At 56.4% G+C, this 922,746-nt stretch carries 875 protein-coding genes, 13 tRNA genes, 3 pseudogenes and 1 riboswitch (2 of these 892 running past the window's edge); of the genes and pseudogenes, 377 read left to right on the top strand and 514 right to left on the bottom strand.

Annotation, left to right across the window (positions count from 1 at the left end; all coding sequences use genetic code 11):
• A protein-coding gene (locus QMG15_RS06750; RefSeq protein ID WP_281787956.1) for a glutathione S-transferase crosses the window boundary here: on the top strand, positions 1–654 show its 3' portion. The gene continues 12 nt to the left of window position 1, outside the view; the window shows 654 of its 666 coding nt (coding positions 13–666); its start codon lies off the left edge, out of view; it ends in the stop codon at positions 652–654.
• A gap of 4 nt (positions 655–658) precedes the next feature.
• Here the strand turns inward: QMG15_RS06750 and QMG15_RS06745 are convergent, their stop codons facing one another.
• The 3 genes from QMG15_RS06745 to lexA form a co-directional block, all read right to left on the bottom strand.
• Positions 659–1,666: a D-2-hydroxyacid dehydrogenase family protein gene (locus QMG15_RS06745; protein ID WP_281787955.1), complete on the bottom strand. Its 1,008-nt coding sequence runs from the start codon at positions 1,664–1,666 to the stop codon at positions 659–661.
• 61 nt (positions 1,667–1,727) lie between these two features.
• Positions 1,728–1,964, bottom strand: coding sequence for a hypothetical protein (locus QMG15_RS06740; protein ID WP_281787954.1), 237 nt, complete (start codon positions 1,962–1,964; stop codon positions 1,728–1,730).
• Between the two features lie 13 nt (positions 1,965–1,977).
• Positions 1,978–2,634 carry a transcriptional repressor LexA gene (gene lexA, locus QMG15_RS06735; RefSeq protein WP_108358696.1) on the bottom strand — a complete coding sequence of 219 codons (657 nt, stop codon included), beginning with the start codon at positions 2,632–2,634 and terminating at the stop codon, positions 1,978–1,980.
• Between the two features lie 95 nt (positions 2,635–2,729).
• Here lexA and QMG15_RS06730 point away from each other — a divergent pair, with 95 nt between their 5' ends.
• Complete coding sequence (locus QMG15_RS06730) at positions 2,730–3,635, top strand: asparaginase (protein WP_281787953.1); 906 nt, start codon at positions 2,730–2,732, stop codon at positions 3,633–3,635.
• A gap of 73 nt (positions 3,636–3,708) precedes the next feature.
• Here QMG15_RS06730 and adk read toward each other — a convergent pair whose 3' ends face one another.
• From adk to QMG15_RS06700, 6 genes are all read right to left on the bottom strand, one after another.
• Positions 3,709–4,365, bottom strand: coding sequence for an adenylate kinase (gene adk / locus QMG15_RS06725; RefSeq protein WP_281787952.1), 657 nt, complete (start codon positions 4,363–4,365; stop codon positions 3,709–3,711).
• 72 nt (positions 4,366–4,437) lie between these two features.
• Positions 4,438–5,199, bottom strand: a complete 762-nt coding sequence (gene kdsB / locus QMG15_RS06720) for a 3-deoxy-manno-octulosonate cytidylyltransferase (RefSeq protein ID WP_281787951.1) — start codon at positions 5,197–5,199, stop codon at positions 4,438–4,440.
• On the bottom strand, positions 5,200–5,382 hold the full coding sequence (locus QMG15_RS06715; protein WP_108358692.1) for a Trm112 family protein: 183 nt from the start codon (positions 5,380–5,382) through the stop codon (positions 5,200–5,202). It abuts the gene before it with no gap.
• Entirely contained in the window at positions 5,363–6,424 is a 1,062-nt protein-coding gene (lpxK, locus tag QMG15_RS06710) for a tetraacyldisaccharide 4'-kinase (RefSeq protein WP_281787950.1), read from the bottom strand. The genes QMG15_RS06715 and lpxK overlap by 20 nt, the downstream gene beginning before the upstream one ends.
• A gap of 5 nt (positions 6,425–6,429) precedes the next feature.
• Complete coding sequence (locus QMG15_RS06705) at positions 6,430–6,855, bottom strand: biopolymer transporter ExbD (RefSeq protein WP_281790095.1); 426 nt, start codon at positions 6,853–6,855, stop codon at positions 6,430–6,432.
• A 22-nt stretch (positions 6,856–6,877) separates the two neighbouring features.
• Positions 6,878–7,504 (bottom strand): MotA/TolQ/ExbB proton channel family protein, encoded by a 627-nt coding sequence (locus QMG15_RS06700; RefSeq protein WP_281787949.1) that lies wholly within the window; start codon positions 7,502–7,504, stop codon positions 6,878–6,880.
• Between the two features lie 251 nt (positions 7,505–7,755).
• On the opposite strand from QMG15_RS06700, the gene xseA reads away from it, so the two are divergent.
• Together xseA and QMG15_RS06690 are read left to right on the top strand one after the other, a co-directional pair.
• The gene (gene xseA, locus QMG15_RS06695) at positions 7,756–9,039 is read left to right on the top strand and encodes an exodeoxyribonuclease VII large subunit (protein ID WP_281787947.1); all 1,284 of its coding nucleotides are present in this window, start codon (positions 7,756–7,758) and stop codon (positions 9,037–9,039) included.
• A 35-nt stretch (positions 9,040–9,074) separates the two neighbouring features.
• A complete protein-coding gene (locus tag QMG15_RS06690) occupies positions 9,075–9,656 on the top strand; it encodes a Fe-Mn family superoxide dismutase (protein WP_108358689.1) in 582 nt (193 codons plus the stop codon).
• Between the two features lie 122 nt (positions 9,657–9,778).
• Here the strand turns inward: QMG15_RS06690 and QMG15_RS06685 are convergent, their stop codons facing one another.
• Entirely contained in the window at positions 9,779–10,222 is a 444-nt protein-coding gene (locus tag QMG15_RS06685) for a DUF192 domain-containing protein (protein WP_281787946.1), read from the bottom strand.
• 72 nt (positions 10,223–10,294) lie between these two features.
• Between QMG15_RS06685 and icd the strand changes: the two genes are divergently transcribed.
• The 3 genes from icd (at position 10,295) to clpA (ending at position 14,335) form a co-directional block, all read left to right on the top strand.
• The gene (icd, locus tag QMG15_RS06680; RefSeq protein ID WP_281787945.1) at positions 10,295–11,569 is read left to right on the top strand and encodes an NADP-dependent isocitrate dehydrogenase; all 1,275 of its coding nucleotides are present in this window, start codon (positions 10,295–10,297) and stop codon (positions 11,567–11,569) included.
• Positions 11,559–11,906 carry an ATP-dependent Clp protease adapter ClpS gene (gene clpS / locus QMG15_RS06675; protein WP_281787944.1) on the top strand — a complete coding sequence of 116 codons (348 nt, stop codon included), beginning with the start codon at positions 11,559–11,561 and terminating at the stop codon, positions 11,904–11,906. The genes icd and clpS overlap by 11 nt, the downstream gene beginning before the upstream one ends.
• 95 nt (positions 11,907–12,001) lie before the next feature.
• The gene (gene clpA, locus QMG15_RS06670; protein ID WP_281787943.1) at positions 12,002–14,335 is read left to right on the top strand and encodes an ATP-dependent Clp protease ATP-binding subunit ClpA; all 2,334 of its coding nucleotides are present in this window, start codon (positions 12,002–12,004) and stop codon (positions 14,333–14,335) included.
• A 128-nt stretch (positions 14,336–14,463) separates the two neighbouring features.
• Here the strand turns inward: clpA and QMG15_RS06665 are convergent, their stop codons facing one another.
• Positions 14,464–16,008, bottom strand: a complete 1,545-nt coding sequence (locus QMG15_RS06665; protein ID WP_281787942.1) for a helicase HerA-like domain-containing protein — start codon at positions 16,006–16,008, stop codon at positions 14,464–14,466.
• Positions 16,009–16,077: 69 nt separating this feature from the next.
• On the opposite strand from QMG15_RS06665, the gene QMG15_RS06660 reads away from it, so the two are divergent.
• The 9 genes from QMG15_RS06660 to rng are packed head-to-tail and all read left to right on the top strand — an operon-like array spanning position 16,078 to position 23,779.
• Positions 16,078–16,797, top strand: a complete 720-nt coding sequence (locus tag QMG15_RS06660) for a YebC/PmpR family DNA-binding transcriptional regulator (protein WP_281787940.1) — start codon at positions 16,078–16,080, stop codon at positions 16,795–16,797.
• Positions 16,794–18,086 carry a phosphoribosylamine--glycine ligase gene (gene purD, locus QMG15_RS06655; RefSeq protein WP_281787939.1) on the top strand — a complete coding sequence of 431 codons (1,293 nt, stop codon included), beginning with the start codon at positions 16,794–16,796 and terminating at the stop codon, positions 18,084–18,086. The genes QMG15_RS06660 and purD overlap by 4 nt, the downstream gene beginning before the upstream one ends.
• Before the next feature lie 11 nt (positions 18,087–18,097).
• Complete coding sequence (locus QMG15_RS06650) at positions 18,098–18,757, top strand: 1-acyl-sn-glycerol-3-phosphate acyltransferase (protein ID WP_281787938.1); 660 nt, start codon at positions 18,098–18,100, stop codon at positions 18,755–18,757.
• Positions 18,758–18,764: 7 nt separating this feature from the next.
• Positions 18,765–19,700, top strand: a complete 936-nt coding sequence (hemF, locus tag QMG15_RS06645) for an oxygen-dependent coproporphyrinogen oxidase (RefSeq protein WP_281787937.1) — start codon at positions 18,765–18,767, stop codon at positions 19,698–19,700.
• Positions 19,697–20,311 carry a nicotinate-nucleotide adenylyltransferase gene (nadD, locus tag QMG15_RS06640; protein ID WP_281787936.1) on the top strand — a complete coding sequence of 205 codons (615 nt, stop codon included), beginning with the start codon at positions 19,697–19,699 and terminating at the stop codon, positions 20,309–20,311. The genes hemF and nadD overlap by 4 nt, the downstream gene beginning before the upstream one ends.
• Positions 20,312–20,316: 5 nt before the next feature.
• Entirely contained in the window at positions 20,317–21,126 is an 810-nt protein-coding gene (rsfS, locus tag QMG15_RS06635; RefSeq protein ID WP_281787935.1) for a ribosome silencing factor, read from the top strand.
• Entirely contained in the window at positions 21,123–21,590 is a 468-nt protein-coding gene (gene rlmH, locus QMG15_RS06630) for a 23S rRNA (pseudouridine(1915)-N(3))-methyltransferase RlmH (protein ID WP_108401366.1), read from the top strand. Before rsfS ends, rlmH begins: the two co-directional genes overlap by 4 nt.
• Positions 21,591–21,648: 58 nt before the next feature.
• Positions 21,649–22,275, top strand: a complete 627-nt coding sequence (locus QMG15_RS06625; RefSeq protein WP_281787934.1) for a Maf family protein — start codon at positions 21,649–21,651, stop codon at positions 22,273–22,275.
• Between the two features lie 13 nt (positions 22,276–22,288).
• Positions 22,289–23,779 (top strand): ribonuclease G, encoded by a 1,491-nt coding sequence (gene rng / locus QMG15_RS06620; protein ID WP_281787933.1) that lies wholly within the window; start codon positions 22,289–22,291, stop codon positions 23,777–23,779.
• Here the strand turns inward: rng and QMG15_RS06615 are convergent.
• Positions 23,776–24,648 carry a glycosyltransferase gene (locus QMG15_RS06615; protein ID WP_108401363.1) on the bottom strand — a complete coding sequence of 291 codons (873 nt, stop codon included), beginning with the start codon at positions 24,646–24,648 and terminating at the stop codon, positions 23,776–23,778. The two genes, rng and QMG15_RS06615, sit on opposite strands and share 4 nt — an antisense overlap.
• Before the next feature lie 7 nt (positions 24,649–24,655).
• Entirely contained in the window at positions 24,656–26,452 is a 1,797-nt protein-coding gene (gene msbA / locus QMG15_RS06610; RefSeq protein WP_281787932.1) for a lipid A export permease/ATP-binding protein MsbA, read from the bottom strand.
• A gap of 93 nt (positions 26,453–26,545) precedes the next feature.
• On the opposite strand from msbA, the gene tolB reads away from it, so the two are divergent.
• From tolB to QMG15_RS06580, 6 genes are all read left to right on the top strand, one after another.
• Positions 26,546–27,829 carry a Tol-Pal system beta propeller repeat protein TolB gene (gene tolB / locus QMG15_RS06605; protein ID WP_281787931.1) on the top strand — a complete coding sequence of 428 codons (1,284 nt, stop codon included), beginning with the start codon at positions 26,546–26,548 and terminating at the stop codon, positions 27,827–27,829.
• Positions 27,830–27,857: 28 nt separating this feature from the next.
• Positions 27,858–28,367 (top strand): peptidoglycan-associated lipoprotein Pal, encoded by a 510-nt coding sequence (gene pal, locus QMG15_RS06600; RefSeq protein ID WP_108358673.1) that lies wholly within the window; start codon positions 27,858–27,860, stop codon positions 28,365–28,367.
• On the top strand, positions 28,364–29,095 hold the full coding sequence (ybgF, locus tag QMG15_RS06595) for a tol-pal system protein YbgF (RefSeq protein ID WP_281787930.1): 732 nt from the start codon (positions 28,364–28,366) through the stop codon (positions 29,093–29,095). The genes pal (QMG15_RS06600) and ybgF overlap by 4 nt, the downstream gene beginning before the upstream one ends.
• Positions 29,092–30,174 (top strand): YeeE/YedE family protein, encoded by a 1,083-nt coding sequence (locus tag QMG15_RS06590; RefSeq protein ID WP_281787929.1) that lies wholly within the window; start codon positions 29,092–29,094, stop codon positions 30,172–30,174. Before ybgF ends, QMG15_RS06590 begins: the two co-directional genes overlap by 4 nt.
• Positions 30,167–30,943 (top strand): tRNA threonylcarbamoyladenosine dehydratase, encoded by a 777-nt coding sequence (locus tag QMG15_RS06585; RefSeq protein WP_281787928.1) that lies wholly within the window; start codon positions 30,167–30,169, stop codon positions 30,941–30,943. The genes QMG15_RS06590 and QMG15_RS06585 overlap by 8 nt, the downstream gene beginning before the upstream one ends.
• Before the next feature lie 62 nt (positions 30,944–31,005).
• Positions 31,006–31,081: transfer RNA gene (locus QMG15_RS06580), tRNA-Lys, on the top strand.
• 154 nt (positions 31,082–31,235) lie between these two features.
• Here the strand turns inward: QMG15_RS06580 and QMG15_RS06575 are convergent.
• Positions 31,236–31,520, bottom strand: coding sequence for a tetratricopeptide repeat protein (locus QMG15_RS06575; protein WP_108358669.1), 285 nt, complete (start codon positions 31,518–31,520; stop codon positions 31,236–31,238).
• A 79-nt stretch (positions 31,521–31,599) separates the two neighbouring features.
• On the opposite strand from QMG15_RS06575, the gene QMG15_RS06570 reads away from it, so the two are divergent.
• Complete coding sequence (locus tag QMG15_RS06570) at positions 31,600–32,073, top strand: hypothetical protein (RefSeq protein ID WP_281787927.1); 474 nt, start codon at positions 31,600–31,602, stop codon at positions 32,071–32,073.
• On the opposite strand, the gene QMG15_RS06565 is transcribed toward QMG15_RS06570, so the two are convergent.
• Positions 32,048–32,350, bottom strand: coding sequence for a HigA family addiction module antitoxin (locus QMG15_RS06565; RefSeq protein WP_281787926.1), 303 nt, complete (start codon positions 32,348–32,350; stop codon positions 32,048–32,050). The genes QMG15_RS06570 and QMG15_RS06565 overlap by 26 nt on opposite strands.
• Positions 32,351–32,371: 21 nt before the next feature.
• Positions 32,372–32,650 (bottom strand): type II toxin-antitoxin system RelE/ParE family toxin, encoded by a 279-nt coding sequence (locus QMG15_RS06560; RefSeq protein WP_281787925.1) that lies wholly within the window; start codon positions 32,648–32,650, stop codon positions 32,372–32,374.
• Between the two features lie 138 nt (positions 32,651–32,788).
• On the opposite strand from QMG15_RS06560, the gene QMG15_RS06555 reads away from it, so the two are divergent.
• The 5 genes from QMG15_RS06555 to QMG15_RS06535 all read left to right on the top strand — a co-directional run bounded on the left by QMG15_RS06555 (position 32,789) and on the right by QMG15_RS06535 (position 71,557).
• On the top strand, positions 32,789–33,226 hold the full coding sequence (locus tag QMG15_RS06555; protein ID WP_281787924.1) for a POTRA domain-containing protein: 438 nt from the start codon (positions 32,789–32,791) through the stop codon (positions 33,224–33,226).
• Positions 33,227–33,412: 186 nt separating this feature from the next.
• Entirely contained in the window at positions 33,413–35,134 is a 1,722-nt protein-coding gene (locus QMG15_RS06550) for a ShlB/FhaC/HecB family hemolysin secretion/activation protein (RefSeq protein WP_281787923.1), read from the top strand.
• Between the two features lie 90 nt (positions 35,135–35,224).
• Positions 35,225–70,162, top strand: coding sequence for a YDG domain-containing protein (locus QMG15_RS06545; RefSeq protein WP_281787922.1), 34,938 nt, complete (start codon positions 35,225–35,227; stop codon positions 70,160–70,162).
• A gap of 34 nt (positions 70,163–70,196) precedes the next feature.
• The gene (locus tag QMG15_RS06540) at positions 70,197–70,715 is read left to right on the top strand and encodes a hypothetical protein (protein ID WP_281787921.1); all 519 of its coding nucleotides are present in this window, start codon (positions 70,197–70,199) and stop codon (positions 70,713–70,715) included.
• A gap of 11 nt (positions 70,716–70,726) precedes the next feature.
• Positions 70,727–71,557, top strand: coding sequence for a hypothetical protein (locus QMG15_RS06535; RefSeq protein WP_281787920.1), 831 nt, complete (start codon positions 70,727–70,729; stop codon positions 71,555–71,557).
• Between the two features lie 5 nt (positions 71,558–71,562).
• On the opposite strand, the gene QMG15_RS06530 is transcribed toward QMG15_RS06535, so the two are convergent.
• From QMG15_RS06530 to dapC, 5 genes are read right to left on the bottom strand one after another with little or no spacing between them, the layout of a single operon-like run.
• Entirely contained in the window at positions 71,563–73,611 is a 2,049-nt protein-coding gene (locus QMG15_RS06530; protein ID WP_281787919.1) for an ATP-binding cassette domain-containing protein, read from the bottom strand.
• Positions 73,608–74,504, bottom strand: coding sequence for a 50S ribosomal protein L3 N(5)-glutamine methyltransferase (gene prmB / locus QMG15_RS06525; protein WP_281787918.1), 897 nt, complete (start codon positions 74,502–74,504; stop codon positions 73,608–73,610). The genes QMG15_RS06530 and prmB overlap by 4 nt, the downstream gene beginning before the upstream one ends.
• A gap of 8 nt (positions 74,505–74,512) precedes the next feature.
• Entirely contained in the window at positions 74,513–75,691 is a 1,179-nt protein-coding gene (dapE, locus tag QMG15_RS06520; RefSeq protein WP_281787917.1) for a succinyl-diaminopimelate desuccinylase, read from the bottom strand.
• Between the two features lie 23 nt (positions 75,692–75,714).
• Positions 75,715–76,551 carry a 2,3,4,5-tetrahydropyridine-2,6-dicarboxylate N-succinyltransferase gene (gene dapD, locus QMG15_RS06515; RefSeq protein WP_281787916.1) on the bottom strand — a complete coding sequence of 279 codons (837 nt, stop codon included), beginning with the start codon at positions 76,549–76,551 and terminating at the stop codon, positions 75,715–75,717.
• A gap of 34 nt (positions 76,552–76,585) precedes the next feature.
• Complete coding sequence (gene dapC, locus QMG15_RS06510) at positions 76,586–77,779, bottom strand: succinyldiaminopimelate transaminase (RefSeq protein ID WP_281790041.1); 1,194 nt, start codon at positions 77,777–77,779, stop codon at positions 76,586–76,588.
• 41 nt (positions 77,780–77,820) lie between these two features.
• On the opposite strand from dapC, the gene QMG15_RS06505 reads away from it, so the two are divergent.
• Genes QMG15_RS06505 through def form a run of 5 tightly spaced genes read left to right on the top strand, consistent with a single transcriptional unit; the run spans position 77,821 to position 85,758 of the window.
• Positions 77,821–78,168: an Hpt domain-containing protein gene (locus QMG15_RS06505; RefSeq protein WP_281790040.1), complete on the top strand. Its 348-nt coding sequence runs from the start codon at positions 77,821–77,823 to the stop codon at positions 78,166–78,168.
• A gap of 28 nt (positions 78,169–78,196) precedes the next feature.
• On the top strand, positions 78,197–81,712 hold the full coding sequence (gene smc / locus QMG15_RS06500) for a chromosome segregation protein SMC (RefSeq protein WP_281790039.1): 3,516 nt from the start codon (positions 78,197–78,199) through the stop codon (positions 81,710–81,712).
• Positions 81,713–81,727: 15 nt separating this feature from the next.
• Complete coding sequence (locus QMG15_RS06495) at positions 81,728–83,041, top strand: cell division protein ZipA C-terminal FtsZ-binding domain-containing protein (RefSeq protein WP_199220186.1); 1,314 nt, start codon at positions 81,728–81,730, stop codon at positions 83,039–83,041.
• A gap of 17 nt (positions 83,042–83,058) precedes the next feature.
• On the top strand, positions 83,059–85,212 hold the full coding sequence (gene ligA / locus QMG15_RS06490; RefSeq protein WP_281790038.1) for an NAD-dependent DNA ligase LigA: 2,154 nt from the start codon (positions 83,059–83,061) through the stop codon (positions 85,210–85,212).
• A 9-nt stretch (positions 85,213–85,221) separates the two neighbouring features.
• Entirely contained in the window at positions 85,222–85,758 is a 537-nt protein-coding gene (gene def, locus QMG15_RS06485) for a peptide deformylase (protein WP_281790037.1), read from the top strand.
• Here def and QMG15_RS06480 read toward each other — a convergent pair.
• The 4 genes from QMG15_RS06480 to map all read right to left on the bottom strand — a co-directional run bounded on the left by QMG15_RS06480 (position 85,755) and on the right by map (position 89,833).
• Positions 85,755–86,087 carry a type II toxin-antitoxin system RelE/ParE family toxin gene (locus QMG15_RS06480; RefSeq protein WP_281790036.1) on the bottom strand — a complete coding sequence of 111 codons (333 nt, stop codon included), beginning with the start codon at positions 86,085–86,087 and terminating at the stop codon, positions 85,755–85,757. The genes def and QMG15_RS06480 overlap by 4 nt on opposite strands.
• Before the next feature lie 2 nt (positions 86,088–86,089).
• Positions 86,090–86,350 (bottom strand): type II toxin-antitoxin system Phd/YefM family antitoxin, encoded by a 261-nt coding sequence (locus QMG15_RS06475; RefSeq protein WP_281790035.1) that lies wholly within the window; start codon positions 86,348–86,350, stop codon positions 86,090–86,092.
• A gap of 62 nt (positions 86,351–86,412) precedes the next feature.
• On the bottom strand, positions 86,413–89,010 hold the full coding sequence (locus tag QMG15_RS06470; protein WP_281790034.1) for a [protein-PII] uridylyltransferase: 2,598 nt from the start codon (positions 89,008–89,010) through the stop codon (positions 86,413–86,415).
• Between the two features lie 10 nt (positions 89,011–89,020).
• The gene (gene map / locus QMG15_RS06465; protein ID WP_281790032.1) at positions 89,021–89,833 is read right to left on the bottom strand and encodes a type I methionyl aminopeptidase; all 813 of its coding nucleotides are present in this window, start codon (positions 89,831–89,833) and stop codon (positions 89,021–89,023) included.
• 157 nt (positions 89,834–89,990) lie between these two features.
• Between map and purL the strand changes: the two genes are divergently transcribed.
• Positions 89,991–94,019, top strand: a complete 4,029-nt coding sequence (gene purL / locus QMG15_RS06460) for a phosphoribosylformylglycinamidine synthase (protein WP_281790031.1) — start codon at positions 89,991–89,993, stop codon at positions 94,017–94,019.
• Between the two features lie 62 nt (positions 94,020–94,081).
• On the opposite strand, the gene QMG15_RS06455 is transcribed toward purL, so the two are convergent.
• The 6 genes from QMG15_RS06455 to QMG15_RS06430 all read right to left on the bottom strand — a co-directional run bounded on the left by QMG15_RS06455 (position 94,082) and on the right by QMG15_RS06430 (position 99,684).
• The gene (locus tag QMG15_RS06455; RefSeq protein WP_281790029.1) at positions 94,082–96,091 is read right to left on the bottom strand and encodes a U32 family peptidase; all 2,010 of its coding nucleotides are present in this window, start codon (positions 96,089–96,091) and stop codon (positions 94,082–94,084) included.
• Between the two features lie 64 nt (positions 96,092–96,155).
• Positions 96,156–96,938, bottom strand: coding sequence for a peptidylprolyl isomerase (locus QMG15_RS06450; RefSeq protein ID WP_108358646.1), 783 nt, complete (start codon positions 96,936–96,938; stop codon positions 96,156–96,158).
• A gap of 8 nt (positions 96,939–96,946) precedes the next feature.
• A complete protein-coding gene (locus QMG15_RS06445; RefSeq protein ID WP_281790028.1) occupies positions 96,947–97,216 on the bottom strand; it encodes a BolA family protein in 270 nt (89 codons plus the stop codon).
• Positions 97,213–97,758, bottom strand: a complete 546-nt coding sequence (locus QMG15_RS06440) for a septation protein A (RefSeq protein WP_281790027.1) — start codon at positions 97,756–97,758, stop codon at positions 97,213–97,215. Before QMG15_RS06440 ends, QMG15_RS06445 begins: the two co-directional genes overlap by 4 nt.
• 7 nt (positions 97,759–97,765) lie before the next feature.
• The gene (msrB, locus tag QMG15_RS06435) at positions 97,766–98,173 is read right to left on the bottom strand and encodes a peptide-methionine (R)-S-oxide reductase MsrB (protein ID WP_281790026.1); all 408 of its coding nucleotides are present in this window, start codon (positions 98,171–98,173) and stop codon (positions 97,766–97,768) included.
• Entirely contained in the window at positions 98,170–99,684 is a 1,515-nt protein-coding gene (locus QMG15_RS06430; RefSeq protein ID WP_281790025.1) for a protein adenylyltransferase SelO, read from the bottom strand. The genes msrB and QMG15_RS06430 overlap by 4 nt, the downstream gene beginning before the upstream one ends.
• Positions 99,685–99,809: 125 nt before the next feature.
• Here QMG15_RS06430 and QMG15_RS06425 point away from each other — a divergent pair, with 125 nt between their 5' ends.
• From QMG15_RS06425 to QMG15_RS06410, 4 genes are read left to right on the top strand one after another with little or no spacing between them, the layout of a single operon-like run.
• Positions 99,810–101,450, top strand: a complete 1,641-nt coding sequence (locus QMG15_RS06425; RefSeq protein ID WP_281790024.1) for a 3-(methylthio)propionyl-CoA ligase — start codon at positions 99,810–99,812, stop codon at positions 101,448–101,450.
• 31 nt (positions 101,451–101,481) lie between these two features.
• Complete coding sequence (locus QMG15_RS06420; RefSeq protein ID WP_281790023.1) at positions 101,482–103,581, top strand: 3-hydroxyacyl-CoA dehydrogenase NAD-binding domain-containing protein; 2,100 nt, start codon at positions 101,482–101,484, stop codon at positions 103,579–103,581.
• Between the two features lie 20 nt (positions 103,582–103,601).
• Positions 103,602–104,777, top strand: coding sequence for an acetyl-CoA C-acyltransferase (locus tag QMG15_RS06415; protein WP_281790022.1), 1,176 nt, complete (start codon positions 103,602–103,604; stop codon positions 104,775–104,777).
• An 18-nt stretch (positions 104,778–104,795) separates the two neighbouring features.
• On the top strand, positions 104,796–105,218 hold the full coding sequence (locus QMG15_RS06410; protein ID WP_281790021.1) for a PaaI family thioesterase: 423 nt from the start codon (positions 104,796–104,798) through the stop codon (positions 105,216–105,218).
• Between the two features lie 46 nt (positions 105,219–105,264).
• Here the strand turns inward: QMG15_RS06410 and aqpZ are convergent, their stop codons facing one another.
• A complete protein-coding gene (gene aqpZ, locus QMG15_RS06405; RefSeq protein ID WP_281790020.1) occupies positions 105,265–105,954 on the bottom strand; it encodes an aquaporin Z in 690 nt (229 codons plus the stop codon).
• 149 nt (positions 105,955–106,103) lie between these two features.
• Between aqpZ and QMG15_RS06400 the strand changes: the two genes are divergently transcribed.
• From QMG15_RS06400 to QMG15_RS06375, 6 genes are read left to right on the top strand one after another with little or no spacing between them, the layout of a single operon-like run.
• The gene (locus QMG15_RS06400; RefSeq protein ID WP_281790019.1) at positions 106,104–108,476 is read left to right on the top strand and encodes a Tex family protein; all 2,373 of its coding nucleotides are present in this window, start codon (positions 106,104–106,106) and stop codon (positions 108,474–108,476) included.
• A gap of 15 nt (positions 108,477–108,491) precedes the next feature.
• On the top strand, positions 108,492–109,565 hold the full coding sequence (locus tag QMG15_RS06395; protein ID WP_281790018.1) for a phospholipase: 1,074 nt from the start codon (positions 108,492–108,494) through the stop codon (positions 109,563–109,565).
• 9 nt (positions 109,566–109,574) lie between these two features.
• Positions 109,575–109,862, top strand: coding sequence for a DUF1330 domain-containing protein (locus tag QMG15_RS06390; RefSeq protein WP_108358635.1), 288 nt, complete (start codon positions 109,575–109,577; stop codon positions 109,860–109,862).
• Between the two features lie 54 nt (positions 109,863–109,916).
• Entirely contained in the window at positions 109,917–110,870 is a 954-nt protein-coding gene (locus QMG15_RS06385) for an alpha/beta hydrolase (RefSeq protein WP_281790017.1), read from the top strand.
• On the top strand, positions 110,833–111,315 hold the full coding sequence (locus QMG15_RS06380) for a GNAT family N-acetyltransferase (RefSeq protein WP_281790016.1): 483 nt from the start codon (positions 110,833–110,835) through the stop codon (positions 111,313–111,315). The genes QMG15_RS06385 and QMG15_RS06380 overlap by 38 nt, the downstream gene beginning before the upstream one ends.
• Before the next feature lie 57 nt (positions 111,316–111,372).
• The gene (locus QMG15_RS06375) at positions 111,373–112,095 is read left to right on the top strand and encodes a hypothetical protein (RefSeq protein WP_281790015.1); all 723 of its coding nucleotides are present in this window, start codon (positions 111,373–111,375) and stop codon (positions 112,093–112,095) included.
• 27 nt (positions 112,096–112,122) lie between these two features.
• Here QMG15_RS06375 and QMG15_RS06370 read toward each other — a convergent pair whose 3' ends face one another.
• Complete coding sequence (locus QMG15_RS06370) at positions 112,123–113,085, bottom strand: folate-binding protein (protein WP_281790014.1); 963 nt, start codon at positions 113,083–113,085, stop codon at positions 112,123–112,125.
• A 50-nt stretch (positions 113,086–113,135) separates the two neighbouring features.
• On the opposite strand from QMG15_RS06370, the gene mltG reads away from it, so the two are divergent.
• From mltG to QMG15_RS06340, 6 genes are read left to right on the top strand one after another with little or no spacing between them, the layout of a single operon-like run.
• On the top strand, positions 113,136–114,149 hold the full coding sequence (gene mltG / locus QMG15_RS06365; protein WP_281790013.1) for an endolytic transglycosylase MltG: 1,014 nt from the start codon (positions 113,136–113,138) through the stop codon (positions 114,147–114,149).
• Positions 114,150–114,174: 25 nt separating this feature from the next.
• A complete protein-coding gene (gene tmk / locus QMG15_RS06360) occupies positions 114,175–114,837 on the top strand; it encodes a dTMP kinase (protein ID WP_281790012.1) in 663 nt (220 codons plus the stop codon).
• Positions 114,834–115,853: a DNA polymerase III subunit delta' gene (locus tag QMG15_RS06355; protein WP_281790011.1), complete on the top strand. Its 1,020-nt coding sequence runs from the start codon at positions 114,834–114,836 to the stop codon at positions 115,851–115,853. The genes tmk and QMG15_RS06355 overlap by 4 nt, the downstream gene beginning before the upstream one ends.
• Positions 115,854–115,862: 9 nt before the next feature.
• Entirely contained in the window at positions 115,863–116,657 is a 795-nt protein-coding gene (locus tag QMG15_RS06350) for a TatD family hydrolase (protein ID WP_281790010.1), read from the top strand.
• Positions 116,654–117,319 carry an ankyrin repeat domain-containing protein gene (locus QMG15_RS06345; RefSeq protein ID WP_281790009.1) on the top strand — a complete coding sequence of 222 codons (666 nt, stop codon included), beginning with the start codon at positions 116,654–116,656 and terminating at the stop codon, positions 117,317–117,319. The genes QMG15_RS06350 and QMG15_RS06345 overlap by 4 nt, the downstream gene beginning before the upstream one ends.
• Before the next feature lie 36 nt (positions 117,320–117,355).
• On the top strand, positions 117,356–117,853 hold the full coding sequence (locus tag QMG15_RS06340; RefSeq protein WP_281790094.1) for a tripartite tricarboxylate transporter substrate-binding protein: 498 nt from the start codon (positions 117,356–117,358) through the stop codon (positions 117,851–117,853).
• 91 nt (positions 117,854–117,944) lie between these two features.
• Here the strand turns inward: QMG15_RS06340 and QMG15_RS06335 are convergent, their stop codons facing one another.
• The 8 genes from QMG15_RS06335 to guaB all read right to left on the bottom strand — a co-directional run bounded on the left by QMG15_RS06335 (position 117,945) and on the right by guaB (position 125,191).
• Entirely contained in the window at positions 117,945–118,874 is a 930-nt protein-coding gene (locus QMG15_RS06335; protein ID WP_281790008.1) for an LD-carboxypeptidase, read from the bottom strand.
• Between the two features lie 35 nt (positions 118,875–118,909).
• Complete coding sequence (locus tag QMG15_RS06330) at positions 118,910–119,584, bottom strand: SAM-dependent methyltransferase (protein WP_281790007.1); 675 nt, start codon at positions 119,582–119,584, stop codon at positions 118,910–118,912.
• Between the two features lie 2 nt (positions 119,585–119,586).
• The gene (tadA, locus tag QMG15_RS06325; protein ID WP_281790006.1) at positions 119,587–120,603 is read right to left on the bottom strand and encodes a tRNA adenosine(34) deaminase TadA; all 1,017 of its coding nucleotides are present in this window, start codon (positions 120,601–120,603) and stop codon (positions 119,587–119,589) included.
• Positions 120,600–121,220: an FMN-binding negative transcriptional regulator gene (locus QMG15_RS06320; RefSeq protein WP_281790005.1), complete on the bottom strand. Its 621-nt coding sequence runs from the start codon at positions 121,218–121,220 to the stop codon at positions 120,600–120,602. The genes tadA and QMG15_RS06320 overlap by 4 nt, the downstream gene beginning before the upstream one ends.
• Before the next feature lie 9 nt (positions 121,221–121,229).
• Positions 121,230–121,601 (bottom strand): VOC family protein, encoded by a 372-nt coding sequence (locus tag QMG15_RS06315; protein WP_108358622.1) that lies wholly within the window; start codon positions 121,599–121,601, stop codon positions 121,230–121,232.
• Between the two features lie 54 nt (positions 121,602–121,655).
• Positions 121,656–121,913: a translation initiation factor IF-1 gene (gene infA, locus QMG15_RS06310; protein ID WP_104797445.1), complete on the bottom strand. Its 258-nt coding sequence runs from the start codon at positions 121,911–121,913 to the stop codon at positions 121,656–121,658.
• A 99-nt stretch (positions 121,914–122,012) separates the two neighbouring features.
• On the bottom strand, positions 122,013–123,629 hold the full coding sequence (gene guaA / locus QMG15_RS06305) for a glutamine-hydrolyzing GMP synthase (RefSeq protein WP_281790004.1): 1,617 nt from the start codon (positions 123,627–123,629) through the stop codon (positions 122,013–122,015).
• A 92-nt stretch (positions 123,630–123,721) separates the two neighbouring features.
• On the bottom strand, positions 123,722–125,191 hold the full coding sequence (guaB, locus tag QMG15_RS06300) for an IMP dehydrogenase (RefSeq protein ID WP_108402714.1): 1,470 nt from the start codon (positions 125,189–125,191) through the stop codon (positions 123,722–123,724).
• 121 nt (positions 125,192–125,312) lie between these two features.
• Here guaB and QMG15_RS06295 point away from each other — a divergent pair, with 121 nt between their 5' ends.
• The 4 genes from QMG15_RS06295 to QMG15_RS06280 are packed head-to-tail and all read left to right on the top strand — an operon-like array spanning position 125,313 to position 131,257.
• Positions 125,313–126,608 (top strand): TolC family protein, encoded by a 1,296-nt coding sequence (locus tag QMG15_RS06295; protein WP_281790003.1) that lies wholly within the window; start codon positions 125,313–125,315, stop codon positions 126,606–126,608.
• Positions 126,609–126,618: 10 nt separating this feature from the next.
• The gene (locus QMG15_RS06290; RefSeq protein WP_281790002.1) at positions 126,619–127,785 is read left to right on the top strand and encodes an efflux RND transporter periplasmic adaptor subunit; all 1,167 of its coding nucleotides are present in this window, start codon (positions 126,619–126,621) and stop codon (positions 127,783–127,785) included.
• A 5-nt stretch (positions 127,786–127,790) separates the two neighbouring features.
• Entirely contained in the window at positions 127,791–130,901 is a 3,111-nt protein-coding gene (locus tag QMG15_RS06285; RefSeq protein ID WP_281790001.1) for an efflux RND transporter permease subunit, read from the top strand.
• Positions 130,902–130,915: 14 nt separating this feature from the next.
• Positions 130,916–131,257: a P-II family nitrogen regulator gene (locus QMG15_RS06280; RefSeq protein ID WP_108358616.1), complete on the top strand. Its 342-nt coding sequence runs from the start codon at positions 130,916–130,918 to the stop codon at positions 131,255–131,257.
• 41 nt (positions 131,258–131,298) lie between these two features.
• Here the strand turns inward: QMG15_RS06280 and QMG15_RS06275 are convergent, their stop codons facing one another.
• Genes QMG15_RS06275 through QMG15_RS06265 form a run of 3 tightly spaced genes read right to left on the bottom strand, consistent with a single transcriptional unit; the run spans position 131,299 to position 133,151 of the window.
• Positions 131,299–132,318 (bottom strand): DUF6352 family protein, encoded by a 1,020-nt coding sequence (locus QMG15_RS06275; protein ID WP_281790000.1) that lies wholly within the window; start codon positions 132,316–132,318, stop codon positions 131,299–131,301.
• A gap of 24 nt (positions 132,319–132,342) precedes the next feature.
• Positions 132,343–132,702, bottom strand: a complete 360-nt coding sequence (locus QMG15_RS06270) for an RnfH family protein (RefSeq protein ID WP_281789999.1) — start codon at positions 132,700–132,702, stop codon at positions 132,343–132,345.
• A complete protein-coding gene (locus tag QMG15_RS06265) occupies positions 132,699–133,151 on the bottom strand; it encodes a type II toxin-antitoxin system RatA family toxin (protein WP_281789998.1) in 453 nt (150 codons plus the stop codon). Before QMG15_RS06265 ends, QMG15_RS06270 begins: the two co-directional genes overlap by 4 nt.
• Positions 133,152–133,198: 47 nt before the next feature.
• Here QMG15_RS06265 and smpB point away from each other — a divergent pair, with 47 nt between their 5' ends.
• A complete protein-coding gene (gene smpB / locus QMG15_RS06260) occupies positions 133,199–133,675 on the top strand; it encodes an SsrA-binding protein SmpB (RefSeq protein WP_281789997.1) in 477 nt (158 codons plus the stop codon).
• A gap of 44 nt (positions 133,676–133,719) precedes the next feature.
• Here the strand turns inward: smpB and QMG15_RS06255 are convergent, their stop codons facing one another.
• The 6 genes from QMG15_RS06255 to QMG15_RS06230 all read right to left on the bottom strand — a co-directional run bounded on the left by QMG15_RS06255 (position 133,720) and on the right by QMG15_RS06230 (position 140,801).
• The gene (locus tag QMG15_RS06255) at positions 133,720–136,059 is read right to left on the bottom strand and encodes a YgiQ family radical SAM protein (RefSeq protein WP_281789996.1); all 2,340 of its coding nucleotides are present in this window, start codon (positions 136,057–136,059) and stop codon (positions 133,720–133,722) included.
• 63 nt (positions 136,060–136,122) lie between these two features.
• A complete protein-coding gene (gene murI / locus QMG15_RS06250) occupies positions 136,123–136,947 on the bottom strand; it encodes a glutamate racemase (protein ID WP_281789995.1) in 825 nt (274 codons plus the stop codon).
• A gap of 72 nt (positions 136,948–137,019) precedes the next feature.
• Positions 137,020–137,982 carry a carbohydrate kinase gene (locus QMG15_RS06245; RefSeq protein ID WP_281789994.1) on the bottom strand — a complete coding sequence of 321 codons (963 nt, stop codon included), beginning with the start codon at positions 137,980–137,982 and terminating at the stop codon, positions 137,020–137,022.
• Positions 137,979–138,773, bottom strand: coding sequence for an ATP-binding cassette domain-containing protein (locus QMG15_RS06240; protein WP_281789993.1), 795 nt, complete (start codon positions 138,771–138,773; stop codon positions 137,979–137,981). The genes QMG15_RS06245 and QMG15_RS06240 overlap by 4 nt, the downstream gene beginning before the upstream one ends.
• A 2-nt stretch (positions 138,774–138,775) precedes the next feature.
• Positions 138,776–139,735: an ABC transporter permease gene (locus QMG15_RS06235; RefSeq protein ID WP_281789992.1), complete on the bottom strand. Its 960-nt coding sequence runs from the start codon at positions 139,733–139,735 to the stop codon at positions 138,776–138,778.
• A 67-nt stretch (positions 139,736–139,802) separates the two neighbouring features.
• Positions 139,803–140,801 carry a sugar ABC transporter substrate-binding protein gene (locus tag QMG15_RS06230; protein WP_281789991.1) on the bottom strand — a complete coding sequence of 333 codons (999 nt, stop codon included), beginning with the start codon at positions 140,799–140,801 and terminating at the stop codon, positions 139,803–139,805.
• A 178-nt stretch (positions 140,802–140,979) separates the two neighbouring features.
• Here QMG15_RS06230 and QMG15_RS06225 point away from each other — a divergent pair, with 178 nt between their 5' ends.
• The 11 genes from QMG15_RS06225 (at position 140,980) to QMG15_RS06175 (ending at position 155,233) form a co-directional block, all read left to right on the top strand.
• Positions 140,980–141,420 (top strand): RbsD/FucU domain-containing protein, encoded by a 441-nt coding sequence (locus tag QMG15_RS06225; RefSeq protein ID WP_281789990.1) that lies wholly within the window; start codon positions 140,980–140,982, stop codon positions 141,418–141,420.
• Positions 141,417–142,631, top strand: coding sequence for an ROK family transcriptional regulator (locus QMG15_RS06220; protein WP_281789989.1), 1,215 nt, complete (start codon positions 141,417–141,419; stop codon positions 142,629–142,631). Before QMG15_RS06225 ends, QMG15_RS06220 begins: the two co-directional genes overlap by 4 nt.
• A gap of 65 nt (positions 142,632–142,696) precedes the next feature.
• Entirely contained in the window at positions 142,697–143,545 is an 849-nt protein-coding gene (locus QMG15_RS06215) for an SIS domain-containing protein (RefSeq protein WP_281789988.1), read from the top strand.
• Positions 143,542–145,008 carry a glucose-6-phosphate dehydrogenase gene (zwf, locus tag QMG15_RS06210; protein ID WP_281789987.1) on the top strand — a complete coding sequence of 489 codons (1,467 nt, stop codon included), beginning with the start codon at positions 143,542–143,544 and terminating at the stop codon, positions 145,006–145,008. Before QMG15_RS06215 ends, zwf begins: the two co-directional genes overlap by 4 nt.
• Positions 145,008–145,751, top strand: coding sequence for a 6-phosphogluconolactonase (gene pgl, locus QMG15_RS06205; protein ID WP_281789986.1), 744 nt, complete (start codon positions 145,008–145,010; stop codon positions 145,749–145,751). Before zwf ends, pgl begins: the two co-directional genes overlap by 1 nt.
• Before the next feature lie 8 nt (positions 145,752–145,759).
• Entirely contained in the window at positions 145,760–147,583 is a 1,824-nt protein-coding gene (gene edd, locus QMG15_RS06200; protein ID WP_281789985.1) for a phosphogluconate dehydratase, read from the top strand.
• A 12-nt stretch (positions 147,584–147,595) separates the two neighbouring features.
• Positions 147,596–148,237, top strand: coding sequence for a bifunctional 4-hydroxy-2-oxoglutarate aldolase/2-dehydro-3-deoxy-phosphogluconate aldolase (eda, locus tag QMG15_RS06195; protein WP_281789984.1), 642 nt, complete (start codon positions 147,596–147,598; stop codon positions 148,235–148,237).
• Positions 148,238–148,312: 75 nt separating this feature from the next.
• Complete coding sequence (gene pgi / locus QMG15_RS06190; protein WP_281789983.1) at positions 148,313–149,920, top strand: glucose-6-phosphate isomerase; 1,608 nt, start codon at positions 148,313–148,315, stop codon at positions 149,918–149,920.
• 3 nt (positions 149,921–149,923) lie between these two features.
• The gene (locus QMG15_RS06185) at positions 149,924–150,934 is read left to right on the top strand and encodes a glucokinase (RefSeq protein WP_281789981.1); all 1,011 of its coding nucleotides are present in this window, start codon (positions 149,924–149,926) and stop codon (positions 150,932–150,934) included.
• Between the two features lie 390 nt (positions 150,935–151,324).
• A complete protein-coding gene (gene ppc / locus QMG15_RS06180) occupies positions 151,325–154,204 on the top strand; it encodes a phosphoenolpyruvate carboxylase (RefSeq protein WP_281789980.1) in 2,880 nt (959 codons plus the stop codon).
• A 216-nt stretch (positions 154,205–154,420) separates the two neighbouring features.
• A complete protein-coding gene (locus tag QMG15_RS06175; RefSeq protein ID WP_281789979.1) occupies positions 154,421–155,233 on the top strand; it encodes a hypothetical protein in 813 nt (270 codons plus the stop codon).
• Between the two features lie 78 nt (positions 155,234–155,311).
• On the opposite strand, the gene QMG15_RS06170 is transcribed toward QMG15_RS06175, so the two are convergent.
• Genes QMG15_RS06170 through QMG15_RS06155 form a run of 4 tightly spaced genes read right to left on the bottom strand, consistent with a single transcriptional unit; the run spans position 155,312 to position 158,668 of the window.
• Positions 155,312–156,331, bottom strand: a complete 1,020-nt coding sequence (locus QMG15_RS06170; RefSeq protein ID WP_281789978.1) for a TRAP transporter substrate-binding protein — start codon at positions 156,329–156,331, stop codon at positions 155,312–155,314.
• A 23-nt stretch (positions 156,332–156,354) separates the two neighbouring features.
• Complete coding sequence (locus tag QMG15_RS06165; protein ID WP_281789977.1) at positions 156,355–157,647, bottom strand: TRAP transporter large permease subunit; 1,293 nt, start codon at positions 157,645–157,647, stop codon at positions 156,355–156,357.
• 5 nt (positions 157,648–157,652) lie between these two features.
• Positions 157,653–158,153 carry a TRAP transporter small permease subunit gene (locus tag QMG15_RS06160; protein WP_281789976.1) on the bottom strand — a complete coding sequence of 167 codons (501 nt, stop codon included), beginning with the start codon at positions 158,151–158,153 and terminating at the stop codon, positions 157,653–157,655.
• Positions 158,150–158,668, bottom strand: coding sequence for a gluconokinase (locus QMG15_RS06155; protein WP_281789975.1), 519 nt, complete (start codon positions 158,666–158,668; stop codon positions 158,150–158,152). The genes QMG15_RS06160 and QMG15_RS06155 overlap by 4 nt, the downstream gene beginning before the upstream one ends.
• A 133-nt stretch (positions 158,669–158,801) precedes the next feature.
• On the opposite strand from QMG15_RS06155, the gene QMG15_RS06150 reads away from it, so the two are divergent.
• Entirely contained in the window at positions 158,802–159,827 is a 1,026-nt protein-coding gene (locus QMG15_RS06150) for a LacI family DNA-binding transcriptional regulator (protein ID WP_281789974.1), read from the top strand.
• A 3-nt stretch (positions 159,828–159,830) separates the two neighbouring features.
• Here the strand turns inward: QMG15_RS06150 and ugpC are convergent, their stop codons facing one another.
• The 5 genes from ugpC to QMG15_RS06125 form a co-directional block, all read right to left on the bottom strand.
• Positions 159,831–160,895, bottom strand: coding sequence for a sn-glycerol-3-phosphate ABC transporter ATP-binding protein UgpC (gene ugpC, locus QMG15_RS06145; protein ID WP_281789973.1), 1,065 nt, complete (start codon positions 160,893–160,895; stop codon positions 159,831–159,833).
• An 11-nt stretch (positions 160,896–160,906) separates the two neighbouring features.
• Complete coding sequence (locus QMG15_RS06140) at positions 160,907–161,776, bottom strand: carbohydrate ABC transporter permease (RefSeq protein ID WP_281789972.1); 870 nt, start codon at positions 161,774–161,776, stop codon at positions 160,907–160,909.
• Entirely contained in the window at positions 161,766–162,647 is an 882-nt protein-coding gene (locus tag QMG15_RS06135; protein WP_281789971.1) for a sugar ABC transporter permease, read from the bottom strand. The genes QMG15_RS06140 and QMG15_RS06135 overlap by 11 nt, the downstream gene beginning before the upstream one ends.
• A gap of 71 nt (positions 162,648–162,718) precedes the next feature.
• Positions 162,719–163,945, bottom strand: coding sequence for a carbohydrate porin (locus QMG15_RS06130; protein WP_348773327.1), 1,227 nt, complete (start codon positions 163,943–163,945; stop codon positions 162,719–162,721).
• 44 nt (positions 163,946–163,989) lie between these two features.
• On the bottom strand, positions 163,990–165,237 hold the full coding sequence (locus QMG15_RS06125; protein WP_281789970.1) for an ABC transporter substrate-binding protein: 1,248 nt from the start codon (positions 165,235–165,237) through the stop codon (positions 163,990–163,992).
• 127 nt (positions 165,238–165,364) lie between these two features.
• On the opposite strand from QMG15_RS06125, the gene fabG reads away from it, so the two are divergent.
• Genes fabG through QMG15_RS06110 form a run of 3 tightly spaced genes read left to right on the top strand, consistent with a single transcriptional unit; the run spans position 165,365 to position 167,321 of the window.
• The gene (gene fabG, locus QMG15_RS06120) at positions 165,365–166,132 is read left to right on the top strand and encodes a 3-oxoacyl-ACP reductase FabG (RefSeq protein ID WP_281789969.1); all 768 of its coding nucleotides are present in this window, start codon (positions 165,365–165,367) and stop codon (positions 166,130–166,132) included.
• Positions 166,129–166,728: a chromate transporter gene (locus QMG15_RS06115; RefSeq protein ID WP_281789968.1), complete on the top strand. Its 600-nt coding sequence runs from the start codon at positions 166,129–166,131 to the stop codon at positions 166,726–166,728. Before fabG ends, QMG15_RS06115 begins: the two co-directional genes overlap by 4 nt.
• Positions 166,725–167,321: a chromate transporter gene (locus QMG15_RS06110; protein ID WP_281789967.1), complete on the top strand. Its 597-nt coding sequence runs from the start codon at positions 166,725–166,727 to the stop codon at positions 167,319–167,321. The genes QMG15_RS06115 and QMG15_RS06110 overlap by 4 nt, the downstream gene beginning before the upstream one ends.
• Before the next feature lie 114 nt (positions 167,322–167,435).
• On the opposite strand, the gene rlmB is transcribed toward QMG15_RS06110, so the two are convergent.
• Both rlmB and QMG15_RS06100 read right to left on the bottom strand, forming a co-directional pair.
• Positions 167,436–168,185: a 23S rRNA (guanosine(2251)-2'-O)-methyltransferase RlmB gene (gene rlmB / locus QMG15_RS06105; protein ID WP_281789966.1), complete on the bottom strand. Its 750-nt coding sequence runs from the start codon at positions 168,183–168,185 to the stop codon at positions 167,436–167,438.
• A 9-nt stretch (positions 168,186–168,194) separates the two neighbouring features.
• Positions 168,195–168,893, bottom strand: coding sequence for an ABC transporter ATP-binding protein (locus QMG15_RS06100; RefSeq protein ID WP_281789965.1), 699 nt, complete (start codon positions 168,891–168,893; stop codon positions 168,195–168,197).
• A gap of 223 nt (positions 168,894–169,116) precedes the next feature.
• On the opposite strand from QMG15_RS06100, the gene QMG15_RS06095 reads away from it, so the two are divergent.
• Both QMG15_RS06095 and mnmH read left to right on the top strand, forming a co-directional pair.
• Positions 169,117–169,677: an arylesterase gene (locus tag QMG15_RS06095; protein WP_281790092.1), complete on the top strand. Its 561-nt coding sequence runs from the start codon at positions 169,117–169,119 to the stop codon at positions 169,675–169,677.
• Positions 169,678–169,680: 3 nt separating this feature from the next.
• A complete protein-coding gene (gene mnmH / locus QMG15_RS06090; protein ID WP_281789964.1) occupies positions 169,681–170,766 on the top strand; it encodes a tRNA 2-selenouridine(34) synthase MnmH in 1,086 nt (361 codons plus the stop codon).
• A 4-nt stretch (positions 170,767–170,770) separates the two neighbouring features.
• On the opposite strand, the gene QMG15_RS06085 is transcribed toward mnmH, so the two are convergent.
• The 22 genes from QMG15_RS06085 to QMG15_RS05980 all read right to left on the bottom strand — a co-directional run bounded on the left by QMG15_RS06085 (position 170,771) and on the right by QMG15_RS05980 (position 192,119).
• Positions 170,771–171,559: a DUF2189 domain-containing protein gene (locus tag QMG15_RS06085; protein WP_281789963.1), complete on the bottom strand. Its 789-nt coding sequence runs from the start codon at positions 171,557–171,559 to the stop codon at positions 170,771–170,773.
• A 27-nt stretch (positions 171,560–171,586) separates the two neighbouring features.
• Positions 171,587–172,798 carry a PLP-dependent transferase gene (locus QMG15_RS06080; RefSeq protein ID WP_281789962.1) on the bottom strand — a complete coding sequence of 404 codons (1,212 nt, stop codon included), beginning with the start codon at positions 172,796–172,798 and terminating at the stop codon, positions 171,587–171,589.
• 100 nt (positions 172,799–172,898) lie between these two features.
• Complete coding sequence (locus tag QMG15_RS06075; RefSeq protein WP_281789961.1) at positions 172,899–173,423, bottom strand: phosphoribosyltransferase; 525 nt, start codon at positions 173,421–173,423, stop codon at positions 172,899–172,901.
• A 42-nt stretch (positions 173,424–173,465) separates the two neighbouring features.
• Positions 173,466–174,794, bottom strand: a complete 1,329-nt coding sequence (locus QMG15_RS06070; RefSeq protein ID WP_281790091.1) for an adenylosuccinate synthase — start codon at positions 174,792–174,794, stop codon at positions 173,466–173,468.
• 47 nt (positions 174,795–174,841) lie between these two features.
• Entirely contained in the window at positions 174,842–176,008 is a 1,167-nt protein-coding gene (locus QMG15_RS06065) for an ATP phosphoribosyltransferase regulatory subunit (RefSeq protein WP_281789960.1), read from the bottom strand.
• A gap of 49 nt (positions 176,009–176,057) precedes the next feature.
• Positions 176,058–176,252: a DUF2065 domain-containing protein gene (locus tag QMG15_RS06060; RefSeq protein WP_281789959.1), complete on the bottom strand. Its 195-nt coding sequence runs from the start codon at positions 176,250–176,252 to the stop codon at positions 176,058–176,060.
• Between the two features lie 12 nt (positions 176,253–176,264).
• Positions 176,265–177,173, bottom strand: a complete 909-nt coding sequence (gene hflC / locus QMG15_RS06055) for a protease modulator HflC (protein WP_108358569.1) — start codon at positions 177,171–177,173, stop codon at positions 176,265–176,267.
• A gap of 14 nt (positions 177,174–177,187) precedes the next feature.
• Positions 177,188–178,558, bottom strand: a complete 1,371-nt coding sequence (gene hflK / locus QMG15_RS06050; RefSeq protein ID WP_281789958.1) for an FtsH protease activity modulator HflK — start codon at positions 178,556–178,558, stop codon at positions 177,188–177,190.
• Between the two features lie 53 nt (positions 178,559–178,611).
• Positions 178,612–179,775 (bottom strand): GTPase HflX, encoded by a 1,164-nt coding sequence (gene hflX, locus QMG15_RS06045; protein WP_281789957.1) that lies wholly within the window; start codon positions 179,773–179,775, stop codon positions 178,612–178,614.
• 82 nt (positions 179,776–179,857) lie between these two features.
• Positions 179,858–180,124 carry an RNA chaperone Hfq gene (gene hfq, locus QMG15_RS06040; protein ID WP_104798699.1) on the bottom strand — a complete coding sequence of 89 codons (267 nt, stop codon included), beginning with the start codon at positions 180,122–180,124 and terminating at the stop codon, positions 179,858–179,860.
• A 67-nt stretch (positions 180,125–180,191) separates the two neighbouring features.
• Positions 180,192–181,532 carry a ribosome biogenesis GTPase Der gene (gene der / locus QMG15_RS06035; RefSeq protein ID WP_281789956.1) on the bottom strand — a complete coding sequence of 447 codons (1,341 nt, stop codon included), beginning with the start codon at positions 181,530–181,532 and terminating at the stop codon, positions 180,192–180,194.
• 23 nt (positions 181,533–181,555) lie between these two features.
• Positions 181,556–182,692 carry an outer membrane protein assembly factor BamB gene (gene bamB, locus QMG15_RS06030; protein WP_281789955.1) on the bottom strand — a complete coding sequence of 379 codons (1,137 nt, stop codon included), beginning with the start codon at positions 182,690–182,692 and terminating at the stop codon, positions 181,556–181,558.
• The gene (locus QMG15_RS06025) at positions 182,689–183,360 is read right to left on the bottom strand and encodes a tetratricopeptide repeat protein (protein ID WP_281789954.1); all 672 of its coding nucleotides are present in this window, start codon (positions 183,358–183,360) and stop codon (positions 182,689–182,691) included. The genes bamB and QMG15_RS06025 overlap by 4 nt, the downstream gene beginning before the upstream one ends.
• 50 nt (positions 183,361–183,410) lie before the next feature.
• A complete protein-coding gene (gene hisS / locus QMG15_RS06020) occupies positions 183,411–184,694 on the bottom strand; it encodes a histidine--tRNA ligase (protein WP_281790090.1) in 1,284 nt (427 codons plus the stop codon).
• A gap of 124 nt (positions 184,695–184,818) precedes the next feature.
• Positions 184,819–186,078, bottom strand: coding sequence for a flavodoxin-dependent (E)-4-hydroxy-3-methylbut-2-enyl-diphosphate synthase (ispG, locus tag QMG15_RS06015; RefSeq protein WP_281789953.1), 1,260 nt, complete (start codon positions 186,076–186,078; stop codon positions 184,819–184,821).
• Positions 186,068–186,721 (bottom strand): helix-turn-helix transcriptional regulator, encoded by a 654-nt coding sequence (locus QMG15_RS06010; RefSeq protein ID WP_281789952.1) that lies wholly within the window; start codon positions 186,719–186,721, stop codon positions 186,068–186,070. Before QMG15_RS06010 ends, ispG begins: the two co-directional genes overlap by 11 nt.
• A gap of 30 nt (positions 186,722–186,751) precedes the next feature.
• Positions 186,752–187,291, bottom strand: a complete 540-nt coding sequence (locus tag QMG15_RS06005) for a tetratricopeptide repeat protein (protein WP_281789951.1) — start codon at positions 187,289–187,291, stop codon at positions 186,752–186,754.
• Positions 187,288–188,418, bottom strand: coding sequence for a 23S rRNA (adenine(2503)-C(2))-methyltransferase RlmN (gene rlmN / locus QMG15_RS06000; protein WP_108358562.1), 1,131 nt, complete (start codon positions 188,416–188,418; stop codon positions 187,288–187,290). The genes QMG15_RS06005 and rlmN overlap by 4 nt, the downstream gene beginning before the upstream one ends.
• Positions 188,419–188,462: 44 nt before the next feature.
• Positions 188,463–188,885, bottom strand: coding sequence for a nucleoside-diphosphate kinase (ndk, locus tag QMG15_RS05995; protein WP_104797502.1), 423 nt, complete (start codon positions 188,883–188,885; stop codon positions 188,463–188,465).
• A gap of 125 nt (positions 188,886–189,010) precedes the next feature.
• On the bottom strand, positions 189,011–190,435 hold the full coding sequence (locus QMG15_RS05990) for a pseudouridine synthase (protein ID WP_281789950.1): 1,425 nt from the start codon (positions 190,433–190,435) through the stop codon (positions 189,011–189,013).
• The gene (scpB, locus tag QMG15_RS05985) at positions 190,320–191,012 is read right to left on the bottom strand and encodes an SMC-Scp complex subunit ScpB (protein ID WP_281789949.1); all 693 of its coding nucleotides are present in this window, start codon (positions 191,010–191,012) and stop codon (positions 190,320–190,322) included. The genes QMG15_RS05990 and scpB overlap by 116 nt, the downstream gene beginning before the upstream one ends.
• Before the next feature lie 153 nt (positions 191,013–191,165).
• A complete protein-coding gene (locus QMG15_RS05980) occupies positions 191,166–192,119 on the bottom strand; it encodes an RluA family pseudouridine synthase (RefSeq protein WP_348773331.1) in 954 nt (317 codons plus the stop codon).
• Positions 192,120–192,223: 104 nt separating this feature from the next.
• On the opposite strand from QMG15_RS05980, the gene QMG15_RS05975 reads away from it, so the two are divergent.
• A complete protein-coding gene (locus QMG15_RS05975) occupies positions 192,224–193,033 on the top strand; it encodes an outer membrane protein assembly factor BamD (protein ID WP_281789947.1) in 810 nt (269 codons plus the stop codon).
• Here the strand turns inward: QMG15_RS05975 and QMG15_RS05970 are convergent.
• The 8 genes from QMG15_RS05970 to QMG15_RS05935 form a co-directional block, all read right to left on the bottom strand.
• Positions 193,002–195,185, bottom strand: a complete 2,184-nt coding sequence (locus QMG15_RS05970) for an ATP-dependent DNA helicase (protein ID WP_281789946.1) — start codon at positions 195,183–195,185, stop codon at positions 193,002–193,004. The genes QMG15_RS05975 and QMG15_RS05970 overlap by 32 nt on opposite strands.
• A complete protein-coding gene (locus QMG15_RS05965) occupies positions 195,182–195,784 on the bottom strand; it encodes a hypothetical protein (protein WP_281789945.1) in 603 nt (200 codons plus the stop codon). The genes QMG15_RS05970 and QMG15_RS05965 overlap by 4 nt, the downstream gene beginning before the upstream one ends.
• Positions 195,781–196,890 (bottom strand): cell division protein ZapE, encoded by a 1,110-nt coding sequence (gene zapE / locus QMG15_RS05960; protein WP_281789944.1) that lies wholly within the window; start codon positions 196,888–196,890, stop codon positions 195,781–195,783. The genes QMG15_RS05965 and zapE overlap by 4 nt, the downstream gene beginning before the upstream one ends.
• A 79-nt stretch (positions 196,891–196,969) precedes the next feature.
• Entirely contained in the window at positions 196,970–198,397 is a 1,428-nt protein-coding gene (gene lpdA, locus QMG15_RS05955; protein ID WP_281789943.1) for a dihydrolipoyl dehydrogenase, read from the bottom strand.
• A 58-nt stretch (positions 198,398–198,455) separates the two neighbouring features.
• The gene (gene odhB, locus QMG15_RS05950; protein WP_108358555.1) at positions 198,456–199,709 is read right to left on the bottom strand and encodes a 2-oxoglutarate dehydrogenase complex dihydrolipoyllysine-residue succinyltransferase; all 1,254 of its coding nucleotides are present in this window, start codon (positions 199,707–199,709) and stop codon (positions 198,456–198,458) included.
• A gap of 37 nt (positions 199,710–199,746) precedes the next feature.
• Positions 199,747–202,611, bottom strand: coding sequence for a 2-oxoglutarate dehydrogenase E1 component (locus QMG15_RS05945; protein WP_281789942.1), 2,865 nt, complete (start codon positions 202,609–202,611; stop codon positions 199,747–199,749).
• A 153-nt stretch (positions 202,612–202,764) separates the two neighbouring features.
• Positions 202,765–204,660: a propionate--CoA ligase gene (locus tag QMG15_RS05940; protein ID WP_281789941.1), complete on the bottom strand. Its 1,896-nt coding sequence runs from the start codon at positions 204,658–204,660 to the stop codon at positions 202,765–202,767.
• 92 nt (positions 204,661–204,752) lie between these two features.
• Positions 204,753–205,355: an isochorismatase family protein gene (locus QMG15_RS05935; protein WP_108358552.1), complete on the bottom strand. Its 603-nt coding sequence runs from the start codon at positions 205,353–205,355 to the stop codon at positions 204,753–204,755.
• 160 nt (positions 205,356–205,515) lie between these two features.
• On the opposite strand from QMG15_RS05935, the gene QMG15_RS05930 reads away from it, so the two are divergent.
• Positions 205,516–206,064 carry a C40 family peptidase gene (locus tag QMG15_RS05930; protein ID WP_281789940.1) on the top strand — a complete coding sequence of 183 codons (549 nt, stop codon included), beginning with the start codon at positions 205,516–205,518 and terminating at the stop codon, positions 206,062–206,064.
• A gap of 13 nt (positions 206,065–206,077) precedes the next feature.
• Here the strand turns inward: QMG15_RS05930 and QMG15_RS05925 are convergent, their stop codons facing one another.
• On the bottom strand, positions 206,078–206,908 hold the full coding sequence (locus QMG15_RS05925; RefSeq protein WP_281789939.1) for an RNA pseudouridine synthase: 831 nt from the start codon (positions 206,906–206,908) through the stop codon (positions 206,078–206,080).
• 69 nt (positions 206,909–206,977) lie between these two features.
• Here QMG15_RS05925 and QMG15_RS05920 point away from each other — a divergent pair, with 69 nt between their 5' ends.
• Both QMG15_RS05920 and QMG15_RS05915 read left to right on the top strand, forming a co-directional pair.
• Positions 206,978–208,540 (top strand): AMP-binding protein, encoded by a 1,563-nt coding sequence (locus QMG15_RS05920; RefSeq protein ID WP_281789938.1) that lies wholly within the window; start codon positions 206,978–206,980, stop codon positions 208,538–208,540.
• A gap of 17 nt (positions 208,541–208,557) precedes the next feature.
• Positions 208,558–209,265 carry a VOC family protein gene (locus tag QMG15_RS05915; RefSeq protein ID WP_281789937.1) on the top strand — a complete coding sequence of 236 codons (708 nt, stop codon included), beginning with the start codon at positions 208,558–208,560 and terminating at the stop codon, positions 209,263–209,265.
• Between the two features lie 81 nt (positions 209,266–209,346).
• Here the strand turns inward: QMG15_RS05915 and ycaO are convergent, their stop codons facing one another.
• From ycaO to QMG15_RS05895, 4 genes are all read right to left on the bottom strand, one after another.
• Positions 209,347–211,077, bottom strand: coding sequence for a 30S ribosomal protein S12 methylthiotransferase accessory factor YcaO (gene ycaO, locus QMG15_RS05910; RefSeq protein ID WP_281789936.1), 1,731 nt, complete (start codon positions 211,075–211,077; stop codon positions 209,347–209,349).
• 90 nt (positions 211,078–211,167) lie between these two features.
• Positions 211,168–212,349, bottom strand: a complete 1,182-nt coding sequence (locus tag QMG15_RS05905; RefSeq protein WP_281789935.1) for a YbfB/YjiJ family MFS transporter — start codon at positions 212,347–212,349, stop codon at positions 211,168–211,170.
• Positions 212,350–212,436: 87 nt separating this feature from the next.
• Positions 212,437–212,931, bottom strand: coding sequence for a hypothetical protein (locus tag QMG15_RS05900; RefSeq protein WP_281789934.1), 495 nt, complete (start codon positions 212,929–212,931; stop codon positions 212,437–212,439).
• Entirely contained in the window at positions 212,928–213,896 is a 969-nt protein-coding gene (locus QMG15_RS05895) for a tRNA-dihydrouridine synthase (RefSeq protein WP_281789933.1), read from the bottom strand. Before QMG15_RS05895 ends, QMG15_RS05900 begins: the two co-directional genes overlap by 4 nt.
• A gap of 123 nt (positions 213,897–214,019) precedes the next feature.
• Here QMG15_RS05895 and QMG15_RS05890 point away from each other — a divergent pair, with 123 nt between their 5' ends.
• The 9 genes from QMG15_RS05890 to QMG15_RS05850 are packed head-to-tail and all read left to right on the top strand — an operon-like array spanning position 214,020 to position 220,708.
• Positions 214,020–214,544, top strand: coding sequence for a GNAT family N-acetyltransferase (locus tag QMG15_RS05890; RefSeq protein ID WP_342748888.1), 525 nt, complete (start codon positions 214,020–214,022; stop codon positions 214,542–214,544).
• A gap of 35 nt (positions 214,545–214,579) precedes the next feature.
• Complete coding sequence (locus QMG15_RS05885) at positions 214,580–214,864, top strand: DnaJ domain-containing protein (protein ID WP_281789932.1); 285 nt, start codon at positions 214,580–214,582, stop codon at positions 214,862–214,864.
• 40 nt (positions 214,865–214,904) lie between these two features.
• On the top strand, positions 214,905–215,453 hold the full coding sequence (locus QMG15_RS05880) for a hypothetical protein (protein WP_281789931.1): 549 nt from the start codon (positions 214,905–214,907) through the stop codon (positions 215,451–215,453).
• Positions 215,454–215,466: 13 nt separating this feature from the next.
• The gene (locus QMG15_RS05875) at positions 215,467–216,222 is read left to right on the top strand and encodes a hypothetical protein (protein WP_281789930.1); all 756 of its coding nucleotides are present in this window, start codon (positions 215,467–215,469) and stop codon (positions 216,220–216,222) included.
• A gap of 11 nt (positions 216,223–216,233) precedes the next feature.
• Positions 216,234–217,439: a hypothetical protein gene (locus QMG15_RS05870; RefSeq protein ID WP_281789929.1), complete on the top strand. Its 1,206-nt coding sequence runs from the start codon at positions 216,234–216,236 to the stop codon at positions 217,437–217,439.
• 59 nt (positions 217,440–217,498) lie between these two features.
• The gene (locus QMG15_RS05865; RefSeq protein ID WP_281789928.1) at positions 217,499–218,233 is read left to right on the top strand and encodes a tRNA-uridine aminocarboxypropyltransferase; all 735 of its coding nucleotides are present in this window, start codon (positions 217,499–217,501) and stop codon (positions 218,231–218,233) included.
• A gap of 15 nt (positions 218,234–218,248) precedes the next feature.
• Complete coding sequence (ylqF, locus tag QMG15_RS05860) at positions 218,249–219,187, top strand: ribosome biogenesis GTPase YlqF (protein ID WP_281789926.1); 939 nt, start codon at positions 218,249–218,251, stop codon at positions 219,185–219,187.
• Between the two features lie 5 nt (positions 219,188–219,192).
• Positions 219,193–219,786 (top strand): 3'-5' exonuclease domain-containing protein 2, encoded by a 594-nt coding sequence (locus tag QMG15_RS05855; RefSeq protein ID WP_281789925.1) that lies wholly within the window; start codon positions 219,193–219,195, stop codon positions 219,784–219,786.
• 22 nt (positions 219,787–219,808) lie between these two features.
• Positions 219,809–220,708: a hypothetical protein gene (locus QMG15_RS05850; RefSeq protein ID WP_281789924.1), complete on the top strand. Its 900-nt coding sequence runs from the start codon at positions 219,809–219,811 to the stop codon at positions 220,706–220,708.
• A gap of 19 nt (positions 220,709–220,727) precedes the next feature.
• Here the strand turns inward: QMG15_RS05850 and QMG15_RS05845 are convergent, their stop codons facing one another.
• The 5 genes and pseudogenes from QMG15_RS05845 to aceE all read right to left on the bottom strand — a co-directional run bounded on the left by QMG15_RS05845 (position 220,728) and on the right by aceE (position 229,302).
• Positions 220,728–221,663 (bottom strand): hypothetical protein, encoded by a 936-nt coding sequence (locus QMG15_RS05845; protein WP_281790089.1) that lies wholly within the window; start codon positions 221,661–221,663, stop codon positions 220,728–220,730.
• A gap of 18 nt (positions 221,664–221,681) precedes the next feature.
• Positions 221,682–222,869 (bottom strand): annotated as a pseudogene (locus QMG15_RS05840) (HsdR family type I site-specific deoxyribonuclease); the annotation flags it as partial.
• Positions 222,870–223,056: 187 nt separating this feature from the next.
• Positions 223,057–224,895, bottom strand: a complete 1,839-nt coding sequence (lpdA, locus tag QMG15_RS05835) for a dihydrolipoyl dehydrogenase (RefSeq protein ID WP_281789923.1) — start codon at positions 224,893–224,895, stop codon at positions 223,057–223,059.
• 9 nt (positions 224,896–224,904) lie between these two features.
• Positions 224,905–226,584: a dihydrolipoyllysine-residue acetyltransferase gene (gene aceF / locus QMG15_RS05830; RefSeq protein WP_281789922.1), complete on the bottom strand. Its 1,680-nt coding sequence runs from the start codon at positions 226,582–226,584 to the stop codon at positions 224,905–224,907.
• An 18-nt stretch (positions 226,585–226,602) separates the two neighbouring features.
• Positions 226,603–229,302 carry a pyruvate dehydrogenase (acetyl-transferring), homodimeric type gene (gene aceE / locus QMG15_RS05825; protein ID WP_108358534.1) on the bottom strand — a complete coding sequence of 900 codons (2,700 nt, stop codon included), beginning with the start codon at positions 229,300–229,302 and terminating at the stop codon, positions 226,603–226,605.
• 153 nt (positions 229,303–229,455) lie between these two features.
• Between aceE and QMG15_RS05820 the strand changes: the two genes are divergently transcribed.
• From QMG15_RS05820 to QMG15_RS05805, 4 genes are all read left to right on the top strand, one after another.
• Positions 229,456–231,963, top strand: coding sequence for a PAS domain-containing sensor histidine kinase (locus tag QMG15_RS05820; RefSeq protein ID WP_281789921.1), 2,508 nt, complete (start codon positions 229,456–229,458; stop codon positions 231,961–231,963).
• A 16-nt stretch (positions 231,964–231,979) separates the two neighbouring features.
• On the top strand, positions 231,980–232,606 hold the full coding sequence (locus QMG15_RS05815) for a response regulator transcription factor (RefSeq protein WP_108358532.1): 627 nt from the start codon (positions 231,980–231,982) through the stop codon (positions 232,604–232,606).
• Between the two features lie 84 nt (positions 232,607–232,690).
• Entirely contained in the window at positions 232,691–233,551 is an 861-nt protein-coding gene (gene folD / locus QMG15_RS05810; RefSeq protein ID WP_281789920.1) for a bifunctional methylenetetrahydrofolate dehydrogenase/methenyltetrahydrofolate cyclohydrolase FolD, read from the top strand.
• Positions 233,552–233,723: 172 nt separating this feature from the next.
• On the top strand, positions 233,724–235,793 hold the full coding sequence (locus QMG15_RS05805; protein WP_281790088.1) for a M3 family metallopeptidase: 2,070 nt from the start codon (positions 233,724–233,726) through the stop codon (positions 235,791–235,793).
• A 15-nt stretch (positions 235,794–235,808) separates the two neighbouring features.
• Here the strand turns inward: QMG15_RS05805 and QMG15_RS05800 are convergent, their stop codons facing one another.
• Positions 235,809–236,513 carry an SDR family NAD(P)-dependent oxidoreductase gene (locus QMG15_RS05800; protein WP_281789919.1) on the bottom strand — a complete coding sequence of 235 codons (705 nt, stop codon included), beginning with the start codon at positions 236,511–236,513 and terminating at the stop codon, positions 235,809–235,811.
• Entirely contained in the window at positions 236,510–237,220 is a 711-nt protein-coding gene (gene rpiA / locus QMG15_RS05795) for a ribose-5-phosphate isomerase RpiA (protein ID WP_281789918.1), read from the bottom strand. The genes QMG15_RS05800 and rpiA overlap by 4 nt, the downstream gene beginning before the upstream one ends.
• A 41-nt stretch (positions 237,221–237,261) precedes the next feature.
• Here rpiA and QMG15_RS05790 point away from each other — a divergent pair, with 41 nt between their 5' ends.
• A complete protein-coding gene (locus QMG15_RS05790) occupies positions 237,262–238,344 on the top strand; it encodes a quinone-dependent dihydroorotate dehydrogenase (protein WP_281789917.1) in 1,083 nt (360 codons plus the stop codon).
• 58 nt (positions 238,345–238,402) lie between these two features.
• Here QMG15_RS05790 and QMG15_RS05785 read toward each other — a convergent pair whose 3' ends face one another.
• The 4 genes from QMG15_RS05785 to QMG15_RS05770 all read right to left on the bottom strand — a co-directional run bounded on the left by QMG15_RS05785 (position 238,403) and on the right by QMG15_RS05770 (position 241,394).
• The gene (locus tag QMG15_RS05785) at positions 238,403–238,897 is read right to left on the bottom strand and encodes a C40 family peptidase (protein ID WP_108358528.1); all 495 of its coding nucleotides are present in this window, start codon (positions 238,895–238,897) and stop codon (positions 238,403–238,405) included.
• Between the two features lie 10 nt (positions 238,898–238,907).
• A complete protein-coding gene (locus tag QMG15_RS05780; RefSeq protein WP_281789916.1) occupies positions 238,908–240,017 on the bottom strand; it encodes an NAD(P)/FAD-dependent oxidoreductase in 1,110 nt (369 codons plus the stop codon).
• Between the two features lie 114 nt (positions 240,018–240,131).
• Positions 240,132–240,677 (bottom strand): TIGR01841 family phasin, encoded by a 546-nt coding sequence (gene phaP / locus QMG15_RS05775; RefSeq protein ID WP_108358526.1) that lies wholly within the window; start codon positions 240,675–240,677, stop codon positions 240,132–240,134.
• 180 nt (positions 240,678–240,857) lie between these two features.
• Positions 240,858–241,394, bottom strand: a complete 537-nt coding sequence (locus QMG15_RS05770; RefSeq protein WP_281789915.1) for a phospholipase D family protein — start codon at positions 241,392–241,394, stop codon at positions 240,858–240,860.
• Positions 241,395–241,487: 93 nt separating this feature from the next.
• Between QMG15_RS05770 and QMG15_RS05765 the strand changes: the two genes are divergently transcribed.
• Together QMG15_RS05765 and QMG15_RS05760 are read left to right on the top strand one after the other, a co-directional pair.
• On the top strand, positions 241,488–242,708 hold the full coding sequence (locus tag QMG15_RS05765) for an MFS transporter (RefSeq protein WP_281789914.1): 1,221 nt from the start codon (positions 241,488–241,490) through the stop codon (positions 242,706–242,708).
• Positions 242,709–242,718: 10 nt separating this feature from the next.
• A complete protein-coding gene (locus QMG15_RS05760) occupies positions 242,719–243,630 on the top strand; it encodes a 3'-5' exonuclease (protein WP_281789913.1) in 912 nt (303 codons plus the stop codon).
• A gap of 73 nt (positions 243,631–243,703) precedes the next feature.
• On the opposite strand, the gene QMG15_RS05755 is transcribed toward QMG15_RS05760, so the two are convergent.
• The 4 genes from QMG15_RS05755 to QMG15_RS05740 form a co-directional block, all read right to left on the bottom strand.
• Positions 243,704–244,069 (bottom strand): hypothetical protein, encoded by a 366-nt coding sequence (locus QMG15_RS05755; RefSeq protein ID WP_281789912.1) that lies wholly within the window; start codon positions 244,067–244,069, stop codon positions 243,704–243,706.
• Between the two features lie 63 nt (positions 244,070–244,132).
• Positions 244,133–244,513 carry an MAPEG family protein gene (locus QMG15_RS05750; protein ID WP_281789911.1) on the bottom strand — a complete coding sequence of 127 codons (381 nt, stop codon included), beginning with the start codon at positions 244,511–244,513 and terminating at the stop codon, positions 244,133–244,135.
• A complete protein-coding gene (locus QMG15_RS05745; protein WP_281789910.1) occupies positions 244,510–244,881 on the bottom strand; it encodes a hypothetical protein in 372 nt (123 codons plus the stop codon). Before QMG15_RS05745 ends, QMG15_RS05750 begins: the two co-directional genes overlap by 4 nt.
• A 38-nt stretch (positions 244,882–244,919) precedes the next feature.
• Positions 244,920–246,245, bottom strand: a complete 1,326-nt coding sequence (locus QMG15_RS05740) for an amidase (protein WP_281789909.1) — start codon at positions 246,243–246,245, stop codon at positions 244,920–244,922.
• A gap of 67 nt (positions 246,246–246,312) precedes the next feature.
• On the opposite strand from QMG15_RS05740, the gene QMG15_RS05735 reads away from it, so the two are divergent.
• A complete protein-coding gene (locus QMG15_RS05735; protein WP_281789908.1) occupies positions 246,313–246,726 on the top strand; it encodes a DUF393 domain-containing protein in 414 nt (137 codons plus the stop codon).
• Positions 246,727–246,808: 82 nt separating this feature from the next.
• Positions 246,809–247,084, top strand: a complete 276-nt coding sequence (locus QMG15_RS05730; RefSeq protein WP_108360067.1) for a hypothetical protein — start codon at positions 246,809–246,811, stop codon at positions 247,082–247,084.
• Positions 247,085–247,164: 80 nt separating this feature from the next.
• Here QMG15_RS05730 and parC read toward each other — a convergent pair whose 3' ends face one another.
• Together parC and QMG15_RS05720 are read right to left on the bottom strand one after the other, a co-directional pair.
• Positions 247,165–249,528 carry a DNA topoisomerase IV subunit A gene (gene parC / locus QMG15_RS05725; protein ID WP_281789907.1) on the bottom strand — a complete coding sequence of 788 codons (2,364 nt, stop codon included), beginning with the start codon at positions 249,526–249,528 and terminating at the stop codon, positions 247,165–247,167.
• Positions 249,525–251,504: a DNA topoisomerase IV subunit B gene (locus tag QMG15_RS05720; RefSeq protein ID WP_281789906.1), complete on the bottom strand. Its 1,980-nt coding sequence runs from the start codon at positions 251,502–251,504 to the stop codon at positions 249,525–249,527. Before QMG15_RS05720 ends, parC begins: the two co-directional genes overlap by 4 nt.
• Positions 251,505–251,630: 126 nt before the next feature.
• Here QMG15_RS05720 and QMG15_RS05715 point away from each other — a divergent pair, with 126 nt between their 5' ends.
• From QMG15_RS05715 to QMG15_RS05690, 6 genes are read left to right on the top strand one after another with little or no spacing between them, the layout of a single operon-like run.
• Positions 251,631–252,851, top strand: coding sequence for an MFS transporter (locus QMG15_RS05715; RefSeq protein WP_281789905.1), 1,221 nt, complete (start codon positions 251,631–251,633; stop codon positions 252,849–252,851).
• An 8-nt stretch (positions 252,852–252,859) separates the two neighbouring features.
• Positions 252,860–253,000 (top strand): hypothetical protein, encoded by a 141-nt coding sequence (locus QMG15_RS05710; RefSeq protein ID WP_281789904.1) that lies wholly within the window; start codon positions 252,860–252,862, stop codon positions 252,998–253,000.
• Position 253,001: 1 nt separating this feature from the next.
• Positions 253,002–253,559 carry a class I SAM-dependent methyltransferase gene (locus QMG15_RS05705; RefSeq protein WP_281789903.1) on the top strand — a complete coding sequence of 186 codons (558 nt, stop codon included), beginning with the start codon at positions 253,002–253,004 and terminating at the stop codon, positions 253,557–253,559.
• 37 nt (positions 253,560–253,596) lie between these two features.
• Positions 253,597–254,508, top strand: coding sequence for a 4-hydroxy-tetrahydrodipicolinate synthase (gene dapA / locus QMG15_RS05700; protein WP_281789902.1), 912 nt, complete (start codon positions 253,597–253,599; stop codon positions 254,506–254,508).
• A 20-nt stretch (positions 254,509–254,528) separates the two neighbouring features.
• Positions 254,529–255,629, top strand: coding sequence for an outer membrane protein assembly factor BamC (bamC, locus tag QMG15_RS05695; RefSeq protein WP_348773326.1), 1,101 nt, complete (start codon positions 254,529–254,531; stop codon positions 255,627–255,629).
• Between the two features lie 24 nt (positions 255,630–255,653).
• Positions 255,654–256,442 (top strand): MBL fold metallo-hydrolase, encoded by a 789-nt coding sequence (locus QMG15_RS05690; protein ID WP_281789901.1) that lies wholly within the window; start codon positions 255,654–255,656, stop codon positions 256,440–256,442.
• 67 nt (positions 256,443–256,509) lie between these two features.
• Here the strand turns inward: QMG15_RS05690 and QMG15_RS05685 are convergent, their stop codons facing one another.
• Positions 256,510–256,683, bottom strand: a complete 174-nt coding sequence (locus QMG15_RS05685) for a hypothetical protein (RefSeq protein WP_170108504.1) — start codon at positions 256,681–256,683, stop codon at positions 256,510–256,512.
• A 162-nt stretch (positions 256,684–256,845) separates the two neighbouring features.
• A complete protein-coding gene (locus QMG15_RS05680) occupies positions 256,846–257,976 on the bottom strand; it encodes a cupin domain-containing protein (protein WP_281789900.1) in 1,131 nt (376 codons plus the stop codon).
• Between the two features lie 19 nt (positions 257,977–257,995).
• Here QMG15_RS05680 and QMG15_RS05675 point away from each other — a divergent pair, with 19 nt between their 5' ends.
• Positions 257,996–258,520, top strand: coding sequence for an FKBP-type peptidyl-prolyl cis-trans isomerase (locus QMG15_RS05675; protein WP_108402656.1), 525 nt, complete (start codon positions 257,996–257,998; stop codon positions 258,518–258,520).
• A gap of 76 nt (positions 258,521–258,596) precedes the next feature.
• Here the strand turns inward: QMG15_RS05675 and dut are convergent, their stop codons facing one another.
• Together dut and coaBC are read right to left on the bottom strand one after the other, a co-directional pair.
• Positions 258,597–259,046, bottom strand: a complete 450-nt coding sequence (gene dut / locus QMG15_RS05670; RefSeq protein WP_281789899.1) for a dUTP diphosphatase — start codon at positions 259,044–259,046, stop codon at positions 258,597–258,599.
• Between the two features lie 79 nt (positions 259,047–259,125).
• Complete coding sequence (gene coaBC, locus QMG15_RS05665; RefSeq protein ID WP_281789898.1) at positions 259,126–260,343, bottom strand: bifunctional phosphopantothenoylcysteine decarboxylase/phosphopantothenate--cysteine ligase CoaBC; 1,218 nt, start codon at positions 260,341–260,343, stop codon at positions 259,126–259,128.
• Between the two features lie 69 nt (positions 260,344–260,412).
• On the opposite strand from coaBC, the gene QMG15_RS05660 reads away from it, so the two are divergent.
• From QMG15_RS05660 to QMG15_RS05635, 6 genes are read left to right on the top strand one after another with little or no spacing between them, the layout of a single operon-like run.
• A complete protein-coding gene (locus QMG15_RS05660; RefSeq protein WP_281789897.1) occupies positions 260,413–262,059 on the top strand; it encodes a CTP synthase in 1,647 nt (548 codons plus the stop codon).
• Positions 262,060–262,083: 24 nt separating this feature from the next.
• Positions 262,084–262,941 carry a 3-deoxy-8-phosphooctulonate synthase gene (gene kdsA / locus QMG15_RS05655; RefSeq protein ID WP_281789896.1) on the top strand — a complete coding sequence of 286 codons (858 nt, stop codon included), beginning with the start codon at positions 262,084–262,086 and terminating at the stop codon, positions 262,939–262,941.
• 54 nt (positions 262,942–262,995) lie between these two features.
• Positions 262,996–264,279, top strand: coding sequence for a phosphopyruvate hydratase (gene eno / locus QMG15_RS05650; protein ID WP_281789895.1), 1,284 nt, complete (start codon positions 262,996–262,998; stop codon positions 264,277–264,279).
• Between the two features lie 9 nt (positions 264,280–264,288).
• On the top strand, positions 264,289–264,561 hold the full coding sequence (gene ftsB, locus QMG15_RS05645; protein WP_108360078.1) for a cell division protein FtsB: 273 nt from the start codon (positions 264,289–264,291) through the stop codon (positions 264,559–264,561).
• Positions 264,558–265,169, top strand: coding sequence for a nicotinamide riboside transporter PnuC (gene pnuC / locus QMG15_RS05640; protein ID WP_281789894.1), 612 nt, complete (start codon positions 264,558–264,560; stop codon positions 265,167–265,169). Before ftsB ends, pnuC begins: the two co-directional genes overlap by 4 nt.
• The gene (locus QMG15_RS05635; protein ID WP_281789893.1) at positions 265,166–265,801 is read left to right on the top strand and encodes an ATP-binding protein; all 636 of its coding nucleotides are present in this window, start codon (positions 265,166–265,168) and stop codon (positions 265,799–265,801) included. The genes pnuC and QMG15_RS05635 overlap by 4 nt, the downstream gene beginning before the upstream one ends.
• A gap of 8 nt (positions 265,802–265,809) precedes the next feature.
• Here QMG15_RS05635 and QMG15_RS05630 read toward each other — a convergent pair whose 3' ends face one another.
• Both QMG15_RS05630 and QMG15_RS05625 read right to left on the bottom strand, forming a co-directional pair.
• Positions 265,810–266,784 carry an Hsp33 family molecular chaperone HslO gene (locus tag QMG15_RS05630; RefSeq protein ID WP_281789892.1) on the bottom strand — a complete coding sequence of 325 codons (975 nt, stop codon included), beginning with the start codon at positions 266,782–266,784 and terminating at the stop codon, positions 265,810–265,812.
• Entirely contained in the window at positions 266,784–267,308 is a 525-nt protein-coding gene (locus QMG15_RS05625; protein ID WP_281789891.1) for a gamma carbonic anhydrase family protein, read from the bottom strand. The genes QMG15_RS05630 and QMG15_RS05625 overlap by 1 nt, the downstream gene beginning before the upstream one ends.
• A gap of 41 nt (positions 267,309–267,349) precedes the next feature.
• Here QMG15_RS05625 and QMG15_RS05620 point away from each other — a divergent pair, with 41 nt between their 5' ends.
• Positions 267,350–268,153 (top strand): ferritin-like domain-containing protein, encoded by an 804-nt coding sequence (locus tag QMG15_RS05620; protein WP_281789890.1) that lies wholly within the window; start codon positions 267,350–267,352, stop codon positions 268,151–268,153.
• Positions 268,154–268,161: 8 nt separating this feature from the next.
• Here QMG15_RS05620 and xerD read toward each other — a convergent pair whose 3' ends face one another.
• Both xerD and QMG15_RS05610 read right to left on the bottom strand, forming a co-directional pair.
• Complete coding sequence (gene xerD / locus QMG15_RS05615; RefSeq protein WP_281789889.1) at positions 268,162–269,088, bottom strand: site-specific tyrosine recombinase XerD; 927 nt, start codon at positions 269,086–269,088, stop codon at positions 268,162–268,164.
• A complete protein-coding gene (locus QMG15_RS05610; RefSeq protein ID WP_281789888.1) occupies positions 269,085–270,047 on the bottom strand; it encodes a tripartite tricarboxylate transporter substrate binding protein BugE in 963 nt (320 codons plus the stop codon). The genes xerD and QMG15_RS05610 overlap by 4 nt, the downstream gene beginning before the upstream one ends.
• A 99-nt stretch (positions 270,048–270,146) precedes the next feature.
• Here QMG15_RS05610 and QMG15_RS05605 point away from each other — a divergent pair, with 99 nt between their 5' ends.
• The 5 genes from QMG15_RS05605 to arsC all read left to right on the top strand — a co-directional run bounded on the left by QMG15_RS05605 (position 270,147) and on the right by arsC (position 274,962).
• On the top strand, positions 270,147–271,052 hold the full coding sequence (locus QMG15_RS05605) for an AEC family transporter (protein ID WP_281789887.1): 906 nt from the start codon (positions 270,147–270,149) through the stop codon (positions 271,050–271,052).
• Positions 271,053–271,143: 91 nt separating this feature from the next.
• On the top strand, positions 271,144–271,401 hold the full coding sequence (locus QMG15_RS05600) for a type B 50S ribosomal protein L31 (RefSeq protein WP_108360175.1): 258 nt from the start codon (positions 271,144–271,146) through the stop codon (positions 271,399–271,401).
• Between the two features lie 63 nt (positions 271,402–271,464).
• Entirely contained in the window at positions 271,465–273,204 is a 1,740-nt protein-coding gene (locus QMG15_RS05595; RefSeq protein WP_281789886.1) for a hypothetical protein, read from the top strand.
• A gap of 7 nt (positions 273,205–273,211) precedes the next feature.
• The gene (locus QMG15_RS05590; protein WP_281789885.1) at positions 273,212–274,594 is read left to right on the top strand and encodes an MATE family efflux transporter; all 1,383 of its coding nucleotides are present in this window, start codon (positions 273,212–273,214) and stop codon (positions 274,592–274,594) included.
• Positions 274,591–274,962: an arsenate reductase (glutaredoxin) gene (gene arsC / locus QMG15_RS05585; RefSeq protein WP_348773325.1), complete on the top strand. Its 372-nt coding sequence runs from the start codon at positions 274,591–274,593 to the stop codon at positions 274,960–274,962. The genes QMG15_RS05590 and arsC overlap by 4 nt, the downstream gene beginning before the upstream one ends.
• On the opposite strand, the gene glmM is transcribed toward arsC, so the two are convergent.
• The 4 genes from glmM to QMG15_RS05565 all read right to left on the bottom strand — a co-directional run bounded on the left by glmM (position 274,959) and on the right by QMG15_RS05565 (position 279,916).
• On the bottom strand, positions 274,959–276,290 hold the full coding sequence (gene glmM / locus QMG15_RS05580; RefSeq protein WP_281789884.1) for a phosphoglucosamine mutase: 1,332 nt from the start codon (positions 276,288–276,290) through the stop codon (positions 274,959–274,961). The genes arsC and glmM overlap by 4 nt on opposite strands.
• Before the next feature lie 51 nt (positions 276,291–276,341).
• Positions 276,342–277,166, bottom strand: a complete 825-nt coding sequence (gene folP, locus QMG15_RS05575; protein WP_281789883.1) for a dihydropteroate synthase — start codon at positions 277,164–277,166, stop codon at positions 276,342–276,344.
• Between the two features lie 54 nt (positions 277,167–277,220).
• Positions 277,221–279,134, bottom strand: a complete 1,914-nt coding sequence (gene ftsH / locus QMG15_RS05570) for an ATP-dependent zinc metalloprotease FtsH (protein ID WP_108360089.1) — start codon at positions 279,132–279,134, stop codon at positions 277,221–277,223.
• Positions 279,135–279,241: 107 nt separating this feature from the next.
• The gene (locus QMG15_RS05565) at positions 279,242–279,916 is read right to left on the bottom strand and encodes an RlmE family RNA methyltransferase (RefSeq protein WP_281789882.1); all 675 of its coding nucleotides are present in this window, start codon (positions 279,914–279,916) and stop codon (positions 279,242–279,244) included.
• A gap of 34 nt (positions 279,917–279,950) precedes the next feature.
• Between QMG15_RS05565 and QMG15_RS05560 the strand changes: the two genes are divergently transcribed.
• Entirely contained in the window at positions 279,951–280,424 is a 474-nt protein-coding gene (locus tag QMG15_RS05560) for a YhbY family RNA-binding protein (protein WP_108360091.1), read from the top strand.
• Here the strand turns inward: QMG15_RS05560 and QMG15_RS05555 are convergent.
• From QMG15_RS05555 to rpsB, 19 genes are all read right to left on the bottom strand, one after another.
• The gene (locus tag QMG15_RS05555; protein WP_281789881.1) at positions 280,421–280,855 is read right to left on the bottom strand and encodes a DUF4149 domain-containing protein; all 435 of its coding nucleotides are present in this window, start codon (positions 280,853–280,855) and stop codon (positions 280,421–280,423) included. The two genes, QMG15_RS05560 and QMG15_RS05555, sit on opposite strands and share 4 nt — an antisense overlap.
• A gap of 9 nt (positions 280,856–280,864) precedes the next feature.
• Positions 280,865–281,341, bottom strand: coding sequence for a transcription elongation factor GreA (gene greA / locus QMG15_RS05550; protein WP_108360093.1), 477 nt, complete (start codon positions 281,339–281,341; stop codon positions 280,865–280,867).
• Between the two features lie 9 nt (positions 281,342–281,350).
• Positions 281,351–284,629 (bottom strand): carbamoyl-phosphate synthase large subunit, encoded by a 3,279-nt coding sequence (gene carB, locus QMG15_RS05545; protein ID WP_281789880.1) that lies wholly within the window; start codon positions 284,627–284,629, stop codon positions 281,351–281,353.
• A 2-nt stretch (positions 284,630–284,631) separates the two neighbouring features.
• A complete protein-coding gene (gene carA, locus QMG15_RS05540; RefSeq protein ID WP_281789879.1) occupies positions 284,632–285,795 on the bottom strand; it encodes a glutamine-hydrolyzing carbamoyl-phosphate synthase small subunit in 1,164 nt (387 codons plus the stop codon).
• Positions 285,796–285,965: 170 nt separating this feature from the next.
• Complete coding sequence (locus QMG15_RS05535) at positions 285,966–286,742, bottom strand: RNA methyltransferase (RefSeq protein ID WP_281789878.1); 777 nt, start codon at positions 286,740–286,742, stop codon at positions 285,966–285,968.
• On the bottom strand, positions 286,739–287,356 hold the full coding sequence (gene rnhB / locus QMG15_RS05530) for a ribonuclease HII (RefSeq protein WP_108360097.1): 618 nt from the start codon (positions 287,354–287,356) through the stop codon (positions 286,739–286,741). The genes QMG15_RS05535 and rnhB overlap by 4 nt, the downstream gene beginning before the upstream one ends.
• A complete protein-coding gene (lpxB, locus tag QMG15_RS05525; protein WP_281789877.1) occupies positions 287,328–288,470 on the bottom strand; it encodes a lipid-A-disaccharide synthase in 1,143 nt (380 codons plus the stop codon). Before lpxB ends, rnhB begins: the two co-directional genes overlap by 29 nt.
• A 5-nt stretch (positions 288,471–288,475) precedes the next feature.
• Positions 288,476–289,270 carry an acyl-ACP--UDP-N-acetylglucosamine O-acyltransferase gene (lpxA, locus tag QMG15_RS05520; RefSeq protein WP_281789876.1) on the bottom strand — a complete coding sequence of 265 codons (795 nt, stop codon included), beginning with the start codon at positions 289,268–289,270 and terminating at the stop codon, positions 288,476–288,478.
• Positions 289,271–289,296: 26 nt separating this feature from the next.
• Positions 289,297–289,734: a 3-hydroxyacyl-ACP dehydratase FabZ gene (gene fabZ, locus QMG15_RS05515; protein WP_281789875.1), complete on the bottom strand. Its 438-nt coding sequence runs from the start codon at positions 289,732–289,734 to the stop codon at positions 289,297–289,299.
• Positions 289,735–289,736: 2 nt separating this feature from the next.
• Positions 289,737–290,720, bottom strand: a complete 984-nt coding sequence (gene lpxD / locus QMG15_RS05510) for a UDP-3-O-(3-hydroxymyristoyl)glucosamine N-acyltransferase (protein WP_281789874.1) — start codon at positions 290,718–290,720, stop codon at positions 289,737–289,739.
• Between the two features lie 6 nt (positions 290,721–290,726).
• Positions 290,727–291,233, bottom strand: coding sequence for an OmpH family outer membrane protein (locus tag QMG15_RS05505; protein WP_281789873.1), 507 nt, complete (start codon positions 291,231–291,233; stop codon positions 290,727–290,729).
• Positions 291,233–293,467, bottom strand: coding sequence for an outer membrane protein assembly factor BamA (bamA, locus tag QMG15_RS05500; protein ID WP_281790086.1), 2,235 nt, complete (start codon positions 293,465–293,467; stop codon positions 291,233–291,235). Before bamA ends, QMG15_RS05505 begins: the two co-directional genes overlap by 1 nt.
• A gap of 89 nt (positions 293,468–293,556) precedes the next feature.
• A complete protein-coding gene (gene rseP, locus QMG15_RS05495) occupies positions 293,557–294,927 on the bottom strand; it encodes an RIP metalloprotease RseP (RefSeq protein WP_281789872.1) in 1,371 nt (456 codons plus the stop codon).
• Positions 294,928–294,930: 3 nt separating this feature from the next.
• Complete coding sequence (ispC, locus tag QMG15_RS05490) at positions 294,931–296,136, bottom strand: 1-deoxy-D-xylulose-5-phosphate reductoisomerase (protein ID WP_281789871.1); 1,206 nt, start codon at positions 296,134–296,136, stop codon at positions 294,931–294,933.
• 5 nt (positions 296,137–296,141) lie between these two features.
• A complete protein-coding gene (locus QMG15_RS05485; RefSeq protein WP_281789870.1) occupies positions 296,142–296,978 on the bottom strand; it encodes a phosphatidate cytidylyltransferase in 837 nt (278 codons plus the stop codon).
• A gap of 5 nt (positions 296,979–296,983) precedes the next feature.
• The gene (frr, locus tag QMG15_RS05480; RefSeq protein ID WP_108360104.1) at positions 296,984–297,544 is read right to left on the bottom strand and encodes a ribosome recycling factor; all 561 of its coding nucleotides are present in this window, start codon (positions 297,542–297,544) and stop codon (positions 296,984–296,986) included.
• 48 nt (positions 297,545–297,592) lie between these two features.
• Positions 297,593–298,315 carry a UMP kinase gene (gene pyrH / locus QMG15_RS05475; protein WP_108360105.1) on the bottom strand — a complete coding sequence of 241 codons (723 nt, stop codon included), beginning with the start codon at positions 298,313–298,315 and terminating at the stop codon, positions 297,593–297,595.
• A 75-nt stretch (positions 298,316–298,390) separates the two neighbouring features.
• Positions 298,391–299,284: a translation elongation factor Ts gene (gene tsf, locus QMG15_RS05470; protein WP_108360106.1), complete on the bottom strand. Its 894-nt coding sequence runs from the start codon at positions 299,282–299,284 to the stop codon at positions 298,391–298,393.
• Between the two features lie 83 nt (positions 299,285–299,367).
• On the bottom strand, positions 299,368–300,108 hold the full coding sequence (gene rpsB / locus QMG15_RS05465; protein ID WP_108360107.1) for a 30S ribosomal protein S2: 741 nt from the start codon (positions 300,106–300,108) through the stop codon (positions 299,368–299,370).
• A 215-nt stretch (positions 300,109–300,323) separates the two neighbouring features.
• Here rpsB and QMG15_RS05460 point away from each other — a divergent pair, with 215 nt between their 5' ends.
• The gene (locus QMG15_RS05460; protein WP_281789869.1) at positions 300,324–301,580 is read left to right on the top strand and encodes a D-amino acid dehydrogenase; all 1,257 of its coding nucleotides are present in this window, start codon (positions 300,324–300,326) and stop codon (positions 301,578–301,580) included.
• Complete coding sequence (locus QMG15_RS05455; protein ID WP_281789868.1) at positions 301,577–303,055, top strand: NAD(P)H-hydrate dehydratase; 1,479 nt, start codon at positions 301,577–301,579, stop codon at positions 303,053–303,055. Before QMG15_RS05460 ends, QMG15_RS05455 begins: the two co-directional genes overlap by 4 nt.
• A 27-nt stretch (positions 303,056–303,082) precedes the next feature.
• Here QMG15_RS05455 and rnr read toward each other — a convergent pair whose 3' ends face one another.
• The gene (rnr, locus tag QMG15_RS05450; protein ID WP_281790085.1) at positions 303,083–305,332 is read right to left on the bottom strand and encodes a ribonuclease R; all 2,250 of its coding nucleotides are present in this window, start codon (positions 305,330–305,332) and stop codon (positions 303,083–303,085) included.
• A gap of 23 nt (positions 305,333–305,355) precedes the next feature.
• Here rnr and QMG15_RS05445 point away from each other — a divergent pair.
• A tRNA-Leu gene (locus tag QMG15_RS05445) sits at positions 305,356–305,440 on the top strand.
• A gap of 51 nt (positions 305,441–305,491) precedes the next feature.
• On the opposite strand, the gene rimO is transcribed toward QMG15_RS05445, so the two are convergent.
• The 4 genes from rimO to QMG15_RS05425 form a co-directional block, all read right to left on the bottom strand.
• A complete protein-coding gene (rimO, locus tag QMG15_RS05440) occupies positions 305,492–306,871 on the bottom strand; it encodes a 30S ribosomal protein S12 methylthiotransferase RimO (protein WP_281789867.1) in 1,380 nt (459 codons plus the stop codon).
• Positions 306,868–307,314 carry a polyhydroxyalkanoate synthesis repressor PhaR gene (gene phaR / locus QMG15_RS05435; protein WP_281789866.1) on the bottom strand — a complete coding sequence of 149 codons (447 nt, stop codon included), beginning with the start codon at positions 307,312–307,314 and terminating at the stop codon, positions 306,868–306,870. Before phaR ends, rimO begins: the two co-directional genes overlap by 4 nt.
• Before the next feature lie 71 nt (positions 307,315–307,385).
• Positions 307,386–307,462, bottom strand: a tRNA-Val gene (locus QMG15_RS05430).
• Between the two features lie 31 nt (positions 307,463–307,493).
• Positions 307,494–309,689 (bottom strand): bifunctional (p)ppGpp synthetase/guanosine-3',5'-bis(diphosphate) 3'-pyrophosphohydrolase, encoded by a 2,196-nt coding sequence (locus QMG15_RS05425; RefSeq protein WP_281789865.1) that lies wholly within the window; start codon positions 309,687–309,689, stop codon positions 307,494–307,496.
• Positions 309,690–309,750: 61 nt separating this feature from the next.
• Between QMG15_RS05425 and QMG15_RS05420 the strand changes: the two genes are divergently transcribed.
• Entirely contained in the window at positions 309,751–310,533 is a 783-nt protein-coding gene (locus tag QMG15_RS05420; protein WP_281789864.1) for a 3-hydroxybutyrate dehydrogenase, read from the top strand.
• Positions 310,534–310,638: 105 nt separating this feature from the next.
• Positions 310,639–311,055, top strand: coding sequence for a hypothetical protein (locus QMG15_RS05415; RefSeq protein ID WP_281789863.1), 417 nt, complete (start codon positions 310,639–310,641; stop codon positions 311,053–311,055).
• Here QMG15_RS05415 and ispF read toward each other — a convergent pair.
• Both ispF and ispD read right to left on the bottom strand, forming a co-directional pair.
• Complete coding sequence (gene ispF / locus QMG15_RS05410; protein ID WP_281789862.1) at positions 311,049–311,531, bottom strand: 2-C-methyl-D-erythritol 2,4-cyclodiphosphate synthase; 483 nt, start codon at positions 311,529–311,531, stop codon at positions 311,049–311,051. The genes QMG15_RS05415 and ispF overlap by 7 nt on opposite strands.
• A 22-nt stretch (positions 311,532–311,553) precedes the next feature.
• Positions 311,554–312,264 (bottom strand): 2-C-methyl-D-erythritol 4-phosphate cytidylyltransferase, encoded by a 711-nt coding sequence (gene ispD, locus QMG15_RS05405; RefSeq protein WP_281789861.1) that lies wholly within the window; start codon positions 312,262–312,264, stop codon positions 311,554–311,556.
• A gap of 58 nt (positions 312,265–312,322) precedes the next feature.
• Here ispD and mfd point away from each other — a divergent pair, with 58 nt between their 5' ends.
• Genes mfd through serB form a run of 3 tightly spaced genes read left to right on the top strand, consistent with a single transcriptional unit; the run spans position 312,323 to position 317,143 of the window.
• Complete coding sequence (mfd, locus tag QMG15_RS05400) at positions 312,323–315,808, top strand: transcription-repair coupling factor (RefSeq protein WP_281789860.1); 3,486 nt, start codon at positions 312,323–312,325, stop codon at positions 315,806–315,808.
• A gap of 2 nt (positions 315,809–315,810) precedes the next feature.
• Positions 315,811–316,425 (top strand): hypothetical protein, encoded by a 615-nt coding sequence (locus tag QMG15_RS05395; RefSeq protein ID WP_281789859.1) that lies wholly within the window; start codon positions 315,811–315,813, stop codon positions 316,423–316,425.
• 7 nt (positions 316,426–316,432) lie between these two features.
• Positions 316,433–317,143 (top strand): phosphoserine phosphatase SerB, encoded by a 711-nt coding sequence (gene serB / locus QMG15_RS05390; protein ID WP_281789858.1) that lies wholly within the window; start codon positions 316,433–316,435, stop codon positions 317,141–317,143.
• 53 nt (positions 317,144–317,196) lie between these two features.
• On the opposite strand, the gene uvrC is transcribed toward serB, so the two are convergent.
• Positions 317,197–319,179 carry an excinuclease ABC subunit UvrC gene (gene uvrC / locus QMG15_RS05385; RefSeq protein ID WP_281789857.1) on the bottom strand — a complete coding sequence of 661 codons (1,983 nt, stop codon included), beginning with the start codon at positions 319,177–319,179 and terminating at the stop codon, positions 317,197–317,199.
• A gap of 25 nt (positions 319,180–319,204) precedes the next feature.
• On the opposite strand from uvrC, the gene earP reads away from it, so the two are divergent.
• The 3 genes from earP (at position 319,205) to QMG15_RS05370 (ending at position 321,902) form a co-directional block, all read left to right on the top strand.
• On the top strand, positions 319,205–320,329 hold the full coding sequence (gene earP / locus QMG15_RS05380; protein WP_281789856.1) for an elongation factor P maturation arginine rhamnosyltransferase EarP: 1,125 nt from the start codon (positions 319,205–319,207) through the stop codon (positions 320,327–320,329).
• A gap of 73 nt (positions 320,330–320,402) precedes the next feature.
• A complete protein-coding gene (gene efp, locus QMG15_RS05375) occupies positions 320,403–320,957 on the top strand; it encodes an elongation factor P (protein ID WP_104800292.1) in 555 nt (184 codons plus the stop codon).
• Between the two features lie 81 nt (positions 320,958–321,038).
• A complete protein-coding gene (locus QMG15_RS05370) occupies positions 321,039–321,902 on the top strand; it encodes a TIGR00730 family Rossman fold protein (RefSeq protein ID WP_281789855.1) in 864 nt (287 codons plus the stop codon).
• Here QMG15_RS05370 and QMG15_RS05365 read toward each other — a convergent pair.
• Genes QMG15_RS05365 through QMG15_RS05335 form a run of 7 tightly spaced genes read right to left on the bottom strand, consistent with a single transcriptional unit; the run spans position 321,877 to position 329,474 of the window.
• Positions 321,877–323,028, bottom strand: a complete 1,152-nt coding sequence (locus tag QMG15_RS05365; RefSeq protein ID WP_281789854.1) for an MFS transporter — start codon at positions 323,026–323,028, stop codon at positions 321,877–321,879. The two genes, QMG15_RS05370 and QMG15_RS05365, sit on opposite strands and share 26 nt — an antisense overlap.
• Positions 323,025–324,287: a DNA recombination protein RmuC gene (gene rmuC, locus QMG15_RS05360; RefSeq protein ID WP_281789853.1), complete on the bottom strand. Its 1,263-nt coding sequence runs from the start codon at positions 324,285–324,287 to the stop codon at positions 323,025–323,027. Before rmuC ends, QMG15_RS05365 begins: the two co-directional genes overlap by 4 nt.
• A complete protein-coding gene (locus tag QMG15_RS05355; protein WP_281789852.1) occupies positions 324,287–325,261 on the bottom strand; it encodes a D-glycerate dehydrogenase in 975 nt (324 codons plus the stop codon). Before QMG15_RS05355 ends, rmuC begins: the two co-directional genes overlap by 1 nt.
• 3 nt (positions 325,262–325,264) lie before the next feature.
• Complete coding sequence (locus QMG15_RS05350; protein WP_281789851.1) at positions 325,265–326,593, bottom strand: cation:proton antiporter; 1,329 nt, start codon at positions 326,591–326,593, stop codon at positions 325,265–325,267.
• A 10-nt stretch (positions 326,594–326,603) separates the two neighbouring features.
• Positions 326,604–327,788 carry a nicotinate phosphoribosyltransferase gene (gene pncB, locus QMG15_RS05345; protein WP_108360125.1) on the bottom strand — a complete coding sequence of 395 codons (1,185 nt, stop codon included), beginning with the start codon at positions 327,786–327,788 and terminating at the stop codon, positions 326,604–326,606.
• A 19-nt stretch (positions 327,789–327,807) separates the two neighbouring features.
• Positions 327,808–328,512 carry a nitroreductase gene (locus tag QMG15_RS05340; RefSeq protein WP_281789850.1) on the bottom strand — a complete coding sequence of 235 codons (705 nt, stop codon included), beginning with the start codon at positions 328,510–328,512 and terminating at the stop codon, positions 327,808–327,810.
• Positions 328,509–329,474, bottom strand: a complete 966-nt coding sequence (locus QMG15_RS05335; RefSeq protein ID WP_281789849.1) for a histone deacetylase — start codon at positions 329,472–329,474, stop codon at positions 328,509–328,511. Before QMG15_RS05335 ends, QMG15_RS05340 begins: the two co-directional genes overlap by 4 nt.
• A 194-nt stretch (positions 329,475–329,668) precedes the next feature.
• Between QMG15_RS05335 and QMG15_RS05330 the strand changes: the two genes are divergently transcribed.
• Positions 329,669–330,211, top strand: coding sequence for a phasin family protein (locus tag QMG15_RS05330; protein WP_281789848.1), 543 nt, complete (start codon positions 329,669–329,671; stop codon positions 330,209–330,211).
• A 109-nt stretch (positions 330,212–330,320) separates the two neighbouring features.
• On the opposite strand, the gene QMG15_RS05325 is transcribed toward QMG15_RS05330, so the two are convergent.
• Positions 330,321–331,238, bottom strand: coding sequence for a patatin-like phospholipase family protein (locus QMG15_RS05325; protein WP_281789846.1), 918 nt, complete (start codon positions 331,236–331,238; stop codon positions 330,321–330,323).
• A gap of 126 nt (positions 331,239–331,364) precedes the next feature.
• On the opposite strand from QMG15_RS05325, the gene QMG15_RS05320 reads away from it, so the two are divergent.
• The 3 genes from QMG15_RS05320 (at position 331,365) to rpoD (ending at position 336,709) form a co-directional block, all read left to right on the top strand.
• Positions 331,365–332,123, top strand: a complete 759-nt coding sequence (locus tag QMG15_RS05320) for a 3-hydroxyacyl-CoA dehydrogenase (protein WP_281789844.1) — start codon at positions 331,365–331,367, stop codon at positions 332,121–332,123.
• A 67-nt stretch (positions 332,124–332,190) separates the two neighbouring features.
• Complete coding sequence (gene dnaG / locus QMG15_RS05315) at positions 332,191–334,095, top strand: DNA primase (RefSeq protein WP_281789843.1); 1,905 nt, start codon at positions 332,191–332,193, stop codon at positions 334,093–334,095.
• Positions 334,096–334,345: 250 nt separating this feature from the next.
• Entirely contained in the window at positions 334,346–336,709 is a 2,364-nt protein-coding gene (gene rpoD, locus QMG15_RS05310) for an RNA polymerase sigma factor RpoD (RefSeq protein ID WP_281789842.1), read from the top strand.
• Between the two features lie 85 nt (positions 336,710–336,794).
• On the opposite strand, the gene QMG15_RS05305 is transcribed toward rpoD, so the two are convergent.
• Positions 336,795–337,631, bottom strand: a complete 837-nt coding sequence (locus tag QMG15_RS05305) for a class III extradiol dioxygenase family protein (RefSeq protein WP_281789841.1) — start codon at positions 337,629–337,631, stop codon at positions 336,795–336,797.
• An 18-nt stretch (positions 337,632–337,649) separates the two neighbouring features.
• Positions 337,650–338,000 carry a protocatechuate 4,5-dioxygenase subunit alpha gene (locus QMG15_RS05300; RefSeq protein ID WP_281789840.1) on the bottom strand — a complete coding sequence of 117 codons (351 nt, stop codon included), beginning with the start codon at positions 337,998–338,000 and terminating at the stop codon, positions 337,650–337,652.
• Positions 338,001–338,087: 87 nt separating this feature from the next.
• Between QMG15_RS05300 and QMG15_RS05295 the strand changes: the two genes are divergently transcribed.
• Positions 338,088–338,972 (top strand): LysR family transcriptional regulator, encoded by an 885-nt coding sequence (locus QMG15_RS05295; protein ID WP_281789839.1) that lies wholly within the window; start codon positions 338,088–338,090, stop codon positions 338,970–338,972.
• A 5-nt stretch (positions 338,973–338,977) separates the two neighbouring features.
• Here QMG15_RS05295 and QMG15_RS05290 read toward each other — a convergent pair whose 3' ends face one another.
• From QMG15_RS05290 to QMG15_RS05220, 15 genes are all read right to left on the bottom strand, one after another.
• The gene (locus QMG15_RS05290) at positions 338,978–339,979 is read right to left on the bottom strand and encodes an aldo/keto reductase (RefSeq protein WP_281789838.1); all 1,002 of its coding nucleotides are present in this window, start codon (positions 339,977–339,979) and stop codon (positions 338,978–338,980) included.
• Positions 339,976–340,863, bottom strand: coding sequence for a TIM barrel protein (locus QMG15_RS05285; RefSeq protein WP_281789837.1), 888 nt, complete (start codon positions 340,861–340,863; stop codon positions 339,976–339,978). Before QMG15_RS05285 ends, QMG15_RS05290 begins: the two co-directional genes overlap by 4 nt.
• Positions 340,864–340,878: 15 nt before the next feature.
• On the bottom strand, positions 340,879–341,757 hold the full coding sequence (locus QMG15_RS05280) for a 4-hydroxyphenylpyruvate dioxygenase (RefSeq protein ID WP_281789836.1): 879 nt from the start codon (positions 341,755–341,757) through the stop codon (positions 340,879–340,881).
• Positions 341,758–341,775: 18 nt separating this feature from the next.
• Entirely contained in the window at positions 341,776–342,627 is an 852-nt protein-coding gene (locus QMG15_RS05275; RefSeq protein ID WP_281789835.1) for a ThiF family adenylyltransferase, read from the bottom strand.
• A gap of 6 nt (positions 342,628–342,633) precedes the next feature.
• A complete protein-coding gene (aroQ, locus tag QMG15_RS05270; RefSeq protein ID WP_281789834.1) occupies positions 342,634–343,077 on the bottom strand; it encodes a type II 3-dehydroquinate dehydratase in 444 nt (147 codons plus the stop codon).
• Between the two features lie 70 nt (positions 343,078–343,147).
• Positions 343,148–344,143, bottom strand: a complete 996-nt coding sequence (locus QMG15_RS05265; protein ID WP_281789833.1) for a TRAP transporter substrate-binding protein — start codon at positions 344,141–344,143, stop codon at positions 343,148–343,150.
• 90 nt (positions 344,144–344,233) lie between these two features.
• On the bottom strand, positions 344,234–345,511 hold the full coding sequence (locus tag QMG15_RS05260) for a TRAP transporter large permease subunit (RefSeq protein ID WP_281789832.1): 1,278 nt from the start codon (positions 345,509–345,511) through the stop codon (positions 344,234–344,236).
• Between the two features lie 21 nt (positions 345,512–345,532).
• On the bottom strand, positions 345,533–346,063 hold the full coding sequence (locus QMG15_RS05255) for a TRAP transporter small permease (RefSeq protein WP_281789831.1): 531 nt from the start codon (positions 346,061–346,063) through the stop codon (positions 345,533–345,535).
• A 106-nt stretch (positions 346,064–346,169) separates the two neighbouring features.
• Complete coding sequence (locus tag QMG15_RS05250; protein WP_281789830.1) at positions 346,170–346,835, bottom strand: TetR/AcrR family transcriptional regulator; 666 nt, start codon at positions 346,833–346,835, stop codon at positions 346,170–346,172.
• A gap of 56 nt (positions 346,836–346,891) precedes the next feature.
• On the bottom strand, positions 346,892–347,680 hold the full coding sequence (locus QMG15_RS05245; protein WP_281789829.1) for a sugar phosphate isomerase/epimerase family protein: 789 nt from the start codon (positions 347,678–347,680) through the stop codon (positions 346,892–346,894).
• 12 nt (positions 347,681–347,692) lie between these two features.
• Positions 347,693–348,529 carry a shikimate dehydrogenase gene (gene aroE / locus QMG15_RS05240; protein ID WP_281789828.1) on the bottom strand — a complete coding sequence of 279 codons (837 nt, stop codon included), beginning with the start codon at positions 348,527–348,529 and terminating at the stop codon, positions 347,693–347,695.
• An 11-nt stretch (positions 348,530–348,540) separates the two neighbouring features.
• A complete protein-coding gene (locus QMG15_RS05235) occupies positions 348,541–349,761 on the bottom strand; it encodes a CaiB/BaiF CoA-transferase family protein (RefSeq protein WP_281789827.1) in 1,221 nt (406 codons plus the stop codon).
• Positions 349,762–349,771: 10 nt separating this feature from the next.
• Positions 349,772–350,257: a MaoC family dehydratase gene (locus QMG15_RS05230; RefSeq protein ID WP_281789826.1), complete on the bottom strand. Its 486-nt coding sequence runs from the start codon at positions 350,255–350,257 to the stop codon at positions 349,772–349,774.
• Between the two features lie 10 nt (positions 350,258–350,267).
• Positions 350,268–350,669 carry a VOC family protein gene (locus tag QMG15_RS05225; protein ID WP_281789825.1) on the bottom strand — a complete coding sequence of 134 codons (402 nt, stop codon included), beginning with the start codon at positions 350,667–350,669 and terminating at the stop codon, positions 350,268–350,270.
• Positions 350,666–351,628 (bottom strand): ketopantoate reductase family protein, encoded by a 963-nt coding sequence (locus QMG15_RS05220; protein ID WP_281789824.1) that lies wholly within the window; start codon positions 351,626–351,628, stop codon positions 350,666–350,668. The genes QMG15_RS05225 and QMG15_RS05220 overlap by 4 nt, the downstream gene beginning before the upstream one ends.
• 96 nt (positions 351,629–351,724) lie before the next feature.
• Here QMG15_RS05220 and QMG15_RS05215 point away from each other — a divergent pair, with 96 nt between their 5' ends.
• Together QMG15_RS05215 and QMG15_RS05210 are read left to right on the top strand one after the other, a co-directional pair.
• Positions 351,725–352,675 (top strand): LysR family transcriptional regulator, encoded by a 951-nt coding sequence (locus tag QMG15_RS05215; RefSeq protein ID WP_281789823.1) that lies wholly within the window; start codon positions 351,725–351,727, stop codon positions 352,673–352,675.
• Entirely contained in the window at positions 352,672–353,718 is a 1,047-nt protein-coding gene (locus QMG15_RS05210; RefSeq protein ID WP_281789822.1) for a Gfo/Idh/MocA family oxidoreductase, read from the top strand. Before QMG15_RS05215 ends, QMG15_RS05210 begins: the two co-directional genes overlap by 4 nt.
• A 44-nt stretch (positions 353,719–353,762) precedes the next feature.
• Here the strand turns inward: QMG15_RS05210 and QMG15_RS05205 are convergent, their stop codons facing one another.
• From QMG15_RS05205 to QMG15_RS05180, 6 genes are read right to left on the bottom strand one after another with little or no spacing between them, the layout of a single operon-like run.
• Entirely contained in the window at positions 353,763–354,815 is a 1,053-nt protein-coding gene (locus tag QMG15_RS05205; protein ID WP_281789821.1) for a Gfo/Idh/MocA family oxidoreductase, read from the bottom strand.
• 2 nt (positions 354,816–354,817) lie between these two features.
• Positions 354,818–355,579, bottom strand: a complete 762-nt coding sequence (locus QMG15_RS05200) for an ABC transporter ATP-binding protein (protein WP_281789820.1) — start codon at positions 355,577–355,579, stop codon at positions 354,818–354,820.
• Between the two features lie 2 nt (positions 355,580–355,581).
• A complete protein-coding gene (locus QMG15_RS05195) occupies positions 355,582–356,355 on the bottom strand; it encodes an ABC transporter ATP-binding protein (protein ID WP_281789819.1) in 774 nt (257 codons plus the stop codon).
• Complete coding sequence (locus QMG15_RS05190) at positions 356,352–357,335, bottom strand: branched-chain amino acid ABC transporter permease (RefSeq protein ID WP_104797661.1); 984 nt, start codon at positions 357,333–357,335, stop codon at positions 356,352–356,354. The genes QMG15_RS05195 and QMG15_RS05190 overlap by 4 nt, the downstream gene beginning before the upstream one ends.
• Positions 357,332–358,207 (bottom strand): branched-chain amino acid ABC transporter permease, encoded by an 876-nt coding sequence (locus QMG15_RS05185; protein ID WP_281789818.1) that lies wholly within the window; start codon positions 358,205–358,207, stop codon positions 357,332–357,334. Before QMG15_RS05185 ends, QMG15_RS05190 begins: the two co-directional genes overlap by 4 nt.
• Positions 358,208–358,265: 58 nt before the next feature.
• Complete coding sequence (locus QMG15_RS05180) at positions 358,266–359,411, bottom strand: ABC transporter substrate-binding protein (protein ID WP_108360184.1); 1,146 nt, start codon at positions 359,409–359,411, stop codon at positions 358,266–358,268.
• Between the two features lie 235 nt (positions 359,412–359,646).
• Between QMG15_RS05180 and QMG15_RS05175 the strand changes: the two genes are divergently transcribed.
• Positions 359,647–360,399 (top strand): IclR family transcriptional regulator C-terminal domain-containing protein, encoded by a 753-nt coding sequence (locus QMG15_RS05175; RefSeq protein WP_281790084.1) that lies wholly within the window; start codon positions 359,647–359,649, stop codon positions 360,397–360,399.
• 19 nt (positions 360,400–360,418) lie between these two features.
• On the opposite strand, the gene QMG15_RS05170 is transcribed toward QMG15_RS05175, so the two are convergent.
• The 3 genes from QMG15_RS05170 to QMG15_RS05160 are packed head-to-tail and all read right to left on the bottom strand — an operon-like array spanning position 360,419 to position 364,462.
• Positions 360,419–361,228: a TIM barrel protein gene (locus tag QMG15_RS05170; RefSeq protein WP_281789817.1), complete on the bottom strand. Its 810-nt coding sequence runs from the start codon at positions 361,226–361,228 to the stop codon at positions 360,419–360,421.
• Between the two features lie 20 nt (positions 361,229–361,248).
• Entirely contained in the window at positions 361,249–363,642 is a 2,394-nt protein-coding gene (locus tag QMG15_RS05165; protein ID WP_281789816.1) for an FAD-dependent oxidoreductase, read from the bottom strand.
• Positions 363,643–363,646: 4 nt separating this feature from the next.
• On the bottom strand, positions 363,647–364,462 hold the full coding sequence (locus tag QMG15_RS05160) for an IclR family transcriptional regulator (protein WP_281789815.1): 816 nt from the start codon (positions 364,460–364,462) through the stop codon (positions 363,647–363,649).
• A 126-nt stretch (positions 364,463–364,588) separates the two neighbouring features.
• Between QMG15_RS05160 and QMG15_RS05155 the strand changes: the two genes are divergently transcribed.
• Positions 364,589–365,383 (top strand): ThiF family adenylyltransferase, encoded by a 795-nt coding sequence (locus tag QMG15_RS05155; protein WP_281789814.1) that lies wholly within the window; start codon positions 364,589–364,591, stop codon positions 365,381–365,383.
• A gap of 3 nt (positions 365,384–365,386) precedes the next feature.
• A complete protein-coding gene (locus QMG15_RS05150; protein WP_281789813.1) occupies positions 365,387–367,156 on the top strand; it encodes an FAD-dependent oxidoreductase in 1,770 nt (589 codons plus the stop codon).
• A 4-nt stretch (positions 367,157–367,160) separates the two neighbouring features.
• On the opposite strand, the gene QMG15_RS05145 is transcribed toward QMG15_RS05150, so the two are convergent.
• Entirely contained in the window at positions 367,161–367,970 is an 810-nt protein-coding gene (locus QMG15_RS05145; protein ID WP_281789812.1) for an IclR family transcriptional regulator C-terminal domain-containing protein, read from the bottom strand.
• Positions 367,971–368,094: 124 nt separating this feature from the next.
• On the opposite strand from QMG15_RS05145, the gene QMG15_RS05140 reads away from it, so the two are divergent.
• The gene (locus tag QMG15_RS05140; RefSeq protein WP_281789811.1) at positions 368,095–369,111 is read left to right on the top strand and encodes a TRAP transporter substrate-binding protein; all 1,017 of its coding nucleotides are present in this window, start codon (positions 368,095–368,097) and stop codon (positions 369,109–369,111) included.
• Positions 369,112–369,172: 61 nt separating this feature from the next.
• Here the strand turns inward: QMG15_RS05140 and QMG15_RS05135 are convergent, their stop codons facing one another.
• Genes QMG15_RS05135 through QMG15_RS05095 form a run of 9 tightly spaced genes read right to left on the bottom strand, consistent with a single transcriptional unit; the run spans position 369,173 to position 376,930 of the window.
• Positions 369,173–370,129: a Gfo/Idh/MocA family oxidoreductase gene (locus tag QMG15_RS05135; protein WP_281789810.1), complete on the bottom strand. Its 957-nt coding sequence runs from the start codon at positions 370,127–370,129 to the stop codon at positions 369,173–369,175.
• A gap of 51 nt (positions 370,130–370,180) precedes the next feature.
• Positions 370,181–371,062 (bottom strand): class III extradiol dioxygenase subunit beta, encoded by an 882-nt coding sequence (locus QMG15_RS05130; RefSeq protein WP_281789809.1) that lies wholly within the window; start codon positions 371,060–371,062, stop codon positions 370,181–370,183.
• Positions 371,063–371,064: 2 nt separating this feature from the next.
• Positions 371,065–371,523 carry a protocatechuate 4,5-dioxygenase subunit alpha gene (gene ligA / locus QMG15_RS05125; RefSeq protein WP_281789808.1) on the bottom strand — a complete coding sequence of 153 codons (459 nt, stop codon included), beginning with the start codon at positions 371,521–371,523 and terminating at the stop codon, positions 371,065–371,067.
• On the bottom strand, positions 371,523–372,440 hold the full coding sequence (locus QMG15_RS05120) for an amidohydrolase family protein (RefSeq protein WP_281789807.1): 918 nt from the start codon (positions 372,438–372,440) through the stop codon (positions 371,523–371,525). The genes ligA (QMG15_RS05125) and QMG15_RS05120 overlap by 1 nt, the downstream gene beginning before the upstream one ends.
• Before the next feature lie 16 nt (positions 372,441–372,456).
• The gene (locus tag QMG15_RS05115; protein ID WP_281789806.1) at positions 372,457–373,425 is read right to left on the bottom strand and encodes a tripartite tricarboxylate transporter substrate binding protein; all 969 of its coding nucleotides are present in this window, start codon (positions 373,423–373,425) and stop codon (positions 372,457–372,459) included.
• 5 nt (positions 373,426–373,430) lie between these two features.
• A complete protein-coding gene (locus tag QMG15_RS05110) occupies positions 373,431–374,417 on the bottom strand; it encodes a tripartite tricarboxylate transporter substrate binding protein (protein WP_281789805.1) in 987 nt (328 codons plus the stop codon).
• Between the two features lie 26 nt (positions 374,418–374,443).
• Positions 374,444–375,127, bottom strand: coding sequence for a 4-carboxy-4-hydroxy-2-oxoadipate aldolase/oxaloacetate decarboxylase (gene ligK / locus QMG15_RS05105; protein ID WP_108360162.1), 684 nt, complete (start codon positions 375,125–375,127; stop codon positions 374,444–374,446).
• A 21-nt stretch (positions 375,128–375,148) separates the two neighbouring features.
• Positions 375,149–376,183, bottom strand: a complete 1,035-nt coding sequence (locus QMG15_RS05100) for an amidohydrolase family protein (protein WP_281789804.1) — start codon at positions 376,181–376,183, stop codon at positions 375,149–375,151.
• 30 nt (positions 376,184–376,213) lie between these two features.
• Complete coding sequence (locus QMG15_RS05095; protein WP_281789803.1) at positions 376,214–376,930, bottom strand: substrate-binding domain-containing protein; 717 nt, start codon at positions 376,928–376,930, stop codon at positions 376,214–376,216.
• Between the two features lie 106 nt (positions 376,931–377,036).
• Here QMG15_RS05095 and QMG15_RS05090 point away from each other — a divergent pair, with 106 nt between their 5' ends.
• Positions 377,037–377,957, top strand: coding sequence for a LysR family transcriptional regulator (locus QMG15_RS05090; protein ID WP_108360164.1), 921 nt, complete (start codon positions 377,037–377,039; stop codon positions 377,955–377,957).
• 7 nt (positions 377,958–377,964) lie between these two features.
• Here QMG15_RS05090 and QMG15_RS05085 read toward each other — a convergent pair whose 3' ends face one another.
• The 3 genes from QMG15_RS05085 to QMG15_RS05075 form a co-directional block, all read right to left on the bottom strand.
• Complete coding sequence (locus QMG15_RS05085) at positions 377,965–378,858, bottom strand: tetratricopeptide repeat protein (protein WP_281789802.1); 894 nt, start codon at positions 378,856–378,858, stop codon at positions 377,965–377,967.
• A 169-nt stretch (positions 378,859–379,027) separates the two neighbouring features.
• The gene (locus tag QMG15_RS05080) at positions 379,028–380,011 is read right to left on the bottom strand and encodes a tripartite tricarboxylate transporter substrate binding protein (RefSeq protein ID WP_281789801.1); all 984 of its coding nucleotides are present in this window, start codon (positions 380,009–380,011) and stop codon (positions 379,028–379,030) included.
• Between the two features lies 1 nt (position 380,012).
• A complete protein-coding gene (locus QMG15_RS05075; RefSeq protein WP_281789800.1) occupies positions 380,013–380,675 on the bottom strand; it encodes an RraA family protein in 663 nt (220 codons plus the stop codon).
• A gap of 93 nt (positions 380,676–380,768) precedes the next feature.
• Between QMG15_RS05075 and QMG15_RS05070 the strand changes: the two genes are divergently transcribed.
• The gene (locus QMG15_RS05070; RefSeq protein ID WP_281789799.1) at positions 380,769–381,662 is read left to right on the top strand and encodes a LysR family transcriptional regulator; all 894 of its coding nucleotides are present in this window, start codon (positions 380,769–380,771) and stop codon (positions 381,660–381,662) included.
• 122 nt (positions 381,663–381,784) lie between these two features.
• On the opposite strand, the gene QMG15_RS05065 is transcribed toward QMG15_RS05070, so the two are convergent.
• The 10 genes from QMG15_RS05065 to uvrB all read right to left on the bottom strand — a co-directional run bounded on the left by QMG15_RS05065 (position 381,785) and on the right by uvrB (position 390,093).
• Positions 381,785–381,859 (bottom strand) — tRNA-Val (locus QMG15_RS05065).
• Between the two features lie 36 nt (positions 381,860–381,895).
• On the bottom strand, positions 381,896–382,609 hold the full coding sequence (gene dnaQ / locus QMG15_RS05060; protein ID WP_281789798.1) for a DNA polymerase III subunit epsilon: 714 nt from the start codon (positions 382,607–382,609) through the stop codon (positions 381,896–381,898).
• Between the two features lie 2 nt (positions 382,610–382,611).
• Positions 382,612–382,950, bottom strand: a complete 339-nt coding sequence (gene fdx / locus QMG15_RS05055; protein WP_108358922.1) for an ISC system 2Fe-2S type ferredoxin — start codon at positions 382,948–382,950, stop codon at positions 382,612–382,614.
• On the bottom strand, positions 382,951–384,807 hold the full coding sequence (gene hscA, locus QMG15_RS05050) for a Fe-S protein assembly chaperone HscA (RefSeq protein WP_281789797.1): 1,857 nt from the start codon (positions 384,805–384,807) through the stop codon (positions 382,951–382,953). It abuts the gene before it with no gap.
• 18 nt (positions 384,808–384,825) lie between these two features.
• Positions 384,826–385,374, bottom strand: a complete 549-nt coding sequence (gene hscB, locus QMG15_RS05045; protein ID WP_281789796.1) for a Fe-S protein assembly co-chaperone HscB — start codon at positions 385,372–385,374, stop codon at positions 384,826–384,828.
• Between the two features lie 28 nt (positions 385,375–385,402).
• Positions 385,403–385,726: an iron-sulfur cluster assembly protein IscA gene (gene iscA, locus QMG15_RS05040; protein WP_281789795.1), complete on the bottom strand. Its 324-nt coding sequence runs from the start codon at positions 385,724–385,726 to the stop codon at positions 385,403–385,405.
• 8 nt (positions 385,727–385,734) lie between these two features.
• Positions 385,735–386,121: a Fe-S cluster assembly scaffold IscU gene (gene iscU, locus QMG15_RS05035; protein ID WP_281789794.1), complete on the bottom strand. Its 387-nt coding sequence runs from the start codon at positions 386,119–386,121 to the stop codon at positions 385,735–385,737.
• Positions 386,122–386,136: 15 nt separating this feature from the next.
• On the bottom strand, positions 386,137–387,357 hold the full coding sequence (locus QMG15_RS05030; protein WP_281789793.1) for an IscS subfamily cysteine desulfurase: 1,221 nt from the start codon (positions 387,355–387,357) through the stop codon (positions 386,137–386,139).
• 16 nt (positions 387,358–387,373) lie between these two features.
• Positions 387,374–387,913, bottom strand: coding sequence for a Fe-S cluster assembly transcriptional regulator IscR (gene iscR / locus QMG15_RS05025; protein ID WP_281789792.1), 540 nt, complete (start codon positions 387,911–387,913; stop codon positions 387,374–387,376).
• Positions 387,914–388,041: 128 nt separating this feature from the next.
• On the bottom strand, positions 388,042–390,093 hold the full coding sequence (gene uvrB / locus QMG15_RS05020; protein ID WP_281790083.1) for an excinuclease ABC subunit UvrB: 2,052 nt from the start codon (positions 390,091–390,093) through the stop codon (positions 388,042–388,044).
• 216 nt (positions 390,094–390,309) lie between these two features.
• On the opposite strand from uvrB, the gene QMG15_RS05015 reads away from it, so the two are divergent.
• The gene (locus QMG15_RS05015) at positions 390,310–391,506 is read left to right on the top strand and encodes an amino acid aminotransferase (RefSeq protein WP_281789791.1); all 1,197 of its coding nucleotides are present in this window, start codon (positions 390,310–390,312) and stop codon (positions 391,504–391,506) included.
• A 129-nt stretch (positions 391,507–391,635) separates the two neighbouring features.
• Here the strand turns inward: QMG15_RS05015 and ygiD are convergent, their stop codons facing one another.
• Positions 391,636–392,457: a 4,5-DOPA dioxygenase extradiol gene (gene ygiD / locus QMG15_RS05010; RefSeq protein ID WP_281789790.1), complete on the bottom strand. Its 822-nt coding sequence runs from the start codon at positions 392,455–392,457 to the stop codon at positions 391,636–391,638.
• A gap of 105 nt (positions 392,458–392,562) precedes the next feature.
• Between ygiD and phaZ (QMG15_RS05005) the strand changes: the two genes are divergently transcribed.
• Genes phaZ (QMG15_RS05005) through QMG15_RS04995 form a run of 3 tightly spaced genes read left to right on the top strand, consistent with a single transcriptional unit; the run spans position 392,563 to position 395,858 of the window.
• Entirely contained in the window at positions 392,563–393,942 is a 1,380-nt protein-coding gene (phaZ, locus tag QMG15_RS05005; RefSeq protein WP_281789789.1) for a polyhydroxyalkanoate depolymerase, read from the top strand.
• Positions 393,939–394,598 (top strand): electron transport complex subunit RsxB, encoded by a 660-nt coding sequence (rsxB, locus tag QMG15_RS05000; protein ID WP_281789788.1) that lies wholly within the window; start codon positions 393,939–393,941, stop codon positions 394,596–394,598. Before phaZ (QMG15_RS05005) ends, rsxB begins: the two co-directional genes overlap by 4 nt.
• A 57-nt stretch (positions 394,599–394,655) precedes the next feature.
• On the top strand, positions 394,656–395,858 hold the full coding sequence (locus QMG15_RS04995; RefSeq protein WP_281789787.1) for an MFS transporter: 1,203 nt from the start codon (positions 394,656–394,658) through the stop codon (positions 395,856–395,858).
• Positions 395,859–395,952: 94 nt separating this feature from the next.
• Here QMG15_RS04995 and QMG15_RS04990 read toward each other — a convergent pair whose 3' ends face one another.
• The 5 genes from QMG15_RS04990 to scpA are packed head-to-tail and all read right to left on the bottom strand — an operon-like array spanning position 395,953 to position 403,266.
• On the bottom strand, positions 395,953–396,444 hold the full coding sequence (locus QMG15_RS04990) for a VOC family protein (protein ID WP_281789786.1): 492 nt from the start codon (positions 396,442–396,444) through the stop codon (positions 395,953–395,955).
• Positions 396,445–398,493: an acetyl/propionyl/methylcrotonyl-CoA carboxylase subunit alpha gene (locus QMG15_RS04985; RefSeq protein ID WP_281789785.1), complete on the bottom strand. Its 2,049-nt coding sequence runs from the start codon at positions 398,491–398,493 to the stop codon at positions 396,445–396,447.
• Positions 398,494–398,513: 20 nt separating this feature from the next.
• A complete protein-coding gene (locus QMG15_RS04980; protein ID WP_281789784.1) occupies positions 398,514–400,046 on the bottom strand; it encodes an acyl-CoA carboxylase subunit beta in 1,533 nt (510 codons plus the stop codon).
• A gap of 32 nt (positions 400,047–400,078) precedes the next feature.
• A complete protein-coding gene (meaB, locus tag QMG15_RS04975) occupies positions 400,079–401,092 on the bottom strand; it encodes a methylmalonyl Co-A mutase-associated GTPase MeaB (protein WP_281789783.1) in 1,014 nt (337 codons plus the stop codon).
• Positions 401,089–403,266, bottom strand: a complete 2,178-nt coding sequence (gene scpA, locus QMG15_RS04970; protein ID WP_281789782.1) for a methylmalonyl-CoA mutase — start codon at positions 403,264–403,266, stop codon at positions 401,089–401,091. The genes meaB and scpA overlap by 4 nt, the downstream gene beginning before the upstream one ends.
• A 133-nt stretch (positions 403,267–403,399) precedes the next feature.
• Between scpA and QMG15_RS04965 the strand changes: the two genes are divergently transcribed.
• A complete protein-coding gene (locus tag QMG15_RS04965; RefSeq protein ID WP_281789781.1) occupies positions 403,400–404,035 on the top strand; it encodes a GntR family transcriptional regulator in 636 nt (211 codons plus the stop codon).
• A gap of 1 nt (position 404,036) precedes the next feature.
• Here the strand turns inward: QMG15_RS04965 and QMG15_RS04960 are convergent, their stop codons facing one another.
• Together QMG15_RS04960 and dusA are read right to left on the bottom strand one after the other, a co-directional pair.
• On the bottom strand, positions 404,037–404,975 hold the full coding sequence (locus QMG15_RS04960; protein WP_281789780.1) for a DMT family transporter: 939 nt from the start codon (positions 404,973–404,975) through the stop codon (positions 404,037–404,039).
• Positions 404,965–405,987, bottom strand: a complete 1,023-nt coding sequence (gene dusA / locus QMG15_RS04955; RefSeq protein ID WP_281789779.1) for a tRNA dihydrouridine(20/20a) synthase DusA — start codon at positions 405,985–405,987, stop codon at positions 404,965–404,967. Before dusA ends, QMG15_RS04960 begins: the two co-directional genes overlap by 11 nt.
• An 82-nt stretch (positions 405,988–406,069) precedes the next feature.
• Between dusA and QMG15_RS04950 the strand changes: the two genes are divergently transcribed.
• Both QMG15_RS04950 and QMG15_RS04945 read left to right on the top strand, forming a co-directional pair.
• On the top strand, positions 406,070–406,483 hold the full coding sequence (locus QMG15_RS04950) for an NfeD family protein (RefSeq protein ID WP_281789778.1): 414 nt from the start codon (positions 406,070–406,072) through the stop codon (positions 406,481–406,483).
• 18 nt (positions 406,484–406,501) lie between these two features.
• Positions 406,502–407,410: a stomatin-like protein gene (locus QMG15_RS04945; protein WP_281789777.1), complete on the top strand. Its 909-nt coding sequence runs from the start codon at positions 406,502–406,504 to the stop codon at positions 407,408–407,410.
• 63 nt (positions 407,411–407,473) lie between these two features.
• Here QMG15_RS04945 and phbB read toward each other — a convergent pair whose 3' ends face one another.
• From phbB to phaC, 3 genes are all read right to left on the bottom strand, one after another.
• On the bottom strand, positions 407,474–408,211 hold the full coding sequence (gene phbB, locus QMG15_RS04940) for an acetoacetyl-CoA reductase (RefSeq protein WP_281789776.1): 738 nt from the start codon (positions 408,209–408,211) through the stop codon (positions 407,474–407,476).
• A 62-nt stretch (positions 408,212–408,273) separates the two neighbouring features.
• Positions 408,274–409,452 (bottom strand): acetyl-CoA C-acetyltransferase, encoded by a 1,179-nt coding sequence (locus tag QMG15_RS04935; RefSeq protein WP_281789775.1) that lies wholly within the window; start codon positions 409,450–409,452, stop codon positions 408,274–408,276.
• Positions 409,453–409,488: 36 nt separating this feature from the next.
• Positions 409,489–411,162 carry a class I poly(R)-hydroxyalkanoic acid synthase gene (gene phaC / locus QMG15_RS04930; RefSeq protein WP_281789774.1) on the bottom strand — a complete coding sequence of 558 codons (1,674 nt, stop codon included), beginning with the start codon at positions 411,160–411,162 and terminating at the stop codon, positions 409,489–409,491.
• A gap of 106 nt (positions 411,163–411,268) precedes the next feature.
• Between phaC and QMG15_RS04925 the strand changes: the two genes are divergently transcribed.
• Positions 411,269–411,571: a hypothetical protein gene (locus QMG15_RS04925; RefSeq protein ID WP_281789773.1), complete on the top strand. Its 303-nt coding sequence runs from the start codon at positions 411,269–411,271 to the stop codon at positions 411,569–411,571.
• Here QMG15_RS04925 and pgeF read toward each other — a convergent pair.
• On the bottom strand, positions 411,503–412,258 hold the full coding sequence (gene pgeF / locus QMG15_RS04920; RefSeq protein WP_281789772.1) for a peptidoglycan editing factor PgeF: 756 nt from the start codon (positions 412,256–412,258) through the stop codon (positions 411,503–411,505). The genes QMG15_RS04925 and pgeF overlap by 69 nt on opposite strands.
• A 132-nt stretch (positions 412,259–412,390) precedes the next feature.
• Between pgeF and QMG15_RS04915 the strand changes: the two genes are divergently transcribed.
• From QMG15_RS04915 to QMG15_RS04905, 3 genes are read left to right on the top strand one after another with little or no spacing between them, the layout of a single operon-like run.
• Positions 412,391–412,696 carry an antibiotic biosynthesis monooxygenase gene (locus QMG15_RS04915; RefSeq protein ID WP_281789771.1) on the top strand — a complete coding sequence of 102 codons (306 nt, stop codon included), beginning with the start codon at positions 412,391–412,393 and terminating at the stop codon, positions 412,694–412,696.
• A gap of 26 nt (positions 412,697–412,722) precedes the next feature.
• On the top strand, positions 412,723–413,418 hold the full coding sequence (locus QMG15_RS04910; RefSeq protein ID WP_281789770.1) for a fumarylacetoacetate hydrolase family protein: 696 nt from the start codon (positions 412,723–412,725) through the stop codon (positions 413,416–413,418).
• A gap of 4 nt (positions 413,419–413,422) precedes the next feature.
• Positions 413,423–413,971 carry an NUDIX hydrolase gene (locus tag QMG15_RS04905; protein WP_281789769.1) on the top strand — a complete coding sequence of 183 codons (549 nt, stop codon included), beginning with the start codon at positions 413,423–413,425 and terminating at the stop codon, positions 413,969–413,971.
• 67 nt (positions 413,972–414,038) lie between these two features.
• Here QMG15_RS04905 and QMG15_RS04900 read toward each other — a convergent pair.
• The 10 genes from QMG15_RS04900 to QMG15_RS04855 form a co-directional block, all read right to left on the bottom strand.
• Positions 414,039–414,115, bottom strand: a tRNA-Pro gene (locus QMG15_RS04900).
• A 25-nt stretch (positions 414,116–414,140) separates the two neighbouring features.
• Positions 414,141–414,602, bottom strand: a complete 462-nt coding sequence (locus tag QMG15_RS04895; RefSeq protein WP_281789768.1) for a MerR family transcriptional regulator — start codon at positions 414,600–414,602, stop codon at positions 414,141–414,143.
• Positions 414,603–414,714: 112 nt separating this feature from the next.
• On the bottom strand, positions 414,715–415,050 hold the full coding sequence (locus tag QMG15_RS04890; protein ID WP_281789767.1) for an integration host factor subunit alpha: 336 nt from the start codon (positions 415,048–415,050) through the stop codon (positions 414,715–414,717).
• Between the two features lie 24 nt (positions 415,051–415,074).
• Complete coding sequence (pheT, locus tag QMG15_RS04885; protein WP_281789766.1) at positions 415,075–417,501, bottom strand: phenylalanine--tRNA ligase subunit beta; 2,427 nt, start codon at positions 417,499–417,501, stop codon at positions 415,075–415,077.
• Positions 417,502–417,525: 24 nt separating this feature from the next.
• Positions 417,526–418,578: a phenylalanine--tRNA ligase subunit alpha gene (gene pheS / locus QMG15_RS04880; RefSeq protein ID WP_100134216.1), complete on the bottom strand. Its 1,053-nt coding sequence runs from the start codon at positions 418,576–418,578 to the stop codon at positions 417,526–417,528.
• 86 nt (positions 418,579–418,664) lie between these two features.
• Positions 418,665–419,024, bottom strand: a complete 360-nt coding sequence (rplT, locus tag QMG15_RS04875) for a 50S ribosomal protein L20 (protein ID WP_108282356.1) — start codon at positions 419,022–419,024, stop codon at positions 418,665–418,667.
• Between the two features lie 26 nt (positions 419,025–419,050).
• Complete coding sequence (gene rpmI / locus QMG15_RS04870) at positions 419,051–419,254, bottom strand: 50S ribosomal protein L35 (RefSeq protein ID WP_108282355.1); 204 nt, start codon at positions 419,252–419,254, stop codon at positions 419,051–419,053.
• A 116-nt stretch (positions 419,255–419,370) separates the two neighbouring features.
• Positions 419,371–419,979, bottom strand: coding sequence for a translation initiation factor IF-3 (infC, locus tag QMG15_RS04865; protein ID WP_281790082.1), 609 nt, complete (start codon positions 419,977–419,979; stop codon positions 419,371–419,373).
• 67 nt (positions 419,980–420,046) lie between these two features.
• A complete protein-coding gene (gene thrS / locus QMG15_RS04860) occupies positions 420,047–421,954 on the bottom strand; it encodes a threonine--tRNA ligase (RefSeq protein ID WP_281789765.1) in 1,908 nt (635 codons plus the stop codon).
• Between the two features lie 109 nt (positions 421,955–422,063).
• Positions 422,064–422,405 carry a hypothetical protein gene (locus QMG15_RS04855; RefSeq protein WP_281789764.1) on the bottom strand — a complete coding sequence of 114 codons (342 nt, stop codon included), beginning with the start codon at positions 422,403–422,405 and terminating at the stop codon, positions 422,064–422,066.
• A gap of 105 nt (positions 422,406–422,510) precedes the next feature.
• On the opposite strand from QMG15_RS04855, the gene QMG15_RS04850 reads away from it, so the two are divergent.
• Positions 422,511–422,783, top strand: coding sequence for a helix-turn-helix transcriptional regulator (locus QMG15_RS04850; protein WP_281789763.1), 273 nt, complete (start codon positions 422,511–422,513; stop codon positions 422,781–422,783).
• Between the two features lie 15 nt (positions 422,784–422,798).
• Complete coding sequence (locus QMG15_RS04845) at positions 422,799–423,152, top strand: DUF4156 domain-containing protein (protein WP_281789762.1); 354 nt, start codon at positions 422,799–422,801, stop codon at positions 423,150–423,152.
• 101 nt (positions 423,153–423,253) lie between these two features.
• Here the strand turns inward: QMG15_RS04845 and aceA are convergent, their stop codons facing one another.
• Positions 423,254–424,585: an isocitrate lyase gene (gene aceA / locus QMG15_RS04840; RefSeq protein WP_281789761.1), complete on the bottom strand. Its 1,332-nt coding sequence runs from the start codon at positions 424,583–424,585 to the stop codon at positions 423,254–423,256.
• A gap of 427 nt (positions 424,586–425,012) precedes the next feature.
• On the opposite strand from aceA, the gene QMG15_RS04835 reads away from it, so the two are divergent.
• Positions 425,013–425,468, top strand: a complete 456-nt coding sequence (locus QMG15_RS04835; RefSeq protein WP_281790080.1) for an SWIB/MDM2 domain-containing protein — start codon at positions 425,013–425,015, stop codon at positions 425,466–425,468.
• Between the two features lie 62 nt (positions 425,469–425,530).
• Here QMG15_RS04835 and QMG15_RS04830 read toward each other — a convergent pair whose 3' ends face one another.
• The 9 genes from QMG15_RS04830 to QMG15_RS04790 all read right to left on the bottom strand — a co-directional run bounded on the left by QMG15_RS04830 (position 425,531) and on the right by QMG15_RS04790 (position 436,065).
• Positions 425,531–426,739, bottom strand: coding sequence for an MFS transporter (locus tag QMG15_RS04830; RefSeq protein WP_281789760.1), 1,209 nt, complete (start codon positions 426,737–426,739; stop codon positions 425,531–425,533).
• Between the two features lie 102 nt (positions 426,740–426,841).
• Positions 426,842–429,445: an ATP-dependent chaperone ClpB gene (gene clpB / locus QMG15_RS04825; RefSeq protein ID WP_281789759.1), complete on the bottom strand. Its 2,604-nt coding sequence runs from the start codon at positions 429,443–429,445 to the stop codon at positions 426,842–426,844.
• A gap of 151 nt (positions 429,446–429,596) precedes the next feature.
• Entirely contained in the window at positions 429,597–430,079 is a 483-nt protein-coding gene (moaE, locus tag QMG15_RS04820) for a molybdopterin synthase catalytic subunit MoaE (protein ID WP_281789758.1), read from the bottom strand.
• 15 nt (positions 430,080–430,094) lie between these two features.
• Entirely contained in the window at positions 430,095–430,346 is a 252-nt protein-coding gene (gene moaD, locus QMG15_RS04815; protein ID WP_281789757.1) for a molybdopterin converting factor subunit 1, read from the bottom strand.
• On the bottom strand, positions 430,343–431,578 hold the full coding sequence (gene glp / locus QMG15_RS04810; protein ID WP_281789756.1) for a gephyrin-like molybdotransferase Glp: 1,236 nt from the start codon (positions 431,576–431,578) through the stop codon (positions 430,343–430,345). Before glp ends, moaD begins: the two co-directional genes overlap by 4 nt.
• Positions 431,575–432,105 (bottom strand): molybdopterin-guanine dinucleotide biosynthesis protein B, encoded by a 531-nt coding sequence (mobB, locus tag QMG15_RS04805; RefSeq protein WP_281789755.1) that lies wholly within the window; start codon positions 432,103–432,105, stop codon positions 431,575–431,577. Before mobB ends, glp begins: the two co-directional genes overlap by 4 nt.
• Entirely contained in the window at positions 432,102–433,535 is a 1,434-nt protein-coding gene (gene thrC, locus QMG15_RS04800) for a threonine synthase (RefSeq protein WP_281789754.1), read from the bottom strand. The genes mobB and thrC overlap by 4 nt, the downstream gene beginning before the upstream one ends.
• The gene (locus QMG15_RS04795; protein ID WP_281789753.1) at positions 433,535–434,845 is read right to left on the bottom strand and encodes a homoserine dehydrogenase; all 1,311 of its coding nucleotides are present in this window, start codon (positions 434,843–434,845) and stop codon (positions 433,535–433,537) included. The genes thrC and QMG15_RS04795 overlap by 1 nt, the downstream gene beginning before the upstream one ends.
• Complete coding sequence (locus tag QMG15_RS04790) at positions 434,842–436,065, bottom strand: pyridoxal phosphate-dependent aminotransferase (RefSeq protein ID WP_281789752.1); 1,224 nt, start codon at positions 436,063–436,065, stop codon at positions 434,842–434,844. The genes QMG15_RS04795 and QMG15_RS04790 overlap by 4 nt, the downstream gene beginning before the upstream one ends.
• 64 nt (positions 436,066–436,129) lie before the next feature.
• Here QMG15_RS04790 and QMG15_RS04785 point away from each other — a divergent pair, with 64 nt between their 5' ends.
• From QMG15_RS04785 to QMG15_RS04775, 3 genes are all read left to right on the top strand, one after another.
• Positions 436,130–436,516, top strand: a complete 387-nt coding sequence (locus QMG15_RS04785) for an Mth938-like domain-containing protein (RefSeq protein WP_108402549.1) — start codon at positions 436,130–436,132, stop codon at positions 436,514–436,516.
• A gap of 149 nt (positions 436,517–436,665) precedes the next feature.
• Positions 436,666–437,145: a peroxiredoxin gene (locus QMG15_RS04780; RefSeq protein ID WP_108358967.1), complete on the top strand. Its 480-nt coding sequence runs from the start codon at positions 436,666–436,668 to the stop codon at positions 437,143–437,145.
• A 155-nt stretch (positions 437,146–437,300) separates the two neighbouring features.
• A complete protein-coding gene (locus tag QMG15_RS04775; protein WP_281789751.1) occupies positions 437,301–438,947 on the top strand; it encodes a PhoH family protein in 1,647 nt (548 codons plus the stop codon).
• Positions 438,948–438,960: 13 nt separating this feature from the next.
• Here QMG15_RS04775 and dnaB read toward each other — a convergent pair whose 3' ends face one another.
• The 8 genes from dnaB to ppsA form a co-directional block, all read right to left on the bottom strand.
• A complete protein-coding gene (gene dnaB / locus QMG15_RS04770) occupies positions 438,961–440,373 on the bottom strand; it encodes a replicative DNA helicase (protein WP_281789750.1) in 1,413 nt (470 codons plus the stop codon).
• Positions 440,374–440,518: 145 nt separating this feature from the next.
• Positions 440,519–440,971: a 50S ribosomal protein L9 gene (gene rplI, locus QMG15_RS04765; protein ID WP_281789749.1), complete on the bottom strand. Its 453-nt coding sequence runs from the start codon at positions 440,969–440,971 to the stop codon at positions 440,519–440,521.
• Between the two features lie 11 nt (positions 440,972–440,982).
• Complete coding sequence (rpsR, locus tag QMG15_RS04760; protein WP_044397946.1) at positions 440,983–441,264, bottom strand: 30S ribosomal protein S18; 282 nt, start codon at positions 441,262–441,264, stop codon at positions 440,983–440,985.
• 12 nt (positions 441,265–441,276) lie between these two features.
• Entirely contained in the window at positions 441,277–441,567 is a 291-nt protein-coding gene (priB, locus tag QMG15_RS04755) for a primosomal replication protein N (RefSeq protein WP_281789748.1), read from the bottom strand.
• Between the two features lie 20 nt (positions 441,568–441,587).
• Positions 441,588–441,953, bottom strand: a complete 366-nt coding sequence (gene rpsF / locus QMG15_RS04750; RefSeq protein ID WP_104799310.1) for a 30S ribosomal protein S6 — start codon at positions 441,951–441,953, stop codon at positions 441,588–441,590.
• A gap of 73 nt (positions 441,954–442,026) precedes the next feature.
• Complete coding sequence (locus tag QMG15_RS04745) at positions 442,027–444,021, bottom strand: VC_2705 family sodium/solute symporter (RefSeq protein WP_281789747.1); 1,995 nt, start codon at positions 444,019–444,021, stop codon at positions 442,027–442,029.
• The gene (locus QMG15_RS04740) at positions 444,011–444,238 is read right to left on the bottom strand and encodes a hypothetical protein (protein ID WP_281789746.1); all 228 of its coding nucleotides are present in this window, start codon (positions 444,236–444,238) and stop codon (positions 444,011–444,013) included. The genes QMG15_RS04745 and QMG15_RS04740 overlap by 11 nt, the downstream gene beginning before the upstream one ends.
• A gap of 9 nt (positions 444,239–444,247) precedes the next feature.
• Complete coding sequence (ppsA, locus tag QMG15_RS04735; protein ID WP_281789745.1) at positions 444,248–446,638, bottom strand: phosphoenolpyruvate synthase; 2,391 nt, start codon at positions 446,636–446,638, stop codon at positions 444,248–444,250.
• A gap of 179 nt (positions 446,639–446,817) precedes the next feature.
• Here ppsA and QMG15_RS04730 point away from each other — a divergent pair, with 179 nt between their 5' ends.
• Positions 446,818–447,645 carry a pyruvate, water dikinase regulatory protein gene (locus QMG15_RS04730; protein ID WP_281789744.1) on the top strand — a complete coding sequence of 276 codons (828 nt, stop codon included), beginning with the start codon at positions 446,818–446,820 and terminating at the stop codon, positions 447,643–447,645.
• A 70-nt stretch (positions 447,646–447,715) separates the two neighbouring features.
• Here QMG15_RS04730 and QMG15_RS04725 read toward each other — a convergent pair whose 3' ends face one another.
• The gene (locus QMG15_RS04725) at positions 447,716–448,123 is read right to left on the bottom strand and encodes a heme-binding protein (protein WP_108358976.1); all 408 of its coding nucleotides are present in this window, start codon (positions 448,121–448,123) and stop codon (positions 447,716–447,718) included.
• A gap of 172 nt (positions 448,124–448,295) precedes the next feature.
• Between QMG15_RS04725 and QMG15_RS04720 the strand changes: the two genes are divergently transcribed.
• Positions 448,296–448,982, top strand: a complete 687-nt coding sequence (locus tag QMG15_RS04720; RefSeq protein WP_281789743.1) for a Bax inhibitor-1/YccA family protein — start codon at positions 448,296–448,298, stop codon at positions 448,980–448,982.
• A gap of 73 nt (positions 448,983–449,055) precedes the next feature.
• Here the strand turns inward: QMG15_RS04720 and rlmD are convergent, their stop codons facing one another.
• From rlmD to QMG15_RS04675, 9 genes are read right to left on the bottom strand one after another with little or no spacing between them, the layout of a single operon-like run.
• Positions 449,056–450,450, bottom strand: coding sequence for a 23S rRNA (uracil(1939)-C(5))-methyltransferase RlmD (rlmD, locus tag QMG15_RS04715; RefSeq protein WP_281789742.1), 1,395 nt, complete (start codon positions 450,448–450,450; stop codon positions 449,056–449,058).
• A complete protein-coding gene (locus tag QMG15_RS04710; protein ID WP_281789741.1) occupies positions 450,450–451,232 on the bottom strand; it encodes a peptidoglycan DD-metalloendopeptidase family protein in 783 nt (260 codons plus the stop codon). The genes rlmD and QMG15_RS04710 overlap by 1 nt, the downstream gene beginning before the upstream one ends.
• A gap of 16 nt (positions 451,233–451,248) precedes the next feature.
• Positions 451,249–452,052, bottom strand: coding sequence for a protein-L-isoaspartate(D-aspartate) O-methyltransferase (locus QMG15_RS04705; RefSeq protein WP_281789739.1), 804 nt, complete (start codon positions 452,050–452,052; stop codon positions 451,249–451,251).
• Positions 452,049–452,807: a 5'/3'-nucleotidase SurE gene (gene surE / locus QMG15_RS04700; protein ID WP_281789737.1), complete on the bottom strand. Its 759-nt coding sequence runs from the start codon at positions 452,805–452,807 to the stop codon at positions 452,049–452,051. Before surE ends, QMG15_RS04705 begins: the two co-directional genes overlap by 4 nt.
• Positions 452,808–452,833: 26 nt before the next feature.
• Positions 452,834–453,184 (bottom strand): AzlD domain-containing protein, encoded by a 351-nt coding sequence (locus QMG15_RS04695; RefSeq protein WP_108358982.1) that lies wholly within the window; start codon positions 453,182–453,184, stop codon positions 452,834–452,836.
• Positions 453,181–453,909, bottom strand: a complete 729-nt coding sequence (locus QMG15_RS04690) for an AzlC family ABC transporter permease (RefSeq protein WP_281789736.1) — start codon at positions 453,907–453,909, stop codon at positions 453,181–453,183. Before QMG15_RS04690 ends, QMG15_RS04695 begins: the two co-directional genes overlap by 4 nt.
• Entirely contained in the window at positions 453,906–454,235 is a 330-nt protein-coding gene (locus QMG15_RS04685) for a polymer-forming cytoskeletal protein (protein ID WP_158268547.1), read from the bottom strand. Before QMG15_RS04685 ends, QMG15_RS04690 begins: the two co-directional genes overlap by 4 nt.
• On the bottom strand, positions 454,228–456,762 hold the full coding sequence (locus QMG15_RS04680) for a cation-translocating P-type ATPase (RefSeq protein ID WP_281789735.1): 2,535 nt from the start codon (positions 456,760–456,762) through the stop codon (positions 454,228–454,230). Before QMG15_RS04680 ends, QMG15_RS04685 begins: the two co-directional genes overlap by 8 nt.
• Positions 456,759–457,061 carry a hypothetical protein gene (locus QMG15_RS04675; RefSeq protein WP_281789734.1) on the bottom strand — a complete coding sequence of 101 codons (303 nt, stop codon included), beginning with the start codon at positions 457,059–457,061 and terminating at the stop codon, positions 456,759–456,761. The genes QMG15_RS04680 and QMG15_RS04675 overlap by 4 nt, the downstream gene beginning before the upstream one ends.
• Before the next feature lie 198 nt (positions 457,062–457,259).
• On the opposite strand from QMG15_RS04675, the gene QMG15_RS04670 reads away from it, so the two are divergent.
• The 9 genes from QMG15_RS04670 (at position 457,260) to otnI (ending at position 465,764) form a co-directional block, all read left to right on the top strand.
• On the top strand, positions 457,260–458,030 hold the full coding sequence (locus QMG15_RS04670) for a FadR/GntR family transcriptional regulator (RefSeq protein WP_281789733.1): 771 nt from the start codon (positions 457,260–457,262) through the stop codon (positions 458,028–458,030).
• Positions 458,031–458,148: 118 nt separating this feature from the next.
• On the top strand, positions 458,149–459,135 hold the full coding sequence (locus tag QMG15_RS04665) for a TRAP transporter substrate-binding protein (RefSeq protein WP_108358987.1): 987 nt from the start codon (positions 458,149–458,151) through the stop codon (positions 459,133–459,135).
• Positions 459,136–459,195: 60 nt separating this feature from the next.
• The gene (locus QMG15_RS04660; RefSeq protein WP_108359328.1) at positions 459,196–459,708 is read left to right on the top strand and encodes a TRAP transporter small permease; all 513 of its coding nucleotides are present in this window, start codon (positions 459,196–459,198) and stop codon (positions 459,706–459,708) included.
• A complete protein-coding gene (locus tag QMG15_RS04655; protein WP_281789732.1) occupies positions 459,705–460,997 on the top strand; it encodes a TRAP transporter large permease in 1,293 nt (430 codons plus the stop codon). The genes QMG15_RS04660 and QMG15_RS04655 overlap by 4 nt, the downstream gene beginning before the upstream one ends.
• A 16-nt stretch (positions 460,998–461,013) precedes the next feature.
• Positions 461,014–461,922 carry an L-threonate dehydrogenase gene (gene ltnD, locus QMG15_RS04650; RefSeq protein WP_281789731.1) on the top strand — a complete coding sequence of 303 codons (909 nt, stop codon included), beginning with the start codon at positions 461,014–461,016 and terminating at the stop codon, positions 461,920–461,922.
• Between the two features lie 15 nt (positions 461,923–461,937).
• Positions 461,938–462,951 (top strand): D-erythronate dehydrogenase, encoded by a 1,014-nt coding sequence (gene denD, locus QMG15_RS04645; RefSeq protein WP_281789730.1) that lies wholly within the window; start codon positions 461,938–461,940, stop codon positions 462,949–462,951.
• Between the two features lie 8 nt (positions 462,952–462,959).
• On the top strand, positions 462,960–464,264 hold the full coding sequence (gene otnK, locus QMG15_RS04640) for a 3-oxo-tetronate kinase (protein WP_281789729.1): 1,305 nt from the start codon (positions 462,960–462,962) through the stop codon (positions 464,262–464,264).
• A gap of 7 nt (positions 464,265–464,271) precedes the next feature.
• Positions 464,272–464,931 carry an aldolase gene (locus QMG15_RS04635; RefSeq protein ID WP_281789727.1) on the top strand — a complete coding sequence of 220 codons (660 nt, stop codon included), beginning with the start codon at positions 464,272–464,274 and terminating at the stop codon, positions 464,929–464,931.
• A 23-nt stretch (positions 464,932–464,954) separates the two neighbouring features.
• Positions 464,955–465,764 (top strand): 2-oxo-tetronate isomerase, encoded by an 810-nt coding sequence (gene otnI / locus QMG15_RS04630; protein ID WP_281789726.1) that lies wholly within the window; start codon positions 464,955–464,957, stop codon positions 465,762–465,764.
• Between the two features lie 17 nt (positions 465,765–465,781).
• Here the strand turns inward: otnI and QMG15_RS04625 are convergent, their stop codons facing one another.
• On the bottom strand, positions 465,782–466,324 hold the full coding sequence (locus QMG15_RS04625; protein ID WP_281789725.1) for an SRPBCC family protein: 543 nt from the start codon (positions 466,322–466,324) through the stop codon (positions 465,782–465,784).
• Between the two features lie 150 nt (positions 466,325–466,474).
• Here QMG15_RS04625 and QMG15_RS04620 point away from each other — a divergent pair, with 150 nt between their 5' ends.
• From QMG15_RS04620 to QMG15_RS04565, 12 genes are all read left to right on the top strand, one after another.
• On the top strand, positions 466,475–467,551 hold the full coding sequence (locus QMG15_RS04620; RefSeq protein WP_281789724.1) for an alkene reductase: 1,077 nt from the start codon (positions 466,475–466,477) through the stop codon (positions 467,549–467,551).
• A gap of 13 nt (positions 467,552–467,564) precedes the next feature.
• On the top strand, positions 467,565–467,984 hold the full coding sequence (locus tag QMG15_RS04615) for a VOC family protein (protein ID WP_281789723.1): 420 nt from the start codon (positions 467,565–467,567) through the stop codon (positions 467,982–467,984).
• A gap of 58 nt (positions 467,985–468,042) precedes the next feature.
• Entirely contained in the window at positions 468,043–468,696 is a 654-nt protein-coding gene (locus QMG15_RS04610; protein ID WP_281789722.1) for an ANTAR domain-containing protein, read from the top strand.
• 221 nt (positions 468,697–468,917) lie between these two features.
• A complete protein-coding gene (locus QMG15_RS04605; RefSeq protein WP_281789721.1) occupies positions 468,918–470,162 on the top strand; it encodes a CmpA/NrtA family ABC transporter substrate-binding protein in 1,245 nt (414 codons plus the stop codon).
• 39 nt (positions 470,163–470,201) lie between these two features.
• Positions 470,202–470,987, top strand: coding sequence for a nitrate ABC transporter permease (gene ntrB, locus QMG15_RS04600; RefSeq protein ID WP_281789720.1), 786 nt, complete (start codon positions 470,202–470,204; stop codon positions 470,985–470,987).
• Positions 470,984–471,817 (top strand): ABC transporter ATP-binding protein, encoded by an 834-nt coding sequence (locus tag QMG15_RS04595; protein WP_281789719.1) that lies wholly within the window; start codon positions 470,984–470,986, stop codon positions 471,815–471,817. The genes ntrB and QMG15_RS04595 overlap by 4 nt, the downstream gene beginning before the upstream one ends.
• A 10-nt stretch (positions 471,818–471,827) precedes the next feature.
• The gene (gene nirB / locus QMG15_RS04590) at positions 471,828–474,299 is read left to right on the top strand and encodes a nitrite reductase large subunit NirB (RefSeq protein ID WP_281789718.1); all 2,472 of its coding nucleotides are present in this window, start codon (positions 471,828–471,830) and stop codon (positions 474,297–474,299) included.
• An 11-nt stretch (positions 474,300–474,310) separates the two neighbouring features.
• Entirely contained in the window at positions 474,311–474,661 is a 351-nt protein-coding gene (gene nirD / locus QMG15_RS04585) for a nitrite reductase small subunit NirD (RefSeq protein WP_281789717.1), read from the top strand.
• 50 nt (positions 474,662–474,711) lie between these two features.
• Positions 474,712–477,594, top strand: coding sequence for a nitrate reductase (locus QMG15_RS04580; RefSeq protein WP_281789716.1), 2,883 nt, complete (start codon positions 474,712–474,714; stop codon positions 477,592–477,594).
• Positions 477,591–478,382 (top strand): uroporphyrinogen-III C-methyltransferase, encoded by a 792-nt coding sequence (cobA, locus tag QMG15_RS04575; protein WP_281789715.1) that lies wholly within the window; start codon positions 477,591–477,593, stop codon positions 478,380–478,382. The genes QMG15_RS04580 and cobA (QMG15_RS04575) overlap by 4 nt, the downstream gene beginning before the upstream one ends.
• 27 nt (positions 478,383–478,409) lie before the next feature.
• On the top strand, positions 478,410–478,853 hold the full coding sequence (cynS, locus tag QMG15_RS04570; RefSeq protein ID WP_281789714.1) for a cyanase: 444 nt from the start codon (positions 478,410–478,412) through the stop codon (positions 478,851–478,853).
• Between the two features lie 2 nt (positions 478,854–478,855).
• Entirely contained in the window at positions 478,856–479,440 is a 585-nt protein-coding gene (locus tag QMG15_RS04565) for a nitroreductase family protein (protein WP_281789713.1), read from the top strand.
• A 26-nt stretch (positions 479,441–479,466) separates the two neighbouring features.
• Here the strand turns inward: QMG15_RS04565 and QMG15_RS04560 are convergent, their stop codons facing one another.
• Genes QMG15_RS04560 through QMG15_RS04550 form a run of 3 tightly spaced genes read right to left on the bottom strand, consistent with a single transcriptional unit; the run spans position 479,467 to position 481,266 of the window.
• Positions 479,467–479,751 carry a YciI family protein gene (locus QMG15_RS04560; protein WP_281789712.1) on the bottom strand — a complete coding sequence of 95 codons (285 nt, stop codon included), beginning with the start codon at positions 479,749–479,751 and terminating at the stop codon, positions 479,467–479,469.
• Between the two features lie 15 nt (positions 479,752–479,766).
• Positions 479,767–480,216: a type II 3-dehydroquinate dehydratase gene (locus QMG15_RS04555; protein ID WP_281789711.1), complete on the bottom strand. Its 450-nt coding sequence runs from the start codon at positions 480,214–480,216 to the stop codon at positions 479,767–479,769.
• Between the two features lie 36 nt (positions 480,217–480,252).
• Positions 480,253–481,266, bottom strand: a complete 1,014-nt coding sequence (locus tag QMG15_RS04550) for a TRAP transporter substrate-binding protein (RefSeq protein WP_281789710.1) — start codon at positions 481,264–481,266, stop codon at positions 480,253–480,255.
• A gap of 153 nt (positions 481,267–481,419) precedes the next feature.
• Between QMG15_RS04550 and QMG15_RS04545 the strand changes: the two genes are divergently transcribed.
• A complete protein-coding gene (locus tag QMG15_RS04545; protein WP_281789709.1) occupies positions 481,420–482,322 on the top strand; it encodes a LysR family transcriptional regulator in 903 nt (300 codons plus the stop codon).
• Positions 482,323–482,357: 35 nt separating this feature from the next.
• Here QMG15_RS04545 and QMG15_RS04540 read toward each other — a convergent pair whose 3' ends face one another.
• From QMG15_RS04540 to umuD, 4 genes and pseudogenes are all read right to left on the bottom strand, one after another.
• Positions 482,358–482,702, bottom strand: a complete 345-nt coding sequence (locus tag QMG15_RS04540) for a hypothetical protein (protein WP_281789708.1) — start codon at positions 482,700–482,702, stop codon at positions 482,358–482,360.
• A 338-nt stretch (positions 482,703–483,040) separates the two neighbouring features.
• Positions 483,041–483,178, bottom strand: a pseudogene (locus tag QMG15_RS04535) (DNA polymerase V subunit UmuC); the annotation flags it as partial.
• Positions 483,175–484,023: an endonuclease gene (locus QMG15_RS04530; RefSeq protein ID WP_281789707.1), complete on the bottom strand. Its 849-nt coding sequence runs from the start codon at positions 484,021–484,023 to the stop codon at positions 483,175–483,177. The gene QMG15_RS04530 and the pseudogene QMG15_RS04535, both read right to left, overlap by 4 nt.
• Positions 484,020–484,406: a translesion error-prone DNA polymerase V autoproteolytic subunit gene (gene umuD, locus QMG15_RS04525; protein ID WP_281789706.1), complete on the bottom strand. Its 387-nt coding sequence runs from the start codon at positions 484,404–484,406 to the stop codon at positions 484,020–484,022. The genes QMG15_RS04530 and umuD overlap by 4 nt, the downstream gene beginning before the upstream one ends.
• A 106-nt stretch (positions 484,407–484,512) precedes the next feature.
• Here umuD and QMG15_RS04520 point away from each other — a divergent pair, with 106 nt between their 5' ends.
• The 3 genes from QMG15_RS04520 (at position 484,513) to QMG15_RS04510 (ending at position 486,799) form a co-directional block, all read left to right on the top strand.
• Entirely contained in the window at positions 484,513–484,857 is a 345-nt protein-coding gene (locus tag QMG15_RS04520; protein ID WP_281789705.1) for a DUF1330 domain-containing protein, read from the top strand.
• A gap of 288 nt (positions 484,858–485,145) precedes the next feature.
• Positions 485,146–486,408 (top strand): putative Na+/H+ antiporter, encoded by a 1,263-nt coding sequence (locus QMG15_RS04515; RefSeq protein WP_281789704.1) that lies wholly within the window; start codon positions 485,146–485,148, stop codon positions 486,406–486,408.
• A 67-nt stretch (positions 486,409–486,475) separates the two neighbouring features.
• Entirely contained in the window at positions 486,476–486,799 is a 324-nt protein-coding gene (locus QMG15_RS04510; RefSeq protein WP_281789703.1) for a hypothetical protein, read from the top strand.
• 28 nt (positions 486,800–486,827) lie between these two features.
• Here QMG15_RS04510 and nhaD read toward each other — a convergent pair whose 3' ends face one another.
• Positions 486,828–488,105: a sodium:proton antiporter NhaD gene (nhaD, locus tag QMG15_RS04505; RefSeq protein WP_281789701.1), complete on the bottom strand. Its 1,278-nt coding sequence runs from the start codon at positions 488,103–488,105 to the stop codon at positions 486,828–486,830.
• A gap of 413 nt (positions 488,106–488,518) precedes the next feature.
• Here nhaD and QMG15_RS04500 point away from each other — a divergent pair, with 413 nt between their 5' ends.
• Positions 488,519–490,282 carry a hypothetical protein gene (locus QMG15_RS04500; protein ID WP_281789700.1) on the top strand — a complete coding sequence of 588 codons (1,764 nt, stop codon included), beginning with the start codon at positions 488,519–488,521 and terminating at the stop codon, positions 490,280–490,282.
• 293 nt (positions 490,283–490,575) lie between these two features.
• On the opposite strand, the gene QMG15_RS04495 is transcribed toward QMG15_RS04500, so the two are convergent.
• From QMG15_RS04495 to dnaE, 8 genes are all read right to left on the bottom strand, one after another.
• Positions 490,576–490,651: transfer RNA gene (locus QMG15_RS04495), tRNA-His, on the bottom strand.
• 13 nt (positions 490,652–490,664) lie between these two features.
• Positions 490,665–492,560 carry a SurA N-terminal domain-containing protein gene (locus QMG15_RS04490; RefSeq protein WP_281789699.1) on the bottom strand — a complete coding sequence of 632 codons (1,896 nt, stop codon included), beginning with the start codon at positions 492,558–492,560 and terminating at the stop codon, positions 490,665–490,667.
• A gap of 71 nt (positions 492,561–492,631) precedes the next feature.
• Positions 492,632–492,707 (bottom strand) — tRNA-Val (locus tag QMG15_RS04485).
• A 15-nt stretch (positions 492,708–492,722) separates the two neighbouring features.
• Entirely contained in the window at positions 492,723–492,995 is a 273-nt protein-coding gene (locus QMG15_RS04480) for an HU family DNA-binding protein (protein ID WP_104799252.1), read from the bottom strand.
• A 178-nt stretch (positions 492,996–493,173) separates the two neighbouring features.
• The gene (locus QMG15_RS04475) at positions 493,174–494,259 is read right to left on the bottom strand and encodes a tartrate dehydrogenase (protein ID WP_281789698.1); all 1,086 of its coding nucleotides are present in this window, start codon (positions 494,257–494,259) and stop codon (positions 493,174–493,176) included.
• A 34-nt stretch (positions 494,260–494,293) separates the two neighbouring features.
• Positions 494,294–495,181, bottom strand: a complete 888-nt coding sequence (locus tag QMG15_RS04470) for an EamA family transporter (RefSeq protein WP_281789697.1) — start codon at positions 495,179–495,181, stop codon at positions 494,294–494,296.
• Positions 495,181–495,744: a CDP-diacylglycerol--glycerol-3-phosphate 3-phosphatidyltransferase gene (gene pgsA, locus QMG15_RS04465; protein WP_281789696.1), complete on the bottom strand. Its 564-nt coding sequence runs from the start codon at positions 495,742–495,744 to the stop codon at positions 495,181–495,183. Before pgsA ends, QMG15_RS04470 begins: the two co-directional genes overlap by 1 nt.
• Positions 495,745–495,750: 6 nt before the next feature.
• Positions 495,751–499,221 (bottom strand): DNA polymerase III subunit alpha, encoded by a 3,471-nt coding sequence (gene dnaE / locus QMG15_RS04460; protein WP_281789694.1) that lies wholly within the window; start codon positions 499,219–499,221, stop codon positions 495,751–495,753.
• Positions 499,222–499,262: 41 nt separating this feature from the next.
• Between dnaE and QMG15_RS04455 the strand changes: the two genes are divergently transcribed.
• The gene (locus tag QMG15_RS04455; protein WP_281789693.1) at positions 499,263–500,054 is read left to right on the top strand and encodes a sulfurtransferase; all 792 of its coding nucleotides are present in this window, start codon (positions 499,263–499,265) and stop codon (positions 500,052–500,054) included.
• Here QMG15_RS04455 and QMG15_RS04450 read toward each other — a convergent pair.
• The 4 genes from QMG15_RS04450 to QMG15_RS04435 form a co-directional block, all read right to left on the bottom strand.
• Entirely contained in the window at positions 500,020–500,718 is a 699-nt protein-coding gene (locus tag QMG15_RS04450; protein WP_281789692.1) for a DUF599 domain-containing protein, read from the bottom strand. The two genes, QMG15_RS04455 and QMG15_RS04450, sit on opposite strands and share 35 nt — an antisense overlap.
• Positions 500,719–500,809: 91 nt before the next feature.
• Positions 500,810–501,343: a flavodoxin family protein gene (locus tag QMG15_RS04445; protein WP_281789691.1), complete on the bottom strand. Its 534-nt coding sequence runs from the start codon at positions 501,341–501,343 to the stop codon at positions 500,810–500,812.
• A 47-nt stretch (positions 501,344–501,390) separates the two neighbouring features.
• Positions 501,391–501,792: a DoxX family protein gene (locus QMG15_RS04440; RefSeq protein ID WP_108402523.1), complete on the bottom strand. Its 402-nt coding sequence runs from the start codon at positions 501,790–501,792 to the stop codon at positions 501,391–501,393.
• A 48-nt stretch (positions 501,793–501,840) separates the two neighbouring features.
• A complete protein-coding gene (locus QMG15_RS04435; protein WP_281789689.1) occupies positions 501,841–502,536 on the bottom strand; it encodes a pirin family protein in 696 nt (231 codons plus the stop codon).
• 113 nt (positions 502,537–502,649) lie between these two features.
• Between QMG15_RS04435 and QMG15_RS04430 the strand changes: the two genes are divergently transcribed.
• The 5 genes from QMG15_RS04430 to QMG15_RS04410 are packed head-to-tail and all read left to right on the top strand — an operon-like array spanning position 502,650 to position 507,272.
• Positions 502,650–503,627: a LysR substrate-binding domain-containing protein gene (locus tag QMG15_RS04430; RefSeq protein ID WP_281789688.1), complete on the top strand. Its 978-nt coding sequence runs from the start codon at positions 502,650–502,652 to the stop codon at positions 503,625–503,627.
• Positions 503,628–503,636: 9 nt separating this feature from the next.
• Positions 503,637–504,704 carry an FAD-dependent oxidoreductase gene (locus tag QMG15_RS04425; RefSeq protein ID WP_281789687.1) on the top strand — a complete coding sequence of 356 codons (1,068 nt, stop codon included), beginning with the start codon at positions 503,637–503,639 and terminating at the stop codon, positions 504,702–504,704.
• On the top strand, positions 504,705–505,613 hold the full coding sequence (gluQRS, locus tag QMG15_RS04420) for a tRNA glutamyl-Q(34) synthetase GluQRS (RefSeq protein WP_281789684.1): 909 nt from the start codon (positions 504,705–504,707) through the stop codon (positions 505,611–505,613).
• Positions 505,614–505,641: 28 nt separating this feature from the next.
• Positions 505,642–506,367 carry a tRNA (guanosine(46)-N7)-methyltransferase TrmB gene (gene trmB, locus QMG15_RS04415; RefSeq protein WP_281789682.1) on the top strand — a complete coding sequence of 242 codons (726 nt, stop codon included), beginning with the start codon at positions 505,642–505,644 and terminating at the stop codon, positions 506,365–506,367.
• An 8-nt stretch (positions 506,368–506,375) separates the two neighbouring features.
• Complete coding sequence (locus QMG15_RS04410; protein ID WP_281789681.1) at positions 506,376–507,272, top strand: pseudouridine synthase; 897 nt, start codon at positions 506,376–506,378, stop codon at positions 507,270–507,272.
• A gap of 91 nt (positions 507,273–507,363) precedes the next feature.
• Here the strand turns inward: QMG15_RS04410 and QMG15_RS04405 are convergent, their stop codons facing one another.
• The 3 genes from QMG15_RS04405 to alaS form a co-directional block, all read right to left on the bottom strand.
• Positions 507,364–508,497: a transglutaminase domain-containing protein gene (locus QMG15_RS04405; protein WP_281789680.1), complete on the bottom strand. Its 1,134-nt coding sequence runs from the start codon at positions 508,495–508,497 to the stop codon at positions 507,364–507,366.
• Positions 508,498–508,592: 95 nt separating this feature from the next.
• Entirely contained in the window at positions 508,593–509,195 is a 603-nt protein-coding gene (locus tag QMG15_RS04400) for a TlpA disulfide reductase family protein (RefSeq protein ID WP_281789679.1), read from the bottom strand.
• A gap of 5 nt (positions 509,196–509,200) precedes the next feature.
• Positions 509,201–511,825, bottom strand: coding sequence for an alanine--tRNA ligase (gene alaS / locus QMG15_RS04395; RefSeq protein WP_281789678.1), 2,625 nt, complete (start codon positions 511,823–511,825; stop codon positions 509,201–509,203).
• Between the two features lie 89 nt (positions 511,826–511,914).
• Between alaS and QMG15_RS04390 the strand changes: the two genes are divergently transcribed.
• Both QMG15_RS04390 and QMG15_RS04385 read left to right on the top strand, forming a co-directional pair.
• Complete coding sequence (locus QMG15_RS04390) at positions 511,915–513,393, top strand: NAD-dependent succinate-semialdehyde dehydrogenase (RefSeq protein ID WP_281789677.1); 1,479 nt, start codon at positions 511,915–511,917, stop codon at positions 513,391–513,393.
• Positions 513,394–513,503: 110 nt separating this feature from the next.
• Entirely contained in the window at positions 513,504–513,851 is a 348-nt protein-coding gene (locus tag QMG15_RS04385; RefSeq protein WP_281789676.1) for a hypothetical protein, read from the top strand.
• A 55-nt stretch (positions 513,852–513,906) separates the two neighbouring features.
• On the opposite strand, the gene QMG15_RS04380 is transcribed toward QMG15_RS04385, so the two are convergent.
• Positions 513,907–514,170, bottom strand: a complete 264-nt coding sequence (locus tag QMG15_RS04380; RefSeq protein ID WP_281789675.1) for a hypothetical protein — start codon at positions 514,168–514,170, stop codon at positions 513,907–513,909.
• Between the two features lie 74 nt (positions 514,171–514,244).
• On the opposite strand from QMG15_RS04380, the gene QMG15_RS04375 reads away from it, so the two are divergent.
• Positions 514,245–514,318, top strand: a tRNA-Gly gene (locus tag QMG15_RS04375).
• Positions 514,319–514,322: 4 nt separating this feature from the next.
• Here QMG15_RS04375 and QMG15_RS04370 read toward each other — a convergent pair.
• From QMG15_RS04370 to QMG15_RS04335, 8 genes are all read right to left on the bottom strand, one after another.
• Positions 514,323–515,216, bottom strand: coding sequence for a PA2778 family cysteine peptidase (locus QMG15_RS04370; protein ID WP_281789673.1), 894 nt, complete (start codon positions 515,214–515,216; stop codon positions 514,323–514,325).
• 34 nt (positions 515,217–515,250) lie between these two features.
• Entirely contained in the window at positions 515,251–515,760 is a 510-nt protein-coding gene (locus QMG15_RS04365) for a hypothetical protein (protein ID WP_281789672.1), read from the bottom strand.
• Positions 515,761–515,773: 13 nt separating this feature from the next.
• Positions 515,774–516,133, bottom strand: a complete 360-nt coding sequence (locus QMG15_RS04360; protein WP_281789671.1) for a PA2779 family protein — start codon at positions 516,131–516,133, stop codon at positions 515,774–515,776.
• Between the two features lie 29 nt (positions 516,134–516,162).
• Positions 516,163–517,371, bottom strand: coding sequence for a DUF5666 domain-containing protein (locus QMG15_RS04355; RefSeq protein WP_281789670.1), 1,209 nt, complete (start codon positions 517,369–517,371; stop codon positions 516,163–516,165).
• 14 nt (positions 517,372–517,385) lie between these two features.
• The gene (locus QMG15_RS04350) at positions 517,386–518,240 is read right to left on the bottom strand and encodes a DUF6502 family protein (protein WP_281789669.1); all 855 of its coding nucleotides are present in this window, start codon (positions 518,238–518,240) and stop codon (positions 517,386–517,388) included.
• 182 nt (positions 518,241–518,422) lie between these two features.
• On the bottom strand, positions 518,423–518,845 hold the full coding sequence (locus tag QMG15_RS04345) for a universal stress protein (protein WP_281789668.1): 423 nt from the start codon (positions 518,843–518,845) through the stop codon (positions 518,423–518,425).
• Between the two features lie 43 nt (positions 518,846–518,888).
• Complete coding sequence (locus QMG15_RS04340; RefSeq protein WP_108359046.1) at positions 518,889–519,527, bottom strand: 3-oxoacid CoA-transferase subunit B; 639 nt, start codon at positions 519,525–519,527, stop codon at positions 518,889–518,891.
• Between the two features lie 13 nt (positions 519,528–519,540).
• The gene (locus tag QMG15_RS04335; protein ID WP_108359047.1) at positions 519,541–520,245 is read right to left on the bottom strand and encodes a CoA transferase subunit A; all 705 of its coding nucleotides are present in this window, start codon (positions 520,243–520,245) and stop codon (positions 519,541–519,543) included.
• Positions 520,246–520,329: 84 nt separating this feature from the next.
• On the opposite strand from QMG15_RS04335, the gene QMG15_RS04330 reads away from it, so the two are divergent.
• On the top strand, positions 520,330–520,881 hold the full coding sequence (locus QMG15_RS04330; RefSeq protein WP_108359048.1) for a PAS and helix-turn-helix domain-containing protein: 552 nt from the start codon (positions 520,330–520,332) through the stop codon (positions 520,879–520,881).
• Between the two features lie 16 nt (positions 520,882–520,897).
• Here the strand turns inward: QMG15_RS04330 and QMG15_RS04325 are convergent, their stop codons facing one another.
• Positions 520,898–521,296, bottom strand: a complete 399-nt coding sequence (locus tag QMG15_RS04325) for a carboxymuconolactone decarboxylase family protein (protein ID WP_108359049.1) — start codon at positions 521,294–521,296, stop codon at positions 520,898–520,900.
• Positions 521,297–521,367: 71 nt separating this feature from the next.
• Between QMG15_RS04325 and QMG15_RS04320 the strand changes: the two genes are divergently transcribed.
• The gene (locus QMG15_RS04320) at positions 521,368–521,952 is read left to right on the top strand and encodes a peroxidase-related enzyme (protein WP_281789666.1); all 585 of its coding nucleotides are present in this window, start codon (positions 521,368–521,370) and stop codon (positions 521,950–521,952) included.
• On the top strand, positions 521,953–522,216 hold the full coding sequence (locus QMG15_RS04315) for a YkgJ family cysteine cluster protein (protein WP_281789665.1): 264 nt from the start codon (positions 521,953–521,955) through the stop codon (positions 522,214–522,216).
• 6 nt (positions 522,217–522,222) lie between these two features.
• Here the strand turns inward: QMG15_RS04315 and QMG15_RS04310 are convergent, their stop codons facing one another.
• Entirely contained in the window at positions 522,223–522,645 is a 423-nt protein-coding gene (locus QMG15_RS04310) for a thioesterase family protein (protein WP_281789664.1), read from the bottom strand.
• Positions 522,642–523,424, bottom strand: a complete 783-nt coding sequence (locus QMG15_RS04305) for an SDR family oxidoreductase (protein WP_281789663.1) — start codon at positions 523,422–523,424, stop codon at positions 522,642–522,644. Before QMG15_RS04305 ends, QMG15_RS04310 begins: the two co-directional genes overlap by 4 nt.
• A 99-nt stretch (positions 523,425–523,523) precedes the next feature.
• On the opposite strand from QMG15_RS04305, the gene QMG15_RS04300 reads away from it, so the two are divergent.
• The gene (locus tag QMG15_RS04300; RefSeq protein ID WP_281789662.1) at positions 523,524–525,209 is read left to right on the top strand and encodes an electron transfer flavoprotein-ubiquinone oxidoreductase; all 1,686 of its coding nucleotides are present in this window, start codon (positions 523,524–523,526) and stop codon (positions 525,207–525,209) included.
• 5 nt (positions 525,210–525,214) lie between these two features.
• Positions 525,215–525,577 carry a glycine cleavage system protein GcvH gene (gene gcvH, locus QMG15_RS04295; protein WP_281789661.1) on the top strand — a complete coding sequence of 121 codons (363 nt, stop codon included), beginning with the start codon at positions 525,215–525,217 and terminating at the stop codon, positions 525,575–525,577.
• A 69-nt stretch (positions 525,578–525,646) separates the two neighbouring features.
• On the opposite strand, the gene QMG15_RS04290 is transcribed toward gcvH, so the two are convergent.
• Both QMG15_RS04290 and QMG15_RS04285 read right to left on the bottom strand, forming a co-directional pair.
• The gene (locus tag QMG15_RS04290; protein WP_281789660.1) at positions 525,647–526,093 is read right to left on the bottom strand and encodes an SRPBCC domain-containing protein; all 447 of its coding nucleotides are present in this window, start codon (positions 526,091–526,093) and stop codon (positions 525,647–525,649) included.
• A 22-nt stretch (positions 526,094–526,115) separates the two neighbouring features.
• Positions 526,116–527,306: a PLP-dependent aminotransferase family protein gene (locus QMG15_RS04285; RefSeq protein ID WP_281790079.1), complete on the bottom strand. Its 1,191-nt coding sequence runs from the start codon at positions 527,304–527,306 to the stop codon at positions 526,116–526,118.
• Between the two features lie 31 nt (positions 527,307–527,337).
• On the opposite strand from QMG15_RS04285, the gene nth reads away from it, so the two are divergent.
• Positions 527,338–527,979: an endonuclease III gene (nth, locus tag QMG15_RS04280; protein ID WP_281789659.1), complete on the top strand. Its 642-nt coding sequence runs from the start codon at positions 527,338–527,340 to the stop codon at positions 527,977–527,979.
• Between the two features lie 29 nt (positions 527,980–528,008).
• Here nth and QMG15_RS04275 read toward each other — a convergent pair whose 3' ends face one another.
• The 22 genes from QMG15_RS04275 to QMG15_RS04170 form a co-directional block, all read right to left on the bottom strand.
• A complete protein-coding gene (locus QMG15_RS04275) occupies positions 528,009–528,977 on the bottom strand; it encodes a tripartite tricarboxylate transporter substrate binding protein BugD (protein ID WP_281789658.1) in 969 nt (322 codons plus the stop codon).
• A gap of 127 nt (positions 528,978–529,104) precedes the next feature.
• A complete protein-coding gene (locus tag QMG15_RS04270; RefSeq protein ID WP_281789657.1) occupies positions 529,105–530,004 on the bottom strand; it encodes a LysR family transcriptional regulator in 900 nt (299 codons plus the stop codon).
• 82 nt (positions 530,005–530,086) lie between these two features.
• A complete protein-coding gene (locus QMG15_RS04265; protein WP_108359061.1) occupies positions 530,087–531,214 on the bottom strand; it encodes a zinc-dependent alcohol dehydrogenase family protein in 1,128 nt (375 codons plus the stop codon).
• A 24-nt stretch (positions 531,215–531,238) separates the two neighbouring features.
• On the bottom strand, positions 531,239–532,534 hold the full coding sequence (locus QMG15_RS04260) for an ABC transporter substrate-binding protein (RefSeq protein WP_281790078.1): 1,296 nt from the start codon (positions 532,532–532,534) through the stop codon (positions 531,239–531,241).
• A 43-nt stretch (positions 532,535–532,577) separates the two neighbouring features.
• Complete coding sequence (locus QMG15_RS04255) at positions 532,578–533,330, bottom strand: SDR family oxidoreductase (RefSeq protein WP_281789656.1); 753 nt, start codon at positions 533,328–533,330, stop codon at positions 532,578–532,580.
• A 14-nt stretch (positions 533,331–533,344) separates the two neighbouring features.
• Positions 533,345–534,778: an aldehyde dehydrogenase family protein gene (locus QMG15_RS04250; RefSeq protein ID WP_281789655.1), complete on the bottom strand. Its 1,434-nt coding sequence runs from the start codon at positions 534,776–534,778 to the stop codon at positions 533,345–533,347.
• A gap of 21 nt (positions 534,779–534,799) precedes the next feature.
• Positions 534,800–535,462, bottom strand: a complete 663-nt coding sequence (locus tag QMG15_RS04245; protein WP_281789654.1) for an ATP-binding cassette domain-containing protein — start codon at positions 535,460–535,462, stop codon at positions 534,800–534,802.
• On the bottom strand, positions 535,456–536,208 hold the full coding sequence (locus QMG15_RS04240; RefSeq protein WP_281789653.1) for an ATP-binding cassette domain-containing protein: 753 nt from the start codon (positions 536,206–536,208) through the stop codon (positions 535,456–535,458). Before QMG15_RS04240 ends, QMG15_RS04245 begins: the two co-directional genes overlap by 7 nt.
• Positions 536,205–537,089 (bottom strand): branched-chain amino acid ABC transporter permease, encoded by an 885-nt coding sequence (locus QMG15_RS04235; protein ID WP_281790077.1) that lies wholly within the window; start codon positions 537,087–537,089, stop codon positions 536,205–536,207. Before QMG15_RS04235 ends, QMG15_RS04240 begins: the two co-directional genes overlap by 4 nt.
• 56 nt (positions 537,090–537,145) lie before the next feature.
• Positions 537,146–538,054, bottom strand: coding sequence for a branched-chain amino acid ABC transporter permease (locus tag QMG15_RS04230; protein WP_108359067.1), 909 nt, complete (start codon positions 538,052–538,054; stop codon positions 537,146–537,148).
• On the bottom strand, positions 538,051–538,908 hold the full coding sequence (locus QMG15_RS04225) for a CoA ester lyase (RefSeq protein WP_281789652.1): 858 nt from the start codon (positions 538,906–538,908) through the stop codon (positions 538,051–538,053). The genes QMG15_RS04230 and QMG15_RS04225 overlap by 4 nt, the downstream gene beginning before the upstream one ends.
• Positions 538,905–540,263: an MmgE/PrpD family protein gene (locus QMG15_RS04220; protein WP_281789651.1), complete on the bottom strand. Its 1,359-nt coding sequence runs from the start codon at positions 540,261–540,263 to the stop codon at positions 538,905–538,907. Before QMG15_RS04220 ends, QMG15_RS04225 begins: the two co-directional genes overlap by 4 nt.
• A gap of 3 nt (positions 540,264–540,266) precedes the next feature.
• Positions 540,267–541,448, bottom strand: coding sequence for a CaiB/BaiF CoA-transferase family protein (locus QMG15_RS04215; protein WP_281789650.1), 1,182 nt, complete (start codon positions 541,446–541,448; stop codon positions 540,267–540,269).
• Positions 541,449–541,456: 8 nt separating this feature from the next.
• Positions 541,457–542,626, bottom strand: coding sequence for an acyl-CoA dehydrogenase family protein (locus tag QMG15_RS04210; RefSeq protein ID WP_108359071.1), 1,170 nt, complete (start codon positions 542,624–542,626; stop codon positions 541,457–541,459).
• Between the two features lie 18 nt (positions 542,627–542,644).
• Positions 542,645–543,544 (bottom strand): MaoC family dehydratase N-terminal domain-containing protein, encoded by a 900-nt coding sequence (locus QMG15_RS04205; RefSeq protein WP_281790076.1) that lies wholly within the window; start codon positions 543,542–543,544, stop codon positions 542,645–542,647.
• A gap of 79 nt (positions 543,545–543,623) precedes the next feature.
• Positions 543,624–545,132: a cobyric acid synthase gene (locus QMG15_RS04200; RefSeq protein WP_281789649.1), complete on the bottom strand. Its 1,509-nt coding sequence runs from the start codon at positions 545,130–545,132 to the stop codon at positions 543,624–543,626.
• Positions 545,133–545,156: 24 nt separating this feature from the next.
• Entirely contained in the window at positions 545,157–545,726 is a 570-nt protein-coding gene (cobO, locus tag QMG15_RS04195; RefSeq protein ID WP_281789648.1) for a cob(I)yrinic acid a,c-diamide adenosyltransferase, read from the bottom strand.
• 14 nt (positions 545,727–545,740) lie between these two features.
• Positions 545,741–546,514, bottom strand: coding sequence for an ABC transporter ATP-binding protein (locus QMG15_RS04190; RefSeq protein ID WP_281789647.1), 774 nt, complete (start codon positions 546,512–546,514; stop codon positions 545,741–545,743).
• The gene (locus QMG15_RS04185; RefSeq protein WP_281789646.1) at positions 546,511–547,524 is read right to left on the bottom strand and encodes an iron ABC transporter permease; all 1,014 of its coding nucleotides are present in this window, start codon (positions 547,522–547,524) and stop codon (positions 546,511–546,513) included. The genes QMG15_RS04190 and QMG15_RS04185 overlap by 4 nt, the downstream gene beginning before the upstream one ends.
• Positions 547,521–548,381, bottom strand: a complete 861-nt coding sequence (locus tag QMG15_RS04180; RefSeq protein ID WP_281789645.1) for a helical backbone metal receptor — start codon at positions 548,379–548,381, stop codon at positions 547,521–547,523. Before QMG15_RS04180 ends, QMG15_RS04185 begins: the two co-directional genes overlap by 4 nt.
• Positions 548,382–548,430: 49 nt before the next feature.
• A complete protein-coding gene (locus QMG15_RS04175) occupies positions 548,431–549,234 on the bottom strand; it encodes an ABC transporter substrate-binding protein (RefSeq protein WP_281789644.1) in 804 nt (267 codons plus the stop codon).
• A 13-nt stretch (positions 549,235–549,247) separates the two neighbouring features.
• Positions 549,248–551,287 (bottom strand): TonB-dependent receptor, encoded by a 2,040-nt coding sequence (locus QMG15_RS04170; RefSeq protein ID WP_281789643.1) that lies wholly within the window; start codon positions 551,285–551,287, stop codon positions 549,248–549,250.
• Positions 551,288–551,362: 75 nt separating this feature from the next.
• Positions 551,363–551,607, bottom strand: a riboswitch (cobalamin riboswitch).
• 35 nt (positions 551,608–551,642) lie between these two features.
• Here QMG15_RS04170 and QMG15_RS04165 point away from each other — a divergent pair.
• From QMG15_RS04165 to QMG15_RS04155, 3 genes are all read left to right on the top strand, one after another.
• A complete protein-coding gene (locus tag QMG15_RS04165) occupies positions 551,643–551,870 on the top strand; it encodes a DUF904 domain-containing protein (protein WP_281789641.1) in 228 nt (75 codons plus the stop codon).
• Positions 551,867–552,172: a cell division protein ZapA gene (locus tag QMG15_RS04160; RefSeq protein WP_281789640.1), complete on the top strand. Its 306-nt coding sequence runs from the start codon at positions 551,867–551,869 to the stop codon at positions 552,170–552,172. The genes QMG15_RS04165 and QMG15_RS04160 overlap by 4 nt, the downstream gene beginning before the upstream one ends.
• A 220-nt stretch (positions 552,173–552,392) precedes the next feature.
• Positions 552,393–553,208 (top strand): sulfite exporter TauE/SafE family protein, encoded by an 816-nt coding sequence (locus QMG15_RS04155; protein WP_281789639.1) that lies wholly within the window; start codon positions 552,393–552,395, stop codon positions 553,206–553,208.
• Here the strand turns inward: QMG15_RS04155 and QMG15_RS04150 are convergent, their stop codons facing one another.
• Both QMG15_RS04150 and hemN read right to left on the bottom strand, forming a co-directional pair.
• Complete coding sequence (locus tag QMG15_RS04150; RefSeq protein ID WP_281789638.1) at positions 553,209–553,922, bottom strand: sulfite exporter TauE/SafE family protein; 714 nt, start codon at positions 553,920–553,922, stop codon at positions 553,209–553,211. It lies immediately after the preceding gene.
• On the bottom strand, positions 553,922–555,310 hold the full coding sequence (gene hemN / locus QMG15_RS04145) for an oxygen-independent coproporphyrinogen III oxidase (protein ID WP_281789637.1): 1,389 nt from the start codon (positions 555,308–555,310) through the stop codon (positions 553,922–553,924). Before hemN ends, QMG15_RS04150 begins: the two co-directional genes overlap by 1 nt.
• Before the next feature lie 76 nt (positions 555,311–555,386).
• Here hemN and fnr point away from each other — a divergent pair, with 76 nt between their 5' ends.
• Positions 555,387–556,124 carry a fumarate/nitrate reduction transcriptional regulator Fnr gene (gene fnr, locus QMG15_RS04140; protein WP_281790074.1) on the top strand — a complete coding sequence of 246 codons (738 nt, stop codon included), beginning with the start codon at positions 555,387–555,389 and terminating at the stop codon, positions 556,122–556,124.
• Here the strand turns inward: fnr and QMG15_RS04135 are convergent.
• The 9 genes from QMG15_RS04135 to QMG15_RS04095 all read right to left on the bottom strand — a co-directional run bounded on the left by QMG15_RS04135 (position 556,121) and on the right by QMG15_RS04095 (position 563,846).
• Positions 556,121–556,429 carry a hypothetical protein gene (locus tag QMG15_RS04135; RefSeq protein WP_281789636.1) on the bottom strand — a complete coding sequence of 103 codons (309 nt, stop codon included), beginning with the start codon at positions 556,427–556,429 and terminating at the stop codon, positions 556,121–556,123. The genes fnr and QMG15_RS04135 overlap by 4 nt on opposite strands.
• A 54-nt stretch (positions 556,430–556,483) precedes the next feature.
• On the bottom strand, positions 556,484–556,774 hold the full coding sequence (locus QMG15_RS04130) for a FixH family protein (RefSeq protein WP_281789635.1): 291 nt from the start codon (positions 556,772–556,774) through the stop codon (positions 556,484–556,486).
• 6 nt (positions 556,775–556,780) lie between these two features.
• Entirely contained in the window at positions 556,781–558,151 is a 1,371-nt protein-coding gene (gene ccoG / locus QMG15_RS04125; RefSeq protein WP_281790073.1) for a cytochrome c oxidase accessory protein CcoG, read from the bottom strand.
• 84 nt (positions 558,152–558,235) lie between these two features.
• The gene (ccoP, locus tag QMG15_RS04120) at positions 558,236–559,153 is read right to left on the bottom strand and encodes a cytochrome-c oxidase, cbb3-type subunit III (RefSeq protein WP_108359086.1); all 918 of its coding nucleotides are present in this window, start codon (positions 559,151–559,153) and stop codon (positions 558,236–558,238) included.
• Positions 559,154–559,184: 31 nt separating this feature from the next.
• The gene (locus QMG15_RS04115) at positions 559,185–559,322 is read right to left on the bottom strand and encodes a cbb3-type cytochrome c oxidase subunit 3 (protein ID WP_108359087.1); all 138 of its coding nucleotides are present in this window, start codon (positions 559,320–559,322) and stop codon (positions 559,185–559,187) included.
• 11 nt (positions 559,323–559,333) lie between these two features.
• Positions 559,334–559,957 (bottom strand): cytochrome-c oxidase, cbb3-type subunit II, encoded by a 624-nt coding sequence (gene ccoO / locus QMG15_RS04110; protein WP_281789634.1) that lies wholly within the window; start codon positions 559,955–559,957, stop codon positions 559,334–559,336.
• Between the two features lie 10 nt (positions 559,958–559,967).
• The gene (gene ccoN / locus QMG15_RS04105; RefSeq protein ID WP_281789633.1) at positions 559,968–561,395 is read right to left on the bottom strand and encodes a cytochrome-c oxidase, cbb3-type subunit I; all 1,428 of its coding nucleotides are present in this window, start codon (positions 561,393–561,395) and stop codon (positions 559,968–559,970) included.
• 61 nt (positions 561,396–561,456) lie between these two features.
• Positions 561,457–561,594: a cbb3-type cytochrome oxidase assembly protein CcoS gene (ccoS, locus tag QMG15_RS04100; protein WP_108359090.1), complete on the bottom strand. Its 138-nt coding sequence runs from the start codon at positions 561,592–561,594 to the stop codon at positions 561,457–561,459.
• The gene (locus QMG15_RS04095; protein WP_281789632.1) at positions 561,594–563,846 is read right to left on the bottom strand and encodes a cation-translocating P-type ATPase; all 2,253 of its coding nucleotides are present in this window, start codon (positions 563,844–563,846) and stop codon (positions 561,594–561,596) included. The genes ccoS and QMG15_RS04095 overlap by 1 nt, the downstream gene beginning before the upstream one ends.
• A gap of 106 nt (positions 563,847–563,952) precedes the next feature.
• Between QMG15_RS04095 and QMG15_RS04090 the strand changes: the two genes are divergently transcribed.
• Positions 563,953–564,396, top strand: coding sequence for a universal stress protein (locus QMG15_RS04090; RefSeq protein ID WP_281789631.1), 444 nt, complete (start codon positions 563,953–563,955; stop codon positions 564,394–564,396).
• Positions 564,397–564,472: 76 nt separating this feature from the next.
• On the opposite strand, the gene QMG15_RS04085 is transcribed toward QMG15_RS04090, so the two are convergent.
• The 6 genes from QMG15_RS04085 to QMG15_RS04060 all read right to left on the bottom strand — a co-directional run bounded on the left by QMG15_RS04085 (position 564,473) and on the right by QMG15_RS04060 (position 571,396).
• Positions 564,473–565,426, bottom strand: a complete 954-nt coding sequence (locus tag QMG15_RS04085; RefSeq protein WP_281789630.1) for a nitronate monooxygenase family protein — start codon at positions 565,424–565,426, stop codon at positions 564,473–564,475.
• 73 nt (positions 565,427–565,499) lie between these two features.
• Positions 565,500–567,290, bottom strand: a complete 1,791-nt coding sequence (locus tag QMG15_RS04080; protein ID WP_281789629.1) for an acyl-CoA dehydrogenase — start codon at positions 567,288–567,290, stop codon at positions 565,500–565,502.
• Between the two features lie 62 nt (positions 567,291–567,352).
• A complete protein-coding gene (locus QMG15_RS04075) occupies positions 567,353–568,285 on the bottom strand; it encodes an FAD-binding protein (RefSeq protein WP_281789628.1) in 933 nt (310 codons plus the stop codon).
• Between the two features lie 39 nt (positions 568,286–568,324).
• The gene (locus tag QMG15_RS04070) at positions 568,325–569,074 is read right to left on the bottom strand and encodes an electron transfer flavoprotein subunit beta/FixA family protein (protein ID WP_281789627.1); all 750 of its coding nucleotides are present in this window, start codon (positions 569,072–569,074) and stop codon (positions 568,325–568,327) included.
• 120 nt (positions 569,075–569,194) lie between these two features.
• Positions 569,195–570,439, bottom strand: coding sequence for a mechanosensitive ion channel domain-containing protein (locus QMG15_RS04065; RefSeq protein WP_281789626.1), 1,245 nt, complete (start codon positions 570,437–570,439; stop codon positions 569,195–569,197).
• A 3-nt stretch (positions 570,440–570,442) separates the two neighbouring features.
• Positions 570,443–571,396, bottom strand: coding sequence for a histone deacetylase family protein (locus QMG15_RS04060; protein ID WP_281789625.1), 954 nt, complete (start codon positions 571,394–571,396; stop codon positions 570,443–570,445).
• A 139-nt stretch (positions 571,397–571,535) separates the two neighbouring features.
• Here QMG15_RS04060 and mltB point away from each other — a divergent pair, with 139 nt between their 5' ends.
• From mltB to QMG15_RS04040, 4 genes are all read left to right on the top strand, one after another.
• Entirely contained in the window at positions 571,536–572,606 is a 1,071-nt protein-coding gene (gene mltB / locus QMG15_RS04055) for a lytic murein transglycosylase B (RefSeq protein WP_281789624.1), read from the top strand.
• A 237-nt stretch (positions 572,607–572,843) separates the two neighbouring features.
• A complete protein-coding gene (locus tag QMG15_RS04050; RefSeq protein WP_281789623.1) occupies positions 572,844–573,533 on the top strand; it encodes a response regulator transcription factor in 690 nt (229 codons plus the stop codon).
• A complete protein-coding gene (locus tag QMG15_RS04045; protein WP_281789622.1) occupies positions 573,530–574,915 on the top strand; it encodes a HAMP domain-containing sensor histidine kinase in 1,386 nt (461 codons plus the stop codon). Before QMG15_RS04050 ends, QMG15_RS04045 begins: the two co-directional genes overlap by 4 nt.
• Positions 574,916–575,320: 405 nt before the next feature.
• A complete protein-coding gene (locus tag QMG15_RS04040; RefSeq protein WP_281789621.1) occupies positions 575,321–576,166 on the top strand; it encodes a hypothetical protein in 846 nt (281 codons plus the stop codon).
• Positions 576,167–576,198: 32 nt separating this feature from the next.
• Here QMG15_RS04040 and QMG15_RS04035 read toward each other — a convergent pair whose 3' ends face one another.
• A complete protein-coding gene (locus QMG15_RS04035) occupies positions 576,199–576,540 on the bottom strand; it encodes a hypothetical protein (protein ID WP_281789620.1) in 342 nt (113 codons plus the stop codon).
• A gap of 9 nt (positions 576,541–576,549) precedes the next feature.
• Positions 576,550–577,647 carry a tRNA epoxyqueuosine(34) reductase QueG gene (gene queG, locus QMG15_RS04030; protein WP_281789619.1) on the bottom strand — a complete coding sequence of 366 codons (1,098 nt, stop codon included), beginning with the start codon at positions 577,645–577,647 and terminating at the stop codon, positions 576,550–576,552.
• 9 nt (positions 577,648–577,656) lie between these two features.
• Here queG and tsaE point away from each other — a divergent pair, with 9 nt between their 5' ends.
• Genes tsaE through QMG15_RS04010 form a run of 4 tightly spaced genes read left to right on the top strand, consistent with a single transcriptional unit; the run spans position 577,657 to position 580,937 of the window.
• Complete coding sequence (tsaE, locus tag QMG15_RS04025; RefSeq protein WP_281789618.1) at positions 577,657–578,130, top strand: tRNA (adenosine(37)-N6)-threonylcarbamoyltransferase complex ATPase subunit type 1 TsaE; 474 nt, start codon at positions 577,657–577,659, stop codon at positions 578,128–578,130.
• On the top strand, positions 578,127–579,539 hold the full coding sequence (locus tag QMG15_RS04020) for an N-acetylmuramoyl-L-alanine amidase (RefSeq protein ID WP_281789617.1): 1,413 nt from the start codon (positions 578,127–578,129) through the stop codon (positions 579,537–579,539). The genes tsaE and QMG15_RS04020 overlap by 4 nt, the downstream gene beginning before the upstream one ends.
• A gap of 1 nt (position 579,540) precedes the next feature.
• Positions 579,541–580,689, top strand: a complete 1,149-nt coding sequence (locus QMG15_RS04015) for an aminotransferase class V-fold PLP-dependent enzyme (protein ID WP_281789616.1) — start codon at positions 579,541–579,543, stop codon at positions 580,687–580,689.
• Positions 580,686–580,937 (top strand): VF530 family protein, encoded by a 252-nt coding sequence (locus QMG15_RS04010; RefSeq protein WP_281789615.1) that lies wholly within the window; start codon positions 580,686–580,688, stop codon positions 580,935–580,937. The genes QMG15_RS04015 and QMG15_RS04010 overlap by 4 nt, the downstream gene beginning before the upstream one ends.
• A gap of 8 nt (positions 580,938–580,945) precedes the next feature.
• Here the strand turns inward: QMG15_RS04010 and QMG15_RS04005 are convergent, their stop codons facing one another.
• On the bottom strand, positions 580,946–581,599 hold the full coding sequence (locus QMG15_RS04005) for a VTT domain-containing protein (protein ID WP_281789613.1): 654 nt from the start codon (positions 581,597–581,599) through the stop codon (positions 580,946–580,948).
• A gap of 33 nt (positions 581,600–581,632) precedes the next feature.
• Here QMG15_RS04005 and mutL point away from each other — a divergent pair, with 33 nt between their 5' ends.
• The 3 genes from mutL to miaA are packed head-to-tail and all read left to right on the top strand — an operon-like array spanning position 581,633 to position 585,745.
• Complete coding sequence (gene mutL / locus QMG15_RS04000; protein WP_281789612.1) at positions 581,633–583,564, top strand: DNA mismatch repair endonuclease MutL; 1,932 nt, start codon at positions 581,633–581,635, stop codon at positions 583,562–583,564.
• Positions 583,564–584,751 carry a multidrug effflux MFS transporter gene (locus QMG15_RS03995; RefSeq protein WP_281789611.1) on the top strand — a complete coding sequence of 396 codons (1,188 nt, stop codon included), beginning with the start codon at positions 583,564–583,566 and terminating at the stop codon, positions 584,749–584,751. The genes mutL and QMG15_RS03995 overlap by 1 nt, the downstream gene beginning before the upstream one ends.
• Positions 584,744–585,745, top strand: a complete 1,002-nt coding sequence (miaA, locus tag QMG15_RS03990; protein WP_281789610.1) for a tRNA (adenosine(37)-N6)-dimethylallyltransferase MiaA — start codon at positions 584,744–584,746, stop codon at positions 585,743–585,745. The genes QMG15_RS03995 and miaA overlap by 8 nt, the downstream gene beginning before the upstream one ends.
• On the opposite strand, the gene QMG15_RS03985 is transcribed toward miaA, so the two are convergent.
• The 26 genes from QMG15_RS03985 to QMG15_RS03860 all read right to left on the bottom strand — a co-directional run bounded on the left by QMG15_RS03985 (position 585,726) and on the right by QMG15_RS03860 (position 611,733).
• Positions 585,726–586,187, bottom strand: coding sequence for a DUF1178 family protein (locus tag QMG15_RS03985; protein WP_281789609.1), 462 nt, complete (start codon positions 586,185–586,187; stop codon positions 585,726–585,728). The genes miaA and QMG15_RS03985 overlap by 20 nt on opposite strands.
• 42 nt (positions 586,188–586,229) lie before the next feature.
• The gene (locus QMG15_RS03980; protein ID WP_281789608.1) at positions 586,230–586,811 is read right to left on the bottom strand and encodes an NUDIX hydrolase; all 582 of its coding nucleotides are present in this window, start codon (positions 586,809–586,811) and stop codon (positions 586,230–586,232) included.
• Positions 586,812–586,865: 54 nt separating this feature from the next.
• Positions 586,866–588,353: an NADH-quinone oxidoreductase subunit NuoN gene (gene nuoN, locus QMG15_RS03975; protein WP_281789607.1), complete on the bottom strand. Its 1,488-nt coding sequence runs from the start codon at positions 588,351–588,353 to the stop codon at positions 586,866–586,868.
• A 14-nt stretch (positions 588,354–588,367) separates the two neighbouring features.
• On the bottom strand, positions 588,368–589,846 hold the full coding sequence (locus QMG15_RS03970; protein WP_281789606.1) for an NADH-quinone oxidoreductase subunit M: 1,479 nt from the start codon (positions 589,844–589,846) through the stop codon (positions 588,368–588,370).
• A 12-nt stretch (positions 589,847–589,858) separates the two neighbouring features.
• Complete coding sequence (gene nuoL, locus QMG15_RS03965; RefSeq protein ID WP_281789605.1) at positions 589,859–591,886, bottom strand: NADH-quinone oxidoreductase subunit L; 2,028 nt, start codon at positions 591,884–591,886, stop codon at positions 589,859–589,861.
• Positions 591,887–591,892: 6 nt separating this feature from the next.
• A complete protein-coding gene (gene nuoK, locus QMG15_RS03960) occupies positions 591,893–592,201 on the bottom strand; it encodes an NADH-quinone oxidoreductase subunit NuoK (protein WP_104799163.1) in 309 nt (102 codons plus the stop codon).
• The gene (locus tag QMG15_RS03955; RefSeq protein WP_281790072.1) at positions 592,198–592,944 is read right to left on the bottom strand and encodes an NADH-quinone oxidoreductase subunit J; all 747 of its coding nucleotides are present in this window, start codon (positions 592,942–592,944) and stop codon (positions 592,198–592,200) included. Before QMG15_RS03955 ends, nuoK begins: the two co-directional genes overlap by 4 nt.
• Positions 592,945–592,955: 11 nt before the next feature.
• Entirely contained in the window at positions 592,956–593,468 is a 513-nt protein-coding gene (gene nuoI / locus QMG15_RS03950; protein ID WP_281789604.1) for an NADH-quinone oxidoreductase subunit NuoI, read from the bottom strand.
• Between the two features lie 15 nt (positions 593,469–593,483).
• Positions 593,484–594,566 (bottom strand): NADH-quinone oxidoreductase subunit NuoH, encoded by a 1,083-nt coding sequence (gene nuoH / locus QMG15_RS03945; protein ID WP_281789603.1) that lies wholly within the window; start codon positions 594,564–594,566, stop codon positions 593,484–593,486.
• Entirely contained in the window at positions 594,566–596,689 is a 2,124-nt protein-coding gene (gene nuoG / locus QMG15_RS03940; protein ID WP_281789602.1) for an NADH-quinone oxidoreductase subunit NuoG, read from the bottom strand. The genes nuoH and nuoG overlap by 1 nt, the downstream gene beginning before the upstream one ends.
• Before the next feature lie 14 nt (positions 596,690–596,703).
• Positions 596,704–598,056, bottom strand: a complete 1,353-nt coding sequence (gene nuoF / locus QMG15_RS03935; RefSeq protein ID WP_281789601.1) for an NADH-quinone oxidoreductase subunit NuoF — start codon at positions 598,054–598,056, stop codon at positions 596,704–596,706.
• Between the two features lie 2 nt (positions 598,057–598,058).
• Positions 598,059–598,574 carry an NADH-quinone oxidoreductase subunit NuoE gene (nuoE, locus tag QMG15_RS03930; protein ID WP_108359116.1) on the bottom strand — a complete coding sequence of 172 codons (516 nt, stop codon included), beginning with the start codon at positions 598,572–598,574 and terminating at the stop codon, positions 598,059–598,061.
• On the bottom strand, positions 598,571–599,824 hold the full coding sequence (locus tag QMG15_RS03925) for an NADH-quinone oxidoreductase subunit D (RefSeq protein WP_281789600.1): 1,254 nt from the start codon (positions 599,822–599,824) through the stop codon (positions 598,571–598,573). The genes nuoE and QMG15_RS03925 overlap by 4 nt, the downstream gene beginning before the upstream one ends.
• 2 nt (positions 599,825–599,826) lie before the next feature.
• Positions 599,827–600,438: an NADH-quinone oxidoreductase subunit C gene (locus tag QMG15_RS03920; protein WP_281789599.1), complete on the bottom strand. Its 612-nt coding sequence runs from the start codon at positions 600,436–600,438 to the stop codon at positions 599,827–599,829.
• 24 nt (positions 600,439–600,462) lie between these two features.
• The gene (locus QMG15_RS03915; RefSeq protein ID WP_100132916.1) at positions 600,463–600,939 is read right to left on the bottom strand and encodes an NADH-quinone oxidoreductase subunit B; all 477 of its coding nucleotides are present in this window, start codon (positions 600,937–600,939) and stop codon (positions 600,463–600,465) included.
• A gap of 40 nt (positions 600,940–600,979) precedes the next feature.
• Entirely contained in the window at positions 600,980–601,339 is a 360-nt protein-coding gene (locus tag QMG15_RS03910) for an NADH-quinone oxidoreductase subunit A (RefSeq protein ID WP_108359119.1), read from the bottom strand.
• A gap of 89 nt (positions 601,340–601,428) precedes the next feature.
• Positions 601,429–601,513: transfer RNA gene (locus tag QMG15_RS03905), tRNA-Leu, on the bottom strand.
• 109 nt (positions 601,514–601,622) lie between these two features.
• Entirely contained in the window at positions 601,623–601,961 is a 339-nt protein-coding gene (secG, locus tag QMG15_RS03900) for a preprotein translocase subunit SecG (protein WP_108359120.1), read from the bottom strand.
• A 25-nt stretch (positions 601,962–601,986) separates the two neighbouring features.
• Complete coding sequence (gene tpiA, locus QMG15_RS03895; protein ID WP_281789598.1) at positions 601,987–602,745, bottom strand: triose-phosphate isomerase; 759 nt, start codon at positions 602,743–602,745, stop codon at positions 601,987–601,989.
• The gene (locus QMG15_RS03890; protein ID WP_281790071.1) at positions 602,745–603,746 is read right to left on the bottom strand and encodes an NAD(P)H-quinone oxidoreductase; all 1,002 of its coding nucleotides are present in this window, start codon (positions 603,744–603,746) and stop codon (positions 602,745–602,747) included. The genes tpiA and QMG15_RS03890 overlap by 1 nt, the downstream gene beginning before the upstream one ends.
• A gap of 29 nt (positions 603,747–603,775) precedes the next feature.
• The gene (gene pnp, locus QMG15_RS03885; RefSeq protein WP_108402477.1) at positions 603,776–605,908 is read right to left on the bottom strand and encodes a polyribonucleotide nucleotidyltransferase; all 2,133 of its coding nucleotides are present in this window, start codon (positions 605,906–605,908) and stop codon (positions 603,776–603,778) included.
• 196 nt (positions 605,909–606,104) lie between these two features.
• Positions 606,105–606,368 (bottom strand): 30S ribosomal protein S15, encoded by a 264-nt coding sequence (rpsO, locus tag QMG15_RS03880; protein WP_104799150.1) that lies wholly within the window; start codon positions 606,366–606,368, stop codon positions 606,105–606,107.
• A 126-nt stretch (positions 606,369–606,494) separates the two neighbouring features.
• Positions 606,495–607,535: a tRNA (adenosine(37)-N6)-threonylcarbamoyltransferase complex transferase subunit TsaD gene (gene tsaD / locus QMG15_RS03875; RefSeq protein WP_281789596.1), complete on the bottom strand. Its 1,041-nt coding sequence runs from the start codon at positions 607,533–607,535 to the stop codon at positions 606,495–606,497.
• Between the two features lie 47 nt (positions 607,536–607,582).
• On the bottom strand, positions 607,583–609,565 hold the full coding sequence (locus tag QMG15_RS03870) for a hypothetical protein (RefSeq protein WP_281789595.1): 1,983 nt from the start codon (positions 609,563–609,565) through the stop codon (positions 607,583–607,585).
• 98 nt (positions 609,566–609,663) lie between these two features.
• The gene (locus QMG15_RS03865) at positions 609,664–611,049 is read right to left on the bottom strand and encodes a HAMP domain-containing sensor histidine kinase (RefSeq protein ID WP_281789594.1); all 1,386 of its coding nucleotides are present in this window, start codon (positions 611,047–611,049) and stop codon (positions 609,664–609,666) included.
• 3 nt (positions 611,050–611,052) lie between these two features.
• Positions 611,053–611,733, bottom strand: coding sequence for a response regulator transcription factor (locus QMG15_RS03860; protein WP_281789593.1), 681 nt, complete (start codon positions 611,731–611,733; stop codon positions 611,053–611,055).
• A 170-nt stretch (positions 611,734–611,903) separates the two neighbouring features.
• Between QMG15_RS03860 and QMG15_RS03855 the strand changes: the two genes are divergently transcribed.
• The 6 genes from QMG15_RS03855 to QMG15_RS03830 all read left to right on the top strand — a co-directional run bounded on the left by QMG15_RS03855 (position 611,904) and on the right by QMG15_RS03830 (position 616,108).
• Positions 611,904–612,200, top strand: coding sequence for a hypothetical protein (locus QMG15_RS03855; protein ID WP_281789592.1), 297 nt, complete (start codon positions 611,904–611,906; stop codon positions 612,198–612,200).
• A gap of 71 nt (positions 612,201–612,271) precedes the next feature.
• Positions 612,272–613,174, top strand: a complete 903-nt coding sequence (gene ybiB / locus QMG15_RS03850) for a DNA-binding protein YbiB (RefSeq protein WP_281789591.1) — start codon at positions 612,272–612,274, stop codon at positions 613,172–613,174.
• A gap of 2 nt (positions 613,175–613,176) precedes the next feature.
• On the top strand, positions 613,177–613,959 hold the full coding sequence (cobA, locus tag QMG15_RS03845) for a uroporphyrinogen-III C-methyltransferase (RefSeq protein ID WP_281789590.1): 783 nt from the start codon (positions 613,177–613,179) through the stop codon (positions 613,957–613,959).
• 21 nt (positions 613,960–613,980) lie between these two features.
• Complete coding sequence (locus QMG15_RS03840) at positions 613,981–615,231, top strand: NAD(P)/FAD-dependent oxidoreductase (RefSeq protein ID WP_281789589.1); 1,251 nt, start codon at positions 613,981–613,983, stop codon at positions 615,229–615,231.
• 135 nt (positions 615,232–615,366) lie between these two features.
• Entirely contained in the window at positions 615,367–615,579 is a 213-nt protein-coding gene (gene rpsU, locus QMG15_RS03835; RefSeq protein ID WP_006296472.1) for a 30S ribosomal protein S21, read from the top strand.
• Between the two features lie 82 nt (positions 615,580–615,661).
• On the top strand, positions 615,662–616,108 hold the full coding sequence (locus QMG15_RS03830) for a GatB/YqeY domain-containing protein (RefSeq protein ID WP_281789588.1): 447 nt from the start codon (positions 615,662–615,664) through the stop codon (positions 616,106–616,108).
• Between the two features lie 356 nt (positions 616,109–616,464).
• Here the strand turns inward: QMG15_RS03830 and pmbA are convergent, their stop codons facing one another.
• Complete coding sequence (gene pmbA, locus QMG15_RS03825; RefSeq protein ID WP_281790069.1) at positions 616,465–617,853, bottom strand: metalloprotease PmbA; 1,389 nt, start codon at positions 617,851–617,853, stop codon at positions 616,465–616,467.
• Between the two features lie 78 nt (positions 617,854–617,931).
• Here pmbA and yjgA point away from each other — a divergent pair, with 78 nt between their 5' ends.
• Positions 617,932–618,606: a ribosome biogenesis factor YjgA gene (gene yjgA / locus QMG15_RS03820; protein WP_281789587.1), complete on the top strand. Its 675-nt coding sequence runs from the start codon at positions 617,932–617,934 to the stop codon at positions 618,604–618,606.
• 8 nt (positions 618,607–618,614) lie between these two features.
• Entirely contained in the window at positions 618,615–619,235 is a 621-nt protein-coding gene (gene mog / locus QMG15_RS03815) for a molybdopterin adenylyltransferase (protein ID WP_281789586.1), read from the top strand.
• 12 nt (positions 619,236–619,247) lie between these two features.
• Here mog and QMG15_RS03810 read toward each other — a convergent pair whose 3' ends face one another.
• Genes QMG15_RS03810 through QMG15_RS03800 form a run of 3 tightly spaced genes read right to left on the bottom strand, consistent with a single transcriptional unit; the run spans position 619,248 to position 621,203 of the window.
• On the bottom strand, positions 619,248–619,628 hold the full coding sequence (locus tag QMG15_RS03810; protein WP_281789585.1) for a hypothetical protein: 381 nt from the start codon (positions 619,626–619,628) through the stop codon (positions 619,248–619,250).
• 2 nt (positions 619,629–619,630) lie between these two features.
• Positions 619,631–620,401: a serine O-acetyltransferase gene (cysE, locus tag QMG15_RS03805; protein WP_281789584.1), complete on the bottom strand. Its 771-nt coding sequence runs from the start codon at positions 620,399–620,401 to the stop codon at positions 619,631–619,633.
• Positions 620,402–620,411: 10 nt separating this feature from the next.
• A complete protein-coding gene (locus QMG15_RS03800) occupies positions 620,412–621,203 on the bottom strand; it encodes an RNA methyltransferase (RefSeq protein WP_281789583.1) in 792 nt (263 codons plus the stop codon).
• A 103-nt stretch (positions 621,204–621,306) separates the two neighbouring features.
• Here QMG15_RS03800 and QMG15_RS03795 point away from each other — a divergent pair, with 103 nt between their 5' ends.
• Genes QMG15_RS03795 through QMG15_RS03780 form a run of 4 tightly spaced genes read left to right on the top strand, consistent with a single transcriptional unit; the run spans position 621,307 to position 626,573 of the window.
• Positions 621,307–622,200: an inositol monophosphatase family protein gene (locus QMG15_RS03795; protein WP_281789582.1), complete on the top strand. Its 894-nt coding sequence runs from the start codon at positions 621,307–621,309 to the stop codon at positions 622,198–622,200.
• A 25-nt stretch (positions 622,201–622,225) separates the two neighbouring features.
• Positions 622,226–624,925, top strand: a complete 2,700-nt coding sequence (gene mutS / locus QMG15_RS03790) for a DNA mismatch repair protein MutS (protein WP_281789581.1) — start codon at positions 622,226–622,228, stop codon at positions 624,923–624,925.
• Complete coding sequence (locus tag QMG15_RS03785; RefSeq protein ID WP_281789580.1) at positions 624,922–625,749, top strand: proteasome-type protease; 828 nt, start codon at positions 624,922–624,924, stop codon at positions 625,747–625,749. Before mutS ends, QMG15_RS03785 begins: the two co-directional genes overlap by 4 nt.
• Before the next feature lie 5 nt (positions 625,750–625,754).
• The gene (locus QMG15_RS03780; RefSeq protein ID WP_281789579.1) at positions 625,755–626,573 is read left to right on the top strand and encodes an alpha/beta hydrolase; all 819 of its coding nucleotides are present in this window, start codon (positions 625,755–625,757) and stop codon (positions 626,571–626,573) included.
• 312 nt (positions 626,574–626,885) lie between these two features.
• Here the strand turns inward: QMG15_RS03780 and QMG15_RS03775 are convergent, their stop codons facing one another.
• Together QMG15_RS03775 and QMG15_RS03770 are read right to left on the bottom strand one after the other, a co-directional pair.
• Complete coding sequence (locus QMG15_RS03775) at positions 626,886–627,743, bottom strand: undecaprenyl-diphosphate phosphatase (protein WP_281789578.1); 858 nt, start codon at positions 627,741–627,743, stop codon at positions 626,886–626,888.
• A 38-nt stretch (positions 627,744–627,781) separates the two neighbouring features.
• Complete coding sequence (locus QMG15_RS03770) at positions 627,782–629,254, bottom strand: RNB domain-containing ribonuclease (RefSeq protein ID WP_281789577.1); 1,473 nt, start codon at positions 629,252–629,254, stop codon at positions 627,782–627,784.
• A 45-nt stretch (positions 629,255–629,299) separates the two neighbouring features.
• Between QMG15_RS03770 and QMG15_RS03765 the strand changes: the two genes are divergently transcribed.
• From QMG15_RS03765 to QMG15_RS03735, 7 genes are all read left to right on the top strand, one after another.
• On the top strand, positions 629,300–630,532 hold the full coding sequence (locus QMG15_RS03765; protein ID WP_281789576.1) for an efflux RND transporter periplasmic adaptor subunit: 1,233 nt from the start codon (positions 629,300–629,302) through the stop codon (positions 630,530–630,532).
• Positions 630,529–631,797, top strand: a complete 1,269-nt coding sequence (locus QMG15_RS03760; RefSeq protein WP_281789575.1) for an FtsX-like permease family protein — start codon at positions 630,529–630,531, stop codon at positions 631,795–631,797. Before QMG15_RS03765 ends, QMG15_RS03760 begins: the two co-directional genes overlap by 4 nt.
• Positions 631,790–632,491, top strand: a complete 702-nt coding sequence (locus tag QMG15_RS03755) for an ABC transporter ATP-binding protein (protein WP_281789574.1) — start codon at positions 631,790–631,792, stop codon at positions 632,489–632,491. Before QMG15_RS03760 ends, QMG15_RS03755 begins: the two co-directional genes overlap by 8 nt.
• Positions 632,492–632,519: 28 nt before the next feature.
• Positions 632,520–634,352: a glutamine--tRNA ligase/YqeY domain fusion protein gene (locus QMG15_RS03750; protein ID WP_281789573.1), complete on the top strand. Its 1,833-nt coding sequence runs from the start codon at positions 632,520–632,522 to the stop codon at positions 634,350–634,352.
• 3 nt (positions 634,353–634,355) lie between these two features.
• Complete coding sequence (locus tag QMG15_RS03745; protein ID WP_281789572.1) at positions 634,356–634,847, top strand: hypothetical protein; 492 nt, start codon at positions 634,356–634,358, stop codon at positions 634,845–634,847.
• A gap of 190 nt (positions 634,848–635,037) precedes the next feature.
• The gene (locus tag QMG15_RS03740; RefSeq protein WP_281789571.1) at positions 635,038–635,310 is read left to right on the top strand and encodes a type II toxin-antitoxin system RelE/ParE family toxin; all 273 of its coding nucleotides are present in this window, start codon (positions 635,038–635,040) and stop codon (positions 635,308–635,310) included.
• A complete protein-coding gene (locus tag QMG15_RS03735; RefSeq protein ID WP_281789570.1) occupies positions 635,303–635,611 on the top strand; it encodes a helix-turn-helix transcriptional regulator in 309 nt (102 codons plus the stop codon). The genes QMG15_RS03740 and QMG15_RS03735 overlap by 8 nt, the downstream gene beginning before the upstream one ends.
• Positions 635,612–635,615: 4 nt before the next feature.
• Here QMG15_RS03735 and QMG15_RS03730 read toward each other — a convergent pair whose 3' ends face one another.
• On the bottom strand, positions 635,616–636,308 hold the full coding sequence (locus QMG15_RS03730; RefSeq protein ID WP_281789569.1) for an SOS response-associated peptidase family protein: 693 nt from the start codon (positions 636,306–636,308) through the stop codon (positions 635,616–635,618).
• Positions 636,309–636,386: 78 nt separating this feature from the next.
• On the opposite strand from QMG15_RS03730, the gene QMG15_RS03725 reads away from it, so the two are divergent.
• The 7 genes and pseudogenes from QMG15_RS03725 (at position 636,387) to QMG15_RS03695 (ending at position 641,589) form a co-directional block, all read left to right on the top strand.
• Positions 636,387–636,926: a pseudouridine synthase gene (locus QMG15_RS03725; protein ID WP_281789568.1), complete on the top strand. Its 540-nt coding sequence runs from the start codon at positions 636,387–636,389 to the stop codon at positions 636,924–636,926.
• Between the two features lie 177 nt (positions 636,927–637,103).
• The gene (locus QMG15_RS03720; RefSeq protein ID WP_281789567.1) at positions 637,104–637,382 is read left to right on the top strand and encodes a hypothetical protein; all 279 of its coding nucleotides are present in this window, start codon (positions 637,104–637,106) and stop codon (positions 637,380–637,382) included.
• A gap of 9 nt (positions 637,383–637,391) precedes the next feature.
• On the top strand, positions 637,392–637,697 hold the full coding sequence (locus QMG15_RS03715; RefSeq protein WP_281789566.1) for a 2Fe-2S iron-sulfur cluster-binding protein: 306 nt from the start codon (positions 637,392–637,394) through the stop codon (positions 637,695–637,697).
• Between the two features lie 12 nt (positions 637,698–637,709).
• Positions 637,710–638,390 carry an RluA family pseudouridine synthase gene (locus QMG15_RS03710; protein WP_281789565.1) on the top strand — a complete coding sequence of 227 codons (681 nt, stop codon included), beginning with the start codon at positions 637,710–637,712 and terminating at the stop codon, positions 638,388–638,390.
• Between the two features lie 62 nt (positions 638,391–638,452).
• On the top strand, positions 638,453–639,634 hold the full coding sequence (gene bktB / locus QMG15_RS03705) for a beta-ketothiolase BktB (protein ID WP_281789564.1): 1,182 nt from the start codon (positions 638,453–638,455) through the stop codon (positions 639,632–639,634).
• Positions 639,635–639,640: 6 nt separating this feature from the next.
• A pseudogene (locus QMG15_RS03700) lies at positions 639,641–640,972 on the top strand (MFS transporter); the annotation flags it as partial.
• A 98-nt stretch (positions 640,973–641,070) separates the two neighbouring features.
• Positions 641,071–641,589, top strand: a complete 519-nt coding sequence (locus QMG15_RS03695; protein ID WP_281789563.1) for a hemerythrin domain-containing protein — start codon at positions 641,071–641,073, stop codon at positions 641,587–641,589.
• A 376-nt stretch (positions 641,590–641,965) separates the two neighbouring features.
• Here the strand turns inward: QMG15_RS03695 and QMG15_RS03690 are convergent, their stop codons facing one another.
• The 4 genes from QMG15_RS03690 to ettA all read right to left on the bottom strand — a co-directional run bounded on the left by QMG15_RS03690 (position 641,966) and on the right by ettA (position 646,584).
• Positions 641,966–643,006: a methionine synthase gene (locus QMG15_RS03690; RefSeq protein WP_281789562.1), complete on the bottom strand. Its 1,041-nt coding sequence runs from the start codon at positions 643,004–643,006 to the stop codon at positions 641,966–641,968.
• 24 nt (positions 643,007–643,030) lie between these two features.
• On the bottom strand, positions 643,031–644,035 hold the full coding sequence (locus QMG15_RS03685; protein WP_281789561.1) for an LLM class flavin-dependent oxidoreductase: 1,005 nt from the start codon (positions 644,033–644,035) through the stop codon (positions 643,031–643,033).
• Positions 644,036–644,095: 60 nt separating this feature from the next.
• Positions 644,096–644,728: a response regulator gene (locus QMG15_RS03680; RefSeq protein ID WP_281789560.1), complete on the bottom strand. Its 633-nt coding sequence runs from the start codon at positions 644,726–644,728 to the stop codon at positions 644,096–644,098.
• A 194-nt stretch (positions 644,729–644,922) separates the two neighbouring features.
• A complete protein-coding gene (gene ettA / locus QMG15_RS03675) occupies positions 644,923–646,584 on the bottom strand; it encodes an energy-dependent translational throttle protein EttA (RefSeq protein WP_108359156.1) in 1,662 nt (553 codons plus the stop codon).
• Between the two features lie 172 nt (positions 646,585–646,756).
• Between ettA and QMG15_RS03670 the strand changes: the two genes are divergently transcribed.
• A complete protein-coding gene (locus QMG15_RS03670) occupies positions 646,757–647,197 on the top strand; it encodes a hypothetical protein (protein ID WP_281789559.1) in 441 nt (146 codons plus the stop codon).
• A 200-nt stretch (positions 647,198–647,397) separates the two neighbouring features.
• On the top strand, positions 647,398–649,260 hold the full coding sequence (locus tag QMG15_RS03665) for a DEAD/DEAH box helicase (protein WP_281789558.1): 1,863 nt from the start codon (positions 647,398–647,400) through the stop codon (positions 649,258–649,260).
• 86 nt (positions 649,261–649,346) lie between these two features.
• On the opposite strand, the gene QMG15_RS03660 is transcribed toward QMG15_RS03665, so the two are convergent.
• Positions 649,347–650,285, bottom strand: a complete 939-nt coding sequence (locus tag QMG15_RS03660) for a 2-hydroxyacid dehydrogenase (protein ID WP_281789557.1) — start codon at positions 650,283–650,285, stop codon at positions 649,347–649,349.
• 70 nt (positions 650,286–650,355) lie between these two features.
• Here QMG15_RS03660 and QMG15_RS03655 point away from each other — a divergent pair, with 70 nt between their 5' ends.
• On the top strand, positions 650,356–651,129 hold the full coding sequence (locus QMG15_RS03655; RefSeq protein WP_281789556.1) for an enoyl-CoA hydratase-related protein: 774 nt from the start codon (positions 650,356–650,358) through the stop codon (positions 651,127–651,129).
• A gap of 82 nt (positions 651,130–651,211) precedes the next feature.
• On the opposite strand, the gene QMG15_RS03650 is transcribed toward QMG15_RS03655, so the two are convergent.
• The 5 genes from QMG15_RS03650 to QMG15_RS03630 all read right to left on the bottom strand — a co-directional run bounded on the left by QMG15_RS03650 (position 651,212) and on the right by QMG15_RS03630 (position 655,816).
• On the bottom strand, positions 651,212–651,526 hold the full coding sequence (locus QMG15_RS03650; protein ID WP_281789555.1) for a high-potential iron-sulfur protein: 315 nt from the start codon (positions 651,524–651,526) through the stop codon (positions 651,212–651,214).
• Positions 651,527–651,627: 101 nt separating this feature from the next.
• Positions 651,628–652,188 carry a nucleotidyltransferase family protein gene (locus tag QMG15_RS03645; RefSeq protein WP_281789554.1) on the bottom strand — a complete coding sequence of 187 codons (561 nt, stop codon included), beginning with the start codon at positions 652,186–652,188 and terminating at the stop codon, positions 651,628–651,630.
• Positions 652,185–653,174, bottom strand: coding sequence for an XdhC family protein (locus tag QMG15_RS03640; protein ID WP_281789553.1), 990 nt, complete (start codon positions 653,172–653,174; stop codon positions 652,185–652,187). The genes QMG15_RS03645 and QMG15_RS03640 overlap by 4 nt, the downstream gene beginning before the upstream one ends.
• 9 nt (positions 653,175–653,183) lie before the next feature.
• Positions 653,184–655,334 carry a xanthine dehydrogenase family protein molybdopterin-binding subunit gene (locus QMG15_RS03635; RefSeq protein ID WP_281789552.1) on the bottom strand — a complete coding sequence of 717 codons (2,151 nt, stop codon included), beginning with the start codon at positions 655,332–655,334 and terminating at the stop codon, positions 653,184–653,186.
• Between the two features lie 17 nt (positions 655,335–655,351).
• Complete coding sequence (locus QMG15_RS03630; protein WP_281789551.1) at positions 655,352–655,816, bottom strand: (2Fe-2S)-binding protein; 465 nt, start codon at positions 655,814–655,816, stop codon at positions 655,352–655,354.
• Between the two features lie 112 nt (positions 655,817–655,928).
• Between QMG15_RS03630 and pdxH the strand changes: the two genes are divergently transcribed.
• A complete protein-coding gene (pdxH, locus tag QMG15_RS03625; RefSeq protein ID WP_281789550.1) occupies positions 655,929–656,567 on the top strand; it encodes a pyridoxamine 5'-phosphate oxidase in 639 nt (212 codons plus the stop codon).
• A gap of 63 nt (positions 656,568–656,630) precedes the next feature.
• On the opposite strand, the gene QMG15_RS03620 is transcribed toward pdxH, so the two are convergent.
• The 3 genes from QMG15_RS03620 to msrA form a co-directional block, all read right to left on the bottom strand.
• Complete coding sequence (locus QMG15_RS03620) at positions 656,631–658,730, bottom strand: TonB-dependent receptor (RefSeq protein ID WP_281789548.1); 2,100 nt, start codon at positions 658,728–658,730, stop codon at positions 656,631–656,633.
• Between the two features lie 67 nt (positions 658,731–658,797).
• On the bottom strand, positions 658,798–659,208 hold the full coding sequence (locus QMG15_RS03615; RefSeq protein WP_281789547.1) for a hypothetical protein: 411 nt from the start codon (positions 659,206–659,208) through the stop codon (positions 658,798–658,800).
• Positions 659,201–659,758 carry a peptide-methionine (S)-S-oxide reductase MsrA gene (msrA, locus tag QMG15_RS03610; protein WP_281789545.1) on the bottom strand — a complete coding sequence of 186 codons (558 nt, stop codon included), beginning with the start codon at positions 659,756–659,758 and terminating at the stop codon, positions 659,201–659,203. Before msrA ends, QMG15_RS03615 begins: the two co-directional genes overlap by 8 nt.
• A 137-nt stretch (positions 659,759–659,895) precedes the next feature.
• On the opposite strand from msrA, the gene QMG15_RS03605 reads away from it, so the two are divergent.
• From QMG15_RS03605 to QMG15_RS03580, 6 genes are read left to right on the top strand one after another with little or no spacing between them, the layout of a single operon-like run.
• Positions 659,896–660,558: a TetR/AcrR family transcriptional regulator gene (locus QMG15_RS03605; RefSeq protein WP_281789544.1), complete on the top strand. Its 663-nt coding sequence runs from the start codon at positions 659,896–659,898 to the stop codon at positions 660,556–660,558.
• A complete protein-coding gene (locus QMG15_RS03600; RefSeq protein WP_281789543.1) occupies positions 660,555–661,739 on the top strand; it encodes an efflux RND transporter periplasmic adaptor subunit in 1,185 nt (394 codons plus the stop codon). Before QMG15_RS03605 ends, QMG15_RS03600 begins: the two co-directional genes overlap by 4 nt.
• A 15-nt stretch (positions 661,740–661,754) precedes the next feature.
• Entirely contained in the window at positions 661,755–664,937 is a 3,183-nt protein-coding gene (locus tag QMG15_RS03595; protein ID WP_281789542.1) for an efflux RND transporter permease subunit, read from the top strand.
• 51 nt (positions 664,938–664,988) lie between these two features.
• Positions 664,989–665,642: a protein-L-isoaspartate O-methyltransferase gene (locus tag QMG15_RS03590; protein WP_281789541.1), complete on the top strand. Its 654-nt coding sequence runs from the start codon at positions 664,989–664,991 to the stop codon at positions 665,640–665,642.
• A gap of 9 nt (positions 665,643–665,651) precedes the next feature.
• Positions 665,652–665,993 (top strand): rhodanese-like domain-containing protein, encoded by a 342-nt coding sequence (locus QMG15_RS03585; RefSeq protein ID WP_281789540.1) that lies wholly within the window; start codon positions 665,652–665,654, stop codon positions 665,991–665,993.
• Between the two features lie 16 nt (positions 665,994–666,009).
• Entirely contained in the window at positions 666,010–667,368 is a 1,359-nt protein-coding gene (locus QMG15_RS03580; protein WP_281789539.1) for a TolC family outer membrane protein, read from the top strand.
• Here QMG15_RS03580 and QMG15_RS03575 read toward each other — a convergent pair.
• Genes QMG15_RS03575 through QMG15_RS03565 form a run of 3 tightly spaced genes read right to left on the bottom strand, consistent with a single transcriptional unit; the run spans position 667,365 to position 671,082 of the window.
• Complete coding sequence (locus QMG15_RS03575) at positions 667,365–668,663, bottom strand: 3-deoxy-D-manno-octulosonic acid transferase (RefSeq protein ID WP_281790068.1); 1,299 nt, start codon at positions 668,661–668,663, stop codon at positions 667,365–667,367. The genes QMG15_RS03580 and QMG15_RS03575 overlap by 4 nt on opposite strands.
• A complete protein-coding gene (waaC, locus tag QMG15_RS03570) occupies positions 668,663–669,679 on the bottom strand; it encodes a lipopolysaccharide heptosyltransferase I (RefSeq protein WP_281790067.1) in 1,017 nt (338 codons plus the stop codon). The genes QMG15_RS03575 and waaC overlap by 1 nt, the downstream gene beginning before the upstream one ends.
• Before the next feature lie 2 nt (positions 669,680–669,681).
• Complete coding sequence (locus QMG15_RS03565; RefSeq protein WP_281789538.1) at positions 669,682–671,082, bottom strand: phosphomannomutase/phosphoglucomutase; 1,401 nt, start codon at positions 671,080–671,082, stop codon at positions 669,682–669,684.
• 84 nt (positions 671,083–671,166) lie between these two features.
• Between QMG15_RS03565 and QMG15_RS03560 the strand changes: the two genes are divergently transcribed.
• From QMG15_RS03560 to QMG15_RS03535, 6 genes are all read left to right on the top strand, one after another.
• The gene (locus tag QMG15_RS03560; protein ID WP_281789537.1) at positions 671,167–671,673 is read left to right on the top strand and encodes a methylated-DNA--[protein]-cysteine S-methyltransferase; all 507 of its coding nucleotides are present in this window, start codon (positions 671,167–671,169) and stop codon (positions 671,671–671,673) included.
• On the top strand, positions 671,670–672,572 hold the full coding sequence (locus QMG15_RS03555; RefSeq protein WP_281789536.1) for a DMT family transporter: 903 nt from the start codon (positions 671,670–671,672) through the stop codon (positions 672,570–672,572). Before QMG15_RS03560 ends, QMG15_RS03555 begins: the two co-directional genes overlap by 4 nt.
• Before the next feature lie 93 nt (positions 672,573–672,665).
• Positions 672,666–673,538, top strand: a complete 873-nt coding sequence (locus QMG15_RS03550; RefSeq protein WP_281789535.1) for a fumarylacetoacetate hydrolase family protein — start codon at positions 672,666–672,668, stop codon at positions 673,536–673,538.
• A gap of 20 nt (positions 673,539–673,558) precedes the next feature.
• Positions 673,559–674,536 carry a tripartite tricarboxylate transporter substrate binding protein gene (locus QMG15_RS03545; RefSeq protein ID WP_281789534.1) on the top strand — a complete coding sequence of 326 codons (978 nt, stop codon included), beginning with the start codon at positions 673,559–673,561 and terminating at the stop codon, positions 674,534–674,536.
• Positions 674,537–674,728: 192 nt separating this feature from the next.
• Positions 674,729–674,974: a hypothetical protein gene (locus QMG15_RS03540; RefSeq protein WP_281789533.1), complete on the top strand. Its 246-nt coding sequence runs from the start codon at positions 674,729–674,731 to the stop codon at positions 674,972–674,974.
• A 127-nt stretch (positions 674,975–675,101) separates the two neighbouring features.
• Positions 675,102–675,608 carry a hypothetical protein gene (locus tag QMG15_RS03535; RefSeq protein ID WP_281789532.1) on the top strand — a complete coding sequence of 169 codons (507 nt, stop codon included), beginning with the start codon at positions 675,102–675,104 and terminating at the stop codon, positions 675,606–675,608.
• Positions 675,609–675,675: 67 nt separating this feature from the next.
• On the opposite strand, the gene QMG15_RS03530 is transcribed toward QMG15_RS03535, so the two are convergent.
• Positions 675,676–675,870 (bottom strand): hypothetical protein, encoded by a 195-nt coding sequence (locus QMG15_RS03530; RefSeq protein WP_281789531.1) that lies wholly within the window; start codon positions 675,868–675,870, stop codon positions 675,676–675,678.
• A 72-nt stretch (positions 675,871–675,942) separates the two neighbouring features.
• Between QMG15_RS03530 and QMG15_RS03525 the strand changes: the two genes are divergently transcribed.
• Complete coding sequence (locus QMG15_RS03525) at positions 675,943–676,176, top strand: hypothetical protein (protein ID WP_281790066.1); 234 nt, start codon at positions 675,943–675,945, stop codon at positions 676,174–676,176.
• 240 nt (positions 676,177–676,416) lie between these two features.
• Here the strand turns inward: QMG15_RS03525 and QMG15_RS03520 are convergent, their stop codons facing one another.
• On the bottom strand, positions 676,417–676,653 hold the full coding sequence (locus QMG15_RS03520; RefSeq protein ID WP_281789530.1) for a hypothetical protein: 237 nt from the start codon (positions 676,651–676,653) through the stop codon (positions 676,417–676,419).
• Between the two features lie 51 nt (positions 676,654–676,704).
• Positions 676,705–676,914, bottom strand: coding sequence for a helix-turn-helix transcriptional regulator (locus QMG15_RS03515; RefSeq protein ID WP_348773330.1), 210 nt, complete (start codon positions 676,912–676,914; stop codon positions 676,705–676,707).
• 153 nt (positions 676,915–677,067) lie between these two features.
• On the opposite strand from QMG15_RS03515, the gene QMG15_RS03510 reads away from it, so the two are divergent.
• A complete protein-coding gene (locus QMG15_RS03510; RefSeq protein ID WP_281789529.1) occupies positions 677,068–677,934 on the top strand; it encodes a hypothetical protein in 867 nt (288 codons plus the stop codon).
• 25 nt (positions 677,935–677,959) lie between these two features.
• On the opposite strand, the gene QMG15_RS03505 is transcribed toward QMG15_RS03510, so the two are convergent.
• The 14 genes from QMG15_RS03505 to folC form a co-directional block, all read right to left on the bottom strand.
• Positions 677,960–678,721, bottom strand: a complete 762-nt coding sequence (locus QMG15_RS03505; protein ID WP_281789528.1) for a hypothetical protein — start codon at positions 678,719–678,721, stop codon at positions 677,960–677,962.
• Positions 678,722–678,854: 133 nt separating this feature from the next.
• Positions 678,855–679,439, bottom strand: a complete 585-nt coding sequence (locus QMG15_RS03500; protein WP_281789527.1) for a recombinase family protein — start codon at positions 679,437–679,439, stop codon at positions 678,855–678,857.
• A 133-nt stretch (positions 679,440–679,572) separates the two neighbouring features.
• On the bottom strand, positions 679,573–680,031 hold the full coding sequence (locus QMG15_RS03495) for a hypothetical protein (protein ID WP_281789526.1): 459 nt from the start codon (positions 680,029–680,031) through the stop codon (positions 679,573–679,575).
• Positions 680,032–680,167: 136 nt separating this feature from the next.
• Positions 680,168–680,833, bottom strand: coding sequence for an SIMPL domain-containing protein (locus QMG15_RS03490; RefSeq protein WP_281789525.1), 666 nt, complete (start codon positions 680,831–680,833; stop codon positions 680,168–680,170).
• Between the two features lie 842 nt (positions 680,834–681,675).
• Positions 681,676–683,292, bottom strand: coding sequence for a site-specific integrase (locus tag QMG15_RS03485; protein ID WP_281789524.1), 1,617 nt, complete (start codon positions 683,290–683,292; stop codon positions 681,676–681,678).
• Between the two features lie 113 nt (positions 683,293–683,405).
• A tRNA-Asp gene (locus QMG15_RS03480) sits at positions 683,406–683,482 on the bottom strand.
• Positions 683,483–683,540: 58 nt separating this feature from the next.
• A tRNA-Glu gene (locus QMG15_RS03475) sits at positions 683,541–683,616 on the bottom strand.
• A 39-nt stretch (positions 683,617–683,655) separates the two neighbouring features.
• Positions 683,656–683,731 (bottom strand) — tRNA-Ala (locus QMG15_RS03470).
• Positions 683,732–683,765: 34 nt separating this feature from the next.
• A complete protein-coding gene (gltX, locus tag QMG15_RS03465) occupies positions 683,766–685,157 on the bottom strand; it encodes a glutamate--tRNA ligase (RefSeq protein WP_281789523.1) in 1,392 nt (463 codons plus the stop codon).
• A gap of 8 nt (positions 685,158–685,165) precedes the next feature.
• On the bottom strand, positions 685,166–686,377 hold the full coding sequence (locus QMG15_RS03460; RefSeq protein WP_281789522.1) for an O-succinylhomoserine sulfhydrylase: 1,212 nt from the start codon (positions 686,375–686,377) through the stop codon (positions 685,166–685,168).
• Between the two features lie 7 nt (positions 686,378–686,384).
• Positions 686,385–687,899: an amidophosphoribosyltransferase gene (gene purF, locus QMG15_RS03455; RefSeq protein ID WP_281789521.1), complete on the bottom strand. Its 1,515-nt coding sequence runs from the start codon at positions 687,897–687,899 to the stop codon at positions 686,385–686,387.
• Positions 687,899–688,393, bottom strand: a complete 495-nt coding sequence (locus QMG15_RS03450; protein ID WP_348773324.1) for a CvpA family protein — start codon at positions 688,391–688,393, stop codon at positions 687,899–687,901. Before QMG15_RS03450 ends, purF begins: the two co-directional genes overlap by 1 nt.
• Positions 688,394–688,400: 7 nt before the next feature.
• Complete coding sequence (locus tag QMG15_RS03445; RefSeq protein ID WP_281789520.1) at positions 688,401–689,111, bottom strand: SPOR domain-containing protein; 711 nt, start codon at positions 689,109–689,111, stop codon at positions 688,401–688,403.
• Between the two features lie 12 nt (positions 689,112–689,123).
• The gene (gene folC / locus QMG15_RS03440) at positions 689,124–690,422 is read right to left on the bottom strand and encodes a bifunctional tetrahydrofolate synthase/dihydrofolate synthase (RefSeq protein ID WP_281789519.1); all 1,299 of its coding nucleotides are present in this window, start codon (positions 690,420–690,422) and stop codon (positions 689,124–689,126) included.
• 54 nt (positions 690,423–690,476) lie between these two features.
• Between folC and QMG15_RS03435 the strand changes: the two genes are divergently transcribed.
• From QMG15_RS03435 to argG, 4 genes are all read left to right on the top strand, one after another.
• On the top strand, positions 690,477–690,836 hold the full coding sequence (locus QMG15_RS03435; RefSeq protein WP_281789518.1) for an arsenate reductase: 360 nt from the start codon (positions 690,477–690,479) through the stop codon (positions 690,834–690,836).
• Positions 690,837–690,923: 87 nt separating this feature from the next.
• Positions 690,924–691,466, top strand: a complete 543-nt coding sequence (locus QMG15_RS03430) for a glycine zipper 2TM domain-containing protein (RefSeq protein WP_281789517.1) — start codon at positions 690,924–690,926, stop codon at positions 691,464–691,466.
• A 115-nt stretch (positions 691,467–691,581) separates the two neighbouring features.
• Positions 691,582–691,899 carry a pyrimidine/purine nucleoside phosphorylase gene (locus tag QMG15_RS03425; protein WP_108359188.1) on the top strand — a complete coding sequence of 106 codons (318 nt, stop codon included), beginning with the start codon at positions 691,582–691,584 and terminating at the stop codon, positions 691,897–691,899.
• Between the two features lie 15 nt (positions 691,900–691,914).
• Positions 691,915–693,255 carry an argininosuccinate synthase gene (gene argG, locus QMG15_RS03420; protein ID WP_281789516.1) on the top strand — a complete coding sequence of 447 codons (1,341 nt, stop codon included), beginning with the start codon at positions 691,915–691,917 and terminating at the stop codon, positions 693,253–693,255.
• Between the two features lie 108 nt (positions 693,256–693,363).
• On the opposite strand, the gene murB is transcribed toward argG, so the two are convergent.
• Entirely contained in the window at positions 693,364–694,416 is a 1,053-nt protein-coding gene (gene murB, locus QMG15_RS03415; protein WP_281789515.1) for a UDP-N-acetylmuramate dehydrogenase, read from the bottom strand.
• A gap of 39 nt (positions 694,417–694,455) precedes the next feature.
• Here murB and QMG15_RS03410 point away from each other — a divergent pair, with 39 nt between their 5' ends.
• Entirely contained in the window at positions 694,456–694,941 is a 486-nt protein-coding gene (locus tag QMG15_RS03410) for a YajQ family cyclic di-GMP-binding protein (protein ID WP_108282095.1), read from the top strand.
• Here QMG15_RS03410 and plsY read toward each other — a convergent pair.
• Both plsY and QMG15_RS03400 read right to left on the bottom strand, forming a co-directional pair.
• Positions 694,938–695,579, bottom strand: coding sequence for a glycerol-3-phosphate 1-O-acyltransferase PlsY (plsY, locus tag QMG15_RS03405; protein ID WP_281789513.1), 642 nt, complete (start codon positions 695,577–695,579; stop codon positions 694,938–694,940). The two genes, QMG15_RS03410 and plsY, sit on opposite strands and share 4 nt — an antisense overlap.
• Positions 695,580–695,591: 12 nt before the next feature.
• On the bottom strand, positions 695,592–696,659 hold the full coding sequence (locus QMG15_RS03400) for an aldo/keto reductase (protein WP_281789512.1): 1,068 nt from the start codon (positions 696,657–696,659) through the stop codon (positions 695,592–695,594).
• A gap of 77 nt (positions 696,660–696,736) precedes the next feature.
• On the opposite strand from QMG15_RS03400, the gene QMG15_RS03395 reads away from it, so the two are divergent.
• The 7 genes from QMG15_RS03395 to QMG15_RS03365 all read left to right on the top strand — a co-directional run bounded on the left by QMG15_RS03395 (position 696,737) and on the right by QMG15_RS03365 (position 703,970).
• Positions 696,737–697,669 carry an alpha/beta hydrolase gene (locus QMG15_RS03395; RefSeq protein WP_281789511.1) on the top strand — a complete coding sequence of 311 codons (933 nt, stop codon included), beginning with the start codon at positions 696,737–696,739 and terminating at the stop codon, positions 697,667–697,669.
• Between the two features lie 50 nt (positions 697,670–697,719).
• Positions 697,720–698,271, top strand: coding sequence for a hypothetical protein (locus QMG15_RS03390; RefSeq protein WP_281789510.1), 552 nt, complete (start codon positions 697,720–697,722; stop codon positions 698,269–698,271).
• Between the two features lie 61 nt (positions 698,272–698,332).
• Positions 698,333–699,437 (top strand): peptide chain release factor 2 gene (gene prfB / locus QMG15_RS03385; protein WP_108359195.1). Its coding sequence is split into 2 segments (ribosomal slippage): positions 698,333–698,413 and positions 698,415–699,437, totalling 1,104 coding nucleotides; the frame shifts between segments, so codons are not numbered across the junction.
• An 8-nt stretch (positions 699,438–699,445) separates the two neighbouring features.
• Positions 699,446–702,139 carry an aminopeptidase N gene (gene pepN / locus QMG15_RS03380; RefSeq protein WP_281789509.1) on the top strand — a complete coding sequence of 898 codons (2,694 nt, stop codon included), beginning with the start codon at positions 699,446–699,448 and terminating at the stop codon, positions 702,137–702,139.
• A gap of 9 nt (positions 702,140–702,148) precedes the next feature.
• Positions 702,149–703,162 (top strand): class 1 fructose-bisphosphatase, encoded by a 1,014-nt coding sequence (locus QMG15_RS03375; RefSeq protein ID WP_281789508.1) that lies wholly within the window; start codon positions 702,149–702,151, stop codon positions 703,160–703,162.
• 240 nt (positions 703,163–703,402) lie between these two features.
• A complete protein-coding gene (locus QMG15_RS03370; RefSeq protein ID WP_281789506.1) occupies positions 703,403–703,681 on the top strand; it encodes a type II toxin-antitoxin system RelE/ParE family toxin in 279 nt (92 codons plus the stop codon).
• Between the two features lie 7 nt (positions 703,682–703,688).
• A complete protein-coding gene (locus tag QMG15_RS03365) occupies positions 703,689–703,970 on the top strand; it encodes a HigA family addiction module antitoxin (RefSeq protein ID WP_281789505.1) in 282 nt (93 codons plus the stop codon).
• Between the two features lie 17 nt (positions 703,971–703,987).
• Here QMG15_RS03365 and QMG15_RS03360 read toward each other — a convergent pair whose 3' ends face one another.
• The 7 genes from QMG15_RS03360 to QMG15_RS03330 are packed head-to-tail and all read right to left on the bottom strand — an operon-like array spanning position 703,988 to position 713,213.
• Entirely contained in the window at positions 703,988–704,698 is a 711-nt protein-coding gene (locus QMG15_RS03360) for an ABC transporter ATP-binding protein (protein WP_281789504.1), read from the bottom strand.
• Between the two features lie 3 nt (positions 704,699–704,701).
• Positions 704,702–705,448 (bottom strand): ABC transporter ATP-binding protein, encoded by a 747-nt coding sequence (locus QMG15_RS03355; RefSeq protein WP_281789503.1) that lies wholly within the window; start codon positions 705,446–705,448, stop codon positions 704,702–704,704.
• Positions 705,445–706,419, bottom strand: coding sequence for a branched-chain amino acid ABC transporter permease (locus QMG15_RS03350; protein ID WP_281789502.1), 975 nt, complete (start codon positions 706,417–706,419; stop codon positions 705,445–705,447). The genes QMG15_RS03355 and QMG15_RS03350 overlap by 4 nt, the downstream gene beginning before the upstream one ends.
• 21 nt (positions 706,420–706,440) lie before the next feature.
• Entirely contained in the window at positions 706,441–707,361 is a 921-nt protein-coding gene (locus QMG15_RS03345) for a branched-chain amino acid ABC transporter permease (RefSeq protein ID WP_281789501.1), read from the bottom strand.
• Between the two features lie 9 nt (positions 707,362–707,370).
• Positions 707,371–708,552, bottom strand: coding sequence for an ABC transporter substrate-binding protein (locus QMG15_RS03340; RefSeq protein WP_281789500.1), 1,182 nt, complete (start codon positions 708,550–708,552; stop codon positions 707,371–707,373).
• 23 nt (positions 708,553–708,575) lie between these two features.
• Positions 708,576–711,515, bottom strand: a complete 2,940-nt coding sequence (fdhF, locus tag QMG15_RS03335) for a formate dehydrogenase subunit alpha (protein WP_281789499.1) — start codon at positions 711,513–711,515, stop codon at positions 708,576–708,578.
• Positions 711,516–713,213 carry an NADH-ubiquinone oxidoreductase-F iron-sulfur binding region domain-containing protein gene (locus tag QMG15_RS03330; protein ID WP_281789498.1) on the bottom strand — a complete coding sequence of 566 codons (1,698 nt, stop codon included), beginning with the start codon at positions 713,211–713,213 and terminating at the stop codon, positions 711,516–711,518. It lies immediately after the preceding gene.
• Positions 713,214–713,300: 87 nt separating this feature from the next.
• Between QMG15_RS03330 and QMG15_RS03325 the strand changes: the two genes are divergently transcribed.
• Positions 713,301–714,041 (top strand): class I SAM-dependent methyltransferase, encoded by a 741-nt coding sequence (locus QMG15_RS03325; protein ID WP_281789497.1) that lies wholly within the window; start codon positions 713,301–713,303, stop codon positions 714,039–714,041.
• Here the strand turns inward: QMG15_RS03325 and QMG15_RS03320 are convergent.
• The gene (locus QMG15_RS03320; protein WP_108402434.1) at positions 714,025–715,326 is read right to left on the bottom strand and encodes a hemolysin family protein; all 1,302 of its coding nucleotides are present in this window, start codon (positions 715,324–715,326) and stop codon (positions 714,025–714,027) included. The two genes, QMG15_RS03325 and QMG15_RS03320, sit on opposite strands and share 17 nt — an antisense overlap.
• A 13-nt stretch (positions 715,327–715,339) precedes the next feature.
• On the opposite strand from QMG15_RS03320, the gene QMG15_RS03315 reads away from it, so the two are divergent.
• The gene (locus QMG15_RS03315; protein WP_281789496.1) at positions 715,340–716,197 is read left to right on the top strand and encodes a symmetrical bis(5'-nucleosyl)-tetraphosphatase; all 858 of its coding nucleotides are present in this window, start codon (positions 715,340–715,342) and stop codon (positions 716,195–716,197) included.
• On the opposite strand, the gene QMG15_RS03310 is transcribed toward QMG15_RS03315, so the two are convergent.
• Positions 716,194–717,126, bottom strand: coding sequence for a LysR family transcriptional regulator (locus tag QMG15_RS03310; protein WP_281789495.1), 933 nt, complete (start codon positions 717,124–717,126; stop codon positions 716,194–716,196). The genes QMG15_RS03315 and QMG15_RS03310 overlap by 4 nt on opposite strands.
• A gap of 138 nt (positions 717,127–717,264) precedes the next feature.
• Between QMG15_RS03310 and QMG15_RS03305 the strand changes: the two genes are divergently transcribed.
• The 5 genes from QMG15_RS03305 to QMG15_RS03285 are packed head-to-tail and all read left to right on the top strand — an operon-like array spanning position 717,265 to position 723,391.
• Positions 717,265–718,119, top strand: a complete 855-nt coding sequence (locus tag QMG15_RS03305) for a fumarylacetoacetate hydrolase family protein (RefSeq protein ID WP_281789494.1) — start codon at positions 717,265–717,267, stop codon at positions 718,117–718,119.
• Between the two features lie 11 nt (positions 718,120–718,130).
• A complete protein-coding gene (locus QMG15_RS03300; protein WP_281789493.1) occupies positions 718,131–720,215 on the top strand; it encodes a hydantoinase/oxoprolinase family protein in 2,085 nt (694 codons plus the stop codon).
• A complete protein-coding gene (locus QMG15_RS03295; protein WP_281789492.1) occupies positions 720,212–721,972 on the top strand; it encodes a hydantoinase B/oxoprolinase family protein in 1,761 nt (586 codons plus the stop codon). The genes QMG15_RS03300 and QMG15_RS03295 overlap by 4 nt, the downstream gene beginning before the upstream one ends.
• Positions 721,965–722,387: a hypothetical protein gene (locus tag QMG15_RS03290; RefSeq protein ID WP_281789491.1), complete on the top strand. Its 423-nt coding sequence runs from the start codon at positions 721,965–721,967 to the stop codon at positions 722,385–722,387. The genes QMG15_RS03295 and QMG15_RS03290 overlap by 8 nt, the downstream gene beginning before the upstream one ends.
• 35 nt (positions 722,388–722,422) lie before the next feature.
• On the top strand, positions 722,423–723,391 hold the full coding sequence (locus tag QMG15_RS03285) for a tripartite tricarboxylate transporter substrate binding protein (protein ID WP_281789490.1): 969 nt from the start codon (positions 722,423–722,425) through the stop codon (positions 723,389–723,391).
• Between the two features lie 33 nt (positions 723,392–723,424).
• Here QMG15_RS03285 and QMG15_RS03280 read toward each other — a convergent pair whose 3' ends face one another.
• The 4 genes from QMG15_RS03280 to QMG15_RS03265 all read right to left on the bottom strand — a co-directional run bounded on the left by QMG15_RS03280 (position 723,425) and on the right by QMG15_RS03265 (position 727,463).
• Positions 723,425–724,900 carry a DEAD/DEAH box helicase gene (locus tag QMG15_RS03280; protein ID WP_281789489.1) on the bottom strand — a complete coding sequence of 492 codons (1,476 nt, stop codon included), beginning with the start codon at positions 724,898–724,900 and terminating at the stop codon, positions 723,425–723,427.
• A gap of 82 nt (positions 724,901–724,982) precedes the next feature.
• Positions 724,983–725,816, bottom strand: coding sequence for a Rossmann-like and DUF2520 domain-containing protein (locus tag QMG15_RS03275; protein ID WP_281789488.1), 834 nt, complete (start codon positions 725,814–725,816; stop codon positions 724,983–724,985).
• On the bottom strand, positions 725,817–726,392 hold the full coding sequence (gene dcd / locus QMG15_RS03270; protein ID WP_100132599.1) for a dCTP deaminase: 576 nt from the start codon (positions 726,390–726,392) through the stop codon (positions 725,817–725,819). It lies immediately after the preceding gene.
• An 18-nt stretch (positions 726,393–726,410) separates the two neighbouring features.
• Entirely contained in the window at positions 726,411–727,463 is a 1,053-nt protein-coding gene (locus tag QMG15_RS03265) for an adenosine deaminase (protein ID WP_281789487.1), read from the bottom strand.
• 260 nt (positions 727,464–727,723) lie between these two features.
• Between QMG15_RS03265 and QMG15_RS03260 the strand changes: the two genes are divergently transcribed.
• From QMG15_RS03260 to QMG15_RS03245, 4 genes are read left to right on the top strand one after another with little or no spacing between them, the layout of a single operon-like run.
• Positions 727,724–728,518 (top strand): transporter substrate-binding domain-containing protein, encoded by a 795-nt coding sequence (locus QMG15_RS03260; protein WP_281789486.1) that lies wholly within the window; start codon positions 727,724–727,726, stop codon positions 728,516–728,518.
• 14 nt (positions 728,519–728,532) lie between these two features.
• Positions 728,533–729,204, top strand: a complete 672-nt coding sequence (locus tag QMG15_RS03255; RefSeq protein ID WP_281789485.1) for an amino acid ABC transporter permease — start codon at positions 728,533–728,535, stop codon at positions 729,202–729,204.
• Positions 729,197–729,847 carry an amino acid ABC transporter permease gene (locus QMG15_RS03250; RefSeq protein WP_281789484.1) on the top strand — a complete coding sequence of 217 codons (651 nt, stop codon included), beginning with the start codon at positions 729,197–729,199 and terminating at the stop codon, positions 729,845–729,847. Before QMG15_RS03255 ends, QMG15_RS03250 begins: the two co-directional genes overlap by 8 nt.
• On the top strand, positions 729,834–730,586 hold the full coding sequence (locus QMG15_RS03245) for an amino acid ABC transporter ATP-binding protein (RefSeq protein WP_281789483.1): 753 nt from the start codon (positions 729,834–729,836) through the stop codon (positions 730,584–730,586). Before QMG15_RS03250 ends, QMG15_RS03245 begins: the two co-directional genes overlap by 14 nt.
• A 9-nt stretch (positions 730,587–730,595) precedes the next feature.
• Here QMG15_RS03245 and QMG15_RS03240 read toward each other — a convergent pair whose 3' ends face one another.
• The 17 genes from QMG15_RS03240 to phaZ (QMG15_RS03160) form a co-directional block, all read right to left on the bottom strand.
• Positions 730,596–731,552 carry a bile acid:sodium symporter family protein gene (locus QMG15_RS03240; RefSeq protein WP_281789482.1) on the bottom strand — a complete coding sequence of 319 codons (957 nt, stop codon included), beginning with the start codon at positions 731,550–731,552 and terminating at the stop codon, positions 730,596–730,598.
• A 5-nt stretch (positions 731,553–731,557) separates the two neighbouring features.
• Entirely contained in the window at positions 731,558–733,150 is a 1,593-nt protein-coding gene (gene ggt, locus QMG15_RS03235) for a gamma-glutamyltransferase (protein ID WP_281789481.1), read from the bottom strand.
• On the bottom strand, positions 733,150–733,830 hold the full coding sequence (locus tag QMG15_RS03230) for a GntR family transcriptional regulator (protein WP_281789480.1): 681 nt from the start codon (positions 733,828–733,830) through the stop codon (positions 733,150–733,152). The genes ggt and QMG15_RS03230 overlap by 1 nt, the downstream gene beginning before the upstream one ends.
• Positions 733,827–734,807, bottom strand: a complete 981-nt coding sequence (locus tag QMG15_RS03225; protein WP_281789479.1) for an ABC transporter ATP-binding protein — start codon at positions 734,805–734,807, stop codon at positions 733,827–733,829. Before QMG15_RS03225 ends, QMG15_RS03230 begins: the two co-directional genes overlap by 4 nt.
• Positions 734,804–735,856: an oligopeptide/dipeptide ABC transporter ATP-binding protein gene (locus tag QMG15_RS03220; RefSeq protein WP_281789478.1), complete on the bottom strand. Its 1,053-nt coding sequence runs from the start codon at positions 735,854–735,856 to the stop codon at positions 734,804–734,806. Before QMG15_RS03220 ends, QMG15_RS03225 begins: the two co-directional genes overlap by 4 nt.
• The gene (locus tag QMG15_RS03215; protein ID WP_281789477.1) at positions 735,853–736,719 is read right to left on the bottom strand and encodes an ABC transporter permease; all 867 of its coding nucleotides are present in this window, start codon (positions 736,717–736,719) and stop codon (positions 735,853–735,855) included. The genes QMG15_RS03220 and QMG15_RS03215 overlap by 4 nt, the downstream gene beginning before the upstream one ends.
• A 9-nt stretch (positions 736,720–736,728) precedes the next feature.
• Positions 736,729–737,682, bottom strand: a complete 954-nt coding sequence (locus QMG15_RS03210; protein WP_281789476.1) for an ABC transporter permease — start codon at positions 737,680–737,682, stop codon at positions 736,729–736,731.
• Positions 737,683–739,296 (bottom strand): ABC transporter substrate-binding protein, encoded by a 1,614-nt coding sequence (locus QMG15_RS03205; RefSeq protein ID WP_281789475.1) that lies wholly within the window; start codon positions 739,294–739,296, stop codon positions 737,683–737,685.
• Positions 739,297–739,535: 239 nt separating this feature from the next.
• Positions 739,536–740,237 (bottom strand): GntR family transcriptional regulator, encoded by a 702-nt coding sequence (locus tag QMG15_RS03200; protein WP_281789474.1) that lies wholly within the window; start codon positions 740,235–740,237, stop codon positions 739,536–739,538.
• Positions 740,234–740,608, bottom strand: a complete 375-nt coding sequence (gene hpxZ, locus QMG15_RS03195; RefSeq protein WP_281789473.1) for an oxalurate catabolism protein HpxZ — start codon at positions 740,606–740,608, stop codon at positions 740,234–740,236. The genes QMG15_RS03200 and hpxZ overlap by 4 nt, the downstream gene beginning before the upstream one ends.
• A complete protein-coding gene (locus QMG15_RS03190; RefSeq protein ID WP_281789472.1) occupies positions 740,609–742,006 on the bottom strand; it encodes an AtzE family amidohydrolase in 1,398 nt (465 codons plus the stop codon).
• Positions 742,007–742,008: 2 nt separating this feature from the next.
• Positions 742,009–742,200, bottom strand: a complete 192-nt coding sequence (locus QMG15_RS03185; protein ID WP_281789471.1) for an AtzG-like protein — start codon at positions 742,198–742,200, stop codon at positions 742,009–742,011.
• Positions 742,197–743,018: an ABC transporter ATP-binding protein gene (locus QMG15_RS03180; protein WP_281789470.1), complete on the bottom strand. Its 822-nt coding sequence runs from the start codon at positions 743,016–743,018 to the stop codon at positions 742,197–742,199. The genes QMG15_RS03185 and QMG15_RS03180 overlap by 4 nt, the downstream gene beginning before the upstream one ends.
• A 2-nt stretch (positions 743,019–743,020) precedes the next feature.
• Positions 743,021–743,863 carry an ABC transporter permease gene (locus QMG15_RS03175; protein WP_281789468.1) on the bottom strand — a complete coding sequence of 281 codons (843 nt, stop codon included), beginning with the start codon at positions 743,861–743,863 and terminating at the stop codon, positions 743,021–743,023.
• Between the two features lie 3 nt (positions 743,864–743,866).
• Entirely contained in the window at positions 743,867–744,886 is a 1,020-nt protein-coding gene (locus QMG15_RS03170) for an ABC transporter substrate-binding protein (RefSeq protein WP_281789467.1), read from the bottom strand.
• 38 nt (positions 744,887–744,924) lie between these two features.
• A complete protein-coding gene (gene atzF / locus QMG15_RS03165; protein ID WP_281789466.1) occupies positions 744,925–746,685 on the bottom strand; it encodes an allophanate hydrolase in 1,761 nt (586 codons plus the stop codon).
• Positions 746,686–746,829: 144 nt separating this feature from the next.
• Positions 746,830–748,047 (bottom strand): polyhydroxyalkanoate depolymerase, encoded by a 1,218-nt coding sequence (phaZ, locus tag QMG15_RS03160; protein ID WP_108359356.1) that lies wholly within the window; start codon positions 748,045–748,047, stop codon positions 746,830–746,832.
• A 123-nt stretch (positions 748,048–748,170) separates the two neighbouring features.
• On the opposite strand from phaZ (QMG15_RS03160), the gene QMG15_RS03155 reads away from it, so the two are divergent.
• Together QMG15_RS03155 and QMG15_RS03150 are read left to right on the top strand one after the other, a co-directional pair.
• A complete protein-coding gene (locus QMG15_RS03155; protein WP_281789465.1) occupies positions 748,171–748,827 on the top strand; it encodes a glutathione S-transferase family protein in 657 nt (218 codons plus the stop codon).
• A gap of 26 nt (positions 748,828–748,853) precedes the next feature.
• On the top strand, positions 748,854–749,279 hold the full coding sequence (locus tag QMG15_RS03150; protein WP_108402891.1) for a cupin domain-containing protein: 426 nt from the start codon (positions 748,854–748,856) through the stop codon (positions 749,277–749,279).
• Between the two features lie 46 nt (positions 749,280–749,325).
• On the opposite strand, the gene QMG15_RS03145 is transcribed toward QMG15_RS03150, so the two are convergent.
• The 5 genes from QMG15_RS03145 to QMG15_RS03125 form a co-directional block, all read right to left on the bottom strand.
• Positions 749,326–750,192, bottom strand: a complete 867-nt coding sequence (locus QMG15_RS03145) for an outer envelope protein (protein WP_281789464.1) — start codon at positions 750,190–750,192, stop codon at positions 749,326–749,328.
• Between the two features lie 73 nt (positions 750,193–750,265).
• Positions 750,266–751,408, bottom strand: coding sequence for a BMP family ABC transporter substrate-binding protein (locus QMG15_RS03140; RefSeq protein WP_281789463.1), 1,143 nt, complete (start codon positions 751,406–751,408; stop codon positions 750,266–750,268).
• A 43-nt stretch (positions 751,409–751,451) separates the two neighbouring features.
• Positions 751,452–752,369: an ABC transporter permease gene (locus QMG15_RS03135; RefSeq protein ID WP_281789462.1), complete on the bottom strand. Its 918-nt coding sequence runs from the start codon at positions 752,367–752,369 to the stop codon at positions 751,452–751,454.
• Positions 752,369–753,439, bottom strand: a complete 1,071-nt coding sequence (locus QMG15_RS03130; protein ID WP_281789461.1) for an ABC transporter permease — start codon at positions 753,437–753,439, stop codon at positions 752,369–752,371. Before QMG15_RS03130 ends, QMG15_RS03135 begins: the two co-directional genes overlap by 1 nt.
• Positions 753,426–754,985, bottom strand: a complete 1,560-nt coding sequence (locus tag QMG15_RS03125) for an ABC transporter ATP-binding protein (RefSeq protein WP_281789460.1) — start codon at positions 754,983–754,985, stop codon at positions 753,426–753,428. Before QMG15_RS03125 ends, QMG15_RS03130 begins: the two co-directional genes overlap by 14 nt.
• 90 nt (positions 754,986–755,075) lie before the next feature.
• Here QMG15_RS03125 and QMG15_RS03120 point away from each other — a divergent pair, with 90 nt between their 5' ends.
• Positions 755,076–755,504, top strand: coding sequence for an acyl-CoA thioesterase (locus tag QMG15_RS03120; RefSeq protein WP_281789459.1), 429 nt, complete (start codon positions 755,076–755,078; stop codon positions 755,502–755,504).
• Positions 755,505–755,508: 4 nt separating this feature from the next.
• On the opposite strand, the gene QMG15_RS03115 is transcribed toward QMG15_RS03120, so the two are convergent.
• Positions 755,509–756,837, bottom strand: a complete 1,329-nt coding sequence (locus QMG15_RS03115; protein WP_281789458.1) for a glycerate kinase — start codon at positions 756,835–756,837, stop codon at positions 755,509–755,511.
• Positions 756,838–756,930: 93 nt separating this feature from the next.
• Between QMG15_RS03115 and QMG15_RS03110 the strand changes: the two genes are divergently transcribed.
• Positions 756,931–758,334, top strand: a complete 1,404-nt coding sequence (locus QMG15_RS03110) for an 8-oxoguanine deaminase (RefSeq protein ID WP_281789457.1) — start codon at positions 756,931–756,933, stop codon at positions 758,332–758,334.
• A 31-nt stretch (positions 758,335–758,365) separates the two neighbouring features.
• Here QMG15_RS03110 and QMG15_RS03105 read toward each other — a convergent pair whose 3' ends face one another.
• Entirely contained in the window at positions 758,366–759,568 is a 1,203-nt protein-coding gene (locus QMG15_RS03105; RefSeq protein ID WP_281789456.1) for an MFS transporter, read from the bottom strand.
• A 103-nt stretch (positions 759,569–759,671) separates the two neighbouring features.
• Here QMG15_RS03105 and QMG15_RS03100 point away from each other — a divergent pair, with 103 nt between their 5' ends.
• The 4 genes from QMG15_RS03100 to QMG15_RS03085 all read left to right on the top strand — a co-directional run bounded on the left by QMG15_RS03100 (position 759,672) and on the right by QMG15_RS03085 (position 761,707).
• A complete protein-coding gene (locus tag QMG15_RS03100; RefSeq protein ID WP_281789455.1) occupies positions 759,672–759,998 on the top strand; it encodes a hypothetical protein in 327 nt (108 codons plus the stop codon).
• A gap of 54 nt (positions 759,999–760,052) precedes the next feature.
• Positions 760,053–760,562: a DUF6803 family protein gene (locus QMG15_RS03095; RefSeq protein ID WP_281789454.1), complete on the top strand. Its 510-nt coding sequence runs from the start codon at positions 760,053–760,055 to the stop codon at positions 760,560–760,562.
• A 61-nt stretch (positions 760,563–760,623) separates the two neighbouring features.
• Positions 760,624–760,974: a CidA/LrgA family protein gene (locus QMG15_RS03090; protein ID WP_281789453.1), complete on the top strand. Its 351-nt coding sequence runs from the start codon at positions 760,624–760,626 to the stop codon at positions 760,972–760,974.
• Complete coding sequence (locus QMG15_RS03085; protein WP_281789452.1) at positions 760,967–761,707, top strand: LrgB family protein; 741 nt, start codon at positions 760,967–760,969, stop codon at positions 761,705–761,707. Before QMG15_RS03090 ends, QMG15_RS03085 begins: the two co-directional genes overlap by 8 nt.
• Here the strand turns inward: QMG15_RS03085 and QMG15_RS03080 are convergent.
• The 11 genes from QMG15_RS03080 to uraH all read right to left on the bottom strand — a co-directional run bounded on the left by QMG15_RS03080 (position 761,704) and on the right by uraH (position 772,930).
• Positions 761,704–762,024 (bottom strand): transcriptional regulator, encoded by a 321-nt coding sequence (locus QMG15_RS03080; protein ID WP_281789451.1) that lies wholly within the window; start codon positions 762,022–762,024, stop codon positions 761,704–761,706. The genes QMG15_RS03085 and QMG15_RS03080 overlap by 4 nt on opposite strands.
• Before the next feature lie 2 nt (positions 762,025–762,026).
• Positions 762,027–762,356, bottom strand: coding sequence for a type II toxin-antitoxin system RelE/ParE family toxin (locus tag QMG15_RS03075; protein ID WP_281789449.1), 330 nt, complete (start codon positions 762,354–762,356; stop codon positions 762,027–762,029).
• 84 nt (positions 762,357–762,440) lie between these two features.
• Entirely contained in the window at positions 762,441–763,529 is a 1,089-nt protein-coding gene (modC, locus tag QMG15_RS03070; protein ID WP_281789448.1) for a molybdenum ABC transporter ATP-binding protein, read from the bottom strand.
• Positions 763,526–764,230, bottom strand: a complete 705-nt coding sequence (gene modB, locus QMG15_RS03065) for a molybdate ABC transporter permease subunit (RefSeq protein WP_281789447.1) — start codon at positions 764,228–764,230, stop codon at positions 763,526–763,528. The genes modC and modB overlap by 4 nt, the downstream gene beginning before the upstream one ends.
• Positions 764,231–764,239: 9 nt before the next feature.
• Positions 764,240–764,986 carry a molybdate ABC transporter substrate-binding protein gene (modA, locus tag QMG15_RS03060; RefSeq protein ID WP_281789446.1) on the bottom strand — a complete coding sequence of 249 codons (747 nt, stop codon included), beginning with the start codon at positions 764,984–764,986 and terminating at the stop codon, positions 764,240–764,242.
• 9 nt (positions 764,987–764,995) lie between these two features.
• Positions 764,996–766,213, bottom strand: coding sequence for a urate hydroxylase PuuD (locus QMG15_RS03055; protein WP_281789445.1), 1,218 nt, complete (start codon positions 766,211–766,213; stop codon positions 764,996–764,998).
• 180 nt (positions 766,214–766,393) lie between these two features.
• Positions 766,394–767,614, bottom strand: coding sequence for a D-amino acid dehydrogenase (locus tag QMG15_RS03050; protein ID WP_281789444.1), 1,221 nt, complete (start codon positions 767,612–767,614; stop codon positions 766,394–766,396).
• Positions 767,615–767,718: 104 nt separating this feature from the next.
• Positions 767,719–768,591: a xanthine dehydrogenase accessory protein XdhC gene (xdhC, locus tag QMG15_RS03045; RefSeq protein ID WP_281789443.1), complete on the bottom strand. Its 873-nt coding sequence runs from the start codon at positions 768,589–768,591 to the stop codon at positions 767,719–767,721.
• A 48-nt stretch (positions 768,592–768,639) separates the two neighbouring features.
• On the bottom strand, positions 768,640–771,003 hold the full coding sequence (gene xdhB / locus QMG15_RS03040; protein ID WP_281789442.1) for a xanthine dehydrogenase molybdopterin binding subunit: 2,364 nt from the start codon (positions 771,001–771,003) through the stop codon (positions 768,640–768,642).
• Positions 771,004–772,479: a xanthine dehydrogenase small subunit gene (gene xdhA / locus QMG15_RS03035; protein ID WP_281789441.1), complete on the bottom strand. Its 1,476-nt coding sequence runs from the start codon at positions 772,477–772,479 to the stop codon at positions 771,004–771,006.
• A 94-nt stretch (positions 772,480–772,573) separates the two neighbouring features.
• The gene (gene uraH / locus QMG15_RS03030; RefSeq protein ID WP_281789440.1) at positions 772,574–772,930 is read right to left on the bottom strand and encodes a hydroxyisourate hydrolase; all 357 of its coding nucleotides are present in this window, start codon (positions 772,928–772,930) and stop codon (positions 772,574–772,576) included.
• A gap of 106 nt (positions 772,931–773,036) precedes the next feature.
• Between uraH and QMG15_RS03025 the strand changes: the two genes are divergently transcribed.
• The 17 genes from QMG15_RS03025 to QMG15_RS02945 all read left to right on the top strand — a co-directional run bounded on the left by QMG15_RS03025 (position 773,037) and on the right by QMG15_RS02945 (position 791,101).
• Positions 773,037–773,705, top strand: coding sequence for a GntR family transcriptional regulator (locus QMG15_RS03025; RefSeq protein ID WP_281789439.1), 669 nt, complete (start codon positions 773,037–773,039; stop codon positions 773,703–773,705).
• Between the two features lie 11 nt (positions 773,706–773,716).
• Entirely contained in the window at positions 773,717–774,688 is a 972-nt protein-coding gene (puuE, locus tag QMG15_RS03020; protein WP_281789438.1) for an allantoinase PuuE, read from the top strand.
• 16 nt (positions 774,689–774,704) lie between these two features.
• Positions 774,705–776,531, top strand: coding sequence for a 2-oxo-4-hydroxy-4-carboxy-5-ureidoimidazoline decarboxylase (gene uraD, locus QMG15_RS03015; protein ID WP_281789437.1), 1,827 nt, complete (start codon positions 774,705–774,707; stop codon positions 776,529–776,531).
• A gap of 39 nt (positions 776,532–776,570) precedes the next feature.
• Positions 776,571–777,851, top strand: coding sequence for a M20/M25/M40 family metallo-hydrolase (locus QMG15_RS03010; protein WP_281789436.1), 1,281 nt, complete (start codon positions 776,571–776,573; stop codon positions 777,849–777,851).
• 425 nt (positions 777,852–778,276) lie between these two features.
• Positions 778,277–779,764, top strand: coding sequence for a nucleobase:cation symporter-2 family protein (locus QMG15_RS03005; RefSeq protein ID WP_281789435.1), 1,488 nt, complete (start codon positions 778,277–778,279; stop codon positions 779,762–779,764).
• Between the two features lie 192 nt (positions 779,765–779,956).
• Positions 779,957–780,646, top strand: coding sequence for a TerC family protein (locus tag QMG15_RS03000; RefSeq protein WP_281789434.1), 690 nt, complete (start codon positions 779,957–779,959; stop codon positions 780,644–780,646).
• A 244-nt stretch (positions 780,647–780,890) separates the two neighbouring features.
• Positions 780,891–781,925, top strand: a complete 1,035-nt coding sequence (locus tag QMG15_RS02995) for an ABC transporter substrate-binding protein (protein ID WP_108359240.1) — start codon at positions 780,891–780,893, stop codon at positions 781,923–781,925.
• Between the two features lie 14 nt (positions 781,926–781,939).
• Positions 781,940–782,764 (top strand): ABC transporter ATP-binding protein, encoded by an 825-nt coding sequence (locus tag QMG15_RS02990; protein ID WP_281789433.1) that lies wholly within the window; start codon positions 781,940–781,942, stop codon positions 782,762–782,764.
• A gap of 6 nt (positions 782,765–782,770) precedes the next feature.
• A complete protein-coding gene (locus QMG15_RS02985; protein WP_281789432.1) occupies positions 782,771–783,538 on the top strand; it encodes an ABC transporter permease in 768 nt (255 codons plus the stop codon).
• A gap of 199 nt (positions 783,539–783,737) precedes the next feature.
• The gene (locus QMG15_RS02980) at positions 783,738–784,313 is read left to right on the top strand and encodes a hypothetical protein (RefSeq protein ID WP_281789431.1); all 576 of its coding nucleotides are present in this window, start codon (positions 783,738–783,740) and stop codon (positions 784,311–784,313) included.
• An 8-nt stretch (positions 784,314–784,321) separates the two neighbouring features.
• Positions 784,322–785,962, top strand: a complete 1,641-nt coding sequence (locus QMG15_RS02975) for an ion transporter (protein WP_281789430.1) — start codon at positions 784,322–784,324, stop codon at positions 785,960–785,962.
• Positions 785,963–786,065: 103 nt separating this feature from the next.
• On the top strand, positions 786,066–786,977 hold the full coding sequence (locus QMG15_RS02970) for an ion transporter (protein ID WP_281789429.1): 912 nt from the start codon (positions 786,066–786,068) through the stop codon (positions 786,975–786,977).
• A gap of 7 nt (positions 786,978–786,984) precedes the next feature.
• On the top strand, positions 786,985–787,938 hold the full coding sequence (locus QMG15_RS02965) for an ion transporter (RefSeq protein ID WP_281789428.1): 954 nt from the start codon (positions 786,985–786,987) through the stop codon (positions 787,936–787,938).
• A 19-nt stretch (positions 787,939–787,957) separates the two neighbouring features.
• The gene (locus QMG15_RS02960; protein ID WP_108359252.1) at positions 787,958–788,161 is read left to right on the top strand and encodes a hypothetical protein; all 204 of its coding nucleotides are present in this window, start codon (positions 787,958–787,960) and stop codon (positions 788,159–788,161) included.
• 10 nt (positions 788,162–788,171) lie between these two features.
• Entirely contained in the window at positions 788,172–788,744 is a 573-nt protein-coding gene (locus QMG15_RS02955) for a DUF4337 domain-containing protein (protein ID WP_281789425.1), read from the top strand.
• 80 nt (positions 788,745–788,824) lie between these two features.
• A complete protein-coding gene (locus QMG15_RS02950) occupies positions 788,825–790,429 on the top strand; it encodes an ion transporter (protein WP_281789424.1) in 1,605 nt (534 codons plus the stop codon).
• A 57-nt stretch (positions 790,430–790,486) separates the two neighbouring features.
• A complete protein-coding gene (locus tag QMG15_RS02945; protein WP_281789423.1) occupies positions 790,487–791,101 on the top strand; it encodes a flavin reductase family protein in 615 nt (204 codons plus the stop codon).
• A gap of 1 nt (position 791,102) precedes the next feature.
• Here the strand turns inward: QMG15_RS02945 and QMG15_RS02940 are convergent, their stop codons facing one another.
• The 4 genes from QMG15_RS02940 to QMG15_RS02925 form a co-directional block, all read right to left on the bottom strand.
• Positions 791,103–791,753, bottom strand: a complete 651-nt coding sequence (locus QMG15_RS02940; RefSeq protein WP_281789422.1) for a BON domain-containing protein — start codon at positions 791,751–791,753, stop codon at positions 791,103–791,105.
• A gap of 91 nt (positions 791,754–791,844) precedes the next feature.
• Positions 791,845–793,611, bottom strand: a complete 1,767-nt coding sequence (locus QMG15_RS02935) for an adenosylcobalamin-dependent ribonucleoside-diphosphate reductase (RefSeq protein WP_281790063.1) — start codon at positions 793,609–793,611, stop codon at positions 791,845–791,847.
• The gene (locus tag QMG15_RS02930; RefSeq protein WP_281789421.1) at positions 793,583–794,164 is read right to left on the bottom strand and encodes a LemA family protein; all 582 of its coding nucleotides are present in this window, start codon (positions 794,162–794,164) and stop codon (positions 793,583–793,585) included. The genes QMG15_RS02935 and QMG15_RS02930 overlap by 29 nt, the downstream gene beginning before the upstream one ends.
• Positions 794,165–794,337: 173 nt before the next feature.
• Positions 794,338–795,999, bottom strand: a complete 1,662-nt coding sequence (locus QMG15_RS02925; RefSeq protein ID WP_281789420.1) for an L-lactate permease — start codon at positions 795,997–795,999, stop codon at positions 794,338–794,340.
• Between the two features lie 166 nt (positions 796,000–796,165).
• Here QMG15_RS02925 and QMG15_RS02920 point away from each other — a divergent pair, with 166 nt between their 5' ends.
• Positions 796,166–796,924, top strand: coding sequence for an FCD domain-containing protein (locus QMG15_RS02920; protein ID WP_281789418.1), 759 nt, complete (start codon positions 796,166–796,168; stop codon positions 796,922–796,924).
• Here the strand turns inward: QMG15_RS02920 and QMG15_RS02915 are convergent.
• Positions 796,921–797,730 (bottom strand): amidohydrolase family protein, encoded by an 810-nt coding sequence (locus QMG15_RS02915; protein ID WP_281789417.1) that lies wholly within the window; start codon positions 797,728–797,730, stop codon positions 796,921–796,923. The two genes, QMG15_RS02920 and QMG15_RS02915, sit on opposite strands and share 4 nt — an antisense overlap.
• Positions 797,731–797,769: 39 nt before the next feature.
• Between QMG15_RS02915 and QMG15_RS02910 the strand changes: the two genes are divergently transcribed.
• Genes QMG15_RS02910 through QMG15_RS02900 form a run of 3 tightly spaced genes read left to right on the top strand, consistent with a single transcriptional unit; the run spans position 797,770 to position 800,557 of the window.
• Positions 797,770–798,510: a GntR family transcriptional regulator gene (locus QMG15_RS02910; RefSeq protein ID WP_281789416.1), complete on the top strand. Its 741-nt coding sequence runs from the start codon at positions 797,770–797,772 to the stop codon at positions 798,508–798,510.
• A gap of 26 nt (positions 798,511–798,536) precedes the next feature.
• Complete coding sequence (locus QMG15_RS02905) at positions 798,537–799,535, top strand: tripartite tricarboxylate transporter substrate binding protein (RefSeq protein ID WP_281789415.1); 999 nt, start codon at positions 798,537–798,539, stop codon at positions 799,533–799,535.
• 17 nt (positions 799,536–799,552) lie between these two features.
• The gene (locus QMG15_RS02900; RefSeq protein WP_281789414.1) at positions 799,553–800,557 is read left to right on the top strand and encodes a tripartite tricarboxylate transporter substrate binding protein; all 1,005 of its coding nucleotides are present in this window, start codon (positions 799,553–799,555) and stop codon (positions 800,555–800,557) included.
• Here the strand turns inward: QMG15_RS02900 and QMG15_RS02895 are convergent.
• The 4 genes from QMG15_RS02895 to QMG15_RS02880 form a co-directional block, all read right to left on the bottom strand.
• Positions 800,554–801,888, bottom strand: coding sequence for an FAD-dependent oxidoreductase (locus QMG15_RS02895; RefSeq protein WP_281789413.1), 1,335 nt, complete (start codon positions 801,886–801,888; stop codon positions 800,554–800,556). The genes QMG15_RS02900 and QMG15_RS02895 overlap by 4 nt on opposite strands.
• A gap of 188 nt (positions 801,889–802,076) precedes the next feature.
• Entirely contained in the window at positions 802,077–802,685 is a 609-nt protein-coding gene (gene ttdB / locus QMG15_RS02890; protein WP_104796406.1) for a L(+)-tartrate dehydratase subunit beta, read from the bottom strand.
• Positions 802,682–803,581 carry a L(+)-tartrate dehydratase subunit alpha gene (gene ttdA, locus QMG15_RS02885; protein WP_281789410.1) on the bottom strand — a complete coding sequence of 300 codons (900 nt, stop codon included), beginning with the start codon at positions 803,579–803,581 and terminating at the stop codon, positions 802,682–802,684. Before ttdA ends, ttdB begins: the two co-directional genes overlap by 4 nt.
• Positions 803,582–803,611: 30 nt before the next feature.
• Positions 803,612–804,580, bottom strand: coding sequence for a tripartite tricarboxylate transporter substrate binding protein (locus QMG15_RS02880; protein ID WP_281789408.1), 969 nt, complete (start codon positions 804,578–804,580; stop codon positions 803,612–803,614).
• A 95-nt stretch (positions 804,581–804,675) separates the two neighbouring features.
• On the opposite strand from QMG15_RS02880, the gene QMG15_RS02875 reads away from it, so the two are divergent.
• Positions 804,676–805,590, top strand: a complete 915-nt coding sequence (locus QMG15_RS02875; protein ID WP_281789407.1) for a LysR family transcriptional regulator — start codon at positions 804,676–804,678, stop codon at positions 805,588–805,590.
• Here the strand turns inward: QMG15_RS02875 and QMG15_RS02870 are convergent.
• Genes QMG15_RS02870 through acnA form a run of 4 tightly spaced genes read right to left on the bottom strand, consistent with a single transcriptional unit; the run spans position 805,580 to position 810,925 of the window.
• Positions 805,580–806,686: a lactonase family protein gene (locus QMG15_RS02870; RefSeq protein ID WP_281789406.1), complete on the bottom strand. Its 1,107-nt coding sequence runs from the start codon at positions 806,684–806,686 to the stop codon at positions 805,580–805,582. The genes QMG15_RS02875 and QMG15_RS02870 overlap by 11 nt on opposite strands.
• The gene (locus tag QMG15_RS02865; RefSeq protein WP_281789404.1) at positions 806,649–807,383 is read right to left on the bottom strand and encodes an ABC transporter substrate-binding protein; all 735 of its coding nucleotides are present in this window, start codon (positions 807,381–807,383) and stop codon (positions 806,649–806,651) included. Before QMG15_RS02865 ends, QMG15_RS02870 begins: the two co-directional genes overlap by 38 nt.
• Positions 807,384–807,394: 11 nt before the next feature.
• The gene (locus QMG15_RS02860; protein ID WP_281789403.1) at positions 807,395–808,282 is read right to left on the bottom strand and encodes a GntR family transcriptional regulator; all 888 of its coding nucleotides are present in this window, start codon (positions 808,280–808,282) and stop codon (positions 807,395–807,397) included.
• A gap of 21 nt (positions 808,283–808,303) precedes the next feature.
• Positions 808,304–810,925, bottom strand: a complete 2,622-nt coding sequence (acnA, locus tag QMG15_RS02855) for an aconitate hydratase AcnA (RefSeq protein ID WP_281789402.1) — start codon at positions 810,923–810,925, stop codon at positions 808,304–808,306.
• Positions 810,926–811,012: 87 nt separating this feature from the next.
• Here acnA and QMG15_RS02850 point away from each other — a divergent pair, with 87 nt between their 5' ends.
• The 8 genes from QMG15_RS02850 (at position 811,013) to nanR (ending at position 819,365) form a co-directional block, all read left to right on the top strand.
• Positions 811,013–812,002 (top strand): tripartite tricarboxylate transporter substrate binding protein, encoded by a 990-nt coding sequence (locus tag QMG15_RS02850; protein ID WP_281789401.1) that lies wholly within the window; start codon positions 811,013–811,015, stop codon positions 812,000–812,002.
• A 201-nt stretch (positions 812,003–812,203) separates the two neighbouring features.
• Entirely contained in the window at positions 812,204–813,034 is an 831-nt protein-coding gene (locus tag QMG15_RS02845) for a phosphogluconate dehydrogenase C-terminal domain-containing protein (protein WP_281789400.1), read from the top strand.
• A gap of 47 nt (positions 813,035–813,081) precedes the next feature.
• On the top strand, positions 813,082–814,050 hold the full coding sequence (locus QMG15_RS02840) for a TRAP transporter substrate-binding protein (RefSeq protein ID WP_281789399.1): 969 nt from the start codon (positions 813,082–813,084) through the stop codon (positions 814,048–814,050).
• 60 nt (positions 814,051–814,110) lie between these two features.
• Positions 814,111–814,623, top strand: a complete 513-nt coding sequence (locus QMG15_RS02835; protein ID WP_281789398.1) for a TRAP transporter small permease — start codon at positions 814,111–814,113, stop codon at positions 814,621–814,623.
• Positions 814,620–815,912, top strand: a complete 1,293-nt coding sequence (locus QMG15_RS02830) for a TRAP transporter large permease (RefSeq protein WP_281789397.1) — start codon at positions 814,620–814,622, stop codon at positions 815,910–815,912. The genes QMG15_RS02835 and QMG15_RS02830 overlap by 4 nt, the downstream gene beginning before the upstream one ends.
• Before the next feature lie 40 nt (positions 815,913–815,952).
• The gene (locus QMG15_RS02825) at positions 815,953–817,203 is read left to right on the top strand and encodes a ribulose-bisphosphate carboxylase large subunit family protein (RefSeq protein WP_281789396.1); all 1,251 of its coding nucleotides are present in this window, start codon (positions 815,953–815,955) and stop codon (positions 817,201–817,203) included.
• On the top strand, positions 817,200–818,576 hold the full coding sequence (gene oiaK, locus QMG15_RS02820; RefSeq protein WP_281789395.1) for a 3-oxo-isoapionate kinase OiaK: 1,377 nt from the start codon (positions 817,200–817,202) through the stop codon (positions 818,574–818,576). The genes QMG15_RS02825 and oiaK overlap by 4 nt, the downstream gene beginning before the upstream one ends.
• Positions 818,577–818,618: 42 nt before the next feature.
• Positions 818,619–819,365 (top strand): transcriptional regulator NanR, encoded by a 747-nt coding sequence (nanR, locus tag QMG15_RS02815; protein ID WP_281789393.1) that lies wholly within the window; start codon positions 818,619–818,621, stop codon positions 819,363–819,365.
• A gap of 3 nt (positions 819,366–819,368) precedes the next feature.
• Here the strand turns inward: nanR and QMG15_RS02810 are convergent, their stop codons facing one another.
• Complete coding sequence (locus tag QMG15_RS02810; protein WP_281789392.1) at positions 819,369–819,530, bottom strand: DUF333 domain-containing protein; 162 nt, start codon at positions 819,528–819,530, stop codon at positions 819,369–819,371.
• A gap of 233 nt (positions 819,531–819,763) precedes the next feature.
• Here QMG15_RS02810 and recC point away from each other — a divergent pair, with 233 nt between their 5' ends.
• The 5 genes from recC to recD all read left to right on the top strand — a co-directional run bounded on the left by recC (position 819,764) and on the right by recD (position 829,544).
• Entirely contained in the window at positions 819,764–823,444 is a 3,681-nt protein-coding gene (gene recC, locus QMG15_RS02805; RefSeq protein ID WP_281789391.1) for an exodeoxyribonuclease V subunit gamma, read from the top strand.
• Positions 823,441–827,052 carry an exodeoxyribonuclease V subunit beta gene (gene recB, locus QMG15_RS02800; protein WP_281789390.1) on the top strand — a complete coding sequence of 1,204 codons (3,612 nt, stop codon included), beginning with the start codon at positions 823,441–823,443 and terminating at the stop codon, positions 827,050–827,052. The genes recC and recB overlap by 4 nt, the downstream gene beginning before the upstream one ends.
• A gap of 97 nt (positions 827,053–827,149) precedes the next feature.
• A complete protein-coding gene (locus tag QMG15_RS02795) occupies positions 827,150–827,404 on the top strand; it encodes a type II toxin-antitoxin system HicA family toxin (RefSeq protein WP_281789389.1) in 255 nt (84 codons plus the stop codon).
• The gene (locus tag QMG15_RS02790) at positions 827,401–827,733 is read left to right on the top strand and encodes a type II toxin-antitoxin system HicB family antitoxin (protein ID WP_281789388.1); all 333 of its coding nucleotides are present in this window, start codon (positions 827,401–827,403) and stop codon (positions 827,731–827,733) included. The genes QMG15_RS02795 and QMG15_RS02790 overlap by 4 nt, the downstream gene beginning before the upstream one ends.
• On the top strand, positions 827,730–829,544 hold the full coding sequence (gene recD, locus QMG15_RS02785; RefSeq protein ID WP_281789387.1) for an exodeoxyribonuclease V subunit alpha: 1,815 nt from the start codon (positions 827,730–827,732) through the stop codon (positions 829,542–829,544). Before QMG15_RS02790 ends, recD begins: the two co-directional genes overlap by 4 nt.
• 8 nt (positions 829,545–829,552) lie before the next feature.
• On the opposite strand, the gene QMG15_RS02780 is transcribed toward recD, so the two are convergent.
• The 3 genes from QMG15_RS02780 to QMG15_RS02770 are packed head-to-tail and all read right to left on the bottom strand — an operon-like array spanning position 829,553 to position 831,255.
• Positions 829,553–830,068 (bottom strand): hypothetical protein, encoded by a 516-nt coding sequence (locus QMG15_RS02780; protein ID WP_281789386.1) that lies wholly within the window; start codon positions 830,066–830,068, stop codon positions 829,553–829,555.
• 4 nt (positions 830,069–830,072) lie between these two features.
• Positions 830,073–830,744 (bottom strand): hypothetical protein, encoded by a 672-nt coding sequence (locus QMG15_RS02775; RefSeq protein WP_281789385.1) that lies wholly within the window; start codon positions 830,742–830,744, stop codon positions 830,073–830,075.
• Positions 830,683–831,255, bottom strand: a complete 573-nt coding sequence (locus QMG15_RS02770; protein ID WP_281789384.1) for a PAAR domain-containing protein — start codon at positions 831,253–831,255, stop codon at positions 830,683–830,685. The genes QMG15_RS02775 and QMG15_RS02770 overlap by 62 nt, the downstream gene beginning before the upstream one ends.
• 231 nt (positions 831,256–831,486) lie before the next feature.
• Here QMG15_RS02770 and QMG15_RS02765 point away from each other — a divergent pair, with 231 nt between their 5' ends.
• The 5 genes from QMG15_RS02765 (at position 831,487) to QMG15_RS02745 (ending at position 837,803) form a co-directional block, all read left to right on the top strand.
• Positions 831,487–833,031: a hypothetical protein gene (locus tag QMG15_RS02765; protein WP_281789383.1), complete on the top strand. Its 1,545-nt coding sequence runs from the start codon at positions 831,487–831,489 to the stop codon at positions 833,029–833,031.
• A 17-nt stretch (positions 833,032–833,048) separates the two neighbouring features.
• A complete protein-coding gene (locus tag QMG15_RS02760; RefSeq protein WP_281789382.1) occupies positions 833,049–833,801 on the top strand; it encodes an OmpA family protein in 753 nt (250 codons plus the stop codon).
• A gap of 4 nt (positions 833,802–833,805) precedes the next feature.
• Positions 833,806–835,236: an EH signature domain-containing protein gene (locus QMG15_RS02755; protein ID WP_281789381.1), complete on the top strand. Its 1,431-nt coding sequence runs from the start codon at positions 833,806–833,808 to the stop codon at positions 835,234–835,236.
• 136 nt (positions 835,237–835,372) lie between these two features.
• A complete protein-coding gene (acs, locus tag QMG15_RS02750) occupies positions 835,373–837,337 on the top strand; it encodes an acetate--CoA ligase (protein WP_281789380.1) in 1,965 nt (654 codons plus the stop codon).
• 136 nt (positions 837,338–837,473) lie between these two features.
• Positions 837,474–837,803: a flagellar protein FlaG gene (locus tag QMG15_RS02745; protein WP_281789379.1), complete on the top strand. Its 330-nt coding sequence runs from the start codon at positions 837,474–837,476 to the stop codon at positions 837,801–837,803.
• A gap of 18 nt (positions 837,804–837,821) precedes the next feature.
• Here the strand turns inward: QMG15_RS02745 and QMG15_RS02740 are convergent, their stop codons facing one another.
• On the bottom strand, positions 837,822–838,448 hold the full coding sequence (locus QMG15_RS02740; RefSeq protein WP_108402379.1) for a ParA family protein: 627 nt from the start codon (positions 838,446–838,448) through the stop codon (positions 837,822–837,824).
• Between the two features lie 144 nt (positions 838,449–838,592).
• Between QMG15_RS02740 and QMG15_RS02735 the strand changes: the two genes are divergently transcribed.
• The 15 genes from QMG15_RS02735 to QMG15_RS02665 all read left to right on the top strand — a co-directional run bounded on the left by QMG15_RS02735 (position 838,593) and on the right by QMG15_RS02665 (position 851,189).
• Complete coding sequence (locus QMG15_RS02735; RefSeq protein WP_108359284.1) at positions 838,593–838,919, top strand: polymer-forming cytoskeletal protein; 327 nt, start codon at positions 838,593–838,595, stop codon at positions 838,917–838,919.
• 81 nt (positions 838,920–839,000) lie between these two features.
• A complete protein-coding gene (locus tag QMG15_RS02730; RefSeq protein WP_281789377.1) occupies positions 839,001–839,633 on the top strand; it encodes an energy transducer TonB in 633 nt (210 codons plus the stop codon).
• A gap of 27 nt (positions 839,634–839,660) precedes the next feature.
• Positions 839,661–840,398, top strand: coding sequence for a MotA/TolQ/ExbB proton channel family protein (locus QMG15_RS02725; protein ID WP_281789376.1), 738 nt, complete (start codon positions 839,661–839,663; stop codon positions 840,396–840,398).
• A gap of 3 nt (positions 840,399–840,401) precedes the next feature.
• On the top strand, positions 840,402–840,848 hold the full coding sequence (locus QMG15_RS02720; RefSeq protein WP_281789375.1) for a biopolymer transporter ExbD: 447 nt from the start codon (positions 840,402–840,404) through the stop codon (positions 840,846–840,848).
• Between the two features lie 2 nt (positions 840,849–840,850).
• Complete coding sequence (locus QMG15_RS02715; protein ID WP_281789374.1) at positions 840,851–841,273, top strand: biopolymer transporter ExbD; 423 nt, start codon at positions 840,851–840,853, stop codon at positions 841,271–841,273.
• Between the two features lie 102 nt (positions 841,274–841,375).
• On the top strand, positions 841,376–841,831 hold the full coding sequence (locus QMG15_RS02710) for a (2Fe-2S)-binding protein (protein ID WP_108359288.1): 456 nt from the start codon (positions 841,376–841,378) through the stop codon (positions 841,829–841,831).
• Positions 841,832–841,833: 2 nt separating this feature from the next.
• Positions 841,834–844,077 (top strand): molybdopterin cofactor-binding domain-containing protein, encoded by a 2,244-nt coding sequence (locus QMG15_RS02705; RefSeq protein ID WP_281789373.1) that lies wholly within the window; start codon positions 841,834–841,836, stop codon positions 844,075–844,077.
• Positions 844,074–845,051 (top strand): tripartite tricarboxylate transporter substrate binding protein, encoded by a 978-nt coding sequence (locus tag QMG15_RS02700; protein WP_281789372.1) that lies wholly within the window; start codon positions 844,074–844,076, stop codon positions 845,049–845,051. Before QMG15_RS02705 ends, QMG15_RS02700 begins: the two co-directional genes overlap by 4 nt.
• Before the next feature lie 22 nt (positions 845,052–845,073).
• The gene (locus QMG15_RS02695) at positions 845,074–846,147 is read left to right on the top strand and encodes an amidohydrolase family protein (protein ID WP_281789371.1); all 1,074 of its coding nucleotides are present in this window, start codon (positions 845,074–845,076) and stop codon (positions 846,145–846,147) included.
• 13 nt (positions 846,148–846,160) lie between these two features.
• Positions 846,161–847,078 carry a dioxygenase gene (locus tag QMG15_RS02690; protein WP_281789370.1) on the top strand — a complete coding sequence of 306 codons (918 nt, stop codon included), beginning with the start codon at positions 846,161–846,163 and terminating at the stop codon, positions 847,076–847,078.
• Positions 847,079–847,105: 27 nt separating this feature from the next.
• A complete protein-coding gene (locus tag QMG15_RS02685; RefSeq protein ID WP_281789368.1) occupies positions 847,106–847,873 on the top strand; it encodes an SDR family oxidoreductase in 768 nt (255 codons plus the stop codon).
• Positions 847,874–847,891: 18 nt separating this feature from the next.
• Positions 847,892–848,776: a 3-keto-5-aminohexanoate cleavage protein gene (locus tag QMG15_RS02680; protein WP_281789367.1), complete on the top strand. Its 885-nt coding sequence runs from the start codon at positions 847,892–847,894 to the stop codon at positions 848,774–848,776.
• Between the two features lie 21 nt (positions 848,777–848,797).
• Positions 848,798–849,793, top strand: coding sequence for a zinc-binding alcohol dehydrogenase family protein (locus QMG15_RS02675; RefSeq protein ID WP_281789366.1), 996 nt, complete (start codon positions 848,798–848,800; stop codon positions 849,791–849,793).
• A 17-nt stretch (positions 849,794–849,810) separates the two neighbouring features.
• Positions 849,811–850,170 (top strand): cupin domain-containing protein, encoded by a 360-nt coding sequence (locus QMG15_RS02670; RefSeq protein ID WP_281789365.1) that lies wholly within the window; start codon positions 849,811–849,813, stop codon positions 850,168–850,170.
• A 29-nt stretch (positions 850,171–850,199) separates the two neighbouring features.
• Positions 850,200–851,189, top strand: a complete 990-nt coding sequence (locus QMG15_RS02665; protein WP_281789364.1) for a tripartite tricarboxylate transporter substrate binding protein — start codon at positions 850,200–850,202, stop codon at positions 851,187–851,189.
• A gap of 5 nt (positions 851,190–851,194) precedes the next feature.
• Here QMG15_RS02665 and QMG15_RS02660 read toward each other — a convergent pair whose 3' ends face one another.
• From QMG15_RS02660 to QMG15_RS02645, 4 genes are read right to left on the bottom strand one after another with little or no spacing between them, the layout of a single operon-like run.
• Positions 851,195–851,620: a tripartite tricarboxylate transporter substrate-binding protein gene (locus tag QMG15_RS02660; RefSeq protein ID WP_281790062.1), complete on the bottom strand. Its 426-nt coding sequence runs from the start codon at positions 851,618–851,620 to the stop codon at positions 851,195–851,197.
• Positions 851,621–851,657: 37 nt separating this feature from the next.
• Positions 851,658–852,050 carry a VOC family protein gene (locus QMG15_RS02655; protein WP_281789363.1) on the bottom strand — a complete coding sequence of 131 codons (393 nt, stop codon included), beginning with the start codon at positions 852,048–852,050 and terminating at the stop codon, positions 851,658–851,660.
• Positions 852,047–852,985 (bottom strand): hydroxymethylglutaryl-CoA lyase, encoded by a 939-nt coding sequence (locus tag QMG15_RS02650; RefSeq protein WP_281789362.1) that lies wholly within the window; start codon positions 852,983–852,985, stop codon positions 852,047–852,049. Before QMG15_RS02650 ends, QMG15_RS02655 begins: the two co-directional genes overlap by 4 nt.
• Complete coding sequence (locus tag QMG15_RS02645; RefSeq protein ID WP_281789361.1) at positions 852,982–854,169, bottom strand: CoA transferase; 1,188 nt, start codon at positions 854,167–854,169, stop codon at positions 852,982–852,984. Before QMG15_RS02645 ends, QMG15_RS02650 begins: the two co-directional genes overlap by 4 nt.
• Positions 854,170–854,282: 113 nt before the next feature.
• Between QMG15_RS02645 and QMG15_RS02640 the strand changes: the two genes are divergently transcribed.
• Positions 854,283–855,188, top strand: a complete 906-nt coding sequence (locus tag QMG15_RS02640) for a LysR family transcriptional regulator (protein WP_281789360.1) — start codon at positions 854,283–854,285, stop codon at positions 855,186–855,188.
• On the opposite strand, the gene QMG15_RS02635 is transcribed toward QMG15_RS02640, so the two are convergent.
• Positions 855,185–856,549, bottom strand: a complete 1,365-nt coding sequence (locus tag QMG15_RS02635; RefSeq protein ID WP_281789359.1) for a carbohydrate porin — start codon at positions 856,547–856,549, stop codon at positions 855,185–855,187. The genes QMG15_RS02640 and QMG15_RS02635 overlap by 4 nt on opposite strands.
• A gap of 135 nt (positions 856,550–856,684) precedes the next feature.
• Here QMG15_RS02635 and leuC point away from each other — a divergent pair, with 135 nt between their 5' ends.
• The 4 genes from leuC to leuB are packed head-to-tail and all read left to right on the top strand — an operon-like array spanning position 856,685 to position 860,019.
• Positions 856,685–858,106, top strand: coding sequence for a 3-isopropylmalate dehydratase large subunit (gene leuC / locus QMG15_RS02630; protein ID WP_281789358.1), 1,422 nt, complete (start codon positions 856,685–856,687; stop codon positions 858,104–858,106).
• Between the two features lie 15 nt (positions 858,107–858,121).
• On the top strand, positions 858,122–858,256 hold the full coding sequence (locus tag QMG15_RS02625) for an entericidin A/B family lipoprotein (RefSeq protein ID WP_281789357.1): 135 nt from the start codon (positions 858,122–858,124) through the stop codon (positions 858,254–858,256).
• Positions 858,256–858,900 carry a 3-isopropylmalate dehydratase small subunit gene (gene leuD / locus QMG15_RS02620; RefSeq protein ID WP_104801555.1) on the top strand — a complete coding sequence of 215 codons (645 nt, stop codon included), beginning with the start codon at positions 858,256–858,258 and terminating at the stop codon, positions 858,898–858,900. Before QMG15_RS02625 ends, leuD begins: the two co-directional genes overlap by 1 nt.
• Before the next feature lie 33 nt (positions 858,901–858,933).
• The gene (gene leuB / locus QMG15_RS02615) at positions 858,934–860,019 is read left to right on the top strand and encodes a 3-isopropylmalate dehydrogenase (RefSeq protein WP_281789356.1); all 1,086 of its coding nucleotides are present in this window, start codon (positions 858,934–858,936) and stop codon (positions 860,017–860,019) included.
• Between the two features lie 46 nt (positions 860,020–860,065).
• Here leuB and QMG15_RS02610 read toward each other — a convergent pair whose 3' ends face one another.
• Positions 860,066–860,353, bottom strand: a complete 288-nt coding sequence (locus QMG15_RS02610) for an addiction module antidote protein (protein ID WP_281789355.1) — start codon at positions 860,351–860,353, stop codon at positions 860,066–860,068.
• A gap of 9 nt (positions 860,354–860,362) precedes the next feature.
• On the bottom strand, positions 860,363–860,671 hold the full coding sequence (locus QMG15_RS02605; protein ID WP_281789354.1) for a type II toxin-antitoxin system RelE/ParE family toxin: 309 nt from the start codon (positions 860,669–860,671) through the stop codon (positions 860,363–860,365).
• A 290-nt stretch (positions 860,672–860,961) separates the two neighbouring features.
• Here QMG15_RS02605 and asd point away from each other — a divergent pair, with 290 nt between their 5' ends.
• From asd to accD, 7 genes are all read left to right on the top strand, one after another.
• Positions 860,962–862,092 carry an aspartate-semialdehyde dehydrogenase gene (gene asd, locus QMG15_RS02600; RefSeq protein ID WP_281789353.1) on the top strand — a complete coding sequence of 377 codons (1,131 nt, stop codon included), beginning with the start codon at positions 860,962–860,964 and terminating at the stop codon, positions 862,090–862,092.
• Between the two features lie 21 nt (positions 862,093–862,113).
• On the top strand, positions 862,114–863,742 hold the full coding sequence (locus QMG15_RS02595; RefSeq protein WP_281789352.1) for a FimV/HubP family polar landmark protein: 1,629 nt from the start codon (positions 862,114–862,116) through the stop codon (positions 863,740–863,742).
• Positions 863,743–863,747: 5 nt separating this feature from the next.
• Complete coding sequence (gene truA, locus QMG15_RS02590) at positions 863,748–864,545, top strand: tRNA pseudouridine(38-40) synthase TruA (RefSeq protein WP_281789351.1); 798 nt, start codon at positions 863,748–863,750, stop codon at positions 864,543–864,545.
• A complete protein-coding gene (locus QMG15_RS02585; protein WP_281789349.1) occupies positions 864,542–865,222 on the top strand; it encodes a phosphoribosylanthranilate isomerase in 681 nt (226 codons plus the stop codon). The genes truA and QMG15_RS02585 overlap by 4 nt, the downstream gene beginning before the upstream one ends.
• Before the next feature lie 67 nt (positions 865,223–865,289).
• Positions 865,290–866,579 (top strand): tryptophan synthase subunit beta, encoded by a 1,290-nt coding sequence (gene trpB, locus QMG15_RS02580; protein WP_281789348.1) that lies wholly within the window; start codon positions 865,290–865,292, stop codon positions 866,577–866,579.
• 8 nt (positions 866,580–866,587) lie between these two features.
• Complete coding sequence (gene trpA / locus QMG15_RS02575; protein ID WP_281789346.1) at positions 866,588–867,397, top strand: tryptophan synthase subunit alpha; 810 nt, start codon at positions 866,588–866,590, stop codon at positions 867,395–867,397.
• A 73-nt stretch (positions 867,398–867,470) separates the two neighbouring features.
• A complete protein-coding gene (accD, locus tag QMG15_RS02570; RefSeq protein ID WP_281789345.1) occupies positions 867,471–868,343 on the top strand; it encodes an acetyl-CoA carboxylase, carboxyltransferase subunit beta in 873 nt (290 codons plus the stop codon).
• 63 nt (positions 868,344–868,406) lie between these two features.
• On the opposite strand, the gene ychF is transcribed toward accD, so the two are convergent.
• Positions 868,407–869,498, bottom strand: a complete 1,092-nt coding sequence (ychF, locus tag QMG15_RS02565) for a redox-regulated ATPase YchF (RefSeq protein ID WP_281789344.1) — start codon at positions 869,496–869,498, stop codon at positions 868,407–868,409.
• A gap of 139 nt (positions 869,499–869,637) precedes the next feature.
• Here ychF and QMG15_RS02560 point away from each other — a divergent pair, with 139 nt between their 5' ends.
• On the top strand, positions 869,638–870,018 hold the full coding sequence (locus QMG15_RS02560) for a hypothetical protein (RefSeq protein WP_281789342.1): 381 nt from the start codon (positions 869,638–869,640) through the stop codon (positions 870,016–870,018).
• 12 nt (positions 870,019–870,030) lie between these two features.
• Here the strand turns inward: QMG15_RS02560 and QMG15_RS02555 are convergent, their stop codons facing one another.
• A complete protein-coding gene (locus QMG15_RS02555) occupies positions 870,031–870,930 on the bottom strand; it encodes an MOSC N-terminal beta barrel domain-containing protein (protein WP_281789341.1) in 900 nt (299 codons plus the stop codon).
• 33 nt (positions 870,931–870,963) lie between these two features.
• Between QMG15_RS02555 and QMG15_RS02550 the strand changes: the two genes are divergently transcribed.
• From QMG15_RS02550 to QMG15_RS02515, 8 genes are all read left to right on the top strand, one after another.
• Positions 870,964–872,085 (top strand): FAD-dependent monooxygenase, encoded by a 1,122-nt coding sequence (locus QMG15_RS02550; protein ID WP_281789340.1) that lies wholly within the window; start codon positions 870,964–870,966, stop codon positions 872,083–872,085.
• A gap of 38 nt (positions 872,086–872,123) precedes the next feature.
• Positions 872,124–872,849 (top strand): DsbC family protein, encoded by a 726-nt coding sequence (locus QMG15_RS02545; protein ID WP_281789339.1) that lies wholly within the window; start codon positions 872,124–872,126, stop codon positions 872,847–872,849.
• 14 nt (positions 872,850–872,863) lie between these two features.
• Positions 872,864–873,316 (top strand): DUF3429 domain-containing protein, encoded by a 453-nt coding sequence (locus tag QMG15_RS02540; RefSeq protein WP_281789337.1) that lies wholly within the window; start codon positions 872,864–872,866, stop codon positions 873,314–873,316.
• A gap of 2 nt (positions 873,317–873,318) precedes the next feature.
• On the top strand, positions 873,319–875,109 hold the full coding sequence (locus QMG15_RS02535) for a peptidase M61 (RefSeq protein ID WP_281789336.1): 1,791 nt from the start codon (positions 873,319–873,321) through the stop codon (positions 875,107–875,109).
• 50 nt (positions 875,110–875,159) lie between these two features.
• Complete coding sequence (locus QMG15_RS02530; protein ID WP_281789335.1) at positions 875,160–875,939, top strand: enoyl-CoA hydratase; 780 nt, start codon at positions 875,160–875,162, stop codon at positions 875,937–875,939.
• A gap of 78 nt (positions 875,940–876,017) precedes the next feature.
• On the top strand, positions 876,018–876,755 hold the full coding sequence (locus QMG15_RS02525; protein ID WP_281789334.1) for a TerC family protein: 738 nt from the start codon (positions 876,018–876,020) through the stop codon (positions 876,753–876,755).
• Positions 876,756–876,809: 54 nt separating this feature from the next.
• A complete protein-coding gene (locus QMG15_RS02520) occupies positions 876,810–877,379 on the top strand; it encodes a hypothetical protein (protein WP_281789333.1) in 570 nt (189 codons plus the stop codon).
• A 72-nt stretch (positions 877,380–877,451) separates the two neighbouring features.
• Positions 877,452–878,030, top strand: coding sequence for an HPF/RaiA family ribosome-associated protein (locus tag QMG15_RS02515; protein ID WP_281789332.1), 579 nt, complete (start codon positions 877,452–877,454; stop codon positions 878,028–878,030).
• Between the two features lie 10 nt (positions 878,031–878,040).
• On the opposite strand, the gene QMG15_RS02510 is transcribed toward QMG15_RS02515, so the two are convergent.
• The 10 genes from QMG15_RS02510 to pal (QMG15_RS02465) all read right to left on the bottom strand — a co-directional run bounded on the left by QMG15_RS02510 (position 878,041) and on the right by pal (QMG15_RS02465) (position 885,626).
• Positions 878,041–878,682 carry a dienelactone hydrolase family protein gene (locus QMG15_RS02510; protein ID WP_281789331.1) on the bottom strand — a complete coding sequence of 214 codons (642 nt, stop codon included), beginning with the start codon at positions 878,680–878,682 and terminating at the stop codon, positions 878,041–878,043.
• A gap of 8 nt (positions 878,683–878,690) precedes the next feature.
• The gene (locus tag QMG15_RS02505) at positions 878,691–879,137 is read right to left on the bottom strand and encodes a host attachment protein (RefSeq protein ID WP_281789330.1); all 447 of its coding nucleotides are present in this window, start codon (positions 879,135–879,137) and stop codon (positions 878,691–878,693) included.
• A 150-nt stretch (positions 879,138–879,287) separates the two neighbouring features.
• Positions 879,288–879,364 (bottom strand) — tRNA-Met (locus tag QMG15_RS02500).
• A 38-nt stretch (positions 879,365–879,402) separates the two neighbouring features.
• Entirely contained in the window at positions 879,403–880,317 is a 915-nt protein-coding gene (locus QMG15_RS02495; protein ID WP_281789329.1) for a hypothetical protein, read from the bottom strand.
• A gap of 8 nt (positions 880,318–880,325) precedes the next feature.
• The gene (locus QMG15_RS02490) at positions 880,326–880,796 is read right to left on the bottom strand and encodes a flavin reductase family protein (RefSeq protein ID WP_281789328.1); all 471 of its coding nucleotides are present in this window, start codon (positions 880,794–880,796) and stop codon (positions 880,326–880,328) included.
• Positions 880,797–880,817: 21 nt separating this feature from the next.
• Complete coding sequence (locus tag QMG15_RS02485) at positions 880,818–882,011, bottom strand: acetate/propionate family kinase (protein ID WP_281789327.1); 1,194 nt, start codon at positions 882,009–882,011, stop codon at positions 880,818–880,820.
• Entirely contained in the window at positions 882,008–883,435 is a 1,428-nt protein-coding gene (locus tag QMG15_RS02480) for a bifunctional enoyl-CoA hydratase/phosphate acetyltransferase (protein WP_281789325.1), read from the bottom strand. The genes QMG15_RS02485 and QMG15_RS02480 overlap by 4 nt, the downstream gene beginning before the upstream one ends.
• A gap of 8 nt (positions 883,436–883,443) precedes the next feature.
• Positions 883,444–884,211: an enoyl-ACP reductase FabI gene (fabI, locus tag QMG15_RS02475; protein WP_281790061.1), complete on the bottom strand. Its 768-nt coding sequence runs from the start codon at positions 884,209–884,211 to the stop codon at positions 883,444–883,446.
• A gap of 5 nt (positions 884,212–884,216) precedes the next feature.
• Positions 884,217–885,113 carry an NUDIX hydrolase gene (locus QMG15_RS02470; protein WP_281789324.1) on the bottom strand — a complete coding sequence of 299 codons (897 nt, stop codon included), beginning with the start codon at positions 885,111–885,113 and terminating at the stop codon, positions 884,217–884,219.
• A gap of 24 nt (positions 885,114–885,137) precedes the next feature.
• Complete coding sequence (gene pal, locus QMG15_RS02465) at positions 885,138–885,626, bottom strand: peptidoglycan-associated lipoprotein Pal (protein WP_108359672.1); 489 nt, start codon at positions 885,624–885,626, stop codon at positions 885,138–885,140.
• A 325-nt stretch (positions 885,627–885,951) separates the two neighbouring features.
• On the opposite strand from pal (QMG15_RS02465), the gene QMG15_RS02460 reads away from it, so the two are divergent.
• The 3 genes from QMG15_RS02460 to QMG15_RS02450 are packed head-to-tail and all read left to right on the top strand — an operon-like array spanning position 885,952 to position 889,038.
• Entirely contained in the window at positions 885,952–886,905 is a 954-nt protein-coding gene (locus QMG15_RS02460; protein ID WP_281789323.1) for a ParA family protein, read from the top strand.
• On the top strand, positions 886,902–887,384 hold the full coding sequence (locus QMG15_RS02455) for a hypothetical protein (protein WP_281789322.1): 483 nt from the start codon (positions 886,902–886,904) through the stop codon (positions 887,382–887,384). The genes QMG15_RS02460 and QMG15_RS02455 overlap by 4 nt, the downstream gene beginning before the upstream one ends.
• A 28-nt stretch (positions 887,385–887,412) precedes the next feature.
• Positions 887,413–889,038 (top strand): FMN-binding glutamate synthase family protein, encoded by a 1,626-nt coding sequence (locus QMG15_RS02450; RefSeq protein WP_281789321.1) that lies wholly within the window; start codon positions 887,413–887,415, stop codon positions 889,036–889,038.
• 8 nt (positions 889,039–889,046) lie between these two features.
• On the opposite strand, the gene QMG15_RS02445 is transcribed toward QMG15_RS02450, so the two are convergent.
• From QMG15_RS02445 to QMG15_RS02410, 8 genes are all read right to left on the bottom strand, one after another.
• Positions 889,047–890,303, bottom strand: a complete 1,257-nt coding sequence (locus QMG15_RS02445; RefSeq protein ID WP_281789320.1) for a hypothetical protein — start codon at positions 890,301–890,303, stop codon at positions 889,047–889,049.
• A gap of 2 nt (positions 890,304–890,305) precedes the next feature.
• Positions 890,306–890,737, bottom strand: a complete 432-nt coding sequence (locus QMG15_RS02440) for a hypothetical protein (RefSeq protein WP_281789319.1) — start codon at positions 890,735–890,737, stop codon at positions 890,306–890,308.
• A 23-nt stretch (positions 890,738–890,760) separates the two neighbouring features.
• Positions 890,761–892,293 carry an SPOR domain-containing protein gene (locus QMG15_RS02435; RefSeq protein ID WP_281789318.1) on the bottom strand — a complete coding sequence of 511 codons (1,533 nt, stop codon included), beginning with the start codon at positions 892,291–892,293 and terminating at the stop codon, positions 890,761–890,763.
• A 19-nt stretch (positions 892,294–892,312) separates the two neighbouring features.
• Positions 892,313–893,461, bottom strand: coding sequence for a flagellar biosynthesis protein FlhB (flhB, locus tag QMG15_RS02430; RefSeq protein ID WP_281789317.1), 1,149 nt, complete (start codon positions 893,459–893,461; stop codon positions 892,313–892,315).
• Between the two features lies 1 nt (position 893,462).
• Entirely contained in the window at positions 893,463–894,230 is a 768-nt protein-coding gene (gene fliR, locus QMG15_RS02425; protein WP_281789316.1) for a flagellar biosynthetic protein FliR, read from the bottom strand.
• Between the two features lie 12 nt (positions 894,231–894,242).
• Complete coding sequence (gene fliQ, locus QMG15_RS02420) at positions 894,243–894,512, bottom strand: flagellar biosynthesis protein FliQ (protein ID WP_108359681.1); 270 nt, start codon at positions 894,510–894,512, stop codon at positions 894,243–894,245.
• An 11-nt stretch (positions 894,513–894,523) separates the two neighbouring features.
• Positions 894,524–895,216: a flagellar type III secretion system pore protein FliP gene (gene fliP / locus QMG15_RS02415; RefSeq protein WP_348773329.1), complete on the bottom strand. Its 693-nt coding sequence runs from the start codon at positions 895,214–895,216 to the stop codon at positions 894,524–894,526.
• A 67-nt stretch (positions 895,217–895,283) separates the two neighbouring features.
• The gene (locus tag QMG15_RS02410) at positions 895,284–895,556 is read right to left on the bottom strand and encodes a flagellar biosynthetic protein FliO (RefSeq protein ID WP_108359683.1); all 273 of its coding nucleotides are present in this window, start codon (positions 895,554–895,556) and stop codon (positions 895,284–895,286) included.
• 104 nt (positions 895,557–895,660) lie between these two features.
• On the opposite strand from QMG15_RS02410, the gene QMG15_RS02405 reads away from it, so the two are divergent.
• The gene (locus QMG15_RS02405) at positions 895,661–896,053 is read left to right on the top strand and encodes a surface-adhesin E family protein (protein WP_281789314.1); all 393 of its coding nucleotides are present in this window, start codon (positions 895,661–895,663) and stop codon (positions 896,051–896,053) included.
• A gap of 4 nt (positions 896,054–896,057) precedes the next feature.
• Positions 896,058–896,798 (top strand): hypothetical protein, encoded by a 741-nt coding sequence (locus QMG15_RS02400; protein ID WP_281789313.1) that lies wholly within the window; start codon positions 896,058–896,060, stop codon positions 896,796–896,798.
• 10 nt (positions 896,799–896,808) lie between these two features.
• Here QMG15_RS02400 and QMG15_RS02395 read toward each other — a convergent pair whose 3' ends face one another.
• The 10 genes from QMG15_RS02395 to QMG15_RS02350 form a co-directional block, all read right to left on the bottom strand.
• Entirely contained in the window at positions 896,809–897,249 is a 441-nt protein-coding gene (locus tag QMG15_RS02395) for a flagellar export protein FliJ (RefSeq protein WP_281789312.1), read from the bottom strand.
• Positions 897,246–898,565, bottom strand: coding sequence for a FliI/YscN family ATPase (locus tag QMG15_RS02390; protein WP_281789311.1), 1,320 nt, complete (start codon positions 898,563–898,565; stop codon positions 897,246–897,248). The genes QMG15_RS02395 and QMG15_RS02390 overlap by 4 nt, the downstream gene beginning before the upstream one ends.
• 8 nt (positions 898,566–898,573) lie before the next feature.
• On the bottom strand, positions 898,574–899,242 hold the full coding sequence (locus QMG15_RS02385) for a hypothetical protein (protein ID WP_281789310.1): 669 nt from the start codon (positions 899,240–899,242) through the stop codon (positions 898,574–898,576).
• Positions 899,229–900,647, bottom strand: coding sequence for a FliH/SctL family protein (locus tag QMG15_RS02380; RefSeq protein ID WP_281789309.1), 1,419 nt, complete (start codon positions 900,645–900,647; stop codon positions 899,229–899,231). The genes QMG15_RS02385 and QMG15_RS02380 overlap by 14 nt, the downstream gene beginning before the upstream one ends.
• Positions 900,640–901,674: a flagellar motor switch protein FliG gene (gene fliG, locus QMG15_RS02375; protein WP_199220216.1), complete on the bottom strand. Its 1,035-nt coding sequence runs from the start codon at positions 901,672–901,674 to the stop codon at positions 900,640–900,642. Before fliG ends, QMG15_RS02380 begins: the two co-directional genes overlap by 8 nt.
• A 23-nt stretch (positions 901,675–901,697) precedes the next feature.
• Complete coding sequence (fliF, locus tag QMG15_RS02370) at positions 901,698–903,854, bottom strand: flagellar basal-body MS-ring/collar protein FliF (protein WP_281789308.1); 2,157 nt, start codon at positions 903,852–903,854, stop codon at positions 901,698–901,700.
• Positions 903,855–903,874: 20 nt separating this feature from the next.
• Positions 903,875–904,219, bottom strand: coding sequence for a flagellar hook-basal body complex protein FliE (fliE, locus tag QMG15_RS02365; protein ID WP_281789307.1), 345 nt, complete (start codon positions 904,217–904,219; stop codon positions 903,875–903,877).
• Complete coding sequence (locus tag QMG15_RS02360; protein ID WP_281789306.1) at positions 904,216–905,715, bottom strand: sigma-54 dependent transcriptional regulator; 1,500 nt, start codon at positions 905,713–905,715, stop codon at positions 904,216–904,218. Before QMG15_RS02360 ends, fliE begins: the two co-directional genes overlap by 4 nt.
• 398 nt (positions 905,716–906,113) lie before the next feature.
• Entirely contained in the window at positions 906,114–910,109 is a 3,996-nt protein-coding gene (locus tag QMG15_RS02355; protein ID WP_281789305.1) for a flagellin, read from the bottom strand.
• A gap of 200 nt (positions 910,110–910,309) precedes the next feature.
• Entirely contained in the window at positions 910,310–910,777 is a 468-nt protein-coding gene (locus QMG15_RS02350; protein WP_281789304.1) for a hypothetical protein, read from the bottom strand.
• Positions 910,778–911,000: 223 nt separating this feature from the next.
• Between QMG15_RS02350 and pseC the strand changes: the two genes are divergently transcribed.
• The 7 genes from pseC (at position 911,001) to QMG15_RS02315 (ending at position 918,269) form a co-directional block, all read left to right on the top strand.
• A complete protein-coding gene (gene pseC / locus QMG15_RS02345) occupies positions 911,001–912,170 on the top strand; it encodes a UDP-4-amino-4,6-dideoxy-N-acetyl-beta-L-altrosamine transaminase (RefSeq protein ID WP_281789303.1) in 1,170 nt (389 codons plus the stop codon).
• Positions 912,167–912,868 (top strand): pseudaminic acid cytidylyltransferase, encoded by a 702-nt coding sequence (gene pseF / locus QMG15_RS02340; RefSeq protein WP_281789302.1) that lies wholly within the window; start codon positions 912,167–912,169, stop codon positions 912,866–912,868. The genes pseC and pseF overlap by 4 nt, the downstream gene beginning before the upstream one ends.
• Positions 912,826–913,971, top strand: a complete 1,146-nt coding sequence (gene pseG, locus QMG15_RS02335) for a UDP-2,4-diacetamido-2,4,6-trideoxy-beta-L-altropyranose hydrolase (RefSeq protein WP_281789301.1) — start codon at positions 912,826–912,828, stop codon at positions 913,969–913,971. The genes pseF and pseG overlap by 43 nt, the downstream gene beginning before the upstream one ends.
• 13 nt (positions 913,972–913,984) lie before the next feature.
• A complete protein-coding gene (pseH, locus tag QMG15_RS02330; RefSeq protein WP_281789300.1) occupies positions 913,985–914,536 on the top strand; it encodes a UDP-4-amino-4,6-dideoxy-N-acetyl-beta-L-altrosamine N-acetyltransferase in 552 nt (183 codons plus the stop codon).
• A gap of 1 nt (position 914,537) precedes the next feature.
• Positions 914,538–915,587 carry a pseudaminic acid synthase gene (pseI, locus tag QMG15_RS02325; protein WP_281789299.1) on the top strand — a complete coding sequence of 350 codons (1,050 nt, stop codon included), beginning with the start codon at positions 914,538–914,540 and terminating at the stop codon, positions 915,585–915,587.
• A 69-nt stretch (positions 915,588–915,656) separates the two neighbouring features.
• The gene (gene pseB, locus QMG15_RS02320; protein WP_281789298.1) at positions 915,657–916,661 is read left to right on the top strand and encodes a UDP-N-acetylglucosamine 4,6-dehydratase (inverting); all 1,005 of its coding nucleotides are present in this window, start codon (positions 915,657–915,659) and stop codon (positions 916,659–916,661) included.
• 6 nt (positions 916,662–916,667) lie between these two features.
• Complete coding sequence (locus tag QMG15_RS02315; protein ID WP_281789297.1) at positions 916,668–918,269, top strand: tetratricopeptide repeat protein; 1,602 nt, start codon at positions 916,668–916,670, stop codon at positions 918,267–918,269.
• A gap of 58 nt (positions 918,270–918,327) precedes the next feature.
• Here QMG15_RS02315 and QMG15_RS02310 read toward each other — a convergent pair whose 3' ends face one another.
• The 3 genes from QMG15_RS02310 to fliD form a co-directional block, all read right to left on the bottom strand.
• Positions 918,328–920,427 carry a flagellin gene (locus QMG15_RS02310; protein WP_281789296.1) on the bottom strand — a complete coding sequence of 700 codons (2,100 nt, stop codon included), beginning with the start codon at positions 920,425–920,427 and terminating at the stop codon, positions 918,328–918,330.
• 134 nt (positions 920,428–920,561) lie between these two features.
• Positions 920,562–920,963, bottom strand: a complete 402-nt coding sequence (locus QMG15_RS02305; RefSeq protein ID WP_281789295.1) for a flagellar protein FlaG — start codon at positions 920,961–920,963, stop codon at positions 920,562–920,564.
• A 141-nt stretch (positions 920,964–921,104) separates the two neighbouring features.
• A protein-coding gene (gene fliD, locus QMG15_RS02300; RefSeq protein ID WP_281789293.1) for a flagellar filament capping protein FliD crosses the window boundary here: on the bottom strand, positions 921,105–922,746 show its 3' portion. 491 nt of this gene lie beyond the right edge of the window; the window shows 1,642 of its 2,133 coding nt (coding positions 492–2,133); its start codon lies beyond the right edge, outside the window; it ends in the stop codon at positions 921,105–921,107.

Genomic DNA, 922,746 nt, shown 5'->3' with positions numbered 1-922,746 from the left:
CTTTGCGGCTTTGCTGTCAGCAACTACTACAACAAACTCAAAATTCAGCTGCTTGAAAAAGCCGTGCCATTTGAGGAAGAGTTGGTGTGGCTCAAACCTTTAGAGCCGTCAACTCTGTTGCGTTCCCCGATGGGGAAAGTGCCATTTTTAGAGACCCCGCACGGTTGCATCAGCGAGTCGGCGGTGTGCGCGGAGTACATCGAGCAAGCGTATCCGCATCACCCCCTGATGCCCGCGGACCCTTTTGAAGCCGCCAAGGTGCGTGAAATCATCACCTACCTCGAACTGCATGTGGAGCTGGTGGCGCGCGAGCTGTACCCACAAGCGTTTTTTGGCGGAACGGTGAGCGAAGCCACGCAAACGCGTGTGCGAAAGCAACTCGCCATAGGCGTGGAAGGCTTGAGCAAACTGGTGAAGTTCTCGCCCTATGTCGCAGGCGACACGTTCACACTCGCCGATTGCTCCGCGATTGTGAATTTGCCTTTGGTGTCTATGGCGTCCAAAGCGGTGTACGGAGAAGATGTTTTGGCGCATCTGCCCGTCAAAGCCTACAACCAGCAAATGGCTGAACGTGCCTCAGTGCAACACGTCAATGCAGACCGCAAGGCGTGCATGGCCTTGATGGCTGAGCGCGCCGCCAGCAACCCCAGCTAAAACATCAGCGGCGTACTTGCAGTGCGCCCGGATTGACGATGTTGGTGGGCGTGCCTTTGATGAAGTTCACCACGTTGTCAAAGGCCGTGCCGAAATACAGCTCGTAGCTGTCTTGCTCCACATAGCCAATGTGTGGCGTGCAGATGCAGTTTTCCAAGCGCAGCAGGGCGTGGCCTTGCATGATGGGTTCGCTTTCAAACACGTCGATGGCGGCCATGCCAGGGCGACCGCGATTGAGGCCTGTGATGAGTGCGTCTGGCTCGATCAGCTCGGCACGCGAGGTGTTGACCAGCAAAGCGGTGGGCTTCATGCGGTTGAGATCGGCCAACTTCACGATGCTGCGGGTTTCGTCAACCAAGCGCAGGTTCAAGGTGAGCACATCGCACTCCTCGAAGAAGGCTTCTCGTGAGTCGGCCACGTTCAGGCCGTCTTTGGCTGCCCGTTCGCGTGAGGCCTCGCTGCCCCACATCAAGACGCGCATGCCGAATGCTTTGCCGTAACCAGCCAAAATTTGGCCAATCTTGCCGTAGCCCCAAATACCCAAAGTCTTGCCACGCAAGACTTGGCCAAGGCCAAAGTTGGTGGGCATCGAACCCGCTTTGAGGCCCGATTGCTGCCAAGCGCCGTGTTTGAGGTTGCTGATGTATTGGGGCAAGCGGCGCATGGCGGCCATGATCAAAGCCCAGGTCAACTCAGCCGGGGCAATGGGTGAGCCCGAACCTTCAGCCACAGCAATGCCACGCTCGGTGCAGGCAGCGATGTCAATGTGGCTGCCAATTTTTCCGGTTTGGGAGATGAGCTTGAGCTTGGGCAACTTCTCCAGCAGCTGACGCGTGAGTTGGGTGCGTTCGCGAATCAGCACCAACACTTCGGCGTCTTTGAGTCGGACGGATAACTGGCCAACACCCTTGATGGTGTTGGTGTAAACCTTGGCGGGGTAGGCTTCTAATTTGGACGCGCAAGCCAGCTTGCGCACGACATCTTGGTAGTCGTCGAGGATGACAATGTTCATCCCCCAATTGTGCCTTGTGCCACGGGGCTTCACGCTTGGCGCGTGAGCCCAATTTCAAATATCAGTGGCGGTTTTCGAGTTCGGCCAAGCGGTCGAGTTCGGCACACACATCGGCCATGCGACCCGAGATGACCATGCGGCCCGCTTGGCTGCGGCTGTGTTGGGCTTCCATCACGCGAGCGACGCGCAGTGGCAAGGGACGAGGTGTGCTTTGCAAGGCTTGTGCGGGCATGAAGCCGCGAACCACGTTTTGCAGAGGATTGAGGAGGCGGTAAGCGCCAAAAAGTGCGAGGCTCATGGTCGTTCTTTCTTTACATCATCATGGTGTTACGGATCAGGCCGACGGCCAAACCCTCAATTTCAAAGGGCTCACCGGGTTCAACCAGAATGGTTTTGAAGTCTGGGTTTTCAGGGAGCAGTTCAATGTGGCTGGCGGTTTTGCGAAAGCGTTTGACAGTTACTTCTTCGCCCAAACGGGCCACCACGATTTGGCCGTTTTTGGCATCGCGGGTAGATTGCACGGCCAGCAAGTCGCCGTCCATGATGCCGGCGTCGCGCATGGACATGCCGCGCACACGCAGCAGGTAATCGGGCTTGCGCTGGAACAGGCTGCTTTCTACAAAATAGGTTTGGTCCACATGCTCTTGCGCCAAGATGGGCGAGCCTGCCGCCACGCGGCCCACCAACGGCAACGAGAAGCCAGAGGGCGAAGCGCTGAACGTGCTTTCTTGGTAGCTGCGTTGGTTGCCACCTTTGAGACGAATGCCGCGAGAGGTGCCGCTCACCAGCTCAATCGCGCCTTTGCGTGCCAAGGCTTGCAAATGTTCCTCAGCTGCGTTGGCTGACTTGAAGCCGAGCTCTGCTGCAATTTCGGCGCGTGTGGGGGGCGAACCGGTGTTGGCAATGGCAGACTGGATAAGTTCCAGAATCTGTTGCTGACGGGCGGTCAATTTTGGCATTTCAATCATCGGTTCGACTCCTGCACAATGTGTGTCTTGAGGGATGTAACTGTTTGCACATCCAGTAACTGTATTTTTAACCAGCTTTTTGAGTTTGGCAAGACATGAATGCAAAAAAAACTAAAAAAATCGTTGTTTTAGCCACAGGCGGCACGATGGCGGGGCTGGCTGCTGATGCCACCCAGCCTCAAAACTACACAGCTGGCCAAGTGGGCGTGGACGATTTGCTGCAAGGCGTGGCCCATGAAGGCGTTGAGCTGTTGACCGAACAAGTGGCCCAAATTGACAGCAAAGACATGTCGTTTGCGGTGTGGCAAAGCTTGTTGGCTCGCGTGTCGCACTGGTTAGAACAAGACGATGTGCAAGGCGTGGTCATCACCCACGGCACGGACACACTGGAAGAAACCGCCTACTTTTTGCAAACCGTATTGCAGCCCACCAAGCCCGTGGCTATCACCTGCGCCATGCTCCCCGCCAATGCGCCTGACAGCGATGGCCCTGGCAATCTCAAGGACGCTTTGGCTTGGGTGCAACAGCCCGATGCATCAGGTGTGTCAGTGGTGTGCGGAGGCCAAATTCATGCAGGTAACGCTGTGCAAAAAAGCCATAGCCATCAGCGCAATCCCTTCACCTCGCAAGCAGGCGTGACGCACCCCGCCGCGTTACGTGTGCCTAGCGTGGCGCAGGTGTTGGCTTGCACGCATTGGCCACGCGTGGAGCTGGTGTTCAACCATGCAGGCGCCGATGGCCGCCTGGTGCGCACCCTGATGGCGCACGATGCGCCGCAGGGCTGGGTGGTGGCTGGCACGGGCAATGGGACCTTGCACCACGACTTAGAGGCTGCTTTGCTGAACGCGCAAAAGCACGGCGCACAGGTGTTGCGTGCGTCGCGCTGCGCACAAGGCGGTGTGCAGCAGCGTGAGTCAGATGTGTTGCCGCATGCGGGCGGTTTGACCGCTGTGCAGGCCCGTGTGGCTTTGTTGATGCACCTTGTGGCGCAGCAAACGTAGTCAAAGCAAGTCGCCAATAAAAAAGCCGCTCAATAGAGCGGCTTTTGTTTGCAAGCGCAGCGCTTGATGCGGTTTAGGCCGAGAGGGCTTGGAACGCGCGTTCTTTGATTTCTTCCACAGTGCCTGTGCCGCTGATGGCGCGATACTTGGGGGCTGCAGCGGCGTCGGCCTTGGCCCAGCCAGAGTAGTAGTCCACCAAGGGGCGGGTTTGGGCGCTGTACACGTCCAAACGCTTCTTGACGGTTTCTTCTTTGTCGTCTTCGCGTTGCACCAAGGGTTCGCCCGTTTCGTCGTCTTTGCCAGCCATTTTGGGTGGGTTGAATGTGACGTGGTACGTGCGGCCAGAAGCAGGGTGTGAACGGCGGCCGCTCATGCGCTCGATGATGGCGTCAAAGGGCACGTCGATTTCCAACACGAAGTCCAGCTTCACGCCCGCTGCCTTCATGGCATCGGCTTGAGGAATGGTGCGTGGGAAACCGTCAAACAAGAAACCGTTGGCGCAATCGGCTTGGGCGATGCGTTCTTTGACCAAGTTGATGATCAGGTCATCGCTGACCAAGCCGCCAGAATCCATCACTTTTTTGGCTTCGATGCCCAGGGGCGTGCCGGCTTTGACAGCCGCGCGCAACATGTCGCCGGTGGAGATTTGGGGAATGCCGTATTTTTGGCAAATGAAGGTGGCCTGTGTGCCTTTACCGGCACCGGGGGCGCCCAACAAAATCAGTCTCATGCTTGGTCCTATTTTTTTATCTATACGTTTTATTACTTAGGCGAGGATATCACGTGCTTCCCTTCGAAAGCCTTACGCGGCGGCGCTTAGCAAGGCTCTGACACGCGCCAGGTCCTCAGGCGTATCCACGCCGGGGCCCGGCGAATGGTCGGTGACGTGTACGGCGATGCGGTGGCCGTGCCACATGGCGCGCAGCTGTTCGAGTGATTCGGTCACTTCAATCGGGGCTTGGGCCAGCTTTGGGAACTCGCGCAAAAAGCCGACGCGGTAGCCGTACAGACCCACATGGCGCAGCGGCGCGGGGGTGGGCAGGGCCGTTATACCTTGGGCAAATCCATCGCGCCACCAGGCAATCGGGGCGCGGCTGAAATACAGCGCGGTGTTGCGAGCATCGAGCACCACTTTCACCACGTTAGGGTTGGCAAAGTCTTCCACGTTGTCGATGGCGTGGGCCAGTGTGCTCATGCTGCAGTCACTGCGTGTTTGCAGCAGCTGGGCGGCCGCGTCAATGGAGGCGGGATCAATCAGGGGTTCGTCGCCCTGAACGTTCACCACCACATCGCTGTCTTGCAGCTTCAATAAATCGCAGGCTTCGGCCAAGCGGTCGCTGCCAGAAGGGTGGTCGGTGCGGGTGAGCACGGCGTCAATGCCGTGGGCTTGGCAAGCGGCCACGATGCGGGCGTCATCGGCTGCCACCACCACGCGTGAGGCACCTGAGCGCTTGGCGCGTTGCGCCACGCGTACCACCATGGGGACACCGGCAATATCGGCCAAAGGCTTGTCGGGCAAGCGCGACGAGGCCATGCGCGCTGGAATGAGAACGCAAAACGACATTTAGGCTTTCAGTTCAGCGTCGGTCAGTGGGCGTGCTTCGTTTTCTAGCAGCACAGGAATGCCGTCGCGAACGGGGTAAGCCAAACGCGCGCTGCGAGAGATGAGCTCTTGCGTGTCGCGGTTGTATTCAAGGGGGCCTTTGGTCACAGGGCAGACCAGGAGTTCAAGCAGTTTGGTGTCCATGGGGTGATGATAACTTTGCGTGCGGTGAGGCTGCGAGGTGCTGGGCAATGGCGCTCAGCAGCGCAGCAGGTAAGGTGGTTTGCAAGGGCACGGCCCAAGCGTGTGGGTGATGCGCCCAGAGTTTGACCGCATCTTTTTCGGTACACAGCACATCGCCTTGTGAGGCGTCGATGTGCAGTTGCTGCAAGTCGGCATGGTCGGGCAGGGCTTGCGAGCGGGTCAGCATCAGGCCTTTGTCGCGCAGCATGGCAAAAAACACCTCGGGTTTGGCAATGCCTGCCAAGGCTTGCACAGGTGTGTGGCCCCAGCTGCTGAGTGGGCGCTGTGTGCCATCGGCTTGCACGGCGACATCGGCCAAGCGGCGTTGCACAGCAAACTCATGTGGGCCAACGTCGCCAGAGGTTTTCAGCACCCAGCAAGGCGCCGCGTTGCCCGATGTGCCGTGAGGCATCGCCTTGCGCGGCCAGGCTTCACGTAGCGGGCCTGCGGGCAGCAAGTGGCCGTTGCCCACGCCGCGTTCGTCAAACACGCACAGCTCAAGGTCGCGTGCCAGTTGCCAGTGCTGCAAACCGTCGTCACACACCAGCACTTGCACATCGGGGTGCTGTGCCAGCAGCGCATGTCCTGCGTACACACGGCTAGCGCCCACAAACACCGGCACCTGGCAGCTGCGGGCAATCAGCAAAGGCTCGTCGCCCACGTCGGGGGCAAGGCTTGTCGGCGTCACCGCTTGGATGCCCGTCGTGCGGCGACCATAGCCGCGTGACAACACACCCACACGCCAACCTTGTTCGGTCAAATGCTTCACCAAAGCCATGGTGATGGGGGTTTTGCCCACGCCACCCACCATCACATTGCCCACCACGATGACGGGCACAGGCAAGGTCTGTGTTTTGTAAAAACCGTGCTGGTACAGCGCGCGGCGCATGGCCACAAGGCCCGCAAACAGCCAACTCACGGGCAACAAAGCAAATGCGAGTGCTTGGCCCCAACCGCCTTGGCCATGCCAAGCCTGCGTCAATGCTTGGCGCATGCGGCTCATGGGCGTCAGTCGGCTTTGCCGCCAGAGGACTGGGCTGCGAAGGTGAGTTGGTTCAGGCCATTGCGGCGAGCCGCTTCCATCACCAGCATCACCGATTGGTGGCTGGCTTGCGCGTCTGCGCTGATGATGATCATGGGGCTGTCTATGTTTTGTGTGGCTTGGGCCAAGGCTTGGCTCAGGCCCTGCACGTCGCGGGTGTTGACCAAATTGCGGTTCACGCTGAACTGGCCTTCGCTGCTGATCGATACAACCACCTCATGCGGGCGTTCTGGCAACGCCGCGGCATCGGCCACGGGTAAGTTCAGCTGCAGCTCGGTGAACTTGCTGTAGGTTGTGGAGAGCATCAAAAAGATCACCACCACCAACAAAATGTCGATGAACGGGATCAGGTTGATCTCGGGCTCCGGGCTCTTTTCGCGATGAAACTTCATGGCCATGGTGTTGCAGCGCCTGTTATTTCAAGCGTGCGCGCATGAGCAGCAGGTGGCGTACAAAGCGCTCGGCATCCAGCTCAAAGCCCAACACGTAGGCATCCACACGGGCCCGCAGGTAGCGCCAGAACATCAAGGCGGGAATGGCCACGATCAAGCCAAACGCGGTGTTGTACAGCGCCATCGAAATGCCTTGAGCCAACTGCACCGGGTTGCTGGTGCCTGGGGCTTGTGAGCCAAAGATGTCGATCATGCCGATGACGGTGCCCAACAAACCCAGCAGCGGCGCGGCTGAGGCGATGGTGGCCAAGGCCACCAGGTGCTTTTCCAACGTGTGGGCCGCTTGGCGGCCCGCCGATTCCATGCTCGAGCGCAGGTCTTCCGCGCTGATGAGTGGTTCGTTCTTCATGGCATACAAGCCCGAAGCCAAGATACGGCCCAGCACCGAGTGGTCGTGCAGCTGCGTCATGGCATCTTCGGAAGGCAAGTTGTCGTGTGAGGCTTGAAGGGCTTGAGTCAGCAAACCTTCAGGGGCCACCAAGTGGGGGCGCAAGCTCATCATGCGTTCAATGATCAGCGCCAAGGCAACGATGGAGCACGCCAACAAAGGCCAAATTGGCCAACCCGCCGCTTGTATGATGGACAACAAAGCAAATACCCCCGTGAATCAATTGGCAACAATTATGGCCCAGCCGTCCATCCACACGAACTGTGGATAACTTTGGGGATAAGGTTTGTTGAACCCTGTCTGAAGCCGCATGAATGGGTTGTTCTGACAGAATGGTCGAAAAATGAGCGGTGAAAATCTCTTTTGAATCAAAGACTTGCTACGTGGCTTGGTGATTTTCTCGGTTTACTACTTAAAACGATTTGGAAATATTTTTTGTGGATGAGTCCTCTATGTCGACCACGGAATCGCTAGGTTTGACGCCACGTATTTGGGCAGTCGGCGCGCTATGCCGCGCCGTGGCTGATGCGCTTGAGGCGCGTTTCAACCCCATCGCCGTGCGCGGTGAGATTTCCGGCTTCACGCGCGCGGCCAGCGGTCATTGCTACTTCACGTTGAAGGATGCGGGCGGGCAGCTCCGTTGCGCCATGTTCAAGCGCGCCGCCCAAATGCTCGACTTTCGCCCAGCGGACGGTGAACTGGTCGAAATCCGTGGTCGTTTGGGTGTATATGAGCCGCGTGGCGAACTGCAACTGATTGTGGAAAACATGCGCCGCGCTGGGCAGGGCGCGTGGTTTGAGCAGTTCTTGCAGCTCAAAGCCAAGCTCGAAGCCGAAGGCCTGTTTGATGCCGAGCGCAAGCGGCCCCTCAAAACCATGCCGCGTGGCATTGGCGTGGTCACATCCTTGGGCGCTGCGGCGCTGCACGACGTGGCCACGGCTTTGCAGCGCCGTGTACCGCATATTCCTGTGGTGCTGGCCCCATCCTTGGTGCAAGGTCCGGATGCACCGCCCACCTTGGTGCAAGCCTTGCAGCAACTCAGCCAGCAGCCCAACATCGACGTCATTTTGCTGGTGCGCGGCGGTGGTTCCATGGAAGACCTGTGGGCCTTTAATGACGAAAACCTCGCCCGCGCCATCGTCAACAGCCCCGTGCCCATCGTCAGCGGCGTGGGCCACGAAACTGATTTCACGATTGCCGACTTTTGCGCCGACCTGCGCGCGCCCACGCCCACCGCCGCCGCCGAAATGTGCGCGGTGCCGCAAGCGGAGTTGTTGTCCAACCTGCAGCTGTGGGGCGGGGCGCTGCAAACCATCGTGCATCGCCACCTCGATACCCAAGAGCAGCGGCTAGACCGCGCCCAAGCCCGCTTGGGTCGCCCGTCTGAAGGCCTTAGTACCGAAAAAATGCAGCTCTTGCGCCTGCAACAACGCCTGACCCAAGCGGTGCAAACCCGCACCCAGCGCTGCCACAACGAGCTGGCCACACTCGCCAGCGGCCTAGCCCGTGGTGTGCAGCAAACCCCAGCCACTGCCCGCGAGCGCTTGCACCGTGCGGCTTTGCGCCTTGAGTTGCTTGACCCCAAGCTCGTTTTGCAACGCGGCTTTGCCTGGCTCAGCGACATTGATGGCCAAGCCATCACCTCTGTGGCGCAGACCACAGAAGGCCAAGCCCTGCAAGCAACCCTTGCCGATGGCGTGGTTGAATTACGGGTTGCTGCACCCACGCGCATTTAGTTTTTACAATTCACGTTTTTACACAAGAGGACTTCATGGAACATACGCTCCCCGCACTGCCTTACGCCATCGACGCATTGGCCCCTCATTACTCCAAAGAAACTTTGGAGTTTCACCACGGCAAGCACCACAACGCTTACGTTGTGAACTTGAACAACCTGCAAAAAGGCACTGAGTTCGAAGGCATGGCCCTGGAAGAAATCGTCAAGAAGTCCAGCGGTGGCATTTACAACAACTCTGCCCAAATTTGGAACCACACCTTCTTCTGGAATTGCATGAAGCCACAAGGCGGCGGCGAACCCACAGGTGCATTGGCTACAGCCATCAACGCCAAATTCGGCAGCTACGCCGCCTTCAAAGAAGCTTTCGTCAAAAGCGCCGTGGGCAACTTTGGCTCTGGCTGGACATGGTTGGTCAAAAAGGCCGACGGTTCTGTGGACATCGTCAACATGGGCGCCGCTGGCACACCCTTGACGACTGGCGACAAAGCCTTGTTGACTGTGGACGTGTGGGAACACGCTTACTACATCGACTACCGCAACATGCGTCCTAAGTTCGTTGAGACGTTCCTCGACCAACTGGTGAACTGGTCTTTCGCTGAAAGCAACTTCGCTTAATTCAGTGTGTTTTCGGGGGCGTGAAGCCCGTTGAGACGTGAAAAAGCCGCCTAACAAGGCGGCTTTTTTTGTGGGCGTCGGTCGTTTAAGTGGGCGTACTGACGCTGCTACTTTGACAAGGTTTAAGGCTTAAACGCCACACCGCTCAAGCGGCTACCGGCTTTGAGGCCCTTTTTGGCAAACCAGCCTTGGTGCATTTCCAGCACAAAGCGCACGGGCTTGGCAGAGCAGTGTGACTCGGTGGTTTGTGGCTTCATGTCCGCCAAGTTCACGATGGTGCCGTCGTCGGCCACAAAGGCGGCGGTCAGCGGCAACAAGGTGTTTTTCATCCAAAAGCACTGCGTGGCGGGCTGTTCAAACACAAACAACATGCCCTCATGTTGCGGCATTTCGCTGCGAAACATCAGGCCGATGCTGCGTTGGTCCGGCGTTTGTGCCACTTGCGTGTCGATTTGAAACATGCCCGCTTGCAGCTTGATGCGAGGCAGGTTGGTTTGTGGCGTGTCTTGGCCAAAGGCCGCAAAAGCCAAAGCTGAAAAGAGGAGGGTAAACAGTGCGCGCTTCATGCCTGCGACTGTATCGCAGGCCTGCTGGCTAGAATCGAAAGTGAAATTTTCACCCTCTAGGAAACGCCGCTCATGTCTTACCAGCACATCCAAGTGCCTGCCGCCGGTCAAAAAATCACGGTCAATGCCGACACCTCACTGAATGTGCCAGACCAGCCCATCATCCCCTTCATCATGGGCGATGGCGTGGGCCAAGACGTGACGCCGGTGATGCGCAAAGTGGTCGACGCAGCTGTGGCCACGTCGTATGGCGGCAAGCGCCAAATCCATTGGATGGAGCTGTTTGCAGGCGAGAAAGCCACCCAGGTCTATGGCCCTGATGTGTGGCTGCCCGAAGAAACTGCGCAGGCCATGCGCGAGTACAAGGTGTCCATCAAAGGCCCACTCAACACGCCTGTGGGCGGTGGCATCCGTTCGCTCAATGTGGCTTTGCGTCAAGCGCTCGATTTGTTTGTGTGCCTGCGCCCTGTGCAGTACTTCAAAGGCGTGCCTTCGCCCCTGAAAGAGCCTGAAAAAACCAACATGGTCATCTTCCGTGAAAACTCGGAAGACATTTACGCCGGTATCGAATACGCCGCCGAAAGCGCCGAAGCCAAAAAGCTCATCGCGTTTTTGAAAACCGAAATGGGCGCCACCACCATTCGCTTCCCCGACACCTCGGCCATTGGCATCAAGCCTGTGTCCATTGAGGGCACCGAGCGCTTCATTCGCAAAGCCATTCAATACGCCATCGACCACGACAAGCCCAGCGTCACCATCGTGCACAAGGGCAACATCATGAAGTTCACCGAAGGGGGCTTTCGTGACTGGGCCTTGGCCTTGGCTCAAAAAGAGTTTGGAGCGACCCTCATTGATGGCGGCCCATGGTGTCGCGTCAAGAACCCCAAAACAGGCAAGAGCATCATCATCAAAGACGTCATTGCCGATGCCTTTTTGCAGCAAATCCTCATGCGCCCGGCCGAATACTCGGTGGTGGCCACCCTTAACCTCAATGGCGACTACATCTCTGACGCCGTGGCCGCGCAAGTGGGCGGCATTGGCATTGCGCCAGGCGCCAACATGTCGGACACCGTGGCTTGTTTTGAAGCCACCCACGGCACAGCGCCCAAATACGCCGGCAAAAACTACGTCAACCCAGGCTCCATGATCTTGTCCGCCGAGATGATGCTGCGCCACATGGGCTGGACCGAAGCCGCCGACACCATCATCAAAGCCATGGAGGCCGCGATTGCCACCAAACGTGTGACCTACGACTTTGCACGCCTGATGGACGCTGCAACGCAGGTCAGTTGCTCGGCCTTTGGCGATGTGATGATTGAACAAATGTCAGAAACCCATGCCAACTAAAAAAACAACGCCCAAAATTCAACAGCCTGACCGCGACGACGGCGGATCGGTCGTTTTAGAGCGCTTGACGCAGCGCACCAAGCCGCCGCAAATGTTTCAGGTGTTGATGCTCAACGACGATTTCACGCCCATGGAGTTTGTGGTGGTGGTGTTGCAAGAGTTCTTCAGCAAAGACCGCGAACAAGCCACGCAAATCATGTTGCAAATCCACTTGGACGGCAAAGGCGTGTGCGGCGTGTACAGCAAAGACATTGCGGCCACCAAAGTTGACCAAGTGTTAGATGCCGCACGCAAAGCCGGACACCCCCTGCAATGTGTGGCCGAACCCATCGAATAACTTATCGTTTGCACTTACGAAACAGGCCTATTGAATAAACGGCTTTTGTTTCCATATACATTTGAATCTCAGTTGCAAGCACCGAAGGAAACCACATGATTGCCCAAGAACTTGAAGTCAGCTTGCACATGGCCTTTGTCGAGGCCCGTCAGCAGCGTCACGAATTCATCACCGTTGAGCATTTGCTTTTGGCTCTGCTCGACAACCCCAGCGCGGCCGAAGTGCTGCGCGCTTGTTCCGCCAACATTGACGACTTGCGTAAGTCCTTGTCCAACTTCATCGCCGACAACACCCCACAGGTGTCGGGCACCGAAGAGGTGGACACACAGCCCACGTTGGGTTTCCAGCGCGTGATTCAGCGCGCCATCATGCATGTGCAGTCCACAGGCAATGGCAAAAAAGAAGTGACCGGTGCAAATGTGCTGGTGGCCATCTTTGGTGAGAAAGATTCGCACGCGGTCTATTACCTCCACCAACAAGGTGTGACCCGCTTGGACGTGGTGAACTTCATCGCCCACGGCATCAAAAAGAGCGACCCACCTGAAGCCGTCAAAGGTGGTGAGCCAGCCCAAGCCGAGCAGGAAGAGGGCGGTGCCACGTCTGAAAAGAACGAGAAGGCTTCGCCACTCGAGCAATTCACCCAAAACCTGAACCAAGCCGCCAAAGACGGCAAGATTGACCCGCTGATTGGCCGCGAGTACGAGGTGGAGCGAACGATTCAAATCTTGTGCCGCCGCCGCAAGAACAACCCACTGTTGGTGGGCGAGGCTGGCGTGGGTAAAACCGCGATTGCCGAAGGTTTGGCATGGCGTATCACCCAAGGCGATGTGCCCGAAATTTTGTCCGAAGCCATCGTGTACTCGTTGGACATGGGCGCTTTGCTGGCTGGCACCAAATACCGCGGTGACTTTGAGCAGCGCTTGAAGGGCGTGATCAAGAACTTGCAGAGCAAGCCCAACGCCATTTTGTTCATCGACGAAATCCACACGCTCATAGGCGCGGGTGCGGCTTCAGGCGGCACGCTGGATGCCTCTAACTTGCTCAAGCCTGCTTTGTCGAGCGGCCAGCTCAAGTGCATTGGCGCGACGACCTTCACCGAATACCGTGGCATCTTCGAGAAAGATGCCGCCCTGAGCCGTCGTTTCCAAAAGGTGGATGTGGTTGAGCCAACGGTGCAAGAGACCGTGGACATCCTCAAAGGCCTGAAGTCGCGCTTTGAAGAGCACCACAACGTCAAATACGCCGTGGCTGCATTGCAAGCCGCTGCCGAGTTGAGCGCCAAGTACATCAACGACCGCCACTTGCCCGACAAGGCGATTGACGTGATTGACGAAGCCGGTGCCGCACAACGCATCTTGGTGGCGTCTAAGCGCAAGAAAACCATTGGCAAGGCCGAGATTGAAGACATCGTGGCCAAGATCGCACGCATCCCGCCCGCCAACGTGTCCAACGACGACCGCAGCAAGCTGCAAACCATCGAACGCGATTTGAAGAGCGTGGTGTTCGGCCAAGACAAAGCCCTTGAGGTGCTGGCGTCTGCCGTGAAGATGGCGCGTTCAGGTCTGGGCAAAGCCGACAAGCCGATTGGCGCTTTCTTGTTCAGCGGCCCCACGGGCGTGGGCAAGACCGAGGCGGCCAAGCAGTTGGCCTACATCATGGGCATCGACTTGGTGCGTTTTGACATGTCTGAGTACATGGAGCGTCACGCTGTGAGCCGCCTGATTGGTGCGCCTCCTGGCTATGTGGGCTTTGACCAAGGCGGTTTGCTGACCGAGGCCGTGACCAAGAAACCGCACTGCGTGTTGTTGCTGGACGAAATCGAAAAAGCCCACCCAGACATCTTCAACGTGCTGTTGCAGGTGATGGACCATGGCACGCTGACCGACAACAACGGTCGTAAGGCAGACTTCCGCAACGTCATCCTCATCATGACGACGAATGCTGGCGCTGAGACCATGAACAAGGCCACCATTGGCTTTACCAACCCACGCGCGGCGGGCGACGAAATGGGCGACATCAAGCGCTTGTTCACGCCAGAGTTCCGCAACCGCTTGGACGCCATCGTGGGCTTCAAGGCTTTGGACGAAAACGTCATCATGCGTGTGGTCGACAAGTTCTTGCTGCAACTCGAAGGTCAATTGGCCGAGAAGAAAGTCGACGTCACCTTCAGCGACGCGCTGCGCAAGCACTTGGCCAAGAAGGGCTTCGATCCGCTCATGGGCGCACGTCCGATGCAGCGCCTCATCCAAGACACGATTCGCAAGGCTTTGGCCGACGAGTTGCTGTTTGGTCGCCTCACCGAAGGTGGTCGCTTGAGCGTGGACATCGATGACAAAGAAGAAGTGCTGCTCGACATCACGCCTTTGCCTAAGAAGGAAAAGGCCGTGAAGGGTGAGCACACGGCGTCTGAGGAGCCAGCGGCGAGCTAACGCTGCGGCAAGGTCTTTTCAGGCCGCTCTAATAAAGCCGCAATCAACAAAAACGCCGCCTGTGGCAACACAGGCGGCGTTTTTTATGGGCGCTTATTGGCGGAATGTATGCCGTTGGTTGCGGCGCTTCAGCGCTTGCGGCCACCCAAGATGCTGCCCATCACGCCACGCACAATCTCGCGGCCCACAGCTGAGCCAATGTTGCGCACGGCGGACTTGACCATGACTTGCGCCAACCCTTGGTGCTGACCGCCGCGTGGGCCAGTGGAGCCAAACAGGGCTTCGCCCAAGCCAGACAGCACTTGATCGGTCATCGAGGGCGCGGCGGCTTGGCCAAACGCACCTGAACCTGCGCTTGCACCTGCCGCATTGCCCGTCGCGCTGTTGGTGCTGGCTGGCGTCGCACCTTTCAGGCGCTCATACGCCGATTCACGGTCCAAGGTCTGCTCATACACCCCAGCCACCAACGAGTTCGCCAGCAAGGCTTGGCGTTGCTCGGGCGTGATGGGGCCGAGTTGGCTGCCGGGCAAAAGCACATACACCTGTTCAGTTTCAGACGGACGGCCTTTGGCGTCCAGCAGGCTGACCAAGGCTTCGCCCACGCCTAGCTCGGTGATGGCTTTTTCAATGTCGAGGCCCGCTTTGCCGCGCATCGTTTGCGCGGTGGCTTTGACGGCTTTTTGGTCGCGTGGGGTGAAGGCGCGCAAAGCGTGTTGTACGCGGTTGCCCAGCTGGCCCAGCACGGTTTCGGGCACGTCCAGCGGGTTTTGGGTGACAAAGTACACGCCCACGCCCTTGGAGCGAATCAGGCGCACCAGCAGCTCAATGCGTTCCAGCAGCACCTTGGGCGCTTCGTTGAACAGCAAATGCGCTTCGTCAAAGAAGAACACCATCTTGGGCTTTTCCACATCACCCACCTCAGGCAATTGCTCAAACAGCTCGGAGAGCATCCACAGCAAAAACGTGCCGTAGAGGCGCGGGGCATTCATCAGTTTGTCTGCCGCCAAGAGGTTGATCACGCCCATGCCTTTGGCATCGGTTTGGATGAAGTCTTGGATGTTGAGCATGGGCTCGCCAAAAAAGGCATCGCCACCTTGGGCTTCAATCTCTAGCAAGGCGCGTTGAATGGCGCCAATGCTGGCGGCGCTGACGTTGCCGTACTCGGTGGTGAAGTCGCGGGCGTGTTCGCCCACGTGTTGCAGCATGGCGCGCAGGTCTTTGAGGTCGAGCAGCAGCAAGCCTTGGTCGTCCGCAATTTTGAACACCATGTTCAGCACGCCGGATTGCGTGTCGTTCAGGTTGAGCATGCGGCCCAGCAACAGCGGCCCCATGTCGGTGATGGTGGCGCGCACGGGGTGGCCCGATTTGCCAAACACATCCCAAAGGGTAGTGGGGCAGGCGATGGGCTCTGGCATGGGCACACCGCGCTCTTGCAGCGAGGCGGCTAATTTGGAAGGAATGGTGCCGGGCTGGCTGATGCCCGCCAAATCGCCTTTGACGTCGGCCATGAACACAGGCACGCCGATTTTGGAGAAGCCTTCAGCCAGCGTTTGCAGCGTGACAGTTTTGCCTGTGCCGGTGGCGCCTGTGACGAGGCCGTGGCGGTTGGCGAGTGCCGGCAGCATGTGGCATTCGGTAGTCTTATGCAGCGCAATCAGCATTGGTTCAGCCATCGAAAGTTCTCCATCCACTTGAAAAGTAAAATAACCAGATAAGGTTAATTCAATTCAAGAGGATTTCTGATGGCTGGCCACAGTAAATGGGCAAATATTCAACACCGCAAAGGGCGTCAAGACGAAAAGCGCGGCAAGATTTGGACACGCATTACGCGTGAAATCATTGTGTCGGCGCGGCTTGGTGGCGGCGATCTGAGCCTGAACCCCCGTTTGCGTTTGGCCATCGAAAAAGCCAAGGCCGCTAACATGCCGGCCGACAACATCAAACGCAACGTCGACAAAGCCACGGGCAACCTCGACGGTGTGGTGTACGAAGAGATTCGCTACGAAGGCTACGGTGTGGGCGGCGCCGCCATCATCGTGGACACCATGACCGACAACCGCGTGCGTACCGTGGCTGAAGTGCGCTTTGCCTTCAGCAAAAACGGCGGCAACATGGGCACCGAAGGCTCGGTGGCGTTTCAGTTCAAACATTGCGGCCAGCTGGTGTTTGCGCCAGGCAGCAATGAAGACCAAATCATGGAAATTGCGCTCGAAGCGGGCGCGGACGATGTGATCACCGATGACGACGGCGCGATTGAAGTGCTGACGCCACCTGCCAGCTTTGAAGCTGTGAAAAACGCTTTGGATGCTGCGGGCCTCAAGCCCGAAGTGGCCGAGGTGACCTACCGTGCAGACAACACCATCGAACTCGAGGGTGATGACGCTGTGAAGATGCAAAAAATCCTGGACGCGCTGGAAGACCTTGACGATGTGCAAGAGGTCTATCACAACGCAGCACTATGAACGTATTAGTTATTGGCGGCGGTGGCCGCGAGCACGCTTTGGCGTGGAAGATTGCCCAATCGAACAAGGTGCAAAAAGTGTTTGTGGCCCCCGGCAACGGCGGCACCGCACGCGACAAGCGCTTGGACAACATCGACATCACCGATGTGGTGGCCCTGCGTGAATTTGCACAGGCCAGTGGTGTTGAGCTGACCGTGGTCGGGCCTGAGACGCCATTGGCGGCGGGTGTGGTGGACGAGTTCCGCGCCCACGGTTTGCGCATTTTTGGCCCCACCCAAGCGGCGGCGCAATTGGAAAGCTCCAAAGCGTTCAGCAAGGCGTTCATGAAGCGCCACAACATTCCTACCGCTGAATACGACACCTTCACCGACGCTCAAGCCGCGCACGATTACGTGAACGCCAAAGGCGCCCCCATTGTGGTGAAGGCCGATGGTTTGGCGGCAGGCAAGGGCGTGGTGGTGGCGATGACTGCCGCCGAGGCGCACGAAGCGATTGATTTCATGTTGCTCGACAACAAGCTGGGTGTGAGCCACAACGAAGGCGGCGCGCGTGTGGTGATTGAAGAGTTTTTGCAAGGCGAAGAGGCCAGCTTCATCGTCATGTGCGATGGCAAAACCGTGTTGCCTTTGGCCACCAGCCAAGACCACAAGCGCTTGCTCGATGCCGACGAAGGCCCCAACACCGGCGGCATGGGCGCGTACTCGCCAGCCCCCGTGGTCACGCCTGAGGTACATGCCCGCGCCATGCGGGAAATCATTTTGCCCACCATCAAGGGCATGGAAAAAGACGGCATTCCGTTCACCGGCTTCTTGTACGCCGGTTTGATGATTGACCCTCAAGGCCAAGTCAAAACGCTTGAATTCAACTGCCGCATGGGCGACCCCGAAACCCAGCCCATCATGGCGCGCCTGAAAACCGATTTGGTCGATGTGCTGTTGGCTGCCACAGCCACCAACGCCCAAACCCGTTTCGACGACTTCGAGCTGGAGTGGGACCGCCGCACCGCCATCGGCGTGGTGTTGGCCGCGCACGGCTACCCCATGAGCCCCCGCAAGGGCGACACCATCACTGGCTTGCCCCAAGACACCGACGATGTGGTGGTGTTCCATGCTGGCACGCAAATGAAAGACGGCCAAGTGGTGACCAGCGGTGGCCGCGTGTTGTGCGTGACCGCTTTGGGCGGCACCTTGAAGCTGGCGCAACAGCAGGCGTACGACACCATCAAGGGCATTCACTTTGATGGCGTGCAGTACCGCACTGACATTGGCTATCGCGCGATCGCGCGATAAGTCTTGCTGAAATGAGCGCTGAGTTTTCTCAACCCATGCCCGTGCCCTGCAAACCCCAAGCTTGGGCGGCATGGTTGGTCAAGCTGATGGGCTGGAAGATCGAGTTTGACGGACTGCCCGCCAAACAAGGCGTGCTGATCGGCTACCCCCACACCAGCAACTGGGACTTCATCACCATGATGCCGGTCAAGTGGGCGGTGGGCTTGCCCGTGCAGTTTTTTGCCAAAGAGAGTTTGTTTCGCATTCCCTTATTTGGTCGCTGGATTCGTTTCATTGGTGCTGTGCCGATTGACCGCTCGTCTCCCAAAGGCGTGGTGGGCGAAATGGTGGATTCTCTGAAACGACACAAGCAAAACGACGAAATACTCTGGATTGGTTTGTCGCCCGAAGGCACGCGCAAGCTCACCGATGGCTGGCGCAGTGGCTTTTATCAGCTGGCTTTGGGGGCAGATGTGCCTTTGTGCATGCTGCACATTGATTACGGCAAGAAACTGGCCAAAGTGACCGACTTCATGCGCTTGACGGGCGACGTACAAGCCGACTACGCCCAAATGGCCAAGGTGTATGAAGGCGTCCAGGGCTTTCATGTCAACCAAGCTGCGCCCATTCGTCCGTTGCCGCCGCGCACCTTGCCAGCGGCCCAAGCACCAAACGCAACCTCTTTGAATTAAGCACACGATGACGACCCAAACCCACGAACACGTTGTAGCCGCCGCCCGCGACTACCTCATTGGCCTTCAAAGCCGCATCACCAGCGCGATTGAAGCCAAAGACGGTCAAGCCAAATTCTTGGTGGACAAGTGGGAAAAGGGCCCGGGCGAGCAGTTGCAGGGCAATGGCATCACACAAATCTTAGAAAACGGCCCCGTGTTTGAACGTGCAGGCTGTGGCTTTTCGCATGTGCGTGGCCCCAAGCTGCCGCCTTCGGCCACACAGCACCGCCCAGAGTTGGCAGGTGCGCCGTTTGAAGCCATGGGTGTGTCCTTGGTGTTTCACCCCCGCAATCCCTATGTGCCCACCGTGCACATGAACGTGCGCATGATTGCAGCCACCCCCGCCAACGGCAAAACCGTGGCTTGGTTTGGCGGCGGCATGGACCTCACGCCTTATTACGGCTATGCCGAAGACGCCAAGCATTTCCATCAGGTGTGCCACGATGCGCTGCAACCGTTTGGTGACGACTTGTACCCACGCTTTAAAACTTGGTGCGACGCGTACTTCTGCAACAAACACCGCAACGAGCAGCGCGGCATTGGCGGCATCTTCTTTGACGACTTCGCTGAGCTGGGCTTTGAGCGTAGTTTTGAGATGCTCAAGAGCGTGGGCGATGCTTTTTTGGAATCGTATTTGCCCATCGTCGACCGCCGCGTGAACACGCCGTATGGCGAGCGCGAGCGCAACCACCAGCTGTACCGCCGTGGCCGCTATGTCGAGTTCAACCTCGTGTGGGACCGTGGCACGCACTTTGGCTTGCAGTCGGGTGGGCGGACCGAATCTATTTTGTTGTCCATGCCGCCGTTGGTGAGCTGGTCGTACCAGCACCAGCCCGAAGCGGGCACGCCAGAGCATGCCTTGCTGCATGACTTTTTGGTGCCGCGTGATTGGCTGAAGTGACGCAACACCCTAAGCGCCTAGGCATTTTTGGCGGCTCGTTTGACCCGCCGCACATCGCGCACCTTGCGCTGGCCAAGCACGCGATTGCGCAGTTTCATTTGAACGAGTTGCGCATCATCCCGACGGGCGATGCGTGGCACAAAACCCGCACGCTCACGGCGTCGCCGCATCGTCTGGCCATGACACGTTTGGCCTTTGCCGAAGTTCCACAAGCCGTGGTGGACCCGCGTGAGATCGACCGCGAAGGCGCCACCTACACCTTTGACACCCTGCAAGAGCTCAAGGCCGAGCAACCCGAAGCCGATTTGTACCTGTTCATTGGCGCAGACCAAGCGAATGCCTTCAAAACCTGGCACCGTTGGCAAGAAATTTTGGGTCTGGCCTCCGTCGTGGTGGCTCAGCGGCCGTTAGACGGGCAGGGCGGCATGGCCAGTCAGTGGCACAATGCGGTATCCCCCGACGTACAACGCTTGGATATGCCAAGCCTGAATGTGAGTGCCACCGAAATTCGTGCGCACGTTGCCAAAGGTACACATCCAGACCCGAAGATGCACGCGTGGTTGCCTGCCGCTGTGCAGCACTACATTGAAAAACACAGCCTTTACCGATAAAACAGATGACCGAAACCTCCGCCAAAAAAGATGTCCAAAAACTGCAACGCACCGTCGTGGATGCGCTGGAGGACGTCAAAGCCCAAGACCTCGTGGTGTTTGACACCGAGCACTTGTCCTCGCTGTTTGAGCGCGTCATCGTGGCGTCGGGTACATCCAACCGTCAAACCAAAGCCTTGGCCGCCAGCGTGCGCGACAAAGTGCGCGAAGGTGGTTTTGGCAAGCCTCGCATCGAAGGCGAAGACAACGGCGAGTGGATCATCGTGGATTGCGGCCCTGTGGTCGTGCACGTCATGCAGCCCACCATCCGCAGCTACTACAACCTCGAAGAAATTTGGGGCGAGAAGCCTGTGCGTCTGAAGTTTGGTGCGCCCAAACCTGTCAAAGCGGCTGAACCTGAAGAAGCCCCTGCTAAGAAGTCGGCTGGCAAAAAGCCCGCGGCTAAGAAAACTGCGGCCGGTGACAAAAAGCCTGCCGCACGCGGTGCAGCTCGTAGTTCATCCACACGCGGTGGTGCCGATGAGCGCACGGGCTCAGCCAAGCCTGCAACACGCAGCACCTCCACACGCGGCCCAGTCAAAGCAGCGCCCGCTAAAACGACGGCTGCTAAAACAGCGTCTGCTAAGAGCGCACCGGCCAAAACGACAGCCGCCAAAAAGTCAGCAGCGCCAGCCAAGTTGCCTGTGAAGACGGTGGGCCTCAAGGGTGCCAAGTCAACCGCCAAAGCCGCAGCGCGCAGCGCTTCGACCACGGCTGGTAAGCCAGTGGGCAAGCGTCCTCCAGCTGCTAAAAAGACCACTGCCCGCAACGCATGAGGCTGTGGGTCGTCGCAGTCGGCCAACGTGTGCCCGACTGGGCACAAACCGCTTGGGACGATTACGCCAAGCGGTTTCCGTCTGAGCTGAAGGTCGAGCTCAAGGCCGTCAAAACCGAGCCGCGCAGCTCTAAAACCCTAGACACAATCTACGCTGCCGAGCGTGAGCGCATCGAGGCCGCCATTCCGCGCGGCTGTCGCATCGTGGCTTTGGACGAACGCGGCACCAACCTCACCACCGTGGCTTTGGCCGCCAAGCTCAAGCATTGGCAGCTCGAAGCGGACGATGTGGCCTTGGTCATTGGCGGGCCCGATGGCCTGTGCCCCGAGTTCAAAAAGCAAGCGCACGAGCGCATCCGTATTTCAGACCTGACCCTGCCGCACGCCATGGTGCGTGTGTTGTTGGTGGAGCAGCTCTACCGCGCGTGGTCTATCAACGCCAATCACCCTTATCACCGCGAGTGAAGCAAGCGGCGCCATTGCGTAAACACCCCGCTGAAGCTAATCGCAGAAATACCCCTTTATGTCCGACTCCAAATTCGTTTACCTCGCCTCACAAAGCCCACGCCGCCGCCAACTGCTAGAGCAGCTGGGCGTGCGCTATGAGTTGCTGCTGGCTGACGAGAGTGAAGACGCCGAAGCGCTAGAGGCAGTGCTGCCCAATGAAGCCCCACGCGCCTATGTGCAGCGCGTGACCTTGCTCAAGCTAGAAGCCGCCTTGGCTCGCATGAAGCACCGTGGCTTGCCTGCTGCGCCCGTGCTGTGCAGCGACACCACCGTGGCTTTGGGAAAAACCATTTTGGGCAAACCCGATGACGCCAAACATGCCGCACAAATCCTCGGCGCTTTGAGCGGCCAAACCCACCGTGTGTTGACTTCGGTTGCCATGGGTACGTTGTCTAAATCAGGCAAACCGCTCAAAACCGAACAAGCGCTCAGTGTGTCCAACGTGCGTTTCGCGCCTTTGACGCGCACACAAATTCAAAGCTACGTCGCCAGCGGCGAGCCCATGGGCAAAGCCGGTGCGTATGCGGTGCAGGGCAGGGCAGCGGCTTACATCGAGCACATCAGCGGCAGCTACTCTGGCATCATGGGCCTGCCGATGTTTGAAACCGCGCAGCTGTTGCGCGCGTTTGGATTCAAGGTTTAAGCCGGATTTGCACATGCAACAAGACATCCTCATCAACTGGTCGCCCCAAGAAACCCGTGTGGCCATTGTGGAAACCGGCGCGGTGCAAGAGCTGCACGTCGAGCGCACGCTAGAGCGTGGCTTGGTCGGCAATGTGTATTTGGGCAAAGTGGCGCGTGTGCTGCCGGGCATGCAGTCGGCCTTCATCGACATTGGCCTAGAGCGTGCCGCGTTTTTGCATGTGGCCGACTTGATGAGCAGCGTGGCTGCGCGTCACGCCGACAACGACAAGGGCGAGCCCGCCCCTGTGGTACCCATTGAAAAGCAAGTGTTTGAAGGCCAATCCCTGTTGGTGCAAGTCATCAAAGACCCGATTGGCACCAAAGGCGCACGCTTGTCGTCGCAAATCAGCATTGCGGGCCGTTTGCTGGTGTTTTTGCCGCAAGACCAACACATTGGCGTGTCGCAAAAAATCCCGTTTGAGCAGCGCGAAGCCTTGCGCAAACGCTTGCAAGGCTTGGCCGAAGCCGCTGCAGCCGACGGCAAAACCGGCGGCTTCATCTTGCGCACCAACGGCGAAGATGCCAGCGATGCTGAGCTGAGCGAAGACATTGCCTACTTGCGCAAAACCTGGGCGCGCATCAAAGAAGCCTCTACGCGCTTGCCGCCCAAATCGCTGTTGCACCAAGACCTGAGCTTGTTGCAACGCGTGCTGCGCGATTTGGTGAGCGAGATGACGCAAACCATCCGCATTGATTCTTCCGAGCAGTTTCAGAAACTCAAAACCTTCGGCCAAGAGTTCATGCCCAGCGCGGTGGACAAGCTGCAGCTCTACAAAGGCGAGCGCCCGATTTTCGATTTGTTCAACATCGACGAAGAAGTGGGCAAGGCCCTAGGCCGTCGTGTAGAACTGAAGTCTGGCGGCTATCTCATCGTGGACCAAACCGAGGCCTTGACCACGGTGGACGTGAACACCGGCGGCTTTGTGGGCGCGCGCAACTTCGACGAAACCATTTTCAAGACCAACCTAGAAGCCGCTGGCGCGATTGCCCGCCAACTGCGCTTGCGCAACCTGGGTGGCATTGTGATTGCTGACTTCATCGACATGACGCGCGAAGACCACCGCGAGGCGGTGTTGGCCGAGTTCCGCAAACAACTGGCCCGCGACCGCGTGAAGACCATGGTGAGCGGCTATTCGGCCTTGGGTTTGGTGGAGATGACCCGCAAGCGCACCCGCGAATCGCTGGCCCACATGCTGTGCGAGCCATGCCCCGTGTGTGACGGCAAAGGCAGCGTGAAAACCGCGCGCACCGTGACGTATGACATTTTGCGCGAGATTTTGCGCGAGGCCCGTCAGTTCAACCCGCGTGAGTTTCGCGTGATTGCCTCGCCCGATGTGATTGATGTGTTGCTCGATGAAGAAAGCCAGCACTTGGCTGGCTTGAGCGACTTCATTGGCAAGCCGATTTCTTTGCAGGCGGAAGGCTCTATGTCGCAGGAGCAGTACGACATTGTGTTGCTTTAAGCCACGAGCTTGAAGTGCTTGCGGCTGAAGTCCAGTCCAAACGCCTTCTCAAGCTTCATCAACCAACGGTGACGCTTCTCACGCTTGGTCAGCTTGTAATCGGGGTCAATCGTGAAGCTCTTTTCGGCCGAGCTTTCCAACCAAGGCTTCACCAGCTCAGGGTGCGTGCCCGTGAACGGCTGCAACACCTGGGCGTCAAACTGGCTGTAGCGAATGGTGGGCGCGCCGTGTGACCAAAACTTGCTCACTTGGTCCAGCTTCTTTTGCATCGCCTCATTGCTGCGCACCCAGCCGTAGTGGTAGATATGCGCATTGGCCAAAGCGGCTTGCGGGTTGCGGCCTTTTTTGTGGTCGGCCGTGATGAGCCAGTACTGGCCATCTGGCGCATACGAGCGGATGGTGTTGCGAATCAGGCGGCATTCGCGGCGGTACCAAGCTGGGCTGTTGGCCACGAAGTCGGGTGTGCCGTAGAAGTGGAAGTAGTCAAACACCAGGGCTTCCACCGCGGGGTTGTGGTGGTGCTGGTCCACGCTGGCGCGGATGTTGGCCAGTTCGGCCTCGTGCACCACCTCGTCGCCCTCCAGGTAAAACGCCCAGTCGCCCGTGCAGGCGAATTGCGCAATCATTTTTTGCTGGGCGTACACAAAGCCGCGGTCGGCCATGCGTTCGTTCCAGATGGTTTCGATCACACGAATCTTGGGTGAGCCGATGGCGTGAATACGCGCCAAGGTGTCGTCGTTGCTTTTGCCGACCACCACCACAAACTCGTCGACCAAGGGCAGGAGCGAGCGAATGGAGGCTTCAAACGGGAAGCCCAGCTCCACGCCGTTGCGAATGAAGGTGAAACCGCTGATGGATGCTTGGCTCATAGGGTGCTCAGATGCTTTGTGAGTCAGAGAAATGGTTGTCGGTGCTTTGCGCAGCCACGTGGTACAGCGCTGCATACGCGCCGCCTTGGGCCATGAGTTGGCTGTGCGTGCCGGTCTCCACAATGCTGCCGGCTTGCATGACCACGATCAGGTCGGCATGCTCAATGGTGGACAGGCGGTGGGCGATGACCAGAGACGTGCGGCCTTGCATGAGCACATTCAGCGCATCTTTGACGGCTTGCTCAGAGGTGGTGTCCAAGGCCGACGTGGCTTCGTCCAAGATCAGGATGGGCGCGTCTTTGTAGATGGCGCGGGCAATGGCCAAGCGCTGGCGTTGGCCGCCTGAGAGCTGGGTGGCGTTGTGGCCGACCAGCGTGTTTTCTTGGCTCGGCAGGCTGCGCACAAAGTCACCGAGGTTGGCGGCTTCTAGGGCGCTCCACACACGGGCTGTGTCCACGGTTTCGCCCAAGGCGATGTTTTGGGCCACGGTGTCGTTGAACATGACCACGTCTTGGCTCACATAGGCCACTTGGCGGCGCAAGCTGGCCAGCGACCAGTCTTTGAGCGGTACGCCGTCTAAGCGCACTTGGCCCGTGGTGGGGTCAAGGAAGCGCGGCAACAGGTTGGCCAAGGTGGTTTTGCCAGAGCCGGATGGACCGACCAAGGCCACAGTTTGGCCGGGGTGGATGGTCAGGCTCACGCTGTTGAGGGCAGGTGCGGTGGCAGACGGGTATTGCAGCGTGACGTGGTCAAAGCAAATTTCGCCTTGGGCGTGGTCGCTGGTGTGTGTGCCTTGGGTTTCGTCCGGGGCGAGCTCGAGCAGGTTCAAGCCGCGCTCCAGAGAGGTGACGCCACGTGTGAGCGTGCCCGCCACTTCAGACAGGTGTTTGATGGGCGAAATCAGCATCAACATGCCGGTGATGAAGGCAGCAAAGCTGCCCACGGTCACGCCTTGGGTTGCGCCATCGCCCGTGCTTTGGTACAGCGCCACCATGATGACGGCGGACAGCGCCAAGGCCGCAAACATTTGGATGAGCGGGGTCATCACCGAGTTGGCGACAACGGCTTTCAGAGCCAGCTGGCGCAGTTTTTGGTTGGAGCTGCCGAACTTGTGGGTTTGGCTGCCTTGTGCGTTGTGCAAGCGCACCATGCGGTAGGCCAGCACGTTTTCTTCCACCACATAGGCCAGCTCGTCGGTGGCGTCTTGGCTGGCGCGGGTCACGTTGTCGAGGCGGCGCGACAGGTTTTTCACCACCCAAGCGATGGGCGGGAAGATGGCAAACACAATCAGGGTGAGTTTCCAATTGAGGACCAACAAGTAGCCGAGCAAGGCGAGCAGGGTGACCAAATCTTTGGCAAATGCCAGCATGGTGGTCACCAGCAGCGAAGCGCCGTTGTTCACTTCATAGACCATGGTGTTGGTCAAGCCGCTGGTGTGCTGGGTGGCAAACAGCTGGGAATCAGCGCGCAACAGCTTCTCAAACAGGCGTTGGCGCAACTTTTCCATCGAATAGTTGGTCACACGGGCCAGGCAATAGGCCGCAATAAAACCCGCAAAGCCGCGCACACCAAACAACAACAGCAAAACGAGGGGAATCTTCCACAGCTCTAAGGTGCCACGGTCAAAACCGCTGTCCAGCAGGGGTTTCATCATGGCGGGAATGGCGGGCTCGGTGGCGGCGCCTACAAAAATGCCCACAATGCCCAACACCAGCGCGCCAGGATGACCTGCAAACCACGGGGCCACGCGTTTGAGCCTTTGGTACAAGGAGTCAGACGGGGTCGATGGGGCGGTGGTGGTCATAAATTCTTAGAGTGGCAAGAAACACATTACAGGCCATTATCGCCACTCGTTCGCCACTAAAATCAGCGGATTCGTTTGGCTACCTCTCTCACTATGACACGTCACCTTTTTCGCTTCGCACTTGGGCTTTTGACCGCCGGCTTGTTGGCCTTGCCAACGTGGGCGCAGTTCCGTGTGGAAGTGTCGGGCGTGGGCTTGACCCAAGTGCCGATTGCCTTTGCCCCTTTGCGTGGTGAAGAAGCATCGCCCCAAAAGATTTCGGCCATCGTGCAGGCCGACCTTGAGCGCAGCGGCCAGTTCCGCGGCGTCAGCGCTGGCGTGGTGACCGACGAAACCCAACGCCCCGACATCAGCGCCATGCGCCAAAAGGGCGCAGACGCGCTGTTGACAGGCAGCATCAGCCGCATGGCCGATGGTCGCTTTGACGTGCGTGTGCGTTTGTGGGACACCGTGCGCGGCCAAGACCTAGGCGCCATGAGCTACACCGTGGTGACCGGCGATTTGCGCTTGGCCTCCCACCGTATTGCTGACTTTGTGTACGAAAAACTCACCGGCGACAAGGGCGTGTTTTCCACCCGCATCGCTTACGTGACCAAATCAGGCACGCGTTTCAACCTCTGGGTGGCTGACTCGGACGGCGAAAACGCCCAATCGGCCTTGGCCAGCCCCGAACCCATCATTTCGCCCAGCTGGTCACCTTCGGGTGGTCAATTGGCCTATGTGTCGTTTGAATCCCGCAAGCCCGTGGTGTATGTGCACGACGTCTCGACCGGCAAGCGCCGCGTGGTGGCCAACTTCCGTGGCTCCAACAGCGCGCCCAGCTGGTCGCCTGATGGCCGCAATTTGGCTGTGACCTTGAGCCGCGATGGCGGCTCGCAGTTGTTTGTGATTGATGCCCAGGGCGGCGAACCCCGCCGTCTGACGCAATCGGCTGGCATTGACACCGAGCCCGTGTTCTCGCCCGATGGCACGGCCATCTATTTTGTGAGCGACCGTGGCGGTGCGCCCCAGATTTACCGCATGCCCGCGTCTGGTGGCCCAGCCAACCGCGTGACGTTCAACGGCACCTACAACATTTCACCTGCCATCAGCCCTGATGGCCGTTGGCTCACCTACATCTCGCGCATCGGCGGCGCCTTCAAGCTGCATGTGATGGACATTGCCAGCGGCAACGTGGCCGCCATCACCGACACCAACCGTGACGAACGTCCCAGTTTCGCGCCCAACAGCCGCTTGATTGTGTATGCGACCCACCAAGATGGCCGCGAAGCTTTGATGACCACCACCTTAGATGGCCGCATCAAAGCCCGTTTGTCTGGCCAAGGTGGCGATTTGCGTGAGCCCAATTGGGGCCCGTTCAGCAAGGTCTTGCCTTAATTCTTTTTCTTTTTTTTGAATCATTCTTATGAAAAAACTTCTGTTACTCGTCTCCATCGCGGCTGTGTTGTCGGGCTGCGCCTCTGGCGTTAAGTTGGACGACGTGCAAGTGGACGACCGCTCGGGCGGTACGTCTGGTCAAAGCGGTGTCAATGGCTTGAGTTCGCGTGGCTTGGGTGCCATGCAAGGCATCAAGCAAGGCCCTGTGGGCGTTGAGCACATCATTTACTTTGACCTCGACAGCTACAGCGTCAAGGCCGAATACCAAAACGTGCTGGATGCACATGCGCGCTACCTGCGTGCCGATCGCAACCGCCGCGTGAACATCGAAGGCCACACCGACGAGCGTGGTGGCAGCGAGTACAACTTGGCTTTGGGCCAAAAGCGTTCAGACGCCGTGCGTCGCTCTTTGTCGGTTTTGGGTGTGCCTGAAAGCCAAATGGAGTCGGTGAGCTTTGGCAAAGAAAAGCCAGTGGCCCAAGGCTCTGACGAGTCTGCCTATTCACAAAACCGCCGTGCAGCGCTGAACTACCAATGACATTGAACCCTTCTTTTTCTCTCCGCGCTGTGGTCTTGGCCACAGGTGTGTTGTTGAGCACTGGCGTGCATGCCGCGTTGTTTGAAGATACCGATGCACGTCGTGCGATTCTCGATTTGCGCGAACGCGTGGAACGCCAAGGCGAAGAGATTCAAAACTTCCAGCGCAGCTTGCTTGAACAGCAAAACCAGTTTGAAGCCTTACGCGAAGAAACAGCACGTTTGCGCGGCGAAAAAGAAGAGTTGACGCAAGAGCTGCGCCGCCAGCAAGAGTTGTCTCAAGGCGTGGACGACCGCTTGAAAAAGTTTGAACCCACCAAAGTCAAGGTCGATGGCGTGGAGTTTGTGGCTGATCCCGCAGAAACCAAAGCCTACGAAGACGCCTTGGCCATCTTCCGCAAAGGCGAGTTTGGCGCCGCCAGCACTGCGTTCAACGACTTCATCAAACGCAATCCCAAGAGTGGCTACGTGGTGCCTTCGTTGTTTTGGGTGGGCAATGCCCAGTACGCCAACCGCGACTACAACAACGCCATCAAAAACTTCAACACCTTGTTGAGCAAAGCCCCGAACCACATGCGTTCTGCAGACGCCATGTTGTCAGTGGCCAATTGTCAGTTGGAGTTGAAAGACATCAAGGCCGCCCGCAAAACCTTGGGCGATGTGGTGAAGACCTATCCACACACCGAGGCTGCCTCTGCGGCCTCTGAGCGTCTGGCGAAGCTCAAGTGACCGAGATCGCCACGCTCACCAAAGAGGTCCTATGGGCCTTTTTTTTAGGGGGCTTGCTTTTGGGCGCCATCAGCCAACGCACGCACTTTTGCACCATGGGCGCCATTTCGGATGTGGTCCACATGGGTGACTGGACGCGCGCACGCCAATGGCTGTGCGCGATTGGCGTGGCGATGATCGGCTTTGCCGCTCTGGCCGACTTTGGCCTGATCGACCCTAGCAAAACCTTGTACGCCAGCTCACGCCTGATGTGGTTGTCCACGCTGGTGGGCGGTTTGATGTTTGGCTACGGCATGGTCATCGCCTCAGGCTGCGGCAACAAAACCTTGGTGCGCATGGGCGGTGGCAACCTCAAGTCGTTGGTTGTGTTTGTGGTGATGGGCGTCAGTGCCTTTGCCACCCTCAAAGGCATCACGGCGGTCTTGCGCGTAAGCACGGTAGACGCCGTGTTTGTCGATATGCCTGCGGGTGCCAATCTGAATATGCTGGGCGTGCCCGGCTTGGCTTACCTCCTTGGCCTAGCCTTGTTGGTTGGGGTGTTGCGTCACAAAGATTTTTGGTGCGGCGACAGTCTTGTTGCAGGCTTTGGCGTGGGCGGCACCGTGATGGCCATGTGGTGGGTGAGCGGTCATTTGGGCTTTGTGCCTGAACATCCAGAAACGTTGGATGCCGTGTATGTCGCCACCAGCTCGGGCCGCATAGAAGCCTTGAGCTTTGTCGCCCCCGTGGCGGCCACCTTGGATTGGCTCATGTTTTACAGCGACGCCTCTAAAGTGCTGACCACCGGCGTGGCCGCCGTGGCGGGTGTGGTTGTCGGCTCTGCGGCCTCGGCTTTGCAAAGCAAAACGTTTCGCTGGGAAGGCTTTGCCAACCCGCGCGATTTGGGCCAACACCTGCTGGGTAGCGTGTTGATGGGCGTCGGTGGCGTGACCGCCCTGGGCTGCACCATTGGGCAAGGCTTGAGTGGTCTTTCGACCTTGAGCTTGAACTCGGTGGTGGCCTTGGCCGCCATCGTGTTGGGTGCCGTGGTGTCTTTGCGCCAGCAAGCCGCGCGTTTGGAGCGCACCGCCTGTGTTTGAGCCTTCTGTCACCGACCGCCGCTTTGGCGGCTTAGAGCGTTTGTATGGCGTGAACGGTGCCGCGCGCATTCGTGCCGCGCATGTGGTGGTGGTGGGCGTGGGCGGCGTGGGCTCTTGGTCAGTCGAAGCCTTGGCACGCAGCGGGGTGGGGCGCTTGACCCTGATTGACCTTGACCACGTGGCCGAGTCCAACATCAACCGACAAATTCATGCGCTCGACGACACCGTGGGCATGGCCAAGGTCGAAGCCATGCGCCAACGCATTGCCCACATCAACCCCGACTGCGTGGTGACCTGCATCGAAGACTTTGTAGAGCCCGACAACTGGCCAAGCCTTTTGGGGGGTGTGCCGGTTGATGCCGTGATTGATGCCTGTGACCAGGTGAAAGCCAAAACCGCCATGGCGGCTTGGGCACTGAAACAGCGCTGCTTGTTCATCACCGTGGGTGCTGCGGGCGGTAAACGCTTGGCGCACAAAGTGGATGTGGATGATCTGTCTAACACCAGCCATGACCCTTTGTTGGCCAAACTGCGTTACAACCTGCGTCGCGAACACGGCGCTGCGCGCGATGGCAAAAAAATGGGCGTCACTTGTGTGTTCAGCCGTGAAGCCGTGGCACCACCCGACGCGAGCTGTGCCGTCGAAGGTGACGGCTCATTGAACTGCCATGGCTACGGCTCTGTGGTCAGCGTGACGGCCACTTTTGGGCAATGCGCAGCGGGATGGGTTTTTGATCAAATTTCTTCGCGCCCATTGCCAAAAGCGTGAAAAATGCGTTATACTTTTAGGCTTCGCAGGGTACGAAACAAACGTTAAATACCTCGCGTGATGGGACCATAGCTCAGTTGGTAGAGCAGCGGACTTTTAATCCGTTTGTCGTGGGTTCGACCCCCGCTGGTCCCACCAAAAATCTTAAAAGGACTTAGAGAAATCTAAGTCCTTTTTTCATTTCCGAAACGATTTTGTATTTTTAATCATATTCAATAGAAATACGATTAATCTTATGTAAACAATGCAAGGGCCACAAAACCACCAAGGGCGGTGGTGGTTTGACGGCGTATCAGGCCGCAGTGGCGGTGCCAGACAGGTAGCTGGCGTAATTGTTCGTCAGCTGGTCATAGGCATTGGCGGCATCGCTGAACAAGTTTTGTTTTTGCAGTAGCCAGCCATAATTGAACCAAGCCACGTGCTTGCGCTCGTCTTGGCTGTGCTTGAGCCATTGACGGTAGAGGTCAATCGCTTCTTCGTAGCGGCCTGATGCTTCAAGCATTTCCGCAGCTTGCGTGAGTTCGTTCAGCGTAAAGCTGGTCAGTTTTCCGCCAGAGAGGTGTTGGTTGTATGACATGTGGTGCTCCTGAAAATCAATTTGTTCTAGCTATGCATAATCTGTGCCAAATTAAAAATTGACAGTTTCACTATCAAATATGAGAAGTTACAAACTCTATTTCCTCATCGCCATGGCAGTGGCTTTGCCGATTCAAGCGGCTGAATTGGCCACATTTGATGAAGTGCGCAAACAGTACCAAACCTACGGTGACGGCACGCGTTTGTCTTATCTGTACAACCGATGTGCGGCTTTGCAACTGAATGTGTCGGCGCTTTTGCTGCGCAAAGGCCAGAAAAAAGGTGCGCAAGATTTCGAATCTTTGGCGCAACACTACATGGTGCTGTCTGAGGCCAATGAGCGAGAAATCGACAAAAAACGCGGCATGAAAAGCAAAGACACCATGAAAACCGTCAACCGAGCGGTGGCCAATGTGTCGGAGGTCTACAGCAAACGCATGAAAGACAACTTCGCCAAACGCGGTGAGTACTTGATTGGCGATGTCCAGCTAGAAGCCGAACTGGCGGAATGCAATTTGCCAGAGGTGTTTAAGAAGAAAGCGTTATCGGATTAGCCATCGACACAGGCTGAATTGGCGCACGAGCTTTGGCCGTTTCCATCGCTTGCCAAAGGTCGCGTTGGTTTTGCAGTGCCAACCAAAACCCTGCCGATGTTCCAAGCGCTTCGGATAGGCGCAAGTCCATATCTGCACTGACAGCTGCATGCCCATGGATAAGTCGTGAGAGCATCACACGGCTGATGCCAATGTGTTGGGCAAAAGCTGTCACGCTTACATTGAGGTCTTTGAGCCATCCTGCAAGTAGGGAACCAGGAGGTGTGGGGTTGTGCATTTTTGATTTCATTGTTGTCTTTCAGTGGTAATCCAAATAGTTCAATAGCTCCACGTTTTCACCTACAAATCGAAATGTCAGTCGCCAATTGGCTTGGACGGTCATGGCATAAAAGCCAGCCTTGTCACCTGACAAGGCGTGTAACCGCCAAGAGGGGCGTTTCAAATCATGCGGGCCAACTGCGACATTTAATGTGGTCAATAAATCTCGCAGGCGAGTGGCATGAATGGCTTGTATCCCTTTGGTTTGCCCCGTTTTAAAGAAAAGGGCTAAAGCTTTGTGTGAAATTGAGAGAATCATAGTTTGTAAATCATTGCTTTACAAATGGGGATGGGATTTTCAAGGTTTTACATCGCATGTGATTGAGTGCGGGGCAGAAAACTCTGCGCCCGCGCTATGCTTAAGCCTGTTTAGGTTTGACTGGTTTCAGGGGGATTTATGCGTCACACATCGTTAGCGGCTGCTGTTTTGGCAGTGCTGTGCAGCGGCACATGGGCTCAAAACATCCCTGATGCGGGCGCTTTGATGCGTCAAATCGAGCAAAGCAACAGGCAAAACCAGATGCAGCAAGCCGCTCAAAAACGCGAAGCCTTGCCGCCCGCCTTGGTTTTGAGCGACGCCACCGTGGTCACGGCTCAGCGCTTTAAGTTCAATGGCAACAAGATCTTGGCGACCGATCGGCTCCAAGTGGTGGCAGCACCTTTTGCCAATCGGCCTTTGACCGCACACGATTTGCAGCAACTGACCCATGCCGTGTCCGAGGCCTACCGCCAAACTGGTTGGGTGGTGCAGGCCTACATTCCTCGTCAAGCGTTGACGGGGGACGAGCTGGTTATTCAGGTGATTGAGACCATTCCTCCTAGCTCTTCACGCTAAAAAGCGTTTCATATAAAGGGCGCACGCGCAAAGCGGCAATTTCGCCCAGTAAAACCGTCAAAAAACGGCAAGGCACGGAATTTGCATTAATACAACCCTTATGGTTGTTTTAGTACTCATTTTGTGAAGTTAACTCGGTCGCGAATCATTGCAGCGATTGCGTTCCTGTGTCTTTTGGCTGGGTCGTTGGAAATCTACGACCCTGTTTTGCCAAAGCAGGCAGGCCGCGTGCTGCGCGCGATTGAGGAAAAAACCGACCTGCCTGTCACCGAATGGGCCGAGGCCATCACCGGCACAAAGATTGCCGAACCCAAGCCCCATGCGGCTTACGCGCCAGGCACCGTGGGTGCCGCCATGGACAAAATGCTGGCCGACAAAGAAGCGGCTGAAGCCGCTCAGGCACTCATCACTCTCAAATCGATCAAATTCCAAGGCGTCACCATTCTGGGCGACATGGAGCTCAAAGGCATTGTCGAACCCTACATCGGCACCCCCATGAGCTACGAGCAAATGCTGGAAATCGGCATGGTGGTGGAGTCGTATTACCGACAGAACAACTACTTGGCCCGTGCCATCTTGCCGCCACAAGACCTGACCGACGGCGTGTTGGTGGTGGATGTCATTGAATCGGTGTTCTCCAAAGTCGAGATCGAGCAAGAGCTTGCCGATTTGCCCAACACCCAAGCGCATGTGACTGCCATCATCGAAGCCCAGCAACACACGGGCGAGCCTTTGAACACCAAGTCGCTGGACCGCGCCTTAGCGCTGGCCAATGACCTGCCGGGCATGAGCGTCCAAGGCTCATTGCGTCAAGGCCGCGAAGCCGGTGAAACAGAGTTATTGCTTAAGTTGTACCAAGGCCGCACGCGTCAGGCGGAGTTGACCATGGACAACGGCGGCTCTCGGTCCACAGGCGCGATGCGTTTGATGGCCACGCTGAATTGGTTCAACCCCAACGACCTGGCCGATTTACTCAACGTCGTGGCCGTTCACACCCAAGGCAGCGACTACGCCCGCTTGGCTTACAGCATGCCCGTTGGCACTGACGGTTGGCGCATGGGGCTGAACGTGTCAGCCATGAGCTATGAAGTGGTCGTGGGCGAGCAGGGCATGGTGGGCGCCGTGGGCCGAGCCATCACCAAGGGCATGGAATGGGTCTACCCGCTGTTGCGTGCTGACGACCGCAGCGCCACGGTCACGCTGAGTGCTGATGGCAAAAAGTTTCAAAACACCTCGGCTCAAGGCTTGTTGATGTCTGATTACGAGGCCAAAGTCATGGCTGCGCAGGTCGCAGGCTTTTACCGTGACCTCAACCCGGGCGGTGGAACGGGTACCTATTTATTACAGATTGCGCATGGCAGCATCAATTTGGACGGCTCTCTCAGTCAGCAAACCGATGCCACCACCGTGCACACCGAAGGTGTCTTTAACAAGCTACGCGTCATGGGTAGTTGGCAACAGTCACTTACCAACCAGACCACAGCCTTTGTGTCGTACACCGGTCAGCTGGCCGACAAGAACCTGGATTCGTCTGAAAAAATGCAGCTAGGCGGCATGAACGGCGTGCGTGCTTATCCGACGGGCGAGGGCTCGGGCACCGATGCGCAACTGATTCAGTTTGAGCTGCGCCACAGCCTTGAGTCTGGCATCAACCTTACCGGCTTTTATGACTGGGGCCAGCTGTGGCTGCAACATGACCCGTCCTACCCCGGCGGGCCGCAACACAACCGCAACACCTACAAAGGCTTTGGTGCCAGCATTGGCTACACCAACGACGATGGGGTGAACTTCAAAGCCACATGGGCGCGCCGCCAAGGCCACAACCCCAACCCCACGCAAACCGGCAACGACCAAGACGGCACGCGCGACCGCAACCGTTATTGGCTGCAAGTCACCGTTCCTTTCTGACGCGTGAATTCTTTGCGCGATCCCTCCTCAAGAAGTCCGCCCCCATTCCGAATCGGAATGGCTATGCCGCGCTTTGTAGAAACACGCCCCTTGAATTCAGACGTCACTCGACGTCTGGGTGTCAAGCCGCGCCTGCAACCGCGTGTATCTATATGTGTGTTGTCGCACTTACTAGGCATCGCAGGGTTGCTTTCTCTGCCTGCGCTGGCCCAAACCACCGCCGTGCCCAGCACCCAGCTGCCCACTGGCGGCCAGGTGAATGCGGGCCAAGCCACCATCAGCCAATCGGGCAACACCCTCAACGTCAACCAAACCAGCCAACGCGCGGTGGTCGACTGGAACACGTTTAACGTTGGCAAAGACGCCACCGTCAACTTTCAGCAGCCCAATGCCCAATCGGCCACGCTCAACCGCGTGACGGATACCCAGCCCAGCCAAATCTTGGGCCGCATCACCGCGCCGGGCAACGTTGTGCTGGTCAACCCGCAAGGTGTGTACTTTGGTAAGTCATCCAGCGTCGATGTGGGTGGATTAGTAGCCAGCACACACAACGCGGCGAATCAAGAATTCATGGATGGGCAAATCAAGCTCACCCGCAATGGCGCCAGTGGCAAGGTCGAAAACGAAGGCGAACTGCGCGCTGCGCTGGGTGGCTACATCGCCATGCTCGCGCCCGAAGTGCGCAACAGTGGTGTGATTGTGGCCAACCTCGGCACCGTGGCCTTGGCGGCGGGTGAAACCTTTGAGCTTAAATTTGACGGCGGCGGCGCGCTCAGCAGCGTGCGCGTGTCGGCGGCGGCCATCAACACCTTGGTGGAAAACAAAAGCGCCATCAAAGCCCCGGGCGGCCTGATTATTTTGTCGGCCCAAGCCGCCAGCCGCTTGCAAAGCGGCGTCATCAACAACAGCGGCACCATCGAAGCCACGGGCTTGGTGCGCCGCGCAGGCCGCCTGTTGCTAGAAGCCAGCAGCGCCATTTTGAACAGCGGCACCCTCAGCGCCAACGCCGCGGGCGGGGTGAACGGTGGGCCTGCCGGTACCGTTAGCCTGAACGCCCCTGATGTTCAGAACAGCGGCACGCTATCAGCCACTAACTTAGCGGCAAATTCTTTCCCCGACAGCGGCAGCCTGGCGGCAGAAACTGGCCGCATTCAAATCAACGCCGACACCTTCAGCCAAACCGCCACCGGTTTGTTAGACGTGTCCGCCGTGGCCATGCAAGCAGGCCGCATTGACATTGCCGCCGCACAGACCATCGCCGTCAGTGGCCGCATCTTTGCCAACGGCGTGGTGACCGACCCCGCCCACATCGTGGCCAACGCCTTGGGCGGCAGCATCCAACTGCAAGCCACCCGCCGCGTGGACCTGACCACCGCCGTGCTAGACGCATCGGGCGAGGGTGGCGGTGGGCGCATCCACATCCAAGCCGACGGCGTGCCCACACCTGCGGACAATCCAACCCAAGCCCCAGTCAAAGGTGTCGTGCTGCTCAGCACCAACACCGTCTTGCGCGCCAACAGCGCCCGTGCCCATGCGGGCCGCGTGGAAGTGGAGGGCGACGACATCAGCCTAGACACCGGCACCCTCATCGAAGCCAAAGGTGCCACACAAGGCGGCACCGTGCTGGTGGGCGGCGACTGGCAAGGCAGCGGCACCCTGCGCCAAGCCACCACCGTGACCCTAAGTGCCGACAGCACCATTGACGCCAGCGCCACCGACAAGGGCGATGGCGGCAAGGTGGTGTTGTGGAGTGCGGTGGACAACACCAGTTCAGTCACTACGGCCTACGGCACCATCAATGCCAAGGCTGGTGCCAATGGGGGAGATGGTGGCGTCGTCGAAACCTCGGGTCATCACCTCATCCTCGATGGTTACAGAGTAAGCACAGAGAGTGCTTATGGCTTATCTGGTTTGTGGCTACTCGACCCCTATGACATCGCCATTGGAACCACAGTGTCAGGAACCGCATTTAGCTCTTCCGGCACTGACTACATCTACACATCAGCGGCTGGCAGCTACATCACTGCCAGCTCGATTGCCACTGCTCTGGCTTCAACGAATGTGACGATTCAAACGGGTTCTGGCGGCACTGGCTATGGTGATATTTTGTTGAACTCGCCCATCAGCTATGCGGGTAGTGCCACCACAACGCTGACATTGAAAGCCTCGCGGAATATCTTTTTGAATGAGGCCATCAGCTCAAGCAATGGCAAGTTGAACTTGGTGGTGACTTCTGATCACGACAACAACTCGTCTGGTGACCAAATTCGTGTAGGCGGTAACGTTACAACATTGGGCGGCAATGTAACGCTTACAGGTGAAAACATTGTTTTTCAAGGTGTGACTGGGCAAACCATCAGCACAGTTCGCACTGGTGAAACGGGTGGCTCGTTCACAGTCAATGGTTCGACTTTCTTGGCTGTTTACAACGGCGCGACAGCGGCTAACTTGGTTCTGAATACGGGTGGCGGTGCTGTCAACTTCAATGGCACGGTTGACAACGCAACCGACAGCCTGTTCCAGCGAATTTTTGATGTCACATCTGACAGTAACTTTGATTCACTAGCCACCACTTATGGTTTTAACCAAATCAGTGGCGCTTCAACCAACCCATTTTTTGAAAACCAGCGGGCGTTTGGACAGTTTGTTAATCAGTCGATTGATTTGACGTTCAACAACCTCAACAACAGCTCGGTCGGGCTGAACTTCAACTTCTACGCCATCGACTCGTGGGATGGTGCTGCTGCCGAATACTTTAAGGTTCAGGTTAGCAGCAACGGTGGTGCTTCATTCACTGATTTGTTCACGTTGAAACCCAATTGGAGCACGGCGTTTACCAATACCAGTGGTTCGGTGAGTGGCTATTCATATGCGGTCACGCTCAAACAAGAAGGCAACCTATTTGGTTCTAACCGCGGTAACTTTGACCAAATGGACCGCCGCATTGGCATTGCTATTACAACGCCGAACGTTTCGTCAGTCACCTTAAGGATGACAGGCGCCCTCGATGGCGATGTGGTGGATGAGTCATGGGCTGTTAACGGATTTACGTTGAGCAATGCCAAAACCAGCGTGACCGGGAACAGTGGTTTGACGATTGATGCAGGGGCTGGCGGCGTCACCATGGGAGGCGCAGTTGGTTCAACTCGCGCCTTGTCTGGCATGACCATGACTTCGGGGGCATTGACAGCAGGGGCCATCAACGCTGGCGCAGGTGGTCTGTCGGTCACTAACTCTGGTGCTGGTTCAATCACGGGTGCAATCAGCGGCACGGGTGGCTTGACTAAAGCAGGTGCGGGCACGCTCACACTCAGTGGCTCCAGCAGCTATTCAGGCGCCACCACAGTCAACGCCGGTACCCTGAAAATTGCAAGCACGGGGGCCATTTACGACTCGGGGAGTATTGCAAGCAGTGCAACAGCAATCACCACCGTCAACACCGGCGGTATCTTGGAGTTGACCAACTGGGGCTGGGCTGGCACAGGCGGTTTGGGGCAGCGTTTCTTCGATGCAAACGCATTGGTCATCAACGGCGGAACGCTTCGTTACTCAGGCGCCAGTGACTCAGCAAGCACCCGTGGTTTCACGGTAGGGACGAGTGGTGCAACCTTTGATTCAGCCACATCAGGCATCACGTGGGGGTTAACCGATGCTGGCTCGGGGTACCCAACCTATCGCTCCATCTTTAATGGCAACGTGACATTCTCGGGCGCAGGCAACATCACCTTCTCGCACCTCCTCACAGGCACGGGTGCCACCCTCACCAAAAACGGCACGGGCATGCTCACCTTGTCTGGCGCCAACACCTTCACAGGCGGCACCAACATCAACGCAGGTACTTTGAACGTCAACAGTAGCGGCGCTTTGGGCTCGTCGGGCACCCTCGGTTTTGGTGGCGGCACTTTGCAATACAGCGCCAACAACAATACCGACTACTCGTCACGCGCCAGCAATGCGGCCAGCCAGGCTTACAAGATCGACACCAACGGCCGCGACGTGACATGGACAAGCGCACTCACCAGCTCGGGCGGTACCCTCACCAAGCTGGGCACGGGCACATTGACGCTCACAGGCACCAACACCTTCGCGGGCGATACCACCATCACCGCGGGTACTTTGCAGCTGGGCAATGGCGGCAGCACGGGCAGCTTGGCGTCGACCAACATTGTTGACAACGGCACCTTGGCATTTAACACAAACGTTGACACGACGGGGGCTTACAACATCAGCGGTACGGGTGGGTTGCAAGTGACAGGTATCACGCGAGGATCGGCTTTGTACAGTGGCTATTTAACAACCACGCCAGTCAACATTGCTAACGATAGTACTGTTGCTGAGGTGTTGTATCGGCTCTCCGGAGCGCGGGAAAGCGGGACAGCAATCACCGGCACACCCCAAGCTGGCATTTATTTCAAAACATTTAATCCACTGACCAACACAGCCAATGCACAGGTGCAAATGTATGACGGCACCTATACCAAGTTTGTGTACGTCAAGCTGATTCAAAGTGGCAGCAATGTCCAAGCTGTGGCCGATACCTCCAATAACACTGGCACTGGGGCGGGCTACAAAACTGGCAACTATCTGGGAACCGACATGACAGTCGGGGCTAGCAGCATGGGCCTAGCGACTGGCTCAAACGGTGCATCTGGCTACGGCGTTGATACGCTTTACACCACGACCAAAGTCACTCTCACGGGCACCAACACCTTCACGGGAGGGGTAACTCTCTCAAACACCACGACCACGGTCTCATCAGGCGCTCCCCAATACAGCCAAACGGCCTTGGGTACCCTAGAGTTAGGTAGTCTGGCCAGCAGCACCGTTACTAACAATGGCTTGCTCATCTTTAATACCAGCGCTGCCCAAACTTGGGCCGGTGCCATGTCGGGTAGCGGCTACTTCATCAAAGAAGGCAGCAGTGCGCTCGCGCTCACCGGCGACTCGGCTTATAGCGTCGCCCCCATGGTGTATGACGGTTCGCTCCAGCTGGGTAATGGTGGTACCACCGGTGCGTTTGCGGCAGGGGCTAACTATTTACTGCTATCTGCCACATCCAATTTGACGGTTAACCGCAGCAACGCCTTGACGCTCTCAGGCGTGGTGCAGGGCCTTGGTAGCTTCACCAAAGCAGGCACTGGCACCCTCACGCTAAGTGGCGACAACAACTACACAGGTCTTACCAACGTCAACGCGGGTGCACTGACCGTGGCCCATTCCAACGCCTTAGGCTCTGCGGCTGCTGGCACCACGGTGGCCAATGGCGCGGCTTTGCAGTTCAGCGGCGGCGTGTCCACAGCCGACAACCTCACGGTGCAAGGCACGGGCATAGGTGGCACGGGGGCTTTGCGAAACCTCTCGGGAACCAACTCGGTCCTAGGGGCGGTCACGCTCACAGGCGATACAAAAATTCAATCTGACGCAGGCTCGCTCTCATTGGTGCCAAGCACGGGTAATGCCATCACGGGTAACTACAGCCTCACGTTTGATGGGGCTGGCGCTACATCGGTGGGTGGGTTGGGCCTTTCTAGCGGCTCACTGACCAAATTGGGCTCAGGCCGCGTGAACCTGATGGCAGCCAACACCTACAGCGGCGACACAACCGTGAGCGCAGGTACTTTAGGCGTCTACAACAACACAGGCCTGGGTACCAGCTTGGTCAAACTTGGCTCAGGCACCACGTTGCAGCTAGGTAATGTGAGCTTGGCCAACAACATTCAGCTCGATGGTGATGCCACCATTGCCACGGGTATAGCCATGCAATACCTGGTCGTGGGTGGCGGTGGCGGTGGTAGCAACGCCTCATGGGAAAGATACCCACAGGCTGGCGGTGGTGGCGCAGGTGGTCAAGTGGTCAGTGGCTATGGCGTTGATTGGGGCCAATACGCCATCACGGTCGGAGCGGGTGGCGGTCAAACTGTGGCAGGTGGCAGCTCTTCTATCGGTAGCGTTGTAACTGCTGCAGGTGGTGCTGGCAGTGTTTACTCTGCCAACGTGGGTGGTGCTGGCGCAGGTGGCGCTGCATCTGGCTACACAGGTGGTCCAGGCGTGACCAGCGCCATTACCAACACTACCGTCACATATGCCGCGGGCGGTAACGCCAACAGCCCTGTGGCTGGCACAGCAAACACGGGCAACGGCGGGGGTGGCGCTTATTCCACCAATACAACCTATAACAACGGTGCCAGCGGTGGCTCAGGTGTGGTGGTGGTTGCCTATGCAGGTAGCAGCGTGCTCACCACGGGTGGCACAGCCAACGTCATCACCGCTGGCCCTATGGCCGGTATGGTGGTGGTGACGTTCAATGCCTCTGGCACGCTGGGTATGTCAACCATCAACAGCACCCTGCTTGGCAACATCAGCGGTTCGGGTGCTTTGACCACCAACGCCACGGGCGGCAAGATTAACTTGATGGGCACCAACACCTACGGTGGCTCCACCACGGTCAGTGGTGGCACTTTAGGCCTGTACAACACGTCAGCCATCAGCGCGGGCATGCTCATCATGGCCAACAACAGCACCATGTTGCTGGGCCGTGGCCTTACCAGCTTTGCCAACAACATCCGTTTGGATGGTGCTGCCACCATTGGCTATGACGCCAATGTGGACTACCTCGTCTTGGGCGGCGGTGGCGGCGGCGGCGGCGCTTATGACTCAGGCCAAGGCGGTGGTGGTGGTGCGGGCGGTTTGCTTTATGGTTCTACCTCTTTGTCTGGCACCTCCTATGCGGTGACCGTGGGTGCAGGTGGTACTGGTGGCGCTGGTAGTGCATCAGGAACCAATGGCAGTAATTCAGCGCTGGGTAGTGGCCTCATCGCCATTGGCGGTGGCGGCGGTGCACAGCGCAGCAATGGCGCAGCAGGCGGCAGTGGCGGTGGCGGCAGCCGTTCGTTTGGGGGCTCCGGCGGCGGTGCTGGCGCTGGTACTGCCGGACAGGGTTATGCCGGTGGCTCTACCTCAAGCACCTCGTTGGCTGGCGGCGGCGGCGGTGCGGGCGGCACGAGCACTGGGGGCGTTGGTGGTTTAGGTTTGTCGCTCTCTATCAGTGGCTCTGCTGTGACTTATGCAGAGGGCGGTGATGGTGGCAGTTACTCGTATGCCAATGGCGCATCTGCAGGTGCTTATACAGGCTCTGGTGGTGGAGGTGCATCGTCCAACGGCGCCAATTCAAGAACGGGTGGCGCGGGCGGTTCGGGCTTGGTGGTGGTGCGCTATTTGGGCGCGGCTGCTGGTACAGGCGGCACAGTGGCCAACGGCACGGGCAGTGCATTGGGCTACACGCTACAAACATTCACATCCAGCGGTGCCCTAACTTTGGGGGCGTTAGAAGCAACCATCAGCAGCAACATCACCGGCACGGGTTCGCTCACGGTTAATCCAGCTAGCAGCGGCAAGTTCACGTTCACGGGCACCAACAGCTACGGTGGCAGCACCACCATCAGTGCGGGCACGTTGCAGGTGGGTATGGGCGGCTTGGCTGGATCATTAGGCGCGTTGAGTGCCGCAGTGATTAACAATGGCGCACTCATCTTCAACCGCTCAGACGCACTGACGTACACAGGCGCTTTCAGCGGCACGGGTAATTTGACGGTGGCAACGGGCGGACTCACGCTCAATGGTGGCGCCAGCTACAGTGGCGCCACGGTTTTGTCGGCCACAGCCACGCCGACCAGCATCAGCTACAACTTCAATGTGCCGCCCAGCACCTCGGGCTTTAGCGGCAAGGGCGCCGTGAGCATTGCACCTGCGGCCAATAGCAGCTTTAGCAGCGCGTTCACGACTAACTACAGTTTTGCCAACACGCTCACGGGCGTGACCATGGGCAGCAGCACCAATACGGCGGCTATGACGATTGGCGCCAACATCGACATTGCTGGCCCCATCAGCATTCGAGGCGGCAGCATTGTGCAAGGGGCGGGTATTTCGGTGTTGTCTAACGGAAATGACATCACCTACGCCGCAGCGGGTGGTAGCTACACCGCCGCAGCTGACAAGGCAATTTCTATTGGTGCCACCACCGGTTCACGCGCGGTCATTAACGCAGGTGGCGGCAACATCAGTTTGACGGGTAGTTGGGGCACCACGGGTGTAGCAGGCCTTGGCGACGCTGCTATTTCGATTTTTGGCTCTGACATCAAAACCTCAGGTGTTGGCACTCTCAGCATCACGGGTGACGCCACCAACACCACCACCACAGACTGGGCCTGGGGCGTGAACTTAGGTAGTGGCGCAGTGCTTCAAACCGAAGCAGGCGCAATCAACATCACAGGAACGGGTGGTAAGGCGTCGGGTACCTCGCGTGGTCTGGGTGTTTCTGGCAGTGTTTTGAAGTTGTTGTCTAGCTCGGGCAGCATCACTCTTAAAGACCTCAGTCCTACTGGCCTGACTGGAACCTACACAGGTTTGTATTTACAACCCAGCAGTGCAGCAGGCATCAATTTGGGCTCAGACGGCACCACAGTGCTTTCCAGTTCCTCAACGACAAGTTCTTCTGATATCACCATTCAAGCTGACAAAGCCAGCTTTGCAGCCAACGGCTCTTATAAGACCAACCTCGTGACCTCGGGGGATGTGGTGATTGAGTCCGTAGGTAACAACTTCAGCTCGACGTTAGACAACACATCCTTAGGTATCTCGGGAGGTCCATCCAGCGTGCGTATTGGAAAGACCACGAACACAGGCAATGTCACGCTGGGCAGCGCCATCACGGCGGCGGGGCCGATCAGTGTTTACGGCGGAGACCTCACACTCAAGACCAACCTCACCAGCACTTTGGCTGGTTCAGCCATCAAACTGATGGCGACGGGCACGATCACCAGCAACACTGCGGCCAACACACTGACCACCAACGGTGGTGCGGTGCTGTTGGCCAGCGATACCGATGGCAATGATTCTGGAAGTATTTATGTCAGCACATCAGGCTTGACCGTCGACACCCGCACTGGTCTGGCGGGTAGCAAAAGCACCACAGGCACAGGCGGTGGTGCCATCACCCTAGCAGGTGGCGACCAAGCAGGTACGGGCTATGCCTCGGGTGTCAGCTCTACAGTGGCAGGCGGCATTACCTCAGATGGTTATTTGGGCTTGCTCTCAGGTGGTGGTGACATTGCCATGCGAGGCCGAAGCTGGGCTGGCGCTGTGGGCGGCGGCTATCAAGCCTGGGGCATTGCCCATTGGGGTAGTGCAGGCTTTGTGGCCGACAGTGGTGTGGGCAAGATTTACTTAGAAGGCATCAGCCGCTCATCAGGCACCAGCTCTTACAAAATTGGTATCAGCACCTATTACGGTGTGGATCTGAAGTCTGCTTATGCCGGTTCAGATGCGATCAAGTTACTGGGTTCAGCCACCTCATCAGGTGCAGGTTGGAACCATGGCGTGGATTTGGGTACAGGTAACGAAGGCTATTCAACAGCCACTTACCAGCGCATCGTGGCCAGTGGGGTTGGTGGCGGCATTTCCATCATCGGCACTGCCAATGAATGGGCGGTCCTGATTCGCAATGGCAGCCAAATTCTGGCCAATGGTGGGCCTATCAACATCAAAGCGGGTGGTTTAGGCGCCAGTGGCGCAGCATCGGCTTTGTATTTGCGCAACGGTTCCACACAGTGGTGGGGCTCTGCGGCGAGCAGTGCGGTTACCTCAACCAACAGCAATGTGCTGATTGAATTTGACAACTACAACTTCTCTGGTTACCCCAACATCGACACCACAGGGACGGTGACATGGCAGTCCACATCCAATTCATTCACGCGTGATGTTGACACCAGCTGGTTTATTTGGAACCCCATCGGCCAACCCATGACGGGTTTAACGATTGGTAAAACAACCAATGCCCTGAATGTTGGGTTCTCCACCGCCGATGTCACCGTAGCTGGCCCTATCACGGCGTATGGCGCTGACATCACGGTCAATCGCTCATTGAGCAGCACCGCTTTAGGGGCAGATATTCTGCTCAAAGGGACGGGCACCATCACACAAGCCGCCAGTACGACAGTCAAAACAAACGGCGGCGACATCACCTATTGGGCCAACAGGGCGTCGGGTACGGATGGCTATATCTCTGTCGGCACTACAGCTGTGATTGACTCTCGCACCAATACGGGTCGAGCGGGTGCCAGTGCAAACAGCACCACTCTCAAAGGTGGTGGCAACATCACTTTGGCGGGTGGCGCTGATGATGGCGCCAACAGTGGTACGGCGAATGACGGTATTCCCGATGGCTACGCCATTTCGTCTAGTACGCGTGGCATTGACTTGAACACGGCTTCCATTTATTCGGGTGGCGGCAACATCTTGATGCGCGCCAAGTCAACTGGAAGCTCGGCGTTTTGGGGCAGTGGTATGCAGCTCAATGCAGGTGCTGGCACCATCAACTTGGTCGCTGTTTCAACCAATGGTTACGGTTTTGACCTCGGTACAGTTTCAGCCATGAATATGGTGGCTGGCGGGGGCAGTGCCAGCACGCCAGCCATTAGTTTGAATGGGCAAGGCACAGGCTTGGGCATTCTTCTTGGGTTTTATAACAACGCAAGCACCCAAGGCCGAAGCCTGTTCCAAGCCACAGGTGCTGGTGGTATCAGCCTGACTGGCGTAGGAGGGGGCGGCTACGAAGGTATCAGTACCAACGGCACAGGCTTCTTGTCAGCCAGTGGTCCGATTGTTTTGGACGGTGGCACCGCAGGCATTGCGTTTGCCAAATATGCGGGGGGTGGTTACACGCTCGCAGTCACGCCCATGGGCCGATGCGCGGTGGCGACGTGTGCCAACAGTTTGGTGACCACATCCACAGCCAACATCACGCTGACAGGCAACACGCTCTCGGCCGGCACAGGCGTCAACACCTACACCAGCGGCACGTTGACCTTGCAACCTAGCGCCACGTCTTTCACCAGCGCGCTGTCTTGGCCTGTCACCAACTTAAATCTCAGTGCAGATGTCAGCGGTTTGACCATTGGTAAGGACACGGGTACCACAGCGCACACAGATACGGTAACGATTGCCAGCAACACCACCATCAATGGGCCTATCAGTGTGTATGCGAACACCATCAATGTGAGTGCCAATCTCGACACCACTGGTGGCGCAGCCAATGGCGACATCTTGCTCAAGGCTTCAGGCAATATTTCACTGGCAAGCGGCAAGACCATCACCACCACGGGTGGTGACGTCACCTTCTGGGCCGATAGCGATGGCAACGGCACAGGCTATGCGCAGATGTCGACCAATTCATCTATTACTACCAGCGGTGGTTTGGGTGGTGCGATTACCTTGGGTGGTGGCACTGATATCACCACGGGTTACGCACGCGGCGAGGCCACACGTGACTCGGTGACTGAGCCCCTTTACGATCTTTACATCTCCGGCGTGAACTTGCAGTCTGGCACTTCTCTCACTTCCGGTGGTGGCGACATCATCTTGCGTGGGCAGAACGTGAACACGTCTGCCAATGTCATGTCATTTGGTGTGATGGGTGGGGGCGTGACAGTAGACTCCGGCGTCGGAAAAATTTCTATCTCTGGCAAGGCTACTGGTTCGGCTACTGTCAATGCTCAAGCCATTTCTTCTTATGGCAACGGTTACACGTTGCGCTCGATTAACACCACGTCTCAGGCCATCATGGTTGAGGGGGATGCTTCTGCGGTCAACGGTACCAATGCAAGTTTGGGTATCAATTTCGGCGGAAGTATCGAGGCCACAGGTACTGGTGGCGGCATCTCCATCACAGGAAAGTCAGGTACAGCCGCAGTTGACGTTGCAACTGGATTGGGTGGTTCTAGCGTCTTGGCCAAGTCAGGCCCCATCACCATCAGGGGTGTCAACGACAGCGCTAACCTAGCCATCAGTGGGCAAGGCGCGACCATTGGTTTTAAATCGGGAAGTAGCGTCCCTTCGTCATCCAGCGACATCACCTTCATTGGTGATTTGATTGACTATGGCAGTGCCACGGTTCAAAGCAGTGGCACGCTCACCCTCAAGCCCTACACAGCCAACACCACCATCGGTGTGGGCACCGGTACGGGGAGCACTTGGACAGTGGGCAGCAGTTTGTTCAGCGGCACCTCGGTATTCAAAGATGGTTTCAGCTCCATCGTGTTGGGCGCATCTGACGCAGGCCACATCACCGTGGGCGGTGCCAACAGCTTCGTGGACAACGTCACTTTGCTGACCGGCGGCAACATCACCCTCAACTCAGGCGCCACCATCACCGACAGCCAAAACAGCGGCTACATCGCGTTGGCGGCCACAGGCAACTTCATCAACAACGCTGGCGCTTCGGCACTCAGCACCACGGGCACAGGCAGCCGCTGGTTGGTGTACAGCGCATCGCCCGCCAACGATGTGTTTGGCAACCTCAACAGCGCCAACGGCGCGGTGTGGAACGCTAGCTACGCCACCATGACGCCATCTGCTGTGACCGCTACGGGCAACCGCTATTTGTTCACTGGCACACCGTCGGTCACGGTCACGGCCAGCGCCACCAAAACCTATGGCACCACGCTGACGGCCAGCGATGTGTTGGGCCTGACCAGCAGCTCGGGCAGTTCGCCGGTGTACACCTTGCCCACGTTGGCTGATGTGTTCAGCGTGAACCCCACGGTGTCGTCGTTGGGCTTGGTGGCCACGGCCTCGGTCAGTGGCGGGCCTTATGCCATCACCGTGGCGCCGGGCACATCGACCGGTAGCTACACCATCACCTATGCCACGCCCGGCACCATCACGGTCAACCCCAAAGCATTGACAGTGACGGGCACCACCGTGGCCAACAAAGCCTACGACGGCACCACCAGCGCTGTGCTGACCGGTGGCAGCTTGGTGGGTGTGGTCAACAACGACAGCTTGACCTTGGTGCAAGCCGGCACCTTTGCCAGTGCCAATGTGGGCACAGGCTTGGCTGTGACAGCGGCTGACAGCATCACCGGTGCGATGGTGGGCAACTACACGTTGACCCAGCCCACTGGCTTAAGCGCCAACATCACCAAAAAGGCTTTGACCATCACGGCCAACAACGACGCCCGTTTTGCAGGCCAAACCGACACAGCCGGTTACTACGGCGTGAGCTATGTCGGCTTTGCCAGCGGCGAGAGCAGCAGCAACCTCAGCACCTTGCCCACCATCGCACGCAGCAACAGCAGCGTGGGCACAGCGGGCAGCTACACCGGTGTGTTGGTGCCCTCGGGGGCAGCAGCCACCAACTACAGCTTTAGCTATGTGAATGGCAACTACACCATCGTCGGTGCCAACGAGTTGTTGGTGCGCTTGGGCACAGTCAGCAATGTGTACGCCACCACCCCCACCTACAGCGTGACCGAAGCCAAGTACATGTTGCCCAACAACGGCGTGGTCGACTTGCTTAACACCGGCGCAGGCAGTGCCAGTGTGAGCGGGGCAGGGCAGGTCACGGTCACCGACACCAGCGGCGCATCGGCCACGTTCAACGCGGTGGCTTTGAACGGCACCAACAGCACCTCGGGCTGGCTCAACGTGGGCACGTATCAATGGAAGGCTGACCCTAGCAGCGTGGTGTTGTCAAGCGGTGTGAACTTCAACAATTCAGTGAACGTGGTGGGCTCACAAACGGTGACTACCAAGTTCTTTGCGCCTACGCCCACCATCAGCAAGGTGTATGACGGCACCACCACCATTGCAGGTTTGTCGGGCACACCGATTGGTGTGGTGACCGGTGACGTGGTGACCATCAGCGGCGCAGGCGCGTATGCCAACAAAAACGTCGGCACCAACAAAACCTACACCCTCAGCAACATGGCCTTGAGCGGCACAGATGCTGGCAACTATGGCCTGACCACGGGCAGCAGCCTCACGGCCAACAACGGCACTGTCACGGCTAAGGCCATCACCGTCACAGGCATTGCCGCCAACGACAAGGTGTACGACGGCACCAACTCGGCGACCTTGAACACAAGCAATGCCGTGTTCAACGGCATGGTGGCGGGCGACGCGCTGACCGTGGCTGCCACCGGCACCTATGGCAGCGCCAACGTGGCGTACAGCGGCTCGGCCTTGGCCGCGCAAGTGGTGGCTTTCACCAGCACCTACGGCGGGGCGGACGTGAGTAACTACAGCTTTGCAGGCAGCCCGACCACCACGACTGCAAAGATCACGCCGAAGTCACTCACGCTCACAGGCGTTGCCGCCAACGACAAAACGTATGACGGCGGAGTGGTCGCCACCATCGGTAACTTTGGCACGCTCACCGGTGTGTTGGCAGGAGATACAGCCAACGTCATCTTGGTCACCTCAGGCGCTTCGGCCACCTTTGCCGACAAAAACGTGGCCTACAGCGGCAGCACCGTCATCACCAAAACAGTCACCTTGACCGCGTCGAGCTTGGGACTGTCAGGCACCAAAGCTGGCAACTACGCCATCGTGGGCAACCTCACAGCCAGCGCCAAAATCAACCCCTTGAGCGTGACCGTGTCAGGCATCGCTGCCAACGACAAGGTGTACGACGCCACCACCAACGCCACCGTCAGCACCACCAACGCCGTGTTCAATGGCCAAGTGGTCGGTGACGATTTGCATGTGTCTGCCACAGGTGTGTTTGCCGCCAAGGCAGCAGGCACTGCCCGCACCGTCAACCTGACCAGCAGCTACAACGGCACAGACCTAGCGAACTACGCCATCACAGGCCAGGCCACTACCACGGCCACCATCACGCCCAAGGCCTTGACGGTGTCAGGCTTTGTGGCCAACAACCGTGTGTATGACGGCGGCTTGGTTGCCACCATCAATGCCAACAATGTGTTCTTGGCCGGCCTCATCAGTGGCGATGTGGTCACGGCTTCGGCCACGGGTACCTTTGCCGATAAAAACGTGGGCACAGCCAAAACCGTCACGCTCACCAGCAGCTACGCCGGTGCCGACAAAGACAACTACACCATCACCAACCAAGCCACCAGCACGGCCAACATCACGCCCAAGGCTTTGACCATCAGCGGCATCACGGCCACTGATAAAACCTATGACAACACCACAGCTGCCACTGTGTCGGTGAGCGGTGCGGTGAAAACGGGCTTGGTGTTGAATGATGTGGTTGACGTTAGCGCCACAGGCGTGTTCAGCGATGCCAATGCCGCCACAGGCAAAACCGTCACGCTCACCAGCAGCTACAGCGGCACTGATGTGGGCAACTACACGATCACCTCGCAGGCCAGCACCACCGCGCGCATCGTGCCGCTGGATGTGCAGCTGCCCGCTGATGCCAGCCTGACCAAGGTGTACGACGCCACCACATCCGTGGCACCTGCTTTGTCGGGCATTGCCACAGGCTACGGCAGCTTGAGCGTGACCAGCGCCAACAACAGCCAGCTCTACACCGATGCACTGGCGGCAGATAAGTTGCTTTCGGGTGGCATGACCTTGACGGGGCGTCCCGTGTTCAGCAGTGCTGATGCAGGCACCGTATCGATGGACCAAGGCAGCGTGCAGCTCACAGGCACGCGTGCCGCCAACTACCGTTTGGTATGGGTGGCCTCCAACGCCACCATCACACCAGCACCGTTGACCATCACGGCCAACAACGATGCACGTTTTTATTCGCTGACCGATGACACCAACTACGCAGGCGTTCGCTACAGCGGTTTTGTGGGCGGACAAACGTCGGGGGTGTTGGGCGGTACTTTGGCCATTGCGCGTGACCGCAGTGCTCAACTTGCGAATGATGCCAACAGCGTAGACACCCAAGATACGCATGGCACTTACACCCGCGTGTTGGTGCCCTCGGGCTTGACGTCAAGCAACTACAACATCACTTACGTCAACGGCGACTACACCATCGTGCCTGTTGGCCAGCTCTTGGTGAAAGTGGCCGACACCAGAGCCACCTATGGCAGCACCCCCACTTACACACTGACAGCTGCGGGGTATTTGTCGTCGGCGACTGCGAACAGCGTGACCACATACACCGTGAACGACCTGCTGGCGAGCAACCCCAGCCAAGCCAGCGTGAGCGGCAACCAAGTGACAGTGACCGACGGCAGCACCACCGTGGGTAGCTTCAGCTTGGGTGCAAGCAACCCTTCGCTCAGCAGCTCGGGCACGCTCAAGGTGGGCACCTACAGCGTGGGGGCCACATCCATCACCACCAACAGTGGCAACTTCAGCAACACCATCAACGTGGTGGGTGGGTATGAAGTGACGCCCAAGTCGCTGACAGCCAACGCCACCAACGTGACCAAAGAATACGACGGCAACACCGCTGTGCTGGGTAACTACATCTTGGCGCCTGTTGGCTTGGTGAGCGGCGCGTCTGTGACCGACACCGTGACACTCAGCGGCGTGGGTACCTATGCCAACAAAAACGTCACGGGCGCCGCCGACAAAACCTACACCTTCACCAGCTTGGCACTCGGCGGAGCCGATGCGGCCAACTATGTGTTGATTGACAGCAACAACGCTGCCACCACCACCTATACCGCCAGCAATGGCGAAATCACACCACGTGCGCTGACAGTCAACTACACAGGTGTGAACAAGGTCTATGACGGCGTTCTCGCCGCCACCGTGACCACCACCGACAACCGTGTGGCAGGTGACACCTTGACCATCAGCCGCAGCGCTGACTTCGATAGCAAAGATGTGGGCACCGCCAAAGCCGTCAGCGTGAGCGGTGTGGGTTTGGGTGGCACAGACGCTATCAACTACACGGTGGCCGCTACAGGCAGCGCCAGTGCCGACATCACGCGACGCGCCTTGACCATCAACTACACCGGCATCAACAAGGTGTACGACGCGGGCACCGCCGCGACCGTGACCACCACTGACAACCGTGTGGCGGGTGATAACTTCATCGTCAACTGGACAGCCAACTACGGTGACAAAAACGTGGCCGGTGGCAAAACCATCAGTGTCACAGGTGTGAGCTTGAGCGACCCGTCGGGCGTCACGTCGGTGGATGCGGGCAACTACACGGTGGCGGCCACGGGCAGCACATCTGCCAACATCACCCCACGTGTACTGACCGTGTATTACACCGGTGACAACCGTGTGTACGACGGCGGAACGGTTGCTACGGTTACGATCAGCGATGACCGTTTGAGCGTGGGTCAAACGCTGGACGACCTCACCATCAATCGCACAGCCAGCTTTGCCGACAAAAACGTCGGCACTGCCAAAGCCGTGAGCGTGAGCGGTGTGAGCCTGACGGGTGCCGACGCCAACAACTACAGCGTGGTGGCCACGGGCAGCACGACAGCCGACATCACACCGCGCACCTTGACGGTGGCCTACACCGGCGTGACCAAAGAGTACGACGGGCTGCTGAATGCGAGCGTGACCACCAGCCTCACCTCAACCAATGGGTATGTGAACGGCGACGTGTTGACGGTCTCTCGCACTGCCAATTTCGTTAACAAAAACGTGGCGTACGACAGCAACAACAACGTGGCGCCGGTGAACATCAGCGTCACAGGTGTGAGCCTAGGCGGCACCGATGCGGCCAACTACAGCGTGGACAGCACGGGCAGTGCATCGGCCAACATCACGCCCAAGGCTTTGTCGGTTGTGCTGACCGGCAGCATTCAAAAAACCTACAACGGCAACACCGATGCCGCATTGACCTCGGCTAACTACAACCTCACCGGTTTTGTCACGGTGGGTGGCACAACTGAACACGCCACCATCACCCAAACGCAAGGCGCTTACAACAGCCGCAACGTGCTGACAGCCAACAGCGTGACGGCCAATTTGGTCGCCAGTGATTTCACCGCCGACACCGGCACCACGCTGAGCAACTACACCTTGCCCACCAGTGCCACAGGGGCCGGCAGCATTGGTCTGCGCAACTTGACCGTGACCTACACCGGTGTGAACCGCACGTATGACGGCACTGCTGTGGCCACAGTGACCACCACCGACACGCGTGTGAGCGGTGATGTGTTTGACATCACCCGCACGGCCAGTTTTGCCGACAAAAACGTGGCCACAGGCAAAACCATCAGCGTGTATGGCGTGGCCTTGACAGGCACCGATGCCACCAACTATTTGGTGTCGGGCACAGGCAGCACCTCGGCTGATGTGACGCGTTTGGATTCGGTCACTTGGGTGGGCGGTGCGACGGGTGAGTGGTTCAACCCCGCTAACTGGGCGGTGACGGGCAACTTGTCGCTCACCGGCGTCGTACCCGATTTGAACAACGTCAAAACAGTGCTGGTGCCAAGCGGCGCAGGCGGCGCAGCCATCAGCTTTGATGACAGCGTGGCTGGCCTCAGCGCAGGGGCGTTGTCAGGCATTGTGTTGGTGGACAGCCTGACTTACCAAGACTCGGTGGCGTTGAGCAAGCTGAATTTCAAAAACGGTTCTTTGGTGGTCAACAACAACGCCACGCTCGGCGGCTTTGAAAGCGCAGCAGGCACCACCTTGACCGTGGGTGGCACCTTGGACGTGAACGTGGCCAGCGGTAGCAAAACCATGGCGGGCTTGTTCAACGGTGCGGGCAGTTTGAGCAAAACAGGCGCAGGCACGTTGGTGATGACCGGTGGCAGCGCCTATACCGGCAGCACCACCATCAGTGCAGGCACGTTGCAAGTGGGCGATGCCACCACCACGGGCAACTTAGGCAGCGGCAACATCGTCAACAACGCCACCTTGGTGTTCAAGCGCAGCAACGCCATGGGCATTGCCAATGTGATTTCAGGCACGGGTGAAGTCAAGCAAGAGGGCGCAGGCGCCTTGACCCTCAGTGCGACCAACACCTACACCGGTGCCACCTATGTGAATGCTGGCACTTTGGCCATCAGCACCGATGACAACTTGGGCGCAGCCCCAACCAGCACGCAAGCCGCTCAGCTGGTGGTGAACAACGCGACTTTGTATTTCTACCCAGTGTTCACCACAGCAACCCAAGCCAAGCGTGGTTTGACCTTGATAGGCAGCACCACACTCAACACAGCCGAAGGCAGCAGCGTGACATGGGCAGGGCCCGTGACAGGGACTGGCTTAACAAAAGCAGGCGCGGGCACGCTCATCTTGACTGGCGCCAACAGCTATGCCGCCACCACGGTGAGCGCAGGCACGCTGCAAGTCGGCAATGGCGGCAGCACGGGCACGTTGGGTACTGGCGCAGCCACAGTGACGGGAACACTGGCATTCAATCATTCCGCGGCGACCACGGTGGGTAACGCCATTTCTGGCGCAGGCAGCTTGAACAAACTCGGCAGCAACACGCTCACGCTCACAGGCGCGCAAACCTACACCGGCGCGACAGATGTGGCCGGTGGCTTGGTGTTCCAAAACGATGTGGCGCCCACCACCATCGGTTTCACAGGTGCAGGTGCGGTGACGATTGAGCCAAGCAGTGCGTCCTTTACCGCGGCATCGTTCACGCCCAGCTATACATTTGCCAACAGCCTTTCTGGATTGACTTTAGGAAAACCAGACTCAAGCACCAATATCACGATTGGTTCAAACTTAACCCTGTCAGGCCCCGTCAAGATTTACGGTGGCACGATTGACATCAGCGCCAACATCAACACCACGGCGGGTGGTAATGCTGGCGATGTGTTGCTCAAAGCTTCGGGCAACATCGTGTTGGGCAGCAGCAAGTCCATCACCACCACCGGCGGCGATGTGGTGTTGTGGGCCAACAGCGACAGCGTGGGTGCTGGCAACATTTCTTTAGGCAGTGGCGCATCCATCCAAACCAGTGGCGGCAACTTGGTGCTGGCGGGTGGCGCTGACGATGGCGCCAATGGCAGCACTGCCAACGATGGCACACCCGATGGCTATGCCCGTGGTGTGGGCACCGCTGGTATTTCGACCACGGGTAGCTTCACGTTGAACTCGGGTGCGGGTGCGTTGGTGTTGCGCGGTTCGTCTGATTTGAAGGTTGGCGTTTTGTTGTCAGCCACGACCACAGGCAGCCTCACCACCACCAGTGGCCGCATGGATGTGGTGGGTGTTGTCGACGCTGCTGCAACACCGAGCGACACACAAATGGGCGTTCTCACCACAGGCGGTGGCACCCTCAACATCACTTCTGCCACGGGCCTGATCAACCTCAGCGGTGAAGCCACGCGCTACGGCATTGCTTTCGGGGTGAACAGCACGTCACCTTATGCGACAGATGGTGTGACACAAACGGTCATTCAGTCTGGTAACACCACGTCAAATGCCATTTCGATTGTGGGTACTGGCACGAGCGGTGGCAGTCATGGCCTGTCGCTGCGCGGCGCGTCTACCAAGGTGTATGCCACTGCAGCGTTGGGTGGTATTACGCTGAGTGGTGTGTCAAACAATTGGAGCTCGGCTATCTACAGCCCAGTGGACGTGTTGGCCGTCTCTGGTCCCATTCGTTGGCTCAACTCGGATGCCACCTCAGGCATTTACGCGGCCACGACAAACATTACTTTCGGTTCTAAGTCGGGGGTGGCGGGCTTAGACACCAGCTCGTCTGATGTGACGGTTTATTTGAAGCTGCTCACGGGTACGCCCACCATTGCCATAGGGACCACGGGTGCAGTCAAAGTGCAGGGCGTGGATGGCACGGCATCGTTTGGGCAAACCTTTAACAGCAGCAAGTTCGCCTTCAACGCCAATGGCCAAACCATGGGCAGCTTGGTATTCGGCAGCCCCTTGAACACGCAAGCGTTGACAATCGACCAAACGTTGACAGCCAATGGCCCCATCACCGTTTACGGCGGAGCCCTGGCGATCAACGCGCCGCTGACTGCGACCAACAGCACCGTCAAGCTCACGGGCACCACCATCACCGATGGCGCATCAGGCTACATCACGGCTGACAAACTGGCTTTGCTCAGTGGCGCGGTGACCTTGGACCACACCAGCAACAACGTGGGCACCTTGGCCGCCAGCGGTGTGAGCAGCCTGACGTATGTCAACAGCGGTGCATTGACGATTGGCACGGTCAACCCCACAGGTATCACGGCCACGGGTGATGTGCGCATTGAAACACTCAGCGGTGATTTGACGGTGGCTGCTGATGTGGTGACCACCAGCACCACCGCCAATGCCGTGTTGTTGAATGCTGGCAAAAACACGGCGGCTGGCACATCAACGGGCGGCAACATTCTTGTTTCTGGCACGCCCACTCTCACAGCTGGCACGAACGGCGTGATCCGCCTGATGGGCGGCAGCGTGACGGGTAGCACTGGGTTGACCGACCTGGTGGGCAGCGGCTCAGGCCACTTCCGTTACAACTCGGACGAAGCCGCGACCCGTTACTCTGTGGCGCTGAGCCCCAATGTGATCAATGCGATTTACCGCGAACAACCGACGGCAACGACAAACATTGACAGCTTCACCGTGACGTATGGCTACGACCACACCACCACGCTGAACAACTTCAAACCCGATGGCACCACGGCACTGTCTACTGTGCGCACCGCGGTGAACGGTGATGACGCTGTCGCAGGCCTCGGCGTCATTATTGAAGGCGCCACGTATTCCACAGGCAACAAACTGGTGTATCGCGCCACGCCTTACACACTGACCGATGGTTTCACAAAGTTGGGCTATGCCACGAGCCAAACCGGCGGCAGCTTGTTGACGGTGGCGAAGAAAGATCTGAGCTTCTCTGGTTTGGTCATCAGCAGCAAAACCTATGACGGCAACGCCAACGCCAACCTGAGCATCAGCAGCACAACCTTGCCCGACAAGATCACGGGTGATGATGTATCCGTGTCATCTGTCACTGGTGCTTTTGATACACGTCATGTGGGCACAGCAAAAACAGTGACCATCACCGCTGCAACCATCGCAGGCACTGACGTGGGCAACTACACCGTCAACCTGAACGGGCAGGGCGGCACAGCCAATATCAATCAGCTGGCCTCTGCCACCTACGTGGGTGCATCGGGTGGTGACTGGTCAAACGCCGCCAACTGGGCCGTGACCGGCACCACCACACCGACGGGTGTGTTGCCTGACGGCAGCAACGTGGCATTGGCCATCATTCCAACGGGCCTCACTGTGGTGGCCAAGCCCCCGTTGAGCCCAGAGTTGGGCTACACGGGTAAGACACAAATTGCAGGCACGTTGCAAGTGGCGGCTGACAGCTACCTCGGTGCCGCACCTGTCAGTGCCACGCCAGACCTAATCACCCTCAACGGCGGCACATTGCAGGCCACCGACAGCTTCACACTCCACACCAACCGTGGCATCACTTTGGATGCCAGTGGTGGCACGTTCAGTGTGGATGCTTCGAAGAGCGTGGCTTATGCGGGCGTGATGGCGGGTACGGGTGGTTTGACCAAGTCGGGCTCGGGTACCTTGACCTTGACTGGGGGCAATACCAACTACTCGGGCGTCACGACGGTTTCTGTTGGTAATTTGATTGTGGGCGGTGCTGGCAATGCATTAGGCACTGGCAGTGTGTCGGTGGCTAGCCGTTTGAGTTTTGACACAGCCGCTGCAGCCTCATTTGCCAATGGCATCAGCATCACGGGCACGGGTGTTGTCGAGAACACAGGCAGCCATGCGGTCACTTTGACAGGTGTGGTGAACACCAACTTGACCGCCACCACGGTGGTGGATGGTGGCACCGCTGGCATCATTATTTCGGGCAGTGCTACACCGACAGGATCGGGTGCGGGCTACAACATCAAGGGCAACCTGACATTCCAAGGGCACAGTCTCAATAGCTTGGTCATTCGCTCCTTAGGGGATAGCAAAGTGACTTTTGCCGCGTCGGGAGGTGTGTCTAACTTCACACTCTGGTGGCTCGGTGGCGAAACCAGTTCTACTGCATTGAGCGTTGAGGTGGGTGCAGGTTTAACGGTGAGCGAAGGTGCATCGCAAGGCGCAGGCAACTTGTATTACAAAAACCTGAGCGGTGCTGGTACTTTGAATTTGGGTGGCACCACCTCAACAGGCTTTGTGCTGGGTGATGCAGACATTGCAACCCTCATCGCCAGTGGCAGCAAAAAAATCAGCATTGGTGAATTGGGTAGCGTTGCCGGTCGCCTGTTGTCTGGCAATGTGCAAGCCAATAGTGGCTTGTTGTTAGATTCAACCACCGACTACACCTTCGCGGGCGTACAAAGCGCTGGCACCTTGACCAAGCAACGGGCCAACACGGTCAAGCTCACAGGTGCCAACACATCGACCGGTGCCATCACCGTGAGCGCTGGCATTTTGCAAGTTGGTGATGCAGGCACCACTGGCGCGATCACAGGCAACGCGGCGGTGACCTCTGGTGCGAGCTTGGTGTTCAGCCGTTCAAACGCAGCCTCATACGTGGGCAACATCAGCGGCGCAGGCACGGTGACCAAGCTGGGTCCGAATGTGCTGACCCTCACGGGCACACAAACCTACACAGGTGCCACAGCCACGGGTGACGTAGGCGGTGGCTTGGTGTTCACCAACAACACCTTGCCCGTGACACCGGGTGCTTTCACAGGCAATGGTTTTGTCACGATTCAGCCGGTGCTGGCAGGCAGCTTTGGCGGCACTTTGTCGACCAGTGCGTACAGCTTTGGCAGCTCGCTCACGGGCTTGACTTTGGGGCGTGATGGCAACACATCGACCATCACCGTCAATTCGCTTTTGAGCATTGCTGGCCCGATCAGCATTTATGGCGGCACGATCAATTTGAGTGCAGACATCACCAGCACGGTTGCGAATGCGGCCATGTTGTTCAAGTCGACAGGGGATATCAACCAAGCGGCCAATGTGGATGTGCTGACCACTGGCGGCAGCACGGTGTATTGGGCCAACAGCGATGGTGGCAACAGAACAGGCATGGTGCTGCTTGAGACAGGCGCGACCATCACCACCCAAGGTGGTCATGTGTGGATGGGCGGCAGTGCTGCTGCCAATGGCCAAAGCACATGGCACGGTTTGACAGTGGGTGATGGCTATGCCGCCAGCGGCACATCGGTGGCGTTTGCAGGCGGTTCGAACTGGCTCAGCGGCATTGTGTTGAAGCGCAGCCAAATTTCTTCAGGCGGTGGTGATGTGTCGTTGTACGGGTACGGCGCAACGAGCGGCTCGGGTTTTGTGAACTTTGACAACACGACGATCAACTCAGGCACGGGTCAGATTTTGATCAACGCCAAGTCGTCGGGTATTTATGCGTTCTTGCCAGGACTTCACCCTGGTGTGACGCCTGGCGCGGCGTTTGAATTGCGTTCTGCTAACACAGGCGTCGATGCGATTCGTGTGGTGGTGGACGGTGTGGCCAGCAGCACCCCGGGTGCTGTGATTGAAGGCAACTTCCGCATGTTGGCTACCAATGGTGGTGGTGTGACTTTGTCGGGTCGCGCAGCAGCTGGCACTGCTGGATTGCAAGTGGGTAGCTCTTGGGGCAGCGGTGTGATGGATGTCTTGTCGACCACCGGCAACATCACGTTGGATGCAGGCACCAACAGCATCAGTTTCCAAAACGCATCCAGCGCGATTTACTTAGGCTCTAAATCGGGCAGCGCTGTGCAATCAGCCACAGGCAATATCTCGATGACTGCTGACAGCCTGTCACTCGCCAGTGCGTTGACCTATGCCAACACCACCGGCACCTTGACGATTGCGCCCACCTCGGCCAGCTTCTCCAGCGCAGTTAATAGCACCGGTTGGGTGTTGGGTACGGGTTTGAGTGCCTTGACAGTGGGTAGCCTGACCAACACGGCCAACATCACTTGGGCTTCCAGCAACACGGTGAATGGCCCCATCAAAATTTACGGTGGCAACATCACGCTCAACAGCGCGATTGGCACGACCAACGTGTTGACCGGCGATGTGTTGCTGCGTGGCGCAGACGTCAACAGCGCATACAACATCAGCTTGGCCGATGGCCGCACGCTCACCGTGGACAACACCGGCACCAACAGCATTGTGTCGGGCATCATTTCTGGCACGGGCGCCAATCTGGTGAAGCAGGGCACAGGTGCCTTGTATTTGCGCGGCGTCGACACCTACAGCGGCAACACCACTGTCGATGCGGGTTATTTGGAGTTGAGCACCACAGGTTCGTTGGTGACCGATGTGTTGAACAACGCAGGCTTGGGCTTTAACCAAACAGCCAACTACACTTTTGCCAAAACCATCAGTGGCACAGGCTATGTGGTGAAGTACGGCAGCAACACACTCACGTTGACCGCTGCCAACACCTACACCGGTGTGACCAACTTGCAAGGTGGTACTTTGTCTGTGTCGAGCTTGGCCAATGGCGGCGTGGCCAGCAACATCGGCCAGTCCACCAACGCAGCGGCTAACTTGGTCATCAACAATGCCACGCTCAAGTACACAGGCGCCGCCACCAGCACAGACCGATTGTTCACCTTGGGTGACAGCGGTGCCACAGTAGATGCCTCTGGCACAGGTGCATTGGTGTTCACCAACACAGGTGCTTTGGTTTACAGCGGCACAGCGGGTCGTTTGCTGACCTTGACAGGTACCAACACCGCCGACAACACCATGACCCCCGTGCTGGCCAATAACGTCGGTATCAGCAGCTTCACCAAAGCGGGCACTGGCAAGTGGGTGATGAAGGGTGTCAACACCTACAGCGGCCTCACCACCGTCTCTGGCGGCACCTTGAATGTGGGTGATGGCACAGACGCCTTGGCTTCGTTGGGGACCAACACCGTCAGCCTTGCCGCAGGCACCACACTCAACTTCAACCACAACAATGTTGTGTCAGTGGGCAACGCCATTTCTGGTTCGGGTCAACTCAACAAATTGGGTGGCAACACACTCAGCCTCACCGGTGTGAACAGCTACACCGGTGCTACAGGCGTGGGCAGTGCGGGGGGCGTGGTGTTTACCAACAACACAGCACCGACCACGGTTGGCTTCACAGGCTCAGGCACCGTGACGATTGAGCCGAGCACCACTTTTGCAAGTGCAGGCATCAGCAACTACACCTTTGCCAACACCATCTCGGGCTTCACATGGGGCAAGTCGTCCAACGTGGCTGACTTGACCATTGCCAGCCCCATCAGTATTGCCGGCCCCATCAGCTTGTACGGTGGCAATATCAATTTGAATGCCAACGTGAGCAGCAGCTTGGCCAATGCAGCCTTGCTGTTCAAAGCCTCGGGCGACATCACACAAGCCAGCAATGTGGCGGTGGGCAGCAATGGTGGCGACATCACCCTTTGGGCCAACAGCGATGGCGACACCACCAATTACGGTGGCATTTTGCTCAACTCGGGTTCGAGCATCAACAGCTCGAACGGCAACATCACCTTAGGTGGTGGCACGTCGTTGGCCACAGGCTATGCCACACACAAATCCACGAGTGTGGGCAACACAGGTAGCAGCGCAGCCGATTATTCAGGTGGCGTGGCGTTGTTCAATGCATCCATCAGTGCAGGCACAGGCGCTGTGACGGTGCGTGGTGAATCGGTGGGTTCTGTAGACGACTACGCCATGGGCATTTTGCTGCGCGGTGATGCAGGCACATCGTCCATCACCGGTGGTGCTGTGAGTTTGGTGGGGATTTCAAACAACGCATCTAACGCTTCTGGCGTCTCGATGGTGAATTCAACCGTCACAGCGGCAACTAACTTGACTGTGTCAGGCACGACCACACAAGCCACTTCATCGGCCTTGATGATGGATGCCACCAGCACCTTGACTGCAGGCGGCACTACGAACATCAGCGGCAATGCCAAAGTGGTATTGGGCAATGTGGACAGCACTGGTGCCTTGAGCATCAGCACCACCAGTGGTTCGGTGAGTCAAGTGGCGGGCACCACCGTGTTGGCTGACAGCACCACCAGCGTGACCGTGCAAAACGCAGACGTGACCTTGAACAACACGGGCAATGACATGGGCGGCCTCATCAGCGTGAGCAACGCCGCCAACCTGACTTTGCGCAGCACGTTATTGAAACTGGGCTCGATCGCCACGTCAGGCGTACAGACTTACAACAGTCCTGTGCAGTTGATGAGCAACCCAACGTTTGATGGCCACACCATCACATTTGCAAGCACTGTGAACGGTGATCAAAGTTTCACCGTGATTGACAGCGGTCATACCTTGCTGGCGGGTGCCGTTGGCGCGTCTGCTGCACCAACACGCATTGACATGACAGCGATCGATGGCATTGAAATCACGGGTGGCAAGGTGCGCAGCAGTGGCCCGCAGTGGTTTAAGTCACCCGTTCTTGTTAGCAATGCCGGCAACACTATTTTCGATAGCACAGCGGTTGCTAGCGCAGGGGCCAACATCACCTTTGAACAAACGCTGAACGCTGCAGGTGTTCAAACGGAGTCTGTCGGTATCGATGCAGGTACAGGGGGCATCGTGCGATGGAAGGGCGTCGTGGGTGGCGATAAAGCGTTGAATACGCTCACGTTGAGCAATGCAGCGAGCTTCACATTTGAAGCAGGTCTGAATGCCAAGACGCTAGTGACTGAAGCCATGCCCTACAGCGTGTCAATTTTGGAACGCAGCACCTTGACTGACCTTGTGGAGTTCAAGAACACGCAGGCATTGAAGTTGATCAATACCTCAACGACGGATGATTTTGTGGTTGCTGGCGGCATGAAGGCCACGGCACCTAGCGAGCTTGCATTGAGTGGCAAATTCAAGTCCACGAACCAAGCGATGGTGTTGGGGCGATATGACTCGGCCAATCCATTGCTTGGCAATGTCACCTTGCTGGACGACACCACTTTAGATACGGGAAGTACGGTTTCGACCGCTGTGCTGATCAAGATCGGCGGCAAGCTTGACGGTGGCTTTGATTTTGTGGCGAACAGCGCTGGTGTGACTCAGTTTGAAAGGCCTGTGGGCAGTCTGCAGCCGTTGCACAGTTTGCAAACCGATGCGCTGGGTTACACCGATGTCTCAGGTAGTTCGATCACAGCAAAAGCTGTCGGTGGCACGGTGTCCATCAAGGACCCGTTGACGTTGTCTGCTGCTTCCATACGAATATCGGCAGGTGCAAAGATTGAGTTTGCAGATACGGTTGCAAATGCTTCGGGGCAAACCGCTGCTTTGATTTTGAAAACGGCAAGTGATGGAACGATCTTGGCTTCCAAGGATATGGGCAGTGACACCGCGCGTTTAGGCAGTTTGTCTATTCTTGATACAGGTTCTGCCACGTTCATTGGTTCGGTGTATGTCGACACCCTGAGCACAGAGGCATTGGCGTACAACCTGAGCTTCAAAGGCGACAAAACTTACGTGACCCATTTCACGGAGTTTAAAAATAGTGGCACTGTGCAGCTGGGCGCTCTCAGTGGCACATCTGCTTTGCATTTTGAGAGCGGTTTAGAGGCCGTGCTGCCAAGTACTTTAGAAATGGCTGGCACAGTGAAGTCGCTGGGTCACAACATGGTGTTGGGTACGCCAAGCACGCATTTCAACTTGTTGAATGACCTGACGTTGGATGCAGGCAACGCTGATATTGATTTACGCAGCAAAGTCAGTGGCGATGTTTATGCCTTGAATTTAATAACAACGGGCACGGGTAAAGCAAAGTTTAGTGGCGGAGAAATATCAACAAGTGGTAATTTGACGTTGCGTGGCGAGGTCGTATTTGCAAATGAAACCAAGCTCACGGCAAGTCAAGTAACTTTAGGTGGAGCAACCACCGTCAACGGCAAGTTCACCATTGATGGTGCGGCCATTTTGGCGGGCGGCGCGGTTGATACAACTGGTTTTGATCAAGTCTACAAGGGCGCTGTCACGCTGAGCACGCAAGAAGCGACGCTGACCGGCTCGAATGTCACCTTCGAATCAACCGTTGACGGTGCACAGCGTTTGGTTGTTCATGCTTTAGGCGATGTTACTTTTGGTGGGGATGTGGGTAAATCATTAACCATTGCTGCACCTCTGCACATTGAAACTCAAGCGACCACCACACGCATCAAGGGCGAATTTATTCGAACCAGCGGCCAGTCATCCATCCTCTTTAACAATGATGTCGTGCTCACTTCAGCTTTGACAGAGTTCGACACCACGGCTTATGTCAATGGTTCAGGCAACGGGGCGAATATCACTTTCAATGGCTTACTTAATGGTGTCGACGGCACTCAGTCTGTCACGTTCAAAGCCGGTACTTTGGGTGTCGTTACCGCTGAAAAAGCCATTGCCGATGTCGCAACATTGACGTTGAGCAGCAGCAACGGTGCCAACTTTAATGATGCGGTTTCAGCCGGCAGCATCGTCATCGCGCATACGAAGCTCGGCCAAACGGTGAGCTTCTTGGGTGACGTGACAGCATCCACATTCACAACATTATTCGCAGATGGTTACAACTTGGTTTTCAAAGGTGCGTCAAACAAATTCACCCATGCAGTTGATTTCTTAAATACGGGTGGTTTGCAATTAGGCGATGCAAACCGTGCATTGAGCGCTACGCCCACAGATGTGAATTTTGAATTCGTGAATGGTGTGAAAGCCACATCACCCAATTCCGTGATGTTGGCAGGACGTTTTAAATCCAGCCATGCAGACATGGCGTTTGGATCGTCAACTGCCGACATCACACTTGGAAACGCAGTTGCGATTGACAGTGGCTCGGGTGATGTGATTTTTAATGGCGCTTTGGATTCAGAAGCCAACCAGCACTATTCGCTGAATGTCGTGAACGGTGGATATTTGACATTCCAAAAAGCAGTGGGACAAGCGGATCCCTTGAGCACTTTGACGATCAGTGGTGGCGGTAACGTTTACATCAACGGTGGTGAAATAAGCACAACAGGCGCACAAAGTTACGGTAACGCTGTGGTGCTGGGTGACACAACGACCCTCAACGCCTTGGGTGTGAACTTTGACCGCACGATCTCAGCCGCTGCACAAAGCTTGGGCTTGACGGTCAACAACCCAGGCACGACCACCTTCAACGGTGATGTGGACATTGGTTGGTTGGAGACAGACGGTGGTGGCACTTCAGACAACAAGGTGGAAATTCAAACAGCCAGCATCAAGACCACTGGCACGCAGCACTATGGCGAGCGTGTGTCCTTGACCAGCGCGGTACCTGTGACTTTGACCGGTGCAGGTGTGACGTTTGCTGACACCCTCGATGGACCACAAGCCTTGACGATTGAAGACTCAGGCGTGACGACGTTCACCAAAGAAGTGGGACATGGCACGGCCTTGGCTAGCTTGACGATCAAGGACAACAGAGGCACGTATGGCACGGTGCATATCAATGGTGGTGAAGTGACCACAACAGGCGCACAAGACTATCAAAATGCAGTGGAGGTGTGGAAGCCCACAACAACGCTGAATGCGTTGGACGTGACGTTCGCTAAATCAGTGAATGGTAAAGACGCAACTGCAGTGAACTTGACGGTCAATGCCTCCGTAGGCAATACGAGTGCAAACCTTGGCCATGCCACATTTGATGACACGGTTGGTTCAAGCGCCAAGCGAATTGGCACGTTGATCGTCAACAGCATGGGCACCACCACCTTCAAGGGCGATGTGGATGTTGGCTCATTAGAGACAGACGGTGGTGGCACTACAGATAACAAGGTGGAAATTCAAACAGCCAGCATCAAGACCTCAGGCACTCAGCACTATGGCGAGCGTGTGTCCTTGACCAGCGCGGTACCTGTGACTTTGACCGGTGCAGGTGTGACGTTTGCTGACACCCTCGATGGACCACAAGCCTTGACGATTGAAGACTCAGGCGTGACGACGTTCACCAAAGAAGTGGGACAGGGCACGGCCTTGGCTAGCTTGACGATCAAGGACAACAGAGGCACGTATGGCACGGTGCATATCGATGGTGGTGAAGTGACCACAACAGGTGCACAAGACTATCAAAATGCAGTGGAGGTGTGGAAGCCCACAACAACGCTGAATGCGTTGGACGTGACGTTCGCTAAATCAGTGAATGGTAAAGACGCAACTGCAGTGAACTTGACGGTTAGTGCCTCCGTGGGCAATACGAGTGCAAACCTTGGCCATGCCACATTTGATGACACGGTTGGTTCAAGCGCCAAGCGAATTGGCACGTTGATCGTCAACAGCATGGGCACCACCACCTTCAAGGGCGATGTGGATGTTGGCTCATTAGAGACAGACGGTGGTGGCACTACAGATAACAAGGTGGAAATTCAAACAGCCAGCATCAAGACCACTGGCACGCAGCACTATGGCGAGCGTGTGTCCTTGACCAGCGCGGTACCTGTGACTTTGACCGGTGCAGGTGTGACGTTTGCTGACCCCCTCGATGGCCCACAAGCCTTGACGATTGAAGACTCAGGCGTGACGACGTTCACCAAAGAAGTGGGACATGGCACGGCCTTGGCTAGCTTGACGATCAAGGACAACGGTGGCACGTATGGCACGGTGCATATCAATGGTGGTGAAGTGACCACAACAGGCGCACAAGACTATCAAAATGCAGTGGAGGTGTGGAAGCCCACAACAACGCTGAATGCGTTGGACGTGACGTTCGCTAAATCAGTGAATGGTAAAGACGCAACTGCAGTGAACTTGACGGTCAATGCCTCCGTGGGCAACACGAGTGCAAACTTTGGCCATGCCACATTTGATGACACGGTTAGTTCAAGCGCCAAGCGAATTGGCACGTTAATCGTCAACAGCATGGGCACCACCACCTTCAAGGGCGATGTGGATGTTGGCTCATTAGAGACAGACGGTGGCGGAACTTCCGCTAACCAAGTGAACATCAACACAGCCAACATCAAGACCACTGGCACGCAGCACTATGGCGAGCGTGTGTCCTTGACCAGCGCGGCACCTGTGACTTTGACCGGTGCAGGTGTGACGTTTGCTGGCACCCTCGATGGCCCACAAGCCTTGACGATTGAAGACTCAGGCGTGACGACGTTCACCAAAGAAGTGGGACAAGGCACGGCCTTGGCTAGCTTGACGATCAAGGACAACGGTGGCACGTATGGCACGGTGCATATCAATGGTGGTGAAGTGACCACAACAGGCGCACAAAGTTACGGTAACGCTGTGGTGCTGGGTAACACAACGACCCTCAACGCCTTGGGTGTGAACTTTGACCGCACGATCTCAGCCGCTGCACAAAGCTTGGGCTTGACGGTCAACAACCTAGGCACGACCACCTTCAACGGTGATGTGGACATTGGTTGGTTGGAGACAGACGGTGGTGGCACTTCAGACAACAAGGTGGAAATTCAAACAGCCAGCATCAAGACCACTGGCACGCAGCACTATGGCGAGCGTGTGTCCTTGACCAGCGCGGTACCTGTGACTTTGACCGGTGCAGGTGTGACGTTTGCTGACACCCTCGATGGTCCACAAGCCTTGACGATTGAAGATTCAGGCGTGACGACGTTCACCAAAGAAGTGGGACAGGGCACTGCCTTGGCTAGCTTGACGATCAAGGACAACGGTGGCGTGCATGGCACGGTGCATATCGATGGTGGTGAAGTGACCACAACAGGCGCACAAAGTTACGGTAACGCTGTGGTGCTGGGTGACACAACGACCCTCAACGCCTTGGGTGTGAACTTTGACCGCACGATCACAGCCGCTGCACAAAGCTTGGGCTTGACGGTCAACAACCTAGGCACGACCACCTTCAAGGGCGATGTGGACATTGGTTGGTTAGAGACAGACGGTGGCGGGACTTCAGATAACAAGGTGGAAATTCAAACAGCCAGCATCAAGACCACTGGCACTCAGCACTATGGCGAGCGTGTGTCCTTGACTAGCCCAGTGGTTACTTTGAGTGCTACATCAGTTACGTTTGATCGCCCTGTGGATGGTCAAAGCTTGATCGTTGACGCAATTGCCAAGATCAACGGCGGTGGCGTGACGACAACTGGTTCACAAACCTACAGCGATCAGATGATTTTGGGGGATGACACTACGTTGACGTCAACCACGGACACCTTGATTTTCCGAAGCATCACCGATGGTGCGTCGACTTCCACATCGACTCAGATACCCGTGTTCAATCTGAATTTGAAATCAGCCATGGCATTGACCTTGGGTGATGTGAACATCGGCGGTCAGTTGGCATTGACCACGAAAACGGGTGGTGTGTCACAACGTGCCAACACCAGTCTGAACATCGGTGGTGCTGCGACCTTGACTGCCGATGCAGGTACACACCAAGTGGCCGCGCTGACCAGCGCCAACAACACCTTCACAGGTCGGCTGACCTTCAATCAAGTCAACAGCGGTTCGTGGGCCGATGTGTCGGTGACAACAGATGCACCTTTGACCTTGGGGCCGCTACAAAGTGGTGGGTCAGTCAATTTGCAAACGCAAGGCGCATTGACCTCCAGCACGATCAGCACGTCTGGTAGTTTGACGCTGAACAGCCATGGCGGTGCGGTGTCTGTGGGAGCCAGTACGGTGTCCGGCAGCATGAGCGTGCAAACGGGTGGAGGCGCGATGGCCCAGACAGGTCAATTTGTGGTGACGGGTAACACCTCGATTACAGCGGGCACGGGAACCATCACGCTTCTCAATGCACTCAATAATTTTGGTGGCGCATTAGCTTTGCAAGGGGCATCCACCTCGGTGGCGACCAGCGGTAATTTGCAATTGGCCAACGTGACTAACACCGGTCCAATGACTTTGCTTGCACCCCAAGGTTCGATTGACCTAGGCACCGCCTTCATCACTGGCGGCGACTTGACCTTGCAAAGCCGTGACAACATGAACCTAGGTGGTGCCAACATCACAGGTAGCTTGAACATGAGCAGCACAACCGGTACCGTGTCGTTTGGACAAGCCACTGTGATGGGCAATTTGACGGCAGCTACACAAGGCCAGCAAGTTGACCTAGGTTCTGCCAGCGTGGGCGGTAATTTGTCAGTGCAAACCAACGGCGGCAACATTCTGCAAAGTACAACGCCAAACGCTGCGTTGCATGTCACGGGCATCAGCACGCTGAATGCCGGCACGGGCAATGTGACCTTGCCCAATATGCCTAACCAGTTTGGTGGGGCCGTCAGTTTGCAAGCCAACAACGTGCAGTTGGTGGGAAGCGATGGTTTGATCTTGGGCAACAGCACCGTCACAGGAAATCTGAGTGTGACCGCGGCCACAGGCAATGTCACACAAAATGCGCCACTGACCGTGACAGGCACCAGCACCTTCAACGCCATACAGGGCGATGTGGTGCTTGCCCAAGCCAACACCTTTGTGCAGCCCATGGCTGTGAATGCTGTCAACGTCACTGTGCACGCGATCTCCGCTTTGACCTTGGGTGCCAGTACCGTGACGGGCGATTTGATGGCCACGGTGGACCAAGGTGATTTGACGCAAACAGCCCCACTGACCGTGGGTGGCAAGACAGACCTGATCACCGCCACAGGCAACGTGGCGTTGACCAACGCCGCCAACAGCTTTGCCGATCTTGTGTCGGTGGATACCGCGGGCACGCTCAAACTCACCAGCGGCGGCCCCTTGACGCTGGGTCAAGTGAAAACAGTGGGAGACACCGATCTCAAGAGCAACGGCAAACTCGATTTGGGCATATCGGTTTTTGGTGCCAAGGTGAATGCCAACAGTGGCGGTTTTGACATTGTGCAAACCGGCCCCATCAAAGTAGGCGGCAACTCAAACTTTGAAGCGGGCAATGCCAAGATTGATTTGTTCAACCCCAAGAATGCATGGTCGGGTTCCATCCTCTACAAGGGCGGCATCGTGATGATCAACCACCCACAACTGATGAACGCAGTGAATGCCGGTACGTTGGTGGTTCGCGCTGAAACATCAGCGGCGCAAACCGCCAAAGTGAGTGCGCCGGCAAGCACAGGCACCGCTGCAGCCAATGGTGCATCCTCTGGCACGGCCAACGGTGACAGCGCTGTGTCAGTGGCTGTGACTCGCCCAGCATCCAGCAACCAAACGGGCTTGATCACAGTGGCGGTGTCGTCAGAAGCCGCAGCTCCCGGACGCAGCTTCTCGTTCTCCATTGAGTCGCAGGTGCCGGCCGCAACAGCCACCAACACCGAAGTGCGTGTGACACAAGCAGATGGCAAGCCACTGCCCGAGTGGTTGCGTTACGAGGCCACCACCAAAACTTTTGTGGCAACCACCGTGCCGCCTGGCGCGTTCCCGCTGCAACTGAAAGTGGGCATTGGCGGCGTGGAGACGTTGATGGTCATCAGCGAGAAGCCACCGGGTCAATAAAGACGCGCTTCTTCGTGTCTAGAATTTCACGCTTATGACCGAAGTTTTGTTCGTTTTGTATTTCTTGGTGCTCATCGCCACGCTTGTCGTCAAGACTCCCATCATCAAGGGGCCTTGGCTGTTTTTGCTGCGCGCGTTTTTTCCGAATTGGAAGTTCTTTCATGCGGTGGGGCATGTGCCGCATCTCTACGCACGCTCGGCGGTGCAACTGGCTTCGGGTGAGCTGCAGTGGTCCGAGTGGGTGCTGATTTATCCGCGCCGCGTGCGCCGACTGAGCCATCTCGTGCACAACCCAGACACCAACATGGGTCTAGCCCAGCAAAACATGGTGGACCATTTTTGGGCCGATTTGTATGACTTGCCCGAGGGCGCGGACCCACGCGGTTTGGTGAGCTACAAGATGATGCAGCGCCTATGTGACCAAGTGCTGCGCGCACGTGATGTGAACTTCACACACCGCCAGTTTGAACTGCGCATGGTGCTGGATGGCCGCTCTGAAACTGTGGACACGCAAGTGATGATGACCTCGCCAGTGGAGGCCGCCACATGTTAAGTGCTGGGTTCATGCAGACGTTCATTCACGCTTTGGTCGACGCGCCTACCTTGATGGCTATTCGCGCCACCGAGTTGGTGTTTGCTTGGAGCCTCACGATTCAAACGCTGGAATACTTGCGCATGGGCAAGTACACCGCAGACGATGCGTTTTGGTCTTGGCCCTTACAACGGGCTGATATTCCTAACGCGCCTGTGCGTGCTTTATTCGATGTGCTTTTCAAGCCGCAGATGCATCAGCTGCATTTGGTGTTGCGCCTGTGTGCGGCGGTTGCGTTGGCAGTGCAGGGCGCATCGTTGCCGCTGATTGGGTTTTTGTTTGTGGGCAACTTGCTCATCCTCATCCGCTGGCGAGGTGCGTTCAACGGGGGCAGCGACTTCATGACCTTGGTGGTGCTCACGGGCTTGCTCATCTCGCAAGTGGTGGGGGCTTTGGTCCATGTTGAGCTGGGCTGGCAAGCGGGTTTTTGGTACATCGCCATTCAAGCCATCACGTCGTATTTCATGTCGGGTGCGGTGAAGCTGCTGCGCCGTGAATGGCGCAATGGCTCAGCCATGACCATCTTTTTGAACGGTGCCATTTACGGGCCGTTGTCGGCCACACACCCGCTGCTCAACAAGTGGCTGGCCATGCTGGGCTCGTGGGGCTTCATCGTGTGGGAAATTTTGTTTCCCATCAGCTTGGTCGACCCACGACTCGCCGCTGTGTTTTGCGCCGTGGCGGCGCTGTTTCACTTTTTGGTGTTTTGGTTCTTTGGCTTGAACCGATTTTTCTGGGCGTGGCTGTGTGCGTTCCCCGCCATCATTTGGTGCAGCGCGCAGTTAAGTGCGCGCTTCATTTAAATGATTTAAGCCATCGCAGCTTCTATCGCATCCATCGCCTCAGTCAGCTCTAGCCAACGCACTTCTAGCTCGGCCAATTCGTCTTCCACCGCTTTGAGGCGCTTGCCGGCTTCGGCAATTTCAGCAGGGGGCAGGGGTGTGGCGAGTTTGTCGTGCAACGCCGTCTTTTCAGACTCGAGCGTGGCCATGGTTTTCTCCACGCCATCCATCTCTTTTTTCAACGGACGTTTTTTCTCGTTGATGTCTTTGCGCAGCTGTGCATCTTCTTTGCGTTGGTCACGAGAAGCCATAGGCGCAGCCGTCTTCGCTGCAGGCGCAGCCGCTTGCACAACAGGCGCTGCAACTTGAGCCACTGGCGCCACAACGGCAGGCTTGAGCGCCGCCGCATTGGCAGCGGCCACTGCCTCTGCACGTAGGCGTTTGCCTTCGTCGAGCAGGTAGCGTTGGTAGTCGTCCAAGTCGCCATCAAACGGCTCCACGCCGCCGCGTGACACCATCCAGAACTCGTCACACACCGCACGCAACAACGCACGGTCATGGCTGACCAGCATCACGGTGCCTTCAAATTCGTTCAGCGCCATGCTCAGCGCTTCGCGGGTGGCGAGGTCCAAGTGGTTGGTGGGCTCGTCCATCAGCAAGAGGTTGGGGCGTTGCCACACCAACATGCACAGCACGAGACGGGCTTTTTCGCCGCCGCTCATGCTGCCCACGGCTTGCTTGACCATGTCGCCGCCAAAGTTGAATTGGCCCAAGAAGCTGCGCAAGTCTTGCTCGCGCGTGGCTTGGCCAGCCAGTTTGCCGTCGATGGTGAGTTTTTTCGCCAACGCAATCATGTGGTCAAGCGGGTTGTCTGCGGGGTGCAACACGTCGAGTTCTTGCTGCGCAAAGTAGCCGATGTTCAGGCCCTTGCCTTCGGTCACTTCACCGCCAATGGCTTGCAAATCACGTGCGATGGTTTTGACCAACGTGGATTTACCTTGGCCGTTGGCACCCAAGATGCCAATGCGCTGACCGGCCAGCACCGAGCGGCTGACGTTGTGAACGATGACCGTGGGTGGGGTGCCCGCAGGTGCGTCGACAGGCGCGGGGTAGCCCACGCTCACGCCTTGCATGCTCAGCATGGGGTTGGGCAAGTTGGCGGGTTCTTTGAATTCAAAGCTGAAGTCGGCGTCGGCCAACAACGGCGCAATTTTTTCCATGCGGTCCAAAGCCTTGACGCGGCTCTGCGCTTGCTTGGCTTTGCTGGCCTTGGCCTTGAAGCGTGCAATGAACTTTTGCAAATGCGCAATCTTGTCTTGCTGTTTGGCAAAGGCGTTTTGTTGCAGCTCCATTTGCTCAGCACGCATGTCTTCAAACTTGCTGTAGTTGCCGCCGTAGCGCACCAGCTTGCCTGCGTCGATGTGCAGGGTGACGTTGGTCACCGCATCCAAAAATTCGCGGTCATGGCTGATGACCACCATCGTGCCTTCGTAGCGCTTGAGCCACGCTTCCAGCCACACCAACGCGTCCAAGTCCAAGTGGTTGGTGGGTTCGTCAAGCAGCAGCAAATCAGACGGGCACATCAGCGCGCGCGCCAATTGCAAGCGCATGCGCCAGCCGCCGGAGAAGCTGTTCACAGGGTTGTCGAGCTCGGTGGTTTTAAAGCCCAGACCCAAGATGAGCGCTTGTGCGCGTGACTGCGCATCGTGCTCGCCTGCGTCGTACAGCGCCATGTAGGCGTTGCCCAAACGCTCGCCGTCGTCGGTGGTTTCTGCTGCGGCCACTTCGGCGCGTGCATCGTTCAGCACGGTGTCGCCTTCAATCACGAACTCGGTGGCGCTTTGCTCGGTCTCTGGCATGTCTTGGGACACTTGGCCCATGCGCCATTGCGTGGGGATGTAAAACTCACCGGTGTCTTCTTGCAAGTTGCCATTGAGCAAAGCAAACAGCGACGATTTACCCGCGCCGTTACGGCCCACCAAGCCTACTTTTTCACCGGGGTTAAGGGTGACGGTGGCGCCTTCTAGCAACACCTTGGCACTGCGGCGCAAGGTGACATTTTTAATCGTGATCATTGTGTATTTGCGCCTTCGACAATCGCCTGGCGTGTGAGGAGTAAGACCTGGTCGTCACCAGCACTGGTCGATAGCCACACGACATCTAAATTAGGAAAGGCTGCTTCAAAGTAATCGCGTTCGTGGCCAATTTCTAAGACCAAAACCGCGTGTTCGCTCATGTGTGCTGGGGCGTCGCGCAGCATTTGGCGAATAAAGTCCATGCCGTCGTCACCACCGGCCAAAGCAAGCGCAGGCTCGGCTTTGAATTCGGCAGGCAACTCAGACATGCTTTGTGCGTTCACATAAGGTGGGTTGCACAAGATGAGGTCAAACACACCATCGGCTTGGGCCATGCCATCCGATTCGGCCAACGTCATGCGGCCTTCTAGGCCGTGACGTGAAAGGTTGATTTGGGCCACAGCCAAAGCATCTTTGGACAAGTCAAGTCCAAGCACCGTGATATCTGGAAAAGCCAGTGCCGCCAAGATGCCAAGGCTGCCGTTGCCCGTGCACAGGTCAAGCACGCGTGTGGTGTTGGGGTCCAGCCAAGGGTCGATGCTGCCTTCGGCCAAGACTTCGGCGATGAGCGAGCGCGGCACGATGGCGCGTTCATCGATGTAGAACGACACGCCTTGCAACCACGCTTCTTGCGTGAGGTAAGCCGCAGGCTTGCGGCTGGCAATGCGGTGCTCAATGAAGGCTTGCACGCTGGCCACTTGCGCGGCGGGCAGTTCGAGGTTGTGCACTTCGTCCGACACATCGGTGTCGAGCGGCAAACCCAGCTTCCACAGCACCAGCCAGGCGGCTTCGTCGGCGGCGTTGGTGGTGCCGTGGCCAAAGCTTAAGTTGCCTGCGGTGTGGGCAGCATCAAGCTGCTGCGCGCTCTGTGCAATGAGCGCGCTGAGTGTCATAGATGGGTTCATTGTGCGGACGTGTTGGCCGGTGAGGCCAAGCCGTGCAGCTGTTCCAGCACACGGCGGTAAATGTTTTTCAGGGGGTCCAAATCAGCCACGGCCACAAACTCGTTGATTTTGTGGATGGTGGCGTTGGGTGGGCCAAGCTCAATGACTTGCGGGCAGACTTGCGCGATGAAGCGTCCGTCGCTGGTGCCACCGGTGGTGGACAGCTCGGTGTCAATGCCGGTTTCGTCGTGGATGGCGCGTTGTACGGCGCCCACCAAATCACCAGGCGTGGTAAGGAAGGGCAGACCGCCGATGGTCCATTTGAGGTCGAAGTCCAAGCTGTGTTTTTGCAGCACCGCGGTCAGGCGCTGTTGCAATTGCTCAGGCGTAGATTCGGTGCAGAAGCGGAAGTTGAAATCCACCACGCATTCGCCAGGAATCACGTTGCTCGCACCTGTGCCCGCGTGGATGTTGCTCACTTGCCAACTGGTGGGTGGGAAGAAGTCGTTGCCCTTGTCCCACTCAATCGCTACCAAATCAGCCAATGCGGGGCTGAGCAAATGGATAGGGTTCTTAGCGAGTTGCGGGTAGGCAATGTGGCCTTGCACGCCTTTGACGGTGAGCTTGCCGCTCATCGTGCCGCGTCGGCCGTTTTTGATCATGTCGCCTGTGCGCTCCACCGAGGTGGGTTCGCCCACGATGCACCAGTCGAGCTTTTCGCCGCGGGCCTTCAAGGCTTCGCACACTTTGACGGTGCCGTCGAGTGCAGGCCCTTCTTCGTCGCTGGTGAGCAAGAAGGCGATATTGATAGCTGGATCTTTACAGTGGTGAGCAAATTCTTCACACGCCACCACCATCGCTGCCAACGACGCTTTCATGTCGCTGGCACCACGGCCAAACAATTTGCCGTCGCGGTGGGTGGGGGTGAAGGGGTCGCTGGTCCATTGGTCGATGGGGCCGGTGGGCACCACATCGGTATGGCCTGCAAACACCAGTGTTTTGGCGTTTGCCTGTGCGCTGCGCAGAACAGCCCACAGGTTGCTCACGCGAAACGTGTCTGGCCCGCTGTCGATGCGCTCACACTCAAAACCGATGGGTGCAAGCCGAGCGGTGATGATGTCCAAACAGCCCACGTCCTCGGGGGTGACCGAAGGGCGCGAGATGAGTTGCTCGGTGAGCTGGAGTGTGCGAGACATTGAAGAGAGAGCTTTGAAACGAATTAATCGCGCAACAAGTCGTTGATGCTGGTCTTAGAGCGGGTTTGTGCGTCCACGCGTTTGACCACGATGGCGGCGTACATGCTGTAAGGCGCGCCGTTGGCCGCCACTTTAGGAATGTTGCCGCTGACGACCACAGAGCCAGAGGCCACGCGACCGTATGTGATTTCGCCTGTGGCGCGGTCGAAGATGGGGGTCGATTGACCGATGAACACGCCCATGCCGAGCACGGAGTTTTCTTCGATGATGACGCCTTCCACCACTTCAGAGCGCGCGCCGATGAAGCAGTTGTCTTCAATGATGGTGGGGTTGGCTTGCAATGGCTCCAACACGCCGCCAATGCCCACGCCGCCAGACAAGTGCACGTTCTTGCCGATTTGTGCGCATGAGCCCACGGTGGCCCATGTGTCGACCATGGTGCCGCTGTCCACATAGGCACCGATGTTCACGTAAGAGGGCATCAAAATCGCGCCTGCAGCCACAAAGCTACCGCGACGTGCCACAGCTGGCGGCACCACGCGCACGCCAGCGGCTTTGAGTTCGTCTTCAGTCATGTGGCCGAACTTGGTGTCCACTTTGTCGTAGAAAGCCAAGTCGCCCGACTTCATGAGGCGGTTGTCTTTCAAACGGAAGGACAACAACACCGCTTTCTTCAACCATTGGTGAACCGTCCATTGGCCCACGCCTTCACGGGTGGCCACGCGCAAGCGGCCAGCGTTCAATTCGGCAATCACGTGGTCCACAGCATCGCGCACTTCGTGTGTTGCGTTGTCAATGCTGATGTTGGCGCGGTTGTCCCAAGCGTTGTCGATGACGTGTTGGAGTTGGTGTTGAGTCATGGTTGTCTTCTCTACGTTGAAATTAAGAAAGGAATCAGGAATGGTTTTGTTTGATGAACGCCACGATGCGTTGCGCGGCTTCTAAGCACTCGGCAGTTTCGGCCACCAAGGCCATGCGAATTCGACCTGCACCGGGGTTGAAACCTTGGGCCTCGCGAGCAAGGTAGCTGCCCGGCAGCACTGTCACATTGTATTGAGCCAGCAAGTCGCGTGCGAAGGCCACATCGTCTCCTCCTGGAACTGCCGCCCACAGGTAAAAACCAGCATCGGGCAAACGCACATCCATCACCGCTTCGAGCAGTGGGGTGACAGCCGCGAACTTTTGGCGGTATTGCTCACGGTTGGCCACCACATGGGCTTCGTCGTCCCACGCGGCAATGCTGGCCGCTTGCACCATGCCGCTCATGGCAGAGCCGTGATACGTGCGGTACAGCAAGAACTGTTTAAGGATGTTGGCGTCACCCGCCACAAAACCACTGCGCATGCCCGGCACATTGCTGCGCTTGGACAAGCTGGTGAAGGCCACCAAGTTTTTAAAGTCGGTGCGACCGAGCTTGGTGGCAGCTTCTAGGCCACCCAAAGGCGCTTCTTCGCGGAAATAGATTTCGCTGTAGCACTCGTCGCTGGCAATCACAAAACCGTATTTGTCGCTCAAAGCAAACAGCTTTTCCCAGTCGCTCATGGGCATCACCGCGCCCGTGGGGTTGCCGGGTGAGCACACAAACAGCAGCTGGGTTTTGGCCCACACGTCGGCAGGCACGCTGTCCCAGTTGACGTTGAAATTCAACGCAGGATCGCTGGGCGCGTAATAGGTTTGGGCACCGGCCAACAGCGCGGCACCTTCGTAGATTTGGTAGAACGGGTTAGGGCACACCACCACCGCATCGCGTGTGGGGTCAATCACCGTCTGGGCAAAGGCAAACAAAGCTTCGCGTGAGCCGTTGACCGGCAGCACTTGCGTGGCAGCGTCCAGCTTCAAACCATAGCGGCGCTGCATCCAGTTCACACACGATTCGCGCAAAGCAGGCAAACCCGCGGTGGCAGGGTAGGCGGCCAACTGTGCGGTGGCTTTGGCCAACGCGTCCAGCACCAACTGTGGCGTGGCGTGGCGTGGCTCGCCAATGCCTAGGCTGATAGGCGCATACGCAGGGTTGGGTGTGACAGTAGAGAAAAGTTGCTTCAGCCGCTCAAAAGGATAGGGCTGAAGGCTCGAAAGAAGGGGGTTCATGGCTGCTATTATCCCCGCGCTCTGTGATCAATCTGAACCTTATGTCTATATCTCCCTTGCTTGACCTGACCCGTGCCAAAGAGTTCGCTTTTGAAGCGGGCCAATTGCGCGAGCTGGTGATGACGTTTGAGCAAAGTTTGACCCAAGAAATGGCCATCATTCAAGCGGGTTTGGCAGCGGGCGACGCCTTGAAGGTCGAACATTCGCTCCATGCCTTGAAGGGCTTCATGCCTTTGTTTGCGACCGAGTCCTTGGCCCAAGCCATGACTGACCTGTACCAAACCAGCCGCGAGAAGCCGCTGGACGTGACAGGCCCCATCTTTACTGCATTAGTTCCTAGTTTGAAGACCTTGCTGGTCGAAGTTCGCGCGTGCCTCAGCGCTTTATGATTCAGGCTGTGTCTAGAGAGGCTTTTCAGTGCGTCTGAATTCAATCAAGTTATCGGGTTTCAAGTCATTTGCGGAACCCACCAATTTCCTGTTGCCCGGCCAATTGGTCGGCGTGGTAGGCCCCAACGGCTGCGGCAAATCCAACATCATGGATGCTGTGCGCTGGGTGCTGGGCGAGTCCAAAGCGTCCGAGCTGCGTGGCGAGTCCATGCAAGACGTCATTTTCAACGGCACCACCACCCGCAAAGCGGCCAGCCGCTCGAGCGTGGAATTGGTGTTTGACAACGCCGACCACCGTGCAGGCGGCCAATGGAGCCAGTTCCCAGAAATCGCGGTCAAGCGTGTGCTGACGCGTGATGGTGGCTCTAGCTACTACATCAATAACCAACCTGTGCGTCGCCGTGACGTGCAAGACGTGTTCTTGGGCACAGGTTTGGGCCCACGCGCCTACGCCATCATTGGCCAAGGCACCATCAGCCGCATCATTGAATCCAAGCCCGAAGAACTGCGTTTGTTCTTGGAAGAAGCTGCGGGTGTTTCCAAATACAAAGAGCGCCGCCGCGAAACCGAAAACCGCCTGAGCGACACCCGCGAGAACTTGACCCGCGTGGAAGACATCTTGCGCGAGTTGAATGCCAACCTTGAGAAGCTCGAAAAACAAGCCGAAGTGGCCCAGCGCTACCACGCGCTCAACGCCGATGTGACCTTGAAGCAGCACCAGCTGTGGTTCTTGCGTCGTGCTGAGGCCGAAGCTGACCAAGTGGGCATCAAAACCCAAGCCGACAAAGCGGTGAACGACCTGGAGTCGCGCATTGCTGATTTGCGCCACATCGAAGCAGACTTAGAAACCGTGCGCCAAGCCCACTATGCGGCGGGCGACCAAGTGAACCAAGCGCAAGGCTCGTTGTACGAAGCCAGCGCCGAAGTGGGGCGCTTAGAAGCTGAAATCCGTTTTGTGGTGGAAGGCCGCCAACGCGCGGAAGCCCGCCTGATTCAGATCAAAGAGCAAACCGCGCATTGGGCAGCGCAAAGCGAACAAGCGCAGCAAGAGATTGAAAACCTGGCCTCGATGGCCATGGATGGCGAAGAAAAAGCCGTCATGCTCGCCGCGCAAGTGGAAGAGCAGGCCATGCAGCTGCCCGAGCTGGAAGATGCCTTGCGCGTCGCCCAACAGCGCAGCAGCGAGCAACGCGGCAGCGTGGCCCAAGTGCAGCAGCAAATCCAAGTGTTGGCCGCGGACCAGCGCAACATCGAAGAACAAAGCCGCAGCCTCAACGCCCGCCAAGAGCGCCTGAGCGCCGACAAAAATGCCTTGGCCGCACCCGATGAAGTGCGCCTGAACAACCTCAAAGACCAGTTGCAAGAGGCGCAAGCCCACGCCGAGGTGACGGCGGCCCAACTGGAAGAGTTGCAAGCCAATGTGCCCGTGCTCGACGACGCACGCCGCACAGCGCAGCAGGCCGTGAACGCTGAACAAACCAAGCAAGCCGACATTTCGGCCCGTTTGGAAGCCCTCAAAGCGCTGCAAGAAAAAGTGCAGACCGATGACAAGCTCAAGCCTTGGTTGGCCAAGCACGGCTTGGATGGTTTGCAAGCCTTGTGGAGCCGCATCCACATCGAAGCAGGTTGGGAAAACGCGTTGGAAGCCGCTTTGCGCGAGCGCATGGCTTCGCTGGAAGTGTCTCGTTTGGACATCGTGCGTGCGTTCCAAACCGATGCACCGCCTGCCAAGTTGGCGTTTTACACAGCGCCTAGCGCTGCCGCCCCCGACGCGCAAAGCGCGTTACCACGCCTTTCGGATTTGTTGCGTCTGAACGATGCAGGCCAAAAAGCCCTGTTGACCGACTGGCTCAACGGCTGCTTCACAGCCCTCAACCTCGACGAAGCTTTGGCCAAGCGCAGCAGCTTGCAACCGGGTCAAGTGATTTATGTGCCCAGCGGCCACGCCATCAGCGCACACAGCGTGAGTTTTTACGCGCAAGACAACGCGCAGTCGGGCTTGTTAGCACGCGCCCAAGAAATTGAAAACCTCGACAAGAGCAGCAAGGCCCAAGCCTTCATCGCAGATGAAGCGCGTAACACTTTGGTGCGTGCCGAGGCCGCGTACAGCGAATCATCTCAGCGCTTGATCAGCATTCGTGCTGAAGCTACGGCTGCACAAGCCACTGCCCACGAGCTCCAAGTGGAAACCTTGCGTCTGAGCCAATTGGCCGAGCAAACCCGCGCGCGCAGCGAGCAAATCAGTGGTGATTTGTCTGAGGTCGAAGCCCAGTTGGCCGACTTGCAAGAACGCCGTGCCACAGCCGAAGCCCGCTTTGAAGAGCTGGACATGCAGCTGGCCGACAGCCAAGAGCGTCACGCTCAGTTGGACGAAGCCGTCATCAACGCCGAGCGCCGTTTGAACGACAGCCGCGAGCAACAACGCAGCTTGGAGCGTCAAGCCCAAGAAGCCCAGTTTTCGCAACGCAGCTTGGCTACACGCGAAGCCGAACTCAAACGCATCATCGACACGGCCACGCAACAAGCCGCCTCGGTCGCGACGGAAGAGCAACGTGTGCAAGAAGACCTCACACGCTTGACCGATGCCGCCGCGCAAGCGGGCTTGCAAAACGCCCTCAACATCAAGATGGAGCGCGAAGCCGCCTTGGGTGCCAAGCGCAGCGAGTACGACGACCTCACCACCAAACTGCGTGCCAGCGACGAACGCCGCTTGCAACTGGAGCGTGAGCTAGAGCCTTTGCGCCAACGCATCACCGACTTCCAACTCAAAGAGCAAGCCGCTCGTTTGGGGTTGGAGCAATACACACAACTGCTCACAGACGCCGAAGCCGACCTCGAAGCCGTGTCCGCCTCCATCCTCGCCAACAACGTGCGCTTGGGTGGTTTGCAAGGCGAGATTGACCGCTTGCACCGCGACATCACCGCCTTGGGCGCTGTGAACTTGGCCGCGTTGGAAGAGCTGGCCAGTGCCAGCGAACGCAAGCTGTTCTTGGACGCACAAACCAAAGACTTGACCGACGCGATGAACACGCTGGAAGACGCCATTCGCAAGATTGATGGCGAAACCCGCGAGCTCTTGGGCGGCACCTTCAAGATCGTCAACGAACACTTTGGCCGCATGTTCCCCGAGCTGTTCGGTGGCGGCAATGCGCGCTTGGTCATGACCGGCGACGAGATTTTGGACGCCGGCGTGCAAGTGCTGGCCCAGCCGCCTGGCAAGAAAAACCAAACCATCCACTTGCTCTCGGGCGGCGAAAAAGCGCTGACCGCGATTGCCTTGGTGTTTGCGATTTTCCAACTCAACCCAGCACCGTTTTGTTTGCTGGACGAGGTGGACGCGCCGCTGGACGACGCCAACACCGAGCGTTATGCCAAGCTGGTGTCGAGCATGTCCAAAGAAACACAATTTCTTTTCATCTCGCACAACAAGATTGCGATGGAAATGGCCGAGCAACTCATTGGCGTGACCATGCAAGAACAAGGCGTTTCTCGCATCGTTGCGGTGGACATGGAGTCCGCTGTGTCCATGGCAGATGCCGTTTGATAGCAATATAAAAACATGAGCACTCTTCAAATTGGTTTAGCGATTGCCGGTGGCGTGGTCCTCGCCGGTGTGGTGGCGCACAGCACGTGGACGTCACGCAAAAACAAGCCACGCCAAGCCGAGCCTTTGCCTCAAGAAACCGCCGTCGAACCCACGGCCTACGCACCAAGTTTTGGCCAAGCGCAAGAGCCGTCGTTTGATGCCGCGCCGTCTTACGAGGAGCATCACGCGCCAGAAGTCACCAGCAGCATTGCGCCCACGTACGAAACCAGTGGCGGCCTCGACCCCGTCACCGACATCGCGCGCAGCATGATGGAAGAAGCCACCGCACACGCCCAGCGCGTGCCGGATGAAGCCGAGCTGGCCCGCATTGCCGAGAGCAAAGCGGCTGCCGCCAAAGTTGCCGCGGAGCGTGCGGCACAACACGTGGCACAAGCACCGGCCATGACACCGACCTTGGCCAAGGTCATGGATTCGGCCACGGCTGATTTGCCCCAACCCGAAAAACGCCCGGCCTTAGACGCCTTGATTGACGTCATCGCTGCGGTTGAAATTGACATGCCCGTTTCTGGCGATGCAGCCTTGGCCTCTATGCCCGCCACGCGCCGTGTGGGTAGCAAGTTGTTCAGCGTAGAAGGCCTCAACACCGAGAGCGGCTTGTGGGAACACCCACGCAACGGCCAACGCTACAGCGCATTCCAGTCAGGCGTGCAGTTGGCCAACCGCACCGGCCCCTTGAACGAAATTGAGTTCTCTGAGTTCGTCACCAAGACACAAGCTTTTGCCGACGCCATCAATGGCGCGCCCGAATTTCCAGACATGCTCGAAGAAGTGGCCCGCGCCCGCGAACTCGACAGCTTTGCCAGCGCCCACGACGCACAGCTGAGCTTCACCCTGAAGGCCACCAAAGCTGCATGGAGCCCTGGCTATGTGCAGCAAAACGCGGCACGTTTGGGCTTCATCGCTGGCGTATTGCCAGGCCGCATGGTCGTGCCTGCGCCCGTGCATGGCTTGCCACCCATCTTGGGTTTGACCTTTGACTCGCAAGCCGCGATGTCGGAAGACCCCACGCAATCTGCCATATACGAACTCGCCTTGTCACTCGACGTGCCACAGGTGGACCGCAAAGAAGAGCCGTACGCCCGCATGATTCAAACCGCCTACGAACTGGCGCGTGTGATGGACGGCGCGATTTCAGACGACAACGGCCAACCCTTGTCAGAAACCGCCATCGGCGCCATTGCCCGCGACTTGCTGGCTTTGTACGACACGCTCGATGCGCGTGATTTGTCGGCAGGCTCGCCGCAAGCGCGCCGCTTGTTCAGCTAATTTCAAGGTCACGCAGCATGAGCACCGCTGACTTATTTGGCAGCGATGCCAACGCCCATGTAGGCGGCTCTGCCGCTAACCCCACAGACGGCAGCAATGCCAACGGCCACAACGATGTAGCGGCACGTGCCGCCAAACTGCGCACACAGCTGCACCACCACGGCCACCAGTACTACGTGCTGGACGCGCCCGTCATTCCCGATGCCGAATACGACCGCTTGTTCAAAGAGCTGCAAGCGTTAGAAGCAGCGCACCCCGAGCTCCTCACCCCTGATTCACCCACGCAACGTGTGGGTGGTAAACCACTCGATAGCTTTGCCAGCGTCAAACACGTGGTGCCCATGCTCAGCATTCGCACCGAGACCGACACCGAAGCCAGCGGCGCCGAAGCCTTTGACACGCGCATTCGTAAAGAGCTGGGCCTGACTGAGGCCGACCCGTTGGTGGATTACGTGGCCGAGTTGAAATTTGACGGCTTGGCCATGAGCCTGCGCTACGAGAACGGTGTGTTGGTCCAAGCCGCCACACGCGGCGATGGCGAAACCGGTGAAGACGTCACACAAAACATCCGCACCATTGGCCAAATCCCTCTGCGCTTGTCTCACGACGCGCCCAAAGTGCTGGAAGTGCGCGGCGAGGTCTATATGGCCCGTGGCGACTTTGAAGCCTTGAACGAGCGCCAACGCGAGCGCATTGCCGCAGGCGAGAAGGGCGAAAAAACCTTTGTGAACCCACGCAACGCCGCCGCTGGTGCCGTGCGTCAGCTTGACCCCACCATTGCCGCTCAGCGCCCCTTGAGCTTCTTTGCTTATGGCTTGGGCGATATCACACCTGCCGAAGAAGGCGGCCCATCCTTCAGCACGCATTTCGATTTGTTGATGACGCTCAAGAAATGGGGCTTCCCCGTGGCCGAGCAAACCGCATGTGTGCAAGGCGCGGCGGGCTTGGTGGCGTTTCATCAACGCATCGGCCAAGCGCGTGATGCGTTGCCGTACGACATTGACGGCGTGGTCTACAAGGTCAACAGCCTGGCCGCGCAGCGTCAGCTTGGGTTTGTGACGCGCGAACCCCGCTGGGCCGTGGCGCACAAATACCCCGCGCAAGAACAACTCACCACCGTGCAAGCCATCGAGGTGCAAGTGGGCCGCACGGGCAAGCTCACACCCGTGGCCAAACTCGCGCCTGTGTTTGTGGGCGGCGTGACCGTGACCAACGCCACGCTGCACAACGAAGACGAAGCCCGTCGCAAAGACGTGCGGGTAGGCGACACCGTGGTGGTGCGCCGCGCAGGCGATGTGATTCCCGAAGTGGTGTCGGTCATCGTTGAAAAACGTTTGCATGAATCCCAAATCTTCACCATGCCGCACATTTGCCCTGTGTGCGGCAGCGCCGCCGTGCGCGAAGAGGGCGAGGCTGACTACCGCTGCACGGGCGGCCTGTTTTGCAGCGCTCAGCGCAAGCAAGCCATCCTGCACTTTGCACACCGCCGCGCCGTTGAGATTGAAGATTTGGGCGACAAGTTGGTGGATCAACTGGTGGATGCTGGCGTGGTCAAAACCTTGCCCGACCTGTATCGCTTGGGGCTAACCGCCTTGGTCACGCTGGAACGCATGGCTGAAAAATCAGCCAACAACGTGCTGGCCAGCATTGAAAAATCCAAACACACCACGCTGCCACGCTTCTTGTTTGGCCTAGGCATTCGCCATGTGGGCGAGGCCACGGCCAAAGAGCTGGCACGTCACTTCGGCAAGATGGACGCCATCATGGACGCCACGCTGGACCAGCTGCTGCAAGTGGCTGACGTGGGACCCATCGTGGCGCAAAGCCTGCGCACTTTCTTTGACCAGCCGCACAACCGCGAAGTGGTGGAGCAGCTGCGCGCGTGCGGTGTCACATGGACCGAGGGCGAACCCACAGAAGGCGCGAGCTTGCCGCTGGCGGGCCAAACCTTTGTGCTCACCGGCACACTGCCCACCCTCAGTCGCGACCAAGCCAAAGACATGCTCGAAGCCTTAGGAGCCAAAGTGGCAGGTAGTGTGAGCAAAAAAACGCACTGCGTGGTGGCTGGTGCAGAGGCCGGCAGCAAGCTCGACAAAGCGCAAGAGCTGGGCATCAAGGTGCTGGACGAAGCGGGCTTGTTGGCTTTGGTCGCTGAACACGCATCTGAATAAGGACACGACATGACCGTCCGTGAAATTTTGAAAATGGGCGATGAGCGCCTGCTGCGCGTGGCACAGCCCGTGACAGCCTTCAACACACCCGAGCTACACGCACTGCTCAAAGACCTAGACGACACCATGCTGGCCGCCAATGGCGCTGGCCTAGCCGCACCGCAAATTGGTGTGGATTTGCAAGTGGTGGTGTTTGGTTCAGGCGAGGTCAACCCGCGTTACCCCGATGCGCCTGTGGTGCCGTACACCGTGCTCATTAACCCTGTGCTCACACCCCTAGGTGACGAGGAAGAAGAGGGTTGGGAAGGTTGCTTGTCTGTGCCGGGCTTGCGTGGCGTGGTGCCGCGTTTCAAGCGTTTGCGCTACCAAGGTTTTGATGAAAAAGGCCAGCCGATTGACCGCACGGTCGAGGGCTTTCATGCGCGGGTGGTGCAACACGAATGCGATCACCTGATAGGCAAGCTTTACCCCATGCGTGTGCGCGACTTTTCGCGCTTTGGCTACACAGACGTGTTGTTTCCGGGGCTGAGCGATACGGACGATTAAGCGTCCAGCAGCCGTTCCATCAAATGCTGGCGGAAATCGCGCATGCTTGGAATAAACATGTAAATGGTTAGAAGCTCTGCGGAGTGGTGATAAACCACGTAAGCGTTTTTGTACTGATATTTTTTGAATCCTGTAAAACCAGTACCGTTAAGTTCAGGAATGTTGCTGCCAAGATTGGGGTCTAGGGCTAGTTTTTTGATTTTGCTTTGCCACTCGCTATTAATGGCTTCCCATGTTTGAGCCCCAAATTTATGGCTCACATAATTTTTGATTCTTCTGTAGTCAATTTGTGCGGATTGAAGGACAACCGCTTTTCGCGCCTGTCCCATGTTCAATCATTCATCGCATTGAAAAATGCATCGGCCTCTTGATACTGACCTTGGGCGAGTTCTTTGTTGCCCATCGCAATGAGTTTGAGCAAGGCCATGGTTTCTTGTTGCTGCTCATAAGCCTGAATATCAAGCACAACCATCTTGGCTTCACCGTTTTGCGTGATGATGAGCGGTTCAGGATTTATTGCGAAATCTTTGATGATTTCGGCGGCGTGTGACTTGAGATATGAAATGGGCTTGATTTGTTGAGCGAGTGACATAGCAGGTCTAGCAGTAAATTTGGACTGAATATAAACCAAATTCAGTCCATGTCAAGTCCTAGTCAAGCCTGCAACGCCGCGAGCAACTCCGTCTCAATCTCCAGCTGCGCTCTGTTTTGCTGCAAAGCTGCACCGTCAATCAAGAAGGTGTCTTCCACGCGTTCGCCCAAGGTGCTGATTTTGGCCAACAGCAAGTTCACCTTATGGTTGGCCAACACACGCGCCACGCTGTAGAGCAAGCCCACGCGGTCGCTGGCCGAGATGCTCAGCAGCCACTTTTGCGCGCGCTCGTCGGGCTGCAAGGTCACACGCGGTGCGATGGGGAAGCTCTTGACGCGGCGTGACACGCGGCCTTTGCCAACGGTGGGCAGCGGCTTGGCTTGCACAATGGTTTCGGTCAAACCGGTTTCCACCATGTTGATGAGGTTGCGGTAGTGCTCTTCAAAATGGCTGCTCACCACTTGGAAGGTGTCCAGCGCGTAGCCGTTGGTGGCGGTGTGCACCTTGGCGTCCCAAATGTTGAAGCCTGCTTGGTCAAAGTAGCCGCAGATGCGTGCAAACAAATCGGGCTGGTCGGGCGAATACACCATCACCTGCAAGCCTTCACCCACGGGGGACAAACGCGCACGCACGGTCACGTCCATAGGTTTGTTTTGGGCTTTGGCAATCGACAAGCTGCGCGAGAGCTGGCGTGTGTGCCATGCAATGTCTGCGGCGTCGTGACGCATGAAATAGCCCACATCCAAAGTGGCCCACAAGTCTTTGTGTGCCTCAAAAGGCAGTGCGTACAACGCGAGCATGGTGAGGGCTTCGGTTTTGCGTTGCTCCACTTCGGCATCCGCATCGGGCGCACGGCCACCCAAAGCGCGGGCGGTGTAGCGGTACAAGTCTTCCAGCAGCTTGCCTTTCCACGCATTCCACACTTTGGGGCTGGTGCCGCGAATGTCGGCCACGGTGAGCAAATACAACGCAGTGAGGTTGCGCTCGTTGCCCACGCGTTTGGCGAAGGCTTGAATCACATCGGGGTCGCTCAAATCTTGTTTTTGCGCGACGTTGCTCATGGTCAAGTGTTCGCCCACCAAGAACTCAATCAGCTTAGCGTCGTCTTTGCTCAAGCTGTGGTCGCGTGCAAATTTGCGCACTTCGCCACGGCCCAGCTGCGAGTGGTCGCCGCCACGGCCTTTGGCGATGTCGTGGAACAACGCAGCGGCGTACAAAATCCAAGGCTTGTCCCAACCCGCGGCGAGTTGCGAGCAAAACGGGTATTCATGCGCATGCTCGGCCATGAAGAAGCGGCGCACATTGCGCAGCACCATCAAGATGTGTTGGTCCACGGTGTAGACGTGGAACAGGTCATGCTGCATTTGGCCCACGATGCGGCGGAAGGGCCACAGGTAACGGCCCAGCACCGAGGTTTGGTTCATCAAGCGCACGGCATGCGTCATACCGCTGGGCGCTTGCAAGATGCGCATGAACATCTCGCGGTTCACAGGGTCAGCGCGGAATTTGCCATCCATCAGGCTGCGGGCGTTGTAGAGCGCACGCAGGGTGCGGGCCGACAGACCGCTGATGCCCACGGTGGATTCGTACAACCAGAAGGTTTCCAAAATCGCGTGGGGGTTGTTCACATACACGTCGTCGCTGGTCACTTCCAACATGCCTGCTTTGTCGGCGAAGCGTTCGTTGATGGGGTGCAGCACTTGGGTGTTGCCGTTCAAACGCTCTTCGATGTTGAGCAACAAAATTTGGTTGAGCTGCGTGACCGCTTTGGCCGCCCAGTAATAGCGCTTCATCAACGCTTCGCTGGCCGCGCGTGCGTTGAGCGTGCCGTCTTCTTCCACGCCTAGGCCTAAGCTTTGGGCTACGGCATGTTGCAAGTCAAACACCAAGCGGTCTTCACGGCGTTTCGCGGCAAGGTGCAAGCGGGTGCGAATGAGCGCCAGGGCGTCTTCGTTGCGCTTGAGCTGCTTGACTTCAAACTCGGTGGCCAAACCTTTGCGGCCCAAGTTTTCCCAGCTCGTGCCTAGGCCCGCAGCTTTGGCCACCCACAGCACCACTTGCAAGTCGCGCAGACCGCCGGGTGACTCTTTGCAGTTGGGTTCGAGCGAGTAGGGCGTGTTTTCAAACTTGGCGTGGCGTTGGCGCATCTCGGCGGTTTTAGCCACGAAGAAAGCCTTGGGGTCGAGCGCAATCGCGTAGTGTTTTTGAAAGGTCTTGAACAGCTTGACGCTGCCCACCAAAAAGCGCGCTTCCAACAACGAGGTTTGTACCGTGATGTCCGTCGAAGCTTCTTGCACGCACTCGGTCACGGTGCGCACACTGGAGCCAATTTCTAAGCCTGTGTCCCAGCAGCTGCCGATGAACTTTTCAATTTGTGCCTTGAGGGCGTCGTCCTTCTCGGGCGAGGTGCCATCGGGCATGAGCAACAGCACATCCACGTCTGAGTAGGGGTACAACTCGCCACGGCCATAGCCGCCCACAGCGGCAAGGCACAAGCCGTTGTCAAAGCCTGCGGCATCCCACAGCGTGCGCAGGGTGTCGTCGGTCATGCTGCTCAGCTTGTGCAACAAAGTTTTCACACCACGTGGGGTGGTCGAGCCAGACGCAGCCAGCAGCAATGCCGCCTTGTCCTTTCGGTAAAGGTTGGCCAAGGCGTTCATCGCGGGGTGCTTAACAGCAGGTGGTGGTCACAAAGTCGGGCAGGGCGGGGCTGCCTTCAGAGAGGGTCAACACCTCGTAGCCGGTGGGCGTCACGAGGATGGTGTGCTCCCATTGGGCTGACAACGAGTGGTCGCGCGTGACGATGGTCCAGCCGTCGCCCAACTCTTTGATGTCTTTCTTGCCGGCGTTGATCATGGGTTCGATGGTGAAGGTCATGCCCGCTTGCAGCGTCTCGCCCGTGCCGGGCTTGCCGTAGTGCAGCACTTGAGGCTCTTCATGGAACACCTGACCAATGCCGTGGCCGCAAAACTCGCGCACCACGGAGAAGCCGTGGCTCTCGGCAAAGCGTTGAATCGCAAAACCAATGTCGCCTAAACGTGCGCCAGGCTTGACCTTGACGATGCCGTGCCACATGGCTTCGTACGTCAGCTTGGACAAACGCTTGGCCGCAATAGACGTTTCGCCCACCAAGAACATACGGCTGGTGTCGCCATGCCAACCGTCTTTGATGACGGTGATGTCGATGTTGACGGTGTCGCCTTTTTTCAGCGGCTTGTCGTTAGGGATGCCGTGGCACACCTGATGGTTGATCGAGGTGCAGATGGATTTGGGGTAGGGGTTGTTGCCCGAGGGGTCGTAGTTCAGCGGCGCAGGAATGGCCTTTTGAACTTCCGTGATGTAGTCGTAGCAAAGCTTGTCGAGCTGGTTGGTCGTCACGCCAGGCACCACGTGCGGGGTGAGGAAATCGAGAACTTCGGAGGCCAGTTTGCCCGCGATACGCATGCCTTGTGCGCCTTGGGCGTCTTTGATGGAAATGGTCATGGGCTGGATTATCCCATCCGTCGCAAAACACCTGTCATTGACAGAGATATTGTGTACAAAACACCCTCGTTCGGCACGTAAAATATAGCCTTTGCCGACCAGCCCCAGTCAGCGGCCCGGCTCGATTCGATTTCCGTCTTTTTCTCAAGGCTCCCTCGTGTCCCTGCACCTCAGCATTTTCGAAGGCGGCAACGCCCTCAGCGATTTCCGTGTTCAACAGCTCTTGCCCCGTTTGGCGGCAATTTCCCCGCAAATCAAAGGTCTGAGTGCCCGTTTTGTGCACTTGGCGGCGACCGAGGCCATGTTGGATGCCGCGCAACAGCAAACGCTGGCCGCCTTGCTGACCTACGGCGAGCCCGCACATACAGCACCCGTAGGCACTTTGCTGGTGGTCACGCCACGTTTTGGCACGGTGTCGCCCTGGGCATCGAAGGCCACCGACATTGCGCACAACTGCGGTTTGCAGCTCAAGCGCATTGAGCGCATCACCGAGTTCCACATCCAGCTCAAAGACGGCTTGCTGAGCAAAGCCTCGCTCACGCCCGAACAACTGCTGGCCGTGGCCGATGTGTTGCACGACCGCATGACTGAGTCGGTCATGCGCACACGCGACGAGGCACTGGGCTTGTTCACCGAACTGCACGCCGCGCCGATGGAGCAAGTGGACGTGCTCCAAGGTGGCGAGGCCGCTTTGCAAGACGCCAACAAGCGCTGGGGCTTGGCCTTGGCCGAGGATGAGATTGCATATTTGGTGAACGCCTTCACGCAGCTCAAGCGCAACCCCACCGATGTGGAGCTGATGATGTTCGCGCAGGCCAATAGCGAACACTGCCGCCACAAGATTTTCAATGCCGAGTTCACGATTGACGGCGAAGCGCAATCGCACAGCCTCTTTGGCATGATTCGCCACACCGAAAAAACCAGCCCGCACTACACGGTGGTGGCGTATTCGGACAACGCCTCCATCATGGAAGGCCACAAGGTCGAGCGTTTCCTCGCCACCAACAATGGCAAAGACCTGCCTCAGTACGAAAAAGTTGCGGCCACCAACCATGTGTTGATGAAGGTCGAAACCCACAACCATCCCACCGCCATTTCGCCATACCCCGGCGCCTCCACCGGCAACGGCGGCGAGATTCGCGACGAGGGTGCGACAGGCCGTGGCTCCAAGCCCAAAGCGGGCATGTCTGGCTTCACCGTGTCTAAGTTGTGGGACAGCAAGTTGGGCCGCCCCTCGCACATGGCCAGCCCTTTGCAAATCATGACCGAAGGCCCTTTGGGTGGCGCGGCATTCAACAACGAGTTTGGTCGTCCTAACCTGACGGGCTACTTCCGCGAGTACGAACAAGACGTGGCCGGCGTGACACGCGGCTACCACAAGCCCATCATGATTGCGGGTGGTTTGGGCGTGATTGACAGCGAACAAACCAAGAAGATTGAGTTCCCCGCAGGCAGCTTGCTGATTCAACTCGGCGGCCCCGGCATGCGCATTGGCATGGGCGGCAGCGCAGCCAGCTCGATGGCCAGCGGCACGAACGCGGCTGAGCTGGACTTTGACTCGGTGCAACGCGGCAACCCCGAAATTGAGCGCCGAGCGCAAGAGGTCATCAACCATTGCTGGGCGCAAGGTGCGGCCAACCCCATCCTCGCCATTCACGACGTGGGCGCGGGCGGTTTGTCCAACGCCTTCCCCGAGCTGACCAACGACGCAGGCCGTGGCGCGCGTTTTGATTTACGCGCTGTCCCGCTCGAAGAATCAGGCTTGGCACCCAAAGAAATTTGGTCCAACGAAAGCCAAGAGCGCTACGTGATGGCGATTGCGCCAGAGTCGCTCGAACAATTCAAAGCCTTCTGCGAGCGCGAGCGTTGCCCGTTTGCCGTGGTGGGTGTGGCGACCGAAGAGCGCCACCTGACCGTTGCCAATGAAGATGCGGCGCTGGCACACCATGTGAGCGATCCCTCGGGGAGCGTTGGAGCGGCAGTTGATATGCCCATGAACGTGCTGCTCGGCAAACCACCCAAGATGCACCGCGAGGTGACGCGTGTCGAGCGCACCAGCGCACCCATGGACCTCACGGGCGTGAGCTTGCAAGAAGCCGTGATCAACGTGCTGAGCCACCCCACCGTGGCCAGCAAACGTTTTCTCATCACCATCGGCGACCGCGCTGTGGGTGGCTTGACGCACCGCGACCAAATGGTGGGCCCATGGCAAGTGCCAGTGGCCGATGTGGCCGTGACTTTGGCCGACTACCAAAGCTTCGCCGGTGAAGCCATGAGCATGGGCGAGCGCACACCGCTCGCATCGCTCGACGCGCCCGCCTCAGGCCGCATGGCTGTGGCTGAGGCTATCACCAACTTGTTGGCCGCACCGTTTGAGCTGCCACGCGTCAAGCTCAGCGCCAACTGGATGGCCGCTTGCGGTGAGCCGGGTGAAGATGCTGCCTTGTACGACACCGTCAAAGCCGTGGGCTTGGAGCTATGCCCAGCCTTGGGCATTTCCATCCCCGTGGGCAAAGACAGTTTGTCCATGCGCACGCAGTGGACTGAAAACGGCGCGACCCAAAAAGTCACCTCACCAGTGAGCTTGATCATCAGCGCGTTTGCATCCATCCCCGATGTGCGCGGCACGCTCACACCTCAGCTCAACAACACCGAAGACACCACCTTGGTGTTGGTGCAATTGGGCGAGGGCAAGCGCCGCATGGCGGGCAGCATCTTGGGCCAAGTGCTGAATCAAGCAGGCGACCAAGTGCCAGACCTCGACGATGCCCAAGACTTGGTCAAGCTCGTCAACGCCGTCAACACCCTGCGCGCACAAGGCAAGATCTTGGCGTACCACGACCGCAGCGATGGTGGCTTGATGGCCGCTGTGTGCGAGATGGCCTTTGCAGGCCAAGTGGGTGTGGCGCTGAATGTGGACATGCTCATCACCGAAGGCGACGGCATCAACGACAGCCGTGCCGAATACGGCGACACCAAAAACTGGGCCTCACAGGTCAGCGCCCGTCGTGAAGAGCTGACGCTGCAAGCCTTGTTCAACGAAGAGCTGGGCGTGGTGCTGCAAGTGCGCACGTCGGAGCGCAACGAGGTGATGCAAACCTTGCGCGAGCACGGCCTCTCCAAGCACAGCCACTTTGTGGGCAAAACACGCCCCGTATCGGCTGCGTTGGACCACGGCAAAGGCGCCATCAGTGTGTGGCGCGACACCAAAGAAGTGTTCACCGCCAAGCTCGCCGACCTGCACCAAGTGTGGGACAGCGTGAGCTGGAAGATTTGCCAACAGCGCGACAACCCCGCATGTGCCGATGCCGAACACGCCGCAGCGGGCAACCCCACCGACCCCGGCATGCATGTGCATTTGCCAGTAGGCATCACCGACAACGTGGCTGCGCCGTTCATCAACGTGGCCGCCAAACCCAAAGTGGCGGTGCTGCGCGAGCAGGGCGTCAACTCACACGTTGAAATGGCCTATGCGTTTGCCGAAGCCGGCTTTGATGCTTACGACGTGCACATGACCGACCTGCAAACCGGTCGCGCCAAACTGCAAGACTTCAAAGGCTTGGTGGCATGCGGTGGCTTTAGCTACGGCGACACCTTGGGCGCTGGCATTGGCTGGGCACGCAGCATCACGTTCAACCCCGTGTTGTCTGAGCAAATGCTGCAGTTCTTTGCCCGCACCGACACCTTCGGCTTGGGCGTGTGCAACGGCTGCCAAATGTTTGCCGAGTTGGCCGACATCATCCCTGGCGCAGAACACTGGCCACGCTTCACCACCAACCAAAGCGAGCGCTTTGAAGCGCGTTTGAGCATGGTGGAAGTGTTGGAATCACCTTCGCTGTTCTTTGCAGGCATGGCAGGCGCACGTTTGCCGATTGCTGTGGCGCACGGTGAAGGCTTTGCCAATTTCAGTCAGCGCGGTAATGCGGCTAAAGCCTTGCCCGCCATGCGCTTTGTGGACAACCACGGTGCAGCGACCGAAGCCTATCCCTTCAACCCCAACGGCAGTGCTGGTGGCTTGACTTCTGTCACCACAGCAGACGGCCGCTTCACCGCCATGATGCCGCACCCCGAGCGCGTGTTCCGTAACGTGCAAATGAGCTGGACCGACTTGGCGGCTTCGGGCGGCGTGGATGCGTTCAGCCCTTGGATGCGCATGTGGCGCAATGCGCGCAAGTGGGTGGGTTAATTCATCTGCTTCACGCATAAAAAAACCGCAGCTTAGACTGCGGTTTTTTTATGGCGTTGTCATCACTTTGTTTTTTCAGGTCTTGTTTTGTAAAACGTCATGGGCGTTTCCGTCAGTTCTTTCACGCGCTGATTGAGCACCGACTTCTTCATCTTGCCCACCACATGCATTTCGCAGGGTTTGCAGTCAAAGCGCAAGGTCAGTTTCTCGCTGCCGTTGATGAGCATCAGCGGCTCTGCCTTGACCGTGCCTTGCACGCCTGTGACGCCCTTGGCCTGTTTGGGGCAAAGGCTCATGCTGAAGCGCACGCAGTGTTTGGTGATCATCAAACTGGCTTCGCCTAGCTCTTCGTGGCTCTCATACGCAGCTTCAATCACCTTCACGCCGTGCTTGGCATAAAAGTCATGCGCCTTTTGGTTGAACACGTTGGCGAGGTAGGTGAGCGAGTCTTCGGGGTAGCTCACAGGGGGCTCAACGGCGGCAGTGCGTTGCGGGCGGTCATACGCTTTGATACGCGCAAGCTCCAAGGCCGCGACAGCATCACGACGCAAAGCATTGAGTGACGAGGCGGGCACAAACCAAGGCTGGCTGATATTGATTTGCAGATTGAGCACTTCAAACACGGTTGCACCAAATTTGCTCAGGTGTTCGCGCAGGCTGGCGTCGTTGCGCACCGCGTCTTTGGCGAGTTCTTTGGTGCAGGCGAGGGTGGCGCTGGCTGTGTGGCCATCTTCATCGGTGAGCTTGAGCTCAAAGCCTTCCGGGGTTTCAGCAAACTCCACCCATGCGCCTATGCGGCGTTCGCTGGAGTTTTTCTCTAGGCCGCGCACCCAATCCATGTCGCGGTTGCGGTTGATGACCATGCCCGCGCGTAAATCGCGAAAACCTTCGATCGGGTCTTTGGGGTACAAACGCCACACGCCTTTTTTGGGGCTGGGCTCTGCGCGGTTGATGGCCACGCCCACCAGTTCTTTTTGCAGGTCGTAGTAGCACAGGCCATCGCCGTTGTGCAGCACGGCCGCTTTGTCGTAGGGCTGCACTTCAAGCCAGTTAGTGCCAGTGCCCATCACTTCGCCCAACACAATGCCTGGGTTTTTGGGGGAGTCAAACGCGCCGATGTCTTCTTTGCGGCCTTGCACAAAGTAGTCGGTGAATTCTCGGTTGAAGTTTTGTTCGGGGTTGGGTGTGAAGTACAGCGTGGTGTTGCCACTTGATGCACGGCTGAGCGGTGGACGCTCGGGATCGGCCGAGTATTGGCGCGCTTCCATCAGCTCGTCGATCAGCACGCGGTAGTGTCCGGTGATGTTTTTCACATAGGCCATGTCTTTGTAGCGGCCTTCGATTTTGAAGCTGCGCACGCCGGCATCGACCAAGGCGGCGAGGTTCTCGCTTTGGTTGTTGTCTTTCATCGACAGCACATGTTTGTCATGCGCGATGAAACGGCCTTGGGCATCGGTGACGTGATAGGGCAGGCGGCAGGCTTGGCTGCAGTCGCCACGGTTGGCGCTGCGGCCTGTGTGCGCATGGCTGATGAAGCACTGGCCGCTGTAGGCCACGCACAGCGCACCGTGCACAAAGAACTCGAGCTTGCAGCGCTCGGCATCCAACACATCGTGGATGGCTTTGATTTGCGGCAGTGTCAGCTCACGGGCCAACACGATTTGCGAGAAGCCCACGTCTTGCATGAACTTCGCTTTTTCGGGCGTGCGAATGTCGGTCTGCGTGCTGGCGTGCAGTTGGATGGGCGGCAAGTCCAGCTCTAGCAAGCCCATGTCTTGCACGATGAGCACATCGGCGCCTGCGTGGTACACGTCCCACGCCATTTGGCGTGCGCCTTCTAGCTCGTCGTCGCGCAGAATCGTGTTGAGGGTGATGAAAATTTTGCTGTTGAAGCGGTGCGCCTCTTTGCACAAGCGCTCGATGTCTTGCAGCGTGTTGGTGGCGCTGGCTCGCGCACCAAAGGCGGGGGCGCCGATGTACACCGCGTCTGCGCCGTGGTGAATGGCGGCAATGCCAATGTCGGCGTCACGCGCGGGGGCAAGCAGTTCGAGTTGGTGGTTGAGCAAGGACATACGTGGATTATCTAAAAAAACAAAAGCGGCCCGAAGGCCGCTGTGTGCATGAGGCAAAGGTGAATTACTCGACCTTGGCTTTGGCGCGCAGTTCTTGTTGGAAAGCGGCCATGCGTTGTTGTGTCATTTGTTGCACGATTTGTGGCTTCACGTCTTCGAGTTTAGGCAACTGGGCTTCGCGCACGTCGTCCAAACGGATGATGTGGAAACCAAATTGGCTTTGCACAGGCGCGGAGACTTCGCCTTTTTTCAGAGCCACCATGGCTTCTGAGAATTCTTTGACGTAGTTGCCAGGCGCCGCCCAATCAAGGTCACCACCGTTGGCACCTGAACCTGGGTCTTTGGATTGCTTTTTGGCGATGTCTTCAAACTTGCCGCCTTTTTTCAGGCTAGCAAGGATGGCTTCGGCTTGTGCGGGGGTTTCAACCAAGATGTGGCGAGCGCGGTACTCTTTGCCACCGTTGGCAGCCACGAATTTGTCGTATTCGGCTTGCACATCAGCGTCAGTCACAGCCGAGGTCTTTTGGAATTCAGCGAACAACTCGCGAATCAAAATGGTTTGGCGTGCCAGCTCAATTTGAGCTTTGTACTCGGGCGTGGCATCCAAGCCGCGCTTTTGCGCTTCTTGCATGAAGATTTCGCGCGCAATGACTTCTTCTTTGATTTGGGCTTCCACATCTGGCGTGATGGGACGACCTGAGCGGGCCACTTGCTGTGCCAATGCTTCAGCGCGGGCCGTTGGCACAGCCTTGCCATTGACGATGGCGATGTTTTGCGCGTTAGCGCCCATGCTCAAGCAAGCGAATGCAGCGGCTGCAACAGCGGTCCAAATCATTTGTTTTTTCATGTCAGGTCTCAGGGGTTTTCTATGACTTCAATGGCCAAGGCATGCAAGCCTTGATCTATATATTCTTGCAACGCATCATACACAAGGCGATGCCTTGCCACGCGTGATTTGGCTGTAAAAAGTGGGCTCTGGATGCGTACCCGAAAATGGGTACCGAAGCCTGTCTCGTTGGCGCCTACATGGCCCGCATGGGCCGCGCTTTCGTCTAAAACTTCGACAAAAACGGGGTTTAAGCGCTCTTGTAAACGCTGTGTCAGCGCCTGTGCGGTGATATTCACGCTTGGTCCTCTGGCTGCTCTTTGACGAAGAGGCTCATGTAGATGCCTTGCAGCACCACAAACACCAACATCAAGCCCAAACCACCAAAGAGTTTGAAGCTCACCCAAGTGTCGGTGTCAAAGTGGTTGGCCACCCAAATATTGAGACAACCCATGACCGCAAAGAAGCACGCCCAGCTGTGCAGCAACACGCCCCACGCATGTTCGGGCAGCTCCACCTGAGCGCCCATGAGTTGCTTGAGGAAATTGCGTTTGAACACGTAATACCCGCCCCACAAGGCGCTGCCCATCAACCAGTACAGCACGGTGGGCTTCCACTTGATGAAGGTTTCGTCTTGGGTGAGCAGCGTGGCACCGCCAAACACCACGATGACGCCCAGACTGACCCATTGCATAGGCTCAACAAAGCCTTTTTTGTAACGCAAATAGCCAATTTGAGCCAAGGTGGCGGCGATGGCCACGGCGGTGGCGGCCATGATGCCCCACGCTTTGAAGGTGACAAAAAACAAGATGATGGGAAAAAAGTCGAGCAGTAATTTCATAAAGGCTTTATTTGTTTGGCACGAAGTCTAACGAAGCCGAGTTCATGCAGTAGCGCAGGCCTGTGGGGGCGGGGCCGTCGTTGAACACATGCCCCAAGTGCGCGCCGCATTGGCTGCACACGGTTTCCACGCGCACCATGCCGTGGCTGATGTCGCGGTGCTCGGCAATGGCTTCTTCGCTGGCCGCGGTGTGAAAGCTGGGCCAGCCACAGCCCGCGTCAAACTTGGTGGACGCATCGAACAGTTTGGCGTCGCAACACATGCAGTGGTAGCTGCCTGGTGCCCAATGGTCTTCGTATTTGCCGGTGAACGGGCGCTCGGTGGCGGCTTTGCGCGTGACGTCATAGGCCACAGGTTCGGCATTTTTGGCGGCCAGCAGGTCGCGCCATTCTTGTTCAGTTTTTTGAATCGTCATGAGGAGCAGCTGATTTCAATGGATGAAGCCCATTCTGGCGCAAGGCCAGCCCAAGCTTCGTAAGTGGGATGTTCGTCAAAGGGCGCATGCAGCACTTGCAGCAGGTCTTGCACCATCGCAAAGTTGCCTGCTTTGGCTTGGCGAATGGCCAGCTCGCCCAAGTGGTTGCGCAAGATGTATTTGGGGTTGGTGCGCAGCATGGCGTCACCCGCGGCTTGGCGGTTGGTTTGGCCCAAGCGCTCTAGGTAGCGCGTACACCACGCGTCAAACACCTCGCGGTGCAGGAACAAGTCGCGCACAGGCTCAAAGGCGTGCGTACTGTGGGCCGACTCGCGCACGGCCATGCTCAAGCGTCGCCAAAACACGGTGTAGTCCACACGGTCTTGCTGCATGGCTTGCAGCAGGTCTTCCACCAAAGCACGGTCGCCCTCATGCGTGCCGCTCAAGCCTAATTTGTCGCGCATGGCTTGGTCCATGGCGCTTGGGAAAGTGTCTTTGTAGCTCTCTAGCGCAGCCAAAGCTGGGGCTTGCTCGTCAATGAGGGGCATCAGGGCTTGGCCTAAGCAGAACAAGTTCCAGTACGCAATTTGCGGTTGACGTGCATAGGCATAACGGCCTTGGTGGTCTGAATGGTTGCAAATGTGGTTGGCGTCAAAGCCGTCTAAGTACTGGAACGGGCCATAGTCGAGCGTGAGACCCAGCACACTCATGTTGTCGGTGTTCATCACACCATGGCAAAAGCCCACGGCTTGCCATTGCGCCATCAAAGCGGCGGTGCGTTGGGTGACTTCGTGCAACAAGGCGGTGTAGCGCTCGGCCCCTTGCTTGTCTTGCAACGCAGGGAAATGCGCGGTGACGACATGGTCAGCCAAGGCGCGCAGTTCATCGATTTGGCCGTTGGATGCGAAATGCTCAAAGTGGCCAAAGCGCACAAAACTAGGCGCCACGCGGGTGACCACGGCGGCGGTTTCGACCTCTTCACGCCGCACATGGGCGGGCGAGCCCGTGACGCACAAGGCCCGCGTGGTGGGAATGCCCAAGCCATGCATAGCCTCGCTGGCCAAAAACTCGCGAATGCTGGAGCGCAACACGGCGCGGCCATCGCCACGGCGAGAGTAGGGCGTGGGGCCCGCGCCTTTGAGTTGTAGCTCTTGCAAACCTGCAGGCGTTTGAATCGCACCCAGGTTCAACGCGCGGCCATCGCCCAGCTGACCTGCCCATTGGCCAAACTGGTGGCCGCTGTAAACGCTGGCGTAGGTGGTGTGAGCGGCTGGCAGCGCGTTGCCCGTGAACAAATCCAGCACCTCTTGCTGCTGCCAAAGGTCTGGTGGCAAACCCAGCTCGGCCCGCAACGCCTCGTTGCAACCCACCCAATGCGCGGCTGGCAAAGGCGTGGGTTCGGTGGGTGTGGCGAACTCAGCCCCAAGAGAAACAAAGCCACCCTCAGCGGCATTCAGCCACGCAAGGCTGGCTTTTGAAATGGCATCAGGATTGGCAGGGCGATCAAACATGGTGGCATTGTCTCGGGTTATCCATAGGCAGGTTTTTTGTGGGCTTTCCGCAAATGACTCAAAGTCTTGGCACAATACATAAAAAAGCACGACCGTGCGAAAATCAAAAATCTCCAGGAGACAACATGCTTGGACTGATGCAAGACCAACCGCTGCTGATTTCAAATTTGATTGAGTTTGCAGACAAACACCACGGTGATGGCGAAGTGGTGTCACGCCGCGTGGAGGGTGACATCCACCGCTACACCTGGTCCGATGTGGCGCGCCGCTCGCGCCAAGTGGCCAATGCACTCGACGGTATGAAACTGGGCTTTAGTGACCGCGTGGCCACCATCGCTTGGAACGGCTATCGCCACCTAGAGCTGTACTTTGGTGTCAGCGGCTCGGGCCGCGTGCTGCACACCATCAACCCACGTTTGCACCCCGATCAAATTGCGTGGATTGCCAACCATGCCGAAGATCAAGTGCTCTGCTTTGACATGACGTTTTTGCCTATCATCCAAGCCGTGCACAGCAAGTGCCCGACGGTCAAACATTGGGTGGCCATGTGCGATGCAGACAAACTGCCAGCCGGCACCGGCATTCCCAACCTCATCAGCTACGAAGCGTGGATGGGTAACCAAAGCACCACTTACCCATGGCCGGTGTTTGACGAAAACACCGCGTCGAGCATGTGCTACACCAGCGGCACCACAGGCAATCCCAAAGCTGCGCTGTACAGCCACCGTTCCACCACCTTGCATGCCTACGCGGCTGCGCTGCCCGATGTGATGTGTATCTCTGCGCGTGACGCGATCCTTCCTGTCGTGCCTATGTTCCACGTCAATGCGTGGGGCATTCCATACAGCGCCGCGCTCACCGGTGCCAAGCTGGTGTTTCCAGGCCCAGGTATGGACGGCAAATCGGTCTACGAGATGATTGAGAACGAAGGCGTCACCTACGCCGCAGGTGTGCCCACGGTGTGGCAAATGTTGCTGGGGCACATGAAGCCCCATGGTTTGAAGTTCTCTACCTTGAAGCGCACTGTCATTGGCGGCTCGGCTTGCCCGCCCGCCATGATTGATGCTTTCCGTGACGACTACGGTGTGGAGGTCTTGCACGCTTGGGGCATGACCGAGCTCAGCCCTTTGGGTACTTTGTGTACTTTGAAAAACAAACACCTGAAGCTGCCCAAAGAGCAACAAATGAAGTTGCTGCTCAAGCAAGGTCGCGCCATCTACGGCGTGGACATGAAGATCGTCAACGACGCAGGCGATGAGCAGCCGCATGACGGCAAAGCCTATGGCGACTTGTTGGTCAAAGGCCCCTGGGTGGTGGCCAATTACTACAAAGGCGAAAGCGATCCGCTGGTGACCGACAAAGACGGCCAACGCTGGTTCCCTACAGGCGACGTGGCCACCATCGACGCCGATGGCTTCATGCAAATCACCGACCGCAGCAAAGACGTGATCAAGTCTGGCGGCGAGTGGATCAGCTCGATTGACATTGAAAACATCGCCGTGGCGCACCCGGCTGTGGCGATGGCCGCGTGTATTGGTGTGGCGCACCCCAAGTGGGACGAGCGCCCCATCGTGGCGGTGGTGAAAAAGCCCGACGCACAGGTGAGCCGCGAAGAACTCTTGGCCTTCTACGAAGGCAAAACCGCCAAATGGCAAATCCCAGACGACGTGGTGTTTGTCGATGCCATTCCGTTGGGTGCCACCGGCAAGATGCTCAAAACCAAATTGCGCGAACAGCTCAAAGACTACAAGCTGCCAAGCGCCTAACTAACCCCATCAGTTTTCATAAGGAAATGCAATGAGTGCAGACTACCAAGTACACGGCGATGTGGCCGTGATTACTTTGAACAACCCGCCCGTCAACGGCATGGGTTTGGAAACACGCCGCGCCTTGGTGGCTGGCATTGCGCAAGCGCAAGCCGATGCCGCTGTCAAAGCCGTGGTCATCACGGGCCACGGCAAAGCGTTTTCGGGTGGCGCAGATGTGCGTGAATTTGGTTCGCCCAAAGCTTTCCAAGAGCCCAATTTGCTCAGCGTGATTTCTTGCGTGGAAAACTGCAGCAAGCCCGTGGTGGCCGCCATGCACACCGTGGTGATGGGCGGTGGTCTTGAGTTGGCGCTGGGTTGCCACTACCGCGTGTGCGCGCCGGGCACCAGCATCAGCATGCCAGAGGTGAAGCTGGGCCTGATCCCCGGCGCAGGCGGCACGCAACGTTTGCCACGCGCCTTGGGCGTCGAGCCCGCGTTGAACATGATTGTGAGCGGTGAAGCGATCAAGAGCGACATGCTCAGCATGTTGCCCGGCCAAAAGCTGTTTGACCAAATGGCCATGTCCGCGCAGAGCCTGATGGACGAGGCGATTGCCTACGCCCGTGAAGTTGCCGATGTGCGCCCATTGCCCAAAGTGCGCGACCTGCCTTGCAAACACGCACAAGGCGATGCGTACTTCCAGTTCGCCCGCAACATGGTCAAAGGCATGGCCAAAAACTACCCAGCACCACCCAAAGCGGTGGATGCGGTGGAGATGGCCACCAAGAAAAAGTTTGACGACGGCATGATGTACGAGCGCGAGCAGTTCATCAACCTCATGTGGACCCCAGAGAGCCGTGCCTTGCGCCACTTGTTTGGCGCACAACGCGCAGCCAGCAAAATTGCCGATGTGCCCAGCGACACGCCGGTGCGTGACATCAAACTGGTGGCCGTCATTGGTGCTGGCACCATGGGCGGCGGCATTGCCATGAACTTCTTGAATGCAGGCATTGCAGTCAAGATGATTGAAACCAAGCAAGAAGCCTTGAACCGTGGCGTGGCCACCATCCAAAAGAACTACGAAGATCGCGTCAAAAAAGGCAAGCTCAAAGAAGACAAAGCTGCCCAACGCATGGCGCTGCTCAGCACCACACTCAGCTATGACGACATCAAAGATGCCGACCTCGTGATTGAGGCGGTGTTTGAAGACATGGGCGTCAAAGAAGCGGTGTTCAAACAACTCGACGCAGTGATGAAGCCGGGCGCGATTTTGGCGTCCAACACCTCGACCTTGGACCTGAACAAAATCGCCAGCTTCACCAAGCGTCCGCAAGACGTGGTGGGCTTGCACTTCTTCAGCCCCGCCAACGTGATGAAGCTTCTCGAAGTGGTGCGCGGCAAAGACACCGCCAAAGACGTGCTGGCCACAGCCATGGACGTGGCTAAGAAAATCAAAAAGATTGCCGTGCTCTCAGGCGTGTGCGATGGCTTCATTGGCAACCGCATGATTGACCAATACGGCCGCCAAGCCGGCTTCTTGCTGGACGAAGGTTGCACGCCCGCGCAGGTGGACCGCGCCATTGAGAAATTTGGCTGGGCCATGGGCCCATTCCGCATGAGCGACTTGGCTGGCAACGACATTGGCTGGTCCATCCGCAAACGCCAATACGCAGAAAACCCCACACGTCGCTACAGCAAAACCGCCGACCTCTTGTGCGAACAAGGCCGCTTCGGCCAAAAAACAGGCGCAGGCTGGTACGACTACAAACCAGGCAAACGTGACGCAATCCCAAACAAAGACGTGGAGGCCATGATTGCCAAACACCGCGAATCGCTCGGTATCAAGCCACGCAAAATCAGCGACGAAGAAATCGTGCAACGCCTGAACTTTGCGCTGGTGAATGAGGCTGCGCACATTTTGGAAGAGGGCATTGCCAGCAAAGCCAGTGACATCGACATGGTCTACATCAGCGGCTATGGCTTCCCCATCTACCGTGGCGGCCCTATGAATTACGCCGACGAGCTGGGCCTGTTCAACGTGGTGCAAGCCATGCAACGCTTTGCCACCAACCCACACGATGACGCCGAGTTTTGGAAGCCCGCCCCTTTGCTCGCCAAACTCGCCGCCGAAGGCAAGACCTTCAACTGAACCGAATTTAAGGAATCCCTATGACCCACGCTGTCATCGTCTCTACCGCCCGCACACCGCTTGCCAAAAGCTGGAAGGGCTCTTTCAACATGACCCACGGCGCGACCTTGGGTGGTCACGTCGTCAAACACGCCATTGCGCGCGCCGGCATTGAAGCCGCCGAAGTGGATGACGTCATCATGGGCTGCGCCTTGCCCGAAGGCGCAACCGGCACCAACATTGCCCGCCAAATCGCGCTCATGGCCGATTGCCCTGTGTCGGTGTCGGGCATGACCATCAACCGTTTTTGCTCGTCTGGTTTGCAAACCATTGCCACTGCCGCCCAACGCATCATTGCGGGCGAGGGCGATGTGTATGTGGCCGGTGGCGTGGAAAGCATCTCGTGTGTGCAACAAGAGATGAACCAACACATGCTGATGGACTTGGCGCTCAACAAAAAGAAGCCTGAGATCTACTGGAACATGCTGCAAACCGCTGAACATGTGGCCAAGAAATACAACATTGGTCGTGAAGCCATGGACGAATATGGCGCACGCAGCCAACAACGCGCCTTTGCCGCGCAGTCTGCAGGCTTGTTTGACGCAGAAATCGCCGCCATCACCGTCAAGGCCGGTATTGCCGACAAGGTGATGGGTTTGATGACCAAGCAAGTCACGGTCAGCAAAGACGAGGGCATTCGCGAAGGATCCACCGTCGAAGCCTTGGCCAACCTCAAGTCCGCCATGCCCGGTGGTTTGATTTCAGCGGGTAACGCCAGTCAGTTCTCAGACGGCGCAGGCGCTTGCGTGGTGATGAGTGAGGATCTCGCCAGCAAACGCGGCCTCAAACCTTTGGGGCGCTTCCTCGGCTTTGCCGTGGCCGGTTGCGAGCCTGACGAAATGGGCATTGGCCCTGTGTACGCCATCCCCAAAGTGCTCAAGCGTTTGAGCCTGAGCGAGGGCGACATTGACCTGTGGGAACTCAACGAAGCCTTTGCCGTGCAAGTGCTGTACTGCCGCGACAAACTGGGCATCCCTGATGACCGCCTCAACGTCAACGGCGGCGCCATCGCAGTGGGCCACCCCTATGGTGTCAGCGGCCAACGCTTGGTGGGCCATGCCTTGATTGAAGGCAAACGCCGCGGCGCGAAACGCGTGTGCGTGACCATGTGCATTGGCGGTGGCATGGGTGCAGCTGGTATCTTCGAGGTCTTGTAACCCCACGAGGAGCACATCATGCAAGAAAGTTTTGGCGCCTACATTCCATTTGTCGACCATCTGGGTTTCGAGATGGTGTTCTTTGACGACGGCTTGTCCGAGCTGCGTTACACGCCCGAGCCCGAGCATTTGAACTCGTTCAACGTGACCCACGGCGGTGCGGTCATGACGCTGTTGGATGTCACCCTTGCCAGCGCCGCGCGCAGCGTGGACAGAGGCATGGGTGTGGTCACGATTGAGATGAAAACCTCGTTTTTGCAACCAGCGCGCGGCACACTCACCGCCAAAGGCCGGTTGATTCACCGCACACGCGGCATGGCGTTTACAGAAGGCACCTTGTACGACGCCGAAGGCAACGCCTGCGCGCATGCCACGGGCACCTTCAAATACGTGAACCGAGATGCAGCACCTGCTGAGCTACATGAGGTTTCCACGGACTAACAAAAAAACGCCCCTTGGGGCGTTTTTTGTTGGAAGCCGCAACGGCTTAGTTGTTGTCGTCTGAAATCAAACGATACGCCTGCGCACCTAACAACGCACCCACGATAGGGGCCAACCAAAACAGCCAAAGCTGAGACACAGCCCAATCGCCCACAAACAACGCCACACCTGTGCTGCGCGCAGGGTTCACCGAGGTGTTGGTGACGGGAATGCTGATCAAGTGAATCAAGGTCAAAGCCAAGCCAATGGCGATGGGAGCAAAGCCTGCGGGTGCTTTTTTGTCTGTAGAACCCAAGATCACCAGCAAGAAAAATGCGGTCATCACCACTTCACAGACCAAGGCTGCCAACAGGGTGTAGCCACCGGGTGAGTGTTCGCCGTAGCCGTTGGATGCAAAACCTGCCGCCACATTGAAACTGGCATTGCCTGATGCAATGACGTACAACACAGCTGCACCAGCAATCGCGCCCAACACTTGCGACACGATGTAGGGCACCAGTTGATTTGCGGGGAAACGGCCTGCCGCCCACAAGCCCACAGACACTGCGGGGTTCAAATGGCAACCAGAAATGTGGCCAATGGCAAACGCCATGGTCAGAACTGTCAAACCAAAAGCCAGCGAAACACCGTGCAAACCAATGCCGACGCCTGGGAAAGCCGCTGCCAAAACAGCACTGCCGCAACCGCCCAACACCAACCAAAACGTGCCCAAAAACTCTGCGCTGTAACGTTTCATTTCAAATCCCTTTTTGATGAACAATGAGAGTCCTACTTTAAGATGCTTGTAACCATTTTTAATTAACAAGTGTTAACTTATTTGTGTGTTTTGCCACCTATCCATTCAGGCAAAATTGCCGACTTTGACGAATTCCTGCGACTGAAAATATGCAAAAAATTACCCGCCAACTGGCGGACGAAATCAAGATTTCCGAAGCCCAAGTGCGCTCTGCTGTTGAGCTGCTCGATGGTGGTGCGACCGTGCCCTTTATTGCGCGTTACCGGAAAGAAGTCACGGGCGGCTTGGACGACATTCAATTGCGCGAACTCGAAGCCCGCCTGAGCTACCTGCGCGAGCTAGAAGACCGACGCGCCGCCGTCATCAAGAGCATTCAAGAACAAGGCAAGCTCACGCCCGAGTTGCTGGCCGCCATCGAAGCCGCGCCCACCAAGCAAGAGCTGGAAGACATTTACTTGCCCTTCAAGCCCAAGCGTCGCACCAAGGGCATGATTGCCAAAGAAGCGGGCTTGGAGCCACTGGCAGACAAGCTGTTTGCCGACCCTGCGCTGAACCCCAATGTGGAAGCCGAAGCGTTCATCTTGCCCGCAGGCAAGATTGAAGGGGCCGACTTCTCATCAGTGGCTGCTGTACTCGACGGCGTGCGCGACTTGTTGAGCGAGCGCTGGGCCGAAGACGCCGTTTTGGTGCAAAGCTTGCGCGAATGGCTCTGGACCGAAGGCTTGTTCCGCAGCAAGCTCGCCGCTGGTAAAGACGAAAACAACCCAGATGTGGCGAAGTTTCGCGACTACTTTGATTACGACGAGCCTGTGGGCCGCGTGCCCTCGCACCGCGCCTTGGCCGTGTTCCGTGGCCGTGCGCTGGAAATGCTCGATGCCAAGCTCGTTCTCCCCGTCGAGCCAGAACCCGGTAAGCCCAGCTTGGCCGAAGGCAAGATTGCCTTGCACCTCGGCTGGAGCCATTCCAGCAGGGCAGGGGACGACCTGATTCGCAAATGCGTGGCGTGGACATGGCGTGTGAAGCTGAGCCTATCCACCGAGCGCGACTTGTTCACGCGTCTGCGCGAAGAGGCCGAAAAAGTCGCCATCAAAGTGTTTGCCGACAACTTGCGCGACTTGCTGCTGGCTGCACCCGCTGGCCCGCGCGTGGTGATGGGCCTCGACCCAGGCATTCGCACCGGCGTGAAAGTGGCCGTGGTCGATGCCACTGGCAAGCTGGTGGAAACGTCCACCGTTTACCCGCACGAGCCCCGCAAAGACTGGGACGGTTCGCTCTACACCTTGGCCAAGCTGGCCGAGAAACACGGCGTGAACTTGATTGCCATTGGCAACGGCACTGCCAGTCGCGAGACCGACAAACTGGCAGGCGAAGTCATCAAACTCATGTCCAAACATGACGCGTCAAAAGTCATCGACAAAGTGGTGGTCAGCGAAGCGGGCGCGTCGGTGTACAGCGCCAGTGAATACGCCAGCCAAGAAATGCCTGATGTGGATGTGAGCCTGCGCGGCGCGGCCAGCATTGCGCGCCGCTTGCAAGACCCCTTGGCCGAGCTGGTGAAGATCGACCCCAAATCCATCGGCGTGGGCCAGTACCAACACGATGTGAACCAAAGCGAACTCGCCCGCACCCTCGAAGCCGTGGTGGAAGACTGCGTGAACAAAGTGGGGGTTGACCTGAACACCGCCAGCGTGCCCTTACTCACGCGCGTGTCTGGCTTGAGCACCACCACCGCCAAAGCCGTGGTGCGTTGGCGCGAAGCCAATGGTGCGTTTGCCAACCGTCAGCAGTTGCTCAAAGTCACCGGCCTCGGCGCGAAAACGTTTGAGCAAAGCGCGGGCTTCTTGCGCATTCGTGATGGCGACAACCCGTTGGACATGACTGCGGTGCACCCCGAAACCTACCCAGTGGTCGAGCGCATCATGGCGCAAACTGGCAAGCCCGTGGCCGAGCTGATGGGCCGCGCTGACATGCTCAAAACCTTGAAGCCCGAGCTGTTTGCCAACGACACCGTGGGCGTCATCACCGTCAAAGACATCTTGAGCGAACTCGAAAAGCCAGGCCGCGACCCGCGCCCCGACTTCAAAGTGGCCAAGCTGCAAGACGGCGTAGAAGACATCAAAGACCTGAAGGTCGACATGGTGCTCGAAGGTACCGTCAGCAACGTGGCCGCCTTTGGCGCGTTTGTCGACTTGGGCGTGCACCAAGACGGCTTGATTCACGTCAGCCAACTCAGCAACAAGTTCATCACCGACGCCCGCGAAGTGGTGAAGACCGGCGACATCATCAAGGTCAAAGTGCTGGAAGTGGACGTGGCCCGCAAACGCATCAGCCTCACCATGAAAATGGATGGCGCGCCTGCCAAGCGCGATGGACCACGCGACAACCGCTTTGAGCATGCTGGGCGCGACAACCGCCAGCGCGGTGGCGGCGGCTACAGCAGTGGCTACACCGCGCCACCACAAGCGGCAGCGGGCTCGGCCATGGCGAGTGCATTTGCCAAGCTGCAAGGTTTGAAGAAGTAATCACAAGGCCACGCTTTGAAAGCACTGCACATCTACGCTGGCCCCAAAGCCTTGGCCCACATCGAGGCCAATGGCTTGAGACCCGAACACATTCGCGTCATTCCCGCTGCGGCGGGTGGGCCCAAGGGTTTGATACTCGGACCACTGGACCGTTTTTTGTTTGGCGAGTGGTTGCCCCAAAGCACGCAGCCTATCGATTTGGTAGGTGCATCCATCGGCGCGTGGCGCATGGCCACTGCGTGTTTGGATAACCCCGTGCAAGGCTTTGATCGCCTGTCGCACGACTACATCCACCAAGAGTACAAAGTGCCCGAGGGCCAAAAGCGCCCTAGTGCCAAACAGGTGAGTGACGAGTTCAGCCAAACCCTGCAAGCGTTTTATGGTGGCCATGTCAACGAAGTGCTGAACAACCCGCGCTACCGCCTGCATGTGGTGACCTCGCGTGGCAAACACATCCTGCACCACGAGCACCCGCTGCTCACGCCTTTGGGCTACGCAGGCGCCTACCTGTGCAACGCCGTCAAGCGCAAAGCGATGGACGCGTGGTTAGAGCGTGTGGTGTTCTCTAGCCGTGGCGAACTGCCATTTGATGCCTCTGACTTTGCCACCCAACACATGACGCTGAACGAGCGCAACTTCATGGCCGCGCTGCAAGCCAGTTGCTCCATTCCGTTTGTGCTGCAGGCCGTGCACGACATTCCTGATGCACCCACGGGCGCGTATTGGGACGGCGGCATCACCGACTACCACTTGCACCTCAACTACAACGGCTTGGCTAAAAGCCCGTTGGTGCTGTACCCCCATTTTCAAAAAGCCGTGGTGCCCGGCTGGCTAGACAAAGCATTGAAATGGCGGCACAAGTCCACGCCGTTTTTAGACAACACCATCGTCTTGGCCCCCAACCCCGAGTGGGTCAAAACCTTGCCCAATGGCAAACTGCCTGACCGCAGTGACTTTGTGAGCTATGCCTCTGACTTTGAGGGGCGGGTGAAGGTTTGGAAAGATGCGGTGAGCGCGAGTGAGCAAATGGCTCACGAATTTGCAGACTGGTTGGTCAATCCAAACTGGGCTACTGTTCATCCTCTTTAAGGAATTGACATGCGTCACGCTTACGTCGTCGGTCAAATGACCGTGAAGAACGAAACCAAATGGGCCGAATACCGCGGTCAAGTCTTGGCTACCTTGACGCCTTGGGGCGGCGAACTGGTGTTCCGTGGCCAACAGGCCAGAGCGCTGTCTGGCGAGTGCCCGCATGCCGATATCGTGGTCATTCGGTTTCCCTCGCTCTCTGATGCCGATGGCTGGCATCACTCGGCGGCATATCAGGCGCTGATCCCGCTGCGCCAAGAAGCGGCACATGTGGTGCTGACCACTTACGAGGCGTAACGAACGTCTGTGCCGGCCATCAGCCAATAACCAGTCTTTTCAAAGCGAATCTCCATGAGCCACTCACGCAACCCGCAAAGCCTGTTGACCCCCGCCATGCGCGATGTGTTGCACGCCATTGCCAAAGCAGGCCGCCCACCCATGGCGCTGCTCACGCCCGAGCAAGCCAAACAAGCCTACGCCTTGGGTGCCGGTGTGCTGGAAGTGAACGCACAAAAAATGGCGCGAGACGACACGCTGCACATTCCCACGCGCGATGGGGCCACGCTGCGCGCCAAGCTGTGGGCCGAGCACGCCAAGCCCAACTTGCCGGTGCTGTTGTACTTTCATGGCGGCGGCTTCACCGTGGGCAGCCCCGAAACGCACGAGGCGCTGTGCAAACACCTGGCCCATTTGGCGCACTGTGCCGTGGTGTCGTTGGACTATCGCCTTGCGCCCGAACACACATTTCCCACGGCGCACCACGATGCCTTGGATGCCTTGCAATGGCTGGCCGCCAACGCCACCAGCCTTGGGCTAGACGCCACACGCATCGCCATAGGCGGCGACAGTGCGGGCGGCACGCTCACCGCGGCCACCGCCATTGGCGCGCGCGATGCGGGCATTGACTTGAAGCTACAGCTCATGTTCTACCCCGGCTGCTCGCCCGAACACATGCGGTCGGCCCATACGTTTGACAAAGGCTTTTTGCTGGAAAAAGCCAGCATCGACTACTTCTACAGCCATTACATGCCCAATGCTGCCGACCGCCAGGACCCGCGCTTTTCGCCCTTGCTGGCCGACGTGTCGGATGTGGCGCCTGCTTGGTTGGGCTTGGCCGAATGCGACCCGCTGGTGGACGAAGGCGTGGCCTATGCCGACCATCTGCGTTTGGCGGGTGTGCCCGTAGACCTTGAAATTTACAAAGGTGTGGTGCACAGCTTCATCCAAATGGGACGCGTGATTCCCGAAGCACTGACCGCACACATGGATGCTGGACGCGCGTTGCGACACGCGTTTGGGGTGTGACGTGATGACGATGACTTACATCGAGATTGGCGAATGGTCCTTGATGCAAACCGCTGCCCAAGCAGTACGCACCGCCGTGTTTGTGCAAGAGCAGGGCATCGCCCCCGAAGACGAATGGGATGCGGATGACGCCACAGCTTTGCACGCCGTGTTGTTGGATGGGAATGGCCAGCCGCTAGGCAATGCCCGTTTGTTGCAACCTTGCGCCAACACAGCCAAAGTAGGGCGCATGGCGGTGCTGCGCGAGATGCGCGGCAAAGGCTACGGCGCGCGATTGCTGCAAGCGCTACTGCTAGAGGCGCGCCGGCGCGGCAACCAAGAAGTGCGTCTCAATGCACAGCGAACGGCGGAAAGGTTTTATGCGGCTCACGGCTTTGCAGTGGTGGGGACGCCGTTTGATGAGGTCGGCATACCGCATGTGGAAATGCGTTTGAGCTTGGTGTGACTGACGTTACGACCGTGTGAAAATATGCGCGATTCAAACTTTGAGAAAAATACCTTGATGAACATCGTTCAGCGCTTTCTTCCCATCACTTTCGCAGTCGCCACCGCTATGGCGATCAGCCCCCAAGCGACAGCGGCTGACTTGAGTAACTTCAACACCCTCAGCCAAGCCGAGTTTTTAGCCGTGAGCAAAGACCTCGCAGCAGTGACCAGCACCAAAGCCATTGAGCCAGCCGCACCTTTGGGCTTGACAGGCTTTGATGTCAGCGCATCCAGCACCCTGACAAAAATTCAAGACGGTGCCGCTTGGGCCAAAGTGTCTGGTGACAACGCGAGCAACTTGATCCAAACCAAGTTATCGGTTAGCAAAGGCTTGTCTGGCGGCTGGGATGTGGGCGGCTTTGTGGCCAAAGTGCCGTCAACCAATGTGTCGGTCGCTGGCGTCCATGTGAAATACGCCTTGCTGGAAGGCAACGCCATCACGCCCGCTATTGCGCTGCGCGGCAGCCACAGCCGCATGGGCGGTGTGTCGGGCATGGAACTCAACAACACTGGATTTGATGTGTTGGTTTCCAAAGGCTTTGTGGGCTTCACACCCTATTTAGGCGTCGGCACGGTTTACTCAAGCGCCAAAGCCACAGGCCAGAGCAATGAAAGCTTCACGCAAAGCAAGTCGTTTGTGGGCATGAGCTGGAACGTGTTGCTGGTCAATCTCTCTGCCGAGTACGACCGCACGGGTAAAAACGCCTCTGTGGGTTTGAAGGCCGGCCTTCGTTTCTAAAACGCGCAGCGCGTTGCGCGCGACATGTCAAATGTCGTCGCGCAGCGTATAAGGCAATGGCAACAGGCTCAGCACTGGGCCATCTGCCGCACCCAAATGCAAGCTGCTGTTTTCAGTGGCACTGAGTTGCAGCTCAAGCACCGCCACATGGCTCGCACCATCGCTGGCCGCTTGCGCCACCAGACCACAAGGCTGCGTGGCATCCAAGCTGGAAAACACTTCTTGGCCAGCGGCCATGGGCGCGGCGCTTTGTGCGATGAACGCACGGCGTTTCAAGGTGCCACGGAACTGGCTGCGCGCCACGATTTCTTGGCCGGGATAGCAGCCTTTTTTGAAGTTCACGCCATCGACTGATTCGTAGTTGAGCATCTGCGGCACAAAGGCTTCGAAGGTCGCCAGCTCGACCCATGCAATGCCGCTCATCACTTCACCCACTTGCCACAGGTCTGCGCTGAGGGCTGGGCCTGTTGGCGCTGCCACGTCTTTGGGGGCAAGCCACAAGGCGCGGGGTTGGCCAAGGGCAGGGTAGAGGGTCAGCACATCTGCACTGGGCGATTCACCTGCGTTGAGGACAAATCGTTGCCATGGGGCCATTGACGTGGCTGCTGCGTTGCCGAGGACCGATGCAACAGTGTCACCAACCAAACCCAGCAACTGAAACTCATCGCTGGCATCGCTCAGCTTGGCTTTGGCACGCAGCACAAACATCGACAAGCGTTTGACAGTTTGGGCCATCAGGTCTTTGCGGCAAATCAGCAGCACTTCTTCGGCGGAACGTTTGTAAATCACAAAGCTCGCTTGCATGCGGCCTTTGGCGTTGCAAAAGGCAGCCAAGCGGCATTGGCCGTCTTTCATCAACAGCACATCGTTGGTGAGCTGGTTGTGCAAAAAGCTGGCTGCGTCTGCACCTGCAGCGCGGATGATGCCGAGGTGAGGCAGGGGAGCGATGCCGTTCAAAGGCGCGGAGGTGGAAAAATCGTTCAAAGACATGGGTGAATTATCATGCCCGCTTGATTAACGTGATTGGACATAGGGTTGTGATGCGGCTCATCAAGCGAATCTTTTGGACGGTGTTGAGTCTGGCCCTGTTGCTGTCGGCGGCCTCTGGCTGGTGGGTGTTGACCCCCATGTCGCTGTCCACACCTACCGTGGACTTGTCCATCGAGCCACAAACGCCGGTGCGTGGCATTGCCCAAGCCGTCGCCGATGCGGGGGTGGATGTGCAGCCCGTGGTGCTGTATGCATTTTTCCGTGCCAGCGGCCAGTCGCGCAAACTGCGCGCGGGCAGCTATGAGCTGAGCCAAGGCAACACACCGCTTGATTTGCTGCGCAAACTCAGCCGTGGCGAAGAAAGCCTCAAAGCCATCAGCCTGATTGACGGCTGGACGTTTCGCCAATTCCGAGCCGCACTGGCCAAAGCCGAAGGCCTCAAGCACGACGCCAAAGACCTGAGCGATGACGCGTTGATGGCCAAGCTGGGCATGCCAGGCGTGGCGCCCGAAGGCCGCTTTTTCCCCGACACCTACACCTACGGCAAAGGCACGTCCGAGCTGCATGTGATGGAACGCGCCGCCAAGGCCATGAACAAGCAACTCGCCGCTGCGTGGAAGTTGCGTGGCCCCAATATTCAATTGAAAACGCCTGAAGAAGCCTTGGTTTTGGCCAGCATCGTTGAAAAAGAAACAGGCCGCGAGAGCGACCGCACCACCATCAGTCGCGTGTTTCACAACCGTTTGGCCGTGGGCATGCCGCTGCAAACCGACCCCACCGTGATTTATGGCATGTTCGACAACTTCGATGGCAACCTGCGCCGCGCCGACCTGCGCACCGACCACCCATGGAACACCTACACCCGCAAAGGCCTGCCACCCACGCCCATTGCCATGCCTGGACGCAACGCGCTCAAAGCCGCCGTACAACCTGCTGCCAGCAACGCGCTGTACTTTGTGGCCAAGGGTGATGGCACCAGCTATTTCAGCGCGACGCTGGAAGAACACAACTCTGCCGTCAATCGTTACCAACGCAAAACCTCCGGCGCAGGAACAGGGCAATGAAGCCGAACAGGCAAAATAGCGGGCTATGACAAAAACAGGTCTGTTCATCAGTTTTGAGGGCATCGACGGTGCGGGCAAGTCCACGCACATCGATGGCTTGGCCGCGGCGTTCAAAGCGCAGGGCCGTCAAGTCACGCTCACCCGCGAGCCCGGCGGCACGCCTTTGGCCGAAAAGCTGCGCGAGATGGTGCTGCACGACGCGATGGATGCGCTGACCGAGGCCTTGCTGATCTTTGCGGCCCGCCGCGACCATTTGCAAAACGTGATTGAGCCTGCGTTGGCGCGCGGTGATGTGGTGCTGTGTGACCGCTTCACGGACGCCACGTTTGCCTATCAAGGCAGTGGCCGTGGCTTTGATTTGAGCGTGCTCAAACAGCTTGAGCAATGGGTACAAGCGATTCCCACTGACGCAGTCAGCCCTTCAAGCAACGGTTTGCGTCAACCCGATGTGACCGTGTGGTTTGAACTCGACCCGGCCATCGCCGCCGTCCGCCTAGCCGGTGCACGTGTCCCCGACCGGTTCGAGGCGCAACCCGTTGAGTTCTTCCAAAAAGTATCTGATGGCTATGCTGCCCGCGCCCAAGCGGACGCGCAACGCTTTGTGCGCCTAGACGCCGCCCAAACCCGTGAAGCCGTTTGGCAGCAACTGCATCAGAACTTTGTGCAGCGCGGCTGGTTGGCCGCATGACCGAAACCACCACACACGCCAGGCCTGTGCTCAGCCCTTGGCTGCAAGGCCAGCTCACCACCTTGCTCGAGCGACGCGGCCACGCGTGGCTGCTGCAAGGCCCATCGGGCTTGGGTCAATACACGCTGGGCCTAGAGCTGGCCCGTGCTTGGCTGTGCGAAGCCCCAACCAAGCAGGGCGCTTGCTACCAATGCCGCAGCTGTCACGCTGTGGATGTGCGCACCCATGCCGACCTGCGCACGCTCATGCCCGAAGCCTTGGCCTTAGAGCTGAACTGGCCTCTTGACGAGAAAACCCAGAAAGACCTCGACGACAAAAAGCGCAAACCCAGCAAAGAAATTCGCGTCGAAGCTGCACGCGACATGGTGGCTTTCAGCCAGCAAACGCGCTCGGGTGGTTCGACCAAAGTGGTGTTTGTGTACCCCGCCGAGCGCATGAACCATGTGACGGCCAACACCATCCTCAAAACGCTGGAAGAACCACCGGGCGAATGCCGCTTTGTGCTGGCCAGCGAAGCGGCCCATCAGCTGTTACCCACGATCCGCAGCCGTTGCCAAACCCACACCATGATTTGGCCCTCCGAGGCCGAGTCATTGAGCTGGCTGCAAACCCAAGGCGTACCCGCCGCCGATGCCGCCGTGTTGCTGCGCGCTGCGGGTGGTCGCCCCGAAGATGCGCTCGATCTGGCCAATGCAGGCCTCAAAGCCGCCATTTGGGCCGGCTTACCCAAAGCCGTGCTGCGTGGGGATGTGGGCGCGGTGTCTGACGCCACGCCATCGCAGGCCATCGCCATGCTGCAAAAGCTGTGTCACGACTTGTTGGCTTTGCGCACCGGCGGCGAGCCACGCTTCTTCATGGCGGCAGATTTACCGGCTGCTGGCACTGTGAATTCGCTCACCCAATGGTCCAAAGACTTGATGGATGCTGCCCGCACCTCCGAGCACCCGTACAACGCAGGCTTGATGTTTGAAGCCTTGGTGGCGCGTGCGCAAACGGCCCTGCGCGCCAAAGACTAAATAAGAAATATGTTCACCGATTCCCATTGCCACCTGAATTTTCCAGAGCTGGCCGAAAACATCCACACCATCCGCGACGACATGGCCAAAGCCCAAGTCACGCGTGCCTTGGTCATCAGCACCACACTCGAGCGCTTTCCCGAAGTGCACGGCTTAGCCACGCAGTTCGACAACTTCTGGGCCACCGTGGGCGTGCACCCCGACAACGAAGGCGTGCAAGAACCCACGCTCGACGACCTGCTGACCCGCGCCAAATTGCCCAAAGTGGTAGGCATTGGTGAAACCGGCCTCGACTATTTCCGCTTGGGCGAGCGCACCGTGGCCGACATGGAATGGCAACGCAACCGCTTTCGCATCCACATCCAGGCTGCTCAGCAAACCCAGCTGCCTTTGGTCATCCACACCCGCAGCTCGTCGGCAGATACCGTGGCGATTTTGAAAGAGCAGGGTGAAGATGGCTCAGCCGGCAGTGCAGGGGGCGTGTTTCACTGCTTCACCGAAACCGCCGACGTGGCCCGTGCTGGCTTGGACCTCGGCCTGTACATCTCGTTTTCAGGCATCTTGACCTTCAAAAACGCCCAAGACTTGCGCGATGTGGCGAAGTTTGTGCCGATGGACCGCATCTTGATCGAGACCGATAGCCCGTATTTGGCGCCTGTGCCGCACCGTGGCAAGACCAACAACCCGTCTTATGTGCCGTTTGTGGCGAAGCAGATTGCCGAGATCAAAGGCATGTCCGTGGAAGCCGTGGCCGAAGCCACCAGCCGCAATTTTGACCAACTTTTCAGTGCTGTTTTAAAATGAGAAATTGCTTTAAGTATTTTCTTTATCTATATGTTTTTGTTGGATATTCTTTATCCAATGCAGGTTCGTATGATGACTTCATCTCGGCACTTCACTTTGACAAGCCAGAAGTCATCGAAAAGCTACTGGCCCGTGGTTTTGATCCCAATACACCCAACGAGAAAGGCATTCCTGGCTTGCTGGTTGCGCTTCAATCTGAGTCACCCAAGTCTGCGCTGGTTTTAGCGAAGCACCCGCAAACGCAAGTCAATGTGCAAAACCACTTGGGTGAAACCCCATTGATGCTGGCGGCCATCCATAACCAGCTGGCGCTGGCCAAGCTGCTGATTGATCGCGGTGCCGATGTGAACCGAGCAGGCTGGACGCCGCTGCATTACGCCTCTACCCGTGGTCACCGCGACATGATGCGTTTGCTGCTAGACAACGACGCCTACATTGATAGCGAATCCGCCAACGGCACCACACCGTTGATGATGGCGGCTTATTCAGCACCGCCATTGGCTGTGAAGCTGCTGCTGGAGGAGGGGGCCGACCCGACCTTGGTGAATCACGGCAATGCCGCTGCCTTGGATTTGGCATTGCGTGCTGATCACCAACAAAGCGCGTTCTACATTCGCGCATTCATTGAATCTTGGTATATTCAAAATCCAATCAAAGAATAGCCTCACTCAATAGGCAATCTATTTACATACTGACACATAACTAATGGCACGCCGCCGCATTTGGCAGGCGAGTTGTTCAACCAAAGCACCGGCACATCCATCACGCACATCCCGTACCGTGGGTCGGCGCCTGCGCTGCAAGACGTGATGGCCAGCCAAGCCGACTTTGTCTTTGATCCGGGCATTGCTTTCCCACACATCAAAGCCGGCAAGGTCAAGCTGCTGGCAGTGGCCAGTGACAGAAAATCACCGTTCTTCCCAGATGCGCCAACTTATGCTGATTTGGGCATTCAAAATGCCAGCTTAGACATCTGGTTTGGCATTTGGTCGCCCAACAAAGTGCCTGCTGAGATCACCAACCGTTTGTCACGTGAGGTGAGCAAAGCCTTGGCAGCACCCGCGCTCAAACAACGATTCGCGGACCTTGGCGCCGAATCCACACCTTTGGAAACAGCCGCTTTTCGCAAGCTGTTGGCCGACGAGGGCAAGACGCTGTCAAGCCTGATCAAGGAACGCAATATCGTGGCTGATTGAACATAACCTGAGAGAGCCGCACCAGATGCGGTTTTCTCTGCTTCTTTAACTTTACATAATATACATCGTATCAAACAATACGTGTCGAAAGTTAATGGTCTGTATGCGCCCAAAGCAGCAACGCATCACGGTCTTCCACGACCAGATCAATCTTTTGGCCCAGAGGCAAGCACAGCTTGGTTGGCACGTGCCCGAACGGCAAATCGGTCAACACCGGCGCTTTGATCTGCGTGCGCAACCAATCGATCACGCTTTGCAGCTTGAAGCCTTTGTCGTGCGGCGTGAGTTTGTAATTGTTGAATTGGCCCAACACAATTGCTTTTTGCTGGGCCAACACACCGGCGTGCAACAACTGCGTGAGCATGCGCTCAATGCGGTATGGGTGTTCGCCCACATCCTCAAGAAACAACACGCCGTTTTTGATGTGCGGGAAATAGGGCGTGCCGAGCAAAGAAACCAACACAGCCAAGTTACCACCCCACAGCACCGCATCGTGCGCCCACACGCCGGGGCGGCGCTTGGCGTTGGCCGTGGCGCACGCGGTAGAGAAATGCCAACCCGCGCCCTCACCCTGCCCGCTGACCATGTCGTCAAAACAGGCTTCCATGATGTCGTCGGGTTGTTCTGCACCAAAGTCTTCACCCAATGCAGGGCCAGCCCAAGTGACGGCACCAGTTTTCGCCAATAGTGCGTTTTGGAAAGCCGTGAAGTCGCTCAAGCCCACAAACTGCGTGCCTTTGGCAATGGCTTTGGCCACTTGCTTGTATTTAATGCCGGGCAAGATGCGTGTGAGGCCGTAGCCGCCACGAGAAATCAAGGCCACATTGGCGCCGCTGTCTGCTGCGCGGTGAATGGCCGCCAAGCGGGTGGCATCGTCACCGGCAAAACGGGTGTGGCTGCTGAGTGCGTCTGCATCGAGTTCGACCTCGTGACCGAGTTTTTTCAGGCGTGCGACGCCTCGTTTGAAAGCTGCTTTGTCGCGCACCGCGCCGCTGGGGGAATAGATGTAAATGTGGGCCATCCACACATTGTCGCGGCAAATTTACGGGTGTTGACTCAACCGCGTGTGTAATGCAGCAAGCGACCGCGATACGCACTCAAGTCTTGCAGCGGTTCGTTCATGATGATTTCTGTCACAGAAAATCCCATATGGGCCATGTCACGGTGAAACGCACTGCGGTTGCCGCGATTGGGGTCAATGATGAGCACTTCAGCGCCCTCTGCTGCATGCTCTTGAATGAAACCAGACAGCTGTACAGGGTGACTACGCTCGTACAGCACATCGCTGGCAATGAGCAAGTCAAACGCGCCCAGGCCTTTGTTCACCCTGCCCCAGTTGCCCGTTTCGTAATGTAGAGGCGGCAATTCGTTCAGCAACACATTGGCATTGAGAAAAGTCTCGGTCAATGGGTGGCAATCACTGGCGGTGATGTTGCCCTCACGGCGGTGCACCACCAAGCTGGCCAAGCCTAAACCGCACCCGACTTCCAACACGCGCTTATCTTTGAGTTCCCAGGTTTGCATGAGGTCTGCCAACTTTTGCGCCGAGGGCCAGACCAAACCAAACAAGGGCCAAGTGGCTGATGAAATACCGGCATCAAATGCCAAGCCCAGTGGGTCAAAAAACTGTTGCTTGTCGAGCAAGGAACGGATTTGCAAATCAGCCCCCCCTCCTACACCGACCCTCTGAAACTTCACTTCGTAACCGATGGGGGGTGTGGCGTTGGGCATGATTAACTTCGTTCAGGTGGCGGCGTCGGTGCAGCCAACAAAGTGCTCAAAGCACGAGGACCGGCCATGTGGCCATGGTCGGGATATGGGGCATCACGCAGGGCGGCAGGCAGTGCAGACGTTTCCATCCAATGAATAGGCAAAGCCAACTTGGCGAGCAGCGGTGCCATCACACGCGGCACATGCAAGGCCACGGGTGCGGGCTGCACACTGGCCAAAAACTGTTGCAGCACTTGGGCGTGCCAAGCGATGCGATGGGCTGCCACTTTTTTGGGCTTATCGGACAAGCCAAAGCCAGGCAAATCCAAAGCAATCACAGGTGCTGACGATTGCAACTGAGCGGCGTATTGCAAGCTCCAGCCATCGAGCCCGTGTAGATAAACGTGCGGCGCAGATTGGCCGTCTTGTCGGTTGTCAAACCAATGCAGGCGCAAGCCTTCTAAGGCAGGCAAATCTGCCGTGAAGCGCGACATCGCCAAGGGCACATCTAGCCCTGCAAATGCACCATCAGGCGTGCGCAAAGCGTCATCACGCAACGGAACCTTGCTGAGTTGCTGATGCGCACGGCGTTGCTCAAAAAAGCTTTTCAGCACTTGAGCGCAGTCGTCGGCCAAAACGCCCCCCGTGACTTGGGTTTGATGGTTGATTTGCTCATGCGCAAACAAATTCAGCACTGAACCCGCTGCGCCCGTTTTAGGCTCAGTCGCACCAAACACCACGCGCTTGAAACGTGCATGCAACGCCGCTCCGCTGCACATGGCGCAAGGCTCTAGCGTCACATACAAAGTGCAGTCGTCCAGCCGATAGTTGCCCAGTGCTTGGGCTGCGGCACGCATGGCATTGACTTCTGCATGCGCTGTTGGGTCGTGGCGGGTCAGTGGCGCATTGTGGCCGGAGGCGATCACCTGCCCTGCCCTCACCACCACGGCGCCGACGGGCACTTCGCCCGCGTCTGCAGCCGCTTGCGCTTGGCGCAGGGCGAGCTGCATGAAGCCAATGTCTTCGGGCGAATGCGTCATGGGTGGACCATCCCCAGCTTCACCATCCACTCGGCCAAAGCTTGCTCATCCGCAGTGCCCTGTGCATACGCAACATGCATGGCCGCGTGTGATTCAGGCCGATGTTGGTTGAGTTTGAGCTTGCATTGCAAGTCGGTGATGCGCAGCTCAAACGCCACGATGGCGCTGAGCATTTTGTTTTGGTAATCCTCGGCCAAGCCTCGCCATTGCGCGGCATAAGGAGGTTCGTGGTCAGCAATGAGTTGCTTCAGCAAACGGTCTTTGGCTTGCGGCCCTTCCACCAACGTGGCTTCGACTTTGGCATGCACCGCCAAGTAGCTCCACGTCGGCACACGCGTGAGGTCTGGGTATACCTTGGGCGACATATAGGCCTGCGGGCCCATAAACGTCACCAATGCTTGGGGGCGCGCTTGCAAGTAGCGCCAATGCGGATTGGCTTTAGCGCAGTGGCCCAGCAACACATGCTGGCCACCGACCTGCGTCAAATGAAGGGGGATGTGCGTGACGCACGGGAAACCCGCGTCGTCCACACTGATGAGGCTTGCAAACGGATGCGCCCGCATAAGAGCGAGCGCATGTGCCTCATCGTTGGCATTGAACTGCTGTGGCAGGTACACGCAATGCCTTTAGTGTTGCGCGCAAAACGCGGCAATCTTGTTGCCATCTAAATCACGGAAATAACAGCCGTAGTAACCACCGCCGCGCAGGCCGGGGGCGCCTTCGTCAGTGCCACCCAGTTCTAGGGCTTTGGCGTGCAAGGCGTGGACGAGGTCTTGGCTTGCGACCGTCAAGGCCACCATGTTGCCATTGCCCACGGTTGCGGGCTGACCATCAAAAGGGGTAAGGACGCTGAACATCGGTTGGCCAGGCTGGATGCCCCAACCGATGCCTCGGTCCATTTCAAAGAAACGTTTGCCGCTGATCAGCGCAAACAAAGCGTCGTAAAACGCAGCTGCGCGGGACAAATCATTGGTACCGATGCAGGTGTGACTGATCATGTGAGCCTCTTGGTAAATTGCCCAACGGCAACGCACCGCAAGGCGGTTGCACAGTTAGAAGCGGCGTTTGACCGCTGGGCCTGGGCCCTTGCCTTCGATGTGACGGAAAGTCACACGGGCTTTATTCATGTCGTAGGGAGACAGTTCGACCGTGACTTTGTCGCCTTCGATGATGCGGATGCGGTGCAGGCGCATTTTGCCGGCGGTGTATGCGATCAGTGAGTGACCGTTTTCCAGGGTGACGCGGTAGCGAGAGTCGGGCAAGACCTCGGTCACGACACCCTTCATTTCGATCATTTCTTCTTTTGCCATGTACTCAGTGTTCTCTAATTTAAAAATTCAAGCCCAAAACGGGCGATTAACCAACAGCCTCCGATTGTAGGCTGTTCCCTCTGTGGGCTTATTGACCTGTCATTCCCACTCGATCGTGGCCGGTGGCTTTGAAGACACGTCGTAAGTCACGCGGTTGATGCCACGCACTTCGTTGATGATGCGGCCCGACACTTTCTTGAGCAGCGCATAGGGCAGCTCGGCCCAGTCTGCCGTCATGAAGTCGCTGGTTTGCACGGCGCGCAAAGCCACCACGTAGTCGTAAGTGCGGCCATCGCCCATCACGCCCACGCTCTTGACTGGCAAGAACACGGTGAAAGCTTGGCTGGTCAAGGCGTACCAAGATTTACCTGTGGCCTCGTCTTTGAAGTTGTGCAGTTCTTCGATGAAGATGGCGTCGGCACGGCGCAGCAAGTCGGCGTATTCCTTCTTCACTTCACCCAAGATGCGCACGCCCAAGCCTGGGCCTGGGAATGGGTGGCGATACACCATGTCGTGGGGTAGCCCTAAGGCCACGCCAAGTTCGCGCACTTCGTCTTTGAACAATTCGCGCAAAGGTTCCAACAATTTGAGGCCCAGTTGTTCAGGCAAACCGCCCACGTTGTGGTGGCTCTTGATGGTGACGGCTTTTTTGCTCTTGGCGCCGCCGCTTTCAATCACGTCGGGGTAAATCGTGCCTTGGGCGAGGAAGGTGGCGCCTTTGTGCCCACCGTCGCCGGCTTTGAGTTTGGCCGCTTGTTCCTTGAACACGTCCACAAACAAACCGCCAATGATTTTGCGTTTGGCCTCTGGCTCGCTCACGCCAGCCAATTTGCCCAAGAACAAGTCGCTGGCATCCACGCGAATGACGTGTGCGTGCAACTTACCCACAAACATGTCCATCACCATGTCGCCTTCGTTCAGGCGCAACAAGCCGTGGTCCACAAACACACAGGTGAGTTTGTCGCCAATGGCGCGGTGAATCAGGGCTGCGGCCACGGATGAATCCACGCCGCCGGACAGGCCCAAGATGACTTCTTCGTCACCCACTTGTTGACGAATCGCGGCCACCGCTTCTTCGATGTAGTCGCCCATGATCCAGTCTGGGCGTGTGCCGCAAATATCCAACACAAAGCGGTTCAACAAGGCTTGGCCTTGCACCGTGTGCGTGACTTCGGGGTGGAACTGCACTGCGTAAAACTTGCGCACTTCGTCAGCCATACCGGCGATGGGGCAAGCTGGCGTTGACGCCATCACCTTGAAGCCTTCGGGAAGCTGCGTGACCTTGTCGCCATGGCTCATCCAAACCTTGAGCATGCCGTGACCTTCGGGCGTGTTGAAGTCTTCAATGCCTTTGAGCAGTTCGGTGTTGCCGTGGGCGCGCACTTCGGCGTAGCCAAACTCGCGGGTGGTGCCCGCTTCGACCTTGCCGCCCAACTGGGTGGCCATGGTCTGCATGCCGTAGCAAATGCCCAGCACGGGCAAGCCCAGTTCAAACACGGCGTCAGGGGCGCGGTCGTCCACCTCGTACACGCTGGCGTGGCTGCCTGAGAGGATGATGCCCTTCAGGTTGCCGTCTTTGGCGTACTCGCGCACCCAGTCGCTGGTCACGTCGCAAGGATGAACTTCACAGAACACATGGGCCTCGCGCACGCGGCGGGCGATGAGTTGGGTGACTTGAGAGCCGAAATCGAGGATGAGGATTTTTTGGTGCGACATAAATAAAAAAGGGCCGTCAAGTGGCCTAGGTCGTTATTGTCTCAAAAAACAAAGCCACCCCGAAGGGTGGCTTGCCGTGGAACACTTAAAGCTTATTCAGCACGATAGTTCGGCGCTTCTTTGGTGATTTGCACGTCGTGCACATGGCTTTCACGGATGCCAGCAGCCGTGATTTCCACAAATTGAGACTCTTCGTGCATGGCCTCGATCGTGGCGCAGCCGCAGTAGCCCATGCTGGCGCGCAATCCGCCGGCCATTTGGTAAATGATCGAGACGACCGAGCCTTTGTAGGGCACGCGGCCTTCGATGCCTTCAGGCACCAGTTTGTCAGCGTTGGGGTTGCCGGTGCTGGACTCCTGGAAGTAGCGGTCTGCACTGCCCTGCTGCATCGCGCCAATCGAGCCCATGCCACGGTAGCTCTTGTAGCTACGGCCTTGGAACAACACGATTTCGCCGGGCGCCTCTTCGGTGCCTGCAAACATGCCGCCCATCATCACCGTGCCCGCGCCGGCGGCGATGGCTTTGGCAATGTCGCCGCTGTAGCGAATGCCGCCGTCAGCAATCAATGGCACGCCCGTGCCTTTGAGGGCTGTGGCCACGCTGTCCACCGCCATGATTTGGGGCACGCCCACGCCCGCCACGATGCGGGTGGTGCAAATGGAACCGGGGCCAATACCCACCTTCACGCCGTCAGCACCGGCTTCGACTAAAGCCAAAGCGGCTGCACCCGTAGCAATGTTGCCACCGATGACTTCGATGTGGGGGTAGTTTTGTTTGACCCAACGCACGCGTTCGATCACGCCTTTGCTGTGGCCGTGCGCGGTGTCCACCACGATGGCGTCCACACCAGCGCGAGACAGTGCCTCGACACGTTCTTCAGTGCCCTCACCCACACCCACGGCAGCGCCTACGCGCAACTTGCCTGCGGCGTCGCGTGCGGCATTGGGAAAGTTGAGTTGTTTGGTGATGTCTTTGACGGTGATGAGGCCCTTCAGCTCAAACGCGTCGTTGACGACCAGCAAGCGCTCCAGCTTGTGCTTGTTCAACAAATGCTTGGCTTGCTCAGGCGTCGTGCCTTCGGGCACGGTGATCAGGCGCTCACGCGGCGTCATGATTTCGCTCACACGTTGGTCGTAGCGGGTCTCAAAGCGCAAATCGCGGCCGGTGACGATACCCACCACTTTGCCGCCGTCGCACACGGGGAAACCAGACACGCCCAGCTCTTCAGACAGCGCCATGACTTGGCGCACGGTCGTTTCGGGGGTGATGACCACAGGGTCGCGCAACACGCCGGATTCATAGCGCTTGACCTTGGCCACTTGGGCCGCTTGCTCTTGCGCGGTGAGGTTTTTGTGCACGATGCCAATGCCGCCTTCTTGCGCGATGGCAATGGCCAAGCGCGCTTCCGTCACGGTGTCCATGGCCGCAGAGACCAAGGGCAAGTTCAGGCGAATGTTGCGGGTGAATTGGGTCGCAAGCGACGTGTCCTTGGGCAGGACTTGGGAGAAGGCTGGCACCAACAACACGTCGTCGAAGGTGAGGGCTTTGCCGAGAAGGCGCATGGTGATGGCTCCAAAAACAGCATTGTACGTAAGGGGTAAACACAGCTTGTATACAGCGCTGCCGGTACTTTACACAGGCTTTATTCCTTAAAGACCAGATGGCATTTGGCCTTGAACGACAATGACTTTCAACATTTGCAAACTTCGTATGAAGGTGATTCGTTTGACATCGCATCCTAAAAAACAACTAACCGCCCTGCTGCTTTGCATCACTGCCACATTTGGCAATTTGGCTTTCGCTGAATCTGCAAAACTCAGTTTGCCTGACTTAGAAAGCATGATGTTCAACCAAAGCCCTGCACTGCGTGGGGCAAGCAATGCGGTCGATGCGGCACGCGCCGCAGTGGACACAGCGCGCACGATACCGAACCCACAAATTGAAGTGATGAATGGCACGCGCAAGCCACGCCCTGACAACACGACCGGCGCTGTCAATGGCAATGTCAAATCCATCAGCATCACCCAAGATTTGGACATGCCTTGGCATCGTTTCCCCCGTGTGGACGGCGCGTTAGCTGGCTACTCCGCGGCACAAGCCAACGAACAATCGTTCAGGGCTGACATGCGTGCCCAGTTGCGCTTGCGTTACTACGATTTGGTGCGCCGCACAGCTGAAAACCGCGTAGCGGCAGAAGACGTGAAGTTGATGGAGGGCATCCACAAACGCATCGCCCTGCAAGTGGAAACGGGCGAGAAAGCACGGTTTGAACTGGTCAAAGCCAACGCCGAATTGCTGAACGCGCAAAAAATGCAAGAGTCTGCAGGCTTGCGTGTGCGCCAAGCACGTGGTGCCTTACGCGCCTTGGTGGGTGTGCAATTGCCCGAGAGCTTTGAAGTGCAAGAGCAAACCCACACCTTTGCGCCCCCCTCCCCCCTCAACGAAGTACGTGACGAAGTGCTGAAAAGCAACCCAGAACTGCAACGCACACGTGCAGAACGACAACAACTCGATCGCAAGCTGAGCGAAGAAAAAGCTTTGCGCTTTCCTAAATTTGCGCTGCGTGCCGATCAGGACCAAGATCCTGAGTGGCGCAGCAAACGCATCGGCGTGGCGATGAATCTCCCACTGTGGGACTGGCGTGGGGGCCCTGTGGGGGAAGCCGCCGCCAAGCTTTCGCAATCCGACAACCAAATGGCCTACCAAGAGTTTTCATTGCTGCAATCACTGGAAGCGGCCTATCAGCAATACGACATTGCCAATGCCCAAGTGGTGGCCTTAGAAGGTGGCATCGTGCGTCACGCAGCCAACGCGCTGCGCATCGCCGAGCTGGCCTACAAAGCGGGTGAGAAGAGCTTTCTTGACGTGATGGACGCACAGCGCGTGTACCGCGCTGCACGTAACGAACTCATCACTGCACAGTTTGAACTGGCAGGTGCATGGGCTGAAATCGAACGTCTGCGCGCAACCACTCATTGATGAACGCTTCATGAATTTCAACAATCAAAAATTACGCCTACTGTCGGCTGTTGTGTTGTCGGCTGTCTTGGCCCTGTCTGCTTGCAAAAAAGCCACTGTTCAAGAGGCCGCCAACAGCAGCAGTGATGCCATGCGCGTGTTTGCGCCTGAGACATTGAAAGCTCAAATCCAGGTGGCTGAAGTGCTGAGTCACGACTTGTCGGACACTTTGCGTGTCGCTGGCCAGATTGACTTTGATGAACAAGCCCTCACCCGCATTGGTGCGAGCGTGACAGGGCGTGTCACTCAAATTCAGGCACAGCTGGGCCACGTGGTGAACAAGGGTGACACGCTGGCCTTGATCAACAGCAGTGAACTCTCTGGTTCTCAACTGGCTTACCTCAAAGCACGCTCAGAAAAAGAGCTGCATCGCCGCAATGTGGAACGTGCCAAAACACTGTTTGACGCGGACGTCATCAGCGCAGCCGAACTACAACGTCGTGAAAACGAATACGAAATTGCCTCGGCAGAAACGCGCGCAGCCCAAGATCAATTGCGCGTGTTGGGCGTGAGCGCCAAAGCCATTGAACGTCTGGCTTCAACCGGAACCATCGACTCTGTGGCGGGTGTCGTGGCCACCATCAAAGGCGTGGTGGTTGAGCGAAAAATCGCGGCTGGCCAAGTGGTGCAGCCGTCAGATGTGTTGTTTGCAGTGGCCGACTTGAGCCGTGTGTGGGCCGTGGCCCAAGTGCCCGAGCAGCAAGTGAGCCAAGTCAAAGTGGGTCAATCGGTGAGCATTGAAGTGCCAGCCCTTGCCAATGAAAAACTGGTGGGCAAACTCATTTATGTGGGCCAAACCGTCAACCCGGATACCCGCACCGTGCTGGTTCGCACCGAGCTGGACAACAGCAGCGGTCGCCTCAAGCCATCCATGTTGGCCTCCATGTTGATCGAATCCGCACCTGTGTCGCGCGTGGTCGTCCCCATCACGGCGGTGGTTCGACAAGACGAGGTGGACCACGTGTTTGTGGAGGAGTCCAACAATTACTTTCGCCTCATTCCGGTCAAGTTAGCGGCTGAGCAAAACGGCCAGCGCGTGGTGTTGGAAGGCCTCAAACCAGGCATGCGCATCGTCTCAGAAGGTGCATTTCATTTGAACAACCATCGCAATCTCGCTGAGATGGAAAACGGGGGCTAAGCACCATGTTGGAATCTCTCGTTCGCGCTGCACTCAAGCAGCGCTTGGTGGTCTGCGTCATTGCCGTTGTCTTTTTGTTCTTTGGCTTGCATGCGGCCACCAAACTCTCGGTCGACGCTTTTCCTGACGTGACCAACGTGCAAGTGCAAATTGCCACCGAAGCACCCGGTCGTTCGCCTGAAGAGGTTGAGCGGTTCGCCACCGTCCCCATTGAAGTCGCCATGACGGGCTTGCCCGGCTTGACCGAGTTGCGCTCGCTCAACAAACCCGGTTTGTCGCTCATCACCTTGGTGTTCACGGACAGCACCAGTGTTTACTTTGCGCGTCAGTTGGTGATGGAGCGCTTGATGGAGGTGGGCCAACGCTTGCCCGCAGGCATTACCCCCGTGCTGGGACCTGTGTCCTCAGGACTGGGCGAGGTTTACCAATACACGCTAGAACATGCCAACGATGGCAGCCGTGAACTGAGCGAAGAAGAACTCACCCAACGCCGGGTGGTGCAAGACTGGGTGCTGCGCCCATTGCTGCGATCCATCCCCGGTGTGGCTGAAATCAACTCACAAGGTGGCTACGTCAAGCAGTACCACGTGCTGGTGAACCCCGAGCGTTTGCGCCATTACAAAATCAGCTTGTCTGAGGTGTATGACGCCGTGTCGCGCAACAACGCCAACTCCGGTGGCGGCGTGCTGCCCCAAGCAGCAGAGCAATATTTGATACGTGGTGTGGGCTTGATTCAAGGCGTGAACGACCTCGGCCAAATCGTGTTGAAAGAAATCAACGGCACGCCGGTGTACATGCGTGATGTGGCCGAAATCAAACTCGGTCACGATGTACGACAAGGCGCACTCATCAAAAATGGCACCACCGAAGCGGTGGGCGGCATTGTGATGATGATGACCGGTGGCAATGCCAAAGAAGTGGTGAGTCGCATCAAAACCCGTGTGAAAGAGATCAACGACCGCGGCATGTTGCCCAATGACTTGAAGGTGGTGCCCTACTACGACCGCTCAGAGCTGGTGGATGCCGCGCTGTGGACCGTCACCAAAGTGCTGATTGAAGGCGTGGTGTTGGTGGTGATTGTGTTGTTCTTGTTTTTGGGTGATGTGCGCTCCTCACTCATCGTGGTGGCCACCTTGGTGCTGACGCCCCTGCTCACCTTCATGGCCATGAACAAGCTGGGCATCTCAGCCAACCTCATGTCGCTGGGCGGCTTGGCCATTGCGATTGGCTTGATGGTGGACGGCTCGGTGGTGGTGGTGGAGAACGCCTACGCCCGTTTGGGCCGTGCGGCCGAGTTGGGTGAAAGCAAAGTGCGCGGTATTTTGAATGCCGTGCTCGAAGTGGCCACCCCTGTGATTTTTGGCGTGGGCATCATCATCTTGGTGTTCTTGCCTCTGATGACTTTGCAAGGCATGGAAGGCAAGATGTTTGCCCCCCTCGCCTACACCATCGCCATTGCACTGGCTGTGTCACTGGTGCTGTCCATGACTTTGTCGCCTGTGCTGTCCTCGTATTTGCTCAAGCCGCCAGTGGGCGATGGCGACCACGACACACCGCTCATCAAAGCGCTCAAGTCACGTTATTTGAAGTTGTTGGACTTGGCCATGTCCAACCAAAAACGCACGGTGCAGGTGTCGCTGGCCACGTTTGTACTGGCGGTGTTGATACTGCCCTTTTTGGGAACGGCGTTCATTCCGGAAATGAAAGAAGGCTCGGTGGTGCCCGGCATCAACCGCGTGCCCAATATTTCATTGAATGAATCCATCAAGATGGAAATGCAGGCCATGAAGTTGGTCATGACGGTGCCCGGCGTCAAATCTGCCATCTCAGGTTTGGGCCGTGGTGAATCGCCTGCGGATCCACAAAGCGTGAATGAATCCACGCCCATCGTCAGCTTGAAGCCTCGCAGCGAATGGCCTTCAGGCTGGGACCAAACCGACATCACCAACGCCATGAACGACAAGCTCAAGGTTTTGCCCGGTGTGCAAATTGTGATGGCGCAGCCTATCTCCGACCGCGTGGACGAGATGGTCACCGGTGTGCGTTCAGACATCGCGGTGAAAGTGTTTGGCGACGATTTGGATGACCTCAAACGCGTGGCCAACCAAATTGCCAAAGTGGCGCAAACCATTCAAGGTGCACAAGACTTGCGCGTGGAGCGCATCTCGGGTCAGCAGTATTTGCAGATTGACATTGACCGCCAAGCCATTGCACGCATGGGCCTGAACGTGTCTGATGTGAATGACATGATCGAAACCGCGATTGGCGGCAAAGTGGCGTCAGAGGTGTTTGAAGGCGAGCGCCGCTTCTCTGCCGTGGTGCGTTTGCCTGAGCGGTTTCGCGACAACATTGAAGCCATCTCCAACATCATCCTCAACTCGGCCAATGGCGCCCAAGCCCGTTTGGCTGACATGGCGAAGATTCAGGTACTTGATGGCCCAGCCCAAATTTCGCGTGAAATGGCCAAGCGCCGCATTGTGGTGGGTATCAACGTGAAAGACCGTGACTTGGGTAGCTTTGTGACAGAGCTGCAGGCCAAGGTGGGTGACAAGGTCAAATTGCCGGAAGGCTATTACTTGGAATGGGGCGGCCAGTTCCAAAACATGGAGCGCGCGCTGGGCCACTTGAAAGTGATCGTGCCCATCACGGTGGCGGCTATTTTCTTTTTGTTGTTCTTGCTGTTCAACTCGGTCAAGTTCGCCACGCTCATCATCACGGTACTGCCGTTTGCGTCGATTGGTGGGGTGATTGGGTTGTTCATCTCCGGCGAATATTTGTCAGTGCCGGCGTCTGTGGGCTTCATTGCGCTGTGGGGCATTGCGGTGCTCAACGGTGTGGTGCTGGTGTCGTACATCCGCAGCTTGCGTGAAGGCGGTATGTCGGTCAAAGACGCGGTGCTCGAAGGCGCACGCCAACGCTTCCGCCCCGTGATGATGACCGCCACAGTCGCCATGCTGGGCTTGATTCCCTTTTTGATTTCGGATGGTCCCGGCTCAGAGGTGCAGCGCCCCTTGGCGATTGTGGTGATTGGTGGACTGATCACCTGTACCTTGCTGACCTTGGTGGTGGTGCCCACGATTTATCACTGGTTCGATGAAGCAGAACCCGAAGCTTGAGTGAAGGAAAACACATGAAAGAAATCAAAGCCATCATTCGCCCCTCTAAGCTACCCACCTTGCGTGAAAAGTTGCGTAGCCTGCCCGGCTTTCCTGGCATGACGGTGAGCAAGGCCGAAGGCTGCTCGGCCCCTAGCTTGCACACGCCGACCAACTTGAAAGAAGAGCTGACCGACTACACGCCGAAAGTGCGTATTGAAATTGTGTCACCCGACGAGATGTGCGACAGCATCGTGGACTTGATTGTTCACACCGCACAGATTGGGCAAATTGGCGATGGTCTGGTGTGGGTCACCGACATCACGCGTGCGGTGTTTTTGTACAAGTCGGTAGCTGGGCCTATCGAGAGGCCTTGAACGTTCTTCAGCAGCGTTAAACGCTGCGTAAAAGAGCCTTTTTACGAACGTTTAGCCAAAGGCAAATTCAGCAGTAAATTTTGCGGCTTGAGCTTGAGCTGCTGGTTGGCATCCACCGCCATCGCCAAATACACGGGCTTGCCACGCACCTCGGCCAGCATGGCGTTGGGCTCGACAAACTCGAGTTTGAACAAACACAGCAAGCGCTCCATGCGCTCAGCGTCCACCTCTTTGCCTTGGTAGAGGTCGTTCAGCACACCGCTGGCTTGGGCATCGAGCCCCACATGCCACACCCAGTGGTCGTCATTGATTTCACGCTCGGTTTGGATGCGCACTTGCACACCTAAGAAGTGTTGCACCCACTTGGCCATCACCTCACACAGCGCGTTCAAAGCGGGCTGGCCACGGTTGAGGCTCACCACCCAGTCAAAGCTTTCGCTGCGGGGCCAATACGCGTCTTGGTTGTCATCGTTGAGCACATCCAAGTCCACGCTGCGCAGTTTGATGCCGCCTTGCTGGAGCAGCTCGCCAATCAAACCAAAACCACTTTGTGTGGCGTGGCGCTCCACCGTCTCGTCGTCTGCCGCCATCACGGCGCCGTCTTCAAGCACGGTGATTTTTTGGGTATGCATCAGCATCTCGGCGGCACGTGCTTGCATCGCTGTAGGCGCTTCGCCCAACACATGGCGCAGCAAGATGTGGGTGATGTGTTGCACCAACAGCGGCGGCACATCCACGCCCTCGCCTTTGAACAAGGCGATGTAGCTGGCTTCTAGGGTCGGGAGCGTGGTGATGCGCTGGCGAAAGCGTAGCCAGACGGCGTAGTTGTCGGCGGCGTCTTTGTCTTGCAGCTCAGCCAGTTCTTTCGCTGTGACTTCTCGGCGAGGTTGCTCCACCAAGCTGTGGTGCAAAGCCACCTCGGCGGCGCATGAGCTGGCAATGGGGGTCAGCTCAGGGCGTTCTAAAAGAAAGCGCAAAAAGTCGTCCGTGACCACCAAGTGGCCGGCCTCATTGGGCGTGAGCAACGAATAGCCGCAGGTGGGCCAGAGAGAATGTGTCATGGTTGTTTGCCTGAGTTTGGCTACTTAGTAGCCGGGCTTTGCGCCCGCGCGGCGCTTAGAGAACAAGCCTGCGCGGCTGGTGCCTTGTTTTTGGAAACGCTCACGTCGCGCAACTTTGGGGTCAACGGTCAGTGGACGGAAAATTTCGATGCGGTCTAAATCGCGCAGCACATGGGTAGGCGTGGTCTTCTTGCCCCAAATGCACACGGTGAAAACATCGGGTTGGCTTAAATCAATCTCTGGGCATTCAGCCAGCAAGCCGCTTTGTTGCAAGGCTTGCATCACCGTCACGCCAGCGCTGAGTGACAGCAGGCGCTCATGCACCACACGGGGTGCGGGCGAATACATCACGGTGATGTGAATGGGCGTGTCGAGCGTACTCACGCGACGTACACCTGCTCTGCGCGTTTCACAAAGGCATCCACCAAGGTGGCCGCGATTTTGTCGAACACAGGGCCGACCAAAGCGCCAAACATGCTCTCAAACGCGTAGTTCAAAGTCAGCTCAATGCGGCAAGCGCGTTGCGGCGCTTGGGTGTTGGGGTCGAGCAGCGGATGGAAATCCCACGTGCCGTCCAAATGCTTGAACGGGCCATCGACGAGTTCCAGCTTGACTTGTCGGCCTTCGATGTGCACGTTGCGCGTGGTGAAGCTTTTGTGAAAGCCACCAAAGCTCATGCCCACTTGGGCCGTTGCGCCATCGGCGTGATTTTCAAGCACTGCAGCGCGGTCGCACCAAGGCAAAAACTCGGGATAACGGGCCACATCGGTGACCAGCGCAAACATTTCTTCAGCGCTGAACCAAATAAGAACGGACTTGTGTACGGTTTTCATAGAATGGTCCACATTGTAAGAAGCTCTACCGTCCCCACATTACCTCAATGGCTACCAAAAAACCTGCAATTCAAACGCGCATCGCTGACAACAAAAAGGCGGCGTACAACTATTTCTTCGAAGAAAAGTTCGAGGCAGGCATGGTGCTGGAAGGTTGGGAAGTCAAGGCCGCCCGCGAAGGCAAGGTGCAACTCACCGACGGCTATGTGGTCATTCGCGATGGCGAGCTGTATTTGATTGGTTGCCAAATCAACCCGCTGCACACGGCGTCAAGCCACGTCACACCCGACAAAGTGCGCACCAAGAAGCTGCTGATGAAGAAAGACGAAATCAAACGTCTCATCGGCAAGGTCGAGCAAAAGGGACACACGCTGGTACCCGTCAATCTGCATTGGAAGAACGGCAAGATCAAATGCGAAATCGCGCTGGCCAAAGGCAAGGCCGAGCACGACAAGCGCGACACCATCAAAGACCGCGAAGGCAAGCGTGAGGTGGAGCGTGCCATGAAGTCACGCACGCGTTAAACAACGCACATCCGTCTGAGCGGTTCTCGCTCAGACGTCTCCCATCAACGGTTGGGTTTACGTTTGGCCGCGTTGGCGCTGGGTTTGCCTGCGCCATTGACGCGGGGTGGCAAACCTGTGTGCTGTGTGAGCACACGCCCCTTGGTGGGTGTTGACGTGCTGTTCTTGCGACGCGCACTGGTATAGCCGCCATCGGTCAAGGGCTGAAACGTAGGAATCAAATGCTGCTTGCCATTGCCAATCAGGTCAGCGCGGCCCATGGCTTTCAAGGCTTCGCGCAGCAAAGGCCAGTTGTTGGCATCGTGGTAGCGCAGAAACGCTTTGTGCAAGCGACGGCGACGCTCACCGCGCACCACATCCACCGTTTCGCTGCTGCGTGTGATGCGGCCCAAGGGGTTGCGGCCAGAGTGGTACATGGCCGTGGCGGTGGCCATGGGGCTGGGGTAGAAGGTTTGCACTTGGTCGGCTCTGAAACCATTACGCTTGAGCCACAAGGCCAAGTTCATCATGTCTTCGTCGCTGGTGCCGGGGTGAGCTGCGATGAAGTACGGCACGAGGAATTGCTTCTTGCCCACTTCTTCACTGAACTTGTCGAACATGGTTTTGAAGCGGTCATACGAGCCGATGCCGGGCTTCATCATCTTCGACAGTGGGCCACCTTCGGTGTGCTCAGGCGCAATCTTGAGGTAGCCGCCCACATGGTGCTGCACCAGCTCTTTCACGTACTCGGGCGACTTGACGGCCAAGTCGTAACGCAGGCCTGAGCCTATCAAGATTTTCTTGATGCCCTTGAGCGCACGTCCACGGCGGTAAATGTTGATGAGTGGCGTGTGGTTAGTGCCCAAGTTTTGGCAAATGCCGGGGTACACGCAACTGGGTTTGCGACACGCGGCTTCAATCTCAGGGCTTTTGCAACCCAAGCGGTACATATTGGCAGTGGGGCCGCCGAGGTCGGAGATGACGCCGGTGAAGCCAGACACTTTGTCGCGGATGTCTTCAATCTCGCGAATGACCGACTCTTCACTGCGGCTTTGGATGATGCGGCCTTCGTGCTCGGTGATCGAGCAAAACGTGCAACCCCCAAAGCAGCCGCGCATGATGTTGACGCTGAAGCGAATCATCTCCCACGCGGGGATTTTGGTGGTTGCATCATGGCTACCGTTTTCGTCGGCATACGCGGGGTGCGGGCTGCGTGCGTAGGGCAAGTCAAACACATGGTCCATCTCAGCTGTGGTCAGCGGGATGGGCGGTGGGTTGACCCACACGTCACGTGCGGTATGGCCTTCGCCGTGGGCTTGCACCAACGCACGGGCATTGCCGGGGTTGGTTTCTAAATGCAGCACGCGGTTGGCGTGGGCATAGAGGATGGGGTCTGACTTGACTTGCTCGTACGCGGGCAGGCGAATTACGCTGCGCTCGCGTGGTGGCACTTTGAGTTTGCCTTTGCCTTGGAACGCTGGGTTCGGTACAAAGTTCAGTGGCGAAACGGTAAACCCTGCTTCAGCCTTTGCACCGACCTGCGCATTGGCGGCATCCGCCACCGCATTGGCCTCGTCTTCACGGGCACAGGTTTCACCCTGCGCTTTGGCTTGCTCGCTCACCATCAAATACGGATTGACGTGGGCCTCGACCCTGCCCGGCACGTCAATGCTGGACGAGTCAATTTCAAACCAACCCTCAGGCGTTTCGCGACGCACAAAGGCCGTGCCGCGCACGTCGGTGATGTCTTGCACCGGCTCTTTGGCGGCCAAGCGGTGGGCGATTTCCACAATCGCGCGTTCGGCGTTGCCGTACAGCAGCAAATCGCATTTGCTGTCCACCACGATGGAGCGGCGCACTTTGTCGGACCAATAGTCGTAATGCGCAATGCGGCGCAACGAGCCTTCAATACCACCCAACACGATGGGCACATCGTTGTAGGCTTCTTTGCAGCGTTGGCTGTACACCAGCGCGGCGCGGTCGGGGCGCTTGCCACCCACATCACCTGGTGTGTAGGCATCGTCACTGCGAATTTTGCGATCCGCCGTGTAGCGGTTGATCATCGAATCCATGTTGCCGGCGGTCACGCCAAAAAACAGGTTCGGCTTGCCTAATGCTTTGAACGGGTCAGCACTTTGCCAATCGGGCTGGGCAATGATGCCCACACGAAACCCTTGGTTCTCCAACATGCGGCCAATGACTGACATGCCAAAGCTCGGGTGGTCTACATAAGCGTCGCCCGTGACGATGATGATGTCGCAGCTGTCCCAACCGAGTTGTGTCATTTCCTCGCGCGACATCGGCAAAAACGGGGCCGTGCCAAAACGGGCCGCCCAGTATTTGCGGTAACTGGTCAGCGGCTTGGCGTTGCGGGGGAAAAGGGAGACGTCGGCGTAGGCATTCATGAAGGGCCTAAGTGTACGGGTTAGCCCCTTCCCTTCGGGTTTTAGGGGCTATCGCCCCTCGCTTCAAGGCAGCGCCTGCACCGTCAGAGGAGCGTCCCACAGGTGGGACATCACGGCTTGTGCCTGCGCCACATCGCCCGAGGTGAAAAACTGCACAGAACCCAGCGCTGTTTGCGTGGTCAAACCGCCGTTGTCAGCCAAACGGCGGGCCAGCTCACGGGCCACGGCCTCGGCGGGGTCTAGCAGGGTCACGCCCTCACCCGCCACGCGCTGGATGGTGTCGCGTAAAAACGGGTAATGCGTGCAGCCCAGCACCAAAGTGTCTGCGCCCTGCTCTAGCAGCGGCGTGATGAACTGACGCAACAAGCTTTCTGTCTCTGCACTGTGCAAATCGGCGCGTTCCACTTGCTCCACCAAACCAGGACAGCCTTGCAGCAAAATGCGTTTGTCTGCGCCATACAGCTCGACCAGCCTTGCCACCGCGGCACTTTGCACGGTTTGGCGTGTGGCCAGCACACCCACCACGCCACTGTGCGTGAGCGCCACAGCGGGTTTGATGGCAGGCTCAATCGCCACCACGGGCAAATGCGTTTGCTCGCGCAAGGTTTTGGCAGCCACCACCGTGGCCGTGTTGCAAGCGATGGTGATGCCCTTCACGCCTTGCTCGGCCAGCCAGTTGCCCACGGTGAGCGTGCGTTGGGTGATGTGCGCTTCAGATTGGTCGCCATACGGGGCGTGACCGGAATCGGCCACGTACACCAAATGCTCATGCGGCAAAGCGGCTCGGATGGCACGCAAGACGGACAGGCCACCGACACCCGAATCAAACACGCCAATGGCGCCTTGAAATGGGCTCGCTGTCGTGGATGAGGCAATGGGCTGGGACATGGTCCGAAGGTGCAGAAACTGGGTTGGGGTGAATCAACAATCTGCACATTCTCGCCGAGACGAGAACGCGGTTTACAGCCCAGCGTCCAAGGTTGCTATGTCTGGAGGTTGACACCCCACACGGCTGCAGTTGATGGCAGCAGCCACCAAGGCGCGTTGCAAGGTTTCAGGCACACGTTGCATGGCAAAGCTGTTGTTGTTCAAGGTGTCGTGCAGCACCCAATCCGCCAAGCAGCTGCCCCAAAACGTGTCGCCTGCGCCCACGGTGTCTTTCACATCCACCGCAGGAGCCGCGCCTTGTGCATGTGCATCACCCACTTGCAAATAAGCGCCTTGCGCACCAAAGGTCAGCGCCACACGTGCGCATCCTTGGGCCATCCAATGCGCAGCCAGGCTGGAAGCATTGGCCAAAGACACATTTGAAAAACCCAGCAGCTCTAAATCTTCATCGCTGGCCTTGAGCCAGTCGGCATGTGCCGCCACTTCGCGGACCGCTTGCAAATACGCGGGTACGTCGCTGGCCACGCGCGGGCGCAAGTTCACGTCCACGCTGATGGTCCACCCCAAACGTTTGGCCGCAGCAACGATTTGCAAGACCTTGTGATGCTCAGGTGGCATGGCCATGAGCGAGCCAGTGTGCAGCACGCCAGGCGGCGAAGCCTCTAACAAAGCCACCACATCAGCCACTTGGTAGTCACGGTCGGCCACACCTTCACGGTAAAAACCGTAACTGGGTTGCCCCTCATGCACCTGCACCACGGCCAGCGACGTGGGCAAGGCCGAGCGCGGCAGCAAGCTGCGTGCATGGTTGGCCTGCAAATGGTCGAGCAAGGCTTGACCAAATGCATCCGTCGACAACGGCGCAATGAAACCCACCGCCGCGCCTTGCAACGCCGTGGCGCACGCCAAGTTGTAGGGGCTACCACCCAAGTGCGGCACCAGCGAGCCATCGGGCTGCGCGATGCAGTCCATCAAGGCTTCACCCAGCACCCAGACCGGTATGTGAGCAGGTGGCGTGTGTGATGCAGCGCTCAAGCCAAGCACTCCGCTGGAATGTCTTCGGGCTTCATCGCGCCCGTCATCACGGCCACGGTGTCACTCATGCTGATATTTTTCGGATTCAACACCGCCGCGCGTTTTCCTAAGCGGGCCACATGGATGCGGTCTGCAATTTCAAACACATGGGGCATGTTGTGCGAAATCAGCACCACAGGCAGGCCTTTGTCGCGCACGCGGCGAATCAGCTCAAGCACCATATTGCCTTCTTTCACGCCCAGCGCAGCCGTGGGTTCATCCATGATGACCACATGCTGCGCAAACGCTGCTGCGCGTGACACGGCCACGCATTGACGTTGGCCACCAGACAAAGTTTCTACCGCTTGCGTCATGGAACGAATGCCCACTTTCAAGTCATTCATGCGCTCGATACTTTCTTGCAGCATTCGCTTTTTGTCGAGCATGCGAAGCACGCTGCCCGCAAAGCCTGGGCGACGAATTTCGCGGCCTAAAAACAAATTCTCAGCAATGCTCATGGCAGGTGCGACTGCCAAATCTTGATACACGGTTTCAATGCCTGCGCGGCGTGCATCGATGGGCGATTTGAAATGGATGGGGTTGCCATCCAAAGAAATCATGCCTTCATCAGGCACCGTGGCGCCCGACAAACATTTGATGAGTGACGACTTGCCCGCGCCGTTGTCACCAATGACCGCCAAGATTTCGCCTGCGCGCAGCTCAAAGTCTGCGCCGTCCAAAGCAGTGACTTGGCCATAACGTTTGACCAAGCCCTTCGCCTGCATGACGATGTTGTGTTGTGTGCCGCTCATGATCAGCGTGCTCCCTTGCGTGAGAGTTGATCTGTGGCAACAGCCAAGATCACCAAAATACCTGTGACCAAAATTTGATAAACCGAGGACACGCCCATGAGCGTGAGACCGTTGCGGAACACACCCACAATCAGCGCGCCCACCAAAGTGCCCAGCACCACACCACGGCCACCAAACAAACTGGTGCCTCCCAACACCACGGCGGTGATGGCATCTAAGTTTTCGGTTTGTCCTGCATTGGGGTCACCCGCGCCAGTGCGCGCCACACCTAGCATGGCGGCCAGCCCATAGCAAAGCCCTGCCAACACATACACCCACAACAACACTTTCTCGGTGGAAATGCCTGTCAAACGTGTCGCTTCTGGGCTGTTGCCCACGGCGTACACATGTCGGCCTGCGGCGGTTTCACGCAACGCAAACCAAGTGAAGAGATACAAGCCCAACATCATCACCACGCCGTAGCTCACCGTGGCACCACCGAATGTGAAGGTGCTGCCCAACCAGTTCATACCCGCAGGAATGTCGGTCACGGTCTGTGAGCCCGAGTAAAGCTGCGTGATGGCAAATGCAATGTTCAAGGTGCCCAAGGTCACGATGAAGGGAGGCAATTTGATGCGCGTCACCAACACGCCGTTGAGGTAACCAAAGGCGGTCGTCACAGCCAAGCCGCACGCCATCGCGACGGGTGTTGAAAGCCCGTAATCTGCTGCAAATTTGGTCATCACAATGCCGCCCAGCGCCATGACCATGCCACATGACAAGTCAATGCCTGCGGTCAAGATGATGAGGGTTTGACCAATGGCAATCACGCCCACCACCATGACTTGCGCCAAGATGAGCGAGAAGTTTTGGGTGCTCAAAAACCGGTCGCTTTGGCTGGCGAAAAACACGCAGGCCAACACCAGCGCAATCAGCGGGCCCAAGGTGCCCATGGGCGGAAGCTTGTCTTTGAAGGAATTCATACAGTGACTTTTTTCTTTAAAACCGCAGGGGGCCACACGGCCCCCTCTTTCAAGCTATGTTGACGCTTTACTTGTTACCCCAGCACAGGTCTGTGCCAGTTTTCACGTCTTTGCTGTCCACACCTTTCATGGACTTGGCCGCAATCAGTGTCACACCGGTGTCGGTGTAGCCGCTGACTTTTTTACCTGTCTTGGCGTATTCCACACCCGCAGCCACGCCCATGGCGGCCATGCGCAAGGGGTACTGTTGCGAGGTGGCAGCAATCACGCCAGCACCCACGTCTTTGATGCCAGCGCAGCCGCCGTCCACAGACACGATCAACACGTCTTTCTCTTTGCCTGCGGCCTTGAGTGCGTTGTAAGCACCGGCAGCTGCGGGTTCGTTGATGGTGTAGACCACGTTGATGTTGGGGTTCTTTTGCAAGCAGTTTTCCATGCCGGTTTGGCCCTTGGCACGGTCGCCAAAGCTGTCGGCCATACACACCACTTCAGCAGGCTTAGCCAACTCGTTGCTTTTGGCGTCGAGTGAGGTCAAGCCGTAGCCTTGCAAGAAACCGTTGTGGCGCTGTGCGCCCACAGGGTGACCTGGGAACAAATCGAGGGTGGCGATGACGGGCTTCTTGCCATTCAAAGCGGCTTTGGCGTATTGACCAATGAACACACCGGCTTTGTAGTTGTCCGTGGCAAACAACGCGTCAGTCGCGTTGGCAGGTTCTGTGGGGCTGTCCAAGGCGATGACCATCACGCCTTGTGCTTGTGCTTTCTTGATGGCAGGCACGATGGCTTTGGAATCGCTGGGCGTGATCAAAATGGTTTTGGCGCCTGCGGCGATCATGTTTTCCATGGCGGTGATTTGACCTGCGTTGTCGCCGTCGGTTTTGCCTGCGGCAGACATCACTTTGGCGCCAAGCTTTTTCGCTTCGGCTTGTGCGCCCTCTTTCATTTTCACAAAGAAGGGGTTGATTTCTGTTTTGGTGATCAAGCCGATCACGGGCTCAGCCGCATAAACGCTGCTGGCTGCCAAGGCCATTGCTGTCAACATCAATTTAGGTGTGTTCAATTTCATCAAGGTCTCCACATTGTTGGTAATCATCGCCGACGCACTTTTGCGCCGCGACTTAAATGTAAGACAACTCGACTTACTAAATCAAGTTAGTTTAGTTAGTACATACCCTGAAACACGAGTTGCTAAAAATTTGGCATCCTCCAAGGCCTGACAATATTGACAAATTAAGGACAGATACGTGCTCAAAGGAATTGACCCCATCCTCACCCCCGAGTTGCTCATGCACCTGTGTGCCATGGGCCATGGCGAATGGGTTGCCGTTGTGGATGCCAACTTCACTGCTGATTATTTGGCACACGGAAAACCTGTGGTTCGACTCCCAGGCCTCAGCCTAGAACGCGTGAGCGACGCAGTGCTGTCTGTACTTCCACTTGCCACCGATGTGGCGCAACCAGTCGCCCTCATGCATGTGTGCCACAGCGATGCCGCGCATCGCACGCCAGCCCAACAAGCCGTGATTGGCTTGGTCAATAAAACGGGCTTTGGGTCGAATCAAGTCGAAGCCGTGGAGCGCTATGCGTTCTACGAGAAAATCAAAGGCGCCAGTTTGATTGTGCAAACTGGCGAAGGCACGGCTTACGGCAATGCCATGTTCTGCAAAGGCGTGATTCTTTTATGAAAACAATGCGTGGGTCCAACCACACCGGCATGCGCCAATTCAACGAGCGCACGGTGCTGCGCGCCATTCGTCACGAAGGCGCCATTCCCAAAGCCGATTTGGCACGTCTCACGCAGCTGTCGTCACAAACAGTTTCCATCATCGTCAACCGTTTGTTGGAAGATGGATTGCTCATCAAGCAAGACCGCATTCGCGGCAAGATTGGTCAGCCCTCGGTGCCCCTCGCCATCAACCCCGATGGCGCCTACAGCATTGGCTTGCAAGTGGGCCGCCGCAGCCTTGAGGTGGTGGTGACAGATTTCCTTGGCCAAATGCGCCACCAGTGGCAACACAACTACCCCTACCCCTCGCCCACCGAGGTGCTGCCCAAAATCAAAGAAGGCTTGAAGCTCATGCAAAAGCGCATGGGCCCCGAAGCTTGGAAACGCGCCATAGGCATTGGCCTGAGTGCGCCGCTGGCCATGCACCAATGGGGCGACTTGATGGGCAAGAAAGCCCAAAAAGCCATGGTGGATTGGGAGCACATCGACTTGGTGCAAGAAGTGCAAGCCATGTCTGCTCTGCCCGTTGAATTTGCCAAAGACACCACCGCCGCTTGCGTGGCTGAGTTGGTGCAAGGCTTGGGGCGTGATGTGCCTAACTTTTTGTATGTCTATGTAGGCACATTTGTGGGGGGCGGATTGGTGATGGATGGCCACATCGTCAACGGCCCACGCGGCAACGCAGGTGCGATTGGCTCTATGCCGATTGGCCTGCCACCGTTGGGCACACGCGCCAATGCCAACACACCTGCACAGTTGCTACAACTCGCCTCGGGGTGGCAGTTGGAACAAGCCTTGATGGCCGCCGGCCACGACCCACTGCTGGTGCAGCAAGACGCCATCATGAACCCCGAGTTCAGCGCGTTCACTCAGCCTTGGTTGTCGCAAGCTGCCAAAGCCTTGGCCATGAGCGCCACCAGTGCCTCAGCCTTGCTGGATTTGGACGCCATCATCATGGATGGTTCGCTGAACCCCAAGCTTTTGCAAGCCCTCATCCAACAAACCGAAGCCAGCTTGGCGCAATTCAGTTTTGATGGCATTCATCAGCCCCAAATTTTGGCTGGCCGTGTGGGCAACCATGCCCGCGCTTTGGGCGGTGCACTGCTACCCTTGCACGCTCAGTTTTTCCCTGACAAAGACATCTTTTTGAAGCAAGACGAACTCGGGTAACCATCCAGAAAAATGATCCGTAACCATGTTGACTAAAAACATGAAACTAAGTTACATTTGCGTTCATGTTGGAACGTATCAAATCGACCCTTTCGTCCTTAGCCCCCGCCGAACAGCGCGTGGGCAAGCTTCTTCTCTCTGACCCACGCACTTTTTCGACCCTGCCCGTCACCGAACTGGCCGAACGTGCAGGCGTGAGCAAACCGACCGTGGTGCGCTTTTGCCGCAGCATGGGCTACGAAGGTTTGAGTGATTTCAAGCTCAAGCTCGCTGGCAGCTTGAGCGAAGGTGTGCCCTTCATCCACCGCAACGTGGGCGCACAAGACAACAGCAACGATGTGTTGGTCAAAGTCATTGACAACACCGTCACCGCGTTTTTGAAATACCGCAACGATGCGTCATCCGCCGCCATCGACAAAGCCGCCGAAGCCATCGCCCTCACCCACAAAAAAGGCAAACGCCTTGAGTTTTTTGGTGTGGGCAATTCAGGCATCGTGGCGCAAGACGCACAGCACAAATTTTTCCGTCTGGGTTTCCACACCATCTCGCACAGCGACGGCCACATGCAAATCATGAGCGCTTCTTTGCTCGGCCCTGGCGACTGCTTGGTGGTGTTCTCTAACTCTGGCCGCACACGCGATTTGCTCGACTCATGCGAGATTGCCAAAAAGAACGGGGCCACCACCGTGGTGGTCACCGCCTCTGGCTCACCTCTGGCCAACGCCGGAAAAATTCACCTCGCAGCGGACCACCCCGAAAGCTACGAAAAATTCAGCCCCATGGTGTCGCGCTTGCTGCACCTGATGATCGTCGACGTGTTGGCCACCACCGTGGCACTGCGCATAGGCAGCACACAGCTGCAACCTTTGCTGCGCAACATGAAACAAAACCTTCTTAACAAACGTTACTCATGACACACCCCAACCCACCAGCGGGTACGCTGGACATCGTGATTTTTGGCGGCGCTGGCGACTTGTCGTTTCGCAAACTCTTGCCTGCGCTGTACATGGCGCACTTGCATGACAAGCTTGATGCGTCGGCACGCATCATTGCTGTGGGCCGCCAAGATTGGACGCGCCAAGAGTATTTGGATTTCATCGACAAAAACTCACCCGCCTTCATCGAAAAAGACGCCTTCACCAAAGACGATTGGCAAAGCTTTTTGAACCGCTTGGCCTACGTGAGCATGGACGTCACCAACGCCAACGACTTCCAAAAGCTCAAAGACTTGTGCGACACACCCGCGCTGCGCGTGTATTACTTGGCCACGGCGCCGAGCTTGTTCACGCAAATTTGCGCACACTTGTCGGGCGCAGGTTTGGTGGATGCGCAGTCGCGCGTGGTGCTTGAAAAGCCACTGGGCACCGACCTCGCCTCTGCTCGCGACATCAACAGTCAAGTGGCCCGTTACTTTGACGAGCAGCAGATTTACCGCATCGACCACTACCTCGGCAAAGAAACCGTGCAAAACCTGATGGTGCTGCGTTTTGGCAATGCCATTTTTGAGCCGCTGTGGCGTGCGCCTTACATCAAGAGCGTGCAAATCACTGTGGCCGAAAGTGTGGGCGTGGGCAGTCGTGCAGGTTTTTATGACGGCGCAGGTGCGATGCGCGACATGGTGCAAAACCACTTGTTGCAGCTTCTGTGCATCGTGGCCATGGAGCCGCCCATTTCTTTGGGTGCCGACGATGTGCGTGATGAAAAGCTCAAAGTGTTGCGCTCGCTGCGCAAGATGGATTTGGCTGATATCAAGCGCGACACCGTGCGCGGCCAATACACCGCAGGTGCTTCTGAAGGTGCTGCCGTCAAAGGCTATTTGGAAGAAGACAACGTGCCCGCCAGCAGCCGCACCGAAACCTTCGTGGCCTTGCGCGCGCACATCAACAACGCCCGCTGGGCCAATGTGCCATTCTTCTTGCGCACGGGCAAACGCATGCAGCGCCGCGAATCGCAAATCATCATTGAGTTTGCGGACCAGCCGTTTTCCATCTTTGGTTCTACTGCACAGCAAGAGCCCAACCGACTCATCATCACTTTGCAGCCTGAAGAATCGATTCAGCTGGAGATGATGGTCAAAGAGCCAGGCACGGGCATGAACTTGCATCCGGTGAAGCTTGGCCTTGACTTGCAACAGTCGTCTGACAAGCGCCGCGCCGAAGCGTACGAGCGCTTGTTGATGGACGTCATCAAAGGCCGCCTCACCCATTTCATGCGTCGCGACGAATTGGAAGCGGCGTGGATTTGGGTCGAACCCATCATCAACGGCTGGGCCGCGTTGGACGACAAACCGCGCGCCTACTCTGCTGGCAGCTGGGGCCCTGCGGCGTCATCTGCCCTGATGGCGCGCGAAGAACTGTCGTGGTTTGAGGAAGCTTGATGACCTCCGCATGGCATCCTGAATCACGCGGCACCTTGACGGTTCACACCGTCAGTGCAGCCGAGTTGAATGTGCGCTTGGCACAAGACATCGCGCAGCGTTTAGCCGCAGCCATTCAAGCGCGTGGCTTTGCCGTGCTCAGTGTGTCAGGTGGTAAATCGCCTGTTGCTTTGTTTGAAGCCCTGCGTGTGATCGACATCGATTGGTCACGCGTGCGCATCACCTTGGTGGACGAGCGCTGCGTGCCCCGCAGTCACCCCGACAGCAATGCGCTGTTGGTGCAAACCCATTTGCTGCAAGACCTCGCCGCCAAAGCGCAACTGGTGTTCATGGTGGCCAGCACGGCAGCGCCTTTGGATACACCTGCCACGCTTGCCAAAGCAGCCAGCTTGGCATTGACCGCTGCAGGCGTTGCTGATGTGCTGGTGTTGGGCATGGGCGCAGATGGTCACACGGCGTCCTTGTTTCCGGATGCCCCCAATTTGACGGATGCGCTGGACCTGCGCAACACCCAAACCTGCGTGGCCATTGAATTGGCACATCCCCCCGCCAATGCGCCCTATGCGCGTATCACGCAAACCTTGGCGCAAATTCTGTCGGCACGACACATCGTGTTGCCGCTTTTTGGCACCGACAAACTCAGTACCTTGCAGCAAGCGTGGAAGCAAACCACACCTGCCCTACCGATTTCATGTGTGTTGCAACAAACCCAAACGCCTGTGGCGCTTTGGCTTGCCAACTGAAAGTTTTTATGACCGTACCTTTACACGCCACCCTCGCCGCCGTGACCGCTCGCATTGAGCAACGCAGCGCCAAAACACGCCAAGCCTATTTAGACGTGTTGGCCAAAGCCAAAAAGCCCGGTCCTTACCGCGGTGGCATGGGCTGCGCCAATGCCGCACACGCTTATGCAGCCATGCCTGCCAACGACAAACTGGTGTTGCGCCAAGAGCGTCAGCCCAATGTGGGCGTCATCACGGCGTACAACGACATGCTCTCGGCCCATCAGCCGTATGAACACTACCCAGAAAAAATTCGTGCGGCCGCACGTGCTGCAGGTGCCACAGCCCAAGTGGCAGGTGGCGTGCCCGCCATGTGCGATGGCGTGACGCAAGGCGAAGACGGTATGGAGCTGTCGCTGTTCTCGCGTGATGTGATTGCTTTGGCCACGGCCGTGGGTTTGTCGCACAACGTGTTTGATGCCGCGTTGTTCTTGGGCGTGTGCGACAAGATCGTGCCTGGCCTGTTCATCGGTGCGTTGCAGTTTGGCCATTTGCCTGCGGTGTTTGTTCCGGCTGGTCCCATGACGTCGGGTTTGTCGAACGACGACAAAGCCAAAGTGCGTCAGCAATACGCACAAGGCTTGGTCAGCCGCGAGGTGTTGCTGGAAGCCGAACAAGCGGCGTACCACAGCGCAGGCACCTGCACGTTTTACGGCACGGCCAACTCCAACCAAATGCTCATGGAAATCATGGGCTTGCACTTGCCTGGTTCATCGTTCGTGAACCCAGGCACACCTTTGCGTGAAGCCCTGACGGTGGACGCCGTCAAACGTGCCGTGGCTTTGTCGCAAGACAAAGAAACAGGCGTGGGCTACCAAATCAACGCCAAGGTCATCGTCAACGGCATCGTGGGTTTGTTGGCCACTGGCGGTTCGACCAACCACACGCTGCACATCGTGGCCATGGCACGCGCGGCAGGTATTCTGGTGAACTGGGATGACTTTGCGGAGCTCTCGGCCTGCGTACCCTTGCTCGCGCGCGTCTACCCCAACGGCAACGCCGATGTGAACCACTTCCAAGCCGCAGGCGGCATGGGCTACCTCATGGCACAGTTGCTCAGCGCAGGTTTGTTGCACGACGATGTGCACACCATCATGGGTCAAGGCCTGCATCGCTACACCGTTGAGCCTTGGTTGAACAATGGCCAACTCGATTGGCGCGATGTGCCAACCAAATCAGCCGACGAAGCCGTGTTGCGCCCAGTGAGCCAACCCTTCAGCGCCGATGGTGGCTTGCGTTTGTTGCAAGGCAACTTAGGCCGTGCTGTGGTGAAAGTGTCGGCTGTGAAGCCAGAGCACCGCCAAGTGCGTGCGCCTGCCATCGTGCTGACCGACCAAAAACAACTCGGTGTGTTGTTCAAAGAAGGCAAGCTCGAACGTGACTTTGTGGCCGTGGTGCGCAACCAAGGCCCACAAGCCAACGGCATGCCTGAGTTGCATCGCCTCACGCCTGTGTTGGGTGTGTTGCAAGACAAGGGCTTCAAAGTGGCCTTGGTCACCGATGGCCGCATGTCGGGTGCATCGGGCAAAGTGCCCGCGGCGATTCACCTCAGCCCCGAATCTGTGAACGGCGGCTTGATCGGCAAAGTGCAAGACGGCGACATGATTGCGCTCGACTGCGACACCCAAACGTTGCAGCTTGAGGTGAGCGATGCTGAACTTGCCACACGCACCGCCCCCACCCCTGATTTGTCTGGCAACCAACACGGCACAGGCCGTGACATCTTTGCGCTGTTTCGCGCCAATGCTGCACTGGCCGAAGAAGGCGCTTCGCCTTTGTTCACAAACATCTGAAGCTCACTTGATATGACCCAACTCAACCCCGCTTTCACCCGTCCCGCGTTCACTTCACGCGTGGTGCCTGTCATCGTCATCACTCACCCAGACCAAGCCGTGCCCATGGCCCACGCCCTGCTCGAAGGCGGTGTGGACGTGATGGAAATCACCTTGCGCCATGCCGCAGGTTTGCCCGCGATTGAACAAGTCGCCAAACACGTGCCGCAAATGCACGTGGGTGCAGGCACTGTCACACGCGCCGAAGAAATGGCCCGCGTGCAAGCCGCAGGAGCCAGCTTTGCGCTCTCACCTGGCATGACCGATGCGCTCGTGCAAGCGGCGATTCAATGCAAGCTGCCCTTCATGCCCGGCGTGATGACGCCTGGTGAAGTGATGGCCGCCCGTGACTATGGTTTTGGTTTGGTCAAACTGTTTCCCGCAGCACAAGCCGGTGGCTTGGCCATGCTCAAAGCCTTGGGCGGCCCCTTGGGCGATATGCGTTTTTGCCCCACGGGCGGTGTGTCGCTGACCAACATGGGTGAGTTCTTGAAGCAACCCAATGTGGCCATGGTCGGTGGCTCATGGCTCACGCCGGTAGATGTGGTGGAACGCGGCGATTGGGCCGAAATCACCCGCTTGGCCCGCGAAGCCACAGACGCAGCCGCTGTTTAAGTTAATTCAAGCACGCCATCAAAAGTTTCATCTGGTTGCGCCAAGAAACCCACTAAATTTGACGAAAATCCACACATGACTCCATTCGTCCCTCCCCACAAGCGCCAAGCTTGGCAAGCCCTGCAAGCCTTGGCCCAAGGCCCACAACCGCATTTGCGCGAGTTGCTCAAAAGTGCAGAACGCAACACGGCCTTGCACGCCAGTGGCGCTGGCATCAGCATCGACTACGAACGCCAACGCGTCACACGTGAAGTCATGCAACAGCTTTTGGCGTTGGCAAACGAATCGCAAGTCATGCCACAAGCACAAGCCATGTTCAAAGGCGAACCCATCAACGCCACCGAACAACGCGCGGTGTTGCACGTCGCCCTGCGTGGCAGCCATGTGCCCAACCCGCCTTGGGGTCATGAAATTTCCAAGCAAGTCGCGAATGAGTTGCACCGCGTGTGTACCTTTGCCGAGAAAGTACGTGAAGGCCACATGAAAGGCTTTGGCGGCGAGTCCATCACCGATGTGGTGAACCTCGGCATTGGCGGCTCTGACTTGGGGCCTCGCATGACCACCGAAGCGCTCAGCCACTTGACGCGTGACAGTTTCAAAAACAAAGTGCGCGTGCACTATGTATCCAACGTGGATGCTTGGAGCCTGTACACCGCACTGGCTTACCTCAACCCTGCGCGCACCGCGTTTGTGGTGCAAAGCAAAACCTTCACCACGCAAGAAACCATGACCTTGGCTGCGTCTGCCAAGCGCTGGTTGACCGACGGCGGCTGCCCCGCTGACCAACTGGGTAAGCACCTGATTGCGGTGACAGCCAACCCACACATTTCTGCCGCGCAAGGCTTCACCCCTGAACACACCTTTGGTTTTTGGGATTGGGTCGGTGGCCGTTACTCGGTGTGGTCTGCCATTGGTTTGCCTTTGGCCATTTCCATCGGCGCGTTTGCCTTCCAAGACATGCTCTTAGGCGCACGTGCGATGGACGAGCACTTCATGACAGCACCGTCTGACCAAAACCTGCCCTTGCTCATGGCCTTGTTTGGCATTTGGAACCGCAATTTCCTGGGCGCCACCACCCACAACATTGCACCCTATGCCTCGCCCTTGGGCAAGTTCGCGTCGTTTTTGCAGCAAATGGACATGGAGTCCAACGGCAAAGGCACACACGTCGATGGCAGCCCCGTTGAAGTGGCCACTGCGCCCGTGTTGTGGGGCGGCTTAGGCATTGACGGCCAACACGCGTACTTCCAGCTCATCCACCAAGGCAAACACTTGGTGCCGATGGACTTCATTGGTTTGCGCACCGAACGCAGCCCCTTGCCGTTTGCTGCTGAACACCACCGCGTGGTGTTGCTCAACATGCAAGCGCAAGCGCAAGCTTTGGCAATTGGTCGTACGCCCGAAGAAACCATGCGCGAGTTGCGCGACAGCGGCATGGACGAAGCAGAAGTCCAACGCTTGGCCCCACACCGCAGCTACCCCGGCAACGTGCCCAGCACCACCATTTGGGTGGATGCGCTCACGCCACGCAGCATGGGCGCGCTCATGGCCTTGTACGAACACAAAGTGTTCTGCCAAGCCGCCATCTGGGGCATCCACGCTTACGACCAATGGGGCGTGGAGTTGGGCAAAAAAATGGCCAAGGACATCGAAGCCGCCGAAGCAGCTCGTCTGAAAGCCTGATGCATGTTTGAGTCACGCGACCCCGCCGTGGCCCATGCGCAGGCGTATCCACGCTTGCTAGGAGACATCGGTGGCACCAATGCCCGCTTTGGTTGGCAAGCGCTTGAAGACGCACCCATCACCCACGTGCAAGTGCTGCCCTGTGCCGAACACGAATCGTTGTTGGCAGCGGCACAAACGTATCTCAATGCGCAAGGCTTAAGCGCCCCACCCTGCGCTGCTTTCGGCATTGCCAACCCCGTCACAGGCGACCAAGTGGCCATGACCAACCACCACTGGAAGTTTTCAGTGAATGCCTTGCGCGAAGGCTTGAGCGTGTCACGCTTTCTGCTGCTCAACGACTTCACTGCACTCGCTTTGTCGCTCACGCTGTTGCCCGATGCACAAAAGCGCCAAGTCGGCAGCGGCACCGCTGCAGCTGATGCAGCCATTGGTTTGATTGGCCCAGGCACCGGTTTGGGCGTGTCGGGTTTGTTTCCGGTGGGCTATCAAAACAAGTGGATGCCCATCGCCGGCGAAGGCGGCCACGTGAGTTTGACCGCGACCACCGCACACGAGTTTGCAGCCATTCAACAACTGCAAAAACGCTACGGCCATGTGTCTGCCGAGCGCGTGATTTCTGGCGCGGGCTTGGTAGACCTGTATCACGCGCTGTGTGATTTGAAAGACGGTCAAGGCCGAGAAATTACGACGCCCGCCGAAGTGATTGAGCGCGCACAAGAAGTAGCGACCTCCACAGCCAACGAAGCGTTGGATATGTTCTGCGGTTTCTTAGGTTCGGTCGCGGGTGACTTGGCTTTAACGCTGGGTGCACGCGGAGGTATCTACATCGGCGGCGGCATCGTGCCGCGCTTGGGTGAGCGCTTTGATGCGTCACCATTTCGCGAACGTTTTGAGGCCAAAGGTCGGTTCAAGAAGTATTTGCAAGAGGTACCGACGTGGGTGATTCACAGCCCTGTGTCGCCGGCACTGCAGGGTGCGTCGCAGGCTTTGTCGTTGACGCAATGGCAGTAACTTTTTCTTCTGTCGCTGTTGTAGGGTTTTCTCCGGCTACGGCTGGAGAACCGTCTCCGGCTGCGGTGACGCAGCTGACGGAGCGGCAGTTTCCTCATGCTGGAGTACCAGAAATCGTCAACTGCCGCTCCGCCAGCTACGTCACTTCTGGTTATCGAAGAGAAAGTCACTGCATTTGCATTCGACATTTCGTGCTTCACCCATTTCTGTGCACTTGCACACCCTTGCTCTTTCAAGTTCGCGACTTCGCAGCTTGGCTGCAGGGGAATGCGCAGGTGACGATTTCTGGTACTCCAGCATGAGGAACCTGCGCATTCCCCTGTAGCCAAGCGAGCACAGCACACAAAAACAAGACAGCAAAGAATTCACATTTCACAAAACGAGCAACACATGACTGACAAAACTTCAGCCAAAGCCAAACCCACTGCAGCAGCCAGAGCCACACAGCAAGCCAAAGAGAACGAACGTCCCTTGGTTGAAGACATTCGACTGTTAGGCCGCATCTTGGGCGATGTGATTCGCGAACAAGAAGGCAAAGAAGCCTATGAGTTGGTCGAGCAAGTGCGCAAACTCTCGGTGGCGTTTCGCCGCGACTCGGATGCCAACGCTGACAAAGCATTGAAAAAACTCTTGGCCTCGCTCAGCGCCGAAGCCACGGTTAGCGTGATTCGCGCGTTCACCTACTTCAGCCACTTGGCCAACTTGGCTGAGGACCGCCACCACATTCGCCGCCGCGCCATTCACGAACGCGCAGGCGATACGCAAGAAGGCAGCTTGCACATGGCGCTCAGTCGCCTCAAAGCAGCAGGCATTGCACCTAAGAGCATCGTGCAGACATTGGCGCACAGCCATGTGTCGCCTGTGCTCACAGCCCACCCCACCGAAGTGCAACGCAAAAGCATCTTGGATGCCGAGCGTGGCATTGCGCAACTCTTGGGTTTGCGTGACGACATCAAATCTCGCTCAGCCCTGCACGCTTCTGCAAAAGCCCCTGATGCTTTGGCGCTGCGCGAACTCGCCGCCAACGAAATGCAATTGCGCGCACGTGTGTTGCAGCTGTGGCAAACCCGCTTGCTGCGTTTCACCAAGCTCACCGTGTCAGACGAAATTGAAAATGCATTGAGCTATTACGAATCCACGTTCTTGAGCGAAATTCCAAAGCTCTACGCCGACCTCGAAGCCGAGCTGGGCCAAGCCCATGTGCACAGCTTTTTACGCATGGGCCAATGGATTGGTGGTGACCGCGATGGCAACCCCAATGTCAACGCCGACACACTGCGCTTCGCCTTGCGTCGCCAGTGTGATGTGGCCTTGCGCCACTACCTGACCGAGCTGCATTACTTGGGCACTGAGTTGTCGATGTCGGCCATGTTGGTTGATGTCACGCCTGAGATGCATGCCTTGGCTGACCGCTCACCCGACACCAACGCGCACCGCCAAGACGAACCGTATCGCCGCGCCCTCACCGGCATGTATGCACGCTTGGCCGCCACGCTCAAAGACCTGACCGGTGGTGATGCTGCGCGTCATGCGGTAGCGCCACAAAACCCCTATCTGTCAGCGCAAGAGTTGCTGGCTGATTTGTGTGTGATTGCGGACTCACTCCATCACCAACACGGCAGCGCCTTGATGGCCCAGCGCCTCACACCGCTCATGCGTGCGGTGGAGGTGTTTGGCTTTCACCTGGCGACCGTGGACTTGCGTCAAAGCTCTGACCAACACGAGTTGGTGGTGGCCGAGTTGCTGGCTACGGCAGGTGTGGAGAAACACTACGCCAAGCTCAATGAAACACAACGCGTCGAAGCGTTGAACAAACTGCTGCACGATGCACGCCCTCTGCGTGTGATGGGTGCCAACTACTCAGAACTCGCGCTCAAAGAGCTGGCAATTTTTGAAACAGCACGCGAGATGCTGGAGACCTTTGGCAAAGATGCCATTCGCCACTACATCATCAGCCACACCGAGACCGTGAGCGATTTGCTCGAAGTGTTGTTGCTGCAAAAAGAAACCGGTTTGATGCGTGGCACGTTGGGCAGCAAAACATCGACCTGCGATTTGATCGTGGTGCCTTTGTTTGAAACCATCGAAGACTTGCGCTGTGCCGCTGACATCATGGGTGGCTTCTACGCGATTGACGGCGTGGCCAACTTGGTCAAGCGCAGCGGCGGCGAGCAAGACATCATGTTGGGCTACTCGGACAGCAACAAAGACGGCGGCATCTTCACCAGCAACTGGGAGCTGTACCGCGCCGAGATTGCTTTGGTCACGTTGTTTGATGGCTTGTTCAAACAACACGACATCACGCTGCGCATGTTCCACGGCCGTGGCGGCACCGTGGGTCGTGGCGGCGGCCCCAGCTACCAAGCGATTTTGGCGCAGCCCCCAGGCACGGTGCGCGGGCAAATTCGCCTCACCGAACAAGGCGAAGTGATTGGCTCCAAATACGCCAACCCCGAAATTGGCCGTCGCAATTTAGAAACCCTCGTGGCGGCTACTTTGGAAGCCACGATGCTGCAAACCACCAAGCCAGCACCGCAAGCTTTCTTGGATGCGGCGCAGTGGCTCTCACACGCCAGCATGGCCGCTTACCGTGGCCTCGTGTACGAGACACCGGGCTTTACTGAATACTTCTTTGCCTCCACGCCCTTGCGTGAAATTGCCGAGCTCAACATTGGCTCACGCCCTGCGGCGCGTCCCAAGAGCGGCAATGCATCGCCGCGCATCGAAGACTTGCGCGCGATTCCTTGGGGCTTTAGTTGGGGCCAATGCCGTTTGACCTTGCCCGGCTGGTTGGGATTTGGTTCGGCTGTGGACCAGTTCATCCACCAACACCCCACACTCAAACCCAAAGACGCGCTGGCCTTGTTGCAAAAAATGCAGCGCCAATGGCCGTTCTTCCGTTCGCTCTTGTCCAACCTCGACATGGTGTTGTCCAAGAGCGATTTGGGCTTGGCGTCGCGCTACGCCGAGTTGGTGAGCGACACCCGTTTGCGCAAGAAGATTTTTGGTTTGATTGAAGCCGAATGGCACCGCACATCAGATGCTTTGAAGCTCATCACCGGTGACAAGCAACGTTTGGTGAACAACGCCGCGCTGGAACGCTCCATGCGCCATCGCTTCCCCTACATCGACCCGCTGCACCATTTGCAAGTCGAATTGATTCGCCGCTACCGCGAAGGCAAGCGCCCGCAAGACCGTGATGAGAAAGCCCAACGCGGCATTCACATCTCGATCAACGGCATTGCGGCAGGGTTGCGCAACACAGGCTAAGTGACAAGCGGTGATTGGTAGAAGTCGCACATGATATGTGCGACTTATCGGTGGGTTGGTACTTAAATCGGCTAGCAGAAGAAACGCGGCCAGTAGAGGTCTTTCGGGAAATATCCACCATTAGAATTATTTAGGATTACCCTAAAAACTGGATAGAGGCAATACGCGCGCTTCTAACGAAAATTACTCGGACCCAACTTAACTCTCATGAAAACTATGAATAAACGCGAGCTGTTGAAGCAATTCGACGACGGGGACATTACTTTCAAAGAATTCTTTGAACAGTACGAGCTTGTTCTAGCGGCTGAAGTGCTCGATCAGATAAACCACAATCTGGAAGCTGTGAAGCGTGCTGAGGCACAGAAGCGTAAAAGCCTATGGGTGCTCTTAGCGACAGCGATCAGTCTCGCGTTCATACTCAGCCCTCCAATTTACAGTCGCATATTTGGGTACGCAAATGCTGAAGAGTGCGCGATTCATACCAACAGCCAGGTTGCGTCCTTGGCTTGCTACGACCTTTATCCCTCCATCAAAGACAAGGCGGTAGCCGCCCCCGCAAAGATCGCACCGGCTGCAGCACATCCCCAGACAACACCCAATGCTCTGGCAGATTCGGATTTCACAGACGCACCACCAGTTTTGGCTAAACCTGCCCATGGTGCGATGAAGTGGTATGGCCCGCCCCAGGCGAGTGTTGTTCCTTTTGAGATTAAGACTTCCACTGGCTCAAGCTACTTTGTCAAATTCGTTGATGCCACAACCGGCACAAACGTGTTGGGCATATTTGTAGAAGGCGGCAGAGATTTGTCCACTATGGTTCCGCAAGGTCGTTATCACTTGAAATATGCATCTGGCCATAGGTGGTACGGATATGAAGACTACTTTGGCAACGACACAGCATATTCCAAGGCAAGTTCGACATTCAATTTCAGGGTAGACGAGGAAAGAGCATCGGGCTATTCAATTACTCTCTACAAGGTGAAAAACGGCAACATGCGCGCATCGCAGATCAACAAAGCTGAGTTCTGATCAATCGCAATAGATGCGAAACAACTCAAACAAAAGAAAAGCCACCCGAGGGTGGCTTTTCTCATGGGGTGTTAGAAATTACTTCTTGGCACGCAAACGTGTCAGTTCTTTCTGTGTGTCATTCCACAAGTCCATGCCCACGTTGGTGGCAATGCCTGCGTTGACGTGCGTGAGCTTGTCACGCATGCGGTTGACTTCAGCCACCGACAACTCGTTGATTTGCATGCCCTTGGCTTTCAAATCACCCAAAGCTTTGGCAGCTTCGTCACGGGTGTCTTTACGTTCGAAGTCGCGGCTCACGCGTGCGGCATCGAGCAAGATTTTTTGTTCGGTCTTGCTCAAGCCATCCCACCACTTTTTGCTCACCGTGACGATCCAGGGGCTGTACACGTGGTTGGTCACGCTCAAGTACTTTTGCACTTCGTAGAACTTGCTCGACAAAATGGTGTTGTACGGGTTCTCTTGGCCATCAACCGTTTTGGTTTCCAAGGCGCTGAACAACTCTGAGAAAGGCATGGGCACGGCGTTGGCGCCCAAGAGCTTGAAGCTGTCGAGGTACACATTGTTTTGCATCACACGCAGCTTGACGTCGTTCAAGTCTTCCAGCTTAGTCACGGGGCGCTTGCTGTTGGTCAGGTTACGAAAACCATTTTCCCAATAAGCCAAACCGACCAAGCCTTTGTCTTGCAACTTGTCCATCACTTTTTGGCCAATGGGGCCGTCCAACACGGCATCGGCTTCTTTGACGTTGTTGAACAAGAACGGGGTGTCCCACAAAGCCATCTCTTTGGTGATGCCCACCAAGGTGGCGGTAGAGCCCACCATCATCTCTTGTGCGCCGCCAATCAAAGCTTGTTGCATTTGTGTGTCTGGGCCCAATGCGGCAGCACCAATGGCGCGCACTTTCATTTTGCCGCCAGAGGCTTTTTCCACTTGCTCAGCAAACACTTTGGCTGCACGGCCTTGGTTGCTTTGCTCGTTCAAGCCGTAGCCAAAGCGAATCAAGCGTGGCTTGATGTCTTGCGCAAAGGCAGAAAACGAGGCGCTGGCCACGGCCACGGTGGCTGCAGCAATCAGGGTTCGACGAAGAAAAGTCATGGGAAGTCTCCTTGGGTTAAAACTTATCGCATCCACGCCACAGGGGCGGTCACGATTTCTGGGAACAAAACAAACGCAGTCAAGATGATGAGGTAAGTCACCAAAAACGGGTTCACCCCTTTGATGACTTGGTGCATGGACAAACGTCCCACACCGGCCACCACATTGAGCACAGTGCCGACCGGCGGTGTGATCAAACCAATCGCGCCATTGAGCACAAACATCAACCCGAAATACACGGGGTCAATGCCAGCCTTCACCGCGATGGGCAACATCACGGGCGCAAAAATCAAAATCGTAGGCGTGAGGTCAAGAGCGGTACCAATCAGCACCAACGTCACCATCATCACTGCCATCAATACGCGAGGGCTTTCCACCAAGGGGCCTAGCCATCCGGTGAGCACCGTTGGCAAATCAGCCAAAGTGATCATGTAGCTGGCCACTTGTGCGCCTGCGCACAAGAACATCACCACAGCCGTGGTCTTGGCAGCACGCACCAACACCTCGTGGATTTCAATCAGCTTCATTTCCCGGTGAATCACCAAAGCCACCACCAAGGCGTAAAACGCCGCGACCACGGCTGCTTCGGTAGGCGTGAAGATACCCGTCTTCATGCCACCAATGATGATGAGCGGCATGAGCATGGCCCAGAAGGCTTTGCGTGTGGCGTGCAAACGCTCGATCAAGGGGAGCTTTTTACCCTGAGGCAAATCCATGTCGCGCAGTTGAAGCTTCCACGCCACGATCAAACCAATGCCCATGATCAGTCCGGGCACGATGCCAGACAAAAACAAAGAAGAGATGGAGGTGTTGGTGGTCACGCCATAAATCACAAACGGCATGGATGGCGGAATGATGGGGGCAATGATGCCGCCCGAAGCAATCAAGCCTGCCGAGGTGTGCATGGGGTAGCCCTGACGCTTCATCATGGGCAACAAAATGGTGGCCAACGCGGCAGTGTCGGCCAAGGCAGAACCGCTCATGCTGGCCATGAGCACCGCAGCGCCAATCGCCACAAAACCCAAACCACCACGGATGTGACCCACCCAAGCTTGTGCCATGTCGATGATGCGGCGGCTGATGCCACCTGAGTTCATCAACTCACCCGCCAAAATGAAAAACGGCACGGCCAACAATGGAAAGCTGTCCACGCCCGCGACCAAGTTTTGGGCCAGCAACTGGGTGTCCCAAAAATCAAGGGTCCACGCCATGCCTGCACCTGTGAGAACCAAGGCAAATGCCATGTTCAGGCCAATGCCCATGAGCAACAACATGCCCGCCGAGAAAACTATGAATGCTTGTGCTTCTGGTGTCATGCTGTTTACTCCACGTCCACGCCGTGGTCAAAATCCATAGCTTTGTTCTGAATCAATTCTTTGAGTGCCATCAAGCCAATCGCCAATGAGGACAACAACACAGGCAACGGTAGCAACCAATTGGGGTAACCCAACACCACCGAGTTGCTAGACAAACCCACTTCCACCTGCTGCCAAGCGCCACGGCCCAACATCAGGCAGCTCAGAATCACCAAGGCACGAATCAATATCGTCAAGGCTTGGAGCGTTTTGGGGTGATGGCGTAAACCGGCGACGAAGCTGGTGAAGGCCATGTGCTCACCAGCTGGATAAGCTGCGGTGGCACCAATGAACACCATCCACACAAACAACAAACGCGAGAGCTCTTCACTCGCCGCAATGCCGCTGCCAAAACCGTAGCGCAACACCACGTTGAAAAACACGGCCACCGCCATGACACCCAAACACGCGGCCATCATCACGTGCGCGATGGACTGACTGCGTGAGGTGGTTTGATTGGTACTCATACACACTCCTTGGCTTGCAACCAAGCACACACCTGTGCCTGGATCGTTTCAATACTTTGCGTGGCGTCTGCGGTGAACACACCGGCTTCGTCCACTGGTTTTTCTAGGGCCGCAAATTGGCTGTCCACCAACGCGGGCTGAAAGTAGTGGCCGGGTCGTTGCGTCACACGCGCGATGGATTGCTCACGCGTGAGGTCCAGGTGTACAAAACGCAAGGCTGGCACGCTTTGGCGCAAACGGTCACGGTAGGCTTTCTTCAGGGCCGAACACGTGAGCACCGCATGCGGGCCACGTTGCACCAGCGCGTTGGCCAACACATCCAGCCAACCTGCACGGTCATCGTCGGTCAATGGAATGCCAGCGCGCATTTTGTTGACGTTTTCAGGCGGATGAAACTCGTCCCCTTCAATCAACTGCCAGCCCAAAGCTTGCGACAAGGCTGCCGCAAAGCTGGACTTGCCGCAACCGGCCACACCCATGATGACCACAGGACTCATCAACTCAGATTCATTCATAGATTGGATAGCGCTATCCCATTTTGATAAAAAGTAGAGCAAACTCCGTGATAACCATCACATCGTTCACTCTTGGATAGCGCTATCATAAACAAACCATACAGTTCCCAACCTAGCAAAAACCCTGAGCCACATGAAGCCCACCAAAACCCGTTCTCGCGCCACAGGCCGCGTCACGCTGGCGGATGTGGCCGCTTTGGCCAAGGTCAGCCCCATCACCGTGTCGCGTGCGTTACGCGGTGAACGTGCGGTGGCCTCTGATTTGACCGACCGCGTCAAAGCCGCCGCTTTGAAACTGGGCTACACCCCCGATCCCGCCGCACGCGCCCTCGCCTCGCGCCACAGCGACCACGTGGCGGTGTTGATTCCGATGCTGTCCAACAACTTGTTTGTGGACGTGTTGGAGTCCATCCAAAAAACACTGCGCCATGCGGGCTACCAAACCTTGATTGGCATCACCCACTACGACACGCGCGAAGAAGAACAACTCATACGCGAACAATTGCAGCACCGCCCTGCAGGTATCTTGGTCACAGGCCTAGACCGCAGCGATGCGGCACGTGAGCTGATTGAAAAAAGTGGCATTCCGTGTGTGCACATGATGGAGCTCGCCCAATCGCCTGATGTCAACAGTGTGGGGTTCTCACAAACACAAGCGGCCATGACGTTGACCGAGCATTTGCTGCAACGTGGACGCCAACGCATTGCCTTTGCAGCGGCCCAACTCGACCCACGCACCATGCAGCGCTTGGACGGTTGGCGCAAAACGCTCAAGGCGGCCAAGCTGTATGACAAGGCCTTGAGCTACACCAACAAATCGCCGTCATCCATGGCTTTGGGTGGTGAGATGCTGCAACACATCATGGCCCAAGACCCCAGCATTGACGCCATCTTCTTCTGTAACGATGACTTGGCCCAAGGCGCGTTGTTGGCAGCTCAACGCTTGAAAATCAAAGTCCCTCAGCAGCTCGCGATTGCAGGTTTCAACGACCTCACAGGCAGCGATCTCGTTGGCCCAGGCCTGACCACCATCCGCACGCCACGGGCCGCAATTGGTGAAGCCGCAGCCAAGATGCTGCTGAACCTGATGCGTGAAGAGGATGTGCCTACGCCCAGCGTGGACGTAGGCTACGAACTGATGGTGCGCGGCAGCACCTGAACTTTACAAACGCAAGCCCGAGGCTTGGTCAAACCAAGTCACATATTCGACTTGAATCTCTAAGCCCACAGCGTCACCAGGGCGCACCTGCGTTTGCGGCGCAGCGCGCACCGTGACTTTGCCAGCCGCCGTGTCCACCACCACATAGGTGTCGGCACCTGTGGGCTCGACCAAATTCACCACACCACGCCAAGGCGCGGCATCATTCAAACGGATGTGTTCTGGCCGCAAACCCAGCAAGCTAGGTTTGCTGGCGTTGTCAGGCACGGCCAAAGCCAGTTGTGCACCTGCCACTGTGAACTGCCCTTCGCCCGATGCCCTGCCCTCGACCAAGTTCATCGTGGGTGAACCAATGAAGGTCGCCACATAGGTGTTGGCAGGACGGTTGTAAATCTCATCAGGGGTTCCGAGCTGTTGCAACACACCGCCCTTCATCACCGCGATGCGGCTGCCCAAGGTCATGGCTTCAACTTGGTCATGCGTCACATAGACGCTGGTGATGCCGCTGAGCTGGTGCAAGCGTTTGATTTCGGCACGCATCTCCACGCGCAACTTGGCATCGAGGTTAGACAGCGGCTCATCAAACAAAAACAGCTGTGGGTTGCGCGCCAAAGCACGGCCCATGGCCACGCGTTGACGTTGGCCGCCTGAGAGTTGCGAAGGACGACGGTCTAGCAAATGCTCAATTTGCAACATGGCCGCCACTTCGGCAATGCGCGCTTGACGCTCGGCCTTGGGCACTTTGCGGATTTCGAGGGCGAAGCCAATGTTCTCGGCCACGCTCATCGTGGGGTATAGCGCGTAGCTTTGAAACACCATCGCAATGTCGCGCTGCGCGGGCGGCACGCCCACCACGTTTTTGTTGCCAATGGCAATGCTGCCTTCGGTGGGCTCTTCCAAACCCGCAATGATGTTGAGCAAGGTGGACTTGCCGCAGCCCGAGGGGCCGACCAAGATCAAGAACTCACCGGGGGCCACGTCGATGTCGATGCGTTTGAGCACCTCCACCGTGTTGTCACCCTTGCCAAAACACTTGCGAATGCCGCGAATTTCTAATGCTGAAGACATCGTCGTTCCTTTTAACCTTTGACAGCGCCGGCGGTGAGGCCGCGCACAAAATATCGTCCTGCCAGTACATACACCAGCATGGTGGGCAAGCCCGCAATCAACGCAGCCGCCATGTCCACGTTGTAGGCTTTGACGCTGCTGGTGGTGTTGGCCAAATTGTTCAAACCCACGGTGATGGGCTTGGAGTCGGCGCCGCTGAAGGCCACGCCAAACAAAAAGTCATTCCAGATTTGGGTGAATTGCCAAATCAAAGTGACCATCACAATCGGCGTGGACATGGGCACGATGATGCGGAAAAAGATCATCCAAAAACCCGCGCCATCCATGCGCGCGGCGTTCATCAAATCTTTAGGAATGCCCGCGTAGTAGTTGCGAAAAAACAAGGTGGTGCTGGGCAAGCCCGCCAACAAGTGCACTAAGATCAAACCGCCGATGGAGCTGGACATGCCTAACCAACCGAGCACTTGGCTCATGGGCAACAGCACGACTTGAAACGGCATGAACACGCCAAACAGCAGCAAAGCAAACAAGGTTTCGCTGCCGCGAAATTTCCACAAACTCAGCACGTAGCCATTGAGCGAGCCCCAGGTGGTGGAGATCAACACCGCAGGCACTGCCATCCACACCGAGTTCCAAAAGAAGGGCTCTAGGCCTGAACACTGCGCACCGGTACAGGCCGAGTCCCATGCCAAACGCCAGGCCTCAAAGTTCAAGGCGCCGGGCAAGCTGACCAAGCTGTTTTGACGAATTTCTTCAGCGTCTTTGAGCGAGGTCACCAGCATCACGTAGAGCGGTGCCAAGAAGAACACAGCGCCCACCAACAAGGTGACATAGAGCAACGCACGCCACAGCGTTTGCGCAGAAAAGAACTTAGTGCTCATGGTTTTTGCTCCGCAATTCGCTGTAGAGATAAGGCACGACCAAGGCAGCCACGGTGGCCAACATCATGGTGGCGCTGGCGGCGCCCAAGCCTATTTGCCCACGCGTGAAACTCATGGCGTACATGAAGGTGGCGGGCACATCGGTGGCGTAACCCGGACCGCCCGATGTGAGCGCCATGATGAGGTCAAAACTCTTGATGGCCAGATGCGACAGCACCATCAAGGTCGAGAAAAACACAGGGCGCAACGCAGGCAACACGATGCGCCAATAAATACGGGGCAGCGACGCGCCATCAATCTGCGCCGCTTTGATGATGCTGTCGTCAATGCCGCGCAAGCCTGCCAAAAACAAGGCCATGGCAAAACCCGCCGACTGCCACACACCGGCAATCACCACGCAGTAAATGGCCATGTCGCTCTCGACCAACCAACTGAAACTGAAGCTGCTCCAGCCCCAGTCATGCATGAGTTTTTCTAGGCCCATGCTGGGGTTGAGCAACCACTTCCACGCCGTACCCGTGACCACAAATGACAAAGCCATGGGGTACAAATACACGGTGCGAATGAAGCCTTCAGCGCGCACTTTTTGGTCTAACAAAACAGCCAAAAAGACGCCCAAAGCCATGGCACCAGCGACATAGCCGATGCCGAAAATAGCCAGGTTTTTCAGGGCGACCCACCAGCGGTCCATCTCCCACAACTTGGCGTACTGCGCCAAACCTGCGAACTCGTAGTTGGGCAACATGCGCGAGACGGTGACCGACAACACGCCGTTCCAAATCATGAACCCGTAGATGAATGCAAAACCCAGCACCAAGCCGGGAGCAACCACCATTTTGGGAATCAACGCTTCTAAGCGATGCTTTTGCATCTGAGTGCCTTTTTAAAAAAACAAAAAAGGGAAAGGGTCCCCCCTTTCCCAATCCCTCGTTCAAGCCTTGCTTACCACCACACTTCGTACTGAACGCCAGCGAGTGTTTGTGAGGTGCGGCCGTTGGCACCGAAGCCTGTGGTCGCGTTGTTGTTCGCGTCAGCTGCTGCTTGGTTCCAGTTGGCTTTCGTCACGTAAAAACGTAACTCAGGACGTGACCAGAAGTCTGGAGACAAAGCCAATGTGGGAGCGATCGTCAGCTTGTTCAAGCGCTGTGAGGCTTGGTTGTCGCTGAACTTGCGTGATGTGGTGCCTGCTTCCACCAACCATTTGAAGTTCTTTGAAACAGCGTAAGACACGCGACCACCCAGAGAGGTATCTTTGATGGTGTAAGTGACAGCTGGGTCATCTGACTTGGTCGTTTGGTAACCCACGATCGCTTGGCCTCCGAACGCACCAGATTGCCAGTTGATCGAGTCAGCAATGCGGTTTGTTTTCTTGCCATAAATCGCAACTGGGTTTGCACCACTTGTATCGTAGAAAGCGCCAAATCGACCATTGATATTGGCGTAGCCACTAGAGGTTTGCAAGAACAAGCTATTGGTCAAGCCCTTCACAACAAAGTCAGATTGGTTGTGGCTCACAGTGAAACCAGAACCACCGCTGCTCTTCAAGCCTGAGGTGCTAACTGAGGTCAGCAATACGCGGGCTTTACCGCCGGGGTTGGTGTTGATTTCAGACAAATCCAAGTTCAGCTTGTTTGCTGAAGTACCCGCAATCATTTTTGAATCAAAGGTATCGCCTGTTTGCAAGGCTGCGCCCAATTTCATTCCACCGACGGACAAATCAGTAAAACCAGAACCTTGGTTCACGCCGTAGTCCATCAAGAAGTGGTCCACGATGTGCACATCCTGAATACGAAGACGGCGTTGACCTGCCCAAATTTTGGCTTCAGGTGCAAAGCTCAAACCGCTCATCTCCACAAAGGCTTGTTCTGTGCCGACGTTGCCACTGTTCCACTTGGTGGGCATGTAGTCGAGTTTGTATTTCACGCCTTCGACGTCAAAGGTTTTGGCGATGTTGACTTCAACACCGTAGTCACCCTCGTTACCCAAACGGTACTTTTGCAGGTCACCGCCGAGCGTCAAGCCACCTTTGACCTGTTGGTCTTTGTTGTAGCTGTACACACCACCGCCACGGCTGTAGCCAGTGACTTCCACACCGCCCACATCAGCGGCCAAAGCGGCTGTGCTCAAGCAGCACAAAGCAGCAGCCACGCAAGTTAATTTCATCTTCATTGTTTGTATCTCCAAGGTTTATGTTTCAACAGTCGAGCTGCTGCTTATTTGGTGGCTGCGGCGGCAACGAGACGCTTTTGACCTTCGTCAATGCTGATCTTGTCGTCGTTCCAGAACTGGCTCACCAAATCTTTGATCGCGCCTTCGGTCGCTGGCGAAATCGCCATGCCGTGGGCCACGGAGGGGACCAAGCCGCCGGTCTTGGCGGTGTCCACGAAATCTTTGCTAGAGAGCTTGGCACAGTCGTCAAACTTGGCCATCGACATGTTCAAGCGCACAGGGATAGAGCCCTTGTTGAGGTTGAACACTTCTTGGAAATCGGTGCTCATGATCGCGGCTGCCAAATCGCCTTGGGCTTTTTGTGCGCTTGCATCTTTGAGCTTGAACATCGCAAATGAATCGACGTTGAAGGTGTATGACTTGGCTGTACCGGGGGCCGCCGCACACCAGAAGTCTTTGCCTGGCTTTTTACCTGCGGCCACAAACTCGCCCTTGGCCCAGTCACCCATGAACTGAAAACCGGCTTTGCCTTGCATGACCATGGCCGTAGCCAAGTTCCAATCGCGGCCAGGCGATGCGGCATCGGTGTAACCCTTGATCTTGCGGAATGTCTCGAGCGACTTTTTCATGGTCGGGCTGTTCAAGGCTTTGGGATCAAGCTTGACCAAGGCATCTTGGTAAAACTTGGCACCACCGACGCCCAACACCACCGACTCAAAGGTGGTGAAGTCTTGCCAGTTTTGGCCGCCGTGGGCCACAGCAATGAGGCCTGCTTTTTTGATTTTGTCGGCTGCAACAAAGAACTCGTCGTAGCTGGTCGGCATGGCAGACACGCCGGCTTTCTTCAAAACCTCAGGATTGGCCCACACCCAGTTCACGCGGTGCACGTTGACGGGCGCTGCCACGTAGTTGCCTTTGTATTTCATGACATTGGCGACCACTTGTGGCAACAAGCTGTCCCACTTCTCGGCTTGCGCCACGCTATCCAAGTTGGCCAACACGCCCTCTTGCGCCCACTCTTGAATGGCGGGGCCTTTGATTTGTGCGGCTGAAGGTGGGTTGCCTGCCACCACACGGCTCTTCAACACGGTCATCGCGTTGTCACCGCCGCCACCTGCCACTGCGAAATCTTTCCAAGCATGGCCTTTGGCTGCCATGATCTTTTTCAGCTCAGCGGCTGATTTAGCTTCGCCACCTGATGTCCAGTAATGCAGGACTTCGACTTCGCCAGCCACCGCTGCAGACACTGACAAAGCTGCAGCGCAGGCCAAAAACAGTTGATTCAATTTCATATTTGTCTCGCTTGAAAATGTGTTGAAACTTGAATTAATCACTCAAGTTGATTTATTCTTACTTAATCAATCAAGTTGATTTACTAGGTATATCCCTAAGTTTCAACACGATGTTTAAACTCGAGGCATGAATACAAACCACAACTCGCAAACGCAGCGACTGTTAGGCAAGGTCAGCCTCATCACAGGCGCTGCACAAGGCATTGGCTTAGCCACCGCCCTCAAATTTGCACAAGAAGGCGCCATCGTCATCGTGTGCGATGTCAAACAAGCAGCGGTAGATGAGGCCGTGAAGCAATGCCAAGCCTTGGGTGCGCAGGCCCTTGGCTTTGTGGTGGATGTGACGCAGCGCGACATGGTGGATGCCACGGTCAAAGCGGTTCTCGACAAGTTCGGCCGCATCGATGTGTTGGTCAACAACGCGGGCATCACGCAGGATGCGCGTTTGCAAAAAATGACACTGGAACAGTTTGACCGTGTGATCGACGTCAACCTGCGCGGTGTGTTCCATTGCGCACAAGCGGTAACCGACGCCATGGTGGCTCAAGGCAACGGCGTGATTTTGAATGCGTCATCGGTGGTGGGCATCTACGGCAACTTCGGCCAAACCAACTACGCCGCAACGAAATTTGGCGTGATTGGTTTTACTAAAACATGGAGCCGTGAACTCGGCCCCAAAGGCATTCGCGTGAACGCCGTGGCACCCGGCTTTATTCAAACCCCCATCTTGTCCACCATCCCTGAGAAAGTCATCCACGAGATGACGGAGCGTGTACCGCTCAAGCGCTTGGGCCAACCCGAAGACATTGCCAACGTCTATGCATTTTTAGCAAGCGACGAAGCCTCGTACATCAACGGCACGGTCATTGAGGTAGCTGGTGGCCTGACGATATGAGCGACACCCACACGCGGCACCACAGTGCAGCCCCCAACGCGCCGCACAGCAAAACTGATCTATTCATCTCTTTCACGCTATTGGCCTTGCAAGGTTTTGGCGGTGTACTGGCCGTTGTGCAACGTGAGTTGGTCGATAAAAAGCAATGGCTCACGCTTGATGAATTTGTCGAAGACTGGGCCGTTGCGCAAATCTTGCCTGGCCCAAACGTGGTGAACCTCGCACTCATGATTGGTGGGCGTCACTTTGGCATCAGCGGTGCACTGGCTGCACTCAGTGGCTTGCTGCTAGCCCCCACCGCGTTGGTGCTTTTGCTGGCTGCTGCAGTTGCCGGCGTTGCAGACACCCCCATGGCACAAGGCATGCTGCGGGGCATGGGTGCCGTATCGGCAGGCCTGATTGCGGCAGTGGGCATCAAGCTCATGGGTGCTTTGAAAAACAACCCCATGGGGATGCTGACCTGCATTGGCATAGGCACCCTCACCTTCATCGCCATCGGCTTGCTGCGCTTGCCATTAGCTTGGGTACTGCTCAGCCTAGGGCCATTGGCCAGCGTGTGGGCGGCGCATTGCATCAAACAACGAGGTGTGGCATGAGCATCACCTTGACCCTTGCCGATTGGGGCTCGCTCTTTTTGCACTTCATTTCGCTGTCGCTTTTGGCAGTCGGGGGAGCTATCACCACCGCACCCGACATTCACCGCTACTTGGTGGATGAAACGCATTGGCTGACCGACACGCAATTCACCTCGTCCATCGCCTTGGCCCAAGGCGCACCCGGCCCCAACGTGATGTTTGTCGCCTTGATGGGTTGGAACGTGGGCCTTAACGCAGGTGGTGGCTTATCAGCAGGCTGGCCAGCAGTGGTCTTGGCCTTGTGGGGTGTGCTCATCACCATGGTCGGCATCATGATTCCATCCTGCACCCTCACCTTTGTCGCCACGCAATGGGCACATCGAAACCGCGACATGCTGGCCGTCAAAGCCTTCAAAAGCGGCATGGCCCCCCTCGTGATTGCACTGCTCATCGCCACGGGTTGGCTGCTCACAGGCAACCACGAAAACCCCGCACGTGATTGGCCCTTGTGGGTCTTAGCAGGTGCCACCACACTCATCGTGTGGAAAACCAAAACGCACCTGTTGCTACTGCTAGGTTTCGGCGCCTTACTAGGCGCCCTAGATTGGATCTAAAAAAAAACGCAGGCCGCAGTCTTCGGCTGCTCGGTATGGATCGAGACCGATTTCTGGTACCCCAGCATGAGGGCTAGGCCCATACCGAGCAGCCGAAGCGAGCTCAGCTAAAAATCAAACAGCAGTCCGCTGACGACGTGCTTCGTACAAGCAAACCCCGCTGGCCACCGACACGTTCAAGCTCTCAACGCCGCCACACATCGGAATGCTGATGAGCTCGTCACACGTCTTGCGTGTGAGCTGACGCATGCCGTCACCCTCGGCCCCCAACACCAAAGCCGTTGGACCTTTGAGATCCACTTGGTACAAAGTTTTGGGCGCATCGTCACTGGTGCCGATGATCCAAATGTTGCGTTCTTTGAGTTCGTTCAAGGTGCGCGCCAAATTCGTCACCATGAAATACGGCACCGTCTCCGCCGCACCACTGGCCACTTTGGCCACGGTGGCGTTGATGCCCACGGCGTGGTCTTTGGGGGCAATCACCGCATGGGCACCTGCACCATCGGCCACGCGCAAACAAGCGCCTAGGTTGTGTGGATCGGTCACGCCATCGAGCACCAAAATCAAAGGTGATTCAACCTTCTCAATGCCTTCGAGCAACTCGTCTAATGAGTGCACCATCTTGATTTCGCTCACACGTGCAGCCACGCCTTGGTGGCCGTGACCGCCTGAGAGTTTGGCCAAACGGGGGCCATCGGCTTCGATCAAACGGATACCCGCTTCAGTGGCACGATCGACAAATTGACGCATGCGCGCATCGCGGCGCGTGGGGTCAAAGTAGATTTCGATGACGGATTGCGGCGCTGTTTTGACGCGCACGCCAACGGCGTGAAAGCCGAAGAGAACTTTAGGGGCTGAAGACATATGGGTTGATTATCCCTTGACCTGTCCCGCTTCTATCGTGATGGCTTGGTCGCACTTGGCAGCCAGCTTCAAATCATGCGTCACCAACACCAAGGTGGTGCCCAGCTCTTTGTTCAATTCAAACATCAAATCCATGATGCGCTCACCGCTGGCATGGTCCAAGCTGCCTGTGGGTTCGTCGGCCAGTAGCAGCGTGGGTTTGACCACAAAGGCGCGGGCCAAGGCCACGCGTTGCTGTTCACCACCCGACAGCACTTTGGGGTAATGGCCCAAACGCTCGCCCAAGCCCACACGCACCAGCATGTCTTTGGCGGCTGCACGGGGGTTAGGCAAGCCTGCCAACTCCAGCGGCAGCATGACGTTTTCAAGCGCCGTCATATTGCCCAAGAGCTGAAAGCTTTGAAACACAAAGCCCACTTGACGGGCACGCAGTGCCGCACGTGCGTCTTCGTCCATCGCAAACATGTCCACACCGCCCAGCCACACCGTGCCCTGCGTGGGAGTGTCCAAACCGGCCATGATGGACAGCAAGGTGCTTTTGCCCGAGCCCGAAGCGCCCACAATGGCCAGCGATTGCTGGGGCGCTAGGTGGAAGTCGATATCGCGGAGAATGTGCAGTGTGCCGCTGGCGTCTTGCACCGATTTCGACAAGTGCGAAACGACCATCAAAGGCGATGTGGAAGATTTTTCAAATGAAGGCTGGGTCATGAAGCGCAATGGGTGGTTAAGACGTGACTTTAACTTGGGCGCACTGGGCGCTGCACTGCTGGGGGCATTGGGCACAAGCGTCGCCTCGGCCCAGCAAAGCGTCATCACGTCCACCGGCCAAGGCATGGAGGGCGAAATCACCTCCACCGGCCCGCACCGCCGCCGTGGCCAACCACCGCAAAACAACGTGCCACCGCCCGGCTCTGCCCCTGCGCCGGGCACCATGCCTGCAGCCACCATTTTGGTGTTGGGCGATTCGCTCAGTGCCGAATACGGTATTCCACGCGGCAAAGGCTGGGTGGCGTTGTTGGCTGACAAACTGCAAGCCGAGCGCCCCGATGTGCGCGTGGTCAACGCCAGCATCAGCGGCGACACGACCGCAGGTGGCCGCTCTCGCCTGCCCGCCATGCTGGACCAAGTACGCCCTGTGCAAGTGGTGATTGAACTCGGTGGCAACGACGCCCTGCGCGGCCTTGACCTCAACAGCACACAAAACAACCTCGAAGCCATGATTCAAGCCTGCCGCGCTGTCAACGCACGCGTGGTGTTGGTGGGCATGCAAATCCCCCCCAACTACGGGCCCGATTACAGCGCCAAGTTCACGGTGATGTTTGCCAACATCGCTAAGAAATACCGCACAGGCCTAGTGCCGTTTTTCCTCAAAGGCATTGCCGATGCGCCCGACGCCACCGCGCAATTCCAACCCGACCGCATCCATCCCAAAGCCGAAGCGCACCCGCGCATGTTGGCCAATGTGTGGCCCGAAATTAAAAAGAATTTATAAACCGTGAGCGTTACCTTCATCTCGGCGCAAGACGCCATCGCCCGCATGGCCATTCCCCTCGGGGCACCCGGCGGGTTCAGCACCATCATCGACGCACGCAGCGAGGACGAGTACGCACTCGACCATTTACCCGGTGCCGTCAACTGGCCCTCGCTCAACAACGAAGAGCGCATCTTCGTTGGCACCATGTACAAACAGGTCAATGCGTTTGAGGCGCAAAAGCACGGCGCGGCGATGGTGGCTGCCAATATTGCACGCCACATCCAACGCGAAGTGTTGGCGTTGCCTAAACACTGGCAACCCCTGATTTACTGCTGGCGTGGCGGCAAACGCAGCGGCTCGCTGTCGTTGGTGCTGGGGCAAATTGGCTTCAAGATCAACTTGATTGAAGGCGGTTACAAAGCGTTTCGCGCGGCCATCGTGGAAGACATTCCTAAGCGCGTGGCGCCGCTGCAGTTCAAAGTCATCTCTGGCCCCACAGGCTCAGGCAAAACGCGCTTGCTCTACGCACTCGCCGCCGAAGGTGCGCAGGTGCTCGATCTAGAAGACCTCGCCAGTCACCGCAGTTCGGTGCTGGGCCACATCCCAGGCCAGCCTCAACCCAGCCAAAAACGGTTTGACACTTTGGTGTGGCAGGCCCTGCGCAGCTTTGACCCTGCGCGTCCAGTGTTTGTGGAGTCTGAAAGCCGCAAGGTGGGCAACCTGTCCATCCCCGAATCCTTGATGCTGGCCATGCGCGACAGCCCTTGCTTTGAGCTGCAACTCAGCCTCGATGAACGCGTGGCCTTGCTGATGGAAGACTACAACTTCTTCGTCGATGACAAAGACTTGTTTTGCCGTCGCTTAGATGCGCTGGTGGCCATTCGCGGCAAAGCCGTGGTCGATGCGTGGAAAGAACAAATTCACACAGGCCACATCGACAACGTGGTGCGCGAGCTGTTGGTCTTGCACTACGACCCCACCTACGCCTCGTCGATGGTGCGCAACTTCACACAGACGAATCAAGCCACAGCTTGTGTCGCAGACAACCGCCATGCAGAGAGCCTGCGCAAAGTGGCACAAGCCTTGTGCCAATCGCAAGGGGTTTAGGGTATCAATCGGCCTGCGGCGCCGTCACACGCACGGCAGCGCGGTAGGCATGCCAGCTGGCAAAACCCAACCAAGGCCCCACCACCAGCAAACCCGCCGCTGACGGCAACATGGCCAACACCACCAAAACGGTGATGAGAAAGCCCCAAAACACTGACACGGCGGTGTGATCCACAAACACACGTAAGCTGGTGATGCAGGCGGTGATGGCATCGGTGTCACGGTCCAAAATCATGGGGATGGACACCATCATGCTGGCAAACACCAGCCCGGCAAAGAAGCCACCCACACAAATGTAGGCGGCAATGAATTCCCAGTTTTGTGGGTTGAACACCGCCTCTAACACCGTGGCGGTGGTGGGCATGCCGCCCGTATTGAAAAACACCGCAAACACCACCAACGACGCGCGCCCCCACAGCAGCTCCATCACCACCATCACCATGATGAGCATGCTCATGCTGCGGATGTGTGACTCCCAACAGGTGAGCGAACTGCCCATGCTCGGTGGTTCACCGCGCTCCATGTGCATGCTCACGTCATACAGCCCCATGGCCAAGAAGGGGCCAATCAGCAAACAACCCGACACAGCCGACAAGGTGTACTCGGGATTGCTTTTGAACACGGCCAACAGAATCAAGGCCATGAGCCAAAAGCAGACGCCGTAAAACAGCGAAATCAAAGGCTGCGAGGCCATGTCTCGCAAGCCCCGCCAAAGCCAACGCAACGGATCGCTGAAGCCAATCGGGTTGATGTCAATGCGGTCATGTGCCTCGTCTGGAACCAATTGCTGCATGTGTCTCCCCTTCTGGCGGGCTTGGTTTTATAGGTGGGCGACTTTCAGAGCTCGCGCCATGTCATTTTGTAAATCGATCACATTCTCTAGCCCAATGCAAAAACGCACCACGCGCCCGCGTTGCGTATGCGACACCGAGCGTATGCGGCTAGACGCCATGTTGTAAGGCATCACCAAACTCATGGGGCCGCCCCAGCTGTAACCAATTTTGAACAGCTGCAAGGCATCGCAAAACGCATCCACTTGTTTGGACGTGAAACGCTCATCCATCACCACGCTGAAAATACCCGCAGCCAAACCCTCAGGCTCTTGCGGTGTCACACACAGTTGCTGCCAATGTGCATGACCGGGCGAACTGGGCAGCGCAGGATGCAGCACTTGGCTGAATGCAGGCTGCGAAGCACACCACGCGGCCAGTGTGCGTGCGGCCGTGTCTTGCGCTTTGTAGCGCAGCGGCATGCTGGGCAATGAGCGCAACACCATCTCGGCATCGTTCGCGCCCACGCCAGTACCCAAACGCATGTGGCTGAGTTTGAGCACACGCGCCAGTTCATCGCTGCGCGTGACGATGCTGCCCATCAACACATCGCCACCACCGCTGGGGTATTTGGTGAGCGCATGGATGGTCAAGTCCACCCCAAGCTCGCCCTGCCCTGGCGTCAAATCAAACGCATTGAAGGCCAAGCCTGCGCCCCAGGTGTTGTCGAGCGCGCACAGCACACCACGGGCTTTGCACAACTGCACCAAAGCCACGAGGTCGGGAAACTCCATCGTCACCGAGCCCGCCGCTTCCAGCCACACCAAGCGTGTGCGCGGTGTGATGCGTGCGGCCAAGTCGTTCACAGCCAACGGGTCGTACACCTGATGCGTGATGCCAAACTGCGCCAACTCGCCCTCGGCCAATGACTTATTGGGCGCGTAGGCGTTGTCGGGAATCAACACCTCGTCGCCAGTTTTGAGCAGCGCAAAATCCACATGCGCAATCGCCGCCAAACCGCTGGGCGTGAGGATGCAATGCGTGCCGCCTTCGAGCGTGGCCAAACGCTCTTCCAACGTGAACGTGGTGGGCGTGCCGTGCAAGCCGTAGGTGTAAGCCGACTTGTCCATCCACTCGCGCGTGCGCATGGCGGCCACGTTGGGGAAGATCACCGTCGAGGCTTTGAACACGCCAACTTGCGGCGCTTCAAATTCTGCGGGAGGAAGGTAGGCGTGGTGAATGAGGTGGGTGCTGCGAGACATGCGCACATATTACCTACGCGGAGTCACCCGAAAATCAAAAGCGTGACGGGAATAAAAAAACTCCGCACGAAGGCGGAGTTTTTTCTTGAAGCGCGAAAGATTAAACCTTCCACTTCTCCAACAAAGCCGCTGGGCGCATGTTGTCATACGGCTCGAACGGTTGGTGAATCCATGGGTTGGTGGGCAAATAGTCCACCGAGTAGTCTGGCTTGAAAGACGACACGCCTTTGGTCCAGATCACAGACGTACGCAGCTCGGTGATGGGCGCGTAGTTGTTTTTGAGTTGGTCGACCACAGCCTTCAAGGTGTGACCGGTGTCAGCCAAGTCGTCCACCAACAACACCTTGCCAGCGATTTCGCCTTTGGGTGTGGTGATGAAACGAGCGATGTCCAAGTGGCCTTGCACCGTGCCAGCGTCAGCGCGGTACGAGCTGGTGGACATGATGGCCAAAGGCTTGTCGAAGATGCGCGACAAGATGTCACCTGGGCGCATGCCGCCACGGGCCAGACACAAGATGGTGTCGAATTCCCAGCCAGATTGGTGAATCTTGATGGCGAGTTTTTCAATCAGGTTGTGGTACTCGTCGTACGAAACGTACAGGTGTTTGCCGTCTTCGGTCAACATATCAATGGTCCTTCAAAATAAAACTGAAATCAAAACGCCGAGTTAAGCCACGTAGGGGTGGGTCAACAAAATGGTGTGGTCGCGGTCAGGGCTGGTGGACACCATGTGAATGGGCACGCCTGTGGTCTCTGCAATGCGGTTGAGGTAATGCTGAGCGGCTTTGGGCAACTTGTTGTAATCGGTCACGCCCACGGTGCTGTCGGTCCAGCCGGGGATGGTTTCGTAGATGGGTTTGCAACGCGAAATTTCGTCAGCGCCCATGGGCAAGATGTCGATGGTTTGGCCATCCAACTCGTAACCCACACACAGCAACAACTCGGTCAAACCGTCGAGCACGTCGAGCTTGGTGATGCACAAACCAGTCAAACCGTTGACTTGCGCGCTGCGCTTGAGCAAGGCGGCATCGAACCAGCCGCAACGGCGTGAACGGCCAGTGGTCACGCCTTTTTCAGCGCCCACGGTAGACATGTGATAGCCGGGGTTGCCGGGGGTTTCCCAATCCAACTCGGTGGGGAATGGACCGCCGCCCACGCGTGTGCAGTACGCCTTGGTGATGCCCAAGATGTAGTGCAACAAACCGGGGCCCACGCCCGCGCCTGCCGCGGCGTTACCGGCCACGCAGTTGCTGGAGGTGACGAAGGGGTAAGTGCCGTGGTCCACGTCGAGCAAGGTGCCTTGTGCGCCTTCAAACAACAGGTTGGCACCGGCTTTGTGAGCTTCGTTCAACTCGCGTGACACGTCGGCCACCATGGGCAAGATTTCTTTGGCGTAGGCCATGGCTTCGTTGTAGACGGTATCAAAGTCCACAGCGGGTGCGTGCAAGATGTCGGTCAACACATGGTTGTGCAGCTCCAGGTTCTCACGCAGTTTGGTGGCGAAGCGCTCGGGGTGCTTCAGGTCTTGCACGCGCAAGGCACGGCGTGCAATTTTGTCTTCGTAAGCGGGGCCAATGCCGCGGCCTGTGGTTCCGATCTTGGCGGTGCCGGCCTTCTCTTTGGCGGCTTCACGGGCCACGTCAATGGCAGCGTGGTAAGGCAAGATCAAGGGACAAGCTTCGCTGATGCGCAAGCGTGAGCGCACTTCGACGCCCGCCTTTTCCAAGCCCGCAATTTCTTCGAGCAACTTGGTGGCAGACAACACCACACCGTTGCCGATGTAGCACTTCACGCCGGGGCGCATGATGCCGCTAGGAATCAAATGCAGCGCAGTTTTCACGCCGTTGATGACCAAGGTGTGGCCTGCGTTGTGACCGCCTTGAAAGCGCACCACGCCGGTGGCGGTTTCGGTCAACCAATCGACCAATTTGCCTTTGCCTTCGTCACCCCACTGGGTGCCGACCACGACGACGTTACGGCCTTTGGTGGCGGCCACGGTTTGTCCTTGGGTAGTGCTCATATCAACTTCGATTACTTAAAAAATTAAAGGGCTTGAACGGCAGGAACAGCTTGCACTGCCCATTGGCCGGCGACTTCGATCAGTTCACGATCGCAGTCAAATTCATCGACTTCACTCTCGTGGCCTGGCAACACGCAGACCACGGTTTCGCCATTGGCACGCAAGGCGGCAATGGCTTCGCGCAAACCTTGGGCGGTTCCCCAAGGCGCACGAATGGCGGCTTTGAGGGCGCGCTCGGGCACCACGCTGACCAACTCTTTCAGGTCCAAACTGAATCCTACGGCGGGACGCTTACGGCCAAACACCGCACCCACTTCGTCGTAGCGGCCACCGCGCACCAAGGCGTCGCTGGCGCCAGGCACAAAGATGGCAAAGCGCACGCCGCTGTAATAGGCGTAACCGCGCAAATCGGCCAAGTCAAATGTGACGGCCACACCGCTCAAGTCAGCCGCAATTTGGCGCAACTCAGCCAAGGCTTGTAGAACCACGGGCCATGCGGCAAAGGCTTTTTCAGCATGGGCCAACACAGACGCGTCGCCATACATGCCAGCCAGGGCGACCAAAGCGGTGCGCACATTGGCGGGCAAATCTTTGGAAAGGGCTTGAACGCCCGAGGTGTCTTTGGCAGCTAAGGCGCTGTGCAAGGCATCGCGTGCGTCAGCTGTCAAGGTCACGCCGTTCAACAAGGCTGGCACGATGCGCGCGTCGCTCAAGTCGACGGTGAATTGAGGAATGGCAACAGCTTTGAGCGTGTCCAAGGCCAAGTGCAGCACTTCGAGGTCGGCCTCGATGCCTGCATGGCCATAGATCTCAGCGCCAAACTGCAAAGGCTCGCGGGTGGCAAAGGGACGGTCTGGGCGTGTGTGCAGCACAGGGCCGCAGTAGCACAGGCGTGTCACGCCAGCACGGTTGAGCAAATGAGCATCAATGCGGGCGACTTGCGGCGTGGTGTCAGCGCGCAAACCCAAGGTGCGACCTGAGAGTTGGTCGACCAGTTTGAAGGTTTGCAAATCGAGTGCGCGGCCGGTACCGGACAACAACGATTCGAGGTATTCGAGCAGCGGCGGCATGACCAACTCGTAGCCGTAGCCTCTAGCTGTGTCGAGATACAAACGACGCAGCTCTTCGATGTGCCGGGCCTCAGAAGGCAGAACATCGGCGATGTGATCCGGCAGAACCCAAGCAGACATGTAATTAAGGGAGGCTGTTAAAACCGAGATTTTACAGGGCTAAACGCCCTCAACCCAGCCACCAGAGCATCAAAAGACCGACCACAACGCAGACCAGGCCGAAAAAGCGGATTTGACCGTCTTCCAACACCATGAGTTGGGCCATTTTGTCGCGCCAACCGTGAGGCGACACGAACGGGAAGATGCCTTCAAAAATGAGCATCAACCCGAACGCGACCCACAGCGTATCGCCGTCTAAGCTCATACGAGGGGCCTGTTACTTCTTAGGCGCTGGGGCGCTGCCGCCACCGCTGCCACGCAGGGCTTTGAAGAAGTCGCTGGATGGATCGACCACCATCACATCGCTCTTTTTGCTGAACGTGGTTTTGTAGGCTTCTAAGCTGCGGTAGAACTGGGCGAAGTTGGCGTCGCGGCCAAACGAATCGGCATACAAACGCGCGGCTTCGGCATCGCCCTCGCCTTTGATTTTTTGCGCTTCACGGTAGGCATTGGCCACGGTCACTTCGCGTTGGCGGTCAGCGTCTGCGCGGATTTTTTCGCCTTCAGCAGCGCCGGTGGAACGCAGCTCATTGGCCACGCGCTTGCGCTCGGCTTCCATGCGGCGGTACACCGATTCGGTGATCGCATCCACGTAGTCGGCGCGAGTGATGCGCACGTCAATCACGTCCACCCCCCAAGGCTTGGCACCTTTGACAGCCGCCAGCACCTCGCGCTTGACGTCGCTCAAGAGCTCTTCGCGTTTGAGTGAGAGCAGCTCTTTCACGGTGCGCTTGTTGATTTCTTCTTGGAACGCGTTGCGCACCACACGGGCGAGTTGCACCGCGCCTGCGTTTTCGTCCAGACCCACGTTACGGATGTATTGCGATGGGTCCGTGATGCGCCAACGGGCATACCAGTCAATCACCACGCGTTGCTTTTCAGCGGTGAGCATGGGCTCGGTGTCAGCGTTATCCAGCGTGAGCAAACGCTTGTCGATGTAGCTCACGTTTTGGAACGGTGGCGGCAGCTTGATGTTCAAGCCAGGCTCAGTGATGACGCTCTTGATTTGGCCGAAGGAATACACCACGCCAAACTGGCGTTGGTCCACCACAAACAGGGTGGAGCTGAGCAGCGCCAAAGCCACGAAGGCGGAGGAAATATAAAAACCGATTTTGTTCGTTTGCATGTTCGTGTCCCCTATCAACGGCCGTCACGGTCGCGTGAGCGGCCATCGCGTGCGCGGGCATCGGCCGCAGGCGCTGGGTTGGTGGTCGTGTTTGCCGTGTTGTGCGTCGCGTCAGCGGGAGCCGCAGGCGATGCACCATTCGCTTGACTGCTTTGTTGAATGATTTTGTCCAGCGGCAGGTAGAGCAAGTTCGAACCTTGCTTGGTGTCCACCAACACCTTGGTGGTGTTGCTGTAAATCTGCTGCATGGCGTCGATGTACAAACGGTCGCGCATGACTTGCGGTGCCTTTTGGTACTCGCCCACCAAGGACTTGAAGCGTTGTGCATCGCCTTCAGCTTGCGCCACGATGCGGGCTTTGTAACCATCAGCTTCTTGCTTCAAACGCGAAGCTGCACCCACAGCACGTGGGACCACGTCGTTGGCATAGGCTTCGGCTTCGTTCTTGGCGCGTTCGCGTTCTTGACCCGCTTTAAGCACGTCGTCAAATGCAGCTTGCACTTGCTCGGGGGGGCGCACGCCACCTTGTTGCAAGTTGATGCCGACCACTTCGACACCCACTTTGTATTGGTCCAAGATGGCTTGCATGATGGTGCGAATGCGTGGACCAATTTGGTCACGCTCTTCGGACATGGCTGCGTCCATCTTCATCTTGCCGACCACTTCGCGCACCGCTGTTTCGGCAGCTTGCACCACGGTGTCGGTGGGGTTCTTGGTTTCAAACAAATAAGCGCGTGCGTCAGTCAAACGGTATTGCACGGCAAATTTGATTTCGAGGATGTTTTCGTCTTCGGTCAACATGGCCGACTCGCGCAAGCCCGTGGATTTGACAATGTTGTCACGGCCCACATCGACTGAGCGAATTTGCGTCACAAACACCAATTCTTGGCGCTGGAATGGGTAAGGCAAACGCCAGTTGAAACCGGCACCCACGGTGGCGTGGTAACGACCAAACTGGGTAATCACCGCTTGTTGACCTTCTTGCACGATGAAGAAGCCTGTCGACAACCAAATGGCCAGCACGACCGCGCCGATCACGCCAATGCCAAAACGCGCAACTTTGAAATCGGGGCCAGTTGGTCCACCGTTGTTGCTAGGCGGTTCTGAGCCACCCTTTTTATTGCCAAACAAACCCGCGAGCTTGGCATTGAAGTCGCGCCACAGTTCATCCAAATCGGGCGGGCCACCTGCACCTGCAGGTGGACGTTTGGATTCTTCTTGTGGCTTTTTCTCTTCGCTGGAAGGTGGGATGGCTTGACTGCCGTTGGGGTCAAACGTGGGGTTGCCGTCTTTGTCGCGGCCCCAGCGGCCATCGTTGAGGTTGAACATGCCGAGCAGTCGCGTGCGCCAAGATTTGGGGCTGACCGTGTGGGTGTTGAAGTTCATGCGCATCGTTGTTTTTTCTCTGAAGTATTCGATTGTGCCTAAGGATTCAGGCCTCATTCCAATTCCTGCGTATTTGCATGGTCTTCGGGCATCGTCGCCAGTGCTTCCTGTGCCAAAAACTCACGCAAAGCGGCCAAGCCCTCGCCTGTTTGGGCGCTCACAAAGAAACGCGGCACGCTCTGACCATCGACCGTGTAATGGTCTTGCAGCTGCATCGGGCGCGTCTCGGGGCTCATGGCGTCGAGCTTGTTGAACACCAAGACCTGCGGCACACCGGCGGCGCCAATCTCGGCCAAGACCTTTCGCACCTCGTCCATTTGTTCGGGGTAATTCGGGTTGGACGCATCCACCACATGCATCAACAGCGTGGCATCGGACGCCTCTTGCAAGGTAGCTTGGAAGGCATCGATCAAACCGTGCGGCAAGTCACGGATGAAGCCCACCGTGTCTGACAACGACACCGAGCGGCCCGTGCCATCGGCATTGCCCAAATACAGCTGACGTGTGGTCGTGTCGAGCGTGGCAAACAGCTGATCGGCGGCGTAGGCACGCGCTTTGACCAAGGCATTGAACAGCGTCGATTTGCCCGCGTTGGTGTAGCCCACCAGCGAAATGGTGAAGGCGTCACGGCGGTTGCGCTGGCGGCGCTGGGTGCTGCGCTGCTTTTTGACCTTGTCCAAACGCTCTTTGGTGCGTTTGATCGAGTCATTGATCATGCGGCGGTCCAGCTCAATCTGGGTTTCACCGGGGCCACCGCGCATGCCGATACCGCCGCTTTGACGCTCCAAGTGCGACCAACGTCGCACCAAGCGCGTGCTGAGGTATTGCAGCTTGGCCAGCTCGACTTGCAACTTGCCTTCGTGGCTGCGCGCGCGTTGGGCGAAGATTTCCAAAATCAGCAAGGTGCGGTCGTTCACCGCCACGCCCATGTGGCGTTCTAGGTTGCGCTGCTGCGCGGGGCTGAGCGATTGGTCAAACAAAATCTCGGTGGCGCCGTGCATGAGGGCCAGCTCTTTGATTTCATCGGCTTTGCCACTGCCCACAAACAGCGCGGCATCAGGCGCTTTGCGTTTACAGGTGACGCGCGCCACAGGCTTTAAGCCCGCGGTTTCGGCCAACAGGCCGAGTTCTTCTAGCTCGCCATCGAAATGTGGCAAGCCGAAATCGACCCCCACCAAAATGGTGGCGCCGGCGGTTTTTTGAGGTGTGTCGTTCAAGCGATCTATCTAAAAAGGTGAAACGTAAAAAGTGAGACGTAAAAAAAGGGCTGAAACAGCCCTTTTTGCAGAGCATTCAAGCTCAGACTTCAGGCGAACTGCCTGTGCCGTCGGTGGGGTTGAAGTTGACAGCACGGCCCGGCACGATGGTCGAGATGGCGTGCTTGTAGACCATTTGCGTCACGGTGTTGCGCAGCAACACGACGTATTGGTCAAACGATTCAATTTGGCCTTGCAGCTTGATGCCGTTGACCAAATAAATGGATACGGGCACATGCTCGCGGCGCAGGATGTTCAAAAATGGGTCTTGCAACAGTTGGCCTTTGTTCTTTGAGTTGTCGGTGTTCACGATATTTTCCGTGTCTGTGTAGTTGAAAGAAATCCCACGTTACCACAGAGCCCGAAGGCTTTGTGGCTCAGTCGTCTTTGCCTGCGTAAGGGTTACTTGAGGTCTTCATCTCAATTCGCAAGGGGGTACCTTCCAAATTAAAGGCCTTGCGGAAGCGCCCTTCCAAGAACCGTTTGTAGGTTTCGGTCACATGCTCCAGCGAGTTGCCGTGAATCACGATGATGGGCGGGTTCATGCCACCTTGGTGGGCATAACGCAGCTTGGGACGGTACATACCGCCGCGCTGAGGCGACTGAAACTGCACGGCTTCCAGCAACAAACGGGTCAGCAAAGGCGTTGGCATCTTGCACATGGCGGCCTTATGGGCCTGCGCGATGGCGCCCCACAGTGGGCCCAAGCCTTGGCGTTTCTTGGCCGAGATGAAGTGCATGGCCGCAAACTTCAAGAACGGCAAACGCGTCTCAATCGAGCGCATCAACAGTTCGCGCTGGTAGGAATCCACGGCATCCCATTTGTTCACAGCCACCACCACAGCACGGCCGCTTTCCAAGATGTAGCCGGCGATGTGTGCGTCTTGGTCGGTCACGCCTTGGGTGGCGTCGAGCAAGAGCAGTACCACATTGGCCGATTCAATGGCTTGCAGGGTTTTGACCACCGAGAACTTCTCGATGGCTTCAAACACCTTGCCTTTGCGACGCAAACCAGCCGTGTCGATGAGTTCAAACATCTGGCCGTTGCGCTCGAACGGCACGCTGATGGCGTCACGCGTGGTGCCAGGCATGTCAAACGCCACCAAGCGCTCTTCGCCCAACCAAGTGTTGATGAGGGTGGATTTGCCCACGTTGGGGCGACCGGCCACGGCCAACTTGATGATGCCGTCGTCGGCATTGGCGTCTTCTTCGTCTGGGTCGGCCAAATTCAGCGGCGCCAAGGCTTGCGCCATCATGTCGCGAATGCCTTGGCCATGCGAGGCAGACACGGGCAACACTTCGCCCAAGCCCAGCTCGTAGAACTCCACCAACTGAGCGCCCTCTTTCATGCCCTCGGCTTTGTTGGCCACCAAAATCGTGGGCTTGCCCAAGCGACGCAGGTAGTTGGCGATGTCGTGGTCTTGGGCCGAAATACCGCCACGGGCATCCACCACAAACACCACCACGTCGGCTTCGGCCACGGCTTGCTGGGTTTGACGGGCCATCTCTTTGTAGATGCCATTGTCAGCAGTGGGTTCAAAACCACCGGTGTCGATGACGATGAATTCGTGCTTGTCAAAACGGGCATTACCGTAGTGACGGTCGCGCGTCAGACCCGCGAAGTCGGCCACGATGGCGTCACGCGATTTGGTCAAGCGGTTAAACAACGTGGACTTGCCGACGTTGGGGCGGCCCACCAGGGCCAATACGGGTTTCAAAACTTAGTCCTTTAACTTCCCAATTACGGGATTTGGAGGCCAGTCACGCGACCTTCGCGTGTGACCACCACATAGCGCCCACCTGCAAACACAGGGGCGGTTGCCAATTCTTCGGTGTCGAGCTTGATGCGGTTGAGCAACGCGCCATCGGCCAACGACAGAAGGTACAACCATCCACCGTTATCCGCCAGCAACACGCCACGCGGCGTGACCAGAGGTGCGCTCAAGATGCGGTATTTCAGACGCTCTGTTTCCCACAGGCGTTCACCGGTGCTTCGGCTCCATGCCTGCACCACGCCGTTGGACAAAGGTGCAATCAGCACTGTGTCGTTGCCGCTCACCCCCATTTCACCCGCCGAGGGGCGTGTCCACACGCCCTGTCCGCGTTCGGCGTTCACACACCCAACTGCAGCCTGGAAGGCACGCACACACACCACATCACCGACGCGGTCAAAGGGGCTGACCAAGTCAACCAAGCGTTCCACATCATTGGTGCCACGTGGTGTGGCAATGGCAGATTCCCAGCGAATCACGCCAGTGTTCGGGTCAAGACCTGACAAACGGCCAGACAAACCGACCAACAACGTGTTTTTAAATGCCAGCATCACGCCGGCTTGCTTGAGCACCAAGGGCTCACCCGGGCGTTGCTGTGTCCAAATTTGATGGCCTGTTGCACCGTCAAAGGCAATGACAGAACGGTCGGCGGTCAACACAAATACGCGCGCACCAGCGACCAAAGGTGCGGTGAACGACTGCGCGGGCAAGCGCTTGCGCCACTGCACTTGGCCATCTCGCAAAACGACCAATTCATTGCTACGCGTCACCACGGCTACTTGTTGGCCATCGCTGCCCACGCCTGCGGCGATGGCTTGGTCCAGCTTCAGGCGCCAAATGTCTTTGCCTGTCGCTGCGTCCAGCACCGCCACCACACCTTGGCTATTGGCCAAAGCAATGCGGTCTTCACGGGCTGACACGACCAAGGGGAAATCCACCTTGCCCACATTCGCTGTCCAGCTGGTGCGCACGTCTTGCAACACAGGCACGCCCGGAATTTCGGTAGGTTTGGGGCGCGAGGGTCCAGAGCAAGCGGCCAAGGCCACGCACACGCCCGCTAGGCTCAAGCGCAACAGGTGGGTCCAGCTAGGCGTTGTTGTGTTCACTTTTTGCTCTCCACAGCAGGTGTTTCTTCAGGGTCAGCACCCAAGGCCGCCAACTTCACCGCCACCAAACGGCGGTACTCGGCATTGGGCTCAAAGCCTTTCCACGCATTTTTGTAGTGTTGAACGGCTTCAGCGGGTTGCGCTTGCAACATGGCCAAGTCGCCCAAGCGGTCGGCCATCAAGGGGGCGAAGGCTTCAGGTGCTTTGGCAGTGAGTTGCTTGCGCGCCTCGTCGTAGGCTTTGTCATCGATCAACAAGGCAGCCAAGCGCAGGCGGGCCAAGGCTTGGTAGCCTTCGTCGCTGGCTTTGTCGATCACCCATGTGAGTTGCGCTTTGGCATCGGCTTTGCGGTCTTTGTCTTGGTACAAGCGCGCGGCCAACATGGCCGCTTGTTGTGCGTACGTGGTACTGGCAAATTTATCTTTGATGTCCGTCACAGAACGGTCGAGCAAGGCCATGTCATTGCTCAGGGCCGCACGCTCCACCGTGTCATACAAAGCGGCAGATTGCACGGCTTGCTTGGCCGAATAAGACTGCCAACCCATCCAGGCGGCATAGCCACCTAAAACGGCAATCAGCACCCACGTGATGAGGTCGCCCCAGCGCTTCCAAAAGTGCTTGAGCTCATCGAGTTGTTCTTGTTCTTCGAGGTCGAGATGAGATGCCATGGTGTAGTGTGTCTGACTAAAAAGTAAACGAATTGTAGGGCTCGGTCTGTTTAAACCGTGGTTTGGTTCTGGGCCAGGCTCTGCGCCAGTTTATCGGCCACGCGAGTCGTCACGTCCACCAAGGGCACGGCCTCTTGGGCACCTGCGCCATCGCGCAGCGACTTGAGGGTGACTTCGCCCCGGGCCAACTCGTCGCCACCAAAGATGAGGGCAAATTGCGCGCCGCTGGCATCGGCCTTTTTGAACTGCGATTTCATGCTGCCCATGCCTTCACCTGCCCCCGCATGCATTTGCACGGACATGCCTTGCGCACGCAGGGTTTGGATGGTTTTGAACACGATAGGCAAAGCCGCCGCATCGGGAACGATGGCGTACACATCAGGTCCCACGGCCTCTGGCAACGTGCCCTGCTCTTTGAGCAACTCCAACACACGTTCGACGCCCAAGGCCCAGCCCACGGCGGGTGCAGGCTTGCCACCCACTTGCTCGATCAGGTAGTCGTAACGGCCGCCGCCACAGATGGTGCCTTGCGAGCCCAAGCGGTCGGTCACAAACTCAAACACGGTGAGGTTGTAGTAGTCCATGCCACGCACCAAGCGCGGGTTGATGCGGTAGGCCACACCGCTGGCATCCAAAATGGCTTTGACCGCGTTGAAGTGAGCCAGCGAGGCTTCGCCCAAAAAGTCGATCAACTTTGGCGCGGCTTCCACCACAGCTTGCATGGCTGGGTTCTTGGTGTCCAAGATGCGCAGCGGGTTGCTGTGCAAGCGGCGCTTGGCTTCTTCATCCAGCACATCGGCGTGGGCTTCTAAGTGCGCAATCAAGGCCGTGCGGTGCGCGGCGCGTTCATTGGGCTGACCCAAGCTGTTGAGCTCCAAACGCACGTCTTGCAAACCCAGCTCTTGCCAGAGCGTGGCGGCCAACAAAATGAGTTCGGCATCCACCTCTGCGCCAGGAAAGCCCAAAGCCTCCGCGCCGATTTGGTGGAACTGGCGGTAGCGGCCACGTTGGGGACGCTCGTGGCGGAACATCGGGCCCATGTAGTACAGGCGCTTGCCACCGTCGTAGAGCATGTTGTGCTCGACCACCGCACGCACCACGCCTGCTGTGGCTTCGGGGCGCAGCGTGAGTTGCTCGCCGTTCAAACGGTCTTCAAAGGAGTACATCTCCTTTTCCACAATGTCGGTCACCTCGCCCAAGCCACGCACAAACAAAGCGGTGGGTTCGACGATGGGCGTGCGCAGATTGCGGTAGGCATGGCGTGCCATCAAGCCGCGCACTTTGTCTTCCAGCCATTCCCATTGGGCGGAGGCTGGAGGCAACAAGTCGTTCATGCCTTTGACGGCAGTGAGGGCTTGGGCCTTGACGGGCTTGCTTGATTTCACGGGCTCGGCCGTGTGGTTTGGAGTGAGTTCAGAAGTCACGTTTCGATCCAGAAGTCTTCAGCACGCTTGAGGCTTAGCCGAAGCGTTTTTCAATGTAAGTTTCAACAATTTGGTGGAACTCTTGCGCGATGTTGTCGCCGCGCAAGGTCATGGCTTTTTCGCCGTCGATGAACACGGGCGCTGCAGGTGCTTCACCGCTGCCGGGCAAGCTGATGCCAATGTCGGCGTGCTTGCTCTCGCCAGGGCCATTGACGATGCAACCCATCACGGCCACTTTGAGGTTTTCCACGCCAGGGTATTGGGTGCGCCACACAGGCATTTGGGCGCGCAAAAAGTCGTCAATCGACTTGGCCATTTCTTGGAACGTGGTGCTGGTGGTACGCCCGCAACCGGGGCAAGCGGTGACGCTAGGCACAAAGGTTCGCAGGCCCAAAGCTTGCAGAATTTCAGAGGCAATCACCACCTCTTGCGTACGCGCCTCGCCGGGCTGCGGCGTGAGCGAGACACGGATGGTGTCGCCAATGCCTTCTTGCAAAAGAATAGACAAAGCCGTGGCCGACGCCACCGTGCCCTTGGTGCCCATGCCGGCTTCGGTCAGGCCCAAATGCAAGGGGTAGTTGCAGCGCTGGGCCAGCTCGCGATACACCGCGATCAAGTCTTGCACGCCGCTCACTTTGCAGCTGAGCAAAATTTGGTTCGCCGACATGCCCATGCTCTGGGCCAACTTGGCAGAGTCGATGGCGGAGGTAATCAAGGCCTCGTACATCACTTGCTTGGCCTCGAAAGGCTTGGCACGCAAAGCGTTTTCGTCCATCAACTTAGCCAGCAGTTCTTGGTCGAGGCTGCCCCAGTTCACACCAATGCGCACGGCTTTGTTGTAACGCATCGCCGCTTCAATCATTTGGCCAAACTGCTTGTCGTGCTTGTCGCCCTTGCCCACGTTTCCGGGGTTGATGCGGTACTTCGACAAAGCTTGCGCGCAGTCGGGAAACTCGGTCAACAAACGGTGGCCGTTGTAGTGAAAGTCGCCAATCAAGGGCACGTTGATGCCCATTTTGTCGAGCTGCTCACGCACATAAGGCACAGCGGCTGCGGCTTCGGGTGTATTCACCGTGATGCGCACCAGCTCCGAGCCAGCTAAGGCCAATTCTTTGATTTGGATGGCGGTGCCAATCGCGTCCACCGTGTCGGTGTTGGTCATGGACTGCACGCGCACGGGGGCGTCGCCACCCACCGTCACCACATGGTCACCCCATGCCACACGAGCTTGCAAGCTATGACGCGCCTTGGGTTGCGACAAGGCAATGCCTTGCAAATGGGTGTCAGCGGGCATCGGGCGCTCCTGGTGCACTGGTGGGCGCTGCAGCACTGGCGTTTTGTGCGGCCACCGCCGTTGAATGAACCGTGGTGACCACCATGTTGCTGGATTTGACCTCGGTCACAGGCACCACTTCTTCTGCGGAAGGCAGCGCCACGACCGGCGAGGCCACAGGCACCACCACCGTTCCCGCCGCAGAGTCGTCTTTGAAAACCAACAACGATTGAATTTCAGGCCACAAGCCCAAAACCAAAGCCAAGACCAAAACGGCCAAGGCAGCCCAACGCATTGGCGTGAACAAGCGGGTCACCGCCAAAAAACTGGATTGCGGCAAAAACGAGGGGCGATCCAAAGGAAAGTCCAAACCACGTTCGTTCTTAGGTGCCAAGCGCGACACATCTTGGCTAGGCAGCAAGGCCAACACGGGGGCGGCATCTGTTTTCAACTGACGGCACACCGCCAAGGTCAAGGCCCGGGCAAACATGGCGTCTGGCAGTTCATCCAGGCGATCGGACTCCAAGGCTTCTAGCTTGGCAGGCGACACGCGCAAGGCTTGCGCCAACACATCGAGCTTGAACCCTGCGTCTTCACGGAGTTGACGCAACAAGGCCCCAGCAGTCGTGCTCGGGTTGGTCGATGTGGTTGTTTCTTCAGTCATCAGGCTTCAAAAAAGAATGAGGGGGGTTATTTAATTATTGCGTGAGCGCGTGTCAGTTTGTGCTGCACGCGTTTTGCAAAATTCAATGGCTTTGTTTGTTTTGTCTGCGCTGGCATAACCAGGCTGCAGCAGCGCACGGTCAAACTGCGTTTGCGCTTCTGCGAAACGGTTTTGTTCGCACAAGAACCAACCGTAGTTGTGTTGAATGGCGGCTAGCTGGGGTGAACGCACAGGCGGTTGAGACGCCAATTGCAAGGCCTGCTCAAAACTTTGTTGCGCCAAAGCAGGCGCTTTTGCGCGCTGGTGAATCAAGCCCAGCAAGCTGTAGGCATCGGCATAGTTGGGGTCAATTTGCAAAGCAGCGCGCACCTCTTGCTGTGCCACGTCGTTTTGGTTTTGTTCGTAATACGCACTGGCCAAACTCAGGCGGCGCATCGCGCGTTGGCGCGTGCCATCGGGCTCGGCGTGTGTGAGCGTGTCTAGTTGCGGCGCAGCAGCGCTGCAAGCAGCCAAGCCACATGTTGTCGCGATCAACACGACCACAAAAGTCACGACACGCCACAAGTTCATGACGACACCTGCGTGAGCGGAATCACGCGTTGCTTGGCCATGCGTGCATCCACCTTGGTGCGGTCTTTCACGTCACCCGCGAGCTGGCCGCAAGCGGCATCGATGTCGTCACCACGTGTCTTGCGCACGGTGGTGATGATGCCGGCTTCGCTGAGTTGCGCAGCAAATGCTTTGACCGTGGCCGCGCTCGAACGCGTGAGGCCAGAAGCAGGAAATGGGTTGAACGGAATCAGGTTGAACTTGCAAGGCACCGGTTCACCCTGCCCGCGCTTGGGTTTGACCAAATCGATCAAAGCTTGCGCGTGTTCGGGCTGGTCGTTCACGCCATCCAACATGCAATATTCAAAGGTGATGAAGTCGCGGGGCGCGTGCGCCAAATAGCGGCGGCAGGCGTCCATCAGTTCATGCAAGGGGTATTTGCGGTTGAGCGGCACCAAGTTGTCGCGCAAAGCGTCGGTGGGCGCATGCAGCGACACGGCCAAGGCCACGGGGCAGTCTTCACCTAATCGGTCCATCATGGGCACCACGCCCGAGGTGGACACCGTCACACGGCGGCGTGACAAGCCATAGCCATGATCGTCCAACATCGAACGCAGCGCGGGCACCAAGGCGCTGTAGTTTTGCAACGGCTCGCCCATGCCCATCATCACCACGTTGGAGATGACGCGCTCTGTCGTGTTGAACTGCTTGCGCAGCGTGTGCTCGGCAAACCACAGCTGCGACAAAATTTCGCCGGTGGTGAGGTTGCGGCTGAAGCCTTGGTGGCCCGTGGAGCAAAAACGGCAACCCACAGCACAACCGGCTTGCGACGAGATGCACAAGGTGCCTCGGTCGTCTTCAGGAATGAACACGGTTTCGACGGCGTTGCCGTCGCCCACGTCGAACAGCCACTTGATGGTGCCGTCGGCGGAATCGTGTCTAGAAATGGGGGTTAAGGGCTGAACCTGAGCGCAGGTTTTCAGCTTCTCGCGCAGCGACTTGGCGAGATCAGACATCTGATCAAAGTCTTGTGCGCCTTTTTGGTGGATCCACCGGAACAGCTGTGTGGCGCGGAAGCGTTTCTCGCCCAAGCGCTCACAAAAAACGGCCAAACCGTCGAGATCAAAATCAAGCAGGTTGGCCGTCATTTTTTTGCGTCGGCGTTGCTGTGACCAGCCACGCCAATTGCCTCTTAGTGACCGTAAACGTTCATGCCGGCGAAGAAGAAGCCGATTTCAACAGCGGCTGTCTCAGCGGCGTCAGAACCGTGCACAGCGTTGGCATCGATGCTGTCAGCGAAGTCAGCACGGATGGTGCCAGGCGCTGCGTCTTTAGGGTTGGTTGCACCCATCAAGTCACGGTTTTTCAAGATAGCGCCTTCGCCTTCGAGCACTTGGATCATGACAGGGCCAGAGACCATGAAGTCAACCAAATCTTTGAAGAAAGGACGTGCTTTGTGCACAGCGTAGAACTGTTCAGCTTCGCCGCGTGACAGGTGGGCCATGCGAGCAGCCACAACTTTCAAGCCAGCAGCTTCGAAGCGTGCGTAGATTTGGCCGATGACGTTCTTAGCAACTGCGTCTGGCTTGATGATGGAGAGAGTACGTTCGGTCATTTGGAATTTCCCTGTATTGACTGTTATTGAAACTTTTATGCGCGATCTGCGTAGCCCGCTATTTTAACCGTTTCAAGGGATTTCCCTTGAGCGGGTAAGCGTTTTTGGTGCATCTTTGGTGCGATTTATCGACCGCTTCGACCACGGTTGCCACCCGCACCGCCACCATTACCGCCACCTGAGCGGCCACCGCCGAAGCTACCGCCTGCAGAACCGCCGCGTCGTGGCGCAGCACTGCTTGACGGACGTGGACCACCGACCAAGCCTGCTTTGAAGGCTTTTTGGCCGTCTTTTTTGCGTTGGCGCTCCTCGGCATAACTGTCTGCACCGATGTAGCCCACCGAGGTTTGCATCGGATCTGGCTGTGGTGCGCGCTCTGGGGCTTTGCCACCGCGGCGGCGCTCGGTGCGAACCAAACGCTCGGGGCCACTGCGCTCTTCAGCCGCGCGGGGTGTGGATGGACGTGGGCCAATGCTGTTGCCGCGACGGCGGCTGTTGGCACGCTCGCTGCGGTCATGGCGTGATGGGCCGCTTTGCATCGGCGCTTCGGCGCCGGCAGCTTCCATCAAGGCGCGAATGTCGCGCTCGCCCAACTCCACAAAGGCGCCACGCTTCAAGCCGCGTGGCAACACCATGGCGCCGTAGCGGATGCGAATCAAACGGCTCACGGCGTGGCCGACTGCCTCGAACATGCGGCGCACTTCGCGGTTGCGACCTTCGGAAATGGTGACGCGGTACCAGCAGTTGGAGCCCTCGCCGCCGCCCTCTTCGATCGAGCCAAATTGGGCGGGACCGTCGTCGAGTTGAATGCCAGTGATGAGTTGTTCTTTTTGGTCTTTGCTGAGCTTGCCCAGCGAGCGCACTGCGTATTCGCGTTGCAAGCCAAATCGCGGGTGCATCAGCTGGTTGGCCAATTCGCCCGAGCTGGTGAACAGCAACAAGCCTTCGGTGTTCAAGTCCAAACGGCCCACAGATTGCCATTTGCCTTGGTACAGGCGGGGCAAGCGGCGGAACACGGTGGGACGGTTTTGTGGGTCATCGGTGGTCACCACTTCGCCCGCAGGCTTGTGGTACGCGATGACGCGCGGTGGCGGCGGTGCAATGCGCACCTTGAGCTGACGGCCATTGACCTTGATTTGGTCACCAAACTGCACGCGTTGGCCCACGTGGGCCACTTCGTTGTTCACTGCCACATGGCCTTCGGCAATCAGGCGCTCCATCTCGATGCGTGAGCCCAAGCCCGATTGGGCCAAGACTTTGTGCAGCTTGGGCGATTCGGGTTGTGGCAAAAGCACACGTTTTTCAGGCGCTGCTTCGGCGCGGATGAGTTCGGCATCGAACTCGCCTGAGACCACATCGTCGAAATCAAACGCGGTGTCGTCGTCCAAGAATTCGTCGTGTGCTTCGGTTGGCTTGCCACCCAGGTCGTGGTGTTTAGTGTTCATGCGTGTCGTCGCCGGTTGGGGCGGGGTCTCTGGGTGAGGAAAGTTCAAAAATAGGGGCCTCGCCTTCGGCTGGCGTTGCGACTTCGGCGGTTTCGTCAGACTCAAGGGCCATGTCCATTTGCAACGATGGATCGTCTTCACCCAAGCGGGCAAAGGCGTTGGCTTGCGCTTGGGCGCTGTCATACACGGGCAGTTGGTCGAGCGAGGCCAAGCCCAGGTCGTCCAAAAACTGACGCGTGGTGGCGTACAAAGAAGGACGGCCCACGGTTTCGCGGTGGCCAATGACTTCAACCCAGCCGCGGTCTTCGAGTTGTTTGAGGACCAACGAGTTGATGGTCACACCACGCACGTCTTCCATGTCACCACGGGTCACAGGCTGGCGGTAGGCAATGATGGCCAAGGTTTCCATCACAGCGCGTGAGTATTTAGGAGGCTTCTCGGGGTTCAGACGGTCCAAATACTCGCGCATTTCTGGGCGGCTTTGGAAGCGCCAACCGGTGGCCACTTGCACCAGCTCAACGCCGCGCTGCGCCCAATCGAGCTGCATTTCTTCCAGCAAGGTGCGAATGGTGTCTGCACCCAAGGCGTCAGAGAACAGCACGCGCAAATCGCGAATCTGAATCGGTTGGTGCGAACAAATCAGGGCGGTCTCAAGTACGCGCTTGGCATCCACGGTGTTCATCGTGAGAGTTCCGGGTCAAGGGTCGAGGAAAAGGCCTACGAAAATTTATCTCGAGGCGGTAAGGGCAATGCGGGGCATCGCACGAGTCAGAGCCAAAGGGCTCACCGCTTTCACAAGCGTGAACCCATATTGTAACGGAGATGGCTAAAAAGCTTATTCGGGGCGCTTCAGGCCCAAACCCGCCAGCAAATTGACCATATCGTCAGGCAGCGGTGCTTCGAACTTGAGCGGTGCGCCCGTGATGGGGTGGTCAAAGCTCAACCGGAATGCGTGCAAAGCTTGGCGGTCAATGCCCAAGGTCATGGGGCCAGCGTAGAGCGAGTCGCCCACCAGTGGGTGACCAAAGTGCGCCATGTGCACACGAATTTGATGTGTGCGCCCCGTGTGCAAGGTGCACTGCACCAAACAGGCTTCCTCTTGGCTGCTCAGGCACTCAAACGTGGTGTGGGCTTCTTTGCCGGGCAAGCGCTCGAGGTCAACCACGGCCATGCGTAAGCGGTTGCGGTAGTCGCGACCAATCGCAGCCACGATGTCGCGCACCGGTGTGCCACTCCATTTGCGATACGCCACGGCCAAATATTCGCGGTGAACTTCGCGCTCAGCAATCATGGCCACCAAGGCATCCATGGCGCGGCGTGTGCGCGCCACGATCATCAAACCACTGGTGTCTTTGTCTAAGCGGTGCACGATGCCTGCACGGGGCAGCATGACCGCTTGCGGGTCCAAGGCCAACAAACCATTGAGCAGCGTGCCACTCCAGTTGCCGGGCGCGGGGTGCACCACCAAACCGGCGGGTTTGAACAACACGCGCAGGTCTTCGTCTTCGTAAATCACATCCAACGGAATGTCTTCGGGCTTGAAGGCTTGGCTTTGCGGTGTGGGTTTCAAGATGAGCTGGTAACGCTCGCCCATGCGCACCTTGGCCGAGGCCTTGGTCATCACACGAGGCGTGGGCAAGACACAGCTCACACACCCCTCACTGAGCAACTGCTGAGAGAAGCTGCGAGAGAACTCGGGCAGCAACACAGCCAAAGCACGGTCAAGGCGTTCGCCGTGCAAATCACTGGGAATGACGAGTTCGCGGGTTTCCACCTCGGGGCCGTCGATGAGGTCGACATGCTCATCGAGCAAAACATCCTCCTGCAAGGGCGCTGTAGATGGCGGCTGAGCCGATAGAATGGATTTACTTTGCTTCAAGAGGTTGACCTGTGGTGTTACGACTCAAATTATCGACTGTGTGGATGGCCATCGGCCTGTCTACGGCTATTCTTTTCACAGGATGCGCCGACAGCAACTACGACCCCACCAAAGATTGGAGCAATGACAAGCTCTACAACGAAGCCAAAGACGAAATGGCTGCGGGTGGCTATGACAAAGCCATTGGCATGTACGAAAAGCTCGAAGGCCGCGCAGCAGGCACGCCGCTGGCACAACAAGCACAGCTCGACAAAGCCTGGGCGCAATACAAAACCAACGAGCCTGTGCAGGCCGTGGCCACACTCGATCGCTTCATCAAACTCCACCCTGCCAGCCCCGCGTTGGACTATGCGCTGTACCTCAAAGGTTTGGTGAACTTCAACGACAACTTGGGCTTGCTGTCTTCGTGGGCTGAACAAGATTTGGCTGAGCGTGACCCCAAGCAAGCGAAAGAATCGTTTGAAGCTTTCCGTGAACTGGCGGTTCGCTTTCCTGACTCAAAGTACGCTGCTGACGCACGCTTGCGCATGGCATTCATCAAAAACTCGCTGGCACGTTCAGATGTTCACGTGGCACGTTTTTACTACCAACGCGGCGCTTATGTTGCCGCCATCAACCGGGCACAAACCACGGTACAGGAATACCGCGATGTGCCGGCGGTTGAAGAAGCATTGTTCATCATGGTGCAGTCCTACGACAAGCTGGGCTTGAACCAGTTGCGTGACGACACCAAACGCGTGTTGGAAACCACCTACCCTAACTCCGCGTTGCTGTACCCAGAACGCGCCGTGACTAAAAAGTCGTGGTGGAAGTTTTGGAAATAAGGTCTTGGCTCAACGCATCTAAAGCTTGAGCCAAGTCTTGCGCCGTTTGCAGTGGACGCATTGGCGGCAAAGCCGCAATCAACCTACGGCCATAGCCGGTGGTCACCAAGCGGTTGTCACACAACACCAAGACGCCTTGGTCTGATTCGGTACGAATCAAGCGCCCAGCCCCTTGCTTCAAAGCCACCACGGCCTCTGGCACAAAGTAATCGTTGAACGGGCTGCGGCCTTGCGCTTCTAGGCGCTTGCTGCGCGCTTCGACCAAGGGGTCATTGGGGGGCGGAAACGGCAGCTTGTCGATGACCACAAGCTGCAACGCGTCACCGGGCACATCAAAACCTTCCCAGAAGGTCGCCGAGGCCACCAACACGCAACCGCCCTCACCGACTTTCGCACCTTCGCGAAAACGCTCCATCAAATGGCGCTTGGGCCATTCGCCCTGCACCAACACCTCGATGCCTGAGCCTTCAAGCTGCTGCTTCATCACATCGCCAATCGCACGCAAGGCACGCAGCGTGGTGGTGAGCACCAAAGTGCGACCACCCAAGCGGCGCACGGCATCGCTGGCAAGGGCTGCCACTTGCGCGCTGTGCGCGGGGTCATTCGGGCGCACGATGTCACGCGGCACATAAAGAGAGGCTTGCGCAGGGTAATCAAACGGGCTGCTCACACGCAAGACCGTGGCCGACTCTAAGCCACAAGGCTCGGTGAACCAACGCAAGCGCGGGTCATCCCCCAACGTGGCGGACGTGAAGACCCAACTGCGTGGACGTGCGTCCTCGACGGGTCGCATCGGAAAAGCGCTGTCAAAAGGCGATGCGTCTGCATCGTCCTCGTGCGTAGAGGCATCGGCATCGCGCTGCGCCGCAAAAGTTTCTTCCAGAGATGGCTCATCATGCCAAGGCGGCGGCTCATCCGAGTTTTCATCGTTCGCGATCGCTGAGGCTTGTTTCATCAAACGCTCGCGCACGGTTTGCGCGATGTCGAGAGGCGCTTCCATCAAACGCATTTGTGAGGCGCTCACATCCATCCAACGCACGGCATCGGGCGCACACGGGTTCAAGAATGCGTCCACACGCTTGGCAATCTCGGCCACGCGGTCATGCAAACGCATGAAGTCTGGCGCAATTTCACTCACGGTGTCTAAGGCTTGCAGCGCCTGCACGCAGGCTGCGCCCACATCTTGCAAGGACTGCTCCCACACACCGGGGTGAATGCCCTCTGGCGCATCTTCGGTCCAGCGCAATTTCACAGCGCCAGGTCGCTTGCCACCGATGAGGCGCAACTCTCGTGCGGCGCGTTCCAAACCAGAACACACGCCTTGCCAGTCGGCCAAACCGCGTGCCAATTGCAAACCGGTGGCCAGCATGTCGCGGGTCACATCCAGCAGCTGGGCGGTGCCAAGTTGATGGCCTAAGAAGTTCACCCCCACTTCGTTGAGCTGATGCGCTTCGTCAAAGATGACCACACGCACACTGGGTAGCAATTCAGCCATGCCTGTTTCGCGCACCGCCATGTCGGCAAAAAACAAATGGTGGTTGATGACCACCACATCGGCACCCAACGCTTCGCGACGCGCCGCATTGACGTGACAGGTTTTGAACTTGGGGCATTGCGAGCCCAAACAGTTCTCGCGGTTAGAGGTGATAAGTGGGATCAAGGGCGAGCGTTCGTCCAAGCCGGGCAGCTCGGCCAAGTCACCCGTGCGGGTGCTGAGCGACCACGTTTCCACACGCGACAACAAGTGCACGGTATGGCGATCCGGTATCTGAGTGTCACGCCGCGCCATTTCCATGCGATGCGTGCACAAGTAGCTGGAGCGACCTTTGAGCAAGGCCAAGCGAATGGGCAAATTAAGCGCTTGTACCAAGCGCGGCAAATCGCGTGCGTACAGCTGGTCTTGCAAGGCCTTTGTCGCGGTCGAGAGCAACACGCGCTCACCACTCAATAACGCAGGTACCAGGTACGCAAAGGTTTTACCCACCCCTGTGCCAGCCTCCACCACCAAGCTGCCGCCTTGCGCCACCACATCGGCCACGGCCAGGGCCATGTCGGTCTGGCCTTGGCGTGGACTGAAGTGATCGGTGGCGCGAGCCAGCACGCCTAAAGGTGCAAACGCTTCTTGCACCATATCACGCAAGGGGTGGCTCATTGGCCTGGCACAGGCAGCGGTGCTGCTGGTTCTTTGTTGCGTTCGCGGAGTTTCTTTTCAGCGTCAGCACGACGTTGCGCAGCTTCGCGCTGCTTTTGCTCATAGTCACCACGCTTGGTACCTTGCAAGGCATGGTCGATTTGCTTTTGCGCGTTGGCGTCTGCGCGTTCTTTCGACGCGGCAATGGATGCCGCACGTTCCGCTTGCGCATTCTTTTGCGAAGCTTCACTGTTGCGGTCAGCCAAACTGCGGCGGGCCTCTTCGGCATGAATTTGACGCTCTTGCGCGTTGAAACGCAGCTCTTGTTTGCGCAAAGCAGTGTCGGCTTCAATGCGTCGATCGCGCGCTTGCAGGCGGCAGCTGGTGACATCAAAGTTTTGATAGCACAGCTTCATCTCTTGCCTGTATTTGTCTTCGAGTGCTTGGCGTTCACGTGTCAAGCGGACGCGTTCTTCGTTGCGTTCGGCATCCGATGGAAAACCAGACAAGGGCTGACTCGCGACCACGCCAGATGCTGGCGCAGCGGCATTCACCGAAGGTTCCACACACCATGCAGTCACGCAAACGCATGCCAGCAAAGAAAAAAACATTTTCTTCATGTCAACCCCGTATCCACCGTGCGACGCTCCAGTGCCAAAAACTCGGCCGATTGCATTTCGTTCAACCGCGACACCGTGCGCGGGAACTCATGCGCCATCGGGCCTTCGGTGTACAACTCTTCAGGAGCCACAGCGGCTGACAACATCAGCTTGACGCGACGGTCGTACAGCACATCCACCAGCCATGTGAAGCGACGGGCCTCGGCAGCCTTGTTGACCGGCATCTGCGGCACATCGCTGAGCAACACGGTATGAAATTGGCTGGCAATTTCCAAATAATCGTTTTGCGAACGCGGACCACCGCACAAGTCTTTGAAGTCAAACCACACCACACTACCGGCTCGGCGACGGGCTTTGATTTGACGCGCTTCGATATGCAGCACTGGGTCTTCGTCTTGGCACTCGGCCAAGCGGTTGAATGCATCGGTCATCGCCGCATCAGCCTTTTCACCCAAGGGGCGCAAATACAGCTCGACTTGTTCTAGCGTGCGACGGCGGTAGTCCGTGCCGTTGTCCACGTTGATGATTTCCAACTCTTTGTTCAACAACGCAATCGCAGGCATGATGCGGTCGCGGTGCATGCCACCTGGGTACAAGTCATCAGGTTTGAAGTTAGACGTGGTGACAAAGCCAACACCGTTGTCAAAGAAGGCGTCGAGCAAGCGATGCAGAATCATCGCGTCGGTGATGTCAGCCACGTGAAATTCATCAAAGCAAATCAGCTTGTAGCGTTTGGACATTTGTTTGCCCAACACATCGAGTGGGTTCACTGTGCCTTGCAACTCACGCAGCTCACGGTGCACCTCACGCATGAACTCATGAAAGTGCAAACGTGTTTTCCGCTTGATGGGCACCGCTTCAAAAAAGCAATCCATCAAAAAACTTTTGCCACGCCCCACCCCGCCATACATGTACACGCCGCGCGGAATGGCGGGACGGTTCACCAGCTTTTTCAACGAGTTCGAACGCTTCTCTTTGTACGCAGCCCACTCGCTGGCGCAACGCTCCAGGGCATCAATCGCGCGCAGCTGCGCAGGGTCACTTTGGAAGCCTCGAATTTCGAGTTCTTTGAGGTAATTCTGATGGACAGGTTGTTTGACTGACATAGGGCCCTATTGTGCCTTGCCCATGAAAAAAGCCCGCTGTTAACAGCGGGCTTTTTAGACGCAAAGCGGTTGAAACTGATTAGAAGTTCAACGTGCGTTTGTCGACGGCCAAGGCCGCTTCTTTGGTCGCTTCGCTCAAGCTCGGGTGCGCATGGCAAATGCGTGCGATGTCTTCGGCAGACGCCTTGAATTCCATCGCCACCACGGCTTCAGAAATCAACTCGGAAACTTGTGGGCCCACCATGTGGACGCCCAAGATTTCGTCGGTCGTGGCATCGGCCAAGAACTTCACCATACCGGTGGTGTCGCCCAACGCACGGGCACGGCCGTTCGCGAGGAACGGGAAGGTGCCGGCCTTGTACGCCACGCCGTCGGCCTTGAGCTGCTGCTCAGTGCGGCCCACCCAAGCGATTTCGGGGCTGGTGTAGATGACCCAAGGGATGGTGTTGAAATTGACGTGACCGTGTTGGCCGGCAATGCGCTCGGCCACCGCAACGCCCTCTTCTTCGGCTTTGTGCGCAAGCATGGGGCCACGCACCACGTCGCCCACCGCCCACACGCCAGGCAGGTTGGTTTTGCAGTCGCCGTCGACCACAATCGCGCCGCGCTCGTCGAGCTGCAAGCCCACGGCTTCGGCGTTCAAACCGACGGTGTTAGGCACGCGACCGATGGACACGATCAGCTTGTCAGCGTCCAACACAATGGCTTCGCCTTTGGCGTTGGTGTAGTTGACGGTGACGCCCTTCTTGCCGTTGACGATGTCGCCAACTTTCACGCCGAGTTCAATCTTCAAGCCTTGCTTGTCAAACGCCTTCTTGGCTTCTTTGGCGATTTGCTCGTCCACAGCGCCGAGGAAGGTAGGCAAGCCTTCGAGGATGGTCACGTCAGCGCCGAGACGACGCCACACAGAACCCATCTCCAAGCCAATCACGCCTGAGCCGATCAAGGCCAGTTTCTTAGGCACAGCACCGACGCGCAAAGCACCGTCGTTGGACAACACGTTGACTTCGTCAAACGGTGTGCCAGGCAACGCACGGGCGTTAGAGCCTGTGGCGATGATGACTTGCTTGGCCGTGATGGCTTCTTCGGTTTTACCGGCCACGTTGATGGTGTAACCGCCTTCAGCTTTGCCAGCAAAGCTGCCGCGGCCGTGGAAGAACGTGACCTTGTTTTTCTTGAACAGATACAAGATGCCGTCGTTGTTTTGCTTCACGACGTTGTCCTTGCGGGCAATCATCTTGGCCACATCCATCTTCACGTCTTTGGCAGAAATGCCGTGTTCTGCGAAGTGATGGTTGGCATGGTCAAAGTGTTCGCTGGACTGCAGCAAAGCTTTGGAGGGAATGCAACCCACGTTGGTACACGTGCCGCCGGGCGCTGGGCCACCAGCTGCGTTTTTCCACTCGTCGATACAAGCGACTTGGAAACCGAGTTGTGCAGCGCGGATGGCTGCGATGTAGCCACCGGGGCCACCGCCGATGACGACGACGTCGAATTGTTTACTCATAGGAATATCTCTTGAATGAACAACGCCCCCAAACTGGGGGCATTGCAATTAGCTGAAATTAGATGTCGAACAAGAGGCGCGCTGGATCTTCCAGCGCTTCTTTCATCGCCACCAGACCCAAGACAGCTTCACGGCCGTCAATGATGCGGTGGTCATACGACATCGCGAAGTAGTTCATCGGACGAACCACGACTTGGCCGTTTTCCACCATGGCGCGGTCTTTGGTCGCGTGCACGCCCAAGATCGCAGATTGGGGTGGGTTGATGATCGGTGTCGACATCATGGAGCCGAAGGTACCGCCGTTGGAGATCGAGAACGTACCGCCGGTCATTTCTTCGAGGCCCAACTTGCCGTCACGGGCTTTGACGCCGAATTCGGCAATCTTCTTCTCGATGTCGGCAAAGCTCATTTGGTCAGCGTTGCGCAAAATTGGCACCACCAAACCGCGTGGTGAGCCCACCGCGATACCGATGTCGAAGTAGCCGTGGTACACGATGTCGTTGCCGTCCACAGAAGCGTTCAACACGGGGAATTTCTTCAAAGCATGCACTGCCGCTTTGACGAAGAAGCTCATGAAGCCCAACTTGACGCCGTGCTCTTTTTCGAACTTGTCTTGCATGCGCTTGCGCATGTCCATGACCGGGGCCATGTTGATTTCGTTGAACGTGGTCAGGATGGCGTTGGTCGATTGCGATTGCAACAAACGCTCAGCCACGCGCGCACGCAAGCGTGTCATCGGCACACGTTGCTCTGGACGCTCGCCCAAGTTGACAGCAGGTGCTGCCACCTGTGGCAATGCTTTGGTCGGTGCGCCTGTAGGAATGACAGCCGCTGTGGACTGCACGCCACCGGCAACGGCACTGAGCACATCACCTTTGGTGACGCGACCGTCTTTGCCTGTACCAGCCACAGAGCCAGCGGCCAAGTTGTTGTCAGCCATCAGCTTGGCTGCAGCGGGCATGGCCACGCCAGCTTTGCTGGTCGATGCAGCGGCGGCGGCTGCAGGTGCAGCAGCTGCGGCTGGTGCGGCGGCAGGCGCTGCTGCAGCGGGGGCAGCTGCGCCCACTTTGCCGTCGGTGTCGATGCGCGCAATGAGCTGCTCAGCAGCCACGGTGCCGCCATCAGCGACCAAGATTTCGCACAAGACGCCAGCGGCAGGTGCGGGCACTTCAAGCACCACTTTGTCGGTCTCAATGTCGATCAAGATTTCGTCAGCAGCGACAGACTCGCCCACTTTCTTTTTCCATTGCAGCATGGTGGCTTCGGCCACGGATTCGGACAGCTGTGGAACTTTGACTTCGATGATTGCCATATGTATCTCTCTTTATTGGTGTGTTCGATTCAACGATTTATTTGGTCAGCACGAAGCCTTTGAGCTTGCCGAATGCGCCTTCGACCAGCGACTTTTGCTGCTCTTGGTGCAAGTGTGAGTAACCTACGGCTGGTGACGCAGAAGCGGCACGGCCCGAGTAGCCGAGCTTTTGGCCTGGCAACATGTTTTCGTGGATGTAGTGCTGCACGAAGAACCATGCGCCTTGGTTTTGTGGCTCGTCTTGCGTCCACACCAACTCAGTGGCGTTGGGGTACTTCTTGAGTTCAGCAGCGAAGGCTTTGTGTGGGAATGGGTAGAGTTGTTCGGCGCGCAAGATAGCCACGTCGTCAGCACCCAACTCTTCACGCTTCTTGACCAAGTCGTAGTAAACCTTACCCGAGCACACCAACACGCGCTTGACCTTGTCGGCCTTGAGCGCTTTGTTCTCAGGAATCACGGTTTGGAACGAACCTTTGGTGAACTCAGACACAGGCGATGTCGCGTCTTTGTTACGCAGCAAGGACTTGGGTGTGAAGATGATCAAAGGCTTGCGCAAGTCGCGCACCATTTGACGACGCAACACGTGGAAGATCTGGCTGGCCGTGGTGGGCTGCACGATCTGCATGTTGGTGTCAGCGGCGAGTTGCATGAAGCGCTCGAGGCGTGCCGAGCTGTGCTCTGGACCTTGGCCTTCGTAGCCGTGAGGCAACATCAAGGTCAAGCCGTTCACACGGCCCCACTTCACTTCGCCGGAGGCAATGAACTGGTCGATCACCACTTGGGCGCCGTTGGCGAAGTCGCCGAACTGGGCTTCCCAGACCACCAAGGTGTTGGGGTCGTTCGAGGCGTAGCCGTATTCGAAACCGAGCACTGCTTCTTCAGACAAGATCGAGTCGATCACGACAAACGGAGCTTGGTTCTCAGTCACGTTTTGCAACGCCACATAAGTGCCTGTGTCCCACTTTTCACGCTTTTGATCGTGAATCACAGCGTGGCGGTGTGTGAACGTGCCACGGCCGCAATCTTCGCCCGACAAACGCACGGGGTAGCCGCTGGCCACCAACGATGCGAAAGCCATGTGCTCGCCCATGCCCCAATCCACGGGGATGTCGCCACGGCCCATCGCGGCGCGGTCGTCGTACACCTTTTTCACCAACTGGTGAGGCGTGACGGATGCGGGGATGGTGGTGATTTTTTCAGCCAAGCGCTTCCACTCGGTCATGGGGATGGCGGTTTCGCCAGCGTCTGTCCACTTCTTGCCCATGAAGGGTGACCAGTCCACAGTGAACTTGGTCTTGAAGTTGGTCAACACAGGATCATCGGTGTGCTTGCCCGCATCCAAAGCGGCGCGGTAGGCCTTGACCATGTCGTCGCCCAATGTGTCGCCCAAGCCTTGTGTGGCCAACTTGTCGGCGAACAGCTTGCGGGTGCCAGGGTGAGCGGCGATTTTTTTGTACATCAGCGGCTGAGTCAGCGCTGGTGTGTCTTGCTCGTTGTGGCCGAGTTTACGGAAACACACGATGTCAAGCACCACGTCTTTGCGGAAGGTCGAACGGTACTCGAGCGCCAACTGGGTAGCCAACACGACGGCTTCTGGATCGTCACCGTTGACGTGCAACACAGGCGCTTCGACCATCTTGACGATGTCGGTACAGAACACGCTGGAGCGCATGTCGCGTGGGTCAGAGGTGGTGAAACCAATTTGGTTGTTCACGATGATGTGCACCGTGCCGCCTGTGGTGTAACCACGGGTTTGGGCCAAGGCCAGGGTTTCTTGGTTCACACCTTGACCGCCGAAAGCGGAGTCACCGTGGACCAACACGGGCAACACTTGGCTGCCCGTTGGGTCAGCGCGGCGGTCCATGCGGGCGCGCACAGAGCCTTCGACCACGGGGTTGACGATTTCCAAGTGGGAGGGGTTGAACGCCAAAGACAAGTGGACGGGGCCACCAGCAGTCGACACGTCAGAGCTGAAGCCTTGGTGGTATTTCACGTCACCAGCAGGCAAGTCTTCAGGGGCGGTGTGGTCGAACTCGGCAAACAAGTCGGCAGGCAACTTGCGCATGGTGTTGACCAACACGTTCAGACGGCCACGGTGGGCCATACCGATCACCACTTCTTGCACGCCTTTGAGGCCCGCTTGTTGGATCAGCTCGTCCATCGCGGCGATGAAGCTTTCGCCGCCTTCGAGCGAGAAGCGCTTTTGACCCACGTATTTGGTGTGGAGGTAACGCTCCAAGCCTTCCGCAGCGGTCAAGCGCTCGAGGATGGCTTTCTTTTTGTCGGAATTGAAGTTGGGTTTGCTGCGGATGCTTTCCAACTTTTCTTGCCACCAACGCTTTTCACCCATTTCTGAGGTGTACATGAACTCGGCGCCCAAGGTGCCGCAGTAGGTTTCACGCAAAGCGTTGAGCAATTCGCGCAAGGACATGTTGTTCTTGCCGAAGAAGGTGTTGCTGGTGTCGAACACGGTTTCTTGGTCGGCATCAGAGAAGCCGTAGAAAGCGGGATCGAGGTCAGGAATATTGGGACGCTCAGTGCGCTTGAGTGGATCGAGGTCTGCCCAGCGTTGGCCCACATTGCGGTAAGCGGCGATGAGTTGCTGCACAGCGGTGCGCTTGCGACCCATTTCGACGTTTTCGCTGGCCATGACGACTTTGGTACCGCCAGCTTTGGCGCGTTCTGCAAAGGCGTTGATGACGGGCAAGTGAGGCACGTCTTTGGCGTTCGAGCCATCGACTGCGGGCACATGCTGAAGCGCGTCGAAGTACTCGCGCCACGAATCGGGCACGCTACCAGGATTGGCTAGATAGTTTTCGTACATCTCTTCGACGTAAGGGGTGTTGCCCCCGAAGAGATGGGTATTGCCCGAATAGGCTTGATAGACGGTTGTCTCACTCATTTGCGCTGACCTCCGTTCCCCTGCAGGGAACATTAGCTGGTTGGAAAAAAACCTCCGCGACACGGCTGGACCGGTTAGCGGATGCGACTGTGGTCAGGATTGACCTAGTGCATCCAAGATTGTGCCACCGAAAACCCAGCCGTGGGCGCCAAATCAAACGATTTGGTCTTTGATCTGTTGCAAAGCGGTTGGATCGTCGATGGTTGTCAAATCACCGGGATCGCGCTTTTCACACACCGCCTGAATGGCACGGCGCAGCAATTTGCCACTGCGTGTCTTGGGCAATGATGTCACGAAAATCACACGGGATGGGCGTGCCACCGCACCGAGTTGGCTGTCCACCACTTTCATGACTTCGGCCTCCAAGACTTTGCGGGCTGCGTCGTCGGTCAAGCCAGAGGTATCTTTGGCAATCGCAAACGCCATGGCCACTTGGCCTTTGAGCTGATCGGCCACACCGACCACCGCCACTTCGGCGATGTTGGGGTGGCTGGAGATGCTTTCCTCGATTTCGCGGGTGCCTAAGCGGTGACCGGCCACGTTGATCACGTCATCGGTACGGCCCAAAATGAAGTAGTAGCCGTCTTCGTCGCGCACCGCCCAGTCGAAGGTGCTGTACACGAGTTTGTTAGGCACGGTCTTCCAGTAAGTGTTGACGAAACGGGTGTCGTCACCCCAAATGGTTTGCAAGTTGCCGGGAGGCAGCGGGCCTTCGATGGTCAACACGCCTTTTTGGTTAGCGCCCGTGAGCTCTTCGCCGGTTTGGTCATCGACCAACTTGACGTTGTAGCCATACACCGCTTTGCCAGGTGAGCCAAACTTGCTCGGGGCTTTTTCCACGCCGTTGCAAATGGTCAAAATTGGCCAGCCAGTTTCGGTTTGCCAGTAGTTGTCGATGATGGCTTTGCCGTTCAAACCTTCAGAAATCCACTTGGCCGTCGGTTCGTCCAAAGGCTCGCCCGCCAAGAACAAGGCTTGCAAACTGGACAGGTCGTATTTGGTCAACAAAGCGGGATCTTGCTTTTTGAGCACACGGATGGCCGTGGGCGCGCTGAACATGACGTTGACCTTGTACTTCTCAACCAAGCTCCACCAGATGCCGCCGTCTGGGCGAATGGGCAGACCTTCATACATGATGGTGGCCATGCCACCAATCAATGGACCGTAAATGATGTAGCTGTGCCCCACCACCCAACCAATGTCGCTGGTACAGAAGAAAGTGCCACCAGGCTTCCCTTGGTAAATGTGGGGAATGCTGGACGCCAAAGCCACGGTGTAACCACCGGTGTCGCGTTGCACGCCTTTTGGCTTGCCAGTGGTGCCCGAGGTGTACAGGGTGTAGCTGGGGTGGGTGGACTCCACCCACTCGCAAGGCACCACGGTGTCCATGTGTTTGGCGCGCTCAGTGGCGTAATCCACATCACGACCAGCCACGGGCGTGAAAGCCGCCAATTGGCGATCCACCATGATGACATTGGCAGGTTTGTGTGCCGACAGCTTGATCGCCTCGTCGAGCAAGGGCTTGTAAGGCACGCCTTTACCGCCGCGTGAACCCGCGTCCGCGCTGATGATGACTTTGGGCGACGCATCTTCAATGCGGGTCGCCAAGGAATGAGACGCAAAGCCGCCGAACACCACCGAGTGGATGGCACCCAAACGCGCGCAAGCCAACATGGCAAACGCCGCTTCGGCAATCATGGGCATGTAGATCAAGACGCGGTCGCCTTTGGTAACGCCCAGATCTTTCAAAATGGCCGCCATGCGCTGCACTTCAGCGTGCAAATCGCGGAAGCTGTAGGTGTGCTCTTGGTTGGTTTCGGTCGAGACGAAGATCAAGGCCGCTTGGTCAGCGCGGTCCTTGAGGTGACGGTCTACCGCGTTGTGGCACAGGTTGGTTTTGCCACCCACAAACCACTTGGCAAACGGTGGGTTGCTGTAATCACAGATTTGTTGTGGCTGGGTCTCCCACTCCACCAATTTGGCCTGCTCAGACCAAAAAGCGTCGCGATCCTCAATGGAACGGCGGTGAAAATCTGCATAAGCAACCATCTACTTCTCCTAAAAACGAATTTGCACTGAATTCATAATTATGAGAAGAACGGACTTGCAACAAGCTGACTTTTGCTGTGGGTAATTACCCTTTACTTGATCAGGGCGTGAATTTCTTTGAAGGGGTCGGCTTCGGCTGAGCGCAGCCATTCAAATAAGACCATCTCGGTCGTCACCAGTTCGGCACCCGCACCGGCCAAGCGGTCAAAGGCCGCATCGCGGTTGCGCTCGGTGCGTGAACCGCAGGCGTCCGTCACCACCCACACCGAATACTCTTCCTCTAGCAAATCCAAAGCGGTTTGCAGCAAACACACATGGGCTTCGCAGCCGGCGATCACGATGCTTTGGCGCGTAGGCTCTTGCGGCACGGCCTTTTGCAAATGCTTGGGCAAGCTGCGGGCATTGCCAGCGGGCGCACGCGCCGCGGGTCGCAACACCTCGCTCAGGCCATCGGCACAGGCGCTGAAACTCATCTTGGGCAAGGTACGGCGGCACAAGGCACGCAACTCCACAGGATTGGGACCCAATTTTTCTGGGTTTTGTTCCGTGCCATAGGTGGGCACTTCCATCCAATGGGCGGCTTGGGCCAAGCGCATGGCATTGGCCAACACCAAATCAGCTTCAAAAATAGCGGGCATCAGGCGCGCCTGGTAGTCCACCAGCACGAGTTGGGATTCTTGGTCGTCGAGCAACATGCGAAGTACGAATAGGTTTGTAGAAAGCACCAAGTATCGACGATGCGGCTAGAGGACGTTTGTCAATATCGTTTACTTTAGGATTAACCCTAGGTAAATCAACAACTTACGCGATATATTTGATAAGCTTTAGCAGATAAAACAGCTAGAATAAGCGGTTATGTTGAAACGAATTCTCCTCATCCTCTGCTGCGTCGCCAGTGCACATGCTGCACCGTCGAACAATGCCGCAGACGACATTGAGCGCTATTTGGCCGAGCGCGGCATCGTCGCGCAGATGGACCAGATGCGCCAATCCGTCGGAGACACGGCGTCAGACTTGGTGGTCAACGCCATGACGTTCTTGGGCGTCCCCTACCGCCGAGGTGGCACCAATGCCAGCACTGGTTTTGATTGCAGCGGTTTTGTACGCTCCATGTTTGAGCAAACCGTGGGCAAAGTGCTGCCACGCCGAGCCAGCGAACAAGCCGCGGCCACTGAAAAAATCGACAAACAAGATTTGAAGCCCGGCGACTTGGTGTTCTTCAACACCATGCGCCAAACCTTCAGCCATGTGGGCATCTACGTGGGTGACAACAAGTTCATCCACTCGCCCAAGCCAGGCCAACAAGTGCGCGTGGACGACATGCGCCAAGCCTATTGGGACCGCCGCTTCACCGGCGCGCGTCGCGTGGCACCTGCGGCCAACGGCGACAGCCTCAGCAACTAAGCGCAGCAGAGCGTTAGAAACGCTCGCCTTCGCTCAGATAGCGCCAAGCGCCCTCTTCCAAATCGCCCAAGCTCACGCGTCCTAAACGGATGCGGCGCAGCGCCAAGATTTCCAGCCCAGCCAATTCACACAGGTAAACCGCCAAACCCAGGTGCGCGCCTTTCACGGCCAAACGCAACTTGCTGCGCTCGGGGTTGGCACTGCCCACGCTGATTTTGAAATCGGGCAAACGCAAACGTTCGTCGCGCATGGCGCGTTCGATGGGACGCAGCGCATCGGGCGTCACCTCGCCGCGCACATCCACAATGAGCTCTTGTTCAATGAAGGCCATGTCCTCCATCAGCTTGCGCTGCACGCGAAAGTCTTGCGTGAAAGCCACCAAGCCGCTGGCTTCATATTCCAAAGGCACACTGGCGTCGAGTTTGGCCAAATGACTTTTCAAAAAACGCACGCCACTGTGGTCATGCTTGCTGTGTTGCTCGGGGGTGAGCAAAGTGCGCACGTTTTGCGGACCTTTAGGCACGCGTGTTGGCACGCCAGCGCGCCCGACTGGCGCAGGCTTTTTCATCGGCAATGGCTCTAGGCCATCGGTCCAACCCGCAGGTTTGTTCAAAATCAGCGTGACCGACATGAGGTTAAGCAAACTGGCGTGTGCATCTACCGTCACGGCTTGCGTGGTCACACGACGTGACGGCTCTTGCACCACCGCACCATCAACGCGCACAAAACCCGCCTCAATGTATTGCTCAGCCTCGCGACGCGAACAGTCGCGCAGTTGCATGATGCGTTTGGAAAGGCGTTCGCCTTCGGCTGGGCGGTCACCCAAGGATTGACTGGAATTCATAAGGGCTGAATCCTCCCACAGTTAATCGTTGTATCGTTCACCCATTCACTTGTTTGTGGAGAGATTTAGTTGAATTTGGCTCATTTACTCCAGCGCATGGCGCGTCAGTTTCCTGACCGCGCTGCTATTTTTCATGGCACACATGCCGTGGCGACCTACGCGCAATGGGCGCAACGCAGCGCGCACCTGGCCCAACAGTTTCAAGACGCAGGCCTGCAACCAGGCGACCGCGTGGCTCTGTTCATGCACAACCATCCGCGTTACCTAGAGGTGATGTTTGGCGCGTGGTGGGCAGGCTTGGCCGTGGTGCCCATCAATGCCAAACTGCATGTGCGTGAAGCGCAATGGATTGTTGACAACGCCCAAGCCAGCTGGGCCTTCATCACGTCTGAGGTGACGGCAGACGTCACCACCGTCTCAAGCGAGTCACTGCAAGGCTTGCAACGTGTCATCGATGTGGATAGCCCAAACGCCGATGACTTATGGGCGATGCCTAACGCTAGCCATGAGCCCCCCACCAAGCACATCGTTGAGCGCCAGTCAAACGACTTGGCTTGGCTGTTCTACACCAGCGGCACCACGGGTCGCCCCAAAGGCGTGATGATCACCCACCGCAACTTGATGACCATGGGCCTCGCCTACTTCACCGATGTGGATGCCATCACAGCGCAAGACACCATCGCTTACGCCGCCCCCATGTCGCACGGCGCGGGCTTGTATGCCATCCCGCATTTGATGGCTGGGGCACGTCATGTGGTTCCGGCTTCAGGCGGCTTTGACGCAGCGGAGTTGTTTGAACTGGGTCAGGCGGTTGGTCCGCTATCGATGTTTGCTGCACCGACCATCGTCAAACGCTTGGTCGACCATGCTGAGCAAACACAACAGACGGTCGAAGACTGTGGACACGCCTTCAAAACCATCGTCTATGGCGGCGCGCCCATGTATGCCGCAGACATTCAGCGCGCGCTGCGCCTCATGGGGCCGCGCTTTGTGCAAATTTACGGCCAAGGCGAAAGCCCCATGGTGGGCACTGCCCTGTCCCGCTTTCATTTGAGCGACACCACCCACCCCGAACATGCGCAACGCTTGGCGTCCATCGGCGTGGCCCAAACACCGGTGCAAATTCGCATCACCGATGAACAGGGACACGATCTGCCTTTGGGTGAGGTGGGTGAAGTGCTCATCAAAGGAGACAGCGTGATGGCGGGCTATTGGCGCAACCCAGAAGCCACGAAAGCCGCCATTCGCGAGGGCTGGCTGTTCACGGGCGACATGGGTTGCTTAGACGCGCATGGTTTTCTCACGCTGAAAGACCGCAGCAAGGACCTCATCATCTGCGGCGGATCCAATGTGTACCCGCGCGAGGTGGAAGAAGTGTTGTTGCAAGCCCCGGGCGTGAGCGAAGTGGCCGTGGTGGGCGCACCCGACCCCGATTGGGGTGAAATCATCGTGGCTTTTGTGGTGGCACAACAAGGCTGCACCGTCAGCGCACAAGACCTCGACACGTATTGCCTGAACGAAATCGCCCGCTTCAAACGCCCCAAGCGCTACGAACTGGTCGACAGCTTGCCCAAGAACAACTACGGCAAAGTGCTCAAAACCGAACTGCGTCAAAGACTCGCTCAGCCCTAGTGGTATGGTGCTGCCCCATGCACACACAAATAGACCACCTCGTCATCGTTGCCAAAAGCCTAGAACAAGGCGTGCAATGGTGCGAAGACACACTGGGCATCACGCCTGGCCCCGGCGGCGAGCACACGCTGTACGGCACACACAACCGCTTGTTCAAAGTGGCCTCGCCATCCAACCCCATGGCCTATGTCGAAATCATCGCCATCGACCCCAAAGCCGTCCGCCCCAAACGCGCCTGCCCCACCCGCTGGTATGACATGGATGACCCGGCACTTCAAAAAGCCGTGGCCAAAGAACCGCGCTTGGTTCACTTTGTCGTGAACACCCCCGACATCCGAGCAGCGCGCATGGCCGTGCGCATGCAAGGCATTGACCGCGGTCCCGCCATCTCAGCCAGCCGACGCACCAACCGTGGCACGCTCAACTGGCAAATTTCAGTGCGTGCCGATGGTCAGCGCTTGTTTGATGGTTGCATGCCAACCTTGATCCAATGGGGCAAGCCCGAAGCGACCGACCCGCTCAAGCTGCATCCACGCAACACCCTCACCCGCTCAGGCGTGACCTTGCAAAGCCTTGAGGTGATTCACCCCAGCGCTGCCAAACTGCAAGCCGCTTATGACGCGATTGAACTCAACCGTGTGACGGTGACCGAAGGGCCAGCCAACCTCAAAGCCACCTTGCAAACACCCAAAGGTGTGGTGGTGCTGGAGAGTCTTGGCCTTTAAGTGGCTTTCAAGCCATACCGTTCGAACACAAAAAAGCCGCTTTCAAAGCGGCTTTTTGTTTGGCGTTTGACTCGCAGGCGGTTAGCTTTTATACGCCTGCACTTTCTCATACGCGGCCCACAATTGATGCTGCATCTCGCAGCCATTCATCATCAAACCCGGCGCTGAAATGCCCATGAAGCGGTCGGTTTGCATGATGAGCGCATGGGCTTGCTCAAACACACCTGCGCCATACAACTGGCGAATCGCGCCCACATAGGGCGCGGTGTCGCCACGGTCGGTGAGCAACACCAAGGTTTCGATGCAGGCATAGACCGAGCGGCGTTGCTGGGGAATTTGGTCAAAGTGGCGAATCCATTCGCAACCTTCCACCGTGGCCGCCTCGTCGCCGCAGGCCAAGGCCAAGAGGGTTTTGAGTTCGCCCACGCGCAGGTCCGCCCAAAAGCTGCCAGCGTCCGGTGTCATGCCAATCAAGGCTGCCACAGGGCGCTCGTCGGCCAAGTTGGATTCGTTCAACGAGGCCAACAAATCGCTGCATTCTTCGTTGTCGAGGTCGGTCAAGTTGAGGATGGCTTCGCGCATCTCGTTGGCGATGCTGTTGTTCTCAAAGTCGAGGTCATCCACAGGGTAAATCTCAGACATGCCCGGCACCAAAATGCGGCAGGCGTACACGCCCAAGTGCTCGAAGTCGGCGATGTAAATATCAAAGCCATCGTCGTGCATGCGCTTGACGCAATACGCGTAGTCGTCGGCAGTGGTACTGGAGAAGTTCCAATCCACAAACACATAGTCTGGAATTTGGCCCAAGAATTCCCAGTGAATCACGCCACTGGAATCGACGAAATGAATTTCAATGTTGGGAGCGCTGGCCGCTTCATCCAAATCAAACGTGGGTGGTGGGAAGCCCACCAAAGTGTCCAACGCGCGGCCTTGCAGCAACTCGGTCAAGGCACGCTCTAGCGCCACCTCAAAACGTGGGTGTGCACCAAAGCTGGCAAAGCAACCTTGGTCTTCGGGGTGCAGCAAGGTCACGTTCATGACCGGGTACTTGCCGCCGAGTGACGCATCTTTCACCAAGATGCCAAAGCCTGCAGCTCGCAAGGCCGCAATGCCTGCGACGATGCGTGGGTAACGGTTGATCACCGCCTCGGGCACATCGGGCAAGCAAATGCCCTCGCTGATGATTTTGGCTTTCACATGGCGTTCAAAGATCTCTGACAACCCTTGTGTGCGGGCCTCCAGCGCGGTGTTGCCCGCTGACATGCCGTTGCTCACATACAAGTTGCCAATGATGTTGACAGGGATGTAGGCCGTCTCACCATCGCGCTGGCGCACATAGGGAATGGCGCAAATGCCGCGCTCCAAATTGCCCGAATTGAAGTCCACCAAGTTGGCGCAATCGATGTTGCCCTCAGGGTTGTAAAACGTGTGCAGCTCGGCGTTGAGCAAGCCCTTGGGCCACGAACCGTCATCGCTCAAATCAAACCAACGCTCTTGCGGGTAATGCACAAACGACGCATCCGCTGTGAGGGGGCCTAGGTAGAAATGTGTCCAAAAATAGTTGGTCGCCAAGCGCTCAAAAAACTCACCCAAGGCACTGGCCAAACACGCCATGCGCGTGGCGCCTTTGCCATTGGCAAACAACACAGGGCAATCGCGGTCGCGGATGTGGACCGACCAAATGCCGTCCACGGGATTAAGCCAACTCTTCTCTTGGATGTGAAACCCCATCGCCTGCAACTTGGCCTGTAGGGTGTTGATGGTGGATTCGAGTGGCGCGTCTTTGCCAAGAATAAAACTTTGAGTAGGCACGGTAAATCGCTTTTAAAAACAGCAGGGGCGCCCTGAAACTTACGCCTATTGTGGGGCCTGTGCTGCGTGGTTCACGCTCGGGGTTTTCGCTCAAACAGTGGGCGCTGCTTCGTCTTTGGGCAAAGTCGCCAGCAAGGCCATGCCTGCGGCCATCACGCCAGCGGTCAACCACAACGCACCTTTGAACGTACCTGTGGTTTGCGCCATGTAGCCTGCCACCACGGGGGCCAGCATTTGCGCAGCCCCGTAGCTGAGCGTGAGTTTGGCCATGGCCTTGCCTGGGTTATTAGGCGCGCGGCGCCCCACCAAAGCCAGCGTCATGCTCACGATGCCAATGAACGTGGCGCCATAACCCACCGCCCCTGCTAACGCGGCCCACAGCTCACCCGACATCGCCGGCAGCATGACCGAAAGCGTTTGCAAACCAAACGCCAGCAACAAAGCCCGCTTGTCACCCACACGCCGCGCCACCAAATCCCAAATGAACACCGCAGGCATGGCCGCCATGCCGACCATCGCCCAAGCCAACGGACCTTGGCCCGCCAGCGCAGGCTCGCGCTCCACGATGGCCACGGTGAACGTGGCACTGATGACAAAGCCCCAGCCCGCAGCAAAGTAACTGGTCAGCATGGTCCATGCCCAGCGGCGTGAGCCCAAGCCAGATGCAGGCGCGGCGTCATGCGCCACCACCACCTGCGGTGGCACGGGCGGACGCCACTTCCAAGCGGGCACAAAAAACAGCAAACCCAAAGCCGCAAAGGCCAACCATTGGTCCGACCATGTGGGCCACAGCTGCGCCAAGCCCCAAGCCCCCAGCGCCGACACCACAATGCCAAGCCCCAAGCCGATGAAATACAAACCCAACTCAGGCCGACGCCCTTGGCGCATCAGCCAACCCAAGATCAAACCTGAGCCAAGCAACATGCCCGTGGCACCACACAAGCCGCCGATGTAGCGAATCAAAGCCCATGCAGGCATCCACGTGGTCAGCGCCATCGCTGCCACCGTGAGCAAGGCCATCCACAAGCCAGCGCTGTAGAGCCAATGCCGCCAGCGCACATCGTCAATCCAAGTGGCAGCCAAAGCACCGCTCATGTAGCCGGCGTAATTGATCGCGGCCAAACCGCCAGCGGCTGCGTCGGTCAATCCGGTTTGGGTTTGCAGGCTAGGCAGCAAGGGCGTGTAGGCAAAACGCGCCAAGCCGATGGTCAGCACCAAGCCGCAAATGCCGCCCGTGAGAACTTGCCATGGATGAAGGTGTTTGTGCGACATGAATCAGCGAAGTATGCCGCGCGTCGGGCCCCTCAATGCCCAATTGCTGTCACGCGGGTGCGAGAGGCATCAAGCCAAGGCTAAGTCTCAGCCCCGTGCGCCTTTTGGCTTATCAAACCCCGCATCCACCCAAGCCTGAGCGGTATTGCGGTTGAGCTTGAAGCCCGCCTCCACGCGCACCTCAGCCAGCGTGTCGCCGCCCTCGTCTTGCGCGCTCAGCGTGGCGTAGGGGTTGTCGTCATCGGGCACGATGTCTAGCAGCACGGTCACGCGACCTGTTTCCCCGTTGACCGTGACGGCTTGGTGCAGCGTCGCGTGCAACTGCTGCTCGCTGCGGCGCACAAACTCGGAGGCGGTTTTGACCAAGGTGATGAACGCCGTGCCGTCCAAGGGCTTGGGGTTCTTTTTGTCGCGGCCCATGGTCCACGGGCCAATCAGCGCGGCTTCGGATTCACCGTCTTTGAACATGGCCACCGCCCAGCCGTCGTCATCGTCGTTTTTGATGACCTTGGCGGTCCAAGTTTCGTTTTGCCACAGGCGTGGCTCTTGGATGAAGGGGGTGTCTAGGGTGTCGTCGGTCATGGTTGTGTGGGCATGGCGTCAAACCATGCGTTGATGTCTTTGGGGCTGGTCAAGGTGCGCACATGCATGTAGGCAGCCTCAGCCTCGGGGTAATGCTTGCGCAAGAAGTTGAGCCATTGTTTCAAGCGCCCCGCTTGGTGACGCTCGCTCACATGGCCCGACACAATTTGCCAAAACGTGTGCAGGTGTGGCGGCAGGTCTTGCCAACACACTTCGCGAGCGGGTGCTGGCAAGCCATTCGCAGCTGCGTCGTGCGCTTGAATGGCCCAGCCCAAACCTGGGTTGGTCACGATGCCACGGCCCAGCATCAAGTCGAAGCAGCCTGATTCAGCCCGGGCATTGATGGCATCTTGCACATTCCAAATTTCGCCGTTCGCCACCAGCGGGGTTTTGACCTTGGCTTTGATGTCGGCAATGCGGTGCCAATATGCGGGTGGGCGATACGCATCGGCCTTGGTACGGGCGTGCACCACAATTTCGCTGGCCCCGCCAGCCTCTAGCGCCAAGGCGCATTCTTCCGCCGTGCTGTCGTCGTTGAAGCCCAAACGCATCTTGGCCGACACCACTTGGTGGGCCGGCACAGCGGCGCGCACCGCTCGCACAATTTGGTACAGCACTTCGGGGTCTTGCAGCAGCACCGAGCCGCCGCCATGGCGGTTGACTTGTTTGGCAGGGCAACCAAAGTTCAGGTCCACCCCATCGCAGCCCATGCCCGCCACGCGCGCGGCGTTGTCGGCCAAACATTGGGGGTCTGACCCCAATAGTTGAGGCCGCACCGGCACGCCCGCAAACGTACGCCCGCCATTCGTCAGCTCGGGCACGATGCGCAAAAACGTGCGCTCGGGCAGCAAGGTGTTGGTGACGCGGATGAACTCGGACACGCAGCGGTCCACCCCGCCGATGCGGGTCAGCACGTCGCGCAGCACAAAGTCGAGCAAGCCCTCCATCGGGGCAAGAATGAGCATGGGGTTGGGAGTTTGAAAAAGAAGGCTGCAAGCAGCGAAGGCGCTACTCTACCTAACTCCGTGCAAGGGATGGTTTTACTGGGACAATAGCGGTCTTATCTGTTCACTGAATTTTCCCTTTCCATGTCCGACCTGACAACTGTTGAAGTCCGTCCCGCCACGATGCGCGACGCCGCCAAAATCGCCGAGCTGTACGCCGCCACCGCCAAAGAAGCGTTCAAAACCATGCAAACCGGTAGCAAAGTGCTGCCGGTGCCCGAAGAAAAAAGCACCACCTACTGGCGCGAAGCCATTGAGTTTGCCGAGCCCCAAGTGCAAGTGGCCGTCGACGGCAGCAAGATCGTGGGCTTTGTGGGCTACGACCGCTCTCGCGACAAAGGCACGCCCAACACTCTGGGCGAGATTTGGGACATTTATGTGGATGCCGCCTACTGGGGCCAAGGCGTGGGCCTGGCTTTGTGGGACGCTGCCCGCGAAGGCCTTCAAGAAGAAGGCTGTACCCATGTGTCCATTTGGGTGCCCATCGCCAATGACCGCGCCATGCGCTTTCATGAATTGGCCGGCTTCAAACGCGAAATGTCCAGCGCCAAGACCGTGCCCATGGGCCCCGTCAAGGTGGAAGAGATTCGCCTGAAGCAAGCTCTTTGATTTTTCAAGCGCTGTGATTTTTTAAAGAGCTGAACGTGTCTGAACACTACGCCGCCCTCGGGCTGAAAAGCGATGCCACGCTGGCGGACATCAAACGCGCGTTCCGCCAAAAAGCCTCGCAGTTTCACCCTGACCGCAACACCGCCGAAGACGCGCCTGCGCGTTTTCGCGAGGTGCAAGAGGCCTACGACGTGCTGTCAGACGAGACCAAACGCCAAGCCTACGACGACAACCGCCGCCGTAATTTGTTGGACGACCCCGCGCAAACCGCGCGCGAAATTTGGACCGCCTACTTTCAGCAAGTGCTGAACCGTTCATAAAAACGTTCTGATTCAAAAGCAACGTTTCCATAAGCAAAACATGAGCATTTCTCCATTCTTCCAAGAGCTGCGTTCGGCCTACCAAGCCGAGCTGGACGACCTCAACTCAGACTCCGAAGGTCACTACATCCTCGACAAACGCTTGGCTGAAAAGCGCAAAGAGCTGGGCTTTTTGCTACAGATGCTGGATCTCAACCCCGAAATGGTGGCCGTGGTGTTACACCAAGCCTTTGAGTTCCACGAGCCCGAGTTGATGGACCACTTCATCACCTTAGACGCCGATGATTTGCTGAGCTGGGATGCTGTGTCTGAAGGCATCCGCATTGCAGCTTGGGCGCAACCCATGGTGGACCAAATCTTGGCCGAGCCGGTGGGTGCGTGGTTCATGAGCGTGGCTGCGGCCCTCGAATACATGCATGGCACGCCTATGCGTTCCTCCGCACAGTCAAGTGACGCCGATGCCGACGAAGATTTAGAGAACGTCGAACGTGGCGATCAGCCCGAACAAGACGAGGAGCGCGAAGCCCGTGAACGCGAAGAAGCGGGCAACGCGTGGATGGTCGAACAAGGCTTCGACAGCAAAGAATAAACAGGGTGACCTCATGACCGACAAAACCAACGCCATCGCACTGATTGCCAAAACGCAAAGCCTCATCGCCGCAGGCGACATCACGGGCGCAGAAGCCGCGCTGGTCGAGTTGGCCGATGCCGAGGGCGACCAAGCCCTGATGGTGGTGCTGGCGCAGCTGCCCCCCAAAGACATCTTGGCCGTGATTCGTGAGTACGACACGTCCAAAGAATCGGTCATCAACCTGCTGGTCACGCCCGAGCAATTTGCGCGCGCCGTGGTGATTGAAAAACAATACAAAGACCTCACCCGCACCCACTTGCGCGGCATGATGAACTCCATCATCTTCCGCGACGATGCCGACCCGATTGAGTTCCTCACCGCGATTGGCGATTTGGAAGGCGGCGCTGAAGCGCTGGCCGACTACTTCAGCGAGAAGTGGAGCCGCATCGAAGCCTTTGCACGCACCGGCACGTTTGACACCATGGAAGACGACGGCGACATGCTGTCTGAAAGCGCCCTGCTCGGCTCCGCCTATGTGAAGCCCCGCGTTGAAGAAGACGAAGTGGCCGACCAAGACTGGATGCAACTCGCGTGGATCTTGCGCCACAAAATTCCAGACCTCTTCATCGAAATGCTCTTGGTGCTGCGCGCCAAAGCACGCGCCCACGATGCCGGCCTGTCGGAAGACGACGAGGAAGACGACGACGGCAAGGTCGAAACCAGCGCCACCGACCGCGGCCAAGCCACACCCGCTGCGCGTGACTCTGACGAAGAATCTGCCATCTAAGCGTAGAGACCATGACGCAAGCTGTTGTTGCCCTTTTTGATGACCGCCCTTTCTTTGAAAAGGTGGTTGCCTACGGCGTGCAACACGGTGTGTTGGACCAAGCCAAACTAGACGCCATCCAAACCGATGCGCCCAAAGGCATGGTGCAAATCGCGCGTTACTTTGGCAGCGAGTTCTTGCGCCCTGAGCTTGAAAAAGCAAAGGACCGCATCGTTAACATGGTGAGCCTCACGCTGCAAATTCAAAGCGGTGGCGATTTGCGCAAAGCCGCAGAGCAGCTGCGCGAGCACTCGTTCATGTCGCGCTCTAAAGCGGCATCTGACATGCTCAAAGCCCTCATCGTCATGCCGCAAAACACGCACTTTGGCATGAACGAGCATGGTGGTTTTAGCGACAAACACATTCCGCAACTGGCCAAGTGGTCGCTGTGCAGTTTGGCCGACTACCAAGCCGAGTTGGCCAAGCGCCAACAAGTGGCACACGTCATCGATGCCGCCATTTGGATGGCCGACCAACTCGGCCTGTACGCCGACGATTTAGAAGAGGCCGGCTGCGATGCCGAAGCCGTGATTCGCACCGCGCTGCTGGCCACCGCCACCAAGCACAAAGACATGCCTGACTGGGTGGCCTTCCAAAAAATCATCACTACCCTGCGCAAACCCAGCGCAACCAAAACCATCCACTTGGTTGCGCCCAAAAACTTGCCCGCCGAATTCAAAGCAGCGGTCGAGCACGTGCGACTCAGCGTGGAAGCCGACTTGCCCAAAATTTTGAACAGTGCCATCACATGCCAAAAACTGTTCAACCAAACACCCGCTTTCGTTGGCCGGTACTTCTGGGTTGAAGACGGCTTGTCTGAGGTGGACCACTTTGACCGCCAAACCTCTGCCGCATGGACCAAAGCCACCGGCGGCCACAGCGACGACAGCTCGCTGCTCACCCTCTTCTTGTGCATTGCCACGGCTAGCACAGGCAAAACACTGCTGACTGAAAAAACGGCAACCACGCTGATTCGCAAAATCCGCAAATCAGGCGTGAAGCCCGCGCTGGCGACGGCATTCATCCAAGCCAATGCACCGGCTGAGCATCAAGACGATTACATAGCCATGTGGGAAGCCTTCATTGACGAATCGCTCGTCACGTTGGAGAGCGACCACGACTACAAACTGCACGATGCACTGTCGCTGTTGCGCCGCGAATGCAATGTGGCCGACTAAGCCATAGCCATCAAACAAAGCCATAGCTGCCAGCACCTTCAATTGCCTCGACCTTCGCCTTGACCGCAGATTTACCCCACGCCGTTGCGCGCTTACGCGCAACCCGCCTCGCCCGCAGCGTCAAACCTTTTCTAGCCCGAGGCGGCCCCAAAGGTGAACGCTGTGCAGGCTGCCGCTTGGTGCCCACGCACTGCATCTGCTCACTGCGCCCCGACGTGTCCACACGCGCAGGCATGTGTTTGCTGATGGCCGACATCGAACCACTCAAACCCAGCAACACGGGTTGGCTGATTGCCGATGTGGTGGCTGATACCTTCGCCTTTGGCTGGGCCCGCACCGAAGTTGACCCGGCTTTGCTCGCGTTGTTAAGCGACCCGCAATGGCAACCCTATGTGGTGTTCCCTAGCGCGTTTGCTGAATCGCAACGCGTGGTGCATGAGGTAACGCCTGAAGCCCACAAGCGCCCTCTGTTCATCCTGCTCGACGGCACGTGGGACGAAGCGCGCAAGATGTTTCGCAAAAGCCCCTACCTGCAAAACTTCCCCGTGCTGAGCCTGCACCCCGAACAACTGTCGCGCTACAAACTGCGACGCGCACAAAGCGAGGCCCACTTTTGCACCGCCGAAGTGGGTGCCATGTGCCTAGACCTTGCCAACGACACGCAAGCCGCTGCCGCCCTCAACGCCTACTTTGATGTGTTCACCGAGCACTACCTCAAAGCCAAGCAACAACTGTCCGTCGATTTGGCCGATGAGGTGCATTTGCAACTGAAAGAAGCCACGCGCTCGGCGTGAACGACAATCAAGACTATGGCTATTCAATGGTTCCCCGGACACATGCACCTCACGCGCAAAGCGATTGGGGAGCGCATCAAAGAGATTGACGTTGTCATCGAAATGCTCGACGCCCGCTTGCCCGGCTCTAGCGCCAACCCAATGTTGGCCGAGCTCATTCAAGGCAAGCCCGCACTCAAGGTACTGAGCAAGCAAGACTTGGCCGACCCCGAGCGCACCGCGATGTGGCTGGCTCATTACAACGCCATGCCCGGCGTGCGCGCCATTGGCCTAGACACCAGCATGTCCTCACCCGCCAAAGCGCTGATTGACAACTGCCAACAACTCGCCCCCAACCGTGGCGGCATGGCCAAGCCCATGCGCGTGCTGATTTGCGGCATTCCCAACGTGGGCAAGTCCACCCTCATCAACACGCTCAAAGGCAAGCGCGCGGCCAAGACGGGTGACGAAGCGGGTGTGACCAAGATAGAGCAACGCATCGCCTTGGCCGATGACTTTTATTTGTACGACACCCCCGGTGTGCTGTGGCCGCGCATCATCGTCGAGCAAAGCGGTTTCAACCTCGCCGCCAGCGGCGCCATTGGCGTGAACGCGTTTGACGAAGAAACCGTGGCGCTTGAGTTGCTCAACTACCTCATTCCCCACTACCCCGACGTGCTGCACAAGCGCTACAACATCGACGACGTGGCCAGCCACACCGACGAAGAAATGTTGGACGCCATTGGTCGCAAACGCGGTGCCGTGCAAAGCGGTGGGCGCATCAACACCACCAAAGCCGCGCACATCGTCATTCACGATTTCCGCACAGCGGCGCTGGGTCGCGTGACGCTAGAAACGCCCGAGCAATTTGCCGCGTGGTTGGCTGAAGGAAAAATTGCCGATGCCGAGCGTGCTGTGCGCAAAGAGGCGATCGAGAAAAACAAGAAAACTGTGCGTAAGCCTAAGAAGCGTTGATACACATGACACAGCGCCTCGACACCCCCGAAAAAGAAGCCATCGCCCTGCTCCCCCCGTTTGAACGCCTGGGGCTAGACCGCATCACCTTGGTCAACACGGCCAAGCAAGCCCAGCTCGCACACGACGCCTTGATGGCCTCACGCGCCTGGGGCTTTGACACCGAATCCAAACCCACCTTCCGCGTGGGCGAAGCCTCTGATGGCCCGCATGTGTTGCAGCTCTCCACCCGCGAACGCGCTTGGGTGTTTCAGCTGCATGACGCTGAATGCCGAGCTGTGTCAGCTGATTTGTTGGCGCGCGAAGGCATTGCCAAAGCCGGCTTTGGTTTGGGCGATGACCGCAAACGCATCATCCAAAAATTTGGCGTGGAGCCAGCAGATGTGCTGGAACTGAACAGCATTTTCAAAGCGCAAGGCTATCGCAAAGAAGTGGGCGTCAAGGGCGCGGTGGCGGTGCTGTTCAAACAGCGTTTTCAAAAATCAAAGAAGGCAGCCACCAGCAACTGGGCCAATGAACGCTTGAGCGAATCGCAACTGGTGTATGCCGCCAACGATGCGTACGCGGCGTATCGAGTTTGGGAAGCTTTGTCGCTTTAAGCTTTCAGAGCAAGGAACCATCATGTCAGACCCCACGAGCCACAGCGCTGCCACACATTCTGAACAAGCCAGCTCGGTGTTGGAATTTGCCAATGCCTTGTGGCGCGTGCGTCGGCCCAAGCCCTTTGTGTTGGTCATCGAAGGTGAAGTCGGTCATGACGCTGAAGAGCCCACCGACTACCTGCACGACAAACTTCTGTTGCCCGAATGGCGCGAAGCCTTTTACAAGCTAGTCGATGCCACGGGCTTGGTGGTGTGCCTGAACGTACACACCCAACACCCCGCCTACCGCGACGTGCGCGGACGCTCTAGCAAAGGGCGACTGAGCCAAGGCGAGTACTACCACCACGACGGTTGCACAGGCCCTGTCAAACCGCGCTTTGTGGAAATTCGCTGCCCTATTCAGCCGCAAACACGCGGCGTGGCCACCGCTGTAGCGCCCCATCACGATGTGGTCAAAGCCATGGTGCAAGTGCTACCCGCCGAGCTGGCCGCCACAGCCGCACTGGCCACACAAGACATGAGCCCCGAAGCCTTGAGCCAAATGGACTACGCCGCGCTAGACCACCTGCAAGGCCTCATCACGCGCACCGTGCGCAAAAAGCTCAACGCCGAAGGCGCACGCAGCTACTTCCGCCAAGTGGATGCCGCCGCCAACGCCTACTTTGAACCTTGGGCCTTGGGCGAAAGCCGCTTCATCGCCAACGCCAACAGCGGCGTGACCATGCAACACCGCCGCGCCTACCAAGCCCCACACACCGGCGGCGTGGCCAATGGCCACTTGGTCAAGCGCTGGACCAATGAAGAGCTGCTGCTACCCGGACAGGTGGTCGACCAAGCTTTGATTGCTGCGCTGTGTAGCGAAGAAGGTGATGAAGCGGATGGGGAGCGGGCTGAGGGGTGTTACCTCGGGGCGCATTGAAATGCGGCGATTAGCAAACTCAGACCTGCCCACCCACGCCTTTGAACTTCTCAACAAAGGCAGCGATTTTCTGAAATACGCTTTGCTTCTTAGTCAGGTATTGCGGGTTGAGTGGGCTCATCTTTGGCAAGATGGCATTGAGCTCCGTGCCATTGTCACTGGCGTATTCACGCTTTAAAGAGTTGGTGATGTAACGCTTGGCCGCTTCAGCATTCAGACTCTCAGAGCTAATCAGCTCTTGAGCCTCTCGTTGCTGCTCGGCTTGCGCAAAGGCAAAGAAAGCTTCAATCACGCCAGCCTTATCGCCCATTTTGTCTAAATCCGACTGGTTGATGAAGTCAACCAGCAAGCTTTCTTTGGCTCGATTACTAAGGCTAGATCGAATCAAACGGCGAACGTCTTCAACCAGCGCCACTTTGTCTTTGACCTTTTTGTTGTTATCAAAGATCAACTCCAAAATGAAATCAAGATTGATCTCTTGCGACTTCAGTAGGTCCACCTCAAAGACCACATCGTCCCAATCAATGTTGGACTCTTCTTGCTCTTTACCTGACTTTTCTCGACGCAACCAATCACGAATGTCGTTGTAAGCCGATCGGTAATCTTGAATCTTCCTGTCAGCGGGTATCTTGACCGACTGCAACGCAGCCAAATCCTCATCGCCCAGGTAGTGCTTGGCTTTAAATGCTTCTACAGCCACTGAGTCGCTCATGTCGATGTTCTGCAAAGCTTTCAAACCTGCAAACTCATCATAGTTTTGCAACACATGTTCAATGCGCAAATACTCACCAAACAGTTTGGCAAACGCTTTCTTGTCCGACTCTTTTTCAATAGCTGATGGATCGGGGAAGCGTTGCTCTAATTCCTTCACCACCTCGACAAAACCACGTCGCGCTTCACCAGTCACCACATCGGTGAAGCCTTCCATGTATTCCTTGTAGCTCTTCTCCAGCACCACGTTCTTGGTGTTCTTGTCACCAAACAAAGTGATTGCATCAATGGTCGCCTGCTCCAGATCTCGGAAAGTCACGATGTTGCCGAAAGTCTTGGTGGCATCGTAAATGCGGTTGGTGCGTGAATACGCTTGCATCAAGCCGTGATAGCGCAGGTTTTTATCCACAAACAAGGTATTCAACGTGGGGGCATCAAAGCCGGTCAGGAACATACCCACGACAATCAATAGGTCGATTTCTTTAGCTTTGACTTGCTTGGCCAGATCGCGGTAATAGTTCTGGAAACCGTCACTATCCACACTGAAATTAGTTTTGAATAGCCCGTTGTAGTCAGCAATGGCTGAATTTAGAAATTCCTTGGCGCTGGTATTCATTGCTGAAACTTCAAAACTTTCATCTTGAATTTCACCAATCGCGTCTTGCTCTTCGTTGGCTGAAAACGAAAAGATGGTTGCAACCTTTAACGGCTTGTCGCTGGTCTTCTGCAGCTCTTTGAACGACTCGTAATACAGCTTGGCGGCATCCACGCTGCTGACAGCAAACATGGCATTGAACCCCTTGCCGCCTGCTTGCAGGCGATGGGTTTTTTGCCGGAAGTTATTCAAGATGTACTGGGTAATTTCATCAATGCGGTCCGGATGCAACAAGGCTTGCTTGTTCTCCGCTGCGCTGAGCTTTTTCTCGTCTTGCTCGGTTTCAATGGCTTTGAACTGTGGGCGCACATCGTTGTAGTCCACTTTAAACTTGAGCACCTTCTCATCGCGAATCGCATCGGTGATCACATACGCATGCAGCTCACGACCAAACACGCTGGCGGTAGTTTCTGCGCCTAAGGCATTCTGCGGGAAGATAGGCGTGCCGGTAAATCCGAACTGATAAAACTTCTTGAACTTCTTTTTCAAGTTCTTCTGGGCTTCACCAAACTGGCTGCGGTGACACTCGTCAAAAATAAAAACTACCTGCTTGCCGAAGATGGGTAGATCGCTCTCGCTCTTCATCAGGTTGTTGAGCTTTTGAATCGTTGTAACGATGATCTTGTTATCGTCTTTGTCCAGATTACGCTTAAGCCCTGCCGTGCTGTCAGAACCATTCACACTCTCTGGCGAAAAACGCTGATATTCCTTCATCGTCTGGTAGTCCAAGTCCTTACGGTCTACGACGAAGAAAACCTTGTCTACAAAATCCAACTCCGTTGCTAAGCGTGCTGCCTTAAAGCTGGTGGCTTTGCAGAGCGGCGCGTTGTTGTTGACTGGTCATGCTTTTATTCCTCTTATTTGCACCCAATATTGTCGCTGTTTAGTAGGCATTTAAGACTCAAACAGGGTTGCACATTGCAAAAGAGAAAAAGCCCGGACGGTTCCCCGTCCGGGCTTCTTCATTTAAAGCGCGAAGCGTTTACTTCTTGCTAGGCGGCAAGTCCGTGCAGCTACCGTGCGCCACTTCCGCCGCCATGCCGATGCTTTCGCCCAGCGTGGGGTGTGGGTGGATGGTTTTGCCGATGTCCACGGCGTCTGCGCCCATCTCAATCGCCAAAGCGATCTCGCCAATCATGTCGCCCGCGTGCGTGCCGACCATGCCGCCGCCGAGGATCTTGCCGTGGCCGTGGGCCTCGGGGGAATCGTCAAACAGCAGTTTGGTCACGCCTTCGTCGCGGCCGTTGGCAATGGCGCGGCCCGAGGCGGTCCAAGGGAACAAGCCCTTTTTCACCTTGATGCCTTGCGCTTTGGCTTGGTCTTCGGTCAAGCCCACCCATGCCACTTCGGGGTCGGTGTAAGCCACGCTTGGGATGACGCGTGCGTTGAACGCAGCGGCTGCCAGCTCCTTGTTGCCTTGCAGTTCACCCGCAATCACTTCGGCCGCCACGTGTGCTTCGTGCACCGCCTTGTGCGCCAACATGGGCTGGCCCACGATGTCGCCAATGGCGAAGATGTGCGGCACGTTGGTGCGCATCTGGATGTCGACATTGATGAAGCCGCGGTCAGTCACCGCCACGCCAGCCTTCTCGGCGGCGAGTTTTTTGCCGTTGGGCGTGCGGCCCACGGCTTGCAGCACCAGGTCGTACACCTGCGGCGCGGGGGCGGTGCCGCCCTCTTCTGCCGGTGCAAACGTGACTTCAATGCCTTCGGGCAAGGCGCGTGCGGACACGGTCTTGGTCTTGAGCATGATGTTGTCAAAGCGCTTGGCGTTCATCTTTTGCCAGATCTTCACCAAGTCGCGGTCAGCGCCTTGCATGAGGCCGTCCATCATTTCCACCACGTCCAGGCGTGCGCCCAGCGTGCTGTAAACCGTGCCCATCTCTAGGCCGATGATGCCGCCGCCCAAAATCAGCATGCGCTTAGGCACTTCTTTGAGTTCCAAAGCGCCTGTGCTGTCGACCACGCGTGGGTCGTTGGGCATGAAAGGCAAACGCACAGCTTGCGAACCCGCAGCGATGATGGCGCGTTTGAACGCGATCACTTTTTTGCTGCCGGTTTGCTCTTGAGCCGTACCGCTGGTTTCAAGTACTTCGAGGTGGTTTGCACCTACGAACTGGCCCAAGCCGCGCACGGTGGTGACCTTGCGCATCTTGGCCATGGCAGCCAAGCCACCTGTGAGTTTGCCAATGACTTTTTCTTTGTGGCCGCGCAGCTTGTCAATGTTGACAGCGGGTGCACCAAAGTCCACACCGAGGTCAGCCATGTGGGCCACTTCGTCCATCACCGCTGCCACGTGCAGCAAGGCTTTGGATGGAATGCAACCCACGTTCAAACACACGCCGCCCAAGGTGGCATAGCGCTCAACGATGACCACGTTCAAGCCGAGGTCAGCCGCACGGAATGCAGCCGAGTAACCGCCAGGACCACCGCCCAACACGAGCACATCGCACTCGATGTCGGCCGAGCCGCCGAAGGATGAGGCTGTAGGTGCAGGGGCTGCGGCCACTGGCGCAGCGGGTGCTGCTGCAGCTGGAGCCGCTGCGGGTGCAGGTGCAGAAGCAGCAGGCGCGGAAGCCGCACCCTCTGCATCCAACACCAACACCACAGAGCCTTCTTTGACCTTGTCGCCCAGCTTGACTTTCAACTCTTTCACCACGCCCGCGTGTGAGGATGGAATTTCCATCGACGCTTTGTCGGACTCAACGGTGATGAGCGATTGCTCAGCTTTGACGGTGTCGCCGGGTTTGACCAGCAACTCGATCACGGCTACTTCGTCGAAGTCGCCGATGTCTGGAACTTTGATATCAATCATTGCCATATCAAGTCCTTAGAGCAACACGCGACGGAAGTCGCCGAGGATTTGACCGAGGTACGCATTGAAGCGTGCCGCTGCAGCGCCGTCGATGACGCGGTGGTCCCACGTCAAGCTCAGAGGCAACATCAAACGTGGCACAAATTCTTTGCCGTTCCACACGGGTTCCATGGTGCTCTTACACACACCAAGGATGGCCACTTCGGGCGCGTTGATGATGGGCGTGAAGTACTTGCCACCAATGCCGCCGAGGCTGGAGATGGTGAAGGTCGCGCCGGTCATTTCTGCGGGGCCGAGTTTGCCGTCGCGGGCTTTCTTGGCCAGCTCTGACATTTCTTGGCTGATTTGCAGCACGCCTTTTTTGTCGCAATCACGAATGACTGGAACCATCAAACCGTTGGGCGTGTCAGCGGCAAAACCGATGTGCCAGTAGTTTTTGTAGACCAGTGCATCACCATCGAGCGAGCTGTTGAACTCTGGGTATTTCTTGAGCGCGGCCACGCAAGCCTTGATCAAGAACGCCAGCATCGTGACTTTGACGCCCGATTTTTCGTTCTCTTTGTTGGTGGACACGCGGAAGGCTTCGAGGTCAGTGATGTCGCAGTCGTCATGGTTGGTGACGGCTGGAATCATGATGGCGTTGCGCAACAAGTTGGCACCGCTGATCTTCTTGATGCGGCCCATTTCTTTGCGCTCGACAGGACCGAACTTGGCAAAGTCGACCTTCGGCCATGGGATGAGACCCAAGGCTGCGCCATCACCACCCGCAGAGCCACCCTTGGCTGCCTGAGCCTTGGTTTGTGTCGCGCCCGACATGACGGACTTGGTGAAGGCTTGCACGTCGTTTTGCGTGATACGGCCCTTGTGGCCAGAGCCTTTGAGCTCTTCCAATGGCACACCGAGTTCGCGTGCGAACTTGCGCACCGAGGGTGATGCGTGTGGCAAGCCCAAGGTAGGTGCGCCTGGTGCGTGTGCAGGTGCTGCAACAACAGCCACCGCAGCAGCAACTGCTGTCGGTGCAGCCACAGCGACAGGTGCCACGGCAGCAACGGCAGATGCGGCAGCCGCCACAGGTGCAGCGGCGGCAGACACGGTGCCTTCCAAAATGGCCAACAAGTCACCAATGTTGACGGTGTCGCCCACTTTGACTTTGAGCTCTTTGAGCACGCCCGCGTGTGAGGATGGAATTTCCATCGACGCTTTGTCAGACTCCACGGTGATGAGCGATTGCTCCACCTTGATGCTGTCGCCAGGCTTCACAAATACTTCAATGACGGCCACGTCTTTGAAGTCGCCAATGTCTGGCACGTGAATTTCGATGGGGCCCGATGCTGATGGCGCTGTGGCCACGGGGGCAGCTGCTGCAACTGGGGCTGGTGCAGCAGCTACAGAAGCAGCTGCTGCAGGTGCGGCGGCCGGAGCTGAAGCATTTGAAGCCGCAGTGCCTGCGGCAGCACCAGCGGCTTCCACCACCAACACCACTGAGCCTTCTTTGACCTTGTCGCCCAAAGCCACTTTGAGCTCTTTGACCACACCAGCGGTGCTCGATGGAATTTCCATCGAAGCTTTGTCTGATTCGACGGTGATGAGGGACTGTTCCGCTTTCACGGTGTCGCCCACTTTGACCAGCAGTTCAATGACTGCGACTTCGTCGAAATCCCCGATATCCGGGACTTTTACTTCTACCAATGCCATGTTGTGTCTCCCGAATATTTATGCGTACAGCGGGTTGATCTTGTCGACTTTGATGCCGTACTTTTTGATGGCTTCAGCCACTTGTGCCACTGGCACGGTGCCTTCTTCGCTGAGGGCTTTGAGGGCTGCGACCACGATGTAGTGGCGGTTGACTTCAAAGTGCTCACGCAGCTTGCTGCGGAAGTCAGAGCGACCGAAACCGTCTGTGCCCAACACTTTGTAGGTGCGGCCTTTAGGAATGAACGGACGAATCTGTTCGGCATAGGCTTTCATGTAGTCGGTCGAAGCAACCACGGGGCCGACGTAAGGGTCCAACTGCGCCGCCACGAAAGGCACTTTGGGTGTCTCTGTGGGGTGCAACAAGTTGTAACGCTCAGCGTCTTGGCCGTCGCGTGTGAGTTCGTTGAAGCTTGGGCAGCTCCACACGTTGGCAGCAATGCCCCAATCGGCAGCGAGCAAGTCGCGCGCAGCCATGGATTCACGCAGGATGGTGCCCGAGCCCAACAAGTTCACGCGTGGTGCAGTTTTCTTGCCCTCGCCTTGTTGCAGCAAGTACATGCCTTTGATGATTTGCTCTTCGGTGCCAGCCTTGAGGCCAGGCATCGCATAGTTTTCGTTCAACAGGGTGATGTAGTAGAAGACGTTGTCTTGCTTCTCCACCATGCGCTTCAAACCGTGGTGCAGGATGACGCCCACTTCGTGTGCGAAGGTGGGGTCATAAGACACGCAGTTCGGGATGGTGTTGGCCATGATGTGGCTGTGACCGTCTTCGTGCTGCAAGCCTTCGCCGTTCAACGTGGTACGGCCTGAGGTGCCGCCCAACAAGAAGCCGCGTGCTTGCATGTCGCCAGCTGCCCATGCCAAGTCGCCAATGCGTTGGAAACCAAACATCGAGTAGTACACGTAGAACGGCACCATGATGCGGTTGCTGGTCGAGTAGCTGGTGGCAGCAGCAATCCAGCTCGACATACCGCCGGCTTCGTTGATGCCTTCTTGCAAGATCTGACCAGCTTTGTCTTCCTTGTAATACATCACTTGGTCTTTGTCGACCGGTGTGTAGTTTTGACCTGCTGGGTTGTAAATACCGATTTGACGGAACAAACCTTCCATACCAAAGGTACGGGCTTCGTCCACCAAAATTGGCACCACGCGTGGGCCCAAGGCTTGGTCACGCAAGAGCTGCGTGAGGAAGCGTACGTAGGCTTGGGTGGTCGAGATTTCACGGCCTTCGGCCGTAGGCTCCATCACCGATTTGAAGATATCCAACGACGGCACGGTGAAGGTTTCTTCGGCTTTCGTGCGACGGTGTGGCAAGTAGCCGCCCAAGGCCTTGCGGCGCTCGTGCAGGTATTGCATCTCAGGGGTGTCATCTGCAGGCTTGTAGAACGGCACGTTGGCCAATTCGCTGTCTGGCACTGGGATGTTGAAGCGGTCACGCATGTACTTGATGTCTTCATCCGTGAGCTTCTTGGTTTGGTGAACGTTGTTCTTGCCTTCACCGGCTTTGCCCATGCCAAAACCTTTGACGGTCTTGATCAACAAAACGGTCGGCTGGTCTTTGGTATTCACGGCTTGGTGGTAAGCCGCGTAGACCTTTTGTGGGTCATGGCCACCGCGCTTCAAAGCCCAGATTTCGTCGTCGCTCATGTGCGAGACCATTTCGAGCGTGCGTGGATCGCGACCGAAGAAGTGCTTGCGCACGTAGGCGCCGTCGTTGGCTTTGAAGGCTTGGTAGTCGCCGTCCAAGGTGTCCATCATGATCTTGCGGAGTGCGCCGTCTTTGTCGCGAGCCAAGAGCTTGTCCCACTCGCTGCCCCACAAGAGCTTGATGACGTTCCAGCCTGAGCCACGGAATTCGCCTTCGAGTTCTTGCACGATCTTGCCGTTGCCGCGCACGGGACCGTCCAAACGTTGCAAGTTGCAGTTGACGACAAAGATCAAGTTGTCGAGTTTTTCACGAGCAGCCAAACCGATGGCGCCCAAAGATTCAACTTCGTCCATCTCACCGTCACCGCAGAACACCCAAACCTTGCGGTTTTCGGTGTTGGCAATGCCGCGTGCGTGCAAGTACTTCAAGAAGCGCGCTTGGTAGATAGCCATCAATGGGCCAAGGCCCATGGACACCGTGGGGAACTGCCAGAACTCAGGCATGAGTTTGGGGTGTGGGTAGCTGGACAAACCTTTGCCGTCCACTTCTTGACGGAAGTTGAGCAACTGCTCTTCGGTCAAACGGCCTTCCAGGTAGGCGCGAGCGTACACGCCGGGTGACACGTGGCCTTGGATGTACAAGCAGTCGCCACCGTGGTTTTCGTTTTCAGCGTGCCAGAAGTGGTTGAAGCCCGCACCAAACATGTGGGCCAATGAAGCGAAAGAGCCGATGTGACCACCGAGGTCGCCACCGTCTTCTGGGTTGTGGCGGTTGGCCTTGACCACCATCGCCATCGCGTTCCAGCGCATGTAAGCGCGCAGACGTTCTTCAATTTCAATGTTGCCAGGGCAATGTGCTTCTTTGTCCGGTTCGATCGTGTTGACGTAACCGGTGTTGGCAGAGAACGGCATGTCGATGCTGCTCTCGCGGGCGTGTTCGAGCAGTTGCTCTAACAAAAAGTGAGCGCGCTCTGGGCCCTCTGCGTTGATGACGGCGGACAAAGCGTCCATCCACTCACGCGTTTCTTGGCTGTCCACATCGTTACGTGGATCGTTCGGTTGTGCTGACATGCTTGTCTCCTCTGTGTTGCACTTGTTTTGACTCGAATGTAAATAGTTTCTCACAAATTCCGTAAATTTCAAATAGCGACTATTGATTTCTTATTATGAAATCCAATAATTACCTGAAAGGTGCATTTCAAGGCAGACATAAACTCACCACACATGTCAAAAACATTGCCCACATCCCCTTTCAAGCAACTGATCGTCCGCTGGCGCCAGTGGTGGCGTCAGCAAACACCCAACCGACAAGACCGCTTCGCGTTCATCGCACCCCTGGCTGCCGTGGTGCTGTTCATGGCAGCGATCACGACGGCGTTTTGGTACTTGCGATACGAAGAAATCGTGCGCGAACAAGAGGTCGTGCGGCGTGACGTGGAGTACGCCCAACAACGCCTGCGCTTACGCTTGCTCGACAAACAAGAACAAATCATGCGCATGGCGCGTGACATTGCCAACAGGGAAACCGATAGCAAAGCTTTTTCTGGCGAAGCCCAAACTCTGTTAAACCAAAGTCCAGAGCTGGCTAGTTTGACGTGGCTCAACGCACGTCAACACGTGCATGCGTCTTATGCCAGTGCCAGCAACAACTCGACCATGAGTTTTCTGACGGGCAATCTCGTCACGCATACCGAAACGCTCAACACCTTCCATTTAGCGCGTGACTTGCAGCAACCTGTTTACTCGCAACCCATCATCGAAAAACGCGCCAATGCAGCGCCCTACACGCACCTGCAGCTGCAAGTGCCCATCGTCTCGCACAACAAATTTGAAGGCGTGTTGGTGGCCGAATACACGATGGACGGTATGTTGCGTTTTGCCGTGCCCAACGAAATAGCCAACCGTTACGCCGTGTCTTTTCGAGACGTCAACAACAACGTGCTGGCAGGCCAAGCCAACAAAGCGCGGCCCAAAGTGACCGAGGTGTTGCCTTGGCTCTTTCAAACCAACGAATACGAAGTGCCCATCACCCCCGTGGGTTACGCACTGTCACTGCATGCGCAGGCTTATCGGACGTCACAAGGTTTGATTGGCAACGGCGTGTTTTGGTTGGTCGCCGTGCTCAGCGCCATGACCGCTTGGATGCTGATTGGCACCTGGCGCCACACACGCCGCCGCGTGCAAGCGCAGCAGGCCTTGGTGGCCGAGACCAACTTTCGCCGTGCGATGGAAAACTCCATCCTCACCGGCATGCGTGCCATGGACCTCAAAGGCCGCATCACTTATGTGAATGCCGCGTTTTGCCAAATGACCGGTTGGACCGAAGACGAACTGGTGGGGCGTGTGCCCCCCTTCCCTTACTGGCCTGAAGAAGACCGTGAGACGCTGGAACAAAAACTCACACAAGAGCTGCAAGGCGACACCACAGCAAGCGGTTTTCAAGTGCGCGTGAAGCGCAAAAGTGGCGAAATATTTGATGCGCGTTTGTATGTGTCACCACTGGTAGATGCGCGCGGTCAACAAACGGGCTGGATGACGTCGATGACCGACATCACCGAGCCCAACCGCGTGCGCGAACAGCTCTCGGCCGCACATGACCGCTTCACCACGGTGCTTGAGGGCTTGGACGCCTCTGTATCCGTCGCGCCTCTGGGCAGCAAAGAGTTGCTGTTTGCCAACAAGCTATACCGCCAATGGTTTGCCACCACCACACAGGGGCACTTGAGCCTGGTCACACAAGCGGGGCAACCACGCACACTTGGCACAACCACCGCATCAGACGACGACAGCCAAGACCAAGACGATGGTTTGATGGGCTTACCCACCGAAGGCATCACCGAGACCAAAGCAGAGAACGCTGAAATTTTTCTGCCCGAGTTAGGCAAATGGCTGGAGGTGCGATCGCGCTACCTCAACTGGGTGGATGGCCGCTTGGCGCAAATGGTGATTGCATCAGATATCACGCCACGTCGCCAAGCTGAAGAGCAAGCGCAAATGCAAGCTGAGCGGGCACAGTCAGCCAGCCGTCTCATCACCATGGGCGAGATGGCGTCTAGCGTGGCACACGAGCTCAACCAGCCGCTGACCGCCATCAACAACTACTGCAGCGGCATGGTGTCTCGCATCAAAGCGAACAATTTGAACGAAGAAGAATTGCTCAAGGCTTTGGAGAAAACGGCGCACCAAGCACAGCGCGCAGGGCAAATCATCCAACGCATCCGTACGTTTGTGAAGCGCAGCGAACCCAACCGCACCCCCTCCGATGTGGGGGCCATGGTGAGTGAAGCCGTGGAATTGGCCGGCATCGAGATGCGCCGCCGCCAAGTACGCCTGACCCAAGTGCTTGCAGCACGACTGCCCGCCGTCAACGTGGACCCCATCTTGATTGAGCAAGTCCTCGTGAATTTGATGCGCAATGCGGCCGAGTCAATTGACCTGGCCCAACGCCCGCTGACGCAACGTGATGTGGAACTCAAAGTCTTGCCGCGCAACGAAGAAGGCCAGGCCGTGGTGGAGTTTTCGGTCACCGACACGGGGCGCGGTTTGCCGCCCGAGGTGATGGAGCGTTTGTTCGAAGCCTTCTTCTCCACCAAGTCTGAAGGCATGGGGATTGGCCTGAATTTGTGCCGCTCCATCGTCGAATCCCACCAAGGGAGGATGAAAGCGGAGAACCTCTACAATGGTGCAGATATCACGGGCTGCCGCTTTTCCTTCTGGATACCGGTCCGATAAGGTTGGAGTTTTTTTGATGAGCTTGATTCCCAAAAAAGGTACGGTCTACGTTGTGGACGACGACGAGGCCGTTCGCGACTCGTTGCAATGGTTGTTAGAGGGCAAGGACTACCGCGTTCGTTGCTTTGATTCAGCCGAAACATTTCTCAGCCGCTATGACCCACGCGAAGTGGCTTGTTTGATTGTTGACATCCGCATGGGTGGCATGACAGGCTTGGAGCTGCAAGACCGCTTGGTCGAACGCAAATCACCGTTGCCTATCGTGTTCATCACCGGCCACGGCGATGTGCCCATGGCCGTGGACACCATGAAAAAAGGTGCGATGGATTTCATCCAAAAGCCTTTTGACGAAACCGCTTTGGTGACCTTGGTGGAACGCATGTTGGCCCAAGCCACTGAGTCGTTTGCCGACTACCAACAAGCCGCCAGCCGCGACGCCTTGATGGCCAAGCTGACCACCCGCGAAGCCCAAGTGTTGGAGCGCATCGTGGCCGGTCGCTTGAACAAACAAATTGCAGACGACTTGGGCATCAGCATCAAAACCGTGGAAGCGCACCGCGCCAACATCATGGAAAAGCTCAATGCCAACACCGTGGCTGACTTGCTGAAAACCGCACTCGGACAAAACGCAGCCAAAGCCTAATCAGGCCGCACGTTTGCCAACCCCTTTAACGCCCGTGTCACACGGGCGTTTTCAATTCAACTTCTCCTCTGTATACACAAGACCATGACTGCACAACTCATCGACGGCAACGCCCTCTCCAAACAACTGCGCGCGCAAGTAGCCGCCGATACAGCAGCACTCAAAGCCCAAGGCCTCACACCCGGCTTGGCCGTGGTGTTGGTGGGTGACAACCCAGCCAGCCAGGTCTACGTGCGCAACAAGGTGAAGGCTTGCGAAGACGCGGGTCTGCACTCCGTGCTCGAAAAATACGAAGCCACCATGACCGAGACTGACTTGCTGGCCCGCGTGGAAGCGCTCAACAACGACCCTGCCATTCACGGCATCTTGGTGCAACTGCCCTTGCCTGCGAACATTGACGCGCAAAAGGTGATCGAAGCCATCAGCCCAGCCAAAGACGTGGATGGTTTTCACATCGCCAGCGCAGGCGCATTGATGACCGGCATGCCCGGTTTCTGGCCTTGCACGCCTTATGGCTGCATGAAGATGTTGGAGAGCATTGGTTACGACCTCAAGGGCAAACACGCCGTGGTGATTGGCCGCAGCAACATCGTGGGCAAACCCATGGCGCTGATGCTGCTGCAAAAAGACGCCACCGTGACGGTGGCCCACTCGCGCACCCAAAACCTCAAAGCGCTGACATTGCAAGCCGACGTCATCGTGGCAGCCGTGGGCAAGCGCAATGTGCTGACCGCCGACATGGTCAAGCCCGGCGCGGTGGTGCTCGACGTGGGCATGAACCGCAACGATGAAGGGAAGCTCTGCGGTGATGTGGACTTTGACGGTGTGAAAGAAGTGGCTGGCTACATCACCCCTGTGCCAGGTGGGGTTGGACCGATGACCATTACGATGCTTTTGGTCAACACCTTGGAATCGGCGCAACGCGCCTTATCTGAGAAGCATTGAACTTTTGTGTTCGTTGCGCGTTGATGCTCGCTCTGCCAAGCAGAGTGGCCAGCGCTTGCTGCGCTCCTCGCAAGCGAATGTCGCTGCATCAAGCGCTGGCCACTCTGCTTGGCGACGGGTTTCGGCAGGCTAAAAATTTCGGCCATCTATTTTTTGAAAGTTTTGCATGTCATTGAACAATCCGCTTCTCGACTTTTCGAATCACCCGCTGTTCGATGCCATCAAACCCGCGCACATTGCGCCTGCGCTCGATCAACTCCTGCCTGCAGCCGATGCAGCCTTAGAGCAAGTCACGGCAGCCGACTTCCCCGCCGAGTGGAAAGCGATTGCTGCCGCGCTCGATGTCGCCACCGAAAAACTCAGCCGCGCTTGGGGTGCTGTGAGCCATTTGCATTCGGTGGCTGACACGCCAGAGTTGCGTGCGGCCTACACAGAAGCGCTGCCGCGTGTGACTGAGTTCTACACACGCCTAGGCGCAGACGAGCGCTTGTATGCCAAGTACAAAGCCATCAACGTAGCCAGTTTGAATGCCGAGCAAAAACACGCCCACACCTTGGCCATGCGCAACTTTGTGCTGTCGGGTGCCGAGCTGGTGGGTGCCGCCAAAGAACGTTTTGCGGCCATCCAAGAACGCCAAGCCGAGGTGAGCCAAAAGTTCAGCGAAAACGTGCTCGACGCGACCGACCAATGGTCAGCCATCGTCACCACCGAAGAGTTGGCCGGTGTGCCAGACGACGTGTTGCAAACCACACGCGCTGCGGCTGAGAAGGATGGTGTGGCTGGCCATAAGTTGAATTTAAAAATGCCGTGCTACCTGCCCATCATGCAGTTTGCGCACAGCTCCGCCCTGCGTGAAAAGCTGTACCGCGCTTACGCCACACGCGCGTCTGACCAATCGGAAGCGGTGCAGAGCGGCAAAACCGAGCAAGACAACACGCCGTGGGTGAAAGAAATCTTGGCCTTGCGCCAAGAAGAAGCGCAGCTCTTGGGCTACGCCAACTACGCCGAGGTGTCGCTGGCCGCCAAGATGGCCCAGTCGCCCGCCGAGGTGATGGGCTTCTTGCGCGACCTCGCCAAACGCGCCCGCCCCTACGCTGAAAAAGACGTGGCCGAGATGCGCGCCTTTGCTGCCGAACACCTCAACCTGCAAGACCCACAGCCGTGGGACTGGACGTACATCGGCGAGAAGCTCAAAGAAGCGCGCTACGCCTTCAGCGAGCAAGAAGTCAAACCCTACTTCACGGCGCCCAAGGTGTTGGCGGGCTTGTTCAAAATTGTGGAGACGTTGTTTGAGGTGAGCATTCGCCGCGACCAGGCTCCTGTGTGGCACCCAGCTGTGGAGTTTTACCGCATTGAGCGCCACACCGAAGAAACACGCGCACGCGGCTTGCCGCCTGTGCTGGTGGGCCAGTTCTACCTCGACCCCGGCGCACGCGCAGGCAAACGCGGTGGCGCATGGATGGACGATGTGCGCGCCCGCTGGTTACGCCCCGACACAGGCGCGCTGCAAACGCCCGTCGCGCACCTCGTGTGCAACTTCGCCGAAGCCGTGGGCAACAAGCCCCCGCTGCTGACGCATGACGACGTGATCACCCTCTTCCACGAATGCGGCCACGGCTTGCACCACATGCTCACGCAAGTGAACGAGCGTGATGTGTCGGGCATCAGCGGCGTGGAGTGGGATGCGGTGGAGTTGCCCAGCCAGTTCATGGAAAACTTCTGTTGGGAGTGGCCCGTGTTGCGCCACATGACCGCGCACGTCGACACAGGCGAGCCTTTGCCACGCGCGTTGTTCGACAAAATGCTGGCCGCCAAAAACTTCCAAAGCGGTTTGCAAACGCTGCGCCAAATTGAGTTCTCGCTCGTGGACATGCTGCTGCACACCGACGGCGAGAAAGCGCAAGACTTCATGCAAGTGCTGCGCGATGTGCGCGCCGAAGTAGCCGTGTTGCAAAGCCCCGCGTGGGGCCGCACGCTGCACACCTTCAGCCACATCTTTGCAGGCGGTTACGCAGCCGGTTACTACAGCTACAAATGGGCCGAGGTGCTGAGCGCCGATGCCTATGCGGCGTTTGAAGAAACCGCCGACGCGAACGGCGAACCCAGCCTTGACACAGGCCGCCGCTACCGCGAAATGATTTTGGAAGTCGGCGGCAGCCGCCCTGCGATGGAATCGTTCAAAGCCTTCCGAGGCCGTGAGCCTCAGCTCGACGCGTTGCTGCGTCACCAAGGCATGGCCTAAGCGCCAACCGCGCTTTCACCAAGGAATCGCCTCACCTTTGTAGTCCACAAAGTGCGCGGCGGCTTGTGCAGGCAAGGCATCCAAAGCCTTCAGCAAACCTGCCACCGATTGCGCGGGTGTGAGGCAGTCTTTCGCAGGCACAAACGGCGCAGACAAATCAGACGCTACCGTCCCCGGCTGCATGGCGGCCACCACCAGTTGCGGGCGTTTGCGGGCCGCTTCAATCGCAGCAGTTTGCAGCACCATGTTCAAGGCAGCTTTGGCAGCGCGGTAGCCGTACCAACCCCCTTTGCGGTTGTCGCTGATGCTGCCCACACGGGCCGACAGCTTGGCGTAAATGCTGCGCTGCTCGTTGGCCATCAAGGGCATGAAGTGTTTGAGCAACAACGCGGGGCCAATGGTGTTGACTTCAAACGCACGGGCCAGTTGTGCGGCGTTGAGTGCACCCATGTGTTTTTCTGGGCCCTTCCCGTCGATCGTGAGCGCGCCCGTGGCATCGATGATGAGGTGAAACGGCCCTTGCGATTGGGCCACAAGCGCAGCCACCGCAGCGGCCATGCTGGCCTCGTCTTCCAAGCGAAATGCGGGTTGTGAGTGACGCGACAGGCTCACCACGTCGGCGCATGCAGGGTCGGCCTGTAAGGCCTCCACAAACGCCGCCCCGAGTGCCCCCGCGGCACCCAGCACCAACGCGCGGTAGGACGGCCCTAGACTTTTCAAAACGTCAGCGTCTTCACGCCCGTCGACGTGCCCAACAAACACACCTGCGCTTTTTGGTGAGCAAACACACCCACCGTCACCACGCCCGGCCATTGGCTGACGTCGGTTTCAAACTGCAGGGGATCGGTGATTTTCAAGCCCGTCACATCGACGATGTGTTGGCCGTTGTCGGTCACCAAAGGTTGGCCATCTTTCAAACGCACCTTGGCGCTGCCGCCCATCGCGGCGAACTGGCGCATCACACGCGCGGTGGCCATGGGAATAACTTCCACGGGCAAGGGGAACGCGCCCAGCGCATCGACCAGCTTGCTCTCATCCGCAATGCACACAAACATCTTGGATTGCGCCGCCACAATTTTTTCGCGCGTCAACGCAGCGCCGCCGCCCTTCACCATATTCCCTTGGTGGTCGATTTCGTCGGCACCGTCGATGTAGACAGACAGGCTTTCCACCTCTGCCGCTTCAAACACCTTAATACCAAGGGCTTGCAGGCGTTCGGTGGAGGCGACCGAGCTCGACACGGCGCCTTTGATTTGGTCCTTCATGGTGCCCAAGGCGTCGATGAATTTGTTGACGGTAGAGCCCGTGCCCACGCCCACCACCTCGCCAGGCACCACGTATTGCAAGGCAGCTTGGCCCACCAAGGTTTTCAATTCATCTTGAGACAAAGGTGCGGCTTGGGTCGACGTGTTCGTGGGCGTATTCATGGGCGAAAATCCGAGGGTTCTATAAAAGCTTGAGATTATCCATGTCGTTGTTGCCTTACTCCCTCGCCCGCCCTTTTCTGTTCGCCATGGATGCGGAAACCGCCCATGAGCACACGCTGGCCATGTTGGCCCGCACGCAAAACACACCGCTGGCTTGGGCGTACTGCCAAACCCGCGTGCAAGACCCCGTTCAACTGGCTGGCCTGAGCTTTCCCAACCGTGTGGGCTTGGCCGCAGGTTTGGACAAAAACGCCCACTGCATCGACGGCTTGGCCGCAATGGGTTTTGGTTTTGTCGAAGTGGGCACCGTCACCCCAAAAGGCCAGCCGGGCAACCCCAAGCCGCGCATGTTCCGCTTACCCGAGGCCAATGCGTTGATCAACCGCTTGGGCTTCAACAACGAAGGCTTGGATGCCTTCTTGGCCAATGTGAAGTTGGCGAAGTTCCGCAGTGAGTCAGGAAAGAAAGGTGCGGGCACGCCCATGCTCTTGGGCCTGAACATCGGCAAAAACGCCGCCACCCCCATCGAGAACGCAGCCGACGACTACCTGATTTGCCTAGACGGCGTGTACCCACACGCCGACTACGTGACGGTGAACATCTCCAGCCCCAACACCAAAAACCTGCGCGAACTGCAAAGCGACGAAGCGCTGGATGCGCTGATTGGCACACTCGCCAAACGCCGCGCTGAGTTGGCCAAACAGCACAACAAGCAAGTGCCCGTGTTCATCAAGATCGCGCCTGATTTGGACAGCGACCAAATCGCGGTGATTGCGGCCACCTTGAAGCGCCACTGTGTGCACGAAGGCACGCCATCTTGGGGCGTCATTGCCACAAATACAACGATTGCCCGCGATGCGGTGCAAGGCATGGCGCACGCCGATGAAACTGGCGGTCTCTCAGGCGCGCCCGTGTTTGAGAAAAGCAATGCAGTCATTCGCCAGTTGCGCGCCGCGATGGGCCCCAACTTCCCCATCATCGGCGTGGGCGGCATTTTGAGCGGCGCCGATGCGGTAGCCAAAATCAAAGCAGGTGCGGACGTGGTGCAGATTTACACCGGCCTCATTTACAAAGGCCCCGCGCTGGTGAAAGAAGCGGCGCTGGCTATTCGCGATCAGGCCTAAACAGGCTGAAAAATCGAACCGAGGCTTGCAGCTTGGGTGCGACAGCCCAAACCCAGCTTCAAGCAAAAACAGTGCGGTAGCCTTCAAAGCGTTTGGACCAATACACATGGTTCAAACGCTCGGTTTTCACGCCCGTTTTTTCATTGGCGGCATGCACAAACTTGCCCGAGCCAATGTAGATGCCCACATGCGAAAACGCGCTGCCCAGCGTGTTGAAAAACACCAAATCACCGGGGTGGGCTTGCGCAGGCTCCACGGGTTTGGCCACTTCTGCCATTTGCGCTGCGCTGCCCTTGAGCGGGATGCCGGCAGACTCTTTGTAGACAAAACTCACCAAGCCCGAACAGTCAAACCCCGTGTGCAGTTTTTTGCCACCGTAGGTGTAGCCACGGTCCAGCATGGCCACCGCCTGCATGACGATGTCCTGTCGCTTGGCGGGGTTGTTGGGGTAGTTTTGCGATGTCGCTGCTGTCGAAGCCGGTTGACGCGACGAGGTCGAGCAAGCAAACAAAAGCGGCGTGATGCAAACGCCAAGAAACAAGCGTTTATTCATACCCACGACTTTACTGCAAGGCCTGGAGCACCGCATCCCCGATGGCAAGCGCGCTGGTCAATCCGGGCGACTCAATGCCGAACAAGTTCACCAACCCCTTCACGCCATGCACGGCGGGGCCTTGGATACAAAAGTCAGCGGCGGCCTCGTGAGGGCCAGAAATTTTGGGGCGAATGCCCGCATAGCCTGCTTGCAACGCACCATCACCCAGGGCTGGCCAATACTTGCGCACCTCGTTGTAAAACACTTGCTCGTGTTCAGCGGACACCAGCAGATCATCCGGGCGATCGACCCACTGCACATCAGGGCCAAATTTGGCTTGACCACCCAGATCGAGGGTCAAATGCACACCCAAACCGGCAGCTTCAGGCACGGGGTAAATCAAATGTGAAAACGGCGATTTGCCCGAGAGCGTGAAGTAGTTGCCCTTGGCAAAGTAAGCCTGCGGCACATGCTGCGCAGCCAAGCCTTCAAAGTGTTTCGCCAGCCAAGGGGCGGTCAACCCCGCTGCATTCACCACTGTTTGCGCCAACAACTCAGAACCGTCGGCCATGCGCACCACGATGCCGTCGTCGCGGCACACGGCTGAAGCCACGGGCGAATTCAACGCCACGATGCCACCTGCATTTTCAAAATCACCTTGCAGGCTCAGCATCAAACCGTGGCTGTCCACAATGCCCGTGCTGGGCGAATGTAAGGCCGCCACGCACGACAGCGCGGGCTCCATCGCTTGTGCCTGTTCGGCGCTGAGCATCACCACATCGGTCACGCCATTGGCATGAGCCTTTTGCAAAAGGGCATCAAGTGCAGGCAGCTGATCGACGTGGGTAGCCACAATCAATTTGCCGCAGCGCTGGTGCGACACGCCGCGCTCTGTGGCGTAGGCGTACAAACGGTCACGGCCTTGCACGCACAACTGCGCTTTGAGCGAGCCCTGCGGGTAATAAATGCCAGCGTGAATGACTTCGCTGTTGCGCGAGCTGGTGCCTGTGCCAATCGCATCAGCTGCTTCGAGCACCAACCACTCTCGGGCTGTTTCAGGTGCGGCTTGAATCAAGGCACGCGCCGTAGCCAAGCCCACCACACCTGCGCCAATCACCACACCGTCCACTTTATCCACCGCTGCTCTCCTGTGTTTTGACCCAATATTAGAACCTGTTCGTCAACACCCAAGCACATACGAAAAACGGCTCCCGAAGGAGCCGTTTCAGAGGTCTTGGAGACCCTTAAAAAATTAACGCTTCTTAGCAGCAGGCTTTGCTGTTTTCAAAGCTGTCTCAGCCAAGTTTTTGTAGTTGGCTTCAGCCACGTCTGTGGCTTGCTTGACTGCTTTTTGCACAGATTCCAAGGCGTTGTTGCCAGCGGACACGGCAGTTTTGAAAGCGGCGACAGCAGCTTCAGAACCAGCAGGTGCGTTTTTGGCAGCGTTGTCCACCATGGCGTGGAAAGCTTTTTGAGCTTCAGCCACTTTGGATTCCAAGTGACCTTGGAAGTGTGAACCTGTACCTGTTGCGATTTCAACCAAATGACGGTTGTAAGCGACTGCTTTTTCAGCCAAAGGCTGGAACAGGCTCGCTTGCAAAGCCAACAACTCTTGCGCGTCTTTCACGCTCAAAGCGGCGTTGGTTTGTTTTTGTGAATCAGCCAAAGTGCTTTTAGCAGCGGCCAAGTTCAACTCGATGAGTTGTTCCACGCCAGAGAACGCTTTGTTGGTCAAACCAACCAAAGTTTCCAAGTTTGCTTTGTTGGCGGCGATCACTTGTTCAGGGGTCAAAGTCATGTCAAATCTCCAAAATATTAAAAGGGATGGTCAAACTGCTCTGAACCCTGCCCGTTGGCTAAAGTTATGTTGCAGTGCAGCATGAGACGTATTCTAAAGACAAGTGCAGCTTTGACAAGCGTTTTGCGCCGAAATGGTGCGCTTTTAGAGCTGGCAGACTAAATCCGCGTTTGCAAGCCCTTATTCCACGCTGTGTTCCCAATGGTTTTGCCACTGAAGCTTGTACTTCTGAGCCAGTTCGTCAGACTTCAAAACCAGAAAGTTCTCCGCGTTTCGCGATGCCGCCGAATTGGTGAAATTAAAGCTGCCGGTGATGACGATGGCCTCATCAATCACCATCACTTTGTTGTGCGCGATGGCGTGTTTGCCATCTTGGCGTAACTCAATTTGCGAGTGGGCCAGCACACGCATCACATAGCCGTTGGAGGTTTGGCTCTTTTTATCCAACAACACACGCACCGCCACACCACGCTGGTGTGCCCGCACCAATGCTTGGGCAATGGCGTTGTGCGTGAACCCATAAGCCTGCACCAGCACCTCGTGCTCGCTGCCATCAATGGCTTGGACAATGGCAGCGGCGGCATCGGTGGGCGGTGTGAAGTAAACCCCCAACACCTCCACCTGCATGCCCGTGGAGGCCTGGCTTGCCACAGCGGGCGTGGCAAGCGCTACCGACACGCCCAGCCACAGGGCACTCAAAATGACGAACTTCTTCATGGTCGAAATGCTAAACCGCAAAAGTCACATTTATTACTTTTAGCGTTTATTTGATTAATTCAATAAACACCCGCATAGTAAAGTCGAGACGCTTTGAAGTCCCACTCACATCCCCCATCCCACGCGTTAACGCCCAGCACCCGCCGAGCGATTTTTTTGTTGTCCTTGGCGACGTTCTCGAGCATGTCCGTGCAACGCATTTGCGACCCCATGCTGCCCGAGCTGTCGCGCGTCTTTGCTGCACCTATCAGCGAGGTCTCACAAGTCATCTCGTTTTTCGCCATCGCCTACGGCTTGATGCAATTGTTTTACGGCCCTGTGGGTGACCGCTTTGGCAAGTACCGTGTGGTCATGCTGGCAACCATCGGTTGCAGTGTGGGTTGCACGTTGTCGGCGCTGAGTTCTGATTTGTCATTTCTCGTGGCTGCACGCGTGGGCACAGCACTCACCGCGGCGGCCATCATTCCGCTCTCGCTGGCTTGGGTGGGCGATGTGGTGCATTACGAACAGCGGCAAGAAACTTTGGCCCGAGTCGGTTTGGGCACCATGCTGGGCATCACAGCGGGTCAGTTGTTTGGCGGTTTGCTGACGGATACGCTGGGCTGGCGTTGGGCTTTTGTACTGATGGCCGCCACGTTTGCCACCGTCAGCTTTTTGCTGTGGCAACAGCTCAAACATTTAGAACCCGTTGCACGCCATGCACACGCACCGGCAGGTTTTTTCAGGCAACTCAAACAAGTGGCCGGCGACGCATGGGCCCGCACGCTGCTAGGCATTGCGCTGGTTGAAGGGGCCATGATTTTTGGTTTATTGGCCGTCACCGCATCTCATTTGCACCAGATGCACCACATTTCGCTCACGCTGGCGGGTGGCACCACGGCGCTGTTTGGTTTGGGCGGCATGGCTTATATGGGAGCGGCCAAATATGTCATTCGCCGCTTTGGGGAAGTGGGTTTGGCGCGCTATGGGGCTTTGTATTTTGGCTTGGCATTTTTGATCATTGCGTTTGGCCCTTGGTGGCAACTGGCCCTGCCTTCTTGCTTTGTGGCGGGCTTTGGCTTTGCCATGTTTCACAACACCATGCAGGCCAAGGCCACACAAATGGTGCCGACCGCACGCGGTACAGGCGTGACGCTGTTTGCCGGTTTTTTGTTTTTAGGTCAATCGCTGGGCGTGTTGGTGCTGGCCGCTCTGCTCGGTCACTTCAACTCCAGTCATGTACTGGGTGCGGTGGGTCTGGGCGTGGTGCTGTTGGGTGTTTTTTTTGCACATGCCATTGCCAAGCGCAACGCCACGCAGGCGGACCACGCTTAACATTAGCCCCATGACACAAGATATCGAACAACTCGCCCAACAACTCGAACAACACCCTGACTACCGCGTGCTGCGCCGCCTCGTGCCGGGCCGTGTGTTCAACACCCCTGCACCAGGCCAAAAACTCAGCAAAGGCATCGTGCTCGACACCGAGACCACAGGCTTTGACGTGGCCACAGACCGCGTGATTGAACTGGGCATGTTGGCCTTTGAATTCGACGCTGTCACAGGCGTGGTCTACCGTGTCAGCGAGGTGTTCGACGAGCTGGAGGACCCCGGTTTTGCCATTCCCCCCGCCTCGATTGCGGTGCACCACATCACCGACGAGATGGTGCAAGGCCAACGCATTGACGACGCCCGCGTGGCTGAGTTTTTGAAAAATGCCGACGTGGTCATTGCCCACAATGCCGCGTTTGACCGCCCATTCGTCGAAGCCCGCTGGCCGATGTTTGAGCAACTCAACTGGGCTTGCAGCATCAAAGACATCGACTGGCGTGAAGAAGGTTTTGGCTCGGCCAAGCTGGAGTATTTGCTCAGCACCCAAGGCTACTTCTACGAAGCCCACCGCGCTGAAGCCGATTGTTGGGCGCTGCTAGAGCTGCTCAACCAAGTGCTGCCGCAAAGCCAACAAACCGCCCTGCTCGCCGTGCTGTTGACCTTGAACAAGCCACAGCAAAAGGTGTACGCCATCAACTCGCCGTTTGAGACCAAAGACAAACTCAAAGCGCGCAACTACCGCTGGTCTGCCGAGCTGCGCTGCTGGAGCCGTGTGGTGGCAGGCGATGCTGAGATGAAACAAGAGTTGGAATGGCTCAAACACCATGTGTACGCAGGCCGCAGCGCGCGCGTGGAACTAGAAACCACAGGCGGCAAAGTGCGCTACTCAAACCGCTTAGGCAACAAAGAAGTCGTCACGCTCTAAACACGTGATGTAAGCGCTTCGATGAAGCGAATGACGCGCAATAAAAAAGCCGGGCTAGCCCGGCTTTTTTGTTTTAGTAGTTCACAGGTTGCCAAGGCACTTGGCAGCTGGGGACGTTGGGGTAGTACTGCTGCGCGGTAGGGCAGAAATACGCCACACGGCTGGGCGGTGCATATTGCTGTTGCACCACCACCGTTTGCGGTACCGCATAGCTGGGAGTGCTAGCGGCGTAAATCACGCTGCCCACCAAAGCGGCACCCAAGACGGGGGCTAACCAATAGTTGCTCGAACCACGGTAGTGCCCACCGTAGCCACCGTAGCTTCCATGAGCACCGTGATAACCGCCATGCCCGCCGCCGTGCCCACGGCCATCCGCTTGCGCGGGCAAGACCACGGCAAAGGCCAATAAACAGGCAAACAAGGTAGAAATGCGTTTCATAGAAGACTCACTTTGTGAAAAGGTAGCTCTACAACGCGCGGCACTTGCAAACGGATGACAGCTTTACAAACCCAAGGCTGCAGCAAACAAACCCACCACACTCAGCAGGCCCACCAACCAGCACAAAGAACGCAAGCTGGCTTTGTCGGTCACGTAGCAAACAATGAAGCCCACGCGCGCTGCCACAAACACAAACGCGTACAAATCAATGCGAGCGGCATCCACCTGCGCCAAGGTGGCAATGATCACGCCCGCCGCAAACAGTGGAAATGACTCAAAACTGTTGGCCTGTGCTGCATTCGCGCGCGCACGAAAACCCGTTTGCTGTGCCAACCATTGGCGTGGGTTGTGGTTGTCAAATTTTTGAAACCCCCACTTCGCGACCATGGCACACACATAGGGGAGCAAACCCGCAATCAAAACGCACAAAAAAGCTTTGTTCATCGCAGCACCACCATCCAAGGTGTCGGACAGGTTTGCACCACAGGGAAGTACTGACCAGAGTCACGGCAGTAATACGCCTCCACAGGCGCTTGGACGGGTTGGCCGTTCACCCACTGAGTAGGCTGCGGGTTGTTGAGCACCACGGCCGGTGGACTGGTGATGATGACGGTAGACGGCTGCACAGGGCGCGACAAATAAATAGACGTGCCCACTATCGCACCGCCGACCAAAGCAGGCCCCCACCAAAAATCGCCACCGCCACGGTAGTACCCACCCCGATACCCACCGTGCGGGCCGTGGGCCAACGCAGTGGAGGCACTTGCTGCCAACAACACGCCTAAAGCCAATGCGCGAAATTTAGAAGTCATACATCGCTCTCTTTCTCTCTCGGTGCGGCCATTGTGGTCTAGCTGTGTAAAGAATTCATTAAGTTTTCCAAAGCCAGTGCCACGCGCGCCAGATGCGCGTCTTGTCCCGCAAGGGATGACACCATCAAGCCCACAGGCAGTTCACCCGCCTCGTGACAGGGCAAACTCCAAGCGCAACCGTCCATGTAATTGATGGCCGATGGGTTGCGCAGCAACAAGCGATTGACTTTGAAAAACGCCTCATCGTCTTCGAGCAAAGGCTCAATCAACGGGGCCACCATCGGCACCGTGGGGCACAGCATGGCATCAAAACCGTGCAGGGTTTTCTGGGCCTCCGCTATCCACGCATGGCGGCGGTTGTGCAGCGCTAGGTAGTCTTGTGCGGTAATGCCACTGCCCAGCGTCATGCGAGCCACCACGCGTGGGTCAATTTGGTTGGCGCCACGCGCTAAGCGTGCGTGGTGTGCGGCATAGCCCTCGATCGGTGAAAAGCCACCGGGCATGCTGAGTGCGGCGATGTCACCCAATGCGTTGAAAGGTATCTCCACCACGTGTGCGCCCGCCTCGGCAATGCGGCGCAAGGTGCGTGTAAAGGCCTGGGCCACGGTGGCATCCACATCGTCCATCATCAAAGTTTGCGGCACGGCAAAGCGCAGTCCGCGCAAGTTGACGGCATCCGTAGGTAATGGCTGCTGCGACATCACCGCGTCCACCGCCAAACACGCGCGCACCGAGCGGGCGATGCTGCCCACCGTGTCTAGCGTGCGCGAGAGCTCCATCACACCCGTGCAGGGAATGCGCGCTTGTGTGCTTTTGTAGCCCACCAAACCACACAAAGCTGCGGGGATGCGGATAGAGCCGCCCGTGTCTGTGCCAATGCCCACCTCAGCCAAACCCAACGCGACCGACACGGCCGCACCTGACGACGACCCACCGGGCACGCGCGCATGCGCTGGGTCAGCGGGGTTCACCGGCGTGCCGTGGTGCGGGTTGATGCCCACACCCGAAAAAGCAAACTCACTCATGTTGGTTTTACCCAGCACCACGGCGCCTGCATCGCGCAAGCGTTGCACCACGGGTGCATCGTGCTGTGCAGGCGCTTCACCAGCACACACCACACCACCCGCCATCGTGGTTTCGCCCGCCACGTCGAAATTGTCTTTGAGAGTGATGCACACGCCGTGCAATGCGCCTAGGCTGCGACCTGCTTGTGTTTGCGCATCACAGTGCTCGGCAGTGGCACGCGCCACGTCGGCGTAGCGCTGCGTGAACACGTGTTGTGCGGCGGGGCTGGCTGCAGCTTCTAACGCCTGCGCCACGCGTTGCGCGGCGGGTGTGTGTGTGTCAAAACTCGTTTGGATCATGCGGTGAATTCTGCCCGATTACCCTTTGATCAGCCCTCCTCGACGCAGCCGTGCTAGCCTTACATCCATGCAACAGACACACGCCAGCGCCGCCCCTGAACTCACGCTGTATTACGACGGCCAATGCCCGCTGTGCGTGGCCGAAGTGGAATTTTTGCAAAGCCGTAACGCGCAAGGTCAGTTGGCGTTTGTAGACGTAACCCAAACCGGTTTTGAAGCCGCAGGCCACAACATCTCATGCGAAGCCGCCATGGCGCAGATTCATGGCCGCACCGCCGATGGACAAGTGCTGGTGGGCGTGCCCGTGTTTGCCACCGCCTACAAACTCGCCAAGCTACCCGTTTTGGCCTGGGTTTTATCGCGCCACTGGCTCATGCCCGTGCTGCAGCCGGCCTATGTGTTGTTCGCCAAACACCGCCAAGCCATCTCTCGGCGCATTGGACCAGGCGTTTTGCGGCTCTCGAAGCGTTTTTTGAAGTGAATTTTGAGGTTTTTAAGGGCGGCTGCGCGGATCGGTTGATAAATTTGCGAAAATACCGTCTTTGCCCCGAGAACTAAAACGAATGTCACGCCCAGAAAAAACAGAAATCTCCAACGATGGTTTGCGCTACAAGTCAAAAAAGGGCGGTTCACCATTCGAAGGCCTTGGCCGCACTGGCGACACCATGAGCTGCATCAAGTGCGGCGTTCACAAGCCCCGCAACAACGGTTCTTTCAAACGCATCTTGGGTTCATCCATGTTTGTGTGCTTCGACTGCAGCCCTCCCAAGAAAGAGGCTGACCCAGCAGCCGCAGCGGCGACCCCAGTGGCAGCAACCAAAGAAAAAGCCAAAGCTTAAATCTTGGCACCCACAAAAAAGCGGCTCATTGAGCCGCTTTTTTATTTCGAAGACGCCACTCGCGTAGCGTCCACTGGTGGTCACTCCACCCGCACCACCGCATTCGGCTTAAAGCCCAAGTCCGCCACTTTGCCCTTCTTGGCGCGTGCGGCTTTGGCGTTGTTCAAGCTGCGAATTTCCAGCGTTTCTTCGCGCACTTTGCCGCCACGGCCAATGCCTTCGATGCGCACACTGCGTGTGTACGCAGCCGCACCGGCCAAGGTGTCTTTGGCTTCTAGGTCGATCAGCATCAAGCCGCGACCGCCCTTTTCCATCGCTTTGAGTTCAGACAACTCAAAGGTCAAGAAGCGGCCACCGGTAGAGGCACAAGCCACATGCGTGGCAGGTGCCACAGGCTGCGCGCCCGAGCCACCACTGGCAGGTGATGGGCGGCACACGGTTTCGCCCTCGCCCACGGTGATGAAGGCTTTGCCGCCTTTGTTGCGCGAGATCATGTGTTCAATGTTGGCCATGAAGCCATAGCCACCCGAGCTGCTGAGCAAGTATGTGGCGCCCGCAGGGCCAGCTACGTAGTGCAGCAGTTGGGTGCCTGATTCCAAATCAATCAAGGTGGTCACAGGTTGGCCGTCGCCACGCGCGCCAGGCAAGGCCGACACGGGCACCGAGTAGATGCGGCCGTTCGAGCCAAACGCGATGAAGGTGTCCACCGTTCGGCACTCAAACGTGCCGTACAAGCCGTCGCCCGACTTGAAAGCAAAGGCGCTGGCTTCGTGGCCGTGGCCAGTGCGTGCGCGCACCCAGCCTTTTTCAGAAACCACCACGGTCACGGGCTCGTCAATCACCTTGACTTCGGCCACTGCTTTTTTCTCTTCTTGGATGAGCGTGCGGCGTGGGTCGGCAAAGGTTTTGGCGTCGGCTTCAATTTCTTTCACCATCAAGCGGCGCAGCGCCGATGGGTTGCCCACGATGTCTTCGAGTTTGGCTTGTTCGTCGCGCAGCTCTTTGAGCTCTTGCTCAATCTTGATGGCTTCCAAACGCGCCAGCTGACGCAGGCGAATTTCTAAGATGTCTTCGGCTTGGCGTTCGCTGAGTTTGAAACGCTCCATCAACGCCTGCTTGGGCTCGTCGCTCTGACGGATGATGGCAATCACCTCGTCGATGTTGAGCAACACCAACTGACGGCCCTCCAAGATGTGGATGCGGTCCAGCACTTTGTTCAAGCGGTGCTGCGAGCGGCGCAGGATGGTGGCAGAGCGGAACTCAATCCACTCAGTCAGCATGTCGCGCAGCGACTTAGGCACAGGGCGGCCATCAATGCCCACCATGGTGAGGTTGATGGACGACGAGGTTTCTAAGCTGGTGTGCGCCAGCAAAGTGGTGATGAGTTCTTGTTGCTCAATCGTGCGGGTCTTGGGCTCGAACACCAAACGCACGGGCGCGTCTTTGCTCGACTCATCGCGCACCACGTCCAACACGGCCAGCACGGTGGCTTTGAGTTGGGTTTGATCAGCGCTCAGCGCCTTCTTGCCCGTCTTGACCTTGGGGTTGGTGAGTTCTTCAATCTCTTCCAACACGCGTTGGCTGCTCACGCCGGGCGGCAGTTCGTTCACCACCAATTGCCATTGGCCACGGGCCAAGTCTTCAATCACCCAACGTGCGCGCACTTTGAGCGAACCACGGCCTGTGCGATAGGCATCGGCAATGTCAGACGCACTGCTGATGATTTGGCCGCCACCGGGGTAATCGGGCGCGGGCAAGATTTGCAACAGTTCTTCGTCACTCAGCTTGGGCGACTTGATGAGTGCCACGCACGCATCGGCCACTTCGCGCAGGTTGTGGCTTGGAATTTCGGTGGCCATACCCACCGCGATGCCGCTTGCGCCGTTGAGCAAGGCAAATGGCAAACGGGCGGGCAACTGCTTGGGCTCTTCGGTGGAGCCGTCGTAGTTGGGCTGGAAGTCCACCGTGCCTTCGTCAATCTCATCCAGCAACAACGTGGTGATTTTGGCCAAGCGTGCTTCGGTGTATCGCATGGCCGCAGCGCCGTCGCCGTCGCGTGAGCCAAAGTTGCCTTGGCCATCAATCAGCGGGTAGCGTTGCGCAAAGTCTTGCGCCATGCGCACGAGGGCTTCGTAGGCGGCGCTGTCACCATGAGGGTGGTAACGACCCAGCACGTCACCAACCACGCGGGCGCACTTGACAGGCTTAGCACCCGTGTTGTTGTTGGGACCGCTGAAGCCAAGGCCCATGCGGGACATCGAATACAAAATGCGGCGCTGCACAGGCTTTTGGCCATCGCACACATCGGGCAAGGCGCGGCCTTTGACCACGCTGAGCGCGTACTCAAGGTAGGCGCGTTGGGCGTAGTGGCCCAGCGCGATGTCGCCGTCGCCATCATTGTTATTGTTGGCGGTGGGCAGTCCAGGGGTGAACAAATCGGTCATACGTCAATCTCAATCGAATCGCCATGCAGTTCCATCAGCTCACGGCGTGCGGCGGCTTCGCCTTTGCCCATGAGTTGTGTGATCAAACCTTCGGTGGTTGCAAAGTCCAGCAAGCCCAATTGCACGGGCATGAGGCGACGGGTGTCGGGGTTGAGGGTGGTGTCCCACAGTTGTTCGGCACTCATCTCGCCCAAACCCTTGAATCGGCTGATGCTCCATTTGCCTTCGGCCACGCCGTCTTTGCGCAGTTTGTCGAGGATGGCGGTCAGCTCGCCTTCGTCCAAGGCATACACCTTGGCCGCTGGCTTTTTGCCACGCGCGGGCGTGTCCACGCGGAACAATGGGGGGCGCGCCACAAACACATGGCCCGCTTCGATGAGCTTGGGGAAGTGGCGGAAGAACAGCGTGAGCAACAGCACTTGAATGTGCGAGCCGTCCACGTCCGCATCACTCAGGATGCACACCTTGCCGTAGCGCAGGCCACTCATGTCGGGGCTGTCGTTGGGGCCGTGTGGGTCCACGCCCACGGCCACCGAAATGTCGTGAATTTCGTTGTTGGCAAACAAGCGGTCGCGCTCGACTTCCCACGTGTTCAGCACTTTGCCGCGCAACGGCAGAATGGCTTGGTTTTCTTTGTTGCGGCCCATCTTGGCGCTGCCGCCGGCAGAGTCGCCCTCGACCAAAAACACTTCGTTGTGCGCAATGTCTTTGCTTTCGCAATCGGTCAACTTGCCGGGCAACACAGCCACGCCCGAGCCCTTGCGTTTCTCGACTTTTTGGCCCGCCTTTTGGCGCGTTTGCGCAGCCTTGATGGCGAGTTCAGCCAGCTTTTTGCCGTACTCCACATGCTGGTTGAGCCACAACTCCATGGTGGGGCGCACATAGCTCGACACCAAACGCACGGCGTCGCGTGAGTTCAAGCGCTCTTTGATTTGGCCTTGGAACTGCGGGTCCAGCACCTTGGTGCTCAACACGTAGCTGGCGCGCGCAAACACGTCTTCCGGCATGAGCTTGACGCCCTTGGGCAGCAAGGCATGCAGCTCAATGAAGCTCTTGACGGCCGTGAACAAGCCATCGCGCAAACCGCTGTCGTGCGTGCCGCCAGCGCTGGTGGGGATCAGGTTGACGTAGCTCTCGCGCACAGGTGCGCCGTCTTCGGTGAAGGCCACAGCCCATGCTGCGCCCTCGCCTTCGGCAAAGCTGTCGTGGTTGCTGTCGGCATAGCCATCGCCTTCAAACAAAGGAATGACGGGGTCGCCGTGCAGGGTCTGCATCAGGTAGTCACGCAGGCCGCCTTTGTAGAGCCAGTTTTGCGTGTCTTTGGTTTTTTCATTTGTGAGCGTCACGCTCACGCCGGGCATGAGCACGGCTTTGCTGCGCAGCAAGTGCACCAGCTCGTTCATTGGCAAGGCTGACGATTCAAAGTATTTGGCGTCAGGCCACACGCGCACCGAGGTGCCCTGCTTGCGGTCTCCTGATTCTTGTTTGCGGGTGGTGAGCTTTTCCACCACGTCGCCAGCTGAAAACACCAAACGGGCCACTTGGCCTTCGCGGTGCGAGGTGGCTTCCATGCGCTTGGCCAGCGCGTTGGTCACGCTCACGCCGACGCCGTGCAAACCACCTGAGAAGCTGTAAGCGCCACCCGAGCCTTTGTCAAACTTGCCGCCCGCATGCAAGCGGGTGAACACCAGCTCGATCACGGGGGCTTTTTCTTCGGGGTGCATGCCAAACGGAATACCACGGCCATCGTCTTCGATGCTGACCGAGCCATCGCTGTGCAGCGTGACACCAATCTTTTTGCCGTGTCCGGCGAGGGCCTCGTCAGCCGCGTTGTCCAAGACCTCTTGGATGATGTGCAGCGGGTTGTCGGTGCGGGTGTACATGCCCGGACGCTGCTTGACGGGTTCGAGTCCTTTGAGAACGCGAATCGAGCCTTCCGAGTACTGGGGCGGTGTAGTGGGTTGCTTTGTAGCCATGGGCCGGCATTGTAGACAGATTCAAATGCAACACTGTATAAAACAACAGATCAAAAAATTTTGCATGGACATCCCCCTGGCAACCTTGTGACTGCGCCCCTCGCCCGCATTGGTTAAAGTCACGCCATGACTCACACCAACAAAACATTGCCCATGTGGCAAGTGCTCGCCTGCGGGGCAGCCATTGTCACTTTGTCTATGGGCGTGCGCCACGGCTTTGGCCTGTGGCTGCAACCCATCACCCAAGCCCAAGACTGGACCCGCGAAAACTTTGCCATGGCCATCGCCATTCAAAACTTGACTTGGGGATTCGCAGGCATTTTCTCGGGCATGTTGGCCGACCGATTTGGCGCCTTCCGCGTCATCGTGACTTGTGCCGTGTTGTACGCGTTGGGATTGACAGGCATGGCCTATTCGTCCACGCCAGCGTTGTTTACCGCCACGGCTGGCGTACTGATTGGCGTGGCCCAAGCAGGCACCACCTATGCCGTGATTTATGGCGTGATTGGCCGAAATGTGAGTGCATCCAAACGCTCATGGGCTATGGGCGTGGCGGCGGCAGCGGGCTCATTTGGGCAGTTTTTGATGGTTCCCACGGAGGGCTATCTCATCAGCACCTTTGGCTGGCAAGAAGCATTGGTGTGGTTGGCTTTATCGACCATGCTCATCATCCCCCTCGCCTACGGTCTGCGCGAACCTGGTTTTGGCGGTGGTGCCACGCCCAACCGCGACCAATCCATCATGCATGCACTGCGCGAAGCCATGAATTACCGTAGCTTCCAGCTGCTGATGGCGGGCTACTTTGTATGTGGTTTTCAAGTCGTGTTCATCGGCGTGCACATGCCCAGCTATTTGAAAGACCACGGTTTGTCGCCCGAGGTGGCCAGCATTGCTTTGGCGTTGATTGGTTTGTTCAACGTGTTTGGCACCTACATCGCTGGCAGCTTGGGCCAGCGCATGGCCAAGCGCAAGATTTTGTCGTTCATCTACTTCTCACGCTCGGTGGCCATTGTGTTGTTCTTGTTGGCGCCGCTCACGCCCATGAGCGTGTACATCTTCTCGTCTGTGATGGGCTTTTTGTGGCTCTCCACCGTGCCGCCCACCAATGCGGTGGTGGCGCAGATTTTTGGCGTGGCGCATTTGTCGATGCTGGGCGGCTTTGTTTTCTTCAGCCACCAAATTGGCAGCTTCATGGGCGTGTGGCTGGGCGGCTACTTGTATGACAAGACCGGCAGCTACGACATCGTTTGGTACATCTCGATTGCGTTGGGCGTGTTTGCCGCCTTGGTGAACTTGCCCGTGAAAGAAAACGCCATCGAACGCGCACCTAAGACGGTTGCCGCTTGAAGTTTGAAATGAACATCCTTTCGCATCCGATGTTGCGCCAAACCCTGATCGGTTTGGTGTGCGTGGCCATTCTTTTGGGTGTGCTGTCCATGTATTTAAGGCCTGATTTTTTGCTGACTTTGGCGAATCAGGTTTGGGGATGCTTCTGAGATGAGTGCACTGCTTCACGGGCAAGAGCCCACGTCTAGTTGGGTGGCCGGTTGGTCGCACCTCTTGCCTTCTGGCAGCACTGTGCTGGACTTGGCCTGCGGACACGGCCGCCACATGCGCCACTTTGCAGCGTTGGGTCACACGGTGACTGGCGTGGACCGCAACCCAGACGCGATTGCCGCCGTCAGCCCCTTGGGCGAAGCCATGTGTGCGGACATCGAAAATGGCCCTTGGCCGCTGCAAGGCCGCACCTTTGGCGGCGTGGTCGTCACCAACTACCTCTGGCGCCCGCTCTGGCCACACATCTTGGACAGCCTGGCCCCCAAGGGCGTGCTGATTTACGAAACCTTCTCTGCGGGCAACGAAAGCGTGGGCAAACCCTCGCGCCCAGATTTTTTACTGCAGCCCGCTGAGCTTCTGACCGCGTGCAAAGACCTACGGGTTGTGGCGTTTGAGGAAGGTTTTCTAGATCAGCCCGAGCGCTTTGTGCAACGCATCGTTGCCGTGCGCGAGAGCCTCGAAACACAAACGCCTGCGCGTTACCCACTTCACCATTAAAAACGTCATTGGCAATCGCTAGAATGAACGTTTTTCCTTGACCGAACCAACGGACATGACACCCATTACCGGCAGCATCGTGGCTCTGACCACCCCCATGCACACAGACGGCAGCGTCGACTACCCCACCCTGCGCAAACTGATTGATTGGCACATTGCCGAGGGCACCGATTGCATCGGCGTTGTGGGCACCACCGGCGAGTCGCCGACAGTCAATGTGGAAGAACACTGCGAAATCATCCGCGTGTCTGTGGAGCAAGCGGCCAAACACACCGAACGTCATGTGCCCATCATGGCGGGCTGCGGCGCTAACTCGACCGCTGAAGCGATTGAGCTGGCCAAGTTCGCCAAGAAAGTTGGCGCACATTGCCAACTGCAAGTGGTGCCCTACTACAACAAGCCCACGCAAGAGGGCCAATACCTGCACTTCAAGGCCATCGCCGAAGCCGTGGACTTGCCCGTGATTTTGTACAACGTGCCCGGCCGCTCAGTGGCCGATATGGCGCACGACACCGTGCTGCGTTTGGCCCAAGTGCCAGGCATCGTGGGCATCAAAGAAGCCACAGGCAACATCGAGCGCGCCGAGTGGCTGATTCGCGATGTGCCCAAAGGCTTTGCGGTGTACTCGGGTGACGACCCCACCGCCGTGGCTTTGATGCTGTGCGGCGGCCAAGGCAACATCAGCGTGACGGCCAACGTGGCCCCCCGCTTGATGCACGAGCTGTGCATGGCTGCCATCGCTGGCGACGTGAAACGCGCCATGGACATTCAATTCAAATTGATGCCTGTTCACAAGCAGTTGTTTGTGGAAGCCAACCCCATTCCCGTGAAATGGGCAATGAAGCGCATGGGCCTCGCTGGCCCCACCTTGCGCTTGCCCATGACCGAACTCACCCCCGCCAACGAACCCGTGGTGGAAGGCGCTTTGCGCGCCGCTGGTTTGATCTGATTGTTACAAAGGCCTTGGCTGTGAAAATTTCTTTTGCTTCGAATCGTGCAGCAGTTGCGTTGACCACCTTGGTGGTGCTCAGCGGTTGCTCCTCCATCATGGATGGTGACAAGGTCAACTACAAAACAGAAGGTGGCACCAAGGTTGTGGCCCTGGATATTCCACCCGATCTGACCCAACTCACACGCGACACGCGTTATGCTGTTCCTGGCGGTCCTGTCACAGCCAGCAGCATGGGCGTGCGTCCTGTAGCGCCTGTGGCGGCAACAGCAGCCAAGCAAGTGAACGACGTGCGTATTGAACGCGACGGCAAGCAACGCTGGCTGGTGGTCAACCGTTCAGCCGACGTGGTGTGGCCCATCGTGCAAGGGTTTTGGAAAGAAAATGGTTTTGAGTACGTGATTGAGCAGCAACAAATTGGCTTGCTCGAAACCGAATGGGCAGAAAACCGCGCCAAAATTCCACAAGACTTTCTGCGCCGTTCCTTGGGCAAAGTGATTGATGGTTTGTATTCGTCTGGCGAGCGTGACAAGTTCCGCACCCGCATCGAGCGCAACAACGCTGGCGGCGTTGACATCTTCGTGACCCACCGTGGCATGAGCGAAGAATACAAAGACCAATCTAAATCTGGCACGATTTGGGTCCCGCGCCCAAATGACCCTGAGTTGGAAGCCGAATTCTTGAGCCGCTTGATGATCAAGCTTGGCGTCTCCGCTGAACAAGCGAAAGCTGGCATCACGCCACCAGAAACCGTGGCGAATAAAACCACTTTGGTAACCAAGGGCGGTGCCACACTGCTGAACATCCCCGACTCGTTTGACGTCGCATGGCGTCGCGTTGGCTTGGCTTTGGACCGCACAGGCTTCACTGTGGAAGACCGCGACCGCGCACAAGGCATTTACTTCGTTCGCTATGTGGACACCTCATCCAAAGAAGAAAAAGGTTTCTTCAGCAAGATGTTCAGTGGCTCAACACCTGACGCAGGCCCTGTGAAGTACCGCATTGCTGTGCGTAAAACAGACAACACAGCCGAAGTCACGGTACAAAACGCAGCAGGTACCACAGAGAACAGCCCTGTTTCACAGCGCATCTTGAAGCTGCTGGCTGACGATTTGCGCTAATTGGCGCCGGCCTGACCTTGCGCCATGTTGCGCTTTAAAAGCCTGGGCAGCGGCAGCTCAGGCAACGCCACTTTGGTTGAAGCCCAGAGTGGCGCCCACACCACTCGCTTGCTCATCGACTGCGGCCTTCGCCTGCGTGATCTAGAGGCTCGCCTCATCGAAGCGGGCACCTGCGCCGAGGATCTTGACGCCATCTTCATCACCCACGAACACGGCGACCACATTGGCTGTGCACGCAGCTTTATCAAACGTTATTCAACACCTCTTTGGATGAGCCAAGGCACATGGCTGGCCGTGAGTGACGGTGGTGCATGGACACCTTATCAACATTTGCTGAATGTGGCGCGCGATGGCAGCGCCATCGAATTGGGCGACTTGCAAGCGATGCCGTTTACGGTACCGCACGATGCGCGCGAGCCCTTGCAGCTGCGCTGCACCGATGGCCATCGGCATTTGGGTGTGATCACCGATTTAGGTCACGTGTCTTCTCATGTGGTGGCGTCATTGCAAGGCTGCCATGCCCTGCTACTAGAAGCCAACCACGATCCTGATTTGCTGCAAGCCTCGGGTTACCCTGTTTTTTTAAAGCAACGCGTCTCAGGCCCTTGGGGGCATTTGGCCAACCACGCCGCGGCCGACCTATTGGCCCGTGTCAAGCACGACGACTTAAGTTGCATCTTGGCGGCACATTTGAGCGAACGCAACAACACCCCCGAACTGGCGCGCACCAGCTTGTGTGAGCCCATGGGATGCGCACCTTTGGACATCGCCGTAGCAGACCCAATTCAAGGCTCTGACTGGATGACGGTCTAAGCACTTATCAAACACCCATGAAAAAAGCCACCCAATGGGTGGCTTTTGCAGTCAGTTCGAAAACTGATTACTTGCTGGCAGCGTCAGAAGCTGGCGCAGCGGCTTCAGAAGCCACAGCAGAAGCGGCTTCAACAGCAGCAGAAGCAGCAGGAGCGGCTTCAACAGCAGGAGCTTCTTTTTTGCCGCAAGCGACGAGAGCGGCAGCAGCCAACAAAGATGCCAACAGGATTGACTTGTTCATTTCGATATTCCTTAAAGGGGATGAAAACAATTTCCGGAAATTGCTGTGGTTTGCACCACAACCGAGCTGATGGACTCGAGCCCGCCAACTCAGCCTCTCATTATAGGGTAAATCCTATGCATGACAAAAAACCACGTCAGCTTCGCGTCAACTTGGCTCATTTCAAGCCCCTGAATGAAGCCAGCCATCGTCACACCACTCCATCAACAAGTTGAGCGCTTCAGGGCTGGCCTTCAATAGATCCACTTGGGTCAACTCACGTGCATCGGCCAATTGACGCATCAAGGCGGCATCCTTGCCAGCCGCACGCCAGCTTTCGCCATTCAAAAAGATGTGATGTGCGTCGTACATCATCTTGCTTCGTCGGTCTAAACGCAGTGATTTGAGCTTATTTAGCACATCGCCGATCTCAAACCAAACATTGGCTTTGGGCTCGGTCAGATACTCACCTAAAGCGCGTTGTAGGGCTTTAGGATCTTTTAGCGCTTTTTGTAAAGCAGATTTCGCAAATTCAGCCAAACCTTCGGGCATGGCGGCGGGTTTAGACACCGCAGGTTGAGCGGCGTCTTTGTACAAATCGCAGCCAGCGGCCTCTTCCGCACCTTCGCTCAAGCGCACCAACAACTCACGGGCCAAATCCCCTACTTGGGGCACGCGAAAACCTATGGAGTAAGTCATGCACTCACCTTGTGCAATGCCATCGTGGGCATAACGCGGGGGTAAATACAGCATGTCACCGGGGTTGAGCACCCAGTCGTGCTCGGGTTTGAAATTGGCCAAGATTTTCAGCGGCATGTCGGGCACCAGCGACAAATCTTTTTGTCGGCCAATGCGCCAGCGGCGTTGCCCTTGGGCTTGCAACAAAAACACGTCGTAACTGTCAAAGTGCGGGCCCACGCCGCCGCCTTCGGTGGCGTAGCTGATCATCACATCGTCCAAACGGGCGTCTGGGATGAAACGAAATTGCTGCATCAAAGCGGCCACACGGTCGTCGTGCAAATCCACGCCTTGCACCAGCAAGGTCCAGTCGCGCTCGGTCAGCTTGGGGATGGCGCGGCGCTTGAACGGGCCGCGTTGCATCTGCCAATCGCGTTGGCCGCCATTCGCCCCCATGACCAAACGGGACTCAACCTCCGCTTGTTCGGCCAAGTCAAACAGCTCAGGGCGACTCAGCAAAGCTTTGAATTCAGGGATGGCTTGGCGCACCAACAAGGGCTTGCGCTGCCAATAAGTGTTCATAAATTCGGCGGGGCTGATGCCGCCGAGCAGGGTCAGGGGTTTGTTCACATGCATCGTGCGACAATTTTGCCTTATGGAAATTACTCAACACTGCGTGGTCGGCTTAACTTGGACCTTGAAAGACACTTTGGGCGAGGTGCTGGACGAATTGGACAGCCCCGTTGAATTTTTGGTGGGCGGCGATGACTTGCTGGCCAAGATTGAAGAGGCTCTGCAAGGCCACAGCGTGGGCGACCACCTCGACTTGCAACTCGAACCCGAAGAAGCCTTTGGCGACTACGACGAAAACTTGGTATTTTTAGAGGCGCGCTCAAGCTTTCCCAAAGAGTTGGAAGAAGGCCACACCGTCGAAGGCCACGCGCTACCTGCTGGCTGCAACCCAGACGCACCGCAAGACTTGCTCTACACCGTGACCGAGCTCTACCCCGAACATGTGGTGTTAGACGGCAACCACCCACTGGCAGGTATTGCGATTCGCATTCACCTTGATGTGCAATCGGTGCGCGAAGCCACGCAAGAAGAGCAAGAGCGCGGCACTTTGGGTACAGGCTTTTTCAAGATTGAAGCTCAAGCGCCTGGTAACGATTTGCTGCACTGAGATCTATCTCCGCACATCAAAAAAGCAGCCCGCGGGCTGCTTTTTTGATGGGTCTTAGCTTCGCGCGTGAAGCGTTTTACTTCTTACCGGTCGAGCCGTAACCGCCCTCACCGCGCTCGGTCGGCCCAGCAAATTCGTTCACCACATTGAACTGGGCTTGCACCACAGGCACGATGACCAACTGGGCCAAACGCTCCATAGGCTCCAAGGTGAACGCCACATCGCTGCGGTTCCAAGCGCTGACCATCAGCTGCCCTTGGTAATCGCTGTCAATCAAACCCACGAGGTTGCCCAACACGATGCCGTGCTTATGACCCAGGCCTGAGCGCGGCAAGATGAGCGCGGCGTAGGCTGGGTCGGCCAAGTGGATGGCGATGCCCGTGGGCACCAATTGCCAAGCGTTGGGCTCTAGCGTGATGGGCGCATCCAAACATGCACGCAAGTCCAAGCCAGCGCTACCAGGCGTGGCGTATTGCGGCAGTTGGTCGGCCATGCGGGGATCGAGAATTTTGACGTCGAGTTTCATTTTTAATCAGATGAAATGGATAGATGTTGAAAATTTAAAGAGAAGTCTTTGCGGCGTTTGTTTGGGTCGTTTGGCGAAATCAAGCGGTTTTCAAACGACGCGCAATCTCGCCCACCAATTGACGCGCCAGCATGAGTTTGCTGGCATGTGGCAGTTCTTGGTGGCCTTGTGCATCGACCAACAGCAAGGCGTTGTCGTCCAAGCCAAACGTCGCGGGACCAATGTTGCCCACCAACAGCGGCACACCTTTGCGCTCGCGTTTGGCGGTGGCGTGTTTGAGCAAATCATGGCTTTCCGCTGCAAAGCCCACGCAATACAAAGCACCACTTTTGGCACGGGCAGACTGCGCCACGCCGGCCAAGATGTCTGGGTTTTCGACAAAGCTCAACTGGGGCAACTGGCCTGAGCCGTCTTTTTTGATTTTTTGTCCAGCCACATCGGCCACACGCCAATCGGCGACGGCTGCCGTCGCAACAAAGACAGAGGCGGCATCTATGTGTTTGGCCACTGCGGCTTGCATGTCCAACGCCGAACGCACATCCACACGCTGCACACCGCGCGGTGTGGGCAGGTGCACAGGGCCAGCCACCAAGGTCACCTCGGCACCCGCTTCGCGGGCCGCACGGGCAATCGAAAAGCCCATCTTGCCGCTGGATAAATTGGTGATGCCGCGCACGGGGTCCATCGCCTCATACGTCGGGCCCGCCGTGACCAGCACATGCTGCCCAGCTAAGACTTTGGGTTGGAAGAACGCAATGAGGTCTTCCAAGATTTCTTCAGGCTCCAACATGCGGCCATCACCGGTTTCGCCGCAGGCTTGTTCGCCCTGCCCCACGTCCAGCACATGCGCACCGTCCGCGGTGAGCTGCGCCATGTTGCGCTGGGTGGCGGGGTGTTGCCACATTTCACGATTCATCGCGGGGGCCAAAATCAAAGGCACGCTTTCAATCGGGCGCGCCAAGCACATGAGACTCAGCAAATCGTCCGCACGACCGTGCAAAAGCTTGGCCATGAAATCGGCGCTGGCGGGGGCCACCACAATGGCGTCGGCCTCGCGGCTCAGGTTGATGTGCGCCATGTTGTTGGGCTCACGCGCATCCCATTGCGAAACGTACACCGCGCGATTCGACAAGGCTTGCAGCGTGACAGGGGTGATGAACTGGGCAGCCGCCTCCGTCATGACCACTTGCACCGTGGCGCCGGCTTTGACCAAGGCACGGCACAACTCCGCCGCTTTGTAGCAAGCGATGCCACCACTCAAACCCAAAACAATGTGCTTATTTGACAGATCAGACATGGCTCGCAATGTAGCAGAGCGCCTATAATTTCGATTTCCACCTACCGGGAGACCATCTCCCGATCTGGCATGACCCAATTTGTATTCGTCACCGGCGGTGTTGTTTCTTCCCTAGGCAAGGGAATTGCAGCCGCCTCACTCGCCGCCCTCCTTGAGTCGCGCGGCCTCAAAGTCACCCTCATCAAGCTGGACCCCTACATCAACGTAGACCCAGGCACCATGTCGCCTCTGCAGCATGGCGAGGTGTTCGTCACCGAAGACGGTGCTGAAACCGACCTCGATTTGGGCCACTACGAGCGCTTCATCACGACGCGCATGAAAAAGGCCAACAACTTCACCACAGGCCAGATTTACCAAAGCGTGCTCGACAAAGAGCGCCGCGGCGACTATCTGGGCAAAACGGTGCAAGTCATCCCGCACATCACCAACGAAATTCAAGAGTTCGTCAAACGCGGCGCAGCCTATGACACACCAGAAGCCGTGGATGTGGCCATCGTTGAAATCGGTGGCACTGTGGGTGACATCGAGTCCCTGCCGTTTTTGGAAGCCGCTCGTCAAATGAGCCTGAAGATGGGCGCCCACAACACCGCGTTTGTGCATCTGAGCTACGTGCCTTGGATTGCTGCAGCGGGTGAACTCAAAACCAAACCCACCCAACACACAGCCCAAAAGCTGCGCGAAATCGGCATCCAAGCCGACGCCTTGCTGTGCCGTGCGGACCGCCCCATTCCGGAAGAAGAACGCCAAAAAATCAGCCTCTTCTCCAACGTGCATGAGTCGGGTGTGATCTCGATGTGGGACGTCGACACCATCTACAAAGTGCCACGCATGTTGCACGAACAAGGACTGGACAACTTGGTGTGCGACAAACTGCGCATCAACGCACAACCTGCCAACTTGCAACGTTGGGACGACTTGGTCCACGAAGTGGCCAACCCCAAAGAAGAAGTCACCATCGCGATGGTGGGCAAGTACGTCGATCTGTCCGACAGCTACAAGTCCCTCAACGAAGCGCTGCGCCATGCGGGCATGAAGAACCATGCACGCGTGAAGATCGAGTACGTGGACTCTGAATTCATCACACCCGAAAACGTCAAAGACCTCGGTAAGTTCGACGCTATTCTTGTGCCAGGCGGCTTTGGCATTCGCGGCGTGGAAGGCAAAATTTCTTCGGCCCAATTCGCCCGTGAAAACAAAGTGCCTTACCTCGGCATCTGCCTCGGCATGCAAGTGGCGACCATCGAATACGCCCGCCACATGGCAGGCCTGAAAGACGCCAACAGCACCGAGTTTGTGCCAGACGGTCCCAACCCCGTCATCGCCCTCATCAACGAGTGGAAAGACGCGGACGGCAGCATCCAAACCCGCACAGCCAACTCCAACCTGGGCGGCACCATGCGCTTGGGCGCACAAAGCTCAGACGTGGCGCCTGGCACCTTGGCCCACAAGATTTACGGCGACGTGGTGACCGAGCGTCACCGCCACCGCTACGAAGCCAACGTGAACTACCTCGACGCGCTGCGCAAAGCAGGCTTGGTGATTTCAGCGCTGACACAGCGCGAGCAACTCACCGAAATCGTCGAGTTGCCACAAACCGTGCACCCTTGGTACATGGGCGTGCAATTCCACCCCGAGTTCAAATCGACCCCATGGGATGGCCACCCGTTGTTCAACGCCTTCGTCAAGGCGGCGCTGGATCACAAGGCGAAGGCCTAAACCTCTTTAGAAACGGGACAAGCCATGAAACTTTGCGGATTCGACGTTGGCCTCAACCAACCTTTCTTTTTGATCGCAGGCACCTGCTCGATCGAAGGCTTGGAAATGTCCATTGAGGTCGCAGGTCAACTCAAAGAAATCTGCTCTGGCTTGGGCATTCCTTTGATCTACAAAGGTTCGTTCGACAAAGCCAACCGCTCGTCCGGCAGCACCAAGCGCGGCGTGGGCATGGACGCAGGTTTGAAGATTCTTGACGAAGTGCGTCGCCAACTGCACCTGCCCATCCTCACCGATGTGCATGACGAATCGCAAGTCAAAACCGTGGCCAGCATGGTCGACGTGTTGCAAACCCCAGCCTTCCTGTGCCGCCAAACCGACTTCATCCGTGCTGTGGCGCAATCGGGCAAGCCTGTGAACATCAAGAAGGGCCAGTTCTTGGCCCCTTGGGACATGAAAAACGTCATCGACAAAGCCCGTGACGCCGCACGCGAAGCGGGCCTGCCCGAAGACAACTTCTTGGCCTGCGAACGCGGCGTGAGCTTTGGCTACAACAACCTCGTGGCCGACATGACCAGCTTGGCTGAGATGCGCAAGTCTGGCGCCCCTGTGGTGTTTGACGTGACCCACTCTGTGCAAAAGCCCGGCGGTCAAGGCACGGTCAGTGGCGGCGCTCGTGAGATGGTGCCTGTGTTGGCCCGTGCAGGCGTGGCCGCTGGCGTGGCTGGCCTGTTCATGGAAACCCACCCTTGCCCCTCAGAGGCTTGGTCTGATGGCCCGAATGCCGTGCCCTTGAGCAAGATGAAAGCCTTGCTAGAAACCTTGGTCGAGCTCGATGCCGTGACCAAAAAACACCCCTTCTTAGAAAACAACTTTGAGGCTTGAGTGCACCGCACACAACCTGAAACGATTTTTAAAACTTGAAATAGGAAAACACAAATGAGCGCTATCGTCGACATCGTCGCCCGTGAAATCTTGGACAGCCGCGGCAACCCCACCGTGGAATGTGATGTGTTGTTGGAGTCCGGCACCATGGGCCGTGCCGCTGTGCCATCAGGCGCATCCACCGGCAGCCGCGAAGCCATCGAGTTGCGCGACGGCGACAAGAGCCGCTACCTCGGCAAAGGCGTGTTGAAAGCGGTTGAGCACATCAACACCGAAATCTCTGAAGCCATTTTGGGCTTGGACGCTTCTGAGCAAGCCTTCCTCGACAAGACTTTGATCGACCTCGACGGCACTGAAAACAAGAGCCGCTTGGGTGCGAACGCGATGTTGGCCGTGTCTATGGCTGTGGCCCGCGCTGCCGCGGAAGAGTCTGGCTTGCCTTTGTACCGTTACTTCGGTGGCATGAACGGCAACCAATTGCCCGTGCCCATGATGAACGTCATCAACGGTGGCGCACACGCCAACAACAACTTGGACTTGCAAGAGTTCATGATCATCCCCGTGGGCGCCCCCACCTTCCGCGAAGCCGTGCGTTACGGCGCTGAAGTGTTCCACGCCTTGAAGAAAATCATCCACGACAAAGGCATGAGCATTGCCGTGGGCGACGAAGGTGGCTTTGCCCCCAACGTCACCAGCCACGAAGCTGCCATCCAAATGATCTTGGACGCGATTGCCGCTGCGGGCTACACCGCCGGCGAACAAATCGCCATCGGTTTGGACTGCGCTGCGAGCGAGTTCTACAAAGACGGTAAGTACCACTTGTCTGGCGAAGGCTTGCAATTGACGGCCCAACAATGGACCGACATGCTCGCCACTTGGTGCGACAAGTACCCCATCATCAGCATCGAAGACGGCATGGCTGAAAACGACTGGGACGGCTGGAAAGTGTTGACCGACCGCTTGGCCAAGAAAGTGCAAATCGTGGGCGACGACTTGTTCGTGACCAACACCAAAATCTTCAAAGAAGGCATCGACAAAGGCATCGCCAATTCGATCCTCATCAAGATCAACCAAATCGGTACCTTGACCGAAACCTTCGAAGCGATTGAGATGGCCAAGCGCGCGGGCTACACCGCCGTGATCAGCCACCGGTCTGGCGAAACCGAAGACAGCACCATTGCGGACATCGCCGTGGGCTTGAACGCCGGTCAAATCAAAACCGGTTCCATGAGCCGCTCTGACCGCATGGCCAAGTACAACCAACTCTTGCGCATCGAAGAAGACTTGGGTGACGTGGCGGTGTACCCAGGCCGTTCTGCCTTCTACAACCTGCGTTAATCGCTGGTGATGCTGCGTCCACTCCACCTTGTGCTGATTGCCCTGCTGCTTGTGCTGCAGGGCCAGCTGTGGTTTGGTCGCGGCAGCATCCCTGACGTGATGCGTCTACGTCAGACCTTGAAAGACCAAAAGCAACAAAACGTTGCAGCGCAGTTGGCCAATGACCGGCTCGGCGCCGAACTCCACGACCTCAAAGACGGTCTGGAAATGGTCGAAGAGCGCGCACGCTCGGAAATTGGCATGGTCAAACCCAACGAAGTCTTCGTGCAAATTGCGAAGTGACCGAATTCCTTTTCTCCACCGCATTCAGCCTTTGGGGCCTCGACACTTCTTGGCTTGAACTCATCGCTGTGCTGCTGGCTTTCGCGATGATTCTGTGCAACATCGTCGAGCTGCATTGGGGCTGGCCCTTGGCAGCCATCAGCTCGGTCCTGTATTTCTTTTTGTTTTGGACCCAGCGCTTGTATGGCGACGCGTTGCTGCAAGTGTTTTTTGCGGTGCTGGCCATGTGGGGCTGGTCGGTCTGGTTGCGTGGCGTGGACGGCGAGCCCTTGCCCATCACGCGCATGCCCTCACGTCAACGCGTCACATTGGTCTGGATGGGCACCCTGCTTTGGCTCGCCACAGGTGGCGTGCTGCTGAACTTCACCGACACCGATGTACCTTGGTGGGATGCGTTCCCCACCGCCTTCAGTTTGGTCGGCCAGTATTTGCTGGCGCACAAGCGCTTGGAAAACTGGGCCGTTTGGATCATCGTCAATATCGTGGCCGCAGGGCTGTTTGCATGGAAAGCCTTGTGGCTCACCACCCTGCTCTATGTGGTGTTCATCGCCTTGAGCGCGGTGGGATGGCGCACCTGGGCCTCGCGGACCAAGGCAGACCCCGCATGAAGATTGCGTTGCTCGGCGCAGAAAGCACAGGCAAGTCGCAACTGGCCTTGGCATTGACCACACACTTGCGTGCCGCTGGTTTAACTGTGCATCGCGTAGACGAATACCTGCGTGAATGGTGCGACACCCACAACCGCACACCTGAGTTTGAAGAACAACAGCACATCGCTGAAACGCAAATGGCCCACGTACTGGCAGCGCCTGCGCATGCGGTGGTGATTGCAGATACCACGCCACTCATGACCGCGGTGTACAGCCAAATGATTTTCAACGACCACAGCCTTGATGCACTCGCGTTGCAACACCAAGCTGTGTTTGATATCACCTTGCTCACAGGGCTAGATCTGGCGTGGGTCAGCGATGGACTGCAACGCGTGGGTGCGCATGTGCGCGAACCCGTGGACCAAAAAATCAGACACTTGCTGGCACAAGGCAATTTGCCCTATCAGGTGGTGTACGGCACAGGCGAGCAACGTTTAGAAAATGCCTTGTTTTGCATTGGTCGCCAAGCACCGCAATGGGCCAAACAGTTGGAACGCCCCGAGCCGCCTACACGTTGGCGCGGCCCCTGCGAAACCTGTGGCGACGGTGACTGCGAACACCGCTTGTTCAGGGGCTTGCTCACGCCCTGAACAGGGCTTTATTGCAGCGATGAGGGGCTGGGCGGCTGAATGTCAAGGCCCGTAAAAATATGCGCTGCATCTACCGCGTCGTAGCGGTATTGCTGACCGCAAAAATCGCAGCCCACTTCCACCTCGCCGCGTTCAGCCAAGATGCTTTCGACTTCTTCGGTGCCCAAGCTGCGAATCATGTTGCTCACACGTTCGCGACTGCACGAGCAGGCAAAGCTGGGCGTGAGGGGCTCGAATCGCACGAGCTTTTCTTCCCAGAACAGGCGACGCAAAATGGTTTCAGCATCCAAGTTCAGCAACTCATCAGCGGTCAAGCTGGAGGCCAAGATGGAGATGCGGTTGTAGTCTTCGTTGCGACCAATTTCGTCTTCGTCTTCCATGCTCGCCTTCGCGGCCAAGTTACCTTCGCCTTTGATGGGCAAGCGCTGGATCAACAAACCCGCGGCGGTGGTGTCATTCGCAGCCAACACCAAGGTGGTGTCGAGCTGCTCGCTTTGCAGCATGTAGTGCTGCAGCACGTCGCTGAATTTATCCAACTTCTTGCGATGGTCGTCAAACAACGGCACCACGCCTTGGTAAGGCTGTTGACCTGGCATTTTGTTGAGCGGGTCTAAGGTGATGGCACAGCGGCCTTCGTTGTTGACGTTCACCATCTCAGGCAAGGTGCTGGCATCGCCCAACTCACCCACCACTTTGGCCGTGGCGCGCAGGCTCAAGTTCGGGTTGACTTCGACCACCGCCAACTTCAGCGGACCATCGCCAAAAATTTGCATGACCAAGGCTCCGTTGAATTTGATGTTCGATTGCATCAACACGGCCGCAGCTGTCATCTCACCCAACAAGTGACGCACGGGCTCGGCATACGGCCCTGTTTCGACGTTGTCTGCACGGCGCTTGATCACCTCTTGCCACACATCGGTGAGCTGCACCAACATGCCACGCACGGGCAAACCATCGAACAAAAATTTATGCAACTGAGACATCAAGCAATTTTCTTTAAACCCGTTTTGAAGCGGTTTTTGTTATTCACATAGTGCTGCGCACTGCGGCGCAACCCTTCAATTTGCTCAGGCGTGAGCTGACGCACCACCTTCGCTGGACTGCCCAAAATCATGGAGCCATCTGGAAACTCTTTGCCTTCGGTCACGAGCGAGCCCGCACCCACCAAGCAGTTCTTTCCAATTTTCGCGCCGTTGAGCACGATGGCGCCAATCCCAATCAGCGACTCATCACCCACCGTGCAACCGTGCAGCTGAACCATGTGGCCCACAGTCACATGCTTGCCAAGGGTCAGTGGCATGCCCACATCCGCATGCAACACGCTGCCGTCCTGGATGTTGGTGCCTTCCCCAATTCGGATCGTGGCCGTGTCACCACGCACCACACTGCTGAACCAGACACTGCTGTCGGGGGCCATCTGTACATCGCCGATGACTTGGGCGTTGTCAGCAACCCAAACCGAATCAGCAATTTGAGGGGTGAGCACATCGAGTTGGTAAACAGCCATGAAAGTCTCCTGCGTGATTTTGGTTTTCTACAATTGTAAGGATGAGCCTGCGCCGTTTAGCCTTGACTGCCCTGTGTATATGCGACCCTCTTGAGAAAGTTCAAGCGGTTCAGCTGCTGTGGGCGACACAAAAAGATGCCATGCTGTCTCCCAATGAACAGCTCCACCAAGAAGCACACCAGACGCTGCCCGGTCGCCCGGCACTGCCGCGCCTGATTCCAGCCAAACATGTGCCCACGCGCACACCATTCACCCCCGAAGGCTTGGCGGCTTTGCTGCATGCGGTGTGCCACATCGAATTCAACGCCATCAACTTGGCCTTGGATGCGGTTTGGCGCTTTCCTCACATGCCCGAGCCCTACTACACCGACTGGCTGCGCGTGGCTTATGAAGAGTCGCAGCACTTTGAAATGCTGCACACCCACTTGCAAAGCCTGGGCCATCGCTACGGTGACTTTGATGCCCACGATGGCATGTGGCACATGTGTCAAAAAACAGCGGACGACGTGCTGGCCCGCATGGCGCTGGTGCCCCGTACTCTTGAGGCTCGCGGGCTAGACGCAACGCCCTTGATTCAAGCCAAACTGCGCAAAGCCAACACGGTCAATGCGCTACGCACAGCAGATTTACTAGACATCATCTTGCGAGAGGAAGTGGGTCATGTCGCGATTGGCAACCATTGGTACCGGTGGTTATGCGAACAGCGCGGTTTAGACCCCGTGGCGCATTACCGCGAGTTAACCAGACGCTATGAAGCACCCAAGTTGCGCCCGCCTTTCAACACAGAAGCCCGTCAACGTGCGGGCTTCACAGAGGCTGAGCTGGACTATTTGTTAGGCGGATAAATACGCCGTCAACCACGCGGATGGTGCGCACCATGCAAGCTCTTCAAACGTTCACGTGCGATGTGCGTGTAAATGGTGGTGGTGGAAATATCGGCATGGCCGAGCAACATTTGCACCGCACGTAAATCAGCACCGTGGTTGAGCAAATGCGTGGCAAACGCATGGCGCAAGGTGTGCGGTGAAATCGGCATGCGGATTTGCGCTTGTAAAGCGTAGCGCTTGATGAGCTGCCAAAACATGGCGCGGGTCATGGCCTCGCCTGCGTTTTTGCCGCGTACCGTCACAAACAAAGCTTCGGTTTGGTGGCCTGCTAACAACGCGGGACGCGCTTCGCTCAAATAACGTTGCAGCCAATCGCGGGCCACTTCACCAAACGGTACCAAGCGTTCTTTGCTGCCCTTGCCCATGATGCGCAGCACGCCATCGTTCAGACTCACATGCAAAGTTTTGAGATCCACCAACTCGCTCACGCGCAAGCCACTGGCGTAAATCAACTCCAACATGGCGCGGTCACGCATGCCCAAACCGGTAGACACATCAGGTGCGTTGAGCAAGCTTTCCACTTGCGCCTCAGTCAAGCTTTTGGGCGCACGCACGGGCTGTTTGGCTGTGAGCAATTTGAGCGTTGGATCGGCCACCAACATACGCTCTCGCAAAGCCCAGCGGTAAAAGCGCTTAAACACCGTCAAACGACGGTTGGCGCTGGTGGCCTTGGTCTCGGCGTGGCGGTGCGCAAAGTACTGCTGCAAGTCTGACTCTTGCGCATTCAACAAATGCGTACCTTGGGCTTGAAGCCAGACAGACAACAAATTCAAGTCGCGACGGTAGGCGGCCAAGCTGTTGGCCGCCAAACCATGCTCTAACCAGAGCGCATCAATGAAGATGTCAATGTTGGCGTCTGGTGCAGACGCCTCGATGGCAATCAATGCGCTCAATCCAAGGTGAGTTTTTGTTCGACCACCACACGTTTGTAAACCTCATACTCAGCTTTGATTTGTGCGGCAAATTGCTCTGGCGTATTGGCCACGATGAGTGAGCCTGTATCTTCAATGCGCTTGCGTACGGCAGGATCTTCCAACGCTTTACGCACCCCTGCGTTGATTTTGTCCACAACGTCTTTGGGCATTCCTTTGGGGCCATAGATGCCATAAAAAGCCATGCGGTTCACCGGCTCTAGACCGACCTCTTTGAACGTAGGCACATTGGGCAACACGGCCAAACGTTGCGGTGCGGCCACCACGATGGGTACCAAGCGGTTGTCTTTGATGAAGGGCAAAGCCGATGGCAAGTTATCAAAAATCATCGGCACTTGACCGGCCACTGTGTCGTTCAAAGCAGGGCCTGCACCCCGATAAGGGATGTGCGTCACAAATATGCTGCTCAAGTTTTTGTACAGCTCCATCTGCAAGTGGCCAATACCGCCTGTGCCTGAAGATGAATACGAATACTTGCCAGGCGAACGTTTCACCTCGGCCACAAAACCTTTGTAATCTGTGGCCGGGAAGCTTGGATGCACCGCAATGATGTTGGGCGTTGCCGCCACGTTGATGATGGGCGAAAAATCTGTGAGCGGGTTGTAGGGGATCTTGGCGTTGATGGCGGGATTGGCCGCGGTTGTGGACACGGTGGCCATGCCCAGCGAATAACCGTCTGGTGCCGCTTTGGCGGTTTCATTCGCACCGACCACGCCACCCCCACCGGCTTTGTTGACCACCACCACGGTTTGGCCAAGCGCTTTACCCAAAGGGTCGGCAATGGTGCGGGCAATGATGTCCGTGGTACCGCCCGGGGCGAAGGGCACTTGCAATTGAATTGCCTTGTTTGGAAAACCTTGCGCAAAGGCTGAACCAGCGATGGCAAAAAGAGACAGCGCAAAACAATGACGACGGTGCATGGATATTTCTCCTAATCACGATTCAATCAAAAGACCTGTCGTTCAATCCTAAACGCTTTAAGAAGACTCAAGAATTCAAGTGCGGTTATTCTCTGTCGCGTGAATTACGCTCAACTCCTCTTTCCTGACTTCTCGCTCATCCTCTGTGGCTATTTAGTATGCAAATACACGGCACTCAATCGCACCGTGTGGGAGCAAGTCGAGAGCTTGGTTTATTTCTTTTTGTTCCCCGTCTTGCTGTTTCACTCCATCGTGCGCACGCCCTTGGATTTGCAAGCGGCCTCCCATCTCATCATGGCGGGCTTGTTGTTGGGGCTCAGCAGCATTGGCCTGTCTTATGCCATCCCGAAACTGCCGTTTTTGCACAAGCACATTGACACACGCTTGCACGCGGCCAGTGCGCAAGTCGCTTTTCGTTTCAACTCTTTCATCGCATTGGCTTTGGCAGAACGCATTGCAGGCCCGCAAGCCTTGTTGTTGATTGCGGTGCTGATTGGCGTGTGCGTGCCGTTGTTCAACGTGGCAGCCGTGTGGCCCATGGCGCGCCACGCCCAACGCAGCTTTGGGCGCGAACTGATTCGCAACCCCTTGATTTTGGCGACCGGGTTGGGACTGCTGGCCAATATTGTGGGCCTGCACATCCCAAGCTGGACCGAGCCCACTCTGCAACGCATTGGCGCTGCGTCCCTGGCTTTGGGTTTGATGGCTGCGGGGGCAGGCATGCAATTTGGCCACTTGATGAAAGCCAAAAGTTTGGCCGTCTCCCTTTTGACTGTGCGCCATTTGCTCACCCCTCTGCTGGCTTGGTGGCTGGCAGGCATGTTTGAGCTAGACAAGACCCAAACCAGCGTTCTACTGGCCTTCTCGGCATTGCCCACCGCGTCGAGCTGCTATGTGCTGGCAGCCCGCATGGGCTACAACGGGGCTTTTGTGGCGGGTTTGGTGACCTTGTCCACCGTGTTGGGCATGCTGAGCCTGCCATTTGCCTTGGGTGTTTTGCGGTAAAAGACTTTTCTTTCGTGGCATAATGACGCGTTTTGCGGAAAGTGTGTCGAAATAGGTCGGCGTGGCTACCGCAGCTGCTCAAGGAAAAGCGATGAAAGAAGGCATTCACCCTAACTACCGTGAAATCTGTTTCATGGATATGTCTAACGGTTTCAAATTTGTGACGCGCTCATGCGCTAGCACAAAGGAAATGATCAAGATGGAAGACGGCCGCGAACTGCCGTTGTACAAGCTGGATACCACCAGCGAGTCACACCCCTTCTACACAGGCACACAAAAATCTGTGGACAACATGGGCGGCCGCGTCGAGCGCTTCCGCAACAAGTACGGCAAAACTGCCGCCAAGTAAGCAACTCGCTCACTTCTCAAAAGGCAGCCCGGCTCTCCGCGCTGCCTTTTTTATTTCAAAGCTGTGACTCAACCTACCCCCGCCATCGTTCCTCAGAGTGCCGTGCGACGCCTGCCGCGCATTGCCCTATGGCTGTTCTGCGCCGCCTATGTGCTGCCCGGCTTGTTTGGCCGCGAACCTTGGAAAGGTAATGAATTCACAGCCTTTGGTCACATGCTCGCACTGGCTGAAGGTGCCAGCGACTGGTTCAACCCCAGCGTCTGGGGCCAAACACCCGAGCTAGATGCCTTGCTTCCCTATTGGTTGGGCGCTTGGGCCATCCAAATGGCACCCAGCTGGTTGTCGGCAGGATTTGCAGCGCGCATTCCTTTTGCACTGCTTCTGGGACTGACGTTGACCAGTACCTGGCATGGCGTGTATTACTTGGCCTTGAGCCCACAAGCCCAGCCCGTGCCTTTTGCCTTTGGCGGCGAAGCCAAACCCAAAGACTATGCGCGCACCATTGCAGACGGTGCTGTACTCGCACTGATCGCCTGCCTAGGCTTGACACTCCTTTCTCACGAAGCCAGTCCCATCTTGACGCAGCTGGCATTCGTCAGCTGCGCGTTTTACGGTGTGGCGGCGTTGCCTTACCACCCACGTTACAGCTTAAGCGCCCTCAGTATCGGGTTGCTGGGTTTGTGTTTAAGCGGTGCCCCAAGCCTGGCAGTGCTGATGGCCATCGGCAGTGGTTTCCTATGTGTATTGGATCGCGAAAGCACATCACCGCAAACCGGTCGCCAGCACGCACTTTGGCTATTGGCCATGGGCTTGTGCGTGGCAGGCGTAGCCACCGCACTGGAGGTCTGGCATTGGCGCCTGCTGCCCCTGCACAACGATTGGCAAGCTTGGCGCAATCTGCTGCGGCTGCTTGCTTGGTTCACGTGGCCAGCGTGGCCTTTGGCCATTTGGACCCTCTGGCGCTGGCGTCGTCAATGGACAAGCTTGCATTGGAGCCGCCACTTGGTGCTTCCCATGTGGTTCATAGCGCTGACGGTGAGCACGGCCATGCTGACCCAATCATCAGACCAAACTTTGCTGCTGGCTCTGCCTGCATTTGCAACCCTGGCCGCGTTTGCTTTGCCCACGCTGCGTCGCAGCGTCGCGGCATTGATTGACTGGTTCACCCTGCTGTTTTTCTCTGGCTGTGCCTTCATCATTTGGGTCATCTGGATTGCCATGCAAACGGGATGGCCCGCACAACCCGCAGCCAACGTCGCACGGTTGTTTCCAGGCTTTGAGCCCAGCTTTGGGTGGGTCGCTTTCATCGTGGCCCTCGGTGCGACGGCCGTGTGGGTTTGGCTGGTCATGTGGCGCACAGCCAAACACCGCCATGCCTTGTGGAAGAGCTTGGTGCTGCCCGCAGGTGGCGCTGCACTTTGCTGGCTGCTGCTACTGACGTTGTGGCTGCCGCTGCTCGACTATGCGCGCAGCTACAAACCCTGGGTTCAACAGATTCAAGGGGTGATGGCCAAACAAGAAGCACGTGAAGCACGTGAAGCACGAGACGTTTGCTTGCTGAGCTACGGATTGGATGTGGGTCAGATGACCGCTTTTCATTACCACGGTGGCTTTGACGTGAAGCCCGCTGAAATCACGCCCATCGCACAACAAAGCACTTGCCCATGGCTGTTGGTCGACAACGACTTGCGCCCTGATTTAGGCAATGTGGTTCGCCTGAATGAGTGGACCCGCGTGCGGACCATTCGCCGCCCCTCTGACAACAACGAAGATGTGACGCTGTATCACCGCCGTCAACCGTGATGGCGCGATGAGCACCGAACGCGCCACCATCATGCGGCACGCTGGCACCGTGATGGTCGGTCAGCTGGCTGTCATGGCCTTCAGCATCACAGACACCTTGGTGGCCGGTCATTTCGCAGACACCGCGTTGGCAGCGCTTGCGGTGGCCGCTGCGACTTACGTGACCGTTCATATTTCCCTCATGGGCATGCTGCAAGCCTTGTTGCCTGTGTGGGCTGAATTACATGGTGCACAACGGCATGCAGAAGTCGGTCGATCCGTACGGCAGGCGCTGTACCTGTGTGCCTTCACTGCGGCGATTGGCATGTGGGCTTTGTTTTGCCCGGGGCCTTTGCTCAACTGGACGCAAGTGCCATCTGATTTGCAAGAAGAGGTCCGCGGCTACCTCAACATCGTGGCCTTTGGACTACCCGCCTCCTTGCTGTTTCGCATGTACAGCACCTTGAATCAAAGCTTGGGCAAACCCAAATTGGTGACTTGGGTGCAGGTGGGGGCCTTGGCCGTGAAAGTGCCCTTGTCGATTGCCCTGGTTTTGGGCATTCCCGGCGTTTTGCCTCCGCTGGGTTTAGCCGGATGCGCATGGGCCACCTTGGCTGTGATGCTGATGATGCTGGGCCTGGCCTTGTGGTTGCTGCGCACCCAAGACTTTTACAAGCCCTACCGCATCTGGGCACCCATGGAGAAACCCCACGCAACCAACCTGCTTCGCTTTGTGCGACTGGGCTTGCCCAGTGGGCTGGCAATTGGCGTAGAAGTCACATCGTTCACCCTGATGTCTTTGTTCATTGCACGCTTGGGCGTGGTGGCCACAGCGAGCCATCAAATTGTGTCAAACATGACCGCTGTGCTTTACATGGTTCCCCTCTCGCTCTCCATTGCCAGCAGCTCACGTGTGAGCTATTGGATTGGTGCAGGACACATACATCGCGCGCGACACGCTTTGCGCACAGGCCTCGGTTTGATTGTGTTGCTCAGCATGGGCTTGGCCGCCTTGATCGGTTGGCAGCGTGAGGCCATTGCCAGCCTCTACACACAATCGCCCGAGGTCGCAACACTGGCCGCCACCTTGTTGTTGTGGCTCATGATTTACCACGTGGCCGATGCGGTTCAAGTCTTTACCGTGTTCACGCTGCGTTGCTATGGCATCACTGTGTTGCCGCTCATCACCTATACCGTCTTGCTGTGGGGCTTAGGCTTGGCTGGCGGCTATGTGGTGGCCTATGGTGTAGACATTGATTTGTCGGGTTTCTCATGGCTGGCACCGCAGTCACCCATTGCGTTTTGGCAAACAGGCAGCTTGGCGTTGTATGTCACCGTCGCTGTTTTATTACCCGTGTTGTGGCGTGCCGCCTATCGTCAGCCAAAGACACACACGCCAGACATTGCATGAAGAAACCTATGCACAGCATCAAGATTTACCACAACCCAAAATGCAGCAACTCACGCAACGCGCTGGCACTGATTCGTGCGCATGGACATGAGCCAGAAGTCGTTTTGTATTTAGAAACACCGCCCACGTGCCCAGAGTTGCAAGCCATCATCCAAGCCACGGGCGGCTCTGCACGTGCGTTGATGCGCAGCAAAGAAGTTGTTTATGCCGAGCTGGGCTTAGACAACCCCAGTCTCACAGAAGGCGCGTTGATGGACGCCATGCTGGCACACCCTGTGTTAATCAACCGCCCCATCGTCATCACGCCCAAAGGCACACGTTTGTGTCGACCGCCAGAGCTGGTGCTCGATATCTTGCCTACGCCTTAAGCTGACAAGGTGTCAGCGATGCGCTTGGCGCAAGCGTGGGCTTGCGCTTCATCACGCGCTTCGACCATGACACGCACCAAGGGCTCGGTGCCACTGGCACGAATCAGCACGCGGCCTGTATCGCCCAACTCAGCCTCGGCCTTTTGAACTTCTTCTTTCATGCGGGCATTCGATTGCCAGTCTTGGCCGGGACGCAAACGCACGTTGATCAGGGTTTGCGGGAACAGCGTCACATCCTTGAGCAAATCCGCCATCGCACGGCCACTGCGCACGCAGGTTTGCAGAATCTGCAATGCACTCACCAAGCCATCGCCGGTGGTGTGCTTGTCCAAGGCCAACAAATGGCCTGAGCCTTCGCCCCCCAAAATCCATTGGTGTTTGGCCAGTTCTTCCAGAACATAGCGGTCACCCACCTTGGCGCGCACAAACTGCACACCACGTTTTTTCAAGGCAACTTCAACGGCCATGTTGGTCATCAGGGTGCCCACCACACCAGGCAGCACTTCGTCATTCGCCAACCGGTCGTCGGCCATTAAGTAAAGGAGTTCGTCGCCGTTGTACAAACGGCCTTGGGCATCGACCATTTGCAAGCGGTCCGCATCGCCATCCAGCGCAACGCCGAAATCAGCATGGTTGGCCTTGACCGCCCGCACCAACGCCTCAGGGTGCGTGGCACCGACCTCGTGGTTGATGTTCAACCCATCAGGGCTGCAACCAATGGCAATCACCTCTGCACCTAACTCGTGGAAGACTTTGGGGGCAATGTGATACGCCGCACCATGCGCCGCATCGACCACAATTTTCAAACCTTTGAGCGTGAGGTCGTTCGAAAAAGTGCTCTTACAAAATTCGATGTAGCGACCCGCTGCATCGTCCAAACGTTTGGTCTTGCCGAGGTTGGCCGAGTCAGCCCACACGGGTGCTTCGTCCAATGCAGCTTCAACGGCCAGCTCCCATGCGTCACTGAGCTTGTTGCCTTGCGCACTGAAGAACTTGATGCCGTTGTCTGCAAACGGGTTGTGGCTGGCACTGATGACCACGCCAAGGCTCGCGCGTTGTGCGCGTGTGAGATAGGCAACACCAGGCGTAGGCAAAGGTCCGAGCAACACCACATTGACACCCGCCGAGTTAAAGCCAGACTCTAAGGCCGACTCCAACATGTAACCAGAAATACGGGTGTCTTTGCCAATCAACACCGTGGGATGTGCTTCGGTTTGTTTGAGCACACGGCCGACGGCGTGGGCCAAACGCAGCACAAAGTCAGGGGTAATGGGGGCTTGGCCCACGGTGCCGCGAATGCCGTCTGTGCCGAAATATTTGCGTGTCATGTTGTTGTGCCTTGGTCGTTATTTTTTTGCTATCAATTTGAGTCCATTGTCTCAAACTTGAGCGGCTTGCCAAACTTGAAGCGCCTGCACAGTTTGCGCCACATCATGCACACGCACAATATGTGCACCACGCTCCACCGCCAAGAGTGCAGCAGCCACGCTAGGCACCATGCGTTCGCCCACCGCACAACCCGTGACGGCACCTATGGATGATTTGCGCGACCAGCCCACGAGCAAGGGGTAACCCAAAGCCAACAACTGGTCTTGATGCGCGAGCAGTTCAAAGTTTTGCGCCACGGTTTTGCCAAAGCCCACACCGGGGTCTAAGGCAATGCGTTCGTCCGCCACGCCTAGGGCTTGCAACGCTTGCGCCTGATTTTTCAAGAACGCAGCCACAGCCTGAATTGAGCGGCCTTGCATTGGCAAGGTCTGCATGGTTTGTGGCTCGCCATGCATGTGCATCAAGCACACGCCGCAGTTCGCATGCGCAGCCACCACCTGCTGCGCACCAGCCTGACGCAGTGCCCACACATCGTTGATGATGTCTGCACCTGCATCCAACACAGCTTGCATCACGCCCGCTTTGTAGGTGTCAATCGAGATCGGCACATTCAAACGCACCGCTTCGCGCACCACGGGCAGCACCCGCGCCAACTCATCTTCGAGTGACACCGCAGGCGCGCCAGGACGGGTGGACTCGCCACCAATGTCCAAAATATGCGCGCCGTCTTTGAGCAACTGTTCGCAATGCGCCAAAGCAGCACGCGTGTTGGCATGCTGGCCACCGTCCGAGAAAGAATCTGGCGTGACATTGACAATGCCCATCACCTGCGGTTGGCTGAGGTCAATGCGAAAACGTGTGGTTTGCCAAAACATAAATGCTCCATGAAAAACGGGGCTTTCGCCCCGTTCTTGATTCAACCCAATCGCTTAAGCCGCGCTGGGTGATGGGTCTGCTTGCACCGCTGGGGTGCCGCCACTGCTGTCACCGCCCGAAGGGGTGCGTGGTGTCCAATCTTTCGGTGGACGTGGCTGACGGCCTTCCATGATGTCGTCGATTTGCTCTTTGTCGATGGTTTCCCATTCGAGCAAAGCCTTGGCCATGGTGTGCATCTTGTCTGAGTTCTCTTCAATCAAGCGACGGGCCAAGTTGTACTGCATGTCAATGATGCGACGCACTTCAACGTCCACCTTTTGCATGGTGGCTTCAGACATGCTGGTGGTCTTGGTGACAGAGCGGCCCAAGAACACTTCGCCTTCGTTTTCGGCATACACCATCGGGCCCAAAGCATCGGTCATGCCGTAGCGCGTCACCATGTCACGGGCGATGGATGTGGCACGCTCAAAGTCGTTGCTCGCGCCCGTGGTCATTTGGTTCATGAACACTTCTTCAGCAATACGACCACCGAACAACATGCTGATTTGATTGAGCATGAATTCTTTGTCGTAGCTGTAACGGTCTTTTTCAGGCAGGCTCATGGTGACGCCCAAAGCGCGACCACGCGGAATGATGGTGACTTTGTGCACAGGGTCACACTTGGGCAACAACTTGCCAATCAAAGCGTGGCCAGATTCGTGGTACGCCGTGTTGCGACGCTCTTCTTCTGGCATGACCATGCTCTTGCGCTCAGGTCCCATCAAGATTTTGTCTTTGGCCTTTTCGAAGTCTTGCATCTCCACCACACGGGCATTACGACGTGCAGCCATCAAAGCAGCTTCGTTACACAGGTTGGCCAAATCGGCACCGCTCATGCCAGGTGTGCCACGTGCGATCACGCTGGCATTGACGTCTTGGCCAATTGGCACTTTGCGCATGTGCACGTTCAAGATTTGTTCGCGGCCACGGATGTCCGGCAAGGTCACGTAGACCTGACGGTCAAAGCGACCAGGGCGCAACAAAGCGGCATCCAAAATGTCGGGACGGTTGGTGGCAGCCACCACGATGACGCCGAGGTTGGTTTCAAAACCATCCATCTCGACCAACATTTGGTTCAAGGTTTGTTCGCGTTCGTCGTTACCGCCGCCCACACCGGCGCCACGTTGACGGCCCACAGCATCAATCTCGTCAATGAAGATGATGCAAGGTGCATTCTTTTTGGCGTTTTCGAACATGTCGCGCACGCGGGCCGCGCCCACACCCACAAACATCTCCACGAAGTCAGAACCCGAGATGCTGAAGAATGGCACTTTGGCTTCGCCGGCAATGCCTTTGGCCAACAATGTTTTACCGGTACCGGGAGGGCCAACCAAGAGCAAACCGCGTGGGATACGACCACCCAGTTTTTGGAAGCGTTGGGGGTCTTTCAAAAAGTCCACCACTTCTTTCACTTCTTCTTTGGCTTCATCGCAACCGGCCACGTCCGCAAACGTGACTTGGTTGTTGTTCTCATCCAGCATGCGGGCTTTGCTCTTGCCGAAGCTGAACGCGCCGCCCTTGCCGCCGCCTTGCATTTGGCGCATGAAGTACACCCACACGCCAATCAACAGCAGCATCGGGCCCCAGCTGACCAACAGGGTCATGAGGAGCGAGCCTTCTTCGCGGGGCTTGACGTCAAACTTCACGCCATTGGCGATGAGGTCGCCCACCAATCCACGGTCGAGGTAAGTCGCTGTTGTGCGAATCTTGCGCTCATCATTGGTGACGGCGGTAATTTCTGTACCGCCCTGACCTTCTTGGATGGTGGCGGTTTTGATGCGCTTGGCGCGGACTTCTTCAAGGAAGTCCGAGTAGCCAAGGTAACCAGAGCCTGCGCCGGGACGAGTTTCAAACTGTTTGAACACGGTGAACATCACCAAAGCGATGACCAACCAAACAGCGACTTTTGAGAACCATTGATTATTCAATGTGGGCTCCGAAATAAAAAGAGTACGAGATGTACTGAGATGGGCCTGATTTTAGGCGTTTCAAGCGCTTGGGCCCGCTTTATTCACCGCAAGCAGCCTTAGAAAAATCAAGGATTTACTGAAACGCGACTTTTCACGCCCATACCAACCAAAAAGGTTTCACTTGATTTGTCGCGACTGGCCTTGGGTTTGATGGGCTTGACCACGCGAAACGTACTTTTAAACAAGTTGACCAAATCGCTGTAACCGCTCCCATGAAACAGCTTGACCACCAAAGCGCCATCGTCTTTGAGGTGTTTTTGTGCGAAGTCCACGGCCAACTCAATCAAATGGGCAATGCGGGTGGCATCGGTCGATTCAATGCCTGTGAGGTTGGGCGCCATGTCTGACACCACAACGTCCACGATACGGCCTTGCAAGGCCGCTTCTAGCTGCGCCAAGACCTCTTCTTCACGGAAGTCGCCCTGAATGAAGGTGACGTCCTCGACGGGCTCCATGGACAAGATATCCAAACCAATGATGGTGCCGTTCAAAGTGCCCGTGGCAGCGCCTGCGGGCGACATGCGGCGGCGCAGGTATTGGCACCACGCACCCGGCGCACAACCCAAGTCCACCACCACGTTGCCCGGCTTGATGAGGCTGAGCTGCTCGTCAATTTCCTTGAGCTTGTAAGCCGCACGTGCGCGATAGCCCTCTTTTTGGGCCAGCTTGACGTAGGTGTCGTTCACATGGTCGTTCAACCATGTTTTATTGACCTTTTTGCTTTTAGTTTTAGCTTTCAATTCATACCTTTGAGCGAGCGGGGATAATACCCGCATGTCCGCAATACAACTCACACCTGCTCAACGCAAAATTCACCGCGCCGAAGCGCACCATTTAGACCCCGTCGTCATGATTGGCAACGATGGTTTAACACCTGCCGTTCTCAAAGAAGCCGAGATGGCACTGAACGCACACGGCCTCATCAAAATCCGTGTGTTGGGCGATGACCGCCAAGCACGCGAAGCCATGTTTGTGGCTTTGGCCGACCAACTCAACGCAGCCCCCATTCAACACATCGGCAAGCTGTTTGTGTTGTGGCGTCCTCGCGCTGAAAAAGAACGCACCGTCGACGAAGAGCGCATGGCTGGCCCGCGCGATGTGAAAGTGCTCAAGTACAGCAGCCGTGGCGGTCAACGCCCCGAAGTGAAAACTTTGCGCGTGCTGGGCAACCAACGCCTGACCTCTGGCGGCCAAGTCAAACGCGCCAAACCGAAAAAGATTTCGGTCAAAAAACGCACCTTGGGTTAAACGTTTTGCTCTGAACTTGCTGCAACAGCAAGTTCAGTCTGCGCAGGGCTCAACGCCCACAGCGTCTTGCCAGCGCACAACCACTGCAACACATACAGCGCAGTGCCCAAGTTGTGCCACAAAGCCATGTTGTCACGGGCCACAATGTGGGGCTTCACAGCCACTTCAATCAACAAGGCGCACAACATGCCTGCAATCACCCACGGTGATGGTGTGTGAGATTCATCTTGGCTAAGGCGTTTGGCCGCCAACAAAAGCAGCAAACCACACATCAGTGACAGCCACGACTGAGCAGTGAACAGCTTGGCAGCCATTTGCCCTGCGATGGCCGGTGTTTCCAAATGCATGAACAGCATCGGCACCACCATAAATCCGACCGCACACAAACTACCCCACCACAGCGCTGCTAAAAAGAGGTGTAGCCGCGCCATGTGAGGGGTTTAGAGGTAAGAGACCTTGACCACTTCGTAGTGCTTCACACCGCCCGGTGCTTGCACTTCAGCCACATCGCCCTCTTCCTTGCCAATCAAGGCACGGGCAATTGGGCTGCTGATGTTGACGAGGCCGAGCTTCAAATCGGCTTCGTCTTCGCCCACGATTTGATAGGTCACTTTGTCCCCCGTGCCTTCGTCTTCCAACGCCACAGTAGCGCCAAACACCACACGACCACCTGCATCAAGCGATGCAGGGTCAATGATTTGTGCCACCGACAGCTTGCCTTCAATTTCTTGAATGCGGCCTTCGATGAAACCTTGACGGTCTTTGGCTGCGTCGTATTCGGCGTTCTCGCTCAAATCGCCTTGCGCACGCGCTTCGGCAATTGCCGCGATGACCGAGGGACGCTCAACGGTTTTGAGTTTGTGCAACTCGTCCTTGAGCTTTTCTGCACCGCGTTTGGTGATGGGAACTGTACTCATCGTGTGTCCTTAGGCCGTCAGTTGAGCGTGCATTTCCTGCACAGAAATGACATCCAACTTGTCCATGTACTTCATACCTTCCACAGCCGCTTCTGCACCTGCGATGGTTGTGAAAGTGGTCACACGGTTGAGCAATGCCGAGGTACGGATGTGGCGCGAATCGGCAATTGCATTGCGACGCTCTTCCACGGTGTTGATGACCAACACCACTTCGTTGTTTTTGATACTGTCCACAATGTGTGGGCGACCTTCGGTCACTTTGTTCACCACATCGCAAGGCACGCCAGCCTCCACAATGGCAGATGCTGTGCCTTTGGTTGCAATCAACTCAAAGCCCAAAACAGACAACTGGCGCGCCACTTCGATGGCACGTGCTTTGTCGTTGTTCTTCACCGAGATGAACACCTTACCCGTCGAGCGGCCATCCGCATCGCGAGGACGAGGCAACTTGGTGCCTGCGCCCAGTTGGCTCTTCACAAAGGCTTCGCCAAATGTTTTGCCCACACCCATGACTTCGCCGGTGGACTTCATCTCTGGGCCGAGAATCGTGTCGACACCTGGGAACTTCACGAAGGGGAACACCGCTTCTTTGACACTGAAATAAGGGGGTGTCACTTCTTTGGTGATGCCTTGCGATGCCAAAGTTTGACCGGCCATGCAACGTGCAGCGACCTTGGCCAACTGGATGCCCGTGGCTTTGGACACATAAGGCACGGTGCGTGACGCGCGTGGGTTGACTTCCAGCACATAGATGACGTCTTTGCCATCCACGTGTTGAATCGCGAACTGCACGTTCATCAGGCCGACCACATTCAAGGCACCGGCCATGGCGGCAGATTGGCGCTTAAGTTCGTTCACGGTTTCGGCCGACAACGAGTAAGGCGGCAACGAGCAAGCCGAGTCACCGCTGTGCACACCTGCTTGTTCGATGTGTTCCATCACGCCGCCGATGAAGGTCTTGCCTTCTGGGTCGCGCAAGCAGTCCACATCGCACTCAATCGCATCGTTCAAGAAACGGTCGAGCAACACAGGTGAGTCATGCGACACCTTGACCGCTTCGCGCATGTAGCGCTCGAGGTCGCGTTGCTCGTGCACGATTTCCATGGCGCGGCCACCCAATACATAGCTGGGGCGTACGACCAAGGGGTAACCCAAAGCTGCGGCTTTTTCCAAAGCTTCTGGCTCGGTACGCGCTGTGGCGTTAGGAGGTTGACGCAGACCGAGGTCTTGCAACAACTTTTGGAAACGCTCACGGTCTTCGGCCGCATCAATCATGTCTGGGCTGGTGCCGATGATCGGCACGCCAGCCGCTTCCAGGCCCAAAGCCAATTTCAAAGGCGTTTGACCACCGTACTGAACGATGACGCCGGTTGGCTTTTCTTTGTCCACGATTTCGAGTACGTCTTCAAGTGTCAATGGCTCAAAGTACAAACGGTCAGACGTGTCGTAGTCGGTCGACACGGTCTCTGGGTTGCAGTTGACCATGATGGTTTCATAGCCGTCTTCGCGCATGGCGAGCGCGGCGTGAACGCAGCAGTAGTCAAACTCAATACCTTGGCCGATGCGGTTAGGACCGCCGCCGAGCACCATGATTTTTTTGTTGTTGGTAGGCTCTGCTTCGCATTCAGCAGCACCCACGCCGAAGGCGTCGCCATTACCTTCGTAACACGAATACATGTAAGCCGTGTCCGTCGAGAACTCAGCTGCACAGGTGTCCACACGCTTGTAGACGGGGCGAATTCCCTGTTCATGACGGCGTGCACGCACCACGTGTTCAGTGGTTTTGAGCAACTTGGCCAAACGGCGGTCTGAGAAGCCCTTCTTTTTCAAAGCGCGTAACTCGTGTGCAGTGATGGCGTCGAGGGATGTGGTTTCGAGCTCAAGCTCAATCTTCACAATCTCTTCGATTTGCACCAAGAACCAAGGGTCGATTTTGGTCAAGGCAAACACCTCGTCCACACTCATGCCCATGGCGAACGCGTCGCCCACGTACCAAATGCGCTCGGGGCCGGGCTCGCCCAATTCCTTCTCGAGCACTTCGCGGTCTTGGGTTTTTTCGTTCATACCGTCCACGCCCACTTCCAAACCGCGCAAGGCTTTTTGGAAGGACTCTTGGAAGGTACGGCCCATGGCCATCACCTCGCCGACCGATTTCATTTGGGTGGTCAAGCGGCTGTCAGCAGTCGGGAATTTCTCGAACGCGAAACGTGGAATTTTGGTGACCACGTAGTCAATCGAGGGCTCGAACGACGCAGGCGTTGCACCGCCTGTGATTTCATTGCGCAACTCGTCGAGCGTGTAACCCACCGCCAACTTGGCAGCGACTTTTGCAATCGGGAAACCCGTGGCTTTGGAAGCCAACGCCGATGAACGCGACACACGTGGGTTCATCTCAATGACAACCATGCGGCCATCTTTGGGGTTGATCGAGAACTGCACGTTGGAACCGCCCGTGTCCACACCGATTTCGCGCAACACAGCCAAAGAGGCGTTACGCAAAATTTGGTATTCCTTGTCGGTCAAGGTTTGTGCAGGCGCCACCGTGATGGAATCACCGGTGTGCACGCCCATGGGGTCCAAGTTTTCAATCGAGCAAATGATGATGCAGTTGTCCGCCTTGTCGCGCACCACTTCCATCTCGTACTCTTTCCAACCGAGCAAAGATTCTTCAATCAACAGCTCGTTGGTGGGCGAGGCTTCCAAGCCGCGCTTACAGATAATTTCGAATTCTTCGGGGTTGTAGGCAATGCCGCCGCCTGTGCCACCCAGCGTGAAGCTGGGGCGAATGACGGTGGGGAAACCCAAACTCTTTTGCACATCCCACGCTTCTTCCATGCTGTGGGCAATGCCTGAACGCGCAGAGCCCAGACCAATCTTGGTCATGGCGTCTTTGAACTTCAAGCGGTCTTCGGCTTTGTCGATGGCCTCAGGCGTTGCGCCAATCAGCTCAACCTTGTACTTGGCCAACACGCCGTGGTGCCACAAATCCAACGCGCAGTTCAGCGCTGTTTGGCCGCCCATGGTGGGCAGGATGGCATCGGGACGCTCTTTGGCAATGATCTTCTCAACCGTTTGCCAAGTGATGGGCTCGATGTAGGTGACGTCTGCCGTGGCAGGGTCGGTCATGATCGTGGCAGGGTTGCTGTTGATCAAGATGACTTTGTAGCCCTCTTCACGCAAAGCTTTACAAGCTTGCACGCCGGAGTAATCGAACTCACACGCCTGACCAATGATGATCGGGCCTGCGCCAATGATGAGAATGCTTTTTAGGTCGGTGCGCTTTGGCATGATTATTTCGCCTCCATCAGTTTGATGAAGCGGTCAAAGAGGTAAGCAATGTCGTGCGGGCCGGGCGATGCTTCGGGGTGGCCTTGGAAGCAAAACGCGGGTTTGTCGGTGCGGGCCAAGCCCTGCAAAGTGCCGTCAAACAAAGACACGTGCGTGGCACGCAAGTTGGCGGGCAATGATTTTTCGTCCACGGCAAAACCGTGGTTTTGGCTGGTGATGGACACGCGACCCGAGTCGAGGTCTTTCACGGGGTGGTTGGCACCGTGGTGGCCAAACTTCATCTTGAAGGTTTTCGCGCCACTGGCCAAAGCCATGATTTGGTGACCCAAGCAAATGCCGAATGTGGGAATGCCGGTTTCAATCAGCTCAGCAGCTGCCGCAATCGCGTAGTCGCAAGGCTGAGGGTCGCCAGGGCCGTTGGACAAGAAGATGCCGTCTGGCTTGTGCTTAAGCACCTCTGCCGCAGGCGTCTTCGCAGGCACCACCGTGATTTTGCAGCCACGCTCAGCCAACATGCGCAAGATGTTTTTCTTGACGCCGAAGTCATACGCGACCACATGAAACTTAGGCGCGGTCAAGTTGCCGTAGCCTTCGCCCAGTGTCCATTCAGTTTGCGTCCACTCGTACGATTTGGCCACTGTGACTTTTTGCGCCAAATCGAGGCCGGCCATATTGGGCGCGCCTTTGGCGGCTGCCACGGCTTGGTCGATCAAGGCCTGTGTGACTTCTTGGCCTTTGGCCAAGCCCACGATGGCACCGTTTTGGGCACCCTTGGTGCGCAAGATGCGTGTGAGTTGACGTGTGTCGATGTTGGCAATGGCCACGGTGCCTGCATCGGCCAAATAGGCCGACAAGGTTTGGCTAGAGCGGAAGTTGCTTGCGACCAAAGGCAAGTCTTTGATGATCAAGCCAGCAGCATGGACTTTGTCAGCTTCGATGTCTTCCACGTTGACGCCGTAGTTACCGATGTGCGGGTACGTCAAAGTGACGATCTGCTGGCAGTAGCTGGGGTCAGTGAGGATTTCCTGGTAGCCGGTGAGTGAGGTGTTGAACACCACTTCGCCGACGGTAGAGCCAGAGGCTCCGATCGAGTTGCCGATAAAGACCGTGCCGTCTGCGAGCGCCAAGATGGCGGGCGGGAAGGTTCCCTGAAGAGACAAAAGCACTGGGTTCTCCGGAATAGTTCGGGTACGCCTCAGCGCTCACAAGAGAACGTGTCTCTTTGGCTGCTTTGTTCGAGGAATTTGCCTAGGTTTGAGCTGGGGCGTACAGGTTGATGCGGGAAAGCCTCTCATTATATCCGAGGCACTGGTTTTCCCGAATCAAAACAGGTGAATTAACCCAAATGGCAGGTAGCGCTGGCGTGTAAGCAAATAGCAGCAGCCGAGGCCACATTGAGCGACTCTTCCCCGCCAGGCTGCGCAATGCGCACATGCACGGTGGCACGCTCGGCCAACGCGGCAGACACGCCCTGCCCTTCATGACCCATGAGCCAAGCACAAGGCATGGGCAGCTTGGTCTCGGCCAGCAAGGTGTGCAAAAACGGGCCTTGGTGAGAACTGGTGGCAACACAAGGCATGTCCAAGGCATTCAAATCATCGGCACTCAAACCTTCGACCAAGTGGAGCCCAAAATGCGCGCCCATGCCTGCCCGCAAAACCTTGGGCGACCACAAAGCGGCAGAACCTTTGATGGCCAGCACCTGCTTGAAGCCAAAGGCCGAAGCACTGCGCAGAATCGAGCCCACGTTGCCCGCATCTTGCACGCGATCCAGCACCACGGTAGGTGTCGTTGGCTGCACCTCTTGCGAGGTGGGTGCCGCCAACACAAAGCCCATCTTGGCGGGTGACTCTAGGCTGCTGATTTCGGCAAACAGCGCATCGGGCAACACCGTGTTGCGCTCTGCCGCTTGCGTCCATTCACGCGGGGCGGTGGCCCACAGAGATTCGGCAAACACCGCATGTTCAGGCTTAACGCCACGCGCAAGCGCAGCGCGGCACAGATGGTCGCCCTCTAACCAAACACGGCCGAGTTTGCGATACGCCGTGCTGTCTTGCGACAAGCGGCGCAGGTCTTTCACCAAGGGGTTGTCGCGTGAGGTGATCAAGTTCATTTCAAAACCTCAGCCACAGGCGAAAACGATGTGCGGTGCCAAGGTGTGGCGCCGTGTTCTTTCAGTGCTTGCAAGTGCGCAGCCGTGCCGTAACCCTTATGCGCATCAAAGCCGTATTGCGGGTACTGCGCATGCAGCTCTTGGCACCAACGGTCACGGTGCACCTTGGCCAAAATAGACGCCGCTGAAATGGCCTGCACTTTGCTGTCGCCTTTGACGATGGCTTCGGCCAATACATCCAACACAGGCAAACGGTTGCCATCCACCAAGACTTTGCTGGGCTTCAGGCGCAAGCCCTCCACAGCGCGGCGCATGGCGAGCATGGTGGCTTGCAAGATGTTCAACTCGTCAATTTCTTCGACCGTTGCCTCGGCGATAGAGCAGCACAAAGCCTTGGCACGAATCTCGTCGTACAAACGTTCGCGCTTCAAGGCGGTGAGCTTTTTGGAATCGGCCAAGCCCGCAATCGGATTCAAGTCATCCAAGATGACGGCGGCGGCCACCACAGGCCCAGCCAACGGGCCACGACCAGCTTCATCCACCCCAGCTATCAAGCCTGGGGCATCCCAAATGAGCGCAGCTTGTTCAGCGCGCAAGAACTTTTTCGATCGCATGGGCCGCCAGTGCGGGGGTGTCGCGGCGCAGCGTGTCGTGCAGCGTCGCAAAGCGTTGTTGAACCGAGGCAGCCGCAGCAGGGTTGGCCAGCCATTGCAACACCTCGTGTGCCAACGCGTCTGGGGTGGCGGCGTCTTGCAACAGCTCGGGCACCACAAAGTCTTGGCACAGGATGTTGGGCAAGCCCACCCAAGGCTGCAATTTTTTGCGGCGCATGATTTGCCAGCTCAGCCAATTCATGTTGTACGCAATCACCATGGGGCGTTTGAACAGCGCCGCCTCTAAGGTGGCTGTGCCACTGGCAATGAGCGTGACATCGCAAGCTGCCAATGCGGCGTGCGATTGACCATTGAGCACCAAGAGATTGGGCACCTCGCCCACCTCCTTCACGATGGCTTCGATGCGCGCACGCAAGGCTGGCATGGCCGGCAACACAAAGTGCAAGCCCGGTTGCTGCTTGGCCATGCGTTGTGCTGCCTGCAAAAAGCGGTGCGCCAAATACTCAATTTCAGAACTGCGGCTACCCGGTAGCAACGCCACCACCGTGGCGTCTTGCGGCAAGCCAAGCGCCGTGCGTGCTGCGGCACGGTCTGGCACATCGGGAATATTTTTGGCGAGCGGATGACCCACATAGGTAGCGTCAATACCGTGCTGCGCGAGCAAATCGGTTTCAAACGGGAAGATGCACAACACGTGGTCCACGCTTTGGCGAATCTTCTCCACACGGTCTGCGCGCCACGCCCAAATGGAGGGGCACACAAAATGAATTGTGGGAATGCCGTGGGCTTTGAGGTCGCGCTCTAAATCAAGGTTGAAGTCTGGTGCATCCACACCGATGAACGCACTTGGCGGATTGGCCAGCAAGCGTTCGCGCAGTTGGTGGCGAATGCCCACAATTTCTCGGTAATGACGCAGCACTTCCACGTAGCCACGCACCGCGAGTTTTTCATAAGGCCACCAAGGCTCAAAACCAAGGGCGGCCATACGCGGACCACCAATGCCTGCGCTGTGCATGTCGGGCCATTTGTCGCGCATGCCGCCGAGCAAAAGGCCAGCAAGCAAATCGCCCGAGGCCTCGCCTGCGACGAGCGAGAAATACAGGGCCTCGGCCATGGTGTTTAGCGGATGATGCCGCGTTGCGGCGAGGTCTGGTTCAAGAAGCCCAGCATCATGGCCACATCAGGTGCGGCCTCTGGTTTTTCTTGGGTCAAGGCGGCGATGCGTTCTTTGGCTTGCTCTAGCGTCAAGTCATCGCGATACAAAGCTTTGTGCATGGCCTTCACCGCGCTGATGCGCTCAGCAGAGAAACCGCGACGACGCAAGCCTTCGAAGTTCATAGAACGAGGCTCAGCGGGTTGGCCTTGGCACATCACAAACGGTGGCACATCCGCAAACAAGAGCGAATGCATGGCTGTGAAACTGTGCGCACCGATGCGCACAAACTGGTGCACCACGGTAAAGCCACCCAAGATGACCCAATCACCCACATGCACGTGCCCAGCTAGCTGGGCGCTGTTGGCGAAGATGGTGTGATTGCCCACGACGCAGTCATGCGCCAGATGCACATAAGCCATGATCCAGTTGTCGTTGCCGACCTTCGTCACACCTGTGTCGCCAGGAGAGCCAATGTTGAAGGTGCAAAACTCACGAATGGTGTTGCGGTCGCCGATGATCAGCTCGCAAGGCTCGCCTGCGTACTTCTTGTCTTGCGGAATCGCGCCCAACGAGTTGAACTGGAAAATGCGGTTGTCATTGCCAATCGTGGTGTGACCTTCGATCACGCAATGCGGGCCCACAGTCGTGCCTGCACCCATGCGAACGTTGGGTCCAATGATGGTGTAAGGCCCCACTTGCACCGAGCTGTCGAGCTCGGCCTTGGGGTCCACAATGGCGGTGGCGTGAATGAGGCTCATCGTTTGCTGTTTGGACTTGTGGGTGTTTAGGCGATAGCTCGCATCGTGCACATCAAATCAGCTTCTGTGGCCACCACATCGCCCACTTTGGCACGTGCTTTGAATTTAAAGATACCGGCCTTCATGCGGTCCAGCTCAACCTCTAAGATGAGTTGATCGCCTGGCTCAACAGGACGCTTGAATCGCGCACCGTCGATACCGGCAAAGTAATACACCGTCTTGTCATCGGGTGCAGCGCCCAAGGTGTCAAACGCCAACAAGGCTGCAGCTTGTGCCAGGGCTTCCAAAATCAACACGCCAGGCATCACAGGATGGTGTGGGAAATGACCGCCGAAAAACGGCTCGTTCATGGTCACATTTTTGAGCGCCTTGATGCTCTTGCCTTTTTCGAGCTCCAACACACGGTCCACCAGCAAAAAGGGGTAACGGTGTGGCAATTGCTTCAAGATTTGGTGAATATCCATGCTCATTTTTTTTGACTTTCTAAAGCTGATTCAAGAGATTTGATGCGGTCGCGCAAGCGATGCAATTGGCGCAAAGTGGCGGCATTTTTCTCCCACGACGCATTGTCGTCGATTGGGAACACACCGCTGTATTGCCCCGGCTGGCGAATCGAACGCATGACCACCGAAGCAGCCGAAATATGCACGCCATCCGCAAGCTGCAAATGCCCCAGCACCACGGCGCCGCCGCCGACCGTGCAGTTCGCGCCAATGCGCGCACTGCCCGCCACGCCAGCACAACCGGCCATGGCTGTATTCGCACCCACGTGCACGTTGTGACCAATTTGCACCAAGTTATCAAGCTTGACGCCGTCTTCGATCACGGTGTCATCCAAAGCGCCACGGTCAATGCAGGTGTTGGCACCGATTTCGACATCATTGCCGATGCGCACAGCACCCAGTTGCTCAATTTTTTCCCAGCGCCCTTCGAACAAGGCAAAACCAAAACCGTCCGCACCAATCACCACGCCTGCATGCACGATGCAGCGCTCACCGATGCGGCAATCTTCACCGACGGTGACGCCCGATTTGAGCCACGTGTTTGCACCGATGTGTGCGCCTCGCTCGACCACACACAGCGGGCCAATGCGTGCCGTGGCATCGACATGGGCTTGCGGATGAATCACGGCACTGGGGTGAATCAAAGGCTCATCACTCACGCGTGTGTGTTGACGCCACAACTGCGTGAGGCGCGCAAAGTAGTGATACGGGTTGTCCGCCACGATCAATGCTGTTCGTGCGTCCGTTGCATCCGCCACAGCGGGCGAGACAATGACACACCCAGCCTGCGTGGTGGCGAGCTGCGATTGGTATTTGGGGTTGCTTAAAAAGCTCAGCGCATCGGCTTGAGCGGTGTCAAGCGGCGCGAGTTTTTGAATGAGGTGCCGAGGATCACCGATGAGGCGACCACCCAGACTTTCGACAATTTGGCCGAGACTCAGTGCCACGGCAGATTATTTGGCGGCGTTGATGACCTTGAGCACTTTGTCAGTGATGTCGTGCTTGGGGTTGATGTAGACAGCTTCCTGCAACACCAGGTCATATTTTTCAGCTTCAGCCACTTGTTTGATCACGCGGTTGGCGCGTTCAAGCACTTGTTGAAATTCTTCGTTTTTGCGTGCATTGAGTTCTTCTTGGAACTCACGGCGTTTGCGTTGAAAGTCGCGGTCTTGTTCGCCCAATTGTTTTTGACGAGACGCACGTTGTGACTCAGACAACGTGGGCGCTTCGCGTTCGAACTTTTCAACAGACGACTTCAACGCATTGCCTGCATCATTCAATTCTTTTTCGCGCTTGGAAAATTCTTGTTCCAATTTGGCTTGCGCTTGTTTGGCTGTATTGGCTTCTTTGAAAATGCGATCGGTGTTGATAAAGCCGATGCGAATTTCTTCAGCTTGCGCGCAGAACGCGGCCAAGCCCAACACAACTGCTAAGGAAATTTGACGAGTAAACATGTTCATCAGAAGGATGTCCCGATTTGGAATTGCAATTGTTGGATTCTATCGCCTGGGAATGTACGGACTGGACGTGCCCATGCAAAACGCAAAGGCCCCATCGGCGACACCCAGCTCAAGCCCACGCCGTAGGCGCTGCGCAACTGACTCACGTCAAACCTTTCGAGCTCGCCGTAGACGTTACCCATGTCGTAGAAGCCATACAAACGCAAGGTTCGGTCATTGCCAGCGCCTGGAAATGGCATCAAGAATTCTGTGTTGATCGTGATCTTTTTGGCACCACCAATTTTGGGGCCTGTCACGTCGCGAGGACCCAAAGTACCTTGCTCAAAACCACGCACGGAACCCAAGCCGCCTGAGTAGTAGTTTTTATAAAACGGCAGTGTTTGACCATTCAAGCCTTTGCCCAAGCCCAGGTCGGCATTGAACGCAAACGTGTATTGCTTGGTGATAGGCAGATACTGCTGATATTGCCCACCCAATTTTGTATAACGTGCATCACCAATCGCGCCCAGCTCACTGTTCAAGCGAATGAACTTGCCGCTGTTTGGATTCAAATAACTGTCACGGCTGTCACGAGCCCAACCAGCCGTGATCGGCACGTTTTGGGCAACGCAGCCAAAGTGAGCACATAAATCTTCATGCACACCAAGCATGTTGGTGCCTTTGACAAGTTCTGTGCGCTCCGCAGAGGTACCGATAAACACACGATCTAGCTCACTGAATGGCAGACCAAATCGCACGCCCAAACCCGAGGTGACCATGCTGTAGTTACCACCCTGCTCCACGTATGGTTTGCTGGCTCGGTGGTAGAACTCAAACGTGCGGGACACGCCATCCTCTGTGAAATAAGGATCTGTGGTGTTGATGACGTAATACTGGTTGTACTTGCTCGTGCTGACCTGCAAGCCCAGGTTATGCCCGGAACCAAAAACGTTGTCTTGCTGGATACCGAAAGAAAAGGTAACTTTTTCGGCACTTGAGAAACCTGCGCCCAAGGTCAACATACCCGTTGGTTTTTCAACCACGTTGACGTTCAAATCCACTTGATCTTGAGACGATGGCACTTCTTGGGTATCGATTTCGACATCCTTGAAGTAGCCCAAGCGGTTCACACGGTCGCGGGACAAACGAATTTTCTCGCCGTCATACCAAGAAGATTCGGTTTGACGGAATTCACGACGCACGATTTGATCGCGCGTGCGGTTGTTACCCACGATGTTGATGCGACGCACATACGCACGACGCGCGGGGTCTGCAACAAGAACCAGCTTCACACGATTGGTTGTGCGGTCAATTTCAGGACGCACATCGGTGCGGGCAAACGCAAAACCAAAGTTGCCAAAGTACTCGTTGAATGCTTTGGTGGTTTTAGCAACGTCATCCGCGTTGTAGGCTTGGCCAGCCTTGATCTCGACCAACGACTTGAACTCTTCATCCTTACCGAGGTAGTAACCTTCCATGGCCACTTCAGAGACCACGAAACGGTCACCTTCGGTGACGTTGATGGTGATGCTGATGTCTTGCTTGTTGGGTGAAATCGCCACTTGCGTGGAGTCAATGCGAAATTCCAAATAACCACGTGCCAAATACCAAGCACGCAAGGTCTCCAAGTCTGCATTCAGTTTGCTGCGCGAATAGCGATCCGACTTGGTGTACCAGCTCAACCAGTTGCCTGTGCCTTGATCGAATTGGTCCAACAGTTTTGACTCATCAAACGCTTTGGCTCCGACCACACGCATTTCTTTGATTTTGGCCAAATCACCCTCCACCACCGTGAACGACAAGTTCACACGGTTGCGGTCACTGGGCGTGATGGTCGTGATGATTTCTGCGCCGTACAAACTACGGTTCACATATTGGCGCTTGAGTTCTTGTTCAGCGCGGTCAGCCAAGGCTTTGTCAAACGGACGGCCTTCGGCCAAACCGATGTCACGCAAAGCCTTGCGCAACACGTCCTTGTCAAACTCCTTGGTGCCAATGAATTCGACCTGAGCGATGTTGGGGCGCTCTTCAACAATCAAAACCAACACGTCACCATTGACTTCGATGCGCACGTCTTTGAACAAGCCTAAGGCAAACAAACTGCGAATGGCCGCTGCGCCTTTTTCGTCGGTGTAGTCGTCACCCACACGAAATGGAATCGAGGCAAACACAGTGCCGGGCTCCACACGTTGCAAACCCTCCACACGAATATCGCGCACATTGAATGGGGCCGCAGCCAGCGCATTGAACGCCATCAACGTACCGGCAATGAAAGCAGCCGTGTGAGCCAGTGTGGTGCGACGAAATTGAGAAAGTTGCATGTTCATGGGGTGAATAGTGAGACTCATGGCAGCCAGCCCAGGCGAACCAGATCGTTAAAAATAGAAAAAACCATCAGTGCCACAAGCAGCGCCAAACCCGCGCGCTGCAAGGTGTCAAGCCATTGCGGCGAAGGAGGATGCCCTGTGCAGGCCTCGTAAAGATAATACAACAGGTGCCCCCCATCAAGGACAGGCAGAGGCAGCAGGTTAAACACCCCCAGGCTCACACTCACCAGGGCCAAGTAACTCAAATACGCACCTATGCCAAGGCTTGCAGAACGCCCCGCGTAGTCGGCCATGGTCAGCGGACCGCTCAGGTTATCCAACGACGCATGGCCGGTGAGCAAGCGGCCCAACATGTCGAGCGTCATCACGACAACCTCCCATGTTTTGACCATGGCTTTGTCAACCCCATCCCACATGCCGTACTGAACCCAAACCTTGGCAGGTGGCTCGCCCACTTGCGCGCCAATGCGGCCAAAGTGCTGGGCCGCTTCGGTGATTTGTTCTGGTTGAACTTCAATGTGGAGCGGATGCCCGGCACGCAACACGTCCCACATTTGTGGCTGAGGCACTTCATGCTGCCCACTGACACGCACCATGGTTCGCAGTGTGCTGGCATCTGACACCACACGGCCATCGATGCGCAACACCTCGTCGCCGCGTTGCAACCCTGCCGCGTGCGCCGCACCACCTGCGTGAACGTCAGCCAACACCGCACGGCTCCAAGCCCCCGCGAAGCCACGGGCCTGCCAAGCATCGCTGGTGTTGGTGAGCGCATCCTCGGCAAGCGCAGGCAAACTCAAAACACGGGTACTTGACTTGCCCTGCGGCTGCACTTCTAAATACACAGCTGACGCATCTTGCTGAAGCAACCACCAACGCAGCGCATCCAAAGAAGCGATGCCTTGCAAATCTTCGGTTGAAGTTCCAGCACGCAACACGGTGTCACCACTGCGTAAGCCAGCAGCTTCTGCCACAGAGCCCGCAATAGGCGCGGCCAAGGTGGCTTGGGTTTCGTATTGCCCCACCCAAAAAGTGGCCGCATACAAACACACGGCGAGCGCCAAATTGGCCAAAGGTCCAGCAGACACAATCGCCGCTCTGACCCGCAACGGTTGACGATTAAAGGCCATGGGTGCATCTTGCGGCGCCACATCGCCTTCGTTCTCGTCGAGCATCTTGACGTAGCCACCGAGAGGAATGAGGCTGATTAAAAACTCGGTGTCTTGCCCTGCGTGTGGTTGGCGAGATTTCCAACGCAGCAAAGGCTTGCCAAAGCCGATTGAAAACGTGAGCACTTTGACACCGCATGCCACCGCCACGCGGTAGTGGCCCCACTCATGCACGGTGATGAGCACACCCAGTGCGAGCAAAAAGGCCAAGAGGGTCATGGCTTATTTAGCCAAGAAGCGGACAGCATCTTCAGCCACAGCGCGGGCTTGCGCGTCCAGGGCCAACAAATCGTCCAAGTTGTGCGGTGCGGATGGCGACAGCTGCGCCATGCAGTTTTGATTCACGTCGTGAATTTGATCGAAGCGAATGCGACGCTCCAAGAAAGCGGCCACGGCAATTTCGTTGGCGGCATTGAGCACCGCCGTGGTGCCACGTGGGCCACGCAAAGCATCCCAGGCCAAATGGATGCCCGCAAAACGCTCCGGATGACCGTTGTCGTCCAAGGCTTCAAACGTCATCGCAGACAACGCATGAAAGTCCAAGGCTTGCGCGCCAGAGGCCATACGCTCAGGCCAGCTCAAGCCATAGGCGATGGGCACGCGCATGTCAGGCGTGCCGAGCTGCGCTACCACCGACATATCTCGGTACTGCACCATCGAGTGGATGATACTTTGGGGATGAATCACCACCTCCAAGCGCTCGGGCGGCAGACCAAACAAGTAACGCGCCTCAATCACTTCGAGCGCTTTGTTCATCATGGTGGCCGAATCCACTGAAATCTTGCGTCCCATCACCCAGTTGGGATGGGCGCACGCTTGTTCAGGCGTCACGTCTTTCAGTGTGGCTAAGTCGCGCGTGCGGAAAGGCCCACCTGACGCGGTGAGGATGATTTTTTCAACGCGCGCATCCCATGTCGAAGCATCTTCTGGCAACGACTGAAAAATGGCTGAGTGTTCGCTGTCAATCGGCAACAGCGTTGCGCCGCCTTGTTTGACCGCATCTAAAAACACTTCTGCGCCAACCACCAAAGCCTCTTTGTTGGCCAAAAGCAAACGCTTACCACTGCGTGCGGCAGCCAAACATGGCGACAAACCAGCAGCGCCCACAATGGCAGCCATCACTGCTTCGACATCCGGATGCGCAGACACCTCGTCTAAAGCGGCAGTACCACTCAGCACTTCGGTGTTCAAGCCTTCGGCTTGAATTTTGTCTTTGAGTTGTTGCGCGGCTTGCGCATGCACCATCACCGCAAAGCGCGGCTTGAACTGCGCACACTGGCGCAGCATCAAATCGACTTGGGTGGCACCTGTGAGAGCGAAAACTTGAAATCGTTCAGGGTGACGCGCAATCACGTCCAAAGTGTTGGTGCCAATTGAGCCCGTCGAGCCCAGCACGGTGATGCGTTGTGGCTTTGCGCCGGCGAGCATGCTTGTCACACCGATTGCGCCAACATCATGGCCAAAGGCAAAGCTGGCAGCAAAGCGTCTACACGGTCTAACACCCCACCATGGCCTGGCAACAACTGGCTGCTGTCTTTCATACCCGCGCTGCGCTTAACCAATGACTCCACCAAATCACCGGCCACACTCATCAAGGTCAAAAACAACGTAGCCAGCACCAAGAACGGTGCGCCACGACTGTATAAACGTGTGTACAAACTTTGGCTGTCTACCGCGTATTGCGTGTCGACCCAAATCCAAACGCAGGCCATGAGCAAGACGCCCACCATGCCACCCCACACACCTTCCCAGCTTTTGCCAGGACTGATGGCCGGGGCCAGCTTGTGTCGACCAAAGGCACGGCCAGCAAAATAAGCAGCGATGTCGGCCATCCAGACGAGGAACAACACAGACAACAAGAAGTTCACGCCAATGACCTTGGCTTGGTACATAGCCACCCATGTGAGCCACAAAGCCAACACGCCCACGACCAACCGCACCACACGCGAAATCGTAGCCCAGCGCTCTACGCCGTGGCGAATCAACCAGCCAGCAACCAAGACCCACGCGGAACCAGCGATCGACCAAACATACGCAGGCGCTGCATAAGCCCAGCCCGCAGACCAAGCATACAAACACAACATCACACACAGCGCCGCTACGCGCAAAGAACCGCGCATGGCAAAGCCATTCAATCGACCCCATTCCCATGCACCTGCAGCAATGAGAACCAGTGAAAGTCCAGCCAGAGGCTCAGCCGTGTCCGCCAACAACGCTGGCAGAAGGAGCGCCAACAAAACCAGCGCAGTGATGACGCGTTGCTTCAACATCTGGTTTAGACCGACATGATTTCGTGTTCTTTGCTGGCGATGAGCTTGTCAATCTCAGCAATGTGGCTGTCAGTCACTTTTTGGATGTCTGCTTCTGCGCGTTTTTGGTCGTCTTCAGACGCGAGTTTGTCTTTCACCAATTTCTTCACGGATTCGTTGGCATCACGGCGCAAGTTGCGCACTGCCACTTTGGCGTTTTCGCCTTCGGTACGAACCACTTTGGTCAACTCTTTACGGCGCTCTTCCGACATCGGCGGCATAGGCACGCGAATCAACTCGCCCATGGACGAGGGGTTCAAACCCAAATCGCTGTCGCGAATGGCTTTTTCAATCTTGGCGCCCATGGGCTTTTCCCAAGGTTGCACACTCAAGGTGCGGGCGTCCAGCAAAGACACGTTGGCCACTTGGCTGATAGGCACCATCGAGCCGTAGTAATCGACTTGCACCGAATCAAGCAATGCAGGGCTAGGACGGCCCGTGCGAATTTTGGACAAGCTGTGGCTGAAGGCCGCAATGGATTGACCCATTTTGGTTTCGGTGGTTTTTTTGATGTCAGCGATGGTCATGTTGAGCTCCTGAGGCAGCGCAGTGTGAGGTTCGGAAAAACGGGGAAATTAGGCGTGCACCAACGTGCCTTCGTCTTCGCCCATGACGACGCGCTTGAGCGCGCCATTCTTGAAAATTGAGAACACCTTGATCGGCAACTTTTGGTCACGGCACAACGCAAAAGCGGTGGCGTCCATGATGCCGAGGTTTTGGCCAATGGCATCGTCAAAGCTGATTTCGGTGTAACGCGTGGCGTTGGGGTCTTTCTTGGGATCGGCCGAGTAAACACCGTCCACCTTGGTGGCCTTGAGCACCATCTCTGCACCAATCTCGGCACCGCGCAATGCAGCAGCGGTGTCTGTGGTGAAGAAAGGATTGCCGGTACCGGCAGCGAACACCACCACTTTGCCCTCTTCGAGGTATTGCAAAGCTTTGGGGCGCACGTAAGGCTCGACCACTTGGTCAATCGCAATGGCAGACATGACGCGTGCGGTCAAACCGGTCTTGTTCATGGCATCGGCCAAAGCCAGTGAGTTCATCACCGTCGCCAACATACCCATGTAGTCAGCCGTGGCACGGTCCATCCCGACTGAACCACCCGCGACACCGCGAAAGATGTTGCCGCCACCAATGACGATGGCCACCTCGACGCCGAGGTTGATGACCTCAGTCACTTCGTCCACGATGCGAACGATGGTGGCGCGATTGATACCGAACGCATCGTCGCCCATCAAGGCCTCCCCCGACAGCTTGAGCAAAATACGCTTGTAGGCTGGCTTTGGTGAGGTCATGAAAAGGCTCCTTGATGTGTGCAGTTGAATTGATGTACGGGGATATCAAAAGGGGAGCCTAAGCCCCCCTTTGTTTTAAGCAGACTGCTTAGCGGCAGCGACTTGGGCGGCCACTTCGGCGGCAAAGTCGTCGACCTTCTTCTCAATGCCTTCGCCCACCACGTACAGGGTGAAAGAAGCCACATTGGTGTTAGCAGCCTTGAGCATTTGCTCAACGGTTTGCTTGTCGTTCTTAACGAAAGTTTGGTTGAACAAAGACACCTCTTTGAGGTACTTTTGCACAGAACCTTCAATCATCTTGGTGGTGATGTCAGCAGGCTTGCCAGACTCAGCCGCTTTGGCTGCAGCAACTGAACGCTCTTTTTCGATCAAGTCAGCAGGCACGTCAGCGCTGGTCAAAGCCACAGGCTTCATCGCAGCCACGTGCATGGCCACATCTTTGGCGGCTGTTTCGTCGCCGTCGAACTCGACCAACACACCAATGCGTGTGCCGTGCAAGTAAGAAGCCAACTTGTGTGCGCCGTCGAAACGCTTGAAGCGGCGGAAGCTCATGTTCTCGCCGATCTTGCCAATCAAACCCTTACGCACGTCTTCGAGCGTAGGGCCGAAGCTGTCTTGCTCGTAAGGCAAAGCGCCCAAGGCTTCGATCGAAGCTGGGTTGTGCTCAGCCACCAACTTAGCAGCAGCTTGTGCCAACGCCAAGAAGCTGTCGTTCTTGGTCACGAAGTCGGTTTCGCAGTTCACTTCCAACAAAGCACCTGTGTTGCCGCTGATGAAGCTGGTCACGACGCCTTCGGCAGTCACGCGGCTAGAAGCTTTACCAGCTTTGCTGCCGAGCTTGACGCGCAACAACTCTTCTGCTTTGGCCATGTCGCCATCGGCCTCAGTCAAAGCTTTTTTGCACTCCATCATGGGAGCGTCAGTTTTTGCGCGCAGTTCAGCGACCATGCTTGCGGTAATTGCAGCCATTTAAATTCTCCGTATTCAGTTCAAAACAATTTGGGTGTGAAAAAGGGGCTTCACAAGCCCCTTTTCAAGCGTGGGTCGCGTGATTAAGCAGCGACTTCAACAAACTCTTCGCCGCCTTCGGTCACGGCTTTGACCAAGTCGTTGGTGGCGTTGGCACGGCCTTCGATGATCGCGTCAGCGATACCGCGAGCGTACAAAGTCACGGCCTTCGACGAGTCGTCGTTACCTGGGATGATGTAGTCGATGCCTTCAGGTGAGTGGTTAGAGTCCACCACACCGATCAATGGGATGCCCAATTTCTTGGCTTCAGCGATGGCGATTTTGTGGTAGCCAACGTCGATCACGAAGATCGCATCAGGCAACACAGCCATGTCTTGAATGCCGCCGATGTCTTTCTCAAGCTTTTCCATTTCGCGCTTGAACATCAGTTGTTCTTTTTTAGACAAAGCGTCCAAGCCAGCTTCTTGCTGGATTTTCATGTCTTTCAAACGCTTGATCGATGTCTTGACGGTTTTGAAGTTGGTCAACATGCCGCCCAACCAACGTTGGTCAACATAAGGCACGCCAGCACGTTGTGCTTCAGCGGCGACGATTTCGCGTGATTGACGCTTGGTACCGATCATCAACACGGTGCCACGGTTCGCAGACAACTGCTTGACGAACTTGATGGCGTCTTGGAACATCGGCAACGATTTTTCCAAGTTGATGATGTGAATTTTGTTGCGGTGACCGAAGATGAACGGGGACATCTTGGGGTTCCAGAAGCGAGTTTGGTGACCAAAGTGGACGCCGGCTTCCAGCATATCGCGCATAGTGACTGACATAGAGATACTCCAAAGGTTGGGTCTAAAATCCAGCCCATCATCACCGCAAGTTTTCATTCTTGAAAAACTCTTGGCAACACCTTGATTGGACTGGTTTGCGAGTGATGTTTGTCCGAACTTGAGACAAAGCCTCAACCTCGGAAAAACCCAATGATTCTAGCACACCCGTACATGCCCCCTACCCCCACCCAGCCGCCTTCAGCAAGGATTTACGCATGAAGGTCGCCGTGATTGGCGCGGGCGTGATTGGTATCACCACCGCCTACGAATTGGCAACACAAGGCCACCAGGTCAGCGTTTTTGAGCGCAACGGGGCAGCGGCCGAAGAATGCAGCTTTTCGAACACCGGCGTGGCCTCTGCCGGTTATGCCGCGCCATGGGCTCGGCCCGGTATGTTCAAACACGTGCTGACACATTTGTGGCAGCGCGATACACCGCTTCGCCTTTCCAAACTCAGCATGGCCGATTGGCGCTGGCTATGGCAAATGCGCAAAGCTTGCGACAGCACCACCTTTGCACGCAACCGCGAAAGCATGTTGCGCCTGGCCGAGTACAGCAGCCACCGCATGCGCACGCTCACTGACACCTTGAACTTGGAGCACGAACGCAGCCAAGGCTTCATGGTGTTGCTGCGCAGTGAGCGTGAAAGCCGCCTGATGCAAGACTCCTTAAAAGTCATGCGCGACGCAGGGCTGAGTTTCAAAACATTGAGTGCTGAAGAAGCCAGAAATATCGAACCTGCGCTCAAACCTGAAACTGCTTTGGCACAAGCCATTCATTTTCCTGAAGATGAAGTGGGCAACTGCCGTCAATTCGCCCTGCTGCTGAAAAATGAAGCTGAATCGTTGGGCGTGAAATTTCACTTCAACACCGCCATTGAGCCACTGTCAAGCGCACAGCCCAAAACCATTCGCATCGCCAAACAAGACCTTGGCGAAAAGTTTGATGCGGTGGTGGTTTGCGCAGGCCTGGCAAGCGCGCAACTCGTGCGTCCTTTGGGGCTTCGGATTCCATTGGCGGCGGTACACGGCTACGCCATCAGCGCATCGGTGCGTGAGCCCCTCGATGCCCCACGCAGCGGCGTGATGGACGAACAATACAAAGTTGCCATCAGCCGCCTTGGGCAGCGCGTGCGCGTCTCGGGTGGCTCTGAAATCGGTGGCAACGCCAGTCGCCATGATGCGGCCAGCATCAAAACGCTGTACCGCGTCTTGGACGACTGGTTTCCGGGGGCTGCACGCACGCAAGACAGCGTGCAGGTCTGGAAAGGCTCGCGTCCCATGCTGCCAGACGGACCACCGATCTTGGGTGCCAGCGGCATCTCTGGCGTATGGCTGAACCTAGGTCACGGGGCCAGCGGCTGGACGTTGGCTTGTGGCAGCGCTCGCGCGGTGGCAGACAGCATCAACGGCAAAACCCCCGACATTGATTTGCAAGGCCTAGGCCTTGAACGCCTGCACCTCCAACGATGAAAACACAAGGTCTGACACAAACACTGAGCAGCCAAGCCACTTGGCCGCTGCACAGCGTTGCACAGACCCAAGCCCTTGAACATGAAGCGCAAGCCGCTCTCCCCGTTCACACGCTGATGCAACGCGCAGGCTTGGCCACAGCGCAACTGGCCTTGGCGATTGCACCTCACGCGCAAAAAATTTGGATTGCCTGCGGCCCCGGCAACAACGGTGGCGACGGCTTAGAAGCCGCCATGCATTTGCAAGCGTGGGGCAAACACCCCATCGTCACATGGTTAGGCAAAGACCGCCACATGCCAGCAGATGCCAAGCAATCATGGCTGCGCGCGAAAGACGCAGGCGTCACATTTGCTGAACAAGCTCCTGTGCAGTTTGACCTTGCCATCGACGCCCTCCTCGGCGTAGGCGCACAACGCGCGCCCGAAGGCTTGATGGCGCAATGGTTAGGCGCCATACAACGCAGCGATGTGCCTGTGCTCTGCGTGGATGTGCCCACAGGCTTGTTGGCAGACACAGGCGAGTGGTTAGACACATCGCCACAGCATCACGTCAAAGCCCAGCGTCACACCCTGAGCTTGCTCACACTCAAACCCGGGCTATTCACAGCCAATGGCCGCGATGCAGCTGGTCGTATTTGGTTCAACGACCTAGGTGTGACCGCCCAAAAAACGCCAACCGCCTGGCTGCAACACAGCCAGCCAGCTCACGCGCCACGCGCACACAGCAGCCACAAAGGCAGCTTTGGCGATGTGGCCGTCATCGGCGGTGCGCCGGGCATGTCTGGTGCAGCCATGTTGGCTGCATTGGCCGCTTTACACGGGGGAGCTGGCCGCGTATTTGTTGGACTCTTGGATGAAGACGCCAAACATGCGATGACCGCCGCACACCCACCCTTGATGGTGCGCGACATCACACACCTGGCCCTGAATGAATCCACGGTGGTGTGCGGCTGCGGTGGCGGCGATGCCGTGCATGCCTTGATGCCACAGGTGCTGTCGTCGTCTCAGCAATTGGTGTTGGACGCAGACGCCTTGAACGCCATCGCACGTGACACAGCGCTGCAAATTTTGTTGAAAAAACGCAGCCCCCGCCACAAGCCCACCGTCCTCACCCCCCACCCGCTCGAAGCAGCTCGGCTCTTGAACTGCTCAGCAAAAGAGATTCAGAAAAACCGTTTGCACGCCGCGCAACAACTGGCAAACACGTTTCAATGCGTGGTGGTACTGAAGGGTTCTGGCAGCATCATTGCCAGCCCCGGCCACACCCCCGTCATCAACGCGTCTGGCAATGCCTTGCTCGCCACAGCGGGCACAGGTGATGTACTGGCGGGGTTAATCGGGGCCTATCTGGCGTGCAGCGAAGATCTATTCGCCGCAACCTGCCAAGCGGTGTTTAGACACGGTCACGTGGCAAATGCTTGGCCGAGCGATGCGCCAGCACTCGATGCCGCGTCGTTGGCGGCATCGGTGCGCTAAAGGCACAAGTCGCTTAGCTTGTGCGCATCACTTGCGCGAGCGGCGACTCTTGGCGCTGGTTTTTTTATCGCCCGATTTACGAGCAGCACCCGAGGTTGATTTAGGTTCACCTCGCCCAGCTTTACCGCTCATGTTGGTGAATGCTTTTTTCACTGCCGTTTTGAAGTTTTGCATGGGTGAGCCATTGGCATCCTTCGCGCCGCGTGGCAACAACTCATCAGCCTCACGCACCAAGCGGAAGTCAATCTTGCGACCATCCAAGTCGACACGGCTCACCTGAATGCGCACACGCGACCCAATGCCATACCGAATGCCCGTGCGCTCACCGCGCAGCTCTTGGCGCATTTCGTCGAAGCGGAAATATTCACCACCCAACTCGGTGATGTGCACCAAACCTTCGACGTACATGGCGTCCAAAGTGACGAACAAGCCAAAACCGGTTGCCGCAGTCACGACACCGCTGTACTCCTCGCCCAAATGCTCGCGCATGTACTTGCACTTGAGCCAAGCCTCCACATCACGGCTGGCCTCATCGGCACGGCGCTCATTGGCGCTGCAATGCAAACCTGCGGCTTCCCACGCTTGTTGGTCTAGCGTTGGTTTGGTTTTTTGCTCCAACTTGTTTTCAGGCTCACGCACCCGCGAGGCCAAACGACGTGCCAATTTGGCATGCGCTTCACCGGGGGTGGGTAGCGTCGGCAATTGGTATTTGCGCTTAAACAAAATCGCTTTGATGACGCGATGCACCAACAAGTCCGGGTAGCGACGGATGGGGCTGGTGAAATGGGTGTAAGCCTCAAACGCCAAACCAAAGTGACCGTTGTTGTCAGGCGTGTACACCGCTTGCGACATGGAGCGCAACAGCATCGAATGAATCTGCTGTGCGTCTGGGCGCTCTTTGGTGGCTTCGGCAATCGCTTGAAATTCAGCGGGCTTTGGGTTATCGCCCACAGTCAAGCCCACACCCGTGGCCTTGAGGTAGCCACGCAGCAAGTCGATCTTTTCGGGCGTTGGGCCTTCATGCACACGGAACAAACCTGGGTGCTTGCTTTGCAAAATAAAGTCGGCGCTACACACGTTGGCGGCGAGCATGGCCTCTTCAATCAACTTGTGCGCATCGTTGCGCACACGTGGCACGATTTTGTCGATGCGTCCACTGTCGTCGCACACAATTTGTGTTTCGGTGGTTTCAAAGTCCACAGCACCCCGTGCACGGCGAGCCTTGAGCAACGCACCATACACATCGTGCAGATTGAGCAAATCGTCGATGCGCTCTTTGCGCTTGGCTGCTTCTGGTCCGCGTGTGTTTGACAAAATTGCTGCCACTTCGGTGTACGTGAAGCGCGCATGGCTGAACATCACCGCAGGATAAAACTGGTACGCCTCGACATCGCCTGAAGCGTTGATCATCATGTCACAGACCATGCACAGGCGCTCGACATCGGGGTTCAAGGAACACAAACCGTTCGAGAGTTTTTCGGGCAGCATGGGAATCACGCGGCGTGGGAAATACACACTGGTGGCGCGGTCGTAGGCATCCACGTCAATCGCGCTGCCCGTTTCCACATAGCTGCTCACATCGGCAATGGCCACCAACAGGCGCCAGCCTTTGCCTTTGCCCACTTTGGCGGGTTCGCAATAGACGGCATCGTCAAAGTCGCGCGCGTCTTCACCATCAATGGTGACCAAGGGCACGTCCGTCAAATCGACGCGGCCTTTTTTATCTTGCGCACGCACCTTGTCAGGCAAACCGCGCGCCATGCCCAAACAAGCGTCTGAAAATTCATGGGGGACGCCATATTTGCGCACCGCAATTTCGATTTCCATGCCGGGGTCATCGACCTCGCCCAATACTTCTTTGACGCGGCCCACGGGCTGACCGTACAGGCTTGGTGGCTCTGTCAACTCGACCACCACAACTTGGCCGACCGTCGCGTTGGCGGTCGCACCTTTGTTGATCAAGACATCTTGACCATAACGTTTGTCTTCAGGCGCCACGAGCCAAACGCCACTTTCTTGCAACAAACGACCAATGATGGGTTGTGGCGAACGCTCCAAAATTTCAACCACGCGCCCCTCTGGGCGGCCTTTGCGGTCAAACCGCACAACGCGTGCCTTGACGCGGTCACGGTGCAGTACCGCGCGCATTTCATTGGGGGGCAAAAAGATGTCTGGCGAGCCATCATCTCGTTGCACAAAACCGTGTCCATCGCGGTGTCCCGAGACGGTTCCTTCAAACTCTTCCAGTAAACCACTGGTGTGTGCGGAATTCTTGATACAATGCCTCTCTTTCCTGAAATGCCCAGGTGGCGGAATTGGTAGACGCACTAGTTTCAGGTACTAGCGAGTAACATCGTGGGGGTTCGAGTCCCTTCCTGGGCACCAATATAAGTTAAATGAAAGCCACCTTTTAGGTGGCTTTTGTTTTTTGTGAATTTAAATCGGTAATGCGACAAGGTCATGACCATCTGTCGCCACCACTTTGGCGCGGGTGAATTCGCCCACTTTCAATACTTTGCTGAGCTTCTCAGGTGGCAACAACTTCACCACGCCATCAATCTCAGGTGCATCGGCGTAGCTACGGCCCACACCACCTTTGCGGCCACCAGCAGGTGCTGAATCGACCAACACCTGAATGGTCGAGCCAATGCGGCGCTTGAGCTTGGCAATCGACACTTCTTCTGCCACTTCCATGAAACGCGCTTGGCGAGCTTCACGCACCTCTTGCGACAGCATGCCTGGAATGTCATTGGCCGCAGCGCCGTCCACAGGGCTGTAGGCAAAGCAACCCGCACGGTCGATCTCAGCTTCACGCACGAAGTTGAGCAAATGCTCAAACTCTTCTTCGGTCTCGCCAGGAAAGCCAGCAATGAAAGTGCTGCGAATCACGATTTGTGGGCAAAGCTCGCGCCAGCGTGCAATGCGCTCAAGGTTTTTCTCGCCACTGGCTGGGCGCTTCATGCGCTTCAACACATCGGGGTGGCTGTGCTGGAAAGGCACATCCAAATACGGCAATACATGGCCTGTGGCCATCAAAGGAATGATGTCATCCACACTCGGGTATGGGTACACATAGTGCAGTCGCACCCAAGCGCCATAGGTTTGAGCCAACTTGGCCAAGGCTTGCGCCAGCTCTAAGGTACGCGTCTTGATGGGTTGGCCATCAAAGAAACCGGTGACGTACTTCACATCCACACCATAGGCCGATGTGTCTTGGCTGATGACCAACAACTCTTTCACGCCGCCTTCAAACAAAGCGCGCGCTTCTTTGAGCACATCGCCAATCGGGCGGCTCACCAAATCGCCACGCATGGACGGGATGATGCAAAACGTGCAACGGTGGTTACAGCCTTCGCTGATTTTCAAATACGCATAGTGCTTGGGTGTGAGCTTGACGCCTGCTTCACCAAAGCTGTTGGGCACCAAGTCGATGAATGGGTCATGCGGTTTGGGCAAATGTGCGTGCACCGCGTCCATCACCTCTTGCGTGGCGTGTGGGCCTGTGACCGCCAACACGCTGGGGTGCATTTGCATCACCAAGTTAGAGCCACCTTCGCCTTGTCGCGCGCCTAAGCAGCCTGTCACGATGACCTTGCCGTTTTCAGCCAAGGCTTCGCCAATCGTGTCTAAGCTTTCTTTCACAGCGTCATCAATGAAGCCGCAGGTGTTGACGATGACCAAGTCGGCGCCAGCAAAAGTTTTAGAGGTTTGATAACCCTCGGCGCTGAGTTGCGTCAGGATCAATTCGGAGTCGGTCAAAGCCTTGGGACAGCCCAAGCTCACGAAGCCAACTTTAGGTGTGGTTACTTCAGTCATTTACGTTTCAGCCCCATCACATCCATCATGTGTTCGGTTTGTTTTTGCAATTGTTCGGCATAGCTGCTCACCAGTGTGGGCACGATGGGCAGCTGTGGCACGTTGTCCATGAACGTTTGCACGTTCTTCTCAAGGTAAGAGCCCATGAAGCCTTGCATCGAATGCCCATAAAAGCGAATGATGTTGGCCAAGACCTGCTCGGTCAAGATGGGTGAGCCTTCCGACTCATGCTCCAAGATGATTTGCAACAGAATGCTGCGCGTCAAGTCTTCCCCTGACTTGACGTCCACCACCCGAAATGGGGTGTTGTGCATCACCAGTTGTTTGATATCTGCCAAGGCCACATAGCTGGATGACGCGGTGTCATACAAGCGGCGATTGGGGTATTTCTTGATCACGCGGTCTTGCGTGTCATCTGAAGCGGTCGATTTTTTGCTGCTCATGAAGTCAGCTCCCGTTGAAAGAGAAAAGCCCAGTACTGTTCAAACAGTGCCGGGCTTGACGGGGAACAATATGGTAGGCGCGATTGGAATCGAACCAACGACCCCCACCATGTCAAGGTGGTGCTCTAACCAACTGAGCTACGCGCCTACATTGTTCGAAGCTGAAAGTATAGCAGACTTCAGCGACGTTTTGCCATGCGGACGCCGCGCACCTCTTTCACCAAGCCCAACACCTTTTGCAAGCGACGTGAATCGCCCACTTCCACGGTGAAGGTCATCCAAGCCAGGTCTTTCACAGACTGGGTTTGCACGCCAATCACGTTCATTTTTTCTTTGGCAAAGACTTCTGAGATGTCACGCAACAAGCCTTGGCGGTCTAAAGCTTCGATGTTCACATCCACCGGATACACCAAGGCCTGCGCCGAAGCGGATTGCCCCCAGTCCACCTCAATCACACGGTCGCCATTGCGCAGTGCCATTTGACGGAAGTTGCCGCAATCAGCCCGGTGAATGCTCACGCCTTTCCCGCGTGTGACAAAACCACGAATCTCATCAGGCGGCGCAGGCTTGCAGCATTTGCTGAGTTGCGTGAGCAAAGAATCAATGCCCACCACCAAGACACCACTCTTAGAGGCTTTGTCGCTCGTTTTGGCTTTCTTCAAACGCACATAGTCGTCTGCCACCATCACCGTGGCGGGTGGGTTCAGCAGCGTTTCGATGTTGCGCAGCGAAAACTCGTCCTTGCCCACCAGCTCAAACAAAGCCTCAGCCGATTTAAAGCCCAGTTGAGATGCCAAGTCATCCAGCTTCACCGCTGTTTTACCTTCGCGTTGCAAGAGCTTTTCTACGGCCTCACGCCCCTTGGCCGCTGTTTCCTGCATGGCTTGGGCATTGAACCAAGCGCGCACCTTCGAACGCGCCCGCGAGCTGGCCAAAAAGCCCAACTCTGGGTTGAGCCAATCACGCGAGGGGCCACCTTCTTTGATGGCGGTCACCTCCACCGTTTGGCCGTTTTTCAGCTGCGTATTCAGCGGCACCATCGCGCCATCCACGCGCGCGCCCCGGCAACGGTGGCCGAGGTTGGTGTGCAAGGTGTAGGCAAAGTCAATGGGCGTTGCACCTTGGGGCAGCTCGACCACGGCCGCGTCTGGCGTCAACACATAAATGCGGTCGCTCAAGGCATCGGTGGTGGCTTGGCTTTGGGCGCCAGCTGAGAGCTCGCGCTCCCAAGCCAAGAGCTGACGCAGCACCGCAATCTTGGCGTCGTAGTCGCCGGAGGCGCTCACACCCGCGTAGCCTTTGGTGCCAGCCTCTTTGTACGCCCAATGCGCCGCCACGCCATGCTCGGCGTGGTCGTGCATCTCTTGGGTTCGGATTTGAATCTCAATCGGGCGCCCCTGCGCGTCACGCACCACCGTGTGCAACGATTGGTAGCCGTTCGATTTAGGTTTGGCAATGTAGTCGTCAAACTCCGAATCAATCGGCGAGAACTTGCTGTGCACCATGCTCAAGGCAGCATAGCAATCGGGCACCGAAGGCACCACCACGCGCAAGGCACGGACGTCAAACACGCGTGAAAAATCGAGCGACTTGCCACGCATCTTTTTGACAATGCTGTAAATGTGCTTGGGCCGCCCTGCCACTTGCGCCGTGATGCCTTGAGTTTTGAGTTCGGCCTCTAGGTCTTCGCGCAACTGCACCATGTAGTTCTCGCGCTCCACACGCTTTTCATCGAGGAGCTTGGCAATTTCACGGTAGGTTTCGGGCTCAAGGAAACGGAAAGACAAATCTTCCATTTCCCACTTGATCTGCCAAATGCCCAAACGGTTCGCCAATGGCGCAAACACATGCAAGGACTCATACGCCAAGCTGTTTGGCACAGGCTGCTTGCTGGCGGCGTAGTAGCGCAAAGTTTGCAAGCGCGACGCCAAGCGCAACAGCACCACGCGCAAATCGCGCGAGAACGCCAGCAGCATCTTGCGCACGTTTTCGGTTTGCAAAGCTGCCACTTGCGATTCGGCCGCCACAGCGCGTGCTTGGCGTTGCACGCGAATCAAACGCGTGGTTTCCAAAGCCAGCTCGGCATAGCTTGGGCCAAAGGCTTTGGCAATGACTTCTTCTGGCTTTTGCAAGTGCTCTGCGGCATAGACCAAGTAGCAGGCAGCTTGCATGGCTTCAGAGCCACCAATCACACTCAAAATTTGAGCCACAGCATCCGCATGCGCCAGCACATCTTCACCGGTGTCCAGCGTGGCGCCCATCAGCAAAGGCTGCGCAAAGGCACGCGCCCGCGTCAACGCCTCAGGCTGATCAGGTAAGTCTTGCAACGACGCGCTCAAGAGCGAAGCGCGCTGCGTTTCTCCGTTATGTTTCATGTAAGCCGCTGAACCGCATAATGTCTATAGGTTTCTCATCGTAATGCATGGAGTTTTGAAAATGTCTGAACGCACACTCATCGGTAAAACAGCTTTGGTCACCGGTTCCACCAGTGGCATTGGTCTTGGCATCGCCAAATCATTGGCTCGCCAAGGCGCCAACATCATCCTCAATGGCTTTGGCGACGCCGAAGGCCCCAAGGCCGAAGTGGCCGCACTGGGCGTCAAAGTGGCTTACCACGGCGCAGACATGAGCAAAGCCTCGGACATCGAAGCCATGATGAAGTTTTCAACCGACACCTTTGGTGGCGTGGACATTTTGGTCAACAACGCGGGCATCCAACACGTGGCCTCGGTGGAAGACTTCCCTGTGGAACGTTGGGACGCAATCATCGCCATCAACCTCAGCAGCGCTTTTCACACTTCTCGCTTGGCTTTGCCCTACATGCAAAAACAAAACTGGGGCCGCATCATCAACGTGGCATCGATTCACGGCCTGGTTGGTTCAGCGCAAAAGTCTGCTTATGTGGCGGCCAAGCATGGCATCGTTGGCTTGACCAAGGTCACAGCGCTTGAAAACGCCACCACAGGCGTGACCTGCAACGCCATTTGTCCGGGCTGGGTGCTTACGCCGCTGGTTCAAAAACAAGTCGATGCCAAAGCCACAGCTTTGAACATTTCAAATGACGAAGCCATTAAGTTGTTGTTGGGTGAAAAAGAGCCCTCAATGCAGTTCACCACCCCCGAAGAACTGGGTGAGTTGGCTGTTTTCTTCTGCTCCAAAGCTGGCAACAACGTCCGCGGCGTTGCTTGGAACATGGATGGTGGCTGGGTCGCGCAATAAAAACCGAAAGAGATTCAGCGATATTTGTAGTTCTTATTAATTAAATAAGAGTATTTTTCTACTTACAATTACAACATTAACCTGAATCTCTTTTACCTTAGAGGTATGACACAAACCTACCCTAAAGAAACCAGCAAATTTGCAGACCGTTTTCGTGCCGCGCTCAAAGATGCAGGCATTCGAGTCTCTGCAACCGTCGTGGCAAACGAGTTCAACTTGCGCTACTGGGGCGAGGGCATCTCTTCCCACGCTGCACGTAATTGGCTCATGGGTGTGTCCATACCCAAACAAGACAAACTCCTGGTTTTGTCTAAGTGGCTCAAAATTTCACCAGAAGGTCTGTTGTTCGGCACACCGCCACCACGCCCTACCGACGAAGGCCTGAAAGACGAGCGCATCAACCTGGTTGATCAGCAGTTGATTTCTCGCTACTTCTCACTTCAGCCAGAACATCGCCGCGTGGTGCGCGAAGTCGTCGAAGGGTTGGCTGCTTTAGGCCCCAAACCTACCAGCAATCAATAAATCAGCGCAACTGCGCGAGCTTCCATGCTTAGGCCCTGTCCCACAGGGCCTATTTTTTCGGCCGTTTTCGCCTTGACGTTCACACGAGAAACCTCAACATTCAAGGCCTGCGCAATGCGCTGGCACATCGCGGGCATGTGTGTCGCCAACTTAGGCGCTTGTGCAATCACCGTGCTGTCGATGTTGCCAATCTGAAACCCAGCAGCGCGCACCATCTCAGCCGTCTTTTGCAACAGCACCCACGAATCTGCGCCTTTGTAAGCCGCATCGGTGTCCGAAAAGTGTCGGCCAATGTCCCCCAAAGCTGCTGCTCCCAGCAAGGCGTCGGTGATGGCGTGCAGCAACACATCGGCATCTGAGTGACCTAGCAAGCCATGCGTGTGTTCAATACGCACACCACCCAACATGAGCGGGCGGCCTTCCACCAAGGCATGCACATCCCAGCCTTCACCAATTCGAAATGAGGGTACGGTCATCGTGTGTTCTTTCCATCAAGCGTCAACGACGCGAATTCAAAATAGCAGCAGCCAAGGCAAAGTCTTCGGGATAGGTCACCTTGAAGTTTTGCGCATTGCCAGGCACGAGCAGCGGGCTCAAACCCATCGCCTCAATGGCGCTCGCTTCATCCGTCACTGCAGCACCTGTGTGTTCTAAGGCCTGCAGCAACACGCCTAAGCGAAACATTTGCGGCGTCTGCGCCAACCATTTGTCAGAGCGGTCTACCGTTTGGGCCACACGGCCATGAATCTCGGCTTTCAACGTGTCGGCCAATTTATGAGCCAGCAAACCACCCACGGCATCGTCTTGGCAAGCATCCATCAATGCATTGATTTGTTCGGGTGTGACCAAGCAACGCGCTGCATCGTGCACCAGAACCCAATCGGTATCTTGTCCGCCCTGCTTCACCAGCTCACGCAAGCCCGCCAGCACGCTGTCAGCCCGCGTCGCACCACCTGTGCGGGAGGTTTCAAACAAAGGCTGTGGATGCGCAGCCAACACACCCGCCATGTGCACATCATCAGGTGCCAGCACCAACACGCCTTTTGCCATGCGTGCCACGCCTGCAAAGGCCCTGAGCGTATGCACCACCATGGGCAAGCCTGCAATGGTTTGATACTGCTTAGGCGTGGCCGTGCCCGCGCGGCTGCCAAAGCCTGCGCAAGGAATGACGGCAAAAAAACGAAGAGGACGGTGGGTGTGTAAGGGCATTGAGTAGGTTTGAGCCTCAGCAAATAGAAAGCTCAGCCCCCATTCTAGAATTACGCCAATGCATCTGCCCTCATTGAGTCCCGGCAAACGATTTGCCATGCCCCGCCCTGTCGGCTCTGCGGACGCATTGCTGCTCGCACAGTTGGGCATTCGCGAAAAAGCCAAACAACAACGCGTGGCCATCATCACCGCCGATGCGGTCGATGCCCAGCGCCTGCAAGACGAAATGGCGTTCTTCGCCCCCGACTTGCGCTGCGTGCTCTTCCCCGACTGGGAAACACTGCCCTACGACAGCTTCTCGCCCCACCAAGACCTCATCAGCGAGCGCTTGGCCACCTTGTGGCGCATCTCGCAGGGTGACGCCGATGTGGTGCTGATTCCAGCCACCACCGCGCTGTACCGCTTGGCACCGCCTGCGTTTTTGGCGGGCTACACCTTCCACTTCAAAGTCAAGCAGGCGCTGGACGAGGCCAAGCTCAAGTCACAGCTCACATTGGCGGGCTACACCCACGTCACCCAAGTGGTCAGCCCTGGCGAATACGCAGTGCGTGGCGGCTTAATTGACCTCTTCCCGATGGGCTCGCTGGTGCCCTATCGCGTCGATTTGTTTGACAACGAAATCGACTCTATCCGCACCTTCGACCCAGACAGCCAACGCAGCCTCTACCCCGTGCCCGAAGTGCGCTTGCTACCAGGCCGCGAGTTCCCGATGGACGATGCCGCGCGTGCGCTGTTTCGCAACCGTTGGCGCGAAATGCTCGATGGTGACCCGACCAAGAGCCGCATCTACAAAGACATTGGCAACGGCGTGGCCACCGCTGGTATTGAGTACTACCTGCCTTTGTTCTTTGAAGAAACGGCCACGGTGTTTGACTACCTTGGCACCTCAGCCACGGTGGTGTTGCACGGCGATTTAGAGCCCGTGTTCCAGCGCTTTTGGCAAGACACGCAAGACCGCTTCCGGCTCGTGCAAGGCGACCCCGAACGTCCTGCGCTGCCACCCACCCATTTGTTTTTAAGCGCCGAGCAGTTTTACGCCTCGGCCAACAGCTATGCGCAGTTTGCGCTGCGCCCGCACGTCACCGACGTGATCGACAACGCGTTTGCCCAAACCCTGCCCGACCTCACTGTGGTGCGTGGTGCGGCAGACCCGCTGCAAAAGCTGCAAGCCCACGCTGGCAAAACCGCCAACCGCTTGCTCATCTTGGCCGAGAGCGATGGCCGCCGTGAAAGCTTGCTCGACTTCTTGCGCTCGTCCAACGTCAGCCCGCCTGCGTTTGATTCGTTGGCCGAGTTCGAAGGCAGCGCAGAAAAAATCGGCATCGCCACCGCCGCACTGCAAGTGGGCTTTAGCTGGACCGAAGCGGGCCTCGACCTGATTACCGAAACCGAGCTGTTCGCTGTCGGTGCCACCACCCGCCGCCGCAAAAAACAAGAACAAGTCAGCGATGTCGAAGCGCTCATCAAAGACTTGTCCGAGCTCAACCTCGGTGACCCTGTGGTGCACAACGCACACGGCATTGGCCGCTACCGTGGCCTCATCAACATGGACCTAGGCGAGAAGAACGCCGATGGCTCACCCGCGCTGCAAGAGTTTTTGCACCTCGAATACGCCGACAACGCCGTGCTCTATGTGCCCGTCAGTCAGCTACACCTGATTGGCCGCTACACCGGCGTGAGTGCCGACGAAGCACCGTTGCACAAACTCGGCTCCGCCCAATGGGACAAAGCCAAACGCCGCGCTGCCGAGCAAGTGCGCGATGCCGCCGCCGAGTTGCTCAATATTTACGCCCGCCGCGCAGCGCGTCAAGGCCACCCTTTCCGCTACTCGCCGCAAGACTACGAAACCTTCGCCAACGACTTCGGCTTTGAAGAAACCGCCGACCAACGCGCCGCCATCCACGCTGTCATGCAAGACATGATCAGCCCACGCCCCATGGACCGCTTGGTGTGTGGCGATGTGGGCTTTGGTAAAACCGAGGTGGCCTTGCGTGCTGCCTTCGTGGCCGTGACCGGTGGCAAACAAGTGGCCTTCTTGGCACCCACCACTTTGCTGGCCGAGCAGCATTACCAAACACTGGTGGACCGCTTCAGCAAATGGCCCATCAAGATTGCCGAGATGAGCCGCTTTCGTTCGGCCAAAGAAATCACCGCCGCCGCCAAAGGTTTGGCCGAGGGGCAAGTTGACATCGTGGTGGGCACACACAAGCTGCTCAGCGAATCGGTCAAGTTCAAAGACCTGGGTTTGCTCATCATCGACGAAGAGCACCGCTTTGGCGTGCGCCACAAAGAGGCCATGAAAGCCATGCGCGCCGAGGTAGATGTGCTCACGCTCACCGCCACGCCCATTCCACGCACCTTGGGCATGGCCCTCGAAGGCCTGCGCGATTTGAGCGTGATCGCTACCGCACCCCAACGCCGCCTCGCCATCAAAACCTTTGTGCGCAACGAAGGCAATGGCGTGATTCGCGAAGCCGTGTTACGTGAACTCAAACGTGGTGGCCAGTGTTATTTCTTGCACAACGATGTGGCCACCATCGAGAACCGCCGCGCGCAATTGGAAGAGCTGCTGCCCGAAGCACGCATTGCAGTCGCCCACGGCCAAATGCCTGAGCGTGAACTCGAGCGCGTGATGCGCGACTTTGTGGCCCAGCGCTACAACATGCTGCTGTGCTCCACCATCATCGAGACCGGCATTGACGTGCCCAGCGCCAACACCATCATCATGAGCCGTGCCGACAAGTTTGGTTTGGCACAGCTGCACCAGTTGCGCGGTCGCGTGGGCCGCAGCCACCACCAAGCCTATGCCTACCTCATGGTGCCCGACACCCAAGGCCTGACCAAGCAAGCCTCTCAACGCTTGGATGCAATTCAACAAATGGAAGAGCTGGGCTCAGGCTTTTACCTCGCCATGCACGACCTTGAAATTCGTGGCGCAGGCGAGGTGCTGGGCGAAAACCAAAGCGGCAACATGCTGGAAGTCGGCTTTCAGCTCTACAACGAAATGCTGTCGGAGGCCGTGCGTGCCTTGAAGAACGGCGAAGAGCCTGACTTGCTCAGCCCGTTGAGTGCCACGACAGAAATTAACCTACACGCCCCCGCCCTGCTGCCCGACGACTACTGCGGCGATGTGCACCTGCGCTTGTCGTTCTACAAAAAATTGGCCACTGCCAAAACAGGCGATCAAATCGACGCACTGCTAGAAGAAATCGTGGACCGCTTTGGCAAACTGCCCGCGCAAGCGCAAACCCTCATCGACGTGCACCGTCTGCGCGTGCAAGCCCGCAGCTATGGCGTGACCAAGGTAGACGCGGCACCGGGCGTGACCCACATCAGCTTCAAGCCCAACCCACCGTTTGACGCCATGCGCATCATCGAGTTGGTGCAAAAAAACAAGCACATCAAACTGGCAGGCAACGACCGCCTGCGCATCGAGCGCGAGCTGCCCGAGCCACAAGCCCGTGCACAAATGGTGCGCGATGTGTTGCGCTCACTCGGTACACCCACCGCCCCCGTGGCCAAAGCGGCAGAGGCCCAGTCGTAAGCATGGACTTTGAAATCGCCGTCATCTTGGCTTGCTTGACTGCATCGCTGTGGCTCAAGCCGTGGCGCATGCTGGTGGGCACTGAACTGCTCACACCCTTGCTCGCCACCTTGGTGCTGCTGCCGTGGCTGTGGGCGCTGCCCAGCTTGCACCACATGCCGCTGCAACTGCATTGGTCGGGTGCGCCCTTTGTCACGCTCATGCTGGGTTGGCCCTTGGCCGTGCTGGCCCTTGTGGCGGTGGGCATCACCACCACCTTGATATCGGCCACCTCGATCGACACCGCTGCAGCCCTCATCGTGTGGCAAGGTTTGCTGCCCGCCACCTTTGCGCTGCTGTTGGGCGCTGCGTTGCGCCGTTGGGTAGCGCACCACCCGTTTGTGTATGTGCTGGGCCGAGGCTTTTTAGGCTCGGTGCTGTGCATCTTTTCAGCCAGCCTGCTGGCCCAGTGGACCGGCCACGAACTGCCCAATGTGACCAGTGGTTTGTCGCTGATCGCGTTTTGGCTCATGGCCTGGGGTGACGCGTTCATCACGGGCATGATGTGCGCCATCTTTGTGGCGTTCAAGCCTTATTGGTTGGCCACTTGGTCAGACCATCTGTATCTCAAGTCTTAATTCATTTATGCAACAAGAATTCGCTCCTGGCTTAGTCATCCAAGGCTTCACCGCCCCCCTGAAACTCCAAGACTTCAAACTCATCGCGTTTGACATGGACTCGACGCTCATCAACATCGAGTGCATTGACGAAATTGCCGACGCCACCGGTCGCAAAGCCGAAGTGGCGGCCATCACTGAGGCGGCGATGCGCGGCGAAATCACCGACTTCAAAGACAGTTTGCGCCGTCGCTTGGCGCTGCTCAAAGGTGCGCCAGAGTCGGCTTTGCAAGAGGTGTTTGAACAGCGTTTGCGTTTGAACCCTGGTGCAAAAAACTTGGTAGATACCTGTAAAGCCCACGGCATGAAAGTGCTGCTGGTCAGCGGTGGGTTCACCTTCTTTGCCGACCGCGTGTGCGAGATGTTGAACATCGATTTTTCACGCAGCAACTTGCTCGACATTGCCGACGGTCACCTGACGGGTCAAGTGGTGATGCAAGACTGGGGAGACATTTGTGACGGCGCAGAAAAGCGCAAGATGCTGCTGCACATCTGCACGCAAATGGGCATCAGCCCCAAACAGGCGATTGCGATGGGCGATGGCGCTAACGATTTACCCATGATGGGCGAAGCTGGCTTGTCGGTGGCGTATCACGCCAAACCCAAGGTACGCGAGCAAGCGATGGTGGCGATCAATGAAGGCGGCTTAGACCGACTGTTGGAAGTCGTAAAGCCATAAGCTACAAGCGCGTGCCTGTACGGCACACGCATAAACGGCACACGTATTCACGCTTAGCGCAACGCGTTGTAAATCGTTTGTGCCAAGTCTTCTGAAATACCTTCTACGGTACACAGGTCTGCCACACTGGCATCGCCCACACCGCGTGCTCCGCCAAAGCGCTGCAACAACTTGGCACGCTTCTTCGGACCCACGCCCGGAATTTCTTCGAGCTTGCTGCCGCCCACGCGCACCTTGGCGCGTGCAGCACGCATGCCCGTGATGGCAAAGCGGTGGGCCTCGTCGCGAATTTGCGCAACCAACATCAAGGCAGCCGAGTCACGGCCAAGGTACACCTTCTCGCGGCCATCAGCAAACACCAGTTCTTCCAAGCCCACTTTGCGGCCCTCGCCTTTTTCAACGCCCACGATGCGCGAGAGGTCGAGCCCGAGCGACTCAAACACCTCACGCGCCATCGAGACTTGGCCTTTGCCGCCATCGATCAGCACGAGGTCGGGCAACTTGCCCTCGCCCGCACGCACAGCCTCGGCCAGTTTGCTGTAGCGACGCACCAGTACTTGGCGCATGGCGGCGTAGTCGTCACCACCGGTGATGCCGTCGATGTTGTAGCGGCGGTATTCCGCGCTTTGCATTTTGTGGTGATGGAACACCACGCACGAGGCTTGGGTGGACTCGCCCGAGGTGTGCGAAATGTCAAAGCACTCCACGCGGAACTGCTCTAAATCTTCGGGCGCTAAATCCAGCGCGTCCACCAACGCACGCGTGCGCGCTTGTTGCGAACCTTCTTCAGCCAACAAGCGGGCCAGTTGAATGTCCGCGTTTTGTTGCGCCATTTCTAGCCACACGCGGCGTTGCTCACGCGGGTTGTGCACGGCGGTGATCTTGACGCCCGTTTGTTCGGTCAACGCTTGCAGCAGCTCTTTGTCCACCGCATGGCTGGTGATGAGTGCGGGCGGCACAGGCACATCCAAGTAATGCTGGCTCAAAAACGCTTCCAACACTTCTGCAGGCTCAGCATCGTCCACATGCACAGGAAAGTAAGGTCGGTCGCCCAAATGGCGGCCACCGCGTACCATGGCCAAGTTGACACAGGCTTTGCCACCCTGCACTTTGACGGCGAGGATGTCCACGTCTTGGTCGCCCACGGTGTCCACCGCTTGTTGGTGCAGCACTTTGGAGAGCGCGCTCATTTGGTTGCGCAGTTCGGCAGCTTGTTCAAACTCCAGCTTCTCAGCGTGCGCCATCATGCGCGCTTCGATGCTGCCCATCACCTCTTGGGTTTCACCGCGCAGCAAGCGCATGGCGCTGTCCACATCGCGCTGGTAATCAGGCACAGAAATGAGGCCCACACATGGCCCCGAGCAACGCTTGATTTGAAATAGCAAACAGGGGCGCGTGCGGTTGTTGAACACCGTGTCTTCGCAGGTGCGCAAGCGAAACACTTTTTGCAACAGCTGAATGGCTTCGCGCACCGCCCACACGCTGGGGTATGGGCCAAAGTAGTCGTGGCGTTTGTCCACGGCGCCGCGGTAATACACGACGCGAGGCACTTGTTGGGGGTTCACGCTCAGGTGATTGCCCGTGTTGGAGTTGGCCATGTCGGGGCTGGACAAACCGACTGGCGATGCAGCCGGTTTTGCAGCGTCATTGATTTTCACTGGCACGCCGCGCGTCATTTTCAAATACGGGTAGCTCTTGTCATCGCGAAACAAGATGTTGTACTTGGGCTTGAGCGTTTTGATGAGGTTGTTTTCCAGCAGCAAGGCCTCGGCCTCAGAGCGGACCACCGTGGTTTCCATGCGCACAATCTTGCTGACCATGTGGCCAATGCGTGTGCCGCCGTGGTCCTTTTGGAAATAGCTAGACACCCGCTTCTTCAGGTTGATGGCCTTGCCCACGTACAGCACCTGCTCTTGCGCATCAAAGTAGCGGTACACGCCGGGCAACGCAGGCAAGCTGGCCACCAGCTCTAACAGCTCGGGCGGGTGGCGCGGAGCCGTGTTTTCTGGCGTAGCGTCTGAAGAAGTTTTGGACATGTCTGTATTGTGGACAATCTGAGGCGTGAAACCAGACACCTCTTCATTACCCGTTCTGCACTGGGATATTTTTTGTCGCGTCATCGACAACCACGGTGACCTCGGCGTGTGCTGGCGGCTGTGCGCTGACTTGGCGCAGCGCGGTCACGCCGTGCGCTTGTGGGTCGACGACGCCTCTGCCTTGGTATGGATGGCGCCGCAAGGTTGTGCGGGCGTTGAGGTGCGCGCTTGGCCGACGGAGGCAGCGCTTCAAGCCTTGGCTCAAGATGCCGCATTCCAAGTGGGCAATGTGGTGATCGAAGCCTTTGGCTGCGAACTGCCGGAAGCGTTTCAAACCCTCATGGTCCAAGGCCCGCCGTCCGTGTGGATCAACCTCGAATACCTCAGCGCCGAGCGCTATGTGGCGCGCTCGCACGGCTTAGCCTCGCCCGTGATGAGCGGCCCTGCACGCGGCATGACCAAATGGTTTTTCTTTCCGGGCTTCACGCCAGACACGGGCGGCTTGCTGCGCGAGCCAAACTTAGCCGCACGCCAAGCCGCGTTTGACCGCACGGAATGGCTCAACGCCCTGCCGCTGGACACGCCGATAGCAAGCAACGAACGCCTCATCAGCCTCTTCTGCTACGAACCAGCCGCCTTGCCATCGCTGCTCAATCAACTAAGCCAAACCGATGAACCCACGCGCCTACTGGTGGCCCAAGGCCGCCCCAGTGCAGCGGTGACGGCAGCCACACAAGCGCTGAACATGCCCACTACAGGCACAGATCAGTTGCAGATCAGCCAACTGCCCTATTTCAGCCAAACCGACTTTGACCACCTGCTGTGGGCCTGTGACCTGAATTTCGTCCGTGGCGAAGACTCACTGGTACGCGCCCTTTGGGCGGGCCAGCCGTTGGTGTGGCACATCTACCCTCAAGACGATTTAGCCCACCATGACAAGCTACATGCCTTCGAAGCCGCGCTCGACATGCCACTACTTTTGAGGAAATTTCATGCGGTTTGGAATGGTGTGGAAACCGGCCCACTTCCGACGCTATCCCGCGCCATCCTTGAGGATTGGCATGATTGGAGCAACCGAACGCAGCACCGTTTACAAAGTCAAAGCGACCTCACCACCACTTTGCTAGGTTTTGTGGCCCAAAAACGCTAAAATAGACGGCTTTGCGAATCCCAGCGCAGCTTGAGCTGCATGGGCCACATACCTCTTAGAAAACATCCAAACTATGAAAACCGCTCAAGAAATCCGCGTTGGCAACGTCATCATGCACGGCAAGGACCCGATGGTTGTCCTGCGCACCGAATACCAACGTGGCGGTCGTGGCTCGTCCACCGTTCGCATGAAACTCAAAAGCTTGATCGCTAACTTCGGCACCGAAGTCGTGTTCAAGGCCGACGACAAGATGGACCAAGTCATCTTGGACAAGAAAGACTGCACCTACTCTTACTTCGCTGACCCCATGTACGTGTGCATGGACGCTGACTTCAACCAATACGAAGTCGAAGCCAGCAACATGGGCGACGCCTTGAACTACCTCGAAGACGGCATGGAACTCGAAGTGGTGTTCTACGACGAGAAAGCCATCTCTGTCGAATTGCCTACCAACGTCGTGCGCGAAATCACTTGGACTGAGCCAGCCGTCAAAGGCGACACCTCAGGCAAAGTGTTGAAGCCCGCCAAACTCGCAACAGGCTTCGAAGTGGCTGTGCCCTTGTTCGTGGCCCAAGGCGATAAAGTTGAAGTCGACACACGCACCGGCGAATACCGCAAGCGCGTCTAAGCCTTCAACGGTTTAGCAAATCAAGGCTCCTTCGGGAGCCTTTTTTCATGGTCACATCAAGCGAGCCGCTAACATAGCGCTATGGATGGAATGCTTGACCCTCACGACCGAAGAATTGCAGAAGCTTGGGAAACGCTCAAAGCGCAAACCCCTGCAGGTGACACGCTCGCCCCGGAATCAAACCGACTCGCTTTTGGAGACCCTGAATTTTTGCTGCGCCGTGAAACGCGTGGCATTCGTTTTCAACTCGAGATGCTCAAACCAGACTTGGCTCAACAGGCCTTGGGCATCGAACACACCGTGGTGGTGTTTGGCAGTGCGCGCTTCAAAAGCGAAGAGGAAGCCCATCGCATCTTGCTCAAAGCGCGTACAAGCGACGACGCGCAAGCCATCACCGAAGCTGAAACCTTGGTTCGTAACGCCCGCTTTTATGAGCAGTCTCGGGCACTGGCGCACCTCATTACCAAATTCAGTGCAGACCGGCTCAATGGCCGCAAGTTTTACATCTGCACAGGCGGTGGCCCCGGCATCATGGAGGCCGCGAACCGTGGCGCATCCGAAGCTGGCGGTATGAGCATTGGTTTGAACATTGCCTTACCGCACGAACAAGTACCCAACCCGTACATCACCCCAGGACTAAGTTTTAAATTCCATTACTTTGCGCTGCGCAAGATGCACTTCATGATGCGCGCCAAAGCCTTGGTGGCATTTCCTGGCGGCTTCGGCACCATGGATGAACTCTTTGAAACGCTGACCTTGGTGCAATGCAAAAAAGCAAAGCCCGTCCCGATTGTTTTGTTTGGCAGCAGTTATTGGAAGCGTTTGCTGAACATCTCGGTGATGATTGAAGAAGGCGTGATTTCTGCGGCAGATGCAGAGTTGTTCAAATACAGCGACAGCGTCGAAGAAGCATGGGAATTTATCCGTGCTTTTTATGAACTCTGAGCTGATACGCGCTGCGTGAGCCCAAGCCCACCACCGCCGACACACACCAAAACACCCCGCTGATGCCAATGACGGTGCCTGCTGCACCAAACACCATGGGCATCAGCACGCTGGAGGCGTTGATGCCCATCAAACGCAAACCCAAAGCCTCGCCATGCCGATGCTCTGGCGTGATTTGGTGCAAGGTGCTCATGATCATGGGCTGAACGCCCCCTAGCGACAAGCCCACCAACACCGAACATACGCCCATCAACCAAGCTGTTTCAGTGAAGGGGTACACCGCCAGCATGAACGAAGTGATCAGCATCGCACCGGTGACCACTTGCCACTCATGCAAGCGCGCCGCAATGAAGGGCATCATCATGCGAATGAAGGCGGCGGCCAAGGCAAACACGCCCAAGATAGAGCCAATCGCCGAAGCACTCAGACCGCGTTCGTGACCCAAGATGGGCACCACAAAGGTGTGCACATCCCAGCACGCCGACAAAAACCAATTGACCATCAACAAGCGCCGAAACATGGGCTCGTTCAACAAATCCCAAGCGCTGTTGTTCTCATGGCCTTCGGGCTTGACCACCTTGGGCAACTCATGTGCTTGGCGTATCCACAGCCAGGCCATCACAGGCAACGCAGCCATGGCGGCAAACGCCCATTGAAAGCCAGCATGGTCAATCAGCAAACCGGCCATGAACGGGCCAATGAAGTTAGAGAACGCAGGCGCAATCGACAGCCAACTGAACGCTTGTTTCATTTGCGTCAAACCTTGCGCCGCACGCCCCACATGGCGTTGTAAAGCGATGATGGCAATGCCCGTGGCACCGCCCGTCATCAACCCACTGAAACACAGCACCGCAAAAGTGGGCCACAACGCCGCAGCACCTGCACCCGTAGCCCCCATGAGCACACTCCACATCACGGGGCGCTTCAAGCCGTGCAAGTCGGCATAACGGCCTGCAGGCAAAGCCAAGAACACTTGGGTCAAAGCAAACATAGCCAGCAAAAAACCAACGGCAGCTTCGCTTTGGCCATTGCGCAAGGCCATCAAGGGTGCGGCCATGCGCATGCCCGCCATGCAAGCATGCAAGCACACCTGGCCTGCAATCAACTTGGCGAGTTCACGTTTCAAACTTTGGCGTCCGCTTTCACGTCCGATTCTTCCAAGGCATCGTCAAACTTGGGCAACAAGGCTTGCGCTTCGCCTTCGGGCAAGGCTTCGACGTTTTTCAAAGCACGGCGCATTTGGCGGCTGCGCGTGTCGGCACGGTCCAAGGTGTCAGCGGCTTTTTGCACTTGCTCGCGCACCTTCTCCACCCAATCACCGTAGCGTTCGAACTCGGTTTTGACGGCGCCCAACACTTTCCACACCTCAGAGGCTTGCTGCTCCAACGCCAATGTGCGAAAGCCCATGTGCAAGCTGTTGAGCATGGCCAGCAAGGTGGTGGGGCCAGCCAGGGTGACGCGGTAGTCGCGCTGCAAGCTGTCCATCAAACCGGGGCGGCGCAACACCTCGGCATACAAACCTTCGGTGGGCAAAAACAAAATGGCAAAGTCGGTGGTGTGCGGCGGCGCGAGGTAGCTCTCGGCAATGCTCTTGGCTTCGGTGCGGATGCGCACTTCCAGAGCTTTGGCTGCCACTTCAGCAGCCACACCATCCGCGCGGTCCTGCGCGTCGAGCAAGCGCTCGTAGTCTTCACGGGGAAACTTGGCATCAATCGGCAGCCACACGGGTTCGCCGTCTGCACCGCCTCGGCCTGGAAAGCGAATCGCAAAGTCCACACGTTGGTTGCTGCGGGGTTTGGTTTCGACTTGCTTGGCGTATTGCTCAATCGTGAGCACTTGTTCCAGCAAGGCTTCGAGTTGCACCTCGCCAAACATGCCGCGTGTTTTGACGTTGGTCAACACGCGCTGCAAGCTGCCCACACCGTCAGCCAGTTTTTGCATTTGCCCGAGGCCGTTGTGCACTTGCTCCAAGCGCTCCGCCACTTGTTTGAAGCTTTCAGACAAACGCTTCTCAAGCGTGGTTTGCAGCTTCTCATCCACCGTGCGACGCATTTCATCCAACTTGTCGGCATTGCTTTTTTGCAGCTGCTGGAGCTGTTGGTTCAGCGTGTCGCCAATGCTTTTTTGCATGAGCGTGAGTTGCTGCACTTGGCTTTGCTGAAACAGCGCGAGGTTTTGCGTCAGCTCTTGGCGGCCACCGCGTGAGGATTCGGTAATTTCTGTGCGCAGCTCGCGCTCGATGCGCTCTAGCTTTTCATGCATGCTTTGCAGGCTCTGCTGCAAAGCCAAAGCGGCGGCTTCGTTGTTGCCACTGGGGCGGCGCAACAGCAAAACCAACAGCAAGGCGTTGAACGCGCCAACACCAACTGCAATCCAAATTTCCATCACGCAGCCACCGTGTTCAAAGGCGTCAACGATTTGCCTTGGGTGAAGTAGCTGATGAGGTTGTCTGCTGCCAAGTTCGCCATGGCCATGCGTGTGGGAATCGACGCACTGGCAATGTGCGGCGTGAGGACCACATTGGGCACGGTCAACAAATCGGGATGCACTTTGGGCTCGCCTTCAAACACATCCAAGCCAGCGGCTGCAATTTGCTTGTTGCGCAAGGCCACCGCCAAAGCAGCATCGTCCACGATGCCACCGCGTGCGATGTTGATGAGCGTGGCCGTGGGCTTCATTTGCGCCAACTCTGCCGCGCCAATGGTGTGATGCGACGCGGCGCTGTAAGGCACCACCAACATCACGTGGTCTGCAGTTTTGAGCAGTTCTTCTTTGCTCACATACGTGGCTTTGCATTCGGCTTCAGACTCAGCACTCAGGCGTGAACGGTTGTGATAAATCACCTTCATGCCAAAGCCGTGTGCGGCGCGGCGCGCAATGCCTTGACCAATACGCCCCATGCCCAAAATACCAATGGTGCTGCCGTGCACTTCAGCACCGGCAAACATGTCGTAGCGCCACTGCGTCCACTCGCCACGGCGCAGGTAGTGTTCGCTCTCGGTGATGCGGCGTGCAGTAGCCATCAACAACGCAAAGCCAAAATCGGCCGTGGTTTCGGTCAACACATCGGGTGTGTTGCTGGCTTGCACGCCTTGGGCGGTCATGGCTGGTACGTCGAAGTTGTTGTAACCCACAGCCATGTTGGCCACGGCTTTGAGTTGAGGGCACGCCTTGAGCACCTCTGCGTCCACTGGGTCAGAACCGGTGGTGAGTGCACCCACGTGCTGCGACAACGCTTGGGTCCAAGAAGCTTTGGTCCATGGCGTGTCAGCTTGGTTATCGGTCACCTCAAAATGCTCGCGCAAGCGCGCCAAGGTTGCTTCAAAAATGGGACGGGCGATGATGATTTTGGATTTCATAAGTTACTCAATCATGTTTAAGTTTTTGGCCCACCAAGGGGTCAGCGCAGGAAGCAAGGTCAAGGTCCAAATCACCACCCAAGCGGTCAAGGGCATGAGTTGGGTCATCTCTGGAAATTGGGCCACCGTGACTACAGCCAAGACGACGGGAATCACCCCGGTCTCGCGCACGGCACACAGGAATAATTTTTCTTGGCGGCTGATGGATGTGGGTAGCAAGGACACGAACACCGCCACAGGCCGAGCCAAAACAATGAAGGCCAAAGACACCAGCAAGCCCAACAAAGCCGTATCAGCCAACTGTTGCAGGGCCACGAACGGCCCCACCATCATGAAGATGGTGGGCTTGGCCACGCTTTCAAGCTTCACTTCGAGGCTGTGCAGCAAGCCATGAAAGTAATGCGTGCCGTGGTTGAAGTTGGCCAGCAAGCCTGCGATGAACGCAGCCAAGAAACCATTGCCATGAATCATTTGTGCCAATACAAACGTCACCAAAGGCACAGCCAACACCAGCGCAAAGTCATACGGTTCATCCAACTTGCCTGCCGCGTTGCTTTTGGATTTGTAGCGCTCAAACGCATACATGCCCAACCAACCGACGACACCCGCGATCACGCCAAAACCAAACTGTGCGGCCAGCAAACGTAAGTTGTCTCCACTGAACAGCCCCGTCGCCAATGCGCCCACATTGTCAATGTTGACGCCACCCAAAATCATGGCGGCAATGGCACCGGTAAAGATGGCCCCCACCGCATCGTTCAACGCGCTTTCAGCCACCGACAAGTTGGACACTTGTTTGTACTGGGGTTTGAACGCCAAGGTCTTGAGCGTGGGGATCAACGCAGCAGGATCGGTAGAGCCAATGATGGCGGCCAAGAGTGCCGCTGTCTTGCTGTCCAAGCCCAGCCACATCAGCACGGGGAACATGATGAAAAACGTCACCAAGTAGCCCACGGTGGCAATCAACAAAGTTGGAAACGCAATTTTCAAAAAATCTTGGCGCGCAATTTCATCCCCACCCGATTTCAAAATGATGGCGGCCAAGGCCGTGCAGACGACCACCGACAACACCAGCTGCGCCGACAACGGCGCCAGCGCATCGTGCAAGACGATGCCGATGAGCAACTGCAACGTAAAGCTCGGAAACAGTGTGCCATCCGCCACTTTGCTGCACGCCCAACCAAACAAAAGAAACAAACCCAAACACCACAAGGTGGCGGCAATGGCGGCTTCTGCCTCGCCCAAATGCGAGATATGCGCCAGCAAGCCAGGCGCTACCAGATTCACCCCAAATGCGAGTGCAAACACCAAAGCGACCTTGAGGTAATTCATCAACACGCCTTTAAGCAGGCTGTGCAATGTCAAACACCTGGCGCAAATAGGCCAAGTATTTTTCGTCTTGGCACATATTTTTAGAGGGTGTGTCCGACAGTTTGGCTACGGGTTGTCCGTTGCATTGCGTCATCTTGATGACGATTTGCAAGGGTTCGTAGCCGAGGTCATTGGTCAAGTTGGTGCCAATGCCAAACGCGAGTTGGCAGCGGCCACGGAACTGTTGGTACAGCGCGATGATTTTTTCGATGGTGAGGCCATCCGAAAAAATCAAGGTCTTGGTCATCGGGTCTACGCGGTTGTTGCGGTAATGCTCAATCATGCGCTCGCCCCAAGTGAAGGGGTCGCCACTGTCGTGACGCGCGCCATCGAACAGTTTGCAAAAGTACATGTCGAAATCGCGCAAGAACGGCTCAATGCCGTACACATCGCTCAACGCAATGCCCAAGTCACCACGGTATTCGCGCGCCCACGTTTCAAAACCGAACACCTGGCTGTCACGCAAGCGTGGGCCCAAGGCTTGGCACGCTTGTAAATACTCATGCGCCATGGTGCCCAAGGGCGTGAGGCCAAGCTTCATGGCAAACAAGGCGTTGCTGGTACCGGCAAATTGCCCTTCAGACCCCGTGCCCAAGCGAGAAATCAAGACGCGCAAAATTTCTTCATGCCACGCTTTCGAGAAGCGGCGGCGTGTGCCGTAGTCGGCAATTTTCAAATCGCTCAAACGCTCGGCATGCAAGGCTTGAATTTTTTGATCCAGGCGCTTGCGCCCTTCCAAGAAATCGGGCACTTTTTGCGTGTTGCGAAAGTACACCTCGTTGACGATGGCCAACACGGGAATCTCAAACAAAATCGTATGCAGCCAAGGGCCTTGGATGCTGATGTCGATCTCGCCATTCGAGAGCGCATTCACTTGGATGTATTTTTCGTTGAGGCGAAACAGCCCCAAAAAATCCACAAAGTCACTCTTGATGAAACGCAGGCTGCGCAGCCAAGCCAACTCGGCATCTTGAAACTGCAAGCTGCACAGCGAGCGAATTTCGTCACGAATTTCCTGCACGTACGGCGCCAGCTGCACACCCGGATTGCGGCACTTGAACTTGTACGACACCTGCGCACTGGGAAACTGATGCAGCACAGCCTGCATCATGGTGAATTTATAAAGGTCGGTGTCGAGCAGGCTGGTGATGATCATGTGAAAGCAACTTTAAAAATTAGGCTACCCAATGGGTGAACTCATCCACGGGCACACGCGGTGTGACTAAAGTGTTGACCTTATCGGTTTCGTCGGCATAGCCCAACGACATACCGCACACAAGCATCTCGCCCTCGCCCGCGCTGATGTGCGGCAAGATGATGCTGTGAAATGCATTCCAAGCCGCTTGCGGGCAGGTGTGCAAACCACGCGCACGCGCAGCCACCATGATGTTTTGAATGAACATGCCGTAGTCCAGCATCGAACCGCGGCCCATGATGGGGTCGATGGTGAACATCAAACCCACAGGCGCATCAAAGAACTTGAAGTTACGTTGCTGTTGTTCGTGCATGCGGTCTTTGTCGGCTTTGCCGATGCCCAACAAGCCATACAGGCTCCAACCGTTTTCACGGCGACGGTCGATGTAGGGGCTGACCCATTGCGCGGGGTAATAGTCGTATTGCTCTTGGTATTGCTTGGCCACTTCGGGGTTGGCGCGAATGGCCTCGTGAGCGGCGCACACTTTGTCGACCAACGCATCACGTGTGGCACCTTGCAACACATAGACCTTCCAAGGCTGGGTGTTGGTGCCCGATGGCGCGCGACTGGCCACTTGCAAAATGTCTGTGATGAGTTCGCGCGACACGGCTTGTTGCGTGAAGGCACGCGCTGACATGCGTGAGGTGATGGCTTGGTCTACGGCGGCCACGTTTGAATTGGTCATGGGTGAGTCTCCTTTTCTTGATTTAGATCTTTGGTCAGATTTTGCCAGCGTCGCCAGTACGCATAGGCGACACGGTAGGTGTTGATTTGCACCTGGACGGTGTCGGTCATGTCACGGCCATACCCACCCGCCATCGAAAAGGCCAAGGGAATGCGTTTGGACCACGCCCAGTCAAAGACTCGGCGGTCACGGGCCTCTAGGCCATCAAAGCTCAGGCTCAAGCGCCCCAGGCGGTCGCCCTCGTGCGGGTCAGCGCCCGCCAGGTAAATCACCAAGCCTGGGTCAAAGCGAGCCTCTAGCTCAGTCAAGGCGTGTTCTAGCGCCTCTAAATAAGCCGCATCGTCACAGCCATCGGGCAGTTCAATGTCCAAATCACTGGCTTCTTTGTCAAACGGAAAGTTACGCGCCCCGTGCATCGACAGGGTAAACACCTGCGCATCTCGCTCAAAGATGCGCGCTGTGCCGTTGCCTTGGTGCACATCCAAATCAATGATGGCGACTTTCAAAGGCTGCTTGTGCACACGCCCCCACTCAGCCTGCATGAGGCGGGTGGCCACGGCGGCATCATTGAACACACAAAAACCACTGCCTTTGTCGGCATACGCGTGGTGCGTGCCGCCAGCGAGGTTGGCCGACACGCCCTGCCCGCCAAACAAGGCGGTGCGAGCGGCCATCACCGTGGCGCCTGCCGAGCGGCGTGAGCGCTCGACCATCGCCGGTGTCCATGGAAAGCCTATTTCTTTTTGCTGGGCATCACTCAACGTGCCCTGTACAACAGACTGGATGTAGCTGGGCGTGTGGACCAACGCCAGCTCGCCATCGCTGGCGGGTTCGGCGGCAGCCAGCTCAACGTCAGGCACATCGACACCCAAACGCTCGCGCAGCAGGCGGTACTTGGCCATGGGAAAGCGGTGGCCGGGCGGCAAGGGCAATACGAATTGGTCCGAATAAAAAGCGCGCATATCCCTTGGAAACCGCATGAAACAAGGCTGCATTGTCACCAATCTGCAAAAACCTTAGGTTTTAGAACCTCACCTCTAAACAGAGCGTCAAAGCCCCAAACCCTCTTGCAAAGCTCCGGGATAACCCTAAACTTCATCCCAATGCTGCACCGCAACATTTTTTGCAAGCTCACTTAACTTTCTGGAGTATTCACATGATCAACGTCGAACAAATCGCCGCCACCAACAAAGCCAACTTGGACAACCTGTTCGGTTTGTCAAACAAGGCCTTCGCTGGCGTTGAAAAAATGGTTGAACTCAACCTCACCGCTGGCCGCGCCGCTTTGGCCGAGTCTGCTGCTCACGCACAAGCCGTGATGGGCGTGAAAGACGCACAAGAACTGATCGCTTTGCAAACCAGCTTCTTGCAGCCTTTGGCTGAGAAGTCTGCTGCTTACAGCCGCCACATCTATGACATCGCTCAAGGCACTGGCGCTGACCTGACCAAAGGCTTCGAAGGCAAAGCCGCCGAAGGCCAACAAGCTGTTCAGGCTTACATCGAATCTGCTTTGAAAAACGCACCCGCTGGCTCTGAGCAAGCTGTGGCTTTCTTCAAGCAAGCCGTGACTGCCAGCAACACCGCTGTGGAATCTGTGCAAAAAGCCGTCAAGCAAGCTGCTGACTTGGCCGAATCACACATCCAAACAGCCACTGAAACAGCTGTGAAAGCTTCAAAAAGCGCTGCTAAGAAGCGTTAATTTGTAACGATTGTCTCCTCGGATTCTTCGTCACCTCAGGGTGCAGGAATCCCTTCAAGGGCTCGCCGCAAGGCGGGCCCCTTTTTTTTGCGCCTTTGTATCTGTACGCTTATTGCCCAGCCAAAGCGATTTTGAGCTTGGGCAAAGCTTGCAACATGGCAGCACGGCCTGCTTCAATGGAACGGCGACGGGATTTGAAGTCGGCGCTGCCCACATCGTTCAAAGCGGGGCGCACCACCAGGTCGGCCTCGCGGAGTTCGAAGCTGTTGATGCTTTTGCCCATGATGGTGAAGGTCTGCATCAAGATGTCAAACATGTCGCCGGTTTTGCCCGACTCGGGCGGGCTAGAAATGTCGATGGCCAACACGTACTCGGCCCCCATCTGACGCGCGTAACGCACAGGCACAGGCGACACCAAGCCACCATCCACAAACTCTCGGCTGCCAATGCGCACCGGCTCAAACACCGAAGGCACCGAACTAGACGCGCGCACCGCCGTGCCCACATCGCCGCGCTGGAACAAAATGCCATCGCCGGTTTTTAAATCGGTGGCCACGATGCCCAGAGGCATCTTCAGTTCTTCAATGCGACGGCCACCCGTTTGCTTGTTGACGTAACGGGCCAAACCATCGCCGCGCATCATGCCGCGTCCGAGCAAAGGCACAGTCCAGTCGGTGATGGTGGCTTCTTCCATGGTTTCGGCTGCTTTTTGCAACTGCGCACCATCTTTGCCACTGGCATAAAACGCGGCCACCACGCTACCGGCCGAGGTGCCCACCACCAAGTCGGGCTTGATGCCCGCTTCTTCCAACACCTGAATCACGCCCACGTGCGCAAAGCCACGCGCCGCACCGCCGCCCAAGGCCAAGCCAAACTTGGGCACACGTTTGGCCACGGGCGTTTCTGGTTGGCCGCTTTCTGTGGGCGCCAAAGGCCCGCGCGAAGAACAGCCGGCTAACACAGCCAAACTCAAAACCAACACCCAAGCACGCGCGCTGGACGGTGCAAACAACAAACGCAAATTCATGCAAAAGCCTTAACAAATAAATCTCTAACTAGGGATTGTCCTAGATGGCCGTCACAAGCGCTCAGCATCCCGCATAATTGACGTTTACGTAAACGTAAACCAACTTTCAAAATACGGGAGACCCTCATGGACATCAAAGGCAAAGTTTTCATCGTCACCGGCGCCGCATCGGGCTTGGGCGAAGGCACGGCACGTGCGCTCGCCGCTAAAGGCGGCATCGTGGTCATCGCCGACATGCAAGCCGACAAAGGCGAAGCCGTGGCCAAAGAGATTGGCGGCGCCTTTGTGAAATGTGATGTGAGCAACGAGGCCGACGGCCAAGCCGTGGTCGCCAAAGCCGTGTCCTTGGGCAAACTCATGGGCTTGGTCAACTGCGCGGGCGTGGCGCCTGCCGAAAAAACCGTGGGCAAAAACGGCGCACATGCGCTGAGCAACTTCACCCGCACCATCACCATCAACTTGGTGGGCAGCTTCAACATGATTCGCTTGGCCTCTGAAGCCATGTGCCACAACGAACCCGAAGCCACCGGCGAGCGCGGGGTGTTGATTTCTACCGCATCCGTGGCGGCTTACGACGGCCAAATTGGCCAAGCCGCTTACAGCGCCTCCAAAGGCGGCATCGTGGGCATGACCCTGCCCATCGCCCGCGACCTGGCACGCAATGGCATTCGCAACATGACCATCGCCCCCGGCATCATGGGCACGCCCATGTTGTTTGGCATGCCCCAAGAAGTGCAAGACGCACTGGCTGCAGGCGTGCCCTTCCCTTCACGCTTGGGCACCCCACAGGACTACGCCAAGCTGGCCCTGCACATTTTTGAGAACGATTTGCTCAATGGCGAAGTGATTCGTTTGGACGGCGCGATTCGTTTGGCACCGAAATAAAGAACTGGCCAAGTGGGAAAGGCGGGAGTGCCTGCCTAGAATCTGTGCTCTCTCGCTTTTCTCTCACATGGCCATCCCCCAGCACTTCATCCAAGAACTTCTCGCCCGCGTCGACGTGGTCGAGGTGGTGGGTCGCTATGTGCAGCTCAAAAAGGGCGGGGCCAACTTCATGGGGCTGTGCCCGTTCCACGGGGAGAAGTCGCCTTCGTTTTCGGTCAGTCCCGCGAAACAGTTTTTTCATTGCTTTGGGTGCGGCAAAAACGGCAATGCGATTGGCTTCTTGATGGAGCACGCGGGCATGACCTTCGTCGAAGCGGTGAAGGACCTGGCACAAAACGTCGGCATGCAAGTGCCCGAAGACGACGCCTCGCCGCAAGACCGCGAGCGTGCGGCACAGCAACGCCAAAAACAAGCCACGCTCACCGACGTGTTGGAAAAAGCAGGCGAGTCATTTCGCAAACATTTGCGCAACTCACCCAAAGCGATTGAGTATTTCAAAGGCCGTGGCCTGAGTGGCGAAATCGCCAAACAATTTGGCCTGGGCTACGCGCCAGAAGGTTGGCGCAGCTTGGCCAGTGTGTTCCCCGACTACCAAGACCCGCTGCTCGCAGAGAGTGGCTTGGTCATCGTGAACCAAGAAGACGGCGAAGAAGAAAAACGCTACGACCGCTTCCGAGACCGTATGATGTTCCCCATCCGCAACGTCAAGGGCGAGTGCATTGGCTTTGGTGGCCGCGTGTTGTTTGAGGGCACACCCAAGTACCTCAACTCACCAGAAACGCCTGTGTTCAGCAAAGGCCGCGAGTTGTATGGCTTGTTCGAAGCCCGCAATGCGCTGCGCGACGCCGGCTACGTGCTGGTGACCGAAGGCTACATGGACGTGGTGGCCTTGGCACAGCTGGGCTTTCCCAACGCGGTGGCCACGCTGGGCACGGCCTGCACGACCGACCACGTACAAAAACTGTTTCGCTTCACCGACAACGTGGTGTTCAGCTTTGACGGCGACAGTGCGGGTCGCCGCGCTGCACGCAAAGCGCTGGATGGCGCACTCCCCTACGCCACCGATGTGCGCAGCGTGAAGTTTTTGTTCTTGCCGCAAGAGCACGACCCCGACAGCTACATCCGCGAATTTGGCAAAGAAGCCTTTGCCCACTGCGTGACCGAAGCCATGCCGCTGAGCCGCTTTCTGATCGAAGTGGCCCGCGAAGGTTGTGACTTGCACACGGCGGAAGGCCGCGCCCACATGGCCAGCAACGCCAAGCCCATGTGGATGGCCTTGCCCGATGGCGCGCTCAAGCGCCAGTTGCTCAGCGAAATCGCCGAGCTGGCCGATCTAGGCAACCACGAGCTACAAGACCTGTGGATGCCCGCGGCCCCTGCTGCTGCGCCTACACGCACGGGCGAATTTAAAAAATCATCCAAGTTCAAACCCCGCGAGTCCTACGCGCCCAAAACCTACAAGCGCGGCACACGGCTGATTCCCCAAGGCCGCGCCGACCACGCCGCGCGGGTGCTGCTCTCGCACATGGACTTGTGGGAAGACCTCTCCACCGAAGACCACAACCTCTTGTGCGAGCTGGCCCCACCCCACGGCCCACTGTTTGTGTGGCTGGACCACCAACACCACGAACACGGCAACCAAGCCTGGGGCGCGCTGCGCGAAGGCCTGCGTGAACATGAATCGGAAGATCTCGCCCTGCGCGTGATGGCCTCGGCCTTCACGCCCTTGCTGGACGACGAAGGCAAACCCATGCCCGAAAGCCTGACGCCAGAGCAACAACGCAAAGAAGCGGGCTTAGAGCTGCGCGGCATCTTGAACAAAATTTTGTTTGAAAGCCTAGACGCGCAAATGAAAGAGGCCATTGCTGAGGCCGCGGCTGATCCCACGGCCATGCAGCGCTACAAAGCACTGTTTGAGCGGCGCAAACAGCTGGGCCTGATCCCGCAAAAATTGGTCGAAAGCCAAGACTGACGCGCCTGCGGCTAATTCAATGTCGCATTTTTGGGTATAATCCACACTTAGCAAGTGCGACAGCAGCACCTCCGGGCCCGGCTAACCGTGACACAAGCGCACGACTCGCCACCTTACCGCAAGGACTGCATTCCAAATGTTCGCCCAATCCGCTTGCTTCTAGAGGTTCACACTTCACCCCCCTTTTTCTTTTCCCGCGCCGGGTTTTTGTGGCGCTGTGTATTTGTTTCTTTGATGTCTAGGAGTTTTCATGCCCGTTGACCGCAAGTCCAAGAAGCCTGCCAAACCTGTGGCCAAGACGGTTGCTAAACCTGTGAGCAAAAAGCCAGCACCTGCTGCGCCCAAAGCAGCAGCCAAGCCCCCCGTCAAAGCCGCTGTCAAAGCAGTTACTAAGCCAACCGCAAAACCCGTTGCAAAAACAGCTGCCAAACCGGCAGCCAAGCCAGCAACGAAAGCCAAGTCAGTGCCCGCATCGAAATCAAAAACAACTGCTAAGACAACCAAAGCAGAAGACACCAAGAAAAAAACTTCGGCCGTAGAAGCCCATGCGCCAAAAGCAGCGGCCAAAAAAGCCCCTGCTAAAAAAGCCACCAAAGCCAAAGGCAAAAAAGCCGGGGCTGATGACGAAGACCTCGGCGACATCGAAGCCGACCTCGAAGGCGAACCTGTCGTCGAAGCCGGTGCAGAAAAAGTCAAACCCCTGCGCATGAAAATCAGCAAGGCCAAAGAACGTGCCTTGATGAAAGAATTCGGTTTGGACGAAACCGTGCTGTCTGAAGAAGACATGCAAAAGCGTCGCTCACGTCTGAAGACCCTGATCAAACTCGGTAAGACACGTGGCTACCTGACGCACGGCGAAATTTCTGACCACTTGCCCGACAAGCTGGTCGATGCTGAAACCCTCGAAGTGGTGATCAGCATGTTGAACGACATGGGCGTGGCTGTTTACGAACACACCCCTGACGCAGAAACCCTGCTGCTCAACAACAACACCCCAACGGCAGCGACCGAAGAAGAAGCCGAAGAAGAAGCCGAAGCCGCGCTGTCCACCGTGGACAGCGAATTCGGCCGCACCACCGACCCCGTGCGCATGTACATGCGCGAAATGGGCACGGTCGAGTTGCTGACCCGCGAAGGTGAAATTGAAATTGCCAAGCGCATCGAAGGAGGCTTGATGGACATGATGGCTGCGATCAGCGGCTCACCAGCGACCATCGCTGCTGTGCTGGTCATGGCCGAAGACATTCGTGAAAACAAAGTCGTCATCTCGACCATCGTTGACGGTTTCAACAACCTCAACGAAGCCGACGACTATGTGGCCGAAGAAGACTTCGACGAGTTCGACGAAGAAGATGACGACGACGGCAAAGGTGGCTCTAAGGCTCTGACCAAGAAACTGGAAGAGTTGAAGAACGCCGCCTTGGAGCGTTTCGACCGCATGATTGTGTTGTTCGAAAAACTCCGCAAAACCTACGACAAAGAAGGCTACGGCACACCTGCTTATGTGAAAGCACAAACGGCTTTGACCACCGAGTTGATGGGCATTCGCTTCACCGCGAAGACCATTGAAAAGTTGTGCGAATCTGTGCGCGGCCAAGTGGATGATGTGCGTAAAAACGAACGCGAATTGCGTCGCATCATTGTGGACAAGTGCGGCATGCCACAAGCCACCTTCATCAAAGACTTCCCACCGAACTTGCTCAACCTCAAGTGGGTGGAAAAGCAAGCGGCGGCTGGCAAACCATGGTCCACCACCATGGGCCGCTACATCCCTCCGGTGCAAGACTTGCAGCAAAAGCTGATTGACTTGCAGTCCCGCGTGGTCGTGCCTTTGGAACAACTCAAAGACATCAACAAACGCATGAACGCCGGCGAACGCAGCTCACGCGGCGCGAAGAAAGAAATGATCGAAGCCAACTTGCGTTTGGTCATCTCAATCGCCAAGAAGTACACCAACCGTGGCTTGCAATTCCTGGACTTGATCCAAGAAGGCAACATCGGCTTGATGAAGGCCGTGGACAAGTTTGAATACCGTCGCGGCTACAAGTTCTCGACTTACGCCACTTGGTGGATTCGCCAAGCGATCACGCGCTCCATCGCCGATCAAGCGCGCACCATCCGTATCCCTGTGCACATGATCGAAACGATCAACAAGATGAACCGCATCAGCCGCCAACACTTGCAAGAGTTTGGTTTCGAGCCAGATGCCAGCGTCTTGGCCGAGAAGATGGAAATTCCAGAAGACAAGATCCGCAAGATCATGAAGATCGCCAAAGAGCCAATCTCGATGGAAACACCGATCGGTGACGATGACGACAGCCACTTGGGCGACTTCATCGAAGACAGCGTCAACACCGCGCCTATCGAAGCTGCCATGCAAGCAGGCTTGCGCGATGTGGTGAAAGACATCTTGGATGGTCTGACACCACGCGAAGCCAAAGTGCTGCGCATGCGCTTTGGTATCGAAATGGCCAGCGACCACACCTTGGAAGAAGTGGGCAAACAGTTTGACGTCACGCGCGAGCGCATCCGTCAAATCGAAGCCAAGGCTTTGCGCAAGTTGAAGCACCCCAGCCGCAGCGACAAACTGCGCAGCTTCATCGACACGATGTAAGCAACCTCACCTGCCTCGCTTTTTGCGAAGCAACAAAAAACCCCGCCAGTTTTCACCGGCGGGGTTTTTCTTTTGGGGTTTTGTTTTATTCAGTCGCCAACGCCATCACGCCTGTGGCCGTGTTGGAAATTGGGATGTGATAGTTCTGGTGCACAGGCTTCACGTGGTCGCCCAAAGCGCCGCGCATGGCCAACCACATCACCAGCTCCACACCTTGCGTGCCGGTCTTTTCAACCAACTCGTGGATGCTGAACTGCGTGGCCCACTCGGGGTTCTTTTGCAGGCTGTCCATGAACTCCAAATCAAACGCTTTGTTGATGTGGCCAGCACGTTCACCGTCGAGTTGATGGCTCAAACCACCCGTGCCCAACACCACCACATTCAAATCGCTGTCCCAGCTGCGAATGGCGTCACCCACGGCTTTGCCTAAGTTGTAGCAGCGCTTGGCCGATGGCAATGGGAACTGCACGGTGTTGATGCAAATCGGCACGGTCAACACGGGACATGTGTCGCCTGGCCAAAACAACTTGAGCGGCAAAGTGAACGCATGGTCAACCAACATTTCTTGGCACGTCACCACATCAAATTCTTTCTCCACCAGCTCGTTGATGATGTGCCATGACAAATCAGGCGCACCTTTGAACGGTGGCAAGGTGGGAATGCCCCAGCCTTCATCGGCGTTGTTGTATTGCGCTGCAGCGCCCACGGCAAAGGTGGGCATTTTGTCGAGGAAGAAGTTCAAACCGTGGTCGTTGTAAAACACCACCGCCACATCGGGCTTGACCTTGCCCAACCACTCGTGAATGGGTGGGAAGCCATCAAAGAAGGGCTTCCAATACGGGTCTTGCTGAATGCCTTTGGCAATCGCGCCGCCGATGGATGGGATGTGTGATGAGGCGAGGCCGCCAACGATATTTGCCATGGTGTGTCTCCTTGATGTTTATTGGTGAGCTGCAGCGCGCAGCTTGGCTTTGAATTCTTCTTTGGTCATGCCGGTTTGGGCCGCGCCCAGGTCTTGCACGTCCAAGCCCAAAATGCCAGCGAACTTGGCGAGGTAATACACATTGCCACCGGCTGCAATCAGACCCAGCACATCGCGTGTGCGAATGGCGTCGGCTTGCTGTGCGTTCAAGCCGTACTGCACCATGTACGCCTCTTCGTCGGCTTTGAAGGCATTGCGGTTGTCAGCGCTGTTGAACGAGTAGCACATCTTGTTGAGGGCATAGCCTTTTTGGGCTTGGTCACCGTCAAACAAAGTGGTTCCAAAAATGGGTTCAGGTTTGTGGCTCATGGTTGTCTCCGTGATTGAAGTTTTTCAATGGATCGGAGTGTGGGCGTTTCAACCCATAAAATAAACAGCGCATTACTCATTTATTCCATGAAAAAATTTAATCACTTAGATTTGGACGGTCACCTGCTGCATTTGCTCAGCACGGTCATTGAGCAAGGCTCGGTCACCGCAGCAGCCAATGCGCTGGGCATCACACAGTCGGCCGTGAGCCACCAGCTCGACCGCTTGCGCGCCATCGTGGGCGACGCCTTGTTTGTCAAATCAGGGCGCGGCATTGTGCCCACGGCGCGGGCGGAAGCCTTGGCTTTGCAAGCCCAAGGACTGCTGACTCAGTTGCAAGGCTTTGTGCACAGTGGCGCATTTGAGCCTGCGCGCCTGACCCAATGTTTCACCATCGCCGCCAATGATTTGCAGCGTGACTTGCTGCTGCCGGGCTTGTTGAACCGCTTGCAAGCCCAAGCTCCGGGCGTCACGCTGCGCGTGGTGCCGTCGGATGTGCCCAGTGCTGACATGCTGCGCGCACAAGACTGCCAGTTGGTCATCAGCCCTCGCCCGCCAGATGCCACCGACATCAAACACAAGCGCTTGTTTGCCGACAGCTACCGTGTGTTCTACGACCCGCAGGTGCGCAAAGCTCCGCGGTCGCTCAAAGCCTATGAGGCAGCCGAGCACATCACCGTGGTGCACCAACCGCGTCGCAGCTTAGACATTGATGAACTGCTGCTGAAAAAAGGCGTGCAACGCCGTTTTTCGGCTACCTTGAGCAGTTTTGCAGGTGTGGCAGCTTTCGTGGCTGGCACCGAGCGCTTGGCCACCCTGCCCGGCTTGCTGCGCCAAGGTTTGCTGCGCGGCTTGGCAGATGCGCCAGCCCCCTTTGAAACACCCGAAATGCCCATGTATGCCATCTGGCATGTGCGGCACCAACAAGACCCTGTGCACGCTTGGTTGCGGGAGTTGTTGTTTGCTGCTTGATACGTTTACGCGAACTCTTCGGTATCCACCTCAGACGCATTGACCGCGTTGTAACGCGCCCCCTTCACCGTCTGCGGGTTGATGAGCGTGTCCAACTGCTGCATCTGCTCAGCCGACAACACCACATCGGCGGCGGCGATGTTGTCTTCGAGGTGGCGAATGTTTTGTGTGCCGGGAATCGGGATGAGTTTGCTGTCTTTGTGTAGCAACCAAGCCAACGCCAGCTGCGCGGGCGTGCAACCCACTTGGCGTGCGATGGCTTGGTAGGCATCAAGCAAAGGCAAGTTGGCGGCATAGGTGTCCGCAGCAAAGCGTGGCATGGCTCGGCGAATGTCGTTGGCGGCCAAGCTGCTGACATCGCGTAAATCACCACACAAGAAGCCACGCGCCACGGGGCTGAAAGCCACAAAGGTGGTGCCCAGTTCTTCACAGGCTTTGAGCACAGCGATTTCGGGGTTGCGTGTCCACAGCGAATATTCGGTTTGCACCGCCGCAATGGGGTGCACGGCGTGCGCTTTGCGCAGCGTGGTGGCCGAGACTTCGCTCAAACCAATCTCGCGAATCTTGCCTGCGCGCACCAGGTCGCTCAAAGCGCCCACGCTGTCCTCGATAGGCACTTGTTTGTCCCAGCGATGCAGGTAGTACAGGTCAATCACATCGGTACCCAAACGCGACAAGCTGTCTTCGCAGTTTTGGCGAATCGCTTCAGGACGGCCATTGATGACGCGCTTCACGCCATCGGGGAACGACACACCCGCCATGCCGCCTTTGCTGCACAAGGTGATTTCACTGCGATGTGCTTTGAGGGCGCGACCGACCAACAGTTCGTTGGTGCCAAAGCCATACAAAGCGGCGGTATCAAACATCGTCACGCCGAGGTCTAGGGCGCGATGAATGAGTGCCTCCCCCACTTCAGGCGCGGGTGGCGCGCCATAAGCGTGGCTGAGGTTCATGCAGCCAAGGCCAATGGCTGAAACTTGGTAGGGGCCGAGTTGACGTTGTTTCATACAGAAGCTTGTGTGCGAGTCCAAGCAGGCAACGGGGCTGAACGGTGCAGCACGTTGTCGTGCAGCCATGTGGCGCTTATGCGCGCGCGCTCGGCCACAGTGGCCAAGGGCAGTTGTTGGTAGTCGTCGTTGAAGACTTCAAAGCTGTAGTCGCCACGGTAACCAATGCGATCTAGGCGCAGCACCAAGTCAGCCAAGGCTTCGCTGTGCACACCTTCGCCTGGGAACACACGGAAGGTGCGTGCGGTGGTCATGCGGTCTTCAAAGGTGGGCGTTTCGTTCCACATGAAGTCAGACAGTTGCACCAAGAAAATTTTCTCGGGGTCGAGGTCTTCAATCGCATCCAGCGGTGTGTTGGCCGCGAAGATGTGGAACGAGTCCAAACCAATGCCGAGGTTGGGGCAATCGGCGCGGCACACCACATCCCAAGACGTGTTGAACTCGTTGACCGTGCGGCCCCATGACAAACCTTCGTAAGCCACTTTGATCCCCAAGGGCAAGGCCAACATGGCGAGCTTTTTCAAATCGCGGGCGATGTGATCGAGGTCATCGGTGGCATGGCGTGAGGTGGACGAACACGCCAACAACACTTTGCTGCCCGTGGCCGCGCACATCTCCAACATCGATTTGGCGATGTCCACTTTGTAGCCGTGCAAATGACCAGACAAACCTTCAAAGTCGCGCAACACCTGAAAACCTGTGGGACGCAAACCGCTGGCCTGCACGGCGGCCACGGCGGCAAGCACGCCGCCGGGGTGTGTGACCAAGTCACGCGCCATGAGCATGACTTGTGAGAAGCCTGCGTCTTTCATCGCCGACAGCTTGGCTTCTAAAGAGCCCGCCATCGTGATGGTGTCCATGCCGAAGCCGTCGAGTAAGTTCATGGCGTGGCCTTTTTATTAGTCTTTGTGAACCAGCTCAAACGACACCGAGCCCAAGGCGCTGCGTGTGAGCGCGCCACGGTCTTCGGGGTGCAACTGGGTGGACTCGACAAACTCCACGCCACGCGCTTTGAGTGCCGCAACCGCAGCGCCCACATCGACCGCGCCCAAACCAATGCGTTGCAAGCACTCGGGCGATTCATCGGTGTCCATCCAAGGATCGGGTTCGATCAGTTGCCACAAGAAGTTGCCACACGGGCTCTTCATCAATTTGCCTTTGGGCAAGATGCCAAAACGTTGGTCATCGGGCACAAAGCTGAAATCAAACATGTGTTCAAAGTAGGCCAACCAGTCGGCACTGCGACCTGCACCGATGTACTGCACCACGCCAAAGTAGCTCATGCCAGCGGTGGCTTCTGGGTGTTGGTCCACGGTGGGGATGGGTTTGAAATCGATGTCGTAAATCGAAAACTCTTGCCAACGGTCCACAAAATAAAAGCGGCTGCCGCCTGGGCCGTGGATGGCAGGAATGTGCAGCTCCATCGCTTGCGCTTGGCTGGTCACATTCCATGCGCCCAACTCCATGCAGCGGGTGTGCGCTTGCAGCGCATCACGCACGCGGAAAGCCACAGCAGAAATCACGGGTTGGCCATCGGTGGTGGCGCTCACACGCGCGTCATCAGGGCTGGCGTTGACCACCAAGTTCATGCCGCCTTGGCGGTACAAGGTCACCTCACGCGAGCGGTGGCGTGCCACGGGGCGAAAGCCCATGTTCTCTAGCACTTGGCCCAGCGCCTGTGGGCGGCTGGTGGCGTATTCGATGAACTCGATCCCGTCTAAGCCCAAACGATTGGGCATGTCGGGCACGGACTCGCGGTGTTGAGATGGCAAGGTCATCAAATACTCCAAGAAAAATTAGTAACTCAGCTGTGCCACATCGCGCAACACGTCAGCCGTGGTGGTGGGCAAGTCGAAGTATTCCAAGTAGGCAGGGATTTGTTCAAACAACATGTCCGAGCCCACCTGCACGCGGCAGCCACGGTTCTTGGCGGCTTGCAAGAAGGCAGTCATTTCGGTTTTCATCACCACCTCGCCCACAAAGGCGTCAGGCGAAATGCGCGACACATCCATTGGCAAAGCATCGCCTTCGTTCATGCCCATGGGCGTGGCGTTGACCACCAAGTCGTGGTCAGCGGGGTCGTTTGAGCCCGTGCGCACATCGATCTGAGGGTAGTTTTGTTTCAGGCGTTGGCCCAAGGCCTCGGCAGAGGCGGTGTTCACATCAAACAAGCTGATGGCGGCAATGCCTGCACCTGCGAGAGACGCTGCAATGGCGCAACCCACACCGCCTGAGCCGACCACCAACACGCGCTTACCTGTGAGGTCAAAGCCCTTGCGTTGCACGCCGCGCACAAAGCCTGCGCCGTCAAACATGTCGCCGACCAAACGGCCATCCGCCAATTTTTTCACGGCATTGCAAGCCCCGGCCACGCGCACGGTGGCGGTCACTTCGTCGAGCAAGCCCACGGTCACCACCTTGTGCGGCATGGTGATGAGTGCACCGCAAATGTTGGTGAGGCTGAAAACTGATTTCAAAAACACCGGGTAGTCAGGCGTTTGGCAGCCCATGGGCACCACCACCGCATTGATGCCCGCACTGGCGAAGTACGGGTTGTAAATCATGGGTGACTTGAAGGAATGTGTGGGATAGCCGATGTGGGCAATCAGCTGCGTGTTGCCATTGATAGAAATGCCGTGCTTGCTCATGGTGTTTTATTTAGAAGATTGAACGGCAGACACAGCTGCACGCAAAGCCAACAAATAGCTGTCCGCGCCAAAGCCACAGATTTGGCCTTTCACAATTTCGGCAAACACCGACTTGTGGCGGAACTCTTCACGTGCATGGATGTTGGACATGTGCAATTCAACAATCGGACATGTGAGGATGGCCAAGGCATCTCGAATGCCGTAGCTGTAATGCGTCCAGGCTCCGGCGTTGATCAACACAGCGTCTACGCCATCTAAAAAACCTTTGTGTATGCGCTCGCACATATCACCTTCGTGATTGGTTTGAAAACACTCCACTTGCGCGCCCAACTCGCCACCCAACTTTTGCAAGCTGGCATTGATTTCGTCGAGCGTGATGGTGCCGTATTGCACGGGGTCGCGCTTGCCAAACATATCGTGGTTGATGCCATGCAGCATGAGAATTTTCAAAATAATCTCCTGATATCAGTTCGTCTAAAAACGCGAAACCCTGCAAAGACAGGGTTTCGCGTGGGGTGCGTTACTTGCGCAGCTTGGTCAATTCAGCTTGCAATTCGCTCACAGTCGCAGCGATAGGTTCGCCGTGCTTGGCAATCACAGGCTTCATCTTCTCACGAAGGATGGCCATTTCAGAGGCTGGCAATGTGGTGACTTGCATGCCGTTCTTCTTCAAGTTGTCCAGCAAGCTGGCTTCCAGAGCACGTGCAGTGCTGCGTTGGAACTTGGCAGACTCAGCGGCAGCGTCAGCAACGATTTTTTTCTCAGCAGCGTTCAAGGTGTCCCAGAACTTTTTGCTAATCACCACAGACTGTGGGTTGTATTGATGGCCCGTCAAAGCCAAGTGCTTTTGCACTTCGAAAAGTTTGGCGCTATTGATGGTGGGGATGGGGTTTTCTTGACCGTCCACAGCACCTTGCTCCAAAGCGGCATACACCTCTGGCCATGGCAGTGGTGTGGGGTTAGCACCCAAGGCTTTGACCCAATCCACGTTGATGGGGTTAGGAATGACGCGCAACTTCAGGCCTTCGATATCAGACACTTTGTTGATGGCACGCTTGCCGTTTGAAAGGTGGCGGAAACCCAGCTCGTAATAAGCCAAACCGATCAAACCTTTTTCTTCCAACTTGGCATGCATCTTCTTGCCAAAGGCACCGTCGACAACCGTGTCAGCTTCTTTGCCGCTGGCAAACATGAAGGGGAAGTCGAACACGCCGAAGTCTTTGACTTGGCTGGCGAAGATGCCCGAGTTCATGGAAGCCATCTCCAATGTGCCGCCTTGAATGGCGGACACGTTGGCCTGGTCGCTACCCAAAGTACCGCCTGGGAACAGGTTGACCTTGATCTTGCCGCCAGAGTTTTTCTCAACGATTTCTTTGAATTTCTCCATACCTTGCACGATGGGGTGACCCGCAGTGTTCTGGTTAGCGAACTTGATGGTTTTCTCTTGTGCCGAAGCGATGCCCATGGCAGCCAAGGCCATCGTAGCGATCACGGTTTTGATAAATACACGTTTCATGTCAGTGTCTCCTGATGAACTTTGCGGTCGTACGCCAAACAAAAAAGTTCCACGGTCTGGCGTACCCGAACAGACTGTGGAAAAGAAAAATCAATAGAACCAGCGAGCGGGAACCATGACGAGTTGTGGGAATGCCACCATCGCAAACATGATGATGAACTGAGCCACCATGAACGGCATCACACCACGTGTGACCTCATCCATGCTGACCTTGCCTACACCTGCCACAGCATTCAGCACGGTCCCTACAGGTGGTGTGATCAAGCCAATCGCATTGTTGATGATGAACAAGACACCAAAGTACACGGGGTCAATACCAGCAGCTTTCACGACAGGCATCAGCACAGGTGTGAGCAACAAAATGGTGGGCGTCATGTCCAAGGCCGTGCCCACCAACATGGTGATCACCATGATGGCCAGCATCAACAAACGAGGGCTATCCAACAAAGGTTGCAACAAGACGATCAATTCAGCCGGTAAATTAGCCACCGTGATCAACCAAGCTGACACCATGGCGGCGGCCACCAAGAACATCACAATCGCACTGGTTTTGGCTGACGCCACAAACAAGGGATACAAGCTTTTGAAGTTAAGTTCTTTGTAAATAAACGTCGAAATGAGCAAGGCATACACAGCAGCAACCACAGCGGCTTCCGTGGGTGTGAACACACCGAACTTCAAACCAAACACCACGATCACAGGCAACACCAAAGCCCAAGTGGCTTCGCGCAGAGCTTCGCGGATTTCGCCAAACGATTTACGCGGTGGAACGCTGACCACCTCTTGGCGAGCCAACCACCACCAAGTGATCCATAAGGAACCACCCAACAAGATGCCAGGCACGATACCGGCCATGAACAACTTAGAAATCGACACGTTGCCGGCCACTCCAAAAATCACAAAACCAATGCTCGGTGGAATCACCGGCGCGATGATGCCAGCAGAAGCGATCAAACCCGCAGAACGCGCGCGGTCATGTCCAGCAGCCACCATCATGGGCAACAGCAGTGACGCCAGTGCCGCGGCGTCCGCCACAGCAGAGCCCGACAAGGCGGCCATGATCACAGCCGCCATGATGGTCACATAACCCAAGCCACCTTTGATGTGGCCCACGCAAGCCATTGCAAAGTTCACGATGCGGCGTGACAAACCACCCGCGTTCATGATTTCGCCAGCCAGCATGAAGAATGGCACGGCCAGCAGCGGGAAGCTGTTGGAGCCTTCGATCAAGTTTTGCGCCAAAATTTGCGCGTCAAACATGTTCATGTGCCACATCAGCGCAGCACCGCAGAGCAACAAAGAGAAGGCGATTGGGATACCCAATGCCATGGAACCCATCAGGGAAAAGAGAAATACAGTGATCGTCATGGTCTTATTCCTTGAGTGGGTTTAGTGGCTGTCGCCGTGAGGGACTTCTTCAGATTCTTGGATCATCACCAAGTCTTCGTCGCGAATTTGACCCGTGAGCAAGCGCAGCAGCTCAACAGCAAGAATCAACCCACCCAACACAGCAAACAAAATGCCGGGCAAATACACCCAGCTCATCGAAGCTTCCATCACCGCACTCGTACTGTCCAAGTTGATGACCGCTTGCTCATACGCACCGCGGAACAACAACCAGCATGCGAACAACATCAAGACGTACGAAGCGCCTAAGCAAATCTTTTTGCCAAACGGACCTAAGCGGCTCACCAACATGTCAGTCCCTAAATGACCGTGTTCCTTCAGGGCCACGATGGCGCCCAAAAAGGTCATCCACACAAAGGCCCAACGTGACAACTCTTCAGACAAGGTGATGCCAGAGTTCATGGCGTAACGCAAAAATACGTTACCAAACACCAGCACCACCATCAGAGCCAGGCAAAAGGCAATCGCGGCTTCCAGCACTCGGCAGCAGCGATCCAAAATTAGGTTAAACATGAGGAAGATCCTTAAAGAATATGGGCTGGAACAAAATGTACAAAACAGTTACTTTGTGGCATGTCAGTGAAAACCCGCATTTAAATCACGCATAGCAAACTATCTGTTATGCCAAATTGGAATAACTCACAAAACGCAGAACCATGTCCACCACGCTTTGGCGTCGTGCAGCCAAAGCTTTGGCGGTTTGGCCGTTGCGTTTGAAAATCAAATCGAAGGTGTAGCGGTTGGACACGTTGAAAAAAGTCAACGCCGAAATAGACGCGTGGATGTCGATGGGGTCCAGCCCCTTGCGAAACACCCCTGCTTTCACACCGCGTTTGTACAGCGCTTCGATGGCCTGAATCACCGACACGTTGAGCTCTTGAATCAGCTTGCTTTGCGCCAGATACTCCCCGCGCTGCATGTTCTCGGAAATGACCAAGCGCACAAAGTCTTGGTTGCTGTGGTGGTGATCGAAGGTAAAGCCCACCAGCGCCTTGAGCGCCTCGACGGGCGACAGATCGGCCAGGTGCAGCTCGGCTTCGGTGGCACGGATGCGGCGATACGCGTCTTCCAGCACGGCCAGGTACAAGCCCTCTTTGCTGCCGTAGTAGTAATAGATCATGCGCTTGCTGGTGTGCGTGGCGGCGGCAATCGCATCGATACGCGCCCCCGCCAAGCCCTTGGCCGCGAACTCTTGCGTGGCCACGGCCATGATGCCAGCCATCGTCCGCTCGGGATCGTTGGTGCGCTTGGGCGCCTTGCGTGCGGAATGTACCGTTTCGTTCATTCATAAAGTATAGAACGCAAGACATGGGGTGTAGACACCAGAAGAACCCTAATACGTCAGGCGGCCGTGTGCCACGCGTGCGTCAAGAATTCAAAGCTGTGGCGCATGGCCGCGACCGGCTCACCTTTGAAGCCGCACTCGGCACTGAGCAAACCACGGTAACCGCTGCGCTTCAAATGGCGCATGAATTCCGGATAGTCATAGCTGCCAGTGCCTGGGTTCAAGCGTCCCGTATCGGCCAAATGGATGTGTTGCACCCAATCGCCCTGCTCAGACAAGGTGGCCAAAGGCTCGTTCTCTTCATCCATGTGATAGAAATCAGCAAGGCCACGCACCTCGGCGCGGTTGAGTTGCTGGGCCAAGCGCACGCCATCGGCCACACTGTTGACCAAGTTGGACTCTTTGGTGTTGAGCGGCTCAATCACCAGCGTCGTGCCCACACCTTTCAGCGCATCCGCACACCAAGACAAGGCGTGCAAAAACTCATCTTCCGCTTGAGCTTGCGACCATCCTTGCGGGATATTGCGTGTCCACCCACTGCCCAAGACCACGATGCGACTTTGGGCCAACGCCAGCATGGCCACCACGCGGTCAAAGTAAGCACGGTTGCGCGCCTCATTTTTTTCTGCACCAACGAGTCTGAAATCATGCGGGAACAAATAGCTCATGGCCAATGCCGGCAATGGCAAGTCGCGCACCAGTGCTTTGGCTTCTTCAAAGGCTTGGTCATCTTCTAGCTTCATGGGGACGAGCTGTACTTCGATGTAGTCCAAGCCTGCTTGGTGCATGTCGGCAGCGCGTTCCAGTGGGCCGCACCAACCGATCGGAGGGGTATGAATTTGCATGAATCGCTTTCGTTAAACCAAAGGAACACGGATGCGTTCAATCACAGCCGCTGTATCAGGGCGCACACCGCGCCACCACGCAAAGGCTTCTGCCGCTTGCTCAGCCAACATGCCCACGCCATCGGCGATGTGTTTGACGCCTGCGTTTTGCGCCAAACGCAAAAAGGGTGTGAGGCCTTTGGCATACGCCAGCTCGTAGGCCAATCCATTGGGGGCAAAGACCGTAGCGGGCACGGGCGGCAAGTCGCCCGTCAAACTGGCCGATGTGGCGTTGAACACCACATCAAACTGTTCGCCCACCAAGTCTTGATAGCCCATGGCCTGCAAACGACCTTTGGCGCTGGGTTGTTGTGCCAAAACTTGCGCCACCAAGGCTTGCGCTTTCGCCAGCGTGCGGTTGGCAATCACCAACAGCTCGGGTTGCTCCTCTAGGAATGGCAACAAAGCACCGCGTGCAGCACCGCCCGCGCCCAGCATCAACACGCGCTGGCCGCGCATGGGGGTCTTCAGGTTGTGCACCACATCACGTACCAAACCCACGCCATCAAAGTTTTCGGCAATGACTTTGTTACCGTCAAACTTCATCGCATTGACGGCTCCTGCCAACTCGGCACGGGCCGAGCGTTCGGTGGCGTAGGCAAACGCATCCAGCTTGAACGGCGCCGTGATGTTCAAGCCTTGACCGCCGTTGGCGCGAAACGCATCGACGGTTTTGGCGAATTCGCCCAAGGGCCCCAAGATCTTGGTGTAGGCAATGTCTTGGTGTGTGACTTCGGCAAACATGCCGTGAATGAGTGGCGACTTGCTGAAGTCAATCGGGTTGCCAATGACGGCGTATTGATCGGTCATGGTGCGTTCTCTTATTCAGCGTACAAAACGCCATCGGCTTGCATGGCCGCGATGTCGTCATCGCTGAAACCCAAGCTGTGTGCAATCTCGGCGTTGTGTTGCCCCAAGTCAGGCGCCACTTGCGTGACCGTGGTGTCGCAGCCAGAGAAGTGAAATGGCAAGTTAGGCAGCTTGATTTTTCCAAGCGCGGGATGGTCTTGCTCAATCACCATGCCGCGCGCTTTAATTTGTGGGTCATCCAACACTTCATCAATGCGTTGCACTTTGGCGCAAGGCACATCGATGGCGTCGAGTTTGGCCAACACGTCCGCCACTTTTTGCTGCGCTACCCACGCTTTGACAATCGGCAAAATTTCCAAGCGATTGGCATTGCGCCCTGCCGCGGTATGAAAGCGCTCATCGGCATCCCATCCTGCAGGGCCACCTGTGTTCGCGACCACTTGCGCAAAACGCTTCCACGCATCGTCCACTTGCGCCGCAATGACCAAGTCACCATCTTGTGCACGGAACACACCGTAGAGCGTGGAGTTGGGCATGTCATGGCCCGTTTGCACCGGCACCTCTTTGCCCCCTGACAAGGTGTAGAGCTGCACCGCATATTCATGCATGGACACCAGGGTGTCGTACAAAGCCAAATCAATGTGCTGACCCTTGCCAGATTTCACACGCCCTAGCAACGCGGCATTGATGGCTGCCACGGCATGAATGCCCGTGTACATATCCCCCAAAGAGATGCGCAACAAAGGCGGTGCCTCACCGGGCACACCCACCATTTGCATGATGCCGCTCTTGGCCTCTGCAATCAAACCAAAGCCTGCGCGGTGCGCGTCTGGCCCCGTGTGGCCGTAGGCTGAGATTGAGCAATACACCAAGCCGGGGTTGGTCTTGGCGAGGTCTTCATACCCAAAGCCCATCTTGCCCAACGCGCCTGGGCGGTAGTTCTCGACAAACACATCGGCGCTGTCCACCAGCTTTTGCATCAAGGCACGGCCGCGTGGGTCTTTCATGTTCACGCACAGGCCTTTTTTGCCCATGTTTTGCTGCAAAAAATAACCGCTGTGGTTGCCGATGAAGTACGCGTGCTGACGCCCCGCATCGCCCGTTTTAGGACGTTCGACTTTGATGACTTCTGCCCCCAAAGCCGCCAAGCAACGGCCCACATACGGCCCCGCCAAGAAGTGGCTGTAGTCAATGACGCGCATGCCCGCGAGCGGAAGATTTTGTTGGCTCATGTTGTAGTCCTTAGAAGGCACCGAGGCGGCGTGGAATCATCAAACGGTGCTCACCCTTGTGCACCACTTGACCGTGTTGGTTGATCAGCTCAGAAGGCAAGATGACGATGCCCCACCCCGGACGGCTTTTAGAGGCCCGCAAGCCCGTGACGGTGAACTTCACATGCAGCGTGTCGTTGATCTTGATGGGCAACAAAAAGTCCCACGTCCAGCCCAGAGACATACCTGGCAAAAAACGGTATTCGCTTTGTGTTTTCAAGCCGTCGGCAATCGAGAGTCCCAACAAGCCGTGCGCAACGCGCGTGCCAAAGGGTGTGGTCTTGGCATAGTCTTCGTCGATGTGCACAGGCGTGTAGTCGCCGGTCAACACCGCGTAGGCGTTGATGCGGTCTTCTGTCACTTCATACGTGGGGCTGATGCACACGTCGCCTTCTTTGGCGTCGTCCCAGTATCTTTCGGGCGTGTTGAAGTGAATGACAGGCGGGGTGAGTTTCATGGGTGTCTCTTTATTTCGCACGGGGGTTGATCGACAGGGCTTGGCCCACGGTGCCGGGTGCGGCTTGTATCAGCTCAAGAGCTAAGCCGTCAGGCAGTTGCAACCAATTGCGGCCTTGGGGCAATGGCTTGACGCCCCACTTTTGCGCTTCGGTCAACGCAGCCTCTAGGTCATCCACCATCACACCGAGGTGGGCCAACCAACCGGCATCGTTGGACGGCGGCGCTTCAAAGTCGGGGGTGGCCATGAGTTGCATGCCGCCCAAGGTCCAATATTGGCGGGGGTTGTCTGTGGGGCCGTCGATTTCGCGCACATCCATGCCCAACACGTCGTAGAAAAATTTGATGTGCCAGTGGATGTCTTTGACGCGCACGGCGACGTGCTCGACATAGGCTTTGTTGGTATAGGTCATGCGTTGTCTTTCTTGGCGGAAACATGGCACAAACCGCGCTCAATGCCTTTCATGCAAGCCACGAGCGCAAGGTTGACAGGGGTAGGCACACCGAGCTTTGCGCCCCAGCGCACCACGGCGCCGTTGACAAAGTCGATTTCGGTGATGGAACCTTTTTCCAAGCTTTGCAGCATGGAGGCTTTGAATTCATCAGGCAGGCCCGCAGCAGCTTTGACCCACGGTTGCTTGGGGTCCGTCACACTCAGTGCGATGCCTTTGGCCTTGGCCACGGCCATGGCCTCCGCCACTGCGGAGATCGCTGTCGCTTCGATTTCGGGCAGTTGGTACAACTCGCCATAGGTCAAGCGGGTGATGCCACTCAACGCGCCGGTAGCGACGTTGACCAAGAGCTTGTCCCACATGGTGCCCATGATGTTTTCACTCACATGGGTCAACAAACCTGCCGCGTTAAACACCTCGGCAATGCGTGTCACGCGCTCCGTCACTTGGCCGTTGAGCTCGCCGATGTGGGTGTCTTTGCCTTGGGTGCCCGCAATGATGTGGCCAGTGCCAATCAACACGCCGCCGGCGTAGGTCTTGCCCGCCAACACGCGTGCTTGACCCACGACTTCAGCCAAGATGTCTTCGTGGCCCAAACCGTTTTGCAGCGACAGCACCACCGTGTCTTTGCCGAAAACAGGTTTGGCTGATTCGATGGCTTCGCGGGTGTGAAACGATTTCACCAACACGATGACCAAATCCACAGGCCCCGTGCCAAGGTCGACCTCGGCGCACGTGGTGGCGGCATGCACCTTCACAAAACGGTCCACGCCGTTCTCGCGAACCTTCAAACCGTGCTGCTTCATCGCATTCACATGCGCTTGTCCACGGTTGACCAACCACACCTCATGCCCACCCTCGGTGAGAGCACTGCCTAATGCGCAACCCAATGCGCCTGCGCCAAGTACAACTATTTTCATGAGGGCAAATGCTAGGCAGCTGGGTGTCTCTTGGCTATGCAATGGCTGCAATAATTCACATTACGTATTTCAATAATACAAACCACAACCATTGCCATGCCTCGCACCCAATCTGCCGAAACCACCAGCACCTCGTCTGACTTGTTTGATGCCAAGTTGCTGCGCCTGTTCGACTTGCTGTATCACACACGCAGCGTCACGCGAGCTGCAGAAGAACTGGGTTTGAGTCAGCCCACCATCAGCATTTGGCTGGCCAAGCTGCGCACCCAGTTCAACGACCCGTTGTTTGTTCGCACCTCAGAAGGCATGCAGCCCACACCACGTGCCGATGCGCTGATTGGCACCGTGCGCACCGCGTTGGAATCGTTCCGTTTGCTCTCGGCCTCAGAACCTGTGTTCAACCCCGCCACTGCCGTGCGCAGTTTTCGCATTTGCATGACGGACGCCAGCCACATCACGTTGCTGCCACAGTTGCTCTCGCATGTGCGAGCTTTGGCCCCCAACGTTCGCCTAGATGCCGCGCGCATTGATGACGACATGCCGCTGGCCCTGCAAACGGGTGACGCCGACATCGCCATTGGCTTGGTGCCGCAACTCGAAGCCGGCTTTTACCAACAAACCTTGTTCACCCAAGATTGGGTGTGTTTGGCCAACAGCGCGCACCCGCGCATTGGCAAAACATTCAACCTCAAGCACTACAAAGAAGAAGCCCACATCTTGATTGCGGCGGGCACAGGTGCCGTGTTGCAAAGCGAAGCACTCAAACGTCAGCGCATCAACCGCCGTGTGTTGCTAGAACTGCCAGGGTTTTTAGGACTGCCCGCCATTTTGGCCACCACCGACTTGATCGTCACCCTGCCCCGTCAAATCGGTGAATCACTGGCGCGACTGGGTGGACTCCAAGTGCTGGACTGCCCTGTGGCTATTCCCTCCTTCACCGTCAAGCAACATTGGCATGCGCGTTATCACAACGATCCCGCCAATCGCTGGCTGCGCGGTGTGTGCGCCGATTTGTTCTTAAACTCCAAACCATTCACAAAAAAATGACACAGCACGCACAACAACCTCTGCGCCTCGGTATCTTGGGCTGCGCCAACATCGCCAAACAATTTGCCCGTGATGTATCTGGCAGCCCGCTGGTTGCCATCCAAGCCGTGGCCAGCCGCGACTTGGCCAAAGCGCAAGCCTTCGCGCAGAGCTTTCACATCGCACGCGCCCATGGCAGCTACGAGGCCTTGTTGGCCGATGCCGCGCTAGACGCCATTTACATCCCCTTGCCCAACAGCATGCATGCTGAGTGGGCGATTCGCGCCATGCAAGCGGGCAAGCATGTGCTGTGCGAAAAACCGCTTGCACTCAACTTGGCAGAAGTCACGCGTATGTTTGAAGTCGCACGCCAACAAGGCGTGATGTTGCTAGAGGCCTACCCTTATTGGTTCCAACCTCAAACCCTTGACTTGTTGGCGTGTTTGAGCCACGACAAAATTGGTGAAGTGCGCAGCATGCAAGCCAGCTTTGGCTTCACCGTGGGCAACACCGATACCAACATCCGCATGAAACCCGACCTCGGTGGCGGCGCTTTGCTAGACGCAGGCAGCTATCCGCTCAGCTTGATTCGTTTGGTGATGGGCTGCGCACCCGAACGTGTGATGGCGCATGCCACTTGGGCCGACACGGGCGTGGACATCAGCCTCATGGCCACGTTGTTTTATGCCGATGGCCGACGTGCGCAGATGTCGTGCGCCATGGACACCGCCAACCACCGCCGCGCCACCATCGTGGGCTCACACGGCACGGTGGAAACCGAATACCTCAACCACACCAGCGACTCGCACGCCCACGCTTGGGGCTACTTGCCCAGCCAACTGCGCGTGCGCCAAGGCATTGCCAACAGCATTCCGTTTGAAGATGTTCACTCGGCTTCAGGTAGTGGTTTTCACTTTGCCGCAGAAGCCTTTGCCCAAGTGGTGCACGAGGGCAACATGGCCGCCATCGAACGCGCCGCAACGGCGAGCCACGACATTGCTGCCACCTTGGATGCCATTCAGACCAGTGCCAAAACGGGAGAAGTTGTGCGCTTGAGCCGCTGACTATTAGCCGGCGCAACACGCCCTGCGCGCCCTGCGCGCCATGCTCAAGCTTCGCTTAAGCGAACGGTTTGCTGACTGGCCGCGGCTTGCGCAATGGCTTCGACGACCCGCAAGTTTTGCAAGCCATCATGCGTGCTCACCCGCGGCGCATCCAAGCCTTGGATGACGCGAATGAAGTGATCCATTTGCAAACGCAAGGGGTCTTCGCGCTGCAGGGCCACCGTGCTGACGTCATACGGTTTGAACCATGAACGGTCTTCTGCTCTGGCATAGGTTTTCAAACGCATGGTGGGCACAGACAAACTGCCCATCGTTCCTGCAATGACGTAGCAGTCTTCATCGTCATAGCTGGCGTAGGCTTTGTTCTCTTGGCTGGTTTGCTCCCAACTCCGCGCCGATGCCGCTGTGTCAGAGAGCATGAATGACGCCAACACACCCGATGCAAAACGAAACGTGATGGACGCGGTGTCCTCCACCGCAAAGCCACGCACCGCATTCGAGGTCATGGCCTGCACTTGCGTGATCTCACCGCACAACATGCGCAAGTTGTGAATCTCATGGATGAGGTTGATCAGGATGGGGCCACCGCCCGCCTCACGCCGCCAAGGCGCTTGCGTGAAGTAGTCATCGGGTTTGTAAAACATGGCACTGCCAACCACGCTCACCAATTGCCCCAAACGCCCCTCGTCAATCACCGCTTTGGCTTGACGGATGAGGGGGCTGTGCGCACGGTGGTGACCGATCAACACCTTGGCTTGGTGGGTTTGCGTGGCTTGCACCAGCTTTTGCGCATCGGCCACGGTGTGTGCGATCGGCTTCTCGACCAACACCGGCACGCCTGCTGCAATGCACTGCAGGGCTTGCGGCACATGCATGGCATTGGGTGTGGCCAGAATCACGCCGTCGGGCGAGACCGCAGCCAGCAGTTCGTCCAAGGTGGCGAACCAAGGCACGCCATGCGCTTGGGCCAAGGCTTGCGCAGTCTCAGACGGATCGGCAATGGCGCTCAATCGGCACTGCGAAGATTGCGCAATGACAGCGATGTGGGCGCGACCAATCACGCCCGCACCAGCGACCGCGATGTTCACTGGGGGCATGCTTAAACGGTAGCTGCAGCAGCCGTGGTGGTGTGTGCACCACCCAAGAACAAACGTTCCATTTGTGGGTCAGCCAAAATTTCAGCAGCTGATTTGTACAGCACCAAACGGCCAGACTCCAAAGCAATCGCGTTGTCCGAGTACTTGAGCGCACTCTTCACGTTTTGCTCCACCATCAGCACCGTGGTGCCTTGGTCAGCCAGCTTGCGCAAGAGCTTGAACACGTCTTGCACCACCATGGGCGACAAACCAATCGAAGGCTCGTCAATCAACAACACCTTAGGACGCAGCAGCAAAGCGCGGCCAATTTCAAGTTGCTTTTGTTCACCACCTGACAGTGAAGAAGCCAACGAGTTCATGCGCTCTTTCACGCGTGGGAAAAACTCCAGCACTTGAGGAATACGCTCGTGCGTGGTCTTCATGCCCAGCGTGATGCCGCCCAGCTCTAGGTTTTCGTACACCGACAGTTGACCAAACAAATTGCGACCTTGCGGCACAAAAGCAATGCCACGCGCGAGCAAGTCTTTTTGTGTGGCGCCGGTGATGTCGTCGCCATTCAAACGAATCTTGCCTTGGCGCGGTGTGAGCAAGCCAAACAAGGTTTTGAGCACCGTCGATTTACCAGCGCCGTTGGGGCCAATCAGCAAGGTGATGGAGCCCTTGGGCACGGTGAATGACAGGTTGTTCAAGATCATGAAATCTTTGTAACCCGCCACGACATCGTCAAACTCGATGCACGGTGTTGTGTTGTTCTGTGTTGTCATGATCAGCTTCCCAAGTAAGCGTCGAGCACTTGTTTGTTGGCGCGAATCTCAGCCGGCGTACCAATGGCCATCACCTTGCCTTCGACCATCACCATGATGCGGTGGCACAGGTCCATCACAAAATCCATGTTGTGTTCAATCACCACAAAACTGCTGGCCTTGCCGTCTGCTCTTTGGGTTTTGTTCAAATCTTTCAGCAAGGTGCTGATGCCGCCCACCAGCGATGGGTTCACACCCGCGCAAGGTTCGTCGAGCAAGACCAAGTCGGGTTCACTCATGAAAGCCATGGCAATGTCCACCAGCTTTTGCTGGCCGTAGCTCAACTCACCGGCTTTTTTGTCGGCCACATGTCGGATGTGGAATTGGTCAATCAAGGCATCTGCCTTGGCTCCCAAGTTGGAATCGCTGGGCGCAAACATGCGGCTGAACATGGTGCCTTGGTGCTCTTGCGCGGCCACGATCAAGTTGTCGCGCACGGTCATCTTGCCAAACACCTGCAGGGTTTGGAAGGTGCGGCCTACACCGAGGCGGTTGAGCTCCAAGGGGCCCAATTGCGTCACGTCTTGGCCGTTGAGTTCAATCTTGCCGGTGTCCGGTGTGATCTGACCCAACATACTGTTGAACAAGGTGGTCTTGCCCGAACCGTTGGGGCCAATGACACCAAAAATTTCACCGGGGCGCACCTCAAAAGACACGCCACCCACCGCTTGAATCGCGCCGTAGGCCTTCTTCAAGTCGGTGACTTTGAGAACGGGTTGGTTGGTAGATATCGTCATGCTTTGACTCCTGATTGGCCTGCCGCCGCACGTGCAGCCGAGGCTTCACGCGACTGACGTTTCGCACGAATGCGGTCTGGAATGCTCAGCAAACCATCGGGCAGCCAAATCATCAACATCACCACGGCGGTGCCGAACACAAACAAATACCAAGCCTGTGCAAAGCGCAGCCACTCGGGCAAGATCACGCCCACAGCAGCACCCAGCAAGGGACCCAAGAAATAACCAGGGCCACCCACCACCACCATGAGGTACATCATGATGGACGCTTCCACCGTGAACGGTGCAGGGTCAATGAACTGAACCATCGAGCCAAACAAACCACCGGCAATGCCTGCATAAGCCGCGCCAATCGCGAAGCTCAGCAAGGTGTAACCACGGATGTCCACACCCAAGCTCTCCGCACGGATGGGGTTGTCACGCAAGGCCGTGAACGCTTTGCCCCATGGCGAGTTGAGCAAGCCCCACAAGAGCAAACCCAGCACCACGGCAAATGCCAAGACCAAGTAGTAGTAAGCCAAGTTGCCATCAAAGCTGATGCCGAAAGCTTCAGGACGTGCAATGTTGTTGATGCCAAAGGTGCCGCCCGTGAGCCACTCTTCGTTACGCATCACCAACCACACGGCGGTATTGAAGCCGAGGGTGGCAAATGCCAAGTAAATGGTTTGCACGCGCAGCGCAGGAAAGCCCAGCGCCAAACCCACCACAAAGCAGCCCAAGGCTGCGAGTGGCATGCCGAGCCAAAAGCTGTAACCCGCTTGCATCATCACCGCCACGGTGTAGGCGCCAATGCCAAAGAACGCGGCATGTCCGAGCGACTTTTGACCGGCGTAACCGATGGTGAGGTTCAAGCCCATGGTGGCAATGACGTAGATCAGCCAATAGGTGAACAAATAGATGCCGTGATTTTTGAGCAACGTGGGCACAAAAATACAGGCCAGCAGCCCCAAGAGGCCGGCAAGAATTGCGAGCTTCTTCATACTTTGCGCTCCACTTTTTTACCGAGCAAGCCTTGTGGCTTGAACAAAATCACGACCATGAAAATGACCAGCGCCACGGCGTCTTTGTACGCAGGCGAAATGTAGGCTGCAGCCAAGTTTTCGCACACGCCCACAATCACGCCGCCCAACAACGCACCGCGTGAGTTGTTGAAGCCGCCAATGATGGCGGCGAAAAAGGCCTTGTTGCCCAGCGACGCGCCCATGTCGAACTTCGCCAAATAAGTCGGTGTCACCAAAATCGCAGCGGCAGCAGCCAGCACCGCGTTGATGGCGAAGGTGTAAAAAATCATGCGCGGCACGTTGATGCCCAACACCGAAGCGCTCTCGGTGTTTTGTGCCACGGCTTGCATGGCGCGACCGGTGACGGTCTTGGCCAAGAAGGCTTGCGTCACCAACACGAGTGCAATGGCAAACACAAAGGTACCAATGTCGGTGGCCGAAATGGTCACACCAGCAATGTTGTACACCTCGTCTGGAAACAGATTGGGGAATGGATGCGGCTCAGCGCTGTAGCCCGCACGCACGGCGTTGCGCATGGCGATGGACAGACCAATGGTCGCCACCACGATGGGCATCATGCCGAACTTAAAGAGCGGGTCCACCACGCCGCGCTTGAACAACCAGCCCAGCACAAAGACCGACACCACACAACTCGCAGCAAAACTCAGCACCAAAGGAAAGCCTGCGGCCAAGAAGCCCAGCATCATGAAAGCAGGCAGCATCACAAACTCGCCTTGCGCGAAGTTGATGGTGCCCGAAGCTTGCCAAAGCAAGGTAAAGCCCAAGGCTGCCAGCGCATAAATGCTGCCGGTGGCGAGGCCACTGAAAAAGAGTTGTAGGAAGTCGGTCATGTCGATTCGCTTGAAAAAAGAAAGGCACGCCCGAAATAGGCGTGCCTTGTTTTCTTGGTTACTTCTTCGCGTTCAAAGCGGGCAAAGTAGCGGTCACCACTTGACGGCCGTTTTTCACTTCGATCAAGAAGCTTTCGCGGTCGAGGTCACCGTTGGCGTCAAAGCTCACGTCCATGATGACGCCTGGATTTTTCTTAGCGCTGATGTTGATGCCATGCAAAGCTTGAGCGACGGCCTTGCGGTCGAGCTTGCCCACTTTTTCGATAGCGGCTTTCAAGACGTACACACCGGTGTAGCCCTTGATGCCGTTGTGGTCAGAAATGCTGCCGTAGGCTTGGTAGTACTTAGCCTTGAACTTCAACATTTCTGGGTTAGGGGCATCCACGGTCAAACCCACGTGGGCCATCGCACCGTTGGCTGCATCGCCTGCGAGTTCGATCACTTTTTGACCTGTCAACGTGGTCTCGCCGATGACAGGCTTGGTCCAACCTTGTTTCTTCAACTCACGCAACAAACGAGCAGATTCTTCTTCGTTGGTGTACGCAAAGATCGCGTCGGCGTTGCTTTGTTTGGCTTTCAACACCGCAGCGGAGAAGTCGACTTGACCTGCGTCTGTCGAAATGTCTGCCACCACTTTGGTAGGGCTGCCATCGAGCAATTTGGCCAAGGTGTCACGACCGCCTTTGCCGAAGTCGTTGTTCACATAAATCACCGCCAATGTTTTGGCTTTGGTGTTGATGAACTTGGCCAGCTTAGGGAACGATGTGCTTTGGCCAAACGCTGTACGGAACACATAAGGGTTGCCTTGTGCGGTGATGGAAGCGGCTTCGCCGCCTGTGAAGTTAGGCACTTCGCCGCGCTTGGATTCAGCCATGGACACCATGATGGAGCCCGAGTACACGGGGCCAAAAATGGCGAACACGCCGTCGTCCACAGCCTTCTGGGTCAAACCCTTGGCCACGCCAGGGTTGGTTTGTGTGTCAACGGTGTAGTTCTCAATTTTCTTGCCCAAGATGCCGCCGTTGTCGTTGATCTCTTTGACCGCCAACTCCACGCCGTTCTTGAACACCGTGCCGGCTGTGGTGCCAGGACCTGAGAGCTCAACGATGTTGGCAATCTTGATGGTTTGCTGGGCGTGGGCCACGCCTGCCAACGCAAAAATCGCGGCGGCAGCTACAGCTTTTAAGGTGGAACGTTTATTCATGGATGTCTCCTCTTTGGGTTTGAAATTGAGCCTTGATGTGGTGACTCGGGGTGATGAAATCAGCTGCACACCGTTCAAAGGCATTGAACGTGTGAAATTTAATTGGAAAAGCGTGAAGTGAGGGATAAATTAACCCAAAATGTGCGATTAACGAACGCTTATGTGCGATCATCGATCCCATCTCGGGTTTCCCCCTGCACACGCTATGAACACACTTTTGACGCAATCGACGGGCATGGACAAGAAGGACTGGATCGCAGGCTTGGACAAAGGTTTGACCATGCTGCAAACCTTTGACGAACACAACCCGCGCTTGACCGCCACACAAGCCGGGCAACGCTGCGGACTCACGCGTACCGCCGCGCGTCGTTATTTGCTCACCCTCGCCCACTTGGGTTTTGTGACCACCGACGGCAAGTTGTTTTGGCTCACGCCCAAGGTCATGCGTTTGGGCCAGTCGTACTTGGAGTCGGCGCGCTTGCCGCGCATCGTGCAACCCTCGTTGCAGCGCTTGGCGATGGGCACACAAGAAATTTCGTTTGTCGCCGTGCTCGACGGCTATGACTTGGTTTACATCGCGCGCAACGGACAAAACCGAAGCATGAACACCAGCTTTGCACTGGGGGCGCGTGTGCCCTGTCACCTCACCAGCGCGGGCGTGTTGTTGCTTGCGCTGTTGGGCGAAGAAGAAGTGGACGCGTGGTTGGCCAACCATGAACTCAAGGCGTTCACCTCTCACACCATCACCGACCCCAAACGCATGCGCGCCGAGTTGGCCCGCATCCGTGCACAAGACTGGGCGCTGTCCGAGCAACAACTCGACTTGGCGTACCGCGGTGTGGCTGTGCCCTTGCGTGACCACAAAGGGAATGTGCAAGGCGCGCTGACCGTGAGCATGCCCATTCAGCACGAGACTTCGAAGGAAGCCGTGAACCGCGTGTTGCCCGTGTTGCGCGAAGTCGCGCAGAGTTTGCGCCCCTTGATTTAACTCAGCGTGGCAAACACGATCAGGCATCGCCCAAAACTTTCTGGGTGGCGTTGAGACACAGCGCAGCCCAAGCTTTGTCACCGATCGGTTTCGATCGTTCTAAGTTCACAATTTCCACGCTCACTGGCAAATCTTGCGGCAAGGTGGCAAACAAACCTGCCACATCGATGTTGCCTTCGCCTGGCAACAAGCGCTCTTGGCGTGCGGTGTGAATCAGCTGCTCTGTGGTGAAGTTCAAACCTGCTTGCGCATCGCACATTTGCGCGTAGTGCAACAGCTCGCGCGGGATGGCCGCAATGTCTGCCAAGCTGGTGGTGGAGCGACCAAAGTGCAAGGCATCGACCAAGATGCCGGCGTTTTTGGGGGTGCCGGCTGCTTTGACCACACGCATCGCGGCTTGTGCATCTTTCACACCCGTCCACGGCATGAACTCTAAATCTGCGGTGAGGCCATAGGGCTGCATGAACTCACACAGTTGCGCGTAATGGTGGGCCAAACGCTGTTCGTTGCTGTCGTCGGCTGCAATCAACACCGCACGGGCTTTGAGTGCGGCACCCGCCTCTAACAAGGGGCGGTGCACCACGGGGTCAAACTGCTCGCCGATACGAATGATTTCAAGGTCAAACACTTGCACGCCCGTGTCGGCCATGCGCGCCAAGGTTTCGCGCTGCACAACGGCATCGTCGATGAAACTTTGAAACGGAGCGCCAGGCCCATTGGGTTGCAAACGCAAGCCCACAAAACCATAGCCCAGCTCTGCCGCAATGCCAATGGCTTGCGACACAGTGGATGCGTTGGCCGTTAAGTACGCGAGTGAATAAGTGCGCATGGTGAGCTACCTTGAATGACTTATTTCAATGGAGAAACTGCGGTGGGCAACGCGATGGTGGACACCATGTTGGTGGTCAAGTTGGCTGGGCCGCCTTTGGGTGGCCAGATGCCTTGGGCCACAGCATCCGCGCGCGCTTTGCTTCGTGCGTCGAGTGTGGGGTAAGCCCAAATGTTGGTGAAGCGCAAGGGGCCGTCCAACGCGACCATGGCCACCACGCAAGGCGAAATTTTTTCGCGTGCAGGAATGGCTTGTTCCCACAAATCAATCGTGGGTTGCACGCCACCGGGCTTGATGCCGTAGGTGCGAATTTCGTACACGGGGCCGTTGATGCCGCTCTCGGCGCTGGGGCGCACGGGCTTCATCCAAGGGAAGCCTTGGTAGCTGTGTTGCTCCAAGCTTTGAAAGATGTCGCCACAACCAAACGGGCTGGCATTGTGCTGCGTGCGGTTGCGCTCGGCTTGCAAGGTGGCCAAGTCGTCAAAGCCGCGCAACACAACCATTTGGTTGAGCACACCGATGTCGGTGAACCAGCAGCCCAGCAATTCGCCTTGGCCTTGCGCGCAAAAAGTTTGCACGTTGGCTGCGGCTTGGGCAGCGGTACCAAAAGGCAGCGTCATGGTGGCGAGTTCGTAATACATGGGGGAAGTCCTTTTCAAAAATGGATGTTCAGAAGATGCGAAGTCAGGTGACAAGCGAGCCGCGTGGTGCGCCGCGAGGTAGCCAAATGTCATGGCGGGACCGAGGGTGATGCCACCGCTCGGGTAGTTGCCCCCCATCACGCTGGAGAGGTCGTTGCCACCAGCGTACAAACCGTCGATGGGCTGGCCTTGCGCATTGAGCACTTGGGCGTGTTCGTTGCAACGCAAGCCCGCAAACGTGCCCAAGCTGCCAGCCACGATGCGTACCGCGTAAAACGGACCGTCTTGAATGGGCGCCATGTTGGGGTTGCGGCCTTCGTGTGTGGCGTCGCCTTGCACACGGTTGTAAGCGGTTTGGCCTTTGGCAAATTCACCGTCGTAGCCAATGTCGGCTTGGGTGTTGTAACGCGCCACGGTGTTGTGCAAGGCCACGGCGTCGATGCCACACGCATCCGCCAACTCAGCCAAGGTGTTGCCACGTTTCAAGTAACCATTGGCCAACATGCCATGCATGGGCACGGGTGCAGGTTTGACGGCGCCTAAGCCCCAGCGACGGATGAAGCGGTGGTCCACCACCAACCAGGCTTGCACGGGCTCACCTTCAGGTAAGGCTTGAATCAACCCTTGCATGAAGTCGTGGTACGAGTCGGCCTCGTTCACAAAGCGTTTGCCAAAGCGTGTCACGGCAATCAAGCCGGGCTTGCCGCGTTCAATCAAATGCGGGTAGTGTGCGGTGGTTCCATCTTGACGTGGCACCAAAGACACGGGCGCCATGGCAGCCGCGTGCTTCAAATCGGTGGCGACCACAGCGCCCACCGACTCGCCCATGCGCAAACCATCGCCGGTGTTGCCGCGCGAGGCTGCTGAGAAATGTTGTTGGCCTGTCGGGTCGTGCGGCAAGAGTTGGCTCTTACGTTGCGGGTCGTGTGGAAAGCCACCGGTGGCCAGCATCACACCGCGTTTGGCACGAATGGCTTGCTCGGTGCCGTTGTGCATCACCACAGCGCCACGCACTTTTTGCACACCGTCAGCACCGGCTTCTGTGATCAAACGCACCGCCGGGCTGCTGACGCGAATGTCCACCCCCGCATCAAATGCTGACTTGGCCAAACCTGCGACCAAGGCATTGCCGTTGACCAGCTGCATGCCACGGCCATGCAAAAGCAAATCAAACACATGACGCGTGACGCGCTTGGCCGCATGGAAGAACGAGCCCCATGAACGCAGCGCATTGAAGAAGTGACGAATGTCAGCCCCCGAGGCAATGCCCATGCCCAGGAAAGTCATCTCGTACAACGGTGTTTTGAGCTGCTTCACATGCTTGCCCAGCCAGCGGCCGTTGAACGGTGCCGCGCAGACCGAGCGGCCACCCAAGGCAGCGTCTTCGGTTTTGCCGTGGAAATCGGGGATCAAGTTGCCATCGATGAACTGCAAAGCCGTGTGGTCTTCAAAGAAGCGCACCATGCGCGGCCCGTGCGTGAGGAAAGCGCGCGCACGCGTTTCGTCAAACTGTTCGCCCAACTCGCGGCGCAAATACGCCAGCGGCTTTTCAATCGGTTCGGTCATGCCCGCTTTGATCGCCAACGGGTTGCGTGGAATCCACATCCAACCACCCGACCATGCGGTGGTACCGCCGTATTGCGGATCCTTTTCAACGACGATGACTTTGAGCCCCAAGTGCGCAGCCGTGACGGCCGTAGACAGCGCACCTGCGCCCGAGCCCACAACGAGCAAATCGCAATCCCAGTGCGTAGAGGCGCTGTGGCGGCTCATGGTTTCAAGCTGCGTAAATAGGTTGCAAACGCACTTGGCTGGTGCCGCGCGTCAACATGGGCGACGCACCACTGGCTGCGGCCAGCTGGGCGGCGTAGGACAGCAAGTCAGGCACAAGTGCCAACATGCGCTCACGCGTCAAACGTGCAGAAGGCCCCGCCACGCTGATGGTGCCCATGGGCAACTGCCCAGCCAAGCCCACCGGCACGGCAATGGCGTTGAGCCCTGCGGTGTAGGTTTCTTCGGTCAGGCTGTAGCCTTGTTTGCGGGTGTCTTGCAACACCTTGAGAAAGGCTTTCAAACTCTTGGGAGCGTTGGGGCCAAACTCTTGTGGCGTGCCTAGGCCTTGTTGCGACACCAAGGCCAACGCATCGTCATCCTTCATGGTGGACAACCAAGCCAAGCCAGACGACGAACAGCTCAACCGCGCAATACTGCCCATGTCCGGGTCATAGCGCAGACCTTGGCGAGCACCTTGTGCGCGTGCCACCCAAATCAAGCGGTCACCGTCCACCACTGACAAACGCACCAGCTCGCCCGTTTGCTCGGCCAAGCGGTCGAGCAAGGGCTGCGCCACATCGATGACGCCTGTTTTGCTGAGGTAGGTCAAGCCCAAGGACACGAGTTTGGTGGTCAACACGTACTCGCCCATGTCGCGGGTTTGGCGCACGTAACCGAAACGAATGAGGTCCGCCAACAGGCGGTGCGCAGCACTCTTGGGCATGTTGAGCTTGTCGGCCAACACAGCCAGCTCAACGCCCTGCTCTTGGCTAGACAAGAGCTCCAAGATGCCCAAAGTTCTCTCAAGTACGCCGCTCATAGTGGTGTGTGGTTGGTGAATGTTGGATCGGACTTTATCACGAAAAATGAAATTTGTTCAAAAGTTGAACGCAATTCCATTTTTGGATAAACTACGACACATTCATCCACTCAACGCTTCATCACCATGCTTGAAAACTTCAGCGGCGCCACACGTGTCCACATCATTGTTGGCGACCCCATTGCCCAAGTGAAATCACCTTTTGGCGTGACCCAAGCCTTTGAATCGCATGGCCGCGACGCCATCTGCGTCCCCGCCCACGTCACCCCTGCGGACTTGACTGATTGGTGGGCAGGCACCAAGCGTGCGCGCAACATCGACGGCCTCATCGTCACCGTGCCGCACAAATTTGCCTGCACCGCGTTTTGCGACACCTTGTCAGAGCGCGCCGCTTTTCTGGGCACCGTGAACACCGTGCGACGCGACGCGCAAGGCCATTGGCATGGCGACATGTTCGATGGTTTGGGCTATGTGCGCGCCATGGAAAAGAACGGTTGCGTGTTGAAAAACAAACGGGCCTTGCTGGTGGGTGCAGGCGGCGCAGGCTCTGCCATTGCGCACAGTTTGGTGCTGGCGGGGGTGAGCGAGTTGGCCATTCACGACCCGGATGACCAACGCCGTCAATCCTTGATCGACCGCCTCAACAGTTTGAAACTGGGCAAAGTCATGCAGGGTAGTTCTGACCCCGCAGGTTTTGATATCGCCGTCAACGCCACGCCCATCGGTATGAAAGAAGCCGATCCCACGCCGATTGACATCACCAAAATTCACGGCGACATGTTTGTCGGCTGCGTCATCACGGCCCCCGCCATCACCCCGTTGATTGCGGCGGCGCGCGCCAAAGGCTGCAAGACTGTGACAGGCGCTGACATGTTTGCGCAAGTGCGCGAACTGATGGTTAATTTCTTATTGGAGGCTTGATTCATGAACGACACCTTGCATCCCCTGCATCAGCGCATCAGCACTGACCTGTCGCAATTCAAAGACCACGACACCGTGGACTTGGTGGTGATTGGTTCTGGCGGCGCAGGTCTTTCAGCCGCACTCAATGCCGCGATTGACGGCGCACGTGTGCTGCTGGTCGAACGCATGGCCCATGTGGGTGGCACCACCGCCTTGTCGGCAGCCACCACCTGGGTGCCCGGCACCCAACGCGGCCTGGAAGTCAACCCGGATGACACGCCTGAACGCGTGGCCACGTTTTTGAACCTCGCTGTGGGCGAACGCTCAGACGCCAAGTTGCGCCAAGCGTTCATCGACAACGGGCCACACGCCATCGCCAAACTCGAAGCAAACAGCGCACTGCAATTCCAAGTGCGCATGTTGCACCCCGACTATTTGTCTGAACTCGAAGGCTCGGTGTTGCGTGGCCGTGCGATTGAGCCGCAGCCCTTTGATGGCAAATTGCTCGGCCCCAACTTGCCGCTTGTGCGCAACCCTATCCCGGAATTCACCGTGCTCGGCGGCATGATGGTGGACCGTGATGACATCTTCCATTTGCTGCGTTTGACGGAGACGTGGAAATCGTTCAGCTACAGCGTGCGCATCATCGTGCGCCATTTCCTAGACAAACTGCTGCACCCACGCAGCACACGCTTGGTCATGGGCAACGCCATGATTGCGCGCATGCTCTACAGCTACATCCAACGCCAAGGCTTGTTGGTCACGAACACCGAAGCCACACAACTGCTGCAAGACGGCAACACCATTCAAGGCGTGGCGCTGCAACAAACCTTGCCCGATGGCAGCGTGGTGAAACGCATGGTGCGCAGCAAAGGCGGCGTGGTCATGGCCAGCGGTGGTTTCAACCGCCACCCCACACGCCGTGCAGACATGTTGCCCGGCGCCAAAGAAGCGTGGTGCCCCGCAGGCCCCGGCCACACAGGCAAGGCGCAAGACTTGGCACTCCTTGCTGGTGGCCAACTCGGCACCGGCGGTTTGAGCAATGCGTTTTGGGCTCCGGTCTCCACACGTCAACGTGCCGACGGCAGCACCGCTGTGTTTCCACACTTTGTGATGGACCGCGGCAAGCCCGGCATGCTCACCGTGGACAGCCAAGGCCAACGCTATCTGAACGAATCCACCTCGTACCACTTGTTTGGCATTGCCATGCAAGCCCACCACGCCACCACGCCCAGCGTGCCATCGTGGTTGGTGTGCGATGCAGGCGCCTTGAAGCGCTATGGCATTGGCATGGTTCGTCCTGGTGGCAAAGGCTTAGAGCCATTCTTGGCCGATGGCTATTTGAAACAAGGCAACACCTTGGCCGAGTTGGCGCAACAACTGAATGTGCCCGCAGACAAACTCCAAGCCACCGTCGAACGCTTCAATGCGTTTGCCGACAAAGGCGTGGACGAAGATTTCCAACGCGGCACCACCGACTACCAACGTGCCAATGGCGACGCCACATGGCACGGCCACAACCCGTGTTTGGGCGCATTGCGCGAAGGCCCGTTCTATGCGGTGGCTCTCTACCCTGGCGACATTGGTGCGGCCACAGGCTTGGTCACCGATGGCGATGCGCGTGTACTCAACGCACAAGGCGTGGCCATTGACGGCTTGTACGCGGCGGGCAACGACATGCACTCCATCATGGGTGGCGTGTATCCAGCACCGGGCATCACCATTGGGCCTGGCGTGACCTTTGGTTACTTGGCAGCGAAACACGCCGTGGCACGCGCACGCCAGTTGTAAAACATCAAATCACGGCCCTGAGCACTTGAGATGTTTCAATGATCAGTGGCAGTAGCTTGTCAACAATCAACGCGTCGTTCCAAATGGTGGATTGCAAGGTCATGCTCAATGCGGCCTTGCATTCACCATGGCGGTCTCTCAGTGGAACTGCCACACCGGTAAGACCCTGATCCAAGTTGCCGACCGAAATGCAGTAATTGGCTTTGCGGGCACTGAGCACCATCTTTTCAAACTTCTTGGGCGTGAGCACGGCATTGCTGTTGAAGGTTGAAAACTCGTGGGCGGCAATCCATGTTTTCAAATCGGCATCGCTCAAGGTCGACAAAATAGCAGCCCCCGGCCCCACCACGTGCGCAGGCACGCGCGCACCGGCATAAAAACCAATCGACACCACTCTGGGACTGTTGCTGCGAGCCACATACACCACCTCATGCCCGTCGAGCACGGACACATTGACCGTCTCACCCGACGACATGGCCAAGCGTTGAATGAAAGGCTGCACCAACCGGGGCAGACGCGCGCCATCTAAGTAACCTTGACCCAGTCTGAGCACACGCGGTGTGAGCCAATAAAACTTGCCATCGGTGTCGCCATAACCAAAGTGACACAGGTTGAGCAAATAACGCCTTGCCGCCGTACGTGGAATGCCGGTGCGTTCTGCCACTTGTGACACCGTCATGCGCCCGTACTCATCGTTGAACGCTTCGATGACGGCCAGCGCACGACCCACACCTGTGATCAAGTCACCAGAGTCGATGGGAAATTCTTTGCTTGAAGGTTTTGAGACCAGTGCAGACGCATTAGGAGAAACCATGCTTTCAACCGCCTTTCGGACGACATTGTCCGCTATTCGGTCAATGGGCGCAAAGCAAAGATTGAAATATTCCATCACGCAAATACAGTTCAGGCTTGTCATTCAACCCACACTGAGAAACCTCATGAATCCATTACGTCGCGTCCTCTCGCTGTCACTCTTGACTGCTGCTCTCGCATCCACAGGCTTGGCTCACGCTGCTGACTTTGAAGCGCGTACCGTCAAGTTCCCATCGGCCAGCAACAAAGGCCACCCTCAAGTGCAAGGCGTTGAAAAGTTTGCTGAACTGATGGCCAAGAAAACCAATGGCAAGTTCAAAGTGCAAGCCTTCCCAGGCGGCGCCTTGGGCCCAGATTTGCAAACCGTGTCAGCCATGCAAGGCGGCACCGTTGAGATGACCGTGATGAACGCCAGCTTGTTGGCGGGCGTAGCCAAAGAAATGGCCATCTTTGATTTCCCATTCCTGTTTAACAACACCAAAGAAGCGGACGCTGTGTCTGATGGCCCCGTCGGCCAAAAACTGTTGGACAAGTTGCAAGACAAAGGCTTGGTCGGGTTGGCTTATTGGGACTTGGGCTATCGCCAAGTGCACACCGGCAAAAAGCCCATTGCCAAAGCCGATGACTTCAAAGGCATGAAGATGCGCGTGATTCCTACGCCCATCTATGTGGACTTCATGAAATCTTTGGGTGCATCGCCTGTGCCTATGGCCTTCACCGAAACCTACACCGCGCTGGAGCAAGGCGCGATTGATGGCATGACCAACCCCTTGTTGAACATTTTGGACAGCAAGTTCGATGAAGTGTCCAAGTACCTCACCATCACCAACCACATGTACACCCCACAAGCTGTGGTGGTGAGCAAAAAATTCTGGGACAAGCTGACGCCTGCCGAACAAAAACTGATGCGTGAAAGCGCACAAGAAACAGCCTTGTACCAACGCAAAATTGCACGCGATGAAGCCGCCAAAGTGTTGGCTGAAATCAAGCGCAAAGGCATGACTGTGTTTGAGTTGTCACCCGAAGAAATCACCAAACTGCGCGAGCGCTCTAAGCCAGTGGTCGAGAAGTACACCACTGAACTCGGCCCCATCGTGGGTGAGATGTACGCTGCCGTGGACAAGGCGCGTAAAGCGAAATAAGCAGTCGCACACGCAATAAAAAAGGGAACCAGATGGCTCCCTTTTTTTGTGGCTTGCAACATCAAGCGTTGAGTTGCAACTCCAACTCGTGCAACACCTTGTAGCAAGGCAGCACTTGAGCGACGCTGGAATTCGGCTCGCGACCTTCTTTGATGGCAGCGAAGAACTCGCGGTCTTGCAACTCGATGCCATTCATGGACACCGCCACTTTGGACACATCAATTTGCTCTTCCTTGCCGGTGAACAGGTCGTCGTAACGGGCCAAGTAAGTGCCGGTGTCACCGATGTAGCGGAAGTACGTGCCCAAGGGGCCGTCGTTGTTGAACGACAGGCTCAAGGTACAAATCGCGCCGTTGGCGGCTTGCAATTGAATGCTCATGTCCATCGCGATGCCCAATGCGGGGTGGATGGGGCCTTGCACCGCATTGGCTTTGACGATGGGGCTGCCGGCTTGGTAAGCAAACAAATCCACGGTGTGCGCAGCGTGGTGCCACAGCAAGTGGTCGGTCCAGCTACGGGCTTGGCCCAAGGCGTTCATGTTGGTGCGGCGGAAGAAGTAGGTTTGCACATCCATTTGTTGGATGTTGAATTCGCCCGCTTTGATTTTGTTGTGCACCCACTGATGGCTGGGGTTGAAGCGACGGGTGTGACCGCACATGGCGACCAAGCCTTTTTCTTTGGCCACGCGCGCGACCTCTTCCGCATCTTTCCAGCTGTCGGCCAAGGGAATTTCCACCTGCACGTGTTTGCCAGCTTTCAAGCAAGCCAAGCTTTGTGCGGCGTGCATTTGTGTAGGGGTACACAAAATCACAGCGTCGACTTCGGGCAAAGCCAAGCTGTCAGCCAAGTCGGTGGTGATGTGCTTGATGCCGTATTTGTCGGCGACTTCTTTCGTTTTTTCCAAATCACGGCTGATCAATGACACGACTTCCACGCCGTCGATATTTTTGATGCCGTCCAAGTGTTTGATGCCGAAAGCACCTGCGCCAGCCAAGGCGACTTTGATGGTTTTACTCATGTTGTTTTACTCCAGTTGAGGACAGAGCTGAAGGTCTGTCCCGCAAAGTTATTAAATGACGTTTTCAAGAATGGCGTGGCCCACCGCGGTGTTCGATGCGGGGACGTGATAGAAACGATGGGCCAGTTTAGGTGCAGGACCGACAACTTTGCCGTCTTGAATATCAGACATGGCACCACGTGCGATGAGCCACATCACCAACTCAATGCCTTCGCTGCCGGCTTCGCGCACGTAGTCGATGTGCGGCGTGGCGGCGCAAGCCACGGGGTCGTTGATCATCAGATCGAGCCAGTTGTTGTCCCACTCGCGGTTGATCAGGCCCGCACGCGCGCCTTGCAACTGGTGGCTCATGCCGCCTGTACCCCAGATGTGCACGTTGATGTCTTCGTCGTAGCTCTCGATGGCTTTGCGAATCGCTTGGCCGAGGTTGAAACAACGCTGGCCACTTGGCACGGGGTACTGCACCACGTTCACCGCAAATGGAATGACGGGGCAAGGCCAAGCGCCCTTCACGGGGTCTTGCTCGCCACACATCAAGGACAGGGGCACGGTCAAGCCGTGGTCCACATCCATCTTGTTGACGATGGTCAAGTCGAAGTCTTGTTGAATGACCGACTGCGCGATGTGCGATGCCAACTCAGGATGGCCTTTCACTTTAGGCACAGGACGTGCGCCGTAGCCTTCGTCAGCGGGCGTGTATTCAGCCGCGGTGCCGATGGCAAAGGTAGGAATCATGTCCAAGCTGAACGCCGTGGCGTGGTCGTTGTAGACCAAGAAGATGACGTCTGGCTTGTTGTCCTTCATCCATTGTTTGGAGAAGTCATAGCCAGCAAAAACTGGTTTCCAGTAGTCTTCTTGCGTCTTGCCGAGGTCCAAGGCCGCGCCGATGGCGGGCACGTGGGAGGTGTAAACGGATGCGGTAATTTTTGCCATGGTTATGCTTTCTTTCCTGCTGCGCGGGACTGTTGACCGGCTGCGCCTTGAGGTTGGTTTTGCGCTTGGGCATCACCGTTTTCGCCAATCACGCGGTTGCCTTCAGCAGAACGACCGCCCTTCATCATCATGTTGCGGTATTCCTCTTCGGTCATGCCCGTCATCGAGCCGGCCATTTGTTGGAAGCTCAAACCGTCGGTTGCGCCGATTTTGGCGAGGAAGTAAATATTGCCACCGGTGCGCATGCACCAGTTCAAATCGCGGGCCAACACGGCCTGCTTTTGCTCTTCGGTCATGGCCCACTCATCCAAGTAGGCGCGCTCGTTGGCTTTGAAACGCGTGCGGTTCTCAGCCTTCATGAGCGACATGCAAAACTGGTTGAGCCAGTAGCCTTTGCGCGATTGCTCGGCATCAAAAATGATGGTGCCGGGAACGTCTGTGTAGGGTTTGTCGAGTGCCATTAAAAAGTCTCCTCAGGCCAGTACAAGCGCATCGGGTTGTCCACCAACAACTTGCGTTGTTTTTCTTCGGTGGTCGCGATGTGCGGGATGAAATCCACCAGCAAGCCGTCATCGGGCATGTGGTCTTTGAGGTTGGGGTGCGGCCAATCGGTGCCCCAGATCACGCGGTCTGGGAACTCGTCCACGATGCGCTTGGCAAAGGGAATCACGTCTTGGTAGGCGTTTTGCTCGCCGTTCAAAGCCCTGGGGCCAGCCACTGACAAACGCTCAGGACACGTCACCTTGCTCCATACGTTGGGGTGTTCGCGCATGAATTTCACAAACAACTCAAACTCAGGGCCATCCACAGGCTTGGTCACATCGGGGCGGCCCATGTGGTCCACCACAATGTTGGTGGGCAAGGCGGTGAAGAAGTCCCACAACTCGGGTAAGTCGACGGCTTCAAAGTAAATCACCACATGCCAGCCGTACATCTGAACGCGCTTGGCAATTTCCAACAATTCGTCTTTGGGGGTGAAGTCCACCAAGCGCTTCACAAAGTTAAAACGCACACCGCGCACACCTGCGTCGTGCATGGCTTGCAACTCGTCTTCCGTCACGCTGCGCTTGACGGTGGCCACGCCACGCGCTTTGCCACCGGAGCTGACCAGCGCATCGACCATGGCGCGGTTGTCTGCGCCGTGGCAGGTGGCTTGCACCACCACGTTGCGGGCAAAGCCGAGGTGGTCGCGCAAGGCGTAGAGCTGCGCCTTCGACGCGTCGCACGGGGTGTACTTGCGCTCAGGTGCGTAAGGGAACTCGTTGCCAGGGCCAAACACGTGGCAGTGGGCATCCACGGCGCCTGCGGGCAATTTGAATTTGGGTTTGCTGGGGCCGGTGTACCAGTCCATCCAGCCGGGGGTTTTTTGAAATTCCATGGTGCTCCTCTTAGTCTCAATCAGGTTGAATGTTGGCTTCGCGCACCAGCTTGGCATAACGCTGGCGTTCGGAGCGAATCAGGTGGGTAAACATCTCGGCGCTGCCGGGCACGACTTCGCCGCCCACGGCACTCATGCGCTCGCGCACTTCTTTGGTTTCCAAAGCTTTTTGCACTTCGTCATGCAGCTTGTTCACGATCGGTTTGGGCGTGGCCGCAGGGGCCACCAAGCCGTACCACACGGAGGCTTCAAAGCCAGGAAAGCCAGACTCGGCAATGGTGGGCACATCGGGGAAGATGGCGCTGCGGTTGGGGCTGAGCACGGCCAACACTTTGAGCTTGCCGCTCTTGGCGTGCGGCAGCACCTCCAACGCGTTGACTGCCACCAGCGGCAACTGACCACCGATCACATCGGTGATGGCCGGCGAGCCGCCACGGTAGGGAATGTGTTGCAAATCAATGCCAGCGGCGCGAGCAAACAACTCAATCGCCATGTGCGGTGTTGAGCCATTACCGGGCGAACCAAACGCAATGCTGTTAGGTTTGCCCTTGGCTGCCTCGATCAACTGCTTGATGTTGGTGTAAGGCGCATTCGGGTTGGCGGCAATCACCACAGGCACGCGACCGATGAGCGACACCGCCACCAAGTCACGCTCGGCGTCGAACGGCGCGGGTTGGTAAAGCGACATGTTGGCCGCCAAGGCGTTGGCGGCCATCATCATCGTGTAGCCATCGGGTTCAGCGGTGACCACGGACTTCACGGCAATGTTGGTACCAGCGCCAGGTTTGTTTTCCACAATCACGGGCTGGCCTAGGCTGGTAGAGAGGCTTTGGCCTATGGTGCGTGCCACCACATCGACCGCGCCGCCAGCGGCATAGCCCACCACCACTTTGATAGGTTTGCTTGGATAGTTTTGCGCCAGCGAGAAAGTCGCCACATAAGACGTCAACAGAATCAGGCTCAAGCGTTTCAACAGGGTGGTCATGACATTCAATCCAAAGACACTTGGGCTTTTTTGATGGTGCCGCCAAAGCGCGTTGACTCGGCCTGAATGTAGGCATTCAACTGTTCGCGGTTCAGCGTGAAAGGCTCGTAGGCAAACGAGGCAAATTTTTCGCGCACATCGGGTTCGGCCAAGGCTTTTTCGATGTCACGTTGAATTTTGTCTGTGACGGCTTTGGGTAATCCGCGCGGTGCAGCAATGGTGGTCCAGCCACTCACTTCAAAACCTGCGGGGCCACCTGATTCACCGATGGTGGGCACATTCGGAAACGCGCTCACGCGCTTGGGTGCAGCCACGGCCAAATATTGCAACTTGCCTGCGCGGTACATCGCACCTGCTGTGGCATTGGAGCCCAAGGCGAATGACAGTTCGCCATTGGCCACGCCGCTGTAGAGCATGCTGGTTTCTTTGTAAATAACGTGCTGCATGTCGGTGCCTGTGACCGACTCAAACAAAGCCGAGCCTAGATGCACAGGGTTGCCCACAGACCAAGAACCGTAGTTCAGCTTGCCGGGATGCGCTTTGGCATCGGCAATCAGGTCAGATACTTTTTTGTATTTGCTGTCGGTGGCGACGGTGACAAAAAAGTAGGTTTTGAACAACGGCGCCAATGGCTCGAAATCGGCCTTGATGTCATAAGGCAGCTTTTTAAACAGATGCGGGTAGGCAGACAAATGCACGCTGTCGAGCTGAATCAAATCATGGCCATCGGTGGCGCCACGTTTGAAGGTGTCAATGGCGATGAAGCCATTGCCACCGGGCTTGTTCTCCACCACCACAGGCTTGCCCCAGGTGCGTGACAACTTGTCCGCCACCAAACGCAACACGCCCTCAGGGCCGCTCCCCACGGGAAACGGCGTGAGGATGCGCACAGGTTTGGTGGGGAAGTCTTGGGCGTGCGCGGACAGTCCGCACAACGCCAAAGCACCCAACGCCGCTGCGACGAGCAGCTGGCGTTTAGAGGGGTGAGTCATGAACAAAGCCTTCAAAGTGATCGACATTAATCGATGTACTTTAAGCCCGCAGCAGCCAAGGGCTCACGCATTTTGTACATATCCAGGCCCAAAACACCAGAAGCCAACTTCTCACGCTTTTCGCCTTCAAAGCTTTCACGTTTTTGCGCAGCAGCCAAAGTTTCTGCAGCACGTGCAGCAGGCACGCACACCACACCGTCGTCGTCCGCCACGATCACGTCACCGGGCGTGACCAACATGCCCGCACACACCACGGGGATGTTGACGGAGCCGATGGTCGCCTTGATGGTGCCTTTGCTGCTGATGGCTTTGCTCCACACGGGGAAGTTCATCTTTTGCAGCTCTTTCACATCGCGCACACCAGCATCGATGATGAGGGCGCGCGCGCCGCGTGCTTGGAAAGACGTGGCCAACAAATCACCAAAGTAACCGTCGGTGCACTCTGCGGTGATGGCAGCCACCACGATGTCACCGGGTTGAATTTGTTCAGCAGCCACATGCATCATCCAGTTGTCACCGGGGTGCAAGAGCACGGTCACCGCGGTGCCCGACACTTGCGCGCCTGGGAAGATGGGGCGCATATAGGGCTTGAGCAAACCCACGCGGCCCATGGCTTCATGCACAGTGGCGGAGCCCAAAGCGGCCAAGCCGTCTGCTGCTGCGCGGTCTGCGCGTTTGATGTTGCGATACACAACGCCGAGTTCATACATAAGAAATCTCCTGAGAATGGATTAACGGCCTTGCGACTTCAGCTTGGTGTCCAAGCGTGAGAACACACGACGTGCGTTGCCCTCGTACACCTGATGGCGTTCGTCAGCATTGAGGTTGAGTGTGGACTCGATGTAGCGCTTGGTGTCGTCGTAGTAGTGACCAGTTTCGGGGTCGATGCCGCGCACTGCGCCAATCATCTCGGACGCGAACATGATGTTCTTGACCGGAATCACTTTGGTCAACAAGTCGATGCCTGGCTGGTGGTACACGCAGGTGTCGAAGTAAATGTTGTTCATCAAGTGCTCAGTGAGCAAAGGCTTTTTGAGCTCTTGCGCCAAGCCACGGAAACGGCCCCAGTGGTAAGGCACAGCGCCGCCGCCATGAGGAATCAAGAACTTCAAGGTGGGGAAGTCTTTGAACAAGTCAGAGGTCAAGCACTGCATGAAGGCGGTGGTGTCGGCGTTCAAGTAATGCGCGCCCGTGGTGTGGAAGCAGCCGTTGCAGCTGGTGGACACGTGAATCATGGCGGGGATGTCGTACTCGACCATTTTTTCGTAAATGGGGTACCACGACTTGTCGGCCAGCGAAGGCGATGTCCAGTGACCACCCGATGGATCGGGGTTCAGGTTGATGCCAACGTTGCCGTATTGCTCCACGCACTTCACCAATTCAGGAATGCACGTGGCGGGGTCCACACCGGGTGACTGGGGCAGCATGGCCGCAGGCACGAAGTTGTTGGGGAACAGCTCAGACACGCGGAAGCACAGCTCGTTACAGATGGCGGCCCAAGTGGATGACACTTGGAAATCGCCAATGTGATGCGCCATGAAGCTGGCACGTGGGCTGAAGATGGTGATGTCAGAGCCACGCTCTTTCATCTTGGCGAGTTGGTTGGTCTCGATGGTTTCGCGCAGCTCGTCATCGCTGATTTTGAGCTCAGACACTTTGGGCATAGACGCGGGGTCTTTGATGCCGGCGATTTGGCGATTGCGCCATTCTTCCAAAGCCTTAGGCGCTGTGGTGTAGTGACCGTGGACGTCGATGATGAGAGACATGAATACCCCTTACAGAATGAAATTTAAAAATTAAAGCCAGTTCATGCCTTGCTTGCGCTTGACGTCTTCCACGTCAGCCGAAGCCAAGAACTGTAAAAACGATTGCACTGCCGCCACGCGAGCCGCGTCGTTGGCAATGACTGAAGGAATGCCCGACGAGAACGTGGTGATGAACGCCACATCTGCAGGCAAAGTGCCCAACACATCAATGCCGGGCAAGGCAATGAGTTCGCTCAACTGTTGAAAGCCCAAAGCAGCTTTGCCATTGGCCACCAAAGCGCCCACAGGTGTGCCAGGTGGCGGCACCACGATGCGGGCTTTCACCTCATCAGCGATACCCCAGCGTGTGAACAATTTCTCAAGGTACACGCCGCTTGGGCCGGTGGAGTAGCTCAGTGTGGGGCTGGCCAACACAGCCGCTTTCACGGCAGCTTCGTTGCTCAGGTCGGGGCGTGCTGCACCGGCCTGCACCGCCACCGCCACGGGTGAACGCACCCAGTCGCTGCGCGAACCGGTTTGCACATGGCCCGACGCGATCAAACGTTCAATCGCGTCTGAAGCCAAGAGCACCATGTCAAAGGCCTCACCCGCTTGCACGCGTTTGGCGGCATCCACACCACCCACAGATTCGATCTGCACAGACACACGCGTTTGCGCCTGGTACGCCTGCGTCAAATCGGCCAGCAAAGCCTTGGTGGCCATGGATGAAATACCGCGCAGAACAAGAGATGAAGATGGGGTTTGCATGGGCGTGATTCTAGAGATTTACCCCAGAAATGGGCCTCAAATGAGGAACTAGCTGCTATAACGTTTTTAAATAACGGACAATTGGTTATTCAAAATAGAGAACGCCATGGAACTCAAACAAATCGAATCATTTGTACGCGTCGCAGAGCTGGGCAGTTTCACCAAAGCAGCACTGGCTTTAAGCATCCCCCAACCTCTGCTGAGCCGCCATGTGCGCCAGCTTGAAGTGGAATTGCACCAGAACTTACTGATGCGCAATGGCCGCGGCGTGACCGTGACCGAAGCTGGCCTGGTGATGTTGGAACACGGGCGCGGCATCTTGCACCAAGTGGCCGTGGCGCAAGAAGAGCTGGGCTCGGTGCGCGGCGCACTGGCGGGGCGTGTGTCGATTGGTTTGCCCCCTAGCCTGTCCAAGCTGGTGACGGTGCCGCTGACCATGTCGTTTCGCCAAGCCTTGCCCCACGCACAACTGTCGTTGACCGAAGGTTTCTCGGTGTTGATGGTGGAGAGCTTGCGCGCTGGACGCCTAGACATGGCGGTGCTCTACAACCCACCGCCCTCCCCCGATTTGGAAATGACGGTGCTGCACGAAGACACCTTGATTTTGATTGCGGGCAAAAAAAGTCAGCCGCTCACACCCGACACCCAACTCAAAGACGTGGTGCAACTGGCCGACTTGGCCAAATTGCCCCTGATCGTGCCCAGTCGTCCCAATGCGTTTCGCTTGTTGATTGACACCGAAATGCTGCGCATCAACTGCAAGCCCAACATCGTGCTGGAAATTGATGGCTTGAATGCGATTTTGGAATTGGTCAAAGAAGGCTTGGGCTATGCCGTGCTGCCCGCCTACACCCTGAGGAACTTTGCAAAGCCGAAAGACTTCACCACGCATCGCGTAGAGAAGCCTAAGTTGATGAGTCAGTTGATGCTGGTGTGGTCAGCGCGCCGCCCGATGACGGCGACGCACAAAGCAGCCATGCAGCTCACCAACGAGGTGGTGTCTCAAGCGCTGCAAGCCAACGGCTAAACAGCGCTTACCAGCTGTCGTCGCTGCCGCCTCCGGAGTCGGCACTGTCCCAATCGCTGCCGGAGCCTGCATCGAAAGCGCCCAGGTCGGGCTGGACAGGTGTGTCAAACGGCACGTAACCACCGTTACCGGAGGAAGACGATGCGCCCGCAGAAGATGGGGCGGAGGTGTGGTGGTCACCTTCTAAGGCTTTGGACAAAGCGTAACCCGCCGCCACGCCAGCCAAACCGCCCACCACGGCGCCGGTCATGGTCGAGCCACCACCCGTGGGTTGTGCATAACCTTGAGGGGCATAGCCACCTTGTGGCGCATTGGGTGTGAACTGAGCGCCAAAACCGCGCGGTGCGGGTGGCGTGCCCATAGGGGTGGCCACAGGCGCATAGCTGGCCGTGTTGGCGTTGGCAGCCGCAGAACGACGCAGCCACAAGCCCACCACAACCAAGCCCGCAATGGCCAGCCACACATAAGTCAGCGATGAACCGCCGCTACTGGGTGCGGGTGCAGCTTGAGTGGCAGCGTGCGTGCCGGGTGCAACTGAAGGCGCCATCACCACAGAAGACGATGGCGCAGCGGCCAACTCACTCACTTTGGTGAACACCGTGTTGAATTTTTCGGGACTGGTCGCGAACTTCAAAGACGGATCGATGTCCTTGGCTTTTTGCAACTCGGTTTGCGCATCTTTGTAGCGCTGTTCGTGGGCCAACACTTGGCCTAATTCGTAATGCGCTTTGGCGCTTTGCGGTTTGTCTTGCAGCACCTCACGCAGCATGGTTTCGGCTTGCGTGTAGTGGCCAGCAGCCACCGCAGCCTCAATGTCTTTGGGGGTGGGCAGCGCCAAGGCAAGCGTGGCACTGAGCACCAATGCCCCCGCAACAACAGATTTCAACAATCGAGAAAACATGGGTTTGACTACCTTTCAATCCAATCTGAACACTTCAGCGGCGTTGCATTGTGCAGCACCGATGTAACGGCTTCGCAAAGCACGCCCACATGACACCTAAATGGGCGTGTTCAGCAAAAATACAAGGGGGAAAGAAAGTGGCGTAGAAAAGTCAAAGGGACTTGATGAATCACTCTTTGGGAGCGCCAGAGTTTTTGACGATCGCTTCGTAACGCTTCAACTCAGAGCTGGTAAATTTGACGAATTCAGCCGATGTACCACCCATCACTTCAGCCCCCATATCAACCAGCTTGTTGCTGACTTCTTTAGATTTCAGAATCTTATTGATTTCAGCATTGAGTCGATTCACCACTTCGGCTGAGGCTCCTGCTGGAAGAACAATCCCATACCAAGCAGAGGCGACCATTGGCACGCCAGCCTCATTGAATGTTGGCACATTCGGCAGAACTGAAAGTCGCTTGGATGAAGCAACTGCAATAGGTCGCAACAATCCACCTTTGATGCTACCGAGTGATCCCGTATCAATCATCATGTCGATGTGACCAGCGACCAAGTCCTGAGCAGCAGGCCCACTCCCTTTGTAGGGCACATGGCGTATATCAATGTTCGCTGTTGTTTTAAATTGAGCACCCGCCAAGTGTTGCGACCCTCCGATCCCAGCGGAACCATAGGTGTAGTTACCGGGTGATTTTGTAGACGCATCCACGATGTCCTTGAGTGAGTTCCAAGGCGACTTAGTTGGCACCACCATCACGTTCGGGATGGAACACAGCGAAACCACAGGTGTGAAATCAGTCACCGGATCAAAACCAAGTTTTGAATAAAGATACGGAGCAGCGGCATTTGTGGAGCTGGTTGCAAGCAACAACGTATAGCCGTCCGCTTTTTCTTTTACAAACAACTGAGTGCCAATCACACCACCAGCACCTGCCTTGTTTTCCACAACCACGGGGACGCCCAGCGCTTGCGAAAGGGGTTGAGCGATCAAACGTCCAACCTGATCAGTCGCCCCACCCGTTGCCCACGGAACAATAATTTTGATCGGCTTGTCGGGATAAGCAGCCCAAGCGCTCACGGCTACGCAAGAGAGTCCTACACAAAGAATAGAGCACGCTTGCTTCTTAACGATTTGGGAAATAAATTTCAATGTCATCTCAGTCTCCTTTTTGTTTAATCAGTGCATCTACCCATGCCGAGCTATAGGTCCCGGACTTAATGTCTGCAATCATTTTTTGCTCATCCAATACTTTGTCGTGAGCCATTTTTCCAATCAACAGCGCGTCAGTCGGAGGCACGGCAACAACACCATCAGCATCGCCAACAATGATGTCCCCAGGATTGACCCTCATTCCGCCAACAGTGACGGGCGAATTAATTGAGCCTGGGCCGTCTTTGTATGGGCCTCGCAAATTCACGCCTCGTGCCCAACAAGGAAATGGGTGTTCCTCAAACGCTTCAGAGTCACGAACGGCTCCATCGATGACAAACCCAATAGCGCCCTGAACGATGGCGGAGGTCATCATGATTTCGCCCACTAATGCACGAGAAACATCGCCTTCTCCATCGACGACCAAGACATCACCTGGGCGCAACATATCCAAAGCCTTGTGAATGAGCAGGTTGTCCCCTGCTCTTACTTTGACAGTCACAGCAACTCCGCAAACAGTTAAGTTGGTTCGATTGACCAGGCTCAGCCCCGTTGTACCGACCAACCGTCCCATCACATCGCTGATAACGGAGGACGGCAGTCCAGACAAAGCTGCTACAGCGGCATCATCTCTTGGCGCGCAAGGGTGTATTGATATTCCACTGCCCATGAATACTTCTCCTCTTTTTTAAAATTTGGCCAATTCTTAGATACATATAATTTGAAATCAATGTCTATATTTTGAATATATGTTCAATTTTTTATGAACTTAAAACACCTAAGAGTTTTTTGTCAGATCGTTGATTCCGGAAGCGCAAACTTGGCGGCGGAAAAGTTGCACATTGCAGCAACGGCGGTCAGCATGCAGCTATCGAACCTTGAGGAGTCCTTAGGGGGCAAACTTTTTGATAGATCCACGCGACCTATGAGTCTGACAACGCTGGGGCAGTACATCTACCCGAAGGCGAAGGCGTTGTTATCCAATGCCAGACAAATGGAGAACGAGGCCAAGGGAATAGCCTCTGGTGACTATGGCTGGCTCAGCATTGGATTTGTGCGATCTACCCTGCACTCGCTGATTCCCGAATCTGTTCGAGTGATGCGAGAGGAGTTCCCCAAGATTCGTATTGATCTTGATGAGATGTTGAGTGAGCACCAGGCTGAAAATATCCGCAAGGGAACTATTCATATCGGCATTTCACGGCAAATAGGTCAGTATGAAAAAGAAAAGGACATGATCTACATCCCTCTCATTCGAGACCCATTAGTGGCTGCCATTCCGATCAATCACCCTCTAGCCAAGAAAAAAACTGTGGCACCTAGCGAGCTAGATTGCTTGCCGTTCATCTCATTTCCCAAAGACCCATTCAGTAAATTTGCAAGTCAATCGCTGAACTATCTTCAAGAACATGGCGCGACACCAAACGTAGGCCACGAAGCAAAAGAAATTCAAACAGCATTGGGCCTGGTTGCCGCTGGGCTTGGAATCACGCTGGTTGGCAAGACAGTAGCCAAAAACAATAGAACAGATGTGGCTTTCGTTCCAATCAAAGGAAAGCAATTGGAGTCTGAAATCTTTGCAATCACTAGCTCCGACAAACCCAGTCTAGTTGTTCAAGAATTTATTCGGATCCTATGCGCGCGCGTGATGCATTAACCAACAGGTGCAGCTTTTGATAGGCAAAAAAAAATGCTTCCGAGGGAAGCATCTGTGTAACTCTTCTAAAGTAAATTCTGAAAACAACCTAAACGGTTGATAACTTTCAGTATTGGCAAAAATGGTGGGCGATGCAAGTTTCGAACTTGCGACCCCCACAGTGTGAATGTGGTGCTCTACCCCTGAGCTAATCGCCCATTTTTACCGTTTTTCCATCTCTGGAAAGACCGTGATTATGCCACAGAATTTTGTAGATTTCGCCAAACTGTTTTTCCACCGCTGGATTTATCCAACTGGGTCAGTACATCGTCGTGTTGACTCATCTCTTGTTCCGTCGCCACGATCACCGGTAACTGATAGCTGCTGAGGTCCACACGCTCTGTCGTGCGGCTTTGTTCGTCGTTGCTCTCCACTTCCATCAGCAAGGCGTCTTGGCCGCGCGTCATGTTGATGTAGACATCGGCCAACAGCTCGGCATCGAGCAAGGCGCCGTGCAGCGTACGGCCCGAGTTATCTACTTCTAAGCGGTCGCACAAGGAATCGAGCGAGTTGCGCTTGCCCGGGAACATTTCCTTAGCCATCACCAAGGTGTCGGTGATGCCATCGACAAACGTGGTGAAACGCGGGCGACCTTGCAGCTCTAGCTCTTTGTTCAAAAAGCCAATGTCAAACGGCGCGTTGTGAATGATGACTTCAGCGCCTTCGATGTATTCCAGAAACTGGTCCACCACTTCGCCGAATTTGGGTTTATCTTTCAAGAACTCATTCGTGATGCCGTGAACGCGCAAGGCGTCTTCGTGGCTGTCACGCTCAGGGTTCAAATAGAAATGCAAGTTGTTGCCCGTGAGCTTGCGGTGCAGCAGCTCGACGCAACCGATTTCAATGATGCGGTCGCCGTTCTCGGCCGAGAGGCCGGTGGTTTCAGTATCTAGAAAAATCTGGCGCATGGTCAGTGGTTTTCTTTGGCGTGGTTGATGGTGTATTTGGGGATTTCCACCACCAAGTTTTGCTGCGCCACGATGGCTTGGCAGCTCAGGCGTGAATTGGGCTCCAAGCCCCAAGCGCGGTCTAGCAAGTCGTCTTCGTTTTCATCCGCCTCGTTGAGCGATTTGAACCCCTCGCGCACGATGACGTGGCAGGTGGTGCAGGCGCAGCTCATGTCGCAGGCGTGTTCGATGTTGATGTGGTTTTCCAACAGCACTTCGCAGATGGTGCTACCAGCGGCAGCTTGCAGCTCTGCGCCCTGTGGGCAGAGTTCGGCGTGGGGCAAGATTTTGATGACGGGCATTTAAATGTTCTCGATGTTTTGTCCGGCCAAGGCATGTTGAATGCCTCGGTTCATGCGTTGAGCCGCGAAGGCTTCGGTGCCTTTGGCCAGCGCTTCGGTGATGGCTTCAATGGCGGCAGCGTCTTCTAGTTTTTTAGCGTCAAGTGTGGCCACCATCAGCGCGTCGATGCGTGCGCGATCTTCGGCTGACAGCAAATCGCCATCGGCTTGCAAAGCGCTTTGCGTGGCCAACCACATGCGGTCAGCATCCACGCGGGCTTCGACCAAAGCACGGGCTTTGATGTCCTGCTCTGCGGTTTTGAAGCTGTCTTGCAGCATGGCGGCAATTTGGTCGTCCGACAAACCGTAAGACGGTTTGACGGTGATGTTGGCCGTGACGCCACTGAGCTGCTCTAACGCGCTCACGCTCACCATGCCATCAGCGTCCACCGTGAAGGTCACACGAATGCGCGCTGAGCCTGCGGCCATGGGTGGAATGCCACGCAATTCAAAGCGCGCCAAGCTGCGGCAGTCGGCCACCATGTCGCGCTCGCCCTGCACCACATGCAAGGCCAAGGCGGTTTGACCATCTTGGTAGGTGGTGAAGTCTTGTGCCATCGCGGTGGGAATGGTTTGGTTGCGCGGCACGATGCGCTCCACCAAACCGCCCATGGTTTCAATGCCCAACGACAAAGGAATCACATCCAGCAACAGCAACTCGCCATCGGGGTTGTTGCCTGCCAGCTGGTTGGCTTGAATGGCAGCACCAAGCGCCACCACTTCGTCTGGGTTGAGGTTGTTCAACGGTGCACAGCCCAACAGATCAGCCACGGCTTGCTGCACCTGCGGCATACGCGTCGAGCCGCCCACCATGACCACGCCTTGGATGTCATCTTTGCTGAGCTTGGCATCGCGCAAGGCTTTGCGCACGGCAGACAAGGTGCGTTGGGTCAACGCGGCAGTGGCCGCTTCAAACTCGGTGCGTGTGACGGTGTGGCTCAGTGCACCGCTCGACAAGGCCACGTCAAACGTGGCGCTGTCAGCCGCAGACAAAGCTTCTTTGCAAGCACGCGCCGCCACCAACACATTGGATTTATCAGCCGGCGTGGCAATGACGCAACCGGTTTGGGTTTGCACCCAATCGACCAAAGCGCGGTCGTAGTCGTCGCCGCCCAAAGCAGAATCGCCGCCTGTGGCCAGCACTTCAAACACACCGCGTGTCAAACGCAGAATAGAAATATCGAACGTGCCGCCGCCCAAGTCGTACACGGCATACACGCCTTCGCTGGCTTGGTCCAAGCCGTAGGCAATGGCTGCCGCCGTGGGTTCGTTGATGAGGCGCAGCACATTGATACCTGCGAGTTGCGCGGCATCTTTGGTAGCTTGGCGTTGGGCATCGTCAAAGTACGCAGGCACGGTGATGACCGCGCCATACAAATCGTCGTTGAAGGTGTCTTCGGCGCGAAAGCGCAAAGTGGCCAAAATTTCGGCGCTCACCTCGACAGGCGACTTCTCGCCCACACGGGTTTGAATGGCCAGCATGCCGGGCTTGTCGACCAACACATAAGGCAGCTGATCGCGGTTGGCAATGTCAGCCACACCACGGCCCATGAAACGCTTCACAGACACCAAGGTGTTTTGTGGGTCTTGGGCTTGCGCGGCCAACGCAGCGCGGCCAATTTGGCGGCCGTCGTTCTCCAGGTAACGCACCGCCGACGGCAAGATGACATGGCCCTCGGCATCGGGCAAGCACTCAGCCACGCCGTTGCGCATGGCGGCCACGAGCGAATGGGTGGTGCCCAAGTCAATGCCCACCGCGATGCGTCGCTGGTGCGGGTCTGGCGCTTGGCCAGGTTCGGAAATTTGTAACAACGCCATAGGTGTGTATTGTCGCTTTCAGGAGGCGTCTAAATGGTCGATTCGGGCTTCGACATCACGCAAAAACTTCTCGATGAACATCAGCCCCCTCACCTGCTGCGCGGCAGCGGGCAAGTCGTGTGCGGTGTCAATGAGTTGGGCGCATTGCTGCAAAGCAGCCTTGTGGGCTTGTTGCACATCGTCATGCAAGGCTTCAAGGGCGGCCACATCGTTGCCATCGTCCATGGCCTCTCGCCATTCCATTTGCTGCATCAAAAATGCGGCTGGCATGGCGGTGTTGTTCTCGGCTTGAATGGGCGCATCGCCGAGCTCGCACAAATAGGCGGCGCGGCGCATCGGGTCTTTCAGGCGTTGGTACGCCTCGTTGATGCGCACCGACCATTGCATGGCCACGCGTTGTGCGGCTGTGCCTTGCGAGGCAAATTTGTCAGGGTGAGCTTCGCGTTGCAAGTCTTTCCAACGCGCATCGAGCTGGGCGCGGTCTTGTGCAAACTGCGCGGGCACGCCGAAGAGTTCAAAGTCGCTGACCGCGAGCTGCGCCGACAACGGCAGGGCCGGTTCGTTCACGTCACGCCTCGCTTCAATCTGTCGAAATTTAAATACGGAACGATTCGCCGCAACCGCAACGGTCACGTTCGTTCGGGTTCAAAAACTTGAAGCCCTCGTTCAGGCCTTCGCGCACGAAGTCCAGCTGTGTGCCGTCGATGTAGGCCAAGCTCTTGGGGTCGATCAACACCTTCACGCCGTGGTCTTCAAAAATCACGTCTTCTGGTTCTTGCTCGTCCACGTATTCAAGCTTGTAGGCCAAGCCCGAACAACCCGTGGTTTTGACACCCAAACGCACGCCCACACCCTTGCCACGTTTGGCAAGGTAGCGGGTCACGTGTCGTGCCGCGGCTTCAGTCAATGTGATCGCCATGATATTTTTTACGCAGCGTGTTTCTTTTTGTAATCATCCACAGCCGCCTTGATGGCGTCTTCGGCCAAGATGGAGCAGTGAATTTTCACAGGAGGTAGCGCCAGCTCTTCAGCAATTTCGCTGTTCTTCAAAGCCGCTGCTTCGTCCAAGGTTTTGCCCTTGACCCACTCGGTCACGAGTGAAGACGACGCAATCGCCGAGCCACAGCCGTAGGTTTTGAAACGCGCATCTTCAATCACACCCGTCAGAGGGTTGACCTTGATTTGCAACTTCATCACGTCGCCGCAAGCGGGCGCGCCCACCATACCGGTGCCCACAGAGTCGTCGCCCTTGTCAAAGGAGCCCACGTTGCGGGGGTTTTCGTAGTGGTCAACCACTTTTTCAGAATAAGCCATGGTGAATCTCCTAAATTAGTGAGCAGCCCATTGGATGGTGCTGATGTCGATGCCTTCTTTGTACATGTCCCACAAGGGGCTCAGTTCACGCAGCTTGGCCACGTTGATGCGGATGGTTTCAATCGCGTAGTCAATTTCTTCTTCGGTGCTGAAGCGGCCAATCGTCATGCGCAAGCTGCTGTGCGCCAACTCATCGCTGCGGCCCAAAGCGCGCAACACATAGCTGGGCTCTAAGCTGGCCGAGGTACAGGCCGAGCCCGACGACACCGCCAAGCCCTTGATGCCCATGATGAGTGACTCGCCTTCCACGTAGTTGAAACTGATGTTCAAGTTGTGTGGCACACGGTGTTCCATGTTGCCGTTGATGAAGACTTGCTCCATGTCTTTGAAACCGTCGAGCAAACGCTGTTGCAAAGCTTTGGCTTTGGCCAAGTCTTTGGCCATGTCTTCTTTGGCAATGCGAAACGCCTCGCCCATGCCCACGCACTGGTGTGTGGGCAAGGTGCCACTGCGCATACCGCGCTCGTGGCCACCACCGTGCATTTGCGCTTCCAAGCGCACGCGAGGTTTGCGACGCACATACAAAGCGCCGATGCCTTTGGGGCCGTAGGTTTTGTGTGAGGCCAAGCTCATCAAGTCGACGGGCAACGTGGCCAAATCAATCTCCACTTTACCAGTGGCTTGTGCAGCGTCGACGTGGAAGATGATGCCTTTTTCGCGGCACATCGCACCGATGCCGGCGATGTCTTGGATCACGCCGATCTCGTTGTTCACGAACATCACGCTGATCAAAATGGTGTCGGGACGAATCGCTGCTTTGAGCGCGTCCATGCTGAGCATGCCGTCTTCTTGCACGTCGAGGTAGGTCACATCGAACCCTTGGCGCTCCAGCTCACGCATGGTGTCGAGCACAGCTTTGTGCTCGGTCTTCACGGTGATCAGGTGCTTGCCCTTGGACTTGTAGAAATGTGCCGCGCCTTTGATGGCGAGGTTGTTGGACTCAGTCGCGCCCGAGGTCCACACGATTTCGCGGGGGTCAGCACCGATCAACGAGGCCACATCTTCACGGGCTTTTTCAACCGCGGCTTCTGCTTCCCAGCCCCACGCATGGCTGCGGGAAGCGGGATTGCCAAAGTGCTCGCGCAGCCAAGGAATCATGGCATCCACGACGCGTGGGTCGCACGGATTGGTCGCACCGTAGTCGAGGTAAATGGGGAAATGGGGTGTCATGTCCATGATGGGTCCGTAAAAATTAAAGAGGCTTGGCGAAGGCGTTGCCCAAAGCAAACACCGAATTAGGTGCGTTCACACGAATGGGTTTGACCACGGGCATGGGTTGGATGGCACGTTTCAAAGTGGGCTTGTTTTCAATCTCAACGCCCTTGGCGATTTGCTCGTCCACCAGCTTTTGCAGGGTGACTGAGTCCAAAAATTCCACCATGCGCTGGTTGAGCGAAGCCCACAGCTCGTGCGTCATGCAACGGCCGGTTTCGCCCAAACAGTTTTCTTTGCCGCCGCAGTGGGTGGCGTCAATCGGCTCATCCACAGACACGATGATGTCGGCCACGGTGATGTCTGCGGCTTTGCGACCCAGCGAATAACCACCGCCAGGGCCACGGGTAGATTCCACCAAATCGTGGCGGCGCAGCTTACCGAACAGCTGTTCAAGGTAAGACAAAGAGATTTGTTGACGCTGGCTGATGGCAGCCAAAGTGACGGGACCGCTGTTTTGGCGCAGGGCCAAATCAATCATGGCGGTGACCGCAAAACGACCTTTGGTGGTGAGACGCATGGCAAGCTCCTATCTGTGGTTGGGCTTTGTCGACTAATTAGGTCAAGTATAGCCTAATCCCCACGGATTTGCTCGGGTACTCTCGGTAATGGCCCTATTTGTCGATGACAAGAGTCAAGGGTTGGCAATCAAAGTTTTTGCGCCAGCACCGACACGTTGTCGTGCCCTGCCCCACCAAAGGCTTGTTCGCGCAGAACGGCCAGTTGGTCGCGAACGCGAGCAGCGTTTTCAAACTCGAGGTTGCGGGCGTGTTCCATCATCAGCTTTTCCAAGCGTTTGATTTCTTTGGCCACATCGCGTTCGCTCATGTCTTCGATGGCGGCGCGTTGCAGCTCGCGCTCTTGCGCTTCTTTGCCCGCCTTCTCGCTGTAGACGCCGTCGATCAAATCGCGAATCCCCTTGACCACACCGCGTGGCGTGATACCCATCTCTAGGTTGTGCGCGATTTGCTTGGTGCGGCGACGCTCGGTTTCGCCAATCGCCTTCTTCATCGACTCGGTCATGCGGTCGGCATACAGAATGGCTTTGCCACTCAGGTTACGCGCCGCGCGGCCAATGGTTTGAATCAAGCTGCGCTCAGAGCGCAAGAAGCCTTCTTTGTCGGCATCCAAAATGGCCACCAGCGACACCTCAGGCAAGTCAATGCCTTCGCGCAGCAAGTTGATGCCCACCAACACATCGAAAGTGCCCAAACGCAAATCACGCAAGATTTCGACGCGCTCCACCGTGTCCACATCGCTGTGGATGTAGCGCACTTTCACGCCGTTGTCGGTGAGGTAATCGGTCAGCTGCTCGGCCATGCGCTTGGTGAGCGTGGTGATGAGCACGCGCTCGTTGATTTCCACGCGAATGCGGATCTCTTGCAGCACATCGTCCACTTGGTGGGTGGCGGGGCGCACTTCGACCAGCGGATCGACCAAGCCTGTGGGGCGCACCAACTGCTCCACCACTTTGCTGGCATGGGTCTTTTCGTAATCGGCGGGCGTGGCCGAGACAAACACCACTTGGCGCATGCGTTTTTCAAACTCGTCGAGCTTCAAGGGCCGGTTGTCCAAAGCACTGGGCAGACGGAAGCCGTACTCCACCAGCGTGGTTTTGCGTGCACGGTCACCGTTGTACATGCCGCCAAGCTGGCCAATCATGACGTGGCTTTCGTCCAAGAACATCACCGAGTCTTTGGGCATGTAGTCGGTCAAGGTGCTGGGCGGCGCTCCAGGGGGCGCACCCGACAAATGGCGGGTGTAGTTCTCAATGCCTTTGCAGTGGCCTACTTCGCTGAGCATCTCTAAATCGAAGCGCGTGCGCTGCTCTAAGCGCTGGGCTTCGACCAGCTTGTTCATGCCCACCAGTTCTTTCAAACGATCGGCCAACTCCACCTTGATGGTCTCCACCGCCGCCAACACGCGGTCACGCGGCGTGACGTAGTGGCTGGAGGGATAGATGGTGAAGCGCGGAATTTTTTGGCGGATGCGGCCCGTGAGCGGGTCAAACAGTTGCAGGCTTTCAATCTCGTCATCGAACAGCTCGATGCGAATGGCCAGCTCGGAGTGTTCGGCGGGAAACACGTCAATCGTGTCGCCGCGCACGCGGAATTTGCCGCGTGAAAAATCTTGGTCGTTGCGCTCGTACTGCATGCGCACCAGCTGGGCGATGGCGTCGCGCTGGCCCACTTTGTCACCGGCACGCAGCGTCATGATCATCTGGTGGTAGCTCTCGGGCTCGCCGATACCGTAGATGGCCGACACGGTAGCCACCACGATCACATCACGGCGCTCCAAGATGCTTTTGGTGCAGCTCAAACGCATTTGCTCGATGTGCTCGTTGATGGCGCTGTCTTTCTCGATGAACAAATCACGCTGGGGCACATAGGCCTCGGGCTGGTAGTAGTCGTAGTAGCTGACGAAATACTCCACCGCATTGTTTGGAAAAAACTCGCGGAACTCGCTGTAGAGCTGCGCCGCCAAGGTTTTGTTGGGCGCAAAAATGATGGCAGGTCGACCCAATTGGGCGATCACGTTGGCCATGGTGAAGGTTTTGCCCGAGCCCGTCACGCCCAAAAGCGTTTGAAACACCTCACCGTCGTTGACACCTTCCACCAGCTGGGCAATGGCCGTGGGCTGGTCGCCCGCAGGTGGGTACGGCTGAAACAGCTCAAACGGCGAGCCGGGGTAGCGGACCATCGTGCCTTTGGGCGCATCTACGGCGGCTGGCAATGTGTCAGGAAGTGTTGCTGCGGTGTCAGACATGATGGGTGAAAACTGTATAGCTCGAAAAAAACGTACGGTTCTAAAAACCCTGCGGGTTGACCCTTAAAATTCAGGCCGAACACGCAAGCCTACCGCAGACTGTGCTTGTTTACCTAACCTCCTCTCTTTATCCGTGATCAAGGACTGACGATGTCAATGTTTACCGCTGTCGAAATGGCACCCCGCGACCCCATCTTGGGTCTCAACGAGCAATACAACGCCGACACCAACCCCAACAAGGTCAACCTCGGCGTGGGTGTGTACTTCGACGACAACGGCAAACTGCCTTTGCTGCAATGCGTGCAAGCCGCAGAAAAAACCATGATGGCCACGCCATCGGCACGCGGCTACTTGCCCATCGACGGCATCGCGGCCTATGACGCTGCCGTCAAAGGCTTGGTCTTCGGCGCCGACTCTGAGCCCGTCACCTCTGGCCGCGTGGCTACGGTGCAAGGCATTGGCGGCACAGGCGGCTTGAAAATTGGCGCTGACTTCTTGAAGCGCTTGAGCCCCAACGCCACCGTGTTGATTTCTGACCCCAGCTGGGAAAACCACCGCGCTTTGTTCACCAACGCCGGTTTCAAGGTCGACACCTACGCTTACTACGACGCTGAAAAACGCGGCGTGAACTTTGAAGGCATGTTGGCCTCACTCAACGCCGCTGCTGCTGGCACCATCGTGGTGTTGCATGCTTGCTGCCACAACCCCACCGGCTACGACATCACCGCCGCCCAATGGGACCAAGTGGTGGCCGTGGTCAAGGCCAAAAACCTCACCGCTTTCTTGGACATGGCCTACCAAGGCTTTGGCCACGGCATTGCCGAAGACGGCGCTGTGATTCAAAAGTTTGTCGACGCAGGCTTGTGCTTCTTCGTGTCCACCTCGTTCTCCAAAAGCTTCAGCTTGTATGGTGAGCGCGTGGGTGCATTGAGCGTGTTGTGCGCGGACAAAGAAGAGTGCGGCCGCGTGTTGTCTCAACTCAAAATCGTGATTCGCACCAACTACTCCAACCCACCCATCCACGGCGGCGCCGTGGTGGCTGCGGTGTTGAACAACCCCGAGCTGCGCGCTTTGTGGGAAAAAGAATTGGGCGAGATGCGCGTGCGCATCAAAGCCATGCGTCAAAAGCTGGTCGACGGCCTCAAAGCCGCTGGCGTGAAGCAAGACATGAGCTTCATCACCACCCAAATCGGCATGTTCAGCTACTCAGGTTTGAGCAAAGACCAAATGGTACGTTTGCGCTCTGAGTTCGGCGTGTACGGCACCGACACAGGCCGCATGTGTGTGGCTGCCCTGAACAGCAAAAACATCGACTACGTGTGCCAAGCCATTGCGAAAGTGATGTAACACCACACAGCTTGCACGCTTGACATGCAACCAAAAAAAGGGCCTTCACAGGCCCTTTTTTCATGGTGCCGCGCACCTCAGCGTTTGCGAAGCGCAGCCCACATTCAAATGAACTGAACTGAACTCAGCTCAACCCCAAATCACCGATCGCATGGCGATGGACGCCAACTGATAGCCCTCGTTGAAGAACTCAACCGGCTCACCCGCTTGTGCTGCACCTGCAGCGTAGAGCAAAGGCAAAAAATGGTCGTAGCTGGGGTGCGACATCTTCGCGGTGTCGCCTTGGGCCTGAAAGTCCACCAAAGCCTCTAAGTGGCCCGAGGTGATTTGCTCAGCCACCCATTGGTCAAACGCAATCGCCCAGTCATAGGCTTGGTTGTCGGCGGCTGAGCGATTCATGGTGCGCAGGTTGTGCACGGTGTTGCCACTGGCCAGGATGAGCACGCCCTGCTCTCGCAAGGCGCGCAGTTGTTGGCCCAGCGCAAAGTGCTCTGCCAGTGGACGGTGGTAATCCATGCTCAGTTGCACCACGGGAATATCCGCCGCAGGAAATATGGGTTTGAGCACGCTCCATGCGCCATGGTCCAAGCCCCACTCGGTCAAATCCACACCCACAGGTTGACCGCTGTGTGGCTGACGCAATTGCTGCGCAGTTTGTGCCACCCACTCGGGGGCACCGGGTGCCGGGTATTGCTGGTCAAACAGTTCTTGCGGAAAACCACCAAAGTCATGGATCGTTTTGGGCTGGGCCATGCCCGTCATCCACCAGCCAGGTGTGATCCAGTGCGCAGAGATGCACAAAATAAGTTTGGGTTTGGGCCAACGGGAGCCAAACTCGGCCCCCAAAGCTTGCCATGCACGGCGGAAAGGACTGTCCTCAATCACGTTCATGGGACTGCCGTGCCCCACAAAAAGAACGGGCATACGAGAGACTGGTGTGGAAGTGGTCATCAAGGTCTAGGACAAATGGTTGTCAAAAGTAAATTGGGGGACAGACTCCATTTTCAACCCATTAACAGCTGCTATATTGCGCTGCAACATTATTAAGACAAAACCATGCTTTACCAAATCTTCGAAACACAACGTAGCCTGATGGAGCCGTTCGCAGACTTTGCGCAGGCCGCTTCCAAGCTTTATGGTCAAACCAACTCGCCCATGGCCCAAAACCCCATGGCTCAGCGTGTGTCCGCCGGTTATGACTTGCTCTATCGCCTGGGAAAAGACTACGAAAAGCCGCAATTTGGCATCAAATCCGTGCAGGTTGAAGGCATGGACGTGGCCATCCACGAACGCATCGAAATGGACAAGCCTTTCTGTGAGCTGCGCCGTTTCAAACGTTTCACCGACGACGCAGCCACGCTGACCAAACTCAAAGCACAACCTGTGGTGTTGATTGTGGCGCCTTTGTCTGGCCACTACGCCACTTTGCTGCGCGACACCGTGCGCACCATGCTCAAAGACCACAAGGTCTATGTCACCGATTGGAAAAACGCACGCTTGGTACCCCTGAGCGAAGGTGAATTCCACCTCGACGACTATGTGAACTACGTGCAAGAGTTCATCCGTGATTTGCAATCCAAGTACGGCAACTGCCACATCATGAGCGTGTGCCAACCCACCGTGCCGGTGTTGGCTGCTGTGTCACTGATGGCCAGCCGTGGCGAGAAAACACCCATCACCATGACCATGATGGGTGGCCCGATTGACGCGACCAAATCCCCCACAGCCGTGAACAACTTGGCCATGAACAAGAGCCACAGCTGGTTTGAAAACAACGTGATCTACCGCGTGCCGGATAGCTTCCCAGGTGCAGGCCGCCGTGTGTACCCCGGCTTCTTGCAGCACACCGGCTTCGTGGCCATGAACCCCGATCGCCACTTGAAGAGCCATTACGACTACTTCAAAGATTTGATCAAAGGTGACAACTCCAGCGTGGACTCACACCGCGATTTTTATGACGAGTACAACGCCGTGCTCGACATGGACGCTGATTACTACTTGGAAACCATCAACACGGTGTTCCAAGACTTCAAGCTGGTACGCGGCACATGGGAAATCAAAAACCCACAAGGCAAGCTTGAGCTGGTGCGCCCGCAAGACATTCGCACCACAGCGCTGTTGACCGTGGAAGGTGAGTTGGACGACATCTCTGGCTCTGGCCAAACCGAGGCCGCACACAAGCTGTGCAGTGGCATCGTTCGCCAAGAGCATCACCACTTGGAAGCCAAAGGTGCCGGCCACTACGGCATCTTCAGTGGCCGCCGTTGGCGCGAAGTGGTGTACCCACACGTCAAGAGCTTCATCTTGGAACACAACAAAGGCACAGGCAAAACCGCTGCGGCTAAACCAAAATCTGTCACTAAGAAAGTTGCCCCTGCAGCTAAAAAAGTGGCCGCCAAGCCTGCTACCAAAAAAGCCACTACGGCTAAAAAGTGAGTCTGGTCGAACAACTCAACAACGCCCTGCCACAAACGCAATGCACGCGCTGTGGCTACCCTGACTGTCAGCGCTACGCCGAGGCGATCGTCCAAGGCGAGGCTGACATCAACCAGTGCCCACCAGGCGGCACCGAAGGCGTTGAACGGCTGGCTGCCCTCACCGGCAAGCCCGCCCTTCCCCTGAACCCTGACAACGGCTTAGAAGGCCCACGCACCATCGCCATCATTGACGAGGCTTGGTGCATTGGCTGCACGCTGTGCATTGCGGTATGCCCAACCGATGCCATCGTCGGCGCCAACAAGCGCATGCACACCGTGGTGGAAAGTTATTGCACGGGCTGTGAGCTGTGTATCCCTGCTTGCCCCGTCGATTGCATCTCGCTCGAACCCATCGACATCAACCTCAGCGGTTGGGCCTCGTGGCCGCAAGAACTGGCGGACCTCGCGCGCCAACGCTATGACACACGCCTTGCCCGCTTGAAGCGTGAGGCGGTAGAACATGACGAGCGCTTGCAAGCCAAAGCTGTGAAAAAACTTGCCGACCTGCACGCACACACCAAAGGGACCGAGCACGCACCCGAGGTCGATCGCAAACGTGCGATCATTGAGGCCGCACTCGCCAAAGCCAAAGCCCGTCAAGCCACCAAAGCTTGACTGGCACAGCGGCATCAAAGGGCACCTTCTGCCCTCCCCGCGATACCTGACATTTCAATGCACACCCAACTCACTGCACGCAGAGAACTTCTGCTTCTTGTGTCGCTCGCCGGCATTCAGTTCACACACATCGTGGACTTCATGATCATGATGCCGCTGGGACCACAACTCACCAGCTTATTTGCCATCAACTTTGCTGAGTTTGGCTTGCTGGTCTCGGCCTACACCATCGCAGCAGGCTTGTCTGGTTTGTTTGCCACCACGTTCATTGACCGCTTTGACCGAAAGCGTTTGTTGCTCACACTCTATGTGTTGTTCGCCCTCACCACTGTGGCCTGTGGTGTGGCACCCACCTATGGCTGGCTGATGGCCGCACGCATTGCCTCTGGCTTTTTTGGTGGTGTGCTGTCCACCATGTCGCAAACCATCATTGGTGACGTGGTGCCTTTTGAGCACCGTGGTCGCGCCACCGGCATTGTGATGACTTCGTTCTCGGTGGCCACGGTGGCAGGTGTGCCAGCTGGCTTATTGTTTGCCAATCTGTGGGGCTGGCACACGGCATTTTTTGCCATTGGTGTGATGTGCGTCGCTGTGGGAGGGCTGGCCAACTTCAGTGTGCCCAAGCTGGATGCCCATGTGGCGCATGCCAAAGACAAACATGTCTTACATGCCATGGGCCAAGTGCTAGGCGAACACAACCAACGCATGGCTCTGCTCTTATCAGCCACCATGATGTTTGCGGCCTTCACCATCATTCCGTACATCACCTTGTATTTGCAGAACAACCAAATCATGGCGTCTAGCGAAATTCCATGGCTCTACTTTTGCGGCGGCGTCATCACTCTGTTCAGTGGACGTTGGGTGGGTGGTTTAACGGATCGCTTGGGCAAGCGTGAAACCTTTCAACGCGCGGTGCTGCTCTCTATCATCCCGATGTTTGCCATCACATTGATAGAACCTGCACCGCTGCCCGTTGTGCTGCTGGTCACCAGCACCTTGTTCTTCGCCATGAACGCCCGCATGATTCCTGGCATGGCTTTGCTCACCTCAGCAGCCAATCCCAAATTTCGTGGCACCTTCATGTCACTCAACGGTGCGGTGCAATCGTTCGCCATGGGTGTGGCAGCCTGGGTCGGCGGCATGCTGCTGCAAACTGAGCCAAGTGGGCGAGTGACGCACTATTGGCTGTGTGCGGTCGTGGCGACCTGTGCTTCTTTGCTGGCGTATCAACTTGCCAAACGCGTGTCTATGCATGAGTGAGTGACTCAGCGAGCGCGCACACCTATAAAAAAAGCCGCTCAACTGAGCGGCTTTTTCATTTTGAGTGCCTTGATAAACACATCACCTAATTGCGTCAAGCGTGCGAAGCCGCCAAGGCCGCAAAAGCCTTCACCACTTCAGGCGGCGCTTGCACCAACTCAATCAACACACCTTCGCCACCAATGGGGAACTCATCGTTCGCCTTGGGATGCAAAAAGGTAATGTCAAAACCAGCCGCCCCCTTACGGATGCCGCCAGGTGCAAAGCGCACACCTTGCGCACTGAGCCACTCCACAGCCACGGGTAAGTCATCAATCCACAAGCCCACGTGGTTCAACGGCGTGGCGTGAACCGCTGGCTTTTTCTCAATGTCCATGGGTTGCATCAAATCGACTTCGACCTTGAAGGGGCCAACGCCGATGGCACAAATGTCTTCGTCCACGTTCTCGCGTTCGCTCTGAAACGTGCCCGTGACTTCGAGGCCAAACATGTCAACCCACAGCGTCTTCAAACGGCCCTTGTCAGGGCCGCCGATGGCGATTTGTTGAATGCCGAGAACTTTGAATGGGCGACTTGCGGCGCTCATTTATTCGAACTCCACAATCATTTGGTCCACCGTGAGTGACTCGCCTTTGGCCGCGACCACTTGTTTGACCACGCCGTCTTGCGCTGCGAACAACACGTTTTCCATCTTCATAGCTTCGATGACGGCGACGCGCTCACCCGCTTGCACTTTTTGGCCAGGTGTCACAGACACTTCGACCAACAAGCCAGGCATGGGCGACAGCACATAACGGCTCAAATCAGGTGGCGCTTTGAATGGCATGAGTTTGTGCAACTCGGCCATGCGTGGCGACATCACCAAAGCTTCAATGCGCGTGCCGTTGTGTTGCACTTGCAAAGCCAATGGGTTCTTCAAGGTGCCGCGCTCGATTTGCGCCGTGAAAGGTTTGCCGTTGCAAGTGCCTTCGATGCGAATGTCGTTCAAGCGTGACTTGCTTTCAATCGCGTAGGTTTTGCCACCGATGGTGATTTGCGCCACACCCGGCTTGCCCACGAACTCGTCCACATGCACTGGCACGTAACGGTTGTCACCGCCTTGGCCCAACTCAACCACAGCGTAGTCTTGACCAATCTGCACGTCGTAGCCAGGCAACTGGCCGCTCAAATTGGCAGCGCGTTGGCGTGACTTGCGACGCACGAATGCAGCCAAAGCAGCCAAAAAGTCGTGGTCGTCATGCGGCACGTCTTCTGCGCGGAAACCTTTGCTGTATTGCTCAGCAATAAAGCCCGTGTTGAAGTCGCCCGACACAAACTTGGGATGCGCCAACAAAGCGGCTTGGAACGGGATGTTCGAGCTGATGCCGCGAATCACAAAACCGTTCAAAGCTTCGCGCATCTTGGCGATGGCGTCGTTGCGGTCTTTGCCGTGGACGATGAGCTTGGCGATCATCGAATCGTAGAACATCGGAATCTCACCGCCGTCTTGCACACCCGTGTCCACACGCACGCCGAGCAAGTCAGCCGTGTTGCCTTGGAACATGGTTTGTTTGGGCGTTTGGAAACGCACCAAGCGGCCTGTCGATGGCAAGAAATTGCGGAACGGGTCTTCGGCGTTGATACGGCATTCGATGGACCAGCCATTGCGCTGCACATCCTTTTGGGCGATTGGCAATTTCTCACCAGCCGCCACGCGAATCATCATCTCGACCAAATCGAGGCCCGTGATGGCTTCGGTCACGGGATGCTCCACCTGCAGACGGGTGTTCATCTCGAGGAAGTAGAAGTCTTGGTCTTTGCCGACCACGAATTCAACCGTACCGGCAGATTGGTACTTCACAGCTTTGGCCAAGGCCACGGCTTGTTCGCCCATGGCTTTGCGGGTGGCTTCGCTGATGAAGGGCGATGGCGCTTCTTCAATCACTTTTTGGTGACGGCGCTGGATCGAGCACTCGCGCTCGTTCAAATACACCACGTTGCCATGGCTGTCGCCCAACACTTGAATTTCAATGTGGCGAGGCTCAAGCACGTATTTCTCGATGAACACGCGGTCATCGCCAAAACTGTTGCGCGCTTCGTTGCGGCAAGACGTGAAACCTTCGAGGGCTTCTTTGTCGTTGAAGGCCACACGCAAGCCCTTGCCACCGCCGCCGGCCGAGGCCTTGATCATGACGGGGTAGCCAATGCCTTTGGCAATCTCGACCGCTTGTTCGGCGGTGTCGATGGCATCGTTGTAGCCAGGAATACAGCTCACGCCAGCAGCGCCAGCTAACTTTTTAGATTCGATCTTGTCGCCCATGGCCGAGATCGAAAAGTGGCGTGGGCCGATAAAGGCAATGCCCTCGTCTTCGCAGCGCTTGGAGAACTCAGCGTTCTCGCTCAAAAAGCCGTAGCCAGGGTGAATGGCTTGTGCGCCTGTGGCCTTGGCAGCCGCAATGATTTTGTCCGCCACAAGATAAGACTCGCGCGAGGCCGCTGGGCCAATCAACACCGCTTCGTCAGCCAGTTGCACATGACGTGCTTCTTTGTCGGCTTCAGAATAAACGGCCACGGTTTTGATGCCCATCTTGTGAGCGGTGGCGATGACGCGGCAAGCGATTTCGCCACGGTTTGCAATCAGAATTTTTGTAAACATGTTCTTCTTCTCCTAGCGGCTTAGAGCGGAATGTTGCCGTGCTTGCGCCATGGGTTTTCGATCTTCTTGTCTTTCAACATCACCAGCGAGCGGCAGATGCGCTTGCGTGTTTCGTGCGGCTGAATGACGTCGTCGATGAAGCCACGTGCGCCCGCCACAAACGGGTTGGCGAAACGGGCTTTGTATTCGGCTTCTTTGGCGGCCAGTTTTTCAGGATCGCCTTTGTCTTCGCGGAAGATGATTTCCACCGCGCCCTTGGCACCCATCACCGCGATTTCGGCGTTGGGCCAAGCGAAGTTCACGTCGCCGCGCAAGTGCTTGGAGGCCATCACGTCGTACGCACCGCCGTAGGCTTTGCGGGTGATGACGGTGATTTTTGGCACCGTGCACTCGGCGTACGCGTACAGCAACTTGGCGCCGTGCTTGATGATGCCGCCGTACTCTTGCGAGGTGCCGGGCATGAAGCCGGGCACGTCCACAAACGTCACCACGGGAATGTTGAACGCATCGCAGAAGCGCACAAAGCGGGCCGCCTTGATGGAGCTCTTGATGTCCAAGCAACCGGCCAACACCAAAGGCTGGTTGGCCACGATGCCGACGGTCTGGCCTTCCATGCGGGCGAAGCCGATCAGGATGTTTTTGGCGTAGTCGGGTTGCAGCTCAAAGAAGTCGCCATCGTCCACGGTTTTGACGATGAGCTCTTTCATGTCATACGCTTTGTTGGGGTTCTCAGGCACCAAGGTGTCGAGGCTCATGTCCATGCGACCCGATGGGTCCCCGCTGGCACGCACAGGTGCCTTTTCGCGGTTGTTCAGGGGCAGGTAGTTGTAGAGGCGACGCAGCATCAGCAACGCTTCCACGTCGTTTTCAAAGGCCATGTCGGCCACGCCGCTCTTGGTGGTGTGGGTCAGGGCACCGCCGAGTTCTTCGGCCGTCACTTCTTCATGCGTCACGGTTTTGACCACTTCGGGGCCGGTCACAAACATGTAAGACGTGTCTTTGACCATGAAGATGAAGTCGGTCAACGCGGGCGAATACACCGCGCCACCGGCCGAGGGGCCCATGATCATGCTGATCTGGGGCACCACACCGCTGGCCATCACGTTGCGCTGGAACACTTCAGCGTAACCGCCGAGCGAGGCCACGCCTTCTTGAATACGGGCACCGCCCGAGTCGTTCAAGCCGATCACGGGAGCGCCGACTTTCATGGCTTGGTCCATGATTTTGCAGATCTTCTCGGCGTGTGTTTCAGACAAAGCGCCACCGTACACGGTGAAGTCTTGGCTGAACACAAACACCAAACGGCCATTGATCATGCCGTAGCCGGTGACCACGCCGTCGCCGGGGATCTTGTTGTCTTCCATGCCGAAGTCGGTGCAACGGTGTTCAACGAACATGTCCCACTCTTCGAACGTGCCTTCGTCCAGCAACACTTCGATGCGCTCACGGGCGGTCAGTTTGCCTTTGGCGTGCTGCGCGTCAATGCGCTTTTGCCCGCCACCCAAGCGAGCCGCAGCGCGCTTTTTTTCCAGTTGTTCAATGATGTCTTGCATGGTTGCTCTCTTTTCTCCAGGAAGATTTCAAATTAACCCTGCGCCTGATAAGCGCTGAGCAGTTGACGGGCAGCCGTCGATGCGGCCAATTGGCCAGATGCGACGTGTTGGCTGAGTTGGGGCAGCAGTGTTTGCACACGCGGCTGCGCCCGAAAGGCTTGTTTGAGGCCTGCATCGATGCGTTCCCACATCCACGACAAGGCTTGGTGTTGGCGGCGCTCGGCAAAGCGACCGTTCTGGGTTTGCAAGGCTTTGAACTCGCACACAGCGGCCCAAAACGCGTCCACCCCCTGGTTCAGCAAGGCGCTGAGCTGCACAACCTTGGGGTGCCACACCTCGGTGTTGCGGTGCGCATGGCCTGCCCCACCGTGCATGCCCAACAGTTGCAAAGCACTGGTGATTTGCAACTGCGCACGCGTGGCAGCGGTGGCGTCGATGTCGGCTTTGTTGATGACCACCAAATCGGCAATCTCCATCACGCCTTTTTTGATGGCTTGCAAGTCGTCGCCCGCATTGGGCAACTGCAACAACACAAACATGTCGGTCATGTTGGCCACCGCAGTTTCGCTTTGGCCAACGCCCACGGTTTCGACAATCACCACGTCGTAGCCTGCGGCTTCGCAGACCAACATGGACTCGCGCGTTTTTTCAGCCACACCACCCAAAGTGCCACTCGATGGACTGGGGCGAATGTAAGCTTGCGCGTGAACACTCAAAAATTCCATGCGGGTTTTGTCACCCAAGATCGAGCCGCCAGACACCGTTGAAGACGGGTCAATGGTCAACACCGCCACGCGGTGGCCCTGAGCAATCAGGTAAAGACCCAGCGCCTCAATGAAGGTGGACTTACCCACGCCCGGTACGCCACTGATGCCTAAGCGAAACGACTTGCCCGTGTGCGGCAGCATGGCCGTGAGCAAGTCATCGGCCAAGGCCCGGTGATCGGTGCGCGTCGACTCTAAAAGCGTGATGGCTTTGGCCATGGCACGACGCTGCACGGCAGCGTTGCCGCGCAGCAAGCCGTCGAGCAACTGCTCAGGTGTCACCCGATGGCCTTTTTGATTTGCTCCAACACGTCTTTGGCGCTGGCTGGAATAGGGGTGCCTGGGCCGTAGATGCCCTTGACGCCCGCTTCGTACAAGAAGTCGTAGTCTTGGCGTGGAATCACACCACCCACGAACACGATGATGTCGTCTGCGCCTTGCTTCTTCAGCTCGGCAATGATGGCGGGCACCAAGGTTTTGTGGCCTGCCGCGAGGGTGGACACACCCACCGCGTGGACGTCGTTTTCGATGGCTTGGCGCGCGCACTCTTCAGGCGTTTGGAACAAGGGGCCCATGTCCACGTCGTAGCCGAGGTCAGCAAACGCGGTGGCCACCACTTTGGCGCCACGGTCGTGGCCGTCTTGGCCCAGCTTAGAAATCATCACGCGAGGACGGCGGCCATGGCTTTCGGCGAACTCGGCAATGTCTGCCTTGAGGGCGTTCCAATATTCCATGGTGTCTCCCACGTTTTCGCCATCGTCATACGCAGCAGCGTACACGCCGGTGACCTTTTGCGTGTCGGCACGGTGGCGGCCAAACACTTTCTCAAGGGCATCGCTCACCTCGCCCACCGTGGCGCGCAGGCGAATGGCTTTGATGGACAAATCAAGCAAATTGCCTTCGCCGGTTTCAGCAGATTGCGTCAACGCGGCCAATGCGGCTTCCACCTTGGCGGTGTCGCGTGTGGCTTTGATTTTTTGCAAACGCTCAATCTGACCGTCGCGCACGCGCACGTTGTCGATGGCCAAAATTTCGATGGGGTCTTCTTTGGCAAGTTTGTATTTGTTCACGCCCACGATCACGTCTTTGCCAGAGTCGATGCGCGCTTGCTTTTCCGCGGCGGCAGCTTCGATCTTCAACTTGGCCCAGCCGCTGTCCACGGCTTTGGTCATGCCGCCCATGGCTTCGACTTCTTCGATGATGGCCCAGGCTTTGTCGGCCATTTCTTGGGTGAGTGACTCCATCATGTACGAACCGGCCCATGGGTCGATCACGTTGGTGATATGGGTTTCTTCTTGGATGATGAGCTGCGTGTTGCGCGCAATGCGTGCCGAGAACTCGGTGGGCAGAGCGATCGCTTCGTCAAACGAGTTGGTGTGCAGCGACTGCGTGCCACCAAACACCGCCGCCATCGCTTCGATGGTGGTACGCACCACGTTGTTGTACGGGTCTTGCTCGGTGAGCGACCAGCCCGAAGTTTGGCTGTGCGTGCGCAGCATGAGGCTCTTGGGGTTCTTGGCGTCAAAGCCCTTCATGATGCGGCACCACAGCAAACGAGCGGCGCGCATCTTGGCGATTTCCAAATAGAAGTTCATGCCCACCGCCCAGAAGAACGACAAGCGGCCCGCGAAGGCGTCCACGTCCAAACCGGAGGCAATGGCGGTCTTCACATACTCTTTGCCGTCAGCCAAGGTGAAAGCCAATTCCAAAGCTTGGTTGGCACCCGCCTCTTGCATGTGGTAACCCGAAATCGAGATCGAGTTGAACTTGGGCATGTGCTTGGCGGTGTAGCCAATGATGTCGCCAATGATCTTCATCGACGGCTCTGGCGGGTAGATGTAGGTGTTGCGCACCATGAACTCTTTCAGAATGTCGTTCTGAATCGTTCCAGACAGCAACTCTTGGCTGACGCCCTGCTCTTCAGCGGCCACCACGTAGCCTGCCAACACAGGCAGCACAGCGCCGTTCATGGTCATGGAGACCGACACTTTGTCCAACGGAATTTCGTTGAACAAAATCTTCATGTCTTCCACCGAGTCAATGGCCACACCGGCCTTGCCCACGTCGCCCGTCACACGGGGATGGTCAGAGTCGTAGCCGCGGTGCGTGGCCAAGTCAAACGCCACCGACACGCCTTGGCCACCGGCTGCCAAAGCCTTGCGGTAAAACGCGTTGGATTCTTCAGCGGTAGAGAAGCCTGCGTATTGGCGAATCGTCCAAGGGCGCACCGAATACATGGTGGCTTGGGGGCCGCGCAAGTAGGGCTCAAAGCCGGGCAAGGTGTTGGCGTAAGGCAGGTCTTGCGTGTCTTCGGCGGTGTACAGCGGTTTGACGCTGATCCCGTCCAAGGTTTTCCAGTTCAGGGCGTTGAGGTCGCCGCCTGGCGCAGACTTGGCGGCTGCTTTGGCCCATGCTTCTAAGTTAGCGGCGTTGAATTCGGTTGGCTTTTGGCTCATGGCAAATCACTCGTGAAAGGTGTTTTCAGCTATCGAACAAACCCAAGGTTAACCCCATGGGCTATGTGCTTTGGGCATCATATCATTCATAATTATTGATGCAAAATCTTATTTAGTCTTACAATTCAAGCCCATGTCTGCCGTCACCCTCACGCCTCGCGCCCTGTATGAAGAAGTAGCCGAACTGCTTCGTCAGCGCATTTTTGCGAGCGAGTTAGAGCCAGGCAGCTGGATTGACGAGATGCGCCTGGCCGAGGAATATGGCATCAGCCGCACCCCCATGCGCGAAGCCCTCAAGGTGCTGGCTGCCGAAGGCTTGGTGACCATGAAGGTGCGTCGCGGCGCGTATGTGACCGAGGTCAACGAGAAAGACCAGCGCGATGTGTACCACCTGCTCTCTTTGCTTGAGTCAGATGCTGCTGGCGTAGTGGCCAAAGACGCTACGGTTGAACAACTGCAAGATTTGCAAGCCCTGCACGCAGAGCTAACAGCCGCCGTGGCTGACCGCGAAAAGTTCTTTGAAATCAACGAGCGCTTTCACATGCGCTTGCTGGAAATTGCCAACAACCGTTGGCGCGACCAAATGGTGGCTGACTTGCGCAAGGTGATGAAGCTCAACCGCCACAACTCACTGCTCAAGACTGGCCGTTTGGAAGAGTCGTTGAAAGAGCACCAAGCCATCATGGATGCGCTGATGGCGCGCAACGTGGCCATGAGTGTGCAGTGCATGAACGCCCACTTCGCCAACGGCTTGGAAGCGGCAAGCTGACTCAGCCTTCGCTAACGTCTTGGCGACTCAAGACCCCCTGCACGGCCATGACCAACGCCACGCCAGACAAAATCAACACACCACCAGCCAAGTGATGCAATCCCAAAGGCTCGTCAAGCACCAGCCAACCCACCGCAGCGGTATAAAGCGGTCCAAGGTACAAGGTCATTGCCACACGACTGGCACCCAAAATCTTTTGTGTCCAGCCATAAATCCAATAAGCGCCCACACCAGGGAACAAAGCGGTAGCGACCATCATCCACAAAGCATGTGTACCAACTTCTGGTGTACTGGCTTGATATAGCTCCCACACCGCAAACGGCAACAACACCGCCACACCGCCTATACAAGCAGCTGCCAACTGGGCCGTTGAACCCAACGGACTAGGCCAGCGTTTTTGCAACAGCGCATATGCCGCCCATGACACAGAAGTAGCCACGATCCACAAATCGCCAGGCACTAAGTGCACGTTCGACAAATGCACCCACTCACCTTTCACCACCACATGCACCACACCCGTCATGGCCAGAATGACACCGAGGATTTGACGCTTAGAAAATCGCTCACCCAACCAAATCACAGAGCCCAACGCGATCAACACGGGCGAAGATGCATAAATGAGCGAAATATTCATCCCCACCGTGCTCTCACCCGCCAGGTACACCCAAGCCCCGCAAATCCACATGCCGCACCCGCCCAAGGCCACATAGCGCCAGCGGTGTTGCCAAACATAAGCACGCTGCGCCCACAGCTCACGGTAACTGAACGCCGCCAAGATGGCGCCAGCAATTCCCCAACGGCCCAAAGCCAACACATGGGCTGACACCACACCCGGCGCCTGTCGCGCCACCACGATGTTGACCGTCCAAAGCAAAGGAATGAGCCAAATCAACGCCACCGCCCAACGGCGCATGCGCACCGTGCCCAATTCAGACGGCATCGTGTGGCATCTCGTTGGGCTTTTCTGCGCCTCGGGCCAGGGCCTCACGTGCAATATTCAACACGTCGCGCGGCGGCAAAGGTTTGAGCTTGTGGTTGCTCCACACCTGACGCCATAAACGCGCACCACGTTGGCCGTGGTACAGGCCTAGCATGTGACGGGCAATGGGATACCAAGGACAACCGTCTTCGACGTTGGCCCGCTCCATGTAAGCGACCATAGACTCCTCTACCGCTTCACGGGTTGGGATGTCATGGAAATCACTGTAGAACTCGGCATCCCAAGTGGTCAAAAGCCAAGGGTTGTAATACGCCTCACGCCCCAACATCACACCATCTACATGCTGCAAGTGCTCGGTCATTTGGGCATTGGTGGTGATGCCGCCGTTGATCGCAATGACCAAATTCGGAAAGTCTTTTTTCAACTGATAGCCCAGCTCGTAGCGCAGGGGTGGAATTTCCCGGTTTTCTTTGGGGCTTAAACCATCGAGCCACGCGTTGCGCGCATGCACGATGAACACCTTGCAACCTGCATCGCTGACCGTGCCCACAAAGTCGCGCACAAAGTCGTAGCTTTCAATACGGTCAATGCCAATGCGGTGCTTGACAGACACGGGCACGCTCACTACATCCAACATGGCTTTGACACCGTCCGCTACGGTGTGTGGGTCATTCATCAAGCACGCACCAAATGCGCCGCGCTGCACGCGGTCAGACGGGCAACCACAGTTGAGGTTGATTTCGTCGTAGCCCCACTGTTCACCGAGCTTGGCGCCATGGGCCAAGTCTGCCGCATCGCTGCCGCCGAGCTGCAAAGCCACGGGATGCTCTTCGGTATTGAAACGCAAATGTCGCTGCGTATCGCCATGGCGCAGAGCGCCGGTGGTGACCATTTCTGTGTAGAGCAAGGTGTTGCGGCTAAGCAGACGGTGAAAGTAACGGCAGTGGCGGTCCGTCCAATCCATCATGGGGGCAACCGAGGTGCGCCAAAACGCGGCATCAGGAAAATTCATGTGGCAATTATCCCGCGCCCTCGCGGCCAGATTAGGCACAATGGCGATGTACCGAAAAACATTCATTTCAAAGGGCTTGACGATGGATAACCCAACCCTCTGGTGGCTCGTCGCAGGCGGTCTCGTGGTGGCTGAACTGCTAACCGGCACGTTTTATTTGCTCATGCTCTCCCTCGGTGCGGCAGTCGCTGCACTGGCCGCCTACGCCGGTGGCTCGCTGACCGTGCAAATCGTCACGGCAGCTGTGGTCGGAGGCGCGGCGGTCGTGCTGTGGAACATCAAGCAAACGCCGAGCAACGATGCGCAAGACAGCAACATTCATCTGGACATTGGCGAAATCGTCACGGTCGAAGCCTGGGACGCGCAAGGCCACGCCCAAGTCAAACACCGAGGCACACAATGGGCCGCCGTTTGCGCGCAAGACATCACACATGAACCGGGCTTGCACCGCATCATTGAGATGCAAGGTAACCGCTTGGTGCTTGAAAAAATCTAACTTCTCCAAAGGTCACACATGGAAATCGCTCTCCTCCTTTTAGCCATTGCCGTTTTGTTCATCGTCAAAACCGTCAAAGTCGTGCCCCAACAAAACGCGTGGGTGGTGGAACGGCTGGGCAAGTACCACGCCAGCCTCACACCCGGCTTGAACTTTGTGGTGCCCTTCATCGACAACGTGATTCAAAAGCACAGCCTCAAAGAAATTCCACTCGACGTGCCTAGCCAAATTTGCATCACGCGCGACAACACGCAGCTGCAAGTCGATGGCATTTTGTATTTCCAAGTGACCGACCCGCGCCTGGCCAGCTACGGCTCGTCCAACTACATCATGGCCGTCACGCAGCTGGCACAAACCAGCTTGCGCAGCGTGATTGGCAAGTTGGAACTCGACAAAACCTTTGAAGAGCGCGACATCATCAACGCGCAAGTGGTGGCAGCCATTGACGAAGCCGCGCTGAACTGGGGCGTGAAAGTGCTGCGCTACGAAATCAAAGACCTCACACCACCCGCCGAAATCTTGCATGCCATGCAAGCGCAAATCACGGCAGAGCGTGAAAAGCGCGCCCTGATCGCAGCCTCTGAAGGCCGTCGCCAAGAGCAAATCAACATTGCCACCGGCGAGCGCGAAGCCTTCATTGCCCGCTCAGAAGGCGAGAAACAAGCCGCCATCAACAAAGCCCAAGGCGAAGCCGCCTCCATCACCGCCGTGGCCGACGCCACCGCCCAAGCGATTGAGCGCATTGCAGCGGCCATTCGCCAACCCGGCGGCGAACAAGCCGTGCAACTCAAAGTGGCCGAACAAGCGGTGCAGGCCTACGCCAAGGTGGCGTCAGATGCCAAGACCACGCTCATCGTGCCCAGCAACATGACCGAGGTGTCGGGCCTGATTGCCTCAGCCATGCAGATGGTGAAGCTGGACAAATAAGCGGCGCAAGCTGACGTGAAAAAGCCCGCTTGAAGCGGGCTTTTTCATGGGTGCCACAAAGGCTTAGCCCATGTGCAAACCGCCGTTCACCGCAAAGTCAGCGCCGGTGGTGTAGCCACCATCTTCACTGGCCATCCACGCGATGATGGACGCGATTTCGCTGGGTTTGCCCAAACGCTTGACGGGCACGGTGGCCACAATCTTTTCCAACACGTCAGGACGGATGGCGTTGACCATGTCGGTGCCGATGTAGCCAGGCGACACGGTGTTGACCGTCACGCCTTTGGTGGCCAACTCTTGGGCCAAAGCCATGGAGAAACCGTGCATGCCGGCTTTGGCAGCCGAGTAGTTGGTTTGACCGGCTTGGCCTTTTTCACCGTTTACCGACGAGATGTTGATGATGCGACCCCAGCCGCGCTCGACCATGTCTGGCACGACTTGCTTGGTCACGTTGAACATGGAGTCGAGGTTGGTGCTCATCACGGCGCTCCAGTCTTCACGGGTCATCTTCAAGAACATGCGGTCCTTGGTGATGCCTGCGTTGTTGACCAACACGTCGATGGGGCCGTGTTCGGCCCTGGTCTTGGTAAAAGCTTCGACCGTTGACTCCCAATCGCCCACGTTACCCACGGACGCGTAGAAGGTGTAGCCCAGCGCTTTTTGCTCGTCGAGCCATTTGTTGAAGTCTCGTGTTGGACCACAACCGGCGATGACCTTGAAGCCTTCTTTGTGAAGGCGTTGGCAAATCGCGGTTCCGATACCACCCATACCACCTGTGACGTACGCTACTTTTTTGCTCATTTTTTGTCTCCTGATTTATGAGTTTTAGTGAATGAAATTTACAAAATGAAAGCGGCGTTGTATCAACGCTCCAAAGCCAATGACACGCCCATGCCACCACCGATACACAGTGCCGCCAAGCCCTTCTTGGCATTGGTGCGTTGCATTTCGTGCAGCAAGGTCACCAAGATGCGACAGCCTGATGCACCGATGGGGTGACCGATGGCAATCGCGCCACCGTTGACGTTGACTTTGGCTGGGTCGATGTCCAACTGCTGGTTCACCGCGCAGGCTTGTGCGGCAAAGGCCTCGTTGAGTTCGAACAAGTCAATGTCAGAGGCTTTCCAGCCGGCACGTTGCAAAGCTTTGCGTGAAGCCGACACAGGGCCCATGCCCATGATTTTTGGATCCAAGCCGCTGGTACCGAAAGCCGCAATGCGAGCCAAAGGCGTGAGGCCCAAAGCAGCCGCTTTCTTGGCTGTCATCACAACGACCGCAGCTGCGCCGTCGTTGATGCCTGATGCGTTGCCGGCGGTCACTGAGCCTGCTTTGTCGAAGGCAGGACGCAAACCCGCCAGCGCGTCGGCCGTGGTTTTCTTATTGATGTATTCGTCGGTGTTGAACACCACAGGGTCGCCCTTGCGTTGTGGGATATTGACCGACACGATTTCATCTTTGAACTTGCCAGCATCTTGTGCAGCAGACGCTTTTTGTTGGCTCGCCAAAGCCAAAGCGTCTTGCATGTCACGGGTGATGTTGAATTCTTTGGCCACGTTTTCAGCCGTGATGCCCATGTGGTACTGGTTGTATGCATCCCACAAACCGTCGACGATCATGGTGTCGATCATGTTCCAGTTACCCATGCGTTGGCCGTCACGCGAACCCAACAGCACATGGCCTGAAGCGCTCATGTTTTCTTGGCCACCGGCCACCACGATCTCGCTGTCGCCATACGCAACCGCTTGCGCAGCCAACATGACTGACTTCAAACCAGAGCCACACACGGCGTTGATGGTCAGCGCCGGCACAGCGTTAGAAATGCCAGACTTCATCAAGGCTTGACGGGCTGGGTTTTGGCCAGCACCCGCTGCCAGCACTTGGCCCATGATCACTTCGCCCACCAAGGCGGGGTCCACGTTGGCACGTGCCAAGGCTTCGCGAATCACGATTGAGCCCAACTCGGTGGCAGCCACTTTGGCGAGTGAACCGCCAAACTTACCCACAGCAGTGCGAGCGGCTGAAACGATGACGATGTCTTCCATGAAAGTCTCCAACTAATGATTTGAAAGGTTTGAAAATTAATTGCTTGCGCGTTGTTTCACATAGCGACCGGGTGCGTTCTCGATCGCTTTGTATTTGCCTTTGCCGTATGTCTTGGGCGCGGGGATTTGCTTTCCAGCATGCGATTTGAGCCAAGTTGACCAATCCGTCCACCAGCTGCCCGCATGTTCTTTGGCTTTGCCAATCCACTGATTGGCGTCGCTAGGAAATGTAGTCTCGCTGCCCGTCCAAAAGCAGCGTTTATTGGCTGCAGGCGGGTTAATCACGCCGGCTATGTGGCCTGACGCACCCATGACAAAACGCTTTTTGCCTGGGAACACTTGCGTGGTGGCGTAAGCGCCGCCGATCGGCACGATGTGGTCTTCGCGTGAACCGTAGATGTACACGGGCAGATCCACTTTGCGGAAGTCAATTTTTTCGCCGCACACGGTGGTTTTGCCTGGCTTGATGAGGTTGTTTTCAAGGTAGGTGTTGCGCAAATACCAGGCATACATGGGGCCAGGCAAATTGGTCGAGTCGCTGTTCCAATACAACAAATCAAACGGCGGCGGTGTTTCGCCTTTGAGGTAGTTGCCCACCACGTAGTTCCACACCAAATCGTTGGGGCGCAAAAAGCTGAAGGTCGACGCCATGTCTTTGCCCTTCATCAGACCACCCTTCGCAAACTGACCTTCGCGGTATTTCACAAATCCTTCGTCGATGAACACATCCAACACGCCGGTGTCGGTGAAGTCAATCAAGGTCGTGAGGAAGGTGGCACTGGCCACAGGCTTTTCGCCACGCGCTGCCAACACCGCCAGTGCGTTGGACAAAATCGTTCCACCAACACAAAAACCCAGAGCATTGATTTGCTTGGTGGCACCAATTTCTTGCACCACAGAAATGGCTTTGATCGCCACCTGCTCCACATAGTCATCCCACGTGGTGTTTTTCAGCGACTCATCGGGGTTGCGCCAGCTGACCACAAACGTGCGGTGGCCTTGGCTCACGGCATAACGAATGAGTGAGTTTTCGGGTTGTAAATCGAGAATGTAGAACTTGTTGATGCAAGGCGGAATCAACAAGAACGGGCGTTCGTAGACCTTGGCAGTGAGCGGTTTGTATTCGAGCAATTGGAAGAACTCGTTTTCAAACACCACTTTGCCTTCGGTGGTGGCGACGTTTTTGCCGACCTCAAACAAGCTTTCATCGGTCATCGACACATGGCCTTGTTGCAGATCGTGCAACAAGTTTTGAATGCCTTTGGAAATGCTTTCGCCCTTGGTCTCAATCGCTTTTTGTTGCGCTTCGGCGTTGAGCGCCAAATAGTTGCTGGGGGCAGAGGCCGCCGCCCATTGCTCGACAGCGAATTGAATACGCGCTTTGGTTTTGGCGTCTGTTTCGGCGGCTTCGGTGAGCGCCATCATGGTGCGGGTATTGAGCAAGTAAGCCGCTGCGGTGAATGCCGCCATGGGGTTTTGCCCCCAAGCTTCGCCTTTGAAACGGCGGTCTTTCACCTCGGGCTTGCCGTGCAAGCTTTGGTTCCACAGCTCGGTGGCTTCAGCGATGTACTGTTTCTGCAAGGCCTCGAGTTTGTCTGGCGAGAAGCTCAACGAGGGCGTCTGTGCGTCCCCTCCACCGATTGTTTGAAATGAGGCCAAAGCTTTGAGCCAGCTATCCCCCAGGCTCTTGAGGGCCGCATTCTGATCCATCGCACATCTCCTATACAGTCGCTGTTGTCTTCTTAACTGTCTCCAGTATGTCAGCGAATTCCCTTCAAATTTCTGACGGATATCAAACTCAAGCGAAAACCCCTAGATGTATTTAGTCCTGATCGCGTGGATTTACGTGGCTTTCATGATGGCAGTGGCCGAAGCGACAAGCCCCGTGGGCTCTTTGCTCGGCGCAGTGTTTACTTTCTTGCTCTATGGCGTGTTGCCCATGAGCGTGGTGGCCTACATCATGGGCACACCTGCCAGACGCCGCGCCATCAAAGCCAAAGAAGCAGCAGAGCGCGAACAAGCGCTCGCGTCAACCAGCCAAAGCCCAGGCTCAGCTGCGCCAGATGCACACCGCGAAGCGTCCGGTGACGCCATCGCGCCGGTACGAAAAGAGCCGTGATCGCTGCGAGACCGTGCACCATTCGGGGCTGCTGTCGTTGCCAGCCACCGAGGTCACACCTAAAGCCGCCAAGCGCAGCCGCGCCAAACCTGCAAGGTCAGCCAGCCATTTGTTCGGATGGGATGGGTGCGGTTTGAAGTACCCAGCAGCCTTGTCCGCTTGAGGTGCGTCGAGGGCGGTGAACGCTTGGCGCACATCGTCTCCAACTTCAAACGCATCGGGACCAATGCAGGGGCCCAACCACACACGAACCTGCGCGGGGGCCACGCCCGCTTGCTCGCACACCCCATGCACCGTTCGCTCCAGCACACCGGCCGCCAAGCCACGCCAACCCGCATGTGCCGCGGCCACCACGCGCCCCACATCATCGGTGAACATCAAAGGCAAACAGTCCGCCACCATGATGGTGCATGCCACTTGGGGCTCTTGGGTGATGCATGCGTCTGCCGTGGTGCCATCGGGCGTGGCTGCATTCACCTGAGCCACATCCACGCCATGCACCTGCGTTAAAAACACAGGCCGCGCCCCGCCCAGCTGCGCCTGTAGCAAGGCGCGGTTTTGGGCCACGGCGTGCGGGTCGTCTTGCACGTGGTCGCCTAAATTGAAGCCATCAAACGGGGCTTGTGACACACCGCCCACGCGTGTGGTGCACATAGCATGCACGCCAACAGGCAATGGCCAATCCATGGGCCAAAGCAAAGGCGAATGTGGGGGTTGCGGGCGGTGACTCATAGCGTCTAAGGATATCCCGAACGCGACGGCTGGCGATGTGAGGTAACGGTAGACTTGAGGCCAGTTTTAACTCGACACCTACCCACCATGATTCTCGAACTCGCTGACATCCGCATCCAACCTGGCCAACAAGCCGCTTTTGACCAAGCCATCCAACATGGCGTGGACACCGTCATCTCCAAAGCCAAAGGTTTTGAGGGTTTCAAAATCAACCGTGGCATCGAGTCGCCCGAGCGCTACGTGTTGCAAATCTTCTGGACCACGCTGGAAAACCACACCGTGGACTTCCGCGAGTCCCCTGCCTTCGCCGAATGGCGCGCCATCGTTGGCCCCTTCTTCGCACAGCCGCCCGTGGTGGAACACTTTGAACTCGTGAGCAAGTCACACGGCTAAGCCTTTGCAACTGGAGACCCACGCTCATGAGCTACACGTTTGACCCCTCCCCCGTTGTGTCAGTGCCCGTGGTGGGCAAAGCCGAGCGTTTTCCGGTGCACCGCATTTACTGCGTGGGCCGCAACTACGAAGAGCACGCCAAAGAGATGGGCTTCACAGGCCGCGAACCGCCCTTCTTCTTCATGAAGCCCGCTGACAGCGTGCTGGTGGTCAACGCGGGTGAAACGGGCGACATGCCCTACCCCAGCCTCACCAAAAACTTGCACCACGAAATTGAGTTGGTGGTGGCCATTGGCAAAGGTGGCAAGAACATCCAAGCTGCCGATGCCATGAGCCACATTTACGGCTACGCCGTAGGCCTAGACATGACACGCCGCGACTTGCAAAACGACATGAAAAAGCAAGGCCGCCCTTGGTGCATTGGCAAAGGCTTTGACCACAGCGCACCGATTGGCCCCATCACACCCGCAGCACTTGCGGGTGATGTGGCCAACGCTGAAATTTATGTGCAAGTCAACGGCCAAGACCGCCAACGTAGCAACGTGAGCCAACTCATTTGGAACATCGCTGAAACCATCGAGCACGTGTCTGCCGCGTGGGAACTGCAACCGGGTGACCTGATTTACACCGGCACGCCCGAAGGCGTGGGTGCGGTGGTGGCGGGCGACACCATGGTGGGTGCCGTGGCTGGCTTGGGCCAACTCACAGTGCGCGTGGTTTAAAACCATGCTGCACCGCCCTCTCATTCAACATTGCAAATCCTGCGGCAGCGCGGTGACCTACCGCATGCCTGACGATGGCGACACACGTGAGCGTGCGGTATGCAACGACTGTCACACCATCCATTACGAAAATCCGCTCAATGTGGTGGGCACCGTGCCTGTGTGGGGCGACAAAGTGCTGCTGTGCAAACGCAACATCGAACCGCGCTTGGGTAAGTGGACCTTACCCGCAGGCTTTATGGAACTGAATGAAACCGTGGCCCAAGGCGCTGCGCGTGAAACAGTGGAAGAAGCTGGTGCGCAGTTTGAAATGCAAGAACTCTTCACGCTGATGAACGTCACACGCGTGGGCCAAGTGCATTTCTTTTACCGAGCCCAACTCACCAGCGATGCGTTTGACCCTGGCCACGAAACGCAAGAAGCGCGCTTGTTTGCCGAGCACGAAATACCGTGGGACGAGATTGCGTTTCGCACCGTCAAAGAAACCTTGCAGCACTATTTTGCTGATGCAAAGACGGGTAAGTTTGAACTGCACCACGTGGACATTGTTTAAAGCGATTTAAACGACGCCAGAAAAGACAAAAGGGTTAGCAACTTGCGTTGCTAACCCTTGGTCATTTTGGTCGGTGTGAAAGGATTCGAACCTTCGACCCCTTGCACCCCATGCAAGTGCGCTACCAGGCTGCGCCACACACCGAATCAGAGTCAAATTATAGCGCCACTCAGTGCGGCTCAGAAAGCAGGTCGCGAATTTGTGTGAGTTCTTTTCGCAAGGTTTGCAGCGCTTCATCGCTGCTGCTCAGCGCAAGCGGTGGCAGCTCAAGCGCATGGTCAACGTCGATATCTAAGTCATCCTCGAACCCATCGTCATCGGGCAAATCGACATCGATCAACTCGCCACCAACACGGCGACGTTCACGCTCAGATTGCACCAACTCTTGCAGCTTGTTGCGTGCGCCGGTGATGGTGAAACCTTGGTCATACAAGAGGTCGCGGATTCGGCGAATCATCAGCACTTCGTGGCGCTGGTAATAGCGGCGATTGCCGCGACGCTTCATGGGACGCAGCTGCGTGAACTCCTGCTCCCAATAGCGCAGCACGTGCGGCTTGACGCCACACAACTCGCTCACTTCACCAATGGTGAAATAGCGTTTGGCTGGAATGGGGGGGAGGGATTTCTCCATGAAAATCAGGGGCTTGTAAACGGGACCGCAGAGGTTACACGAAGATCAGCCTTGAATCACAAGCCATGATAAATTTGCCAAAAAAAAGAGGCCTGGTTGGCCTCTTTTTCAATCAGTTGTCAACTTTGGGATTACTGACGCCCTGTATTTGTTCTTTCAATTTGTGACTCGCATGGAAAGTCACTGCACGTCGTGCCTCAATTGGAATCGCTTCCCCTGTGCGTGGGTTGCGGCCAGGTCGTGGTGCCTTGGTGCGAATTTGAAAATTGCCAAAGCTTGAAATTTTCACATCGGTGCCATCGACCAAGCTTTGTGCAATGAGGTCAAAGAAGGCATCAATCATGTCTTTGGACTCACGCTTGTTCAGACCAATTTGGTCAAACAACAAATCAGCCAACTGCGCTTTGGTCAGCGCGGGCGTTTCTAGGCTCTCAAAAGAAAGTTCCATACGGTTCTCTTTAACGTGTGAACATCAAGCGCGCAAACGCGCAGACACTTGGGCGGCCAACTCAGCCAACACGGCTTGCACCACGCCTTCGATTTGGGCTTCGTTCAAAGTGGCTTCATCGCTGTTGAGCGTCAAGCGCACAGCCAAGCTCTTTTCGTCCATCGCCATGGCTGCGCTTTCAGCCTTGGGGCGATACACGTCAAACAACACAGCATTGCGCAGCAAGCCTTGTGTTTTGGCGGCATGTACAGCAGCCATTAATTGGGCGTGCGTGACGCTGTCTTTGACGATGACGGCAATGTCGCGCTCGACGTTGGGGAACTTGGCCACACCGGTGGACTTGGGCACATCGCGGCGCAACACGGCATCGAGTGAGAGTTCAAACATCACGGGGGCTTGGGCTAAGTCCCAACCTTGACGCCAGCGTGGGTGCAACTCGCCCACATGGCCCACGGCTTGACCATTGACCAATACTTTGGCACAGCGGCCAGGGTGCATGGCTGGGTGCTCAGCCGCTTCAAATTGCGGCACAGCGGGGGCCAACAAAGCTTCCACATCCGCTTTCACGTCGAAGAAGTCTGCGGCTTGCTCTTTGGTGCCCCATTGCAAAGGTGCAGCGCTGCCAAAAGCAATGCCTGCCACGTGCATGGGCTGGTCAAAGCCTTGCACGGTGGTGTCTGTGTTTTGCACGGATGCATCTTTGTGGAACACGCGACCCAATTCAAACACGCGCACGCGTGATGCCTTACGGTCCACGTTGAACTTCACCACGTTGAGCAAAGAGCCCAACAAGGTAGAGCGCATCACGCTCATTTGGCTGGCGATGGGGTTGAGCAATTTGATGGGATTGGCGTTACCGGCCAACTCGTGTTCCCAACGCTCATCCACAAAGCTGTAGTTGATGGTTTCTTGGTAGCCCAAGGCCGCCAAGTGATGGCGCAAGGCGTGTGGGCTGCGTTGTGCTTCTTGGCACACACTGGCCGTGATGGGGGCCAAAGGTGGTGTGGTGGGCAGGTTGTTGTAACCCACCATGCGTGCCACTTCTTCAATCAGGTCTTCTTCGATTTGCAAATCGAAACGGAAGGATGGGGGCTGGACGGTGACAACGCCCTCCCCCTCGATGACAGGCAAGCCCAAGCCACGCAAAGCATCTGCCACGCGTTGTTGCGTGAGTGGCATACCGATGACTTTCTCAGCACGGGCCACACGCAACGTGACAGGCTTGGCCACGGGCATGTTCACGCGTTGGTCGTCGATGGGGCCCACGGTTGTGTTGGGTGTGCCGCAAATATCAATCACCAACTGGGTGATGCGCTCAATGTGCTCAACGGTCAACTCGGGGTCCACACCACGCTCAAAGCGGTGGCCCGCATCGGTGCTGAAGTTGAAGCGGCGTGAGCGACCTGCGATGGCTGAGGGCCACCAGAAAGCAGCTTCGATGTAAATGTTTTGCGTGTCGTCGTTCACGGCGGTGGCGTCGCCACCCATGATGCCTGCCAGCGATTCAACTTGATGCGCGTCAGCGATGACGCCCACTTTGTCGTCCACGGTGACGGTGTTGCCATTCAAGAGCTTGAGCTGTTCACCCACTTTGCCCCAACGCACATCCAAGCCACCTTGGATTTTGTCGAGGTCAAAGATATGCGAAGGACGGCCCAACTCGAACATCACGTAGTTGGAGATGTCGACCAAGGGGCTCACACTGCGCTGGCCGCAACGGGCCAAGTGGTTCACCATCCATGCAGGCGTTTGTGCCTTGGTGTTCACGCCACGCACCACGCGGCCAGAAAAACGACCGCACAAATCAGGCGCGCTGATTTTCACAGCCAAGGTGTCTTGGTTGGTCGCGGCAACGGCAGGGAAAGTCGGGGCCTTCAAAGGCGCGCCTGTGAGGGCTGATACTTCTCGAGCAATGCCATACACGCTCAAGCAATGCGCCAAGTTAGGCGTGAGCTTCAACGTCATCAAGGTGTCGTCGAGGTTCAGGTATTCGCGGATGTTCTGACCCAAAGGTGCATCGGCTGGCAACTCAAGCAAGCCACCGTTGTCGTCGGCAATTTTGAGTTCTTTGGCCGAGCACAACATGCCTTGGCTTTCCACGCCACGCAGCTTGCCCACTTTGATTTTGAAAGGCTTGCCGTCTTCGCCGGGTGGCAACTCTGCGCCCACGGTGGCACATGGGATTTTGATGCCCACACGTGCATTGGGTGCACCGCACACGATGTTGAGCAAAGCGCCCTGCCCCACGTCCACTTTGCAAATACGCAAGCGGTCAGCGTCTGGGTGCTGCACAGCTTCTTTGATTTCACCGACGACGATGCCAGTGAAAGGCGGTGCGACGGGTTGGAGTTCTTCCACTTCCAAACCGGCCATGGTCAAGGTGTCGGCCAGCGCTTGGGTGGTGAGTGAGGGGTTGCAGAATTCGCGCAACCAGGATTCGGGGAATTGCATGATGAATCTCGTGTGTGCGTGAAGTTATTGGAACTGGCTCAAGAAGCGAATATCGCCATCGAAGAACAAGCGCAAATCGTTCACGCCGTAACGCAGCATGGTGAAACGGTCCATGCCCATGCCAAAGGCAAAGCCGATGAAGCGCTCGGGGTCGAGGCCCATGTTGCGCACCACGTTCGGGTGCACTTGGCCTGAGCCCCCCACTTCGAGCCAACGGCCCGCCAAAGCGCCGCTTTGGAACTGGATGTCAATCTCAGCGCTGGGCTCGGTGAATGGGAAAAAGCTGGGACGGAAGCGCAACACCAAATCGTCGCTCTCAAAATACGTGCGGCAGAAATCGGTGATGACCACTTTGAGGTCTTTGAAGCTCACGTTCTCGCCGATCCACAAGCCTTCGCATTGGTGGAACATGGGCGAGTGTGTGGCATCGCTGTCTACACGGTACGTACGGCCTGGGGCGATGACGCGAATTTCGGGCATGCCTTGACCGGCATCCAAACGCGCTTGGTAGCGCTTGACGTGTTGCACCGCGTGGCGCACTTGCATGGGACTGGTGTGTGTGCGCAACAAGTTAGGCGCTTCGGCACTGCCACCTTCCACATAGAAGGTGTCGTGCATGGAGCGCGCGGGATGGTCTTCAGGCGTGTTGAGCGCGGTGAAGTTGAACCAGTCGGTTTCAATCTCTGGGCCTTGGGCCACTTCAAAACCCATCGAGCCAAAAATGGCTTCGACACGTTCGAGCGTGATGGTCACGGGGTGCAAACCGCCAGCCATGCGAGCGCGACCGGGCAAGGTCACATCCAAGGCTTCGGCTTTGAGTTGGGTCTCGAGTTCGGCATCGGCCAAGGCTTGGCGACGTGCCGTGAGGGCTGCTTCAATCGCTTGCTTGGCCACGTTGATGGCGGCACCGGTCGATTTCTTTTCTTCGACGCTCAGTGCGGCCATGCCCTTCATCATCTCGGTGATGCGGCCTGACTTGCCCAAGAACTGGGCTTTGGCGTTTTCAAGATCAGCCGGTGTGGTGCTTTGTGCAAACAGGGCCTGGGCACTGGCGACCAGAGAGTCCAACTCGTTCATAAGAATTCGGGGAATGAGAAAACAAAAAAGGGATTGAAGCTGTGTAGCCCCAACCCCTTTACTCGTGGGTGGTTAACCCTTGGCTATCAAGCGGCCAATTTGGCTTTGACTTGATTCACGATGCTGGTGAAAGCAGCCATGTCGTGAACGGCCAAGTCGGCCAACATCTTGCGGTCGATTTCGATCGCTGCCTTTTTCAGGCCGTTGGCGAATTGGCTGTATGTCAGACCGCATTGACGTGCGGCAGCATTGATACGAGCGATCCACAGCTGACGGAACACGCGCTTTTTAGTGCGGCGGTCGCGGTAAGCATATTGACCAGCCTTCATCACCGCTTGTTTAGCGATGCGGAAGACGTTACCGCGGCGACCGCGGAAACCTTTGGCTAAAGCCAGAACTTTTTTGTGACGGGCACGGGCCGTAACACCACGTTTAACGCGAGGCATATTTTTTCTCCTTGTTCGTCAGTTAATTACAGGCCGCACTTGGGCAGCATTTGCGCCATGTGACCCATGTTGGTCTCATGCACATTCACTGCACCACGCAAGTGACGCTTGTTCTTGGTCGTCTTCTTGGTCAAGATGTGACGTTTGAAGGCTTGACCGCGTTTAACGGTACCGCCTGGACGAACGCGGAAGCGCTTTTTAGCGCTGCTTTTGGTCTTCATTTTGGGCATTTAGATGCTCCTTTATTTGTGCTCGTGAGGCGCCCACACACCGATGTGCAGTCTTGTTAGCCCCGAGACACGAATTTGCTTACCTTCAAAGCGCAGCAGCACGCTGCGCTACCAATTTATGCAGAGGCTGCCGGAGCGGATTCTGCAGCAGGTTTGGCGGCGCCACCTGATTTCTTCTTACCAGGCGCGATCATCATGATCATTTGACGCCCTTCGAGTTTGGGGAACTGCTCAACAACGATCAGGTCCGCCAACTCATCACGGATGCGCTGCAACAGCGCCATACCAATTTCTTGATGCGTGATCTCGCGGCCACGAAAGCGCAGCGTGATCTTGCATTTGTCACCGTCATCTAAGAAGCGCTTGATGTTGCGCATCTTGATGTTGTAGTCACCATCATCGGTACCGGGACGGAACTTGATTTCCTTGACCTCGATGACCTTTTGCTTGGACTTCGCTTCAGCAGCCTTCTTTTGCTCTTGGTACTTGAACTTACCGTAATCCATCAAACGGCACACCGGCGGCACAGCCGTGGCGGCAATTTCAACCAAGTCAACGTCAATCTCACCGGCCATGCGCAAGGCATCAGCCAAGCTCACGATACCGAGGGGTTCGTTGTCAGGACCTGAAAGGCGGACTTCCGGGGCCATGATTTCCCGGTTAAGGCGGTGTTTGCGTTCCTCGCGCTGGCGGCGGTCGCGAAATTCTGTAGCGATGGTGACTATCCTTAAAAATCAAAAACAAACCGACACACGTGTGCGACGCACAACTCTTGGCAATTTCTCAATGAAATCAGCTTTTGAGAGCGATGTCGGAGGCAATCTTTTGAGAGAAGGCTTCGAGGGACATCACACCGAGGTCTTGATTGCCTCGGGCGCGCACTGCGACGGCGCCAGCTTCCTTCTCTTTGTCGCCTACGACCAAGATGTAGGGAAGCTTTTGCATTGAATGCTCGCGTATTTTATACGTGATTTTCTCGTTGCGGAGGTCTAAATCGACCCTAAGCCCTTGATTTCGCAGCGTTTTCGCAACTTCTTGGGCATATTCGGCCTGTGAATCGGTGATATTGAGCACCGAAACTTGGGTTGGTGCCAGCCAAGTGGGCAAGGCGCCAGCGTGCTGTTCGATCAAAATTCCGATGAAACGCTCCATACTGCCCACGATGGCGCGGTGCAAGATGACGGGGCGTTGGCGTGAACCGTCTTCTGCCGTGTACTCGGCATCCAAGCGCTCGGACAGGTTGAAGTCGACCTGAATCGTGCCGCACTGCCACTCACGACCAATCGCGTCTTTGAGGGTGTATTCAATCTTGGGGCCGTAGAAAGCGCCGTCGCCTTCAGAGATGACGTACTCGCAACCGGCCGCAGTCAAGCTATCCATCAAAGCCTTTTCAGCCTTGTCCCACAAATCGTCGGAGCCAATGCGGGCCTCGGGGCGTGTGGAGACTTTGTACAAGATGTTGGTGAAGCCAAAGTCTTCGTACACCTTCTTGAGCACCTTGGTGAAGGTGTCGCACTCAGGCAAGATTTGGTCTTCGGTACAGAAGATGTGGCCGTCATCCTGCGTAAATCCACGCACGCGCATGATGCCGTGCAAGCCGCCAGATGGCTCGTTGCGGTGGCATTGGCCAAACTCGCCGTAGCGCAGTGGCAGGTCGCGGTAGCTCTTGATGCCTTGCTTGAAGATCAAGATGTGGCCGGGGCAGTTCATTGGCTTCAAAGCGTAGTCACGCTTTTCAGACTCGGTGGTGAACATGTTGTCGCGGTACTTGTCCCAGTGACCCGTTTTTTCCCACAAAGACTTGTCAATGATCTGCGGGCCTTTGACTTCAAGGTAACCGTTGTCGCGGTAAACCTGACGCATGTACTGCTCGATGGTTTGCCACACGCTCCAACCCTTGGGGTGCCAGAACACCAAGCCAGGGGCGTGTTCGTCGATGTGGAACAAATCAAGTTCGCGGCCCAGCTTGCGGTGGTCGCGCTTTTCAGCTTCTTCCAAGCGTTTCAGGTATAGCGGCAAATCGTCTTTGCTGGCCCAAGCTGTGCCGTAAATGCGTTGCAGCATTTCGTTTTTGCTGTCGCCGCGCCAGTAGGCACCAGCCACTTTCATGAGCTTGAAATGCTTGAGCTTGCCGGTGCTGGGCACGTGCGGGCCACGACACAAGTCTTCAAAATTGCCTTCGCGATACAAGCTCACGTCTTCGTTGCGAGGAATGCTGGCAATGATTTCGGCTTTGTAGTGCTCGCCCAAGCCCTTGAAATAAGCCACGGCTTCGTCGCGCGGCAACACACGACGCACCACGGCCTCGTCTTTGTTGGCCAACTCGGTCATGCGCTTTTCAATGGCGGCCAAGTCTTCAGGCGTGAAACCACGGGTGAATGAAAAGTCGTAAAAGAAACCGTCGTCAATGACAGGGCCAATGGTGACTTGCGCCTCGGGGAACAGTTCCTTCACCGCATAGGCCAACAAATGGGCGGTGGAGTGACGAATCACCTCCAAGCCTTCAGCGTCTTTGGCTGTGATGATGGCCAAGCTCGCATTGCTGCTCATCGTGTAGCTGGTGTCCACCACCTTGCCATCGACCTTGCCAGCCAAAGCTGCCTTGGCCAAGCCAGCGCCAATCGACGCAGCCACTTCGGCCACCGTCACGGGGCCTGGAAATTCACGTTGCGAACCGTCGGGAAGAGTAATTTGAACCATGTGTTTTCAATGAAAAAAGCGCGGCAAAGGCCGCGCTTGGAATGAGTGCCTAAACGCTAAGCGATGATTTTAGCGCTGAGCCTCACAGATGCAGGTTACAAAAAATTTCTCACTTCTGACTTTGGTACGAACCAGGTACTTGGCAACTCTTTTGATTCATCAAATTAGCCAAATTAACCTTACGGTTTTCCGCCGCTGCAATCGCTTCGTTTGCATTCATATATGTGCCGATGATGGCTGGCCAAAACAGCAAGCGCGCTGCGTTACCACCCGTTACGCCCTTTTCGCCCTCTGCTTCTTTTTTGAAGCGATCTGCATCTGAGTATTCATTTTGCAATTGAGCACAAGACAAACCCGCGTCACCAGGTTTCATACTCTGAACAACCGTTGGTGACGCGCAACCGATCAATGACGCAACAACTACCAACAAAAAAAGGTATGTATTTTTCATATTTTTTCCAAATTCTTTAAAAAGTTCATTTCGTTTTAAACGGACACCTTCATTTGAGAAGCAAACTCCGTAGATGCAAGCTTAGCATATTGGGATGCTTCTAGGGTGTCAGCCAAACCAACTCCCCCCAAAAAGAAACCCGCGAAAAATGACCTCCGCGGAGTACTTGCATGGCATATCCGGACGCTGCGGGTTGAAAAAGGATGGTCGCAAGAAAAACTAGCCCTCTCCTGCGATCTCGACAGAACTTATGTGTCAGCGGTCGAGCGAAGTGTTTGGAACGTGTCGTTGGCTAATATCGAACGCCTCGCCGAAACTTTAGGCGTTGAGCCATGGATGCTGTTAGCACCAATTGATATGCACATTAATTCAAAATAAGAGGCTATTCACCACATGACACTCAATGCAGGAATATGCACAACGAAGTTGAAGCTTCTCAGTGGCTGCATCATCTCGACATCCTTGTTGATGGGGTGCGCCAACAGCTTCCTCAAACCAGCCGCAGGCTCTGAACGCGTGCTGCTCATGAAAAGCAATCAAGTGACGCACTGTCAGTCACTTGGCAAAGTCAATGTGAACGTCGTCACCAAAGTGGGCATCTACAACCGCGACGCGGATGCCGTAGAGGCCAACTTGCTGCAGCTTGGGCAAAACAATGCGGTGGAATTAGGCGGCGACACACTGGTGAAAGATGCCGCGCCTGAATTTGGCAAGCAGATATTTGCTGTCTACAAATGCAAGCGCTGATCGCCTAAATAAAAAAACCACCCAACGCTCGCGCGTTGAGTGGTTTCAACCCTATTCAAACCAAGAGACAGCCTTCTCAGGCCATCTCTCAATTGAAGTGCTTAGTGGAACTGCTCTTCTTCCGTAGAACCTGTGAGGGCTTTCACAGAAGATGAACCGCCTTGGATCACAGTCGTCACGTCGTCGAAGTAGCCTGCGCCCACTTCTTGTTGGTGTGACACGAAGGTGTAACCCTTGTCGCGCGCTGCGAATTCAGGCTCTTGCACCATGTTGACGTAGTGCTTCATGCCTTCGCCGTTGGCGTATGCATTGGCGAACTGGAAGGTGTTGTACCAGTTGATGTGGATACCAGCCAAGGTGATGAACTGGTACTTGTAGCCCAATGCTGACAAGTCTTCTTGGAACGAAGCGATTTGGCTGTCGTTGAGGTTCTTCTTCCAGTTGAAAGAAGGTGAGCAGTTGTAAGACAACAGCTTGCCTGGGCATGCAGCGTGCACAGCTTGTGCGAATTCGCGAGCGAAGCCAATGTCTGGCACGCCTGTTTCGCACCACACCAAGTCAGCGTAAGGCGCGTATGCAACGCCGCGGCTGATGGCTTGTTCCAAACCGTTTTTGACGCGGTAGAAACCTTCTTGTGTGCGCTCGCCAGTCAAGAAAGGCTTGTCGTTGGCATCGTGATCAGAAGTGATCAAGTTAGCGGCTTCAGCATCGGTACGGGCCAACACGATGGTGGATGTACCCATGACGTCAGCTGCGAAACGTGCAGAGATCAATTTCTCGCAAGCTTCTTGTGTGGGCACCAACACTTTGCCGCCCATGTGACCGCATTTCTTCACAGCAGCCAATTGGTCTTCGAAGTGAACGCCAGCAGCGCCAGCAGAGATCATGTTCTTCATCAACTCGAAAGCGTTCAACACGCCGCCGAAACCGGCTTCAGCGTCAGCCACGATGGGCAAGAAGTAGTCGATGAATTCTTTGTCGCCTGGGTTGACGCCACGGCCCCATTGAATTTCGTCAGCACGCTTGAAGGTGTTGTTGATGCGGCGAACCATGGTGGGCACCGAGTCATACGCGTAGAGCGATTGGTCTGGGTACATGGTCTCTGACGTGTTGCCGTCAGCAGCAACTTGCCAGCCTGACAAGTACACAGCTTCCAAACCCGCTTTGGCTTGTTGCATGGCTTGACCTGCAGAGATGGCGCCGAATGCGTTGACGTAGCCTTTCTTGGCGCCGCCGTTGACTTTTTCCCAGAGCTTTTCAGCACCGCGCTTGGCGAGTGTGTGCTCGATAGGCATGCTGCCGCGCAAACGCACAACGTCAGCAGCAGAGTAACCACGCTTCACGCCTTTCCAGCGTGGGTTGGTGGCCCAGTCTTTTTCGAGGGCGGCAATTTGTTGTTCGCGGCTGAGTTGTTCGTTCAGTGATTGAGGCATGGTTCACTCCAGGAAGTTAAGTGGTTGACGATGGATCAACTATAAGTCTTCTATAAGAGTTGATTCGCATCTTATGTCTTATATAAGAATATATTTATTCTCAATTAAAACAACAAGTTACAAAACATATTCTGAATTATGAAATTCAATTTCTCATATCAAGAAAAATTATTGCAGTGCAGCAAGTCAATTTACCGCAATGTGAAAATCATTTTCGACATTAAGGCGATGTGCCTCTCGATCACAAATAAGGCGTGCGAGCGCATCAACTCGGTGCGCAGCAAAGCACACTCACAAAAAACAACATTCTCCAGAGAAAAAAGTCGTTTTTAGCTTGGAAAGACGCGCGTTCTCAATTAGCATCCGCATTGGTCTAGAGCGATATCTCTAAGGCTTGATAACAAACACTTCTAGAAGGAAATCAACCATGGCAACTGCAAAAAAAGCTCCGGCTAAAAAAGTAGCAGCAAAGAAAGCTGCTCCCGCTAAGAAAGTAGCAGCTAAAAAAGCGGCTCCTGCAAAAAAGGTTGCAGCTAAGAAAGCTGCTCCCGCTAAGAAAGTAGCAGCTAAAAAAGTTGTTGCTAAAAAAGCCCCAGCGAAAAAAGTTGCAGCCAAAAAAGCACCTGCTAAAAAGCGTACGCCTAACGCAGCGTTCATGAAAGCGCTCACACCTAGCGCCGCTTTGGCTGCTGTGATTGGCAGCACACCCGTGCCACGTACTGAAGTGGTCAGCAAGATGTGGACATACATCAAAAAGCATGGCCTGCAAGACAGCGTGAACAAGCGCAACATCAACGCTGACGAGAAGCTCAAGTCCGTGTTCGGCAAAGCTCAAGTCACGATGTTTGAATTGGCTGGCTTGATCGGCAAACACCTGAAGTAATTCAGTTTTGCTGAAACAAAAAAGGGACCTGACGGTCCCTTTTTTTATGCATAAAGATCAACTCATGCCTGCACAGTTCGACGTCCCACGCCTAAAGCGACCACCACACTCAGCAGCAACACCAAGGCAGCGCCCAATAGGGTCGCACCATACCAGCCATGGTCCATGAACACACCAAAAATCAACGGCGAAATCGCAAAGCCCACATCTAAGCCTGAATACACCATGCCGTAAACCCGACCTGTGGCGCCTTTCGGTGTCGCCTTTTTGATCATCATGTCGCGCGAAGGCCCGCCCACACCAATCGCCAAGCCTGTAGCCGCCAAGATGGTCATTGTGGCCGTGGCGTCAAAGATGCCGCTACCACACAGGGCCATGAATAAAGCGGCAACCGTCATACAACTGGCAACCACTTTGTCGCTGTGGCGCGGCCAGCGCGCCGCTACAAAACCACCAACAAACATGCCTGCAGCCGCACACAACATGTACGCTGTCAAAGTAAAAGTGGCTGCTTCAAACGTCACACTGTGCATGGCTTGCAGAATCGAAACAGCAAAGCTTTGCACCACAGCCAACGTCATGGTGGACAACAAAAAGAAACCAAAGCACCACCACACCACGGGAATTTTTAAAAACGCCAGTGTGCTAACGCCCGCAGCATCTTGCTTGTGATCAACCACCTCAGCCAGTAAGAGCTCGCGCTGCCAAACCAGCAACACAAAGATGGCCAAAAACAAGCCAGCCGCCCCTACATAAGCTGTGCGCCACCCGAATGCCGCACTCAAGCCCACCATAAAGACAGGCGCAAGGGCCCAGCCCAAATTGCCTGTCAATCCGTGCGCACTGAATGCATAGCCCAAGCGTGGGGCAGACACCTTCTGATTCAAAATAGTGAAATCAACCGGGTGGAACGCACAGTTGCCAAGCCCCAAACAAGCAGCCCCCATCATCAGGCCCAAATAGCTTTGCGCTGCCGCAACTGCCAAGCAGCCCAAGGCCAAGATGACCAATGAAGCAAACAGCACAGGACGTGCGCCAAATCGATCCACCACAAAGCCCGCGGAAGCTTGCCCCATCCCCGAGACGACAAAAAATACAGTCATCAAAAAGCCGAGTTCCGAGTAACTCAGACCAAAAGTGGTCATGAAAACCGGAAACATCAGCGGCAACAGCAAGTGTGAAAAATGCGAGCTGGCATGAGCAATGCCTACCAAACCGATCACGGTTGCGTCGTCACGCCAAGGTCTTGAGATTTGAGTCAGGGTAGACATAAACAGATACAGAAAAGCGCAGCAACTGAGGAGCATCTATCCTAACTGCTGCGCTTGACTAAGGTCGTCGACTGGGGGACAAGTCCCCTCACCTGCCTGGGGTCAAACCTCTGCTTTGGTGAACGCAAACTCGCCGGGCGCACGCACGGGATCGACGTTGACCGCAATCGTGTCTTTGGGCAAGAACTTGCCCTCCAATAACAATTTGGACAACGGGTTTTCGATGCGCTGCTGAATGGCGCGCTTCAGAGGACGCGCACCAAACACGGGGTCAAAGCCTACCTTCGCCAGTTCAGCCAAAGCGGCAGGCGACACATCCAAGGTCAAGTCCATCTTGGTCAAACGCGCACCCAAAATCTTGAGCTGAATGCCCGCGATGCTGGCAATGTGCTCGGCATCCAAAGCGTGGAACACCACGGTCTCGTCAATGCGGTTCAAAAACTCAGGACGGAAGTGCGACTTGAGTTCATCCCACACCGCGTCTTTGATGTCTTGCGCGTCTTGGCCCACCATGCTCTGAATGATGGGCGAGCCAATGTTGGACGTCATCACGATGACGGTGTTTTTAAAGTCCACCGTGCGGCCTTGGCCATCGGTCAAGCGGCCATCGTCGAGCACCTGCAACAAGATGTTGAACACATCGGGATGCGCCTTCTCCACCTCGTCCAGCAACAGCACGCTGTAGGGGTTACGGCGCACGGCTTCGGTCAAGTAACCACCCTCGTCATAGCCCACGTAGCCGGGGGGCGCGCCTACCAAGCGACTGACCGAGTGCTTCTCCATGAACTCACTCATGTCGATGCGGATCATGTGGTCTTCGCTGTCAAACAAGAAACCTGCCAAGGCCTTGCACAGCTCGGTTTTACCCACACCCGTTGGGCCGAGGAACAAGAACGAACCTGTAGGGCGGTTGGGGTCGCCCAAGCCTGCACGCGAGCGACGGATGGCATTGGCCACGGCGGTGATGGCTTCTTCTTGGCCCACCACGCGGTCATGCAACTTGTCTTCCATCTGCAAGAGTTTGTCGCGTTCGCCTTGCATCAGCTTGGACACAGGAATGCCCGTGGCACGCGCCACGACTTCGGCAATTTCTTCAGCGCCCACTTGTGTGCGCAGCAAGCGATGGCCGCCGGCCGCAGCCGTCTTGCCGCTTTCGCGGGCGTTGGCTTCTTTCATCCGCTTTTCAAGCTCGGGCAACTTGCCGTATTGCAATTCGGCCACTTTGTTGAAATCGCCCTTGCGGGTGAGTTCTTCAATTTGATGGCGCAGACGGTCAATCTCTTCTTTGATTTGCGCACCGCCGTGAGCAGAAGACTTTTCAGCCTTCCAAATCTCGTCCAAGTCGGCGTACTCTTTGCCAATCTTTTCAATCTCTTCTTCGAGCAACTCCATGCGCTTTTGCGAAGCTTCGTCTTTTTCTTTGCGCACAGCTTCGCGCTCAATCTTGAGCTGAATCAGGCGACGGTCTAGCTTGTCCATCACCTCGGGCTTGGAGTCGATTTCAATTTTGATTTTGGCGGCAGCCTCGTCAATCAAATCAATCGCTTTGTCAGGCAAGAAACGGTCAGTGATGTAGCGATGGCTCAACTCGGCTGCCGCCACGATGGCGGGGTCGGTAATTTCTACACCATGGTGCACTTCATACTTCTCTTGCAAGCCACGCAAAATCGCAATCGTGGCTTCGACGGTGGGTTCGCCGACGATGATTTTTTGGAAACGACGCTCTAAGGCCGCATCTTTTTCGATGTACTTACGGTATTCGTCTAGGGTGGTCGCACCCACGCAATGCAATTCGCCACGCGCCAAGGCGGGCTTGAGCATGTTGCCTGCATCCATCGCGCCATCGGCCTTGCCAGCGCCCACCATGGTGTGCAGCTCATCGATGAACACAATGGTTTGGCCTTCGTCTTGCGCCAGTTCTTTGAGCACGCTTTTCAGACGCTCTTCAAACTCGCCGCGGTATTTCGCACCGGCCAACAAAGCGGCCATGTCCAGCGACAACACACGCTTGCCTTTGAGGGAATCGGGCACCTCGCCTGCCACGATCCGTTGGGCCAAGCCCTCCACAATCGCGGTCTTGCCCACCCCTGGCTCACCGATGAGAACAGGGTTGTTTTTGCTGCGACGCTGCAGCACCTGAATGGCACGGCGAATTTCATCGTCACGACCAATCACAGGGTCGAGCTTGCCTTGACGCGCACGCTCGGTCAGGTCCATGCAGTATTTTTTCAAGGACTCGCGTTGGCCTTCGCTCTCCGCGTTGTCTACTTTTTGGCCGCCGCGCACCGCCGTGACCGCTGCCTCTAAAGACTTACGGCTCAAACCGTTTTGAGTCGCCAGCTTGCCCCAGTGACCTTTGTTGTCGCACATGGCAAGCAAAAACAACTCACTGGCCACGAATTGGTCGCCCCGCTTAATCGCTTCTTTTTCAGCCGCTTGAACCAAGGACACGGTGTCGCGTCCCACTTGCACCTGGTCCTGGCCTTCGACCTTGGGCAAGCGGTTCATGGCGTCTTCCGCAGCAGACAACAAGCCCGACACATTGGCGCCCGCACGTTGCAAGAGCGATTTAGGGCCATCGTCTTGGCGCAACATGGCGACTAACACATGGGAAGGTTCGATGTAAGCGTGATCGCCCCCAAGCGCGAGCGACTGTGCGTCGCCCAAGGCTTCTTGGAACTTGGTGGTGAGTTTGTCAATACGCATGGAAACTCCGAGAAATTTGTTGAATTAGCCAGTATTTGAGGCTGCTGCCGACTATTTCAAGTGGCCGTGCTGCTGGCGACTTTGACATGGGTCAAAGCAGCACAGATTCAACCATCCACTCACACATCCGTCAGTGCGGTGGCGCACGTCTTTAGGGCGTAGCGGAATTGCTCGCTTTAATACCCCAGCGCGCCAAAGCTTGGTCGTCGCTCACGCGGGCATCGACCCAGCGTGCGCCTTCGGGCGTGACTTCTTTTTTCCAGAACGGCGCTTGGGTCTTGAGGTAATCCATCAAAAACTCGCAGGCCTTGAAGCTCTCGCCGCGGTGGGCTGATGTGACGGCCACAAACACAATTTGGTCTTCAGGATGCAGCAAACCCACGCGGTGAATCACGCGGGCAGCGAAAATATCAAAGCGCGTCTTAGCCTCGTCCATCATGGCCGCGATGGATTTTTCAGTCATGCCTGGGTAGTGTTCCAGCTCCATGCTGGCCACCGAGCTTCCGTCATTACGCTCGCGCACCGTGCCTAAAAACGAACACACCGCCCCCACGCGGGCATCGCACGCACGCAAGGAGGCAAGTTCTTGGCTCACATCAAAGTCTTGGGTTTGGATGCTGACGGTGAATGACATGGCGCGCCTCTGGGTTTAGCCGCCGGTGACAGGCGGAAAGAAGGCCACTTCGCAACCGTCGCTCAATGCGGCAGACGCATCACACAGGTCCTGGTTCAAGGCCATGCGCACGGCGCGGCCATGGGCCAGCACTTCGGCGTAGGCACCCCCACGAGCAATCAGCTCGTCGCGCAAAGCTTGAAGCGTGGCAGCTTGTGTACCCACGCTTTCGCTGCCCTGTCCGATGGCTTCGCGAATGGATGCAAAGTATTTGAGATTGACCTTCATGCCAGCCACTCCGCAAAGGAAATAAAGCGAACGGTATCGCCTTTTGAAATGGTTTGCCCAGCAGGGTTATCCACCACGCCATCGCCCCACACAGCGGAAGTGAGCACGCCAGAGCTTTGGTTGGGGAACAAATCCAAGCCGCCTTGCGCGTTGCGTTTGACACGCAAGAACTCGCGGCGCTTGTCAGCGCGGGGCCAATCGAAATGGGCCGTCATTTCGGTGCGCTTCACGTCTGTCTGCGTCACGCCTTGCAAGGCCAACACAAACGGACGAACCAACAATAAAAACGTCACAAAGCTAGACACGGGGTTGCCGGGTAAGCCCATGAAGTGACAAGCGTCACCATCACGGTTCACCTTGCCGTAAGCAAAGGGCTTGCCGGGCTTGATGGCCAGTTGCCACAGCTTCAACTCGCCCAAGCTCTCCACCGCGGGTTTGATGTGATCTTCTTCACCCACCGACACACCACCGCTGGTCAAAATCAAATCGTGGTGCAAAGCTGCATCACGCAAAGCGGCAATGGTGGCGTCGCGCTTGTCGGGCACGATGCCCAGATCGGTCACCTCGCAACCCAAGCGCTGCAACATGGCGCGCAAGAAGAAACGGTTGGAGTTGTAAATCGCACCAGCAGGCATGGCTTCAGGGGCCACATCGCCGGGCATGACTAACTCATCGCCCGTCGAGAACAAGGCCACGCGTGGACGCGCAGACACTTGCAACTGTGCCAAACCAATGCTGGCTGCCAAACCCAACTCAGCGGGCGTCAAGCGCGTGCCTTGGGTGAGCACCGTGGCGCCGCGTGTGACATCCTCACCCGAGCGTCGAACCCACTGCCCTGCGGGCACGGCCTTGTTCACTTTGACGTGTTCGCCTTCTAAGGCTTCACAGTCTTCTTGCATCACCACGGCATCGGCACCGGGGGGAATGGGGGCGCCCGTGAAGATGCGCGCGGCCTCGCCTGCATGGAGCTGCGTGCCGTATGTGCCCGCTGGAATGCGCTGCGTCACGCGTAGCACCGCGCCTGCTTGCGCGCAATCTGTTGCACGCAACGCATAGCCGTCCATCGAGCTGTTGTCCTGAGGCGGGACTTGCAAGGCAGCAACCACGTCTTGCGCCAGCACGCGGCCATCGGCTTCAAAGGTAGAAACCGATTGCACGCCTGTCAATACTTGAGCTTGCGCCAGCAATTGCGGCAACGCGTCATCGAGTGAAAGCAAAGCAGGACGGGTCATAGCAAAGGCGGGTTGTATTCGAAACGGTCTTGGTTGGCGACCAGCCACTCAGTGATGGCGTAGGCATCGTTCAAGTCGAGCACAGGACGTTGCGTGGCCTCTGGCAGATCTTGTGGCGAATCGGTGGCGATGGCCACCACAAAGTCGTCCTCGGGGTAGCGCACGGGCTGCTCAGAGGCTTTGCGCCAGACCTCGACCTTGAGCAAATCGCTCTTCTTAAAGCCTTCGACCAAGACCCAATCCACGCCGTCGTACACCTCGGCCAACAGGTGGTGCACAGAGAGCTGCGCAGGCTGCTCAAACTGTCGCTGCAACACCAAACGTTGGTTGGATGCCACCAGCACCTCAAACGCGCCCGCTTCGCGGTGACGCCAGCTGTCCTTGCCGGGCTTGTCGATGTCAAAGTTGTGGTGCGCGTGTTTGACCACCGACACGCGAAGCCCACGCATGCGCATGCAACCAATCAACTGCTCCACCAAGGTGGTTTTTCCTGAGCCGGAATAACCGGCAAAGGCGACGACCTTCATGCGAGGTCGCAGTGCTTGGCGATGTAGGCTTTGATTTGCGCCACATCTGCCTTCATCACCTGCACACGCTTTGGCAAAGCTTCGATGCCTTCAAACTTGGCTGGGCGATGGGGCTCTTGACCCAAGGCTTCCACGATGGTGGCGGCAAATTTGATGGGCAACGCAGTTTCCAAAACAATCATGGGCACACCAGCCTTGAGGTGCTCACGCGCCACTTTCACGCCGTCAGCCGTGTGCGTGTCGATCATTTCACCAAAGCGCTTGTGCACGTCTTGGATGGTGGCCAAACGGTTGGCGTGTGTGCTCTTGCCGCTGGCAAAACCGTAGCGCGTGGCAGCTTCTGCGAAATGCGGGTTGCCACTCAGGTCGAACTTCCCGTTCTTCAAGATTTGCGCGCCAAACAAGTCTTTGGTCAACGCGGCATCACGACCGAGCAGATCGAACACAAAGCGCTCAAAGTTGCTGGCCTTGGAAATGTCCATCGACGGGCTAGAGGTTTCGTGCGTGTCGGCGCTGCCGCGCACGCGGTACACGCCGGTGCGGAAGAACTCGTCCAGCACATCGTTTTCGTTGGTGGCTGCCACTAGGGTGTCCACAGGCAAGCCCATCATGCGGGCCACATGGCCAGCACACACGTTGCCAAAGTTGCCACTGGGCACAGTGAAGCTCACCTTTTGGCTGTTGGTCTTGGTCGCTTGGAAATAGCCTGCGAAGTAGTACACCACCTGCGCCAACAAACGCGCCCAGTTGATGGAGTTGACGGTGCCAATTTTGTATTTGGTTTTGAAGTCCAAATCGTTGGACACGGCTTTGACCAAATCTTGGCAATCGTCAAACACACCTTCGATGGCGATGTTGTGGATGTTCTCGTCCATCAAGCTGAACATTTGCGCTTGCTGGAAGGGGCTCATGCGGCCGTGTGGGCTGGTCATGAACACGCGCACACCTTTTTTGCCACGCATGGCGTATTCGGCGGCGCTGCCGGTGTCACCACTGGTGGCACCAAAAATATTCAGCTCTTCGCCACGGCGTGCCAACTCGTACTCAAACAAGTTGCCCAACAGTTGCATGGCCATGTCTTTGAACGCGAGCGTGGGGCCGTTGGACAAAGCTTCCACCAACAAGCCGTCTTCCAACGTGCGCACCGGCACGATGGCCTCGGTACCGTACACATCTTTGGTGTAGGTCTTGGCGCACAAGGCTTTCAGGTCAGCCGCAGGAATGTCGTCGATGTAGAGAGACAGCACTTCAAACGCCAAGGCTGCGTAGCCTTGGGTGTTGAACGTGTGGCGCAAACGCGTGAGCGCTGCATCGTCCACCTGTGGGTAGTGCTCGGGCAAATACAAACCGCCATCGGGGGCCAAGCCCTCGAGGAGGATTTCACAAAAACGCTTGCGCTCGGCATGGCCGCGCGTGGACAAATACAGCATCAGTTCAACTCTTCTTTGCGGATGCGGGTGATCGGGGCCAACACGGTGCTGAGCTGTTGCATCTCAGCGATGGCTTGGTTCATCTTGGCTTCCACGCAATCGTGGGTCAAGATGATGAGGTCGGTGTGGCTCTCGCCCTCACCGGCTTCACGCTGCAACACGGCATCAATGCTGATGTCGGCGCTGGCCAAAATGCCGGTGACCTTGGCGAGCACGCCCGCTTGGTCGGCCACGCGCAAACGCAGGTAATAGCTGGTGACCACTTGAGCCATCGGCAAAATAGGCAAGCTGCTCATCGCGTCGGGCTGGAAGGCCAAATGCGGCACGCGGTTGAGTGGGTCTGCGGTGTGCAAACGTGTGATGTCCACCAAGTCTGCAATCACGGCGCTGGCGGTGGGCTCGCTGCCCGCGCCTTTGCCGTAGTACAGCGTGGTGCCCACGGCATCGGCGTGCACCATCACCGCATTCATCGCGCCTTCAACGTTGGCAATCAAACGCTTGGCGGGCACCAAGCAAGGGTGCACGCGCAGTTCAATGCCTGCAGCGGTGCGCTTGGAAATACCCAACAGCTTGATGCGGTAACCGAGTTGTTCGGCGTATTTGATGTCTTGTGATTCAAGTTTGGTGATGCCTTCGACATAGGCCTTGTCAAACTGCACAGGCACGCCAAACGCAATGGCAGACATGAGCGTGGCTTTGTGCGCCGCGTCCACCCCTTCGATGTCGAAGGTCGGGTCAGCTTCGGCATAGCCCAAGGCTTGTGCTTGCTTGAGCACGTCGCCAAAGGTCAAGCCTTTGTCGCGCATCTCAGACAAGATGAAGTTGGTCGTGCCGTTGATGATGCCGGCCAGCCACTGAATGCGGTTGGCCGTCAGGCCTTCGCGCAAAGCTTTGATGATCGGAATACCACCGGCCACAGCGGCTTCAAATGCGACCATCACGCCCTTTTTGTGGGCGGCTGCAAAGATTTCTGTGCCGTGCACAGCCAGCAAAGCCTTGTTGGCCGTGACCACATGTTTGCCCGCTTCGATGGCTTCGAGCACGAGTTGTTTGGCAATGCCGTAGCCGCCAATGAGTTCGACCACGATGTCGATGTCAGGGTTGGCGATGATCTTGCGCGCATCGTCCACCACTTGCACATTCGCACCCACGATGCTTTTGGCGCGTGCCACATCGAGGTCAGCCACCATGGTGACTTCAATGCCGCGACCGGCGCGACGTTGGATTTCTTCTTGGTTACGTTTGAGCACTTCATAAGTGCCGCTGCCCACAGTGCCAATGCCTAACAGGCCTACTTGAATCGGTTTCATGCTTTTCTATTTCGGTAGTTTTCTAAGAATTTTGCGATGCGTGAGATGGCCTCACGCAAGTCGTCTTCGTGGGGTAAGAACACAATACGGAAGTGGTCCGTGGTCTTCCAGTTAAAGCCCGTGCCCTGCACCAACATGACCTTGGTTTCTTGGAGCAACTCCAAGAAAAACTGTTGGTCGTCTTTGATGGGGTACACCTTGGGGTCCAAGCGAGGGAACATGTACAACGCGGCTTGCGGCTTCACGCACGTGACGCCAGGAATGGCCGTGATGAGTTCATAGGCCAAGTCACGTTGCTTGCGCAAACGACCACCCTCACCCACCAAATCGTTGATGCTTTGGTAGCCACCCAAGGCGGTTTGAATCGCCCATTGCCCTGGCACGTTGGCGCACAGGCGCATGTTCGAGAGCATATTGAGGCCCTCGATGTAATCGGCCGCAGGCTTTTTGTCGCCCGACACCACCAACCAACCTGCGCGGTAGCCGCATGAGCGATAGCTCTTGGACAGCGAGTTGAAGGTGAGCGTCAACACGTCTTCGCTCAAGCTGGCGATGGGCGTGTGTTTGACGCCGTCGTACAACACCTTGTCATAAACCTCGTCAGCAAAAATGATCAAGCCGTGTTTGCGCGCGAGCTCAACGATTTGCATCAGCAATTCATCTGAGTACAAAGCACCCGTGGGGTTATTGGGGTTGATGACCACAATGCCCTTGGTGTTCTTGGTGATCTTGGAGCGAATGTCGTCGATGTCAGGCATCCAACCATTCGCTTCGTCACACAAATAATGCACAGGCGTACCGCCAGACAAGCTGACCGCCGCTGTCCACAAGGGATAGTCGGGCGCAGGCAACAGCAACTCATCGCCGTTGTTAAGCAAGCCATTGGTGGCCATGACGATGAGCTCGCTCGCGCCATTGCCAAGGTAGATGTCATCGAGCGTGACGCCTTTGATGCCTTGCTTTTGCGTCTCGTGCATCACCGCTTTGCGGGCGCCAAAAATGCCTTTGCTGTCCGAATAGCCCGCCGAGGTGGGCAGGTTGCGGATCATGTCTTGCTGAATTTCTTCAGGCGCATCAAAGCCAAACACGGCCAAGTTGCCGATGTTGAGTTTGATGATCTTGTGGCCTTCCTCCTCCATTTGACGCGCTCGGTCCATGATGGGACCGCGAATGTCATAACAGACGTTGGACAGCTTGTTGGATTTTTGGATCTTCTTCAAAGTCCCTCCGAGGGCTCTTTTACGGGGTGAAACCTATAATTTGACCACAGATCTCAAGGCATTTATGAAATTACAACCCGATCGCATCGAGACCCAGTCCGTCACGGCTTATGGCCCAGGATGGGTGGCCATCCAAGGCGAAAAAATCACGCACAGTGTGCTGATCACCTCTGAAGGCGTACGCCTTGACTGGCATTGCCAAAATTTTGAAGATTTGGGCCCACAACACTTTGCACAACTGGCTGAGTTAGACGTTGAGTTGGTCATCTTCGGCAGCGGCGAACGTTTGCGCTTCCCTAGGCCCGAATGGCAAGTGGGTCTGATGCAACGCCGTGTGGGCCTAGAGACCATGGACACACAGGCCGCGTGCCGCACCTACAACATCTTGGCCGGTGAAGGCCGCAAGGTTGCTGCAGCGCTGCTCATCGAAAGCGTCACAAGTAATGATTAAGAACACGCTTCGCTTTGCAACGATGGCTGCATGAAGAACCGCATCGAGACGAGGTTTCTAAGTTAAAATAGCGGGTTGCCGGAAGGAGGCTGTCTCGACAGTCGCCTCCTTCATCCGGCTGTCTTCACTGTCACACCTGATTGAGCGCTATGGCAATTGTTGTCAACAAACCCCTCCCCGAATTTGAAGCCAATGCAACAGGCGGCATCAAGGTTACCAACAACTCGCACACAGGCCAAATGATGGTCTTGTACTTTTACCCAAAGGACAACACCCCTGGCTGCACCACCGAAGCCATGCAGTTCCGCGACAAGTACAAAGACTTTGTCAAAGCGGGTGCCTTGGTATTTGGCGTGTCACGCGACAACATGAAGTCGCACGACGAGTTCAAGACCAAGCTCGAATTGCCGTTTGAGTTGATTGCCGACACAGAAGAAAAAATGTGTCACATGTTTGGCGTCGTGAAAAACAAAATCATGTACGGCAAAAAAGTCAAAGGCATTGAGCGCAGCACGTTTTTGGTAGGTGCAGATGGCCTGCTCAAAGAAGAATGGCGTGGGCTCAAAGTACCGGGCCATGTGGACGAAGTATTGAAAGCTGTCAAAGCCTTGAAGAAAGCTGCAGCCTGAAACAAGCCACATAAAGTGTCACAGAGCTCGGTTATAGTGGCTCCATGACATTGACAGAAGCGAACACGTTTCCAACGAAAAGCCGCCTTGGCCTCCAGGCGGCTTTTTCGCTTTTTAAGTCCGTCTTTTGCGTTTCAACTCTTTAAGTTTCATCTATGCCACTGCCTCCAGCCCCAGCCAAACGCGCCGCCTTGTTGAACACCGAGGGATTAGATACGGCACCCGCCAAATCGCGCAGCACACGCAAATCGGCGCCACGACACGAGGAACACGTCGCCGAAGAACGCATGCCTCCCCAGTCGCGCGAAGCATCAGCCGCAGTGACCCAAAAACATGAGGCGATCCCCGCGTACAAAGGCGAACGCAAAGCTGCACCCGCACGCACGGCAGCCCCCAAAAAGGCCAAGCACACGGGGCCAACAAAGCTGTTTGTGCTCGACACCAACGTGTTGATGCACGATCCCATGTGTTTGTTCCGCTTTGAAGAACACGATGTGTTCTTGCCCATGATCGTCCTGGAAGAGTTGGATGGTCACAAAAAAGGCATGACCGAAGTGGCGCGCAATGCCCGTCAAACGAGCCGCTCCCTTGATGCGTTGGTCGCGTCGCACAACGCTGACATCATCACAGGCATCAAGCTCGATGGCACCGGTCACATCGAAGTGGGCGGGCGTTTGTTCTTTCAAACCGAGCCACTCGATTTCACACTGCCCTCGAGCCTGCCGCAAGGCAAGGCCGACAACCAAATTTTGGGCGTCGTAGAAGCCCTTCGCATCAAGCACGCACCGCGTGAAGTGGTGTTGGTCTCCAAAGACATCAACATGCGCGTCAAAGCCCGCGCCTTGGGCTTGGCTGCTGAAGACTACCAAAACGACAAAACCCTTGAAGACGGCGACTTACTCTATTCAGGCGCCATGGCTTTGCCAGAAGACTTCTGGATCAAGCATGCCAAATCGGTTGAGAGCTGGCAAAGCGGCAGCAACACTTATTACCGTTTGAGTGGCCCCTTGGTACCCGACTTGCACATCAACCAGTTCGTGTATTACGAAGCAGCGGGTGAGCCTAGCCTCTATGCCCGTGTGACTGAGATTCGCGGCAAAACCGTGGTGCTGAAAACACTCAAGGACTTCACGCACCTCAAAAATGCCGTGTGGGGCGTGAGCACCCGCAACCGCGAGCAAAACTTCGCAATGAACTTGCTCACAGATCCCGAGATTGACTTTGTCACGCTGACCGGCACCGCAGGGACCGGTAAAACCTTGATGGCTTTGGCCGCGGGTCTCACACAAGTGTTGGACGACCGCCGTTACACCGAAATCATCATGACCCGCGCCACTGTGAGCGTGGGCGAAGACATTGGCTTCTTGCCAGGCACAGAAGAAGAAAAAATGGGTCCGTGGATGGGCGCATTGGACGACAACCTCGAAGTGTTGGCAAAAACTGAAACCAATGCTGGCGAATGGGGCCGTGCTGCCACGAATGATTTAATTCGTAGCCGCATCAAGATCAAGAGCCTGAACTTCATGCGCGGACGTACTTTTTTGAACAAGTACCTCATCATTGATGAAGCGCAAAACTTGACGCCCAAGCAAATGAAAACACTCATCACGCGCGCGGGCCCCGGCACCAAGATTGTGTGCATGGGAAACTTGGCACAGATTGACACGCCCTACCTCACCGAAGGCTCATCTGGCTTGACGTACGCGGTGGACCGCTTCAAAGGCTGGCCACATGGCGGCCACATCACCTTGGCCCGTGGCGAGCGCTCGCGACTCGCTGACTTTGCCAGCGAAGTGCTTTGACGCCTAGCCAGCGTTAATAGTCGCCGCCACTGCTGTAGCCACTGGCCAAGCTTTCGAACTTGGTGAGTGGTTTCAAGAAGGCCAGCTTGACGGTCCCAGTGGGGCCGTTACGCTGCTTGCCGATGATGACCTCGGCCACGCCCGGCTCTTTGGACTCTTTGTTGTAGTAGTCATCGCGGTAAATGAACATGATCACGTCCGCGTCCTGCTCAATAGCGCCGGACTCTCGCAAGTCACTCATCATGGGGCGCTTGTCAGTGCGTTGTTCCACGCTTCGGTTGAGCTGAGACAAGGCAATGACCGGGCATTGCAGCTCTTTGGCCAGCATTTTCAAACCCCGCGAAATCTCGCCAATCTCGGTAGCACGGTTGTCGCCACCGCTGCTGCTTGAGCCGCTCATGAGCTGCAAATAGTCGACCACGATGAGGCCGAGCTTGCCGCACTGACGCGACAAACGACGGGCGTTGGCACGCAACTCACTGGGGGTCAAGCCCGGCGTTTCGTCGATGTGCAGCGACACATTGCGCAGCTTCTCAATGGCTTCGGTCAAACGCGGCCATTCGTCATCGCTCAGCTTGCCCGTACGCAAATGACCTTGGTCCACACGACCAATCGAACCCACGATACGAACCGCCAGTTGCGAAGCGCCCATCTCCATCGAGAACACAGCGACAGGCAGACCTTCGTTCAAAGCCACGTGCTCGGCAATGTTGATCGCCAGCGCCGTTTTACCCATGGAAGGACGCGCCGCCAACACAATCAAGTCACCCGGCTGCAAGCCTGAGGTCATGCGGTCAAAGTCGATAAAGCCTGTGGGCACGCCGGTGATGTCGTTTTGGTTGTCCGCCATTTCTTGCACGCGGTCGAGCAAGTCCACCACCAACTGCGGCATGGCTTGGAAACCCTGCTTCATGCGTGAGCCTTCTTCACCGATGTTGAAGATTTTTTGCTCAGCTTCGTCCAAGATCTGGGCGACTGCCCTGCCCTGTGTGTTGAAGGCGTTGGTGGCGATTTCGTCGCTGGCTGTCACCAACTTGCGCAGAATCGAGCGTTCGCGCACGATTTCGGCATAGCGACGAATGTTGCTCGCGCTTGGCACATATTGGGCCAAGGCATTGAGGTAGCCCAAGCCACCGATTTCTTCGGCCTTGCCAAGTGCTTGCAAATGCTCGTAGACCGTGATCACGTCAGCCGGACGGCTGGTGTTCACCAATGCGCCAATGGCGGCGTACACCTGTTTGTGTTCGTAACGGTAGAAGTCACCGTCCACCAACAAATCCCCCACGCGATCCCACGCGCCGTTGTCCAGCAGCAAGCCGCCCAATACGCTGGACTCGGCCTCGATGGAGTGCGGAGGAATGCGCAGTTGTGCAATTTGCTGGTCGTGAGAGAAGCTCTCATCAAAGCTGGTAGTAGCGGCTGACATGGTGATCCTGTAAAACACACATCCTAAGCCCAGAGGCGCCAAACGCTTGGGATAACTCTGTGGATAAGAGGTGGGTTAGCTGGGGAAATGCAAAGAACAAATAAAAAAGCCGCTCCGAAGAGCGGCTTTTCAGGTGCGGGGAAACTTAAGCAGTCTCGCCTTGCACGTTGACAGTGATTTCAACAATCACGTCCGTGTGCAATGCCACGCCAACAGCGCTTTCGCTGACTGTTTTGATCGGGCCATGAGGCATGCGGATTTGAGCTTTCGCTACTGGGAAACCTTCTTTCGTCAACGCTTCAGCGATGTCGTGGTTGGTCACAGAGCCGAACAAACGACCGTCCACACCCGCTTTTTGGCTGAGCTTGATGACTTTGCCAGTCAACTTCTCGCCTTGAGCTTGTGCAGCAGCCAATTTTTCAGCAGCAGTTTTTTCGAGTTCAGCGCGGCGAACTTCGAATTCTTTGATCGCTGTCTCAGTGGCGCGACGTGCACGGCCTGATGGGATCAAAAAGTTACGGGCGTAACCATCTTTCACACGGACGATTTCGCCGAGGTTGCCGAGGTTCACGACCTTGTCGAGCAGAATAATTTGCATGGTCGGTCTCCTTAGATCTTGTGCTGGTCGCTGTATGGCACCAAGGCCAAGAAGCGTGCGCGCTTGATGGCAGTGTTCAGCTGACGTTGATAAATAGCGCGTGTGCCAGTCAGGCGTGCGGGAATGATCTTGCCGTTTTCGGCAATGAAGTCACGCAATGTGTCGACGTCTTTGTAGTCGATTTCTTCAACGCCAGTGACGGTGAAGCGGCAGAAGCGCTTGCGCTTGAAAAGCAATGATTGCGTGTTGCGCTTTGGGCGCTTGTCTTTGTTGAATTTCTTGAATGTGGCCATGATCTGGGCCTCCTATGAAATTTGCTGAAAATCTTGAATATGAAAAACGACGTTTTTGCTGTTACGAGGTGAGGCTAAAAAGCCACTGAACTGCCAAAGGCTACCGAGGGGAAGTTGAGCGAGACGCTCAGCCAAAGATCCCAAGGCGACTGTTTTGACGGTTGCTTTGACTTGTCGCTTTTGCCCTGCTTCTTGAATGTCAGACTCGTGTTCGAGGCTTAGATCAATGGCGGGTAAACCGGCTGGGGTGTATCGCAGGGCCGAAGCCTCCACAACACAAGCATTCAAAACAACGTGGTTCAAACCTTGTAGTAAGTCAGCAATTAGCCCGCGAACTCAGCTTGCTGGTTCTTGCGAGCTTCTTCGCGCTCAACTGTCTTCATCATGATGGAAGGCGCGGTGTCGGCCTTCTTACGCAAGACAGTCATGTGGCGCAACACAGCATCGTTGAACTTGAACGCGTGTTCGAGTTCAGACATCACAGCTTGGCTAGCTTCGATGTTCAAGCAAATGTAGTGAGCTTTGGCAAGCTTGTTGATCATGTAGGCCAACTGGCGGCGACCCCAGTCTTCCGTACGATGAATAGCACCACCACCTGCGGTGATCATGCCTTTGTAACGCTCCAGCATGGCTGGAACTTGTTCGCTTTGATCCGGATGGATCAACAAAATGATTTCGTAATGACGCATGGACACTCCTTGTGGATGTGAAGCTGCCTACGGCGTCTGACGCGGGCAGCAAGGGAAAAGCCCACGATTATAGTCAATTTTTATCGCGGCAAAACTGGCTCACCAAAATGCCAAAGCACAGCCCCACCGGAACGCCAAAAACGCCTGAGCAAACTGGGTCCAAATCCCACCACAAGGTATTGACCGCTTGCAATTGAAGACGCATCTGCACCCATGGGTGGTTAGAAGCGATGTAGTATAGACTCACCGCCAAACCCGACACCATCGCAGCAATGGCGCCTAAACGCGTCATGCCACGCCAGTAAAGCCCCAGCAGCAGCACAGGGAAAAAAGTGGAAGCAGCCAAAGAAAAAGCACAAGTCACCCAAAACAAAATGCTCACAGGACGGTTCGTGGCAAACCAGGCTGCTATCAAAGCCACAACCATCAGCAAAATTTTCGACAACATGACACGTCGCAGTGGTGGCGCGTGTGGGTCCGCCGTCTGAAAATACAAGTCTTGCGCCAAGGCGTTCGAAATGGTCAACAGCAACCCATCCGCTGTCGACAAGGCAGCGGCCAAGGCCCCTGCTGCGAGCAAGCCTGTGAACACCGATGAAATGTGCGTCATCTCAGGCACGCCCAGCACCAAGTAGTCATTGAACAAGCGAATGTCTGCAAACTGCACGATGCCATCTTGGTTGTGATCCTGAATGCTCAAAAGCGCCAGCTTTCGCAATTTCAAACGGTCCGCCCAATCGGGAAGCTGGTCTAAATGCGCACCGACCAACTCGTTCAACACGAATGATTTCAGCAAGACGGCCAAGGCAGAAGCGCACAAGTACACGATCACGATGAAGAACAACGCCCAAACGATGGAGCGTTGCGCTTCTGCTGGCGTTGCCGTGGTGAAGGAGCGCACCAACACATGAGGCAACGCAGCGGACCCCAGCATCAAGCAAAAAACCAAGGCGAGGCTGTTGAACCACCCTTGGTTCCATCCCGCCAAATAAGGCGCCTGAAAGCCTACAGGTCGACTGATGGCTTGCTCAAACACCTCTCGTTCGGCCTGCCAAGCCCCCACCAAGCGGTCCACGGTGGGTTCACGCCATGCGGAGTTCGCTTCTAAGCGTTGTATTTCACGCAGCGGCGCATTGTCAGCCTTCGCCCTCGCCACTTGGCGCATCACTGTTTGACGTTCGATTTCACGTGCGTTGACGGGATCGGCAATCTTCGCGTCCAAGTTACTCATGCGCAGGCTGATCACTTCACGTGTGGATTGCTCGGCGGGATCCGCTTCAATTTGTTTAGCGCGCGCTTGAATTTGCGGCAGCGACTGCGCCGCTGCAATCGTGACAAATGGATGGCCTTGTGTTTTGAACGACACCGCCATGCTCAACACGACCATCGAGACAACGATCACCACGCACTGCACACCTTGGGTCCACGTCACGGCGCGCATGCCGCCTAAGAACGAGCACAAGAGCACGCCCCCCAAAGCCAAGAACACGCCGAGCTCAAACGTCAAACCAGACAACATCGAGGCTACCAAGCCAATGCCGTAAATTTGTGCCACCAGGTAAATGCTGGAACACAAAATAGCCCCCCAAGCGGCCAACCAGCGCACAGCATCGCTGTTGAAGCGGCGACCTAGAAATTCAGGAATGGTGATCGATTGCGAGCGGTTGAGCTTGGCTGCGAATAGAAAACCCAAGATGCAAAAGCCGCCCGTCCAACCCAACAAATAAGCCAAACCACCGGGGTGCTGACCATCGCCCACAAAACCGTCGGACAACAACAACCCCGTTAAACCCAAAAAAGAGGCGGCAGAAATCCAGTCTGCCGCCGTTGCCATGCCATTCAGTGGTGCGCTGATGCGCCGCCCGGCAACGAAGTACTCCTCAGGCACGGTCGTTCGACAGAACATGCCGATCACGGCATAACCGATGATCGACAAGACCAAGAAAAACCCATTCACCAAGGCCCGAGGCACGCCAGCAAAGTCGGCCAACAGCAACAGCAGCGTGAGCACAACCAAGCCAGCAAAGCCACCCAACAGCAAAGGCCACGGCCAGGACTTAAGGCGCATGGTCATCACGCTCGGACGCTTGCGTGCCCCACCAAGCCAAAAGGAAATAAAGAATGGGAACGGCTTGCGCGACCCACAAAAAATGCAGCATCGTCATGTCTGGCAACAGCCAAGCCACCGCCAACGATCCAATTGTCAGCACAACCAAAGCCAGCAAGCCCCACCGAGAGCGAAGGGGCAAGCTGGCTGAACTGATGCGTTCTGGAGGTTGCTGCATCAAGGCTGTTTATTTAGCCAATGACTTCCAAGTGTCAATCACGCTGTCTGGGTTGAGCGAGATGGAGCTGATGCCCTCGTCTGCCAACCAGTGCGCAAAGTCGGGGTGGTCGCTGGGGCCTTGGCCACAGATGCCCACGTACTTGCCTTGCGCCAAACATGCGGCAATCGCTTTGCTGAGCAAAGCTTTCACAGCAGGGTCGCGCTCGTCAAAGTCAGCGGCCAACAACTCCAAACCGGAATCACGGTCCAGACCCAAGGTGAGTTGGGTCAAATCGTTGGAACCGATGGAGAAACCGTCGAAGAACTTCAAGAAATCGTCGGCGAGGATGGCGTTGCTCGGCACTTCGCACATCATGATGACCTTGAGGTCGTTCTCTCCGCGCTTCAAACCGTGCTCGGCCAACAAGTTGGTCACGCGCTCGGCTTGGCCCAAGGTGCGCACGAAAGGCACCATGACTTGCACGTTGGTCAAGCCCATGTCTTCGCGCACGCGACGCATGGCTTCGCATTCCATCGCAAAGGCTTCGCCGAAGTCTTCGCTGATGTAGCGCGCAGCACCACGGAAGCCGAGCATTGGGTTTTCTTCCTCTGGCTCGTAGCGGCTGCCACCAATGAGTTTGCGGTACTCGTTGGACTTGAAGTCCGACATACGCACGATGACTGGCTTTGGATAGAACGCAGCCGCGATGGTCGCAATGCCTTCGGCCACTTTGTCCACGTAGAACGCGCGAGGTGATGCATGGCCACGAGCCACAGACTCCACCGCCTTTTTCAAGTCGGCATCCACATTGGGGTAGTCCAAGATAGCCTTAGGGTGCACGCCAATGTTGTTGTTGATGATGAACTCCAAGCGGGCCAAACCCACGCCGTCGTTGGGCAATTGGCAGAAGTCAAACGCCAACTGTGGGTTACCCACGTTCATCATGATCTTGGTTTTGATCTTGGGCATTTCGCCGCGTTGCACTTCGGTCACTTCGGTTTCGAGCAAGCCGTCATAGATCAAACCCGTGTCGCCTTCAGAGCAGCTCACGGTCACCAAGGTGCCGTCTTTCAAGCGCTCGGTCGCGTCGCCGCAACCCACCACCGCAGGAATGCCCAACTCACGCGCAATGATGGCGGCGTGGCACGTACGGCCACCACGGTTGGTCACGATGGCGCTGGCACGCTTCATCACGGGTTCCCAGTTGGGGTCTGTCATGTCGGTCACCAACACATCGCCGGGCTGAACGGTGTCCATCTCGCTGATGTTGTGCACCAAGCGCACAGGGCCGGTACCAATTTTTTGGCCAATCGCGCGGCCTTCGGCCAGCACGGTGCTGTGGCCTTTGAGCTTGTAGCGGAATTCAGATTGGCCTTTGGCTTGGCTCTTCACAGTTTCTGGGCGTGCTTGCAAGATGTACAGCAAACCGTCTGTGCCGTCTTTGCCCCATTCGATGTCCATCGGGCGGCCGTAATGGGCCTCAATCACCATGGCGTAGTGGGCCAATTGTTCGACGTCAGCGTCGGTCAATGAATAACGGTTGCGCAGCTCTGTGGGCACATCGGTGGTCTTGACCAATTTGCCAGTGGCTTTTTTCTCTTCGGCCGTCGAGAACTCCATCTGCAAGAGCTTGGAGCCCAAGTTGCGGCGAATCACGGCGCGCTTGCCTGCTTTGAGGGTTGGCTTGTGCACATAGAACTCGTCAGGGTTCACAGCGCCTTGCACCACGGTTTCACCGAGGCCATAGCTTGATGTGATGAACACCACGTCTTCAAAACCAGATTCGGTGTCGATGGTGAACATCACACCAGCAGCACCCAAGTCAGAGCGCACCATGCGTTGCACGCCGGCAGACAAAGCCACATCGGCATGGGCAAAGCCCTTGTGCACGCGGTAGCTGATGGCGCGGTCGTTGTACAACGAGGCAAACACTTCCTTCATCTTGTGCAGCACTTCGTCAATGCCGTGCACGTTGAGGAAGGTTTCTTGCTGGCCAGCAAACGATGCGTCAGGCAAATCTTCGGCAGTGGCCGATGAGCGCACCGCAAATGTGGCTGCTGCATTGCCAGCAGACAAGGTGGCAAAGGCTTCAGCAATCGCTTTTTGCAAGTCAGCGGGGAAAGGCTGAGCTTCCACCATGGCGCGAATTTCGGCACCGGCCTCAGCCAAGGCTCGCACGTCTTCGGTGTCGAGTTTGTCCAAACGGGCGTTGATTTTGTCGACCAAGCCGTCGTAAGCCAAAAACTCACGGAAGGCATGGGCCGTGGTGGCAAAGCCGGTGGGCACGCGAACGCCTGTGGGCAATTGCGAAATCATTTCGCCGAGGCTGGCGTTTTTACCGCCAACGGATTCGACGTCAGTCATTCGAAGTTTTTCGAAAGGAACCACCAAAGCGGTAGGGCTGAAAAGTGCAGTCATAGACAAGCTCCAAAAGTTAAAACGGGTGCGACCATGCAGCGCGGCGACTTTGTAGTTTTTTGAATGGGTCGAACAGTCTGCGTGGCGAAATTCGGATAATGCAACATTGTAGGTGGCCGATATGGCGCCTCGCCCGCCAAAACCTGTCTTTTTGGCTTTACCCACTTTGAAAGTTTTTCATGCCCAATCCCAGCGTTTTCTTTGTGTCTGACGGCACCGGCATCACCGCAGAAACCTTTGGCAACGCCATCTTGGCGCAGTTCGAAGTGAAGTTTCGCCACATCCGGATTCCGTTTGTGGACTCGGTGGACAAAGCCCACCAGGCTGTGCGTCAAATCCTTCACACGGGTGAAGTCGAAGGCCGTAAGCCGATTGTGTTCACCACACTGGTGAACATGGAGGTGTTGAGCGTCATCTTGGAAGGCTGCAAAGAAAAAACCATGCTGATGGACATGTTCAGCATCTTTGTGAACCCACTCGAAAAAGAACTGGGCATCAAGTCAAACCACCGTGTGGGACGTTTCTCTGATGCGAGCAAGAGCCAGGAGTACCGGGATCGCATCGAGGCCATCAACTTCAGTTTGGCGCATGACGATGGTCAACTCAACCGCGATTTGGAGTTGTCTGACGTGATCTTGGTGGGCGTGAGCCGCAGCGGCAAAACCCCCACCAGCTTGTATTTGGCCATGCAACACGGCTTGAAAGCCTCCAACTACCCGCTCATCCCCGAAGACTTTGAGCGCCGCCAGTTGCCCCCTGCCCTGATGCCACACAAAAAGAAAATCTTTGGACTGACCATTCAACCCGAGCGCCTGAGCGAAATTCGCAACGAACGCCGCCCTGACTCCAAATACGCCAGCTTGGCCAACTGCCGCCACGAAGTGGCCGAAGCAGAGGCCATGATGCGCCGTGCGGGCATTCGCTGGTTGTCCACCACCCACAAGAGCATTGAAGAAATTGCCACCACCATCCTTCAAGAAATCAACCCTGAGCGTCTGATTTACTAAATTTCAAACGCCCACAAAAAAGCCCCGCAGCTTCTAAAACTGCGGGGCTTTTCTTTGACAGCGCTCCGATTTACAGACCGATGGCCGCAATGCCTGCCTTGGCAATTTGCGCGTCTTCGTTGGATTTGACGCCGCTCACGCCCACAGCGCCAATGCACTGGCCATCTTTCATGATGGGAACACCACCTTCGAGCATGCCTTTGATTTCAGGCGCGCTCAAGAAAGAAGTACGGCCGCCGTTGATGACGTCTTCGTAAATCTTGCTTTCGCGACGACCCAACGCTGCTGTGTGGGCTTTGGCTGGGGCGATGTGCGAAGAAATAGGCGCGGCACCATCCAAACGCTGCAGATTCAACAAGTGGCCGCCGTCATCCACGATGGCGATGGTCACGGGCCAGTTGTTTTTCAAAGCTTCCGCTTCAGCGGCTGCGGCAATGGCTTTGACATCTGCGGATTCGAGAAAGTGTTTGGTTTTCATGTGAAGCGAGTTTGAAAAGTAAGAAAACCCCAAGCATACCGACTCTGAACGCCCCACTACCCTCGCCCAAGACAAAAGAAACCTCAATAAAAGTAAGCGATAGAGTCACCACACTTGAAACCTCTAGAATGCGCCTCATCTGAATGATCAGGTTTTATCTGGAGAGCTAAACATGAATGAACACATTCAAACCGTTGACTACTACGTCTTGCCGACGCAAGAACGCAACCGCGTGGTACGCAATACCTATTGGCTGCTTGCACTGAGCATGTTGCCCACCGTGTTGGGTGCGTGGGTTGGCGTGGCCACCGGCATCAGCTACGCCATCTCTGGCGTGATGGGCATGATTTTGATGGTGGCTGGCGCCTTTGGCTTCATCTACGCCATTGAGCGCACCAAAGAAAGTGCCACCGGCGTGTACGTGCTGCTGGGTTTCACCTTCTTCATGGGCCTCATGCTCTCGCGCATGATCGCCATGGTGTTGGGCTTTAAGAACGGATCTGAACTGGTGATGACTGCGTTCGCAGGCACCGCAGGTGTGTTCTTTGTGATGGCCAGCTTGGCCACCGTCATCAAACGCGACTTATCTGGGATGGGCAAATGGCTGATGGTGGGCGCTGTCGTTTTGATGGTGGGCAGCATCATCAACGTGTTCGTCGGTTCATCGGCAGGCATGATGGTGATTTCCATGTTGTCCATGGCCATCTTCAGCGCCTTCATGCTGTATGACTTGAAACAAGTGATGGATGGCGGCGAAACCAACTACATCAGCGCCACGCTGACCTTGTACTTGGACATCATCAACGTGTTCCAAAGCTTGTTGTCCTTGCTCGGCATCTTTGGTGGCGAGCGCGAATAAGCGTTTGAAGCGCCAACAAAAAAGGGACCTCACGGTCCCTTTTTTACGTCTGCAGTTTTATGAGCTCTGATGTTTAGATCAAATCGAACACAGCCATGCTCTCGACGTGCGCCGTGTGCGGGAACATATTCACCGCGCCAGCAAACGACATGCGATAGCCTGCTGAATTGACCAACACGCCCGCGTCACGCGCCAAGGTCGCAGGGTTGCAGCTCACATACACAATGCGCTTCGGAGGTGTCCAGCCCTGGCGAAGCTCAGGCTGCTGATGCAGTTCAGCCAAGGCCTGCACCAACGAGAACGCCCCCTCACGAGGGGGATCGACCAACCACTTATCTGCTGAACCGTCTTGGCACAACAACTCAGGTGTCATTTCAAACAAGTTACGCGCCACAAAGCGTGTAGGTGCCAAAGGCTTGTCGCGGTTGGCTTGATTGAACACATAGTTCTCGCCCGAACGGGCCACCAAAGCCTCGCTGCCCTCAATGCCCAACACCTCGCGGGCGAGTGTGGCCAATGGCAGCGTGAAGTTACCCAAACCGCAGAACCAGTCAATGACACGCTCGGTCGGCTGCACATCCAGCAAACGCAGGGCACGCGTGACCAGCACACGGTTGATGTGCGGGTTGACCTGCGTGAAGTCGGTGGGCTTGAACGGCATGGTGATGCCAAACTCAGGCAAGGCGTAAGACAGTGGCTCACCCAAGGCGCCGTCCATCAAACACACCGTGTCTGGACCTTTGGATTGCAACCACCACTGGACCTTGTGTTGAACAGCAAAAGCGCGCAAAGCATCCATGTCATGCGCGCTCAAAGGTTCCATGTGACGCAACACCATCGCGGTCACGTGATCGCCACAGGCCAATTCGATTTGCGGCAAAGTCTCGCGCGCTTCCATGCTGCCAATGAGCTTGCGCAGCGGCATGAGCATGGCGTTGACATGCGGCGGCAAGATGGGACATTGGCGCATGTCGGCCACATAGCGGCTCTTGCGCTCGTGAAAGCCCACCAGCACTTCGCCCTTTTTCACCACATAGCGCACCGACAAACGGGCGCGATAACGGTAGCCCCATGCTGGGCCTTGGATGGGACGAAGAATAGTTTCGGCCTTGACCTTGCCCAAGTGCCACAGGTTGTCTTCTAAGGCGCGCTGCTTGACCGCGATTTGCGCAGCCGCATCCAAGTGCTGCATCTTGCAGCCGCCGCACGCACCGGCGTGCAAGCCAAAGTGCGGACAACCGGGGGTGACACGCTGCGACGATTCGTGCAGCACTTCCAGCAAGGAGGCTTTTTCCCAGTTGTCTTTTTTGCGATGCACATTGGCGCGCACCACCTCAAAGGGCAAGGCGCCATCCACAAACACCACTTTGCCATCGGCGCGGTGGCCCACGCCTTGCGCGTCCATGTCCATCGATTCGATGGGCAGCGCGTTATCCGGCCATTGTTTTTCTGTCGTGATCTCGGTCATCAGTTGCCCTGCAAATACTTAGCAGGATCAACCGGCTTGCCTTGACGGCGAATTTCAAAATGCAGTTTTACTTGGTCGGCGTCGCTGTTGCCCATCTCGGCAATTTTTTGGCCACGTTTGATGGCTTGGTCTTCTTTGACCAACAAAGTTTGGTTGTGCGCGTAAGCCGTCAAATACGTGTTGTTGTGTTTCAAGATGATGAGGTTGCCGTAGCCGCGTAAACCTGCGCCGGCGTACACCACACGACCATCTGCGGCGGCCAACACGGGGTCGCCCACTTTGCCACCAATGTCCAAGCCTTTGTTTTTAGACTCGTCAAAACCAGAAATGAGGTTGCCGCGGGCGGGCCATTGAAAGCTGATCGCATCCTCTGCAGCCGAAGGCGCTGGCAACGGGGCTGGCGCCGATGCAACAGGGGCAGACGCTGGCGCGGCGGCAGGCGATGTGGCAGGACGTGCCACAGCCACGTCAGGTGCTGGCGGGGCCACACGCAACACTTGACCTGTTTCGATCAAGTTGGGGTTGTCCAACTTGTTCCAACGGAGGATGTCGCGCCAGCTTTGGCCGTTGTCCATGCCAATGCGAATCAAGGTGTCACCGGGCTTGACGGTGTAGTAACCGGGCTTGCCTGCGTTTTCAGCCCCCGGCAACACACGCGTGGCGCCACGTACACCGCCAATCGAGTGGTCATCCACGGGGGCGAGGCGGCCTTTGTTAGAGCAACCCGACAGCGCTAAAGCTGCCACGAGGGCGGCAAGTCCCCACATTCCGACACGAAACATTCTGAATTCCCTGTATTCAAGCAATGCCTGATTTTAGAGGTACAAAGTTCACGGGTTCGAGAAGCATTTGTTGAAAGCCTTGAGGCGTTTTGTCGATCACAACCAAAGCTTGTTGACCGCTTTGGGTATGCGTCGGCGCGACCAACCGCCCCCCCATGGCGAGCTGGTCCATCCAAGCTTGCGGCACGTTTTCGCCGCCCGCAGCAGAGATGATGGCGCTGTAGGGCGCGCCTTGTGCGTAGCCCAGCATGCCGTCACCAAAAATCATGTGGACATTGGGCAAACGCATGGGGCGTAGATTCTCACGCGCTTTGTCATGCAGGCCACGCAAGCGCTCAATGCTGTAGACCTCACGCGCCACACAAGCCAGCACCGCCGCTTGGTAGCCGCAGCCTGTGCCAATCTCTAACACGCGGCCCATCAGCGGTGCACCTTGCAAACCCGGCGCTTCGCGCAACAAGGCAATCATGCGGGCCACCACGTTGGGCTTGGAAATGGTTTGTCCAAGGCCAATCGGCAAACTCGTGTCTTCGTAGGCTTGGTTGACCAAAGCACTGTCAACAAAACGATGCCGCTCCACGCGGCCCATGGCTTCGAGCACCACCGCATCGTCAATGCCCTGCTCTGCCAGTTTTTTCACCATGCGCGCGCGAATCGCCGACGAGTCCAAACCCACGCCCGTGGGGCTGGCCATGCCCACAGGTTTGGCGCGGGCGGGGGACTGTGGCGTCACCACACGCGTGGCCCCCAGCAAAGTTTTGGGCGCGGCTTGCGGTTTGCCTGAATCTAAACGCGCCGGAAAACTGGGGCGTTGCTTCATGCGTGCGCTCCGCTCAAACGCTTGGTCCACGCTGGCACGCTGGCATGTTCCGTCAAGTCCACGTGCAAGGGCGTGACAGACATGTGGCCTTCAAACGTGGCATGAAAGTCGGTGCCATCGCTGTCGTCTTTGGCAGCGCCAGCGCTGCCAATCCAATACATGGTTTCGCCGCGTGGGCTGGTTTGCGTGATGACACGCTCTGCCGAATGGCGTCGCCCCAAACGCGTGACACGCAAGGGTTTGATGTGTGCAACGGGCTGGTTGGGAATGTTCACATTCAACAACCAAGGCGAGCCCGCCACTTGAGGTTGCGCCATCATTTGCTGCACCAGCTCGCGGGCTTTGGCCGCTGCGGCATCAATGTGGCCCCAGCCTTTTTCGACTTGCGAAAAGGCAATGGCGGGAATGCCAAACAAATAGCCTTCCATCGCCGCACCAACCGTGCCCGAGTAAATCGTGTCATCGCCCATGTTGGCGCCGTTATTAATGCCAGACACCACGAGGTCAGGTTTGTAGTCCAACAAGCCCGTGAGTGCGATGTGCACACAATCGGCGGGTGTGCCGTTCACGTAGCGAAAGCCATTGCTCGCTTGGCTCACATACAGCGGTGAATGCAAGGTGAGCGCGTTGGACTTGGCGCTGTTGTTGTGCTCGGGCGCGACCACTTCGACGCGGCCCAAGTCTTTGAGCGCTTCGTACAAAGCCACAATGCCCGGGGCTTGAAAGCCGTCGTCGTTGGAGATCAGAATATTCATGATGCCTTAGGGTTGGGCCTCAGCGGCTATGGGGTTGCGCGAAATACACCGTAAGCCAGCATCAACAACGTCCCCGTCAGCAATGCAGGCACCAAGCGACGTTGTGGGCTAGAAACCATGACCGCAAGGCTGAGCGCACAGATCACCACGCGCAACAACACAGGGACCGTGGCCAACAAGCCAAGCGGCATCAAAATCATACGAACCGTCAGTGCCGCCACCATGGCATAGGTCACCGTGGAGAGCCAGCGAAACACTTCGCTGTCTTGATGGATGTGACCCGACAGTTTGACACCCGCAGCACGGCAAACGTAGGTGCCCACGCAGGCCGCACTGAGTGCTAGCCAAACGCCCCAGCCTTGCATGTCGGCATTCATGCTTGCACCTCGGTGGGACGTGGGCGTAACCATCGGCGGTCAATGACATAAGCCAAAGAGCCTGCCACCAAACCTGTCAAAAGCAAGCTGCTGTCAGCGTCCAGCACATAAAACGCGGGGCCAAACAGGCAGCCCAAGCCAATGGCCAAGCGGTTAGCCCAAGGCTTCACATCGGTGAAGGTGAGCAAAAAAAACAAGGGGTTGATGAACACCAACCCCAATGTGACGGCAGCTGGCACCCAGCCTGCCACGAAATAACCCAACACGGTGCCCAGCGGGGAGATCAACCAGCAAGGCAAAGCCAAACCGATGAAGTAATTCAAGCGGTGCTGTGGAGACATGCGGGGAAACTCGCGCATCGACACTGCCCATGCGGTCATGGCCAGCATGTGCACCCACAGATACAGCAGTGGGTTGCGGTCGCGTCGGTGGAGCTGGGGAAAGAGCGTCACCACCATGGTGACAAAACGGGTCGAGGTCAGCGTGACAGCAAAGCCAATGGCCAACAAAGAGGAGCCAGAGATAAACATCTCCAGCATCACCACCTGGCCGGGCAACGCAAACATCAGCAAACTGGTGAGGCCAGTCATCCAAGCATCGAAGCCGTGGGAATGTCCCATGGCTCCGAAACCAACCATGCCTGCGAATAAAACTAAAACTGGCGCGCCCAAGGCATCGCGGATGCCCTGCCAAAAGGCTTCGCGCCGATTGGCGAACCGATTCATTTCTGGTTCATATTGCCTTTGAACTTACCGCCGCGTTGGATTTCCAACTCGTGATACTCCAAGGTCCCTGACACTTTACCTGTGCTGTGAATCAACAGATGTTCTTTGCAGACGATGTCTTCGTTGAGTTCGCCATGCACATCAATTTCACGGGCACGCACAGTGCCAGTCACTTGACCTTTGGTGCCAATCAACAAATCGTCGGCGGTCAGCTCGCCAGTGACGTTGCCATTGATCACGGCTTTGCCAGGCGCAGAGATAGAGCCTTTGAAAGTGACGCCCTCGCCGATCACGAGGTTGTTGTTGGTTGGGTTGATATCAGCCATGCTCTGCTCCTTTGAATGGCCCATCATACCTAAGCAAACCCAAGCAAAACCACGCTGCCAAGACACTTGCGGCACCCAAACCCAAAGCTGTCGCCAGCTGCGACACATCAAGCGGCGCCAAATTAAGCGGTGCGGCAAGCCACGGCACGTAAATGCCGAACAAGACCAAGGTCAGCGCCGCCACCATCACCCAGACAGCGACCCAATTGCGCGCACGGTTCACAAAAATCAGCATGGCGTTGGCTGCCACCAAGGTAATGAGCACCATCGCGCGCTGCGCTTCAGCAGAAAAATCCAAAGAGACCCAATAGGCAGCGCCTGTCGCGACCAACACACACGCCCCCTGAAAGAAAGAGGCCAGCATTTGCTGAAATCCAAAAATAGGCGCCAAAGTGTCACGCGGCGGACGCTGCATCACATCAGCCTCGGCGGGTTCGTTTTCAAAGGCGATAGAACACGAGGGGTCCACCACCAGCTCCAACAGCGCGATATGCAAAGGCATCAACAAAGGTGGCAGGGCAAACAACATGGGCACCAGCGCCAAACCTGCAATAGGAATGTGAATGGCAAAAATATAGGCCATTGATTTTTGGAGGTTGCCAAAAATGCGACGGCCTAAGCGTATGCCTTTGACGATGGAGGCAAAGTTGTCATCCACCAACACCAGCGACGAGGCTTCGCGTGCCACATCGGTCCCCCGCGCCCCCATGGCAATCCCCACATGGGCTGCGCGCAATGCAGGTGCATCGTTCACGCCATCGCCCGTCATCGCCACCACCTCGCCACTGCGCTTGAGCGCTTGGACGATGCGCAGCTTTTGATGCGGCGAAATGCGAGCGCACACGCTGACGGTTTTGAGGTGAGCACTCAGCGCCTCGTCGGACATGGCGTCAATGGTGTCACCCGTCAAAGTCTCACCGCCCTGCAAGCCTGCTTGATTGGCAATGACACGTGCCGTTTGCGGGTAGTCACCCGTGATCATGATGACTTTGATGCTGGCCGAATGGCAATCGGCAATGGCTTGCGGAATCTCAGCGCGCAAGGGATCGCTCAAACCAATCAGTCCTAGCCACTCAAAATCAAACCCATGCGCAGAGCTAGGCCATGCGTCGCCCACAAACCGCCCCTGCGCCACGGCCAACACGCGCAAGCCCTCAGAGGCCATCGCATGCACCACCTCACCCCATTGCGCTTGCAACGCGGGCGACAAATGACACAAATCCATCACCGCCTCTGGCGCACCTTTGGCAGACACGATGTGCGCGGCATCTTCACTGGCACGCCATACATGCGACATGGCACGCAAAGCGGGACTCAAGGCATAGGTTTGCACCAAATCCCAATCGGGATGTAAATGTTCGTCGTGGAGCCACGTTTGACCCAGCGCATGAAAAGCAACTTCCATGGGGTCAAACGGCTCAGGCGCACTCGCCAAGATGGCGTGTTCGACCAAGCCATGAAAATCGTCTGGCAGCGATTCGCCATTGATGTTGAACAGGCGTGGCGTAGACGCCTCCCCCACCGCCAAGGCCGCCACCTTCATGCGGTTTTCAGTCAAGGTGCCCGTTTTGTCTGTGCACAACACCGTGGTGGCGCCCAAGGTTTCAATCGCGTTGATGTGTCGCGTCAGCACCCCCTCCTGCGCGAGGCGATGTGCGCCCAAGGCCGGGAAAATGGCCATCACCACCGGGTACTCTTCGGGCAAGATCGCCATGGCCAACGCAATGCCCGACAACAGCGCAGGCAACCACGCCCCATTGCGCAACCCTAGGGTGAGAATCATCAGCACACACAAGCCAAATGTGATCCACGCCAACACCTTTACCAACTGGGCGGTTTGTTTTTGCAATGGCGTCAGCGCGGTTTCGATTTGGTTCAATGACGCACCAATGCGCCCCATCTGACCACGCATGCCCGTGGCTGTGACACGCACCACCCCTTGACCACGAACCACAAAGGTGCCGCCAAACACAGCCGCCAACTCATCGCCCCCCGGTTGCTGGCCATGCACTAGGGCCTCATCGAAAGCTGCCCCCACTTTGGTCACGGCCAATGACTCGCCTGTCAACAAGGACTCATCCACTTGCAATTGATCGGCCTGCAAGACCCAAGCGTCGGCGGCAATGCGGTCCCCCTCGGAGATGAACAACATGTCTCCCACCACCACATCACTCGAAGGCACGTTGATGCGCTGGCCATCACGCATCACTTGCGCGAAAGGTTGGCTCAATTGCCGCAACGCATCAATGGCAGCCTCTGACTTGCCCTCTTGGTAAAAAGTCAAAGCCAGCACCGCCAACACAAACACAAACAGTGTGAGGCCTTCGGTCAAATCGCCCAACACCAGATACAGCGAAGCGGCCAACACCAGCAAGGCAAACATGGGCTCTCGCAACATGGCCCACAGCCTGCCCCACACGGTTCGGCGCTGTGCAGCCTCTAGCGCATTGGCGCCGTCGCGGGCCAACTGCTGCTGCGCCTGCTCAGATGTAAGGCTTGTGAGCTGCGGTGATGTTGCCGTGCTCAAGGTGCTGCACCGTCAATCAACCACTGCAACAGCAGCGTGGCTGTTTCTGAACTCAACATGCGGTGCGGTGTGATGCCTTGGCTCTCATCATCCGTTTTCAGCTTCTCGCCCTTGCGTGCAGCTGCACCAGTTTGCCCTTTGTATTTCGCAAGATGCCGTGACAACTGGGCAAATGTTGGAGAGCCACCGCGCGACGGTTCACCATGACAACTGAAGCAACCGTGTTCAAGCGCCAAAGCGGCACTGGCACTCGCGGCAGGAGCCGAAGATGCACTGACGACAAAGAAAACGACGGCCATTGCATGTCGAAATTTAAAAAACTGCATCGTCATTCGGCGCTCACTCTTTCAAATGTTGGTACGTCTTGAATTTACTGCTTTGCAGCAGCTCGTGGCTATGCGCTAGATCAATCAACACGTGACATCTCTGCATGATTCATTTGTCGCATATGATTTATTAACAAGCAACCCTCTGCCACACCAGTAACATTTTTCACCATGCCCCGCATTCAATTAGGTGCCTCGCTGTCTGAAAAGCTAGCCCAGACCTTGGAAACAAGCATTCGAGAAGGCAAACTCAAAACGGGTGAAAAACTTCCCACCGAAAACGCGTTGGTGCAAAAGCATGGGGTTAGCAGAACCGTGGTACGTGAAGCGTTTTCGCGGCTCAAAACATTGGGGCTCATTGAAACGCGACAAGGCTCAGGCGCCTTTGTGAAAGCGCTTCCAACGCCAGACACCGGAAAACTCAAACTCATCCCAGACGGCTCGGTCGATGCGGTCTTGAAAGTCGTCGAAGTCAGACGTGCCCTCGAAGCTGAATCGGCAGCCCTCGCCGCCGAACGCCGAACCACCAAGTCACTGCAAAAAATCAAACAAGCCATGCGCGCGCTCGACAAGGCCGTGGCAAGCGGCGGTGATGGCGTGAGCGAGGATGTCGCCTTTCATGCGGCCATTGCGCAAGCGGCGAACAACCCTTTTCTCTTAGACACCCTGTCTTACCTCAATCAATTTTTAGAAAACGCCACGCGCGTCACCCGTGCCAACGAAGCCACGCGCGCAGACTTAGAAGATGCGGTGCGAGACGAGCACCAGGCCATCGTGCAAGCCATTGAAGCTGGCGACGTCAAAGCCGCCCGCCAAGCAGGGACCAAGCACATGCTCAACGCGGCCAAACGCATTGGCAAGGCTGACCCCGTCTTTTGGACCTCGCAAGGACTCGCGCTGGCCAAACCCCTGCGAACCGAGCTGACAAAACCCAAAATCTAACCCCTGCATCACGGGTTACCCCCTAGGCTGAGTGCCTGATTAGTTCAAGATAATTTGTCATACAACCTGACAGCATGATTGCTATTCAGGTTGCTGCTCTTAACAATCAGGAGACACGATGTCAAAGACTTTTCTCAGCAAAAAATGGGTGGCAGCACTCGCCGCCACTGCCGCATTTGCCGCATTTCCCACACAAGCCCAAACCGTTTTGAAAATGGGTCACGTGCTGGCCAAAGGCTCTCACTACGATGTGGGCGCCAATGTGTTTTGCGACACGCTCGACAAAAATACCCAAGGCCGCTACAAGTGCCAGGTCTACCCTGCCAGCGCTTTGGGTGGTGAACGCGAAGAAATTGAAGCTGTACAAATCGGCACACAAGACTTGGTCATCACCTCCACAGGGCCCGTCGGCAACTTCGTTCCTGAAATGAAAATCGTGGACGTGCCCTTCTTGTTCCGTGACTACGACCACGCACGCAAAGTGTTGGACGGGAAAATTGGTCAAGACATGTTGGCCAAGTTCAGCAACCACGGCTTGGTGGCTTTGGCTTGGAGCGAAAACGGCTTCCGTCACATGACCAACAACAAGCGTCCCATCGTCAGTGCTTCGGACGCCAGCGGCTTGAAGATGCGCACCATGGAAAACAAGGTGCACATGGAAGGCTATCGCTCATTCGGCATCCAACCCACCCCCATGGCATTTCCTGAAGTGTTTGGTGCTTTGCAACAAGGCGTTGTGGATGGTCAAGAAAACCCCATCCCGGTCATCTTGGCTTCCAAGTTTTCACAAGTACAAAAGCACTTGTCACTCACAGGCCATGTGTACTCACCTGCGCTCATCATCACCTCGCCACGCATCATGAACAAGCTCAGCGATGCTGACAAAAAGGCTTTCATGGACGCAGCGACCAAGAGCGTGGCCGCCACACGTAAGAAAGTCAATGACGACGAAGCCAATGGCATTGCCCAACTCGAACGTGAAGGCATGCAAGTGGTGAAAAAGGTCAACAGCACCAGCTTCAGCGATGCACTCAAAGGCCCTTACGCCAACTACGCCAAAGAATTTGGCGCAGACAAGCTCGCAGCGATCCAAGCTGTGAAGTAATCGGGTTTTCTTCACCTTTCAACGAGCCAGCTTGCTGGCTCGTTGAGCATGGGACACACCATGAAATTTTTCGAAAAATATTTAATGATCGCCAACCGAAGCGTGTTGATCGCTTTGCTTGCTGCCATGGCCATCATCATCTTCTCTAACGTGGTCTTGCGCTACGCCACCAACCAATCCATCGAATGGGCCGAAGAAGTGGCCCGCTACATGATGGTGTGGCTCACTTTCGTGGGTGCCGGCCCCGTGCTGCGCTACGGCGGCCACATTGCCGTCGAAAACCTACAAGACAGTTTGCCCATCGCTTGGGCACGCGCCATTCGCGTCTTGATTGCCGTGATGCTCACTGGCTTTTTCATCTTCATCATTTGGTATGGCCTCATTTATGTGGACCGTGTTCAGTACCAAATGACACCGACCACACAAGTTTCCATGTCATGGGTCTATGCATCCATGCCTGTAGGCGGCGCTTTGCTGCTTGCACATTGGCTCATCATTGTTCGCGACTATGTGCTCACCCGCACCTTCGCTTCCGATTCACACTTCGACGCTAACGCCAGCGCATCCCTATGAGTCTCAGCCTAATTCTTTTACTCAGCTGTTGCTTCTATTTGGCAATTGGCTTGCCCGTTGCGTTTGCGCTCGGCTTTTCCACACTCACCGCCTTGGTGTTTGGCGCGGACTTCCCACTCTTTGTGTTGCTCAAGCAAACCTACGAAGGTGTAGACAGTTTCCCGCTGATGGCGGTGCCATTTTTCATCTTGGCGGCTGAACTGATGAGTGGTGGTTCACTCACCGAAGTGCTGCTGAAGTTTGCGGCGCAGTTTGTGGGCCACAAACGCGGCGGCTTGGGCTACACCAACGTGGCGTCACTCACCTTCTTCTCAGGCATTTCTGGCTCAGCCTTGGCAGATGCCGCAGGCCCTGGCTCCATGATGATTCGCATGATGGACAAAGCCGGTTACGACCGTTCATACGCCGCAGCATTGACCGCGGCAACGGCCATCGTCGGCCCCATCATTCCGCCCTCCATCATCATGATCATCTATGCGCTGCAAGATGAACGTGTCTCCGTGGGGGCGCTGTTCGTCGCAGGTTTTATCCCCGGCATTTTGATTGCCGGCGGCATGGCCGCGGTCAACTGGTACATCTCTAAACAGCGCAACTACAAAGGCATCCCCGGCAACGAAACATTTGCCGAAAAAATGCTGGTCACTTGGAAAGCCATTCCTGCACTCATGTTGCCCGTGATCATTTTGGGCGGCATGCGCGCAGGTTGGTTCACACCCACCGAAGCCTCGGTGGTGGCGGTGTTCTACGCCTTGGTGTGTGGCAAATGGATTTACCGCACGCTGGAATGGAAAGCGGTGCCTGACATCTTGTCGCGCTCAGCCCTCATGACAGCCTCGGTGCTCATCATCATCGGCACATCCAACGCCTTTGCTTGGATTCTGACCATCGATGGCTTGCCCATCAAACTGGCTGAGTGGATGGGCGGACAAGACATGTCGGCCTTCACGTTCTTGATTGCTGTGAACATCTTCTTGCTGATCTTTGGCATCTTCATTGAGCCATTGCCAGGCGTGATGGTGTTGGTGCCAATCTTGGCCCCCGTGGCTGCCAAGCTGGGCATTGACCCGATTCACTTTGCCATGGTGGTCATCTTCAACTTGACGCTGGGCATGATCACGCCACCTGTTGGCGGCTTGCTGTTCGTCACCTCCAACGTGGCCAAAGTACCTCTGGATGCGCTGACACGAGAGCTCAAACCGTTCTTGATTGCGCACGCCATCATTTTGATCATGCTGACTTTCATCCCGGCCTTGAGCACATGGGCACCGCATGCCTTTGGTTTTCAATAAACACTGAACTGACTTTATGACAACTCAAACCCAAACCACACTGTCGATTGGCGTGATTGGCCTAGGAGCCATGGGCAAAGGCATGGCCAGCTCGCTGCGCCGTGCGGGCCACCACGTCAGCGTGTGCGACGTGCGCTACGAAGCTGCCGAAGCCTTTGCACAAGAAGGCGGCACAGCCCACAAGGCCCCCGCAGCGCTTGCGCAAGCGGCAGACATCATCGTCAGCGTTGTGGTCAATGCTGACCAAACCGAGCAAGTCTTGTTTGGTGCCAACGGCGCTGCTGCGCACATGAAAGCGGGCAGCTTGTTCATCATGTGCTCGACCGTGGACCCCAATTGGTCCGTGGCATTGGAAAAGCGCCTCAACGACATGGGCCTCTTGTATCTAGATGCCCCCATTTCGGGTGGTGCCGCCAAAGCTGCATCTGGCCAAATGACCATGATGACCTCAGGCCAAGCTGCCGCGTACACCAAAGCGGGCAACGCGCTCGAGAGCATGGCCGCCAATGTGTACAAACTTGGCGACCGCGCGGGCTATGGCAGCAAAGTCAAAATCATCAACCAGTTGTTGGCCGGCGTACACATTGCCGCAGCCGCCGAAGCCATGGCCTTAGGTCTACGCGAAGGTGTGGCGGCAGACGCCTTGTACGAAGTCATCACCAACAGCGCGGGCAACAGCTGGATGTTTGAAAACCGCATGGCCCACGTGCTCAAGGGCGACTACACCCCGCTGTCAGCCGTGGACATTTTTGTGAAAGATTTGGGACTCGTACTCGACACCGCGCGCGCCACCAAATTCCCTCTGCCCTTGTCGGCCACGGCCCACCAAATGTTCATGCAAGCCTCCACGGCAGGACATGGCCGCGAAGACGACTCGGCTGTCATCAAAATTTTCCCTGGCATTGAGTTGCCACAAGCCCACTGAGTCAAAGGTCAAGCAATGCGCATCCTCATCACAGGCGGCAGCGGCTTTCTTGGCGCGAGCCTCGCGCGCGAACTGTTGCAGCAGCCCTCCCTTCACCTCGAAGGCAAAGGTTCAGGCCCTGTCACCGAATTGGTGCTGACCGACCTCGTCGCACCACCGGCTGACTTGCAGCAAGACACCCGCGTGCGCGCGGTGGTGGGCGATTTGAGTGACTTGCTCCACACACAAACCCTCAAGCTCGACGGTGTCGATGCCGTGGTGCATTTGGCAGCGGCGGTCAGCGGCGAATGCGAAGCCAATTTGGATTTGGGTTTGCAAAGTAACTTGCAAACCTCTTTGAACTTGCTGCAAGCCGCGCGTCACCAAGCCAAGCAGCCCGTGTTTGTGTTTGCCAGCTCGGTCGCTGTGTTTGGCGCGTCGGCGGGTCAACAGCTACCCAGCAGCATCTCCGACACCTACCAACCCACGCCGCAAAGCAGCTACGGCATTCAAAAATTCATGGTCGAACAGCTGGTCGCCGACTTTTCACGCAAAGGTTTGATTCACGGACGCAATGTGCGATTGATGACCGTGTCGGTTCGCCCAGGCAAACCCAACGGTGCGGCCTCCAGCTTTTTGAGCGGCATGTTCCGCGAACCCTTGGCAGGCCAAGCATGCACCGTCCCCGTGCCTGCTGACACCCGTGTGGCCCTTGCATCGACAGACAAAACCATGCAAGGCTTGATGTGCGCCCTCACCGCGCCCACAGCGACATGGGGCGCCCCCACGGCCGTGAACCTGCCCGCACTCACCACCACGGTGGGCGAGATGGCGCAAGCGTTGAAAGAAATTGCAGGCGATGCAAGCGCTGCTTTGCTCGATTGGAAAGTGGACGCCAAAGTACAAGCCATCGTCAGCGGCTGGCCCAGCCAGTTTGACAACGACCGCGCCAAGCGCCTTGGCCTTGAGGCAGACAGCTCGGTCAAAAGCCTCATTCAATCGTATGCCGCGCGCCACCCACACGCCATCACCTGTGCGCTGAAGTTTTAAACACACCCATGACTCACCATTTGACAAAGCCTTTGCTGGGCTGCATTGCCGACGACTTTACGGGGGCCACAGACCTGGCCAACAACTTGGTTCGCGCCGGCATGCGCACCGTGCAAACCATTGGCGTGCCCACGGACAACCAGCCCATTGACGCAGACGCCATCGTGGTGGCGCTCAAGTCACGCACCATTCCCGCCAAAGACGCCATCGCCCAATCGCTGCAAGCCTATGCGTGGTTGAAAGCGCAAGGCGTCGAACAGATTTATTTCAAATACTGCTCGACCTTTGACTCCACCCCGCAGGGCAACATTGGCCCCGTCACCGAAGCCCTGATGGACGCCATGGATGGCCCGGGCAAAGGCTTCACCATCGTTTGCCCCGCCTTCCCTGAAAACAACCGCACCATTTTCAAAGGCCACTTGTTTGTGGGCGATGTGCTGTTGTCAGACAGCGGCATGCGCAACCACCCACTCACCCCCATGACGGATGCCAACTTGGTACGCGTCATGCAATCACAAACCCAACGCAAGGTGGGTTTGGTTGAGCAATCGTGCGTGTCTGCCGGACCTGACGCCATTCGTGCGCGCTTTCAAGCGCTGCAAGCCGAGGGCGTTGGCGTGGCCGTGGTGGACGCCATCAGCAACCAAGACTTGATGCACATGGGCCAAGCCTTGGCCGACATGCCCCTTATCACCGCAGGCTCGGGCGTGGCCATTGGCCTGCCTCAAAACTGGAAAGCGCGTGGCGTTTTAGCCGCCAACGCAGCGGCAGACACACTGCCTGCCGCCACAGGCTACCAAGCCGTGGTGTCTGGCAGCTGCTCGGTCGCCACCAATGCCCAAGTGCTGCACTGGCGCCAAGCGGGCAAGCCCGCATTTGCCGTGGACCCTTTGGCTGTGGCCTCTGGCACAGACGTGGTGCAACAAGCCCTGAACTGGGCCGCACCTCAACTCAAAGACGGCCCCGTGTTGATTTACGCCACCGCAGAACCTGCGGCCGTCCAAGCCATTCAAAACCAACTGGGTGTGGCCCAAGCCGGTGAACTGGTGGAGCACACCCTCTCGAACATCGCCAAAGGTTTGGTGCAAGCCGGCGTGCGTCAACTCGTGGTGGCGGGCGGCGAAACCTCAGGTGCCGTGGTGCAAGCCCTCGACGTCGAACGCATGGTCATTGGCCCACAAATTGACCCAGGCGTGCCATGGACCTCCGTGACATCCAAGGTCTGCCACGGCGATACAGTTCATGTCACTTTGAAATCTGGAAACTTTGGCACGCATGATTTTTTTGAAAAATCGTTCTCGCTGCTGAAATGACACGCCCATGACTGAACTTGAAATTCGCCAAGAAATTTGCCGCGTCGGCGCTTCGCTGTATGCACGTGGCTATGTGCATGCCAGCGCTGGCAACATCAGTGTCAAGCTGCCAGACGGTAGCTTTTTAATCACACCCACCGATGCTTGCCTCGGCAATTTGGTTGCCAGTGAATTGGCGCACGTCAGCGCTGAGGGTGAACAACTCAGCGGCGCACGCGCCTCGAAAACTTTGACCCTGCATCGCAGCATCTACGATGCGTCGTCGCAAGCCCATTGCGTCATTCACACCCATGCCACGCATTTGGTCAGCCTCACCCTGCAAGGCGTGTGGCGCACCTCAGACATCGTCCCACCGATCACGCCTTACTACGTGATGAAAGTGGGACACGTCCCCTTGGTGCCGTACCAACGCCCCGGCGCACCAGAGGTGGCCGCAGAGGTTGCATCCCTTATTGGCAAAAGCAACACACAGCACATGCCCCTTCGCGGCGTCATGCTCGAACGCCTTGGCCCTGTGGTGTGGCACCAAACGCCTGCCGAGGCCAGTGCCGTCCTCGAAGAACTCGAAGAGACAGCCAAACTCTGGCTCATGTCAGCGCGTCAAGCCAGCGCCCTGAGCGAGGCCCAAATCAACGAACTCCGTGAGCGCTTTGGCGCGCTCTGGTAACCCTTCATTTTCAAGACACATCTATGCCACGCTTCGCCGCCAACCTCAGCATGCTCTACAACGAGCATGAATTTTTAGACCGCTTTGCTGCAGCCGCCCAAGACGGCTTTCAGGCTGTTGAATACTTGTTCCCTTACGCCTTCGATGCCCATGACTTGAAGCAACGCTTGAGCGACAACGGCTTGCAACAAGTGCTCTTCAATGCACCTCCCGGTGATTGGGATGCAGGCGAACGCGGCTTGGCCTGCTTGCCCGGGCGCGAAAACGAATTTCAAACGGGCTTTCTCAAAGCGCTGACCTACGCCGATGTGTTGAACTGCCCACGCATCCACGTCATGGCGGGCTTGAAGCCCCATGGTGCAGACGCTGCCGCGCTAGAAAAAACCTACATTCAGAACATCGCGTGGGCCGCCACTGAAGCTAAAAAATCTGGCTGTGATGTGTTGATTGAACCCATTAACACCCGTGACATTCCTGGCTTCTTCTTGAACTACCAAGCGCAAGCGCACGAGATTGTTCAACACATCGGCGCGTCGAACGTCAAAGTGCAAATGGATCTTTACCACTGCCAAATCATGGAAGGTGACTTGGCGAGCAAAATTCGCCAATACCTGCCAACTGGCCGTGTGGGCCATTTCCAAATTGCAGGCGTGCCCATGCGCCATGAACCCGATTTAGGTGAGTTGAACCACCCTTACCTTTTTGAGGTCATCGACGAAGTGGCCGCCGCTTGCGGCTGGGAAGGTTGGATCGGTTGCGAATACCGTCCTGCCCGAGGTGCTGTGGCCAATGGCACGCACGATGGCTTGGGTTGGTTGCATTCGCAGCCCTAACACGCGACCAAACATTCTCAGCAAGGCTGTTTCAGGCGCTCAGCCCCTGCCTTGGCCATCGCTTCAAAACTGCTGTTCAAGCGGTTCTTGATGAAATACTCAATCACCGCGATGGGGAGAATCGAATCTGGCTCAGATTCGGTGCGGTACCTGAACCGCGTGCCATTGCCGTCTTGCTCTAAGCGCCATGCGCCTTTGTACGACTTGGCCTCGCCACTGATCTGCACAAAGTCTGTGCCAAGATTGGGCAGCTCCGTCATCTCCAACACCATGCGCATCTTGATGGGGAAAAACAAAATACGCTCTTGCAGCAAACGCTCCACACGCGCTTTGCGCGCATCAAGGCGCGTGGTGGCTGAAGCCACCACACCAGGAATATGAGTGGCAGCGTCATAGTCGGTGAGATAGCGGTACGACTGGCAAAGGCTCAAGGGCAAATAAAAACTGGCTTGGGTCAGAAACACGTTGCCTTGTTGCGTCACATCGACTTTGATTTTGTAATCATCAGCAGCCACCGCGCAAGCGCACACCATGATCCACGCACACCACAGCTGTTTCATCGAATGTCCCTCTCTTGATCTGGTCATATTAGCGGAACCATGAAACAAGTCACTTGAAAAAAGAACAATACGCCCCATGTCATCAAGACATCCATGGCAATCGCTGCCACGACTGATTTTTTACTCTTTCACGACCTTTAGAAATTACACATGACGACACCTCAGCTTTTCCAACCCACACGCATCGGCGACATCGAAGTAGCCAACCGCATCGTCATGGCGCCCCTCACGCGCAGCCGCGCGAATGATGGCGACATCCCCGGCAGCGCGATGAACGTGGACTATTACCGCCAACGCAGTGGCGCAGGCCTCATCATCAGCGAAGGCACACAAATTTCGCCCGTGGGCAAAGGCTACATGGCCACACCCGGCATTTATTCAGACGCCCAAGTCGAAGGCTGGAAGCCCATCACCCAAGCCGTGCATGACGCAGGCTCCAAAATCATTGCGCAAATTTGGCACGTGGGCCGCATCACCCACCCAGACCTGACGGGTGGTGCACAGCCCGTGGCTCCGTCGGCCATTCAGCCCAAGGTGGTGGCCTACACCCCCAACGGCAAAGTCGATGTGCCCGTGCCACACGCGTTGACCACTGCCGAAGTGAAAGAGGTGGTGCAGCAATTCCGCCAAGCCGCCGCCAACGCCATTCGCGCGGGTTTTGATGGCGTGGAGATTCACGGTGCCAACGGTTATTTGGTCGACCAGTTCATCCGTGACGGCGCCAACCAACGCACCGACGCGTACGGTGGGTCGATTGAAAACCGCTGCCGCTTCGCGCTCGAAGTGGTGGATGCCTGTGTGGCCGAAATCGGCGCGGGCCATGTGGGCATTCGTTTGTCGCCCCTCACGCCCTTCAACGACTTGGCTGACAGCAACCCACAAGCCGTGTTTGGCTATTTGGTCGAAGAGCTCAACAAGCGTGGCATCGCGTTCATCCACTTCATCGAAGGCGCCACCGGTGGCCCACGTGACGTGCCTGGCTTTGACTACGCATGGGCGCGCCAAGCGTTCAAAGGCACTTACATCGCCAACAACGGCTACGACCGCCAAATGGCCATGGACGCGATTGAATCTGGCAAAGCCGATGCCATCGCGTTTGGCCGCTTGTTCATCTCTAACCCCGACTTGGTGGCGCGTTTGAAGTTGAATGCGGCTTTGAACGAGCCCAACCCCAACACCTTCTACACACCCGGCCCCGTCGGCTACACCGACTACCCCACTCTCTAAAGAAAGGCCCACCATGAAATACCTACACACCATGGTGCGCGTCACCGACCTAGAAGCGTCGCTGCGCTTTTACCGCGATGCGCTGGGCTTGACGGTGCTGCGCACCAACGAGTACCCGCAAGGTCGCTTCACCCTGGTCTACCTTGCTGCGCCTGGCGATGAAGACGCACAAGTGGAGCTCACCTACAACTGGGACCCCGAGGTCTACACCGGCGGTCGCAACTTTGGTCACTTGGCTTATGCCGTCGACAACATTTACGCCACGTGCGAAAAGTTGCAAGCGCATGGCGTGACGATTCTGCGTCCGCCCCGCGATGGCCGCATGGCGTTTGTGCGTTCGCCCGATGACATCTCGGTGGAGTTGTTGCAAAAAGGTGAAGCCTTGGCACCACTTGCGCCGTGGGTGGACATGCCCAACATCGGCAGCTGGTAAACAAGCGGCCGTTTGGCCCAATACTTGCTCACCATGAAGGTCCACACGATGAACCTTCATGAAAAGCAAGTCTCAAAAAAATAAAAAACACGAAGCCTTGAGGATCGTCGTGGTCGCCCCAGACTTGGATGTGCAAGACACAGGTGACGACCACGCCGTCTCTCAGGCCAAGCGTTCTCGCGCCTTGCGAATTGGTTTGCTAGAAAGCGGCTTCAACCTGATTGCCACGCTGCCTGCCGATGTGTTCTTGTCAGACCGCATCCACCAGTTGCAACCCGATCTCATCATCGTGGACGCTGAATCTGAAGCACGCGATGCCTTAGAACACGTGGTGTTCGCCACCCGTGACGAGCGCCGCCCCATCGTGCTGTTCACCGACGACAACGACACCACCCATGTGCGCGACGCTGTGGCGGTGGGCGTGTCGGCCTACATCGTCGACGGGCTATCGAGCACGCGCATTCGCCCCATCCTCGATGTGGCCATGGCCCGCTTTGAATATGAAGAACGCTTGCGCGATGAACGCGACGATGCGCGCCATGCGCTGCAAGAACGCACCGTGGTCGACCGCGCCAAAGCGCTGCTGATGGAACGCCAAGGTTTGAGCGAGAAAGACGCCTTCAGCAAGCTGCGCAAAATTGCAATGGACAAAGGCCTAAAGATGGCCGAGGTGGCGCAACGCACCTTGGACATGGCAGACCTGCTGTCCTAGTTTGGTGCGCCTTCTTGGTGCGCTTTGATGCAAACGCCCCGCCATGGGGCGTTTTTTCATACGGGAGAACCCTCAACAGCTGGCACAGCTATTGCAAACAGTCCACAGTAAGAACCAATGACGGTTCAAGGACAAAGGCGTCCCCACCCATGCACCCTAGGTGCCTGTGGTGAGGACGCCTTTGTCGTTTCTGCCCCAGTTTTTTATTTAGGAGTGATGTCATGACGAAACTTTTGGAGACCCCCATGAGCCGCCGCAACATTTTGCAAGCTGCCACCGCAGGCGCACTGACCATCGCCCCCGCGTTGCGTGCCGCGGTGTATGCCCAAGGTTCAGACAAGCCCGAAAAAGAAGAAGTGCGCATTGGCTTCATTCCCCTCACCGACTGCGCGAGCGTGGTGATGGCGTCGGTGTTGGGCATCGATAAAAAGTATGGCGTCAAGATCATCCCCACCAAAGAGTCCAGCTGGGCCGGTGTGCGCGACAAATTGGTCAACGGCGAGCTTGACTTTGCCCACGCTTTGTACGGCCTGATTTACGGCGTGCACATGGGCACGGCCGGTCCTAAAAAAGACATGGCCGTGTTGATGAATTTGAACCAAAACGGCCAAGCCATCACGCTGTCCAAAAAGCTCGCCGACAAAGGCGCGGTCGATGCGGCCAGCCTCGCCAAACTGATGGCCTCCGAGAAACGCGAATACACCTTCGCACAAACCTTCCCCACGGGCACACACGCCATGTGGCTGTATTACTGGTTGGCCAGCGTGGGCGTGAACCCACTCAAAGACGCCAAGGTCATCACCGTACCGCCCCCTCAAATGGTGGCCAACATGCGCGTGGGCAACATGGACGGCTACTGCGTGGGCGAGCCTTGGGGCCACCGCGCGATTGCCGATGGCATTGGCATCACCGCCGCCACCACGCAAGACATCTGGCGTGACCACCCTGAAAAAGTGTTGGGCACCACGGGCGACTTCGTCAAGAAATACCCCAACACCGCACGCGCTGTGACCGCCGCGATTTTGGAAGCCAGCAAGTGGATTGACGCGGGCTTGCAAAACAAAATGAAGATGGCCGAAACCATCGCCGACAAATCGTATGTCAACACCAGCGTGGACGTGATCAACCAACGCATCTTAGGTCGCTACCAAAACGGTTTGGGCAAAACCTGGGACGACCCCAACCACATGAAGTTCTTCAACGACGGCACGGCCAACTTCCCTTACCTCTCAGACGGCATGTGGTTCCTCACGCAACACAAGCGCTGGGGTTTGCTCAAAGACCACCCTGACTATTTGAAAGTGGCCAAAGAGATCAACCAAATCGACCTCTTCAAACAAGCCGCTGCGGCCAGCAAAACGCCAGTGCCTAAAGACGTGATGCGCACCAGCAAATTGATGGACGGCGTGGTGTGGGACGGCAAAGACCCGAAGAAATACGCCGACAGCTTCAAGGTCCATGCGTAAAGCACCGACGAACGCTCTTCTCGAACAAGGACACATCACATGTATTTGAAACACCTGTTGTCACGCGTGGTGCCGCCCTTCATGGGCTTGGCACTGCTGGTGGGCATTTGGTCGCTGGTGTCTGTCACCAGCACCAACAACTTTCCCAACCCAACCGACACCTTCTGGCAAGCCGTGGATGTGTTCAGCAACCCGTTCTACAGCAACGGCCCCAACGACCAAGGCGTGGGCTGGAACGTGTGGAGTTCTCTCAAACGCGTGGCACTGGGCTTTGGCTTGGCCGCGCTGGTGGGCATTCCTTTGGGCTTCTTGATTGGGCGCTTCGAGTTCTTGTCTCGCATGTTCAACCCGCTCATCAGCTTGTTGCGCCCTGTGTCGCCCTTGGCTTGGTTGCCTATTGGTTTGTTGGTGTTCAAAGGCGCTAACCCTGCGGCCATTTGGACCATCTTCATTTGCTCGATTTGGCCCATGGTCATCAACACCGCCGTGGGCGTGCAACGTGTGCCGCAAGACTACATGAACGTGGCGCGTGTGCTCAACCTCTCGGAATGGAAGATTGTCAGCAAGATTTTGTTCCCCGCTGTGCTGCCCTACATGTTGACCGGCGTGCGCTTGGCCGTGGGCACCGCTTGGTTGGTCATCGTTGCGGCTGAGATGCTGACGGGCGGCGTGGGCATTGGCTTTTGGGTGTGGGACGAGTGGAACAACCTGAATGTGAAAAACATCATCATCGCCATCTTCGTGATTGGCATTGTGGGCTTGGTGTTGGAGTACGCCCTCATCAAACTCGCCACCGCATTCACCTTTGAGGAGGTGCAGTCATGAACGCATCGTTGACCAGCAAGTATTTGCAAATTCAGGGCGTGGCCCAAACCTTTCGCACCGCCAAAGGCGACTTCCCTGCGCTGCGCGACATCGACCTGACCGTGGGCAAAGGCGAGTTCGTCGCCCTCATCGGCCACTCGGGTTGCGGCAAGTCCACCTTGCTCAACCTCATTGCAGGTTTGACCACGCCAACACAAGGCACCTTGATTTGCGCCAACCGCGAAATCGCAGGCCCCGGCCCCGAGCGTGCGGTGGTGTTTCAAAACCATTCACTCTTGCCTTGGCTCACTTGCTTTGAAAACGTTTACCTCGGCGTGGAACGCGTGTTCGGTCAAAGCGGCATCGTGGACGGCAAGCCCAAAGAAGACAAAGCCCAACTCACCGCACGCACCCACGCGGCACTCGACATGGTGGGCTTGAGCCACGCCGCACAAAAGCGCCCTGGCGAGATTTCGGGTGGCATGAAGCAACGTGTGGGCATTGCCCGCGCCTTGGCCATGGAACCGCAAGTGCTGTTGATGGACGAGCCCTTTGGCGCCTTGGATGCATTGACACGCGCCAAGCTGCAAGACGAGTTGCTGGCCATCGTGGCCAACACGCAAAGCACCGTGGTGATGGTGACGCACGATGTGGACGAAGCCGTGTTGCTGTCCGACAAGATTGTGATGATGACCAACGGCCCCGCTGCCACCATCGGCGAAGTGCTGCACGTGGACCTGCCTCGCCCCCGCTCTCGCGTGACGCTGGCTGACGACCCTGCCTATTTGCACTACCGCAAAGCCGTGATTGACTTTTTGTACACGCGCCAAGCGCACGTCGAAAAACACTAAGGAGTTGGACATGACCAACAAACTCAAACTCGTGATGGTGGGCAACGGCATGGCCGGTGTGCGCACCTTGGAAGAACTCATCAAGCTCACGCCAGACCTGTACGACATCACCGTCTTCGGCTCGGAGCCACACCCCAACTACAACCGCATCTTGTTGTCGCCCGTGTTGGCGGGTGAGCAAACCTTGGATGAAATCATCCTCAACCCAATCGACTGGTACAGCGACAACCACATCACCTTGCACACCAGCTGGACGGTGACCGAGGTGGACCGCGTCAAACGCGTGGTGCACGCCACCAACGCTGCAGGCGAAATCAAGAGCGCGCCGTATGACCGCTTGATTTTGGCCACGGGCTCCAACCCCTTCATGCTGCCCGTGCCAGGCCGCGAGTTGGACGGCGTGCTGGCCTACCGCGACATCGCCGACACACAGGCCATGATTGACGCGGCCACACAATACAAACACGCCGTAGTGATTGGCGGCGGCTTGCTCGGCCTCGAAGCCGCCAACGGTTTGATGAAGCGCGGCATGAGCGTGACCGTGGTGCACGTCGGCGAATGGCTGATGGAGCGTCAGCTCGACAAAGTCGCGGGCGGTTTGTTGCAACGCTCGCTCGAAGAACGCGGCATGCAATTCCGCATGGGCGCACACACCCAAGAATTGCAAGCGGACAAAAACGGGCGTGTGGCATCGGTGTTGTTCAAAGACGGTTCACACGTCCCCGCCGAGTTGGTGGTGATGGCTGTGGGCATTCGACCCAACACAGCGCTGGCCGAAAAAATGCACCTGCATTGCGAGCGTGGCATTGTGGTCAGCGACACACTGCAAACCGTGACCGACCCACGCATTTATGCCGTGGGCGAATGTGCGGCCCACCGTGGCATTGCCTATGGTTTGGTGGCACCTTTGTTTGAACAAGGCAAGGTGTTGGCCAACCATTTGGCCGAGTTCGGCATTGGCCGTTACACCGGCTCGCTCACCTCGACCAAGCTCAAAGTCACCGGCATTGATTTGTTCAGCGCGGGCGACTTCATGGGCAGTAACGACGGCAGCACCGAAGAGATTGTGTTGAGCGATCCGCACGAAGGCGTGTACAAAAAACTCGTCATCCGCAACGACCAATTGGTGGGCGCGTGTTTGTATGGCGACACCGTGGACGGCAGCTGGTACTTCAAGCTCCTGCGCGATGGCCGCAGCGTAGCCGACATCCGCGAGAAACTGATGTTTGGCGAATCCAACATTGGCGACGTGGGCCATGAAGGCCACAGCAAAGCCGCCAGCATGCCCGACGATGCCGAGGTGTGTGGTTGCAACGGCGTGAAAAAAGGCGCGATTTGCAAAGCCATCAAAGACAAAGGTTTATTCACTTTGGATGAGGTGCGCAAGCACACCAAGGCCAGCGCCTCGTGCGGCTCCTGCACAGGCTTGGTCGAACAAATTTTGATGTTCACCGCAGGCGGCGACTACTCGGCCACACCAAAGAAAAAAGCCATCTGCGCTTGTACCGACCACAGCCACCAAGAAGTGCGCGACGCGATTCGTGACCACAAGCTGTTGACCAACGACGCGGTGTTTGAATTCTTAGAGTGGAAAAAACCAAGCGCAGACGTCAAAGCCACGGGCTGCGCCACCTGCCGCCCTGCCATCAACTATTACCGCATGAGCAGCTGGCCCAAAGAAGCCTTGGACGACCCGCAAAGCCGCCTCATCAACGAGCGCAGCCACGCCAACATCCAAAAGGATGGCACTTACAGCGTCATCCCACGCATGTGGGGTGGCGAGACCACCGCCGACGAGCTTCGCCGCATTGCCGATGTGGTTGACAAATACAACATTCCCACCGTCAAGGTCACGGGCGGTCAACGCATTGACTTGCTCGGTGTGAAGAAAGAAGACTTGGTCAATGTGTGGAAAGACATTGGCATGCCTTGCGGCCACGCCTACGCCAAAGCTTTGCGTACCGTCAAGACCTGCGTGGGCAGCGAGTGGTGCCGCATGGGTACGCAAGACAGCACACAAATGGGCAAGGACCTTGAGAAAGCCATGTGGCGCATGTACGCGCCGCACAAAGTGAAGTTTGCGGTGTCAGGCTGTCCGCGCAACTGCGCAGAGGCCGGCATCAAAGACGTGGGCATCATCGGCGTGGACAGCGGCTGGGAGATGTACATCGCAGGCAACGGCGGTATCAAAACCGAAGTGGCCGAGTTCTTTGTGAAGGTCAAAACCTCAGAAGAAGTGATGGAGTACACCGGTGCCTTCATGCAGCTCTACCGCGAAGAAGGCTGGTACTTGGAGCGCACCGTGCACTACGTGAACCGCGTGGGCATGGACTATGTGAAGAAAAAAATCTTGGACGACGAAGCAGGCCGCAAAGCCTTGTGGGCACGTTTGCAATTTGCGCTCGACGGCGAACCCGACCCATGGTTTGAGTTCGACAAAGCACAAGTCGACACGCGCCAGTTTGAAGCCCTCACCGTTTAAGGAAACACACCATGACCGAATGGAAAGTCATTTGCAAAGTTGACGACATCCCCGTGCTGGGCGCACGCCGCGTGCAGCGCGCCAAGGGCGTCGAAGTGGCGGTGTTTCGCAACGCCGAAGACAAAGTGTTTGCCTTGCTCGACCAATGCCCGCACAAGCGCGGCCCCTTGAGCCAAGGCTTGGTGTTTGGCGAAACCGTGGTGTGCCCGTTGCACAACTGGCACATCGGTTTGGTTGATGGCTGCGCCCATGCCCCCGACGAGGGCTGCACCACCCGCTTTGCGGTGCGTGTAGAAAACGGCGATGTGGCCTTGGATGTGAACGAGCTCAACACGCTCGCCATTGACGACGCCGCGCACTGAAACACACGCACTTCGACTCACACCCCGTCACCCACTGCCCGAAAGAAGCCATGAAAGAAACGCGTTCAACCTGCCCCTACTGCGGCGTGGGCTGCGGCGTCATCATCGAATCGAATGCGGGCCACATCACAGGCGTGCGTGGCGACCCTACGCACCCTGCCAACTTTGGCCGCTTGTGCAGCAAAGGCTCGAACTTGCACCTCACGGCCAGCCCCGTGATGGCAGAACAAACGCGTTTGCTGCAACCCATGCGTCGCTTGGTACGTGGCGGCAGTTTGCAACCCATGGCGTGGGACAACGCCATGCAACTGGCCAGCCAAACACTGGCCAGCATCGTGCGCGCGCACGGGCCTGATGCTTTGGGTTTTTATGTGTCGGGCCAGTTGCTGACCGAAGACTATTACGTGTTCAACAAGTTGGCCAAAGGCTTGCTGGGCACCAACAACATCGACACCAACTCGCGCCTGTGCATGAGCAGCGCCGTGGCGGGCTACAAGCTCACCCTCGGCGCTGATGCCCCGCCCGCTTGCTACGACGACGTGATGCACGCCAACTGCCTGTTTATTGCGGGCAGCAACGCGGCCTATGCGCACCCGATTTTGTTCAGGCGCATCGAAGACGCGCGGGCGAAAAACCCCAACCTCAAAATCATCGTGGCCGACCCGCGTCGCACCGACACCGCCAGCAGCGCCGACCTGCATTTGCAGCTGCAACCCGGCACCGATGTGACCTTGTTTCACGGCATGTTGCATGTGATGCTGGCCGAGAGCTGGGTCGACACGGCTTACATTGCCGCACACACCGAGGGCTTTGAAGCCTTGCAAACCTTGGTGGCCGACTACACGCCGGCACGCGTGCAAGAGGTCTGCGGCATCACCCCTGAACAACTGCTGCAAGCCACCCGCTGGTTTGCGGGCGTGCCGCCGCACAGCGCCAACAACGCACCTGACCCCGCATGGCGCACGCTCAGCCTGTACTGCCAAGGCTTGAACCAATCCAGCAGCGGCACCGCCAAAAACGCCTCGCTCATCAACTTGCATTTGGCGACCGCACAAATTGGCAAAGCCGGTGCAGGCCCCTTCTCACTCACCGGCCAACCCAACGCCATGGGCGGACGCGAAGTGGGTGGTTTGGCCAACCTCATCAGCGCGCACCGCGACATGAGCAAACCCGAACACCGCGCCGAAGTGGCTGCCTTGTGGGGCATTGACGATGTGCCATCCAAGCCCGGCAAGACTGCCGTCGAGATGTTTGAAGCCGCCGCCGACGGCGAAATCAAAGCGCTGTGGATTGCCTGCACCAACCCGGCGCAATCCATGCCCGACCAAGCCACCGTGCGCCGCGCCTTAGAACGCGCGGAGTTTGTGGTGGTGCAAGAAGCCTTTGCCACAGCCGAAACCTGCGCCTTCGCCGACCTGTTGTTGCCCGCCACCACCTGGGGTGAAAAAGAAGGCACCGTCACCAACAGCGAACGCCGCATCACCCGCGTGCGTGCGGCTGTGCCTGCGCCCGGTCAAGCGCGGCACGACTGGCAAATCGTGGTGGACTTGGCTGCGCGTTTGCGTGAAGAGCCGGGTGTCACGCCACACGCCACACCCGATAACGCATCCTCGTTGGGACACCCAAACAACGCCGCCCGCGGCCTGCACATGGCCTACACCTCGCCCGAAGAAATTTGGGTGGAGCACCGCGAATCCACCCGCGGCCGTGACCTCGACATCACGGGCTTGAGCTACGCACACTTAGAAACCACGCCCGAGCAATGGCCCATGCGCGAAGGCGCCGCCCACGGCCAAGCGCGCTTGTACGAAGACGGCGTGTTTGCCACCGCCAGCGGGCGCGCCAAATTTGCAGCCTTGCCTTATGTGCCCACGGCGGAAGCCCGCGAGTCACGTTTTCCGTTCTCGCTCAACACCGGCCGCTTGCGCGACCAGTGGCACGGCATGACGCGCACCGGCTTGGTCGGCAAACTGTTTGGCCATGTGTCGGAGCCTGCGGTGCAGTTGCACCCCGACGACATGGCGCGACTCGGCTTGACCGAAGGCGGCTTGGTGCACGTCACCAGCAAGCGCGGCTCCATCGTGGTGCCCGCCCAGGCCACCAGCGACCTCGGCACCCACCAAGCCTTCATCGCCATGCACTGGGGCCCTGCGTTTTTGAGCGGTCGCGACCACCAAAACAAACCGCTCGCAGGCGTCAACGCCATCACCACCTCGGCGTATTGCCCCAGCTCCAAGCAGCCCGAGCTCAAGCATGCCGCGGTCAAAGTGCTCAAAGCCGAACTGCCTTGGACCTTGCTCGCCGTGGCGTGGTTGCCCGAAGACAAAGCGCAAACCACCTTGCAAGCCCTGCGCGCGCGCATGGTGCAGTTTGAATTTGCCAGCTGCGTGCCGTTCAGCGATACCCCCACTGAGGGCCCCGCCCGTCAAGGCGTGTTGATGCGTGCGGCGTGCAGCGAAGCGCCCGACATGGCTTGGGTGCACGACATGGAGCAGCTCTTGGGCTTGAGCGGCAGCGACAGCTTGCGCTACGTCGACGCCAAGCGCAGCCAATTGCGCAGCATGCGTTTGCAACACAGCGAGGCAAACAAAGTCAACGACACACAGCTACAGGCCTTCATCATCGCGGGCGACACCTCAGCTGAAACGTGGCTCAAAGCTTTGTTGCAAACACAAGCATCGACCCACGCATATGGACGCCGCTTGTTGATGACCGGCAGCAAACCACCGGTGGCCTTGGTCGATGCAGGCACCACCGTGTGCAGCTGCGTGGGCGTGAAAGATGTGGCCATTCGCAACCACCTGAAGATTTACAAAGGCGACAGCGCACAACGCTTGGCATCGTTGCAAGGCACGCTCAAGTGCGGCACCCAATGCGGCTCGTGCGTGCCCGAACTGCGCCGCATGATTCAACTCACCGAGCACACGACATGACACACAGCAAGACACACGCACAGCCACACGTCACGCTCGTGGGCGCAGGCCCGGGCGACCCTGAACTGTTGACCCTCAAAGCGGTCAAAGCCATTGCAGCGGCCACCGTTTTGTTGGTCGACGATTTGGTCAGCGACGCCATCGTCACTTACGCCTCGCCGTCCGCACGCATCATCCATGTGGGCAAACGTGGCGGCTGTCAATCCACACCCCAAGCGTTCATCGAAAAGCTGATGCTGCAAGAAGCCTTGGGCGGCGAAAACGTGGTGCGCCTCAAAGGCGGCGACCCTTTCATCTTTGGACGTGGCGGTGAAGAAGTCGAACACTTGCGCGCGCAAGGTGTGAAGGTCACCGTCATCAACGGCATCACCGCAGGCTTGGCAGGCGTCACCTCATTGGGCGTGCCGCTGACGCACCGCGCACATGCGCATGGCGTGTTGTTCATCACCGGCCACGCGAAACAAGATGCCACCGATGCCGTGGATTGGGCAGCCCTGTCGCACACCGCGGCACAGGCCAAGCTCACCTTGGTCATTTACATGGGCATGCGCGGTGCGGCGCAACTGCAAGCCGCATTGCTGCACGGACTAGACCCCCACACACCTGTGGCGGTGATTCAACACGTGAGCCTGCCCACGCAACGCCATGTGGTGTGCACCCTGAATGATCTGCACCACACCGTGGTGCGCGACCAAATGGCCAGCCCTTCCGTCATCGTGGTGGGCGATGTGCTGCAAGGCTTGCTGCACATCGAACAGAACAACCAGCGCCTCGTCGCTGCGGGCTAAATCTTTTCAACCAACCTAGGAATGCACATGAACCGTCTCGATGTGACCGAAAAAATCATCAGCACCAAAGTGTCCAAAGGCATCAAGTGGGACGACGTGGCCAAAAAAGTAGGCCTCTCCAAAGAATGGACCACGGCCGCCTGCTTGGGCCAAATGATCTTGGATGCCAAACAAGCCAAAATTGTTGGCAAGATTTTTGGACTCGATGCCGAAGAACAAAAGTGGCTGCAAGTGGTGCCCTACAAAGGTTCGTTGCCCACGCCTGTGCCAACCGACCCCTTGATTTACCGCTGGTACGAAATCGTCAGCGTGTATGGCACCACCATCAAAGAACTGATTCACGAAGAGTTTGGCGACGGCATCATGAGCGCGATTGATTTCTCCATGGACATCGTGCGTCAACCCGACCCCAAAGGTGACCGTGTGAATGTGGTGCTGTCGGGCAAGTTCTTGCCCTACAAACAATACTGACCATGCCCACAGACGCGGCTGAGGTGCTTCTGGCGCACATGCGTGCCAGAAGTCATGTCGCGCCCAAACGGCTTGAAGCCCCAGGGCCGAACGCCGATGCACTGAATTTGATTTTCAGTGCCGCCGCGCAAGCGCCTGACCATGGCCGCATCCGTCCCTGGCGCTTCATCGTGGTGCCGCAAGACAAACGTGAAGCACTGGGCCATGCGTTTGTGCAAGCACTGCAAACGCGCGACGCACATGCCAGCCCTGCTGAAATGAATATTGCGTATGAAAAAGCGTTTCGTGCGCCGTGCTTGGTGCTGGCCGTACTTAGCCATGCGCCCTCTGAGCCCCAAGTGCCTGCACATGAACGCCTGATTTCTTTGGGGGCTGCAATTCAAAACATGGTGCTGATGGCGCAAACACTCGCAATCGGCAGCGGCATCACCAGTGGGCAATCCATGAATGCGTCAAGCATCCGGGATTTGTTCAAACTAGACGCAGACGAAACATGTATTTGTTATGTGGCCTTTGGCCATGTTTCGAGACACAAACCCCAAAGAAAACGATCTGAACCAACGGCCTTTGTGTCTGTACTTGACTGAAAGTCCATTGATTCGCCTTGGGTGATTTATCTGTTGTCCCGCCATTTGGCAAAGTGACGAATCTCAACGTGTTGCCAAACACCTGCCTTGGTGAAAGGGTCGTTTTCATTGAAGTTCACCAACTGCGCTTTGTCTACAGCCTCAATCAAAAAACAACTGCCGTTGATGGTTTCGTTGTCGTCCTCAAGCAAAGGTCCAGACACAAGAATTTTGAATGGGGCTGCAGATAAATAAGCCTTATGTGCCTCCACGTGCTTGGCGCGAATTTCAGCACTACCGGGCACGTCAAGGCAATACATAACAAAGTGCATGGTTTGGTCTTTCGCTTACTTCTCGGCGGACAGACGCTCGGCCATCCAGTCCAATGCCAGCAGATACCCTGAAGTGCCAAACCCAGCCATGACCGCCGTCACCACCTTAGACATCAAAGAGTTGTGATAGACCGCCTCGCGGGTATGCACATTGCTGATGTGCAACTCAACCTTGGGGCCATCAAACATTTTCAAAGAATCCATGATCGGCACAGATGTGAACGTCAAGCCTGCAGGATTGATGATGATGCCGTGGGCATGGTCAATCGCATCATGAACACTCTCGACCAAGACGCCCTCAAAGTTGGTTTGCCTGAATTCGAGTTCAAGCCCTAAGGTTTTTGCTTTCACCCGGCACCGTTTTTCTAGATCTACAAGCGTTTCTTTTCCGTAGATGTGGGGCTCACGTGTGCCCAACCTATTCAGGTTGGGGCCGTTGAGGATAAAGATCTTTTTTGCAGTCATGGCTATCTCTGTCTCTTTCAGTTAAACGATTCCAGCTTATTTGGCGGCAGCACGGTACTTAGCGAGCTCCAGATTCAACTCATCGACGGTTCCACGAATAGGTGCGCTGTGCTTTTCAATGACATCTTTCAAAGCTACACGCATGCGGTTGCGCTCACTTGGGCTGATGTCATTGACCTTCATGCCTTCTTTTCTCAGCACATCTAAGGATGACTCGTCATATGCCCTAGAAACTTGGCGCTGATATGGTGTGGCTTCGCTCATGGCATCTTGCAAAATTTTCTGCTCAGCAGATGACAACTGATCCCAGAACCGCTTACTAGCCAAAACAGCTTGCGCGTTGTAGGTGTGCTTGGTCAAAGATAAATAACTTTGGACTTCGAAAAACTTCGCAGCTGCAATGGCGGAAGCTGGGTTTTCTTGACCATCAAACGCCTTTTGCTCCAACGCACCGTACAGCTCTGGCCATGGCAATGGCGAAGCGTTTGCACCCAAGCCTTTGAATAGATCCACATACATTGCAGCGGGCACAACGCGCAACTTCAGACCGCTCAGGTCTTCCATTTTTGTGATGGGCCGTTTGCTGTTGGTCACGTTGCGAAAACCGAAGTCCCAATACGCCATGCCAATCAGCCCCTTTTCAGGGATCTTGCTGTACAGCTTTTTGCCAAAAGGTCCGTCCAACACAGCCAACGCCTCTTCTGGACTTTGGAACATGAATGGCAAATCAACCGACTCGAAGTCTTTCACCATGCCCGCCAACAAACCTGGTGTGGTGATCAACATTTCAACTGTGCCGCCTTGCAGTGACGAGATCACCTGCAGGTCCCCTCCTAGCTTGCCGCTGCTGAACAAGTTCACCTTTAACTTGCCGCCACTTTTGCTTGCCACCAAATCGGCAAACTTTTGGGCACCCAAACCTTGGGGGTGGCTGTCACTTTGACTAAAGGCAATCTTGATGGTTCGCTCTTTCACATCTTGAGCAAAACTTATGCCCCAGGCCGTCACAGCCATTGCAGTAATGAGGGTTTTGAGAACCAATCGTTTCATTTTTTGTCTCCAGTTTTTAGTTAAACAGCGGTTTTTACGCTTTCTCATCACGGCGATGGACTAGCGATCACCAGCGATTGAATTCATCGTATCACTCGAAAAAAATGAGATAAATACCTTATCCTTAACAATATTTATGAAAAATATTCACATATGAGCCATGAGTTTCTTGCGTTTGTCAAAGTTGTGGAAAGGGGCAACTTCTCTGCCTCCGCTGTCGATTTAGGACTCACCCCTTCGGCGATGTCCAAGCTCATCACGCGGCTAGAGGACAGATTGGGCGTTCGACTTCTTCACCGAACAACGCGTCGCCTATCCATGACAGCCGAGGGCGAAACCTTCTATTTGCGTGCCAGAGACATTCTTCAAATCATTGAAGATGCGGAATCCGAAGTCTCTCAAGCCGGCAGCAATCCCAGAGGCAAGCTACGCGTGAACTGCGTCACAGGATTTGCGTACAACGTGTTGGCATTGCACTTGCCAAAATTCATGGCGATGTACCCAGACGTTCAGGTGGAATTGGCCGTGACCGACAAAGTCGTTGATTTGCTGGCAGAGAACGCGGATGTGGGAATTCGCTCCGGAGTTATTGGTGACCAAGGGATCATCACGCGCAAGTTTTCAGAGTTCGAAAGGATGATCTATTCCTCCACCGCATATCTGGAACGCCGCGGAGTTCCTCAAACGCCATCAGACCTTGCCGTCCATGACTGCATCGTCTTGGGCAACAAGCAGCAGCAACCTTCAAAGTGGCCATTTCTTGTCAACGGCCATCAAACGGAGGTCGAGGTGAATGGTCGAATCACGGCAGACAACGCGGAAACGGCCTTGCGCATCATCATGGCTGGCGGAGGCATTGCACGGGTAGCCAACATGCAAGTCGAGCATGCCGTTCGCCGTGGATGGGTGGTACCCATCCTCTCGAAGTTCCATGTCCCCAAACCTGTCCCACTCTCTGCGGTTTACCCTCCTGGCAGACACAGAATGCCAAAAGTACGCGTGTTCTTAGACTTCTTAGTCAACGAATTTTCTGAGCCAACTTGGAGAAACATTTGATGGCACCCTCGATAGGTGGCGTCATGCGGAAAAATTTACTCAGACGCGAATGTCTGCTTGATCACATCACCAAGGCTTGAGAAGTAGGTGTCCGCAGCTTGTGTTGGTACCAGATACTTGGTTCTGCGATTTTTACCTTCAAAGATTTGTTCAATCAACCCAACTTCACGCAAATCATCCAGCTTGCGATGGATGGTCGCAGGGCTTGCAACTGAACCCAACGCCATGGCTTCAGTCACCGTCAGTGTCTTGCCTTGTGCATGATGCAGCGCTATCACATTCAGCAACTGTTTAGCCACTTCATCAATATCCACAAGCTGTGTTGAATTGCCATCCACAACATGGAGGAGTTGCAAGAAGCGAAGGTAGGTAGATTTCATCTCGGCAATGTTACATATTTAACTGATGTAACAACAGCTCGACGAAGCGTGTTGCAAACGACAACCACGAAAAGCTGTACACACACGATTTATGGATTGGGTATTTCCTACAACATAGATGCGCAATGGAGCGTTGGCGCAGATTACACAAGAGCCCAACGAATCTCTTCAGAGCAGCCCCAGTCGTCATTGATCCGTATGGGATGCGTTACAAGCTTTAAGACATCCGTTCAACTCAGGCAAGAAAAAAGCCTCTAAGCATGACACTTAGAGGCTTGAATCTGAACCCTCAACATGCACCCAAACTAACTTGGACGGCACATAAACTGCGGGGATAAATCTGGGGTGCGTGACACTACACAGCCGTCGTTGTTAGACAGCACTACGACGGGGGTGGTTTTTAAGTCTGGTCTGAAAACACGCTCACAACTCACGTAGAAGTTGTTGCAGTCCACAAGGGCAATTTGCCGTTTCATGACTCAATCTCTTGCACTTTCAGAGTCTTGAGCATGATGGGCTTGACCAGAATTTTGTAGCTATCAAGGTCAAAGTCATGTGCTTTGAACTCTGTGAATGGGTTGATCTTTTCTGATTTGGAGCAATGCGTACCCAAGTAGCACCAGTTGTTGACGCGATGGCGTTGTACCCATTCCTCAGACTCTTCAATCACATCCACTGGGCCTTTGAATGGCCACACCTCCACTTGTGTGTCGATCAGTGCTGTGAACAGTCGATGGTCATGCTCTTGACGATCTTCTGCTCCTACACAGACACCCAGACAAGTTTTGATTTGCAGGCCAAAACAACCGCGCTTAGAGGTTTTCTCCAAACCCAGTACGGCTAAACACAGCCTGTGCTGATTGGCTAACTCACGCAGTTTGCTCTGGGCTGCATGAGCCGATGAATAAAGGCCATAGAGCCCTTGTGTGGCGCCTAAGTTAACGGTCTTGCTGTCAACCACAGTTGGTACAACACCGTCTACATCTTGTTTGAGTTGAATAGAGCACAGAGTTCGTATACGACGCAGTCGCTGATTGAAGAGCGGGCTTTGTTCTTTGATCATGCGAGACTCCAAAAGCAAAGCGCCGATCTCACCAGCGGTTTCGATGAAGTCGATTCGCCGTGTCTGGGCAATCATGTTTGCCTCATCTGGCGCTCTCAGATGACTCATCACACGGTTGCGGATATCTACGCTTTTGCCGATGTAGAGCGGTAATTTGCCTTCACCTCTGAAGATGTACACACCACTTGAACGCGGCAATTCCGCAAGACTGGTTGGATCAATCTTGTGGTTTGAGATGGCCCGCTCGGACTGACTCATATGAGCTTGTGTAAATTGAAAGTCACCACGCCCCAAACCGTGAAGTCATCGGCTTCCTTGATCACGATGGCAGGGTAGAGGGGGTTTTCAGCGACGAGCTTCACAACGCCGCCACGCTTGTACAAACGCTTGACTGTGAACTCGTTATTGAGCACTGCCAGCACGATGTGGTTGTGTTTGGGCTCAATGCTGCGATCAATCAACAGTCGATCGCCTTCATAGATGCCAATGCCCGTCATGCTGTCACCAGCAACACGGAACACATGTGTGGCGTCCCCGTTGCGGATCAGGTGTTTGTTGAGATCGATGCGCTTTTGTGCGTGGTCAGCGGCAGGGCTTGGAAATCCCGCTGGCACTGACCAAGCACAGATGTCAAGCCACATTTGACTGGGACTTATCTGAATTGGCTGATTTGATGAAATGAAAAAAACTGACATAGTCATGACTATACTGTACAAAATAACAGTATTTTTAATTTAAGTATTTTTCATGGCATCAGCGCCAATCAGGATGCAAGATAAGCGTTATTACCGTGGTGAGGCTTATATGACTGCTTATGTGATATTTGACGTTGAAATCCGAGATCCCCTTCGGTATCAGGACTTCATGAATCAAGTGAAGCCTGCGTTGGCGAACGCAGGGGCTAGGTATCTGACACGTGGTGGCGAACATCGCGTCTACGAAGGAAACTGGCAGCCAAGACGAATCGTCATCTTGGAGTTTCCGTCCATAGAGGCATGGGAGACTTTTTACAAAGGCCCCATTTATCAAGGTCTAAAAGCAATACGCGATGAGTGCAGCTCTGCTCGTTTGGTTGCAGTTGAAGCAGCCTAATAAATTAGCAAATGTCAGCAACAAACGTTGGCGAAAATTGACGACTGCTTCGCAGCGGGAGCTGCCCTTCATGCCATGGTCTTGCACGGCCGCATTCGGCCATAAGCGGTCCGCCATAGTGACTTCCAACAGACCGCAGTCGCAACTCTCAATAATTTCTGACAGTCAGTTGAGCTAATAGGCCGCGAACATGGCTGGGCGTTCACAGAATATAATCTACAAGAAATGGGTGCTGCCTAAAATGCGCAGCAGGTTTTGCGAAGGTCGGGCCGCCTCGCGTGAATGCCCATGATGAACTCGCCCACGCTAATACAACTTATCGGTGCAACCCTATTCGGCGTGGCGCTTGTCCACACATTTTCTACCCAGTACTTCCAGCACCTAGCCCACTGCCAGACCAAACACTCAGGTTTTTGGCACTTACTGGGCGAGGTAGAAGTCGTATTCGGTTGGTGGGCCATGGTTCTTATGTTGTGCATGTTTCTCCTGCTAGGCCACCACAGTGCGTTGGATTACATCAACACCCGGAATTTCACAGAGCCAATGTTTGTATTCGTCATCATGGTTATGGCCGGAACTCGTCCAATCTTGCAATTGGCCGATGCTACGGTATGGGCCATGGTTAAGTTCATGCCCCTGACGCCAAATATAGCCCTGTATTTTTTGATCCTTACACTGGTGCCCTTAGCGGGATCGTTCATTACTGAGCCTGCAGCCATGACACTGGCCGCGCTGTTGCTGCGTTCAACGCTTTTCTGTAACGAAATACCGGTACAACTAAAATACGCCACAGTGGGTGTTTTATTTGTGAATATCTCCATCGGGGGCACGTTGACGCCTTTTGCTGCGCCGCCCGTTTTGATGGTAGCAGGCAAGTGGGAATGGGACACCATGTTCATGCTCTCCACTTTTGGCTGGAAAGCCGCATTGGCAGTCCTGATAAACGCAGCGGGAGTTACTCTGCTTTTTAGGCACCAATTAACACACCTGAGCAAGCTCGAAACCCCGCACCCTAGGTGCTCAAGGAGTATCGCGTTGGTACATGTCACCTTCATCGCATTGGTGGTGATGTTTGCACACCACCCGCCAATGTTCATGGGCGTATTTCTCTTTTTCTTAGGGTTTGTGACCGCGTATCGTCATCATCAAGATCGGCTAATTCTTCGAGAAGCACTAATGGTGGCATTTTTTCTTGCTGGGTTGGTCGTGTTGGGTGGGTTGCAACAATGGTGGCTTGAGCCTTTACTGATGCGACTGGATAGCCAAGCAGTCTTCTTTGGCGCCACAGCGCTCACGGCCATTACTGACAATGCTGCATTGACTTACCTCGGCTCCTTAGTCAATGGCCTGAGCGAAGACTTCAAAGTCTCGTTGGTGGCTGGAGCAGTTACCGGCGGGGGCCTGACCGTGATAGCCAACGCACCCAACCCGGCTGGTGTGGCCATCCTGCGCAACAAATTTCCCGAGGGGGTGATCCATCCGCTGGGATTGCTCTTGGCCGCCCTGCCACCAACGGCCATTGCTGCGTTAATATTCCAGATTACACGTTGATCCTTAACCAAGATGTGCAGGGCACGGCTCCCCACCAAGGCCATCGCACGAGACACGAGACTTCACCATGAGCAACTACTGGGTCAATCAAGTCCCTGAGTTACAACCGCTGACCGAGGCGGAGCAACACGACATCATTGCCGCAGCCAAGCGAGGTAAATTCTCATTGAATGAACTGTTAGTGGTTGCCGTTTGGTTTCAGGTCGTATTTATACTGGCGCAGCGCATGTACGGTCCGCAGTTGCTGTCAGAGGGAATTTCGTTCACCAGTCTGGTCGAAATGTTAGTCATGTCACCCTTCATGGCATTGATCTTTTTCCCAATCTACCGAAAAAAAATCAAACGACACATTTTTATTGAATTGGCTCGTCGCAACAGCGCCGTCCGTTAAACGCTCGGGCTATGAACGATTTGGGTTGTCAAAATATCAAGTGCTCCAACATATAAACCCCGGCTCCCGCCGCGTAACCGGTCAACGCAAGCAAGCTGAATTTTTTGGCATACCATACAAAATCAATTCGCTCTAACCCCATAGCTGCGACTCCAGCAGCGGAGCCAATGATCAAAATTGAACCCCCAGTGCCCGCGCAGTAAGCCATGAATTCCCACAGAAAACTGTCGGTTGGATATTGAGCCAGGCTGTACATCCCCATGGAAGCAGCTACCAAGGGCACGTTATCGACCACTGCACTGGCTAAACCTATGAGTAGCACGATGACGTCTTGCCGCCCCACCGCCTGATCAAGCCAAGCGGCCAAAGACGACAGAATTTGGGTGTGTTCCAGTATTGCTACCGATAACAAAATCCCAATAAAAAACATGATCGAGCCCATATCAATGCGGCTCAAAGCGCTGACCAGAGTTAGATGCTCTTTAGTGTCATCTGATTTTTCTCGATGAACCATTTCTCCAAAGAGCCACAAAATTCCTAATCCAAACAAAATTCCCATGAATGGGGGGAGGTGTGTCACCGTTTTAAACACTGGCACCAACACCAAGACTCCTAATCCCAAGAGAAACATCAAGTTACGTTCAACAAGGTCGGTTCTTCTATTGTCTTGCCCAATTCTGGGCGGCGCGATCACGGGCCGAGTGCCCAGCATCCGACTCACGATCAACAGTGGAATTACGAGATTGACCAGTGAAGGCAAGAACAACCCTTTCATGATTTCAACGGTCGTAATCTGACCTCCAATCCAGAGCATCGTAGTCGTTACGTCACCAATAGGAGTCCATGCACCGCCCGCGTTCGCGGCAATGATGATGATGCCCGCAAAAAAGATGCGATCTTCTCTTTTGTCGAGTAATTTTTTCATGAGAGACACCATGACGATGGTGGTCGTCAAGTTATCCAAAATTGCACTCAAGAAAAAAGTCGTGAAGCCCACCATCCACATCAAAGACGCCAGCTTTACAGTCTTGATATGTGAAGTAATAACGTCGAATCCGTCGTGAGCATCCACCACTTCAACAATGGCCATTGCACCCATCAGGAAAAATACGATCTGGGCAGTACTCATAAGTGACTCACCTAAGTGTTCACTAAGGGTCTCTGGCTGAATTCCCGATACGGCATAGATGGTCCACAATAAACCCGCTCCGATCAAAGCTGAAGCCGACTTGTTCACCTTGAAAGGATGTTCGAGGGCAATCGCCAAATACGTCAAAACAAAGACAACGACCAATAGTGTGTTCACAGCGAATCCCTGAACTCAAAGTTATCCTGCCGTCAATTAGGCAATATGGTGGCTGCTAAAAGCTGCTCATGAAAGTTTGAGAAGAGTAACCCAATTTACCCTACAAAATACGTTAGATTTTGAACTAGGAACAGATCTTATATGTACGGTTGAGTCATGAAGTACCCAACTAACGGCTTATGACCGCAATGGGTCGATAGCTGTCGATAAGACTTGATCGCATCAATGACCGCAATCAGCCTAAGTCAGTACTCTGTGGAGATCAGTTTTGGGAAATCGATCCTTGCTCAACTTTTAGCGATGCACCGCTGTGGCTCCCTTGCCTCCGATCAGCGAACAGCACACACATAGTTCTGGTGCGGAATGCTGGGGCAGAATAGGATCTGTTGACATCACTCTGAAATAGTCGATCCATGAACGAAGCCTGGATTCTTCAAGCATCTGAAATTCGGCGGCTGTTTTCGCGGGCGACCTGGGTCCCTCTTCGTGCGTCGCTAAACGACGAGATGGGTAACGTGAAGGAAATTGGGTATACAGGCGACGTATTCGCTTGTGGTTACGTCGCCTTTCCCAAACAGCATCGCGAGTTGGCCGAGCGCTTAAGTTGGAGCGACATAGGGATTGGGCACACCATTGCACCATATGCATACATGGATGGCCATTATTCGCCAATCGATGAGTATCAGTACAACGATAAGGAACCCATCGGGATCAACCTCGTTTTCGAGCATCCGCAGCCTGTGGTCGGCGGCCGGCAGTGGATCCTAAATCCCGATCTGGTTGTCGCGCTTCGACTGATCAAGGATGGTTCGAACTGGGTCAGACCGGAAGAGGACTTTGTCGTGGTCGCCCGGGAGAAGATGGATAGCGATGGCCACCCTCTCCTGATTGAGATCAAGCGCGAGTTCCTGATGGACTATCTTGCCGCGCGCGGCCTGTCTCTTCGTCTGTCCTATTACCGCAAGCGCATCGAAAACGTGGCCGACCTTAAAGATAGCCTCTATAACGGCCTGGATGAGATTCAGGAGCAGCGTGAAGGTGGAAGGTACGAATTGCGAATCCGGAAGTTGAACGCCGTATTCGGCGGGAGCTGGGCGTCGATGCGTGTGTGGCGCACCGATGTCGACGGGGAGGAAGACGCACCGGTCATGGGGCCTGAAACGAACGACAACACCGCCTCAGAGAGTGCCAGAGGTCATCTCAGCGGCTATCCTGGCGTGCGCGTCGAAGGCGAGTTCTGGCGAGACGAGTGGATCGAACATCAGGGAAAAAGCATACGTGTGCGCGGGGACAAGGATCAGAATCTGCCGCACTTCATCGTTGACACTGATGGCTCGCGCAAGTTTTCGGCTGAGCTAAACAACGAGGACATAGGACGGTGGCTGTGGTTCCGCCCGTCCGTGGTCAACGAGCTCCTGAGCCATCGAGGTTTCTCCCTGGAGTGGTACTCGGCAGAGACTGGCGCAATCAAATCCACTTCGGGATATTCAACCCATTTTGGTATCAACTCCTCGGAGCTCATAACCGTCTACGCCTACGACATCGCCAAACTGCCCGCTTGGGAGCAGTTCCTCTGGGCCGCGAGCAACGTCGCGCCGGAGGGTAAGGTTAGTACGGAGCTACTCTCCTCGCAGGTCAAGGCGCAACCAGCGGATACCACTGCCATGGAGGAGATGCTGTTTGGGTGCATGCGGTTGATGGAAGCGGACTTCCGCAAGTCATTCGGTGAACCGCTGTTTTCACATGATATTGACGATGCGGCGTCGATGCAGCACGTCTCTCGCTTTTCAAGCAAGGATCAGGCGTCGCTCTTGCGGCTGGCCAAGGAGCTCGTTCGCATTTTTACCGACCGACTCGACGTGCGCGCTCTTCGAAAGCTGTCCAACCACCCCGGCAAGGAAAAACTAGCCTCTAACAAGTTGCTACAGAACATACTAGCCCAGAAGGTCGGGGAGGCGCGCGCTCGTGAGGTCTTTGCTGCCATCGTCGGAGCCTACGACATGCGCGTTGGCGACGCGCACCCGACGAGCTCGAAGATCGGTGAAGCCCTCGAGCTTGCGGGCATCGACACCGCGGCATCGTATCTGCGGCAGGGCGAGCAGTTGATAGGAAACTTCGGCCACTCAATTTGGCGCGCCAGAAGTCTACTCTTCGGCGACCAAGAGAAAAGCAAGTGATAAGTCGTTCGCCGTCAAAGACGGCTGATGACCCAATAGCGGCTGGTTGGCGGATCGGCGATGAGCGACCTCAACCAGCCTAAAACGAACAAATGTTGAGGCAATCTAAAAATCGGCAAATGTGTAACTTGAATTTCCATACGCATCGCGCGCGCGAAGATCTTAAGCGGATTTAAAGAATTTATTTCCTAACAACTGAACACATCCTAAAAATTCAGTTACATCCATAGTTACATCGAGAGCAGCCAAAAGAAAAGCACTTAGGCGTTTCCGCGCTAAGTGCTTGTTTTATTTGGGGTGGCTGATGGGGCTCGAACCCACGACAACAGGAATCACAATCCTGGACTCTACCAACTGAGCTACAGCCACCGTAGAGCAAAAATTATAACCTAGCTATTTTGATTTCTGCCTTGAATTTTTCTTTTAATAGCTTGTAATACGCCAAGCCTTCGGCCGAAGCCCACCACTGCGCGTACTGCTCACGCTCACGAGCCGAACTTTGTGAATTAGCTGCATCGCGTGGCAACACTTTTTCAACCTTTACCACGGCATAACCACTGACGCCTAAATCAACGCCGACCCACGCTGGCAGCGTTTGGGTACTGGCACGCAAAGCGGCTTCGACCAGAGCCGAAGGTTGTGCTTGCTTGGATTCGCGCGACACCACGATGGCAGCTGGCAATTTGGCAGCGTCTGGGCTGGCCTTCCACTCGGCCAACTTGGCTGCACCTTCTGAGCGTGCGCGTTCACCGGCAAGTTGCGCCACCACTTGGTCGCGCACGCGGGCTTTGACTTCATCCAAAGGCAAGGTGCGCGCGGGGCTGTAGCTGGTGATGCGTGCTGCAGCCAAGACATTGGGCGCCAACTCGACGGCTTCGGTGTTGCGCTTTTTCTCAATCGAATCTTGTGAGAACACGGCAGCCAACAGCTTGGGGCTGTTCGCGGCGGTGATGCCCGCCACGGGTTCGCGACCCAAGTTGCTGGCGTGTTGCACGTCCAACTTCAAACGCTCAGCCACGGGCTTCAAACTATCAGACTGCTCGTACACGATGTTGGTGAATTGCTCTGCCGCTTCGGCAAATTTGCGCTGCGCCAGTTGGCCACGCACTTCTTGCTCCAGCTTGGCGCGTTGCGACTCAAAGCTTTTTTGCTCAGGCAGTTTGATGTCAGTCAGACGGATGATGTGAAAACCAAATTCGGTTTCCACCACACCACTGGTCTCGCCCTTTTTCAGGGCGAAAGCCGCCTCTTCAAAAGGTTTGACCATGGCACCGCGGCCAAAGAAATCAAGGTCGCCGCCTTTGGCAGCAGAACCTGTGTCTTGTGAGTTTTTGCGCGCAAACTCAGCAAACTGATTGGGCGACTTTTGCACCTCAGCCAACAAGGCCTGGGCCTTGGCACGGGCGGCATCACGCTCAGCGGCGGAGGCGCCTTTGTCGGCATTGATCAAGATGTGGCTGGCACGACGCTCTTCCAAGCCAGCCAAGCGGGCTGCGTTTTGTTCGTAGTACGACTTGAGTTCAGCCTCTGGCACCACAATGCCTTTTTGCACCGCAGCCAAATCTAAAACCACATATTCAATGTCTGCACGTTCAGCGGACTGAAACTTGTCGGCATTGGCTTTGTAGTAGGTCTCCAGTTCTTCATCACTGGGTTTGATTTGAGACACAAAGTCAGCTGGCGCAAACTTGGCCACCTGCACTTGGCGTTGCTCATAAAAAGCATTCAAGGTCACATCGGCCAAGGCGTTAGCGCTAAAGCTGGTCACACCCACACCTGACATCACTTGACGCGAGGCCAAGTCGCCACGCACTTGCGCTTCAAACGACTCCGGCGACATGCCTTGCGTGGCCAACAACTGGCGATAGCGCTCCATGTCCAACGTGCCATCGGCGCGGCGCAAAGCTGCAATGGTTGGGTTTTGCTGCAACTCAGCGGCCAAGCGTGCATCGCTGGCACCTAAACGCAACTTGCTCGCGGCCACTTGCAACAAGCGGTCACGCACCATGCGTTCTAAGGTGCTGTATTTGGCTTCGGGTGTGTCAAACAACTTCACGTCCACATTGGGCATGCTGCTGCGCAAACGCTCGACTTGGCTGCGATGTGCCGCATCCCAATCCGCTTGCGTGATGTCGTGACCATCGACGGTGGCAACCGTTGCACCGCCTTCGCGGAAACGGTTGTAGCCCTCAAGGCCGAACAAAACGAAAGACGGGAAGATCAACAGGAACAGCAAAAATTGCATGACCCGTGTGTGCTTGCGAACAAAATCAAACATGAAGTGGACTCATCGTGATGTGTGTGAAGCCAAGAAAAAAGGCGAACATCGGAGTTCGCCTTTTTAATGGGTGGTGGGTGCTGACGGGGTCGAACCGCCGACCTACTGCGTGTAAGGCAGCCGCTCTGCCAACTGAGCTAAGCACCCATCCTGAACCTTTAATTAGTTCAAGGCGTCTTTCAGACCTTTGCCTGGACGGAACTTAGGCACTTTAGCTGCTTTGATCTTGATGGCTTCGCCAGTGCGAGGATTACGGCCTGTGCGTGCAGCACGTTTGCCAACTGCAAAAGTACCGAAACCAACCAAAGAAACTGTGCCGCCCTTTTTCAAGGTGGTCTTCACCGCGCCGATGGTGGACTCGAGTGCGCGAGTGGCTGCAGCCTTGGAAATATCGGCGTGCTTAGCAATGTGCTCAATCAGTTCTGTTTTATTCACAAAAATCCCCTCTCAATGAGATGTGATGTTGATCAATGGGTATGGCTAGTTTACAAGCCACACGAGGTGTAACGCTGCTATGGGAGTCTCGGCCCTTCTTACAACGAACTTCACGGAAAGAGAAGCGACGCGCAAGACAGCATGGGAGCGAATTCTAGTCGTTTTTTGAAGCTAAAAATCACAAGGCTTCAGCAATCGCACGACCGACATCTGAAGTACTAGCGTTACCACCAATGTCAGGTGTTTTGGGTGCACCACTCTTGGGGTCCAACACCTTTTCAATGGCTGCCATTACCGCATCGTGTGCATCTTTGTGGCCCAAAAATTCAAGCATCATCGCGCCACACCAAATTTGGCCAATCGGATTCGCAATGCCCTTGCCTGCAATGTCCGGTGCCGAACCGTGCACGGGTTCAAACAACGACGGGAACTTGCGGTCGGGGTTCAAGTTGGCACTGGGCGCAATGCCAATCGTGCCAGTGCATGCGGGGCCTAAGTCGCTCAAGATGTCGCCAAACAAATTGCTGGCCACCACGACATCGAAGAAGTCAGGGCGTTGCACAAAGTGGGCTGTCAAGATGTCGATGTGGAACTTGTCCACGTTGATGCCTGGATAGTTCTTGGCCATCTCAACCACGCGCTCATCCCAATACGGCATGGTGATGGCAATGCCGTTGGATTTGGTGGCGCTGGTTAAATGCTTTTTAGGACGCGTCTGTGCCAACTCAAACGCAAACTTCAACACGCGGTCCACGCCAATGCGTGACATCACGGTTTCTTGCATCACGATTTCGCGCTCAGTGCCGGGGTACATGCGCCCACCGATGCTGGAGTATTCGCCCTCGGTGTTTTCGCGCACGATGTACATGTCAATCTCACCGGGCTGACGTGGCGAGCCGTCACGGCGCACCACGGGGGCAATGATGCCGGGCATCAAACGCGCAGGACGCAGGTTGATGTACTGGTCAAACTCGCGACGGAACATCAACAACGAACCCCACAGCGACACGTGGTCTGCAATTTTGTCTGGCCAACCAACGGCACCAAAGTAGATGGCGTCGTGGCCGCCGATTTGATCTTTCCAATCGTCGGGCAGCATCTGGCCGTGCTTTTCGTAATAGTCCCAGCTGGAAAAGTCGAAGTGGTCAAACTTCAAATCGATGCCAAATTTGCGGGCCACGGCGTCCATGACGCGAATGCCCTCGGGCATGACTTCTTTGCCAATGCCGTCGCCGGCGATCACTGCAATGCGTTTTTGACTCATCTTCAACCTTTAAAACCAAAATATTGCAAAAAATTTATGCGGCGATTCTAGGTGGCCGCACCACCAAACTGACCCCAACAGCAGTCACTGCAATGCCTGCCAGTGTCACCAAGGTGATGGGCTCGTTGAACAAAACCCACGCCATCACGGCCGTGGTGGGCGGTACCAAATACATGAGACTGGTCACTGCCGCAGCAGCGCCACGTTGGATGAGGATGTAAAACAGCGAGCTGCCGCCCAAGGTCAATGCCAGCACAGACCATGCAAGCGCCCAAGTCATCTCAGCATTCCACAAGGCGGGTTCAGTTTCCATCAGCGCGATTGGCAAGGTCACAACGTACGCGGCCATGAGCTGCACGGCATTGGCGCTGCGCACATCGCATGGCTTCACAAAACGTTTTTGATACAGCGTGCCGGTGGTGATGGACACCAAGGCCATGGTGATCATGGTCAGGCTCCACGGCGTGACTTCAATGCCGCCTTCGAGTTTGCGCGACACCACCATGGCCAAGCCCACAAACCCCAAAGCCAAGCCTTGCCACTGGCGGCGCGACACATGGCCGCCGCGTGCCGACAACCAAATGGCCGTCAGGACGGGTTGCAATCCCACAATCAAAGCGGTCAACCCAGCGCCCATACCCACCTTGACGGCGGCCCACACACCGCCCAAATAACCGGCGTGCATCAACACACCCGTGACCGCCAAATGCAGCCACTGTGCCCTGCCCTGCGGCCAAGGCACACGCGCCCATTTGACCCACAACACAAAACACAGAATGGAAAAAATGTAGCGCCACAGCAAGAAAGTAAACGGTGGCGAATTGGGCATGCCGTAGCGCGCCACGATGAAACCTGTGCTCCAGATCAACACAAACACCACAGGCATGGCGCGCAGCCATGCTTGGCTGTGCTGGTTCTCCATTACTTGGCGTGATCCAAGATATCAGGCCAAGCCTTTTGCAGGTAGTACACCATCGACCAAACGGTCAACACGCCTGCAATCCAAATGAGTACCGTGCCCCACAGGGCGGTGTCAATCAAGCCAAACAACTGACCATCAAACAACAAGAACGGGATCGCCACCATTTGCACCATGGTCTTGAGCTTGCCCAGCACATGCACGGCCACACTGCGCGACGCGCCGATTTGCGCCATCCACTCGCGCAAAGCAGAGATGGCAATTTCGCGCCCAATGATGATGAGCGCCACCAACACATCGGCGCGCCCAAGGTGCACCAAGATCAGCAGACTTGCACACACCAAAAACTTGTCGGCCACAGGGTCGAGAAAAGCACCAAACGCAGAGGTTTGGTTGAGTTTGCGGGCCAAGTACCCGTCGAGCCAATCGGTCAAAGCAAACACAACAAACATCACGGTGGCCCAGAGGTTGCGCTCCGCGGTTTCAATGGGCAAGTAAAACAGCCCCACGATCAAAGGAATGGCTGCAATGCGCGCCAATGTCATGAGCGTAGGGATGGTCCACATAAATGGTTACTCGTAAATGATGTGAGATTGCCCATCATGGGCCTGTGCCATCCAACTGGCTAAGGCCGCATCGCTGGGGAAAAATTTGGCGCTATCGCCCAGCTGTACATCAGCCGTGGCGCCGTCGCGCAGCAACTTCAATCGTACGCCCATGCCGCGCACCAATTCGCCCTGCTCGGATTGCTCCACTTTCGCGGGGTGGTCACGCAGCATGCGGGCAATGTCGGGCGATGTGCCGTTGACAGTAACGCTGAGGTATTTGCCAAAGCGGCAACGCGCTTGCTCCAAGCTCCACACTTGCTGGATGGACAAACGCAAGCCGCCCGAAAAACGATCGGGCTGCGCCTTGCCCATGATGATGACCAGCTCGTCATCTTTCAAGGTGTTGCGGTAGGTGTTGATGGTGGCCTCGTCAGCCGTGGCTTCAATCACTGCTGATTTGTCGTCCAGCTTGAAGATGGCGAGCTTGCCGCGTTGCCCGTTGATGACACGCATGTCGCTGACGATGCCCGACAACAACTGTGGCTCGCGCGAGTCCATTAAGTCTTCAATGCGGGTGCGGGCAAAGCGACGCACCTCGCGCTCGACTTCGTCAAACAAGTGGCCAGACAAGTAAAAGCCCAGTGCCACTTTTTCGTGCGTGAGGCGTTCTTTCACGCCCCAAGGCAGCATCTCTACGTACTCGGGTTCTTGCGTGCTGGAGCCGTGGGCGTCTTCGCCCATCATGTCAAACAGGCCGCCCTGATTGGCGTTGGCTTCGCTGGCAGAGGCAAAGTCAAACGCACGTTCCACGCTGGCCAACAGCTCGGCACGGTTGAGGTGCAAGTTGTCAAACGCACCGGCTTTGATGAGGGCTTCGACTGTGCGTTTGTTCAAACGGCTGCGGTCCACACGGCGGCAGAAATCAAACAAGCTGGTGAATGGCCCCTCTTCGCGCGCAGCCACGATGGCTTCAATCGCTTGTTGGCCTGAGCCTTTGATGGCGCCCAGACCGTAGCGGATGACTTTGTCTGAAATAGGTTCGAAGCGGTAGAAGCCTCGGTTCACATCGGGCGCTTCAAACGTCAGGCCCATCTTGTGGGCATCTTCGAACAACACCTTGAGCTTGTCGGTGTTGTCCATCTCCACCGTCATGTTGGCGCAGAAGAACTCAGCCGTGTAATGCACCTTCAACCAACCGGTGTGATAGGCCAGCAACGAATAAGCAGCCGCGTGCGACTTGTTAAAGCCATAGCCCGCGAACTTCTCCATCAAGTCAAAGATTTCGTCGGCTTTGTCTTGGGTGATGTTGTTTTTGGCAGCACCCGCGCGGAAGATTTCGCGGTGCTCTGCCATTTCCTCGGGCTTCTTTTTACCCATGGCGCGGCGCAACATGTCGGCGCCACCGAGTGAGTAGCCGCCCAAAATCTGCGCGGTCTGCATCACCTGCTCTTGGTACACCATGATGCCGTAGGTCTCAGACAGCATCTCGGCCACCATGGGGTGTGGGTACTCGATGGTTTCGCGTCCGTGCTTACGCGCCACGAAGCTGGGAATCAAGTCCATCGGGCCGGGCCGATACAAGGCGTTCAACGCAATCAAGTCTTCCAAACGCGTGGGACGCGCATCGCGCAACATGCCCTGCATGCCGCGACTTTCAAACTGGAACACCGCTTCGGTTTTGCCGTCTTGGAAAAGTTCGTACGTGCGCTTGTCGTCGAGCGGGATGTTTTCAAACGCGAAGTTCTCTTGGCCCTTGTGGCGAGCCATGATGAACTCGCGCGCGATCTCCAAAATGGTCAGCGTGGCCAAGCCCAAAAAGTCGAACTTCACCAAGCCCGCGGCTTCGACGTCGTCTTTGTCAAACTGGCTCACCGCCGATTCGCTGCCCGGCTGTTGATACAGCGGACAAAAGTCGGTCAACTTGCCCGGCGCAATCAACACACCACCGGCGTGCATGCCCACGTTACGCGTCATGCCTTCGAGCTTTTGCGCGAGCTCCAACAATGTTTTGACTTCATCCTCTTTGGCCAAACGCTCGGCCAAGATGGGCTCGACCTCAATCGCACCCGCGATGGTGATGTGCTGTCCCGGCTTGTTGGGAATCAAGCCGCTGATGCCCTTGCAGAAGGTGTAGCTCATGTCGAGCACACGGCCCACGTCACCGATGGCGGCGCGCGCGGCCATGGTGCCGAAGGTGGCAATTTGCGACACGGCATCACGGCCGTATTTGTCTTTCACGTAGTCAATCACGCGGTCGCGGTTGGTTTGGCAAAAGTCAATGTCAAAGTCGGGCATGGAGACCCGCTCTGGGTTCAAGAAACGCTCGAACAGCAAGTTGTATTGCAGCGGGTCGAGGTCGGTGATCTTCAGGGCGTACGCCACGAGTGAGCCCGCACCCGAGCCACGGCCTGGGCCCACAGGGCAGCCATTGGCTTTGGCCCATTGAATGAAGTCACCCACGATCAAGAAGTAGCCGGGAAAGCCCATGTTCAAAATCGTGTTCAGCTCAAACTCCAAGCGTTCCACATAGCGTGGACGCTCCTCGTTGCGTTTGGCCTCCACCGGATACAGGTGCAACAAGCGTGCTTCGAGGCCTTCGTGCGACACGTGGCGGAAATACGCTTCCACAGACATCACCACACCGTTCACAGGCGGGATGGGGAAGTTGGGCAGCTGCGGCTTGCCGAGCACCAAGGTCAAGTTGCAACGCTTGGCAATCTCCACCGTGTTGGCAATGGCACTGGGCACATCGGCAAACAGCTCGCACATTTGTGCGGATGATTTGAAATACTGCTCACGTGTGAACTTGCGCACACGGCGTTGGTTGCCCAAGATTTCGCCTTCGGCAATACACACACGCGCTTCGTGCGCCTCGTAGTCATCGGGCTGGGTGAACTGCACAGGGTGTGTGGCCACCACGGGTAGGCTCAGACGCGCGGCCAATTGCACCGCGCCTGACACATGGGTGTCGTCATCCGCACGACCTGCGCGCTGCAGCTCAATGTAGAAACGATGTGGAAAGATGCCCGCCAGCTGTAACGCCACCTCGCCTGCACGTGTGGTGTCGCCCTGCACCAAGGCTTGGCCCACTGCACCGGCTTGCGCGCCCGACAAAGCAATCAGGCCTTGCGACAACTCTTGCAGCCATTCCAGCTTGATCACAGCCACGGCTCTGTGCACGTTTTGTGTCCAGCCACGGCTGATGAGTTCGCACAGGTTCAAGTAACCCTGATGGTTTTGCACCAAGAGCACCATGCGCGAGGTCTGCGCGGCGTCTTGGGTGAGGCTCTCTAGGTAAATCTCGGCGCCGATGACTGGCTTGACGCCCTTGCCACGGGTTTCTTTGTAAAACTTGATCGCGCCATACAGGTTGTTGATGTCTGTGATGGCCAGTGCGGGTTGCTGGTCGGTTGCGGCTGCTTTCACCACCTCGTCGATGCGGTTGGTCCCGTCAACGACAGAAAATTCAGAATGGAGGCGCAGGTGAACAAACATGTGCCAGATTGTAGGGACACGCCGTTACATAGAATCGCTGGGTGAACCAAATTCTGAATATTTCTTGCTACAAATTCGTCGCCCTGCCCGACGCCCAAGACCTGCGCCAGCCTTGCTTGGACAACGCTTTGGCGCGCCAGCTCAAAGGCACCATCCTGATAGCAGAAGAAGGCATTAATTTCTTCTTGGCCGGTAGCGCCGAAGATGTGCGCAGCTTCGTCGACTGGCTGCGCACCGATGCACGCTTGGCCGACCTGGCACCCAAAGAAAGCTGGTCTGACACACAGCCGTTTCGCAAGATGCTGGTGAAGGTGAAGCACGAAATCATCCGCATGAACCACCCCAGCATTCGCCCTGCCGAAGGCCGTGCACCCGCGGTGACGCCCGAAACCGCGAAACGTTGGCTGGACCAAGGCCATGACGACGAAGGCCGTCCCGTGGTCACGCTGGACACACGCAACCAGTTTGAGGTGGATGCAGGCACGTTCAAAAACACCATCAACTGGGGCATCACCAAGTTCACCGAATTTCCTGATGCGGTGCAAGCGCACTTAGATGAGCTGCAAGACAAAACCGTCATCAGTTTTTGCACCGGCGGCATTCGCTGCGAGAAAGCAGCCATTTACATGCGCAATGCGGGCTTGCCGCATGTGTACCAGCTCGAAGGCGGCATCCTCAAATACTTTGAAGAAGTGGGCAACGACCACTACGACGGTGGCTGCTTTGTGTTTGACGAGCGCCGTGCCGTGGGCGCCGATTTGAGTGCCACGGGCTTGACGCCAGAAGGCACCTTCCCTGTCACTGCTCCAGCAACGTCAACACCTCAGACTTGAATTCACGGGTGTACAAAACACCCGTCACCAGCAGCGTGGTCAGCAAAAACATGGCGGGCGAAAAAAACCAACCCAGTGCCGCAAACGAAAAATAGTAGGCGCGCAAGCCCCCGTTGAAGGTTTCAGCAGCCAAGCCTGTCATGGCGGCAGCACGATCGGCATAGTGCTGACGGTCTGTCACTTCACCACTTTGAAAGCTCTCAGCGGGAGGCATGGCGCCAATGAGCAGCGCCACAAAGGTGTACTGACGCATCGACCATGAGAAGCGAAAGAACGAGTACACAAAAATCACCACCAGCACCAAGATCTTGAATTCAAACACCAAGATGGGGGTTTGCACAGCAAACGGAATTTCGCGCACCAGCTCAGCCGCTTTGTCGGTGGTGCCGAGCAAAGCAAACAAGCCACCCAAAATCAAAATGGTGGTGGAGCAAAAAAATGCAGGTGTGGCCGACAAAGTTTGCGTGATGATGCCGTCCAACATGCGCGGGTCGCGTGCAGTGGTTTGCAACATCCACAAGTGGCGGTAGCGGTTGGTCATGGCCAAGATGGAGTGGTGGTGCTCGCTGCTGTACTTCGCAAACGCGGCGTAGCCCATCCACACCAAGACAAAAAATCCGAGTGCGAACCAATCGGCCCAAGGCAACAGTTGAATGATCTTCATGGCTTGAATACTAACCAAAGAAAAAGGGCCGCTCTCACGAACTGCCCTTTTATTTCACACCCCGTAGATGACGGGGTAGGTTGACCGCGAATTAACCGCGCAACTTGGCAGCCACAGCGGCCACGCGCTCGCCGTAGGCTTTGGCGGTGTCCAAGTCACCTTGAGGAATGTCAGCCGCTGGGCTGGTGGGGCCGACTTGCGCCATCACACCCGAGTTAGAACCAATGCGGTTGATGGTGCCGTCGTTCATGGCAGGTTGGCCCACCCACACCATGCCTTGTTGCATGGCCAAAGTGATGAAGTACTGAACGGTCGACAGCTTGTCGCCGCTGGGGCTGGCAGAAATGGTGAAGCCGCCTGCGACTTTGTCTTTCCAAGCGCTGCTGAACCAACGCTTAGACGTGGCGTCTGCAAACTTCTTGAACTGCCATGAGGCCATGCCCATGTAGGTAGGCGAGCCAAAGATGATGGCGTCAGCCGCATCCAAAGCTTCCCAATCGGCATCGGTGATGTTGCCGTCTGCATCGATGGCGATGACAGTGGCTTTTGCGCCTTCGGCCACGAACTGTGCCACGCGTTGTGTGTGGCCGTAGCCTGAGTGATAAACGACGACAGTTTTAGTCATGGTGTGTTCCTAAGAGGTTAAAAAATACGAGCAAGAAATGTTGTTAATTATTGAGCTTCTTTTTTGGCATCAAGGCTGAAGCCTGCGGCACCAGAAGACACCAACACCAACAAGCCACCAATCACGCCGATGTTCTTGAAGAACAAGAGCTGTTGCACAAACGCTTGCTCAGGCGCAGCCGCCCAGAAAGCGTGGAAGAAGACAGATGCCACCAACGTGAACACCGCCAGCACGGCAGCTGCGATGCGGGTTTGGAAGCCCACGATCAAAGCAACAGAGCCCAAAATTTCGACAGCCAGCGCTGCAGCCGCAGCCACAGTGGGCAATGGCAAACCGACCGATGAGATATAGCCCACAGTGCCTTCAAAACCAGACAGCTTTGACAAGCCTGCTGGCAAGAAAAGAGCAGCCAGCAAAAGACGGCCGATGAGGTTGATTGCGTTGTTCATAAAAAGTTTCCTTTGATTGAGTTGATGAATTAAAAAATGAAATAAAAATCAGGGCGCCAAATCAAACACCAGAACCTCGGCATCTTGGCCGTGAGTCAGGTGAATGGTTGGTTCGTTATCTAACAGTGCGGCGTCACCCGTGGCCAATGCCAAACCGTTGACTTGTAGTGCGCCACGAATCAAGTGCACATAGGCTTTACGTCCGGGGGCGATGGTCAAGGTGGCGGCCTCGTTGCCGTCAAACAAGCCCGCGTACAGCGCCGCGTCGGCGTGAATCTTCACCACTGCACCATCGGGCGCAGCAATGCGACTCAAAGCTCCACGCTTCGATGCGGGCGGCACTTGCTTTTGCTCGTAGCTGGCTGGAATACCGCGCACATTGGGTTCAATCCAAATCTGGAAGAAATGCGTGGTCTCAGCAGGCGCATGGTTGAACTCGCTGTGCTGTACGCCACTGCCCGCACTCATGCGCTGCACATCGCCAGGCGGGATGCCTTTGATGTTGCCCATATCGTCTTTGTGGGCCAAATTACCGTTGAGTACGTAACTGATGATTTCCATGTCACGGTGACCGTGCGTGCCAAAACCTGTGCCCGGCGCGATACGGTCTTCGTTGATGACGCGCAAATTGCCCCAACCCATGAACTCGGGGTTGTAGTAATTGGCAAACGAAAAGCTATGGAACGACTTGAGCCAGCCGTGATCGGCATAGCCTCGGTCTTGGGATTTGCGAATGGTCAACATCACTTGTTCTCCTGTTTTGTCTTGACCTGAACTTTAGGTCTTTGCCCCGCTTTTGCCATGCATCGCATTTGATGGCATCATTCAAATTATTTGAACGATTAAAGCCTCATTGCATGACTTCTCCCCGTGACGTCCTCACCCCCGATTCGCTGTCCATGCTGCACGCGATTGAAAAAGCTGGCAGCTTTGCGGCTGCCGCCCGCGCGCTCGGGCTGGTGCCCAGCGCCCTCACCTACCGCGTGCGCCAGATGGAAGACGCCCTCGACGTGCTGCTTTTTGACCGCAGCTCAAGGCAAGCCAAGCTCACCGCTGCTGGCCATGAACTGCTGCGCGAAGGCGAGCGCCTGCTGGCCGACATGGACGCCATTGCCAACCGTGTCAAGCGCGTGGCCACGGGCTGGGAAAGCCAGTTCACCATTGCGGTGGACGGCATCATCGACCGCACCACCGTGATGGAACTGTGCGAGGCATTTATGGCCCTGAATGCCCCCACACGGCTCAAGCTGCGCGACGAAACACTCACGGGCACACTTGAAGCCCTCACCAGCGGCCAAGCCGACTTGGCATTAGGCATTCCCGGCTCTTTTAGCGACAGCGGGAACGCCTCAGGAATTCACAGCCATGTGCTTGGCCCTATGCGCTTCGTGTTTGCGATGGCACCGCACCACCCGTTGGCACAAGCACCCGAACCATTGACCGATGCACTCATTGGCCAACACCGAGCCGTGGCGGTGGCCGATTCGGTGCAGCGCGGCGCGGGGGTGACCATTGGCTTGCTGCCCGGTCAAGACGTGTTCACCGTGTCCACCATGCATTGCAAAATTGAAGCGCAGGTACGCGGCCTCGGCGTAGGCTTTGTCCCCGAGTTGATGGTGCAGCCCTTGATTGACCAAGGCGTGTTGGTGGTGCGCGAAGTGGACCGACCACAACGCGTCGCTCAACTCAGTTACGCTTGGCGCATCCCCGATGGCAGCGAGGGCGAGCGCGGCGGTCGCGCTTTGCAGTGGTGGCTCAAACAACTCAAAAGCACCACCACACGTTCTGCGCTATTGGTGAACCCCCGACCCAATTCACCCACACGGAAGGTGTAGAGTGCAACCATGACTTTAAACATCGCCATCATCGGAGCCGGCATCGCCGGCATCACTGCCGCACGCACTTTGGCCAACGCTGGCCACCATGTGCATGTGTTTGAAAAAAGCCGAGGCGCAGGGGGCCGCATGTCCACCCGCGACACCAACTTCGGCACCTTTGACCACGGCACCCAATATTTCACCGTGCGCGATCCGCGCTTTTCGCTGGCCTTGCAAACCGTGCCTGGCACTGCCGACATTTGCCGCCCTTGGAGCGCCAACGCCGTACGCGTGCTCGACCCACTGGGCCACGTGTTTGAGGCCGCCCGCGCCACCAAAGACGCGCATTTCGTAGCCAAGCCCGGCATGAATGCCTTGGTGCGCCACTGGGCGCAACCTTTGGGCAAAGCCGTGACTTACAACACCCAAGTCAACCGCCTAGAGCGCGGCGCCAAAGGCTTGTGGACGGTGCATGCCATCAACAGCACCTCGGGCAAAGAAGTGGCACAAACGCACGCCGGCTTTGACCACGTGTTGCTCGCCATTCCCTCCAGCCAAGCAGAAAATTTGCTCAAAGCGTCGGGGAAAGAAGCCGCGGACGCCAAGTGGCTCAAAGCCATGGACGCGGTGGACGTGGCCCCTTGCTGGACACTGATGCTGGCCTTCCCCAACGCCACGCAACCCAACCTGCATATCGGCCCACAGTGGAACGCAGCACGCAGCATTCACCACCGCATTGCATGGTTGGCTCGCGAGTCGTCCAAGCCAGGACGCGGCAAGGTGGAACGTTGGACGGTGCAAGCCAGCGCCGCTTGGTCTGCCGAACACATCACCGACACCGAAGCACGCGTGAAGGCCAAACTCTTACGCGCGTTTGCTGAGCTCACAGGCATCCGCGCCGAGCCAGCCCACACCGAAATGCACCGCTGGCTCTATGCCAAAACCATCACACCACTGGGTGCCTCGCACCAGTACAACCCAGCCAATGGCTTGGGCACCTGTGGCGACTGGCACTTGGGCCACCGCGTAGAAGACGCGTTTGTGTCTGGCCTTGAACTCGCTTTGGCTGTTTGCCAATCTGCCAAGCGTTTGTAATTGCCGTACGTCGGTCGATTCGCTCCCTCACCCACGGGCCCGCTGCATGCGGGCTCGCTCGTTGCTGCCCTCGCCAGTTGGTTAGACGCACGCGCGCACGGTGGCCAATGGCTGGTGCGCATCGAAGACGTGGACACACCACGCTGCATCCCCGGCGCAGACCAACGCATCCTCCAACAGCTCGCCACGTGCGGTCTTGTCCCTGATGCACCTGTGATGTGGCAATCGCAACGCGGCGAGGCCTATCAAGCTGCGCTCGACACCTTGATCGCCAAAGGCTGGGCCTACCCCTGCGGCTGCTCGCGCAAAGAGATTGAAGACGCACAAGCTTTGATGGGCCATGCACGCGAACGTCACACCGCAGCCGTCTACCCCGGCACCTGTCGCAACGGCTTGAATGGCAAAGCCGCACGTGCTTGGCGCTTGAATGTGCAACGCGTCATCGACGATTTACAACTGGCCACGCCGCTGACATGGCAAGACCGTTTGCTTGGGGTTCAGCAACAAGACGTTGCCAAGGAAGTGGGCGACTTTGTGTTGCTTCGCGCCGACGGCCTGTGGGCCTACCAACTTGCCGTGGTGGTGGACGACGCCGCACAAGGCATCACCCACATCGTGCGCGGTGCGGACTTGACCGACAACACCGCACGACAAATCGTGTTGCAACGTGCACTGGGTTTACCCACGCCGAGCTACATGCACACGCCGCTGGTGTTGGGTGAGAACGGTGAAAAACTCAGCAAGCAAAACGGCGCAACCGCTTTAGATGCGAACCAACCACTGCTGGCTCTACAAACTGCTGCGCACGCCTTAGGCCTGCCAAAGCCAAACGATGGCGCATCGATAGAGCAAGCGTTAGCCGAGTGGACAAAAGCGTGGCAAGAGATCAGCAGTCCAGTCCCGCGATAATCACGGGTTATTCAAAGACTCGCCTGCCATGACCGCTGACACGCCCACCACCCCCGACACCCCACAAACCGACGCGCCTTTCATGCGCGTCATCAAAACCTATGTGCTGCGCGCGGGCCGCATGGGCTCGGGCCAAATGCGGGCGTTTGAGCAGTTTGGCCCACAGTTTTTGGTGCCCTACTCGCCCGAGCGTTTGGATGCGGCTGCAGCCTTTGGCCGAACTGCCCCGCTGATTTTGGAAATCGGTTTTGGCATGGGCGACGCCACCGCCAAGATTGCGCACACACGCCCTGACGACAACTTTTTGTGCTGCGAGGTTCATGTGCCTGGCGTGGGTGCGTTGCTCAAGCGCTGCGGCGAAGAAAGCATTGGGAATATCCGCATCGTGCAGCACGACGCGATCGAGGTGATGGACCACATGCTGGGCGAAAACAGCCTAGACGGCGTGCACATCTTCTTCCCAGACCCTTGGCACAAGAGCCGTCACCACAAACGCCGCTTGATTCAAAGCGCGTTCGTCAACCGCTTGGCCAAACACATCAAGCCCGGTGGCTACTTGCACTTGGCCACCGACTGGCAGCCTTATTCACAGCAAATGCTGCAAGTGGTGTCTGCCGAGCCTTTGCTCAAAAACACGGCCACCGACCCCAGCGGTTTTGCCGAAAAGCCAGCCTATCGCCCGCTCACCAAGTTTGAAAACCGAGGCTTGAAGCTCGGCCACGGCGTGTGGGACTTGGTGTTCACCAAGGTCTAAAGACCCACATGCGTATCCCGACGCGCAACGGCGTAGGCGCCAGCCGCGTGTCGCTACCCGTTGGGCCTTGGCCCACGGTGCTAGATTTTTTGCTAGAGCGCATGCCCGACATTTCGCGCGACGAGTGGCTGCACCGCTTTGCACATGACTTGGTGCTGAATGAAGCTGCCCAACCCGTGCAGGCCACGCTGGCCTACACACCACGCACCAAGCTCTACTACTACCGCCACATCGCCAACGAGCCCGTGCTGCCTGAGAAAGCCAGCATCGTGTTTGAAGACGACCACCTGCTGGTGGCCGACAAGCCGCACTTCATGCCCGTCACACCCGCGGGCCGCTATGTGCAGCAAAGTTTATTGGTGCAGCTGAAGCACCTCACAGGCAACGACGACCTCGTGCCGCTGCACCGCATCGACCGCGAAACCGCAGGCCTCGTGATGTTTGGCAAACGTCTGCAAGACCGCGACGCTTACCACGCGCTGTTTCGCGACAAGGCACTGCACAAGGTCTACGAAGCGGTGGCGGCTTACAACCCCGCGTTAACGCTGCCACGCGTACACGTCAGTCGTCTACAACCTGACGAACTTTTCTTCAGAACACAAGAGGTGGCTGGCGAAGCCAACAGCGAAACACGCATCCGTCTGCTCAAAACCGAAGGCACGCGTGCGCTGTACCAGCTAGAGCCTGTCAGCGGCAAACGCCACCAACTGCGCGTGCACATGATGGCGCTGGGCCTGCCGCTAGAGGGCGACCAGTTTTACCCCACCGTGCTGCGCGGGCCAGATGCAGAGGAAGACTTCAGCCATCCGTTGCAGCTGCTGGCCAAAAGCGTGGCCTTCACCGATCCCGTCACAGGCAAGGCGAGAGAGTTTCACAGCGCCTTGCGTTTGAGCATGGCGGTGTAAGACTGCTTGCTTTAAGGCCTCGTGCTTTGAGGCCTCACGCCTGGAGGCTGCGCGCAGAGAAGCGTCTGGCTAGCCAGACACTTCCAACACCTTAGGCCTTGATTTCGCGTGCCGTGATTTGGTACTTGAAGGTGTCAGGCGCGTAAGAGTCAGCACGGCCATCCACCGTCTCGGCCACGGGGTACATCAAGAAGCCCAAGCGGTCTTCTTTGCTGCCGGGCAAGGCCACATCGTGTGCGGTGTTCCAGCCCATCCAGTTGCCTTCCCAGCCACCGAACAAACGGTTGTACACGGGCTGCACCACCGCGTTGTCGGTGCGCTTGATCCACTCAGGTGTTTCTAAGCGCATCACTTTGGCCACGTCGGCGGGGTCCATCGCCACCCAACCGTGGGCTTGCAAATACACCTCGGCGCGGCAGTGTTGCGCGCCTTTCAAGCTGGCGGGGTTGCCCGACAACTCTTTGTAACCAAAGGCCGAAGGCACCAAACGAATGCCATACACATCGCGTGCTGGCACACCGACCGAGCGGCACAGGCCAACAAACAAGGCGTTGATGTCGGCGCACTTGCCGCCCAAGTTGCCTGTCTCCAGCATGGCTTTGATGTCGCCCTCGCCGCAGCCGCGCGTCTTGGGTTCGCGCCAAGCGTTGGCCACCACCCAGTCGTAAATGGCGCGTGCTTTTTGTGCATCGGTTTTCGCGCCCTGGGTAGCTTTAAGAGCTGTGGTGCGCACGATGCCGTCGGTGGGCAACAAATGTGTGGCGCGGGTGTAGTAGCGCAAAGTGCCGGCGTCTTCACGTGTAAACGCGTGGGCGGTGGGTTTGGCTGTGTCCACAAAACGGTTTTGTGTTTGCACGCGGCTGGTCACTTCGACAAACGGTGTGACGCCTGCGGCGAACTCGGTGTAGATCATGCGCGCGCCATCGGTGCCATCGCTCACCATGCGTGAGGTGCCGTTGCTGCTGAAATTGCTCTCCAACGAACGTTGCCAATCCGAGTTGATGCTGGGCACCGGCAACCACACGCGTGAGGCGGCACGCTTGGTATCCGCCAAATCGACACGGGTGGTGACTTCAAACGTGCGCCACTGGCCCGCTTGTGGTTCGAAGCGACGTGCAGCAGTAGAAGCTGGGGGAGATGTTTGGGCCAAAGCAAAGCCAGGCACACCACTGAGGGCGCACGCAGCTGCGGCCCCCTTGAGAAGGGAACGACGCACGAGAGTCATGAAAGAGAGCTCCGAATAAATGAAGAGACCTGTCGGCACATACCTAGATGCCCCGAAGGCAGGTCACCTCACGCAAAGTGCATGAGGTTGTCGAATTATCGCTTGGGGGTAGCTATCTTCGACGTCGCGTTGGCAGGTGAGGTGTTTTGGCGTACATCGGCCAACCACGCATTGGCCTGCGCCCCGCTCCAGTCCACATCACCCACGATACGCCAGCGCGTTTGACCATTGGGCGCAATCAGGAGGGTGGTGGGATACACCGTGACGCCCCAGCGCTTGGCCAACTCACCTTTGGGATCAGAGATGACGGGAAACGTCATGCCCGTGCTTTGCATGTAACGCGCAGCACGTGCTGCGGGCTCACGCACGTTGATGGTGAGCACCACGGTTTGTGCATCACTGATGTCGTGCAAGGTTTGCAGCGTGGGCAACTCGTCTTTGCACGGCGCACACCACGTGGCCCAAAAGTTGAGCACCACCACTTTGCCTGCCAGCTCTGCGGCATTCCAAGCTTTGCCCTGCAAATCGACAGCTTCAATTTTGGGCGTGGCCACGTTGACAGGCCATGCGGTTTTGTCGAACTGCGCCCACGCGTTGGTGGACACAAAGCTTGACAACAACACCGCGAGGCAAACGCCAAGAAAAAGGCCCAACACGGGTTGGGCCTTTGCTTGCACAACGCAGGTGCGTGAGTTCATCTGAATCAAACGCGCTCGGCCACCCAAGCTTGCACGCTGGCCAAGGCCTTGGGCAAGGCTGCGGCATCGGTGCCACCGGCCATCGCCATGTCGGGCTTGCCGCCGCCTTTGCCGCCCACTTGTTGGGCCACAAAGTTGGCCATTTCGCCCGCTTTGACTTTGCCCACGTTGTCAGCGGTCACGCCTGCGGCGATGTTGACCTTCTCGCCATCCACAGCCGCCAACACAATGACAGCAGACTTCATCTTGTCTTTGAGCTTGTCCATGGTGTCGCGCAAAGTTTTGGCGTCAGCACCGTCGAGCTTGGCGACCAAGAGCTTGGTGCCTTTGATGTCCACCGCTTGCGTCAGCAACTCGTCGCTTTGGGCCGAAGCCACTTTGCCTTTGAGGGCTGACACTTCTTTTTCAAGCGTTTTGACTTGTTCCAACACTTGGGCTAAACGTGCGTTGAGCTCTGTCGGTGGTGCTTTGAGGGCGCCAGCCGCTTGGGCCACGGAATCTTCGAGCGACTGCAAATAAGCCAGCGCATTGGCGCCTGTCACGGCTTCAATGCGACGCACGCCAGCGGCCACGCCGCCTTCTGCCACCACTTTGAACAAGCCAATGTCACCCGTGGCTTTGACGTGCGTGCCACCGCACAACTCGCGGCTAGAACCAATGTCGAGCACGCGCACGGTCTCACCGTACTTCTCGCCGAACAACATCATGGCGCCCGTTTTTTGGGCGGACTCGATGTCCATCACGCGGGCTTGCGCAGCGGCGTTGGCCAAAATCTCGGCGTTGACCTTGGCTTCAATCTCGCGAATCTGCGCATCGGTCACGGGGGCGTTGTGCGCAAAGTCAAAACGTGTGCGCTCGGCATTCACCAAGCTGCCTTTTTGTTGCACGTGGTCGCCCAGCACTTCGCGCAAGGCTTTGTGCATCAAGTGGGTGGCCGAGTGGTTGCGCACGGTGGCGGCGCGCACTTGCGTGTCTACTTGTGCATCCACATGGTCGCCCACGGCCAAAGTGCCTTGCGTCAAGGTGCCGTGATGGCCATACACATCGGCTTTGATCTTCAAGGTGTCTTCCACGGCAAAGCTAGCAGAGCCGCTGACCAACAGGCCCGCATCGCCCACTTGGCCGCCGCTCTCGGCGTAGAACGGTGTGGTGTCCAACACCACCACGCCTGTTTGGCCGTGCTTGAGTTCGGCCACAGAGTTGCCGTCCACATACACCGCCACCACTTTGGCAGTGGCTTTGAGGTCGTCGTAGCCCACAAACGCGTTGCCTGCGCCTGTGTACTCCAAGGCTTTGTCCATCTTGAACTTGCCTGCGGCGCGGGCTTGGGATTTTTGTTTTTCCATCGCAGCAGCAAAGCCTGCTTCGTCCACGCTCAGGCCACGTTCGCGGCACACGTCGGCAGACAAGTCGAGTGGGAAGCCGTAGGTGTCGTGCAGCTTGAACGCCACTTCGCCCGGCAACACTTTTGCGCCGCCTTGCAATGCGGCATCCAAAATTGACATGCCCACTTCGAGGGTTTCAAAGAAGCGTTCTTCTTCGGCCTTCAACACCGACGCAATACGCTCGGCTTGCGACGCCATGTTGGGGTAGGCATCGCCCATGAGCTTGACCAAGTCAGGCACGAGTTTGTGGAAGAACGGTTTTTTCTGGCCCAATAAATACCCGTGACGAATGGCACGGCGGATGATGCGGCGTTGCACATAGCCACGGCCTTCGTTGCTGGGCACCACGCCGTCGCTCACCAAGAACGAGGTGGCACGGATGTGGTCGGCAATCACGCGCAGGCTCTTGTGGCCCAAGTCTTGGCAGCCTGTTTCGCGTGCAGCGGCTTTGATGAGGGCATCAAAGATGTCGATTTCGTAGTTGCTGTGCACGTGCTGCAAGATGGCAGCCAAGCGCTCGAGGCCCATACCCGTGTCCACGCAAGGCGCGGGCAAGCGGGTAACGCTGCCGTCTTCGGCCATGTTGAACTGCATGAACACGTTGTTCCAAATTTCGATGAAGCGGTCACCGTCTTCGTCGGGGCTGCCGGGAGGGCCGCCTGGGATGTGGTCGCCGTGGTCGTAGAAGATTTCAGAGCAAGGGCCGCAAGGGCCGGTGTCGGCCATCATCCAGAAGTTGTCGCTCTTGTAGCGGCCACCTTTGTTGTCGCCAATGCGAATCACGCGCTCGGGTGGCAGGCCAATTTCTTTGGTCCAAATGTCATAGGCTTCGTCGTCGTCTTGGTAGACAGTGGCCAGCAAACGGTCAGCGGGCAGCTTGTAAACCTCAGTCAACAGTTCCCACGCCCACTTGAGTGATTCGCGTTTGAAGTAGTCGCCGAACGACCAGTTGCCCAGCATTTCGAAGAAGGTGTGGTGGCGGGCGGTGTAGCCCACGTTTTCCAAATCGTTGTGTTTGCCACCGGCGCGCAAACAGGCTTGCACCGAGGCGGCGCGCACATAAGAGCGCTTGTCCTCGCCCAAAAATACGTCTTTGAACTGGACCATGCCCGAGTTGGTGAACATCAAAGTGGGGTCGTTGCCCGGCACCAGCGGGCTTGAGGCCACCACGGTGTGGCCTTTGGACTCGAAGAAGTCCAGAAACGTTTTGCGAATATCAGCGACGGTGAATTTGGGTGTAGTCATCCTCAAATTATAGGTTTGGGTGTCACCCCAGAGTCATCACGGGCACGGGGCCGGCGGTATGCTCTGCCTCATCAAATTTGGAGACCCACATGGACATGAAAACGGCGCCCCTTTCTTTGCTCAACGACCCCACCCTGCTCAAGACCGATGCCTTGATCAATGGCCAATGGGTCAAGGGTGCCAGCCGCTTCGATGTGCATGACCCCGCCACGGGTAAGAAGCTGGCCGATGTGGCCAACCTCACCGCCAAAGACGCCGAAACGGCTGTTGACGCGGCCAACGCGGCATGGCCCGCATGGCGCAACAAAACCGGCAAAGAGCGCAGCATCATCTTGCGCAAGTGGTTTGACCTGCTCATGGCCAACCAAGAAGACCTAGGCCGCATCATGACCGCCGAGCAAGGCAAACCCTTTGCCGAAGCCAAAGGCGAAGTGGCCTACGGCGCCAGCTTTGTGGAGTGGTTTGCCGAAGAAGCCAAGCGCGTCAACGGCGAGACCCTGCCCCAGTTCGACAACAACCGCCGCTTGATGGTGTTGAAGCAACCCATTGGCGTGTGCGCCGCCATCACGCCGTGGAACTTCCCTCTGGCCATGATCACCCGCAAAGTGGCACCTGCACTGGCTGCTGGCTGCCCTGTGGTCATCAAACCCGCCGAGCTGACGCCCCTCACCGCCTTGGCCGCCGCCGAGCTGGCCATTCGCGCGGGCATTCCCGCCGGTGTGGTGAACATCCTCACCGCCGACAGCGACAACAGCATTGCAATTGGCAAGGTGTTTTGCAGCAGCGACATCGTGCGTCACATCAGCTTCACCGGCTCCACCGAAGTGGGCCGCATCTTGATGGCGCAGTCGGCCCCCAGCATCAAAAAGCTCGCTTTGGAGCTGGGTGGCAATGCCCCCTTCATCGTGTTTGACGACGCAGACATTGACAGCGCCGTCGAAGGCGCCATGGCCAGCAAATACCGCAACGCCGGCCAAACCTGCGTATGCGCCAACCGCATTTACGTGCAAGACGCGGTGTACGACGAGTTTGTGCAAAAGTTTGCTGCCAAAGTCAAAGCGCTCAAGGTGGGCAACGGCTTTGAAGATGGCGTGACACAAGGCCCCTTGATCGAAGATGCCGCGGTGGACAAAGTCGAACGCCACGTGCAAGACGCCCTCCACAAAGGCGGCAAGCTGATCACTGGCGGTCACAAATTGACCGGTCAATTTTTTGAACCCACGGTGATCGCCGACGCCCGCGCCGACATGCTGTGCGCCCGTGAAGAAACCTTTGGTCCCTTCGCCCCCGTGTTCCGCTTTCACAAAGACCAAGAAGCCATTGATGCCGCCAACAACACCGAGTTCGGCTTGGCCAGCTACTTCTACAGCCGCGACATTGGCCGCATCTACCGCGTCAGCGAAGCGCTGGAATACGGCATGGTGGGCATCAACGTGGGCATCATCGCATCCGAACATGTGCCGTTTGGCGGCGTGAAGCAATCTGGCCTCGGACGCGAAGGATCCAGCCACGGCATGGATGAGTACATCGAGATGAAGTACCTCTGCTTGGGCGACATTCTCAAATAACGGCAAACCCTTTAAATACGTGAGGCTTACGTGTTTTTACGATGTTTTTAACAAAATCGACGTATACAATAGATAACTGACTTACCTATGTAAGAAAAGGCACACCTACCATGGACTCTAAACAAATCTATTTGCGATTTCTGAACCTCATCCACGCACTGGATGGCGGGGCAAACACGCCATCCATGGATTTGGATGCCAAAAAACTTCTTGAAGTGATCGCTGTGCGTCATGCCCAAGAAAAACCGTTGACCGTGACCGATGCCATGGGTTTGGATACCATCGCCTCGCCTGCCACGATTCACCGCAAACTCGACCAACTGCGCGAACTCGGCATGATCGACACCGTGTTTGAAGGTAAAAACCGCCGCACCAAATACTTGGTGCCAACACAAGCGGCTCAAAATTACTTTGACCAAGTGGGTAAGGTCATGGAGCAAGCTCTCGCACAGGCTTAAAACTGAGCCAAGCTCACCCTAAAAAAGCATCCCTAGTGGATGCTTTTTTGCATTCTCAGCGAATGCTGTTTTCACATCTTTTCTTGATTTTGTCGGTGGTGATGCGGCGGCAATATTTGATGTCGTTTTCGACTTTGCCCATACACAGGTTAAGCAAATCATTGCCACCAATTTTTTGACAATGTGACTTGTCGTTGGTATCGAGTGCGCGGCAGTAGTTGGCTTTGTCTTTGTCCTTGATGTCGTTGCAGCTTTGTGCCCACGCCCACATGGGCAACAACATCGACAAGCAGATGCAAATTTTTGTGAATCTTTTCATGCAGCGCTCCCCTATTAAATGCCAACTGCTTGAAATATTAGTCTAGATCACACGCCCCTACAATCCAGACTTGTGCGGGTGTCGTTCAATGGTAGGACTCTTGCTTCCCAAGCAAATAACGTGGGTTCGATTCCCATCACCCGCTCCATCTTTTAGGGGCTCTTGTCTATTGCGATTTGCGTAGCCTTGTAGCGCTCAGCGCGCAGCCCACCCAAAGCGAGCGCTTTGGCAATGGCAGCTCTTGCTTGCGCCAACTGACGTGTCTCATACAACACCTGCGCCAAGTTGTTCCACGCATCTGCGGCGTTGGGGTGGTCCATCGTGACTCGTTCGTATTGCGCTTGTGCCGCTTGCAAATTGCCTTGCTTGTAATAGCGATTGCCCAAGGCAAGCCGCGCCTCTAAGTTATCAGGCCACGCCTGGAGCGCAACTTGGTAAGCCCGCACAGCTTGGCTGGGTGCCACGCGCTCAAGGGTGATCGCAGCTTCAACAAACTCAGCGGCAGAAGCTGTTGCAGGCAGTTGATCAGGGGGCAAAGCAACGAATGCCCAACGGTTGGCTTTGGCCCAGCTTGACTCGAAATCAGCCATGGACATCAGCAAACGCTTTTCATCCCCCGAGCGCAGGACGACCGTGCCTGCCGTTTGGTCGTACCCCACCACAACAGCGTAATGCCACAGCGGCAACCAATCCCAACGTAGGTTTTGCAACACCACAACGGGATGACCTGCCGCGACTTCTTGCAACAAAGCCTGCGGCTCTGTCTTTAAAAGATACGGCAAAACACCGGCGCGCCGAGCACCGCCCAGCATCTCCAATGGCAAGCTGCCTTGGCGCTGCGGCACATACACATCGGCCTCCAGCTGTTGCAACGTGCGCTCAACACCCGCATGGTGCAGCACTGTGGCCAAAGCGGCTGGGCCACATTGGTCTTGTGTTTGCGGATAAAACGCAACGTCTTGAAGCTCGACTTGCCTCGGAAGCTGGCTGCTGCGTGCAAAGCCATTCGACGTGGACACCGAGGCGCAGCCGACCAGGCTCAACACAAGGGCTGCCGTGAGTCCAAAGGCCCGAGCTCGGTTAAAGCCCACCCAAATCCTCAATCGCATCGACCACCATGCTGGTGCCCACGGCAATCAGCAAAATATCACTGGCAGCACGCACATATTTGTAGCCGGCTGGCGGTGTGCCCAAACGACGTTGTAATTCAAGTGGCACCGGATACAGCACCACGTCTGGAGGTAGCGGCTGCCCCATGGCCCACTGCTTCGCTTGACCTGGCGGCAAGCAGCCGTTGCCCTTTTTTGCAAGCCCTGGAGGGCATTTGCCCTTCCCAATTTGTTGCCCATACATATCTCGCACGGCTTGGTGGTGTCGCGGTTCGAAGTACGCACCTGGGTGCACTTCCCTTGACGCACGAGACTCCCGCATTTCGCCCGAAGCGCGGTCATGCATCGGTTGCTCTTGCATGCGAGGGTGTTTGCGTTGCCCCGCATCATCTGGTCGATCTGCCCACGCAGCAGGCACCATCAACACAGCACACAAGACGGGAATCACCCACGTGCGCTTGACCCTTTGAGAGCAATACATAAGACCCCCTTTTTTAAAGTGCAACCGCAACCAAAATTGCGATCAACAAAATAACGACCATGTCCATTTGGCTCAAGGTGCCGCCAGCAGGCATGGCATCAATGCGTTCGGCCAACGCATGAACTTCTTGTTCGCTCAAAGCCGCCACGCGGTCTTTGGCCAACAAGCCAGCCACGCCCATGGCTTCGAGCTTTTCTTTCACGGTGGCACGCTCTACAAAACTTTGCACTTTGGCTCTGTCTTGTTCTGTTTGACTTTGTATTGCGAGGTCTTGTGTGTCCACAATCTCTGCGCGTGCCAGAGGGGAAACAATCAGCATCGCAGCGGTGATGCTTGTGATGACGAGATGTGTAAAACTTGTTTTGCGAGTCATGGTGTGTACCTTCTTGGTGGATGAAAAAATTAATCGTCTGCTCGGATTTCCGTCGCCAGCCACGCGCCCGATGAACGGGTGGCTTTGATCTCGATACGTACGCCGTCGGCCATGACGACCCCTTGAATGCTGGTGGCGGTGTCGTATTTGAATGTGAGCCCGTGCAGCACAAACGTCTGTGCGGTAGCGTTCAGAGCGCTGACGGTTCCGTGGAATTCGAATTTGCGCGTTGCCACATCTGTGTTGCTTGGGGTTTCGACCTTGGTGGCCATCAAAACGCCGCTGCTGATGCTGCCGTGAATTTCAACCCGAACACCCAATGCCACAGTGCCGCCCGATATGCGTGCCGTGCTGGCATCTACCGGAATGCCATTGACAGTGAAGTTGGCAATCGACACGAAGGTCGAAACAAATCCATGAATTTCAGCATCACGGTCATCCTCTGCACTGAGTTGCGCCAGTGGTGACGTGAGCAAACGAATCTGCGTTGCAAGCAACGGTGCCGCAGCAGCCATCTTGACGCGTACAAATACGCCATCAGACCAAGTGGTCGGAATCAATGTACTGCCATCCCAACTGATTTGATTCGAAAATTGTGTGCCAGCCCCCAGTTTGAAGGTGCGATTACCAGCATCAAAACTGTTGACCACGCCACTGAGCTTGTAATGCGTGGGCGCCGTGGTGGACACTTCCACACGGCTGGCTTGAAGACGCCCCGTGGTTTGATCGACATACCCATGAACCTCAACAAAGTGCAAAGAGGTCAGGCCTGTCAGCTGCGTGGCAGCACCTTCAAACACCGTGGTGGCCAAAACATCCACCGTCAAACCCAGCATGTCAAAGCTGGTGGTCCCAACGCTAGACACAGGTCCTTCCCATTCGCTGCCACAGCTGATGCGGTAGGCGGTGGCCGTGGCAATGCCGGTTGTTGTGGCGGCTGCGGTCACGGGTGAGCCTTCGATGGACACCACCATGCCCACTTTCAGCATATCTCCAAACGCAGAACCATCGTCGCGTGAAATCAAACTGGCACTGTCATCGTTGTATCGAATACCGTTGACGATGATGGAACCCAGCCCTGAAATCGTGCCACTGGTGAATGAGCCTGTGCCGCCGCTGGATAAGCCCGCAACATCAGAGCCCCCACCACCACAGCCTGTCAGTTGCGCCACAGAACCGACCATGCCCAAAAGAAGTGTGCGGCGTGAGAGTGTGGAATTGACTTGAATTGATCGCATTTGGAACGCTCCGTTCATTTCGATTGATCTACAAAAGTTTCTGGCGATGGCATCGCCTGGGATAAGGCGTACAGACCAATCCGTATGGCTTGGTCTTGTGGTCGGTTGGCTGCTTTATCGGCATCCATCAAGGCTTGGAGCTCGGGGCCCAGCGTGGTGATCAAGTGGCGCCATTGCGCGCTGATCAAGGTTTTGGCTTGGGTGAGTGATTCAACTGAGAGCTCATCAGCCAACAAGGCTTGCTCGAAATGCTGATGACCATCGCCTAAAACGTTGGTCACGGCAGCTTCTAAGTGATCGCCCACGTTGACCCCCAAAAAGCCAACCATTTGCGACCAATCGTTGTTGGGTACAAAAATATCTTCTAGCAATTCAATGGTGTCTGTGGTTTTGCGATGCGTCACCAAATTGAGCCGGATCATCTCGGCCAGTAGCGAACGCGCATGCACATCCTTGGTGACGGTGGCAGCCAAAGCTTCAAAGCTAGGGGCTGGCCCTTGCCGTGGAAGTGGGATGGGTTTTTTGGCTTTATCCACATAGCCGGTCTGCGATGTCCAGTAAGTCAGCAAATCGGTCGCAGCAGATCGAGTGACTGGCAATTCAGGGGTTGGCGTTTGCTGAATGCGCCCCACCTCTCGCCGTGTGAGCCCTGTCATGGTGCTGATGCGGCTGGTCAAGCGCTCAGGGTTGTCGCCCTGGCACGCTTGCTTGGCAGCGTCCACATAAGCATGTCGCACCAGCTCTTCAATCGCCTGAATGGGCACGCCCTTCGCCAAACCCAGTTTGGCAAACGGCTTTAACAAGTGCCCCATGGCGGCAAGCAGGGCTTGCTGCTCTGTGTACAAGGCGTCGGGTGTGATCTTGTTCATGTGTGTAACTTGTGAGGTTGCGGTGAGTATAAATCTATAAATGTGTTAATTGCACATTTATTTCAAAGTCAAGAAAATTTGTGGGATATTGGAAGAAAACGGAGATTGCCAAAGGCAATAAAAAAGCCGCTCAAAGAGCGGCTTTTTGGATTGGCGTCCCAAAGGGCGCCTGATTCAGGCGATTACTTCACCAACAGCACAGGCTTCTTGCAAGTGGCCATGACGCGTTGCGCCACAGAACCCACCAGCATGTCAACCAAGCCGCTGCGGCCTTTGGAGCCCATGACCACCATGTCAAACTTTTTGTCTGCGGCGTTAGAAATGACTTCTGCCACATGGCCTGTTTGAATGATGCTGTCGTGCTTGACGCCAGCTTTCACCAACACAGCCAAAGCGGCTTTGAGCTCTTTGTCGCTCAATTCGCGCAGGTAATCGGCAATGCCATCTTTGCCGACGAACTGCTGCGCGTGGCGCAAGCCTTGGTCGTCATGCACGTTGATCAAGGTGATGCGATCTTGCGTGCGGAAATTGGAGGCCAACTTCACGGCGTACTTGACCGCATTCAAAGAAGATTTAGAACCGTCAACAGCAACCAAAATTTTCATGGTGTTTCCTCTTGTTATGAATGGCTTAAGTTTAACGCGCCACTCAAAGCAAAGTCACGCCCGTCTTGCTTTGCAAGAACTCACGGGTCACGCCGGGAGCCAGTTCAATCACTTTGAGGCCTTCGGGCACCACGTCCATCACGGCAAGGTCGGTGATGATGCGGTCCACCACGCCCACACCTGTCAAAGGCAAGGTGCAGTCTTTCAGAATTTTCAAATCTTCGGTGCCGTCTTTTTTCTTGGCGACGTGCTCCATCAAGATGATCACGCGTTTGACGCCCGCCACCAAATCCATCGCACCGCCCATGCCTTTGATCATCTTGCCGGGGATCATCCAGTTGGCCAAATCACCCTTCTCGCTGACTTGCATCGCGCCCAAGATGGACAGGTTGATCTTGCCACCACGGATCATGGCGAACGATTGGTCGCTGCCAAAAATCGCCGAGCCTTTGATGGTGGTCACGGTTTGCTTGCCTGCGTTGATGAGGTCGGCATCGACTTCGTCTTCGTAGGGGAATGGGCCAATGCCCAACATGCCGTTTTCACTTTGCAACCAAACCTCCACATGGTCTGGCACGTGGTTGGCCACCAGCGTGGGGATGCCGATGCCGAGGTTCACATAAAAACCGTCTTGCAGTTCGCTTGCCGCACGTGCGGCCATTTCGTCTTGAGTCCAAGCCATGGTGTTTTGTCCTTTAGATTTTGCGGTCGCGGGTGGTGCGCTTTTCAATGCGCTTCTCGGGCGTGGGGTTGAGCACGATGCGGTGCACGTAAATACCAGGCAAATGGATGTCGTCAGGGGCCAGTTCGCCCGTGGCCACAATGCGCTCCACCTCGACCACGCAAATCTTGCCAGCGGTGGCAGCGGCTGGATTGAAGTTGCGAGCCGTCATGTTGAAGCGCAGGTTGCCTGAGCGGTCAGCCACGTCGGCTTTGATGAATGAAATTTCAGGGACCAGCGAGCGTTCCATCACATAGGTTTCGCCATCGAAATCACGTAACTCTTTGCCCTCGGCCACCAAGGTGCCCACGCCTGTTTTGGTGAAAAAGGCGGGGATGCCAGCACCACCAGCGCGCAGCTTTTCAGCCAGCGTGCCTTGCGGCGTGAATTCCAACTCCAACTCGCCTGAGAGGTATTGGCGCTCGAACTCTTTGTTCTCGCCCACATAGCTAGAAATCATTTTTTTGATTTGACGGGTTTCGAGCAACTTGCCCAAACCAAAGCCGTCGACGCCAGCGTTGTTAGAAATGACGGTCAAGTCCTTCACGCCGCTGTCACGCAAAGCGTCAATCAGGGCTTCAGGAATGCCACACAAGCCAAAACCACCCACAGCCATCAGTTGGCCGTCGGCCACGATGTCTTTGATCGCTTCAGCAGCAGAAGGAAAAACTTTGTTCAAGGGATGCTCCAAAAAGTGCAACAGAGTGGCGTTACGATACTACGTAACAGACTACGTAGTTCTCCGTAAGCACAGACCCCTGACATGATTGATTACCGCCAAGCCTTTGACCTCGCCCCTGTGGGGCTGGTGCTGTCGCGCAACCGCACGATGGTGGATTGCAACCAACACGTGTGCGACATGTTTGGCGCAACGCGCGAACAACTGATTGGCCAATCGTTTCAGGTGCTCTACCCCAGCGCGGATGAGTACGAACGCACGGGCGCGCGCATCAAACTCAGCCTCAACACCAAAGGTCTGTATGCCGACGACCGCCTGATGAAACGCATCGATGGCCGCATGAAAGGCGAGCCGTTTTGGTGCCACGTGACAGGCCGCGCCTTGAACCTTGATTCACCGCACGAAGCCGGCATTTGGAGTTTTGAAGACCTCAGCGCCACGCGCCCTGTGCGTGCCGAGCTGACAGCGCGTGAACGTGAGGTGGCTGCATTTTTGATGGAGGGCATGACCTCCAAAGAAATCGGCAAAGCACTGGGCATCAGCCATCGCACGGTCGAAATTTACCGCGCCAAGCTGATGCGCAAATACAAAGCCTCGACCACGGCCGACTTGGTACACAAGCTGGTGGTGGGCTAAAGCCTCAGGCCCTCACTCAGGCGTTGGGTGCGTCCACCACCTCAGCCGCTGCACGAAAGCCTTCCACAGCGGTGGGCACGCCGCAGTAAATGGCGGCGTGCAACAGCACTTCTTGCAGTTCCTCTTTGGTCGCACCGTTGTTCAGCGCACCGCGCACATGGCCTTTGAGCTCATGCGTTTTACCCAATGCGGTCAGCATGGCCACCGTGATAAGGCTGCGGGTTTTCAAATCCAAAACGTCGCGTTGCCATGCGTCGCCCCACGCGGCACGCGTGATGTGGTGCTGCATGGGCAAGGTGAAGTCGCTCGCACCGGCAAAGGCTTTGTCCACAAAGGGTTGCCCCATCACTTGGGTGCGTTTAGCCAAGCCTTTTTCAAAAGCAGCGTCTGTGGGGTGGGTGTGTTTGTCTGTCATGTGGGTTCCTCAGATTCGAATTCACGCCAAGGATAATCGCCCAAACTAACAAGAACCTTGGAGTCAACTGCATGAGCCGCTACCCCGCCCCAGCGCTGGAAAACTTGCCCGAAGACATACGCACCAAAATTTTGGAGGTGCAAGAAAAAGCTGGGTTTGTCCCCAATGTATTTTTGGGCTTAGCCCGCCGCCCCGCAGAATGGCGCGCCTTTTTTGCGTACCACGATGCCTTGATGGTGCCGGAGTCTGTGGGGCGCGACAGCAACCTCACCAAAGGTGACCGCGAAATGATCGTCACCACCACCAGCGCAGCCAACAACTGCTTGTATTGCGTGGTGGCACACGGCGCCATTTTGCGCATTTACGAAAAGAAACCTTTGGTAGCCGATCAAGTGGCCGTGAACTACCGCAAAGCCGACATCACGCCACGCCAACGTGCCATGCTCGATTTCGCCATGAAGGTGTGCCAACACAGCGACTTGCTTGATGAAACAGACTTTGCAACGCTGCACGTCCACGGGTTCAACGACGAAGACATTTGGGACATCGCCGCCATCACCGCCTTCTTTGGCTTGAGCAACCGCATGGCCAGCTTCAGCGGCATGATGCCCAACCCCGAGTTTTACGTGTTGGGCCGCCTGCCCAAACAAAAATAAATGCAATGTCGCAACGGCTGCGGCGCGTGTTGCATTGCGCCCTCCATCACCAGCGCCTTGCCCGGCATGCCGCATGGCAAACCTGCGGGTGTGCCGTGCGCGCAGCTGCTGCCTGACATGCGCTGCGCCGTGTTTGGAAAACCCGAGCGACCCGCATTTTGTGGCGGCTTGCAGCCCTCGCCTGACATGTGCGGTGCCAACCGCGAAGCCGCCTTACTGTGGCTCACGCAATTGGATGCAGCCACCGCACCCGCAACGGCTTGAGACGTTTTAAGGCGTGACCATCTCACGTACCCAATCGGGCAAGTCCACCGCTTTTTGTTGAGGAAAATCCACCCAAATGGTGGTCGCACCGCCTGCGGCATAAATGACGCCAGGGTTGGCAGCTTGCTCGATCGTGGCCCACGTTTCAAAGGTGGTGCGACCGGGATCGCTGGTGTACATCTTCACCAGCACATCGCCCGGGTATTCGAGCTGTTTGTAAAAGTTGCAAAACGCATTCACGATCACGGGACCTTCGCCCTCGGGCTTGGGTTCGGCGTTGAACTGGCGCAACCAATCCACACGTGCAATTTCTAGGTAACGAAAGTAAATCGTGTTGTTGATGTGGCCCATCGCATCCATGTCGCCCCAGCGCATGGGAATGGTGCATTCGTACACCAGCTTTTTGTTTTCAGGAATTTTGTATCTCATAGTGCAAACCCGTCGTCAGCCGAAATGATGGCCCCGTTGATGAAAGAACTCTCTGCGCTCGCCAGCAGCACCAGCAAAGCATCTAAATCTTGTGGATGGCCCACGCGTTTGCGCGGCAACATGCTCACCAGTTTTTGCCCCTGCTCAGTGGCCCAAATGTGTTCATTCATTTCGGTGCTGATGTAGCCGGGGCAAATGGCGTTCACGTTGATGCCAAAGCGCCCCCATTCCAAGGCCAAGGCCTTGGTCATTTGAATCACCGCGGCTTTGCTCATGGCGTAAGGCGCCACCTGCGGCAGAACCTTCAAGCCCAACACGGAGGCAATGTTGATGATGCGCCCGCCTGTGTAGGTGCCGGGCGCCGCGCCCTTGGCACGGGCCAACATGCGCTTGCCCACTTCTTGAGCCACAAAGAACGAGCCCTTCACATTGGTGTTGAAAGTGAAATCAAACTCTTCCTCCGTCACGTCTTGCACACGCTGTGTGGTGCTGACGCCCGAGTTGTTCACCAAGATGTCGATGCTGCCCACCTCGGTCTCCACGTGGGCCACGGCAGATTTGATGCTGCCTAGGGTGGTCACATCCAAGCTCACCACATGGGCGTCACCGCCTTCGGCTTGCAACTCGGCGCGCAGCTCTTTGAGCTTTTCCACGCGACGGCTGGCCAGCACCACAGCAGCGCCCGCACGTGACAAGGTGCGGGCAAATTGCGCCCCCAAACCACTGGATGCACCGGTGACCAAGGCCACGCGGCCCGACAAATCCATGCTGTATGCCATGTACGCCTCCTGAATGTTGAGTTATTTCATTATGACAAGTGCGTTGTTGACAGGCCCTAAAATCTGTCTCACCTCTGACAACAGACTGAGACAAAAGAAATGACACAAGAAGACATCCTCGCCCAGTTCGGCCCCCGTGAAGCCATGGAATACGACGTGGTCGTGATTGGTGGCGGCCCCGGTGGTTTGGCCACAGCCATCCGCATCAAACAACTCGCCGCTGAAAAAGGCAACGATGTTTCCGTTGTGGTGCTGGAAAAAGGCTCAGAGCCTGGCGCACACATTTTGTCGGGCGCGGTGATGGACCCCAAGGCCATGACCGAGCTCATCCCCAACTGGAAAGAACTCGGCTGCCCCCTGAACCAAGAAGTCACGGGCGACGATGTGTTGTTCCTCAGCGAAACAGGCACCAAGCGCACCCCCGATTGGCTGCTGCCCCGTAACTTCCACAACGACGGCTGCTATGTGGTGTCACTCAGCAACGTGGTGAAGTGGATGGCAGCACACGCGGAATCGATTGGCGTGGAAATCTTCCCTGGCTTCACCGCGGCTGAAGTGCTTTACAACGAAGATGGCTCTGTCAAAGGCGTGGCTACCGGCAACCTCGGCGTGGGCAAAGACGGTGAGCCCACCGACAACTTCCAACTCGGCATGGAACTGCACGCCAAGTACACCATCTTCGCTGAAGGCGCACGTGGTCACTTGGGCAAACAAGTCATTGCCAAATACAACTTGACCGAAGGCCGCGATCCACAAAGCTATGCCATCGGCATCAAAGAGCTGTGGGAAGTCGACCCATCAAAAGCCAAACCCGGCTTGGTGGTGCACACCTCGGGCTGGCCCATGCAAGACGACGCTTTTGGTGGCGGCTTTTTGTACCACCTCGAAGACAACAAAGTCACCCTCGGTTTTGTACTCGGCCTCGACTACAAAAACCCATGGCTCAGCCCCTTTGAAGAAATGCAACGCTGGAAAACACACCCAGCCATTGCAGCCCACCTTGAAGGCGCCAAGCGCATTGGTTACGGCGCACGCGCCATCAACAACGGCACGCCACAAGCCTTGCCCAAAACCGTGTTCCCAGGCGGCGCACTGATTGGTTGCGATGCGGGCTACTTGAACGCTGCCCGTATCAAAGGCAGCCACGCCGCCATCAAGAGCGGCGTGTTGGCGGCTGATGCGGCCTACGAGGCCGTGTCTGCAGGACGCGCCAACGATGAGCTGAGCGCCTACCCCGCTGCGTTTGAAAAGAGCTGGCTGAGCAAAGAACTCAACCAATACCGCAACTTCAAACTGTGGTTCAAAAAAGGCATGTTGGTCGGTACGTTCATGACCGGCATCGAGCAATGGCTGTTGCCCAAGCTCGGCATCGACACGCCACCTTGGACATTGCATGGCAACAAGCCCGACCATGTGAGCTTGGAACCTGCGGCACAACACGCCCAAATCAACTATCCCAAGCCAGACGGCAAGCTCACGTTTGACCGCTTGAGCAGCGTGTTCATCAGCAACACCAACCACGAAGAAAACCAACCCGCACACTTGACGCTCAAAGACGCGTCTGTGCCGGTGAACATCAACCTCGCCAAGTTCGCAGGCCCCGAGAGCCGCTATTGCCCCGCCGGTGTGTACGAGTTTGTGAAGAACGACGACAACACCGACCGCTTGCAAATCAACGCGCAAAACTGCGTGCACTGCAAGACCTGCGACATCAAAGACCCCACACAAAACATCGTGTGGGTCACGCCTGAAGGCGGTGGCGGCCCTAACTACAGCGGCATGTAAAGACTATGAACAAATATCACGCAGAACACACCTGGGTGCGCATCGAAGGCGATACCGCGTTGGTGGGCATCACCCAACACGCACAAGACACGCTGGGCGACATCGTGTTTGTGGACTTCGCAGAAGTCGGTAAAACATTTGAACAAGGCACAGTGGCAGGTGTGGTCGAGTCGGTCAAAGCCGCCGCCGATGTGCACATGCCCGCGAGTGTGGAAATTGTGGAAACCAACGAAGCCCTGCGCGCCGACCCCTCGCTGGCCAACAGCGACCCCGAGGGTGCGGGCTGGTTTTACAAGGTGAAGCTCAGCAACGCAGCTGAGCTGGATGGGTTGATGGATGCTGCGGCTTATCAGACGATCACGGGTTAAACAATCCACCGCCACACAACAAAAAGGCTGCTCAGTGAGCAGCCTTTTTGTTTGGTACAACGTCCTGAGTTAGTCCCTAAATTTAAGGGTACGTGTCAGGGCACGCGTCAGCCTATCGAGGTTCTGTTCATTGGCTGGCTCCACAATGGCTTTGACAGCTTGCGCGATGTGCACATCATCAAACACCTGTTGCCACTGCAAATGCGTACCGTCTGCAACTTGGGTCAGTTGCACGTTAAGCGTGAAAAAGGGTTGGCAGTCGTGACGAATCACCAAGCGTGATGCGGGCTCTAGCTCGGTGAACACATTTTGGTTGGGGTAGCGTGCGCCATCTGGCCCCACCATCACGAAGGTCCAGCGGCCACCCACCTGAAATTCGAAAGTTTCAAATTCGTTGGTGAAGCCGTCTGGCCCCCACCAAGTGGCCAATACCTCTGCCGAAGCAAATGCGTTGTACACCGCTTTCGGTGAGAACGGCAGTGTGCGCTCCGTGTGAAAAATTGTGTCGTGATGCATCTGACAACCTGACCCAGAAAATTTACAGCGCTTGACCCAAACGAGCAATGCCTTCTTTGATCTTCTCCACATCAGCGGTGGCAAAGCTCAAACGAATCGCTGTCGTGTCTGGGTTGTTCGCAAAGAATGGCGCCCCCGGCACAAAAGCCACGCCTTTTTCAATGGCGCGTTTGGCCAGTTCGCTGCCGTCTTTCACTTTGCCGCCTGCGCCGGTGAGGTTGGCCCAGAAGAACAAACCACCTTGTGGTTGGGTGAACGTCAAGGCATCGCCCAGTTCGCGCTTCAGCGCTTCGCCCATGGCTTGGGCACGCTCGGCGTACACGCTGCGCACATGTGCCAAGGTGGCGGGCATGCGGCCTGCTTTGAGGTAATGCGCAGCAGTGGCTTGCGCAAAGGTGGAGGTGTGTGCGTCGCTGAACTGCTTGCACATGGTGGCGCGCGCCAACAGCTCGGGCGGGGCAATCATCCAGCCCACACGCAGACCGGGCGACAACACTTTGCTAAGCGAGCCACAGTGAATCAACCACTCACGGCTGCCCGGTACTTGGTCGCTCAACGCGAGCAACGAGGGTGGCGGGGCATCGCCAAAGTACAGGTCGCCATAGGGGTCGTCTTCGACCACCACGGTTTTGTATTTCACCGCCAACTCCAACACGCGCAAACGACGCTCAAGGCTCAGCGTGGCACCGCTGGGGTTGCCAAAGGTGGGGATGAGGTACACGAGCTTTGGCTTGTGTTGCACGATCATTTCTTCGAGCTTGTCCACATGCACGCCGTGCGCGTCGATGGGCACGCCTACCACTTGCGGGCCGTACAAACGGAAGCACTGAATGGTGGCCAAAAATGTGGGGCCTTCGACCAAGGCCACGTCATTGGGGTTGAGCAAGGTTTTGGCAATCAAGTCCAGCGCTTGCTGGCTGCCGGTGGTGACGATGAGGCCATTCGCGTCTAGGCCTTTCACACCTTTGCTGGCCATGAAGGCGGCGAGTTGTTCGCGCAATGGGTTGTAGCCCTCGGTCGCACCGTATTGCAGGGCGGCACCTGGCTCCTCGGTCAAAGCCAGGTTGCTGGCTTCGCGGATGCCTTCCACATCAAACATGGCGCTGTCAGGAAAGCCGCCAGCAAAGCTGATGATGCCGGGCTTGCCCAGCAGTTTGAACAGTTCACGAATGGCGGAGGTTTCAACGTTGTTGAGGCGGTCAGCGTACTGAATAGTTGGGTGCATGGTGGGGAATAATGGACGGATGAAAACACAGCACATTGAGCCTTTTTTTGCGACGCTAAAAGCAGCCAATCCGCAGCCCAATACCGAGTTGGAATATACCAGCGTGTTCGAGCTATTGGCCGCTGTGCTGCTGAGTGCCCAAGCCACCGATGTGGGCGTGAACAAGGCCACGCGCAAGCTGTTTGCGGTGGCCAACACGCCGCAACAAATTTTAGATTTAGGACTCGATGGCCTAGAGCACTACATCAAGACGATTGGCCTGTACCACAGCAAAGCCAAGCACCTGATGCAAACCTGCCGCATCTTGGTGGAACAACACCATGGGGTGATTCCGCGAACGCGTGAGGCGCTCGAAGCACTTCCAGGTGTCGGTCGCAAAACGGCCAATGTGGTGCTGAATGTGGCCTTTGGCGAACCCACCATGGCGGTGGACACGCACATCTTTCGCGTGGGCAACCGCACGGGCTTGGCCCCAGGCAAAACACCGCTGGCGGTGGAGATGCAACTGATGAAGCGCATCCCGCCGCAGTACTTGGTGGACGCACACCACTGGCTCATCTTGCATGGCCGTTATGTGTGCCAAGCGCGCAAGCCGCTGTGTTGGCAATGTGGTGTGTCGGCGTTTTGTGGCTTCAAGCCTAAAACACAAAAGGCCACCTGACGGTGGCCTTGAGATCAAGTCTTGGCGAATCAATCCGCTGAGACACCCGCTTTGCGGATGATGGGACCCCACTTGTTGATTTCCAACTTGAGGTGATCTTTCAAACCATCCGCGGTCATCTTGTCTGCGGAGGGAATGTCTGAACTCAAATCAGCCAATCGCTGCTTGATGGTGGGATCAGCCATGGCGAAGCGCATCGCTGTGTTGAGTTTTTTCAGCACAGGCGCTGGCGTGCCTTTGGGCGCATACATGCCGTGCCACACCTTCACTTCAAAGCCTTTCAAGCCTTGCTCGTCCAAGGTTGGCACATTGGGCAATGCCGCCAAGCGCTTGAGCGTGGTCACACCGAACACTTTGACACGGCCATCTTTGATCATCGGCACGGTTTGTGTCGTTTGGTCACACAAGATATCCACTTGGCCACCCAGCAGGTCGTTCATGGCTGGGCCTGTGCCTTTGTAGGGGATGGTGTTGATGTTCACGCCAATCGCGCTCTTGAACATCAAGCCGCACAAGTTAGACACCGCACCCAAACCTGCATCTGCCAAAGACACTTTGCTTTCATTCGCTTTGATGTACGCGATCAACTCTTGCAAGTTGTTGGCAGGAATATCTTTACGAGCCAACAGAGTCATCGGCACATCCAGCACTTGACCGATGTATTCGAAATCAGTCAAGGGGTCGAAGTTGAGCTTGTTGTAAAGCGCAGGCGCTGTCGACATGCCCATGTGGTGCAAGAAGATGGTGTAGCCGTTGGGCGTTGCACGAGCGACCTTGGTCGCACCAATCGTGCCGCCTGCACCGTTGACGTTTTCCACCACCACCGGTTGGCCTAAAGATTTACCCATTGGAATGGCCATCATGCGAGCCACCACATCGGTGGGGCCACCTGCAGCAAAAGGCACCACCATGGTGATGGACTTGTCTGGGTAAGTTTGGGCATGGGCCAAGCCACATGCCAAAGCACAAGCGGTCAGCAGCGTTTTAATTTTTATCATCTCATCTCCTCTTTCTGAATTAGTGCAGATGATCGCCGCATCAGCGCCCTATTCGTCCCCCTAAAAACCCGCACACGCCCTCTGAAAGAGGCTGTTTTTGTCAACCAGGGGACAGTAGGGAAACACCTCAAGCTGCTTTGGGAATACTGCCCAATAAAGTTGACAAGAAATTCGTCAGGGCAAGATTTTTAGATTGCCCCTGACGCGTACAAATCAGCATTTGTCGCACAGCCCAAGGTTCGGGCAAGGGGCGGCACACCACATCACCACTCGCGGCCTTGGACAAACCCACATCTTTGGGCAGCAAGCCAACGCCTAGCCCAGACTGAACCATTTTTAAAACAGCTTCAAAGCTTCGCACTTCAACGCGCAGCTTCATCGTCTTGCCTAGATTGGTCGCCTCCATCGTCAAGAGCTTCATCAAGTTGGCGCTGCCCTCCAGCCCGATGAGGTCGTAGTCAAGCACATCACTGAAACTGAAGTTGTCTTTGTGAGCCAAAGGATGGTCGCTGCGAAACAGTGCGGCTAGGTGATCGGTCCGATAGTCAAACACCTCCAAGCCCGCCGTGAACGCACCTTTCATGATGATGCCCACATCGGCTTCGGCCGCAAGAATGGACTGCGTGATCTCGTTGCTCCACGCCTCGTGAACAATCAGCTTGTAATCCGGGTGGGCTTTTGAAAAAAGCGCCAAGTCTTCTGGCAAGCATTGCGCCATGGACGATGTCGATGCCAAAACGCGCAGCACGCCTTTGTTGCCCGCCTCGAATGCGCTCATTTCCGATTGCATTTTGTTGAGGTCGACCAACAGGTCTTTGGCATAGTGCACCAGCGCAGCCCCTGCGGGTGTGAGGTGAATGCCTTTGGAGGTGCGCTCAAAAAGAATGGTTTTGAATTTGTGCTCAAGCAACGCGATGCGGCGGCTCGCAGCGCCAAGACTCATGTGCGAGACCTCGGCTGCTTTGGTGAGGCTGCCACACTCGGCAGCTTTCACAAACAACGCTAATGAATCATTATCTGGAAGCATGACTTTTATGTACCTGTATCAGGCGTCGGCTCAACCCAATACAGACACGCAAGCCAGGCCCACGATCAAGTGCAATGCAGCATCAAAAGACAATCAAATCTCTCATCGCCTCACCCGTACTCAATCGATCAAAACCATAGTTGATCTGCTCAAGGGTCAGTCGCTCACCCATTAACTTATCGATGGGAAGTTTTCCTGCCAAGTAGAGGTCTACATAGCGAGGAATGTCTCGCTCGGGGATGCAAGAACCCACATAGCTACCTTTGACGGTTCGCTCTTCTGCGACCAAGTTTACATGCTGCAAACCCCAGGTATCGCCCGGAGGCGGCAGGCTTGCCGTGACAGTGGTTCCACCACGTCGTGTCATCCGGTAAGCGGACTCCATGGCATGCACAGAGCCTGCAAACTCAAAGGCGAAATCAACGCCGCCTTTGGTGAGCTCTTGGATTTTTTTCAACAAATCAGGATCTTTGGCATTGAATGCAGCGGTGGCGCCCAGGCTCAACGCTTGGTTCAATTTGCTTTCATGCAGATCCACAGCAATCACATGGCGCGCACCAGAAGCCAACGCGCCTAAAACGGCACAAAAACCAACGCCGCCTAAGCCAACAACAGCCGTCGAGTTGCCAGCCTTCACACCAGCCGTGTTCACCACAGCGCCCATACCCGTCAACACAGCGCAGCCAAACAATGCAGCCTCAACCGGATCAATGTCGGCTTCAATCTTCACGCATGATCTGCGTGAAACAACCGCATGGTCAGCAAATGCAGAAACGCCCACATGGTGATGAATGGGCTTGCCACCAAACCCATACAGCCTACGCGCGCCACTGAGCAGCGTGCCTTCGGTGTTGGCTTTGGCACCTGGCTCACACAAAGCAGGACGGCCTTCCATGCACATCATGCAGTGGCCACAACTCGGCACAAAGACGAGCGCAACAAGATCACCAACTTTCAAGTCGAGAACGCCCGCACCCAATCCCACCACCTCACCGGAGGCTTCGTGGCCCAAAGCCATGGGCGTGGGCCTAGGCCTCACACCGGTAATCACAGACAAATCAGAGTGACAGAGCCCCGCAGCTTTGAGCTTGATCAGCACTTCGCCGGGACCTGGATCGCGAAGATCCAACTCTTCAATGGACAAAGGCTTTGACTCCACAAAAGGAGAACTCGCACCCACGCTGTTAAGAACTGCCGCTCTGATTTTCATAACAATTACCTTTCGTGCTTTGGCTTAGTTCGCCGAGTAAGTCTTGAGTTTTTGGTCCAACAAATCAGTCTTGATTGTCTTGACCCACTCAGGTGACTTCTGACCCACAGGTGTCGTGGCGGTATCCGCAGGAATGATCATCATCTGATCCATCACTGGGAAGGGATATTTGGCGGTCTTCTTGGTCACGCCCAACAGTTGATCTTCCAAGCCTTGACCATCCGCACGCATCTTGACAGGACGACCGTAGCCTTTGAACTCAATGGTGTGCATGGCATCGGCCACTTCTTCTGTGCTGGGCCATTTTCCGCCGTTGGTTTTCATGGCTTGCTCGTAGCCTGCCTTCAAGCCTGTGATGGCTTGAACCATGTGATACACGGAGTAGATGGGGTATGTGTCAGTTTTGGCTTTGAACTTCTGCACAAATTGCTTATGGCTTGCATCGTCTTTGGTTTCTGGATGCAAGAAGTAGTGGTCACCACGTGCGCCCACGATCACGCCATCAGGCAACGTGGTACCCAAACGCTCCAACGAACTCTCGGCCAAAGGCAACACAAACTTCGATTGCTTGAACAAGCCACGCTGTGCCGATTGACGAACGAAGGTGTCAAGGTCACCGCCCCAAGAGGTAGACAAGATGACATCGGGCTTGAGCGCCGACAAACGTGAGACTTCCGTCGAGAAATCAGCCGCACCGAATTTCGGGAAGAACTCGCCCACAACCTTGACATCAGGCTTCAGTGCCATCAACGTGTTGCGGAAAATTTCCCAAGAGTCACGACCCCAAGCGTAGTCTTGGTTGACCACGGCGATGGTCTTGAAGTTAGGGTTGGTCTTGAGCAAGTAAACAACCGTGGCCACCATTTCTGTGGTGGCATTCGCTTGCGTACGCACGACGTAGCGGAACTTCTTTTCTTCCAGAAGCTTCTCAGTGCCGCAGTCCCACATCACGTTCAGAACTTTCAAGTCTTCCGCAACGGGTGCAACGATGTTGCAGTTGCCACTGGAGATGGCCGAGAACATGGTGCGCACACCTTGGTCTTGCACCACGCGGCGGTATTCGGACAAGAGCTTGTCGCCACCCAAACCTTCATCAATAAAGACTGGTGAAATCTTCACGCCGGCAATGCCACCCTTGGCATTGATGTCATCGATCATGAGCTCAGCAGCCGCCTTTGCGGGCACACCAAACACAGAGGCAGGGCCCGACAAGAACGTCGTAATGCCCACTTTGATCTCGGCTGGCTTTTGCTGCGCAAAAGTCAATCCAGACAACATCAAGGCACTCAACAGCACCGTTGCTTTTTTCGCAATTTTCATCTTCATGATTTATCTCCTTTTATGAATGAACCACTAACCCAAATTACACAGTCCGACCACCATCCACAGGCAACTCAACGCCTGTAAAAAACTCTGCTTCTGGACTTGCCAAGAAGAGCGCTGCCGCCGCCACATCGCTTGGCAACGAGAAACGACCCAATGGAATAGAGCCCAAAAATTTGGCTCTGTTTTCTGGCGTGTCTGGCATACCCATGAATTGCGTGAACATGCCGGTCTCACCCATGACGGGGCAGATCGCATTGACACGAATTTTTTCTGGGCCCAGTTCAACAGCCATCGACTTTGAAATGATGTTCACCGCGGCCTTAGAGCCGTTGTACCAAGTCAGGCCTGGACGCGGACGGATACCCGCCACCGAACCGACGTTCAAAATGACGCCGCCACCGTTCTTGCGCATTTGCGGCACAGCGGCATGCGCCATATGGAAAATTGATTTCACGTTGATGTCGTACACACGGTCAAACTCAGCTTCCGTGACTTCAAGCATCGGCTTGTTCAAATGCGTCACGCCGGCGTTGTTCACCACGATGTCGGGAATACCAAATGTTTGCACCGTGTACGCCACCAGCGCTTTCACACTGTCTGCGTTGGAAACGTCGCAGGTGAAGGCACTCGCAGAGGCTCCCAATTTGTCAGCCACGGCCTTCGCGGCATCACCGCGAATGTCCGCCACGATGACTTTGGCGCCCTCTTTCACGTAAAGCTCAGCAATGCCTTCACCGAAGCCGCCGCCGGCCCCTGTCACGATGGCCACTTTGTTTTTTAATTTACCCATGTTTGTCCCCTGTTTTATCCGTGATAGTTGATGACTGTTTTGGTTGTGCTGACTTCTTCAAGTGCCAAGAATCCTTTTTCACGACCGTGGCCGCTGCGCTTGACACCGCCAAAAGGCAGCTCCACACCACCGCCTGCGCCAAACGCATTGATGTACACCTGACCTGCTTTGATTGCCTTTGACACACGTTGCTGACGACCACCGTTTTCGGTCCAAACAGCGGCCATCAAGCCAAAGTCCGTGCCATTGGCCAACGCAATGCCTTCAGCCTCTGTGTCGAACGACATGGCCGCCAAAACGGGGCCAAAGATTTCTTCTTGTGCACAACGATGGTTGGCTGGCACATTGCCTAGCAACGTGGGTGTGACGTAGTAGCCTTCTTTTGGCAGACCTGGTGAAAGCACACCCTGAGCCACCATCTCAATCCCAGACTTCTCGGCCTCTTTCAAAAAGTACGCCACGCGATCACGCTGCGCGATATTCACCACAGGGCCGCAGTCCAAATCCATGTCAGGCGTGCCGACTTTGATTTGGGCAAATTGCTTGGCCAGCCTGTCCATGATTTCTGGGTAAATGCTTTTTTGCACGATCAAGCGGCTGCCCGCCGTGCAGGTTTGGCCGGTGTTGGCAATGATTCCGCGCGTGATGATTGGCACGGCACGATCAAGGTCTGCATCGCCAAACACCACATGCGGTGATTTACCACCCAGTTCGAGCACGCATTTGATGACGTTCTTGGCGGCAGCCTTTTGAATCAGCACCCCAACTTCGTTCGAACCCGTGAATGAAATGAAGTTAATGCCAGGGTGCTCAGACAGTGCAGCGCCCGCCTCTTCGCCCAAACCGGTCACGATGTTGATGGCACCGTCTGGGAAGCCAACATCTCTGGCCAGTTCCGCCACACGAATGGGGGTCAAGCACGCATCTTCAGCGGGCTTCACAACCACCGCATTGCCCATGGCCAATGCAGGCGCGATGCTTCGGCCCAACATTTGTGCTGGGTAGTTCCAAGGAATGATGTGTGCTGTGACGCCCAGTGGCTCACGCAACACGTTGACCGTGTAACCATCCAAGAATGGCAACACCAAACCGTGAATCTTGTCCGCGCCTGAACCATAAAACTCAAAGTAACGCGCCAAAACCGTGATGTCGGTTTTAGCCGTCGTCATCGGCTTGCCCGTATCACGGGCTTCCAGCGCGGCGAGCTCGGCGTGATGCTCAAGGACTTTCTCGCCCAACTTCATGAGCAAGCGACCGCGCTCAAGCGCTGTCATTTTTCCCCAGGCAGAGTCCAACGCCTTGTTTGCGGCATTCACCGCCAGATCCACATCGGCCTTTTCGCCTCTGGGAATTTCTTCGAATTTTTGACCATCGACGGGTGAAAGAACATCTAACACCTTGCCGGACAGTGCATTGACAGACTGTCCATTGATAAACATTTTTGTCATGGGGTTTGCCTCAAACTTTCTTTAGTGAATGGCTTCAACAAATGAGCCGCGCTCAATCGTCAAAATTTGGTTGGGAATATCGGTCAACAACGCCGAGTTGGATTCGGTGATGACCACGGATAGATCTGGACGGCTTGTGCGAAGTCGTCCCAATGCTTCTGAATATTGAAGAGCCAGCGCAGGTGCCAAACCTTGAAACGGCTCATCCAACAACACGATGGCGCTGCCCACCATCAAGGCACGCCCCAGCGCCACCATCTTGCCTTGGCCGCCAGACAAGGCAGCACCCGAGCGCGAGAGCATGGGTTTCAACTGCGGCACAACATCCAACACATGCGCGAGTCGTTCTTCCACCTCTTGGCTTGATAACTGAAGAATTTCGCAAGGAAGCTCCAAGTTTTCTTGAACAGAAAGTGTTGGAAAGATCACGCGGTCTTCGGGTGCGTAACCAATGCCGAGGCTGGTTCGCAAATGCGCCGCAGAACGCATCAGGTTGTGTTCATCCAAATGCATTTCGCCCGAGGTGGCTGGGATGAGGCCCATGATGCTGCGCAACAAGGTGGTCTTACCCGCGCCATTGCGACCCACGATCGCAATGGTCGTCCCCGCGTGAATGTCTAAGGACAAAGACCGCAGGATGGGAGACCCCGCAAGCGACACGCACAAGTTTTCAATTTTTAGCATGTCAAATCTCCTAAAACTTCTTTTCGAACTTGGAGATTTTTCAGTACCTCATCGGGAGAGCCATCGGCTGCAATCTTTCCTGAAATCCAAGCGGCCACGCGCGTTGCATATTTCGAGACGATGTCCACATCGTGCTCAACAAACCAACTGGTGACTTTGCGTTCTTCTAGGGCTTGCATCACCAAGGCCATCAAATCGTGCTTGTCTTCGGACGAGACACCGCTGGTGGGCTCATCCATGATGATGAGCTTGGGGCGCAGCATGAGTGCCATGGCCACATCCAACAGCTTTTTATGGCCTTCGGGCAAGGCGCCTGAAATTTCGTTCGCCTTGTCACGAAGCCCCACCAACTCCATCGTTTCAATGATTTCATGGCGATCCACAGATGCCGACAAGGATTTCAAAAGCGAGAGGTTGCCATTTCTAGCAGCCGCAGCAATTTCCAAGCACTCTTGCACCGTGTGTTCAACAAACAATTGGGGGAGCTGAAACGAGCGTCCGAGCCCCAAACGAACAATGCTTCTTGGCGTTTTGCCCGTGATGTCGGTGCCGTTGAAAAGTATCTGTCCAGAGGTCGGCTTGAGGTAGCCCGTGCAAATGTTGATGAACGTGGTTTTTCCTGCGCCGTTTTGGCCAATCACCGCCAAACGTTCACCTTCGTTGAGTTCAAAATTGATGTGGTCAGCCGCGATGACGCCACCGAACGCCAGATTGACATCCTTTGCCAGCAAGATTGGACGACTCATATTTGCGCTCCCTTTTTTTCTTTTCGCTTCTCAAGCGCACCAATGATTCCATCGGGTGCAACCACAATCACGACCAACAGCGTGAACCCCAACAGCAGTTGCCACACACCCGCCATGTAGGCCGACGCGGTGAGCTTGACGGCTTCAAAAATGGCAGCTCCCACGAACGCGCCGAGTGAATGGCTCACGCCCCCCAAAATCGTGATGAACACCAGCTCTCCTGAGCGGGTCCACGAACCGATGTCAGGCGTCACCAAACCTTGCGCCAACGCAAAGATGGCACCTGACAAGCTGACAAACAAACCAGAAATCACGTAGCCCACCCACAGCACGCGGTGGGCGGAGAGCCCCAAATATTCGAGTCGCGTCTCGTTGCTCTTGAGGCCTAACAATGCCTCACCCGATCCAGATTTGATGAACCGTTGGTAGAACCATCCAGCAAGCAGCGACATGACCAAGGTGAACACCAGCAGAATGGTTTCAAACTCGTTGCGCTCTGTCACAAAGCCCAAGAAGGCTGGGCGGTCCACACGGATTCCGTCGGTCCCGCCGGTGAGTGAATACAACTTGCCCAACAAGGCCACGATCACCATGCTGACCGCGAGGTTCAACATGCCAAAAAAGATGCCGCGATAGCGCACGATGAACAAGCCTGTCACTGCGGCAAACAGCGTGGAGATGACCGTGCCCGCCAAGATCAACACCAGCCCATCAGCGGCAGGGAACGCTTTGGCAACAAATGCAACAGCGTAAGCCGCAACACACGCAAACATGGCGTGACCAAAAGAAACCTGGCCAGACCTTGCTGGCAAGGCCACGCCTAAGGACGCAAGCCCGTAACAAAGCCCCAAGATGACGATTGTTTTAGACCAAGGGAACATGAGCCCCAAAGTAAGCACAACGCATGCGAGAACGAAGGAAATTAAACCGAACTTCATCAGATTCTCCGAGATTGGGCGACGGTGAAAAGCCCGTTTGGACGCACCAGTAAAACGACCAGCATGATGATGTAAGGCATGGCCACTTCAAACTCAGGCGCGATGTACACCGCGATGGATCGGGCCATACCGATCATGAGTGACGTGATCAAAGCACCCGTGATTTGCCCCAGACCTGCGGTGGCCACCACCGTGAAGGACACAACAATCATTTCGGCGCCAATCCCTGGCGACAACGACGAAACCGGCACAGCCAATGCACCACCCAGTGCGCCAAAAATCGCGCCCAAGACGAACACCAAGGTGGCGATTTTTTTAACGTTGACACCCATAGCGGTGGCCACTTCACGGTGATGCGTGATCGCCACCGTTTGTTTTCCTAAAGAGGTTTTCTTGAGGAAAAAGTTCAGACCGAAATAGCTGACCAATGCAATGCCAGGAATGACCAGCACCTGATAAACCGTATAAGTCACGTCAAAAAATTCAACCGTCCCCAGCCGCGTCACCAGCTCGCCCGCTGAATACGGCGATGTGCCCCAAATGAGTTTTTGCACATCTTCAAAAATCACAAAAGCGGCGAATGTCACCAACAACTGAATGACGGGGTCTTTCTTTTGGAAATACCGCAGAAGCGCCACTTCCAAGATCAAGCCAACCACAACGCCCACCACAATGGCAGCAGTGAGCAACGACAAGAACAAAACAGGCGTCGAGGCGAAGTCATGTCGCATCACAAAGCTGGTGATGCTTGCAGCGGAATAGCCGCCAAACGCATACAAGCTGCCATGTGCGATGTTCAGAACGCCCAAAACACCAAAAATCAGCGTCAACCCAAGGGACACCAAGAAAAGCAAACCGGCATAAGAAATGCCGTCTGCCACGCCCAGTAATAGTGTGTCTAAATTCATTGAATACCTGCTTGTTGAAGTACGAGTTTGGCCATGAGGACCACTGGACGATCCACCATTTTTCCGTCCAGTTGCACGGCGCCGCCAGCGGCATTGGCATCGGCCAGCACAATCGCTTTGGCTTTTTCTATGTCAGCGTCTGAGGGACGAAAGCCTGCAATGACTGGGTCCACTTGTGCGGGATGGATGCAAAGTTTGGCAGTGAAGCCCAGTCGCTTGCCCCGGGCAATGTCACCTTGGATGATCTGATCAGATGTCAGGTTGACGGTGACACCATCAATGGGCGCAGCAAGTTCAAACAGTCGACTCATCACCGTCATCTGGTAGCGCAAAGGAAGAAGCTCCAGCTCGTCAGCGCCGCACGCCATGCCTAAGTTGGCCTGCAAATCGATGTTCCCCAATGTCAACCGAACCACCGAGGGGTGCGAGGCAATGTCTTTCATTTGGTCAATGCCTTGCGCGCTTTCGATCATCGGAATGATCCAAACGGGTCGCTGCAATTTGCTCTCGATCTCAGCCAGTTGCGCCTTGGATTCAGCCTTGGGCAGAAGCACCGCGTTGATCCCTAGCTTTTTCACCAGCTCAAGGTCTTCATGGAAAAAGGGCGTGCCATAGGCGTTGATGCGCAACACGATGCGACTCGAAAACTCTTTGAGCAAGTCAGGGAGCATCTCCAACAACATGAGGCGCGCCTCCTGCTTTTGCGCCAGAGGCACCGCATCTTCCAGGTCAATGATGACCGCGTGCGCATGGGTTGCCAGTGCTTTGGAAAATCGCTCGGGGCGATTGCCCGGAACAAAGAGGAAGGCTTGCGCACTGCTCAATGCGTCCTTCAGTCGTTTGAAGGCGGTCATGGCAGAAGCGCCCCCACGTGTTGGGCCGACTCGATGTGCCAGAGCGCATCTATGGCCTGCTTGAGTTCATCGCGGGTGGCGCCGTGTGAGTACACGCCAATGCGCATGGCTTTTTCTTCAATCTCATCGCGCGACAGCGTATTGCCAGGATCGCCTTTGGGTTCATCGACGCGGCCTGCAAAGACGTGTCCGGCATTTGTTTCGACCGTCACTTTGCCAATCCAACGGTTGGGGTATGCGGCATCGACCTCGTCATCCAAAACCATGACGACCCGATCTCTGAGATCGGTGATTTCTGGCTTTTTGAAGTCTTGGTCAAACTCACTCAATCCGGCAAAACCATGTTTTGCGGCAAGAGACAACACGGTGCCCATTGAAAACTTAGATTGATGCACGGTGGCAGGATCAACGACAGGGCCAAGCACATCGATCGCACCTTGGTGGACGTGCGTCGTGACTTTCTTCAAATCGCTGATGGTCAGATGGTGGTCGCGCATCACTTGCAGCAACGCATCTGCCGCAGGGTGTGTGTGGCGGCAAGAGGCATGAAACTTGAACGATGTTTCAACGGTGGCCCATCGGCTGCCGAGTCGGTCTGTGAGCTTGGTCACGTCCGCATCGGTGGACATGCCCGCAGCCATGCCTTGCTTGCCTTCGAGAATTTGCTGCGCGCCCGTGAAGCCATCTTTGGCCAAATAGGCCGACATCAAGCCCGTGCCAGCCGCATGCGCTGTGTGCAGTTGTTTTGAATCGGCGGCATCTCGCAAAAATTCCCACAAACCAGCGGCTTGCGTGCCAGCCGATCCAAACGCATGCAGCATTTGACTAGGCGTCAAATTGAGCAGACGACCCACAGCCGCTGCCGCCGCAATGCTGCCAGCGGTTCCTGTGGTGTGAAAAATTCTGTAGTGTGAGCGGCCCAAAAACTCGCCCACTCGGATGCCCACTTCGTAACCCACGATGGATGCCACGAGCAAGTCTTGCCCAGAAGCACCCATGGCTTGGGCCACGGCCACAGCGGGTGAAAAGACGACGGTTGCCGGATGGAAAACGGATCCGTTGTGAACGTCGTCTTGCTCCACCACATGCGATGCCGCCGCGTTGGCCATGGCGGCAAAGTAAGGCGTGCTGCGTTTGCGGTTGTAAAGAATTTCTGAAGGACCAGTACCAGGCCCCATTTTTTCAATGAATGTGCCAATGGTTTCAACAGCACGCGCGCCTTTTCCAGCAACCGCAGAGCCAAACCAATCCACCAACAGGTCTTCTGTTTTGCGCAAAACATGAGGCGGAATATCACGGGCTTGCAGCTGCGCGGCAAACGTTGCGAGCTGCTGGCTTGGGAAAGTTTTGTCCATGGCTTAGATCGCTCCGACTTGTTTCATCTCAGCAATGACCGAGGCACTGAGCCCCAGCTCTTTGAGGATCGTTTCTGTGTGCTGCCCAACTGCGGGGATGGCATCCATGCGGTAGGTGTACTCGTTGTTCACGCCCGGCGGCAAGAGCGCAGGCACGTCCCCCACGGGAGACTCCACGTATTGCCAACGATGGCGCGCACCCAGTTGGGGGTGGTCCCAAACGTCTTTCATCTCATTCATGCGCGCGTTGGCAATCTTGGCGTCATCCAACCGGGCTTCGACTTCCGTGATGCTTAGTGTTTGAAAGCATGCATCAATGATGGCTTTCAGCGCGGTTCTGCCTTCATGGCGTTTTGTGTTGCTGTTGAAACGCGCATCGGTTGCCAGCGACGAATCGCGCAACACCTTCTCGCAAAAGACTTGCCACTCGCGCTCGTTTTGAAGACCCAAAATAACGGTTGCTCCGCCCCCCACGGGGAATGGACCATACGGATAAATGGTGGCGTGCGATGCGCCGGATCTGGCAGGCGGCTCGGCACCGTTGAAAGCGTAATAGAGAGGAAAGCTCATCCACTCACCCAGGGCTTCGAGCATGGAGACATCAATGTGTGAGCCATGGCCTGTTTTTTCGCGCAACAACAAGGCAGAAAGAATGTTGGTGTAGGCGTACATGCCAGCCGCAATGTCTGCGATGGAACACCCAGCTTTTGAGGGACTGTCTGGGGTGCCGGTGACAGATAAAAACCCCGCCTCGCTTTGAATCAACAGGTCGTACGCTTTTTTGTCGCGGTACGGCCCGTAATTGCCGTAGCCTGAGATGTCACACACGATCAAACGTGGGTTGATTTTTTTCAAATCTTCCGCAGACAAGCCCAGCCTTGCGGTGGCACCAGGTGCCAAGTTCTGAACAAACACGTCCGCTGTTTCAAGCAACTTCAAAAGCGCGTCCATCGCTTGTCCGTGCTTGATGTCTAACGTCAAACTTTCTTTGGAACGGTTGGTCCAAGTGAAGTGCGAAGACATGCCGTTCACGCGCTGGTCATACCCTCTGGCGAAATCGCCAACTTCGGGTCTTTCAACTTTGATGACACGCGCCCCCAAATCAGCGAGCTGTCGTGTGCAAAACGGTGCGGCAATGGCGTGCTCTAAAGACACGACGGTGATGTGATCGAGAGGTCGTTTCATGTTGCGGCTCAAAACGAACGCGGCAGTCCGAGCAAATGCTCTGCCACATAGGAATAAATCAGATTTGTGGAAATCGGTGCCACTTGGTACAAGCGCGTCTCGCGGAACTTGCGCTCCACGTCGTACTCGCACGCAAAGCCAAAACCACCGTGGGTTTGCAAACAGACATTGGCCGCTTCCCACGACGCTTTGGCTGCCAGGTACTTGGCCATGTTGGCCTCTGCGCCGCAAGGTTTGCCAGCATCAAACAACTCGCAGGCTTTGAAGCGCATGAGGTTGGCAGCTTCGGTTTCGATGTAACTGTCTGCGATGGGAAATTGAATGCCTTGGTTTTGACCAATCGCGCGACCAAACACGGTGCGGTCGGTGGCGTAACGGCGAGCGCGCTCGATGAACCAATAGGCGTCGCCAATGCACTCGGCGGCAATCAAGGTGCGTTCAGCGTTCAGGCCATCCAAGATGTATTTGAAGCCCTTGCCTTCTTCGCCAATCAAATTCTCGACAGGGATTTCAAGGTTGTCGAAAAACACTTCGTTGGTTTCGTGGTTCACCATGTTGCGAATGGGTTTGACGGTCATGCCGTTGCCAATCGCCTGTTTCAAATCCACGATGAAGATCGACATGCCTTCACTCTTGCGCGTCACATCTGCGAGGGGTGTGGTGCGCGCCAGCAAAATCATCAAGTCGGAATGTTGAATGCGTGAAATCCAAACTTTTTGGCCATTCACCACATAACGGTCGCCCTTTTTCACGGCCGTGGTTTTGAGTTGTGTGGTGTCCGTCCCTGTGGTGGGTTCGGTCACGGCCATGGACTGCAAACGTAATTCGCCCGTCGCAATCTTGGGTAAGTACAACTCTTTTTGCACTTGGGAGCCATGGCGCAACAGCGTGCCCATGTTGTACATCTGGCCGTGGCATGAGCCTGCATTGCCACCCGCGAAGTTGATCTCTTCCATGATGACCGAAGCTTCAGCCAACCCCAAACCCGAGCCACCGTACTCGGCCGGAATCAAGGCAGCCAGCCAGCCAGCCTCGGTGAGTGCGTTGACAAACGCTTCGGGGTAGCCCCGCTCGTCGTCTACTTTTTGCCAGTACGCAGAATCAAAACTGCCGCACATGGCGCGCAGTGCTTCGCGCAATTCTTGATGCGCATCGGGGGTAGGGATTTGGGTTTTCATCAAGATTTCAAAATTAAATTAAACGAGTTCAGCGGTGGCTTGCATGGTCAGCCAGCCTTCATGGTCTTGCGCCCACAGGCGCACGTGCTTGCCATCGACTTGTGGCTGACCACTGACGCGCACATGGCGCTGGTCGGCACACTCGAACGTGGGACGCAGCGCTTTGAACTCAAAGCGTCGGATCGGACGGTCGGTATGTCGGCGCACCAAATCAACCAACCACGTGGCAATCAAGGGGCCATGAACAATGAGGCCGGGATAGCCTTCGACCTCAGTCACGTATTTGCGGTCGTAATGAATGCGGTGGCCGTTAAAGGTGAGCGCTGAGTAGCGAAACAGCAGCACATCATCTGGAATGACATCGCGTGTCCATAACTCACCCGTGGGCTCGCCTTGCGTTGCCAGGGTTGCCGCCGCAATGGGCGCGGGCACCGGGTCACCGGGCTGTGCGGCGGGTCGATACACAATGTCGTGCTCTTCTGTCAGGCACAAGCCTTGCGCGTTGTGCACTTCATGTTTGACGAGGACAAAAAGCAAATCGCCGGAGCGGCCCGATTTGTGTGTGACGGACTCAATGGTGGACACGCGTTTGACGGCATCGCCCACTTTCAGCGGAGCGTGCCATTGCAAACGCCCACCTGCCCACATGCGACGCGGCAGCGGCACGGGTGGCAAAAAACCACCCCGCTTGGCATGGCCATCCTCACCAATTTGGGATTGCTTCGCAGCAGGCAAAAAGTACAACCAATGCCACAGCGCAGGAAGCGCGTCCCCAGGCATGGGCAATGGGTCATCTCTGTCTAAGGTTGCGGACAAGGCACGCACAGGGGCCGCAGAGATTTCATCATTCAATGTCTCTTGCTTGCCGACCCATGTCGTTAGCAAATTCATGTCGAGCTTTGTTGTCATGGCCGCCATCATTACGGCAAAACCAACAAAGGGGAATCTCGATTTGTATAAGCTTCCCTTGTGCTTTTTTGAAATCTAGGGTTAGCCCTTAATTCCTTAGTGACACGAGCAGCCCTTGCAAAACCTCTCGGCGCATGTGCTGGTCTAGGTAATCGGCCAAGCCTTCAAACACCGTTTCTAACGTGGGCGTTTGTGTGCCGAACAAGGCGTGCAACACCGCAGGGTCTTCAAACAAACCATGCAGGTAAGAACCCATCACGTTGCCTGCATCGTTTTGCCACGACAAACCGGGCATCACCTCATGTGCCACCTGCCCTGCTGCAGCCATGGCCGTGTGCGCTTGGGTTTGGCCGTGGTGAATTTCGTAGCCACTCACCTGCACGCCCGACAAGGCCGACCAAACGCCACGGACGTCTGCAAATTGCGCCTCGGTACGCAACACCGTTTTGTCTTCAGCAAACACCGTCACCAGCGGCAACAAGCCCAAACCGGGCGCATTGCCGTCAATGCCGTGCGTGTCGATCAAGGCTTCGCCCAACATTTGCAAGCCACCGCAAATGCCCAAAACCGCACCACCGCGCTGGGCATGCTCGGCCACCGCAGCGTCCAGCCCTTGGGCGCGCAGCCATGCCAAATCACCACTGGTGTTTTTAGAGCCGGGCAAGATGACCCAATCGGTGGCGGCCTGCAAGCCCGCCAAATCGGCAGGGCTGCGTGCCCACAACAAGCGCACGCCTGGCACGTTTTTGAGTGGCTGAAATTCATCCAAGTTGCTGATGCGTGGGTAGGCGATGACGGCCACTGTGCGGGAAAGCACCCCCTCGGAGTGCAGCGAGGACACGGCAGTGCCAAACGTGGGGGCGTAGTGAAACACACCATCTTCTTCCGGCAAGCCGTGTTGCCACCACATGGGCAACACCGCCACGGTGGGCACGCCGGTCAGGTCTTGCAACATCTGGGGCGCAGGTGCAAGCAACGACGCGTCGCCCCGAAACTTGTTGAGCACAAAGCCGCTGATGCGTGCTTGATCTTCAGGAGGCAACAAAGCCCATGTGCCGTACAAGTGGGCAAACGCGCCACCTTTGTCAATGTCGGTCACCAACAAGCAGCGCGCATCGGCATGACGTGCCACGCGCAGGTTGACGATGTCGTTGGCCATGAGGTTGATCTCGGCTGGAGAACCGGCGCCTTCGATCACCACCACGTCATTCTCAGCACGCAAGGCGTCAAGCGATGCAGCGATTTGTGGCCACACTTTTTCGCTGCGACCACGCCAAGGTGTGTTCGTCAACTCATTGTTCACCTCACCCAGCAACACCACTTGGCTGTGTGTGTCAGCCTCAGGCTTGAGCAGCAAGGGGTTCATGCGCACATCGGGTTCGGCCTTGGCCGCTAGCGCTTGGAAATATTGGGCAGCGCCCACTTCACCGAGGCCGTTGTGCGAAGCCACCACGCGCGCGTTGTTGCTCATGTTTTGCGCTTTGAACGGCGCCACTTTCAAACCTTGGCGCGCGTACCAGCGGCACAAGGCCGTGGTCAGCCAGCTTTTGCCAGCGCCGCTGGAGGTGCCCAACACCATCACACATTTGGCTGTCATGGGGAAATCCTTTTTCCGTTCAATTCAGTCTTCGATGCCGCGCTGCGCGGGAATGCCTGCATTGAAGGCGTGTTTGACTTTGGTCATTTCGGTCACGGTATCGGCCAGCGCAATCAGCTCTGGTGGGCAACGTCTACCGGTCATGCACACATGCATGCCTTTGGGTCGCGTCGCTAGGGTGGCCAACACATCGTCCAACGACAACCAGCCGTAAATCAGTGGGTACGTGATTTCATCCAGCACCACCAAGAAAAAGTCGCCACTCAAAATGGCGGCCTTGGCTTTTTGCCAACCGTCACGCGCAAGCTGTGCGGAATGTTCGAGGTCTTTGCTTTTCCAGCTAAAGCCATCGCCCAAGCCTTCGACAGGAATACCCAGCTGTTCAAACATGCGGTGCTCACCAAAGCGCGCCGTGGGCACTTTCATGAACTGGTAAATCTTCACCGTTTTGCCGCGCCCATGCGCGCGTAAGGCCAAGCCAAACGCCGCAGTGCTTTTGCCTTTGCCATCGCCCGTGTTGACGATGAGCAAGCCACGCCTTTCCGCTTGCGGCGTGACACGCGCGTAGCTGACTGGTGGTTGTTCAATGTCCACGCGCTGTGCTCTTGTTAAAGCTTAGGCACAGCCACCCACTGGCCATCCAGCGAGTGAATGGCAATGCGTTTGTCAAACACGGCTTCTACGGCGCGGTGCGTCGCGGCATCGGCGCACGCACCTTGGTGCACCACGCGACCTGCTTGCATGACCACCATGTCGTCGGCATGCAAAGCCATACCCACTTCGTGCAGCACGCTGATGACGGTGGTGTTTTGCGCGGTGAGGCAGCGCACTTGCTCCAGCCAATCCACTTGATGAGGTGGGTCAAGGTTGGCGAGTGGTTCATCCATCAACATCACTTGCGCTTGCACGGCCATGGCACGGGCCAGCAACACACGTTGACGTTCGCCGCCTGAGAGCAGCCCTAAGGAACGCTCGCGCCAGTCCCACGCCTGTGTGGCTTTCAGCGCCGTTTCAACCACGGCATGGTCATGTGCGTTGGGTGCTGCCAGCCAGTCTTGATGCGGCATACGGCCCAACATGACCACATCCCACACGCGCAAATCGTCAGATGCGGATTCGTTTTGGCCCAACCACGACAGCTGCTGTGCACGTTGTTTGCGGTCCATCGCCATCAACGCTTGGTCAAACAAAAAGATGCGACCACTGGCGGACAGCAAGCCTGCCATGGCCTTGAGCAAGGTGGACTTACCCGCACCGTTGGGGCCCACGATGCTGGTCCAGCGGCCTGCCACAAACGACATATCAATGCCGTGCAACACCTCTTGCCCGGCAAGAGACACATACACATCGCGCAAACGCAAAGCCATCTTTTGTGCATTCATCGCGCAGCCCTCGCTGTTTGGCTGCGATACATCAACCACAACAAATAGCCACCACCCAAGACCGCCGTGAGCACGCCCACAGGCATTTCTTGGGGCGACAACAGCATGCGGGCGAGCAAGTCAGCCGCCAACAGCAACGCGCCCCCCATCAAGGTGGACAACAACACAATCCAGTTGTGTTTGGTCTTCACCAACGAACGCACCAAGTGCGGCGCTGCCAACCCAACAAAAGCGACCAAACCCGTTTGTGCCACGGCTGTGCCGGTAGCCAACGCCAACACACACACCAGTGCCACACGCACGGGCGCGAGCGGCAAACCCAAACTCAACGCAGTGGACTCACCCAAGCTCAAAGCATCCAACACACGACTCAGCGCGAAGGCCAACACCACACACACCAGCAACACGCACAGCATCAACACGCATGCGTTCCAACCGATGAAGCTGGTAGAGCCCAACAAAAATCCTTGCATACCCTGCAACACATCGGGGCGGATGAGGGTGATGAGCGACGCCAGCGCCCCCAACACCACGCCCACAATCACACCGGCCAACAACAAACGCAGCGTGTGTTGCACACCACGCGCCAGCACGAGGGTGAGCATCACGGCCAACACCGCGCCCACAAACGCGGCACCTGTCAAACCTAGGCGCACCAAAAATTCTGTGGCAAATGGATTGCCACCAAACAGGGCCAAAGCCACCGCCACGCCCAACGATGCACCAGAGGCGCTGCCTAACAAGTACGGATCTGCCAAGGGGTTGCGAAACAAGCCCTGCGCCAACGCACCAGCGAGCCCCAGCAATGCACCTGCGGTACAAGCGCCCACACTGCGTGGCAAACGAATGTCCCACACGATTTGCCAAGCGATGTCGTCGTGCAGGGCAGCGAGCCAGCTTTCAAACCCTGTGCTGCCCACAGCGCTGCCCAGCGCAATGCCAAGCACGCACAACACCAGCAGACTCAACGCCACCAGCACCGGCGACCAACGTGCACCGTGGGTCGTCATGGTTGGCCTTTCGACTTGTCATTGGCTTTGCCAGTCAAACACTTGGCCATCAAACGCGCGGCCTCGGCCATGCGTGGGCCTGCACGCACGAGCACATCAGACTCTTCTGACTTGAAATGGCACACCCGTTGCGTGCGCATGGCACGCATGTTTTGCCAGCCGGGGCGCGTGGTCATGTCTGCAAAGTTGCTGTCGCCCACCATGATGATGTCGGGTTGTGCACGCACCACAAATTCAGGATTGATTTTGGGAAACGGCCCCAGTGATGCAGGCAAAATGTTGCGCGCGCCCAAGCGCTGCAAAGTCTCACCAATGAACGACGACTCGCTGGCACCATACGGCGCACGGCTGACTTCAAAGTACACACGCTGGCCTTTGGCCTGAGCAGGAATTGATTGCGCTGCGGCATTCACCGCGGCATCGATGTGACGCCACACGCGGTCACTCTCAGCAACCGGCACATCCAAAGCCTGCGCCACGATGCGCATGACACGCTGCACATCGGCATGCGAACGCGGCTCTAGCGCCAACACCGTCAAGCCTAAAGAAGTAAAGCGCTCTGCACCGCGCGCCGAGGTGGCCATCAACACCAAGTCGGGCTTAGTCGCCACCACGCTTTCAATGTTGGGGTCAATGCCGCCGCCCATGCGTGGCAACTTGGCAATGCTCTCCGGCCAATTGGAATAACGGTCCACGCCCACCAGTTTTTCGCACTGCCCCAAAGCACACACTGTCTCGGTGAGTGAGGGCAACAGACTGACGATGCGTTGCGGTGGCTTGGCGATGGTCACCTCGATCTGGCGGTCATCACGCAACACCACGGCTTGCGCGAGGCTGGTGAAACTGGTAATGGCCATAAGAAACCACCGCACGCACCACACAACCATGCGCCCATTCGGCGAGCGCTTACGCATAGGTAGCCTCCCACTGCTGAATAATGTGGTGCAACTGCGCCACGCCATCAGTCAAGGAAGCAGGGCCTGGCTGCAAGATGTCGGCAGATTTGATTTCAAAAATTTGATTGTTGCGAACCGCTGGCACGTCTTGCCAACCTTCACGAGCAGCAGCTTTTTCTGGGCGAAACTTTTTGCCGCACAGCGAGCCAATGATGATGTCAGGCGCACGGTCCACGATGGTTTGGCCATTGGCAATGATGCGGTCTTTGCCCATGGGCATTTGCGCCAACTCAGGAAAGCAATCGTCGCCGCCTGCGATGCCAATCAACTCAGACACCCAGCGGATGCCACTGATGTGTGGCTCGTCCCATTCTTCAAAATACACCTTGGGCCGACGCTTGAACGTGGCCGCTGTTTGTTGAATGGCATCTAACTCGGTACGCATGTGCTGCAAACGTTGCAAGCCCTGCTCGGCTTGACCCACCATCGCAGCGACTTGGTAGAGCATCGAAAAAATCTCGTCCACACTGCGTTGGTTGAACACCGTGACCTGCACACCCGCACGGATGAGCAAGGCCGCGATGTCCGCCTGCAAATCAGAAAACCCAAACACGCAATCGGGTTTGAGCGCCAAGATCTTGTCAATCTTGGCGCTCAAGAACGCGCTGACTTTGGGCTTCTCGTCACGCGCACGACGCGGGCGCACGGTGTAACCGGATATGCCCACAATGCGCGCCTCTTCCCCCAGCATGTACAGCCACTCGGTCGTTTCCTCGGTGAGGCAGACGATGCGTTGGGGTAAGAAAGCAATCACTTGTCAGTAGGCTTTAATAGCTAACACGCAATGTCGTCATAAATGAACGTCTTTGGTCTGGGTATAAAGACGTATATCGAGTACTTGGATAAGCATATGCATCTGTTGCGTACGAGTAATATGATTTATCAAAAACATTTCTCACCAAAAATGACAACTCCGCATTTTGGAACTTATATCCGTAACGCAAATTGGCAATTGAATAGCTAGGGATACGATTTTGATTGGCGAAGTCACCCGCTATCTGCTGTGATGCAATGTAGTTGACCGAAGCACCAATGGTTTGCTTTGCCGTAAAGTTCCAATCACTTCGTACATTGAAGATGGTTTTTGGCGACATAGGAATTGTCTTACCTTCGTAAGTGCCTTTTGCAAATTCGGCTTCACGAAGTGACAAAACTGCACCTACTGTCAAATCACTTTTAGGACGATGTTGAACATCTAAATCGACACCTCTTTTTTCTGTTGCATCTAAGTTGATTTGTGCAAAATTTGCTGGGTCATAAATGATCTCATTTGTGATGCTGCTTTTAAATGCACGAATCCCCATACGGGTTTCATTAGCAAGCTTGTACTTCCATCCGATTTCCTTGTCATAAGAAATTTGCGGCATCAACGGCATAGGCTTACGTAAAACACTGTCCCATGTAGCAGATCCAATTTCATCGATGTTGGGTAGGCGATATCCCTTTGAAGTCCTGACATAAATGCTGTGACTGTTATTCAAGACCTTTGACAGCCCCAACTCCCAACCGGTCAAAGTAGATGCATTCCCTGCGAAACCTGGTGTGAATGCACCTCCAGGTGGCAGTATGTACTGAGACTTATCAAGCTGCTCGGATCTATACCCAGCACTCAGACGACTACCGATCTGTTGAAGCTCTAAATCATTCTTTAAATAAATCGCAGAAGCCTTTGAATTCAAATTTACTTGATCTGAAGAGTCTGGGTAGTTTCTATCTTGCTTCCATGTATTTTTCTCAATACCAACTATGTAGGTGGACTTTCCGAAAATTGTTGGAACATTTTGTGTCGCCGATATTCCAAAATAATCATTGACCGTCTTAAACATCATATTCACAGGACTTCCGTATTGAACTGCAAGTGCTGTGTAATCCCTCACGCGTTGTTTCGCATCCGCGCGAACTATTGCACCTGCAAGTTCTATTTCAGCAAACAAACCTACACTATCTGAAATCGAGTGAATCCAAGTTTTATGATTCAAAGAATCTGGCTGAGCCATTGAAGGATCCGTATTGAATTGATCGACGGTCAAACCGCCTGGTGTTTGAGCGAACTCTTTGCTGTTGCTATAAGTCGCACCTAAGCGGGTCGTATCAGATATAAATTGAATACCTAAACTCGTATTCTTATCGGTACTTTGCGAATTCTGTCTAAATCCATCGGAAGATCGATCTAATCCTGCGAAATTCAAGCGTAAACCTTCATTCGCATAAGTTGCATTGACGCTGCCTTCTTTTGTATTCTTAGAACCAAGTCCATAGCTAGCACTTGCTGTGTTTCGTTTTATATTGCTGTAGGCAGAAGCATCGGTGATGATGTTGATAACACCAGCGACTGCGCCTTCTCCATATAAGACAGTCGATGCACCTCTCTGAATTTCAATTCGTTGAACTTGATCTATTGCAAGGCTTGAAAGGCGAATCTCGCTTGCATCACCTTGCTTGTATGGAACACCATCAATGACGATGACCATATTAGAGGACGCAGCGTCGCCAAACCCTCCTAAATCTAAGCTGTATTCATTTCCGCCGTAAAGACTTGGCCGCCCCAAGACTCCCCCGATACGCATGATGGCTTCATTGACAGTTTTCACCCCTGATTCTTGTATGTCTTTTTGGGTAATCAGCGTTACGAATGAAGGGACTGTTTGCACATCCTCTTCAAATTTTGAGGCTGTAACAACAACAGCACTAAGTTCACGACCTTGGTCTGTTGCACCAGATGACGTTTGAGCAAACGAATGAAAACAAGACAAAACAGAAAGCGCAGGCACAAACGCACGCGCACGCAAACGAATAGATTTCTTCATGATTTAAATACCAACTTTGTGTGCCCTCACCGCCTTCCCCGACAGTGCTTGAGCGATTTAGCAGCGCGTTTTTAGGCGCACTGCCACCTTGTTGGCCGGTATCCGGGCTGGCGGAGACTACCTCTGTCGCCTTCCCAAGCGCTTGTTCAAGGCGCTCAGTGGCTTGTGTGACAGAAGCGGAGCCAAAGGGCTCGTCCGCTTGACCGTTGCGGGGGCAGCGCAGGTTAGGTGTTGTCGAGCTGGTCGACGCAACCCTCCTGCTTCCCGTTGAACTGAGGCATGTGAACCACACCTCGAGCACCAACATTGACAATTTTAACGATTAACCTTGCAGCCACCTTAAAATGTGTGGGCCATGTCACAAACACCCCTGATCGATCAAATTGCCCAGCGCGTCGAGCATTTGCTGCTGCGTCACGAAGAACTGCAGCGCACCAATGCTTTGCTGGCTACCCAAGTTCAAGAGCTGACGCACGAGCGCGATTTGCTCAAGTCCCGCCTGGGCGCTGCCCGCCACCGCATTGATGCATTGATTGACCGCCTCCCTCAGGGCTCAGAGGCCATGACAAAGGACAACGCGTGAAACAAATCGAAGTTCAAATCATGGGCCAAGGCTATGTGCTAGGTTGCCCCGAAGGTGGTGAAACGCGTTTGGGCGAAGCCGTGGGCAAAGTGGACGAAGCCATGTGCAAGATTCGTGATGCAGGCAAGATCAAAGCGCGCGACCGCATTGCCGTGCTGGCGGCTCTCAACTTGGCTTTCGACTTGACCGACCGACCGGCGGCTGCACAAGCCAGCAGCGATGGCAGCGCACACAGCACCGACCTGCACAATTTGCTGCAGCGCATGGATGCGGTGCTCGCACGCGACAACCAATTGATCTAACGCGCCCTACAATCAAGGCGTCTGCAAGTCCTTGGGGCTTTATATTTCCTTGAACCAATGCTCATAGAGCTCGGGCTTGGAACATCGGTTGATGAGCGTGATCGTCTCGCGTCAGATGAACCCAACGTTGACCTGACCTCGCCCACCTGAACCCCCGGTTCAGGATGACGGCCCTGGGGCTCCTTGCAGACACCTTTTACTTTTTAAGGCCTGCACGCTCATGGACCTCCAACCCCAATTGATTCTTGAACTCGCCGCGCTTGGCGTTTGCACTGGCTTTTTGGCCGGCTTGCTCGGCATTGGGGGCGGCATGATCATGGTGCCTTTCATCACCTTCATGCTTTCGCAACGTGGCGTGGACGCAGACCTGGCCGTCAAGATGGCCATTGCCACGTCGATGGCGACCATCATCTTCACCTCGATCTCAAGCGTGCGCGCCCACCACAAACGTGGCGCCGTGCGCTGGGATTTGGTCAAAGGCTTGGCACCCGGCATCGTGTTGGGCAGCATGATTGGCAGCTTGGGCGTATTTGCCTTGTTGAAGGGGTCTTACTTGGCCATCTTCTTTGGTTTGTTCGTGGGCTTCTCAGCCACGCAAATGTTCTTAGACAAGAAGCCCGCACCCACACGCCAAGTGCCAGCCACCGCAGGCCTCATGGGCGCGGGTGGTGTGATTGGTTTTATCTCTGGTTTGGTGGGCGCTGGCGGTGGCTTTATCAGCGTGCCATTCATGACGTGGTGCAACGTGGCCATTCATAACGCCGTGGCCACCAGTGCAGCTTTGGGCTTTCCGATTGCCGTGGCCAATGTGGTGGGTTACATCATCAGCGGTATGTCGGTACAAGGTTTGCCTGACGATGCGTTTGGTTTCATTTGGGTGCCGGCCTTGACTGTCATTGCGGCTTGCAGCGTGTTCACAGCCCCGCTAGGCGCAAAAGCAGCACACATGCTGCCCGTGAAAAAACTCAAACGCGTGTTTGCCAGCGTGCTCTATGTGCTGGCCGCTTATATGTTTTACAAAGGCATCACAAGCTGATCATTGAGGCACCAAGCACCACGGCGCTTGGTACTCGACAAGGCCCATCCACAAGGCCCAGCCTGAACTGACGGCGAGTGCGGCCCCGGCCAAACGCACACCCCATGCGCCGTTGCGGCCATCTACGGTTTGTACGCCTCGCAAGCGCAACCAAACCCATGGACCAATCGTCAACACCACGGCGCTGCCCAATGCAAAGAGTGCCATCACACCAGCACCTTCAACGGGGCTGTTGCTGAGTGCAGCGACCAAAAGCGCACCGTACAAAAGACCGCAAGGCATCAAGGCCCACAAAACACCAAGGACCACCGCGCCACCATTGCGCAATTTGAGGTGCGCCGTCATCGTCTGCACACGCCGCCAAATGCGGCGACCAAAGCCTTCGAGCCAAATCGGTTGTTCACCGCGCCAAAGCAATAGCAACCCAACCATGAAGGCCACGATGTGCAGCAACGTCCACAAGGGGCGAAACACCGCCGACTGTGTGCTGAGCCAACCCACGCCTTGCATGGTGCTGGCCGCCAATGCGCCCAAAACGCTGTAGCCCACAACGCGCCCCAATTGAAATAAGAGCATGGCCGAAGTGCCCTGCCCGCCCGTTTGCTTTTGGGCCGCGCGGCCAATGCCCGCACAAGCCGCACCGCACATGGCCAAACAGTGCGGCCCACCCGCGAGCCCCATGAGGAGTGCGGTGAGGGCCAAAGTTGTGTTCATCAGATGATTTTAGAGAACCTTGCGCGGTTCTTGTCGGCTTGCAGGTATTTGTCAAACACCATGGCCACACCACGCACAAAGAACCAACCCAGCTCAGTCACGTGAATACCAGCGTCATCCATGGTCAACAACCCTTGTTCTTGCATTGCCTCTAACGCTTTGATCTCTGGGGCGAAATACTGCTTGAAGTCCACCAAATGCGACAACTCCACCGATTCAAACAGCACACTGCCTTGGCACATCAGCGCCATGATGACTGTGCGGCGCACCAAGTCATCACGCGTCAGAGCCATGCCACGCGCAACGGGCAAGCGGCCTTGGTTGAGCAAGTCGTAGTACTCGTCCAATGTTTTCACGTTTTGACTGAAGGTCGGCCCCACACGGCCAATGGAAGAGACGCCCAAGGCAATCAAGTCGCAATCAGGCTGCGTGCTGTAGCCCTGAAAGTTGCGGTGTAAACGGCCTTGGCGCTTGGCCACCGCCAGCGCGTCAGTGGGCAATGCGAAGTGATCCATGCCCACATACACATAGCCCGCGTCCATCAGCACACGCATGGCGCTGGAGAGCATCACCAGCTTAGAGGCCGCAGGTGGCAAATCTTGGGTATGGATGCGGCGTTGCGGTTTGAAGCGCTCGGGCAAATGGGCGTAGGCATACAACGCGATGCGGTCTGGACGAAGCTTGACCACCAGGCCCAGCGTGCGCTCAAAGGTCTCAGGCGTTTGCATGGGCAGGCCATAAATCAAATCCACGTTGACCGACTCAAACCCCAACTCGCGCGAGGCCGCCACCAAATCAAACACTTGCTCTGCGGGCTGGATTCGGTGCACCGCCTTTTGCACGGCGGGTTCAAAGTCTTGCACGCCAAAGCTCAAACGGTTAAAGCCCTGTTCGGCCAAAGCGGCCAATCGTTCGCGCGTGACCGTGCGTGGGTCAATCTCAACCGAATATTCGCCACCCGGCGCAAACTGAAAATTACGGCGCAACATAGACATCAGTTGCGCTAATTCATCATCACTCAGAAATGTGGGGCTCCCCCCGCCCAAGTGGAGCTGCGACACCACTTGGCCTTGACCTAAGTGCGCAATGTTGAGATCAACCTCGCGCTCTAGATAACGCAAATATTCGGCGCCACGCTCATGGTGCTTGGTGATGATTTTGTTACACGCACAGTAATAACACAGCGACTCACAAAACGGGATGTGCACATACAGCGACAAGGGGTAGGCTTTTGCGCCCACACCATCGCGGCGTTGCTCTAGCGCTTGCAAGTAGTCAGCCTCACCAAATGCCTCCACAAATCGGTCTGCGGTGGGATACGAGGTGTAGCGCGGCCCAGCCACGTCATAGCGCCGTAAAAGTTCTGGATTGAGGACAAGAGAATGCATAAGTTCACACCTAAATTTGCGCTCCATAATAGGCGTGTAGACACATTAAAAAGTTGACCTGCATCAACACAAACGACTGTCAGCACCCATGAATTCCACCAGTATCAAAGTCGCCTGTTCCAATTGCAATTTGCGAGAACTCTGCATGCCTTTGGGCTTGAATGAGAGCGAAATGGAACGTGTGGATGAGGTGGTGGCGACGCGTCGCAAAGTGACTCGCGGTGATAACCTTTTCAGAAATGGTGACAAGTTCAACGCGCTGTTCGCCATTCGCACAGGGTTCTTCAAGACACGCATCTCATCTGAGGATGGCCGCGATCAAGTGACGGGCTTTCAAATGGCGGGCGAAATCATTGGCCTAGATGGCATTGTGAGCGACCACCACACCTGTGATGCTGTCGCGCTCGAAGACGCTGAAGTGTGTGTGATGCCGTTTGATCGCATTGAAGAGTTGTCACGCGAAATTACTTCGCTGCAACGTCATGTGCACAAAATCATGAGCCGTGAAATCGTGCGTGAAAACGGGGTGATGTTGCTGCTGGGCAGCATGCGGGCCGAAGAGCGCTTAGCCGCCTTCTTGCTGAACCTGGTGCAACGCTTGCACGCCAGGGGTTTCTCTCAATCAGAATTGGTTTTGCGAATGACGCGTGAAGAGATTGGCAGCTACTTAGGACTCAAACTAGAAACCGTGAGCCGCACGTTTTCTAAATTTGTGGAAGACGGCATTGTTGAGGTCAAGCAGCGCCACGTGCGCATCCTCAATCCAGATGCGCTCAAACTCATCGTGAACGCACAAACCTGTCAGCCAGTTTAAACCGCCACAGGTTCGCAGCACACCTCTTGCTTAGGGCAACCATCTGGCCGCTCCGTGGGCACCAAGGGGCAACGGTTCACCTCAAATGGCGACACCGAGAGCAAGGTTGTCAAAGCACTTGATGCCGCTGTGATGGCCCAAAAAACAAAAAACGACAAGGTGTACACACCTTGTCGTGAAAGCTCGATGGGCTGACCAAACCATTGCATGTCTTGCGGATCCACAAATGCAAACACCAGCATTTCCAAAACACCCGCCACTAAAAAGGCGGGCCATGCAATCCACATCATTCGCTGAGCCAACATTCTGATTCTCCTGAGAAGGAACTAATTCAGTTTAGGGCTGAATGCGCCAAAAAGTTATGGGGTTTTCGCGGGGGTGTCTGGCTTGGCTGATTCAGCTTTGGGAGTCACCACATGGTTGCGCGCCTGCATGGCGGGCGCCAACTGCATGTCTTTTTCTGCTGCCAAGGTTTTGTTGATGTCTAAACCTCGGCGGTAATAGTCGTCGGCCACCACGGGATCAGGGACGCGAATCGCAATCGCCAAGGTGATGAAGCCAGCCACGACCACCGCAGCAGGCCCCGCAATGATGAGCCATACATGGCCGTATTGCCACCAAGGTTTGGTATCAGGTGTGTCTTGTTTCATGATGCATTACCTAGGAACGATGAACACAGATTTCTCGACCACGAACTCATCAGTACCCGAAGCCTGAATTTCAAACATGATTTTGTGCGACCCACCTTCGGCAGAACCATAAGGAATATCGGCTCGCAATACCACCCAACGGGCTTGTGCAGGGTCAACCATTACCTCTGTGTCAGTCGTGATTTTCAGGCCGGGCAAGCCTTTGACGGACAAATGGTACGTTTGAACAGTTTCAGCCGCATTCATGATTTGCAAACGGTACACGTTTTCCAGTGTGCCGAACTCAGTAATCCGTGACAAGGTTGAGCGATCGCGTACAACGTCCACCTTAAAGGGGGTGCGCAAACTGAGTGAAACAAATAAACCCACCGTCACCGCCACCAAGATCATGGTGTAAATCTGAATACGAGGTCGCATCAAGCGTTGCCAGATTTGTTGAGGCGTCCACTTGTTATCCATCGCATTTTGTGTGGAGTAGCGAACCAAGCCACGTGCATAGCCCATCTTATCCATGACGGTATCGCACACATCGGCGCACGCGCCACAACCAATGCATTCGTATTGCAAACCATCGCGAATATCAATGCCTGTCGGACACACCTGAACGCACAAGGTGCAATCTACACAAGCACCTAAGTTCAGGACACCCGTCTCTGCTTTCTTTGAGCGTGGGCCACGTGGTTCGCCGCGTTCAGTGTCATAGGTGACGATCAGCGTGTCGTTGTCAAACATGGCGCTTTGAAAGCGTGCGTAAGGGCACATGTATTTACACACCTGTTCGCGCATGAACCCAGCGTTGCCATACGTGGCGAAGGCATAAAAGAACACCCAGAACAGTTCCCATGAACTCATCTGCGTCAGGAAAAACTCCATTGCCAGCTCACGGATGGGTGTGAAGTAACCCACAAAAGTGAAGCCAGTCCAGATCGACAAGAAGATCCAGATGATGTGCTTGTACCACTTCTTAACCAACTTCTCCAACGAGAAGTCTGCGTCGTCCAAGCGCATACGGGCGGAGCGGTCGCCTTCGACCTTGCGCTCAATCCACAAGAAAATTTCGCTGTAAACCGTTTGCGGACAGGCATAACCACACCACAAACGCCCCGCCACTGCCGTGAACAAAAACAGCGCCAAGGCTGAAATCACCAACAAGCCCGTGAGATAAATAAAGTCTTGCGGGTACAAGACCAAACCAAAAATATAAAACCTGCGCGACGCCAAATCGAACAGCACCGCTTGACGTGTACCCCACTCAAACCAAGGCAAACCGTAAAACACCAGCTGCGTCAGGACCACCAAAATCCAGCGCCAATAAGCAAAGATACCCTCCACAGAGCGAGGGTAGATTTTTTTCGATGCAGCATAAAGCGAGACCATCGCCTCGTCCGCAGAGCCCGAAGGCTCTGGAACGATGGGGATGGTCTTGCGCTGCTTGGAGTCGTCAGCAGAGTTCAAAGCGTTTTACTTCGCAACAGCAGGTTTATTCGAGAAGCCCCAAACATAGGCGGTCAACACGTGAATTTGTGATTCAGTCAAACGGCCTTCTTGTGCTGGCATTTGGTTGACCTTACCGTTGTTGATCATCGCGGTGATGGCTTCTTCGCCCCAGCCGTGCAACCAGATCTTGTCGGTCAAGTTAGCCGAGCCCATGGCTTGCATACCTTTGCCGTCAGGACCGTGACACGCAGCACATGCACCGAACTTCGACTTACCCAAAGCGGCACGCACAGAGTCGTGTGGGCTACCAGACAAACTCAACACATAGTGCGACACATTGCGAATGTCGTCTGGTGTTCCAACAGCTGCCGCCATAGGTGGCATTTGACCAATACGCCCTTTGGTGAGGGTCTCTTTGATCTTGTCAGTCGTACCACCATGCAGCCAATCGCTGTCTGTCAAGTTGGGGAAGCCTTTTGAACCGCGGGCGTCAGAACCGTGGCACTGTGCGCAGTTGTTCATGAACAAACGCTCGCCCACAGCCATGGCTTTAGGGTCTTGCGACAGTTGTTCGGGTGTTTGCGCGTTGAAAGCAGCGTACAAAGGCTCAAGCTCTTGGTTGGCCTTGGCCACTTCAGCTTCGTATTGACCTTGCGATGTCCAAGCCAACTTACCTGCATAGCCACCCAAACCTGGGTAAGCAATGAAATACACCACAGCAAACACCATGGTGATGATGAACAGCCACAGCCACCAACGTGGGAGGGGGTTGTTCATTTCACGCAAGTCCTCGTCCCAGACGTGGCCAGTTGTGCCGTCTTCTTCGTGCGCTGACACTTTGACTTTGGCCGAGAACCACAGCAAAAATGCGCAGTACACGATGCCAAAAATGGAGATGGACGATACGAAGATCGACCAAAAATTACTTGTGAAATCACTCATGATTCGATTCCTTTACAAAGGCCTCTAGGCCTTAGTCTTGATCGAGGGGCAGCTTTGATGCTGCCTCAAAATCTTCTTTGTTACGTCGAGAAAAAGCCCACACCATGATGCCGATGAACACGGCAAACGAAATCAACGTGGTCGCGATTCGCAGATCATTGACATCCATGGGGTGTCTCCTTATTTGAGCGCGAGGCCCAGTGATTGGAGGAACGCAATCACAGCTTCCATCTCGGTTTTACCCGTGACGTCTTCTGAGGCCTTAGCGATTTCTTCATCCGTATAAGGCACGCCCACTGCGCGCAATGCCTTCATGTGCGCAGGCATTGCTGCTGCATCCACCGTGTTCTTCAACAGCCATGGGTATTCAGGCATGTTGGACTCAGGCACCACATCACGTGGGTTGTTCAAATGAACACGGTGCCATTCGTCGCTGTATTTACCGCCCACGCGAGCCAAGTCTGGACCCGTGCGCTTGCTGCCCCACTGGAAGGGGTGGTCATACACAGACTCACCAGCCACCGAGTAGTGGCCGTAACGCAATGTCTCGGCACGGAAAGGACGAATCATTTGTGAGTGGCAGTTGTAGCAACCTTCACGCACATAGATGTCGCGGCCAGCCAACTGCAACGCAGTCAAAGGCTTCACGCCAGTGACGGGCTCAGTGGTGGACTTTTGAAAGAACAAGGGCACGATCTCAACCAAGCCGCCAAAAGCGACGGCGATCAAGATCAACACGATCATCAAAAAGTTATTGGTCTCCACGCTGGCGTGGGAGAAGCCTTTGGAATTGTTATCAGACATTTATTTCTCCTCAGGCGTGTGCAGGTGCTGGAATGGCAACGCTCACGGTATTACCGCTGGTCACAGTTTTGACCACGTTCCACAACATGATGACCATGCCTGTCAAGTACAACAAACCACCTGCCATACGAATCACGTAGAACGGATAAGTCGCTTTAACTGACTCGACGAAGGTGTAAGTCAATGTGCCGTCGGCGTTGATCGCGCGCCACATCAAACCTTGCATCACACCGGCAATCCACATCGCAGCGATGTACAACACGATGCCGATGGTGGCCAACCAGAAGTGGACCTCAATCGCCTTGACGCTGTACATTTCCTTGCGACCGAACAACTTAGGAATCAGATAGTAGATAGAACCCATAGACACCAAGCCCACCCAGCCCAAAGCACCTGAGTGCACGTGGCCAACGGTCCAGTCGGTGTAATGGCTCAAAGCGTTCACAGTTTTGATGGCCATCATGGGGCCTTCGAAAGTGGACATGCCGTAGAACGACAAGGACACGATCAAGAAGCGCAAGATGGGGTCGTCGCGCAGTTTGTGCCATGCGCCAGACAAAGTCATGATGCCGTTGATCATGCCGCCCCAGCTAGGTGCCAACAACACCAAAGAGAACACCATACCGACCGACTGAGTCCAGTCAGGCAACGCGGTGTAATGCAAGTGGTGAGGACCCGCCCACATGTAAGTGAAGATCAAAGCCCAAAAGTGAACAATCGACAAGCGATACGAGTACACAGGGCGACCTGCTTGCTTAGGGATGAAGTAATACATCATGCCCAAGAAGCCAGCGGTCAAGAAGAAGCCCACCGCGTTGTGGCCATACCACCACTGCACCATCGCATCTTGTGCGCCAGCGTAGGCAGAGTAAGACTTCATCATGCCTGCAGGAATCGCAGCACTGTTAACGATGTGCAGCAAGGCCACCGCGATGATGAACGCGCCGTAGAACCAGTTGGCCACATAAATGTGTTTGACCTTGCGCGTGCCAACCGTACCGAAAAACACCACAGCGTAGGCAACCCACACCACAGCGATCAAGATGTCAATGGGCCACTCAAGTTCAGCGTATTCCTTGCCCTGGGTGAAACCCAAAGGCAAGCTGACAGCTGCCGCCAAGATGACCAACTGCCAACCCCAAAAGGTGAAAGCGGCCAATTTAGGCAGGAACAAGGCCGTGTGGCAGGTGCGTTGCACCACGTAATAGCTGGTTGCGAACAAGGCGCAGCCGCCAAACGCAAAAATCACCGCATTGGTGTGCAATGGACGCAAACGGCCATAGCTCAACCAAGGGATGCCAAAGTTCAGTTCCGGCCAAGCCAGTTGAGAAGCGATGATCACGCCCACCAACATGCCAACCACACCCCAAACCACCGCCATGATGGAAAACTGCCGTACAACGGTATCGCTGTAAACGGCTTGCTCTGATGAGTTCATCGGTCACCTTTCATTTTCAAACCAGTATCCTCAAATCACTCTTGCGAGTTATTGATTCATATCAATCGTTTCTAAGAATACGCTCGCCTTCTTGCTCCACGCTGTCGAACTGGCCTCGATGAACAGCCCACCAAAGGCCACCCAAAATAAAGAGCACCAACAACACCGACAGCGGAATCAATAAATACAAGATATCCATCAAAATCCTTTGGTGAGCCGTAAAGAATTCAATACGACCCACAACGAGCTCAACGCCATTCCCAAACCAGCCAGCCATGCGGGCAACAAGCCCACCACGGCCAACGGCACACACAAAGCGTTGTAAGCCGCAGCCCACACCAAGTTTTGCCGCACCACCCGCAGGGTGTGCCTCGCCAACTTGACGCTTTGCGCCACCACCAACAAGCTGCCGCCCATCAAGACCAAGTCCGATTTGGACTGAGCCAAGGGCACCGCATTGCCAAACGCCATCGACACATGGGCCCCGGCCAAGACAGGGCCATCATTGAGGCCATCCCCCACCATCGCCACCCGCGCGCCTTGCGACTGCGCAGTTTGCATACGTGAGAGCTTGTCTTGCGGCGTACACGCCCCAAATGCTTGGGTAATGCCCACCTGCTGTGCGACTTGCTGAGCTGACTCAGGCTGGTCGCCCGAGAGCAACCACACATCCACATTCAGGTCTTTCAGTGCTTTCACGGTTTGGACCGCGTCGGCACGTATGTCTTCAGACAGTTGCCAGCTGGCAAGCCACTCGTTTTCACTGCATAAGTGTACTTGGCAAACACTCGCCGCATCGGGTATTCCCTTGGTTTTTGGTGCACAAAACGTGAACGAGCCCAAGCGCAAACGTCCGTCTAAGTACCCTTCCAAGCCCTGACCAATCATTTCGTTTACATCTTGAACGTCCGGTGCAGCAACATCCCCCGCAGACTCATGCGCTTGCACCAGCGCCCGTGACAAGGGGTGCAGCGAATGTTTGGCCAACGCTGCCGCCAAGCCCAAGGCGAACGCTGGCGCCACACCTTCTGCCGTCATCACCTGCGTGACGCGTTGACCGTCTTGGGTGAGCGTGCCCGTTTTGTCAAAAATCAAGGTGTCGATTTCAGCCAATGACTCCAAGGCTTGTAGGTTGCGCACCAGCACACCGTGACGCGCCAAATTACCCGCCGCGGCCAGCATGGCCGCCGGTGTGGCGAGCGACAAGGCACACGGACACGTCACCACCAACACAGCTACGGCCACCATCAAGGCGTGACCGGGGTTGGTGGGCCACCAATACACAGCTGAGAGTGCAGCCAATACCAGCACACCTATCAAAAAGGGTTTGGCAATGCGATCGGCCAACTGCGCCAAGCGGGGTTTTTGCAACGAGGCGTTTTCCATCAACGACACGATTTGCGAGAACTGCGTGCCCTCGCCCACCTGCACCACCCGCACGGTCACGATGCCACTTAGGTTGTGGCTGCCCGCCACCACCGTGTCGCCCACGCCACGCACTTGCGGGCGTGACTCGCCGGTCAGCAAGGCCTCATCAGCCAAGGTTTGGCCTTGCAAAATCACGCCGTCGGCAGGAAAGCTCTCTGATGGCAACACACGAATCACATCTCCCACCATCACGCGACGCACGGCCACGCGCTCAAACTCGCCACTTGGCAACTGCCGCTCCACGCTGTCGGGCAAGCGGTTCATCAAAGCTTCCAGCGCCCCCGCCGTGCGGTCGCGCACGCGCAGTTCTAACCAGCGGCCTGTGAGCAAGAAAAACACAAACATGGTGAGCGAGTCGTAATACACCTCGGCACCAAAAATACCCTCGGGCTCAAACGTGGCGACAGAGCTCAGCAAGAACGTGATCACCATGCCAAGAGCCACCGGCAAATCCATGCTCACGCGTCGCGCACGGATGTCACGCAAGGCATTGCCGAAAAACGGGCCACACGAGAAAAACACCACCGGCAGCGTCAACACCCATGACGCCCAACGCAACAAAAACACCATGTCGGGCGTGATGTCGCCCTCGCGCGACACATACGCGGGATAGGCATACATCATCACTTGCATCATGCAAAAGCCAGCCACCAACCAACGCCACAAGGCCCGACGACTTTCTTCGTGTCGCGCCTGGCGCAAACTGCTGTCGGCCGCTGGCAGAGCGCCATAGCCTGCTTTGGCAATGGCCGCCATCCATGCCGATGGCGTCACCCGTGCGGCAGACCACACAACTTTGGCGCGATGCGTGGCAGCATTGACCTCAGCGGCTTGCACGCCCGGCACGGACATGAGCGCCTCTTCGACCGTGAAAGCACAAGCAGCGCAGTGCATGCCTTGGATCACCACGTGCGAATCCCAGCAGTCGTCAGCGCTTTGGAGGGTGGGTTTGTGTGGTTGGCTAAAACGCAACCACTCTTGGCGGTCGTCTAGCAGCTCAACCATGGAAGAATCAGAATGCATAAGGGGTGTAGCCTAACGGTTTCGTCTTGCCAGAGCTTGACGTGCATCAACACGAGACACACAACATGCGTTAAGCTTTAGTTGAAATTAACAAAAGGAGCAGTTTATGTACAAACGAATTTTGGTGGCCACCGATGGCTCGACCTTGTCCAAAAAAGCCATTGCCAGCGCGATTGAACTGGCAGCTCTGAGCGGCGCCGAGCTGGTCGCTGTCAAAGTAACGCCCCGTTACCCGCAAAGCTACTTCGAAGGCTCCTTGCCTTTGACTGCGACTGAAGTTTCAAAAATTGAAAAAGGTTGGACTGACGGTGCGCAAAAAGTGTTGGACGCTGTGGTCAAAGCTGCCAAAGCCAAAGGTGTGAACACTAAGGCTGTGGTCGTGAAGTCTGACATCGTGTCTGACGCGCTGATTGGTGCAGCCAAGAAGCACAAAGCCGATTTGATCGTGATGGCCTCACACGGTCGTCGTGGCATCAAACGTTTGTTGCTGGGCAGCGAGACACAACAAGTGCTGACGCACGCCACCGTGCCAGTGCTGGTGCTGCGTTAATCACGCTGGCATCGCTCACAAAAAAGCCGCTCTGCTGAGCGGCTTTTTCTTTGGGTTCAAGCCCTAGGTTTTCGTGTCAAGCTGTGAGGCGTTGCTTGGCCGCTTGGTACTCGCGCTTCAAACGCGCCACCAATTCAGCCGCAGGCACCACCGCCTTCACCACGCCAATGCCCTGGCCGCAGCCCCAAATGTCTTTCCATGCTTTTTGTGCACCACCACCAAAATTCATTTGGCTGGGGTCGCTCTCGGGCAAGTGCTCGGGGTCTAGGCCTGCTTTGACAATGGAAGGTGCCAAGTAGTTGCCGTGTACACCCGTGAACAAATTGCTCAACACAATGTCATCCGACGTGCCATCCACCACCGCTTGTTTGTAGTCATCCGCGGCACGCGCTTCTTCGGTCGCGATGAAGGCGGAACCAATGTAGGCAAAGTCTGCCCCCATCGCTTGTGCGGCCAGCACGGCACCGCCGGTAGCGATGGAGCCGCTCAAAGCCACAGGGCCGTCAAACCACTCGCGAATTTCTTGAATCAAGGCAAACGGACTCTTCACACCCGCATGGCCGCCAGCACCAGCGGCTACGGCGATGAGGCCGTCCGCGCCCTTTTCAATCGCCTTCTTGGCAAACTTGTTGTTGATGACATCGTGCAGCACGATGCCGCCGTAGCTGTGCGCTGCGGCGTTGATGTCTTCACGCGCGCCGAGCGACGTGATGATAATAGGCACCTTGTACTTCACACACAAAGCCATGTCGTGTTCTAAACGGTCGTTGCTCTTGTGGACGATTTGGTTGATGGCAAATGGCGCAGCGGGTTGGTCTGGATGCTCGCGGTTGTGAGCTGCCAGCGCCTCGGTGATTTCAATCAACCACGCTTCGAGCTGTTCAGCTGGGCGCGCATTGAGCGCAGGCATAGACCCCACCACACCCGCTTTGCATTGCGCAATCAACAGCTTGGGGTTGCTGATGATGAACAGCGGAGACGCGATGACGGGGAACTTGAGCGATTGCAACACCGGAGGTAAACGCGACATATCTGGCCCTTGAGAAAGTTCAGGGCACGTGAAGTGCCCTGATGATGGTTTTGAATTGAGCGAACCTAAAAACTTAGAAGGCGTCGAGCGCCAACTCAGTCACGCTGTCTGCACCGTCCACGATGCTGTCGCGCATGCCTGGCACTTTGGTCAGGATGTGGTCGGCGTAGAAACGCGCGGTGGTGATTTTGGATTGCATGAACACCGCTTCATTGCCCTTGGCCAACTCAGCCTCGGCCACCAGCAAGGCCCGCGCCATTTGCCAACCAGCCACCAAGTTGCCCGTGAGCATGAGGTAAGGCACGCTGCCTGCAAACACCGCGTTGGGGCTGGCTTTGGCACCTGCCACCACGAAGTCGACCACATTCAAGAAGGCTTCGCGCGCGGCTTTCAAACGTGCGGCCATCGCCTTGGCATTGGCACTGCCGCTCTTGAGTAAATCAGCTTCGGTGTTGGCGATTTGCGCGGCAATGCCTTTGGCGGTTTGGCCACCATCACGGCCTGTTTTGCGACCGATCAAGTCGTTGGCTTGAATGGCGGTGGTGCCTTCGTAAATCGTCAAAATTTTGGCGTCGCGGTAGTACTGTGCCGCACCCGTTTCTTCGATGAAGCCCATGCCGCCGTGGACTTGCACGCCCAGGCTGGTGACTTCCAAACTCATCTCGGTGCTGAAGCCTTTGACCAACGGCACCAAAAATTCGTAGAACGCCAAGTTGTCTTTGCGCGTGTCGGCATCGGGATGGTGGTGCGAGGCGTCATACGCCGCCGCAGCCACGGTGGCCATGGCGCGACAACCTTCGGTGTAGGCGCGCATGGTCATCAACATGCGACGCACGTCGGGGTGGTGAATGATGGGCGCACTGGTTTTCATGCTGCCGTCCACAGGGCGGCTTTGCACGCGGTCACGCGAGAAGGTCACAGCCTTTTGGTACGCACGTTCGGCAATCGAAATGCCTTGCACGCCCACGGCGTAACGCGCGGCGTTCATCATGATGAACATGTATTCGAGGCCACGGTTTTCTTCACCAACGAGGAAGCCAATTGCACCGCCGTGGTCGCCATACTGCAACACCGCTGTAGGGCTGGCTTTGATGCCCATCTTGTGTTCGATGCTCACGCAGTGCACATCGTTACGCGCGCCCAACGAGCCGTCTTTGTTCACCATGAATTTGGGCACCACAAACAAGCTGATGCCCTTCACGCCTTCGGGCGCGCCTTGCACACGGGCCAGCACAAGATGGACGATGTTTTCGGCCATGTCGTGCTCACCGTAGGTGATGAAAATCTTGGTGCCAAACACTTTGTAGGTGCCGTCTGGCAAAGGCTCAGCGCGGGTGCGCACGGCCGCCAAGTCAGAGCCCGCTTGTGGCTCGGTCAAGTTCATGGTGCCAGTCCACTCGCCCGAGATGAGCTTTTCAAGGTACGTGGCTTTCAACTCGTCAGAGCCAGCGGTGAGCAACGCTTCAATCGCGCCGTCAGTCAACATCGGGCACAACGCAAAACTCATGTTGGCCGAGTTGAGCATTTCGCCGCAAGCCGCACCAATGGTTTTGGGCAAACCTTGACCGCCAAAATCGGCGGGGTGCTGCAGGCTTTGCCAGCCGCCTTCACAGTACTGTTGGTAGGCCTCTTTGAAGCCGGGCGTGGTGGTCACGTGACCATCTTTGAAGAACGATGGGTTCTTGTCGCCTTCCCAGTTCAAAGGCACAAGCACCGACTCGTTCAACTTGGCGCATTCTTCCAGCACGGCTTGGGCGGTTTCCACGCCCATGTCCTCGAATGCTGGAATTTGGGCCACTTGTTCGAGGCCAGCCAAGTGTTCCATGTTGAACACCATGTCTTTGATGGGGGCGATGTAGCTCATTTTTATGTCTCCAAAATTCAGTACAAAAAAGGCACCCCGAAGAGTGCCTTTTCACAGTGTGTTTAAAGGGCAGCGACCAACTCTGGCACAGCCACAAACAGGTCAGCCTCCAAGCCGAAGTCAGCCACGCTGAAGATCGGCGCCTCGGGGTCTTTGTTGATGGCCACGATCACCTTGCTGTCTTTCATACCGGCCAAGTGTTGGATGGCGCCGCTGATGCCGCAGGCCACGTACAACTGAGGTGCCACGATCTTGCCGGTTTGACCCACTTGCAAGTCATTGGCGGCATAGCCTGCGTCCACCGCAGCACGGCTGGCACCAATCGCAGCACCCAGCTTGTCAGCCAAGGGAACCATGACTTCGTCAAACTTCTCTGAGCTGCCCAAGGCACGGCCACCCGAGACGATGATCTTGGCTGCGGTCAGCTCTGGGCGGTCGCTCTTGGTGACTTCACGGCCCACGAAGCTGCTCTTGCCTGAGTCTGTGGCTGCTGCTGTGGTTTCCACTGCGGCCGAGCCACCTGTAGAAGCGGCTGCATCAAAACCTGTGGTGCGCACGGTGATGACTTTGACAGCATCTGTACTTTGCACGGTAGCAATCGCATTGCCCGCATAGATGGGGCGCTCAAACGTGTCTGGGCTGTCCACCTTGGTGATGTCGCTGATTTGGCCCACGTCCAGCTTGGCGGCGACTCTCGGTGCCACGTTCTTACCCGCCGCTGTGGCGGGGAACAAGATGTGGGTGTAGTTGCCAGCGATGGCCAGCACTTGCGCTGCGACGTTCTCGGCCAAGCCAGCTTCCAGCGTGGCGCCGTCGGCGTGGATGACTTTGCTCACGCCTGCAATTTGCGCTGCAGCGGCTGCGGCAGCACCCGCGTTGTGGCCTGCGACCAGCACGTGCACGTCAGCGCCCATGGCGGCTGCGGCTGTGACGGTGTTCAAGGTTGCGCCTTTGATGCTGGCGTTGTCGTGTTCTGCAATCACGAGGGATGTCATGTGTGTTTCTCCTGCGCTTGTGTTCTTTAAATGACGGGCTTAAATAACTTTTGCCACGTTTTTGAGCTTGTCCACCAAAGTGGCCACATCTGGCACCTTGATGCCCGCGCTGCGCTTGGCAGGTTCGACCACTTTGAGGGTCTTGATGCGGGGGCTCACGTCAACGCCCAAGTCTTCGGGCTTGAACACATCGAGTTGCTTCTTCTTGGCCTTCATGATGTTGGGCAAGGTCACGTAGCGGGGCTCGTTCAAACGCAAGTCAGTCGTGATGACGGCGGGCAGGCTGATCGAAATGGTTTCCAAGCCACCGTCGACTTCACGGGTCACGCTGGCTTTGTCGCCCGCCACTTCGACTTTGGAAGCAAAGGTGGCTTGGGGCATGTCGGCCAACGCCGCCAACATTTGGCCGGTCTGGTTGCAATCGTCGTCAATCGCTTGTTTGCCCAGAATCACCAAGCCAGGCTGCTCTTTGTCGACCAAAGCTTTGAGGAGCTTGGCCACGGCCAAGGGTTGCAGCTCTTCAGCGGTCTCGACCAAGATGCCTCGGTCTGCGCCAATGGCCATCGCGGTGCGCAAGGTTTCTTGGCACTGGGCCACGCCGCAAGACACGGCGATCACCTCAGTGACCACACCCTTTTCTTTGAGGCGCACGGCTTCTTCCACCGCGATCTCATCAAACGGGTTCATGCTCATCTTGACGTTTGCAATGTCAACGCCCGAGTTGTCCGACTTCACGCGGACCTTGACGTTGTAGTCCACCACGCGTTTGACTGCGACCAAAACTTTCATGCAAAAGCTCCAATATTTAAATTAAACAGATTGACGTTTACGTAAACGTAACATTGTAGAGATCAAAGTCGCCTTTTTATCGAACGACCGTGCTTTTCTAGGGAAGTCCCTAGGAAAATCTTAAGCAGGATGGCGCAACACCACCTCTTGGGGCGAATGCACCAACACCACGCCAGCCGCACGCAAAGCGCTCAGCGCCGCGATGTTGACGCGCGAGCGCGTCAAAGATTGGCCATTCACGGGGTCTTCCATCCAGAAATTCAAATTGAAACGCAGGCCCTGAGGCGCCACCTCGCCCAGCAAGGCTTGGGGCATGGGGCTGGACAGCACCCACTCAGCGCTCAGTGCAGCTTGTACCAACACGTCTTGCACGCGGGCCACATCGCTTTCCAGCCCCACCCAGAAGGTACAAGTTTGCAGCAAGTGGCGGCTTTCGAGTGACAAGTTCTCGACACGCTGCGTCAGCAGCAATTCATTGGGCACCACCGCTTCGCTGCCATTGCTGGCACGCACCAAGGTGTAGCGGGTTTTGATGTCGGTCACGCGGCCTTCAAAGCCATCCACACGCACAAAGTCGCCAATACGCAGCGAGCGTTCTAGCAAGATGACAAAGCCGCTCACATAGTTAGCGGCTAGCTTTTGCAAACCAAAACCAATACCCACACCCAAGGCACCACCCAAGACCGACAAGGCCGTCAAATCAAAGCCCAGCGAAGACAAGGCAAACAAAGTGCCGATGATCAACAACAACACGCGCATGGCATTGGCTGCCACCTTGCGCATGGATAAATCTTCAAACGCACGGTTGAGAACACGTTGCTCAAGGGTGGCCGACAGCCACAGCGCCAGCACCAAGACAAAGCCAGAGGTAAACACCACTTCCAGCACATGCGTCACGCTGATGCGTGTCTTACCGAGCATGAATTGCAAGCCATCCAGCTCATCCATCATCGGGCCCCACCAGCCCGTGATCCACAGCACAGCCAAACCCCAAGCCAGCCAAGACACGACTTGTTCCAAGATGCGCGCACCGCGCGAATTGGGGAACACCGCAGCCAAAACACGCGCGATCAAGCGAATCAGCACCAGCGACATCAGCACGGGCAAAGCCATCTTCAGCACTGCCACACGCTGCGTCTTCATCAGTACCAGCTTCAAGCCATAGGTCAAGACCAAGGCCAGCGCTGGAAACAGCACGCCATCCATCAATCGACGCCCAAACAAAATCGAGTTGGGAGACGTGAATCTACGCCCCAAGGCCCAGCTCAAACCCCAAGCCAAAGCCAAACACAGCGCCAAACCGGCGAGTTCTAACGCAATCGCTGGACTTTGCAGGTCCAGCAACAGTTCTTGTAAATCGTTCATTGTTTAAATATCTGCCAACACGCGCAAATGCGCTTCCACGCTGCGACTCAGCGCACTCAGATCGTAGCCGCCTTCGAGGCAAGACACGATGCGCCCCTGTGCGTGACGCGCCGCAATGTCACGCAAGCGGTGGGTGATCCAAGCGTAGTCTTGCTCGACCAACCCCATCTGACCCATGTCGTCTTCGCGGTGGGCGTCAAAACCGGCGCTGATGAAAATCATTTCGGGTTTGAACGCTTCTAAGCGGGGCACCCAATGGGTCTCGATCAATTCACGCACCTCCATGCCTTTGGTGTAGGCCGGCACAGGAATGTTGAGCATGTTGGCTGCGGGGTGTTCGGTGCCCGTGTGTGGGTAGAACGGGTGCTGGAAAAAACTCACCATCAACACACGGTCGTCACCACTCAAGATGTCTTCCGTGCCGTTGCCATGGTGCACATCAAAGTCCACCACCGCCACGCGCTTCAAGCCATGACGCTCTAGCGCGTATTTGGCCGCAATCGCCACGTTGTTGAAAAAACAAAAACCACCCGCCTTGCTGCGCTCGGCATGGTGGCCGGGTGGGCGAACGGCACAAAACGCGTTGGTCAACTCGCCTGCAATCACCGCGTCCGTCGCCGCCACGGCGGCACCTGCTGAAGCCAAGGCGGCTTTCCACGTGTAGCTGTTGATGTTGGTGTCTGAATCCAAGTGACCATACGCAGGACCACCAGCGGCGATGTCTTCCACCAACTGGTCCGACAAACCGCGCAAGGACGCGATGTACATGCGGTCGTGCGCCAGCTCGATGTCGGCCAAAGGCGCTTCGGGCGCTTCGATCTGCGTGAGACCGAGATCCACGCCGCTGATGAGCAAGCGGTCTTGGATGGCGCTGAGCCGTTCTGGGCATTCAGGATGCCCCTCACCCATCTCGTGCTTCATGCACAGGGGATGCGTGTAATAGCCTGTTTTACTCATCTCGTCTGCCTCGGTTCTTCTTCAAGTCAGCTTACCATGGTGACCTTGCTTTTTCCCTTGCAAACACTGCGTGAAAACACATACATCCCCGTTTTATATGGCTTTGCAGCCAACTCTTGCGTTACGTCAAATCACCGCCGTGTTGTTGCTAATGGCTGCATTTGCAGGCGAGGCAACAGCCAAGTCGCATGCGAAAGCTCACAAAACCGTTGCTCATAAAGCCTCCACACGCGGCCCTGTCTACGGGAAAACCACAGAAGCCATCGCACTGGCCGATGAGCTGGCCCAACAGCACAAGCTACCCAAAGCTTGGGTGCGTGAGCAAATCAGCAAAGCACAGTTTTTAAAGGGCGTGCCCAAGATGGTGCTGCCGCCCACCGTGCCCACCGCCAAGAACTGGCGTGCGTATCGCGAGCGCTTCATTGAAAGCCGCCGCATTGATGCGGGCACCCAGTTTTGGCAAACCTACCAAAGCGACCTCGCCCGTGCGGAGCAAACCTATGGCGTGCCTGCCGAAATGATTGTGGGCATCATCGGTGTAGAAACCTTCTACGGCCAAAACATGGGCAACTACCGCGTGCTCGATGCCTTGACCACACTCACGCTCAACTTCCCCGCCGCACACCCACGCGCAGTTGAACGCCAAGCCTTCTTCAAATCTGAGCTGGGCCACTTCTTGGTGCAAGCCCACCACCAAGGCGACGCCAGCATCACCGGCAGCTTTGCGGGCGCCATGGGCTGGCCACAGTTCATGCCCTCCAGCGCGGCCAAGTTTGCAGTGGACTTTGATGGCGATGGCCGCATTGATTTGCGCAACAGCCCAGTGGACGCGATTGGCTCGGTGGCCAATTACTTCAAAGCCTTTGGCTGGCAAACCGGTATGCCCACACACTACCCCGTGAGCTTTGATGAAGCGCGTTTGGACAAACCCACCTTGCTGGCCCCCGACATCTTGCCCTCGTTCAGCGTGAGCAACTTCACCGCCAAAGGCGCGGTGCTAGACGAACAAGCGCAAAAGCACAACGGCTCTTTAGCCTTGGTGGAGTTGTTCAATGGTGACGAGCCACCCAGCTATGTGGCGGGCACCGACAACTTTTATGTGGTGACACGCTACAACTGGAGCAGCTACTACGCGCTGGCGGTGATTGAGTTGGGGCAAGCGGTGAAAGCGAATCGTGCTTTGACGGCTTACCAGTCGAGTTCACGTTGAACTGTATTGAGCACATCGTCTTAAAGTTGGTCTCCAAGCTTGTTATCGAGGTCCTCTAAGTAACGGCCTAGGGATTTCATCTGGCCCTTGACGCTTATGAGAGGGCGACGTGCAAAGCGTCACAACACATCCGAACGAGCTAGAGCCTGTTAAGTGCCCCTGAATGAAACACGTCAATGGCGATTACAAAGTTGTAATTTACAGCAAAGTTTTCGCATTGCGCGTCAAAATCAAATCATGAATATTTTGTTGATTGAAGATGAGAAAAATATCGCTGATTTCATCATTTCGGGTTTCGAGTCAGAGGGTTTTACAGTCCATCACGATTCAGATGGCTTCAGGGGGCTGAACACGGCCCTGATAAAAAAATTTGATGCCATCGTCCTGGACGTCTCTATGCCGTTGATGGACGGGTTTGAGGTGCTGGGCGAAATTAGACGCAAAGGTTTAAAAACGCCCATCATGATGCTGACCGCACGCACCGAACTGATAGATCGCCTGAAAGGTTTTGAAAAAGGTGCTGACGATTACTTGGCCAAACCCTTTTTCATTGAGGAATTGATTGTGCGTGTCAAAACTTTGATTGCAAGACAGTCGGGCAGCGCACATGCCTTCATTTCGCAAAGTGGCTTAACCCTGAATCGATTTTCACGTGTCGCACAATGGGGCGAGCATGCGGCCCCCCTCACACAACGCGAATTTGTGTTGCTGGAGTGCATGATGTTGTCACCAGGACAAATTTTTTCTAGGCAGCAAATCCTCAAACAAGTATGGAATGTCGATTTTGATCCAGGCACGAACGTGGTCGATGTCTGCATTCAACGACTCCGCCGCAAATTGGACGACGCCCGCCCAGATGCTTTGCAAGCCTTTCCCTTAGAGACCATTCGTGGCGTGGGCTACCGATTCAATAACGTATCGCCATGAGACGCTCATTTAAGTTACACGTCTTTTTATCGGTCACCCTTTGTGTGGTGTCGGTTGTCGTCGCATCTCGCGTGGTGGTTAGGTGGACCAGTGGTGAGCCATTCCGGATGTACTTCAGTGACGTATTGGCTCAGCATGTGCAAAAAGAGTTGGATGCCAACACCGGACAACTCGATTTGAACGTGTTTCAGGCGAATCTTGAAAAGACGGTCTTGCATCTTCATTCCAAAGACATGCTTGTATTTGTCGACAACGTCAAACCAAGCACTGAGGTAGCAGAGTTTGCGCGTAGCTTGGCCTCTCAACAGGTTGAATGGGAGCCCTTGCATACGAAACCTTTCGAAACCACAAGCATGGAGTGGGATCAAAAAAATTGGCGCGTGGTACGTGTATTACGGAATTCGCAGCAGCTCTACATCGGCGTTAATGCAGCAGCGTTTCAAAAATCACTCAGTGAAATATTGGAAGTGAGAAATCAAATCGCTATAAAAATGTTGCCTATCCTCATTGCTTTTGTGGTTCTGACGACGGTATTCATTATTTATGTCGTGCTGAAACCGATTAAGAACTTGCAAAGCGCATTTGGACACATCAAGTTTTCAAGCCCTCACGAACATTTAGAGACCAAAGACAATTTCAAAGAATTTGGCGTATTCATTCAATACTTCAACGAGTTGACTGACAGGCTGAGAGCCAATTACACGCAAGCTGCGCGATTTTCAAGTGATGCAGCCCATGAGTTACGAACGCCACTCACCATTATTCGCGGCCATTTGCACCGATTGATTAACCACGCACCCGATGGTTCAACGACACAAATGGAGCTGTCTTTGGAGTCGGAGGAAGTGGAGCGGTTGATCTCGATTACAAACAAATTACTTTTCCTCTCACAAGCCGACGCTGGGCAAATTGGACTTGAGAAAGAAGAGGTCAACCTCAACGATTTGGTGGGTCAAATGATGGATGACATCAAAAGTTACAGACCAGACTTGATCTTAAAGAAGGAAATCGAAGGAACTATTCTTATCAATGCAGATCGAGATTTTATTTTTCAATTGATGAACAACCTCTTCGGCAATGCCATCAAATACAACTACAAAAACGGCTCGATCGACTTTCAAGCGCGCGTGATGGGTCAGCAAGTTTATTTCTCGATCTGCAATACAACGAATCTCACATTAGATGGCCTGGATGACCGTGTCTTTGAGCGGTTTTACAGGCATCTCCAAGTACAGCGTGAAGACAGAGGTGTCATCGCGGGCTCGGGTCTTGGGTTGAGTTTGTGCAAAGAAATAGTCAGGGCACATGGCGGTGACCTTCACTTACAAGTCACGCCCGATAAAAAAGTACGCATTGAGGGCAAGATTTCAGTGAGTTCATAAATTACAAAGCTGTTATCAACCATTACATGCAGCAATGAATTGAAGCGCATCAAGCTCTAAAACCGTACCTTTAAACCTTAACAAAGGGGTTTAAAAATGAAGATGCGGCATCTATTCACCGGTTCATTGCTATTGGCCATGTCGCAGGCCGGATTTTGTGAGTCTGTGCGCGATTGCGAAATGAAACGAAACAAAGACGAGCAATACCTTTGCACAGCGACAACCATGGTGAATGCAGTAATCTGCGATCAAATTTCATCATCAGATGGCGTGTTTTATTGCCGCGCTATGGTGGCATCTAACTCGTATGGTTGCGACAAGATCAGCAGTCCGATCAAACGCCAATCGTGTTTGATGGCTGTGCGTGACAAACAACGATTGGCTATGTGGCGCTGATAGAAGAACATGCAAGACCTTGTTCAAAAATACGGCGGTACTACAGGACTAAAAAAAATCATTGCTTCTTTTTATGAAAGGGTGCGTCAAGAGCGTGGATTGATGCACTATTTTTTCTCGGTGCCGCTGGTGCAAATAGTTGCGGATCAGCTGACCTATGCGACGTACATCATGCGCAAGCCGGATATGGATTACCGACAAGATATCGTGCAAACGGCCATTGCAGACATTCGCATTTCAATGCACGCGTTTGAAGATGTCATCAAAGTCCTGCAGATTGTGTTGGCCGATGCCAAAGTCCATCGCAATGACGCACCTCGGATGGCCATGCACATCATTGAGATCATTGAAGAAACACGCAGCAAAGTGGCCGACACCAAAAAGTCGTTTTACAAGCCTGAGGACATCTCTACCGATGTGCTGCTTACGTTTTTCCGTTCGCAAGGCATTGAAAGCAAGCTCAATGCAGCCACTGACGAAATTGATTCGATGGCGATGTACGGGTTGGCATACCCGCTACACACAACGATCGACAAGTCGGGTTCTGCGATTCAGCTGTACGCGCGCGCCAAGGCGAAAGAGTCCATTGAGGTCAGTGATGTGCAAACCCTCGTTATGGCCGCATCAACGTTGATTAGACCATTGCATTTTCGCGGTTACAAAGATGAGGATGGGCTTGCGATTTTTGAGGGCAGCTATCGTGTGCCAACACAATACGGCGTACCCAAGCGCCTACTACAACGCGTGACCAACCAATTCACTTGGCGTTTTGAAGAGGCGTTTAAAGCAGATAGCCAAGAGCTGTTGATCAATGTCATGGCACCGTCCAAAGATAAAGTTTTATTTGATGACTAATTAAACACAACTACGAGCTGGCGGTGATTGAGTTAGGGCAAGCGACGCTTGTCATGGATTTCGCGCACCACGGCGTCTTCTATGACATCCGCTTTGTGATCACCATTTGAGACATGTCCATGCGCCTCATGCCATTGCCCATCACTGGAGCGAGACCAGCTGGACCAGCTTGCACCCTGCCCCGTCTGCATGCCTTTGCGCATCGCTTGAATTTGTTGCCACATCATCAGCACTTGTGGCTTTTGGCCTGTGGTCAACCAACGCAGACAAGCAAACACCACATACAAGGCGAGCCAACACAACACACCGATGGCAAACAAAATGGCGAACGCCATGCCAATCAGCGCAAATATCAAACGGGTGAAAAATCTCATCGCTTGATATTACTCGTGCGCACTTTGCGCCAAGGCCCACTGCACATGCTCACGCACCACCTCGTTGCTGTGAGTGAGGTGGGCCTGTAGTGCTTGGCGCAAAGCTGCGTCGTCCGCCTGCCGCAGCGCATTGCCCGCAGCCACGGCGAGGTTACGCAGCCAGCGCACATGGCCTATGCGACGTATGGGGCTGCCTTCGGTGTAACGCAAAAACTCATCCTCGGTCCACGCCAAGAGTCGCGCCATGCCCTGCCCCACCAAGCCTGCACGCACATCAAAATCGGGCAAGCTCGACGCTTGCGCAAACTTGTTCCATGGGCATATCAGCTGGCAGTCGTCGCAGCCGTAGATGTGGTTGCCCATCAAAGGGCGCAGCGCCTCGTCGATGGTGCCGTCGTGCTCAATCGTCAAATACGAAATGCAACGGCGTGCATCCACCAAGCCTTCGGCCACGATGGCCTGTGTGGGGCACACATCCATGCAAGCGGTGCATTGGCCACAGTGCGCACTGGTGGGTTCAGATGCAGGCAAGGCCACATTCAAAAAAATCTCGCCCAAGAAAAACATCGAGCCCGCTTCGCGGTTCAGCACCAAGCTGTGTTTGCCGCGCCAGCCTTGGCCACTGCGTGTGGCCAGCTCAGCCTCCAGCACGGGGGCTGAATCGGTGAAGGCGCGGTATTCAAAACCATGGGGCTTGAGCGTCTCGACCAACAAGGCATCCACTTGCTGGGCCAACGTGTCGAGCCGGTTGCGCAGTACCTTGTGATAGTCGCGCCCTCTGGCATAGACCGACACCACGGCCTCCGCAGGGTTACGCAAGCGTTGCCACTCGGCGTCTTGCCAGCCCTCGGCGGTGTCGCGCGGCAGGTAGTTCATGCGGGCGGTCAGCACGCTCAAGGTGCCCGGCACCAGCTCGGCAGGACGCGCGCGCTTGAGGCCGTGGCGGGCCATATAGTCCATGCTGCCGTGGAAGTTTTGGGCCAGCCAATTTTGCAAATGCGGCTCGGCGGAAGACAAATCCAAAGGGGCCACCGCAATTTGCGAAAATCCCAGTGTTTGCCCTAGAGCCTGAATTTGCGTGAGCAACAATTTGTAATCGATAGACAACGGATACCTTTGAACAATTCGCCCATTGTAAAAACTCTGGTTTGGCCCGATGAAGCCGCCACCGCTGCGTTTGCCACGCAGCTGGCCGCCGCATTGACACGCGCCAACCTGAATGCTTGCATCGCCTTGCATGGCGACTTGGGCGCAGGCAAAACCACCTTTGTGCGCCACCTGCTACGCGCCTTGGGCGTCGAGGGCCGCATCAAAAGCCCGACCTATGCCGTGGTCGAACCCTACACCGTGGATGCGGGCGAGGTGTGGCATTTTGACTTTTACCGCTTCAGCGACCCACGCGAATGGGAAGACGCTGGCTTTCGTGACATCTTTGCCAGCACGGGCTTGAAGCTGTGCGAATGGCCGCAAAACGCCGCTGGCGTGATGCCCACGCCAGACCTTGAACTCGACATCCAAGTGGACGACGCCGAGCAACGCCAAGTGCGCATCAGTGCCCTCACCCCACGCGGGCAGGAGCTGCTGGCATGACGCAACACAAGGGCATCCAAAGACGCAGCCTGCTTCAAGGCGGCTCGCTCGCCTTGCTGTTAGGCAGTGCCGACATTGCGTGGGGCGCCAGCATTGTGGCCGTGCGCGTGTGGCCCGCTGCGGCCTACACACGCGTGACGATTGAAAGCGACACAGCGCTTAAAACTGTGCCAATTTTTGTAGCCAACCCACCGCGCTTGGCCGTGGACATTGAAGGCATCGAGCTCAATCCCGCCCTCAAAGAGCTCGTAGGCAAAGTGCGCTCGGACGACCCGTACATCACCGGTGTGCGCGTGGGCCAATACGCCAACAAAACCGTGCGCTTGGTGTTGGACCTGCGCCAAATGGTGAAGCCGCAAGTGTTCAACTTGCTGCCCGTGAAAACCGGCAACACCCAATACCAACACCGCTTGGTGCTTGACCTCTACCCCTCTGAAGTGGCCGACCCACTGGAAGCCTTGATCGTGGACAAGCTCAAGGGCGGTACAGCCTACAACGCACCGTCGATGACGGCCACGCCCACGCCCTCTGCGTCTAAATTGGGCACACGTGCCGACCCTGTGGGCGATTTGATGGCCAAGCCCAACGCCACACCCGAGCTGCCCTCGCCTGCGGCATCCACAGCGTCTGCGCCCATCACCACCGCGGCATCGGTCAACCAACAACAAGACGGTGAGCGCTTCATCATCGTGGCCCTCGACCCCGGCCACGGCGGCGAAGACCCCGGCGCATCAGGCCCCAGTGGCACACGCGAAAAAGATGTGGTGCTGAAAATTGCGCACCGCTTGCGTGACCGCATCAACAACACCGTCATCAAAACAAAACACGGCAACTTGCCTATGCGGGCTTACCTCACACGCGATGCCGACTACTTTGTGCCGCTGCAACAGCGCGTGGAAAAAGCCAGACGCGTGCAGGCGGACTTATTCATCAGCATCCATGCAGACGCGTTTCAAACCCCCGAAGCCAAAGGCGCCAGCGTGTTTGCCCTGAGCGATGGTGCAGCTTCCAGCGCTGCTGCGAAGTGGATGGCCAAGCAAGAAAACCGTGCCGACTTGATTGGTGGCTTGAACATCAAGAGCCAAGACGCCGCCGTGCAACGCGCCCTGCTTGACATGAGTACCACCGCACAAATCAAAGACAGCCTCAAACTCGGCAGCGCGATGCTGGGGCAAATCAAACACATTGGCAAACTGCACAAAGGCCGTGTGGAGCAAGCGGGCTTTGCCGTGTTGAAAGCGCCCGACATTCCCAGCGTGTTGGTGGAAACCGCCTTCATCAGCAACCCCGAAGAAGAGAAACGTTTGGTCAGCCCTCAATACCAAAACGACTTGGCCGATGCGCTGATGAAAGGCATTGAGCGCTACTTCTCACGCAATCCACCGCTGGCCAAAACCCGCAATACCTAAGATGAACGCACAGCCCTTGGCCTACTTCAATCACGCAGGGGCATCGCTCATGTCGGCATCTACGGTCGATGCCATGGTCTCGCATTTGCACCTAGAAACCCGTTTAGGTGGGTATGGTGCGGCGGTGCATCAACACAAGGCGTTGGCCGCCGTTTACACACATGCGGCCCAACTTTTGGGTTGCGATGCCGATGAAATCGCCCTGACAGACAGCCACTCTCGTGGTTGGCGCGAAGTGATGAATTGCCTGCACTTCACCCCAGGCGATCGCATCTTGGTGGGGCGCAGCGAATGGGGTGGCAACTACGCAGCCTTGACGCACATCGCGCAGCGGGATGGCGCTGTGGTTGAAACAATCCCCAGCACACCCACTGGCGAAGTTTGCTTGACGCAATTGGCAGCCATGCTTGACCACCGCGTGCGCTTAATTTCACTCACGTGGCTCCCAGCCAATGGCGGCCTCATCCAACCTGCGGCACACGTAGGCGCTTTGGCGCATACGGCCAAGACCCCCTTCTTTTTGGATGCGGCACAAGCCGTGGGACAAATGCCGGTTGACGTGCGTTCACTGAATTGCGATGTCCTCACCACACCAGGACGCAAGTGGCTGCGCGGCCCACGCGGCACAGGCTTGTTGTATGTCCGTCGTGGTTTTCTTCAAGCCCTTCAACCTGCGGCGCTGGACCATTTTTCTGCACCTCTGACCAACGGTCAGTACCAACTGCGTGACGATGCGAGGCGCTTTGAAACATCCGAGGCCAACATGGCCGCTCGCTTAGGTTTAGGGCAAGCGATTCAAGAGGCGCTCGCACAAGGTTTAGACACAATTCAAGCCCACGTACAAAGCAAAGCCAGCAAGCTTCGCGAAGCCTTGCAAGGCATGCCACATATCCAAAACCATGATGTAGGCACACAGCTTTCTGGCTTGATTGCCTTCACCGCACAAGGCCTCGCCTCAGACACTGTGCGAACACACCTAGCCCAACAAGGGATTGAGCTTGCCGTCAACGGCACGGCCTTCACGCCACTCGACATGCGGGCGCGGGGGTTAACCGATGTTGTGCGAATTTCAGCGCACACCACCACCACGGACGAAGAAATCGCACGCTTGCTCGACGCCGTGTCAAACCTTGCAGACCTCACACCATGACCGACACACCCGCACAACCCAAAAACCCACTGCACGGCATGACGTTGGAAAAAATCGTCACCGAACTGGCTGACTATTACGGCTGGGAGGGGTTGGGAGAGCGCATCAACATTCGCTGCTTCACGCACGACCCAAGCGTGGGCTCAAGCCTGAAGTTTTTGCGCAAAACACCTTGGGCGCGCGACAAGGTGGAGAGCTTGTATTTGTTCATGCTGCGCGACGTGCGCCGCACAGAACGTAGGTTTTAACGCCGTCTTCAGTCAGCGTTGATGTGTGCAGCGCGTGAGGCTTTCCACGAGCCATAAATAGCCAAAGCGCCGGGAATAAAAATCATCGCCCAGATGATCTTGTCCAAATGGGTTTTGACCCACGAAATGTTCCCAAAGAAGTAACCCGCCGTCACGATACCGCCCACCCACAACGCGCCACCGGTGATGTCAAAGAAGGTGAACTTGCGACGCGTCATCTGCGCTACGCCTGCCACAAAGGGCGCGAAGGTGCGCACAAAGGGCATGAAGCGTGCGGCGATCAAGGTCACACCGCCGTAGCGCTCGTAAAACGCGTGGGCTTGGTCGAAAGCACGGCGGTTGAAAAACTTGGAGTCTTCCCACGCAAACACCTTCGGGCCAAAGAAGCGGCCAATCGTGTAATTGGTTTGGTTGCCCGCCACCGCAGCGGTGAGCAGCAAGGCCACAGACAAGCCGTAATCCATCAAGCCCACGCCGCACATAGCCCCCACCACAAACAGCAGCGAGTCACCGGGCAAAAAGGGCATGACCACCAAACCGGTCTCCACAAAAATGATGAGAAACAGCAAGGCATAGACCCAAGTGCCATTGGCTTGCACAAAGGCTTCCAAGTAGCGGTCTACGTGCAGGATGAAGTCGATCAAGAAAGTAATAAGTTCCATAGGCTGCATTATCCCTGCCTCTAAAATGAGGCCGTGCACCCTGCTACCCAACCCCCACGCGCCATCCGCGAACTCCCAGATGAACTGATCAGCCAAATCGCCGCTGGCGAGGTGATCGAACGCCCCGCCGCTGTCGTGCGTGAACTGGTGGACAACGCGCTAGACGCGGGGTCCACGCACATCACACTGCGCTTGTTGGCCGGTGGTGTGCGCCTGATCAGCGTGGAAGACAACGGCGTGGGCATTCCCGCCCATGAGTTGCCTGTGGCCTTGAAGCGCCACGCCACCAGCAAAATCACCAGCCTCACCGAGCTTGAATCGGTAGGCACCATGGGTTTTCGCGGCGAAGCGTTGGCCGCGATTCAATCGGTCTCTGAGTTGTCGGTGCTGTCACGCACGGCAAACCAAGACAGCGCCATGCTGCTCGATGGCCGCAGCGGCGAGCTGCAACCCGCCGCCCGCGCCCAAGGCACGACGGTGGAAGTCAAAGAGCTGTTTTACAGCACGCCCGCCCGCCGCAAGTTTTTAAAGACCGACAACACCGAACTGGCCCACTGCGTAGAAGCTGTGCGCCGCCACGCCTTGACCCGCCCTGAAGTGGGTTTTGCCATTTGGCACGAAGGCAAGTTGGTGGAGCAATGGCGCGCGCAAACCATTGACGCAGCTTCGGGTGAAGACCTGAACAAGCAATACCAAGCCGCGCTAGACCGCCGCTTGGCCGATGTGTTGGGCGACGATTTTTTAGAAAACTCAGTCGCTGTGCATTACCAATCGGGCCATGTCACCGTGGTGGGACGCGCAGGCATTCCAGACGCCGCCCGCTCACGTGCGGACCATCAGTTTGCGTATGTGAATGGCCGCTATGTGCGTGACAAAGTCATCACCCATGCGGCACGCAGCGCGTATGAAGATGTGCTGCACGGCCACCGCCAACCCATCTATGCGCTGTATGTGGAGATTGACCCCACGCGTGTGGACGTCAACGTGCACCCCACCAAAATTGAAGTGCGTTTCCGTGATGGCCGTGAGGTGCACCAAGCCGTGCGCCACGCGGTAGAAAACGCCTTGGCGGTGCCACGCGCCAACATGCTCATGGCCAATGCCCTGCAAAACCATGAGCTCCCGATGGCGGGGACGTCAGAGGCTTCTGGTAACGCCAACGCTTTCGGCTCACCTACGGCCCCCAGCTGGCCCAACGCCAACTGGCAACAAGCGCCCATGCCTTTGGCTGGCACACGTGTGTCTGACTTAGGCGCACTGTGGCAACCCACACCCCGCACCAGCTTGGCTGCTGAAGAACAATCTGCGCAAAGTTTTGCGCCCAGCGCATTCAGTGCTGCCAACGCACCCGCCCCGTCACTGCAAGAGGCGGCCCCCGAAACTTGGCCTTTGGGCAAAGCCATCGCGCAGCTGCATGGCGTGTACATCTTGGCCGAGAACGCGCAAGGTTTGGTGCTGGTCGATATGCACGCCGCGCACGAGCGCATCGTGTACGAACAACTCAAAACACAAATTGACGCGCAGCGTATCAGCAGCCAACCGCTGCTGATTCCCGCCACTTTCCCTGCCACCGCGCAAGAGGTGGCCACCGCAGAGGCCTGCGCCGAAGCGCTGCAAGAACTCGGTTTAGAAATCTCCACGCTGTCGAGCAAAACACTCGCGGTGCGTGCCGTGCCCAGCAGCTTGGCGCAAGGCGACGCCGTGGCATTGGCGCGCAACGTGTTGGCCGAATTGAGCCAACACGACGCCAGCACGGTGGTGCAACGCGCACGCAACGAACTGCTGGCCACCATGGCCTGTCACGGTGCGGTGCGTGCCAACCGCAAACTCACGGTGGATGAGATGAATGGTTTGCTGCGCCAAATGGAAGTGACCGAACGCTCGGACCAATGCAACCATGGCCGCCCCACCTGGCGACAACTGACCATGCGTGAGCTCGACGCGCTGTTTTTACGCGGTCGCTGATGTCCCCCACGCTCATCATTGTGTTGCTGTCGATGCTGCTGGGTATTCAGCCTGTGGCCACCGACTTGTACTTGCCCGCACTGCCTGCCATCAAGGCAGAGTTTGGTGCAACGCTGTCGCAGGTGCAGCTCACGCTCAGCGCTTTGCTGTTGGCCTTTGGCACATCGCAGTTGGTGTGGGGCCCCCTGTCCGATCGCTTTGGCCGTCGTCCGATTTTGTTGTGGGGCTTGGGCACTTTCACACTCGCAGGCTTGGGCTGTGTGTTGGCCAGCAGCATGCAAGAACTGATCGTGTGGCGCGCTTTACAAGGCGCTGCTATGGGTGCGGTGGTGATGTGTGCACGTGCCATCGTGCGCGACCTGTACACCCCCGAGACAGGCGCAGGCGTGATGTCGAAGGCGCTGACAGGTTTAGGTTTTTTGGCTTGCGCCAGTGCGCCTTTGGGCGGCTTGCTGACCGACTTGTGGAGCTGGCACGCTGCACTGAGTTTGGTGATGGGGTTTGGGGCGATCGCACTGATCTTGGTTGCCCTGACATTCAAAGAAACGGTGCATCGTAAAAACCCACATGCGCTGCAGGTCAAGGTGCTAGCAAAGACGTGGTGGCACATCGTGCGCCACCCCACGTTTGTGGCGTTCACCTGTGTGTCGATTGGCTCGTACGGCGGGCTCTTTACCTTCTTGGCATCGTCTTCGTTCGTTTTCATCAACTTGTTGGGATTGGCGCGCTGGCAATACGGGTTGTTGTTGTTTTCGATGGCCTTCACTTATTTACTGGGCACCGTGTTGTGCCGTCGTTTGTTGGCTCGATTTGGCGTGACGCAAACGGTCGCCATTGGCGGGGTGTTCAGCTTGGTGGGCGGCGGCTGGATGGCACTCAATGCGTGGCTGGGTGGGCAAAGTGTGGTGAGTCTGATGGGGCCGTTTTATTGGTTCGTCTTGGCGCACGGCATCCATCAGCCATGCGGTCAAAGTGGTGCGGTGGGGCCTTTCCCCAAAGCGGCGGGTGCGGCATCGGCCCTAGGCGGCTTCTTGATGATGGCGGCAGCTTTCATCACAGGGCTGTGGCTGGGTGCGGTGCAAGACGGCTCTGCGCTGCCCATGGCGCAAAGCATCGCGTTTTGGTCTGTCATCACTGCGCTGTCGGCTTGGCTGCTGGTGTTGCGCCGTGGAGGCCCGCGTGTCTAACGCATCGCATCTGGCACAAGGCTGGACCGTTGACGCCATCACCCTCGTTGGTCCGACGGCCAGCGGTAAAACTGCAGCAGCTTTGGCGATCGCCCAAGCATGGCCCGTTGAAATCATCAGCGTGGATTCGGCCTTGGTGTATCGCGGCATGGACATTGGCACGGCCAAGCCCAATGCCGATGAACTCGCACAAGTGCCGCACCACCTGATTGACATTCGCGACCCACGACACGCCTACAGCGCGGCTGAGTTTGCCCGCGATGCCTCAGCCCTGATGGCCGACATCCGCGCGCGCGGCAAGCTGCCACTGCTGGTGGGCGGCACCATGCTCTACCTCAAAGCCTTGCGCAATGGCATTGACGACTTGCCCACTGCACAGCCCGAGCTGCGCGCCGAAATCGAGCAACAAGCCTTCGCCTTGGGCTGGCCCGCCATGCATGCCGAACTGGCGAAGGTCGATGCCATCACGGCTGCACGCTTGGCGCCCAACGATGCGCAGCGCATCTCGCGCGCACTCGAGGTGTGGCGCGTGAGCGGCAAAGCTTTGTCGCAATGGTTTGCTGAAGCAGATGCCACGCGTGCAACGCAACCAGCACTGACGATGCCCCTGCTCTCGCTAGAGCCCGTCAACCGCGCATGGCTGCATGCGCGCATTGCGCTGCGCTTTGACATCATGCTGGCGGGAGGATTTCTGGCCGAAGTACAAACCCTGCGTGCGCGAGGTGACTTGCACATCGATTTGCCCAGCATGCGCTGTGTGGGGTACCGCCAAGCGTGGGAGTTGCTCGACCGTGCAGTGGCTGTAGGCGCCGCCCCAGAAAGCATCTTGCCCCAACTGCACGAGTTGGGCGTTGCGGCTACGCGGCAGTTGGCCAAACGACAACTCACTTGGCTGCGCGGCATGGACGAGCGCATCGTCATCCCCTGTGATGCACCTGATGCTTTGGCGCAAACACTCGCCACTGTGCAGCGGTTTACTGCAACGGCTCTTTGAGCACGTCAGGCAGTGGCAAAGGCATGACGGCGATGCCTTCGTCGATCAACCCTTCAGTTTCTTCAGGTGTGGCGTGGCCGCGAATGTTGCGTGCCTCAGCTTCTCCATAGTGCATCTTGCGGGCTTCTTCGGGGAAGCTGTTGCCCACGTCTTCGGTATTCGCCACCACATGGCGCACCATCTTGAGCAAAGCGGCTTGCAACTGTGCGGGCCCTAGGTTGGCCACGTCTTGTAGGCTGGGCGATGTGGGCGTTGCGTTGTCAGCGGACTCGGTCGCATTCAGGTTCAAGCGCGGTGCGCTGAGTTTTTTGCTCACGTTGGCATCGCCGCACATCGGGCAGTTCAGCAAGCCACGTGTGAGCTGGCTTTGGTAATCGTCCTCGGAACCAAACCAGCCTTCAAACACATGGTGTTGGGCGCATTGAAGGTCTAACACTTTCATGGCTCGATTATCCCGCAGCACGTCTCACACGCGTTGCCACAGTCATAGGCTCTGCCATTGCAGGGGCCATGCGCCGCTGAGGTGGTTTTGCAACCAGAGCAAACCTGTGAGGGTTTTGGCGTCCGTCAGTTGGCCGTCGCGTGACCATGCCAGCAGCTCGTCCACGCTGGCATCAAACACATCGAGAAACTCGCCTTCGTCCAGTTGTCGCTCGCCTTGGGTCAGGCCGCGTGCAAACCAAATGTCGATGAACTCGGTGGAATAGCTGATGACGGGGTGCAAGACACCCGCATGGGCCCACTCGGTGGCGCGGTAGCCAGTTTCTTCTAGCAACTCGCGCTGGGCACACACCAAACGGTCTTCACCCGGATCGAGCTTGCCCGCGGGAAACTCAATCATCACCTGCTGCACGGGGTAGCGGTATTGGCGCTCCATCACCAAACGGCCATCGTCGCGGATGGCGATGATCATCACCGCGCCGGGGTGAATCACAAACTCACGTGTGGCGGTGCCACCGCTGGGCAAGCGCACGGTGTCGCGAAAGGCGTGCAAAAAGTGGCCTTTGAGCAACTCGACGTGGTCTAGCGTGTGTTCGACCAAATGGTCATCAGAGGTGGTTTTCATAGTCATCATGAAAAAAGCCAGCTCGAAAGCTGGCTTATGTGAGGTAGCAAGGGCTTAGGTACCCAGCGTAGACACAATGGCTTTGGCACACAAGGCCATCAAACCACCGGGCAAGATGCCCAAGATCAAGATCAAGGCACCGTTGAGGCTCAAGACCACGCGCACATCGTTGCCAGCAGACACGGTGGTGGCCGTGATGGGGGCGTCAAAGTACATGACCTTGACGATGCGCAAGTAGTAGAACGCACCAATCAGCGACATCATCACAGCAAACACAGCCAAGACAATCGCACCGGCTTGGCCTGAAGCGATCAAGGCTTGCAACACCGACAGCTTGGCATAGAAACCAACCAGGGGTGGCACACCCGCCAACGAGAACATACAAGCGGCCATCACACCTGCGTACAGGGGGCTGCGTTGGTTCAAGCCAGCGAGGTCAGCAATTTCTTCGCTTTCAAAACCTTCACGGGCCAACAACAAGATGATGCCGAAGGTGGCCAAGGTGGTCAGCACATAGGTGATGACGTAGAACATGGATGAGCTGTAGGCATTGGCCGCAGCGGCAGTGTTGCCATTGACCACGCCAGAGAGCAAACCAATCAACACAAAACCCATTTGGGCAATGGTCGAGAAGGCCAACATGCGCTTGAGGTTGGTTTGCGCCACTGCGGCCAAGTTACCAATTAGCAAGGATGAGATGGCCAAGACCATCAACATTTGCTGCCAGTCCACGGCCAAGGGCAACAAGCCTTCCACCAACAAACGGATGGTCATGGCAAATGCGGCCAACTTAGGCGCGCCACCAATCATCAAGGTGATGGCTGTGGGTGCGCCTTGGTAAACGTCAGGGATCCACATGTGGAAAGGCACCACACCAAATTTGAATGCCAAACCGCAGACCACGAAGACCAAGCCCAACACCAACACTTGGTGCTTGATTTGACCCGAGGCCACAGCCTTGAACACGGTGCTGATGTCGAGCGAGCCTGTGGCGCCGTACAACATGGACAAGCCATAGAGCAAGAAGCCGCTGGCCATCGCACCCAACACAAAGTATTTCATCGCAGCTTCGCTGGCCACGGCGCTGTCGCGGCGCAAGGCCACCATGGCGTAGCTAGACAAAGTCAGCAATTCCAAGCCGAGGTACAACACGAGGAAGTTGTTGCCCGAGATCATGACGAACATGCCCAGCAAAGCAAACAAACCCAAGGTGAACAACTCGCCGCCGCGCAACATGTCGCGCTCAGCAGCATAAGGACGGCCGTAGACCAAAGTGACCATCACAGCCAAAGCTGCAAAGCACTTGAGCCAGCTGCCCATGGGGTCAGAGACCACCATATTGCCGAAGCTATAAACCGTTTGGCCTTGTGTGGCGGCAACGGCTTCCAAGTACGCGACCACACCGATGGTGAGGAGCGACAAAGCGTAAGTGGTGGTGCGACGTGGGCACTTGACGAACAAGTCCACCATCGCAATGACGATGGCCATGACAGCCAACAGCATTTCGGGATAAACCGCAGCGATGCTCAGTTTTTCAAACATTTTTCAATCCCTCTTTATTGGGGCAACTTGGAGATGGCCACGTGCTTGAGCAAGTCAGCCACGGACACATCCATCACATCGGTGAAGGGCTTGGGGAAGATACCCATGGCCAACACGGCGATTGCCAACAAGGCCAACATCACGAACTCACGGCCGTTGATGTCGGTCAACTCTTTGACGTGGTCATTGCCCACAGGGCCCAGATACACGCGCTTGATCATCCACAAGGTGTAAGCCGCGCCGAAGATCAAGGCTGAGGCAGCAGCAAAGCCAACCCAGAAGTTGTATTTGATGGCACCCAAGATGACCATCCACTCGCCCACGAAACCTGCGGTGCCTGGCAAGCCGCAATTGGCCATACCGAACAACAAAGCGAAGGCAGCGAACTTGGGCATGGTGTTGACCACGCCACCGTAGGCGGCGATTTCACGCGAGTGCATGCGGTCGTACAACACGCCAATTGACAAGAACATGGCGGCAGACACAAAGCCGTGGGCAATCATTTGCACCACAGCGCCAGACACACCGATGTCGTTGAAGATGAAGAAGCCCAAAGTCACGAAGCCCATGTGCGCCACGGATGAATAAGCCACCAGCTTTTTCATGTCTTCTTGCACCATGGCCACCAAGCCCACGTAGACCACGGCCACGAGCGACAAAGCAATCATGAGCCAAGCGTATTCGTGTGCCGCATCAGGTGCGATGGGCATTGAGAAGCGCAAGAAACCATAAGCACCGAGCTTCAACATGATCGCAGCCAGCACAGCAGAACCACCGGTAGGCGCTTCCACGTGCACGTCTGGCAACCAGGTGTGCACAGGCCACATGGGAACCTTCACCGCAAACGCAGCAAAGAAGGCAAAGAACAACAAGGTTTGCGCATTGGCTGGCAATGGCAGTTTGTGCCAAACAGCCAAATCAAAGCTTCCGCCCGATTGGGTATACAGATAGATCAAGGCGATCAACATCAACAAAGAACCCAGCAACGTGTACAAGAAGAACTTGAACGCAGCGTAGATTTTGTTGGGGCCGCCCCACACACCGATGATCAAGTACATCGGAATCAGCGTGGCTTCGAAGAACACATAGAACAGCATGCCGTCGGCCGCGCTGAACACGCCGATCATCAAACCGCTCAAGATCAAGAACGCGCCCATGTATTGGTTCACACGCTCGGTGATCACTTCCCAGCCCGCGATCACAACGATCACGGTGATGAAAGCAGTCAGCAACACGAACCACAAGGACAAGCCGTCCACACCGAGGTGGTAGAACACATTGAAGCGCTCGATCCACATCGACTTTTCAACAAATTGCAGTGCTGACGTAGAGACATCGAATTGGTTGAACAAAGGCAAGGTGACAGCCAAGCTGACCACAGAACCGATCAACGCGATCCAACGCACCACTTTCGCATGTTCGTCACGCCCGAAGGCGAGCAAGATGACACCAAACAGAATTGGCGTCCAAATGGCAAGGCTCAATAAACCCATTTTTTATTCTCCTTATTTGAGCCAGACGAACCACGTCATCAGCAAGAACACGCCAAGGATCATGACCAAGGCATAGTGGTAGAGGTAGCCAGTTTGCAACTGACGTGTCCATGAAGACACACAACCCACCAACTTCCAAGAAGCGTTCACCACACCACCTTCGATGATGGCTTGGTCGCCGCCCTTCCACAAACCGGTACCCAAAGCGCGTGCGCCACGGGCCAAGACGTTTTCGTTGAACCAATCCAAGTAGTACTTGTTCTCGAACAAGACATAGATGGGGTGGCACACGCGTTTGATCGCCGCAGGCACAGCTGGGTTGATCATGTACATGTAGTAAGACGTTGCCACACCGGCCACAGCCAACCAGAACGGTGCTGTGCTGAGGGCGTGCAAGGCCATAGCGACAGCGCCGTGGTATTCATGGGCCAACTCGTGCATCACGGGATGCTTGTCGGCGTTGATGAAGATGGCGTCGCTGAAGAACTCACCGTACAACAGGGGGCCAATCGTGTAGAAGCCAATCAGCACAGAAGGAATGGCGAGCAAGACCAAAGGCACCGTCACCACCCATGGGGACTCGTGTGGACCGTGGTCATGGCCATGATCGTCGTGACCATGGTGGTCATCGTGGCCGTGGTGTGCGTCAGGGTTTTGGTCGTAACGCTCTTCGCCGTGGAACACGAGGAAGTACATGCGGAACGAGTAGAACGCTGTGACGAACACGCCAGCCAACACCGCGAAGTGGGCGAAGCCAGCACCAGGCAAGGTGCTTTCAGCCACAGCTTCGATGATGCTGTCTTTGGAATAGAAGCCAGAGAAGAACGGTGTACCGATCAAAGCCAGCGAACCCAACAACGAAGTGATCCAAGTGATGGGCATGTACTTGCGCACGCCGCCCATCCAACGGATGTCTTGGTTGTGGTGCATACCCATGATGACGGAACCGGCACCAAGGAACAACAACGCCTTGAAGAACGCGTGGGTCATCAAGTGGAACACGGCCACTGAATAAGCAGAAGCGCCCAAAGCCACAGTCATGTAACCGAGTTGCGACAGTGTGGAATAAGCCACAACGCGCTTGATGTCGTTTTGGATCAGACCCAAGAAGCCCATGAACAAGGCTGTGATGGCACCGATCACCAAGATGAAGTTCAGCGCAGTGTCTGACAATTCAAAGAAAGGCGACATGCGGGTGACCATGAAGATGCCGGCCGTCACCATGGTCGCTGCGTGAATCAACGCAGAGATCGGTGTGGGGCCTTCCATCGAATCAGGCAACCAGACGTGCAGTGGGAACTGAGCCGACTTACCCATCGCGCCGATAAACAAGCAGATACAAATCACCGTCACCAGCATCCAATCGGTGCCAGGAAATGTGAGTGCGCCCAATTCACCAGCCTTAGCGAAAGCTTCGGTGTAGTTCAAAGTGCCGCCGTAGGCCGCGATCAAACCAATGCCCAAGATGAAGCCGAAGTCACCCACGCGGTTGACCAAGAAGGCTTTCATGTTCGCGAAGATCGCTGTGGGTTTGTTGAACCAGAAACCGATCAACAAATAAGACACCAAGCCCACAGCTTCCCAACCGAAGAACAGTTGCAGCATGTTGTTGCTCATGACGAGCATCAACATGGAGAAGGTGAACAAAGAGATGTACGAGAAGAAGCGGTTGTAGCCTTCGTCCTCTTGCATGTAGCCAATGGTGTAGAGGTGAACCATCAATGACACAAAGGTCACGACGCACATCATCATGGCGGTCAGGCCATCGACCATGAAGCCGATTTCCATTTTCAAATCGCCCACCACCATCCATGTATAGAGGGTTTCGTTGAAACGTGCGCCGTCCATGGCGACGCTTTGCAGCGTCATGGCAGACAACACGAAGGCGATGAACACGCCCAAGATGGTGAGTGAGTGGGTCAAGCCGCGGCCAATTTTGTTACCGCCAAAGCGCGTACCAAAAATACCAGCCAAGGCCGAACCCACCAGCGGTGCCATGGGCACTGCCAACAATGTAGAAGCTTGCAGGGTTTGTGACATGATGAATTAACCCTTGAGCGTGTTGAGTTCATCCACGTTGATGCTGGACTTGTTGCGGAACAACTGCACCAGAATCGCCAAGCCGATGGCAGATTCAGCAGCCGCCACGGTCAAGATGAAGAAAACAAAGATTTGGCCGTTCAAGTCACCCAAGTAGTGCGAGAACGCCACGAAGTTCATGTTGACCGCGAGCAACATCAATTCAATCGCCATCAACAAGACGATCAAGTTTTTACGGTTCAAGAAGATGCCGATCACGGAGAGCGCGAACAGAATCGCACCCAGCGTGAGGTAATGGCCTAAGGTGATGCTCATGCTTTTGTCTCCTCGGCGGCGGGTGCTGCAGGCGCGGGTTTGACCGCATCCATCTTCACCAACGTCACACGGTCACGGGCCTTGACGCGAACTTGGTCGCCCGCGTTTTGGAATTTGCTGTCTTTGCGTGCGCGCAAAGTCAAAGCGATGGCAGCAATCAAAGCCACCAACAAAATCAATGCCGCCACTTGCACGGGGTACAGGTACTCGGTGTAGAGCAACACACCCAAGGCTTTGGTGTTAGAAGCTTGCGCCACCACCACGTGGCCCACATCTACAGCAGGCAAAACAGCGGATGCAGCGTTGACCGTGGCAGAAGCCACATCCACCGGCGCCACAGCCGTGACAGCCGCTGGTGAAATGACTTGTGCAGCCAGTTGTTTTTGAGGTTCGCTGATGCGGAAACCACCCAACAACACAGCGGCCAATTCCAGAGCAATCACTGCACCCACAGTGGCTGCGAGTGGGAAATGCTTCCAGAAGCCTTGGCGAATGCTGTCGATGTTGATGTCAAGCATCATCACCACGAACAAGAACAAGACCATCACCGCGCCCACGTACACGAGCACGAGGGCGATGGAGAGGAATTCTGCTTTGAGCAACATCCAGATACCCGAGGCTTGGAAGAAGGCCAAGACCAGGTACAGCGCGGCGTGCACAGGGTTGCGCGCCGTGATGACGCGGAATGACGCAAACAGCATGACTGCTGAGAACGCGTAAAAAAGAGCCGATTGAACGTCCATCATGAAATCTTTCAACGGTATTTGGCGTCAGCTGCTTTGTTGGCAGCGATTTCGGGTTCGTAGCGGTCGCCCACTGCCAACAACATTTCTTTGGTGAAGTACAGGTCACCGCGTTTTTCGCCGTGGTACTCAAAGATGTGTGTTTCAACGATCGAATCAACGGGGCAGCTTTCTTCGCAGAAACCGCAGAAGATGCACTTGGTCAAGTCGATGTCGTAGCGGGTGGTACGGCGGCTGCCGTCTTCGCGCTGGTCTGATTCGATGGTGATCGCCATCGCTGGGCACACGGCTTCGCAAAGTTTGCAAGCAATGCAACGCTCTTCGCCGTTTTCATAACGACGCAAAGCATGCAGGCCACGGAAGCGCGGAGACAAAGGTGTCTTCTCTTCCGGGAACTGAATGGTGATGCTGCGCGAGAACATGTACTTGCCGGTGAGGGCCATGCCTTTGAACAGCTCGATCAAGAGGAAGCTCGACAAAAAGTCGCGCAACGAGAAAGGAACGGATTGTGTAGTCGTTGTCATGGTGTGTTTCCGGCCTTAGTTCCAGATATTCCAAGGTGTTTGAATCCAAACACCCACCACCAACAACCAGATCAGGGTGAGCGGAATGAAGATCTTCCAACCCAAACGCATGATTTGGTCATAGCGATAACGTGGGAACGTGGCACGCACCCACAAGAACATGGTCACGACCACGAAGGTCTTAAGCCCGAGCCAAATCCAGCCAGGGATCATGTTGAACAGTGCGTTGTCGATGGGTGACAACCAGCCGCCCAAGAACATCACCACGGTCAACATCGAGACCAAGATCATGTTGGCGTATTCAGCCAAGAAGAACATGGCGAAAGACATGCCCGAGTATTCGATCATGTGGCCAGCCACAATTTCGGATTCACCTTCCACCACGTCAAACGGGTGACGGTTGGTTTCTGCCAAACCGGAGATGAAGTAAATGATGAACACGGGGAACAAAGGCAACCAGTTCCAAGACAAGAAGCCCAAGCCCTTGTCAGCCATCATGCCTTTGGCTTGGCCCATGACGATGTCGGTCATGTTCAAGCTGTTCGAGATCATCAAGACGATCACGAAGCAAAAGCCCATGGCAATTTCGTAGCTCACCATTTGGGCCGATGCGCGCATGGCGCCAATGAAAGCGTACTTAGAGTTAGACGCCCAACCCGCGATGATGACGCCGTACACCTCAAGCGAGGTGATGGCCATCAAGAACAGCAAGCCAGCGTTGACGTTGGCCAAAGCCACGTCAGGACCAAAAGGAATCACCGCCCATGCAGCCAAGGCTGGCATGATGGTCATGATTGGGCCCAAGAAGAACAAGCTGGTGGTCGCTTGAGTCGGGATGATGATTTCTTTGGTGAGCAACTTCAGCGCGTCAGCGATGGGCTGCAACAAGCCACCAGGGCCAGTGCGGTTGGGGCCTTTACGGATTTGGGTGTAACCAATGGCTTTGCGTTCCCACAAAGTCAGGTAAGCCACGCAACCGAGCAAAGGCAACAGCACCGCCACGATCTTGAGCAAAGCCCACAGAACGGGCCATGCCAGTGTGGTCCACCACACATCAGACATCAAGCCAAAGCCTGCGTTGTAAATGTTGTCAACCATCACAGGCCTCCTTGCGACTGGGCCGCAACCGCAGGTTGCTTCGCATCAGCGGTGAGTTGCAGCGATGGTGCGCGACGCACCAAGCTGTCGAGTTGGTAAATCGCCGCAGAGGCAGGCTGACCAGCAACTGGGCTCACGTCCACGCTGGCTGTGCATGCATTGGAGAGCAAGGCTTGCACGTCGGCAGGAATCGCTTGGGCACGCACTTCTTCGATGGTCTCGAATTCGAAGCCTGGCACATGGAGCATCGAGCCCAACACGCGCAAGACTTTCCATGCAGGGCGTGTCTCGCCCAAAGGCTTGACCACACCGTGGAAGCTTTGTGCGCGACCTTCGGTGTTGATGAAAGTACCAGCCGTCTCAGTGAAAGGCGAGATGGGCAACAGCACATCGCTGATGTCCATATTGGCCTTGAAAGGCGACAAGGTGACGACCATTTCGGCTTGACCGATGGCTTGTGCCGCAGCAGCGCCGTTGGCAGCGTCGAAAGCGGGTTCGGTGTTGAGCAACACCACGGCCTTCAAACCACCTGCCAACATTTGGCCAGCGTTTTGACCACCCGCTTTTGGCAAGGCACCCACCACTTGGGCACCCACGGTGTTGGCGGCTTCGCCGAGATAACCCACGGTGGCGCCTGTTTGTGCACCGATCCAGTTGGCCAAGCTGAGCAAGCTAGACGCTTTGGCGTGATGCGCCGCTGCATTACCCAACAAAATGGCTTTGCGCTCACCGCCTGTCAAGGACTTGGCGATGGCTTGTGCTTCGGCACTGTTGGCGTTGCCAGCCACAGGCGCAGCCGCACCCGTGATAGCACCGACGGCAGCAGCGATGTCAGCCAAGGCTTGCACCCAGTTGGCGGCGTCTGCCACCAAGGTGTTGGCCACAGGCATGGCCCAGTCGTAGGCTTGTGCGTTCAGGGCGTTGACCTTGCCACCGTTGCGCACAGCTTGGCGCAGACGTTGGGCCAACAAAGGCTGGTCTTTGCGGATGTTTGAGCCAATCACCAAGACGCGTTGCAGCGTGGTGAGAGAGGCCACAGAAGTGCCCAACCAACGGGCTTTGCCATCAGTTTGGAAGTCTGCAGCGCGCAAACGTGTGTCGATGTTTTGGCTGCCCAAGCCGCGCGTCAGCGCTGCGGCCAAGTACAACTCTTCAGCTGTGCTGTGTGGGCTGGCCAACGTGCCGATGGCTTGTGGGCCGTGCTGGGCTTTGACGCCTTGCAAGCCGTTGGCCACGTACTCGAGGGCTGTTTGCCAATCGACTTCTTTCCACTCGCCGCCTTGCTTGAGCATGGGCTTGGTCAAGCGGTCTGCGCTGTCCAAAGCTTCGTAGCTGAAACGGTCGCGGTCAGCAATCCAGCATTCGTTGACGTCTTCGTTTTCCAAAGGCACGACACGCATGACTTTGTTGTTCTTGACTTGAACGACCAAATTGGCGCCGGTCGCATCGTGTGGGCTGACCGACTTGCGACGGCTCAATTCCCAAGTACGTGCGCTGTAACGGAATGGCTTGCTGGTCAACGCGCCCACGGGGCAGATGTCGATCATGTTGCCCGACAACTCGGAGTCGACCGATTGACCCACGAAGGTTTCAATCTGAGCGTGCTCGCCGCGGTGCGACATGCCGAGCTCCATGATGCCAGCCACTTCTTGACCAAAGCGCACGCAGCGTGTGCATTGGATACAGCGGCTCATCTCTTGCATGCTCACCAAAGGACCGACGTCCTTGGGATTGACCACACGTTTTTCTTCTTCGTAACGTGAAGTGGTACCGCCGTAGCCCACCGCCAAGTCTTGCAACTGGCACTCACCGCCTTGGTCGCAAATGGGGCAATCCAGTGGGTGGTTGATGAGCAAAAACTCCATCACCGACTGTTGGGCCTTGATGGCTTTGTCGCTCTTGGTGCGAACAATCATGCCTTGCGTCACGGGCGTGGCGCAAGCAGGCATAGGCTTAGGAGCTTTCTCCACATCCACCAAGCACATGCGGCAGTTGGCCGCGATGCTGAGTTTCTTGTGATAGCAGAAGTGCGGAATATAGGTGCCGGCCTTTTCAGCTGCGTGCATGATCATGCAGCCTTCTTGGACGTCAATCTTTTTACCGTCGAGTTCGATTTCAATCATGGCACTTATCCGTGTCAAACGTAGGCAGAGACCGAGCAGGTCTTGTGCGTGATGTGGTGTTCAAACTCATGGCGGAAGTGCTTGATCATGCCGCGCACGGGCATGGCTGCTGCGTCTCCGAGGGCGCAAATCGTGCGGCCCATGATGTTTTCTGCCACGTTGTCGAGCAAAGCCAAGTCGCTTTCGCGGCCTTCACCACGCTCAATGCGGTCGACCATGCGCCACAACCAACCTGTGCCTTCACGGCAAGGTGTGCATTGGCCGCATGACTCGTGCATGTAGAAGTAGCTCAAACGTTGCAGGCTCTTGACCATGCAGCGTGAGTCGTCCAACACGATCACCGCGCCTGAACCCAACATCGAACCCGCTTTGGCGATGCTGTCGTAGTCCATGGTGCAGTCCATGATGATGTCGGCAGGCAACACCGGCGAAGACGAACCGCCAGGGATCACAGCCTTGAGCTTGCGACCTTTGCGAACGCCACCGGCCAACTCCAACAGTTTGGAGAACGGTGTGCCCATCGGGATTTCGTAGTTGCCAGGACGCTCGACGTCACCGCTGACCGAGAAGATCTTGGTGCCGCCGTTGTTGGGCTTGCCGCATTCGAGGTAAGCCTGACCACCGTTGTTGATGATCCAAGGCACCGCTGCGAATGTTTCGGTGTTGTTGATGGTGGTGGGCTTGCCGTACAAACCAAAGCTCGCTGGGAACGGTGGCTTGAAACGGGGTTGGCCTTTTTTACCTTCGAGCGATTCCAACAAAGCGGTTTCTTCGCCGCAGATGTAAGCGCCAAAACCGTGGGCGGCGTGCAGCTGGAAGCTGAACGTCGAACCCAAAATGTTGTCACCCAAGAAACCAGCAGCGCGGGCTTCTTCGAGGGCGGCTTCAAAACGCTCGTAGGTTTGGAAGATTTCGCCGTGGATGTAGTTGTAGCCCACGCTGATGCCCATGGCAAAAGCGGCGATGGCCATACCTTCAATCACGATGTGCGGGTTGTGCTGCAAGATCTCGCGGTCTTTGCAAGTCCCGGGCTCGCCCTCGTCTGAGTTACAGACCAAGTACTTTTGACCTGGGAACTGGCGGGGCATGAAGCTCCACTTCAAACCTGTGGGGAAGCCCGCACCGCCACGACCACGCAAACCAGATTCTTTGACAGTAGCAATGACTTCGTCTTGCGTCATGGCTGTGGTCAAAATTTTGCGCAGGGCTTGGTAGCCACCGCGTGCGACGTAGTCTTGCAACGACCAGTTGTTACCGTTCAAGCCAGCCAAAATTTGGGGGCCGATGTGACGGTCGTGGAAACATGTTTCCACCGCGGTCGTTTGGAATTGAGAGAGAACTTGTAAAGCTTGGCTAGAGGTAGTCATGCTTATTCCTTCACCGCGCGCAAGCCTGCGACCATTTGGTCGATCTTGTCGTCGCTCATGTAGCTGCACATGGTGCGGTCGTTCACCAACAACACAGGCGCATCAGCGCAAGCGCCCATGCATTCGCCAGGTTGCACGGTGAACATGCCATCAGCGGTGGTCTCGCCAACTTCAATACCCAAGGTTTTCACCAAGTGCATCAAAGCGCCCTGCCCGTTGCGCAACTGGCATGGCAGGTTGGTACACACGTTGATCTTGAACTTGCCAACCGGTTGTTGGTTGTACATGTTGTAGAAGGTGGTCACTTCGTGCACAGCCATGGGGGCCATGCCGAGCAACTCAGCAATCACGCGCTCGCTTTCGGCGCTGACAAAGCCCTGTTCTTGCTGCGCAATGGACAAGCAAGCCATGACGGCAGATTGCTTCTGATCGTCTGGGTATTTGGCAACTTCACGCACAAAACGCGCGTGGGTCTCGGCCGACAGCGGTGCGCTGTGGTGGGTGTTTACAGAACTCATCGGTCAATTTCCCCGAACACAATGTCCATGGTGCCAATGACCGCGACGGTGTCAGCGATCATGTGGCCGCGCGCCATTTCATCCATGGCTGCCAAGTGGGCAAAACCAGGGGCGCGAATCTTCATACGGTAGGGCTTGTTGGCACCATCGCTCACGAGGTAGATACCAAACTCACCCTTGGGATGCTCGACGGCGGCATAAGCCTCGCCTTCGGGCACGTGGAAACCTTCTGTGAAGAGTTTGAAGTGGTGGATCAACTCTTCCATGTTGGACTTCATGCCTTCACGGCTAGGAGCGGCCACTTTGTGGTTGTCGGTGATGACAGGACCAGGGTTGGCACGCAACCAGTCCACGCACTGCTTGATGATGCGGTTGGACTGACGCAACTCTTCAACGCGCACCAAATAGCGGTCGTAGCAGTCACCGGTTTTGCCCACAGGAATATCGAAGTCCATGCGGTCATACACGTCATAAGGCTGGTGCTTGCGCAAGTCCCAAGCGATGCCTGAGCCGCGCAACATCGCGCCCGAGAAACCGAGGTTTTTCGCTCGCTCTGGTGTGACCACGCCGATACCGACCGTGCGTTGTTTCCAAATGCGGTTTTCAGTCAACAGGGTTTCGTACTCGTCCACCAACTTGGGGAAGCGTTGTGTGAAATCGTCGATGAAGTCGAGCAAAGAACCTGAACGGCCTTCGTTCAAACGCGCCACCGATTTGGCATTGCGCACTTTGCTGGCCTTGTACTGAGGCATGCTGTCTGGCAGGTCGCGGTACACGCCACCTGGACGGAAGTAAGCCGCATGCATGCGCGCACCCGACACCGCTTCGTACATGTCGAACAAGTCTTCACGTTCGCGGAAGCAGTAAATCAAGATGTTCATCGCGCCGCAGTCGAAACCATGGCAGCCCAACCACAACAAGTGGTTGAGCAAACGGGTGATTTCGGAATACATCACGCGGATGTACTGCGCACGCTCTGGCACTTCAATGCCCATCATTTTTTCGATGGCCAAGCAGTAAGCGTGCTCGTTACACATCATGGACACGTAGTCAAGACGGTCCATGTAAGGCAACGATTGGATGTAGGTTTTGCTCTCGGCCAACTTTTCAGTGGCGCGGTGCAACAAGCCGATATGGGGGTCAGCGCGTTGGACCACTTCGCCGTCGAGTTCCAACACCAAACGCAGCACGCCGTGTGCTGCAGGATGTTGAGGGCCCAAGTTCAGGGTGTAGTTCTTGATATCAGCCATGGTCAGTGCGTACCACCGTAGTTGTCTTCACGAATGATGCGCGGCGTGATTTCGCGCGGCTCGATGGTGACGGGTTGGTACACCACACGTTTTTGCTCGGCGTCGTAACGCATTTCGACGTGACCCGAGGTTGGAAAATCTTTACGGAAGGGATGCCCCACAAAGCCGTAATCGGTCAACAAACGACGCAAGTCGAGGTGACCTTCGAACACGATGCCGAACAAGTCAAACGCTTCGCGCTCGAACCAGTTGGCAGAGTTCCACAAGTCGTTGACAGAAGCAACCACAGGCACGTCTTCACTCACAGCGAACACACGCACGCGCAGGCGCCAGTTGTGAGTCACCGAGAGCAAATGGTTGACCACCGCAAAGCGGGGGCCATCGGTGAATTTGGAATGGGCTCCGTCTTTGTAGCCCGAGTAGTCCAGACCACACAGGTCCATCAACTGCTCAAAACCCAGACGCGTATCGTCGCGCAGGGTTTGGCACACACCGTGGTAATCGGCCGCAGAGACCGTCAAGGTCAATTCGCCCAAAGCGGATTCGAGAAGCTTGACTTTGCTGCCCAGCACGTCGTGCAAGGCCGCTTCAAGCGTTTGAATGGAATGGCTCATTTGTCTTTCCTACGCAATGTGCAATTAGCGTGCGATGGTGTTTTCGCGGCGGATCTTGCTTTGCAGCTGCAAGATGCCGTACAACAAAGCCTCAGCCGTGGGCGGGCAGCCTGGCACGTACACATCCACAGGCACGACGCGGTCACAACCGCGCACCACTGAGTAGCTGTAGTGGTAGTAACCACCGCCGTTGGCGCACGAACCCATGGACAACACCCAACGTGGCTCAGACATTTGGTCATACACCTTACGCAAAGCGGGGGCCATCTTGTTACACAAGGTGCCAGCCACGATCATCAGATCGGACTGACGGGGACTTGGACGGAACAACATGCCGAAGCGGTCGATGTCATAACGGGCAGCACCCGCATGCATCATCTCAACCGCGCAGCAAGCCAAACCGAATGTCATGGGCCACAACGAGCCCGTTTTGGCCCAATTCACCACCGAGTCATACGACGTGGTGATGAAGCCTTCTTTGAAAACGCCTTCAAGTGACATAGTTATTCCTTATTCCCAATAGGACAGAGAGCCGATTGGGTTACTCCCAATCGATGGCACCCTTGATCCACATGTAGGCAAAGCCTGCAACGAGGATGGCAAGGAAGATCATCATGTCGATGAAGCCAATGAAACCAATTTCCTTGAGCGCCACGGCCCAAGGGAACAAAAATGCGATTTCCAAATCAAACAAAATGAAGAGGATGGCAATCAAGTAGTAGCGCACATCAAACTTCATGCGCGCGTCTTCAAACGCTTCGAAGCCGCATTCGTAAGGGGAGTTTTTGGCCGGATCAGGACGGCGTGGGCCTAAGAAAAAGCCGATCGCTTGGGGAGCAACCCCCACGCCAAGGCCCACAAGGATGAATAAGAGGACGGGAAGGTATTGTTCTAAGCTCATCTCAATCTCGCGGTCTGACTATCTGGTTTTTAGTCTGCGAAGTCTGCCGTAACTGGTTGACACCAGAGTTACAGCAGACTTTTTTTGGATGGTGCCGTCGGCGAGACTCGAACTCGCACAGCTTTCGCCACTACCACCTCAAGATAGCGTGTCTACCAATTTCACCACGACGGCTTTGGGTTGTTTGTTCTACAAAAGCGAAGAGGGATAACGCTTCCTGAACAGCCTCAGAGTTTACCCCGAAAAAGGGCCCCATTCGCTCTGAAGCGTGAAGGTTTTGCGATTACTTGGTGGGGATTTGCGCCGCACCAGAGGCAGGCACTTCGGCCACTGGCGCAGGGGCAACCACAGCACCTTCGAGCACGCTGCCAGAGCTGACAGGACGCAAGTTACCAAAGTAAGCCAAAGCCAATGTACAGACAAAGAAAACAGCAGCCAACACACCCGTCGTGCGCGACATAAAGTTAGCACCACCGCTGGCACCAAACAAGCTGCCAGAGCTGCCACTGCCGAAAGCAGCGCCCATGTCCGCACCTTTGCCGTGCTGAACCAAGATCAAACCAATCATGCCCAATGCAGCCAACAACTGAACCACTTGAACGATATTCAAAATCAAACTCATAAAAACTCCGAAAAATGTATTAATTTCAACGTGCCGCAGCAGCGATGATGGTTAAGAAATCTGCAGGCTTGAGAGCTGCGCCACCAATCAGGCCGCCATCAATGTCGGGTTGCGCCAGCAATTCAGTCGCATTGGCCGCGTTCATGCTGCCACCGTACAGAATGTGCACGCGCTCAGAATGCTCGGTCGCCGCTTTGAGCTGCGCACGCAACACGGCATGTACCGCTTGCGCTTGCGCTGGCGAGGCCGTTTTACCTGTGCCAATGGCCCAAACGGGCTCGTAAGCCACCACGATTTCGCTGATGCAATGGCCGTTGGTATGAATCACAGCGGCCAATTGTCGCTTGACCACTTCTTCGGTTTTGCCCGCTTCGCGCTCAGCCAAAGTCTCGCCCACACACACGATGGGCGTGATGCCCGCCGACAGCGCGCGTTGCGCTTTGTGCGCCACTTGCTCATCGGTTTCACCGTGGTATTGGCGACGCTCTGAATGACCGACGATGGCGTAACGCACCGCAAAGTCTTTCAGCATCGCAGCCGAAATTTCACCCGTATAAGCGCCCTGCTCGTGCGCCGACACATCTTGTGAACCCAAGTCAACGCCCGAGCCTTTGACCAACTGCTGCACTTGCGACAAATACGCCGCAGGCACACACACCGCGACCTGGGCGTGTTTACCACCCAAGGCTTGCGCCAAGCCCTGCTGCACACCGTGCACCAAAGCTTCGTTGGCAGCCAGGCTGCCATTCATCTTCCAATTACCCGCAATAAGTTTTTGTTTCATCACTTACTCCAAGTCAAAACAATCTTGCCAATGTGTTGATTGGACTCCATCAAACGGTGCGCATTGGCAGCACCATCGGTAGAAGCCGCCTCAAATGTGGCGTGAATCACAGACTTGATGCGCCCGGCTTCGATCAACGGCCACACATGCTCGCGCAAATTGCGTGCAATCGCTGCTTTGAAGGCCACCGAGCGTGGACGCAAGGTCGAACCCGTGATGCTCAAACGACGGCGCAGCACCAAACCTGCGTTGAAGCTGCTCTTGGTACCACCTTGCAACGCGATGATGACCAAACGGCCATCCTCTGCCAAGCATTCCACTTCACGTGCCACATAGTCGCCAGCCACCATGTCGAGCACCACATCCACGCCTTTGCCACCGGTCAGGCGCTTGGCCTCGGCCGCAAAGTCGTGGGTTTTGTAGTTGATCGCATGGTCAGCACCCAGCGCCACGCACGCAGCACACTTGTCGTCGCTACCCGCAGTGACGATGACAGTGGCTCCCATGGCCTTGGCCATTTGAATCGCCGTCACACCAATGCCGCTAGAGCCCCCCTGCACGAGCAAGGTTTCGCCCGATTGCAAATGCGCACGGTCAAACACATTGCTCCAAACGGTAAAGAATGTCTCAGGCAACGAAGCCGCTTCAACATCACTCAACCCTTTGGGCACTGGCAAACACTGCGCCACAGGCGCCACGCAATACTGCGCATAGCCACCACCGGCCACCAAGGCACACACACGGTCACCCACGCTCAGGCCAGCAGCAGCCATCGCCGCTGCATCACCCGATTCAATGACACCTGCCACCTCCAGGCCCGGCACATCCGATGCGCCAGCGGGCACGGGGTAATTGCCGGTTCGCTGCAGCACGTCAGGGCGGTTGACGCCACTGGCGCTGACACGAATCAGCAATTCACCCTCACCCGCCAGCGGCACGGGCCGCTGGGCCACGCGCAGCACCTCAGGGGCGCCGGGCGTGGTGATTTCAACGATGTGCATCATGTGCGCGACCGCCTCTCAAACCTCAATTAGGCTTGTGGGGCTGCGTCGTGCGCGTGGTCAGCTTGTGGGCGGTCGATCAATGCTTTCATCGACAACTTCACGCGACCTTTTTCGTCTGTCTCGAGCACTTTGACGCGCACGATTTGACCTTCGCTGAGGTAGTCGGTGACTTTCTCAACGCGTTCGTGGGCGATTTGACTGATGTGCAACAAACCATCTTTGCCTGGCAACAAGTTGACCAAGGCACCGAAGTCCAACAACTTGGTGATGGGGCCTTCATAGACCTTGCCGATTTCGACTTCAGCCGTGATCTCTTCGATGCGACGCTTGGCTTCTTCAGCCTTAGCGCCGTCAGTCGCAGCGATGGTGATGGTGCCGTCTTCTTCGATGTTGATTTGTGTGCCGGTCTCTTCGGTCAACGCACGGATGGTGGCGCCGCCTTTGCCGATCACGTCACGGATCTTCTCGGGGTTGATCTTCATGGTGAACAACTTAGGTGCAAAGTCAGACACTTCGGTCTTGGCTTCGCCCATGGCGGCTTGCATCTTGTCCAAGATGTGCATGCGTGCTTCTTTGGCTTGAGCCAATGCGACTTGCATGATTTCTTTGGTGATACCTTGGATCTTGATGTCCATTTGCAAAGCAGTAATACCGTTGGTGGTACCGGCCACTTTGAAGTCCATATCGCCCAAGTGATCTTCGTCACCCAAGATGTCGGTCAACACCGCAAAACGGTTGCCGTCTTTGATCAAGCCCATGGCGATACCGGCCACGTGTGCTTTCATCGGCACGCCAGCGTCCATCATGGACAAGCAGCCACCGCAGACCGAAGCCATGGATGAAGAACCGTTGGATTCTGTGATTTCAGACACCACGCGCATGGTGTAGGGGAACTCTTCTTTGGTTGGCAACACAGCCACCAAAGCGCGCTTGGCCAAACGGCCGTGACCGATTTCGCGGCGCTTGGTCGAACCCATGCGGCCCACTTCGCCAGTGGCGAACGGAGGCATGTTGTAGTGCATCATGAAACGGTCTTCGTACTCACCAGCCAAGGCGTCGATGCGTTGTGCGTCGCGCTCGGTACCCAAAGTGGTGACCACCAAAGCTTGGGTTTCGCCGCGTGTGAACAAAGCAGAACCGTGGGTACGTGGCAACACGCTGTTACGGATTTCGATAGGACGCACGGTGCGTGTGTCACGGCCGTCGATGCGTGGCTCGCCTGCCAAGATTTGGCTGCGAACGATGTGCGCTTCTATGTCGAACAACATGTTTTCGACTTTGACCGAATCAAACTCAACGCCATCGGCCTTCAAACCCGCCATCACAGCGCCGTAAGCTTCACGGCAAGCGTGCGTACGTGATTGCTTGTTGCGAATTTGGTAGGCAGCGCGCAGCTTGTCTTCGGCTTGGGCTTTGACCTTGGCGATCAATGGCTCGTCCTTGACAGGTGCAGACCAATCCCAAGCGGGCTTGCCAGCGTCGCGCACCAATTCATGGATGGCGTTGATCGCGATGTTGCCTTGCTCGTGACCGAACACCACAGCACCCAACATGATTTCTTCTGACAGCTGTTGAGCTTCAGATTCCACCATCAACACAGCGGCTTCTGTACCAGCGACCACGAGGTCCATCTGGCTGTCTTTGCGTTGTGTTTGACCTGGGTTCAAGACGTATTCGCCGTTGATGTAACCCACGCGAGCGGCACCGATAGGGCCGTTGAAAGGAATACCAGAGATGCTCAAAGCAGCAGACACGGCGATCAACGCAGCGATGTCAGCATCGACTTCTGGGTTCAATGACACAGTGTGAATCACCACGTGCACGTCGTTGTAGAAACCTTCTGGGAACAACGGACGGATGGGGCGGTCGATCAGACGGCTGGTCAATGTCTCGTGTTCGCTGGGCTTGGCTTCGCGCTTGAAGAAGCTGCCAGGGATCTTGCCTGCAGCGTATGTTTTCTCGATGTAGTCAACGGTCAAGGGGAAGAAGTCTTGGCCAGCTTTGGCGATCTTCGAACCCACGACGGTGGCGAGCACCACGGTGTCGTCCATGTTGACGAGCACAGCGCCGCCAGCTTGGCGAGCCACTTCGCCGGTTTCCATGGTGACCGTGTGTTGGCCCCATTGGAATGTCTTGGTAACTTTGTTGAAAATTGACATGTGTTTTTCCTAATGAAATTTGGCAGGCCCCGGTGCAGTACACGATGCCATTCCAGAAAAGTTGGTGCTTTTTTGGAATGACACAGCTTTCGAATCTGCGCCTCGTTGTCGTGCCGGTGATGAAGAAGTGTGTTTAAAAGTGCAAAACGCCTGAGCTTGTTGAAAACTCAGGCGTTTGTCGTTAGAAATTTAACGATTACTTGCGCAGGCCAAGCTTGGCGATCAGAGCAGCGTAACGGTCAAAGTTTTTCGACTTGAGGTAGTCGAGCAATTTACGACGACGGCTCACCATGCGCAACAAACCGCGACGACCGTGGTGGTCTTTGGCGTGTTGTTTGAAGTGAGGTGTGAGTTCGTTGATACGAGCAGTCAACAAAGCCACTTGGACTTCGGGACTACCTGTATCGCCGGCGGCGCGTGCGTTGTCTTTAACGACTTCAGCAATTTTTGCTGTCAACATGGTTTTTTCCTTAAATATTTGACTTGCGTTGCACCGTGGAAGTTGGTGCAACGTGCTTTGCTTACCCCAAAAGGTAAAGCCCATAGAGTATAGCAGGCGCAGCCGTCTTGGGCTTGGGCCCGCGAATTAGGCCAACTCCGCCAGCGGCCAGCGGGGTTTGACGTCAAAGCTGTAGCGCGGCTGAGCTTGCGCCATGCCGCCCTCGCCGCTTTGCAGCCGCATAGCCGCCGCCATGGCGATCATGGCCCCGTTGTCGGTGCACAAGTGCAGCTCGGGGTAATGAACCCGCACGCCTTGGCGCTTGCAAGCCGCATTGAGCTGCTCGCGCAAATGCCGGTTAGCGCCAACACCGCCCGCCACCACCAAGCGCTTCAGGCCGGTTTCGCGCAAGGCCGTGAGCGACTTTTTCAACAAAACTTCGACAATGGCGGCCTCGGTAGACGCGGCCAAATCGGCCTTGCGGGCGTCCAAGTCGCCGCCCAGCTTTTTGGCTTGGGTCATCACCGCGGTTTTCAGGCCTGCGAACGAAAAATCTAGATTGCCGCTGTGCAGCAAGGGGCGCGGCAGCTTGAAAGCCGCAGGGTCACCCTGCTCGGCCAATTTCGAGAGCGCCGGGCCACCGGGATAGCCCAAGCCCATCAGCTTGGCCGATTTGTCAAAGGCTTCGCCGGCAGCGTCGTCAATGGTTTCGCCTAGCAATTCGTAGCGGCCAACGCCGTCCACGCGCATGAGCTGTGTATGGCCACCAGACACCAACAAGGCCACGAATGGAAACTCGGGCGGGTCTTCACTCAAAAACGGTGACAGCAAATGGCCCTCTAAGTGATGCACGCCGAGCACGGGCTTGTTCAAGGCGGCACCTAAAGCGCAAGCCACGCCCGCCCCCACCAACAACGCACCCGCCAAGCCAGGGCCACGGGTGTAAGCCACCACATCCACATCTTGCAACGTACGTTGGGCCTCGGCCATGACCTCGCGTGCCAGCGGAATCACGCGACGAATGTGGTCTCGACTGGCTAGTTCAGGCACCACGCCGCCATAGGCCACATGCATGGCCACTTGGCTGTAAAGGGCGTGCGACAACAGTGTGGGCAAAGCCTGCCCGTCTGAACGGACCAGCGCCACACCTGTTTCGTCGCAAGAGGATTCGATACCGAGGATCAACATAGGCCGTGAGTTTATGCGGTCAACGCTGCACCGTGCCCCGCATCACCTCACTGCGCCATCGCCTGCGCCTCTCCCTGTGCAGATGACAACTCCGACTCCAGCTCGTGGCGACGCTCGTTTGCCCCAGACACCAAGGGGGGAATCACGATCAAAGGCCCCGTGGCCGAACGCCCCAACACGGTTCGCATGTCAATCGGTGCAGCAAAGGCAACGGCAAAAGCAGCCACGGCCAGCTGGACATAAGCAAAGCCTCGCCCGCGGTACAAACCCAAGCCCGCCTGCCCGAATCGATGCTCTTTCGTGGCGGCGCTTCTGCGATTGGTATGCGCAGCCGACGGGTCTTTTTGCGGCAAAGGTGACGCGGCTTTGGCCACCGAAACCGCAGGGGCCGCTGTGTCTTGAGACGCTAACGCTGGCGCTGGCACTCCCGCAGCCTCAACCTCGGACACAGACGGGACTGCAGATGATGTGTCCACCAACGAACCCCCAAGCCCCAGCCTGGCGAACGACTCATCCACCAATTGCCGATTGAGATCCAACGCATCATGTTCGATTGGCACAAATGCATCCGTGAACTTCTGAGTCCGCCCGATCTGTAAAAACTGGGAATGGGCCACTTCAAAGCGGTCCAGCCTGTGGTTGACCTCCTCCGCCACCTCTTGAATGTTTTGCGCGCGAACTTCAGGCGAAATGGCTTCTCGGTGCGTGCCATCCGCATCAACATCGATCGCTTGCAGATTGACGCCAGCCCCATCAACGCCAATCAACTGCTGGTTTGCGATGGACGCTGCAGAGTTGATGGTTTGCCGATTGGTGTCTTGGGCGGACGTCTCGACTTTTTGCAAATTGTCAGCGGGGTCACCCTCCCCCGCGCGTTGACGGTTCGCTGCACTGTCCCCGTCACCGATTTTTTGCAGATTCAAACCGTCCGTCGCGTTCTGGCCGACTTTGACCACATTGCCTTGGTTTTCAAAATCATCGGCGACGCTTTGGATGTTGTCATCCATGGTGCGCGCGATGAACTGGCTCATCTCTGTATTGGCTGCCGAGCCAACCCACACACCCTGGTTGGCCGCCTCTGCCAATTCATTTTTGAATAAGACGCCATCCGCATCATCCACACCAGTGACGCGTTCATGGGTGACCCGATTCTTGAATGCGCTGGTGTCAAACGGTTTGAAATTCTTAGTTTCCAGAACTTGCAAATAGCGTGCAAACGTTTTTTCTGTATAACCAAATGCGGTCAGCATATTCAAGAAGAGCTTGTCTTCCAAATTCGCAACCTCACCATCCGACAGCATCGAGTCGCAAACGTTGGTCAGAATATAAATTTTTTGCTCAGGCTTCAACATAGCCGCAGCTTCGTCCAAGAACTCCTTCAACTTCACGGAACGCACGTATTTGAGGGCCACGTTTTGCAAGCCATCGAACTCACCAATGGCCGCCTCTAATTGCCCCACCTCTTGAGCCCCAATCGAGCCATCGGAGGTCAGCATATAGAGCAGCGCAATCGCCAAAGCGAAGTGAGGTGTCATTGGCTGCCGATCGTCCTTCACCCCAGCGTATCGACCTAAAACCGATTTGTCGTTTTTGAGCGCCAGTATTGTGAAATACGCCTCAAACTGTGACTCATGCACACCAAAGGCCTTGGTCATCTGCGCAAAGAGCGCCAGCTCTGCACGGTCCGCATGTCCGTCGGCCAGCAAGGCATCGCAGACATTGGTCAGAATGCACCACTTGTCTTTGACGCTCAACAGCTCTGAAGCGGTTGCAAAAAACTGCTCAACAGGAACAGACTGAACATAACGCAAGGCGTAACTGAGTACAGCCTTGTCTCCGCCCAGCACCGCTTGCAGTTGACTGCTCTCTTGCGCCTCCAGCTCGCCGTCAGAAGCCATCATGTAGAGCAAGCTACATGCAAGGGCCAAATAAGGCGTCAAAAAGATCTTTTCGCCGCCGTCAGCGTCAACCAACCCAGCATCACTTTTGAGGGTGTCTAAAAGATCGGTTTTGAGGTTTGCGACGGCCATACGTCACAGTAATCACCCTGGTAAATTTCTGGGTGACAACTCCGTCATAGGCCCGCCAGATGACGCCTTGGTCATCAAACTAGCGCCGGCGTGATGCGCTACAAAGGAGCAGACAAAGTCGCTACGACCGTTTGCTTATCAGTCGCCGTCAAGGACAAAGTGGCTTTGTGCAGCTTGGCAATTTCCAGGCAAATACTCAAGCCCAAACCCAAACCATCAATTTGACGCGCATGAGACGCATCACCTCGGTAGAAGCGATCAAACGCCCGATCGCTTAGGTCCTCAGGAATCCCTGCAGCGGGGTTCTCAACCATCAGCTGAAAACGCCCTTGTGACTGCGTCAGGCTGAAATGAACCCATCCAGGCACTCGGTTGTAGTTCACGGCATTGGTATACAAGTTTTGAACCAACTGACGTATCAAGGTTTTGTCGCAACGCCAAATCACACCCGGCGTAATGGCACCTGTGATTTTCAAACTCGATTGAAACGAATGCGCATCCTTGATCAATTGTTCAAGCAAGTCACTCAAATTCACATCCGTCAAGTCCTGCTTCAAGCTGTTGGCATCTGCACGCGAAAGCAGCAAAAGTTTTTCGGTAATTTCAATCAAGCGCTCGACTTCATCGCTCATGCTTCGCATGCGAATTTGGGCATCTGAACCCATGGGCAAATCGTGAATCAAACGCTCCACGTTGCCTCTCAAAATGGTGAGGGGCGTGCGCAGCTCGTGCGAGGCATCCGCCGCAAACCGGCGCGCTTTGGTGAAGCTGTCATTCAAGCGAATTCGTAAGTCGTCAAACACTTGCACCAATTTTTCAAACTCTTTGAAAGGTGCCTGCAACACGATGAATTGATCCAGCGTGCTCGCCGTCAGCTTTGACATGTTGTTTTGAATCAAGGTGATCGGACGCATCATCACATGGGTCAAGTAAAGCGTGAGCAACAAGAGCATGCCCAATATCGTGGGCAATACATAGATGGTGTTACGGTCGCGCAGCGCCCAAACGCGCTGCATCAGCACATCAATCTGTTCCCCCTCGAGCCAAACCTCAGGCCCTTGCACCCGGTTTTTAAATCGAACGGCATACCAATCTTGCCCCCCCACCCAACCATGGGACAGCACCAAATCGCCATGACTCGACACGGCCGTACTTTGCCAAAAATCATCATTTGCCAAAAGCGGTTGACACGCAGGCGTGACGCCTGACTTGGCGGTACTTTTAGATCTGTCACACAAGACATAAAAATCTGAAGCATTGCTGAACAAGCTGCCTTTTTCAATCGCCTTGAAACAGTTCACAAACGCATCGTGGTTTTCAAAATGGTCTGCGCAAGTGGTCAATGCAACGCCCATTTCTTGATGGATGCGCGTCTGCAACTGATCGGTTAAAAAATACTGAGCAATGACACGGTTTGCCCAGATCACCACGACGGTGATCAAAACCACGTGCAGGAACAAACGCGCCTTGAATGATCTTTTCATGCCTTATGCCTCGACCCGCAATCGGTAACCCACCCCACGCACAGACTCAATCGGGGACGTATGCCCACCGCTGCCTCGTTCAAGCTTTCGCTTGATGCGTCGCACACACACATCGACCACATTGGTTTCTGGGTCAAAGTTGATCTCCCAGACATGTTTGAGAATTTGTTGTCGCGAAAAAATATGCCCCGGTGAGCGCATCAAAAACGCCAACAAACTGAACTCACGCTGGCTCAGCACCGCGGTCACACCAAACCATTGCACCTTGTGGCTGACCACATCCAGCGTCAAATGACTGACTGCGATTTGCTGCACTTGCTCCGGCATCTTGCGCTGCATCACGGCCTTGATACGTGCCACCAGTTCCTCAACGAAAAACGGCTTGGGCAAATAGTCATCGGCGCCCATCTCAAACCCCATCAAACGGTCAGGCAAATCGACTTTGGCGCTCAAAATGATCACAGGCGTTGCATGGCCTGCTTCTCTGACTTGATGAAGCACATCAAACCCGTTGAGCTTGGGCAGCATCACATCCAAAATCACCAGATCATGCGCACCTGCAAGCACCGCAGCCAACCCGCGCTCACCATCATCGACGTGCGTCACGTCATAGCCAGCAGCTGACAGGCCTTTGATGACGAACTCGGCAATCTTGGCTTCGTCTTCGATCAGCAGAACTTTCAAATCAACCATCCTTTGTTTTTGTATTGATTTCATTTTGAATGGATAAGTTCAATTTCAAAGAAACCCCCAGATGACATCTCCGTCATCAATTGGGGGATGACCGGCATGTCACTAATCTAACGCGTCTGCGGGCCGATAGTTCAGGTGTAAACGCTGAAAAAGAACCGCCTATGTCACACCTGTCACTGCTCCCAACCGCGCCAGCGCATCTGGATGACGCCGTGATGAACGGCCCGCCCCCCCTCCCAAGCGCGACCCCAACTGTGCAGCCGCCCGCCACTGCCGTTCGCTCGCCCAGCACGGTGGCACTGTCGTTTGCGTTTGACAGCGTGCATAAAACACTCAATGTCGTCGTGACTGACGAACGCTCTGGCGAAGTTCTGCGAAAAATCGAATACAACCAAATTCCGCATGATGTGCACCGCCCAGACAAACTCAGCGGGCTCTTGCTCAACCAGTTCGCTTGACCCGCGCGTGGTCGCCCCACATGAATTGACCATATAGCCATAAGTTATCAAGCCTGCGAGACAATCGCAGCATGAGTATCAGCCATTACATCAAAGACATCGGACGCGGCCGCGATGGCGCCCGCGCGCTTGACCGAGCACAAGCCACAGATTTGATGGGCCAAATCCTTGACGGCAACGTGAGCGATTTAGAGCTGGGCGCCTTCTGCATCGCCATGCGCATCAAGGGTGAAACAGCTGAAGAAATGGCTGGTTTTTTAGATGCCACACATGCCCGCTTGCAACACATCAGCGCATCCAGCCCTGTCGTGGTGCTGCCCAGCTACAACGGCGCGCGCAAGCTGCCAGTGCTGACGGCCTTGCTGGCACACCTGCTGGCACGTGAAGGCTTGACCGTCGTCATGCACGGCACGGCCACAGAATCCAGCCGCATCACCAGCCAAGAGGTGTTGAGTGCCATGGGCGTGACCGCCTTAGACCAAGCACGCGCGGTGCAAGCGGGCGAAGTGGTGTTCATCCCCACCGAGGTACTTTGCCCGGGGTTGAAGCGCTTGCTGGATGTACGCCGCGTGGTGGGCCTGCGCAACCCAGCACACAGCTTAGTAAAGCTGATGAACCCCACCACAGCTGCCGACGCCTTGCTGGTCAGCAGCTACACCCACCCCGAATACGCCATCTCCATGGCCGCCACCTTTGAGCTGACCGGCGCGCGCGCATTGCTGCTGCGCGGCACCGAGGGCGAAGTGGTGGCCGATGCACGCCGCACACCGCAGATGGCCGCGTTTGTGCGCGGCACGCGCACACCTTTGGTCGAGGCACAAGCAGGTTCGCTCATCAAACTGCCAGAACTGCCCACCGACATCGACGCCGCCAGCACCGCACGCTACACACAGGCTGTGCTTAAAGGCGAATTGCCCGTACCCGCACCGCTGGCCGCACAAGTGCAAGCCGTGCTGAAAGCCTTGAGCCTTTGACCATGACACACACGCAACCACCCCATGTGACTTTGGTCGGTGCAGGCCCAGGCGACCCTGAGCTGTTGACGCTCAAAGCGGTCAAAGCCATTGCCTCGGCTACGGTGTTGTTGGTGGACGATTTGGTGAGTGATGCCATCACCGCACACGCATCCCCCACAGCGCGCATCATTTATGTGGGCAAGCGCGGCGGCTGCAAATCCACCCCACAAGCCTTCATTGAAAAACTCATGACGCAAGAAGCGCTGGCCGGCGAAACCGTGGTGCGCCTCAAGGGTGGCGATCCCTTCATTTTTGGCCGTGGTGGCGAAGAAGTGGAACACTTGCAGGCACAAGGCATTGCCGTGACCGTCATCAACGGCATCACCTCAGGCTTGGCGGGCGTGACCTCGTTGGGCATTCCCCTCACTCATCGCGAACATGCGCATGGCGTGCTGTTCATCACCGGCCACGCCAAACAAGGCGCAGCCGACAGCGTGGATTGGGTGGCCTTGGGCCAAACCGCGCAACAAGCCAAACTCACCTTGGTGATTTACATGGGCGTGAGTGGCGCAGCACAGTTGCAAGCGGCGCTGCTGCAAAGCATGCGTGCTGACACACCCGTGGCCGTGATTCACCAAGTGAGCTTGCCCATACAGCGCCATGTGGTGTGTGAGTTGCAGCTGTTACATGACACCATCGTCCGTGAAGAATTGGCCAGTCCATCTGTGATCGTGATTGGTGATGTGTTCAAGGGGTTGTTGGCGATGCAAGGCAGAGCTGAATTGCAAGCCTCTGCAGGCTAAGTCACCCACTAAACTCCCTGCATGAAATCGTTTGATGTTGTGATTGTGGGTGCCGGTGCTGCCGGATTGTTTTGCGCAGGCGTGGCTGCACAGCAAGGATTGCAAGTGCTGGTGCTGGATCACAGCGAGAAAGTGGCTGAGAAAATTCGCATCTCCGGCGGTGGCCGCAGCAACTTCACCAACCGCGAGCTGGATGTGCGCGCACCGCACAAACACTTCTTGGGCGACAACCCGCAGTTCTGCCGCAGCGCCCTGTCGCGCTACACGCCACAAGACTTTGTGGCGCTCATGCAAAAGCACAACATTCCGTTTCACGAAAAGCACAAAGGCCAGCTGTTTTGCGACCGCTCGGCCGAAGACCTGATTCAGATGTTGCTGGCTGAATGCAATGGCTCTGCGAGCGGCGGCAGCGTCACACGCTGGCAGCCCTGCAGCCTCAAAGACATTCGTTACTCCGATACAGACCCAGAAGCACAACGCTATGAGGTCGATACCGGCCAAGGCATGGTCCACGCCGCAGCCGTGGTGGTGGCGACGGGCGGTTTGTCCATCCCAAAAATTGGCGCGACTGACATTGGCTACCGACTGGCTAAGCAGTTTGGCTTACGCGTGGTCGAGCCCCGTCCAGGCCTTGTGCCGCTCACGTTTGACGACAAAGCTTGGGCACCCTATGCCCAACTCTCGGGCCTCTCGCTGCCGGTGCGCATTGAAACTGGAACCAAGAAAACACTGCAAAGTTTTGACGAAGATTTGCTCTTCACCCACCGCGGCTTGTCAGGCCCGGGCGTGCTGCAAATCTCCAGCTATTGGCAAGTAGGCGCTGACATACGCATCAACCTCGCGCCTGAGGTGGACCTGACTGACGCCTTGCTGGCCGCCAAACAGCAGTCTAAAAAACTCATCGCCAACGAGCTGACCACTTGGGTGCCCTCACGTTTGGCCGACACCTGGACTAGCCAAGACCCTGCGTGGCAACGCCCGGTGATCGAAGCCAGCGACAAAGCCCTGAATCTTTTAGCTCAGCGCCTGAGCGCATGGCCCCTCACCCCCACGGGCACCGAGGGCTACAAAAAAGCAGAGGTCACTGTGGGCGGCGTGGATACGCGCGATTTGTCGCAGCAAACCATGGAATCCAAGCAGCCAGGCCTGTATTTCATTGGCGAAGTGGTGGACATCACCGGCTGGCTGGGCGGCTACAACTTCCAGTGGGCGTGGTCCAGCGCCCATGCCTGCGCAAAAGCCTTGGGAGCCCGTTTGAAACCGGCGGTTTAGTCGTTATAATCTTGGTCTTTGCTGGCAAACCCCCAACGGCCTGATCAACTTAATGTTGGGGAACACCGCAGGCATGGCGCTAAGGCACGATCTTCCTAGGCACCCTCTGACTGCAAATATTTGGAAACTTTGGTAATGACCACCATCCGTGTAAAAGAAAACGAACCGTTTGACGTCGCTCTGCGTCGCTTCAAGCGCACCATTGAAAAATTGGGTCTGTTGACCGACTTGCGCGCTCGCGAGTTCTACGAGAAGCCAACCGCTGAACGTAAACGCAAAAAAGCAGCAGCCGTGAAACGCAACTACAAGCGCATCCGCAGCATGCAGTTGCCCAAGAAGCTGTACTAAGCAGCCTCTGCCCCAAAAAAGCTCGCTAGGGACGCCTCAGCGGGCTTTTTTTTCGATTGACTTCTCTCCCTAGGAATGCACCATGAGCCTCAAAGCACAAATCACCGAAGACATGAAAACCGCCATGCGCGCCAAAGACAGCGTGCGCTTGGGCACCATCCGCTTGTTGCAAGCGGCAATGAAGCAAAAAGAAGTCGATGAGCGCGTGGAGTTGGACGACGCCATGGTGATTGCCATCGTGGACAAGCTCATCAAGCAACGCAAAGACTCTGTGGCGGCTTATGTGTCAGCGCAACGCCAAGACTTGGCCGACATCGAAAGCGCCGAGATGAAAGTGCTGGAGGTGTATTTGCCTCAGCGTTTGAGCGCCGACGAAATCACCGCCGCTGTGAAGGCCATCGTGACTGAAGTGGGCGCTGCGGGCCCAGGCGATATGGGCAAGGTCATGGGTGCTGTGAAGGCGCAGTTGGCGGGCAAGGCAGATATGGGACTGGTGTCTGCTGCTGTGAAGGCTGCGTTGGCGGGTTAATGCTTCGTTAAGGGGTGGGGCATAACTCCCCTTCTCTGACTGTTGACGGGGCTAGGCCCCCCACAACCCTAGGCTCCTCTTCGCTGCGCTCAGAATGTCGCTACGGATTGCGGGGGCCCTAGCCCCGTCAGCAGCGGTTTGTGTGTGCTTAGCGATTTCACGCCAGCTAGTGCTGTCGAAGTAAGGGCTTTGAGCGCAGCGACAAAGCTCATGCAGAGCGCCTAAAGCGAATGCGGTGTGGCGTGACTGCCCGTAGCGACATTCTGAGCGCAGCGAAGAGGAGCCTAGGGCAGTTACGCCACACCGCATTCGCGCCTCAGCAAACTACAAAACCAAAACGCAACGAACAAAGAAGCTTAGCTACCTGCCACCTTCATGCGATTGATCAGCACAGAACCAATCGTCTTGGCCCCCATCGTGTAAGCGTCAGAACCAATGGCCTCAATGCCTTGGAACATGTCTTTCATATTTCCTGCAATCGTGATCTCTTGCACTGGGTAGGCAATGCGCCCGTTCTCCACCCAAAAGCCACTGGCGCCGCGTGAATAGTCGCCTGTCACGTAGTTCACGCCTTGGCCCATCAACTCAATCACAAACAAACCCGTGCCCAGCTTTTTCAGCATGGCATCGAGGTCGTCTGCGCTTTGCGTCAGGCGTGAGGACATCACCAAGTTGTGTGAGCCACCTGAGTTGCCTGTGGTGGGCATACCCAGCTTGCGGGCGGTGTAGCTGCTGAGGAAATAGCCTTCCACGCGACCTGCATCCACCACACGACGTGCGCGGGTGGTCACGCCTTCGTCGTCAAACGGCGAGCTGCCTTTGCCGCGCATGACAAACGGGTCTTCCGAAATGTCGATGTGTTTGGGGAACACGCGTTTGCCCAGTGAGTCGAGCAAGAAGGTGCTCTTGCGGTACAACGCACCGCCGCTCACGGCTTGCACAAAACCACCCAACAAGCCTGCGGCCACGGGGGCTTCAAACAAGACGGGGCATTCAACAGTAGCAATCTTGCGTGACTTCAAGCGGCTCAATGCGCGTTCGGCGGCGTAGCGGCCGACGGACTCGGGTGACGCCAACTCATCGGCGCTGCGCATGGAGCTGTACCACGCGTCGCGCTGCATGCCGTCGCCCTTGCCTGCAATGGGTGCCACCGAAATGGTGTGGCGCGAGCTGGCATAGCCGCCGCGAAAACCGTGGGTGTGTGCGCTGAAAAAATGGCTTTGCTGGGCCGACACCGCTGCGCCTTCGCTGTTGGTGATGCGCTTGTCGGTTTGCATGGCCGAGGCTTCACAACGCAGCGCAAGGGTGGCGGCGTCTGCGCTGGTGATGTTCCAGGGGTGGAACAAATCCAAATCGGGGTGGTGTTTGGCTATGTCTTTTTCGTCGGGCAAGCCCGCCACTGGGTCTTCGGCAGTGAAGCGGGCAATGTCATAGGCCGCTTGCACGGTGCGTTCAATCGCGGCTTGCGAGAAATCGGAGGTACTGGCATTGCCACGGCGGTGGCCCAAGTAAACCGTCACGCCCAATGATTTGTCGCGGTTGCGCTCCACGTTTTCGAGTTCGCCTTTGCGCACCGACACGCTCAAACCGCAGCCTTCAGAGGCATCGGCCCCCGCATCGGTGGCCCCCAGCTTTTTGGCGTGCTTCAAGGCGGCATCGACCAGCGACTCGAAGTGTTCGCGGCTGTAGCTGAAACCTTGAGCAGGCGTGTGGGAAGAGGCTTGGGTTTTGGAGGCTTTGGTCATATCGGCGGCTATGATACTTGTCACTGCGTTTGTCCTTTGTGTTGAAGGGCAAACCGACCTATTTAAAGCCCCCAATTTATGTCACGTAAACCCAAAAAAGGTTACTTTGTCCGAGGCCAATTTGTGGCCGAGGGCAGCGAACTCGACCTCGAACTCAAAGCCGAACTCAAGGGCACTGAGGGCCTGAGCCGCACCGACCGCAAAAAAGACAGCGACGACCGCCAAGATTTGGGCGTCGAGTTGCTCACCCTGCGCGGCGAACTGATTGAGCGCCTGAACACGCAAGGCCACATGACGGACCAGCTGCGCGAAGCGCTGGCCGAAGCGCGCCGCATCACCAACTTTGAAGGCAAGCGCCGTCAAATGCAGTACGTGGGCAAGCTCATGCGCAAGCTCAGCGAAGAGTCGATTGAAGCTGTCAAAGACGCGCTCAACGAACAACGCATGGGCAGCACCAAAGACACCTTGGCCCTGCACTTGGCCGAAAGCTGGCGTGACCGCCTACTGGCCGAGGATGCCGCTTTGCAAGAGTGGATGAACGAGTACCCCAGCACCGACAGCCAGCAGCTGCGTGCCTTGGTGCGCCAAGCCCGCAAGGACGACGCCACCACCAAAGCCGACATTGCCAAAGGTTTGTTGCCGCGCCAAAGCCGTGCGTACCGTGAGATTTTTCAGCTCATCAAAGAGCAGCTCAACCTTGCAGAAGACGCGCAGCACACGCCTGAAGAAGACGAAGACTCATACAAGCCATAAGACAAGCCATGACAGACACCACCTTGCTCACCCCAGATGCCCGTTGCGACACCATCAAGGTCGGCATTGTGTCTATCAGCGACCGCGCCTCCAGCGGCACCTACGAAGACAAAGGCCTGCCCGCACTGCGCGATTGGCTAGGCCATGCTTTGTACAACCCGATTGACTATGTCGAGCGCCTCATCCCCGACGAGCAAGCCACCATCAGCCAAACCCTGATTGCGCTGGTCGATGCCGGTTGCAACTTGGTGCTCACCACCGGCGGCACAGGCCCTGCCAAACGCGATGTGACACCCGAAGCCACTTTGGCCGTGGCCCACAAAGAAATGCCGGGCTTTGGCGAACAAATGCGCCAAGTGAGTTTGAAGTTTGTGCCCACCGCCATCCTGTCACGCCAAGTGGCGGTGATTCGTGACGAGTGCCTCATCATCAACTTGCCGGGCCAACCTAAATCGATTCAAGAAACCTTGGGCGGCTTGAAAGACGCAGAGGGCAAGCAAGTGGTGGACGGCGTGTTTGCGGCGGTGCCCTATTGCATCGATTTGATTGGCGGGCCGTACATGGAAACGCGCGATGCGTTTTGCAAAGGTTGGCGTCCAAAGACGGCCGTTAAATCCAAACGCGTTTAACGCCGCAGGCCATCAAGCCGCGCCTGCAATTTTTTGCACCACAGGCTCTGAGCCTGACATGTCAAAGTAAATACCGTCAAAAAACAACTTCACCATGGGCAAGTCTTTGCCCGGCGCGGTGCGGCTGGGCATGAACTGCAAAACCTCAAACACATAGTGGTTCAAGGTGTCCACAAACTTGTCGAAGTGCGGCATCTCCAAGTTGAACATGGGCTTCACCACCATCTTCCACTGACCTCGCACAATCGGGTCTTCGGCAATCGTCACTTCGCACACGATGTCGCTTGTGAGCAAACCGTATTGCTCTAAATCAAACGTGAACTGCCCTTCGAACGCCCCCACGGGGTTCAAAGTTGCCCAAAGGCGCTTGGGATACACATTCAAAAAATACATGGTCAATCCAACAGCTGGTTGATGCGCGCCGCCTCGAAATGCTCTTGACGCGCAGCGTCTCTGGGCATGCAATCGGGTTTGGCTTGACCTGACGAAAGTTGTTCAATGGCTTTCCAGAGCAACGCAATTTGGTGTTCTTGTGACGTGGCGTTGTCAATCAAACCACGCATGGCTTGGCTCACAGGGTCGTCGTTTTGGGTCACGCCGTAGGCTGAGAAACCCATCTTGGATGCGGCCTCTTCACGCTTAGCGTCGGTTTCGGCTTGAATGATGCGCGCGGGGTTGCCCACGGCTGTGGCACCTGCGGGCACGGGCTTGGTCACCACCGCGTTGCTGCCCACTTTGGCGCCGTCACCCACGGTGAAGCCGCCCAACACTTTGGCGCCCGCGCCAATCACCACGTCTTTGCCCAAGGTGGGGTGACGCTTTTCGCCTTTGTAGAGCGAGGTACCGCCCAAGGTCACGCCTTGGTAAATCGTGCAGCCGTCGCCAATTTCAGCGGTCTCACCCACCACCACACCCATGGCGTGGTCAAAAAACACGCGGTCACCAATCTTGGCAGCGGGGTGAATTTCAATGCCCGTGAACCAACGCGAGATGTGCGAAACAAAGCGACCCAACCACTTGAAACCCATATTCCAAAAACCGTGGGCCAAGCGATGCAGCAGCACCGCGTGCAAACCGGGGTAGCAAGTCAGCACTTCCCAGCGGCTTCGAGCGGCGGGGTCGCGGTCCAAAATGCATTGAACGTCAGAGCGTAGGCGTGAAAACATAGTGGTGTGATTATCGTTGTCCGTCAGCGCTCTTGTGAGAAGCCTGCGACATGGCCTTGGCAATTCCGCGCAAGATGTGAATTTCTTCTTGCGTCACCTGGGCGCGGTTGAACAACTGGTTCAAGCGCGGCATGAGCTTTTTGGGCGCTTCTGGGTCGAGAAACCCAATGTCGGTCAGCGACTGCTGCCAGTGGTCGAGCAAGCCTGCGAGTTGTTGGGCATCGGCCAACGGTGTGAGCTCTTGCGTTGCGGGTGCGCTCGCAGAAGCAGAAGCAGCATCAACAGACGGCAGCATCGTGGCAAGTCCCCCCAAAGCCTGCCGCCAGTCATAAGCCAACACTTGCACCGCAGCCCCCAAATTCAACGACCCAAACTTTGGATCCGTTGGAATGCTCAGGCAGGTGTGGCAGCGGTACACGTCTTCGTTGCGCATGCCAAAGCGCTCGGAGCCAAACAAAAAGCCCACGCCAAAGTCGGCGTTTTGGCCATGTTCGGCAGCCAAGGCTGCAAAGTGTGGGCGCGGCTCTAGGGTGGGCGGACCAAAGTCACGCGGCGTCATGGCGGTGGCGCACAGGTGGTGCAGGCCCTCAATCGCTTCGTCCAAAGTTGCCACGACGCGGGCGTTGGCCAGCACATCCAAGGCACCGCTGGCACGCTGGATGGTCTCTTCGCGGCGCAGGACGTTGTCCCAACGGGGCGCGACCAGCACCAAATCGGTGAAACCCATCACCTTCATGGCACGGGCCGTGGCCCCCACATTGCCGGCGTGGCTGGTGTTTATTAGGATGAAGCGGGTTTTCATAGGAGTTTTGTCAGTCTTCGCGCGTAAAATCTGCGCCATTGTCGCCGCCCGCATCGCCGGGCGTTCATCTTCGGCCTGTTTGGGCCAGCTCTTCACAAAATCTATGTCGTCCTCTTCTTCTGTACACCCCATGCTCAACGTGGCCGTCAAGGCTGCACGCGCCGCCGGCGCCATCATCAACCGCGCCGCGCTCGACGTGGAAGCGGTGCGTATTTCACAGAAGCAAGTGAACGACTTTGTGACTGAAGTTGACCAAAACAGCGAACGCGTCATCATCGAGACCCTCCTCACCGCCTACCCCGACCACGGCATCTTGGCCGAAGAGTCTGGCTCCACGCATGGCAACCCCAACGCAGACCACATCTGGATCATCGACCCGCTGGACGGCACGACCAACTTCATCCACGGCTTCCCCTATTACTGCGTGAGCATTGCCCTGCAAGTGCAAGGTCGCTTAGAACAAGCCGTCATTTACGACCCCACCCGCAACGACTTGTTCACCGCCACCAAAGGCCGTGGCGCGTTCATGAACGATCGCCGCATCCGCGTGAGCAAACGCACCCGCCTGGAAGAGTGTTTGCTCGCCACAGGCTTCCCGTTCCGCCCAGGTGACGACTTCAACAAGTACCTCAGCCTCATGGGCGACGTGATGCAACGCACGGCAGGCTTGCGCCGCCCAGGCGCTGCGGCCCTCGACTTGGCCTATGTGGCCGCAGGCTTCAGCGATGGTTTCTTTGAACTGGGCTTGAAGCCTTGGGACATGGCCGCGGGTGCGTTGCTCATCACCGAAGCCGGTGGCTTGGTGAGCAACTTCACAGGCGAAGGCCCTTACCTTGAGCACGAAGAGTGCTTGGCGGCCTCCCCACGCATCTACGCGCAGTTGGTGCCCATCACGCAAAAGTATTCCAAGTTTGCAGGCGCAGACGACAAGCGCGCCGCCAGCACGGCAGCCAAGACCTTGAGCGTGTCACGCGCTGCGCCAGACGCGCCTTTGTAAAAACATCTTTCTGGCAGGCACTGCGATGCGTGATTTGTCTGGGCACACCCCCATGATGCAGCAGTACTTGGGGCTCAAAGCTGACCACCCCGAGACGCTGTTGTTCTACCGCATGGGCGACTTTTACGAGTTGTTCTTTGCCGATGCGGAGAAGGTCACGCGCCTGCTCGACATCACGCTCACGCAGCGCGGCCAGTCCAACGGCGAGCCCGTGGTGATGGCCGGTGTGCCATTTCACTCGCTCGAAACCTACCTCTCACGCCTCATCAAGCTCGGCGAATCCGTGGCGATTTGCGAGCAAGTGGGCGACGTGGCCACCAGCAAAGGCCCCGTCGAGCGCAAAGTGGTGCGCGTGGTCACGCCGGGCACGCTCACAGACAGCGCCTTGCTCAGCGACAAAACCGAAGCCTATGTGCTGGCCATTCACCAAAGCGACCGCCATGGTTGCGGCTTGGCTTGGCTCAGCGTCACGCAAGGTTTGGTGCATTTGGCCGAGTGTGAGACAGCAGAGCTGCCCAACTGGATTGCACGCGTGGCCCCCAGCGAAATCATTTACAGCGCCGAGGTCAGCCCTGCGTTTGAGCAACAGCTCAAAAACTTTTGCAGCAATTTGGGCCTACCCGCCCAAGTGCGCCCTGCGTTTCAGTTTGATGCCGCGTTGGGTGGCCGCAAGCTGCTGGAGCATTTGCAAGCCGCGTCTCTCAACGCGTGGAACGCACAAGACGTGGTGCAAGCCCACGCTGCCGCCGCAGCCTTACTCGCTTACGCCGAACACACCCAAGGCCGCGCCCTCACACACGTGCACGGCGTGTACGTGGCGCGCAACGATGCGCTGATTGACCTGCCGCTCACCACCCGCCGCAACCTAGAGCTGACCCAAACTCTGCGCGGCGAAGACTCGCCCACCTTGTTCTCGCTGCTCGACACCTGCATGACGGGCATGGGCAGCCGCCAGCTCAAAAACTGGTTGCTCTCGCCTGAGCGCGACCGCAGCCAAGCCATGCACCGCTTGGCCGCCATTGAAGCGCTGCAAGACAACCGCACCCAAAGCTACAAAGTGTTGCGCGACGCCCTCAAAGGCTCGGGCGATGTGCAGCGCATCAGCGCCCGCGTGTCGCTGCGCCAAGTGCGCCCGCGTGAATTGGTGTCCTTGGGCCAAGCGCTGCAAAAAGCGCTGCGCATTCAGCCGCTCATTCCTATCGCCTCAGAAGCGAGGGCGGTAGGCCGCTCTGCGGAGGTCAAGGAGGAGCTCGCGCAGCGAGCGGGGGACACGCAGCAGAGCGGCCTAGCGCCCTCGCTTTTAGTGCAAATCGCCCAAGACATGGGCGTGCCGCCCGAATGCGGTGCATTGCTCGAACGCGCTTTGCTGCCCGAACCCGCTGTCTTGGTGCGCGATGGTGGCGTCATCGGCCACGGCTACGACGCCGACTTGGACGAGCTGCGCGCCATCCAAAACAACTGCGACGGCTTCTTGCTCGAACTCGAAGCCCGCGAACGCGAGCGCACCGGCATTGCCAACCTGCGCGTGCAGTTCAACAAGGTGCATGGCTTTTACATCGAGGTCACGCAAGGCCAGATCGACAAAGTACCCGCCGACTACACGCGTCGCCAAACCTTGAAGAACGCCGAGCGCTTCATCACGCCCGAGCTGAAAACCTTTGAAGACAAAGCCCTCAGCGCGCAAGAACGCGCCTTGGCTCGCGAGAAGTTTTTGTTCGAGCAACTGCTCGACACCTTGCAGCAGTTCGTGCCCGCCCTCACCCGCTTGGCACAAGCTGTGGCCACACTAGATGCTCTCTGCGCTTTGGCCGAACGCTCGCTCACGCTGGGCTGGTGCGCGCCTGAGTTTGTCAAAACGCCGTGCATTGAAATCGTGCAAGGCCGTCACCCCGTGGTGGAAGCCCGCTTGGCCGAAACGCATGGCGTGGTGGCGGGCGGTGCCGCCAAAACCTTCATTGCCAACGACACCATGCTGGGCCACAAGCAACGCATGCAAGTCATCACCGGCCCCAACATGGGTGGTAAGTCGACCTACATGCGCCAAGTGGCCATCATCGTGTTGCTGGCCAGCCTCGGCAGCCATGTGCCAGCCACGGCGTGCCGACTTGGGCCGATTGACGCCATCCACACCCGCATTGGCGCGGCTGATGACCTGGCCAACGCGCAATCGACCTTCATGCTGGAAATGACCGAGGCTGCGCAAATCTTGCATGCCGCCACGCCGCACAGCTTGGTGTTGATGGACGAGATTGGCCGCGGCACCTCCACCTTTGACGGCTTGGCCTTGGCCAGCGGCATTGCCACGCACTTGCACGACAAGACCCAAGCCTTCACGCTGTTTGCCACGCATTACTTTGAACTCACCGAGTTCCCTGCCAACCACCGCGCGGCGGTGAACGTGCATGTGAGCGCCGCTGAGTCGGGTGCCAGCATTGTGTTTTTGCACGAAATTCAGCCTGGCCCTGCCAGCCGCAGCTACGGTATTCAAGTGGCCCGCTTAGCTGGCATGCCTTCTGCTGTACTCAGCCATGCCCGCCATGCGCTGGCCTCGCTCGAAGCGGGGGCTGACGCATCGAAGGTACAAGTCGACCTCTTTGCCCCACCACCGTTGCAAGACGACGTGGGCCCCAGCCCGCTACAAGCCAAGCTGGCCGAGATCGACCCCGACAAACTCAGTCCACGCGATGCGTTGGACGCTCTGTACCAATTGAAGAAACTGTTATGACCTACTGCGTCGGTATCAAACTCAAAGCGGGCCTCGTGTTTTTGTCCGACTCGCGCACCAACGCGGGCCTCGACCAAATCAGCACCTTCCGCAAAATGATTGTTTACGAGAAGCCGGGCGACCGCTTCATGGTGCTGCTGTCGGCTGGCAACTTGTCCATCTCGCAATCGGTGCGTGAGATTTTGCAAGTCGAGCAACTCAAAGACACACCCGAGAGCGAACCCATCACCATCTGGAACGCCAAGAGCATGTTTGATGCGGTGCGCGTGTTGGGCGCGGCCATTCGCCGTGTGCACGAGCGCGATGCAGCGGCTCTTAAAGCCTCGGGTGTGGACTTCAATGTGTCGCTCATCTTTGGTGGACAAATTGCAGGCGAAGGCATGCGTTTGTTCCAGGTGTACTCGCCCGGCAACTTCATCGAAGCCACGGCTGAAACGCCCTACTTCCAAATTGGCGAATCCAAATACGGCAAGCCTGTGCTTGACCGCGTGTTGCACCCCGACACCCCACTGGACGAAGCCGCCAAGTGCGCGCTAGTGTCGATGGACTCCACCCTCAAGTCCAACCTCTCTGTGGGCTTGCCGCTGGACATGGTGGTGTACGAAGCCGACAAGTTTGAAAGCGACAAGGTGGTTTGCATCGACGAACACAACCCCTACTTCCAAATGATGCACAACACCTGGGGCGAAAAACTGCGCGAGGTGTTTGACAGCATCGAAGACCCGATGTGGAACGGCGGCGCCACCGCCACACCTTTGATGCAACCCGCACAACGCGTGCAGGCTTTGAAGAAGATTCAAACCCCAGACGACAAACTCATCTGAACGGCATGACACAACCGCTCATCGTCTTCTCGCACGGCAACAGCTTTCCCGCGAGCACCTATGGCGTGATGCTGGACGCCATTCGCGCGCGCGGTTTTCGTGTGGAAGCCGTGGACAAATTTGGCCACGACCCACGCTACCCCGTCACCGACAACTGGCCGCACTTGGTGCAGCAGCTCACCGACTTTGCCACGCCCTTGGCTGCGCAAAACGGCCCCGTGTTTTTGCTGGGCCATTCGCTAGGCGGCATCCTGAGCATGATGGTGGCAGCCAAGCATCCCGAGCTGGTACGCGGTGTGGTGCTGCTGGACTCGCCCATGTTGGGCGGCTGGAAAGCCCAGCTGCTCAAAACCGTCAAGCGTTTGCCCGGTGCAGAAGCCCTGTCACCCGCGGCCATCAGCCGCAAGCGCCGCACCAGCTGGGCCAGTGAAGCTGAAGTGCTGGAACACTTTCAACACAAAAAAGTCTTTGCCAAATGGCACCCACAAGTGCTGCAAGACTACGTGAAATACGGCACACACGACGAGCAAACCGCACAAGGCACACGCCGCGTGCTGAGCTTTGACCGCGACATCGAGAGCGCCATCTACAACGGCCTGCCCGACCACTTAGAAACCTACTTCAAACGCCACCCACTCAAATGCAAAGCCGCCCTGATCGGCGGCTTGCAATCGCGTGAATTGAAACAAGTGGGTTTAGATTTAAGCCGTCGCATCACGCATGGGCGTGTGATGAAGATTGATGGCACGCATCTGTTTCCGATGGAGCATCCGTTTGTGGCGGCTGCGGCTGTGGAAACGGCGTTGCTCAACCTCATCGGCTAAATTTCGTTGGCTTTGTTTCGCTGATTCAGCAGCGAGATTTTTATACGCTCCGCAGATGAGCATGGCCAGCACCCGCGGCGGCTCATGCGTCGCTACGCGCCAAAATCGCCTTCGCGGGCGCTGACCACACTCACCTGCTGCGGGTTGTGTGCATCGGTCCGGCCATTAACGACACAGTGGCTTTCGTGAATTTCGGCACCTCACTCAGCTCGCCGTAGCGCAAGGCATGAGGCAGGCGCAGTGGCCGATTTCGGTAACCGCATGAGGCCACTGCGCCTGCCTCATGCCTTGTGCGAGCTCAGCAAGAAAAAATCAAGCCGCCCAAGTCACCATATCAGTCCAAGCCGTCACCAACACCAAGATGCCAAACACAATGCGGTACCAAGCAAACGGCACAAAGCTGTGGCTGGCGATGTAGCGCAGCAACCAACGCACACAAATCCATGCACTCAGAAAAGAGAACACCAAGCCCACGGCAAACACGGGCGCATCGGCCATGCTCAGCAGCGCACGCTCTTTGTAGAGGCTATAGGCACCCGCACCAATGAGCGTAGGAATCGCCAAGTAAAACGAAAAGTCAGTGGCCGCTTTGCGTGATAAGCCCAACAACATGCCGCCAATGATGGTTGCACCGCTGCGGCTGGTGCCAGGAATCATGGCCAAGCACTGCACCAAGCCCACTTTCAAAGCGTCGAGCGGCGACATGGCTTCCACCGTTTCAATGCGGGCAGGCTCAACGGCTGGCGCTTCTTCGTCCTCAGGCTTGGCACGGCCCCAGCCTTCGGCCCACAAGATGATGAAGCCACCGATGATGAAGGTGCTGGCCACCACGGTGGGCGTGAACAGATGCGCTTTGATGAACTTGCCAAACACCAAGCCCAACACCACGGCGGGCACAAAGGCGATCAGCACATTCAAAGCAAAGCGACGCGCCTCGACCTGCGTGGGCAAAGCCACCACGGTGCTGGCAATTTTTTGCCAATACACAATGATGACGGCAAAGATGGCGCCCGTCTGAATGGCGATGTCAAACACTTTCCCCTTCTCGTCATCCATTCCCAGCAAAGCGCCGGCCAAGATGAGGTGGCCTGTCGATGAAATAGGCAAAAACTCGGTCAAACCTTCGACCACGCCCATCACGGCGGCTTTGAGCAACAAAACGATATCCATACAACTCCTTGAACTCTCGCAATTATCGAGGGTGCAGCTCAACCCCAAGCAGCGAAGTCAATGAAGCCTTGTTCGACATTGGTGTGGATCAATTTCACGCGCAACAGTTCACCCACCTCATGGTCTGAGGTGTAGGACGTGAGCATGCCTTCAACCGGTGGCGAAAACACCCGCACCCAGGTGCCGCTGGACGTTTTGCCCGTGACCACGGCCTCAAACACCTGACCGATGTGGCCCGCGAGCATCAAGGCAGATTCGGATTTACGCATGCGGCGCTCCACTTTGCGTGCGGCATCTTCTTGCTGGGTGCAATGCAAGGCCAGCGACTCTAATTCGGCGCTGCTGTAGGGGGCAGGCGCGCCCATCAACACGCTTTTGATCATGCGCTGTGTCACCAAGTCGGGGTACCGGCGGTTGGGTGCCGTGGAGTGGGTGTAGTCGCGCACGGACAAGCCAAAGTGGCCAATGGCTTCGCTGTTGGCGCGCTCCACTACATATTCACCCGAGCCCATGAGCTTGACGACGATCAATGACAAATCCGGAAAGCGCACAGGGTCGGCTTTGTGGCGCTTGGCTAAGAAAGTTTCTAAGGCGGACGAATCGGGCTCGGGCGGCAAATGTTCGTCATACGTGGCGGCCAAGGCCACGATGCGCTGCCAACGCTCTGGCGAGCGCACCACGCGGCGCAGCGAGGCGTGCCCGTGATGTGCCAAAAATTGGGCCGTGCAGGTGTTGGCCGCAATCATGAATTCTTCAATCAACTGACGCGCACGGTTTTGCACTTGTTGGCGAATCGCCACCACACGCTCGCCTTCAAACACCGCATGGGGTTGCAAGGTTTCAAACTCCAACGAACCGTGGGCATGCCGACGTGCGCGCAGACTCTGAGCGACCGCGTCTTGTAACAGCAACTGCTCAGCCATGCCATGCACCGCTTGCGCCGGATCAGGCAAAGCTTCGTCGCCTTCAATCCAATCAGAAATCGCGTCGTAGGCCAGCTTGGCTTTGTTGTGCACCTTGGCGCGGTAGAGCTGGCTGTGGGTCACTTCGGCATTGGCATTGATGCACATCTCCACCACCACGGCCAAACGTTCTTGATGCGGATTGAGCGAGGTGAGATCCGTGCACAAGCGATCGGGCAGCATGGGGAAAATGCGCGTCGAGGTGTACACCGAGGTGGTGTTGTGTTTGGCGTGCGCATCCAGGGCAGAGCTTTTGGGCACCAACACATCCACATCGGCCACGGCTACCCACACCTTGGTTTGGCCATCCGCTTGTTTTTCTGCCACGGTGAGTTGGTCTAGGTCGCGAGAGTCATCGTTGTCGATGGAGCACCACAACCAAGCCGTCATGTCCACCACGCGCGGGTCGATGTCTTGCCCGGCGTGCGCGATGGCCTTGAGTTCTTGCAAGGCCGCCCGAGAAAACTCGGGCTCTAAACCACGCTCGATCATGGCTTGCCCCGCAATCAATGACAAATCTGAACGACCGAGAAAGTGTTTGTACCCCATAGCACGAATGTAGCTGGTGGTGGCGGGCGTATCATGGGTTTTGCTATGTCTTTGATACAAAACCTACGCGCTTACCGCACCCAAATTCTCATCGCCTGCACCGTTTTAGGCTTGGCCGTTTGGCTAGGGCTGAACTTCTGGCTGGGGCCGAAAACGCCTGTGGCAGTGGTGGTGCAACGCGATTTTGTGCAAACCGTGGTGGCCAGCGGCCACATCGAAAGCCCACACCGCGTGGATTTGGGCGTGCAAATCACCGGCACCGTCAAGGCCGTGCCTGTGAACGAAGGCCAAACAGTGACGGCAGCACAACCGTTGATTCAGCTGGAAGACGCAGAGCTGGTGGCCAATGCGCGGCAAGCCGAGTCAGCCGTGGCCCAAGCCCAAGCCAAGCTGCGCCAGTTGCGCGAAGTGCAAGCCCCATTGGCCGAGCAAACCATGCGCCAAGCACAAGTCAACCAAGACACCGCTGCGCGCGCCTTGCAACGCACGCAAGAGTTGTTCAGCAAAGGCTTCATCGGTCAAGCCGCCTTGGATGAGGCCACGCGTGCCGAACAGGTGATGCGCTCACAACTCAAAATCACCCAGCAACAACTCAGCAGCACGCGTGCGGGTGGCAGCGACATGGCCGTGGCAGAGACCGCTTTGTCACAAGCCCAAGCGGGTGCCGAGCTGGCACGCGCACGGCTTCGCTACAGCCAAGTGTTGGCGCCAGCTGCGGGCACACTGATTGCGCGCAACGTCGAGCCTGGCGATGCCGTGCAAGCAGGCAAGGTGTTGATGGTGCTCTCGCCCGAGGGTGAAACGCAGGTGGTCGTGCAGATTGATGAGAAGCATTTGAACTTGCTCAAAGTGGGGCAAACCGCCTCGGTGTCGTCCGATGCGTACCCCGATCAACGCTTCACCGCCGAGCTGATGTACATCAACCCCGGCGTAGATGCGCAACGCGGCTCTGTGGAAGTCAAGCTGCGCGTGTCCCAGCCACCCGCGTATGTGCGACAAGACATGACGGTGTCGGTAGACATCGAAGTCGCCAAGCGCAGCCAAGCCGTGCTGGTGCCCACCGAAGCCGTCCATAACTTAGACAGCCCTGAACCTTGGGTGATGAAGGTGGTCAGCGGCAAAGCGATTCGCACGCCTATCCGCCTTGGCCTACGCAGCCAAGGCATGTGCGAAGTGCTGGAGGGGCTGGCCGCCAATGACCAAGTGTTGGCCACGGCGGCTCTACCGGTGAACGACAAAGCCCGCGTGCGGCCTGTCTCCAACCTTGTGGCGAAATGAGCGACGGCACACGCACACCACCCGCCATCCAGCCGCTGCCTCGCTGGATGCCGTTTGAATGGCTGGTGGCGCTGCGTTTTTTACGCGAAGGTCGTGTGCAAACCATTTTCATCATCGGCGGTGTGGCCATTGGCGTGGGCGTGATCGTTTTCATGTCGGCCTTGCTCAGCGGCTTGCAAACCAACTTTGTGAAACGTGTGTTGACGGGCCAAGCCCACATCCAACTGCTGCCTCCCAAAGAAACGGCACGCGCGCTGCGCGGGGCAGACCCTTTGACCGTCGAAGGCAGCATCGTGCAGCCGCCGCTGCAACGGCTCAAAAGCATTGACCAATGGCAAAGCGTGGCCGCGCAAATACGTGCGCTGCCCGAGGTGAACGTGGTCTCGCCCGCTGCCAACGGCTCGGCCTTGGTGGTGCGGGGCGAGGCCAGCCGCGCCATCAACGTGGTGGGCATTGAGCCCGAGCTGTACTTTCGCATCGTGCCCATGCCAGAAAAAATAGTGCGCGGCACAGCACGCATCACCATCAACGACATCTTGATCGGCACCGAGTTGGCCAACGATTTGGGCGTCTCGGTGGGCGACAAGCTGCGTGTCACCTCAGCCAGCGGCCACGCCAACACGCTGACCATCACCGGCATTTTTGACCTGGGCAACAAACCGGCCAACGCACGCACCACGATGATGGCGCTGCGCTCCGCGCAAAGTTTGCTGGGACTTCCAGGTGGCGTGTCGACCTTGGATGTCACCGTGCACGATGTGTACGGCGCAGAGTTGGTGGCGCACCGCATCACCCAACTCACAGGCGTCGACGCGGACAGCTGGATCAAAACCAACGAGCAGTTTTTCACCGCCATCAGCGCACAAACCACCGCCAACACAGCCATTCGCGTGTTTGTGGGTTTGTCGGTGGCGTTTGGCATTGCCAGTGTGTTGGTGGTGTCTGTGGTTCAAAAGTCGCGTGAGATTGGCATCTTGCGCGCCATGGGCATCACGCGTGAACAAATCCTGCGCATCTTTTTGCTGCAAGGCGGGCTGCTTGGCTTTGGGGGTGCGCTGGCAGGTTCGGCGCTGGGCTCGGCGGGGCTTGTGGTTTGGCAGCAAGCCCAACGCAACCCCGATGGCACGGTGATGTTTGCCGTGAGCTTTGAGCCTTTGATGTTTGCCATGGCCTTGTTGCTGGCCACCGCCACGGGGCTGATCGCCTCGTTTGCCCCAGCCATGCGCGCCGCCCGACTTGACCCTGTGAGTGCCATCCGTGGATAAACCCAACACGTCTTCCGCCCCCCGAGTGGTGCACCTGCAAGATGTTTGCAAGTCATTCAATGTGGGGTTGCCCAATGAAATTGAAATCCTGCATCACATCAACTTCAGCTTGTTTCGCGGCGAATTTTGTGCCGTGATGGGCCCCTCGGGCTCTGGCAAAAGCACCTTGCTCAACATCATCGGCTTGCTCGATCGCCCAACCCACGGCCAACTGGCCATCACCGGGGAAGAAACCACGGGGCTGGACGACCAAGCCCTCACCCGCTTGCGCGGCCATGCAATTGGGTTTGTGTTTCAACACCACCACTTGCTCAACGCTTTCACTGCGCTTGAAAACGTGATGATGCCTTTGCTGGGTGCAGCAGGCTTTCCCAATGCCAGCATCGAAGCCCGCGCCGCCGAACTGCTGGACAGCGTGGGCCTGAGTGCTTTTGCCAACCAGCCCTCCGGCAGCTTGTCGGGCGGCCAACAGCAACGTGTGGCTGTGGCTCGCGCACTGGCCATGAACCCCGCCCTGCTGCTGGCCGATGAACCCACCGGCAACCTAGACAGCAAAAGCGCCGATGCCGTGTTTGACCTGCTGCGCCGCGTCAGCCGCGAACAAGGCACGACGGTTCTATTTGTGACCCACAACCCCGAGTTGGCGACGCGTTGTGACAAAACCATTCAGGTGGTGGACGGACGGGTGATTTAAGGCCACTGGCCCCGCCTAAAATCACGGCATGACGAAACCCGCCCCCACTGCGACAGAACAAGACCACAAGCCCAGCAACTTTTTGCGCCAAATCATCGACAACGATTTGGCCCAAGGCACCTACGCCAGCCGCCGCTGGGCAGGCAGCCCCGGCGACGCCGCGCACCACGCTGCGGGCGAGCCCGACCCGGCCAAGATCCGCACCCGCTTTCCGCCCGAGCCCAACGGCTACCTGCACGTCGGCCACGCCAAAAGCATCTGCATCAATTTCGGTCTGGCCAAGGAATACGGCGGCGTCTGCCACCTGCGCTTTGACGACACCAACCCCGAAAAAGAAGACACCGAATACGTCAACAGCATCATCGACGCCGTGAAATGGCTCGGCTTTAGCTGGGCGCAGCTGGGGCAAGCCCAAGGCGCAGCCGCATCCGAGGACTGCAGCGCCGCTCCCTACCAGGCCAGCGACTACTTCGACTTCATGTACCGCGCCGCCGAGGCGCTGATAGAAGCCGGCCACGCCTACGTGGACGAACAAAGCGCCGAAGACATGCGCGCCAACCGGGGCGACTTTGGCAAACCCGGCGTAGACAGCCCATTCCGCTCACGCACATCGGCTGAAAACCTCGCACGCTTTCGCGAAATGCGCGATGGCAAGTTGGCCGACGGCGCTGCCGTGCTGCGCGCCAAGATCGACATGGCCTCGCCCAACATCAACCTGCGCGACCCGGCCATCTACCGCATCCGCCGCGCCACCCACCACCACACGGGCGACACATGGTGCATCTACCCGATGTACACCTTTGCCCACCCCATCGAAGACGCGCTGGAGCAAATCACCCACAGCATCTGCACACTGGAATTTGAAGATCAGCGCCCGTTCTACGACTGGCTGATGGAACGCCTGTGCGAATGCAAACTGCTGGCCGCGCCTTCGCCTAAGCAATATGAGTTTTCGCGCCTCAACCTCACTTACGTCATCACCAGCAAACGCAAGCTGGCGCAACTGGTGAACGAAGGCAAAGTCAGCGGCTGGGACGACCCCCGCATGCCCACCATCGTGGGCCTGCGCCGCCGTGGCTACACCCCGACAAGCCTGCGCCTGTTTGCCGACCGCATTGGCGTGACCAAGAGCGACAGCTGGATCGACTACAGCACACTCGAAGGCTGCCTGCGCGAAGACCTGGAAAACACCGCACACCGCGCCATGGCTGTGCTGGACCCCGTCAAACTTGTGCTCACCAACTGGGACGAGGTGATGGGTGCGGGCCACCTAGAGCCTTGCACACAAGCTGCATTGCCTCACGCTGACGAAGGCGCTGAAGTTCCTACGCGCCATTTCAAAATTGGCAAAGAAGTGTGGATTGAGCGTGACGACTTCGCCGAAGTGCCACCCAAAGGCTACAAACGTCTCTACCCTGGCAACAAGGTTCGTCTCAAAGGCGGCTACGTCATCGAGTGCACGGGCTGCACGAAAGACGCGGCTGGCAACATCACAGAAGTCCAAGCCACTGTCATCCCCGACACCAAGAGCGGCACCCCAGGCAGCGCCACCGTCAAGGCCAGTGCCGCCATCACCTGGGTGGGCGTGAACGATGGCCTGCAAGCAGAAGTGCGTTTGTATGACCGCTTGTTCACCGACGCTCAACCCGACGCAGGCGGCAAAGATTTCCTAACCGCCCTCAACCCCGACAGCCTGAAAGTGGTGACCGCGTATGTGGAGCCTTCGCTGGCCCACGTGCCCGCAGGTGCGCACTTTCAGTTTGAACGCCACGGCTACTTTGTGACCGACCGCGTGGACCATGCGGGGGGTAAGTTGGTGTTTAACAAGATCACGGGGCTCAAGGACACTTGGGCGAAGTAAGCAATGGCAATCCTTGACGAACAGTTGGTTGAAGAATGGCTTAACCGTCAGAACTTCTTCACCATGCGCGGTATCAAACAAGGTGTTGATGAAATTGATTTGCTTGGCGTTCGCTCATCGCCATCAGGCAATGAGTTTTGGCATGTTGAGGTGCAAATCAGTTATCGCCCGATTGGATATATCGGTGGAGATTCAAGCGCTAGAAAACGAAGTTCTATTGAAATACAAGAAGGTATTCAGGCTTGGGTTGAAAAGAAATTCACCTCAGAGAAAAAAGTGACACGCCGAAATGTCATTGTTCCTGATGCGAGCTGGCGATACGTACTGGTTCATGGTGTCGTTAGAGATGCAACTGAGCTTGATTACATGAAAGATTTAGGCGTTTCACTAATTCCCTACAAGCAAGTCCTATTAGATTTGCAGCAAGAAACCAAATCACAAAGTTCTTCTGCTGCAAGCAGCATCATTGACATGCTTCATTACATTCAAAATTAGCATTACTGATTGCCACTTAAACAAAGCTCAAGCCACAAACAAACAGCGCATAGCCATGCAAAGCTAAAAAGCTTGCATGACTTCAAGACCCAGAGCACTAGATCATATTAGCAAATATGCTAACATCTCACAAACCTCAAACTGGCAAATCACCTATTACAACGACCGTGTTCAGCGCGATGTATGGGCCATGCCAGCGGGCATCGCGGCTGACTATCTGCGACTGACCGAAGCGATGGCACTCTACGGCGCAGACCTTCGCATGCCGCACTCACGCGCGATGGGCGGCGGTTTGTTTGAGCTGCGCCCGAAAGGGCCAGAAGGAATTGGGCGGGTGTTTTATTGCACGCAAGTGGGCAAGACCATTGTGGTGCTGCACTCGTTCGTGAAGAAAACACAAGAAACACCAGACGCAGAAATGCGCGTGGCACGCAAACGATTAAAGGATGTGCAACATGGCTAACAACGGATACAAACCCGTGCCGCATGATGCGGCTTTTAAAAAGGCATTGCTTGCCAAGCCTGGCGTGAAGAAAGCCTATGACGCGCTGGAAGAGGAATATTCCACGCTGCACGCCATGCTCGATGCGCGTTTGGCTGCGGGCCTCACTCAAGCCGATGTGGCTGCGCGCATGGGCACCACGGTGTCGGCTATTTCTCGGCTTGAATCGTCGCTGCGCAGCGAAAAACACTCACCCTCTTTTGCCACGCTGCGCAAGTACGCACAAGCCTGCGGCAAAAAGCTGGTGGTGCAGATGGTTTAACGGCTTACTTTTTCTCGACCGGATTGGCCGTCAACAACTGCGCCGAGTAAGCGCGCATAAATTCACGCGCTTTCTCAGGCTTGGTATTGAGCCACGCGTCATACGCGCCCTCGCCCAAGATGACGGGCATGCGTTTTTCATTGCCGTTTTGTTGGTAGCGGTGCAGCAAGGCGTGGCTGTTGGCGTTGACGGTCAGCAGCGTGAAGCTGATGATTTCTGCACCGTCTTTGGCCCAACGCTCCCAAATGCCCGCCACGCCCATGGGCTTGCCGTCCACACGGGTGATGCGCGTGGGCACGGCTTTGCCACTGCGCCAGTCGTCTTCAAAAAACGCCATCATGGGCACGATGCAGCGCTGGCCTGCCAGCCACGCATCGCGAAAGTTGTTGGACGTGGTGACGGTTTCCGAGCGGGCATTGACCATCTTGGTGGAACGCAGCTTGGCATCGGATGCCGACTTGACCCACTGCGGCACAAAGCCAAATTGGCCTACAGCCAGTTCGCGCACCGGCGCTATCAGCGCCTTTTCATCAGGCGGGGAATCAGTTGCAGCACCTTCAGCCGCAGGCGCATTGCGCACAAACACGCCCAGCTTGCGCGGCCACAGGTCGCGTTCAAAGGCAATTTCGGGGGCTGCCACATCAAAGGCATCGGGGTACATCGCGGCGTTTTGCACGCTTTCAAAATGGGCAGTCATGCGTCCATGGTAGCCGCGTGCACCAAAGCACAGCCCCGAGGCTGATACGCTCTAGCCTTCGTTCGCTTTTCATGTCCCATGCTGATTCGTTTTAACAAGCCCTACGGCGTGCTCAGCCAGTTCACCCCCGAGGGGAAATGGCGTGGCCTGAAAGATTTCATCAACCTGCCCGGCGTGTACGTGGCAGGCCGCTTAGACGCCGACAGCGAAGGCCTGCTGCTGCTCACCGACGATGGCCAGCTGCAAGCCCGCATTGCCGACCCGCGTTTCAAGATGGAGAAAACCTACCTCGCACAAGTCGAAGGCGTGGCCGATGAGGCCGCGCTGCAAGCCCTCGCCAACGGCGTGATGCTCAACGACGGCATGACGCTGCCCGCTCGCGCACGCGCCGCAGAAGCCCCCGTGTACCTGTGGGAGCGCGACCCACCCATTCGCGTGCGACAGACCAAGTCCACCTCGTGGATAGAGCTCACCATCCGCGAAGGCCGCAACCGCCAAGTGCGCCGCATGACCGCCGCCGTGGGCCTGCCCACGCTGCGTTTGATACGCACAAACATCGGCCCCTACAACGTGCAAGATTTGCCGCTGGGTACCTGGCAAGAGACTGAATTACCATGACCCCATCTCAATCCGAGATAACTACAACGAAGGTGATATGGCCAAAGGCGAACAACACAGCAACAAAATGACAAAGAAGCCTAAAAAGGACACGTCACCTCCCAAGACCTCCACCTCGGATCGTCCCAACCCACCCACCACTTACGTCGCTCCACGCGGCAAGATCAAGAACAAGTAATGCCTGTCGCCGCTATCGCCACACTTCGCACGGCACTCGCGGCCCTGCGCAACGATGCCGCTACAGACCGTGCGTTTGTGCAAACGGCGCGCGCGCAGCAAGCTTTGTTCAAAGCCCTGCCGCCTCAGTTTGAAGAGGTGTGGCTAGGGCTGGTGGATCGGCTGGAATCGAGCGCCTTGTTCTCGGAAGAAAGCTGCTCTTTCAGCCAAACCGATTTGCTAGACAACCTTGCGCTGGTGCTGGACAAAGCCGAAGCGAAATTGACTGCATCGAATTAACCACTAAGCATGACTGCCCCAGAGAATTTTCAAATCTTCACCGTCAAGGTGGCGCCCGCTGGCCTGCAATACGACGTCGAGGGTGACCTCACCCTGCTCGAAGCCGCCGAGCTGTCACGCATCGAGCTGCCCAGCTCTTGCCGCAATGGCACGTGCCGCACCTGCGTGTGCCGTCTGGTGAGCGGAGAAGTGACGTACACCATTGAGTGGCCGGGCCTGAGCGCCGAAGAAAAAGCCGAGGGCTATGTGCTGCCCTGCGTGGCGCGCCCCACCACAGATGTGGTGCTGGAGCAAACACAGGCACGCGCCACATAAACCCACTCACACATGAACCCGATTTACGAAGACGAACACCTGCTGGTATTCGAAAAACCCAGCGGACTGCTGTCTGTGCCGGGCCGTGGGCCTGAGAAGCAGGACTGCTTGTCCAAGCGCGTGCAAGACATTTACACCGACGCACTGGTGGTGCACCGCCTGGACCAAGACACCTCGGGCCTCATCGTGATGGCGCGCGGCATTGAGTCGCAGCGCCGCATCAGCCGTTTGTTTGAAACCCGTCAGGTAAGCAAGCGCTACATGGCGGTGGTGGCGGGCAACCCGCTGCTCACCCAAGCGCACGTGCCCACCAACGAAGAAGGCTGGCGTGCCATTGAAGGCAACATCATGCTCGACTGGGAACGCCGCCCCATTCACATCATTCACCCCGACGGCAAGCCCAGCCTGAGCCTGTGGCGCATGGTGCAAGCGGGCGACACCGCCAGCTTGATTGAGCTAGAGCCCTTCACGGGCCGTACCCACCAGCTGCGTGTGCACATGCAAAGCCTAGGGCACCCCATGCTGGGCGACTCGCTCTATGCGCCGCCCGACATCTTGGCGCTCACGCCGCGTCTGATGCTGCACGCGCAGGACATTGGTTTTCCGCACCCGTTTAGCGAAAAACCCCTGGCCTTTTCAGCGCCTGTGCCGTGGTCTGCGGTAAACCCCTATGTTTTAAGCGTTCAGCCGTAAGAGATCTGTAGCAAAAGCGGCGCAAACTCATTTGGTTCTAACTTTTATAACTGGAGACAAAAATGCGTGAAGTAGTTGTGGTCAGCGGTGTTCGTACAGCCATTGGTACCTACGGCGGTAGCCTGAAAGACATTCCCCCCACCGAGTTGGCGGCCCAAGTGGTGCGCGAGTCCTTGGCCCGTGCCCACATCGACGGCAAAGACGTAGGCCATGTCGTGTTTGGCCATGTGGTGAACACCGAACCCAAAGACATGTACCTGTCTCGCGTGGCAGCCATCAACGGCGGCTGCGCCGAAGACACGCCCGCTTTCAACGTGAACCGTTTGTGCGGTTCGGGCTTGCAAGCCATCGTGAGTGCCAGCCAGTCCATCATGCTGGGTGACTGCGACATCGCCATTGGCGGCGGCGCTGAAAACATGAGCCGTGGCCCTTACGCTTCTCTCAGCGCTCGCTGGGGCGCACGCATGGGCGACACCAAGATGGTCGACATGGTGGTGGGCGCTTTGCACGACCCCTTCCAAAACATCCACATGGGCGTGACCGCTGAAAACGTGGCTGCTAAATTTGGCATCACCCGCGACATGCAAGACGCTGCGGCGGTCGAAAGCCACAACCGCGCCCAACGCGCCACCGAAGCAGGCTACTTCAAAGACCAAATCGTGCCTGTGATGCTCAAGAGCAAAAAAGGCGATGTGGCTTATGCCACCGACGAGCACTTCCGCCCCAACTGCAAGTTGGAAGACATGACCAAACTCAAGCCCGTGTTCATCAAAGAAAACGGCACGGTCACCGCGGGTAACGCATCGGGCATCAACGACGCGGCTGCGGCTGTGGTGTTGATGGAAGCCAAAGCAGCGCAAGCCCGTGGTGCAAAGCCACTCGCACGTTTGGTGTCTTACGCTCACACCGGCCTCGACCCAAAAATCATGGGCATGGGCCCTGTGTCAGCATCACGCCTCGCGCTGCAAAAGGCCGGCCTCACCACCAACGACATGGACGTGATTGAAGCCAACGAAGCCTTTGCCGCACAAGCCTGCGCCGTGAGCAAAGAGTTGGGCCTGGACCCTGCCAAAGTGAACCCCAACGGTTCTGGCATTTCTTTGGGTCACCCCATCGGTGCGACCGGTGCTTTGATTACAGTCAAGGCCCTGTACGAACTGCAACGCATCAACGGCAAGTACGCTTTGGTCACCATGTGTATTGGTGGCGGCCAAGGCATCGCTGCTATTTTTGAGCGTCTTTAATCCTCAATGAACCGCCCAACCAACGACAGTTTTATCCAACGCGAAGCCAACCAGTTCGCACTCTTAAATCAACGTCGGTTTGGGCCGTTTTTCTGGACGCAGTTTTGCGGTGCGGCGAACGACAACCTGTTCAAGTTCGCCTTCACCGTGATGGTGACCTACCAGCTCAGCGTGAGCTGGTTGCCCGTCTCCTTAGCGGGCTTGGTGATTGGGGCACTGTTCATCCTTCCCTATTTGTTGTTCTCGGCCACCAGTGGTCAGCTGGCCGAAAAGTACGCACACCCCGTCATCATGCGGTGGGTCAAAAACTGTGAAATTGGCATCATGGCGCTCGCTGCTGTGGGCTTTATGACGGAGCAAGCCGCCGTGTTGCTGGCGTGCACGTTTTTGATGGGCTTGCACTCCACCGTGTTTGGGCCTGTGAAGTATTCGTATTTGCCACGCGTGCTGGATGAGCACGAACTCACGGGCGGCAATGGCATGACCGAGATGGGCACCTTTGTGGCCATTTTGTTGGGCAATGTGGCGGGTGGTTTGTTGGTGGCCGTGCCTGACATTGGCCATGCCACAGTCGCTGTGGCTTGCGTGGCCGTGGCGGTGTTTGGCCGCTGGATGAGCGGACGCATTCCCCCGCTCAGCCCAACCCACCCCGAGCAAACCATCAACTGGAACCCCATCACCGAAACGCTACACAACTTGGGTCTGGCGCGCGCCAACGCCAAAGTGTTTCAAACCCTGCTGGGCATCAGCTGGATGTGGTTTTTTGGTGCGGTCTTTTTGAGCCAGTTTCCTAGCTTTGCCAAAGAAGTGCTGCACGGTGACGCGCAAGTGGCTTCGCTTTTGTTGGTGCTGTTTTCGGTGGGCATTGGTGCCGGTTCTCTCTTGTGCGAATACCTCAGCCGCGGCCGCGTGGAAATTGGCTTAGCGCCTTTGGGTGCAATAGGCATGACGCTGTTTGCGATGGACCTGTTCATGGCCTCTAACCAACTGCCCGATGTGCCGTTGATGGGCATTCAAATGTTCATGGCACACAGCCAGCATTGGCGCATCATGGCCGACTTGTTGTTGCTCAGCCTGTTCACTGGCATTTACAGCGTGCCCATGTATGCGCTGATTCAAATCGAGAGCAAGTCCCACGAAGTGGCGCGCATCATCGCGGCCAACAACATCATCAACGCGTTGTTCATGATTGCCAGCTCACTCATCGCAGGCGCCATGCTGAGTGCGGGCATGACCATCCCCGACATCTTCTTCTGGACAGGCGTGGCCAATGCGGCGGTCACGCTGGCCATCTTCGTGGCCGAACCCAGTTATTTGCGCCGATTTGCCGCTTGGCTGCGCGGGGTTTGACCCAGCGCAAGGGTGCGCCAGCTTCTTAGAATTAAGCTCTGCACCTACAAAGTCAAAACGTCTTGCCGTTCTATTCGAAAGTTCCTATGTCCGACACACTCACCGCCACATTGCCCACCCGCGAAGTCACCCTCGCTTGGTCTGACGCTTTGTCCTTAGAGCTGGACTTCATGGACGACACGCACCGTGAGTTTGTCGACCTGCTGGCCGCGACAGAACTGGCTGACGACGACACCTTGGCTGAGCGCTTCGCAGCGTTGATTGAACACACCGAAGACCACTTTGGTGGTGAAGACAAGTGGATGAAAGACACCAAGTTTTCATCCAGCAACTGCCACACCATGCAACACAACGTGGTGTTAGAAGTCATGCGCGAAGGCTTGCGCCGTGGCCGCGAAAAAGGCGACATGGCCGTGATGCGCCAAATGGCACACGAGCTGGGCATTTGGTTCCCTCAACACGCCCAAACCATGGATGCGGCTTTGGCCTTGCATCTGCGCCGTGTGGGCTATGACGCTGTGACTGGCATCGTCACTGCGCCTGAGGCTTTGCCTGAAGATGAGATTCACGGCAGCGGTAGCTGTGGTGATGGTGGGTGCGCTTAACTGGCCTTTTAGTTCGCTCTGTTGCCTCTTTGGCTTGAGACGGCCCATGCAACTTGGGCGCCTTGTTACGCTCATGTCCCCCGAGAGGCGCTGTGCGCCTCTCTCCTCCTTGACTTCGCTTCACAAGACACCCAAGCTGCATGAGCCTTTGGGTTTGCGTGCGAATGCTTGCCGCAGAGACCTTGGTTACAAAGCCGTGACTTTTAAAGCTTGCAAAGCCGAAGGCAAGCAAGCAAGCATCTTCGTGCGCGACGAGAGGGGTTTGGGTATCTGTTGTAGCGAAGTCAAGGAGGAGATTCAGGCTTTGCCTGAATCGGGGGACATGAGTGTAAACAGGTGCCCAAACCCCTCGCCTCCCGAGCAAAAGCAAAGAAGCTCAAGCGTAACGCGTACGAGCCAACGCAGCCCCAGCCGCCAAAGCCTCCAGCTTCTTCACCGCCACCTCACGGCTCATCGGCGCCAAACCACAGTTGGTGCAAGCAATCAAACGGTTCTTAGGCACGTACTTCAAAGCCATGCCAATCGTGTCGGCAATTTGCTCCGGCGTTTCAATCACATCGCTGGCCACATCAATCACCCCCACCATCACGTCTTTGCCTTCCAGCAACGCCATCATCTCAGGCGGCACATGTGAGTGGTAACACTCGAGGCTCACTTGCTGGATGCTGCTCTTGGCCAAAGCTGGCAACACTTTTTCGTATTGACGCCACTCGTCGCCCAAGGTCTTCTTCCAGTTGTTGTTGGCCTCGATGCCGTAGCCGTAACAAATGTGAACGGCGGTGGTGCAGGTCAAACCTTGCGCGGCGCGCTCTAGCGCTTTGACACCCCAGTCTGCGGCCTCGTCGAGGTACACGTTGAACGCGGGTTCGTCAAACTGAATGATGTCCACGCCGTCAGCTTGCAGGGCCAAGGCTTCTTGGTTGAGCAATTCGGCAAAGGCAAATGCCATGTCGATGCGGCCTTGCACGGGGTCTTTGCCCTTGCCGTAGAAACGGTCGGCCACGGTGTCGACGATGGTCATGGGGCCGGGCAAGGTGAACTTGAGTTTTTTCTTCGTGTGGGCGCGGGCCAACTGCGCTTCAAACGCATGCACACGGCCTTTCAACTTCAAAGGCGCAATCACTTGCGGCACTTGCGCGTCATAACGGTTGTTGCGAATGCCCATGGTGACTTTGTTCTCAAAGTCGATGCCTTCGACCTGCTCCAAAAAGCCATGCACAAAGTGTTGGCGCGATTGCTCGCCGTCGCCAATCACATCCAAGCCCGCATCTTCTTGTGCCTTGATCCACAGCAGCGTGGCGTCGGCTTTGGCTTGCAAAAGCGCGTCCCCCTCGGCTTGCCACTTAGGCCAGAGCTTGTGGGTCTCGGCCAACCATTCGGGTTTGGGCAAGCTGCCTGCGATTGCAGTTGAAAACATGGGTGGGTCTCCGGTGATTTGGTTTTAAGGTGTTAACGAAAACTCTTTGGCCAACAGCTCATACGAGCGGGCCTGGGCTGCGGCGTCGTGCGTCCAGGTGATGATGACCACTTCGTCGAGCTGCAAACGCTCGGCGAGCTTGCGCAACTTGTCTGCCACTTGTGGCGCACTGCCCACGAGAGCGCCCGCGCGCAACTCGGCCATGGCCACTTGTTCGGAGGCGTTGTAGTCGCGCACGGCTTGGTCGGGAGGCAACAAAGCGCCGATACGGCCCGTGTTGCGGTCCATCTTCCAACGGGCGCGGCTTTGAAACAAATGCCAAGCTTCGTCTTCGGTGTCAGCCGCCAAGGCCCACACGCACACGGTGGCACGCGGCTTGGGGTTGCGTTCGTTGGGGCGGTAGTTGGCGCGGTACAGGTTGAAAGCGTTGTCCACGCCCTGCCCTTCGGTGATGAAGTAGGCAAAGGCGTACGGCAGCCCCAAATGCGCGGCAAGCTGTGCGCCGTAGTCCGAGCTGCCCAACATCCACACATCGGGGGAGGTGGCGCCGCTGGGGTAGGCATACACGCCGTGGCCGGGATGGCCTGCGGGAATGGGCTCGCCCGTGACCCAAGCTTGCAGCTCCATCACTTGTTGTGGGAAGTTCTCTGAGGCGTGGCGATCGGGGTTGAGCAGTTGTGCTGTGCGGCCATCGCTGCCGGGCGCACGGCCCACGCCCAAGTCAATGCGACCAGGGGCCAGAGCATCGAGCACACGGAATTGTTCAGCAACCTTGAGGGGCGCGTAATGCGGCAGCATGACGCCCGCACTGCCCAGTCGAATGCGGGTGGTGCGTGCGGCAATGGCCGCCATCAACACCTCGGGCGCGGTGCCCACAATGCTGGGATGGCTGTGGTGTTCGCTCACCCAAAAACGGTGATAGCCCCAAGCCTCGCACTGAGGGGCGAGAGCCAAGGTTTGACGAATAGCGGCGTCTTGGCTTCGGCCAGCGGCAGCAACGGATTGATCGAGGACAGATAGTTTGAGCACGGACAGAGCTTAACTGGCTCTGCCGCCCTGCGCTGTCACGCAGGCACCAAGCCACACGGTTTACGCAGGCTGTGCACGCGAACGGCGGTTGATTTGACGCACAGACATCAGAGCGTCAAGGAAGCCATGCAACCAGTCCATGTCAATGGGTTTTTGCAACAACTGCACCCCATCAGGCAGGCCGCCTTTGGCTCGCACATCTTCCGGGCTCAACCCCGTCATGACCACGACCGCCAAATTGCTAAACAGGTTATGTGTGCTCAAGGTTTTTAAAAACTCAAAGCCGTCCACATTAGGCATCATCAAATCGGTCAACAGCACTTGCGGCTGCATGCTGGGCATATCCAGCAAAGCCTCCATGGCAGATGCATACATGACCACATCTAAAGGCAAGCCCCATTGGTCGAAATTAGTTTGCAGCATCAAACGTGTGCTTTCGTCATCTTCCACGACCAGCACGCGCAGGCGGTCTTCGCCCAGCATCATGGAGGCGGGTGCCAAGTTGTGACGGCGTTGGTAGTCATGGATCGACTGCAATGAAATGCGACGGTGACCACCTTGGGTTTTCCACGCTTTCAAATCGCTTTTCTCAACCAATCCTTGTACGGTGCCGACGGAGATGCCCAACATTTTGGCGGCGTAGCTGGTACCGCAATAACCGTCATAAGGCTCTTTAGAGGGGGGCATATTCATTGAAAGTTCCTATTCTCTTAACTAATCTGAGTAAAGTCGCACAAAAATGCAACCATTTGTATGCAATTATATATTCAGTTAAACCTATCAAAGTAATAAAAACGATGACGCGAAGATCAATCGATCAGAAACTCGCACCCAAATAAAAAAGCCCAGACACCGTGAGGTGGCTGGGCTTTCACAAAGCGGAAAAATTACTTCAAGGCCTTGAAGCGCACGCGCTTTGGCTTGGCACCTTCTTCACCCAAACGCTTCTTCTTGTCGGCTTCGTACTCTTGGTAGTTGCCGTCGAAGAACACCCATTGGCTGTCGCCTTCAGCGGCCAAGATGTGGGTGGCAATGCGGTCGAGGAACCAGCGGTCATGGCTAATCACCATGACGGAGCCCGCGAACTCCAAGAGCGCATCTTCCAAGGCGCGCAAGGTTTCCACGTCCAAGTCGTTCGATGGTTCGTCCAGCAGCAACACGTTACCGCCTTCGATCAAGGTCTTGGCCAAGTGCAAGCGACCACGCTCACCGCCGGACAACATGCCGACTTTCTTTTGCTGGTCGCCGCCGTTGAAGTTGAAACGGCCGCAATACGCACGGCTTGGCATTTGGAACTTGCCGACGTTCATGATGTCCAAACCACCGGAGATGTCTTCCCACACGGTTTTGTCATCGTTCAGGTCGTCGCGGCTTTGGTCCACAAAGGCCATCTTCACGGTTTGACCGATCTTGACTTCGCCTGTATCGGGCTGCTCTTTGCCTGCGATCAACTTGAACAAGGTTGACTTACCAGCGCCGTTGGGGCCGATGATGCCCACAATCGCGCCAGCAGGCACGGTGAAGCTGAGGTTGTCGATCAACACACGGTCGCCAAACGACTTGCTGACGTTCTTGAACTCGAACACTTCGTGGCCCAAACGCTCGGCCACAGGAATGAAAATTTCCTGGGTTTCGTTGCGCTTTTGGTATTCGTGATCAGACAACTCTTCAAAGCGGGCCAAACGCGCCTTGCTCTTGGCTTGACGGCCTTTGGGGTTGGAACGAGCCCACTCCAATTCTTTCTTCATGGCCTTGGAGCGTGCGTCTTCGGTGCGCTGCTCGGTAGCCAAACGGGCTTCTTTTTGCTCCAACCAGGTGGAGTAGTTGCCCTTGTAGGGAATGCCGTGGCCACGGTCGAGTTCCAAAATCCACTCGGCGGCGTTGTCCAAGAAGTAACGGTCATGGGTGATCGCCACCACGGTGCCTGAGAAGCGGGCCAAAAACTGTTCCAACCAGTCCACCGATTCGGCGTCCAAGTGGTTGGTGGGTTCGTCGAGCAACAGCATGTCGGGCTTGGACAGCAGCAAACGGCACAGAGCCACGCGGCGTTTTTCACCACCGGACAACTTGCCAATGATGGCGTCCCAAGCGGGCAAGCGCAGCGCGTCAGCCGCGATTTCGAGTTGGTGATCCGAGGCATCGCCAGCGGTGGCGATGATGGCTTCGAGTTGGGCTTGTTCAGCGGCCAAAGCGTCAAAGTCAGCGTCTTCTTCGGCGTAGGCGGCGTACACCTCTTCAAGGCGGGCTTGTGCGGCCTTGATGTCGCCCATGCCGCTTTCGACGGCTTCGCGCACGGTGTGCTCGGCATTGAGCTGGGGCTCTTGAGGCAAATATCCGATCTTCAGACCAGACATTGGAATAGCTTCGCCTTCGATCTCGGTGTCAATACCGGCCATGATCTTGAGCAAGGTGGACTTGCCCGAGCCGTTGGTGCCCAGCACGCCAATCTTGGCTCCGGGGAAGAAGGACAGAGAAATGTCTTTCAAGATCTGACGCTTGGGCGGCACGATCTTGCCGACGCGGTTCATACTAAATACGTACTGAGCCATTTGGTTTTCTTTCGGGTAGCGAATGCAATAAACCTCTCATTATCCTCGGCTGAGCGATACCCCCAAAAAGCAGGGTCAAAAACCAACTCAATAAAAAATAAATACACAAAACAACAATTTTTATCTTTATGAATATGAGAATACAATTTGCTACCTTATTTCAGAGCCCAATATGCTTAAAAAACTGGCAATTCAACTCATTTGTCTTTTAGGACTTGTTTCTACTTTCGTGAGCGCCCAAGGCAATCAACCCACAAGTTGGAAGTTTCAAAAAGACCAAGATAACAAATGCGTGGCTCAAAACCTTGCAAATCCTGGCTTGGAACTGATGGCTCAGAAGTTGACCATCACGACAAAAGAAACGTCTGATCTCAAAAGCTACGTTGTCTCAGTGAACGACCAAACCGTGGTGCCTATGAGCCGCGTTAACCTGACCGATACGGCCTGCAAATGCATTCGTATCCGCAACATGGGCGCATTGGCCGCGAACGATTTAAAGATTCGAATTCAAGGACAAACAACCAGCGACAAACCTGTCGAACTGGCTTTGAATGTCAAAGACATGGCCGCAGCACTGGAAGCGCTCAAGTCGGATACCTGTAAAAAATCGTAAAATAAAATTTGTCAGATCCGTGCGACAATCTGATCCGTTGCCGCCGCCAGTTGCCGCAACATCAGCACTTCTGCTGGAGCTGGTTCCAAACACTTCTGTTTGTGATTTCTAGAGCTCACCTGTAAATATTGCCGACCTTTGACTGGGTGGCCTTCGGGCCAAGCGGGTTGGTGTCATGCGCTGACATAAAGCGCTCCATCATGAAATTTGAAGATTTAAATTTGGCTCCGGCCATCCAAAAAGCTGTGGCCGAACAGGGCTACGAAACCCCCACCCCCATCCAAGCCCAAGCCATTCCAGCGGTCCTCGCTGGCCACGACTTGTTGGCAGGCGCCCAAACCGGCACCGGTAAAACAGCAGCCTTCACCCTGCCCATGCTGCACAAGCTCACCATGAGCCGCAGCAAAGAAAACAAATTTGGCGTGTACGGCGTGCGCGCCTTGGTGCTGACCCCCACCCGCGAACTCGCGGCCCAAGTGGAAGAGTCGGTGCGCAACTACGGCAAATACCTGCAGCTGACCTCCACCGTCATCTTTGGCGGCGTGGGCATGAACCCGCAAGTGGCTCGCATCAAAAAAGGCGTGGACATTTTGGTGGCCACCCCTGGCCGCCTGCTCGACTTGCAACAGCAAGGCCTGCTTGATTTGTCGACCGTGGAAATCTTGGTACTCGACGAAGCCGACCGCATGTTGGACATGGGCTTCATCCACGACGTCAAGAAAATCTTGGCGTTGGTGCCCAAAGACAAACAAAGCTTGTTGTTCTCTGCCACCTTCAGCGACGAAATTCGCGAGCTGGCCAACAACTTGCTCAAAGACCCACAAAGCATCCAAGTCACGCCCAGCAACACCACGGTGCAACGCATCACGCAAGTGGTTCACCCTGTGGGCCGTGGCAAGAAAAAGGCTTTGCTCGCACACATCATCAACGAGCACAACTGGAGCCAGGTGCTGGTGTTCACACGCACCAAGTTTGGCGCCAACAACGTGGCCGAGTTCTTGACCAAGAACGGCATCAGCGCCATGGCGCTGCACGGCAACAAGAGCCAAACCGCACGTACACAAGCGTTGTCAGGCTTCAAGACCGGCGAAATCCGAGCCTTGGTGGCCACCGACATCGCGGCACGCGGCATTGACATTGACGAGTTGCCACACGTGGTCAACTACGAAATCCCCAACATCAGCGAAGACTATGTGCACCGCATTGGCCGCACAGGCCGTGCTGGTTCAAGCGGCGAAGCCGTGAGCTTGGTGTCGTTGGACGAACAAGGTTTCATGCGTGACATTGAAATCTTCACCAAACAACAAGTGCCTGTGGTGGCCGTTGAAGGCTTTGGCCCAGATGCGGACGAAAAAGCCGAGCCTATCGCCATGGGCCGTCAAACCCTGTGGGGTGGCTTAGGCAAGCCACCAGGCCGTGACGTCATGGCAGCAGCAGCGAAGGCTGCGCGCGGCGAAATGATGCAACGCATTCGCGATACCAAAGCTGCTGGCGGCGGTCGCAATGGTGGTGGCGGTCGTGGTGGACAAGGTGGTGGCGGCGCAGAAGGTCGTGCCCCACGCCCCAGCGGCCATGTGAGCCGTGACCGCGTGGGTGATCGCCCCGCGCGCGATGGTGAACGCGCCCAATTCGGTGACCGGCCCCCACGCAGCGGCGAGCGTCCTGCACGTGATGGCAATCGCCCACAAGGTCAAGGTGCTCGTCCACCCCGTCAATTCGACAACCGTGGCCCACGCAACGATGCACCACGCCCACCGCGTGATTTCGATGCGCCCCGCGCCCCACGTCGCGACGACGACGAGTTCCAGCCCCGCGCCAACGCGCACTTGGGCACCCAAAGCGGCGTGAACGCCTTTGGCCACAAAACACAAGGTGGCGGTCAACGTCAACCTGACCCCACACGCACCAGCGTGGACCTCATGACCGAACGCAAACGCGGCGGTGGTGGTGGCGGTGGCTACGGCCGCCGTTCAGGTGGTGGTGGCGGTGGTGGCAATCGCTCTGGTGGTGGTGGCCGTTCAGGCGGTGGCTTTGGTGGTGGTGGCGGCGGTTACGCACGCTAAGCACACTTAGCCCCTCTCGCCTTGAATGGCGAGAAGCACAAAAAAGCCCGCTCATCAGCGGGCTTTTTTGTGGTCGTTGAATGGCATCAACCTTGACACTCGGGCACAGGCGTTGGCAAAGCCTTCTTCTCGTAAAAGGCACGCAAGTTGTCCATTGTCAAGGCGGCCATGGCGCGGCGCGTCTCCTCGGTTGAGCTGGCCATGTGCGGGGTAAGCACCACGTTGTGCATGCGGCGCAACTCAGGGTCTACCACCGGCTCATCCCAAAACACATCCAAAGCGGCTCCGGCCAAATTTTTCTCTTTCAAAGCCTGCACCAACGCCGGTTGATCGACCACCGAGCCGCGCGCGATGTTGATCAAATAACCTTTGGGGCCCAAGGCTTGCAGTACCGCTGCGCTGATCAGATTCTTGGTTTTGTCGCCACCGGGCACCGCCACCACAAGGTAGTCCACTTCAGCGGCCAAGGCCGTCACGGTTTTGTAAAAGGTGTAGGGCACATCGGCTTTGGCTTCCCGTCCCGTGTACGAGATGCGCATGTCAAACCCAGCTGCGCGCTTGGCAATGGCGCGGCCAATGCGCCCCATGCCCACAATGCCCACGCGCGCGCCCGTCACTTTGCGGGTCAGGGGAAAGGTGTCGCTCACCCAATCACCATTGCGCACAAACCGGTCGGCTTGCGGAATACGGCGGCCAATCGACAACACCAAGCCCATCGCCAGATCAGCCACATCGTCGGTCAACACGCCTGGCGTGTGGGTGACAACAATGCCTTTCTCTTTGGCTGCAAACACGTCCACACCGTCGTAGCCGACGCCACAAATGGCAATCAGTTTGACGTTGGGCAACATGCTCAGCAATTTTTTGTCCACCATCGCCGCACCCGTACCGACCAACGCGGTCACCTTACTCAAAGCACCTGGGTCTTTGATGTGGGTGTGGTCGTGCACGATGTAGTTTTCTTCTTGCAGCGCGTTCATCATGAACGGCGGCAAGGGTGACACTTGCATGATTTCTTGAGCCATGGCGGAATCCTCCAGCTTGTTCTTTTTTATGAGCCCTACTCTACCCGCTGATTGGCTAACATGACAGGCTATGACTGAAGGCTCCCCCACTCTCACCATCGAAGGCGCAACCGCCACCCTCACCCTGCGCCGTCCCTCGTTACGCAACAGCTTGACCGACGAAGACCTCAAGGCGCTGCTGGCCCACTTTGAGACACTCAACCGCAATATGGCCGTGCAAGTGGTGGTCTTGCGCGCAGAGACCACAGGACAAAAACAAGCGGTGTTCAGCGCGGGCTACAACGTGGGCGGGTTTGACAACGACCCCATGGCCCCTTTGTTCTTTGAAAAAATTCCAGAGGCTTTGGAACGCCTGCGGCCTGTGACGATCTGTGCATTAAACGGCAGCGTGTATGGCGGCGCGACAGACTTGGTGTTGGCCTGTGATTTCATTGTGGCGCAACGCGGTTTGTCTTGGCGCATGCCGGCTTGCGCGCTGGGCTTGCACTACTACCCCAGCGGCCTGCGACGCTATGTGAGCCGCTTGGGTCTACAAGCCACCAAGCGGGCTTTCTTGCTGGGGCGATCTATGGCGTTTGAAGACTTAGAAACGCTAGGGCTGTTTGAAGCACTTGTTGAAGCCGAGGCGTTTGAGGCCGCACTTGAGACAACGGTGCGCACTGTGTGTGGCATGGCACCTTTGGCGCTACAGACCACCAAAAAAAGTTTGAACGACATAGCGGCTGGTTTGTACAACGAACCCGCGCTCAAAGAACGTTCACGCCAATCGGTGTACAGCCACGACTTTGCAGAAGGCCGTGCTGCTTTTGCTGAGCGACGTGCCCCCAAATTCACGGGCACTTGAAAGTTGGTGCTTGGCATAAAAAATGGGAGCCCAAAGGCTCCCATTTTGTTTTGGCCCCTAACAAGGGGAGCCCCGGCTGAAATTAAGCCTTCTTGGCGTAAGCCGAGCACCAGCCTTTGCCAGCCACTTGCTTGCCAGCAAACAAGGGGCAACCACCAGCAGCGTCAGCCGCTTTGCCTTGGAACAACGCGCAGTTGCTGCACTGTTGACCCGCAGCGTATTTGGGTTGCTTGGCTTTGTCCACTTTGGTGGCGTCAGCTTTGTAGTTCAAGCCAGCGGCTTGTGGGTCTTTCTCGTCCACCATTGCTGCTTGTGCAGCAGTTGTTGCAAAGGCGGCAACGCCAGCAACAGAAATGGTTTGCATCATGAATACGCGACGGTTGGTAGGTTGGTTCATCAAAGTCACCTCGGCAAAGTTATCAATTGGGCCAGAAGATGCTGGCATTCGTTATCTTAACGACTGATCGGGGGGTTGCCCTTGACCCGCATCAAGTGCCCTCAGTTTTGACTGCGTTTTTGAAGTTTTTGCTCGGCAAGACGTAACGCATCGCCTGTGTCGACGTCCAGCACGCAACCTTCGTCGTCAACTGGCAAGCGAAACACCGGATGCTGCCAGACTACCGCACGCGCGCCTTGATCACCCGTGAGTTCCATCAAAGCCGCACCACACGACGCACCAAAACCCACAGGATGGCCTTGCTGCCCTTGGTAAATCGGTGCCACCACCTCATGTTGCTGCAAGGCCGAGGCGATGGTTAGCAAGGTTTGAGCTTGAATCAGGGGCAAGTCTGCGGGCAATATGAGCCAGCCCTTCGCCCCTTGTGTGGCTGCCACACCGCAGGCAATGCTGTCTCCCATGCCTGGATTTGACAAATGCGCTGTGTGCCCACGCTCCACCACATGCCAAGGCAAGCCGCTGGCGTGCACGGCAGCCAACACATGGTCACGCACAAAGCGGCCGCACAACAAAGCTTGCAGCTTGTTTTCACCAGCGCCAGACGCCTTGAAGCGCTCACCCTTGCCGGCCGCCAAGACGATGACCGTGGGCAACCAGGTCACGCTTTGACGCAAGACGATTCGGTCGCCAAAGGCGCAGCCACTGCCGCGTTTTTAATTTGCACGATTTGCGCAATGATGGACACCGCAATTTCTGCGGGTGTTTTAGCGCCAATGTTCAAACCTACTGGGCCATGCAATCGCTCAAGGGCCTCTGCACCCACGTCAAAGTGTTCCATTAAGCGTTGTTTGCGCGTGGCCTGGTTGCGGCGTGAGCCGAGTGCCCCCACATAAAACGCCTCCGAATTCAAAGCCTCCATCAAGGCCATGTCGTCCAATTTGGAATCGTGCGTCAGCGCCACGATGGCGGTGTGTGCGTCAGGTTTGAGGTCTAGCACCGCATCGTCAGGCATGCCCATGACGCGCGTCACACCATCCAAGCCCAAAGTGGCGGCGTACTCCTCACGTGGATCGCAGACCAGCACCTCGAAATCGAGCAACTTGGCCATGTGCGCCACGGCTTGGCTGAGTTGGCCTGCGCCAATCAACAACAAGCGCCAGCGTGGGCCAAATAAAGTGGTGAGCGTGAGGCCATCGAACTGCAGACCATCTCCGCGAGCGGCTTCGCTGAGCGTGACTTCTCCTGTCGACAACTGCAAAGTACGCGCCACCAATTGGTGCGAAGACGTGCGGTGTAACACCTCTTCAATCCACGCCACATCTTTGACGGGCTCTTGCACCAACCGTAACGTCCCGCCGCAGGGCAAGCCAAAGCGCGCAGCTTCTTCTTTGCTCACGCCATAGGCCACCATGGACGGGTGCGTGAGCGCGTCGTATTCACCAGCTTTGATGCGGGCAATCAAATCGTCTTCAACGCAACCACCCGACACCGAGCCACTGACCACACCATCGTCACGCACGGCGAGCAAAGCCCCCGGTGGGCGCGGGGCACTGCCCCACGTTTCCACCACCGTGACCAAGGTGACGCGCCGCCCAGCTTGACGCCAAGCCAGCACGTCCCCCAACACACGCAGGTCTAAGCTCTCCATGTCGTGCCTTTAAGCAACGGCGGTTTGCTTGAGCGCCTCGGCCGTGATGGGCAAGCGACGCACGCGTTTGCCTGTCAGCTTGGCCACCGCGTTGGCAATGGCGGGTGCCACCACCGCCGTGGCCGGCTCGCCAATACCGCCAGGCTTCTCTGTGCTCTTGACCAACACGATGTCAATCTTGGGCACCTCGTGCATGCGCACAGGCTGGAAGTTGTGATAGTTGGTCTCTTGCACACGACCCTGGGTCATGGTGATTTGGTGCTTGAGCGCCGCGCCCATGCCAAAGATGATGCTGGACTGCAACTGCGCTTCCACCGTGTCGGGGTTGACCATATGGCCCATGTCTGCGGCCACCGTCACGCGATGCACTTGCACCTCGCCATTGGCATCCACGCTCACCTCGGCCACCTGGGCCATGTAAGTGTCATAGCCTTCCATCAAAGCGATGCCGAGTGCACGACCTTTGGCCAGTGGCTTGCCCCAGCCGGCTTTGTCGGCGGCAAGCTTGAGCACATGGGCAAAGCGAGGTTTACCGGCGAGCAAGCTCATGCGGTATTCATACGGATCTTTGCCAGCGGCTTTGGCCAGCTCGTCCATGAAGCTTTCGTTGGCGAAGGCGTTCATGTTATGACTCACCGCACGCCAGTAGCCCACGCGCACGCCGGTGTCGTGAATGACCAAGTCGTGCTGGGTATTGGCAATGTTGTAGCCGGCCACAGCAGCTTCAGCCATGAACGGGTCCATCGTGTCTTTGGGCAAGCCAAAGGCGCGTTGCGTGACCGACTGCGACGCCACTTTGAAATGCAAAGCGACGGGCTTGCCTGACGCATCCAAACCGGCTTTGAGTTGGTTCACACCCACGGGGCGATAGAAGTCATGCGTCATGTCGTCTTCGCGGGTCCACAGCAATTTGACGGGCTTGTTCACGGCCTTTGAAATTTGCGCAGCTTGCACGATGAAGTCCAGCTCCAAGCGACGGCCAAAGCCACCGCCCAAGAAGGTGGTTTGCAATGTGACGTCTTCTGGCTTGAAACCCAAAGCGCCCGCCACGGCACCTTGCGCACCTTGTTGGAACTGCGTGGGGCCAATCAGCAACGCCTTGTTGCCTTGCACATGGGCCGTGAAGTTCATCGGCTCCAGTGGCGCGTGCGCCTGCATAGGGATGACGTACTCGGCTTCCACCACTTTGGCAGCCCCTTTGAGGGCGGCAGCCACATCGCCTTGCGGCTTGGTGATTTCCAGCACTTTGCCGGTTTTCAGGGCTTGGCGTGTGCCGTCAATCACGCTGGCATCGCTCAAGGCCGCACCTGCGCCCTCGTCCCATTGGATGGTCAGCAAGTCGCGGGCTTTTTTGGCTTGCCACCAGCTGTTGGCGACCACAGCCACGCCGTCGTTGATTTGCACCACGTCGATCACGCCAGCCGAAGCTTTGGCCTTTGCGCCATCAAAGCTCTTGACCTTGCCGCCAATCACGGGGCATTGCGCCAGCGAGGCGTACACCATGCCGGGCAACTTCACGTCAATGCCGAACTCTGCCGTGCCATTCACCTTAGCCGGTGTGTCCACACGCTTGGTGCGCTTGCCCACGATTTTGAAATCTTTGGGGTCTTTCATCGGTGGCTTCTCGGGCACGGGCATGCGAGCTGCAGCTTCGGCCAATTCACCATAAGTGGACTTCAAGCCCTTCGGGCCATAAACCATGCCTTTGTCAGCGCGGATCAAATCGCGATCCACCGCCCAACGTGCAGCAGCTGCGGTGATCAGCATTTCGCGCACTTGCGCGCCTGCGACGCGGAGCTTGAGCCAGCCATCGCGCACCGAAGTGGAACCGCCTGTGATTTGCGCACCCAACAAGGCATTGACATACACCGCATCAGGCGGTGCTGCAGCCACTTTGATTTGGCTGATGTCGACATGGAGCTCTTCGGCAATCAACATGGGCATGGACGTGTACACGCCTTGGCCCATTTCAGAGCGGGCCGAGAGCAGTGTGATGACGTTGTTGTCGGCAATGTGTACCCACGCATTGGGCGTGTGCACGGTGCCTGCGGCCATGGCTTCGCCAAGTGTGCCGGGCAGGTTAAAGCCGAGCATCAAGCCGCCGGTCACGGCAGCCGAGGCTTGGAGGAAGGAGCGACGCGAGGTGTGTGTCTGTGTCATGTGGATTCTCCGTGCGTTCAAGCTTTGCGCATCATGGCGGCGGCATCTTTGATGGCGGCGCGCACGCGGGTGTAAGTGCCGCAGCGGCACAGGTTGCCACTCATGGCTTGGTCAATCTCAGCGTCACTGGGATTCTTGTTTTTGGCCAGCAAAGCTGCCGCGCTCATCAACTGACCCGATTGGCAGTAGCCGCACTGAGGCACATCGTGTTTGATCCACGCCACTTGCAAAGGGTGGCTGTTGTCTTTGGAGAGGCTTTCCACGGTGGCGACTTTTTTGCCAGAAACGCTAGAAAGTGGGGTTTGGCAAGAACGTGTGGGCTGACCGTCCACATGCACGGTGCAAGCGCCACACAAAGCAGCGCCACAGCCAAACTTAGTGCCCGTCAGGCCCAACTCATCGCGAATCACCCACAACAGGGGGGTGTCTGTTTCGGCGTTGGCCTTGGTGGCTTTGCCGTTGATCTGAAAATCGACACTCATCAACGTCTCCTCAAAATAAGTACAGTGGAGTATCAATGAAAAGTATTTACGATGCGTGAACCTCCTTTTCGGGTTTTCCCTTTATTTGTCTCGGACGACACACAGAACCACCATGAGTCATATTTCCAACCTTCGCAAAAGCTACGAACGCGCTGAACTCAACGAATCGGCCTCTGCGGCAAACCCCATGCAGCAGTTCGACCAATGGCTCAAAGAAGCGATTGATTCAGAAGTGCCCGAGCCCAACGCCATGACCTTGGCCACGGTGAGCGGCGACTTGCGCCCCAGCACGCGCGTGGTGCTTATCAAAGGCTATGACGAACGCGGCATTGTGTGGTTCACCAACTACAACAGCCGCAAGGGCCAGCAACTGGCGGGCAACCCTTTTGCCGCACTGCAGTTTCACTGGGTCGAGCTAGAGCGCGTGGTCCGCATCGAAGGCCGTGTGGAAAAAGTGAGCGATGCGGAGAGTGACGAGTACTTCAACAGTCGCCCCCTCGACTCCCGCATCGGTGCTTGGGCCAGCCCACAAAGCCAAGTGATTGAGGGACGCGGCACGTTGGTGGCCAATGCGGCCAAATACGGCGCGCAGTTTTTGTTGCAACCACCTCGCCCGCCGCACTGGGGCGGTTACCGTTTGGTGCCCGAACAGTGGGAGTTTTGGCAAGGCCGCAAGAGCCGTTTGCACGACCGCTTGCGTTATCGTCAATCGACCGAAGGCACTTGGATTCGGGAACGATTGGCACCTTGAATATTCAGCACAAAACAAAAGCGGCCACAGAGGCCGCTTTTTACTTCGTTGCGCGACTTGGTTTTAAAAGCTCAGCTGCGCGCCGACTTTCAAGCGACGTCCCGCCAAGGGCGGCGCATTGCTACCCATGGTTTGCGTCAACACCGAGGTGGATGAGTAGGCCAATTTGTTGGTGATGTTGTCCAACTTCGCAAACAGCAGCCAATGTGTGGGGCCGCTGTGCGTGTGAAAGTTCAACGCCGCGTTCCATAAGGTATTGGCGGCCGTGGTGACGCCAGGGCTCGCGCCGTTGTCTGGCACTCTGTTTTGTGCGGCGGCGTGCATGAAGCCCAAACGAGCGCCCCACGCATTGCGTGACCACACCGCATCGGCACCTAGACGCATAGGCGCGATGCGTGGCAAGGGGCTGTTGTGTGTCAAGTCTTGGGCATGCACCACATCGGCACGCAACTCGAGGTCCATCGTTCCGTGCGCAGCGTTGCGTGAAAGCAGCGCGTCTTGCCCACCCACCATGCGTACTTTGGCGGTGGACTCGATGCCGTAGAAGCGAGCACGCACGCCTTCAAAGTTGTAGACAGGTAAGTCTGCCGTCGTGCCTGGACTGCCATCGGCCAAGCGATATGCACCTGTGGGCTGCTGCGAAATGTAGTTGGCAAAGTGCGAGCTAAAAGCGGTCACACCGAATTTGTGCGTGCCTTGTTGCCACTCGCCGCCCAGATCGAATTGGGTGGCTTTTTCTAAACCGATGCTGGCGTTCCCCAACTCATACGCAGCCGTGGCCACATGAGGACCGTGGGCAAACAGCTCGTAATCCTTGGGCGCACGCTGGTTGGCGCTGAGGTGGCTGCTGATTTGCCAACCGTTTTGCGATTCACCTCCGCGCAAATTGCGCATCACACCCAAGCCCACGCTGAAGGGGTTGAACTTTTGGGCTTGCGCCACGTTGCCACCAAAATCTTCACGCAGCGCCACGCTGACCGCCTCGGTGCGCGCACCGGCACTGAACTGACCCCAACTGGTTTTGAGCGCTTGGTAGGTAAACAACGCGGCACTTTGCGTGCGACTTGGTCCTACAAACTTCTCGGCACCTTCGGCCTGCAAGTCATTGCTTTCACGCTGAAGGCCAACCGTGCCGTCCAGTTGCATGCCATTGGTCAAGCGCAACGCCTGTTGCCGGCCTTCTAAGCGAAAGTCCCGCCCTTGGTTGTCAAAACGTGTGCCCGCCACTGCACCTTCGTATTCGGTGTGTGTGTAGTTAGTGTGGCCCAGCTGAAACTTCAGGTTTTCAAATACACCCACGTCGCGTAGCAGGCCTTCCATCACCTGATGGCGGCGCAGCATGCCAATGCTCACCGTGGGCTCAGCCACCGTGCCATACGTGCTGCGGTATTCGCTGGCTGACAGACCAAGGTAACCACGGTCAAACAACAAGGTGCCGCCCACCGCACCGCCTCGGCTGTCACTGGCCGAGTTACACACGCGGCGACCGTTGGGAGTGCCATCGCAATTCATGTCCTTGGGCACACGCAGGTGTTGGGTGCTACGGTCAAACGCGTCTACATGCAAGGCCATTTGGTCGTTGCCGGCTTCCACCATCGCGCCGGTGCTGCGTTCGTTCGCGGCACCGCCCGCACGCACCTCGGCTTTGCCCATCACGCCGCCTTGCGCATCAAACGCGCGTTCGCGGGCGATGCGGTTGTCAATCACGTTCACCACGCCGCCCATCGCACCGCCGCTGTAAAGCAAAGCCGCTGGGCCGCGCAGCACTTCAATGCGCTCGGTGGTGAGCGGGTCAATGGGCACGGCGTGGTCTGAACTCAAACCCGACACATCTAGGTTGGCCCCGCTGTTTTGCAGGATGCGCACACGGTCTCCCTCCATGCCGCGAATCACGGGACGGCCTACGTTGGGGCCGAATGAACTGTTGGCGATGCCGGGTAAGTTGTCGAGCGTTTCGCCCAAGGTACTGCCTTGGCGCTGTGTGAGTGCCGCGCCCGAGAGCTGTTGTGCGGGCACTAGCAGCGCGGCATTGCCTAAGGCTCGCGAGGTGATGGTGACGTCGTCAAGCTGCGTAGATGCTTGCGCATGGGCCTGGGAAACGTGATGACCGAACAAAGTAAAAACTGCAGCGGCTGCAGCGCTGCGCGTGAAAAAATGGGACATAAAAAACCTGCTCACAAAGAAATGACAGCGTCTTGGCATTCAGCACAAGACGCGAGAAGGGGTCAGTTCAAAGCAAAGCAGGCGGGCCGCGGGCCGCATAAAAACGCTCGAACAGCGCGAAGCGTTCTTGCAAGGAGACGACGTACCACACCTGCGGTGTGGCCACGGTCACGGTGTCCATCACCACGTGGTGCAACACATCGGGGCAGGCTTGGTCAAACAGTTGGCAATCGACCCAGCTGCTGTGCTCACCCCACAAACGGGTCAACACGTTGGTTTTGTCCGTGGGGGATGCGGCCTCGTGCGGCACCTCCACCGCCATGGACAGCAGGCTATGTGCGCTGCCCGTGGCATGTGCCACGCGGTGCAACATGCCCACGGTTTGCACCAAGACCAGCGTGGTGAGCAGCGCCAGCAAAACCCAGCGCAACGTGCGCAGGCTCAAAGCAATGGGCGTCCAGCGCAGCATTTCAGCCATGCTTCACCTTGTCGGCAAAGGTCTGCACAAACTTCTGCACCTTGGGGGCCACCACAAAGGCGCAATACCCTTGGTGTGGGTTGTGTTCGAAATAATCTTGGTGATAAGCCTCGGCCGCCCAGTAATTGCGCAAAGGTTGCAACTCAGTCACCACGCGACCAGACAAAGCAGCATTGACGTCGTCCAACACCTGCTGCGCAACCGTTCGGTCCGCCTCGTCACTCAGGTAAACACCGCTGCGGTATTGCGTGCCCGCATCGTTTCCCTGGCGGTTCAAGGTGGTGGGATCGTGGATGACAAAGAAAATTTCCAACAGCTCACGCAAGCTGATGGCTTTTGGGTCGTACACCAAGCGCACCACCTCGTTGTGGCCAGTGTCGCCCTCGCACACTTGTGCGTAAGTGGGATTGTTTGTGTGGCCATTGCAATAACCGGACTCAACGTCCAGCACGCCATGGACGCGCACAAACACCGCTTCGGTGCACCAAAAACAGCCACCACCCAAGGTGATGACCTTGGTTTGAGTGGGTGGCGTCAGCGCGGTTTTCATAGGGCTTGATTCTATGATTGCGAACCACCACGCGAAAAGTCAGCGCCTGCGCGAATGGCTTGGCCTTTTGATTGTTGAAGTGCGCCAAAAGGATTAAGCTGGTACATTAATAACCAATCAGTCATTAACAACACATCGTGCCCTTCACTGCCCCCTCCTCCGCAGAAACCTCGCCCAAAAGAGAGCGTCGCAAAGAAGCGCGCCCGGGTGAGCTGGTCAAGGCTGCGCTGGACTTGTTTGTGGAAAAAGGCTTTGCGGCCACGCGTGTCGACGAAGTGGCGGCACGCGCAGGCGTGTCGAAGGGCACTTTGTTTTTGTATTTCGAAAGCAAAGAAGACCTGTTCAAAGCGGTGATTCGCGACAACATCGCCAACTTGTTTCCGGCTTGGAACGAAGAATTCAAAACGTTTGAAGGCAGCAGCGCGGAGATGCTGCACTACGCCATGGATTTGTGGTGGCTCAATGTGGGCAACACGCCGGCGAGCGGCATTGTCAAACTGGTCATCAGCGAGGCGCAAAACTTTCCTGAAATTGCAGCGTTCTATCAAAAAGAAGTGGTCGAGCCAGGCACGGGTTTGCTACAAAGCATCTTGCAACGTGGCGTAGAGCGCGGCGAGTTTCAGCAGATGGACACGAGCAAAAGTGTGTTCAGCATCATCGCGCCCATGATCTTTTTGATGATGTGGAAACACTCCATGGGTGCTTGCGCAGCCTCAGCCAACATCATCGACCCCAAAGAATTCATCCACATGCACGTGGATCTATTGCTCAATGGCATGAGCGCAAAGAACTCCCCATGAAAAACATCAAACCCCGTTGGATCGTGATCGGCATCATCGTTTTGGCCCTGGTGGCTGGCGTGTGGCGTGCCATGAGCAACAAGAGCGCACAACAGGCCGCAGCTTCTGCGCCTGTGGCCGTGCAAACACAAGTTGAATTGGCCAGTAGCGATGTGATGAAAGCCGAGCTGCGCGACATCACCCAGGGCTTGGCAGTGTCTGGCACGGTCAAGGCCGTGAACTATGCCGTCATCAAAGCCCGCGTGGCGGGTGAACTGAAAGAAGTTGTGGCGCGTGAAGGCGATGCTGTCAAAGCGGGCGACGTGTTGGCACGCATTGACCCCACCGAATACCAACGCCGTTGGCAACAAGCCGCAGAAACAGCCAGCGCCGCCAAATCACAAATGGAGATCGCGCAGCGTCAGTGGGACATCAACAAATCCTTGGTTGACCGCGGCTTCATCTCCAAAATTGCCATGGACAACTCTGACGCGTCCTACCAAGGTGCCGTGGCCAGCCACAAAGCCGCCATCGCCGGTGCCGACGTGGCCCGCAAAGCCTTGGACGACGCCACCTTGCGCGCGCCTTTTGCAGGCATCGTCTCAGGCCGTGCCGCCCAAGTGGGCGAACGTGTGGCCATTGACGCCAAGATCATGGAGTTGGTGGATTTGAGCCAACTCGAAGTGGAAGTGCCTTTGAGCCCCAGCGAATCGATGGACGTGCGCGTGGGTCAGTTGGCTTCGCTGCAAGTGGAAGACCGCAAAGAAACCGTAGGCGCCAAGGTCAAACGCATCAGCCCCAGCGCCCAAACCGGCAGCCGCAGCGTGTTGATTTATTTGGCACTCGACAAAGCCGAAGGTTTGCGCCACGGTTTGTTTGCCAAAGGCATTTTGGGCATGGGCAAGAGCCAAGTGTTGGCTGTGCCTTTGTCTGCCGTACGCACCGACCGCGCACAACCTTATGTGCAAGTGGTGGAGCCATTGGGCGACCAACTGCAAGTGGTTCACAAAACCGTCACCCTTGGCATACGCGGCATGGACTTGACGCAGCCCGAATCTGAAACCATGGTGGGCGTGACAGGCCTGGCTGAAGGCAGCACTCTGCTCAAAGGCCAAGTGGGCGCCTTGCGTGAGGGCATGGTGGTGAAGTACACCGCCAAAGCTGCCAATGCTGCGGCTTCTGCAGCCAGCGCTGCCAATTAAGGCGACACACCCAGCATGTGGTTCACCAAAGTCAGTTTAAAAAATCCGGTCTTCGCGACCATGGTGATGCTCGCCTTTGTGGTGCTGGGCTTGTTCTCGTACCAGCGCCTCAAAATTGACCAGTTCCCCAACATCGACTTCCCCGTGGTGGTGATCACCACCGAATATCCGGGCGCCTCGCCGGAGATTGTGGAGAGCGAAGTCAGCAAGAAGATTGAAGAAGGCGTCAACTCGATTGCTGGCATCAGCGCCCTCACCTCGCGCAGTTACGAAGGCATGTCGGTGGTGGTGATTGAGTTTCAGCTCCACATCGATGGCCGCAAAGGCGCTGACGACGTGCGCGAAAAAGTGGCCGCCCTGCGCCCCACGCTGCGCGATGACGTGAAAGAGCCCAAGGTCTTGCGCTTTGATCCGTCAAGCCGCGCCATTTGGTCGCTGGCTGTGGTGCCCGAAACACCACAAGGTGGCAAATCGCTCTCAGCCGTAGAGATGACCAACTGGGCCGATCAAGTGCTGAAGAAACGCCTTGAGAACGTGCGCGGCGTGGGCTCGGTGTCGTTGGTGGGCGGCACCAAACGCGAAATCAATTTGTACCTCAACCCGCAAGCCATGGAGTCGCTGGGCATCAGCGCCGACCAGGTGGTGAACGCTGTCAAAACCGAAACCCAAGACTTGCCCGTGGGCAGCTTGCGCTCACTGCAGCAAGACCGCGTGATTCAAATTCAAGGCCGCATGTTGCGCCCTGAAGACTTTGGCCAAATCATCGTAGCGCGCAAAAACACCACGCCGATTCGTTTGAACCAAGTGGCCACCGTGAATGACGGCGCGCAAGAGGTGGAGAGCTTGGCGCTGTACAACGGCCAACGCACCTTGCTGATGACGGTGCAGAAAGCACAAGACGAAAACACCATCGACGTGATTGATGGCCTCAACAAAACCGTGGCCGAGATGAAAGCCCAGTTGCCTGCAGGTGTGCGCTTAGAGCAAGTGCAAGACGGTTCTCGCCCCATCCGCGTCGGTGTGGCCAACGTCCGCCAAACGCTGATTGAAGGTGCGCTGCTGACCGTGCTCATCGTGTTCTTGTTTTTGAACTCGTGGCGCTCCACCGTCATCACCGGCCTCACGTTGCCCATTGCCATCATCGGCACGTTTTTGTTCATGTACATGTTTGGTTTCACCATCAACATGATCACGCTCATGGCCTTGTCTCTGTGTGTAGGTTTGTTGATTGACGACGCCATCGTGGTGCGCGAAAACATCGTGCGCCATGTGCAAATGGGCAAAGCGCCTTACCAAGCGGCGATGGACGGCACCCAAGAGATTGGCTTGGCCGTGCTGGCAACCACGCTGTCGATCGTGGCGGTGTTTTTGCCCATTGGCTTCATGGGCGGCATCATCGGCAAGTTCTTCCATGAGTTCGGCATCACCATCGTGGCGGCCGTGCTCATTTCGATGTTTGTCAGCTTCACGCTCGACCCCATGTTGTCGTCCATCTGGCACGACCCCACCATCCATGCGCATGGCGAGCACGGCCACTCAAATGCGTTTTACGACCGCACCATCGGCCCCATCACCACTTGGTTTGAGACCACCACCGACAAGCTGGTGGCCTTGTACCAACGCATCTTGAAATGGGCCTTGGCTCACAAACGCGCCACGGTGGGCTTGGCCATCGGCACTTTTGTGTTGAGCATCTTCATGGTGCCGCTGCTGGGGACCGAATTTGTGCCCAAGGCAGACTTCTCTGAAACCACGGTCAACTTCTACACACCGGTAGGCTCGTCGTTGGAAGTGACCGAAGCCAAAGCCCAACAAGTCGAAGCCATCATTCGTGAGTTCCCCGAGGTGCGCTACACGCTGTCCACCATCAACACGGGTGCTGCGAACGGAAAAATTTACGCCAGCATTTACATCCGCTTGGTCGATCGCAAAGACCGCAAACGCAGTGTGGACCAAATGTCGGCCACTCTGCGCGAGCGCCTGCGCCAAGTGCCGGGCATCACCGTCACACACGCGGGTTTGCTAGACACGGTGGGCGGCAACAAACAAGTGGAGTTTTCGCTGCAAGGCAGCGACTTGCGTGAGCTGGAACGACTGACGACGCAAGCCATGGACAAGCTGCGCACCATTCCAGGCTTGGTCGATTTGGACTCCAGCGTCAAACCCAACAAACCCACCATCGAAGTCAATGTGCAGCGCGAAGCTGCCAATGACCTCGGCTTGTCGCTTGGCGCCATCGGCAACCAGCTGCGCATTTTGATCGCTGGCAACACGGTCACCAACTGGCGCGCCGCCGATGACCAAACCTACGACGTCAATGTGCGCTTAGCTCCCAACGCACGCAACGCCATGCAAGACCTAGAGCGCTTGCCTTTCACCATTGGCACCAACGCCGACGGCAGCCCACGCGTGGCCCGCTTGAACCAAGTGGCCCAAGTTATTGAGGGCACAGGCCCCAACCAAATCAACCGCCGCGACCTGATGCGCGAAGTGGCCATCAACGCCAACGTGTACAACCGCTCTGCAGGCGAAGTGTCTGCCGACATTCGCAAGGTGATGGACGGCATTCAAATGCCACCCGGCTACCGCTACCAATTTGGCGGCTCGACCAAAAACATGGCCGAATCGTTTGGCTACGCCATCTCAGCACTCTTGTTGGCCGTGGTGTTCATCTACATGATTCTGGCCAGCCAGTTCAAAAGTTTCCTGCAGCCCATGGCCCTGATGACGGCCTTGCCCCTCACCCTGATTGGCGTGGTGCTGGCTTTGCTGTTGTTTGGTTCGAGCTTGTCGATGTTCTCCGTCATTGGCGTCATCATGCTGATGGGTTTGGTCACCAAAAATGCGATCTTGTTGGTCGATTTCGCCATCCGCGCCCGCGAACCCCAAGAACTCGCCGATGGCACGATCAAACCCGGCCTGAGCCGCCATGATGCCCTGTTGCTGGCCGCCGAAGTGCGTTTGCGCCCCATTTTGATGACCACCTTGGCCATGATTTTTGGCATGGTGCCCTTGGCGTTCGCCATGTCTGAGGGCTCAGAACAACGCGCCCCGATGGGCCAAGCCGTGATTGGCGGTGTGATTACCTCGTCTCTGCTTACTTTGGTAGTCGTCCCCGTGGTGTACTGCTATTTGGACGATTTAGCCCAATGGATGAAACGCAAATGGTCGTCAGGCTCTGACAGCCCTGCCCGTTAAAATTTTGCCTAGCTATAACTGAACGCAACTGAACAATTCCGGAGTTTTGAGATGAATACCCAACAAGCCCGCTTCAACATGGTCGAACAACAAATCCGCCCTTGGCAGGTACTCGACCCCCAAGTGCTGACCGTGTTGTCTAACGTGCCACGCGAATTGTTTGTGCCACAGGCCTATCAAGCCCTGGCCTACGCCGACACCGACATCCCTTTGGGCCATGGCGAAACCATGGTGCCTCCACGCGTCGATGCGCGCTTGATGCACGACCTGCAACTCACAGGTACTGAGAAAGTTTTGGAAATCGGCACCGGCAGCGGCTACTTGGCTGCCCTCTTGGCTGGCCGCGCCCAACGCGTGGTGAGCTTGGAAATCAATCCCGAATTGGCCAGCAACGCCCGCAACAACCTGCAACGTGCCGGCATCACCAATGTGGATGTGCGCGTGGCTGACGGCAGCACAGGCGCTTCTGGCGATGCCCCGTTTGACGCCATCGTGCTCGGTGGCTCAGTGGCCGAAGTGCCGCAAGCCTTGTTGCAACAACTCAAAGTCGGTGGTCATCTGCTGGCCATCGTGGGCCAAGAACCGATGATGGTTGCCACCCTCTACACACGCACGGCTGACGCCGCATGGAGCAGCAAAGCTTTGTGGGATCACACCGCCCCACGTTTACAAGGCTTTACAGAGCCCGCTCGCTTCAAGTTCTAAAAGCGCGGCATGATTGATCAAGTCCAACCCGCCCAGTTGCAAGACTGGATTGCATCGCAAGCCCCCAACGGCGCCACCGTGGTGCTGGATGTGCGCGAACCTTGGGAAGTGCAAACGGCCAGCGTCCAACCACAAGGGTTTGAGCTGGTCGCGATGGTGATGCACACCATCCCCGCCCGTTTGCAAGACCTGAACCGCGACCAACCCATTGCCTGCTTGTGCCACCATGGTGCGCGCAGCATGCAAGTGGCGGCGTTTTTGGCACAACAAGGCTTTAGCCATGTGGCCAACATCACGGGTGGCATTCACGCTTGGTCGTCGCAAGTGGACGCGTCTGTGCCCACGTATTGATTTTTGAAAGAACTGCATGTTGCTCTCTCGCTCACTGTTTCGTACCCTGCCCTTGACTGCTGCGGTGGCATTGGCTTTTGCATCTGGCGCACAAGCCCAAAGCTTGGTGGAGATGTACGACGCGGCGCGAGGCTATGACGCCGGCTTTATTTCAGCCAAGGCGCAGTTTGAGGCGAACTTGGCCAGAGCGAATCAAGCCCTGGGCGGCATCTTGCCTAACATTGCAGTGTCGGTAAGTCATACCAAAACTGACCTTCAAAGACAAATTTCCGGTGTGGATGCAGTTAGACAGAATGTCGCTGAACTTGAAACTAAAACGACCGCTGCCACCTTGATTCAGCCTATTTATCGCCCTGCAGCTTGGGCTACTTACCGACAAGGTGGACGCCAGCTGCAACAGGCAGCTGCACAATACGAAGCCGCCGAGCATGATTTGTTAGTTCGCGTCGCTCAAGCTTACTTTGATGTGCTCACCAGCGAAGACAACTTGGAGCTGGTGCAAAACCAAAAGAAGGCCGTCAGCGAACAACTGGCCTCGGCCCAGCGTAACTTTGAAGTAGGTACCGCCACCATCACCGGCGTGCGCGATGCACAAGCACGCTTTGACTTGACTAATGCCCAAGCTATCGCTGCCGAAAACGAGCTGCGCACCAAACGTCTTGCCCTCAACATGGTGGTGGGCTTGAGCGATGCGAAACCCAAACGCTTAGCCAAAAGCACCACCTTGGTCGAGCTTCCTAAGGAAGACGTAAATGCATGGGTGAGCCAAGCGCAAGCTCTCAGCCCCACCGTTCGCCAAGCCCAGCTGGCGGTAGATGTAGCTGACTACGAAATGGACAAAGCCACGGCTGTTCACAAACCTACGCTGGATGCGCAAATGACCTATGGACGCACCGAAAACTTGAAAGGCACGACGACCCCCGCCATCGCGAATCCGTATACAACGTGGAACCCCACAGTCGGCCTCGTCTTGAACGTGCCATTGTTCGCAGGTTTCAGTGGCGTCTACAAAGTCAAAGAAGCCATCGCTTTGAAAGACAAAGCGCAATCGGACTTAGAAAACGCACGTCGCAGCACCGAGCAAGCCACACGTAACACCTACTTCGGTCTGCTCGCAGGCCTGAGCCAAGTCAAAGCCTACGAAGCAGCCGAACTTTCTAGCCAAAGCGCCTTGGATGCCAACAAGCTGGGTTACTCGGTGGGCGTGAACATCAACATCGACGTGCTGAACTCGCAAAGCCAGCTCTACCAAACCAAGCGTGATTTGGCCAAAGCGCGTTACGACGTGTTGGTGACCAATCTGAAATTGCGCCAAGCCGCTGGCACGTTGACGCCTGCAGACTTGCAGCCCATCAACGATTTGCTAGCGCCTTAATTCGTTTTCAAATACGGCAGCAATGCCTGCGCGGTGCGCTGCGCCGCGCCTCGGTGGGCTTGTGAAAACTCTTGGCACGCTTGCACGTGTGCATGCGCATCAGGACCAAAGCTCACCATTTGCAAAGCCGTGGTCACGGCTTGTGCCATGTCTTCGACGCGCAAAGCTGCGCCAGCTTCTTCAGCCAACTGTGCTGCTTCCGCAAAGTTAAACGTGTGTGGCCCCATGATGATGGGGCAACCACAGGCGGTGGACTCAATCAAGTTTTGCCCGCCCAAAGGCGCAAAACTGCCACCTAACAATGCGGCGTCTGACAAGCCGTAATACAAAGCCATTTCGCCCAGCGAGTCACCGAGCCAAATGGTGTCAGCGTCGTCTGGTTGATCGGTGTCTGGCCCCTGTGCCCATTGGCTGCGGCGAGACACTTTCCAGCCTCGCTCTGCCATCAAAGCTGCCACTTCATCAAAGCGTTGCGGGTGACGTGGCACCACCAGCCAATGCACGGCATGGATGTGGTCTTGGTGGTCTCGCGGCGCATCTTTCAGCGCTTGCAAGGTGTCCAGCCACATGGCCTCTTCGCCTTCGCGTGAGCTGGTGAACAGCACCACGGGGCGGCAGAGCTTTTGCCTCCACGTTTGCGCCAATGCCAGCTGTGCGGCATCAGGCTTGGCATCGAATTTCAAGTTACCCAGCACCGCATCCACCTTGGCACCCAAGGTTTGCAGGCGTTCGGCATCGGCCTGCGTTTGCGCCAACACCGCTGACAAGCCTTGGTACGCCGGGCGCGACAGCCAAGCCAAGCGCTGCGCTTGGTGCATGCTTTTCTCACTCATGCGCGCATTCACCAGCACCAGCGGCACCTTGGCCTTGTTGCACTGCGCCACCCAGTTGGGCCACAGCTCGGTTTCTAAGATGATGCCCACACACGGTTTGAAGTGCGTCAAAAAACGTTGCACGGCGGCAGGCGTGTCCCACGGCTGCCACACTTGCACATCGCCCTCTTGTAGCAGGCTCACGCCTTGCGCACGCCCCGTGGCGGTGCCATGGGTGAGCAAGATGCGGATGCCGGGCTGCGCGGCGCGCAAGGCTTGCAGCAGCACCGCTGCGGCACGTGTTTCACCCAAAGACACGGCATGCACCCACACGTAGCCACCTTCTGTGGGTGGTTGCATGTAGTGACCAAAACGTTCGTCGATGGCCTGCAAATAGCCCGCCTCTTCACGCCCACGGCGTTGCAGCTTGCGGCGCAACAAAGGCTGCAAAGCCCACATAGCCGCGCTGTAAATTGGCAGCATCACGGTGCTGAGCCCTCGGCGTTCAAGCAGGCTTGCCACGCATGCCACACGGCATCGACGCTGGGCGTGGGGCAATCGACCACACTGCGTTGACGTGTCAAACCTTCAGGGCCGGTGCGCCATGCGGTGTCGAAGTTGTAAATCTGAACATGGGGCAAATCCAACGCCACAGCGATGTGGCTCAAACCGCTGTCCACCCCAATCACGCCGGTGCATTGCGCCATCTCGGTGGTGAGCTGGTCCAGCGACAAGCGGGGCCACACCACGGCACCGGGCAACATGTCCGCGATGGCTTCGCTGCGCAGACGCTCTGCTTCGTTGCCGTGGGGCAAGGCCACATCGAAGCCTTGTTGTTTCAGGCGCGTGCCAATTTCAAACCAATGAGACAAGGGCCATTCTTTGTCTGCACGCGAGGTGCCATGCACCAAAGCCACCACGGGCTTGCGCTGCGCAGCCGCAAGGCCCAAGCCATAGTTCAAATGTGCGGGCACGTCATAGCCCAAAGCTTTGGCGCACAACACGCGGCCACGCGCAACGGCGTGGATGTGTGGCGTGATGGGCACCGCCACATCGGCCACCCAGCGTGTGGGGCGTTCGTAGCCCGAACCATCGGTGCGGTTGGCCAAGGCATAGCGTTTGCCGCCTTTGGCTTTGCGTGCCAGCCAAACGACCCAAGCCGACTTGGTCAGACCTTGCAAATCGAGGATGACGTCATACGCCTCTTGCTGCAAATCAGCTTTGAAGGCTTGCCACTCGGCGCGTGTTTGCGCGCGGGTATCGGCTTTGAAAAACCCCTTGCGCCAGCGGCGTAGGTCACACGGAATCACGCGGTGCACCGCCGCGCAACGCGCAGCCAGCGGTGCAAAACCACGCTCCACCACCCAATCAATTTGGGCATTGGGAAACGCGGCTTGAATGTCCATCACCGCGGGCATGGCATGCACCACATCGCCCAGTGACGAAAGTTTGACGATGAGCACCTTCAAGGGTGCTTGTCGATCGCGCAACACTGGCACGCTCAATGCGCGGCCTCTTGAAACTTCGCATCGGGCTTGACGCGACGCAACAACGCCAGCATGTCGTGTTCAATGCGGTCTAGCGCGGTTTGGGTTTGGCCTTCAAAGCGCAACACCAAGACCGGCGTGGTGTTGGAGGCGCGAATCAAGCCAAAGCCATCGGCCCAGTCGATGCGCAAGCCGTCAATCACACAAGCTTCAGGTTTGAACTCAGGCGAAGGCAATTCGCCCGACGACACCAACTGCTGCAGTTCTGCGCTCAAACGGTGTGGCTCGCCTTCAGCGCAGCCCACGTTCAATTCAGGCGTGGAGAAGCTGGTGGGCAAAGCGTCGAGCACCGCATTGGCATCGGGGCTGCGGCTCACAATTTCGAGCAAGCGGCAACCGGCGTACGTACCGTCGTCAAAGCCGAACCAACGCTCTTTGAAGAAGATGTGGCCGCTCATCTCGCCGCCCAAAGGCGAATCGACTTCTTTCATCTTGGCTTTGATGAGCGAGTGACCCGTTTTGAACATCAAGGCTTGGCCGCCGGCTGCGCGAATGGCGGGGGCCAAACGCTGCGAACACTTCACGTCAAACACAATCGCGCCACCCGGCACGCGCGACAGCACGTCGCGGGCGAACAAGGCCATTTGGCGATCGGGGTAAATGTTGTTGCCGCCTTGAGTGACGATGCCCAAACGGTCGCCATCACCGTCAAACGCCAAGCCCAACTCGGCGCCCGAGGTTTTCAGGGCTTGAATCAGGTCTTTCAAGTTTTCTGGCTTGCTGGGGTCTGGGTGGTGGTTGGGGAAGTTGCCGTCCACCTCGCTGAACAGCTCAACCACTTCGCAACCTAAAGCGCGGAAGATGCCGGGCGCGGTGGCACCGGCAATGCCGTTGCCGCAGTCGACCACCACTTTCATGGGGCGGCTCAAACGCACATCGCCCACGATGCGGGCCACATAGTCAGCCGTCACATCAAGCTGTTTGACGCTGCCGCCCGCTTTGAGCGCCCAACTTTCAGCTTCCATGATGTGGCGCAAGCCTTGAATTTCGTCGCCATAAATAGCGCGACCACCCAAGACCATCTTGAACCCGTTGTAATCCTTGGGGTTGTGGCTGCCCGTGACTTGAATGCCGCTCTTGCACAAGGTGCTGGCCGCGAAGTACAGCATCGGTGTCGTCACCGCACCCACATCAATCACCTGCACGCCCGCAGCGACCAAGCCGCGAATGAGGGCCTCCACCAACGACGGGCCGCTCAAGCGACCATCACGGCCCACTGCCACCGTGCTTTCGCCAGAGGCTGCGGCATGTGTGCCAAACGCACGACCCAAGGCTTCAGCGACGTCAACATTAAGAGTAGAAGGAACGACACCGCGGATGTCGTAGGCTTTGAAGATGGAGGCGTTAACTTGCATAGTGATGAGATTGTAGAGAGCCAAGTCACCGTTTTTGTCGGCCCACTATGATGGGAAAAACATTGCCTCAAAGCCCATTTCACTGTGTCCTTCAAGCCAACAGCCCTCATTTGCCAAAGCCACACCACCTCGCCGCTAGGCGATGTGCTGCTAGCGGCAACCGAACAAGGTTTGGCAGGCGTGTGGTTTGTGCACCGGCAAGAGCACCTACCCGACAGCAGCCAGTGGGTCACCGACAACGCACATCCCACCTTGATGGCTGCGGCAACACAACTGCGTGAGTACTTTGAAGGCCAACGCCTAACGTTTGAAATTCAGCTGCAACCGGCTTGGGGCACCCCGTTTCAGCGCGCCGTGTGGCAGGCTTTGCAACGCATTCCCTACGGCTACACCAGCACCTATGGCGACATCGCCCGCGACATTGCAAATCCAAAGGCAGTTCGGGCTGTGGGCGCAGCGATTGGCCAGAACCCACACAGCATCATCGTGCCGTGTCACCGCGTCTTGGGCGCGAACGGTTCGCTCACGGGCTTTGCAGGCGGCTTAGACCGCAAAAAACATTTGCTCGCACTGGAGGCCGCGCGCGCATGACCGAAACGCACCTACCTTGGCGTGAATGGGTGCCTGAGTTTGTGCTGCTGGCACTGCTGTGGGGTTCTTCGTTTTTGTTCATGCGAGAAGGTGCGCATGCCTTTGGCGCATTTCCGACCGCTTGGGTGCGCATCACGCTGGCAGCGCTCATGCTCACGCCGGTACTGATATGGCGCCGAGAAGTCACCGTGCTGCAACAGCACTGGCGCCCCACTTTGTCCTCGGGCTTGCTCAATGCGGGCATCCCCTTCGCGTGCTACGCCTATGCGCTGATGCACATCAACACCGGCCTGACCTCTATCTTGAATGCCACCACGCCCCTGTTTGGCGCGCTCATCGCTTGGGTTTGGTTGGGTGACAAACTCAATGCCACGCGTGCTGCAGGTTTGGCTTTGGGTTTCACGGGTGTGGTGTTACTGGCCAGCGATGTGCCGGGTGGCATTTCGTTCAAATCTGGCGGCTCGGGGCTGGCTGTGGTGGCGTGCTTGGTTGCCACGTTTTGTTACGGCATTGCCGGCAGCTTCACCAAGCGCTATTTGCAGAATGTGCCTTCGCTCGTCACCACCACAGGCAGTCTGTGGGGTGCAAGCATTGGCCTGACCATTCCAGCTTTACTGACATGGCCCAGCGAAGCGCCGTCGCTGCATGCGTGGGGGGCGCTGGGCATTGCAGGTCTGCTGTGCACGGCCTTGGCCTACGTGCTGTATTTCCGCTTGATGACGCGCACCGGCCCTGCGCGCGCCATGACCGTCACGTATTTGATTCCGGTGTTCGCCAACCTGTTTGGTGTGATGTTTTTAGACGAAGTGGTCACGCACTGGATGATGGGCTGCGCTTTGGTGATCGTGTTGGGTACTGCACTGGCATCGGGCTTGGTGGGACGTCGACACACCGGCTAAACCCTAGTCATACAGATGACAGGTGGCACTTCTCAAGCACTGCCTCACGCCTTAGCATGCGCCCCAGATTCAACATTCATCTGGGAGCTCTCTGTGCGCATTGCCACTTACCGCCATCACAACCAACGTCACGTCGGCCAAGTGTCTGCCGATGGCCGACACATCACCGCATTTGATGTGACACCTGAGGTGGCCCACCACGGCGCACTGCGCCTGATTGAAGCCGTCATGGCTGGCGGCAAATTGCCTGCATTGAGCAACAACACCGTCGCCGTGACAGATGTGCATTTAGAAGCCCCGATTCCCGTGCCTCGCCGCAACATTTGGTGCGTGGGTCGCAACTACCATGAACACGCCAAAGAGCTGTCAACTTCAGTGTTCAAAGACAGCAACACCAACACACAAGCCTGGCCCATCGTTTTCACCAAAGTGCCTGAATGTGTGGTCGGCCCGTTTGATGATGTGCAATTGCCGGGTGCTGCCATCTCCGATCAAATCGATTACGAGTCAGAGTTGGCCGTCATCATTGGCCACGGTGGCAAAAACATCAAAGCCGCAGATGCCATGAAACACATTTATGGCTACACCATCGTGAACGATGTGACCGCCCGCGATGTGCAAATGCGCCACCAACAATGGGATATGGGTAAATCGTTCGACACCTTCTGCCCCATGGGCCCATGGTTGGTGACCGCAGATGAGATGGATGGCGCACACACCCGTGTGCGCGGTGTCGTCAACGGCGAACAACGCCAAGACGGCCCCACTGAGAACATGATTTTTGATATTCCCACACTCATTGAAACCATCTCACGCGGCATCACGCTGTACCCAGGCGACATCATCGCCACTGGGACGCCAGCGGGTGTTGGTATGGGTTTAAAGCCACCTCGCTATTTGCAAAAAGGCGATGTGGTGCGTGTCGAGATTGATGGCATTGGCCACATCGAAAACAAATTCGTTTAAGTTTTCACACAGGGGTTTTTATGACACGACGCATCGCCCTCCTCAAAACATGGGTCATGGTGGCTGCGGCCTCCGCGCTCACCGCATTTGCGCAAGAGGATTACCCCACACGCCCCATCACCATGCTGGTGCCGTTTCCACCGGGCGGTGTGGCCGATGCGGTCGGTCGCCCTGTGGCAGAGGCCATGGGCCGCTACCTCAAGCAATCTGTGGTGGTAGAGAACAAAGGCGGTGCGGGCGGAGGCATTGGCATGGCGCAAGTCGCCAAGTCAAAACCCGATGGCTACACGATGCTGATGGCGTTATCGTCTTTGGTGGTCCTACCAGAAGCCGATAAAGTGCTCAAACGGGCCCCCATGTTTCAGCTAGACCAACTCAAACCCATTGCTCGCTTCAGCGCGGACCCCACGGTACTCGTGGTCAATGCGGACAGCCCATGGAAAACCTACGCCGAATTCATGGCCTACGTAAAAAACAATCCAGCCAAAGTGTCATTTGGCTCATCCGGCAACTACGGCACCATGCACGTGCCCATGGAGCAGCTCAAGGCTGCCACCTCAAGTCATATGTTGCATGTGCCCTACACGGGCGCAGGGCCCGCGGTCATGGCCTTGCTCTCAGGACAAATTGAAGCGCTCTCCACAGGCCCAGCCAGTGTGGCGCAGCAAATCAAAGCGGGAAAACTACGCGCCTTGGCACATTGGGGAGAAGGCCGTTTAGCGGCATTGCCAGATATTCCGAGTTTGAAAGAACTGGGCGTGTCCATCACTTACGCACAATGGTCTGGCTTGTTTGTACCGGCCAACACGCCCGCCGCAGTGGTTGACAAGTTACGCCAAGCCGCCAAATTTGCCGCAACGGATGCGCGTGCCAACCAAGCCATGGTTGCAGCAGGTACCTCGTTTATGTTCCAAGACATGCCCGAGTTCGAACGCTATGTACAAACCGATGCCAAAGACATGGCGGGACTGGTACAGCGCATTGGCAAAGTCGACTAAATACAGGTGTTCAGCACGAAAGTGCTAAACCTGTTACATTTACGTATCGCTTTAGTCGACTTCTAGCACGCACCTCTACATTGCCGTGCAGCCCCTCAGCAGAGGGGCGTTTAAGTAAATTCCCACTTCTTCGCGTATTTCAACAAGCCCTTTCAGGGCTATGTTTTGTCGTTCTATTTTTCTAAGATTTTCATGATTCCCGCTATTCATATTCAAAACAACGCTATCACCTTCGGCAAATACCGCATTGCGGCTTGCCCGCGCGTTCTACCCAGTGGTCGTTTTGCAGCGCACGTCTCTGTGGCCAGTGGTCGCGGCAGCGCCAGCACCGCCCGTGTGATGAGCTTCATTGACGACTTCGCCACCCACGATGACGCTGCTAACTACGCCCTTGCACAGGGCCTGGACTGGGTACACGAAGCCACGCAGGCGCACTGAACTGCTTTTCTTATCAAAAAATAACCATACTCTTTACAGAACTTCACCGAAAAATCACACAACGAAAAACGTGTGAGACTTAAAATTTCTCGAACTTGAAATCTAAATCAAGTCGAAAGACACGCCAATGCGCAATTTCCACGCAGGCCAACAACTGATCACCGACGAGGAACTCAACGCCCTCATGGGGCAAGATTCGCCAGCAAAGAGTGACACCGATGTGTGGTTCAAGTACCGCAACTTGTTTTTGTTGGCGGTGGTGATTTCGCAAGTAGTCAAACTCCTGTTCTTTTCGCATCTGGCCATTGGGAACTTTGAGCTCGGAGCCCTCGACCCCCAAGCTTTTGAGCGTTATCTCGTATTTCGCGCTTGCTTTGTGATCGCAATCAGTGCGTTTTACCTCTTCAGTTATTTGAAGAACTGGTACTTTGAAAAAGTTTCTCTGCTCTACGTTGGCATCGCTACGACTGCGTTGGTGATGGATTACTTCAATGCATACGTTTACCTCAGCGAAAATCCACTTCAGTGGATGACAGGCTTAATTGTGTTGAGGTTTCTGGCTGTGTGTTGTCTGCTTGTCAATGCCCTTTCGGCACACCGAGCACCGGCAATGCCACGCAGCCTGCTCTCTTGAACTATTAAATAATATTAATTTTAAAAATTAAGTAAACCAAAATAGTTATCTTCTCGTTTCTTTCTAGTCACTTTAGAAAGAAAGCACAACTATGCAGTTCAAGGCAAAACAGCCTCTGATGATTTTGGGTCTGGTTTCCGCACTCACCTTCGCTTGCGCAGCCCACGCGGGAAACCCGTTCGAGCAAATCAATCAAGAAATCGATAAGCATCAGCAACGCGGTAAAGAGCGCGCGAATGAGCATCGCAATCGCCATGACCATGGCAACTCAAACGAAGGGCACGGAGGGCAAAATGCCTCAGGCTCATGCAGTGACGAGCGTAACTTGCGCTCTGTGCAGGGCAACGTGCACACCACCATGAAATTCCTGAACAACAGCAACCACGAAGTGCGTACCTATTGGTTGGATTACAGCGGTCGCCGCGTTTTCTACAAAGCCATTCCGCCACACGGCCAGTACACACAACCGACCTTCCAAACACACCCTTGGGTCGTGACGGACCAACGCGATAAGTGTCTCAATATTTTTGTATCGAACCAACCATCAGCCATCGCTGAGATTCGCTAACAAAAAGGGGCACGTAGGGTGCCCCTTTTTTTCTTTTCGGCAAGCTCATCAAACATGAATGAAGCGAAAAGAAAAAAGCCTAAGTAGCGAACTACTTAGGCTTTTTATTTGGCGGAGTGGACGGGACAGGCCCAAAAACCACGTTTTACCTAGAGAATTAGCCAAAGAAACACGCTGAAATTACACGGTATGTTTCACAGAGTTTCAATGTGAGAAGTGTAGCAACATGCTCATGCAAGTTCAATAGCGAGGGTTACGCGTACCTTGCTGACCGTTGTAGGGGTTGGTGTTACCGCGACTGTTGTAGTTGTCGTATTGGGTGTTGTTAGGAGCACTTCTATGGTGCGGCTCAACATAAGTACCGTCACGCTTGGTATGACCATCAACTTGGACATCACGTTGGCCGTATTGACCGTACTGGGCAAAAGCAGATGTTGCTAATCCGATGAGAGCCAAAATTGCGATTAGTTTTTTCATAGAACTTCCTTTTAATTGGAGTTCCATTTAATCATCAATTCGATAATTCGTCTATTGTTTTGGATCAAGAGAACCCACTAACATTGAAACGGGGATGGCGAGCGCATTAGCAAGCCTAGCAATGTTATGCAAAGACAAGTTCCGCTCCCCTCTTTCCACCGAACTCACATAGTTGGTATGAAGATCCGCAAGCTCAGCCAATTTTTCTTGCGTGAGTCCTTGTTTCTCCCTAAATACGCGAAGCGCCGCTCCAAAAGTCACTTGGACTTTCTCTTTTGAGATTGGATTTGAGGAGAACTTTGGCACGCCTCAAGTCTTCCCAAATACATACTATGAGTACACACACTATGAGTTTGATTTATGGCAGACTAACCAACTCAAAACGGTAACAAATCAGAACGACAAACTCAATAAATGAAACCCAACACACATGCAATAAATGTCCCCCGTACTTCCACCAATCAACAAGAGCTTGGCTTTACTTGGTGGTTGGTCTGGTCTTGGCTAAATTTAGGGCTTGGAGTTCCATTTGTATTCATGACGCTGCTCGATAAGAAATGGGTACTCACGAGCATGATTTTTACGTTGGCCTATGGTGCCGTTTGTATTTCTATGCTGAAGTACAACAGGTACGCGTTTGTTGCATCAACAGTCCTATCATTCAATCCAGTTGTTTGGATCATTAACGGTGTCTATGTGAAGAACCGCTGGGAGCACCAGAAGGTAATTGCAGGTAGCGTGAAAGGAAACACAGGAACGCAAAAGCTCTCAAAAGCGCGAGAGTCTTCGAGCGGTACATCGGCAGCAAACGCTTCTCAAGCAACGAAGGCAATTGATGAACCATCAAACAGTGACTACGCACGTATAGCCAACGAAATCACATCCGGAAATATTGATCAAGGACTCTGGACACGTCTCTTTGTTGAAACGGACGGCGATGAAAATCGAACACGAGCACGCTACATAAAAGCACGTATCGCCTCGCTAACTGAAGCACCCTCCACGAAGCCCTCAATTGCTAGAAGCCTTGTCCCTATCCCAGACGATCACGAAATTATTTGGCTTCCTGCCTCTTCTTTAGAGTTGCAAAGAGATGTCGAGTATGGCTATCTAAATAAGTTGTACGGTGGATCATCCGGCTGGGTACTTTCAAGCCAAGCGACTATCGAGGGCAATGACAGAATCTTCGACAAGTTAGACATTTGCTTAACCGATGGCAGGACAAAAACTGTCTGGTTCGATATAACGCAGGCTTGGACAAAGACAGTCCAGCAAACTTAATTCATGAGAATGGATGAGTCTGAGATCACCGCTTAGCAAGCGCCTCTTGAAACTTCGACGTACTTACGCGGACGCAAGAGTACTCTTTACCGCCAGACTTGTTCTTTGAAATCGCAAAGGGAACGCCATTAACAATCAAGTGAGTGTCCGACAACAGCACCTCTGGGGTAAAAGTTTTTGCTCTGCCTTGGAACTTTTGTACGGCAATTTTGCTCGCAGCATGCAGGTCGTTAAGAGTCGCTCCTTTTTTGAGTTTGATAGTGTCAAACGGAGAACCAAAGCCAGCCACTTTCGTCATCACCTTATTGATAGCCCACGACGGCAATGGCTGATTCCAATTTTTCGTGACCGGAACTGTTGGACACATCTCCTGCGCCCTTGAACGAACAAACGCTTGAGTCTGTAAAGCCCCCTCTCGAGTAAGTATCGTTTGGATAATTGCATTAAAAGCATTTCCGCTACCGGCAGTTGGTTTAACACTTACACGATGTTCACTACGAATTCTCAATCGGCAATCACGCCCATTGCCATAACCATTTCTAACTAACCACTGCTTTGTTAACTGATCGCAAGCTTCACTCAATTTCGCCTGAAGATCTAGGGCAGCTTCTTTCCATTTAGCATCAAAATTCGTATTCTTTTTTGGTTTAGCGCCTTCAAAGGTAGCAGGAGCACTCACACCATCGACAGGCTCATTCAAAGCTCGATGTGACTCACTAACATCCTGAATGTCAAGACATAAGTCATCAGGAAAATTACAAAGGCCAGCATTATTAGATTGGTTCATTTCACGCTTTCATAGAAAAGGCTTCCTCCCCTCCTCTTCTTCTATAGAAGATTAAGGAAATTGCCAAAAATCAAGAATGGATATTTAAGTACTCACTTAAAGCTACCCACACTTGTTGCGTTATATGTACCCTTCAACCAACAACAGCCGTATCTCTAATGCGCATAATTGTTTGTCGGCTCACCTGAAGCTCTCTAGCCAAAGCCGCCACGGAAATCCCATCCTTCAGGCGAGCAAGAACTTGTTTAGATGAATCTGGTGTCAAACGATTTGGCCGCCCACAATGCGTGCCCGCAGCTTTAGCTCGGCTGATTCCCGCTTGGGTTCTCTCAATCAATAGATCACGCTCAAACTCAGCTACCGCAGCAATGACTTGCATGGTCATCTTTCCGGCTGGGCTAGTTAAGTCCACACCACCAAGAGCGAGGCAATGAACACGAATTACAGCAGCATCAAGCATTTCGATAGTTGATCGAACATCCATGGCATTGCGCCCTAGTCGGTCTAACTTAGTAACTACCAAAACATCGCCTGACTCTAATTTATTCAGCAGCAAAGCAAACCCTTTTCGTTCAAGGGCGGCGACGCTCCCAGACACTATTTCAGTAATAATTCGCTTAGGGTCAACATTGAAACCCGCAGCAACGATCTCTCGGACTTGGTTGTCCGTGGTCTGTTCGTTTGTACTAACGCGGCAATAAGCAAAAACTCGACTCATGATGATCTCCATATGTCCAAAAGGGATGTACGAATTAAATCATGTGTCCAAAACTCTGTCAAGCTACCTTATGGACACCCATAGATAACCTGTCCGAAAGTGGTCTCTTCCGGACAGGTCGATTAACTTAAGCTCAACGCGGCCGCAATATCGGGGCTGTGTCTCGATTTAGTCGAGCAAGTTTCATCATCATTTCAGTCACTTCAGTCTTTTTCTTAACATAGTGGTCGCGCAGCTGTAACTCCATTTCCGAGAGTTCGGTTAACGATGTGACGGAATTAGCTTGATGCTTTTTTTCTGCAAGATAAGCCTGAACCTTAGGCGCACCTTCGGTGTACCACTTTATTGTTTCGGCTGGCTCAACAGACGCTGACACAAAGTCTCCTGCGATTTCATGAAGCCCGTTTTCCTTAAACCCTCTTCTATATGCTTCCGCATGCAGGGAGGCTGCGATCCCCATCTGTTTCACCAGTAATTGAATTTCAATTTCAAGTGCTCTGGCTGCAGCCAATCGTAATTGCTCAGCACCAAGCGCAGCCTGTCTATGCTGTTTCACATAAGACGATTCGAACATGTTAGAAAAAAAACCCATACGGAACTCCTTTTAATCTATTAGAAGAGCACACCGAACCGCACTCCGTGGATGATGGAAACACATACCCGAGGTATGGGGGAAAACCGTCAAAACGAAACATCACAGGTGGTGGCTCAAAAACTCAATTCATTTTTTAGTCGTTATTTTTTGGACTGTTAGAGGCAAACCAAACAATGCTCACGTTTTCCTCTCCTCGAACAAAGTCGGGATTCACGTCAGGAGTCAGATCTAAACAGTAGTCAATGTTTGAATTCAGATTGAGTTCCAAGCTACTGTTTATTAAATGGCTTTGTGACTTGTAAGTCATGGATTTCACTCCACGCAATTGAAGCCCTGCAGATTTAGCAAGATCTAGCGCAGTTGCACTAGCGTGCTCCACGGCACGTTGACGAGCTAACAACATAACGGCATTCATATCCCTAACAACAAAATCAACTGACACGCTTGGCTTCGCATCACTCAAGGCTAGCCCCTTAATTACTCGCCCAAGCAACTCACGATCCAAGGGAATCGTTACCTCCAAAGCTTGTGTCGCTTGATGCCCCAAGAACTTCTTTTTAGCCTCGTCGTACTGATTACGCCATTGCTCAGTAATCACATAAGCCTTTGTAACGGCAAGTGCTTTAACCCCAGCCTCACGCAATGCAGCATTGGTTGCCGCAACTTTCTGGTTCAGCCCGCTAAGAGCTTGTGGATAGTCATGGCTCAGCGAGCTGACCTTTATTAAAAGACACATTCCATCCGGCTTCGCATCCACTGCACCACGCCCCTCAATATGAATTTCAGATTGCTCATTCATGTTCTATTCCTTTTAAATTCAATTGATTGGGTTCACTCAAGCGGCACTCTGAGAAGCGCTTAGCCAACCCTTAGCAGCCTCCAAGGTCGGTAGTAGAGGGATAAGCATGTTTGTCTCTGACTGACGGACTAAGCCACCAGCTATGCAACGCCCGTTCTCAAACAAGTCCCAGCCTGTCTTGTGCATGCGAATCGGAGCATGTGCACCCACGGGACAAGGTGTGACGCACTCAAACGATGCAGGGCGTGCCACGCAGTTTCGAGAACCCACAACAACTGGGGTTTCAGTAAACAAGCTCGCGACCTTCAGTCTCAGGCTGCCTTTACGCTCAGAAGATGGCTTCGCCGATCCATGCTCTTCTCTCCACTTGCGCTGCACGGCCTGACTAAGCTCACACGCAGACTCAGGGCACGTCAGCAGAAGTAAGTTTGAACGATCAACTCGAACGCCACCATAGCTATATCCATAGATCACACCGCCCCCACGCTTGCCTCTGGCAGTAACGTCAATTCCATTGCCTGCGTGTGCCGCACTCACGCGGACACGCGCTTTACTGTCCACATTGGCGGCAAGCAAGCTCATCGCTTCGTTTTCCAGTTGTTCAATCATTACCCGATCCTTTTTAAAAGCCAAAAAGAAGATCGCACCGCGTACGACAAGCTTTTTAGGCTCGAAGCACGTTGGGTGCGATCAACATTTCTAGGTTCTCAAACTGAGAGATTCGGGTCAATAGGTACCGTTGTAGCAATCCGACGCGGGGTATTGACAAGAGTTCTTAACTCAACGATGAAAATCAAAATGAAACAGATATGAACAGGCTTGAGTCCATGCTAGCTTCGAGATTAGCAAGCCTTCCAGACTCTAGGAAGGGATAAGTTTTCATAGCTGAGCTTGTCAATTTCGGGTCTGAGCCGTTCAGCATGTCGCCTGATAGTTGCACAGTAAAACTTTCTAACCACACTATCTGTCGTGTGTCCTGTGATGGCATCAGCCAAGGACTCTGCAACTGAAAGCAAACGAAGCTCACTTGCAACTAGGTGCCTGAAAGAGTGCAATGTTTTAGTTGAGCTTTCGAACCCCTTGGCACGCTTGAAATTACCGAACCACTGTCCAAACTGTCCTCCTGCTCCATTTGCCCCTTTAACAGGGAGCAATGGAAAAAGCGGGCCCTTCGGTAAGGACTGCACGTACTCCGGCAAGCCCAATCGGATCAGCTCCGTGTGCATTGGCACGGCTCTCCAAGAGCCTTCGTTTTTGAGGCTTTGATTCCGAGTTGTGTTTGCCCTGAACTCAATAACTTCGACACCAAGATCAGCGGCAATATCGTCCGTCCATAGCTGCGCTATCTCCGAAGCACGCGCTCCTGTGTAGCAAGCAATCAATGGAATCCAATAAGCAGCATCTGCTCCTGCCTTTTTATCTTTTGGTAACTCGTAATCCCGCCAAATTGGGTCATCAAAAAGAACTTTCAACTCTTGAGGCAACCAAGGCTCGCGCTTAGCTAATACACGCCCGCCGATCTTTACACTCAACCTCTCGAACGGATTGGCTGTAATCCAGCCCTTGTCACGTGCAACATTAGTCATCGCACGTATGGTCACCAAAACGTTATCAGCGGTGTTTGCTGTTCTGTTGTTTTCTACCGCCCAATTTTGCAAACTGTCCCTAAATTCAATAGCTAACGGCTTATCAATAACTTCCAACGTGGGGTCGCTCATCATTTCTGAAAACTGATTTACGTGACGAGTAAAAGTTCCAATCGTTTTTGATGGGTGCTCAGTCTCTAGCCAGACAGCCAACGCATCCGACATCTTGTGTGCTGCACCCTTAGTCAGAAGTTGTGTCGAAGACTTTCCTGCGGCGGCTACGCCCATCGACTCTAACAATCCCCTGCGTGAGCTCATCACCGACACCCGCTTGGGGAACGTTCTGGTTTCGTCAGTCAACGCCTCGTGACGAATTTCAAGAACTGTCAAGAGGTGTCCCATAGCCTCAGAATCAGAAAGTGCAGAGCGGGGGAAATCCAACTCTTCCATCCAATCACCTGCCCAATCAGGCACGCCCCCACCCGACACCCATGAACGGGTATCGGCAAGCTGCCACGCTAAAGCATCAGAGCGCTCTAGACGCTCCTCAACGGACAGACCTTGATACTGGTGATCAACTTCAACCAGAAGCTGCTCTAGACGGTTTAAAAGCTTTGTGCGAACGTCTGCCAAATCCACGGGAATGGCTTTACCTGTTCGCATCGCTTCAAAACGAGCGCTCCACTCAGCTTGCAGTTTTTTAGCCTGCTCATTGGCCGTGCGGAGGTCTGCCGTTTTCAAAGAACAGCGAATAGCCCAACCACTAGGGAAATGATGCAAGAGTTCTTTTGGGGCTCTAAGACCGAACTGATAAATGCCAGAGTCTGGGCGGCGGTGAATGCCAGGGAATTTGGTCAAGGTTGCTTTAGTCACACGGCAAGATTACACGGTTTCTGTGACTGCATCTCAGCGCATAGCCTCGTTTTTAGAGGAAGCACCAAGGAAAAAGGGCTAGCAAGTTAATACTTGCTAACCCTTTATCGTTTTGGCGGAGTGGACGGGACTCGAACCCGCGACCCCCGGCGTGACAGGCCGGTATTCTAACCAACTGAACTACCACTCCTGGTAGCTGTAACTTTTGCTTAATTGCCTGAGCAATCAAAGCCAAGTGCTACAAAACTTGGCGACCCTACGGGGATTCGAACCCCGGTACTCACCGTGAAAGGGTGATGTCCTAGGCCTCTAGACGATAGGGTCATAACCTGGACTGGTTCTTTCGAACCTTCTCGACATTTTTGGTGGAGGTAAGCGGGATCGAACCGCTGACCTCTTGCATGCCATGCAAGCGCTCTCCCAGCTGAGCTATACCCCCGTTGGGTGTCGAGAGCGATAGTATAGCAAGCTTTTCAGCGTTTGGTCAAACGAGCCAAAACTTTTTCTTTGCCGCAAAGGAAAAGAACAGCATCGACCGATGGCGTTTGAGGCGTCCCCATCACCAGCACGCGAACGGGCATGGCCAGTTGGGGCATCTTCAAACCTTGTTCAGCCAACACCTCTTTGAACGCTGCGCTGACGTGGGTGATGCTCCACTCACCCACGGCATTGAGTTTGGCAGCCAAGGCATCCAAGGCTGGCAACACCGCAGGTGTGATGTGCTTGGCCACATCATCGGCTTGCGGGGTGACGTCGTTGTAAAACGCAGCAGCCCAATCGGCCAAAACCAACAAGGTGTCGCAACGGTCTTTGAACAAACCGCAAATGGCGGGCAAGCGGTCATCAGCCACGATGCCGCGCTTGGCCAACTCGGCACTGATCAAGGGTGCCAGCGCCTCATCAGCCATGGCCTTCAAATGCTGGGCATTGACCCACTTGAGTTTGGCTTCGTCAAACTGTGCAGCGCTGCGCCCAAGGTGGTCGAGGTTGAACCACTCTAAGAACTGAGCACGGCTGAAAATTTCGTCATCGCCGTGGCTCCAGCCCAAGCGCGCGAGGTAGTTCACCATCGCATCGGGCAAGTAGCCTTCGTCGCGGTACTGCGTGACAGCTTTGGCGCCGTTGCGCTTGCTCATCTTCTCGCCTTGCTCGTTGAGCACGGTGGGCAAATGGGCGTAAACCGGAATCTCCTTGCCCAGCGCTTTGAAGATGTTGATTTGGCGCGGCGTGTTGTTCACATGGTCGTCTCCACGGATGACGTGGGTGATGGCCATGTCGATGTCATCCACCACCACGCAGAAGTTGTAGGTGGGTGTGCCGTTGGGGCGGGCAATGACCAAGTCGTCCAACTCGTCATTGCTGATTTCGATGCGGCCTTTGACTTTGTCTTCCCACACGACCGAGCCGCCTTGTGGGTTTTTAAAGCGCAGCACAGGCTTCACACCTTCAGGAATCGCAGGCAAAGTCTTGCCTGGCTCGGGGCGCCATGTGCCGTTGTAACGCGGCTTTTCTTTGTTGGCCATTTGCTGTTCGCGCAGGGCGTCGAGCTCTTCCATGCTCATGTAGCAGGGGTACACATGGCCACCGGCTTTGAGTTCTTCCAACACGGCCTTGTAGCGGTCCATGCGCTGCATTTGATAGAACGGGCCTTCGTCGTGGTCGAGGCCCAACCACTTCATGCCTTCGATGATGACGTCCACCGAGGCTTGGTTAGAACGCTCAAGGTCGGTGTCTTCAATGCGCAAAATAAAGTCGCCGCCTGTGGCGCGTGCAAACGCCCATGGGTACAAAGCCGAACGAATGTTGCCGAGGTGAATAAAGCCAGTCGGTGATGGCGCGAAACGGGTGCGAATTTTTGAAGTCATTACAAAATTTACAGAGTGTCCAAGCCGCGCAAAAGGTCGGCCTTCATATCGTCTAAATGCTCAAGGCCTGCCGCCAAGCGAATCATGCCTTGGCCAATGCCTGCGGCTTGGCGCTGGTCTTCCGACAGCTTGCCGTGCGAGGTGCTGGCGGGGTGTGTGAGCAAGGTTTTGGTGTCGCCCAAGTTGGTACACAGCGAGAGCGTGCGCAGGCTGTCGAGCACATGAAAAGCGCGAGTGCGCGCTTGCTGCGGGTCAGCCGCCTTCACATCAAACGACAACACAGCGCCGCCCATGCCCGACATTTGTTTCATCGACAAGGCATGTTGCGGGTGCGATGCCAAACCTGGGTAGTACACGCGCGACACCGCAGGATGCTGCTCCAACCACTGGGCCAACTCGTGTGCGCGTGCGCTTTGGGCGCGCATGCGAATGTCGAGCGTTTCCAAACCTTTGAGCACCACCCACGCATTGAAGGGCGAGAGCACCATGCCGCTGTTTTTCATGACAGGCAGCAACTTCTCTTTGATGAGCTTTTCGCTGGCACACAAAGCGCCCGCCATCACGCGGCCTTGGCCGTCCAAATACTTGGTGCCTGAATGCATGACGATGTCTGCACCCATGCCCATGGGACGCTGCAACACAGGCGTAGCGAAGCAGTTGTCGACCGCCAGCAAAGCACCGGCGTTGTGCGCCATGTCGGCCAAGGCGGCGATGTCGCACACCTCGGTCAAGGGGTTGGTGGGCGTCTCAGCAAACAAGATTTTGGTGTTGGGGCGAATGGCGGCTTTCCATGCGGCCACATCGGTTTGCGGCACCACGGTCGACTCCACGCCAAAGCGTGCAAACTCGGAGCCAATGAGCTTCAAGGTCGAGCCAAACATGGACTGCGAATACACCACATGGTCACCCGCCTTGAGCAAGCTGAACAACATCAGCATCACGGCCGACATGCCGGACGACGTGGCCAAGCAAGCCTCGCTGCCTTCCAAGGCAGCCAAGCGCATTTCGAAGCTGCTCACCGTCGGGTTGCCTGAGCGGCCGTAGGTGTAGCCCTCTTCTTCGCCTGCAAAGCGACGGGCCGAGGCTTCGGCAGACGGCTGCACATAACCGCTGGTCAGGTACAGGGCTTCTGAGTTTTCACCGTACTGGCTGCGGTCTGCGGCCAGACGCACAGCCAAAGTTTCCAAATGCAAATCAGTGGGCAAAGGGTGTTGGCTCATACCAAGGTCACTCCGAGGGGTTGGGCAAGGCGAGGCGCGAGTTGTCTTCAGCGCCCTCTTCGGTGCCCACACGTTTTTCATTCAAGCGCACGATGTCGCCCGCAGACACATCGCCGGTCACGTACACGCCGTCAAAGCATGAGGCGTCAAAGCCGTCGAGCTTGGGCGCATCGCCAGCAGTGGCTGCACGCACGGCTTGCTTCATGGCATCGACGTCTTGGTAAATCAAGGCATCGCAGCCGATGAGTTGGCGCACTTCGTCGATGGTGCGGTTGTGCGCCACCAACTCTTCTGGCGTGGGCATGTCGATGCCGTAGACGTTAGGAAAGCGCACAGGCGGCGCAGCGCTGGCCAAGTAGACCTTGCGTGCACCGGCATCACGCGCCATTTGCACAATCTCTTTGCTGGTGGTGCCGCGCACGATGGAGTCATCCACCAACAACACGTTGCGGCCTTTGAATTCGCTGGCAATCACGTTGAGCTTTTGGCGCACGGACTTTTTGCGCACGCCTTGGCCCGGCATGATGAAGGTGCGGCCCACGTAACGGTTTTTCACAAAACCTTCGCGGTAAGGCACGCCCAACAAATGCGCCAGCTGCGTGGCGCTGGGGCGGCTGGATTCAGGGATCGGAATGATCACATCAATGTCGGTTGGCGGCACCATGGACACCACGCGCTTGGCCAAGGTCTCGCCCAAGTTCAAACGCGCTTGGTAGACAGAGATGCCATCCATTGTGGAGTCGGGACGGGCCAAGTACACGTATTCAAAAATACAGGGCTTGAGCTGCGGCGCATCGGCACATTGCATGAAATGCGCTTTGCCAGCCAAGTCAATGAACACAGCTTCGCCTGGCGCGATGTCGCGTTCAAACACATGACCCGTGCCATCCAAAGCCACCGACTCGCTGGCCACCATGTAAGTGCCATCCGCACCACGGCCAATGCACAACGGGCGAATGCCAAACGGGTCGCGGAACGCCAACAAGCCGTGGCCTGCAATCATCGAAATAACGGCGTAAGAACCTTGGATGCGGCGGTGCACACGACGCACCGACTCAAACACATCGTCAGGTTTGAGCGGCAAACCACGCGTGGCTTTGTCAATCTCGTGGGCCAGCACATTGAGCAACACCTCAGAGTCGCTCTCGGTGTTGATGTGGCGGTGGTCTTCAGAGAACAACTCCGCCTTCAAGGCATGCGCGTTGGTCAAGTTGCCGTTGTGCACCAGCACCAAACCAAACGGCGCGTTCACGTAAAAAGGCTGAGCCTCTTCTTCGCTGAACGCATTGCCTGCGGTGGGGTAACGCACTTGGCCCAAGCCGTTGTTGCCAGGCAAGGCGCGCATGTTGCGGGTGCGGAACACGTCACGCACCATGCCCTTGGCTTTGTGCATGAAAAATTTACGGTCCAGCTGGGTGACGATGCCCGCGGCATCTTGGCCTCGGTGCTGCAAGAGCAACAAGGCGTCATAAATCAACTGGTTCACAGGTGCGTTGCTTGCAACGCCGACGATGCCACACATTAGGGGAGGTACTTTCCAAAATCAGCCGGTAACACCGGCTTCAACACATGCAAAAACTGTTGCAACCATTGCGTGCCCTGCGCTTGCTTCCAAGCTTCGGTGTCACGCATGGGCGTCATGCCCACCAACACAGTCACGGCCAACAAAATGACCACGCCGCGCATCAATCCAAACAAGCTGCCCAGCAACCGGTCTAAAGGCCCAAGGCCCACCGCTGACACCAGCTTTTTCACAATCCAGCTGACCAACACTGTGGCAACCAATACTGCAATGAACACCACCACAAAGCCCGCGGCATAGCGCAACATCTGGCTGCTGCCCGCCATGGGTAGCCAAGCGGCGGCAAGGGGTGCGTACATCTGCGACACATAAAACGCGGCCACCCAACCCAGCAGTGACAACACCTCTTGGACAATGCCGCGCCACAATCCGAGCAAAAACGACAGGCCCAAGACGGCCAGCAGAATCCAATCTACGGCCGACAACATCTGCATCTGGGGCTCAGAGTGTCAAGACTTGCGGTTGCAATTGCAACTGCTTGATCTTGCGAGCCACTTTGTCGGCTTCGTCGCGACTGGTGAAAGGTCCGACGCGCACGCGCACACGGCGACCTTCTTTGCTCTCGATGACTTGGGTGTAGGTGGTGATGCCCGCTTTTTCCAGCTTGCTGCGAACTTCGCGCAACTTGCCTTCATCTGAAAACGTACCCGCTTGCACCACAAAACGAGACCCTGCGTCCTTGCTGTCGCTGGGCTTGGTGTCTGATTTAACTTCCGGCTTGGCCGCTGGCTTTGCATCGACCTTGGCTGACTCGGGCTTGGTTTCGGCTTTGGGCACCACAGCAGCCACCGCAGCGGCAGCCGCCACAACTGCTTCTGGCTTGGGTTCGGCTTTGGTGTCAGGCACCACTTCCTCTTTGGCATCTAAACCCGCCGCAGCCGACAAAGGTTTGGGCGTCGATGTGTCCACCAAAGGCTTGGCGGTCGCGCGGTCTGGAATATCGACCGCAATGTCCACCGACACAGGGCGCGGCTGGGTGTCAAACAGCAAGGGGAAACCAACCACACCCAACACGACCAACACCGAAGCGCCAATCAAACGGTGGCGGGCGCGGCGGCGCATGGCATCTACGCTCTCGGCGGGAGAGTTGCTGGTGTTGCCTTGGGACTCGCTGGTCGGTTGACCGGGCAATCGAAACTTGAAAAAAGCCATGTGAATGGGGTCTCAGGAGCTCAAATGTGGGGCGTCTAAACGGGGGATGCCATTCGCCAAAATCCCCCCGACCGTGAAGAACGATCCGAAGACCACGATTCTATCAGCGGGGTCTGCCGCAGCCACAGCCGCGTCCAGCGCGGCTTGGGGGTTGGCGTATGTGTTGGATTGAACATCTTTGCGTGCGTTGCCCGCTTGCCAAACGTCTTGCAACTGAGTGGCTTTGGCAGCACGCTCAGTGGGCAAATCGCAAAAGTACCAACGGTCCACCAACGGCCCCACACGCGCCAACATGGGCGCCACGTCTTTGTCTGCCATCGCACCAAATACGACGTGGGTGGTGGGATAAAAGCCCATGGCATCGAGGTTTTCAGTGAGTGCCGCCACGGCGTGGGCGTTGTGCGCCACGTCAAACACCAAGGCGGGCTGGCCCGGCACGATTTGAAAACGTCCAGGCAACTCCACCATCGCCAAACCATTGCGAATGGCTTGGGCCGTCACGGGCATCTCGCTGCGCAAGGCCTCGAGTGCGGCCAACACACCGCTGGCATTGACCAACTGGTTGGCACCACGCAGCGCGGGATACGCCAAACCGCTGTAGCGACGACCCCGCCCTGCCCAACCCCACTGCTGTTTGTCACCTGTGAAGTTGAAATCGCGGCCGAACAGCCACAGGTCTGCGCCAATTTCGGTGGCGTGGTCAATCACGCTTTGCGGCGGTACGGGGTCGCTCACGATGACGGGGCGGCCCGTGCGCATGATGCCCGCCTTCTCGCGGCCAATGGTTTCGCGGTCATGACCCAAAAAATCCATGTGGTCCAAGTCGACGCTGGTGATGATGGAACACGTGGGCTCAATCACATTGACAGCGTCTAAACGACCACCCAAGCCCACTTCGAGAATGGCCACGTCAATGGGCGACGAGGCCATCAAACTCAAAATCGCCAAGGTGGTGAACTCGAAGTAAGTGAGCGACACCTCACCGCCTTGGGTGCGCGCGGCTTCTACTTTTTCAAAATGTGGCAGCAAGTCGTCAGGCTGCACGGTTTCGCCATGCACGCGGCAGCGTTCTTGGAAATGCACCAAATGCGGCGAGGTGTACACGCTGGGGCGGTAACCCGCTTCAAGCAAACAGGCTTCCAACATCGCACAGGTCGAGCCCTTGCCGTTGGTGCCCGCCACGGTGATGACGGGGCAATCAAACTTGAGCGCCATGCGCTCGGCCACGGTGCGCACGCGCTCTAGGCCCATGTCGATGTTTTTGGGGTGCAAACGCTCGCAATGCGCGAGCCAGCTATCGAGTGAATTCATCGTTCGATTGTCGCCCACCGCTGCAGGCATTTGGTTTGCGGCATGATTCACCCTATGAGCAAAACAACCATCACCGTTTACGGCATCCCCAACTGCGACAGCGTCAAAAAAGCCCGCGTGTGGCTGAGCGACCATGGCGTGGACTATGTGTTTCACGATTTCAAAAAACAAGGCGTACCGCCCGAAGCCGTCGACCTGTGGCTCCAACACGTGAGCTGGGACGTGTTGGTCAACCGCAAAGGCATGACTTGGCGCAAGCTGGACCCTGCCCTCCAAGCCAGCGTGGTGGACAACGCATCGGCACGTGCCTTGATGCTGGAACACGCCAGCGTCATCAAGCGCCCCGTGGTGGTCAAAGGTGCAACCGTCATCGTGGGCGTCAACCCTGAGGCTTGGGCGCGCGTTGTAGGCTAAGTCCATTCAGCGCAGGTTTTACCCACGCTTTACAGATAAAAACAAACCAAGCACTACACTTCTGCCAAGTTAAAAAAGGGATTTCCCATGAAAAAGATCACCATTCAAACCACATTGCTCGCCGGCCTGATGGCTGTGTTGGCCTCTGCCTCTGTGCAAGCCCAAGAAGTTGGCAAAGTTATCTCCAGCACGCCCATCATTCAACAAGTAGCCGTGCCACGCCAAGTGTGTAACAACCAACAAGTGGTCACTGGTGGTCAAAAGTCTGGCGCAGGTGCTGCGATGGGTGCCATCGCCGGTGGCGCAATTGGCAACCAAATCGGCAACGGCTCTGGCCGCGCTTTGGCCACCATGGCGGGCCTCTTTGGTGGCGCTATTTTGGGTGACAACATCGAAGGCCCAGGTACACCTGAAGTGAAAAACGTTCAAAACTGCAGCCAGCAAATGTTTTACGAGAACCGCACCATGGCTTACAACGTGGTTTATGAGTTTGCAGGCAAACAATACACCGTGCAAATGCCACAAGACCCAGGCCCTACCGTGCGCTTACAAATCACCCCGATGGCCCCTACAACGCCCGCCAACACTAGCTATGGTGTGCCACCAGCAGGCTCTGCACCTCGCTACTAAACCCGTCCATGCGTCTCTTCGGGCGCTGATTGCAAGCAAAAGCCGCGCTCAGCGGCTTTTGTCGTTTTGGGTCACCTAAAATCTATGGTTTTGCAATCCTACTGATACGCACACCATGACCACAGAAAAAATCGACAGCGCCAGCGTCACCACCAAAGCGAATGTTTACTTTGACGGCAAATGCGTCAGCCACGGCCTGACGTTGGCTGATGGCACCAAGCTGTCGGTCGGGGTCATCCTGCCCGCTACGTTGACCTTCAACACCGGCGCCCCTGAGATCATGGAATGTGTCGGCGGCTACTGCGAATACAAACTCGACGGCAGCCAAGACTGGGTCAAGTCCAGCGCAGGCGAAAAGTTCAACGTGCCCGGCAACTCGAAGTTCGACATTCGCGTGACCGAGCCCTACCACTACATCTGCCACTTCGGTTAATCCAAGGGCCACACCATGAGCACCATCCTCCAACACCTCCCCAAAGGCCAAAAAGTCGGCATCGCCTTCTCGGGCGGCCTCGACACCTCTGCGGCCCTCTTGTGGATGAAGCAAAAGGGCGCTGTGCCCTACGCTTACACCGCCAACCTCGGCCAACCCGACGAGTCGGACTACAACGAAATCCCACGCAAAGCGATGGAGTACGGCGCAGAAAAAGCCCGCCTCATCGACTGCCGCAAACAACTCGCCCACGAAGGCATCGCTGCCATTCAGTGCGGTGCGTTTCACATCAGCACCGGTGGCATCACCTACTTCAACACCACGCCCTTGGGCCGTGCCGTCACCGGCACCATGCTCGTGGCCGCGATGAAAGAAGACGACGTCAACATCTGGGGCGACGGCTCAACCTTCAAAGGCAACGACATCGAGCGCTTCTACCGCTACGGTTTGTTGACCAACCCCAGCTTGAAAATCTACAAGCCTTGGTTGGACCAACTGTTCATCGACGAACTCGGTGGCCGCGCTGAAATGTCGGCCTTCATGACCGCCAACGGTTTTGGCTACAAGATGAGCGCCGAAAAGGCCTACTCCACCGACAGCAACATGCTGGGCGCCACCCACGAAGCCAAAGACCTCGAGAGCTTGGCCAGCGGCATGAAGATCGTCAACCCCATCATGGGTGTGCCCTTCTGGCGCGAAGACTGCGTGGTGAAAGCCGAAGAAATCAGCATCCGTTTTGAAGAAGGCCAACCCGTCGCCCTGAACGGCGTGGAATACGCTGACCCTGTGGAGCTGTTCCTCAAAGCCAACGAAATCGGTGGCCGCCACGGTTTGGGCATGAGCGACCAGATCGAAAACCGCATCATCGAAGCCAAGAGCCGCGGCATCTACGAAGCCCCCGGCATGGCGCTGCTGCACATCGCCTATGAGCGCCTGGTGACCGGCATCCACAACGAAGACACCATCGAGCAGTACCGCATCAACGGCCTGCGCTTGGGCCGCTTGTTGTACCAAGGCCGTTGGTTCGATCCACAGTCCATCATGCTGCGCGAAACCGCCCAGCGCTGGGTGGCCCGCGCTGTGACCGGCACCGTGACACTGGAGTTGCGCCGCGGCAACGACTACAGCATCTTGAACACCGAAAGCCCCAACCTGACTTATGCGCCCGAGCGCCTGAGCATGGAAAAGGTGGAAGACGCGCCGTTCAGCCCACTCGACCGCATTGGCCAATTGACCATGCGCAACTTGGACATCGTGGACACACGCGCCAAGCTGGGTATCTACGCACACACCGGCTTGCTGTCGTTGGGTGAAGGTGCAGACATGATCAAGTTGGAAGGCGGCTCTAAGAAGTAAACACTTCTTGCCCCAGTAAAAAAGCGGCCCTCGGGTCGCTTTTTTTATTGCACGTCTCTCGCTGAAGGCGCATGACGGCGTACGCCTTCGGTGTGTTGGTTAGCTCATTCAAACCACAACGGGTTCTGGTTCTAGGCGAATGCCAAAGCGCTCATACACGCTGGTCTGAATGGCTTTGGCCAGCGTCATCACTTCACCACCGGTACAGGGGTGCTCTTTGCCACCGACGTTGACCAACACCAAGGCTTGTTTGTCGTACACACCGGCATTGCCCACGGTTTTGCCTTTCCACCCGCAAGCGTCAATCAGCCAGCCAGCGGCCAGTTTGATCCGGCCATCGTCTAACAGGTAGTGAACCACCTTGGGTTCGCGCGCGATGATGTCGTCGCACTGGTCCTGCGTGACAGTGGGGTTCTTAAAGAAGCTGCCGGCGTTACCAATGACCGCGGGGTCAGGCAACTTGGCGCGTCGAATGGCGCAAACCCATTCAAAAATTTGCATCGCGGTAGGTTGGCTGATGCCGGTCTCGGCCATTTTGCGTTCGAGGTCAAGGTAGCCCAAAACGGGCTTCCAATCTTTGCGCAGCAAAAAACGCACGCGGGTGATCAGCGCTTTGCCTGCCAAGCCCAGGCCATTCTGTCCACTGCTCTCGTGCTTGAACACAGAGTCACGGTAGCCAAACGCGCATTGCGCAGCATCAAGGCTGAAGGTTTGCCCGGTGGTCAGGTCAATGGCGTCCAACGAATGAAAGCGGTCTTGCAGCTCTACGCCGTACGCGCCAATGTTTTGCACGGGCGATGCGCCCACGCTGCCGGGAATGAGCGCCATGTTTTCTAGACCGGGCCAGCCGTTGTCCAGCGTCCAAGCCACCAAGTCATGCCACTTTTCGCCGGCGGCGGCTTCGACCACCCAAGCCTTGTCGGTCTCTTCGACCAGGCGCATGCCTTTGATTTCCACCTTCAGCACCAGGGGCTTCACATCGCCCGTCAGCACAATGTTGCTGCCGCCGCCCAGCACAAACTTAGGCGATTCGCGCAAGGTCGTATCGGCCAGCACGGCTTGCACATCGGCCTCGGTGCGCACGCGCACCAGTTGCAGGGCTTTGGCCGAAATGCCAAAGCTGTTGTGCGCTTGAAGGGGGGTGTTGGGTTCCACTAACATAGGGCAATTGTCTCATTCTGAATTTGAAAGCTGACTGCCATGCCCTCTTTTGACACCGTACTCGAACCCAACTTGGTCGAAGTGAAAAACGCCGTTGAAAACACTTCCAAAGAAATCGCCACCCGCTTCGACTTCAAAGGCACGTCTGCTGCCGTTGAACTCAAAGACAAAGAGATCACCATGTTTGGCGATGCCGACTTTCAGCTGGTGCAAGTCGAAGACGTGCTTCGCAACAAACTGACCAAGCGCGAAGTCGATGTGCGCTTCCTTGACAAAGGCGACGTGCAAAAAGTGGGCGGTGACAAGGTCAAACAAGTCATCAAAATCCGCAACGGCATTGAGACCGAAGTGTCCAAGAAAATTCAGCGCTTGCTCAAAGACAGCAAGATCAAAGTCCAAGCCGCCATTCAGGGCGATGCGGTGCGCGTCAGCGGCACTAAGCGCGACGACCTGCAAGCCGCGATGGCCTTGATTCGCAAAGACATGACCGACTTGCCTTTGTCGTTCAACAACTTCCGCGATTAACTCGCTTCTTTCTTCGCACCAATCTTCGTCTCTTGGCCAGACACCAAGCGTGCAATATTGTCTTTGTGACGCATCAGCAGCAAAGCGCTCATCACCGCCACGGCCAACAACTCTGCGTCGCTGGTTTGCCATGCGATTTGATTGCCAAACAAATAGTAGGCCGGTGCAAACAGCGATGCAGCCAAAGCGGCCAGCGACGAGTAACGAAAGAAAAACGCCACGATCAGCCATGTGCCCATCACCGCAGCGCCGAGTAAGGGCTCCACGCCAAACAAAATACCAGCGGCAGTGGCCACGCCCTTGCCACCTTTGAAGGCAAAGAACACAGGCCACAAGTGGCCGATGAAAGCCGAGATGGCCACCAAAGCCACCGCCCGGTCGTCCAAGCCAAAAGCTGGGCCATAGAGTTTGACCAGCAACACAGGGAAGTAGCCCTTGAGCGCATCAAACAACAAAGTGGCCACGGCCGCTTGTTTGTTGCCCGAACGCAGCACGTTGGTGGCGCCTGGGTTTTGACTGCCATAGGTGCGTGGATCGTCCAAGCCCATCAGGCGGCTCACGATGACCGCGAAGGACAAGGAGCCCACCAAATACGCGCCCAAGGTGAGCAACACCACCACAGAAGAATCAGCAAACATCTATCTTTCCTTTTATTGCGCAGGGTCGCGCATTTCCCAACGAATCGCATCGATCGCGGCCAACACTTCGGGCGACAAAGTGGTGCCCCATGCGTCCAAATCGGCATCGAGTTGCGCGAGCGACGTCACACCAATGATGGTGCTGGCCACTTGCCACTTGGTGTAACAAAACGCCAGCGCCATTTGCGTCGGTGTCATGCCGTTTTCCAAAGCCAACGCGTTGTAGCGACGTGCTGCCACCAACGACTCAGGACGACCCCAGCGTTGCTTGCGCACACTCTCGTAGCCAGAGATGCGTGCGCCTTTGGGCGCGTCTGGGCCAGTGATGCCGCTGGCGTCGTACTTGCCAGTCAACAAACCAAAGCCCAAAGGCGAATAGGCCAGCAACGACACATTCAAGCGGTGGCAGGTTTCATCCAAACCGTTTTCATACGTGCGGTTGATCAGGCAATACGGGTTTTGCGTGGTGGCCACGCGCGGCAAGCCGTGCTGCTCGGCCAAGCGCACAAACTCGTGCACGCCATACGGCGTTTCGTTGGACAAGCCCACGTGGCGAACTTTGCCCGCCTTCACCAACTGCGCCAGCGCTTCGAGCTGGGCATGAATGGACGTCTCAGACGTTTCCTTTTGGGGGTCGTAATACACACCGCCAAAAGCAGGCACATGGCGCTCGGGCCAATGAATTTGGTAGAGATCAATCACATCGGTTTGCAAGCGGCGCAAGCTGCCTTCGCACGAAGTGACGAAATCTTTCACGGTCAACCCCATGTGGTCGCGAATCCAAGGCATGCCGCGGGATGGGCCCGCCACTTTGGTGGCCACCACCAGTTTTTGGCGCGCGCCTGGGTTCTTGGCAAACCAGTTGCCAATGATGGTTTCGGTGTGGCCACAGGTCTCGGCTTTGGGCGGCACCGAATACATCTCAGCGGTGTCGATGAAGTTCACGCCACGCGCCAGCGAGTGGTCGAGGATGGCATGTGAATCGGCTTCGTTGACTTGCTCACCAAAGGTCATGGTGCCCAAGCAAATGGGTGTGACGTGCAAATCGCTGGTGCCCAGCTGAACGAGAGGAAAAGTCATCCGAATTACTCCAGCCATCAAGGCTTGTAAAAACCTGACAAGTCTAAAGCCTCAGAAGCCGTGGTTTGACTTGGGCGATGCCACGCCTCCTTATGATTCAAGCCATGTACCCCATCCAACACCCTTCGCGCAGCGAATTTATCCCCATCCGCCACCTGCGTTATCACGTACGGCAGTGGGGCACGCCATCACCCGACAAAACGCCACTGGTCATGCTGCACGGTTGGATGGATGTGGCCGCCTCATTTCAGTTTGTGATCGACGCACTGCAAGACGATCACTGGGTCATCGCCCCCGATTGGCGTGGTTTTGGCCTGACCGAAACACCCCACACCGACAACTTCTGGTTCCCCGACTATCTGGCTGACTTGGACCAATTGCTCGACCATTACGTGGGCGAACGCCTAATCCACCTGCTGGGCCACAGCATGGGCGGTCATGTGGCGACGATGTATGCGGGCATTCGCCCTGAACGCATCCACAAACTCATCAACCTCGAAGGCTTTGGCATGCCAGCCACTCGCCCAGCCCAAGCACCAAGCCGCTTGGCCAAGTGGATGGACGAGCTCAAAGCTTTGCAACGCAACGAGATGGCCCTTAAACCTTACGCCAGCCTTGAAGCCGTGGCGCAGCGCCTCATCAAAACCAACCCGCGCTTGGGCTCAGACAAAGCCCATTGGCTGGCTCAGCATTGGGCACGCGCCAACGACCAAGGTGAATGGCGCATCCTGGGTCATGCGGCACACAAGGTCGTCAACGCCCAGTTGTTCAAAGCCGATGAGACCCAAGCCATTTACGAACGCATCACCGCGCCCATGTTGTGCGTGGTCGCCAGCACCGACAGCATGGGCCAGTGGTGGAAGGACAGCTACACCCTGGCCGAGTTCAGGCAGCGCATTGCCGCCGTGCCCAACATCACCCACGCCGTCATCGACAACGCAGGCCACATGCTGCACCACGACCAGCCTGAAAAGCTGGCGCAATTCATAGAAGATTTTTTGAAAACGTGATGGTTTGCTAAAGAAGATAAAATTCAGCTTTTAGAAATTAAGCTAAACGAATGCATTTTTCATACAACCTACGCGCCCTGCTGCTCTCCACTGTGTTGGCAGGCGCTTTGGGAGCCACGTCGGCCCAAGCCGCAGGCAATGATCTCTACGACTGGCAGCCTTGCCCCGACAGCTTGGCAGTTGAGGGCGGCGAGCAGCCCACCAAAAAATGGGACCTCACCATTTCCCCTTACACCCACCACTGGTCCAACAACCCAGAGCACAAGCAAGTCATTCTGGTGGCGCTTGACAGCCACGTCAGCGGTGGTCGCTTCTGCGGCTTGGCCTTGTTCACCAACTCGTTTGGCCAAGGCTCTGCTTACGCCTATGTGGGTAAGCAATGGGATGGCATTTTGGGCAACCCCAAGCTGTTCACCAAAGTCTCTGCGGGCTTGCTCTACGGCTACCGCGGCGCATACAAAGAAAAAATCCCATTCAACAACTACGGCATTGCGCCGGCCATCATTCCCTCGCTGGGCTACGCCTTCACGCCTAAAGACTCAGCGCAGGTCTTTTTGCTCGGCAACGCTGGCGTTTTGTTTGCCTACGCTCGCAGCTTCTAAGAACCGGTCTGAACGTGAGAAAATCTGCGGTTTCCCCCAGACACATAAAGAAGACCGCATCATGGAAGCAGAACGCATCAACCTCATTGGATCCACACTTGCCGACCTGAGCGTCCGCACGGTGGATCTCCGGAGGTATCTTTGACTACGATGCCAAATCTGAACGCCTGCGCACCGTCAACGCCTCGCTAGAAGACCCCACCATTTGGAACGACCCCAAAAAAGCGCAAGAGCTGGGTCGTGAAAAGAAAGCCCTCGACGGCGTGGTCGTCACCCTCACCCGCCTCACGCAAGAGCTGGCAGACAACGCCGAGTTGTTTGAGATGAGCAAGGCCGACAACGACGAAGACGGCTTGCTCACCATCGAAGCCGACACCCAAGGCTTGGTCAAAACCATCGAAGAGCTCGAATTCCGCCGCATGTTCAGCAACGAAGCGGATCCGCTCAATTGCTTCCTCGACATCCAAGCCGGTGCCGGTGGTACCGAAGCCTGCGACTGGGCCAGCATGTTGCTGCGCCAGTACCTCAAGTACGCCGAACGCAAAGGCTTCAAAACCACAGTGGAAGACGAATCTGCGGGTGACGTGGCGGGCATCAAAGGCGCCACCATCAAGATTGAAGGCGAATACGCCTTTGGTTTGCTGCGCACCGAAACTGGCGTGCACCGCTTGGTGCGCAAGTCGCCGTTTGACAGCTCGGGCGGTCGCCACACCTCGTTCGCCTCGGTGTTCGTGTACCCCGAGATTGACGACTCGATCGAGATTGACATCAACCCATCGGACGTGCGCACCGACACCTACCGTGCCTCGGGCGCGGGTGGTCAGCACATCAACAAAACCGACTCTGCCGTGCGTTTGACCCACATGCCCACCGGCATCGTGGTGCAGTGTCAAGACGGTCGCAGCCAACACAGCAACCGTGACGTGGCGTGGAAGCGCCTGCGCTCTCGCCTGTATGACCACGAGATGCGCAAGCGCCAAGAAGAACAACAAAAGCTCGAAGACACCAAGACAGATGTGGGCTGGGGCCATCAAATCCGCAGCTACGTGCTGGACAACAGCCGCATCAAAGACTTGCGTACCAACGTCGAAATTTCGGCCACACAAAAAGTCTTGGATGGCGACCTCGATGCTTTCATCGAAGCGTCACTCAAGCAAGGTATTTAAGGAACACCATGTACCGTGAAGGCACAGCCCAACTAATCCAACGCGCCGACTACACAGCGCCCGCGTTTTGGATTGACACCGTCGATCTGACGTTTGACCTTGACCCAGCCAAAACTCGCGTGCTCAACCAAATGCGCGTGCGCCGCAACCCCGACGTGGCGGCTCAGCCTTTGCGTTTGGACGGCGACGAGCTGAACTTGGCGCGCGTGTTGGTCAACGGCCAAGGCACCTCGTTCAAGATGGACGGCAGCCAGTTGGTGCTGGAGAACTTGCCTGAAGGCCATGAGGCCTTTGATCTGGAAATCTTCACCACCTGCTTGCCCAACAAGAACACCAAGCTCATGGGCTTGTACGTCAGCAACGACTCGTTCTTCACGCAGTGCGAGGCCGAGGGCTTTCGCCGCATCACCTATTTCTTAGACCGCCCCGATGTGATGTCGCACTACAGCGTCACGCTGCGCGCCGACAAAAAGGCCTTCCCCGTGCTGCTGAGCAACGGCAATTTGGTGGACGAAGGCACGCTGGAAGACGGTCGTCACTTCGCCCGTTGGGTCGACCCGCACAAAAAGCCTTGCTACTTGTTTGCCTTGGTGGCGGGCCAGTTTGTGTGCCGCGAACAGCGCGTCAAAGCGCCGTCGGGCAAAGAACACTTGCTGCAAGTGTTTGTGCGTTCCGGCGATTTGGACAAAACCGAACACGCCATGAACTCGCTCATGGCCAGCATCAAGTGGGACGAGCAGCGTTTCAACTTGAGCCTCGACTTAGAGCGCTTCATGATCGTCGCCACCAGCGACTTCAACATGGGCGCGATGGAGAACAAGGGCCTCAACATCTTCAACACCAAGTTTGTGTTGGCCAACTCCGCCACCGCCACCGACATGGACTACGCCAACATCGAAAGCGTGGTCGGCCATGAATACTTCCACAACTGGACCGGCAACCGCGTGACCTGCCGCGACTGGTTCCAGCTCTCGCTCAAAGAAGGCCTCACCGTTTTCCGCGACCAAGAGTTCAGCCAAGACTTGGCCGCTGAGGCTTTGAAGGACAACGCGCAAGCGGCTGCCTCGGCCAAAGCCGTCAAACGCATCGAAGACGTGCGCTTGCTGCGCACCGCGCAGTTCCCCGAAGACGCAGGCCCCATGGCCCACTCCGTGCGTCCTGACAGCTATGTAGAAATCAACAACTTCTACACCGTCACGATTTACGAAAAAGGCTCTGAGGTCGTGCGCATGATGCAGACCCTGACAAGTCGTGAGGGCTTCGCCAAAGGCATGTCGCTCTACTTCGAGCGCCACGATGGCCAAGCGGTGACGTGTGACGATTTTGCGCAAGCCATTGCTGATGCCAACCCAGGCTCAGCACTCGCCACGCACTTGACGCAGTTCAAGCGTTGGTACGCACAAGCCGGCACACCCCGCGTGCAAGCCGCTGGCAGTTACAACGCCGACACACGCACGTACACACTGAGCATGAGCCAAAGCTGCCCACCCAGCCCCGGCCAAGACCACAAAGAACCGTTTGTCATTCCGGTGCAATTTGGTTTGCTGGGCGCCAATGGCCGCGAGGTGCTGTCCACGCAACTCTTGGTATTGACCGAAGCCACGCAAAGCTTCGAGTTCAAAGACTTGTCACTGCAAGCCGGTGAAGAGCCTGTGCCCTCTATCTTGCGAGGCTTCAGCGCCCCTGTGGTGCTGGAAAAAGACTTCACGCCTACACAACTGCTCACGCTGTTGGCACACGACACCGACCCGTTCAACCAATGGGAAGCCGCGCAACGCCTGTGCCTGAACGCCGCACTCACCGCCGTGGCGGCCAGCGAGGCCCCCACACACGTGTTGGATGCTGCCTTGGTGCAAGCCCTGCGCACCGTGCTGCGCAACCCAGCATTGGACGCCGCGTTCAAAGACTTGGTGCTCACCTTGCCTTCTGAAACCTACATTGCTGAACAGCTCGATGTGGTCGACCCTCAACGCATCCACGCGGTACGCGAAGCCATGCGCACCCAACTCGCACGCGAGTTGCATGACGATTGGGCTTGGGCCTTCGAAGCCCACAGCGAAAACGGCGCTTTCAGCCCCGACCCCGTGTCGAGTGGCCGCCGCGCATTGAGTGGCATGGCTCTCACCATGTTGTGCTTAGACGCACGCACCACCGGTGACGTGGTGTGGCCAGGTCGCACCTACCAGTGCTTCAAAGACGCGCACAACATGACCGACCGCTTCAACGCCTTGAGCGCTTTGGTGGGCTCGGGTCTTGAATTGGCAGACGATGCGCTGCAACGCTTCTACAACCTGTTCCACAACGAAGCCTTGGTGATGGACAAGTGGTTTGCCCTGCAAGCCGGCAGCACCGACCGTGGTGGCAACATCTTGTCGCTGGTGCGCAACCTCATGCTGCACCCCGACTTCCACATCAAAAACCCCAACCGCGCACGCAGCCTGATCTTCAGTTTCTGCAGTGCCAACCCCGGCGCATTCCACCGCAGCGATGCGGCGGGTTATGTGTTCTGGAGCGAACGCGTGTTGGAGCTCGACGCCATCAACCCCCAAGTCGCCGCCCGTTTGGCACGCGCCTTGGACCGTTGGAGCAAACTGGCCGAGCCCTACCGCACCGCTGCGCACGAAGCCATCAAACGCATCGCCGCCAAAACCGATTTAAGCAACGACGTGCGTGAAGTGGTTTCGCGCGCGCTCTCCAACTAAGGACTTGCCATGTCTGTATCTCTTACCCGCTATCTGGTCGAACAACAACGCGCCAAAGGCCTCATCCCGTCTGAGCTGCGCTTGCTGCTTGAAGTTGTGGCACGTGCTTGCAAGAGCATCAGCCATGCCGTGAACAAAGGTGCCTTGGGCAGCGAACTCGGCGACGTCATGGGCTCAGCCGGCAGCGAAAACGTGCAAGGCGAAGTACAAAAGAAACTCGACATCATCGCCAACGATGTGTTGATTGAAGCCAACGAATGGGGCGGCCACTTGGCCGCGATGGCGTCCGAAGAAATGGACAGCATCCACGTCGTGCCCAACCGCTACCCCCAAGGCGAATACCTGTTGATGTTTGACCCACTCGATGGCTCAAGCAACATCGAAGTCAACGTGAGCATTGGCACCATCTTCAGCGTGCTCAAAAAAGTGGACCCCAGCAAAGGCGTGAGCGAAGACGACTTCTTGCAGCCCGGCACCCAACAGGTGGCCGCAGGCTACTGCGTGTACGGCCCACAAACCACCTTGGTGCTGACCGTGGGAGACGGTGTGGCCATGTTCACCTTGGACCGCGAACAAGGCTCGTTTGTGTTGACCCAAGAGAACGTGCGCATCCCTGCTGACACCAAAGAGTTCGCCATCAACATGAGCAACATGCGCCACTGGGACGAGCCCGTGAAGCGCTACATCGACGAGTGCTTGCAAGGTGAAGAAGGTCCACGCGGCAAAAACTTCAACATGCGTTGGATTGCCTCCATGGTGGCCGACGTGCACCGCATCTTGACCCGCGGCGGCGTGTTCATGTACCCCTGGGACAAGCGCGAGCCAGGCAAAGCCGGCAAGCTGCGCCTGATGTACGAAGCCAATCCCATGAGCTGGTTGGTCGAGCAAGCCGGTGGTGCCTCCACCAACGGCAAACAACGCATCTTGGACATTCAACCCACTGAGCTGCACCAACGTGTGAGCGTCATCTTGGGCTCCAAGAACGAAGTGGAACGCGTGACCAGCTATCACACGCAAAAGTAAGCGCTAAAAGTAAATATTTAAGCTTCACAAAAAGGCCCGCTTCATGCGGGCCTTTGTCTATGTAGCGTAAGGAAATGAATTTGGTATTGGCCGCGGCGGTGACAAGCCTTGGCAAAGACAACCGCATCATGTTGGCGCAGTTGGAAGGCGTGGTGCTTGATTTGCGGTGACGGGTTGAAACTTACATAATTTACAATCCTAACTTGTAGCGCATCACACTACACGATAAAATAATCTGGAATGATCAAAAGTTTCAGACACAAAGGTTTGCAACGGTTTTTTGAAACCGGTAGCAAAGCAGGCATACAAGCCTCTCATGCAACCAAGCTTCGACTTCAGCTGGCGGCGCTTGATCAGGCAACAAGTCCAGAAGACCTGTCTGCACCGTCATGGGCCCTACACCCGTTGAAGGGCGACCTGAAAAAGCATTGGGCCGTGACAGTGAATGGCAATTGGCGCATGGTGTTCACGTTTGAAGGTACGGATGCTGTGTTGGTTGACTACATGGATTACCACTGAGGTTTATATGACAAGAATGCACAACCCTCCTCACCCAGGGGAAGTCCTTCGGGAATATTTGGGTGACATTACTGTGACCGAAGCAGCCTCCAAACTGAATGTCAATCGCGTCACGCTGTCGCGCGTTGTCTCGGGCAGCTCTGGCATATCCGCCGATATGGCTTATCGCCTAGCTAGCGCGTTTGGCACAAGTCCCGAGTTGTGGGCAGGTATGCAGCTGCAATACGATTTGCACATGGCCAGCAAGATGAAGCGTCCGAAGATTCAGAGGTTGGCACTGGCTGCATAACGAGATGAGGGGTTGAATCAAACCCCGATGTAGCGATGCCACAAACTGTGGTCCGCCTCCAGCGCAGCAGACGCACCCTGCCACACCACTTGCCCACGTTCGATGATGGTGTGTTGGTCGGCGAGCTTGACCAGCTTTTGCACATACTTGTCGATGACCAAAATACTTTGGCCCTCGGCGCGCAAAGTGTGCAAGCAGCGCCAAATGTCTTCACGCACCAGCGGGGCCAAGCCTTCGGTGGCTTCGTCGAGTACCAACAAATGGGGGTTGGTCATGAGGGCTCGGCCAATGGCGAGCATTTGTTGCTCTCCACCCGAGAGTTGGTTGCCCATGTGGCGATGGCGTTCAGCCAAACGCGGGAACAACTGGTACACACGCGCTAGCGTCCACGGGTTGGCACTGCTGTTGCGGTTGGCCGAAAAGGCCAACAGGTTTTCTTGCACCGAGAGCGTCGGGAAAATTTGTCGACCTTCAGGCACCACCGCCAACCCCATGCGTGCAATGCGGTCAGGGCTGTGCCCCTCGACACGCTCGCCACAAAAACGCACGGTGCCTGCCATCGCAGGTGTGAGGCCCAAGATAGAACGCACTGTCGTGGTTTTGCCCATGCCGTTGCGGCCCAGCAAGGTAGACACGCCACCCACTTCAATGCTGAGGCTGATGCCAAACAACACTTGGCTACTACCGTAGCCGCTGTGCAAGTCGTGAACTTCTAACAAGGCGCTCATGGTTTATTCGTCGCCCAGGTAAGCGCGCTTCACAGCCGCGTCGTTTTTAATCTGCTCTGCCGTGCCACACGCAATGACTTGGCCCGACACCAGCACCGAGATGGTGTCAGCCAAACGAAACACGGCATCCATGTCGTGCTCGACCAGCAGCAGCGTGGTGTGGCCGCGCAGGCTTTGTAGCAGTTGCACCATGCGTTCAGATTCATCGGGGCCCATGCCTGCCATGGGTTCATCGAGCAGCATCAACTTCGGTGAAGTGGCCAATGCCAAGCCCACCTCTAACTGGCGTTGCTCGCCATGCGACAGCGCGCCTGCGGGCTGCATGAGTTGCGCTTGCAAGCCCACACGCTCGGCCACCTCGGCGGCATGCGCATAACGCGTGTGGTCGCTGCGTGCTGCGCGCCAGAACTTGAAGCTTGTCCCCTCGCCTGCCTGAATGGCCAAAGCTAAGTTGTCTTGCACTGTCAGGCGAGTGAACACGCTGGTGATTTGGTACGAGCGCACCAAACCCAACCGTGCCCGTTGGTGCATAGCGGTGTGCGTGAGGTCTGCACCGTCAAACACAATGCGGCCTTCGTCGGGCGGCAAGGCGCCCGAGATTTGGTGAATCAGTGTGGTCTTACCCGCGCCATTGGGGCCAATGAGCGCATGAATTTCGCCGCGCTTGACCTGCAAGGTGGCATGGTCAGTGGCCGCCAAACCACCAAAACGTTTGACCAAGTTGTCCACGTGCAACAAGGGCGCACTCATGGTGGGTCCTTTCGTTGCAGGCGTTGCAACACACTGGTCAAGCCATTGGGCGCCAGCAGCACCACGGCCAAGAGCAATGCACCTAGGCCAAGCTGCCAATGGATGGTGAAGTGGCTCAAGGCTTCTTCCAACAGCAAGAACACCACCGCACCCCACACACCGCCATACAAATGGCCCACGCCGCCCAAGATGACCATCATCATCAAGAGGCCTGATTGGCTCCACTGCATGAGCGCGGGGCTGACAAAGCCACCTTGGTTGGCCAATAGCGCACCAGCCAAACCGGCCAAGGCACCCGCCATCACAAACGCAGCCAACTTGTAGCGGTACACCGCATAGCCCAAGGCTTGCATGCGCACCTCGTTCTCGCGAATGGCTTGCAGTACGTGACCAAAGCGTGCGTTCAGCACACGAGCCACGGCATAGATAGCAGCCACACACACAGCCAGCACCACGTAATAAAACGTGGTGTCGTCATTGATGTCGACCCACGGAATTTGCGAACGAGCGGCCAATGACAACCCATCGTCACCGCCATACGCTTTGATAGAAATGGTGAGGTAGTAAATCATCTGGGCAAACGCAAGCGTGATCATGATGAAGTACACGCCTTGTGTGCGCAGGCTGATTGCGCCAATCAGCAAAGCAAACAAGGCGCTCACCACCATCGCTGCAGGCCACAACAGCCACGCGTCGGTGATGCCCATTTGTGTGAGGATGGCCACGCTGTACGCGCCCACGCCCACAAACGCGGCATGGCCAAAGCTGACCATGCCACCAAAACCCAAAATGAAATTGAGGCTGGTCGCCGCCAACGCAAAAATCAAAATGCGACTGGCCAAGGCAATGTAAAAACCCTCGCCTGCAGCGTTAGCGATGAAAGGCAAGGCCACCAACAGCAGCAGCGCAGGCACGCTCCAGCGCCACTGCAAGGCGTGGTCGAGCGAGGTGCTTGAAGACGAATTAGCCATGCCTTATTAACTGTGTGATGTTTAGCCGTGGGTAGGAAACAAACCACGCGGCTTGAAAAACAAAACGGTCGCCATGAGCATGTAAATCAAGATAGACGCCACAGCAGGGCCCGCACTCGATGCGGCCTCGGCGCTGAGCAGCGAATCAAACACCATGGGCACCAAGGTGCGCCCTGCCGTGTCCACCACGCCCACCAACATCGCGCCCAAGAACGCACCGCGAATCGAGCCAATGCCGCCGATGACGATGACCACAAAGGCCAAAATCAAAATGCTCTCGCCCATGCCCACTTGCACGGCCAGCAGTGGCCCCAGCATGCCACCTGCAATCGCACACAGCGCAGCGCCCACACCAAACACGGCAGTGAACAAACGCGTCACGTTGCTGCCCATGGCCAAAGCCATTTCACGGTTGGCCGCGCCTGCACGCACTTGCATGCCCACGCGTGTGCGCGTGATGAGCACATACAAAAACAAAGCCACAGCCAAACCCACGCCGATGATGAACAAGCGATAAGCCGGATAAAAGAAACCACTCACCAACTCTACAGGGCCGCTGAGTGCAGCCGGTGGGTTGAGCGTGATGGGTTGCGCACCCCAAATCAAGCGCACGGTTTCGTTACACATCAAGAGGATGGCAAAGGTGCCCAGCACTTGCGAGAGGTGGTCACGCTCATACAGGCGACGCAAGATGGAAACTTCGAGCAACACGCCAAACAGCGCAGCACCTGCCACACCAGCGCCTAGTCCTAGCCAAAAAGAATCGGTGGCCGCAGCCACCGTGGCAATGAGGTAGGCGCCCACCATGTAGAGCGAGCCATGCGCGAGGTTGATCATGTCCATGATGCCGAACACGAGCGTCAAGCCCGCGGCCAGCAAGAACAACATCAACCCAAACTGCAAGCCGTTGAGCGACTGCTCAAACAGCAAAATACCATCCATCAAAACGCCTTAGCTGGGCATCTTGCAGCTGGCTGCATACGCGTCGGCATGGCTTTTGAACACAGGACTCAAGGTGCGGTTGGTCACTCGGCCTTTGCTGTCTTTGGTGATGACGCGCAAGTAGTAGTCTTGAATCGGGAAATGGTTCTTGTTGAACTTGAACGCACCACGCACCGAATCAAACTTGGCGGCTTCCAAGGCTTTGCGCACGGCGGCTTTGTCTTCCAAGTTGCCTTTGCTGTCGCGCACGGCCGCTTCAATCAAACGTGCAGCGTCGTAGCCTTGGGCTGCATACAAAGTGGGCAAACGGCCATAGGCTTTTTCGAACTCAGCCACAAACTTTTTGTTGGCCGCGTTGTCCATGTCGTGGCCCCACTGCGAGGTGTTGAACATGCCCAGCATCGGGTCGCCCACCGCTTTGATCACGTCTTCATCGCCCGAGAAGCCGGGGCCAAACAAGGTGATGTCTTTGGACAAACCAGCGCCCACAAACTGCTTGATGAAGTTGATGCCCATGCCACCGGGCAAGAAGATGTACACCGCATCAGGCTTGGTGGCGCGCAGCTTGGACAGCTCGGCGCCGTAGTCGAGTTGGTTCAAGGCGGTGTAGGTCTCTGACGCCACTTCGCCTTTGAAGAAACGTTTGAAGCCAGCAATCGCGTCTTTGCCTGCAGGGTAGTTAGGCGCAATCAAAGCGACCTTCTTAAAACCCTTGTCTGTCACCACTTTGCCCACGGCTTCGTGCATGTTGTCGTTTTGGTAGGACGCGCTGAAGAAGAATGGGTTGCACTGCTCGCCCGCGTATTGCGATGGGCCGGCGTTGGCGCTGATGTAGAAAGTTTTCGATTGAAAGGTGGGTGCGCCCACAGCCAGCATGACGTTGGAGAACACGATGCCGGTCATGAAGTCAACCTTGTCGCGCTTGACCAAACGGTCTGCAGTTTGGCGACCCACATCGGGGCTGGCTTGGTCGTCGGCCACGATGACGTCCACAGCCTTACCGCTGAATTTGCCACCCGAAAGCTTGACCGCGAGCTGAAAGCCATCACGGATGTCCACGCCCAAACCCGCGCCAGGGCCTGACAAGGTGCTGAGCAAACCGACCTTCACAGTCGCGTCGTTTTGCGCAAAACCAGATGCGCAAGCCAAGCCCAAACTCAGGGCAATCAAAGAACGGCGAAAAGCGTGCATGAACAAGTCTCCAAAAATGAGGGTTAGATTTTAAAACCAGCGGGGTGCGCTAGCTGACCGCCTGCTGTCACGGACACAGCGCAGTATTTGAGCTCTGGAATCTTGCCAAAAGGGTCCAGTGCGGGATTGGTCAACAAGTTGGCCGCGGCCTCTTGGTAGGCGAAGGGGATGAACACCGCGCCTTGTGGCGTGCCCTCGTCCAAACGCGCACGCAGGCTCACTTGGCCGCGCCGCGATGCCACGGTCATGACCTCGCCCGCTTGCACACCCAAGGCTTGTAAATCGGCGCTGCACATCGAGGCCGTGGCTGTGGGTTCGATTGCGTCCAACACCGTGGCGCGACGCGTCATGCTGCCGGTGTGCCAATGCTCGAGTTGACGACCGGTGATGAGGACAAACGGGTACTGCGCATCGGGTTGTTCGTTGGCCGAGATCAACCCGGCAGGCACCAAATGCACACGGCCATCGTCGGTGGCGAAGTGGTGTTTGAACACCGTGGGCTCGCCCGGGTCGTCTTCGGTGTGGCAGGGGTAGGTCACGCTGGATTCGCGCAGCAAGCGCTCCCACGTGATACCACCGATGGCGGCGTGCATGGCGCGTCGCATTTCGTCGTACACCTCGGCGACGCCGTGGTGCTCGCCTGCGTAGTGCCAAGCTAAACCCATCCGTTTTGCGATTTCTTGGATGATCCACAAATCCGCACGCGCATCGCCTGGTGGGTCTATCGCTTGCAAGCCCAGTTGCACCATGCGATCGGTGTTGCTGACCGTACCCGTTTTCTCGGGCCAGGCGGTGGCGGGCAGCACCACATCGGCCAGCCACGCGGTTTCGGTCATGAAGATGTCTTGCACCACCAAGTGCGACAACGACGCCAGCGCGTGACGCGCATGGTTGAGGTTGGGGTCGCTCATGGCGGGGTTCTCGCCCATGATGTACATGCCGCGAATCTTGTGTGGGTCGGACTCGTCGGCCAAGATCTTGCCCATGATTTCCACCACGGTGTAGCCGGGTTTGTCGTCAAGCGGGGTGTCCCAAAACTTTTCAAACCACGCATGCGCATCGGCGTTGATGACGCGTTGGTAGTTGGGAAACATCATCGGAATGAGGCCCGCATCGCTCGCGCCCTGCACGTTGTTTTGGCCGCGCAGGGGGTGCAGGCCCGAGCCAGGTTTTCCCACTTGGCCGGTGATGGACGACAAGGCAATCAAGCAGCGCACGTTGTCGGTGCCGTGCACGTGTTGGCTCACGCCCATGCCCCACAAAATCATGGCACTTTTGGCGGTGGCGTAGGCACGCGCCACGTCGCGCAAGGTGTGTGCGTCAATACCGCAAATCGGGGCCATGGCCTCGGGGCTGAAGTCTTTGACGTTGGCTTTGAGTGCGTCAAAGTTGTTGGCGCGGTCGCGAATGAAGGCTTCATCCACAAAGCCTTCTTCAATGATGACGTGCAGCATGGCGTTGAGCATGGCCACATCGGTGTCGGCCTTGAAGTGCAAGGCACGCCACGCGTGTTTGCCAAGGTCTGTGCCGCGCGGGTCGGCCACCACAATCTTGGCGCCGCGCTTGGCTGCGTTCTTCATCCACGTGGCCGCGACAGGATGGTTGGATGTGGGGTTGGAGCCGATGACGAAGATGAAGTCTGAGTGCTCGACATCGTTCACCTGGTTGGTCACCGAGCCCGAGCCCACGCCCTCTAACAGCCCCGCCACGCTAGACGCATGGCACAAGCGTGTGCAGTGGTCCACGTTGTTAGACCCAAAACCTGTGCGCACCAATTTTTGGAACAAATACGCTTCTTCGTTGCTGCCCTTGGCCGAGCCAAAACCGGCCAGCGCTTTTTTGCCATGCGTGTCGCGCAATTGTTTGAGTTGAGATGCGGCCAGGTCTAGCGCTTCTTCCCACGTGGCTTCACGAAACACCTGCGACCAATCGGAAGCGTTGATGTTGAGCGCGTTCAACGCGTCTGGGTCTTTGGGCACGCCCGCTTTGCGAATCAACGGCACCGTCAGCCGTTGTGGGTTGTGGATGTAGTCAAACCCGAAACGGCCTTTTACACACAAACGGCTGTGGTTGGCCGGTCCGTCGCGCCCGTCGACGCTGACGATGTGGTTGTCCTTCACGTTGTAGGTCAGCAAGCAACCCACACCGCAAAACGGACACACCGAATCCACTTTTTGATCGACAGCCTGCGAACCCACATGCGCCTTTGGCATCAACGCGCCCGTCGGGCACGCCTGCACGCACTCGCCGCAAGCCACGCAGCTGCTCAGCCCCATCGGGTCGTTCAAATCAAACACGATTTGCGCCTGCGCGCCACGGTGCGCGTAGCCAATCACATCATTGACCTGCTCTTCACGGCAGGCACGCACACAGCGGTTGCACTGAATGCAAGCATCCAAGTTCACCGCCATCGCCGGGTGGGACACATCACACGCGGGTTGCTCGCGACGCAGCGCAAGCAATGCAGGTCGCACGGTGACACCCATGCGAGAAGCCCAGTCACTCAACTCACCATGTTGACCCACAGCGCCAGCATGGCCACTATCGCCAACACCTGCTGCGATGGGGGATGCGCCGGGTGACGATTTTGGCTCGCCGCATGAGGAGCCCGGCGTCTCCCCCGTCGCAGCAGCGAGCGCAGTCACCGAAGCAGAAGCATCGTTCCACTTGTACCCAACATCAGGCATGTCCGAGAGCAGCATCTCCAACACCATCTTCTGGCTCTTCACCGCACGGTCGCTCACCAACACCTCAAGCCCCGCCGTCGCCGTGCGACAGCAGCTGGGGGCCAAAGTGCGCTCGCCTTTGATCTCGACCACACACGCGCGGCAGTTGCCATCCGCACGCAAACCGTCTTTGTAGCAAAGGTGCGGAATGTCTACGCCGTTGCGTTGTGCGGCTTTGAGGATGCTCTCACCCTCATAGGCTTGAACGCTTTGGTTGTTGAGCTTGAAATCAATCATTCAAGCCACCTCGTGCGCGAAATAAGTTTGCACACAACGCACCGGGTTGGGTGCCGCTTGGCCTAGGCCGCAGATGGAGGCATCGACCATCACTTGGTTCAAGTCTTCCAGCGTGGTGTTGTCCCACGTCGGCGCCTGCATCAGCTGCACAGCTTTGGCAGTGCCCACGCGGCAGGGTGTGCATTGGCCACAGCTCTCGTGTGCAAAAAATGCCATGGCATTGAGCGCGGCATCACGCGCGGTGTCGTGCTGGCTCAGCACCACCACCGCCGCAGAGCCGATGAAGCAGCCGTGCGCTTGCAGCGTGTCAAAGTCCAAAGGAATGTCATTCATGTGGGCAGGCAAGATGCCGCCCGATGCCCCGCCCGGCAAATAGGCATACAAGGTGTGGCCCTCCAACATGCCGCCGCAGTACCCGTCAATCAATTCCTGCACCGTGATGCCTGCAGGCGCGAGCTTGACACCCGGCTGTTTGACGCGGCCACTCACACTGAAGCTACGCAAACCTACACGGCCATTTGCACCAAAGCTGGTGAACCACTGCGGGCCTTTTTGCACGATGTCGCGCACCCAATAGAGTGTTTCAAAGTTGTGTTCGAGGGTGGGCTTGCCAAACAAACCCACTTGCGCGATGTAGGGCGGTCGCATGCGTGGCTCGCCGCGCTTGCCTTCAATGCTTTCAATCATGGCGGACTCTTCGCCACACACATAGGCACCCGCGCCACGGCGCAATTCGATGTGTGGCAGCGGGCAAGGTGGGTTGGCTTGCAAAGCAGCCAGCTCGTGTTGCAGCAATGCGCGGCAGCCGTGGTATTCATCTCGCAGGTAGATGTAGATGGCCTCTATGCCCACCACTTGTGCAGCCACCAACATGCCTTCTAAAAAGCGATGCGGGTCACGCTCTAAATACGTGCGGTCTTTGAAAGTACCAGGCTCGCCCTCATCAAGGTTGACAGCCACCACGCGCGGTGCGGTTTGCTCACGCACGATGCGCCACTTACGCCCTGCCGGAAAGCCCGCCCCACCCAAGCCACGCAGACCCGAGGCCTCCATGGCTTGCAACACATCCTCTGTTTGGGTTGTGCCATTTGACAGCGAAGCAGCCAAGGCATAGCCACCATCGGCCAGATAGGCATCCATGTCCACATAGTCGGGCAAAGCTTGTTGGGTGTGACCGGCTTGCACCGCCGCCTTCACTTTGTCGGGCGTGGCGTGCGGCACAGCGTTCTGGTGCACCACGGCCACAGGGGCTTGCTCACAACGGCCCACGCAAGGCGCACGGATGACGCGCACCTCTGCCCCCAAGAGGGCGGGCAACTTGGCCAGCAGCTGTTTGGCACCGCCCATCTCGCAGCTCAGGCCATCACACACGCGCACCGTCAATGCGGCAGGCGTGGCGTCGTTGGGCAACACCTCGAAGTGGTGATAGAACGTGGCCACCTCAAACACCTCGGCCATGGGTAGCTTCATCTCGTGCGCCAAGGCCACCAAGTGGCGCTCAAACAAACCACGGTAGGCGTCGTTCAGCGCATGCAAATGCTCGATCAACAAATCGCGCCGCTCAAACGCACGCACCAAGGCCCGCACTTCTTGCAGCGCCTGCGCATCGGGCTGTCGCCCTTTGAGGTGGCTGATGCGGCGAAGCGTGTCGCGCATCTGGTCAACGGTGCTGAGCGTGTGTGTGACGGACTGAGTCATGTGAGCTTGTGAACGGATTCCATTGGCTTTGATTCTCAGTCAAATCCACCTGAATAAGCTGTCACGTTGGCTCTATGATTCCTCCTCATGAAATTCATGACTTGGCCCGTTCCCGCCCTGCTTGCTTGGGGTTCGTCTTGGCTCATCTTCAAAGGCCTGCAACTGGTCGGTTTGAGCGAAGCCATTGCCTTTATCGTCGCCACGTGTTTGGGCGGTTTTTTAAGCGCGTTGGCACACACACCCATGCGTAAAGCCTTGATCGTGTTGGGTTTTCCGCTCTCCATGGCTGCGTCTTCGTCTACCCTGAACGTGCCGCCGATTGGCTGGTTGTTCTTGTTGGGGTTAATTGTTTTGGTTTACCCACGCAAAGCATGGCGCGATGCGCCCTTGTTTCCCACGCCTAAAAAAGCACTGCGCGAATTGCAGCAACACATCGTGCTGCCCGCGGGCGCACGCATTTTGGATGCGGGCAGTGGCATGGGTGACGGCTTGTTGGCTTTGCGCGATGCGTTCCCGCGTGCCGAACTTCACGGCGTCGAAATGAGCTGGCCGCTGCGCGTACTCAGCGCCATGCGCTGCTCGTTTGCGCATATTCGCCAAGGTGATATTTGGCTGGTGGATTGGCGCAGCTTTGACATGGTTTACCTGTTTCAACGCCCTGAGAGCATGCCCCGCGCCGTCGAAAAAGCCGAAGCCGAATTGCGCCGTGGCGCTTGGCTGGTGAGCTTAGAGTTTGAAGCGCGAGAGCTGATTCCCAGCGCCATCCTCACCTGCCGCGATGGCCGCCCCGTGTGGATGTACCAAGTGCCGTTTAACCGACGCGGCTGACCAAGAGTTTGTCGATGCGGCGGCCATCCAGGTCGAGCACTTCAAAACGCCACTCACCAAAAGCCACCACATCGGCCACTGCGGGCAGCTCACCCGAAATGGCCATGACCAAACCGGCCACCGTGTTGTAAATGCCACGGTCTTCGTCGGGCAATTCTTTGATCGTCAAACGCGCTTTGAATTCGCTCACTGGCATCAAGCCATCGACCAACCAAGAACCGTCTTCGCGCTGCTTGGCCCACGCTTCATCGGTGGGCGTGGCTTGCAGCAGCTCGCCCGTGATGGCTTCTAGCAAATCACGTGGCGTGAGCAAGCCATGCACCACGCCATACTCGTCCACCACCAGCACCATGCGACCGTGGGCTGTGGCGCGTTCGGCGGGTTTGCGGAATTGCTCCAGCAAATCCAAACCACTCAAAGTTTCAGGAATAAAAGCCACAGGCTTGGCTAAGGCTTCCACCGTCATGTCAGTGCCGGGTGGCAAACGCAAGAGCTGCGACACGCTGACCGCGCCCACCACGTTGTCCAAGTCGCCACGGCACACGGGGTACCACGAGTGCGCGCCGCTGGCTCCTACTTGCGCCAAGGCTTGGGGTACGGGCAGCTTGGCATCGAGCCATTCAATGTCAGAGCGGTGGACCATGATGGAAGTGAGTGGGCGGTCATCGAGGTTGAACACGTTTTGCACCATTTGGTGTTCGTGCTGTTCGATCACACCGGCGTCTACGCCTTCAACCAAGCTGGCCGAAATTTCTTCTTCCGTCACCGTGCGTGCGCCATGCACATCAATGCGCAGCAACTTCAACATGCCGCTGGTGCTGGCAGACAGCAAATGCACAAAGGGCTTGGCCAAAGTGGCCAGGGCCAACATCACCGGTGCGGCCACACGTGCCACCGACTCTGGAAACAACTGACCAATGCGCTTGGGCACCAACTCGCCAAACAAAATGGTACTGAAGGTGATGAGGGTCACCACAAACGCCGTGGCCAAACCTGAGGCGAGGTTTTCAGGCACGCCTTGGGCCAACAGCCAATACGAAAAATCATCGCTGAACGCGGCCTCACCCACGATGCCGTTGAGCACGCCAATGGAGGTGATGCCAATTTGCACCGTAGACAAAAACTGTGTGGGCTGCGCCATCAAACGCAGCGCGGCTTGCGCACCACTGTCGCCCGTCTCGGCCAACGCCGCCAAGCGTGCTTTGCGGCTGGAGGCCAAAGCCATCTCAGACATGGCGAACACGCCATTGAGCAGCGTTAAGAAAACAATCAGTAAAACATCCATCACAATCTCCTACATGGCACTTTACTTGATTGGCGACGTGCAAGGCTGCGACGAAGCCTTAGAACGTTTGTTAACCCACCTCGCGTTCTCCCCCAGCCGCGACACACTCTATTTATTGGGCGATTTGGTCAACCGTGGCCCAAACAACGCGGGCGTGCTACGCCGTTTGATGGCGCTCGGCACCAGCGCGCAATGTTTGCTGGGCAACCACGATTTGCATGTGCTGGCTGTGTCACGCGGCGTGCGCAAACCCAATAAGCAAGACACCCTGCAAGACATCTTGACCGCACCCGACAGCGCTGAGTTGCTGCACTGGCTGCGCCACCAACACATGGCCTTGCGTGTGAACGACCTACTGATGGTGCATGCGGGCGTGCTGCCGCAATGGACAGCGGAACAAACCATGGCGCTGGCCGGTGAAGTGCAAACCGTGCTGCGCAGCGACGACTGGGTGCAGTTCATGCCGCAGATGTATGGCGGCCTGCCCAATGTGTGGCGTGATGATTTGGCAGGTGCTGACCGCTTGCGCGTGATCGTCAACGCACTCACCCGTTTGCGCTTTTGCGATGCACAAGGCGCCATGGATTTCAGCGTGAAAGAAGGTGCAGACAAAGCGCCTGCGCATTTGATGCCGTGGTTTGATGTGCCTGGCCGACTGACCGCTGATGTGCGCATGGCCTTTGGCCATTGGTCTACCGTGCACATTGAAGACCGCCCAGACGTGGTGTGCCTAGACGATGGGTGTGTGTGGGGTGGGTGCTTGAGTGCGGCCAAGCTCGAAGCATCGGACACGCTGTTGAGCGTGGCAGACGCCCCCGCGTGGGAGCGACTCAGCGTGAAGTGCCCGCAGACGATGGACCCGTTAGCCTAAAACTCATTGAATACGGGTGGACTGTTTAATTGCCCCTTCCAGCCTGTCACAGTTTCTTTGATGAGCTGAGAAACAATGCGGCTCGCTTGCGTGAAATGCCCTTGTTTGGGATGCGCAAGCGTGACATAGCGCTTGAGGTCGGGGGCAATGACTTTTGCAGCTTGCAACTTCCCAGTGCGTAGCTCCTCATCGACAGAGAAAGGGCCGAGTAACGCATACATATGCGGGTTAGACGCAATGATTTCTTTTTGAACCCGAAGCGAATCGGCCTCAACTTCTGCCACCAAACTAAACCCTTTACTTTTGGCTGTTTCATCCAAGATCGAGCGCCAATGCGAGGGTCGGCGAGGTAAAACCAATGGCAAACCTTCGAGCCGCTTGAAATCAACGGCATCGGAATAGGTCAGTGAAAGACCAGGACACGAGACAAGGTAAGTGTTCGCCGTGGACAAAAGTGTTTCATCGCTCCCCGTTGGTTTCTCATAACGAAACAAGATGGCCATATCGACAGCCCCCGTATCCAGCAACGTATCTAATTCCGTCCCTTGCCCCTCGCGAATATTCAGTTTGATCTTGGGATAGTCATGGTGTAAACGCTTGAAGATGTGCGTCATCAAAGGATGCGCAGCTGAAGGAAGAACGCCAATCTTGACTTCACCCATAGGCACTTGCGATGTTTGCTGTATGTCAGCAAAAAGCTCATCGCTGTCTTTGAGCCAACCTCGCACACGCTGCTGAACATGTTCGCCAAACTCTGTCAGTACAACACCTCGCCCCGTTCGTCGAAACAGTGCAGCACCACAGGTTTTTTCAAAATCACTGATTTGCCTGCTGATGTGGGACTGCACCGTATTTCTTTGCGCTGCAACTTTGGTGAAGCTACCAAGCTCGGCGACTTCCATAAATAAGCGTAAATCATTGATTTGCATACGAGCCTCTTTGATATGCCATTTTAGGCATATCTGAAATCTCAGAAAACATTCTATGCAGATGGTTTATCCATCCATAAACTCGCGCTCATTGTTCAGATGCATCGACGGTCGGTGCAACATATCGAAGGAAAAACGATGAGCTTTGTTAGTTTTGAAATAGCAGGTCAACAGACCTACGGTCTCTGGAAAGATGAAGGTAACTGGATTCAAGTGCCCGAGGCATTTCAAGCTCAGTATCCAGATTTGAAGTCTGTCATTGCTGCGAACAAATTGGATGCGTTGGAAGCGTTGACACATCAGAGTGGCAAAGCTGTGACGGCATCACAAGCACGTCTGCTGCCTGTGATTCCTAATCCAAGCAAGGTTTTTTGTGTGGGTTTGAACTACAAAACGCACGTGGCAGAAACCAAACGTGCTGACAGCGACTACCCCGCCATCTTCACGCGCTTTGCAGATAGCTTGACAGCACACAACGCACCACTGCCACACCCCAAAGAAACTCAGCGGTTTGACTTTGAAGGTGAACTGGCCGTCATCATTGGCAAAGGTGGCCGCAACATCACGCAGGCACAAGCGTTTGAACATATTGCGGGTTACGCCTGCTTCAACGATGGCACGGCACGCGATTGGCAACGTCACACACACCAATGGATTCCCGGTAAAAACTTTCCGTTGACAGGACCACTTGGCCCGTTCATGGCCACACGCCAAGAAATTCCTGACGTGAACCAACTGACCTTGGAGTCCCGTCTCAATGGTGAAGTCATGCAACACGCGTCCGTGGCTGACTTGATTTACACCTTGCCGGTGATCATCGAATACCTCTCTGGTTTCACCAACCTTTATCCAGGCGATGTGATTGCCACAGGTACGCCGGGTGGTGTGGGTGATCGCCGTGAACCACCTGTTTACATGAAGGCCGGTGATGTGATTGAAGTCGAAATCACTGGCTTGGGCACGCTACGCAACGTTGTGTCTCACGCTGCATAAAGGAATCATCAATGTCTGAATCTAAAAACTCATTACGAATTGCGGTCGACATCGGCGGCACATTCACGGATATGGCTTGCTTTGACGAGTCCACGGGTGCGATCTCATTCGGTAAAGCACTTTCTACGCACGGCGAATTGGTCACAGGTATCCAAAACACCTTGGACGGCGCTGGCATTGATTTGAGCAACGGCTACTTGTTCTTGCATGGTTCAACGATTGCGATCAACACCTTGCTGGAACGCAATGGTGCGAAGACAGCCTTGTTGATCACAGAAGGTTTCCGCGACATTTATGAAATCGGTCGCGTGAATCGTCCTGACGCCTACAACTTGTTTTTCTCAAAGCATGAGCCACTGGTGCCCCGCTCGTTGCGCTACGAAGTGTCTGAGCGTTTGCGTGCGGATGGCTCTTTGCACAAACCTTTGAATGAAGATGCTGTGCGTGAACTTGCACGCGAACTCAAAGCCAAGCACATCGAAGCCGTGGCTGTGTTGCTGTTGCACTCCTATCGCAACCCAGACCATGAACGCCGTGTCAAAGCGATTCTTCAGGAAGAAATTCCTGGCGCGTTTGTGACCGCATCGCACGAGTTGTCACAAGAGTACCGAGAGTTTGAACGCGTGTCGACGGCTGTCGCCAACTCCTATGTGGGTCCTCGCGTGTCTGAATACTTGGGCGAGCTAGAGCACCATTTGAGCGACAAAGGCTTTGAAGGCGATTTCTATGCGGTTCAATCTACGGGCGGCTTGTTCCCTGTAGAGCATGCGCGTCGCGATTGCGTGCGTATGCTCGAGTCAGGCCCCGCCGCAGGCGTGATTGGCGCGCAAGCGATTTGCGCCCAACTGGGCATGCCAGACTCGATCGCATTCGATATGGGCGGCACAACGGCCAAGGCTGGGGTGATCAGCGAAGGTCGCCCCCTGACCACTGGCAGCGCCTTGATTGGTGGCTACGAAAAAGCACTGCCCATTCAAATTCCCATGATGGACATCTTTGAAGTGGGCACAGGCGGCGGTTCGATTGCCCGAGTTGAATTGGGTAACTCATTGCGCGTCGGTCCACGCTCGGCAGGCAGCATGCCTGGCCCCGTTTGCTACGGTCGCGATGGCACAGAGCCCACAGTGACAGATGCCAATTTGATTTTGGGCCGCTTGGACGAACACAACTTCCTCGGTGGCGAAATGCCGCTGTACTTGGACCGTGCCAAGCAAGCGATGGAAGAAAAAATTGCAAAGCCATTGGGCTTGGATGCAACCAAGGCTGCTGACGGTATTTTGCGTATTGCCGTGACTCAGATGTCACATGCCGTCAAAGCCGTCACGACTGAGCGTGGTTTGGATGCTGGCAGTTTCACCATGGTGGTGTATGGCGGCGCTGGCCCCTTGCACGCCTCAGCCATTGCACGTGAAATTGGCATCCGCAAAGTGCTGATTCCACATGCGCCTGGTTACTTCTCGGCCTACGGCATGTTGTTCAGCGATTTGCGTTATGACTATGTTCGCTCGGTGTTCCGCCGCTTGGACAGCCTGTCATTCGACGAAATCGAAGCCTTCTACAAAGAGATGGAAGACGAAGGCCGTGCAGCGATTGGCGCTTCACAAATTCGCCCTGAAGAAATCGTGTTCGAGCGTGCCGCAGACATGCGCTACTTTGGCCAAGAGCATGCAGTGACCGTGGATTTGCCACATGAATTCTTTGTCAGCAAAGACCGCGCTGCCATCAAAAACCATTTCGATGAAGTTCACAAAGTGCGCTATGGCACCTCAGCCCCCAAAGAGGCCGCCGACATTGTCAGCTTGCGCGTGACCGTGTTGGGACGCATGAAAAAACCACCACGCAATGCCGTGGAATCAGGACAGGTCACGCCCGATACAAAAGCACTGCGTGCACACAAACCTGTCTATTTCCGCAGCGCAGGGAAGTTTGTTGACACACCTGTGTATCGACGTGACTTGCTCAAGAGCGGCAACGAGTTCCACGGCCCCGCGCTTGTGGAAGAGCACGCATCCACCACCGTGGTGCAACCAGGCGACAGCGTCATAGTTGACCTGTACGGCAACCTTCAAATTTCAATCGGGAGTGACCGCTCATGAACACGACACACGTTCAAAAATCAAATGCACAGGCCGTCGATCCTGTGATTGTCGAAATCATCCGTAACGGCCTATTTGCCGTGACCGAGGAGATGAAAACCAACTTGATGCGCACCGCCTACAACCTCATCATTTATGAGGCGCTGGACTTCACGGTTGGTCTTTTCACCAAAGAAGGCGACACGGTGTCTATTGGCTTGGGCTTGCCCATGTTCATTCGTGGCATGTCTGAAACTGTGAAATCAAAGATTCGTCACTTTGGGTATGACAACATCCACCCCGGCGATATCTTGGTGACAAACGATGCGTACACCACCGGCAGTCATTTGAACCATTTCACATTCACCATGCCTGTGTTCCACGAGGGTGAGCTGATTGGCTTTACCTGCTGCATGGCGCACTGGTTGGATGTGGGTGGAAGCTTGGGTCAGATCACCACCGATATTTACTCAGAGGGTATTCAGATCCCTATCGTGAAATATCAATCTGCTGGCAAAGTCAACCAAGATTTGTTGGACATCATTGCCATGAACGTGCGCATGCCCGAACGTGCTTTGGGCGACTTGCGCGCTCAAATCACAGCCATCACCACAGGTGAGCGTCGATTCTTAGAACTGGTGCAACGCTACGGCAATGCCGATGTGCAAGCGTCGATTTTGCAGATCATGGATGCCTCTGAAGCACTGGCGCGTCAAAACACTTTGACTATTCCTGACGGCGTATACGAAGCCGAGTCCTTCATGGATGACGACGGTTTAGAGATCGGCAAACGCATTCCGATTCGCGTGAAAGTGACCGTCAAGGGCGATGAGATGGAGGTGGACTTGTCGGATGTGAGCAAACAAGTCAAAGGCTTCTACAACTCTGGTTTCACTACGGGTATTGCTTGCGCGCAAGTGGCCTACAAGTGCTTGACCACACCCACCGACTATCCCGTGAACGATGGCAGCTTCCGTCCTCTGAAGGTCATCATGCCCATGGGCACTGTCATCAGCGCTGAACGTCCCTACCCCATGCGTGTGTGGATGACGTTCCCAATGACCGTGATTGACACCATCTTCAAAGCCTTGGCGCCTGCGATCCCTCATCGCGCGATTGCGGGCCACCATGCCGATTTGGTGTTCCCCAACATCCACGGGATTTCGCCTGAAGATGGCCGCTTGTTCATTGTGGGCATTGGCCCCTTGGGTGGCGGCTGGGGTGCCAAGTCACGCGAAGACGGTGTCTCTGTGACGGTGTGTATCAACGATGGTGACACGCATAACAGCCCAACCGAACAGCTTGAAGCGAAATACCCAGTTTTGGTTGAGAGTTACAAAATTCGCGAAGACAGCGCGGGTGCGGGGGAGTTCCGTGGTGGCTTAGGTGCCGAGATGGTGGTGCAAGCCCTGTCACCGTTCTCTGTGACCACCCGCATCGACCGCATGCATTGCAAGCCTTGGGGTCTAGAGGGTGGCGGTGAGGCTGCTGGCAACGGCATTGCCATTCGTCACAAGGGTGAATGGAGTTCTGATTTGCCGAACGCAAAGATCTTCAACGTTCGCTTAGAACGCGGCGATGCCTACAAGATGCTTTCAGGCGGTGGTGGTGGTTTTGGCAGTCCTTTCAAACGTGACGCCGATGCAGTGGCGCATGACGTGCGCGAAGGCTACGTCAGTCGCGAGGCCGCTGAAAAACTCTACGGTGTGGTGTTGGATGACAGCTTTGCAGTGAAGCCATCTGAGACACAGACCTTACGAAGCAAAGCCCTTGTTTGAGTTAATTGAAATGACAGCATCCCAGCAGCAAGCTGCCTACCTGTCCGGTCTTTGGAACCGGTTGTCAGGTCAGCATGTGGCGTTGGGATGCTCATGCACGATGAGTGGCATGAGTGTCACGCTCGAAGACTTCGAGCATGACATTGCAGACTATTTGTGGGCGGAGAGCGAGCGATTGGGCCAGACAGAGGTCGTGGCCTTTTTGCTCGCGCCAGGCCCTATTGCTTCTCAAGATCAAGCCATCCGTGGGATCTTGAGTCGCTTAGAAGAAGAGGATGTCAATGATGCGGTCACCGATTGGCTATTGCCACGCATGACGAAAACCATTGAGTCCTACGCCAAGCTTCATGGGCCAGCCCCCGAAGCTCCCTTGTTTGGAGGTTCATCTTCTTGGCGCAAAGGTTACAGAGATTAAGAAGGTGTGAGTTCAAAATTTAACTGGAGACAAACATGATTTCATGGACAAAAAAAATGCTTTCGGTTGCATTACTGACGGCAACGGCGTTTGCATCAGCGCAACCTAAATTCCCAGATGGCACGATTAAATTGATCGTGCCATTTGCTGCAGGTGGTGGTGTAGATAACGCAGCGCGCTTGCTAGCAAAGCAGATGCAAGCAAATTTGAATATTTCAATTGTGGTTGAGAACAAGCCTGGGGCCAGTGGAACAATTGGCGCTAAATTTGTTCAAGCATCGACCCCAGATGGTCAAACATTGCTTTTCTCTGCATCCACACAAGCGTTGACGAAGCTGGTCATTGCCAATCCACCCTACGACCCATTGACTGATTTTTCTTATGTGGCACGTGTGGGTGAAGCACCGTTGCTGATGGTGATTGCACCGACATTACCGCAAACCAAATTAAAAGAAGTCATGGATGCAGCCAAACAAAATCCAGACAAATGGACGGCTGGTATACCGGCATTAGGCGCTGCCAGTCACTTGGCGACGTTGATGTTTGCCAAGGAAGGCAATCTCAACTTGACCATGACGGCCTACAAAGGCACTGCACCTGCGTTGACCGATGTCGCTGGCGGACACTCACAAATCTTGATCGACTCCATCATTTCGTTGCAATCAATGGCCAAAGCAGGCAAGGTGAAACCCATCATCGTGACGTCTGCAAAGCGAAGCTCTGTGATGCCTAGCGTTCCCACCGCTTCTGAGAGTGGCTATCCAAAGTTTGTGACCGAGTCTTGGTATGGCATCTGGGCGCCCAAAGGTACACCTGACGATCGCGTTCAATTGTTGAACAAGGCTGCCAATGAAGCGGTACGTCAACTGACTAAATCAGGGGCTTTCGAACAACTCGGGATTGAACCTGTTGTGGAATCTGTCGATCAATTTAAAAAGTACACCGGCAAATACATTACCGAAAATGCGGAGCTGCTCAAAGGAGCAGGCTTCAAGCCCGAATAAAAAAGGCCCCGTTGTACGGGGCCTTTTTTACGCTTAAGTGGTCGACTTAAACAAAGCCGCCATCACCCGCTTAGGCTTGATGTTCGACGACTTGCGCAAAGGATCGGGCGCCACAGGCGCTGCTTCGGCGCTGCGTACGGGCGCTTCGTAGGGCTTGTCAAAGAACGGGTCGTTCTTCACGCGCGGTGCGGGCATGTAGCCCACTTCGCGGTTGCGACGGCCATTGTCTTGCTCACGAGGACGTGCATCACGTGAGGCGTAGCCTTCGCGTGGACGGCTGGAAGACTCTGAGCGTTCGCCACGAGAAGAGTCGCCACGCGGCTCGCGGGAATCACTGCGAGGCTCACGACGTTCACGCGAACGGTCTTGCTCCACACCCACGGTTTCCAAGTTGATCTTGGTCTTGAGCAATTTTTCAATGTCGCCCACCAAGCGTTGGTCGCTGCCCGACACAAAGCTGATGGCGTGGCCCAATGCACCGGCGCGACCTGTGCGGCCAATGCGGTGCACATAGTCTTCGGCGTTGAACGGGATGTCAAAGTTGAACACAGCTGGCACGTCTTTGATGTCCAAGCCGCGCGCGGCCACATCGGTACAGACCAATAAATCGACTTCGCCTTTCTTGAAACCTTCGAGGGCTTTCAAGCGTTCGTCTTGGCTCTTGTCGCCGTGCAAGGCGCTGGTGCGGAAACCATCGCGTTCGAGTGAGCGGGCCAAACGCGCACAGCCGAGTTTGCTGTTGCAAAACACAAAGGCTTGCTTCATGCCGTTGGCTTTGATGAGGTGGCGCAAGGCGTTGTACTTGTCGTCCACGCTCACGCTGTAGAACTGCTGCGTGATGGTGGCGGCTGTCTCATTAGGCCGCGCCACTTCGATGGTGACAGGGTTTTGCAAATAGCTGCCCGCCAAACGCTTGATCTCGGTCGAGAACGTGGCCGAGAACAACAGCGTGGTGCGCTGCTTGGGCAAGTGGCTCAAGATACGCTGCAAGTCAGGCAAGAAGCCGATGTCCAACATGCGGTCGGCTTCGTCGAGCACCACGTATTCAACTTGGTTCAACACCACGTTCTTGGCTTCGATGTGATCCAACAAACGGCCGGGCGTGGCCACCAAGACCTCAACGCCTTTTTTCAGCTCGAGAGTTTGGGGCTTCATGTCCATGCCACCAAACACCACAGCACTGCGCAAGTTGGTATGCACGGCGTATTGTTTGATTTGCTGGGCCACTTGGTCGGCCAGCTCGCGGGTGGGCAACAGCACCAGTGCGCGCACGGGGTGGCGTGCGGGCGAGGTGGAGCTGTTTTCGTGTTTGAGCAAACGTTGCAGCAAAGGCAGCGAGAACGCGGCCGTTTTACCGGTACCGGTTTGCGCGGCGCCCATCACGTCTTGGCCGGTCAGAACCACGGGAATGGCCTGGGCTTGGATGGGGGTCATGGATTCGTAGCCCATTTCGGCTACGGCACGTGCCAGCGCGGGGGCCAGCTGCAAATTGGAAAAAGAGGTCGTCATGTCTGGGGCATATTGTCGCATTGTGGGCGGGTGCGGCCAAAACCAGGGTTTTGCCCCGCTGCCGAGGCCTGATGCGACTCGCTCAGGGCTGTGTGTGACCGTCTTGCTTGAGCTTGGCCGCCAGCGCACTCAAGGTCTTGTAAACCTCGCCAGCAGGCGCGCTCCAATCCTTCACCACCGCCCCTTGCGCCTGCACCACCGCTGTGTCGCCACGGGCGGCAGGGCCAGTCAACGCCTGCGCGGGGCCCATGGCCAACACGTTGTCGACTGTGCTTTTGAGCAAGGCCTCGGTCAGCGGGCGCATCAGCTCGGGCGGCACGCCAGCGCTGCGCCAAGCGTCTTGCGCGATGCCTTGCAACACCACGGTGAAGTTGCTGCTGAACACCGCTGCTGCGTGGTACAGCGGTTTGTCGGCACTGGCGATCTCAAAGCAGCGCCCACCAATGGCGGTGAGCGCGGTGTGCAACCAAGCCAGCGCGGGCGCATCGCCCTCTAGCCCGCACGGCGTGCCTGCAAACTGGCGCACGCCCGTGTGGGGAGAAGCAAAGTTGAGCACGGGGTGCGCACTGGCCACATGGCAGCCCAAAGCCTGCAAGGGCTGCAGCACGGCAGCACTTAAAAAACCACTGTTATGAAAAACGATAGCGCCTTTTAGATGGGCCCCCTGCGCCTCGGCCAAAGCCTGCGCGGCCACAGCCACTTGGGCATCGGGCACGCTGAGCAGCCACACATTGGCGGCACGCATCTGAGCCAACTCCGTGGCAGCCGTTCCCGAGCCAACAAACTGCACCGCTTGCTCGGCACTGCTGAAGCTGCGGGAATACAGGTCTTGCACCTGCACTTGGGCGTGCTGATGTAACAAGGCCGCGAGGGTTTGACCCACGCGGCCACAGCCGATGACGTTGAGCGTGGTCAATCAGGTCTTGGGCAGTGTGACGCCCACTTGGCCTTGGTACTTACCGCCACGGTCTTTGTAGCTGGTTTCGCACACATCGTCTTTGTCGCTCTCGAAGAACAACACTTGGGCACAGCCCTCGCCTGCGTAAATCTTGGCGGGCAGCGGCGTGGTGTTGGAGAACTCCAAGGTCACATAGCCTTCCCACTCGGGCTCAAACGGCGTGACGTTGACGATGATGCCGCAGCGGGCATAGGTGCTCTTGCCCAAACACACGGTCAACACGTTGCGAGGAATACGGAAGTACTCCATCGTACGGGCCAGCGCAAAGCTGTTGGGCGGGATGATGCAGACATCAGATTCGATGTCCACGAAGCTCTTGGGATCAAAATTCTTCGGGTCCACCACCGTGCTGTAGATGTTGGTGAACACCTTGAACTCGGGCGCGCAACGGATGTCGTAGCCATAGCTGCTGGTGCCGTAGCTGACGATTTTTTCGCCCGCGGCGTTCTGACGAATTTGGCCTGGCTCGAAGGGCTCGATCATGCCGTGCTCTTGCGCCATACGGCGGATCCATTTGTCTGATTTGATACTCATGGCGTCATTTTAGAGGGGTTAGTGATCGCCCTCGGCGAAGCGCTCAAAACACAGCTTGAGCTCATGGATCCACTTTTGACGTTGGGCTTCGGTCACAAAGCTGGCCTCAAAACTGTTGCGTGCCAACACATAGGCGTGCTGGGCGGTGAGGCCCGCAGCTTCAAAGGTTTGCACAAAGTTGTCGTTGATGTAGCCGCCAAAGTAGGCGGGGTCATCTGAGTTGATGGTCACACACAAGCCCGCGTCTAAGAGCTGGCCAATGTTGTGGTCTTTCAAATCAGGAAACACGCACAGCTTTTGGTTGGACAAGGGGCACACCGTCAGTGGCGTGCGGTCTTTGGCCAAACGCGCCATCAACGCGGCATCGTGCACGGCTTGCACGCCGTGGTCGATGCGTTCGACACGCAGCACATCCAAGGCGCTCCACATGTAGGCAGGCGGCCCCTCTTCGCCCGCGTGGGCCACGAGGTGCAAACCATGTGCGTGCGCCAAGGCAAACACATTTTTAAATTTCTCGGGTGGGTGCCCCACTTCACTAGAGTCCAAGCCCACGCCGATGAACTTGTCTTTGAACGGCAAGGCCTCTTGGAAAGTTTGCAATGCGGCCTCTTCGCTCAAGTGGCGCAAGAAACACAAGATGAGCTGCGCACTCACGCCTAACTGAGTCTGTGCATCCGCACACGCACGGTGCAAACCGTTGATGACCGTGGCCATGGGCACACCGCGTTCGGTGTGGGTTTGCGGGTCAAAGAAGATTTCGGTATGCACCACGTGGTCCGCCGCTGCGCGTTGCAGATAAGCCCAGGCCATGTCATAAAAGTCTTGTTCGTGCAGCAGCACGCTTGCGCCTGCGTAGTAAATGTCGAGGAAGCTTTGCAGGTTGGTAAAGGCATAGGCCGCCCGCAAGGCTTCGACATTGGCGTAAGGCAGCTTCACACCATTGCGCTCAGCCAGCGCAAAGATGAGCTCGGGCTCTAACGAGCCTTCGATGTGGATGTGCAGCTCGGCCTTGGGCATTTCGCGCAAGAGCTTGGGCAAATTGACGGTGGCAACAGCGTGAACTTTGAACATGGCAGTCTCCTAACAAGACTTCATGCTACCCAAGAATTGCGTCGCAAACAGTTTGACTCCCTCCAAATCGAAGGCATTTTTCCATCTTGGTGCCAAACAAAAAATAAGCGCACAAATTTAGGGACGATGGCCTGTTTTGAAAAATAGATGCACCGAGATGGAAGCCTTAAAAAGTGTATACACGTTTTAAGTAGCTGGCATGCAATTCGCAATAGAGGCTGTGTCTCTGTTCAACACATCCATTTATCGGGAGCTACTTCATGAAAATCTCTAAACGACTGATGCTCAGCGCATCTCTGGCGCTTGGCTTGTCAGTGGTCACCGGCTTGAGCCACGCGCAGACAGCGTTAGACAGCATTCAAAAAAGCAAGCTCATCAAGATTGCCATTCCCACAGACTTCCACCCCTATGGTTTCGTCGGCATCGACCTGCAACCACAGGGCTTTGACATCGACATGGCCAACTACATTGCTCACAAACTGAATGTGAAGGTGGAACTGCTGCCTGTCACCAGCGCCAACCGCATCGCTTATCTGCAAACAAAGAAGGCTGACTTGGTGATTTCAACCTTGGGGAAAAATCCTGAGCGCGAAAAGGTCATCGACTTCACGTCCGCGTATTCACCATTTTTTCAAGCGGTGTTTGCACCCAAGGCACTCAACATCAAATCGTTCAACGACTTGGCTGGAAAGTCCGTCGGCGTCACACGCGGCGCCATGGAAGACCAAGAGCTGACCAAAGTTGCACCTTCGGGCCTCGACATCAAACGGTTTGAAGACAACAACGCCACCGTCTCAGCCTTTGTCGCAGGTCAAACGCAATTGATTGCCACAGGGGCATCGGTCGCGGCCAACATGATGCAACGCAACCCACAGCTCGGCGCTGAATACAAGCTGTTACTCAAAGACAGTCCTAACTTCATTGGCATTGCCAAAGGTGAAGATGCGCTGCGCCTCAAAGTCAACGCCATCATTGCTGAGGCCAAAAAATCAGGTGACATCGAAAAGATGGCGCAAAAGTGGCTCGGCCGCGCGGCTGGCAATTTGCCTGAATAAAACGAAAGCGCACGATGCCCATTGCATTGGACTTTGCGGCCGTTCTTCAAGAATGGCCTCTTCTACTCAAAGGCATGGTCTGGACCTTGGGTTTGACCACCATCGCTGCGGTGCTGGGCTTGGCCCTTGGCATTGCAGCGGCGTGGACACGGACGGAGGGTTCTGGTGTGGGTCGACTACTGCTGGCGATGTATGTGGAATCCATCCGAAACACGCCGTTCATCGTGCAACTTTTTTTCATCTTCTTTGGTTTACCGGCCTTAGGCGTGAAGCTCTCACCCGAATGGGCTTCCGTCATCGCCATGGTGATTAACTTAGGCGCCTATTCCGCTGAAATCGTGCGAGCCGGAATTCAAGCGACACCGCGTGGCCAAGTTGAAGCCGCGCTGAGCTTGGCCATGACACGCGCGCACATCTTCACACGCGTGGTGCTGCCACCTGCATTGCAGCGGGTGTGGCCTGCCTTGGTGAGTCAAATCATCATCGTCATGCTTGGCTCTGCCGTGTGCGGACAAATTGCCACCGAAGAACTGAGCTTTGCAGCCAACTTGATTCAAAGCCGAAACTTCCGCGCCTTTGAGGCGTTCATTGTGGCGACCGCCTTGTATTTGCTGTTGTCCATCACCGTGCGTGATGTGCTCAACCGCGTGGGTCGTCTCTTTCTGTTTGGAGGTCGCCGTGGTTGAGTTCTCGCTCTGGGACATTCTTCGCAACCTCCTGTTGGCTGCACGCTGGACGGTGGTGCTGTCGCTCATCGCTTTCTTAGGTGGCAGCGTGGTTGGTCTTTTGTTGTTAGTTGCACGCACCACACACATCAAATTTTTGCAGCGTAGCGTTGCAAGCTATGTACAGATCTTTCAGGGCACGCCCTTGCTGATGCAACTGTTTTTGGCGTACTTCGGCATGGCCATGCTTGGGGTAGAAACCTCTGCCTGGGTTGCCGCCAGCGTCGCGCTGACGCTGTACAGCAGTGCGTTTTTGACCGAAATTTGGCACGGCTGTGTCAGAGCCATTCCCCGTGGTCAATGGGAGGCTGCACAAAGCCTCGCCATGAATTTTCGGGAGCAACTTCAGTACGTGGTGCTGCCGCAAGCAGGTCGTTTGGCCATTGCACCCACCGTTGGTTTTTTAGTGCAAGTCATCAAAGGAACGGCCTTGGCCTCTGTCATTGGCTTCATTGAATTGACCAAGGCTGGCACCATGATTACCAATGCCACCTTCAAACCTTTTGTCGTTTACAGCTGCGTTGCCGTGATGTATTTCTTGCTGTGTTTTCCCATCAGCTTGTACGCACGCACCTTAGAAAGAAAACTCCATGCACACCGCTAATCACACGTCTTTGGCTGTTCATATCCAAGGGCTTCGTAAATCGTATGGCAACCATGAGGTGCTCAAAGGCATTGACCTGAGCGTGAAGCCTGGCGAAGTCATTGCCATCATTGGCAAAAGTGGCTCCGGAAAAAGTACCTTACTGCGTTGCATCAATGGTTTAGAAACATTCCAACATGGCAGTTTGGCTGTGCAAAACCAAGCCTTGGTCTACAAAGATCCGGTAGCCATGCGCGCTTTACGGCAACAAGTTGGGATGATTTTTCAGTCCTTCAATTTATTCCCGCATTTGAGTGTTGGCAAAAACATCATGTTGGCACCCAGCTTGATGAAGCTCTTACCCAACGAACAGTTGCAAGGGCGCGCGCAAGCGTTGTTGGCACAAGTCGGATTGGCTGAAAAATTCGAGGCTTACCCCGATCAACTCTCAGGCGGGCAACAGCAGCGTGTGGCCATCGCTCGCGCATTGGCCATGGCACCCAGCATTTTGTTGTGCGACGAAATCACATCTGCACTAGACCCAGAGTTGGTTGGTGAAGTACTGGCCGTGGTCGAGTCATTGGCACAAAACGGTATGACGCTGCTGATGGTGACACACGAGATGAACTTTGCCCGCAAGGTGAGCGACCGAGTCATCTTCATGCACCAAGGCTTGGTTCATGAAATGGGCACACCGCAAGAATTGTTCAATGCACCCAAGACGCCTGAGTTGCAACAATTTTTGTCATCACTGCATTAAGACAAGAAATCAGCGACGCGACGCCCAACGCTGCGACAGCAAGCCCCCCACCGCCAATTGCAAGGGGTGATACAACATGATGGGAATCAGGATCAAACCCAATGCAGGATTCGCACCAAAAATCAAATGCGCCATGGGCACCCCCGATGCCAGTGTTTTTTTAGAGCCACACAGCACAGCCGCAATCCGGTCCTCCTCTGACAGGTGCATGAGTCGAGCCGAAAATTGCATGAATTGGTAAATCAAAAAGAACAACACACAGCTGACCACCAATGTTTGAATGAGCACGCCAGCGCCATATTGATGCCAAATGCCCTGTTGCACCGAATCACTGAACGAGGTGTACACCAGGGTCAAAATGGTCAAGCGATCCACAACTTGAATTTGACCTTTGTGACGCGCAGCCCACTGGTTGAGCCAAGGACGCGACAATTGCCCCACGATCAACGGCAAAACAACCCACATCAGCAAATCTACAACCACGGGCCACACATCCAACGGTTGGCCCTCGTGCCCCATGACCCAAGCCATCCATAGTGGGGTGAGAACCACGCCCATGAGCGCAGACAAGGTGGCGTTGAACAAGGCGACTGGCACATTGCCTCGTGCAGCCACCGTCAAAGCTACGGAAGATGACACAGTCGACGGCAACGCACACAAATAAAAATACCCCAACAGCACGTCTGGTGAGATCCAACGTTGTCCCACCTGCATCAGGCCTAGACCCAGCAACGGAAAAACCAAGAACGTGCTGGTTTGAATCAGCACATGCACACGCCAACGTGAAACCCCTTGGCGCAAAGACGCCATAGAAAGGCTCAGACCATTGAGATAAAACACCAAAGCAATGCCCAATTTGTTGAGTACCTCTGGATGCAAGAAGCCGCCTTGGGAGCCTGGCTCAGGAAAGACAAAGGCGAGCACGACCGCTGCGATCATGCCTTTCAAAAACCAGTCAAATTTCATACATCTCACCAAGCAGATACGCAACCATCACTGCGTGGATCTTCTCCACCCTCAATCCAACCCGTCGGGTGTAACACTAAGGCACCTGCGTGCCCCATGCGCTCATCAAAATCAGCCACAACCTCCACCGGATGTCCCAGCGCTTTGAGCCCTTCAATCACCTCGGCCGAATAACGTGACTCCACCTTCAACGACGTACTTTGCTCTGCCCATGTGCGGCCCAACAGCCAACGCGGCGCGGCCACAGCAGAACGCACGTTGTGGCCACCCCACACATAACGCGAGAACACAGCAGCTTGCGTTTGAGGCTGCCCCTCCCCGCCCATGGTTCCGTAGACCAACAAGCGTCCATCATCTAATTGCGCCATCGCTGGATTGAGTGTGTGAAATGGCTTGCGCCCGGGCTCCAAGCTGCGCAACTTGCCAGGTTGTAAATCAAAAGAACATCCCCGGTTTTGCCACCAAAAACCACTTTCAGGAAGCACCACGCCACTACCGAATTCAAAATAAATACTTTGAATCATGCTGACTGCGCGTCCTTGGTCATCCAACACACCCATCCATGTCGTGTCGCCATCCGAGTTCGGAGCGGGCCAAGGACTGGCTTTGTCAATCGGCACAGCATCGGCCAGTCGTGTCACCACGTCTTGATTCAGCAGCGTGACCGGGTCCACCGCCATATGCGAGGGATCGGTGACGAAACGGTCTCGCACGATGAACGCTTGCTTCGTCGCTTCCACCAAAGCATGGATACCTTCGATGTTGTCGGGGTTCCAACCTTGTTGGCGAATCCGGTCATACACCCCCAAGATCAGCAAGGATGCCAAGCCTTGTGTAGGCGGGGCCATGTTGTAGACCGTGGCATCAGACAACTTCAAAGACAAAGGCGCTTTCACTACGGCGTGATGGTTGGCCAAATCTTGCCCGGTGATGGGGCTGCCCACGGCAGCCAAATCGCGTGCAATTTGCTGCGCTAATTCACCGCGATAAAAGTCGTCCGCACCGGCTTTGGCCAATTGCGTCAAAGTGGCAGCCAAGGCGGGGAATGCATGGCGATCGCCATAGCGTGGCACTTGGCGCTGTTCATTCAAGAAGGCTTTGGAGAATCCGGGTTGCTCTTGCAACTCGGCTAGTTTGTTATTCGTGTTCGCCTCTTGGCTGTGCGTGACAGGAAAGCCTTCACGCGCGTAATAAATGGCACTTTCCAGCAAGCGTGCAAATGGCAACCGGCCACCCCAATTCGCTTGGCTATAGGCATAAGCGGCGCCCCAGCCCGAGATGGTGCCCGCGACCGTATTGGCAGCCAAGGGCCCACGCCATGGAATGCTGGCCATATCGCCGTACAAAGCCCGGGTCACACCTGCACCCGCAGCACCACACGCATCAATCGACTGCATCGGTTGACCTGGCGCATGCATTAGCCAAAAACCATCGCCGCCAATGCCTGTCATATGGGGATACACCACTGCCAATGTGGCGGCCACCGCAATGGTCGCTTCAATGGCGTTGCCACCCTCACGCAAAATTTCAAGACCCGCTTGCGAAGCAAGTGAATGCGGGGCAACAACTGCACCGCGTCGTCCAAGAATAGGGTTCATCAAATGCTCCAAGAAGATGACACGTGCGCTGCCGCGCTACGTGCCGATAAAAGATGGCCGCGCATCTCGCGGTAACACGTCACGACATCGCGAGCCATTAAGGCTTCGACAATGACTGAATGTTCTTCGTATGACGCAGACATGCGCGCTAGGTTACGAAACTGGGTACGTCGGAACGTTGAAATTTTGTGACGCAACCCTGTGATGATGTCAATCAACACAGGGTTGTGACAGCCGTGGATGATGACTGTGTGCAAATCTCGGTTGATGGTGTCATAGGCGTCTGCATCTTGGTTTTGAATGGCACTTCGGCTTTGCGCATGCAACTCACACAAACGCTGACGCTCTGCCTCAGTCATACGCAATGCCGCATGGCGGGCACAGGTAGCCTCTAACTCGCCAATCACTTCAAACATTTGGTCCAGTTGAACCGGCGTCATCTCAGCCACGACCGATCCACGGTTAGGACGGTAGGCAACCAAGCCCGTGATCGCGAGCTGTTTCAAAGCTTCGCGCACTGGTGTACGTGAGACCTGAAAACGTGCAGCCAAATTTGTTTCATCCAAACGCTCGCCGGGCAAAAAAATGCCCATGGCAATGTCATCCGCTATTTTTCGACACACCTCATCGGCCAAGCCGCCTCGGCCACGTGCGACAACAGCGGTACCGACCGAGGTCATCGCGCCACCTGAGACACAGCCACGGGATGCCAACAGGCCAAGGTGCATACACCTGTGGTGACCGTTAACGGCACCTCTGTTTGGCATTGATGCGTGGCCTGTGCACAACGTGCAGCAAAACTACAACCCTGAGGCAAGTTAGACAAGTCAGGGGGCGAACCTGGCACAGCCAACAAGGGCTTACCTTTATCTTCCGCACTCACCGTCGATGCCAACAAACCTTGGGTGTAAGGATGCATGGGCTGACGAACCACTTGTGCTACGTCTCCCATCTCCACAATCCGTCCGGCATACATGACAGCAATACGATCGGCCACCTCAACAGCAGCGCCAATGTCATGTGTGACAAAAATCACAGACATGCCTGTTTCTTTTTGTAATTCACGCAACAGCAGCAAGATTTGAATTTGCACTGTCGCGTCCAAAGCCGTCGTAGGCTCATCCGCCAACAACAGTTGAGGACGACACAGCAGGGCCAGTGCGATCATGGCGCGTTGACGCATGCCGCCCGAGAGCTCATGTGGGTAAGCATCAAAGCGTCGGCGGGCTTGTGGGATTTGCACACGCTCCAGCATGTGCAAAGCTTGGTGTTGGGCGGTCTGCGTGTCCACGCCATCGTGGGCCTGAATCGCCTCCACCATTTGTTGACCAATGGTGTAAACCGGATCAAACGCTAACCCAGGCTCTTGAAACACCATCGAGGCAATACCCCCTCTGTAGTGGTTGAGCTCACTGCCTTGCATAGACAGCACATCGTGACCCGCCACATGAATGGCACCGCCCATCTGGGTTGTCCGTTCTGGATGTAAGCGCAGCAATGTACGCAAGGTCACACTTTTTCCAGAGCCTGATTCGCCAAGCAAGCCCAAAACTTCGCCTGGTGCCAAATCAAAACTGACCTGGTTCAAAGCCTTGGCCTTACGGTGTCCGGTGAACTGAACCGTCAAGTCTTTAACGGAAACAAGAGGACGTGTCATGCCTGAGCTCCTTCTCCGGAGTGGCCGGACTGTGCATCGTTCATGTGGCAAGCCACGATGTGTTCAACATCGCCTTTGACGGACATCAACACAGGTGTACTTGACGCACAAACGGCTTGGGCAAACGTGCAACGGTCACGAAAGCGGCAACCGCTGGGCGGGTTGATCGGGTTTGGAGGATCACCGCTCAGAGGTGACTTTTGTGTACGCTGACTTGGGTCCATAGAAGGCACGGCGGACAACAAAGCGCGGGTATAGGGATGCGCGGCTTCACTGTAAATTTTCTCAACGGGTCCACGTTCTACAACTTGGCCAAGATACATCACCATGACTTCATCGCTGATGTAATGCACCACGTGCAAATCGTGCGAAATGAAAAGATAAGTCAGCTGACGTTCTGCTTTGAGTTCTTGCAACAGGTTCAACACTTGTGCCTGCACCGACTTGTCGAGTGCGGCGACCGCTTCATCCAAAATCACCAAGCGTGGATGAAAAGCCAAAGCACGTGCAATGTTCACGCGTTGGCGTTGACCGCCAGACAACTCGTGGGGGTAGCGAGAAGCAAACTGATCGGGCTCTAAGCCCACGCGGGCAAGTAAAGCACGCGCCTCATGCATCGCTATCTCTGTCGTCATGCCATGCACTTGAGGGCCGTACGCAATGGTCTCGACAATGGTCAAGCGGGGATTGAGCGAGGCAAATGAATCTTGAAAGACCATTTGCAAATTACGACGAAATTCTTTCAAGGCAATACCGCCGTATTCGGCAACCCCGTCCCCATCGAAGACCATGCTGCCGCTGTCTGGTGGCATGAGTCGTGCGATGAGTCTTGCCGTCGTGGATTTACCGCAACCCGATTCGCCCACGATACCCAAAGTTTTACCTTTGGCGACCGAGAAGCTGACACCGTCTACGGCATGCACAAACTTTTTCTCACGCTCGAACATGCCTATGCGAACAGGGAAGTGCTTTTTCAGATCCTGCACCACCAACAAGGGTTGGGCAGGACCACCGCGGTCTTGCACGTCAAGAATAGAAGAATCAGTCATCGGCGAATGTCCATGGCAGAGCGAACCCCATCTGCCAACAAGTTGAAGGCAATGGAGGTGATGAAGATGAAAGCGCCTGGCAATGCAGCAATCCAAGGGTTGTTATAAATGGCAGAGCGCAAGGTGTTGAGCATCAAGCCCCACTCGGGTTCAGGTGGCTTCACACCCAGCCCCAAAAATGACAAGCCAGAAGCCAAGATCATGCTGACGCTCAGCAAGCCTGTGGCATACACAAACACAGGGCCGAGCACATTACCCAACACATGTACGCGAATGATGGAGAACGAACTCGCACCGCTCATGCGTGCAGCTTCGATGTAATCCAACTTGCGCACCTGTGTGGTCACGCTTTCGGCCACGCGTACCACCTGCGGGACAAACACCAAGGTCAAGGCAATCAAGCTGTTGCTCAAGCCTGGACCCAAAGCCCCCGAAATCGCCACAGCCAATAGCACCGAGGGAAACGCGTAGAACACATCAAGCACGCGCATGATGACCATGTTCACACGGCCGCCAACATAGCCCGCAAACAAGCCAATGCTGGTGCCGATGAAAAATGCGGCAAACACGGGCACCACGCCCATGAGCAGCGACAAGCGGCCACCGTACATCAGGCGCGTCACCATGTCGCGTCCGAGCTCATCCGTACCCAACAAATAACCAGGGCTACCGATCGGTAACAAGCGTTTGAGCATGCTGGCTTTGAACGGGTCAGCTGGCGCCAACCAAGGTGCAAATACTGCTGCACAGATGATGAGCAAAAGTACCACCGCACTCGCCATGGCCACAGGCTCTTGGCGCAACTGGCGCGCCACCACATGCCAATAGCTGCGGTTAGGAATAGAGGTTGTTAAAGAAGTCATGTCTTTCTCTTAACCACGACCCATGCGGGGGTCGATCAGCGGCTGCAAAATATCCACCAATAAATTCAACACCACAAAAAACATGCACAACACCAGCAAGGTGCCCTGTAGCAAAGGAATGTCACGCTGAAAAATGGCAGTGTTTAGCAAGAAACCTGTACCCGGCCATGCAAACACCGTTTCCACCAAGATCGAGCCACCCATGAGGTACCCCACTTGCAGACCAGCCACAGCCAACACAGTCGGTGCTGTGTTTTTGGCCACATGGCGAAACACGGCTATCCCACTCAAACCCCGGGCACGCAAGGCCACCACAAACTCTTGCTCCAACATGTCTGCCACCAAAGCGCGCACGGTGCGGGTGATGATGCCCATCGGAATCACCGACAAGGTGACAGCGGGCAACACGAGGTAGCGCATGTGATCCCAGTCCCATGACCAATCGGCAGAACCCCCAGGACCTGCGCCCATCGCGGGGAACCAACCGAGCCACGTTGAGAAAATAATTGTCAACACCAAGCCTAGCCAATAGTGGGGAATGCTCACCCCCACCACGGACAAAGCAGTGGCAGCGCGGTCAATGCCGCTGCCATGTTTATATCCCGCAAGCGCCCCGAGCACACAACCCACCAACACCCCTAAGCCAGAGGCAATGCCTGCCAGCAGCAAGGTGTTACCCACGGCACCAAACACTTCGGTCACCACCGCACGCCCTGAGGCGATGGAGGTGCCCAAGTCGCCTTGTACTGCCCGCCACAACCAAAGGCCGTATTGCACAGGCACGGGACGGTCGAGACCATAAGCGCTTTTGAGAGCTTCGATCACGTCAGCCGGAGCGTCAGCTGGAGCAATGGCATTGAGCGGATCGCCCGGTGCCAAGTACACCAACATGAACGACACCACGGTGACACTGAGTGCGATGGGTAAGGCGTACAAGAGACGCTTGAGGATATAGGTCAGCATTTATTTCATGCGAATGGTTGTGAGGTCTTGGAACCAGTGTTGTGCTTGCACAAACTCTTGAACCTTCGGCGACATGGCATGAGGGTTCACGTCATGCACAACCCACAGCATGAGCGCATCGTCCACCATGGTTTCGTGAATTTCAGCGAGCAGCTTGTCTTGAATCTTGGTGTCAAAATTCTTACGAATGGTGTCAATCGCACCGTCCACTTTGGGGTTGTTGTACCCACCCCAGTTCACCCCGTTTGGCGCGATGTAACGGCTGTCCACAAAGCGTGTGATGGCATAAAACGGGTCGGCGGTGACATAGCCCAAGTTGATCGCACTGATGCCTTTGCCGGCATTCATCTCAGCCTTGGCACCGTTGCGCCAGTGCAGGTACAAGTTCTCTAACTCAACCACTTCAAACTCCAGCTGAATACCGACCTCAGCCAAGCTTTGTTGAATGAATTCGTTCATCGGCAAAGACAACATTTGACCCGTACCGCCCTGCGCAATGATGACTTTGGCTTTGAGTGGTTTGGCCGGGCTGTAGCCCGCTTGCGCCATCAAGGCCTTAGCCGCTTTGACGTCGTAACCAATCTTGAACGATGGCTTCCCAAACCATGGGCTGGTTTTGTCGAGCTGACCTTTAGCAGGTGTCGCCAAGCCATTGAGCAACTTCACAATCGCATCACGGTCAATCGCCAAGTTGGCTGCTTTGCGCACGCGAATGTCGGTCCAAGGCGAACCCGGCAACGTGGAAAAGTGATACGGCCACACATGCGGCGTCACGTTTTGCACCAGTTTGAAACCTGAGCTTTTGAGTTGCGGCAACACATCCGGTGGCGGCGTTTCAATGATGTCAACCTGACCGTTCAACAAGGCGTTGGCACGGGTCATGGCGTCTGGAATGGGCATCAAAATGATGCGATCCGTTTTGGCAATGCGGTTTTTGTCCCAATAGGCTACGTTTTTCACCAACTCAGCGCGTTCGCGCGGCACTAATTTATCGAGCTTGAAGGGGCCTGTGCCCGAAGGTTGGCTGGCCAACTTGCTCCAGTCGCGACCCAGCTTTTCCCACTGTGCGGGGCTTGAAATCAAGAACCAAGGCAGTTGGTACGGAAAGAGCGCGTCCACATCTTTGGTGGTGATCTCCACGGTGTATTCATCCACCACGCGGTATGACGCAATCGATGGAATACGGGGACGCACTTGCGCACTTTGCTTCGCGTCAAATTGAGGCGACTTGTCGGCCAAGACTTTGTCCAAGTTCCACACCACAGCGTCAGCTTTGAGCTCTGAGCCATCATGGAACTTCACACCTTTGCGCAGGGTGAATACCCATTTCTTGTTGTCTTTAGGATCGACCTTCCAAGCACTGGCCAAACCTGGCACCAACTTACCCGGACGAGTGCCAATGTTGGCTTCCCAAGCAACCAGCGGGTCATACAAGGTGTGACCAGTGAATTGATATGCGCCTGCTCCACGATCGGGTTGACCCGTGGTAAGCGGGATGTCCGCCATAGAGATGCCGTAACGTGCAACGGTCTCCGCTTGCACACCTGCGCTAATCAGCATGGCGATGGGCAATGCGACCAGCCATCGAGGGAGTTGCTTGCGAACAGATTTCATGAAATGCTCCAAAGTGAAAAGAACACTTCATAGATTGCATGCAACGTGCCAATTTTGAAATTTTTAATTTGTTTTTTCTAGTTCGTTGTTTTCAATGTGTTTTTCGAAAATTGCACTCATTCAAAAATTATCAGCACGTCAAATTGGGATGGTTCCGTTGAATTGATTGCATGCAAGCGCACCAAAATCGTCCAAAAAATTCTGATGTGCACACAAATTCTGTGCACGTGAATGCAACCTCAATTGGCCGCAAGCCGTCGTGCTTGATGTATTTGATGCAAGGTGATGTTGCGCACTTGCGATTGACTGGCTTGAATATGGGAAGTCAACAATGTGTTAACGGCATCGGCTTGTCGCCCCAACACAGCTTGCAAAATTCGCGCGTGTTCAACGTACGTGGCTTGGATGCGGTCTTGCAGCGTGAAGTCCAAACGGCGCACGCTGCGAATGCGCTCACTGATTTCTCGGTGTACACGCAACATTTCGGGATTCCCACAGGCTTGCACCAAAGCGATGTGAAAGGCCTCGTCCCATTCCGCCACGCACGCACGATCGGTGCACCGCTCGTGCTCGTCCACCATCCAAATACGGGCTTGTTCAGCCAACACCCTCAGATCGACGGCGTGTGCTTCGGGCTGGCACAAGCGTTGAACAGCCGTGGTTTCAATCAAGATGCGCAAATCATAGAGGTGGTCAAACTTTTCAAAGTCAAACGGCTTGACTTCCCAGCCGCTGCGAAAGTGCACATCCACAAAGCCTTCTTGGCGCAAACGAAACAGTGCTTGCCGAGCCGGCGTGCGTGACACCTGATGTCGATCGCACACTTCCATCTCGGTGAAGCGGTCACCTGGCAACCACCGAAATTCTGAAATGTCGCGCTTAAGTTGCGCGTACACCGCATCCGCGCGCGAAGGGTCACGCACCGGATGTTTGACACTCATGCCAACAGGCTGACGTGTGCGGCCACTACGCGCCAACCTTCAGGCGTGCGAACCCAGGTTTGGCTTTGGCGTCCGGTTCGCTCGCTGCCCACCCTTTGAAATTCGGTGTTGGCGGTGGCAAAGTCGTGGCCGTAGGTGGTGATGACGATGTTCATGCGTTCGCGTGCCAAGCCTTGCGAAGGACGGCTGGCACGAAAGGCTTGAATAGCGTGATAACCATACAAATTCTCAGTCGCGCCGTAGCGCAAGGTGTGTGGGCTGTTGTGAAACAACTCATCCAACACCTCCACCTCGTTGTGCACCAGCGCATGCTCATACCGCTCAAAGGCGGCACTCACCTCAGCGACCACGTCGGGTAAATTGATGTCCATTTAAAACCCCATTTTTTTCAAACCTGCTGCGCCACTTTGCGACAGCACATGGGCCACACGAAATGCGGCCTCTTCACGCCAAGGCGCAGCAATCACTTGCACACCAAGGGGCATGCCCTCGGTGCCGTTGGGCCACATAGGTGCCACCACCACAGGACAGCCTGCGAAAGAAATGGGTTGCGTGAGTAAACCCATCGCTGCGCGGCTGGGCAGTTGTTGCCCATTCAAATCCAACCATTCGGTGCCAATCGTGGGTGCACTCACGGGCGTGGCGGGTGCCAGCAACACATCCCAATCTTCAAACAAGGCATTCACTTTTTCGCGGTAGATACGTCGAAAGCGTTGGGCTTGCACATACCAAGCTGCGGGCTGCAATGCCCCAGCGATGAAACGGTCGACCGACAAAGGCTCCATCGCATCGGCTTGTGTGCGCAAATGGTCTAGGTGCAACTGCCCACCTTCACTGGCCGTGATGATGAACGCCGCAGCACGGGCCATGGCGGCTTCAGGCCAAGACAGCGTCTGCGTCACACCTAAAGCGTGGGCAGCGTCTTGCACTACCTGTCGTGCAGGTGCCGTCGCGAAGTCGTGAAAGTACCCATCCAAAACACCGATGCGCAAGCCATGCAAGCCGTGATGCAGAGTCGATGACACCGGCTCCACACGCTTGGCGTGGCAGCCTGGGTCATACGCGTCGACACCCTGTAAGGCGTCGTAGGCCAAGCCCAAACCTTGGAGCGAGTCGGCAAAGGGACCTAGATGGTCAATGCTGTGCACAAACGGGTAGGTGCCACGCCTTGACAAGCGCCCAAAGGTGGGCTTCAAGCCCCACACGCCACACAAAGAGGCGGGCACGCGAATGGAGCCATTGGTATCTGACCCCAAGGACAACGGCACCTGTCGTGCTGCCACGGCTGCGCCCGAGCCACCAGAAGATCCGCCTGCAATTCGGGAGAGATCGTGCGGGTTGTGGCTGGGGCCGTAATGCGTGTTCTCGGTGGTGAAGCCATAGGCGAACTCGTCCATGTTTAAGGCGCCCACCAGCACGGCACCCGCTGCTTGCATCTGCTGCACCAAGAAGGCGTCGGCCTGAGCAGGTGGGTTGGTTTGATTCACGGTTGAGCCTGCCAAGGTGACCGTGCCTTGGATGTCGTAAAGGTTCTTCACCGCATAAGGCACACCAGCCAAAGGTGGCAAAGTGTCACCACGCGTTCGGCGTTGGTCAATGGCCTTGGCCTCTTGCACCGCACGCTCAAAGCAAGGCGTGGTGAAGGCGTTGACCTTGGCATCGGTCGTCTCAATGCGTTGCATGTAGGCGACCAACACCTCGCTGGCCGTGAACTGGCCGTTGGCAATGCCTTGGGCCACTGCCTCGGTGGAAAGTTGTTGTGTATCCATGGTCAATGCGACTTGGGGCAAAAGATTTCAGCAGGCTCATCGGCAGGCGTGAGATGTGCACCTTCCAACATCTGAGCCATGGCCACGGTGCGGTGCAGATGGGCGGCCACACGCGCTGCGCGCTCGGCCTCCAAGGGAATGCCCAGTGCCTTGGAAGAGGCGAGCACAAAGGCCAAGGTCTCTTGCTCCGTCATTTACGCACCTCGCGTTGGAAGATTTCAAGGCTGAGTTTTTTCGCATCGATGAAGCTGGGTTGTGTCAGCGTTTCGATGGTGCGCGGACGCGCATCGTTGTAATCCAAAATTTCAGCCACTTGAGTGGGACGCTTGGTGAGCAACAAAATTTGGTCTGCCAAATATACGGCCTCTTCCAAGTCATGCGACACCAGCAACATGGTGGTGCCGGTCTGCATGAACACATCTTGCAGTTTTTCGCGGATGAACAAAGTCATCTCAAAGTCCAACGCAGAAAACGGCTCATCCAAAAACAGCACTTCAGGCTTGGGCGCCAAAGCTCGCATGATGGACGCTGTTTGTTGCTGGCCGCCTGACAACTCATAGGGGTAGCGGTTGAGGTCAAACTTCACATCGAACGAAGCCACTAACTCTTCCATACGCTGCGCGACTTCGGCTTTGGACTTGCCTTCCAGCTTGAGCGGATAAGCGATGTTGTCAATGGTACGCATCCACGGAAACATGGCTTCACGGTAGTTTTGAAACACGTAGCCAATTTTGGTTTCGCTCAAAGATTTGCCATCAAACAGGATCTCACCACTGTCGATGGGAATCAACCCCGCGATCATATTGATCAAGGTGCTTTTGCCGCAACCGTTGGGGCCAAATACCGAGACGATCTTGTTCTTGGGAATGTCCAAGTTGAAGTTCTCATACAGCGGCCAACCCGCAAAGTATTTGGTCATGTTGCGGATGGTGATGTGGGTGCCCGCAGGACCCGGCACAAAAGGTGCGGGTGCTGGATCGGGCGCCATCATGGGGTTGAGGACGACGCTCATATTTATCTTCCACTCCAATGCACGATGCGTTTTTCCAGCACCAAAAACACAATATTCAACACATAACCCAAAGCCCCTGCCGCCAAGATGGAGGCATACATGTCGCGCACATTCATCACCTGTTGCGAGTCGATGATGCGGTGGCCCAAACCTCGCTCTGAGCCAATGAACATCTCAGCCACGATGACGATCACCAAGGACATCGACACCGCGCTGCGCAGCCCCACAAACGTGGGTTGCAAGCTCTCCCAGATCAACACGTCTTTGAAAATTTGCCAACGCGTTGCCCCCATCACTTTGGCAGCCATGACGCGTTGCTTGCGCGCATTGATCACGCCATAGGCACTGTTGAACAGCACAATTAAGAGCGCACCAAATGCGGCAATGGCCACCTTGTTGATGTCAGACACACCAAAGATCATCAAGAACAAAGGGATCAACGCCGACGAGGGGGTGGAGCGAAAGAAGTCAATCACAAACTCCACACTGCGGTAAGCCCGCTCATTGCTGCCCAACAACACGCCCACGGGCACGCCCACCACAGCGGCAATCAAAAAAGCCTCTAAGGTGCGGATCAAGGTGTAGGCGAAGTCGCCCGACAAGCTGCCACCCGCCATCCCTACGAACAGCGTGCTGAGCGTGGTCCAAGGTGATGGCAACAAGATGGGCGGTATGAGCTTGAAGCGCACCACCAGATCCCAAATGATGAACAACACCAAGGGGCCCAGCATCGGCATCAAGCGCCAAGGACTCCAGCGACTGGCCGACGGAACCGTAGGCGGCACAGGCGACGCCAAGCCCTGTTGTGCCGCATTCATGAAAACAGCGGTGGAGGCTTCGTGCATGGTTTAGCCTTTGTAGAGCATGGAGTCGACCATCAGGCGCGAGGGAAAGATGCCCTTGTCTGAGAACAAGTCAAAGAACTTCTGGAAGTGTGCAATGTCTTTCGCTGTGAACTCGTTGTACAAGGTGTAGGCGGCCAAGGGCACCTCGGCGGTCAACGCACCTTCGATCGCCGTATAGCCCTTGAGGTATTGGCGGGCTTCAGCCGCGTTGCTGCGCACCAAGGCGATGCCTTTGGCGTAAGCCGTGACGAATTTTTTGGTTTCAACGGGATACTTTTTGACAAACTCTGCCGTCAAAGACGCAGAGCCACCAAACCAAGGGGCCGTAGCATCGCCCAAGATGTATTTAGAAATCACACCAGCTTCCAATACGCGGGTAGTGTTGTTCAAGCGACCAATCGTGCCGGTGGGCTCCAAGGTGTAAACCGCATCGACTTGACCAGCAGCCAAGGCCGCTACGTGTTGACCAATGGGCAACTCAATCACGATGGCGCCTGTGGCACCTGCGCGCTCCAACACAGTTTTCGCCAAAGTCAGGTTTTGAATGCCAGGGCCTGATGCAACTTTTTTGCCTTTGAGTTCAGCCATGGTTTTCACAGGGCTAGCCAAGGGCACCAAGAACTCGTCCAGTACGTTTTTAACGTTACTGGGGTTCGATGCAAAGATCTTGAAGGTACCTGGTGCTGCGATTTCACCTATCGCCAAGTTGGCCGACCCGGTCCCGTTGGCGCTGCCGTCGCAACGACCCGCCAACATGGCTTCCATGATTTGTGCGGCACCGGCAAACTTGATACCTTCCACATCTAAGCCTGCTTCTTTGAAATAGCCTTTTTCCAAAGCGGCATAGAAAGGCAGACCCGCCGCAATGGGCCAGTAACCGATGCGTATTTTGGGAGTTACATCAGCATGGACGATGGCGGGCGCACCGATAAGGCCTAGCGCAGCCGTGGCGGCGCCAGCTTGCAACAGTTTGCGACGTGAAGTGGTCACATGGGTCTCTGTGGTGTTGAGATGGGCAGTCATGAAAGCTCCTAGACGTAGATGAAAAAGTGAATGAAGAATTAGGTGGATGTGTTGACGGCGATGCTCGCGATATACGCGCGCCAACCGCCGAAATGCGTGATGTCTGTCGCTTCGATCAAGGCTTGGGGCTCACACAGAAAGCCTTGCACCGTAGAGCCATCGGCAAGTTCCAAAGTCCCAATGCCTAGCGGCGCTGGGATCAACGCGACAAATGAGCCGTAATGGGCCACGGGCATTTCCCAAATTTCCAAAGCAATGGGTGCCCCCTGCCCTGCCTCAACACGCAACAAACCAGGCTTAGGTGGTTGTGAGTTGGGCAATGCAAAGAAACGGTAGTCAGGCGCCGTATGCACAGACCCCACCAAACGTGCGCCGCGTGCGGTCAGCTGTTGATTCAAGGGCATGCCACTGAGGTGCGCCCCCACGACGGCCACGCGAATGGTGGCTGGCGTTTGCAAATCAGCAATGACACGAGGCTCAGGCAATGGCACATCGGTGGCGCCTTGCAGCAAGCCCGTCGCGTGGTGGTAGCGCTGGCCTAAGTCGGCCAATTGCCAATCGCTACCGGCACGGCCAATCAAGGTGATGCCAAACGGCAAACCATCGGCACGAATTTGACTGGGCACAGACAGAGCGGCGTAGTCAAACAAATTGACGAAGTTGGTGTACTGCCCCAAGTTGCGGTTGCACACCACAGGGTCGGCCTGCATTTGCGCAATCGTGTAATGCGTGGGCGCGGTAGGTACGAGCAACACGTCCATTTGCTGCCACATGCGTTCGGCTTGTTTCTCAAGGCGCTTGAGTTCGATCTCTGCGTGGATGTAGTCTGCCGCGCTGTACTGACGCCCCTTGGCGATGATGCTGCGCACGGGTTCGATCACGTCCGCTTCATGGACATCAAAGAAGGGCTGTACCGCGGCGTAGCGTTGACTGACCAAGGCGCTCTCGTACAACATGGCTGCAGCTTGGGCCAAAGGCGCATAGTCGATGGTGACGGCTTGTCCACCTAAACGCGTGAGGTTTTGAATGGCCTGCGCAAAAGCCGCCTCTGCCAAAGCGTCGCCAAAGAAATTCAATGCATTGGGCACACCAAATCGAAAGCTAGCAGGCAAAGCTTGAGACGCCATGGGTACGCGACACGAAAACGGGTCAGCGTCGTCATAGCCCATGCAGGCACGCAAGACATCAGCAGCCACCGCCACTGTGCGCGCAAAGATGGATACACAGTCCACGTTTTGTGCAGCAGGCACCACACCCCGCGCAGAAATCAAACCACGCGACGGCTTCAAGCCCACGATGTTGTTCAGGCCAGCAGGCACACGGCCAGAGCCTGCAGTGTCGGTGCCTAATGCAAAGTCAACTTGACCTGTGGCCACCACATAGGCGGAGCCTGAACTAGAGCCCCCAGACACATACGCTGGATTGAACGCGTTGGGTACGGCCCCGTACGGTGAGCGCGTGCCGTTCAGTCCACATGCAAATTGATCGAGGTTGGTTTTGCCTTCTAAGCTCGCACCAGCCTCTAGCAAGCGATGCACCACCTGCGCATCTTCACGCGCGGCATAAGCGAATGTGGGGCAGCCTGCTGTGGTGGCAACGCCCAACACATCCATGTTGTCTTTCACTGCGAAGCGCAAACCTTGCAAAGGTCCACCGCTTTGCTTAGGCGTTTCAGCCTGCCCGTTCGCAGCGTATGACATGCGCGTGATCCATGCGGCATCACCGACGTGCTCCAGCACAGCTTCTGTGCTGCGTGTGATTCCTGTGAATTGCCGTGACACCATCTTTGTGCATCCCATCTTGTATTCAAGATCAAACGCAAGCTGCGTGCCAAGATTTAATAAATCGGGTTTTTAGTCACCAATCGACAAGTGCTGTGAAAAAGTAACGCACTTGTGCACGCTGCACTTCACCAGTGAAAATTTTATTTCTAGCATCAAACGTTAGTGTGCGGATCGAATCAAATTCCGCACCACGGGATAAATTTGTGCATCCCAGCGCTTGCCATTGAACACCCCATAGTGGCCCACGCCCGATTGCAAATGGTGCGTTTTTCGATACGCGGGCAGCATGCTGCACAAATCTTGCGCAGCCAAAGTTTGGCCCATGCCACAGATGTCGTCACGCTCGCCTTCGACGGTGAGCAAAAAGGTTTTGCGAATGGCTTGCAAATTCAAAGGACGGCCACGGTAAGTCATCTTGCCGGTAGGCAAGGTGTGCTCTTGAAACACTTGCTTGACGGTCTCTAAATAAAACGGGCCCGACAAATCCATGATGGCGAAATACTCTTTGTAAAAATCGCGAATCACATCGGCTTTTTCGTCCTCGCCATTCACGCGGTGTTCATAGAGTGATTTGAACGATTGGCGATGGCGATCCATGTTCATATTCAAAAACGCCATCAGCTGCATGAAACCTGGATACACGCGACGCCCGACGCCCTTGAAGTGCAGCGGCACCATGCCAATCAAATTGGCTTCAAACCATTCAATCGGTTTGCTCATGGCCAGCTCGTTCACCCCTGTGGGGTTCACGCGCGTGTCGATGGGGCCAGCCATCAAGGTCAGAGAAGCAGGTTGGCAATCGCTGCGGTCTTCGGCCAACACCGCCGTGGCCGCCAAGCACGCAACCGTGGGCTGACACACGCCCATCAAATGCGCATTGGGCCCAAGGTGCTGCATGAACCAAATGATGTGTTCGACGTATTCGTCCAAACCAAACTCACCCTCGCTCATCGGAATGTCACGGATGTTGCGCCAGTCCGTCACATATACCTCGTGGTCTTGCACCAGCGTCTGCACGGTGCCGCGCAACAAGGTAGCGAAGTGTCCCGACATCGGCGCCACGAGCAACAACTTGGGCAAGTCTTTCGCGTCTTCGCGGCAAAACCGCACCAAGTCGCAATACGGCGTTCTAAAACTTGTGGTCTCCATCACAGGCACGCGTTGACCTTGGGTGTTCAACACGCTCGCAATGTTGAAAGAAGGCCGCGTGTGCGTGAAGCCCAGCAAAGCCACCTGTTCGTAATACGCAGCCATGCGTTGCAAAGGCGTGATGCGCTTGTCATCAAACCAATTCAAACTGATCTCGCGCGCATGTTCGGCGAATTTTCGAATCGGGTCTGACACATCGGCCACCGTTTGGTAGTTGTGATAAATCATCGCAGCGTCTCCACGCCTTGCAGCGTTGTCTTGATGCAATGAGAAGTGCAAGACGCGTGCCACGGGATGGCATATCTCTTGCAATGTGAGTTGCACCGCACACAGATGCACCAGAAGGCAACCATGGCCAAAACCACGCTCACACTCAGCAGCAAGAATTACTCGTCTTGGTCATTGCGAGGCTGGCTCATGGTCAAGCTCTCGGGCATTCCCTTCGAGGAAACACCCGTGTCCACCGACAACGTGGACGCACGCGCCGAGCTGTTGCTGCTCTCCCCTTCCATTCTTGTGCCTTGCCTGAACCACGGCAGCGCACGCGTGTGGGACACGCTAGCGATTGGCGAGTACCTCAACGAAATCGCACCAAAAGCAAACCTACTGCCCACCAACGCGGTGCACCGTGCACATTGCCGGTCCATCTGCGGCGAAATGCATTCGGGCTTTTCAGCCCTGCGTGCCTCGCTGCCGATGAACATCAAAGCCAAATTCAGCAAATTCAAAGTGTGGTCTAAAGCACAGCTCGACATTGACCGCGTGCTCTCCATTTGGCGCGACTGCCTGTCTACTTACAAAGGTCCGTACTTATTTGGCAAGCAACCCACACTGGCCGACTGCATGTTTGCACCGGTGGTGACGCGCTTCATCACCTATGGCATTGCACTCGACCCCGTGTGCGAAAAGTACTGCCAACACATTTTGTCGATGCCCGAGATGAAGGAGTGGATGGCAGCCGCAACTGCAGAGCCTGATGACATTGAAGAACTTGAAGTGGAGTTTTAACCATGAGTACCGCTGTTTCTAAAACCATTGCCTACGAGAGCAACACCGACTTCTCTCACGTCAAACCCGAAGACACCCAGTTTTTGCCCGGTGGCTTGCGCGACTTCTTTGTGTATCGCGACCTCGGCGTCGCCGCTGCCACGCGCGGCAAGGTGATCGCGCACATCGCCAAAGCCAATATGCCACCCGACAACGGCACAGGCTGGCACTACCACGTGGCCGAATTTCAGATCGTCATCATGCTCAAAGGCTGGGCGCGCTTTATGTATGGCGAGACACCCACGCTGGTGTCAGCAGGCGACTGCGTGCACCAGCGCCCAGGCATCATCCATTACTTGTTCGACTACTCGCCTGACATGGAGTATTTGGAAATTGTGGGACCTGCGGACTTTGAGTCCATCCCTGTCGAAGGGCCGTGTGCGGTACCTCAGATCACACCTTGGGTGAAGTAAAAAAAAGACCACCCGAGGGTGGTCTTTTTTGGGGCGTCACACTTGATTAGAAGTGGTATTCGGCGCGGACCATTGGTGTCTTAGCGAATGCGCCTTGACCTGCGGCACCGTTGTGGTCGTTGCCAAACTTGTTCTTCCAGTATTGGTATTCAGCACCAACTTTGAAAGTTTTAGGAGCTGCACCAATTGCAGAGCTCATGTCATACATCACTTGCATATCGATGTTAGTTTCAGCAACTGTATTGCCACCAAATTCGTCTTTACCTTTGGATGCAATGTAATTTGCAAAACCTTCAAAAGACAAAGGTACTGAGGCGATGCTGAAAGGAATGGCCCAAGAAGCAGTCAACATGGGATGGGGTTCATAGTGGTAACGATCTGTATTGAAGTAGCTGCTTGATTGAGTGTTGTAACCAGATGGTGCATTGCTTTCCCACAATTGCAACAAGCTCACATTCAAAAAGCCAGCAGGCACATCCAACATCACAGTAGGACCCGCCACGAACATTTCTTTCTTGGAGTTGTAGCCAGCGTCATTCTTCGTATTGAAGTCAAACCCACTGGTAAAGCCCAAACCGCGAACGCCTGTCGTTTTGAACGATTTGCCTGAAACTTTTTCAAAATCTAAAGTGTTGCGATAAACCACGTACACCTCATGCGCGCCAGTTTTAGAACCGTAAGCAGAAGGATCCGTTTCATTAGATAACAGCAAGTCTGCATTGAAAAAATTGCTACCGTATTTAAAACCACTGGCGTGAGTCAAGCCAACGATATTTTTTGTAACAGCGTTGGTGTTGAAGGGCTCCGCAAAGTTGGTACCACGACGCAAGCTGATCGACGTATCGCTCCACTCAGCAGCTTGCACGCCAACTGCAGCAGCAGCCAATGCAACGAGCGCAATTTTCTTTTTCATTTTTAGTTTCCTTCAGGTTAAAAAAATAGATATGCAAAACAGATGCCAGAAAACCAGCATCTGCTTTATTTAATTACTTAGCGCCCGGCACTTTGCCTTCCACGCCTTTGACGTAGAAGTTGATGCCGCTCAAGAGTTTGTCGTCAGCGACTTCGTCTTTCTTCAACACTTCTTTGCCCGTGTTGTCGACCAAGGGGCCTTTCCAGATGGCGAAGCTGCCGTCTTTCAAGCCTGCTTTGACTTCGGCCACTTTTGCTTTGGTTTCGGCGGGCACATCGTCAGCGATGGACACGATGTCGATCGCACCGTCTTTCACGCCAGACCATGTGTGCGCACCGCCGGTCCACTTGCCTTCCAAGGCAGCGCGGGTGGCGTTGATGTAGTAAGGCGTCCAGTTGATCACGGCAGATGCCAAGTGAGCTTTGGGGCCGTAGGCGGTCATGTCTGAGTCCCAACCAAAAGCGCGCTTGCCTTTGTCTTGGGCCGTTTTCAACACAGCAGGAGAGTCTGTGTTTTGGAACAAGATGTCAGCACCGCCATTGATGAGCGATGTGGCGGCTTCGGTTTCTTTCGGTGGGTTGAACCACTCGTTGACCCACACCACTTTGGTTTTGACTTTGGGGTTGCTGGACTGCGCACCCAAGGTGAAGCTGTTGATGTTGCGGATGACTTCAGGGATTGGGATTGAAGCGACAACGCCCAAGGTGTTGCTCTTGGTCATCTTGCCTGCAATCACGCCAGCCATGTACGCGCCTTCGTAGGTGCGGCTGTCGTAGGTGCGCATGTTGTCGGCTTGTTTGTAGCCGGTGGCATGTTCAAACTTGACGTCTTTGGTGTCGGCAGCCACTTTGAGCATGGGCTCCATGTAACCAAAGGTGGTGCCGAAAATCAGCTTGTTGCCTTGGCCCACCATGTCGCGAATCACGCGTTCGGCATCAGCCGATTCAGGCACGTTTTCAACGAATGAGGTTTGAATTTTGTCGCCGAATTCTTTTTCCAACGCCTTGCGTGCGTTGTCATGGGCGAATGTCCAACCACCGTCGCCCACAGGGCCAACGTAGGCGAATGCAATTTTCAAAGGCTCGGCCTTGGCTGCGGCAGCAGGCGCATCCGCAGGCTTGGCTTCTTCTTTTTTACCGCAACCCACCAACACAGCCGCAGAGACTGCGGTCAAGGCTGCGGCTTGCAACCAACGACGTTTCAACAAATTAGTCATCAAAAACCCTTCTAAAAGAGAACAAAAAAAAGCGGAGAAATTATCAACCGGGATAAAACGGTTTACCAATCGAGGCGGGCATGTTTACCCTGAGCCAACGCGGATTTTTAGAAATCAGCGCCAGCACCACGATGGTGGACAGGTAGGGCAGCATGCTCAAAAACTGGCTGGGCACATCCACGCCCGTGGCCTGTAAATGGAACTGCAGCATGGTTACCCCGCCGAACAGATATGCACCAAGCAATACGCGTGCCGGGCGCCATGTGGCGAAGGTGGTGAGCGCCAAAGCGATCCACCCCTTGCCCGCGATCATGCCTTCCACCCACAGCGGCGTGTAGATGATGGAGATGTAAGCGCCTGCCAAACCGCACAAGGCACCGCCCACCACCACTGCCAGCAAGCGGATGCGGCGCACGGGGTAACCCAGCGCATGGGCTGACTCGGGCGACTCGCCCACGGCACGCAACACCAAGCCAGCACGGGTGCGGTAAAGGAAATAAATCAAGCCCAAAGCCAGCGCAATGGCGCCGTACACCAATGGGTGGTGTTTGAACAAAGCGGAACCAATCAAGGGAATGTCAGCCAAGAGTGGCACTTCAAACTGCACGCGCTCAGGCAGCTTGGCCTGCACAAAGCCCACGCCGACAAAGGCCGAAAAACCGCCGCCAAACAAGCTGAGGGCGAGGCCTGTGGCGTATTGGTTGGTGTTCATCCAAATCACCAACACGCCAAACAATGCAGCCATCAGCGCGCCTGCGCCCATGCCTGCTAAAAAGCCCAGCGTGTCGCTGCCCGTCGTGGCCACGGTGGCAAAGCCGGCGATGGCCGCACACAGCATCATGCCCTCGGCACCCAAATTCACAATGCCTGCTTTTTCGTTGATCAGAAGGCCAAGCGAAGCCAGCGCCAAAACAGTGCCTGCGTTCATGGTGGCAGCCCATAACAGTGCGTAAGTCTCCATCACAGTGCCTCCACTTTCGATACCCAACGCACGCGGTATTGCATCAAGGTGTCGCACGCCAGCAGCGTGAACAACAGCAAGCCTTGAAACACGCCCGTGAGTGAACGCGGTAACCCTAAGCGCGATTGCGCCAGCTCACCACCGATATAGAACATGCTCATCAGAACAGCCGACAGCACCATGCCCACGGGGTGCAAGCGCCCCACAAAGGCCACGATGATGGCCGCAAAGCCATAGCCCACCGGCACGAATGGCGTGAGCTGTCGCAGCGGCCCCGCCACTTCTAAAGCGCCGGCCAAACCAGCGGCGGCACCTGAGGTGAGCAAGGCCAACCACAAGGCCTTGCGTGACGAGAAGCCCGCATAGCGCGCGGCATCAGGGGCCAATCCGCCCACCTGCTGCGCAAACCCTGCGTGCGTGCGAAACAAAAACACCCACAAGGCCCCCGCACCGGCCAGTGCCAGCAGCACGCCGATGTTCACGCGTGTGCCGCTGATGAGTTTGGGGATTTGGGTGATGGCATCAAAGGTTTTGGTTTGCGGAAAGTTGTAGCCCAGTGGGTCTTTCCACGGGCCGTACACCATGAAGTTGAGTGCCATGATGGCCACGTACACCAGCATCAAGCTGACCAAAATTTCGCTCGCATGAAAACGGTCCCGCAAGAACGCGGTGATGCCCGCCCACACCATGCCGCCCACAATACCCGCGAACAAGATAAGCACCCAAAAACCAGCCCCCGTATTGGCATCGGCCATCAGCGCCACGCCAGAGGCAAACACCGCGCCCATCACAAACTGGCCTTCCGCACCGATGTTCCACACGTTGGAACGGAAGCACACCGCCAAGCCCAACGCAATCAACAACAAGGGCGTGGCTTTGACCATCAACTCAGACAAGGCATACACGCTTTTGATGGGCTCCCAAAAGAACACACCCAGCCCACGCACGGGGTCTTTGCCGAGCGCAACAAAAAGAAACACACCCAAGACCACCGTGATGGCCAGCGCCAGCAAGGGCGAGGCATAACGCCACAGCGTTGAAGACTGGGCACGCGGCTCAAGACGCAGCATGGTTCACCTCCTGCATCTCTGACACATGTGGGCTATCCCACAAGCCACTCATCCACGCACCGATGCGCGACACATTGGCTTCTTCACGGGTGAGCGCGGGCGACAAACGGCCTTCGGCCATCACATGCAAACGGTCTGACAGTTCTAACAATTCGTCCAACTCCTCACTCACCACCAACACTGCGCAGCCTGCATCGCGCAGGGCCAGCAGTGCGGCGCGTATTTGCGCGGCAGCGCCCACGTCCACACCCCATGTGGGCTGCGACACGATGAGCAACTTGGGCGCGGCTTCAATCTCGCGGCCCACCAAAAACTTTTGCAAATTGCCACCCGACAGTGAACGCGCAGCCGCATCAGGCCCGCCCGCTTTCACTTGGTATTTGGCAATGATGTGGGCCGCTTGGGTGTGCAGCGTTTTCAAGTTGAGCCAACCCAAAGCACCCGCCACACCGTTGGAGGCCACCGCGTCATGGCGAGTCAGCAACAGGTTTTGCGCAAGGCTCAGGCTAGGCACTGCACCACGGCCCAAACGTTCTTCAGGCACAAAGTGCAGGCCGAGGTCGCGGCGTTGGTCAGGGTTGAGCTGGCCCATGGCTTGGCCGCTGAGTTGAATGCTGTCAGCCCCCGCGCGCATGTCTTCACCCGACAAAGCAAACAGCAGCTCGCGTTGGCCGTTGCCCGACACACCGGCAATGCCCACCACCTCACCTGCGCGCACTTGCAGGTTCACCCCATTCAGGGCCACGCCAAACGGATCGTCCGCTTGCAAACGCAAATCGTGCACGCTCAACACGACAGCGCCGGGCTTGTGCTCACGCACGTGCAGTTCGGGCGGCAAGCTGCCAATCATCATTTGGCTCAGCGAAGCATTGGTTTCTTGGCGCGGGTCGCACACACCCGTCACGCGGCCTGCACGCATCACGGTGCAGGCGGTGCACAGCGCACGAATTTCGTGCAGCTTGTGGCTGATGTACAAAATGCTGCGCCCTTCTGAGGCGAGTTGCCGCAGCACCACAAACAGCTTCTCTACCGCTTGCGGGGTCAGCACCGAGGTGGGCTCGTCCAAGATGAGCAGCTGCGGATTGGTCAGCAAAGCGCGGATGATTTCCACGCGCTGCATCTCGCCCACACCCAGCGTGTGCACGGGGCGCGCAGGGTCAATGTCGAGGCCGTATTGCGCGGCGGTGTCGGTGATGCGCTGCGTCACCTCGGCCAAGCTGAACGATTTGTCCAGGCCCAGCCACACGTTCTCCGCCACGCTGAGCGTGTCGAACAAGCTGAAGTGTTGAAACACCATGCTGATGCCCAGACGTCGCGCCTCTTGCGGGTTGCGAATGTGGGCCACCTCGCCGTTGAAACGAATCTCGCCCGCATCGGGCTTGACCGCGCCGTAGATGATTTTCATCAACGTGGATTTACCCGCGCCGTTTTCGCCCAACACCGCGTGGATTTCACCAGGCTTCACCGTGAGGTGGATGGCATCGTTGGCGACTACCGCAGGGTAGCGCTTGGTGATGTGGGTCAGTTGCAGTCGGGGTTGGGGCATCGCAAAAAAGTTCAGTTACGCGCAGAACAGGTGAGGTTACCAGCTCTGGCTGTACCTCTTCTTGCAAGCAACGTGCCTGATAATTTGAAAATGAGCAAAACCATTGTCTACAAACAGAAGGTCGAGTTTGGCGACTGCGACCCCGCACGCATTGTCTGGTTCCCCAACTACTTCCGTTGGATTGATGCCGCCTCGCGCAACTTCTTTGTGCAATGCGGCGTACCGCCTTGGCATGAAACCGAGAAAACCTTGGGTGTCTTGGGCACCCCCATCGTGGACACGCATGCGCGCTTCATCAACACGGCCAGCTATGGCGATGTGTTGGACATTCACGTCACGATCACCGAGTGGCGCACCAAGAGCTTTGTGACGCAGTACCAAATTCGTCGCGGGGACGACCTCATCATGACGTGTGACGAAGTGCGCATCTTTGCAGCCCACCGCGCCGCCGCGGGCGACCCGCAGCCTGGCATTCGTGCCGTGCCCATTCCGCCGTCGATTCGCAGCTTGTGCGAATGAAGGTTTAAAGCACCAACATCGCCCGAAAGTCGTTGACATTGGTGTGCGTGGGGCCCGTGACCACCAAGTCACCCACCGCCTCAAAGAAACCGTAGGCGTCGTTTCGATCTAAACAGTCCGCCGCTTTCACACCTTGGGTCTCGGCACGGGCCAAGGTGTCGGGTGTGACGCGGGCACCTGCGTTGTCTTCGATGCCGTCAATGCCATCGGTGTCGGCGGCAATGGCCCACACGCCTGCTTGCGCTTGCAAAGCCACGGCGAGGCCCAAACAAAACTCACCGGCACGGCCACCTCTGCCTTTAGGCGTGCCGGCGGCCTGTTTGCGAATGGTCACCGTGGTTTCGCCACCGCTCAGAATGACGCATGGCTTTTGGAAAGGCCCTTTGCCGTGCGCCGCGGCGCGTGCCAAGGCGGCATGTACTTTGCCGACTTCGCGTGACTCGCCTTCTAGCTCGTCGCTCAGCACATAGGCGTTCAGGCCTGCGGCACGGGCCAGCTCGGCGGCAGCGTCTAGCGACTGCTGGGGCGTGGCGATCAAATGCACGGGCTGATTGGCCCATTCAGCGCTGGGCTTGGGTGTTTCTAGCACACCCGCGTTCAGCGAGGCTTCAATGGCGGCAGGCACTTCGATCTTGTAGCGTTTCAAAATGGCCAGTGCATCTGCACACGTGGTGATGTCGGGCACTGTCGGGCCGCTGGCAATGACAGAGGGGTCGTCACCCGGCACATCGCTGATGGTGAGCGTGACCACTTGGGCTGGCGCGCAAGCAGCAGCCAAGCGACCGCCCTTGATGCGCGAAAGGTGTTTGCGCACGCAGTTCATCTCGCCAATCCCAGCGCCGCTGTTGAGCAAGTCGCGGTTGATGCGCTGCTTGTCTTCCAGCGTCAAACCATCGGCGGGCAGCGTCAGCAAGGCCGAGCCACCGCCAGAAATCAAGAACAACACCAAGTCGTCAGCGGTCAACCCTTGGGTGAGTTGCAAGATGCGCTCGGCAGCGGCCAAGCCTGCCGCATCGGGCACGGGGTGCGACGCCTCGACCACCTCAATACGCTCTGGCAAACCCGCAGGACGCGGTGGCGTGTGGTGGTAGCGCGTGACCACCAAGCCCGACAACGGTTTGTCAGCAGGCCACAGCGCTTCAACCGCTTGCGCCATCGCACCACCGGCTTTGCCAGCGCCCAGCACCACGGTGCGGCCCTTGGGGGGCTTGGGCAAATAAGCCGCGGTGTTGTGCAGTGGCAAAGCTCGCTTGACGGCGGCTTGGTAGAGCATGGCTAAAAATGCGTCGGGATGGATGGACGGGCTAGGAATAGGTGGGCTTGCTTCTTGCATCCCCAAATTGTGCCGTGCCTGATGCGGCCTAGCCCCTGTGGAAACCACTCGGGTGCCACAAGTAAGCCATACAACAAAGGTTAAAGTTTGACCATGACCACCCTGCTCATCCACCGCGCCCGCTGCATCGCCACGCAAGACGATGCCAACACCGAACTCAACGACGCCTCGCTGCTGCTGCGCGATGGCCGCATTGAACGCATCATTCCCGCGGAAGAAAACATCGACGAACTGCTGAAGCAAGTGGACGAGGTGATTGACGCCCGCCGCCATGTGGTGGTGCCCGGCCTCATCAACACGCACCACCACATGGTGCAAAGCCTCACGCGTGCCGTGCCGCAGGTGCAAAACGCCGAGCTGTTCAGCTGGCTCAAAGGGCTGTACCCGATTTGGGCAGGCCTCACGCCCGAGATGGTGTTGGTGTCTAACCAAGTGGCCATGGCTGAGCTGCTGCTGAGCGGCTGCACCACCAGCAGCGACCACCTGTACATCTACCCCAACGGCGTGCGACTGGACGACAGCATTGAAGCCGCGCACACCATTGGCATGCGCTTCACCGCCACGCGCGGCAGCATGAGCGTGGGTGAGAGCCAAGGTGGCCTGCCACCTGACCGCGTGGTGGAAAAGGAAGCCTTCATCCTCAAAGAAACCCAACGCCTGATTGAGACCTACCACGACGCCAGCTTTGGCGCGATGACGCATGTGGCCGTTGCCCCTTGCTCACCCTTTAGCGTGAGCCAAGACCTGATGCGTGAAGCCGCCAAATTGGCCCGCGCGCACAAGGTACGACTGCACACGCACTTGGCCGAGAACGACCACGACATTGCGTACACCAAAGAGAAATTCAACTGCACACCCGCGCAATACGCCGAAGACCTCGGCTGGGTGGGCCACGACGTGTGGCACGCCCACTGCGTGAAGCTGGACGACGAGGGCACGTATTTGTTTGCACGCACGCGCACGGGCATTGCCCACTGCCCGTGCAGCAACATGCGCTTGGCCAGCGGCATCTTGCCCCTGCGCAAAATGCTAGACGCCGGTGTGCCCATGGGTTTGGGCGTAGACGGCAGCGCCAGCAACGACGCGGCGCACTTGTTGAACGAAGCCCGCCAGGCGATGCTGCTGGCACGCGTGGGCCGAGCACTGGACGACTTCGGTTGCGACCACGGCCCCGCGGAGATGACACCGCGCGACGCCCTGCGCTTAGCCACACGCGGCGGTGCAGAAGTACTGGGCCGTGCGCACGAGCTGGGACAAATCAAGCCAGGCTACTGCGCCGACATCGCCATGTTCCGCACCGACACCCTCAGCATGGCCGGCGGCGCAGTACACGACCCCGTGGGTGCGCTGCTGCTTTGCGCCAGCGACAACGCAGACTACGTCGTAGTCAATGGCCGCGTGGTAGTGCGCAAGGGTGAGATTGCCACGGTCGACATGGGGCCGTTGATTGAGAGGCATAACCAACTGGCTCTGCAGTTGGCTTTAGGAGGAAGGTAATTGAGCGCTCACCGCAGCGCTTGAGTATGTGTCAGCGAGGTTGATCTATCGGATTGCCAACCAGCAATCGCCACCGCACAGCAAGCCCCAACAAGGCAATGAAAGAATAGATGGCTCCCGCATGAAAGGTTGCTTCGGCGCCGTGCTGGTCCCACAACCACCCCGCAAAACCGCTGGCCACCAGCATGGCAAGACCGCTGATGAGATTAAACACACCATACGCCGTGCCTCGAAGATCAGCGGGTGAGTTATCTGCCACCATCGTCGCTAAAAGTCCTTGGGTCATGCCCATGTGCACACCCCACAAGCTGACGCCAATGAGGACCGTCCACCAGTGGTGCCCACTGGCCAGCACGAGATCAGCCGCTATCAAGACGATCAGCCCTAACGCCAACAATTTGGCGTGACTCATGCGATCAGAAAGCCATCCGAACGGGTAGGCAGACCCCGCGTAAACCAGATTCATGGCCACCATCACCAGCGGCACAAACGCTGCGGCCACGCCGGATTGCTGCGCACGAAGTACCAAAAATGCTTCGCTGAACCGAGCCAGTGTGAACAGCCCACCAATCGCAACCACCCACCAATACGATGCGCCAAGGCGACGCAAGTTGTCGCGTTGGATCGGATTTGTTCGCTTGTGGCTCATGTGCCGTTCCGGCTCATGAACGCCAAACAGCAACAAACCCACAGCCATCACCCCGGGAATCACGGCAAACCAAAAAACGGCACGGTAGTCGTTGGCCCAAAGCAGCATCAGACCCACACCCAGCAGTGGCCCAACAAAAGCGCCCACAGTGTCGAGGGACTGACGCAGACCAAAAGCGGCACCGCGCATGTCAGGGGGCGCAATGTCAGCCACCAAGGCGTCGCGCGGTGCACCGCGAATGCCTTTGCCCACACGGTCGATCAATCTTGCAGCAATGACAAGACCTGCGCCTGACGCGATGGCAAATAAGGGTTTGGTCAAAGCGCCAAGCGCATAGCCGAGGACCGCCAACCCCTTGCGTCGACCCAAATAATCACTCAAGGCCCCTGAGAACACCTTGACGATCAAAGCGGTGGCCTCTGCCAAGCCTTCGATGATGCCAACGGTAAAAACGCTCACGCCCAACACGCCGACCAAAAACATCGGCAACAAGCTGTGAATCATCTCTGAGGAGATGTCCATGAGCATGCTCACAAATCCCAATACCCAGATACCTGGTGGGAGTTTTTTGACAGGTTCAGACATCGGTAGATTTTTCTGCGGCGATCGGCCATCAATTGTGACCTGAACCTCATTAGCACGTTGCTTGTGAATAGGTGCAGGATCAATGCAGACTTAGAATCAGTTCATGCGAAACGTGTGTCTCTTCATCTGCATCAGCTTGCTCAGCAGCATGTTCCATGCTGTGGCGATGCCCATCGAGACCTTCCATACACAAGCCGTGGACACTGTTGCCGCACATGACTTTCATGCGTGCGAAGAAGCCGCCACTGCTCCGGCTGCCAAGCCATGCCATCTCCGTGGTCACATTTGCTGCACGGGCCTGACGGCAGCCATCACACGCCACGTGTGTTCAGGCGTCAGCGCCACAGAAATTCTGAATCCTGTTTTTCAAATCCTGGTTTTGCAGGACATGCCAAGTCAGCAGTTCAAGCCCCCCAAGCGCCATCTCTGAGCACAAAGAACCTATTGCCCTTTTCTGGGCTATTTACTTTTATTGGAGAAATTGATGAACATGACGCATTACATGGAGCTGCTGGCGGTTAACCAACCCTGGAACCTCTTGATTTTTATGGCTGTGCCCGTGATCTTGGCTGAGACTTTGGCCATCACAGAGCTGTATCTGCTATTCACCCGCAACTTCACGGGATGGGTACACAGCCTCAATCGCGCTGCAGGTATCACCGTCGGCTTGTACTTTGTTGGCGTGATCGTGTACTTGATGACCACGGCTGTTTTACCCATCACCAAAGCGGGCGAATGGCGCACCGCCATTGATGTGATCGCAGTCTCTTGCTATTTGATTGGTGGGTTGCCCCTCATCTACATCGCCCTGCAAGAGCTGGGATGGGTGAACGCCGATGCGAGCGATGAAGACAAACGCAAAGTACACGCCACGTGCGTGGCCTTGTTCTTGGTTTTCGGCCACATTGCCATGATCGCTGGCATGCTTGACCCGTCACTATTAGGCTACGGCGTCGATGCAACGCCAGAGATGCCGATGATGCACAACCACTGACAGGCGTTGGGTTGAACTGTTTTGACCTCATGCCACCAAGTGTGTTGTCTACACTGTTGTCATGATTCAAGGCCTCGTTCAACTCTTCATCTTTCAAGCGCTCGGCGAGCTGGTGTCTAAGTTCGCCTTGCCCTTCATCCCTGGCCCTGTGCTGGGCTTGGTGCTGCTGCTGGCGTTTCTCAGCGTGCGTGGCCGCGTGCCTGCATCGATTGATTTGGTGGGCAGCAGCATCTTGCAGCACTTGGGGTTGTTGTTCATCCCTGCGTCAGTGGGCGTGGTGCTTTATCTGCCAGTGCTGAAAGCCAATGCATGGGCCATCAGCGCAGCGCTGTTGGTGAGTGTGCTGGCCACGGTGGCGGTGACGGCGGGTTTGCTCAAGGTGTTGACCAAGAAGGAGCCGACGCATGAGTAACGAATTTCAAACGCACTTGCCGCCCATCTCTGAGATTTGGGTGTACCTCTCGGGTAGCCCGCTGCTGGCGTTGGTGCTGACGCTGAGCGCGTATTTGCTGGGCCTCACGCTGTACGAGCGCAGCCAGCGCAACCCGCTGGCCAACCCGGTGTTGATTGCGGTGGTGGTGGTCACGCTCAGCATCAGCGTGCTCGACATGCCGTATGCCAAATATTTCGAAGGCGCGCAGTTTGTGCACTTCTTGCTGGGCACGGCCACGGTGTCGCTGGCCATTCCAATCTACAAAGGTTTTGCTTCTCTCAAGGGGCGCATGGGCGTGTTGATGTTGTCGCTGATGGCAGGTGGCGTGACCTCGGTGTTCACCGCCGTGGGCATGGCGCGTTGGTTGGGTGTGGACGAATCGTTGGTGCGTGGCCTTGTGGCCAAGTCGGTCACCGCGCCGATTGCAATGGGCATTGCCGAACGCGTGCAAGCCTCACCCACGTTGACCGCCATCTTTGCCGTGAGCACCGGCATCTTGGGTGCGGTGCTGGGCCGCTACGTGTTGGATGCTTTGCGCGTCACGCAATGGTGGCAACGCGGCTTTGCCCTCGGCGTGGCCGCACACGGCATTGGCACCTCACGCGCCTTCAGCGTGCACCCCGAAGCCGGCGCCTACGCCAGCCTAGGCATGGGCTTGCACGGCATTGTGGGTGCGGTGGTGATTCCGCAAGCGGTGGCTTGGTGGTTTTAAACCGCCACCGAATGCGCAGATAAGCTCACTTGTAACTTTTCGCGCACTGCCAGAAAAATAGCCGCTAAGTTGTCCATGCTCGGATTGCCCGTCGGCGACAACATGCGATGCAGGCTTTTGCTAGGCTTGTGGGTGAGTGTGGCGAGTTGCTCAAAGCCAATGGTGGCATTCACCAGGTCACGCAAGATGAGGCGCGCGGTTTCTGGCTCACCATTCAAGAACAAAGTAGCGGCTTCGTCGAGCAAGGCTTGTGCAAACGATGCATCGGCCTGCACGCGTTGAATGACGGTTTCTTTGAAATTTCTAGTCAGTGCCATGCTTACCTCTTTTGCTTTTTACGAGCTTTGTACTCAGCTAACAAAACCTTTGCCTTGTCGATGTAGCGCTGTTGCCCGCGCTTGGTTCCACCGCCAAACAAAATGATGAGCGTGTCGCCGTCTTTGGCTAGGTAAATCCGGTAGCCCGGCCCCCAGTCGATGACGTATTCGCCCATGCCGTCAAACCACTTGATGCCCGACGTGTTGCCCAACTCCATGCGAAGTTTGGCCACCGTCACCTTGGCAGCAGCTTGGGCTGACAAACTGTCAAACCAAGTTTTGTAAGGGCTTGAGGCGTCTTCACGAAGGTACTCTTCTACTTTGATTGGCATGTTAATGGTAACACATACGTTACTTGCAGTGATTCCACAATTTTGCGGGTCTGCCTAAGCCCGCAAGAACACAAACACTTGCGTTTATTTAACGAGCGCCACCGACTTCACTTGCGCCCACGCCTGCATACCCACCTGCAGTGCCAGTTCATGCACACCACGCGCTGTGACCCGCGCCAGCAGCACGGTCTCACCACAACGCAAACGCAGCAGCATTTGTGACGGATGTGCCTCTGGCGTGATGGCGTCCACCACACAGGGCACGTGGTTTTGAATGCTGGTGTGTGTGGCTTCGTGCAGGGTCACGCTCACATCGCAGGCCAGCACGCGCAAGCGCACGGTTTGCCCCACGGCTAAGCCACTGTCGCGCACCCACAGCGCACCACCGGCAAAGCCCACTTGGGCCAAGTGCCATTGGGTGTCGATGGCCAGCACGACGCCGGTCAGCAACGCACCCGCATCGTCACCCACCACCACAGGTAGTTCAGCTTGGGTCAGCACTTCGGCCACGGGGCCGTTGGCTTGCACGCGGCCTTCGTTCATCACCACCAGCGTGTCGGCCAAGCGGGCTACTTCGTCTACCGCGTGGGTGACGTAGAGCATGGGGATGTTGAGGTCGTCGCGCAATTTTTCTAGCCACGGCAACACTTCTTGTTTGCGTGCATGGTCTAACGCAGCCAAAGGCTCATCGAGCAACAACAAACGCGGTTGCGTGACCAAGGCACGCGCAATCGCTACACGTTGGCGCTCGCCCCCCGACAGCTCATGGCTGCGGCGCTTGAGCAAGTGGCCAATGCCCAACAGCTCAATCGTTTGTTGCACCACGGCTTGGCTCATCGCGTTGCGACTTTGCTTTTCAGCGCGTGTGTGGCCATAGGCCAAGTTGCCCGCCACGTCTAAGTGGTCAAACAAGGACGCTTCTTGAAACACATAGCCCAAGGCGCGTTGGTGCGTGGGCAGGCGCACATGTTGTGCATCGTCTTGCCACACCTCATGCCCCAGTTGCACCACGCCACGCGCCGAAGGTTCTAGCCCAGCGACGCAACGCAGCAACGTAGTTTTGCCACAGCCCGATGGGCCATAGATGACGGTGATGCCGTGCGCGGGCAGCTGCACATCGACCGACACATCAAAGTCGGCACGCGCAATATTTAGCTGCAAGTGGATGTTCATACGCCCACCTTTTGACCACGATTGGAGTGACGATTAGGGCGGCGGTTAAACCACGACAAACCCAACAACACCACAAACGAGAACACCAACATCACGCCAGCAAGCCCATGCGCTTGTGAATATGCCATCGCTTCCACATGGCCGTAAATTTGGGTGGACACCACGCGCGTTTTGTCGGGGATGTTGCCGCCAATCATCAGCACCACACCAAACTCGCCCACGGTGTGCGCGAAGCTCAGCATGGCGGCCATCACAAAACCAGGCTTGGCCAAAGGCACGGCCACGGTGAAGAAGGCGTCCCACTTGCTGGCTCGCAAGGTGGCGGCCACTTCCATCGGGCGTGGGCCCATCGCCTCAAACGCATTCACCAATGGCTGCACGGCAAAGGGCAACGAATAAACGATAGAGCCCAACACCAAGCCCCAAAAACTAAAGGCCAAGGTACCCCAGCCCGCCCATTGCGTGAACTGCCCAATCGGACCGTTCGGACCGAGCGCCACCAACAAATAAAAACCCAACACCGTCGGCGGCAACACCAAAGGCAACGCCACTAGCGAGGCCACCGGCGCACGCCAAGCCGACTGCGTGTGCGCCAGCCACCACGCCACGGGTGTGGCCAGCAACAGCAGCAACACCGTGGTGACGCTGGCCAACTGCAGCGTCAGCGCAATAGCTTGGAAATCTTCGGCGCTTAAATTCATGCCCACACTTTACAGGGCGTAGCCGTAGCGGGTGATGATGGCTCTGGCGGTATCGCCCTGCAAGTATTTCAGCAACGCGTGTGCGGCTGCGTTGTCTTTCCCTGCATTGAGCAGCACAGCATCTTGCTTCAAAGGTGCGTGCATGCTTTGCGGCACAACCCAAGCAGAGCCTTGGGTGATGCGACCATCGATTGAGATTTGCGACAAGGCAACAAAACCAAGTTGTGCGTTTTCGGTGCTGACGAATTGATAAGTCTGCCCAATGCTTTCGCCTTGCACGAGCTTCGGCAAAACGTTGGCTTGCACACCCATCTTGTGAATCACTTCCACCGCTGCAATGCCATAGGGGGCGAGCTTGGGGTCGGCAATAGCGATCTTATTGAAACTGTTGCTCCGCAGCACCTCGCCTTTGTCGTCCACCAAGTTGGGGCTTTTGCTCCAAAGGGCCAAGCGACCCGTGGCATAGGTGAAGCGCGTACCTGCAACGGCAAGGCCTTCTTTTTCTAAACGTGCAGGGGTTTCGTCATCAGCGGCTAGCATCGCCGCAAAGGGCGCCCCGTTTTTGATTTGTGCGTAGAACTTGCCCGTTGCGCCAAAGGCCAGTTGGGCTTTGTGCCCCGTGTCTTGCTCAAACGCCTTGGCGATTTTTTGCATGGGGGCGGTGAAGTTGGCGGCCACAGCCACCATCACTTCACCTGCTTGCGCAGCAGCAAAAAAAAGAGTGCTGGCGTATGCCAGCATCAGGCCTAGTTTCATAGGCGCTGATTATCTCAGCGCGGCTCCTGCTTCGTACCAACGCTTGATGGTCGTGCGTTCGGCCTCGGTGATGCCCGTGGCGTTGTTCATCGGCATTTGCTTGGTCACCACCGCTTGTTGGTAAATGCCCAAGGCGTGTTGCTTGACACCCTCAGGGGTTTCAAAGCGCACGTTTTTCATTTGCACTTGTTCGCCGTGACACATGTAGCAGCGCTGCGCGAACACTTGGCTCACTTCGGCATAAGTCACAGGTGCATCATTCACAGCAGTGGGTGCAGTGGCAGACGGTGCAGGACGCATCCACACAATCACGCTGAGCAAAATCACCACACCGGCAATGGCAAACGGCAGCGGGTTCTTGGCACGACCCAAGTGGTAGCCGTGGCGTTGCACGAAGAACTGTCGAATCAAAGCGCCGGCCAACATCATCATCACCAAGATGACCCAGTGGTTTTCATGCGTGTACAAAAAGCTGTAGTGGTTGCTCAGCATCGCAAAGATGACGGGCAGCGTGAAGTAGGTGTTGTGCACGCTGCGCTGCTTGCCGCGCTTGCCGTGCGTGGCCAACTCTTTGGGGTCCATCGCCACGCCCGATGTCATGGCAGCCACCACTTTGCGTTGGCCTGGGATGATCCAGAAGAACACGTTGGCACTCATGGCAGTGGCAATCATCGCGCCCACCAACAAAAAGGCGGCACGGCCTGCGAACAATTGGCAAGACAACCAAGACGCAAATGCCACCACCACAATCATGGTGAGGGCCACAATGCGTTCGCCGTTTTCACGAAAGCCAAACACGCGGCAGACTGCGTCGTAAATCAACCAGAACGCGACCAAGAAACTCAGTGCCGCTGTGATGGCCGCTGCGGGCGACCAGTCCATGAGCGACTTGTCAATCAAGAATGTGCCCGCGTTCCACAGGTACAGCACGGTGAACAAGCCAAAACCGGTGAGCCAAGTGGAATAGCTTTCCCAATAGAACCAGTGCAGTTTGGTGTGAATCTTCTTAGGCGCCACCATGTACTTTTGCGGGTTGTAAAAACCACCGCCGTGCACCGCCCACATGGCACCGTCCACGCCTTTTTCCAGCAGGTCAGGCGAGTTGGGTTTGATGAGGTTGTTGTCTAAGAAGACAAAGTAAAACGAAGAGCCAATCCACGCGATGGCGGTGATGACGTGCACCCAACGCAACAGCAGGTTGGCCCAGTCTAAGAAATATGCGTCCATGTCGAAACCTCAGTCACTTGAATCAAAGTTTGTCGTTCACCACTGCGGGCACTGTGAATGACATGAGGGTCGCGAACAAGGGCTGAAGGTGCCCTGCTCCGCTGCGACAGGTGGTAAGAAGTGTATACAAAATTTGTCGCCAAACAAAGCTGGATATTTCGGGGCAAACCCTAGCGTGGCTTATGGCAAGGCACCTGCCACACCCCCCGCCACCATGTCCGCCGTGATGGCCGACAAAGTCCAGCCCAAGTGGCCATGGCCCGTGTTGTAAAACACATTGGGTGCAACGCCCTTACCCACGCGCGGCATCATGTTGGGCATCATGGGGCGCAAGCCCGCCCACGGCACGACCGAGCGGGTGTTGATGTTGGGGAAGCATTGCGCCACCCAGTTGATCAGCGGCTGAATGCGGTCATCACGAATGTCACGGTCTATGCCGTTGAACTCGGCAGTACCCGCCACACGGAAACGGTCCACGCCTAAGCGGCTGGTAACGAGCTTGGTTTCGTCATCGAGCAAGCTCACATTCGGCGCGCCCGCTTGGCTGGCTTCATCGCGCAAGTTCACGGTGATGGAATAGCCTTTGACGGGGTAAATGTTCACGCGGTCGCCCAACTGAGCCGCAAAGTGGCGGCTGGCCACACCGGCGCACACCACCACGCCATCAAAGGTGTGCACGGTCTGGGCAGCGCCGTCGCCTACGGTGATCACGGCTTGCTGGCCGTTGGTGCTGACGTGCGTCACGTCTTGTTCGTACAAGGTGCGCACGCCCAAACGTGCGGCGGCTAATGACAGGCCATGGGTGAATTTGTGAATATCGCCCGTGGAATCGCTCTCGGTGAAGTAGCCGCCGTAATACGTGCCAGCCAACGTGGGCTCAATGGTTTTCATCTCAGCAGGCGTCACAGCGCGGCGTGGCAAACCACCTTTGGCCAGCATGACCGACACCTTGCCTGCATGGTCAAAGCCTTTTTTATCGCGGTAGATGTGCAGAATGCCTTCGCGCTTGTGGTCAAAGTCGATGCCTTCTTCCGCAGCCCAAGCAAACAAGTGTTCACGCGCGGCCACGGCCAAACGCGCGGTCTCGATGGTGTTGCGTTCGTAATGGGGCATGGCGGCGATGAACTCCGCGAACCAAGACAATTTGTGCCAAGTCGGTGCGGGATTGACCAGGAGTGGTGCATCGTTTTTGAGCATCCACTTGAGGCCTTTGAGGATGGTGGCCCCGTTGTTCCACACCTCGGCGTTCGAGGCCGAGAGCTGACCGCCGTTGGCAAACGAGGTCTCCATGGCCGCGTAGCGGTGGCGTTCAAACAAGGTCACGGCAAAGCCGCGTTTGGCCAAGGCATACGCGGTGGTGATACCGGTGATGCCGCCGCCGATGATGGCGATTGTTTTCATGTGCAGGCCTTTTCTAGAACGTGAGCAACTGAAACAAACCATGCAATACGCATGCCTTGTTCAATTCATTCTAAAAATGGGGCTGGGCCCCTTGCATACAAACTTCAGCGCTGCTGCAGCAACTGCGCCGCCACCGACACGGCAATGACTTCGGGCTCTTTGCCCGTGATGCCGCTCACGCCAATCGGGCAAGTAATGAAAGCCAACTCCTCGGCGGTAAAGCCTTTGGCTTCGAGGCGGTGCTGAAACGTGGCCCACTTGGTTTTGCTGCCGATGAGGCCCACAAATTTCAAATCGCCCTGCAAGCGTTGACGCTTCAGACACGCGGCCACCACATCTAAATCTTCGGCGTGGCTGAAGCTCATGATGAGCACGCTGGCACCGCTGGGCAAATCGGCCACGGCGGCATGCACGGGGTCGGAATGCTCGCACACCACATTGGGCGGCAGTTGCGCAGGGAAAATTTCGTCGCGACTGTCGACCCACTGCACGTTGTAGGGCAAGGTGCTAAGCACGTTCACCAAGGCGCGGCCCACATGACCGCCGCCAAACAATGCAAGCGGTTGACCGTTCGCCAACAAGCGTTGTTTGAGTGCGGGTGCATCGGTGGCACTGATGCGCTCGAACTTCAAATGCACCACGCCTCCGCAGCATTGGCCCAAGGCGGGGCCCAGGGCGTAGCGCGTGGTGAGCGCGTTGTCTTCGTGGGTGAGTGGCGATAGAACGTTGCCATTGACAGACGGCGAAGCGTTATCGGAAGCGTTGACATGCGCTGGCTGCGCCATCAAAGCACGCGCCTCTGCAATCGCCTGAAACTCCAAATGCCCGCCACCGATGGTGTTGACCAAGGTCTGCGGAAACACCGCCATCCAAGCACCCACCTCGCGCGGCCCCGAGCCCTGCACGCTGTCGACCGACACCAACACGCCGTCGGCATGTTGGAGTTGGTTCAATAACTCAGCGGTGTGGCGTGGCACGCAGGCTTTGGCGATGGAGGACGCAATGAGCGTGAAACGAAACAGCGGTTAAGCCGTTGCCGCTTTCGCCTTCACCGCTTCGCAGGCCATCAAGATGCGCTCAGGCGTTGCAGGCGCGTCCATGTAGACCACGGCTTTGTGGTCAGCGCTGGCCGCCACCGCATCGCGCAAGGCGAAGAAGGCGGACAAGCCCAACATCAAGGGGGGCTCGCCCGTGGCCTTGCTGTTGAAAGGCGTGGGCTTCAAGTTCGCGTTGTCGAACAAGGACACATTGAAGTGTTCAGGGATGTCGCCCGCCACCGGGATCTTGTAGGTGCTGGGGCCGTGCGTGAGCAGCTTGCCCTTCTTGTCCCAAATGCACTCTTCCATGGTGAGCCAGCCCATGCCTTGCACATACGCGCCTTCGATCTGGCCTTTGTCCAATGCAGGGTTGATGCTGCGGCCCACGTCGTGCACGATGTCCACGGCCTTGAGCCACCACTCGCCGGTGCGGGTGTCGATTTCCACTTCGCTCACAGCAGCGCCGTAGCAGTAGTAATAGAAAGCGCGGCCGTTCAAGGTGGTGAAGTCGTATTTGATTTCGGGCGTCATGTAGAAACCGGTGACGCTCAAGCCAACGCGGTCGAGCCACGCTTGCTTGGTCACGTCGGCCCACTTGACGGATTTGCCACCGCCGTGCAGTTCGTTGTTGGCAAAAGTCACATCAGCGTCAGCGCAGCCCAGCATGCGGGCGGCCACAGGCTTCAAGCGCTCGCGCATTTGAGCGGTGGCGTTCATGATGGCCGCGCCGTTGATGTCGGCACCGCTCGAAGCCGAGGTGGCCGAAGCGTTGGGCACTTTTTGCGAGTCGGTGGCGGTGATGCGCACATGGTCCACGCTGATGCCCAAACCATCTGCACACACCTGCGCCATCTTGGTGTTCAGGCCCTGGCCCATTTCGGTGCCACCGTGGTTGCAGCTCACCGAGCCGTCCATGTACACCACCAACAACGCGCCGCCTTGGTTCAAGTGGGTGGCCGTGAAGCTGATACCGAACTTCAAAGGCACAAGCGACAAACCGCGCTTGCGGGTTTTGCTCTTGGCGTTGAAGGCTTGCACTGCTGCGCGGCGTTCGGCGTATTTGGATTCCTGCTCGACCTGATCGATCACCTTGTCACCCACCCAGTCTTCAATGAGCTGGTTGTATTGGGTGGTCATCGTGTCGGGCGTGCCGCTGATGGCCGGGTCTTTGTAGAGGTTGAGCTTGCGCACTTCCAAGGGGTCTTTGCCCAAAGTCATCGCAATTTCGTCCATCACCGTCTCGATGCCGAACATGCCCTGTGGGCCGCCGAAACCACGGAAAGCGGTGGCGCTTTGCGTGTTGGTCTTGCAGCGGTGGCTCACCAGCTTCAAAGCAGCGATGTGGTAGCTGTTGTCGATGTGCAGGCAAGCGCGGTCGTTCACCGGGCCGGAGTAGTCGGTGCTGTAACCGCAGCGCGACATGAGCGTGATGTCGGCACCCAGCACACGGCCGTTGTCGTCAAAACCCACTTCGTAATCGATGCGGAAATCGTGGCGCTTGCCGGTGATGGTCATGTCGTCGTCGCGGTTCACACGCAGCTTGACGGGCTTGCCCAGCTTGTGCGCGGCCAAGGCGGCGCTTTGGCTGAAGATGCTGGCGTTGCCTTCTTTGCCACCAAAGCCACCCCCCATGCGACGGCAAATCACTTCGACGTCGTTGGTGTGCAGGTTCAGGGCGTGCGCGGCTTCGCGCTGGTTGCCGTCGGGATGCTGGGTCGATACGTAAAGCGTGAGCTGGCCGTCTTCCTTGGGCACCGCGTAAGTGATCTGGCCTTCCAGATAAAACTGCTCTTGCTGGCCGGTGCGGGTCGTGCCCTTGATTTTGTGCGGTGCGCTGGCGATGGCTGCTGCTGCGTCACCACGCGTGATGCCTTTGGCGGGCATGATGAAGCTGTTGGCTTCCATGGCCTCTTCCACCGTCAAGATGGGCTTGAGTTCTTTCACCAGCACCTTGGCTTTGTGCGCGGCTTCGCGGGCGTAGAGCATGTTGCGCGCCACGACCACAGCCACGGCTTGGCCGATGAACTCGACCTTGCCCGCAGCCAAGAACGGGTCATCGTGAATGATGGGGCCGCAGTTGTTTTCGCCGGGAATGTCTTTGGCGGTGTAGACCGCCACCACACCGTGCTCTTTGAGGATGGCAGCGCGGTCAATGCCGTCGCCAATCAACTCGCCATGCGCCACGGGCGACAAGATGAGTGCGGCGTACAAAGTGCCCGCGTGCTCAGGGATGTCGTCGATGTAGGTGGCGGTGCCGGTCACGTGCAGGTGCGCGGATTCATGGACCACATCGGTGCCTTGCTGAACGCCCGATGCGGGCAACAGGTTTTTGTGTGCGGTTGGCGCGTTCATTCAAGCCACCTCTTTCGTTTGTTCTTCAATGAATTCCAGAGCCAGGTTGCGGGCCACCAAAGCGCGGTAAGCCCAAGTGGCACGCAGGCCGTCGCGGGCGGTGAAGCTCGCGGCAATGGCGGCATCCAGATCAGCCGCTTTCACATCGGCAGGTGTTTTGCCTTCCAGCACGGCTTCGAGTTGGGGCGCACGCGCTGGGAATGGGCTCAGGCCGTTGTAGGCCAGTTTCACGCCGCTCAGCTTGCCACCGTTGAGGGTGTAGCTGATGGCTGCGCAAGTGGCCGAAATGTCTTGCTCAAAACGCTTGCTCACCTTGTGGGCGCGGAACACCTGGCCGGCCACCGGCTTAGGCAACTCAACGGCTTCGATGAACTCACCCGCCTCGAGCACGTTTTTCTTCATGCCGGTGTAGAAGTTGTCCAGCAACACGTTGCGGGTCTTCTCGCCACGGCGCAGCACCAGGTTGGCACCCAGCGCCAGCAAGCAAGGCATGGAGTCGCCAATGGGTGAACCGTTGGCGATGTTGCCCGCCAAGGTGGCGGTGGAACGGATGGGGGGCGAGCCAAAGCGGCGCAGCACTTCGGCAAAGTCGGGGTAAGCCTTGGCGATCAGTGCTTCGACTTGCGTGAGCGATACAGCCGCGCCAATGCGCCAGACCTTGTCGGTCTCAGCCACTTGGCGCAGTTCTTTGACGTTGCCCAAGTACATGATGTGGTCAGGACGTGCGAACTGCTTGTTCACTTGCAAACCAATTTCGGTGCTGCCAGCGAGCAAGGTGGTGGTGGGGTGTTTGACCAAATAGTCAGCCACTTCCGCCAACGTGGCCGGTGACACAAACTCGTTGCCCTTCTTGGTGCGCACCACGGGCTGGACGATGATGTCGCCTTCCAAGCTCATGGTCGGTGTGCTGGCACGCTTGATTTCTTTGAGCAGCGGCAAGTCAGCGCTGTCGTCCACTTTCAAAGCTGCTTTCTTTTCGCACGCCTTGGCAGTCGCATCAATGATGGGCGCGTAGCCTGTGCAGCGGCACAAGTTGCCGCTCAGGGCATCGGTGATTTCTTTGCGCACGGGTGAGGTGTTGGTTTGCACCAAGTTCACCAAGCTCATCACGATGCCCGGAGTGCAAAAGCCGCACTGCGAGCCATGGCACTTCACCATCTCATCTTGCACGGGGTGCATCGTGCCATCGGCCTTCTTCAAGCTCTCGACGGTCTTGAGAGATTTGCCATCCAACGAGGGCAGCAACTGGATACACGCGTTGGTGGCCACATAGTCCACGCCTGTGCCAGCGGCATTGAGTTCACCCACCATCACCACGCAGGCGCCACAGTCGCCCTCGGCGCAACCTTCTTTGGTGCCGGTGCGGTGGAGCTGCTCACGCAAGTAATCAAGAACGGTGGTGGTGCGACGGGCACCTTGGGCTTCGACGATCTGGCCGTCGAGCACAAAGCGCACGGTGTTGGTGACTTGGGTCATGGTGTGGGGTGTGGGAATCTGGGAAAGAACCTAGATTTTAGTGACTTGCACCCCAAATCTGCAGCAGGTATGCCGCTTCGTATACAAAAAAAACTTAAGACCCGCGGTAGGTCGAGTAGCTCCAAGGGCTGACCAACAAGGGCACGTGGTAGTGCTGGTCCGTGTACGCCACGCCAAAGTCCAAGCTGACCAGGTTCAAAAAATTGGGCTCAGGCAATTCAACCTTCTTAGCGGCAAAGTAGCCCTTCACGTCAAACACCAAGCGGTACGTGCCTTTTTTGAGGCTGTCGTTGTCGTAGAGCAGGCCGTCAGGATTGCGGCCATCGTGGTTCAGGGTGAACGACTTGACCAAGGTGGCTTGGCCGTCATCGGTGGTGGTGAACAGCGACACTTTCATACCGGCTGCAGGGCCGCCGTGCATGGTGTCTAAAACATGTGTGCTCAATCCCATGAAATACTCCGAAAATGGTTGGCGACCGACTTGGTCGACTGAAAGTGTATACAATTTTTGCATTTGGGTCTATCATGGGCTCACGTGAATTTGCCGGAGACCTCAAATGGACAGCTCAACCGCCACCCGCAGCATTGTGGACGCCCTCACCAAAGCCATTGTGGAGCACCGTCTGCACCCCGGCACCAAACTGGCCGAGCAAAAACTGGCCGACCACTTTGGCGTGTCCCGCACCCTCATTCGCCAAGCGCTGTTCCAGCTGGTGCAAAAACGCCTCATCCGCATGGAGCCTGCACGGGGTGCGTTTGTGGCCACGCCCTCTTCCGATGAAGCCCGTCAAGTGTTTGCCGTGCGACGCATGATTGAAGCGGAGATGACCCGCAGCTTTGTACGCCACGTGACACCCGGGCAAATCAAAGCACTGAAAGAACACGTGGCCGAAGAAAAGGCTGCGGTTAGCCGGGGCGATGTGCCGGGCCGCACCGATTTACTGGGCGACTTTCACGTGCGCATGGCTGAGTTGATGGGCAACCAAGTGTTGGCGCAAATTCTGAGCGAGTTGATTTCACGCTGCGCCCTGATTACCTTGATGTACCAGAGCAGCAATGCTGCCGAACACTCGGCCGACGAGCATGCCGAAATCTTGAAAGCCATCGCCGCCAAAGACGAAGACTTGGCCGTCAAGCTGATGGACGAGCACTTGCGCAACGTGGAAGAAGGCTTGGCCCTCGACCGCAAAGTGCCGAGCAACGACATCGCCATGGCGCTGGCCTAAGGAGAAATCGCATGTCAAACCCCAACGCCACCTACGACAGCACCGCCGCCTACCCCCGCGATTTGGTGGGCTATGGCCGCCAAGTGCCGCACGCGCAATGGCCCAACCAAGCCCGCATCGCGGTGCAGTTTGTATTGAACTACGAAGAAGGCGGCGAGAACGCCACGGTGCATGGCGACGCAGGCAGCGAAATGTTTTTGAGCGAGATGTTCAACCCGCCCAGCTTCCCTGACCGTCACCTGAGCATGGAAGGTATTTACGAATACGGCTCACGCGTGGGCGTGTGGCGGATCTTGCGTGAGTTTGAAAAACGCGGCCTGCCCCTCACCGTGTTTGGCGTGAGCATGGCGCTGGAGCGCCACCCCGAACTCACCGCTGCGTTTGTGGAACTGGGCCACGAAATTGCCTGCCACGGCTACCGCTGGATCAACTACCAAACCACCGATGAAGCCATCGAACGTGAGCACATGCGCAAAGGCGTTGAGATCATCGAGCGCCTCACAAGCACAACACACGGCAACAGCATTCATGGTGCAGGTTGGTACACCGGCCGCGACAGCCCCAACACCCGCCGCCTCGTGGCCGACCACGGTGGCTTTGAATACGACAGCGACTACTACGGCGAAGACCTTCCCTTTTGGATGAAGGTCAAAAAATCCAATGGCGAGGTGGCGCCCCAACTCGTGGTGCCCTACACGCTGGACTGCAACGACATGCGCTTTGCGCTGCCCCAAGGCTTTAGCCAAGCAGAAGATTTTTTTGTGTACTTGCGCGACAGCTTTGATGCGCTGTATGCCGAAGGTGACGAAGCTCCCAAGATGATGAGCATCGGCATGCACTGCCGCTTGCTGGGCAAGCCCGGCCGCATCGTGGCACTGCAAAAGTTCTTAGACCACATCGCCAAACACGACCGCGTGTGGGTCGCTCGTCGCATCGACATTGCGCGCCATTGGAAACAAGTGCATCCCTACAGCGGCAACTAAACAGCAGGACACCGACATGAGCACCATCACGCTGAACCAAATCAACACCCTGCCCCGCGCCGAGGCGGCAGCCCTGCTGACCGGTTTGTACGAACACTCCGATTGGATTGCCGAGCAAGCTCTCGACGCCCGCCCTTTTGCATCCGCCGCTGCGCTCAAGCACGCGATGGTGAAGACACTGGAAAAAGCAGGCCGCGCGCCGCAGCTCGCCTTGGTGCGCGCCCACCCTGAGTTGGCTGGCAAAGCGATGGTAAGCAAAAGCCTCACCGCTGAATCCACCAACGAGCAAACCAAAGCGGGCCTGACCCATTGCACGCCGGAAGAGTTTGCGCACATCCAACAGCTCAACGCCAGCTACAACGCCAAGTTTGGTTTCCCGTTCATCTTGGCTGTGCGTGGCCCGCGTGGCTCTGGCCTCAACAAGCAGCAAATCATCAGCACCTTTGAGCGCCGCCTGCACAACCACCCCGACTACGAACTGGCCGAGTGCTTGCGCAACATCCACCGCATCGTGGAGATTCGCCTCAACGACAAACTTGGCTACGAGCCCGCGTTGGGCCACGAGGTGTGGGACTGGCACGAATGGCTGGCCCAATTCAGCGATGCTGGCGTGGTGAACAAACATGCGCTACACGCTGCACGCGAAGAACTCACCGTCACTTACCTGACCGACGCGCACCTCAAATGCGCCCGCACGATTGAGCTGGGCATGAAGGCCTGCGGCTTTGACGATGTGCGCGTTGACGCCGTGGGCAACGTGGTGGGTGTTTACAAAGCAACATCACACAACGCCAAAACTTTGATGACCGGCTCGCACTACGACACCGTGCGCAACGGCGGCAAATACGACGGCCGCCTCGGCATCTTCGTGCCCATGGCCTGCGTACGCGAACTGGCCCGCGCGGGCAAGCGTTTGCCCTTCAACCTCGAAGTGGTGGCCTTTGCCGAAGAAGAAGGCCAACGCTACAAAGCCACATTCCTCGGCTCTGGCGCGTTGGTGGGCGACTTCAAACACGAGTGGCTGGACCAACAAGATGCCGACGGCGTCACCATGCGCCAAGCCATGAAACAAGCGGGCTTGAAGGTTGAAGACATTCCTCAACTCACCCGCAACGCAGCTGAGTATTTGGGCTTTGTGGAAGTCCACATCGAACAAGGCCCTGTGCTGAACGAACTCGACATTCCACTGGGCGTGGTCACCTCCATCAACGGCAGCGTGCGCTTTGTGGGCGAAGTAGTCGGCATGGCCAGCCACGCAGGCACCACGCCGATGGACCGCCGCCGCGACGCCGCCACTGCCGTGGCCGAGCTGGCTTTGTTTGTGGAAAAACGTGCAGCAGAATTAAACGCCGTCTCTGCCGACACAGCGAAGAACCCAACTTCGGCATGTGTAGGCACCATCGGCATGCTGACCGTCCCCAACGGCTCCATCAACGTGGTGCCCGGCCGCTGCCAATTCAGCCTGGACCTACGCGCCACAACCGACGCCATGCGCGATGCATTGATGAGCGACGTGCTCGCCGAACTCAAAGCCATTTGCGAGCGCCGCGGCTTGCACTACACCCTCGAAGAAACCATGCGCGCCAGCGCAGCCCCCAGCGACGCCAAGCTGCAAGCCGCGTGGGAACAGGCCGTGCAAAGCTTGGGCGTACCCGTGTTCCACCTGCCCAGCGGCGCGGGCCACGACGCGATGAAGCTGCATGAAGTCATGCCGCAAGCCATGCTGTTTGTGCGCGGCCAAAACGCCGGCATCAGCCACAACCCGCTGGAGAGCACCACCAGCGACGACATGCAACTGGCCATCGACGCCTTCATGCACTTGCTGCACAACACGCACGCTTAAAGCCTGCACATAACCAATAACAACAACCAGAGACACCCCATGAGCCAAACCCCATACGCCCAACTCGACGCCTGGATTGACGCGCACTTTGACGAGCAAGTGAAGTTCTTGCAAGCCTTGGTGCAAGTCCCCACCGACACCCCGCCCGGCAACAACGCACCGCACGCCGAGCGCACCGCTGAGTTGCTGCACACCTTTGGCTACGAGGCAGAAAAGCACGCCGTCCCCAGCGACGAAGTTAAAGCCTACGGGTTGGAAAGCATCACCAACCTCATCGTGCGTCGTAAGTTTGCCGATGGCGGCAAAACCATTGCGCTCAACGCCCACGGCGACGTGGTGCCCCCTGGCGAAGGCTGGACGCACAAGCCCTACGGCGCTGAGATTGAAAACGGTGCGATGTATGGCCGCGCCACTGCGGTGAGCAAGAGCGACTTTTCAACCTTCACCTTTGCCACACGCGCACTGGAGTCGTTGGGCTTGCCTCAAGAACCAGGCGGGCAGCCGCTGGTGCAGCTGCGTGGCGGCGTTGAACTGCACTTCACCTACGACGAAGAGTTCGGCGGCGAAAAAGGCCCAGGCTGGTTGCTGTCACACGGCCTGACCAAACCCGACTTGATGATTGCGGCAGGCTTCAGCTACCAAGTGGTGACCGCCCACAACGGCTGCTTGCAAATGGAAGTCACCGTGCAAGGCGAAATGGCCCACGCCGCCATCCCCGACAGCGGCACCGACGCGCTGCAAGGCGCGGTGCACATCTTGAACGCCTTGCACGCGCTCAATGAGGGCTACAAAAATACGACCTCCAAAATTGAAGGCATCACCCACCCTTACCTGAACGTGGGCCAAATCAGCGGTGGCACCAACACCAACGTCGTACCGGGCAAGGTGGTGTTCAAACTCGACCGTCGCATGATTCCCGAAGAGAACCCTGTTGAAGTGGAAGCGTCTATTCGCAAAACCATCGAAGACGCGGCGGCTTCTTTCAGCCCACCCCGTGGTGGCAAGCAACTCAAGGTCGACATCAAACGCCTCTTGCTCGCCAAGGCCATGGTGCCGCTGGCTGGCAACAAGCCTTTGGTGGACGCCATTCAAAAACACGGTGGCGAATTGTTTGGCGAGCCCATCCCCGCTGTAGGCACGCCGCTGTACACCGATGTGCGCTTGTATGTGGCGCAAGGCATTCCGGGTGTCATCTACGGCGCGGGGCCACGCACGGTGCTGGAAAGCCACGCCAAGCGCAACGATGAGCGCGTGATGTTGGAAGATGTGCGTCGGGCTACCAAGGTAGTGGCGCGCACTTTGTTGGATTTGTTGAGCTGAGCCTCTTTAGTAGGGTTTCGCTCCGGAGGGGGTTGCGCAGCTTGGGCACGGCGGCCTCCTCATGCTGGAGTACCAGAAATCGTCGACCGCCGCACCCAAACTGCACAACTGTTTTGAGTTGAGATACCTCACTCGAACTCATCTCGTTGAGCTGAAACCCATCAGCCAACGCGCAAACATTTGAGCACCCACAGTCCTAATAGAAAAATTGCTAGCCGCAGTCTGTAGGTGGAGGCAGTGGGCAGGTGACGATTTCTGGTACCCCAGCATGAGGAACCTGCCCACTGCCTCCGCCTACAGCGAGCCCAGCCAAGCACAGACCAAACCAGCAAAGTAAAGAAGACCAAAAATAGGGTTTCTCCGTAAAACAACTCAAGGCAATTTTGTATACAGTTTTGTATGCGAAAAATCCTCAAGGAAAACCGATGACCCAATCCACCCACCCCGTCGATGAACGTCTCCCCACTGGCAAGCTCGCCGCGCTCGGCTTGCAACACGTGCTTGTCATGTATGCAGGCGCTGTGGCTGTGCCACTCATCGTGGGCCGCGCGCTCAAACTCAGCCCCGAGCAAGTGGCCATGCTCATTTCAGCCGACTTGTTCGTCTGCGGCTTGGTCACCCTCATTCAGTCTTGGGGTGCCACCCAATGGTTTGGGATCCGTTTGCCTGTGATGATGGGCGTGACGTTTGCAGCTGTGGCACCCATGGTGTCCATGGCCGGAGCCAACCCGGGCAACGCAGGGGCGCAGCTCATCTTTGGCGCCATCATGGGCGCGGGTGCGATTTCTATCCTGATCGCGCCACTGGTCAGCCGCTTGTTGCGCTTCTTCCCACCTGTGGTGACCGGCACCATCATTGCCGTGATCGGTATCAGCTTGATGCGCATTGGCATCAACTGGATTTTTGGCAACCCCTTCGGCCCCACAGCACCTTCCATCGTCAATCCCGAGCACGCCAAGTGGCTGGCTGACGCAGCCGCTGCAGCCTCGGCCCCTGGCTCCACTTTGCCAGCGGTGCCCAAAGATTTGGCCTTGGTTGCCAAGTTGCCCAACCCCAAATACGCCGACCTGACTGGCGTGGGCATTGCCGCTTTGGTATTGGTGTCGATCTTGATGATTGCCAAATTCGCCAAAGGCTTTATTGCCAACATCTCGGTGCTCTTGGGCATCATCATCGGCGGCGTGGTCGCCACCAGCATGGGCTTGATGAACTTTGACAAAGTGGGCAAGGCCGAGTGGTTCGGCATCGTCACCCCATTCCAATTCGGCATGCCTGTGTTTGACCCCGTGCTCATCCTCACCATGACCTTGGTGATGATTGTGGTGATGATCGAATCCACCGGCATGTTCTTGGCCTTGGGTGAAATGACCGACCGTCATGTGGACCGCGCCGCGCTCACCCGTGGTTTGCGCACCGATGGTTTAGGCACACTGATTGGCGGCATCTTCAACACCTTCCCCTACACCAGCTTCTCGCAAAACGTGGGCCTCGTCGCCGTGACAGGCGTCAAGAGCCGCTTTGTGTGCGTGGCCGGCGGCATCATTCTCATCGTCTTGGGCGTGATTCCTAAGATGGCGGCTTTGGTGGAGTCCTTGCCCACTGTGGTGTTGGGTGGCGCTGGCTTGGTGATGTTTGGCATGGTGGCCGCCACCGGCATTCGCATCTTGGGCGGTGTGGACTTCAAGAACAACCGCTTCAACAGCTTGGTCGTGGCCATCTCCATCGGCATTGGCATGATTCCGCTGATCGCCCCTAACTTCAAGCAATGGATGCCGCACAACCTGCACCCACTGATTGAGTCGGGCATCTTGTTGGCCTCCATCTCAGCGGTGTTGTTGAACTTGTTCTTCAACGGCGCGTCCAAGGACGACTCAGCGGCTGTCGCGGCTGCTCGTCAAGCAGATAGCCACTAAAGACACCTTGGTGACTTGAAAAGGCCCGCTCCGACGGGCCTTTTTCATCTGTACAGCCAATCAAGGCTGGCATAAGCAGTAATACCAACAAGGCGTGCGATAGCACACAGTTACACTCGCTGATCAAAAAAAGCGACCTCCTCATTGGATCGCAACACTACATTCCCCCCCATTGTCTGGAGCAAACAAAATATGGAACTACTTCAAAGCACTGACTTCTGGCTAGGCCTGCTGTTGATTATTTGGATCAACATCATCTTGTCAGGCGACAACGCCGTCGTGATCGCTTTGGCGGCTCGCAGCTTGCCCCCTGAACAGCAGAAAAAAGCCATCATGTTTGGCTCTGGCGCTGCTGTGGTCCTGCGTATCGGCTTGACCGTGGTTGCAGCCATGCTGATGAACTTGGAATATCTGCAAATCGTAGGCGGCGCGCTGCTCTTGTGGATTGGCGCACAACTCTTGGCGGGTGAAGACGAAGACGAAGGCGAAGGCAGCGAGCACAGCAGCCTGTTTTCCGCTATTCGCACCATCTTGATCGCCGACTTGGTCATGAGCTTGGACAACGTCATTGCTGTGGCTGCAGCGGCCAAAGGCGACCAAGTGCTGTTGATCATCGGCTTGGCTATCAGCATTCCGATGGTGATTTTCGGCAGCACTTTGATGATCAAACTCATGGAGCGCTTTCCCATCATCATTACCCTTGGCGCAGCTTTGATTGGCTGGGTGGGTGGTGAAACTGTGGCCAGCGATGCTGTGCTGCGCGATTTCAGCGCCGCCAACTCTTGGTTCCATCTGACAGCAGCCGCTTGCGGTGCAGTCTTGGTGTTTGTTTGGGGCAAGTTCAACCAGTCCCGCAAACACAAAGCCTTACAAGCTGAATAAGCCAAAGCGCTTTCTGCTCCCCCTCAAAAGCCAGCCAACGTGCTGGCTTTTTTCATACCTGAACGACACAGCAGGCGACGCACCGTGAAAGTGCAGATCACCGCATTGGTGCAATGTCAGCTTGTATACAAACCATTCTCGCGCACAATTTGCGCTCTGCCAGTCTAAAACCGCTAATCTCAGCGGGCACCTTTATTGCAAGGTAGTTGGCATCGACTTTTCAATTTGCTTTTAAGAGGCCCACATGATCAAACGCACCTTCATCAAAACCACCCTCGGCTTGGCATTGGCTGCCAGTTTTGCGGGTGCCTCAGCACAAACTACGCCCCTCAAGTTTCAACTCGACTGGCGCTTTGAAGGCCCGGCTGCTTTCTTCTTGGTGCCTGCGGCCAAAGGCTATTTCAAAGATGCCAAGCTCGACGTGACCGTGGACGCTGGCAACGGTTCAGGTGGTGCCGTCAACCGCGTGGCTTCAGGCGCATACGACTTGGGCTTTGCTGACTTGGCCGCCTTGATGGAGTTCCACGCCAACAACCCCGACGCACCCAACAAGCCTGTGGCCGTGATGATGGTCTACAACAACACGCCCGCGTCGGTGATGGCGTTGAAAAAATCGGGCATCAAAACGCCTGCCGACTTGGCTGGCAAAAAACTGGGCGCACCGGTGTTTGACGCAGGCCGTCGCGCTTTCCCCATCTTCGCCAAGGCCAACAGCGTGCCTGCCGTGAACTGGGTGTCGATGGACCCACCTTTGCGCGAAACCATGTTGGTGCGCGGCGATGTGGATGCCATCACCGGCTTCACCTTCACCTCTTTGCTCAACATTGAAGCGCGTGGCGTGAAAGCTGACGACGTGGTGGTCATGCAATACCCAGACTTCGGCGTGAAGCTGTACGGCAATGCCATCATCGCCTCACCCAAATTGGTCAAAGAAAACCCAGCCGCCATCAAAGCATTCTTGACTGCCTTCGCCAAAGGCGCGAAGGATGTGATCGCTGACCCCGCCAAAGCCATCGAAACGGTCAAGGCCCGCGACGGCATCATCAACACCGAACTCGAGACACGTCGCTTGAAGCTGGCCATCGACACCGTGATCAACAGCCCAGACGCACGTGCGGAAGGCTTTGGTCAAATCAAAGCGCCTCGTTTGTCTTTGATGGCATCGCAAGTGTCTGATGCGTTCAACACCAAGACACGCGTCAAAGCAGACGAAATCTGGAACGGTTCTTTCCTGCCCACCGCTAAAGAACTGGACGTATTGCCAAAAGGTAAGAAGTAAATAGGCCCCTTTTGATGACTGCTTCTCCCGAACACTTCGTCGACTTTCAAAACGTCTGGCTCGCCTACAACGATGAGTTGTTGGCGCAAAACCACTTTGCGGTGGAAGACATCAACCTGCAGGTCAAGCAAGGCGAGTTCATCGCGATTGTGGGTCCCTCGGGTTGCGGCAAATCCACCTTCATGAAACTCACCACGGGTTTGAAAAAACCCAGCCGTGGCGAAATTTATGTCGATGGTCAGCCCGTCAATGGGCCGCTCAAGATCAGCGGCATGGCGTTTCAATCTTCCTCACTGCTACCTTGGCGCACCACGCTGGACAACGTGCTGTTGCCGTTGGAAATCGTGGAACCTTACCGTTCCAACTTCAAAGCCAAAAAGGCGGAATACGAAGCCCGAGCCATCAAGCTGTTGCAAAGCGTTGGCTTGAGCGGTTACGAGCACAAGTTCCCATGGGAACTGTCAGGCGGCATGCAGCAGCGCGCCAGCATTTGCCGTGCGCTGATTCATGAGCCAAAAATGTTGTTGCTTGACGAGCCTTTTGGCGCACTCGACGCCTTCACCCGCGAAGAGCTGTGGTGCACGCTGCGCGACTTGCACGCCGAACAAAAGTTCAACGTCATCTTGGTCACCCACGATTTGCGTGAGTCCGTCTTCTTGGCCGACACCGTGTATGTGATGAGCAAGAGCCCTGGCCGCTTTGTGGTCAAACGCGACATCGACTTGCCACGCCCCCGTGACTTGGAGGTGACGTACACGCCTGAGTTCACCAACATCGTTCACGAGCTGCGCGGCCACATTGGCGCCATGCGCAAAGACGGCACCAACCTCGGGCAGTAAAACACCATGAATCAAAAACAACTCGAAACTTGGGCGCCTTGGGGCTTGCTGATTGCCACCTTGGTCATTTGGCAAGGCATGTGCTCGCTCTTCAACGTGTCTGAATTTGTCTTTCCTTCGCCTCTGCGAATCTGGCAGCAAATGGTCGAATACCGCGACGTCATCGCAGGTCACGCCTGGCGCACCTTCTGGGTGACCATGGTGGGGTTTGGCATTGCCATCGTGGTGGGCGTACTGTTGGGCTTTGTCATTGGCAGCTCGCGTTTGGCCTACGCTGCCGTTTACCCCTTGATGACCGGTTTCAACGCGCTGCCAAAAGCAGCCTTTGTGCCCATCTTGGTGGTGTGGTTTGGCATTGGCGTGGGCCCAGCCATCCTGACCGCCTTCTTGATCAGCTTCTTCCCCATCATGGTCAACATCGCCACCGGCTTGGCCACGCTAGAGCCCGAATTGGAAGACGTGTTACGCGTGTTGGGGGCTAAGCGCTGGGACGTGTTGGTCAAAGTGGGACTACCCCGCTCCATGCCTTACTTCTACGGCTCGCTCAAAGTGGCCATCACCTTGGCCTTTGTGGGCACGACCGTGTCTGAAATGACTGCGGCCAACGAAGGCATTGGTTACCTGCTGATTTCTGCGGGTTCGGCCATGCAAATGGGCTTGGCGTTTGCGGGCTTGGTGGTCGTGGGCGCGATGGCCATGATCATGTACGAGCTGTTCAGCATGATTGAGAAACACACCACTGGCTGGGCGCATCGCGGTTCGCAAAACCACTGAGTTTTACCCCATCCAAAAGCCGCTTTTCAAGCGGCTTTTTTTACGCCTTTAATATTCATTAAAAACAGCAAGTTCGTCGAATATCTAGCCTTAATTCGATAAATTCCTCGAATTTACGAATATCATCAATGCCGCTTTCGCCCGGTATTGGACATCCCTCAACATGCCGGATTTCTTTCATTTAATGGCGATCCCCCACATGGCATCTTCCACAGATCACTCGGCTGAGAGTCGACAACTCGGTCCAACCGTAGCCGACAAACTCTTTTTGGCATTTTTGGCAATCATCATCGTTGCCGTCACATTGCTCGGTGTCATCAACTACAAAGAAGCACTCAAAACTGAAACCGCCAAAAGCAACGGCGAAGCTTGGGTGGCATGGTTGACCGAAACTGGCGCCACACGTTTTGAGGCCAACACGCCCCACCCTGCGTGCAAAGGTGGCGTCAAACCTGCTGCTGATGCCAAAGCCGATACCCCCGGCACATGGGGTGCCTGCTTGGCGGACATCATGGCCACCACAGACTTGAAAGACCAGATCAACCCGTTCTTCAATGCCACACCACACTTTGTGGCTGCTTGCGTGCCTTCTGACCGTACCTTGATGGGCGCGATTTTGTTGGAAGACTTGATGCCTACGCCACCTGGCTCGGCCACACCTTTCGTGGCTTCACAGCTGCTGGAGACCGACGCGATTGACTACAAGATGCAATTGCGTTTGTCCGTTTGTGACAAAGGTGGCTACGCCATCAAAGTTGCCGAATTCGAATTTTGAGGTCTGACATGGAAACGACTAAACACGAAAAATTTCTGCAAGACCTCAACGTCGAAGCGATTCTGGGTCAAGACCAAGAAGCTGACATTTCCCGCGACTTGCCCATGCGCAAGTGGCTGTACTCTTGGTTGCTCGACCCGAATATGCCGGGCAACTTCCAAAAAGATTTGGACAAGTGGATCAGCTACCTGATCATTGGAAACTTGTTCAGCTTGATGTTCGAACACGTACCAGCGGTGTACGAACCCTACCGCACTTGGTTTGAGTTCTTTGACATCTTCTCTGTGGCCGTCTTCACCATTGAATACGCCTTGCGCTTGTACCTCGCGCCCGAAGACGAAGAGTTCAAAAACCGCAAGAGTGCACGCTGGGGCTTTGTTTCTAGCCCATTCGCCATCATTGACTTCTTGGCTGTGGCGCCTTTCTACTTGAAGGCTTTCATTCCTATCGATTTGCGCGTGCTGCGATTCCTGCGACTCTTGCGAATCTTGAAGCTGTTCCGCGTTTTGATCCCAGCTATCGCTGAGTTCAAGGAACTGAACAAAGACCGCACCTTCCGTCAAAAAGTACACGCCTTGGTGTTCCCTAGCCAATACGGCGGCACCATGCAAAACATCTTCGAGGTGTTCATCGCCGTGTGGGTGTTGCTGTCTGTGTTGGCTGTGATCTTGGAATCGGTCAAGAGCATTCACTACGTCTTGCATTTGCAATTCGTGATCTTGGATGCCGTGGCTGTGGCCATCTTCACGGTGGAATACTGCATGCGCATTTACTCATGCGTGGAAGAGCCGGGCTACAAAGGCGCGTTCTTGGGTCGCTTCAAGCAAGCCAAGTCGCCTTCGACCTTCATCGACTTCTTGGCTGTGCTGCCCTTCTTCTTGGAAGTGTTCTTGCACCACCTGATGGACTTGCGCTTCTTGCGAGTGTTCCGTTTGGCACGACTGCTCAAGCTCACACGCGGCAGCGATGCCACTGCCGTGTTGGTCAAAGTGGTGGTGCGCGAGTGGCCTGTCATGGGCGCTGCCACCTTCATCATGATGCTGTTGTTGGTGCTGACCGCCAGCTTGGGCTACTTGTTTGAATACGACGCACAACCTGAGAAGTTTGAAAACATCCCCACCTCGATCTACTGGGCGGTCATCACCTTGGCGTCTGTGGGCTACGGTGACATTTCACCTGTGACCCCCATGGGCCGTGCCATGACCAGCGTGCTGGCGTTGCTTGGCATTGGTATCTTCGCCATCCCTGCCGCTTTGTTGGCCTCGGCCTTCAGCGACGAGTTGGTGAAAGAACGTGACCAGTTGAAAGCCAACTTGTTCGCCATCCTCAAAGATGGTCACATCAGCGATGCTGAAGCAGAAATCATCCGTTCAGAAGCCAAGCGCTTGCATTTGACCGTGGCCGAAGTCAACGCCTTGATTGAGGTGGTGGTCAAAGAACACGAGCTTGAAGAGCGCAACCCACTGCCCATCCATAAGATTGCCGAAAACCCAGCCTTGGCAGTGGAGCATTTCAAAGTCTTGTTGGGCCAAATCCGACAACTCGGCGTGCAAACCGACGAAGCTAAATTTGAGGCCGCAGCACAACAAGGTGCGCGATTGTCATCAAGCGAGCTCGCTTTGTGGCACAAAATTCAAGGCAACAGCTAAATCGCTTGGCTTAACTTAGCAGGCATTGAGACAAGCGGTCACACCCATCCGTGTGACCGCTTGTTTGTTAAGACATTACATTCAACTTCGTTAGAGCTAGGCAATGACTACAGGTTTTAAGAACACCCTGATGGAAATCTTGGACGGTTCGCCCAAACACACGGCGAGCCGCTACGTCGAATGGCTCATCACCCTCGTGGTGCTGGTCAACTGCTCTGCGGTGATTCTTGATTCCGTCCCCGAAATTCACGCCGAATTCAAAGACTTCTTTCATGAGCTGGAGTTTTGGAGTGTGATGTTCTTCACTGTGGAGTACATCGCGCGGGTTTGGTCACTCGGTGCGAAATACGACCGTGACCATGGTGGCTCCTGGAAAGGCCGTTTCCAGTACATGTTCAGCCCGTTTGGCTTGGTGGACTTCTTTGCCACCATGCCGCATTACATGCACATGTTCTTCCCTGCACTCGACCTGCGCATCTTGCGCGTGCTGCGTTTGCTGCGAATTTTGAAGCTGTCCAAATACAACACTGCGCTACAAGATTTGTTTCATGCCATTCATTCCGAACGCCAAGCGTTTGGCTCTGCGGTGTTCTTGCTGACCATCGCCACCATCGTGTCAGCCTCATTGATGCACTTCGCCGAGGGCCATCACCAACCCGAGTTCTTTGGCACGATTCCCCACTCGATCTATTGGTCCATCGTGACCATCACCTCGGGCTATGGCAACGTTGAACCCCTAACCAAAGCAGGTGAAGCCATTGCGCTGATCACCGGCTTCTTAGGCGTGTGTATGGCCGCCATCATGACCGGTATCGTGGCTTCGGCGTTCTCTAACCAAGTGGCACGTAAGAAGGCCGCGTTTGAAGCACAACTGCGTGAAGTGTTCTCTGACGGCAATATGTCTGACGAAGAACAAGCCACCCTGAAACGCCTGCAAGCGCATTATCGTTTGTCAGATGAACAAGTCGAAGCCATGATGCTCCGCGCCAAAAACAAGTCGTCGTCCAATGAATGAGCGCACCATGACCACAGCAGCTCCTACCCTCTCCAGCTACCAGCGCATCAAGCGCCGCACCTTCGAAATCATGGAAGGTGAAGTGCCTGACAAGTACAGCCATTTCGTTGAAATTTTCATCGCCTTGCTGGTGGTCGCCAACGTGATTGGCATCATCTTGGAGTCGGTTCCTGAAATTCACGAAGCGTTCATGGCCGAGTTCCACGCCTTTGACGTGTTCAGCGTGGCCGTCTTCTCAGTCGAATTCGTGTTGCGCGTCTGGTCGTACAGCGAGAAATACGTCCACAACGGCGGCACAGCGTGGCAAGGCCGCAAAGAGTACGTGTTCAGCTTCTACGGCATCATCGACTTTGTCAGTACCGTGCCGTTCTACTTGCAACTGCTTTTCCCAGGCGCCGATTTGCGCGTGTTGCGCATGTTCCGTTTGATGCGAATTTTCAAACTCTCGCGCTACAACAGCGCGTTTGAAGACATGGTGGCGGCTGTCAAAGCTGAGAAAGACTCTTTCTCGTCCGCTGTGTTCTTGCTGTTCATCAGCTGTTTGCTGTTTTCTTCGTTGATCTACATCATCGAAGGCCACGAGCAACCCGAGGTGTTTCCCTCCATCCCTGCGGCGATGCACTGGTTTGTCATCACCATCATCTCGGGCTGGGGCAATGTGGACCCCGTCACATTCCTTGGCTCTTTGTTGGTTATCCTGACGCAAATCTTGTCCATCGCTTTGGCCGCCATCCTGACGGGTGTGGTGGCCACGGCCTACACCGCTCAAGTTGAACGTCGTCAAGCGTTGTATGAGATGGAAGTTCGTTCTGTGTTGGCCGATGGCGTTGTCACACATGAAGAACAAGCCAAACTTAAAATGATGCAAGCCAAGCTTGGCATGTCAGACGACCAAGTGCAATCCATCGTCAACCAGATGGAAGAAGAAAAGCACATTTCGGCGGCCAACAAGCAATCGTAAATTTCAACTGAAAGCAATCATGGACAACGGCGCCTACGAGAAATACAAGCAAGAGAACCCCGACGTCTACACGCCGCTCTCGACCTACGACTATGTGGATCAGTTTGTCCACAAATTGACGATGGCCGAGTTGGTGGTGTGCGGGGTGGCTGTGGTGCTGGCCGTGTTAGCTCTGTACAAACTTTTTGCCAAACGAAAAGACAAAGAAGATCACCACGAGTAAAGGAAAAGAGATGAGTGAAGTTCCAGAAACCGAATTGCCAGAGCACGGCAACGATCCGTTTCGCACGCGTTGTGCCATGTTGGTCTCTTTGTTGGCCATGTGTTTGGCCATTGCCAGCTTGGGCGGCAACAACGCCTCCAAAGAAAGCATGAGCAACAACATCTTGGCATCGAACGCCTATTCGTTCTACCAAGCCAAAAACATCCGCCAAACCGATTACAAAATCGCCGCCGACGAACTGCGCATTCAACTCGCCAATGACAAGTTCTCACCTGCCGCCAAAGCCTTGGTTGAAAAGAAACTTGAAGCCTACGAGAAGAACATCGCACGCTATGAGTCCGAACCCGAAACAGGCGACGGCAAAAAAGAGTTGATGGAAAAAGCCAAAGCGCACGAACACGAGCGCGACATCGCACTGCGACAGGACCCATGGTTTGACTACGCAGAAGCCCTGCTGCAAATCGCCATCGTGCTCACCTCAGTGGCCATCTTGACGGGAGCACATGTGTTGTTTTGGGTGCCATGCGCCTTGGGCATGCTGGGTATTTTTTCAACCATCAACGGCTTCTTGCTTTTGATTTAAATCATCCCACTCTGTGAAAAGGCTCCGATTGGAGCCTTTTTTATTCACTTGCATTTGATGCGTGAACGAAAATAAAAAACATGACTGCCCACACCACACACGCTCACACATCACCACTTGCCAAAATTTACAAGTGGTTGTTTGACCCCGAGTTCAAACACGGCTTTCACCAAACCGTCGAACGCAGCATTGGTTTCTTGATCATCGCCAGCGTGATTGCGGTGCTGATTGAAAACACCCCCGAAATCTACAACGCCAATGCCGCATGGTTTCACTGGTTTGACGTGGTGACCGTCGGCATCTTCACAGCGGAATATGTGATGCGCTTGGCCACCGCACACTTGAACCCAGAGTTTGCAGGCAAGTCTTTCCCACGTTTGCGCTACGCCTTCAGTTTTTACGCCTTGGTAGATTTGGTGGCAATTGCGCCGTTTTACTTTGCACGTTTTGTGGACGTGGATGTGGAAATGCTGCGCGTGCTGCGGGTGTTGCGATTGGCACGGATGTTCAAGCTCTCGCGCCAGCTCATCCCCGCTTGGAAAGAGTTTCATGTCCTGAACGAAGGCCGCAGCATGCGCGCCAAAGTGTTTGCCATGTTGGAGCCCACCGGTCACTCGGGCCGCTTGCACACCTACATCGACAACTTCATCGTGTTTTGGATTGCTTTGTCCATCACCTGTGTGGTGTTTGAAACCGTTGAATCTGTTCGTGCGCTTTTTGCCAGCGAATTCATGGTGATTGACGTGATCGCGTTCACCATCTTCACCATCGAATACATCGCACGCGTTTACTCTGCACCAGAGAACCCAAAGTACAAACACCTGCGGATGCCGCATTGGGCGCACATCCGAACCGGACAAGCCATCATTGATTTGCTGTCTATCTTGCCGTTCATTTTGGAGAGCTTGTTCAGCCAACACTTGGACTTGCGCTTCTTGCGGGTCTTCCGCTTGATGCGCATGCTCAAACTCACCCGCTACACCTCGGCGATGGAAACGCTCTACAAAGTGGTGCTGCGTGAATGGCAAATCATCTTTGCCTCTGTCTTTGTGATGATGCTTCTGGTGGTCCTCACCGCCAGCTTGGGCTACTTGTTTGAGCATCCCGCACAACCCGACAAGTTTGAAAACATCCCGCAATCCATTTATTGGGCTGTGGTCACGCTGGCTTCGGTGGGCTATGGCGACATCTCGCCCATCACGCCCATGGGTCGCGCACTCACGGTCGTCCTTGCCTTGCTCGGCATTGGTATCTTTGCTATTCCCGCTGGCTTGTTGGCCTCGGCCTTCACCGACCAGCTGCGCATTGACCGCGATGCGTTCAAACACCGCCTGATGATGGCCTACGAAGACGGCTTGCTCGATGGCTCAGAACGTGAACTCATCGTGGCTGAAGCCGAACGTTTGCATTTGTCGCACGAAGAGGTCAAACGCCTCACCGAAGAAGCCAAAGCCGAATTTGCAGCCAAGGAATCAGAACACCTCACACACGCCAACGGTTTGGTGCTGGACGCCACAGCGCATCCACAACTGGCGGCGGCTCAGTTCAGCCTTTTGGTCAGCCAATTGGATTTGATTGCCCAAGCCACCGGCACTGACACATTGCGTCAAAGCCTCAGTAACAGCAAAGGTGATGCAACGGCCGCTCTGGCCGTGCTGAACCTCTTGGATCAAAAACACAGCTGAGTGACATGAGTTAACCCTGCGACAGCAGGGTTGCATGTTTGCGTTTAAGGTATTGCTATGACGCATTTTTATGAACCCCGCCTAGGCCACGGCCTGCCCCATGACCCCTTCAACGCCATCGTCGGTCCCCGCCCCATCGGCTGGGTGTCCACGCGCAGCAACGAGGGGGTTTTGAACCTCGCCCCCTACAGCTTCTTCACCGCTTTCAACTACGTGCCGCCCATCGTGGGCTTCTCCAGCACGGGCCCTAAGGACTCACTGCGCAACGTGCAAGAAAACGGCATGTTTGTGTGGAACCTGGTCACCCGCCCACTCGCAGAGGCGATGAACCAAACCTGCGCTCCCGTTGGCCCTGAGGTCAACGAGTTTGAGTTGGCAGGTTTGACCCCGGCACCTTCACGCGTGGTGGATGTGCCGCGTGTGGCCGAAAGCCCTGTGTCATTTGAATGCCGCAGCACACAAATCATTCAGCTTGAAGGCCTAGACAAACAAAAAGTGCCCACATGGTTGGTGCTGGGCGAAGTGGTGGGCATTCACATTGCCGATCATTTGCTGAAAGATGGCATTTACGACACCGCCAGCGCGGGCCACATTTTGCGTGGCGGTGGCCCAGCGGATTACTTCACCATTGGGCCAGAGCAACTCTTTCATATGTGGCGCCCCAAGGCCTAACTCAAACGAACGCCATCTTGTCAACCACCTTGCGAACGCCGGGTGTGTTCCAAGCCGAGTTGATGGCCAAATTCTTTTCGGTCCAGCTGTGCACTTTGCCGCTCAGCGTCAACACATCGCCCTCGACCGAAACCGAAATTTCTTGTGCATCCAAATAGGCACGGCGTTTCAAAGCGTGTTCGATCTCTGATTTCACCGCACTCAGATTGACCTTGGGCTTGACGGAAATCAGGTTGATCACGCCGCGCACACCGAGCAAATGACGCACCGCATTTTCGGCAGCGTGACGTTGGTAGTCCCACTCCACTTCGCCGGACAAGGTGATCGTGCCCTGCTCAACCATGGCGCGAATGGCATCCTTTGGAATCGTTGACAAATACGCCAACGAATGGCTCACAGAAAGCGCAATGTCTGAATCGGTGCGCTTGGCCGCCCCTTTCAACTTCACATCCAACTCAATGGCCACCGCACGCACACCGCTCACGCGTTTGACGGCACGCTCGGCACCCCACTTCTCGGCAAAGCTGTCCACGTGTCCCAGCAACGTGATCACCCCTCGATCGACTTCAACACCAATGTGTGCGGAGTTGACCGAGGACTCCCAAGCCAGCTCTCGCATGACATCTTCTTGTAGTTGCTTGTCCGTTTTCATATGCGTCCTTCAATGAGTGAATAAATTGGAAGGCCATTGTTGAAAAAGTCAGCGCTCATGTCTGTACGTCACGCCACGCACTGACATCCAACTAGGTCACCTGTAAAACAGAACCCACGATGTCATTGGGTCGGTAGGTTGCAAACCCTTTGAGCTTGCTTTGCCAAGCTTGAAGAAACAAGCCTTCAAACACCTCATACGTGCAGTTTTCGGGCACATTCACAGTTTTAGAAATGGCAGCATCCACGAAGGGTTGCATGGTTTGCATCATCGCGATGTGGCTGGCAGGTGTCATGTCTAACGCAGAGACAAAGTAAGACGGCAAGGTGCGCACATTGCCCCCCAGAGAACGGAACAAACGCCATGCATAGTCCTCGACGGTGTGCGTCGTCTGACTGCCATCTGCGGCCCTCTTTTTTCGAAGGTACTGCCAAGCAAACGAGGGCTCAATCCCATTGGAGGCGTTGTCTGCAAACGCCAAGCTCACTGAGCCTGCTGGGGCGATGGACAACAAATGGCTGTTGCGTATGCCATGCGCACGGATCGCGCGCTGAAGTGCCTCAGGCAAACGGCTGGCAAAGTTGCCAGCGCTAAAGTAAGTGTGGGTACTGAATTGAGGGAACGCCCCCTTTTCGATGGCCAAAGAAACCGAAGCACGGTAAGCCGCATCGCGCATGGTTTGTGCAATTCGCACTGCCATGGCGCGACCCGCGTCACTGTCGTAACGCAAACACAGCATGGTCAGCGCATTGCCCAAGCCAGTGAGTCCCACACCAATGCGGCGCTTGCCCATGGCTTCTTCGCGTTGCTGCGGCAGGGGCCAACGTGTGAGGTCTAAAACGTTGTCAAGCGCCCTCACCTGCAAGGCCACACTGGCTTCAAACGCATCAAAATCAAACGTGGCATCGCCCGCTAATCCAAAAGGGTGGCGCACAAACCGAGGCAGGATAAGCGGCCCTAAATCGCAACAACCATAGGGAGGCAGCGGTTGCTCGCCACACGGGTTGGTTGTGGCGATGGTCTCTAACGCACGCAGGTTGTTGTCACGTTGGATGTGGTCGATGAACAAAACACCCGGCTCAGACAATTCATAGGCCGATTGCGTCAGTCGCTGCCACAACACTTTGGCTGGTAGCGTTTCATAGACCCACAGGCCATCACCACGCTGAAGTGCACCGGCCGCTTGCACCGTTTTGTTGGGTTTGGCGTGATGCACCAACTGCCATGACTCGTCATTCATGCACGCGTGCATGAACGCATCCGTCACAGCCACTGACACATTGAATGTGGTCCAGCGCCCTGGTTTTCGCTTGGCTTGCATGAACGCATCAATGTCAGGATGGTCGATGCGCAGCACCCCCATCTGCGCACCACGTCTGGCACCCAAGCCCGCTAAAGCTGCGCAGGCTGTGTCAAACATGTCGATGTAGCCACAGGGGTCAAGCGCAAACGCCTCCGTGGCTTCTGCATGGCGCGGATAGATGCAAGAAAAATCGTAGCCCACGCCACCACCGCGCCTCAGGGTCTCGCCAGCTTCATCGCGGGCCTGATGCACGCTTTGCACCGTATCGCCCACAGGCTGAACAAAGCAATTGATCAGTGTGCTTTCAAGCGCCGTGCCCGCTGCATGCATGATGCGGCCAGCGCCAATGGCCCCGTCTCTGAGGTTTTTCAAAAACAAGGCTTCGTAGGTTTGCTGTGCTGCTTTTTCCTCAACCGAGGCCAAGGCTTTAGACACCCGGCGAAAGATGTCGTCGCACCCCAACTCCCCCGCTTTCAAATACCGCTCAGACAACACCTCGCGGCTGAACGGTTGAACAGGCAAGCCCTCATTTGGCACGGTCAGGACTCGGCACATCGACCGTGAAATAGGGACGCTCTTTGTAGCCCAACACATACGCCGTGATGTTGGACGGAAACGTTTGCACCGTCGCGTTGTAGTCTTGAACCACCCTGACGTAGCGCTCGCTTGTGATTTGGATGCGGTTGTCCACACTGGCCAGCTGCGCCTGCACGTCAATGAAAGTAGGGTGAGCGCGCAATTCGGCGTTGTTTTCAGACACCGCTAAGAGCTGGGTAACAGCACTCGTTAACTCAATTTGTGCTTGCTGGTATTTTTCTAATTTCTGGGCATCGTTGAGCAAATCGGGGACCGCATCAATCGCCATGGCTTTGTCCCTCGCCTCCATCACGGCGGTCCATTTCGGCTCATCGAAATTTTGCTGCGCTTTCAACAAGTTCAGCAAATTCGTCACCACCGCTGTGCGGCGTTGGTACTCGATCAACAGCTCGGCGCCCGTGGTCTTCAGCTGTGCTGAATCGTTCTCAAATTTCTTGTACCCGCACGCCCCTAGGCTCAACAGCACCAAGACCATGGAGAGGTTTATCAACCGACGCAGTGTGTGTTTCATATCAACCCAAGTGACAAATGATCAGGGGCTTGAGTGTCGAAACATCACCACACGATGTCTGTTGTGCATCGCACATTGCATCAGCAGGGCCTTGGCGTGAGGCGCAAAAAAAGCCGCTGTCCGAAAACAGCGGCTTTTGGATCTGGGCTGAGGCTTGGCCTCAGCGAGGGTGATTAGCCCACCACCATCAAGTGGAAAGGCCACACGTACGCTTGCAGCGTCACGTACAGGCCCACCAAACAAGCCAGTGCGATCGAGTGGAAGAACACATAGCGCAAGATGTCGCCTTCGTGGTTGAACCAACGGGTCGCCGTCGAGGCCACGACGATGGACTGTGCGTCAATCATCTTGCCCATCACACCGCCTGAGCTGTTGGCTGCGCCCATCAAGTTGGCGCTGAGGCCCAATTGCTCAGCGGCCACTTTTTGCATGCCACCGAACAACACGTTAGACGCGGTGTCAGACCCTGTCATGGCCACGCCAATCCAGCCCATCAACGTACCGAAGAAGGGGTAGAACACGCCGGTGTTGGCAAATGCCAAACCGAGGGTGGTGTCCGTGCCAGAGAAACGTGTCAACGTACCCAAGCCCAACATCAACACAATGGTCAAGAGTGAGTAGCGCACCAACCAGAAAGTACGTGCGTAAGCGCGCACGATCTCTGTGGGCTTGTACTTCATCACCAACGCGCCAACGATGGCCGACACAAAAATGCCAGTGCCTGTCGCAGACAACAAGCCCAGTGTGTAGACCGCACCTTCTTTGGTGGGGTTAGGTACCACGGGTGGCATCTTCTCGATCAAGTTGTGCAAACCTTCGATGGGGAAGGCGGGTGCCCAAATGCTGTTGAAGTAGGCTTTCACAGGTGGCAAGCCCCAGATGAACACAAACACAGACAAGATCGCCCAAGGTGTCCAGGCACGCACCAGCTCGGCACGTGTGTAGTGCGTCACGGGCAATGCAGGCTTGGCTTCGCCGCCGTCGGTTTCGTGGCCTTTGAGCGAGGTGGAAGTCCAAATGGTTTTCGGTTGCCACACGCGCAAGAACAAGATCAGAGAAGTCATCGACACGATGGCAGCAATGATGTCCACCAGCTCTGGGCCGATGTAGTTAGACACCAAGAACTGAGGAATCGCAAACGACAAACCGGTCACCAAAATGGCTGGCCAAATTTCCATCATCGCTTTACGACCGGCAAATGCCCAGATCAACCAGAACGGCACGAGCAACGAGAAGAAAGGCAATTGACGGCCAATCATCGCGGTGACTTCCATCAAGTCGTAGCCGTGCACTTTGGCCAGCGTGATCACAGGCGTGCCCAAAGCACCAAACGCCACAGGCGCGGTGTTGGCGATCAAGCTCAAACCAGAAGCAGCCAAAGGCGAGAAGCCCAAGCCAATCAAGATACCGGCGGTCACAGCCACGGGTGTACCGAAGCCAGCAGCGCCTTCGAAGAACGCGCCAAAACAGAACGCGATCAACAGCAACTGCAAGCGGCGGTCATCGGTGATGCCAGACAAAGAGTCTTGCAACACTTTGAAGCTGCCGTTTTGTTCGGCCAACTGTTGCAAGAAGATGATGTTCAACACGATCCAGCCGATGGGCAACAAGCCCGTCAAACCACCGTACATCGCGGCCTTGCCAGCCATCTCTGCGGGCATGCCATAAGCCAAGATGGCCACGGCCACGGCTGCGACCAAACCCAAACCAGCAGCAATGTGTGCTTTGATGTGCATGAAGCCCAAGGCCACCAACATCACCACCACGGGAATCGCCGCCAACAAGGTGGACACCACCATGTTGTTAAACGGGTCATAGACCTGTTGCCAAACCATACTTTTCTCCTTGAAACGTTGAATCAAAAATTGGTAATACCACTTAACCATAGTGTAAGAACCCACATACGGGCTAATAGCTAGGTAATTACCCTGTCATAGGGCTTCTGCGGGTGCGAAAGCTTCTAATTCAGCCAATAATTTGGTCTTACCACTTTTCAAATTTATGGCACCACTGTCATCCCCTGTTGTTCGTTTGGCCGATAGCGTGGTCAACGAAATCGAGAAGCAAATTCTGGATGGCGCACTGCGCCCCGGCGACCGCATTCCCTCTGAACGACAGCTGGCAGAAAACTTTGGCGTGTCTCGCCCCTCCATCCGCGAGGCCATTCAAAAGTTGGTCGCCAAGGGCTTGCTCATCACACGCCACGGCGGCGGCACCACCGTGACCGACAAACTCGACGCACCGTTCGTGGACCCATGGCAAGACATGGTGAAAGACCACCCCGTGCTGCACCGTGACATTTTGGAAGTTCGTGAAATGCTGGAGGCCCAAGCCGCCGAACTAGCGGCTCAGCGCGCCACCGACGTGGACATGGTCCGCCTAGACAAAGCCTTTGCCGCACTGGATGAAGCCTATGCCAGCAAAGACCTCGACAAATCCATCGCTGCGGATGTGGCGTTTCACCAAGCCATTGCCGAGACATCGCACAACGTGCTGATTGGTCACCTCACCGCCAGTTTGATGCGCGTCATCCATGACCACGTGAGCAACAACCTCAAACACTCCCACACGCGCCCCGCGCAATGGGACCAACTGCGCACACAGCACCGCACCATTTGGAAAGCCATCAAAGCCAACAAAGCAGACAAAGCCAGCGCTGCCGCCAAAGAACACAGTGTTTACATCCGCGAAAGCATTGAAAACAATGCGCTGGACGAACACCGCCGCGTCAGCGCCTTGCGCCGCGCGGGTACAAATTAGGCGCCGATAGGCACACCCCAATAAAGCCGCTGTGGGTTGTGGCTCAGCACATCGTCCAGATGCTGCGGCCCAACCCATGCGCTGAGTGCGGCAAACAACACGTCATAGGTGGCCAAGTGTTCGTGGTTGGTACAAGGCCAATCACTGCCCCACAGCAATGCAGCGGGCCCCAGCTCGTGCAACCACAGATGGGCAAGGCGCGCCGCATCCACGCCACCGAGGCGATACGCGCCACTGAGCTTGACGTAGGTCGCGGTGTGTTGTGCACGTTGCACCAACGCAGCAATGCTTACGTCCATGGCTCGCGCCGCAATCGGTTTGGCCATGTGATCGACCACCAGAGGCATGTCCGATGGCAGCTGCCTCAACACCTCAGACAATGCGCCTTGGTCGGTATGCACTTCTAAGTGCCAGCCTAATTCATGTAAGGTTCGCCACAGGCGGTCTGCGCGTGTCCACGCAGCCACATCGTGCGAGACCCCTGCCAAGTTCAGGCGTATGCCGCGCACGCCAGCGGCATGCAAAGCAATCAATTCATCGGCAGGTGTGTCCGCAGCCAACACGGCCACACCACGCAACGCCTCGGGGTGCGCCTTTAAAGCTTGGAGCATCAAGTGGTTGTCAACACCCAGAAAACTAGGCTGCACACACACACCCCGCGTCACGCCAACGCCTTGCGCAAGTGCCATCCAATCTTGCAGTGCAGCGGTGTACTGCGGCACATAGCGTGCGCCTGCAACGGCCTCGCCCGCATTGAACACATGAAAGTGGGTGTCTACCCAGTTTTTTGACGGTATCGAATTCATGGTGTACATTCTAGTCCTCTAGATGTCTAGTTTCAAACCATGAGCACCGCAACCCTCACCCAAACACCTGGCCAGAGCCGCTACGGCAAACTGGCGTTGGCCTTGCGCGATCGCATCTTGCAAGGTGAATGGGCGCCAGGCGAAATGATCCCCTCGGAATCAGCGCTGGCTCAAAGCTACGGCGTGGCATTGGGAACCATCCGACAAGCCCTGTCATTGCTGGTGGAAGATGGCGTGTTGCAACGCCGTCACGGCAAAGGCACCTTTGTGACCAAAGGGGTGGACGGCGCATCGATGATGCGTTTCTTTCGTTTTCGTGGTGTCGATGACGGCACCAGCGAAACCCCGCAATCACGCATCCTGTCCAGCCGCTTGCGGCGTGCCACTTCACAAGAGGCCAGCGTTTTTGGCCTGCCGCCAGATGCTCAAGTACTGCACCTTGAACGCTTACGCAGTTTGAGCCACGAGCCTTGTTTGCTAGAAACCATCGTCTTGCCTCTGCCACTTTTTGGAAAACTGGCGGATTCTGACACGGACGTATGGGACGACTTGCTCTACCCCATGTACCAACAACGCTGCGGCATCGTGATTCAAAAAACACAAGACAGCCTGAGCTTCTCGCAGCTCAACGCCACCCAAGCCAAACGACTCAAACTGGCAGCTGCGCACCCGTGTGTACAGGTCGAACGCCAAGCGTTTGACATGGCCGGGCGTTGCGTCGAATTGCGCACCACACGTGGCGATGCGTTTTCGTTCAAGTACACCACGCAACTGCAGTAAACACATATATTCAAAGGAGACACGACATGCGTCACGACACACCCCTTATTCGCCGCCATGCGCTGACAACGTTGGCCTTGGCATCATTGGCTTTGCACGGCGTAGCAACACCAGCCATGGCACAGAGCGCATTCCCCAACAAGCCCGTCACCTTGGTGGTCACTTACCCACCGGGCGGCGGCGCGGATGCCATGGCTCGCCTCATTGCACCCAAGATGGGTGAAGCCTTGGGTCAGCCCGTGATCATCGAGAACAAGCCTGGCGCGAGTGGCCAAATTGGCGCCTCGGCGGTGGCCAAGGCCGCACCCGATGGCTACACACTGATGCTGGATGCATCCTCTTTTTCAGCCAATCCAGCCCTGTACCCCAAGCTACCCTATGACAGCCTCAAAGCCTTCAAACCCATTGGCGTGGTGGCTTTGTTTCCAAACGTGGTGTTGGTCAACGCCAACTTTCCTGCCAAAAATATTTCTGAGTTGACCGCAGCTGCGCGCAAAAGCAAAGATGCGGTGTCGTATGCCTCCTCGGGCAACGGATCAGCCCAGCATCTGGCAGGCGCATTGTTTGAGTCTGCAGCCAAAGTTGACATGGTGCACGTGCCCTACAAAGGCGGTGGCCCTGCCTTGAATGATGTGATTGGCGGCCAGGTACCACTGTTCTTTGGCAACCTAGCTTCCACGCTGCAACATGTGCAGTCGGGCAAGCTCAAAGCGCTGGCGGTGACATCGGCCAAACGTTCGCCCATCTTGCCCGATGTCCCTACATTGGCCGAGTCTGGGTTGAAAGGCGCAGAGATTTACGAGTGGAACGCCGTGTTCGCCCCCGCCAACACACCCGAACCTGTGGTGAACAAATTGGCAGCTGCATTCCAACAAGCGTTGGAATCACCCGAAGTCAAAGCACGCGTGGCGCAGCTGGGTGGTGATATTCAAAAAGGTTCGCCTGAGCAAGCCAAGAAATTCATTGAGCAACAAATCAACCTGTGGAGCCACGTCATCAAGGAGCGTGGCATCACCACCGAATAAATTGTTGAAAGAAACCTATGAACGACCTGCACACCTCATCGCTCAATCGCCGCCAACTGTTGGCCAGCACGGCAGCATCTGCGCTCGGCCTGTCCCCGGTACTCGCACACGCAGAGGCTGCGTGGCCCAGCAAACCTTTGCGTTTGGTGGTGCCGTTTGCACCGGGCGGCAGCTCTGAAATTGTGGCGCGCGCCTTGGCTGGCGAAATGGCCAAGACGGTGGGCCAAAACGTGTTTGTGGACAACAAACCCGGCGGCGCAGGCAACATTGCCATGCAAGAGGTGGCCAACTCAACTGACGAACACACCCTCGTCTTGGGCCACATCGGCACCTTGGCGGTCAACCCCTACATCTTCCCAAAGCTGTCGTATGACGTGAACAAAGACTTCACGCCCATGACACTGATTTCCAAAGTGCCCAGCTTGTACGTGGTGCATCCCGACCTGCCCGTGAAGAACCTCAAAGAGTTTGTGGCCTACGCCAAAGCCAACCCAGGCAAACTCAACTACGGCTCTGCAGGCAACGGCAGCGCAGGCCACTTGGCGTTTGAATATCTGAAGATGGCAGCGGACATTTTTGTGCTGCACGTGCCTTATCGCGGCACCGGCCCCATGCTGACCGATTTGATGGCCGGTCGCTTGCAAGCCGCAGCGGTTGGCGCACCGGCCCTGTTGCAGTTCATCAAAGCCGGCAAGCTGCGTTGCATTGCCACGGGCAGCAGCACACGCTTGCCCTTGCTGCCCGATGTACCCACCGTGGCCGAACAAGGCTTCAAAGGCTTCGAGATGACGCAGTGGTACGGCTTGATGGCACCGAGCAAGATGCCCAAAACACACCTCGACAAGTTAGAAAAAGAAGCCATCGCTGCCGCGCGCAGCAAGGTCGTGCATGACAAGCTCAGCCAAGACACGGCCCTGGCAATTGGCAACACGCGCGCCGAGTTTGAAGCTTTCATCAAACTCGAACAAGCGCGTTGGAAACCCGTGATTGCGCGAGCGCAAATCAAGCCCGAGGGCATTTAAGCGCCGGTGAAATCTTTCACCATGTTGCCGTACCACTGCAAGTCGGCTTGCCACAACTCTTGGCGACGGAAGTTGTCATCGGTGACGGTTTGCAGCAAGTGGCCCTCTGCGCCCATCTTGTAATCAAACTTGACGTTGATGGCTTCGAGGGGTTCGGTGTTGACCAACATGTAGCAAAGGTTGTCGATGATGACGGGCTTCATCGGTTGGCCTTTGGACTGCTGCGCGATGTAGGTCGACACACTGCGGCCCATGCGGTTGGCGATGTGGCCGCTCTTGGGATAGTGGCCAAACTGCGGTGATACCGCGCCCACGCTGTCGCCAATCACAAACACATTCGGGTCGTCCTTCAAGTTGTAAAACTCAGGATGCACCGCCGCCCATGTGGTGGGCTTGCCTTCGGCGTTCTTGCCAATCGCGCCCATCTTCCACACGAGGTCGGCCGCTTGGTGGTGGCCCATGAAGATGGCGTCGTCAAACTTAAAGTCGCCCGCCATCGTCTTCACCACTTTGTTGTACGGGTCTAGCTCTTTCACGCCGGCGTTGGGCACGTAGGTGATGACGTCGTGGTACAGCTCATCAAACGCCATGCGGTAACCGCCGCCAATCGGCATGATGCGGGGCTTGGGGTCGAGGATCAAAATCTTCGCGGGGATTTTGTTCTTCTGGAAATAACTGGCCATCAAACACGCGCGCTCGTACGGTGACGGTGGGCAGCGGTGCGGTGGCGGAGGCAAGGTCATGACAAACGTGCCGCCTTTGAAGCCTTTGATTTTTTGCTTCAACGCCAAGTGCTCAGAGCTGGGCACATACGCGCTAGAGAAATGCTTTTGTGTGTAGGCCGCTGCGGCTCGGTCGTTGCCAAACCAAGGCTCGTAGGTCACGCGAATACCGGCAGACACCACCAACCAGTCATAGTCCACATAGCCTTGTGCGGTGTGCACGCGCTTTTTGTCGCGGTCAATGTCGGTGATTTCGGTTTGCACAAACGTGTAGCCCATGCGCTCGGCAGCGGCGGTGTACGAGTGCACGAGGAACGAGGTGTCCACCACATCCACCAACCATTTGTTGCTCAAGGGGCAAGACCAGAAGATGGGGTTCTTCTCAAGCAACACCACTTCGAGGTCGGGCGCGTCTTCGCGCAAATGGCGCGCGGTGGCTAAGCCACCCCAGCCACCACCCAACACCACCACGCGGCGCTTTTTGCCCTTGGGCAACAACTCGGTGGAAGGAGAAAAAAGAAAAGGCTGAGCGATGACAGAACTAGACGCTGCAGACAGCGCGCCCAATGCTGCCGCGCCCTTGATGAGGGTGCGACGTGCGGTGGTCATAAAGGACTCCGTGAATGTGAAGGGAAACCTGTCGGCGCATATGAGAAGCTGGGCTTCAATGCCTCGAAGGCAGGTTGCTCATGCGAGTGGCATGAGCGGGGGGAATGGTAAGCGATGCGCTGGCACCTCTATCACATGACCACAAAAAAGCCACCCGAAGGTGGCCATGAAAGCTGAATCGATCAGGCTTACTTGATGAAGCGAATTTGCTGATTGATGCGTTCAAGAATCGGTTTCTTCTTTTCGTTGAACACCGCTTTGTTCTCTTCGATCAAGTTTTTACCTTTGGTGTCAATCGAGATGATCAAGGGGCCAAACTCTTTCACGCGGTTGACCCACAAGGTTTCGGGCATGCCTAGGTCAGTCCACTCAGCGGCTTCAATCTTCTCCACTTGCGTGGCGGCCAACACAGCACAACCACCTGGAAAGATGGCATGCACAGCTTTGTTTTCCATGCAACCTGCTTGTGTTTCAGGGCCCATGCCGCCTTTGCCCACAATCAGTTTCACGCCGGTGCGTTTGATGAATTCTTTTTCAAACTTTTCCATGCGCATACTGGTGGTGGGGCCAATGGACACCATTTCGTATTCGCCGTTTTCTTTTTGGCGCACGATGGGGCCAGCATGAAAAATCGCGCCACCTTCTAAGTTGACGGGCAGCTCGCGTCCCAGCTCAATCAATCGGCGGTGCGCCACATCGCGGCAAGTGACCAGCGTACCTGTGAGGTACACCACGTCACCGATGTTCAAGGACTCAAGGTCTTCGTCTTTGATGGGGGTGGTGAGAATTTTCTTCACAGCTTGAATCCTTTGTGCGAAATGATTTCGTAAGACATGTCGGCATTGATCTTGATCTTGCCGCGACGGTGCGCCCAGCAGCCGGTGGACACCGCCACACCAATGGTGGAAGGGTGACGTGCGGATGACTCGATGTTCACGCCCATCACGCTGTTGTTACCCGTCAAGCCTTGCGGGCCTAAGCCCAACTCGTTCAAGCCATCGGTCAACAGCTCTTCCATCAAGGCTGCGTTGTCGTTGCTGTGGCGCGAGGTCACGGGGCGAAGAATGGCTTTCTTCGACAAACGTGCCGCCGTTTCAGCCGAGGTGGACACACCCACACCGACCAACAAAGGTGGACAAGCATTCACGCCGCGTGAGGTGATGACGTCAAACACAAACTCGGCCACGCCTTCGTAGCCTTGCCCGGGCATCAAGACTTTGGCTGCGCCGGGCAAGGTGCAACCGCCACCTGCCATGTACACATCGATGATGACGCTGTCGTCACCCGGTACGATTTCCCAATCGAGCCATGGAATTTTTGAACCAGTGTTGGTGCCTGTGTTTTTTTCGACAAAGGTCTCCACCGCGTTGTGGCGCAGTGGGCCGTCTTTGGTAGCGCCTTGTGTAGCGCCCAACAAAATTTCTTCCAACTCACCCAACAACGGAAAGTTGGAACCTGCGGTGAGGAAGTATTGAATGACGCCGGTGTCTTGGCAGCTCGGGCGGTCGAGCTTGTCAGCGGCGTCTTGGTTTTGACGCATGGACTCGTACACCTCTTTGGCCAAGAAGTTGACTTCTTTTTCACGCAACTCGCCCAGCTTTTCGGTCACGTCGGTGGGCAAGCGCTTGCCGATGTACGACGTGAACTTGGCCATCACATGGGTCAGGTCTGCTATTGCTGTTTCTTTGTTCACGGGGAACTCCTTTGGTAAATGGGTGGGCGCTCAGTCGAGCGTGACCTTGCCTGCTTTGACTAAACCAGCAAACTTTTCGGTTTCTTCTTTGATTTGTTTGGCCATCTCGTCGGGCTTGTTGCCGATGGGCTCTGCGCCGATATCCAACATTTGCTTTTTGAACTCGGTGGAATGGATGATCTTCACAATCTCAGTGTTGAGTTTTTGCACCACATCTTTAGGTGTGGCAGCAGGCGCTAACAAACCAAACCAAGTACCAATCGCGATGCCGGGCACACCCGCCTCTTGCAAAGTGGGCACATTGGGTAAAGCCGAAGAACGCTTGGCCGTGGTCACCGCCAATGGCTTTAACTTGCCTTCTTTGATGAAAGGCAACACAGGCGTGACGGTGTCAAACGACATGTCCACTTGGCCGCCCAACAAATCGGTGGTCAACGGTGCGCTGCCTTTGTAGGGCACATGCAGCACTTGCGCGCCCGACACGATTTGAAACTGCGTGCCAATCATGTGCTGCGCCGTGCCGTTGCCGTTGGAGCCGTAGGCCAGTTTGTCCGGTGTGGCCTTGCCTGCGGTCACGAGGTCTTTCACGCTGTTGTAGGGCGACTTGGCATTCACCACCAACACGTTGGGCACCAAGGCCACGGTGGTGATCGGTGCGAAGTCCTTTTCAAAGCTGTAGGTCAGGCCCTTGTACACACTGGTGGCGATGGTGTGGTGCACCGCGCCCATCAGCAAGGTGTAGCCATCGGCATTGGCCTTGGCCACTTGTGCAGCACCCAAGGTGGCACCTGCGCCGGGCTTGTTGTCGACGATGACGGTCTGGCCCAAATTGGCCGAGAGCTTGGTGGACACCGCACGGGCCAACACGTCGGTCGTGCCACCGGGTGGGAACGGCACGACGATGGTAATGGTCTTGCTGGGCCACGCTTGGGCCTGCGCCAAACCTGCTGCGCCACATAGGGCAGCCACCCACATTTGCTTTTTGAACCTGCTCAACATGTTGTCTCCTTTTGTTTGTTGGAAACAACTGTAGATTTTTCAAGGTTAAAAATTCAGCGCTATATTCAAAGCATTGTTAACCTAAAGCTAAAGATATGACCAAGCTCATCAGCCCTGCCGACTTAGGCTTTTTCATCGCGTTAGCCAACGCAGGCTCGCTCAGTGCCGCCGCGCGCGAGCAAGGCATCTCTACCGCAGCGGTCAGCCGCCACTTGGGGTTGATGGAGTCGCGTTTAGGCATTCCGCTGGTCAACCGCACCACACGGCGCATGGGCCTCACGCCCGAGGGTGAGGTGTATTTGGACTACGCCCGCAAAATCATGGGCGACATCGAAGGTCTTGAAACCCACTTGCTAGGTGCCACCGCTGCACCGCAAGGCCTGCTGCGCGTGAACGCCACTTTAGGTTTTGGCCGCAGCCACATTGCGCCCCTCATCTCACAGTTCACACGCCTGCACCCCAAGGTGGATGTGCAGTTACAGCTCTCGGTCAACCCACCGCCCAGTGGCGACGATGCGTTTGACATTTGCTTTCGCTTTGGCAACCCGCCCGACTCGCGCTCGATCGCCCGCTTCATTGCGGCCAACCAACGCGTGGTGGTGGCCTCGCCCGCATACCTCAAGAAATTTGGCACACCTAAAACACCAACTGACCTGGTGAAACACAACTGCATTGGCATACGCCAAGGCGACGAAGCCTATGGCCTGTGGCGCTTCACCACCGCCAAGGGCAAAGCCAAAGAGCAACAAACCGAGAGCGTGAAGATTCGCGGCAACCTCACCACCAACGATGGCGGTGTGGCGCTGAACTGGGCGCTCGATGGCCACGGCGTGCTGCTGCGCGCGCAATGGGATGTAGAGAAATATTTACAGACTGGCAAACTGGTGCAACTGCTACCCAACTACAACAGCCCCGATGCAGACATCTATGCCATCTACGCTGAACGCCACCGCACCTCAGTGCGGGTGAAGGCCTTGATTGATTTTGTAGCAGCGGCGTTTAAGCGCTGACAAACACCATACACACAGGGCTGCCGCAATGCACTTCGTGTTGCGTGGGCCTGAGCCTGCCGTCTTGCGAGTTCACCCCCAAGGTCACGATGGTGTCGCTGTCCTCGTTCAACACATACATCCAGCGGTTGCTGGGGTCTAAGGCAAAGAACCGTGGCGTACGCCCCATGGCCGCTTGCGTTTGAATCAACGTCAAACGTCCAGACACTGGATTGACTGAGAACACCGCGATCGAATCCTCGCCCCGGTTGGAGGCATACACAGTTTGTCCGGCCTGATCCACTTCAATTTCAGAAGATCGGCTGTTGGCTGTGAAGGTGTCTGCCAGCGACGACACGATTTGAAAAGGTGTGAGCGCTCCCGTCTTCGCATCCAAGTGATACGCCGTGACGGTGGAATCCAGCTCGTTCACCACATACACCCAAGGCTTGGTTGGGTGAAACGCCAAATGCCTAGGCCCCGATGTTTCGCGTGCTGCCACATCGGGTACATCCGCAGCATGTAACTGACCATCGGCAAAGCGGAAGGCAAACACTTTGTCGAGTCCTTTGTCTGGCACCAACACAAATTGGCCACTTGGGTCAAACGGGTTGAAGTGTGGTTTGGTGAAGGGTTGCTCTTTGCGATGCGGGCCGGGTTCCCCCGTCAATTGCACCTTCTGCGTCAAAGGCAGTAACGAACCATCCTCGGCAATAGGGAGCACCACCAAAGTGCCCGTGATGTGGTTGGACACCACCACAAACTTCTCCGTGGGATCGAGCGCTAAATGCACAGGGTTTTTACCTTCTGTGCTTTGACGGTTCAAAAATTCGAGCTTGCCCGATGCTGCATCAATCTTGAATGCACTGATGTCTTCACAGTCACCGTGTACAACATACAAGCGGTCTCCTGCCTTGTTGCGTGCAAGAAAAGATGGATTCACCAAATCACCCACCACTTGCACCAAGCTCAACTGGCCGGTGACAGCGTCGCATTTGAAAACGCTGATGCCATCGCCTCGGGCATTGCGCTCACGTGTGGTGCGTGAGCCAACATAAGCAAACATCGTCGCGCCCATCTCAAACACCAGACGCCACAGACGCACCTTGAATGCCATGGCGTTGAAGCGCATCCGCCACAAAACCACTGGCTTTCATTTCTTCCACATAGGCGGCCAAATAGTGGGCTGCGTCAGCACCGCGTGACTTCGGCGTGCCCATGGCTTGCTGAATCACCATGAAGCGGCCTGGCAGCAAACGATGGCCTGCAAACCTTGCCAAATCAGATTCGAGTTGTTGCTTCACGCCTGCCGCCACTTCGAGTTTTTGTTCAACAAATACATCCACCACGGTGGGTGATGTGGGCGCACGCACGATGTCAGCGTGCTTCAACTCACGGGTCAAGAACAAATCGTAGGCGCTGCCCTTGCCCACTGTCACGCGAATACCTTCACGGTCTACCTCGTCGTTGCTTTGAATTGCTGAATCTTGCGGCACCAAATAACTGCCCTCAATCAACACATACGGCGCGGTAAACGAAATGCCTTCTCCACGCAGCGGGTCGATGGCAAAGAAACCAATGTCGGCCTGCTCTGCCTTCACGGCTTCGACAGACTTACCTGCCGCGTCAAACACCACCAACTCAATCTCCACTCCCAAGCGCTTGGCAAAGTTGTTGGCCAAATCAATCGACACACCAAAGGGCAAACCCGTGGCGGCATCTTTGTTGGCCAAGATGGGATTGCCTAGGTTGATAGAAGCGCGGAGCTTACCGGTGGGGGTGAAAGCGTGAAGGATGTCTGAGGTGAGGTTCATGGCGAATCAAGTTAAGGATTCAAAAGACGTCGAATCTTTTGGTGGTTTTCAAGGGTACGTTGCAAGTGCTTGCGCATCATTTCGGCGGCATCCACACGTTTGCCTTTGGCAATCAGATCGAGCACCTGCAAATGTTGCTGGCAATGCTCGGTGTAACGCTTGCGGTCTTGCATGGAGCGGTACGAAATCAAACGGCGAACGCGGTTCACACGGCGAATGGTGTCAATGAAAAATGGGTTGCCCGAAGCTTCCACCAAGGACTCATGAAAACGCACACCGCGTTCGTGTAATTGGTCAGGTGTGTCGGTCTCAATGCCGCCATCCAACAAATGGTGTTCGGCGGCTCGGCATTTGTCCAACACCTCAGGCGAGAGGTGGTAGCTTGGTTCAAGCAATGCCGCAGGCTCTAAGGCCAAACGCAAACGGTAGGACTGCAACAAACTATCTGGCGTGGTCAGCATGCTGGAGAACTCCCAGCCGTAGCCCGCCTTACGTTGCGCCCATCCCTCTTGGGCAATGCGATTGAGCACAGCCTTGAGCTGGGCAGCCGTCAGCTCGTATTTGGTTTTGATGAAGGACTCCGTCACCTCCAAAGGCAAGGTGCCCTTGAGCACATCGTCAGCCATTCGGAAATACGTGGCAGACACAGCATCGCCTTGTGTAATGCCAAGTTTTTTTTCTAACTTGGCATCGATGGGCTTAGCCAAAAAGTAGCCTCGGTTGGGCTCACGCCGCAGCAGACCTTTCGATTCAAACAGAGCCAATGCATCGTTCACAGGTGAACGCGACACATGGAACCGGTCGGCCAAAGCTTGTGCGGGCAAGTGACTGCCTTTCACCAAGCCTTCATCGCGGATGAAATCAAGAATCAAATGGGGGATAGATTTGTCAGAGCTCATGCGATGCAATTTTGGCCGACATCAGCGGTGGGCACGGATTGTTTTTTGCAAGATAGACGGAATCACACCGCCGTCGCGCAACAACTCGACTTCGAGCTGCGTCTCCACTGCCGCACGCGCTTGAAAGGTCTCGATGCGCCCATCTGCACGGTGCACGCGCACCTCAATGCTGGCTCGGGGTTTGACCGCGGCCACCTCAGCGGCCATCTCAATTTGGTCACCCGCTTGAATCGCCAAGGTTTGCGGGGTCACCCCAGCAGGCATCAACACAGGCAAGATGCCCATGCCAATCAAGTTCGAACGGTGAATCCGCTCAAAGCTCACGGCCAACACAGAGCGAATGCCCAGCAAACGTTGACCTTTGGCAGCCCAATCGCGTGACGAGCCCATGCCATAGCGCTCACCTGCCACCAACACCACAGATTGACCCGCATCACGATAACGCTGGGCCACATCCCAAATGGGTTGCACATCGCCACTGGGCACATGCAGGGTGTGCGCCACTGGCATGTTGGGTTTGAGTAAGTTGACCAAGGTCTTGCTGTGGAATGCCGCTCGCATCATCACTTCCCAGTTGCCACGGCGCGAGGCAAACACATTGAGGTCGTTGCGGTCATCACCACGCTCCACCAAAAAGTCAGCCACCAAGCTGTTGGGAGGGATCGCACTGGCTGGCGAGATGTGGTCGGTCGTCACATCGTCTCCCACCACCAACAAGGGATAGGCTTTGAATGTGCCAAGCTGGCTGCCTTCAGTCACAGCTGCAAACGGAGGGCGGCGAAGAATGGTGGAGTTGTCGTCCCACGGGTACAAAGGGGTGTCGGGCGCTTGCAAGGCTTTCCACATCGGGTTGGCTGTGGCGATGATGAAGTCACGACGGAAGTCAGTGGCATCCAAGGCTTTGGCTACATGCTGTTGAATTTCAGCGTGTGTGGGCCAAATGTCTTTCAGATAAACCGGTGTGCCGTTGTCCAACACTTGAATGGGTTCTTGCGACAAATCTTTGCTGGCGTCGCCCGCCAAGCCAAACGCAATCACCAGCGGCGGTGACATGATGTAGGCCAACTCCAACTCGGGGTGAATACGTCCAGGGAAATTTCGGTTACCCGACAAAATGGCGACGGGCTGAATTTGCTGTGCTTTTTGCGCTTCCACAATCGATGAAGGCAAACCGCCTGAATTACCAATGCAGGTGGTACAGCCGTAGCCCACGATGCCAAAGCCAACAGCTTCTAAATCGTCTAACAAACCCGCACGCTTGAGGTAAGACGCAGCCGCAGGCGAACCGGGGCCCAACGATGTCTTCACCCAATGCGGCACCTTCACACCCAACTGTCGCGCTTTACGGGCGAGCAAGCCAGCGGCAATAAGCAACGCGGGGTCAGATGTGTTGGTGCAACTGGTGATCGCAGCAATGGCCACAGGATGTTTGGGCAATGTGGCACTGTGCGTTGCAGGTTGAAAGTTCAACGCTGCCAAAGCGTCGCCCGACTTGGCAAACGGCAACAAATCTTGCGGACGCTTAGGTCCCGCAATGTGCATTTCAATCGCAGACAAATCAATCGTGATGCACTTGGTATAACGTGGCTCAGCCGCGCCATCAAACCAAAGACCTTGACGTTTGGCATAGCTCTCAACCAACGCCAATGCAGCGTCTGATCGCCCTGTGGACTTCAAATAGTCCAGCGTGTTTGTGTCGATGGGGAAATAGCCTGTGGTTGCGCCGTACTCAGGTGCCATATTGGCGACCACCGAACGATCACCCGCAGTCAAGGCACTCACACCAGGACCATAGAACTCAACGAACTCGCCGGTCACCCCCAGCTTGCGTAATTCATGTGTGACCACCAAAGCCAAGTCCGTCGCCAACACGCCCGGCGAAAACTGCCCCACCAGTTTGACACCCACCACATCGGGAATGCGCAACATGGTGGGCATGCCAAACATCACTGTTTGTGCTTCTAAGCCACCTACGCCCCAGCCCAACACGCCAATGCCATTGACCATGGGTGTGTGACTGTCTGTACCAATCATCATGTCAGGCACAGCCCATGTTTGACCATGCTTTTGTTCAGTGGTCACCACCGTAGCCAATTGCTCTAGGTTGATGGTGTGCATGATGCCCGTGCCTGGCGGATTGATGCTCACACCCTTGAGCACTTGCGACGCCCAACGCAAAAAACGATAGCGTTCTGAATTGCGGCGAATTTCGTGTTGCAAATTTTCTGTGGCCGCATTGGGTTTGGCATACGCCTCCACGGCCAGCGAGTGGTCCACCGACACATCGACCTGCAAGCCTGGGTTGAGCACCGTCGGGTCTACACCCGCTTCGGCCAAAGCATTGCGCATTGCTGCAATGTCCACCAAGGCAGGCGTACTGGTGGTGTCATGCATCAAGACACGTCCAGGCTGAAATGCAATCTCAGCTTCACTCGTTCCTGTGTCCAACCAATCAAAGATGGACTGCACGGCCAACAAGCGCTCTTCGCCCGTCATATTGCGCACGGCGTTTTCTAGCAACAAGCGCAAGACAACGGGCAGCTGCTGAAGTTTGTCACCGCACAACGCAAGCAAATCCACCACGGCATAAGACTGGTGGCCGACCGAAAAATGAGCAGGTTCAAAGTTGTAGGTGTTTTCCATAGATTGCATTATTGCATTTTTAACGCATAAAATGCAATTTATCGTTAACCCTGAGCAATTCAACTTGATCAACCTAGGAGTCACCGCATGTTTCATTTCCGTCGCAAATTCTTGCTAAGCGCCCTGTCTATCGCGACCAGCATGGTCGCAAGCACAGGTGCATTCGCTCAAGAGTTCCCAAATAAAACCATCACCATCGTTGTGCCCTTTTCTGCGGGCGGCGGTGTCGACACCATTGCACGCTTGTTGGCTGAAAAGCTGCGTGGCACGTTGAAACAAAACGTCATCGTGGACAACAAGGCCGGGGGCAGCGGCATGATTGGTGCAAACGCTGTGGTCAAAGCAACGCCCGACGGATACACCTTGCTGCTGGGTTCTGCCGGGGAAACAGCCATCAACGCGTTTGTTTACAAAAACAAAATGCAATACAACCCAGCCAAAGATTTGGCCCCCATCACGTTGGTCACGCGTATTCCAAACGTCTTGGTCGCAAGCCCCACACTGCCAGTGAAAAACATCGAAGAGTTGGTGGCTTATGGCAAAAAGAACCCAGGCAAGCTGGCCTACTCAACCAGCGGCGTCGGCAACCCTCAACATTTGAATGGTGAGTTGTTAGAAGAACTGGCTGGCATCCACATGGTGCACATTCCCTACAAAGGCGCATCAGGACAATTGGTCGATGTGGTGTCTGGCAACGTCGACATGACCTTTGTGAGCTACACAGCGGCTAAGGCATTCATCAAGGATGGCAAAGTCAAAGTCATTGCTGTGACCTCTGCCAAACGCACCAGCTTTGCACCGGAAATTCCAGCCATTGCCGAATACAAGCCATTGGCAAAGTACCAGTTGGAAAACTGGTTTGGCCTATTTGCCCCCGCTGGCACGCCCGACGCTGTGTTGCAAAAGCTCAATGCGGCGGTGACCCAAGCCATCAAAGACCCGGACTTGGCCAAGCGCCTACAAGACCAAGGTGGCGAACCTGCACCCATGAGTACACAGCAATTCCGTGACTTCATCAAAACGGAGTCTGTGCAATTCCAACGCATTGTGGAAACCGCAAACATCACCGCAGAGTAAGCCGCGCAAGACCGCAGTGACGCCGCGCCCGAGCTAACCAGGCTCGGCGTTGGCCAAACTTTGCTAACCGTAAGACCTCCACCTAGGGAAAGCCCCAAACCATTACCTCACCATGTCATCATACCATCACACCAGCTTTGAGGGATACGCCTCTCAGTTTGTGGAGACCCATTCGCAGATGTCAAATCAATGGAGATATGAATGACAGTAAAGATTGCTTTGTTTGGTGCAGGTGGAAAGATGGGCGTTCGCCTGTCTCAAAACCTGAAAGGTTCGGCTTACCAGGTCAGTCATATTGAGCCGGGTGAAGTAGGTCGCAAGCGCCTGCGAGAAGAAGTCGGTGTGGAATGTGTGCCCGTGGAACAGGCCTTGGCAGACGCCGATGTGGTCATCCTCGCCGTCCCCGACACATTGATCGGAAAACTATCGGCAGAGATTGCCCCCAAGCTGAAAGCCGGCACCATGGTCATGACCTTGGATGCAGCGGCTCCTTTCGCAGGTCACTTGCCCAACCGTCCTGACTTGGTTTACTTCGTGGCGCATCCTTGCCACCCCTCTATCTTCAATTCCAAAGCGCACACAGAAGGCTCACCCGATTACTTTGGGGGCGTGAGCGCACCACAGTCGATCGTGAGCGCGTTGATGCAGGGTGATGAATCTACTTTTGCATTGGGTGAGGCCATCGCCAAGACCATTTACCAACCCATCGAACGTTCATACCGCGTCACTGTTGAACAAATGGCGCTGCTTGAGCCAGGCTTGTCTGAGACTGTGTGCGCAACATTGCTAGATGTCATGCGTGAGGCGATGGACGAAGTCGTTGCGCGCGGCGTACCGCCAGAGGCAGCACGCGACTTTCTGCTCGGCCATATGACGATCTTGAGCGCAGTGATCTTCAAACAAATCCCAGGTCAATTCTCTGACGCCTGCAACAAAGCCATCGTGAACGGCAAGCCTCGCTTGATGCGCGATGACTGGAAAAAGATTTTTGATCGCGCAGAAATTGCCGAAAGCATTGAGCGAATTACCTGACCGCAACATAGAAAACCGCTTCACATCTATCAAAAGGAGACAACGACATGAACAAAACTAAATTGACCATTGCAGCAACCGCACTTCTCGCAGGCATGGCTGTCAACGCAGAAACCATTCTGAAGATTGGGTACTCAAACGCCATTAACTCGCACTACGGTGTGGGCGCGGTGGCTTTCTGCGAGGGCGTTGAAAAAGGAACGCAAGGGCGCTACAAATGCCAGCAGTACCCCAACAATGCACTGGGTGGCGAACGCGAAATGATTGAGGCTGTACAGATTGGCACCCAAGATCTTGCCAACGTCTCAACAGGCCCATTGGGCAACTTTGTGCCTGAAGTCAAGGTTGTAGATATTCCCTTCCTGTTCCGCGACTATGACCACGCACGAAAAGTGATGGATGGCCCGATTGGTCAGGATCTGCTGAAGAAGATGACCTCCAAGGGTGTGGTGGGTCTCGCTTGGACAGAAAACGGTTTCCGTCACATGACCAACAGCAAGCGCGCCATCTACACGCCAGATGATGCCAAGGGCCTGAAGATGCGAACCATGGAAAACAAGGTTCACATGGATGGCTACAAAACTTTTGGAATCTTGCCCACCCCCATGGCATGGCCTGAAGTATTTGGTGCCTTGCAACAAGGCACCGTGGATGGCCAAGAGAACCCGATCCCCGTCATCTTGTCGGGCAAGTTGTGGCAAGTTCAAAAGCATTTTTCGTTGACGAATCACGTGTATTCACCAGCAGCATTGATCATCTCGCCTGCAATCTGGCAAAAACTTTCTGACACCGACAAAGCAGTCTTTGTTGATGCCGCCAAGAAAGCTTCTGTGATCCAGCGCAAAAAAGTCAACGACGATGAAAGCAACGGCATCACCCAAATGGAGAAAGAGGGCATGCAAGTTGTGAAAAAGGTAGACGGCGATGCATTCCGCAAAGCCGTAACGCCTGCTTACGCAACGTTTGCGAAAGAGTTTGGTGCTGACAAGATTGCCGCAATCCAGGCCATCAAATAAACCTTCGCCACCCTATATGCCAGAGGTGGGCCATTCGCTCACCTCCGGCAGGAGCTTTGCATGAAATATCTTGAGTCGTGGTTTCTGACGGCCAATCGCTGGGCATTAATCGTTTTACTCGCAGCGATGTCCATGATTATTTTTGCCAACATTTCGTTGCGCTACTTTACAAATGAGTCCATCGAATGGGCAGAAGAAGTAGCCCGCTACTTGATGGTTTGGTTGACGTTTTTAGGGGCAGGTCCCGTGCTGCGCTATGGCGGTCATATTGCAGTTGAAAACTTGCAGGACAGCCTGCCCACCGCCTGGGCACGCGCGCTTCGCGTATTGATTGCATTGATGTTGTCGGGGTTTTTCTGCTTCATCATTTGGTACGGCCTCATCTATGTTGAGCGCGTTCAATACCAAGTCACACCCACCACACAAATTTCAATGTCATGGATCTACGCATCCATGCCTTTGGGCGGCGCATTGCTGCTCATACATTGGTTGCTCATTGTTCGCGACTATGTAGCGACGCGCACCTTCGCATCCGATTCACATTTCGACGCCACCGCGAGTGCTTCACTATGAGTCTCAGCTTAATTCTTCTTCTCAGTTGCTGCTTTTACTTAGCCATTGGTCTGCCCGTTGCTTTTGCACTGGGCTTCTCAACGCTCACCGCTTTGGTCTTCGGGGCTGATTACCCCTTGTTCGTTTTGCTCAAGCAAACATACGAGGGTGTGGACAGCTTTCCACTCATGGCCGTGCCATTTTTTATCTTAGCGGCAGAACTCATGAGCGGCGGGTCGTTGACTGAGGTGTTGTTGAAATTCGCCGCTCAATTTGTGGGCCACAAACGCGGCGGCTTGGGCTACACCAACGTGGTGTCGCTGACTTTCTTTTCCGGCATTTCGGGATCTGCGCTGGCCGATGCCGCAGGCCCTGGCTCCATGATGATTCGCATGATGGACAAGGCGGGCTATGACCGCTCTTACGCAGCTGCACTGACCGCTGCGACGGCAATCGTGGGCCCCATCATTCCACCGTCGATCATCATGATCATTTATGCATTACAGGACGAACGTGTCTCGGTGGGTGCGTTGTTTGTGGCGGGCTTTGTCCCTGGCATTTTGATTGCAGCGGGCATGGCGTTGGTCAACTTTCGTGTATCAAAGCAACGCAACTACAAAGGCATTCCTGGTAACGAAACATTCGCAGAAAAAATGCTCGTCACGTGGAAGGCCATTCCTGCCCTGATGCTGCCTGTGATTATTTTGGGCGGCATGCGTGCAGGTTGGTTCACACCGACTGAAGCCTCTGTGGTTGCCGTGTTTTACGCCTTGGTGTGCGGCAAATGGATTTATCGCACGCTGGAATGGAAAGCAGTACCCGACATCCTGTCACGATCAGCACTGATGACCGCTTCGGTGCTCATCATCATTGGCACGTCAAACGCATTTGCATGGGTTCTGACGATTGATGGATTGCCGATCAAACTGGCCGAATGGATGGGGACACAAGACATGTCTGCCTTCACCTTCTTGATTGCTGTCAACATCTTCTTGCTGATCTTTGGCATCTTCATTGAGCCGTTGCCGGGTGTGATGGTTTTGGTTCCCATCCTTGCCCCTGTCGCGGCCAAGCTGGGGGTGGATCCCGTGCATTTCGCAATGGTGGTCATCTTCAATTTGACGCTGGGCATGATCACGCCCCCGGTTGGAGGCTTGCTGTTTGTGACCTCCAACGTGTCCAAAGTTCCACTGGATGCGCTGGTCAGAGAACTGAAGCCTTTCCTATGGGCGCATGCCATTATTTTGGTTCTTCTGACCTTTGTGCCAAGTCTGAGTACTTGGCTGCCACACACACTTGGATTCAATTAAGTAGCGTTCTCGCTATGGGTTCTCACATCACCTAAACATCATGACTGAACGCATTCACGCCACCTACTGGTTAGAAACCCCTGAAGATCCACTTCGCGCGGCTCAAACCATCGCTGGAGAACAGTCCAGCGGTACTTTCCTATCTCTGGCTAACGAGACCGATGAACTCAAAGAGCGAAGCGGTGCACGCATTGAGCGCCTCACCGTATTAGAGACAGACACGCAACCCAGTCTTCCAGGTAAGTACAAAGAAGGTGCCACGTTCACCCGATGTCTTTTGGAGCTGTCATGGTCAATTGACAACATGGGGGTTTCACTTCCCAACGTCATGGCGACAGTCGCAGGTAACTTGTTTGAGTTGCAGTGCGTTTCAGGTCTGCGAATTTTGGACCTCCAACTCCCCCCCATATTCGCTCGCACCTACCCCGGCCCCGCATTTGGCATTGCAGGCACGCGCCAGCTCGCAGGCGTTCCCAATGGGCCCTTAATTGGCACGATCATTAAACCGAGTGTGGGGCTCTCGCCAGAACAAACTGGGCTGGAAGCCAGAAAACTCATACAAGGCGGCATTGACTTCATCAAAGATGATGAACTTCAGGCCGTAGGACCACACTGCCCTTTCGAGGACCGCGTGCGTGCCGTCATGCGCGAAGTACATCAAGCCTCCGATCGCCTGGGCCGAAAGGTCATGGTGGCCTTCAACCTCACGGGTGAGCTCGATGACATGAAACGCCGTCATGACTTCGTTCAATCGCAAGGTGGCACGTGCATCATGGTGAGCCTCAACGCCATCGGACTCGTTGGCTTGCACGAACTTCGTCGCCATACAGCGTTGCCCATTCATGCACACCGCAATGGCTGGGGCTATTTGAGCCGGCACCCTGCATTAGGTTGGGATTACCGTGCCTGGCATAAGATTTGGCGCTTGGCCGGTGCGGACCATCTGCACGTCAACGGCATTGGCAACAAATTCAGTGAGACCGATGAACAAGTGGCCGAGTCTGTGCGTGCCGTGATTGAGCCCATGTGGTCAGATGCCCCCATGCACGTGATGCCCGTGTTTAGCTCGGGGCAAACAGGCTTGGTTGCTGCAGCAACGTATGCATCGACATCCAACAGCCAAGACTTGATCTTTGCAGCAGGCGGTGGAATTTTTGGCCACCCAGCTGGCGTCGCTTCAGGCGTCGCGGCGTTGCGTCAGGCCTGGGATGCCGCAGTCGCAGGCGTGCCGCTCCAGCAAGCTGCGTCAGAAAAAACTGAGTTGGGTCAAGCAATGGGGTTTTGGTCATGAACCACGCCACATCTGAGCTGCTGCCTGATGGCCCTCTGTTGGCTTATTACGGGGATGACTTCACTGGCTCTACCGATGTCATGGAAGCATTCACCCTGGCTGGCGTACCCACCGTTTTGTTTTTGCAGACACCGTCTCAGGCTTGGGTGAAAAAGTTTTCGCATATGAAATGCGTTGGCTTAGCGGGCACATCTCGCGGGCGTAGCCCTGCATGGATGCAGCAAAACCTGCCGCCCGCGTTTGCAAGCCTCAAGGCGTTTGGCGCACCCATCTTGCAATACAAGGTTTGTTCCACCTTTGATTCCAACCCTGAGATTGGCTCCATTGGTACGGCCATTGATCTTGGGGTCAAAGTGATGGGAGATTCCTGGTCTCCGATGGTGGTCGGCGCCCCTCGCTTGCGTCGCTATCAGGCGTTCGGACATTTGTTTGCAGCAATGGGAGACGCGGTTCATCGACTCGATCGCCACCCCACCATGTCGCGCCATCCAGTGACACCGATGGACGAGGCCGATTTGAAACAACATTTGGCCAAACAGACATCCAAGCGCATTGAACTTGTGGACCTGGTGGCACTCAAACAAGGTCTGGGTCAACAACGTTTGGATGCAGCCATGGGCAACGACGGTCCCGTTGTTTTGCTCGATGTGATTGATGAAGAAACACTCGCTCTTGCAGGTCAACTCGTCTGGACGAACCGAGGATCTGGTCTCTTTTCTGCATCCTCATCGGGCTTGGCATACGCTTTGGTTGCACATTGGCGACGCGTTGGATTACTCAGCGCCCCCACTGACTTTCCACAGACAAAAGGCGTCGATTGCATCGCCGCCATTAGTGGAAGTTGCTCACCCGTGACCGCAAGTCAAATCACGTGGGCTGCGGCGCATGGTTTTGATACGCAACGCATGGATGTCAAAGCCGTCTTGTCAGCAGACACATGTGCAGTCGAAGTTGAACGGCTGGTTCAGTTAGCGCAACTGGCCGTGCAAAAACGGGTGAGTCCTTTGATCTATTCAGCGAGTGGACCCGATGACCCTGCGGTCCTCGGCTTTTCAAAACTCGCCAGTGAGGCCGGCATAGAACTGTCTCAAGCCCATGAACGCGTAGGCCAAGCCCTGGCGTCGATCATGCGACGCATTGTGGACACCACGGGTATTCAACGCATCGCGATTGCGGGCGGCGATAGTTCGGGCGCGGTTGCCAGTGCCCTCGATATTGCAGCACTCACCGTTGTCAGCCAACTGACACCAGGTGCGCCGCTGTGTCGCGCACACGCAGAATCGACAGACATGGATGGCTTGGAGGTGGCGTTGAAAGGCGGACAAATGGGTGGACCTGACTTTTTTGAACGGGTACTGAAAGGCACCGCCTAGTGCACTGCCGTTAATATGACGTTCAGCTATCCTTGCCGCACCATGAAAACAGAACCCATACAGCGTAGAAAGATTTACCAAGAAGTCGTAGACCGATTGCTACAGCGTATTCGCTCAGGCGAATGGCGCGCTGGTGATCAACTGCCCTCTGAACGTGACCTGATGGACACGTACGGTGTAGGGCGCCCCGCGATTCGTGAAGCCTTGCAAGACCTTGCCCGTTCCGGCATCGTGGAGATCACCCATGGCGAACGCGCCCGCGTGGTGGTACCAACGGCTGATTTGTTGATTGAACAGGTCGCTGGTGGCGCGAAACACATGTTGCTCATGGAGCCGGGAATGCTGGAGCATCTCAAAGATGCACGCGTTTTTCTGGAAACTGGGTTGTGCAAGATGGCGGCTCAAAATGCGACCCAAGAAGACAAAGCCCGGTTGTTAGCGCGATGGGAAGCGCATTGCGAAGCGCTGAACGAGATGGATCAGTTTCTTTATCGCGACATGTTGTTCCATCGCGAGATTGCGTCTATTTCGGGCAATCCAATTTTTCCATCGATTGTTGAGGCGCTTTTCAACTGGGCTGGTGAGTATTACCAAAACATCGTTCGGGCCCCTGGCTCAGAACAACTCACTTTGGCAGAACATCGCCGAATTTATGAGGCGATCGCAGATAGCAACGGAGACCTCGCGGCTGAAGCGATGCGAGACCACCTGCTGCGTGCCAATGAGCTTTACAGGCGATCACCCACCGACACCAGCTCGGTTGAGGTACGTGAAGTCAAAGCGGCATAACTGCTAAGAACACACGCCCCGAAACAAAGCCCACTCCTCACACACCTTGCCCGAGGGCAATTGGCACATGCCCCATTCGCCTTGCGGGGTGCGTTGGAGCGTCAGCTTGCCACCCATGTTGATGCAGTTGACCGAGGCAGGGTTGGGCATTTCGGTGGCGGACATTCTGGCAGGGCCTAATGGGCTGCAGCCGCCTAGTGCTAAGGCGAGAGCGCAAAGCGTGGCTACTTGCGATAGATGCATATGAATTAACCGTGATGTGTTCTTTTTAAAAGAGCCGTGCATCTTATTGTGTCCGTTGATCTGGATTAAATAGGCTCACGGTTTGGGCCCTGCCTTCCAGTATGCTCACTGACTACTGCAAATATTTAGCCCCTTTTTTCGCCCGTTCTGCCCACATGTCTAGCCCCCACGCCACCGGTTTTATGGTGCTTCACAGCAACCAGCTAGAGGGCCTGCGCGAGTTGGCGGTGCAGTTCATCCGCAACCACCCGCTGCCCGTGCTCGCGCCCGAGGTGTTGCTGGTGCAAAGCAACGGCATGAAGCATTGGCTAGAGCTGGCCTTAGCCAAAGACCTTGGCATTTGCGCGGCCACGCAGGTGGAGCTGCCATCGACGAAGCTGTGGCAGATTTACCGTGCGGTGTTGGGGCCTGACAGCGTTCCCGCGCACATGCCGCTGGACAAGTCGCCGTTGGTGTGGCGCATCATGCGCCGCCTGCCCGACTTGTTAGCCAAGCCCAGCTTTGCGCCACTGAAAAATTACCTAGGCCAAGCCGAGGCTGATGCGTCGCCCATGAACCGCCGCGCCTACCAACTGGCCGCGCAGCTGGCCGACGTGCTGGACGGTTACCAAAACTACCGCGCCGATTGGCTAGAAGACTGGGCCAATCACAAAGACACACTGCGCACCCAAGCAGGCATGGCCACGCCCCTGCCCGCCGCACAAAGCTGGCAGCCCGAACTGTGGCGCGATTTGCTAGATGACCTTGCGGCTGATGCCGAGGTGAAGGCTGCTTTAAACACTGATACCCAACACAGCTACAGTTCACGTGCCAAAGTGCACGAAGCGTTCATGGCCAAGATGGCCAGCCTGCATGAATTGAACGATGGCAATGGCCAACGCCCTGCGGGTGTGCCGCATCGCATCATGGTGTTTGGTGTGACGTCGCTGCCCATGCAAACCGTGCAGGCGCTGGCCGCTTTGGGCCGCGTGTGCCAAGTGCTCATGCTGGTGCAAAACCCCTGTCAGCACTACTGGGGCCATGTGGTGGAAAGCCGCGTGCCATTGGCTAAGTTGTCTAAGCAACGCCAAGCACACAAAGCCGGTTTGCCCGTGCCGCAAGACGATGGCTCGCTGTCTGAGGCCGACCAATACACCCTACACACCGACACGCATCCTCTGCTGGCTGCATGGGGCAAACATGGCCGCGACTATTTGCATTTGCTCGATGGCTTTGACGATGTGGACCAATACAAAGGCCAGTTCAACCGCGTGGATGTGTTTGTCGACCCCGCAGACACAGCGGCCGAGGAAGGCCGCGAGCCCACGATGCTGGAGCACTTGCAGTCGTCCTTGCTCAACCTCGCGCCACTGCCAGATCACTTAACCGACGTACCTGCAAACGACAGCAGCGTGCACTTTGTGCAAACACACTCAGCCCAGCGCGAGGTAGAAGTGCTGCACGACCGACTGCTGGCGTGGCTGGATGCAGACCCCACGTTGAAGCCCAGCGACATCATGGTGATGGTGCCCGACATGGCCAACTTTGCGCCGCACATCCACGCGGTGTTTGGTCGCTTTGCCCATAACGCCCAAACCCATGACCCGCGCCACCTGCCCTACACCGTGGCCGACACCACACCGCGCACCGAACCCTTGGTGCAAGCACTCGACACCCTGCTGCAACTGCCCCAACTGCGCGTGACGCGCGTGGAGTGGCAAAGCCTGTTTGAAGTGGCCGCTGTGCGCGAACGTTTCGGCCTAGAAGAGCACGACGTGGCCCAGCTCGACAGTTGGTTAGCCGACGCCGGCGTGCGCTGGGGCCTAGACGCCCCACACCGCAAGCCCTGGGGCATAGCACCCGACATGGCCGATGCCAACCAAAACAGTTGGCTGTTTGGTGTGGAACGTTTGCTGCTGGGCTACGCCGTTGGCACATCCCGCTTAGTCAGCACCGATGCCGCGCACACCGACAACACCCACGACACATGGGCCACACCTTGGCTCGACACCTTGCCCCAGCCGGGCGTAGGCGGCCTCGACGCACGCGTGGTCGATGGCCTGTTGCAATGGCTGCGCCACACACAAATTGCCTTGCTCAAACTACGCCAAGACCACACACCTACCGAATGGGTGGCGGTGTTGCAGCAGCTCGTCGCTTTGTTCTTCAAGCCCAGCGACGAAGCGGATGAGCGTTTGATGGAACGCGTGATGGCCCCGCTAGAAACATGGCTGGCCGAATGCCAACTGGCCCGCCTCGACAGCCCACTGCCACTGGTGGTGGTGCGCGAACACTGGATGGCGCAGCTGCAACAGCCTGCCATGCAACGCCGCTTCTTTGGCGGTGGCGTGCAGTTCGCCACGCTCATGCCCATGCGCTCCATCCCGTTCAAGTGCGTGTGCTTGCTGGGCATGAACGATGGCGACTACCCACGCAGCCAAACCCCACGCGACTTCGATTTGATGAGCGATGCCGCACACGCAGGCAGCACCCAATCACATTGGCGCGCAGGCGACCGCTCGCGCCGCGAAGACGACCGCTATTTGTTTTTAGAAGCATTGCTGTCGGCGCGCGACAAGCTCTACATCAGCTGGCAAGGACGGCGCACGACCGACCACGAAATCAAACCACCCTCGGTGTTGGTGGCTCAACTGATGGATTACCTCAATGCGGTATGGACGCGTGATGGCGGTGTGGCGTGCGATGCGCCGCTGCAACCGCTTCAAGCGTTTTCGCCCAAGTACTTCACGCAAGACTCGGCGTTTCAAACCTATGCGGATGATTGGCAGCGTGCATTGCCTTCAAGCGCAACGATGCAAGTGGTTTCAGCAACGTCGAGCGCTGCAAGCAATGGAACCACGTTGACAAGCAGCTCCGCCGCATCTGCATCCACGGCCACCACCGAGCTGACGCTGCAACATTTGCAGCGCTTGCTGCGTCAACCCGTAGAAGTGTTTTTGGTGGACCGCTTGCGCTTGCGCCTAGACCAACCCGAAGAAGCGGCCGAGGAAGAAGAACCTTTCTCGCTCGACGGTTTAGAAAAATACAAACTCAACCAACGCATTGCACAAGCCGACGATGCGCAGCAAGCCATCGCCCAACTGCGCTTGAGTGGTCAACTGGCCATGGCCGGTTTTGGCGAAGCGCAACAACACCTGTTTGAAAACGACCGCGAAAAACTGCGCGAACAATTGGATGTGTTGCTACCCAAATGGCCCAGCACCTTGAGCGTGCAATCTGCCCGCTGGCAACTGGGCCACACGCACCTGAGTGCTGAGTGGGCCAACGGCCAAACCATGTGGCACACCAACGGCAAAGCGCATAACGCTGGGCAACAGTGGCTGCAAGTGGCCCTGCGTCCAGGTGCGGTGACCGAAGGCAAAAAAGAAAACCAAGTTCCTCGCCTCGACACACTCAGCCAACTGTGGCTGCACCACTTGGCAGCCTGCGCCAGTGGCACGCCCACCACCAGCGTGCAAATTGGTTTTGATGCCGCCATCGAACTCAAGCCCATCGACGCAGACACGGCACAAGCGCATTTGCAAGATCTGTGCGATGTGTATTCAGAAGCATGGACACAGCCCTTGCCTGTGGCGGGCAAAACCGCCTGCGCGTTTGTGATGGGCGTGTACGGCGGCAGCAAAGACGCGATGGGCAAAGCGCAAGCTGCCTTTGAAGGCGGCTTTGGCAAGAGCGGCGAATACACAGACTCGCCCGCCCTGCAACGCGTGTTCACCAGTTTTGAAGAGATGGAAGCCAGCCTGAACCATTGGGCCACCCGCTTGTACGAGCCCATGTTCAAAGCCGCCAAGGTGATTCACCTGAATGCCGACAGCACCGAAGAGGCTGACGCATGAAAGCCCTCAACGCACACACCCTGCCGCTGCATGGCCGCCAAGTGATCGAGGCCAGCGCAGGCACGGGTAAAACATGGACACTCGCCGCGCTGTACCTGCGCCTAGTGCTAGGCCACGAACGCACCGAGGCTTTGTTGCCTCCGCAAATTTTGGTGATGACGTTCACCGACGCCGCCACCGCAGAGCTGCGCGAGCGCATTCGCACACGCCTGAGCCAAGCCGCCACTTACTTTGACTTGAGCGCGCAGGGCCGCGAGTTCCCCGCCTCGTTGAAAGTGGATGAATTTTTAGAGAAGCTGCGCGACAGCTTTGACAACGCGCTGTGGCCGCGCTGCGCCTTGCAGCTCAACTGCGCCGCCGAGTGGATGGACGATGCCGCGATCTACACCATCCACGGTTGGTCGCGCCGCATGCTCACGCAGCATGCGCTAGAGAGCCACAACCTGTTTGAGCAAACGCGGCTTGAGAACGCCGACCAACTCAAGCTCACGCTGGTGCAAGACTATTGGCGCGAATGGTTTTACCCACTCAGCGGCGACACGCTGCAACACATCACGCGCCTCATCGGCCAAGACCCAGCCAAGCTGCTGAAAACCTTGAGCGAAATGTGGCGCGAGCAAGAGCGCAAACCACGCGAGGTGGTCGTACCCGACATCACACCCACACAAGCCATAGACACGCACATGGCGTGGCAAGCGCAGGTGGAAGCTGCAGCACTTGCTGCGCGTGAAGCATGGAGTAATGCGACCTTGCAAGCCCTGCAAGAAGCAGGCGCACAGAAAAAAATCAAAGGCTTGCGTGCCGACTACTTTGCTAACTGGCTGAGCGCATTGCAAGCATGGGCCACCCAAAGCGCGAAGGCGCACGTCAGCAAAGAAGAATTCAAAGTGCTAGAGCGCTTCACCACCCAAGCCTTGCAAGACAAAGGTTGGGCCGAGGCCGAAGGCATTGCTTTCTTCGCGGCGATGCAAACCTATATTGCGTTGTTTGACGCCAAGCCCAACACCGACAAACACATCGCCCTGCACGCCGCATACGCGGTGGGCGAAGCCTACAAGGCAGCCAAAACACAACGCGCCGCGTTTGACTTTTCAGACCTCTTGCAAAACCTGCATCACGCCGTGATGGCCGACGACGGCAGATTGGCCACCGCCATTCGCCAGCAATACCCTGTGGCCTTGGTGGATGAGTTTCAAGACACCGACCCTTGGCAGTACGGCACGCTCAACCGCATCTATGCGCCTGACGCTTGCAACGAAGGCAACGCGCTGGTGATGATTGGCGACCCCAAGCAAGCCATTTACAGCTTCCGTGGCGCAGACTTGGGCACGTACTTGCAAGCGCGTAATGATGCGCAAACCACGAACAACGACGCGCTACACACCCTCACCGGCAACCACCGCTCCAGCGTGGGATTGGTCGAAGCGGTGAACCATGTGTTCATGCAAACCGAGCAACCGTTTGCGTCCGCTCAAGGCGAGATTGTGTTTGTGAAAGTGTCAGCCCAAGGCAAAGAACCTGCGCTGGTGGTAAATGGCGAAGAACGCCCGCCCTTCACCGTGTGGCAAATGCACACTGAGGAAGACGCTGATGTGGTCAGCAGCGCCAGCTACTTGCACCACACCGCGCAAGTGTTTGGCGACCAAATGGCTGACTTGCTGAACAAAGGCGCAGCCACACCAGGCGACATGGCCGTGCTGGTGCGCAGCCAAAAGCAAGCCGATGCGGTGCGTCACGCTTTGCGTGCACGACACATTCCCAGCGTGTATTTGTCAGACCACACCAGCGTGTACCAATCGACCGAGGCCACCGACTTGTGGCGCTTGTTGCGTGCGGTAGCGTCGCCCCGACAAACGGGCTGGGTGCGTGCGGCCGTGGGCAGCCGTTTGTGGGCGCTGGACTTGCACGAGGTGCTGACCACGACCCAAGACGAAGCGCAGTGGGAGCAACTGCTAGAACAATTCCACCAATGGCACGGCCTGTGGCAACAACACGGCGTGCTGCCCATGCTGCACCAGTGGTTGCACAGCCAGCACGTGGCGCAACGCATGTTGGCGCAGCCAGATGGCGAGCGTCGCCTGAGCAACTTGTTGCATTTGGGCGAACTACTGCAACACGCCGAGCAAAGCCTGCAAGGCGAACACGCACTGGTGCGCTACCTCAGCGAACAAATTCAAAGCCAACACCACGACAGCGATGCGCAACAAGCCCGCCTAGAAACCGATGCCTTGTGCGTGAAAGTCATCACGTATCACAAGAGCAAGGGCTTGCAATACCCGCTGGTGTTTGTGCCGTTTGCAGGCGCGTTTGCGGTTGAAAAAAAAGCCAAGACCAACTTCGCACAAGACGACGAAGGCGATGACGACAGCGACGCAGAAGCCACCTCGGTGGAAGAAGACATGCGCTTGCTGTACGTGGCCCTCACGCGCGCACAGCGTGGCTTGTGGATGGGCGTGGCCGAAACCAAAAATGATTTGAGCAAAGCCACCGCTAAAACCGAATTGAAACGCAGCGCCTTGTCGCTGCTGCTCAAACGCGAAGCGCGTGGTGATTTGAGCAACCAGCTGCACAGCTTGTGGGGCACATGCGCGCACATCCAAGTGGCTGCATTGCCAGCGTTGCAACACATCAGCTACCAAGCCCCTGCTGCGATCAACGCGCCCAAAGACGCCCTCACCCCCACACGCACCCATCACAGCCTGTGGTGGACCGCCAGCTTCAGCGCCATCACGCGCGGGCTGGTGTCGGAGTCGAAACGCGACGAGGCGGTGGCGGATGCCATCACAGATGCCATCATGGGTGCCACCTCGGACGCGCAGCCTGACGCGGTGACCACGCCTGCGCCAGAACCCGAGAGCATCAGCGCATGGCAAAGCTTCCCCGCTGGTGCGCGCTACGGCACGCTGCTGCACGACTTGCTGGAATGGCTGTCGCAAAACAACTGGCCCGTGGCCAATACACAAGCGCCTGACTGGGCCAAACAAGCATGGGCCAACTTGCTAGAACGCAAAGCCAGCTGGTTACAACTCGACGAAGCACCACGCGCACAACTAGAGCCGTGGCTGCAAGCCGTGGTGCAAACACCGCTGCCTTTGCATGAACTCAACGCAGCACCTTTGACATTGCGCGAACTCAGCACCGAGCACATGTGGCCCGAGATGGAGTTCAACTTAGAAGTGAGCCACGTCAGCGCCACCGCGCTGGACCAACTCATTCAAAGCCATGTGTTTGAAGGCACGCCTCGCCCTGCGCTGCAAGCGCGTGTGATGCAAGGCATGCTCACCGGCTCGATGGACTTGGTGCTGCAACACGATGGCCGCTATTGGGTGGTGGACTACAAGTCCAACAAACTGCCCAGCTACGACCCCAACACCCTGCAAGACGCCGTACTGCACAAACGCTACGAGGTGCAATACGTGCTCTACACCTTGGCGCTGCACCGCTTGCTCAAAGTGCGTCTGCCCGGCTACGACTACGCCCAACACATGGGCGGTGCGGTGTACATGTTCCTGCGCGGCATTCACGCCGAAGGTGCGGGCGTGCATTTGCAGCGGCCACCGCAGGCGTTGATTGAGGCCTTGGATGCTTTGTTTGCAAATGGCTTGTGAAAAACCCAAGCGACACCAGCACTGAAGCAAAACCACAAACCAAACAATTCGTTTCACTCGTCACATGCAACCAGTACCAAATACTGGTACCATTCAGATGAAGCGAAAACACCAAAAAACCTTAGACGCCATTTACGCCCGTCCTGTCAGCGCCAACATTAAATGGCGCGACATTGAAGCACTCTTGGTAGAGCTGGGCGCAGACATCAGCGAACGAGAAGGTAGCCGCATAGCAGTGGTGCTGTTTGATGAAGTCCGCGTATTTCATCGGCCACACCCCTCGCCCGATACGGACAAAGGTGCAGTCGCCAGCATTCGCAAGTGGTTTGAGCAACACGGAGTCGCACCATGAATTTGATGACCTACAACGGCTACAACGCCAAGATTGAATACGACGCAGAGCTGGACATGTTCAGAGGCGAAATCTTGGGCCTCACGGGCGGTGCCGACTTTTACGGCAAGAACCCAAAAGAACTGCGTGCTGAATTTAAAAAATCACTCGAGGTGTTTTTAGAGATCTGCCGCGAAAAGGGCATTGAGCCGCGGCGCAACTTCTCGGGCAAGTTCAATTTGCGCATTCCTACTGAGCTGCACGAAAAGCTGGCCATCGTCGCACAAGCCGAGGGCAAGAGCATCAACACCTTGGCGCAAGAGGCTTTGCTTCAACGCGTGGCCGCATGAGCCAAGCGGCCGCCCTTTCACCGCTGTTGCAAGCAACATGGGCCCAATCTACGCCCCTGACGGGCTTGGACAAATCACTGGCCAACTTGCTGCACAGCAAACAACCCAGCGACGACCCACGCCACCTGTGGCTGGCGGCACTGACCAGCCACCAATGGGGGCGTGGCCATGCTTGCCTTGACCTCGCCACTTTGCAAACCCAAGCCGCAGCACTGCTGGGCTGGAATGACGAACAAGTGGCTGCCCTGCCCACAGACTTGCACCAAGCGACCAGCACCTTGCCGTGGACGCAGGGCGAGGGCAGCCCCTTGGTGCTGACCGAAGACACCCAAGGTGCGCGCTTGTATTTACGCCGCGCATGGACGGCCGAGCAAAACATTCGTCAAAACATCGCGCAGCGTCTGGCACTGCCCTGCGACGTGCCTGCCGATTTGCAGCAACGCTTGGATGCGTTGTTCACCCCCACCAACAACAACGAGCCAGATATGCAACGCCTCGCCTGCGAGGTGGCCGCACAAAACCGCATCACGCTCATCACCGGCGGTCCTGGCACGGGCAAAACCACCACGGTGGTCAAGTTGCTGTCGCTCTTGGTGGGCACGTCATCGCGCGATTTGCAAATTCACCTTGCCGCGCCCACGGGCAAAGCGGCAGCGCGTTTGACCGAGTCGATCAGCAAGGCGCTCACTCAAATGCCAGCCGATGTGCGAGCGCGCATCCCCACCCAAGCGCAAACGCTGCACCGCTTGTTGCAAACCAACAGCAAAGCCACACAGGTGCACCAGCTGGCCACTAATGTGGTGGTGGTCGACGAAGCGTCGATGATTGACTTAGAGATGATGGCCCGCTTGCTGCAAGCCGTGCCACCCACCGCACGCTTGATTTTGTTGGGTGACAAAGACCAACTGGCATCGGTGGAAGCCGGTGCGGTGATGTCGCAACTGTGCACGGGCAGTTTGCTCAAAGCTCAAACCGTCACCCTCATTCACAGCCACCGCTTCGATGCCAAGAGTGGCATTGGCCAATGGGCACGCACCGTGAACGCGGATGCGGCCGACAACACGCCCGCCCTCAAAGCACTGTGGAACGTCGCGCCCGATTGGCTGGCGACGTTGCCTTTGCAACAAACGATTGAGGGTGATGCCGCAGAACCCGACGTGACCCGCCTGCAACTGACCAGCGCCAGCGACCCCAAGCTGGCCGTGGGCTTGCGCTACGGTTGGCGCAACTGGCTGGCTTTGCTGGACGCACACCGCCCCAGCAAAACAGCACCAGCCGCACCGTGCAGCGATGCACAAGCGGTGGCAATGCTCAAAGCTTTCACCGAGTTTTGTGTGTTGTGCGCCGTGCGCGAAGGCCCGCTGGGCGTGGTGCAGCTCAACGCACAGGTCGAGCACGCACTAGGCTTGGGCCAAAGCCCTTGGTACGCTGGCCGCCCCGTGATGGTGACGCGCAACGACTACGCGCTAGAGCTGATGAACGGCGACATTGGCCTGTGCCTACCCGGCCCCGATGGCATGCTGCGCGTGGCCTTCCCTGCGGTGGATGGCGGCGTGCGTTGGGTTATGCCCTCGCGCCTTGACAGTGTGGAAACCGTGTTTGCCATGACGGTGCACAAATCGCAGGGCTCGGAGTTCATGCATGTGCTGCTGGTGATACCCGGACAAGAGTCGCCCGTGCTCACACGCGAGCTGGTGTACACCGGCCTCACCCGTGCGCGTCAACGCTTAACCATGTGGGCCCCGCTGCTGGGCGTGCTGTGGAATGGTTGTGCAAGGCGGGTGTTGCGCAGTGGTGGCTTGACGAACTAAGTGCCAACTTATTTGCAATTTGACTCTATGTCTACATTGAAATAGTAATAGAGGTGTTGAATCTGCTTATCTTTGTCTTTGAGGTACAAATTTCTGCCCTCGATGCCATAGCAAGTTTCAATCACATAAGGCTTACCTGAAGACAAGACATGGACCTTACCGACTTGCGATGATTTCACTGAAACGTTACCAATAACCACAGCAGAAACCTGTGGATTCAAAAGCTCAGAATGCTTTTTGAAAGCTAATTTGTAACGCATCACCTGTCTACCATCCTCTACCGAAGATACCGTTTCGCTTTTGTCTATTTTTGAAAAATCACCTCCTAAAAAAAACAAACAACAACCGCTTTTGGGGTCGTCACGCAAAACGGTAATGCGGTCACGTTGATTTAAGGTTTTTGGCGTGTGCAAATAGACATCACCGCTATCGTCAACATCAAAGAAAGCAACTTCAATCGCGCAACATGAAAACGAAAAAAACAAAGCAATGAAAAACACCAGAAAAAAATTTTTTGTATTCATAAAATTAATGTCCATCGTTTGACCAATGTGGGGGATCGGATAAAAGCTTGTAAACCCCATACGTCTCACCTATCGGATAAAGGTCTGCATATTTTTTGACAGCCACGCCCTTTCCAGAAGCCTCTTTCACCTTGCAATCACTTGGGATCGTTACGGCATTTGGAGGTATATCAATTGCATTAGAAGGTCGATTGTTATGGCGGGACGAATAAGGCGGAGCAACTGGATTTTTGCCAATCCCATACCCTTCAACCATTTGAGCTGCCGCTTTCTTTGATGCCGCTAAATCCGACTTTCCGTCTGCTCCTTTATGCACCCAATCAATGCTCACGGGCATATCGCCACCTTGAGGCTGAAACGCTGGAACATCTTCTGGCTTAAGTTGCTCATACCCCGGCCAGCTGGTCGTAACCCTCTTTGCGTAATGCATTAAGTACGAACGCTGTGGTGGCCGATAAATTGCAAGCCTATTCATATCGACGCTAATACCAGCATCTTGCATTGCAGCAAGGAATTTGGTAACCGAGTTTTTAAACGGTTCAGCAAGTTCACTCAGTGTATTGATGCTCGGAAATTTGTTCGTCCATTGTTTTCCACTAAGTTCGTGGGATGCTTCAACACGAACAACAGTCTGTGTGGACGTGGGTGGTATTAATATTGTTGTTTTGCTCGTCATGGTAGGGGATTTCCATTGTTGCGGTGGTGTTGGGTTTGGCGTAAATCTTGTCTGTCATGCCGTTTTCATCTGTCACACCTTGATGTTCTGAACCATCGCTCAAAGTTATCTTGTATGGGGTTAAGGTCATTGGTCTGTCTTTTTTATGAACCGCATGAAACCTAACGCTGTGCGTCAACCCGATGTCTTCGTGCTTATTTCCTGCATAGGAAAACCATGCGAGTGCTGACTGGTTTGATGCGATTTCCTCCACATTGAATGCTGCCTTCGACAACGTTTGTGAAGCAATTAAGCGCGGAGGCGTTGGACATTTGCAAATACACAAATCACCCTCCATCGCTTTTTGTCGACCATCCATACCTATTGCCGGTCGAATAGGTGGCACGCATTTAATGTGACCCGTGCTTTTGCATGTGGGGCATTCAATAAGATCGCCTTCATAGGCTCGTTCTTTGCCGTTGATCTTTTCGCCTAACGCTGTCGCTTTGACCGTTCCGCCTGCAGTGGTCAAGTCACCGTCGCAAATCCAGTGTCTTACTAGTCCTGTCATTTGTTTTGACCTTTCTGGATTTATTATCCAATATTGAAAACAAAGGAATTAATTAACGATCAATTATTCCTTGCGAACGTGAACCCAATTAACAAGCCACTTATTCCAAAAGCTAGAGGTCAGAACTTAGAAATAACGACTAGCGTGGTTGGCATACGGTCGCTCAGAGTTGTTCACAATAGAGACATGCCTATGAATCAATACCTAGTCCAACTCGATCAGTTGGCTGTGCCACTGGCCATCGCGGCCGTGATTTTTGTGTTCTCGCTCCTCAGCTTCGGCGTATGGGCTTCGCGCATTCGCCAAGTGCGTGCCGAGGTGGTGGGGCTCGATGCCCGCCTAGGTGCGCACCAAGGCAGCAGCCGCGAAGCACTGGCTTTGGCTGAAACCAAAACCACCGACAACGAGCTGAAGTTTTTGCTGCGCGAAACCGAGGCGGGCCTGATTGACCTGCCCACACAACACGGCGTAAGCCAAGGCCCACGCAGCAGTTACAGCTTTCGCAGCCACGCCGACACCTGGACGGTGCGCAGCGTGCTGGGTGGCCGCATGAACTTAGCCTTGTTCGAGACCATGCCCAATTTGTTGATTGGTTTTGGTTTGATGTGCACCTTCATCTTCTTGGCGGTGGCTTTGCAACAAGCGGGCTTGGCGCTCAATGCACTCGATGTGTCGGCACGACAACAAGACCAAGCGTTGCAGTCACTCATTGCCACGGCAGGCGGTAAGTTCATCACCTCCATCGCGGGCTTGTTGTGTTCGCTGGTGTGGAACTGGCGGGCCAAAGTGGCGCTGGAAAACTTGCAGTCCAGCATCGACACGCTCTGCCACACACTGCGCAGCAAAGTACCCGACAACGCGGCTGAGGCCAGCGTGCGCATGCAGCTGGCGTTGTTCCAAGACATCTTGGACGAGAACCGTTCACAGGTGAACCAACTGCGCCGCTTTGAGGGCGACTTTGCCAACGCGATTGGTGACGCCCTCTCGCGCAATATGCAGCCCGCGTTTGACAAGCTCGGCACATTGGCCGACACCATTCAAGCATCGAGCCAAAGCTTTGGCAGCGCGGGTAGTCAAGCCGCTGGCGAGCTGAGCAAAGCCGGTGCAGCCATGACGCAAGGTATTGAAAACGGTCTAGCCTCATTCAGCGATGCCGTGAGCACTTTGGCGCAAACCATTCAAACCACCCGAGCCACCGTGACCGACTTAGATGCAGCCATGGGTCGCGCCGCCACCGCGGGCAACCAAGGCACACAGCAGATGGAAACCTTGCTCAGTAGCTTTGGCCAAACCATTGCCAGCGTGCAAGGCGCGATGATGGGCTTGCAAGGCACGGTCGACAAGATTGACCAAGTCGCTGACAAGTTCAAAGACAGCGCCAGCTCAATTGAAAGCTCGGTCAACCTGCAACGTGCAGCGGCCAACGACTTCAAAGAAGCTTTGGTACCCATGAACCAAGCCCTTGGCCAAACCGTGGACACCCTCAAAACCAGCGCGGTGTCTGCCGAAGAAGCACTGGGCCATGTGCGCACGCATTTGCAAGACGCACAAAAAGCGCTCACCGGCACGGTGGATGCACTCACCCAAGGTGTGTCGGGCTACAGCACGCAAATCTCAGACCTGCACACCAAGATGGACCAACACTTGGCCAGCGCGGTGAACCAACTCAGCGGCAGCATCACCAACCTGGAAGAAGTGTTGGACGAGTTCATCGACGCGTTGCCACCCAAGGCATAAAGCAGCGCGCCTAGATCATGTTCATCAAAACACGCCGCAACACCGCTGCCACCCACGAGCAGGTGGAAGAGTCGGGTTACATGGCTTCGGCCAGTGACTTGATGATCGGCCTGCTGTTCATCTTCATCGTGATGGTGATGGTGCTGCTCTCACGCAAGCCCGAACAACCGCCTGAGCCACCCGCCGACCCACTGGCCACCGTGGTGCACACCATTGGCACCAAGCTGCAAAACGCGGGTGTGCCGGTGACCATCAACCAAGTGTCGGGCGTCATCAGCTTGCCTGCCGACACTTTGTTTGCGCGTGGGAGCGCCGAGTTGGAAGGCTTAGGCGTGCGCACGCTGCGCCAATCGGCCGAGCAGCTGCAGCAAGTGCTGCCTTGCTACATCTATTCGCAACGCCGCCGTCTGCCAGACGACTGCCCACCCAACCCACAACAGGTGGAGATTGAAACCATCCTGATTGAAGGCCACACCGATTCTGTGCCGCTGCACCGTGGCGATTACAACAACTGGCATTTGGGCCTAGACCGCGCACGTGCGGTTTACAAAGTGCTGGGCTCAGAAGGCATGCAAAGCTACCGCAACGAACGCGAGCAGCCCGTGTTTGGCATCAGCTCTTATGCCAACGAGCGCCCCACCAGCAAAGACAACGACGCACAAAACCGCCGTGTGGAACTGCGCTTTGTGCTGGCATTTCAGCCCACCGACACGGGTGCGGCCAAAGGCCCAAGCAGCACCTTGAAGAAGATGCAAGAGACGGTGCGCTAAACACATGCATGAGTTCTTCGCCCCTCTGCCGCAAGACTTTGACCAGCTGGCCCATGCTGCGCGCACCAAGCGCGGCGGCGGCTTTGGCAAAGACCCCGACTTGCGCACCGTGGGCGAGCGCACCTACAGCGCGTTTGAGCGCGTGGCGTTTGCGCCCACCAGCACCGCACCGCGCCAGCGCGATTGGCGACACATTCCCTACGCGTTGTGGCTAGCTGCCGATCGCGGCCTGCACACCCACACGCCACTGACCAACCGCTACTTTGAGGTGGCCGTGCCCGAGGCGCTGGCCTCACGCCGCCCGCTCAAGTGGGGCCGTGGTTTGCTGCACACCTATTTGCAAGGCTTCAACCCAGAGAACCCGGTGTTCTTGAAGTTGGCCCACACGGCACGCGAGTTCTTCTTGGACCCACGCGTGTTGGCCTCGCTGTCGGAGACCGAAGCCAATGGCCTAGAGCGGCTCATCACCACCCTCGATGTGCTGGATCCGCTCAATGGCCCCGTGCATGTGGCCAATGACATTTTGGGCATGCCCGCCGACAAAACACTGGCGCAATGGCAAGAGCGCCATGCCTTGACCCAAGGCTTTTGGCTGAACAACTTTTGCAAGCAAGCGTTTTTAGAAGCCTTGCAAGCGCCCGAAGAAATTCGAAGTTCCATCGGCTATGTGAAGCGCATGTGCGAATGGGCCATGCACGACATTGGCAAGCCCACACAGCGCCTGCGCTATCCGCTGTGCCGGGACGAGTTTGCCTACAGCCTGCTCTCGCCTTGGTTTGAGCGCAATCCGCCGCAAGACATCAAAAACGCGCTGCTGTCCGAGCTGCTGCGCACCTTGGGCGACCCGCGCCACAACCACGCAGGCTGGCTGGGCGTGCGCCGCGAAGCCATGGAGACCGCCAGCCGCTGGTTAACCAGCCGCACCATGGATGCGTTCTTTGAAATCTTGCGCCACACCGAAGACGACATTGGCCCCTACCGCCGTCGTTTTTGGGAAGCCTATTTCCATGCGGGCCACATTTTGGAAGCGTGGATTGCCTTAGGCGAACAAGCTGTGACAGAGTTGCAAAAAATCGATCCCGGCGGAGAGCTGAGCTACGCCAAGATTTTGGGCAAGATCGCGCCCAACCAATGTGTGCTGATGCTGCGCATGGGCAACATCTTGTTTTGCGACTGGAGCCACCAAGGTCGATTGCGTGCGATTGCACACAACGCCAAGCAAGCGCCCAAGCTTTACCAAAACGAGTACGAACTCTTTCAGCTGCGTTTTCCCACCACACTGGACTTCAACGACGGCCAGCTGGACGACCCAGGGCTGGTGCACTACGAGTCCGAGCTGGGCGGCTGGCAAGACACCGCGCGGCACTTCATTGCACAGCACTTGGGCATCCAGCTGCCGCTCAGCGATTTGATGCCCACGGATGCCTCCGACTAAAGTCATCAAATCCTACTAATTTGATCAAACTCAACCCAAGGGTTTGTATGCACCAAAAAAGTCAGACCCTTGTAAGAGCCCCAGCTCACAGTCACGGGGTTTTGACAGATACCGTCATATAAGAGGAGACCGGTTCATGAGCGACATCACCATTCACCAGCCATCAGCTGAATTCGTTAAACAAGCCAACGTATCCGGCATGGCCGCTTACGAAGCGCTGTGCAAAAAAGCAGAGACCGATTACGAAGGCTTTTGGGCCGAGCAAGCACGTGAATTGCTGAGCTGGAAAACGCCTTTCACCAAAGTCCTCGACGAGAGCAACGCGCCTTTCTTTAAGTGGTTTGAAGACGGCACATTGAACGCCTCATACAACTGCTTGGACCGCAACATCGAAAAAGGCTTGGGCGACAAGACCGCCATCATCTTCGAAGCCGACGGCGGCGAAGTGACCAAAGCCACTTACAGCCAATTGCTGGCCAAGACTTGCCAATACGCCAACGCCCTGAAATCAGTCGGCGTGAAAAAAGGCGACCGCGTGATGATCTACATCTCCATGTCGATCGAAGGCGTGGCCGCGATGCAAGCGTGTGCCCGTATCGGCGCGACCCACTCGGTGGTGTTCGGCGGCTTCTCTGCCCAATCGCTGCGTGACCGCGTGGAAGACACAGGCGCCGTGGCCATCATCACTGCTGACCAACAAGTGCGCGGTGGCAAGCACCTGCCCCTGAAAGCCATCGTCGACGAAGCCCTCACCTTGGGCGGCTGCGACTCTGTGAAGAACGTGTTGGTGGTCAAGCGCACCGGTGGCGACATCGCCATGACAGCTGGCCGCGACCAATGGATGGCTGACCTGGCTGACAAACAAGCCACCACCTGCGAACCCGAGTGGGTGGGTGCTGAGCATCCCCTGTTCTTGCTCTACACCTCGGGCTCCACTGGCAAGCCCAAAGGCGTGCAACACAGCACCGGCGGCTATCTTCTGCACGCAGCCCTGACCACCAAGTGGACGTTTGACTTGAAAGACAACGACGTGTTCTGGTGTACCGCCGACATCGGCTGGGTCACAGGCCACACCTACATCACCTACGGCCCCTTGGCTTTGGGCGGCACTGAAATCGTGTTCGAAGGCGTGCCCACTTACCCAGACGCTGGCCGCTTCTGGAAGATGATTCAAGACCACAAAGTCTCCATCTTCTACACAGCCCCAACCGCCATCCGCTCACTCATCAAAGCGGCGGAAGCCAACGATGCTGTGCACCCCAAGAGCTACGACTTGTCCAGCCTGCGTTTGTTGGGCTCGGTCGGCGAGCCGATCAACCCAGCGGCATGGGAGTGGTACTACAAGCACGTGGGCGGCAGCCGTTGCCCCATCGTGGACACCTTCTGGCAAACAGAAACCGGTGGCCACATGATCACCCCGCTGCCAGGCGTGACGCCCATGGTTCCCGGCTCTTGCACACTGCCCTTCCCCGGCATTCAAGCTGCCGTGGTGGACGAAGCTGGCCACGACATGCCCAACGGCCAAGGCGGTATCTTGGTGGTGAAGCGCCCATGGCCTTCGATGATTCGCACCATCTGGGGTGACCCAGACCGCTTCGTCAAGAGCTACTACCCAGAAGAGTTCAAGGGCAAGTACTACTTGGCTGGCGACGGCGCGATCCGCGACGAAAAAACAGGCTACTTCACCATCACGGGCCGTATCGACGACGTGTTGAACGTGTCGGGCCACCGCATGGGCACGATGGAAATTGAATCGGCCTTGGTGAGCTGCACCGAGCTGGTGGCCGAAGCCGCTGTGGTGGGTCGTCCTGACGACACCACCGGCGAAGCCATCTGCGCGTTCGTGGTGTTGAAGCGTTCACGTCCTGTGGGCGACGAAGCCAAAGCGATTGCCAAAATCTTGCGTGACCACGTGGGCAAAGAAATTGGCCCCATCGCTAAGCCTAAAGACATCCGCTTCGGCGACAACTTGCCCAAGACCCGCTCTGGCAAGATCATGCGCCGCTTGCTGCGCAGCTTGGCCAAGAACGAGGCGATCACCCAAGACACCTCGACACTGGAGAACCCAGCGATCTTGGATCAGCTGACAGACAATCACTGATCGGCTGAAAAGCTCTGAGAACCCGCCAAATTGGCGGGTTTTTTGATGGAGAACTAGGGTTTTTGTGGTTTTAATTACAATTTCAGTAACTTAAAATTACAGGCACTCCACTTAGAGCACTGCTGTGAATACCGTCATGCCCTCCGCCCACACATCTGCCACGGTCGCTGCCGCGCCCGTGAAGCCTGGTGTGTCCAAGGCGCAGCAAGCGGAGGTTCAGGCTAAAAAAGCAGACCCTGTGGCAGAGATGCAAGCCGACAAAGAAGTTCGGGTGCAGCGCCAAGCGCAAGCGCAGGACAAGAGCCAGCTCAATTACTCGTTCGACAAATCATCCAGCACCTTGTCGGTGAAAGTGGTCAACCAGCAATCGGGCGAGTCCATACGCCAACTTGACTTCCATGGGTTCAAAGCCATGACATTCAGTGCGCATGGCTTCAAAGGCCGCTACGTCGATAACGCCGCCTAAGCGGCCTTAGGCGGGCGATCAGTCCTGATCGAGCCAGTGGCAAATAGGCACCCACTGCTCCAAATCTTTTTGAACTTTAGAAGGCGTGATGTCAAACATCGACAAGCCGTGCGCCGCCATGTGTAAATAGTATTGGGTGTCGCGCAAATAGCTCAACACGGGCACTTGCAAGGACTCGATGAACTTGCGCAAATTAGCGGCAGAAATGGTGCGTGTGTCCACGCGGTTGCCCACCACTGCGACTCGGGTGGGCAGCTTCTCTGTGATTTGCACCAACTGCAGCAAAAACTCATTCGTGGCTTGCATGTCAAACACGCTGGGCATCACCGGCACGATGACTTTGTCAGCACGTTCAATCACCTCTTGCAAACGCCAACCGCTGATGCCACCCGGGGTATCAATCACCACATGCGTGGTGCCGCGTGGCGGTTTGGCGGTGAGCACCAAGTCGGGCTGGTATTCCCACGTCGAAATGCGTGGCAATGTCTCAGGCCGTTGACTGAGCCAAAACTTCGACGATTGCTGCGTGTCAGCATCGCCCAGCATGACCTGATGGCCTTGCGATGCAAAGTAACCCGCAATATTGGTAGACAGCGTGGATTTGCCAGCACCGCCTTTGGGGTTGGCAACGACAACAACTTTCATAGGCGTATTGGATTGAGAGAAATGGCTGGAATCAAAAGGTGCGTCAAATACACCACAAAGCGTACACCCTAAAGTGTATTCATTTGCGAAAAATGACAATAAACGTCTAAACTTGCTAAAACTTATTTTTCGAAAGAGCACCCCATGAGCGAAGGCACAAAAGACAAGAGCATTTTTATTGGCGCCGGTGTGGTGTTCAAAGGCTCCATCAACGCCCCCAACCAAGCCATCATTTCTGGCACCGTGGAAGGTGACTTGGTAGCCAAAGACGTGTTGATTGGTGCTGCGGGCGTGGTCACTGGCACCACCGAAGCCGATTTCATTGACGTCAAAGGCGAATTGAACGAGTCGATCTCTAGCAAAAATGTGTTGATCGTGCGCTCTAGCGGCAAGATCACAGGTGATGTGACTTATGGCGAAATCGAAATCGAACGCGGCGGCAAGATCAAAGGCAGCATGAAGCAGGTCTAAGACCGCGTGGCTCCATATGGGCTGCATACAGCGTGACATGCAGCCCACCTAAAATGAGTGAAACTTTCAGAGCATCCTCGTTTGTCTCACCCGTCTTCTTCACACGCGGCATCTGGCGCACACCTCGCGGCGTCGCCCTACGCTGCACGTCAGCGCTCTCCACGCAAGCATCTGACTGGCATCGCGCTGGTCGTGCTGCTGCATCTCTTGCTGTTGTGGGCGATCTCGTCAGGCTTGGCTCGCAAAGTCGTGCGCATGACAGAGAACACGGTCGAAGCCGTGTTGATGTCCGAGGCACCGCCCCCCCCCGCGCCTGCGCCTAAAACGCCGCCCCCAAAAACACCAGCACCGCCGCCCCCTGCGCCCACCAGCACCGCACCGGCCATCACCCAAACCGCAACACCACCTGCAGCCGCTCCCGCAGCGCCAGCCATTCGCACGGGTGCTGTTATTCAGCCAGGCGCGCACTGCGCCAAGCCCGACTACCCCAGCGCCTCGCGCCGCATGGAAGAAGAAGGCACCGTGACGCTGAAGTTTTTGATTGGTGTGGATGGCAAGGTCATTCAAGCCGACATTGAGAAAACATCAGGCTTCACCCGCTTGGACGAAGCCGCGCGCAATGCGCTGTCAAAGTGCCAGTTCCGCCCAGGTACGGTGGACGGCAAGCCCGAACAAAGCTGGGCCAGCATCAAATACACATGGCGCTTGGAATAAGCGCCTCACACACCAAAGGAAAAACCGATGTTGCAACACACCTTCACACGCACCGCTGCGGCACTGACCACGCTGGCGTTCAGCGCCAGCGCTTTGGCCGAAGAAGTGGTTGAGAACCCTTATGGCTTGTCCGCCCTGTGGGCACAAGGCGATGGGGTGGCCAAAGCCACGCTGCTGATTTTGGTCATCATGAGCATGGGCAGCTGGTATGTCATCTTCACCAAACTGGCTGAGCAAAACCGCGTCATGCGTTATGCCCAAACGGCGCAAGACAACTTCTGGAATGCAGGCGATGTGCGCCAGGGCACCGACGGCTTAGAAGCAGACAGCCCTTTCCGCTTCATTGCTGAAAAGGGGCTGGAGAGCGCTGGCAAGCACACCGGCTTGTTGGGCAACATCAACTTCAACGACTGGGTGACCATGAGCATCCAACGCGCCATGAACAATGTGCAAAGCCGCATGCAAGACGGCTTGGCTGTGTTGGCCACCGTGGGCTCGACCGCACCGTTCGTCGGTTTGTTCGGCACGGTCTGGGGCATTTACAACGCGCTGGTGAAGATTGGCATGTCGGGCCAAGCCAGCATCGACAAAGTGGCGGGCCCGGTGGGCGAATCGCTCATCATGACGGCCATCGGCTTGGCCGTGGCGGTCCCAGCGGTGCTGGGCTACAACTGGTTGGTGCGCCGCAACAAAGTGGCGATGGAAGAAGTGCACGCCTTCGGCGCTGACTTGCATGCAGTCCTCTTGGGTTCGGCGAATAAGTAAACCATGGCCATGCACCTAGGCCCCAGCGAGGGCGACGATGAACTGTTGACCACCATCAACACCACGCCTTTGGTGGATGTGATGTTGGTGCTGCTCATCATCTTTCTCATCACCATTCCGGTGGTGACCACGTCCGTCAAAGTGGAATTGCCGCACGAGGTACAACAACCGCGCGAGACCAAGCCCGACAACATCATTCTGTCGGTCAACGCGCAAGGCCAAGCCTATTTGTATGACGCGCCGGTACGTAGCAACGCAGACCTCATCAAGCAACTGCAAACCTTTGCCGAGAAAACACCGCAGCCCGAAGTGCAAATTCGCGGTGACGCGAAAACAGACTTTGAAGCCGTGGGCCGCGTGCTGTATGCCGCGCAAGTGGCGGGGCTGACCAAGGTGCGGTTTGTCACAGACCCACAGGGTCTTGCCGCCACAGCACCGCAGGGGAAATAAGCATGGCGATGAATCTGCAAACCACAGACGAACCTGACGTGATGATGGACATCAACACCACGCCATTGATCGACGTGATGTTGGTGTTGCTCATCATGCTCATCATCACCATTCCCGTGCAGCTGCATTCGGTCAACCTTGACATGCCGCAGAGCGCCACGCCACAGCAAAAGAAACCCAACGTGGTGCGCATTGAAGTGGACGCACGCAGCGTGGTCAACTGGAACGGCAAACCCTTGGCCGACCGCGCGGCACTCGACGCCATGCTGCTAGAAGCCAAAGCCCAAGAGCCACAACCCGAGCTGCACATCAAAGCACAAGGCAAAGCCAAGTACGAAGCGGTGGCCGGTGTGTTGGCCAGCGCCCAACGTCAGGGCCTGACCAAGATTGGCATTGTGGGCACGGAGCAATTTGCCGCGCCCTAAATTCGGGTAATCACTAAGACCATGGCCCTCGTGTTGCCATGGTGACTCACCTGCCAAGAAGCTGTCGATAGGATCCGCCATCCCATCCTTCAGGAGCCTTGCATGGTTCAGTTCAAACTCAATGGACAGGCGGTTCAAACGACTGCCCCCAACAACACTCCGTTGCTGAATGTTTTGTCCAATGATTTAAAAATCAACGGCACAAAATTTGGATGTGGCAAAGCACAATGCAATGCCTGTTTGGTCATGGTTGATGGCAACCCCATGAAGTCATGTGTTGCGCCAGTCGCGTCCGTTGCTGGGCGCAGTGTTACCACACTCTCTGGCATGAAAGAAGGCGACAAACCCAGCCGCTTGCAACAAGCCTTCATCGACGAACAAGCGGCGCAATGCGGTTATTGCACCTCGGGCATGATCATTCAGGCACAAGCCCTGCTCGACCGAAACCCACGCCCCACCGATGCCGAGGTGCGCACGGCACTCGATGGCAACTTGTGCCGATGCGGAGCGCACAACCGGATTGTTCGTGCCGTGCTGCGCGCAGCGAAGGAGGCATGATCATGCACAAAGAACTCACAGCCAGCCGTCGTGGATTTCTGAAGACCACCGGATATTTGTCTTTGGCGTTTGCCATCCCGCTCGACAGTGCGCTGTCACAAGCGAACCCAAACACCCCCCGTTTGCCTGGTGATTTACAAACCAACCGCAAGCTCAGCGCATGGTTGCGCGTGAATGCCAATCAAACCGTCACGCTGCTGGTTGGCAAAGTTGAATTGGGACAAGGCATCTTGACGGCCGTTTCGCAAATCTGCGCCGATGAACTCGACATCTACTTGAACCGCGTTCAGGTTATCTCGGGCGATACCGCATTGGTCCCCAACGAAGGCGTGACAGCAGGCTCGTTTTCCATGCCTTACTGTGCGACGGCGGTGCAGCACGCATCGGCTGAAGTGCGCGCCATCTTGCTTGAACTGGCTGCTGAAAAACTCAATCAACCCGTCAACAGTTTGACGGTGCAAGACGGCAAGGTCTTGGCATCCAATGGCAGCAACGTTGCATATTGGGATTTGATCGTGGGCGAGTCACTCAACCGCGAGGCAACGGGCACCATCAAGCCCAAACCCGCCTCCCAACATCGCTACATCGGTCAATCCGTGCACCGCGTTGACTTGACGCCCAAGATCTTGGGTGAAGCCAAATTTTTGCAAGAGCACCGCCCTGCGGGCATGCTGTTTGGTCATTTGGTGCGCCCCCCCACCTACGCGGCCAAGCTGCTGTCGGTCAACGCAGCTAGCGTGCAAAAAATGCCAGGCGTGGTGAAAGTGGTGCGCAATGGCAGCTTCTTAGGTGTGGTGGCCCAACGCGAAGAACAAGCCTTGGCGGCTGCCAACGCACTGAATGCTTCTGCCAAATGGGAAGTTGAAAAGAAGCTGCCCACGCACGACGGTATTTTTGATTGGCTGCGCACCACCAAGCCCAACCGCGTCATCAACACCAAAGTGCAACCACGTGTCGGCGGCGAAACACCCGCCAAAACCATCGAAGCCACCTACTACCGCCCGTACCACATGCATGCCTCCATTGGTACATCGGCAGCCATTGCCACGATGGGCGCCGATGGTGTGATGCTGATTCAAACCCACAGCCAATCGGTGTTTGAAACCAGCATCGCCATTGCCAAAATGTTGGGCCTTGAACCTGGCAAAGTGCGTTGCCAACACATGCAAGGGGCGGGCTGCTATGGCCACAACATGGCCGACGACGCGGCGGCTGATGCCGCGCTTTTGGCCATGGCTGTGCCAGGCAAGCCCGTGCGGTTGCAATACACACGCGAACAAGAACACAAGTGGGAACCCTACGGGTCGGCCATGGTGATTCAAACCAAAGCGGGCGTCGACGCCAACGGTAACGTGCTGGATTGGGACTTACAAATTTGGTCCACACCGCATAGCACACGACCTGGTGGTGAACCAGGCAATTTGTTGTCAGCCCGTTACCTAGAAAAACCGTTCGTCCAGCCCGTGCCCACCAACGGCGGACCACCCAACTATGCAGCCGATCGCAATGGCATCGCTTTGTATGACTTTGCAGGCCACCAGGTGCTGACGCACTTCATCACAGACATGCCTGTGCGTGTGTCTTCCACACGCGGACTGGGAGCTTACGCCAACGTGTTTGCGATTGAGTCCTTCATGGATGAACTGGCACTGGCCGCCAACATCGACCCACTCACCTATCGCCTGCGTTTCTTAAAAGATGAACGTGCACGCGACGTGTTGCAACAAGCTGCCGACAAGTTTGGTTGGAACAGTTGGAAGAAAACAATCAACCGAGGTCGCGGTATTGGCTTTGCGCGCTACAAAAACATTGCCGGCTACTGCGCGGTAGCCTTAGAGGTAGAGGTCAACCCACGCAATGGGCGCATTCGTGTTGTGCGCGCCGTGGCTGCAGCGGACTCAGGCCATATCGTGAATCCAGATGGCGTGAGCAACCAAATTGAAGGCGGCTTGATTCAGTCTTTGAGCTGGTCGTTGAAAGAAGAAGTGAAGTTTGATGACACACAAATTTTGTCCACCGACTGGAACAGCTACCCCATCCTGACCTTCTCAGAAATTCCTCAGGTGGAAGTGGTGTTGGTCAACCGTCCAGGAGCCCCGTTCTTAGGGACGGGCGAAGCATCGCAAGGCCCCACCAGTGCAGCGCTGGCCAATGCGGTGTTTGATGCCACGGGTGTAAGGTTTCGCCGACTGCCGCTCACGCCTGAGCGCGTCAAGCAAGGCTTGGACAAAAAAGGAACTGCATGAAATTAATCAACACACTGGGGGCACTCGCACTGTGCGTTGGCGCGTTGTCCAGCATGGCGCAAACCAGCACTACACGCGACTACCCCAACCACCCCATCAAAATGGTCATCCCCTACGCAGCGGGTGGGCCGATGGATTTCATCGGCCGCACCTTGGCCCCGCGTTTGTCGCAGGCCTTAGGGCAGCCCTTGGTGATCGACAACCGTGCCGGTGCGGGCGGCGCCATTGGCACCGACGTGGTAGCCAAGTCAGCACCCGATGGCTACACGATGCTCAACACCTCGTCCAGCCACGCCAGCTTGCCCGTTGTGTCGGCCAGCTTGCCCTACGACCCCATCAAAGATTTCGCGCCCATCACGTTAGTTGCCAACAGCGTGGGTTTTGTAGTGGCCGCACGGCCTGACCTGCCCGTGAAAAACTTGAAAGAGTTGCTGGCCGATGCCAAAGTCAACCCTGGCAAGTACACCTTTGGTTCTGGCGGTGTGGGCAACGTGATGCACTTTGCAGCCGAGTTTTTGTGTACCAGCGCAGATGTAAAGATGACCCACGTGCCCTTCAAGGGCGTGAGCCAATCGCTCAACGATTTAGTGGCAGGCCGCATTGACTTTGTCATTGGTGCGCCCACCGCCGTGCTGCCTTTGGTCAAGTCAGGCAAGCTCAAGGCCTTGGCCATCACCGCACGCAAACGTTGGAGTGAATTGCCTGATGTGCCCACCATTGATGAAGCGGCAGTGAAGGGCTTTGTTTACACCCCTTGGTACGGTTTTTGGTTTCCTGCGGGCGTGCCTGCCGAGCAGGTTGTACGCATGCGCACCGAAGTCAACAAACTCTTGGAAGACCCAGACATCAAACGCGCGTTTGCAGAACAAGGTTTTACCACCGTGGGCTCTAGCTCTGCCGAGTTCAGCAAAGTCATCGCTGACGAAATTGCGATGAACAAGAAGTTAGCCACGCGTGTGGACTTCACACAGTAAATCAAACACCTAGGAGGCTTCGATGTTTCACACCACCACCGACAGTTCTTGTAACCACTGCGCGCCACGCCGCAGCTTTTTGACAGGCCTGCTTACAGCCACTGCCGCCACCGTGTTGCCTTCGTGCGCCACCACATCCAAAGACGCGCCCTTGCCCGCCGTTGCCAAACGTGCCTTGGTCGACGTGCATCACCATGTGTGGGCACCCGCGTTCTTGAAAGAGCTAGAAGCGCGCAAACTGGCCGAGCCCCCCGCACGCAACTGGTCGCTCAACAAAACCATGGACGACATGGCCAAAGCCGGCGTGACCTACACCCTCACCTCGCCCACCACCCCCGCCGCTGGTTTTGGTGATGTCGCCACCATGCGCAGCATGGCACGCATCAGCAACGAGTACGGCGCACAACTGGCCCGCGACTACCCCAACCAGTTTGGCTTCTTTGCCACGCTGCCCATGCTTGATGTGGATGGCGCACTGGCTGAGATTGCCTACAGCTGCGATGTGCTCAAAGCCAACGGCATTGCCATGCTTACCAGCTACAACGGCAAGTGGTTAGGCGACAAAGCGTTTGCGCCCATCATGGACGAAATCAACCGCCGCAAGCTCATCGTCTACACCCATCCGTCCAACACCCAATGCTGTCAAAACTTGCAAGAGGGCGTGCCTGGCTCAACGATTGAATTCGCCACAGACACCACGCGCACCATCACCAGTTTGCTCTTCAGCGGCACGGCCACGCGCTGCAAAGACATCAAGTTCATCTTCTCGCATGCAGGCGGCACCATGCCGTTCTTGGTCGAGCGACTCGTCATGTTGCCCAAGCTCAATGCCAACTTTGGCAAGATCTTGCCCAGCGACCAAGTGCTGCCCACCTTGCGCAGCTTTTACTACGACACAGCACAAGCGTCGCACCCAGGCGCGTTGCTATCCCTCTTGAATTTAGTCGATGTGTCGCAGGTGGTGTTTGGCACAGACTTCCCTTACCGCACCTCGCTCGACCATGTGAAAGGTCTCATGGCCATGGGCTTCAGCATGAACGACCTCACGGCCATCGAAAGTCGCAACGCACTGCGCATGCTGGGTCGCGCCGCTTAAGACTTGTTGCTGTATGTCAAACACCAAGCTCACACTACCCACCACACCTGAGTCGATCTTGCCTTTGGTGATTGAAGCCATGTCTCACACACCCGATCCGCGCCTGCGTGAACTGATGGCCTCGCTCACCTCGCACTTGCATGCGTTCATTCTTGAGACAAAGGTCACCGAAGAAGAATTTGAACGAGCTGTGAAGTTCTTGATCGACATCGGAAAAGCCACGGGTGAAAAAACCAACGAAGTCATTTTGGCTGCCGACCTATTGGGCGTATCTTCTTTGGTCGCGCTATTGAACAACCCAGCCAACCATCTACAACGCGATCACCCAGCTGCAAAAGAGGCCGCCTCACACGCCGCCTTGCTTGGCCCCTTTTGGCGTGCCAATGCGCCCTTCTGCCAAAGCGGTGACAGCATTGCACGCGGCAGCACGCAGGGCACGCCGCTGGAAGTTCGCGGTGTTGTGTACGACAAGGAGGGACAACCGTTGCCCAATGCAACCGTCGACGTATGGCACGCCTCACCCGTGGGGCTGTACGAAAATCAAGACGACACGCAAGAAAACATGAACCTGCGCGGTCGTTTCAAAACCGATGCACGCGGTGCCTACTTTTTCAAAACTGTGCGTCCTGCTGGCTACCCCGTGCCTACCAACGGCCCTTGCGGCGACTTATTGCGCGCTCAGCTGCGCCACCCCAACCGGCCGGCCCATTTGCATTTCATGGTGTCCACGCCAGGTCACAAAGTGCTCATCACGCAAGTGTTTGCCGATGGTGATGACAACCTCACCAGCGATCCTGTGTTTGGTGTCACCGCACCGCTGGTGGGCCAATATGAAGAACGCACTGTCAATGGCCAACGCCAAGCCCATTTGACGCACGACTTTCACTTGGTGGCGGGCGAGATGACTTTTCCCCACCCCCCCATTCCTTGATTTTTTACCCCGAAGAACTAGAACACTATGACCTCCCACTTTGAACCCACAGACTCATTGACCGGCAGTGTCGCCGTCATCACCGGTGGTACTGGCGCCATTGGTTTGGCCAGCGCACACCGCTTGGCCAAACTTGGCGCGCGCTGTGTGTTGCTCTACAACTCTGAAGCGCCCGAATCAGCAGCAGCCAAAGCGGCAGCTCTGCCTGGCTCAGGTCACCTGACTTTTAAAGCGCAAGTCACCGACAGCGCCTCGCTCCAAGCCGTTGCCGACCAGGTAGCGGCACTGTACGGCGTGGTCCACATCCTCGTCAACAGCGCGGGCTACACCAAAGCCGTGCCTGCCAACGACCTAGACGCTCTGACCGACGAACTGATCGACGACATCTTGAAAGTCAACTTTCGTGGCGTGATCGCCACCATCCGAGCCTTCATGCCTTTGCTCAAAAAGTCAGAGGACGGCTTGATCGTCAACATCTCCTCGATCGCAGGTTTCACAGGCACAGGCAGCAACTTGGCCTACGTCGCAGCCAAGGCGAGCATCGACGTGGTGGGCGACGCATTGGCTAAAGCTTTTGCGCCTAACGTGCGCGTGATCTCGGTCTCGCCCGGTGTGGTGGACTCCACCTTTGTACCGGGCAGAGGTGCTGACTTCAACGACAAAGTAGCCCCCACCATTCCACTGCGCCGCATTGGCACCGTGGACGATGTGGCCGCAGTGGTGCAAGCATGCGCCACCACCATGCGTTATGTCACAGGCACACGCATCGTGGTCGACGGTGGTCGCCACCTTTGATTGAAAAGTAAAACTGACATGAGCCAAAAAACATTTCTCACCTGTGCCGTCACCGGCAACATCACGACGCCTGACCAAACTCCGCATCTGCCTGTCACACCAACACAGATCGCTGATGAATGTTTGTCAGCGGCAGAAGCCGGTGCCGCCGCCGTGCACATCCATGTGCGCGACCCCAAGACAGGCAAACCATCCATGGAGCTAGAGCTCTACCGCGAAGTGTTTGACAAAGTGCGCCGCGCCAACCCCGAGCTGATCATCAACCTCACCACCGGTCCTGGTGGGCGTTTTATTCCTAGCGTGGAAGACCCACGCGTTGCTGCACCAGGGTCAACCTTGGTACAACCCGAAAAGCGCGTAGAACATGTGCGCATTCTCAAACCCGATGTGTGCTCGCTGGACCTCAACACCATGAACTCAGGTGGCGATGTGGTGATCAACACCCCGCGCAACGTGCGCATCATGGCCAAGATCATGCGCGAGGCAGGCGTCAAGCCGGAGCTTGAAATTTTTGACTCCGGTGACATGCATTTGGCACGCGACCTGATTGCCGATGGCACGCTCGAAGGCCCCGGCATGTGGACTTTTGTAACGGGTGTGAAGTACGGTTTTTCACCCTCACCCGAAACCTTGCTCTATGCCCGCAGCTTGCTGCCTGCAGGTGCCATTTGGTCCGCCTTTGGCATTGGCCGATTTGAATTCCCCATCGTCGCGCAAGCTTGGTTTGCAGGTGGGCATGTGCGTGTGGGCATGGAAGACAACATCTATTTGGAAAAAGGCGTGTTGGCCAAAAGCAATGCCGAGTTGGTGACCAAAGCCAAACGCATCATCCATGACTTGGGGGGCGAATTGGCTAACCCACGCGAAGCACGCGCGATGCTGAACTTGTCCAGCCGCACTTGATACAAAGAAGGAACACAGGAAATGTCGATTCAAAAAGAAGTCTTGCGCGCCGTACGCGTGAACGCCAAAGCCGCCTCAGCCGATGAACTGGCGCCCACCCTTGAAAAGCAAACACCCCCAACATTGCAAAAAGGCGAAGCTTTGGTGCGCGTGCGCAGCGCAGGTGTGAACCCCAGCGATGTCAAAGCGGCGCTCGGCATCATGCCGCAAGCCGTATTTCCGCGCACGCCTGGCCGCGACTTTGCAGGTGTGGTGGTGGACGGCCCCAGTGCATGGGTAGGCAAAGAGGTGTGGGGCTCGGGTGGCGATGTGGGCATCACACGCGATGGTTCGCACGCTGGTTGGCTGGTGCTGCCCGAAGCGGCCTTGCGCGAAAAACCGAAGAATTTGAGTTTTGAAGAAGCAGGCTCAGTGGGGGTCCCCTTCATCACCGCCTATGAAGGTTTTCGTCGCAGCGGCATGCCGCAACGCGGACAAACCGTGGCGGTCATGGGTGCCAACGGCAAAGTCGGCCAAGCCGCCGTGCAACTAGCCGTACAAGCCGGTGCCAATGTGATTGCGGTTCGACGCGGTTCTGGCGAGTGGGATGGCCCATCTGAAGGCGTGCACACCATCGACGCCAAAACAGAAGATGTGACCGCTCGCATACGTGAACTCAGTGACGGCAAAGGCGCACACATCGTGTTCAACACCGTGGGGAGCCCCTACTTTGAAGCGGCCAACAAAGCCATGGCTAAAGGCGCGACACAAATCTTCATTTCCACCCTCGAGCGCCCTGTGCCATTTGACATCTTCACGTTCTACCGTGGCATGCACACCTATGTGGGCATCGACACCTTGGCGCTCAATTGCATTGAAACCAACGAACGCATGCAAGCCATGCGCGCTGGTTTTGAGGCGGGCACACTGCACCCCTTTGAAGTGAGCTCGGACGCGGTGTTCTCACTCGACCAAGTATTGGCGGTTTACAAAGAAGTGTTGAGCGGCGCCAACCGCCGCGTGGTCTTTAACCCTTAGAACGCAGAGCCCATCATATGAACATTACCCGACTCAACCAAGCGCCCGAGTACGTGGCGCCCAATCACTTTGACATGCAATGTTTGCGTCTACAAGGACGCGAAGCGGGCCCCGCCGTTCAACTCTGGATGGGCATGTCGATCTTGAAACCAGGTGGCCACACCACACTGGACGGATCACCCATTGAAAAACACTACGTGGTGTTGCAAGGCGAACTCACACTCGTGAGCGAACTCGACGGCGTGGAAACACGCGAAGTGCTACATGCCTTCGACTCATGCCGTTTTGCGCCGGGCGAGAAACGGCAGGTCATCAACCACACCCAACAAGAAGCGCGGATCTTGTTGGCTATGCCGTTTGATCCCCCCGCCGTTTAACTCAATCAAAAACAACAGGAGACAAAACCATGCACACCACACCCTTCACACGTCGACAGAGCTTGCAATGGGCCACGACTTTGGCAGCCAGCTCTGCACTGCCCAGCTTTGCACAATCCGAATGGCCCAAAGACAAAACCATCACCTTTGTTGTGCCCTTCACAGCAGGCAGCGGTACGGACGTGATTGCGCGTAGCGTGGCTGAAAAGCTCGGCCCCCTCTTGGGTGCACAAATCGTCATCGACAACAAAACGGGTGCAGGTGGCACCGTGGGCGCAGCGCTGGTGGCCAAGGCACCAGCCGATGGCTACACCATGTTGGTTCACAGCTCAGGTCATGTGGTCAACCCAGCGCTGTACCCCAAGCTCAGCTATGACACACTGAAAGACTTTGACGGCATCAGCCCACTGGCGAGCTTGCCTAACGTGATCGTGGTGTCACCCAGCAAGGGCTATAAAGATGTGGCCGACCTGGTGGCCAAAGCCAAGGCTCAGCCCGGCGTCCTGAACTACGCCTCTGCAGGCAATGGTTCAGCCACGCACATGAATGCCGAAAAGTTCCGTGTGGTGGCCGGTATTCAAGCCCAGCATGTGCCCTACCGCGGTACGCCGGAGGCATTGACCGAAACTGCATCGGGCCGCATCGACTGGTTCTTTGCCCCGCTGGTGTCAGCGCTGCCCTTGATTCAAAGTGGCCGTCTACAAGCCTTGGCCGTGAGCACAGCACAGCGTTCGCCATTGCTGCCCAATGTGCCATCCATCGCAGAGGCAAGCTTTGCAAACGCGGCCTACACCTTCTGGGTGGGTTTGTTCGTGACAGCCAAAACACCCAAACCTATCGTGCAAAAACTGCATGCAGGTGTGATGAGCGTACTGGCCATGCCTGATGTGAAAGACCGTCTTGAAAAACTGGGTGCCGCAGCCATGCCGATGCAGCAAGATGCATTTGAAAAATATTTAGATGCAGAAACCCTTGCCGCAGCTCAGCTGGTCAAGGCTGCAGGCATTCGCATCGAATAAGGACATCAGTCAGCCGTGATCTTGGCTGACTTGATGACACCGCCCCAATAGTCCAACTCTTTGCGGGTGAATTCGCCTAACTGTGCAGGCGTGAAGGCCTCGACCGAGGTGCCGGAATCTTCGGCCTTCTTGCGCACTTCTGGCATCTGCAAAATCTTATTCACTTCCGCATTGAGCTGTTGCACGATGGATGCTGGTGTGCCGACAGGCGCGTACAAGGCAAACCATGAATCCAGGTCATAGCCTTTCAAGCCTGCCTCAGTGGCCGTTGGGACATCGGGCAACGACGGCAAACGCTTGGCACTGGTGACGGCCAACGCACGCAAACGTCCAGACTTGATGTGGCTCACCACCGATGCAGGGGTGGTGATGTGCAAGTCCACCGTGCCGTGAAGTCGGTGCTGCCGACCGGTGGCGTCGGAACGACCAATGTATGCGGCGTCTCCTTCTTGTTGGAATAGGTTGGTCTTACGCCAACTCTGAAATTTCGATCAAATTCAAATCTGGGTCGCGCACATACACCGACCTGATTTTTTGAGTGGCGCCCGTGCGCATGACGGGGCCTTCCACAATGGGCCAGTTCGCAGCGTTCAGTTGGGCGATCACGTTGTCCAGTGGTATCGAGGCAATGAAACACAAGTCCAGCGCGCCCGGCACAGGCAGATGGGCTTTGGGCTCAAACTCTTTGCCACGCACATGCAAGTTGATTTTTTGGTTACCAAACTTCAAGGCTTGGCGCGTGACAGGGGGTGTGCCGCCCACAAAACTTTCCAACGTCATGCCCATCACACGGGTGTAAAAGTCCACACAGGCGTCTTCGTTGAAAGTGGTCAACACCAGATGGTCGAGGTGGTCAATCATGCGGCGGGCCCTTTGAGTTCAGACACATAAGCGGGTGCTGGGTGCAGGTCGGTGATGCGCCCAGCTTTGGCCACTTGGCCTGGCACATCGTGACCCACGATGGCGGGCAAATGGCGCGCCACGTTCAGCAACTTCGTGAGGTCAATGCCTGTGTCGTAGCCCATGGCATCCAGCATGTGAATAGCATCTTCACTGCAAATATTGCCACTTGCACCCGGTGCATACGGACACCCACCCAAACCGCCTAATGAGCCATCCAAACGGGTAATGCCGCCTTGCACTGCCGCCAGCACATTGGCCAAGCCCATGCCGCGCGTGTTGTGAAAGTGCAGCGTGAGTTGCGTATGCGGCAGTTGCTGCTGCAACGCCTCCACCATGCGGCTCACTTGCGCTGGATGCGCCATGCCCGTGGTGTCGCAAATGGTGAGGCCACGCACGCCTAAATCGGCAAAGCGTTGCGCGAACTGCTCCACCACCGCCTGAGGTACATCGCCCTCCATCGGGCAACCAAAGCACGTCGACAACGACACGTTGATCGGCGTTCGGCCATCCACATGACGCACCACCTCGGCCAAAGACGCAAAGCTCTGCTCGCGCGTCATGCGCAAATTGGCAAGGTTGTGCGTCTCAGATGTGGACATGACCAAGTTAAGCTCATCCGCACGTGATTCGAGCGCACGTTCGGCGCCGCGCAAATTGGGCACCAGCACGGTGTACTCAACGCCAGGCACGCGGGTGATGCGTCCCATCACTTCTTCGGCATCGCGCAGCATGGGAATGGCTTTGGGTGACGTGAAGGAAGTGGATTCAATCTTGGCGTAGCCGCATTGACTGAGTGCGTCGATGAGCGCAATTTTGTCGTCGGTGGCGATGAAGTTGGGTTCGATTTGGAAGCCGTCTCGGGTGACGACTTCGTTGAAATAAATACGTGTCATGCGACGATGCCTTTGTCTTTGAGGGCTTGAATTTGTGTGGGCGTCAAACCAATTTCGTTGAGCACCGCATCTGTGTCTTGGCCAATGGTGGGCGCGTTGCGGCGATGGCTGCCTGGCGTGCGTGAGAGTTTGGGAATGATGCCGGGCACAGCCAGAGATGTGCCGTCGTCCATCTGCACGTGTTGAATCATGCCGCGCGCTTGGTAATGCGGGTCTGCCGCAATGTCGGCCACGGTGTAGATGCGGCCGGCGGGCACGGCAGCTTGGTCCAACGCCTCCAGCACCTGCGCCACCGTGCGTTGGGCGGTCCACACACCAATGGCGGCATCAATTTCTGCCACGCGTTTGACGCGTCCGGCGTTGTCGGTCAACGCGAGGTCGTTGCCCAAATCATCCCTGCCCATCGTGTGCATGAGGCGTTTGAAAATGCTGTCGCCGTTGCCTGCAATCAACACATAACCTTCGTCCTGGCAACGGTAGGCATTGCTCGGTGCGATACCGGGCAAGGCACTGCCCGCCGCTTCGCGCACGGCGCCAAAGGCGCTGTACTCGGGCAACAGACTTTCCATGCAGTTGAACACCGCCTCATACAAAGCCACGTCAATCACTTGACCTTGGCCACTTGTTTGGCGCTCTTGCAGCGCCATCAAAATGCCAATCACGCCGTGCAGCGAAGCCAAGGTATCGCCAATGCTCACGCCCACACGCACCGGCACACGGCCAGGCTCAGCGGTGAGGTGGCGCAAACCACTCATGGCCTCTGCCACCACGCCAAAGCCGGGCTTGTCGCGGTAGGGACCGGTTTGCCCGTAGCCGCTGATGCGCAACATGATGAGGCGCGGGTTGAGGGCCAACAGCTCGTCGGGGCCAAGGCCCCAGCCTTCCATCGCACCTGGGCGGAAATTTTCAATCAACACGTCCGCATCTTTGACCAGTTGGCGCACGATGTCTTGCGCGGCCTTGTCTTTCAGGTCCAGCGCCACGGAGCGTTTGTTGCGCGATTGCACTTGCCACCACACAGAGGTGCCGTCTTTGAGCAAGCGCCACTTGCGCAAAGGGTCGCCGGTCTTGGGCGTTTCAATCTTCACGACATCGGCACCAAAGTCGGCCAGCGTTTTGGCGGCAAAAGGGCCGGCGATGAGTTGGCCGAGTTCGACCACTTTGAGTCCTGTCAACGCGCTCATGATTTTGAAGGGGATAAATCAAACATGGCGGGACTATAAAAACAAACCACCGAACAAGGAATTGCTATTGCGTAGAATTTCCTTCGCGTTTCGCGAAGGATGAAAATCACGCCATGAAAAAAAGCTTCAACTTAAGCCGGTTCGACTTTGTCACGCTGCGCCTTTTCTGCGCGGTAGCGCAAAGCGGCAGCATCACCAAAGGGGCTGAAACCTGTCATTTGGCCCTGTCTGCGGCCAGCCGCCGCTTGTCTGACTTCGAATCAGCCACGGGTTCGCAGCTCTTAGAGCGCAGCAAGAAAGGGGTGCAGCTCACCCCCGCAGGGCATTTGGCTTTGCAACACTGCATTCGCTTGTTTCAAGGTTTGGAGCGTTTCAACAGCGAGTTGAGCGATTACTCGCAAGGCATCCGCGGCCATGTGCGTTTGTGGGCCAATATGTCATCTCTCACCGAATACCTGCCCAGGATCCTGCATGACTTTTTATCAAGCCATGCCGACATCGTGGTGGAACTGGAAGAGCAACTCAGCGGTGACATTGCACGCGCCTTGATCGACGGCATCGCAGACATTGGCGTGTTGGCCAATGAAACGCCGATGGACGGGCTGACCGTGGTGCCTTTTCAAACGAATGAGCTGGTGCTGCTGTGCCACGCGAGCCACCCACTGGCCAAACAAAAAAAAGTGGATTTCAAAACCTGTCTGCAATACGACTTCGTGGGTCTGAACCAAGGCAGCTCGTTGCTAGAACTCACGTCACGCGTGGCAGAGAAAGAGGGCCAACACATGCACCTGCGCGTGCAAGTCAGAAGCTTTGATGCCATGTGCCACATGATTGCCGCAGGCCTAGGCATCGGCGTGCTGCCCCTAGGTGCCTGCGCCAGCCAAGTGCAAGCGCTCAAGCTGAAGGTGGTGAGTCTCAAAGACCCTTGGGCACAGCGCCAACTGGCGGTGGCGTTCAACCCCAAGCGCGCGTTGTCGCCGTCGGCGCAGCTGCTTTTGAAGGCGTTGACGCCGGCTTAAAACTCGGCGTGTAAACGCGCCGCATACACATGAACCGGCCCACGGTCGGCGTTGTATGCGGGGTTTTGGATGCGTTGGTAATCGGCCGTCAGCCACGTGCCGCGCGTCATTTGGAAGCTGTAGAAAGCCTCCAAAATTTGTTCTGGCCTGTAACTCAGCGTTTGCGTAGCGCCTGCCGCATCGCCAATGAAGTACGACATGCCCCCAGCGGCCAAGAAGCCACGACGTTCAGGCGACAAAGTGTTGCGCATGAAGGCCACGCCCACCGCATCGTCGGTACGTCCCCACAAGCCACCTTTGAAAACAAGCCCCGTCGACAGCGACCCATCCGCTTCGGTGAAGGCATAAGTTTCGGTACGGCCATCGGCTTTCATGGCACGCAAGAAGAAACCCACGCTCGGGTTGATGGCTTGCTCAATGTTGACGCCCAAACCGTATTTGATTTTTTCGCCGCCACGCACAGCGATGAGCGCCTGTGGTGTGGTTTGTAAACCTGGGTGGCTTTGCAGCCACTGCGTCGCATCGTTGAAACTGGCCACTTGCGCGCGATTGCGCCACGCCAGCACACGCACTTTGCCCGGCTGATCGGCCAACATATGGCCGCGTTCAACCTCGACTTGGTCACCGTAGTGTTTGCCCAAAGCGAAATCGACAGGCAAACCATTGGGCTCTTTGGGACCGGTCATACGGCCAAAGCGCAGCACCCAGTTGTCTTGATACCACTCGCCCGCAAAGCCCCAGCCAAAGCCACGGGCATCTGCCGCGTAGTCGTAAGAAGCGTAGGTCCAGTTACCCCAGTTCATAAACTGGGTACGCGGGTCCTTGGCATAGGCGTTGTCGTCAAACACGTCCAAGGTCGAGAAATTACCCACGGTCAACACAAAGCGGTTTTTGTCGACCCAGCCTGCCATTTGGTTGAAATCGGGCTCGACTTTCTCTTGCCCCCCACCCTGGTTCCAAGTTTGGCGCACAAACAGGCGCTGGCGGTAGAGCTTGGGCGTGCTGCCGCCGGCACGGGTGATTTCACCGTTGGTAAAGCCGCCCAAGCCCACCAAGTTGCCTGAAAACGGAATGCCCGAAGCCACCTCGGGATTGAAATACAGCTCACCGTCTTGCCACGGGCGAAAGCCCCAGTGTGCGGTGGTGCTGAAGGTGTACATGCGCTCACTTTGCGAGGACAAGCTGTTCGCCCCCGAGTAGCCAGCCTTGAACGCGTTGTGGTGCTGCCAGTTGTAGGTGAGCTGATAACGCGCCGTGGTGTCTTCAGTTTCAGCCACTGGCGCAGATTGCGCCCACACACCGACCGCAGCCAGGCTGCACAGCACTGAAACGGCGAGTTGTTGAAGCGGGAAATGAGGCATGAAAGACGGAAAAGTAAAGCAAGCAAACATCGAGCGATGTCGCCGACGGCTCATTGTAGGAAGGCTTTATTTCATTTCCATGAATCAGCACCCGCGCTCCCGCATAAAATCGCAGGCTCCACCTAAGGAAGACTCATGGGACGCACCCTTTACGACAAGATTTGGGACGAGCACGTCGTCCACACCGAAGAAGATGGCACATCCATCCTCTACATCGACCGCCATTTGGTGCACGAAGTCACCAGCCCACAAGCGTTTGAGGGCATTCGTCAAGCGGGCCGCAAGGTCTGGCGCGTCAGCTCCATCGTGGCCACCGCCGACCACAACACCCCCACCACCGGCTGGGAGCTGGGCTACGACGGCATCACCGACCCCATCAGCAAAGAACAAATCACCACGCTGGACGCGAACATGGCCGAGTTCGGCTCTGCCGCGTTCTTCCCGTTCATGTCCAAGCGCCAAGGCATCATCCATGTGATTGGCCCTGAGAACGGCGCCACCCTGCCCGGCATGACCGTGGTGTGCGGCGACAGCCACACCTCCACCCACGGCGCATTCGCCGCGTTGGCCCACGGCATCGGCACCTCTGAGGTCGAGCACGTCATGGCCACGCAAACCTTGTTGGCCAAAAAAGCCAAGAACATGCTCATCAAAGTCGAAGGCACACTGACCAAAGGCGTGACCGGCAAAGACGTGGTGCTGGCCATCATCGGCAAGATTGGCACAGCCGGCGGCACAGGCTACACCATTGAGTTTGCGGGTTCTGCCATTCGCTCACTCAGCATGGAAGGCCGCATGACGGTGTGCAACATGGCCATCGAAGGCGGCGCGCGCGCTGGCTTGGTGGCGGTGGACGACAAAACCATCGAATACGTCAAAGGCCGCCCTTTGTCCCCCACCGGCGTGGAATGGGACCAAGCCGTGGCGTACTGGAAAACGTTGCACTCTGATGCCGACGCCAAGTTTGACGCCGTGGTCGAGCTCAAGGCCGAAGACATCTTGCCGCAAGTCACTTGGGGCACCTCGCCCGAAATGGTGCTGGACATCAACGGCATCGTGCCCGACCCCGACAAAGAAAAAGACGCCAACAAGCGCAGCGCGATTGAACGCGCTCTGACTTACATGGACTTGCAACCCGGCAAAGCGCTGAATGATTTGTTTGTGGACAAAGTGTTCATTGGCTCTTGCACCAACAGCCGCATTGAAGACATGCGCGAAGCAGCTGCGGTGGTCAAGAAGCTGGGCCAAAAAGTGGCCAAGAACATCAAGCTCGCCTTGGTGGTGCCCGGCTCTGGCTTGGTCAAAGCGCAAGCCGAAGCCGAAGGTCTGCACGAAATTTTCAAAGCCGCTGGCTTTGAGTGGCGTGAGCCCGGTTGCTCCATGTGTTTGGCCATGAACGCCGACCGCTTAGAGCCCGGCGAACGCTGCGCGTCGACCAGCAACCGCAACTTCGAAGGCCGTCAAGGCAACGGTGGCCGCACCCATTTGGTCAGCCCCGCCATGGCAGCTGCAGCCGCCATTCACGGCCACTTTGTGGACGTGCGCAAGTTCGCGTAACTCAGGAGCATCGCTATGAACAAACTTCTGTTGATCGCTTTAGCCCTCGTGGCGGTGGTGGGCCTCAGCGCCTGCAACACCCTACGCGGCATTGGCCAAGATGTGCAAAAGGCCGGTACGGCCATTGAAGACGCAGCGAAGAAAAAATAATGCAGAAATTCACCTTACACAAAGGCATCGTGGCTCCGATGGACCGCGAGAACGTCGACACAGACGCCATCATTCCCAAGCAGTTTCTGAAGTCCATCCGCAAGACAGGCTTTGGCCCCAACTTGTTTGACGAGTGGCGCTACTTGGACCACGGCGAACCCGGCCAAGACCCCGCCAGCCGCAAGCCAAACCCCGACTTCGTGCTGAACCAGCCGCGCTACAAGGGCGCTTCAGTACTTTTGGCCCGCAAAAACTTTGGCTGCGGTTCGTCACGCGAACACGCGCCTTGGGCGATTGACCAATACGGCTTCCGCGCCGTGATTGCGCCTAGCTTTGCCGACATCTTCTTCAACAACTGCTTTAAAAACGGCTTGCTGCCCATCGTGCTGCCCGAAGCTGCGATTGACCTGTTGTTCAACGAAGTGCATGCCTTCCCTGGCTACGAGTTGACGATCGATTTGGAAAACCAAGTCATCGTTCGCCCACAAGGCGAGACCATTCCGTTTGACGTGCAAGCCTTCCGCAAATACTGCTTGCTCAACGGTTTTGACGACATTGGCCTGACCCTGCGCCAGTCCGACAAGATCAAAGCCTTTGAAGCCGAGCGCTTGGCCACCAAGCCTTGGTTGGCACACACGATGTAACGCACGCACGCTCAAGACAACAAGAAAGCACACATGAAAATCGCAGTTCTCCCCGGTGATGGCATCGGTACCGAAATCGTCGCAGAAGCCGTCAAGGTTTTGAATGTTTTGGACTTGAAGTTCGAGATGGAAACCGCCTTGGTTGGCGGCGCCGCATTTGACGCGCACGGCCACCCTCTGCCCGAAGCCACCTTGAAGCTGGCCATGGCCTCTGACGCCGTGTTGTTCGGCGCTGTGGGCGACTGGAAATACGACACGCTGGACCGCCCCCTGCGCCCCGAGCAAGCCATTTTGGGTTTGCGCAAAAACATGGGCCTGTTCGCCAACTTCCGCCCTGCCATTTGCTACGAGCAATTAGTGGGCGCATCGAGCTTGAAGCCTGAGCTGATTTCTGGCCTCGACATCCTCATCATCCGCGAGCTGACCGGCGACATTTACTTTGGCCAGCCTCGCGGCCGCCGCGTGGCTACGGACGGTCACTTCCCCGGTGCGGAAGAAGCGTTTGACACCATGCGCTACTCCAAGCCCGAGATCGAGCGCATTGCCCATGTAGCTTTCCAAGCCGCCCGCAAGCGCAAAGCGGCTGGCTTCGAGGGCCGCGTGACCAGCGTGGACAAAGCCAACGTGCTGGAAACCTTCCAATTCTGGAAAGACGTGGTGAGCGAAGTGGGCAAAGAGTACCCAGACATCGCCCTAGACCACATGTACGTCGACAACGCCGCCATGCAACTGGTGAAAGAGCCAAAGCGCTTTGACGTGGTCGTGACCGGCAATATGTTTGGCGACATCTTGAGCGACGAAGCCTCCATGCTCACAGGCTCCATCGGCATGCTGCCCTCAGCCTCACTGAACAGCAAAAACCAAGGCTTGTACGAACCCAGCCACGGCAGCGCGCCCGACATCGCAGGCAAAGGCGTGGCCAACCCCTTGGCCACCATCCTCAGCGCCGCCATGATGCTGCGCTTTAGCTTGAACCAAGCAGCAGCAGCTGACCGCATCGAGACAGCCGTGCAGCAAGTGCTGGCTCAAGGCTTGCGCACTGGCGATATCTACAGCGAAGGCACCACCAAAGTGGGCACCTCGCAAATGGGTGATGCGGTGGTGAAGGCCTTGCGTTAATTCAACGCGGCCTCGTCAACGACAAACGCGCCTTAGGGCGCGTTTTTTATTGAGCCGTGGCGTGAAGCCGTAGCCCTAAAGCGCGCACAACTTTGATGATGGTGGCCAGCTCAGGGTTGCCCGTGGACGACAAAGCTTTGTAAAGGCTCTCACGTCCAAGTCCTGTATCGCGAGCCACTTGCGACATGCCCTTCGCGCGAGCGATGTCCCCCAGCGCAGCAGCGATCAAAGAGGAATCACCCTCCTCTAAAGCTGCCTCTAAATAGGCAGCCATGTCTTCTTCGGTTTGCAGATGCTCTGCTGCATCCCATGCCCGTGTTGCATTGTTTGCCATGAATATCTCCTAAAGCATCTTGGCCAGTTCATGCGCCATCGCGATATCTCGCGACTGACTGCCCTTATCACCACCAGCCAGCAGCACCACAAGCTGCGTGCCACGCTGAACAAAATAAATTCGATAACCCGGCCCGTAATCAATACGCAGCTCAGATACGCCTGCACCCACAGCCTTCACATCACCGAGGTTTCCCAAAGACATTCGACGAATTCGAATATCAATTCGAGCCCTTGCTGTGCGGTCTCGCAACGCGGCAAACCAGCGAACGTAATGCTCTGTTTGCCTAATTTCAATCGGGGCTTGATTGTATTCCATGAGATACATTTAACCAAGTCACAAAATTTGCAGATGAAGAATTTCTCAAAAAGGTGTCAGCCAGTCCTAAGCCCCCATCCGATACAATCGTTTCTATGTTTCACGCCCGCTCGTTCTCTCTGAACTCCGCAGCCTCCGCACCGGTGGCTGCTAGCACGCGCGTGATCACACTCAAAACCACGACCATTAAGGGCTAAACAGCTCCGGTTCGTCGTGCGCCCCCCGGCCAGACGAGCCGGGCAAACAGTCAGGTCTGGCACTGTTTTCTACATTTGAAAAGGCGTTGAAAAATGAGCAAGTTAGTAGGTTTAGTCGGTTGGCGCGGCATGGTCGGCTCGGTGTTGATCGACCGCATGGTTCAAGAAAAAGACTTCGATCTGATCGAACCCGTGTTCTTCTCCACGTCTAACGCAGGTGGCAAAGCCCCCGCGCAAGCCAAGAACGAAACCACGCTCAAAGACGCCAACGACATCGAAGCTTTAAAGAAGTGCGACATCGTGCTCACCTGCCAAGGTGGCGACTACACCAAAGAGGTGTATCCCAAGTTGCGCGCTGCTGGCTGGAATGGCCACTGGATTGACGCCGCGTCTAGCCTGCGCATGGCCGACGACGCCGTGATCGTTTTGGACCCCGTCAACCGCAACGTGATCGACAGCGCCTTGGGCAAAGGCGGCAAAAACTGGATCGGCGGCAACTGCACCGTGAGCTTGATGCTCATGGGCTTGGGCGGCTTGTTCCAACACAACATGGTCGAGTGGGTCAGCGCCATGACGTACCAGGCGGCTTCGGGCGCGGGTGCACAAAACATGCGCGAGCTGCTGAGCCAAATGGGCGCTTTGCACGACGCCGTGAAAGACGACTTGGCCAACCCCTCTTCTGCCATCTTGGACATCGACCGCAAAGTGTCGGCCACCATGCGCAGCGCTGAGTTCCCCACCAAAAACTTCCGCAACACGGCCTTGGCTGGCAGCTTGATCCCTTGGATCGACGTGCCCGTGGAGCACGGCCAAAGCAAGGAAGAGTGGAAGGGCGGCGCTGAGTGCAACAAGATCTTGGGCAATCCAGCCTTCCGCACTGCGGGCTCGATCCCCATTGACGGTCTGTGCGTGCGCATTGGCGCGATGCGCTGCCACTCACAAGGCTTGACCATCAAGCTGAAAAAAGACGTGCCCATGGACGAGATCGAAAGCATCTTGGCCAGCGCGAACGATTGGGTCAAAGTGGTGCCGAACGTGCGCGAAATCAGCGAACGCGACCTGACACCCGCAGCCGTGACCGGCACGCTCACTGTGCCAGTGGGACGCCTGCACAAGATGGCGATGGGCAACGACTACTTGGGCGCGTTCACCGTGGGTGACCAGCTGTTGTGGGGCGCTGCCGAGCCATTGCGCCGCATGTTGCGCATCCTGCTCGAGGCGTAAAACAAAGTAATATCTTTGGCTATGAAAAAAGCCCCCCGCACTGCTTCCAATTTGTTCCAGCGCTCAGCGCTGTGGGCAGCCCTGTCACTGTCGGTCTTCGGCAGTGCGCAGGCACTCACTTTGAGTCGCCCTGTCGTACAAAGCAAGCAGGGCGAGGCTTTGCGCGCAGAGATCGACATCAGCGAAATCACGGCTGCTGAACAAACCGAGTTGCAAGCAGGCATCGCCAGCCAAGAAATTTACAAAGCGGCGAAGATGGAGCTGCCCGTCAGCAACGGTGTGCCACTTGAGATTCAAGTCCAACTGTTGCGTCGCGACAACGGAAAACTCTATCTGAAGGTGAGCAGCAAGCAAGCCATTCATCACAATTCGCTCGATGTGTTGATTGATTTGCGATGGGCGACAGGCCGCCTGCTGCGCGACATCAGCTTGTCGCTGGATGATGGCAAGTCAAACGCAAAACCCATCGCGGCCTTACCCGTTTCGGGTGGTGCCGCTGCGGGCAAAACCGCACAACCTATCACCGTCAAACGCGGCGACACCGCCAGCGAACTGGCTGCAGGCAAAACGCCAGAAGGCGTGTCTTTAGAACAAATGTTGCTGGCCTTGTTGCGCAGCAACCCCGATGCCTTTGTCGAGTCCAACGTCAACCGCATGAAGGAAGGCGCTTTGCTGACCTTGCCCACGGAGCAAGAAGCCAAAGCCGTGTCGCGCGAAGAAGCGCGCAAAGCCATCCAAATTCAAACCAAAGACTTTGAAGCCTACCGCGCCGAGCTGGCCGCACGCGCCCCCGGCGGCACCGTGCCCAAGGCGGCCCGCGATACCGCAGGCAAGCTCGAAGCTCAGGTGCAAAACAAAAATGCCAAGACCAACCAAGACAAGTTGACCTTGGCCAAACCCGGCAGCAAAGACGCTGCTGCCGACAGCATTGCCCAGCAACGCGAAGCCCAAGACGTGGCCACCCGCGCTGCCGAATTGAGCCGCAACATTGCCGAACTCGGCAAGATTGCAGCAGCCACCGTGACCAATGCAACGAGCCCTGCGTCTGAAGCAGCCTCTGCAGGCGGCGCATTGCCCGTGGAAGTGCCCGCCAGTGCAGCCTCCGCCAATGGCGAATGGCTCAACGAACTGCGTGAACACAGCCTCACACCCGTGGGTGCTGGCAGCCTGATTGCCATTTTGGTGTTGGTCGGTTTGTGGCGCCGTCGTGCTTTGAACAAGAGCGACGACGACATTCAAGGCTTGCCACCACTGAACGTGAAGTTCAATCTGGACTTGCCTGAGTTCGACGGCCAAAACCCTGTTGAACGTGGCTACATCCACGAAGTCGCCACGCACATGCACGATGCGCATGAACACCCACACGACCATGCGCATCACGCGCATGACGACGCGGATGATGCGCACGAAGAAGAACGCACTTACAGCGCCGAGCAACCCGCACGCCCCACCATGGAAATGCCCAACATTTCTTTGGACTTGGACGATGTCGGCCACCCCAGCCCCTACCAAGTGCGCATCGACTTGGCTGACGAGCTGTGGAACTTGGGCCAACTGCACACCAGCCGTGCCTTGATGGAAGAGGTGGCGATAGAAGCCTCTGGTGCTGACAAAGAAAAAGCCCTCCAGTGGCTGGCTGAACGAGGCTAAGCCGTATGCGCATCGCCATGGGCTTGAGCTACAACGGCCAAGCCTACGAAGGCTGGCAGAGCCAACTCTCTGGCAAAACAGTGCAGGACAAGCTTGAAAAAGCGCTGTCCAAGTTCACCCAAACTCCCGTCTCTACCTTGTGTGCAGGCCGCACCGATGCCGGTGTGCATGGCCTCATGCAAGTGATTCACTTTGACACCGAGCTTGACCGCACGCCCTACTCGTGGGTGCGCGGCACCAACCGCTATTTACCGCTCGACATTGCGGTGCAATGGGCGCGTGAAATGCCGCGTGAATTTCACTGCCGTGGCAGCGCCATTGCACGCCGCTATGCCTATGTGGTGCTCGAATCCGCCGTGCGCCCCAGCGTCGAAGTGGGCCGTGTCGGCTGGGTGTACCGCCCGCTCGACCTTGAAGCCATGCAAAAAGCCGCGCAGTACCTGATGGGTGAACACGACTTCACCTCATTTCGCGCGTCGAGCTGTCAAGCTCTCACGCCCGTCAAAACCATGACGCGCATCGACATCACCCGCAAAAGCACTCAGCCCGGCTCAGCCGTGTGGCGCTTTGAGTTTGAAGCCAGCGCGTTTTTGCACCACATGATTCGCAACCTCATGGGTTGCTTTGTGAAGATTGGCAGTGGCGACAAACCGCCGGAGTGGATGGCCAACGTGCTGGCCGCCCGCGACCGCGATGCCGCCGCCCCCACCTTCAGCCCCGATGGTTTGTATTTCTTGGGTCCCCGCTACGACGCACAGTGGGATTTGCCTGACCGTACCCCTGCGTATGATGGATTGCCATGAACCGCACGCGTATCAAAATTTGTGGACTCACCCGTGAGCAAGACGTCGACGCCGCCGTGGCCGCAGGCGTGGACGCCATTGGCTTTGTCATGTACGCCCCTAGCCCGCGTGCGGTGACGGTGGAGCGTGCCGCCGAGCTGGCCTTGCGCTTGCCCGCCTTCGTCACGCCCGTGCTGCTGTTTGTGAATGAAACCTCCGAGGCCATTGCCCACGCGTGTGTGCAAGTGCCAGGCGCGTGGCTGCAGTTCCACGGCGACGAAACGCCCGACCACTGCCGCAAGATTGCCCGCACCTTGGGCCGCCGTTGGATTCGGGCTGCCCGCATCCCGCTAGAAACCCCTGCGGGCGAAGAAGCTTTCGACCTCTTAAAATACGCACAAGATTACTCAGACGCCCAAGCGGTGCTGCTCGACGCCCATGTCGACGGTTACGGCGGCGGCGGCAAAACATTCAATTGGTCACAGCTTCCTCCAAACGTCAACGCTCACCTCGTCTTGTCTGGTGGACTCAACGCTGCCAACGTGACCGATGGCATTCGCGCGCTGCGTAACCACGGCCATTCGTTGGCGGTGGACGTGAGCTCTGGCGTGGAATCGGCCAAAGGCATCAAAGATGCGGCCAAGATTCACGAATTCGTCCGAGCCGTACGCGCAGCCGACGCAGAGCACCCGCTCTAAGCACTCCTCCTCTTTTGTTTGAAGCACTTGGGCGCGTAAGCCCCAAGGCAATTTTTGTAGGCTATCTATGTCGAACTACCAACAACCCGACGCCAAAGGCCACTTTGGCATTTACGGCGGCAGCTTCATCAGCGAAACGCTGACTCACGCGATTGAAGAGCTCAAAGACGCGTACGCCAAATACCAGCACGACCCCGAGTTCATCGCCGAATTCAAGTCAGAACTCGCCCACTTCGTCGGCCGCCCTTCTCCCATCTACCACGCAGCCCGTATGAGCCGCGAAATGGGTGGCGCGCAAATCTTCTTGAAGCGTGAAGACCTGAACCACACTGGCGCTCACAAGATCAACAACACCATCGGCCAAGCCATGCTCGCCAAGCGCATGGGCAAGCCCCGCGTGATTGCCGAAACAGGCGCAGGCCAACACGGCGTGGCCACCGCCACCATTTGCGCACGCTACGGGTTGGAATGCGTGGTCTACATGGGTGCTGAAGACGTCAAACGTCAAAGCCCCAACGTGTACCGCATGAAGCTCTTGGGCGCGACCGTGGTGCCCGTTGAATCAGGCAGCCGTACCCTCAAAGACGCACTCAACGAAGCCATGCGCGACTGGGTGGCCAACGTGGACAACACCTTTTACATCATCGGTACGGTGGCGGGTCCACACCCCTACCCAATGATGGTGCGCGATTTCCAAAGCGTGATTGGCGAAGAGTGCCTCACGCAAATGCCCGAGATGTTCAAGAGCTTGAAGATGGCCGAGCAGCAGCCAGACGCCGTGGTCGCCTGCGTGGGCGGCGGCAGCAATGCCATGGGCATCTTCTACCCCTACATCGACCACGCCAACACCCGCCTCATTGGCGTGGAAGCCGCTGGCGAAGGCATGGACACCGACCGTCACTCCTGCTCGTTGCAGCTGGGCGCGCCCGGCGTGTTGCACGGCAACCGCACTTACATCTTGCAAGACGAGAACGGCCAAATCACCGAAACGCACAGCGTGAGCGCTGGCCTCGACTACCCCGGCGTGGGCCCCGAGCACGCGTTCCTCAAAGACATTGGCCGCACCGAATACGTGGGCATCACCGACAAAGAGGCGTTGGATGCCTTCCATTACCTGTGCCGCACCGAAGGCATCATCCCCGCGCTCGAATCCAGCCATGCCGTGGCCTACGCCATGAAGCTGGCCAAGACCATGAAGCCCGAGCAATCCATCTTGGTCAACCTCTCAGGCCGTGGCGACAAAGACATTGGCACCGTGGCCGACCTGAGCGGCGCTGACTTCTTCTGCCGTCCGAGCTGCCAAGGCCAATCGGTCAAAGGTGGTCCGACAGAACAAACCGTGAAAATTGTGAAGTGAGCAGCACCATGAGCCGTATTGACGCCACCCTCGCCGCCCTCAAGGCCCAAGGCCGCAAAGCCCTCATCCCCTATGTGATGGCGGGCTTCCCGCAAGCCAACATCACGCCCGCGCTCATGCACGGCATGGTGGATGCAGGCGCTGACATCATCGAACTGGGCGTTCCCTTCAGCGACCCCATGGCCGATGGCGCTGTGATTCAAAAAGCAGGCGAAGCCGCGCTGCGTTTTGGCATTGGCACAGCCCAAGTGCTGGACATGGTGCGCGAGTTCCGCAAAACCGACAACACAACCCCCGTGGTGCTGATGGGCTACGCCAACCCCGTGGAGTGCTACAACCTCAAGCACGGCCCAGATTCGTTCGTCAAAGACGCGTCTGCCGCCGGCGTGGACGGCGTGCTCATCGTGGACTACCCGCCCGAAGAGTGCGAAGAGTTCGCCGCCACCTTGCGCGCCCACAGCATGGATCTGATCTTCTTGCTCGCGCCCACCAGCACGGACAAGCGCATGGAACAAGTGGCACGCATTGCCAGCGGCTATGTGTATTACGTTTCGCTCAAAGGCGTGACGGGCGCTGGCAACCTCGACACCGATGCCGTCGAAGCCATGCTGCCGCGCATTCGCCAGCATGTGCACATCCCCGTGGGTGTGGGCTTTGGCATTCGTGATGCCGCCACCGCCACCGCCGTGGGCCGCGTGGCCGACGCCGTGGTGATTGGCAGCCGCATCATCCAGCTGCTCGAAGCCGCGCCAGCAGGCCAGGAAGTGGCTGCTGCACATGAGTTTTTGGCGGGTATTCGCCAGGCTTTGGACGCTTGAACGTCTCTCAAAACGATACCTACCCCGCCCGTTAAAATCAATCAATTCCAAAAGAACTGACGAAAGGCTCACCATGAGTTGGCTCGAAAAACTGCTTCCCCCAAAAATTCAACACACCGAACCCTCTGAGCGCCGCAGCGTGCCCGAAGGCGTGTGGGTGAAGTGCCCCAGCTGTGAGACCGTGCTCTACAAGAGTGACTTGCAAGCCAACCAAAACGTCTGCCCCACCTGCAGCCACCACCACCGCACCAGCGCGCGCGACCGTTTGGACATGTTCCTGGACGCTGAAGGCCGCTACGAAATCGGTCAAGAAGTGCTGCCTGTGGACGCCTTGAAATTCAAGGACAGCCGCAAGTACCCCGAGCGCCTCAAAGAAGCCATGCAAAACACCGGCGAAACAGACGCCTTGGTGGTCATGGGCGGTGCCGTGCACAGCGTCAACGTGGTTGTGGCCTGCTTTGAATTCGACTTCATGGGCGGCTCGATGGGCTCGGTCGTGGGCGAGCGCTTTGTGCGCGGCGTGCACACCGCCATTGAACAAAAAGTACCGTTCATTTGCTTCACCGCCACCGGTGGCGCACGCATGCAAGAGGGCTTGCTCTCGCTCATGCAAATGGCCAAAACCAACGCCTCGCTGACCCGCTTGGCCAAAAAAGGTTTGCCTTACATCAGCGTGTTGACCGACCCCACCATGGGCGGCGTGTCAGCCGGCTTTGCGTTTGTGGGCGACGTGGTCATCGCCGAACCCAATGCCCTGATTGGCTTTGCCGGTCCTCGCGTGATTGAAAACACCGTGCGCGTGACTTTGCCCGCAGGCTTCCAACGCGCCGAATTCTTGCAGCAAAAAGGCGCCATCGACATGATTTGCGACCGCCGCGAACTGCGCAAAACCATCGCCAGCACGCTCGCCATGTTGCAGCGCCAGCCAGCGGATGCGGTGGCCTGATCAAGCCACGTACATAAAAAAAGCCCGCTCTGTGAAGCGGGCTTTTTTGTGGGCAATGCGCAATTAAGAGCTGAACAAGAAGTTCATCACGTCGCCGTCTTTCACCACGTATTCCTTGCCTTCCGCACGCATCTTGCCTGCATCTTTGGCGCCTTGCTCGCCTTTGAGGGCGATGAAGTCGTCAAACGCGATGGTCTGGGCGCGGATGTAACCCTTCTCGAAATCGGTGTGAATCACGCCAGCGGCTTGTGGGCCGGTGTCGCCCACGTGGATGGTCCACGCGCGCACTTCTTTCACGCCAGCGGTGAAGTAGGTTTGCAAGCCCAGCAAGGTGTAGGCAGAGCGAATGAGGCGGTTCAGGCCTGGCTCGTCTTGGCCGAGTTCTTTGAGGAACTCCAAGCGGTCAGCGTCTTCCATTTCAGACAACTCGGCTTCGATCTTGGCGCAGATGGCCACCACGGGCGCGTTTTGCGCTTGCGCAAAGGCTTTGAGGCGGTCTAAGAAAGGGTTGTTCTCAAAGCCGTCTTCGGACACGTTGGCCACAAACATCGCGGGCTTGGCCGTGATGAAGAAGAACTGCTTGAGTTCGACCAGCTCTTCTTTGCTGAAGTCGATGGTGCGCACGGGCTTGGTGTCGTTCAGCGCGGTTTGGCACTTCTCGAGAATCGCCATTTGCTTGACGGCTTCTTTGTCGCCGGAGCGGGCGATTTTGCTCACGCGGTGAATCGCTTTTTCGACGGCGGCCAAGTCGGCCAAGCACAGCTCGGTTTGGATGACTTCGATGTCGGCAATCGGGTCCACCTTGTTGGCCACGTGGATCACGTTGTCGTCTTCAAAGCAGCGCACCACGTTGACGATGGCGTCGGTTTCGCGGATGTGGGCCAAGAACTTGTTGCCCAAGCCTTCGCCTGTGCTGGCACCTGCCACGAGGCCAGCGATGTCCACAAATTCCACAATCGCCGGCACGATGCGCTCGGGGGTGATGATCTCGGCCAACTGCTGCAAACGTGGGTCAGGCACTTCGACCACGCCGGTGTTGGGCTCAATCGTGCAAAAGGGGTAATTCTCAGCCGCGATGCCCGCTTTGGTCAGGGCGTTGAACAGGGTGGATTTGCCAACGTTGGGCAAACCCACGATGCCGCATTTCAAACTCATAAAAATATCCTTGTAACTGCCTCAGATTGTACTAAGCCCTCAAACGGCAGGACCCGGCTGCGGATGTGCGATTCACCGCACAGATGTTTTGCCGCACATTCGGTAACCTACGCTTTGAAATCAAAAAGGAAACACGGCCATGACACACACCTCACGCTGGCTTAGCTTGACCAGCCTATTGCTCGCCCTGGGTTCATTCACCGCACAGGCTGACACGCTGGCCGATGCACAAGCGCGCTACAAAGAAGAAATGGCCGAATGCGCCCGCCTGACGTCCGCAGAGGAATTGAAGACTTGTCGCCTAGAAGCCCGCAACGCGTTGGCAGAAGCCAAACGCAACAAGCTCGACGAGGCGCCTGCCTCGGCGGTGCAACGCAACCAATCGCAGCGATGCGACGCGCATGCGGGCGACGAACGTGCGGCATGTGAAGCGCGCATGCGGGGTGAAGGCCGCACAGAAGGCAGCGTGCGCGAAGGCGGCATGTTGCGCGAAATCGTCAGACCCGTGCCCAGCAAATAACCCACGTTGGTTTTAAAACGACCAGGGCGCTGACACCACTTGCCCCACGCGCAAGGTTTGTCCAACGCCACTGAGCGGGATGGCGTTCATGCCAAAGGTGATCGCGCCGTTGACCCGCGCGTCTTGGCGGTACACCTGCAAGGTGTCGCTCACAACGGGTGCCGAAGTGCCCGTGTCGGGGTCGATGTTAGGAATAGGGCAACGGGGACAGGGCTTGACGGGGTTCAGTTGCACGGGGCCTGTGTCGGTGTCGAGGGTCATCACGCCCACACGGTCTTCGTCATGGGCATGCACACCCGACAACACCAAGTTGGCACGAAAACGTCGCATATCCACAGCGCCCATCCCTTGCTGGGCCAAACGTGTGTTGAGTTCATCCAGCGAGGCGGTGCTGGCAACGAGCACCGGAAATCCATCACTGAATTGGTTCAGCGCTTCGACGCCTTGCGTCCACTTGCGGCTGGCCACGCGTTTGTGGCGTTCATCAAAACGCACCAAGCGCAGCGGCCCCAGGCTTTCACCCAAAAATTCGGTCAACCATGCGCTGGCAGCGGAGCCCATGTCGAACGCGAGCACCGCGTCGTCCCACACGCGAACGTTGGTGGGGTGCGCTTGTGGGCTGGCAGCTTGCACGCTCACAGCTGGCAAATGCAAAGCCACCATGCCGCTGGCGTGCAACACCAGCTCGGTCACGCCCGTCCCAGAATGCACCAGCTCGGGCTGAACCAATGCCATGCGCGGCAGTTCGCGCTGGGTCACCATCTCGCCCTCGGCGTCCACCACCATCCATGCGCGGTCGTGGGCCAGCCCGGTGGGGGTGAGCACCGCTTGCGTCACCGAAATACCTGCGCACGACTTGATGGGAAACACCCACAAGGCGGCAATGCGTGCTTCAAATTCAACAGAGGTCATACGGCATTGTGCCGCCCTCCTACAATCAACTTCATGGCTCAAAAACTGGACGTTTGTATTCGCGGCGATGGCATGGTGGGACGCACCTTGGCCCTGTTGCTCGCACGCCAAAAACTACGCGTGGGATTGGTCACCTCAGCCCCCAAAACCACGCAAGACGTTAGGGCTTACTCACTCAACAGCGCCTCTCGTGACTTGCTGTCTGGTTTGCGTTGCTGGCCCGACGCCTTGCACGCCACCCCCGTGCAACACATGCGCGTGTGGGGCGACGATGGCGGCTTTATCCACTTTCAAAGCCCCACGCCCGAGGGCCTGACTTGGATCGTGGACGTGGCCGTGCTTGAAGCCCAACTGGCCGAAGCCGTGCGTTACCAAGCCGAAATTACCCAGCTCACCGCCCCCGAACCCGCCGCTTTGACCGTGGTGTGCGAAGGCCGCGCCAGCGCCACCCGCGCTGAGCTGGATGTGAACTTTGAGGTGTTGCCTTACCAACAACACGCCGTGGCCGCCCGCGTGCGTTGCAGCACGCCGCACCGCCAGCAAGCGCTGCAGTGGTTCACCCAAGGCGCACATGGTTTAGAAATTTTGGCGCTGCTGCCTTTGGGCGGTACGCAGGGCGACACGGCCAGCTTGGTGTGGTCGCTGCCACCCGAACGTGCCAAAGACATGTTAGCGCTGAGCCCCGAAGCTTTTGGCATTGAACTTGAACACGCCAGCAACGGCGTGCTGGGCCAAATCGCGCTCACCAGCGAACGCGCCATGTGGCCACTGCAACTGGCCTGCGCCGACCGCTGGACGGGCAACTTTGCAGACGGCAGCGCTTGGGCGCTGGCGGGCGATGCAGCCCACAACATTCACCCGCTGGCTGGCTTAGGCCTCAACCTCGGCTTGGCCGATGTGGCCGAGCTGGCGAGTGTGCTGAAAGCCCGCGAGACCAAAGACTACTGGCGCAGCGTGGGCGACCGTTACTTCATGCGCCGCTACGAGCGCGCCCGCAAAGCCGACATGGTGCCCACTTGGTTGGCGTGCGATGGCTTGCAACGCTTATTTGCCCACCCCAACCCCGGCGTGCAAGCGCTGCGTAACTGGGGCATGAATGGCTTCAACAGCCTTGCCACCGTCAAAGCCTGGGCCATGCACCAAGCCATGGGCTAACCGCCCGCCCCTTTTCACCCACACGAGGCAACGCACACATGCAACGCACCTTTCGCCAACTCTCTGCCGCTGCATTGCTTGCGCTGAGCATCACCAGCGCTTGGGCCCAAGGCCACGAAGCCAACATTCGCAAAAATCTGAGCGAACGCATTCCGCAAATTCCCAAGATTGAAGAAATCACGCCCACCCCATTGGCTGGCATTTACGAGTTGCGCCTGAGCACCAACGAGATTTACTACAGCGATGCACAAGGCAACTTCCTCATTCAAGGCAACTTGATTGACACCAAAAGCAAACGCAACCTGACCGAAGAACGCGAAGCCAAACTGAGCGCGGTCGACTTCAACGCCCTGCCGCTGAAAGACGCCATCACCATCGTCCACGGCAACGGCAAACGCAAACTTGCCGTGTTTGAAGACCCCAACTGCGGTTACTGCAAACGCTTCGAACGCGACTTGGCCAAGATCGACAACGTGACGGTGTATTTGTTTTTGATGCCGGTGCTTGGCCCCGCATCGGTCGAAAAATCACGCAACGTGTGGTGCGCCAAAGACCCAGCCGCCGCATGGGTCAACCTCATGCAAAAAGACATCGCACCTGTCGCCGCGCAGTGCAACACCGCGGCGATTGACCGCAACTTGGACTTTGGCCGCAAATACAAAATCACCGGCACCCCCACGCTGGTGGCGCAAGACGGCACGCGCGTGCCGGGTGCCATCAACAGCACGCAAATTGAAAAACTGCTGGCTGACGCCGCTAAATAAACGAGTACATCACCATGGTTCATTCCCCCATCACCCCTGACAGCAATGCGGGTCAATTCATTGAACGCTTGGGCTACGCCGGCCTGATTCCGTTTGTGGTGCTCGCCTTTTTCATGTGGATCGTCACCCCCGAAGCACACCCCTTTGTGGCGATTGCGCTCAGCGCGTATGGCGCCACCATTGCCTCCTTTTTAGGCGGTATCCATTGGGGCATTGGTCTGCGCCACAACGCACCGCAACGCAAGCTGCACATGGTGTGGGGCGTGGTGCCTTCGCTGGTGTCGTGGATCGCGGTCATGATGCCGGCCTACGCGGGCTTGCCTTTGTTGGCCGCGCTGCTGGTGGCTTGCTATTTGGTCGATCGCAAAACTTGGCCCGAAGCGGGCTTGCGCGATTGGATGACCATGCGCTTTCGCCTGACCGTGGTGTCCACCTTGGCCTGCTTGCTCGGCGCGGCAGCGACCTAAAAATGCACTACCGCATCGAAGCCGCAGACCTGCACGCCCACCTGTATGGCGTGACGCTCACCATCGCCCAACCCGCCGCAGGCCAGCGCGTCTCGCTGCCGGTGTGGATAGCAGGCAGCTACATGGTGCGCGAATTTGCCAAGCAAATCACCGGCCTCAGCGCACGCCAAGGCAAGCGCAACGTGACCGTGCAACAGCTCGACAAAGCCACGTGGGTGATCGGCTGCGAAGCCAACACCCCCCTCACACTGCACTACCAAGTGCATGCACACGACGATTCGGTGCGCACCGCTTGGTTGACCACCCAGCGCGGCTTCTTCAATGGCACCAGCTTGTGTTTGCAAGTCGAAGGTCAAGCGGATGCGCCCCACCAGCTAGAGCTGGTGGCTGACTCGTTCAACACACACAAGGCATGGCAAGTGGCCACCGGCCTGACGCCCGTCAAAACCGACCGTCAAGGCTTTGGCACCTATGTGGCCGCCGATTACGACGAGCTGGTGGACTGCCCCGTAGAAATGGGTGCGTTTTGGAGCGGCAGCTTCAAAGCCTGCGGCATCGAGCACCGCTTTGTGGTGGCGGGTGCCACGCCCACGTTTGATGGCGAACGTTTGCTGCGCGACACGCAAAAGATTTGCGAAACCGCCATTCGCTTTTGGCACGGCCACAAGCGCTCGGCCACACCGCACAAAAACTACGTGTTCATGCTCAACGCCGTGGCCGACGGCTACGGCGGCTTAGAGCACCGCAACTCCACCGCCCTCATTTGCAACCGCGCCGACTTGCCGCGACTCAACGACAGCAAACCAAGCGACGCCAAGCAAAGCGAGGGCTACACCACGCTCTTGGGCCTCATCAGCCACGAGTATTTCCACACCTGGAACGTCAAACGCTTGCGCCCCGCCGAGTTTGCACGCTACGACTACACCCAAGAAAACTACACCGAGCTGCTGTGGTTCTTTGAAGGCTTCACCAGCTACTACGACGATTTGCTGCTGCGCCGCGCAGGGCTGATTGACGATGCGCAGTACTTGAAGCTGCTCAACAAAACCATCAACCAAGTGCTGCAAACACCAGGCCGCGAGGTGCACAGCGTGGCACAGTCGAGCTTTGAGGCGTGGACCAAGTACTACCGCCAAGACGCCAACAGCCCCAACCTGACCGTGAGCTACTACACCAAGGGCGCACTGGTCGCGTTGTGCCTTGACCTGAGCCTGCGCCAGCACGGCGTGAAAAACCACAGCGTGTCGCTGGACGATGTGATGCGCGCCTTGTGGGTACGTTGCTGCACTGGCAAGCACGATGGCCCGATGCTTGAGGCCGATGTGCTGGCGGTGCTCAAAGAACTCACAGGCCGTTCATGGGCTGCTGAGTTCAAAGCCTGGGTGCACGGCACACGCGATTTGCCGCTAGAGAAACTGCTGGCCGCACACGGCGTGAAGGTGCAACACGACCCCGCTCAGCTGGCCCAACGTTTGGGCTTGCGTGTGGCGGAAGACCACAACGTGCAAATCAAAACCGTGCTCAGCGGCAGTGCCGCGCACAAGGCTGGCTTTGCGCCGGGCGACGAGTGGCTGGGCGTGGAAGTGGCAGGCAAACCCGCTTCAGCCTGGCGCATCAAAAAACTCGACGATTTGCTGCTGTACGCAGGCGCGGCCAAAAAAGTGACCGCCCTGATCAGCCGCGACCGCCAGTTGCTGCGCCTGACCCTCGCTTGGCCCGACGCCAAAGCCAACAGCACCTGGCGTCTCATGCAGGACAACCCCAAACTGCTCAGTCGCTGGCTAGGCCTATAGTTCAGATCACAATTTTCAACTCACCTTTTCACACGTTTGGGAGCATCCGCATGAGCTACGAATTCATCACCGTCCACACCGAAGCCGACAAAGTGGGCGTCATCACCCTCAACCGCCCCAAGCAGCTCAATGCGCTGAACGCCGGTTTGATGGTGGAGTTGGGCCAAGCCCTTAAAGCGTTTGATGCAGACGAAGCCATCGGTTGCATGATCATCACCGGCAGCGAAAAAGCGTTTGCAGCGGGCGCCGACATTGGCGCGATGGCCACCTACAGCTTTGCCGATGTCTACAAGAACGACTACATCACCCGCGACTGGGAAACCATCCGCAGCATTCGCAAGCCCGTCATCGCAGCCGTCAGCGGCTTTGCTTTAGGTGGCGGCTGCGAGCTGGCGATGATGTGCGACTTCATCATCGCCGCCGACAACGCCAGATTTGGCCAGCCCGAAATCAAACTGGGCATCATTCCAGGCGCTGGTGGCACGCAGCGTTTGCCACGCGCCGTGGGCAAAGCCAAAGCCATGGACTTGGCATTGACGGGTCGCATGATGGACGCGAACGAAGCCGAAAAAGCAGGCTTGGTCAGCCGCATCGTGCCGCTGGACAAGTTGATGGAAGAAACCTTGGGCGCTGCGCTGATGATTTGTGGCTACTCGCAAATCGCCACGATGGCCGCCAAAGAGTCGGTCAATCGCGCGTTTGAAAGCGGCTTGGCCGACGGCGTGATGTTTGAGCGCCGCCTGTTCCACGCCTTGTTCGCCACCGCCGACCAAAAAGAAGGCATGGACGCGTTTGTCAACAAACGCCCTGCCGACTTCAAACACCAATAAGCCCGCGCTAAAAGCCCACAGTTTGTGGACTTTTAGGCGATCGCTACCATCCGGTGCATCTGAATTAGAAAGTACCACATGGAACTCTTGACCGACCCACAAGCGTGGATTGCCTTTGCCACCCTCACTGCACTCGAACTGGTGCTGGGCATTGACAACATCATCTTCATTTCCATTTTGGTGGACAAGCTGCCACCTGAGAAGCGCGAATTTGCGCGCCGCATTGGCCTGTTCATGGCCATGTTCATGCGCATCGGCTTGCTGCTGTTGCTGTCGGTCATCGTGGGTTTGGTCGAGCCTTTGTTCACCGCGTTTGGCAAAGATATTTCTGGCCGTGATTTGATTTTGATTTCGGGCGGTCTGTTCCTGATTTGGAAAAGCACTGGCGAAATTCACCAATCACTCGAAGGTGAAGAAGAACACGGTGGCAGTGCTGTCAAAGCCACCATGTTCGCCATCATCTTGCAAATCATGGTGATCGACTTGGTGTTCTCTCTCGACTCCATCATCACCGCCGTGGGCATGGTGGACGAGGTGGCCATCATGATTGCCGCCGTGATCGCGTCTGTGGGTTTGATGATGGCGTTTGCTTCGGGCATTGGCCGCTTTGTGTCAAATCACCCGTCCATCAAAATGCTGGCCCTCACCTTCTTGGTGGTGGTGGGCGTGGTGCTGATGGCCGAAGGCCTGGGCCACCACATTCCAAAAGGCTACATCTACTTCGCGATGGCGTTCTCGGTGATTGTAGAAATGCTCAATATCCGCTTCCGCAAACGCGCTAAAAACGTGGTCCAACTGCACCAGAACATGCCGTGACAAGGCCTGCCGGTATGTATACATCAAGCCGTATCTTCTCGATAAAATGGCTTGATGCAGTCGTCAGAAAAACTCAGCATTGAAAGCCAAGCCATCGTCAGCTTAGCATGTGCTGTTGCTTATTTTTACGCCTACCAACTGAACGGCCATTACTTCGAATGGTTTGAGTTTTCTCAAGGCGTCAACTGGCTCTACCTCCCCAGTGGTTTGCGCCTGTTGTTTGTGCTGGTGCTGACGCACATGGGGGCACTGGGCATCGTGCTGGGTTCTATCGCCATCAACTACATGTTTGGCGCGCCTGATGCCCATGTGTTCAATCTAGGGACCGCGCTGATCTCTGGTGGTTCGCCCTACTTGGCACGCTTCATCGCCATCCGTTTCTTTCAGCTCAGCACAGGACTGACGGGTCTGAATAGCAAAGCCTTTTTCAAACTCACGGTGCTCTTTGCCTTGACCAACGGCCTCCTTCACCAGCTTTGGTTTTTTGGGACAGGTCAGACTGACAGCGTGATCACCAGCGCATTGGTCATGGCTGTCGGCGATTGGTTTGGCACGGTGCTTGTGCTGGCCTGTGCGAGTTTGGCAATCCGAACCGTGAAATCGTTTCGCCACATCAAGCCCTGACAAGGCTCAAAGGAATGGGGACGTGTGAGGCATCGAACAGACGCCTGCACGTTGGCGCTTCAGAATTAGCGCATGACATTCCCAAAATCTATTCCCCTTCAAATCAGTTTCCGTCACGTGGACAGCTCCGAAGCGCTAGAGACCAAGATTCGTGAAAAAGTTCAGAAGCTAGGGCAGTTCTACCCTTCGATCAACAGCTGCCGAGTGATGGTCGAACAGCTGCACAAGCACCACCACCAGGGCAATCACTTTCATGTGCGCATTGATCTGAAGGTGCCTGGCCACGAACTGATCGCTGGACGCGAACCCGCTTTGAACCATGCTCACACCGATGTGTATGTATCGTTGCGCGATGCGTTCAAGGCCATGCGTCGACAACTCGAAGACTTGGTGCGCCACCAAAAAGGACTTGTCAAACACCACGAAGAAAAGCCGCATGGCCACATCACCGAAATTTCGCCAGACAAGACATTCGGGCGCATTGCGTCTGCAGATGGCCGATGGCTTTACTTTCACCGCAACAGTTTGATTGGCGATGACTTAGACACATTGCAGATCGGCACACCGGTCTACTACGTGGAAGAGATTGGCGATGAGGGGCTACAAGCCAGCAGCGTTCACCTTGTCGGCAAGCACCATGTGCTAGTTTGAGTCTTCCCCTTCAATGCTTGATTCGCAAATGCCGCTCGAACCATTGGGCGGCATGTCGGGCCACCGCCTCTAGTGTGCCCGGCTCTTCAAACAAATGCGTTGCGCCAGGTACAACGGTCAGATGAACATCGCATTGCATGAGAAGCGCCGCCTGTCGGTTGAGCGCTAACACCTCCTCATCCAAGCTACCCACCAACAACAAGGTGGGGCAATCGACCTGAGCCAAGACACGCGCGCCCGCAAGGTCAGGCCGCCCACCGCGTGACACCACCGCCTGCACCAAAGGTGCCAAACTGGCCGCAGCACGCAAGGCAGCCGCCGCCCCCGTGCTGGCCCCAAAGTAGCCAATGGGCAAATGTTTGGTGTATGACTGATGCCGTACCCAGCGCGTCGCCCCCACCAAGCGCTCGCTCAGCAATTGAATGTCAAAACGAGCGGAAGCATCTTGTTCCTCTTCTGGCGTGAGTAAATCCAGGAGCAACGTGCCCACGCCGTGGTCGCACAACACCTTGGCAACAAAGTTGTTACGCGGGCTATGCCGACTGCTGCCGCTGCCGTGCGCGAACAGCACCAAGCCTTTGGCATCTGGTGGCAGCGACAAAAGCCCCTCCAGCGTCAAACCATCCATCTCGATTCGCTCAAGCTCTGCCATCCATATCTTCATAGCGAACGTTGAACCTTGAATGCCTTGCGCCTGCGCTCTTCAATCTCATGTGCAGACAAGGTGGTCCAGTCCAGCGCGTGCGTGGCGCGCACGGTGGCCTTCACATCTGGGCTCAACTGCGCCAGCAACTCGCCCAAAAAAGGATCGGATGCAAAAATTTCTAACGCGCCCCATTGATCCGTGGCCAATGCTTGCTTCAAGTCAATGGCTAAGTCGTGCGCAAATGCCGTACGTTCGCGATGCCGAACATCGGTGTGGGGCGCCAAACCCGCACGGCCAGCCAACGAATGTCCTAATGGCGCACGCTCGATGTCTTGTGCCCGCATGCGGCTCTCAGAATGCAACCAATCTCGTGTTTCGGCCCAAGGCAATTGCACACTGCTACGTTCAAATAACCGAGCGACGTATGAGTTGGCCACGAGGATGGCCTGGCGGGATGTCATGTGTGGCACCTTTCACTGAAATGTTCTTTGCATTTTTCAGTCCGGGCACTCTGCGGTCAATCTATCGGAGGGTGTACACCTTCGCGGGTAGCCTCATGAAGAAATGCAGACAACAAAAAACCCACAGTCGCAAAACTGTGGGTTTTTATTTGGTGGTGGTAGCGGGATTTGAACCTGCGACATCAGCATTATGAATGCTGCGCTCTAACCAACTGAGCTATACCACCGAATCAAGGCAGCATTGTAAACCAATTTGCATGCGGCTTTACTCGAGTACCTTGAACAAGAGCGCTGAAAAGAAGCCGCTCAGAGTGGCCAAACCGACCCAGTTGGGCGGTGCCAAATGCGTGGCTTCGGGCAGCATGGCTGCACAAATCATGGTGAGCATGGCTCCAGCGGCCAAGCCTTCGATGAAGACCATGGCGTTGTGCGGTACCCATTCCCCCATGACGGCGCCTAGCGCAGCCGCCACGCCTGTCATCAGCACCAAAGAGAGCCACATGGTCAAAATGCGTTGCACGCTCATGCCCTGCAGACGCATTTGCGCCGAGCTCGACAAGGCTTCAGGCAAGTTAGACAAGAACAAACCTGCCAACAAGGTGTACGGCAACACCTCCCAAAACACCACGGGCGTGCCCGCATGGCCGCTGGCCGTCACCGTAGCCATCAGCACCGTACCCACCACAAAGCTCTCAGGTAAGCCATCGAGCAAGTTACCCAACCAAATGGCGACGGCTGCGTTGTCGTGCGAGGCGTGTTTTTTCTCTAAATCTTCGCCCGTGGGCAAAGGCTGGGTGTGGTGCTGGGGCAAGTGGGCCCGCTCGTGCATGATTTTAGAAATCAGAAACGCGGTTTTGCGCAAGTAGCCACCGTGCTCAATCAGCACCCAGTCAAGCAGGACAAAAATAATGCCGCCCACAAACGCACCCGCAACGAGGTGGAAAAAATTGCGGACTTCGCGAGCGCGGATTTCAGCCGTGCTGGCCTGCATGAAAGCATCAATAGATGGCGCCACCAATTCAATGGCCAAGGCTGACAGCAACGCACCGGCACCAAACGCCGCCATCAAGCCAACAATGCGTTTGGGTATCTTGAAATAAATGCCAATCAAGGCACCAATCAGCAAAGAGATTGAACACATCACGCCAAGGATGAAGGCCCAGGCAACAACGATGTCCATACGGGGGCTTAGTCTTCCAGAGGCGAAAGCACGCCAAAGCTGCGCTGTGCATAAGCCAAGCCATGGCCAGCTTGCACACCGAAGTCGAGCACTTCGCCGATCAAGATGTCATGGTCGCCAGCCGACACCACTTGGGCAATGCGGCAATCAAACCAAGCAATCACGCCGTCTAAACGCGGATGCTGGTGGATGCCACGCACTAGGCTTTGGTCTGCAAAGCGTTCTTGCTGTGTGCCTTGCGCAAACTTCAGCGCCACGTCTTTTTGCTGAGCCCCCAACACGTTGACCATGTAGCCACCCGCGTTGACAAAGGCTTCGTGGCTGAGCGAGCTTTTGCGCACGCTCCACAACACCATGGCGGGGTCTAGCGACACGGTGTTGAACGAGTTGCACGTCATGCCCCAGTCTTGGCCTTGGGTGTGCGCCGTCACCACCGTCACACCGGTGGTGAAGCAACTCATGGCGTCTTTGATGTTCACGCGATTCCTTCAATTCAGTTCTTAGAGAAACGCCAAAGCGTCTTGCGCGGCCACGCGGCCTTCGTCGGTGGGGACCACCCACACTTCAGTCGCACTATTGTCGGCGTGAATAGAGGCCGTGCTGTCGCCTGTGGCTTGGGCGTTGCTTGCTGCGTCGATGTGCACACCCATGTAGGCCAAGGCATCGCACACCTGTTGACGCAGCACGGCATCGTGCTCACCAATGCCGCCGGTGAAGGCCAGCACGTCAAGGCCCCCAATACAGGCGCTCAGCGCCCCCACTTCGCGCACCACACGGTGTGCAAACAAATCGGTGGCAAAACGTGCAGCCGCAGAGCCTGCTGCACTTGACGCACGCAAGGTGCGCATGTCGGCACTCTCGCCCGACACACCCAACAAGCCGCTTTGTTTGTAGAGCAGCTTTTGAATTTGGTCGTGCCCCCAGCCTTGCTCCATCAAATACAGCAACACACCGGGGTCGAGCGCGCCGCTGCGCGTGCCCATCATCAAGCCGTCTAAAGCCGAGAAGCCCATGGTGGTGGCGCGACTTTGGTGCTGCGTGGTGGCGCACACACTGGCACCGTTGCCCAAATGCGCCATGACCGTGCGGCCCGCGGAACGGGGGGATTCACGCTGGAGAACTTGCGCCACGTATTGGTACGAAAGCCCATGAAAGCCATAGCGGCGCACGCCTTGCGCGGTGAGCTGGCGGTCAATGGCAAACGTGGTTTCGAGTGGCGACAGCGTGCGATGAAACGCGGTGTCAAAACAAGCGATCTGCGCAACGTCTGGAAACGATTCGGCAAACGCCTCAATACCCGCCAAGTTATGCGGCTGGTGCAAAGGTGCCAAGGCATTGAGCGAGGCCAGCTGCGTCAGCACATCAGATGTGACGCGCACGCTGCTCGAAAAATAGCTGCCACCGTGCACCACCCGATGGGCAATGGCTTGCACTTTCAAATGCGCAAATCGTGCGGCCAACAAGCCCTTGAGGGTGTCGAGCGCTGCGTCAAACACATCTTGCGCAGGCTTCACCGCCACAGCGGCTGATTCTTTGTTTTGGCCCGTCGCGCAAAAGCTGATGCGCGGCTGACCCGATGGCTCTAAGCCTTCGATGTTGCCAGTGACTTCGGCCTCACCAATGCCCGCACCTTCAATGGGGTACAGCGCAAACTTGAGGCTAGACGAGCCCGCATTGACGGACAGAATGCTCATGCCGAATGTGTGCGGTTGTGGTGCGCAATCAGCTTGGCCAACAGCGCAGAAGCACTGCGCGTGGCGGCAGAATCTGCACGGCTGGTCAACGCAATTGGCACGCGCGCACCCAACACCACGCCAGCGCCAGAAGCGCCCGCGAGGTATTCCAGTTGCTTGGCCATCATGTTGCCCGACTCCAAATCAGGGGCGACCAAGATGTCGGCGTGGCCGGCCACCGCAGAGGCGATGTGTTTGATTTCGGCCGCGTGTGTGGACACGGCGTTGTCAAAGGCCAGCGGGCCATCGAGCAAGCCACCTTTGATTTGGCCACGGTCCGCCATCTTGCACAAAGCAGCCGCATCAATCGTGGAGGGAATGCTGGGGTTGACGGTTTCCACCGCCGACAAAATGGCCACCTTCGGCTGATCAACACCCATGATTTGCGCAAACAAAATGGCGTTTTGCACGATGTCGGCTTTCTCGGCCAAGGTCGGCGCGATGTTCAGCGCGGCATCGGTGATGTACAGCGGCTTGGGGTACATGGGCGCCTCAAAGCGAAACACATGCGACATGCGTCGGCCTGTGCGCAAACCTTTTTGCGACACCACAGCATGAATCAACTCATCGGTGTGCAAGCTGCCTTTCATCAAAGCTTCTAGCTTTTTGTCTGCCGCCATTTGCGCAGCCAACTCAGCCGCCGCGTGGCTGTGCTCGACATCGATCACCTCGATGCCTGTCAAATCAATGCCGGCTTCTGCGGCCACAGCGCGCAATTTTTTCTCTGGGGCAATGAGCACCGCATGAATCAAACTTGCGTGATGCGCATCCATGGCACCTTGCAACGAATCTGCATCACACGGATGCACCACACCGCAACGCACAGGCTCAAGCTTGGCGCCCAAGGCCAACAAGTTAGCGTGACGTTGCTCAGGATCGAACAAGCTGATGTGTGGCGCATGTACACGGGGCATGCGCAACTTTTCGGTCGGGGCCATGACACGCGCAATGCCATAAAGCACACGCTCGCCTTTTTGGTTCACCAACAAGCAGTCAAGATCCAGGGTTTTCTTCTCGTCGTTTTTGGCCGTGCAAGTGACGGTCACGTTCAAGGTGTCGCCAACGCGCACGGGGCGACTGAAGTGCAGGTTTTGTTCTAGGTAAATCGTGCCTGGGCCTGGAAACACCGTGCCCAACAAACTGCTGATCAAAGCACCGCCCCACATGCCGTGGCCAATCACGCCATGAAACAAGGTGGCATTGGCGTACTCAGGGTTCAGGTGTGCGGGGTTGATGTCGCCCGACACCGCGGCGAACGCTTGGATGTCAGCCAAGGCCAAAGTACGCACCATGCGCGCTGCCTGCCCCAACACGATGTTCTCGTAAGGGTAGTTTTCTAGCCACTCGTTGTTGGGATCGTTCGTGGTTTCGGTGATGTCGTTCATGGTGCTCTTCAGTTAACCGCGTGGCTGCCGGCGTCTACATAAATCGTTTGGCCTGTCATGCCACTGGCGGCATCGGTACACAAAAAGGTGCTGAGGTTGGCAATTTCATCCAAGGTCACCAACCGACCCAGCGGCGCTTTGGCAACGTTGCTTTGCATGAGCGCATCAAAGGCTTCAATGCCCGAGGCTGCTCGCGTGAGGATAGGGCCAGGCGACACGGCATGCACGCGCACACCCTGTGGGCCCAGCTCTTGCGCCATGTAACGCACCAGCGATTCCAAAGCAGCCTTCACCGGCCCCATCAGACCATAGTGCGGCACAGCTTGATCCGCCCCTAGGTAAGACATGGTGACCATGCTGCCGCCTTGCGTCATGTGCGGGGTACACAGTTTGGCCAACGTCGCAAACGAATGGCACGACACCTCCATGGCCCGTGCAAAGCCCGTGCTGGAACTGTCCACCACGCGACCATGCAAATCAGCCAAAGGTGCCCAAGCAATTGAATGAATCACAAAGTCCAAGCGACCCAGTTTGGCTACAGCGTAGGCCACCAGCTTTTCTAAATCTTCTGGTGTTTCGATGTTGCAAGTTTGCAGGTCTACGCCCAGCGGCTGTGTGAGCGGCTCAACATAGGGACGTGCTTTGTCGTTCAAGCAAGACGCCACCACCTCAGCACCCATGGCCTGCGCTTGGCGCGTACAACCCCATGCAATGCTGTGCTCGTTGGCAAGGCCGAGCACCAAACCTTTTTTGCCCTTTAAATCAAAGGCTGACATCGGGTTCATAAAAAATCCTCAAAACCACCGACGGGCTCAAAACGACCCGCCACAAAACGCAAACGGGTAGGACCAGGCATGGCACGTTGCGCCACCGAGTGACGCGGGTCACCGGGGTAGCACAGGGTGCGCACGCCTTCGTCATCAAACGGTTCAGGAAGAATCAACGCAGGCGTTTGCTGTTTGGCACAGTTCAACACATCCGTTGTACAACTGTGTGACAGCAACGACACCAGGGTCATGATTTGTGGCGGCGCCAGCGGCAGATCGCCTGCCCAGTAGCGGTCCAAGGCCTCACGCGGGCTGAGCCACACGCTGTCGATGGCTTCGATGTTGTCGTGTATGGGGTGTTGCCCCGGCGGCAATACCGCAATAAAAAAACGGGTGTCAAACCGCTTGTTGGTCACTGAGGGTTGCAGCGGCGTGATCCAACGCGACCAAGGTGCCAAGTGCTGCGTGTCCACACGCAAACCTGCACTTTGCAACACGTCGACAAACGCTTGACCGCCATGCAGTGCGTGTTGCCAATGTTGGCGTTGCGCAGCGTCATGCGCCAAGGCTTGGCTGTCGTGCAAGCGGGCATACAACACGCCACACTCTTCCAACACTTCGCGCACGGCAGCTACATACAAACCTGCGGCCGTGTGCACATCTAAATCGGGCTCACCCAAGGCACTGTGCAGTGCTTGCGGCGAGGCGTCGAGATGGGTATGCAAATCAGGCGTGCAATCGGCCTCGTCTAATTTGCCACCCGGAAAAACATAAGCACCACCCAACACAGCCGAGGCCGTGTGGCGGCGCAGCAAAAAGACCTCCAGGCCTTTTTGGGGAACGTCACGTAACAACACCACCGTGGCCGAGGCCCGCGGTGGTGTTGTGATGACTTCGCTGTTGAGTTGCATCAACCGCAGCGATCAATCAACGAGTTACTTGCTTGGGTAAGCCAAGTCAACGCGGCGGTTTTGTGCCCAAGCAGCTTCGTCATGACCTGCGGCCAAAGGCTTTTCGCTGCCAAAGCTAACGGGTTCAACTTGGCCGTCTTTCACGCCGTAGGCTTTCAAACCACGCACCACAGCTTCAGCACGCTTTTGGCCCAGAGCCAAGTTGTATTCGCGGCCACCGCGCTCGTCGGCATTGCCTTCGGCACGAATTTTCAAAGCAGCGTTGGCAGCCAAGTATTTGCCTTGACGCTCAACCACAGCAGCTTGGTTAGCTTTGATATCAAACTTATCAAAGTCGAAGTACACGCTGCGCTCTTTAGAGATCAGGCTGTTGGGGTTCAGGTGATCGGCGGCCACAGAAGCAACCGAAGAAGATGCTTTGGCATCAGACACGTTGTCCAGTTTGGTTGAACTGCAAGCAGTCAACAAAGCAACTGACACGATGGACAAGAGAGCAAAAAGGCGTTTGGACATGAGGACTTTCAATTTGTAGAAATTAACCTTCCAATTTTAACGGATGGCACTTCCCGCCCGAAGTGTTGTTTTTTTTGACACTTTGCATATTCTTTTTAAAAATCAACAACATAGGTAATATTCTTAATTTTGATTCTTTTAATTATATGGATCAACCTAAAAGTATTCAATTCAGGTAAAGGTGCCCCATTTATCTTGTATTTGTCGGCTAAATGGCGCATTGACCAGTGTGGTGGCCCCCATGTAAATTCAATCCCCCCGTTAGAAATTACGGGTGTTCCATAAAAAAATACAGCGCTGAGCGCCAGCGCGAAGGATAAAAAAGATGTCGACATTCAAAATTTTGGTCACCAGTCAAAAAGGTGGCGTGGGCAAAAGCACCGTTTCAGCAAACTTGGCTGCTTATTTGCGTCGCCAAGGCCAGACGGTCACGATGATTGACTTTGACACACACGGTTCGTCTAGCACTTGGCTGACACGCGCCCCTAATATTGGCGTGGTGGTGCAACACCACATCTTGCCGCTCGACCAAGGCGGCAACCGCCCCATCTTGGATGCCCGCTTGCACCTGCGCCGCGCAGCCAGCAGCACAGAAGTTGTCATTTGCGACTTGACTTGGACCGACTCCATCGCAGGCGAGCTGATGTTCGAATACGACTTGGTGATCGTCCCCACCTCGGTCTCTGAAATTGAACTGGCTGCGACGGCTGGTTTCTTGAGCCGTCACCGCTGGGTGTTCGACTCGGCCATCCACACACCGCCCACGTTGTTGGTTTGTCCGACGCGCGTGCACGCAGATCAGCTCAAAAGTGATGTGTTCTCGAAACAGCGCTTTCCTGTCAGCTTCATGCTCGCCCCCCCGATCTTGGAAGCGCAAACCGCGCGCGAAATGTTTGAGCGCGGCTATTTGATGGACTTGCAAGACGCCTGCGGTGCGTCGTTCAACGAGTTTGGGCAATCGGTGTGTGCGGCGCGTGACATGCGCGAATCCGCACAAGGCATGCGCCAAACCACCAGCAGCACCCGCATCACACAACCCGCCATGCGCGGCAACACGGCCGCGGCATTCAATAGCCCGACCGCAAGTGTGAAGCGCAACAATTTTTTGGCCACATCCAGCACGCTGTCTAGCCAATACTCCATCCTGGGCCGCCACCGCATGCAAAAAGTCCGTCCGGACGAAATGCCCACCAAACAAGCGCCCCAGACCACGCAAATTGCGTCGATGGGCATCCCGCAATTCCTCAAACGCATGTCCATGGGTGTGATGAGTAAATGAGCTCCGAACCACAATTCTTGTCCTTCAAAGGACTCAAGCAGTACTCGCCTGAAGAGGGGTGGGGCCAGGTCAATGCGATCTTGCAGTCTCACACGCAACCAGCGGCTGTGCCAGAAAACGTGCCAACGCTGACCGAAACCCCAGACGCGCGCGAGAACACCTCGCCCATCTTCGATCCGCTCATCCATGAGTTGTTTGAGCAATTGCGCGTGGCTCCCAGCGATGAACTGACACAAACATGGCGCACCATTGCGGCCGAAGTGAACTTGCTCACCCAGCGCATGGCCTTGCAACGCGAGTTGCAAGAGCGTCTGCACAAGCTTGACCAAGACTTGCTCGATTTACGCGGCACGATCTTGTCGCACCTCTCTGATGTGCAACATGCCGCGGACCAACAACTGTCCTCTGCACGCTTGCGCGCCGAAGTTTCGGCCTTGGCGCAATCTAAACTCGCTGCCAAACTGACGAACCCACGATAAACACCATTTAGCCCAAGGAGCACCTCGCATGCTGGACAAACTCAATCAGATTTATCCAGTGCGCTACACAGCGTTCATGGCCTCGGTGGTTTTGCTGATCTTCACGTTGCTCGGTGCAGGCGTGATGGGCCTGAGCGGTTGGTGGCCCACGCTGTTTTTGCTGCTCAGCATCGTCGGCTTGTACGACTTGCAGCAATCGCACCACGCGATTTTGCGCAACTACCCCATCATTGGGCATTTGCGCTTCATGCTCGAAACCATTCGACCTGAAATTCGCCAATACTTTTTAGAGTCAGAAACCGAGGCCTCGCCCTTCTCTCGCGCCCAACGCACCTTGGTGTACTCGCGCGCCAAAGGCGCTTCAGACAAACGCCCCTTCGGCACACAGCTGGATGTACGCGCCATTGGGTATGAGTGGATCAACCATTCCATCGCCCCCACCAAGTTGGCCGGTCACGACTTTCGCGTGAAAGTGGGCGGCAAAGCCTGCACACAACCCTACGACATCAGCCTGTTCAACGTGTCGGCCATGAGCTTTGGGGCCTTGAGCGCCAATGCGGTCTTGGCCCTCAACCAAGGCGCCAAGCTGGGTGGTTTTGCGCACGACACCGGCGAAGGCTCCATCTCGCGACACCACCGCACACACGGTGGCGATTTGATTTGGGAAATTGGCTCAGGCTACTTTGGTTGCCGTGATGCGTCGGGTCATTTCAGCCCCGAGCGTTTTGTAGAAAACGTCAGCTCACCGCAGGTGAAGATGGTGGAGATCAAGCTCAGCCAAGGTGCCAAGCCCGGCCACGGCGGCGTCTTGCCCGGCCCCAAAGTGACCGAAGAAATTGCTGAAGCACGCGGTGTGATGGTGGGCCAAGACTGCGTGTCGCCTGCCACGCACAGCAGCTTTTCAACCCCACTGGAGTTGATGGCCTTCATCCAACAACTGCGCACCTTGAGCGGCGGCAAACCCGTCGGCATCAAGCTGTGCATTGGTCATCCATGGGAATGGTTTGCCATTGTCAAAGGCATGTTGGAAAGCGGCATTCAACCCGACTTCATCGTGGTCGATGGCGCTGAAGGCGGCACAGGCGCTGCACCGTTGGAGTTTTCTGACCACATGGGCATGCCCCTGCAAGAGGCCTTGCGCTTGGTCCACAACACCTTGGTGGGCGCAGGCTTGCGTGACACCATTCGCGTGGGCGCCAGCGGCAAAATTGTGAGCGCCTTTGACATGGCACGCACCTTAGCCCTCGGTGCCGACTGGTGCAACAGCGCACGCGGGTTCATGTTTGCATTGGGTTGTATTCAGGCGCAAACCTGTCACACCGGCAACTGCCCCACAGGCGTCACCACCCAAGACCCCAAACGTCAACTGGCGTTGGTGGTCCCTAGCAAAGCGGAGCGCGTGCACAACTTCCATTCACACACGCTGGAAGCCTTGCAAGAGTTGATGGAAGCCTCGGGCTTGCAAACACCGCACGACTTCACACCGCGCCACATCATGCGCCGCGTGAGCGAAACACAAACGCTGCATTTGTCAGAGTTGGTGGACACCATCGCGCCGGATGCCCTGCTGCAAAGCGATGTCAGCGTGTTGCCTGCCGTGTTCAGCGACTGGCCACTCAGCCGAGCCAACAGCTTCGCAGTTCAGCCCGCTTGATGGCTTGATCAATCCGCGGCGCGTGGGTATTGAATGGGCTTCTCGCGAACGATGACGGGTTGAGTCGCAGCGGCAGCAGCTGAAGCAGCGCGGGCTTTCTCAGCCGCACGTTCAGCGGCAGCGGCTTTGTCTGCGGCAGCCTTGTCGGCTGCAGCTTTGGCAGCACGGGCGGCAGCAGCTCTTTCAGCGGCCGCACGTTCAGCAGCGATTTGCTCGGCTGACTTTTCTGGCTTCTCAGGCTGCATGCGCATGGCCACCGCACGCTCAGCGGCTGCTTTTTGTTGCGCCAAACGCTCAGCCGCAGAGGCCTTCTCGGACGCAGCAGCGGCCTTTTGTGCATCAGCCGCGGCCTTGGCAGATTGGGCGGCTTTGTCAGCCGCTTTCTGTGCATCGCCTGCAGCCGCAGCTGCTTTGTCTACGGTTTTCTCGATGTTCTTGATCGCAGTCGCTTCTGCTGCGGTTTGCGTGCGTTCACGCACTTGCACCGCGGCATTCAAGTCAGACTTAATTTTTTGAATTTCGGTCAGCAACACTTGTGTGCTGGGGCCTTGCGACGCAGCCGGTGCAGGGGCTGGTGCGCGTGAAGATGCTTTCTCGGCCACCGACTGCAACTTGGAGTCAAACGACTGAAGCTTGCTCTCCAAACCCGTCAACTGCTTTTGCATGTCTTTGAACTTGAGGTCGCTGGACTTGTTGGCTTCCACCGCCACCACTGCTGGCATGGCGGCCATGCTCTTGCCAATCTCTTCCAAGCGTTTGGCCACTTGGGTTTGGGTGGTGATGACTTCTTCTTGTTTTTCAGTAATTTCAGAAAAATCAGAGTTGGTTTTGCCAATGGCCGTCAGGCTGGCATCCACCTCAATCACCCGCTTGGCCATGGCATACACCATGGTGTCGAGCTCTTTGATGGATTTGGTCATCTTCAAGGTGATGGCAAAGAACACACCCATGGCAATCAGCAAACACGCGCAAAAAGCGCCCAGCATGATGCGCGAATGCATCACGTTGCGGCGGTTGTTCTCTTGAATCTTGGACACCACAGCGCGCATGGTGGCGCTCACGTCGGCCGCAATGGATGCAGAACGTGTCGACACCTCGGCGGAGTCAAGCACCACCGATGTCAACTCTTCAATCTGACGTGCCACCTCGCTGGTGTCCAGCGATTGCGAAGCAATTTCGGTCAAACGATCAGCCGTTGTCTCGACATCAACGATGGCTTCGGCAGGCGCTGCCGCATCTTCCGTGGTGTTTTGTTCTTCAGCCATGTTCAAGCCTTTGCCTTATTTTGTTCATCAAGTCGGTCTAGCCGGACATTGAGTGTTTGAATGTCGTCTGTGAGCTTGCCCATGCGAACGTGCAGCTCTTCAACCCATGTATCGGCTTGAACTGGCGTGTCTTGAGGGGGTTCTGAAGGCGCTGGACTGGCCGGCTCGTCGGCCATGGCCGCGTCGGGGGTCGAATCCACGGGCTGAACCACTGGCATCACCCGTGGCGCCGGCGCACCGTCCACCAGGTCTTTGCCCGGCGCCTCGTCAACTTGGTCGGTCAGTGTTGGCACTTGTGCCAAGGCTTCGGCGGTCAGGCCTTCGGCGTCGTCTGGCAAATCGGGCACCGAAATCTTGGGCAACGAATCAACCTGATAACTGGGCTCAAAAGGAGCAGATTCAGAATGAATACTTTTATCGTGTTCTTGGCTCATAAGGCTCGTTCCTAGCGTGCGCGTCAGGGCTTTGTGAATTGGGTTTGCATTGACTTGGTGCTGCGCAACCAACCTTTGGCCAGCAACGGGCTGGACTGCATGAAAGCATCGGCTTGAGCCTTGGTTTCAAAAGGCCCAGCCACCAAAATGACATAGCGCTTGCCCGTGTCTTTGTGGCGCGCACGCATGATGCGGGCCTTGGCATAGGCGGCATTGCTGCGCTGGAAGCTACGCATGTCTTCTGTCGTATCCATCGCCGCCAGCTGCACCACATAGCCGTTGGCGGGCAGTTGCTTGACCCAAGCTTCATCTGAATTGGCGTCTGGCTTGGCCTCTGCTTTTTCGACGACTTTTTCAGTGGGTTTTGATGTCTTAGGTTCAGCCGATGCAGCAGGCGCAGGGGCTGATGCGGTCACCGCCACGGGTGCAGCCACCGATGCGGTCGCACTGGCGGCAGAAGCCATCTCCTCGGCTTGGCTGGCAACGCGTGCGGCTTCATTCGCCACCGAGGCGGCGAGCTGGGCAGCGGCCAAAGCCTCGGCACTTGCAGCAGCAGCGGCTGCCGCAGCGCTGGCGGCCTCATCAGGCGCGGCGACAGCGGGGGTGCCGCGTAGCAAATATTTTTTCAGCAGCTCGGCCTCTTCAAGCACCAAGTCTTTGTACATGAAGCCAAACGCGGCCATGGACATGAGCAACACCAACAGCACCCAACCCGCGCGCGAGCGGCGCACAGGGCGTTTGAAAAGGTCAGCGTCTGTCGCCGCAGGTGCCGCTGCAGCCAAGGGGGCAGGCGTGGTCAGTGCGGGTTCGCGTGAGCTGTCCGGCATCGCTGGCGGCGTTGGCGGCACAGGCAATGGCGTTGGCACAAAAGCGGGCAACGGCTCTGCATCCAACTGGGGCTCTTGCTTTTTGCCAAAGCCGGGCACGCGCCAAGCGGTTTTGGTGGGGAGGTTGAGCAGCTTTGAAACGGGGATCACTTCATCGCTGAGCGTGGGTGGCTCGGGCAAGAAGGAAGGTTCAATCAACGTGGGTTCAGGATCGGGTGTGGTGGCGACCCAATCGGTGAGTTGTTTTTTGGGTTCGCCGGCTTCGGTTTCGACGTCCCATTTCAGCAAATTCTTGCCAAAGGCATCGAGCTTGCCTTGGTGGTTGCCAGCACTGTTGATGAGCAAAATCACGCTGATGTTGCCCGCTGGAAAACCATTGACCAAACGCGCCAAGAGTTGCAGCTCAAAGTCTTGCATCAAGATGGAATCGCGGAACACCAAGAAGCGACGCGGCGCGTGCTTTTTGTCTTTCTCCAGCGCTTGGTCCAGCGTGATTTCAGACAGGATTTCGTTGAACTTTTGAACCAGACGTTCAGAGTTGGTCGAGCTGCACCACTCGATGTGGTTTTCACCTTTGGCACGCAGACGCTCTTCAAACAAGCTGCCGTAGTAGTCAAGCACCCTATCGTGGTCACTCAACACGGCGAGATTGATACTGCCTTCGGTCAATGACTTCAGGAGTATTTCAAATCGCAACCGGTCACCGGGGCTTTGGTAGATGTCTGTCATGCGGGCTCAAACTTGGGTCTTAAGAGTTCATCAAAGCGCCATTCGAATCGAATTTCATTTCGTCCGGAATGGAGGGCGATGGTTTGACCACTTCCTGGCCACGACCATAAGACTGGTTCAGGCTGAACACATAGGCAATGACCTGCGCAACAGCGTGGTACAGCGCCTCTGGAATCGGATGATCCAGCTTGGTCGTGAAGTATAAGGCGCGAGCCAGTAAAGGCGCCTCAAAAATATAAACATTGTGCTCTTTGGCTTCCTCACGAATGCGGGCCGCCAAACCATCTTCGCCCTTGGCAATCAAGAGCGGCGCACCGTCGCCCATGGGGTCGTAAGACAAGGCCACCGCGAAGTGGGTTGGGTTGGTGATGACCACGTCTGCGTCTTTGACCTTGCCCATCATCTTGTTGTTCAAAATCTCGCGTTGGCGTCGGCGAATTTGGCCCTTGACCTCGGGGTTACCTTCCGAGTTTTTCATCTCGTCACGCACCTCTTGCTTGGTCATCTTCAGCTTCTTGTTGAGCTGATGGCGTTGCAACGGCACATCCACCAACGCGACCAAAACCAAACCTAGGCTGAGCCAGAAACACGAATCCACAATGATGGTGCCAGCCACTTTGACGGCGAGATTCAAATCCATTTGCGAGATGTGTGTGAGGTCTTGCAAGTTGTTCATGACCGACACCAACAAGATGGCACCCACCACCAAAAACTTGAGCAGCGACTTGCCCAGGTTGATGAATGCTTCGGGGCCAAACATGCGGGCCAAACCGGTCATGGGATTGAGCTTGCTGAACTTGGGCATGATCATCTTGGGCGAGAAGATAAAGCCCCCCGCCAAAGTTGTTGACAACACGGCGATCACATAAAGAATCGCCAGCAAGGGCAACACAATCAAAAAGCCGTCCACCACGGAACTGCCAAAAATAGCGGGCAGCAACTCGGGTTTGTCGGTGATGCGTCGGTCAAACTGCAACTGATGTTTGAACAAGTCACTCATGCGGGTGAACAGGTACTGCCCCATCATGCTGAAGAATAGGGTGGCGATCACCATCATGGCCGCTGGGGCCAATTCTTGCGAACGTGCAATTTGTCCGTCTTCACGGGCTTTCTTGAGCCGCTGCGCCGTCGGTTCTTCGGTTTTGTCTTGGCCGCTTTCTTCCGACACGTCAGCCTCCCAAATACGAACGCAGCATCATGAAAGCCTGCGTCCATACCCAATCAATGCGGGCCACGTTGTTGCCCATAGAAAAAATCATGACGATGAAACCCGTCAAGATCAACGCGGGAAAGCCCACGGTAAAAATATTCAAACTAGGGGCGGCACGTGCCACAAAGCCTAGACCGACGTTGATGAACAGCAAGGTCATCATCACGGGCAACGCGATCAACAACGCGCCCAAAAACATCATGGCGCTCCAGTTGATCATCTTGCCCAGCATGTCTTGGCTGAAAAACGCTTGGCCAATCGGGATGAGCTTGAACGACTCCATCACCAAACTAAACACAATCAAGTGCCCGCCCATGCCCAAGAAAATCAGTGTCCCCATGATGTTGAACAACTGGGACAACACAGGCACGCTGCCCATGTTGGGGTCGACCATGTTAGCCATGGACAAGCCCATAGAACCCGACATCGCTTGACCGGCCACCACCAATGCCGCAGAGGCCACTTGGAACACCAAGCCCATGGTCAAACCAATCAAGATTTGGCGTGAGATTTCCATCAGACCATCGGCGGTGATCGGGTCGATTTTGGGAATCTCAATTTGTTGCGACACAAAAAAGGCCATCGCAAACGCCAAAGAAATGCGAATGCGCATGTTGACGGCACGCGCTGAAAAAATAGACGTGAACGCCAGAAACGCAGACAAGCGAAGCATGGGCCAAATGACGACCAAAAACTTGTCTAGGATTTCAATGAGCGAGGCGTTCATGGTGGCGCGTGGTTACATGAACAAGCTAGGAATGCGAATGAAGATGCCCTTGGTGTAGTCCACCATGGTGTTGATCATCCAACCGCCCGCCAGTGACATGGTCAAGCCGACAGCCAAAATTTTGGGAATGAAGCTCAAGGTTTGTTCGTTGATGGAGGTGGCGGCTTGAAAAATACCGACCACCAAACCGACGATCAATCCCACACCCAACAGGGGGCCTGAAATGATCATCGTCATCCACAGGGCTTGACGTGCTAAATCTACAACTGCTGCGCTATCCATGATGCGGCTCCTTAAAACACAAAGCTGTTGGCCAACGAAGCCATCAACAGCGTCCAACCGTCAATCAGCACGAACAGCATGAGCTTGATCGGCATCGAAATAATCATGGGCGACAACATCATCATGCCCATGGACATCAACACGCTGGCGACGATCAAGTCAATCACCACAAACGGGATGTAGATCAAGAAACCAATCGTGAACGCACTTTTGATTTCAGAGGTGATGAACGCTGGCATCAAGGTGGTGAACGGCACTTGCGTGGCGTCCGTCAACTCACGGCGATTCGAAATTTGCATGAACATGGCAATGTCGTCTTCACGGGTTTGCTTGGTCATGAAATCGCGCACGGGCACTTCGGCTTTGACCAAGGCTTTGTCAAAGTCGAGGTTGCCGTTCATGTAAGGGCCAATCGCTTCTTTGTAAACCGTCTCAAAAACGGGCGACATGATGAAGAAGGTCAAGAACAAAGCCAAACCCACCAACACGGTGTTGGGCGGCGTTTGCGCAGTGCCAATGGCTTGGCGCAAGATGGAAAGCACGATGATGATGCGCACGAACGAAGTCATCATCAACAACATGGATGGCAACAGCGTGAGCGTGGTCATCAAGCCCAGCAATTGCAGGCTCATGCTGTATTGCTGACCGCCTTTGCCAGCGCCCGTCACGTTGACCAAGGGAATGCCTTGGGCGTGCGCCATCATGGGCAACGAGGCCAAGGCCACCAAGAGCAAAGCCAAGATGACATAAAGAATTTTTTTGGTGATGGGCTTACGCAGCATGGCTGGCCTCCTGTGTCCACGCGTGCAAGGTTTTCACCTCGGCAGGGCTGACACTGGCCAGCACCATTTGGTTGTCGACTTGAATCAACACCATCTTGTGTTTGAGGCTCAGGGGCAAAGCCTCGAGCACTTGAATGCGTTTGTCATCCATGCCATTAGCGGAAAAGCCGCGGTTACGCTTGACCCACCACAGGGCGCCGCACAGCAGCAGCAACACACTGAATGTGCTGGCGATGAACTGACCCCAATCGAAACTTTGCATGATGTTTTTCCTGTGCGCGATGACGGTTTTTTGACACTGGACGTGCCTATCTCTAGGGGTATTGCAAGGCACGTGCCAGCTTCTTGGCACGGTATAGTTATTTCATGCACCACCTCAAAGCCCTCCTCCTTGCCAGCCTCGTGCTCACCAGCAACCTCACGCTCGCCGCGCAATGGACGGCGATTGGGTTGTTTGACATCGGCACGTTCTATGTGGACACCGACAACATCACGCACGCCGGTGAGAACCACAAAGCGTGGACCATGCTGGACTACCGCGAACCCAAAGTGCATGCCCCCACAGGCAAGAACTTCAAGTCCACCCGCATGCAAATGGAGTTCAACTGCAAAGAACAAACCGTGCGCACGTTGTCGCTGTCGTATCACACGGGCGTGCGCTTGAGTGGGGACGCCTTGTCGACCGAAGGCGTGATTGGCCCTTTCGAGCCGGTGCCACCTGAGACCCCCATCTTCAAAATCATGCGCTTGGTTTGCTAAAGGCATGGGTTTCGTTCGTGATTTGATTCACGCAGGCGGCACAGGTGGCCTGAACTGGCACGTGCACGCGCACTACGCGCGCAAACGCTGGCAACCCACGCTACAGCTGATCGAGCAGTTCTTGGCGCAAGTGCACCCTGAGTCTGAGCACTTGCTGCTGATTGGCGGCAGTGCAGGCTGGATGATGCCGCCCAGCTGGTTGGCACGTTTCAAACGGATTGATGCGTATGACATCGACCCCTTGGCGCCGTGGTTGTTCAACTGGCGTCATGGCCGTCGATTGAAAGCGCAAGGCACACACGTGCACCACCACCGCCAAGACGCTTTAGCCACCCTACCCGATTTGCTGCAACAACACCCGCAAGCCTGTATTTGGTTTGACAACGTGTTGGGCCAACACCGCTACCGCGTGCGTGATGAAGCACGTGTGGAGCGCGAGTTGGGGCAACTCAAGGCCACCCTCACAGGGCGCAATTGGGGAAGCCTGCACGATGTGTTGTCTGGTCCCACCGATGGGCGCTTGTTGCCAGCGGGTCTGAATGTGTGGAGCCACCACGTCTCTGCCAAGCAAGGCATGGACAGCGCGTTTTCACAAAAATTGTTAGCCAGCGTGGGGGCCAAAGAGGTTTGGCAAGACCACCTCACAGGTCAGGTATTTGCACCCGAAACCCAAACCACGTGGATGCCATGGGCCTTCAAACCCAACTACTGGCATTGGCTACAAGCCGGCTGGGTCAGCGCCTGACGCGCAGGCGTCAGTGTTTGAGGTTGTAGAGGGTGATGCCTGCGGCATCCATCTCTTTTTGTTCGCGCTTGCGGTGAAAGTCACGCACGGCCTTCATGTCTTGTTCGACCAAGGTTTCCATTTGAATGCGTTTTTGCTCAGCTGCTTTGAGCTTGAGGCGCGTCAGCTCAAACGCATGTTTGGCTTCGTTCAAATCAAGGTTAACACGGGCGATCAACGCTTGCAGCTGTTGCATGAAGGCGCGAAAGTTCAGCGTCTCAGCCATGCTGTGTGGCCGACTCTCAGCCGCTTTGCTGCGCGTCACATAGTCAGCGTAAAGCAGCTGCATGCGTTCTCGGCTTTGCACCAAGTGCGTGATGCGATCGCGCGCTTTGTTGACTTCGGCTTGCGCCTCTTCACATTTTTCTTTGGCTTTTTTGGCCAACACAGGCCAGGCGGCGCGTGGTTTCATGACAGCATGTGGCTCAGTTGGTTACGCGTCATGGCGTAGTCTTGGCCTTTGTCCATGTCTTGGCGCAAGAAGTCCAAGATTGGCTCACGCAAGCGGATGGCCTCGTCCAGCTCGGGGTTCGAGCCCGCTTCGTAGGCCCCCACTTGCACCAAGTCTGCGTTTTGTTGGTAGACCGACCACAAGCGGCGCAGCTTGTTAGATTGCTTCAACTCCTCGGGGCTGACCAAAGATTGCATGACACGCGAAATGGAACCGTTCAAATCAATCGCGGGGTAATGCGCTTGGTCGGCCAAGCGACGCGACAACATGACTTGACCATCGAGCGACGCACGCGCGATGTCCACAATCGGATCTGACGCGTCATCGCCTTCGGCGAGCACGGTGTAAATGGAAGTGATGGAACCGTGACCATGACGACCCACACCACCCCGTTCAATCAAGTTGGGCAACAAGGCGAACACCGAGGGTGGATAGCCTTTGGCCGTTGGTGGCTCACCAATGGCCAAGCCAATTTCGCGCTGCGCATGGGCCACACGGGTCAAGCTGTCGCACAGCATCAACACGTTTTTACCTTGGTCGCGGAAATACTCTGCAATCACGTGCGTCATGTGCGTGGCTTTGAGGCGCAGCACCGGTGACACGTTGGCAGGTGCTGCGATGACCACCGATTTGGCCAAGCCTTCTGCACCCAAGGATTCAGAAATGAACGCCTGCACTTCGCGGCCGCGTTCACCAATCAAACCAATCACGACGATGTCGGCTTTGGTGAAGCGCGTCAACATGCCCAAAAGCACGCTCTTACCCACACCAGAACCGGCCACCAAACCAATGCGTTGGCCACGGCCAATGGTCAAAGCGCCGTTGATGGCTTTGACGCCCACATCCAACACTTCTTCAATCGGACCACGCTCCATCGGGTTGAGCGGGCAGCCCAACAGGCTGAGTTGGTCAGGCAAATGCGGCATGGGCTTGCCATCAATGGGCACACCACGACCGTCAATCACGCGACCCAACAATTCATTACCCAAACGCACTTGCCCAGAGTTAGACATGATGCGCACCGTGTCGCCAGGGCCCACACCGACGGGGTCGGTGAACGGCATGAGGTACAAGGTTTTGTCGTTGAAACCCACCACCTCGGCTTCGACGCGGTGACCCTCTTTGCCCATCACTTCGCAGCAAGCCCCCAAGGGGGCCATGATGCCGCGCGTCTCCAGTGTCAGGCCGACCAAGCGCACCAAGGTGCCGCTGCGTTGCGGCTCGGGGCTGCGCAGCTTGGGCAAGCTGATCTGAACTTCTTTGGCAAAGTCGAGCATGGGTTTGTTTATTTCACTTCAATCATGCCGCGAATCGCAGCGGCCACACGGCCTTGGTCGGCTTGCACCACCATGCGGACCACGCCCACTTTGTCTTCGTAGCTGTTGGCGCTGTTGAGCAACTCTGGCGGAATGGTGGGCTTTTTGGCCTTCTGTTGTTCTTTGCGAATGCGGTCTTTGATTTCAGCCAAAGTTTCGCCTTCGCGAATTTCAATCTCACCTTCCGCCATCGCTTCTTCTTCGGGTTCAGCCGCTGGCGCTTCGGCGCTTGCGTGGCCTTCAACCAAGGCCGCTTCAGCAGGCGCTTGGTCCACAGGGGCTTCAGCCACTTCTGCCGTCACGGGCTCTTGGGCCACCACCTCGGGCTCAACAGCCACCACGGGCTCGGGCACCACCTCGGGCTCGGGCTCGGTTTCGAACACAGGTTTTGGCCTTGGCTTTTCAGGCTTTTCCAAAAGCAACATTTGGTATTTGATTTTGTCCGCACGTTGGGCTTCAAACAGTTCGGCCTTGCGAATCATCTCGCGCTCAACCGCAGCAACGGCTGCTTTTTGCATCTCGCTGTTGGAGGCGACTTGGCCCACCATGTTGAGCACAAACGGGCGCACGATGGTCACAATCACGACCATGAAAATCAAACCCATCAACAAGGTGTTGATGACGTCAGGAATGAACATCGCTGTCCTCCGCTTCTTCTTGAACTTCTAAAAGGGGTTGCGCCAGAGGCGACTTTTCGCGCCACGCAGGCACATCGACCAACAAGGCATGCGCCAAGCTTTCAAGGCGGTGCGACACCAAATCTTCGATCACAGTGTCATTGGCAAACACGCGCACACTGCCGGGTTGCATGTCATGCACAGCTTCAAGACGCATGCCTTTGATGAAGTCGGCACTGTGCTCTTGCAAGCGGGCTTTGTCTGCGGGGTTGAGTTCCAACACCACCGCGCCATGCACTGGGTGATCCAACTCATCCAAGCAACGCTGCACCAAGCGCTCCATTGCCTTGCTGGACGTTTGCAGCTCACCCACCACCACTTGCTCGGCAATGTGCAGGGCGAGGCGTTTGAGTGGCTCAAAAAATTTCTTGGGGTCTGCAATCAGCGCGCCCAGTTCGGTCGATGCGTTTTCAAACAACACACGTTGCGCGGCCATTTCTTCGGCCACCGCGGTACGCGCTGTTTGCTCGCCCTCGGCCAGACCTTGTTCTTTGCCCTGTGCCAAACCCTGTTCTAAGCCTTGCTGCAAACCTTCCGACAGACCTTCGGCTTTGCCTTGTTCCAGCCCTTTGGCCAAACCTTCGGCCATGGCTTGTTCCACCGCCGCGGCCAGCTGCGCCGCAGCTTCTTCTTGCGCTTGGGCCAAGCCCTTGGCAAATTGTTCAGCCTCGCGCTGCGCGACTTCTTCAGGGGGAATACCGCCCACCACCGCTGGCAGTTCGGGCTCTATGGGTTCAATGGCTTCAGCTAGTTCAACGGCCTCAGCTTCTTGTGCTTCAGCAGCAGCCTCAACTTCGAGCGCTGCATCTACAGCATCTATAGCGTCTGTGTTTTCCGTGGCAGCGGTCTCTGCACTCAATGACTCAGGTGTTGCCGCATCTGCCACATCGGGATGAATCACGATCGGGTCTGCCACTTTCTCGTCGGACGTGATGGGGCTGACCACCAAGGTCTCGGCCAATTCTGCTTGTGCCAACGCACGTTGCAACACAGAGGCGTCCACGTTGACACGCAGTTTAGATTTGCGTGTCGCGCCGAATGAATCCATGACAAACGGCAAATGCTCGTTGGTTTCTGAGCCCGTGTGAGATGCAGGTTTTTCTTCGCCCAATGCCTCGTTGCGGTACTCGCCCTCTAAGAGCGCGAGCGAAGCTTGGGCTTGCTTGGACAAAGGTTGGCGCATCGGTTGGTAATGCGCCGCCGAGAACCCGCTGGACTTGGCTGGGTAGCCAAGGTCGGCAAACGTTTCCGGTTCATCGCTGGTCCAGCTGGTCGTGGCATAGCCACGGCTGCTCAGTTTTTCTGCGATGCCGGCATTGGGCTGCCAGGGAACGTCAGCCCGAACGGGATGGGGTTGATTAAACAAAGTCTGCGCCGCCCAAGATCAATTCACCCGAATCGGACAACTTACGCGCTTTGCGCATGATCTGCTTTTGCGCGTCTTCCACGTCGGCCATGCGTTGCGGGCCTTTGGCTTCCATGTCGTCGCGGAACATACCGCGCGCACGTTCGGACATGTTGTCGAAGAAACGGGCTTGGCAAGGTTCGCTGGCATTTTTCAAGGCCATCATCAACATGTCTGGCTCCACCGCACGCATGAGCACCTGGATACCTTTGTTGTCCACGCTGACCAAGTTTTCGAAGGTGAACATGTTGTCCTGAATCTTGAGCATCAGGTCCGGATCAATGTCGTTCAAGCCGTTCATGATGCTGGCTTCCAGCGCCGTCTTGGTCAAGTTCATGATCTTGGCTGCGGCTTGAATGCCACCAAAGCTCGACGACTGGGCCGATGCGTTCTTGGAGAACTGCTGCTTCATGATGGCTTCGAGTTCGGCCATGGCAGAGGGCTGCACGGTGTCCAAACTGGCCACGCGTTGAATCACCTCGGCACGGGTGTCGGGTGGCAAATAGTTCAAAACGTCAGCGGCCACTTCGCTCTCTAAGAGCGACAAGATGATGGCCACGACTTGTGGGTGTTCGCCACGGATCATGTCGGCAATGCCACGGGCATCCATCCACGACAAGATGTCCAAACCTTTGGTGCCTTGGCCCGGCATGATGCGGCCCAACACAGAGGCGGCTTTGTCGTCACCCAAGGCGAGGCGCATGACTTTTTCAACATAGTCGGCGCCGCCGATGCTGACGTTGTTTTGGTTCTTTAAATGGTCCACAAATTCGTCGAGCACATAGTTGACCGCTTCTTGTGAGAAGTTGGCCACTTGCACCATCGCAGCGCCCAGCGCTTGGACCTCTTTGGGGCTCAGGTATTTGATGATTTCTGCCGCTTGCTCTTCGCCGAGCAACAGCATCAAAACGGCAGCACGTTGGGTGCTGGTAATGCCTGCGAGCTCAGCACGCAGTTTGTCGGTCATCACAATGGTGTCGTCAGCCATGATTCAAATCCTCGGAAAATTTATTACTTCTCGATCAAGCTCTTGAGCACACCCGCCACGCGGGTGGAGTCCTCAGCCATGATCATGCGAATCAACGCCACTTTATCGTCATACGAATTGGCTGTGTTGAGCAAGTCGGCAGAGATTGACTGTTTCTTAGGCTTCATGCTGGCCATGCGGGCTTTCACCTCTTCCAGCGTTTCGCCTTCTTCAATTTCAATGTCATCCGTTGCTTCTTCTTGGGCAGCGGCTTCTGTTTGAGCGACTTGTTCAGCCAAAGCGGTGGCTTGGGCTTGTTGTTCGGCCAACAGTTCGGCTTGACGCAGTCGTTCTTCTTCAGCCGCTTGCGCATCGGCAAGCGCTTTGGCTTCTGCGGCAAGGCGAGCTTCTTCAGCAGTACGGGTAGCGTTTTGGGCCAAACGTGCGGACTCTTCGGCGGCACGGATGGCCTCTTCGGAAATACGCAGCATCTCGCCTTCGTGTGATCGCTTGGCGTGCGCAGCGGCAGCTTGTGCGGCAGCGTTCTCAGCGGTGGCCACATCAATCGCCATTTGCGCTTGGGAGGTGGCGGCATCGGCAGCCGCAGCGGCCAAAGCTTTGGGATCGATCTCGGGGGCCAACAAGCGGCGCACCATCGGACGAACCACGGTCAAGAGGATGAGCAAGAAGATGCCACCGACCACACCGGCGTTGACCATGACTTGGTAGTTCTCGTCACGGTACCAAGGGATGACAGTTGGGTCGTACTGAGGCTCAAACTTGGTGCCCACCACGGTGACCACGTCACCACGGTCGTTGTTGAAACCGACAGCGCCTTTGACCAATTGGTTCAAGCGTTCGATTTCTTCTGGGGTGTAAGGCACTGAGGTTGGGGTAGAACCATCGGCGTTCTTTTCGACCTTGGCACCCGGCGCCACAGGACGTTCGTTGATCAACACACCCACACCAATCTTGGTGATCGTGCCCATGGCACCTTTGGTGTGACGCACGGCGCGGTCGAGTTCGTAGTTTTTGGTGCTACGGGCTGTCACTTGCACGCCTTTTTCGCTCACACCCTTCAAGGGGTCGGCGTTGGTTTGCGTGGTGGCTTGTGGGTTGGTCGGTGCTGGCGGCGTGTTGGACAAGGAGCCAGGAATACCAATCGCATCACGGAACGTGTTGCGGTCTTCCACAAACAATTCAGAACGTGTCTTGGGACCTTTGTCTTGGCCATCAAACTCTTCGTTGGTAACTTCGGTTTGTGTGAAGTCCAAGCTCATACTCACCTGAGCCGTCACGTTGGTTTCGCCCACGATGGGAGCCAGCAACTGAATCAAACGGGTGCGGTAGAGGTCTTCCATCTGCTGCTTGTGGGTGAGCTGCTGTGCGGTCAAGCCCAAAGGCGCTTCCGTCAACATGTCGTTCATCAAGCTGCCAAAGTTGTCAACCACCGACACGTTTTCAGGTGCGAGGTAAGGCACGCTAGACGCCACCAACTGAATGATGGCTTGCACGTTGGCCGACGAGATGGTGCGGCCAGGCAAACGCGTGATGATGACCGACGCCTTGGTGGGTGCACGGTCACGCACAAACACGCTTTGCTTGGGCGCTGCCAAATGCACGCGGGCTGATTTAATGCCGCCGATTTGCACAATGCTGCGTGCGAGTTCTTGCTCCATCGCGTTGTTGTAGCGCACCTGCTCCATGAACTGGCTGGTGGTCATGGCGGGCATGTCTTTGAGGTTGTCCATGCCCGAAGCTTCGGTGCGTGGCAAACCTTTGGAAGCCAGCAACATGCGGGCTTCTTGGTAACGGTTGGTGGGCACAGAGATTTGGCCAGTGTTGGCGTCCACCTCTGGCTTGTATTCGCCGGTCTTCAAGGCTTCGATGGCCAACTGCTTGTCCGCATCGTTGAGCATCAACACCAAAGGACGGTAAGGCGTGGGCTTCATCGAGGTGAAGAACACAGCCACCGACATCAGCAGCATGAAGATCACCACAAAGGGCAAGACCTTGCGCACACTGGGTTGACGCAACACGTCCATCACCACAGCGCCGGGGCCTTCTTTGGCGTTGATCCATGCGGGCATGCGTGATGCGTCGCCTGACGCAGCACCATTCGCATTGGAAGCTGAAGCGTTGTCTACGCCGTTGGCTACGGGCATGCCCACAGCGTTCATGTTTAAGGTATCGGTTGCCATATCAGTCTTTCAATCCAGCATCACACAGGCATGTTCATGATTTCTTCGTACGCTTTCATCACTTTGTTGCGTACTTGCAAGGTGGCTTCAAAAGCCAGCGACGATTTCTGCATGCTCAACACCACTTCGGTGAGCGGTACTTCTTCGCCGCGGTCATAGGCGTCTTGCATGGTCGATGACTTGAGCTGTGTCTCGTTCACGCTGTCGAGCGCGTTTTGCACCGACTTGAAGAAGTCGGGTTGGCCTTGAATCTTGGTGGGCGACGTTTCGCCAGCAGGCGAATTGACACCGGTGGCCTGCGTCTGGTGCGAACGCAGCGTTTCAATCATCGATTGAATGTTGGCGTTGGAGATGCGGTCAATCATGCTGAGGCTCCTTCATTCATGCCACGGGTGCGCATTTGCGCCAGCTTGTAGCGCAAGGTGCGTGGGCTGATGCCCAACTTGGCAGCCGCTTCCAGGCGGCTGTCGGTGCTTTGAATCGCCGCCATGATGACTTGCAACTCACTGGCTTTCACGGCGCTGTCCAAGTTGATGGGGGCTGCTGGCTCTTCGCGCATCTCAATCGGTGCCATTGCGGTGGCGCCATAGGCTGGCACAGAGGCGTAATAAGTTGCGGCGGGTGCCACGGGGGCGGCTGCAACAAATGCAGGCTCAACAGGCGCTTGCGCATAAATTGGCGGCAAGGCTGCGGCGATGCTGGGCATCGCGGGCATGGCTTGCTCGTCCATCTGTGCATCGTCAAACATCAAATGCGCAGGGCTGATGGTGCGGCCACCACTCAACACAACGGCGCGTTGCACCACGTTTTCGAGTTCGCGCACATTGCCAGGCCAGGGGTAGCTTTGCAACAACACTTGTGCTTCTGACGTGACCGTGAAAGGCAAACCACCTTTGACATGACGGGCCAATGACTGCGCCACCAAAGGCACGATGTCACCGGGACGGTCTTTCAAGGGCTGAATACGCAAGCGGAACGTGCTGATGCGGAAATACAAGTCTTCGCGGAATTCGCGTTGCTCAATGGCGAGCTTCAAATCTTTGTTGGTGGCCGCGATCACGCGGATGTCGAGGTCGATGGTGGCCTCGCCGCCCAAGCGGTTGAGTTTTTTCTCTTGCAAGACGCGCAACAACTTGGCTTGCAAGTTCATGGGCATCTCGCCAATTTCGTCCAAGAAGATGGTGCCGCCGTGGGCTTGTTCAAACAAACCTTTGTGCTCTTTCAAAGCGCCGGTAAAAGCGCCCTTCTCGTGACCGAACAACATGTCTTCGATCAAGTGCTCTGGCATGGCCGCGCAGTTGAGCGCCACAAACGGTGCCTTGGCGCGGGGTGACGACTCGTGCAACACACGGGCCAACACTTCTTTACCAGCACCTGTGGGGCCGACCAACAAAACAGTCACATCGGTTTGTGCCACGCGTTGGGCCAAGGCCAACAAATGCTGGCTGATGGGGTCCACAAACACGTAGCTTTTGGTTTTGAGTTCGGGGGCGTTCAAGCCCTTCACAGCGCCTTGCCATGCAGCGGCAGACCACTCGTCTGACGACAGCACATGCAAAGCACCCAAACGCATCGCGTCCACAGCCACTTCCATGCGACGACGGTCTACGCGGCACAGCACGGGCACGGTGTGGCCGAGTTGGGCAATGAGGGTTTGAACTTCTTGGAGCAGCTCGGCGCTATCGCCCAAGCGAATGACCAACACATGTGCGCGGCGCAAAGCCAGCGTGAGGTCACCCAAGGTAGACACAGTTTCCAGACTGATACCTGCGGCATCCAGCTGGGCGCGATCTGCGGCGTCGATTGGACTGAAGGGGTCCAACCACACGGCATGAATTACGTTGACAGAAGAAGCATTCACTTTGAGTACAGTCCGAAATAAAGGTAAGACTGTTATGCAAAGGCCGTGCCAGGTGGTTTTGTAACCTATGTAATTAAATTTATGTGTGTGATGGGCCTGCCAGTGGCAGTTTCTCGACGTTGCGACGAGTTACCGACAGGCTTTTTAGACGCTTCTTGGGCGTTTGCTTTGGCTGGTTTAGGCGAGAACCCGCCACAAAACCGCCCGTCCGTGCGCAGCACCTCCAGAGAGGGAACTACTTTCGAACGAAAGCCCATGAGCTTGCAGCCATAAGGCAGGCGCACATCCCACGTGATCGCCATGTAGCGACACTCCCAGCAGTTGGGGCCCTTGGGTAAGGGCGAGGATGAAGGCGCGGTGCCTTGATCAGCTTTCATGCGTGAGATCAAGGGCGCTTATTAACCGCCCAAGAGCTTCATCACCGACTGCTGGCTGGTGTTGGCTTGCGCCAGCACCGCGGTAGCGGCTTGCTGCATGATCTGTGTCTTGGCCAACTCGGTCGAAGCTGCCGCGTAATCGGCATCTTCAATCTGGCTGCGCGACGCAGACATGTTCATCGACACGTTGGTCAAGTTGTTGATCACGTGGTCGAGGCGGTTCATCACCGCACCCATGGTGGCGCGTGTGGCGTTGATCTTGTCCATGGACGTATCCAACAAGTTGAGGACAGCTGTAGCCCCCTCACGGCTGTTGATACGCACACTTCGAGCTTCTTCAGCCAGATCGACGTCGCTGGTAATTTGACCTGTGATCGAACCGTTCTTGCCGAAATCAGCCAAATCAATCGTGATCACTTGGTTAGCGCTTGAGCCAACTTGGAATGCCATGCGACCGACGCGTGGAGGATCCATGTCTTCACTTGCACGACCGCCGAAGCTGCCCTCGCTAAAGCCTAATGCAGAGAAATTACTCAAGCTACCAAAACCATCCGCACCACTGCGAATCTGAATTGGACGTCCTGTGATGTTCATCATGTTGGGTGGCAAGCCATCTGGGCCTGGCATCGCTGGCAACACAGGTGCATCCGCAGTCAGGCGAACCGTACCGTAAATGGTTTTGATGTTCATCACACTGACAGGCGCTGTGGCACTACCCAACACATTGGTCAAGTAAGCTGCAGTCATGTCAACCGCTGAAGCATCAGTGGCACCTTGGGAGTTGGCAGCAACTGTGCTGAGAGTCAATGTTTGTCCGCTACCCGCTGTCACGGCAGGAGCACGCAAATCAAATCCACTACCAGCCACATTCGAGGTAATCAAAATACTGGTGTTCGTTGAGTCAGAAGGATCCAGTTTCGCAGTCACGTTCTTCAAAGACGTGTTGTTATTGATCGCCAAGACCAGCGCAGCTGTTGTGGCCGCCTCAGTCGCGGTTGCTCCCAAGGCTGCTGTTTCAACCTTCACACCATTGATGTAGACCGAAGCAGTCTCAGTGGCAGCAACGCCTGCACCAGCCACTTTGATCTTCGATATTTGAGCAACAGCGCCGCCTTTGTCCAAACCAAAGCTGGCTGCAGACAACTCGTCCTTGCTGGAGTCATACCAAACAGACAAGTTACGACCGTCTGTCGACAATGTCACACCTTTACCGTTATCGGTCGCAGTGACACCGTGTTGGCCGACACGCTCATTGATCGCAGCAACAACTTTTGCGCGACGGTCTGTGCCGCTTTCGTTTTGGACGAAATCAACTTGAATTTCAATTCCGTTGACCCAAACGGACTGCTTGCCGTTTTCGGGGGTGCCCGTTTTAGTAATTGAGCCTTCACTGACCACAGGATTAGCCTGTGCCGTGACACCCGTCAAATTCGTGCTGGCGTTAATTGCAGCAGCCAAAGCGATGCCGCTAGAAGCCGGATCGCTGCTAGACACCAAGGTATTTGAAAACTTGTCGTCAGCTGGTGTGGTGGGGCGAATTTTGATGCCGTTGATCTCTAGATCATCCATTCCCAAATTCTTGAATTGAGCAGGCTGATTTGCAGTCACATCAGTTGCAGCAACACCGACCGTTGCACCAGCACTCTTCGCAGTGGTCATCGTGAAGGCCACACCTGGTGTGCGGGCTGTCAACAAAATTTCGCCAATGTCATTACCTTTGGTGGCAAAAACACCCAAAGTACTGTTTTGGTTAATCGCAGTGATCAGTTCGCTGGAAACAATTTGTGGTGTTTTCGAGGCCGCCGCTACAGATGTAAAAGTCGTACCGTTCACAACCACCGAAACAGTGTCTGTTGTACCCACCGCGCCGGTCAACTTAACGCTGCTCACTTGAGCCACAGCAGCCTTAACCGGATCACGAGATTGGCTGTTCAGCACAGACTCATTCTTCGAGTAGTTACCGGAAACCAATCCAGCACGTGTGATGTCACCAGCGGCACCAGATCCTAAGACCACAGGTGCTTGAATTTTTGACTCCAAGGAAATGGTCGAGCTTTGCACGCCCTCACCCATACCAATGCGCTGACCAAATGCCTGTGAGTTGGTAGATGCCGATGTTTCAAAACGAACTTCGATGTTGCGGCCATCTGCAGCAACCAGAGACACGCCTTTTGCATCAGAACCACTGTCAATTGCTTTGACACCTGTGCGATCACTGATCAAGTTAATGGCACGCACCACGTTTGCACGTGTAGCTTGCGAGTTGTTGTACACAGTTGTGATGTCAGCCGATGCGTAACCGTTGATGAACACCACACCCGATGCCACTGGACCTGCCGTCATGGCTTGGCCAGTGAAAATGTTTTCGTTGACTTTGGCAAACACGCCCGTGCCAGGCATCTTGGTTGCGAATTCTTTGGTGGTGTTGACCACGCTGCCTGTTCCAGTTGTGCCTGGAAGCACTTCTAACTTAGGAACATTGCCATCCTTAGATGGGAAATCGACATTGATGACTGCTGAGCCAGTGGCGTAAACCACCTTGATTCCAGTCGTACTGTCGTAAAGAGGGCTCGCTTGCATTGCAGCTGCAATCTTGGCAGCCGCTAATGCAGGTGTGCTGTCATCATTGGTCAATACAACGCTGACACCACCCACAGTGATAGTGCCGGGCATTGGCGAACCGCTGAAAGTGATCGATTGAGACTCACCTTGTGAAATACCTTGATCCACGGCCATGCGGTTAATTGCGGCAGCCTTCGCGATGGCACTGCCAGCCGCGTTGTTACGTGGGGACAACACATCGTCACTCGACGATGATGGGCCAATATTCACACCATTGATGGTCAAGTCGCCATCACGCAATGTTGGAATACTGCCGGCTACACCCACACTCATACTGATGCCACGCGTAGCCAAGTTCAAACCAGCGCCATCGGCATCTTGCAGTGTGTAGGTCAGGTCGCCTGAAATCACAGAGCTGTTCAAGCCGTCTGCTTTTGCAAACTTCACGACAGCTGGGCTTTGCGTCACCAATGAACCCGTCATTGTGATTTTTTGGTTATCTGCAGTCGTGAAAGTTGCGACAACTGCAGAGCCTGCGGTTGCACCAGAGGCCACGCTGAATTGCAGTGAGCCACTTTTCAAGTACTCGCCACTGTCAGAGAAAACCTCAACAGATTGGGTTGCAGCTTTGCGCGAAGTTGTCACGGCAGTGGCTGACAAACCTGTCGACCCCACCAGCACGTTAGATGTTGGTACATCACCTTCTGCAGGATTGAAATTGATGGTGACAACCCCGAGGGATGTCACGTCCGCAGTCATGCCACGGGAAGTAAACAAGTCTGAATTGTTCAGCGTTGTTTTAATCTTGGCAGAAGCCAGTGCAAGCGTATTTTCAGAAGCCGTGATCGAAACATCGACACCGGCAATCGTCATGGTTCCCACTGCAGGTGTTGTGCCAGACAGCGTGAATGTTTGCACCTCACCCGCATCGGCACCAGACATGCTGCGTGCGGTTGTGGGGTTCAAGAACACACTGCCGAATTGGTTTTCGGAAGTGACCTTGTACACAGGCATCTCACCAACTTGTTCGCCCGCTTTACCGTTCAGCACAGGGAAACCGTTCCACTCTGTGTTGTCGGCAATTTGAACAATTTGTTGTTTCAGCTGTTGAAACTCCAAGTCCAAATAACTGCGGTCAGCATTGTTATTTGTATCGTTGACAGCCTGCACAGCCAACTCACGCATGCGTTGCATCATGTCCGTGATTTCGTTGGTTGCACCTTCAGCCGTTTGGATCAGGCTAATAGCATCCCCTGCGTTACGCACAGCTTGGTTCAGACTTCGAATCTGATGTGTCATGCGTGTTGCGATCGACATGCCTGCGGCATCATCTCGCGCTGAGTTGATTCGCTTGCCTGTCGACAATTGCTGCATTGCTTTGCTTTGCTCAAGACCGGAGGTCTTCAGAGCCATCTGCGAAAACAAAGCTTTAACGTTGGTATTGATAACTGCCATTTTTTTCTCCTGACCCTATCGGTCAATCAAACTTGCCACTGATTAAGCACAACGCGTGCCAACTATTTCTGACACAACTTAATAAGGGTTTTCCCCTTTTAAAGCGTGGTTTGGTGTTCATTTAAGTACTCAGTGGCAATGTTTTGTCGTTGAAACGGCAAGCGGTTGCCGCTTGCCGGTCATTCACGACTTTTTGCCGCTTAGTGCTGCAAGCCCGAAACGGGCATCATGGAATCGCTGAAATCATCCAGCGACAACTTCTCGGCCAACAGCTCCACCTGGCCTGGGTACGAAGCCAATCCTTGACGTGCAACAGCCAATGCACGCTCTGGATCAAGGTTGCATCGCAATGCACGCACCAGCATCACAAAAGTGAAGGCGGGTGTGTTGGCACCTTGAATTTCAACCAACTCATCCATCAGCTCAACAGCCAATGGCCAGTCTTGGTTCATCATGGCCAGCAAGCTGGTGATCGCCAAGATGTCTTCGCTGTGTGGATACAGGCTCATGCCTGCATCGCCCAAAGCATTTGCCAGGTCCAATTGCTCTGTAGCAACCAGCGATTGAATAGCTTCACGAATTTCAGGGGCGCTGAAACGTTTGATAGATTGAGCATTGAGCAAGCTACCTACGGCGGCTTGATTCATCAATTCTTGAATGAGTGTCATGGAAAGCTCCTGCTAGAGGTGTCAGAAAAACATGCCGATCGTTGTCACACGATGGCGCATACAGACCCACAAGCAAAAGTGATGCCACATGAAAACCTTGCTGGCAAGCCACGTACAAGACATCTCTTAGAAACATTGCGCTATTGGCTTATAAATTGCTTCATTTAATCAATAAGATTTTCATGTCTGTAATTTGACAGGCCATTTCAAGCTGAAAGAACCTATGGTTAAACCCATTCCTTATGGTCGCCAAAACATCTCAGAAGCCGATATTCAATCCGTGGTGGATGTTCTACGCTCCGACTTCCTTACCCAAGGGCCAGTCGTACCTGCGTTCGAACAGGCTGTCGTCAAACATTGCGGCGCCACGCACGGCGTGGCCGTTAACAGTGCAACGTCTGCGCTTCACATCGCTTGCTTGGCGCTGGGCTTAGGTCCGGGTGATTGGCTGTGGACAACGCCTATCACCTTTGTCGCATCAGCCAACTGCGGGTTGTACTGCGGCGCTCAGGTCGACTTTATTGACATCGACGCACGCACCTACAACCTTTGCCCCCTGGCGCTCGAGGCCAAACTCGTAGAAGCTGACAAGCAGGGACGGCTACCCAAGGTCTTGGTTGCCGTTCACCTGTGTGGGCAACCCTGCGACATGGCCGCCATTCACGTGCTAAGTCAAAAATATGGTTTCAAAATCATTGAAGACGCGTCACATGCCATCGGTGGTAAATACAAAAACGAATTCATTGGCAACTGCCGCTACAGCGATATCACAGTTTTTAGTTTTCATCCCGTCAAAATCATCACCACTGCTGAAGGCGGAATGGCCGTTACTAACGACCCCAATTTAGCCCATTCCATGAATTTGCTACGCAGCCACGGCATCACCCGAGATGAGACACACATGACTCATCCAGCTGATGGGCCTTGGTACTACCAACAAATTACGTTGGGCTTCAACTACCGCATGACCGAGTTACAAGCAGCGTTGGGGATCAGCCAAATGCAAAGGTTAGATGCGTTTGTGACCCAACGTCACGCATTAGCCAAACGGTATGACGAATTGTTATCAGACCTTCCCTTGGTCACGCCTTGGCAGCATCCTGACAGCTATTCAGGCTTACACCTTTACGTCATTCGAGTGCGTTTAGACCAAACCAAACAAACACACCGTCAAATTTTTGAAGGTCTGCGTGAACAAGGTATTGGCGTCAACGTGCACTACATCCCTGTACACACACAGCCATACTACGCGCAGATGGGTTTCACCATGGGCGACTACCCACAAGCTGAGCTCTACTACGCCCAAGCGATCAGTCTTCCCATGTTCCAAGACCTCACACACGCGCAGCAAGACCACGTTGTCGCAGCACTACGGAAAGAATTGACCGCATGAAACTAGCCGTCATTCCTGCACGTGGTGGTAGCAAACGCATCCCCAGAAAAAACATCAAACTTTTTGGTGGTTTTCCCATGATCACATGGTCCATTCGTGCGGCCATTGCTAGCCAATGCTTCGATCGCATCATCGTCAGCACGGATGATGATGAGATTGCGCAAGTTGCACTTGCGCATGGCGCTGAAGTCCCGTTTGTTCGCCCTTCCGAACTATCCGACGATCACACAGGCACCATTCCCGTTGTTGCTCATGCGATTAAATGGAACAACGCCCAGGGCATTGCGACTGATGAAGTTTGCTGCATCTATGCAACAGCACCCTTCATGCAAGCCAGCGATCTGCGACGTGGCTTAGACGTCTTACAAACCAGCGGTGCTGACTATGCGTTTTCAGTTACCAGCTATGCCTTTCCGATTCAAAGAGCCATTCGCATCACACCCGACCAGCGGGTTCAGATGTTTCAGCCTGAACACTTCAACACACGGTCACAAGACTTGATTGAAGCTTGGCACGATGCAGGGCAGTTTTATTGGGGGCATGCAAATGCTTGGCTAGCGCATCTACCCCTATTTACAGAGGCAACCGCACCGATACCCATACCAAGACACCGCGTACAAGACATAGACACCCAAGAAGACTGGGAACGCGCTGAATGGATGCTGCAAAGCATGAACTCCGTAGAATTGATTTTTTAATGAAATTCGTATTTCGTACAGATGCGTCGGTTCAGATCGGTACTGGCCATGTAATGCGCTGTCTGACGTTAGCCAATGCACTGCGCCGTCAAGGCGCAGACTGCATTTTTATCTGCCGCGCACACCTTGGCCATTTGCTAGAGCTCATTCGAGAGCATGGACATCAGGTTGTAGCGCTTACTGCACTCGCCGAGCTGCCTCTAAAGACGCCTGATACAACACTTCATCATGCAAGATGGTTGGGCACCGATTGGTGCACTGACGCCGCAGACACGCAACAAGCAATCGGCAAACTAGCTGTGGATTGGTTAGTGGTGGACCACTATGCTTTGGATCAGCGCTGGGAAAAAGCCATGCGCTCTCACTGCCAGCAACTGATGGTAATTGACGATTTAGCTGATCGCGTTCATGACTGCGACTTGCTACTAGACCAAAACCTAGGACGAACTGCAGAAGACTACAAAGAGCTGGTACATGCCCATACGACCGCATTGATTGGCCCTCGATATGCATTGCTACGCCCTGAATTTTCGTCATTGCGCGAAACTAGTCTTGCTAGGCGTGCGCGCCCCAAAGTCAAAAATTTACTCATAACTATGGGTGGAGTGGATAAAGACAACAAAACTACAGAAGTGCTTAAATCTTTGTGCCAGTGCCCACTACCAGACGATTGCCAAATAACAGTTGTCATGGGACCGCACGCTCCGTGGATAGCCAATGTACGCATGCAAGCCGAACTAATGCCTTGGAATACTAGGATTTTAGTTAATGAAATCAATATGGCCAAATTAATGGCAGAAAGCGACCTAGCCATAGGCGCAGCAGGCTCAACAAACTGGGAACGATGCTGCTTAGGATTACCAACGCTACTACTATCTTTGGCAGAGAATCAAAAAAGTACCGCACTACATCTTCATAAAATTGGAGCAGCATTACTTATTTCAGAATCTGAAAATAATAATCTAGCTGAATCAATGAAAAGAAAAATCACTTTTATCAATGAAAATCCATCGAGCTTAGATAGACTAATTTGTATTTCAAGCGGAATTACGAAGGGATTTGGACTGCAACTTGTGATCGCACAATTGAAACTCAAAAAATAATCGAAAGATAATCATGAAGAAAATTGGAATTTTGCGTGAAATAAAAAATGAAGAACTCTCATTAATATTAACCTGGAGGAATTCACCTTTTGTAAAGGCTAATATGTACTCACGGCATGAAATTTCTAATGAAGAGCACTTAGCTTGGTGGAATAAGATTAAGGATCAAAAAAATCAGAAACAATTCATGTACGAGCAGGATGGGACTCCTTATGGAGTAGTTGGATTTAGCCAGATAGATTATTTAAATAAGAATGCAGCGTGGGCATTTTATGCTGCGCCAGAAGCACCAGTTGGTTGCGGCTCACGAATGGAGCTCCTGGCACTTGATCACGCATTCGATCAGTTACAACTTAGAAAACTTTATTGTGAGGTACTTGATTTTAATAAATCTGTAATAAATCTTCACGATAAATTCGGTTTCCAAATCGAGGGGGTGTTTAAATCTCATCATCTCTATGAAGAAAAATTTATTGACATAATCAGGCTAAGTATCCTCTTGGAAGAGTGGCGTGCAAAAAGGTCAGAAATTCTAATTAAATTAAAAGTAAAAGGCGATCAATAACATGATTTACCCGATCACCATTAATAAAAGGCCAATCGGCCCTTATTACCCACCTTATATTATCGCCGAACTTTCAGCTAATCACAACGGTAAGCTTGAAACTGCATTGCGCATCATCGAAGAAGCCAAAAAATCTGGTGCAGATGCCGTTAAATTGCAAACCTACAAACCCGACACCATCACACTGCCATCCGACAGAGATGATTTCAAAATTCATGGTGGATTGTGGAATGGACGCACGCTTTACGACTTGTACGAAGAAGCGCATATGCCTTGGGAATGGCATAAGCCCTTGTTCGACCATGCCAACAAGCTCGGCATCACCATTTTCAGCTCGCCATTTGACCGCACTGCCATTGATCTATTAGAAGACTTGAATGCACCGGCTTATAAAATTGCGTCATTTGAAGCTATTGATTTACCACTCATCAAATACGCGGCCAGCACCGGCAAACCCATGATCATCTCTACGGGGATGGCTGATTCGGAAGAAATTCAAGAGGCCATTGATGCCGCTCGTGCAGGTGGCTGCAAAGAGTTGGCCATTCTTCATTGCGTTAGTGGCTATCCAGCACCTGCAGAAGACTACAACCTACACACCATCACCGACATGATTCAGCGTTTTGGATTAGTCACGGGTTTGTCTGACCACACACTTGACAATACAACCGCCATCACCAGCGTCGCGCTGGGTGCCGCCATCATCGAAAAGCACTTCACCCTCGACCGCAAGGGTGGCGGACCAGACGACAGTTTCTCTTTAGAACCACAAGACATGAAAGCACTCTGTGCGGGTGCAAAAACTGCTTGGCACGCGCTAGGCAAGGTGGACTACGGTAGAAAGTCCAGCGAGCAAGCCAATGTAAAGTTCCGTCGCTCGTTGTACTTTGTCAACGACCTAAAGCCAGGCGATGTGGTCAGCCATCAAGATGTGCGCAGTGTGCGACCAGGCTACGGCCTTGCGCCAAAGCACCTAGATGCCGTGATTGGCAAAAAAGTGACACGAGCCATACAGGCTGCAACCCCCGTAGATTGGGACTCTATCGCTTAAATTTAAGCTGGCATGAGAAATGCTCCTTATTAACTGGCTACTTCAGCCTGTCAATTTTTGGACACTCTTATGCAAAAAGAACTAGACATCTGCGATCAATCCATCCTCATCACCGGAGGTACGGGATCATTTGGCAAAGCGTTTGTGCGCTCGGTACTTGACCATTGCCCCAAGATTAAACGTCTGGTTGTTTATAGCCGTGATGAGCTGAAGCAGTTCGAAATGGCACAGGAATTTCCTCCACACTTATACCCAGCTCTTCGCTTCTTCATTGGCGATGTGCGCGACAAAGAACGTCTTTATCGCGCAATGGAAGGTATTGACACAGTTGTGCATGCAGCCGCCCTCAAACAAGTACCTGCAGCTGAATACAACCCATTTGAATTCATCAAAACCAACGTGCTTGGTGCACAAAACGTCATTGACGCCTGCTTAGATCATGACGTACGCCGCGTGGTGGCACTGTCTACAGACAAGGCGGCAGCACCTATCAACTTGTATGGTGCAACCAAGCTTTGCAGCGATAAATTATTTATTGCAGCTAACAATTTCAAAGGTACTCGTGATCTTCGTTTCTCTGTCGTGAGATATGGCAACGTCATGGGATCTCGTGGCTCAGTATTTCCATTCTTTAAAGAAAAAGCAAAAACAGGTGTTATTCCTATCACTCACCCTGAAATGACACGCTTCAACATTTCCCTGCATGACGGCGTGGAGATGGTGCTGTGGGCTTTAGAAAAGGCACTTGGCGGTGAAATATTTGTGCCAAAAATTCCGTCTTATCGCATCACAGACGTTGCGAAGGCCATAGCGCCTGAGTGCAAACTTGAGATTGTTGGAATTCGTCCTGGCGAAAAAATTCACGAAGAAATGATCACGTTCAGTGATAGTCCAAACACAGTTGACCTTGGCGAATACTACGCCATCTTGTCTGGAAGCCAGCCTGAAAAGCGGACAGCCTACATCAACGAGCATGGTGCGAAACCAATCGCTGCTGACTTCTCATACGACTCAGGAACCAATCCAGATTTTCTAAGCGTTGCGCAGTTACAAGAACTCGCACAAACGGTTTAAAACGTGATGAACAAACTTCAATCTAAGCGCTTTGTTCAGGCAAGAACAGACCGTAAGGCAGGCCGTCTGCAAAAATCGCTTGAAAGCTTATTGAAGCTATTGAAAGAGCTACCCAAATCAACTGAGGTACGAATTGAGTTAGGCGTGACCTATTACGGCCAAGGAAAACTCAATGAAGCTGCGGATATTTTTTATAAGCTTCATGAGGATTTCCCTGAAGAAATCAATATCTTGAACTATTGCGGCGTGACTTACATGCAATTAGGCATGTTTGACCTAGCCATTCAGTTTTTCAAAAAGTACGTTGGGAAAAAAAATGATGACTATGAGGCATGGATCAATCTGTGCTGTGCTGCCGGTAAAAACAATCAATTCACTGATGCTGCGTTTTATGCCATGCAAGCATTGTCATTGAAGCCACTTGATTCAAAAGCTCACCAAAATATGGGGTCGGTCATGCTGGCTTTGGGGAGGCGACAGGATGCACTGATCTCGTTCCAAACCGCGCTAGATCTGGACCCAAAAAATATCAACGCACTATCGAACATTGGCAATATTTTTGGAGAAATAAACCAACCCGAAAATGCCCTGGCGATCTATAACGAATGTTTAGAAAAAAGCCCTGAAGACAGCCCCGCTCAATCTGATTTGAAATACCGAATGAGTTTCGAATATATGAAACTCGGCCAACTTGATAAGGCGTGGGATTATTACGACCATGGCTTTGTAATGACTGATATGCAAAGTCGAACACCGAAAAGAAAATTCGAGGTACCTCAGTGGAAAGGCCAGCCCATACCCGGGAAAAAACTCATGGTTTGGCGTGAACAAGGTTTGGGCGATGAACTCATGTTCATGCCCACACTTCGTGATTTACTCGAAGATCACAACGATGTAATCATTGAATGCGATCCTCGGTTAGTTACGACATTGCAACGATCTTTTCCGAAATGTGTTGTACGTACGCAGGCGTTTTACAGCCCACCTAATGGTCTACCTGTCATAAAAGACTACGACTTTCATATTCCATTAGGGTCGTTGCTTGGAATTTACAGACGTACTATTCAGGACTTCAGCAAAGCATCGCCATACTTGGTGCCAGATTCAAATCAGGTGGCAAATTTTCAAGCGCGAATCAACTCGAGAAAACCAAAGATTGGCATATGTTGGCGTAGCGGCACGTTGAACGCTCAGCGTAACCAACACTACACGCCACTCTCATCGTGGGGACCCATTTTTGAGATGCGTAATGAAGTTGAGTTTGTCAACCTCCAGTACGGAGACTGTGAGCGTGAACTCTTTGCAGCAGAAGATGCTTTTGGTATGAAGATTCATCGCTGGGAAGACGTTGATTTAATGAACGATCTAGACGCTTTGACATCCTTAATTGGAAGTTTGGATCATGTGGTTTCTGCAGGAACAGCCGTAGCGCAGTTTTCGATGGCTGTAGGTATTCCACTCAGTTTATTTTTGCCAAATGGGCATCCGTGGGTCTTGCTAGGTCAAACTCAATACCCTTGGTATCCAAACAATTCTGTCAAGCTGTATCGCCCAGAAGTAGGGCAAATCATTGACTCAGTGTTACCTCAAATTGCCGCTGATCTTTAACCTGCCTAGAACACAAAAAAGCCGGGATAAACCCGGCTTTTTTGATTGAGCGATATGCTTACTTGAGCAAAGACAACACGCTTTGTGGCTGCTGGTTGGCCTGAGCCAACATCGCTGTTGCCGCTTGCGAGATGATCTGAGCCTTAGCCAAAGCTGTGGTTTCAGATGCGTAGTCAGTATCCTGGATGCGGCTACGTGATGCTTGCGTGTTAGTCACGATGTTGCTCAGGTTATTGACTGTACTGTTGAGGCGGTTTTCCATCGCACCCAACTTGCTGCGCATAGAGCTAACTTTCTCGATGGCATTGTCAATAGTTGAGATGGCTGCAGTAGCAGCACTTGCGGTGCTGACATTCAAACCTGTCAAACTTTGACCGCTACCCACACCCAACGCTGCAGCGTTTACTTGATAGTCAGCAGCTCCAACGTTTTGCTCGAGGAATCCGTGCTCAGCGACAGTTGCATCATCACCCAACTGAATGCTAATAGGACTATTATTTGCGGAATCAAGACGGATGGATGCAAAAATTTGCTGGTTATCGGCAAATACGGTTGGAGCAGAAGTGCCACCAGTGTTGCTCGTGTCAATTTTCAACGATTGGACATTGGTGCCCGTCAATCTCAAATTGAATCCATCTGCTTCAGCTGTAATACCTGTTGTGCCTGTTTTGGTGTTGATCGCAGTGGCAAGAGCCGACAGTGTCGTAGAAGTACCCGTTGAAGAGAATACTTCAACACCGTTGAACAAAATCTTGTCAGCTGCAGTCATCCCTTTGAGGTTGCCTGCTGTGAAAGTAAATGTTTTATCTAACTGAGCGTATGCAATCACGCCAGTTTGTTCAGAGAAGTTATTGATCGCATCCAACTTACCTTGGAAAGTCGTAGTAGCGATATCTGCATCGTAAATATCTACGCCGTTGATATTGATGTCTGTTTGACCCCAGGCTGTTGTAACACCTGCTGTAGTCAAAGCTGTACCAGTAACGGTGTAAGCATCTTGTGCCTTGTTGTAGTTAGAGCTCACCTCACGGAAGCCCAAGCTTGCCAAATCAGTCAAGCTACCAGGTGCAGTGCCTTGACGGTTGCCTGCTTCAATACGGATAGGGTTGCCGTCATCGGAATCTAACTTCAGGAAACCAGTGAAAGTCGAATAGGCAGCTGCTGTAGCTCCATGATTGAAACCGGACGCAGTTTCATAACTGTTCGCACTGCCTGAACCATCTGCAACTTTAATGGTTGCACCTGTGTTGTTGCTCAAGACCAACTTACCTTGATCATTGATGCTAGCTTGTACTACTGCACCAGCTTCATTGTTGATGTTGTCCACCAACTCTTGCATATTTTCTGATGCCGAGATGCTGTATGTCGTAGCAGCACTAGCACCCAAAGCTTGCACTTGAATTTTGAACTGGCCGTCGGTCGTGATACCAGTACCTATCTGCTTGGCAACCACGGTGTTAAAGCCTGAAGCAGTCACGTTGTCAACGTTTTCGTTGATGTTTTGGATCAAATCTTCGAGATCATCCTTAGACGTTGTTGGATCAAACTTGGCCAATTCTTGGCCGTTGATCATGACATCACCTTTATCAAAAGCTGTCAACGCTACGCGGTTACCCACCAAGGTTTGGCCATCAAAGGAACCCGATGCCATGCCCAAGTCTTTGGTGCTGACAGACCCAATGTCAACTTGCATTGTTTGGTAAGACTTATCACCAATTTGTAGTTTTTTGTCTTTGAAAGAACCGTCTAACAGTTTCTGATTGTTGAACTCTGTCGTTGTGGCAATACGATCAATTTCAGACTTGAGTTGCGTGATCTCATCATTCAAAGCTACGCGATCTGAATCGTTGTTAGTACCGTTCACAGACTGAACAGACAACTCACGCATGCGTTGCAAGATACCTGTCACTTCGTCCATCGAACCTTCAGCGGTTTGCATCAAAGAGATGCCGTCGTTGGCGTTGCGGATGGCCATGCTCAAGCCGCGAACTTGTGAGTCCATACGAGTGCTGATGGCCAAGCCAGCAGCGTCATCCTTGGCCGAATTGATGCGGCTGCCAGTCGACAGACGTTGCATCGAGGTCGACAAGGCACGGTTGTTTTTCATAATCGCGTCTTGAGCGACGAGCGACTTCACGTTTGTATTAATGACTGTCATGATGTTCTCCTAAGGGGTAGATCACATTGGGTTGAAAAAAGGTCAGAAGTTCTTTTTGATTTCCTGATAACCAGTGAATCGACTGGTTCAGAAATTACTTGAGGTTTTTTTTGAAATTTGATGCATTTAATGCATCAAGCATTGCCATCGTGCAGCCAGCCCTTGAAGGCTTCGATGCTGTGCGCCATCTTGACAACCACTTCATTGGGAATTTGACGAACCACTTCACCAGATTCAGCATTGCGTACCGTCACCACGGGGCCGCCTAAGGCCTTGTCGATACCAATATTGAGGTCGCGACCGCTGTCTTTCATCATGGCATTCAGGCGTTCAACAGAAGCCTGAATGGATTCATGCAATTTTTGCAAGTCAGAGCCAACTTCTGCTTTTTTGGCAAAGTTTTCTTTGGCCACTTGACTGACAGGTGCAGCAGATGACGCAGGTGCAGTACCTTTAGCTGCAGACGGAGCCAGCGCGCTCAAAACTTGGCGAGTTTGCGCCGAAGATGAACTAATTGATTGAAGACCTGTAGACATAATCCACCACCCTTTCGATCGCCCCAAAGGGCTGTACCCACAAGGAATGCAGGTTTCTTAAAGTGGTAGATCGGCTTGAGCGCCGAAAACTTTAGCGATCAAACGCAAATAAATGGTCGCGGATTGAATGTCTACTAAAGATTAAGCTTTGGTATACATCGCCATCAAGCCTTCAAAACTGCTCTTGAGGCTCGTCTTCTGGCTATTGACCTGACCAACCAAACTCTCCATCACGCCAAATTGCTTGGTGTAACGGGCCAACAAGCTATCCATGCGCGTGTTGAGCTTTTCTAAGTCAGCTTTGTATTTGGTATTTTGAGTGTTCGCGGTTGCAGTATTGGTGGTGAGCGCACCTTTGCTACCGATGATGCTTGTAATTTTCTTAACTGCATCACCCGCAAAGCCAGCAGACAAGGTGCTGTACGTTCCCAAGTTGTTGTAACCGCCCGTGAAGGACTTGACCACATCTGTGTAGTTGTCGGTCAAGGCAGTTTCAAGCTTGGCGTCGTCCAGAGACATGACACCTTTTTGGTCAATGCTGATCCCCATTTGCGCGAAAGACTTGATGTTTTCGCCAGGTGTTGAGGAAAGACCCGAGACCATGCCGCGCAGTTGCTGACGCAGGGAGCGAACCGTGCTGTCCCCCACCAAGGTTGCACCGTAGGTATCCAACGTTGATTTGGGATTGGACACCTCGTTCAAAATGTTGTCGGCATCGTTATAAGCGGTGACCAGTGCTGCAAACTTTTCTTTAAGCACCGCGTTGTCGCGTGTCACATCAAGCGAAGCTGAGCTGGTCGTGGTGCTTTTCAAATTTAAGGTCAGACCAGACACAACGTCTGTCAGCGTATTGCTAGAGCGCGTGTAACTGATGCCATCGACCTTGACCAAGGCATCCGTCGCAACTTGGTTAGCAGCATGTCCCGATGGAAAGGTCAAGCCTGGGCTACCTGTACCCTCACCATATTGCGTGTTGATAGAAAACGCACCAGCCAACCCCACAGGACCGCTCAAGATAATCTGATACGGCGTGGCCGAGCCATCGCCTGTGTTCACCAACTGCGCGGTAACTCCCACTTTGCTGGCGTTAATGGCATCGACAATACCTTGTGGTGTGTCTTTGCCTGCCGCCAGTGAAATATCGACGCTTGATCCAAACACCGCTAAATCCGACACATTGCTGGTGGCCGTAGTGCTGGTAAATGACAGAGTCCCCGAACTATCAGTGACGCCCGCATTGAAATCGGTCAAAGCCCCCGTGAAAGTACCTGTTAACGGATTACTGGGTGTCGTAGCACCTGCCTGCAAACCACTGAATGCAGCAGCGACCTGAGCCGCTGTCGACACACCTGTCGAGGTGTATTTCAACCCACCAACAGTGATGGATTCACCTGCGGCCATGTCCTTGAATGTGACGGTTGTGCGCTCAGTGGTGGCAGCAGCACCTTGGCTCGTCGCGAGAATGGGTGATGTGGTCGCCGTCGTAGAGACCGTCAAATCAGTCACATTCGCGTTCGCCGTATCACTTGTAAATATCAAAGTGCCTGGAGTGGCAGAAGATGCTGCAGCAAACCCCGTCAAGCTGCCACTGAAGCTGCCATTTGCTGGGGTAGAAGATGGATTGGCAAAAGCAGCGGCCACATCAGCGGCCGTTGTCGCTTGCGTGGCGGTGTATTTCAGTCCTCCCACAGTGACTGTTTCATTTACAGCCAGATTTTGAAATGTCACCGAAGTAGCCTCGGTCGCAGCAGTTGCGCCCTGTCGCGTGGTGATAGACCGCGCC

Source organism: Limnohabitans sp. INBF002 (genome assembly GCF_027924905.1).
Classification (GTDB): domain Bacteria; phylum Pseudomonadota; class Gammaproteobacteria; order Burkholderiales; family Burkholderiaceae_C; genus Limnohabitans.
Note: the sequence above shows the minus strand (reverse complement) of the source record. Positions and strands in the feature narration are given on the sequence as shown.

Excerpts from the sequence above, each read along its gene's own strand:
- QMG15_RS05165 (WP_281789816.1), bottom strand. The coding sequence starts at position 363,642 with ATGAGCCGCCACAGCGCCTCTACGCACTGGGATTGCGATTTGCTCGTT.
- QMG15_RS06470 (WP_281790034.1), bottom strand. The coding sequence starts at position 89,010 with ATGAACGCCTTGGCCAACCTTTACCGAAAGGACAAGGCGGCATTGCTG.
- QMG15_RS05895 (WP_281789933.1), bottom strand. The coding sequence starts at position 213,896 with ATGCTCATTCTTGCCCCGATGGAGGGCTTGCTCGACTTTGTGCTGCGC.
- QMG15_RS06075 (WP_281789961.1), bottom strand. The coding sequence starts at position 173,423 with ATGTTGACCGAAGACGGCAAACACCTGTACGTTTCGTACGACGAGTAC.
- QMG15_RS05205 (WP_281789821.1), bottom strand. The coding sequence starts at position 354,815 with ATGCCCCCAGTGAACATCGCGGTCGCTGGTGCGGGCGTGATTGGTCGC.
- mfd (WP_281789860.1), top strand. The coding sequence starts at position 312,323 with ATGCATCTGCCCTCATTGAGTCCCGGCAAACGATTTGCCATGCCCCGC.
- rpsB (WP_108360107.1), bottom strand. The coding sequence starts at position 300,108 with ATGTCAGTCACTATGCGCGATATGCTGGAAGCCGGCGTCCACTTTGGT.
- xdhA (WP_281789441.1), bottom strand. The coding sequence starts at position 772,479 with ATGACCCAAGTCACCAACACCGTGCGCTTTGTGCTCGACGGCCAGATC.
- QMG15_RS02970 (WP_281789429.1), top strand. The coding sequence starts at position 786,066 with ATGACTACAGGTTTTAAGAACACCCTGATGGAAATCTTGGACGGTTCG.
- pepN (WP_281789509.1), top strand. The coding sequence starts at position 699,446 with ATGTACCGTGAAGGCACAGCCCAACTAATCCAACGCGCCGACTACACA.
- adk (WP_281787952.1), bottom strand. The coding sequence starts at position 4,365 with ATGAGACTGATTTTGTTGGGCGCCCCCGGTGCCGGTAAAGGCACACAG.
- nuoH (WP_281789603.1), bottom strand. The coding sequence starts at position 594,566 with ATGGTTGACAACATTTACAACGCAGGCTTTGGCTTGATGTCTGATGTG.
- QMG15_RS03460 (WP_281789522.1), bottom strand. The coding sequence starts at position 686,377 with ATGAGCCAACACCCTTTGCCCACTGATTTGCATTTGGAAACTTTGGCT.
- QMG15_RS04050 (WP_281789623.1), top strand. The coding sequence starts at position 572,844 with ATGAATATTTTGTTGATTGAAGATGAGAAAAATATCGCTGATTTCATC.
- dut (WP_281789899.1), bottom strand. The coding sequence starts at position 259,046 with ATGAAACTCGACGTCAAAATTCTCGATCCCCGCATGGCCGACCAACTG.
- asd (WP_281789353.1), top strand. The coding sequence starts at position 860,962 with ATGAGCAAGTTAGTAGGTTTAGTCGGTTGGCGCGGCATGGTCGGCTCG.
- otnK (WP_281789729.1), top strand. The coding sequence starts at position 462,960 with ATGACTCACCATTTGACAAAGCCTTTGCTGGGCTGCATTGCCGACGAC.
- def (WP_281790037.1), top strand. The coding sequence starts at position 85,222 with ATGACCGTCCGTGAAATTTTGAAAATGGGCGATGAGCGCCTGCTGCGC.
- QMG15_RS02305 (WP_281789295.1), bottom strand. The coding sequence starts at position 920,963 with ATGTCTACAGGTCTTCAATCAATTAGTTCATCTTCGGCGCAAACTCGC.
- dnaE (WP_281789694.1), bottom strand. The coding sequence starts at position 499,221 with ATGTTTGTTCACCTGCGCCTCCATTCTGAATTTTCTGTCGTTGACGGG.
- tsf (WP_108360106.1), bottom strand. The coding sequence starts at position 299,284 with ATGGCTGCAATTACCGCAAGCATGGTCGCTGAACTGCGCGCAAAAACT.
- QMG15_RS03175 (WP_281789468.1), bottom strand. The coding sequence starts at position 743,863 with ATGCACGAAGCCTCCACCGCTGTTTTCATGAATGCGGCACAACAGGGC.
- glmM (WP_281789884.1), bottom strand. The coding sequence starts at position 276,290 with ATGACACGCAAATATTTCGGCACAGACGGCATTCGCGGCACCGTGGGC.
- QMG15_RS04490 (WP_281789699.1), bottom strand. The coding sequence starts at position 492,560 with ATGTTTGATTTTGTTCGCAAGCACACACGGGTCATGCAATTTTTGCTG.
- QMG15_RS04250 (WP_281789655.1), bottom strand. The coding sequence starts at position 534,778 with ATGACAAAAATGTTTATCAATGGACAGTCTGTCAATGCACTGTCCGGC.
- QMG15_RS03920 (WP_281789599.1), bottom strand. The coding sequence starts at position 600,438 with ATGAGCCATTCCATTCAAACGCTTGAAGCGGCCTTGCACGACGTGCTG.
- QMG15_RS05875 (WP_281789930.1), top strand. The coding sequence starts at position 215,467 with ATGACCGACAAAACCAACGCCATCGCACTGATTGCCAAAACGCAAAGC.
- lpdA (WP_281789923.1), bottom strand. The coding sequence starts at position 224,895 with ATGGCAATGATTGATATCAAAGTTCCAGACATCGGCGACTTCGACGAA.
- QMG15_RS04070 (WP_281789627.1), bottom strand. The coding sequence starts at position 569,074 with ATGAAAGTTTTGGTCGCAGTCAAACGCGTGGTGGACTACAACGTCAAG.
- guaA (WP_281790004.1), bottom strand. The coding sequence starts at position 123,629 with ATGTCGCACCAAAAAATCCTCATCCTCGATTTCGGCTCTCAAGTCACC.
- QMG15_RS04020 (WP_281789617.1), top strand. The coding sequence starts at position 578,127 with ATGACGCAACACAAGGGCATCCAAAGACGCAGCCTGCTTCAAGGCGGC.
- rseP (WP_281789872.1), bottom strand. The coding sequence starts at position 294,927 with ATGACCCTCTTGGCCTTTTTGCTCGCACTGGGTGTGCTCATCACCGTG.
- moaD (WP_281789757.1), bottom strand. The coding sequence starts at position 430,346 with ATGAAGGTCAATCTCAAATACTTTGCATCCATTCGCGAAGCCATCGGA.
- QMG15_RS04260 (WP_281790078.1), bottom strand. The coding sequence starts at position 532,534 with ATGAAAATTGCGAAAAAAGCAACGGTGCTGTTGAGTGCCTTGATGTTG.
- QMG15_RS03005 (WP_281789435.1), top strand. The coding sequence starts at position 778,277 with ATGACCCAATCCACCCACCCCGTCGATGAACGTCTCCCCACTGGCAAG.
- QMG15_RS05970 (WP_281789946.1), bottom strand. The coding sequence starts at position 195,185 with ATGAGCCACCCCTTGCGTGATATGGTGCAAGAAGCGTTTGCACCTTTA.
- pal (WP_108358673.1), top strand. The coding sequence starts at position 27,858 with ATGAAAAAACTTCTGTTACTCGTCTCCATCGCGGCTGTGTTGTCGGGC.
- QMG15_RS06265 (WP_281789998.1), bottom strand. The coding sequence starts at position 133,151 with ATGAAAACCGTACACAAGTCCGTTCTTATTTGGTTCAGCGCTGAAGAA.
- QMG15_RS02845 (WP_281789400.1), top strand. The coding sequence starts at position 812,204 with ATGACAGTAAAGATTGCTTTGTTTGGTGCAGGTGGAAAGATGGGCGTT.
- QMG15_RS05705 (WP_281789903.1), top strand. The coding sequence starts at position 253,002 with ATGAGTGCACTGCTTCACGGGCAAGAGCCCACGTCTAGTTGGGTGGCC.
- leuD (WP_104801555.1), top strand. The coding sequence starts at position 858,256 with ATGCAGAAATTCACCTTACACAAAGGCATCGTGGCTCCGATGGACCGC.
- pheT (WP_281789766.1), bottom strand. The coding sequence starts at position 417,501 with ATGCAATTCCCCGAATCCTGGTTGCGCGAATTCTGCAACCCCTCACTC.
- QMG15_RS05915 (WP_281789937.1), top strand. The coding sequence starts at position 208,558 with ATGCACACACAAATAGACCACCTCGTCATCGTTGCCAAAAGCCTAGAA.
- QMG15_RS04990 (WP_281789786.1), bottom strand. The coding sequence starts at position 396,444 with ATGAGCGCCGCAAGTCGCCCATTCAAAGTTCTCGGCATTCAACAAATC.
- QMG15_RS03055 (WP_281789445.1), bottom strand. The coding sequence starts at position 766,213 with ATGGACGCATATTTCTTAGACTGGGCCAACCTGCTGTTGCGTTGGGTG.
- QMG15_RS04065 (WP_281789626.1), bottom strand. The coding sequence starts at position 570,439 with ATGAACGATTTACAAGAACTGTTGCTGGACCTGCAAAGTCCAGCGATT.
- QMG15_RS03345 (WP_281789501.1), bottom strand. The coding sequence starts at position 707,361 with ATGGATGGTATTTTGCTGTTTGAGCAGTCGCTCAACGGCTTGCAGTTT.
- fliQ (WP_108359681.1), bottom strand. The coding sequence starts at position 894,512 with ATGGATAGCGCAGCAGTTGTAGATTTAGCACGTCAAGCCCTGTGGATG.
- QMG15_RS02540 (WP_281789337.1), top strand. The coding sequence starts at position 872,864 with ATGGTTCATTCCCCCATCACCCCTGACAGCAATGCGGGTCAATTCATT.
- QMG15_RS06560 (WP_281787925.1), bottom strand. The coding sequence starts at position 32,650 with ATGATTCTCTCAATTTCACACAAAGCTTTAGCCCTTTTCTTTAAAACG.
- QMG15_RS03980 (WP_281789608.1), bottom strand. The coding sequence starts at position 586,811 with ATGAAAACCACCTCTGATGACCATTTGGTCGAACACACGCTAGACCAC.
- QMG15_RS02875 (WP_281789407.1), top strand. The coding sequence starts at position 804,676 with ATGACCAAGCTCATCAGCCCTGCCGACTTAGGCTTTTTCATCGCGTTA.
- QMG15_RS05485 (WP_281789870.1), bottom strand. The coding sequence starts at position 296,978 with ATGTTGAAGCAACGCGTCATCACTGCGCTGGTTTTGTTGGCGCTCCTT.
- ligK (WP_108360162.1), bottom strand. The coding sequence starts at position 375,127 with ATGTATGAACTCGGCGTTGTGTATCGCAACATCAAACGCGCAGACCGC.
- QMG15_RS06665 (WP_281787942.1), bottom strand. The coding sequence starts at position 16,008 with ATGGCTGAACCAATGCTGATTGCGCTGCATAAGACTACCGAATGCCAC.
- nirB (WP_281789718.1), top strand. The coding sequence starts at position 471,828 with ATGACCAACAAACTCAAACTCGTGATGGTGGGCAACGGCATGGCCGGT.
- QMG15_RS05900 (WP_281789934.1), bottom strand. The coding sequence starts at position 212,931 with ATGACCGACGACACCCTAGACACCCCCTTCATCCAAGAGCCACGCCTG.
- QMG15_RS03370 (WP_281789506.1), top strand. The coding sequence starts at position 703,403 with ATGATCAAAAGTTTCAGACACAAAGGTTTGCAACGGTTTTTTGAAACC.
- QMG15_RS06685 (WP_281787946.1), bottom strand. The coding sequence starts at position 10,222 with ATGAAGCGCGCACTGTTTACCCTCCTCTTTTCAGCTTTGGCTTTTGCG.
- QMG15_RS04475 (WP_281789698.1), bottom strand. The coding sequence starts at position 494,259 with ATGAGTCAAAAACGCATTGCAGTGATCGCCGGCGACGGCATTGGCAAA.
- QMG15_RS02745 (WP_281789379.1), top strand. The coding sequence starts at position 837,474 with ATGCCCTCCGCCCACACATCTGCCACGGTCGCTGCCGCGCCCGTGAAG.
- ccoS (WP_108359090.1), bottom strand. The coding sequence starts at position 561,594 with ATGGATATCTTGTATTTATTGATTCCGCTGTCGGTGTTGTTGGTGCTC.
- thrS (WP_281789765.1), bottom strand. The coding sequence starts at position 421,954 with ATGGTTCAAATTACTCTTCCCGACGGTTCGCAACGTGAATTTCCAGGC.
- QMG15_RS05730 (WP_108360067.1), top strand. The coding sequence starts at position 246,809 with ATGTCACGCCCAGAAAAAACAGAAATCTCCAACGATGGTTTGCGCTAC.
- QMG15_RS03520 (WP_281789530.1), bottom strand. The coding sequence starts at position 676,653 with ATGAAAAAACTAATCGCAATTTTGGCTCTCATCGGATTAGCAACATCT.
- ftsB (WP_108360078.1), top strand. The coding sequence starts at position 264,289 with ATGCTGCGTCCACTCCACCTTGTGCTGATTGCCCTGCTGCTTGTGCTG.
- mltG (WP_281790013.1), top strand. The coding sequence starts at position 113,136 with ATGCGGCTCATCAAGCGAATCTTTTGGACGGTGTTGAGTCTGGCCCTG.
- QMG15_RS05150 (WP_281789813.1), top strand. The coding sequence starts at position 365,387 with ATGAACGACACCTTGCATCCCCTGCATCAGCGCATCAGCACTGACCTG.
- QMG15_RS04935 (WP_281789775.1), bottom strand. The coding sequence starts at position 409,452 with ATGGAAGACATCGTCATCGTTTCAGCCGCTCGCACTGCTGTGGGTAAG.
- nuoE (WP_108359116.1), bottom strand. The coding sequence starts at position 598,574 with ATGAGTTCTGTAAACACCCACCACAGCGCACCGCTGTCGGCCGAGACC.
- QMG15_RS04165 (WP_281789641.1), top strand. The coding sequence starts at position 551,643 with ATGTCACAAACACCCCTGATCGATCAAATTGCCCAGCGCGTCGAGCAT.
- QMG15_RS06615 (WP_108401363.1), bottom strand. The coding sequence starts at position 24,648 with ATGAGCCAAGCATCCATCAGCGGTTTCACCTTCATTCGCAACGGCGTG.
- QMG15_RS05925 (WP_281789939.1), bottom strand. The coding sequence starts at position 206,908 with ATGAATTCCAGTCAATCCTTGGGTGACCGCCCAGCCGAAGGCGAACGC.
- QMG15_RS02795 (WP_281789389.1), top strand. The coding sequence starts at position 827,150 with ATGAAGCGAAAACACCAAAAAACCTTAGACGCCATTTACGCCCGTCCT.
- rng (WP_281787933.1), top strand. The coding sequence starts at position 22,289 with ATGCAACAAGACATCCTCATCAACTGGTCGCCCCAAGAAACCCGTGTG.
- QMG15_RS02715 (WP_281789374.1), top strand. The coding sequence starts at position 840,851 with ATGGCGATGAATCTGCAAACCACAGACGAACCTGACGTGATGATGGAC.
- QMG15_RS04040 (WP_281789621.1), top strand. The coding sequence starts at position 575,321 with ATGCAAGACCTTGTTCAAAAATACGGCGGTACTACAGGACTAAAAAAA.
- QMG15_RS05560 (WP_108360091.1), top strand. The coding sequence starts at position 279,951 with ATGTCCGCAATACAACTCACACCTGCTCAACGCAAAATTCACCGCGCC.
- QMG15_RS05630 (WP_281789892.1), bottom strand. The coding sequence starts at position 266,784 with ATGTCTCAGTTGCATAAATTTTTGTTCGATGGTTTGCCCGTGCGTGGC.
- QMG15_RS05225 (WP_281789825.1), bottom strand. The coding sequence starts at position 350,669 with ATGACCTATACCAACAAAGCCTATGTCGAGCACGTCGCCGTGCGCGTC.
- ligA (WP_281790038.1), top strand. The coding sequence starts at position 83,059 with ATGAGCACCGCTGACTTATTTGGCAGCGATGCCAACGCCCATGTAGGC.
- QMG15_RS05350 (WP_281789851.1), bottom strand. The coding sequence starts at position 326,593 with ATGAATTACCTCAAGGTCGCTTTGGTGTTTGCACTCGCATTTGGGGTG.
- xseA (WP_281787947.1), top strand. The coding sequence starts at position 7,756 with ATGTCGACCACGGAATCGCTAGGTTTGACGCCACGTATTTGGGCAGTC.
- lexA (WP_108358696.1), bottom strand. The coding sequence starts at position 2,634 with ATGATTGAAATGCCAAAATTGACCGCCCGTCAGCAACAGATTCTGGAA.
- QMG15_RS03260 (WP_281789486.1), top strand. The coding sequence starts at position 727,724 with ATGAAAATCTCTAAACGACTGATGCTCAGCGCATCTCTGGCGCTTGGC.
- dapC (WP_281790041.1), bottom strand. The coding sequence starts at position 77,779 with ATGAACCCCCTTCTTTCGAGCCTTCAGCCCTATCCTTTTGAGCGGCTG.
- QMG15_RS04130 (WP_281789635.1), bottom strand. The coding sequence starts at position 556,774 with ATGAAACAAGACACACCTGATACCAAACCTTGGTGGCAATACGGCCAT.
- QMG15_RS03350 (WP_281789502.1), bottom strand. The coding sequence starts at position 706,419 with ATGGCTAATTCGTCTTCAAGCACCTCGCTCGACCACGCCTTGCAGTGG.
- QMG15_RS02995 (WP_108359240.1), top strand. The coding sequence starts at position 780,891 with ATGATCAAACGCACCTTCATCAAAACCACCCTCGGCTTGGCATTGGCT.
- QMG15_RS03670 (WP_281789559.1), top strand. The coding sequence starts at position 646,757 with ATGCTTAAAAAACTGGCAATTCAACTCATTTGTCTTTTAGGACTTGTT.
- QMG15_RS04580 (WP_281789716.1), top strand. The coding sequence starts at position 474,712 with ATGAAAGAAACGCGTTCAACCTGCCCCTACTGCGGCGTGGGCTGCGGC.
- purF (WP_281789521.1), bottom strand. The coding sequence starts at position 687,899 with ATGTGTGGCATCGTCGGCGTTGCAAGCAACGCACCTGTGAACCAGTTG.
- surE (WP_281789737.1), bottom strand. The coding sequence starts at position 452,807 with ATGAATATTCTGATCTCCAACGACGACGGCTTTCAAGCCCCGGGCATT.
- folP (WP_281789883.1), bottom strand. The coding sequence starts at position 277,166 with ATGTTTTGGCAAACCACACGTTTTCGCATTGACCTCAGCCAACCGCAG.
- phaP (WP_108358526.1), bottom strand. The coding sequence starts at position 240,677 with ATGACTTTGACCCCTGAACAAGTGATCGCCGCCAACAAAGCAAACTTG.
- QMG15_RS03230 (WP_281789480.1), bottom strand. The coding sequence starts at position 733,830 with ATGACCTCGGTCGGTACCGCTGTTGTCGCACGTGGCCGAGGCGGCTTG.
- QMG15_RS05030 (WP_281789793.1), bottom strand. The coding sequence starts at position 387,357 with ATGGACATGACACCCCATTTCCCCATTTACCTCGACTACGGTGCGACC.
- uvrB (WP_281790083.1), bottom strand. The coding sequence starts at position 390,093 with ATGGTCCGCTACCCCGGCTCGCCGTTTGAGCTGTTTCAGCCGTACCCA.
- lpdA (WP_281789943.1), bottom strand. The coding sequence starts at position 198,397 with ATGAGTAAACAATTCGACGTCGTCGTCATCGGCGGTGGCCCCGGTGGC.
- QMG15_RS02400 (WP_281789313.1), top strand. The coding sequence starts at position 896,058 with ATGGGTTTCGTTCGTGATTTGATTCACGCAGGCGGCACAGGTGGCCTG.
- QMG15_RS03500 (WP_281789527.1), bottom strand. The coding sequence starts at position 679,439 with ATGAGTCGAGTTTTTGCTTATTGCCGCGTTAGTACAAACGAACAGACC.
- QMG15_RS04345 (WP_281789668.1), bottom strand. The coding sequence starts at position 518,845 with ATGAAAATTTTGGTTGCTGTTGACGGTTCTAAATCTTCTTTGAATGCG.
- QMG15_RS05880 (WP_281789931.1), top strand. The coding sequence starts at position 214,905 with ATGAGCATTTCTCCATTCTTCCAAGAGCTGCGTTCGGCCTACCAAGCC.
- QMG15_RS06410 (WP_281790021.1), top strand. The coding sequence starts at position 104,796 with ATGCAAGAAAGTTTTGGCGCCTACATTCCATTTGTCGACCATCTGGGT.
- nuoF (WP_281789601.1), bottom strand. The coding sequence starts at position 598,056 with ATGACTACCTCTAGCCAAGCTTTACAAGTTCTCTCTCAATTCCAAACG.
- QMG15_RS04190 (WP_281789647.1), bottom strand. The coding sequence starts at position 546,514 with ATGAATGCACAAAAGATGGCTTTGCGTTTGCGCGATGTGTATGTGTCT.
- hisS (WP_281790090.1), bottom strand. The coding sequence starts at position 184,694 with ATGAACGACTTGTTGCCTCCAGCCTCCGCCCAATGGGAATGGCTGGAA.
- QMG15_RS04060 (WP_281789625.1), bottom strand. The coding sequence starts at position 571,396 with ATGAGTAAAACAGGCTATTACACGCATCCCCTGTGCATGAAGCACGAG.
- QMG15_RS03200 (WP_281789474.1), bottom strand. The coding sequence starts at position 740,237 with ATGAGTGTCAAACATCCGGTGCGTGACCCTTCGCGCGCGGATGCGGTG.
- QMG15_RS04180 (WP_281789645.1), bottom strand. The coding sequence starts at position 548,381 with ATGGCCATTACCAGTTTCACCAGCCTCGCGCAAGCCGTGGTGTTGCGT.
- QMG15_RS03450 (WP_348773324.1), bottom strand. The coding sequence starts at position 688,393 with ATGCAGATGTTGTCGGCCGTAGATTGGATTCTGCTGGCCGTCTTGGGC.
- hflK (WP_281789958.1), bottom strand. The coding sequence starts at position 178,558 with ATGAACTTCAACACCCACACGGTCAGCCCCAAATCTTGGCGCACGCGA.
- QMG15_RS02870 (WP_281789406.1), bottom strand. The coding sequence starts at position 806,686 with ATGGCATTCAAGGTGCGTCTGTGGCGTCTGGTGTTTGAGATGGGCGCG.
- QMG15_RS03135 (WP_281789462.1), bottom strand. The coding sequence starts at position 752,369 with ATGGAGACTTACGCACTGTTATGGGCTGCCACCATGAACGCAGGCACT.
- QMG15_RS03365 (WP_281789505.1), top strand. The coding sequence starts at position 703,689 with ATGACAAGAATGCACAACCCTCCTCACCCAGGGGAAGTCCTTCGGGAA.
- hemF (WP_281787937.1), top strand. The coding sequence starts at position 18,765 with ATGACGACCCAAACCCACGAACACGTTGTAGCCGCCGCCCGCGACTAC.
- QMG15_RS03680 (WP_281789560.1), bottom strand. The coding sequence starts at position 644,728 with ATGAATATGCCCCCCTCTAAAGAGCCTTATGACGGTTATTGCGGTACC.
- QMG15_RS04905 (WP_281789769.1), top strand. The coding sequence starts at position 413,423 with ATGCTGCACCGCCCTCTCATTCAACATTGCAAATCCTGCGGCAGCGCG.
- QMG15_RS02935 (WP_281790063.1), bottom strand. The coding sequence starts at position 793,611 with ATGTGCCGAGTCCTGACCGTGCCAAATGAGGGCTTGCCTGTTCAACCG.
- QMG15_RS06730 (WP_281787953.1), top strand. The coding sequence starts at position 2,730 with ATGAATGCAAAAAAAACTAAAAAAATCGTTGTTTTAGCCACAGGCGGC.
- modB (WP_281789447.1), bottom strand. The coding sequence starts at position 764,230 with ATGAATTTAAGCGCCGAAGATTTCCAAGCTATTGCGCTGACGCTGCAG.
- QMG15_RS05870 (WP_281789929.1), top strand. The coding sequence starts at position 216,234 with ATGACGCAAGCTGTTGTTGCCCTTTTTGATGACCGCCCTTTCTTTGAA.
- fliP (WP_348773329.1), bottom strand. The coding sequence starts at position 895,216 with ATGATGGCGCACGCCCAAGGCATTCCCTTGGTCAACGTGACGGGCGCT.
- eda (WP_281789984.1), top strand. The coding sequence starts at position 147,596 with ATGACCCAACTCAACCCCGCTTTCACCCGTCCCGCGTTCACTTCACGC.
- fabI (WP_281790061.1), bottom strand. The coding sequence starts at position 884,211 with ATGTCAGCCTTTGATTTAAAGGGCAAAAAAGGTTTGGTGCTCGGCCTT.
- dnaG (WP_281789843.1), top strand. The coding sequence starts at position 332,191 with ATGGCCATCCCCCAGCACTTCATCCAAGAACTTCTCGCCCGCGTCGAC.
- rpiA (WP_281789918.1), bottom strand. The coding sequence starts at position 237,220 with ATGAATACGCCCACGAACACGTCGACCCAAGCCGCACCTTTGTCTCAA.
- QMG15_RS06235 (WP_281789992.1), bottom strand. The coding sequence starts at position 139,735 with ATGAATTCCTTCAAAGACAAGCTTCCGCCCATGGGCACCTTGGGCCCG.
- QMG15_RS02775 (WP_281789385.1), bottom strand. The coding sequence starts at position 830,744 with ATGACGAGCAAAACAACAATATTAATACCACCCACGTCCACACAGACT.
- QMG15_RS04355 (WP_281789670.1), bottom strand. The coding sequence starts at position 517,371 with ATGCGATCAATTCAAGTCAATTCCACACTCTCACGCCGCACACTTCTT.
- QMG15_RS02530 (WP_281789335.1), top strand. The coding sequence starts at position 875,160 with ATGAGCTACGAATTCATCACCGTCCACACCGAAGCCGACAAAGTGGGC.
- QMG15_RS04655 (WP_281789732.1), top strand. The coding sequence starts at position 459,705 with ATGAGTCTCAGCCTAATTCTTTTACTCAGCTGTTGCTTCTATTTGGCA.
- QMG15_RS03695 (WP_281789563.1), top strand. The coding sequence starts at position 641,071 with ATGTCCGACACACTCACCGCCACATTGCCCACCCGCGAAGTCACCCTC.
- QMG15_RS02725 (WP_281789376.1), top strand. The coding sequence starts at position 839,661 with ATGTTGCAACACACCTTCACACGCACCGCTGCGGCACTGACCACGCTG.
- otnI (WP_281789726.1), top strand. The coding sequence starts at position 464,955 with ATGCCACGCTTCGCCGCCAACCTCAGCATGCTCTACAACGAGCATGAA.
- ligA (WP_281789808.1), bottom strand. The coding sequence starts at position 371,523 with ATGGCACTCGACAAACCCTACACAGACGTTCCCGGCACCATCATTTTT.
- QMG15_RS02495 (WP_281789329.1), bottom strand. The coding sequence starts at position 880,317 with ATGGACATCGTTGTTGCCTGGGCCTTCATCCTTGGCGTGATGTGTTCA.
- bamA (WP_281790086.1), bottom strand. The coding sequence starts at position 293,467 with ATGGCGTTCAATGCGCTGGCTGCGGCCCCATTCAATGTGCGCGATATT.
- QMG15_RS03720 (WP_281789567.1), top strand. The coding sequence starts at position 637,104 with ATGCCTGTCGCCGCTATCGCCACACTTCGCACGGCACTCGCGGCCCTG.
- QMG15_RS02880 (WP_281789408.1), bottom strand. The coding sequence starts at position 804,580 with ATGTTGAGCAGGTTCAAAAAGCAAATGTGGGTGGCTGCCCTATGTGGC.
- QMG15_RS04425 (WP_281789687.1), top strand. The coding sequence starts at position 503,637 with ATGACTTTAAACATCGCCATCATCGGAGCCGGCATCGCCGGCATCACT.
- denD (WP_281789730.1), top strand. The coding sequence starts at position 461,938 with ATGCGCATCCTCATCACAGGCGGCAGCGGCTTTCTTGGCGCGAGCCTC.
- eno (WP_281789895.1), top strand. The coding sequence starts at position 262,996 with ATGAGCGCTATCGTCGACATCGTCGCCCGTGAAATCTTGGACAGCCGC.
- QMG15_RS02585 (WP_281789349.1), top strand. The coding sequence starts at position 864,542 with ATGAACCGCACGCGTATCAAAATTTGTGGACTCACCCGTGAGCAAGAC.
- pyrH (WP_108360105.1), bottom strand. The coding sequence starts at position 298,315 with ATGACCTCACCAAAGCCAGCCTACAAGCGTATTTTGCTCAAGCTGTCG.
- QMG15_RS04795 (WP_281789753.1), bottom strand. The coding sequence starts at position 434,845 with ATGAAACCGATTCAAGTAGGCCTGTTAGGCATTGGCACTGTGGGCAGC.
- dapE (WP_281787917.1), bottom strand. The coding sequence starts at position 75,691 with ATGTCTCGCACACTCCAGCTCACCGAGCAACTCATCTCGCGCCCTTCG.
- tsaD (WP_281789596.1), bottom strand. The coding sequence starts at position 607,535 with ATGTTGATCCTCGGTATCGAATCCTCTTGCGACGAAACAGGTGTGGCG.
- rimO (WP_281789867.1), bottom strand. The coding sequence starts at position 306,871 with ATGACTGAAGTAACCACACCTAAAGTTGGCTTCGTGAGCTTGGGCTGT.
- QMG15_RS04720 (WP_281789743.1), top strand. The coding sequence starts at position 448,296 with ATGAATGAACACATTCAAACCGTTGACTACTACGTCTTGCCGACGCAA.
- QMG15_RS02675 (WP_281789366.1), top strand. The coding sequence starts at position 848,798 with ATGTCGATTCAAAAAGAAGTCTTGCGCGCCGTACGCGTGAACGCCAAA.
- QMG15_RS04430 (WP_281789688.1), top strand. The coding sequence starts at position 502,650 with ATGACTTCTCCCCGTGACGTCCTCACCCCCGATTCGCTGTCCATGCTG.
- QMG15_RS05790 (WP_281789917.1), top strand. The coding sequence starts at position 237,262 with ATGTCGTTGTTGCCTTACTCCCTCGCCCGCCCTTTTCTGTTCGCCATG.
- QMG15_RS02710 (WP_108359288.1), top strand. The coding sequence starts at position 841,376 with ATGGTTCAGTTCAAACTCAATGGACAGGCGGTTCAAACGACTGCCCCC.
- thrC (WP_281789754.1), bottom strand. The coding sequence starts at position 433,535 with ATGCTGTATTTGTCCACGCGCGGCCATGCCGAGCGCAAGCGTTTTTGT.
- QMG15_RS05820 (WP_281789921.1), top strand. The coding sequence starts at position 229,456 with ATGTCAAAAACATTGCCCACATCCCCTTTCAAGCAACTGATCGTCCGC.
- zwf (WP_281789987.1), top strand. The coding sequence starts at position 143,542 with ATGACACACCCCAACCCACCAGCGGGTACGCTGGACATCGTGATTTTT.
- QMG15_RS05505 (WP_281789873.1), bottom strand. The coding sequence starts at position 291,233 with ATGAACATGTTTACTCGTCAAATTTCCTTAGCAGTTGTGTTGGGCTTG.
- atzF (WP_281789466.1), bottom strand. The coding sequence starts at position 746,685 with ATGGGATGCACAAAGATGGTGTCACGGCAATTCACAGGAATCACACGC.
- QMG15_RS05195 (WP_281789819.1), bottom strand. The coding sequence starts at position 356,355 with ATGACGATATCTACCAACCAACCCGTTCTCAAAGTCACCGACTTGAAG.
- QMG15_RS02315 (WP_281789297.1), top strand. The coding sequence starts at position 916,668 with ATGAACAAACTTCAATCTAAGCGCTTTGTTCAGGCAAGAACAGACCGT.
- ltnD (WP_281789731.1), top strand. The coding sequence starts at position 461,014 with ATGACAACTCAAACCCAAACCACACTGTCGATTGGCGTGATTGGCCTA.
- QMG15_RS04135 (WP_281789636.1), bottom strand. The coding sequence starts at position 556,429 with ATGTTGGCTCAGCGAATGATGTGGATTGCATGGCCCGCCTTTTTAGTG.
- pseG (WP_281789301.1), top strand. The coding sequence starts at position 912,826 with ATGGATGCTGCAAAGCATGAACTCCGTAGAATTGATTTTTTAATGAAA.
- QMG15_RS05415 (WP_281789863.1), top strand. The coding sequence starts at position 310,639 with ATGACACAAACCTACCCTAAAGAAACCAGCAAATTTGCAGACCGTTTT.
- QMG15_RS05070 (WP_281789799.1), top strand. The coding sequence starts at position 380,769 with ATGAACTTAAAACACCTAAGAGTTTTTTGTCAGATCGTTGATTCCGGA.
- QMG15_RS04895 (WP_281789768.1), bottom strand. The coding sequence starts at position 414,602 with ATGGAGAAATCCCTCCCCCCCATTCCAGCCAAACGCTATTTCACCATT.
- QMG15_RS03320 (WP_108402434.1), bottom strand. The coding sequence starts at position 715,326 with ATGGATGTTTTACTGATTGTTTTCTTAACGCTGCTCAATGGCGTGTTC.
- QMG15_RS02510 (WP_281789331.1), bottom strand. The coding sequence starts at position 878,682 with ATGGCAGAGCTTGAGCGAATCGAGATGGATGGTTTGACGCTGGAGGGG.
- QMG15_RS04520 (WP_281789705.1), top strand. The coding sequence starts at position 484,513 with ATGGCATCAGCGCCAATCAGGATGCAAGATAAGCGTTATTACCGTGGT.
- uraD (WP_281789437.1), top strand. The coding sequence starts at position 774,705 with ATGAGCACCATCACGCTGAACCAAATCAACACCCTGCCCCGCGCCGAG.
- QMG15_RS03725 (WP_281789568.1), top strand. The coding sequence starts at position 636,387 with ATGCTGATTCGTTTTAACAAGCCCTACGGCGTGCTCAGCCAGTTCACC.
- QMG15_RS03735 (WP_281789570.1), top strand. The coding sequence starts at position 635,303 with ATGGCTAACAACGGATACAAACCCGTGCCGCATGATGCGGCTTTTAAA.
- QMG15_RS03155 (WP_281789465.1), top strand. The coding sequence starts at position 748,171 with ATGGCCAAAACCACGCTCACACTCAGCAGCAAGAATTACTCGTCTTGG.
- QMG15_RS03295 (WP_281789492.1), top strand. The coding sequence starts at position 720,212 with ATGAACACGACACACGTTCAAAAATCAAATGCACAGGCCGTCGATCCT.
- QMG15_RS05720 (WP_281789906.1), bottom strand. The coding sequence starts at position 251,504 with ATGGCTACAAAGCAACCCACTACACCGCCCCAGTACTCGGAAGGCTCG.
- QMG15_RS05625 (WP_281789891.1), bottom strand. The coding sequence starts at position 267,308 with ATGGCTGTTTACCAACTCGATGTGCTCACCCCTCAAATTGCTGATTCG.
- QMG15_RS02925 (WP_281789420.1), bottom strand. The coding sequence starts at position 795,999 with ATGGTTTGGCAACAGGTCTATGACCCGTTTAACAACATGGTGGTGTCC.
- QMG15_RS05095 (WP_281789803.1), bottom strand. The coding sequence starts at position 376,930 with ATGCAAACCCCATCTTCATCTCTTGTTCTGCGCGGTATTTCATCCATG.
- QMG15_RS06345 (WP_281790009.1), top strand. The coding sequence starts at position 116,654 with ATGAGAAATTGCTTTAAGTATTTTCTTTATCTATATGTTTTTGTTGGA.
- trpA (WP_281789346.1), top strand. The coding sequence starts at position 866,588 with ATGAGCCGTATTGACGCCACCCTCGCCGCCCTCAAGGCCCAAGGCCGC.
- edd (WP_281789985.1), top strand. The coding sequence starts at position 145,760 with ATGACCGTACCTTTACACGCCACCCTCGCCGCCGTGACCGCTCGCATT.
- moaE (WP_281789758.1), bottom strand. The coding sequence starts at position 430,079 with ATGTCATTCACCGTCAGCATCCAAACCCAAGACTTTGATGTGAGCCAA.
- dnaQ (WP_281789798.1), bottom strand. The coding sequence starts at position 382,609 with ATGCGCCAGATTTTTCTAGATACTGAAACCACCGGCCTCTCGGCCGAG.
- QMG15_RS04925 (WP_281789773.1), top strand. The coding sequence starts at position 411,269 with ATGTATTTAGTCCTGATCGCGTGGATTTACGTGGCTTTCATGATGGCA.
- QMG15_RS02635 (WP_281789359.1), bottom strand. The coding sequence starts at position 856,549 with ATGCCTCATTTCCCGCTTCAACAACTCGCCGTTTCAGTGCTGTGCAGC.
- QMG15_RS06530 (WP_281787919.1), bottom strand. The coding sequence starts at position 73,611 with ATGATCACGATTAAAAATGTCACCTTGCGCCGCAGTGCCAAGGTGTTG.
- QMG15_RS06005 (WP_281789951.1), bottom strand. The coding sequence starts at position 187,291 with ATGAACTTGTGGCGTGTCGTGACTTTTGTGGTCGTGTTGATCGCGACA.
- QMG15_RS06455 (WP_281790029.1), bottom strand. The coding sequence starts at position 96,091 with ATGTCCTTGCTCAACCACCAACTCGAACTGCTTGCCCCCGCGCGTGAC.
- fliR (WP_281789316.1), bottom strand. The coding sequence starts at position 894,230 with ATGAACGCCTCGCTCATTGAAATCCTAGACAAGTTTTTGGTCGTCATT.
- uvrC (WP_281789857.1), bottom strand. The coding sequence starts at position 319,179 with ATGTCCAAAACTTCTTCAGACGCTACGCCAGAAAACACGGCTCCGCGC.
- QMG15_RS03180 (WP_281789470.1), bottom strand. The coding sequence starts at position 743,018 with ATGAGCGTCGTCCTCAACCCCATGATGGCGCCCGATCCAGCACCCGCA.
- QMG15_RS04725 (WP_108358976.1), bottom strand. The coding sequence starts at position 448,123 with ATGAAAACCAAACACTTTCTCGAATCCGCAGATGTCAAAGCCATTGCC.
- QMG15_RS02385 (WP_281789310.1), bottom strand. The coding sequence starts at position 899,242 with ATGTTCATTCCTGACGTCATCAACACCTTGTTGATGGGTTTGATTTTC.
- pseI (WP_281789299.1), top strand. The coding sequence starts at position 914,538 with ATGATTTACCCGATCACCATTAATAAAAGGCCAATCGGCCCTTATTAC.
- QMG15_RS03010 (WP_281789436.1), top strand. The coding sequence starts at position 776,571 with ATGAGCCAAACCCCATACGCCCAACTCGACGCCTGGATTGACGCGCAC.
- QMG15_RS04315 (WP_281789665.1), top strand. The coding sequence starts at position 521,953 with ATGCAATGTCGCAACGGCTGCGGCGCGTGTTGCATTGCGCCCTCCATC.
- nuoL (WP_281789605.1), bottom strand. The coding sequence starts at position 591,886 with ATGTCACAAACCCTGCAAGCTTCTACATTGTTGGCAGTGCCCATGGCA.
- plsY (WP_281789513.1), bottom strand. The coding sequence starts at position 695,579 with ATGTTTGCTGATTCTTCTGTGGTGGTGTTGCTCACCTTGGGCGCGTAT.
- QMG15_RS02980 (WP_281789431.1), top strand. The coding sequence starts at position 783,738 with ATGGCATCTTCCACAGATCACTCGGCTGAGAGTCGACAACTCGGTCCA.
- QMG15_RS03870 (WP_281789595.1), bottom strand. The coding sequence starts at position 609,565 with ATGGCCGTCGCAAACCTCAAAACCGATCTTTTAGACACCCTCAAAAGT.
- QMG15_RS04985 (WP_281789785.1), bottom strand. The coding sequence starts at position 398,493 with ATGTTTACAAAAATTCTGATTGCAAACCGTGGCGAAATCGCTTGCCGC.
- QMG15_RS04670 (WP_281789733.1), top strand. The coding sequence starts at position 457,260 with ATGCCCCGCATTCAATTAGGTGCCTCGCTGTCTGAAAAGCTAGCCCAG.
- QMG15_RS06380 (WP_281790016.1), top strand. The coding sequence starts at position 110,833 with ATGCTGGACGCGCGTTGCGACACGCGTTTGGGGTGTGACGTGATGACG.
- QMG15_RS03655 (WP_281789556.1), top strand. The coding sequence starts at position 650,356 with ATGACTGAAGGCTCCCCCACTCTCACCATCGAAGGCGCAACCGCCACC.
- QMG15_RS03120 (WP_281789459.1), top strand. The coding sequence starts at position 755,076 with ATGAGCAAAACCATTGTCTACAAACAGAAGGTCGAGTTTGGCGACTGC.
- QMG15_RS04960 (WP_281789780.1), bottom strand. The coding sequence starts at position 404,975 with ATGCCGTCTGAATTGGGCACGGTGCGCATGCGCCGTTGGGCGGTGGCG.
- leuB (WP_281789356.1), top strand. The coding sequence starts at position 858,934 with ATGAAAATCGCAGTTCTCCCCGGTGATGGCATCGGTACCGAAATCGTC.
- QMG15_RS06475 (WP_281790035.1), bottom strand. The coding sequence starts at position 86,350 with ATGTCACTCGCTCAACAAATCAAGCCCATTTCATATCTCAAGTCACAC.
- scpA (WP_281789782.1), bottom strand. The coding sequence starts at position 403,266 with ATGAGCCAAAAGCCAACCGAATTCAACGCCGCTAACTTAGAAGCATGG.
- QMG15_RS04240 (WP_281789653.1), bottom strand. The coding sequence starts at position 536,208 with ATGAGTCGTCCAATCTTGCTGGCAAAGGATGTCAATCTGGCGTTCGGT.
- phaC (WP_281789774.1), bottom strand. The coding sequence starts at position 411,162 with ATGGATCAGAATGCGGCCCTCAAGAGCCTGGGGGATAGCTGGCTCAAA.
- rpsF (WP_104799310.1), bottom strand. The coding sequence starts at position 441,953 with ATGCGTCATTACGAAATCATTTTGTTGATCCATCCGGATCAAAGCGAA.
- QMG15_RS03955 (WP_281790072.1), bottom strand. The coding sequence starts at position 592,944 with ATGGACGTTCAATCGGCTCTTTTTTACGCGTTCTCAGCAGTCATGCTG.
- parC (WP_281789907.1), bottom strand. The coding sequence starts at position 249,528 with ATGACCGATTTGTTCACCCCTGGACTGCCCACCGCCAACAATAACAAT.
- QMG15_RS04530 (WP_281789707.1), bottom strand. The coding sequence starts at position 484,023 with ATGAGTCAGTCCGAGCGGGCCATCTCAAACCACAAGATTGATCCAACC.
- phaR (WP_281789866.1), bottom strand. The coding sequence starts at position 307,314 with ATGAGCAGCAAAAAATCGACCGCTTCAGATGACACGCAAGACCGCGTG.
- QMG15_RS04435 (WP_281789689.1), bottom strand. The coding sequence starts at position 502,536 with ATGTTGACCATTCGCAAATCCCAAGACCGAGGCTATGCCGATCACGGC.
- QMG15_RS04830 (WP_281789760.1), bottom strand. The coding sequence starts at position 426,739 with ATGTCTACCCTGACTCAAATCTCAAGACCTTGGCGTGACGACGCAACC.
- ntrB (WP_281789720.1), top strand. The coding sequence starts at position 470,202 with ATGTATTTGAAACACCTGTTGTCACGCGTGGTGCCGCCCTTCATGGGC.
- QMG15_RS02670 (WP_281789365.1), top strand. The coding sequence starts at position 849,811 with ATGAACATTACCCGACTCAACCAAGCGCCCGAGTACGTGGCGCCCAAT.
- QMG15_RS06095 (WP_281790092.1), top strand. The coding sequence starts at position 169,117 with ATGCCTGCAGCCACCATTTTGGTGTTGGGCGATTCGCTCAGTGCCGAA.
- QMG15_RS05110 (WP_281789805.1), bottom strand. The coding sequence starts at position 374,417 with ATGACTCACCCCTCTAAACGCCAGCTGCTCGTCGCAGCGGCGTTGGGT.
- QMG15_RS05185 (WP_281789818.1), bottom strand. The coding sequence starts at position 358,207 with ATGACCGACTTCCTACAACTCTTTTTCAGTGGCCTCGCCACCGGCAGC.
- kdsA (WP_281789896.1), top strand. The coding sequence starts at position 262,084 with ATGAAACTTTGCGGATTCGACGTTGGCCTCAACCAACCTTTCTTTTTG.
- QMG15_RS06480 (WP_281790036.1), bottom strand. The coding sequence starts at position 86,087 with ATGGGACAGGCGCGAAAAGCGGTTGTCCTTCAATCCGCACAAATTGAC.
- QMG15_RS03130 (WP_281789461.1), bottom strand. The coding sequence starts at position 753,439 with ATGCTGCGTCTTGAGCCGCGTGCCCAGTCTTCAACGCTGTGGCGTTAT.
- QMG15_RS05230 (WP_281789826.1), bottom strand. The coding sequence starts at position 350,257 with ATGAAACTCACCCCGCCTGTCATTCACTTCAACACGCCCGAAAGATAC.
- iscU (WP_281789794.1), bottom strand. The coding sequence starts at position 386,121 with ATGGCTTATTCTGAAAAAGTGGTTGACCACTACGAAAACCCCCGCAAC.
- QMG15_RS03435 (WP_281789518.1), top strand. The coding sequence starts at position 690,477 with ATGAGCAAAACAACCATCACCGTTTACGGCATCCCCAACTGCGACAGC.
- QMG15_RS04665 (WP_108358987.1), top strand. The coding sequence starts at position 458,149 with ATGTCAAAGACTTTTCTCAGCAAAAAATGGGTGGCAGCACTCGCCGCC.
- QMG15_RS04340 (WP_108359046.1), bottom strand. The coding sequence starts at position 519,527 with ATGGCTTGGACTCAAGACGAAATGGCCGCACGTGCGGCAAGCGAACTG.
- secG (WP_108359120.1), bottom strand. The coding sequence starts at position 601,961 with ATGAGTTTGATTTTGAATATCGTTCAAGTGGTTCAGTTGTTGGCTGCA.
- efp (WP_104800292.1), top strand. The coding sequence starts at position 320,403 with ATGAAAACCGCTCAAGAAATCCGCGTTGGCAACGTCATCATGCACGGC.
- QMG15_RS05285 (WP_281789837.1), bottom strand. The coding sequence starts at position 340,863 with ATGAACTTACTCGACGGCTTCGGCATGGACACCATCACGATGGCGGGC.
- mog (WP_281789586.1), top strand. The coding sequence starts at position 618,615 with ATGACAGACACCACCTTGCTCACCCCAGATGCCCGTTGCGACACCATC.
- QMG15_RS05620 (WP_281789890.1), top strand. The coding sequence starts at position 267,350 with ATGAGCCTGCGCCGTTTAGCCTTGACTGCCCTGTGTATATGCGACCCT.
- phaZ (WP_281789789.1), top strand. The coding sequence starts at position 392,563 with ATGCTTTACCAAATCTTCGAAACACAACGTAGCCTGATGGAGCCGTTC.
- QMG15_RS03140 (WP_281789463.1), bottom strand. The coding sequence starts at position 751,408 with ATGACTAATTTGTTGAAACGTCGTTGGTTGCAAGCCGCAGCCTTGACC.
- QMG15_RS05555 (WP_281789881.1), bottom strand. The coding sequence starts at position 280,855 with ATGGCGCGGCTACACCTCTTTTTAGCAGCGCTGTGGTGGGGTAGTTTG.
- QMG15_RS04305 (WP_281789663.1), bottom strand. The coding sequence starts at position 523,424 with ATGGCATACAGCATGGATTTGTCGGGCCGCGTGGCCTTGGTCACCGGT.
- QMG15_RS02740 (WP_108402379.1), bottom strand. The coding sequence starts at position 838,448 with ATGAAAGTTGTTGTCGTTGCCAACCCCAAAGGCGGTGCTGGCAAATCC.
- QMG15_RS05945 (WP_281789942.1), bottom strand. The coding sequence starts at position 202,611 with ATGAGTGAGACAACCGTCTATCAAGCCTATTCGGGCAATACCCATCTC.
- rnhB (WP_108360097.1), bottom strand. The coding sequence starts at position 287,356 with ATGCGATCGAAAAAGTTCTTGCGCGCTGAACAAGCTGCGCTCATTTGG.
- QMG15_RS04200 (WP_281789649.1), bottom strand. The coding sequence starts at position 545,132 with ATGACAGCCAAATGTGTGATGGTGTTGGGCACCTCCAGCGGCGCTGGC.
- QMG15_RS04320 (WP_281789666.1), top strand. The coding sequence starts at position 521,368 with ATGAGCCGCTACCCCGCCCCAGCGCTGGAAAACTTGCCCGAAGACATA.
- QMG15_RS04095 (WP_281789632.1), bottom strand. The coding sequence starts at position 563,846 with ATGCATTCTGATTCTTCCATGGTTGAGCTGCTAGACGACCGCCAAGAG.
- QMG15_RS02760 (WP_281789382.1), top strand. The coding sequence starts at position 833,049 with ATGTTCATCAAAACACGCCGCAACACCGCTGCCACCCACGAGCAGGTG.
- QMG15_RS04215 (WP_281789650.1), bottom strand. The coding sequence starts at position 541,448 with ATGAAACGACCTCTCGATCACATCACCGTCGTGTCTTTAGAGCACGCC.
- QMG15_RS03890 (WP_281790071.1), bottom strand. The coding sequence starts at position 603,746 with ATGCACATCGTTGAAATCACCACGCCCGGCGCCCCTGAGGTGCTGCGC.
- QMG15_RS02895 (WP_281789413.1), bottom strand. The coding sequence starts at position 801,888 with ATGACCACCGCACGTCGCACCCTCATCAAGGGCGCGGCAGCATTGGGC.
- QMG15_RS02790 (WP_281789388.1), top strand. The coding sequence starts at position 827,401 with ATGAATTTGATGACCTACAACGGCTACAACGCCAAGATTGAATACGAC.
- cysE (WP_281789584.1), bottom strand. The coding sequence starts at position 620,401 with ATGTTTTCACGCCTACGCTCTGACGTTCAATGCATTTTGGACCGCGAC.
- QMG15_RS05675 (WP_108402656.1), top strand. The coding sequence starts at position 257,996 with ATGGAAATTACTCAACACTGCGTGGTCGGCTTAACTTGGACCTTGAAA.
- QMG15_RS06505 (WP_281790040.1), top strand. The coding sequence starts at position 77,821 with ATGTCTATATCTCCCTTGCTTGACCTGACCCGTGCCAAAGAGTTCGCT.
- pmbA (WP_281790069.1), bottom strand. The coding sequence starts at position 617,853 with ATGACCAAAGCCTCCAAAACCCAAGCCTCTTCCCACACGCCTGCTCAA.
- QMG15_RS06385 (WP_281790017.1), top strand. The coding sequence starts at position 109,917 with ATGAGCCACTCACGCAACCCGCAAAGCCTGTTGACCCCCGCCATGCGC.
- QMG15_RS06130 (WP_348773327.1), bottom strand. The coding sequence starts at position 163,945 with ATGAAGATGAAATTAACTTGCGTGGCTGCTGCTTTGTGCTGCTTGAGC.
- QMG15_RS04610 (WP_281789722.1), top strand. The coding sequence starts at position 468,043 with ATGAAAAGCAAGTCTCAAAAAAATAAAAAACACGAAGCCTTGAGGATC.
- QMG15_RS03830 (WP_281789588.1), top strand. The coding sequence starts at position 615,662 with ATGAGCCTCAAAGCACAAATCACCGAAGACATGAAAACCGCCATGCGC.
- QMG15_RS06060 (WP_281789959.1), bottom strand. The coding sequence starts at position 176,252 with ATGAGCTTAGACGGCGATACGCTGTGGGTCGCGTTCGGGTTGATGCTC.
- rpsO (WP_104799150.1), bottom strand. The coding sequence starts at position 606,368 with ATGTTGACAGCAAAAATTGCTGAAGTCGTTAAAGACAACGCACGCGCC.
- QMG15_RS04350 (WP_281789669.1), bottom strand. The coding sequence starts at position 518,240 with ATGAACAAGATCACACCCGACGCCTTGTACACAGAGCAGCAAGCCCTG.
- QMG15_RS04325 (WP_108359049.1), bottom strand. The coding sequence starts at position 521,296 with ATGACAGACAAACACACCCACCCCACAGACGCTGCTTTTGAAAAAGGC.
- QMG15_RS04675 (WP_281789734.1), bottom strand. The coding sequence starts at position 457,061 with ATGGCCGTCGTTTTCTTTGTCGTCAGTGCATCTTCGGCTCCTGCCGCG.
- ispG (WP_281789953.1), bottom strand. The coding sequence starts at position 186,078 with ATGCCCGCTGACACCCATTTGCAAGGCATTGCCTTGTCGCAACCCAAG.
- pheS (WP_100134216.1), bottom strand. The coding sequence starts at position 418,578 with ATGAACGAGTTGGACTCTCTGGTCGCCAGTGCCCAGGCCCTGTTTGCA.
- QMG15_RS05175 (WP_281790084.1), top strand. The coding sequence starts at position 359,647 with ATGGACAAGAAGGACTGGATCGCAGGCTTGGACAAAGGTTTGACCATG.
- cobA (WP_281789590.1), top strand. The coding sequence starts at position 613,177 with ATGACACACACGCAACCACCCCATGTGACTTTGGTCGGTGCAGGCCCA.
- QMG15_RS04210 (WP_108359071.1), bottom strand. The coding sequence starts at position 542,626 with ATGAAAACCCAAATCCCTACCCCCGATGCGCATCAAGAATTGCGCGAA.
- QMG15_RS04780 (WP_108358967.1), top strand. The coding sequence starts at position 436,666 with ATGGCAATTGTTGTCAACAAACCCCTCCCCGAATTTGAAGCCAATGCA.
- QMG15_RS02900 (WP_281789414.1), top strand. The coding sequence starts at position 799,553 with ATGAACGACCTGCACACCTCATCGCTCAATCGCCGCCAACTGTTGGCC.
- QMG15_RS05265 (WP_281789833.1), bottom strand. The coding sequence starts at position 344,143 with ATGAAACGTGTATTTATCAAAACCGTGATCGCTACGATGGCCTTGGCT.
- QMG15_RS04205 (WP_281790076.1), bottom strand. The coding sequence starts at position 543,544 with ATGGCGGCCATGACAACAAAGCTCGACATGAATTTGCTAACGACATGG.
- uraH (WP_281789440.1), bottom strand. The coding sequence starts at position 772,930 with ATGGGATTGAGCACACATGTTTTAGACACCATGCACGGCGGCCCTGCA.
- QMG15_RS05100 (WP_281789804.1), bottom strand. The coding sequence starts at position 376,183 with ATGTCTCTCATCATCGACGTCCACGGTCACTACACCACAGCGCCTAAG.
- ccoP (WP_108359086.1), bottom strand. The coding sequence starts at position 559,153 with ATGAGTGATTTCACAAGTAATTTTTGGTCGATCTTCGTATCGTCCATC.
- bktB (WP_281789564.1), top strand. The coding sequence starts at position 638,453 with ATGCGTGAAGTAGTTGTGGTCAGCGGTGTTCGTACAGCCATTGGTACC.
- QMG15_RS02735 (WP_108359284.1), top strand. The coding sequence starts at position 838,593 with ATGAGCGAAGGCACAAAAGACAAGAGCATTTTTATTGGCGCCGGTGTG.
- rpmI (WP_108282355.1), bottom strand. The coding sequence starts at position 419,254 with ATGCCCAAAATGAAGACCAAAAGCAGCGCTAAAAAGCGCTTCCGCGTT.
- QMG15_RS03770 (WP_281789577.1), bottom strand. The coding sequence starts at position 629,254 with ATGGGGTACAAACACTTTCTCGGTCGTTCAGATTTGTCATTGATTGCG.
- QMG15_RS05905 (WP_281789935.1), bottom strand. The coding sequence starts at position 212,349 with ATGTCGCACAAACACCTTCATCCATGGCAAGTTCTCACGGGCGGCATT.
- QMG15_RS05140 (WP_281789811.1), top strand. The coding sequence starts at position 368,095 with ATGAATCCATTACGTCGCGTCCTCTCGCTGTCACTCTTGACTGCTGCT.
- QMG15_RS03100 (WP_281789455.1), top strand. The coding sequence starts at position 759,672 with ATGCGAAACGTGTGTCTCTTCATCTGCATCAGCTTGCTCAGCAGCATG.
- QMG15_RS06555 (WP_281787924.1), top strand. The coding sequence starts at position 32,789 with ATGCGTCACACATCGTTAGCGGCTGCTGTTTTGGCAGTGCTGTGCAGC.
- dnaB (WP_281789750.1), bottom strand. The coding sequence starts at position 440,373 with ATGTCAGCCGCTACTACCAGCTTTGATGAGAGCTTCTCTCACGACCAG.
- QMG15_RS02480 (WP_281789325.1), bottom strand. The coding sequence starts at position 883,435 with ATGAACGACATCACCGAAACCACGAACGATCCCAACAACGAGTGGCTA.
- QMG15_RS06425 (WP_281790024.1), top strand. The coding sequence starts at position 99,810 with ATGCTTGGACTGATGCAAGACCAACCGCTGCTGATTTCAAATTTGATT.
- ychF (WP_281789344.1), bottom strand. The coding sequence starts at position 869,498 with ATGAGTTTGAAATGCGGCATCGTGGGTTTGCCCAACGTTGGCAAATCC.
- QMG15_RS05300 (WP_281789840.1), bottom strand. The coding sequence starts at position 338,000 with ATGAGCCACAAACCTGAACCCATTTTTGGAACCACTTTGTTTGACGGT.
- QMG15_RS02545 (WP_281789339.1), top strand. The coding sequence starts at position 872,124 with ATGCAACGCACCTTTCGCCAACTCTCTGCCGCTGCATTGCTTGCGCTG.
- QMG15_RS04440 (WP_108402523.1), bottom strand. The coding sequence starts at position 501,792 with ATGAACAACGCAATCAACCTCATCGGCCGTCTTTTGCTGGCTGCTCTT.
- hflC (WP_108358569.1), bottom strand. The coding sequence starts at position 177,173 with ATGCAAACGAACAAAATCGGTTTTTATATTTCCTCCGCCTTCGTGGCT.
- QMG15_RS03765 (WP_281789576.1), top strand. The coding sequence starts at position 629,300 with ATGTCTTTGATACAAAACCTACGCGCTTACCGCACCCAAATTCTCATC.
- QMG15_RS03575 (WP_281790068.1), bottom strand. The coding sequence starts at position 668,663 with ATGCTGCCAATTTACAGCGCGGCTATGTGGGCTTTGCAGCCTTTGTTG.
- QMG15_RS03585 (WP_281789540.1), top strand. The coding sequence starts at position 665,652 with ATGATTGATCAAGTCCAACCCGCCCAGTTGCAAGACTGGATTGCATCG.
- QMG15_RS02860 (WP_281789403.1), bottom strand. The coding sequence starts at position 808,282 with ATGAGCTCTGACAAATCTATCCCCCATTTGATTCTTGATTTCATCCGC.
- QMG15_RS02915 (WP_281789417.1), bottom strand. The coding sequence starts at position 797,730 with ATGAATTCGATACCGTCAAAAAACTGGGTAGACACCCACTTTCATGTG.
- QMG15_RS06330 (WP_281790007.1), bottom strand. The coding sequence starts at position 119,584 with ATGCCCAACGCCACACCCCCCATCGGTTACGAAGTGAAGTTTCAGAGG.
- QMG15_RS03285 (WP_281789490.1), top strand. The coding sequence starts at position 722,423 with ATGATTTCATGGACAAAAAAAATGCTTTCGGTTGCATTACTGACGGCA.
- gcvH (WP_281789661.1), top strand. The coding sequence starts at position 525,215 with ATGAACAAATATCACGCAGAACACACCTGGGTGCGCATCGAAGGCGAT.
- hemN (WP_281789637.1), bottom strand. The coding sequence starts at position 555,310 with ATGCATTCTCTTGTCCTCAATCCAGAACTTTTACGGCGCTATGACGTG.
- QMG15_RS03495 (WP_281789526.1), bottom strand. The coding sequence starts at position 680,031 with ATGGGTTTTTTTTCTAACATGTTCGAATCGTCTTATGTGAAACAGCAT.
- QMG15_RS02990 (WP_281789433.1), top strand. The coding sequence starts at position 781,940 with ATGACTGCTTCTCCCGAACACTTCGTCGACTTTCAAAACGTCTGGCTC.
- QMG15_RS02470 (WP_281789324.1), bottom strand. The coding sequence starts at position 885,113 with ATGCAACTCAACAGCGAAGTCATCACAACACCACCGCGGGCCTCGGCC.
- ccoN (WP_281789633.1), bottom strand. The coding sequence starts at position 561,395 with ATGAACTCATCAGAGCAAGCCGTTTACAGCGATACCGTTGTACGGCAG.
- QMG15_RS03400 (WP_281789512.1), bottom strand. The coding sequence starts at position 696,659 with ATGACTTTTCCTCTCGTTCAGCTGGGCACCAGCGATTTGCACGTCACA.
- QMG15_RS03095 (WP_281789454.1), top strand. The coding sequence starts at position 760,053 with ATGAACATGACGCATTACATGGAGCTGCTGGCGGTTAACCAACCCTGG.
- QMG15_RS04230 (WP_108359067.1), bottom strand. The coding sequence starts at position 538,054 with ATGAATTTAGACACACTATTACTGGGCGTGGCAGACGGCATTTCTTAT.
- QMG15_RS05965 (WP_281789945.1), bottom strand. The coding sequence starts at position 195,784 with ATGAAGAAAATGTTTTTTTCTTTGCTGGCATGCGTTTGCGTGACTGCA.
- acnA (WP_281789402.1), bottom strand. The coding sequence starts at position 810,925 with ATGGAAAACACCTACAACTTTGAACCTGCTCATTTTTCGGTCGGCCAC.
- QMG15_RS04915 (WP_281789771.1), top strand. The coding sequence starts at position 412,391 with ATGATTCTCGAACTCGCTGACATCCGCATCCAACCTGGCCAACAAGCC.
- QMG15_RS02485 (WP_281789327.1), bottom strand. The coding sequence starts at position 882,011 with ATGAGCATTCTGTCCGTCAATGCGGGCTCGTCTAGCCTCAAGTTTGCG.
- QMG15_RS05930 (WP_281789940.1), top strand. The coding sequence starts at position 205,516 with ATGTTGAAACGAATTCTCCTCATCCTCTGCTGCGTCGCCAGTGCACAT.
- QMG15_RS02655 (WP_281789363.1), bottom strand. The coding sequence starts at position 852,050 with ATGATTGACCACCTCGACCATCTGGTGTTGACCACTTTCAACGAAGAC.
- QMG15_RS05600 (WP_108360175.1), top strand. The coding sequence starts at position 271,144 with ATGAAAGAAGGCATTCACCCTAACTACCGTGAAATCTGTTTCATGGAT.
- QMG15_RS06430 (WP_281790025.1), bottom strand. The coding sequence starts at position 99,684 with ATGTTTGATCGCCCTGCCAATCCTGATGCCATTTCAAAAGCCAGCCTT.
- QMG15_RS05235 (WP_281789827.1), bottom strand. The coding sequence starts at position 349,761 with ATGAGCCAACAAAATCTTCCGCTCGCGGGCATGCGCGTCATTGACTAC.
- ettA (WP_108359156.1), bottom strand. The coding sequence starts at position 646,584 with ATGGCTCAGTACGTATTTAGTATGAACCGCGTCGGCAAGATCGTGCCG.
- QMG15_RS04500 (WP_281789700.1), top strand. The coding sequence starts at position 488,519 with ATGAACGAAGCCTGGATTCTTCAAGCATCTGAAATTCGGCGGCTGTTT.
- QMG15_RS05635 (WP_281789893.1), top strand. The coding sequence starts at position 265,166 with ATGAAGATTGCGTTGCTCGGCGCAGAAAGCACAGGCAAGTCGCAACTG.
- QMG15_RS03210 (WP_281789476.1), bottom strand. The coding sequence starts at position 737,682 with ATGCTGACCTATATCCTCAAGCGTCTCTTGTACGCCTTACCCATCGCA.
- QMG15_RS03745 (WP_281789572.1), top strand. The coding sequence starts at position 634,356 with ATGGCAATCCTTGACGAACAGTTGGTTGAAGAATGGCTTAACCGTCAG.
- QMG15_RS04695 (WP_108358982.1), bottom strand. The coding sequence starts at position 453,184 with ATGAATGCCGACATGCAAGGCTGGGGCGTTTGGCTAGCACTCAGTGCG.
- QMG15_RS04445 (WP_281789691.1), bottom strand. The coding sequence starts at position 501,343 with ATGACTAAAACTGTCGTCGTTTATCACTCAGGCTACGGCCACACACAA.
- QMG15_RS06440 (WP_281790027.1), bottom strand. The coding sequence starts at position 97,758 with ATGAAATTACTGCTCGACTTTTTTCCCATCATCTTGTTTTTTGTCACC.
- mutS (WP_281789581.1), top strand. The coding sequence starts at position 622,226 with ATGCGTGATTTGTCTGGGCACACCCCCATGATGCAGCAGTACTTGGGG.
- rsfS (WP_281787935.1), top strand. The coding sequence starts at position 20,317 with ATGACCGAAACCTCCGCCAAAAAAGATGTCCAAAAACTGCAACGCACC.
- QMG15_RS03590 (WP_281789541.1), top strand. The coding sequence starts at position 664,989 with ATGAATACCCAACAAGCCCGCTTCAACATGGTCGAACAACAAATCCGC.
- QMG15_RS06100 (WP_281789965.1), bottom strand. The coding sequence starts at position 168,893 with ATGACCCAGCCTTCATTTGAAAAATCTTCCACATCGCCTTTGATGGTC.
- dcd (WP_100132599.1), bottom strand. The coding sequence starts at position 726,392 with ATGAGTATCAAATCAGACAAATGGATCCGCCGTATGGCGCAAGAGCAC.
- recC (WP_281789391.1), top strand. The coding sequence starts at position 819,764 with ATGTCTAGCCCCCACGCCACCGGTTTTATGGTGCTTCACAGCAACCAG.
- QMG15_RS05735 (WP_281789908.1), top strand. The coding sequence starts at position 246,313 with ATGCAACAGACACACGCCAGCGCCGCCCCTGAACTCACGCTGTATTAC.
- QMG15_RS04545 (WP_281789709.1), top strand. The coding sequence starts at position 481,420 with ATGAGCCATGAGTTTCTTGCGTTTGTCAAAGTTGTGGAAAGGGGCAAC.
- QMG15_RS05610 (WP_281789888.1), bottom strand. The coding sequence starts at position 270,047 with ATGCACCGTCGTCATTGTTTTGCGCTGTCTCTTTTTGCCATCGCTGGT.
- pgeF (WP_281789772.1), bottom strand. The coding sequence starts at position 412,258 with ATGGATTGGCCATTGCCTGTTGGCGTGCATGCTATGTGCACCACACGC.
- QMG15_RS06230 (WP_281789991.1), bottom strand. The coding sequence starts at position 140,801 with ATGAAATTGAACACACCTAAATTGATGTTGACAGCAATGGCCTTGGCA.
- QMG15_RS06565 (WP_281787926.1), bottom strand. The coding sequence starts at position 32,350 with ATGCACAACCCCACACCTCCTGGTTCCCTACTTGCAGGATGGCTCAAA.
- odhB (WP_108358555.1), bottom strand. The coding sequence starts at position 199,709 with ATGGCAATCATCGAAGTCAAAGTTCCACAGCTGTCCGAATCCGTGGCC.
- QMG15_RS02940 (WP_281789422.1), bottom strand. The coding sequence starts at position 791,753 with ATGAAAACGGACAAGCAACTACAAGAAGATGTCATGCGAGAGCTGGCT.
- QMG15_RS03410 (WP_108282095.1), top strand. The coding sequence starts at position 694,456 with ATGCCCTCTTTTGACACCGTACTCGAACCCAACTTGGTCGAAGTGAAA.
- QMG15_RS05290 (WP_281789838.1), bottom strand. The coding sequence starts at position 339,979 with ATGAAACAACGTCAACTCGGCCCCTACCAAGTTTCAGCCATTGGCCTT.
- QMG15_RS02625 (WP_281789357.1), top strand. The coding sequence starts at position 858,122 with ATGAACAAACTTCTGTTGATCGCTTTAGCCCTCGTGGCGGTGGTGGGC.
- rlmD (WP_281789742.1), bottom strand. The coding sequence starts at position 450,450 with ATGACCGAGATCACGACAGAAAAACAATGGCCGGATAACGCGCTGCCC.
- QMG15_RS03635 (WP_281789552.1), bottom strand. The coding sequence starts at position 655,334 with ATGACACAGACACACACCTCGCGTCGCTCCTTCCTCCAAGCCTCGGCT.
- QMG15_RS04450 (WP_281789692.1), bottom strand. The coding sequence starts at position 500,718 with ATGAAGATCATTCAACTGTTGCCTTGGGCCGATTGGTTCGCACTCGGA.
- QMG15_RS02975 (WP_281789430.1), top strand. The coding sequence starts at position 784,322 with ATGGAAACGACTAAACACGAAAAATTTCTGCAAGACCTCAACGTCGAA.
- kdsB (WP_281787951.1), bottom strand. The coding sequence starts at position 5,199 with ATGTCGTTTTGCGTTCTCATTCCAGCGCGCATGGCCTCGTCGCGCTTG.
- QMG15_RS02350 (WP_281789304.1), bottom strand. The coding sequence starts at position 910,777 with ATGACACTCATTCAAGAATTGATGAATCAAGCCGCCGTAGGTAGCTTG.
- QMG15_RS06400 (WP_281790019.1), top strand. The coding sequence starts at position 106,104 with ATGCAAAAAATTACCCGCCAACTGGCGGACGAAATCAAGATTTCCGAA.
- QMG15_RS05660 (WP_281789897.1), top strand. The coding sequence starts at position 260,413 with ATGACCCAATTTGTATTCGTCACCGGCGGTGTTGTTTCTTCCCTAGGC.
- QMG15_RS03995 (WP_281789611.1), top strand. The coding sequence starts at position 583,564 with ATGTCCCCCACGCTCATCATTGTGTTGCTGTCGATGCTGCTGGGTATT.
- recB (WP_281789390.1), top strand. The coding sequence starts at position 823,441 with ATGAAAGCCCTCAACGCACACACCCTGCCGCTGCATGGCCGCCAAGTG.
- umuD (WP_281789706.1), bottom strand. The coding sequence starts at position 484,406 with ATGTGGCTTGACATCTGTGCTTGGTCAGTGCCAGCGGGATTTCCAAGC.
- phaZ (WP_108359356.1), bottom strand. The coding sequence starts at position 748,047 with ATGATTTATCACAACTACCAAACGGTGGCCGATGTGTCAGACCCGATT.
- QMG15_RS05320 (WP_281789844.1), top strand. The coding sequence starts at position 331,365 with ATGGACATCAAAGGCAAAGTTTTCATCGTCACCGGCGCCGCATCGGGC.
- QMG15_RS02920 (WP_281789418.1), top strand. The coding sequence starts at position 796,166 with ATGGCACCACTGTCATCCCCTGTTGTTCGTTTGGCCGATAGCGTGGTC.
- QMG15_RS02695 (WP_281789371.1), top strand. The coding sequence starts at position 845,074 with ATGTTTCACACCACCACCGACAGTTCTTGTAACCACTGCGCGCCACGC.
- aceE (WP_108358534.1), bottom strand. The coding sequence starts at position 229,302 with ATGTCAGCACAACCGAACGATCCACGTAACGATGTGGACAGCCAAGAA.
- QMG15_RS04170 (WP_281789643.1), bottom strand. The coding sequence starts at position 551,287 with ATGAAGAAATCTATTCGTTTGCGTGCGCGTGCGTTTGTGCCTGCGCTT.
- QMG15_RS02755 (WP_281789381.1), top strand. The coding sequence starts at position 833,806 with ATGCATGAGTTCTTCGCCCCTCTGCCGCAAGACTTTGACCAGCTGGCC.
- QMG15_RS04225 (WP_281789652.1), bottom strand. The coding sequence starts at position 538,908 with ATGACCGCCTTCAAACGACTGAAGGACGCATTGAGCAGTGCGCAAGCC.
- tolB (WP_281787931.1), top strand. The coding sequence starts at position 26,546 with ATGACACGTCACCTTTTTCGCTTCGCACTTGGGCTTTTGACCGCCGGC.
- ispC (WP_281789871.1), bottom strand. The coding sequence starts at position 296,136 with ATGCTCGCCGGCGCAAAGCCACAACGCATCACCGTGCTGGGCTCGACG.
- QMG15_RS02405 (WP_281789314.1), top strand. The coding sequence starts at position 895,661 with ATGCACCACCTCAAAGCCCTCCTCCTTGCCAGCCTCGTGCTCACCAGC.
- QMG15_RS02825 (WP_281789396.1), top strand. The coding sequence starts at position 815,953 with ATGACTGAACGCATTCACGCCACCTACTGGTTAGAAACCCCTGAAGAT.
- QMG15_RS06745 (WP_281787955.1), bottom strand. The coding sequence starts at position 1,666 with ATGAACATTGTCATCCTCGACGACTACCAAGATGTCGTGCGCAAGCTG.
- QMG15_RS04595 (WP_281789719.1), top strand. The coding sequence starts at position 470,984 with ATGAACGCATCGTTGACCAGCAAGTATTTGCAAATTCAGGGCGTGGCC.
- QMG15_RS06080 (WP_281789962.1), bottom strand. The coding sequence starts at position 172,798 with ATGTCTCGCAGCACCCACCTCATTCACCACGCCTACCTTCCTCCCGCA.
- QMG15_RS05305 (WP_281789841.1), bottom strand. The coding sequence starts at position 337,631 with ATGGCAAATATCGTTGGCGGCCTCGCCTCATCACACATCCCATCCATC.
- QMG15_RS02645 (WP_281789361.1), bottom strand. The coding sequence starts at position 854,169 with ATGAGCGCGTTGACAGGACTCAAAGTGGTCGAACTCGGCCAACTCATC.
- clpS (WP_281787944.1), top strand. The coding sequence starts at position 11,559 with ATGCCAACTAAAAAAACAACGCCCAAAATTCAACAGCCTGACCGCGAC.
- QMG15_RS04265 (WP_108359061.1), bottom strand. The coding sequence starts at position 531,214 with ATGAAAATCAGAGCGGCAGTTCTTAACAGCGTGGGTGCGAGTTCTCCT.
- QMG15_RS04365 (WP_281789672.1), bottom strand. The coding sequence starts at position 515,760 with ATGTATTGCTCTCAAAGGGTCAAGCGCACGTGGGTGATTCCCGTCTTG.
- QMG15_RS03280 (WP_281789489.1), bottom strand. The coding sequence starts at position 724,900 with ATGACGACCTCTTTTTCCAATTTGCAGCTGGCCCCCGCGCTGGCACGT.
- QMG15_RS05745 (WP_281789910.1), bottom strand. The coding sequence starts at position 244,881 with ATGACTTCTAAATTTCGCGCATTGGCTTTAGGCGTGTTGTTGGCAGCA.
- argG (WP_281789516.1), top strand. The coding sequence starts at position 691,915 with ATGAGCACCATCCTCCAACACCTCCCCAAAGGCCAAAAAGTCGGCATC.
- QMG15_RS06085 (WP_281789963.1), bottom strand. The coding sequence starts at position 171,559 with ATGCAGCAATTGGTTCCAGACGAGGCACATGACCGCATTGACATCAAC.
- QMG15_RS02905 (WP_281789415.1), top strand. The coding sequence starts at position 798,537 with ATGCGTCACGACACACCCCTTATTCGCCGCCATGCGCTGACAACGTTG.
- fdhF (WP_281789499.1), bottom strand. The coding sequence starts at position 711,515 with ATGATTGATTTCAAGCTCAACAACCAAAGCGTTCAAGCCTATGAGGGT.
- guaB (WP_108402714.1), bottom strand. The coding sequence starts at position 125,191 with ATGCGCCTTCTCGGCAAAGCCCTCACCTTCGACGACGTGTTGTTGGTG.
- QMG15_RS03915 (WP_100132916.1), bottom strand. The coding sequence starts at position 600,939 with ATGTCACTTGAAGGCGTTTTCAAAGAAGGCTTCATCACCACGTCGTAT.
- QMG15_RS04785 (WP_108402549.1), top strand. The coding sequence starts at position 436,130 with ATGAAATTACAACCCGATCGCATCGAGACCCAGTCCGTCACGGCTTAT.
- QMG15_RS02945 (WP_281789423.1), top strand. The coding sequence starts at position 790,487 with ATGACGCATTTTTATGAACCCCGCCTAGGCCACGGCCTGCCCCATGAC.
- QMG15_RS03715 (WP_281789566.1), top strand. The coding sequence starts at position 637,392 with ATGACTGCCCCAGAGAATTTTCAAATCTTCACCGTCAAGGTGGCGCCC.
- ppsA (WP_281789745.1), bottom strand. The coding sequence starts at position 446,638 with ATGACTGCACTTTTCAGCCCTACCGCTTTGGTGGTTCCTTTCGAAAAA.
- QMG15_RS04605 (WP_281789721.1), top strand. The coding sequence starts at position 468,918 with ATGACGAAACTTTTGGAGACCCCCATGAGCCGCCGCAACATTTTGCAA.
- QMG15_RS06570 (WP_281787927.1), top strand. The coding sequence starts at position 31,600 with ATGAGAAGTTACAAACTCTATTTCCTCATCGCCATGGCAGTGGCTTTG.
- QMG15_RS06650 (WP_281787938.1), top strand. The coding sequence starts at position 18,098 with ATGAGCGCTGAGTTTTCTCAACCCATGCCCGTGCCCTGCAAACCCCAA.
- QMG15_RS06315 (WP_108358622.1), bottom strand. The coding sequence starts at position 121,601 with ATGATCAGTCACACCTGCATCGGTACCAATGATTTGTCCCGCGCAGCT.
- mobB (WP_281789755.1), bottom strand. The coding sequence starts at position 432,105 with ATGAAGGTCGTCGCCTTTGCCGGTTATTCCGGCTCAGGAAAAACCACC.
- pgl (WP_281789986.1), top strand. The coding sequence starts at position 145,008 with ATGACCTCCGCATGGCATCCTGAATCACGCGGCACCTTGACGGTTCAC.
- QMG15_RS03615 (WP_281789547.1), bottom strand. The coding sequence starts at position 659,208 with ATGGCTGAAATGCTGCGCTGGACGCCCATTGCTTTGAGCCTGCGCACG.
- QMG15_RS02665 (WP_281789364.1), top strand. The coding sequence starts at position 850,200 with ATGCACACCACACCCTTCACACGTCGACAGAGCTTGCAATGGGCCACG.
- QMG15_RS04155 (WP_281789639.1), top strand. The coding sequence starts at position 552,393 with ATGGACCTCCAACCCCAATTGATTCTTGAACTCGCCGCGCTTGGCGTT.
- acs (WP_281789380.1), top strand. The coding sequence starts at position 835,373 with ATGAGCGACATCACCATTCACCAGCCATCAGCTGAATTCGTTAAACAA.
- QMG15_RS04015 (WP_281789616.1), top strand. The coding sequence starts at position 579,541 with ATGAACGCACAGCCCTTGGCCTACTTCAATCACGCAGGGGCATCGCTC.
- QMG15_RS04080 (WP_281789629.1), bottom strand. The coding sequence starts at position 567,290 with ATGAGCTACATCGCCCCCATCAAAGACATGGTGTTCAACATGGAACAC.
- QMG15_RS06495 (WP_199220186.1), top strand. The coding sequence starts at position 81,728 with ATGAGCACTCTTCAAATTGGTTTAGCGATTGCCGGTGGCGTGGTCCTC.
- yjgA (WP_281789587.1), top strand. The coding sequence starts at position 617,932 with ATGTCACGTAAACCCAAAAAAGGTTACTTTGTCCGAGGCCAATTTGTG.
- QMG15_RS04385 (WP_281789676.1), top strand. The coding sequence starts at position 513,504 with ATGGACTCTAAACAAATCTATTTGCGATTTCTGAACCTCATCCACGCA.
- QMG15_RS05370 (WP_281789855.1), top strand. The coding sequence starts at position 321,039 with ATGGATGGAATGCTTGACCCTCACGACCGAAGAATTGCAGAAGCTTGG.
- QMG15_RS04470 (WP_281789697.1), bottom strand. The coding sequence starts at position 495,181 with ATGGAGAACCAGCACAGCCAAGCATGGCTGCGCGCCATGCCTGTGGTG.
- fdx (WP_108358922.1), bottom strand. The coding sequence starts at position 382,950 with ATGCCCGTCATCAAAATCTTGCCCCACGCCGAACTCTGCCCACAGGGC.
- carB (WP_281789880.1), bottom strand. The coding sequence starts at position 284,629 with ATGCCAAAGCGCACCGACCTAAAAAGCATTCTCATCATTGGCGCAGGC.
- QMG15_RS03145 (WP_281789464.1), bottom strand. The coding sequence starts at position 750,192 with ATGAAAAAGAAAATTGCGCTCGTTGCATTGGCTGCTGCTGCAGTTGGC.
- QMG15_RS02780 (WP_281789386.1), bottom strand. The coding sequence starts at position 830,068 with ATGAATACAAAAAATTTTTTTCTGGTGTTTTTCATTGCTTTGTTTTTT.
- QMG15_RS06165 (WP_281789977.1), bottom strand. The coding sequence starts at position 157,647 with ATGACACCAGAAGCACAAGCATTCATAGTTTTCTCGGCGGGCATGTTG.
- QMG15_RS04235 (WP_281790077.1), bottom strand. The coding sequence starts at position 537,089 with ATGTTCCCTTGGTCTAAAACAATCGTCATCTTGGGGCTTTGTTACGGG.
- QMG15_RS02395 (WP_281789312.1), bottom strand. The coding sequence starts at position 897,249 with ATGAAACCACGCGCCGCCTGGCCTGTGTTGGCCAAAAAAGCCAAAGAA.
- pseB (WP_281789298.1), top strand. The coding sequence starts at position 915,657 with ATGCAAAAAGAACTAGACATCTGCGATCAATCCATCCTCATCACCGGA.
- QMG15_RS04855 (WP_281789764.1), bottom strand. The coding sequence starts at position 422,405 with ATGAAAAATACATACCTTTTTTTGTTGGTAGTTGTTGCGTCATTGATC.
- alaS (WP_281789678.1), bottom strand. The coding sequence starts at position 511,825 with ATGACTACACCCAAATTCACCGTCGCTGATATTCGCAAAACGTTTCTG.
- QMG15_RS02560 (WP_281789342.1), top strand. The coding sequence starts at position 869,638 with ATGACACACACCTCACGCTGGCTTAGCTTGACCAGCCTATTGCTCGCC.
- QMG15_RS05170 (WP_281789817.1), bottom strand. The coding sequence starts at position 361,228 with ATGCGCACTTATTCACTCGCGTACTTAACGGCCAACGCATCCACTGTG.
- QMG15_RS04950 (WP_281789778.1), top strand. The coding sequence starts at position 406,070 with ATGGATAACCCAACCCTCTGGTGGCTCGTCGCAGGCGGTCTCGTGGTG.
- ispD (WP_281789861.1), bottom strand. The coding sequence starts at position 312,264 with ATGCCCTTACACACCCACCGTCCTCTTCGTTTTTTTGCCGTCATTCCT.
- QMG15_RS06740 (WP_281787954.1), bottom strand. The coding sequence starts at position 1,964 with ATGAGCCTCGCACTTTTTGGCGCTTACCGCCTCCTCAATCCTCTGCAA.
- clpB (WP_281789759.1), bottom strand. The coding sequence starts at position 429,445 with ATGCGTATTGACAAACTCACCACCAAGTTCCAAGAAGCCTTGGGCGAC.
- QMG15_RS03245 (WP_281789483.1), top strand. The coding sequence starts at position 729,834 with ATGCACACCGCTAATCACACGTCTTTGGCTGTTCATATCCAAGGGCTT.
- QMG15_RS02960 (WP_108359252.1), top strand. The coding sequence starts at position 787,958 with ATGGACAACGGCGCCTACGAGAAATACAAGCAAGAGAACCCCGACGTC.
- QMG15_RS04730 (WP_281789744.1), top strand. The coding sequence starts at position 446,818 with ATGCCCAATCCCAGCGTTTTCTTTGTGTCTGACGGCACCGGCATCACC.
- aceA (WP_281789761.1), bottom strand. The coding sequence starts at position 424,585 with ATGCCTCAATCACTGAACGAACAACTCAGCCGCGAACAACAAATTGCC.
- rplI (WP_281789749.1), bottom strand. The coding sequence starts at position 440,971 with ATGCAAATTATTCTGCTCGACAAGGTCGTGAACCTCGGCAACCTCGGC.
- QMG15_RS04270 (WP_281789657.1), bottom strand. The coding sequence starts at position 530,004 with ATGCTTCCAGATAATGATTCATTAGCGTTGTTTGTGAAAGCTGCCGAG.
- ybiB (WP_281789591.1), top strand. The coding sequence starts at position 612,272 with ATGAGTATCAGCCATTACATCAAAGACATCGGACGCGGCCGCGATGGC.
- QMG15_RS02520 (WP_281789333.1), top strand. The coding sequence starts at position 876,810 with ATGCAGTCGTCAGAAAAACTCAGCATTGAAAGCCAAGCCATCGTCAGC.
- QMG15_RS02445 (WP_281789320.1), bottom strand. The coding sequence starts at position 890,303 with ATGGCTGAAGAACAAAACACCACGGAAGATGCGGCAGCGCCTGCCGAA.
- QMG15_RS04035 (WP_281789620.1), bottom strand. The coding sequence starts at position 576,540 with ATGAGATTTTTCACCCGTTTGATATTTGCGCTGATTGGCATGGCGTTC.
- rlmN (WP_108358562.1), bottom strand. The coding sequence starts at position 188,418 with ATGACGGCCAACCTGCTTGATTTTGATCTCGACGGTTTGGCCGTTTTT.
- QMG15_RS02455 (WP_281789322.1), top strand. The coding sequence starts at position 886,902 with ATGAGCTCCGAACCACAATTCTTGTCCTTCAAAGGACTCAAGCAGTAC.
- QMG15_RS05295 (WP_281789839.1), top strand. The coding sequence starts at position 338,088 with ATGAAAAAATTTAATCACTTAGATTTGGACGGTCACCTGCTGCATTTG.
- QMG15_RS05085 (WP_281789802.1), bottom strand. The coding sequence starts at position 378,858 with ATGTTTTCTCGATTGTTGAAATCTGTTGTTGCGGGGGCATTGGTGCTC.
- oiaK (WP_281789395.1), top strand. The coding sequence starts at position 817,200 with ATGAACCACGCCACATCTGAGCTGCTGCCTGATGGCCCTCTGTTGGCT.
- leuC (WP_281789358.1), top strand. The coding sequence starts at position 856,685 with ATGGGACGCACCCTTTACGACAAGATTTGGGACGAGCACGTCGTCCAC.
- QMG15_RS03660 (WP_281789557.1), bottom strand. The coding sequence starts at position 650,285 with ATGGCTCAAGAAATCATGCAAGTGTCACCCTTGCCGCCGTTCATGATG.
- QMG15_RS03775 (WP_281789578.1), bottom strand. The coding sequence starts at position 627,743 with ATGGATATCGTTTTGTTGCTCAAAGCCGCCGTGATGGGCGTGGTCGAA.
- QMG15_RS05395 (WP_281789859.1), top strand. The coding sequence starts at position 315,811 with ATGGACTTTGAAATCGCCGTCATCTTGGCTTGCTTGACTGCATCGCTG.
- QMG15_RS04740 (WP_281789746.1), bottom strand. The coding sequence starts at position 444,238 with ATGCAGCAACCTCCAGAACGCATCAGTTCAGCCAGCTTGCCCCTTCGC.
- QMG15_RS03375 (WP_281789508.1), top strand. The coding sequence starts at position 702,149 with ATGTCTGTATCTCTTACCCGCTATCTGGTCGAACAACAACGCGCCAAA.
- QMG15_RS06275 (WP_281790000.1), bottom strand. The coding sequence starts at position 132,318 with ATGACACATTCTCTCTGGCCCACCTGCGGCTATTCGTTGCTCACGCCC.
- QMG15_RS05075 (WP_281789800.1), bottom strand. The coding sequence starts at position 380,675 with ATGGGCAGTGGAATATCAATACACCCTTGCGCGCCAAGAGATGATGCC.
- QMG15_RS02720 (WP_281789375.1), top strand. The coding sequence starts at position 840,402 with ATGGCCATGCACCTAGGCCCCAGCGAGGGCGACGATGAACTGTTGACC.
- QMG15_RS02985 (WP_281789432.1), top strand. The coding sequence starts at position 782,771 with ATGAATCAAAAACAACTCGAAACTTGGGCGCCTTGGGGCTTGCTGATT.
- QMG15_RS05160 (WP_281789815.1), bottom strand. The coding sequence starts at position 364,462 with ATGAGCGGCGTACTTGAGAGAACTTTGGGCATCTTGGAGCTCTTGTCT.
- QMG15_RS06370 (WP_281790014.1), bottom strand. The coding sequence starts at position 113,085 with ATGTCTTTGAACGATTTTTCCACCTCCGCGCCTTTGAACGGCATCGCT.
- QMG15_RS05760 (WP_281789913.1), top strand. The coding sequence starts at position 242,719 with ATGACACAAGATATCGAACAACTCGCCCAACAACTCGAACAACACCCT.
- rmuC (WP_281789853.1), bottom strand. The coding sequence starts at position 324,287 with ATGGAAATTTGGATTGCAGTTGGTGTTGGCGCGTTCAACGCCTTGCTG.
- QMG15_RS02555 (WP_281789341.1), bottom strand. The coding sequence starts at position 870,930 with ATGACCTCTGTTGAATTTGAAGCACGCATTGCCGCCTTGTGGGTGTTT.
- nth (WP_281789659.1), top strand. The coding sequence starts at position 527,338 with ATGAAAACACAGCACATTGAGCCTTTTTTTGCGACGCTAAAAGCAGCC.
- frr (WP_108360104.1), bottom strand. The coding sequence starts at position 297,544 with ATGACCATCGCTGACATCAAAAAAACCACCGAAACCAAAATGGGTCAA.
- QMG15_RS03810 (WP_281789585.1), bottom strand. The coding sequence starts at position 619,628 with ATGTATTTTTTGAATGTGTATCCCAAGCGCCTTTGGGCAACTTTGAAC.
- QMG15_RS05115 (WP_281789806.1), bottom strand. The coding sequence starts at position 373,425 with ATGACCACCCTGTTGAAACGCTTGAGCCTGATTCTGTTGACGTCTTAT.
- QMG15_RS03795 (WP_281789582.1), top strand. The coding sequence starts at position 621,307 with ATGTCGTCCTCTTCTTCTGTACACCCCATGCTCAACGTGGCCGTCAAG.
- QMG15_RS05250 (WP_281789830.1), bottom strand. The coding sequence starts at position 346,835 with ATGAACGAAACGGTACATTCCGCACGCAAGGCGCCCAAGCGCACCAAC.
- ygiD (WP_281789790.1), bottom strand. The coding sequence starts at position 392,457 with ATGACCACTTCCACACCAGTCTCTCGTATGCCCGTTCTTTTTGTGGGG.
- QMG15_RS04360 (WP_281789671.1), bottom strand. The coding sequence starts at position 516,133 with ATGACTCGCAAAACAAGTTTTACACATCTCGTCATCACAAGCATCACC.
- QMG15_RS03505 (WP_281789528.1), bottom strand. The coding sequence starts at position 678,721 with ATGAACCAATCTAATAATGCTGGCCTTTGTAATTTTCCTGATGACTTA.
- QMG15_RS05750 (WP_281789911.1), bottom strand. The coding sequence starts at position 244,513 with ATGAACAAAGCTTTTTTGTGCGTTTTGATTGCGGGTTTGCTCCCCTAT.
- QMG15_RS03665 (WP_281789558.1), top strand. The coding sequence starts at position 647,398 with ATGAAATTTGAAGATTTAAATTTGGCTCCGGCCATCCAAAAAGCTGTG.
- QMG15_RS03925 (WP_281789600.1), bottom strand. The coding sequence starts at position 599,824 with ATGGCTGATATCAAGAACTACACCCTGAACTTGGGCCCTCAACATCCT.
- QMG15_RS06375 (WP_281790015.1), top strand. The coding sequence starts at position 111,373 with ATGAACATCGTTCAGCGCTTTCTTCCCATCACTTTCGCAGTCGCCACC.
- QMG15_RS03075 (WP_281789449.1), bottom strand. The coding sequence starts at position 762,356 with ATGCCAATCAAAGTAGAAGAGTACCTTCGTGAAGACGCCTCAAGCCCT.
- ndk (WP_104797502.1), bottom strand. The coding sequence starts at position 188,885 with ATGACCGAACGTACTCTCTCCATCATCAAGCCAGACGCAGTTGCTAAG.
- QMG15_RS06220 (WP_281789989.1), top strand. The coding sequence starts at position 141,417 with ATGAAAACAATGCGTGGGTCCAACCACACCGGCATGCGCCAATTCAAC.
- QMG15_RS05130 (WP_281789809.1), bottom strand. The coding sequence starts at position 371,062 with ATGGCAAAAATTACCGCATCCGTTTACACCTCCCACGTGCCCGCCATC.
- xdhB (WP_281789442.1), bottom strand. The coding sequence starts at position 771,003 with ATGAACGCGCCAACCGCACACAAAAACCTGTTGCCCGCATCGGGCGTT.
- QMG15_RS02700 (WP_281789372.1), top strand. The coding sequence starts at position 844,074 with ATGAAATTAATCAACACACTGGGGGCACTCGCACTGTGCGTTGGCGCG.
- QMG15_RS02930 (WP_281789421.1), bottom strand. The coding sequence starts at position 794,164 with ATGAAACACACACTGCGTCGGTTGATAAACCTCTCCATGGTCTTGGTG.
- QMG15_RS03085 (WP_281789452.1), top strand. The coding sequence starts at position 760,967 with ATGAGTAACGAATTTCAAACGCACTTGCCGCCCATCTCTGAGATTTGG.
- ggt (WP_281789481.1), bottom strand. The coding sequence starts at position 733,150 with ATGAACCCTATTCTTGGACGACGCGGTGCAGTTGTTGCCCCGCATTCA.
- QMG15_RS03255 (WP_281789485.1), top strand. The coding sequence starts at position 728,533 with ATGCCCATTGCATTGGACTTTGCGGCCGTTCTTCAAGAATGGCCTCTT.
- QMG15_RS03855 (WP_281789592.1), top strand. The coding sequence starts at position 611,904 with ATGTCACACCTGTCACTGCTCCCAACCGCGCCAGCGCATCTGGATGAC.
- QMG15_RS02865 (WP_281789404.1), bottom strand. The coding sequence starts at position 807,383 with ATGAACCTCACCTCAGACATCCTTCACGCTTTCACCCCCACCGGTAAG.
- murB (WP_281789515.1), bottom strand. The coding sequence starts at position 694,416 with ATGTTAGTGGAACCCAACACCCCCCTTCAAGCGCACAACAGCTTTGGC.
- QMG15_RS03025 (WP_281789439.1), top strand. The coding sequence starts at position 773,037 with ATGGACAGCTCAACCGCCACCCGCAGCATTGTGGACGCCCTCACCAAA.
- QMG15_RS02850 (WP_281789401.1), top strand. The coding sequence starts at position 811,013 with ATGTTTCATTTCCGTCGCAAATTCTTGCTAAGCGCCCTGTCTATCGCG.
- QMG15_RS04405 (WP_281789680.1), bottom strand. The coding sequence starts at position 508,497 with ATGACTCTCGTGCGTCGTTCCCTTCTCAAGGGGGCCGCAGCTGCGTGC.
- QMG15_RS03325 (WP_281789497.1), top strand. The coding sequence starts at position 713,301 with ATGAAATTCATGACTTGGCCCGTTCCCGCCCTGCTTGCTTGGGGTTCG.
- msrA (WP_281789545.1), bottom strand. The coding sequence starts at position 659,758 with ATGAAAACCGCGCTGACGCCACCCACTCAAACCAAGGTCATCACCTTG.
- QMG15_RS04075 (WP_281789628.1), bottom strand. The coding sequence starts at position 568,285 with ATGACATCCCTCGTGATTGCAGAACACGACAACGCCAGCATCAAAGGC.
- QMG15_RS03330 (WP_281789498.1), bottom strand. The coding sequence starts at position 713,213 with ATGACTCAGTCCGTCACACACACGCTCAGCACCGTTGACCAGATGCGC.
- QMG15_RS06290 (WP_281790002.1), top strand. The coding sequence starts at position 126,619 with ATGAATTTCAACAATCAAAAATTACGCCTACTGTCGGCTGTTGTGTTG.
- QMG15_RS02690 (WP_281789370.1), top strand. The coding sequence starts at position 846,161 with ATGTCAAACACCAAGCTCACACTACCCACCACACCTGAGTCGATCTTG.
- prmB (WP_281787918.1), bottom strand. The coding sequence starts at position 74,504 with ATGACACTCAGCGCGCTCATTGCACAGAGCGCGCAGCAGCTTGATGCT.
- nuoK (WP_104799163.1), bottom strand. The coding sequence starts at position 592,201 with ATGAGCATCACCTTAGGCCATTACCTCACGCTGGGTGCGATTCTGTTC.
- QMG15_RS03650 (WP_281789555.1), bottom strand. The coding sequence starts at position 651,526 with ATGAACCAACCTACCAACCGTCGCGTATTCATGATGCAAACCATTTCT.
- infA (WP_104797445.1), bottom strand. The coding sequence starts at position 121,913 with ATGGCAAAAGAAGAAATGATCGAAATGAAGGGTGTCGTGACCGAGGTC.
- QMG15_RS04380 (WP_281789675.1), bottom strand. The coding sequence starts at position 514,170 with ATGAAAAGATTCACAAAAATTTGCATCTGCTTGTCGATGTTGTTGCCC.
- QMG15_RS02605 (WP_281789354.1), bottom strand. The coding sequence starts at position 860,671 with ATGGAATACAATCAAGCCCCGATTGAAATTAGGCAAACAGAGCATTAC.
- gltX (WP_281789523.1), bottom strand. The coding sequence starts at position 685,157 with ATGACTTCAAAAATTCGCACCCGTTTCGCGCCATCACCGACTGGCTTT.
- folC (WP_281789519.1), bottom strand. The coding sequence starts at position 690,422 with ATGAATTCACTCGATAGCTGGCTCGCGCATTGCGAGCGTTTGCACCCC.
- QMG15_RS03240 (WP_281789482.1), bottom strand. The coding sequence starts at position 731,552 with ATGAAATTTGACTGGTTTTTGAAAGGCATGATCGCAGCGGTCGTGCTC.
- QMG15_RS02505 (WP_281789330.1), bottom strand. The coding sequence starts at position 879,137 with ATGACATCCCGCCAGGCCATCCTCGTGGCCAACTCATACGTCGCTCGG.
- QMG15_RS04710 (WP_281789741.1), bottom strand. The coding sequence starts at position 451,232 with ATGTTTCGTGTCGGAATGTGGGGACTTGCCGCCCTCGTGGCAGCTTTA.
- QMG15_RS04275 (WP_281789658.1), bottom strand. The coding sequence starts at position 528,977 with ATGATAAAAATTAAAACGCTGCTGACCGCTTGTGCTTTGGCATGTGGC.
- QMG15_RS06390 (WP_108358635.1), top strand. The coding sequence starts at position 109,575 with ATGCGTCACGCTTACGTCGTCGGTCAAATGACCGTGAAGAACGAAACC.
- QMG15_RS02910 (WP_281789416.1), top strand. The coding sequence starts at position 797,770 with ATGAGCACCGCAACCCTCACCCAAACACCTGGCCAGAGCCGCTACGGC.
- QMG15_RS03865 (WP_281789594.1), bottom strand. The coding sequence starts at position 611,049 with ATGAAAAGATCATTCAAGGCGCGTTTGTTCCTGCACGTGGTTTTGATC.
- QMG15_RS03600 (WP_281789543.1), top strand. The coding sequence starts at position 660,555 with ATGAAAAACATCAAACCCCGTTGGATCGTGATCGGCATCATCGTTTTG.
- QMG15_RS05740 (WP_281789909.1), bottom strand. The coding sequence starts at position 246,245 with ATGATCCAAACGAGTTTTGACACACACACACCCGCCGCGCAACGCGTG.
- QMG15_RS04515 (WP_281789704.1), top strand. The coding sequence starts at position 485,146 with ATGATGAACTCGCCCACGCTAATACAACTTATCGGTGCAACCCTATTC.
- QMG15_RS06170 (WP_281789978.1), bottom strand. The coding sequence starts at position 156,331 with ATGACTTTTCTTCGTCGAACCCTGATTGCTGCAGCCACCGTGGCCGTG.
- lpxB (WP_281789877.1), bottom strand. The coding sequence starts at position 288,470 with ATGGCCGAGGCCCTGTATTTCTCGCTCGTCGCAGGCGAGGCCTCGGGC.
- lpxK (WP_281787950.1), bottom strand. The coding sequence starts at position 6,424 with ATGAGCCGCATGCGCCAAGCATTGACGCAGGCTTGGCATGGCCAAGGC.
- QMG15_RS03355 (WP_281789503.1), bottom strand. The coding sequence starts at position 705,448 with ATGAGTGCGCCCTTGTTGCACGTGGACAACTTGGTCAAACGTTTTGGT.
- QMG15_RS02595 (WP_281789352.1), top strand. The coding sequence starts at position 862,114 with ATGAAAAAAGCCCCCCGCACTGCTTCCAATTTGTTCCAGCGCTCAGCG.
- hpxZ (WP_281789473.1), bottom strand. The coding sequence starts at position 740,608 with ATGGACATCAATTTACCCGACGTGGTCGCTGAGGTGAGTGCCGCCTTT.
- QMG15_RS03490 (WP_281789525.1), bottom strand. The coding sequence starts at position 680,833 with ATGAATGAGCAATCTGAAATTCATATTGAGGGGCGTGGTGCAGTGGAT.
- cynS (WP_281789714.1), top strand. The coding sequence starts at position 478,410 with ATGAACCGTCTCGATGTGACCGAAAAAATCATCAGCACCAAAGTGTCC.
- nuoI (WP_281789604.1), bottom strand. The coding sequence starts at position 593,468 with ATGACAACGACTACACAATCCGTTCCTTTCTCGTTGCGCGACTTTTTG.
- QMG15_RS03730 (WP_281789569.1), bottom strand. The coding sequence starts at position 636,308 with ATGACTGCCCATTTTGAAAGCGTGCAAAACGCCGCGATGTACCCCGAT.
- QMG15_RS06140 (WP_281789972.1), bottom strand. The coding sequence starts at position 161,776 with ATGAGCACTAAGTTCTTTTCTGCGCAAACGCTGTGGCGTGCGTTGCTC.
- pgi (WP_281789983.1), top strand. The coding sequence starts at position 148,313 with ATGACTCCATTCGTCCCTCCCCACAAGCGCCAAGCTTGGCAAGCCCTG.
- QMG15_RS05120 (WP_281789807.1), bottom strand. The coding sequence starts at position 372,440 with ATGGAATTTCAAAAAACCCCCGGCTGGATGGACTGGTACACCGGCCCC.
- QMG15_RS04010 (WP_281789615.1), top strand. The coding sequence starts at position 580,686 with ATGACCGACACACCCGCACAACCCAAAAACCCACTGCACGGCATGACG.
- QMG15_RS05080 (WP_281789801.1), bottom strand. The coding sequence starts at position 380,011 with ATGACATTGAAATTTATTTCCCAAATCGTTAAGAAGCAAGCGTGCTCT.
- QMG15_RS05535 (WP_281789878.1), bottom strand. The coding sequence starts at position 286,742 with ATGAACTTGATCACCTCACGCGACAACCCCTTGGTGAAAGACCTGCGC.
- puuE (WP_281789438.1), top strand. The coding sequence starts at position 773,717 with ATGTCAAACCCCAACGCCACCTACGACAGCACCGCCGCCTACCCCCGC.
- QMG15_RS02835 (WP_281789398.1), top strand. The coding sequence starts at position 814,111 with ATGAAATATCTTGAGTCGTGGTTTCTGACGGCCAATCGCTGGGCATTA.
- QMG15_RS05420 (WP_281789864.1), top strand. The coding sequence starts at position 309,751 with ATGTCTGAACGCACACTCATCGGTAAAACAGCTTTGGTCACCGGTTCC.
- QMG15_RS06010 (WP_281789952.1), bottom strand. The coding sequence starts at position 186,721 with ATGACTGAAGAAACAACCACATCGACCAACCCGAGCACGACTGCTGGG.
- QMG15_RS06185 (WP_281789981.1), top strand. The coding sequence starts at position 149,924 with ATGTTTGAGTCACGCGACCCCGCCGTGGCCCATGCGCAGGCGTATCCA.
- QMG15_RS04005 (WP_281789613.1), bottom strand. The coding sequence starts at position 581,599 with ATGGAACTTATTACTTTCTTGATCGACTTCATCCTGCACGTAGACCGC.
- iscA (WP_281789795.1), bottom strand. The coding sequence starts at position 385,726 with ATGGCGATCACATTGACTGAAGCCGCGGCACGACACGTGACCCGCTAC.
- fabZ (WP_281789875.1), bottom strand. The coding sequence starts at position 289,734 with ATGGATATTCACCAAATCTTGAAGCAATTGCCACACCGTTACCCCTTT.
- QMG15_RS06415 (WP_281790022.1), top strand. The coding sequence starts at position 103,602 with ATGACCCACGCTGTCATCGTCTCTACCGCCCGCACACCGCTTGCCAAA.
- lpxA (WP_281789876.1), bottom strand. The coding sequence starts at position 289,270 with ATGAGCCTCATTCACGCCACCGCCATTGTGGACCCCAAGGCCGAGCTC.
- QMG15_RS02640 (WP_281789360.1), top strand. The coding sequence starts at position 854,283 with ATGAAAAAAAGCTTCAACTTAAGCCGGTTCGACTTTGTCACGCTGCGC.
- QMG15_RS03315 (WP_281789496.1), top strand. The coding sequence starts at position 715,340 with ATGGCACTTTACTTGATTGGCGACGTGCAAGGCTGCGACGAAGCCTTA.
- smpB (WP_281789997.1), top strand. The coding sequence starts at position 133,199 with ATGGCTACCAAAAAACCTGCAATTCAAACGCGCATCGCTGACAACAAA.
- QMG15_RS05255 (WP_281789831.1), bottom strand. The coding sequence starts at position 346,063 with ATGTTTAACCTAATTTTGGATCGCTGCTGCCGAGTGCTGGAAGCCGCG.
- QMG15_RS02355 (WP_281789305.1), bottom strand. The coding sequence starts at position 910,109 with ATGGCAGTTATCAATACCAACGTTAAAGCTTTGTTTTCGCAGATGGCT.
- QMG15_RS04290 (WP_281789660.1), bottom strand. The coding sequence starts at position 526,093 with ATGCATCACGACACAATTTTTCACACGGAGCGCACACTGCCGTTCTCA.
- ppc (WP_281789980.1), top strand. The coding sequence starts at position 151,325 with ATGACTGACAAAACTTCAGCCAAAGCCAAACCCACTGCAGCAGCCAGA.
- rpsU (WP_006296472.1), top strand. The coding sequence starts at position 615,367 with ATGACCACCATCCGTGTAAAAGAAAACGAACCGTTTGACGTCGCTCTG.
- QMG15_RS05590 (WP_281789885.1), top strand. The coding sequence starts at position 273,212 with ATGAGCACCGAACGCGCCACCATCATGCGGCACGCTGGCACCGTGATG.
- QMG15_RS04980 (WP_281789784.1), bottom strand. The coding sequence starts at position 400,046 with ATGCAAGACATCATTGAACAACTGGAAAAAAAGCGCGCTGCGGCTCGC.
- QMG15_RS03970 (WP_281789606.1), bottom strand. The coding sequence starts at position 589,846 with ATGGGTTTATTGAGCCTTGCCATTTGGACGCCAATTCTGTTTGGTGTC.
- QMG15_RS06215 (WP_281789988.1), top strand. The coding sequence starts at position 142,697 with ATGTTGGAACGTATCAAATCGACCCTTTCGTCCTTAGCCCCCGCCGAA.
- QMG15_RS03090 (WP_281789453.1), top strand. The coding sequence starts at position 760,624 with ATGATTCAAGGCCTCGTTCAACTCTTCATCTTTCAAGCGCTCGGCGAG.
- QMG15_RS03785 (WP_281789580.1), top strand. The coding sequence starts at position 624,922 with ATGACCTACTGCGTCGGTATCAAACTCAAAGCGGGCCTCGTGTTTTTG.
- QMG15_RS05210 (WP_281789822.1), top strand. The coding sequence starts at position 352,672 with ATGACACAGCACGCACAACAACCTCTGCGCCTCGGTATCTTGGGCTGC.
- QMG15_RS04690 (WP_281789736.1), bottom strand. The coding sequence starts at position 453,909 with ATGAATCGGTTCGCCAATCGGCGCGAAGCCTTTTGGCAGGGCATCCGC.
- QMG15_RS03190 (WP_281789472.1), bottom strand. The coding sequence starts at position 742,006 with ATGGATACACAACAACTTTCCACCGAGGCAGTGGCCCAAGGCATTGCC.
- QMG15_RS05355 (WP_281789852.1), bottom strand. The coding sequence starts at position 325,261 with ATGAAATCCAAAATCATCATCGCCCGTCCCATTTTTGAAGCAACCTTG.
- QMG15_RS03205 (WP_281789475.1), bottom strand. The coding sequence starts at position 739,296 with ATGAAATCTGTTCGCAAGCAACTCCCTCGATGGCTGGTCGCATTGCCC.
- QMG15_RS06115 (WP_281789968.1), top strand. The coding sequence starts at position 166,129 with ATGAGCGACACCCACACGCGGCACCACAGTGCAGCCCCCAACGCGCCG.
- QMG15_RS03565 (WP_281789538.1), bottom strand. The coding sequence starts at position 671,082 with ATGCAAGTTAACGCCTCCATCTTCAAAGCCTACGACATCCGCGGTGTC.
- pseF (WP_281789302.1), top strand. The coding sequence starts at position 912,167 with ATGAAACTAGCCGTCATTCCTGCACGTGGTGGTAGCAAACGCATCCCC.
- dusA (WP_281789779.1), bottom strand. The coding sequence starts at position 405,987 with ATGAATTTTCCTGATGCCGCGTTTTGGCGCACCTCGGTTGCCCCCATG.
- QMG15_RS03105 (WP_281789456.1), bottom strand. The coding sequence starts at position 759,568 with ATGTCTGAACCTGTCAAAAAACTCCCACCAGGTATCTGGGTATTGGGA.
- QMG15_RS06150 (WP_281789974.1), top strand. The coding sequence starts at position 158,802 with ATGAAGCCCACCAAAACCCGTTCTCGCGCCACAGGCCGCGTCACGCTG.
- QMG15_RS05280 (WP_281789836.1), bottom strand. The coding sequence starts at position 341,757 with ATGACCTTGCCATCTCAACACCGCGAGTCCGTGCCCGACATGCCCAAT.
- QMG15_RS05770 (WP_281789915.1), bottom strand. The coding sequence starts at position 241,394 with ATGAAGAAGTTCGTCATTTTGAGTGCCCTGTGGCTGGGCGTGTCGGTA.
- QMG15_RS02525 (WP_281789334.1), top strand. The coding sequence starts at position 876,018 with ATGGAACTCTTGACCGACCCACAAGCGTGGATTGCCTTTGCCACCCTC.
- QMG15_RS03340 (WP_281789500.1), bottom strand. The coding sequence starts at position 708,552 with ATGCACGCTTTTCGCCGTTCTTTGATTGCCCTGAGTTTGGGCTTGGCT.
- QMG15_RS02460 (WP_281789323.1), top strand. The coding sequence starts at position 885,952 with ATGTCGACATTCAAAATTTTGGTCACCAGTCAAAAAGGTGGCGTGGGC.
- QMG15_RS05855 (WP_281789925.1), top strand. The coding sequence starts at position 219,193 with ATGACACAGCGCCTCGACACCCCCGAAAAAGAAGCCATCGCCCTGCTC.
- QMG15_RS04255 (WP_281789656.1), bottom strand. The coding sequence starts at position 533,330 with ATGGGTAAATTAAAAAACAAAGTGGCCATCGTGACAGGGGCCGGCGGC.
- QMG15_RS03580 (WP_281789539.1), top strand. The coding sequence starts at position 666,010 with ATGTTGCTCTCTCGCTCACTGTTTCGTACCCTGCCCTTGACTGCTGCG.
- fabG (WP_281789969.1), top strand. The coding sequence starts at position 165,365 with ATGAATACAAACCACAACTCGCAAACGCAGCGACTGTTAGGCAAGGTC.
- QMG15_RS05690 (WP_281789901.1), top strand. The coding sequence starts at position 255,654 with ATGTTGCGCTTTAAAAGCCTGGGCAGCGGCAGCTCAGGCAACGCCACT.
- QMG15_RS02410 (WP_108359683.1), bottom strand. The coding sequence starts at position 895,556 with ATGCAAAGTTTCGATTGGGGTCAGTTCATCGCCAGCACATTCAGTGTG.
- QMG15_RS05715 (WP_281789905.1), top strand. The coding sequence starts at position 251,631 with ATGACTCACACCAACAAAACATTGCCCATGTGGCAAGTGCTCGCCTGC.
- QMG15_RS06065 (WP_281789960.1), bottom strand. The coding sequence starts at position 176,008 with ATGTCTGCTTGGGTTCTGCCGGATCACATCGCCGATGTTCTGCCTTCT.
- QMG15_RS02440 (WP_281789319.1), bottom strand. The coding sequence starts at position 890,737 with ATGAGCCAAGAACACGATAAAAGTATTCATTCTGAATCTGCTCCTTTT.
- QMG15_RS03360 (WP_281789504.1), bottom strand. The coding sequence starts at position 704,698 with ATGAGCGCCTTGTTAGAAGTTCACGACTTGCACAGCGGCTACGGTAGT.
- QMG15_RS05940 (WP_281789941.1), bottom strand. The coding sequence starts at position 204,660 with ATGGTTGCTTATGCAGATTTTCACCGCCGTTCCATTGAGGATCGCGAC.
- QMG15_RS04550 (WP_281789710.1), bottom strand. The coding sequence starts at position 481,266 with ATGAAACGATTGGTTCTCAAAACCCTCATTACTGCAATGGCTGTGACG.
- QMG15_RS06125 (WP_281789970.1), bottom strand. The coding sequence starts at position 165,237 with ATGAAATTGAATCAACTGTTTTTGGCCTGCGCTGCAGCTTTGTCAGTG.
- QMG15_RS06335 (WP_281790008.1), bottom strand. The coding sequence starts at position 118,874 with ATGGCCCACATTTACATCTATTCCCCCAGCGGCGCGGTGCGCGACAAA.
- QMG15_RS05245 (WP_281789829.1), bottom strand. The coding sequence starts at position 347,680 with ATGCAAATTCATACCCCTCCGATCGGTTGGTGCGGCCCACTGGAACGC.
- QMG15_RS05935 (WP_108358552.1), bottom strand. The coding sequence starts at position 205,355 with ATGTTGCTCGACGACCAAGAATCCCAACTCGTGCTGGTGGACTACCAG.
- QMG15_RS02810 (WP_281789392.1), bottom strand. The coding sequence starts at position 819,530 with ATGTCCGCCACCGAAATGCCCAACCCTGCCTCGGTCAACTGCATCAAC.
- QMG15_RS03985 (WP_281789609.1), bottom strand. The coding sequence starts at position 586,187 with ATGAAAGTGTTAGACCTTCAATGCGCCCAACACCATGTGTTTGAAGGC.
- QMG15_RS06135 (WP_281789971.1), bottom strand. The coding sequence starts at position 162,647 with ATGCAAAAGCATCGCTTAGAAGCGTTGATTCCCAAAATGGTGGTTGCT.
- QMG15_RS04910 (WP_281789770.1), top strand. The coding sequence starts at position 412,723 with ATGAGCTACACGTTTGACCCCTCCCCCGTTGTGTCAGTGCCCGTGGTG.
- QMG15_RS05685 (WP_170108504.1), bottom strand. The coding sequence starts at position 256,683 with ATGAACAAGTCAATCCTGTTGGCATCTTTGTTGGCTGCTGCCGCTCTC.
- dapD (WP_281787916.1), bottom strand. The coding sequence starts at position 76,551 with ATGACTCAACACCAACTCCAACACGTCATCGACAACGCTTGGGACAAC.
- QMG15_RS06625 (WP_281787934.1), top strand. The coding sequence starts at position 21,649 with ATGTCCGACTCCAAATTCGTTTACCTCGCCTCACAAAGCCCACGCCGC.
- QMG15_RS03445 (WP_281789520.1), bottom strand. The coding sequence starts at position 689,111 with ATGGCTTTTTTCAAGTTTCGATTGCCCGGTCAACCGACCAGCGAGTCC.
- ccoG (WP_281790073.1), bottom strand. The coding sequence starts at position 558,151 with ATGGTCTCGCTTTATGCTGCATCGAAAAAAATCTACCCTCGCTCTGTG.
- QMG15_RS03185 (WP_281789471.1), bottom strand. The coding sequence starts at position 742,200 with ATGACGGAGCAAGAGACCTTGGCCTTTGTGCTCGCCTCTTCCAAGGCA.
- QMG15_RS05850 (WP_281789924.1), top strand. The coding sequence starts at position 219,809 with ATGTCAGACCCCACGAGCCACAGCGCTGCCACACATTCTGAACAAGCC.
- QMG15_RS05425 (WP_281789865.1), bottom strand. The coding sequence starts at position 309,689 with ATGAAACATAACGGAGAAACGCAGCGCGCTTCGCTCTTGAGCGCGTCG.
- pdxH (WP_281789550.1), top strand. The coding sequence starts at position 655,929 with ATGAGTCATATTTCCAACCTTCGCAAAAGCTACGAACGCGCTGAACTC.
- QMG15_RS06715 (WP_108358692.1), bottom strand. The coding sequence starts at position 5,382 with ATGGACACCAAACTGCTTGAACTCCTGGTCTGCCCTGTGACCAAAGGC.
- QMG15_RS03430 (WP_281789517.1), top strand. The coding sequence starts at position 690,924 with ATGAAAAAGATCACCATTCAAACCACATTGCTCGCCGGCCTGATGGCT.
- QMG15_RS05330 (WP_281789848.1), top strand. The coding sequence starts at position 329,669 with ATGATCAACGTCGAACAAATCGCCGCCACCAACAAAGCCAACTTGGAC.
- QMG15_RS05145 (WP_281789812.1), bottom strand. The coding sequence starts at position 367,970 with ATGGTTTCTCCTAATGCGTCTGCACTGGTCTCAAAACCTTCAAGCAAA.
- QMG15_RS05815 (WP_108358532.1), top strand. The coding sequence starts at position 231,980 with ATGAGCTTGATTCCCAAAAAAGGTACGGTCTACGTTGTGGACGACGAC.
- QMG15_RS02680 (WP_281789367.1), top strand. The coding sequence starts at position 847,892 with ATGAGCCAAAAAACATTTCTCACCTGTGCCGTCACCGGCAACATCACG.
- ybgF (WP_281787930.1), top strand. The coding sequence starts at position 28,364 with ATGACATTGAACCCTTCTTTTTCTCTCCGCGCTGTGGTCTTGGCCACA.
- QMG15_RS04300 (WP_281789662.1), top strand. The coding sequence starts at position 523,524 with ATGACACAAGAAGACATCCTCGCCCAGTTCGGCCCCCGTGAAGCCATG.
- QMG15_RS03125 (WP_281789460.1), bottom strand. The coding sequence starts at position 754,985 with ATGCCCCAACCCCGACTGCAACTGACCCACATCACCAAGCGCTACCCT.
- QMG15_RS03080 (WP_281789451.1), bottom strand. The coding sequence starts at position 762,024 with ATGGCACTGACTAGAAATTTCAAAGAAACCGTCATTCAACGCGTGCAG.
- QMG15_RS04995 (WP_281789787.1), top strand. The coding sequence starts at position 394,656 with ATGCACACCCAACTCACTGCACGCAGAGAACTTCTGCTTCTTGTGTCG.
- QMG15_RS03910 (WP_108359119.1), bottom strand. The coding sequence starts at position 601,339 with ATGAGCTTAGAACAATACCTTCCCGTCCTCTTATTCATCCTTGTGGGC.
- QMG15_RS04540 (WP_281789708.1), bottom strand. The coding sequence starts at position 482,702 with ATGAAATCTACCTACCTTCGCTTCTTGCAACTCCTCCATGTTGTGGAT.
- map (WP_281790032.1), bottom strand. The coding sequence starts at position 89,833 with ATGACCATTTCCATCAAAGACGCCCAAGGCGCACAAGGCATGCGTATC.
- QMG15_RS03115 (WP_281789458.1), bottom strand. The coding sequence starts at position 756,837 with ATGCAAGAAGCAAGCCCACCTATTCCTAGCCCGTCCATCCATCCCGAC.
- QMG15_RS04090 (WP_281789631.1), top strand. The coding sequence starts at position 563,953 with ATGTACAAACGAATTTTGGTGGCCACCGATGGCTCGACCTTGTCCAAA.
- aceF (WP_281789922.1), bottom strand. The coding sequence starts at position 226,584 with ATGGCATTGGTAGAAGTAAAAGTCCCGGATATCGGGGATTTCGACGAA.
- QMG15_RS03840 (WP_281789589.1), top strand. The coding sequence starts at position 613,981 with ATGAAATCGTTTGATGTTGTGATTGTGGGTGCCGGTGCTGCCGGATTG.
- msbA (WP_281787932.1), bottom strand. The coding sequence starts at position 26,452 with ATGACCACCACCGCCCCATCGACCCCGTCTGACTCCTTGTACCAAAGG.
- QMG15_RS03800 (WP_281789583.1), bottom strand. The coding sequence starts at position 621,203 with ATGAAAACCCGCTTCATCCTAATAAACACCAGCCACGCCGGCAATGTG.
- QMG15_RS04330 (WP_108359048.1), top strand. The coding sequence starts at position 520,330 with ATGATTGATTACCGCCAAGCCTTTGACCTCGCCCCTGTGGGGCTGGTG.
- QMG15_RS04115 (WP_108359087.1), bottom strand. The coding sequence starts at position 559,322 with ATGGATGTCAATGATCTGCGAATCGCGACCACGTTGATTTCGTTTGCC.
- QMG15_RS05200 (WP_281789820.1), bottom strand. The coding sequence starts at position 355,579 with ATGACAACACAGAACAACACAACACCGTGCATCGAGTTTGACGATGTC.
- QMG15_RS03760 (WP_281789575.1), top strand. The coding sequence starts at position 630,529 with ATGAGCGACGGCACACGCACACCACCCGCCATCCAGCCGCTGCCTCGC.
- pal (WP_108359672.1), bottom strand. The coding sequence starts at position 885,626 with ATGTCCAAACGCCTTTTTGCTCTCTTGTCCATCGTGTCAGTTGCTTTG.
- QMG15_RS03750 (WP_281789573.1), top strand. The coding sequence starts at position 632,520 with ATGACGAAACCCGCCCCCACTGCGACAGAACAAGACCACAAGCCCAGC.
- QMG15_RS05015 (WP_281789791.1), top strand. The coding sequence starts at position 390,310 with ATGTCAATGTTTACCGCTGTCGAAATGGCACCCCGCGACCCCATCTTG.
- rlmB (WP_281789966.1), bottom strand. The coding sequence starts at position 168,185 with ATGTCTTCAGCCCCTAAAGTTCTCTTCGGCTTTCACGCCGTTGGCGTG.
- modA (WP_281789446.1), bottom strand. The coding sequence starts at position 764,986 with ATGAAACTAGGCCTGATGCTGGCATACGCCAGCACTCTTTTTTTTGCT.
- QMG15_RS03545 (WP_281789534.1), top strand. The coding sequence starts at position 673,559 with ATGACACGACGCATCGCCCTCCTCAAAACATGGGTCATGGTGGCTGCG.
- murI (WP_281789995.1), bottom strand. The coding sequence starts at position 136,947 with ATGTCCCAGCCCATTGCCTCATCCACGACAGCGAGCCCATTTCAAGGC.
- QMG15_RS03000 (WP_281789434.1), top strand. The coding sequence starts at position 779,957 with ATGGAACTACTTCAAAGCACTGACTTCTGGCTAGGCCTGCTGTTGATT.
- QMG15_RS04685 (WP_158268547.1), bottom strand. The coding sequence starts at position 454,235 with ATGGCTGATATCAACCCAACCAACAACAACCTCGTGATCGGCGAGGGC.
- QMG15_RS02535 (WP_281789336.1), top strand. The coding sequence starts at position 873,319 with ATGCACTACCGCATCGAAGCCGCAGACCTGCACGCCCACCTGTATGGC.
- QMG15_RS03050 (WP_281789444.1), bottom strand. The coding sequence starts at position 767,614 with ATGAAAACAATCGCCATCATCGGCGGCGGCATCACCGGTATCACCACC.
- QMG15_RS03225 (WP_281789479.1), bottom strand. The coding sequence starts at position 734,807 with ATGACACGTCCTCTTGTTTCCGTTAAAGACTTGACGGTTCAGTTCACC.
- QMG15_RS06025 (WP_281789954.1), bottom strand. The coding sequence starts at position 183,360 with ATGGCATCTCATCTCGACCTCGAAGAACAAGAACAACTCGATGAGCTC.
- QMG15_RS03265 (WP_281789487.1), bottom strand. The coding sequence starts at position 727,463 with ATGTTCAAAGTTCACGCTGTTGCCACCGTCAATTTGCCCAAGCTCTTG.
- QMG15_RS05460 (WP_281789869.1), top strand. The coding sequence starts at position 300,324 with ATGAAGGTCGCCGTGATTGGCGCGGGCGTGATTGGTATCACCACCGCC.
- QMG15_RS06160 (WP_281789976.1), bottom strand. The coding sequence starts at position 158,153 with ATGAGTACCAATCAAACCACCTCACGCAGTCAGTCCATCGCGCACGTG.
- arsC (WP_348773325.1), top strand. The coding sequence starts at position 274,591 with ATGAAGAAACCTATGCACAGCATCAAGATTTACCACAACCCAAAATGC.
- QMG15_RS03390 (WP_281789510.1), top strand. The coding sequence starts at position 697,720 with ATGCATTTTTCATACAACCTACGCGCCCTGCTGCTCTCCACTGTGTTG.
- QMG15_RS04245 (WP_281789654.1), bottom strand. The coding sequence starts at position 535,462 with ATGCTAAAAATTGAAAACTTGTGCGTGTCGCTTGCGGGGTCTCCCATC.
- QMG15_RS04150 (WP_281789638.1), bottom strand. The coding sequence starts at position 553,922 with ATGAACACAACTTTGGCCCTCACCGCACTCCTCATGGGGCTCGCGGGT.
- QMG15_RS02950 (WP_281789424.1), top strand. The coding sequence starts at position 788,825 with ATGACTGCCCACACCACACACGCTCACACATCACCACTTGCCAAAATT.
- QMG15_RS02830 (WP_281789397.1), top strand. The coding sequence starts at position 814,620 with ATGAGTCTCAGCTTAATTCTTCTTCTCAGTTGCTGCTTTTACTTAGCC.
- pseH (WP_281789300.1), top strand. The coding sequence starts at position 913,985 with ATGAAGAAAATTGGAATTTTGCGTGAAATAAAAAATGAAGAACTCTCA.
- QMG15_RS04310 (WP_281789664.1), bottom strand. The coding sequence starts at position 522,645 with ATGAGATACAAAATTCCTGAAAACAAAAAGCTGGTGTACGAATGCACC.
- QMG15_RS04845 (WP_281789762.1), top strand. The coding sequence starts at position 422,799 with ATGACACTCAATGCAGGAATATGCACAACGAAGTTGAAGCTTCTCAGT.
- QMG15_RS05785 (WP_108358528.1), bottom strand. The coding sequence starts at position 238,897 with ATGAATAAACGCTTGTTTCTTGGCGTTTGCATCACGCCGCTTTTGTTT.
- QMG15_RS05090 (WP_108360164.1), top strand. The coding sequence starts at position 377,037 with ATGGAACTCAAACAAATCGAATCATTTGTACGCGTCGCAGAGCTGGGC.
- pncB (WP_108360125.1), bottom strand. The coding sequence starts at position 327,788 with ATGATCATCACCAGCCTGCTCGACACCGACCTTTATAAATTCACCATG.
- QMG15_RS05260 (WP_281789832.1), bottom strand. The coding sequence starts at position 345,511 with ATGACGATCACTGTATTTCTCTTTTCCCTGATGGGTTCCATGGCATTG.
- QMG15_RS03690 (WP_281789562.1), bottom strand. The coding sequence starts at position 643,006 with ATGTTTTCAACTGCAATCGCAGGCAGCTTGCCCAAACCCGAATGGTTG.
- aroE (WP_281789828.1), bottom strand. The coding sequence starts at position 348,529 with ATGACCGATCAATACGCCGTCATTGGCAACCCGATTGACTTCAGCAAG.
- ccoO (WP_281789634.1), bottom strand. The coding sequence starts at position 559,957 with ATGTCTGATAACAATTCCAAAGGCTTCTCCCACGCCAGCGTGGAGACC.
- QMG15_RS06450 (WP_108358646.1), bottom strand. The coding sequence starts at position 96,938 with ATGAAAAAACAAATGATTTGGACCGCTGTTGCAGCCGCTGCATTCGCT.
- aqpZ (WP_281790020.1), bottom strand. The coding sequence starts at position 105,954 with ATGAAACGTTACAGCGCAGAGTTTTTGGGCACGTTTTGGTTGGTGTTG.
- QMG15_RS06295 (WP_281790003.1), top strand. The coding sequence starts at position 125,313 with ATGACTTTCAACATTTGCAAACTTCGTATGAAGGTGATTCGTTTGACA.
- tmk (WP_281790012.1), top strand. The coding sequence starts at position 114,175 with ATGACAAAAACAGGTCTGTTCATCAGTTTTGAGGGCATCGACGGTGCG.
- QMG15_RS06705 (WP_281790095.1), bottom strand. The coding sequence starts at position 6,855 with ATGAAGTTTCATCGCGAAAAGAGCCCGGAGCCCGAGATCAACCTGATC.
- QMG15_RS03530 (WP_281789531.1), bottom strand. The coding sequence starts at position 675,870 with ATGGTCATGGCGATTGCGATGCTCATTCGCGCGCTCTTTACCGCGTTG.
- QMG15_RS02705 (WP_281789373.1), top strand. The coding sequence starts at position 841,834 with ATGCACAAAGAACTCACAGCCAGCCGTCGTGGATTTCTGAAGACCACC.
- tadA (WP_281790006.1), bottom strand. The coding sequence starts at position 120,603 with ATGACGCATTCGCCCGAAGACATTGGCTTCATGCAGCTCGCCCTGCGC.
- QMG15_RS03740 (WP_281789571.1), top strand. The coding sequence starts at position 635,038 with ATGCCAGCGGGCATCGCGGCTGACTATCTGCGACTGACCGAAGCGATG.
- ylqF (WP_281789926.1), top strand. The coding sequence starts at position 218,249 with ATGGCTATTCAATGGTTCCCCGGACACATGCACCTCACGCGCAAAGCG.
- QMG15_RS05710 (WP_281789904.1), top strand. The coding sequence starts at position 252,860 with ATGAACATCCTTTCGCATCCGATGTTGCGCCAAACCCTGATCGGTTTG.
- nirD (WP_281789717.1), top strand. The coding sequence starts at position 474,311 with ATGACCGAATGGAAAGTCATTTGCAAAGTTGACGACATCCCCGTGCTG.
- QMG15_RS02955 (WP_281789425.1), top strand. The coding sequence starts at position 788,172 with ATGAGTGAAGTTCCAGAAACCGAATTGCCAGAGCACGGCAACGATCCG.
- QMG15_RS03710 (WP_281789565.1), top strand. The coding sequence starts at position 637,710 with ATGAACCCGATTTACGAAGACGAACACCTGCTGGTATTCGAAAAACCC.
- tpiA (WP_281789598.1), bottom strand. The coding sequence starts at position 602,745 with ATGAAACAAAAACTTATTGCGGGTAATTGGAAGATGAATGGCAGCCTG.
- QMG15_RS06355 (WP_281790011.1), top strand. The coding sequence starts at position 114,834 with ATGACCGAAACCACCACACACGCCAGGCCTGTGCTCAGCCCTTGGCTG.
- nuoG (WP_281789602.1), bottom strand. The coding sequence starts at position 596,689 with ATGATTGAAATCGAACTCGACGGTAAAAAGATTGACGTCCAAGAAGGC.
- QMG15_RS03110 (WP_281789457.1), top strand. The coding sequence starts at position 756,931 with ATGACCACCCTGCTCATCCACCGCGCCCGCTGCATCGCCACGCAAGAC.
- fliG (WP_199220216.1), bottom strand. The coding sequence starts at position 901,674 with ATGGCTGACGACACCATTGTGATGACCGACAAACTGCGTGCTGAGCTC.
- zapE (WP_281789944.1), bottom strand. The coding sequence starts at position 196,890 with ATGTCAGTCAAACAACCTGTCCATCAGAATTACCTCAAAGAACTCGAA.
- QMG15_RS04835 (WP_281790080.1), top strand. The coding sequence starts at position 425,013 with ATGGCAACTGCAAAAAAAGCTCCGGCTAAAAAAGTAGCAGCAAAGAAA.
- QMG15_RS06280 (WP_108358616.1), top strand. The coding sequence starts at position 130,916 with ATGAAAGAAATCAAAGCCATCATTCGCCCCTCTAAGCTACCCACCTTG.
- fliF (WP_281789308.1), bottom strand. The coding sequence starts at position 903,854 with ATGGCAACCGATACCTTAAACATGAACGCTGTGGGCATGCCCGTAGCC.
- QMG15_RS05890 (WP_342748888.1), top strand. The coding sequence starts at position 214,020 with ATGTCCGACCTGACAACTGTTGAAGTCCGTCCCGCCACGATGCGCGAC.
- glp (WP_281789756.1), bottom strand. The coding sequence starts at position 431,578 with ATGACCCGTCCTGCTTTGCTTTCACTCGATGACGCGTTGCCGCAATTG.
- QMG15_RS05220 (WP_281789824.1), bottom strand. The coding sequence starts at position 351,628 with ATGAAAATAGTTGTACTTGGCGCAGGCGCATTGGGTTGCGCATTAGGC.
- QMG15_RS04560 (WP_281789712.1), bottom strand. The coding sequence starts at position 479,751 with ATGCACTTTGTTATGTATTGCCTTGACGTGCCCGGTAGTGCTGAAATT.
- QMG15_RS03595 (WP_281789542.1), top strand. The coding sequence starts at position 661,755 with ATGTGGTTCACCAAAGTCAGTTTAAAAAATCCGGTCTTCGCGACCATG.
- QMG15_RS04705 (WP_281789739.1), bottom strand. The coding sequence starts at position 452,052 with ATGAAGCAACGCCCCAGTTTTCCGGCGCGTTTAGATTCAGGCAAACCG.
- rpsR (WP_044397946.1), bottom strand. The coding sequence starts at position 441,264 with ATGGCCACATTCAAGAAATTCAACAAAGACAAGCGCCCAAAGCGCAAC.
- QMG15_RS04745 (WP_281789747.1), bottom strand. The coding sequence starts at position 444,021 with ATGCGCCTTAAGTCCTGGCCGTGGCCTTTGCTGTTGGGTGGCTTTGCT.
- QMG15_RS02685 (WP_281789368.1), top strand. The coding sequence starts at position 847,106 with ATGACCTCCCACTTTGAACCCACAGACTCATTGACCGGCAGTGTCGCC.
- QMG15_RS04775 (WP_281789751.1), top strand. The coding sequence starts at position 437,301 with ATGCCACTGCCTCCAGCCCCAGCCAAACGCGCCGCCTTGTTGAACACC.
- nuoN (WP_281789607.1), bottom strand. The coding sequence starts at position 588,353 with ATGTTTGAAAAACTGAGCATCGCTGCGGTTTATCCCGAAATGCTGTTG.
- coaBC (WP_281789898.1), bottom strand. The coding sequence starts at position 260,343 with ATGTCTGATCTGTCAAATAAGCACATTGTTTTGGGTTTGAGTGGTGGC.
- QMG15_RS03540 (WP_281789533.1), top strand. The coding sequence starts at position 674,729 with ATGATTCCCGCTATTCATATTCAAAACAACGCTATCACCTTCGGCAAA.
- QMG15_RS02550 (WP_281789340.1), top strand. The coding sequence starts at position 870,964 with ATGGCTCAAAAACTGGACGTTTGTATTCGCGGCGATGGCATGGTGGGA.
- QMG15_RS02515 (WP_281789332.1), top strand. The coding sequence starts at position 877,452 with ATGACATTCCCAAAATCTATTCCCCTTCAAATCAGTTTCCGTCACGTG.
- QMG15_RS06660 (WP_281787940.1), top strand. The coding sequence starts at position 16,078 with ATGGCTGGCCACAGTAAATGGGCAAATATTCAACACCGCAAAGGGCGT.
- QMG15_RS03310 (WP_281789495.1), bottom strand. The coding sequence starts at position 717,126 with ATGCAAATCAATGATTTACGCTTATTTATGGAAGTCGCCGAGCTTGGT.
- QMG15_RS06420 (WP_281790023.1), top strand. The coding sequence starts at position 101,482 with ATGAGTGCAGACTACCAAGTACACGGCGATGTGGCCGTGATTACTTTG.
- QMG15_RS02390 (WP_281789311.1), bottom strand. The coding sequence starts at position 898,565 with ATGCTCGACTTTGCCAAAGAAGTTCAGATCAGCTTGCCCAAGCTGCGC.
- phbB (WP_281789776.1), bottom strand. The coding sequence starts at position 408,211 with ATGAGCAAAAAAGTAGCGTACGTCACAGGTGGTATGGGTGGTATCGGA.
- QMG15_RS02650 (WP_281789362.1), bottom strand. The coding sequence starts at position 852,985 with ATGACACGTATTTATTTCAACGAAGTCGTCACCCGAGACGGCTTCCAA.
- QMG15_RS05180 (WP_108360184.1), bottom strand. The coding sequence starts at position 359,411 with ATGAATAAACGTTCCACCTTAAAAGCTGTAGCTGCCGCCGCGATTTTT.
- serB (WP_281789858.1), top strand. The coding sequence starts at position 316,433 with ATGCAACAAGAATTCGCTCCTGGCTTAGTCATCCAAGGCTTCACCGCC.
- QMG15_RS05680 (WP_281789900.1), bottom strand. The coding sequence starts at position 257,976 with ATGCATGTGAACAAACCCCTGACCCTGCTCGGCGGCATCAGCCCCGCC.
- QMG15_RS03300 (WP_281789493.1), top strand. The coding sequence starts at position 718,131 with ATGTCTGAATCTAAAAACTCATTACGAATTGCGGTCGACATCGGCGGC.
- QMG15_RS04410 (WP_281789681.1), top strand. The coding sequence starts at position 506,376 with ATGCGTATCCCGACGCGCAACGGCGTAGGCGCCAGCCGCGTGTCGCTA.
- clpA (WP_281787943.1), top strand. The coding sequence starts at position 12,002 with ATGATTGCCCAAGAACTTGAAGTCAGCTTGCACATGGCCTTTGTCGAG.
- QMG15_RS05325 (WP_281789846.1), bottom strand. The coding sequence starts at position 331,238 with ATGAATTTGCGTTTGTTGTTTGCACCGTCCAGCGCGCGTGCTTGGGTG.
- QMG15_RS06240 (WP_281789993.1), bottom strand. The coding sequence starts at position 138,773 with ATGAGCGGCACACAACACAACATCGTCATGCAGGCGAAGGGCTTGGTC.
- QMG15_RS03395 (WP_281789511.1), top strand. The coding sequence starts at position 696,737 with ATGCCACGCCTCCTTATGATTCAAGCCATGTACCCCATCCAACACCCT.
- QMG15_RS06155 (WP_281789975.1), bottom strand. The coding sequence starts at position 158,668 with ATGAATGAATCTGAGTTGATGAGTCCTGTGGTCATCATGGGTGTGGCC.
- QMG15_RS04625 (WP_281789725.1), bottom strand. The coding sequence starts at position 466,324 with ATGAAACAGCTGTGGTGTGCGTGGATCATGGTGTGCGCTTGCGCGGTG.
- QMG15_RS06540 (WP_281787921.1), top strand. The coding sequence starts at position 70,197 with ATGACCGAAGTTTTGTTCGTTTTGTATTTCTTGGTGCTCATCGCCACG.
- pnp (WP_108402477.1), bottom strand. The coding sequence starts at position 605,908 with ATGTCAATTTTCAACAAAGTTACCAAGACATTCCAATGGGGCCAACAC.
- iscR (WP_281789792.1), bottom strand. The coding sequence starts at position 387,913 with ATGCGTCTCACCACCAAAGGTCGTTTTGCGGTCACCGCCATGATTGAT.
- greA (WP_108360093.1), bottom strand. The coding sequence starts at position 281,341 with ATGAGTACAGTTCCCATCACCAAACGCGGTGCAGAAAAGCTCAAGGAC.
- accD (WP_281789345.1), top strand. The coding sequence starts at position 867,471 with ATGAGTTGGCTCGAAAAACTGCTTCCCCCAAAAATTCAACACACCGAA.
- QMG15_RS04085 (WP_281789630.1), bottom strand. The coding sequence starts at position 565,426 with ATGTCGCGTTTACCTCCGGTGTTGCAATCGCTCAAGTTCCCCGTCATC.
- QMG15_RS06285 (WP_281790001.1), top strand. The coding sequence starts at position 127,791 with ATGTTGGAATCTCTCGTTCGCGCTGCACTCAAGCAGCGCTTGGTGGTC.
- QMG15_RS06535 (WP_281787920.1), top strand. The coding sequence starts at position 70,727 with ATGCAGACGTTCATTCACGCTTTGGTCGACGCGCCTACCTTGATGGCT.
- QMG15_RS03305 (WP_281789494.1), top strand. The coding sequence starts at position 717,265 with ATGAGCTTTGTTAGTTTTGAAATAGCAGGTCAACAGACCTACGGTCTC.
- QMG15_RS04565 (WP_281789713.1), top strand. The coding sequence starts at position 478,856 with ATGCCCACAGACGCGGCTGAGGTGCTTCTGGCGCACATGCGTGCCAGA.
- ispF (WP_281789862.1), bottom strand. The coding sequence starts at position 311,531 with ATGACCGTACCCTCATTTCGAATTGGTGAAGGCTGGGATGTGCATGCC.
- QMG15_RS03630 (WP_281789551.1), bottom strand. The coding sequence starts at position 655,816 with ATGAGTGTCGATTTTCAGATCAACGGCAAAGCCACCAAGGCCAACGCC.
- rplT (WP_108282356.1), bottom strand. The coding sequence starts at position 419,024 with ATGCCTCGCGTTAAACGTGGTGTTACGGCCCGTGCCCGTCACAAAAAA.
- QMG15_RS04510 (WP_281789703.1), top strand. The coding sequence starts at position 486,476 with ATGAGCAACTACTGGGTCAATCAAGTCCCTGAGTTACAACCGCTGACC.
- folD (WP_281789920.1), top strand. The coding sequence starts at position 232,691 with ATGACTGCACAACTCATCGACGGCAACGCCCTCTCCAAACAACTGCGC.
- QMG15_RS04185 (WP_281789646.1), bottom strand. The coding sequence starts at position 547,524 with ATGACGACCCACGGTGCACGTTGGTCGCCGGTGCTGGTGGCGTTGAGT.
- QMG15_RS04620 (WP_281789724.1), top strand. The coding sequence starts at position 466,475 with ATGACGACACCTCAGCTTTTCCAACCCACACGCATCGGCGACATCGAA.
- ugpC (WP_281789973.1), bottom strand. The coding sequence starts at position 160,895 with ATGTCTTCAGCATTAGAAATTCGCGGCATTCGCAAGTGTTTTGGCAAG.
- QMG15_RS04390 (WP_281789677.1), top strand. The coding sequence starts at position 511,915 with ATGGACATGAAAACGGCGCCCCTTTCTTTGCTCAACGACCCCACCCTG.
- QMG15_RS02450 (WP_281789321.1), top strand. The coding sequence starts at position 887,413 with ATGCTGGACAAACTCAATCAGATTTATCCAGTGCGCTACACAGCGTTC.
- QMG15_RS04890 (WP_281789767.1), bottom strand. The coding sequence starts at position 415,050 with ATGGAACTTTCTTTTGAGAGCCTAGAAACGCCCGCGCTGACCAAAGCG.
- QMG15_RS03555 (WP_281789536.1), top strand. The coding sequence starts at position 671,670 with ATGACCGAAACGCACCTACCTTGGCGTGAATGGGTGCCTGAGTTTGTG.
- QMG15_RS03425 (WP_108359188.1), top strand. The coding sequence starts at position 691,582 with ATGACCACAGAAAAAATCGACAGCGCCAGCGTCACCACCAAAGCGAAT.
- QMG15_RS04220 (WP_281789651.1), bottom strand. The coding sequence starts at position 540,263 with ATGGACAAAACTTTCCCAAGCCAGCAGCTCGCAACGTTTGCCGCGCAG.
- nanR (WP_281789393.1), top strand. The coding sequence starts at position 818,619 with ATGAAAACAGAACCCATACAGCGTAGAAAGATTTACCAAGAAGTCGTA.
- QMG15_RS02965 (WP_281789428.1), top strand. The coding sequence starts at position 786,985 with ATGACCACAGCAGCTCCTACCCTCTCCAGCTACCAGCGCATCAAGCGC.
- modC (WP_281789448.1), bottom strand. The coding sequence starts at position 763,529 with ATGAACATCCACTTGCAGCTAAATATTGCGCGTGCCGACTTTGATGTG.
- QMG15_RS04660 (WP_108359328.1), top strand. The coding sequence starts at position 459,196 with ATGAAATTTTTCGAAAAATATTTAATGATCGCCAACCGAAGCGTGTTG.
- QMG15_RS03640 (WP_281789553.1), bottom strand. The coding sequence starts at position 653,174 with ATGGAGAGCTTAGACCTGCGTGTGTTGGGGGACGTGCTGGCTTGGCGT.
- truA (WP_281789351.1), top strand. The coding sequence starts at position 863,748 with ATGCGCATCGCCATGGGCTTGAGCTACAACGGCCAAGCCTACGAAGGC.
- QMG15_RS03535 (WP_281789532.1), top strand. The coding sequence starts at position 675,102 with ATGCGCAATTTCCACGCAGGCCAACAACTGATCACCGACGAGGAACTC.
- pgsA (WP_281789696.1), bottom strand. The coding sequence starts at position 495,744 with ATGTGGACCATCCCTACGCTCATGACATTGGCGCGCATTGCAGCCATT.
- QMG15_RS03170 (WP_281789467.1), bottom strand. The coding sequence starts at position 744,886 with ATGACTGCCCATCTCAACACCACAGAGACCCATGTGACCACTTCACGT.
- fliE (WP_281789307.1), bottom strand. The coding sequence starts at position 904,219 with ATGATTGACCGCATCTCCAACGCCAACATTCAATCGATGATTGAAACG.
- QMG15_RS05190 (WP_104797661.1), bottom strand. The coding sequence starts at position 357,335 with ATGAAGAAGCTCGCAATTCTTGCCGGCCTCTTGGGGCTGCTGGCCTGT.
- QMG15_RS04945 (WP_281789777.1), top strand. The coding sequence starts at position 406,502 with ATGGAAATCGCTCTCCTCCTTTTAGCCATTGCCGTTTTGTTCATCGTC.
- recD (WP_281789387.1), top strand. The coding sequence starts at position 827,730 with ATGAGCCAAGCGGCCGCCCTTTCACCGCTGTTGCAAGCAACATGGGCC.
- QMG15_RS06175 (WP_281789979.1), top strand. The coding sequence starts at position 154,421 with ATGAATAAACGCGAGCTGTTGAAGCAATTCGACGACGGGGACATTACT.
- QMG15_RS06110 (WP_281789967.1), top strand. The coding sequence starts at position 166,725 with ATGAGCATCACCTTGACCCTTGCCGATTGGGGCTCGCTCTTTTTGCAC.
- trmB (WP_281789682.1), top strand. The coding sequence starts at position 505,642 with ATGACCGCTGACACGCCCACCACCCCCGACACCCCACAAACCGACGCG.
- QMG15_RS04045 (WP_281789622.1), top strand. The coding sequence starts at position 573,530 with ATGAGACGCTCATTTAAGTTACACGTCTTTTTATCGGTCACCCTTTGT.
- QMG15_RS04400 (WP_281789679.1), bottom strand. The coding sequence starts at position 509,195 with ATGAACTCACGCACCTGCGTTGTGCAAGCAAAGGCCCAACCCGTGTTG.
- QMG15_RS03620 (WP_281789548.1), bottom strand. The coding sequence starts at position 658,730 with ATGTCCCATTTTTTCACGCGCAGCGCTGCAGCCGCTGCAGTTTTTACT.
- QMG15_RS05340 (WP_281789850.1), bottom strand. The coding sequence starts at position 328,512 with ATGACCAATTCAAACGTGGCCGCCGTAGACCAAGCCATCACCTCACGC.
- QMG15_RS03220 (WP_281789478.1), bottom strand. The coding sequence starts at position 735,856 with ATGACTGATTCTTCTATTCTTGACGTGCAAGACCGCGGTGGTCCTGCC.
- QMG15_RS06255 (WP_281789996.1), bottom strand. The coding sequence starts at position 136,059 with ATGAATGCCTACGCCGACGTCTCCCTTTTCCCCCGCAACGCCAAGCCG.
- trpB (WP_281789348.1), top strand. The coding sequence starts at position 865,290 with ATGTCGAACTACCAACAACCCGACGCCAAAGGCCACTTTGGCATTTAC.
- scpB (WP_281789949.1), bottom strand. The coding sequence starts at position 191,012 with ATGAACACCGTGGATGCCAAGCGCGTACTTGAGACCGCCCTGATTTGT.
- QMG15_RS05755 (WP_281789912.1), bottom strand. The coding sequence starts at position 244,069 with ATGAAACGCATTTCTACCTTGTTTGCCTGTTTATTGGCCTTTGCCGTG.
- QMG15_RS04635 (WP_281789727.1), top strand. The coding sequence starts at position 464,272 with ATGACTGAACTTGAAATTCGCCAAGAAATTTGCCGCGTCGGCGCTTCG.
- QMG15_RS06690 (WP_108358689.1), top strand. The coding sequence starts at position 9,075 with ATGGAACATACGCTCCCCGCACTGCCTTACGCCATCGACGCATTGGCC.
- cobA (WP_281789715.1), top strand. The coding sequence starts at position 477,591 with ATGACACACAGCAAGACACACGCACAGCCACACGTCACGCTCGTGGGC.
- QMG15_RS02435 (WP_281789318.1), bottom strand. The coding sequence starts at position 892,293 with ATGACAGACATCTACCAAAGCCCCGGTGACCGGTTGCGATTTGAAATA.
- icd (WP_281787945.1), top strand. The coding sequence starts at position 10,295 with ATGTCTTACCAGCACATCCAAGTGCCTGCCGCCGGTCAAAAAATCACG.
- QMG15_RS05215 (WP_281789823.1), top strand. The coding sequence starts at position 351,725 with ATGCCTCGCACCCAATCTGCCGAAACCACCAGCACCTCGTCTGACTTG.
- QMG15_RS04615 (WP_281789723.1), top strand. The coding sequence starts at position 467,565 with ATGAAATACCTACACACCATGGTGCGCGTCACCGACCTAGAAGCGTCG.
- pseC (WP_281789303.1), top strand. The coding sequence starts at position 911,001 with ATGGTTAAACCCATTCCTTATGGTCGCCAAAACATCTCAGAAGCCGAT.
- hscA (WP_281789797.1), bottom strand. The coding sequence starts at position 384,807 with ATGGCGTTGTTACAAATTTCCGAACCTGGCCAAGCGCCAGACCCGCAC.
- QMG15_RS04555 (WP_281789711.1), bottom strand. The coding sequence starts at position 480,216 with ATGACTGCAAAAAAGATCTTTATCCTCAACGGCCCCAACCTGAATAGG.
- QMG15_RS05455 (WP_281789868.1), top strand. The coding sequence starts at position 301,577 with ATGAAAACACAAGGTCTGACACAAACACTGAGCAGCCAAGCCACTTGG.
- QMG15_RS02765 (WP_281789383.1), top strand. The coding sequence starts at position 831,487 with ATGAATCAATACCTAGTCCAACTCGATCAGTTGGCTGTGCCACTGGCC.
- QMG15_RS05335 (WP_281789849.1), bottom strand. The coding sequence starts at position 329,474 with ATGCGCGCTTTTTATTCGGACCAATTCGTATTGCCCTTGCCGCCCGGC.
- QMG15_RS03510 (WP_281789529.1), top strand. The coding sequence starts at position 677,068 with ATGAAACCCAACACACATGCAATAAATGTCCCCCGTACTTCCACCAAT.
- QMG15_RS02610 (WP_281789355.1), bottom strand. The coding sequence starts at position 860,353 with ATGGCAAACAATGCAACACGGGCATGGGATGCAGCAGAGCATCTGCAA.
- rpoD (WP_281789842.1), top strand. The coding sequence starts at position 334,346 with ATGCCCGTTGACCGCAAGTCCAAGAAGCCTGCCAAACCTGTGGCCAAG.
- rlmH (WP_108401366.1), top strand. The coding sequence starts at position 21,123 with ATGAGGCTGTGGGTCGTCGCAGTCGGCCAACGTGTGCCCGACTGGGCA.
- QMG15_RS03780 (WP_281789579.1), top strand. The coding sequence starts at position 625,755 with ATGACACAACCGCTCATCGTCTTCTCGCACGGCAACAGCTTTCCCGCG.
- QMG15_RS02310 (WP_281789296.1), bottom strand. The coding sequence starts at position 920,427 with ATGACAGTCATTAATACAAACGTGAAGTCGCTCGTCGCTCAAGACGCG.
- QMG15_RS03215 (WP_281789477.1), bottom strand. The coding sequence starts at position 736,719 with ATGACTTCTTTAACAACCTCTATTCCTAACCGCAGCTATTGGCATGTG.
- QMG15_RS05155 (WP_281789814.1), top strand. The coding sequence starts at position 364,589 with ATGCTTGAAAACTTCAGCGGCGCCACACGTGTCCACATCATTGTTGGC.
- QMG15_RS05275 (WP_281789835.1), bottom strand. The coding sequence starts at position 342,627 with ATGAGCAAGCACGGCATTTCTATCAATGGCAACACGCAGCTGATTGCC.
- QMG15_RS05135 (WP_281789810.1), bottom strand. The coding sequence starts at position 370,129 with ATGAGTAAAACCATCAAAGTCGCCTTGGCTGGCGCAGGTGCTTTCGGC.
- QMG15_RS06350 (WP_281790010.1), top strand. The coding sequence starts at position 115,863 with ATGTTCACCGATTCCCATTGCCACCTGAATTTTCCAGAGCTGGCCGAA.
- QMG15_RS04965 (WP_281789781.1), top strand. The coding sequence starts at position 403,400 with ATGTCTGCCGTCACCCTCACGCCTCGCGCCCTGTATGAAGAAGTAGCC.
- QMG15_RS02840 (WP_281789399.1), top strand. The coding sequence starts at position 813,082 with ATGAACAAAACTAAATTGACCATTGCAGCAACCGCACTTCTCGCAGGC.
- purD (WP_281787939.1), top strand. The coding sequence starts at position 16,794 with ATGAACGTATTAGTTATTGGCGGCGGTGGCCGCGAGCACGCTTTGGCG.
- QMG15_RS06575 (WP_108358669.1), bottom strand. The coding sequence starts at position 31,520 with ATGTCATACAACCAACACCTCTCTGGCGGAAAACTGACCAGCTTTACG.
- msrB (WP_281790026.1), bottom strand. The coding sequence starts at position 98,173 with ATGACGATTCAAAAAACTGAACAAGAATGGCGCGACCTGCTGGCCGCC.